Consider the following 653,356-nt stretch of genomic DNA (forward strand, 5'->3'; position numbering starts at 1 on the left):
TTGTATGTTTTTTAAATAGGAGTACATAGTCATGTAATTATCTTTATGTTCCACTATAATTAAATTTCCGTACCACCTCAGGCCTTTGCCTACGTATATTACTTTGCCAGGTGCAGAAGCAATAACCTTTGTTCCACTTTGAGCAGTAATTTTTATGCCATCTTGACATATTTTATCAGAAGAGGTAACTGCACCTTTAACCGGTATTACAAATTTACACATGCTTTGTGCATTATTGTTATATACCTTATCTACAAAGGCTTTTCTACTTTCTTTTCGCAGCGAAGAATCAACATTTTCTTTAATCAAATGATACTCCCTTGTGTACTCTAGGTCTCTTTTTCCATAAAATTCTTCGCCTTTAAGTAGTACAGGTGCAGGTTTTTGCAGGCCACAGCTTATCAGTATTGCTGATAATATAAAGAACAATGCTATACGACACATACACTTATCTCTAGATATATCAACTTTCACAAAACTTTATAGTGTTTTTCGTCTATTTATTACTTTCTTCATTTATTTTATCAGTCAAATAGTCTCTTAAATCGGTAAGTTCTTGCAACAAATTTCTTGAATAATGATCAATTCTTACATCGTTACCAAATTCCTTTTGTACTCCTTTTATTGTATATCCTTTGTCATATAGCATATATTTTATTTTCTTTATTGCCTCTATACACTTATGATCATATAGTCTTCTTCCCTTCCGTTTTATGGGTTTAATTTGATGGAATTGACTTTCCCAGAATCTTAAAACATGCTGCTCCAAATGTAGTTCTTCAGCTACTTCTCCAATTGTGTAAAATAATTTTTCCTTATTCATCGGTTGTTTATTAATTTCTTCATCATTTTTGAAGGTCTAAAAGAAATTGATTTTCTCGCTTGAATTACTACCCTTTCCGATGTCTTTGGTATATTTCCTGGTCTTTCTTTCTTGTTTTTAACCAAAAATGTTCCAAATGAAGATATTTTTACTATTCCATCCTTTGCTAAGCTCGTTTTTATCTCATCCAATATATCATCTATTATTGCAATAGAGTCTTCTTTCGATAATCCAATTTCCTGATTTATACATTCAGCTATTGTTGCCTTAGTTACTGTTGTGTCTTTTGTTGTCATAATTTATTACAGTATGTTAATATAATATAACAATCGACTCAAGATTCAGCTACTTTATTTTTATAGTATGTTTCTTTTGTAGCATAATTAAAAATACTAGCAAATGTTAACATTGCAAATATTGTGAAAAGCGCCATTTGATGATCTGAAAAAAGTGCTAAAATTGACACTAAAATTCCACTCATAACAAACATAAATCCATTGATAATGGATGATGATGTGCTAATATACTTCTGCTCAACAACCTCACTACCAACAGTAAAATTAAGCATATGTCCTCCTGCAAAAAAACCAAACATTAACATACAAAAGTATATAATATGAACTGTTAAATTGCCGCACAGTAAAATAATAGCTGAAATACTTTGCAATGTGGCAAAAGCAGAGATTACGTGCCTTCTATTTTTAAATAGATTTGAGATTAGATCTGCAATTGGAGCACCAACTGCAAGACCAAGCCACAATATTGCAGTTGCCACACCTAACTCCATTGTATTGAGTTCTAAGTTGCTTAGTAACCTTGGTGCCCACAGCATATTAAGCGCTAAAAATGTTCCAAAAGTAATAGCACCCACTATTGAGGTTATCCAGATATCTCTTAATTTTAGCACTGTTAGTACAGAACATATTACTGTTTTTATAGAGCTCTTTATTGTGTATTCCCCCAAATTTTTTTTTGAAAGTCCTTTCGGATAAAAAAACATAAGTACAAATATCGATACGCCAAATAATATTACGCATACAATAAGATTTTTCCAATCTGCACCTTCGGCAAGCAAGCTAGAGAAGCACATTTGAATCATCAAAGCAGAAAGACTTGAAATTGTCTGCACTAGTGAGAACATCAGTCCAAATTGAGTAAGGGGAAAATATGTGCTACTTACATGAGCAGCGCCAATAAAACCAAACGATGCTCCAATTGCGATCAAAAATTGAGATAAAATTAAATGGGCAAAATTGTCACTCTTGATAAGGACAAAAAAACCAAAGAGCATGATTGACAATGAGAAAAAATAAATTTTTTTGCTGGAAAAAACATTAAACATTGCCCCACTAAAAAATTGTGAGATAGCAAAAGTCCAAGTATATGCTGAATTAGCTAGTGCAACTTGCGCGATTGTGAGCTCAAGTTCTTTTTCAAGATTCACGCTTATAAAGGTGTAGATTATCTGCATATTGCTGAATACAACAATCAAGTTACTGATGAGCCAAATGAACCAAGCTTTATTTTCCATAAGATTTTTTATAAATAGTCCATTGATAATAAACCTCTTTTAGGCTCTGATTATTGTTAAAACAATTGCAATTATAGTATGATATAAAAGCTATGAAACAACAAATTTGTTGTGAGATTTAATTTGTTAGAGTTTGTACATAATCTCGAGAAAGAAATAAGTTCAACAATCATTACCTATAAGATAAAAGGTGAAAATTTGAAATTATCATGAACTGGCTCATTTTTCTGCCACTCGAATGATGTTCTTTCAATTGTTGGTAAATCAAAGTCAGTTTAACTATTAATTATTTATCTTTTTTCTAGTTATGCAACGGGCCTATTATTAAATCTTTCAATAATACCTTTTATTTTTGCCGCCTCTTCAAACTCTAAATTTTCAGCATGCTTCAACATTTGCTTTTTCAGACTATTTAGATCATCCTGACTAAAATTCTCAACTACCACTTTTTCCTGTAAAGTATTTGATATAGGCTTTATTATAGTTTTTGGTACAATATTATGCAGTGTATTATGCTCTGTCTGTTTCTTTCTTCTCCTTTCAGTTTCTTTCAGTGCACGATCCATAGAATTAGTAATTTTGTCTGCATATAAAATTACTCTGCCCTCAACATTTCGTGCAGCACGACCTATCGTTTGAATGAGCGAAGTCTCTGATCGTAAAAACCCTTCTTTGTCAGCATCTAAAATTGCAACTAATCCACACTCGGGAATATCAAGACCTTCCCGCAACAAGTTAACGCCAACAAGAACATCTATTTCTTTAGATCTTAATTTGCATATAATTTCAATTCTTTCCAGTGCACCAATATCTGAATGTAGGTAAGTTACTTTCATACTGAGCTCACTCATATGCTCAGCTAGTTTTTCAGCCATTTTTTTTGTCAATGTGGTAATTAGAATACAAAACCCTTTTTTTATCGTCACTTGTGCCTCATGAATCACATCATCAACCTGACTCCCTGTTGGTTTTATGATGCAGATGGGATCTGTCAGTCCTGTTGGGCGGATAACTTGCTCTATAAATGCGTGATTAGTCTTTTCTAATTCATATTTTCCTGGAGTAGCCGAAACGTAAATAGTCTGTGGCCGTATTGCCTCCCACTCTTCCAATTTTAATGGACGGTTATCAAAAGCAGAAGGTAGCCTAAAACCATAATCTATCAATTTCTTTTTACGTGCTTCATTACCGCTATACATTGCACCTATCTGGGGAACGGTTACATGGCTTTCATCAACAAATAAAATTACATCTTTAGGTAAATACTCAAACAATGTAGGCGGTGGATCTCCAGCTTTCATTCCGTAAAGATAACGCGAATAATTTTCAATACCTTTACACACTCCCGTTGCCATCATCATTTCAATATCAAAATTAGTACGCTGCTCAAGGCGTTTTGCTTCAACAATTTTGTTCTGTGAATAGTAATAATCCAGGCGTTCATGTAGTTCTTTTTTAATCAATTGAACTGCTTGCAAAAGAGTCTCACGTGATGTAGTGTAATAGCTATTTGGAAAAATGGTGACTGTATCTATGCGTCTGATAATATTGCCGTTCATGGCATCAATCTCAGAAATTTCCTCTATTTCATCACCAAACAATGATAAACGCCAAGCTTTATTTTCATAATAGGCAGGAAATATATCAATAATATCGCCGCGCACTCTGAAATATCCTCGCTCAAATCTGACATCAGAACGTTTATATTGGAGATTAACTAAATTATTCAGAAAGTCATTAACATGAATCTTATCTCCAGCACTTAAAGTCAAGGTCATGCTGAGATAGCTCTCAGGCGAACCAAGACCGTATATACAAGAAACACTCGCAACTACAATCGTGTCCCTACGCTCCAAAAGAGAGCATATAGCAGAATAGCGTAGCATATCAATTCTTTCATTTATTAAAGAGTCTTTTTCAATATAAGTGTCTGTTTGTGGCGAATAAGCCTCAGGCTGATAATAATCATAATAAGAAATGAAGTATCCAACAGCATTGTGGGGGAAAAATCCTCTCATCTCCTCGTAAAGCTGTGCCGCTAAAGTTTTATTATGCGCCATAATTAACGCAGGCCTGTTTGTTCTTGCAATAACATTTGCCATAGTAAAAGTTTTTCCAGAGCCAGTTACTCCAAGTAAAACCTGATCTCTTTTTTTGTTATTTAGTCCTTCAACTAAACTATCTATTGCTTGTGGTTGATCCCCAGCTGGCTGAAAATTTGTAACTATTTGAAATGCCATAATCCCTATACTTTCATAATATATTTATCATTACATAATACACATGATATTATGAGTAAGGTATAAAAACGAGCGTAAATGAAGTTCTATTTTCCTTTTTTATAGAGTTGGCTCCAAACTCTATTGTTAGTGAGAACAAAAAATACCGTCAAAGTTATAAAATATGTCACTATTTTTAGCCCAAGTTTATGTCGGCGCTCCAGTTCTGGCTCTGCTGCCCATTGTAAGAAATTTACCACATCATATGCCATATTTTCAACTGTGGCTTGCCTTGTACCATCATATTCTACCATTCCTTCAGAGAGTGGTGGTGCCATAGCTAACCTGCCTGTTGAAAAATATGGATTAAAATATAAACCGTTCTCATCATGTTCACCGTTTTGATAACCAATTAGTAGTGAATAGACATAATTTGCACCATCATGTCTTGCTTTGACAATTAATGATAAGTCCGGTGGAATTGCTCCATTGTTGCTTGCTGCAGCTGCTTCTTTTGTATCAAAAGGTGCAATAAAATAATCCGAAGACACTCCCGGTCTATCAAACATTTCACCCAAATCATTCGGACCATCTTTAACTTGGTAAGAGGCTGCAATTTGTTTTACATCCTCTTCAGAAAAACCAACATCTTGCAAATTACGAAACGCTATTCTATTCATTGAATGGCAAGCAGCACAGACTTCCTTGTATACTTTATAGCCACGCTGAATTGACTCTCTATCGAAAGATCCAGTAATTCCATCAAAACTCCAGTCGATTTTCTTATTTGGTAAAGGTTTAAACTCCTCTGCAGACAAAGAATTAGTGAGAAATAATATACAAAATACAGCAACTTTAACCAACAGCATCACTTCATCTCCGGAACGGAATCGCTTATTGTTTTTGGTAATTTTTTTGGTTTCTCATACTTACTAAGTAAAGGTAAAACTATCACAAAATATGAAAAATAATAAAGAGTTGAGAGCCTACTTAAAGTAATATAAGGCTCTTTAACTTCCTGCCCCCCAAGCCAAGCAAGAAATGCAAAATTTATTGCAAAAACCCAAAAAAATTTCTTAAATAATGGGCGATAAGCACCACTTTTAACCTTTGATTTATCAAGCCAAGGCAAAAGAAACCAAACTAAAATAGATCCAAACATGGTAAGTACACCAATAAGCTTATTTGGAATTGAGCGCAACATCGCATAAAAAGGTAGGAAATACCACTCTGGTACTATGTGTACTGGAGTTACCATAGGATCAGCTTCTATATAATTATCAGGATGACCAAGATAATTAGGGGCATAAAAAACAAATCCAAACAAAATTATAAAAAATAAACCAAAAGTTATGCAGTCCTTTGCTATATAATAAGGATAAAAAGGAATAGTGTCCTTACCTGACCTTACTTCTATTCCACTTGGGTTATTAGAGCCAAATCTATGTAGAGCAACAACATGCAACATAGCTAAAGCAATAATAATGAAGGGCAGAAGATAATGAAGGGCAAAAAAACGATTAAGTGTTGGGTTATCAACGGAAAAACCACCCCACAACCATATAACTATTTTATTGCCAATTAAAGGTATGGCTGAAAATAAGTTAGTTATAACTGTTGCACCCCAAAAGCTCATTTGTCCCCATGGAAGAACATACCCCATAAAGGCAGTTACCATCATTGCAAAAAATATAAATATGCCAATAAACCACACCATTTCTCGCGGTCTCTTATAAGATCCGTAATATAATCCACGCATGATATGAACATAGACCACCATAAAGAAGAGTGACGCCCCAACAGCATGAGTATAACGTATCAGCCATCCATAACTTACGTCACGCATTATACGCTCCACACTATTAAATGCATGATCAACATGCGGAGTGTAGTGCATGGCAAGAAATATACCTGTTATTATCTGCAAAATTAGTGCTATACCAGCCAAAGAACCAAAATTCCAAGCATAATTTAAATTTTTTGGTACTTGATAAGAAGCGGTATGTTTTAGAAAAGAAAATATAGGCAGTCTATACTCTATCCAACCTAATATACCTTTTTCTTCTGTTATTTCTTTCTTGCTATCATCTTCCATAACTTAAAGTTTTTTCATCTTAACTCATTTTATTGTAACAACTTACCTACAACGCACAATAAAAAGTTTAATTTAAATAATAGATTTCACGAAAACAAGCACTAAGACTTGAGTGCTTGTTTTAACTGATTTAGAGGGATTTTTGATGACATACACCTTTAGATATTGTTGAATTGCTTAATAAACTTCGAGGACATTGATCAAGTTTTTCAAACTCACTAATTACCATCTTAATATCCCTTTCTATAGCACTAACCTTTCTTTCTCTAATTTGCTCCAATGTCAAAAGTGAATCATCCAATGGTCTTGAATATTTCCTCCCGATAAACTTTCTGATTACCACGTCAGCTAGCAGAGCTGTTCCATTAAAATCAACTTGCGAAAAATCAATTGGGCTTCCAGTCAAATGTGCAACAGATTGCTGTGCGGGAGGTAAAGCAGGGGCACTCTGAAATAAGCTACTGAGTGCAGCAGTTGTTGAAGTTCCCATCCAACTAAATACACTATTAATAAAAGAAGAAGGCCTTACTGCACTGCTTGGTGCAGGATCTGGATTTACATTGATACTCTCTGCCTCTGCAGCAATTTCTTTTATCGTTTTACCTGGATAAAATAACTTAACATAATCTGATGGTGTCTCGTTCCTTATATTCTTAACATTATCAATATCAGCACCATTATCGTATAATAGCTTAATTATTTTTGGACATTTTGAACTAATAGCCAAATATATAGGTGTTTGTCCCTGTTCGTTTTGAACATTGACATTAGCACGATATTCAATAAGAAGCTCAACTATTCTTGAGTAGTTTTTTTCAATAGCAGCATGTAGGCATGAATTTTGTGAATAAGCAAGAAGATCAAATTTGCCGTTTGAGCTAGCACCATGTTTAAGTAAGACCTCCACTTTTTCCGGACTATTCTTGTCTATAACCCAACCTACAAGAGTGCGTTTTTTATCAGCATATGAAAAATAACCACTAATGCTTGCTCCTTTATCGATTAGAAGCTCTATCATTTCTGTGGTGCCCTTTGTAACAGCATAGTATATAGGAGGCACACGAAAAAAGTCCTCAATATTAACATCTGCGCCATTCTCAATTAAAAACCTCATCATTTCTAAATCTTGTTTACTAACAGCAATCGATAAAGGTGAGTTACCATTTCTATCTTTAGAGTTAATAACATTAGTAGTATGTGTCTTTCCTTCTCTAATATACTTCTCAGCTTTTTGAAAATCATGTTCCTTTACTGCAGAACGTAGCCCGTCTCTCCATTTTTCAACTTCTGTTTTTGTAACCATAACCCCTCCTAAAGAGTAAAACTTTTGATTGTATATCACATAATTTATGCATATACTAGTAAAATTTATATGTAAAGCTAAAGAAATTCCACAACGCAAGAGATTATTTATTTCATTGTGTATACCGTGCTACATTTAGTTTTTGTACAAAACGCTATAAGTTTCCTTAATTTACTTAAATTTCGTAGCAGCTTATTCCCAACATATAAGAGCTTAAACTTAAAGAGGATTATACGAAAATAAGCACTCAAGCTTGAGTGCTTATTTTAACTGATTTAAAGGGACTTTTGATGTATACCTTTAGATATCGTTAAATTGCTTAATGAACTTTCAGGACATTGATAAAGTTTTTTACACTTACTAAGTGCTGTCTCGAAGTTTTTTTCTATAGTGTTAAGCTTTCTTTCTCTAATTTCTTCTATTGTGAGAAGTGAATTGTCCAGTGTCCTTGAATATTTTTTTCCTGTGAACTTATTTATTGCTGCGGCAGTTAGCAGAATTATTCCATTACAATCAACTTGTGAAGAACTAATTGGGCTACCATCTAAGTGGTCAACAGATTGCTGTGCAGGAGGTAAAGCAGGAGCACTGCTGAATAAGTCGCTGAGTGTGTCAGTGGTTACCCAACTAAATATACTATTGATAAAAGAAGAAGGTTTTACTGCGCCGCTTGTGATGCTGCTAGCTTCTTTAAAATCTGCTCTGGTAGGAGTGGAGGAAGAGTTCACTGTGCTACTTGCCAAGTTTTTGGTATTACTAACTTCCAATTCTATCTTAATTGCTTTGGTAGGGGATAATTGAATACTCGCTGCACTACTTACCGAATCTGTGCCCTTGTTAGCGTCTAACCCTACCTTAATACCTGCTTTTATAGAAGTTAATTTTGCTTCACAGTCAGCTTCAGTAGCACTGCTCAATACAGATTCTATTTTTTGAATTTCACTACTACTACATTCATCTTTTCTAGCATTTCCAACAACATCTAATGCTGTTTTGCCGTAACGACTTTGAATACTAGCATCAGCACCTCTACAGAGTAGGAGTTTTACCATATCTAAATGACAATCATTAGATGCTAAGTACAAAGGTGTAAAGCCTTTATAATTTGTAGCATTGATGTTAGCATCACGATCAAGTAAAAACTTTGCTATTTCTAGTTTGTCATGTCTAGCAGCAATGTGCAAGGGAGTACTCAAATATCGATTACTAATAGTAGTATTAACATCAGCACCGCTGTTACATAAAAACTCTAATATCTTTAAATTACCCAAGAGAGTAGCATGATGTATAGGTTTCATATAGTATCTTTCATAATTCAAAACTTCATTTTTTATTTGTTTATACTCTATCTCTTTAATACATTCTTTAACTTTCTGAAAATCACCTCTGCTTATAGCAGAAACTAATTTTCTTCCTAAAATCTCAATTATTTTTTGTTTTTCCATCAAATACCTCCTAAAAGAGAATGCTCCCGGCTTTATATCATGCAACTTAATATGTGCAAGCAAAATTTACAGAGAAAAATTTCAATAATTAAAAATTAGGTCTTCAGCAACCTACCACGTTAACTTTTGTACAAAATATGCTGAGCTTCATTATTCAAATTTTTTTGCTCTTAATGAGAAGCAATCTGCTTTAGAAAAGGAAATAAGGGATAAGTTTTGTAAACTAAGCACTCGAATTAGAGTGCTTAGTTTAACTGATTTAAAGGGACTTTTGATGCATACCTTTAGATATCGTAAAATTGCTTAATGAACTTTCAGGACATTGATAAAGTTTTTCACAACTACTAATTGCCGTCTCGAGTTTTTTTTCTATAATAGAAAGTCTTGTCAGAGGTGGATTGTCCAGTAGCCTTGAATACTTTTTCCCTGTGAACTTTTTGACCACTACATCAACTAGTAGAGCTGTTGCATTAAAATCAACTTGTGAAGAACCAATTGGGCTACCAGCCAAGTGATCAACAGATTGCTGTGCAGGAAGTAAAGTAGGAGCACTGCTGAATAAGCCATTGAGTGTGGCAGTGGTTACCCAACTAAATATACTATTAATAAAAGAAAAAGGTTTTACTGCACTGCTTGGTGCAGGATCTGGAGTATCAACAGCTTCCAATCCTATCTTAGTATTTGCCCTGGTGGAGGCTGAGAAAGGGTTCGCTGTACTACTTGCTGCATCTGGAGTATCAACAGCTTCTAATTCTAACTTAGTATTTATTCTAGCAGAGAGTAATAGTTCTGTACAATTATTTTTATGAAATTTTGATAAATCTAAGTATATTTTGCTCATGTCACAGCCATCACTGCAAAAACTTTCATAACCTGGTATAACCTCAAATGCCGTTTTGCCATTTGCATTTCTAATATTAACATTAATAATGTTATTATTGAGCAGAAGATTCGCGATATCTAATCGACAATAAAAAAAGGCTAAGTGTAAAGCTGTAAAACCTTGTATTACTTGGGAAGTGGTACTACTAGTACAATGATATATCATTTCTTTTATTTCTGTTTTGCTACTCATGGTAGTAACGTACGAGTAAGGAACAAGACATCCATCACTAACAGCATTAATATTAGCATTATTTTTAAGCAAAAACCGCACTATCTCTAAGCTACCTTTATAAACAGCAAGATGTATAGGTGCCATACCATCTTTTTTACCATTAATAATCTCTTTTTCTTCATTTATATATCTTGCCTTTTTAACATATCTTTTAACTTTCTTAATATTAAGCTCATCTATAGCCGCAAATAAATTCTTTCTCAATCTCTCAAGTTTTTTCATCAAATACCTCCTAAAGAATAATGTTTCCGGCTTTATATCATGCAACTTAATATGTACAAGCAAAATTTACAGAGAAAACAATGGTTAAAATTAGGTCTTCATCAACCTATCACGTGCTGCGTTTAACTTTTGTGCAAAATATTCCGATCCTCCCTTGTCTGGATGGACCAGTTTCATTAAATTTTGGTATGCCTTATTGATTTCATTTTGGCTTGCCTCGGAATTCAGCCCCAGTATTTTTAATGCTTCATCTTTGGACATATTATCACCAGTGTAATTTTTGGTGTAACTTTTACTGCTGTTAAATTCGTTCAAAAACTTACTTAATATAGAGTTCATCATAAAACTTATGTTATTTCTCTTTGCCAAAAAGAGAAATAATACAACAACGCTAGGTAAAACAAACGTGATTATTGTGAATATCAAAAAAAGGAAGAAGATGAATGACATGTATATTTTTTTATCATTTTATGATTAAATAGTAACAATTATAATTGTCATGGTAAATAACATGTTTATCCAGATTGAAGAAACACCAAACCCAAACACGCTGAAATTTCTTCCTGGTTTTGAAATTCTGAGCGAAGGAGAAACAGCTGATTTTTCAAATGCAGATGAAATAAAGAACTCCAAACTAGCAGTAAATCTTTTTCAAATAGAACATGTTGTAAGAGTATTTTTTGGTCATGATTTTATTTCGGTAACAAAATCAGATAGAATGAATTGGGATATAGTAAAGGTGGAAATTTTAACTACAATTATGGATCACTTTACTTCTGGTGGAAAAGCATTTGATAAAGAAGGAGTAAGTGATAATAAAATGCTAGAGGAAGAATTCTTTAATGAAAATGATATAGAAATTGTAAATAGAATAAAAGAATTGATGGAAAGTTATATTAAACCTGCAGTTGCTCAAGATGGTGGTGATATCAAGTTCCGTGGCTATAAATACGGAATAGTTTACGTTGAACTGCAAGGAGCTTGCTCTGGGTGCCCAAGTGCTGCAATTACCTTAAAACAAGGAGTGCAGAATATGCTAAGCTATCACATACCAGAAGTTTCAGGTATAGAGACTATGCTATGACTAATCAAACAGTTAGAGGAACGAAAGATCTTCTGTTTGATGAATGGTATAAATTTAAATACATAGAGCAAACAGCAAATAGAATCTCAAGTTTATACGGCTTTTTAACTGTTCAAACTCCGATATTTGAATACACAGAAGTCTTTACAAAGACTTTAGGTGATAGCTCAGATATTATCACTAAAGAGATGTATACTTTTATTGATAAAGGGGGAAAGAGCATAACTCTGCGTCCTGAGTTCACTGCAGCTATTGTTAGGTTACTCATTGAAAAAAAACTGCAAACACCAATAAAATTATTCTCAACAGGACCTACATTCCGCTATGAAAGACCACAAAAAGGACGACAAAGACAATTTCATCAGATAAATTTTGAGGTTTTTGGTATAGAAGATCTAAGAGTTGATATTGAATTGATATCACTTGCTCAGCACCTACTAACTGAATTTGGCATCAATAGGAATGTAAAACTAGAAATTAATTCTTTGGGCGATGGTGAAACAATAACTAAATATAGAGAAGCTTTGATATCGTATTTAAAAAAGTTTCAAAATGACCTATCAGAAGATAGTCAAAATAGATTGATTAAAAATCCACTCAGAATATTAGACTCTAAGGATAAGACAGATAAAGAAATAATCTCTGACGCACCAAAAATCAGTGATTATTATACAAAAGAATCTTCATATTTCTTTGACCAGGTGTTAAATGGACTGCAAGCTCTTGGCATACCTTACACTGTAGATAGCAAATTAGTTCGAGGTCTAGACTATTATTGTCACACAGTATTTGAATTTGTCACAGAAGATTTAGGTGCACAAGGGGCAGTTTTTGCCGGTGGAAGATACGATAATCTAGTATCTTCAGTAGGTGGAAAACACACTCCAGCGATAGGATTTGCAGGAGGTATTGAACGCATAATGGAGTTAATCAATTATTCTCCGAAAGAAGAGCGACCTATTTACCTAATTCCAATTGGTAGAGAGGCTGGAGAACATGCTCTAACACTTGCAAATGAATTACGCAGGAATGGTTTATACGTAGCTTATGAACATAGTGGAACTCTAAAAACCCGAATGAAAAAAGCAAATCAAGCAAATGCAAAAGTTGTATTAATCTTTGGTGATGAAGAGCTAAGCAGTAAAACTTTAAAAATTAAAAACATGGACACGGGTGAAGAAAAAATGATTGCTCGCGATAAAATCGTAGAAAATATCTAATCAGAAGCAATAGGAGTGTTAGCTATAGAAGAAAATTCCTCTGCATAAGAATTTTTCATAGCATTTAATATATCATAATCTGTAAAATCTAATTTTATTGGTGTAATAGTAATAAAACCTCCTTTTATTTTATTTATACTACCATTGCCTGAGTGCTCTCGAGACCAATTTAAGCTCAAAGAACCATTCAAGTTTTCAGTAAAAGTTAAATCACCATCAATGTTATATTCACCTTGTTCAGCAAATTCGACCCCTTTCACTTTTTCTGTAGCAGGAAAATTTATACTCATCACTATATCTTTAGGCCAACCAACTTTCATTAGCTTGGCAATAACCTTTGGTGCAAAAATCTTTGTATTGTTCCAGTCTATTTTACCATGATAAACTTGGCTCAGCGCAATAGAAGGTATAGATCTTGCAGCACCTTCCATTGCAGCACCAATTGTGCCTGAATAACAAATATCATCTCCGACATTTGATCCAATATTTACTCCAGATAATATTAAGTCTGGTTTCTTATTCATAATTTTATTTAACGCGATAATAACACAATCTGCGGGAGTACCAGACACACTAAACTCCCTTTCACTATGTTGGTTTATTCTAATAGATTGTTTCACTGGGTAATCAAGAGATCTTGCAGATCCACTCCTGTCAGTATCTGGTGCCACTATCCATACTTCCGATGCAAAATTGTGTGCAATTTCTTTAAGTAGTCTTATTCCTTCACTGTCAAAACCATCATCATTTGTTATCAATATTATCATATTTAACACTCACCTATCAAAGTATACTAATGAGGTTTGAAGTTTCTTTTCATAACCATAACAAAGAACCTGCTACAAATCAATAAGGAAAAATTAGAAGGCGGCCAGATTGCCATCACCTAGGTTGCTGTGAGTTAATTGTAAATATCAATTTTAGCTTCACGCCTAACTCACAATCAAAATTTAGACAAGTCTTAGAGCTTTAAGCAGCAGAGAATCTTGTATGCCCTGCAAAAAATGCTTTCATCTTTTCAAGATAAGTAGATGGTTTTTCAGGGATTTCTATATTATCTATTACAGCACTTACTGCTTCCTTGATATCCTCATCTGTAATTAGTTCTTTCAATTTCTGCTTTATAGGACCCCTTCCAACTTCTTGGCCATATCTATTATAGTAATCGACATACAACTTATTAAAGACAAATTGCTTTGCCTCTTCCATCAACTTACCCATACTATCTTTTACTTCAGGATCCATACCATTCTCAAAGTAGAAATTGTTAAAATTATTCTTTAAAATCTTCATCTTTTTGCTTTCATAATGGTTGAGAAACTCTTCCGTAATGCTTGGCATTCTTTCGTATACTTGAGCATTTACCTCAACTGTAAAGTTATTTCTTGCTTCAAGGCAACTAAGCGAATAAATAATACGATTAAACATTCCAAGATGACATGCACCACTTCCTTCTTGTAAACGCATGAGTAACATGCATTTTAGTAAATCTACATCTAACTTTTGATTCTTGGCTGCAGCTAAAACTAAGTTTGCAGTTTGTGTTAGCGTTAATTCAGTTCTTGATTCTCTATAAGTTGCTCCATTGGAACCATTAAAGTTAAGATAAAGTTTTAATTGTTCTTTTTGATTCCCTGTCAACTCATCTGAATTATTTATGTAATCTTCAAACTCTTTATTGAGTACATTTGATTGATTCCCAAATTTCTGCTTTAAATCTTGAGCGCATTGGAGAATGCTATACTCAAAACTACTAGTATGGACGCTCTGACTGCCAGTACCTACATCACTTACATTAAACAAAAAGCTCATTTGCTTTACACTTAAACCCAGAGGCGAGAAGAGCTTTATTAATGGATACTTTATTAACTCAAGAAGTGCTACTGGGATCAATAATATAGTATTAATAAGCACTAAACATATTCTAAGACCCAACGCTCTACTATTTGATAATGTTCTGCTAAGCTCTGATATCTTCGATGAACAATACAAAAATGGTAATTGGATACAATATATTGAGTATATAGAAAAAAATAAAATCTTATCTTTCAACCCTATTGTCGGGTCATTATATACTTCAGAAAAAATGTTATCATCACTATTTTCATTTTTGAAAGATTGATAGCTACTTGTAATCTTTTCTGTAAAAATAGAACAGAGCTTATGCAGTCCGTAGCACAAAACACAAGTGGCAAGTAAAACTGCAAGTGTTCCAAAAGCAGCTAACACCTCACTTGAAGTTTTGGCAAGAAGGAATGCATAAAGCGCATCAATAAAGATCTCAAGTAAGTAGTCAAATAAAAAAATTGCTCCAATAGCAGCACCAACTAATAGAACATACCCACAAACAACCAAAAATGTTTTTAACCTCGGATTCATAAACCACTTCTTAATAACCTATTAATATACTCGTCATTATATGCTTAAATTAAAAAAATGCAAATTTTTATACAAAAAAGATCAATTGAAATTTTCGAGCTTCAGCTATATTGTTAATATATTCAGATAAAAATTAAACATTGTCGTGTCAAATAAAATAGGCTTTTTGGCTATTTTCGCCTTGGTGATCAGTAGCCAAATCGGCTCTGGAATTTTTATGCTCCCAATTAGCCTTGCACCATACGGCGCTTATAGCCTCATAAGCTGGGTTATATCAGGATTTGGTGCTATATCTCTTGCTTTAGTTTTTGCTTCACTCTGCGCAAAATTTCCAGAAACGGGTGGTCCTCATATTTATGTGAAACATGCCTTTGGCTCTACAGCAGCTTTTTTTGTTGGCTGGACATATTGGGTAAGCTCGTGGGTAAGCTCAACAGCTGTGACAATTGCAAGTATCGGTTATTTAGCCCCACTTTTTCATAATGATATACAAGATATACGTTTGCTTTTAGAAATAACATTGATTTTAGCTATTATGCTAATAAACTTAAGGGGAGTAACTACTGCTGGGCATGTTGAGCTTCTGCTGACCATTGTTAAAATTATTGCACTTCTCGCAATACCTATCGCAGGGTTGTTTTTCTTTGATAAAAATAATTTTATTGTAAGCGAGGAAGTATCAAACTTTACAATATCACAAACTCTTGCTCGTTCTACACTCCTTACTCTATGGTGTTTTATTGGACTTGAATCAGCAACAGCACCTGCAGGATCCGTCAATAATCCAGCTAAGACAATACCAAGAGCTATAGTGCTTGGAACAGTCTGTGTTGCTGTGATATATTTCATCAATAGTCTTTCAATTATGGGATTGATAAGTGGTAATGAACTAGCTAGTTCAAAAGCACCATATGTTGATGCGATAAAAATTATGTTTTCTGGTAATTGGCATTTAATTATTTCTGTTGTTGCCTTTATCGTTTCTGTAAGTAATTTAAATGCTTGGTTTTTAGCTGATGGACAGGTCACCTTAGGCCTTGCAAAAGACAAGTTAATGCCGCAATTTTTTGGCAAAAAAAATAAGCATGATGCTCCATTATGGGGAATAATACTCAGTACTTTGGGGGTGTTAGTTTTACTTATCCTAACGTCAAACAAAAGTTTTGCTGAGCAAGTAACTTCAATAATTGATATCTCTGTGGTGTCATTTTTGTTTATCTACTTAGCATGTAGCCTTGCTTTTCTCAAAGTTAATATACAAGACAAAAGCTACTGCAAATTTTTAATTGGAGGTGTGGCTGTATCTTTTTGCTGTTGGATAATATACGAGACTTCTATAAAAACATTGTTAATATCAAGTCTATTCCCTTTAAGCGGAACACTTATTTATCTACTTTGGTATCATAAACTAAAAACTTAACTTAAATTTTTTATTTGCTAAAATTCTTAAGCTATACTACTGGCTTACATTAATAGAATTAAGAGGTATTGTGTCAAATAAAATAGGTTTTTGGGCTGTTTTTGCTTTAGTCATTAGTAGTCAGATCGGCTCTGGGGTTTTTATGCTTCCAATTAGCCTTGCTCCATATGGCGCTTATAGCCTTATAAGTTGGATGATATCAGGAGCTGGTGCTGTGTCTCTTGCGCTAGTTTTTGCTACGCTATGTGCAAAGTTTCCAGAAACAGGAGGTCCTCACGTTTATGTGAAACATACTTTTGGTCCTGCTGCAGCGTTCTTTGTTGGTTGGACATATTGGGTAATCTCATGGGTTAGTACAACAGCTTTAATAGTTGTGGGTGTTGGCTATCTTACACCATTTTTCCATGAAGATATCAAAAGTATACGTTTATTTTTAGAGCTGTTGTTATTTACAATCATTACATTAATAAATTTAAGGGGAATAGCTACTGCAGGGCACGTTGAGTTTCTGCTCACGGTTGTGAAGGTTGCTGTATTGCTTGCAATACCTGTAGCAGCGTTGTTTTTTTTCGATAGAAATAATTTTATCATAAGTGAAGAAATATTAAGTTTTACAACATCGCAAATTCTTGCCCGCTCTACACTCCTTACTTTATGGTGTTTTATTGGACTTGAATTGGCAACAGCACCTGCAGGGTCAGTTGATAATCCAGCTAAAACTATACCAAAAGCTGTGGTGCTTGGCACAGTTTGTGTTGCTGTTATATATTTTATCAACAATTTTGCAATTATGGGATTGATCAATGGCAACAATTTAGCAAGTTCAAGAGCACCATATGTTGATGCGATAAAAATTATGTTTTCTGGTAATTGGCATTTAATTGTTTCTATAGTTGCATTCATTTTTTGTGTTGGCAGTCTAAACGCTTGGGTTTTATCTAGTGGACAAGTTGCTTTTGGTCTTGCAGAAGATAGACTAATGCCAAAATTCTTTGCTAAAAGGAACAAGCATGGCTCTCCTTTTTGGGGAATAACAGTTAGTTCAATTGGAACTGCAATTTTACTAATTCTCACTTCAAACAACAATTTTGCCCAGCAGATTACGTCGATTATTGACTTTTCTGTAATTTCATTTTTGTTCGTTTATCTTGCGTGCTGTTTTGCCTTTCTAAAGGTTATTATACAGGAGAGGAGTTGTTATAAGCTTTTAATTGGTAGCATAGCAACAACCTTTTGTTGTTGGGTGATATTAGAAACCCCTGTAGGTACTCTGCTGATTTCGAGCCTGTTCACTGCAAGTGGCATACCCATTTATTTATTTTGGTACTGCAAAACTTCTGTGCAACAAATTCAGTAGTGAGAGATACACTGTAAATGGTTAATATTTATGGGCCAAGATTTTTTTTCTCTTTATCTACTTGTTCAATATTACCATTCTCAAGTTTGCTACCTACTTCTTCTGTGCGTTTATTATCTATGTAGATCTCATTTTTTGCTTTATTAGAAAGACCTATTTGCGATTGCAGTTTTTTATACTCTTCTTTTTCAGGCGTGAAAATTTTCACTAAAAATCTTCCCATTATTGGTATTGAACTTAAAAAATCTCTTAATCCAAAAGATTCTTGCTTCTTGTTTGAAAGATGCTGGTCTATCTTAGAAATTTTCACACCATACTTTTTATCATCAAAATTTATCGCTGTCTTGCTTTTTTTCGAAAGAACATTTTGAATCTCTAATCTATTGACTTTTTTAGGCTTTTGAAATTCAGATACTGTAGGTTTGACCTTAGTGTCATCATGTTTTTTACTCATTCCATTCTACCATGCAATATTACTAGTATCTTATAATTATAACTAAATTATGGTTAATTGCAAGGGAAAAATATTAAAGTAATTGTAAATTTTATCAGTAAAAATATAATATAGCTTTAAAGTCAGAGGTTTATCTAATGGGATATAAAATTGCTGTTATTGGAGCAACAGGAAGAGTAGGGCGTGAGGTATTAAGCGCGCTTGCCGAGTTTCAAGACGAAGGAAAAATTTCAATAGATTCTGTTATTGTATTTGCATCAAAAAAATCAGAGGGAAAAAAGGTAAGTTTCGGCGATGAAGAATTAACTGTCTTAGACCTTGAGAACTACGATTTTGTTGGAATTAATATAGCAATTTTCTGTGCTGGGTCTCATGTTTCCGAGAGATACGTACCGATTGCAACTGAAGCTGGATGTATTGTCGTAGATAATACCTCTCGTTTTAGGATGAAAGAAGGCGTGCCACTAGTTATTCCAGAGATCAATAAAGATAAAATTACGGAATATAAGAATCACAACATAATATCTAACCCAAATTGTACTACAATACAGATGTTGTTGGCATTGCATTTATTGCACCAAAAAGCAAAAATAAAGAGAATCGTTGCTTCAACTTATCAATCAACTTCTGGTGCAGGTAAAGCAGCAATGGATGAACTCTACAACCAGACAAAAAAAATATTCATGAACGAAGCTAAAAAATCTGAAATATTTCCTAAGCAAATAGCATTTAATTGCATTCCCCATATAGGAGGGTTCATGGAAGATGGCTCTACAGAAGAGGAATGGAAAATGCAAGAGGAAACAAAAAAAATTTTAGGAGAGAATATAAAAGTGACTACAACTTGTGTAAGAGTGCCTGTCTTTATTGGACACGCTATTGCGGTAAATGTAGAATTTGATCAGCATATAACTGAAAAGGAAGCTCGTGAAATGCTCAGTGAAGCCGAAGATAGTGGAATTTTAGTGTACGATAGGCGTGAAGACGGTGAATATACGACTCAGATTGATACTGTACAGGAGGATGCTGTATATGTATCGCGTATCAGACAAGACAGTACCATAAAATATGGGCTCAATATGTGGATAGTAGCTGATAATCTACGCAAAGGTGCAGCACTAAATATAGTGCAGATCTTGGAGATCTTGATCAAAGAGCATTTATAGCTCAATAACTTAAATCTATATTGACATGTCCCATTTTACGCTTGTCCCTAACCTCTTTTTTCCCATATATGGTTAAACTAGCTTTTTCGTTGCTCAAATATTTGTGAGAATTATATATATCATTACCTATTATATTTTTTGTCATGCAAGGAAAGCGTAATACTACTTCCTGCATAGATAGCCCGCATATTATCCTAACTAGCTGCTCGAATTGACTAACGTTGCATGCATCCAAGCTCCAGTGGCAAGAATTGTGGGGTCTTGGGGCCAGTTCATTAACTAGTAATTCATGATTTTGAGTGATGAAAAATTCAATAGCTAGAATTCCTACTACATCAAGCGCAGTTACTATTTTCTCTGCAGTTTTTTGTACCTCTTGGGCTAATTTATTATCTATTTTAGCTGGTGCTATTGAAGTATTAAGTATTCCGTCAACGTGGTGATTCTCTGCTATGGGAAAAAAAGCTACTTTACCGTTTTTATCTCTTGCAACGACTATTGAAACCTCTTTCAGTAAATCAACACTTGCTTCAAGAATGTACTCTTTATTCCAATCGAAGGAAGCAAATTGCTTCAGTTCAGAATCATTTTCAATCACATATTGTCCTTTTCCATCATAACCCATTTCTGTTGTTTTTAGCCTCACTGGATAGCTAAAAGTTTCACTACTTTCTAGTAGCTGATTATAATTTTGTATACTTTTGTAATCAGCAGTTTTTATGCTTAAATCTCTAATAAAATCTTTCTCTCTCAGCCTATTTTGCGAAATGTGTAATGCCTTTTTGCCTGGATAAAAATCTGTATGCTGCGACACAATATCAATTGCACTACATGGAATATTTTCAGACTCAATAGTGACTAAATCCACACTCTGTGCAAAAGATTCAAGTGCTCTCTTATCACAGAAGTCTGCTATTGTTAAGTCATCAGCAACAGAACAAGCTGGATCGTTTTTAGCACTGGCAAAAATATGCGTTTTGTGCCCAAGTTTTATTGCAGCGATAGCAGTCATTTTACCCAATTGCCCACTTCCTATTATTCCTATCACTTTTTTATCCAGTGGATCTGTTTTGTTCATCATGTAAATTAATACTTCCTAGTTAGAGTACGATAATATGCTTGGAAAATCCATGAAAAAAGTGTATAATTGAAGTGTGTTAAATTTTTATCATGAACACTTTACGATGACCATGAAATACACACTTATTACTAATTCTGTTGAAGTTACAGTTTTGCCAATTTACATTGAAGAGCAATCCATTCCTTATGAAAATTGTTACGTATGGATGTATAATGTTAAGATAAAAAATAAAAGCTCATCAACCATTCAATTATTAAGTCGCTATTGGCGAATAATAGATCATAAGGGCAAAATAAATGAAATTGCCGGATTTGGTGTTATTGGAGAACAACCTGTAATAAAATCTGGAGAGGTATTCAAATATACAAGTGGAACATACTTAAATACACCATCAGGAATAATGCAGGGTAAATATGAATTTCTGAACGAAGAGAGCATAAAAACCTTTGATGTTATGGTACCACCCTTTTCCTTAGATAGTCCATACGTTAACACTAGACCTCATTGATCATCAAGATAGTGTATTTGTTTAAGTGCATCTGAAACCAGTGCTTCTTGTTTTGTCATTTGAGCTTCCATAATGTCATCCGAGTAGCTGATACTGAGATCCAACTAAGTTGATAAACACGAAAGCACTGACCATTTGCTTCTATAGTTGTCTTTTTTCGTCTATCTTATTTTGTTACTCTGCTGAACAGATGCAAAATAGTTTATTTTTGATTCTTATCATCAAGTGTGAATAAGATTATTGTAGAGGTTAAACCTATAATAACTATCATTAACGAAAATGGGGCAGCTTCTCTGTAACGCTCATCGCTGACAAGTTCATATACTCTAGTTGATATAGTTTCAAAATTAAATGGTCTGATAATTAGTGTTGCCGTGAGTTCTTTTACCATATCCATAAACACGAGCAGAAATCCCGATAGTATGCTTTTCTTGATAAGGGGAATATGAATATTCAGGCACGTGGAAATAGGCCCATGACCCATAGTATATGCAGTCCATTCAATTTCATTTGGTGTTTTTTTGAGTCCCGACTCTATCGCCTTGAAAGATATAGCAAAAAAACGAAATAAATATGAGTAAACTAATGCGCCAATAGTTCCTACCAAGCTAATTTCTACAATATATTGAGTAATGAAAGAAGATATTCTGCTTAAAAATATTATTATGCTAATCGCAATAATTGCATTTGGAATTGCATATCCAAGAGAAATGAGACGTGCTATATTGCTTATTACCTTATTTTTACGTGCTGTATATCCAATAATTATTGCAATGCTGATCGAGATTAGCGCGGTAATAAATGATAAACTAATACTGTTTGTTATTATATTGTAAAATCTTGCTTCGTATATGAAAAAGCCTTTCTCTATGCTCCAATATATAAGTGGAATCATTGGTAAAATAAAGCCTATTAATATCGGCAATAAACACATAAGATAAGAAAAGATCAACGATATAGAACCGTTTATACTACGTTTATTGTGATAATCTGCATTAGTATTGATTGAAGAGTAAGATATTTCTCTTTTTTGTAGTTTTTTCTCGATAACTATTAGTGTTGCAACGAAAATCAGTTCTGCAACTGCCAAAACAGTAGTTGAATATTTGTCATGCAATAAAAACCAAGTACGGTATATTCCTGTCGTGAAAGTATCGATAGCAAGAAACTGTGGTGTGCCGAAATCTGTAATTACTTCCATTAGTACCAAGGATAACCCAGCTATAATTGATGGACGTATGGAGGGTATGATGACAGAAAACAGACTCTGTAATGAGGAGAACCCAAGTGTTGATGCAATAGTGACTGAGTTACTAACGCTCTTTAGACTTGAGCGGACCAACATATAAACGTATGGATATAGACTAAATCCCATTACTAATATTCCACCACCTAGGGATTTGATCTCGGGAAACCAATAGTCACCTTTGCCCAATTGAAAAGTATCTCTTAACAAGCTCTGAATCGGACCTGAAAACTCTAGCGTATTTACATAAACAAACGATACTATATATCCAGGAATTGATATCGGAAAGAATAAGGCAATCTCAAAAATTCTACTTCCGGGAAACGAAAAAAATGTAGTAAGCCAAGCTGGAATTACTCCAAATATAAAGGATATTAACCCTACTCCTACCATCAAAATTAACGTATTGAGTATATATTCAGTAAAAAGTCTACTAATTACCCATCCAGAGTTTGCTGATTCTGTAAATAGAATCGATATTAACGATAGTATAGGGCAGACAAATAATACACTTACTAAAAACAAGAATATATTTTTAAATACTCTCAGAAACATTAACTTGAATCTATATTTGATATTAAAATGTTATATGCAAAAACTAAAGATATCCAGTAATTAACAGCCGTCCTATTGAATATCTTCATAATTTTATATATTATGTTTTAAATCGATAAACTAATTAATTATGAGTTTTGTCATTGCAACTTTCTATCATTTTGTAAAACTCTCTAATTATTATGACATGAAAGATGAAATAAAAGTTGCATGCGACAATGTCGAATTAAAGGGTACTATACTCCTTGCAGAAGAGGGTATTAATGCAACCGTATCTGGTGAAAGAAACGCGATTGATAAAATATTAGATTTTCTATGTTCTGATTATAGACTAAGGGACCTTACATGGAAAGAGAGTGCAGCAGAATATCAACCATTTAGTAAGATGAAAGTGAGATTAAAAAGAGAAATTGTGAATCTTGGTGTAAGTAATCTCGATACTTCCGTTAGAGGTCAGTACATTGATCCAGATTATTGGGATGATTTTATCTCTCAACCTGATGTTTTAGTGATAGACACACGAAATGATTACGAAGTAAAACTAGGCAAGTTTAAAAATGCAATCAATCCACATACTCAGCGTTTTCGAGATTTTCCTCAGTGGGCAGAGTCATTTTCTGAGAGTAAAGACCTGAAAGTGGCTATGTACTGCACTGGTGGAATCAGATGTGAGAAATCTACAGCATATATGAAAAGCCTTGGATTTAACGATGTTTATCACCTTAAAGGCGGTATTCTTTCCTACCTTGAAAAAACTCACAACAAAAGTGGTAGTTGGGAGGGCGAGTGTTTTGTTTTTGATGATAGAATTGCTGTTGATCATTCACTCGCCCCAAGTGATAAAATAAAATGCATATTCTGCTCAAGTAAAGTTTCAACTGATGAGCTGAAATCAGTTCCACGTGGCCAGGTAGTTTGCTCTGATTGTAAATCTTTAAGTATTGAAAGAAATTCAGAATACAACACGAACCTTTAATAATTTATTTCTCTTTGCATATTTGTAACCTTAATTTTATCAAGGCATTTACCTACAACATAGCCCGCTCCAGCTCCAAGTAACGCACCAACTATAGCAAATGCAATCAACACTACACCAGAACCGCCAATAAGAGCTAAAGTTTCTTGCACTAAACAACATGCTGCAACTAGACCAGCAACTAAACCAATTCCTACACCTATGCACCTAAGTTTCATGTTATTACTAATATTGTAACCTCTTCTATGCTTTAGGCTATGACTAGTATTGTTACTTATCCAATCAAAGATTTCGACATTTGGGTTTTTGTCCAAAAAATCGAAAGCTCACCTATTGTTTTGTTACGCAAACTATCTAAAAATATAACTTTATCTTTTACATTTTGTTTACGTGTCATTTTATTTTTCCATACTATTAGAATATATTTTTACTACACTTAATGTCTTAATAATTGGTAAATTCCCATACAAGAATAAGTAGATAATCTTACCACTATAGGTGGGACTAAAGCGGTATAAGATTAAATTCCTGAAAAATGTTGGTAAGAAGAGCTTTTCCAAAAACAATAAAGTTAAGAGTTGAAGAGATAGTAAAAGAGCGACTTACAGTTAATCCAATTGATTTTGGTGAATCGTTTTGTTACAAACTCAAAGGATACAGAAGATTGAGAACTGGTGATTATCGTATCATGTAAATGCTGCAAAGTATGAAGTAACCATTGTTTCAATAAAACACAGAAAAGACATTTACGAGTCTGAGGCTTCATACTAATATCCTTCCAGTATTAACTTACTGTAACCTTTCCGGTTGAGCCACTGCGATTCTTTGCAACGTTTATCTCTAATCCGTTATTAGCATCGATTTTATAGTCTGTAGAGTAGTAAAATTATAGGGGGTAGCCAAAAAAATGAGTTATTTTTGAGCTGAGCAAAGCCACCTAAGGTGAAGAATGGATCAGGAAGGAGGGCTGTATAATAATATATTTATAATTTCCTTACTTAACGAAACAGAGTTTATTGAAAAACATAGTTATTTAGTACTTTAAGAGCCTTCTCGTAAATAGTGTCTCTATGTCCTATTGTAACGATAGTTACTTCATGTTTTTTGGTGTCTGTATAATACATGATACGATAGTCGCCAACCCTTAGTCTTCTGAACCCTTTGAGTTTGTAACAAAACGATTCACCAAAATCAATTGGATTAACTGTAAGTCGCTCTTTTATTGCATCTATAGCTCTTGACCGTACTTTTTTTGGAAGATTTGGAAGATCTTCTTCAAGAACACTGTCTAGGAAGATAATAGTGTATTCCAATCCACGTCCTCACTTTTAGTTTTTTTTTCATTTTCAATATCATATTGATCAGCAACTACAGATAGTAAAAAATCTTCCATTTCACGATCTATTGCTTCTTTAAATAGCCTGTCTGCTAATTCTTGAGTGGGCTGCTTAGTGAGCTCAACTAGCTTAGCAAAATGCTGTAAAGTTTCTTTACTGAAAGCTAAATTAGCGTTTGCCATAAGTTTTACCGAAATCTACTAATAATTATAAAACATTTTTCTGAAATTTTCAATAAAGAATTGTTAAGGTGAAGAGGAAGAAGGGGTGTATAATATATATTACTTGTTTTAGCTTTTGTAAAAAACTATATTACAAAGTTGTTGTTCTATGGAGTTATGAAGTTGTTTGAGGATACAGAAAAAGAGTATTTCGGATTAGGTAGGAAAAGAAGAATGCTCTTTAGAAAACTGGATAAAGCAAAAAACATAGTTCTTAAAGAGAGTAAAAACGTTTTTTTGCTAGAAGATTATAAAAAGAGTGGAATTCCTGTATTGTTAAATCACGAAACGTTTGGTCCTATAATTGGAATTTTCATTGTACTTGATGGAGATTGCAAAGAACAATATGAGCTGATTTTAATCGCCCACGATTGTATTTCTAAGTCAGGTATAGAATATTCTAGTGTAACTACGATATATGAAGGAAATTTAATTCTGTTTATGCATAGAAATATAGAGAGGTGGTTTTTAGAAATGGAGGAAAAATACTAAAATAAAAGTTTGACAGTTAATTCTCGAGCTAGTACATACCAGTTTGCTGATGCTCGTGAGAAATGACACAGACTAAGTATAGTATTGCAAGAGATTATTAGGAATAGGGAAGGTATGCTGGCTACTGGATGTATTTCTATGATAACAACTACTCTTCGTCATCAAAAATCAAGAAGGCTCTGCAACTTGATGAACATCAACTCTATTCTTTTATTGACGTAGATGACTCTGAAAAATTGCGGAGCTGAAGTGCTAATGCTATATGGTTATTACGTTCAAGAACAAAACGGAAAATCCTATGTTATACTAGAAATAATGTGCGGAAAAGGGGGGATTCGAACCCCCGACATATTTTCATATGTGCACGCTTTCCAAGCGTGTGCTTTAGACCGCTCAGCCACCTTTCCATACTTATTCATAATATTAAAAATTATGCTGCTAAACAACTGGTATATATGGTTCGCCACGGAAATTCACAGTATTGTTAAACTTGTTTTTGCACGTTAAAAACGCTTTATCACAACCTGCAAGTATCGAATATTTATCTCCGGTAGAAATTTGATATGGAGGAGAAGCAAATAATGTAACTACTTTATTTTTGTATTCTTTAACTACAACTTCAAATGTTGCTGAACTAAAAAATTTTACCACTCCGTGCTTATAATATCCATCGCTTTCGATTAAATTAGTGTCTTCAAATCTTCTTTCATCTATCACTTTAGTAATTGTGCTCATTCTACTAAACTTTTTAGCATCAGCTTTACATCTATCATCGCAAAATTGTGCCCTGCATACAGGAGAATATAGCTCTGTTATGCTTCTCTCAAGCTTTGTCGCAAGACCTCTAATTTCAGCGATAAACCTCCCACTATTTAATGTTACTTTACCAAAAGTTCCTGCATGCAAATTCATAATTCCCTGACTCAAATCTTTATAATTCACAAGAAATATTTCAATATTTGCAAAGTCATGCCTTCCTGATAAAACATCTTTTTCTTTAATATCAGCACTATTTAATATTCCTTCAATTTCTATATTATCAGTTCTCAAATCGCTATTTAATATTATACTGCTGGCTATAAAACCGCTTGAAGATTTATAGAGTATATTATTGAGATTTAAATCTTCATCATAGTCAGTGAATCCCATTACCTCCCCACTTACAAGTGTTAATTTCCAGCAAGTAGCGATGGTAAGTAATTCTCCAGTTAAATGGTTTTTTAGTTTGGTTTGCATACTGCTTAATTGATTGAATTTGAAAACGTTCGATAGGTAAGGGATTATGATAATTTATCCATTATCTGAGTAGCCATAGGGTGTCATGCCAGCTCCCATACATTGGCATCCAGTTAAATTTACGAGTATAAAAGTAATGTTAAAATACAACGTTTCTGATGATGATGGAAAAATGGATCCTAGTGTCAAGCACTGGGATGACACCATTTACTATGCAAATTGCCACAATTTTCGTACAGCTGTGACTGGGATGACATTACTTATTGTGTGAATAGAATAAATACCCGTAGAGTTTGTTACGCACTGGCTTATGTTTATTTGATCGACAAATAAACACTAACAGACAAGACACACACCACATTCAAGTTGTGGTGTGTATTACTAGAACAAATTAGAAAGAAAACTTCACACCAGTTAGTAGAAGAATTCCTTGGTTAGAAGGTACATCAGTACCTTTTTGGTCTTTCAGCGCACCTTTTTCATCAGTCATAAAATAATGTAAGGCTGCATAAGGAACAAACTTGCTCTTATTGCAAGAAGATAGATCATACTGAACACCAAGTGCAACATCATGAAGCATATCTTTATCATTCATTGTACTGCCAAAGTATGTCAAGCTTGTATAAACATTCTCATATTGATAACCAGCACCTGCAGTCCAATACATGGTGTCCTTGTCATTAAATTGCTTTAAGCCATTTTTTCTAGCAATATCAGTAGTCTCTTTATATTCTTTTGAAGCAGGGTCGAGTTCCTTGATACTCTTCGGTTGACCAGATTTGCCTAAATATGCAAAAGAAGCAGCGAATTTTATATTTTGACCTTCATCAATCTTATAATCAGCGCTTACACCCAAATTAACACCCATCAGGTCATTGTACTCTACAAATTCCTTATAAAGATGCTTATCTTTACTCGGTTGCTTTGAAACCCCATATTCACCAACTACGGAAGTTTTAACTTTTACATTATGTTTACTAAAGTCATATTCATATGATGCACCAGCACTTATTATATGCTGGTAATCTGGTCCAACATGTCTTAACGTTTCCTCATTCTTTACCCCTGTTACCTTATTATTTGAATCTTTGAGGAAATCTGGAGCTATTTCTTTTACAACGGATAAACCACTATCGTAGCGAGGTGAGTAGCTAAGACCAAATCTTGCACCCATATAATTCGGCGAGTAGTAAGCAGCTCTAAATGGCAATGTGGTCATAACCTCTTTGTTGTATTTTCCTGCCATACGGAAGGAGAGTTTTTCGCTCTCGCTCGAGAAGCTTTCAGTGTAAAGACGTGGTGTTACGTAAAATGGAAAGTTTGCAGCACTTCCTTCTAAGTTTACTTTTCTGAACCAGTCACTATCTGCAGCTCCATCAACAGTTGCAATTCTTGTTGCATCAAGTCTCATCAGAGACTCAGGACCAAACTGATAGCCAAGTTTCAGATCACCATATTGTGAATTTAAGAATACATGCGCACTTCTACCTCTTGCAGCATTTACGCCTTGTGAAGCTCCTTTACCTTCAGTAACTGGAACATGGAATTGTACATCGGCACCATAACGAAGACCAATATCCTCATTTTTATTTTCAGCTCTTAAGTGCAATATTGCATCTGAAATCATGCCCATGTTTTCACTGTAATCACCAATATTCCCTATCCCTTTAGGAAATATTGGATTTGCTCCTTTTATACTATCTGGAGTATTGTTAAAATAATCTGTAGATTTACCTGGCATAATATTATAATGGTTATAGCCACTTAGCCCATGGTTACCATAACCTTGAGAATCAACAACGCCACCGAAAGTTATTCTTAAACCATCCCCTTGATTGGTATTGATAATATCAACCCCACCAACTGAAACAACAGGACTTGCCTTACCTTTTTCCTCTGTATTGCTGTTAACAACTTTTACATCCTTTTTTATATCTTTAGCTTCAATTTTAGCATTCTTAGTTTTAGAACCCTTAATTTTTGACTTTTCTACATTAGAATTTTTAGTGCTTAGAGCTTTCGCCTTTGAATCCTCTATAAACTTTGCTTTTTTCTCTTTTGCTAGCCTAATTTCATCTTTTTTCTTTTGTTTTGCTACTAATTTTAACTCTTCTTTTTTCTTCTTTTGTTCAGCTGCTAATTTTAACTCCTCTTTTTTCTTCTGCTCAGCTGCTAATCTTAGTTCTTCTTTTTTCTTAAGCTCCTCGGCTTTTTTTCTTGGATCAGCATTACATATCCTGTCCATTTTTTCTTTTAGTTTCTTATTTGACGTCTTCATCACTTCCATCTTTCCAGAAGTTTTGATTGACTCGTTACTCTCTTGCTTTTTTACTTCCTTCATACTCTCGTCAGAAAAGTCAGCAGCAAAGCCACTGAAAGAACATAAAGTCAATAGAGAAGCTAGAGCAGTTCTAGTATAAATAGATTTTTTCATGAAGTGCCCCCAAAAAATTTTAAAATCATAACATAAATAGTATAAAGGTGTTGAAAATCCAACTTAAAGCAACCTTATAGCGAAAATAAAAGTAAAATGCAATACTTTAAAAGCAACTTTCTTAATACGCTCAACGTTTATATTAACCAAAATTTAGTACAGAGGTTTGCTTGTTAGTGTATTATAACTCTATACTTATTCTATGGAAGTAAAATTTACTCAAAGTAAAAGCATAAAAAGATTAAATTATTAATATAAATTGTTGACAATAATATTAATTTGTATTATAGTTGGTAGATTATTGTTTTATTTTTGACAGATTGGGGTACTTATGGATTTTAGTTTTTTACGCAATTGGTTTAGCACTACAGGTGCTGCTACAGGCTCAGAGCCAGGTAATACTGAACAGCCAGACTCTATTTCAGTAGATGATGGCAAATACGAGATGAAAGAATATGACGATGAATTTGAGATCATTGAAGATTATGAATTTATAAATCGTGCTGATCTAAATGAGCCATGTTCTTTACCTTCTGACTATAAAATAGATGAAAGTATTGTAAAAATTGCAGGATTTGATAGAGAGAAATTATTAGAAATGGGTAATTTCTGCAAGATAAGCTATGGCGATGATGATGGTAAATTAAGTAAAAAAAGATGTAACAACCTAGCTCAAAGAGTATACAAAACTGAATTTGAAATTGTAGAAGATTTTGAAATTGTTCCATCTACTGAAAAAATGTATAAAACTAGAGCTGAACTCATCAGCGAAGGTTATGAAATTATTCCATTTGGTAATAGCTTTGAAAAAGATGCTGGTCACGTTTTTATAAAAGGTAAAGAAATAACAATAGCCTACCATGGTACTCGTCTGAGCCAGAGTTTTAATGATGGAATTACTGATATAAATGTACTTTTTGCTACTTCGGAATTTTTACCTGAAGGTGGAAGAATTCATTGTGGTTTCTATAATTCATTTATGGATTCATGGCCTAATCTGTATGGCATTTCAAAATCTCATGCTGAAAAACAGGGATCAGAAATCAAGGATTTTAAAATTAATCTCACAGGTCACAGTATGGGAGGAGCTATTGCTAAGATAGCTGCTTTATGCCTCAATAAAACAGAAGGAGCTGAAGATGTTCATGTTGCAACTTTTGGTGATCCACGAGTTTTTGATCTTACTGCTAGTGAATTTTATAATGATGTTCTTCAAGAAAAAACCATTAGAGTAACTCAACATAGACAAGACCCAGTACCAGCGGTATCACCTGGTATTTGTGGTTATGCTCATGTAGGTGCACAATTGAGAATATCAGTACCTGAAGGATATTTTGTTCATCAAATAGATGGTTATCATGAAGCCATTAAAATAATGGATGAAGAGGATTTCCGATCGAACAATAACGTTTCTCTCTTTTATTACCCTTCGAGAATATTAAGTCGAATTAACTGTGCAGTTTTAGGTAATGCTCAATATTATGCTGCTAATTTAGGTAATTATATTCTTGGTGGACAAAATTTTTTCGAGAAAGTAAAAAAGGAATACCAAGATAAAAACTTAGAAAATTTTTCTAAGCTTGAACAAGCAGAAGTTAAGCAAAGGGCACATCAAAATGTCTTTTCTACTACAAGGAGTTTATAACTACTATACAGAGCAATCATTAGATTGCTCTGTAACATCTACTCATTTAAATTCAATATAAAAATTTTCACCAGAAGTTATTTTCCATTCTTCTTTAAATTTCTTTAGGTGTTCTTTTTTTTCGCATTCCAAAAGCAGTTCTTCTATGCTCTTATTATAGCTTTCTGTAGTAATTCTTCCTTGATGATGCATGAACTTCAAGTAAATCAAATAGGTGTTAATCACATCTGTTTCGCAATAATCGCGAATCTCTTGTATTTTTCCACTATCGTATAAATCCATAACTTGTGAACCATCAACTCCAATCTTACCGGGAAGATTAAGTGCTGCGCAAACTTCGTTCATCTTCATTCTTGCAGAAGCTCCAAAATCAGAGAGAGATTCAAGCAAATCACAATGCCAATCACTACTGTACCTCTGATTGTAACTATTCCACTTATCGCCAGCTTTGTGAAAATATTCTGCTTGAGTGCCATGAACCATAGCACGGTACTTCAGTACCGGTATATCAAAAGTGCGCCCATTGAACGAAACTAGTCTTGGCTTTTTCTCTGATATGTAGTTAAAAAATCCCTTTACTAGCTCTTTTTCATTGGAGTTTACTGTGCCTCCAGATCTTATTTCTTGTAGTGTGAACATTTCATAACCGCTCTGGCGTGTTATATTACAAAGTAAAAAACTAATAACTACAACAAGGTGGAAGGGCTGACGCAGAAAAGAGTTTTGCCCGTTTGTTATTTCAAGATGATATTTTGTTAATGCGTTCCTCTTTTCTTCTACACTGCTATCATCACTAATATTTAGTAAATTCTTGCAGGAATTTACATCTGGTATAGTTTCAATATCAAATACCAACAAAGAATTAAGCATTACTTATATATTCCTCAGGGCGATCAGTCCAAGGTCGCACTTTTACGAACAAAAAGAGATGAACTTTACACTCAAATAACTTTTCCAATTCTGTACGCGCCTCGATATTAATTTTTTTTATGCTACTGCCGTCTTTTCCTAGCACTATTTTCTTATGATTATCTTTCAATACAAATATGATCTGTTTTATGACTAAACTCTTATCTTTTTTTTCCTCAAATTGTTCAGTTATAACAGCTGTAGAGTATGGCAATTCTTCACGTAGGTTCAAGAATAACTTCTCTCTTGTAATTTCTGCTGATAAAAAATCAGCTGAGGAATCGGTTACTTGATCTTCTTCATAGAACCAAGGGCTTATCGGTGCAATTTCAGATAAGTAATTCATCAAATTAGAAAGTCCATCATTCTTCAGTGCCGATATCGTAAAAATTTTTTCAAACTTATAAAGCAAATTTAGGTGCTCATGTGCCATCTTGAGCTCTGATTTCTTTACTAAATCAGTTTTATTGATAACCAAAATGCATCTGCCTTTTGTGCGCTCCAGTCGTGCAAATATCGTTTTTATTCTTTCTATATTTTTTAGGTAATTGTTTACATCAACAAGCAACAAAGTAATGTCACTATCCTTAACTGCTCCCCATGCAGATTTGACTAAAGCTTTTTCAAGATTTGTTTCTGCTGAAAACACTCCTGGAGAGTCAGTAAAAACAATTTGCGCATTGTTGCATATAGCAACACCCCTTACCTGCGTCCTTGTTGTCTGCACTTTAGGGGTGACAATTGCAATTTTCTTGCCTACGATGCTGTTAATTAGCGTTGACTTTCCAGCATTTGGCAAGCCAGCTATCGTTACAAATAAGCATTTTTGTTCTTTCACAAAGGAAATTATAAAGAAAACTAAATGCTAACGTCAATTGATTATTATATAGCTTGCTCTTCCTCTTTTGAAGAAAAACATTTTCCAACTTTTTCAACTATAGGTGATATAATATACTCATTCACTTTCTGAGCTATTGGTTGTATAATATGCTTTGTTGCAAATATAGCTGCGACTGGTGCTATTACTTCTATTACTGCACCTGCTAAAGCTGCAGATCCCATTCCAAGGGTTACATCAGGGAAAATAGCCATTGCAGCTGCAGCAAGACCAACTCCTATTGCAGCACTTGCAAGTGCGGAAATACCAAAATAGATAGGCGCATATTTTTCATTCTTTTCAATATTATCTTTTTTGCAAAATTTGTATAGTAGCTCCCCCGCACACAGAGCTGTAATCAATGCTGGAGCTATAGAACCAACAATCCCACCCATCACCAATGGTGATAAAGCTGTAAAACTGAGTCCCCAACCTGTAAGTGCTCCTATTGTTGTAGCTATACCTAAGCCAAATGGTATTCCTTTAGTATTATTATTCATATAATCTCCTTAAATATAAATTTCTAAAAAACTTTTCTAGTATAGCTAAATTTCTTAGATAGATCAATTGATTTTTTTATGATTAAATGTGATTAAAACTCGAAGAGCGGGAGAAGGGGTTCGAACCCTCGACCTCAACCTTGGCAAGGTTGCGCTCTACCAACTGAGCTACTCCCGCAGTTAAATTCTGCTTATTCTTATTATAGGTGCGTATCATAATTTGTAAACCCTACATGCATGAAAATCATGAGAGCCAATTTTCTATGATCTTTTCGTATACTTAAAGCTCATTTTTGATTATTATATGTGTCATAAAACATATTAAATTTATGAGAATATTTGTATATAAAGACGACCTGCCAGCCAGTGCAATACCAAGTGATATAAAATCTATAGCTGTTGATACAGAGGCAATGGGGCTACTGCATAGCAGAGATAGATTATGCCTTGTGCAGCTTTCTTTTGGTGATGGCAACGCTCATTTGATTCAATTCAAAAACGATTATACAGCTCCAAATTTGAGAAAAATATTAGAGGATAAAAATATAACCAAAATATTTCACTTTGCGCGATTTGATGTAAGCATAATACATTATTATTTAAAAACCTGGGCACTGCCTTGCTATTGCACGAAAATAGCCTCACGTTTAGTTCGCACTTATACAGATAGTCATAGCTTAAAAGAGTTGTGCTTAGAACTACTTGATATAAAACTAAACAAGCAACAACAATCTTCTGATTGGGGAAATGAAAATTTAACAGACAAGCAAAAAAGTTATGCTGCATCTGATGTTTTATATCTTCATAGAATAAAGGAAAAGCTAGATTTAATGCTAGAACGTGAAAATAGAAAAGAATTAGCCGAAAAGTGCTTTGCATTTCTTCCTACTCGTATTGAGCTAGATTCAATGGGTTGGGGGAGTGTAGATATCTTTAATCATCAGATGTAATCACTTCACTTGAATCCAGAAAAATTTAGTTGATCAGCTGTTAATTGATACGCTATATTTATAAAAATTTAGGTATTTTATGAGTGATGATATTAAAGCGGTAAATGATCAAAATTTCGAATCTGAAGTTGCTAACCACAAAGGATTTGTGCTGGTAGATTTTTGGGCAGAATGGTGTGGACCATGCAAAAGTCTGATGCCACGTATCGAGCAGTTAGCCAAGGATAGAAAAGACAAGATCAAAATCTGTAAGTTTGACATAGATGGAGAAACTGAAGTGCCAAGTAAGTATGGAGTTCAATCTATACCTACTTTAATCATATTTCAAGATGGTAAGGAAATTGCACGCAAAATTGGCGCAATAAATGATTTACACAGTTGGGTTGATAGTGAAATAAGCGAGTAGACAAATTTCCTTTTGCGTGTATTATAAGTGTTAATAAAAGGGATTGTAGCTCAGTCGGTTAGAGCAGTTCGCTCATAACGAATTGGTCGTAGGTTCGAGTCCTACCAATCCCACCGCTATTGATACAATTGCAAGGCCTACTCTCTTAGATAAGCTTTTTGCCTTATTAAAGTACTTGGTTGTTAGTGTTTGAAAATTCCATTATATAAAAATTACTTCCGCATATTTTCAATCTAATTATAATTGCGATTAGAGATATTTTAAGAGCTCAAAAATTTATCTTTGTCTGCAGACTTTCAATTAACTTTTCAATAAAAAACGTAGCGTATACACACGTCTGTCATATGTGCGCTGCATTTTTTTCTAATTTATACAGGAGGATTTTATGTCCAGAATTCCAGATATTTGACCTTTACCTTAGCTAATAAAAACCAACTGGCGCCTTTGGTTTTTATAAAGAAAATCTAGGAAATAACCAAAAACTGTTTCCAGGCATAAATTTGCCGTGTATACCTAAAAAGTAATGATATTAGCATAATGTTCATATTTGTATGCTAATATTAATATTATTTAAATTGAAGAGTATTATGGAACAACAAGCATCAAACAAAGAGAAAGGGATTGAATTTAGATATAATCAATGTAAGCAGAAATGCCATTCCTACAAAACAAAACGGACAGACCAAGAATGCCTAGATAAATGCTATGAGAAGTACGTTTCTAAACTTTATCCACAAATTAGTGAGAAATTATTAGCTAGTGAAAACAATCTCTATGATGAAAGCACAAAATTATCACTTATGGCAGATACTCTAGATGCAATGTTTTTTTAATCACAAAAGAAACACTTATTTCAATATTTGCAGAGATGTTAGCTTTTTAGATATACTTTGACTTATTGAATAATTCTTTAAATTGGTAAAATACTGTTTCTTTTCCTCTATTTCTTTTTCACTATTCTTTCCACATATCGCTTCTGTTTTTATCTCTGGTTGTTTCTCTTGATTGAGAGAGCCCTTCTTTTCAAAATAATTATCTGTGAATTCTAAAAAGAGTGAAATCAGCTCAGGAATAGTGTATTTGTGTTCACTTGATGAGCACAATTCTGTAATCGAAGAAAAGTGAATATCATCTGCCTTAATAGGTAGTAACGATAGAAACTTATTCCAGCATTTTTTCATTATTCCAACTTCAGGTTCAAGGTTTTTTATTTTAGCTAAGTTGGCATGCTCCATAAAAAACTCTTTATATTGCTCAAAACCTTCAAAAGTTTCTTTTTTTTGGTAGTTTTTTTTCCTATGACTTTTTTCTATGTCAGCAATTTTAGTACCTATATTTGCCTGCTTACTAATAAAGCCATCGTTCTCTAAGTTAAAACAAATTGTGTATGGAGTAATGTCGTTTACTATTGTGTGTGGCTTAAAGTGCCAACCAAAGCATTTGAGTATGAATTTTATTATAGGAGGAAATAGCCATTTAGGTTTTGATATGTGTAGTAATTTCACTACAAGTTTTTTGAATGAGCTAAAGGATTTATTGATAATGCATCTTAAATGAATATTGTCATCTTTTTTAAACTTTTTATAAACCTCCGCAGCTATTGGTCCTCCAGCACAGCTTCCATACAGTACTATATTGTCTGGGTGAATGCCTTGCTTTAGAAGATCTGAAATGACTCCAATTCCTGCATTTACTCGATTTCGACCGTTTAAAGAATGGCCTTTGCTTTTTCCAGAAGCAGGAAAATTAATAAGGTGAACATCCATACCTGCTTCAGCTGCCCAATTCCATTCACTTTTGTCTTCATTTGGCTCTTTTTCAAAAGTATATGTAAGCCCTGGAAAGTAAACTATATGCTTTTTCTTTCTGCTATCTGCACTGCTCTTCGAGTTTGACATCACTATCTTTTGAATTCGCATTCCATTTTGAACTTCTACGAACTCTTCCCTAATTTTTATTGTATTTTCTTCTGTTACTTTCATTTTGCGTTTTTCATTATATTGATTTAATAATACATGAAATTTTAGAAAAAATCAATTTTACTAAAAAATTAACTTATAGCATATCTATCTTTATATTTATTGGAATTAAAGTAGTAGTGAGAAATGCCTCTTGACATTTGATAAACCTAAACGTAGCCTAAAACAATTTACTATTTATTTATGACATTTGTTCAATCACTTAATAATCAATTAGATAGTTTACACTTATTAAAGCACCCGTTTTACGAGTCATGGAATGAAGGTAGCTTAAGCCTGCAGGCTCTGCAAACCTACGCTAAGGAATATTATCACCATGTTGCTGCTTTTCCTCGTTATATCAGCGGTATACATTCCTTGTGTCCAAATTTGAAAATGCGGCAAGTTTTACTTGGTAATTTAATAGAGGAAGAACAAGGCGACGAGAATCACCCAGAATTATGGCAGCGTTTTGCTGAAGGACTGGGAGTAGCACGATCTCAACTTCTTGAGGATGCACAGGTTAAGGAGACACGAGAATTAGTTGACGGTTACTTTGATATTGTAAGATCAGGTTTTGTAGAAGGTCTTGGAGCTCTGTACGCTTATGAACGTCAAACTCCAGAGGTTTCTAAATCTAAAATTGAAGGTCTGAAAAAACACTATTCAATAAATGATGAGCGTTCTCTCAAATTTTTTACCGTTCATATGGAAGCTGATGAGTGGCATTCTGAAGAATGTGCAAACCTTATTGCAGATTTAAACGAAGAAGAACAAGAGAAAGTTATGCAAGGCGCTGAAAAAGGAGCAAAACTCTTATGGGGTTTTCTTGATGGCATGATGAATGTTGATGTTTGTCATTAATTATAAGTAGATACTAAATTCAGTGGTAGCATGTAATCTTCTTATATCTGATTTACGGCTTTGGGTTCATTTGGGATGTAGTGCAGAAGAGAAGTCTTCTCCCCAATTGGTGAGTATTGACGTTGATTTCACTTTTAAATCTCCTCCTTCAGGGCATACAACTGATCAACTTAAAGATACTATCTGCTATTTGGAAGTAGTGCAAAATATTCAATCTCTTGTTCAGGGCAAGCAATTTAAATTAATCGAGCATTTAACTCATGAGATATACAGAGCCATTAATAACCTTTTGCTGCGAAAGAAGCATATTATTTCTTCTGTCAGGGTGACTACTCACAAAATCACACCACCAGTTCCTGGTGTGCATGGGGGCGTTTTTTTTACTTACTGTAATGAATTGCAAGAATGATCTATATTTCTATTGGATCAAATATAGGGAATCGCCTTTCCCATTTACAAAGAGCTACTGAGTTAATAAAGAAGCGCTATTTAAAAGACTTAAAGTCTTCGATCATTCTAGAAACTAAGGCTATTTTACCAAATGGTGCTCCACCTGATTGGAACAAGCCATTTCTCAACATGATTGTCTATGGAAGTTGTTCTTCTTCTCCTGAGGAGCTACTAAAAGGCTTAAAACAAATCGAATGTGATATTGGTCGTCCACAAGTCTACGAAAAATGGGCACCTCGTGTTATTGATTTAGATATTTTGTTATGGGATGATCTAACGCTTGATATACCTGACCTTAAAATTCCTCACCCAGAATTAGTAAATAGACCATTTTTGCTCCACTTGATGGCAATGGTTAACAAAACCTTTGCTTTCAATGTTCAAGACTGTTTTTCAAAGAGTTTTACGCTTTCACCAAAGCTTATGGGTATCGTCAATATTACCCCTTCTAAGAAACTTCCCCTATCAGCTCATCTTTTTTTATCAGGATATAACCAAATTCATTGGCTTTTTTACCCAGATTCTTTACTACTCTTTCCTTATATAACTTTTCATAATAATCCATTCCTTTTTCTACATATTCTTGTCCACATTTCAGCATTTGATAAAAAATACATGCTAATTTTCTTGCTGTAGCAGTTATTGCTTTTGGTGCTCCCAATCGATTTTTCAATCTTCTACAGTACGCACCTAATGCACTTTTACTGTGCAACATAGAATAACCAGCAAGTCGAAAAGCATTTGCAGCACGGTTAATTACTTTACGAGTTCCACTTCTAATCACTCTTTCTCCTGTAATCCTATTAAATGGACATAATCCCAACCAAGAAGTAAAATGTTTTTCTGATGGCCATTTATTAGCATTAAGACCAACTTCTGAGAGGATGGTCTGTATATTTGATGTATTAAGCCCTGGAACTTTGGTGAAATCCATGCCAGTTATTCGATACAATTCTTCGTGTGCAGCAAAGTTTGGTTTGTTTCCTGCAGACCTCTTTACTTTACTGCATTGCTTATTTTCATTTGATCTTGTTTCAAGTGTTTTATAATAGTTTTCCATACTTTTATCACATTCTTTTATTTGCTCTTGAAAAAAAGTATATGCTTCGTATTCTTGCTTTAATGTAAACAAATGCTCTTCTCTATAGTCACCTGTTAGTGCTTTTGCTATGGTTGATCTGTCATTTTTTATTCGTCTATCACTCAATTCAGCCAATCTATTAGAGTTTCTTTCACCCGCAATTATTGCTTTAATGATTCGCATACCAGTTACACCTGTAATATCACTAATAACCTTGTGTAATTGAATGTTCATTTGAATTAATGCTTTTTGCATACGTTGAGTGTGTACAGCTGCACTTTTTATCAGGTTGTCATGTTGTCTATTATAACCACGTAGTACACAAATTTGGTTATCAGGCCTAAATGATCCTTGAAGTAACCCATAGCTATGTAATTGCTGTAACCACTGGCAATCTTGAACGTCTGATTTTCTTCCAGGTACATTTTTTACATGTCGTGCATTTACCAGTTTAACTTCGAATCCATATGATTCAAGTATTTGAAACAAAGGAATCCAATATACTCCTGTTGATTCCATGGCTATCGTTCTAACTTCACACTTTTTCAACCACTTTGCTAGGTTATGAAGATCTACTGTAAAGCACCCAAATTTTTGAACGCGTTGTTTATCTCTCCCTTCTGGTACGCATGCATAATGTACAGATGAACCAATATCAATCCCTGCTGCATTAGGATTCACTACTTCTAATTTACTTTTTGCTTTTGCCATATAAAATCCCTTATATATACCTTATAATGAAGAAGTGCTTTAGCTTGGGGCGGTTATATTACACAATCTTCTAAACGAGGTAGCTAAGAAGCTCCATCAATGGTTTGACCGTCCCTTCCAAAATCATACTGATCCACGGGCATTTATTGCACCATTGCGAACTCGATTATAACTGCAGAAGCACTTCTTCATAAAATTATATCCAAAAATTACTGCAATGTGCATTAGGACGTTTCTTTCTGGTTTAACAGATTTTGTCTGTTCCGGTGCTGATTCATTTTCAGATGGTGGTCTTTATTATGATGCGAATCGAGCAACCAAGCAGGCATTGCAGCTGGTATCAGATGGTGCAAGCATAGTTGATCTTGGAGCTCAATCAACAAGGCCTGGAGCTTCAATAAAGACGCCAGAGGAAGAGTATGAACGTCTAAAACCAGTACTTGATAATCTTAGCGACTATATGAAAAATGGTGATATTGAAGTCAGCATTGATAGTTTTTTGCCAGACGTTATTTTAAACGTTTTGAAGCACTACAATATTGCCTGGGTAAATGATCAGAAGGGAGATCTGAGTAGTAATACCTTAAAAGAAGTTGCTAGCAGTGGGTGTAGTGTCGTTATTATGCATTCACTTTCGATACCACCACATAAGGACAATATTATTCCACATGACACTGACCCAATTGATATCATAAATAATTGGGCAGAGAAGAGCATTAACAAACTACTAGGCCTGGGTTTTGATGAAAATTCAATAATTATTGACCCTGGTATTGGTTTTGGCAAATCTATGTATCAGAATATTCAGATTTTACGCAGTATAGAAACTTTACAAAATTTTGGCTGCAAGGTTTTAGTTGGCCATTCCAGAAAGTCATTTATTTCCTCTTTTTCCATAGAATCTCCCTCTAATAGAGATTTAGAAACAATTGCTACATCTGCTGTACTGCAAAATAAGGTTGATTTCCTTAGAGTGCATAATGTACGCGACCACATGAGATTTTTTGTAGCCCAAGCTGTCTTAAAAGGATGAAGATTATTGGAATTATGGCTGTTGACCCTAATGGGGTAATTGGAATAAATAATGATTTGCCCTGGCGTTATCCAAGTGAGTTTAAACATTTTTGTCAAGTGACCGACAAACAAATTATTGTGATGGGAAGAAAGACATTTGAAACCGTGCCTCAAAGCATACTAAAGAATCGTACACCTATTGTTTTCTCCCGTAACAAGTGTTTTAATAGAGGTCCAAAATGTACTGTTGTCTCTTCCATGCAAGAATTTCTGTCAATTCAAAGTAGTTCTCAAGTCTTTGTGATTGGTGGGGCACAAATAGCACACCTTTTTTTAGAGCATAACCTAATCTCAGAATTTATTATAACTGAAATTCACAAGCCCTATAAGGGTGATACATACCTCAATTTAGCATTTTTTGATGGATGGAATAAAACTATTCTCGTCAGAACAGAAGACTATACTATATTCAATTGTATCCGTTCGGCAGAGTAGTAAAATAAGAAAAAGAGAAAAGACGACTAGAGGAATAAATGATGTCATTCAAGTAGCTGACACTGATTCCTTTATGGTGATGTCATGCCATTGTCAGCTACTTGGATAACATTCCACTCCAGCACTTGATTCTGGAATGGCTTTGTTGCATCACTCTTCGGATAATAGGTAACGTGGAATAAATTCATGAAGCTATCTCAAATTTAGCCATGCCTATATCAGTAAATTTGTTAAGCAAATAACACTTGAGTAGCAGTTCTCTCTCACGATTAACCTCAGATTTGTTTCTAAAACTAAACCCAAATGTTTGCTTCAGTCGCGAGAAAAAACTTTCTATATAAGATCTCTTCCCATAATTTATCTCTTTTTTCCACCTCTTCATACCATCTTCATCATATGACTTTATGAGCTTGATTGTAGAATTTCTCTCATCCATATAATCCAACTTTGGATGCTCTATTGCATTATTTTGCGGAGGAATCCTTGTCTTTATGTCAAGCTCATCGCACAGTTTGTATAACTTCTTTCGATTATATGCCCTGTCTGCATATAGTGTGCTTATATTATATTTAACATCAATCCTTGCAATAAGATCACATGCTCCATAGTGGTCAGAATAAACTCCGCCACTGTATTTTGCTGCTATAACTTTTTTGCTACCTATCTCTAGCATTACATGCAGTTTTCTTGTTTGCTCATAGCAGCGATACTTTCTATCTGTACCATTTGCCTTGCTATGACCTGGAATATTATTGTAGATCAGTACTATCTATGGCAATCTCAATATCTTCTGTATTATTTTTATCATGTCTTCGATCATTAATTTTGATGTTAAGTTTTTTAAGCCTTCTTGAGGCCTGGGAATAGCTAATAACTTGCAAGTTTTTCCTTACTTGCTCAAGGTACCCTGCTATAAATCCCGCTGTTTGTCTCAGATCTATTCTAAATAAATAAGTTATTATGTGAACCAGAATCACGACCTTATCGCTATAAATATAGTTGCCACCAGCCATTTTTGGACCTTTTTCGTACCAATTTTCTATGGCATCATTGACGTAATAAAAAATATTTCCCCTCTCTTGGAGAAATTTGTTATATTCATGGCAGTTACTGACTCTCATTTTTTGTGGCATATTTTTCTTTAGTAGGTTAAATGCTTGTCTTATAGTGAATTTTGTCAGTAACTGCCAGTTCTTTTTATTTGACCTATGCAACAAAGCCCACTGGAATCCAGGAATTTTGATTCTAAATTAGGTATTGGTCTTAAATTAAAATAAACGTTTGTGATGAGATTATATGAAAAACTGGATCCCAGTGTCGGAGCACTGGGATGACACCATTTGTTGTAAACTCACTTTTACTCTATGGTTATACTACCTTGCCGCTATCCTGAACGGATACCAATATTTACCCATTAAAAACAACAACATTTTTCCGAATAACTGTAATTTAAGGCTAAATCAACGCAAACTAATTTCTACTTTTTTCAATGATTTTTTTTGCTTCTTCTACATCAGCCCATTCTCCAACTGTCACCGTTTTTCCCTTTTCTAAATCTTTATAATGAGAAAAGAAATGAGCTATTTTATCTAGTAAGCTTTTAGGTAGGTCAGAATAGTTGTTTATATTGTCATAATAGCTATCAACACTAGAGATAGGTACGGCTAATATTTTTTCATCCTCTCCTTTCTCGTCTTTGGTAAGTAATGCACCTACTGGACGCACTGATATCAAAACTCCAGACGCTAAAGGAAATTGAGTGAGCACCAAAACATCCACAGGATCACCATCACCTGCACATGTATTTGGTACAAATCCATAATTGCAAGGATAAGTCATTGAAGTAGACAAAAATCTGTCAACTTGTAATAATCCGAGCTCTTTATTAAATTCATACTTTACGGGTTCAGCATTTGCGCCTATTTCAATTACTACATTTATTTCATCTGGTTTTATTGTTACTTTGCTTAAATCCATGGATTACCTCGTTATTCAAGAGAAGATATTATATAGCATACACTTTAAAAGTGCTACATTTATCATTCATAAGTAGAGATTCATGATTGCATAGGACCATTTGCAAAACTGTTAATAGTTGTATCATTGATCGTTGAATGTGGCGGTTCTTGAGGTGATTTTAGTAGTTGAAATAAAGCATATACTATTACGATAGTAAGTACTGCAGCAACTATGAAATTGATGAGATTATTTTGTGGCAAAATATTTGTTATTGAGTTGAATAACTTTTGCTCCATAAAGAAATAATCAGCAGTATATAATCCAATAGACAATATAAACATACCTAAAGCTAATTTACAAAATGTGTTTTTATGATTTTTGTTTTTTTTGTTACTGATAGTAGAGTTTAGTCTGCATTCACTTTGTGGCACTGAGTAATACGTATTCTCAGGGTTTGTTACTAATTGTTCAAATGCATCACTATTTTGGTTTTTTAGTAGTTGCTCTAGAGTACGTTTGATATTTTTAGGATATAGAGAATCTTGACTGTCTTGCTCTCTTGCAGCTGTAAATGTCCCGTTCAATTCACTTATACCTCTATAATTAAGTGTATACTTGGTGAATCCATTTCTATACGGTAACTCAATTTTTCTTAATACGTTTATTAACTGTAAGATGTAACTGTAATATAGTGGTGTGTTGATTACTCTAGCTTTCTCATTAATATATTGATTGAGTGATAAAATATCTCCATTTCCAGTACATGTAGAAAATATACCATAACTAGAAAATAGTAATGCTATGTCTTTATCTATTTTTATACTGTGAATCGAGTAATAATGATTTATTACCTCTTTACATAAGCTAAACTCTTTATCAAATTCATTTGCATAGCTTATTTTGAGTAACTTTTTAACATTATTGAGTACTTGTTTCTCAAAGTCATCATTATTGTTAAATAGAGCTTCACCTTTCGGATTTGCTAGAATATTAAAAAGCTTTAGTTTTTTTTGATCTTCTGTCAATTCTACTTGATCTACAATTTCCCTTAGCAGTTTCTTCGAAGTGTCACAAAGAGTAGGTATTTTTTTACTTTCAACTGCAGCATATATTTTATCAATTACTTCTTGAGTATTGAACTGAGCATTTTCTGCAAGAACTCTATAAGCTTGAACATAAATTAAAAACAATCCTTGTAGACTAAATTTTAAGTTAAAATATTTATCTAATGGCTCTTGTTCTTTTTTATTAATGAATTCGGATAGACCTATATGATTTCTGCAATCCATGCAATGATGTAAGTCAGCATGTTGAAAACTGCCCAAACGAATAAATGCGGCCTCTAGTAAATTGCCCTTACCAACAATTTTTATTAACTCTTCAACTTCTTTAACCATCCCTCTAGTCCACAATATAATAATTATCTTTATAGTATAAAGAATATAGGATAAAACAGCAATAAATTTTATTGTATGTTTACATTCTGCATTAAAAAATTAAACCACCAAGTTAGGAGCATATCCAACCTCCACCTATAACTTGTTCGCCCTTATATGCTACACAGGCTTGACCTGGACTGATGCCAAAGTAATCGTCGTTTAAAATTACACAGGCTTTGTTCTTTTCGTCAGTTGAATATATTGTCGCTAAGCTTCCTGCATGTGATGACCTAAGCTTCACAGTTACTTCCATGCCTTCTTTTGGTTGTTCTAACCAATTTAACTCTTTGACCAATATCTTTTTTTGCATTAGAGCATTGATCGGGCCTACTACAACTTCATTATTTTCTGTATTAATTTTTATCACGTAAAGAGGCTCATTGTGTGCGATGCAGAGGCCTCTTCTCTGTCCCACTGTAAAATTTACTATGCCGCTGTGCTCACCTAGCACTTTTCCATGAATATCTACTATTTTACCTTTCTGTACAGATTGTGGAGCTAATTTAGCTATTGTTTTACTATAGCTTTCGGAAACAAAGCATATATCTTGACTATCCGGCTTTTCAGAAATTTGTAAGCCAAAATACTTTGCTAATTTTCTTATATCACTTTTATAGAACCCACCTAATGGAAATCGCAAAAGCTTTAACTGCTCCTCAGTAGTTGCAAACAAAAAATAACTTTGATCTTTACTTTTATCGATGCTTCTACACAATTTTACCTCACCATTTTCTTCTAATCTTCTTACGTAATGTCCTGTTACGAGCACATCCGCACCAAGATTTTTTGTAACTTGCAATAGATCGCGAAATTTTACTGTTTGGTTACACCTTACGCACGGTATGGGAGTTTCTCCACGCATATAGGTATTTGCAAAATCCTCTATTACTTCCTTTTTGAATATTTCCTCGTAGTTTAAAATATAGTGGGGAAAGCCAACACTTTCAGCCACGTATTTGGCATCATAAATATCCTGTCCAGCGCAGCATGCACCCTTTCTCGCATTACCATCACTGCCATAGAGCTGAAGAGTCACACCTATCACTTCGTACCCAAGGTTATACAGCAGTGCTGCAGCAACGGAGCTATCAACTCCCCCGGACATTGCAACAATAGCCTTAGTTTGATGCGGAGCTTTATCTTTTAATAAAGGTTCAATTTCAAATTCTTTTAGCATATAATTTATAAACACAAACCTGTGTCAAGCACTGGAATCCAGTTTCTATTACACAATTTCATCGAAACAGCATACTTATTTGTAGTCAAGTTCCAGTGTCAAGCGCTGGGATGACACCCCTTCCTGCTGGAAGTTGCCTTTAAATTACTTGGTGCGTGACACTGGGATCTCATTTATATTACATAATTCCATCAAAACAATTCGATAAACTGCCTTCAAAAACAATTTAATCTTGCTTGAATAAAACATGGCCAAAATAGTCCATGTTTTCAAGTACTTTTCCGCTACCCAGGGCAACACAACAAAGTGGATCATCTGCAACACGAACTGGTAATTTTGTTGTTTCACTAATAACTTTACTCAAGTTGCGCAATAACCCACCTCCACCAGATAAAATTATTCCTCTATCAACTATATCAGAAGAAAGTTCGGGTGGAGTACTCTCCAGTGCAGTTCTAATAGCAGAAATTATCTGATGTACAGGCTCTATTAGGCTCTCTGCAACTTGATATTCTGATAAAAGCATTTCTTTTGGCATACCACTCACTAAATCCCTGCCTTTAATTATCATTCCCTCTTTGTTGTTTTCAACTGGCAGACTGGCTGAACCGACGTTTTTCTTAATTTTTTCAGCAGTTGTTTCGCCAATCAATAACTTATGATTTTCACGAATGTATGACTTTATTGCCTCATCCATAATATCACCACCTACTCTGGCAGAACGTGAATAAACAATTCCACCTAAAGAAATAATTGCAACTTCAGTTGTACCACCTCCTATGTCAACAATCATAGAACCTTCAGGTTCGGTAACTGGAAGTCCAGCCCCAATTGCTGCAGCCATTGGTTCTTCAATTAAGAATACTTCATTTGCACCAGCACTTTCTGCTGCATCTTGTATAGCACGCCTTTCAACTGGTGTAGATCCAGATGGAACACATATGATAATACTAGGCTTATTAACAGTGAATCTTGTGTTTGCGCTGCGTATGAAATATTTTAACATTTCTTCCGCGCTTTTAAAATCAGCAATAACTCCGTCTTTCAAGGGTCTTATCGCTTCTATTTCTCCAGGTGTTTTTCCGAGCATCATCTTAGCTTTTTTGCCAAAAGCATAAGGAACGTAACTTCCTTTTTCTTTTACTCTTGCTACAACTGAGGGTTCATCAAGCACTATCCCCTGACTTTTCTGATAAACTAAAGTATTTGCAGTACCAAGATCTATAGCAATATCGCTAGCAAATAAACCTTTGAAAGTAAAAAAATTTCTGATTAAATTCTGAACAAAACTCATACACAACTCAAGAAAACCATTTATTGAGACAAATTATACTTTTCAGATAAGTAACTAGTGTAGCACTCAATATCTAAATCCCTACCTGTTACCTTTTTTAGCTGTTCCAAAAAGCCATAATTTGCACTATATACATTTTTAGAGAACCAATCGATAAGTAAACTGAAATCTCCTTTTACTATAGAATCTAAAAATCCGTAATGATTTTTCTTAATGAAAGAAAAAAACTGCACAGCAGCGATTAACGCTATGACTTTAATAGGAAAGTAGCCTATAACACCACTTATCCAATACTCATCTTGAAAATAAGTGTCTAGCTCATTTTTAGCTTTTACTGAAATCTTGTAATGCTTCATACCTTCCAACCATTTATCGTGTAGATCTTTAACTTCTAACGTACCATTTATTAGATCTTGTTCTAATTTAGTTCTTAGCATAATGTGAGCCAATAAACTAAATTCATCCGCATTCTTCAAAAAAGATGAAAGATTTACTTTATTGAAAATCAAATACAAATTTTCAACACTACTATTAATTTTGCCTTTTGTAGAAAGTTTCTCCTTTATGTGTGGTTGAATGAACTCAATAAATTCTCTGGATGTTCCAATGATCCTTTCCATGAATAACCCTTGAGTTTCATACATAATATGTTTTGTAATTGAGCTCTTTATAGAATTTTGCGCTAAACATTTTTGATGAATTGCATAACCAGTATGCCGTAAAAGTAAAAATAAACCATAACAAAGGTCAGATTCATCATAATCGATAGGATCGTAATAAGAAATGGAAATCTCATTTGGTGTAACACTCATTTGCTGTAAGAATAAGGAACCAAGTTCAATCTGTCTCTGAACCGTAACTTTTTGTATATTAGTAACCTTATCCTTCTTCTGCTTTTGAGTTACTTTCTCTACATTTTCACTAAAAAATTTACCTAGCTTAGGAAATATTTCCTTTATGTTCTTTTCTGTGATATTAGAGTCATAGTCAGCAAGCAATGACTCATAGTTTGAGCGCTTTAATTGCTGCGATTTTATAGAAGCTGCTTCACGAGTAAGCTTAATTAGGTTAGTAAAGCATTCTTTCAGCTTTTCTAAGTTACTAATTTCAGAATTAGTTAGCCTCCATAAGTTTTGGCATTCAATCTTAGCTTTGGACAAAGATTTTACTAAATCAACAGGAATAGCACTGCTGCTTTTGTGTATCCCCTCTATTAACTTTAGCTGCTGAATATTCGCACTCTTTTTATTCTTAAGAGCATTCGCTAATGATTCCTTTATTGCATCATGAGAGATAATTTCATGTCTGATTTCCTCTAGAAGACACATTTGCTCGATCTTATCCTCTATATCCAGTTGGCTTTTGCTTAGTAGTTTTAGTATGTTTTCGATATTCCTTACCTTATGTAATACTTCCTCTAGAAACTTATAAGATCTCATTTTTATTCATTGCTTTGAAACATCCGCTTAATATCGTAATAGATTAATAATAAAGTTAAAAGTATATTTGCTTAAAGTACAATAAAAAATTGTATTTTTATTCTTTTATTGTACTTCATTGCTAAGAATTGAGCATCTTATCAGAAAATTAATTATAAGATTGTAAAGAAAACATTTAGTATTTTATTTCCCTTGACTCTATTCTAGTATAGAGGGATTATTAGTACTAAAATTAAAATTACGCACTATATTTTAAATTTATGGAGGTTTAGTGATGTGGAGTAGACTGATTATAATGTGTTGTTTTTGTTTACTGCTTACTGGTGTAAGTTCTTGCCCTAAAAAAGGAGTAAATACGACAAATAAAATGAATGCTGTTGTTAAGCAGATAGGTGATAAAAGAGTTTTCTTTGGTTATGATGAATCTAGTATCAGTGAAGTGAGTGCAGATGCATTACTTGACGTGATGGAAGTGTTACAAAATAATCCTGACGCAAAGGTCACTTTAACTGGTCATACTGACAATCGTGGTTCTCACGAGTATAATCTTGCACTAGGAGCTAGAAGAGCAGATGCAGCTAAAAAATTTATGGTCAGCTGTACACCTTATCTAGAAAATAGAATAAAAACTGCTTCTAAAGGTGAAACTGAGCCTTTGGTTAATGTAAAAGATGATTCTAGAAATTCTAAATATGAAAAAGAGCATGCTAAAAATCGTAGAGTGGAATTTTCATTTTCTGGAATAAAGAAGTAGTTTCTTGCATTAAAACCTGGATCCCAGTGTCAAGCACTGGGATGACAAAAGAGAGCAATTCCGCTACTTGTTAGCGGGATCTATATATACCACAAATAAGTCGCTGTATGACGTAGAGACTATCTGGCCATCAAGAAACATAATGAAATTAGAGTTATTATTTCAAAATATAGCTAATAGCTTTGCTTTCCATAACCAAATCGCAGTCGCAGTATCAGGTGGTGTAGATAGTATAGTCTTACTGCACTTAATGACTAACTGGGCAAAAAAAAACAAGCTTTCACTTCCTATAGCATTAACAGTAAATCATGGGTTACGTTCAGAGTCCCAAAAAGAAGCTGATTTTGTTATAAGTTATGCAAAAGAACTTGGAGCAAAGGAATCGTTCATATTAAATTGGGAGAAGCAAAATATTAAAGGTAATATTCAGTTACAGGCACGAAAAGCACGATATAAGTTACTAGAAGAGTGGTGTAAAAACAATAATGTTAAATGTTTGCTCGTTGCTCATCACAAAGATGATCAAGCAGAAACGTTCTTATTAAGATTGGAGCGAGGTAGTGGCGTAGATGGATTATCATCAATGGATTACAAATCTTTCTTAAATGGTATTTATATATTTAGGCCGTTATTAAATTTTAGTCGTAGTGAAATAGAAAAGTACGCTAATCTTCACCGGTTAAAATGGATCGAAGATAGAAGCAATTATGACTTAAAATACAGACGAACTTTATACCGTAACTTACTTAAAGCAAGTGACAATCAAGAGATTTTAACAGAGCGAATATGCCTCACAGCCCTTCATATGAAAAGAGCTGCAAAAGCGTTGATGCACTACACACGCCTTGCACTTAATGACTGCGTTAATATTCATGATCTTGGTTATATTGAAATTAAACTAGATGAACTTTATAAACTGCCAGAGGAAATAGCTTTAAGGCTTCTTCTTTATTCTATAATGGCAATTGTCAACAAGCACTATAAGCCAAGGTACCGTAGCCTTATCGCAATATTTAACAAAATATCGCAAAAAGATAGTGATATTAACTGTACACTCTCTGGGTGCAAAATAAGAAAATATGGAGGGAGCATCTTGATAATGAGAGAATCATCAAAGATACAGGAAATTACTGTACACCTAACATTAAATGTCCCTATTGAATGGGACAATAGATTTAGCTGTACAATACTTAGCAATCAGAAGTGTTCAGTAACTATTGCTCCGCTAAAAAAAACACAAAAAGTTCCTGAATTTCTGAAGGATTACAACTGCTGCCCTGAAGTTTTCTACTCTTTGCCTACAGTACAAAAAGATGGAAAGGTGCTTGCTTATCCTGATATAAATTATAACGGAAAAAATACCAATGACGATAAAGTTCAATGCATTATTAATAGCACAATAAAGCAAAATTTGGTAAGCTTGATTAGTATTTAATTAGAAATATAAATGAAAAAATTTTTAGAAGGCTTATTGATCTGGTTAGTGATTATTGTTCTTATTTCAGTTGCTTATATTCAATTTAGCGGAAGTATAAGTAAGAGTAAAACAACCATACCTTTTTCAGAATTTTTAACTAGACTAGAAGATAATGATATAGAAAATATTACAATAAGAAACCAAAGCATCGAAGGGAAGTTTAGGGATGGGTCAGCCTTTAACTCAAGTGGTGTTATATATAGTGACTTAATAAAAAGTTTGCATGATAGGAAAGTGAAGTTCTCCTTTTCAATTGGAGACTCTGCAATAGGTATAATTGGTGGATTACTTATTCAATGGGTTCCGACGCTTATCTTTATCGGTTTATTACTTTTCCTTTTTAAACAAATGCAAGCAGGAGGTAATAGAACTATAAGCTTTGGCAAATCAAAAGCTAGGCTTATGACTACTGGAAAAAAAGTGACATTTGATGATGTTGCTGGGATTGATGAAGCAAAAGAAGAGTTGGTTGAAATTGTTGATTTTCTTAAACAAAGGCAAAAATTTCAAGTGTTAGGTGGGAAGATACCAAAAGGATGTCTTTTAATTGGTTCCCCTGGAACTGGTAAAACTCTACTTGCTCGTGCAATTGCAGGTGAAGCTAATGTACCGTTTTTTAGTATTTCTGGATCTGATTTCGTTGAAATGTTTGTCGGTGTTGGTGCAAGCCGTGTCCGGGATATGTTTGATCAAGGCAAGAAAAATGCTCCTTGTATAATTTTCATAGACGAAATAGATGCAGTAGGTAGGCATCGCGGCATCGGTCTTGGTGGCGGTAACGACGAAAGGGAACAAACATTAAACCAGTTACTGGTTGAGATGGATGGTTTCGAGTCTAATGAAGGTGTGATAATAGTTGCTGCAACTAACCGTCCAGACGTCCTAGATCCAGCACTACTTAGACCTGGTCGTTTCGATCGACAGATTACTATTTCTTTACCTGATATAAATGGGCGTGAGAGAATATTAAATACGCATATAAAGAAAATATCGATAGCACCAGATGTAAACGTAAAAACAGTTGCGAGGGGAACGCCAGGTTTTTCAGGGGCTGATCTAGCAAATTTAGTGAATGAGTCTGCGCTTATTGCTGCAAGAAGAAATAAGAAAATTGTTACCATGGATGATTTTGAGTATGCACGTGATAAAGTGATGATGGGCATGGAAAGAAGGTCCTTAGTCATTACAGAAGAAGAAAAAAAGCTTACTGCTTACCATGAAGCTGGTCATGCAGTAGTTGCAGTTAATATGCCTGCTTCTGATCCTATACACAAAGCAACAATTATTCCACGTGGTAGAGCACTCGGTTTAGTTATGAGACTACCAGAAACAGATAGAGTGTCCCTCACAAGAGAAAAGATGCTAGCAGATATAACTGTTGCAATGGGTGGACGTGTGGCAGAAGAGCTAATTTTTGGCTATGATAAAGTCACAAGCGGTGCATCTTCAGATATAAAACTAGCATCAGATTTATCACGTTCTATGGTGACAAAATGGGGAATGAGCGACAAAATAGGTCCGATCTATCATAATCGCGAACAAATCACACATGATTCTGAGACAATTTCTGAAGATACGTTAAGACTTATAGATGAGGAAGTAAAGAAAGTCGTATTTTCTTGCTATGAAAAAGCAAAAGACATTTTAACCAAGCGTAGGAAAGACTTGGAGCTCATTGCTGAAAATCTACTGGAGTTTGAAACTTTAACAGGAGATGAAATAAGAGACATATTAAGTGGAAAAAAAATTGTTAGAAATGAAAATGAAGGTAAAGAAGAGATAAGAAGATCCTCTCTCTAATAAGATCTGGCTTTATTTAACCGCTAAAACAAAAATTTTTAATTAATTAGCTTAAGTTGTAAGATCATAGTTAAGCCGATGTATTTTATAAATGGACTTTTTTGAACATTCTTCCAATTTTTTTCTAAATAACTCTTTGCCTATTTAAATAAGCATATTCAGTATTAGAGCTTTCCAGACCGCTACTAGGAGAAAGATTAGGTTCTTGACCTTTAAACATCTCTATTAGCTTTAATACAGGAGCAGTTCCTGCTACAAGCTCCTATAACAGCAGTAGCACCCATGATGAGAAGAATCGGTTCTGCAGTGGTGATTACACAAAGCTCAATACATAAACCAGCAATGACCATACCAACCATTATACCAATGAAAGCACCTACAATTATGGATGAAACTACACCGATTAATTGTCCTATTTTTGAACTAAGTGGTACTTCTCTTTCACGTCTAATACGCCTAATATAGCGTGACCTCATTTGTCCTCTCATTATTACATTTTCATCCCTGTTTCCAAAGAGATTCAATGACGCTTCTCTTTCTCTAATAAAATTTGGCCACATTTGTTGTTCTCTTGCCCTTCTTCGCTCTCTCATTATTATGTTTTCCTCAAAGAGGTTTAGTGGTACTTCTCTCTCTCACCTCTAATTCTAACATGATTTAGCTGTGCTTGTTCTACTAATAATCTTATTGTACTTTTTATTTCATTTAGCGGTGCTCTTCCTCCAATATCCTTAATTGCCTTCTCAAATTTTAATAGCGACTTGTTATTTAGTCTGACATTATTCTGAGAATCACAAACAATAACCCAATCTAAAATTGGCTTTTTTTAACCACCATACTCTATATCATCATTAATGTGTTCCTTTAGTTTTTTAATTATCTCTACTGCTCTTGTTTCCATAGCTTCCATGGCGCTATCTTCACTTTCTATGAGTATATTGAAAACAATTCCTAATAACTCCTGTTGTAAATCCTTTCGTTCTTTAATATTCATAATTAGCCTCAACTTTTATATGCTATTTTGCCAAAATAATTTTACCAAATAAGTAATATATATACAATAATTCTCATTTAAAAATTTTTTTACATTGGCCTATCTAAGTTATGTTTTAGGATGTAAAAGCTTCTTACTTTAATACTTTATTAAAGTAAACCATATATGGATTGCTATTTAGGAGCAGCTGTTGTACTTTAATCAGAAGGTACAGTAATGTAAGAAGGAGGTACTTTATGTCTTTAAAAAATGAAATTTCTTAGTTGATAGAGCAACAGCTTGGCATTAAATATCATGACAATTGCTTAGCTTACACTATACATAATTCGGCTGCAGGTGAAATATCCGATTCTATTGCTCTTTGCATAGTTGGCTGTGGCGATTGTGAGATTAAGTATCAAGGTATTGCTAATTCATTTAACATAACGAAAGAAGAAATTAACCAAAGTAATATAGAAAGCATAAAAAATAAGATAGAAAGTGAAGCTAGAAAAGAAGGTAGTGAATTTTCCGAGTTGATTTCTAGAATGGATCAATCGCTGAAAGAACAAAGTGAAAAGTCTATTATACAGATTTTAAATTCATCTGCTGAAGAGATGTTAAGGAGTTTTTGTGGTAGTTCTATACAGAGAACAGAGGATAAAGAAGTTAGTCTGTCCTCTGCTTCACATGAAGAGCCTGCTACAGAAGATTCGGAAACTACTATTAATTCTGATCTTTTATCAATTTAACCAGCTCCTCATATAAATTTTTTCTGTACCTAAGCTATATGTTTGTGAGAGGATAGTAAGCACTACATTTTTCTATTTCCATTATAACAGATTCGTCTATTTTCATGATGATCTTACTATTTGTACTCTTTCTAGGACTAAGCAATAGAAATAGTAGGATAACAGTAGTCAACCAAGATTCCAGCATCACGTACTAGGATGATATAAGTATCATAATTTACGATTAGATTGACATAGGGTAAAGAGTAAATTAAAAATTAAATAGATCTTTTAATGCAGAATAAATGCCTATAGAAATATTGATGCCCGCTCTTTCCCCAACAATGAGTAAAACTGGAGGAAAAATTGTAAAGTGGTGTAAAAAAGAACAAGATAAAGTTGAAATAGGTGATGTAATCGCTGAAATTGAGACTGATAAAGCCATAATGGAGTTTGAATCTGTCGATGAAGGAGTTTTAGCAAAAATTTTAGTGTCGGAAGGAACAAGTGGTTTGCCTGTAAATCAACTGATAGCTCTAATGTTAGAGGAAGGGGAAGATAAAAGCGCACTTGATTTAGCTTCTGCCATCAATACCAAGGTTGAGAAGGAGGTTGAAGCCGATTTTTCAGTATCATCCAACCCTTCGATTTCATCTAGCTCTTCAATGTCATCCCAGTGCGTGACACTGGGATCTAAAAAAGAGGATAGAGCAACAGAAAATAGAATAAAAGTAAGCCCCTTAGCTAAAAAAATAGCTCAAAATGAAGGTGTTGATATAAAGCGATTAAAAGGTACAGGTCCATATGGTCGTATCATCAAAGCTGATATATTAGAATTTTTAGATCAAACTAAAAGCTATGAGAGATTTGAGGAAAATACAACAGTTGAAGTAAGTAATATGCGCCAAGTGATAGCGCAGCGCCTAGTTGAATCTAAGCAAAATATTCCACACTTTTATTTAACTATAGACTGCCACTTTGATAAGCTAATATCGCTCAAAAATGAGGTTAATTCAGCAAATGAGAACAATAAAGTAACAATTAATGACTTAATTATAAAAGCTGTGGCTTTCAGCATGAAAAAATTTCCTGATATAAACTCATCGTGGATAGATACTAAAATAGTAAGATACTCAAATATAGATATCTCAATTGCTGTAGCGCTTGAGGATGGACTGATTACTCCTATAGTAAAAAATGCTGATGAAAAAAGTGTTTTATCTATATCAAAAGAAGTGAAAGATTTAGTAAATAGGGCAAGATCTGGAAAACTAAAGCCTGAAGAATTTCAAGGAGGAGGATTTACTATCTCCAACTTAGGCATGTTTGGTATAAAAACTTTCAGCGCTATAATCAATCCACCGCAATCTTGCATTATGGCTGTTGGTGAATCTAAAAAACAGCCGGTTGTCATAGGTGAAAAAATAGAGATAGCAGAGATAATGACAGTTACTCTCTCTGTTGACCACAGAGCAGTTGATGGAGCACTCGGAGCAAAATTTTTAAATGCCTTTAAGTACTATATAGAAAACCCTACGGTGATGCTTCTTGAGCCTTTATTATTATAATAAAATTAATACCTCTTAGTTTATACTTTTGTTAGTTAATAGGTTTAGAGGTAAAATATGACTGATAAAAAGATAGAAAAACGTAGTATATCTTTTGATGCTACAAAATCAAAATTTTCAAACGATAGGTTTCAAATAGATTCCTCATCTAATGAGTCAATAGATACCATTGGTAAAAAATTTAAGTATGAAGTGAAACTTCCAGGTGTTATTCACACTACAACAAGAAAAAATAATGTTGGAAGCGGATTAAATGAGTTAGATCTAAGAAAGAAAAATGAAAACTCTTTCAAGACACCAATAAAGAATATTGAAGAATCAGATAGTAAGAGAAACCAAAGTCATTTGCTGTTTCAGGAGGACTCATTTCCAGAACTACCAGCATGTGCATATAAGCCAGCACTGCTGCCAAAACCATCAAAAGAAAAAATAAAGGAAGCTGTAGATAAAATGCGCAATAATAGAAAAGCTCATAATTCTGCAAGTGTTGAAAATGGTGTTAGTTCAGACAGGTTCAAAGTGCGCCCGTTCTTATGTAGTGATATAGATGGATATGTAGCTCCTGGCAAACGTGACCGTAATCTAGAAAGGTGTAGGGTTACACATGATAGCAGTAAGCTTGAAGCACAAATGGAAAGAAAGCATGGGTTTCAATCAGATCCAAGTGTTAAGCATGTAAAGGCTGATACTGTAGTATGTTCTATTACTAAAGGTCATGACAAAAAAGGCGTTAAATCTGATGTCTCATATACACAAGAGCCTACATCAGAAATGTCTAAGGTCAATGTGAGAGAATTAGCAAATAGGTTCCGCGGCTAATCATTATTGGATTTTTCGAATAACAATTGCTTAAGATTTTATAAACTGTGCATATAGTACTCTATAAGAGAAAGAGAAGTGTGACAGCTTCTCTCTTTCTTAACCACTTGCTGAAGAACGTTTATCTTCTGTGGCATCTGGTGATGGAGCAACTAATCTGCTCAAAATCTCATCTTTTGGTCCCATATCATAAATAACACCATCTGACATGATAATCACTTTATCAACTACGGATAGTAACGGTAGCTTATGAGTGATGATAACAGTGGTAGTATTTTGCTCTCTTGCAACATTGATTGCATTAATCAAGCGCGCCTCTCCATTACTGTCTAAGTTAGCATTCGGTTCATCAAGCACTAAAAGCTTAGTATTACCATAAAAAGCCCTTGCAAGTCCAAGAAGCTGTTTTTGGCCACCAGAGAGTATTACTCCTCCAGGTCCTCCTATTGTTGTATCATACCCATTTGGTAAGCTCAGTATTAATTCATGTATTCCTGCAATTTTTGCTGCTTTGATTATTTCTTCAGGATTTGGATCTGGTCTCATGCGGGCAATATTAGCTTTAACGCTCGTGTTAAATAACTCAATATCTTGAGGTAAGTAACCAACATAATTACCAAAGTTTTCTCGATTCCAAGTATATACATCAGCACCATCTAGTCTGACTACACCTGATATGGGTTTCCAAACACCAACGGTTAGTTTTGCAATGGTCGACTTACCAGAAGCACTTGCACCAATAACACCAACAACATCCCCTGGTTCTATTACAAATGAGATTCCTTTTACTGTTGGCTTATTGCTCCCATAAGGAGTAAAAAATACCCCATCAAATTCCAACTTCCCTTCAGGCTCTGGTAGAGCCATAGTTTGCTCTCTTTTTGGAGATGTTAGGATAAGTCTTTGCAGCCTGCCATATGACATCTTGGCTTGATTTAAAAATTTCCAAGTATGAACTGCTGCATCAAATGGAGCCAATACTCTACCCATCAAAATCGAGGCAGCAATAATGCTACCGGCAGTTTTGTGAGCTGTGATTGCAAGTAATGCACCTGTTCCAATTACTGAAATTTGGAGAGTTGAACGTAAAAATTTAGTAATACCAGTAATTACATTAGAACGATTCTGTGCTGTGACTTGCATTGCACGATTTTGATCATTCCGTTTACACCAATCAGAAACTATAAATTCTGACATACCCATAGCCTCAACCACCTCTGCATTTCTTGTTGCAACATCTATAGCATTAATATTACGTATAGTTTCTTCATTGGTTTCTCGCAATATACGCTTAGTGGCAAGTTCATTCCATACTGCCATTGAAACTAATATAATGATCCCGGCAATAGCTATAAACCCTGTAGAGGTATGTATCATAAAGATCACAACAAGGTAAATTAGCGACCATGGAGTATCGAACAGTGAAAATATACCATTTCCTGTAATGAAATTTTTTATTACTCCAAGATCTCGTATTGCTTCACCACTTGAAGTTGAGCTTTGTACTGATGTTAACCTGATTGACCTTACTATTAGATCTGGTGTTGCAGTTTTATCAATCCAATCACCAATTTTAGCCATAGCTAAATATCGACAAGTTTCAAGCATTGCAGAACATGCAAACGCAGATAAAGTAATAATCGTCAGCATAACTAGTGTTGACACACTCTCGCTCGATATCACTCGATCAAGTACCTGAGAGGTATAAAGTGGCAAAAATAACATTAACGCATTAATCCCTGAGCTAAACCAGAAAATAAACCAAAACGCACTCTTGCACTTCTCTAGACAAGTATATAGTATACTTTGCTTTAATTCCTTTTTTATTGACGGAGTGATTTCCACAATCTTCCTTTTTATTTAATTATATTTACCATATATAGTTTTTATTTCAAAAGTATTAACAGTTATTGCCTTGCCATATCATTAATGTAATAAAATATTAATGATATGCAAATATAAACTTTTTCATGGAAATTTAGCAAGGCGATCTAATTTCTTCTCTACTATAACCTTATACGATAGCCTTGCCAATTGTTCTACGTTTTTCTTATCTACTACTAAATGACAGTTTACTAGAATGCTTACTATCACTCCTCTGAAAGTTGATGCTATCAGAGTCAGTGACTACAATCTGCATCTCTTTTCCTCTTTCTATATGATCAGGAAGTATTATATATTCCAATGATCTAGCTGTAATTGCTCTTTTTCTCACACAAGATGGACTTGAATATACCCTTGGTCTATATCTTTCGAATTTAAAACAGTCAACAGTAATTCCCTCCTCAAAGTTAGAAAGTATTAGAGATGGAGATTTACTAACTTCCTTATCACTCACAGAATTATTTGCACTACCATAACTCACATGACGCGCTGCACTATGATTGTTACCACACTCTTCTCTTGAGGTTGAACCGCTTGGATTAAAAGGAGTCGAAAATATTGAATACCCATTGGTATCACCAAATCGTTTTATCAACCCACAGTTTTCTTCATTCATTTTTGTAATATTCTCGTGATTAGCACCTTCTGATAAGCTTGATGAAGCAATAAGATCTTCTTTTTTCTTACTAAAGATATTGCCTATTTTTAGCTTAGTTGCAACATTCTTGAATTTGTTTTTCGGAGCTTTTGGTTTAATTTCTGGATGCTCATTTATAGTAATTACACATGATGGATTATCTAACTTGTCCATTGTATTTTGTACTCTACTGTTGCGTCTTGAATACAGACTAAGTTTTGTTGTTAAATCATTCAAAACAGGTGAACTTTTTCTACCTTCTAAAGACTTATTCGAACATAGTACTGCACTACCACCCCTACTCATTTTCTGAGGAGAAATATTGAGTTTGTCTTTACTCTCTAATCTAGTCTCATGCGTAAACTTGTAAAGTTCATTTTCCAATCGTGAAATATCTTCTGCATTCTTTATTAATAGTTCCAATATTGAGTTGTATTCCTCCAAATCATGATCTCCTACTTTTGTCTTAGCTAACTTTCCTGTAGCCTCTTCAATTCTGTTCATTTTTTCAGTATAGTTTTCTATCTTACGTTTAACAGGTTCTTTTTGAAGGCCAATCACTAAGTTGTATAAGATAAGTAAAAATGATATCGAAGAAAATGCAATGGAAATCCAGGTAGGAATTTCTTCCTTTTCAGATTCTGCATTATTATACTTAACGCAAACAGAAATAATCACACTTGATATTGACATGGCCAGATTATAGTAGTCTAGAAGCTTTTTGCTTCTTTCTTGATCTTCCATATTAAGTTTATCATATTTCCTTTTTTTGTTTTCCCTTATTTCATAAAAGAAATCTAAAAATAACCTCAAGATATTTGTGTCACCATGTTTAAAAGCATAATCTAAAGCTGTTTTTTTTGCATTATCCTTTATATCAAAATTTATCTTCTTATTTACAGTTTTCTCTCCGGTGCTGATTGTTAGGTAGAATAAGGCTTTAATAGCTTTTTCCCTTAAGTGCTCATTTTGTTTACGCTTTTCTAAAACCAACTTTTTCAAAAATTGACCTTGCTTAAAATCCTCATTTATAGTTTTTTCAAAATCATTATCACTCATTACAAGATAGTGTAATGCTGTTCTTCCAGATTTAGATACAACATTTAACATTTTCTTATTATAGGGGTAATGATTATCTGTCATAAAATATTCTATTAACTCAGCATTAAGGCTCATGGCAGCTAAATGTAGAGGTATAAGCCCTTGACTGTTTGTGTTAAAAAGTGGTACTGTATTCCTAATAGTTGACTTGGCAATACTTTCAATAACATACTGAGAGAATTCTATGTCGTCGGCAAGAGCAGCCATGTGTAACGGTGTATTGTCATTTTCATCATATAACACTTTGATGCTAGCAGCCACCTTTTTACCTACAAGTTCTTTTGACACAAATTCAAGACATTCCTTATTGCTGCTCAAAATAGCTGCAAATAACAACCTTTTTTGTGTATTTTGTTCTAAAAAAATACCCTTTGGGCTTTTTTTTACCAAATACTTAACGCATTCTACTCTTCCACTGAGAATAGATAAGTGTAGTAAAGTTTGTCCATCCTTATTTTTCTTACTTAATATTTCTCCCACTCTCTCTTTTTTAAAAAGGTGCTCAAGGCATGATTTATTACCAACACGTGCTGCCATATGAAAGACGGTGTCACCGTTGCTATTCTCACGCAAAACCTCTTGATAAACGTCAAATTTCTTCTCTTCCAACTTTTTTTCTATCATGCTTAAAAACGATAAATCAAGTTGGGCAGCAAAATGTAAAGGGGTGTTTCCTTCATTATTACTCTTATTTACTTGCATGCTTCTGTCTACTAATAGACTCACACATTTTTTTCTTAGTTCTGTTTCTGTATTACTCGATAGAGCTAAGTGTAGGGCCATATTTCCTTTGCGTGTTTCTGTGCTTAAATCGTAATCAGGAAATTTCTTGAGTAAAGATGTTAGACAATCATACTTCCCGTACATTGCAGCTAAATGTACAAGATCTCTTCCATAATCACCTTTGGATTGAAGTATGCTATTTCCTATATTTTCATAAAATAGCTCTATACAATATGAATTACCATGTATAATAGCAATATGTAAGGGGGTGTTACCTTGTTTATTCTGAACAATTTTTGCACCTGATTTAATAAACAATTTCATTAGCTGGTTATTTCCATGTTTTGCAGCTATATGCAATGGGGTGTTACCATCTACATTTTCTTGATTAATTTCACTTTTTAGTCTACCTAAAAATTTTAGATGCTCTATAAGAAAATTTATGGCATTTTCTTGAGTTTCTGAGTTACCTACAATCTTATGAAAAGGATTCTCATTATATTTATTTTTTAAAAATTGTACTTGATTATCAATGAAGAATTCTATGCACTCAGCATTTCCAGATTGCACAGCATAGTGTAATGCGTTATTTCCATATTTATCTGTTTTAATTTTCTCTCTATCAAAAATTCCTTTTGCTGTCAATATTTCTTTTAAATATTCTAGGAGGTTAGGACTTCCGCTTCTGGCAGCATAGTGTAACTCGGTTTTATTATTGGCAGTGCAACTAAAATCTGCTTCATTTTCTATGAGAATTTTCAAGCATTCTTTATTGCCAGATTTAGCCGCATAGTGTAGTGGTGTTTTACCATCTCTATCTTTATTCCTTACTGCTTCTTTAATGTTAAAATTAGAATTTTCTATCACAAAACATAAAATATCTTCTTTACCCGACTCAGCTAAATAATGTAGAAGTGTTTTATCATTACTATCTGCAAAATTCTCCAATTTTATAATCAATTCTCTGCCCATACCAAGAATTAGAGATACAGCTATTTCAACATGAATATCATAATTCCTATTTTTCTTTTGTTCTTTCCCAATTCTTTCAATAGCCACTGTTAATAGCGAAGAACCATCATTACTTGTTATATTCCATCCATCTTGACGAAATTTTTCAGCTAATGAATCACTTATATTTTCTGCTAAAATCCTGCTTTTTATACAATCAAGATTATTAGTACATATATTATAGTTTTCTTCTTGAGTTACTTTATTAATATAATCATATATGATTATTAGGTCTTGCTTATTGACTTTATCTTCTGAATTGCCTTGTAATGAAGAGAGGTCTATCTTACTAATTGCTCTGACCATACCAACGTTTCCCGCAACAAATAAACCTGAACTGAGTGTCTTTGCGCTTGTACTAGATTTAGCTTTGAAAACACTAGTAACTGTGTCAAATTTATTTTTGAACATACTGTACCTCATAAATAATAATGCCGGTAGTGAATAAGGCTTTAGTAGATACCACTGTAATTTTTAAGCCTACAAAAATTCACCAGCGGCCGCATTATATAGTAGATAATTTTTTGTGCTAGTAATATTTTTCTAATTCCCACTTTTGCCTTGGTGCAAAGTCAAGAGAGTCTACATAGTTTCTCTGTAACCTTTCAATTCCTGTCCATCCAACCATCACTGCATTGTCTGTACATAAATTGCTTGGAGGAGAAAGCACGTTCAAGTCTATGTGCTTTTTTAATCTCTCTTTCAGGAAATTATTTGCTGCAACTCCACCAGTAATTACAAAATCATTGATTTTAATATTTAAAGATACAGCGATACCAATAGCATTTCTGACTCTATCGAGTAATATGTCGCTAATACACTCTTGAAACGAAGCACACATATCACACACATCCTGTTCACTCATTACAAATTCTCGTGCTAAGTTTTTTACCGCTGTTTTAATTCCAGAAAATGAAAAGTCACATCCAGAACGTTTTATCATTGCTCTTGGCAGCTTAAATCTCATACCATCACCTTTTTTAGCTAACTCTTCAATTAATGGACCTCCTGGATAGCTTAGACCCAGCATCTTAGCGACTTTGTCAAATGCTTCTCCTAATGAGTCATCAAGCGTTTCTCCAAGTTTGATGTATTTACCTACATCCTGTGCAATTAAAAATTGGCAGTGACCACCTGATATCAGCAGGACTAAAAACGGAAATTTAACCTCATATAGTAGCCTAACAACTAACGCATGTGCTTCTAAGTGATTAACTGCAATAAACGGTTTTTGTGTTACGTGTGCAATTGCTTTAGCTATCATTGTACCAACTATTAATCCACCTATGAGTCCTGGTCCTGATGTTGCTGCAATTGCATCCAAATCACAAAAATTAAGGTTATATTTTTCCATAGCACTTTTTATTAAACCACTTAAATGCTTCATATGAGCACGTGAAGCTATTTCAGGTATTACCCCACCGCGTTTTTTGTGCTCCTCCTGAGAAAGAATTTCGTGAGCAAGGACTTGCTTATTACTATTTACAATTGCTGCTGCAGTTTCATCACAGCTTGTTTCAACAGCTAATATAGTTTTCATATATATTTGAACTCTTTAATTGTGAGAACTATAACTTGAAATGTTGAAGAAGTGAACTTTGTTCTGTTAAGCTAATTATCATCTCCAAATATAGAACCAATTTTTTTACTCCCAGAGGAAAATTTATTAGTCCAACTGCTTTGTACTTTGTTTATATCTTTAAAGGCAGTTTTATCGCTATATTCCTTTACTTCTTTATCTATTCTCTCCATTATTTGTAGATTCAGGTAGCTCTTTTTCCATTGGTTAGTAGCAAGAAATACTTTATTTAAATCTTGAGTGCGAATTAGATATTCTTTATCTTTAGGATAAACTTCCTGAGCCCAAGCAAACAGCTCAAAATAGCGTGCGAATAACTCAGACGCACGTGATTTTGGAGTTTGATAAGCTTGTATCTCTTCAAATATAATTTGACCAATAATTTTTTGTACCAGAATATTTGACTGCTTTAAGTTCTGCTCAATATCCTGATAAACTTTATAGAGAAATTCTTGCTCTAAGCTTAAGTTCAGTTCATTTTCAACCATATGTGAAAGTTCATGTACTATGATGTAAGGATTTGACCTTCTTAGCACAATAACATACTTATTTAAACCAGAAGAACGAATTGTCTTACACACTTCCTCTTCCATATCCACTAATCCTTCTTGATATATTTCAAACGAGAGTCTATTTTGCTTTATTAGTGACAAAGTGAGGTTTAATGTATTTCTAAACTTCTCAAATTGATAGAGATATTTGACATATTGTATTACGTTTTCACTATTTCCTACTTGAGTTGCTTGTTTTATTAAGTTCCTGATTAGCATGCTTCATTATTAAAGGAATTTTCTTTATGCTCAAGAATTATAAAGTGTTTTCAGGAAGTATAGCTAAAAAAGTTTAATTTACTTACATTCCGCTACTTATTATTAGCCAAGAGGTATCACGTCAGTATGACTTAGGAATGTGCTAGATATAAAAGTGCAATATCAAATATATTTTACTAAAAATCAATCAACTTTTCACATGTTTGCTCTTCATAAAAGAAGCTCAATGTTATCGTAGTACCAAGTTTTGCTTCACTTTGAATGTTGAAAGTCCCACCCATTAACTCTACTAATTTCTTGCTTAGAGGTAATCCGATACCTGTGCCTTCGTTTCTATATCCCGAATCTGCTTGGCCAAAAACGGACATAACTTTATATATGTCCTGCTGCATTATCCCTATTCCATTATCATGAAACTCAATAGTTAATAAATTTTTTTCTATATTCTCTTTAATAATCATTCTTATTAAACCACCTTGAGGAGTGAACTTGATTGCATTTGATAACAAATTTATTATAACTTGCTTCATTCTTTTGGGATCGGCGATAACTAATAATTGTTTATCAGATATCTCTTTCTTTAAACTAATACCTGTTTCTTTTAGTTTAGGTGATAACATTTTTAAGCACGAATCTATTATCTTATTCAGATTAAACTTCACTTTCTCTACTGTTAAACTACTTGATTCAGCTTTAGAAAAATCGAGCACATCATTAATCAAAGCAAGTAAATGTGTACCAGCATTATATATATCGTCTACGTATTCCTTGTATTCAGAGTGATCTACCGAACCTAAAGTTTCATTTTTGATCAACTTTGCAAATCCAATAATAGCATTAAGAGGTGTACGCAACTCATGTGTAACACTTGCAAAAAATTTTATCTTATTTGCATTTTCTTGCTCTAATGCCTCTTTAACCCTTTGTAATTCAATATTAGTTTTATGCTGCTTGGCTAGCATTTGGGTGTTGGAAAAGTGCAAATAAAGCATTATTAGTATTAAGATAACCAGTAATAAGCCAATTAATATTGAAAATAGACTATATACCATAATATAAGAGTCATTATAGCTTTGAATGATCTTCAAAAAAAATGAAGGCTTAATGTCATCTTCATGAAATATAGGGAAAGTAGAAGTTAATGTATTTCCTGTAGCGTAAAATATTTCTTGATTGCTTAGCAATTTATCAATTTCATCATTTGTAAGCAACTGCTCATAGTCATGACCTTGAGTATTAAAATTACTGAAAATTACTCTGGCATTTTGATCATACAGTATTAAGCTAAAATTTCTTACTTTGCTTACTGATTGTAACAATTCAGCACGCAATTTTACCAACTGGTTTATGTAATCAAAACTGTTATATTTAATATGATGTTTTTCTATTAGTAAATAATGATATTTTTTTATTATACTATTTTCCAATAGATCTTTTAAGTTTGCATTTGAATTACGGTAAAAAGAAAGAAAATTATTCTTTAATGAATAATTGCGATATATTGTGCCCAATAAAACCACAAAAATTAATAAGAATAGCGAGATAATTTTTGTATATCTATTTGTTTTTAGTGTAGTAAACATTAATTTACTTAATTTATACATATTCTTCTCATTGTGAAATAACGTCTTTTATGGTATTAATAAAAAATTAGCATATCATACTTTTATGACAATTTCTCCTATCTTGCCAGTTTATTCTCCTACTAACATAAATTTTTCTTATGGCAAAGGTATTTACTTGTATGATATCGATAATAAGCGCTATATAGATTTTCACTCTGGAATAGCTGTTAGCAGTTTAGGTCATGCCAACCCACGATTAACTGATGTCCTAAAATTACAAGGAGAAAAACTATGGCATATATCAAATACCTATAATATATCTACTGCCAACAAATTTGCAGATAATTTAATAAACAACAGCTTTGCTAATACTGTATTTTTTGCAAATTCTGGATCAGAAGCAGTGGAATGTGGACTTAAAATCGCTAGGGCCTATCAAAATGGAAAAGGTAATAAAAATCGCTATAGAATTCTAACATTTCATGGTGCATTTCATGGAAGGACATTTTTAACCTGTGCAACAAACGATAGACAGAAATTTTCTGAATTACTGAATCCTTATATTGACTGGTGTGATAACATAGAGCCCAATATTGAGAGTGTAAAGAAAGCAATTTCTAATGGCATAGGTGTTATATTAATAGAACCAATACAGGGACAAGGTGGTATTAAAGTAATGAGTGAAGTCTTCATGAAAGAGCTAAGAGAACTATGTAACGAAAACGACATACTGCTATTTTTTGATTGCGTTCAGTGCGGTGCTGGCAGGACAGGAAAGTTATTTGCATATGAACACATAGGAATTAAGCCTGACATATGTGCTCTTGCAAAAGGAATAGGAGGAGGTTTCCCTCTGGGGGCTTGTCTTGCAACTGAAAAGGTTGCTAAGTACATGGCGGTCGGTATGCATGGTTCTACTTTTGGTGGTAATCCACTTGCAACTTCAGTAGGTAATGCTGTATTGGATGAATTGCTCAGCCCTGGCTTCTTAGAAAATGTTGAAGTTAGAGGTAAGTCTTTAAAAAACAAACTAGAGGACTTAGCAAGCAAGTTTCCAATGATAGAAGAAGTGAGAGGGAAAGGGTTGATGCTAGGAATAAAAGTAAAAATGAATAACCAAAAATTTGCAGAAGAGCTAAGTCAACGTGGTTTACTTACTGTTGGAGTAACATCAGATAATGTTCTGAGAATCTTGCCTCCACTCATTATCACTGAAAAAGAGATTGATGAAGGCATTGAAATCCTCACTCAGTATTTATCTGAAAAGTTCTAGTTAAAAATTAAACCTTCCTGCTCACTAGTTGTTGGCTGTATCAAAATTGCAGATAAAGCAGTAGCTACAACTTTATCAGCTACTTCATTTGTACACTTTGCCTTTTCCTGTTCTCTTATCAGTGTAAGCTCATTTATATCACTTAGTGAGTCAAATTTTGTTATATCCTCAAATATAAACGATTGCACGATGTCTTTCGGAATATTGAAAAAAGCCGAGTTACCAAGCGATAATGTCATATCTAACAAACTTTTCATTGAGCCGTTTCTCAAAACACATTTAGACAGTTCTCCTAAAAGAATTGGCACTCCAAAAATAAAAAATGCTCCTCTCACTAAATAGGTCGTTATTTCATATAACAATGCACCACACAAGAGTGACAGTGGTCCAAATACTATAAAACCGCAAAGTAAAGGCAATGGTCTGACCTGATGATATTCTACCTATAAGCTCCATTGAAATTATAAACCCAATAAGTAACATAGCTCTACCTAGATATGTCCTTTCTTTAGAGCGTTTGTTAAAGTTTTTCTCACGTAACTTAGAAAAATCATTGTTAACTCTGACTTCAAAAATATTATGGTTGATTTTTAATTTTAGCTCTAAGTCCTCTATTCCATGATGCCACTTATGACACCTTACAATTTCATCAATTATCGTACTAACTTGATTATTGATTTTGTATAATTTGCTTTCTTAATATAAGTTGCCTTGATAATATTTTTCTCTCAAGTCTACACAATTTAAATTCTTTAAATCACATAAAAAATCTTTGATTTCTTGTGCCATTTTATTAGCATCATCTTTGTAGCCTACAGCTTTCAAAATTGTTACCAAGTGTTTATTTTCAATTTGAGCAATTGTTCTATCTAATGCACGTATATATTGCTTGGATTGAAAATATGAGATGATTTTTTCTTTACATCTATCCTCATTGCCTTCGTACAAACTATTTCTTTTGAAACTGCTGTCATGTTCTTTGGCAATTTCTAATGCATGAACCAATACATTTTGCGCCTTCACACTACTTTCACAGTGACAGTTTCTGATTATGTGTACATACGCTCTTGCACTGGTATCTCCAGATTTATCTATATTGTACGCTTTAGCCAAAAAGACTAAATAGTCAAACCCTGCCCAAAGATAATACATTACCTTTGTTATAGCACTCCCCACAGAAAATAAAGCTGAGCGTGTGCAAGATAATTTACCGTTGTTTTTAATTCTGTTCTCATATGAACGAAGGTATGCCTCTGTACTTTTTAAAATCCTATGTGAATCTTGTTCTGTCTTTTTGACATCAAAATCATTTATATCATGAACTTTTTCATACATTTCTTTTATCAAATCACTAGAAAACTTCTTCAGAGCTGAATCATCAATATTTCCTAATGCATCAATATTTTTACTAATATAGATTTCTATTTTTCTTCCAAGTTCTTCTCCCATTCTATTTTTTAGCAACTTATTGTATTTATTAGTAGCTGGAAACAAAACTTTCTGACAAAATTTCTGTGGTTCATTTTTAAAATTTGCTAAGATCTTATTCACAAATAGCTCAACTTTTTCACCTGCAGCAGCGAAAAACCATGATTGTCTGCTCTCATTACGCTCTCTATTTCTTCCAAGATTCTGTAGGGCTTCAGATGGATTATTGAACTGACTAACCGAATCTGCAAATATTGATGCAACATGATTATATTCACTATCAAATCCACGACCTTTCGATCCATCTATAACCGTTGTCAACGCATATTTAGCCAATGAATCAAAATCTCTTTTTTCATAATCACAATAAAGAGCTCGATATTTACCTATTTGATTACGTATTATCGCTGAAAAGGGTCTATTTTCTCCAATACCAAGATCATTTTCCCAATTCCTGCAAAGATACATTTATTTTGTTTGCAGAAATCAATGAGACTATGTAGTATACCTTCCTCTTTTTCCATGAGGTCATGGAGCTCTTTGCTTAAGCGCCAATTATCAACTATTAAGCTGCATTGCTCATTATCACTTTTACTCAGTGCTTCAATTACTGTCTTTATTTGCAGTAAGAGCTCATCTCTAGCAAATTGCTCACTAAAGCCTTTTCTCTCTAGGTAGCTTATAATATTGTTATCATTAGTGGTGCTAACATTCTTTTTAACATCTTCTATCAATTCACTCAAACCTTCTCTTCTTTTTTTATCTAAGGTAATATTATCACACTTCATTAAATATAAGAGAGTAAGATCGATCATTGAATGCATTACTCTATATTTTAGATATTCAGCAGTACTACTGAAATCCACCTTTTCTTTTAATTCAGATATCTGCTCTTCTGTCAAACTAGGATGTTGCTTTTTAACGCAGTTTATAAAGTTTAATTGACGTAATTGGAGCCTGTAGTCTTGATATGACATTCCTTCAGGCTGAAATTTATTATACACTTTATAACGTGTACTACCTTCATATACTAAATTATCTCTACCCTGCAACGCAAAGTTAAGGTTAACTATACTATTTACATCATCAACTAAAAGCAGAGCACTTTCTCCAATTGGGCTTTGCACATTCCATCTTATAGAAGTTAATAAATCATTGTTATCGACAAGTTTACTGTAATTAAAAACTTCTTCGCTTTCTTCAACATACTCATGAGCTGGACTGGATTTTTCTCTAGTAAATAAGCTACGCACGTTAGCAAGAAATCTAGAGAGCAGTTCTCTTGATTCCACTCCAGTTGCTTTAGTTAGCACCCACCAAACTGGCAACACTACCATACCAAATATAAACATAGAAATTGTATAGTATAGCTGCCCAATCAAAGCAGAATACAGCCAATAATCTGAAGTGAAACCAATTACGGCAGCAACATTACTATTTATAATAGGAAACAATATAGCTAAAGATATGATGGAGGTAGCAATGTTCACTACAAGTGCTTGATTGAAATTTGTTATCCTATTGGTTTTTGCAATAACACTTGCTGTTTCGATGGCGTTTGCAATACAACGTCTACTCAATCTTGTCGGGCTGATAACTTTTCCGCATCTATTTAAAATCCTTCTCTTTGGTGTTGCAGTGAGGTAAGTCGTAGGATATTTCTCATCAGTGCGACCCTGAAAGTCGTGGTTTTGTGGTGGTTAAATTCCACTTTCCCTAGACATCGGGGATAATGTATATTTCACATTTTAAAGGGTGGCAACCTTTGGGATGCAAGCATGAGATAAAAGCAAGTAACACTAAACCTCATGGTGAATCCCTGCAAACAGAGTTAGATATGATTACGAGAGGAACCTATGTTTGAATTGTCGTCAAAGCATAGTATGCGAAAAGAGGTTGAACTACGCATAGACCAAAATGGTACGAAGCAAAAGGGGAACTAAAGATTGAAGACTTTAGTTATTGATGTTCCCAGCTTCCGGCAAATAGTAGGAATCTAAGTTTAACGTGAAACGAAGCCATGGAACGGAGTAACCACATAAAAGCTCTTATATTCATAAAAATATAAGTAGGTAGCCAACCACAAGCTGCTATGTGGAAGGATTGTTTAAGAAGCTAATGCCCAAAGTAATATCTGGGATACGCAGACGTAAACACTTTAATTTGGAAGGTAAAGTGGTGAATAGTAGTGAATATGTTATGGACCAGCAAAAAGCTAGGTATGAATGGAATGGAATTCCTTGGCGAAAGCTGAAGAAATCTTCATTTAAGCTACAAAAACGAATTTACCAAGCTTCTAAATGTAATGATATCAGAAAGATGCATAATCTTCAGAGATTATTACTCAAATCAACAAGTGCAAAAACACTCGCTGTTAGGAAAGTAACACAGGACAATAGGGGGAAGAAGACTGCAGGTATTGATGGAAAGGCTAATCTTAATCAAAAAGAAAGATTACAACTATCATATTCTTTAGATATAAAAGAAAAAGCAAAGCCATCAAGACGCGTCTGGATCCCAAAACCTGGTAAGCCATCGGAGCATCGCCCGCTTGGTATACCTACTATATCGTGTCGAGCAAAACAAACACTTGTAAAAATGGCTTTAGAACCAGAATGGGAGGCAAAACTTGAGCCAAACACTTATGGTTTTAGACCTGGTAGATCATGTCATGATGCAATTGAAGCCATATTTGATGTGCTAAAACAGAAAACAGCATATGTATTAGATGCTGATATTTCTGGATGTTTTGACAATATTAACCATAATAAACTGCTTGAAAAGCTCAATACCACACCAACGTTAAAGAAAATCATAAGAGGATGGTTAAGGGCAGGCGTTATGGAAGATGGAAAGTTTCAATCCACAAAACGTGGTACAATTCAAGGAGGGACGATCTCACCGTTGCTAGCTTGTGTTGCATTACACGGATTAGAGCAACATATCAAAAAAGCATTAACAAACGAACTCTTTCAATGCATGAAAAGAAAATATGGTAGGATATCGCATAAAAATGCGCAAAAGTCTATTAGTGTAATTTTCTACTGTGATGATTTTGTCGTCATACATGAAAGTGAAGAAATTATTCTTAGGGCAAAAGTTCTAGTTGAAGAATGGTTAAAAACCATTGGATTAGAATTAAAGCCTTCTAAGACAAAAGTTTCTCATACATTAAAAATCATTAATGGAATAAAACCAGGATTTGATTTTCTTGGATTTTCAATAAGACAATATCCAACAAAAGAAAGTAAGAAAGGTTACAAATTATTAATAAAACCAAGTCGTAATTCTATAAAGCAGCATATATTTGCTATTAAACATAAACTTAGAGAAATGCGTGGGGCGCCACAGGAAGTAGTAATAAGGAATCTCAATCCAATCATTAGAGGGTGGAGTCAATATTACTCTTCAGTAGTTTCATGTAAAATCTTTAGCTCATTGGATAATACTATACATAGAAAGCTCTGGAAGTGGGCAGTCTTTAGGCACCCAAACAAAGGGAAATGCTGGATAAAAAGAAAATACTTTAAAAAGTATAATAACGATAACTGGCGTTTTATGACAAGTAACAAGATACATCTTATTATACACAGCGATCATGTTATTAAACGACATATCAAAGTGCAAAAAACCAGATCTCCATATGATGGTGATTGGGTTTATTGGGGTAATCGTCTTAGAGAAATACCAGATAAGCCATCAAGAGTAATAAAACTATTGAAGTTACAACAAAGTAAATGCGGTAATTGTAGACTATGGTTTGAAAGTGATGATATAATAGAAATACATCATAAAGACCGGAATAGACGAAACAATATGATCAAAAATTTATCTTTGTTACATGGGCATTGTCACGATGAATTACACAGGAGGTGTGCATGACAAGCACCAAATTAGAGAGAAGCCGTATGAGGCGCAAAGTCTCACGTACGGTTTTGAAGTCGAGTGAAGAGGGGCGACCTTCTTCACTTAGACAACAGCTTGCACATGTTCTCAAAATCCTGCTGCTTGTTAATACTGTCTGCTTCATCAACACTAATCCACAACTTGGTATTTTGGTCTTTAAATTTACGATCATTTTCTTGCTGTAATAACAGGTCATGTGTCACTATAATTGTTGTAGGTTTAGTTGCCTTCAGTGCATTTTTAATTTCCTCAGCAGTTTTAGGTGTCCTAATGTTTACAGTAAATGCACTGCTCATCATTTTTTTAGCTTGATTCACTAGGTCACTACTTGGTACTGCAACCAGATGATGAAATCCTGCTTGGGCTAGTACATGACTCAGTATTCCAATGTCGTAAGTCTTACCAAATCCAGTTTCTGCATCGATCATAACATTACAGTTAGCAATGGAAGGGTTTTTGAGATGTTCCAATATCCCTTTAACAACAGATTTACGACGTGCTACTATTATAGATTCCTTTGTATCATCAAGTTTTATAGATTCACCTTTTAGCTTGCAGTTGATTTTTTCTAAGCTACTTATAATACTTTGCCTTTCTTGATTACTGATAGAACTCACACATTACCCGCTATAATTATTACAATATTAATTGTATGTTAATTCAATAAATTGCCAATTCTATGGACAAAAAGCTGATTTCAACTATCATATTAATATGAATATATGCCTCGGAATAATTACTTCTCCCCATGGAATCAAAGGAGCTGTCAAAATAAAAACCTTTACTGAAAAGCCCGAAAATATTTTCCTATATGGTGAACTAATAATCGGAAGTGAAAATTATAAAATAAGCTTGGTGTCTGTTGTCAGTAATAATTTAGTAATAGCAACAATTAGCGGTGTGAATTCCCGTAATGAAGCAGAGCTTTTAAGAAATAAAAAGTTATATATAGAAAGAGATAAGCTACCACAGTTAAATGATGAGGATGAATTTTACCAAGATGATCTTGTGAATATGGAAGTAAGACTAGAGAGTAATGAATTATATGGCTATGTGAAGTCTGTGAATAATTTCGGCTCGGGGGATATATTAGAAATTTTGGTTATCAGCACAAAAAAAAACATTATGTTATCTTTTACTAAAGAAGTATTTCCATACATCAACATGAAGGAAAGGTATATAGTAATCAACATGCCAGAATTCATTGGCCAATAAAAATTTTGATATTTGTATAAAGTTATTTATAATAACCAGACCAAATTAAAAGTGTAATTATGGCAGAAAGGGCTAATGATATCAGGCCAGGTCAGGTACTAGAACATAACGGTGGATTGTTTTTGGTTGTAAGTATTATGCATACTCAACCTGGTAAAGGTGGTGCATATATACAAGCTGAAATGAAAAATATCCAAACAGGAGCAAAGTACTATGAGAGGTTTCGCTCTGATGCAACAATCAGAAGGGCAATTTTAGATGAAGAGGAATATGTTTATCTCTTTACTGAAGGGAATATCGTAAATCTTATGCATCCAAGTAGTTACGAGCAGATTGTTATAAATTTAGACTTATTAGGGGAAAAGAAGGCTTATTTGCAAGATAATATGAAAATTAAAGTAGTAACTTATCAAGATAAAATAATTTCTGCACATGTGCCTGATCACGTTACACTAACTGTAAAAGAGACAGAGTCTGTTATCAAAGGTCAGACTGTTACTGCTTCTTATAAGCCTGCAATTTTGGAAAACGGAATACGTGTTAACGTGCCTCAATTTATAAAAGAAGGGGATAAAATTGTATTACATACTCTTGATAACAGCTATTACGAAAGAGTAAAAGAGTAAATGGCCATTTCATCACCACGAATCAATGTGATGCTTGATTCTGTACGCAGTGCCTCCAAGCAGCTTATACGTGATTTTAATGAATTGCAAATTTCAAGCGTTAAGTCAGCAGACTTTATCAATAAAACTTATTCGAAATCCAAGCAACTTATGTACGATTGCTTGAAAAACTACAACCAGAACTATGACTTTATTTTTGAAGACAATGTAGGCCAAGATCTAAAAGAAAGCAGTTATACTTGGTTTATTATGCCTATAGAAGGCAAGGAAAACCTTTTTAGTTGTATGGTTTATTTTGCAGTATCAGTTTGTCTCATTCATAAAAACAGAGTTGTAGCAGCTGTGATTGATGCTCCAGCCCTTAGAGAAACTTTCTGGGCAGAGGAAAAGAAAGGAGCTTTTCTTGAAGATTTCAAATCTCGCCATGTAAAAATGCGGATGAAAGCTCGTGAAGGGGGAATAATAGACATAAGTGGTAATTTGTTAAATAAATTACCACTTGACAATAATAATCTACGCTCCCTTGGCTCAACGGTACTAGGTTTTGCATATCTTGCTGCCGGAAGATACAATGGAATAATTTACTCTGGAATTAATAAATATAAAACTTCACTCGGTAGGCTTTTTCTGCAAGAAAGCGGTGGGAGATTAAGGGAAGATAACGCGCTTGTCATTGCTGGAGATATAAACTAAAGTTCATTCAAAAGAGCAAAAGTCACGTAGTGAAAATAATAAATGGTCTTACCTACCCCTCATTGCAGCAGGGTGGCAAAATAAGATAGACGAGAAAAGACAACTATAGGAACAAATAGGTGTCATTCCAGCACGTGACACTAGAATCCAGATTGTTTAGACTGGATCCTATGGTCAAGCCATAGGATGACAAAAGAGTAAACTTTACCTGTGTGAGCTATAGATCCCAGTGTTAGCTACTTTCATGATAAGAAATAAAGCACTGATTTTGTACATTAACTATGCTTTTAAATAGATACCTTATTCTTGGCAACTTTAAACTCAACAACAGACACAAACAGATAATTTCTCAAAAACTTTTACAAGAGATTTTGTTAAATGCTCTATCATTTCATTTGTATGGTAAGGCGTAGGAGTAATACGGAAGCGCTCAGTCCCCTTTGAAACTGTTGGGTAATTTATATGTTGTACATATATTCCATACTCATCAAATAACAATTTTGATGCTTTTTTGGACAACTCAGGATCGCCAATTATGATTGGAATTATATGAGTTTCTGTTTGCATAAAATTCACTCCTGCGTTTCTCAGTGAGTCTTTTACCTTTTCAACAGACTGCTTTTGCTTCTCTCTTTCAACATTGCTCGATTTTAAATGCTCAACGCTTGCCTTTGCTGCTGCTGCTAAAACGGGTGACATAGCAGTAGTAAAAATAAATCCTGGGGCTGAACTTCTTATTACATCCACCAAGCTCTTTGAAGACGCTATATATCCACCCATCACTCCAAAAGCCTTTGATAATGTACCCTGAATAACAGTTATTCTATCCATCAAACCTTCTCTTTCTGCAATTCCGCCACCGCGCAGTCCATACATGCCAACTGCGTGTACCTCATCCAAATAGGTAATTGCATTATACTGATCTGCTAGATCACATATCGCTTCAAGCGGTGCTACATCACCATCCATTGAGTATACAGATTCAAGTGCTATTATTTTCGGCGTTTTTATATCTATAGACTTTAGCAACTGCTCTAAGTGATCAACATCATTATGCCTAAATATGTGCTTCGGTCTTTTTCCTGATTTTATACCTTCTATCATTGAAGAATGGTTTTTCTCATCTGAAAAAATTACCACGCCCGGAATAACAGACGATAAAGTACTAAGTGTAGTTTGGTTGGCAAGATAGCCACAAGCAAAAGTTAAAGCAGCTTCTTTTTGATGCAAGTCAGCCAAAGACTTCTCGAGCTCAACAACTTCCTTTGTTGTACCTGATATATTTCTTGTTCCTCCAGCACCAACAGATGAATTTTGAATAGCAGCAATGACACTATCGTTTTGTGACATTCCCAGATAATTATTACTGCACCAGACAATAACCTCTCTATTTCTTTCATAATCCATAATATAGGGAAGTTTGCCAGGTAATGACGCAAAATGCGTGAATTCACGATAGCGCCCTTCTTCTTTTATATCTTTGATTTTATTTAAGAATATTTCTTCGTAGTCTACCAAGTTTTTATCTATTAACAACCAATATAATTATAATAAATTATTAAATGATAGACTACTATATTTATTACTTAGACTGACATTCTTCTGTCTGCATAACCTTTTTGACCTGATTATCCTCAACTAAGCTTTTAGGCCTATAGCAGTACGTAATTGTAGCTGCAATAAGACAACAAACTGCAACTGCTATTCCTATTGCTAACATTTCCAAGTAAACTGCAACAGCTGCTCCTAAGGCAATAACAGTTATTGCAAGCGCAGAAGCAGCTACGACATACTTTTTTGTGTTTTGTGGATCATTCTTTAAATTTCTTGGTACGGTTGCTGAATAGCCTAAAAATGACATAAATTCCAAAAATCCCTTATTTCCTCGTTTTTTTGCCATATCTAAAGAGCTTTCTTTCAAAAGAGTATCTAATGGTGTATTAATAATTGGATCATTTTCTAAATACGGGCTTGCACCATTGTCTAGTAGCAATTTTGCAGATTTTTTACGCCCTTCATTTATTTCTCGATTATAAGCTATAACATGCAACGCAGTACCAATATTATTGCTTTGCATATTAACATACCTTTCTTTATCTTCTGCTGCACTTATTAAAATAGCAACTACATCAGGATGGCCATTATCAGCAGCTAAGTGCAGTGCAGTTTCATCATTATTATTCTGTAAATAAAGATCTGCATTGTTTTGTAAAAGTAATTCCACCATTGCCGAATTACCTTCTGCAGAAGCGTACATCAAAGGAGTAAAGTTATACCGATCTTTAGCATCAACTGTTGCGCCACGATCTATTAGCAATTCCGCAACATCTAAATGTCCATAATACACTGCTTCATATAAAGGAGTTACTCCGCTGCCTGTACTACTCACTGAATTAACATTTGCACCGTTATCAAGTAAAAGCTTCACAAAATCTTTATGACCATTTCTAGCAGCTAAATGAAGTGCAGTGTCACCACCTACTTTTGTTTTTGATTTAATCTCAATATTTGCACCACATTCTAGTAAACGCCTGCCAAGCTCAACATTACCTTTTTGTGCTGCAACGTGTAAACGAATAAATCCATCATTATCATAATCTGTGAAACGTTCATTAATATCGTCTAGTAAACTTTCCCTACCAGCTTTTAATTCCTCAGGAATGATAAGTGTTACTTTACCATTTTCATACTCTACTTCACCGTTATGAAATTTAAGTGTGAACTCTAAAATAGCATCAACCCTGCATATTTCCCTATTTGTATCAAGTTCCCTGACAGGCATACTTGGACAATACTGAATATTGAGAGAACCTTGGCTATTATATACAATACTTATCTTTCTATCGTTGGCATGAGGCAAGCTTAGTTTATGCTTAGAGAATATAGGAGAGAGCTGCATTAACAAAGAGCCATCATACCCAGCCTGATTGCAACTAGTAATTAACTCTTCCAGTATATAGTCATTTGGAACTTCTGCTTTAGCATATTTAAAAATTTCCGTAAAAACATACTTTGCAAACAGACGTTTATCATCTCCCTCATTATATTTATCATATAACCCTTTAATGAAACTATTATCTATAGTGCGATCATTGATTACAAAAAAATCCGTTCTATATAGGTCTTGATAAGCTGTGTTACCAGACTTTACATCTTCATCATTCTCATTTGCCTTTACTTGACCCAGCAGAGATTGTGTTAGCTGAAATTCTAACGTAGTTACTGCACTAGATTTAGTATCAGAATTATTAACGCCAGATTCCTCTTGACTTTCATTACCTGAATCCTCAGAACGACGGCGCTCTTTTTCCTCTCGTTCTAAAATTTCAAACCCTTCTTCAGTTCCCGAATCCCTAGAATCTGATTTCTTTAAAATTTTGTTTGATTCCTGTGATACAAAATCTGAACCTAACATGTTTTTCCTCCTAATTAGTAGCTAAGCTAAGTGTAGCATTAAATGGCAATTTTGTCAACTTAGCAAGCATCTCTTCGTAGTCCACCAAGTTTTTATCTATTAACAATCAATATAATTATAATAAATTATTAAATGATAGACTACTATATTTATTACTTAGACTGACATTCTTCTGTCTGCATAACCTTTTTGACCTGATTATCCTCAATTAAGCTTTTAGGTCTACAGCAGTATGTAACTGTAGCTGCAATAAGACAACAAGCTGCAACTGCTATTCCTACCGCTAACATTTCCAAGTAAACTGCAACAGCCACCCCTGAAACAATACCGGCTATTGCAAGCGCAGAAGCAGCTACAACATACTTCTTTGTATTTTGTGGATTTTTTTTGAGGCCACTTTTGCTGCTTTGCTCATTAATTCTTGGCAATTCTGTTTTTGGCTGTCCATTTCCGTTAGCAACTTGTTCTACATGCTTAGTAGGTTGATTAACGTTAATATTATTATTAACATCTTCAATTTCAATCGAAAGAAGTTCATCTTCATCATCACTTGTTAATTCTACTCTTAAAGTACAAAGAACAGAATTACTAGAAACAGTACCATTAGCTGTTGCTTCAGCTTCCACTGTGTCAATTACAGATATTCTTGTTTCATGACCTTCTTCACTAATTTTTTCAAATGGAGAATTACTATTAGAGTCTGAGGAAGTTCCGGCAGAGCAATCACTTTTATTACCTTCAAGTTTAGAAAAATCATCATCTTCAGAACTCAGTGATGGTGAATCTGATTCACGTTCTTTAACCTTTTCCACAGGAATTTGTTGACCACTTGCATTAGCTTCTACATCATTGCCTACTGATGATGCATCAATGTGCTCGAGCTCGTTTTTAAGCAATGCTATTATTTGTGCAAGATCCTCTTTCTGCTTACCCTCTCCCAAGCTTGTCATCTTGTCATTTGCTTGACTCAAGAGCTTCTGTAAAGTGGATTTATATACACTATCATCTAATTTCTTTAATAAATCTATCATAGTATCACGATTGATTCTATCGACAGCATCAGACAATTTTTCCCCTATAATTTTTTCATTTCCAGGCATTTTACCTTCCTCACAATTATTACCTATAGCTTCTTCTATTGAAGCCTCTTCATTATTCATAATATTCTCTACTTTATCAACAATGTTTCTTTGCGGCTGTTGATTATCAATATTTTTGGATTCTGGATCTTTTTTAATATTTAAATGCAAAGGTGTTTTATCATCTAAACCTTCAAGAAATTTTGTGATTTTTGATTCACTAGAAGATTTTTCCCTGTTTTCTTCCCTTACCAAATATAAACTTTTCGTTCCTACCAGATCTAAAGCTGTTTTGCCATCTCTATCTTTAATGTTGCAATCAGCTCCCTTGTTTACAAGTAATTTTACTATTTCGAATTTATCATGGTAAGCAGCCCAATGTAAAGCTGTTCTGCCATGCCTCTCATCTTGAACATCAACATTAGCACCATTTTTAATAAGCAAGCCGATTAATTCTAAATTATTACGTGCCACAGCCCAATGCAAAGGTGCATGCCCTGAATTGTCTATACTATTAATATCAGCAATTTTATGATTAATAATAGTCTTTGCTACATCTATAAAATCTTGTTGTATAGCATAGTGCAAAAATTTTTCTGACATATCAGAAACTCTAGACCTGGCTTCAGTATCTTTAAATTTATCTAATACCGCTTTCACGCATTCTTGATTACGAATAGACAACGCCCTTCGAAGTTTTTCACATATGCTATGCCAAAGTAGAATAGTACTTCGATTTTTTTCCAAATCTTCTAATAAAAGCTTAGTATAGCGCTGTCCACCAACACCAATAAGTAGCCTATCGAGCCCTTCATCTTGCGTAAATAATATACTTTTATGCGTTTCTGCATACCTTTCCACAAGTGTGTCATCAGCTGCAATGGCTAGTAGTGAAAGCTCTTTTACTGAATAATTATAATAACCATTTGTTTCATCATAGCTATTATTCAACAGCACATTGTGCATATGATCAGTCAAATTAAGCTGTTGAGAGCAAAAATCCTTCAAATTACCACAATTCAAATCAGTAATAAATCTATCGCTTTCCTCTATATTATTTATAGTTTTATCTAAATCTGCGTAATCACCATAATTTTTTGCTTTATTTATAACGTCTATTAATCCATCAAAGGTTAAATTTTCAGGGATAATGGTAAATTCTTCTTCATTATGCCTTGGTTCTATATTAATCTGATCTTGAGGCCAAAATAACTCTGTTGCTACAACTGCTGTAACTTCTGCAACACCTACCAATACATTCGCAACATTACCTAAAATGCCTGGATCAGTAACTACTTTGTTTGCTACTTCACTACTATCAGATGAACTCTCAGTAATAGACAAGTCTTCAGCAGCAAATGACTTAGGTCCTTCATTCATATTTTTCTCAAGAGTCTCTGTAATTCTATTATCCTCATCTTCGAAATGCCTATTTATTTCATCTAACAAACTTTTGCCATCAGCTTTGTAATTCTCTAATTGTTCAGGAATGGCAAATGTTACTTTGCCGTTTTCATACTCTACCTTACTATCTCGAAACTTAAGGGTGAACTCTAAAATAGCATCAACCCTGCATATTTCTTTACCCAGTTGCTTAACAGGCATATTTGGAAAATATTTAACGTTTAAAGAATCCTGATCACTACAGACAATCTCTATATGTCTATCATTAGCATCAGGCAATTGCAAATCGTGTCCCAAAATATAGGAGAGAGCTGCATTAACAAAGAGCCATCATAACCAGCCTGATTGCAACTAGTAATTAATTCTTCTAATAGATTATCATTTGGAATTTCTGCTTTAGCATGTTCAAACATTTTTGTAAAAACATGTTTTGCGATTTGGCGTTGGTCATTTTGATTACATTTATCACGAAGCTGGCTAACGAAATTCTTGTCTATAACTTGACCATTAATTACAAAATCCATCCTGGGTAGATCTTTGTAAGCTTGCTTGCCAGAATTTGCATCCCTATTACTCTCACTTGCCTTTACTTGACTTAGCAGAGATTGTGTTAGTTGAAACTGTAACGTAATTGGTACACTAGGTTCAACATCAGAATCCCTCACATCAGCTTCTTCTTGACTCTCATTACTTGAATCTCCAGAATGGCGACGCTCCCTTTCTTCTGCAGTATCTACTGCTGGCGGCATGAGCCCACCAAATAAATTCCAACCACCCATGATTTACCCCCCGACCATTAGCTAAGTTAATTATAGCATTAAACAGAAATTTTGCCAAGCAAATTATTGAGTCTTTTAGCAAACAGACTTACGTCTTCCATCTCTTCACCTTCCACTATACAAGCTTGATAGAACAATAAGTAAATCATATCTCCAAGTGTTGGATTTTCACCATTTTCAGCGTGAGATTCCATTATGTTTCTTATCAAAGGATGCTTAATGTTAATTTCAAGTACTTTTGGCGTGCGGTAATTTAGCTGCTTCTGTTCACGTAAAAAACGCTCCATACGAAGATCCATAGTTCCTTCATCAACTGCTAGACACACAGGACTATCGGTTAATTTCTTAGAGATCTTTACACTTTTTACTAAGCTTCCAAGAACCTTGGTGAAGTATTCGAGTATAGAATCCGCGTTTTCTTCGCTTTTGTTTTCATCTGATTTATTTTCTTCATCTTTCTTACCTTCTTCTGAAGAGAATTTTTCTAAATCAACATCAGCACGAGTTACAGATTTAAATTTTTGATCTTTATATTCATGAATCACGCTAGTCCAGAAATCATCAACTGGATCAACAAATAGAAGCACTTCCAATCCTTTGCTGACGAATCCTTCAAGTTGTGGACTGTTTTTTACTGAATCGAGACTATTTCCTGTGAGATAGTAGATATGTTCCTGTTCAGGCTTCATTCTGCTTATATAATCATCAATGCTAACTAGCTTATCATCACTGGTGCTATGAAATCTGCAAATGGAAAGCAATGCTTCTCTTTCATCAGTTGGCATAGCTTCGCAAAGACCTTCTTTTAACACCGCACCAAAATTGCCCCAGAATTTTGTGTATTCCTCTAAATTATCTTTTGCTTTTTTGCCGAGCTCTGATACCGCGCGTTTAGTTAGGGATTTCCTAATCTGCTCAACAACGCGATTATTCTGCAGTGTTTCTCTGCTGATGTTAAGAGGCAAATCTGGTGAATCAACCACACCTTTCAAGAAACGCAGGTATTGTGGTATAATTTGCACATTATCTTCAGTAATAAATACTTTATTGACATATAACTTTACAGAGCAGCGTCTATCTGGATGAAACAAATCATAAGGCTTGATAGAAGGAACATAAAGCAAATTCGTATATTCTATTGCACCTTCATTTTTATTATGCAGTATCATCCAAGGCTCACCACCTACGTGCGCAACACCGCGGAAGAAGTCGTTGTGCTCTTCTTGAGTAACGTCATTTTTTGGCTTAGTCCAAATTGCAGCTTTGCTATTTAATTTTTCACTTTTCCCTTCTTCATTTACAAATTCAACAGGAAAATTTATGTGATCTGAATAAGTAGTAACAATGTTTTCAATACGGAATTTGTCTAAAAATTCACTTTCTTCAGGACGAATGATGAGCGTAATTTTTGTTCCACGAGAGATTTGACCATCTAACTTGCTGATTGAATATTCTCCATCTCCTTTAGATTTCCATACCCAAGATTCTTCTTCTCCGGCTTTCCTTGACTCTACTATAACTTCTGAGGCAATCATGAAGCTTGAATAAAAACCAACACCAAACTTTCCAATCAGTTCTACAGCTTGGTTTGAATCTTTATTATTCTTAATTGCATCCAAGAATTTTTGCGTACCAGAACTTGCAATCGTGCCAAGATTATCTATTAAATCTTGCCTGTTCATGCCAATTCCATTGTCGGTTATATACAGCTCATTCTTATCTTTACTGGAGCTAATAGTAATCTTCAATTCATCGCTTGAATCTAGTAAATTAGGATTTAATTGCGATTCATAGCGCAATTTATCACATGCATCTGATGCATTTGATATTAACTCACGCAAGAAAATATCCTTATTGGTATAAAGTGAATGAATTACTATATTTAGTACTTTGCCTACTTCAGCGTCAAATTTTAAACTTTCAGTTTCTTGTATGTTGTGCATTTTGAGCTCCATTATTAGCCTGCTATTCTAATAATTTAAGTATTGCACAGCGATCTTTCAAGGTCATATATGCTAAAATTTATGTGAGCCAATTTGTCATGCAAGCTGAAATGATAAGAAGAGGGTTCTGTTCTACAATTCTCTTTATTCTTAGAATAAGATATCTCTTATTTGCTTCAAAGATTTGTGAGTCTTTGATTCTTTTTCTTTAAAAGTAGTCTCAAGAGAAGTTTTAAGATTTTCCCATTCTTCCTGACCGTTTAGAATCAAAGCGCTCTCAATCTTCTCCAGTGCCTTCTGAGGTGATGAATATAATTCCTCATACAAATCAGTGTTTACTGACTGTAGTATTACTAAAAATGTAAATAAATTCGGATCAATTTTCGCATAACATAGCTTTATTTTCTTTACGCAGTATTCTATTGCCTGCAATGATAATGAGAAGCTTTCTGCATAAAATATAAAGCTATCTATAATTAAGCTCTTTGATTTTTTCGGCAATTCAATATTTTGAAACAGCTTTCTTGTAAATTTCTCTATTGGCTGTTTTGGCAAATGCAAAGAGAGATCAGTAAAAGATTTTAGGCTGAAATTTGGTCCAAGTATTGTGCTGATTGCTCTTTGCACGTTACTTTTATCTTGACTAACAGAGATAATGAAAACCAGTCCCTCAACATCAAGCATGTACTTTATGGATTCTAAAAAATCGACAATGAATTTGGGGCGGCATATATCAAGATTATCGACCATTATATAAATGTTTTTACCTTTTCTGATTTTGTTAACCACATCTGCTAGTTGTATTTTAAAATCTCTAATGTTCTCTTTTCTCCTTTGGAGAAGATTTAATTCACCCAAGACAAAACCTATGTCTTTCTTATCAGCCTCTTTTGCAGCATCGAGAAATACTGAAAGCATAGCGAGTGGAGATTTACTGATTAGCTTTCCTAATGTATTGAGAGAAAATAGTTCTTGTTTTATGTTTTTGAACTGCTGTATAACACTTCTTTTTACTTCGTATGATGCAAATAGATCCTCAAACAGGAAATGCAAAAAAGAAGGCAATGGTTGATCTAGCGCACTAATATCCCATGCGCTGTAATAAGCTGCAATTTCATTTTGCTGCTCTAGATCCTTTACCCATTCTTTCAAAAAAAATGTCTTACCCCACTCATTATATCCTTCTAAGGATACGATCGAAAAAGACTGATCAATTGTCTTAATTATATTACTAAATCTACTTGCAACTTGCTTATAGCCTAAGCAATCACCTTCCCAAGTTATTACCTTGGGTAGATGTTCCGTTTCTTTTTTTCTGAAGGTTATTAGGGATGTAAGTTTTTTTAAGCACATAAGACTCTTACACTATATTTTACTATAGTATTTTATAAGTTAAGAATCAGTTTACTTAAATAATCCATAATTTTCTATCACTGCAGAAATGGAAAGGTTCTTCAAGCTGCTTTCGGGACTATATTGAATATCTATGCCGGTTAATTCTTTTACCCTTCCTTCTGTATCTTTTGTTAACCTTTGTGTTAAACCATCTACATTGCCAGAACTTATCATTCCCATAACAGAAAATTTCCCATTTGAAATATACTCCTTCTCTATCAGTGGGGATATTTTAATTATCCTATCTAGGCTCTCACGATTGGTTATTGATAATTTACCTTCTTGTTGAAGTAGATATAACTTTTCTATCATCTCAGCTCTATTACCGGAGTGGTTCTTTACAAGATCCTCTAATAGTTTTTCATGTTCATCTATAGGCACATGAATATACATTAGCCACAAAAGAAGAACTAGGTCCGTATTATCTTTTGTTATCTCCCTTATTTTACTTGCCTGAACGCTTGCATAAAAATAAGGATCCTTTCCATCATAAGAATAACTAAACCTCGACACCCCCGACCTAATTTGATCACCAATTCTTACTCGAATCACATTTTTCAGATTTGCAATAGATCTATGCTCTTGTTCCATTACTTTAAACATTTTTGAAGAATCTATTTTTGTGATATATGGGTCATATTTGATTTTAAATTTAGGTTCAATATTCATCAGATCTCTTTTTAGTTCATATTTGATTTCAAGTTCAGGCTCAATATTTATCAGATCTTTTTTAACCAGATGATCTTCTATTATATATCCAATTCGTTTACTATCTGCGTATTCTTTGTTAAATAGCGCAATGAAATCAAGAGCGGTTGATCTTGATTTTTTGATTAACCAATTATAAGTATAACGTACTCCATCTAGTGCAAAAGTTAACATAACCCCTCATTTTAAAACATCATATTTAAATGTATAATATTTTCAATTAGTAAGCAAGTTTCTAGGCTGAAGTATGTTATAGTATTTTTAAGGTATGTTGCTCAGAAGAAATGGAATATTATTTAATATCCTGTCTTGACGTAAGTGCTATCTTCAGCGTCCCTTCATCTAGGTAGTCAATTTCTCCACCTATCGGTATACCACAAGCAAGGCGCGATATTTTTACATTCGAATTCTTTAGCAATTCAATTATATATTGCGCAGTAACTTGGCCTTCTAATGTTGGGTTGATTGCAATGATGACCTCTTCAATTTTAAATTCTGTAACTCTTTTGGGAATGTTATCAAGATTCAGTTCTTTTGGACCTATACCATTTATTGCTGATAGCCTTCCACCCAAAACATGATACATACCTGAATATATATTTCCTTTTTCAAATGTCCATAGATCACCCAACTCTTCTACTACACACATTAACTTGGTGTCACGCTTTGGGTTAATACAAATAGAACATGGCGATTTAATATCTAGGTTTCCACAAATTTTGCACTCTATTATAAGATCCGCTAGCTCTCTAATCAAAGATGCAAGCGGTAGCATGACTTTCTCTTTATTTTGGAGCAAATGTATAACTAACCTTCTTGATGACGATGGCCCTAAATTTGGCAATTTAGAAAAAGCATGAACTAAATTCCTTATATTAATGTTCATTCAGTAAATTCAAGATAGTTCAAAAATGATAACATCAAACCTTTCGTAAAGAAAGTAGTAAGTCTTTATCTTGATTAGCTATAGAAAAATTTTTCCACTTTTCTCAGAAATTGTCTTGAAAAAAGTAGTGTAATCACAATCTACTGTAACTTAAGTCTGACTCAGGTGTAACTGAAATTATCTCATACATTTGCGTAGTTTCTACAGTACCTCTTTTTTGAAAGTGACGCAATTTATTTTTCAACATGTTTCTTTCTTCTACATAATTGTCTGATTCTTTATTCAAACTAGAATTTTTTTCTTCATACTTGGAAAGTATTGTATCGATCAAATAATTAAAAAATAATATTAGACCTGTAGTGTTGGCAAGCAATGCAAGAGAATAATATAACATATCTTCGCTCACTTCTTCATTTATTATGTCATGGGAATTTCTATACATTCTAAAACAAGAGCCAAAGGCTGCTAAGCATACACAAGTAAGTTTTGTTTTGCTTAGGATGCACTTAATTCGCGCTAGTTTTTTATTATTATCTTCTAATTTTATACGCAACTCACTAATTTTACTACTATAGTGCTTAATAAACAATTCTATTGCCTCTTGGTTATTAGTATAATTATATGCTTTGTAAGATTCCTTATCTATGAGTTCAGTATCTATATCCTTTGATTTGAGAAGCTCTTTAATTGCTTCATTTTTGTTAAGAAGCACAGCTTCGTGTAGAGGTGTGTACTCATTTTCAACATTTTTTCTTCTGTTAATATTTTTATCAGTTAAGTAGTTAAAAAGAGCTGAAATGCATTCTGAATTATTACCTTCAATAGTCAGAGTAATTACGTCTTTTTTGTCTTTGTTCTTAGTATTAATAACTTTGAAAAGCGGCTTTTCATCCTCTTCCTTATGTTCAAAATATTTGTGCTTGTAAAACTCATTTGCACGGTATGGCTCCTTAAGAATACACAAAAGCTTTTTTACAAAATCAGCATGATTTTTTTTAATAGCCACATGTAAAGGTGTGTCCTGATTTTTTTCATCTTTCAACAATAAGGCATCATACAAACAACCCTCTTTATATAAAAAATTAATCTCTTGATCAAAAGAGATATCTTCTTCTCCTTCACAGATATTTAGTAGCCGTGACCCTATACTTTCTGTAGTACTGTAATCAATTGCAGAGCTACGTTGCACTTTAGATTGATAAAGGGTTACGTTCATACTATTCCTACCTGTAAACAACCTAGCTATACCTCTAAATATTCCAGCTATACCTGATTCACTCCGAGCAGAACAAGGCGTTTTATCTTGAATGTGAATCTCAACATTTTCATTAGAAAAAAGTTCTAAAACATGCGAGCTGCCTCTTCTACTGGAAAAAGGCGCCTCATTCTTTTTATCTTTAGCTTTAACACTATTCTCTAGCTTTGCATTCGAAGCACTTATAGGGTTAGCTAAACAATCAAAATCCGTATTTTTAGATACAAAGTCTTCTGATTGAAAATTTGCTGCAGCGTTTATTTCACTTTTCATATTTCTTTTTTTACAGAAGTTGCATTTCAGGTAGGGTATCTCATCTTTAAAATTTTTCAACTCTATTTAAATTTTTTTAAAATAGTTTTTGATAAAAATATTTATGACACTAATTTTTGTGTTAAATTTTTAGAAGATTTTATAGCTAAAAATTGTATCCGTTCAGATGCATGGCTAATGTGCACATATTGAAACCAGTGCTTTCTTTTTTGTCATCCCAGCTACCAGAATGATGTCATCCCAGTGCCTAGACACTGGGATCCAGTTAAATTTATGAGTATAAAAGTAATCAACGTTTCTGATGATTATGAAAAAGCTGGATGCCAGTGTCAAGCACTGGCATGACACCATCTGCTACTCGTTCCACTTCATCGTCCTAAAGCCCTTCCCTGTCATGCCAGTGCCAAATGACACCATTTGTTCTTATGTTTTTGTCTATCTTATTTTACCACTCTGCTGAACGGATACAAAAAATTACTTCCGCATGTTTTTAATCTCATTATAATTACGATTAGAGATATTTATTGAGCTCAAAAATCTATCTCCGTCTGCAGACTTTTTAATTAAACTCATTAAAAATGTAGCGTATATTCTTCAGTGTATACTTAATTTCTGTCATATGTGCACTGCATTTTTTCTAATCTTTTTTACAGGGGGATTTTATGTCCAGAATTCCAGATATTTGACCTTTACTTTAGCTAATAAAAACCAACTGGTACCTGCGGTTTTTATAGCTACGTTTTCTCAAATAAGTTTTAAATGAATAGATTTCTTGCATAATCAGATGTCATCCCAGTGCTTGACACTGGGATCCAATAAGAAAAATGCGCTGGAACTTTCGAATTCCAGTTATGCAAGAAATCTAATGTTAAAAAACTCACAGTTATCCTAGTACTGCTTTATTATCTGCAGTCTTTTCAGGTTTGACGGAATGTAATTGAGAACCAATAGCAACAACTCCTTCTATCAATTTAGCCTGTTTATAGTCCTGACTTAAGAAATATATAGCTACTCCAATTGCTATTCCAGCAACAAGAGCAGATACTGCGAGTGTGCATAATATAATAGTCATTGAAGGGACTAAAGCACCACCAACACCGAGTCCAATGCCAAGAAAAACGCCAGGTATAATGCCAATCAAACTATTACATCTAGCACTTTCTTTTTTCGATTGAGCTTGGTCTTGCATACATTTAATGAGTGCTTCTCTTGTATTTCCTTGAGCTAAATCTAATGGCATCTTGTCTTCTTGATTCCTTATCAAAGGATTTGCACCATATGTCAAAAGGGCTTCTATTGCTTCAGTGTTATTACTTATAACAGCTTGGTGTAATAATGTATTTCTATTTTTATCTTTATCTCGAAAATTGATCAATTTGTAGAAATACTGAGGATTAACAGATCTATTCACCGCTTCATCTAAAATCTTCATCACGTTTTTAAATGACAATATCTCTTCTTTCTTAGACCTTGTACTATCGTATACAATGCAGTGTTGCAAAATAAGATACACCATCTCTTTTCTTATATCTACAATATCCTTTATAAATGAAGCTGATTTAAATAACTCCTTGTCAATAGTTATTTCGATATTTTTATTAAGGAATTCCTGCAATTCTCTAATTTTTTCGTTATGCTTTATCCCTTTCCTACAGATGATTTCAAGTAAAGTCACATTATCTACCTATTCTTATTATACTAATAATAAATTCTAATAAAAGTCAAATTTTTTATTAAAAAGTTAATATAATTAATTCTGTGAATGTCAAATAAATTCCGTAATTTTGTTAAAAAAAACTCACAGGGTCAACATCTATTGTTATTGCAATGTTTGAACTCAAGTTACAGCAATGTTTCAGCTTTTTCTTTATGAATAGACTATGTTTACTATGTATCTTTAGTAACACTCTATAACGATATTTATTGTTTAAAAAATTTATTGCTGCTGGTGATGGGCCAAAAATTTCGAGTTCTTCTTTTCTAGTCACGCACTGGAATGACAACGCAGAAGGAATAGTAGCTGAACATTGATCATGCAAAAAGCTTGTTATCTCACTTGCTGCTTTCTGCGTTGCAAATTGATCCTTACTGCAAACTATAAGCGCTATTAGTCTACTAAATGGGGGCATTTTAGCTTTGCGTCTTGACTCAAGTTCAACTTCATAAAACAAATCCCTTTTTTGCTGCTGCAATGCTTTTATTATCAAACTTTCAGGATTATTAGTTTGCACTATTACCGTTCCTTTTTCGTTGAACCTCCCAGATCTACCCGCAACTTGATGCAATAATTGATACGTCTTTTCTGCTGCCCTAAGATCAGAATTTTCAAGTCCTAAATCTGCATTTATCACTCCAACTAAAGTTAATTTAGGGAAATTATGTCCTTTCGCAATCACTTGTGTACCGATTATAATATTCACCTCTTCCTTGAGCACTGAGTCAATGACGCTACCAAGCGACTTCTGATCGCTGCTGATAATTGCAGTTTTTGCATTTGGTATTAATTTCACTATTTCTTCAACTAACCTTTCAATTCCCACACCATAAAGAAGCAATGACTGCTCACTTTGACAATTGGAGCATTTTTCTGGAAGTTTTGATTGATAAGAACAATGGTGACACAAAAGGACGTTCTTTTTCTTGTGGTAAGTAAGCCATATAGTGCAATTTGAGCAGGAAATTTTGTATCCACACTTTTTACAAACTGCAAGTTGTGCGTATCCTCTGCGATTTAGAAAGAGCATAACTTGCTGTTTTTTCTCTATGGTTTGTTTTATTCCTTCGAAAAGTTCATTGGAAATCCATTGCTTATTATTTACTACTTTTATTTGTGGCAACTCTGCACCACCGAATCGTTTAGTCAATTTTACATGATTGTAATTCCCTTTTTTAACATGATAAATTGTTTCAAGTAGCGGAGTGGCGGATGATAAAATAATCGGAATATTTTCGAGCTTGGCTAAGATAATGGCCATATCTCGAGCATTATATATAATCCCCTGTTCTTGTTTAAAGGATGAGTCATGCTCTTCATCGACGATAATTAATTTTAGGTTTTTATAAGGCAAAAAAAGCGCTGACCGTGCCCCGATAATGATCTGTGCACTTCCATTTGCAATACTGAGCCAATTATTTCTGCGAGCTTTTGGAGTAAGTCCTGAATGCCACTCAGCTATATTTCCAGATGTCTGACTGCGAACGCGATTTACCAATTGTGAAGTTAGGACAATTTCAGGCAAGAGGATTAGCACTTGTGCATTAACCTCTTCTGGTGTCATTCCAGTGTGTAACCTTTTGGTGTTTGAACATTTGCAGGTAGTTTTAGTAGTAGATGATGTCATTCCAGTGCTTGACACTGGAATCCAGTCTTTATCGTACAACTGCTTAGTGTACTGATTTGAAATTAAGTTTTCTGGATCCCAGTGTCGGGGCACTGGCTTTTTGGTAAAAATTACTCTTATATTGTAACATTCGTCTAGTTGTGTATTGAACGCTGGAATGACATAACGTTTATTTTTGAAAGTAAATTGCATAGCAAATGGTGTCATTCCAGTACGTGGTAAAAGCAGTATGCTAAATGTTACAGAGGGTTTTGCCTTAAATGCAAAGGTGTCATTCCAGTGCTTGACACTGGAATCCAGGAATTTTGATTCTAAGTTGGGTATTGGTCTTAAATTAAAATAAATATTTGTGATGAGATTATATGAAAAACTGGATCCCAGTGTATGAGCACTGGGATGACACCTTACTCGTAGACCCAAATCACAATGTTCGTAAATACTATGATTCTTAATCAACTGTGCAATTACAGAGAGATAAACTTCCGTTTTTCCAGACCCGGTTTCACCGTCAAGTAAAGTTACTGAATACTCATTCAAATTACTTATTATTTTATCTCGAGCTGCTTGCTGCTCAGGGTTTAATTGGTAATCTATTTCACTTATTTCCTGCTTTTGCTTAGTGCAAACTAGTTTATCTATTTGATTTACCTTTAACACTCCTCCCATTATCACTTTGGCAAGCATACCGATAGGTATTACATTATACTGTGCAACCCACTCTGCAAATTCGATCAGTTTTGGTCTGATGCTCGGCAAATCGACCTTTTGTTCAATAAATTTTAATTCTCGATCGCTTTTGCTACTTTCTCTCCAAACTGTTCCAATCAAACGCTTTCTGCCAAACGGCACCACTACGTAATCTCCAATTGAAACTTCAGTATCTTCCTCAACTGCATATGAAAATAGCTGATCAATTGGAAGTGGCAGTAATACGTCAACTGTTCTTGTCATAAGTTAGCGCTGTTTTTAGATACATAAAGAAGCCTTAATGCTTTTTTCATAGTACACAATTTATAATCATAAATATTGAAAATGTGAGGAAATTCTGTATGTTTAGCGATAAAATAGTCCTAGACTTTGAAATAGAAAAAGGTGACCGAATAGATCGCTGTTACTTTTCTACACGCATCAAACTTACAGATAAGAGCAAAAATTTTCTATGTGAAAAGCTTGGTAGACTTAACAATTTAGATGATTACTTTAATCTTAATCCTGAAAATTTTTACATTTATTATAACAAATATAGTGGTCACTATGGTATAAATGAGCTATACGTCAGAGATGATAATGGTAGATATTTAGCTACTAAACTTCCACTTGATCAGAGCGGATTTTCGATAGAGTTATCATTCGACGAGGTGAATTATGGTTTTTATCCTCTGTATGCAATCTATAATCCCACTCAATATGACAAAAAGCAGGAAAAGAGCTTTGAAGATAATGGTGAATTGCAGCCGTTTGTGTCAAGTGTATTGGATTACTTTCTAAATGGCTTAACCATTCAAGATATGTTTTTGCAAATACAAAATGAGCTTGTTGAAAAAGAAACAAAATTAGAAGAAGACAGAAGAAAAGCAGAGGAAGAATTAAATCAAAAGAATGAAAAGTTAAGAGAACTCATAGAAAATGATGAGATTAAAGTACTTAAAGTAATAAAAGGCCATAGTATTGAGAATGGACGTTCAACAGCAATTCTACAGCTTAATGGTGATCTTGATGCAAGTAAATACTACATAGCAGAGTATGAAAGCAATGAATACTTACATTGCACGAGCTCTGGTTATGACATACTGCTTGACCAGAGCGATTTATTTTTTGTCCTGAATAGCAGCTCTTATCTTGAACTTGAAAGCGGGTTCTACTCAATCCCTGAATTTAATTCTAGAAGCTATGCTAAATATCTCAATACTAAGAATCGGCTTTTCAGCGATGATCAACTATCTCAGCAGTTGTGCAAAAGCAAGTTAAAGGCTGAATCTACAGTTAACGCATTTTTCTCAAGACTTATTTATAGTGAAAATTTTTAAGAGGTGAATATGAAATTTAAAACAAATTCTGGATATGATAAATCACAAACTTTGATTAAAAAATTATTTCCAAATAAAGAAAGTATAGTAATAAACGATCAGCTTACAATAGAAGTAAAATATGGGGGATGAGCTAGTTATACCCCTGAGTATATAAAACAAACTGTAAAAGATGCTTATGGAGCCTGGTCTGATAATTTCTATTCACAAAAAAGCGTTCATTCTGGTCCAGTAAAATTGCAGCTTTATGTGCTGAAAAATTACGATGATTACAAAGCTCACATCAAGGAACTTTCAGGTGGTAAGGACCATAGAGAATTATGGGGTGGTGGAACAGTAAGAGCACACGAAGCTGACGGCACGATAGCAAAGACCTTTATTGTTGGAGATGTAAATGGCTTACTTTGTGCAAAATCTAAAATTTTAATGGAAAAAATGAGCGATGCATTTCTTGAGTACTCTACCGGTAATATGGATACAGTACCTGAAGTTTTACGTACCGGTATGAAGCTTTTCATGTGGAGCTACGATGCAGCTAAAAAAGAAAGCACTCGCGATATGCATTATACAAAAGAAGCATACAATAAAATGCATGAATCTGGGCATGATACACCATATAAAATAGCAAGTATGTCTAACGACTATAGAATATCAGATTGCTTAGTGACATTCCTACAAGAAAAACATCCTCAATTCATAAAGCAATTGCTCACTGAGATGTCCTTCGATAGAGTAGAAGCGATATCAAAATTCAAGCATCTTTTGAATAACTCAGAAGTTGAAAAAGAATTTAAGCAGTGGATGGATGTAAAAAGTGGCGATAAAATTGTGGCAGATCTTGTGCCAGATAGTGAAGTTATGACTTTCGGCGAACACAAGCTTCAAATAAATATAAAATATGATGATGAGGAATTAACTCAGAGCAAATTGAGTAGTGTAAAAAATGCCATCGAGAGTACTATAAAAGATTTTGATTCAGCATTTGGCATTAATAATTCTCAGCCTTGGCACAACATACCAAATAAAGTTAATGTTTTCGTATTTAATACAAAGAGTGACTACGAAAATTATCTTAAGGAGTTGAACGTTAACTATAAAGGCGCTTCTGGCTTAACAGTTCAAGGGCGTGGCTCAGAAATTCATGTTTATTTTTATCTACAAGACCAATTTGATGACTCGTGTAAAACTTTGAAACACGAATTGGGACACGCCTTAACTATCATTAATTCCTATTATGGTACAGGTGATGTCTTATCTAAGGCTATGCATGAAGGGGTTGCTAACTATATGGCAAGTTTAGAAGATGGTCGGCATGTCAATGACCACGGAGATAAAGAGGCCTTGATTGCAATAAAGAATAAAGGTCTCAAACCAGATGAAATATTGCGCAATAATATTTGGAGTAATAAAGGGGAACATTATCATTCGGATGCTGAACAAGTGATCAAATTTCTTGAAGATAAACACCCAGATATGATTGATAATTTGCTCAAGAGCCTTTCTAAATCTGGTGCAAATAGGTCTCAAGGTAATAAATTATTTGAGGATTTTTTGACTGAGCTAAAAGGTTATACTCAGGAATTTAAACAGTGGGTCAAAGCTGAGCTGAGTGGTGAACAACATATGGAATATAATGTTGTTGAATCTAACAGTGTTGAAAGTTCAACAAGCCAACAAAGTGCAGGCAAGGGTCTATATGGTTATAGCCCAGTACATAATGTAAGTGGTGATAAAACCAAGATAGAATCTAAATCAAGTGTCAGTAGAGAAGATTCTATGCAACCTGCTAAAAAAGCGAGTGAAGACGAACAAGGAAAAGCTGTTACAACAAAAGTTATGAAGTATAATAAACAGCATTTCTTAAAGGTGAATATTGATGACAATAATGTAGAAAATACTATAGGAAAAGTAAACGAGATAAATAAGGTAACAGGTGCGACTAGTTTACATTTTGCTGCTTCATTGGGAGATTTAAGCAAAGTAGCAACGCTACTAAAACACAATTCATATATTGATACAAGAGACTATAATGGACAAACGCCACTACATTATGCTATTCAGTCAGGAAATACGGAAGTAGCAAAATATCTTATTGATCATGGAGCAAATCTTAATGTTCATGACAATTATTATCAGAAAACTAATACTAAATATGTGTATTATAAGACACCTTTACACTATGCTATTGAGTCTGGAAATATAGAGATAGCTAAATACTTAATAGATCGTGGTGCAAATCCTAATATTCAAGATGCTTATTCCAAAACGCCATTATACAGTGCTATTTATTCAGGTAATACAGAAATAGTGAAGTATCTATTAGATCATAACGCAGATCCTAATAGTAAAAGTTATTATACTTTTCCGTTACTTGCTGCTATTAAGCTAGGGAATGCGGAAATAGTTAAGAGTTTAATTGAGCATGGCGCAGATCTTGGTATCAAAAACACGTCAGCTCAAACACTGCTGCACTATGCAATTGAGCTAAAACATACGGAAATTGCTAAATACTTAATAGATCGTGGTATAGATGTTGATACCCGTGATATTAGCTCTGGTAAATCTCCACTACATTTTGCCATGCACATGAAAAATATGGAAGTAGTTAAATATCTCATAGAGCATAATGCGGATATTGATATTCAGGATAGCTACGGCTTAACACCTTTGCATCTTGCTGTTGATCTTGGGAATAAGAAGATTATAGAGCAGTTAGTTGAAAAAGGTGCGAATATTAATGCTCAGGATAATGATGGTTGGACACCTTTAGTTCATGCAGTGAGGCATGGAAAGTTAGATACAATAGAATATCTAATAAAAAACAAAGCTGACGTTGACGTTGTAGGTAAAGATGGCAGGACACTTGTTGAACATGCTGAGTTATGGGCAGAAGAGAAAGGACTAGCAAGAGATGTAATAGATAGCAAAGGCGATAATGATTCTTATTATCGTGAGCTTTCAAAAGAAGCTGCAACTTGGGAAAAAGCTGGAAAGGATATGCTTAGCTATCTCAAAAAAATTATTATGCAAGAAGAAGAATCTAACGATATAGACCAAATGCCAGCAGATCAACCTGCGAGTGAAGAAAGGAGTAAAAGATCGATAAGAGGAGACGAAGAGAAGCAAGAGGAAACAATTGTTATAGATAATGTGAAAGAAGAATCACAGCATCCTTTAAAAATCAAAGTGGGTGAGGCTGTTGAAATAGGGAAATATAAGGTAGAACTGCAAGTTACGTATGATGATGTAAGAAATTTTTATGACACTATACGTGGTAAATATCATGATGGTAGTGGATACAATTATGAGCAAGTAATGGTTTTGTACAATGAAATTGTTAGGCCAGCATCAAAGCATCATGATGAACCATTTACTCTTGCTGAGTCCTATATTGCAGATGGGCATCTATTTATTAAAAATCAAGATTTTGGAATTTTGAATGATTTTAATGAGATGTTCTATAAAAGTGATGAGTTTATGTAACATAAAAGGTGGATGAGAATTAATTGATATAAGGAATTAGATCTTCTATTTTCATTCCAGCGTTTCCTTTTCCTGTCATCCTAGTGCCCCGACACTGGGATCCAGTGTTCATATAATCTCATCACAAACGTTTATTTTAATTTAAGACCAATACCTAATTTAGAATCAAAATTCCTGGATTCCAGTATCAAGTACTGGAATGACATCATCTACTATGCAACTTACTTTCAAAAATAAATGTTCCAGTGTTTTCCTCTCCTCTCATCCCAGTGTTTCCTTCTCTTGTCATCCCAGTGCGTGACACTGGGATGGCTTTGTTGCATAGCAACTGAAAAAATCTGGTGGCTACTGACAAAATTCATTATAAAACAGCCATTTAACTGTTGAAGAAAAAATATGCCACAGAAAATGAAAATCAGTAACCAAAACGAATATAACAAATTCCTTGAAAAAAGGGGGAATATTTTTCGTTACATCGATGAAGCTATCGAAAATTGGTATGAAAATAGTCCAAAAATGCAGGGCGGTAACTATATTTATAGTGATAAAGTTGTGATTTTGGTGCATATAATCGTTAATCTTTTTAGAATTGGCTTAAGACAAACGGTAGGGTTTGTAAAAGGATATCTGCAACAAATAGGAAAAAATTTGGCAGTTATCAGCTATTCACAAGCATCAAAAAAAACTTAATATTAAGATAAATGATTGCAGGATTGATAAAAGCAACATGGAAAATATTGAAATTATCATAGATAGTACAAATTTACAGTAACACTCCTGGCCACAGTAAGGAAAACAGTGCAGATAGAAAGTACCGAAGCTACGAGCAAGTAAGAAAGTTACATGTTAAGTGTGAATAGTAAAAAAGCTATAGCTGCAAGATACAGTAATGGCGTCTACTCTGACCACTATGGAGCTTGCTTGAAGAAGTTAATTTTCAGCACAAAATAAAAGCATTATATGCAGATAGGGCATACGATAGGCAAAAACTTTATAAATTGTGTAAGAAATACGATATAAAGACAAAAGTTCTACCAAAAAAGGATGCAGCAGAACATTCAAAAATAGATTATATGTCTGACAGAAATGCTGCTATTAGGTTAATAAAATTATATGGACAAGATGGTGTAAAAGAGTGGAAAAAGGAAGCAATTTATGGAAAAAGATCTTACATAGAAGGATTTTTCTCAAGGTTGAAGCAAGTATTTGTTTAGGAATAAATCTGAAGTAAACCGTGAAAAAGAATTACTAATTAAGTGCTATTTGCTCAACAAATTCACTGGTATTGGTATGGCTAAATTTGAAATCATTACATAAATTTGTCGTAAACCATCACTGCTTAAGGTGCTATGCAACAAAGCCCACTGGAATCCAGTCCTTTCGCACAAAAAACGTTGTAAAGTGTTTACCAACTTAGTTGGATCCCAGTGTCAGCTACTCTGATGACAAGAAGGGAAGTACAGGTTTCAATATTTGCATGCATCTGAACAGATAAGCAATTACTATCAGAAAGAGGGAGACTATGCTACTCCTTTCTATCCGCCTTCTTGAGCAATTCACTTTCAAATCTAACACATATCTCAGTGATTATAATATCCAATTTTTGATCATGTTTTTCTACAGGTAAATTTTTACAATATTGCTTCTCATAGGCTACACCTATAAATATTTTTCCAAGTGGCCGTAATTTTTTTATCATTTCATCATACCAACCACCGCCAAAACCTAACCTATTAAAATGATCATCAAAAGCAATAACAGGAGTAATGATTGTATCGGAGATTATATCTTCATCTGCTTTATTCCATTCTTCGAATTTTAATAACTTGTTTTTATTAGGGACTGCTACTTTATAATCTAAATCGAGTAAATGATGCATCAAAGGCACAACATTAATTTCCCCGTCTATTGGAATGTAAGCTGCTATTGTTTTACCTTTAACGCAACTTAAGTTTTTGTTAAAGAGATTAACAAGAGAATTTGCTGCATAACTAGAATAACTTTCATCAACATCTTTTCTTATGGTTCTATATTGCTTCCTTAGTTCCTCTTTGTGCTGTTTAGTGTCTTTGAACATGTTCTATCCATTTTGCAGTGAGCTTTTCTTGTAAACTATTTTGCTTCAAGCGCTCACTTAAAAAATCAAAGTCAACAAGCTCCATATCCTGGTCTTGATTACTGCAACTATAAACAAAACTTATTTCTCCTGTTTCCTTATTTATGTGTTGCTGAATACATTGAGCGCAGATTTCTTTCATCATGCACTGCATAGGAGAGTTAACTGATGATATTGCTATGTGTTTTGGTTTCAGATATGGCTTTAAAATTGTTTTTCTAGCTTCATTTATAGCTTTCATCATTTTAGCAGAACCAATAGTGATGATTTTATCTATAGTGTTTAAACTAATAGTAATTTTACCTAACTTTCCTTGCTGATATGAGATTATTGCATCAACTATATTACCATGAAAGGATTTATCCTGTTCTCTGCTTGTTTCTATCAATCCTTCTTCACATGCCCAAATTACTGCACTTGATGCACGTTCTATCAGTGCTCGTTTAAATACATCACTTAATTTTTTATAGCCAGCGAAATATAAAACCTTATGATTGTTTTCAAGACATGCCTTTCCTATCGAAAATAATACTGCATTTCCAACTCCGCCACCAATCAGCATTATATTCTTCATAAACTTTTTATAGAGTAAAAAACGAAAAATATTCTCTAGCTTCAATTAAATCGATAACTAACAGCTGCATTTTTACGCATATTATCCAATAACAGGTTGCTTTGTATAATAATCTTTTGTTGATACATTTCCTGTTTGATTGCTTCTATATTCACTGGATTACTCTTGATATCACATAACATCATTAGCTTTGCAGTGCTATTTTCTCTTAATTCTACTATTTCATTCGTACTTGTTTTACTAAATAAAATCTGTAAATCAGGATTTAAATCTCGCATTTTTATTTTAAATTCTTTTGCGCTTGGCAATTTGAAATCGTCTGCTAATTTGTCAAAATTTAGACAATTGACCTTTTGCTCCTTAAAATTAGAGAGTAAATTTTCTGAATCTTTAACCACAACTTGTTTTACTTTTAAAATACTTTCCAGCAGTGTATGATCGAGCTGTACCTTATCTATGACTTTTATAACAGAGTAACCTTCGCTTAAACTAATCGGACCTGCTGCGTCATTGATTTCTAATCTTTCCAAAACGTCCTTGAGAGTACCTTTTAGCTGACTTAAATTAACGGTTGCTTTGCGCATCTTTATTGAAGATTCTGGATTATTACTGGTACGTAATTTTTTTACTAAATCTTCAGCCATTTTTTGATCAGGAATTACAAATTCCTGAAACGTAATAAGGTAATCAGGCTTCTCTTTTTGTTTTCTTATGTCATCCACTTCTTTATCGCTTATATTGATAAGCGATACAATTCCTACTTCAATAATCTTGTTCCACAGCAGCTGACACTTTACTTGTTTTTTTAGGTTATTGAGATCCATATTATGCTTTTTTACGTATTCATCAACTTCATCAGCCTCAAGTTTTAAACTTTGAGTTAAGAATAACGTGACAGCATTATTTAACTCCTCGTTACTCAATTCTATATTCATCTTCTGTGCTTCGCTGACAATGATAATTTCGTCTATTAACTGTTTTAGAATTTGAGATTTTACCTCTTTTTGATTAATCTTCTGAGTGCCAAGCAATGAATTTATGAGGTTGATACGTCTTTCGATATCTAAATTTGAAATTGGCTCACCATTTACATCTGCAACAATTTCAATCTCAGTTGCAAGTAACCTAAGCGGCAGCATTATTAATATCAAAATTAGTATTTTATGCATATAAAATTATTTAGCTAATAACTAATTCTATAATAAATACTGAATAAACGCTAGCTAACTTTTTTATAATTAAAAAAGAGGGTGAAATTACTGTAATGAATACCTAAACAATAATATACGGAAGGAGAGGGATTCGAACCCTCGATACGACTTTTCAATCGTATAACGGTTTAGCAAACCGCCGCCTTCAGCCGCTCGGCCACCCTTCCAAGTTTAGAACTTAATATTATATAATATCAAGACCTTTACTGCCTGTCTAATGCTTTTAATTGCAATATTTGTATCTGTTCAGATGCATGCAAATATTGAAACCTGTACTTCCCTTCTTGTCATCAGAGTAGCTGACACTGGGATCCAACTAAGTTGGTAAACACTTTACAACGTTTTTTGCACAAAAGGACTGGATTCTAGCGTAACGCGCTAGAATGACATCAACTTTTGAATTCCAGTTATGCAAGAAATCTATTCATTTAAAACTTGTTTGAGAAACGTAGCTATAAAAACCGCAGGTACCAGTTGGTTTTTATTAGCTAAAGTAAAGGTCAAATATCTGGAATTCTGGACATAAAATCCCCCTGTAAAAAAGATTAGAAAAAAATGCAGCGCACATATGACAGAAATTAAGTATACACTGAAGAGGATACGCTACATTTTTTTATGAGTTTAATAAAAAAGGTCTGCAGACAAAGATAGATTTTTGAGCTCTAAAAATATCTATAATTGTTATTATAATCAGATTTAAAATATGCGGAAGTAATTTTTTGTGTCCGCTTAGCAGGGTGGCAAAATAAGATAGACAGATACATTTTTACATCAAAACGCTCCCCAAATGCATCAATTCTATTTTGTAATGTTGTTTCCATCAACTTGTTCAGAATTTGACTCCTTCACTTTAGAACTTGGCTTCATTTCTTTAGCTTTATTATTCACCTCTTGTATAAAATCTTCTACTGTTTTGCTATCTGCAGTAATTGCATCTTTTAATTTGTCTATAGAATCCTCAAGTGCTTTCTCATCACTCTCATGAGTACTGAGGCCCTTTTCCAGAAGTCTACTCATATCATCTTTTGAAAAATTTTGAATGGTTCGATCTTTTACTAATTTCTTTATTGCCATTAATTGCTCTTTGTTTCGAAGCATTTCTATTATTTTTACTTTATTATCAAGAATTGTTCTTTCTTCTTCATTAGCTTTAAGACCCTGTTTTGTCAAATTGCTTATTAACTTTCCAAAATTATTCTCTCTTGCTTGAATCGTAGGTAATTTATCGATCACATCTTTCACAAAACTTTTCACTGCTTTTCCCGATTCAACTATACCCTGGACTGCTTTACTGGTACCCTTACCTACGCTTTCTTTTATCTCACTTCTATTCTGATATATAGCATAACCAATAGCAACTATAGCAACAAATCCTACTATGCTGCTCCTCCAATTATTAATGCACCAGCCACTCCTCCTATTGCCAATGTACCTGCTAGTGCACCTGTCAATGTTGTAAATGCTGCTCCACTTATCAATCCTTGAGCTAACAGTTGATTGCCTAAAGTTTCAAGCTCTTTCTTCATGCCTTTTACTTTATTTCCTTGTTCCAAAAATTCTTTTGATTCAACTTTGTTTTTCTCAAAATTCTCCAATATAAGACCTATTACACTCCCCAAAATATCTTTATTTTCTATCAGAAATTTAGACATACTATCGATATCTGATTCGTCAAAAATTTCACTTTTTCTTTCAAAGCTACGTAGTCTTAACAGAACTTGCAATTCTTGTAACAAATCTTTTTTTCCACTAATATATTTTACTACATTTTCAATTAACTCATCCGAATTGGTTGGATTTGCTGTACCACTTTGTAGCATATTCAATTCCCATCAATTATAAATATGCCTAATTATATATACTAATTATATTATAATTGACATAAAATAATTACTCCTTTCCAAATATGGAATTTGTATTACAATACCTAGATTATATGAAATCAAGGTATTTTATGGGTGAGAAAAAATTAAGAGCCGCTGTGGTTTTATCAGGATGCGGCCACCTCGACGGCACAGAAGTGAGAGAAGCAGTCTTAACTCTGCTTGTGTTTGATCAGCAGGAAGTTGAAGTCACGTGCTTTGCTCCTGATGTTGATATCACACAAGTTATGAATCACAAAACAAAAGAAGCAGTAAAAGAAAAAAGGAATGTACTTGTAGAATCAGCAAGAATTGCAAGAGGTGAGATAAATGATTTAAGAGAAGCTAAAGCTGAAAATTTTGACATGCTAGTCGTACCTGGTGGATATGGAGTTGCGAAAAATTTATCTGACTTAGCTGAAAATAAAACAGTAATGCCTGAGTTTGAAAGATTAGTCTCAGAGTTCTTTGTTGCAAAAAAGCCAATAGGAACTATATGTATATCTCCAGCCATTATTGTTTTAATTTTAAGTAGCAAGATAGGTAAAGAAGAAAGTAAGATTAAGGTAACTATAGGAGACGACAAAGACCAGTTGATAGAAAAGCTCGGCGGCGAACATATAACATGCGATACAAAGCTATCAATAGAAGACGAAAAGCATAATATATTTTCCTGCTCTGCTTATATGCGTAGTGACGAAAGTACACACTCTGTATATCAAGGAATAAAACACATGATTGACAGTATGGTGAAAAAAATTAATAAAAAAACCAAACAACCATTTCTCTAAAGTGTAGTTTCTTATACAATTAATTATGTTATACTTCCAGTTGCATTATTGTTGTAGCCAAAGTAATCTGTAATTGCTTATTAACGATAAGTTATATTTAGTATGCAAGTTTAGTTCTTTTTTTTATAGATATAAATATGTCAGACCTTTTTTATATTGAAAGTGAGTGTTGTGTAGATGGTCAGTGTGATACTTATGCAGGAGAAGTGAGTATTAATGATGTCATGTTGGGCAAGTTTAGTCTAAATTCATACAGTGGGAAAAAAGCTATAATAAATCTAGACATCGTTACATTCGATATCCATATTGCCATGGATGACCAAGATGGAAGGACAATAACAAGAGACCTCAAGGGTCCTGAATTTGTAATTAAAGATGACGGTTCCTGGTATATTAATAAGAATCTTGGTAATGATAAATTTAAAATTATAGTAAAGCAGTCATGATATGAAACATAGTGAGCAGAGCTTACTTTTTAGCAATGTTTACATACTTACTTGATTTGAAAAAAAATGGAGATTATCTTAGCTGAACCACGCGGTTTCTGTGCAGGGGTTAAAAGAGCTGTAGACATATTAACAATCACTTTAGAGAAATACAAAAATGAACGCCAAGTTTATGTACTACACGAAATCGTTCATAATAAGTATATAGTAGAGGACTTCAAGAAACAAGGAGTGGTTTTTGTAAGCAGCATAGAAGACATTAAAGACAATAGAGGAATATTGATCTTTAGCGCACATGGAGTGTCGAAAAGTATAGAGGATGAGGCAAAAAGAAAGGGTGTTCAAGTGATTGATGCAACATGTCCATTAGTTAGCAAAGTACATAAAGAGGCAAAAAGGTATGAGGATAGTGGTAAAGAATTAATTCTAATTGGACATGAAAATCATCCGGAAGTTAAAGGAATTATAGGAAGAGTAAGTAATCCTATATCTCTAGTGCAAACTATGCAAGACGTATACAATTTACAAATCAAAGATCCAGATAATTTATCTTATGTAACACAAACCACGTTAAGTATTGACGATACCAAAGAAATTATTGCTACACTGAAGCTCAGATTTCCAAGCATTACAGGCCCTGACTTAAAAGATATATGCTATGCAACACAAAATAGGCAGAACGCTGTTAAAAAATTGGCTAAAATTACAGACGTAGTGTTGATTGTAGGAAGTAAAAACAGTTCAAATTCAAACCGTTTATTAGACCTGTGTATTTCCAGAGGAAAAAGAGCCTATTTGATTGATAATTATAAATGTATGAACAAAAATTGGTTGCAGGGCGCAGAAAAAATAGGAATTACTGCAGGTGCTTCTGCTCCTGATATATTAGTTGATGAGCTAGTAAATTACTTAAAAATAAATATGAATACAAAAGTTTCAGTCATGCCAGATGGATTCACTGAAAATGTTCAGTTCAAGTATACTAAATGGTAATGTGCAACAAAGTGCGTCAAATCAAGTCTTTAGCTCAATTCAATTTTCAGTCTGTTGGAGAATAAAATATCAAGCTGAGATATAATTAATCCTCGTTTGTCAGGTTAAGTTGTGTCTAGCACAAATATAAAAAACCTTCATCATACAAAAGGGTTAATATTACTACTAATTTTATCAAAAACTTATAATGTAAGTAATATTGTCATCTAATGTTTAATGAATTTCAATAAATTACCTTTTTAATTCTAGATGAGTATACACTTTGTTAATATGTTTGGGTCAAAACCCAAAAGTAAGTTTATGCTTTCTATAGGAAAAGAAGGCACAATGTTACTATATTTTAAAAATGATACTTTAAATAAAAGATATTTTGCTAAGGACAAAAATAATAAAGTTGTTTCTGACTTAATTTCATGTCTCTCATCAGATAAAAAAGCACCCTTATATCTGGTTCTCAATCACACTGATCAGAACTATTTGCTACAGTCTATCCCAAGAGTAAATAGGATTAGTGCTTATCTATCAGCAAAAACAAAAGTAGAGCATTTTGCTCATAATAACGATATAAATTCTATTCTCTTGGTCGAAAAGCCGAATAAATTTAATCAAAACTGGTGGTATCTATTTGTTTCATCAAAAGCAAATCATTTAATAGAATATTGGTTGGACGTGTTTGTTGAAATAGGCTCTAACTTTAAAGGAATATTAATGTTTCCTATAGAACTAGTCAGTATAGCAAAAAAGATTCTACACAAAGATCCTAGTAACTGGAAAATTATAGTTGCTGCAACTAAAACAGGTGGCTATAGACAAGTGGTTCTTAAAGAGAACAAAATGATATTTACACGTTTAATACCATTTACTAATGATAATTTACCAGGAATCATTGCTGGTGAAATATATCAGGAAGTGAAAAATACAATTCAATCTTTAACTAAGTTTGGATTTGAAAAAAATGACCCTATCGACCTTTGCATCATAGTATCAGAAGCTATTAAATCTAGTTTATCAGTTATAAATTTTTCAGAGAATAGTGTGAACATATTGACTCCATATGAGCTAGGTAAACTATTGGGAGCAGAATTAGCTATATGCAAAAAAGATAGCTTTTGTGATACTACAATTTTGTTCCATAGCTTTAAGAATAAGCCAATAAATATTTTTAACACAAAAGAAACTAAAGAATTTTATCTATTTAATTATCTTTATTTAAATTCTCCTCAAATTTTTCTATACCTACTCTTGGTTTTAGTTGTAATTAACGCCTTTTGTTTGCGAAATTTGTATTCAAATTTTAATGTTGCTGATAATTTATCTGCAAAGCGGAGTGCTTTAAATAACAAACTAATAAAATTTAGCCAAAGCTATAATGTAAAAAAGATAGATGAAGTTTACGATTTTATTAATATAAATAATATTTTATCAAAAATAGAGTACTCTCCTCTTACACAAATTAAGTATGTAGAAAAGTTAAAAGTACCAGGTGTAGAGCTTCAATCGTTTGAGTGGAATTATAATGAGGCAAAAAGTTATATTACCACAACTTTAAGGTTTAATTTTCAATCTGGTCAAGACATTTCTTATCAATACGAGAAACTACAGAAAAATTTAAACGATAATTTCCGTACTCATGATATTAGTATTTCTAGCTTACCCACTACTAAAGAGAAAAATCTATCTATTGATGTTGAAATAGGAGAGGCAATGTAGATTGATGACTATCTCTCAACTAAAAAGAAAAGCTACAATTCAGTGCATATATTATTTATTGTTATCTATTGTATTAATAGGGTTATCAACGTGTTTTATTCTCTATAACAAAAAGGTTTATAATAAAAATCAAACTGCAGCTGAGGAAATACACTCTATTAATTTACAGATCATTGAAATTCAAAAGAAAGAAGTCGTTCTAAATAAAAACCTAGATTTATGGAAAAGAATTTCTTCTTCAAACTTACATAGTAGCAGATATGTTACAAATTTAAATTTTGAGCTTCACAAGCTATATAAAAAACACTACATGTTAGAACCTGAAATATCAATTTCTATACCTGAAGAAGCTGAACTCCACAATAAAAGTGAACGTACAAAAGTAATAAGAAGTGAAGTGGTTCTAAGTTTAAGCTCAATTAGCGATAAGCATATTTTTTTATTTCTACAGTCTATTCCAAATCTTCCTGGTTATGTTATGATCAGATCTCTTACCTTGAATAAGCAGAGAAATATAGATTCTGCAGCTATAAACCAGATTTTAAGTGGTAATATGATAGAGATAGTGAGAGCTAGTATAGTTTTTGATTGGTATACCATATTAAGTAGATGAATATAAAGTTGTTTTTTATTTTTACGCTGCTATTTTTTAATGTTAGTGCATATTGCAATTGTGAAGATCTTGTAGAAAATATAGGGATTTGTAAAAAATATTCTTGCCAACAGCATATTAGTGATGAAGATTTTATTGAGCATAAAATATTAGGGTTAAATAGTGAAAATTTATGTGTATATATAGAAAGACAAGGCAATGATGAAATGGTCTGTCATCATTCCAACAATGGAATGATTATAGAAAAGAAGTACTTAAAAAGTATTTTAAAAGTTGGAAATCAAGAAATAAATGATTTCATTGATATAGCAAATTTGCGTGCGAAGGAGTGTTTTTTTATCAACAATTATAAACTAAGCTATATAGATCGAGACGATATAATAAAAGAGGCAGCAGAGAGTACTTTATCGCAATATGGTAGCATAAAAAGCATTTTCTTTGATGAAGAGCAGGTTAATAGAATAGTTAGTGAGATGGAAAAGTTTAACTTACAGTCTTCAGGAGTTACAGAGGAAGAAAATTTCAATTGTAAAGTAGTCAGTTTAGATTCAATTTTATACTTTTCCCCTGATACATGGAAAATATGGGTAAATGGAAAGTTGTTTATAAATACTAAGGATTTAAAAGTGCACTCAGTAACTGAAAATTATGTAACTTTTTCATGGGCTGTAAACCAAAAGATAACAAAAGAAAGGATAAGCAATTCTAAAAATGTAAATTTTGGACATGAAGGTATTATGTTTACTCTTTATCCAGAACAAAAGTTTGATTTAGACAGTTTATCTATTAAATAATCTAATACATCTGCGCTTGTAGCTCAATTGGATAGAGCGTTGCCCTCCGGAGGCAAAGGTCGTGGGTTCGAATCCCTCCAAGCGCGTTTCTAATTAAATTTGACAATAATACTCTCACATAAGATAATAAAGATGTTTATTTTAAAGCATAATTATGTCTAGTGGTACTATAAATAAAGTCATATTAGTTGGTAATTTAGGAAAAGATCCTGAAATTAGGACTACACAAAATGGAAAAGAGATGGCAAGTTTTTCAATAGCCACGTCTGAAAGTTGGACTGACAAATTTTCTGGTACTCGCTCTGAAAAGACAGAATGGCATAATATTGTAATTTTTAGTGAAGGACTAGTAAAAATTGTTAAAGACTTTGCACGGAAAGGTAGTAAAGTGTACGTTGAAGGCTCTCTGAGAACTAGAAAATGGACTGACCAAAATGGTACTGAAAAGTACACAACAGAGGTGGTGCTATACAACTTTAATAGTGCCCTTACCCTTTTAGATTCACGAAACAGTATGTCAAGCTCTGATTACAAGCCAAGTGAATACAAACAAAATGAAACAGAACAAAAAGATAAACACGGAAGTTTTGACAACGATATAAAAGATGAACTAATCGATGATGAAATACCATTTTAATAACTTCAATTGAAACCTACATTTTTATGGACTGCTTGTGTTACTCCTTTTAATTCTAATGGAGATAGCGTAGATTACCAAAGTTTGCAGTGCTTGCTTGCAATGCAGGCTCAAGCTAAAAATGGTGTAGTGTTGCTCGGTAGCACAGGTGAAAGCTTATCACTTACTGATTCTGAAAAGCGCACCTTAGTTGAATTTGTATGTGAGCTAAAATTAAATACGAAAATTATAATTGGTGTACCAGGAGTGAATCTATATCAGACTCTTGAATGGCTTGATTTTTGCAAGGATATGCCTATTCATGGCTATCTAATGACAACTCCCATTTATGCAAAGCCTGGAATCATGGGGCAAACTTTATGGTTTGAAAAGCTGCTTGAAAAAGCACATGTGCCAGCCATGCTTTACAATATTCCATCAAGAGCAGGAGTGAGTCTTCACGCTGAAACTGTACGCAACTTATCCAGCCACGAAAAATTTTGGGCTATCAAAAATTCAAGTGGAACTGTTTACACTTTAATTGAGTATAAAAAAGTTGCACCAAATATTAAGGTGTTTTGTGGAGATGATAATATGATACCCGATATGGCTGCTAAGGGTGCGGCTGGTCTGGTTTCTGTTGCTGCCAATGTTTGGCCAAGTGTAGTACATAAATATGTTAAGCAATGCATGAGTGGCAAGAACCCTCAAGCAGACAGTTGGCAACAAGCTTGCAAAGCTCTATTTACTGCCAGTAATCCAATACCTACTAAAGCACTCCTGCATGATATTGGGCTCACAGAACACAAAACTGTTCGTCTACCACTGAGCATAGAAGACTTGCCTTCCGTTGAAACATTAAGGCAAGCTAATAAAATGATTCTTGGGTGGGAAAATCAACTAACTATTCAGGATGAGGACTTGAGCGGATAATTCAATTATGCTTAACATGAAAAAATGTGCTAAATCCTCTTCAAAAACTTCTATCTATCGTTTCTTAAAATACTCTCCTGCACGTATCCCCATCAACAATTTTCACATCGCTATCAACTGAGCTGCTTGGCTGTCTATTTCCTTCTGGAAAAAAGCACTCAATTGCTTTATCAATTAAGAAATTTAAAGAAATACAAGGAATCATATTCACTACAAAAGTTAAAGCACCTATAGCTGCTGGTGATGTGACACCAAGAGCAACTAACCCTGCTCCAACTCCAAAAAAAACACCAATACTACTGATAGTATGTGCATAATTTTTAATTTTATATTCAGCACTGTTGCTATATTCTCTCAAAATTTGTTTATTTTCTTCGGACATGCTTTCTGGTATATCGTTGAGATTTGTAGTTTTTGAGAAAGAACAAGCACTGATTACACAGCATACTAATAACATTGCAGAACCAATGATTCCACCTGCAATGAGAGGTGGCAAGTTAACATAACTTAGAGCTAAACCTGCAAGAGCCCCAGTAACAGCTGCCACTCCTAGTGCTAGTGCTAGTGCTAGTTTTGATTCAAATTTCTTTTCTAGGCTACTTTTTGCTTGCCTTGCCTCTTTTAACTGTTCTCTTGTATAGCTCATAGTATGTACTCTTACTTAAAATTAATAATATAATACTAGCATTTTTAACTTATATAGTCAACTTATTAAGGAATTTTAATTGACTTTCAGCACACTTTAGCCTATATGTATGGTCCCAGAGTGTAATGGTATATAAAATATGAGAACAAAATGCCATTAAAGGAGAATTTATGATTACTGGATGTGTCATAGCAACAGAAACAATTCATAGGGTAATGTAAACTTTCTAAGTACTATAACCTTAACCCTAAAATTATTGTAAAATAGAGAAAAGTAGTTATTTAAAAGGAGAATAACAGCTCCATATACTATTGAAGTTATAATACTTAAATGTTAGATGTGACATCAAATCTAATTTGAAATATAACTTATTTACTCAGCTTCTTTTGAAACTACTGTGAACATAATATCTATAGATAAAACATTGCATTACCACGCCACTAACGAGTAGCAGAATGACAAGTTTTCCAAACTTGTTGGTAAATCTCAGTCAGTTTAGCTACAGCTGTATGCTTTTAACTCTCCCAAAAAGAAAATTAACCATGTGAAATTCTTGTTGATATGACTTAATGAATAATTATTTTAGGTTACTAAGTTATTTAAGAAACTTTGATAATATTTAGCCCACTTACTTTTCTATTTTCCATGTCACGATGAGCCTCTATTATTTCATCAAATTTATATTTTTTATTAATTCGTACAATTAAAAGTTTTTTTCTTATCATTTCAAAAATTTCCATTGCAGTAAGCACTAACGTAAGTCTATTATGCTTGTAATGATATATCGAAGTTCCAGCTGCAAATAACGAACGCGAACTAAGTAAAGAGAAATTAATAGGAGTATTACCTGATATCTGCCCATAGGAAACATATATGCCAAACTTACCCAAAGATTCAAAAGAGAGCTTGCTTGTAGCGTAACCTATAGGGTCATACACTGCACCTACTCCTCTATTTTTCGTAATCTCCATGATTTTAGAAACGAAATCTTTATCATTGTAGTTTATTGCGTATGTGCAGCCATTTTGTAAAGCTATCTTCATTTTTTCGTCAGAGCTTATAGAACCTATCACTATACCTTTTTTATCCTTTGCCCATTGGCATATTATTTGCCCCAAACCACCATTAGCTCCATGAACTAGTACAAAAGCACCAGGCCTGATTTTATAAGATTGATTAACTAAATAGTGAGCTGTCATACCTTTAAACAATACTGCAGCAGCAACTTCATCAGGTATATCATTCGGAATTTTTATCAAATATTTCTGGTGTACAATGCGCTTTTCACAATATGCCCCTGGAAGAGCTGTGCAATATCCAACTCTATCTCCAACCTTAAATCCATCACTAATTTTTTTACCAAGCTTTTCAACAACTCCTACTGCCTCTACTCCAAGTACTGATGGCAAATCTTTAATTTTGCGTATACCTTTTCTATGTTCTAAATCATAACGATTTAAGCCGATAGTTGTATGACGTATTAAGACTTCCTCATCTTTTGGCTCACCTATGCTCTTATCTACAAATTCTAATACTTCTGGCCTCCCAGTTTTTTTAATTTGTATAGCTCTAACCATGATAAATGTAAGACAAAAACTTTAATTATGTTATCTAGCAATTAATATTTTGCAAAATGTTATTTAGAGTTTATACACTACATAAGCGTATTGTTAATAGTTTTGAGGCACAAATTATCATGAACAGAGAAATTTGGCTTTATGGTGTTTTATTCAATGTGTTGTGCAAAGTGGATGAAGATAATGATTTGGATGTTAACAATGTAATAAAAAAAATAAAAGAAAGGTTAGAATATAGAATACAAAAATCAGATAAAAAAAGAGATTATTGTAAATATTTATATACTTCTTGGAAAAAAAAAGGATTTGATATTAATCACAGATTTGACTTGAAAGATTATGATCACTTTCCAATAGATAGTCTTTTTTCCATCGCCATTAACTATAAACCGTACACTTTAACAAATCTAGCGCAAGTTTTAATAAAAGCAGGAGCTAATGTGCAAAACGAAAAAGGATATTTACATACCTGTGTTTTAACCCATTCTCCGGATATATTAAATGCTCTCATAAAAGCGGAAGTAAATGATAACCCAAATGAAAACTATGGTGGAAATACCGCTTTAGACTATGTTGCTAAATTATATGGTAGAGATAAGTCAACGAAATCCAAGGATTGCTGTAAAATTCTAATTGAGCATACATTAGAAAAAAAACCTCACAGTAAAATGCCAGACTCTATAAAAAGTAATAAAGAGTTAACTGAGTACTGGAATGCCTGTAAAGCAAATAGTGAAGAATGGGAATTCGCAATACCAAAAACCGCAATACAAGTACTTAGTGTGCAAAAAACAAATAAGTGCTTCTGCCCAATTAAATAGATCTGTTACATAACTATTATTTAAATCAACAATAGGCAAAGGTTTGTTATTTAAGCTTAAAAAACGTATATGATAGTGTTATTTCACTTAAATCTTTTGTACTATTGTCACGAATTATTTCAGGGTCTATGTAAAAGGATACTGGCATAGCTGTTTTTTGTTTTGGCTGCAAAATTTGTTCTTCAAAGCAGAAGCATGCAACTTTATTGAAATACTTACCTGCTTTAAAAGGTGTGACATTATACACTGCCATTCCAAGTGAAGGCTGGTCAGATAAATTTTCTGCATAATAAAACACTAAACTTTTTTGCCCTATATTCGTATCAATGTAGTTAGTTTCTGATTTAAATTCCCAAGGCAGACCGGACATTACATCAGCATTGAAGTAAACCCTGATTTTTTGGTCAGTTGCATTTATTGTCGTATTAGTTGCTTTTCTCGTTGTGCCACCATATCCAGTAGCTTTGCAAAAGATACTATACAATGGCACTGAAGCATATGCAAGACACAGCATCAATACCACTAAAGATACTAGGAAAAAAACTATAGAATTTTCATTATTTCCCCTTAAAAAGGAAATCATCTAATCCTTATTGTTGAATAAATTAAGTAACCTGAGTAAATTGAGGAATATATTGATGAAGTCAAAGTAAAGATTAGTTGCACCAAGTATTGCCAGCTTAGTAGTTGCAACTTCTGAGCCATCATTATATCTATAATAAACATCTTTGATTCTCTGAGCATCGTATGCAGTCATTAAAGTAAACACTATCACTGATACAAACGATATTGCAAAATAGAGAGGACTGCTTCCAAGAAACAGATTAACTATAGATGCAATGATTAACCCCCAGATTCCCATAATCAAAAAAGAACCCATGCTGGTAAGATCTTTTTTTGTAGTATTACCATATAAAGCCATAGAACCAAACATGATCGATGTAATGAAAAATGCTCTCGCTATATTTTCTGCAGTATAAATTATAAAAATATGAGATAAAGAAATTCCCATTAAAACTGAGAATAGAAAAAATACAGTAAGTGTTGACTGAGCACTTAGGTGTTGAAGCCTAAAAGACATATAAAACACCAATGCAACTGGAGATAGCATTACCACAAGCGATAGAACAGGATTGGAATAAATCACCTGGAAAAGACCAGAAAACACTGTTAAAAACGCAACAAGCCCTGTAATACCTAAAGCTAAAGCCATATAATTGTATACTTTAGTTAGGTAACTCCTGAGTCCAGCACTATAATAAACGCCCTGAGAGCGAATATCCTGTTCGTTTTTCATATAAGACATATGTAACTCCTTATTATCTCTTGATGATATATTATAATACAATACAGCGTTTTTATCAAGTATAAAATGACATACTACAATTGAATGGTGTGGTATGCAATTAGAGAATTTCTTCCATAACTATAAGCAAATCGGTTTTCAGCAGCATTTAACTATTATAACAACCTCTGGCAATAGAAATTACTTTCACCATTCCCTCTATCATGATTTAAGGGGAATGGTGAAAGTAGTTTTTGCATTTACTAAAGCATTCTTCTTATAGATACTATACCAACAATCCACTATTTTTTCTATGTCTCGCGGTTTAACCTCCGGACCTATACTGATTCTAATTGAACATTCTGCTTGCTCTTTTGTTGCTCCCATTGCAAGCAAAACATGAGAAGGCCCAACTTTTCCAGAAGAACATGCAGAACCATTGCTGACTGCAATATTATTTAAGTCAAAGCACATGAGCTGCAGATCATTCTTCACTCTCGGCATATAAATGAAACTTGTATTTGGCAATCTTTTAGAATTTCTGCCAAAGATCTTGATATCACTGACAAGACTTAATAACCCATACTCCAATTGATCACGCAGCTTCTCTACTTCATCCATCTTTGATAGAAGATCTGGAATGTTTTGCAATGCAGCAGAAAGACCTACTATTGCAATAATGTTTTCTGTACCACCACGCAATCCTTTTTCTTGCCCACCACCTATTATAGTAGGTTCTATTACAAGCTTTTTGTCAAATATTAAAACTCCACTACCTGCTATACCACCAAATTTGTGAGCAGATAAAGTAAGTAAATCCACTCCTAAATCTTCCATATTTACTTTGATTTTCCCAACACTTTGAGCAGCGTCAGTGTGACAGATTGCCCCGAATTTATGTGCCATTTTAGCTATTTCCTTAACAGGCTGGATAACTCCAGTTTCGTTATTAGCCATCATCACTGAAATTATTACTTTATTCCCTTCAAGTTCGCTTAGAATTTTCTCTAGCTCTAAAAAGTCAATAATACCCTCTTGATTAACGGGTATTATATGTGGATTACATGCAGAATTAAGAATTGAAGGATGCTCTATAGCTGAAATTACATGCAGATAGCCTTTCATTCCTCTCATGACGAGGTTGTTTGCTTCAGTTGCACCAGACGTAAAAACTATTTCTTTATCATCTGGAATGCTAAGAGCATCACGTACGTTATCTCTTACCTCTTTAAGAATCTTCCTCGCTTCTTGTCCTCTTTTATGCAGCGATGATGGATTTAGTGTTTGTTTCGACAAAATCTCAAGTATACTTTTTTTTACATTTTTACTCACTGGAGCAGTTGCATTATAATCAGCATACACGCAACTACTGTCTTCCAGAGAGAATAAACTCACAGGCTTATTTGTCACTTACCATCAACCAATTATGTATGTTAACTTTAACACGATAAAAATTTATTGCAAAAACAGGGAAATTAATACATAATTAATAAACAATTTACATTATCAACACCTGTCAAAACAGGTTTTTATTAGGAGTTATCATGGTAGAAGTCTTTTTAAATAATTCAACAAAAAAGATAGAAGGTAGATACCATCAAAGCAAAGATACCAATGCACCAGTTGTGCTAATTTTACATCATCACCCTCAATATGGTGGTAGTATGGATAGTAAGATTATACATACTATATATGAATCTTTTATCGATAATAACTTTTCTGCATTGACAATTAATTTTCGTGGTGTCGGAAAATCTACCGGAACTTTTGATAAGGGTATAGGAGAATTAACTGATGCTGCAGTAGCTATTGATTGGCTTCAGGAGCATAACTCTAACAATGTTCCAATTTGGATAGTTGGTTTTTCTTTTGGAGCATGGGTAGCTATGCAATTGACAATGCGCCGTCCAGAGATAGTAAGTTTTGTTGCCCTTTCTCTTCCAGCAACTAAGTACGATTTCTCTTTTCTCTCTCCTTGCCCAGTTCCTGGACTTATAATACAAAGTAATAATGATACAATTTCAGAAGAAAGCGATGTAACAGAATTAGCACAAAGGTTAATAAATTCGGTAAAAAATAACCATATGGAATACCATATAGTAGAAGATACTAACCACTTTTTAAGGGATAAAGAAGAGGAAGTAGCTCAAATTATAGATAATTATATAAAACTACGCTTAAACAGTGCAGTCACTTCCTCCAAAAAAGTTAAAAAAGAGATAAGGGTAAAAGAATATGCCTAACTTTACAAATGAGAGAAATGAACGTATTAATATAAATAAAAAAAGTCTTGTTATGTTTAGGCAATTATTATTTCTCGTTTTAGCAATGTTTATGCTGTCAGGATGCTTTCTAAGTAAACAGCGTAAGTTAAAGAGTCCGTGTATAAAAAATAATGAAAGCATTTCATGCGAATTACACTCTGTTAATGACCATTGGTTAAATAAGTACAAGTTATAGGTAGCTTTGTATTGTACTGTTTCTTCCATTTACAGCTTTACTAATGATCGGTTTTTTAACTGAAAAATGTGATCTGCTTTTTCTGCAAGGATATAGTTGTGTGTTACTATAAGCATAGAGCTGTTATTTTCCTTTACATATGAATGTAACAGCAAAAATACATTCAAAGAATTTGTTGGGTCTAAATTTCCCGTTGGCTCATCTGCAAGTAAAAGCTTTGGAGAGTTTACAATGCTTCTTGCAATTGCAACCCTCTGCCTTTCTCCACCAGAAATTTCAGATACCATACTACTTGCTTTATTTTCCAGACCAAATTTTTCTAATATTGCTTGCGATTTTTTTTTTGCTTCAGCTTTGCTTCTTCTTGCAATAAGCTGAGGAAGCATAACGTTTTCCAACACTGATAACTCTTGTAATAAATAGTGAAATTGATAAACAAAGCTAAGAAAATTTCTTCTTACATGAGTTTTATATTTATTGCTGGCTTGCGTACAATTTACTCCATCTATTGTCACTACACCTAAAGTTGGCTTATCCAATAGGCCTGCAATTTGCAATATAGTTGTTTTTCCTGATCCTGAGCTGCCGATCAATGCAACTACTTGCCCTCTTGTAAGACTCAGATTGATATCTTCTACAATAGCAGGACTTTTTTTGAAGCTCTTACTTACAGAAGCTAGCTCTAGTGTTACACCACCACCCATATTATAAAAAGATCCAGGAGGGAGAATTAGACCGAGAAACTGTTACCACACCCACATCGAGACTTAGCGAGAGCATTCTTGATTTGAAAACCAGAACCACCTAGATCTTCAGTATAATCTATAGTTGAGTTATTTAAAAATTTCGCTGAACAATTATCAACCATTAATACAGGGTTTCCATTCTCATCATTAATTACTATATCTTTACCTTTTTCACTAAAACTGGAGTGGCTTCTATAATCCTCGCTATTTTCGTCATCGTCAAAATCTTCGTCTTCATCATCGTCAAAATCGTCATCCAAAGACATCTTCTTATTTATTTGATCCATAAGAAAATTATACTTGAAGCCAGAGCATCCACCACCTGAAACTGCAACCCGCAAAATAGAACTCTCATCTCCTTCTTGTTCTACAAGGGAGTGGATTTTCCTTAATGCATTGTCAGTTAAGCTAATATTGTAATCTGTTGACATAACAACCACCGTTCATTATTGATAACCTATTATAGTAGAAATTTTACATGTCAAACAATAATTTTCTATTAAGTTACGCGTGCTTTCCAAATAAAACAAAAGGAAGAAATTTCAAAGAGCCAGAAGACAAAAATCGCAGCTGTTTTCAGCGTGATAGGGACCGCATTATTCACTCTAATGCGTTTAGGAAACTAGGATACAAAACACAAGTTTTTATCAATTATGAGCATGATTACTATCGTACTCGGCTAACTCATAGCCTTGAAGTTGCACAAATTGCAAGATCCATCGCACGCAGGCTCAGATTAGATGAGGACATCACCGAATGCATAGCGCTTGCACATGACCTTGGTCATCCTCCATTTGGTCACACAGGTGAGAATGCTCTAGTTCAAGTTGATAAGGAGAAGTATGAGTTTGATCATAATGTTCAAGCTATAAGGATTTTAACTTATCTTGAACAAAAACATGCTGATTTTGATGGTATGAATCTAAGTTGGGAGGTGATTGAAGGGGTTGCAAAACATAACGGTCCCTTGCTTGGTCAAAACGCAGAGTCTTCTACAAATAATCAGCTATTATTAAAATATAATGAAAAATATGATCTAAAACTTGAGGAATTTTCAAGCATTGAAGCACAAGTTGCTTCAATTGCGGATGACATCGCTTACAGTGTGCATGATCTTGATGATGCACTCAGGGCAAATTTAGTAATAACCGAAGATTTGCTCGATGTTCCTTTAATTGGCAAAATGTTCAAAAAAGTAAAAAGCGAATATTCAGAATTGGCTCAAAGCAAACTCATACATGAATCACTGAGTAGAACTATAGGAATTATGATAAATGATGTCGTTTTTCAGACTGAAAGAAATATTAAAGACTACAAAATAAAAAGCGTAGAAGATGTAAGGAGCTTAAATAATATGCTAGTCACATTTTCACCAGAAGTTGCAAATGCCACAAAAGAGATGAAAAAATTCAACATGGAAAAAATATACAGAAGTTATAAACTGACCAGAACAATGAACAAAGCAAAACGTATAGTACAGGAGCTTTTTCAATGCTTTTATGAAAACCCAGGGTTATTACCTATAGAGTGGAACAAACTTGCTTGTGAATCTCAGCGTTCAGTAATAATATGTGATTATATCTCAGGTATGACAGATAGATTTGCCATACACGAGCACAGAAGAATTTTTGATACCTCATACGAAATGACTTCTTTCTAATGACTGATGATTATTTCATGTCGATCGCATTAAAACTTGCAGAAAAAAGTCTTGGAAGTGTTGCACCAAATCCCGCTGTTGGATGTATCATTGTAAAAAACGGTATGGTGATCGGTGAAGGCTACACAGGAATCGGTGGACGTCCACATGCAGAAGTAGTTGCTTTGCAAAATGCTAAAGATTTAACTCATGGTGCAACTATGTACGTCACTCTTGAACCATGCTGCCACTTTGGAGTTACAGAACCTTGCACTACGGAAATCATAAGATCTGGAATAAAAATGGTGGTGATTGCAACAATTGATCCAGATAGTAGGGTTTCAGGTAGAGGGATAAAAGCTTTAGCAGATGCAGGAATTGAAGTAAAACAAGGGATTATGCAGAAAGAAGCAGAGAAACTAAATGTTGGCTTTTTTACCACTAAGAAACTCCATAGACCATTTATAGCTTGCAAAATCGCAACAACTCTCGATGGAAAAATCGCAACGTTTACAGGTGATAGCAAATGGATAACAAGTGAAGATACGAGAAATTGGGTACATGAGCTCAGAGCAAAATATGATGCAATTATGATTGGCAGTAGTACCCTTATCAATGACGATCCTCTCTTAACTTGCAGATTACCAGGACTCGAAGACAGGTCGCCAATAAGGCTAATTATCGATAGCCAAGGGAAATTGCAGGAAGAGCATAACATTGCAAAGACTGCAGACAAAATAACAACTTGGGTGATTACAAACAGAGAAATAGAGAGAAAAATAAAAAACATTAATTATTTGATAGTCAATTCAAATCACAAACCTCCTGTTATTCCAGATGTTACCCCAACACACTCTCCTGTCATTCCAATGCCTTCTCCTGTAATCCCAGTGCCCAGACACTGGGATCCAGAAAACTTCAAGCAATTGCATAATGAAAACTGGTCACGCGCTGGAATGACATCGGAGCCTGACATTATCGATAAAGTCTGCCTAAAAGACATGGCATCAAAACTTGTTTCAGAAATTGGCATAACAAGGTTATTAGTTGAAGGTGGAGGAGTGTTAATCACAGAGCTACTGAAGCATAGTTTAATCGACAGGTTGATAATCTGCCGCAGTGGTAAAATTTTAGGTAATGATGCCACTCCTTTTGTAGGGAATTTAGAGATTGAATCCATCAATAACTGCCATAAATTCAAAAAAGTAGAGATAATAGAGTTCAGTGAGGATGTAGTTGAGGTGTGGGATAGATTACCGTAACTCTTCTCAAATGAAAAAAGAGGCAGAACCATCTCTACCTCTGTACCATTTAGCTTATGAGCTTTTTTGAGATATTTTGCTTTTGAATGCTTCAAAAACTGTAGCATCTTCTAACGAACTCTTAAGTGTTTCATTAAATTTGCTTGAATCCAGTTTTTCAGCCAATTTCGTATCAACTTCAGACTTGTTAGTTCTGGCATTCAATTCAGTTTTAGTAGCTAAATCTTTAATTTTTTCTTCAACTTCTATTTTAGCTGCTGTTTCAGCGCCTGCTTTAGCTTCACTTATTTCTTCATTCTTATGCATTTGCTGATATGAAGAAATAGCTAGTGCGGCAAAATATACAGCGGTAATAAATAGAACTGCAATTCCAGCAGGGCTAGCAATAAGTGCTAAATGCAGGTCCAGCAATTACTTTAGTAGCAATCAATAATGTTGTTATTGCTGCTGCTAAAGATGCAGTTGCAACTGTACTTTCAATACTCATTTTTGTTATGGGTGCTATATTTTTCAATTTCCATATAGTAGGCATAATAACTTCCTCCTTAATTAAGGTTTATAAAAAGTTAATTGTATATTAACAATGCACACTAGTCAAGCATTTTATTAATAACTTAATATTTTATCTACTTTCTAAATTGTTACTAATTATGTAAGATTGATACATGGTAAATGGCTGGCTGAATCTTGATAAACCAACAGGAATGAGTTCTGCACAAGCTGTAACTCAAATTAAAAGGATTTTTGGAATAAAAAAAGCCGGACATTTGGGAACACTTGATCCTTTGGCTTCAGGTATATTACCGATCGCTCTTGGTGAAGCAACAAAAACTATACCGTATTTATCTTGTAACTTAAAGGCATACAATTTCACAATCAAATGGGGAAAGCAAACAACTACGGACGATTTAGATGGTGATATTATTAGAACTAGCACTATAAAACCTGAATATAACCAAATAAATTGTGTGATTAAGGATTTTATTGGTGAGATAACACAAACTCCTCCTCAATTTTCAGCAGTGAAAATCAAGGGAGCAAGAGCATATAAATTAGCAAGAAGTGGGCAAAAGGTAAATATAAAGCCCCGGCAAGTCAAAATACATGAACTGAAGATGATATTTTTGGACACCATAAATAATAGTGCCGATTTTTCTATGATCTGCGGTAGCGGCGTATATGTAAGATCAATTGCAAGAGATCTTGGAATTGAATTAAATTGTTTTGGACATATTACACAATTAAGAAGAACGATGGTAGGTGATTTTAAGGAAGATGAATCAGTGACAATTGAGCAACTTACTAAAAAAAACACAACAACTTACTCTCCCCAGTGCTTGACACTGGGATCGAGATATACAAATACTTACAAATCATGTAATGGACAAAAGATTCTAGGAGCATATGTCAAAAACAATGTTCGTGATGAAATAGGCTTGATCCCAGTGCTTGACACTGGGATAACAGAGGGAGGTGGGATGGCAGAAGATGATGTAGGTAATACAAAAAGTTTCATCATCCCCATTGAATCGGCTTTAAAATCGATGTTCAAAGTTGAAATTTCCTTAGAGGAAGCGGAGAAAATCAGAAAAGGTCAAGAAATTATATTAAATAACTTGCGTAATTTAAAGAATTATGATACTTTTTGTACGATAGTGGGTAATGTACCTATTGCAATTTGCAGTTTTACTCATGGTTATGTGAAGCCTATTCGTGTTTTTAATATTTTGAAATGAGGTTTAGATGTCAATAACATCCCAAAAGAAAAAAAGTTTGATTAGTACATATGCAATTAAAGAAGATGATACAGGTTCATCTTTTGTACAGTGTGCAATTTTAACCGAGAGAATCAGTAATTTAACTGAGCATTTTAAAACGCATAAGCATGACCATAATTCTAAGCGCGGTTTACTTGTATTGATAGGTAGAAGGCGCAAGCACTTAAATTATATAAAACGTAAATTTGGTAATGAAGCCTATCAAGAGTTAATAGAGAAGTTAGGCATTAGAAAATAATCGAGGAATTTTGTATGTTTGAAATTATAAAAAAATCTATAGATTGGGAGGGGCGTACCTTATCTTTAGAAACTGGGAAAATAGCACGTCAAGCTGATGGTTCAGTAGTTGTAAATTATGGAGATACTTCTATCTTAGTCACTGTTGTACGAAAAAAGAAGGAAGAAAGTGTTGATTTTCTCCCTTTAAATGTGCAGTTTATTGCAAAAAGTTATGCCATGGGTAAGATTCCTGGTGGTTTTTTTAAAAGAGAAGGAAAACCATCTGATAGAGAAACTTTAATTTCAAGAGTAATAGATAGAAGTATAAGGCCGTTATTTCCTGAAGGTTTTCATGATGAAATTAGTGTAGTATGTAATCTATTAACTTACGATACGGTCAATTCTCCTGAAGTACCAGCATTGATAGGTACCGTCGCAGCTCTTGCAATTTCTGGTGTTCCTTTCCACTTTACTATAGCTGGAGTTATGGTCGGTTGTGATGAAAATAACAATTATATACTCAATCCTTCCGTTCAAGAGATGAAAGCAAGCAACTTGGATCTGTTTTTGTCTGGTGATGAAAATTCGATCTTAATGGTCGAATCGGAAGTCAAAGAGCTCTCTGAAGAAAATGTTTTGAGTGCAATAAAATTCGGCCATGAACATCTTCAACCTGTTATTAAGCTTATAAAAGAATTTGCTGATACAGTAGGCAATAAACCTGAAAGCTTTGCTCCTGTTGATATATCAAATATAACTCAAGAACTTGAAAAATATCGAAAAGACTTTGAAGAAGCATATTCAAAAACAGTAAAACAAGAGCGAGTTCAAGCTCTAGAAGTAGTTAGGAATAATATATTGAATACTCTTAAAGAGGCTGGAAAAGACGAAAAGTTAATTACTTATGCAGTAAAAAGCTTTGAAAGATCTTTAGTGCGTGAAATGATTAGAAGGAAAAGTGTGAGAATAGACAGCCGTAAGTATGATGAAATACGCCAGATAGAAATTGAGGCTGACATTCTACCCAAGACTCACGGTTCTGCACTATTTACAAGGGGTACCACTCAGGCACTAGTTGTTACTGCTCTTGGTACTACACAAGATGAGCAAATTGTGGATGACATTGAAGGGGATAGACGTGAACATTTTATGTTGCATTATAATTTTCCTCCATTTGCTGTTGGAGAGGCTTCTGCTATACGCGCACCAGGAAGGAGAGAAATTGGTCATGGTAAACTTGCTTGGAAAGCAATTCATCCTGTTTTACCTGATAAATCTGAATTTCCTTATACAATAAGGGTAGTATCTGAGATTATGGAATCTGATGGTTCTTCTTCTATGGCAACAGTTTGTGGAACTTCCATTGCATTAATGGATACAGGTGTGCCAATAAAGGCTCCCGTTGCAGGAATTGCTATGGGTCTCATCAAAGACAAAAATGAGCATATAATACTTTCTGATATACTGGGCGATGAAGACTATCTTGGTGATATGGACTTCAAAGTAGCAGGAACTAGCGAAGGGATTACAGCACTGCAGATGGATATGAAAATTCCTGGTATAAGCTTTGAAATTGTTGAAAAATCTTTAGAACAAGCAAAAGTCGGAAGATTACATATCTTAGAAAAAATGAATGCAGTAATTTCAGAACATCGTAAGGATATAAAAGATCATATACCAAGAGTGTTATCGTTTTATATAGATAAAGATAAAATTTCTGCAGCTATTGGTGCTAAAGGAAAAAATATACGCAGTGTATGTGAAAGAAGTAATGCAAAAATTGAAATAGGGGATGACGGTAAAGTTTCTGTTTTTGCCATTAGTAGTACTGAAGCTGAAGCTGCAAAGAATATGATGATTGATTCAATAACAGAGCTAGAACAAGGTTCTATAATTGATGCTAAAGTTGTAAAGATAGAGAAGTCTATTGTAGAGTTAGAACTTCTTAATGGAAGAAAAGGAAAAATGCATATAAGCGAGGTAGCTAATCAACATGTAGAGTCCATTGAGGATATACTTAAACAGGGTGATACCTTCAAAGCTTTGATAATTGACTTTGAAAAAGGTGGATGTCCAAAATTATCAAGACGTCGTGTTGATCAAGAAACAGGTGAATTTTTTGAAGGTAAGCTTTACAATGAAGAAAGGAGAGATGGTTTAAATAATAGGGATAATTATTATAACAACTCGTTTAATAAAAAATCTGGAGATAATTATCATAGTAATAGACCTACTCGTCCTCGTTCTGGTTTTAGTAATAGAAACAGACCAAAATTTGGTAATAATGACTCATCATCAGGTTTCTATTGAGGTTGAACTTACTTTCTATTATCTCAGTGTCGAAGCACTGGGATAATAGGAATTTTTAAAACTGACAAGATAACAAAAATGGTTTGTGTTATCTATAGGGTTATAACGAAAGATTTTTAAGATCGTTTATAGCCTTTTTTATGTCTTCAGCTTTAAATATTGCTGATCCAGCAACTAATATATTTGCACCTGCTTTTATTATATCAGCTGCGTTAGAAAAGTTAACTCCACCATCTACTGAAACTTGTGTTTTAAGATTACGGTCCTGTATCATTTTCCTCACGGTAGATATCTTACTCAACTGCGAATGAATAAACTCCTGTCCTCCAAATCCAGGATTGACTGTCATAATTAGTACAATATCTAGCTCATCTATTATATACTCAAGCACGCTTGGAGAAGTTGAAGGAACAATTGAAACTCCAACTTGTATTATTTTTTTTGTATTGTTTTTATATGATTTTATCTTTCTTACTAGCCTCTCAAGATGTATCTCTGCTTCTGCATGTATAGTGATAATATCAGCACCAGCATTTATAAAACTTTCAATATGGTTACCAGGAGATTTAATCATTAAGTGTACATCAAAAGGAAGATTGCTATATTTACGTATCGCAGAGATAACATTCGGACCTATTGTAATATTTGGAACAAAATTTCCATCCATAACGTCTATGTGTATATAATCTACATTCAAGTTGCTAATTCTTTTTACTTCCTCTCCTAATTTTGCAAAGTCTGCTGAAAGTATAGAAGGTGCAATTTTAATACCCATAGACTACTTTTTACCAAAAATAAAAAAAGTAACTTATTTTTTAAACTCTGTCATCCCAATACTATATTAATCTCATTTAGAAATTTTTGTATCCTTCCAGATGCATGTGAAACCAGTCCTTTATTTTTCTCTGCCCATGCATCTGGTCATTGTAATACTCATTAGACTTCTTTCTTCGCCTTTTCTAAATATTCCAACACAGTTTCATGTAGCGCAGTCCAAGACATTTGCTTTTCCATATTCGGTATAAATTTTTGTTTCCAAGTGTCCTTAAATTCTTGAAACCACTGCTTCTCAAAATTTTGGAAATTAGATAAAACTTGCGACCTAAACTCATTAATCAAATTCGAGACTTCTATAGCCTTTTCAGGGCTTATAGACTTAAAAGATAATATTTCATTCTTTAAAACATCTAGCTTTTCAAATGAATTAAGTCTAAATGGAATATAAAGTGAAGATCTTATATTGTATCTTAGATAAGAGTCATAATATAGCTTAATCTTGTACATGAGCATAGCAAATGCATCAGAAGAAATATTATTTTCATATTCTGCAAGAGAAGATAATAAATGCTTATAATCCTCTTCATTCAAAAATGGTGGCTTTAAGCTTAATTTAGTTTTATCACTTAAAGATAAGAATTCACTAAAAATAAGATTACTATACTTAACTAAAAATTCAGGCAAAATATCTTCTTGTTCTAATTTTAGAGGCAAGTCTTTTCTAATCTCTTTCGGCAAGTAGTGCATTGAAAACTGATTGATAACCCACGCAAAATTTTCATCAAACTCATTTGAGTAATTAGCATTATTGTCAGGAAAAATCATATTACCTTCCCTATCATTCCAAGGCAGTATTTTATAAAAAAAACCGTTTAACCTTTTTTTTAATTTCAAAATATTTTCACTCTTATCGCCTACCTTATACAAAACCTCATTTACTTTTTGTTCTGCGTCTTGAGGACTGATTCTATCACCTATATGCAATCCGATACCACTTTTCTCTAATAACTCCCAATCAAATAACTTATGTGGATCAGGCTTACGCATTGCGTAACCTTCAATTGCTGAGTTGTACACTATAGTGCCTATCTCAGCGTGACTAAATATCATATCTTTTCTAATCTTAAAGCGCTTAATGAGGTACAAAATCAGATCTTTGACAGATTTCATTTGCTCTTCTGGAAAAGGCTCAAGCCCTGTGTTTACAATCTCTATACCTATAGAATAATCATTCAGTTTTCGTAGCTCTTCAACCACATTATCTACTTGAACTTTCGCATAACTTATACCAGCATGCCATGCTCGTTTTTCAAGTGGAACCATCAGAGTAATGCTACCATCTCTATCAACAATAAGCTGTACTGATATCCCTGAAGAATTTAATGCGTATTTTGTACTTTTTAATGTTGGTGATTCAGTATGGTGCACCACCACCATCAACACTTTTTTGCCTTCTCTATCATCATAATTTAAACTCGGTGCAGGATCTAAAAATATTGGATTTTTTAATGATGTTTTCAAATCTTGAAAATCGTTCTCAATATCACTTAAACAAGATTGTTGTCCATATACAAGAGGCGCTACAAGCAGCAACAGAAATAAAACAGACAAACATTTTTTTACTATAAGTTTCATGTAGCTCTACAAATTGCCCTCAATATAACTAAATTAGCATAATACACATAAAATGTTTACTTTTTTTTCAGCCAATCAAGACTTGCTACAGCTACAATTAATACTCTTATCATTACATTTTGGTGTTAAGTCAGGATAGAATGTGAGTATAGCGTCTTTCTTTCTCACAAACACTGATTGATAATTGTCATCTTCCATTTTATACAGACACATTCCATCTTTTCCCAGCTCCTTAAACGCCTTAGTCGCAGAAACTAAAATATCATCAGCATGAAGGTTATACGCGTACCCACTTGGGCACTTAACTTTCACTTCTCCATCCTTACCTAGATATTTCATTCCAAATGTGTAAACAGGTGGCTTAATATCTAATTTATTGCACAGAGATTCATTATCCCAAATCGCACCCGCCCACTTATTTTCTTGAGCCTCAACATATCTACCTACAAAATGCATACCACCAAGCCCCAATCTATCTGGTTCACCACAAAAAATATGCCCAAACCCTATAGTTTCTTTTTCAGTTCCGCTATTTGTAAACCAAATCTTAGTCAATTCATCTTTAAACAACCCCAAGTCTGCACTAGGTGTAATCACCTGATGATCAAGCTTATCGTATATCTTTTTCACCACTTCTTGATGCTGCGGACAATCAAGCAAAATTCTGAAATCTTCTTCATCAGGCTGTGTTCCCCAATCTCCACAAACCCTTAATATTCCTCTGTCAAAGTTAGTCAGCTCCGGAAGTAGTGGAATATAGTCTGGATCTGAAGAATCTGTTTTGAAGAATGGCTCAAATTTAATTTGTGAATTTGTATTGTTGAAGTAATGCTCCTTAATGTAAAAAACAAATCCTATTACTGGTATTATTAAGCATAAGATTAATTTAGCTACTTTCGACATAACCACAACACAACGTATAAAAAAGCTAAGGTACAAGCAACAGCTTAAAAAAGTTTTAATTAGATGTTAATCGCAGTCCCGGTCTGGTAGAGACTTATGACCTTGAAATCAGCGATTTGGTCTCATAACCATAGTCTCCCCAAAAGAACCGTGCTTGCGGATTTCCCGCACACGGCTCCACAATACAGCGTTCACACTAGTGCTCCTGTGTATAAAGAAACATATACCTTTGGTTTTGGTAATGGATTTACTTTTAAATAGTGTATAAATTGTTCCCAATCGATACTTTTCTTTTGACTACGTCGGTTTATCCACTTAAATGCTAACTTTGTTGCCAGTCGATTGAATTGAATCAAACACCGATAATTTCCGCTAACTCCGAAGTAGCTATAGTGTCCTGTTAGTTTGGCTTTAAGTTTCTGCCACCAATCTTTGAGACAGATACGACTTCGTACCATCTTCAACCACTCTTTGATTTCTTTAATCTTTCTAGCTAGGCTTATTTTTGAAGTTTTCTGCTTCATCATAAGTTTACCATTACGACTTTTTCCACAATAATGTGTAAATCCTAGAAAGTTGAAGCTAGCCGTCCTACGTTTCTCTCTTTCTGCTTGATACCATTCTTTCTTACCAAACTTTACTATTTTTGTTTTATTTTCAGCTATTTCCAATCCAAATTTACTTAGTCTTTGTTTCAGTAATTCTAGAAATTCTTTTGCGTCTTCTTCCCTCTCGCAGCCAACTACAAAATCGTCGCAAAACCTTATTAGCTGTATATATCCTCTGGCTTTTGGCTTAAATTTCTTTTCAAACCATAAGTCCAGCACATAGTGTAAGTATATATTAGCTAATACAGGGCTTACTATACCACCTTGTGGTGTGCCTTGATCGGTTGCTTTGTAACATCCAACTTCGACTATTCCTGCCTTTAGAAATCGTTTTATTAACCACAATAAATTTGGGTCAGCTATTCGTTCCCTTAGACAATTCATTAGCCATTTATGTTGAACATTATCAAAGAACTTCTTGATATCCACTTCTACAATATAGTTAATTGGTTTGTGCATAACTGCTTTATCTAGAGCGTTTATCGCCTGATGACAATTTCTTCCTGGTCGAAATCCATACGAGCTGTCCATAAAGTTTGCTTCATAAATATTTTCTAATATCTTCTTTAGCATTACCTGTACCAACTTTTCTTCTGTTGATGGTATTCCGAGACCGCGTTTTTCCTTGCTTCCAATTTTGGGTATGTATACCCTTTTCACTGGTTGCGGTCGGTATTGCTTTCTCTTCATACTATCCACTAGCGTTCTAAGTTTCTCTTCTAGATTTTCTCCATAAGCTTCCACTGTCACACGATCTATACCGCAAGCCTTGTTGCGTTTTAGTTCCTTGTAACACTCTGCAAGATTCTCTTCATTAATCAAATGAACTAGCGATGTAAATTTTACTCGCTTATCTTGCTTAGCCCTTACTGCTATCTGGTTTAGTTTTCCTTGCATACTCCTCCAATCTCTGTTGTATTGGTATAGCAATCCCTATACCAGTCACTATATTGCTAACCGCTTCCCCTTGTATGTGGCTTTCCCACACTCCGAGTACTATCAGTTAGTCCGACTTCCTTTGCATCTTCCTCCAGTCCTTGCCTTTATTGACTTGTTCCAGAGTACCCTTACAGGAATACAAAGGATCTCCCAAGTTCACGTAAGGTCCATCTCAACACATGACGCGGCCTTCGATCCCGATGGGGTGAGTAATATCTTTCCTTAGCGTTATTACCCATGTTGCCTTCCACCAAATGTAAAGTGTCGGCCCCCATGACGCGTGAATTACGGGACTCAATACCTTCACTTTCGTTGCACCCTATGTTGTCCATTCCATTAGCTTTACTACGCTCGTTACCTTACGCAGCATAATGGTTTGTTCCAGGTTGCTGGCTAAGCTTTACCCGTGTTGGATTTTCACCAACTGTTCCTTACGCACTTCTTGGCGCACGCATTTTATCACCACTGAGCCAACTTAAAAATGCTCCCCCACCAGTTGAAATATATGTAAAATCTTTATCAGTAAGACCTGCAGCATTTACTGCAGATAGGCTATCTCCTCCTCCTATTACACTGGTTAATTTTCCTTCGTGTGTCAAATTACTTACTACTCTCATCACCTCTACTGTACCATTTGCAAAAGCTGAATGTTCAAAAACACCAATAGGTCCGTTCCACAGCAGAGTTTTACTGCTTGCTATTATACCGCTTATTGTGCTTAAAGTTTGAGGTCCGATATCTAAAATTATATCACCGTCCAAAATGGATTCAGTTTTTCTTAAAACGCCAGTGCTATAATCAGAATTTACTGCAACCAAAACATCTTCTGGCGCAACTATTTTGCAATTGTTTTTATTTGCCGTCTTAACAATATCGTGCAGAAGATCATCAACGCCATTTTGAAAAAAAGACTTGCCTATATTAACTTTATTAAATAACAAAAAATTATTAGCAATTGCGCCGCCCAGAATAAGGTAATCAACCTTTTCTGCTAGTTTTATAAGCATTTTTATTTTAGTGGATATTTTAGCTCCACCAACTATCGCAGTAATAGGTTTAGCATCAAACGATATGGCTTGCTCAAGATATTTTAGCTCATCTTGCAAGCAAAATCCTGAATAAGAAGGTAAAAATTCCGTAATACGTGAAATAGAAGCATGAGCTCTATGAGAGCAAGAAAATGCATCATTTACATATATATCTGCTAGAGATGCTAATTGTTTAGCAAAATTTGAGTCATTCTGCTCTTCTTCTTTATAAAACCTCAGATTCTCTAGTAATATTATATCTCCTCCATCCATCGCATTTATTACTCTTTGTACTCTCTCACCAATACAATCATCAATAAATTTCACTTCTTTGCTTAGCAGCTGCGATAAAGCTTCAGCTACGTTTTTTAGCGATAAGTTACTGTCTTTGGCTTTTGGACGCCCAAAATGTGAGATAATAATAACTTTTGCACCCGCATTTGCCAAATATTGAATGGTAGGTAGCGCTCTTAAAATACGAGTGGCATCACAAATTCTTTCATTTTTTATAGGAACATTGAAGTCAACCCTGAGCAGAACATTTTTATTGTGAAAATCACAACTCTCTATGCTAAGTACATTTATCATAAAATTAAAGAGCTATAAAATCACTATACAATAGTTTAATCCAAAGTAAAGAAAGGAAATTTGAATGCCAAATAAATTAATAAATAGGAAAATTACTACAAATCTTTTCAACTTTATTTTTTACTGCTCTTTCAATATCAGGACTATTTCCATTGATCAATCCCTGAATTATTTCATTTATTAGATCAGCTATCTCTTTAAAATCTTCTCTCTCAAGTCCACGCGTTGTCTCAGCAGCGGTACCAAAACGTAGCCCTGAAGTAATGGTTGGCTTTTCCGTGTCAAATGGCACAGAGTTTTTATTGCAGGTAATGCCAGCTCTCTCAAGGCTATTTACAACGTCTTTTCCCGTCAACTTCTGTGATCTTAAATCAACTAGCACAATATGAGAGTCAGTGCCACCAGTTATAATGTTTATTCCATGTTTTTGCAGCGCTTGAGCTAACACTTTTGCATTTTCTACAACTTTTTTACTATAAGTTTTAAACTCTGGCGTTAATGCCTCCTTAAATGCAACAGCTTTTGCAGCTATCACATGCATAAGCGGCCCACCTTGCAACCCTGGAAAAACCGCAGACCTAATTTTTTTATGTAATGCTTCATCATTTGTCATTACCACTCCGCCACGAGGACCACGTAGAGTTTTGTGAGTTGTAGAAGTCATAACATGCGCATATTCAGCAGGTGATGGGTAACAACCTGCAGCAATAAGTCCTGAATAGTGAGCAATATCTGCAAGCAGATATGCACCAACTTTATTCGCAATTTTGCGAAAGCGCTCGAAATCTATTTCTCTTGGATAAGCAGAAGCACCAGCAATGATTAGCTTCGGTTTATTCTCCAGCGCTAGCTTTTCTACCTCGTCCATATCGAGTAGATAAGTATCTCTATTAACTGTATACTGAATCGACTTAAACCATTTACCAGAAAGGTTTGGTGCTGCACCATGAGTTAAATGTCCACCACAATTTAGTGACAATCCAAGTATAGTATCGCCCGGAGTAAGCAGCGAAGCAAACACTGCTTGATTTGCCTGAGAACCAGAATGAGGTTGAACATTTGCAAATTTAACACCAAACAGCTTACAGAGCCTCTCCATAGCTAGACTTTCAATTTCATCCACATACTCACAACCACAATAATATCTCTTACCAGGATAACCTTCTGCATATTTATTAGTCAGAAAAGAACCTTGTGCTTCCATCACTGCTTTACTCGCAAAATTTTCTGATGCAATCAGTTGCAACTGTGATTTTTGTCGCCGCAGTTCTTTCTCTATAGATTGATAAACTTCATCATCAAAATACTTCAGACTACTTTTAGAGTCACAAATTCTTTCTGAAACACTTGTCATAAGAACTTTTCTTTAACCATATAAATCCAAAAACAGCTAAAAGCAAACATATAGGAATAATTGATATTGCTTTTACTAGTAATTCAGTACCATACACAGGATTTCCTTGTACTACCATTCCATTCCAACATAAATCTATTATTTTTGCAATTCCTGTATGAAAAAAATAGCCAAAAACCATAACTATCATGTTTGATATGGCTGTGGCCAAGCCTACCAAGTTATTGTTCACATAACTTATTGCTTTGTAAATAGTAATTACCTGATAACCAGATGCAAAGCCGATAACAAGAAGTGCAGGTAGTGCAATATATAAACCTCCAGCTTGTATAAAAAGCAAGATAAAGCTAGCAATCATTGCAAAAGAACAGGCAATAATTGCCTCGTAATGTTTGTCTGGGTATTTTTCCAGTAAATAAGCTAAAAAGAATGATCCAGCTCCCATACCTATAAACATAAGGGAAGAAAGCGAAGATGCCAGATCCCCGGTCATTTGATATGCTTCACATAAGAACGCTTTTGCCCAACCATCAGCAAAACCTTCTAATGGTCCAACCATTAAGCCACCAAAAAAGCTGATTAGAATGATATGTTTATTGAAAAGTACAGTCTTTAAATCTTGAAGTATGTTGTCATTTCTACTCTCCTCTATGTTACTTTTTGGCGTTATTAAAAGCAACAACAGAGCAAGCAAACAACCAAACGCTGAGAAAGTATATATAACATAATTCCAACCAAATTTATTGAGCAAAAAGTCTAGAGGTAATCCACCATAAATAGCTCCCAGTAACCCTATTATTATAGATAAACTAGCCATCCTTGCTGATTTTTCTTGTGAGAAATACATACTTGCAACTTTAAAGAGCCCAACTGCCGAAGCAGATGACCCAACTCCAACAATCATTCTACCAAGTATTGAGTAATACCACTCATCAAAGCATATTAGTGGTAATGTCCCAGCAAACGTTAAGACAATACACACAGGCAAAACAAACTTTGGCCCAAATCTATCAAGGGCAAGACCAACAGGTATGTGAGCAAGCGTATAGCCTATATAATATAGCCCACCAAATTGACCAATATCTGTAATACTTATGTTAAATTTCGTTATTAATTCAGGCGCGATTATATTTGGAATTACACGTAATATATACTGGTATGCATAAAATAGTGATGCTAGCAACCATATGAAAAAGTTTCTCTTCAATGCTAATATTACCTAAAAAACAGGATTATATGTATTTTATCAGCAAGGAGCAACACTTTTGTAGATAGCTACTCTAATCCGAGTATCTTTCTTAAAAGAGACCTTTTAGCATATCTATAACTGGTTCATGGATAAGGTATATGAAAAAAATTATACCACAGATGATAAGGATTTTTATAATTTTACCCTTGTTCATCTTAAGCTTTATTTTTTTTATTATAAGTTTTAGTTTTGTTACAAAGTTCATTTTATTTACGCTTTCATTTCGTGATACCGATTATACTTTAAATAATATAATTTTCAATGAAATCCAGTATCAGAAACGCTGCAGTTAACTAAATATTAACCTTTTCGTGTGTAAAATATAATATAAAAGCAAGGTGAGTGAATGAACATAGGTACAATATACAATACGCTACAAAACTACATAACAAAATACATTGAACAAACATTTACCGCACACACAAGCAATAGATACGACAAGTTATACAGGGAACTTTTAAGTAGCGCAGAAGAAATAATAAAACTTACTGTAAACGAAGCAAAACAATATGATAAAAGCCTAGAAGAACTACATAACAATTCAATATTTCACGATAAGAAATTTATTCAAGCTGTTGCTAAACACCAGATATTAGAATTTCTGAATACTCATCCAAAGAAGAAAGAAATCGTTGCAGAATTTAAAAATGAACATCATATCAACGAAAGCGATTTAAAAATTTTAAAGGAAGGAAAAGATTTAGTGAATAAAATAAACAACATTAACTTAATCCAACAAAATGAGAAAAATGAAATATTGAACATTAGAAAGGTACTTTCTAAATCAATAGGAATGCCCTCTTCGAGAACTGAAAAATCCAAAGCAACTTTAGTAGAAAGTCCTGAGATGGTAAAATAGACGTACTTAACTTTTCCTAATTGGAAAATACTTTTAATCCTATGATACCCAGCACTACCAAAGCAAGGGAAAATAAACGCCCCAAATTTACTGGGTCATTAAAAAACATTATTCCTATTATCGCTGCACCTATAGAGCCTATACCAGTCCAAACTGCATAAGATGTTCCAAGAGGAATAGACTTCATTGCTAACGATAGCCAGTAAAGACTCACAGAACCGCTAACTAAAATAATTACTACAGGTATAACACGAGTAAAGCCATTGCTATATTTCAGTGCTGTGGTCCATATTATTTCAACCAAACCAGCTAATAGCAAATACACCCAAGCCATAAATCAACCCTATCTTACTGAAATATTATATATAGGAATATTAAAAAGTTAACTTAGCATTTCGCATGCTTTAGTAATACTATCACATCCAATTTCTAATTGTTCCTGAGAGGTTGCATAAGAAATTCTGATAAAATTTTTCAGACCAAATGCAATTCCTGGAACAACAGCAACTAAATGATCTTCTAATAAATATTCGGCAAAATCAAGATCACTATTTATTACTTTACCACTTTTCGTACTCTTACCCAATAAACTTTCACATGAGACAAACAAATAGAATGCACCTTGTGGAATAGATGCTGACAAGCCTGAAGCAGAATTTAGCTTTTTTACTACAAAATCTCTACGGTCCCTAAAGATTTTTGTTCTTTCTTTCAAAAAACTATGATCACCGTTTAACGCTTCAACTGCTGCTGCTTGTGCTATTGAATTTGGGTTAGAAGTACTTTGAGACTGCAGTGTAGAAATAGCTTTTACTATATCACTCCTACCTGCAATATAACCTATTCTCCAGCCAGTCATTGCATAGGCTTTTGATACTCCATTGACCACAAAAACTCTATCATAAAGTTTTGGCTCAATCTTAGCAATGGTAAAAAACTTTTCGTCGTATATTATGTGCTCATAAATATCATCTGTAACAACATTCACGTGTGGATGTTTAAGTAATACTCTCGCTATGCTTTTCAATTCATCATATGTATAGACAATTCCTACTGGATTGTTCGGTGAATTAAGAATTAACCATTTAGTTTTCTCAGTTATATTGCTTTCCAGTAACTCCGGTGTAAGCTTAAAGTTTTGTTTGCACTCTACAATAACTGGCAGTCCGCCAAAAAGATTTACCATATCAACATACGAAACCCAATAAGGAGCTGGTATTATAGCCTCATCTCCAGAGTCAATTGTTGCCATAAATAAGTTGAATAACACCTGCTTAGCGCCTGCGCCGACACAAATTTGGTTCAGTGTATATTCTAGATTGTTATCCCTTTTTAACTTATTGATTATCGCCTCTTTAAGCTCATGAGTTCCATCAACAACAGTATATTTAGTTTTACCTTCATTTATCGATTGAATAGCTGCCTTTTTTATATGATCTGGAGTGTCAAAATCCGGCTCTCCCGCAGCTAAAACGCAAATTTTCTTTCCTTCGCTTTTTAATCTGTTTGCCTTATCGGTCACAGCAATTGTAGGCGACGGTTTTATCAGAGACATCCTCTTTGCAAAGTCTGACATAATCTCACTAAAGTTAAATAAAAATGATAAACTCTACACAACAAAAAAGCTAGAAGTTTTATTATTTTACATAAAGGTTGGTATTTTTGTATTCTTAAATATAGATATTAAAAAGCTTAATAAATTGAAAAAGGCAAATAAACCCCTGTATAGCGAGTTTTAATAATGTAAATTGATAATGTGCTAACAAGCGTGTTTTGGCTGAAGTAGAAAAAATTTAAAAAACATGCAGCCGCTATAATTTTATGTAATTTGCCAATAAGTATCTGAGTTTTTTACTGAATTTTGTCGTTGAGCCCAAAAACAAGGATGAATACTCTTATCGTTATAGTAAGGAAGAGAATGAGGTTTGTCAAGTAAGGTTTTCATTCCACCCTCATAAAGGCTTTTCATACAAGAGTTTTAGTAGTTTCTTACTAGGTCCACTAATTCAGCAATATTTTCAACCGGAGTATCAGGAAGCACTCCATGTCCAAGATTAAATATAAAAGGTAACCCTCTAAAACAATCTATTATACACTTTGCTTCTTCGATTGCTTCTGACTTATTGTAGGCCAAAAGACTAGGATTAAGGTTCCCTTGCAGAGGAATTTTTAGATTTTCTTTCGCCCATTCTATTGGAACATTATAATCTATATTTACTGCAGATACGCCTGTTTGTTCGCAGTAATCTGTATAAAGATTTTCAGCAGAGCGCGGAAAACCTATTATTGGAAAATTGGGAAATCTACTCTTTATTGCCGAAACAATTTCCTTTGTTGGCTTGATGATGTATCTTTCAAATAGTTTTCCCTTCAATACACCAGCATTGCTGTCAAATAACTGAATAACATCTGCTCCAAACTCTATCTGTTTGATCAGATAAATAATTGTCGCTTCCGTTATTTTTTTTATTATTTCCTCTAGTGCCAATGGACAAAAATTTAGCACCTTGGAAAAAGTTTTACTACCACCGCCCTCTATGATGTATGAACCTACCGTCCACGGCCCTCCAGCAAAGCCTATAAGCGATTTTTCTTCTGGCAACTGGCTTCTTACTTCTTTTATAGCATTTAGGATTGGTAATGTCTTAGATTCAATTCCTTGTAGACTCTTCAATTCTTTAGCACTTTCTATAGGTCTTATTATTGGACCCACACCTCGAGTAAAATTTACATTACAACCTAAAATGTCAGCTATTATCAAAATATCAGAAAAAATTATCGCTGCATCCATGTCGAACCTTGTTATTGGTTGTAACGTTAACTCTGTTACCAAATTTGTGCTATAACATATCTCCATAAAATTATTCATGTTTTCCACTGCCTTCCGATACTCAGGAAGAGACCTACCAGCCTGACGCATTAACCAAATAGGGACTTTTTCATTTGACTCGTTCTGACTGATGATTCTTGCTATTTTTGCTTTACTTCTTTTCAATCTATTTTATCTGCTTTTTATCTAAACTAAAGTATAACAGTAGTAGTAGTTCTATCAATAAATTGTTATTAACTTAAAATTCAGTAAAAATTAGTATTACTTAGCTTGTGGATAAATATGTTAATAACTTCTCTATACTATTGATTTTCCTTTATTATTTATGTGTATAAGTAAGATGTCTAGAATGTTAGTAATTTTCTTTTATGGAAAAAAGCTTTACTATCATGGATTGTTATATAATTATGTATATGTCATTGAAAAAATTGTTGATCAATTGTTAGTATTTTATTTCAACAAATAATTCACAAATTAATTTGACATTATTCACATGCTTATTAAACATTTAATAACAGTTTTCTTGATAGACCTTATCTAAAGATATTTTCACCATTAAAGGGAATAAATTGAATAAGAAAAGAACTTTAGTAGAAAAAATAGCATACAGAATTTTTCTCTTTCTCTTCAACAAAACTTCTGTGTTAAAAAAATGTGCGACTGAGGCATTGATGGGTGATCTGTCAGGTCTTGACATACTTAATAGTCTATTAAAATTCCGTGATTGTAGTATCATGGATATAATGACTCCACGTAAGGAGATATGTGCAGTAGACATTGAATCGAGTAAGGATGAGGTAATAAAGAAGGTGAAAAACACTTACCATGCTAAGATACCAACTTATAAGAATAACTTTGACAACGTAATAGGCTTTTTTTACGTAAAAGATATCATTTTCAATAAGAATAAAGATTTTAATCTGAGAAATATTATACAAAATGTAATATTTGTCCCAGCCTCAATGAAAGCAACAAATCTTTTTGTTAGAATGAAATCTTCCAAGTCATATTTAGCTATTGTACTGGATGAATATGGTGGAACTGATGGTTTAATTTCGATAAATGATCTTATAGAAGAATTGATACCAAATATTGATAACGAGAATGAGGTAAATTCAGAACACACCATTACTGAATTATCTCAAAATAAGTTTGAAATATCGGCAAGGGCCCTTATAAAGGATATAGAGGAAAATCTAAAAATAGAGTTGTGTGACTCTGAAGAGCATTATGCCACACTTAGTGGTTTGGTTCTTTCAATTGCTGGTAAGGTACCTTCTGTAGATGAAGTTATAAGATATAAAAATGGTATAAAATTTATCATCAAGGATGCAAATGAACGATACATTAACAAAATAATACTAGACTTAAGTGATTACAAAAATTAAATTCAATATTTTTTAGTGAAAGGTACTTTATCTTGGAAGTAGGGGACATAGTAGCCAGATATGCAATTTAAACAATTTCTTAATATACAAAAGTTTGTAGTTCTATACGTTACTGTTTGATAATTAAGGTGGGAATAGTTTTATTGGTACAAAGTTATAAAAATTAGTTGTTTAAATATTTTTAGCGATCTGTAACTTTCAAAAAGGGAGTGTTCTATAAACCATACGCGTCAAGTTAAGGGAAAATGAGCAAATTTAGTGCACTCAAAGTTGATATTCTTGTTTTTCTATATTTGTCTTTTAAGGAGAATTTTGACCAGGTTGAGACGAGTTTTTTGAGGAAAATTTGTACCTTACTGACTACACAATTTAATGTTAAGAATAGCTCTCTAACTCGCCTTTTAAGCTCAATAAATGCCTTTGTTAGACTAAGTTCTGTACCCTTTTTTAGTTCTGTACAACCAACTATTCCATGAAATATAAGAATTGCGCACAATTTAGCGTATAGTTCACATAATACTCTGTATGGTTTTCCTTTAAGTTCGTCAAGCCTGATGTGATTCTTATACAATTTAAATAATAATTCAATCTGCCATCTTACTCGGTAAATTATTAATACCTGCTCAGCACTAATTTTATTTTCTGGAACGTTAGTTATGAATATCGACCAATCCAGCAATTTTTGATTCTTTTGAGAAGATGTATATCCATGTGATTTTGCTAACCTATTAGCCCTTCTTCTTCTAATTATAGACTGTTCTTCAGTTAATTTTTGACATATAATTCTCACTTTAATTTTTGTTTCTTTTCCTAACAGCACCTCATTTTCTAGAAACAATTTATCCTCTAAACATTCTAATAACTCTATTTTTTGATTTGTTTCTATACCATATATGTTGGTATCAGATTTATAACGACTTATAAAATAAGCTCCGGCTTCATTGATTTGTTTAAAAGAACTTGGCACAAAATAACCCAAATCAGATATTAGTAAATCATTGCTCGATATATTGCTTAAATGTCTTCTATACCCCTGATCTGACCTTATTCCCTCAGTTATATTAAGCTGCTCTAATGTCTGGGTTAGGTAGTCAAAAACTAATTGTAACTTTATTTCAGACTTAGTATTGCTTTCATAACCACTGTAGCTAGTACCATAACCTTTATATATATTTTCCATACCATTAGGTAGGCTGATATAGCTACTATCCAATAGCTTAACACTTCTAAATTGCTTCAAAATTCTGCAATCAACCTTTAAGCTATTTTTAAATAAAACTAAAGACTCATTATACATTCTTTTCATAAATTCTACTGCTTCCTTGGTAAATCTAAAGTCCAGACCTTGTTTTGTTATATTTATCGAGTCTTCATTCAATAATTGACAAATTGTCTCTATACTACAATTATCAACCCCTATATTACCCAAGACTATGGCTTTTACAAACGATGAGCCTTTTAGCTTCCTCTTTCTTTTTATGAATCCTGTTGTAGCTGAGATTTTATCTGCTTTTCCATTAAAAAATTCTTTGAGCTTTTTTGAGATGCAAACTATTCTTTTCATTGTATAAGTTCTCCATTTTGTTTGTTAAATTTAGGAGAACTTATATCTTCTTTTTCTTTTCTTTACACCAACTTTACCTCACTTCTTCTTAACTTGACGCGTATGGTTAAATAAACTGTGTCAAACCGCATTTTTAATTCAACTCAATTTTTAACCTACAAGAAAAAAAGATATCAAGTTGAGACATAGTCAAAGCCCAATCATGTATAGGCATAGCCCATTTTTCTCCTACCTTTTTTATAGCACAATATACCTGTTCATACAAGGCATTTGTGCTAGTAAATGAGCCCTTAGTTTTAGTAAATTTTTTGATCTGTCTATGTAACCCTTAAATAGGATTTGTGGTATAAATTAATTTTCTTACAGGGCCGGAATATTTAAAATAACTAGACAGATTTTCTCAATTATTCTCCCAAAACTAAAGTATATTTTTCTCCCCATTTTTCCTCTAGCTTAAGCAAATAATTTTCGGTAATTTCTCTACTTGCAGCACGGTATATTTTTTTCAAATCATTCATGAAAATTTTCACATCTTTGCTCGATGCATATTTTAGTGAATTTCTTATCTGATATACAATACATAGTTGTATTTCTGCTTTAGGAAATACACTGTTTATTGTTTTAGGAAAGCTTTTTAGCCCATCTACACATACAATCAGGATATCTTCTACTCCTTTCTCTTTTAAGTCATTTAACATCCCTAGCCAAAAGTTAGCTCCCTCACTTTCTGCTATATAAAAGCCTAAAACTTCTTTCCTTTCATTCTGCTAATATATTCTACATATATTTACTTACGCAATGCCCGTCTTCTTTGACCTTAAAAAACCATAAACACTATTGGATACACTGATTGCAGTGGACGACTAAGCCACTCATTGATTACAGGCAATAATTTATCAGTAATACTTGACATCTCTGCTACAGATATTTTATATCTCTTCTACATGCGACGCTATATCTCTATATACCATGCCACTGGCATATGTACTTAAAACCTTTGCTTCAAGTTCGGTTGTTTGCCTTTTTCTGACTACTTGTGGCTCAAAGCTTCCTTCCCTATCTCTTGGTGTCAATAACTCAAATGAACCTACACTTGTCCGTAAAGTATTTGAATTTCTTCAATTTCTTCGGTTATTTTCTTCGCTTTTAAGCCGACAAGTGATTTTTTATTTCACCTTCCAGAATCGCTTCCAGTAGCCTTTTTACAAACGGTGTTAATGCACCATCTCTTTCCGTCAATAGTCTTCCTTCTCGTATAGACGATAAGATATTTGTTTCTAATTCTTTATAGTCTACCAAACCGGTAGTTCTGTTTGCTTGACTCATTGTCAAACCTCCATTTTTTGTTTCTATTTTATTGTTGCTTCTCGGTTTGATACAGTTTATTTAACACTTCCCTAAGTACGTAAAAAAAAACACTCCTATACTGAAAGTACAAGCATTTATTGAGATTATTAGGAATGTAAAACCTAGCAGAAATCTTGATAATTCAAACGCTGAACAACTTCAAGCTATTGATAGAAAAATCCCTTAATTGTACATAGGCCAAGTTGGCTTATGTGTTCTTATTCTCACTTTGTAAACATGCCAATAATTTTATCCACTATTCCACCCATATTTGCTCCAGCTTGAGTATGTGCTATTTTACCACCGTGTGAAATTAATTTAGGATCTGCACCAGGTGATATATTAACAAATTTACTACCAACAACCCCACTGCTAGCGATTAGAGCTGAGCTATCAATTGGCAACTTTATGTCTCTGCTTATGCACATATCGATTCGTGCTATGTAGGTAGCTTTGTCGAGCGATACACCAGTTATGCTTCCGATTTCTACACCAGAGATCTTGACACTATCACCAACCCCTACACCGTTAGCATTAGTAAAAAGGCCATGTATTTTATAGCAATCCTTATAGTTTCTCTTTATGTAAGATAGCTTATTAATAGCGAAGAAGACAAGAAAAATAGTGAAAATTAATACAAATGATCCAGCAATTATTTCAAGTATATTTGACCTTCGCATCTTTAATTATTAGGATTCCAGCTTTCATAGTAGTTTTTCACCTTTTGATTTGGGTAGTATGCATCTTTTGTACCCGTTAAATTAGGAGTTTTTCTTGTATTATTATTAATTGGTACTGCATTATCAGTATAATGCAGCCATATATGCCATGCTGGAGGAATTGTTGTAGGCTCAGAAACATTACCATATATTACCCATCTTTTCCCTTTACTTGACTCATAGTAAGAATTTCCGTTTTCATCCCTACCTATAAGTTTACCTTTTCTCCTTAATAAGTTTGTTACTGAATTATAAATTTTAGATAACATAAAGGTATTAAAACAAAAAGTATTATATATACTAATACTTTAACGATGTATTAACAACAGTTTAATGCAATTACCAATTCTACAAGTTATTATACCAATAATTGCATCAATGTTCTGCTTTCTTACCAGGAAACATAGGGTGTCCTGGTTTATCTCTTTTTTTACAACGGCAGCTACTTTCTTTATTTCATTAATGTTGCTAGTGAAAATATACAATGGTGAAATTATAACTTATTATCTTGGAGATTGGGCTCCTCCATACGGAATAGAGTTGAGAATCGACATATTGAACTCCTTGATTCTAACTTTGGTGAATTTTATAGCGCTTATTAGCGTGCTTTATAGCTTTTATATTAACGAAAAAGAAATTAGCAAAAACAAGATCACTGGTTTTTATTCTCTATTTCTACTGTGCTTAAGCGGACTACTCGGGATTCTAGTAACAAACGACATATTCAATCTTTATGTTTTTTTGGAAATTTCATCTCTTTCTTCTTATGTTTTAGTTTCAATGGGAAGGGATAAGAAAGCTTTAGTTGTAGCATTTGAATACCTCATTAGTGGTACTGTAGGAGCAACATTTTACTTGTTTGGCATCGGCCTTTTATACTCTATGACTGGAACGCTCAACATGTCTGACATGGCTGAAAGAATAGTACCATTATACGATAATAACATCATAAGACTTGGTACATTATTCATTTTTGTTGGTCTCTCAATCAAAATGGCACTGTTTCCACTCAGTAAATGGCTAGTTAATGCGTATAGTGAAGCACCAAGCTTCATTAGCGTATTCTTTTCAGGTACAGTAACCAAAGTGATGATATATGTTTTTATCAGAATCTTTTACAATGTTTTTCAGCAAAATTTTTTCTTACCACTGCATAATGTGATAATTATCCTCGCACTTTGCGCTATTGTATTTGGATCAATATCTGCAATAATCGAAAAAGATATAAAAAGACTGTTTGCTCACTCCAGTATCAGTCAGATTGGCTATATACTTTTAATGCTGGGTTTAAATTCAAAATCAGGTTTGTTTTCAGCAGTTCTTCACATAGTAAATCATAGCATGATAAAAACGTCTTTATTCATGGTTGCAGGGTGTATTTCTTATAAATTTGGTATGACAAAGATAGAAAATTTGTCAGGACTAAAAAAGTCAATGCTCTATACAACACTCGCATTTACTCTACTTAGTTTAGCATTAATCGGTGCACCCTTGACAAATGGCTTTGTAAGTAAGTGGTATATGATGCAAGCAATTCTTGAATCTCATGCATGGATTTCCCTTGCAGTTTTTGCTGCTGGCTCTTTTCTTGCACTAATATATATGTGGAGGGTGGTAGAGAAAATGTATTTTGAAAATAGCGCAGCATCAAACACTGAAATGACACTTAATGAGGTACCATTACTTATGCTCTTTTGTCTATTATTTATGGCAATTTTAACGATAATAACTGGGATATATAGTAGTCCAATTCGTTTGGTAATTAATAAATTTGCTTTTTGATTTTCTTATGTTTTATTGTATCTAAAAGTCTGTAAAGTTTTCGCTGTGGATAAGCTGAAGAAGATTCACTTATTATTAGTCATGAACGTAATAGCTCTGTTTTGCGTTGGCATTGTTGTTCAATATTCTTCTGCTGGAGGAAAGTGGGCTCCATTTGCAATTCACCAATTGGTCATATTCTCTTTCTTCCTTTTGCTTGCTATAGCTATATCATTTATAGAGCTAGATTTTTATTTGAAGCACGCTTATTTTTTTTACATAGCAGCAGTAATTGCGCTGTTAGCAGTAAATTTTTTTGGCTCGCATATAATGGGTGCAACGAGATGGATAAGAATTGGGTCAATTAGTTTACAACCATCAGAATTTGTAAAAGTGGGCTTAATACTTGCACTTGCTCGTTATTTTAATAAACAAAGTGTGTATAAAATGATGAAATTTCAAAGTTTATTTAAGCCACTTATAATTATTTTCTTACCTGTATTCCTTGTATTGAAGCAACCTAATTTAGGAACAGCTGTAATAATATTGTTTATAGGAGCATCAATTATATTCACAGCAATAATGGAAAGACCTCATTTAATAATTTTTGGAACGCTTGGCATTTTTGCAATACCAGCTATTTGGCCTTTTTTGCGCCCTTATCACAAGCAAAGGATATTATCATTTTTGGATTCATCAGTAGATCCACTTGGAATAGGTTATAATGCGCAGCAATCTCAAATAGCTATTGGTTCAGGAGGTTTGTTTGGTAAGGGGTTTGTTAATGGGAGTCAAACTCAACTTGGATTTTTGCCAGAGAAACGCACAGATTTTGCTTTTGCGGTACTTAGTGAGGAATGGGGGTTCTTAGGCAGCATGGCTTTGATTTTACTCTATACCACATTGCTTGCTATAATATTCTCCATTGCTTACAGGTCAAAAAATTACTTTTCTAAGTTAATATCTATCGGGGTTTTCGCCTTTTTTGGTGCTCATTTCTTTATAAACATTGGAATGACAACAGGCCTATTACCTATAATAGGTGACCCACTTCCATTTCTATCCTATGGTGGAAGCACAACTGCTGCGAGCTTAATATGTATAGGATTGCTACTTAGTTCCGTGACATCTACAAAGGACTTAAAGCTAAGTTTCCGATTTCACCCATAGAAAGAGCTTAGACAACCATCACTCTGCTAATGGTTAACGTCTTATTCTTCAATGAGAGTCCCATTTTACGGTGCTTAAATCTATTCCCTCTTGTACCATTTCCAAAAGTGGGCTCATCTCTCTTAGCCGTCCAACATTTTTAGTAACAAGATCTGCTGCGTATAGAACTTCATCTTTAGTTGTAAATCGGCCAAGGCCAAATCTAATTGATGAATGCTCAAGATCGTGGCCATTGTTTAGTGATCTTATGACATAAGAAGGTTCAAGAGATGCGGATGTGCATGCAGAACCAGAGCTTACTGCTAAATCCTTGATTGCCATGATAAGAGACTCACCCTCAACATAAGGAAAACTTAAGTTAAGGTTACCTGGAATCCTATTTTCGTAGTCACCATTTAAAACAACATCAGGAAATGCCTCTTTTATTTTGTTGTACAAAATATCTCTCAACTTTTCTAATTTGCTTGCTTCTATTTCCATTTCTTCTTTAGCGATACGTGCCGCTTCACCAAAACCAACTGCAAGGGGAGTAGGAACTGTTCCAGAGCGCATGCCTCTCTCCTGTCCACCACCACTAATTAGTGGCGTCAACCTAACACGAGGATTTTTTCTACGGACATATAATGCACCTATTCCCATAGGTCCATAAATTTTATGGCTAGAAAGGCTCATAAGATCAATGTTCATTTCATTTACGTCTATTGGAACTTTTCCAAAGCTTTGGGCAGCGTCTGTATGAAAAAATATATTATGCTTTCTACACATTGCACCAATTTCTTTGACAGGTTGCATTACTCCGATTTCATTATTTGCCATCATCACTGAAATCAGAATTGTTTTATCAGTGATTGCCTCCTCAAGTTTCAATAAATCTATAATTCCGTTTTGCTTAACGGACAAATATGTAACTTTAAAGCCTTCATTTTCCAGATGTCGACAAGAATCTAAAACGCACTTATGCTCTGTGCAGACAGTTATTATATGATTTCCCTTATTCTTATAAAAATGAGCAACACCTTTGATAGCCATGTTATTTGATTCGGTTGCACCCGAGGTAAAGACGATTTCTTTGCTGTCTGCATTCACTAAATCAGCAATGTACTTCCTTGCTTTTTCTACTGCTTCCTCAGCTGTCCAACCAAATGAATGGCTACGAGAGTGTGCATTACTAAACTCACCAAAATAAGGTATCATCACCTCCAAAACACGAGGATCTACTTTAGTAGTAGATTGATAATCGAGAAATATTGGTAATTTTATTTTAGTATCATGTATTTTCTTACTTTCAACATTCATAAAGCTACCAAAGAGACAAAATTTACAACTATTTAATAGCACTAAAGCTTAATTTTTTCAAGATATAATCTTGCCTAAACGAAAGTTGTCAGCGCTCTCTCCTACGTTATTCCAGTGTCCCTGTAATGTCATTTTCTATGATCAGTGTTTATGCAGCTAGGTCGAATACGCGCTAGGTAACCCTACTAACCCCAGTTATGGATTAGAAAACAGATAAAAGTAGAATTAATAAAGAGGGAAATAGGGTAAACTCAAGTATTTTAGCAATAATTTAAGAGGTTACCCATGAAGAAAGATATTACAGAACTTTACTGCTGCGTCGAGGATTTTTGTCGTGTAGTAGATGAAAATTTTGCAAATAAGTTCTTATCAAATGGCAAAAAACCAACCAGAGTACCAGAAATAGCGCACTCAGAAATGCTAACCATAATCCTGTTATACCACCAATCGCCATGTAAAAACTTCAAGGCTTTTTATCTTTGTTACCTTAAGTTACTCTATAGATCAGAATTTTCAAAGATGCCTTCATATCACAGATTTATTGCCTTAAAGCCGAGAGTTTTACGGTATTTAGCATTACTTCTTCAATGGTTCTGCGAACAAGCGAAAATGACAGGTACTTCCTACATTGACACTTCTACGATTGCCATTTGCCACAAGAAAAGGATCTCTAGGAACAAAGTTTTTGATGGTTTAGCAGAAATTGGTAAGAGCACGTATGGTTGGTTTTTTGGCTTTAAATTGCACTTGGTGATTAACGAAATTGGAGAAATTCAATCACTTACTCTAACCAAAGGTAACGTTGATGACAGAAAACCTGTGCCAACTATAACTAAAAGACTGACAGGACTTTTGTTCGGAGATAAAGGCTATATCAAGAAGGAGCTCTTTGAGGAACTCTTCGATAGAGGTTTAAAGCTTGTCACTAAAGTGAAAAAAGGCATGAAAAACGCACTAATCTCACTAAAAGAGAAGGCTTTATTGAGAAAAAGGTCGATTATTGAGACAGTCTTTGGTTGTTTAAAAAATAAATTTGAGCTTGAAAATACACGGCACAGATCGCCAATAAATTTTCTGGTACATATTTTTCTACATTAATTTCATATTCCATGCAGTCAAAAAAGCCTTCTATTTCTAAGCCTTACTGTGTTGGTTAATCCATAACTGGGGTTAGTAGTGCTAGCAGCTTCTTGACGCCCATCCATTAAGACTGCTACTCCATCAACTTTAGTACTGGGCTTTAACATCATATATGTAGCACCACCAACTGCTAGTCCTGTTGCTATAACTGCAACCACTGCTATTGGTGTAGAGGGTTTTGACTCAGCTGTAACTATTCCAGTTGCAGAAAGTGCTTTCGCTATTAAAACACCTGATAATGCAGTTGTACTACCGGCAAAAAAACCTTTCGCAATTGCTGATGTAAGTTGTTTTTCCTCTTTAGCTAAATTCCTAGAAGCAGTTCTAGCATGATTTTTCACATTAACATAGGAGCCTTCACGTTTTTTTGGCGGAGTAAATACATAATCTCTTCGAATAGCCAAAGATAAAGGTGTCACTCCATAGTCATCTTTTATATTAATATTCGCACCGTTTCTTACGAGAGATTCTACCACGTCTGCATGGCCATTCATAAGAGCTAAATGTAAATGTGTCCATCCCTCCTTATCTTCTTGTTCATTAATCCTGATTTCATCTTTTTCCAACAGAGCATCTACTACCTCTTTATAACCATTTTCAGCAGCTAAATGTAAAGGTGTCTTTTTATTTTTATCTTTTATATTAACATCTATCCCTTTTGTTACTATTAAAGCCTTTGTCAAGCTCGTATAGCCTAACTTAGCAGTTAAATGTAATAATGTGAATTCATTATCTCCAACTTCAAATTTATAATTTACATAAAAATTACTCTCTTCCCACTGTTTAAATACCTCTTCATTGCTTGCCTTTAGCTCTTCTTTTACTTTTTCAATTACGTTCCTTTTATCTAATTTATTATCACTATTAACCGTACTTAATATTTCCCGCCACTGCTGATAATTTATTGTCATAATTTTTACCCTAATCTTAAATAATTTATTTTAATTTTTAAATAATTAAAATAAGAAATCAATATTTATTTTAAATGAGCTTATAATCGAAATTGTGGGTAGCAAATTATTACCTCTTGGATCACAATGTTCGTATAGCTGCAACCCTGAAGCTACTATCTCTCATCCACTGAAGGTATTGCACAGCGCTATCTACTTGATCGTCTTGGCGGATTTCTGGAAACATTAAAATCTCATACTCAAAATCGCTGAGCCATCTGCTTGGTGTGGCAGAAAAACCTTGCCAGATTCTATTATCGGAACAATCTGGTGGAATCGAGCAAGTTTGCCACCGTGTGGCACTGTCCCGATAATAGGTATTGCCTTGAGCTCTTGAATCAATTGCTGACCGCTTGTTTTTGCTTCGATTAAAATTGCGTGTGGCTTCCATCTTGCAGCTAGTGATAGAACTTGTTCTTTAAGTTTTGGATACTCAAGCTTTGCACGGTACACATCGAGTAAATAAAACTTATTATTCACCTTTGTCCAAGTGGTGCAGACACTAAAGCCGCTAGAATCGTTTGTTGAAACAGCAGTGTCCCAGCTCTGAGTTATATGTGAGAGATTGTCAGGAAAATTTCTATAGCGTTTCAACCATTCTTGCTTAATTATACCACTTGAAAGTGGCAGAGGATTTTGTTGATATTGAGCAGCAAAAGCGTAACTCCCAAGTTCAGCCTTTATCATTTCAATTTCTCCTACATCTAGGGGATATAGCAGCTGAACTTCCTTTTTTAAGTATAAAATCCTTGAAGATGTAGCGCCTGTTGAGCTTTTGCACTCATTTGTAGTTACTTGAATAATAGGAACAGGAGAAGGGAGAATTGATCTTTTGATTGAATAGATAATTTCCTTATTTTCAGAAATCATTGGCAAACAAACATGATGCCATATATTTTTCGGCTTGGAGAGAAGATGACCAGTTAAATCTTCCTGATGTAGTCTGTGCATTACAACAACGATAACTCCTTTTTTCCTGTCATTGAGCCTAGTTACTAAAGTCTGATCAAACCAATTTGTAGCACGTTTTCTAAACGTTTCACTCAAGGCTTGAGAGGAGCTCAGTGGATCATCTACGACGATAAAATCTCCACCTTCACCAGTCAGTGTTCCACCAACAGATGTTGCAATCCTACATCCTCTCTGCACTGTTTGAAATTTATATTTAGTGTTCTGGTCTTGACATAGTTCTATCTCTGGAAATAGCGCTCTATACCAACTAGACTGCATTACGCACCTGGTGTCAAGCGAATGCTTTTCGCTAAGCCGCTGAGAATAGCTTGCAACTATTATTCTTGCGGTTGGCTGATTTTCTAGTATCCATGCGGGCCACGCAACACTCACGCACATAGATTTCATTGAGCGCGGAGGCATATTGAATATTATTCGCTTCACTGTGCCAGTACCTGCTGCTTCAAGCCTATCTGCTATAACTTTTATATACTGATAATTGTTATACTCACACCCCGGCATTACCGTTTGAAAGCATAGTTCGATAAATTTTAAAAAATTCATGTTAGTCTCCTATAGTGTTAGTGGAATTTACTTTATGGTGGTGTCAGCCTCTTTGGTGTCATATCAGCGTCCTTTTTCTTGTCATCCAAGTAGCCCTTTCCTTGTCATTCCAGTGCTTGACACTGGAATCTAGTTTCACCTTATGATGGTTTTATTCAAGTAGCCTCTATCCAAGCGCCCCTTTGGTGTCATCCGAGTAGCTGACACTGGTTTCTTACCAACAAAAACCTAGCATAACTTTTGTGCTCAAAAGATTTCTGGATTCCAGCATCAAGTGCTGGCCTGAAGCTTTAGTTACAAGTATTAAGAAATTTACCAAATGAAAAAAAGGCAAAAGAATCCCCGTGTAACGAGTTTTAATAATGTAAATTGATAATGTGCTAACAAGCGTGTTTTGGCTGAAGTAGAAAAAATTTAAAAAACATGCAGCCGCTATAATTTTATGTAATTTGCCAATAAATATCTGAGTTTTTTACTGAATTTTGTCGTTGAGCCCAAAAACAAGGATGAATACTCTTGTTGTCATGATAAGGGAGTTGGGGAAATTTGTAAAGTAATCTTTTTCGTTTGTATTCCCTTATGCTTGAGATAACTCCATGTAGGTTCATGGATCTCCTGACTCTTTAATTTCCATGAATTCCCTTTGAAGTTGAATATTGAAAATTAACTGGAGAATTGTGAATTACTTTGTATATGTGATAACAAGCCATGGCGCTCTCAGCAAAGCCATTTAGTATCAATTTTAGTTTGCCTGGATAAGTAGCTATATCTCCGATTGCATATATTCTATCTCTACTGGTTCTAAGTGTAGCTGGGTCGACAGTTATGCGGCTATGTTCTAACTCTATACCCCAACTGTTTATTGGCCCAAGATTCATTGACAATCCAAAAAATGGCAGCAAAAAATCAGCGGATATTTCTTTTTCTTCCTTAGAGGCAATGTTTTTTACTATCACTGCGCTCAATTGCCCATTACCTCCTGCTAGTTCGTGTAATTGATATGGCACTACCAGTTCTATCTTTCCATTATTTTCAAGTGATTCTAATTTATTTCTAGTTTCAGGAGTGCAGCGAAATTCCTTTCTCCTATGTATCGCATAAATTTTCTTTGCAACTTTAGAAAGTTCTACAGTCCAATCAGCCGCAGAATCCCCCCCCCCTGCAATGACTATAGTTTTGTCCTGAAAATCAGAAATTTTATTTACATTATAAAATACAGATTTATTTTCATATTCTAATATACCACTTAAGGGTGGACGGTTAGGTTCAAACATTCCGTTACCTGCAGCAATGATAACGGCTTTGCATTTTACCTCTGTACCTATGTTCGTTATGATAGTAAAGTTTTCACCTTCGTTATTTGAAATCTTTTCCACTTTTTGACTTAAATGGTAAACAGGCTCAAACGGTGAAGCTTGCTCCATTAGTCGCTCAATTAATTTTTGGGCAGTAATTACAGGATAACCAGGTATATCATATATTGGCTTTTCTGAGTAAAGAGCTATGCATTGTCCTCCTGCTTGATCCAAAACATCTATTACATGACATCTCATATCAAGCATTCCCGCTTGAAAAGCAGTGAATATTCCAACAGGCCCTGCACCTATTATTACGATATCGGTTTCCATATTCAGATGGTGATCTATTTATAGATATTAGCTTTCTTTGCTAACAAGGTCAATTTACAAAGGGATGTATTTTTAAAAGATGTGGCTAGATTAGATAAGATTTCCAGCGTTATGAACCACATAGTCCAAATAAGCTCTAAAAATCAGCTATCATAGCGAGATGGTGCAACCTGAAAGTCTTCGGTCATATTGTTTAAAAGGAGAGGAATTCATTCAGAAAGAAACTGAAAGGATTCTAAAACTTATTAAACCAGATGTTTTGCCATCTGAGTCTACGCATCAGTGCGAATCGGGCAACCGGTTGGTGCCAAGCGATGCGGACAATGAACCTCCTTCTTGAAAAAGAAGATGCTCAATCGTGAGAGGGGCATAAACTGCAAGCATCATGTGGTTGGAGGGCTAGGCTTAGTGGTATGGTGAACGTAAGTGAAGCTTTATAAGTACCGATACGATGAAAGAGCTAAAGATGCTGATAAGCTCTGACCAAAAGGTAATGTGGATAAGTTACATTTTTCATTTCTAGATGTACGCAAATAATAACTCCACCGGTATAGAGAAGCAACCTAACCCACTGTTGTATGATAGAAGGAACAGGGTAAGCCTGTATTTTCGCCTACATGGCAAGCAAACCGCAAGGAATGCTGATGGAAGTGCAGGTAAAGGAGAATGGAGAAAGCGAATGCCATTTTGTAACGAAATGGATAGAATTTGTAACATTAATTCGCGTGAAAACGAGCAGACTTCCATTTGGTCCCTCGTGACAAGAAACTTTGTTAACCACTTAAGGGAGGAAAGCAGATGATTACAGATAAAACTGTAAGTGCACCTACCGACAACTCCGAAGCATGGAAGCAATTGCCATGGAAGAAATGCCAGAAAGTTATTGTGAGGCTACAAAGACGTATTGTTAAGGCTGTCCAAGAAGGAAGATGGGGTAAGGTAAAAGCTTTACAACATCTTCTCACACGCTCTTTTAGCGGAAAAGCTTTGGCTGTTAAGAGAGTAACTGAAAACCAAGGAAAAAACACAGCGGGTGTAGATCGTCAACTATGGTCAACTTGCAATGCTAAATTTCAAGGAATAAAGCAGTTAAAGCAAAGAGGATATAAACCTTCTCCGCTAAAACGGATTTATATCAGTAAATCTAATGGCAAAAGAAGACCTCTTGGAATACCAACGATAAAAGATAGAGCCATGCAAGCATTATATCTGTTTGCCCTGGAGCCAGTATCTGAAACGATCAGCGACCATCACTCCTATGGCTTTAGACCTAAAAGATCCTGCGCAGACGCTACTGTGGCTTGCCACTTATTACTGGCAAGTCGTAATCAACTACAATGGATACTCGAAGGTGATATCAAAGGTTGTTTTGATAACATTAACCATGAATGGCTCATGAAGCATATTCCTATGGAGAAGAAAATTCTTCATAGATGGTTAAAAGCTGGTTTCCTAGAATCGAAAACTCTGTATCCCACAACTGCTGGCACTCCGCAAGGAAGTATAATTTCTCCAATACTAGCTAACTTTACCTTAGATGGTCTTGAACAGTTATTAGAAAGTCGCTTTGGTAAATTAGGTAGCAAAAGAAGAGGAAAAATCAGAAGTGGAGTGAATGTAATCAGGTACGCAGACGACTTTATTATTTCAGGTTTCACACATGAAGTACTGGAAAATGAAGTTAAGCCTTTAGTATCATCTTTCCTTCATGAGAGAGGTTTAATTCTTTCAGAAGAGAAGACAAAGATTACATCTATCACAACAGGGTTTGACTTTCTTGGTTGTAATGTACGTAGATATAATAAGAAGTTAATTATTAAACCTTCGAAAGAAAGTATTAAAAAACTTCTTAATCAAGCACGTACATTGATAAAAGCAAATATAGCGAACACTCAGGCTATAGTAATTAAGTCACTCAACTCTCTACTGAGAGGATGGGGAAATTACTATCACCATGTGTGTGCTAAAAAAGCGTTTAGAAAGATCGACAATGAAATTTGGCATAGTTTATGGAAATGGGCAAAGAAAAGACATCCTCGTAAAGGATTACGTTGGATAAAGAATCGTTACTTCAAAGTAATGGGTCAACGCCAATGGGTTTTTGCTGCACCCATATGCAAGAACAAACCAAAAGAGATACGGTATTTAAGACTGCTTAAGCTGATTGATATACCTATCAGACGACATGTTACAATCAGAGCGGATGCAAATCCCCTTGACTTAAAATGGAAAAAGTATTTTGATGAGAGAGTAAAACGAACAAGAATGTTGGCAAGCTCCTTTTCAAGAGAAGGTTCTCTACTATTAGTGTCACCACTAAAGTTGATGTATTCTGAGGATTTATGAAAGACAAGCCGGTTCGACAAAAGAAGAACTTAGATAAGGGGCTCAAGCGTAGTGTGGGGAAACCTGCATGCTGCTTTTCTAAGGGAGGGAGTAGTAGTAATACTGCTTCCTTACCTGACCTGTGCGGACGGAATGGGATTCGAACCCATGGTACGCTCATCACGTACGTCAGTTTTCAAGACTGGTGCCTTAAACCGCTCGGCCATCCGTCCATTTCTTTTCTATCACAATATTTGATTTTAAGCAATCTATAAAAGCTTTACTTGCCCACGCAAAAGTTGCTAAATATACTGTCCAATATTTCCTCAACATTAATAATTCCAATCACTGCACCAAGTTCAAATGTAGCAAGCCTCAAGTCTTCAGATATCAACTCAATTGGATTATAGATATTAAAACGCTGTAAATGTTCCAGTGCTTTCTGCATGTGATTCCTATGTCTTTGCCGAGTAATCACAGGAGTGTCTCTATCATGCCCAAATTTTTCCTTTGCCTTCTCTTTTATGAGAGAGATCAATTTGTTTGTACCTATTCCCTTTAGAATAGAAATGGGTAAAAGATCTATGCCATTAATTTTTATATTGTAATTATTGATAACATCGTCAGCTTTGCTCAATACATAAATAGTATCGCTATTTACAACGTTGCAATTGATATTATGACGCTGTTCAAAAGGAAATAGTTCTATTCTTAAATCAGCTTCAAAAGACCTTTTTTTCGCTCGACTAATACCTTCTGATTCTATTGGATCTGAACTCTCACGAATTCCAGCAGTATCAGAGAGAATGATTGGGTATCCACCAATGTCAATATGAGCTTCAAGTATATCTCTTGTTGTGCCTGCATATTCAGAAACAATAGCAATATCACGCTTGGCTAAGAAATTAAACAGAGTTGATTTACCGACATTTGGTTCACCAGTTATTACAATATGTAAACCCTCACGCAACCTTTCGCCCCGTCTATTATCATTTAAATGCTCTTGTATCAACTGCACGAGAGATTGCACTTCATTATTAATTTTTTCCAATTCACTTTTTTCTGCCCAAATATCCTCTGGAAAGTCTATATATGCTTCGATTTTGGATTGTATCGTTATTAATCTTTGCCTCCAATTGCTGTATAGTCTCTCCAATTCTCCTGATATCTGCTTAATCGCTTGTTTAGCTTGCATTTTCGTCTCAGCATCAATTAAGTCTGCAATCCCTTCTATTTGCGTTAAGTCAAATTTACCATTTAGAAAAGCCCTAAGTGAGAATTCTCCAGGCCTGGCCATAACGAAAATTTTTGATAATTCCTCCAAGATGATTTTTATGACGGCCTTGCTTCCATGCACTTGTAACTCTATAACATCCTCGCCAGTGAAACTGTTTGGAGCAGGGAAATAGATGATTATTCCATTATCTATCAATTGACTGGAATCATCATATAGATCAACTAAAGTAGCAAATCTTGGTTTAATTTCTTTCTTAATATGAAAATGATTTAAAGCTTTAAGCGCGTAGTTGCCTGAAATTCTGATTACTGCAACTCCTGACTTACCAAATACGGTCGATAAAGCGAAAATAGTTTCATTTGTGTTTGTCATTATTGATATGAACTACTTAGCAATATTATACTTAAGAAACCAAAATACCTAAAAAGTCACCCAGGTGAAAATATTTATTTTGAAAACTGATAATATGATTTATAATGACTGACACAAGTTTTAAATATTTTATGCTCAAGAAATTAGCTTGGTACTGGTCTTTTGTAGAGTTAATTAAAGGGTTTGTTATTACATTAAAATATATGTTTAAACCAAAGGTTACTTTGAGGTATCCTATAGAGAAGGGCCCTTTAAGTCCAAGGTTTCGTGGTGAGCATGCGTTGCGTAGGTATCCAAATGGTGAAGAACGATGCATAGCTTGTAAGTTATGCGAAGTTATCTGCCCTGCTCAAGCAATAGTTATTGAAGCAGAGGAAAGAGAAGACGGTAGTCGCCGCACCACACGCTATGATATTGACATGACAAAATGCATATATTGCGGACTTTGCCAAGAAGCATGTCCAGTTGATGCAATTGTGGAGGGTCCTAACTTTGAATTTGCTACTGAAACAAGAGAGGAGCTAATGTACAATAAAGAAAAGCTATTGCGTAATGGTGAAGTTTGGGAAGAAGCAATTGCACTCAGGTTAGAAAAGAACAGGCCGTATTATTAACTAGGTATGTCAACAATTAAAATTTCTTACAGCAAGTATGTAATAGATCTCTTGTACAACTGTTATTTAACTGAAAGATCAGTAGCTCACCTTTTGGTGTCATTCCAGCGCGTGACGCTGGAATCTAGAAAAGAAAGAAACATGGATCCCAGTGTCAAGCACTGGGATGACAAAAGGTCTAATGAATGATAAAAGTTACCTTTTTAGCCGAACAAAAAGTAAAAGAATACAGTGGTAGAGTCACTGGCTTTGATATATTACAACCGGATGCTTTGAGAGAAGCAATTGCCTTTAAGGTAAATGGTGAGTTGTATGATCTCTCACGTGAAATTGAATCTGATACAGAGATAGAGGTAATACAACTGAGTGACGAAGCGGGTTTAGATATAGTAAGGCATGATGCTGCTCATATAATGGCACAGGCAGTAAAAGAGCTCTTTCCTAATACTCAGATTACTATCGGGCCAACAATTCAAGATGGTTTCTACTATGATTTTGCTACAGATCGTGCCTTTACCACGGACGATCTTACTGCAATAGAAAAAAAAATGAAGGAAATTATAAAAAGTAACCACAGATTCGTCCGAGAAGTTTGGACTCGTAAGCAGGCAATTGATTTCTTTAGTGATATAGGTGAAAGATACAAGGTTGATATTGTCTCATCAATACCAGAAAACGAAAACCTAACTGTTTATAAACAAGGCAACTTTGTAGACCTATGTCGTGGTCCGCACTCACCATCAACTGGCAGAGTTAAAGCGTTTAAACTTATGAAAGTAGCAGGTGCATACTGGCGTGGCGATTCTAAGGGCCCAATGTTGCAAAGAATATATGGCACCGCGTGGAGAAATAAGGATGAATTAAATACTTATCTTAAACGTTTGGAGGAAGCAGAAAAACGCGACCACCGCAAAATTGCTAAGGATATGGACTTATTTCACATTCAAGAGGAAGCTGTTGGGCAGATTTTTTGGCATGAACAGGGATATACTTTATATAATGTTCTTGAGTCTTACATCAGAAAAAAGTTAATGAACAATGGCTACTTTGAGGTAAAAACCCCTATTTTAGTAAGCAAAGAGCTGTGGGAAAAATCGGGACATTGGGATAAGTTTCGTGAAAATATGTTCATTATTGATGAATCTGAAAGTAAAAAACTAGCAATAAAACCCATGAATTGCCCTTGTCATGTGCAGATTTTTAATTCTCACACCAGAAGCTATCGTGATTTACCGATACGTATGGCAGAGTTTGGCACATGCCATAGAAATGAAAGCTCAGGCTCATTGCATGGACTGATGCGAGTGCGTGGTTTTACGCAAGACGATGCACATATTTTTTGTATGGAAAAACAAGTGAATTCTGAAACTGTAAAGTTTTGTGACCTTTTAAAAGAAGTATATTCAGAACTTGGGTTCAATGAAATTTCTGTGAAATTTTCAGACCGTCCAGATACTAGATCAGGTAATGATGAAGTGTGGGATAGAGCTGAAAGAGCACTGCTTGAAGCAGTTAAAGAAGCAGGGCTTAGTTATGAACTTAATCCTGGTGAAGGTGCATTTTATGGTCCAAAGTTAGAGTTTGTTTTGAAAGATGCAATAGGTAGAAATTGGCAATGTGGAACGTTGCAAGTTGATTTTATTTTACCGGAGCGGCTTGGAGCTTTTTATATAGGAGCAGACGGGCACAAGCATCACCCTGTCATGTTACATAGGGCAATTCTTGGAACTTTTGAGCGTTTTATTGGAATTTTAATAGAAAATTATGCAGGAAAATTTCCAGTTTGGCTTGCTCCAACACAGCTTGCTATTCTGACCATTACAAATGAGGCTGACGGTTATGCTACAGAAATCAGCAACGTTTTAAAAGAACAAGGTGTGAGAATCAAAACTGATTTGACCAATGAAAAAATTAGCTATAAGATACGTTTGCATAGTTCAAGTAAGGTACCTATATTATGGATCATGGGCAAAAATGAAGTTACAAATAAAACTGTGTCAGTGAGAAATTTAGGATCGGAAAAACAGGAGTCTTTTTCTTTGGAGAATGCTACTGAATTGCTGTTAAAAATTATTAATTTGAATTAATGGAGCTAAAATTTGCAAGTCAAAAAGAACAATAAAAACAGAATTAATGAACTCATCACAGCTAAGGAGGTACGCTTAGTTGATCATAGTGGTGAAATGGTCGGAATTGTTCCAATAGAACAAGCTTTGGAAGTTGCACAAAGTGTTAATTTAGACTTGGTAGAAATCGCACCTGATTCAACTCCTCCAGTATGTAAGATTCTGGACTATAGCAAACAAAAGTATGATATAAAAAAGAAGGCAAGTGAAGCAAAAAAGAAACAAAAAACATTAACTATAAAAGAAATTAAACTGGGTCCTAATATTGGTGATCACGACTACGAAACAAAATTGCGTCAAGCAAGGGATTTTCTTGTGCATGGACATAGAATTAAAGTCACAATGAGATTTAGAGGGAGAGAGCTTATAAACACTGAAGTTGGGCTGGAAAAATTAGAACGGCTAATTAGAGACGCTGAAGATATTGCAAAAGTAGAATTAGCACCTAAAAGGGAAGGAAATCAATATTCTTTAACTTTAGCTGCTAAGTAGTAAAATCATTTAAAAGTATAAGTTAAGTTACTATCCTCTCTTCAATTATATGACGAAAATGTCTGATTAATCCTTGAACTGGCCAAGCTGCAGCATCGCCAAGTGCACAAATTGTATGCCCTTCTATTTGAGTTGTAAGGTCAAGTAGCTTATCTACTTCACCAGGTTTAATATTTCCTGCTACCATTCTTCTCATAATTCTCCACATCCATCCAGTGCCTTCACGGCATGGTGTACATTGTCCGCAGGACTCATGCATATAGAAATGTGATAATCTTTCTATTGCAGCTATTATGTCAGTTGATTTATCCATCACTATTACAGCAGCAGTACCAAGCCCTGATTGTGCAGCCCTTAATGAATCAAAATCCATTTCAATAGTATCACATATAGATTTTGGAATTAATGGGACTGAAGACCCACCAGGTATTACAGCAAGTAAATTATCCCAACCTCCTCTCACTCCACCTGCGTATTTTTCAATTAATTCACGCAGTGAAATTCCGAGCTCTTCTTCAACATTACATGGATTATTTACATGCCCTGAAATGCAAAAGACCTTAGTGCCAGTATTATTTGGTTTACCCAGAGATGCAAACCACTCTCCTCCGCGATTTAGAATATCTGGAACCATGGCTATAGTTTCAACGTTGTTTATTGTGGTTGGGTAGCCAAAAAGTCCAACACCCGCAGGGAATGGAGGTTTCATGCGAGGAAAGCCTTTTTTTCCTTCAATTGATTCAAGTTGACCTGTTTCTTCTCCACATATATAAGCTCCTGCACCTCTGTGAATGAATACATCAAGATCATAACCTGATTTGCAGGCATTTTTTCCAATTAAATTTTCTTTATAGGCTTCCTCAAGTGCCTTTTTTAGAACTAAATATTCATTATAAAATTCACCCCTGATATAAATATATGCAACTGATGCGCTGATCGCTCTGCCAGCTAGAAGAATTCCCTCAAGTAACTTATGTGGCTCATATCGTAATATATCTCTATCTTTACACGTACCAGGTTCTGACTCATCTGCATTGACTACTAAATACGCTTTTGAAGTATTTTTAGGCATAAAGCTCCACTTAAGGCCAGTAGAAAATCCTGCACCCCCTCGACCTCTCAAGCCAGATTTCTTTACTTCCTCAATGATTTTTTCTGATCCTAAATCCAGTAATTCCTTTGTTTTTTGCCAACTACCACGTTTTTTTGCACCCTCAAGTAGTGGTGTTTCTTTACCATTTAAGTTTGTGAATATTTTGTCCTGTTCTTTTAGCATGCTTTTAAGATTCTAAGTGATCCCGACGCGATTCGAACGCGTGACCCACTGATTAAAAGTCAGTTGCTCTACCGGCTGAGCTACGGGATCATTTTATTTTTCAGATATACTAAACAGTAATATAGTTTTTATCTGTTTTAATCAAACTAAAATTTTCATGCGTGGTTAAATAAATTATATAATATACTGCGTTAGTGATAATTTAATTGAAAATTTTTGAAGGAAAATTTCTTGTTAATTAACAGATTTATTTGGCAAAGCTGAGATACAACTCTAAAAAGATGGAGAATTTTACATAACTGCAGAGTTTGCGCACTATTGAGTAATAGCATAACAGATAAATATTTCTTGCATTTCAGCGTGAGTGATTTATGCTTTAAGCAAGAATTGGGGGCATAGCTCAGCTGGTAGAGCATCTGTTTTGCACGCAGAAGGTCAGCGGTTCGATCCCGCTTGCCTCCACCAATCTATATTATCCCTAGGATACTATAAATCCTATCAAAACAGCTTATTTTAATCTATTTTCCCAAAAATCCCTACTTCTTCTTATAACTTTTCCTAACACAAGTGATGTTTGTTATTATAATTCTAATGCATGCCAACTTAGTAATAAATTAATCAATAAATGTTAGAATAGCTATAATTAAATTGGTTTGGTAATACCTATGAGTGGAAAAAACATGTTTTTAAAATGGTGCCTGGGAGTAAATTTGACAAGATTGAAACTTATAGTATAGAGTTAAAAAATATTACTAGAAGGACTGAAAAGATTTCTAGAGTTGAACTTCAACCATTAGATAGTGAAGATACTATAAAACCAATATTGAAGGTAACAACGTGTACAATATCGCATACAATGTCACTTATATGCCTGATTGATAACGGAAAAGATCTTGTTCAAATAAGTGATAATTCATTGGACAATTGCTACTCTTTTGTATATTATGATGGTAAATTAATGCAAGCAAACTTCGTTCTTCATAATGATCCTGAATACTCAGTCCCGATCCTTTTTTTGAGACCAGTAGAATATCAATATCTAACATGGGAAGAGTTGGATGATCACAGCCACAAATGTTATTTTCAGATGAGCAGGGAAATGCTATTGATTCACAGCATTCTGAAACACTAGAACGGGCAATATTATCTCAGAAACAAATGGAAATAAATTATATTATATCATCTCACAAGGAGATAATACTATCAGATGAGTTTGCTAGAACTTTCATCAAAGATCTTACAGAAAATCAATTAAAGACTTTTGCCAATTCTCTTAGTAACAAGCAACTGCAGGTTCTTGCACAGAATTTAACAGATGGGCAACTACAAAAAATCGTTCCTAAGTTGAGCTCAAACCAGTTGCAGGCTTTAGCAGAGAACTTAACAGACAACCAATTCCTAGCTTTAGTGGATCATCTAACCAATCATCAATTACAAGCCCTTACTCACACATTGGATTCAAAAAAGTTAGGAATAATAGTCCCTTTATTAAATAAGGATCAGGTTGCAAACTTAGTAAAAGACTTTAACCTAGATCAAGTAAAAGAAATTTTCCCTCACTTGAAAATGGATCAGTTTCAGGAAGTTATTAATACAATGAGCAATGATCAGTTTGTAGAATTAATAAAAGATGCAGATGAGAAAGCTTTCAACACTCTTCTACATGAAGCATTAAAAGATCGACTTTCAACTCTAGTAAAAATGTTAGAAGGAGATAAATTACATAATTTAATTAATAAGCTAGACCATGAGAAACTTGCAATAGTAGCTCGAGAGTTAACTGATGATTCTGATAAGATTCAGATGGTTGTTAAGTCTTTAGCTAACAACCCAGAAAAAAACTTAAAGCTTTTGCTCATAGTATGTCTCATGAGCAGTTTAAAGAACTTTTGGATAACGTAGATGTAAAAGATCTTAAAGATATTATTCACAAACTGCCTCATGAGAAAGTCATATCTGTGATTGGTGATCTTGGCAGTAAAGATCAGTCTAGTGCTATTATTGATGCATTGAAGGAGAAATTTAATGAGCAAAATGAAAAAATGAAAGACCTTATGAGTAAGGTTGAACGAATGCTTCCTGAGGAGAGTGAAGCAAATTGGAATGATGCACATCCATCAACTTACGTTCTTCAAGATGTTAATGCTGAGTTTGCAGTAACAGATCATTTATTGTGAACTTGGATATTGATAAATCAACAGTGTGCATGTGAAACTAAAAAATAATTTAAACTTTAATAATTTATGGAGGTAATTTATATGAGTGAGAACTCGCAAAACCTTTTACAAAGTGCTAATAATGAAGAACAACTTATAAGCGCTCTTGGTCTTATTAAACTTAAGACAGGTAGTGGTAAGGATATACAGGACTTTAAGAAAGCGGTTAGTGGTGATACTGTTAAAAAAGTATTTGATGAATTAGCTAATAATATTAATGAACAACTTATTAATAGGTTGAATAGTATGTTAAAAGAAGAGCAAGATAAAGTTGCAAGTTTGCAAGATATTATAGGCAACAAAAGTAAAGGATTACAAAAAGATCTAGCAGATTTAACAGCTCAAGTAAATAATATGTTACCTGAGGAGGCACCACCCTATCATGACATGTTGTAAGGTGTAAAAAAGTAACAGCTTGCTAGCAGGCTGTACATACCATTTCAATATAACTGGGTTGATTTTAAAATTTTATGGAGCTAATATGAGTAACAACAGTAAACAAGAAAGCGAAAATAACTTTGAAGCAATAAACCAAATGAGCGATTTCAACTTTGAAGAAATAGACAATATAGAAGTTAAAGTTAAGCCCACAAACTTTGAGGACATTGAAGATAAAATTGCAACAATTCATTACGTCTATCAAGTTATGGATAAGTTAATCTACGATTTAAATGAGAAGTTTGTTTCTAATTTGAATGTCTCACTTATGAAAAACATAGTACAACTTCGAAAAGAGTCTCTTGATACAAACCAACGCTTGGCCAAAGGTTTATCTCATTTGAATGAGTTAATTCAACAGGATGGATTTATTGATAATAATAAAAACTATAGAACATGGGCAGAAGAACTTGATCACCTAAGGGGAGAAGTTGAAGGATTAAAAGCAGCAATAATTGACCATAATAACGTAGAATGGGAAGCACCAACTCACTCTGATATATTATAGTAGGGGGGGGTATAATAGTTTAGACTTGATCTGACAAGCAAACAAAGTAAGATAAAAATATAAACAAGTTTTAAAGGAGTGTCAGATATGAATACAACACAAGAAAAAATACTAAAACCAAAGTTGGGATTGCTAGAACTTGCAAAACAATTAGGAAATGTATCACAGGCGTGTAAAGTAATGGGATATTCAAGGGATACATTTTACCGCTTCAAAGAACTGTATGAAACAGGAGGAGAAGAGGCTTTACACGAGATAAGCAAAAGCAAGCCATTGTATGCAAATAGAGTGTCGGAGGATATAGAAAAAGCAGTAGTTGAAATAGCAATAGAGTTTCCAGCATACGGACAAGAAAGAGCAGCAAACGAACTGAAAAAGAGAGGAATTCTCATCTCTGCAAGTGGAATAAGATCAGTGTGGCAAAGAAACGATCTTGAAAATTTTAAAAAGAGGTTAAAGGCATTAGAAGCAAAAGTAGCTCAGGATGGTATCATTTTAACAGAAGAACAGATAACAGCTCTAGAAAAGGCTAAGGAAGAATAAAGAGGCCCATGGAGAAATTGAAACAGAGCATCCAGGATACTTAGGTAGCCAAGACAGTTATTATGTTGGTAATATCAAAGGTATTGGACGAATTTACCAGCAAACCTTTGTTGATACCTATTCCAGAGTTGCTTTTGCTAAGCTTTACACAGAAAGGACTGCTATCACAGCTGCAGATCTTCTTAATGATAGGGTAGTACCGTTCTTTGATGAACAGAAAGTATCATTGCTACGTGTTTTGACGGATCGTGGTACAGAGTATTGTGGCAGACCTGAAAATCACGTTTACCAGCTATATTTAGGGGTAGAAAATATTGATCATTCTCGAACCAAAGCTCGTTCTCCACAGACTAATGGCATATGTGAAAGGTTCCATAGAACTATGCAAGATGAATGTTACAATATTATCTTTAGAAAGAAAATTTACACCTCTTTGGCAGAACTTCAGTTAGACGTAGACCATTGGGTGCATTCTTACAATAGATCTAGACCACATTCAGGTAAATATTGCTATGCCTATGCAAACCTTTTTTGATAGTATGCATATTGCTTATCAGAAAAATATTGATAGCATTAAACAGGATGCTGATATCGGTTTTGACTTTGTCAATTCTTCTGTCAGATAATTCATGCCTGTCAGATCAAGTCTAAACTATTACAAGTTAGGAGAGTAACAGCTTGCTAGCAGGCTGTTACTCTCTCTACATATCGTTTCAATACAGCTGCATTAGGGAATCTATTTTAAAACTTTCGGCATATAGTTCTCATCATGTTTTGCAAACACCGTATTTGCAAGAAAGGTACTATTATCAAATATTTTACCTTGCACAACAACACCACTTTTTTCTGAAAACATTGGTGGAAGTATTCCCTGATATTTCACCATAATGCTCTTATTAAAATCTGTCATTTGAAAAATCACTTCGCTTTCGCTCCGTATCACGCTATTTTCAACAACCATTCCACCAACACGGATTGGCTTTTGATTATTTGGCAAGACTATGGCTTCACTTACTGTATAGAAAAATGAGATATTTTCTTTGAGCGTTGTTAAAATAAAAAAGACTATGCAGCTTAAAAAGCAGAAAATTCCTAAAGTTATAATTAATCGCTTATGTTTCTTCTTCATTATTATCTTTCAGGCTTTTTAGAATTTTTTTACTTTTAGTATAGCAAGAAATGGTAAGGATCAGTTCTCCGGTAATCAACGTAAAACTAATAAGGTAAGCAAAAATTACATACGTATTCATAATGCACTGCCAATAAATAACTCACCTGCATCAAAATAAATTAAGCTTCCATCCTTTTGCTGCAATACCAATTTACCACTTTTATCTATATCAGCAAAAATTCCTTCATACAATTTGTCAGCTAACTTTACACTGATTTGCTCATTCATTTTGAATGCTTTTTTTAACCACATTTCTCTTATAGCATAAAACCCATCAAATAGCCATTGCTTTCTTAACTTATTAAAGTTTATTATTAATTCTTTTAACAGATCCATGTAAGACACAGATTCACCGTAATTGCTAATGCACGTTGTGCCTGGAAGTGGCGCATGATTGACATTAATTCCAATTCCTATAATGAGCCAATTTGAATTGGATTTTTTTTCAAGCAATATTCCGCTTATTTTCTTGCCATCGATTAGAATGTCATTTGGCCATTTATGTTGAAGATTGAGATCGTTTATGAATTGATCTCTTGTCATCCCAGTGCTTTGACACTGGGATCCAGAAGAGAAAGTATGGATTCCAGTGTCACGCACTGGAATGACACCGCAGTGGGTTTGATTATTCAAGAAATTTAACGATAATAAAGTATTTCCAACAGCAAGAGCAGTCACAAAAGTCAATTCTGTCAATTTGCTGACATTCTTTTCTTGGTTAATTATCAAACTTGCATAGAGATTACCCTCTGGAGAAATCCAGCTTTTTCCAGTGCGTCCCCTGCCTTCTGCTTGTTTATCGGCAATAATAATAGTTTCATTAGATATCCCTTTCTCAATTAAACCCAATGCTTCTTTATTAGTACTTGGAACTTCTTTGTAATGATAAATACGAAAACCTTCAAGGATCACCTTGTCAGCCCTTTAGTTTAATGAGTGAGTCAAGATCTTCTACATACAAGAAAAGAACGAGATTGATCAGTGAAACCACTGAAGTGATAATGAATAGACCCCTAGAATAAGCAACCTTATTACCACTAGCTTTATCAAAATACATAACTTTCATGATATTTAAATAATAGTAGCATGATATCACACTCGCTATTACAAGGATCAAAGACAGGCTGATAAAGCCAGAATTTATTAAACTTTTGAATATAAAAAATTTAGCGATAAAACCTGCAAGTGGAGGTATTCCTGACATCGAGAGTAATAGTATAGAAAGATGGAATGCTAAAATTGGTTGCTTTTTTCCTATACCAGACAAGTTTGCGATATTGCAATCATCATCGTCAATTTGTACGAGATATGAGAATAGCCCTATGCTTGTGATGATATATATCACCAGATACATTAAGGCACTACCTATTCCTGCTTGTGTAAAAATAGAAAGTGAAGCAAATATAAAACCAATGTGACCAATTGAACTGTAAGCAGACAGCCTTTTTAAGTTTTGCTGATGCAAGGCCCCAAAAGCTGAGATAAGCACAGACAATGCTGAAACGTATAAGAAAATAGGCTGAACATAACTTTTTACATTTACTAACTCTTCATTCATCAATCGAATTAAAAATGTTACAAGTGTAGCTTTTGGGGCCGTAGAAAAAAACGCAGTTACTATGGTAGGTGCACCTTGATAGACATCTGGAGCCCACATATGAAAAGGAGCAATAGCAAGCTTGAAACACAAACCAATAAGGATAAAAACTAACCCAAAAACTATTCCATAAGTTATCTGATGGTTTTGCAAGAATGAACCGAGCTCAGAGAAATTGACTTGTCCTGTATATCCATAAAGCAGCGACATTCCATATAGCATAATGCAGGAAGATAGTGCACTAAGTGTAAAATATTTCACTCCTGCTTCACATGAATAAGCTGAATCTTTATTAAAGCTCGCAAGAACATACAAAGATATACTCATCAACTCAAAAGCTAAATAAAAAGAAATCAGACTATTTGCTGAAACCAAAGTTACCATGCCAAATAGCGCAAAAAGAATCAATATTGAAAATTCATATTTATAGTCATATTTTGATAAATTCAGCATCAAAAGTATTAAAATTCCTGTGCTGAGAATTAACCCTTGGGCTGACCTGATGTATAAATTGAGTTTTAACAACGAATTAAAGAGAAAAATTTCATTGTTTTCTGCCGAAAGAATTAAAATAATCAGAGTTACCACTGTGCAGCCAAGTGCTAATAAGTTGATAGTTCGGCGGTTAAATATAATTCCAAGCAGTAGCAACACTAACGAGGAGATAATAGAGAACGTTTCCGGCAATATCTGTATATAATTCATAGCGCATTATATTTGATTAACAAATTTGCCATACATGGCTTCAAATAATTCAGTGCAAGGGTTGGGTAGAATCCAAGCAAAATAACAAACACTGCAAGCAGAATTAAGACAGAAAATTCTATGCTATCCAAGCGATTATTTAATAATTTAGAATAGCTAACCCCCCATATTATTTGCTTACATAAATTCAGCATATAAACTGCGCTTAAAATAGTGCCAAGTGCGATAAATCCTGTAAAAAACCCTATGCTCTTAAACATTCCAACCATAGCCAAAAACTCACCTATGAATCCAGATGTTCCAGGTAGCCCTATTGAAGCCATTGAAAATAAAATGAACATAAAACCAAATTTTGGCATTGTGTTTACTATGCCAAAATACTTTGCAATCTCCAAAGTTCCAGTTCGAGTATATAGCATTCCAACACACAAAAATAAAGCAGCAGAAATAAGGCCATGACTAATCATTTGAAATATGCTACCCAGTACTCCTTCCTCACAAAATGAAAAGAGGCCAGCGGTAACGATCCCCATATGTGCTATTGAAGAATAAGCTATTAACTTCTTTATATCATCTTGAGCAAACGCAACTAGAGAAGCATATATCACCGCAATAATGCTCAGCACAACAACGAAATTTGAAAAATACAAACTTGCCTGAGGAAGCATTGGAATAGAAAACCTTAAAAATCCATATCCCCCCATTTTAATAAGCAAGCCAGCTAAAATCACAGACCCAGAAGTTGGTGATTGCACATGTGCATCAGGAAGCCAAGTGTGAAATGGAAACATCGGTACTTTTATTGCAAAAGAAATAAAAAATGCAATCCATAGCAATGACTGCACTTCAAGATCAAGGCTTGGCACTAATGTAGCTAATTTTTGTATACTAAACGTTCCAAAAACACTATAGATGTATACTAACCCAAGTAGAAATAATAATGAACCAGTTAATGTATAAAGAAATAACTTAAACGTCGCATATATCCTTTGCTTCCCTCCCCAAATGCCAATAATAAAGAACATTGGTATTAAGACAGCTTCAAAAAACACATAAAAGCTTATAGCATTCAGTGAAACGAAAAAACCGACTACAAAACTCTCAAGCAGTAGAAATAATGCCATATAGGCTTTTAGGGTCGTATAACTCATTTTGCAATTATAGAGCATACAAATAACAAACAAGAAAGTTGTAAGCAGAAGGAAAAGCAACGATATTCCATCCACCCCTATTCCAATATCTCTTACTGGATAGCTGACAAACTGAAAGTCCGTATTGTTATAATCAAATTCTATACAAGCTACAATGCTAAGCAAAAATGGAAGTACAGCAAAAAATAGGGCAAGGAATCTTAAGTGTATAGATTGATGATTAATCCTGATCGAGGATAAAATCAACGCTCCTATCAGTGGAAGCAAGAATATACTAAGTAACAACACCTTCTATTTAATTCCAATAATATATAAAGCACCGATTATTAAAGTAACAAACATAATAAATGCATAATCAAATATATAACCAGTTTGTAACTTTATAGAACTTTTTGAACATTCATTAACCAACCTTACAACACCATTTGGTCCAAATGAATCAATAGCCTTAACATCAAACTTCCATAGAAGCCTAGATATAAACCTTATCGGTGCAATTATAACAAACTCATACACCTCATCAAAGTACCATTTATTCTGCAAAAACTTAAGTAAAAATTTACTCTTAATTTGCCTAATTACTTGATATTGGTAAATTAGGTACGCAAGTGCTATTCCACTTAGGCTTGCTAAGGTTGGCAGTAGTTTTATAAAGAAATTATGAACTCTATGCTCATCAATCATCACTAAACTTGATTTCCAAAACGCATTACTAGTTATGTTCAAAATATTTGCTCCCCATATTCCAGAAAATACTGATCCAAAAGCGAGTATCAGTAATGGTATAAGCATAATCTTTGGTGCCTCATGTATATTAATTTTACTTTGTTTTTGGCTGTGGAACACAAGAAGCAATAACCTCCAAGAGTAAAACGCTGTGAAGAATGCAACAACTAAGCTTATTACAAAAGCAAAGCTATCCGTGCTATAAGCATGTTCAATTATCAAATCCTTTGAGTAAAAACCTGCAAATGGAAATATTCCAGAAAGCCCAAGAGATCCAATCCACATGAGAGTATAAGTGCAAGGGATTTTCTTCCAGCAATTTCCCATTTTCTGAATGTTTTGCTCATGATGCATTGCATGAATCACATTGCCAGCACCAAGAAATAGTAGAGCTTTAAAAAAAGCGTGTGTCATTAAATGAAAAATAGCAACATTGTAAGCAGAAAGCCCACATGCCATGAACATATAACCAAGTTGACTGCAGGTTGAATAAGCAATTATTTTTTTTATATCGTTCTGAGTAATCGCAACCGTAGCTGCAAAGAAAGCAGTAAGTGCCCCAACAATAACTATTAATTCTCGTGCCACATTTGATAGCTCAAATAATGGAGAACATTTTGCTACTAAAAATATACCTGCTGTTACCATCGTTGCTGCGTGAATGAGTGCAGAAACAGGGGTTGGCCCTTCCATTGCATCTGGCAACCAAACATGTAAACCAAGCTGTGCAGATTTACCCATACAGCCAATAAAAAGTAATATGCATATTATATGAGTTACTTTGAATTCACAGCAGAATGCTCTAATGTTCTGCGTGCCAAGAAGATCAGTTGTATCAAAAACTTCAGTAAAATTCAAAGAGTGAAATGTATAATAAATAAGAAAGATTCCAATCAATAGTGCAAAGTCTCCTACCCTATTCACAACAAATGCTTTAATTGCTGCATTATTTGCAGAATATTTTTGGAACCAAAATCCTATGAGTAAATAAGAACACAGGCCAACCCCTTCCCAGCCAAAAAAAAGCTGCACGAAATTATCGCTTACAACCAGCACAATCATGCAAAACGTAAATAGCGATAGGTAAGAAAAAAACCTCGACTTCCCTTTTTCATGCTCCATATAACCGATAGAATAGAGGTGGACTACTAGTGAAACGGTGGTAATGACAATAAGCATTAAGGATGAGAGAGCATCCACACTAATTGCCCAATTTACTTTTAATACACTTAATGAAAATAGAGGAAATAAACTCAAGTGATAATTTTCAGAGAAGGTGAGAAAAACATACCAAGATAAAACTGCAGACATTCCAATCCCTGCCGTTGTAACTAACTGACTTTTTCTAAAAAGTGCTGCAAATAGCGAACCAAAGAGTGGCAAAAATACTATTAATTTCAGTATATCCATCATACTTTCATTCTTTCATTAAGTTCGCTTGTTTAACATCTATATTCCCACGGTTTCTATAATATACAACCAATATTGCAAGCGCAACTCCTGACTCTGCTGCTGCAACAGTCAACACAAACATCACAAAAATTTGCCCAACTATATCATTCATAAAGGCAGAAAAAGCAACTAAATTGATGTTAATCGCCAGCAATAATATTTCTATTGATAACAGTATGTTGATTATGCTCTTACGGTTGATGAAAATACCACACACTCCAATAGTGAACAAAACAGCAGCAATTATCAAAAAGTGATTTAATCCTATTTCCATTCCACTCCTTTTCCAAATTTAGCCTTAATCAATTTTACAGATGAAGATTGTGTCAATTGCTTTAACACGTTCTGTTTTCTAACTCCTTTTTTCTTTTCCTGCAAAGTAAGAGCAATTGCACCAACAATTGCAAAAAGCAGCAGAATACCAGAAAGATGAAAAGCGTACATGTAGTCAGTGTAGAGCAAATTACCGATAGCTTTCACGTTATTGGTATTATAGTTTATAACATTGCTTATATTCGGTGCTGAGCTGCGAATTACAAAGCTGATGATTAGAAAAAACACAACACATAATATAGCACCAAGAGTGAAATGCTTTGCAAAACCCTGATGCAATCTTATGTAGTCGATATCGAGCATCATGACTACAAAGAGGAATAACACTGCAACTGCACCGATGTATACTATCAGCACCATCATAGCAATGAATTCAGCTCCAAGGAGAATAAAAAGCACTGCAGAGTTAACGAAGGTGAAAATTAAAAATAATACTGCATGCACAGGATTCCTTACGCTAATTACACAAACAGCAGATAAAATGCTAAGAATTGCGAAAAAACAAAAGAAAAAAGGCATCGATACTTTAACTGCAACAATAGTTACTAACTTAAAATAATTATTGCCGTAAAGTCAATATTATATTAAACGTTTAAAAACATTGTACTACAAGCTTCAGCTCCATTTTAAATTATTATATAGAGCATTTCCTCAGTCACACAAACACTCTTGACAATTTTAATTTATTAATGTATAATATATGCATGTTAATAGTTAGTCATAGCTCAAAATGTATAACATATTTGGTTACTTCAAAACTTGTGACAAGCAAAGTGAAAAATTAAATAGAGAGAGTTATCAATATACCACAAGAGATTATGTGACAATTTACTTCAATAAAATACACTAGCCAGTTTAGGCAGATCATGGAGAGAATTTAAAGAAAAAGCATATGGGTTTATATATGATATCGGAGCTTGGTTGAAAGAAACATATGAAAATCTCACTGAACGACCTGAAATGCATAACTTCTATGTTCCAGAAAAACTTCCTGTTAAAGCTGAGGAAATAGAGATGAAGGAACTGAATCGTAAGCCTAAGCCATTCAAAACTCCACCTATCCACCCAACAAGCAGAAGCTCTAGTGCCAATACCTCAAATCAAGTTGTTGTTACTCGACATACACCTGAAGCTACTAAAACAAGATAGATAAAAAACCTACGTTTAAATATGTAGTACTTGAGTGAAGCATTCTTTAAACTGTTCTATTCAATAAAATCTTTACAATATTTGGATCATAGGTTTAACTTTACGGAGTTATAGTCTATAGGGCTTCAATGAACGATTATCTCTCACTGTTAAATCCAGAGCAACAATTAGCTGTAACTAACTTAAATGGGCCAATTTTGATACTGGCAGGGGCGGGAACGGGAAAAACAAGAACGATTACTTCAAGAATAGCGCACATAATTAGAAACGGTCACGCTTATTCTGATGAAATATTAGCAGTTACATTCACGAACAAAGCAGCAAATGAAATGATATCAAGAGTGCTTGAACTCACGGGCACAAACATACCATGGCTTGGCACTTTCCATGCAATTGCAGCAAAAATTCTACGTCATCATGCTGAAGTCGTGGGGCTAAATTCCAATTTTACAATTATTGGTGTGGATGACCAATTACAGGTAATAAAAAACATCATGAATGAAATCAGCCCTGATTACCTATCAGAAAAATGTAAGACCATTATGAATATTATTCAGCAATGGAAAGAGAAGTGTTTACTGCCATTCGAAGTGGAAGACGTTCAATCATTTAGGCCAGTGTACGTAACTGCACTCAAAGTCTATCACCAGTATCAGGAAAGGTTAAAATTCCTTAACTCTGTCGATTTTGGTGACTTATTGCTATATAACATACAACTCTTTAATCAAAAGACCGAGGTTCTATCCTACTACCAAAACAAGTTTAAATATATCATGGTAGATGAATATCAAGATACAAATGCAATACAATATCTTTGGCTAAAATACCTTGCAAAAGAGCACTCAAATATTTGTTGTGTAGGAGATGACGATCAATCGATATACAGTTGGCGTGGTGCAGAAGTTGAAAATATTTTGAAATTTTCCGATGATTTTAAAAATGCAAAAACCGTTAAACTGGAGTGTAACTACAGGTCAACATCCCACATACTTGCAACTGCATCATATGTTATCAATCACAATAAGACTCGCTTAGAAAAAAAGTTGTGGACAACAAACATTGAAGGGGAAAAGGTAAATCTAATAAAATTATGGGACGGGAAAGCTGAAGCAAGGTTCATAAGCGAACAGATATTAAAGCTTAATAAATACAGATTTAGTGACATTGCAGTGCTCGTAAGAGCGACTTTTCAAACTAGAGTGTTCGAAGAGTATTTTATAAAATATTCAATTCCCTATAGGATTATAAGTGGCGTAAAATTCTACGAACGTCAAGAAATAAGGGATATAATTGCATATTTGAGACTTGTTACAAATAATAATGATGATCTCGCTTTTGAAAGGATCGTAAATCGTCCCAAAAGAAGCATAGGAGCTACAACTCTAAAGAAAATATACACGACTGCTCAGGATAACAAAATTTCTTTTTTTCAGGCAGCAAAAATATTGGTTAATAGTGATCAAGTAACCGAAAGAATTAAACTCTCAATAAATGATTTTTTAAATAAAATTAAAGCTTGGGAAGAAATAGTAAGCGTAAAACCACTGCATGAATTTGTTAAAATCGTAGCAAATCAATCAGGATATATGGAAATGCTTGAGAATGAAGGAGTGACGGGTTTAGCGCGAATAGAAAATGTTAAAGAGCTCATTTCATCTTTGAAGAATTTTGACAGCACTATAACCTTCTTGGAGCATATTAGTTTGGTGATGGAAGTGGATAATATGAATAGCGATGACACTGTATATGTTATGACTCTTCATGCGGCTAAAGGGCTTGAATTTCCGTGTGTGTTTTTACCTGGTTGGGAAGAAGGATTATTTCCTCATCAAAGATCTTTTGAAGATAAAAGTGGTAAAGCTTTAGAAGAAGAAAGGAGACTCGCATATGTCGGCATAACCAGAGCCAAAGAAAGGTTAATCATTTCATGTGCAGATAGGAGGGAAATTAATAATCAGTGGCAACCAATGCACACTTCTCGATTTATTAAAGAACTGCCAAGAGAAAATGTTGAGGTGATAAAGAGTAGTGCCTACTGTTGAAGCTATAACTGCAGTTCTTACGACAAACACATCTAAATTACTTCAATTATATATTTCTCCTGACAAAAATTCTCTGATGGTCTTAAATAAAATTTTCAGTGAATAATTATCAGACATGTTGTGTTTTGCTGATTTTATTAAGTGTACTTCAACGTCTGTTGATTTGATTTTTTTAGCTAAATTTAATGAAACTTGATAAGGAACATCTTGATCATTAATGCTATGCAGCAAGCGCACAGGACAGTTTACATCTATTGTTTTTTTATTTAAAAGAAGATTCTTTCTACCGTCTTCGATCAGATTTTTAGTTATTTTGTATGCACAATGCTCCGAAGTAAAATCTATTACACCTTTAGAGCTTAGCTCTTCTTTTTGCTTGTCTGACAATTGCTTGAATATTAAATCTTCAGTGAAGTCAGGAGCAGATGATATGCCGATTAATGCTGCAATTTTTTCTGGAAATTGAAGAGCAGTGAGCAGCATCAGCCATCCTCCCATACTTGAACCTATAATTATTTGTTTATTGCTAGTTAATTCACTTATCACTTTAGCACAATTTTTTTGCCAATCACTTATTGTATAATCAGCAAAATCACCACTTGAATTACCATGGCCAAAATAATCAAAGAGCACAAGTGCTATATCATTTTCTTGGCAAAATTTGTAAACGGCAGTTGCTTTAGTTCCATCCATATTGGATGCAAAACCACTAAGAAAAACTATAGAGGCCTTCTTTCCTTGTAGCTTTCGATATGCTATATGGCCATTACTTCCATCGAGTAATTTACAATAATTTATACTACTTTGGCAAGGCAACCGGACTATCGCTCATCGAACGCAAATAGCTGACTAGATCTGCAATCTCTTGTGGATTGGAAATGCCTGCAAATGCCATACGTGTACCTTTTATGTAGGCTTTTGGATTTTTTAAAAAAGCAAATAACTCCTCATACTCCCATTTCCCACCTTTTTCAAGTAGTGCTTTTGAGTAATTGAATGAGCTGCCAAGATGGGCCTTTTTATTTCCAACCACGTTCCATAAGTTTGGCCCCACTTTATTCATTCCACCTTTCTCAAAACTATGACAAGCTATACATTTTTTTGCTGCTGACTTGCCTTTTTCAAAGCTAGCATTCTGCATGAGCTCTCCAATATCAAGTGCCACTTGTTCAATCTTTTGTTGAGGCTCATTGCTGGCTGCTACTATTGTTTGGTGTTCAATTTTATAATCCTTTGGGTTGTAGAGCATATCAACTACATTACTAACTATCATAATTATTAATCCAGAAAGTAAAATCGATGCTGCAATCTTATTAAGCTCCATAGTTAATTCTTATCAAGTAATGTTACTTAAATTATGCAAATATTTTCGCAAACAGTAAACAATTACCTTTATTTCACCAAAGATAGAAATTTCTATTACTTAGCTAAGTTAGGAGACTGCAATTCTATTTCTATCGGAGTAACTTGTGGTTCAATTACATAATGATCTGGAATAACATATTAAAATAGATTTCCTGCAAACTTGTCTGCAATGATTGAAACTGGAACCACTTCTATAATGTTCGTTTGCTTGACCTAAGATTCAGGAGCATTTAAACTGAATTTTATAAAGTACTAGAAATGATAGGAAATCTAAGAGGAATAGTTGATGAGGTGTGTAGCGATCACATAATCCTGAATGTAAATGATGTTGGCTACATAGTATATCTTTCAGCCAAAACTTTAAATGCTTGTTCGATTGGAAGTAGAGTAAAATTACTTATCGACACTTATGCAAATAGCAGAGAAAACGTTACTCAGCTATATGGCTTTATAAGTAAAGAAGAACAGCAGTGTCTGCGTTTATTAGTTAAAGTGAGCGGTGTCAGCTATAAAACCGCAATGTCAATTTTGAGCAAATTAACTCCAGAGCAACTGTTTTTGGCAATTATAAATGAGGATAAACTAGCACTTAAGGTGAGTGGACTTGGCCTGAAACTCATAAATCGAATTATTACTGAGCTGAATGGCAAAGTAAGTAAATTAGAGACAAATAACAATCATTTTCACTCAATTAGTGAAGATGCTCTTTCAGCTTTGATCAATCTTGGATATGAAAGAACAAAAGCTTATGATACAATAAAAAAAATAGAAGATGAATCATCAAACTTGGATACTAAAGATATTATTCGTATGGCGCTTAAAACAATATGAAGTCAATATCATGTAGTAAGGAATACTCTGAAGATGTACGTAATTTAAATATCAGGCCTGAGCAACTTGATGATTTTGTCGGGCAAAAAGACTTAATACAAAATTTAAAAGTGTTTATAAATGCTGCACAGACGAGAGCTGAAGCTTTGGATCACGTATTGCTCTATGGTCCTCCAGGGCTTGGTAAAACAACTTTAGCACAAATTGTCTCTAAGGAGTTAAGGGTTAGCTTTCGTGCAACTTCTGGTCCATTGCTTAGTAAAGCTGGGGACTTAGCTGCAGTGCTCACTACTTTAAATGCAAAAGATGTTCTATTTATCGATGAGATCCATAGATTAAATCGTAGCATTGAGGAAGTTTTATATACTGCTATGGAAGATTTTTGCCTAGATATACTAGTAGGTGAGGGCCCATCTACCAGAACTTTAAGAATAGATTTACCACCATTTACACTGATTGGGGCAACAACACGGCTTGGACTGCTTTCTGCACCGCTGAGGGATCGTTTTGGTATTCCCCTGCATCTTGAGTTTTATTCTTTTGAGGAACTGGTTGATATTATAAAAAGAGGTGCAAGAGTTCTTTGTGCTGAAATCGAAAAGGATGCTGTGCAAGAAATTGCCTGCCGCGCCCGTGGTACTCCAAGAATTGCTTTGAGATTACTCAGAAGAATAAGAGATTTTGTTGAAGTAAAAGATGATAAAAAAATTACCTGTGAAATTGCCGGTTCTGCACTATCAAAATTGGGTATAGATAAAATGGGACTAAATAAATTAGATATGGATTATCTGAGATTTTTGTTTAACACCTCAGGACCTGTTGGAATTGACACCATATCTATTGCACTATCTGAAGATGTTGGCAATATTGAAGAAACAGTAGAACCTTATTTAATCAAGGTCAGTTTCGTAAAGCGCACATCAAGAGGACGTGTTTTAACTGATCAAGCAAAGGAATATCTCAGCATTAATTCAGTGGTATGCTAGTATTATACTATATTTTATAACATTGTATAGTATTACACTAAACATTATAATATTCTTTTATTATATGATTTGCAGGTGTTTTAGAGGCAAATAAGAAAGTATAGTGAATATGTTCTTGAAAAATTACGTAATATATGCTAGGCTGTATATAGTATGAATGTAAAAATATCAATAAGTTATTGATATTTTTTAAGATTAATACTTATTAAATACTTCATATTGTAAGATTGAGTTATTGTATTTTATAGACTTAAGATAAAATGGTAAAAAGCTTTCTAAACAATTATAGAAACAGTAATTCAATTAATGGAGAAAAAGCAATGGGAAATTTTTTAATCAATAACAACGAAGAGGACGGTAGCTCAATCTTCATTAATCGAATCAGGGAGCAAGATCTCTCTGCAGAGCAGAAGCTCAATGAATTAAAAGGATTCATGGAGGAGCTTGCTAGGAAAGCTGAGCTCAAGAGAATAGAGCTTGAGCGTCAGGCTGCGAGTTGCATTGATGAAACATTATCTCAAGTAGAGCTACAGATACAAGATAGTGAGGATTACTTTACTGATAATAGTCAAGGGGTATTCGCAAATTTCTTTGAATCCCTCTTTAATCTTTTTGAAGTAAATGTAGATCCGAAAGTCTACAAAATGCTCAAGGAGAAGAAAGAGAAAAATCTGCTTCTTTCGATAATTAAGTTTTTGCGTGATAAGCTTAAGAAATTAGTTAAAAAGATCTTCAAAAAAGATTTAGACTTAAGTTGGGATAAAAGGCTAGACAAAGAGATAAAAGAATTGCAGGAGAAATTACTCAGTGGTGGGTTATCTCCGGAAGAGGAAATAGCAATACTCGAACGTTTGCAAGCGTTGCAAAATTTAAAATTGAAGCTTCAAACTTTTCTCGTGGGCTCAGTCATTGCAATGTTTGCAGAAATTTTTGCAGTTGATTTAGCAGCAGTAGTAGAGCAAGATGCAACCGAGAAAAAGGAAGATAAAAAAGCAGAAAAAACAGAATCAAAAGAAGTTTGTCAAGAAATAGAAACAAAAGTGAATGAAATCACACCAATTTCCCTATTTAATTTTTCATCTCAAGTTCCAATGCCAATCACTCTGAATAAGCAAGAACGTGCTATTTTACCAAAGCCTATAGAAAAATTAGTAGACACTCTACCTAAACCTGTTATAAGTCACAAAAATAGTGAAGTACAAAAACTGGAAAAAATGAATAAAGAAAAGAAAGAAGCAAAAGAAGAGAAAACTGAAAAACCAAAGCTAGCTGTCTGTCCACCTGCTCCACAGCAAAAGGAACACAGGAGAGTTAAAAGAAACAACACATCGAAGGATGCTAATGGGAAGAAACGTAAAGGAGAAGAGTCTTCTGCTAAGAGTAAGCAAAAAGCTGCTAATGCTGCTGTGGAATTGCCAGGAGGATTAACTGAGGACATAAAAGTTGAAAACCATACTTCTTCAGTCAAAGAGAGAGGTGTGTAAAGGTTCTCTCTCTTTTTGTCATTCCAGACTGGTTTTTTATCTGGATTCCAGCATCAAGTGCTGGAATGACACCGTCTTGAATGGAAGCCAGTGCCAACGATGCGCCATATTGCAATGTTCGTACAGTTGTGTACTCAGACACTGTTATCCAGACACAATTTCATCATATAAATCTTTCCATTCTTGATTTGTTTTTTCAATTAAGTTTATTTTCCATTTTCTCTGCCAGCTTTTTAGGAGTTTTTCTCTACTAATTGCTAAGTTTATCTCTTGAAATTCTTCAAAATAGACTAGTTTACAAACATTGTACTTTGACGTGAAACCAGAGATGGCTTTGCTTTTGTGTTCCCAAATTCGTTTAGTCAAATTTGATGTTATACCTGTATATAGGTTTCCATTGCGTTCACTTGCAAGTATATAAATATAATAACTTTTCATATATAATAAATAAATTTACTAGATTCCAGACTGGAATGACATTAAAGGAGCTACTTGATGATACCAAAGAGGCTACTTGAATGACAAGAGAGGAGGTAATGGAATAACACCTTTCCTTATTGACTTAAGTCGCAACTGTACAAACATTTCAATATGGCACATCGTTGGCACTGCCTCCCATTCAAGACGGTGTCATTCCATTACCTCCTCTCTTGTCATTCAAGTAGCCTCTTTGGTATCATCAAGTAGCTCCTTTAATGTCATTCCAGTCTGGAATCCAGAAAACTTAATTTAAAAAGTTGTTATTCCAGCACTTCTTCTCTTGTCATCCCAGTCTGGAATCCAGGAGTATAAAAATGGTGAATAAAATTTATGTAAAAAAACTTCTTGTGCTAGTAGTTGATTCTTAATATACTCATTACATAATAATTTAATTCGGAGGCTAATATGCATGGTAATAATGATCCAAATAAAAAAGTACCTGATTCAGGGAGAGTAAAGATTGATCTGAGCAAAATAGATCCAAAGAAAATAGATGATTTTAGAGACATGATTAGACGTGAAGAGGAAAGAAAGAAAAATCAATCTAGTGTTCAGGGCACAAGTAGGAGTGGTAAGTAATTATGTTGATTAATTAGAGAGGTGGCGTTATGCCTAATAAAAGTAAAATAAATCGAGAATTAGTAAAAGCGTTTAATAGTGTTCTTCTTTCTGATAATACTGCTATTACTAATCTCACTATAGAAAAAGATCATGTTGTTCTCTCATTTGATAAAAATATGAATATTGATCAGGGCAGAGAGTACTTGAGCAATATGAGAGAGAGTATAGTAAGAAAATTTTGTGGAGATAATGAAAATGAGGGTGACAAAGCTGCTGCCGAAGAGGCTGCCAATGATCTTTTTTATACAGACTCTTTTCCTTTTAACTTTAATCAAGGGAAATGGACTACAGATAGTAGCAGATATAGGTTTTCAGTGCCAATTGAAAAAGAGGTAGTTTGTAATCTAAAATATTTGCTAGCTAATGAACTTATAAGATTCACAATAGAGAGTATTATAGACGCTCATCCTGATCAGGGTTATGTGGAAAACAATGTATACGATGTGAGCTTTGACAGAAAATCTTATTTATACTGTAAGGGCTTTGATGATCAAGAATTAAAAGACTCTTTTGTAAAATCATTCTCATCGAGAATGGAAAGTTATGAAAATAGTCCTAAAAGATCTAAGGGTTTTTTAGAAGAGAAGGGGAATTATGTATATTTAAAGAAAGGCGTTTTTGATGATCTTAAGTTCGTCAAAGACATAGTAAGGCATGAAATATGCTTGACATGTCGTTGTTTTGATACTCCAAAAAGCGAGATTGGAGTTACTGACATGCTGAAATTTGCAGTGGTTGATTTGCTTCGTAAAGCAAACATACCAGTTGATCGTATTGTACGTGACTCTTACTTGAGCAGTAACAAAGATTTAGTTTTAATTCCTATTGTAAGTAATAATAATGAGGAGGGATATTTAACAAGAGAAGAAGTGAATCACGTTAATAATATGTTTGGTATGGATATATTAAATAGCTTTGAAGGTCGGACTTCACAGAAATCGCTATTGGGCAGTAAAGGAGTGTATGGAATAGATTTTGCTAACCCAGACATTGCTTACTGCGTGATGGATAAGATCATAGAGAGCTCTGTAATCAATGAGGATTATAAACTGTCCATTGATCCTGCGCGTGTGCCAGCTATGAAACCACAAACTCTTGCCCCTTCTGAAGAAAAAGTAGGGACGGATGGACTAAGTGCAGATAGTGGTTTTGTTGATTCACCTAAGAATTCAGTTATAGATAAATTACATAATGGAAACTCAAGCAAATTCCTTGGGCCCGACTACTATGGTGAAGGTGAGGGTGATGTTTCGGTTAAAGATAGTGGCTTTGGCCCTTCTTCAGGACGATCTTCTTTTAATAAGCCCAAAACAAAATTTAACCAACCTTCTATATCACAGCCTAACCAATGTTCTGCAAAAAAGCAGACATCAACTAGTAAAAAATCAATTTGTTGTATTTTATAGCTAAAGAAAATTAGACTATTTGAGGACGAATTGTGAATGAAAGTTTATTTGCCAAAGTAGAGCTGCCTTGGCCTACAAATCTTGGTTTCTTTATCGTTTACCATTTCATACCACTGGGCAACCCAACCAGTGGTTCTTGCAAGTGCAAAAATGGGTGTAAACATACTTGAAGGGATACCAATAGCATTCATTATTATACCTGAATAAAAATCAACATTTGGATACAACTTACGTGTAATAAAATACTCATCCTTTAAAGCTATTTCTTCAAGTTTTTTTGCAATTTCAAGTAATTCATTGTTTTGCTCTAGTTTGCTTAAAATCTCATGACAAGCATCCTTTAATATAAGCGCGCGCGGATCATAGTTTTTATAAACACGATGTCCAAATCCCATTAGCTTAAATGGATCTTTATCATCTTTAGCTTTCTCAATGAATCTATCTACACTTCCACTTTGCTCTATCTCTTTGAGCATATTTATAACTGCCTCATTAGCTCCACCGTGTGCTGGACCCCAAAGTGTAGCAACTCCTGCAGACAGGCTTACAAATAGATTAGAACCAGCTGACCCTACCAATCTGACAGCTGCTGTAGAAGCATTCTGTTCATGATCAGCATGGAGAGTAAATATTTTATCCAGAGCTTTTACAAAAAGGGTATTATTAACAGCACTGCCAAATATCATATTTAAGAAATTCTCACTATAACTTAATTTATTATTAGCATTTATGAATTCCTGATTGTTGATATGTCTATAAATCATTGCAACAATTGCAGGAACTTTTGCTATTGCAGAAATTCCAAAATCTAAATCTTCACCATTGACATTTTTGCCATGCATTTCATGGTAAGACGCTGACAAATTTGCAAAACATGCAACTAAAATCGACATAGGGTGAGCAGTTTTTGGAAATGCTTTGATTACATTTGTAACTTGCTCTGATACTTTGGATGATTCTTGTATTTTGAGAAGAAATTTTTTGTGTTGCTCTGAACTGGGTAATTCACCATAGAGCAATAAATAAATCACAGCAGTAAAATTATTATTCTCTGCCAAATCAGCTATATTATGTCCCCTATATTTAAGAACTCCTTCATCTCCATCAATAAATGTAATTGAAGAAGAACATGAAGCTGTGGAAACAAATCCTGGATCGTAAGTGAATAATCCTGTCTTTTTATATAAATCCTTAATATTTAACACATCAGGACCTACTGTTCCACTTAATACGGGCAGATCAATTTTTGACCCATTACTTAGTTCCAATAATGCTTTTTTATCCATCACTTGAGCTACTTAATTTTATACAGAATATACAAACTGAAGAGTATATATTAATACAGCTAACTTTACATTAACCGTATTAAGCGGTCATCAATGCTTTTACTTTTGCATTTAAGCGACTTATTTTACGCGCAGCGGTATTCCTATGAATGACACCTTTATTTACACATTTGTGTAAATTGGATTCAGCATTCCGAAATGCCAAGACAACATTCTCTTTATCACCAGACTTGATTATATCAACTAATCTTCTAATAGCAGTACGAGTTTTGCTTTTTCGCATCTTATTTACTAAAGTACGCTTTGCTATTACCTTTATCATTTTTTTAGCACTCTTATGATTTGCCATATATTAATACCTGTACTTTTCTTTTAATTATAAAGTTTTTTTGTTAATTTGCAATATCAGTTTTTTCTGCAATTAATCTACTACTTCTTTCTTCAATGATTTTTTCTAAACTTTGCAAGAATTCATTTTTGTTTAACCCAGGATATATGGGAGGTAATATTTCTATTACCGCCTTTCCGGGATTCTTTTTCAGAGAAAGTATGCTTTTTGGCCAAAACAAACCAGTGTTTAAAGCAATCGGTAACACAGGAACAGATAATACGCTATATAAAGCAGCAATACCCGATTGATATTTTATATTTTGGTTTATAGTTGTTCTTGTACCTTCAGGAAATATTATTATGCCTCTATTTTCTTTTATACACACTTTTGCTAATTTCATGATATGACGCACAGAACTAATACCATCTGAGCGGTTAATAAAAATCATTTTTAATGCCATGAGATGCAAACCAATGAATGGAATCCATTTCAATTCACGTTTTAAAATAAAAACTGCTTTTCTAAAGAGTAGTATAAAAATAAATGTTTCAAATGGAGATTGGTGTTTAGATGCAATTATAAAAGGTTGCTTAGGAATGTTTTCCATTCCCCTCACTTCATATTTAATGCCACATAATAAACGCAACATGAATAATACAACTCTCACCGAGCAAACAAGGAAAATGGTTATTACACACTCAGGAAAGAAAATTACAGGGAGAGTAATTAAAGTATAGAATACTTCCCATAATATAAGGAGTAAATTAAACAATAAACTTGCAATCACAAACACACGTAAACTTATTTGAATTTAACTTTACTACAAAACTAAAAGCAATAAGTTTAATTATTGATCATCTGAGTAATAGGATGAGAATCAGCTAATTTGTCCTTTAACTTTTCGTTAGCAATATGAGTATATATTTGTGTTGTAGAAAGATTAGTATGGCCAAGAATTTTTTGTATCAGCACAATATTTGCTCCGCTATTCAGTAGATGGGTAGCAAGAGAATGCCTAATCACATGTGGAGAGATTTTATTTTCATCAATATCGCACTTTCTTGCTAATTCCTTTATTAATTGACCAACTCTTTGCCTTGTAATTGGTTTATTAGGTTTATCACCTGGGAATAGCCAATCAGATTTTTTGTTGTTAGGGAGCAGATTGTCACGAATTGATAAATAATCTTTAAGGCTTTGCAATGCTTGCTCATTAAAAAAGATTTGCCTTTCTCTGCCACTTTTTCCTTTTATTATTATATAGCCTTCTTTACCGTTACTGTTTACTAAATGTGATACTTCACATAACTTCATATTAATTAGTTCAGAAATACGCATCCCGGAAGAGTAAAGGATATCTAAAATTGCACATAGCCTTTTACTGCTTATCTTTTTATTCGATCCGCTTGCTGATTTTTTTACTGTTTCCATGAGCAAAAATATTTCTTGAACACTTAAATGCTTAGGCAAAGGACGGGAAACCTTTGGATTTCTTAATTCATTATCATTAGCCGGTGCTGGATTAAAGTCTATTATTCCATCATTAAATAGGCACTTATAGAAATTTTTGATAGCAGATATTTTTCTTGATATAGAGCTAGTTTTATATTTCTTTTGTGTACGTAAAAAGTTTACATAATCTTTAATATTAGCTTTACTTGCACCAACTAAGGTAGTGCCTCCTTCTAATAAAAATTTTTCAAGTTGGTGTAAATCTGAACGATAACTTTCCAAAGTATTTTGTGTAGAGGATTTTTCGGAAACCAAAGTATCTATGTAATACGTTATGTAAAGATTCTCTTTTTTATTTTGTAGTTGTTTATTTTTCATTATCAGCTCCTATATTTATTTCTTTGACTTCAATTTGATTGAAAGTATTTTTTGTGTTTTTTATAAGAAAATATGAGATAAACAAAGCATTTATCAATAAAGTAAGTACTACAAACCTTTGTTTTAACCTTTTTTTTAAATTTGATCTTATTTTTACCATATTTCAATTATAACATCAAATCTATAAAAAACATCCTGTAAAGTAAGTTTTACTATCGTATAAAATATTCCTTAGCTATGTCTGTTTATTCTTATTACATCATAGCATTTATTATAGTTTTAACATAAAGAAATAGTGATTTCAACTTCATTATTGTATGGGTATTAATAAATTTTTAATATATATAATAAATACTTTACAAAAAAAGGAATCAATTGGCACTTTTTTTTAATAAAGTGTTAATAAAAGGAATGGTTACATTTGATCCTATAGATTCATTATCTATTTTTTCTATAACTTTATTAATGCTGTGGAAAGAACGTTCTATTCTTGCTAGAATATAATCAATTACCTTTAGATCAATTTTTAACTGTTTATCTGAAAATTGTTTTATTAGCATGATTCTTAATAATTCCTCGCTTGCAGGTAAAATTTTTACGCTGATAGTTGATAATATTCGCGAGCTTAAATCTTTTAGTTTGAAGTTAAGCTTTTTCGGTAAAATCGAAGAAGTAATTAGCAGTCTCTTATCATTTTCTTTCATGTAATTATAACAATGTAATAACATTTCCTCATCTTTAATGTTTTGTACATCTTCTAAAATAAACGCATCGCTGTACCTCATTTCGCTTACAAAATTATTTACATCAATGAAAATAGCATCGTTTTTTGATTGCCAGATATGAGCAAGGTGAGTTTTCCCAGAGTTTTTAGGCCCAAACAGAATTAAGCATTTCCAAGATAAATCATTAATTATCGAGTTATATATGTGCTTGTTTTCGTCTAAGACGATATAATTTTGCCAACAATAATCAACTTGATTATTGTTAAATAAATTTAATTGCACGTAAAGCCTCTTACATTACTACTTTTTGATAATAATTTTTGCATAAAAATTTACTTGGTCAGGTAAGGAAGCAGTATTACTACTACTCCCTCCCTTAGAAAAGCAGCATGCAGGTTTCCCCACACTACGCTTGAGCCCCTTATCTAAGTTCTTCTTTTGTCGAACCGGCTTGTCTTTCATAAATTCTCAGAATACATCAACTTTAGTGGTGACACTAATAGTAGAGAACCTTCTCTTGAAAAGGAGCTTGCCAACATTCTTGTTCGTTTTACTCTCTCATCAAAATACTTTTTCCATTTTAAGTCAAGGGGATTTGCATCCGCTCTGATTGTAACATGTCGTCTGATAGGTATATCAATCAGCTTAAGCAGTCTTAAATACCGTATCTCTTTTGGTTTGTTCTTGCATATGGGTGCAGCAAAAACCCATTGGCGTTGACCCATTACTTTGAAGTAACGATTCTTTATCCAACGTAATCCTTTACGAGGATGTCTTTTCTTTGCCCATTTCCATAAACTATGCCAAATTTCATTGTCGATCTTTCTAAACGCTTTTTTAGCACACACATGGTGATAGTAATTTCCCCATCCTCTCAGTAGAGAGTTGAGTGACTTAATTACTATAGCCTGAGTGTTCGCTATATTTGCTTTTATCAATGTACGTGCTTGATTAAGAAGTTTTTTAATACTTTCTTTCGAAGGTTTAATAATTAACTTCTTATTATATCTACGTACATTACAACCAAGAAAGTCAAACCCTGTTGTGATAGATGTAATCTTTGTCTTCTCTTCTGAAAGAATTAAACCTCTCTCATGAAGGAAAGATGATACTAAAGGCTTAACTTCATTTTCCAGTACTTCATGTGTGAAACCTGAAATAATAAAGTCGTCTGCGTACCTGATTACATTCACTCCACTTCTGATTTTTCCTCTTCTTTTGCTACCTAATTTACCAAAGCGACTTTCTAATAACTGTTCAAGACCATCTAAGGTAAAGTTAGCTAGTATTGGAGAAATTATACTTCCTTGCGGAGTGCCAGCAGTTGTGGGATACAGAGTTTTCGATTCTAGGAAACCAGCTTTTAACCATCTATGAAGAATTTTCTTCTCCATAGGAATATGCTTCATGAGCCATTCATGGTTAATGTTATCAAAACAACCTTTGATATCACCTTCGAGTATCCATTGTAGTTGATTACGACTTGCCAGTAATAAGTGGCAAGCCACAGTAGCGTCTGCGCAGGATCTTTTAGGTCTAAAGCCATAGGAGTGATGGTCGCTGATCGTTTCAGATACTGGCTCCAGGGCAAACAGATATAATGCTTGCATGGCTCTATCTTTTATCGTTGGTATTCCAAGAGGTCTTCTTTTGCCATTAGATTTACTGATATAAATCCGTTTTAGCGGAGAAGGTTTATATCCTCTTTGCTTTAACTGCTTTATTCCTTGAAATTTAGCATTGCAAGTTGACCATAGTTGACGATCTACACCCGCTGTGTTTTTTCCTTGGTTTTCAGTTACTCTCTTAACAGCCAAAGCTTTTCCGCTAAAAGAGCGTGTGAGAAGATGTTGTAAAGCTTTTACCTTACCCCATCTTCCTTCTTGGACAGCCTTAACAATACGTCTTTGTAGCCTCACAATAACTTTCTGGCATTTCTTCCATGGCAATTGCTTCCATGCTTCGGAGTTGTCGGTAGGTGCACTTACAGTTTTATCTGTAATCATCTGCTTTCCTCCCTTAAGTGGTTAACAAAGTTTCTTGTCACGAGGGACCAAATGGAAGTCTGCTCGTTTTCACGCGAATTAATGTTACAAATTCTATCCATTTCGTTACAAAATGGCATTCGCTTTCTCCATTCTCCTTTACCTGCACTTCCATCAGCATTCCTTGCGGTTTGCTTGCCATGTAGGCGAAAATACAGGCTTACCCTGTTCCTTCTATCATACAACAGTGGGTTAGGTTGCTTCTCTATACCGGTGGAGTTATTATTTGCGTACATCTAGAAATGAAAAATGTAACTTATCCACATTACCTTTTGGTCAGAGCTTATCAGCATCTTTAGCTCTTTCATCGTATCGGTACTTATAAAGCTTCACTTACGTTCACCATACCACTAAGCCTAGCCCTCCAACCACATGATGCTTGCAGTTTATGCCCCTCTCACGATTGAGCATCTTCTTTTTCAAGAAGGAGGTTCATTGTCCGCATCGCTTGGCACCAACCGGTTGCCCGATTCGCACTGATGCGTAGACTCAGATGGCAAAACATCTGGTTTAATAAGTTTTAGAATCCTTTCAGTTTCTTTCTGAATGAATTCCTCTCCTTTTAAACAATATGACCGAAGACTTTCAGGTTGCACCATCTCTCAAATGTATCAGAGGTCCTTTTTCTTTTTATCGTGAACTAATTAGCCATTTTTATAAAGCTCACTTTCAAAATATTTATTAACTGTATATTCTACTAATACACTGAACATTGCTATTATTGGAATAAAAAATAATATACCTATAAACCCAAAATATGAGGTGCATATGACAACTCCTAAAATAATGATAGTTGGATGTATATGAACTTTTTTTCCTATTAATAAAGGCACTAATATGCTTGAGTCTATTAATTGACCAACACTAAATAATAGCAAGACAGCAGCACTTTCAAACCATCCACTAAATTGAGTAATGGCGCTCAAAAATCCGATAATAGTGTATAATAATGGCCCTATATAGGGTATAAATGTTAATGTTCCTGATAAAATTCCAATAGCTACAGAATGCTTCAGCCCAATTATGCTAAGGCCCACGGAGTAAAAGATCATCATAACTATACATACGTTTAGCTGTCCCTTTAGGTAATTAGATATAATGAAATCTACTTTGGAAAAATAACCTGCAGCTTTTTCTCTGTAAAGAATGGGAATTAGTTTACTAACCTTTTCTACAATTGAAGGCCAATCACGTAATACATAAAAAAACACCATAAGCGTAATAGCTATTAATGATACCATGTAAATCAAACTAAAGCTTGAACTTAGCACTTGAATTATAAGATTACTGCCCATGCTAAGAGCATTTATAAAATAAGATATATAATCACTGTAATTTTCTACTAGATTTTTAGACAAGTGATCAAATAAACTATCTTCAGTTTTTATATTAAGAAATTCTAGCACAGAAGGAATCACTTTAAGTTTTAGTGAAGGTATCTTATTCACTAAGAAATTTAATATTAAAGTAATTTGAAAATATATAATAGGTAAAACAAATGTAATAACTAATATAAAAGCTATCAATAAGGCAAGTGTTATAAAAACTACAGAACATGAACGCGGTATTCTGTATTTTTCAAACTTGGTTACTAGAGGGTTAAACAAATGTGCAACAAAAACGGATATTAGACACGGAGCAATCATAGGACGCATCAAAAATAATGCCCCTATTATAAAAAGTAGTACACAACAAATAGTTATATGACGTTTTTGCATATGTCTAACATAGTCAATTTACCAAAAAATATACAGTTTTTTGTAAATACTATCTATTCATTGTTTTATTAAGTATTAGATCAGCTAAATTTTCATCCAATTCCCAACCAGATAAAACTCCGTTGTGCGGGTCATATTCAAAGCTTTTCAAATTAACGATTTTGGTCAAATTTCTATTTAACGATTGATTATCTTCTAGTCCTTTTGCTAATTGTGCAGGATATGGTATTAAGGTGTCTCTTTCATGATTAATGACCGCTATTGATATATCATTATTTTGTAGCTTTTGTATATTGCTTACTATATCAAAGTCTAAATTTAGGACCTTAAGCATTTTTTTTAACAAACAAGAGGGTAGTATGCTTAGAATTTTTGTCTGAGAAATTGGAAAATGCTTTATTGCATTGTAAAAAGAGCTGAAAGTGCTGGTAAAAATAATACCTCCGAGTTTAATATCTCTGTCTGTAAAATATTTCAGCACTTCTGATGCAATTGCTCCTCCAAAGGAATGGCCGAGAAGTATAATGTTTTCAGGCTTCACACCATTGTCAATTAATTTACTGATTTCTTTTATTGAAGGCTGAGACAAGCTTTGATTCTTATTTATAAACGGAATCATGAGTGGTGGTACAGATAAAAAGGTGCAAGTTAAAGCTGCTAAGATGGCTAAACTTGCTGTCCTAGATGTCATTGGATTAGTAAGTAATATTAAAGTTGGTAATAGTATTGATGTTCCTAAAAACAAGAAACTAGCTATTGCGTAAGTTATATAGTTTTGAAATGCAATTGGGTATTTATGTGCATGAGTGTGAAAATTAGACCTATGGAGATATGTAGATCTATCTTGTATATACCTGGCCGCATTCTTATAATTATCACCTATTCCATGAAAAAATATAAGATGTATCTCATTTTCTTTATTATACTTAGTAACGTGTATTATTTTCCTCTAGCATATATTACACCTAGTAAAAGAATATTCTTTTTTGAGAATTGGATCAACTTTTTTAAAATGCTAGATAACTTGTATTAACACCGAAAATGGTAAGCATGTACACTAACAGACTTGAGGAATACAAGATAGCAGCATTAATAGTTGCAGCAGGAGTAGGCAGTAGATGCAATGCCAAAATCCCTAAACAGTATATAAAATTGGCAGGTAAGTATGTTTTATTTCACACAATTAGGAAATTCTTAGCTAATCAATACATAAGTTACATAAGAGTGGTAGTGAATGAAAGTCAAAAAGATTTCTATAAAGAAGTTACGTCATCAACTATAGATACTAAATTGCTGAGTCCAGTATGTGGAGGAAAAAGCAGGCAGAGTTCAGTTAAACTTGGACTGGAGAGTTTGCAAAAGATCAATCCAGATTTTGTTATTATACATGACGCTTGTAGGCCTTTTGTATCAAATATTCTAATAAACAACTTGATTGAATCTATGATTAATGGTCAATATACAGGAGTAGTTCCAGCAATAGAAGTCGAGGATACTATATCGTTGGTGAGTAATAATTTCATTGAATCTACGATTTCAAGAGAAAAACTTAGAGCCATGCAAACTCCTCAAATTTTTAATTTCAGAGAATTATTATCGTGCCATCAATCAGTCAAAGAATTTACTGATGATTCATCACTAATGGTGGAGCATAAAAAACATGTTGCGATTATTGAAGGTGAGAAAAAGAATTTTAAGTTAACTACAAAAGAGGATATCAATATGGCAAAACTTCTCTTTGGAGAGCCAAAATTCCGTGTCGGAACCGGTTATGATATACATAAATTTGTTAAAATTCAAAATGATGCTAAGAGCTTTATAAAAATTTGCGGTGTGGAAATTGAGCATAATATGGCAATAGAGGCACATTCCGATGGTGATGTTGCAATACATGCAATCGTTGATGCAATACTCGGAGCACTAGGATGTGGCGATATAGGAGAACATTTTCCTCCTAATTCCTCTAAATGGAAGGATTGCAATTCATCTCATTTTCTTGACTTTGCTGCTAAAAAAGCACAGGAAAAAGGATATAGCGTGTCTAATTTAGATATTACTATAGTTTGTGAAGAGCCTAAAATATCGCCTTACAAAGCAGGAATGAAGGAATTCATATCAAAAATATTAGAAATTAATGGTGAATTCGTAAGTATCAAAGCAACCACAGCGGAAAAATTAGGTTCTATTGGCAGAAATGAGGGAATAGCAACGTATGCTTCTGTGCTATTGCGTGCAAATTTTTATTGAAGGTAGAAACGAAATAACTTACTTGACAAACTCCACCATTTCACTTCCATTGCAAGGAAAGTGGGAAGGTTTGTCAAGAAATTTCTATGAGCTACTTTCGACATTAATAGCTGATTCAAGTCTTCTATTCAAAATTTTCAATATAAAATCCAATTCATTTGAGTTGTTATAACGTATCATGACTTTACCCTTAGAATTACTTTCATTAATTTTGATCTTTAAACCAAGCTGAGAAGATATAGCTCCTTCTAATGCTGCCATATCTTGATTTTTAGTACACTTATGCTCTTTTCGGTCGTTATTTTGTTGTAAGTCTTTTATCAATTTTTCAGTTCGTCTAACGCTCAGGCCCTGAGAAACTATTCTTTCTGCAATACTTTCCGCATTTTCAACATTAATCAATGCTCTTGCATGACCCATAGACAATTTTTTCTCGTTGATCATTGTTTTTACTCCATTAGGGAGTGACAGCATTCGTATCATATTGGTTATGTGACTGCGGCTTTTACCTAAAGTTAAGGCTAATTCTTCGTGTGTATAGGAGAATTCATCTATTAGTTTTCTGTACGCCTCACCTTCTTCTATTGGATTAATATCTTGCCTCTGTATGTTTTCAATTATCGATACTTCTAAGCATTCCTTGTCATTTAAATCTTTTATGATAACCGGCACACTATCAAGATTTATGACCTTACTTGCTCGCCAACGACGTTCCCCTGCTACTATTTCATAACCTTCATTATTTGGATCTTTGCGCACCACAACAGGTTGTATTATACCATTTTTCTCTATCGAACCTGCAAGTTCTTTTAATGACTCCTCATCAAAATATTTTCTCGGCTGAAATTTGCTCGGGTGTAGTAATGAAATAGGTAACCGATCTTCTTTATTACCATAATTATCGCCTATGAGGCCAGCAAGACCTCTACCTAAGCGCCTATTGTCCTTCACGCTGCACCCTCACTTATCAGCTTTTTCTCTTTACAGATGCTCATGTGTTTCTTTAAAATTTCTTTTGCCAAACTTATATATGCTTGTGCACCAGGACACTTAAGATCATATACAATAGCAGGTTTTCCATGAGAAGGCGCTTCTGATAACCGTACATTACGTGGAATAATGGTCTCATACAAGGGGATAATAGTTTTATATACTTTATCATTTAAATATTGGCAAATATCATTTTTAATCTGCTCACTAAGTTTGTTGCGTCTGTCATACATTGTGAGCAATATTCCTTCTATTAACAGGAAAGGGTTTAGGTTGTTTCTTTTTATCAGCTCTACAGTCTTAACTAAATGGCTCAATCCTTCCAGAGCGAAAAATTCACACTGAAGAGGAACAATAATCGAGTCAGCAGCGGTCAGAGCATTGATAGTAAGCAGACCAAGTGATGGAGGACAATCGATAATTATGTACTCATAATTATTACGTACTTTCTCTAGCGTATCTTTTAGTACGAATTTTCCCTGCTCAAGTTGTGATAGCTCAATTTCTGCAGCTGATAAGTCAACCACTGATGAAATCAGCGATAGATTTGGAATTTCCTTTATATTGAAAATTGCCGATTCCACCAATTCACTTTCGCTGCTCAGCAGTATTTTATATATATTTTTTTCTTCCCTGCTACGATAAGAAATCCCAAGTCCTGTACTAGCATTTCCTTGAGGGTCAAGATCTACCAGTAAAGTACTTTTTCCCACAGCAGCAAAGGCTGTTGATAAATTTATACTAGTTGTAGTTTTACCAACTCCACCCTTTTGATTTACTACTGCAATGATCTTGCTCACACCTTTTATCTTATGTATAAAATAACTCTATTGTATATATGCAAGAAATTTTTGCATTAGAAAAATTTTTTTGTTGCCAATCATGCTCAAAGTAAACTGCCTTTTTTTGTCTTGTGTAACACACTTTGAACCTTATTTCCTAACTCATTCAGAGTAAATGGTTTGGGTAAAAAATGGAAGTCTTCTATATTGATTTCATCGCTCTTTAAAAAAGCATCCTCTGCATACCCAGAAATAAAAATAACTTTGATGTTTGGCCTATGTATCAATGTTTCTTTAACTATTTCTGGACCACTCACCTCTGGCATGATTACATCAGTGATTATTAGATCTATGTGTTGATTTTTTTTTCTAATGATCTCTAGTGCCTCGCTGCCTATACTCGCTTCTATTACATTAAATCCTTTTCTTGTAAGAGCCTTAGCAGTAAATTCCCTTACTGAATCTTCATCTTCAATTAATAAAATTATACCATTACCTTTAATCTCTACCGGTTTCTCTATTTCTTTACTATCTTCCTCTTTATCATTTTCATCCGATATGTAAACTATGGGCAAAAATATGCTAAATTTAGTTCCATGATTCACTTTGCTAGCAACATAGATGTATCCTTCGGTTTGTTTAATAATGCCATATACAGTAGAGAGGCCAAGACCTGTACCAGAAGTAATATCTTTGGTAGAAAAAAATGGATCAAATGCCTTTTCAATTATATCACTCGTCATTCCACATCCAGTATCAATCACTTCAATCACAACATAATTCCCATGTTCAATCGTTTCCTTATCTGGAGAAAGCATATCCTGAGGTGTAGAATTTAATGAATCAACCTTTTGATTAAAGGTTCGTATAGTTAACTCTCCCCCCTTTTCCATAGCAGCACCAGCATTAACTGCTAAGTTAAGCATAACTTGCTCTAATTGTCCTTGGTCAGCCCTAACAGCACCCAAATCGCTACCATAATAAATATTAAATTTTATATTTTCACCTATTAATCTTTTGATCATTTCATAAAGATTAGCTATCGTACCATTTACATTAATAATCTTTGGCTGCAAAGTCTGTCTTCTTGAAAAAGCAAGCAGTTGTCTTACTAAATTTGACCCACGTTTTGCATTTTGCTGTATCTGTATTATATCTCCAAAAGATGGATCGCTAGCTGAGTGCTGGAGTAAAAGCAAATCACAAAATCCTATTATTCCGGTTAATATATTATTGAAATCATGTGCAATACCACCTGCTAATTGCCCTATAGCTTGCACCTTTTGATAATGCTCAAGTTTTATCTCTAGTTTTTTACGTTCAGTATTATCAATAAAATAACAAAGTATGAACATCACTTTATTATGAAGAAACTTATTAAAATATATTTTCATGTTATTACCGCCATTGAGCTGCACATCAAAGGACGCATTATTTATCCTATTACTTGAAAAATATTCACGCACTTTCATATGATAACCATCTGATATCAATGCAAAGATAGAACCATTATTTGACCCCGCAAGTTTTACTAATGCTATATTTTTCTTTATAAAATTGCCATTTATGTCGCATTGTGCAATAGCAATTGACGAATTTGTAAAACAAGGGTGTAGTTGATAATCAACAATATTTGATTCAGTTGGTGTTATAAAGCCGTGTATATAGCTATGATTGTATTTATCACAAAATATAGCAGTACTCATATAAGCCTTAAATGGAGCACCGCTTATAGTAAAAAACATAATTTCATTTTTGGTTATTGTATCGTCATACTTAGATTGAGATATAAAATCATTGATTGAGCTACCTTTTTCCAATTTTTTTAGTTCAAACATGTCTAAAAATCTTTTATTTACAGATAAGATACCTCCTTTTGTATTTGCAACGTAAGTTGCTATATTGTGTTTCTCTATCAACTCTTCATATACCTGCTCTTTGTTTACCTGTGTTGCCTTCAGTACAAAATACCCATTCGGTCTTGCTATTGGGGCTAATGATAAATTTAAAGTCTTATTACTATTTATAGCAATTTGTGGATTATCCGGTATTGGTTCAGAGAGCAAAAGAAAGTTAGATATTCTACTCTTCTTGCTTAAGGAAATGCATACTTTTACAGAAGTGTTATTTCTTAACGCATGATAGAGTGATTTTCTGTCTTTTTCTGACACATCTCCTGCTTCAAGAATTTTATCTAGCGTAACATCATCGTTTATGTGATCTTTAAACCTTTCGTAGAACCTCGCATCAGCATAAATAATACCCTCATCTTTATGTAAAATGAGACAAAACTCTGTATTATGATTCAGCGCATTTGCAAATATTGCATTTTGAAACTCTATGATATTAAGTAGATACTTGTAACGTTTTATATTATATACCACAAAGAGAGTCATTAGAATGCTAATTAATAAATTAATCTCTATATTAACATGCTGACTATATACATTAGAAAAATAGAGTACTGATATTGCTATTGGAGGTAAGAACATAATGACTGCCATCACAATAATTGACATCCCATAATTTCTTAGTACGAAGTCAACTCTGTTCTCTTTTTTGTTATCTATGTATCTTTTACTCATTATTATTGCTTGGCATCCTTGCACATATAAAAATATTCTACTATATTGATTTAATTATTATAGATTTATTAACATCCTTGATGGGTAGTTACTATCCCAATCTAATTAAGTCCTGTAAATATAGAGTACAATAATATTAATAAGCCAACAGAAGGCATTATGGAAAAACAAAAGACACAAGCATTTGAATGGTTCTGCGCACTGAGAAACAAGATCACCGAATCTTTCTTATCAATTGAGGTACAGTCATTCACACAACCAAAAATCGAAAAAAGAAAGTGGAGCCGACCAGGTGGAGGAAGTGGTGAATCTACAATTATCTTTGGTAATATTTTTGAAAAAGTTGGAGTAAACGTTTCAAGAGTATACGGAAAGCTCGAAGACTCAGCCATTAATGAAATTCCTGGTGCAAGTGAAAGCAATGGAGAGTTTTGGGCAAGCGGTATATCTTTAGTGTCTCACATGCAATCTCCCCTTATCCCTGCAGCACATATGAACACAAGGCTGATATATACCTCAAAACAATGGTTTGGTGGAGGAATGGACTTTACTCCAATTTATAAAGATGAGGGAGATTGCAAGTATATTCACGAATCAATTAAAGCAACTTGCGATGAGTTCAACATCGAATATTATCCGAAATTTAAAAAGCAATGTGATGATTACTTTTTTTTACAACATAGAAAAGAGCCACGTGGTATTGGTGGAATTTTTTATGACAATCTAACTTCTGGCAACTGGAAAAATGATTTTGAGTTCACAAAAGCAGTAGGTGAAGCCTTTTTAGAAATTTACTTACACATCATACACAAACATATGCAAAAATCTTGGACAAAAGAACAACGAGAAGAACAATTGATAAAACGTGGCAGATATGTGGAGTTCAATCTTCTTTATGATCGTGGTACAAGGTTTGGTTTAATGACTAATGGTAACCCCGATGCAATTATGATGTCGATGCCGCCTCTTGTTAAGTGGGTGTGAAAAAGCGGTTATTAATATAAAATAAATCGTTATAGTTTAAAATTGTACCAGAATGGTGAGCTTTTGTATAGAGGGGTACAATCATGGGTATAGTAGATAGTTTTTTAATTAAATCCGCTAGAAATAGCAATATAATAGGCGTGAGGCTAGCTTTAAGTCTTCATAATATAGTAAACAGCTTTGAAAAACTCTTTTCTAAAATTAATCCTTTTAGGAACAAGGGGTCATTTGACTTGAATAATGATCAAACTTTAAATCGAGCTTTAGAGTATGCAGTAACAAATCTTGATCATAATGTAATGACGTTACTTATTAGTGCTGGAGCAAATATTAATGAAATAAATAATAGTATAGGAAATGTAATCCTTCAATACAAAATAGCATCAGAAGCTATGCAGTACGGAGATAAGGACAGTCTCAAAGATCGTAAAGAAAAATGTTGTTTAGTGCTTGGTGAGCTAATAAAAAAAGAAAGAAAAGAAATATTGGAGATTTTGAAACAAACGGAAAGTTGTGACAAGCTTAAAGAGGAAGTAGAGCTAAAATTTAAGGCCAACTCACCTAAAAAACCTCCTAGAATTTTTGAGCATGATGATATTTTACTTTTAAAAGAGCCCATTTATGATGAGGTATATGACGCTAAGGTTAGTAACTCATTAGAAGAGTTGAGAGTATCGGAAGAATCCATTTATGCTGAAGTATATGATTTGCATAAAAGATCTGCTGAAAATTTATTATTGAAAGATAGTGGTTGTTCTAGTATATCAGGAGAACCTATTTATGAAGATGTAGATGATTTCTCAGAGCAAAAAAAGCCTACTAGCTTAAATCATAAAGAGCAACCAGAGCCTATTTATGCTAAGGTAGATTTATCGAAAAAGAGATCAGAAAGACAAGCAAAACATATAAAAGATAATTCTGGGACTTATCATGGATTAGTGCAGGATAAAGTGAATAATTTGCAAGTAAAACTAAATGAGCAAAGTGCTAATAAGCCAGCGAGTCAGCAAATCAAGACCAAGGCTGGCTTTAACGTAAAAGAAATAAGGCAAAATTTTGAGCGTAGAGATTCTGGATACGATTCTGGCTATGATTCAGATACAAAAGTTGAACAAAAATTAGAATTAGGATCTAAAGCTCCTAAATCTGAGATAGGTTCAGTAAGCATTGAACATGGGGTAATAGGAGGCTGTCGATATAAAATCACTGATATATCACTCTAACTGTGTGATTCAAAATAATTGAATTGACTTTATATGTATAATCGATATAACTCAGTTAGATTCAAGTCGACTCTTTCGTCTAGTGGTTAGGACACCACCCTTTCACGGTGGTAACACGGGTTCAAATCCCGTAAGAGTCACTCAAACAGAATGCAAATAACTAAAGTTTTGAATGAAAAAAATTAGGCTTTATGTTGAAGAAGCTTTATCACAAAATGTAAGTTTGGTGCTTCATCCACGACAAAGTCACTATATTTACAATGTAATGCGGCTTAAGAAGCATGATAACATCTATCTTTTTAATGGAAAGGATGGAGAATGGTTAGGAGAAGTAGTGAATATATCAAGTAAATCGACAAAAATTATAATAAAAGAACGCACTAAACAACAACAACATGAAAAAAATCTATATTTGTATTGTGCTCTGGTAAAAAGCGGCGCCTTAAGCAACATAGTAAGACAAGCAACTGAAATGGGAGTAACCTGCATTCAATTTATTTCAACAGAACGTACAGTAGTAAAAAACATTAACCTAAGTAGAGCGAAATTACAGGCAATTGAAGCTGCGGAACAATCCGGTAGGACAAGTATACCACAGATTTTTCTTCCTATTAATTTTTGTGAATTATCCGATTCTCAGAATAAAAATTTTGTTTTGTGTGATGAAACAGGTGAAGGACAACCTCCTAATAAAGTTCTAAAAGGCAAGAAAAACGTTGCTATTATTGTTGGCCCCGAAGGTGGTTTTTCATCTTGCGAACTTGATTCTGCCAATAAATTTTGTCAGAAACTGAGTCTAGGAAAAAAAATTTTGAGAGTTGATACTGCTGTAGTTGCTGCATTAACCTTCACCAATTGGTATAGCTAGATTTTTTAATATGGCTAGTGCAACTTGACACTCTATATAAAGATCTGCATTATATTTTTCCTAAAAGAAATAAATGAAACTTGCATTTTTCCGAACTATCGATACTCTTAGTAAGGAAGTCGGGGCGTAGCGCAGCCTGGTAGCGCATTTGGTTTGGGACCAAAGGGTCGGGAGTTCAAATCTCTCCGCCCCGAGATTAGAAAAATTACAAGAGCACTGTAACCTAAGAGCAATTTTTATCAGCAAGTAAATGATTGACAACAGAATGAAGCTTTTTTCATATAAATCACTGCATATCATATTCTATCGCTCAAGTTTATAAAATAATTGACAATGTTAATTTTCTAATTTATAAATGGATTTTGAAGTGATTACCGAAGGAGGTATAGAGTTTGATTGAAGTATCAGTCCATTATGGTGATGTAGATAGAGCTCTTCCAGTGTTGAAAAAAATAATTCAAAAGGAAGGAAGAGGGATCAAAATGAAAAAAAAATATCACGAAAAGAAATCAGAGAAAAAAGCTAAAAAAAAAGCTGAAGCAAGAAAAAAGAGGTATCAGCAAGAATGCAGAAGACAGCGTTATGGTTGGTAGCTTTTACTAAGGTTAATAATTAGTTATCTTATGAATATTCACGAATATCAAGCAAAGGAAATTTTACACAAGTTTAATGTCCCGGTACCAAAGGGTTTTGTTGCTACATCTGCAGAAGAAGTAGAAACTCAAATAAATCAACTAAAATCTGACGTGTTTGTGGTTAAAGCTCAGATTCATGCAGGTGGTAGGGGTAAGGCTGGTGGCGTAAAGCTAGCAAAGTCAACTAAAGAAGCTCAACAACTTGTAAAGGACATGCTTGGCATAACTTTAGTTACTCATCAAACAGGGCCAAGCGGACAGCAGGTAAAGAGAGTATACATTGAAGAAGGTTCAAGCATTAAAAAAGAGTACTATTTGAGTCTAGTAGTCGATCCAAAGCTTAGCAGGCTAGTATTTATATTTTCTTCAGAAGGTGGAATGGATATCGAAGAAGTGGCAAAAAATTCTCCTACAAAGATTGTGAATTTTAATATTGACCCTGCTACTGGTTTTACAAGTTTTGATAACAATAAGCTTTGCAATAGCTTTAATCTGAGTTCAGAACAAATAGGAAAGGTAACGAATATTGCAAAAAATATATATGATGCGTTTATTACAACTGATGCGAGCCAGATAGAAATTAATCCACTAGTTGAAACGAATGCTGGAGATTTTATTGCACTTGATGCTAAAATTAATTTTGATGACAATGCTCTATACCGTCATTCAGAAATCGTGAGCCTACGTGATTACGATGAAGAAGTCAAAGAAGAAATAGAAGCTTCAAAGCATGGTCTCAGTTATATAAAAATGGATGGCAATATTGGTTGCATGGTGAACGGTGCAGGTCTTGCTATGGCAACAATGGATATAATAAAGTACTATGGAGCAGAGCCTGCTAACTTTCTAGATGTTGGTGGTGGAGCAAGTAAGGAAACTGTCACTGAAGCATTTAAAATTATATTATCTGATAGTAATGTAAAAGGAATTTTGGTTAATATATTTGGCGGTATAATGCGTTGTGATATCATTGCAAATGGAGTAGTTGAAGCTGCAAAAGAAATAGATATTAAGGTCCCTTTAGTGGTTAGATTATCAGGCACTAACTTCAAAGAAGGAAAAAGAATTTTAGAAGAGTCAGGGCTAAATATTATTGCTGCAGACGAACTTGACGAGGCTGCACAGAAAATAGTACAAGAGGTGAAGTAGAGTATGTCTGTTTTAGTAAATAAAGATACAAGATTAATATGTCAGGGCTTTACTGGTGCACAAGGTACATTTCATTCAGAACAAGCAATTAGCTATGGAACCAAAATGGTTGGCGGTGTAACTCCTAGCAAGGGTGGAAGCACTCACCTTAATTTACCAGTTTTTAATACCGTAGCAGAAGCTAAAGAAAAAACTGACGTGAATGCTACTGTGATATATGTACCTGCTAAATTTGCAGCTGATGCAATACTTGAGGCAATAGATGCAGAGATAGAATTAATAGTTTGCATCACAGAGGGCATTCCTATACTTGACATGGTAAAGGTAAAGCACGCTCTCGCTGGTTCAAACAGTCGATTGATTGGCCCAAACTGTCCAGGGGTTATTACACCCGAAGAATGCAAAATAGGAATTATGCCAGGACATATTCACAGACGTGGACATATAGGAATTATGTCTCGCTCTGGAACTTTAACTTATGAAGCGGTAGCACAAACAACCGCTGTTGGTCTTGGTCAGTCAACATGTATAGGAATTGGAGGGGATCCTGTTCATGGTATGACGTTTGTTGATTGTATGGAGTTGTTTTTAAAAGATGATGATACTCATGGTATTGTAGTTATTGGTGAAATAGGTGGAAACGAAGAAGAGGATGTATCACATTTTGTGAAAACAGAAAAAACTAAAAAGCCAATCGTTGGTTTTGTAGCAGGTCAAACAGCACCTCCAGGAAGACGTATGGGGCACGCTGGGGCTATTATCTCCTCTAGTGGCGGAAGTGCTGGTGCAAAGTTAGAGGTTATGCGCAGTGCTGGGATTGCGATTGCAGAAACCCCTGCTGTGATTGGTAAAAAGGTGTTAGAAGTAATGAGTGTCAGTGCCTAGCCTAGGTCATAAAAACCCTATATCCCCAGTCATCAGTATATTTTTTGACCACTCAATCAGTAACTGACCTCCTGGTAAATGCACTGAAGTTTGTTTAGTAGCCAAACACTTACGAAGTATAGATGCAACAAATGCTGCACAAGCCGCACTACCACATGAAGCAGTAATACCTGTTCCTCTTTCCCAAACTCTTAAGTTTATTTCTCCAGATTTTTCTATTTGTGCAATACTAACATTTGTTTTCTGAGGAAATAATTCGTGATTTTCTAGCTTTGGTCCTAAATTCTGCAATGGTATTTCGCTTATGTTATCAACAAAAAAAACTATATGAGGGTTACCAATATTTACTGCAACTGGCTCTTTCAGCATTTCAAGCTCTATAGGTAGATAAAGGGGATCGCATTCACAAGAAAGAGGAATTTCATTCCATTTAAGCAGTGGTTTACCCATATTGACCTTTATTGATTTATCACCTACTTTAAAACATTCTAAGATACGATTATTTATCAGCTCAATAGTGATATATTCAGTACCTTTTTCTAACATTATCAAATATCCAACACAGCGTGCTGCGTTTCCACACATTTCAGCTCGACTACCGTCAGCATTGTAGATATGCATAAAGCAGTTTGCAGCATTAGACATTGTTATAATTATCACTTGATCACAACTGCCTTGATCAGCAATTTGTCTATAATTCCAGTCTAAATTATTTGCTGAACGTGAGTCTATGATAACAAAACTATTGCCAGTACCATGCATCTTTACAAACGGGATCTTGTCTGTTAGGTTACTTACCATTATAGCAAAATTATATAAGTGAAAATTTTTCTTCTAATTACAGCTGTTTTGTATTCTATAGTTTTCTGTAATGTGAGTGTTAAGTCAATACCGGAGAACAGCAAAATGCTCTTTTGGCAAACTGGAGTTAGAAAGGGAGCAAATGTTTTCAATAGAAAAGTTGATAGTGACTTAATCAAAGCAGCAAAGGAATACAAAATTGGTTTTATTCGTCTTGCTCCTGACAAATTTGAAACTACGCAACGTGACTTCCTCTTAGGCAATGCAGACAATTATCTGGGCCTGATTTCCAAAGACCTGAAAGTTCTGAAAGATGTTTTAGATGCTTTTCATCAACAAAAAATACCAGTAGTGTTAACGATGCTTAGCTTACCTGGATCTAGATGGAAGCAAAATAATAACGATAAAGATAATTTACGTTTATGGTCAGATCAAGCTTTTCAAAAACAAGCAGCAAAATTTTGGCAAGATCTTGCGAAAGAGCTTAAAGATCATCCTGCTATTGTTGGATATAATATCTTAAATGAACCACATCCAGAAAGGCTTTATAATACTGCAGACTCGGCTATTTATAACGTAGAACAAAGCAAAGTTCAGAAGAATCTATTTGGCTTTTATAGCAGCGTGGTAAACAGTATCCGCCAAGTTGACTCAGAGACCCCAATAATATTTGATAGCAGCAGTTATGCTGACTCTAATACTTTTAACAAATTTGAACCAGTTAGTGATAAAAATGTTCTTTATTCATTTCATATATATGAGCCCTTTGCTTATACAAACTTAAAATTAAACCAAGGTAACTTCGCCTACCCTGGACATGTTCAATCTTTTGATGCAAAAAAAGTAGAGTATTGGAATAAAGATAAGTTAAAATCATATATAGAACCTGTAAAAATTTTCCAAAAGAGGTATAATATACCAGATTATAAGATCCTTGCTGGAGAGTTTGGCGGGCACCGCTGCTCAAAAGGATTAGAGCACTATTTTCGAGATCTTACTTCTATTTTTAATGAATATAATTGGCATTTTGCTGTTTATGGCTTTCGAGAAGATATATGGGATGGTATGGACTATGAACTTGGAAGTAAGAAATTATCGTGGAAAGATTGGCAAGCAATTGAAGAGGGTAGGATGAAAAAAAATTATTTGCCAAATAATTCAATTTTTAAGATATTAAGAGAAGAATGGTCAAGTCAGCTCGCTGGCCATTCGTCATAAAAGAATATTTCTTTTATTGATCTTCTTTGTTTTTCTTTGACTTCAGCACCCTCTTTTTCGTAACCAACTGCTATCACTGACATTACATTAAAATCATCAGGTATATTGAATCTCTTAACTATTTTATCTCTATCAAATCCACCCATTTGATGAGCCATTAAGTTCATAGCTGCAGCCTGCAGCATAAGTGCATAATTTGCTGCACCAGTATCATGCTTAGCCCAAAAATTTTCTCCTTTACCTTGTTTACGGAAGTTCTTAGCGCTTAGAGATATAATTAGTATTTGTGCATCTTTTGCCCACTTTTGATTAGATTCATCAAGGCAACCGAGCAATTTTTTCCATGCGCTTTGATTGTTCTGTTTGTTGCATATCACATATCGCCAAGGTTCATCACCAAAACACGAGGGTGTGAGCCTTACAGCTTCTATTAAAATATCCATTTCTTTCTGAGATATTGCTCTTGTAGGATCGTATGAACGTCCGCTGTGTCTTTCTTTCATCAACGATAATAGATCTTGTTTACTCATCATTTTTAAATAGTGCATAAATAATTCATTATAGCGCAATATAAGCAAAATTTAAATTGCAAAACCTCTTATACACATATATTACATTTAGTAAGTTATTTTTATTGGGAAGATATGTTTATAACACAATCAAGCAGTAGGTCAACACTGGCTGAAATATTGTCTTGTGTTTTACTTTTATTCTTGATGGCTCAAATAAGCATACCATTGCAGCCTGTGCCTATCACATTGCAAACTTTAGGATTAATGCTTGTTGGGCTTAAATTTAACCGCAGAACAGCATTCTATTCTGTGCTTACATATCTATCACTTGGTGCAGCAGGATTTCCTGTTTTTGCGAATTTTTCTGGTGGTCATCACATTTTTCTCGGGCCAACAGGTGGATATTTGATTGGCTGTTTAGTTGCTGTTGTAGTAATGAGCAGAGTAAATGAATTACTGAACTCTAAATATAAATCATTTATGTGTAATTCTTTAAGTTGTCTGGCGGGTACAGTCGTAATCTTTATTTGTGGTATTAGTTGGCTTACTATTTACGTGGGTCTGAAACAAGCAATAATGGTAGGTGTTTTACCATTCATCCTTCCTGGTTTGGTAAAAATTTTTCTACTTGTAGCAGCTTTGCAGTATTTGAAAAAGTGATAAGGTTTCGTCCTCATCATTTTATGTGCACTCTTGCATTTCAAGGGTATGGATATTCTCAGAGCTTTGTAGAAAATTACAAAAAGATAGCAAGTAAAGTAATTAGTGATCCTAATACTAAAATCGAAGTAGTTGATAATCTTGACACTATTTGCAGTGTTTGCCCAAACCAGACTAAACAAGGTAAATGTACCACACAAGCTAAAGTTTTAGAGCTAGATAGAAGGCATATGGAAATTTTAGGAATAAAAATTGGCGAGATTTTGACCTGGAGTGAAGCAGTCAAAAGAATTAGAAAGAAAATGTCTTTAGAGAAATTTGACTACGCATGTGAGGAGTGTAATTGGCAACCATATGGAATGTGTAGAAGTGCTCTTTTAACTCATTCTAAATAGTATCTGCCAATTAATAATATCTTTATTATTATATTAGATAAGTAATTTAGCATTTATGAATTTGTAATGTGTTGCGTATAGTTCAAAGAAATAAGATTTACTGGTTACGCGCTGCAGCCAATGCCACAACACTAGGATCTATGTTTGTCTGCATGTTAATTTGCGTTGTGATTTTATGGAGGTCTTCTGTTACCTATGCTAGTGAAAATTTGGAGATACAGAAGGTCTTTGATAGTGTTGTCAAGCATATAAAAGCTGATAAAAAATATAAAGATCTTGATGTTCTCGAGAGAAAAAGTGACAAATTTAATATCAAAATTTCGCAGAATTCTGGCAAGAATTTTGACATATACTCTATTTTAAAAAAAGCAAAAGATTCCTTTGAGTTAGGAGATAGTGAAACAGCTACTTCTCTCCTCAATCAGATTATCACAAGATTTCCTTATCATGAAAGTGCTTTAATTGGACTAGGGAATATCTATTACGCTAACAAAGAATTTAAAAAAGCTGTAGAGATTTACACAAGACTGTTAAAAGAATATCCTAGCAACCCTTATGTATTAAAGAATTTTCTGACGATAATCTCACAATATGATCCTAATTTAGCATTGAGTGAAATGTTGAAATTGTATGATACACTCAGAAATAGCGCCCCTTTATCAGCAAATTTAGGTTTGATCTATATGAAAAAAGGGGATTACGTAAAAGCTAAAGAATATATGAAAGCAGCAATGTCTTTAGATCAAAACAATATTTTTTATACCTATAATTTAGCTGTTATTCTAGATAAGCTCTCAGATTTTAAAAATGCCACAGCATGTTATTCAAAGTTGTTGAACATGTCAAAAAATGCAAGTGAAAGAATACCTTTATACAAGGTAGCAGCAAGACTAAAATTTATACAACTCCATAGTGAGCACCCAGCGATTCCATAAGAGTTGCTTGTATCGCTATTTTTGTTTACAACAACAACATTGAACTATAGAATTATATCTAGAGGGGCAATTAGCTCAGCTGGTAGAGCATCTCGTTTACACCGAGGAGGTCGGCAGTTCAAGTCTGTCATTGCCCATTAGCCTAGTTGAATATTAATATTACAATTATTTCAATCAAAGTATAGAAAATGCAAGACAACATAGTATCAGTTTCAATAGTGAAAGAGCTAGAGGATTCTTATCTCTCCTACGCAATGAGTGTGATCATAAGTCGAGCTATACCTGATGTGCGAGATGGATTTAAACCTGTTCATAGGCGCATATTATACGCAATGTCGAGGGCTGGGTTCGATGCCGGTAAACCGTATAAAAAAGCAGCTCGTATAGTCGGGGATGTAATGGGAAAATATCACCCACATGGTGACATGGCTATCTATGACTCCTTGGTCAGGATGGCTCAAGATTTTTCTCTTCTTTTACCACTGATTGATGGGCAAGGTAACTTTGGTTCGATAGATGGAGATCCGCCAGCTTCAATGCGATATACAGAAGCAAGGCTCCACAGAGTGTCGCATTTTTTACTAAATGATATTGACGAAGATACAGTTGATTTTAGGCCAAACTATGATGGAAATGAAACAGAGCCTGTTGTACTGCCTGCAGAATTTCCGAATCTATTGGTAAATGGTGCAAGCGGTGTTGCAGTTGGTATGGCAACCAATATTCCTTCTCACAACCTTGGAGAAATAATAGATGCTTGTATGTTATATATAGATAATCCTGAAGTTACTTTGGATGAGTTACTTGAAGTGATGCCAGGGCCGGATTTTCCAACTGGGGGAACGATTCTTGGAAGGTCTGGAATAAGATCAGCATTTGCAACGGGTCGTGGATCAATTGTTGTGCAAGGCAAGACTCACATGGAAGACCTGCCACAAGATAGGCAAGCAATAGTGATTGATGAAATACCTTACCAGGTAAATAAAGTAAAATTAATTGAGAAGATAGGTGAGCTTGTAAAAGAAAAAAGAATTGATGGCATAACAGAAATTAGGGATGAGTCTGATAAGTCTGGTATTAGGGTAGTAATTGACCTCAGAAGAAATGCTGAAGCAAGTTTTATACTTAATCAAATATTGGGACTAACTCCACTAAGAAGTAGTTTTAGTGTTAACACTCTAGTCCTCAACAATAACAGGCCTGCTTTGATGTCATTAAAAGAAATCATAGCTGCTTTTGTTGATTTTAGAAAAGAAGTATTAATCAGGAGAACAGAATTTCGTCTAAGAAAAACGAGGGAAAAAGCTCATATATATATAGGGCTCTACATTGCGGTCTTGAGCATAGATGAAGTGATAAAAATCATCCGTGGTGCAAAAGATCCTGCGGAAGCAAGTAGAGAACTTTTAAATAAAGAATGGAAAACTTCAGCTGAGATAAACACAATTATTGGATTAATCTCAGACAGCATGAGCTTTTTGAAAGACGGAGTGTATAGATTAACTGAGCTGCAAACGAAAGCTATTCTTGACATGAAATTGCAACGTTTAACAGGCCTTGAAAAAGACAAATTAGAAGCTGAGCTAAGTTCAATGATCAACCTGATAAAAGAATATATCGCTTTTCTTGGCTCAGGAGAGAAGTTGATGAAAGAAATAAAAAACAATCTACAAGAAATAAAGAACAGATTTGCTGTGCCGCGAAAAACTTCAATAGAGGAATCAGATACGGACATTGAAGCTGAAGATCTAATTCCACAAGAGGATATGGTGATAACCGTAACTATGAATGGTTATATTAAGCGTGTGAAGCTTTCTCATTATAGAACTCAGCGTCGTGGTGGAAAAGGAAAGCTAGGACAAGGATTAAAAGAAGAGGATGTAACCACAAAATTATTTGTTGGGAATACCCATACTAGCCTTTTATTCTTTTCTAATATTGGCCGAGTTTATAGATTAAAAGTTTATAAGTTACCTTTTGCAGAGCCAACTGCACGTGGAAGAGCACTTGTTAATATATTCCCGCTTAGCGATGGTGAAACTATAACTAATATAATGCCATTACCAAGTGAAAATGACGAAAATCAAAACATAGTTTTTGCTACTGCTCATGGGAACATAAGGCGCAATTCTTTAGCGGATTTTCACTATATTCCAAGCAATGGAAAAATAGCAATCAAGCTCGATGAAGGAGATAAGTTAATATCAGTTAAAGTATGCAATGAAATTGATCATGTTTTTCTTTCAACAAGATTCGGCAAAAGTATCAGATTTGTTGTAAGTGATGTGCGTCAATTTAAAAGTCGCAATTCAGATGGCGTAAGAGGTATCAAACTTGCAAAGAATGACGGCGTGATATCCATGACCATATTAAATGGGATAGGTGTAGCAACAGAAACAAAAGAACTTTACTTAAAAGTTCCACTTGCAAAAAGACTGGGGGCTGCGATTAATAACTCCATTGATTCTAAATTGGAAAAGACTTTGAATGATTTAGGAATAGATAACAAATTATTCTTAAAACTTGCAGTGAATGAGGAGTTTATATTAACTATTACCGAAAATGGCTTTGGTAAAAGAACTTCTGCGTATGAGTATAGGGTAACAAATAGAGGTGGTGTTGGTATTACAAATATCCTTACTACCGATAGAAACGGTAATGTTGTTGCTAGCTTTCCAGTTGAACAGGGTGATAATATCATGCTTATTACAGATAAAGGAAAGTTAATTCGTATTTCAGTAAATGATATCAGAATTGCAGGACGTAGCACTCAAGGAGTCACTCTGTTTAAAACAGAGAGTAGAGAAAAGGTGGTGTCAGTAGCGAAAATTGAGGATCCTGATTCCACTGAAGATAGTATTTCCGAAATTGAAAACTCTGTTTCTTCTTAACTGTATAGCAAAGGTTAAGCAAATAGTGCAAATTTCTATTGATTAATCTATAGTATTTAAATTAAAATATATGTCTATGTTCAAGTAGAGATTGATGGATAAGAAGTTAACTAAAAATAAAAAATCATTGACGAATGAGAAGAATAAAAAAACATCTCTTGTTAAAGATTTTGCCAAAAATAAGAGTAGAAGAGATTTTATCACATTAACTACGTGTGCCATGGCAGGTATAGGAGCTGCAAGCGGTCTTTGGCCATTGGTTAAGTCTATGAGTCCTTCTGCTGAGGTTTTAGCGATGTCTACGGTTGAGGTTAATCTATCTGATATTCAAGAAGGACAAGGAAAAAAGGTAAAATGGCAAGGTAAGCCAGTATTTATCCGCAAGCGCACAAAACAAGAGATTGAGGCTGCAAGAGCCATAAATGCAGAAAATTTGAGAGATCCTGAATCAGATGAAAAAAGAGTATACAAAGGGAAAGATGAATGGTTAATTATGATTGGAATATGCACCCATCTTGGATGTGTACCAGTTGATCACGCTACAAAAGACGGCAACGGTTGGTTCTGCCCTTGTCACGGTTCATATTATGACACATCAGGCCGAGTAATTGGCGGTCCTGCACCAAAAAACATGGCTATACCTGACTACTTTTTTCCAAGTGAAAATATTGTAGTAATTGGCAAGAAGGCTTAACGGATTTTTATAATTAAAGTAATAAAAGTGTATTCCATTTCAAGAAGCACACTGACTTCATAGGCAAAGCTCTTGAAGTCTATCAAGCTAATTTTATACTATGCACATATTCGGGTGATAATTAAGAAACTTGCCTGCCAAATCTTCAGAGTTGATAGCTAAATTTAAAACTTGTTCCTTTGCGTCAGAAAAATGCTGACTAACTTGCTTAAAGTTATTTTCTAACTCTTCGAGGATGGAGCTGAAATTAAAAAAACTTTTCTGCATTTTATCAAGATTTTGAGTATATAGCTTAATACATAAAGATAGAGACAAGAGGGGAAGAGATATGGTAAAGCAAGAAAAAGTTGAAAGTGAGGGAATAAATGGAGTCACCATATCAATATGAATTAAGGGAAAGAGTGATTTCAGTGGAATCGGGAGTCGCAATAGTAAAAGTGAAAGAAATCTTCAAAGTAGAACTATCCCCCAAAGCTGCACATGGACATAGAATATCCTTTATCAGGGATGGACGTAAACATTGAAGATCTTCCCCTAGAGCTGGATATAGATATAAAGTCATTTATACCATTCCCTATATTTGAGAAAAATATCACATGCCAAGAACCTTGTCAAAATTATATAATCTCTCTCTAGAGCAGGTTATTGAGAATGTCAATCCACATAAAAGAGCCAGGTATTCCTAACACCACTAAACTCACAAATTCATTTGCTAGAGTTTATAAGTTCTTGTTTATAATAATTTTATTATATCGTAAAACCATCTATATCGGCCTATTTAAACAGTATTTTACTTTCCTTAAGGATTTTGAAAGACCACCTATTGAATTCTATGATATTATTTTTTGTGAGATTGTTATACACGTTATGGCAAGGAAGGCAGAGAAATTTGTTAAGTAGTTTTTGCATCTATATGAGCTACTTGAATAATGGTTACAATATTTGTACAATTGTACAGCATGAGCTGAGTTCGCTTAGCCCTTATCTACATATTCAGTTCCACCAACAGTTATTGCATCGACCTTGAGTGTTGGCTGACCAACTCCAACAGGTACATTTTGCCCGTCTTTTGAGCACGTACCAACACCAGGATCTAACTTTAGATCATTACCAATCATTGATACTTTTTTTAGCACTGTTGGCCCATCACCAATTAGCGTTGCTCCTTTGACTGGTTGTGTAATTTTACCATTTTTTATTAGGTAAGCTTCCGAAGATGAGAAAACAAATTTTCCTGATGTTATATCAACTTGTCCACCACCAAAATTTACTGCATATAGGCCTCTCTTTACACTGGATATTATTTCTTCTGGTGTATATTTTCCTGGCAACATATAGGTGTTTGTCATGCGTGGCATAGTAACTTCTTTGTAACTTTCTCTTCTACCATTACCAGTTGGATTTACACCCATAAGTTTAGCGTTCATATGATCTTGCATATATCCTTTTAGAATTCCATCTTCTATAAGCACATTATAGCCAGGTAAAGTACCCTCATCGTCTATGCTAATAGAACCACGCAAATTAGGTAGAGTTCCATCATCAATTACAGTAATGTTACTGGCTGCCACTTGTTTACCCATAGAATTTGAAAATGCCGAGATTCCTTTACGGTTAAAATCACCTTCAAGTCCATGACCTACAGCTTCATGCAATAATATTCCTGGCCAACCTGAACCTAAAACAACTGTCATCTCTCCAGCCGGAGCTGGAATTGCCTCAAGATTTACTAGCGCTTGCTCTAACGCTTGGTTTGCAACTTCTTTCCACTTCTTCTCAGAAACAAATTTACTATAAGAGTCTCTTCCACCGTGCCCTGCAGAACCTCTCTCAGCTCGGCCATTTTTCTCTACGATGACTAGTACATTAAAACGTACCAAAGGCCTAATATCGCTTAATCTGTGATCATCTTTTATTATTTGTACAACTTGCCATTCTCCACTTAGAGTTATTTTTACCTGCTTCACGCAGTTATTCTTCGACCTTACATACTCATTAACCTCATTGAGTAGTTTAATTTTTGAGTTCAGATCCATTTCATTTATGGGATTAATCGTTGAGTACAGGCTTTTTGTCTCCTCATTTAAGTTTATTGAATTTGTTTTGCTTAAAGATGCTGAACTTTTTACCATAGAAGCAGCGTTACTAATTTCTTTTTCGCTAATCTCAGAAGAACAAACAAAAGATGTACTATCTTCACAAAAAGACCTTAAACTAAACCCCCTTCTAGTATTTAAATCCATGTGTTTCAATACATTATCATCAAAAACTAGAGACTCTGATTGGCAAAACTCTAAAAATAACTCACCACCATCACTGTTACTCAAAGCGTTATTGACTATTTTATACACGTTATTAATATTAACATTGTTTTGAGCAAAAAATATTTGATCTAGATTTGGCATTACCTTTGAGCTGAAAATTGTTTAAGTATATTGTTTAATTTTAACATAGTAAATCACAAAAAGCCCGGGTGGCGGAATTGGTAGACGCGCTAGCTTCAGGTGCTAGTAACTTTTCAAGTTGTGGAAGTTCAAGTCTTCTCTCGGGCACTCTATATTGATTCTTGAGTTAATTAATGATACAATATAACGTATTTACTATACTTAAGTTTATGGGTTGTGAGAAAGAGAGTCTTGTTTACAGAAAGAAAGTACGAACTTATTCAAAACGCTTAGTTACTGCACTATCTATTGCTTCTTTGATGGGGTATACAGCAGCATTAGCCCTAAATATTTCTTCCTTAAGCTTGTACTGTACTATTGTCAGCACTATGCTAAGTGCACTTTCGCTTGCTTTAAATATATGGTCATTAACTGATCATCTTAGGCAGTGTGGCCTTAATAAGCAACTCGATACCTCTTGGCAAGATAAATTAATGAAGATCTGCCTCGACGTTACATCTAATGTTTCATTTTTAATAGGAGGAATTACATCTATATTACCTCTTGAATTTCCTATTATCCCCTTTATTTCCGTTGCTTTTTTTATTCTAGGTTGTACCTTTATGGCAACAAATTTCATTCGAACTATGATTAGTCAGCCGCAAATAGATGAAACCAAAACCTCAAAGCTAGTGAACATTCAATCTGCAATAGCTCCCTGCATTATTACATGTTAATAAGTTAGCTTATTTAACTTGACAAATTACGCCATCCCCCTTACTATGAAAGTAAGAGTATTTATCCTTGTTTTTGGGCTCAACGACAAAATTCAGTAAAAAACTCAGATATTTATTGGCAAATTACATAAAATTATAGCGGCTTTTTTTATTTTTCTACATTCAGCCAAATCGCGCTTGTTAGCACATTATCAATTTACATTATTAAAACTTGCTATACGGGGGTTCTTTTGTCTTTTTTTTTTGCTTGGTAAATTTCTTAATATTTATTGCTAAAGTAATTTAAAAAAGGTGTTATTCCAGCGCGTGACGCTGGAATCCAGCTTTTTCATAATCATCGGAAACATTGTATTTTAACATTACTTTTATACTCGTAAATTTAACTAGATCCCAGTGTCTAGCACTGGGATGACAGCATCATAAAGGAATCAATGTCAGATACTTGAATGACATCACTATAAAGTAGATTCCTGTGCTGAAATAGAGGCTACTTAAGTGACAAGATAGATAGAACTGGCATTAATCGGATTTGAGTTACTCAAATGACCAATGAAAACTGTAACCTAAACATTGAAGCACTATTATGCACTAAATAATAACTTTCATACACTTGTCATGGTAGTCGTGAAAGAAATAATTCATACAATAAGCATGAATGAAATAATTGACATGATTTGGAAATTTATATATTATAAAGTATTAATAGTTAGTTAATTTATTAGGTGGAGATATGGGATATAAGTTAAGAAAAAGAGAATATGATTATAATGAAAGTCTATTTAAAGAGATAGGCATTCAAGTACAAGAAGTAGAAGGTTGTAACTTCTTAGAAATATCTAACATAATAGCAAAAAATTATAGAAGGTTATCAATAAAGTGTCACCCAGATAAACCAGGAGGTAGCGATGAAAAAATACAGGCCCTTAACAGAAATAAAGCAGCACTTTTGCAATATATTAAACCACTAAGTGGAAAGAATCAGGGATTAATCATTCCTGAGGAATTGAAAAGGTATTTACAATCAATTCAGCAAGGTCAGAATGATAAGCGTGCAGAGTATTATGCTGTTTTTACTCGGGTAAATATCCTACTGCTCATCTCGTCATTAGTGTCGTATATTTACTTGGGGTTTAAGCTATATAAGGCTGCTAATTTTACTGATGCACCTGGCATTTTGTTTAGTGCGACTCTAATAACATCTGTTACAACTTTTTTCTTATCTGTTTATTTGATATCTTCTTTATTTAAAAAAGCTGTGGATTTGCAAAATCCTCAACGGGAACAAGGTGAAAATTTAGATCAAGAAGAGCTAAGAGATGAGATATCCAAAAGTAAAGCATTTAAATATCTAATTCTTACTTCCCAAATTTCAAATTATCTTCCTCCTATTTTATTAGTAGCAGGTTTGGTGTTACAGTACCAATCTAGTTGCTTAAACAGTAAAATACTCATCGGATTTGCTGTATTACTAGGTTGTAGTTTATTACTACACTTAGCAAGTGAAATCTACGAGAGAAAAGTTGTAAATCTTGTAAAAACTGAAGGAATAGGTGATGAACAAAATGTACCTATAGGAGCATCAACCAAAAAGCCAAGCAGCATTGTAAATCCTGATGGTGCTTTTAACGTCTCGGCTCATCAAGTAGGTTGATTATTCTCCATACTCAAATCTCTGGCTAAAAATAACGAGCCACAAATTAGTATGGTTTTGACGTTTTGAATAGAGGCTTTCAATATGTAATTTGATATTGCATCACTAATTGATTCACATTCGATAGCATTGATTCCTATATTATGAGCTCCTTCTCTAATTAAATCTGTACTTGTTGCTTTAGGTTCAGATTTAACACAAACTGCGCATAGTAGTTTGATGTATGGCTTTAAGTGCTCTAAGAACTCTGCGACGTTTCTGTTACGAGTAACACCAAAGATCATATAGACACCTTCAGTAAAATTGTCTCTTACCCACTTAGCTAACACTCTGGCACCATCATTGTTGTGCGCGCCATCTAGAAATAATTGCCAATCTTTTGGTAATAAAGAAATTAAATTACCTTCTTTTATAGACTCTAGCCGCGCAGGCCAATAAGTGCTCTGTAAACCTGAAGCAATGTCCTCTTCTCCAATATTAAATCCATACTTCCCACTCAAAATGCTACATGCTGCAATTGCGTTTCCTGCATTGATTATTTGATGATCTCCTTTTAAAGATGGCAAAGAAAATTCTATTGATTGAATAGTCGATTGAAAGACCATCCTGTTATTCTGTTTTTCGCAATTCCATTCAAGTCCTCCTCTATACAGAGGAGATTTCTTATTTATTGCATGATGTTCTAATGTGTTCATTATAGATTTTTCTTGTGGTGCTATTACGCAAGGAACATTAGGTTTCATTATTCCAGCCTTTTCACCTGCTATGGTTTCTACGGTAGGACCAAGATATTTTGTATGGTCAAGTGCAATGGAAGTGATGATCGTTAGGATCGGATTATCTATAACATTTGTTGCATCAAGCCTTCCACCCATACCCACCTCAACTAAAGTAATATCCGCTTTATGACGAGCAAAAGCTAAGAAAGCTGCAATTGTTGTGGCCTCAAATAGAGTGATAGGTTGTTCCGCAACTGCTATACGGCATTCTTCCAGTGAGTTGTGTAATTCACTATCATCGACATCAGTGCCTGCAACAACTATTCTCTCATTAAAATTCACTAAATGTGGAGAGGTGTACGTATGAACTTTATACCCTGCTGCTTGCATTATATATCTTATAAACGATAGCGTTGATCCTTTGCCATTAGTGCCAGCTATGTGAATTATTGGCGGTATTTTTTTCTCGGGATTACCCAATTTATTTAGAAAGCTTTTTATGCGATCAAGAGAAAAATCCTTTGGCCTACTGCCAATCGGCTTAGGCCAATGAGGCATGTATATCATAAATTATTGTTACATTTTAATTCATCTATTACACTTGCCATGCCATTCGTATCGATCTTTTCACTAAATTGAGAACGTTGATTAATAGCAATACTTATTCCACTCATTACAACATCGTTTATTAAGAAAGAACTGTCACTTTTAGTAACTTTAAAGTCAATATTTGTAAATTCCTCATCACCATAAGAAAATCTTGTTCCTATCAGACAAGTTTCATCGTCAACTGCTTTTGTACTCATTATGATCATTTCACTATTATTTATGTATTTATACAAAATTTTAGCGCACAAACGCGCGAGATATACTTCATATTCTTTTAGAAACTCTTCTTTTTCTTTCTGAGTAGATAAATTCCAATATTTCCCTATTACAAATCGAGATATTTCTTTGAGGTTAACATTATTCTGAATGATCTTCTGAAGTTCTTCATGTATATGTTCTAGATTTTTTCTGTTTCCTTTCATAGACGTGTTGTCTATTTGCTGCTTCATGGCAAGCACAAAAGTTTTGTGACCTATACAACTCGCGTAAGCACTTGAGGATATTAAAATAAAAATGGTTAAGAGCTTAATAACATTCATAAGATATATTTATTAGCTATGATACTTAAAATGCAAAATTTAACAAAGGCAAAATAATAGTCGCTAGCTCTAACATACCTATAGACATACTCTATATAAATAATCTATAATTAATAGGGGTCTGTGCTATACGTTATGAGTTAAGTTAAATTTCCCGAGCGATAATCTCTGATCAAGGGGATTGCCTCTGTTAATTTCATTGAAATTAGTATGTGATACCCACCTTAACTTTAGGTCTCAGGAATCTACTAAGACTGACGGTAGATATGGATCCCATTTTTATTATTCAGGTTTATGTTAAACCAATATAAAGAACAAGGTGTTTTTTTCTGTTCATCTCATAGGGTGTTTCAAGTTGTAATTGACGTTGAGAAGTATCCTGATTTTGTTCCTTGGTGCAAAGCTGTTTATATAAAAGAAAAAACTGATAGCCAGATGATTGTGGATCTCCTTGCAGCTTTTCATGGCATTAAAGGAAGTTATACATCAGAAGTGACCTACCTTGCTCCAAATGGAATAAATGAAAGTTGGATAAAAGCTGTGTCCTCAAATGGAATATTTAAACATTTATACAACGAATGGAAATTCACTCCTATGAGCAAAAATAAAACTATGGTAGAGTTCTATATAGAGTTTGAGTTTAAATCCAATTTGTTTTCTACTTTATTAAACTCGGTGTATAAATATGCACAAAATAAAATAATTACTGCATTCAAAGACAGACTAGAAAGCCTTGCTGAGTAAAAGTTATCTTGACATTGTTTGTATAAATGCATAAATTTTTTAATAAGTTCAGTATTTCCATTGTAATGATTTTTAGATTATTGTTCTTACTTATTTTTATAAGTGTTAGTTCTTATGCAGCTATTGAACAAAACTTACCCAACACTCAAAAAACTGATGAAATAACACCAAAAGAACTACTGTCCCTATTGCCTGATGATAAATTATTAGGAGATCGAAAAGCACCAATTTTAATGATAGAATACGCCTCGCTCACTTGTTATCATTGTTCTCTTTTTCATAAGAAAGTTTTTCCTAAAATCAAAGAGAAGTACATAGATACAGGTAAGATGTTATACATATTCCGTCATTTTCCTCTAGATTACAGAGGATTAAAAGCTGCAATGCTAAGTTATTGCTATGAAAAAGAAGAAGACTATTTTAATTTTAACAAAGCTGTGTTTAATGCAATAGACTCGTGGAACTACTATAATTTTAGTGATTTAACTATACTACAAAAAATTGCTGCACTAAGCAATTTGAAGCAAGATGTATTTAACCAATGCATTAATGATAGAAAGATGATGGACAAAATTATAAATGATAAATCACTTGCAATTAATAAACTTGATATCACAGCTACTCCTGTATTCATCATCAAGCTTAACGATGACAAATCATACGTAGGGAATGGTAAAATCAAACATGAAGGATATAGAGACCTGGAATACTTCACTAATGTAATAGATGAGTTATATGGAAAAGCTATAGTGAAGTAATAACACTGTAGCTTACCATATAAAAACCCTATGCTGAATCAGTATTTTTTGATACTGTTTGTTGCTTTTTACGCTCAAACTCTCTTTTTTTACTGTGCCAAGCATAATAATACATAGCAATTTTATTCTCTATTAATACTATCGTTCCATCATAAAATTGGACCATATCCATAACTTTTTTCTGAGCTTCGTTAAAGCGTTCTTTGTACTTCTCGCGATAAGCTGGATTGTGCAGTAATTTCACTCCTTCATTATTATTAGATTTCTTGCTTAACGTTTCAACTTCGTTAGCAATGTTATAAGACATATAACCCCCTCTAATTGATTATAAAAATTACATTTTAAGAGAGATGTAAATAAACGATCCCTTAATTCTAGTATAACAATTGATTGTTATACTAGTGAACCATAGTAAAATATATAATAATCTTTGTCACTTAAAATTTTACTTTATAAAATAACAACTTAAAATAAAAAATTTTATTATTCTTAACTCTATTGTTATCTTTATAAATCTTATATAGATTAAACCTCCTTAGTTTATATTATAAAACTTAATGCGTCATAACTTTAGCAGAAAATCGTTGTACATAAGAAGCTTATTTGCAAAAGAGTATAAAAAAATAGAAGAACATTGTACTCTTGATAAGAAACAACGTATTCAAATCACTCCTGAAGAAGGAAAATTATTAAATTTATTTATCAAAATCCATAAAGTTAAAAGCATAGTTGAAATTGGCACGTTATATGGTTATTCGTCAATTTGTATGGTAAAAGCTTTACCGAAAGATGGTCATATATATACAATAGAAAATAATCCTCAACACTCAAGAATAGCAAAAAAAAATTTTAGTGCTTTTAATCTAAGTGATAAAATTACTCTAATAGAAGGTGATGCACTGGAAAAAATTAATGAATTATCAGCAAAGGCACCATTTGACATGATATTCATCGATGCTGACAAAAGTAGTTATCCTAAGTATTTAGATTGGGCAGAGTCATACATTAAACAAGATGGGCTAATCGTTGCAGATAACACTCTATTATTTGATACAGTATTTTTAGAATCGCCTCCAAAAGAAGTATCAGAAAAGTCATGGCATGCTATGAGAGAGTTTAACGATAGATTGTCAGATGAAAAAAAATATTTCTCCATATTGATTCCTACTGACGAAGGAATGACTGTAGCTTTAAAACTAACGCAAGTTAAAAATCAAGGTCAGCGTAATGTCTAGGGGGAGTTAACCCAAAAACTCTCTCTAATAATATTTCGCGAAAACAAGGCCTTGATTTAACAATGGAGTACCATTCTTTTAAAATCTTACTTTTTTCCCATGGGAAACTATTTACGTAGTCTATTATAGAAATATGTGATGCTAAAGTAATATCGGCTAAAGTGAACTTATCGGTTGCAAGCCAAACGTTCTTGTTAATTAAGTGTTCGATGTATTCCATATGGCAAGGCAGGTTATGCTGAGCTGCATGAAGAAATCTAGAGTCAGGGCTGCGGTTAGTAATTACTTTTTCATTCATAATATACTTAGTAACTTCATTGTAAAATTTGCTATCGAACCAATTGATTAAAGCGCGTATTTTAGACTTAATAATAGTGGATGAACCAAGTAATTTGACGTCGCTATTGTAAGTCTCTTCTATATATTCACAAATGGCATTACTATCCGCTATTACAAAGTTATTATCTATTAATACTGGTACTTGTCCGATTGGATTGATCTCCATGAATTCATTCCGCTTTTCCCATGGATTTTCATATACAAAATCACAACTCAGCTTTTTTTCCTTGAGAAGAGCTCTAACTTTTCGTGAAAACGGACAAAGAGGAAAATGATATAAAATCATAATATTCCTCTTTTGTTATTCCAATACCTATATGTTGTCATTCCAGTACGTGACATTGGAATCCAGCTTATTTCATTATGGACATTACTTTTAACATATACTCCTAGAATCCATTGTCCATTGTATAATTTCCAAATATTTTTATACTTGGATCCCAGTACAACTGTACGAACATTGTAGTTTGAGAGCAATCCCCACCGGAAGGGTGTCATTTCAGTGATTGACACTTGAATCCAGTTCTTATTATACAACAGCCTAATGTATTCATTTAAAATTAAGTTTTCTGGATCCCAGTGTCTGGGCACTGGGATGACAGAAGAAGAGTATTTTAGGTAACAGCTGTTTACTCCAAAGTAATGTTGCAAAAGGTCTAACATATAAATTATAAGACTAATATAGAATATACCTTGCTAAAAAAAAAAAAAAGTATAACCTTTTATAAGGTATGCAGGCAAAAATTCTGTAACTTGGTCAGGTCAGAAATGAAGCAACCATATCAGAATCTTTTTGGGTTGCATACCTATTTGTACTATTTGTTTTATTCTAGGCTATGAACATAGCATTAAAATATCGTCCTAGTAGCTTTAAAGATTTAGTAGGTCAAGATATATTGGTGCGTATACTAGAAAATGCTTTTACTCTCAACAAAATTCCACAATCTATACTGCTTTCTGGTAGCAGTGGAATTGGTAAAACCACCACTGCAAGAATAATAGCTTTATGTTTGAACTGCTCATTGGGGCCAACTTTTGAACCTTGTGGATCATGTACAAGTTGTCTGGCAATAAAAAATTCAAGCCATCCAGATGTAGTTGAAATCGATGCGGCAAGTCACACTAGTGTTGAGGATGTTAGAGCCATCTTGGGAGATATTTGCTATTTACCAATAAGTTCTAAGTTTAAAGTTTACATTATAGATGAAGTACACATGTTATCCAGTAATGCATTTAATGCATTACTTAAAACTCTAGAAGAACCACCATCTAGCGTAAAGTTTATTCTAGCAACTACAGAAATAAAAAAGATACCAATAACTGTTATTGCACGTTGTCAAAGGTTTGACTTACATAACATTCCTTCAGCTAAGATAATGGAGCGTTTAAATGATATTGCACAAAAAGAAAATTATTTTATTGAAAAAGAAGCATCGGAATTAATTGCGCACCACTGTAGCAATTCAATGCGTAACGCTTTATTTTTGATGAATCAAGCAGTGCTATATAGCAAAGATGGTACAATATCCACTCAAAGTGTTACAGACATACTTGGTCTAGTAGATAGAAACGTTATATTTGATCTACTGGAAGCAGTATTAGACAGTGATTTACAGAAGGCTTTGTTAGTATTCGACAATGTGGTAAAAACAGCAAATCCGCTCAATATTTTTGAAGATCTACTGCAAACAATCCAGTTAATATGCCGTTTTTTAATTACAAAAGAGATTGATACAGAATATGAGAAGAGCAGAGTAAAAGATTTGAGTGCAAAAAAGTCTTTAATATTTTTTTCGAGATTGTGGAAGGTGCTGCTTAAGGGTATTCAAGATATAAAGGTTTCAACATGCAATGAAATTGCCGCTGAAATGATATTAATTAGCCTTTGTTATCTTTCTGATTTGCCTTCTCCGGAACAGGTGATCAAAAAAATTCTTTCACAGAATGTAGAGCAAGGAAATAGACAGGGCAGACCTGTTGCACCTTCCCCCCCTGTCATCCAAGTAGCTGACTACTCGGATCCAAAAAAATATGTGGAAAAACCCCACTCTGTTATCCCAGTGCGTGACACTGGGATCCATGTGAAAAATAAACAACAAAATTACGATTTTGATAAGATTTTGCAACTATTAAGGCGGAGTAACCAAATTTATCTTTACAAACAACTGTGTAGTAATCTACAATTAATAGATTGTAAATTTGGGTATTTAAAATTAAAAGCTGTATCTAACTTGAACGGTAATTTTTGTAATGACTTGAAAAGTTACTTAAATCAAGCTACTAATCAGGAGTGGGTTATTATAGTTGATACAAGTTATATGAATAGGGAAGTGAGTAATTTAAATTATGCACCTGCAGTTAAGGATATATTAAATACGTTTAAAGGTGCAAAGGTAGTTAATATAGAAAATAAGGAGTAGGTTGTGGATTTCAGTCAAATAATGAAGCAAGCGCAAGAAATGCAAAAAAAGCTTGCGGAAGCTCAAGAAAAGTATATTGGAAAAGAGTTTCAAGGTATTTCTGGTGGTGGTAAAGTTTCTGTATTAGTGGAAGTGATAAAAATAGGTAGCTATAAAGCTAAAAAGGTAAATATAGACTTAGAACTTATGAGAAATGAAGAAAAAGATATAGTAGAAGATTTAGTGACAGCAGCATTCAATGATGCCATCAAAAAAGCAGAAGAAGATATGGCAAATGCAACTTCTGATCTTGCAGGTATGATGGGTTTACCGCCTGGACTTAAACTTCCTTTTTAAATTTACTACTGAAGTTTGCCTTAATGCAGTAACTAAGTGTTTTCCTTTTATACTAGTACTTCCATGAAGTACATTCATATTACTGCATGAATATGAAGCAATTCACAATGATGAATGCAGATCAGAAGATAAAAAGACATTAGTGAAATAGGTGTCAGAAGATCAAGAGTAAAAAAAGTAGAGTAACTCTATTTATTAATTAATAAAATCTTTGTATTTTCCTAAAAGTTAGTTAAGATACAGAAGGTTTTGTGTTATTAAGTTAGCACTTGACTTAACTTTAGTTATTATTTAGACTGCTAAAGTGGAATTTTAATTTTTTTAACGAGGGCAATTATGCATTATAAAAAGTTTTTTTCGGCAGCTGCTTTAGTGACGTTGCTAAGCCTATCAAACTCTGCTTTTTCATCAAACCCTATTGGTCCAATAAGTGATGAAGAAACTAGCTACTACGTTCGTTTACAATACAACGGTGAAATTTTACCTTTTTATACAAAAGTTGATGGTATTACAAATGCAACAGGTAAACAAAAGGATAGTCCCTTTACAAGATCTTTTATAGCTGGTGGTGGTGCATTTGGTTATAAAATGGATGACATTAGAGTTGATGTTGAAGGGCTTTACTCACAATTGGCTAAAGATACAGCTGTAGTAAATACTTCTGAAACAAATGTTGCAGACAGTTTAACAGCATTTTCAGGATTGGTTAACGTTTATTACGATATAGCGATTGAAGATATGCCTATCACTCCATACGTTGGTGTTGGTGTTGGTGCAGCATATATCAGCAATCCTTCAAAAGCTGATACAGTTAAAGATCAAAAAGGATTTGGTTTTGCTTATCAAGCAAAAGCTGGTGTTAGTTATGATGTAACCCCAGAAATCAAACTCTTTGCTGGAGCTCGTTACTTCGGTTCTTATGGTGCTAGTTTTGATAAGACAAATAAGGATGATAATGATATCAAAAATGTTCTTTACAGCACTGTTGGTGCAGAAGCTGGAGTAGCGTTTAATTTCTAGTCTATCTTTGTCTTATTATCCCAGTGGGTTTTTCTTGTCATTCAAGTAGCATGACACTGGGATCTAGAAAAAAGAAATGTGAATTCCAGTGTTTGAGCACTGGAATAACACATTATTTATTTAATGTAGTTTTTATAGTTACACGCTAGCAATTTTAATGATACATTTAGGTAGCTGTTGTTAAGATCTCAATTAGATGTAAAATTGTGCTTTTTTAATTAAAGCTTGAATTTTTCACTGAAAATCAATATATTATATGTATAGAGTTTTAATTTAAGTTATTATGTTGACCCCAGTAGCAAATTTATGTGTTAATAGTAGCACTAATCTCATGCAATATATTGCTGAAGTGCGAAAATTTCCTATGCTTTCCCCAGAAGAGGAAGTGCGATTAGCAAAAAATTGGCAAGAATACCAGGATATTTCTTCTGCTCACAGGTTGATTACTAGCCATTTGAATTTGGTAGTAAAAATTGCAATGAAATTTAAGAATTACGGTCTATTGTTGATGGACCTGGTCATGGAAGGAAATATGGGTTTAATGCATGCAGTGAAAAAGTTCAATCCTAACTTGGGATTTCGTTTTTCAACTTATGCAGTATGGTGGATTGAAGCTTCAATGAAAGACTTTATATTAAAATCTTGGTCACTTGTAAAAATAGGTACAACGCAAGCACAAAGGAGATTGTTTTTTAGTTTACGTAAAATAAAAAAAAGAATTTTACAATACACAAACAGAGAAACTTTGAGTAAAGAAGAAATAAAAGCAATATCAAATGAGCTTTCTGTATCTGAAGAAGATGTTGTACAGATGAGCTATCGTCTGGCTTGTAAGGATCAGTCGTTAAATAATTGTATAAAAATAGGTGATGACTCTAAAAAGGAGTTACAAGATATGATTCCGTGTAATTTAGTTAGTCAAGAAGTAGCTTACCAGAATCATGAAGAAAAGGCATTAAAAGAAACAATTTTAAGCAATGCGCTGGCAAGTCTTAATGAAAGATCAAGAGACATTTTCATTAGCAGATATTTATCTGAGAATACTCAGACTTTGGATGAGCTTAGCAAAAAATATTGTGTTTCAAGAGAAAGAATAAGACAGTTGGCTGAGCAAGCAATGAGTAAGGTAAAACAACATGTAAAATCAGAGAGTTTGAAACTTGGTTTACATGCGTAGTCTTTTTGTATTTCTAATATTTTTTTCAATAGACACTCTTGCATCGGTTAGTAACGTACAACTGAAGGAAAAATATAAAGATTGGCTTGTGTACACTGCATTGGAAGATGGTGAAAAAGTGTGTTACATTGTATCTCATCCTAAGAAAAAAAGTGAACATTATACAGCTGACCGCAAGCCGTATGTAATGGTCAGTTACGTTGATAAAAAAGCAGATGAGGTGAGCGTCACTTCTGGCTTTCAGTATAATAATGAGCCTGTAGTTCTCAATATCGATAAAAAAATTAAATATCAATTGCCAATAATACAGGGAAGTCTTGCGTGGACAGATGATACAAAAATGGACCAAGATTTGATTCTAAAAATGAAGCAGGGATTATCAATGGTAGTTAATGGAAAAGTAAAAACAGCAAATGTTGATGATACTTATTCCTTGCTTGGCTTTCAAAAAGCGTACCAAAAAATGCATGACTTATGCCATACAAAGTAAATTATTGATCACTAAAGTATAAGATAGGCTGTTTTGTCTCTCAGACAAAAATATGGATATCACTTTACATAGAATATGAATATCATTTAAAATATATTTTTGAGAATTAATATGTCAAAAATTGTAGATATAGGAATCAAAGAACAAAGTTCTGTGTGTGAACAAATGCGTTTTAGTGTAAGTCGTGCAAGCCTTTTAAATACGCTATCCAGGGTAAGTGGAGTGGTTGAAAGGCGCAACGCGATAGATGTTTTAGCGTGTATAAATATCAAAGCACAATATGGTAGCATAAAATTGAAGGCTACTGATCTTGACATTTCAATATTTGCCTCACTTACTGCAAATGTATCAGCAGAAGGAGAAGTGAAAATCTCAGCACATACTTTACATGACATAGTGAAAAAATTGCCAACTAATTTGGATGTCAATTTCGAAATGAATAATCAAGGAAAATTATTGATATCCTGTGGAAATGCAAATTTTTCTTTACCGAACGTAGTTTCAAATAACTTCCCTGTTCTTGAAGAAGGTGATCATCAATACGATTTCACTCTACTAAGTGCAGATTTGGTAGACTTGTTGACTAAAACGAAGTTTGCTGTGTCGCTGGATGATACAAGGTATAATTTAAACGGGATATATCTGCATACAGATGAGCAATTTCTGTACTGCGTTGCAACTGATGGCCACCGTTTATCATGTATAAAAAGGCCTAAACCTGAAGATATCAACGGAGAATTTGGGGTGATCATTCCACGTAAAACTATCATGGAATTGTTGAAAGTATTGGGTGATTGTAATGAGATAAATATAAAACTTTCAGATAGAAAAATCAAATTTACATGTGGTGAGTATATTCTAATATCAAAATTGATAGATGGGACTTTTCCAGATTACAAAGCTGTCATTCCAACGTCTCAAGATAAACAAATGATTGTTGAGAGTAGTAAGCTTGCTAGCGTTATAGATCGGGTTTCTGTTGTTGTGTCCGATAAAATAAAATCAATTAAATTTTCATTGCAAGAGAATTTATTAACTCTACATTCAAATTCCCAAGAGTGCAGTGATGCGACTGAGTCTATAGAGGTGGATTACGATGGAGCTCTTATGGAAGTAGGATTTAATTCTCGTTATTTGCTTGATGCTTTATCTTGTATAAAAAACAAATGTAAGGTCAGCCTATCAGATGGTAATAGCGCTACAATTATCACTGATGAAGATGATCCAAGTGCATTATATATAGTAATGCCAATGAGGACTTAAGCTAGTAATCTATCTTTACTAAGTATAAGCCGTGAGGCGGTGCTGTGATTCCAGCGGCGTTTCTTTTGCATTGACTTAATATATTTAGCATTTCTTGTGGATTAGTTCTATTTTTTCCAAATTCAACTAAAGTACCAACAATAATCCTCACCTGGTTATGTAAAAAGGAAATCGCAGATATTTTGATGTATATGTGACTTCCGTTTTGTACTATATCAATATCATCGATTGTTCTGACCGGATTTGTAGCTTGACAATCTTTTGAGCGGAAGCTTGAAAGATTATGTTTTCCAAGCAGGTGTCTAGCAGCTTCACGCATGATGTTTACGTCAAGTGGGTGCAATACTTGCCACACATAACCGATTTCCAGAGCTGCAGGAGCGTAGCGATTAATTATTCTATATTCATAATATCTTTTTTTTGCTGAAAATCGTGCATGAAATGCATCATCTACAGCTTCTGCACTAAGCACAACTATAGGAATCGCTTTTAAGTGATAGTTTATTCCATTTCTTATTCTGTAAAGCTCAAATTGCCTTTCCATATTGAAATGAGCAACTTGCCCTAAAGCATGAACCCCTGTGTCAGTTCTGCCACCACAATGCAAAGAGACTCTCTCGCCACTGAAATTAAATATAGCGTTTTCTATGGTTTCCTGAATTGAGTTAGCAGAGTGTTGTTGCTTTTGCCAGCCAGAGAAACCACTACCATTGTATTCTATCGTTATTTTGTATCGCACTACAAAGTCTATCTATCTAATTTTAGGTAACTAACGTTCTTCGTTATTAAAAAACCCTTGGCAGATTGGTTGCGTTCAATTACCATGGAGACTATACAAGTTAATAAATGATCCATGGCACATAATCCAGAAGAAAGAAATAATGATAAGCAAAAAGCACTAGATAATGCAATAAGTCAAATTGAAAAAGCATTCGGTAAAGGTGCAATAATGAAGCTAAAGCAAAACCCTGTAGAAAAAATAGACACGATATCTACAGGGTCGATTGCACTTGATTCAGCTCTGGGTGTTGGGGGATTGCCAAAAGGACGTATAATTGAGATATTTGGCCCTGAGGTTCTGGTAAAACTACCCTTGCTTTGCATGTAATTGCTGAAGCACAGAAAAAAGGAGGTTTATGTGCATTTATCGATGCGGAACACGCACTGGATGTTATATATGCTCGTAAACTTGGAGTGAAAACTGATGATTTGGTAATTTCACAACCAGACACTGGAGAGCAGGCGTTGCATATTGTTGAGTATTTAGTGTGTTCTAGTGCAGTTGATGTAATAGTTATTGATTCTGTTGCAGCACTAACTCCAAGAGCTGAAATTGAAGGGGATATGGGCGATCAGCACATGGGATTGCAAGCAAGGCTTCTAAGCCATGGACTCAGGAAACTAACTTCTGTAGTTTCAAAAGCAAACTGTATATTGATATTTATCAACCAAATTCGTATGAAAATAGGAGTAGTATATGGAAATCCTGAAACTACCACTGGTGGAAATGCGTTAAAATTCTATACTTCTATAAGACTTGATATAAGAAAAGTTGGTGCGATAAAGGATAAAGAGAATATTACGGGTAATGAAACGAGAGTTAAAGTTGTAAAAAATAAAGTCGCTCCTCCATTTAGAGAGGCAAAATTTGATATAATGTATAATGAAGGCATATCAAAACTTGGGGAAATAATAGATATAGGAGCAAAACTTGGTGTCCTTGAAAAGGCAGGCGCTTATTATTCATATAACAATACGCGTCTTGGGCAAGGAAGAGAAAATGTAAAAAGCTACCTCAAGGCGAATAAAGAAATTGCAAATGAAATAGAAACAAAAATCAGAGATTTATTTAAAAATCATGATAATTCTATTACAATAGAAGAGGAACGCGAACAACTTCTAGAAGAATCAGTATTCTAATCTAAATTAGTTTGTATTGGGCAGTATTCGTTTGCTATACTAAAGTTTCACTCTCAACCGAGTTGATGAAAGCTGCGTTATCTCCTTGCAGCATTAGGTGTATATTCTTTGCTATTTTTTCCACTAAGAGGATAGCGTTATCAAAATTTTCAAATTTTGATAATACATAATCTGCTAAGCTTTTCCGATTTTCAGGCCTACCTACTCCAAATCTCAAACGCCAATAATCGTTACCAATAAAGCTATCTATAGACTTAAGTCCATTGTGTCCAGCAGAGCTACCGCCTTTTTTTACTTTTATTCTTCCGAATTTTAAGTCAGCATCATCATGTATGACAACAATATTGTCTAGCGATAATTTGTAAAAATTTTTTATTTTTGCAATAGGAATACCTGAATTATTCATAAATGAATAAGGTTTTATCAGCATGATTTTATTATTATTAATTATGCCAGAGGTTATCAAGTAATCAGCTTTATTAGAAAATGACTGAAAATTCCAATATTTGTGAATTGCGTCAATAACTATGAAGCCAATATTATGGTGAGTTAATTCATATTTACTACCAGGATTACCAAGCCCAGCTATTAAATGCACTACTCCTCTGTTTTTGTTTGAGGCTCTTCAACATCACTATCAGCAGCAGAGATTGTTACAATGGTGAAATTTTCTTCTTCATGAGCTACAAATTTAACACCTTCTGGCAATTTTACATCATTGATATGTATAGACTGACCAATCATTTTGCCAGACAAATCAATTTCTATGACTTGAGGTATTTTCTCAGGAGAGCATTTGACAGTAATAGAACGACACAAAACATTAAGCACTCCACCTAATTTGATTCCTGGTGATTTACTTTCATTGATGAATGATAAAGGTATATCTATTTTAATTTCACTACCTTTATCAACAAACTGAAAATCAACATGTTGCACAGTATCCTTTACTACATGCCATTGAATATCACGAACAAGAGCATATTCTTTTTTCCCTGAAATATCTAGTTCTATTAAATGTGCAGAAAGAGCACCTGATTTATATTGTTTAGTAAATTCCTTTGCAGACAATGTCAAATTTACGTTATCATGCCCTTTGCCATATATAACTGCAGGTATACTTCCCTTCTCCCTCAGAGCCTGCATCGCTTTCTTTTTTTTTACATCACGTAACTCTGCATTAATTGTTACCATTTCTTGCTGTGCCATCGATTACTCCTATTCAGCTAATCCTTTTTATATAATTTAATAATATAACATAAAAATATTTATTTCAAACTTCATTCTTTCACACTAATTCTTTGTGGAAAAATTTATTTAGATATATACTGAAGATTACGTAGTAAGGACTATGAGTATTGACGATCAAGTAGTTTTTAAGATTTATAAGCCAACAAAAACTGCAACACAATCTGGTTTAGGTAATACAAAATTCTGGCACCTAAAAATTGAGCCTTGTTCTTACTATATTGAACCTTTGATGGGGTGGTTTGGATCAAAAGATCCCCAAAAACAGATTGTATTAAAGTTTGATTCTCTTGAAAAAGCAGTATCTTACGCAAAGAAACACAACACAAAGTACACAATTGAAATGCCAAAAGATGTTAAAAGACTGCCAAAATCTTATGCGAATAATTTCGTATCAAAGTAAGTTTTATCGTAGTGTGTTTATCTAAAAGCCTAAATTTAAGAACATATCTTGAAAGGACTTAAGTGGTTAAGCATATATTAAAGAGTTCTTGAAGTAAGGAGAGCACGCTCATACGTCAAGCAAACAATGTTTACCTAAAATTCTTTGACATTAGCAGCTTTCTTGCCCCGTTTTCAGTAACAGTGATTTTGTAATTCTTCTATATATTAGAAAAATTTTTATTTTAATTAGCCATAGGCGCCTATTGGTTTTTAGCTAAAGTAAAGGTCAAGTATCTGAAATTCTGGACATAAAATCCTCCTGTGTAAAAAAGATTAGAAAAAAGTGCAGCGCACATATGACAGAAATTAAGCACACTTACATGCTCTGAAGAAGATACGCTACGCTTTTTGATTAAAAATTTGACTGAAAAGTCTGCAGACGAAGATAGATTTTGAGCTCTTAAAATATCTCTAACTGTAATGATAATCAGATTTAAAATATATGGAAGCAATTTTTTACGTTAATATTTCAAATTTCCCTTGCAAGATAGGTTCTAATTGTTACTCTAGGTTTTAAATTGTGCTAACGCACTGCGGCTATTTAGAGAGTTGAACCTGGCTAGCTAGTATCAAAGAGTTATTTTTTTATATATTTCTCCATAAGCTTTACAAGCCCCTTTTGGATTACTCAAATAACTTCATTCTGCTTGAAGAACTTTTATGTTGCTTTGCACTAAATTAATTTCACGTTCTATTTGTGTTAGCTATTTATTTAGTGAGTGGACATGTAATTTTACCTTAAATGACCCTATAATAAAAACATAGTTATTGAAATAATACAGAAGGTTCTTATGACAACCTCTGTATAGCTCTTAATTTTGCTGAACGCGCACGCGGATTTGCATTTATTTCTTCCGCACTTGCTTTAATCACTTTTTTGTTTAAAAGGGAGAATATCTTGGTAGGTCCTGGTTCACACAAATCTTTAAAAAGGGTTTTAACTATACGATCTTCTAGAGAATGAAAGGTAACTACAATTAATTTGCCGTTTTCACTTAAAATCTCAGATGCAGCTTTAATACCCTTTTTAAGCTCTCCTAGCTCATCATTTACCCATATTCTGATTGCCTGAAATGTTCTAGTTGCAGGGTCAATCTTGCTTTTTCCACGAAACACTACAGAACGTACAATATCCGCAAGTTCAAATGTAGTTTTGATAATTTTCTTCTTCCGCGCATTTACTATCGCTCTTGCGATTTTACGAGAATGACGCTCACCCCCATAATTATATATAGTGTTCGCAATCTCTTCTTCACGTAAAGCGTTAACAAACGTCGAAGCATTCATATGAGAATAGTTATCCATTCTCATGTTAAGTGGGCCATCACGTAGAAATGAGAATCCTCTATCTCCATTATCAAGCTGCATAGATGAAACTCCAACGTCGAAAACTATTCCATTGATACCTTTAATATTATTACTATCTAATAAATTTTTAATATTACTAAATTTCTCAATAAATAGATTTATTCTATCAGGGTATTTAACGTTCAGATCATCATAAAATTTGGTAACTGTTTCATCCCTATCAATTGCATACACTTTGCAATCAGCGGATTCCAATATTGCTTTGCTATATCCTCCAGCTCCAAACGTGGCATCCACATATATACCACCACTGTGTGGTGACAATTGCAGTATCATCTCTTTTAACAAAACTGGAATATGTGTCATATCAAGAGACTTTGTGCACTTAAATTAAAATAACTTTCTCGCCAAAAAATATATGGAAATATATAGGTATAGTATAAGAATATTTAAATATAATCAACGATATAAAAATTTAATAAGATAATATTATTAATATAACATTTACATAATTCACGTTTGAAAAAGTAAGTAATATTACTATAATATCAAACAAATTACGGAAGATTTCGTGCAACAAATAACAAAAGTAATACTATCAAGTTTAATTTGTAACACTTTGTTGTGGTATGATCACATGCTTTTCAGCCATCTAATAAGCATAATCGGAGATGTGTTTTTTCCATCAGACGACAAATTAGTCAGCATACTTAAAGCTTTTGGAGTGTTTGCAGTGGGTTTCTTAATAAGACCAATTGGTGCTGCTATATTTGGCCACATTGGCGATAAATATGGAAGAAGGATTGCTCTATTTCTCTCTATCATATTGATGACTCTATCAACCGTACTTATTGCATTTGTTCCAGGGTATCAGAACATTGGGGTACTCGCATCAGTACTGGTGGTATGTTTAAGATTATTGCAGGGTATATCTCTTGGAGGAGAGGCAGGAAATGCCCCATTTTTAATAGAGCATGCTCCTAAAAATAAAAGAGGATTCTTTAGCAGTATTGAAGTATTGAGCGCAATTCTTGGCTCAATATTAAGTCTTATAGTGGTGCTTATATGCAAAAAAGTATCCGATTTTGAATCTTGGGGATGGAGATTGCCTTTTATTTTCAGTTTTGTAATAGGATTAATCAGTATATATATGAGATATATACTCGATGAAAGCCCAGAATATAAAAAGCAGGAAAAGCCACATGAATTACCGTTAAAAGAACTGTTAAATGGCTATAAAAAACCTTTTCTAATATCAATTGGAGTTGACATAGTTGAGAATGCATCTCTTTACATATATTTAGTGTTTTTTAATCTACTTGCATCAACAATAAACACTCACTTTAATCACGCAGTAGAAATATTGAATCAGGTTGCACTTGGAGGATTGACTATACTATTTGCAATACTTTCTGATAAGGTAGGGAGAGAAAGAGTCATGAAATTTGCATTTGTGACTTTTATAGTAGTAAGTTATCCAGTTTTTTCAATGATACTAAGTGGTAATAATTTGCTCACCATAATGGCGCACGTTCTTTTTATAATCCCAATAGCTGCTTCTCTTGGTCCTGTTAGCGCCTTTATGTGCGAATTATTCCCAATAAAGGTACGATATAGTGGATTTGGTTTATCAAGAAATATAGCTTCGGGATTTTTTGGTGGTCTTGCACCATTTATATGCACAACTATTATCAAAGTTACAGGACAAGGAACTTTAGCAAGTTTTTACATGATTTTCTGTGCACTAATTGGGTTAGTTGCTATATCACAAGTTAAGAGTTAGATTTTTTCAAAAACCAAGTGTTTAAAAAATCTAATCATAAGGTGGAAAATGCCAATTTTTAGGTGATAGTGTAAATATTTCAACTCCATCTTTTGTGACTCCAAGCGTATGCTCAAACTGTGCAGAAAGTGAAAGATCACGTGTTGTCACTGTCCAGCCATCTAGCTTGCTGAGAAGAGTTTCATGTTTTCCAGCATTGATCATTGGTTCTATCGTAAAAAACATGCCTTCTTTTAAGATAAGATCCTCACCTTCATCATAAAAATGTACAACATTTGGTGGAGCATGAAAAACCTTTCCTATGCCATGTCCACAATAATTGCGTACGATAGAATATCCAAAATCTTCAATATATTTTTCTATAGCAAATCCTATTTCATTTAACTTATTGCCGGGCTTAACTTGTTTTATCGCTTCCATTAGCGCATTGTAGGCAGCATTACACAAACGCTTTGCTTTTATTGAGGGTTTACCAGTCCAAAACATGCGACTTGTATCACCATACCAGCCATTTAAAATCACTGTAACGTCAATATTTAAAATATCTCCATCTTTAAGAGGTTTATCATCAGGAATACCATGACATACAACAGCATTTTTCGAAGTACAAATTGATTTCGGATATCCCTTATAATTCAGTGGTGCTGGAATTGCACCTGCATTGATTATAAAATCGTGACATAGATCATTTAATTCATTAGTTGTTACGCCTACTTTGACGTATGGTGCAATAAAATCAAGGGTTTCAGCTGCAAGCCTGCCAGCTTTACGCATAAAGTCAAAATCTTCTTGTGAATGTATAGTTATGTTCATGTTTCTTACGTTTTTATTGTAATTTTCTGCTTTTCTTACGGATACATCAGTTTAATAATACTATAAAAATAAGCTCCTAGATCAAGCCATTTGTATATTAAGAGATAAAGACAAAAATCTAGACTGTGACTTTTGATTTAACCCAATGGTATAACTTACTTATTTTGCCATCGTGACCAAGCATTCCAGAATTATTTCTATAAAAGGTGTCAACTATTAGCTTTATAGAGCCTAAAGCAGCAGAAAATACAGGATTTTTGTCGTATTCGCCATCAAGACCGCTACAAGATTCAGGGCATCCGATACGGACTTGTTTATTGAATATATAGCTTGCAATTTCTTTCATGCTTGTGAGTTGACTGGTTCCACCTGTGATCACTACTTTATTAATTGGATCTTTCTGTTCTTGAAATTGTTCTCTTATCAGCTCAAGTATTTCCTCAATCCTTGGTCTTATGATGTTAACAAGTTCAGACTTAAACACTTGAGTTGGTTCATCGCTTTCATTACTTTGCACTGCAATACATTCATTCTCATCTATTGAAGTTACAATAGTGCTACCGTATAGTATTTTTATGCGTTCAGCATGCTCTATACTTGTGCATAGTCCATAAGCTATATCTCGGGTAATGTGAATGCCACCAATTGGAATGCTGCTTGTGTACACAAGTTTTCCTCTCTTAAAAATTCCAATTGCAGTGCATCCACCTCCTATGTCAACAACGGCAGTTCCTAGCTCTTTTTCATCTTTACTTAGACAGGCAAGGCCTGCAGAATATGCAGAAGCAACACAACCAGCCATACTTATCCCACTATTATTAGTTATACAATTTTCGATATTGGTAAGCGCTGGACGCGAAGCAGTGACAACATTAACATCAGCAGATAATCTTTTTCCATATAATCCACTGACTTCCTTTATGTCAGTCATATCATCTAAGTGATATTTCAGTGGTATATTGTGAATGATGACATTTTCTTCGATATATTTCTCAAATGTCTGAAAGACTACACGTTTTATGTCTCGGTCTGAAATTTCGTGATTAGCTGCAATTATTTCGTTATGTACGTAAAAAGATGAGATTCCACATCCGGCTACATTCACATATATCTGGTCTATAGTCTCTTCTGATACTTGTTCAGCTAAACCTACAGTTGATGAAATAGAGTAACTTGCATGCTTTGCGTCAGTTATTGATCCGCCACTTATACCTTCTGCACTTTTATAACCCGTTCCTATTATTTTATAGCTGAAATTGCTATTGATCTTAACGATGAGGCAGATAATTTTTGTTGTACCTACGTCTAAAACAGCAAAAACATTCTGCTTTGGTTTTGTTATTACTGCAGAGTACATTAGTTGACCTTATGATGCGATTCCATTTAAATTGTAGCTTCCCTGAATGAATTTATATTTCTATCATAAATGTAGCAACATTTTAATATACCTAGACAAAAAGAAAAATAAAACACAGAATTACAATTTTTATGTCTAAGTTACCAATTGTAATTGCTCCTGACGAAAGATTAACTACACGCGCCAGTGAAGTAATAGATATAACCGATAAAATTAAAGAATTAGTAAACGACATGTTTGAAACTATGTACGATGCAGAAGGTCTTGGTCTTGCTGCAGTACAAGTTGGAGTGCTGAAGAGAATTTTTGTCATGGACGTTAGTCCAGGGAAGGAAGAAGATGAGCTAGCAGGGTATGACTCAGTTGGCAAGTTTTGTATGATTAACCCTGAAATTAAGGAATTATCTGATGAACAAGTCATTATGAGTGAAGGATGTCTTTCAATTCCGGAGCAAAGCCATGAAATCAAGCGTCCAAAATATTTAACTGTAAAATATAAAAACTTAAATAACGAAGAACAGACGCTAAAAGCTAGTGGTTGGCTTGCAAGGTGTATTCAGCATGAATTGGATCACTTAAATGGTATATTATACATTAGACATTTATCTAGGTTGAAGTATGATTTGGCTATGAAAAAAGCACAAAAGGTTAAGAGGCACTATGAGTAATGAAGATCTAGAATTGTTGAAGTTCTATCATGAAGTGGGAGTTGATTGCACACTAACTGAAAGTGAAGAGGAAAAAAAAATGGAAAATGAGAGAGCTGCACAATCTTCTGTCATCGAGCAGAAAAAAGAACAACAAACCATGTTCCCAAGTGACTGGATCATTGAAGCAAGGAAGCTTGCAAGTCAATGTAGTAGTGTAGATGAACTAAGAAGTGCAGTTAAGTCATTTGAGGGTTGTGAAATAAAAAAAACTGCAACTAATACTGTTTTTTCTGATGGTAATCCGAATGCAAAAATCATGCTTATTGGTGAAGCACCAGGAGCAAATGAAGACCTGAAAGGCATACCATTTTGTGGTGCAAGCGGAATGCTGCTCGATAAGATGCTCGGTGCAATTAGTCTGGACCGCACTAAGGTGTATATAAGCAACGCGGTGTTTTGGCGTCCACCAGGTAATAGAAAACCAACTGACCTAGAGCTTGATATGTGCAGACCATTTGTTGAGAAGCACATTGCTCTTATTTTACCGCAAATTCTGATTTTTGTCGGAGGAATTGCATGTTATAGCCTTCTTGATAACACAAAGACTATATCGAACTTGCGTGGCAGATTTCATACTTATACTAACCAATATTTATCTCATTCAATTACTACAGCCGCTATATTTCATCCAGCCTATCTACTTCGTCAACCAGCACAAAAACGCTTAGCTTGGGAAGATTTGAAGAAGATTAGGGAATATCTTGATAATACCAATAACTACACGGATGTTTAGCTTACTACTCGTTATCGTCTTAGTACCGGCTAATTGAATTAAATATTGAAAAATCTACTAAACAGAGAAAAAGGCAAAAGAAAATCTATCAGCTACTACCTATTTTTTTAATTGGCGTTTTTCATTGTGTTAAATCCTTTGATAAGCGCATTTTAGCTTATGTGGGTAAAAGTTTTATAAAGACATAGAGTGCACATAGTGCAAAAAATTAAACATCAAGTATATTGAGCTTTTTGTCGCTTTATCTGCACAGACTGAAGATAAATAATATATCTTCACCCTTATTTTAAGGAGAATGGCGGAGTCCGTCAAGTAACTCTTGCCGTTGCTATAGCTGCTTGAGTTCCTATAATCACAATGTTGGTCCAATGCACGCATGGAATTTTATTTACTCTATAATATGTTGGTTTATAGTAGTACTAATGCAGAAATAAATGGAGGAGACATTGGAAAGCAATATAAAAAAATTGAAAGGAAATTTTTTAGAACAAGCAATTAGAGTAAATCATGCTGGCGAATATGGAGCCATTTGTATTTATTCTGGTCAAAAATTTATTCTTAAAAAATCTTCCATAATTGACAAAATAATTGAAATGGAGGAGCAGGAAAAAAAACATTTCCACTATTTTAATGAGAAAATCAAGGAGCAAAGAGTTCGTCCTACTGTTTTGTTGCCAATTTGGCGTGCTTTAGGGGTGACACTTGGTGTTGTAACTGCTATGATGGGTAAAAAAGCCGCTATGGCTTGCACTGCTGCAGTTGAAGAAGTGATCGGAGAGCACTACAAGGAGCAAGTCTTACATTTAGAAGATGGGGAATTAAGAGAAACCATAAGTAAGTTTCGTGATGAGGAGTTAGAACACAGAGATATTGCAATTCAGCACAATGCCGAAAGCGCACTTGGCTACAACGTTTTATCTTTGTTCATAAAAACAAGCTGCAAAGCTGCTATTTATCTCTCTAAATTGATTTAATCAATCACTATTTGACAACCAACCACATTTGCCTTTAGTTCTTGTGCTAATTGCTGCCCCATATCCTCTACTCCAATCGAATGCGTATGAATGTTTATAATTAATTTCTTAATTATTATCCTAAAAATACATTAATTTAATTCCCTATTAGAGTTTTCTTGTTGTTGTAAACATGTTTGCATAAGACTAGTAGATGGAACGTTTTTAATAGTCTGAGTTAACTCCTCAGGAATATTTTCAAAACTCTTGCCCATAACTTCTAAAACACTTTTCCCCTGTATAAGACAATTCCCTCCAAAGCTTGATTTGTTTTCTAACTTGCTAAATCTTATTTTGCTTTTCTCATCAATTTCTACTACCATTTTATTACCATCTTTCCGTAGATAAATACTAATCTCTCCTATTTTAGTAGTAAAAAATATTTCAATACCACCTTTTAAGATATCTGTGTAATTTCTTTTTCCATCTTGTGTAATTTCAACTTTTACTATACTTTCCTCAATCTGAAATATGCCAACTTCTAAATCCTTAGCTTTTTCATTATTTAAAGTTCTTGCAGTTTCAACAATACTACCTTGTGGATACTTAATATAAAAATATTTATTATCTACTTCTACTTCAAGATCATATTTATCAATTTGCTTGTTATTTTCTTTCACAATACCTTCATATGCTAGACCCTCTAGCATTTTTTTCTTACTCTTACATTGTTCGTTAAGATCATTTAAATAATTAGATCCGTAATATCCGCCTTCAATATCGCTATAAAAAGATAATCCTTTTTCTACCCCACCTTTTAACACTAAATTACGAGTGATCTTTTGTATGATATTTTTTGTAGTTGAATTGTGTGGATTTGCATGAAAGCGATTAATTAATTCTTCCATTTTTTCAAATATAAAATTTGTTACAGTCTTATTGTCCTTACCGTAATATGAGTTTAATCTTATTCCTTGATTTAAATAATCCTCTATTATGCGTTCCATGTACTTTAAAACGCTTTCTTGCTCATCGTGTTCTGTTATACCTTTTATCATCTCATCACAAAATTTTTTAACTAGAATTTGTTCATCTGTAGTCAATGGTATTTGCAATTTCGTAGAAGATGGGTCTCGCTCAAAAAGATAAATTATTGACAATTCCTCTGCTCTTTTAATAAAGTCATAACTCCTTAGATATTCTGCAACATCTTTGTTTTTTGCGTACCTTTTCTTGGTTAAATCCATATGCCTATCTTTACGACTTATAGTCGGTAATTTTGGATTTGATGAACTACTCTGTTGACTATTGAAGAACTTGTTAGAGAACTGTTCAGGCTCTAAAATAAGATTACTTTCACCTTGTTTACCTACTTTCTTAGACATATTATATACCATAACCACTAAAACTTTTTAGTGATTACTTCAATACATAGATAAGTCAATAAAAATATCTTTTTCTCTTCAGTGCTAAAAAATTGTCAAAAATCTCAAAATTGGTTAATTGCATATAACCTACTTTCTGGTATACATCAAAACTACCGTAGCAAGCTTCAAATTTGAAAGGGATTAACAAATAAAATTCTTGTACTTTGCCTCTACTAAAGTACAATCAGGCTTTATTTAATATTTTTCATGCTTGATGAAGTACGTGAGGAGTGTGGGGTATTTGGCATAAGTTACAACCAAAGTGCTGCTTTTAACTCTATACTTGCTCTCCACGCTTTGCAGCATAGAGGTCAAGAGTCTTTTGGCGTAGTAACCAGTAACAACGATAAGCTGCACTCTTATCACTTTCAAGGCCAAGTGAGCAGTGTATTTGATGATATAGATGAAATAAAGAAATCCTTACCTGGGGATTGTGCAATAGGTCATGTTCGATACTCAACAAGTGGTAGTAAATTTGGAGTGCAACCCATGTTTGGCAAAAGTGGCAAATTTGGGGATTTTGCCATAGCACATAATGGTAATTTAATTAATATTTCTCCGATACGCGAACAATTAATTAAACAAGAGTGCGTTTTTCAGTCAGATATTGATACAGAAGTAGTAGTGCATCTGACAGCAAGCAGTGAAAAAGATAGCTTTTTAGAGAGTTTTATATATGCATTAAAGCAAATACAAGGTGCTTATTCTTTTGTGGCAATCAATCAAGAAGTAGTTATTGGAGTACGTGATCCATCTGGAATCAGGCCTCTTGTTTTAGGAAAGTTAAACGGTTCTTACGTTCTTGCATCTGAAACTTGTGCTCTTGATATAATAAATGCAGAGTTTATTAGAGAAATAGAACCAGGCGAATTAGTTACCATCAGTTCGGATAGTAAGCTAGACTCAATGTTTCCTTTCCCACAGCAAAAATCAAGTTTTTGTATTTTTGAATACGTTTACTTCTCGAGACCAGACAGCATAATGGAGAAGAGGTCCATATATGATATAAGAAAAGAAATAGGAAGAATACTTGCAGAAGAGAGCCCACCAAAAAACAATGTAGATATGGTTGTACCAATACCTGATTCTGGAATACCTGCAGCTATTGGATATGCAAAGCATTCAGGATTACCTATGGAACTGGGGATAATTCGTAATCATTACATAGGAAGAACTTTTATACAACCCACCGCTGAAGTACGTAAAGTTAGAATAAAATTAAAATTCAATGCTAATAAGCACACTTTGAAAGGCAAAAACATAATTTTAATAGATGATAGTATAGTGCGTGGTAGTACGCTCAGAAATATAATAGTTATGCTAAAGGATGCGGAAGTAAAAGAGATTCACCTCAAAATTTCAAGCCCACCAATTAAGCATTCTTGTTTTTATGGAATAGATACTCCAGAGTGCAAAGATTTAATTGCTGCAAATAAATCTGTAGAGGAAATTAAGGAAATTATAGGAGTAAATAGCCTAGCCTTCTTGAGTATTGATGGACTATACAGGGCTGTTAAAGAAGAAAAACGTAACAACGCTACACCGCAATATTGTGATGCTTGCTTCACTGGTGACTACCCAATTGGTAAGTAATCTATTATTAATGAAGGTGAGGTTTTTTCTATGTTATATTAACAGTTTTAAAAATAGATTTTTTGCATAACCATATAGTTTTTGCCTGGGCGTCATTTGAGTGAAAACTACTTTACAAATTTCGTCATTCCCTTTACTATGATACTAAGAGTAGTTATCCTTGTTTTTGACCTGCAGGCTCAATCACAAAATTCAGTAAAAAAACTCAAATATTTATTGGCAAATTACACACAAATTATAGCGGCTGCATGTCTTTTAAATTTTTTCTACATTCAGCCAAATCGCGCTTATTTTAAGCGTTAGCACATTATTACAATGCCAATTTAAATTATTATAGGGTCAAAACTCGTTACACGGGGACTTTTTTGCCTTTTTTCTTCGTTTAGTAAATTTCTTAATATTTGTAACTAAAGTAATTTTAGAGAGGCGTTATGTAAGTAGCTGACACACAGCTGTACGAGCATTCATTTTTGAAGATAGCAAAGGTGTCATTCAAGTAGCTGACACTGGGATCCATCTCTTAATACAGCCTCATCAAAAATGTTGTGTTTTAACATAAAATTAACTGCTTCTATGCTCATAAACTTAATATCCAATCAAATTTCCTGGATTCCAGTGTCACGCACTGGGATGACAAGGGAGGGACTACTCGAATAACACCTTTATGGTGGCTTAAGTCACAAGTTCGTGCAATGATGGTGCTCCTTAAAGAAGCACCATTTGCTAATGTTTTGAAGCTTTAATGCTTATTATAAGCATGTATTTTTTGTTGCATCCCATCTTTTACCATCAGGGCAAGCAGTTGCACCATCTTTACAAATCACACCACCTGGTACTATTTTTGAAACAACTACAGGTGCACCAAAAAACACAGCAGTAAATGCACCAAGTGCAAAAAGCGCTGGCCATGGCATTCTGCCAAATATTGCCAGCAAAGCTGCACCTATTATCACTATTGTAATCATAGGTCCGCCTATACCGTGAGTATAGCCTACTATTTTGCATATTGTATTGGTTGTTGCATCATCAGTAACAGCAGCAGCAAAAGCATTATCAAATGCAAAGGAAAGAATTAAAGCTACAAGTAGAAGAAAGTTTTTCATTATGCCTCCGTATTTAACGCTGGATTATCTATCATTTTGATTAAATTTAAGTAAACGGTGAGGATTTTTTGCTTAAAAGTATGCTTTATTTCATTTAGAATATTTTTCTTAGTTTATTTATATTACAAGTGCTACAGAAATTTTATAGTATCGTTTATTGCCTTTATCGTGCTTTAATTGACACAATTTATAATGATGGAGTGGAGCATGCAGGGTATCTATCATTTTTAATCCTGTTATCAATATTTCCTTTTCTTATTGTTTTAATAGCCATGGCATCAACGTTCGCAAATTTCTTAGATCAATACAATGTCGGCTGGGCATTTATTATTGATAACATGCCACAGGATATTTTATCATCTTTGATGCCACGTATTAGGGAGATAATATCAGGCCCTCCGCAAAGCTTATTAACCTTGGCAATTGTAGGCGCTGTTTGGACTGCCTCATCAACAATTGAAGGATTTAGAACGATATTGAATAAGGCCTATAAAGTTCCGGTTTCATCGCCTTATATATGGAGAAGGGTGCTCAGTATATTACAATTTTTAGTAATTACGCTTGTTACAACTCTGACTATAGTATTTTTTACATTAGTGCCAATGTTAATTGATTTTTCTTACCAAGGGCTAAGTTATACTAGATATTTACTTATTGAGTTTGTGCTTTTTACTATAGTATCTTGGCTATATTTTACATTGCCAAACATAAAGCAAAACTTATCAGACGTATTTCCCGGATCTTGTGTGGCTGTTATTCTTTGGACGATCTCTGCTTCAGCTTTCAAGCAATATTTAAAAGCTTCCTTTGATCAACTGAATTTGATATATGGAAGTTTAGGTGGTGTGGTGATGTCGTTGCTATTTTTTTATGTGCTAAGTTTGATTTTTATATATGGAGCAAAATTTAATTTTCAGCTAAAATATTTCAATGAATCTTGCTAAAGAGAAAGAAATGGGTAAGTTAGAAGGTAAAATAGCTTTAGTTACCGGGGCTTCAGGTGGAATAGGCTCTTCTGTTGCAAAAAGATTTGTAAAAGAAGGTGCATGTGTGATTCTGATTTCCAGATCTCTTGATAATCTCAAGCCATTGTATAACGAAATTGAAGAGCTTAAAGAAGGCTCTGTGAAACTAATTCAGCTTGATCTTTTAGACTTTGAAAACGTAGAAAAACTGGCAAATATGATAGAAAGCCCAAAATTATCAGAATCTGGAACACTTGATATACTGATTACATGCACTGAAATTTTAGGTAAGTTGAGCTCTGTTCATGATTGTGAGCTTGAAGATCTACAGAACGTAATGAATACAAATTTTACTGCCAGTTGGTACTTGCTAAAAAATTTGGGTCCAATACTAAAAAAGTCTAATGCTGGAAGAGCGATATTCATGACCTCAGAGATAACACTTTCTCCTTCCTCTTATCCATATTGGGTACCATATGCTGCAAGTAAGGCTGCACTAGAAGTAATGGTGAAGATATATGCATCTGAGACAAAGCATACGAACTTATGCATAAATGCCGTGTATTCGGAAGATCCTATCGATAGTGAAATGTATAAGCAAGCATTTTCGGGAAAAGATATATCTGAATTAGTATCGCCTGAGAAGTTAACAAATAAATTCGTAGAGTTGGCTTCTGATGACTGCAGTATATCAGGACAAATCTTGCCACTTAGCAAATCTACCGAGTAAATTACCATAGTATCTGCAAAGATACCGTTAAGCCCACAACTGTATGAACATTGTGATTTGAGTCCACTAGGAAGGATGTCATCCCAGTGCCTCTATGGTGTCATTCCAGTCTGGAATCTAGTCTTTATTGTGCGGCCACTTATTTAAAGTTAAGTTTTCTGGATCCCAGACTGGGATGACACCTCTGGTCACTGCCGTCATAAAGGAACCAGTGTCAGCTACTTGAATGACATCATTTGCTGTGCAATTTACCTTCAAAAATGAATGTTTGTACAGCTGTGTGTCAAGCACTGGAATCTGCCACGCAAATTGCAATGTTCGTACAGTTATGCGTCAAGCCTAAAAGTAGTTAGCTAATAGGTTTAATAAAAATTCACATATACAGGAAAGATTGGTAACATTACTTGAATAGAGACCGTTATTGTAATTATGCCGAAACGCACAGATATAGAATCTATATTAGTAATAGGAGCAGGCCCAATAGTTATAGGTCAGGCATGCGAGTTTGATTATTCTGGAACGCAAAGCTGTAAAGTATTAAAAAGTGAAGGTTATAAAGTCATTTTAGTTAACTCCAATCCTGCAACTATAATGACAGATCCTGAATTCTCTGATGCAACTTATATTGAGCCGGTACTGCCTGAAATCATAGAGAAAATTATAATCAAGGAGATGCCAGATGCAATATTGCCAACAATGGGCGGGCAAACAGCACTCAATTGCGCAATAAAACTTGCAGATGATGGAGTGTTAGACAAATACAACGTAGAATTAATAGGGGTAAATAGAGAAGCAATAAAAAAAGCAGAGGATAGAGAGTTATTCCGTAAGTCCATGGATAGAATAGGACTGAAATATCCCAAAAGTATTATTATAAAAAATCAAGAACAAATAAAAGAGGCTTTGGACTACATTGGATTACCAGCAATCATCCGCTCATCATTCACCCTTGGTGGTGCAGGTAGCGGCATAGCATACAATAAAGAGGAGTTTTTCAATATTGCAGAAAGTGCTCTCAAAATTTCGCCAATAAATGAAGTTCAGATAGATGAATCAATTATCGGCTGGAAAGAATATGAAATGGAAGTTATCCGTGATTGTAAAGATAACTGCATAATAGTCTGTTCGATAGAAAATATTGATCCAATGGGAGTGCACACCGGAGATAGTATCACGGTTGCTCCTGCTTTGACTCTGCGTGACGTAGAATACCAACAGATGAGAAATGCATCTATAGCAGTGCTAAGAGAAATTGATGTTAGTGCCGGTGGTGCAAATGTTCAGTTTGCAGTGAATCCTAAAGAAGATGGAAGCCTCGTTGTAATTGAAATGAATCCAAGGGTTTCTCGCTCTTCTGCGCTTGCTTCAAAAGCAACAGGTTATCCTATTGCAAAAGTTGTAACTAAACTTGCTATCGGCTATTCACTCGATGAGATACGTAATGATTGCGCTCCAGTTATACCTGCTGCATTTGAACCAGTGATTGATTATATCGTCACTAAAATTCCTCGTTTTGAATTTGAGAAGTTTAAGGGGACGAATTGTGAACTATCAACTTCCATGAAATCAGTGGGGGAAGTGATGTCTATAGGCCGCACTTTTAATGAGTCACTGCAGAAAGCTTTTCGTTCACTTGAAACTGGTCTTACAGGACTTGATGAAGTATTTCCTGAGAACATTGATATTGATCACGTAAAATCTCAATTAGCAAAATTGCTACCAAACAGATTACTGATTGCTGCTGACGCAATGCGTCACGGAATTAGCATAGAAGAAATAAATTCGATTACAGGATATGACTTATGGTCTTTGCAGAATATACAGCAAATTATATTAGCTGAACAAAAAATCAAGGAAAACGGCCTTCCTGAGACTGCATATGAAATGTTAGAGCTGAAAAAAATGGGGTTTTCAGATGCAAGATTGGCAAAATTAAGCAATAAGAAAGTAGAACAGATTGAAGCAATGAGAAAAAAATTTGGTGTTAATCCAGTTTATAAACGTGTAGATACTTGTGCAGCTGAATTTGAATCGAGCACTGCTTATATGTATGGCTGCTATGAGGGTGATGTTGAAAATAAAACGGAATGTGAGGCGAATATTTCGGATCGAAAAAAAGTTGTCATTTTAGGAAGTGGTCCAAATCGCATTGGTCAAGGTATTGAGTTTGATTATGCATGCGTACATGCAGCTTCTGCCGCCAAAGAAATGGGGTATGAAACAATAATGATTAACTGTAATCCGGAAACCATTTCAACTGATTATGATACCGCTGATCGTTTATATTTTGCCCCACTGATTGCAGAGGATGTGCTTGAAATACTAAGCAAAGAGCAAGAAAATGGCACACTGGTTGGTGTAATAGTTCAAATAGGTGGTCAAACACCTTTAAAGTTAGCCAAAGTGCTTAACGAGAGAGGTTTCAAAATTCTGGGAACTTCGTTTGATTCTATTGACCTTGCAGAAGATCGCATGAGATTTAAAAATCTTGCTTTGCAACTTAATTTAAAACAACCTGAAAATTCTATCTGTCATTCAGTAAAAGAAGCGTTAATCAACGCAGAAAAGGTGGGGTTTCCACTAGTAGTTAGGCCATCATATGTCCTCGGCGGTCAGTCTATGTCGATTAGACACGATACTCAGAGCTTTAAAGAGTATGTCTTGAATCAAACCAAAATTTTTGAACACGGGTCACTGCTTCTTGATAAATTTTTAGTCAATGCAGTTGAGGTTGACGTTGATGCTGTATGTGATGGGAAAAAAGTTTTCATTGCAGCGGTCATGGAGCACATTGAAGAAGCTGGTATCCACTCTGGCGATTCAACATGCTCAATACCGACAAATACATTGAGTGACGAAGTAATAAAAGAGATCGAGCTCCAAACTGAAAGAATAGCTCTTGCACTAGAAGTGAAAGGTCTGATAAACATTCAGTTTGCTGTTCAAGAGAGTGATGTATACATACTTGAAGTGAATTTAAGGGCTAGCCGTACAGTTCCTTTTATTTCCAAGGTAATCAATATTCCTATTGCAAAGCTTGCCACTCAGGTTATTTTGGGTAAAAAATTGAATCAGGAAAACAAGCCTTTCAATCATTTTGCAGTTAAAGCTGCTGTTTTTCCATTTACGCGTTTTTCGGGAATTGACACTTTACTTGGTCCTGAAATGAAATCAACAGGAGAAGTGATGGGAATTGACTTATCTTTCGGAGCTGCACTTGCAAAAGTGCACATGGCTGCAGGATACAAGTTACCAACAGAAGGAACAGCTCTGGTTTCAGTAAAAGATGATGATAAAGAGTATATATTGCCTGTTGTACGAATGTTGAAAGAACTGAGTTTTGAAATATATGCCACCAAAGGCACAGCTTTGCATCTGAACAATAACGGCATTGCTGCAAAAGCTGTAAATAAAGTGAGAGAAGGCAGACCCCACATAGTTGATATGCTCAAAGATGGAAAAATAAATCTAGTAATCAATACTTCAAAAGGTGTGAAATCAGTCTCAGATAGCAAAGATATCAGGAGAACTGCTATTTTGCAAAATATAGCTTATAGCACCACAGCTTCTGGGAGTAAAGCGTTAGCGCTTGCAATTCAATATGTAAAGAATAGCAAATTGGAAGTGAAATCATTACAGCAGATACAAAATGTTTAAATATCAAGACTATAATAAATTATTACTTATTTCAAAATGAGGATCGTGTAAGCTAAGGCGAGAGAAATTTAATTAAAGGATTTTTGTGTCAGTATCAATATATAATTGCCTTGAGCGTTTGTTGAAAGGCTTTGTACTAATTTTCTTGATTCAAACAATATGCTAGACTTTAACTTAAAAATCTTTGTAAGTGATCACGACTGAAAGGTGTTTTCATGCATTTTTTACCTGAGTGCAAATAAGTGTAATTCATTGAGTTTCCAAAATTGATAATGAAGAAAAGCATTACTCGTCTAATAAAAGCAATTCAATACTCCTGTGAAGGAATAAAATCAGCTTTTATATCAGAAATTGCGTTCAGACAGGAGTTACTACTTTTTATAGTATGTGTTTCAACTTTGTTTGTTTTAGATGTAAGTAATTTAGAACGTGCAGTAATGGTAAGTAGCCTATTTTTGGTGTTAATTGTAGAAATTATTAACACTGCTTTTGAAACAACAATTGAGCGTATTTTAAGTGAACAACATATACTTTCAAAAAAAGTGAAAGATCTAGGTAGTGCAGCAGTTTTTCTCTCATTAATTAACTTCTTGATAACATGGATGATAATATTGATATGAATGTTGTTAAGATATATTTTCAAATTCACCGATTAAGACTTGCATGTCTTGTGGTAAATCAGAAACAAATTCTATATATTCTTTACTTTTTGGATGATATAAGCCTAGCGTGTGAGCATGTAGTGCCTGTCTATTGAAATTACGGATAAAGTCAGAGTTTTTAGCATGTTTTTCACTTTTACTACTATTTTTTCCGTAAACTTGATCACCAACTACAGAATGTCCTATGTGGCTCATGTGTACTCGAATTTGGTGTGTTCTGCCTGTCTCTAAAGTACATTTAACCAGGCTTGCTTGCCCTATAATTTTCTTCACTGAATAATGAGTGATTGCTAATTTACCTGCTGTTTTTGTGACACACATCATTTCTTTATTACTGCGTTTTGGAGCAATATGGGTTTTTACTGTTCCTTGCAGATTAGGTAATGCTCCCCAAATTACTGCTAAGTATTCCCGTTTTATTTTACGATTTGATAGCAGTTCAGACAAGAAGCTGTGGGATTGTTCATTTTTTGCAATTACCATGAGTCCACTAGTATCTTTATCAAGCCTGTGAACAATTCCTGGTCTTGTATTTGTATATGGAATTTTGCCAAGGTGAGCGATCACTGCATTCAGGAGTGTATCATTGTTTGTTCCAGCACCTGGGTGTACTGTTAATCTACTTTGTTTACTCAGAACTATAATGTCCCCATCTTCGTAGATGATATCAAGCTTTATATTATAGTTAGGTTCAATTGATGTGGATATGTCAGGTTGAACGAGATGTACTATATACTCTTCACCTGGTTTTACTATGTGGTCATTATTAATTATTGGCGTGCCAAGTAATGTTACCCGCTCATCTTGTATCAATCTTTGTGCTTTACTGCGTGATATGTTACACTTTTTAGCTATGTAAGTATCTAGCCTTAATTTTTTTTCGTCACTATTAACATTTAAGGTTATATCTATGGTCACTACCCTGCGCAAGCTACTTTGAATGCTGCATGAACATCTGGATTCACAAAATCAACTTTTGTACTAGGTTGAATTTGAAGGCCGTCTTGTTTTTTAATATGGCAAATTGTTTGAGAGCCATCTTTCCAGTAAATTATTATTTTATTATCAAAATCCCGTAGCGTTAACTCCCTCTTTTCTTCTTTTTTATCTTTTTCTTCTAGCTTAATAGACTCTAATAAATAATATAGAAAGCCACTTGCTTTACCGTTAACTTTTTTTCTCCATTCATCCATTTTTTCTTGTTCAGATAATTCTTTTTCCAATTTTGCATTTTCTTGCTCCAGCTCTTTCATCCTTTTTTTTGATTTTAATAATCTATGTTTTTCTATTGCTTTTTTCTCTTCATCTCGCTGTTTTTCAAGAGAAGTAGCAGTAATACTGCCTTCACTGCTATTAGGTTCGGTTGATTGAGTTTGTTTATTCTTTAATTCTTCTAGTTCATCTTTTACTTTTTTTAGCTCTTCCTCTAATTTCTTCCTTATCTTTTCCGCCTCTTCTTTTTGCTTTTCCAACATATCTATAAACAAAGGATCATCACTAACTGTGCTTTCCCCAGATTTAAAAAAGCCAACAAATCTGCTTGGTTCAAATCGCTCAACCTTATCTTCAGCGATTTTAATAGCATTATCTAAACTAGAAAAAATACTTTCAATGTTTAGTGAACTTGCTCTTTTTACCAGCCCTTTAGCTTCACTTAAAATGGGCGAGATTTCCTTGTGCAACTCATCCAAATCTTCTTTGATGTCTTCTCTGACTCTTCGTAGATGAACAAGTGTTTCTTTAATTTCATCATTTGCAGGCTTTAGAAGCTTATTATCGAGTAGACCTTTAACTTCATCTAACTGCTTATCAAGTGAGTCAACAATTTTATCTGTAAAATCAGTCAAGTGCTTATCAAGTAATTTTATCAATCGAGATGTAGAATCATTTACTTCCTCATCTTTTGTCTTTTTTTCCATTACTGATACAACCCCACCTCTTCTGAATGGAAAGAGAATATCCAAATTATTAAACTTTTTAACAATATTATGATTATTGTTTATCTCATTGTTTTTTAGCTTGCTGAATGTTATACATATCCCAACAATAGCAATGATACTAGCCAGTGCAACTATGGCCCATTCCAAATCCTGAACATTGGCAAAGCTAAATCTATTTTGTATTAACGCACCAACTATGATTGCAGCACTAACTACATATGGTATGGCAAGAAAAATGTCCTTATTCTTATTCTCTTGTCTTTGATCATCTAATATTTTTTTTTGATTTTCAGAGATTGGCAAAATTATTGAAAAGCTTGCTTTTTTGTGACTTATAAAACTTAAATTTGGTTTTATCTCTATTTTCAGAGCATTTTCAGCGATTTCACTTATCTCGTTGTCTTTGCCACCTCTAATTTTATCATTTATTAATTCCTCTATCGGCTTTTTTCCTTCTTTTATCTTCTGCTTATGCATATATCTCATAGCAGAAGAGGCTACAAAAGTTGTTAAAAGAATAACAGAAACCAAAGTGTAAATTGGCATGAATGTTGGGTTAAAAATATCTGTAATAAAGCTTAAATTATTACTAGTTATTATTATTGCAGCTACATAAGCCAAAGAAAATTGAAGCCAAGTATTTACAGCTGCTATAGGTAAAGTGTTACTTACAGAATATTTCTTTGTTGCACGCCATAACCTAGGAAAAAAACCAATAGCATCATCTATTTTGGCAAAATTATGATCTACTTTAACATTGAAAGGATTTGTTGTATCTAAAGGCATAAATTTCCTTACATCCTAATTAAGTAATTATATATAAATGATACTTTAAAAACAAGTTTTTGGCTTATGCCAAGGACGATTAGAACGCACTTTACTAACTTTATACCACTATCTGTTAGCCAAACAGAGTGTGTGCCATATGCCTCTAAGTCAGCATATTTGATGATTTTAGTATTGCAAGCTGGATAGTTAAACTTGCTTAACTGAATTACTAGATCGACATTGTTACAATTTTCTAAAATATCTTCTCTTTTGTGAGCTAGCAACACTGACTTATTATTTCCTTTATTATATATGCAGTCATAATCATTACATTTTAGCCTTTTGTTTGAATTACTGAATTTAGTATGATTCACAATTTGATTCTGCCCGTTTTGCTTTGCCCACGTTTTGACAACAAAATTTCTGTTTTTTCTAGTAAGGGAATATAGTAAATTGTCATCTTCTTTTACAGCAAGATTATCAGCACTGACTAGAATATCAGGAGTTGTATACATAGCCCTAGAGAAAATACCTAGCACAATAAAGAAAATTCCAAAGAAACGCCAATTCCTTTCCCACAAGCATAACCATAATAGCCCAAGCGTTATTATAATAATTAATGAGGCAGGAAAAGTGCGAATAGGAATAACCAAATACTGAAGACTGGCAATTGCGTTTGTTATATATAAAACGCTGTCAATTGGGCTTTCCATGAGAGGCGTTATAATCCACTGAGTACCTAAAGGAATCAATAAAACATAGATTATTCCAAGTGGAATAATAATGAGTGTAACTATTGGTATAGCAATCAAATTTGTGATAATGCCACTGATTGAAAAATAGTTAAAATTGTATATTGTGTACGGAACAGTTGCTAAACTTGCTATTATTGAGCTGATCATTATCGACACAAAATATTTTATTATTTTTATTTTGAATAACTTATTAGCATTGATCTGATAGCTGGCAACTAGTGCCAAAACAGCAGAAAATGACATTTGAAAACCTGGCTTTAAGATTGCTTCTGGCTCCACTATGAGTATCACCGAAGCAGCAAACGCAATTGCTATTAATCCTCGATATTTCCTTTCTATGATTATTGCAACAAGTACCAAGATCACCATGATGTAGGCACGCTGAGCAGAAATTTGCATACCGGTAATCAACAAATAAAAGGTAGTTGGCAAGATAGTAAAGAATGCAGATATTTTTTTAGTGTTATATTTAAGAGTCAAAGTTTCAGATATTGCAAATAAATTACGGAATACTATAAAAAATAGACCAGCAACAAACGATAAATGTAAACCAGATATAGCGAATAAATGTGCTATACCTGAATCTCGTATCGCATTCATAGTTTTTTGATCTATCCCGTCTTTTTTGCCAATTAATAATGCAGAGATTATGTCCGCGTGTGGCTTTTTGGTATTTTGCTGTAGGTTTTCATAGATATATTGACGGAAAGATTCTATATACTCTTGAAATTTTCTTGCTTCAGCCTTTTTGTACAGGACTATTTTGCTTGTTGCAAAGCCTGTTGCACTTATTTTCTGATAATATGCTATTCTTGCAAAATCATATGCATATTCCGAAGGCGCAATTTTTGGAGGAAAGAGTTTTGCTGATAATTTTACTTGATCCCCTATTTTAATGCCTTCTTCCGCTTTGGTTCTAACTGATATTCTGATGTTATCCAGCTTGAACTTCGTGTTTTTTATTTCATAAAGCAAAAATTGCTCATACGAGCCCTTGTTATTAATATCCTTCACTGTAGCAACAATATCTTTCACATACCTTTCCTTATCAAGAATGTGAGTATTAACTGAATCTGTTCTGAATTTGCTGGCTGTAAATCCTATGAGCACTGCAATTAAAGAAATGCATAATATTGCGTATTTCCTGTATAATATTGCAATCAGAATTAGTATAGGTGAAAGCAAGAGAAAAATAGATATAGTGAAAGCACAGCTTGGTTCAAAATTTAATGAGAAATAGGTTAAAATTCCTGCACACTGAAAAACCGGGAACCACAATATCAAGTTATATTTTTCATTGCACAGATTGTTATGTATATAATTTACTATCATGTTAAGAAAGGTTAATAGATATATAAATATATGTAATAGTGTGATTTTATTCTTTTATTTATTATTATTACGCATATAATAATAAATAAGCAACGACGCGGGATGGAGCAGCTCGGTAGCTCGTCAGGCTCATAACCTGAAGGTCGTAGGTTCAAATCCTACTCCCGCAACCATCTTTCAATTGTACAAACATTGCGATTTCTCTTATTATAATAGCAATGGTATTTCTAACTCAAAGCTTGTTTTTGACCTGTAGGCTCAATCGTAACATTCAGTAAAAAACTCAGGGTATTTATTGACAAAATTATAGCGGCTGCATGCCTTTTTTCTTTTTTCTTATTACATCAATAATTTCACTATACGCTTTATTGTTGTCTTTATCTGCAATTACAGTAATAACATTACATCTATTAGATTCTTTTACAGCTATTTCTTGAAATCCTTTTCGAATTTTATGATAGGAATCAATGCTCATTTCTTCATACTTATTTTTATCCTTTGCTCTGCTGAGTCCAACTTGAACATCAATATCTAAAATAAATGTGATATCTGGATATTTAATTTCCACTAATTTGTGTAAGTCTCTTATTAGACTCAAGTCAACACCTAGTCCATACCCTTGATACGCAATAGTTGAATCGATAAATCGATCACAAATAACTGTCTTTCCCTCTTTAAGAGCTGGCAATATTAATTTTTTCATATGTTCGTGCCTCATCGAGATAAGCAGCAAGAGTTCAGAAATAGGATCAATATTATCCTTAAGTAGTAATCCTCTTATTTTTTCTGCAAAATCAGTACCACCTGGTTCTCTAGTCAATACGACATTATTTTCACCGTGAATTTGCTTGAAATAATTTGCAAGTAACTCAGACTGTGTTGTTTTACCAGAACCATCTATTCCTTCGAAGGTTATGAACATAAATTTTATAATTACAATGCTAAATGCAAACAGTGTACATAGAAACCATTTGACATTTAAGCAATAAGATCATAAATTATGGTATACAATTCTCTATGAGCTATGGTTACGCTAGACACTCCTAAGATAGATTTAGACTTTAATGCAAAGAATTTTAATCTCCTGGGAGTGGATAACAAATATTATACATTAAGTGACTGCTATGGGGAAAATGGTCTCATTGTAATGTTTATATGCAATCACTGTCCTTACGTTCAATCAATTATTAGCAATCTAGTAAGCGATGTTAATTTGTTGAAAAAAGATTATCAGGTAAACACCGTTGCAATCATGCCAAATGATGTAAATGAGTACCCAGAAGACTCCTTTGAAAACATGATTAATTTTGCGAAGGAAAATAAGTTTACATTTCCATATTTGATTGACAATAACCAAGAAGTAGCTAAAGAGTATGGTGCTGTTTGTACCCCTGATTTTTTTGGCTTTAATTCCAAACTAGCCCTCTGCTATCGCGGGCGTTTTAACAACACAAAAAAAGAGAAAGTTCAAAATTACGAAGTAGGAAGTAGTGATTTATTTCAAGCCATGAAATTTATTGCAGAAACTAGCAATCCTCCAGTTGACCAAAAATCAAGCATTGGTTGTTCAATAAAATGGTCTAATTCTACAGGTTAAATATTATGCACAGCGGCTCTCAGCATTTGTTTGATATTATAATTTTACTCTCTGCTGCTGTGTTTATAGTCATAGCGTTTTGGAAAATGAATATTAGCCCAGTACTTGGTTACTTTGTTGCAGGTGCATTGATTGGTTCTCATGGATTTAATCTGATACATTCAGTTGAAGTAATGGATAACTTTGCAGAGTTTGGCGTAGTTTTTCTATTGTTCATTATAGGTCTTGAATTGACATTTGAACGCCTTATCGCTATGCGTAGGCATGTGTTTGGGTTTGGTTCCCTTCAAGTTATAGTTACCATGATAGCAATATGGTGCATTGCTCTTGCCTTTGGAGTAAATACAAACATGGCAGCAGTTATCGGTGGTGGACTTGCACTATCCTCAACAGCAATAGTGTTGCAGGTTCTGCAAGAAAAGGGTTCTCAAGCAAGCCAAGTTGGTAGATTGTCAATAGCAGTGCTACTAATGCAGGACTTTGCAGTGGTACCTCTAATAGTACTAGTGCCCCTGCTTACTGGCAATTCTGAACACAGCTTAATAAGCTCGTTGGCAGGCTCATTAGTGCAAGCAGCTATTGCATTGGTGTTGATATTTGTAACTGGTAGGTTATTACTGAGGCCATTGTTTTCGGTTATTGCCAAAATGGAGAGTAATGAAATCTTTATATCAACAACACTTCTGATAATATTAGGATCAGCATTTATTACTGAACAATTTCATTTATCAATGGCATTAGGCGCATTTGTTGCTGGGTTACTAGTTGCAGAAACAGAACACAGGAATTCGGTAGAACATGCAGTATTGCCATTTAAAGACTTATTTCTTGGTTTATTCTTTATGACTGTTGGCATGTCTATTGATATTGACCTTTTACTCAATAAGTTACCACTCGTTACTTTATTATCAATTATCCTTATCGTTTTAAAGACTTCCATTATATATACATTGTGTAGATTTTTTGGATTTAGAAGTGCACCTGCAATACAAGCTGGATTACTGCTTGCACAAGGCGGTGAATTTGCATTTATTTTATTCCGTTTAGCAGATGAATTAGATGTACTATCAAGTGAAATCGCTCAAGTGCTTATGATGGTAACTACAGTAACTATGGCTTTTACTCCTCTTTTATCGGGAATTGGAGACTGGATAGCAAATTCATTTAGCACTGAAAAAATAATACTAGACGATGAAGCAATCGAAACAGACACACAAGATCTTTATAACCACGTAATAGTTGCCGGGTTTGGTAGAGTGGGATATATGGTAACGAAAATGCTTACTGCGGAGCATTTAAGTTATGTTGTTGTAGATATTCAATCAAAAATAGTGAAAGAAGGAAAAAATGACAGTTTCCCTATATATCTTGGAGATGCTACAAGATATGAAATTTTAAAATCAGTAGGAATAGAAAGAGCTCAAGCTCTTGTGGTTTCAATAAAGAACGAAGTCACTATAAAGAAAATAGTTTCTCTAGTTGCAACAAACTTCCCACATGTAAATATTATAATACGTTTACCAGATTTGAATAATGTGGAGGTTTATAAAGATCTAGGGGCTAGTAAAGTTATTCCCGAAACGTCTGAAATTGGATTGCAGCTAGGTGGAGCAGCATTAAGTTTAAGTGGTATTAGCGAGAGCGGAGTTACATCTTTAAAAGGTAAATTTAGAAAAGGCAACTACAGTATGTTAAAAGACCTTGGTAGTGATAAAGATGAATAATCCTCTATCACTTTAATTAGTGACCAGAAAAACACATTTAATTAAGCAACTATACTCTCTAGAAAGGTGAAATTGACCTTATTGTAACTATGAACAAAATAATAATAAAAAAATTTGGTGGTACTTCGCTAACTGACTTAAATCGAGTTGCAAATCTAATAAAAAACGATATTGAAAAAGGTTATAATGTAATTGCTGTTGTATCCGCTGCTGCAGGATTCACTGACCAAATGGCTTTTCAAGCCAGGCAAATTTCAAATTTAAATTGTAGACAAGAGTTATCAGAGTATGATGTCCTGCTTTCAGCAGGAGAACAAGTCTCTTGCGGGTTATTAGCTATCACTCTTCTGTCTGTTGGAGTTAATGCTAAATCATGGCTCGCCTGGCAGTTACCAATTCTAACGGATAATTTTTATTCTGAGTCTAAAATAAAAAAGATAAAAATTGACCATGTAAAAAGATCTTTTGCTGAGGGTTATACTGCTGCAATCATTGCTGGTTTTCAGGGTATATACGATGATAGAATCACTACTTTTGGTAGAGGAGGATCTGACATCTCAGCAATTGCCTTTGCTGTAGTCTTTGGTATTAGGACTTGTGAAATTTTTACTGATATTGACGGAATATATACAGCAGACCCAAAAATTGTTCCAAGGGCACGCAAGCTTAAATCTATCTCTTACAATGAAATATTGGAGATGTCGTCATCTGGTGCTAAAATATTGCATAATCGTTCAGTACAACTTGCAATGAAGCATAATATTAAGGTGCAAGTGTTATCCACTTTTGAGGAAGTAGAAGGCACTACAGTACTACACGAAAAAGATGTACTGGAAAGATACTTAATTACTGGAATAACTTATAGCACTCACGAAGCTCTTGTAACTTTTACTAACTTTGCAAATACTCTGGATACTTTAAGAGATATAGCAGGAGCAAACGTTAAAGTTGACATGATACATGGGTCAAGCTTTTTGATTTCTAAATTTGATGTTGATTTAATGACAAAGTTATTGAACAAAAATGAAAATTATGTCGTAAACAATAATATAGCTAAAATTTCAATAATTGGTATTGGTGTTATGTCTAACACTGAAGTGATGTACCGCACACTCAAGGTTTTAAGCGAAAAAAAGATAGAAATACTTGCTGTCACAATGTCCGAAATCAAGATCAGTATAGTTGTTCAAAAAAAACACGCTGAGGCTTTAATTAGAGATTTACATACCGAATATGAGCTTGATGTATGACAGCACGCTTGAAATTTATTTACTTGATAATTCAAAAAACTTGAAAGAGCAAAGATAGTTATTGAAATTATCTTGATTTACATCGGTTATCCAAGTTTGACATTGAATGCTTAACACCTCCTCAATTAACACCTTTCTGTAATCTTTATCCAGATGAGACATTATATCGTCAAGCAGAAGAAGAGGTGCTTTATTGTAATGAATACACCTTGCTTTTACACTAGATAAGATGATAGAAAGCAGTAATAGCTTTTGCTCTCCAGTAGAACAAAGATTTATTGGCATGTCCCCTTTTTGGCAAAAAACCCGAAAATTATCATTATGTACAGAAAAGGTTACTCTACCAGTTAATGAGTCTTTTTCTCTATTTTCCTTTAGACGATTCTGAAAATATTCTGCAGTATCGTTCAAAGTTAGCTGACTGCTAAATTTCAAACTTGCCTTTGGAAAAAACTCACAAGAATGGTTATCAATTGTGCCCTGTAGTATTTTTAAAACAGACAAACGCATACGTAAAATATCAACTGCATTGGTAGCCATGACGTTTTCAAGGCTAGAGAGCCAATTTTCGTCTAAAATATTCTCTCTAAGCAGTTTACTTCGCTCATGTTTAGCTTTCCTGTATTTCATATAGCAATAAGTGTAATTTTCTTCAAACAGTGAGACGATACGGTCTAAAAATTTTAATCTGTCACTCGGAGAATTAAGAAGAATATAGTCCATTTGTGGAATGAGCCATATTACATTGGATATTCTATACAGAGATGAATAACTTGATTGTGTTTTTCCATCAATTTGTATTAGTTTATTATTAAGATTCTTTCCTATACCAATTGAGTTAAAGTATGTTCCATTAAAAAAGTCATAATGCACTGCCCAATCTTCATTACTGAGTCTATTTTGCATCTCACTAATTTTTACTTTTTTCATGCCATTACTTTTAGCAAGCAATGAGATTGCTTCAAGTATATTAGTTTTACCAACACCATTTTGACCAGATACCGTCTTTATTGTCAACAAATTATTTAGCTAAAAAGAATAAAAAATAACAAAAAGTTTTAATTTAGGCTGATACCTTCTATAAACTAGTGTAACTATTTATAAGTACTTTCAGTTTGTGTGGCGTACTTATAAATAGTTACACTAATTTTTTACTGTGCCTTCTTAGTTTTATGAGAATTGTTTTACAAAGTTACTAAGCAACTCTGTTAAAGTCAATGTGAGAGGCAGTGCATCAGTTATACGTTCAGCGAATCTGTCTCTTATAAAACAAGCAGCAATTGTAACCAGGTAATAAAGATACTCAAGAACATCTAAAGTTTAGTACAAATGACAAAATATATTCTCTCAATTGATGGTGGTGGAATAAGAGGAATTATTCCAGCAATGATATTATCCGGAATAGAGCAAAAAACGGGTAAACCTATTTCTCAAATTTTTGATTTATTGGTGGGTACTTCAACTGGTGGTACTATTGTAGCAGGATTATGTAAAAAAGATAGCAAAGGAAAGCTACAATATTCAGCTGATGACTTGGTTAATCTTTATCAGGAGTACGGACCTTATATTTTTAAGTCTTCATTTCTAAGAAGATCAATATTTTCTTGGATTAACGGTGCACAATACCCCAGTAAAAATATTGAACATGTACTTCATAAATATTTTGGCGATGATATCCTTAAAAACACTTTAAGTAATGTGTTGATTACGAGTTACGATATTCACAATAATTGCCCATTTTTCTTCAAAAGCTGGAAAGAGGATAGAAATTTTATTAAATTAAGGGATGTATTAAGAGCAGCAACTGCAGCACCTACTTACTTTGCACCTAAATATTTAAAAATCAACCAAAAGGAAATGGTATTAATAGATGGAGGAGTTTTTGCCAATAATCCAGCAGCATGTAGCTATGCAAGCAGCAGAAAGCTATTTCCTAACGATGATGTAGTACTTCTGTCCATCGGCACTGGCAGATCGTCTCATTCCATTAAATACCTCAGATCGAAAAGACTTGGCAAAATATCCTGGATTAAGCCATTGATAAACGTAATGTTTGCCTCTGGACTAGATTGTGTAAATTATCAGCTAGACCAGATTATTAACAATAGCTATATCAGAATTCAATCGCAGCTAAAAGTAGCATCAACGGAGATGGACAATACAACATACGAAAATATCAAGTGTTTAAAAAAAGAAGCACAAATGATGATTGAATGTAATCAAAAAGCAATAGATAAATTCTGTACAGTAGTATCATAAACTTTAACCTTTTAATCTAGAACTCGCATTTTTGGACGTTTCCTTTTAAGCTTCAGTAAACCTCCTAACTCTATAGTTCTTGATATGATCTGGATTAAAAGCCTTCCTTGAACTTAAAACACCAAAAACTATATGGAGTAATTTACGCATTGCAGCTCCCACAATGGCCATATTATGCTTGCCTTTCTCTTTTAACTTCTCACAAAAAGTCATAATGATAGGATTGTGATTTTTAGCTACTATAGCAGGAAAGTACGTTGCCTTACGTAATATGCGTGAACCGGTTTTACTTAATCTGGGCTTGGCATGTACAGATGAGCCTGATGTTATATTTTGTGGTATAGTTCCAGCATATGCTGCCAATTGCCTGGCATTTATAAAAGTTTTTATATCAGGAATTTCAGCTAAAATAGCTATTGCTGATTCTTCTCCTATGCCTGGAATAGTCAATAGAAGTTGAAAATTTTCCAACAATTCTTTGTGTTGATTTAATAGTTCACGTACGGAGTTTTTTATTGTTTCTGTTGATTGTTCTATGTTCATTGCAAGGCTTTCCAAAGCATTTACAACTTCTTCAGGAAGTCTCTCTTTTTTTTCTAAATGATTATTTGCTAGTGTTAACTCATCTTTTAATGCATCTGAGCAACGATAAAGATGTTTTAATTTTTTCTTTTCAGGAGAAGGTGGTGTCCAACGAGAAGGTTCCTGTCTTTGACAATAATCTGCAATAATCTCTGCATCATACTGGTCATTCTTTTGTCGTTTCAGCTTACTCCTTGCATAAGATTTTATGCAATAAGGATTTACAACACTAACGAAATATCCGGCATTGTGGAGAAATTCAGCCAAAGCTTCACTATAGCAACCAGTAGCTTCCATACAGGCTTTTACCTCTTCTATGTTATGTTTTTGTAGAAAGTTTGCCAGGCCTTGAAATCGAGAATCATCGTTTTTAAATTTCCTTTTTCTAGTTTCACGTTTTCCTTTTTTACTTATAAACGAAAGAAAAACGTCAAAGCGTTCTTTTGAAACATCTATACCAAGAAAGTTGTTGATCATATATAACTCCATACGTTACTATTTTAAAATGAAAAGTAAGGCTTACCTTGTGAATACAGAATTAGAACCATTGAGGTCTTTCTACGATACCGTCCAGCCTATACTTTTGAGAAGGGGACTCTTATCTGGTCAACAGATTTTATATCTAAGTTATGACTCAGAGTTCTTCCCTTCTCCACCTAATGCTTAAGCTTAAAACACTAGATGCTTTTTACAAGATACAAGTTATTACAACCGATCTATCGTCTAAATCCAGTTCGAAATTTGAATGACTACGGAAATTATGTAATTTCAATTTTTTTATATAGCAATGGGTAGCCATTCTTTAATTTATATTCTGCTTACTTCCTCTAAAACCTCATCAACATGTCCACTCACTTTTACATTTTTCCAAATCTTCACTACTTTACCTTTTTTATCTATTAAAAAAGTAGTACGCTCTACTCCCATATACTTTTTGCTAAACATACTTTTCTCTACCCAAACACCATACTTTTCCAACATTTCAGCATTTTCATCAGAAACTAAAGAAAATGGCAGAGAATATTTTGCTTTGAAGTTAGCGTGGCACTTAACGCTATCTTTTGATACACCAATTATCACTGTGTCAAGAGAAGAAAAATTTTCTATATTGTCTCTAAAGCCTTTTGCCTCCATTGTGCAGCCCGGAGTATCGTCTTTAGGATAAAAATAAAGAACTACATTTTTTTTATCAAAAAATTCACTCAGTGATAAAATCTCACCAGAATCTGTTGGCAAGCTAAAATCAGGTGCATTATTTCCTATTGTTAATTCCATACTTTGCTCCATTATTAACACTTTTATGGTACTATATTATATTGTAATAGGAAGGGAGGATAAATGAAAGTAGCTTTTCAGATGGATGAAAGTATAAATTTTGAAGCTGATACTACATTTTCATTAATAAAAGAAGCGCAAAGAAGAAGGTACGAAATTTTTGTTTATGTACCTAATAATTTAGCACTCAAGTTAAATCAGCCAATTGCCCTTGCTCAGAAAGTCAGCGTTGATGATTGTAGCTTCATTTCAAAAGAGGATGTAGTAATCAACCTAAATGAAATGGATATCATATTTATCAGACAGAATCCACCATTTGATATGCGGTACATTACAACAACCTATATCTTAGAAAAGACTACTGCGTTAGTAATAAATAATCCAACAGAAATAAGAAACTGCCCTGAAAAATTAATTACTTCACTGTTTCCAGAGCTAATTCCTCCAACTTTGATCACTGAAAATATATCGATGATTAGAAATTTTTGTCACGACTATCAAGATATCATCTTGAAACCACTATATAGCTATGGAGGAAATGACGTAATAAGAATACAAGACCAAAATAGCATTCAAGTGGTAGTTGATCTCATGATTGCAAAATATGAATGTCCTGTAATTGCACAAGCGTTTTGTAAAAAGATAAATACAGATAAAAGAATACTGCTACTGGATGGAAAGCCAATAGGAGTAATGAAGCGAGTTCCAAAGTCTAGCGGAGAAATCAGAACAAATTTGAGACTCGGAGCAAGTTTTGAGCCTGTCCAAATGAATGATAGAGACAACGAAATATGTAATAAAATTGGTCCTGAGCTAAAGAAAAGAGGGCTAATATTCGTTGGCATTGATATTATAGATGACTTCCTTCTTGAAATTAACACAACTTCGCCTACGGGAGTAGTTTATATCAATAAGTTGTATAGTAAATCACTAGAAAAAGAACTATGGGATGCATTTGAAGAAAAAGCAATTCGTCAACTAAGTTCTTGAGCTATTGCCTTAATAAATTCAGTAACTCCATTCCTTATTCTTGTTTTCTTAGTATTATTAGCCATATCAAGCAATTTTTGACAATTTTGCAATAAATCAACTAGCAACTCTCCTAGATTCTTTTTCGCGTTACTATTTTGCTCAACCATTACAGCTGCTCCCGAATCTTCAATATGTTTTGCATTATAAAATTGATGGTTATCTTTTGAGTGAGGATAAGGAATATATACAGCAGGACGCTCAGCAAGAGTAATCTCTGCTATTGAAGTTGCCCCCGCTCTGCTAATTACCAAATGAGCATTGGCCAGTTTATTTTCCATATCATCGAGAAACTCACTTAACTCACAATCAATTCCTTCACTTTTGTATAGACTCTTGACCTTGTTTATATTTTTCTTCGTACATTGCTGCGTTACTCTAATCCTCTCTTTTACTTCAACAGGTAGATCACAAATTACGCTGCTCACTACATCATCAAAAAAATTTGCACCCTGACTGCCTGCTATTATTAACACGTTTAAAACTGTTTCAGCTCTAGAATAGCCTTGTGCTTCTATATCGACAAAATTTCCTGTAAAAACGCATTTACTACCTTCTGCATACTTAGTCTCTGGAAAGCTAGTTGCAATTAATTTTGCACTCTTGAAAAAGAATCTATTTACTCTCCCTAAAACTATATTTTGTTCATGTAAAATTATAGGTATAGAAAAAATCTTTGCTGCAAAAAGAGTTGGAAAAGAAGCGTAGCTACCAAAACCAATGATTAGCTTTGGTTTTAATTTTCTTGTTTGATACAGTGCTAATACACAACTATACATTAACAAAAAGAGAAACTTCAATTTGTTGCCACTTGGCTTGCACAATGGTAAAATATAACTTTCTATATTGATGGTTTTTTGATCAGTGAATAATATACAATTGTGCCCTTGTACCTTTAGTGCTTTTGCTAAGGTTATAGCTGGAAAAACATGCCCACCTGTACCGCCTGTTGCTAGAATAATATCCATCTGTAAATAGCAATTTGATAATAGATTATTAATCATTTTTTAATAATCTGCATGTAAAATTTTATTAAGCTTTATGATAGTTGAGTTAAAAATGCCTGAAAGTAGCAACAGCAAAAACGTGAAAAACAAGCCTCAAGAGCAAAGAGAAGGCGGAAGCGGAGGTTTTATAGGATTATTAAAAAGCATAACAAAAGCTCTTTTTAACTCAGTTGTTGATCTACCTCAGCAAGAACAACTCAATAAAAATATTGATAGACAACAAGGTTTAGACAGTAAAAGAAAAAGCCCAGAGGATCTTAATCAGGAAAAAAAGCTTGAAGTGAAAGAAGCAGCTGAAGGGTTAAAAGAAAAGTTAGAAAAATCTGATATTGGTAATCAATCTATTAGAATTGAATCGCCTAATCAGGATAATTGTAGCTCTAAAACAATGAATCGTTAGCTTAACTATTTAACGATTCATCATCTGCAGCAAGTACTGATTCGTGTATAATTTCCGAAATAGTTGGATGAGGAAAAATCGTAGATTTTATGTCGCAGTCTGTTCCCTCTAGTTGCTTTGCAAGAGCGAAATTGCTAATTAACTCTGTTACTTCCGCTCCTATCATGTGAGCTCCAAGAAGTTCGCCTGTTTTTTTGTCTATAATTGTTTTCACTAAACCTTCAGTTTCACTTAGTGCAATAGATTTACCATTAAAGTTGGAGTGAAATTTTCCTACTTTTATATCGTATCCACTTTTTATTGCCTGTTCCTCAGTAAGGCCAACGCTTGCTACTTGCTGATGAGAGTAAGTGCAATTTGGTATGCACTCTTTTTTTAACTTATGAGCATTTTTACCAGCAATTTTCTCAACACAGATTACAGCTTCATGACTTGCTTTATGCGCTAAACATGGGGGACCAGCTACATCACCTATTGCATACACACTTGATTCACTTGTTTCATACCACTCATTCGTTTCAATGAAACCAGAAGGACTCAACTTAATTTTTGTATTTTCTAAACCTATATTTTCAGTGTTTGCTTGAACGCCAACTGCAACAATTACTCTATCGAATTCTTTATTATCACCACTACTTAGCTGCACTTGAACAGAGTCTTTATTTTTAGTAAAAGTTTTTACACTATTGCTCGTATATATTTTTATTCCTTGTTTTGTAAATATCTCTTGTACTAAATTTGAAATGTCTTTATCTTCCAGCGGCAAAATAGTGTCTTTTACTTCTATAATTGTTACATCAACCCCCAAAGTACTATAAAAACTTGCAAATTCTATTCCTATCGCACCAGAACCTATGATTAGTAGCGATTTTGGTAACTTCTTTGGAGTCATAGCGTGCTGCGCATTCCATATTAAATCTCCATCCGCCTCTATTCCAGGTAGATTTCGCGCTCTAACACCTGTTGCTAAAATGATATGATTGGAAGAAATTTCCTCCTCCTTTTTGTCATTAAGAATTTTTACAGTACGATTACCTGCAAGTTTACCAAAGCCTTGATGAACTTTGATGTTATTTTTTTTCATCAAATATGCAACACCGCTTGACAATTTATCAACAACGTTTCTTGAGTATTTCACTATTGATTGTATATCAAAACTTGCATCCTTTACTTTTATGCCAAATTCTTCTGATCTTGTTATTAACCTATAAATTTCAGATGCTCTAAGTAGCGATTTTGTTGGTATACACCCCCAATTTAAGCATATACCACCCAAATTTTCTTCCTTTTCAACAATTGCAGTTTTAAATCCAAACTGTGCCGCTCTAATTGCTGCTATATAACCACCAGGACCGCTGCCTATAACTGTAATATCATACTCATTCATCAGCTTTCTTCGTATTCAAAAAGATTATATATAACAGATGGAACCCGTATGATCAATGCTCAGGTGCATAGAAGCGGCTTGACAAATCTTCCCACTTTTCTTCTTATACCAATAAGAGTATTTATCCTTATTTTTAATCTCCGCGGGTTTAACAACAAAACTCAGATATTTATTGGCAGATTACATAAAAATTATAGCGGCTGCATGTTTTTTAAATTTTTTCTACTTCAGCCAAAACACGCTTGTTAGCACATTATCAATTTACATTATTAAAACTCGCTATATAGGGATTCTTTTGCCTTTTTTTTACTTAGTAAATTTATTAATATTTATAGCTAAAGCTTCAGGCCAGCACTTGATGCTGAAATCTTTACTACAAATAAGCATATTGAGCACAAAATTATGCTAAAACACAACGTTTTTGGTGAGACTATGGACAAACTGAATCCCAGTATCTGGGCACTGGGATGACAAGAAATAGGCTGCTTGAATAACAACGAAAGGTTATTTGGATGATAGCTACACTTCCAGTGTCAGCTACTCGGATGACAAGAAAGAGGGCACTGACATGCTGAACCATAATGTTCGTACAGCTGTGCAAGAATCAGTGGGTGTGACTTGCCAAATTTTTAAATTACGGACAGCACCAAGTAACGCACAAGTACAGCGTCTATACCAATTATTGTTGTACCTTATTTCTTTCTCCACAATACATTTTACCTGATAAGAATAGAGCTACTATAAGATAAATAAGATTCCATGTTGCTAACGAAACACCAAAGATATAATGAGGTCTGTCACAAGACGGAGAGTAGTTAGGGTTTAATAGATTATTTCTTAGCTCTTCTATGCTAACGTTACCACTTGCTTGCTCTGTACAGCCTAAAACATCATGAAATAAGTGGAGTTCAAGACCTACATGATAAAAAGATATTATTGCACCAATGAGATAGCTGCAAAACATCGCATAGATTAGGATTTTGTTTTCTTTGAACATGTACGCAACTGCAAGTAGACCTGTAACATAGTAAGCTACTCGCTCGTATATACATAACTTACACGGTATCATATTGAAAAAATAGTCTAGCACATATGCAAAAATTAAAGCGACAGCGCTTGATAAGAGAAAAATTATAGAACTGTTATTTACATCTGACATAGTTAATGAATTACTACAATATCTGTGAAGAGTCAACTCTTGTTTGACAACGTTTCATGTAACGATAGAACACTAAGTACTATGTTACCACTTTTACACCCTATACATATGTTCGCCGTTGTATCAACTATGTTTTTTAAAAAATTTTTTATTGTGTAATTTTGCAACTTGATCCAATCATGTAGGTAATAAAAATCCATTCGTCATAGGAATAGAATTTTATGTCAAACAGCTATTGCCTGCTTAAGCCAATGAATATGTGAACAAGCACTTTAAGTTTGTGTGGACGCACAATATTCATTTCAATTACTGCTATGTAAATTTTAAACATTCAAATTAATTGCCTCTTTAAGCCTTGCATTAGCAATTACTATAATTTTACGCATTAGAGCTGTTATAGCTACCATCTTCTTCTTACCACTTTCAACAAGCTTAGAATAAAAGGTGCCAAGTGCAGATTTGGACCTTGCAGCAGACATGGCAGATGTAAAGAGCTTTGAACGAACATTACTTCTACCTCCTATAATCCTTCGGTAACCAACAGTTTTACCACTTTCCCTAGGATGAGGTGCTACTCCGGCAAGACTTGCTACTTCTTTTCTACTTAAGTAGCCAAGCTCTGGCATTAAACACAAAAAATCTTGTGATAACTTTTTGCCTATTCCAGGAACTGTTTTAAGGATTTTTTGACGTTGTTGTAGCTCATGGCTTTCATCAATAATTTTTTGTATAGTGTCATTGAGTTCGTTTATTTGATTATTGAAAAATTCAATGGTCTTCTGGCAACTTTCCTTTATATGGTCATTTTCAGGAGCTTCCAGTCTACACTTTTCCTGAGCTCTCATTTGCGTAATGTCATCACGACGTTGACAAAGTGCAACCAGGGTTGATTGTTCTTTTGATTGTAGGTACAAATAGAGAGAGAGTTCTATGGCGTTCAAATCCATATTGAGCAAGAGCCCTCGCATCTGATTTATCAGACTTTGCTACAGTTCCGTGAGACAAGATAAAGCTTTTTACTTTACGAGTATTAGCTCGATGTACTGCAATATTCTTGTCAATAAGAAAATGTGACAAACCAAGCTCATATTTTCCTGTGTTTTCCAAAGTTACTAAAGAATTAGGTAGAATATCTGAAAACTTTTGAAATAATTGTTGCCAAACATCAGAATCATTGTCAAATTTGACAGCGTTCTTCTGTTTGTGAATTGCAACGACATTTTTAAATTTTCCGATATCAATGCCAATAAAATTTTGATAAGATGTAACCATAACAAACCTCGATAGTTTTAGTTAATTTAAGATTGTAAACGGGTGCATATATATGTCCCAAGCAACTATTCAAACGTATCGAGAGATGGGCTAGTGTACCTTGATTTAAACGGTTGTAGTACCAATATTCTTCCGGTCGCACACGCCCATGATAGTCCTATTCCTATAGTGAGTAGGGCTATCTTTCCCTCTTATCCTCTTTTATATCACATTTTCAACTTACAATTGGTTCAGTAATCAGCCCTTTCATATCAGTTGCAACTCTAGTATCACTATCTATTTTTGCAATTTCTTCTTTGGTATACAATTCATCCTTGTTTTTCGTCCAGCTATTGTCATATTGAATATCAACTTCTCCTCCATTGGTTTTGAAGCCGAATATTTCTTCTATAACTGATTTTTTGTCAAATGAGTATTCATTAGAAAGACTGTGACATATTATAACATCTGTAATTGTGTAAACATAAGATGGTGCTGATCTAAGCATAGGATAATATGTTTTAAATCTTCTCTTAACTTCATTATAAATTTCCGTAATCTTTATTCTACCAGCATCACTTACAGCAATGATAGCGTTCTCAATATCTATCATACCGCTGTAGCTGTGGCCTGTTCCTTCATTTTCAGCAAGTAGAAAGCCCTGTTTAGCATGAATCTCACCAATTTTCTTGTCTTCTGTAGGTAAGATATCAAAATCAAAATAAATCATAGGAGACTTCAGTGCCAACAACATAAATATACGCATGCTGTCTATCTCAACACCAAAAGATAATCTTTCATCTTCTGGAATAGAGTATAGATCTCTAAAATATTGAGACACCTTGTATAAAGGACATTTAGATTTTTCAATTTGCCACATTTTTTGTAAATGAAAGCTAAACTCATATTCCCCTAAATCCAGCTCATTAAAATCTATAAGTTCTATATTTTTGTTTGGGTTAAATTTTCTGTTTGATATTTTATTCTCCAACTCTTTACGTTGCATAGGAGTAAAACCAGATCCATTTATTACTAATTTCACTACACGTGTACTTTCCCTCTTTGCCCATTCGCTCAATCTCTCCACGTATTTTTCTGGGATTAGATATCCATATTTTCGGGGAAGCCACTGAAACACTAAGGGTGTATCAACCGTGAAAGTATGTGGAGATCCAGGCCTTAAATCTTGTCCTTTATAATTCATAGCAAAAGTACTAAATAAGTTAATACTTTGCTATATAATATTAATTTATCAACTACTTATTTAAGTAATATTATTTATTTATTAAAAATATTACTTAAATAAGATTACCTACTTTACATAGGGATTTTTGTTCTTTTTCAAAAGTAATCTGACTGGTACGCCTTCAACAAAGAAGTTTTTTCTAAGACCATTAGTCAAATAACGTTTATAACTCTCATCAACACTTTCCGGGACGTTGCATACCAAAGAAAAAGCTGGAGGTTTGGTGCCAATTTGAACAATATACTTCATTTTAATTGCTCTACCTTTTATAAGTGGGTGAGAATGTTTTTCCACAGCATCTATTAGCCAATTATTCAGTTTTGCAGTGCTGATCTTCTTGTTTAAGGATTCACTCACTTCAAGACACTTATCTATCACATCACCACAGCGCATACCTTTCAATGCAGAAATTGTTACAGTTGGCACTTCCAAAAATAACCGAGTCACTTCCTGTTGTTTGACAAATTTTATTAACTTACTTCTGTCATCCTTACCTATTAAATCCCACTTATTTAAAACGATGATAATTCCCTTCCCCCCTTTAATTGCAGCTTCAGCAATTGATAAATCCTGCTGCTCAACGCCAAGCAAGGAATCTAGCATTAAAATCACTACATGAGAGCGCTTTATTGACTCTATACTTTTTTCAACAAATCTTGATTCTAAGTTATCAACAACATTTGCCTTTCTGCGGATTCCCGCAGTATCGATGAGAGTGATTAATTTCCCATTATGGTCGTATGAAATATCCACAGAGTCACGCGTGGTACCAGGTTTTGAGCTTACTATTAGTCTATTTTCTGCAAGTAAACTGTTTAAAAAAGTTGATTTTCCAACGTTTGGGCGACCGATGATTGCAATCCTCAGTCTAATGGACTCACTTTCAGGCAGCTCAGTTTTTTTGTTAAAATCTTCAATAACACCAGCTAATACATCATAAAGATCAATCATACCAAGATTATGTTCGGCTGAGATGTACACCGGACCTATGAAGTTGAAGAACTGCAAATGATCAACATTTTCCGATTTATGACTTTCGCATTTGTTTGCTATTAGTATTACAGGTTTGTTCGTTTTTCTCTTCAGCCACTTTGCAAACTCTTTGTTCTGCTCATTTTGCACTTTTGCATCAACAAGAAAAAAAATTACATCTGCGCTTAATAAAGAAAACTCTATTTGTTCAATAACTTGTAGTGAAAAACTGGTTTGGTCATTCCATCCTCCTGTATCTATAACTTTAAACTCTAAATCACTAATTCTTCCAATTCCTTCACGCCTATCTCTCGTTACTCCTGGAATGTCACTAACTACCGCTGCTTTTCTTCTTACTAGCCTATTAAATAGAGTTGACTTGCCTGCATTTGGAAGGCCTATTATGACTATTTTCAGCATAGTTTAAGAGCGTATTTTATACATAGTAAATTATAATCAAAATTTTTTAGTTTAACTATTGACTTGATAGATTATATACCTATCCTAAAATTAGGATATTTTATCTTAAGTTTATTATGTAGAATTGGAGGCGCTATGCATAATGCAAATGAAACTTTAATAATGAATTTCGATCAAGTTGCTCAATTAACTCCTCAAATTTATAAATTAGGGACACCTTATAACAACAGGACACGTATATATAACTATATAATTTTAGCTAAAGCATTGGAGAATCTCAATGATCCATCCCGGTCACATGCAAATAAGGAGCTTTTTTTGAGTGACAATGATGAAGAAACTAAGAAATTTCTGAGTGTAATTCGAAAAGGAATTGCTGAATATACAGGTAATGATTCTATAGATGTGAGGTTGAGAGGAAAAGAAGATAAATCATTTACTGCATGGGTATCGTTAAAAGAAGGCAGAGGTGAGTTAAAATTTGATAACTCATTTTCTGGTAAAGCCTTAAAGGATAGTAATCCAAAAATTGGAGCTTTTACATTGGTATCTCCAGAAGATAAAAGGTTGGTGCGTGTTTCACAAAGTGATGATGGTGTAAGGCTTTATCAAATACTAAATGAGTCTTGTATAATTAAATTTAACTGGAAAGTGGGTGATAGAGATTGCAGTATTGCTTTAAATATTAGTGAAAATGGTAACGTATTTTGTACTGATTTAAGTGATAATATAAGTCCTGAGGACTTCGAGGAAAACAAAGCTGTAAAAATAAAAATTGGCTATTATGAGAATAAGAAGATGGATAAATATAATGACATGACTCTAGCAAAATTGGTCTCATTGGCTTCAAACTTACAAGGAATTGAAAGAGAAGTTATAACAATTAATCCATCAACAGGTGTAACAAGTGCAAGTGCACAGAATGTTAGTGAGTCTCAGCATTCTCAGAATATTAAATAGAAATTGCTAGCGCATTAATTATCGTACACATACACCGTTGCATGCAGCAACGGTGTATGTGTATAATCAATAGGATTTGTAAGCTCAATAAAGTTTACAACCAATTTGAAAGTTATTTTACTACATGCAAGACTCTGAAATACTAGAAACTCTAAAGATCAAAACATTAGAAGCCGAAAAAGGAGGAGGTCCTGATAGAGTTAACAAGCAACATGAAAAAGGAAAGCTAACCGCTAGAGAAAGGTTGAGTATATTGCTCGATGAAAATTCATTTCAAGAGTATGATAAGTTTGTGAAGCATCACGCAACTGATTTTGGCATGCAAAATGCTGATTTTTTAGGTGATGGAGTTGTAATTGGCCATGGTACTATTTATGGCAGAAAAGTTTTTGTTTATTCTCAGGATTTCACTGTCTTTGGTGGATCACTTGGTGCATCACATGCAAAAAAAATATGCAAAATTATGGATATGGCAATTAATGCCAGGATTCCAATTATCGGACTAAACGATTCTGGTGGAGCCAGAATCCAAGAAGGAGTAAATTCCCTTGCTGGTTACGGAGAAATTTTTCAAAGGAATGTAAATGCATCAGGCGTTATACCACAAATCTCTCTAATCATGGGCCCATGTGCTGGCGGTGCAGTTTACTCTCCAGCGCTAACCGATTTTATTTTCATGGTAAAAAATAGCTCATACATGTTTATAACCGGACCAGATGTAGTAAAAAAGGTTACATACGAAAACGTAAGCCACGAAGATCTCGGTGGAGCAAAAATTCATACGAGCAAAACAGGAGTAACAGATTTTGCATTCAATAATGAAGTTGAAATGCTACTAGAAATGCGAAAATTCTTCACCTTTTTGCCAGCAAATAATCAAGAGTTGCCAAAAACTGTACCGATCTGCGACTTAATTGATGATGTTGATGAATCTTTGAACACTCTAGTTCCTAGTAATCCTAATACTCCTTATGATATGTATGAACTCATTGAAAAGGTGTGTGATGAAAGGAAATTTTTTGAACTAAAAACCGATTTTGCTCGTAACATCATAATTGGCTTTGGCAGAATTGGAGGAAATACTATTGGTGTTGTTGCAAATCAACCTATGCACCTTGCAGGATGCTTGGATATTGACTCTTCAAGAAAAGCTGCAAGGTTTGTAAGATTTTGTGACGCATTTAACATTCCCATCATCACACTTATTGATGTTCCAGGGTTTTTACCTGGCACGAATCAAGAATACAATAATATAATACAACACGGAGCGAAACTGCTTTACGCTTACGCTGAAGCGACCGTGCCGAAAATTAGCCTTATCACTAGAAAAGCGTATGGTGGTGCATATATTGTTATGAACTCAAAGCATTTAAAAGGTGATATAAATTATGCTTGGCCAACCGCTGAGATAGCTGTAATGGGCCCTGAAAGTGCAGTTGAAATTATATTTAGGCATGAAAAAGACCAGCAAACGTTAATCAAAGAATATAAAGAGAAATTTGCTAATCCATTTTTTGCTGCATCACATGGATACATTGATGACATTATAGTGCCAAGTAAAACAAGGCATCACTTTCACAAAGCATTAGAGCTACTTAAAAACAAGAAAGTAGAAAGAATATGGAAGAAGCATGATAATCTTCCTTTGTAACTTTCCTCTCAGTCTTTATTGTAAGGTCTACAGTGCCGTTACACCAAGACTAGCGCTTGGATTACCAATAACGCTAACTTTTGGGTTCTTTTTTCTACAATATATTCTTACCTTAGCTAAAATTTACTTCCGCGTGTTTTAAATCTGATTATAATTACAATTAGAGATATTTTTAGAGCTCAAAAATTTATCTTTGTCTGCAGACTTTTTTTATTAAACAATCGAACTCATACAAAAATGTAGCGTATCCTCTTCAGCGTATGTGGGTGCATACACACATACTTAATTTCTGTCGTATGTGCACTGCATTTTTTTCTAATCTTTTTTTCATAGGGGGATTTTATGTTCAGAATTCCAGATACTTGACCTTTACTTTAGCTAATAAAAACCAACTGGTACCTGCGGTTTTTATAGCCTCAAAATTTCAATCAAAATTCAACTATCATTCAAAGAAACTTATAGTTATTCTTAGTGTTATTACTATAGTAACAGCGCTATGATGATAAGAATATGGAATCCTTTATAACTTTCTTCTCAGTCTTTATTATAAGGTGTTCAATAATATGGGAAGAGTAAAGTTTTAAAGAGATAATTAAAATTATCCTTATCACCTACTTAGCAATAAATTATATTTGCTTAATCGTAATTACTTACACTTCTTCAATGTCCTGTTTTATTTATGGCAAACATTAAGCTTAAAAATGTACACAGTCTATTAAATTATATTATTTGTTTTTTCCTTATATACGTTCAGTATATGCATTCTGCTATTGCTTTAGATAACTCTTCATCACATTTAAAAAACTTACCTGATTTTTTACCTTTTAGAAAACCTTTTGATAATATAGAAAAAATTATTAGAACTGACAATTTTAGAAGTTTTGATCTTGATAAAAGAAATAAGCTTTATACCAATGCTCATAATAGTATCAGTCTTGTAAATATTATTAATAAAATTATCTTAGCTCAAGATAACTTATTCATACTAGAAAGTAAGCCGTATAATATAGTACTTGTTGATAATCCCAATCTTAGTAGAACTACAGGTGCTGCAGGAAAGGACTATGTAATTATTGAGGGAAGCTTAAAAAAAAATATCAAAGATTATACTAGAGTGATATCACATGAATTAATTCACAGATATATAGGACATATAATAGAGCAAGACAACGATAAGAAAAATGAAATAAAATATAAGTGGTTTTTTGAAGGATTTACGGAATTTTATGGAGTGAAAACCTTACTTGACACGAAACTTATTAATAAAGATGAATATTTAGAAATAATTAATACTATTTTAAAAAAATATTTTAACTCCTTAGTACTTGATATTAATTTTGAAAAGGTAGGCAAAAAACATTTACTTGATAAAAACATAAGCATGTTGAGCTATAACAGAGGTTTTATTCTTGCAATGATAATTGATGAGAAATTAAATGAGATTAGTAATGGAGAATATAACTTATTAAATGTTATAAATAGAATAATAAATGAAGCGACTTCAAAGCAAGTTAATTTTAATGTTGACTTATTTGCAAGTCATTTAAAACATTACTTATCAGAGTCCTTTATAAAAGATATCATAGCCTCTATAGGAGATTCTAGCATACTTCTCAGTTTATTACCCAGTAGATTACTGAATAAAAATTTAACTTTCCAAGATACTGATAAGTATAGTGATATATGCTTTAACTTAACCAGAAGTCTAGAGCTACAAAAGATACGTGGGGTTAAATTAGGTAGTGATTGCCATAATATGAGACTCAAGGATGGTCAAGAACTAAAATGCTATAGTATTGATCTTAATAGTGGTAATATTAAGTTAAAAGTCCTTGAAAACAAGATACCGAAAGTTATACATTTGAAAGCAAATAAAATGACGAGTAGCATTCCAATATATAAATAGCTCAAATAAACTCTTGACAAAAGCTATAGTAAACCTAAACTTTGCTATTTTAAAGCAAAGTAATTATGGTAAATGACAAAGAAAAACAAGTGGATTTATTATTAGAGCGTCTTAGCGTTAATATTGGTCAAGTTAGTAGTAGTATTATACTTAAAAGAATAGAGAAGCTTTCAGATAATTTTCATGGTAGAAATAATCACAGTAGCCATTGTCAGTTTGATAGAGATGGTGGAGGGCATGGTAATATATGCTGGGCAGATAAGATAAAAGAAGACCTGACTGAGAACTATCATAAAAAGGATAGAGAAATTTCTATATAACTTTTCATTAGAGCTATTTTACGGTAATTATTCAAGAGTTGAGGGATTTGGCAAGAGAAGCCCTTTTGTATTACCGTTAATATGTGTTTCCAATAATGGTAATCTCGGCCCACTAGATGATTTGAGAACATGTGTCCCTCATAAGTTTGTTGAATATAACATAAGCAATACTAGTTGGGCTAAGTTCTTATCAGATAAATTTTTTAATAACTTTTTGAGTGATATGGAAAACAGGCCTGACGATTGTAAGCAGTGTTGTTATGAAAATATTTGTGGTGGGGGAAGTTATGGTAACAGGTTTAACCCTGCCAACGTAAGTTTTAATAATCCTTCAGTATATTGTGAGGGATTTTTGGCAAAGGATTATACAATTTCTTTTAATGCATGGATTTTCTAAAGAAAAATTACGGCAGGTATTATTGAATAGTAATACTGAAAAAGCAGCTTAATGGTAGTGTATAAAAGGTATTTACTAGATGTTTTTCTATAATCTAATTAGCATCTAGAGGATTGACTTTATGAATATCGTCCTCTAAACTGCCGTTACCAAGATTCGAACTTGGGACCTCGTCATTACCAATGACGTACTCTACCACCTGAGCTACAACGGCAAGTTCACGTATTATGATAATGAATAACATGAAAAAAAATAAGGAAAAAGAAGAAGAGAGAAAAAGATTGGCAAAAGCTTTAAAGCAAAATATTCTAAAAAGAAAAAAACAGCAGCAGAGTAGACAAGATGCCAGAACTCCCAGAAGTGGAAGTAATCTCTAACTTCTTATTTGATAAAATCAAAAATAAGAAAATAAGCAATGTGACAGTCAATAATTGTAATTTGCGTGTACCAATAACGAAGAATATTGATGATTTGCTAAAGGGCAAAGTTATAAATGATATCAAGCGTAGAGGTAAATATATAATCTCGAATATAGATGCTAGTATGGCTGTAATCATACACCTTGGCATGAGCGGAAAGCTTATATATGCTGAAGACAATCAAGCACAGAACAAACATGATCATGTGATATTCTTATTTTCTGACAACACTTCACTAATCTTTAATGACCCAAGAAGGTTTGGATTAGTGATTGTTTTAAACAGAGAGCAAGAACTAAATTTTTTTAATAACCTAGGAATAGAACCCCTCACAGATGAATTTGACGGACATTATTTACAGAAGTTGCTAAAGAACAGAAAAGCAAATATCAAATCAGTATTAATGAATAATAAGCTAATAGTTGGCGTAGGTAACATATATGCTTCTGAGAGCTTATTTAGAGCTCGCATATCACCACTTAGGCTAGCACAAGATTTAACATATATAGAGTGCGAAAAACTTGCTATCGAAATAAAAAATACTCTGAGTGATGCAATTGCTGCTGGTGGTTCAACACTGAAAGATTATGCACAACCATCTGGATCTGCTGGATACTTTCAAAATAACTTTTACGTATATGGTAAAGTGCAAAAACCTTGCAGAATCTGCAACAATATCATAACACTTATACGACAAAATGGTCGTAGCACTTATTTTTGCAATGCATGTCAGAATTAAATTTTATTTTTGCATATGACACTCTCACCTGAAAAAGATCCTTTTGATTTGTTTTCAAAGTGGTATCAAGAAGTACTTAATTCTCCGTGTAAAGAGCCAACTGCAATGACGCTAGCAACGTGTAGCAAAGAATGCATTCCATCTGCAAGAGTGGTATTACTAAAGGAATATAGTAAAGAAGGTTTTGTGTTCTTTACTAACGTAAACAGTAGAAAAGGAAAAGAATTGACTGAGAACCCCAAAGCTGCACTCGTATTTCATTGGACAGAATTTTCTAGACAAGTACGAATTGAAGGAGAAGTTATGCTTCTAAGCGGCAAAAAGGCTGACGAATATTTCTCTTCTCGAGCACGTGATAGTCAAATTAGCGCGTGGTGCTCAAAACAATCAAGAGTTCTGAAAAATTGGCAAGATTTTGAGCAGGCTATAGAATTGAAAGAGAAAGAATTTCACAATACACAAGTTTCTCGTCCTGACTTTTGGGTGGGATTTTGCGTAATCCCAAAGGTAATTGAATTTTGGCAAGAAGGTGAATATAGGAGACACACTAGATTTAGATATACTCTTGTTGAGAAAAGCACTTGGAAAGTGGAGCAATTATATCCCTAACGTTAGAGAAAGCTACTCTGCAGATCAAAGATAAGGATTTATTGTCATAACAGGACCTGATCAAGTAACTTTTTATGGCTTAAAAACTTGTTGTATGTAACGTATTGTAATACTTACGCAAAATATTTTAGTGCATTCTCAAATATGAGCATTCCATTACCATATTTTGGCATAGCCACTCCTGAACGTTTACATTTTTCTTTTTCAAGAGGCCAGTTATCCTGCTGAGTAAAAAATATTCCTCTCTCTGGGTGAGGCATTAAAGCTAAAACTCTACCACTTTTGTCTGACAAAGCTGCCAGGTCGTATATAGATCCGTTTGGATTGTAAGGAAATTGTAAATTTGCATAGTCACCATTTTCATCAACGTAACGCAGTGCAACGGAATTATTTTCAATCAATTGATTTAAAATATCTTGATCCATAAAAAACCTGCCTTCTCCATGAGCAACAGGAAGATATAGCTCACTCAGGCCCCGTAGCCAAACAGAACTACTCTGCGGATTAACTCTCACTCTAATCCAACGACATTGGTAATTACCTATATCATTAGAGGTTAAAGCTAGATTAGAGAATTCTGGAACTAATTTTACTAATATCTGGCAACCATTACATATCCCTATAATAAGCTTATCCTGAGATAAGAAATTTTGAAATTCGTCTAACAAGTTGTTTTTTATACGCAAAGCAAATGCATTACCAGCGCCAGTATCATCACCATAGGAAAAACCTCCTGGAATTGCAAGTATATTACTTAATTTCAGTTCACTTGGATTATCTATAATATCATTAATGTGAACGATTTTTACTTCAATATTATTAATACCAAGCTTTCTGCTGCATTCCATAAATGCAAATGCAGTTTCTTTTTCGCAATTTAAGCCATAACCAGATAGGATTGTAATTTTCATGAATCAAAAAACTCGAACTTTCTTTTTACAAAATTTGCTATTAAATTCAAAGCAAATAGCATTAACAATAAAGCTATAATTGCAATGGCAGCAAGCTCAATAAATGCAATTTCAGGACTACTTGACCATATGTATATTTGTACAGGTAAAACAGTTGCCGGATCGAAGAAGGATGTAGGTGTATCAGCAATAAATGCTACCATGCCTATCATAAGTAAAGGGGAGGATTCGCCTAAAATCCTTGCAATTGCAAGCACTGCACCATGTATTATCCGTGGCAACGCAATCGGTAAAGAGTGATCCAATATCACCTTGATGTGAGGTGCACCTAGCGCAAACGCTGCATCTTTTATTGCAATAGGAACGTTTGTAAAGGCATTTTTTGTTGCAATAATAATATTAGGCAGCATCATAAATGAAAGAGTCATCCCGCCAACAAGCGGTGAAGAACGGGGTAAACCAAATATGCCCAAGTAGAGAGTCAGTCCTACCACACCAAATATTATCGAAGGCACTGCAGCAAGGTTATTCATGCTAATTTCTACAATACTGGTTATTAGCCTATTTCTAGGCATAAATTCATAAAGACAGATACCTGACATAATTCCTATTGGCAATGCCAACGCTAAACATACTATAATTGTCATTAATGAACCGATAAATGCCCCTAAAATCCCTGCATTCTCAGGCTCACGAGAATCAGACTTAAGAAACAGAGACTTATTAAAAAATTTTCTTACTCTTCCCTTCTCTTTTAACCAATCAAGTAATTTAGCATAATGATCATTCAAACATTTATTTTTATATAGTGAATTGATCACACTCGATGCGGTAAACCAGATCTCATATTCACCACTATCTTTCACTTTCTTACGAAAAAATTTCTCTAGTTCTTTGTAAGAATTACGACTTAAAATTTCGTCACTGTCTTTAAAATCAGTTTCTTTAAACACCTTACGTAAAGAATCGTTGAGTAAGCCAATGGACTTATACCGCAAATCACTAGGATTATTTGTTAAAGTAAGATCAGCATTTATTTCAACTGGCAATAAAATTTTCGTTACTGTTAAAGCACTATAAGAGTTAACTAATATACTTAGTAATATACATATAGGACACCCAACTGAGACAATCAGTGATGTAAAAGAGCAAAAGCATAAAATGCTGTTCTTTTTATTTTTTCTTTTTACACGAGCATGTACGCGCTTAGATTGAAGTAACTTAAGGAAGTTTTTCTTTATACTCATTTACTTTTCTTTATATGAGGATTTGAAAAAACTTTCCCCTTTTTCCAGTGCTTGACACTGAGATCTAGCAGGCTTTGCCTGCAAATAATTTTTATATTTCTCATGAAAGCACAAACCAAAAGGAGAATCTGGATCCCAGTGTCAAACATTGGGATGACACCACAGCGGGAGGCAAACGTACAGTTGTGCGTCACACACTGGGATAATAAGAGAGAGTTTTGAGATGATACAATTGACATCACTCCCTATTGTATCTACTTAGATTTTTTTTTAACATAAGTAGTACGTTCTTTGATCCTTGCAGCTTTTCCAAATAGCTTGCACAGATAATATAATTTTGCTCTACGGACCTTTCCCTTTCTTATCACTTGTACTGAAATTAATGCAGGAGAGTAAACAAAAAATTGTGATACTATACTTTCTCCATGACTTACCTTTCTAACTGAAAAAGAAGAGTGTAATCCACGATTTCTTTTTGATATACATACGCCCTCAAATATCTGTATACGCTCACCCGTACTATCAACTACCTTAAAAGTGACCTTCAAATCATCGCCAGGACAAAAAGCTGGCATCTCTTTGGCTAATCTTTGTATTTGTTGTTCGTTAAATTTTTCAAGTAAGTTTGTCATTTATCATCTCCATTCAACAATTCAGGTCGACGTTCCTTTGTTCTAACATATGACTGTTCCCTTCTCCAATCACTTATTTTTCTGTGATTGCCAGACAACAGAACCTCAGGAACTTTGTACCTACTCCACTGCTCAGGCCTAGTATATTGAGGATATTCAAGCATACCACCACTATAACTAAAACTTTCTTCAGCAACGCTATCGAAATTATTTACTACACCTGGAAGAAGCCTAATACATGCATCAAGAACCACCATTGCAGCTGGCTCACCTCCCGAAAGTATATAATCTCCAATACTTAACTCATAAGGAGTATACACATCAATTACTCTTTGGTCAACACCTTCAAATCGACCACACAATATTGTTACATGAGGAATTTCTGTTAGCTCCTTTGCAATGCTCTGATTAAATTTTGTACCAGATGGAGTCATATAAATAAATCTAGTATTTTTATGAGCAGAAAGCACATTATCAACTGCATTACCAATCACATCTGGGCGCATAACCATCCCTGCTCCACCTCCATATGGAACATCATCCACAGTTGAATGTTTATCTTTTGCAAAAGAACGAATATTTATTACTTCAAGGTTCCATATTTTTTTTTCTAACGCTTTTCCGGCAAGAGAATAGTTCAAAAACCCGGGGAACATTTCTGGAAATATGGTTAACACTGTAACACTAAACGTCATTAGCAAATTTGTAGTAAACTAAGCAGCAATTTGATATTATCTTATAGTATACAGCTAAATTAATCATGTTACCGAATAAAATCATTTACGAAGGTAAAGCAAAATCCATTATAGCAACTGAAGACTCGTTAAATGTCATACAGCACTTTAAAGATGATGTTACAGCGTTCAACAAGGAAAAATATGAAATTATTGAGGGCAAAGGAATAATTAATAATCATGTTAGTGCTTTTATCATGGAAAAGCTTGAAGAAGCAGGAATTAGCACGCACTTTATAAACACTCTAAACGAAAGAGAACAGCTAGTCAAAAAACTCAAGATAATACCTCTTGAGATAGTGGTTAGAAACATTGCAGCTGGCAGCTTTTGCAAACGTTTTAATATCAAAGAAGGTGAGACACTTACATCTCCTATAATCGAGTTTTTTTACAAAAATGATGACCTAGCCGACCCAATGGTGAATGAAAATCACATACTATATTTTGGTTGGTTATCCCATAAAGAAATGGAAGAAGTTAAAACTACAACTTTAAAGATCAACAAAATCTTAGTCGACCTATTTTCAAATGCAAATATATATTTAGTTGATCTCAAGTTAGAATTTGGTAAATTGATAAACAACAGCACTAAAATCATTTTAGCCGATGAAATCAGCCCTGATAATTGTAGGCTATGGGATAAAAATACGCATAAAAAGCTAGACAAAGATGTTTTCCGTTTAAATCTAGGAAACTTAAAGGAAGCATACTCAGAAGTTGCAAAAAGACTGTCAGTAAAGTTAGACTAACTAAATACTACTCTATCAAGTGGAGGGTTACATGCCTCATCAAGTTTTCCAATAATCTCAATTTTTTCTCCACGCTTTTGGAAATGACTTTCCACATCCTTCATATTCTCGGGATCTACAATCAGTACTATACCTATGCCGCAATTAAATGTTTTTAACATTTCTCTCTTTTCTATTTTGCCTTCTTCTTTCAGCCATAAAAATATATCTGGCCATTTCCAAGAATTAATATTTATGTCTACAAATAAATTTCCTGAGAGAATTCTTGGAATATTGTCTATTAACCCGCCACCTGTTATATGCGCAATGCCTTTTACCTTTAGCATAATAGGCAACAAAGAATCAACATATATCTTTGTTGGCTTAAGTAATATTTCACCCCAAGATTTATTATTCCATGGAGATATATCATTATAATTTATACCTAAGCTTTTAAAAATATGGCGCACCAAAGAAAATCCATTTGAGTGAATTCCATTTGATTCTAAACCAACTACACAGTCACCTGCTTTCATTATACTACAGTTTGGAAGAATTTGCTTTCGATCAACAACACCAACCACAAACCCTGCAAGGTCATAGTGATTGTTACCATACATTCCAGGCATTTCTGCAGTTTCTCCACCAACTAATGCTATTTTAGATTCCTTGCACCCTTCTGCAATGCCCTGGATTACAGACAATAAAACGTTTTTGTTTAAAACGCCTGTTGCAAAGTAATCAAGGAAAAATAAAGGTGTTGCTCCTTGTGCAAGTAAATCATTTACACACATTGCAACTAAGTCTATACCTATAGTATCATGCTTATTCACCTCTTGAGCTATTAATAGTTTTGTGCCCACTCCATCAGTTGAGGAAACAAGTACTGGATGGTCGTATTTCTTACTCAGCGAAGAAAAGTCAAACAATGCGGAAAATGATCCTACTTCACTAATTACTTCTTCTCCTTTAGTCTTTTCAATAATAGGTTTAACTTTTTTTATTAGTTCGTTATATAGTTTAAGGTCTATTCCAGATTTAGCATAAGTATTCATAACGCCTTCATAAATCTTATAATTATTAATACTACATTAATGCTTTGACACAAAAAGCGCAACGAAACTTTCTCTTAAATTGACTACTACGTGCCTACCAATATAGGGTTAACTTAAATCATTTATACTTTTATCCAATGAATAAAAACATAATGTTAATAACAGAATGCCTATCAGGACGAATTCTTCATGATTTTGCTAGTTCTATGCAAGGAATAGTGGGTGGATTGGAAGAGCTTGAAGAAAACAACCCTAATATGCAAAACGAAGCATTGTCATTGCTTAAAGAAAGCTCCGATGATTTAATATATAAATACAAAGTTATGAAGCAAGCGTATTCTCATTCATCAGATAATTGCAGCTTTGTTAAGACTAAATCCAATATAGAAAATTATTTATTAAAAAAAAAGTAAAGCTTCAGTGGAGAGTAAGTGAATGTCCTACAGAAAACTTAATTGAAAAAATAAATAAGATAATTTCCAATATGGTGATAACTATAATCAGTGCAGTGGCACAAATTGAATTAGTGTCTATTTTACTGACTAAAACAGAAGATAAAACACTACTCACTATAAAAGTAGTAAATGAACATAAATCAATAAGTACATTATTAGTGAGCAAATTAACAAAAAAAAATGATATTCGTTTGGATACAAAAGACATTATTATCTATATGACTTCTTTACTGTTAGAACAGTATAACACTAAAATCAATTGCACTTGTGAAAGTAATTCACTGAATATAGGCTTAACTATAACTTGAGATGGCTTCATATTTCATAAAAAGGAATCGATACTATAAATTTGAATCTTGGATAAGGAAAGGAAAAATTTTGTGGAGTAACTTAGACATAAAATCTGTAGTTAATTTGCAGGAAGTGTTAAATAAACCATACGCGTCAAGTTAAGGAAATATCGTGAAATATAGCAACATTTGAGATGGGCATTTTATTTGTTACATTTATTTTTTTAGGGAGTTCTTATCTAGAATAATCTATAAATTAATAACTTTATTACTTAATATATAAAATAGTTTTTTTTCGTTTCCTTTCTTCCTTATACCACTTTTCCTTAACTTGACGCGTATGGTTTATTTAACACTCCCTAATTTACCTCACAACTCATTTTAACATATATGAAAATAATGTTTAAAGAATTTTTTCCTGCAGTAATGAATTATTATGAAGCTTGCATTTTCTGTCGCTTACTACTGGGATAGTTTGATAGTTGCAGTACATGTCTATCAATGATAAAATAAAGATCAGTTTATTTTGATACTATGATTAGGGTACTCTTTGTTGCACTATTATTTTTTTGTAGTGGTTATGCACTTGCAAAACAGGAACCAAGACCAATAGCTGGTGATAATCACATAAAGGTAATGAATTATAATCCACAGGCTATACATAAGTACACGGGCTTTTATGGTTATCAATCCAGCATATTGTTTGAGCCAGGGGAGGTAATAGAGAGTCTTTCAATGGGTGATGCAACCGGTTGGCAACTCCTTCCTCAAGGTAATAGATTATTTATTAAGCCTATAGATGATATTGCCGATACTAATGCAACTATAATTACCAATAAAAGAGTTTATTATTTCGAATTTCATGCTGAAGAAGCAAACGGGCTAGATGATCCAAGGTTAGCATATGAAGTAAGGTTTCTTTATCCACTGTTCAACAGTGATGAAATTTATTCAACGAGTAACGGTGATATTCTAGAGCAAGCTAGTTATACCACTATCCCTGATATAAGTGATATTGAGGTTATAAAGAAAGGCTTGAATTTTAACTATTCCATATCGCACGTTAAAGGCAGTCAATCAATAATACCAATTAAGGTTTTTGATGACGGAAAATTTACATATCTACAATTTAATAAAATAAACTCTGATTTCCCGGCAGTTTTTATGGTTGATTCTGCAGGATATGAGTCCTTGATAAATTTTCGTACAGTTGATGACTACCTGATAATTGAAAGAGTAAACTCGGTATTTACCTTAAGAAACGGATCAAGTACAGTCTGCCTGTTTAATGAAAACATACCTTTCAAAAAAGGTAAGTGATTAAAGGCTATAGTATTCTTATAGGTGCAAAATTCTTTCTATGGTGCTTCGTAATTCCATGAAGGCCAATAGCGCTGAGGTGTTCTTTTGTTCCATATCCTTTATTTTTATACCAATTATATTGAGGATGTTTATTATGCAATTCTTCCATAAGTCGATCTCTTGTAACTTTTGCAACGATTGAAGCGGCTGCAATTGATATACTTAAACTATCACCATTCACTACAGACTTTGTTTGCCATTTCACTTCAAGTGGTTGGTTACCATCAACTAACACATAATCTAGTTCTAAATCTAAATTTACCAGCGCACGTTTCATTGAAAGCTTTGTTGCTTGCAAGATATTGTATGAGTCTATTTCCTCTACACTTGCCATTCCTATACCAAATTTTGCAACAGACGTTATTTTTTCGTATAGAACTTGCCTACACTTAGGGGTTAGCTTTTTTGAGTCGTTTATTCCATCAATAACCGTATCTCTATCAGTAAATATTACAGCTGCAGATATCACTGGACCGGCAAGCGGACCTCTTCCAACTTCATCTACTCCTGCTATAATTCCTGATAATGTATTTTCTAATGTGAAATCTGGATATTTCATAGTTCCTATAATAAGAAAGTTAAAGCAAAAATCGAACAAACGATAGAAATTATCCAAAATTTTATAACTATTGTATTTTCTGACCACCCTTTCTTTTCAAAGTGATGATGTATTGGTGTCATAAGGAAAATTCTTCTTCCTGCTCCATATCTAAATTTTGTATATTTAAAATATGATACCTGAATAATTACAGATAAAGTCTCTATTACAAAGATTATTCCAATAACGGCAAAAAGCATTTCTTTTTTAATTAGAACACTAGTGAGTCCTAAAGCTGCACCGATTGATAGGCTTCCAACATCACCCATAAATATTTTTGCTGGATGTGTGTTAAACCACAAGAAACTTAAAATAGCTCCTATAAATGCAATGCAGAATAAAGTAATGTTTACATCTGCCTGAGTTATGTATGCAATTAGCCCCAAAAAAGCAAAGGAAGTAATGGCTTGAGTTGCAGCAAGGCCATCTAGGCCATCTGTAAGATTCACAGCATTAGAAGAGCCGACAATTACAAATGCAGCAAACGGAAGATATAGATAGCCAAGGTCGATTGCTACTTCTCTAAATAGAGAAATTTTTGTAAAACCTTCAGCAGATTGTAGCTTAAGTATAAACATACAGACCAGAGTAACGACAAACTGAATAAGTATTTTGGTTTTTGCACTTAAACCTCGGTGGTGATTTGTCTTCAATTTTAAATAGTCATCAATAAATCCAAGTAGAGCAAAAAATAGAGTTATAAATACCAGCAATGAAATTTCTGGTGTTAATTGAGTCCAAAGCAGGATTGGTAATAAAGCAGAAGTTAGTATTATTACTCCACCCATAGGTGGTATATTCTTTTTTGTTATTAAATGACTTTCTGGTCCATATGATCTGATTGGTTGTCCATCTTTACTTATCTTTTTTAGAAGTTTTATAAAATAGGGAAAGAGAATAAACCCAAAAATAAATGAGATAAAAAACGTCTTTGTAGCTGAGGTCACCTGCCTATTCAAAATTAACTAGATATTATACCAAAAGCTTTACCTAATCTCAATTTATACCTTTTTATCAGCTCATTTTATTTGGAGTAAATTTAGTTATTGATTAGTTATAGCAAAGTTTGCATACTGACATTTAGTTAATGGTAAGAGGTGGCATATGTTAGATTATATTAAAAAGCTTTTGTGGGCTACTACAGTACCTGATAATGAGAGTAGAGTTAAAAATTCTTACACGCATATAGTAGAGAAACCTTCTTTTGGTGATGCAGCTTCAAAGTTGAGTAAGGAAGAAAGGTCAGAAGAGCATCTTGTTCTTCTAAAAGGTAAAAGCAATAGCTCTGGTACAACTGTAACAGAAGGATCGTCTAGTATTCAGAATGCAGTATCAGGCAAGAACAAGCGTGGATATATCAAATTAGACAGTGATGAAGAATGGGATAAATTCTTTGATTTACAGAATGATCCTTTCACTAATACTACAAACAAAGAACCTTTTTCTCCGAAGAAAGGAGAATCTCACTATCATGGTAAAGAGATTGTAGGCAAGATTGCTGACCAAATTAAGGCAGAGATATCGAAGGTATATACCATAGAGTCCATAATGATAAAAGAAGGCAAAAGGGAAGGTAATATTGTTTACCCCACCGTGAGAGTTGTGCTACATGCCAATAAAGAAGGAGTAGATATAGCTAAACTTCTAGGCGGTAGTATATGTAAAGAGTATGGTGTAAGAACAATTACATTTTGTCATCCTAATCAAGAAAAAAAGAGAGGGGCATGTTGCTATATTAATAATGATAGTGATAATGAGGAAAGAGTTTATGAAATAATTAGTGGGTTATATGAAATGACTTTAAAGTGGTATGTTGATGAAAGAGAATGCAAAATTAAAGTTAACATTGATGGTAAGAATGGTGTAACTCTCCTTGAAGGCAACGGTGTTACTGCAGAGCAGTTGCGTGCAAATAAAGAAGTCAAAATAGGTAAGAGACGTGAGCCAAAATCTTTATATGAAGAGTTAGTACCGCAATTGCAACAAAAGAGCTCTGAATCAGTCAAGGTTTTACAGCAGCCTTCAACAGATGTAACAAATGTGACAACAACACCAACTTCTACTTCTCAGAGATGCTCTTGACTAAATAAATAAGAAAAAGCAAAAATAGTATAACTTGCTTACAAATGTAAGTAACTTGTACTTCTATGATGAATAACACAATATTACCAAGAAATTTCTATGAACGGCCAACTTTAACCGTAGCTGGGGAGCTGCTAGGGAAGATGCTGAAATTTTCTAATTTTAGTGGAATAATAACTGAAGTTGAAGCGTATATAGGAATGGATGACCCAGCTTGTCATGCAGCAAGAGGCTATACTAATCGAACCTCAGTAATGTTTGGTACGCCAGGGTTTTCGTACGTATATTTTATATATGGAATGTACTATTGTCTAAATATTGTAACAGAAGCAGAAGGATTCCCAGCAGCAGTGTTAATACGAGGATTAAAGCTCACTGAACCGCTTGAAGCAAATTTAGGCGGGCCAGGCATACTGTGCAAAAAATTAAACATTACAAAAGAACATAATAAACAAGACCTTACTATAAGTCATGAATTTTGTCTCTATGAATATCACCTCAAACCAGATTATGTGTGCACTCCAAGAATCGGAATTAGTAAAGGCAAGGAGAAATTTTGGCGATTTAAAAGTTGCGTTTTAGCAGACATGCCTAAAATCACACTCAACAATAAATATTAGACCTCCTGCATAAACTAGATAAAAAGGCAAATAGCCTTTTATGTTTACCAACAATAGACTTCTTGGATAACCTAAGGATATTTTTTGATCTTCTATGGGGGAGTTGAACATTCCCTTTTTATAAAACTTTTGCATACTCCTATTTAACTTTAATAGCTCTTTATCTTCCTGAAATCTCGATGTTTTATCAATGCATCTTCTATTCAGCCGTTAGCAAGAACTTTCACTTATTCCATAGCTTTGCGCTATATGGAAATATGTACGGTATTTACACAAATATTCGAGTGCTATTAATAAATATATTTGTTTTTCCTCCTCTTGCCTTTTTCTTGGCCTCTTCCTCTATTAAAATTTCTATTATTTTTCCAATGTTTTTCTTTTTACTCCTCTTAGTCTTCGAAGCTTCTCTTCATCAAGTTTACTTACCTGCTCAAAATTTATACCTTCCCTAATATTGCTTCTACTACTTGTTTCTTAAGTTATCCAAGAAGTCTATTGTCTGCTCAGATACGAGGTAGCTGCTGCCATTTGAAATATTTTATTCACCTAAAATTACATTCTACCTATTTTAAAAGTAGTTTAAAAAAACTTTATAGACTGCATACAAAAGACCTAACATCTTTAGCAATGCCTTCATAAATCCTTACTAAATCCTCACTTAGTATTGAAGGATTTCCACAATCAGAAGCACTACATATTTGCGGATCTAGAGGAACTCTGCTCAAGAGTTTGACTCCCAGCTCTTCAGACATTTTTTTTGCACCACCTTTTCCAAATATGTGTATTTTTGAATTATCTTGAACAAAATAGCTCATATTTTCCACAATGCCGATAATTGGCACGCTGAGCTTTGTGAACATATCATAAATTTTTTGTGCATCGACTAAAGCAAGCTCCTGTGGAGTTGAAACTATTATTGCTCCAGTTAAACTAAAATTCTCCATCAGACTTAAATGTACATCGCCAGTGCCAGGCGGTGTATCAATGATTAAATATTCTATATCAGACCACCTTGTTCCCATTAGCAAATTGTAAAGTGCTTTTGTGATCATAGGTCCACGCCATATTGCTGCGCGGTCCTTATCAATAAAATAGCCAATTGAAATAGTATAGAGACCATGTTTCTCTATAGGCATTGCTTTACCACTCTGTATTTCTGGTTTCAAATTCTCAGTGCCCAACATTTTAGGAATCGAAGGACCATATATATCTGCATCAACTAGCGCAACTTTATGTTTTAATTCTGCTAACGAAAGAGCTAGATTTAGTGCAACTGTCGACTTACCCACACCTCCCTTACCAGAAGCAACGACAATTATATTTTTCACTCCTTCGATATGAAGTTTAGCTTTTTGTTGCCTAGCTTGTTTTTGACCAGTAGCAACTACAGTAACCTTTCCTACTCCCGGTATCGCCTTAACAGCTTGCTCACAATTTTTTCTTAATTCTTCATTTGGCTCAGTAACTTCAAGAGCAAAAGCAACATCTTTACCTTTAATAATAATTGAGGATACTACACCAACATTCTTACCACTTTTCTTCTCTATAACCTTTTTTAGGCTCTCTCTTACGGTTTCCTCATTAACCTGTGTAAATTTTTTCCAGAACATATGATGAAATTTTTTCTATTGGTGTATACTAACATAGAATAATTAAACTGCACTGACTTTAAAACGAGGTTACAAGAATATGCTAAATCATCAAAATTTAACACGAAAACAAAAAGATTTGTATTTTCAGCTAAAAAGATCCATATGGAATGGAAGGAGCATCAGCGATATCTTGGAAGCAGTTTCAGGAAATGATTTACTAAAAGTTCTTATCACTTGATATACTACACGATTTCCAACAGGTGGAGGACGCACTTTAACACTGCTTAGCCTAGCTATACATAGAGACAATAATGAATGTGTTAATTCTATTTTAGAACAAGCTCAAAACAGTGGTATACTACAAGATATTCTTACTGCTCCAAATATTATAAATTATCAAGATGGTTTGATGTACAACTTAACATCGCTTGGCTTTGCCATACATTACAACAAGGAAAGATATGTTGATGTTATTTTAACAAAAGCCCAGGAAAATGGTATATTACAAGATATCCTTGCTTCTAGAAATATTGTACAGTATTTAAATATTATAGCGTATACTTTAACGCCACTTAACTTTGCTATATATAAAGGCAATAACAAGTGTATCAATTCTATTTTTATACGAGCTCAAAATAGTGATACACTGCGAAATATCCTTACTTCTAAAGATATTGTGTAGCTTACAGGAGTGACGTATGTCATTAAACCACTTGCCTTTGCTATGTATAAAGGTAATAATAAATGTGTCGATTCTATTTTAACACGAGTTCAAAATAGTGCTATGCTACAAGATACACTTACTGCAGTAAGTACTGTACTGTTTCTATATGGTTAATATACTTTGAATGCTTTTAAGCTAGCTGTAGTTGTTAATGAGAACAATGCTAGTATTAGAACTGCATTAGATAATGTATCTATTTCTTCTAGGTATGTTAGAGAAAATAGCAAAGTTAGTTAATTTCTTAAGTAACTCTTTCTTGCAAGTACTACTTTTTTATGTATCTGTTCAGGCAATGGCGTTAACTTAAGAGAATAAATTAGCAAGCTCTCCTAAAGGCATGATGGCGTTTAGGCTTATCTACTTTATTGCAGCTATACAATCTTCACGTTAACTTTAGTGCGTATACTTAAAAAGGGCTTGGAAATTTTTTGGTTCCAACAAGCACCTGATAAAGTTTCTGTCTCATTACACCAAATAAAACTGAAAAATTTAAACGATACTCAGCAATTTGATCTGGGTTCCAAGGCTCTTGTGCATCACACATATGAAGTATTGCACATGACCAAGTTTGCACAAAATTCTTGTTTCTAAATTTATCCCAGAAAAATTCTCTAATTCTCCTTCTACTTTGAGTCGTTTATAGCACTCCTCTATGTGACACCTTAACAGATAAGCTTTACTGATATCTTCTTTATTGAAATAAAATAGAAACCAAAGGTCCTATTTTTTACAGTATTTTACTCCTTAACATCTTTCCTTAAGTTGACGCCATTGGGCTCTATCTACGATGGATAAAAGATAAAAATGTAGAATATCAATAGCTTATTATTCTAGCATTTATAGTAAGGACAGTCAGTAAATATCTAAATTTAAGTAAAAGAAGTTTTACTATCATTCACTAATCTAGCTAGAATTCAAGAATTTCAATGCTTTAGCTATTTTAAGTAGAATTAAATTTACTAGTACAAACAATAAATTACTATTCTTAAATTTAATCAGATTGATTGCAAAAAATAAGCTTTTCAATAAGCTGCTTGTATAGTTAGCCTTTCATAGATAGTGATGCAACAAAGCCCGCTGGAATCTAGTTCATATTATATATTTATCTGATAAGTTCCATATATGTGTAATTTATTTAAATTGACTTCTTATCATATAATTAAATACATTATTGAAAATTAAAGGTAAGGTTATAGCAATGGAAATTTCAAATTGGCACGAATTATTGAATTTAGTTAATGTTGACAAAGATTTAAGCAAAGATAACGTAATTGAAAAAATACAAAATGAGCTGAAAAGATATTCAAAGGAATATGAAGAGTGGGAAAAGTCTGGCTTTGATATAAATTATGTGTTTAAAGATGGTGAAAAAGCGACTCTTTTGCACTTGGTGGCTTCCTTTAACCTAGAAAATATAGCGAAGGCTCTCATGGAAAAAAGGGCAAATGTTAATGAAAAAGATGTAAAAGGAGATACTCCTTTACATAATACTACTTATCTTGATAGTATAAACATAGCAAACGCTCTCATAGAACAAGGTGCAAATGTTAATGCAATAAATATATGGAGAAGGACTCCTTTACACTATGCTGCTTTATTTCGCAGTATGGCCATAATAGATGCTCTTGTAGAAAGAGGTGTCAATGTTAATGCAGTAGATATGTGGGGAGAGACTCCTTTATACTATCTTAATTGTCCAGCAATTAAGAAAGGGTGGATTGCCGGTGGAGTAACTGCATTATTAGGTACTGCTATATCTATAGCACTTTTTACAGCCGGAGAAATTACAGCTGAGTTAATACCTATAGTTATAGTAGTAGTTGCAATTACAGCAACAGCATTAATAGTTGGCAATGCTATATATAAATTGTCAAAGCCTGACACTCAAGTTGATAAACCAATCTCAGCAAATCGACAGCAAGAAACTGCTAGCGATAGTAGGGTTATCTAGCGATTCTGCCACAGTGTCAGCTGCTTCAATGATATCCATTTGTCCCTATAATTGTCTTTTCTTGGCTACCTTATTTTGCTATTCTTCTGAACAGAGACAAATTTACTTTCTTACTTCACTCACTAAAATTTTAATATGGCGTTTCTTTCCTGCAGATAATTTGATAAATGGCTGACCTTCAAAGCTTTCAGAGTTTATTGTATAGTTAACATCGTTTATAGTATTATCATTAACTTTACATCCATTTCCCTGTATTAAACGCTTTGCCGCACCTTTTGAAGGTTCAAAACCGGTGTCATGAAGCAAGTCTATCAGGAGTATGCCATTTGCAACTTGTTCTCTTGTGATAGTGTAACCAGAAAGCAATGAACTATCTTCATTTTCAAAAGCAGAGATTGCAGCAGATCGTGCAAGTTCAGCTTCTTTGCAACCATGACATATTTTTGTCACTTCTGTTGCCAAGACCTTTTTTGCTTCATTTATTTCTTGATCCTTCAAGGACTCTAGTTTTTTAATTTCATCAGTTGGTAAATCAGTGAAAAGTCTCAAGAAACGACCAACATCTTGATCATCAACATTGCGAAAATATTGCCAATAGTCATAGGAATTTAGCATGCTGCCATCAAGCCATACTGCCCCACTTTCAGTTTTGCCCATCTTTTTTCCTTGTGCGTTTAATAAAAGAGGTGTGGTAAGACCAAACAGCTCAGGTAAATTTAACTTTTTGCTAAGTTCAATTCCGTTTACTATATTTCCCCATTGGTCTGACCCTCCAATCTGGAGACGACAGCCATACTTTTTATTCAACTCGACAAAATCATAGGCTTGTAACAACATGTAATTAAACTCGAGAAAGCTTAGATTTTGCTCCCTATCTAGCCTAATTTTCACACTATCAAAGCCTAACATGCGATTTACAGAAAAATGTGTCCCTATATCACGCAAAAAGTCTATATATTTTATGTTATCTAACCAATCTGCGTTGTTTACTATGATTGCACCAGTTTTTCCATAATCGAAAGATATCATCTTCTCGAGGGTTTTCTTTATACCAAGTATATTTTGATTGATATCTTCTATCGGCAAGACGCTTCTTGCTTTGTCTTTACCAGATGGGTCACCAATTTTTGTTGTGCCACCTCCAAGTAGAACTATTGGCTTATAACCGAATTTTTGTAGGTGACGGAGCATCATGATTTGAATGAGACTGCCAATATGCAAACTTGGTGCCGTACAATCAAACCCAATGTATGCAATTATATAATTATCTTGTGATAATAGCTGGTCTAACCTATCAATGTTTGTACATTGATATAGGTATCCTCTTTCTTGAATGAAGTTTAAAAACTCGGATTTATGTTTCATAATATGTTATTTTGTGTGTAAACGGTGTTGTTAACGATGGCGTCATTCCAGTGCTTGACACTGGAATCCAGTTTATTATGAAATTTCATCAAAAATGTTGTATAGTGTGCTCGTTTATGATTAAGTTTTCTAGATTCCAGTGTCAAGCACTGGAATGACACCACCAACTTCATAAGGGTTGCCTTCAAAATTACAACATTTGAGCAAGTGTATACCAGCTACCTGGATAATCAATTCCATAACTCTTCTATCTTATAATATTCTCTTACTTCTGGCCTGAATAGGTGAACCATTATACCTTGAAAATTCACAATCACCCAGTTACCTTCATCCATACCTTCTACATCTATTTTATCATATTGCTTGAGATTTTTCATCACGTGCTCAGCTAATGCTTTTACATGGCGGCTCGAATCACCGGATGCAATGATCATATATTTTGCAATGACAGTTTTATTCTGTACATCAAAAGTAACTATATCTTGACCTTTGTTTTGATCTATTACATCTACAATTGTATTTTTTATTGATTCTGTATCACCATTCATTATTCTAAATTATATAATTTATCTGTAATGATACACTCAAAATTTCTGAATATGAACTATTTTTGATATGTTTCTAGTGTAACGTTTATAATACATATATTTGTAATATATGATAGTTTTCTGATGGTATGATCATTTACTTAATCGGATTTCCGGGTAGTGGCAAACTTACGATTGCAAAAGAGCTGTGTAATATTATTGATGGGGTGATAGTAGACAATAACCTGTTTAATAATATCATATTTGATATGATTGATTTCAGAAACGCTGAGGTTACAAGTGAAATATGGGAAGAAATTTTTGTGATTAGAGAGAATATGTTAGCAATATTGGAAAAATACCATATAGAATCAAAGCATTATATATTTACAAACGAATTGATAAAAGGTGATTCCTATGATCAAAAAGTATATAACTCAGTGGTGAATTTAAGTAAAAAAATGAACGTGGAGATTCTCCCTGTGGTGTTATATTGTAATAGTGGAGAACTAGTAAAGCGCGTTCAATTAAAGGAAAGAGAGCAGGAGAGAAAAATTACTGATTCAGATTTTGCTATGAGAAGAATTAAAGGAAAGAAACTATTTATGCCTCAAGGTTCACTTGAAATTGATAACTAAAACTTAAGCGCAAAAGAAGTTGCAAAAAAAATTGTTGAAAAAATGAATAGTAAAAAAGTAGTTGGAACTTCTATGATAGATAATTTAGCAATAGAGAGTATTTGTGATTAGTGAGGAGAAAGAGTATCGCCCTTGTGTTGGCATAATGTTATTTAACAAACAGGGAAATATTTTTATTGGAAAACGTTTTGATAGTGACTCTTATTGGCAGATGCCACAAGGAGGAGTTGATGAAGGTGAAGAGCTAGAGCAGGCAGCGCTACGTGAGCTATTGGAGGAAGTTGGTACTGATGAAGCAGAAGTTGTGGCTCAAAATAAAGAGTGGATATATTACAACTTACCCAAGGAAGTTATACCGATATGCTGGAATGGGAGATATTCTGGCCAAAAGCAAAGGTGGTTCTTAATGAAATTTTGTGGGAAGGATAAGGATATTAATATTAACTATACTGATCATCCAGAGTTCAAAGAGTGGCGTTGGCAAAATGTGGATGATTTGGTAGCCAGTGCCATACCGTTCAAAAAAGAAGTTTATAAAAAAGTGATAGAAGAGTTTTCTTCTATCATAAAAGGATCTATTTATGATAGTTGATTCTCATTGTCATCTAATTTATTTTTCTGATGATGAAATACCAAAGGTAATTTCAAGAGCAGAGCAAAATGGTGTGAGAATTTTGCATAACATATGTATAAGCATTAATGATATCCCTAAATTATTAAAAATCTCTTCATCCTATGATCAAGTCTACTGCTCCGTTGGTATACATCCGCTTGATACTAATGTGGAAAAAGGTGAGTGTATAAATGCTGATGAATTGATTGAATTTACTAAGGGCAAAAAGGTAATTAGTATCGGTGAAACTGGATTAGATTTTTATAAATCTGATAACAAAAGCAATCAAAAAAAAAGTTTTGCATCACATATAGAAGCGGCAAAAGTAACAGGATTACCTTTAGTTATTCACACTAGAAATGCTGATAGTGAGATGATTGATATGTTAAATTCAGAAATGAAGAAGGACGCTTTTAGTGGAGTAATGCATTGCTTTGCTTCTTCTAAAGAGCTTGCTTATAAGGCTATGGACTTGGGATTATACATTTCATTTTCTGGAATTATTACTTTTAAAAATGCGAACTTACTAAGAGAAATTGCACAAAATGTGCCACGTGAGCGTGTTTTAGTTGAAACTGATGCACCTTATCTATCTCCTGAGCCTTACAGAGGAAGAAAAAATGAACCGGCAATGGTGAAATATGTTGTGAATTGTTTAGCAGAATTATGGAATGAATCGTCGGAACAAGTAGCAAAAATAACTACAAATAATTTTTTTAGACTGTTTTCGAAGCTTGAGCTCAAAGAAATTCTATAGGGCAATTAATTTAGCTGACAGAGCTCTTTTACTGCACTTACAGATTTATAAAACATCTCTTGTTCACTATCGTTCATTTTAACTTCTAGAACTTTCTCAACTCCATTTTTGCCAATAATAGTAGGAACACCAATGAATAAGTCTTTCACACCATATTCACCATTAAGATAAGCAGCGCATGGTAATATACGCCTTTTATCTTTTAAGTATGATTCTAGCATGCTTATGGCTGAAGATGCAGGAGCATAGTATGCAGATCCAGATTTAAGTAGATCAACTATTTCTTTTCCACCATTACGAGTGCGCTCAACTATTTCATCAACTTTTCCTCGCGTAATCAAACCCATCTCAATGATTTGGGTAAGTGGAATGCCAGCAATTGAAGCATAATTGATTAGTGGTACCATAGTGTCACCATGTCCTCCAAGCACAAAAGCAGATACATCTTCGACAGAAATATTTAACTTACTTGCAAGAAAATAACGAAAACGAGCAGAGTCAAGCACTCCTGCCATACCAACAATCATATTAGTTGGCAGGCTTGAAGATTTGTATACTACTGAAACCATAGCATCTAAAGGATTGGTAACCACTATTACAAATGCGTTTGGAGAATGTTTTTTAATATTTTCCCCAACCTCTTTCATTACTGCAGCATTAGTTTGCAGAAGGTCATCTCTGCTCATTCCAGGTTTTCTGGCAATGCCAGCAGTTATTATAATTGCGTCAGAGTTTTTTATATCTTCATACCTATTTGTACCAGTAATATTGACATTAGATCGATCAATAGGAGATGATTCTGTAATGTCAAGTGCTTTACCTTGTGGTATTCCATCGCTTACATCAAGCAAAATAACATCTCCTAGTTCTCTTAGTGCAATCATATGGGCAAGAGTCCCACCGATATTTCCTGCACCAATCAAAGATATTTTTTTTCTTTGTGCTGTCATTTTCTACTCCTTTATATTTACTTTTGTGGCTTTACTACCTTCCCAAGGGGATAAGCTGTCAAACATACGAAAATCTTGCGGTAAGTCTATAGGATTATATACAACCTTTTTTGCCTCTATATCGTATCTTACTTCCTCGTAGCCAGTGAGAGGAAAATCTTTTAACATTGGATGACCTTTGAATCCATAATCCGTTAAAATCCTACGTAAATCTGGGTGATTAGAAAACTCTATTCCATACATATCAAATACTTCACGCTCAAACCACGAAGCTGCGTTAAATATCTTTGCTGCACTTAGAGGTATATCATCTTCACATAACTGAAGCTTTATGTGCACTCTGATATTGTGCACAAGGCTGAGCAAATTGTATATTAGCTCGAAACGTTTTTTTCTATCTGGGTAATCAACTCCAAAAACGTCAACTAATAATTCAAGCCTACACTTTTCATCATCACGTAGAAAGAGTAAGTGATTTTCAATGTCATTCAAAGCTGAATATATTACAATAGTGCCATCATTTTTCTGAATACATTCACATTTAGTCTTTTTTTGTATGTATTTTGCAGTTTTATCCATGCTATATATTCTTAGTTCGTTTTATTTTATTTTGTAGACATAGCATTCCATATAATAACGCCTCAGCAGTTGGAGGGCATCCAGGAACATATACATCAACTGGCACAATTCTATCGCAACCACGGACTACTGAGTAAGAATAATGATAATAGCCACCGCCATTTGCACAACTTCCCATAGAAACGACGTATTTGGGGTCCGCCATTTGATCATAAACTTTACGCAATGCTGCTGCCATTTTATTAGTTAACGTGCCAGCAACAATCATAACATCTGCTTGCCTTGGGCTTGCACGAAAGATTATGCCATATCTATCAAGATCATAACGACTGGATGCAGTGTGCATCATCTCTACTGCGCAACATGCAAGACCAAATGTCATTGGCCACAATGAACCAGACCTTGCCCAGTTCATTATATAATCTATTAAATCGCCAAATTTAGTGATAAGAAAACCTTCTTTTTTGTAACGATTCCAATCGCTATTAGATAAATTTACTCCCATTCCAACGCACCTTTACACCACTCATAAATAAAGCCTATAGTAAGTATTGCAAGGAATATCATCATAGAACAAAATCCGTAATAGCTTATTTTAGATAAAGAAACGGCCCAAGGAAAAAGAAAAGCAATTTCTAAATCGAATATTATGAACAATATTGCAACTAAGTAAAATTTTATGTCGAAACTTTTTCTGGCTCTTGATAAAGGATTAAAGCCACATTCATATGTAGAAAGCTTTTCACCATCTGGGTTACTGACTGCAAGAAACATAGGTAATACACCTAAAGTAAAGGATACTACAATTGATACACAGATAAAAATTAATATGGTTAAATATTCACTCATTTAAAAAACATATAACACTATGAATTTACATGCTTTCCTAATCTTTTACCACCTAAAATATGTATGTGAAAGTGCGGTATAACTTGCTCTCCATCTTTACCGTGATTAGTAACTAATCTATATCCTGTTTTTTCTAAGTTATATTTATGTGCTATTTCTCTAACAGTTTTAAAAAAACTTACTATTTCCTCTTCGGAAGCTTTCAGAACAAAATCATCGTATGAAACGTATTGAGCTTTTGGTATAACTAGAATATGAACTGGTGCATCAGGATACTTATCACGAAAAGCTAGCACATTTTCATTTTTATGTATTTCCTCATAAGACAACTCACCTCTTAATATCTTAGCAAAGATATTAGTGTCATCATAAGCTGTACTACCCATACTTTATTAAATTCCTGGTCCTCTTCTATTTTGCTTATGATTTGGTGTAGAAGGTGGGCTTATTGCTGCTTCGCTAGAAGCATCTTCAAGACTTGAAACGTCTTTTAGCTGTATATCTTGTCCACGCAAAACTGACCCATAGTCCATTTGGTGTCTTTTTGAAAACGTTTCTATTCTATTTGCCCTTCTTGCAGCAATAACTTCTGGTTGTAAATGATACATATCTCCAGGAACAGTTAGGCTATGATACCTTTCCTCTATTTGAACTTCTTTCATAACACTCTCCATAATTTATTTCCCCCTACCTCTTATGCTTTCGCAACTTTCAAAATCTTGTTTAATAGCTTTTTGCCAATTATTTAAAATTTTCTCTGATGACTTTTCTTTATCCATAGGCCTTACAACTTCCTGTGACTTCTGCTTTTTACTATCATATCCACTATACAACTTTTCTGCAATACCATACAGCAATTTCCGATCTGTGTGAACTTTAAACTCTCCACCAGTAATTTTTGCCAAATTTTTAAGATCACAATCAATCTTATTATAAATTCCTTCAAGAGCGTACTTTTTCATTACTTTTTCATCCATACCTAGATTTTTATCTTTTATTTCTTGGATAATCTTTTCAACATCAACTTCAATTACAATTTTGTTTTCTTCTCTAAAAATAGTTATATTGGGCAGATCTTCCCTTATTTCATCTAATTTCTCTGGACTCAAGTAAGGTATATTCCCCGTTAAAGTTCTTGACGCTAAAAAACTTACCTTACCTTTTTCTTGTTTTGTTATTTGTATGCCAAGGTACTTACTAGCTTCTGTGGTTTTTATAGGTGGGTCATATTTCTCTTCTTCTTTAGGTACATCACTCACAGCGTTTTTTAATGAAACTTTAGCATCATGCTTCATTTCATCAATTGAAGCAAACGGTTTCTTTATAGGATAAATAAGTGCTTTAGGCACAAGAAAAAACACACCTTTTATCTTAGCCAAAATAGACTTTTTATTTGACTCATCTTTTGCCATACATACCTCCAAGTCACTTTCTACAATCAGATAGTAAAATACACCCAATTATAGACGAAAATATTTAAGCTTGTATATCTATTATAAGATGAAATTATAGAAATAGCAATCATTATTTGTACATTACCAAAGTATGTAGTATTTTTGCTGCTTTTCTTGTTCAAATTACCTTTAAAGATAAATTATGTTAAAATGGAACGCAAATAATATTATCGATGCTACTGGCGGAAGAGGGGAGGGTGTTTGTAATTCGGTATATAGCTCAAATATTTCAACGGATACAAGAAGCATAAAAAAAGGTGATTTATTTATTGCTCTCAAGGGAAAGAAATTTGATGGGCATGATTTTCTACATGAAGCATTTTTAAAAGGAGCTGTTGCTGCGGTAGTAAGCGAAGATAAATATAGAAATTTTCCTCTAATTATTGTGCAAGATACTCTAAAAGCTTTGCATAATATGGCATCATATTACATTAGAAATATTCTTGTTAATGCTAAAGTTATCACAATTACAGGTAGTGTTGGGAAAACCACTACAAAAGATATGCTTAACACTGTTTTGTTGCATTATGGAGTATCTCATGTAAATGAAGGTAACTTGAATAATAATATAGGATTGCCTTTTACGATTCTAAAAGCGCCAGAAGACTGCCAGTACTTAATCCTTGAAATAGGAATGAGTAGAGCTGGTGAAATAAAAGAGTTATCGGAGATTAGCAATCCGGATATTGCAGTTATTACCAACATTGAACCTGCGCATGTTGAAAATTTTTCATCTCTACTTGATATTGCGCAAGCGAAATTAGAAATTCTACATGGTATGAAAAATAATGGTACTTTGGTTTTGAATAAGGATAATGAACATTATGATTATCTCTTATCAAATGCTAACAGAAATGTAGTAAGCTTTGGTAAGAATGAAAGTGCTACTGTTTGTTTGTTAGACCTAATAAGAGACGATAACGGTCTAAATTTAAAAATCAAACTGAACAGTGGTCAAATTATGAACTGTAATTTACCTGTAAAAGGCGAACATTTTGCATACTCTGCATTAGTTGTTACAGCAGTTTTGCAAAGTCTCGAACTTGATTTATCTAAATTACCACTAGCACTTGAGAATTTTACTGTAACAGAAGGTAGAGGTAATGTTCATCAAGCTAAATACAATGGAAAATTAGTACATTTGATTAACGACTCCTATAATGCTAACCCTACTTCAATGAAGGCTGCAATAAGAACTTTAGGTACATATTCTAATTTAAGAAAAGTGGCACTACTTGGCGATATGTTAGAACTTGGTAATGAAAGCATAGTATTTCATACAGAATTGCTTGACTCTATAGTAGAACAAAATGTGAATAAAGTTCATACGGTTGGTAAATTTATGTTAGAATTGAATAAACTTTTACCGGAGAATATAAAAGGCATGCATTTCGATGATTCTAACAAATTGAAAAGTAATTTAGCTAATATTGTTCAAGGTAATGATGTAATTTTAGTTAAAGGTTCTCATGGAATGAGAATGGACCTTATAATGCAGGAATTCACAATAGAATATTAAATAAAACTATTGTATTAATTTAAAGTTAAGTTATTGGAAGTTTTAACTGTGATAAAACGTATAGTTATTTTTGGTGGAACGGGATTTATAGGAAAACACATCGTAAGACGCTTGGCAGCGGCGGGGTATTTAATAAGAATATTTACTCGTGATCAGGAAAAAGCTGCTTGTCTGAAGTTATGTGGAAATTTAGGACAAATATCAATAATTGAAGGAGATTTTTTTAATGAAAAATCAATTTTAGAAAGTATGGAGGGATGTGATGTTGTTATAAATTTAGTAGGAATACTATATGAGACAAGAAAGCACGATTTCTATGACGTTCATGTTGGAGTAGCTGAAAGAATAGCAAAAGCTGCGCAAATAAAAAGTGTATACATGATGATACATTTTTCTGCCATGGGAATAGAAAATAGTAAGCTGTCAAGATACGCCCAAAGTAAATTAGAAGGTGAAAAAGCTGTAACTTCAACATTTCAGGGAGCAATAATAATTAAGCCAAGTCTTGTATTCGGTAAAGAAGATAGTTTCTTCAATAAATTTGCAAGATTAGCAACAATTCTTCCTTTTTTGCCGTTAATCGGTAGTGGAATAACGAAATTTCAGCCGATATGTGTAACAAACTTAGCTGAAGTGGTATATCGTATTATCAGCTTTAATAAGCAAGATAAAAAAATTTATAATATAGGTGGACCAAAAGTTTACTCTTTTAAAAGCTTATTAAAGTTTATTCTGAATGTGACTAACAGAAAGTGTCTACTGATCAATGTACCTTTTCCAATGGCAAGATTGATAGCCTTTTTCTTAGAAAGTAAAGTTGTTTCTGTGCTGTTAAAACCTATAACCGGAGATGCAAGCCCTATACTTACTCGAGATCAGGTGAAAGTTATGATGAATAGTTCAATCGAAAAGTCAGATGATCTCGGAACAATGAAAATTAGACCACTAGCAATTGAAAATGTGGTACCAGAATACTTGAAAATTTATAGAAAGCGTTGATAGAAGAATGTGCCCGGTAGGATTCGAACCTACGACCCACAGCTTAGAAGGCTGTTGCTCTATCCAACTGAGCTACGGGCACACATCATGTATAAAATGCTTCTTAGTACACGTGAAGTCAAGTATTTCTTGTGAATATAATGTTTGTGATAATATCTCAAAACTTTGTCAGTACAGCATGTAACGATAAAACTGAGAAAAAAGAAGCGTGGGTAATAGGAAGTCTAATAGCGCAGTAACACAGAACCCCAGGTCAGGCCTGCACCTATTGAAATCAGCAATATCAGATTTCCTGACTTTATTTTTGATTCTTGTACTGCATAGTCTAAGGCTAGTGGAATTGACGCTGCTGAGGTGTTTGCATGCTTATCAACTGTATTAATTACTTTTTCTATAGGAAAATCTAATTTCTTTACTACTGCTTCAATAATGCGAATGTTTGCTTGATGGGGAATTAACCAGTCAATATCAGTAATCTTCAAACTATTGCATTTTAGAGTTTCCTCTACTGAGGCTGTTAATTTCTCTACTGCATGTTTAAACACTTCTCTTCCATTCATAAGTATCTTTCCAGAATCACGAGTAGAGGATATTCCTCCGTTTGTACATAATAAGTCCACATTGCCATCAGAGTGTAAGTTTGTTGATATAATGCTACTGCTACTCATTTCTGATTTCATTATCACTGCACCAGCACCATCACCAAAGAGTACACAAGTTGACCTATCTTCCCAATCAACAATCCTAGACATTATTTCAGCACCAATAACAAGCGCGTATTTAATTCTATCGTTAGACTTTATAAGTGAATCAGCAACTGTAACTGCATATATAAAACCAGAGCATGCTGCCTGTACATCAAAAGCAAATGCGTTTTTACACTTTAATTTACTTTGTATAATCGTTGCACAGCTAGGAAAAGTTTTGTCAGGTGTTGTTGTTGCAACTATGATCAAACCAATTTCATCTATTGAAATTTTCGCTTTTTCTATAGCATTTTTCGCTGCATTAACAGCTAAATCTGACGTTAATTCTCCTTCATCTGCTATATGTCTTTGAACTATTCCTGTTCTTTGCCTTATCCATTCATCGTTTGTTTCAACTATCGATGCAATTTCGTTATTACTCAAAATTTTTTTTGGTAGGTAAGAACCAGTGCTCAATATGAAACTTTTATTTAATATGACTTACCCCGTTAATTATCTTCTGGTTCAAATTTTCACTGATTGCATTTACTGCAAATTTTATAGCGTGAGCAAAAGAAATAGCATCAGAATTTCCGTGGCTCTTTATAATGATACCATTTAGCCCTAAAAACATAGCTCCACTTCTAATTTTAGGATTAAAACGCTCTAATGCTTTATTTAGCTTGGGTTTCAACAATATGCCGACAAGCATTTTTGTCATCCATGAATTAAATACTTCCTGTTTTATTAGACTGATAAAAGTACCAGCAGTTGCCTCAGCTGTCTTGAGCATTACATTACCAACAAAACCATCAGCAACAATTACGTCTATATTACCATCTAAAAATTCACTTGCCTCTATATATCCTTTGAAGTTAATACTTGGAGCATTTTTGAGTAACTCAAAAGCTCCTCTTACTGAGTCAGTACCTTTCACTTCCTCTGTACCAATGTTTAGCAAAGCGACTTCAGGATTTTCAACTTTTAATGCTATTTTTGCAAATATACTCCCCATTAATGCAAATTGAAATAATGAGTCAGTATTACAGTCAACATTTGCACCAAGATCAAGCAATGCAAAGCTTTTTGTCTTAGTTGGACAGACAGATGCAATAGCAGGACGATAGATATTGGGTAATGTTCCTAAAATAAATCTGGAGATAGCCATCAATGCTCCAGTGTTGCCTGAAGACACCATCCCAAAAGCTTTACCTTTTTTCACTGCTTCAACAGCTGCCTTCATACTTGAATCTTTGCGATGTCTAAGTGCAAAAGAGGGTTTATCATTTGGAAGAACATTATCAGAGCAATGGGTAAATTCGGAGCTATCGCTTACTTTTTTGTATTTTGAAAGCAAAGGAGATATTTCTTTCTGATCTCCATAAATATGAAAAAAAACTTCAACACCTGGGTCAACAAGATTATCCAAGAAAAAACTAGCACCCTGAATTACGGAAAAAGGTGCAAAATCCCCTCCCATAGCATCAAGTGCGATAACTATGTTGTTGTTGACCGTGGGTAACATATCATGAGTTACTCCGCCTTTTGTTTAATGAAAACACGTTTTCCTTTGTAACTATTGTCAACTGCTATGTTGTGAGGCAACATGAATTCTCCAGTTGTTGCACATACCACAATATTCTTAGGCTTAATAGCATGATGAGAACGATGCATATTACGCCTTGATTTTGACTTTTTTCTCTTCGGAACTGCCAAAACTTACTCCAATTCAATTATATAACACAATTTATTAGTAGCATGTTTTTTACAAGAAGTAAATAGCGAAATAAGTAAGGTTTTCTTATACAATTCACTCTTATAAACTTAAACTCAAGCATTTTGATCAAAGTATATTGAACTTAAGACATATCTTGACTATACTCTGGCGAAGTTAATAAAAATTTTAATAAAATCAGTAAAACTAATTTTAGCTAAGATAAATGTAAAGTGAGTTCCTTTAATATAGACAGCGTTAGAATAATCGGTAGATGCTTTATCAACTTTCTGTTGAGGATTGGTAACGCATTTGTATTTTTTATTCAATCTCTATACCACTGCTTTATTCCTCCATATTATTTTAGCAATGTGGCAAGACAAATTATAGAGATAGGCTTTTTCTCTTTGCCAATTGTTGGGCTCACTGGAGTTTTTATAGGAGCAGTGATAGTTTTACAGAGTAGCTTAAGTGGTATATTGATTAATCAAGAACAAGTAGTACCTAAACTTGTTACGGTTACTATCATTAAAGAGTTAGGGCCAGTTTTGATCAGCTTAATAATGGTAGGAAAGGTTGGGTCCCCAATTGCAGCAGAAATTGGCACGATGCGCATCACTGAACAAATAGATGCACTTACAACTTTGGACATCAATCCTTTCAAATATTTAATTGTACCAAGAATTCTAGCGTCAGTTATAGTATTTCCAATACTTACAGTATGTGCAGATCTAATAGGAATATTTGGAGGGTATGTCACCGCAGTCTTTGAATTTAACCACAATTTAAATATATACATAAAATATACAGCTCAATTCTTTAATATGTACGATTTTATTGTTGGGCTAATGAAAGCGACTGCTTTTGGCGCCATAATTTCTGTTTCAAGTTGTTATTACGGTTACCATTGTAGGGAAGGTGCACGAGGAGTAGGTATTGCAACAACATCAACTGTTGTTATATCCTCTATATTGATAATTTTAGCAAATTACTTAATTACTTTAATACATGCATAGCCCCATAATATCAATATTGAATCTAAGCTTATCCTTTGATGATAGAACGATATTAAACAACATAACTTTCAATATATCGAAAGGAGAATCATTAGTCATACTTGGCGGCTCAGGAAGTGGTAAATCTGTATTAACAAAAATAATTATTGGATTACTGACACCAGACTCAGGGTCTATTAAAATAAATAGTAAAAGCAAAAATAAATTTGGAGTCTTATTTCAAAATTCCGCTTTGTTTGACTACGTTACAGTGTGGGAAAATATATCTTTTAATTATAAAAAACGCTTTAATATCAGCATAAAGGAGGCAAAACGCCTAGCAATCGAGAAGTTAAATGACGTTGGACTGGAAGAAAACATAGCAGAAATGTTTCCAGTAGAACTATCAGGTGGAATGAAGAAAAGAGTGGCACTTGCAAGAGCAATTGCACACAACCCAGAAATTATTGTATTGGATGAGCCAACTTCAGGATTAGACCCAATCATGTCAGATGTAGTAAACGAGATAATAATAAAATTATCTCAAGATCTTCGTCCTACAATTATCACGATTACACATGATATTCATAGTGCATTTAAAATAGCTGACAAAATAGCAGTATTATATGAAGGGGAGATCATTTTTCACGGAACTGTTCAGGAAATACAAAATACTAACAACGAATATATAAAAAAGTTCATTTATTGTATATAGCTACAGGTTTACAAACGATATTGTGGATGCTGTAACTAGCCTAACTTGAGATATCGACAACCTTCGGTCTGTTACTAGTGTAGTGCTACGGTGGTATAGTGTGTTAGCTATAAAACAGCGCATTAAATATAGATAAAGTAACTTGTATCAATTTTTATTATCATGCCAATTCCAACTGAAGAAATTTATTGAATTTATTACTTCACGCTAAAATAATATACTTTACTATTCAACAGCAATTACAACTGATGATTTTATTTCATTCCACTACCTGCTGACTTACTTTCTGCTTAGCATATCCATCAAATCAGATTCTTTGAGTTTACTATGGTCAACTTTACTGAACTTATTCACCATAGAGCTCATTTGATTATACTGCTTAATTAGAAGATTAACGTCAATTACACTTGTTCCGGACCCCTTAGAAATTCTAAGTCTTCTTTTGCCATTTAAAATATCTGGATTTTGCCTTTCTTTTTCGGTCATTGAGTTTATGATGGCTATATATTTTTTCACTTTATTGTCGTCTGGCACACTGCTACTTAGCTTTTTTGTGAATGAACTAGGGATGAATTTCATTATGTTGCTAATGCCATCCATTTTACTCAGAGTTTTTAACATTCCCACTAGGTCGTTTAGGTCGAATTTACCCTTTTTTACTTTTTTTTGTAACTTATCAATTTCTTCCTGACCAACAATCTCAGCAGCTTTTTCAACCAATGATACAACATCACCCATGCTAAGTATCCTTTTTGCAATTCTATCGGGATAAAAATCATCGAGGTCACTTAATTTTTCACCACAAGCAATAAATTTAATTGGACAATCGGTGATCATTTTCATAGAAAGAGCAGCACCACCACGTGCATCACCATCAACACGGGTGAGAATAATGCCGGTTACACCTATTACCTCATTGAATGATTTGGCAATGTTGACCGCATCCTGGCCTATCATTGCGTCGGCTACTAAAATAACTTCTGCAGGTGAAGCTATTTCCTTTACGGCTTTCAACTCATTCATCATATTATTGTCAATATGAAGCCTGCCTGCGGTGTCTAGTATTAATACATCATAATTATCGTTCTTTGCTGCTGCCAGTGCCCTTTTTGTAATTGCAATAGGCTCCTCATTTATTACTATAGATAAAGTTTGTACGTCTATCTGTTTACCCAGCACCTCAAGTTGTTTCTGGGCAGCCGGCCTATAAATGTCTAAAGAGGCAAGCATCACTTTTTTCTTTTGCTTTTTTAGCTTTAAAGCAAGCTTTCCTGAGGTAGTTGTTTTACCTGCACCTTGTAAGCCCACCATCATAATCACAGCAGGGGGTTTAACTGCTAGATTTAAGTCACTTTTCTCTGATCCGAGAACTGCAACTAAATTATCCTGCACAATTTTAATTATCATTTGTGCTGGAGAAACACTTTTTATGACTTTTTCCCCAATCACTTTATCTTTAATGTCGTTGATGAATTTTTTTGCAACTTCAAGTGAAACGTCAGCTTCAATTAAAGCTATACGTATTTCACGCATGGCAAGATTAAAATCATCTTCAGAAATGATCGACTTTCCTCTCAGTTTACTAAATACAGAATTTAAACTTTCAGTTAACGATTTAAACATAATAGCATTAGTAGAATACTCATTAAAAAGAGAGAAGAAGCTGAAACAAAACTTACTGAGTTATAACTTAGCACTTCTTTAAGTTTAGTAATATTATTAAAGTATAAATTAGTAAGTGAATTAGTCAAGTTTTGCAGTACGTTGGCAGACATTTCTCTCACTTTAAAGACCAATTGATTGAACAACAAGATAATATAGGATATGAAAATTCTAAAAATCCAATCAACATCCATTTTAAAATTTACTCTCGGGTAAAATAACTTGCGTAAAGGAATAAACAATAAAGTGGTACATAGTAATAAATTAAATTGCGACAAAACATTTTTTGTGTTGTACACAAAATCGAAAATCGAAGGTTTATTGTAAATAGGTAAGTAAGGATTGCCAGCGATTACGCATATAAATGCTAAAATAATCATAGTCATTTTGCTTCCCCTCTCTGCTAAAGGTTTTGACTTACTTTTTGCAATAAATAAGTAATAAAGAAACTTTAGCCCCAAGCTTAAATGAAGCAGCAAATTTAGAAGCTTATATAAATTTTTATACCCTTTTAAGGCAACAGTGTTCATTTCAATTTCAGCTGTGATATATGATTTACTGATAAATCCAACGGTTCCAGGAAATGCAGCCATTGTAAGTATTGCGATTATAGCACACATGCCTTCCACTGACATCAGTTTACCCACTCCATTAAAACTAATTGTTTTTGTTTGTAAAATAATCGAATTACTGACCACAAACAATAATGATTGATAAACAAGAGAGAAGATTATATGCAGTATCAAAATTGGTATTGCTTTTTCCGAAGGACTGAGCAAACTTCCTGCAATAATCAGCAAGCCCATTTGTCCTACAACATTATAGCATAAAAATCTGCGAATATTTTGCTCAAGAGAAGCAAATATAATGCTGTAAATTGCAGTGATGGCGCCTACAAGCGCTAATATTTCAGTACAATCTTGCCATAGGTTATAAGTGTGTAAAAGCATCACTAAAAAAGAGACTTTAGTGGTAAATAAAGAGAGATATGTGGTGCCATGTAGCGATGCAGCAGGATATGCATCAACAATCCAAAACGAAAAAGGAAAACAAGCGCAGTTTATCAATAAACCCAAAATTATCAGGTTAGTGCTTTGAAGTGCCAATCCTACTATTAATATAACTCCAACGAAAAAGTGTACACAAGCGTACCTTATTGCAGGTCCACTATCTCTACAGCCAGATGCGATAGTAAAAAATGCACTGACAGTCATTAATTCACAGAATATTATAACCAATATCATATGTTCAGATAAAACTGCATAAAGTGAACTAATAGTGTAAGCAGCAAAAGATAGCATCTCTGAAAAAGTCAAATTTTGTACTGGTAGAACAGCTAAAAATGCAACTGATAAAAAAGATATTAGTACGATACGAAAAGATAAATCAAAATTTAGAACTGGATGAGAGCAATTCAGTGTAGTACCTAAATTTTCAGGTAATATTAGGACTATCACTATTAATGTAGTCAATAGAAATAGCAATAAAAATTTATAAAGTTGCACAATGATGTAAAACAGTATGGTTTATGCTACCTCAACATACAAATAAAATCAATTTGCATATTAACCACTAGTTAAGCTAATTACCATATAATTATATCAGGGTTTAGAAGGTTATAGAGAAACCGGTCAGATTAGGTTTTTAATCTAATCTGACCGATAGCTTTAATAGTGAGGTAAGCTTTAATATAGCACTCCTAATTCACAGTGCTACACTCGTGCATAATTTATTTTTAATTTGTGCACGAGCGTTAGTAAATTATTTACTTTTTGAAATAAAGTTTGGCATCACTTTAATATCTAGAACTTCATTAAGTCTGTCAGTTGAGAGTTATTTACTCGCTTTCTCTTCAGTATTTGCATAAATATAATGGATCTGCCAGTTTTTAATGCACTCATTCGACTTTTATGCTCTTCGCAATATCTGATTCTATTAAAGAATTCTTCGTTAATTTAGTTTTTTATGTTTTTTGGATAATGATATAGATAGGTTCCGCTAACACGTAGTGGAATATTAAATTGTTTATCTATAGATCCCTGTATCAAGCACTGTAATGACGGCATTCGAGTAGAGATAATGGAACCAAGAGAGCTCTGAGTAGCTGTATAATGAAAATTAGATTATATAAAAACCTCTGACAACATATTCTGTGTTATATCATTGTCCATAACTGTGTAATCAATATTATATTTATCGAATTCATTGCGCATCCTAGTTAAATGTCCTTTATCATGATCCAAAAGAACACTTACGTAGCTCAAGCTATCATTAAAAAGATCATTATAAATTACTGGAAATTGAACTGTGTAGGATGTTGTACACTCATCTTGACCGTTATTATCTTTACAAAGGGACATTTTTCCTGTTTTGCCAGTATCATCTTTAGTAGAAATAAGAAATTTCATACCTACGTCTTCGTTTTTTGCTATAAACTCCTTACACTTTCTACTTTTTGCAGAACATGGTCCTATAGCTATAGAGTAGCTTTCTTTTGGAAGTGTGAATATTAACTGATGTGTCATAATACTACCTTAATAAAAATCATTATTGTAGTATAGATTTATTAATAAATAATATACATTATGGTATAATTAGTACAAAATAGGTTTAACCAATCTCAGTAGGACTGCCAGTTGGACCCATAAGAATTATTTGTTCACCTTTTTTAAAACATTTACATAAATTAGTGGAACCGCCAGTTTCAAGCACAATAGTGGAAATAAATCCTTTTTTTTTGTCTACTTCAGTGCCGGTTACTGCTATACCTTCCATAGCAAGGTTTGTATTATTGGCTTTTCTACTATTGGTTTCAAAATTTTGCAACCTAAAGAATTGTCCAGGTTTAAAATTCTTTGCCGCAAGTGGTGCTTTGATCACTATTTCCACAACTTTGTTTGTTAAATATTGAACTTTTATAACCTTTGCAGTGAATTGCTCTTTGATTTTATTGAAAAATTCTTTGTTAGCTAGGTGTTCTGATATTATTCCAGCGCGTGACGCTTTAGCGTGCAAATGCTGCAATTTGTAGGTAATTCGCATAGCAGGTGGTGTCGTGCAAATAGCTGACACTGGAATCCAGTTCTGACTATACAACCATCTGGTGTACTCATTCAAAATTAAGTTTTCTGGATTCCAGTGTCTGGGCACTGGAATGACATCTTTTTTGGTGAAAGTTACTCTTATATTACAACATTCATACAATTGTGCATGTGACTCCGAGATTCTAGCCGGAGTGACATAAATGAAGCTATTAACTCTATTCAAAAGCTGAGAAATGATAGGGTAACCATTCTTAGCGCTTGCCATAGCTTTGACTACACTGCCGCTATACGAGGGATGAAGATCACCAAAAAAGCTAATTGTTTTATTGCCTTCCTTATATACTAATATTCTATCTTTATCTCGCATCTTAGGAGAAAAGATAGGATCTATTTCTTTTCCCGATGAATTCAAATGAGTAAAATATCCGTTATTTAATTTAAGATGCTTTTTATCTTCTGTTGCAATAACTGTATTTGGTTCAGTACCTGCTGCTATAAAAATAGAACGTGCTTTTATATGCTTGATTTCATCAGATTTTGTGTCTATTAGTTTTATTGATTCAGCGTGGTTATATTTATCTATTACAACTTCAATCGGCTCTAAGTTTTCAATAAAGTAAATCCCTTCTGATAGTGCATTTTGCACCTCTTCGCTATTTAATCGATAACTTGGTGAATCTTTTAGCTCTTTTCTATATACAATTTTCACTCCCCCTAGACTTTGCATTAGTTCCAATATTTTTGCTTCTCTATTCTCTTTTTTTGCTGATTCTTGCTCTTTTCGGATCAATTGTGCATGCGATATCAGCTCATTTGCAAGTTCATATTCCTCTTCTTTCCAATCTTTTTCGACATATTTCTTTCCATACTTATCAACCAATATTTCATAACGAAGAAGAAATTTTTCTACTTGAATCGGATAGTAAGCTAAAACTTCAGTAGCAGTATCAATTGCAGTGAGTCCTGCACCTATGACAACTATCGGCATACGAACTTGCAGATTTGCTATAGAATCAAATTTAAGAGCGCCAGTCAGTTGTAACGACATAAGAAAGTCAGATGCCATGCGCACTCCACGGGCTAGTATGTTTTTTATTTTGATCATTCGTGGCTTACCAGAGCCAAGTGCCAAGGCAATGTGATCAAAACCCAAGTTAAATGCGTCATCAACAGTTATCGTGCTGCCAAAACGAATGCCTCCATAAAGTGCAAAATTCTCACGTCTTTCCAGCAGTAATCTAATAATCTTTAAGTAATTTTTATCCCACCTAGAAGTAATGCCGTATTCTGACACTCCACCAAACCCATCTGCCGTGCGTTCACTCAATTTTTCGTGTTCAAAACCTTTAATTAGCTGTAAATTATCGATCAAAGTTTCAATCTTTAGTCCGTCAATGGCGATAACGTTATGCCCATCGTTTAATAAATGATGAGCTAAATTAAAACCCGCAGGACCAAGGCCTACAACTAGGACGTTTTTTCCAGTGTTTCCTTTTGGCAATGGACGCTTAAAATTTAAAGGATTCCAACGGCTAAGCAGAGAATATATTTCAAATCCATACGGTAAACTAAGCACATCATCTAGAATCCTTGTTTCAATTGCTGGCACATTTACGGGTTCTTGTTTTTGATATATGCACGAATTCATGCAGTCATTGCATATTCTGTGTCCAGTAGCCGCACATAATGGGTTATCTATCATCACAATTGCAAGACTTGCTATGCTATATCCTTCGCTTTTTACCAGATTCATTTCTGATATTTTCTGCTCTAGTGGGCAGCCGTGCAGCTCAACTCTAAGTGGAGACTTTTTGAAAGTGTTGTCATCATTGATTAGCCCCTTTGAGCAGCTGTCCTTACTTTGCTTATGACAAAATATGCAGTAGTGAGCATTATCTAGTGCTTTATTCAAACTCACCTTTTTGCTTGTTAGATCAAAACCATATCTTCTTTTCACCTCATTTGAATACAGAACCTCAACCTCATCTACTTCTTTTTTCAAGAATGATACGAGATTTTCGTAATCAATTTTCTTATGTATGCTAAATAGTATACTCTGTTTATTTTTCACTCTCCAAACTGCATATTGAGCCGCAAGTTCTATTTCTTCTTTGTGATCCTCTTTATTTTCAAGCCAACTCATTACCTGCTCAGAAAAGTTTTTTTCTGTTGTCGGTAAAGTAATGAAACTATTTAATTTGTTAGTGACATAATCAATATTTGCTACATCAGTGTATTTCTTCAATGCATAACGCTGAACAAATAATCTTTTGCATCTGTATATTACAGCAAAGTCATTGTGTTTTTCCTTTAACTCTTCTACTTCTTTTTCAATATTGAAAAATTTTGCAATAAATTCATCAAGTAAATGTGAGAGATCCATTATTAACTGGCTATTACAACCATCTTTCATCCAAGCTGGAATCCATCCTTTTTGTTTTCTGGATCCCAGTGTCAAGCACTGGGATGAACACTGGGATGACATCGAAGAAGAAGCTGCTTTTTCTCTTGCTTCAACTAATGAATAAAACAAGCTTTCATCGCACGATTTTATGTAATCCAAAAACGCCTTATCTAACTTTATTAATTCACTACGAGTGTATAAGTTTGAAAATGAGATTTTGAAATTCAGTTGCATCTTTATACTATACAGTGTACATACTGTTTCTTATAGATGAAGATTTTATTTATCTTGCAGTTTTGCTAAGATTGTTGCTCCTGCAACCTCTTCTTTTCCAACAGATGCAACACACTTAAATTTGTATACACCTAAACGCAAACCTTCAAAGTTAGATTGAAGAATTAAGGTATCTCCTGGAGTGACTGGCTTTCTGAATTTTGCGTTTTCAATGGACATAAAGTATACAACTTTATTTTCTACTATTTTTTTACCGAGAACACATATAGCAGATGCCTGAGCTAAAGACTCAATTATCAAAACTCCTGGCATTATCGGATGGCCAGGAAAATGACCAATAAAAAATTGCTCGTTGAAAGTAACATTTTTGATTGCTTTTATACTTTTACCAGGTTCGCATTCTATAACCCTATCTACTAAGAGAAAAGGATAAGAATGTGGTAGTATTTTTATAATATTATTGATATTACATTGCATAAGCCTACTCAATGCTTTGCAAAGCAAATTCAGGTATTTCCTTGTTTACATTTTTTAATACCACATCCGATAAATCGACTTCATCCATGGAGTATAAAACTTGATTCTTTTTTGAAATAAATAGTACTAAATCTATATTGTTTTTTTCTGCCGTTCTTTTAGCAACTTCTTTTATCTTGTTAAAGACACTTTCTACTGCTTCTCGATAATTTTCTTCTAAATGTGACATTTTCTTGGCGTAATTATCCCTAACGCTTACAGTATGCTTACTAAATTGTTCCGTCTTTTCTTTTTTTGCTTCTTCTGACAAAAGGTCAAATTCTTCTTTCGATGGCTTAAATTTTTCCAACTCATTTTCAAATTCTTGCTGTAATCTAGAATTCTGCTCCTTTATTTGTTGTTGTATATTTTGCAGAGCCAGAGATTCATTGATAACTTTGTCACTATCAATAATGGCAGCCTTTGTATTAATCGCGCTCTGAGGTTGATACCCTACAAACTTATACCCCACAAATAAGGAAATAATTAAGGCAATAACTGATGTAAATAACTGTATATATTTCATTTAAATCCCCGCTTCAATAGAAATTTTAACGTTTGTCGATGGTATTATGTCATAAGCTTCCTTTACTAAAGGAAATCCAAAATCTAATCTCAGCCTACCAAAAGGAGAAGGCATTGAAAAGCCAAAACCTGGTGATACTCTTATAAGCTTACTATCGTAATATTTCCCACTATATCCCTTCTTTTCATCTAAACCAAAAAGTGTTGCATAGTCAACAAATAGTGAGCCTTTGATACCAGCATAGTCGTATAGTTTAGATAGTGGAAAATCTACTTGCTGTGTTAAATTAAAATAAGTTTTGCCTCCCAATGAGCTTTTATTTTTGTCTTCTGCTCTTGGTCCAATGCCGGAAAGGTCAAATCCTCTAATCTCATTGCCACCTTTAAAGAAGTGCTGGCCAATGTTGAGCTCTTTATTAGTATAGGAAAAAATATGACCTGCTGCTACTTTAAAGCGCAATGTTATATCATCATCAATTTTGCTTAATATAGGGTGTGTATAAAAAGATAAGAATTCAGATTTTAGGAAATTTACATTTCCCCATAATCCTGAAATATCCTGACTTAAACGCAATAAATATCCCTCTTTAGGAGTATAGAGGTTATCCAGTTTATTGTACGCTAACGTGTATCCCACTGATGAAACCTGATACTCACCTTCTTGATCTCTTATTATCTCAGAGATATCCTCATCTTTTCCACCCTTATTGTCCATGTGTATGTGATTATACTTATAAGAATATTGAAAGGAATTGGTTAGATTTTCTGAGATTTTATATGATACTTTTGCTATTCCTCCCCAGTTGCAGGTATCGAAAGTAGTGTTTGGTTTGTCTTGTTTTTCATAAAAAATACTCATGCCTAGTGAAGTATCAGAATCGTTAAAATTATTTTCAACAGCGTCTATACTAGTAGAAAGAACATATTGACTTTTTTCAAGAGCAAAAGATACCTCTTTACCACTACCAAATAAATTACGATCTGTGAAATCGGTTTTAACAAATACTCCACCAGGAAGGGACATGCCACCTGTTAAAGATAACGAGGCAGTTCTTTTTTCTTTGACATTTAAATCAAGATTTACTGCATTTTCATCCACTATATAACTATTTATTTTTACTGTTTCAAAAAAATCGCTATATATAAGTTTTCTACGTGATTTTTGAATGTCAGATGTGTTATATGCGTCGCCTTCTGCTATGCTAAGTTTTCTTCTAATTACTTTATCTAAAGTGCGGTCATTACCATCAATAGTAATTTGGTTTATATAAATCTTTTTACCTGGTAGCACTTTGTAAGTTACATCCACAATATTGTTATGTTGTGTATATTCTGGATTAACTTTTGCAAATATATATCCTTTTTCGTTTAAATGTTTACTTATTTTTTCTGCTGTATTGTTAATTTTAACTCTATTAAATATTTGATTATTTTCCTCTTTGATAAATTCTAATATTTCTTCCCTTAAACTTAAATCCTGAATCTCAGTTTCAATATCAACTTCATTATTTCCAAATAAGTATTGCTGCTTTTCATCAATCAAAAAAGTTAACTCTATTTGGTTGTTATTATCAACCTCAACAATTGGTTGGATATTATTTTGAATATACCCCTTAGATGAATAGAAGCGATCAAGCAGTTCTGTGTTAATCAGTAGATATTGAGGTGAATAATGAGTTCCGCTTTTAAAAATGGCTCTAAATAACTTACTAAATATATCATTGCTATGCCTTTTGATAACTTGCTCTAGCTCATTTGCTGAAAAGTTTTTATTACCTATGAATCGTAAACCCTTAATTTTAGACGTTCTTCCTTCTTTTATCTTAAAAATTAGGTTTATCCTATTGCTACCAAGTTTATCTAGCTCATATGCAATTTTAACACCAATTTTACCACTGTTCCTATAAAGAGTAGCTAGATTTATTAAATCGTTTTGTAATTTTGTTTCAGTGAAAATAGTTAGTGATTTTGACTGGATAACGTTATTTAGCAACTCTTTACTGTTAAATAACTTATTGCCTTTCAATATTACTTTGTTAATCAATGGGTTCTCATGAATTTTTACTACTAAGTTTTTTTCATCATCGATATAGGCGTTAATACTAGCAAATAACTTTGTTTTGTATAAATCTTTTATAACTGAATCTACATCATCATCATTTATATGACTACCTGGTTCTAATTTTGTATAAAACCTTATTGTTTGATCACTTACTCGCTCATTGCCAATATACTTAATATTTTTTATCTGTACTTTTTCTTTATTTTCTAGAGCAACAAGTAGAGTGGGAAAAGAAATAAGTATTATTATTAGTATGTGAAATAACTTTTTCATATGTATCTTAAAAAAGATGCCTAATATCATTTGTGATTGCAACTGCCATCAACAAAAACAATATGGTAGCACCGAAAGTGACTGCATATTTTTGATATTTCAAACTCAAATCTCTACGTATAACTGCTTCTATAATATAATGAAATAAATGCCCACCATCTAGTAGTGGTATTGGCAGCAAGTTAATTGCAGCTAAATTAGCTGAAATAATTGCCATAAAATATAGAACCATCATAAGTCCCTTTTTAGCTGATTGCCCTGAATATTTTGCAATTTTTATTGGCCCACCTATTTCATTTATACTCCTTTTACCAACAACAATTTGAAAGAGTGCTTTGATTGTTAAACACATAGTGTGGTAGGTTTCATTCACTGATAGGCTAGCAGCTCCAAGAAAAGATGACTGTTTTAACCCTATCATATTAATTGAGGTAATTCCTATAGTTTTTCTTTCTATTATGTTACCAAAGACATCTCTATCCTCAACTGTAAACGGAGTTAGAATAGTTCTGTACTCTTTGTTATTTCTGCTATACTTAATTTCTATTCTTGTTTCAGGGTTGGACATTATCACGCGTGAAATATCTTCAAAGTATTTTATTTTGTACTCATTGATCTGTGTAATAGTGTCACCTGGTAATAGGCCAGCTTGCTTTGCTGCACTTTCTTCAATTACATTACCAATTACTGGTGGAGTACGATAATAACCTGCCACGCTGAAAAATATTGTGAAAGCTATAACGGTAAATATCATGTTTGCAAAAGGCCCTGCAAAAACTATTGCTGCTTTTTGATATCGAGGTTTTGTATGGAATGAGTATAATTTTTCTTCTTCAGTTAATTTTTGTTGATCAACAGGAACGCTTGCTGCATTAGTATCCCCTAACATTTTAACGTAGCCACCCAATGGAAAGGCACTTAATTTCCATCTAGTTCCAGACTTGTCGTTAAAACCAAAAATTTCAGGACCAAAGCCTATAGAAAAAGATTCAACTTTAACCTTGCATGCTTTAGCGACAATATAATGCCCACATTCATGCACGAATACTATGATAGAAATTATTAAAGAAAACGATAAAAAATAATATATTCCAGCGCTAAGTTGATGAGAAATTAATTCCACCTATGTTTTAAATCTTAATCAAACATTGAGTATATTAAAATGCGCCTTGCTTGACAAGTATTTAGTTTAGTCTTTAAATTAAAAAAAAGTTTAATGACAATGATAGATATCTCCTTATTAAGAAGAAAACTGATGTATAGGAGTTGGCATAGGGGTTGTAAAGAAACTGATATACTTTTAGGGCATTTTGCATTGAAATATCTTGATAAATTTTCCTTAAGTGAACTAATTGAATACGAAAAAATAGTTGATCTTGATGATTACGAATTATATTGTTACATAACTCGTAAGAAACTTCTCCCCCCTGATTTGAGTAGTGAGGTAGTCGATTTGATTGCTTGCTTTAATCACTTATGCACCCAATAATCTTGTTTACCCTATCTAATACTTCAGCATATTCTACTCTTTTTTCCTCCCTATACTTTTTGCATTCTTGATTTATTTCGTCTAATCGCTTTGTTAATTCTAAAATTTTGTCTTCGAGAGTCAATGCTGCAAGTAAGAAATTTAATGCATCTGAGCCCTTACCTCCAGTTCTTTGAGATATGGAGCTAACTAGCTTGTTGAAGCTATTAGCAAGTTGTAATAAATGGTCCTTCTTTTTACTTTCGCAAGATATTTTATATGTGTTATTACGTATAACTATTTCTACTACTTGCATATGATGCTATATTGTACAACTTTCAAATTTACAATATAGATTTTCATTCATTTATCAAGAGGGATAACTTTTTACTGCTACGAAAATAAGTTTTAAAGTATTGATGTTTTGCAACCTTCTGTGACGTCAAATTACTTGCTTCTTTCAAGTTATAGCTTCTAATTGAAAAAGAACCAAACCCCCTGATTTCAATTCTATTATGATATTTCAACGTGTTTGAAAACACTCGAAAGAAACTATCAACTATGTCTGCTATAATGACCTTATCTAACAAAAGGTGTTTTTTTGCCACTTTTGCTATTATATCAGATTTTGTTGCCATTTATATGAAGCACAAGAAGTTATTTGGCAGATAATATTATATTATATTTTTCAACACCTACTACTTCAACTTGTATTTTTTCTGATATAGAAAACTTTTTATTTTCTGGTAAATGCTCTTGATCTACTAAAAGGGTTACATTGTTCTCAACCTCAACGATTAGACCATTTTCCTCTCTCTTACTTACAGTAACCTGAATTTTATCCCCTACTTTAACTTTCTCTATCAGTTCTTCAAGAGGATCATACTCTATTTGCTTTACTCCAAGATAAATTCTTGTCCGATCTACGTTAGCCCTTATCACTTTTGCTTCTATTTCATCACCTACATTATACTTTTTTATCTCATCTGAATTGTTTTTCGACCAACTTAGATTTTGCATATAAATTGTTCCTTCTACGTCCTCAGATATCTCAGAATTATCAAAAGTCACAGATATTTGCGAACCATTGTTGCTTTTAACTTTACCAGAAACAATAGAACCAAGAGGATATTTATCAATAAATACTTGCCAAGGATTCTCTACGCACCTTTTTGTGCTTAAACTCATCTTATTTTTAATAATGTCAATACCGAGAATTTTTACATCCACTTCTTGTCCTATTGTTACAAAACTACTGATTGGTAAATTACTCTTGCTCCAAGTTATTTCTGATGAGTGTACCAAACCCGCAATCCCAGGTTTAATCTCAACAATGAATCCACAATCTTTTATACCCGTTACACATCCTTTGTGTACGCTATTAATTGGACATTTTGACTCTAGATCTTGCCAAGGATTATCTCCTAATTGTTTTACACCAAGGGAGATTTTTCCATTTTCTCTATCTATTTTTATAATTTTAGTTTTTATATGCTGACCACAAGAAAAAATTGCAGATGGATGACTTACATTACTCCAAGAGATATCTGTAATATGTAGCAGTCCATCTATAACTCCCACTGTATCTGATTCATGAATGCCAACAAATGCACCGTAGTGAGTGATGCTTTTTATTTTGCCTTCTACTACATCACCTTCATTTAAAGATTCTAAAAACTTAATTTTTTCACCAGCATGCAAGTTCTCTAATACCAGCTTTCTTGATACTACAATATTCCCCTGCTTCTTATCCATTTTAAGCACGATGAATTTTTGTTCAGTTTCAATAAGGTGATTAGCATCTTTTATTTGCTTCAAATCCACATGACTCAGCGGTAAAAACGCACTTATTCCATCACCAAGATCAACAATAAAACCGCATTTAATTGAGCGTTTAATGATTCCTGTTACTTCATCTTTTGTAACTGCGCTTTCTTCCAATTTATTCCATTTTTCGTCTCTGATTGCTTTCTCACGACTAAGAACAACATTACCATGGTAATCTTCAATTCTTTCAACATAAACTCTAATTTTCGAGCCAACAGTGATATCATCATTACAACTGAGCTCCTTAATCAGAATTCTTCCGTCTGACTTTAAACCAACATCAACCACAATATCATTAGAATTTCTTCTTGTGATTATACCTTCTACCACATCTCCTTCTTTGATTTTGTTAGCAAAAGAATCTTCACAAAAGTCATTGTCTTGATTATCAAATTGATCTTGAAATATCTCTTCTATGAATCTATTTGATGATAGCCTCTTGATAGCAACTGTACTTTCCATACCTTTTAATTTTAACTTCATTAGAACTCATATATTATATAATATTAATAATTAGTGACAAGTAAATTCTCATTAATTCATTTCGAGAATTGTTTAAGCTATAAAAGATTAAGTTATGTAAGATATGTTATCTAGGAATAATAATTGGATTAGGTCATTTTCCAGAAGATCTAGGTTGAAGTTGAATGTTTTGGAGAAGTATTCTATTAAAAACAGCAAGGAATCTATAAAAAAGATCGTAGACTTACAAAAAAGAATACGAGTAGAAATAGGTTTCGGTAATGGTAAAAATATGCTCCATCAGGCATTCAATGAATCTGATCTATTATTTATAGGATGTGAGCCTTATTTAAAGGGGGTCTCTTCCTTGCTAAAAAGCATAGAAGCACACAGCATAAAAAATATTTTAATATGGACAGAAGATGCAAGAGAATTAATTGTCAATTTTCCTGACCACAGTGTTGAAAAATTCTTTATTCTCTTTCCAGATCCATGGCCAAAAAGAAGTCACAACAAAAGACGGTTAATTAATACGGAATTTTTAAATTTATTAGCAAAAAAAATACTTGTCACAGGTGAAATATTTATTGCAACTGATCATCAGGATTATGCAGAGTGGATAGAGTTACATATAAAGCAGTGTAATTTTTTAACCTATAAGGAAGATAGTTTTGCAAATTATACCCCAACAAAATACCACAGAAAAGCGCTAGAATATCAGCGTAAAATAAAGTTTTTTAAAGTAAATGTTATATCTAAACTGACTTAGATTTACCTCTGCTTGTTAGTACAGATGTGTACATGACACTCTATAGTGCAAGTAGCCTACCATATACTGGGAATAACAGTTTACTGAATTCTTTAATCTCACAAATAGAAAGATCAATAAACTTGATAAACATCAACATTATCAGCCAGCATTGCTTTTGCAACTTCAATTCTACCTTTTTTATGATCGGTTTGGATAATTTTATAACCTATAGCATTTTGTCTAGCAACCAATCTGGTGCTTCTCTACCTTTTTCCCACTTAGCAAATCTCATCTTTTCTTTTAGGTAATATTCTCTATATGCTTCTATTGGGTTACTACATTTATATCGATTAGGTAACGCTTGTGTAAAAGCTTGTATATCAGCTGATCGAAATATTAGCAAATCCTTGTTATTATCGCACCAATCTATAACTTCTTCGGATTTATGCGTTCTTTTGTATCGCAAGCTATATTCTATACACAATTCTTTTCCATGTTTTATTAACCAATCAAAGTTTCCTTTTGATTGTCTAGCCCATAAAGAACAAGGATGGTTTTTGTGAGTAAGTTTATATGGAACTTCTATATTCTGGTTTGTAATGCTGACTAAAGGATTTGGCTCTTTTAATGCTATTGAAAAAACACTGCTAAGCAATTGAGCAGTTTCTAGCGGCATTTTTACTATGTGCTTATCGCATAACATTTGTGCTGCAGTTACAGGATTTTCGTCTAATATAAAGATATTCATCTAAGCACCCAGAGATAGAATTTTTGCGTAGTATTTATTTCAATAAACCCTAAAATATCATTCAGAAAATGGATAAGTTAAATAAGCTCAGTTAAAAAAATTATACACAATTCCGAGGAACCTTTTCAAGCTACAATGAATGTATAGCTACCACTCTAGCAATATTATTTCTCACCCACTGAAGATATTGCACGGTACTGTCTACTTGATCGTCGTGACGGATTTCTGGAAACATTAAAATCTCATACTCAAAGTCGCTAAGCCATACTGCTTGGTTAGGGAGAAAAACCCGCTCAGATTCTATAATTGGGACAATTCGGTGAAATCGAGTTAATTTGTCATCATGTGGTACTATTTGAATAATAGGTAAATCACTGTTTTTCCTGAGCTCCTGAACCAATTGCTGACCGCTTGCTTTTGCTTCGATTAAAATTGCGTGTGGCTTCCACCTTGCAGCCAGCGACAGAACTTTCTCTTTAAGTTTTGGATATTCAAGTTTTGCGCGATATACATCGAGTAAATAGAATGTATTATCTACTTTTGTCCAGGTAGTGCAGACACTAAAGTCACTTGTATTGTTTGTTGAAATTGCAGTATCCCAACTTTGTGTTACATGCAAGAGGCTATCAGGAAAATTTTTATAGCGCTTCAACCACTCTCGTTTAATTATAGCACTTGAAAGTGGTAGAGGGTTTTGTTGGTATTGAGCAGCAAAACCATAACTCCCAAGTTCAGCTTTTATCATCTCAATTTCTTCTTTTCCTTCAGTTAGGGAATACAACAATTGACCTTCTTTTCTTGAGTATATTTCCTGTTCATGCTCTGGAATATGATTATTAACTGAATAAATAATCTCCTTATCTTCAGCTATTATTGGTAAACAGACATGATGCCATATGTTTCTTGGTTTACAGAGGAGGTGACCAGTTAAATCTTCTAAATGGAGTCTGTGCATCACAAGAACGATAACTCCTTTTTTTCTGTCGTTGAGCCTGGTTACTAAAGCCTGATCAAACCAGTTTGCAGCACGCTTTCTAAATGTTTCGCTCAAAGCTTGTGCGGGACTTAGTGGATCATCCACGATAATGAAATCTCCACCTTCACCGGTTAATGTTCCCTCAACTGATGTTGCAATCCTACATCCTCTTTGCACTGTTTGAAATTTATATTTAGTGTTTTGATCTTTGCATAATTCTACTTTCGGAAATAGCTCTCTATACCAATCAGATTGCATTATGCACCTTGTATCGAGTGAGTGCTTTTCGCTAAGCAACCGAGAATAACTTGCAACTATTATTCTTGCAGTTGGCTGATTTCCAAGTATCCATGCGGGCCATGCAACACTTACACAAATGGACTTCATTGAACGCGGCGGCATATTGAATATTATTCTTCTTGCTTCACCAGCGCTTGCTGCTTCAAGCCTGTCTGCTATGATTTTTATATATTGATAATCATTATACTCACACCCCGGCACTACCGTTTGAAAGCATAATTCAATGAATTTGAGAAGGTTTATATTGTTCATAAAATTAAGGTTTGTTGATTTTTTTAAGATTTTGTTGTATAATTAAACCAGCATAGTGAGAGTTAAAATATGAAAGAAATAAGAGAGCAAACTGAGAGAGAATTTATAAAAACTCAAAACGGGATGAAAATAGAGACAATTACGCTTCTTGGTAAAAATCAAAACAATAATCAAGGTGAAAAACATCTGATATACTTTATTGGTGGAAATAGAGCGTTAAGCCCTGGTAAAGATTATTCCCCAAATTGGAATTGGGCCACAGAGCAAGGGATAACTGTACATCTTTTTAATTATCTTGGACTTGGTTTAAGTAAAAATAACTCATTGATACGTAGCAATAGAGTTAAATCTGGTGTAGCAGTTGTAACTAACTTATTGGAAAAAGGTATAAAGCCAGATGATATCATATTGTTTGGAGACTGCCTAGGTGGACATGTGGCTGCAGAGGTTCATAAAAATTTTAAGGGTAAGGATATACATTTAAGATGTATCGTTAGCAATGCCGCTAGTTCACTTAAACAAGCGTCTCTTTATTACTTTGGTTTTATGGCAAAATTAAAAATTTTTCTTGCTCCGATAATCAAATTGGTACTAAAGATTTTTGGCTGCCACTGGAAGACATATAAAATCGTAAATTCAATTACTCCTTATACAATGTACTTTAATCGAGAGGGAGATAAAACGATAAAACAGCCAGCGCAACTTGCAACAGAAATAGAAAAAATAGATCAAAGCGGTAGAAGAAAAGATTACCAAAAAAAAGAAGTATTTGAAGGATTTGAGGAATATGAAGAATTTTTCAAGCAGCATATAATATTAAGAAAAAATGATGAGTGTATTGATTCGAAAAAAGCTGATAAAGATATACATAAATTGCCAATTACGTGTTTAAAGTCTTCCAACAAAACTGATTACACTTTTCCTGAGTTGATTAGTTTATATATTTATATTACAGATGAATATTTTTCTAAATATGGCTCATTAAATAATGAAGAGAAGATTAAAGCATTTAAAGAAAGTAAATTTTATAAAGATTTTTCAAGCTGCAAAAATCCAAAGGACTTTTTGCATAATTACATGAAGAAGCAAGAGCATCCTTCGATGTCATTTCAGCATGTGACAATAGAATCTGAGGAAAAAAAGACCTTTCTTAACAAGTCAAAGAAGGCTAGTTGCTCTTAACTTGACGCGTATGCTTTCTTCAATATTTTAGCCATCTGTATCTGTTCAGATGCATGCAAATATTGAAACCAGTGTTTCTTTTCTTATCATCCGAGTACTGGGATCCAGAAGAATTAATTGTGAACAAATAGCTATACGATATTTTCAATAAAATTACAAAAAAGCTGGATTCCACACTGGAATGACACCGTCATAAACTGCTAGAGGTCTTCATAATGTCATTCCAGTCCTCATAGTGTTTATCCCGGCCTTCATAATTTCATCCCAGTGTCCTCTTTCTCTTGTCATCCCAGTACTTGATACTGGGATCCAGATGCATGGCTAATGCTGAAACCAATACTCCCTTTTCTTGTCATACGAGTACTGGGACCCAGAAGACTCAGGTAATAAGAACTAGATTCCAGCGCTACGCGCTGGAATGACACCGTCATAAACTGCTAGGTCTTCATAATGTCATCCCAGTACTGGGATCCAACTAAATTGGTGAACACTTTACAGCATTTTTGATGGAAAGAACTAGATGCCAGTGTCAAGCACTGACCCATTTTTTCCTTAAGTTTTTGCAGCTTGTGTTCTATTACAAAACCACTGTGGTACTAACGAGTGGCAAAATGATAGCAAGTTTTAAATTTTATTTTCAATAACGAAATTTGGCACATCTTGCTACACTTCCAGTTTTTATTGTACAAAAGGGGCTTCTGTCGTCTGTGTCTGACATGAAGCTAATGTTATTCTCCCTCTTCCTTGTACTGGATTTAGCTTGTGAAACGCGTGGTTGAAATCTTCCTTACTCACTACCTTGGACTTTCTTTCAAGAGCAGCGTATATTTTTGCTTCATTAACTAATTGTTCTAACTCAGCTCCAGAATAGCCTTCTGTTTTTTTTGCAATATCTTGAATATTTAGCCTTCCATCAGTTTTTGTATTTTTGGTATAAAGCTCCAATATCTTTTGTCTCGTTTCCACATTTGGATTAGGTATATGAACCCTTTGACCTAAGCGTCCAGGCCTAATAAGTGCTGGATCTATCTCATTGACCAGGTTAGTTGCACCAATTACTATTATATCTTTTCTGCTCTTAAATTCATCTATTTCAGTTAGTAACTGTGTTAAGCTCTCTCGACAGTTGTAAGCTGAGTTATTAGCGGTACTTCTTTTTTGGGCAACTGCATCTATTTCATCTATGAATACTATACAAGGAGAATATTTTCTCGCTACTTTAAAAAGCTCGCGTACAGCATGTGCACCATGACCAATATATACTCCAATAAGTTCTGGACCTGAGATACTTATAAAATTCATATTGGATTCACCTGCAATTGCGCGGGCGATAAGTGTTTTACCATTTCCAGGAGGGCCGTGCAGTATATAACCTTTTAGTGAGTTAATACTTTCACTTCCAAACATCTCACGCATTTCTTCTGTCATTTGGTTACAGCAAATAATCTGCAATCGTTGTTTTAAGGAATCGTCAATTATAACATTAGCAAATGTTGTTTTATTATCTGAATTAGCTAATTCTATTTCTATAGGCAGCTCTACTTCCTTCATTTTACTAAATATTTGATCATATATAAACCAAGCGATAAAAAAGAAAACAGTGAGTAACACAAAAGGCATAGCTTCGCTAATATAATGTGTAGCCAGCTCATATCCTTTACTGAGAAACATTGTATGCATATAGGCAAACAAAAGAGCAATAGAGACCATAATTGCTATGCATAGTAAACAGATAGCAATTCTTTTGAGTAATTCTGAGATTTCAATTTTTTTCATCTTACTGTCTTATATCGATTTTAAACTGAGAACAATTTTATTTAGATTAAATACTAAAAAAATATACCCTTACACTTCTTTGAATTCTACTAAATTCACTTTTAAAAAGCAATTATAATATACTTTGTGCGTGGTTAAGATAGCTCTGGAATAGTATAAAGAACTATGTCATCATTGAAGAGAAACTCATCTGTTGCTGTGTACTCTTTATTAATTTTATAAGAATCATAAACATCGTAATCTGCTTTTGTATGGTAATCACAATATTGAAACTTACCCTCTTTATTGAAAGAGCCAAATTGATCAATTAATGTAGCCATTTTCTTACCTTTTCCACTTTTTGTTAATTCAAATACATCAGCTGGGCAGTGGCCTGAAGAATCTTGATTAGTAGTTCCTTTCACAATAAAAAACGATGGTTTATCGTTAAGTAACTTGCAGAAATCTGGCTTATATTCCTTTTTCATACAGTTTAAACTTATATATTGATATTTATTTGGAACATTTGAGTATTGAGAATCGTACTTTTTATGTTCAAAAAACTTATTACCTAAGAAATTACAAAACGTTAATTTATAATCATCATTATTACTAGACTTAACGACTTTAAGGTAATGAAAGTCTCTAGGAATTTTTATCTCTTCTTCTGTAACGTGATTATGTATGACCAATTGGTCATCAAGCATGCAGTAACCTATTTTCGGTAAAGTAGCTACGAGCTTACCGTTTAACATGATATCTGCTTGATAGATATTATCCGATAACTTCTCTCCTTGCTGCAAAGTAAAATTCTGCTCTGCCTTAGCTGGTGCACTGCATTGCTCAGTTTTAGTTAAGTTTTTTATTATTGTTGATATCTCACTAATTTCTAATATATCATGTTCATTTTTTGTGTATTGATACTTATAGCAACTACCATCTTCACATACTGGAAGACATTTTCCTTCTTCATCTGATATATAGATATAATCACCTTCTATTGTAAAATAAAGTCCACCTTTTTCTTCTTGAATTTTTTGTAGTACTGGGTCATTTTCATCGTTAAAATTGATAAAATTGAGTACTCCAGTTATATCTCTACCAGACAATTTGAGGCCAAAGTTAGGACTATCTTTTATGTTGTAAAGCGAAATCAAGATAGGTTTTGATTCAAGCTTTTCTATAATATTGTTTCTATTTGTACTTATTATAGCTTCTTGTTCTACAATAAGATCCTCTTTAATAGAGTTTCCACTTTCATCAGATCTTTCTGCCTGCAGGGGTAAGTTTCCTTCATATAAAGATATTTTATCTCCCTGCTTCTTTAACTTTAAACCATTAATATCCTCTACTTTAATTGTACCAATATGTGAATGGATAACCTTACTATTTTTGTTTAATATATAATATTCAGCAGGAAGTTTAATCAATTTTTTATAGAGCGGGTTTTTATCCTCTATTTTAAATATATGTTTTTCCATGATATTACCTTAAATAACCGACAACTTGCTGATTAATAGCACTGAGGCTACTAGGAGGAGAGACATAACTCATAAAACTCCTTGGCTGCTCATTATTTGCCACTATTTTTTCAGTATTAACGAAAGCTCTTTGCTGCTCATTGTCTTTTAATCTTTTTTCCATATGATCTTTAAAAGTAAACAAACATTTACTAGTTTGTTTGTAATTAGGGAGTGATTTTTTTGCAGTTATACACAAGAACTTCAACAACTCATTATGATTTTCATCATTAAGTAATGACTTATTGATAATGGTTGACTGCAGTTCCACTGGATCAAAATTTAGACTTTTCTTTGAAATGCCACATTTCACAGCTGTTGCTCCCAATACTTCTTCAAATTTTGTTACAACATCTGCTGCATCTATTATTTTTGCCACTTCCTGTATTTCATTTTTTACTTTATATTCGTCCTGTCCTACCGCAGGGTAAAAGAAATTTATTACTTGAGATATAAATGAAGTTGGTCTGCTTGCTCCGCTCGTCACTGATGATTTTTTAGTTTCCCTCCTTCTTCTGTGTGCACTACAAACTTGATCTGCAGGATTTGTTGTACAAAACATATCTCTTACGCTACTATGCAATGCTTCCGCATTTTCTGCGGATTGAAGTGCTTGATCAGCAGAATCTTCAGCTTCTCCTGTAAGATTCACTGTTTGATTGTGTAGTATTTTAACCTTATCTTCCGTATCTTTAGCTTGTTTGGCAAAACCTTCTGAAGCATTTTTAGCTGCCTCTGCTGCTTTTTTAGCATCCAGAGTTTCATTTTTTGCTTTTCTTATCTCACGTAAAAACTGATCAGCTAATGTAGCACCTATTCCATCTTCTCCCTTGGAACCTGGCAATCCATTCGCACCTGGTTCTCCTTTTTCACCTTTAGAACCTATCTCTCCTTTCTCACCCATATCACCTTTTATTCCCATGGCTCCGTCTAATCCTTTAGGACCAATATCTCCCTTTGTTCCATTTATACCTGGCTCACCCTTGTTGCCTGTAAGACCTTGTGTACCATTGAAGCCCCTCAGACCTGGCTCTCCTTTTGAACCTGGCAACCCATCTGATCCTTTAGGACCTTCTGGACCTTGCAACCCATTCGCACCTGGTTCTCCTTTTTCACCTTTAGAACCTATCTCTCCTTTCTCACCCATATCACCTTTTATTCCCATAGCTCCGTCTAATCCTTTAGGACCAATATCTCCTTTTAATCCGTCTATACCGGGCTCACCCTTGTTACCTGTAAGACCTTGCGTACCATTGAAGCCCCTCAGACCTGGCTCTCCCTTAGGACCTTCTGGACCTTGCAATCCATTTGCACCTGGAGCTCCGATCTCTCCTTTCTCACCCATATCACCTTTTATTCCCATGGCTCCGTCTAATCCTTTAGGACCAATATCTCCCTTTGTTCCATTTATACCTGGCTCACCTTTTATGCCTGGCTCTCCCTTAGGACCTTGTGCACCTGGCAATCCATCTGTTCCAGTATCTCCTTTATCACCTTTAGAACCAGTATCTCCTTTGGGACCTTTTATCTTTCCTGGATTTTGTCTCAACTCTTCTGCTATTCCTTCACGTAAGACTGGATCATTTACCAGCACTTTTTTATCTTGATCATCTTTTGCTTCTAGTACTGCTCTTCCTAATTCACCTACTTTTTGAGTGTCAAAGAACTGATGAACAATATTTTCAACTATTGTTTTTGCTGCATTCACATCGCCTTTTAATTTGGCATACTCAAGCAAATACTCAACTAATTTTTCCTTGTCTATTTCTTGCTTCACGATTTCTAGAGCCTTTGGCTGCTTATTTAAATCACTATGAAGCAGAAGATACTTAGCAAGTGCCCAATCGCTCACCTTACCTTTTATAAGATTGTGAGCTTCTATCTCGCTCATACTGCTTCTATCAACAAGTAGTTTAGCAAGCTTTTCTGCAAATTTTTCATATTTTTGGAAGGCTATAGGATCGGGATTATTTTTCTTTGTGGCATCGCTTGTTATCTTACTCACAGTATCTTTTATAATGTTTTTTGCTTCCTCTAAAGAAAGTTTACTTACTACTCCTTCAGTAAGTTTTGCTACATCAATTTTATTCACAAGTTCCTGCGAATTAAGATTAATTTTACCGGCAATCTGAGTTGCAAGATTTTCACCTTTGATACCATTTGCGTTAAGAACTGCTTCTCCTAGCTCAGCTTTTTTACTGGTAACTAATTCAGTTGCAATTTCTATAGCACTTGAGGCATCTCCCTTCTCACCTTTTGAGCCAGTATCTCCTTTAGAACCTTCTGGACCAGGAAAACCTCGGTCACCCTCATTACCTTTGGAACCTTGTTCGCCCTTTAACCCCCGTTCACCGTTACGACCTGGTTCGCCCTTTTGGCCTGGAGGACCTTGTACGCCTTTAACTAACGCTTTTAAAGAATCTTCTCGCTTTACACGCTCACCAAAAAAATGTGCTATTCTTTCTGAAAATCCCATGGAATTAAGCTTATCTTCTTCCATTATAGCTGCTGCTAAAGGATATAGATGGGCTCTGTTAGAAGAAAATTCGGTAACAACTTGATTAATACTTGGAGTTATTCCATTAGTGCCTTGATTTCCTTTTTCTCCTTTAGGTCCTTGATCGCCTTTTGATCCATGCGCACCTGACGATCCAGTATCTCCCTTGTTACCTTGAGGACCAGGCGCTCCATCGAAGCCTCTATCACCTTTTTGTCCCCTTTCACCTGGCTCACCTTTAGGACCTTGTACACCAGTACGTTCTAATCTTTCAATTTTGCGTTTTAAAAGTTTAATTTCTGTTTCTAAATTTATATGTTCTTGAATATTCACATCAACCTCCAAAAAGTTATCAAAATTTTCTAAGTTATAATAATAAGGATATGGACCTGGTCTATTGTCGTGCTCATACCCAAAAGAATTAGGGTTAAAATTATAAAAATTTTTGCATGTGCTATTTTCATACGATATGCAACCAACATAATTATTGCCTAACTTTTTTACTGCGAAATAGGTATCTTGTGCTTTCAAGCTCTCCATTTCATGAAAAGGGAATAACTCGAATGTATTGCTTATACGAGTAAATGCTGAATTGATATCATTCAATATGCCAACTTTTCTACCAATTGAATCATATACCTGAGCGCTCCTATATAATTTGTATATATTTCTTGATTCTTTAAACAAATAGTCTCCTATTTTTATTTCGAGTCTTTTATCAGGTGAACTTTTAAGATCTTCCAAAATAAAACTGACATTTTTGCTACTAATTATGTCTTTTGGATCTATTAAAACTTTCCTGTTTTCTAGCCGTTCATAATAAATACTACAGCTTTCACGATTATATGTGTTAACATAGAAACCATATGTGTAATTCTGAGGTATAAGATCAATAGTAGCGATGATATTAGCTTTGCCATCATAGTAATAATAATAAGGTTTATCAGAGGTAGTAACTAAAGCGAATTTGTAATCATTTCCTACCCTTTCTAGCTTTAATTGTGGCCATTCAGATAAGTCGTTTAGTATACTTGCCACGTCATGCTTCAAATCCCAAATGTGAAAACTCAGATCAATATTGCTGTCGATGATAATGTAAGATACACTAGGCAGGCTAAATGTTGTTTTGTTATTTAATCTTATTTGTGCAGGTATCCTACGACCAGTTCTATTATTACAATCTTTTTGTAGGATACCTTCCTTTTCTAGTTTAAAACGCATCTCCACCTCCCTTTGCGATTAGATATAATTAATTTATGGGTATTAATTATTGATTAATAATGATGATCAGTAAATATAATTATATTTTACACTAATTTAATTATAAATTAACTTGTGAAAGAAAGTTATTTTTTTACAACTGAGCGTAAAAATGCTTTATATTATCGAATTTCTTACCACTCCAGCTCTTTCATCTTATAGATGATGTTGTTCCAGTGCTTGATACTGAAATCTAGTTCTTCCATAATCTCGTTGGAAACGTTTTCAGTATAGGGATAAATTTTATTAATCTACATAAAAGCCCTCACCCTTAGGGTAAAGAAGCTAGTTAAATTTGTCAAGCAATTTTTTCATGACCAGCTAGATAAATAGCTACTTCTTCAATTTGATTGAAGTAAAAAACTGGTTTCCATTGCGGTAAATAAGCAACATTACTGAATCTTTGCCGTCTTTCTTTACTGCTGAATCAATTTGTTTTTGAAAATCATTAGTATTTTCAATATCGATTCCATCTAGTTGAATAATTATATCACCTTTCTTAATAACACGTAGTGTAGAATTACTACTACTATCTACACTAGTAACTACTACACCCTTTGTGGGTGCATTGTTTTTTAGTTCTTTTGGCAAATTTGAAACGGTTAAACCACTTATATAACTAGATGTTGATTTATTTTCTTCTTGATTATTACCTGAATCATCGTTTGCAGATTCCTCGATTGCAACCTTGATATTGACTTCTTTACCTTTTCTAAGTAACTTAACCTGTACTTTCTTTCCGGGCTCAGTTCGTGAAACCATATGAGGTAATTGCGTCATTCTATCAATTTTTTTGCCGTCAAACTCTAATAGTATATCACCTACTTTGATTCCTCCTTTCTCTGCAGGACTGCCCTTTACTACGCTTGCAACTAATGCACCTTTGATATCTTTTAAACTCAAGGATTCAGCAAATTCTTTTGTTATAGGCTGAACTTGCACGCCAAGCCAACCATGTTTTATTTTTTTACCACTTTTTAATGTGTCAATAATTGAAATAGCTAGATTAGATGGTATAGCAAAGCCTATACCCACGTTACCGCCAGACTCAGATGGGGAATAAATAGCAGTATTAATACCTATAACTTTTCCATTTAGATGAAATAGTGGTCCCCCTGAGTTACCTCTATTAATTGCAGCATCAGTTTGAATAAATTCATTCATAGTACCAATACTAATGTCTCTAGATCTTGCAGACACAATCCCTGTACTTACAGAGCCACCCAAACCAAAAGGGTTGCCTATTGCAATAACTGTATCACCAACTCTTGCTTTGTCAGAATTACCAAATTCAACACAAGGAAGATCTTTATCAGAATTAATCTTAAGCACAGCAAGATCAGTTTTTGCATCATAGCCTAAAACTTCTGCTTTGAAATAAGTATTATCGTTCATAGTAACTGTAATATCTTGGGCATTTTTAATAACGTGATAGTTGGTTACTATGGTTCCACTTTTATCTATAATAAATCCAGACCCAAGTAACGTCACTTCTCTATTAATGCTAGGAGCTCTATCGAAAAATTGATCAAAATGCTCGAAAAATTCTCTAAAGTCATCAAAGAAATTATTTCTTGGCGTAAAGGGAATTTTAGTTCTACTGTTATTTTCTTGCTTAACTATTTGCTCACTTGAAATATTTACAACTGCGGGAATAAGTTCTTCCACTATATCAGCAAGCCCTTTATTACAACTACATACAGGATCTGCAACTGTTTTTGCAAACAGATTAGCATATGAAGAAAATGAAATTAAAAAATATGCAAATATAGATAAAATAAATGCTTTACTTTTCATAAACTATTTCCATCCCTTGTTCAAAATATCTAAGAAATTATTATTTGGTGAAAGCACAAATTTAGTATTACCCTCAGCAAATGATTTACTGTAAGCTTTCATAGAGCGATAAAAGTTAAAAAACTCTTCATCAACCTTGAATGCCTCATTATAGATTCTAGTTGCTTCAGCATAACCACGGCCTCTTATTTCATGTGATTCTTTTACTGCACTAGAGACAATTCCCCTTTTTAATTTATCAGCTTTTGATCTAATTTCTTGTCCAGCTTGTTCTCCTTCTGCTCTAATTTCTTTTGCTTCCTTTTCTCTTTCAGTTTGCATGCGGCGGAATATTGCAGAACTATTTTCTTCTGGTAGATCTGCTCTCTTAATTCTTACATCTATTATCTCTATGCCAAATTTTCCAGCTTCAGAATAAACTCCACGTTGAATTAATTGCATCACTTCTGATCTCTTTTCATTCAACAAACTAATTAATGAAAATCTTCCTATATTCTCCCTTATGTGAGCTTCTATGACAGGATATAATCTTCTAACTAGCCCTGATTCATTTTTCACAGTTTGATAAAAAGTAATAGGATCTATTATTTTATATTTTGCATAAGCATCTACTATAATACGCTTTTGATCTGCAGTTATCACTTCCCTTGGAGTTTTATCAGGACTTAAATCTAAAATTCTCTTATCAAGAAATTCTACGTTATTTATAAATGGCAATTTAAAATATAAACCACTGTCCCTAACATCTTTTACGACTTTACCGAGTTGTATAACTATTGCTTGTTTTGTTTCTTGAACAACGAAGATTGAATTAGATAATGCAATCAATAACACAACAAATACAAAAGCAAAAACAATTTTAATATTACTACTCATGACTATTTTCCTAGATTTGTAAGGGGTAAATAAGAGAACATACCTTTCAGATCGTCTGTTATAACAAACTTATCTACCTTGCTAAAAATATTTTCCATAGTTTCAAGATAGATACGGTTCTTAACAAGAGAAGGATTTTGTCTATATTCTTCATGAAGAGATAAAAAGCGATTTGCATTACCTTTTGCTTCATTTATTATTTCATTCTCGTATGCTTCTGCATCTAATTTTATCTTTATTGCTTCACCTTTTGCACGAGGTATAATATCATTACTGTAAGCGTATGCTTCGTTTATGGTACGCTCCTTATCTGCGCGAGCACTTTGTACATCCCTAAATGAGCTAATCACCTTTTCTGGTGGATCAATTTTTTTCATTTGAACGGATAAAATCTCTATACCCATTTGATATCCATCAAGAATCTGTTGCAATAAAATTCTAGTATCTCTGGAAATTTCAGCCCTGCCTTGACCTTCGAGTGCAAAAGAGATCGTATTCTTACCTATTATTTCTCTCATAGCACTTTCAGCAGCATTTTTAACGCTAAAACCAGGTTTATAATCCCGTACTTTGAATAAATAATCTTTAGCATCCCTGACTCTCCATTGGACCTCAAAGTTAACGTTGACTATGTTCTCATCTCCGGTAAGCATCACTCCTTCACCACGATCTGTATCTCGCCCATAAGAGCTGCTTATCCCAATTTCTTCACGATTTACTTCTTTAACGTTCACTTTAAAAACCTTGCCAATAGGGTAGGGGAAGTGATAACGCAAACCAGATGTTTCTGTATTGGAATATTTGCCAAAAGTAAGTTCTATACCTTCCTCACTCGGATGGACAATATAGAAACCAGTACAAAAATAAAACAACAAAACAATGAAAATGATGAAATAAAGTTTTTTCCCTCTATTTCTGGTTAAGCCATTAAAAAAGCATCTTATATCAGACACAGCTTTACTTAAAATATCTTCATTACCTGGACCTGACGGTTTCTTTCCAAGATTCCAAGGATTACGCTCATCCATAAAAATTATTAATTGTATAACTAATACGCTGATATTACTTAATCTTATCAAAAAATGCAAAACTATTTTGTTTACAAATTAATGATCAGATTGAAGGATGTGATCATACACTTCCTTTTTTTCTATATGTTATGGTCAATTCTACAGAATTTCTAGCTTTTTTTGAATTCTTTATTGTCGTTTTTGATAAGTATCGTTAGTTGTATATTAATTATTAACATAAAAGACAATGCCTGGGATTTAGGAAACTTAATTTTAATCAAGTAGCTGCATAATAAATCATTGTCAAGTGATGGAATGACATTATCTACTATGCAAATTACAATGTTCAAACAATTGTGTATCTGAGTTTTGAGATGACGAAACTAGAGTTGTATAATCTATACATATTTGTGATAACTTCTCACCTTCGCTCAAATAACTTTTCAATGTCGCTTAATTTCATTTCTATATAGGTTGGCCTTCCGTGATTACATTGTCCAGAATAAGGTGTCTTTTCCATTTGCCTCAATAATTCATTCATCTCCTCCAATTTCATCTTTCTGCCTGCTCTTATTGATCCATAACAAGCAATTGTGGCTAGTATTTTATTCACCTTATCCTCTATAGGTAATGTATCTTCTATTTCTGTTAGTCTATCCACTATATCAATGAGCATTCTCTTTGTGTCTACTGCTCCTAAGATTGCAGGAACTTCTTTTACTATGATCTTATTTTCTGATTTAATTTCAATCTCAAAACCCATCTCAAAAAGTTTATCTTTATAAGTTTTAATCATCTCCATTCCAGCTTGATTTTTGATTTCAACCATTTCAGGCAAAAGAAGTTTTTGTCTTTTTATACTTGATTTCTCCTTTAAGCACTCGTATACTAGTCTTTCATGGGCTGCATGCTGATCTACTATAATTAGTTTGTCTCTTACCTCAGCAATAATATAAGTATTGTAGATTTGACAGTGTGCAAACCCAAGTGGATAGTCCCTTATTAGATCGGTTTGTTTCCTTTCCAAAATTGTAGTTTCTGCTCGTGTAGGAGATTTTTGCATACCAGTATAATCAAACGATTTTGAATGTTCTGATAAGCTTTTTGTCTCTATATTTGGAGAAGTAAATTCTCTCATTAACTGGTTTTCAAAAGGATCCGACCTTCTTCCATAAAATTCATTTTTAAGACTAGACCTACTAAAAGGATCTGATGATAGATGATTCGTTGTTGTTCCAGTCTGGGCCAATACAGTTTCTACAAGATCTATTCTCTTTGATAGCACTTTTATTAGCCCCCTTTTCACTATTTCATATATTAGCCTCTTGTTCTGAAACCTTACCTCTGATTTATTTGGATGAACATTTACATCAACTTGATCATACGGTATCTCTAAGTGCAGCGCTGCAAAAGGATATCTATTGTTTGGAATAAGGTCGTGATACGCATAACGAATTGCACCAATAAGTAGATTATCTTTAATTGGTCTACCATTAACAAATGTATAGATCTGAGTTGAATTGCTACGATTGACAGTAGGTTTACAGATGTATCCTGTAAGCCTAATGCCATCTTCTTCTTCACTAATTTGCAAAGAGTTTTCATGAAATTCTTCTTCTACTTCGCATAGCCTGCTAAATAATGAGGTCTGCTTAGCATACTTAAGAAGCTTCTTATTATCGGAGATAAGAGTAAACTCAATTCCATAATTGATCATTGCTAAGTTGTTTACAATATCAACAATGTTTTGTGTTTCTGCCCTTTCGGTTTTGAGAAATTTTAGTCTATTTGGTGTGGCAAAAAATAAATCTCGTACTTCAATATATGTTCCTATCGATAAAGGATAAGGAACAAGCTCTCCTATTTTTTCTCCCCCCTCATACCTTATAGACCATGCTTGATCTGCTTTGCTTGCCTTAGATGATAATTTTATTCTGCTTACTGCTGCAATTGAAGGCAAAGCTTCTCCTCTAAAGCCAAGATGCTTGATCTCTATCAATTCACTGTCACTCAATTTTGAAGTAGCATGGCGCATAAACGCAAGTTCTAAATCATCCTTTTTTACTCCGCTACCATCATCGATTACAGTAATGAGGTTACGCCCACCACTTTCTATCTTAATTTCTATCTCTGAGCTTCTGGCATCTATTGCATTTTCCACTAATTCCTTTACCACACTTGCAGGCCTTTCTATTACTTCTCCTGCTGCTATACGATTTATGGTTTTTGTATCTAAAAGAACTATTGCCATTATAATGTTGGTTTTTCTTTTACTGCTTGAGTTTGCTCCTCTCTCCATTTTTTTAATCTATCTGCAATTTCACTATTAGAAATCGACAATATAGATGCAGCAGTAATAGCGGCATTGCATGCTCCACTCTCTCCTATAGACATTGTTGCAACTGGAACACCTTTTGGCATCTGCACTATAGATAATAGACTATCTAGCCCATTTAATTGTTTGCTATGCACAGGAATACCGATAACAGGTAAATAAGTAAGCGATGCAGTCATACCAGGTAAATGAGCCGCTCCTCCTGCACCAGCTATAATAACCTTAAAGCCTTTTTCTTGAGCAGACTTAGTAAAATTAAAGAGTCTCTCTGGTGTTCTGTGTGCGGATATTATAAATACATCATGTGAAATTTCCAATTCTTTTAATAGGTTAATAGCATGCACCATAGTGCCATAATCCGACTCGCTTCCCATAATTACAGCAACATCCTTTTTCATTTTTTCTGTATTAGACATGATTTTATTTACTAACCAAATAGTATTTCAGAAGCAACAGATATTTAAATTAAATTACGAATATGATATAGCATTCTCATTAAATAGAAACTTTAAAAATTGAAATGAATCCCTATATTAAAATATAGAGGTATAAATTTCGGATATTAAGGGTCTATTCATATCTATAAGAGTATTAGAGACTTACCTTTTGACAATAGGGCAAAGATCTCTACAGTTAAATCCTTTTATTTGTTTCTTTGCAACTACTTTTTTATATATGTTTCAAAACACTTTCTTTACTTCCGCTATGTTTTTTACTTCATTTATTAAAATAATCTTGCCATTTTGAAAACATTGTTGATTCACTGAAGCCACTTTTTAGGACCTGTAACACTATGTAAAATACATCCTAAATCAACTATGTTTTTTTTAATTTTTCATTTGTATAATTTTGCAACTTTACCCAACCATATAGATAATAAAAACCCGTTTGTCATAGAAACAGAATTCTATATCAAACAGCTACTGCAACAATTTCCATTTAATCTATGTGAACAAGCACTTTAAGTTTGTGTGGACGCACAATATTCATTTCAATTACTGCTATGTAAATTTTAAACATTCAAATTAATTGCCTCTTTAAGCCTTGCATTAGCAATTACTATAATTTTACGCATTAGAGCTGTTATAGCTACCATCTTCTTCTTACCACTTTCAACAAGCTTAGAATAAAAGGTGCCAAGTGCAGATTTGGACCTTGCAGCAGACATGGCAGATGTAAAGAGCTTTGAACGAACATTACTTCTACCTCCTATAATCCTTCGGTAACCAACAGTTTTACCACTTTCCCTAGGATGAGGTGCTACTCCGGCAAGACTTGCTACTTCTTTTCTACTTAAGTAGCCAAGCTCTGGCATTAAACACAAAAAATCTTGTGATAACTTTTTGCCTATTCCAGGAACTGTTTTAAGGATTTTTTGACGTTGTTGTAGCTCATGGCTTTCATCAATAATTTTTTGTATAGTGTCATTGAGTTCGTTTATTTGATTATTGAAAAATTCAATGGTCTTCTGGCAACTTTCCTTTATATGGTCATTTTCAGGAGCTTCCAGTCTACACTTTTCCTGAGCTCTCATTTGCGTAATGTCATCACGACGTTGACAAAGTGCAACCAGGGTTGATTGTTCTTTTGATTGTAGGTACAAATAGAGAGAGAGTTCTATGGCGTTCAAATCCATATTGAGCAAGAGCCCTCGCATCTGATTTATCAGACTTTGCTACAGTTCCGTGAGACAAGATAAAGCTTTTTACTTTACGAGTATTAGCTCGATGTACTGCAATATTCTTGTCAATAAGAAAATGTGACAAACCAAGCTCATATTTTCCTGTGTTTTCCAAAGTTACTAAAGAATTAGGTAGAATATCTGAAAACTTTTGAAATAATTGTTGCCAAACATCAGAATCATTGTCAAATTTGACAGCGTTCTTCTGTTTGTGAATTGCAACGACATTTTTAAATTTTCCGATATCAATGCCAATAAAATTTTGATAAGATGTAACCATAACAAACCTCGATAGTTTTAGTTAATTTAAGATTGTAAACGGGTGCATATATATGTTCCAAGCAACTATTCAAACGTATCGAGAGATGGGCTAGTGTACCTTGATTTAAACGGTTGTAGTACCAATATTCTTCCGGTCGCACACGCCCATGATAGTCCTATTCCTATAGTGAGTAGGGCTATCTTTCCCTCTTATCCTCTTTTATATCACATTTTCAACTTACAATATTCTTGATTTTGTTTCTTTCTACAGAACTCTACTCAGTTTTTCTCCTACTCATCTTGCTCTGTTTTCATAATTTACATACTCTATCTCCGGCTTTATTCCTTTCTTGAGATCATGTACAGTCTCTAAAACGAGTTTGTAAAATGATTATTTCTGTATTTTAAACTTTGCAATTTCAACTTATTCTCTTTAATAGTAAGTTTTTTACAAAATAATAGTTTGAAATTACTAGTATTTTGATAAAAATTATAGTCAATTTAAAACTTTGAGTATCAGATAATTATTGACAAGTTATATACTATTAATATATTGGTATATTAAATATTATGATATAATATTTAATAAAGCTAGTTGGTATGTGAGAGTAAAAATTATGGAAACAATATCATTAAACAATCTGGATAGTGAAGCAATAAAAAAAAAATTGCTTGGCATAATAAGTAAAATTATAGGAAAAAATACTTGGACTCAAGCTTGTGCGGCTGAGAAACTTGGTATTGATCAACCAAAGGTGTCACAAATTAAAAGTGGTAAGATAAGTGGTTTTTCTTTAGAGAGACTGTTAGGTTTTTTGAAAAAGCTTGATCATGAAATAACAATTACAATAACAGAAAATCAATCAGTAAAAGCTAAAGAAGAAAAAGTAGAATGTAGAATTGGATCTCAATAGATCTGAAGTTGACATCTTATTTTTTGTGATATAGTATAAAGCTTATCAAGGTAGTATTTTATGGTTGAGTCTATTGTAGAAAAGTGTGTAGAACAGGTACACAACCGTTTTAAATTGGTTCTGCTAGCAAGTCAAAGAACGCATGATTTGAGTACAGGGGCAAGCGATCCCGTTGAAATGGTTAAGTTTAAAGATCATAAGGATACGATAGTTTCTTTATATGAAATAGCGGAAAAGAAGGTGAATACTCATGAGTTGTTTAACCTTTTGGTCAAAAGGTGCAAGGAGCACATGAAAGGAAACACAGATAATACTTATATTAATAGTCCAAGTAAGCTAGCAAATTTGTTAAATTTTTCTGATCATCAACTTAACACAAGTCTGGATGTAAGTCAAGAAAGCCATGATGATGAAATAGATGATCAAGATAGTGGTGAAGAAGTACCGATTTAGAAATCTGCAGAGGTTATAATAGTTTATAAATGATTAGTATTGCTATCTATGTGCTTTTGTTCTGTATGAGTGTAATGTTATGTTGTATAGTATTTAGGTCAAGTGATGTTTACAATAAGATTTTAGCATTCAATAATTTATCAACACAATTAGTTTTACTCATAACAGCAATATCGATTGTTCTGAATGATTTTTTTTTAATTGATATAGCATTACTATATGCTAGCATTAGCTTTATATCAACTATAGCGCTAATGAGATTAATGTTGTTTTGATAATTTATGGTAGCATCCATTCTCATATTTTTAGGTGTTTGTTTAATAGTCATTTCAAGCGTAGGAGTAGTAGTATTTCCTGATTTCTATACTAGACTACATGCTGCAGGTATTGCAGATTCTAGTGGCGCAATGTTGTTGTTGATTGGTTTTGCTTGGCAAAATGAATTTTCAATCAATACTATTAAAGTTATATTATTAATTTTTATAATATGGATAGCCAATTCAACTAACAGTTATATTTTAGCGCGTACTTATTATAAAAGTAAAGACTATTAAAGAAGGTTAAGATGCTAGAAACACTGAATCTAATATTACTTTTGCTGTTACTCACGGTTACAGTTTTTATAGTTCTTTCGAAACATTTGGTTGTAAGTGCTGTTCTAATGTGTGTATTTAGTGCACTTATTGCACTTATGTACTTGATTATGAATGCGCCAGATGTTGCAATTACTGAAGCTTCTGTTGGTGCAGGATTGAGCACAGTCTTTACGTTTGCAGCACTCTCTTTGGTAAAGAATTACAAAGCAAATTTATCTCATAGCCCCACAACACTTTTTTTTATGTTATTTTTGACTGCATGTTTATCATACTTTATGATTCAATTACCAGATTTTGGCAGTCATAATGCTCCAGTTCACTTGCACGTTGCTCCTTATTATGTAGAAAGTACTGAAAAAGCTATTGGTATTCCTAATATAGTGACAGCTGTTTTAGCAAGCTTTCGTGGCTATGACACATTTGGAGAAACTATAGTAGTTTTTACTGCTGCACTTTGTATAATGTTAATATTAGAAGAGAAAGAAAGTGATTAAAGATCCGGTATTAAGTGCAGTAACATTTTTGATGATACCTTTTATCATTTTGTTTGGTTTATATATACAGTTTCATGGTGACTATACTCCAGGTGGAGGTTTTCAGGCGGGAATAATTATTGCTTCTGGGATAATATTATATTCTATGTTATTTGATATACCTACAACTTTAAAAGCAATACCTTACTCTATTATCAAATTTACTAACGTACTAGGTATTTTAACCTATGGAGGAGCTGGTATTATAACAGTTTTATTTGGCCAAAATTTTTTATCCTATAGTATATTGTCAGCTGATAGTAGAACAGGTCAAAAATTGGGTATTTTCTTAGTGGAGCTGGGTGTATTGCTTACCGTTTCTTCTTCCATGTTAATCATATATATAAATTTTGCTCGCAAGAAAAAACAATGACTCTATATAATTATGTAGGCATTACTATATTAATGGTGCTAGGTTTCTATATCATTGTAAATGATAAAAACTTAATCAAAAAAATGATGGGATTAAGTGTCTTACAAGCATCTGTTTTGTTGTTTTACATATCTTTAGGGTATGTAAAAAGTTCTTTACCTCCTATATTGACTTCAAATTTTCACTTATATACCAATCCTATACCTCACGTCTTAATGCTTACTGCTATAGTGGTTGGAATTGCAACATTTTCAGTTGGATTGTCCATAGTAGTAAGAATAGAGAGATTAGTTGATTAAAAAGAGTGTGAATAAATTGATAGTATCTTAAACTATATGAAGTAGCAAGTAACTATAAATTAAGAATAAAACTATAAGCTTGCTAATTGTAAGTTTATTTGATAAATAAGAAATAAAATTATAAACTGTAAAGGTAATGATGTCAACTATTAATGGTACGGAAGATAGGAAAAAGATCATCAAAGATCTTGTAACCAAAAGTATAAGAAAGGGCGGTTTTATCACTTTTGATGATATAAATGATAAGTTATCAGATGAAAATTTTTCAACTGATTTTATAGATGATACTATAGCTTTATTGCAAGACTCTGGAATTAACATACTCGAAAGTAGTGAAGATGAGGAAGAAGCTCCTTCTAATGATGATGGTAATAAGCTTGATGATGAGACATCGTTGAATACTACTACAACTTTAGTGCAAAATGATGATCCAGTAAGGATTTATTTACAGGATATGAGCTCTGTAAAGCTTTTGTCACGAGCAGATGAAATTAAGATAGCAAAAAAAATTGAATCTGAAAAGCATAACATGTTACGTGCAATAATTGAAACATCAGTGGCATTCAAAATAATCAAAACATGGCGTGATGATTTAAGTGGTGGAACTTTTTTACTGAGAGAAATTATAAATCTGGATGCAATTTATAACTCTGATTTTAATATGGTAGACAAAGAAGAAAGTGAAGTTGAAGATGTTAGAGATTGTGTTAATGATGAGGAAAAAGGTAATGATGAAAAGGGAAATGAGAGTGAAGACATAAGTTCAGCTAACTTAAATATTTCTGTTCTTGAAATGGAAAGTGATTTATTGCCAAAGGTTATCACGGCATTGGATGAGATCATTGCTTTAACAAATGAAGCATTGGTATTGAAAAAAAATTCTAAAGATTTCTCTAATGAGCTAGAAAATTTATATAATCAAATATGGTCTGTAGCATTACAAATTCAGTTTAGTGATGCTGCTATTACCAGAATTACACAAAAACTTTACGAAATAAGTAGACTAATCACGTTTGAAGAAGCTAATCTTATTACTGAAGCTAGAAAGTACGGTATTGATAGAGAAAGTTTGTATAATGTTTATGATGATGTGCTTTTAGAGCACGAGTTGAGTGAAATAAGTTTTCTCAAGATTAATGAAAATCAATCTCTTTTTACAGGTGAATTAAAAAATAAATTCTTAAGGTTTATAAACGATAGCTATGAGTATATAGCTAGTGCCTTAAGCAATATTAAGAGTTATGTACAAGGAGATAAAGTTCAGGAGTTTAAGAAGGTAATCAAGAGAATACAGAAACATGAACAAGAAGTCTCTCAAGCAAAGCAAGAAATGATTAAGGCTAATTTAAGGCTGGTGGTTTCGATTGCTAAAAAGTATTCAAAAAGAGGACTTGATCTGCTTGATTTGATACAAGAAGGTAATATTGGTCTTATGAAGGCTGTGGATAAGTTTGATTACAAACGTGGGTATAAATTTTCGACTTATGGTACTTGGTGGGTAAAGCAATCAATCACTAGGGCAATACCTGAACAGTCTAAAGTAGTTAGAATACCAGTACATATGGTGGAAATTATCAGTAAAATCAACAAAGCATTAAGAAAGATGACTCATGAAATGGGTAGAGAGCCTACATTAGAGGAATTGAGTATAGAATTGGCGATGCCGCTAGAAAGAATACGCAAAGTTATGAAGATAGCAAGAGATCCGGTAAGTCTTGAAGCTCCAACAGGAAAGGATGATAGTAGTACCTTCGGTGATTGTATAGAAGATAAGCGAGTTTCTAAACCAGAGGATGCTGCAATACTTGCCGACTTGCGTGGCATTACGACCAATGTTCTTGCAACTTTAACACCAAAAGAAGAAAGAATTTTAAGGATGCGCTTTGGCCTTGGTAAAGATGGAAAGGAGCATACCTTAGAAGAAGTAGGAAAAATTTTTAATGTTACACGTGAAAGAATTAGGCAAATAGAGGCAAAAGCACTACGTAAGTTGAAACATCCAAGCCGTGCTAAAAAACTTAGAGGTTTCTTTTAAGGCAGAAGGGCTGCTCAAAAAATAGGTAAAATTCAGCCAAAGTTCTATAATTTTACCCTATTTTTCTTTTTTTATAGGCTTTATAGAGCAGTATGATTAGATATTGAATGTTATGGCAAATAAAAATAATAACTCTAATTCAAAGTGTAAAAATTTTTGTGTTCTGGGTGATAGTTTATCTGATAATGGTGTAATTATTGAAATTTTAATAACTTATCCTTTGTAAGAAACGTGAAACTTAATGCCCCTTTTTATTAAGGAGGATTTTTAGCAATGGCCTTACTGTTGTTGAATATGTAGCAAAGTATTTAGGTTTAGAAGAATTTGAGTCATCATGGAGAGGCTCATTTTTTGATCGATACTATGAACAGCAAGATCATAACTATGCGATTTTATATGCAACAGCATCTGAAATTCTTAACCCTATTTTTTCTTATTTCCTCAATAAATTTCGTTTAGTTAATCAGCTAAACGCAGTAATTAAACATCATCCAGACGTAGGTAAAGGAGATTTTATTTTTCATTATAATCGAGGAAATAATATTATGGGTGCCACTGCTTATAACAATGTTAAAGCAGAAAAAGTATTGAAATAAAGCGGTTAGTGAAATATGTAATGCATTTGGTTCTAAATTAATATGGTGTAAAGCATGTGATTGTTGCAAATGTGACTGAGGTTGGTTTGATACTAGCTTTAATAAAGACGAAAAGCAAGAGAGCTGGCTGCAAAGCTTACACAGAGTTTCAATACAAAATTAGCTAATGATTTAGATTATATGAAGAAAGGTGCAGATCTTGAAATAAAAGCATTCGATCTTAACTCTAAAATGAAAAGTATGCTTGTTAAATATAAGAGCAAAGGGTTAAATGATCGAGATGCATACCTATCAAACATCGTAGACCAGTTTGGGGTAGGGTGATTTGGAAAAAGTATGAAGATACTCTTGTTGATATTTAAAGGAAGGCTTGATACTTACTATAATTCTGGATGCAGCACAGAAATACTAAAGGATTATTTCTTTTTTGATTATTTTTATCCAACTGCAGAACCTTATTGTGAAGTTGGTAATGAAATGTATGAGTTGATAAAAAATTAGATTTCTTTTAAACATCTTTACGGTTTGTAGTAACTATCTGCGTAGCTGAATGGTAAAGGGAGGGGGGTAAACAAAGTAATCTAAAATATAGAGAAAATACAACGGTGCTTGATACAATAGCTATTGCGATTTTATCCTCTTTTTGTCATTTTAGTGCTAGAATGACATTCTGCTAGTGAAGTTTATTCTTTGATATATTAACTATAAATATAGAGAAGTCTTACTAAATAAAAAGGTAAAAGGAACCTCTGAGTAGTGAAATTTTGACTCTATATTACTGTAAGTGGTGCTGTAATAATGTTCTAACAAGCGCGACTTGGCTGAGTATAGAAAAAATTTAAAAAACCGCTATAATTTTACGTAATTTACCAATAAACACCTAAGTTTTTACTGGATTTTGTGATTGATCCTACAGTCAAAAACAAATTTTGAGTCATAAATACTTTTAGTGCCATAATAAAATAGGTAGGTTTGTCAAGTAAAGTTCTTTATTTCATCAGATGCGCTGCCAAATTGTTATGCAAGCAAGTTTTTTAGTTTTCGTATATCCGAAGTAATTCTTGTGCATTGGCCTTGATTAGAGTCGGACATTCTCTATCATTTAATAATGAATGCAATATTTCAATTGCACCTTTAATGTCGTTACTGTGTATCTTTACTATAGCGATAGCTTCTTGGCTTGAATAAGGGTACACTGCATTTGATTCTAAATTACTAATTTTATCTCTATTTGTTTTTTCATCGCTGGAGTGAAGTAAGCTCATTACTTCTAAGTATTGTGCTAACTCACGCAAAACATCAGGAGCATCTTTATCGTCTGCCAAATCATTATAAATAATAGATGCCGTGTCTGTTGGCATTGAATCTGAGATATGATTGAATGCGCGTTCAAAATTTGCTAAATATTCCCAATTTGAATCTATTTCTTCTAGCAGTGACTTATTATCTTTTTTTAAGAATAATACTTCGTAAAACTTGTCACCTGCAGTTATAGATTGTTTTGTGTTATCAATGTTACGCAATAAGTATAATGTGATGCCAACTAACATTGGCGCGAGTGCAAGCAGAAAGATGTATTTTTTCATGGTAATATTCCAAATAGTTATATATTTATACATTAATGCTTTTGATTTGCAAAAACATATTGACATAGTGATTATATCACATAATAATATTCTTAGAGTTGTTTGAATAGTTGGAGATTAAAATATTTCTAAAGTAGAAATAAAGATAGCAGTATTAAGCTAAATTATTTTTTGTCGGATTTATCCGATGTACCCTCAACCTTTTATAGGTTGAAGTCTAAATTTGAGAGTTTGATCCTGGCTCAGAATGAACGCTGGCGGCAGGCCTAACACATGCAAGTCGAACGGAGTTATATTGTAGCTTGCTATGGTATAACTTAGTGGCAGACGGGTGAGTAATGTATAGGAATCTACCTAGTAGTACGGAATAATTGTTGGAAACGGCAACTAATACCGTATACGCCCTACGGGGGAAAAATTTATTGCTATTAGATGAGCCTATATTAGATTAGCTAGTTGGTGGAGTAATAGCCTACCAAGGCAATGATCTATAGCTGATCTGAGAGGATGATCAGCCACACTGGAACTGAGATACGGTCCAGACTCCTACGGGAGGCAGCAGTGGGGAATATTGGACAATGGGCGAAAGCCTGATCCAGCCATGCCGCATGAGTGAAGAAGGCCTTTGGGTTGTAAAGCTCTTTTAGTGAGGAAGATAATGACGGTACTCACAGAAGAAGTCCTGGCTAACTCCGTGCCAGCAGCCGCGGTAATACGGAGAGGGCTAGCGTTATTCGGAATTATTGGGCGTAAAGGGCGCGTAGGCTGGTTAATAAGTTAAAAGTGAAATCCCGAGGCTTAACCTTGGAATTGCTTTTAAAACTATTAACCTAGAGATTGAAAGAGGATAGAGGAATTCCTGATGTAGAGGTAAAATTCGTAAATATTAGGAGGAACACCAGTGGCGAAGGCGTCTATCTGGTTCAAATCTGACGCTGAAGCGCGAAGGCGTGGGGAGCAAACAGGATTAGATACCCTGGTAGTCCACGCTGTAAACGATGAATGTTAAATATGGGAAGTTTACTTTCTGTATTACAGCTAACGCGTTAAACATTCCGCCTGGGGACTACGGTCGCAAGATTAAAACTCAAAGGAATTGACGGGGACCCGCACAAGCGGTGGAGCATGTGGTTTAATTCGATGCAACGCGAAAAACCTTACCACTTCTTGACATGGAAATCATACCTATTCGAAGGGATAGGGTCGGTTCGGCCGGATTTTACACAAGTGTTGCATGGCTGTCGTCAGCTCGTGTCGTGAGATGTTGGGTTAAGTCCCGCAACGAGCGCAACCCTCATCCTTAGTTGCCATCAGGTAATGCTGAGTACTTTAAGGAAACTGCCAGTGATAAGCTGGAGGAAGGTGGGGATGATGTCAAGTCATCATGGCCTTTATGGAGTGGGCTACACACGTGCTACAATGGTGTCTACAATGGGTTGCAAGGTGCGCAAGCCTAAGCTAATCCCTAAAAGACATCTCAGTTCGGATTGTACTCTGCAACTCGAGTACATGAAGTTGGAATCGCTAGTAATCGTGGATCAGCATGCCACGGTGAATACGTTCTCGGGTCTTGTACACACTGCCCGTCACGCCATGGGAATTGGTTTCACTCGAAGCTAATGGCCTAACCGCAAGGAAGGAGTTATTTAAAGTGGGATCAGTGACTGGGGTGAAGTCGTAACAAGGTAGCAGTAGGGGAATCTGCAGCTGGATTACCTCCTTAGGCTTTGTACGTAATTCACCATTTCAAATAATAGTGTCATTATGTACTATACTGCTGTCTTTACTTCTACTTTATTTTTTAATTTCTCGATAACGAAATTTTATGAGTAATAGGCCTCTTTCCCCACATTTACAAATATATAAAGTACAAGTTACTAGTTTTTTTTCTATTATGCATAGATTGACTGGTATCTTGCTATTTCTTTTATTAATCATACTTTCTTGGTATTTTATATTATATGTTTACTCCCCTAAGTTAATTATAGTAAGGTGCTTAAATGCATTATTGTTCACTCCTGTTGCTAAATTAGCTTATATCTTGTGCTTTGTAAGCTTTATGTATCATTTTCTTAATGGTATTCGTCATTTATTGTGGGATGCTGGGCTTAATTTAGAAATTGCTAGTGTTTTAAAAAGTGCTATGTTACTAACAATAATGCTATTTCTTTCTACTATGGCTTTTTTATTTATATTTATATGAGTCAATCTGTAAATTCAGTACATCATTGGTGGATCCAGCGTGTTTCTGCGGTGATTTTGTTATTTTTATTTCCTTGGTTTATTTACTCATTTTCTTGCACATTTTATGTTGATGGCCCTTTATCTTTTAATGAAAAATTATTTCAGGCTATTAATCATCCACTAGAGCTTTTGTTTTTTGTTATACTGGTGTTTTGCATTTTTTGGCATGCAGTTCTTGGAATGCAGGTAGTGTGTGAAGATTATATAGACAGCGTACCTCTAAGGATTTTTACAATTACATGCATAAAATACTTATCAAGCATTACTTATATAGTCCTTGCTTTTACGACTTTTTTCTTTTATAGGCATATTTTCTTGTAAAATTGTTAGTTTTGTGTTAATATATTATTAGTTTACTAATTTTATTATTGAACTATAGCGATTTTGGTTTGACAACATGTTCGGAGTGTTAAAAAAAGCAGTAACAGATTTTACACTTAAAGCAAAAGGTTTATTTGCTTCATCTGAATCTCAAGTTTATGTCAAGGATCTTAGAAAGGTAATGACCTATACAGATGGAAGAAAATGCAAATATCCAAAGAATTACGATCAGATTGTAGAATCTGGGAAAGTTATAGAAAGTAAGAATAGTGATGGTGAGACTATATATAAACTTTCATATGGCGAGAGAGATCGAAAGCGGTCAAGTTTTGAATTAACTTTTGTCAAGGAAACGGACGATAGGTCTTATTTTACTATTGACTTTTTAGTTAATCGGGAAAAAAACAAGGATGTTAAGCATTATGATGGCTACTATAAACCATTTGAGTTTTCAAAAATCGATCTTGAAAAACATATTCCAATTTTTGAAGCTAAAAAAACTAATGATCCTAAATATCCGTTTAAATTAACTCACTCTTCTGTGCTAATGAAAAAGGTAAAAAATGGAGAGGGTAAAGTTCAGGGATTTGTTGATGAAAAGGGAAGAAATGGAGAATTACTATACACTAGTAATTATAAAAAATTAAGCACTAATTTTTCAGAAATTAGAGATCAAAATGGTAGTCTAGAGCTAGATAAAAGTCTGATATCTGTTCCTATTGTTTTTGTTGCGGGTTTAGCTAAGATTTGTGCTAGAATGCTGACTTTTATTCCTATGAAATTAGGAGAGAATTTGATAGCTAGAAAAAATCGAGTTGCAAAATCTTTTGGTTATCTTTTTTTCACTCCTGCAGTGGTAGTAAAAAATTTAGTAAATATGGGAGCTACAATACTTAAGGTTCCAATTTTATTATTTGTAGAAAATGAGAAAAAGTATGGTGATGCTTATCTTACTATGTTGAAACACCAATTGAAAGAATGTTGGAAAGAGGCAAAAAGTGACTTTAATATTATTAAAGGTGAAGAAGGGCTAAAGCCGGAGCAGAAGGATCATAAGCCACTCAGTATAGTGGGTACATGGGATGAGCTTGATGCTAGAAGTCCAGGTATTGAAAGAGACTTGGAAAAGGCGCTGAATAAAAGTAGTGAAAGTATAGATAAATCCAGAGAACCAGGTGTTGGAGAAAGCTTAAAGGAGAAGCCGCAAAACAAAACTGATAAAAAAATAGCTGCAGCCGTTAATCAAAAAAGCAGCATTCCTCATATTGATAGAGAGATAGAAAGAAGACAAGACTCATCACGAAATGTAGGGATTCCATAATGCTCGTAGTCAACCATCACTTTAAATTACTTTTTACTTTAATCATCTCACAATAAAAACTTGCATGCATTTTGCCGTTAGTATAAGATATTAATCAAATAATTAATATCTTAATTAAATGCGCCCTGTAATACTGTGTGGTGGTAGTGGCAGCAGACTTTGGCTTCTATCTAAGCCAAAGCAATTTCAGAAAATATTTAGTCAGAATACTATGTTTCACAACACTTTGTTGAGGCTAAAAAGCGATTATATGCCACCCATCATTACCACAAATATACAATATGAGTCATTATTGATGCAGGAATTACATGCATTACAGGAATGTAAAGTAGTTTTTGAACCAGTTAAAATTGGGACAGCGGCAGCAATACTAATTGCTGTGCTTCTCTGCGATAGGAACGAGACAATCTTAGTTCTTCCTTCAGACCATTTTATAGGTGATTTGAATAGTTTTTATGTTTCTATTGAGAAAGCGTCTAAGCTAGCCTCTGAAACTGACTCTATAGTCACTTTTGGGGTAAAGCCTCATGAATTCAATTCTGAATACGGCTATATAAATGCAGTATATGGTCAGAAAGAAAAATGTCATATAGTAAAAGATTTTACAGAAAAACCCGAGCGTAAGGTAAGTAACGATCATTATTGGAACTCTGGAATATTTGTGTTTAGAGCAAAACGCTATATATGAGATAAAAAAAATTGCTCCGACTCTCTATAATTTATGTTGTAAAAGTATGAAGCATTTTGTACCACGAGAGAGATTTCTGTATTTAGAACAGCAAAATTGTGCAGGAATGGGTGATACATCTATTGATCACCTAGTGATAGAAAAAGCAGAAAATATTGTAATGATAGAAGCCAATTTCGATTGGATGGATGTTGGCACTTGGGGTTCAGTTTTAGAGTTAAGTAAGAGATTTAATAAGAATTTTGAGTCGTTTCAAGCTGTAACCAACGGAAGAGAGCCAGTTTTGATGACAGAAAATGATGCAAAAAATTTACTAGGTAGAGTTTATAAACAGCCAAGTAAGAGCCTAATGTTGTTCATTAATAAAGTTAAGGAAGTAAAGCCAATAAGGAAAGAGATTAAGCCATGGGGATTTTATAGTGTAGTTTTAATGGGCAAGGATTTTCTTATAAAATATCTTTTTATAAATCCACTAAGCTGCACTTCTAAGCAATTTCACCACTATAGAGATGAGTACCATATAATACTATCAGGAGTTGGATATGTTAGTTTAGATGACAAAACATATGCTATAACGAAAAATCATGTAATAGAGATTCCAAGGAAGGTGTTTCATAAAATTGAGAATAAAAGTACAAGATTTCCTCTTGAGATAGTTGAGTTTCAGGTAGGAAAGTTTTTATCTGATAATGATATAGTAAGATTGGACGATATATATGGAAGGTCTTAATATAGAATATTGAATATATTCTATAAGCTTGCTAAATTTAGACAACCTAATTTGAGGTAAAGGAAAAATTACAGTTATATGAAGCATAAAAAGTATGATATTTAAATCTTAGTATAATGTCTATTGCCTTTGAATTTACTATGGCTATTCGCTATTTGCGAGCAAAGAATTCTAGATTTTGCTCTATAATGGCCTTGTTTTCTATTATTGGTATTGCTCTTGGAGTTGCAACGCTAATAGTAGTAATGTCTGTAATGAATGGGTTCAGAGCAAAGCTGCTCGACTCTGTACTTGGCATTAATGGCCATATTAATGTTTACTTTGATAGAAGCATAAATTCAGATTACCACGTAGTGTTAAAATCTATTGAGAAAATCCCAGGTGTATTAAAAGCTACTTCTATGACCAATGATCAAGTGATCGTTGCAGCAAATGGTGGAATTGTGGGTAGCGTAGTCCGTGGTGTGTCAACTAAAGACTTACTTAATAATACTACCGTTAAGAATAATGTAATTATGGGTAACGTGGAAAAATTCGATGAAGGTATCATAATAGGGGCAAGATTAGCAGAAGCTTTGAATATTGATTATGGTGATAACATTATGCTTATATCACCTGAAGGATTTGACGCATTGTCTGGTGAAATACCAAAAATGAAAGAATATAAAGTTGTAGCAATATTTGATATGGGTATGTTTGAGTATGATAATACTTTGGTGTATATGCCCATAAAGTCAGCTCAAGCTTTTTTTAATTATAAAGATAATGTGAGAAGTATAGAAGTGTTTGTAGATGATATTGCTATGGCTAATAAGCTAGCAAACGTTATAGCAAAAGAAACAGGAATGAGAGCTGAAAGTTGGCAATCTCAGCAAAGCCATTATGTTAATGCTTTAAAGACTGAAAGAAATGTGATGTTTTTAATTCTCACTTTAATTATAGTTGTAGCAGCATTCAATATTGTTTCAAGTTTGATGATGATAGTGCAAGAAAAGAAATCTGCAATTGCAATTATGCGTACATTTGGTGCAACAAGCGGAAGCATTATGCGCATATTTTGTGCTTGTGGATTGCTCATTGGTTTTACAGGAACTTGTCTTGGCTCTATTATAGGGGTTGTTTTTTCTCTCAATATTGAAAATATTAGAGTGTTTTTAGAAAACATTACCAACATCAAGCTATTTGATCCTATGATATACTTTTTTTCAAGTTTGCCAGTGATATTAGTTTCTCAAGATGTAGTGAACATTTCTGCACTTGCATTGTTCTTGTCATTTTTAGCAACAATTCCTCCTGCATTGCAGGCAGCTGCACAAGACCCAGCGGAGATATTACGTTATGAATGATACTCGAAAAAAATGCATAGGTTGGTTCTTAATTGTATTGTTATTTGCCAGCTATATTACAATAAATAACATAATATTTTTTAAAATAAATCAGCAAGAAAGTGAAGACAGTATAAGTGTTTTAACGGAAAAGATAGATGAACTTAGAATGTTGCTTGAAATTAATCAATCTAGGGTAGAAAAAAGGATATTTGACTTAAAGAGAAATCTTCACACTCAATGTGAGCAGGGTGATGGTAGTTTAAGGCATAAGAACCTCGCAAAGTTGCTGCTACTTGTGATTAAGATGAAGAATTCGTTATTGCGAGGAGCCAAGTTTGATAATCATATAAATTCAATAAAGCCTTTGATATCAGAGCTTGACGATCCAGAAATAGAAAATGCAGTAAATGAATTGGAAAATTTGAAAGAGGTAGATACTTTACGCGGGTTGAAATTGTCTTTTGAGAAGAACATGACTGTTATTAACTACAATAAAAGTAACTTGTTTAAAAAAATCATTTCAAATTGGATAAAGATAGATGATCGTAGTGATCCACTCAGGTTAAAGCTTGCGGAAATTGAAGAATTAATAAGCGATAATGATTGGCAGAGCATAGCCACCGCAATAAGTGACTTAACATACCCAGAATTCAAACCATGGCTTAATAAATTGAATGATTTTATTGTAGCTTTCAAGAATACTTCAATAATATATCGTCACTTATTACAATACATCTCATGATTTATTTTATAATTTTTGCTTTTTCTTTTTTATTTGGCATATGGATCAAGGTAAGTGGTGAAGTAATAAAATTGGAATTAGGCAATTACACTATAAGTATTGATCTATATTTCGTTATTCTTGCTTGCGTAGTCTTATTATTTTTATTGATTGCAGTTGCACGTTTTTGTTCTTCTATTTCATCAACATTTGCTAACATAAAAAATAGAAGAAGAAGTAGGGAAGAATTGCTTCTCTTTGAAGCTTTCTTTAGCTTAGACTTAGGTAATATAGAGAACACCAATAAGCTAATTAAAAATCTAAATGAAGAAAGTGATAAATTATCTTTAGTAAAGCTCTTTAATTCAGGTAAAACGGGAAATTACAGCTTTTTCAGCCATAATTTAACGAGTATTGCAAGTAAAAATCGCAACTTAGCTCTACTTCTGATCAATAAACTGATTATTCACCTAAAGCAAGAAAGGTTAGTCTTTCAAAAATTTATAGAATATTGCTCTAGTTCAATTAATGATAAAATTTTGTCTATTCCCTTTCAAATAGAGCATTGTATATTGCAAGAAGATTGGATAAATGCAATTTCAAAGTTAAAGGAAGCTATCAAATTCAATATTTTTCTTCCCTTTGATCGTAAAAAGATGTTAGCGGTTTTTTATTGCGCTTTAGCAAAGCAATACGAAAGTAAAGGAAGTTTTTACAAAGCTATAGATTATTTAGCTAAAGCACAAAGTTATTATGCAACTTTTCAGCCCATCAATTATTTAAAGGCAGAATTATATATCAAGCTTGAAAAAATCAGAAAAGCCTCTACAGTATTAGAGGAAGAGTATAGAGTAAATCCTACTCCTCAATCAGCTAGAATGTATATCAAGTTAAATAATAAAGGCGCTGAAAGACTATATAACTTACGCCCTGATTATTATTTTAGTTATTGCTTGCTTGCTTTGTCTTCAATTAGCTTAGGGAAATATGATCTTGCAAGTCAGCATTTAGATATTGCTATGAAAAAAGCTAATTACATATCAATCTACCTTGTGATGGTACAGCTCAAGATTATGCTACAAGAGTATGATCAAGCAATTTACTGGCTAAATAAGATGGACTCAGAAGCTGTGCCTGATCCAGATTGGAAATGTGTTGATTGTAATAAAGAGCTAAAGCAATGGGATTATAAGTGCTCAAGTTGCAATAGTCTTAATTGTATTTACCTTATATTATAAGACTCCATAAGGTGTGATACTTTTACATCGAGATTGCTTTAATATAATCTTTATCTCAAAACAGTAAATCTGTGAGTTTCTTAGTTAGGTTTGACTCCAATGTCAAAAAAACTTGTTTTTAGACATTATCAGTTATATATTTTAATAAATTAGAATTATATATAAAATGAAGAGCTTAAAGGAATTATCCTTAAGAATTAAAAATATTAAGTCTGTGCAGAAAATCACGAAAATAATGCAAATGGTTTCTGCAGCAAAATTATTACAAAGCCAAAAGAAATTATCAAATTCAAAATTGCATATATCTAAGCTGCATAGCATTATTTCTTCACTAGCGCTATCAGCGGATCAAGAGTTACTAGCAAGAATTCTAAATATCAATAATGAAGATTCTTTCCTAGTATTTATTATTGCATCTGATCGTGGTTTATGTGGCAGCTTCAACTCCTCTGTTGTTAAATTCAGTCAGGAGCATATAAACAAATTAATTGCAAATGATAAGAAAGTAGACATTGTTTTTTTTGGTAAGAAAGCTTTTGAGACAGGCAAAAATAGATTTAATTCTAAAAATATCTTGAAGGTTGAAAATAGTAAGGGAATCACACTAAAGCGTGTGGAAGCCTTGGTTAGTGATATAGATCTAAGTAAATACAATAAAGTTAAGGTTTTTTACAATAAATTCTATAATACCTTCATGCAAAAGCCAATATTAGAAACAATAAAACCATGGAGTAAAGACTCATTATTAATTGATAATTCTGTAGTTAGTCCTCTAACAGATTACAGCTATGAGTATGAACCACAAAATATTGAGTTTATTTTAAAATCTTTGACTCAAGATTATGTTACAGCTGCTCTTTATTCTGCTTTACTTGAAAGTGCAGCAAGTGAAAATAGTGCTAGGATGGTTGCTATGGAATCAGCAAACAGAAATACAAAAGAAATGCTAAATAAACTAGCATTACTTTATAATCGTTCTCGTCAAGCAGCAATTACAACTGATTTGATTGAAGTTATAGGTGGTGCAGAATCTTTATAGAAACTCAAGGAATGAAAAATGAATATATTAAATATTGCAGCAGATATCACTAAACTAATAAAAAAGCAGAATCAAGACGCAGAAGTTACAATATATGAAACTAATAAGACCTCGGTTTCTCAGCGTCTATCAAAAATTGAACAAATATCACAATCTAAAAACTGTACTGTCGGAATTAGAGCTATAGCAGGTAAGAACAAAGCTGCGTATATTTCCACAAACGATTTGAATAATCTTAGTAGTGCAGTGAGCCAAGTGGTGGAAATGGCAAAGAATGCCCAGGAAGATCCTTATATTAGTTTTGCTGTAGATGGCAGTAATTATATCTCTTCTGCAGATTTAAATATCTCAGATAATAATGTTGTAACAATTAATAAATTAAAAGAAATTACTGAAGCTACAGAAAATTCAGCTCTTGCACATAAAAATATTATTAATTCCGAAGGAGCTTCATCTTCACATACTTCAGTAAATACAGTATTATCAACCGTTTCTGGTTTTGTTGGTTCATTTAGTAAGTCAACTTTTGTTAATCAGGTTTCTGTTGTTGCTGGAGAAAAGAGTGAAATGAAAATAGGCTACGATTACGATGTAGCATGCAACTTCAGTGATTTAAAAACACCGGAGTCAATAGGGAAAGAAGCAGCAAAAAGAGCAATAGATCAATTGGATTCATGTACAATCAGGACAGGCAAATTTCCGGTTGTTTTTGAAAAAAGAGCAGCAAAAGAGCTAGTAAAGAGCTTTGCTTCTGCCATAAATGGTAGCAATATTGTAAATAATAGCTCTTTTTTGAGAAATAGTTTAAATACTCAAATTTTTAATACTGAGATTAGCATTATTGATGACCCATTGTTACCAAGGGGTATAACATCAAGACCGTTTGACGGGGAAGGAATAATGAGCAGAAGAAATGAATTTGTAAAAAATGGAGTACTGCAAAACTGGATTTTAGATCTATATTCGGCTAGGAAATTAAACTTGGAAACGACCGCAAATGCAACTCGTGCAAGTAATGCTGCAATTATTCCTTCAGCTAGTAATTTCTATTTCAAAAATGGTAATAGATCGTTTAAGGAATTAATTGAGGAAGTAAAAGAAGGAATATATGTAACTGATTTATTTGGTTTTGGTGTTAATTTAATCAATGGCGATTATAGTCAAGGTGCATGCGGATTTTTTATAGAAAATGGTAAAATAACGTATCCAATACACGAGATTACTGTTGCCGACAATTTGAAAAATATGTTTAGCAATTTAGTTGTTGCAAATGACCTAACTTTCTGTGGGCATTTTAATTCACCAACGATTAAAGTTAGCGAAATGACAGTAGCAGGTTCACTTAGTGATTAAAAATTTTAGTTGCATTAAGTACAATAATTGTGTACTATTACTATGTAATGTTAAGAATAGACTATGGAGTATAGAAGTTTAGTTGCAGTAACTAAGCTTAAAGCATTCTAAATCGTAATTTCAAAGTTTTTCATCACATTAATAATATTAGTTAGTAGTTTAGGAGTTATCCATATGGAATTTGGTAATATAAAATGGTTTAATGTTGAAAAAGGCTATGGTTTCATCAAGCCAGAAGGTAAAGGTGAGGACGTTTTTGTACATGTTAGTACATTAGAACGTTCAGGAATAAGACCTGATGCACTTCGAGGAGAGGATAAAAAGAAAGGAATGAAAGGGGAAAGAGTAAGTTATGAGCTTAAAGAGGAGCGTGGTAGGAACGGGGAAGATAAAAAGTCTGCAATAAATTTAAGATTAGAAGATTAGTCTATCGTGAAGCTTTTTAATAGGGTAATGTATTGTGAGTAACTTTCATGAAATGGGGCTTCCAACTTTGCTTAGGCAAGCTCTAAGTAAAAATAATCTTTGTATTCCAACCCCGATTCAAATGCAAGCGATTCCTCTAGCTCTCCAGGGCAAAGATATCCTTGGATCTGCTCAAACGGGAACTGGAAAGACTTTGGCATTTGCTATTCCACTGGTTGCTAAATTACTGAATGAGCCAAGCATTGGTTCAGCTTTAGTCATCGTGCCAACCAGAGAGCTTGCTCATCAGGTAACAAATGAGATAAGAAAACTCTTATCTCAAAATTTTGTACTAAGAGTCGCTTTGTTGATTGGAGGTGAGCCTATTTTTAGGCAGCTAAATCAGCTTCAGAAAAAACCACAAATCATAATAGGTACTCCTGGTCGTATTATAGATCATATTGAGCGTAAAGCTTTGATTACTCGCAATGTCAGCACTCTTGTGCTTGATGAAACGGATCGTATGTTTGATATGGGCTTTGGAATTCAAATTGAAGGGATCATGAAATATCTGCCAAAAATACGTCAGACTCTTATGTTTTCTGCAACTCTTCCTAGTGATATAGTTAAACTTACTGAGAAGTACCTTAATCAGCCAGAGCGTGTTTCTGTTGATTGTCAGGCTACAACTTCTGCAAAAATTAAGCAAGAAATTGTTTATGCGTCAGAATCAGAAAAATATGGAAAACTTGTTACACAATTATGTCAGCGCAAAGGATCGATCATTATTTTTGTCAAAACAAAGCGAGGAGCAGATCAGCTAGCTGACAAATTGCACAAAGATGACTATAGCGCTTTGGCAATTCATGGTGATTTAAGGCAGCACAAGCGTGAAAGAGTCATTAATTCTTTTCGTCGTGGCCGCAATCGAATCATGGTTGCAACAGATGTTGCTTCTCGCGGCCTTGATATTCCGCACATTCAACATGTTATCAATTATGATGTACCACAATCGCAAGCTGATTATGTTCATCGTATAGGTAGAACTGCACGTGCGGGAGCTGAAGGATTTGCATTATCTTTTGTTACACCTCAAGATCAGAGAAGACTGCCTGCACTAGCAGATAAAGAAGGAGAGCCAAATTTTGATTGTAGTATGCAATCTCAAAAACGTAACGGCAAAAAGATCTTTAAAAGGCCAAGTACGTTAAAGGCTAAATACGGTAGAAAAAAGATCAATGTATTTAAGAAGAAAAGCAGAGTACTAGAAAAAGCGTATTAATGTACTTAACTATTCTTCTATTCTTTAAAAGCTCCAGTAAGCTTGCTGCAAAGTGAAGTGATTGGAGGATGGTAGAAAGAATATATAGCTAGCCCAAATTAGATTTACCTACAATTTGATAATCTTAATTCTGCTGCTTATAATGTTTTGAGATTATCACAACGGTATAATGTTAGGCTGTGTGGGCTATAATCTGTAGCTTCATTCAATTTGGCTACAACGAGCTGCTAGATTTCAGTTTTTTTAATAATTGTGTGCTACTAATTATATATAAATTTACACTTTTAAAGAGAATAGATGATTTCTAAAAATTTAGAGGCAAGTTTAAATAGAGCGTTACAGATTGCTTCTGATTGTAAGCTTAAATATGCAAAAGTGGAACATTTGTTGCTAGCATTAACCAAAGATGTGGATGTAAATTATGTTTTATCAAGATGTAACATCAAAGCTGGTGAAATTATAAATATAGATAATATTATATTAAGGAATGATCATGGTAATAATACAAAAGGTTTTTTACAAGACAACTCCGAATTAACTGTCAATAAAGTTGAGCCTGATGTGCTATTTCAACGCATAATACATAAAGCCATGATACGAGCTCATCGTCTGGGAAGAAAAGAAATAAATGGAGTAAGTATTCTATTAGAGATTCTGTCTGAGCAAGATTTATACATTGAAGAGCTATTACGCAAACAGAATGCAAAGGATTCTAATTTGATTTATAACATATCCAATATAAAATATTCAGGTGATATAGAAGAATATGTAACTAATCGCAGGATAAAACTTGATAAGAATAACGATATCTCTACTGTAGCAAATAAAGGTGAATTATTAAAAGATGAAGAAGTTCTACAAAATTATTGTAGAAATTTAAATGATTATGCAAGAAGCAAAAAAATAGATTATGTCATTGGTCGTGATTATGAATTAAATCGCACTATAGAAATCTTGCTAAGACGCAGAAAAAATAACCCTTTATATGTCGGAGAACCAGGTGTTGGTAAAACAACAATAGTTGAAGGCTTGGTATTGAAAATTATTGAAGGTAGTGTTCCGAGTGCACTGAGATCCAGCATAATTTATGCTTTGGATTTAGGATCACTTCTTGCAGGAACACGCTATAGAGGTGACTTTGAAGAGAGAATAAAATCTATAATAAAAGTAATTGAGGCAAAACCTGGCGCTATTCTTTTCATTGATGAAATACACACTATTATTGGAGCAGGTTCAACAAGTGGCAGCTTTCTTGATGCTGGCAATCTGCTCAAACCTGCACTTGCAAGAGGTGCGTTGCGTTGTATAGGTGCAACTACATATAGAGAATATAGCAATAGCTTTGAAAAGGATAAAGCATTAGCAAGGAGGTTTCAAAAAATTAATGTAAAAGAGTCTTCTATTAATGATACAGTAAAGATACTAGATGGTATAAAGCATTACTATGAAAGGTATCATGGAGTATATTACACGAAACATGCCATTAAATCTGCAGCTGAACTTTCACACAAGTATATTACTGGGCGAATATTACCTGATAAAGCAGTTGATGTTATAGATGAAGCAGGGGCATATTGTAAGTTACAAAAAAGCAGGCGAAAAATTATAAACAGTAGAGACATTAAGAGTACTATCGCTAGGATTACAAACGTACCTTGCGGGTTTGATGATATGCAAAGAGTAAAATCTTTGAAAGAAAATCTCAATAGGGCCATTTTTGGTCAAGAGCAAGCGATAGAGTTTCTCGTTAATTCTATTAAAATTGCTAAATCTGGTCTGAGAAGTTACAATAAACCCTTGGCAAAGTATCTTTTTGCAGGGCCAACTGGTGTAGGTAAGACTGAGCTTGCGAAGCAACTAGCACAAAATATGGGTATGAACCTTATTCGGTTTGATATGTCTGAGTATATGGAACCTCACACAATATCTAGAATGATTGGTTCCCCTCCTGGATATGTGGGTTACGATCAAGGTGGATTGCTTACAGAATCTGTATCTAATAATCAATATAGCGTAGTACTTCTTGATGAAATTGAGAAAGCTCATAGTGATATTTATAATATATTACTACAAATCATGGATTATGGTTGTGTTACAGACACTTACGGACGTAAGGTTAATTTTTCCAATACGATTTTAATTATGACAACCAATGCAGGGGCATTTGAACGTAACAAAAGTTCTATTGGCTTTGGGTATAAAAACTTTAACATCAGTGACAGCGAAAAAGCAATGGAACGGGTTTTTAGCCCTGAATTTCGTAATCGTCTTGATGCAGTCATTTCCTTTTCTGATTTGGATGCGGATGTCATTTTGCACATTGTGGATAAATTTATTCAGGAATTAAAAAAACAACTTGTGCAGAAGGGTATAAGCTGCTCAGTGGAAGAAGAAGTAAAGTCTTATCTTGCTCAAACAGGTTATAGCAAAGAAATGGGAGCACGCCCAATAGAGAGGCTGATTGAAAAAGAGATAAAAAGTCATTTGGCTGAAGAAATACTGAATCGTCGATTAATTAAAGGAAAGAAATTAAGGATTTATATTGGTAAACACGGAATTGCTTTTGATATAGTTTAAATTCTTGCTTGAGTATTAAATTTGTAGTATAGTCACTATTTTTTAATGAGGCTATAGTGGCAAGTTTAACCAGAAATCAATATTACAGTAATCAAGATTTACAGAACTTATTTTCAAGGCTGGGAATAAAAGCAGAAGAAGTAATAAGCCAGGAGTTTGATGATGTACTTAAGTTAGTTGAGCGGCGCTTTAGAAGAGCTTCATTAAAATGTCACCCTGATAAAGTAGTAGGAGAGAAAGAGAAAAAAATAGCTGAAGAAAAGTTTAAAAAACTTAGTGCAGATAAAGATAAGCTAGAGAAATATCTTAACGACTTAAAAGCAGGAAGAACTCCTGGCATATCTATAACATTACAGCGAGAAGTGCAGGAAAAACAAAGGAGAATCAATGAGATTCTATTGCGTAGAGAGAAAGCTGTGAATAGAGCATGTTTATTTTTTATATTAGCAAATGTGGTACTTGGTCCGTCGCCTCAAGTCAAATATTGCTTATCACAACTTGCTAACAGTGGCAAAGTGCAAAATATTGCTTATAAATTTTATGCATTCAGCATCGGAGTTTGGCCATGGTTATTTATTATATCCTTTTGTAGTATTATCTATGCAGCAAGTAAACAAAGAGGCTCACAAGAAGAAAATCTAGATAGGTTAAATAGAAGATACAATCTACTTATTGCTGCTGATAATTATGTGCTATGTATAGCAGCAGCGTTTGCTGTGTGCAGTTTAGTATCGGAAATTGCACAAAATGGCTGGCCTGTTCAATATGGAATGGTGCTTATGGCTAATTTACTATTAGATTTATTACTTATTGCTTTACTTAGAACTTTTATAAAAGCTTTTGAACTATATGGTGAATACTGTATCCAGTGTTTATATGAAGAAGATGCGGAATTTAGTTATAAAGAAAAATTTGCATGGTATGACTACAAATTAGTACTTATGCCGCTCGTTCTTCCTATTGTTAAAATGTATTTTGAAGATTTAGTTCAAGAAAAACCACAACAGCATACTACTGATCCTAAAGTTACACCTTTAAATATAGGCGTAGGAACAAGAGCATAAAAAGGTCTTTGCTTCAACTATAGTTTTTGCTACACTTTGAGTAAATTTGAAGATATTAATGAGTGAAGAAGTAAAACAAATCCTAAGTTACTACGAAAGTGAAAACCCTGGAGTAAAAGCGAATCTTACTCGCATTCTTATGCATGGGAAACTTGGTGGAACTGGCAAGTTAGTAATTCTCCCTGTAGACCAGGGATTTGAGCACGGACCAATAAAAAGTTTTGAAGTTAACCCTGATGCTTACGATCCACATTATCATTTTCAGCTTGCAGTTGATTCAGGAGTAAGTGCATACGCTGCTCCGCTTGGTATGATCGAAGCTGGTGCTTCAACTTATGCTGGAATGCTACCACTTATTTTGAAGCTTAATAGCGCTAACTCTTTGCACTCAAAAAGCTTAACTTCAGATCAAGCAATAACTTCCTCTGTAAAAGATGCTCTACGTTTGGGCTGCGTGGCTGTTGGGTTTACTATATATCCTGGTTCTGCTAAGTGTTTTGATATGATGGAAGAAGCTCGCAAAATTATAGCTGAGGCTAAATCTTGTGGCCTTGCTGTAGTGCTATGGTCTTATCCACGTGGTGAAGGGATTTCCAAAGAAGGTGAAACAGCAGTTGATGTCATTGCTTATGCTGCGCATATAGCGGCTTTGCTCGGTGCCAACATAATAAAAGTAAAACTTCCAACCAACCATATGGAAAGAGAAAAAATAGAAAATATTGAATCATTATTCAAAAGAATTGAATATATTAAAAAGTCTTGCTTTGCAGGAAAAAGAATAGTAGTTTTCTCTGGTGGTGAGTCAAAGTCAGTGGGTGATATAAGTAGTGAGGTAAAAGAAATTAAGCAAGGCGGTGGTAATGGCTCAATAATTGGGCGTAATACTTTTCAACGCAAAAGAGAAGAAGCTTTATCTATGCTAAAAGATATAATTAATATCTACGCATAAAAAAATGGCTGGGTGGCAGAATGGCTTATGCGGAGGACTGCAAATCCTTTTATACCGGTTCAATTCCGGTCCCGGCCTCTTACTCCAATTAGATCATTGATTTTATTTAAATCGAAATAAGATTCCTATACTAATAAAATCTCAAATTAACAAATTTGGCTACCTAGAATTACTAGATAAAAATACTAATCAAGTTGTTGTTTCCCTTCAGAAAAATTAGTTTTTTCTCTGCATAGAAACTATATACTTACTATTTCGATAAACCTCAATCTTTCTAAGTTATTCTTGTTGCATGGTAAAAAATAAACTAAAAATGAGCAAAGTGTTTTACAAAATGATATTGCGTAATTTACTATTTTTGCTACCACCTGAAATTGCTCACTTCTTGTTAATAATGGCGTTAAAAAAAATGCCCTTTAAGAAACCTATAGAGCTACCAGAGTCTTTAAATGTAAACTTTTTTGGTAATAAACTTAGAAGTCCTGTGGGTCTTGCCGCAGGCTTTGATAAGAATGCGGAAGTTCTAAGGCCCATGCTCTCATTTGGTTTTGGATTTATTGAGGCTGGTACTGTAACTAAATATCCCCAATATGGAAACAAAAAACCGAGAATTTTTCGGTTAATTAAAGATGAAGGAATAATTAATAGATTGGGATTCAATAATAAAGGGGTGGACTATTTTCTTAAGCAGATAAGTGAAACTAAGCTTGATAATTGCATTTTTGGCATCAATATAGGAAAAAACAGTACATCAAAGGACCAAATCAGCGATTATGTTGACTTAATAAAGATAGTATATGGAAAGAGCAATTATATAGTACTGAACATCTCATCCCCAAATACACCTAACTTGCGTGATTTACACAACAAACAAGAATTATCCAAGTTGTTGAAGTCTATTACTCTAACCAAAAAATCAATTGATAGCTCTGAATCAATACCGATAATATTAAAAATTTCTCCAGATATAGATCAGCAAACGAAAGAAAATATCGCTGAGCTTGTGTTGGAATATAAGATTGACGGATTAACAGTAAGCAACACTACGGTAAGTAGAGATAATCTGCATTTCCACCACAACGAAAGTGGCGGATTGAGTGGTAAACCACTGTTCAAACTTTCAACTGAGTTATTGAGCGATATGTACAAACTTACTAAGGGCAAAATATTGTTGATAGGATGCGGAGGAATCTCAAGTGGTGCTGATGCATATAAAAAAATAAAGGCAGGAGCCTCTTTGGTACAGTTGTACACTGCTCTCATATACCACGGACCTCAAGTTGTAAACAAAATTAATCTAGAACTTGCAGAACTAATAAGGAGAGATGGATTTAGTAACATTAGTGAGGTGGTGGGTTGTATACATTAATTTTGGAAGTTGGTGGTATTATTTTAGTAAAATAATACTAATTTTTTAGTATAAAGGTGTGGTAGGAAGTGCTTTTCTTTTAAATAATGGGTATGAAGAGTTTGAATGATGCAATATCTAAGATCATTGATTATAAATTTACAAATTATGCAATATTAGAAGAGGCACTAACTCACCCAAGCGTAAATAAAAGGAATAGCAAAAACCAGATTGTAAGCTACGAAAGACTAGAGTTTTTGGGCGATAGTGTTTTGAATATGGTCGTATCTGCCATACTGTTTAAACTATTTCCTGAAGAAAAAGAAGGAGCATTGGCAAAAAGAAAAACGGATTTAGTTTGTGGCAGTACCATTGCTAATGTTGCTAAAGAAATAGAGTTAGGTAACTTTATTATCATGAATAATAGTGAACGTTGTAACGGAGGAAAATGTAACTTAAAAAATTTAGAAAATTCGCTTGAAGCACTAATAGGTGCAATTTATATTGACGGCGGACTTGAGAGTGTTGAGAAATTTATTATCCGACATTGGGAAAAGCTAGCTAAGGACATCCTCGATCCTCCTCAAGATCCTAAAACTTCACTGCAAGAATGGACTCAGAGAAATAAATTACCTTTACCAAAGTATGAGCTTGTAAAACAAACTGGACCAGCACACAATCCTGAATTTACTATATCAGTTTGCATAGAGAGTTATGACAAAGTTTCTGCATGTGCTCCTAGTAAGAAAATTGCTGAACAAAAAGCTGCTGAGTTGATCCTAGAAAAAATTGAAAAAACGACTTAGTTTAATCAAAATAGCCGTTAGCATAAATTTAAAGTAAGCTAAGCTCTTTAGTTCAGCTTACATATTTTTTTATCTCAGCCAGAATCTTATCAGATTGACTTTCATCTGAATTTAAATCAGCTACAAAGTGTGTGACATATTTTCCTTCAGGGCCAATAAGGTATATTATTGAAGAATGGTTAATTTCCTCTTCTCCACCTACTTTGCTTGCATATACTTTATACTTTGCAACTACTTCATCTATTTTTTGTCTTTCACCAGTTAGCATTTGTATTCTATGGTCAAATTGCTGCTGAAATTCTTTAAGACTTTCTGTGTCATCACGCTCGGGATCAACTGTAATAAAAAATGTTTGTAGTTTGTTGTTAGTTTTTTCATCTAACTTTGCAAGTGTTTCTGAAATTATTCCGAGGTTCATAGGGCAAATTCTTTTACATGAGGAAAATCCGAAAAAAATCATCATATACTTATCTTTAAAATCACTACTGCGTACTATTTGTCCATCTTGGTTAATTAAAGAAAAATCCCCACCTATTTTAATTTCTGTATTGTATGGGACAAAGATGCCTTTCTTAGTAAAATAACAATAACCTAAGAAGACAGCTGCTAATGCTATTAGTAGACTAGACAATAACCTTATAGACTTTACCATTAAAGCGTTCCTAATAAAATTAAATCATATATTAACTAGTTGACTGATTCAACATATTCCTTCCAAAGTGGATTGTTAATTTTGTCTAACAGTTTCTTATGCTCATCAAATTCTTCACTACTTGGTGAGTGTTCTCTGCGAGCTAAATTACGCACTTTATGCTGAATAAACGTAGAGTTATTGTCCTGAGCACATTCATTATTAAATAAAAAGGTTTGCAATCCTCCTGTAAGCTCAACATAGACCTTTGCAAGCAATTGAGCATCAACTAATGCTCCATGCAATTCTCTACCTTCCAACGATATATCAAAACGTTTACATAATGCATTTAAAGAAGCAGGTGATCCTACAAACTTTTTTCTTGCAAGTGGTAATGTATCTAGCACTCTATCTGAGGAAATTAACCCAGCATTTAACTTGCCTAACTCCATATTAAGGAACTTAACATCGAATTCAGCATTATGAATCACCAAAATGTCATTGGATATGAAGTCAAGAAATTCAAGTGCAACATCTGAGAATAGTGGTTTATCTTCCAAAAACTCCTCACTAATACCATGAATCTTAAATGAGTGGTAAGGTATATCTCTCTCTGGATTAAGATATCGATGAAATGTTTTACCTGTTGGAATACGGTTAATTAGTTCTACACATCCTATCTCAATAATTCGATGGCCAGACTCAGTGTCAAGACCTGTAGTTTCAGTATCAAGTACTATTTCTCGTAGCTTGCTTTCCATCAGTTGTCATTTGTTGTTGAATTTTTATCAGTACTTGCCTTCTTATAGTTAATAGAAACAAGCAACCAGGTTGGGTCTGATGAATTAATATTTTTTTTGAATTGCCATACATCCTCAACTTTGTTAATAGTAGACATACTACCTGATATGATGTCTCCTTCACCATTCTTAACGAAGTTAATTTGCTCTGAAAGGAAGTATACTGCAATAAATACTACGTTTTTTACTAGTTTTATTTCTAAGATTTTTTGTGAAACAATAGAAACAATTATAGACTCGTGTATCTCTTTACGATGTTTAATCTTATCCACAAAGCTGTTATACAAATCTTTGTCCAGAAGAGATTTTAATTGAGGTAAATTTCCTTGGTTGAAATATTTAATTATTAATTCAAAAGCTATGCTTGAACCTTCTATAAAATTGGAAATAGAGAACTCTCTGTTTTTTTGTAATATTTGTTCATAAGTAGCTTCTATTGAACTTTTGTTATTGCTATAAGTATAATCTTCGATATTTTCTACCACATCCTCTTTACTTTGACTTACATCTAATACACCTGTTAGCTTTTTTAGATTGAGACTGGATGATCTTCCTAAAGAATTATATAAGCGTGAAAAAATAAACGCCGCTAGTAAAGCATATATTACAAGCTCTATCATGGTAACTTACTCCTTGATATATAAAGTATCTAAATATTATTAATTATTGATAAAAATATGTTTTTCATATTAACCTATAGTTAGGTTTACTATTCATTTGTAAATGGATATATTATATAAGAAAGTATTAAACATCTCAACTTAATTAAAGGAGACGTAAGAAATGTCACAACACAAAATGAAAATTCATGGTCAGTATGTCAAAGATTTTTCGTTTGAGAATCCAAATTCGCCATTCCTTCCTTCTAGTAAAGCTCCTGATATTAATGTAATGGTTAATATTAATTCAGCAAAATTAGAAGGAACAGAAAATAAAAAAGGAATAAGTGAAGAAAAGCCTTTTCATGAAATTACTTTGCATATAGAAGCCAAAGCAACGGTAAAAGATGAAGATGTAAAAGATGATATAGCTTTCATTTGCGAGGTAAAGTATTGCGGTATTTTTTCAATAGAAAACTTTACAGAGCTAAGTGAAGAAGAGGTGAGACAAGCTTTATTTATTGGTGGACCTACTTTTCTTTTCCCTTTTGCAAGAGAAATAATTGCAAGAACTACAAGTAGTGGCGGGTTTCCTCCACTTATGCTAGATCCTATAGATTTTGAAACTATGTATCAGCAGCAAAGTCAACAACAAAAAAGTAGCGCTAGTAATTCCAATTTTAACTAATACAGGATGAACAATTCTTTAAATGCAAAGACGACTTTAAATATTGATGGAAGGTTATATAACTACTTTAACCTAAGTAACGCTGGTAAATTCTTAGGAGTAGATTTAACAAAATTGCCTTGCTCACTCAAGGTATTGCTTGAAAATTTATTGCGTAACGAAGATGGAGTGAGCGTAAAATTGGGTGACATAAAAACACTAGCAAGTTGTGTCAATAAACATGTCAATCACGAAATTAGCTATAAACCAGCAAGGGTATTGATGCAAGATTTTACGGGAGTTCCTGCTATTGTTGACTTAGCTTCGATGCGTAATTATGTGAAGAAAAACGGGGGCAACCCAAGCAAAATAAATCCATCTGTACTTGTTGATCTTGTGATCGACCACTCTGTTCAAGTGGACAGTTACGGAAGCACTTCCGCATTTTGTAAAAACGTTGAATTGGAAGTGAAAAGAAATTTAGAGAGATATCAATTCTTAAAATGGGGAGAATCATCCTTCACAAATTTTAGAGTAGTGCCACCAGGTACTGGAATTTGCCACCAAGTGAATCTTGAATATTTAGCGCAAGTTGTATGTAACGATAGCGGAGTTCTATATCCAGATACCTTAGTTGGTACGGACAGCCACACTACTATGGTGAATGGTTTATCGGTTCTTGGTTGGGGTGTTGGTGGAATAGAAGCTGAATCTGTGATGCTTGGTCAGCCAATTAGTATGGTGATTCCAGAAGTAGTAGGATTTAAATTAATTGGAAAACTTTCAGAAGGAGTAACTGCAACCGATCTAGTGCTGACGATTACCAATGTTTCAAGAATAAAAGGCGTTGTTGGCAAATTTGTGGAATTCTATGGTGATGGATTAGATTATTTATCTTTGGCAGATAGAGCAACCATAGCTAATATGGCTCCAGAATATGGTGCAACTTGTGGATTCTTTCCAATTGATCAGAAGACACTAGATTATTTAAACTTAACCGGAAGGCCAAAAGAGTTGGTTAAATTGGTTGAAGTCTATGCAAAAGAACAAGGGCTGTGGCGTAGTAATGACGAATTGGCGTTCTTTGACACACTGGAGCTTGATTTATCGAGCGTAGAGCCAGTAATGGCCGGTCCAAAAAGACCGCAAGATAAGGTTTTTCTTTCGCAAGTGGCAGAATCTTTTTCTAAATCATTTCCAGTTAATGAGTCAGAGGAAAGCGATAAACTCCAAGATGGAAGTGTAGTTATTGCAGCAATAACAAGTTGCACTAATACTTCAAACCCAAGCGTAATGATTGCTGCTGGACTTGTAGCGCGTAATGCAGTCAACCTTGGATTAAAATCAAAGCCTTGGGTTAAAACTTCTCTTGCTCCAGGGTCACAAGTTGTAACAGAATATTTAGAAAAGTCAGGGTTACAGGAAGATCTAAATGCTTTGGGTTTTAATTTGGTTGGGTATGGCTGTACAACTTGTATTGGAAACTCCGGTCCGCTTAATGAAGATATAGAAAGTGATATTAAGGATAAAAACTTGACTGTTGCAGCAGTTTTATCCGGTAATCGTAACTTTGAAGGAAGAATCCATCCTTCAGTCAAAGCTAATTACTTGGCCTCTCCGCCACTTGTTGTTGTTTATGCACTTGCAGGCACTGTACAAATTGACCTGACAAAAGATCCTATATGCAGAGATAAGAATGGAAATGATGTTTATCTCAAAGATATATGGCCAAAAAATGATGAAGTTGAGAACTGTGTTAAAAGTGTTGTAACACGTGAAATGTTCATACAAAAGTATAAGGATGTTTTCTCTGGTGATGAGCATTGGCAAAAGATAAAGTGTGAGAAAAGTGAAATCTACAACTGGAATGAGAAAAGTACTTATATACAAAACCCTCCTTATTTTGATAATTTATTGACTGACAATGATAAAAGCAACATTTTTGATATAAAGGATGCACGAATACTCGCGATATTTGGCGATAGCGTGACTACCGACCACATTTCTCCCGCTGGAAATATTGCCTCAAATAGTCCTGCAGGCATATATTTAAAAGGTCTTGGAGTTGAACCGCAAGATTTCAATTCATATGGATCTCGCCGCGGTAACCACAACGTAATGATGCGTGGAACCTTTGCTAATATCAGAATAAGAAATAAAATGGTGAGTGCTGAGGGTGGCTATACAAAACATATTCCTTCTCAAGAAACTATGTCAATTTTTGATGCAGCAATGCAATATAAAAGAGAAGCTGTTCCATTAGTTGTCATTGCAGGAAAAGAATATGGTACGGGTTCAAGTAGGGATTGGGCAGCAAAGGGTACTGCATTGCTGGGAATTAAAGCTCTGATTGCAGAAAGTTTTGAACGCATACATAGGTCCAATTTGGTCGGTATGGGTGTTCTTCCACTTGCATTTCAGGATGGAGTAACGAGAAAGATATTTGATGGTAGTGAGATAGTGAGCATAAAAGGTGAAGTAGTACCAAATGGAAATCTAGAATGTATCATTAAAAGAAAGGATGATTCAGAGCAATCCATTCAACTCAAGTGCTGTGTACAAACTGCAACTGAGGTTAAGTACTTGATGAGTGGTGGGGTGTTGAGCTATATACTTGCGCAGTCCTTTTGAGCTATCACATTCATCAACTAGGTTTTTTGAATCGATTCTGGCTCTTTATTTAAATAATAATTTATTCGATGTAAAGTTATGATATAATCTTATCTTATATATGGTAAAGGGTGTTTTGTAGATAATTATGATCAGTTCTATACAAGAACCTAACGCATTACGAAAACGATTGCAGGCATTTTATCGTGCTGATGAAAAAAGTCACGTACGCTATCTTGTAGAAAAATCAGAACTTTCGGCTGATTCAAAAAACATAATTTACAATATTGCAAAACAAATTGTCGAAAAGATTAGAGGTAGTAAATTAGGCATTATAGATTCTTTTATACAACAGTACTCACTTTCTAACGACGAAGGAGTAGCGCTAATGTGTCTTGCTGAATCATTACTTAGAATACCAGACGATTACACAATAGATGAATTGATCAAAGATAAAATTGCCAACCAAGAATGGAATAAACACCTGGGGCGTTCCTCTTCATTGTTTGTTAATGCTTCTACATGGAGTTTAATTATAGGAAGCAGTATATTGAGAAATAATGAAGAGGATTCAAAATTCTATCACATAATTTCCAGGTTATTGAAAAATTTAGGAGAGCCAATAATCCGCAAAGCGGTGAAACAAGCAATATCCATTCTTGGCAAGCATTTTATTGTTGGAGAAACTATAGAAAAAGCATTGGAAAGTGTGAAGTCAGATGACTACAGTAAGTATTTATGCTCTTTTGATATGCTTGGTGAATCTGCTTGCACAGTTGAGGATGCGGAAGAGTATTTTAATTTATATATGCATGCAATAAAAGCCATAGGTGAATCTGCTGACATAAATGATTGCTTTAAATCTCAAGGGGTTTCAATCAAATTGTCTTCACTGCACTCACGTTATGAATTTAGCCAATTTGGTAATATAGCTGAAGAGCTGAGAGCTAAGTTGCTGGAACTGTGTCATGAAGCGAAGAAATATAACATTTCACTTTGTATAGATGCAGAAGAATCAGAAAGACTTGAGATGTCATTAGTTTTATTTGAGCAATTGCGTCTTGATGATTCACTTTCTAAGTGGGAGGGGCTTGGCTTGGCTGTGCAAGCGTATCAAAAACGTGCTTTATCTGTTCTTGATTTTGTTGAAGATGTTGCCATTCGATCAAAGCATAAAATTATGGTGAGGCTTGTAAAAGGAGCATATTGGGACTCAGAAATCAAGCGCACACAAGAATTAGGGTTAATTGGTTATCCGGTGTTTACTAGAAAAAGCTACACAGATGTATGCTATCTTGCCTGTGCGCAGAAACTTTTAAGCAAAGAGAATCACTTTTATCCATGTTTTGGAACTCATAATGCTTATACTTTTGCTACTATAATAGAGCTTGCCGATAAAAATCATCCTGGTTTTGAGTTTCAGCGCTTACATGGAATGGGTAAAAGTTTGTATGATTATGCAATTTCAGAACTTGCAACAAGCATCAATTGTCGTATATATGCACCAGTTGGTAAACATAGTGATTTATTGCCATACCTTATTAGGCGCCTTCTTGAAAATGGAGCTAATAGCTCGTTTGTCAATCAAGTAAATGATTCTGACGTTAAAATTGAAGAATTAGTCTCAGATCCATTAGAAAAAGTAAAAATCTTAGAGTATGAGCCTCATCCAAGCATTCCGTTGCCACGAGATATTTTTGGAGAGGAAAGAAAAAACTCCTTGGGAATGGATATTAGCGATTCAATTGCAGTTTCACAATTTGCAAATGATGTAAGGGAATTTAGTGAAAAGAAATGGCAAGTTGGCCCAATAATTGATGGAGAGTCGTTTCTTGACAGTGCGAAATTTACCGAAGTAGTGAATCCTGCACATTTGGAAAATGTAATTGGAGAAGTGTCAAGTGCAACAAGTGCTCAGGCTTTAAATGCTCTTGAAATAGCACATAGTGCTTTTACTAAGTGGCAGAATGTTTCAGCAGAAGAGCGCGCTAAATGCCTTGAAAAAGCTGCAGATTTGCTTGAGGAAAGGATGAAAGAGTTAATTTATATTCTGATTGTAGAAGCAGGAAAAATTTTATCCGATGCAATAGCAGAAGTAAGAGAGGCAATCGACTTTTTGCGCTATTATGCAATGATAGCAAAAAATGAACTGAATGACTGGAAAAAATTGCCAGGTCCAACAGGTGAAGATAACTTCATCTTTTTTGAAGGCAGAGGAGTTTTCTTATGCATATCACCGTGGAATTTTCCACTCGCTATCTTCATTGGACAGGTTTCAGCTGCACTTGCAGCAGGTAATGCAGTGCTGGCAAAACCGGCAGAGCAAACGCCGATTATTGCCTATGAAGCCGTTAAGATACTACACGAAGCTGGAATACCAAAAAATGTGCTACACCTTATTCCAGGGGATGGTTGGTATTTAGGTAAAACATTAGTACCAGATAATAGAATTTCCGGTGTAGCTTTTACTGGTTCAACACAAACTGCTCAAATAATTAATCGAATGCTTGCTAGTAGAGATGGTCCTATTGTGCCACTTATCGCTGAGACTGGTGGATTAAATGCTATGATTGTTGATAGTTCTGCTCTTTTAGAGCAGGTAACTAAGGATGTTTTAATTTCTGCATTTCGCAGTGGCGGTCAACGTTGTTCTGCTCTCAGAGTGCTATTTATTCAAGAAGATATAGCAGAAAAACAGATAAAAATGATATGCAATGCAGCTCAAGAACTAAAGATAGGTGACCCAATACAACTGAGCACAGATATTGGTCCAATAATTGACAAAGCATCTATTGATGTGCTCACTAAACATACGGAAAAAATATCAAGGGATGAAGATTCAAACCTTTTGTCCAAGGTACCCATGGATACAAATTCTTATAATGGTTATTTTTTTCCTCCGTATATTTATGAGATACAAAAAATTTCGCAATTAAAGCAAGAAGTGTTTGGGCCTATTTTACATATAATACGTTTTAATAAGTTGCAGTTAAATGAAGTTATAAGTGATATAAACAATACAGGATATGGACTTACGTTTTCTTTGCAAAGCCGTGTACAAAGTCAGATCGATTTAATAAGCAAGAAAATATCAGTTGGAAATGTATACATCAATCGCAATCAAATAGGTGCAGCAGTTGGAACACAACCATTTGGCGGTAGAGGACTGTCAGGTACCGGACCAAAAGCTGGTGGTCCTAATTATCTGCAACGTTTTTCTATAGAAAAGGTTGTAAGTGTCAACACTACAGCATGTGGAGGTAACATTACACTTGCGTGTTTGGATTGATTTGCAATTTCTAAATTGGAAGTCCGTGCAGTTGTGTATGCAGTACTAAAACCTAAAACTCATACACTGAAAGGATAGTTGTGATTCTAAGGAGGCTTCAAAGGAAGTCTTGTCTTTAATAAAAGAAAAAGGTTGCTATAATTCTGATAAAAGCACTATAAACAAAATGAATTTAAAAAATATCTTATTAGCGTTTTTAGTACAATTTATATTCGATTTGTCATTATTTGCAGCTGATCCTATTTTGCTTAATTGTATTGAAACTCCAGGGATTTATGATCTTGAAACAAGGCCAAAAAGCTTTAACTCTTCAAATAATTTAAGAAGAAAACCTGGCTCTCCAAATAATGCAGCAGGAGAATTAATAAATGTAGTGGGTAGAGTTACTGATGTAAATTGCTTACCGATACAAAATGCTGTGGTTTCTATATGGCACGCAGACTCACTTGGTATGAGCTATTATGATGAAAATGTGGAGCTTGATCCAAATTTTGCTGGATCAGGAAGATTTGTAGTAAATAACCTTGGCTATTATAATTTTATTACAATAGTACCAGGTAAAATTGGTGATAGGGCTCCACACATCAACTTTTTGGTCCAACATCCAGATTTTCCAGAATTCACAACACAAATGTTTTTTGCTGATCATAATTGCGATAACTGTGATGATCTTCTTTTTGGTAATCTTATTGAGAGTGGACTTGCAAGCCTTCTGATAGCACCATTTACTTATAACAATCAGGCCATGAAGACCTACACATTTAATATAACCCTAGGTGGGCATAACAAATTTTCTGATAAAAGATAAAGCCCTTGCATATCAGGGGAGTTCATAGTAGTCTTAAGCGCTATTGTACTTAAAATGTATATGAAAAATATCTTACTAATGTTTTTACTATGTTTTATGTGCAGCTTACAATTATTTGCAACGGAGATGTCAACGATGAAGATAACAATTTCTAAAGCTTTACCCGATTTTGAGACGCTAGTGGTAGGTTTGTTTGAGGGTGATAAGCTCATAACTAATGTTCTACAAGATAAGCAAGCTATAGATAACATCAAGAAATTTAGTGGTTTTAATGGAGGTTTTGGTGAATTTTTCTCCGTTACTTCATCAGAGGGAAAAAATATTATAGTTGCTGGTCTTGGAATGAGAGATGAATGGGATGAAAGCAAAGGATTAAATATTGGTGGTAAAATATATTGTGAGCTAAGCAGATTAAGAATCAAGCGAGCAGCTATTTCAATCGAGGGCAGTACAGCAAATGTTGCATATGGAGCATTTCTGCGCAGTTTCAAGTTTAATAAGTATAAAACTAAAAAGGATGAAAAAATTACAGAAGTAGAGGAAATTACATTATTAGTAAAAGATGAACAGTTAAGTAGCATTGAAAAATCATTTGAGCGTTTAAAACACGAAGGTGAAGGCATCTTTCTTGCACGTGCTTTTACTACTGAGCCACCTAATATTTTATATCCAGAGTCTTACGCTAATCGTATAAAAGCTGAACTTACTAAACTTGGTCTTGAGGTTGAAGTGCTTGATAAAAAGCAAATGGAAGAGAAAAAAATGGGAGCCCTGCTTGGAGTAGCACAAGGAAGTAGTAAAGAGCCAAAGTTAGTGGTGATAAAATGGAATGGGGCTTCTCAAGAACAAAAACCAATAGCTTTTATAGGCAAGGGTATAACGTTTGACACTGGTGGAGTGTCACTTAAACCCTCACGCGGTATGGAGTCAATGAAATATGACATGGCAGGTTCTGCTACTGTAGTTGGAGTGATGCGTACTCTAGCTGGGCGAAAAGCAAAAGTAAATGCAATTGGTGTGGTTGCACTTGCAGAAAATGCAGTGGATGGTAATGCTCAAAGACCGAGCGATGTAGTCACTTCAATGTCTGGACAAACAATAGAAATATTAAATACCGATGCAGAGGGAAGACTAATACTTGCGGATGCTTTATGGTATACACAAGATAGATTTGCACCGAAATTTATGATCGACCTTGCAACTTTAACTGGTGCTATAGTGGTTGCACTGGGAAATAATGAATATGCTGGTCTTTTTTCAAATAACGATGAATTAGCGAATCATCTGATTGATGCAGGAAATGAAGTAAATGAAAAATTATGGCGCTTTCCTATGAATGAAACTTATAACAAAATTATTGATTCGCCGATTGCTGATGTGCAAAATATAGCTCCTGCAGGTTCTGGTGGAGATAGTATAATGGCTGCACAGTTTCTACAGCGTTTTGTAAACGACACTTGTTGGGCACATTTAGACATTGCAGGCACTGCTTGGCACGAAAAAGGCACTGATATTTCTCCAAGAGGGGCAGTAGGTTTCGGTGTAAGGTTGCTAAATAAGTTGGTTGAGAAGTATTATGAGATTGATAATTAAGGATCTTTGTATTGAGTTTATAGCTTAATTTACGGCTACATGAATGTCTATTTATAAGACGTAGAAAATGATATCATCAAAGTAACTTACATTTTCTTTTTTGGGGATTCTAAAGTTACACACTTGAGCAGCATCAAGAGAAAGTATTTTGTTCAAATGATGATTGTAATAATGGACTATTAAAACTTTAAAGCTATTTAGCATTGACGGTGTATACTTAAGTGTTAAAATAAAATAAGAAGTTTTTAGGAGTTTATATGGCAGCAGGCGGGAAAGCGAAAACAGCTAGTAAAAATAACCCTACTCAGCGTAAGAAAGCTGAGCAAAAAATGTATAAAGATAAACCGGTAAAACCTGTTAGATATATAGATCGTGACTCGCGCATGAATTATATGTCTGCTCAATATGACAACGGCAATCTGGTTGAAGATGAGGTAAGCTGCAATCCTATAAAGTGGGAAGCTGTATAATAGTTGTGGTTAAAGTTACTATTAATTCTAAGGAATGTGAAGTAGAGCATGGGCTCACTATAATTCAAGCTTGTGAAGTTGTGGGCGTTGAAATTCCACGTTTCTGTTATCATGAGCGTTTAGCAATTGCTGGTAACTGCAGAATGTGTTTGGTTGAAGTGGAGGGTGGACCTCCAAAACCAGTAGCCTCTTGTGCAATGCCAGTTGCAGAAGGGATGGTTATTCACACTGATACCCCTAAGGTTAAAAAAGCACGTGAAGGTGTGCTTGAGTTTTTGCTAATTAACCACCCGCTTGATTGCCCAATTTGCGATCAAGGTGGTGAATGCGATTTGCAAGATATCACGATGGCTTATGGGAAAGGAACCAGCAGACTTGATGGGCATAAGAGGGCTGTGCCAAAAAAACACTTCGGACCACTGATTGAGACTGCGATGAATCGATGCATTCATTGCACTCGGTGTGTTAGATTTTTGTCTGATGTTGCAGGTACAAATGAACTTGGAGGAATCGGAAGGGGAGAAAATGTAGAGATTAGCACTTACATAAAAAGGCATATTAGTTCTGAATTATCTGGAAATATCATAGATCTCTGCCCGGTAGGGGCTTTAACTTCAAAGCCTTACTCCTTTACAGCGCGTCCATGGGAGCTATCACATTGTGAGACTATAGATGTGCTAGATGCTGTGGGAAGTAGCATTAGAGTTGATTATCGTGGCCTGGAAGTTATGCGAATATTACCAAGGCTGAGCGAAGAGGTAAATGAAGAATGGATATCAGATAAAACGCGTTTTGCCTATGATGGACTAAAAGTTCAGCGTCTTGATCAACCTTATGTAAAAAAAGATGGTAAATTAGCCCCAGTTGATTGGAATGAAGCACTAACTGTTGCTGCAAAGAAATTAAAGAATACAAAATCAAATAAAATAGCTGCAATTGCAGGTGATTTAGCAGATTGTGAGTCTATGCTTCTACTCAAAGAAGTGATGCAGAAGCTCGGCTCGGGGAATATAGATTGTAGGCAAGATGGAGCAAAGCTTATACCAAATAATCGTGGGTCATATGTATTCAACACCACTATTGAGGGTATAGAAAATGCAGATTTATGTCTGCTTATAAATACAAATCCAAGAATAGAAGCACCAATAATTAACGCAAGATTGAGAAAGAGATATTTACAAGGTAATTTCACTATTGCAAATATTGGTCCTAATCTTGAATATCTATATAATGTTGAAAGATTAGGTGATGGTCCAAACGTTCTAAAAGAAATAGAAGAGGGAAATCACAAATTCTGCGAGTTACTGAGTGCGGCTCAGAACCCTATGCTAATTATCGGTCAAGATGCATTAATAAGAGATGATTCTGAATCAGTTTTAGCTCTAGCTGGCAAAATTGCAGAAAAATTTAACATGATCAGAGATGACTGGAATGGCTTTAACGTACTGCATAAGGCTGCAGCAAGGGTTGGTGGACTCGATATTGGATTTGTTCCTAGCGAAGGTGGAAAAGACATTAATCAGATGCTAAAACAGGCAGAAAGTGGTGAGATAGAAGTAGTTTATCTTCTTGGCGCAGATGAAATTGATATATCAAAGTTAGAAAGTACATTTGTAATTTATCAAGGCCATCATGGTGATAGTGGAGCACACATAGCAGATGTTATTTTACCTGGAGCTGCTTACACAGAGAAATATGCAACTTATGTAAATACTGAAGGGCGAGTACAGAGAACAAATTTAGCTGTTTTTCCTCCTGGTGAAGCAAAGGAAGATTGGTTGATTATAAAAAATTTATCCCAATATTTGGGCCTTTCCTTACTATACGATAATTTATTTGATGTGAGGAAGAAATTATACACTATTGGTCCACAGTTTAGAGATGCTGACCAAGTGGTGAAAAACAAATGGGTACCAATTACCTGTGATGAAGTAAAATTAAGTAATATCTCTTTCACTCTAAAAAAGTGTAATTTTTATATGACAGACTCAATAAGTCGCGCTTCAAAAATAATGGCAGATTGTACTAAGGATTTTTATGAACACTCTACTTAATATTTTATTTATTCTAACACCATTATTACTAATAACTCTGGTATATTTTCAACGAAAATTAAACTCTATATTTTTGTGTAAAGAACAAAATACATTAGAAAAACAGTTCGTTTATAAGCTAGTTGATTTTATCAATGATATTATTGCATTATTTACGGAAGGATATGTATGGATGGCAATAACATTTATTATAGTTAGCGAGGGAAGAGGGAATTATTTGCCTCTCACAATGCTCTTAATTATGATGTCACTAGTGTCATTCATATGCATATCATTTTACTATTCTATTAAGCTAAATGCTGTACAGAAAAGTGTTGTCCTATTGATTTCAATAGGGACATTGTCTTTTGTGTCTAGAGCATTTGCTGTATTTTTTATTGCCACAATTATGAACTATTTTTTTGATTTAGGGTTGCATGTACTTGATATTTGATATTCTTTTTCTTCTTATTCCACTTTTGCTTTCAGTAGCATATTTAGTGTACTTTGAGCGTAAAGTTATTGGTGCAATTCAACTAAGGCATGGTCCAAGTGTAGTAGGGCCATTTGGGCTACTACAGCCATTTGCAGATGCTATCAAATTGATAATTAAAGAGCCGATAATACCATTTAGAGCAAACACCATACTGTTTATTATGGCTCCAATGCTCACCTTTATTTTAGCATTAATTTCCTGGGCAGTTATACCATTTGGAGCTGAAATAATTACAGAAAATGGACAGCAGGTAATAATCCCTAAGGTAATAGCAAATATTAATGTTGGAGTGCTTTATGTGCTAGCTATATCCTCTTTGGGAATATATGGCATTATTATTGCAGGCTGGTCTAGTAATTCTAATTATGCATTTCTTGGCTCTATAAGGTCAGCTGCTCAAATGATTTCATATGAAGTTTCAATAGGTCTAATAGTTGCTACAGTTGTTATTACAACTGGCACATTAAATCTTGGAGAGATGGTGGTAGCGAAACATAATATGCCATTTTGGATTGATTTATTACTAATGCCTATAGGAATAATATTTTTTATTTCTTTGCTTGCCGAAACTAATCGTCACCCATTTGACTTACCAGAAGCTGAAGCAGAGCTCGTCTCTGGGTATAACGTCGAGTATTCATCAATGCCTTTTGCTCTCTTTTTCTTGGGAGAATATGCAAATATGATTTTAGCAAGCGCTATGATGACAATATTCTTTCTAGGAGGGTGGTATCCTCCATTAGAGCTTAGTTTGCTGTATAAAATTCCTAGTTTAATCTGGTTTGTTTTGAAGATAGTTGTACTTTTGTTTATATTTGTTTGGATTAGAGCTACAATACCTCGTTATCGTTATGATCAATTAATGCGTCTTGGTTGGAAAGTATTTTTGCCAATATCGGTACTTTGGGTAATACTCATTTCAGGAGTGTTGCTTTTTACTGGGAATTTGCCTGGATCCAATGTTTAATTTCCCAAATACAAGGTTAAGGCGTAGGCGCTCAGGCAAGTGGATTCGCAATTTAACAAGTGAAAGCACTTTATCAGTAAATGATTTGATTTTTCCCTTATTTGTTCATGACGGAGAAGAAACAATTGAGCCAATTTCTGGCTTATCTGATATCAAATGTTATTCAATAGATGGATTAATTTCTATAATTCAGAAAGCTAAGGACTCGGGGATTAATGCTGTTGCAATTTTTCCTGTAGTTGATAGTAAACTAAAATCTGAAAACGCCGAGGAAGCGTACAATCCTGACAATTTAATCTGTAAAGCAATTTGTGCTGTAAAATCAAATGTACCGGATATTGGCATTATTGCAGACATTGCACTAGACCCATACACTACTCACGGTCATGATGGCATTTTAAAAAGCAGTAGGATAGATGTAGAAAATGACGAGACTGTGTCAGCATTATGTAAGCAAGCACTTGTTTTAGCAAAAGCAGGATGCGATATAGTTGCTCCTTCTGATATGATGGATGGCAGGATAGGAAAAATAAGAAAAACATTGGATGATAATAACTTTCAGAATGTGTCAATATTGTCCTATGCAGTAAAGTACTGTTCTAGCTTCTATGCGCCGTTCAGGCAAGTTGTCGGTTCGTGCGCATCATCAAATTTCATCGACAAAAGTGGTTATCAAATGGATTATAGAAATGCACGTGAAGCAATCTGCGAAATCGAAATGGATATAGATGAAGGTGCAGATTTTATTATGATAAAGCCGGGTATGCCATACTTAGATGTAATAAAAACAGCAAGTGAAAAGTTTAATTTTCCGATTTTTGCTTACCAAGTAAGCGGTGAATACGCAATGATAAAAGCTGCAGCAAATAATGGCTGGCTGGATTATAACAGAGTGATTTATGAGTCCTTAATTGGTTTTAAACGTGCAGGTGCAAGTGCAATATTTACCTATGCTGCACTTGATGTTGCAAAAAATTTGGTATCTACTTAGCAGTGTGGAACATCTAAGTAGGTAGCTGGCCGAAGTGACTTGACAAACCTTCCCACTTTCCTTATCATATCAATAAGAGTATTTATCCTTGTTTTTAATCTCTGCAGATTTAACAACAAAAATTCAGTAAAAAACTCAGATATTTATTGGCAAATTACATAAAATTATAGCGGCTTTTTTTATTTTTCTACATTCAGCCAAATCGCGCTTGTTAGCACATTATCAATTTACATTATTAAAACTCACTACATAGGGATTTTTTTGCCTTTTTTTTCGCCTGGTAAATTTTTTAATATTTATAGTTAAAGCTTCAGGCCAGCGCGTGACCAGTTCTTATTACCTGTTCTGGATCCCAGTACTGGGATGATGCCATCATAGAGATCAGCTGCTTGAATGATGCCCATATTCCAGTACGTATAACGGTGTTATTCCATAGTTTGAGATCAGATGTAAGAATATTGAAGATCTCATTCCAGTACTGGAATCTAGAAAAAAAGAGCCAATCCCTGGGCACTGGGATGACGATAGAAGGGGCAACGGTTATTGCTAAACTTAGATCGTTTTTAACTATTTGCCTTTTTTCTATGCAAGAAGTGTATTGATAAGTCCATTACAATTCAGTATTGTGAAAAATATAAGTCAAGTGTTAGTTAGGACATGGGGATTTTTTTTCAATTTTTGGGTAAGGTGCTAGGCAAGGTTTTTCCTGCCAAAATAGTAAGCTCTTTTTTAGGAGTAGGGTATTTACCGGGTTGGCAGCATTATTGGTCTTCTTTTCTAATATTATTTATTACCGACATTATATTAATGCTTACATACGGAGGTGATTTTATACTATATAAAATGCCGAATACAGGCATAGTTGTAGCTGCCATTTTTACCAAGCTAGCAATAGTTATGTTAGTGCTGCAATTAGTTGCAATATCCATTTTTCACATTCAAGATCCTTCAGCCAGCAGTGATGAGAATATAGTAATACAAATAGCATCAGGACAGGTGCTGACTGTTGCGCTTTCGATGCCGGCAATAATGTCAATTTATTATACTGTAAGTAAATTCTATCTAAGTATATGTAAAGCAATACTTCAATGTCCATTTTGGTTTAATGATCTTATGCATTTGTTCTTTTTCTTTATAATACCTTATTTATTTTTTAATATTGTAGAAGTAATAAAACCATGGCCGATAAGTACGATACAGCTTAGTTATAACAATGCAATATCAATCACATTTGAAGGGATTTTTCATGTGTTTTATGCAGTGATTTTATTGTACTTGACTGCATTTATATTCTGCGATCTGACTATGCATGATGCGATTGTTTTAAACAAAAGCATATTTGAGTATGTAAAAGAAAGTTCAATAGCCTTGAGTGACTATTTTCATGGCACTATTAAAAAAATAAGTATAGAATAGTACTTATTTGCTTATGTATTCAGTTTAAAAGATATACAGTTTGCGTGAATCTACAAGATATAATAAAGGGATTACAAGATTTTTGGGTAGATGAAGGGTGTACTATACTTCATCCATATACGTCTGAAGTTGGAGCTGGAACACTACATCCCGCAACAATCATGTCAGCGATTGACGAAAAATCAACAAAAATTGCGTATCTACAACCAGTAATCAGACCTGCAGATGGACGCTATGGCGACAACCCTAATCGTTTATATCAGCATCATCAATACCAAGTTATAATAAAACCATCTGGCAGCAATTTGCAAGATATTTACTTAAATAGCTTAAAAGCTCTTGGTGTATCGACAAAAGAATATGATATTAAGTTTATTGAAGATGATTGGGAAAACCCAAGTGTTGGTGCATCCGGTCTTGGTTGGGAGGTTACATGCAACGGAATGGAAGTAACACAACTTACTTATATACAGCAAGTGGGAGGTATTGACTGCAGAATAATTCCTGGTGAAGTAGCATATGGGTTAGAGCGTTTAGCAATGTGCATACAGGGTGTAGATAATGTTTACGACATAATGTGGAACGGTAGCGGTGCAACTTATGGAGATATTTTTAAACAAAGAGAGCGAGAGTTTTCTTACCTGGCACTTGATTATTATGATACTAAAGTAGTACAACAGCAGTTTGAGGATACAGAAAAACTGTGTAAATTCCTTGTTGAAAAAGAATTGCCGATAGCAGCTTATGATCAATGTATTAAAACGAGCCATCTACTTAATCTACTTGATGCAAGAGGTGTGCTTGGTGTGAATGAACGTACAGCCTATATTGGTAGAGTGAGAGAGTTAACAAAAAAATGCTGTGAATTATATAGAGCAAAGTAGAATATGTTGTCACAATTATTGTTTGAATGTCTTTCAGAAGAAATTCCATCAAGAATGCAGAATTCATCTGCAGCTCAGGTTAAGAGCTATATCACTAATGCTTTTAGTAAAAATAATGTGAAATTTGCATCTATAGAAGTTTATGTGACTGCACGTCGCATTGCTCTTTTTATTGATGGCATAAGTGCTTTGGAGCTAAAAGATTCTAACAATGAGATTAAAGGACCAAGAGTTAATGCACCGAAAAGTGCTATCGAAGGTTTTTTGAGAAAAAATCGGAAAGGTGAAGAAGATTTACTCATTCGCAAAGTAAACGATGAAGATTTTTACTTCATTAAGAGAGAAAGCTGCTTATTTAACATCAACGGGTTTCTCAAAAATCAACTGGAGGAAATGCTAAAAAACTTTTCTTGGCCAAAGAGTATGAGATGGAGTGAAAGAAAAGAGAGATGGGTTAGGCCAATTAAAAATATTCTATGTATTTTAAATGACGAAATAATACCTATATCTTTTGCAGGGGTTACAGCATGCAACGTGACGTATGGTCATAGGTTTCTTTCAGGTGATGCAGTACTTACTGTTAAAACACCCAAAGACTATTTTGAATTGTTAGAAAAAAATAATGTCATTCTCCAGTTGGACAAAAGAAAGCAATTTATACTAGATCAGATTAATAAGTTTACAAAAGAGGAGAACTTACAACTTGAAAAAAATGATTATTTACTTAATGAATTGGCAGGGCTTATAGAGTGGCCAATAGTATTATTTGGTAAAGTAAAATCATCAGAATTACCGAAGGAAGTAATACTTAGTATAATTAATACGCAGCAAAAGTATCTTGCTTTAAGTGATGGACAGAAAATATCACATTTTGTTACTGTTGTAAATGTTAACAACAATGAAGTTGTTAAAGGCCATGAAAGAATATTAGAAGCACGTCTTGCTGATGCCCAGTTTTTGATATCTCAAGACAAGAAGGAAAACCTAGATTACTATGTCAAAAAATTGAGCTCTATTTCATTTCATGCTTCGCTCGGTAGCGTAGAAGAAAAAGTGAAGCGTATTATCGCTCTTTCAAATTATATAGCGATATTTATTCCACATGCTTCATTAATTAAAGTTGAACGTGCTGCATATTTAGCAAAGGCAGATCTTGCAACGTTGATAGTGAAAGAATTTCCGGGATTGCAAGGAGTAATGAGTGGATACTACGCTTCTTATTTTCAAGAGGATAAAGAAGTAGTGGAAGCTATAACTGAGCACTATAAGCCAATTGGATCGGACCAAGAATGCCCTAAATCTCCTACTGCGATTGCTGTAGCTATTGCAGACAAAATGGATAGTTTGGTTGGCTTAATTGCAGCAGGTGAGAAAATCTCTGGTTCGTATGATCAGTTTGGTTTGCGGAGAATGACAATTGGTATAATTAGAACAATACTTGAAAATAATTTGCATATTCCAATTAGATTGCTGATAGATAAGTCAGTATCTTTATGTTCAAGGCTTCTATTGAATAAAAATATAACTCCAGTTGATAAGCCAAGTGAAAAACAAATTTCAGAACTAGTATTTAAATTCTGCTTAGAAAGGTTCAAGATTATTTTAAAAAATAGAAATATAAGGCAAGATGTTGTAGATTCAATACTATATAAAGTCGATATTAATGATCTGCTGAAAGCGGAAAAGCAAACTGTGATATTGGATCGTTATCTTAGTACAAAAGAAGGTGAACAGGTTCTAAGCACTTATAAAAGAGCCAGTAACATGATGAGCAAAGTGAGAAAAAGTGATGGCACTACTTATAATGCATCTTACAGTAAGAAGTTTTTGATTGAAGATGAGGAGATTGCGCTATCAAATTGTGCTATAGCTGCTTGTAAAAACATCAAACAAGCGATAGAAAATAACGACTTTAATACAGCGCTTGATGAACTTGCTCGTTTTGCTCCATTTATCAATCAATTTATGGACAGTGTAAAGATTAACTGTGATTCTAATGAGCTTAGAATAAACAGGTTGTCTTTGCTTGCAAATGTTGTTTCTACCTTTCATTTAGTAGCAGAGTTTAACCTTATACAGGTTAAACAATTGATAAATGCTCAGGCAATATAAGGAACAAATCAAATCATCTCCACAATCCTGTGGCGTTTATAAGATGGTTGGAGATAAGAATAAGGTTTTATACATTGGTAAAGCAAAAAACTTGAAGTCGAGATTATCCGACTACCTTCAATTCGAAAACCTTTCTGAACGAATCAGAGTAATGATCTCACAGGTTATTAAGGTTGAAATATTCATCACTGAGAATGAAATCGAAGCATTGCTTCTTGAAGCACAGTTAATAAAATCGTTAAAACCATCTTATAATATTTTGCTTAGGGATGGAAAATCTTATCCTTATATAACAATTTCTAAGCATGATTATCCAAGAATAGCGAAATATAGAGGTAAGTTTAAGAAGAATGAGTTTCATTACTACGGCCCTTTTCCATCTGCCGCTGCTGTTAAGAACACTATATTATCATTGCAAAAAGCTTTTCTCTTAAGAGTATGTTCAGATCAATATTTCTCTTCAACAAAAAGACCATGTCTTGAGTATCAAGTTAAGCGCTGTTCAGCACCATGCGTAGATAAAATTACAAAAGATGATTACTGCAAATCAGTAAAACAAGCACAAGATACTCTGCTAGGAAGGAATAAAGAAGTGCAAAGACAGCTATTTTCTACAATGGAAAAGTGCAGTAGGGAGATGAACTACGAGCTTGCTGCTGTCTATAGAGATCGATTGAAATTTCTTCAGCAAATTCAAATGCAGCCAATGGATTTTTCTTTTGAAGAAGATGCAGATTTCTTCAGCATTGTACGTGAGGCAGACTTAGCATGCATTGGTGTACTATCTTTCAGAGATAAAGGTAACTATGGAAGCATTCCTTACTTCATTGAGAATTGTAGTGATCATCCAAATGATGAAATTTTATCCACCTTTTTGGTCAATTTGTATAATCCAGTTAATACACCACCAGCGCAAATTTACGTTCCCGATTTTATTAAGGATAAGGAAATTATAGAACAAGCACTTTATGCTCTTACTCAAAAATCAATAAAAGTTTTGTATGCGAAAAATAGTAAAGAGCGTGATTTGTTGAATTTTATTTACAATAATTCTAAGCATAGCCTAGAGCAGAAGCTTACTGATTATAGAAATAACCTAGAAAAGCTCGAAGAGCTTAGGAAGATTTTCTTGTTACCAAATATTCCAAAGCGTATCGAGGTTTATGATAATAGCCATATATCTGGAAATCAACAAGTTGGTGTGATGATTGTTGCAGGGCAGGAAGGTTTTTTAAAAAGTGAATACAAAAAATTTACTATAAAAGAAGAAAGTTCAGGTGATGACTATAAAATGATGAGAGAAGTGCTGACTAGACGTTTCTCTGGCAATATAAAAGATATAATCCCTGATTTTTTACTGATTGATGGCGGTCCAGGACATGTTTCCATAGTGCAGAATGTATTGGAAATATTGAATATAAAAGTTCCTTTTGCTTGTATGGCGAAAGGTCATGATCGTAATGCAGGAAATGAAAGATTTTATGTGCCGGACAGAGAAGAATTTACTCTAGCAAGTGACAGCAAGGTCATGCTTTATTTACAATTGCTGCGTAATGAAGCTCACCGTTTTGCGATAACTTCGCATAGAAAAAAACGCGATAAACAGTTTTTTGCTTCACAATTAAGTAAAATATCCGGTGTTGGCAGTAAAAGAAAAAAGGCACTCATGTCTCATTTTGGTTCGGTAGAAAATATAAGCAAAGCTTCTCTAGCTGAAATTCAAAACGTACCTGGAATTAGTAAAGGTTTAGCAGAAATCATTCTTCAAAACGTGAATTCTAAGAAAGGTACTCCTAAATAGGTACTCTAAAATTAACCTTTATTTCTTCTTAATAAGACATAAAAAGCTCCTTTGCCACCATGTTTTTTTATTGCTTGCTGATAGTATAAGATCATATTCCGAACTTTTGTGTCATTCAACCACTTATTTAAGCTATTCTTTATAGTGTCTATTTTATCTGTACTATTACCATGCCCCGTAATTACCAATAAGCACCTATTCCCTGCTTGATAATTTTTGATAATAAAATCTATCAATTTACAATAAGCATTATCTATACTATAGCCGTGCAAATCGAGTTTATCGCTTATAAAATATTTGCCCCTATCGATCTTTAATTTTGTATTGTAGTCAAGACAAAATGATGAATCACCATTATCAGTATTAAGAAAATTTTCTTGTAAACTAGAGGCACCTTTATCAATCATAGATTTTATATTTACTTTGTGATCAACTTTCAAAGTAACTTTTCCACATTCTATTGGCTTAACATTTTTTTGCCAATCTAACTCATCATCTGACATTAATTCATTAATTGAACTGCATAATTTTACAACAATATATAAACACAGTAAAATATTGCTTACTCTATAAAAATCTGATTTTTAATAATGAGATGAAATCATCAAAAGCTAATGAAAACTGTTGGATATATGGAAAGCACACTTGTATTTCAGCATTAAGAAACAAAAATAGGCGGTGTATAGAACTGTTAGTAACGGAAAATTTCTACAGAGAATTTGAGAAAAAAATTAAACAATGTGCAGATAGTAAGGGCATTAAAGCTCGACTGGTAGAGAACAAAATGTTCAATGATGTTTTACCCAAAGGTGTAAATCACCAAGGAATTGCTTTAAAAGTTACTCCTATTTTTCACAGCTTAAATATTGAAGAAATAGCTGAAAGATCAGGTGAAAACTCTACTATAGTCATTTTAGATCAAATTACTGATACACACAATATAGGGTCGATTTTAAGAACCTCAGCTTGTTTCAACATTGATGCATTGGTTTTACCGTATCACCATTCACCAAGCGAAAATGCATCTATCGCAAAAACAGCAAGTGGCGCATTAGACATTGTTCCTCTAATATACGTTACAAACATAGTAAAGACGATGGAGTCTTTAAAAAAGATAGGCTACTGGTGTTATGGGTTTGATTGCAATGCAAAGGAAAATATAGATGAAATAAAGAATTTTGGGCAAAAAAGAGTAATTGTTTTTGGTTCTGAAGAGAAAGGAATGCGGAGATTAGTGAAAGAAAGTTGTGATTATCTTTTAAAAATCCCAATGTCAAACGTAATTGATAGCCTAAATGTTTCAAATGCAGCAGCAATAGGACTATATTCCATCTACATTAAAACAAAAATCACTGCAAATTAGTTGCAATGAAAAATATACTTCTTGCCTGCTATCAAGACCGTTGGAATCTAGAAAAAAGAATGCCATTTTAGCTTCACATGCACAGCTGGAAGATGTCATCCCAGTGCATGACACTGGGATCCAGTTAAATTTACGAGTATAAAAGTAATCAACGTTTCTTATGATGGAAAAATGGATTCCAGTGTCTGGGCACTGGCATGACATCTTCCTACAGAATAATGTTCGTACAGCTGTGTATCACATGCTGGAATGACAACAGTGAATGACATAGCGAGATATCATCTACTGGCACTTACATTACCAATCCCAAGAAAGTGGTGCACTTGGATCTATTGGAATCTCGAAGGATGGCTGTGACATTACTGTCTTTACAGCTGCTTGAAATTCTGGGTCTTGAGAACTTACTTGAATTTTGTTATTAGCTTGAAAAACTGCGTTTTTTGCTAGCTCGGTGGCTACATCTTCAGGCGTTGGTTTTAATCCTTTATCAGCTAAGAAATCTTTTGCTATCTTTTCACTACCTTTAGCACCATATACTTTATCGGTAGCTTTATCATCTGCAACCCTATCCAAAGCTTCACCAAGTTCATTTATTAAGATTGATTTTTGGCCATCTTTAGCAGGAAGAATAGCTTTTGCAAAAGCTTTTTGATTTGCTTCTGTAAGGTTGGAAGCATCAATTTTAGCAAAACTAGTATCTACTGTGCCTTTAGTGTAAACCTTCTTAGTATCATCAGTACCAACTGTTGCAAGAGCAGGAACTAGAATATCCACAACAGCTTGTTCTGCAACTTTTGTTGCAAGATCTGTAGTTTTAACAAATGCAGTATCAGCAGCTGTTTTAGTGTAAACTTCATCAGCTGGAGCAGCTTTAATATATACCTTATTTGTAAAATCAGAAGAAGCAGTTATAGCATCGACAACGGCTTTTTCTGCAGCTTTTTCTGAAAGTTCTGTAGCCTTAACGAATGCAGTATTAGCATCAGTTTTAGTGTAAACTTCATCAGCTGGAGCAGCTTTAATATATACCTTATTTGTAAAATCAGAAGAAGCAGTTATAGCATCGACAACAGGTTTTGCTGCAACTTTTGTTGCAAGATCTGTAGTTTTAACAAATGCAGTATCAGCAGCTGTTTTAGTGTAAACTTCATCAGCTGGAGCAGCTTTAATATATACCTTATTTGTAAAATCAGAAGAAGCAGTTATAGCATCGACAACAGGTTTTGCTGCAACTTTTGTTGCAAGATCTGCAGTTTTAACAAAACTAGTATCTACTGTGCCTTTAGTGTAAACCTTCTTAGTATCATCAGTACCAACTGTTGCAAGAGCAGGAACTAGAATATCCACAACAGCTTGTTCTGCAACTTTTGTTGCAAGATCTGTAGTTTTAACAAATGCAGTATCAGCAGCTATTTTAGTGTAAACTTCATCAGCTGGAGCAGCTTTAATATATACCTTGTCATTAAATCCTTGTAATGCCATTAGGGCTGTTATAAAACCAGCATCGTCTGCTGCATCTTTTATTGTAGTAGTCATATCACCCTCTGTTAATTATAAAAACCATAATGTGCATGAAAATAATATAAATTCCGTAAATACTAGATTTTGCATAAAATTCCCTTTAGGCTTTTCGCTTCAGAATTCTTCTCTTGTGATCTAAGTATGTAGCAGACGATGTTATCCTAGTAGCCCCTTTGGTGTCATTACAGTGCGTGACACTGGAATCCATTTTTCCATCATAAGAAACGTTGATTACTTTTATACTTGCAAATTTAACTGGATGCCAGTGTCTGAGCACTGGTATGACAGCATCATAAGGTGAACCAGTGTCAGCTACTTGAATGACAAGAAGAGGGCAGGGCCCTCCTTGTATATTAGATATAGGCTGAGTTATGATCGTGATAAACGTGATCGCTTGCGCAGTCGAACATTTTCACAAAACCATTCTCTAGATAGAGATTATATTCATGATGTTGATCTAATAACTCAAAGTTATCTTGTGTTTCTAATCTGAAGTGACTTGAATCTGATAGCAATTCGTAATTTGGATTATCTATTTTACTAATGCTGCTTATTATTTTGCCATTACCATTTGATATAGCCAAACTATAACTATCACCATCCTTCATTATTTTGATGGATACCTTATCTTCAGGTAACACTATAAGCTTTTTCGTATCACTATCGTGAATTAGAAATTTGCCATCTTTAAAGTAATACTTGTCTTCCGGCAAAGCGCCAACCTTATAATCTGATGTGTGCAGTTTGTTCCAAAAATCTAACACAGATTGCTTATCTGCTCCTTCTGCTCTATTATACAAGGCTTTCACATCATTATAATCTATGATTACATTTGCCTTATGCTTTCCTTCTACATCTCTATCATAGCTCTTTTCTATTTTCAAGATTGTGTCTTTCAACACTACCTGCTCTTTCTCCTCCACTGAAGCTGACCTTTTTGCCCTTGTTGGAATTTGTGGTTGATCAGACTGTATTTCACTATTGTCGTTTGATACAGTTCTCTCTTCAGCAACAACATTAGTAGTACTATGGCTCATGTTAACCTCTGTCTTAGTTTCACTTACTTGCCCTTTTGGACTTTCGGTTTGTTTCTCTTTTGTGAATATTCTCTGATAGTCCGTGTAGTCTCTGTTAGTATCGCCGATATCGCCACTGCCTTGATCAAAAGTTATTTTTTTACTTCCACTTCCCATATCCTCAATTTCAACTTGAGGAGAAACAGATGCTAGGAAATCGTTATAACTGTAGTTATAATCAGCAGAAAAGAATATTTTTCCTTTGAAGTTATGGAAATTATTAGATAACATTCCAATTTCTTCATCAGTATCACCATCAAATAGTTTTACTTTAGTGAAATATCTTTGATTGTTGATTCTCACTATTTCACCACTCGAGTTTCTTTGTATCTGATAATCATTTGGATCATGTTTAATGGTAAAAAGTTTACCAGGGGCATATTTTTCTAAGTTTATAAGGCCCACATTTATATGTTTATGAGAATAATCTCTCTTTTCATATTCATGTGCAAATACTGGGTCAATATATTTGTATTCGTCTGGTATGCTACTGTATTCTCTTCCTTCAGAATCAGATGGTGCTAATTTATATTGTCCATCTTTTTCCACCAATTTTAGGTGAGTAACATTGCCTGGCAATTGAAACCTTACGTTTTTTCCATGATCATGAATGAACAAGTTACTTTCATTTATAACTTCACCTCTTTCATTTTTCATCTCTTCAGTGATATAGAAGCCCATATTTTTGAATGCATGTAGATTTTCGCCTCCTTGCTTTACAACCGCTTCGTATACATCGTCGTCTGTTCTATCAGTCCCTTTATCATCCAATAATGTTCCTTTTTCTACGATTACGCCGCTTTCTCTTTGCTCATCAGAATATTGAGCATGCTTTGAATCCTGATGATTTAGAATTTTGGTCCCTCTAAGAAGCAGAGAATCTAAATCTTTTTGAATGTGTCCAGTGCTAGGATGCAACAATTCATTTTCATGTAAATGTGCTTCATCAAAGTATTCATCACGTTCAACTGTTCTGCCATCTATCAGAGAAGCTTTATAATGACCGTTTTCTTTTGTAATTGCCATATAAGCACCTCCATCATATTGAGTATTCAAGTTATGCAATATGTCCTCAAAAACAAAAGTTTCTTTAGTTTGACCTTCAACTTGCTTAAAAAAGCCCGATTCGCTCGACAACTCTCCAAGCTTTGTATTCCCATCATATATAGATAGTGCACCCATATCTCCGTGACCAAGAGCTTGCATAGAAAAAATCTTGCCTTCTTGTAGATCAATATGATTTGTACCTCTTATCAAGTTTGGATCGATATTGACCAGCTCTCCTAATATTTTTGCTGCCTGAGGATTATTTTCAATCTCATCAACTGTTTTGTTTTTTAGTTGATCAAACTTTAAGAATGTTGGTCTGTATTTTGTATTTTCCTCATTACGTAACTCTTCAATAGTAATCTCTCCTTTATGATATTTTTGATACATTTCACCACGTTCTTTATTCAAATTATCGAATTTATCTGCCTCACTCTTAATTTTTGTATCATATTTTGATAATATTCTAAAAGCCTGATTTTTATACTCTTGACTGTTTTTATATTCATTACCTTGTTGGTCAGAGTAAGTTAGTTTATCCTGTCCATCAGGAGTTTTTACTACCTTTAAAAAATGATATTCCTTTGATATATCGAGGTTATCATTTGTTGCCCTATTAATAGCACGAGCAACATCATAAAATGCAACATGTTCTACAGGAGAAAAACTTCCAACGTTTTCTCCATCTATTTTTTCTATATTTGCTTTATAATACGATACATCTTTAATTTCTCCACCCACGATTTCTTGACCAGTTGCTATAAAATCTCCTTTTGTAACTTGCAAAGCGTTGAGATGTTCCATTGCAGTTTCTGTATCATTTTCAGCAAGCCAACTTTTGAAGTCAGCATCATGTCCTTTTATGTCTTTCAAGAAACTTTTTGATTCATCTGAGTTACCTTGACGTAAAGCATCTAGGTAGTCTCTTAATAAACTAGGATCTTTTTCCTGTAAGTACATTATCAACGCATGACCAGTTTTATACACTAAACTGTTTTCTTCACCATTGGCTGAGTATTGTAAATTTAAAATTCCACCTAGATCCAAATTTGCGGCTTCAGTTTTATCAATGCTTGACCCTTGAGCATTGAACTTGTGATCTGAATGATGTTCAAAGTAATCTGCAATTCCCTCCATTAATACTGTAGGTAGAGATTTTCCTCCTGTAGCCAAGTAAGTTAAACCATGTGCAAATTCATGCTGAAGGTTATGAACGCCACCTTGCTGATAGACATACATCTCAGCAAAAATATCAGCTTCTCCTTTGTAGTAACATTTACCACCTTCATCTCCAAGGTAAGAACCAAAACGTTCGCTTCCACCAAGGTGAGTGTAATCAGCCTTATCATCAAACACATAAATTTTGAACGTTTGTTCTGAGCTACCAGGCTCCAGCTTAAATGCATCTTTAAAATTAGTAGCTGTTTCTCTTATCTCACTTTCAATGTGAGCAACTTTACTTGCTCTTAAATTATGAGAATAAACTTCTACTTTAATATTTAAATCTTTAACTTCTATGATATGCTTATTGTTAAAGTATTCTTCTTTAGTTATATTTTTATTTATTTGTTGATTGATTGTCATAATTCTAACCTCTAATTTATTAGCCTTTACAATATCAAGCATAAAGTGACTCATCTGAAAAAAACGTAAATTCTCATATTGGTATAATTTATATCTTAATAAAAAAGTATAGATAGTTAACTTAATATGTAACATTTAGAATGTGGCTAAAATTCTATAGCTAACCTTAGGTGGCTGCTAACAAGTAACGGAATTATAAATATTAAGAAATTTATCAATTTTAAAAAAGGCAAAAAAATCCCTATGTAGTGAGTTTTAATAATGTAAATTGATAATGTGCTAACAAGCGCGATTTGGCTGAATGTAGAAAAATAAAAAAAGCCGCTATAATTTTATGTAATTTGCCAATAAATATCTGAGTTTTTTACTGAATTTTTGTTGTTAAATCTGCAGAGATTAAAAACAAGGATAAATACTCTTATTGATATGATAAGGAAAGTGGGAAGGTTTGTCAAGGAGTTTCATTCAGCAAGAAGTCTAAAAGCAAATTGACTTTCATTTCACTGAAGCACTATACTAAGGTTAAGATGGGTAATTAGCTCAGTTGGTAGAGCACTTGCTTGACGTGCAAGGGGTCGCTGGTTCGAGCCCAGTGTTACCCACGTTTTTTTGCTCATAAAAAGATTTTATATGACAGCAGTGCACAATGGCAAACACTCAATAGCAGAGTCCAAGCGCTTAATTTATTCCATAATAATAGTTGCAATAACAATGCTTATGGAGATAGTAGGTGGAGTAATTTCACACTCGCTTGCTCTGTTATCAGATGCAGGGCATATGCTCACTGATCTTTTTGCCTTGATTTTAAGCTGGGTAGCGCACAAATTTTCAGCTAAGAAATCTGATTTACAGAGGTCATATGGGTATCACAGATTGCAGATAATTGCAGCATTTGTTAATGGTTTAACTCTATTTTTCATTGCAGCGGTCATTATAATTGAATCAATAAAGAGATTCATTTGTCCGGTCAATGTTGAATGGAAAGTAATGCTAATAATTGCCACACTTGGCCTGATCTCTAACATTATAGTCTTTTTTATATTACATAGTAAATGCGAAAGTAATATAAACATAAAAAGTGCTGTATTGCATGTTATCGGAGATATTTTAGGTTCTGTAGCTGCTATACTTGCATCCATAATTATCATGTTTACCGGATGGCAAATAGTGGACCCTATTTTGTCAGTATTTGTCAGTGTAATAATCTTAAACAGTGGCTATAAAATTCTCAAGAATTCTTGCCATATACTCCTTGAAGGTACACCTGAGAGTGTATCTGCTGAGGAGATAAAAAGTGAGATTGTATCTAAGTTACCTGAAGTGATAGATGTGCATCATATACATGCATGGTCACTATCTGATAATTATTTTATACTTACTATGCATGCCAAGATAAAGCAAAATGGACAACACACTAATATTTTGTATGAGATAAAAAAAATACTATTAAATAGGTTCGAAATTGCGCACTCTACAGTTGAAATTGAATACGATGAGTGCGTAGACAGTAAAATACTTAAGCATTGACATCTATAGGCTATTTGTTATTACTACAATATCATAATATTATAGAGAGTAGGCTATGATAGGTATTTCCCAAATACAATTTCCTGGAAAGGATTCTTACAGATTAAAGACAGCAAGTTACTTCGCAGCTTTTGTTTCTTTAAGCATTTTAGTTAATCCTGCCAATGTCTTTTTATCTTTTGCCACATTGTTTTTTAGATCTGAAATAAAAACTTTTTACGTTTATAAAGACATAAAAGCTGCAAAGCAGGAAAAAATAAGTAAAAAGGAATATTGGGAAATATTTTTTGAGAAAAATAAAATTAAGATAGCATCTTTCCTTTTATTTTTTGCTTCTGTAACATATCTAACTTTTACGATTACTTTTCTACTTGTTTCGTTACTTGCAACAATACCACTTGCAATGGTTTTAATTCTATTACAAAGTGAATTAAGGCCAAAGGATTTTAATCCATTTACGTTACTCAAATCTGCTATAAGTTTCTTTTTAGAAGGCATAAAAGAAAATACTCGCAGTATGACAAATAAGTTTGATGGTACTTATGAGCATTTACTGCCCCATCAATTGAATGACGATATTAGTAATAATATTGGTAAGTTAATACGCAAATATGATCCAGTACCAGAAGACGCTATTAATAATGAGGGATTTAAAGAATTTATTGAATATATAAATCACTTACATATGCTTGATGGCCAACCATTTAGTAATGAGAATAAGGGAAAATTAGTAATGTTTTTGCAAGATTTTTGCAAAGGTAATGAGAAACATAGCTCTGGCTTCACTGGTGGACAAATTCTTCTGTTAGTTCTTAGAGCCTGCAATGATGGAGATAGAGAAGCTGTAAAAAATAAAAAAGACGCGTTGATTGCAAATTTACTAGATAGCCAAACTTTCTCTAGAAAAGAACGAATTCCTAACACATGTTTTACTGGTGTTATCTACAGAATGTTAAGTACATTAGAGGGTATTCATTCCGATCCAGAGATTAAGTTTACACCACCTAGACAAATGCTCCTTACAGAAGCAGAAAATCAAGCACGTAAGTTTATGTTAGACAGGCTAAAAAATAAGAAAAACAGTAAAGAAATTCTTAGGGCTTGGCATAACGCCCAAAATAATTATGAAGATGATAAAAGTCAAAAAGTAGTTGATGATTTTATTGCAGAAGTAAGTATTCCCTTAATGAGAAATTTACTGAGTTTTACTTCTCAATATAGTGAACAAATTGTACTGACGTTAATGAAAAATATTAACTCTGTAAAGTTAAATAAATTAGAGCATTCTAAATTGAATCAATACATAAGAAATAAATTACAAGATCATGATTTAGATAATCAAATTGAAAATATCAAAGGAAAAGTCTTTTTGAAGCTTTTAAAGTGTGATTTACTTAAAACAGATTTTTCTCTCCAGGATTCATCTTTGGATGAAGCTAAGAGAATAGCTGATAAGGTAATAGAGAAAGAAATTAAGGAATTTAGGCTAAAAGCTGAGAAGACGGTTGAAGGTCAAGTGGACAGAATGTTAGATAGTTTAAGAATGTTACCACTAGAGAAAAGGTGTTATAGGGTATACACAGAACTGAGTAAAAATAGCAGAGACGATAAAGAAGAAATAAAGAAAATTCTACAAGAAAAGCTAGCAATAACAGAAGCAGTGATAAATAACATGTTAAAAAAAGAAGCTTCACACAGGCTAGAGATAGAGATTGAAGATATTTATAATCAAAATAAGCGCAATGTAACCACACTTTATGAACAAATACAAGAAGTGAAGCAAAGATTCATTGAAGATGAATTTTTAATACCTCAAGAATTAGAGAGTATAACAAGAGTAAAAATTACAATCTTAAATAAAGAAGATAAAATAATACCATCAAGCAGTTTATCTCGTAGTTTAAGTGTCAGTGATTTAACATCTCATCGCTTATAAAAACTTATGCTCTCTGCCTTGCAGAAGATTTGCAATATTTTTGTAATGCTTCAAGAAAATTAATATCGCTACAGTGAGTAGTATAAGGAATAACTCCTTTTGAAAAAAGAAAGATGCTATAACAGCTGCTGCAGTAGCAGCCAAGGAAGCAAGAGAGGAGTACCGAAAGATAAAAAATACTATTAGCCATACAAGTACAAATGCTAATGCTATAGAAATGTTAAGTGCTATCAAAGCTCCCAAAGTTGTTGCAACCCCTTTTCCTCCATTGAACCTTAGCCAAATAGGAAACATATGCCCTAGAACTGCTAAAATTGCAGATACATATATATAAAAATCGTTATTATCACAAAATTGTTGTGCTGTATAAACCGCGACAAATCCTTTCAAAGAGTCTAAAAATAATGCGAGGACAGCAAGTCTCTTATTTCCTGTTCTTGCAACATTTGTAGCACCAATGTTTCCTGAACCTACTTCTCTTAAATTTATACCATTTATTTTTGCAATAATTAAGCTAAACGGTATTGAACCTAGTATGTAGGATAATATAAGAATTATATATTTCTCCATTATTCTAGCATCCTCTCTCTTGTCATCCCAGTGCGTGACACTGGGATCCAGCGAACTTTATTCGCAAACGAATTTAGTAGATAAATATAAAATTTTACATTAAAATATAACACTACGGTGGAACTATATGCAAAATAGATCCCAGTGTCACGCACTGGGATGACAAAAGGGAGTTTTGCTATGAAAAGAAGATGGTACTGGAATGACATCTGTTGTTGTACCTTCATATGCCAGAATTTAATTAATTTTATTATTCCTTAGCCTTTTTAGATAACATTGGACTTCATTGTTAATCTGATTGCTAAACAGTATAAGTGCTGTCATATTGATGAGTGCTAAACAAGAGAATAAAGCCCCACCAATATTAGCAATAGCCATTATATCTTTAGACAAACCTGACAAAAATGCAACTACCACCACCGCTATACGATATATTACTACACTTTTTACACCAAACAAATACAGCCATCCCATTTCACAACAATATACAAATGAAATTACTGAGGAAAAGGCAAACAAAGGAGCAGCGATGGTTAAAAGTATAGGAAACCAAGAAGAAACTGTTTCAAATGCTTTTTGGGTGATCAATATTCCCTCGCCAATGCCGGTCTGGTATGCACCTGTTATTACTATTGTTATTCCTGTCAAGCAACAAATTAACATTGTATCAAAGCATGGTTCTATCATCGCAACCAGCCCAGTTCTAACTGGCTCCTCATCTTTAGCTACCGCGTGAGTGATTGCAGCAGAACCAACACCTGCTTCACTGGCAAAAATTGCTCTTTGAATTCCAGCAACAAATGCTCCTACTACTCCTCCACCAACAGCATTGAAGTCTATCATACTTGAAAACAATATTTTTAATGTATTGCTAAAATTGTGAATATTGAATGCAATAATCGTGAAACAACTCAAAATATATATGAGTGACATAATAGGCACCAGCGCAGAAGAGACTTTAGCTATTCTCCTGATTCCACCGATAATCACTAGAGCAAGTAATGTAGAAATTATGGAAGAGAGAAACCAAGGATGACCATCTATCCAATTTGAATAGCCAGATAATATTGAAACCATTTGGTTAGTCTGAAATGCCACACTTCCACCAAGACCTGATAATACAAAAAACACTGCATATATTGCAGCTAGGACAATACCAAGTTTCTTGAATCCAAATTTCTCTAGTCCATTTCTTATATATTGAAAGGGACCACTGAATAACTGCTCCTGGCCTTCTGTTCTGTGTCTGAATGCTAAAGTTACTTCAGCAAACTTTGCAGACATACCAAAAAAACCTGTAATCATCATCCAAGGTACCGCTCCTGGCCCTCCCACTGAAATTGCGATTGCAACACCAGCAACAGTTCCAAGACCTACTGTGCTTGACAGCGCGGTTACAAATGCCTGAAAATGCGTAATGTGACCATCATGATGATCTGTGTCATATTTTCCACATAAAATAGCGAACGCATGCTTAAACATCCTTATGTTGAGAAATCTAAAACGTAGTGTTAGAAATATATAACCAAAGGCCAATAAAAGAATTATAAATGGTACGTGAAAGATCTTGAAAAACAACACTTCATTCATGAAGTTGCTTACTCCATTTAATGCAGTGTCATAACTTTTATGAAAAACTGAAGCAGCGTATACATCATTAAATGGTAGGCAAAATAACACTATATAAAGCATTCTATAAATCATGTTTAATACCTTTTGTAATAAGAATCTATTGTATTTAAGACTTCCCTTCTCAGTAGATATATCGCAACAGCATTTGGAATCATAAGGCACATAAACAGGCTATCACCTAAATAAGATATAAATTCTATATTTTTTGATATACAGCTGATATACACTGAACCCACTATAAAAAACTGAAACAATATCAGTACTTTTTTGTTACCAAATAAGTACACTAGGGCAACTTCACAGTAGTAATAGTAAGCTATTATTGTGGAAAATGCAAAGGAAAACATTATCAGCGGAAGAGCTAGCTTGCTAAATAAAGGTAAGGCTGTTGAAAATGCTGAGCTAACTAACGTAATATCACCTACGGTATTAGTGATATGCATATCGGTAATAATTATCACAATACCAGTCAAAAATGAGACTAATATTGTGTCTACAAATGGTGCAATCATTGCAACACTTCCAACTTTAACTGGGTCTTTCTCTTTTACAATCGAATGTGCTATAGCTGCTGTTCCAGTACCTGCTTCATTAGCAAACACTGACCTTCTTACCCCTGCTATTAATCCACTCAATACTCCACCTCCTATAGCTGATTTGTTAAAGATATCTTGAAATATTATAGATAGAGCATTCAGTAGATTATTTCCGTTTACACAGATTAAATATATACACATGCCTATATATAACATTATCATGATCGGTCCTAAACCTGTTGCAACTAAAGCAATTCGCTTTATTCCTCCCAGTATTACAATTAATACAAATAGCGAGATAATAACAGATGTGTTGTATTCAAATAAGTTACTTGACAACGCTGTAATTTGATTTGCCTGAAATGGTATGCCGCCTAGAATCATTGCAACAAGCAGCATAATTGCGTAGATAAATGCAAGGAATTTGCCAGTCTTCATAAATCCAATCTTTGCAAATCCATGTTCCATATAATAAAAAGCCCCACCAGTTGTGTTTTCAGAGCGATGAGTAAATGCAAGCACTACTTCAGCAAATTTTATTGACATGCCAAGTACCCCGGTAATTATCATCCAAAAAACTACACTTGGCCCCCCTATTGTAATAGCTATTGCAACTCCTGATATTGTTCCAAGACCAACTGTTCCTGAAATTACCGTTGCAAATGCCTGAATGTGGGTGATTATGCCGTTATTATTATGGCTCTCTAGGTTGAATAGTGTTTGTATCCCATATTTGAACAACCTAAAGTTAATGAATTTGAATCGAATCGTACAAAAAACCCCAGTTGCAATTACCCAAATAATTATAAATGGTATGTTGAATATCTTTATATATAAAAAAGAGTTTAATAGATCAGTTACTTTTATAATCATGCTGCTCACTATTTTTTATATAGCTGGCTAGTTTTATATGCGTAATGTATATAAAGTCCGGTACTTATTGGAATAGTCAAGATATAAACTGCACCTAAAATTGGTAGTGTTATCCAGGGCTTACTTATAAAAAATATGATCAATATTCCAAAAAATGACACAAATATATAGGATAAACTTTTAGGGACATAAATGTATTTTGCAGAGAAAGTTGGAATATGACTTATCGAAAAAAATGAGATGGTCAAAAAGTAACAAGCTGTATTCTTTACGTTAAAAAATTGCTCTATAAGAAGTAGATATTCACTTTCATGAGATTGAAAGGTAATAATTATTGGTAACAGAGCGAGTAAAGCACATACAGGAGCTGGAACACCGGAAAAGAAAAATTTTTTCCAGTATAATTGCTCTAAATGTAGCGAAACATTGAATCTTGCAAGTCTTATTGATATGCAGATTACATATATCATTACTAAAATCCATCCTACAACTTTAATTTCATTTAACTTCCAAAAATATAAAAGAAAAGCAGGTGCTGAACCAAAATTTAGAAAATCTGCAAAAGAATCGAGTTGTGCTCCAAAATCGCTAGTTGATTTTAAAATTCTGGCTATCCTGCCGTCCATTCCATCTATTATTGCTGCAATGATAATAAAAATTGCTGAAAATTCCCATTGTTCATTAAATGTGAATTTAAGTGAAGTAAGGCCAGCACATAAACCTAATAAAGTTATAAAGTTTGGGAATAACTTGGTAATAGGTAAAAATTTACTGTTACTTTCATCGTTATTCATATAACATCAAAAGTAAGCTTCTCTTGTTTATTAAAATCTGCTATAACTGTCTCACCGCCAATAACAGTTTGTCCTTCTGAAACTCTTACTTCTATACCAATAGGAATATAAATATTTACTCTGCTACCAAATCTTATAATTCCAAATCTTTCACCTGCTTTTACGCTCTGAGATGTCCTCAAATTACAAACAATGCGGCGTGCAATAAATCCAGCTATTTGTTCCACAATGATTTCTTTTCCCTTTTCATATTCAATCACAATAATCTGCTTTTCATTTTCATTACTGGATCTATTACTCATTGCAGAAACAAACTTGCCTTTTTTATAGTTCATTTCCTTTATCGTACCAGATATTGGTATACGATTCACATGGACATTCAAAACGCTTAGAAATATGCTGACAAGTGTAAATTTCTTTTCTTCTTCATTCTCTTCTGATAAAGAGTAACTAACTTCTTCTATCTTTGAAATTACACCATCAGCAGGACTTAATATAAAGTCCTTATTGTTTGGTACAGCTCTTGCTGGATCACGAAAAAAATAGGTACATAATAACGTTGGAAATAAGCAAGTAATTCCAGCTCCCCAAGATATAGAGAATGCTATACATGTTACGATAAAGGAAACAACTATAAATAAATAACCTTCTCTGTTTATGTTAGGTAAACCAAAGCACATAATTTATTCTCGATAATTCATTATTAACAATTTATCATTTATAATTTCTCATGAAAAGCTTTTTTTCACTGCTTCACTTTTGGAATGATTATATAAGCAAATGCTTATATAATCATTGATGGGTATTAAATTTTTAATAAAAATTAAAGATTTTTAGCTATTGTTAATATTATTTTAATAGAAACTTAATAATAATTCTTAATAATGTATGAATTATTATGTTCGTAATTTCGTATGACAGGGGAAATAGAAAAAGATGAATCTCCTTCCTTATACTCTGCAATTCGGATGGGTGATATTGAAGCTACAGAGCTGCTAATAAAGTTTGGTGCAAATGTCAATGATAATTATGAACGTAATCGTACACCACTACATATTGCTATCGGGTATAAGCAGTTTGAAATAGCGAAATTGCTGATAAATAACGGAGCAAACTTTAACGCAAAAACTGGAAATCATGGCAAAGATGACTTAACACCAATGCACCTTGCAATTTTTGCAAACACGCCAGAGTTTATAGAATTGCTAGCTAGCAATGGTGCGTCAATTGATGAAAGAGAAAGCACTGAAGGACATACACCTTTTCACCTTGCTACTTTATATGGAAATAAAAGTATAATACAAGCCTTAGTTGACAAGGGACAGAATATTGAAGATATTGATAATAATGGGCGTACAGCTTTATTTTTAGCTATTAGGCAATGCACTGAAGCAAAGGATGATAGCAGAGTAGAAGTTATCGAGTATTTGATAAATAAACTCAAAGCAGACATAACGAAAAAAGATAATAATAACAACACAATACTTTTTCCTGCTGCTAATAATTGTCCTGGAAAAGTAGTGGAACTCATCATTAAACAATATATAGAAAGCTTTGGTAGAGATCGGTTGAAGAATTTTATCAACCACAAAAATAAAGCTGGAATGGATGCCTTGGATATTGCACTCAATAGTGGAAATGAAAAGGCCATTGAAGTACTTAGCTCATATGGAGCAGATATCGAGAATAAAGTAACTCCCAAGATTACTGTAGAAAAACCAAATAGTAACTTAGATGGAGCGGAAAGTATAGAAGTGGTATCCCCAATCAAACAAAAATAAAAGCAGCTCTAAATTCCTTGCTTTATTTACATTCTTTCTATAGCATGACATATTAATGTTAAAATAGGGTGTGTGTTATGTTTGCAGTTCAAAATAATAATCAACAGCAAAATAGAAATAGAGTACAGGCTTTAATAGAAAGAGTGCAAAATGCTTACAACAACACTAATAAGATTAAAAGATTCATTAATATAGTTTTATTAGTAAGTATGATTCCTTCATTTTTTCTTCTTTTACAGCTCTCTTTGTATTTATCATTAGTAAATTATTTTTTCAAACCAAGGGAAAATGAAAAAAGATTATCAGCGTGGCCAAAAAATGTTATTAGAATAACATTAAGCATTTTTTTAATTATACACATTATTAATTCCTGTGTGCTTTTGGTACTGCCTATATTGTGCTTATGGTTGCTAAACAAATCACTCATTGAAGAAATACAGCAGTTTAACGATTTAATACAACAAATTCCAGAGGAAGAAAGGCCTATTTTCTTTCAAGATTTAGCAGCTATTCCTTTTATGGCACAAACTACTCATGACCCAAGTGCAGTTGCTAGTATAAACTTGAGTGTTGATAGACTCATAGAAAAGTATAAAGAGAATTTAAGCAAAGATGAATTCTATGTACAGCTAAATAGAGGCAACACAACCGACATTGAAGAGTACATCAAACAGTCAAATGAATTTACAGAAGGCGATAAATCTCATGCACTTGAATGCTTAAGATTTATCAATAGAACAGGAGATAATTTTAAAGACAATCATAGTAAGTTAACACTAAAGCAAGCAGCTATTTTATGTTGGAAAGCCTGCAATGATAGAAATACAGGAACAGAGAATCAAAGAACTTCTTTGAATGATGAAGACATAAAAAACAGAAAAGGTATGTTTTTAAAAGGTCTTGTAGACGCTGCAACAACTTACGGTAATCAAGGTCAAAGTTGTGCAGGTGGAACATACAATAAATTATTTGAGTCTTTATCTGGCTTACATCCATCAGTGGTTATTACACTCGATGGAGAAGAGGCTAGAGTAATGATAAAAGAAACGATCACACAAAAATTCCCTGAAATGGCCAGAGCCAATTTCACCAATTTCTCTGGAACAGAACAAGAAAGGATCCGTAGCGAGTTACCAGAGTTATCATCTGAAACAGTAAGGTATATTATGACTACGCGTTCAGCTCTTGAGAGAAGGTGTCAAGAGTTCAGCAATAGATTAAACAATGATGAAAAGAATGAAATATTAGAAGAGTGTATGAGCAACTTATCCTGTGTTGAGCTAGAAAGTCCAATTGAAAGGAGAAGGTAAATTGTATTTGATTGTAGCCATTTATCTTGAAATATGAAGCAGAGTTTTGTATGATTATTTGAACTTAAGTTTATGTATTGAAATAACATGTAAAACCACTTCGTGTAGGTAGATATGTTATGTTTTATCTATATGTCAAGGATCCTTCTCTCAACTTAAAGATGTTGCTAATCAGCACATACAAATGTAATATTAATTAATATTTATAAATAAAGCAATTCCATGGAAAGTAACTACAACGCTGACGCAATAAAAATCCTAAGAGGTCTTGATGCTGTGAGAAAGCGTCCGGGTATGTATATTGGTGACACTGATGATGGATCAGGCTTGCACCATATGGTGTATGAGGTTGTTGACAATGCGATAGATGAGTCTTTGGCTGGGTATTGCAGTAAGATTGAAGTTAGCATAAATGAAGATGGTTCAGTTTCTGTAACCGACAACGGTCGTGGCATTCCAACAGACATTCACCCAGAGGAAGGGATATCAGCAGCAGAAGTGATAATGACCCAATTACATGCAGGAGGTAAATTTGACAGCAATACCTATAAGGTTTCTGGAGGATTACATGGTGTTGGAATTTCAGTTGTTAATGCGTTATCTAGTTGGCTGGAATTAACCATCTGGCGCAATAAAAAAGAACATTTTATGCGCTTTGAAGATGGTGAGTCTATTGAATCTTTAAAGGTAATTAATGAAAACACAAATAAAAGAGGAACTAGAGTAACGTTTATGCCATCAACGGGGACTTTTAGTAGTATTGATTTTAGTTACTCCACTCTTGAGAGTCGCATCAGAGAATTGGCATTTTTAAACTCAAATATTGAGATCATTTTGTGTGATCTCCGTAATAAACCACATGTAAAGTCTCATTTTAACGATAGTAAAGAGTCTGAAGATAATTTTGGTACAGCTAATTTTGTACGGTACTTAGACAAGAATAAGACACATGTTACTAAAATTGCCAGCATTAGAGATAATGTAAAAGATCTAGGTACCAGTGTAGAAATATCAATGGAGTGGAATGATTCCTACTATGAGAATATGCTATGCTTCACAAATAATATAAGACAACGGGATGGTGGTACGCATTTGGCGGGGTTTAGATCTGCACTAACCAGATGTATCAATAACTATGCAAACAATGAAGGTTTTTTGAAGAAGGCAAAAGTGAATTTGACTGGAGAAGATGTTAGAGAAGGCTTAACTTGTGTTTTATCTCTCAAGATGCCTGATCCTAAATTTTCTTCACAGACAAAAGATAAATTGGTCAGTTCTGAAGCGCGGGCAGTTGTAGAGAGCATAGTTTTTGACAAGTTGAGTACAATACTTGAAACTGACCCCAAGTTAGCAGCAAGTATAGTAGAAAGAGCGATTAGGTCAGCAAAAGGAAGAGAAGCCGCAAGAAAAGCACGAGAGTTAGTTAAAAATAAAAACAATATTAATATTGCAACTCTACCTGGAAAGCTTGCTGATTGTCAGGAAAAAGTTCCTGAGTTATCGGAATTGTTTATAGTAGAGGGTAATTCCGCAGGTGGTACTGCAAAGCAGGGACGTAATCGTAAAACACAGGCGGTACTTGCTTTAAGAGGGAAAATTCTAAACGTAGAACGTGCAGGGCTGGATCGTATTTTTTCATCTGCAGAAATTGGCTCTCTGATCACGGCAATTGGAGCTGGAATAGGGAGTGAGCACTTCGATATTGAAAAAACTAGGTATCATAAAATTATCATTATGACAGACGCAGATGTTGATGGCTCGCATATAAGAACTTTGATTCTAACTTTCTTTTTTAGACATATGCGTGAAGTAATTGAAAAAGGATATTTATACATAGCGCAGCCACCGCTCTATAAAGTTACAAAAAATGCTAAAGATACTTATATCAAAGATGATGAAACTTTTGAAGAGTATATAGTAAATTCAGCGATTAAAAAATTAACATTAAATGGTGTAGGCAAAGATTTGCGTTTCGTTTTGAATAAGTGCCTCAGTATTTCAAACATTAGCAAAAATTATGATAGGGAAATACCAAAAGATCTCTTAGAATCATTGCTAATTTTAAGCAAAAAGAATGCTCTATTGTCTGCTGATGAGATATTAAAATATTTAAAATGGATGTATAGTGAATATAATTGGGAAGTAGAAGTAAAAGATGAGGAAATTCACATTGCTAAATTGTTTCAAGGGTTAGCAGACAAATATGTATTCTCGCTTAGTATGCTTGAAAGCAAAGAAATACGGAATATATTGAGTTCTCTTGAGAACATAATTGACTTATTTAATGGTGATTCATTTTTACAGTCGCAAGAAACTGAAATAAAAATAAAGTCTCCAAGTGCACTCGCAAAAATAGTGATGGATTATGGTAAGAAAGGTTTAACTCTGCAGAGATTTAAAGGCCTTGGTGAAATGAATGCTGATCAGCTTTGGGAAACTACACTCAATCCAGAAACTAGAACTCTGTTAAAAGTTGAAATAAAAGATTGTGAGGAAGCAGATAGCATATTCTCGGTGCTAATGGGTGATATAGTTGAACCACGTCGTGACTTTATAAATAACAATGCACTTAACGTGCATGATATTGATATTTGATTTTAGAAATCTAGATATGAAGGCCCTTAGGGCTTGTGATTCCAGCATTGTGTGCCAACACAACATTTAAAACGTACTACTAATCAGTCTATTTCAGAAATCTGAATTGATCTCGATTGTATTCCTATTTTCGATCATAAATATATAGATTTTCTGCCCTACTGTTGTTATAATTAATACCTCGCTAAAATTGAATATTAATGAATGAATTGAGAAGGCTCACTATTACAGAGATGCATGATGGACTAAGGCGGGGGGATTTTTCTGCTGTTGAGCTTGTAGAGACGCATGTTAATGCAGTCGAAAATGAGCAACTGAATGCATTTGTAACAAAAACCCCAGAAATCGCGATAAAAGCTGCTAAAATAGCAGATGAATACTTTTTTAAACAAAAAGATAATATTTCATCACTTATGGGCATACCAGTTGGTATTAAAGATTTATTCTGTACACAAGGAATAAAAACAACAGCATGCTCAAAAATGCTGGAAAATTTCATCCCGACTTATGAATCTACGGTATCTAATGTGCTTTTAAAAAGTGGAGCAGCCATGCTTGGTAAACTTAACATGGATGAATTTGCTATGGGCTCTGCGAACACAAATAGCTATTTTGGTCCTGCTAAAAATGTATGGATTAGAAAAAGTGACGGAGAAAAAGTTGTTCCTGGTGGATCATCTGGTGGATCTGCAGCATCAGTTGCTGGGTTTTTATGCGCTGGAGCATTAGGAAGCGATACTGGTGGGTCTGTACGTCAACCAGCAGCTTATTGCGGAGTAGTGGGAATAAAGCCAACTTATGGAAGGTGTTCGCGTTTTGGTATGATTGCATTTGCGAGCTCTCTTGATCAAGCAGGAGTAATTACTCGTTCCGTTTCTGATTCAGCGTTAATGCTGGAAACAATTTGTGGCTATGATGAAAAAGATTCAACATCGAGCGAAAGACCAGTTCCTAAATTCTCTAATCTTATAAATGGTGATATCAAGGGTAAGCGCATTGGTATACCAAAAGAATATAGAATGGATGGAATTTCAGAAGAAATCGTTCATCATTGGGAAAAAGTTTCTTCCAATTTAAAAGAAAATGGTGCTGAAGTTGTTGACATTACTCTGCCTCATACTAAATATGCGATACCGGTTTACTATCTAATTTGTTCTGCTGAAACTTCATCTAACCTTGCTCGCTATGATGGTGTACGTTACGGATTCAGGGTTGATGCTGATACCCTTGAAGAAATGTATTCGCTAACAAGAGCAGAAGGTTTTGGTAAAGAAGTGAAAAGGAGAATTTTAATTGGTGCTTATGCGCTTTCTTCAGGTCATTACAATGAGTATTATGAAAAAGCACAGTGCATTAGGGCATTAATTAGAAATGATTTTATAAAAGCGTTTGAAAAAATAGATTACATACTTGTGCCATCTGCTCCAACAGAAGCTTTTGGCTTAAATGAAAAGCCAGACCCGCTAATTATGTGCATCAATGATGTGTTTACCGTGCCGGCAAGCTTAGCAGGGTTACCTGCTATTTCTGTCCCTGTTGGGCTCTCAAATGAAGGCTTACCACTTGCTTTGCAAGTAATTGGAAATTATTACGATGAAGCTGGAATATTAAATATGGCAAGTGTGATAGAGCAAAATTGTGGCAGAATAGTTAATTCCCTTACGTAATATGTTTTCTTATAGTAACTATAGCATTATGATTATTTTGGCTATAGGAAACAAGAGCTTGATTTTTATAGCTAAATAACAGACCATCAAAGGCACACATAAATATCTACAATGAAAGAAAAAACTTTCACAATCATTGATGGTTATGGTTTTCTTTTCAGGGCTTACTATGTCTTACATCATTTAACTACCACAGCTGGTATTCCAGTAGGTGCTGTGTACGGTTTTCTTAATATGGTTCTGAAGTATATTTCCCATTCGGACTACTTAACTATAGCACTTGATTCTGGCAAAAAAAATTTCAGGCACAGTTTATATTCTGAGTACAAAGCAAACAGAGTAACACCTCCTGAGGATCTAATTCCACAATTTACAATACTGAGAGAAGCGGTAGAAGCTTTTAACTTTAGCTATGAAGAGATTGAAGGCTATGAAGCAGATGACATAATTGCAACACTAGCTGCAAAATATGCCAACCACGAAGACTTTAAAGTAGTAGTAATCTCATCAGATAAAGACTTATTTCAACTTTTGAATTACAACATTCTAATATTTGATCCTATCAAAAATATATACGTAGATGAAAAACAAGTGATAGAAAAATTTGGTGTAAATTCAAATAAGCTTCTTGATTTATTTTCTCTAACTGGAGATGCATCTGATAACATTCCAGGCGTTCCAGGAATAGGGCCAAAGACTGCAGCTAAATTACTAGATGAATTTGATTCATTGGATAACATTATAGAAAACATCAATAACATTGAGCAAACAAGAGTTCGTAATATTCTTACTGAGCATAAGGAAAAAGCACTAATTTCAAGAGAACTTTTGTCACTATGCAAAAAAGTAGATCTTCAACATGATATTGTAAAATATGAAGTCCATCCTCCAAATATGGAAAAATTGTTATCCTTTTTGAAGAAATATGAATTTAATTCATTGATAGGAAAAGTAGAAAAGCTCTTTTCTTATAGTGGATCTAGCACAAAAGAGAAAACAGAATATAGTAGTGAAGAATTAGAAAAATTTTTGGAGCATTGCAGATATGAAGGTAAAATTGCAATTCATTGCCACTTTGAAAACAATAGATTGAACAAAATTTCCTTATCTTGTAGTGAGGATAATATTTTCTACATAGATCAAAGCTGCCTACAAGATGCACTTACTATAATAAATTCAACTTTATTTTCAAATGGGGTGCTTAAAATAGTACATGATATTAGAAAGATCAGAGAAATATTTCCTACAATAAAGAGAGTGCTAGACTCAATTGATGACCTGATGATCATGTCATACAGCCTTGACACAGGTAAGCATGATCACAGCATTCCAAACATAATTGCACACAATTTAAGTAAAAATGTAGAAACTTTCTCGGCAAAAATTTTAATAGCGATCCATGAGAAACTGACACAAAGATTATTTCAGGAAAAACTTTTTACGATTTACGAGCGCTTTGATAGACCTCTCATGAAAGTAATATTTGATATGGAGCAAAATGGAATACTGCTCAATATTGAAAAACTACAGGAATTGTCTGATAAGTTTGAGCAGCTAATTGCTGTACTTGAAAACGATATACATAATTTAGCAGGAGAAAAATTCAATATTGCATCGCCAAAACAATTAAGTGATGTTTTGTTTAATAAAATGGAGCTAAGTAAAAAGAAAAAGTCAAAATCTGGGTCTTATAGCACAAACTCTGAAGTTCTAGAGGCACTTGAAGAGGAGGGGACAGAAATCGCAGGTAAAATTTTAAGTTGGCGACATTCAAGTAAATTAAAGGGTACCTATACTGACGCGTTAATAAAACAGGTTGATCCGCTTGATGGTAGGATACATACAAGCTTTTCAATTACTGTGACTGCAACTGGAAGGCTGAGCTCTAGCAATCCTAATTTACAAAATATTCCTATCAGAAGCGAAGAAGGTAGTCTTATCAGGCAAGCGTTTATTGTGCCAAAAGGGTGCAAGATAATTTCTGCCGACTATTCGCAAATAGAATTAAGACTCCTGGCACATGTGGCAGATGTTGCGGCATTTAAAGAAGCTTTTGCAAATAGGGAAGATATTCATGATATTACCGCAAGACAAGTTTTTGGAGTGCAAGAAATAGATGAGCAATTAAGACGCAAAGCAAAAACCATTAATTTTGGCATTATATATGGCATTAGTCCATTTGGCCTTGCAAAGCGACTTGGCATTACCTTTCAAGAGGCTGCTGAATACATTAATTACTATTTTTCTTGTTACCCAGAAATAAAGGTCTATATGGAAAAAGCAGTATCTATCGCGAGAAATCATGGTTATGTAGAGACTTTGTTTGGTAGAAGATGTTTTGTAAGAGACATAAATAATAAAATTCCTTATCTAAGACAATTTGCAGAAAGGGCAGCAATCAATGCACCGCTGCAAGGAACCGCCGCTGATATAATAAGACGTGCAATGATTCAGCTTTTTGATCAATTGAAAACAGGTAAAATAATCCTCCAAGTCCACGATGAGCTACTAGTTGAAGTAGAGGACGACAAGGTACAAGAAACAGCAAAACTTATGAAAGATATAATGGAAAATGCAGTAGAAATTTCTATACCACTTGAAGTAGAAATAAAAATTAGCGACAACTGGGGCTTTTCTTAATTATACCGTAGACCCTAAGAACCTGTCTTGAAAGGACTTAAGTGGTTAAGCATATATTAAATACTTCTTGAAGTAAGGAGAGTACACTCATACGTCAAGCAAACAACATTTACCTAAAATTCTGTGACATTAGCAGCTTTCTTGGCAATCATATCCCGTTTTCAGTAAACAGTGATTTTTCTATATATTACTGATCTAGAAAAATTTTTATTTTAATTAGCGTTAAACAATAGGCGCCTATTGGTTTTTAGCTAAAGTAAAGGTCAAATATCTGGAATTCTGGACATAAAATCCCCCTGTGTAAAAAAAAGGTTAGAAAAAAGTGCAGCGCACATACAACAGAGATTAAGCATATTTACATGCACTAAAGAAGATACGCTACGCTTTTTGATTAAAAATTTGACTGAAAAGTCTGCAGACAATGATAGATTTTGAGCTCTTAAAATATCTCTAACTGTAATTATAATCAGATTTAAAATATATGGAAGCAATTTTTTACATTCCCTTATCACTTATATCATTTGTTACTCTTCTATTTTTTGCTTTATTCTTTTCTTTTTTCCCTTTCAAGATAGGTTATAAGAAATTTGAACTAATGTGAAAAATATGCTATAATTAAAACATAGGTTAGTACAAGTAGGTCATTATGACGGTTCCAAAAGCAAAAAATAAGCCTTTAGAGTCATCTACTCAGGTGACCGAGCAAAATGAGATACTCTTCAAGAAGGAACATAAGGAAATTTACGATTACTTTGTAAAAGTATTAGAAGTTAAAGCCGAATTAAAGAAGGACAAAGGAATAACTGATTATTTTATATCAGCTTATAAGGACATACTACTTAATAATGTCAATCCAAAAGATATAAAATCACTCAGTGAGGAGAATTTTTGTCAGTTTTTACTTTCTGTATTTAAAGAAGTTAGAGAGAAAAAATTAGCGAACAAAGAGAATGTCAAGAATGTTGAAATAAAGAAATTAGTAGATGATTGTGTAGCTGATATACGTGGTATAGAAGCTAAGGATTCACTAATAAAACTTGTTGGGTTACTATTGGGAATAAAAATAGACCCGAAAAATATTTATGGCTCCTTTATGGATGGAGTGAAAGAAAAAATACCATTTTTAGGTGGAGATAAAAAAGAAGAGGATGAACCACTACTTAGTGATCAAGAGATGGTAACAAAGTGCTTACGTAAGGTTTTTCTGCCTATTCTTTTTTCCATTGCTTCAATATTAATTTTTGGTCCTACTACACTTGCGATAGTTGCTGCTGTTATTGGTACAATATTTGCTGTAAAGGGAGGAGTTGAGGTTCTTTTTTCAAATAACAAAAAAGGTACTTTATATGATCCTAGTTCACAAGATAAAGATGATACAGAAAAGAGAGCAAAATTGAATAAAAAAATTGACAAGGGTATTGATGATATTTTAAAAACCCCAATTGAAAGCTCTCTTGAAACAATTGCTGACGGGAGTAAAAAACAACCTACTCCGGAACAAGCTCCTCAGGTAGGAAATAAAGGGGGTGAGCAGCTTACTATGCTTGATGGAAAAATTACTATAGATCAGCCAGCCAAAAGCACAGAAAAGACAGCAGTCAAGTAAGACCTATTTGCCAAAGGTGAATTGTGTAATAGGTCTTTTATTGTTTTATAACACATACAACGGAAGTATGATCAGATGGGTTTTCTAGTTTACGCAACCTATCATCTATGTAACATGTTTCCAATTTATCTGCAGCTTGTGGCGATAGCAGCATATGATCTATTCGCATTCCTTGATTGTTTCTGAGTGAATTACCTTGATAATGCCACCAAGTGAATTGTTGTAAGTTGAGGTGAGATATTCTAAATGCATCTTTAAAACCAAGATTCAAGATCGCTCTTAATTTCTCACGCTCTTTTATATGAAAGCACACTTGGCCATTTAATAAATTTGAATCAAAAACATCAATTTCATCCAGTGCAACATTATAATCGCCAGCTATAATAGTTAACTCTTCATTTTTCAACAAAGTGCCCATCCTTTCATATAGGTTATCAAAAAACTTGAGTTTATACTTAAAAGTATGAGAGTCTGGGCTTTGACCGTTTGGAACGTATACACTTCCTACCCTTACCTTATTATTGGTGTGTTTTATCACACACTCTATATAACGTGCTTCTTGATGACTCTCTACAACATCAATTTTTAATTTTTCCAGTATTGGATATTTAGATAAAACACAAACACCATTTCTTGCAACCTGTCCATAGACAGCATATTCATATCCTAACTTTTCTATCTCTGCATAAGGAAATTGCTCTTCTGTACATTTTATCTCTTGCAGCAAAACTATATCTATCTGACTATCAACTATAAAACTACAAAGTTGGTTAATTCTTTTACGTATGGAGTTTACATTCCAAGTTGCAATCTTTAGCATCAACAATCCTTATTAATTATATCAATTAAACTCTCCCCTGTGGGAAACCTCGATGTTATAATTTTTTTCCACTTGATTAACTTTAAACTATCAGCAATGTTTTTACTCATGGTATATGCAACTGTATTATTCATCACAGGAGATAGCCCACTTTTTAGAACTAATGAACAAAATACCCTTGCAGTTTGTGAGGAAAAAAAAGCAACGCTATCAATTTTACCGTCCAATAGTAAATTTTTACACCTATTAGTTAGACTCCTTTTAGTAATTGTTTTATAGAGTACAACTTCTCTTATGTTAAAACCTTCTTCAGATAATCTTTTTTTTAGGTCACATGATACTTCTTGTCCCCTTATATATAAGAACTTTATTGCATTTGAATAATGAGATTTTATGAATGATATCAGACCATCAACGTTGCTGTCTGCTGAGATTATATCGGAAAATCCCAAATTTTTTGCAGCCTGCATAGTTGAATTACCAACTGTAATAATCGAAAAGTTATCCTCTTTGCATATTTGACTGAAAGCCTTTACACTGTTTTTACTTGTAGATATCACAACGTCAAATTCATACGTAGATATATCAGGATTTAAGTACTTTATTGTGAATACTGGCTCTATAAAAACTTTGTATCCATATTTTTTTAGCGTGCTTCTTGTGCTCAACGAATCTAATAAAGGCCTTGTCAATAAAATAGACTTCATTCTGGTTTATTTCACTAGCAGTAAAATAATATCCCTTATACACAAATTATTGAATAAAAACTTTTATTTTTTAAGTTTCTTGCATAACCTAGAAAAAAAGGCAAGAGAAACTCAATAATTGGCCCAGTGCTAGAAAACTGATCTTAAATAAGCGAACATTTTGATCAAATGGAAAAAGGATGTTACTCAATGAGTAACATCCTTTTAGAATGATAAGCGGTTTTGTTTATCCTTTACTAGGCTCAGCTTTTTGTTGAACAGATTCTACGTTTGGTTGATCTACAATCGCACGTCGTTTTGCCAACTTCTCAGTGAGCTCTTCCGTAACTCCTAGACCAAATCTTGTTTCTTGAGAAGGACTGTGTCTTTGTGGAGTAGAAGAACTTGGTGAATTGAACCCACTATCAGAATTACGACGGTAACTGGCAAAGCTAGAAGTTGTAGCAGTACTGTCAGTGCTTAAAGAACCCATTGAATTGCTTCTTGGCGGTTTCTCCGGAGCAACATAAAAACGGCTATTTCCTATCTCCGCAGATTGTATCTGATCCAACTCAGAATCTTGATATCTTATATAAGTAGCTTCCTCTGGCTTTTTGCCACCTTTTAGTGATGATGACAACTTGCTCCAAAGTGAAGTAGGTGCTTTTACTTCCTTATGCTCATTAGGATTTAATAATTCTGCTTTGCTGCTAACAGTACTTATAGAACTCGTTGAACTACTACCTGATAAGCTATTTTCCAGTGAATTCATAGAACTTGCTTTATGCCTTTTTGCTGACTTATTAAGCCTTTCTAAAGTATTAAAATGAGTATGCTCTTCCTTGCATTCTTTAATAACTTCCTTAATCTCATCATGATGTTCAGAGAAAATACTGTCTTTAAAGTATTTATCTTTATCTGATAGTCTTTTTGTAACTAAGTTACGCAAACCATCTGCGTCCAAGTTATCAATAAATTTTTTCTGCTCTCTCCATTTATCTACTAGCTGGTCTGGCAAATAATCTCTCCAATCAAGATATGTTTCTTTTGCTATTTTTCCTTCTATTTTTTCTGATATTCCAGAAAGTATGCTCTTTATTAACGTGGAATTATTTTTTCCATCAGTACAAATTGCTATAAGATCTTCTTTCACTTCTTGAGCTCTCTTCTTTTGTGGTGAATCAGGAATAAGCTCATTATCTATTCTATCTGAATAATTCTCATTACCAGCTGCACGATATAATTTATTCGCTGTTGCAGTGAGCACATTACTTGTCTTTTCCTTTGTTTTTTCACTTACAAAACTAGCACCTCTCTTCAGTGAATCTGCTGAATACTCATAGCCATCCTTAATTTTTCCGCCAATATGCTTCGCCCCTTCAACTGTTTTTTCTGCTGACCATTTGAGTCCTTTATATCCAGATTGAACTGCTTTTACAGCAACTTTCACAGCGAAAAATAGAGTAAGACCAACTATAGCACTTGGTATAGCAAGTGTTGCACCAACTGCCAAAAGTGGTAACACTGCTGAAAATAATCCACTTGCTGTACCTACTACAAGAGCTTGATCTCCTTGCTTCATTTTAGAGAATGCTATATCTCCTTTTAACAGATCCATAATTCTGTCTTTTAGCTTCTTGGGATCGTGAATGATATCTGAATTTAATGAAGAATCTTGAATCATTTTAAGATCATCTTGCTTAGTTTCAACAAAATTTGAAGAGTTTTTTTCACTAGGTGACATTTTAAACCTCACTATTAATTAAACATACTAATATTGTATATATCTGATTCTTAAGTTAGGGTTAATTCATCTAACAATGTCCACTTACTCTCAAATGATTTTGCTTGATGTGTTTTTTTGAAAGCACAGAAAATTAGTGATTGTTGCGGTATGATGTTTCGTTTGGATTAGCTATAGTTGAAGCAAAAACTCATCATTTTGAAGGGGTGGATTTTTTAGGAATCTCAGCAGGGGTTGATTTTGGATCTGATAATTCTGTATTTACCTTAGTTGGCTCTAATGGAGTTTCCTGCTCTTCTGGTTTATCATTCGGAATTGGAATAGGCCAATCCATAATGTTTTGTGGTATGTTTGTTCGAGCTTCTTCTTCCTTGGTCTTTTTTTGATCTGTTGAAGATGATGCATCAATACCTGCATTTGTACCTTGGTCTTGTGTTTTAGGAACTGTAGTTTCGTGATCACTTGCCTCGATTCCTCTACTTTCATATTCAACTTCAGTTTGAGTTGAAGTAGCTACTTTCGCATTTACTTCACTGAACTCATCCGCAAGTGATCTTCCGGGTTCAAGTTGTCGAATTTTTTCCTCCAAAACTTCTTTTTCTTTTTGCAGTTGATTTAATTCTTCAGCTAATTGATTTGCTGTATAAGTCAATTTTTCGTTTTCATTTTTTGCTTCCATCCATTGTTCTACAAACTGCTTTTCATGATTATCTTGTGAACCTTCTTCCAATGTTTTCTTTAGATTATTTTCCAAATTTGCATTCTTTTTTTCTAGTGCACTTAACTTAGCTTCACTTTGCTTCAATTTCTTCTGTAGTTCTTTGTTTATCCCATTTACTGATTGAACTTCATCTTCTTTGTCTTTCAACTGATCATTTAAGCTCTTTATTACATCATTTTTATCCTGTAGTTCTTTTTCTAACGCCTTTATCTTTTGTGTTAGTTGTTCAATACCTTGATCTTTTTCTTGCGTTATTCTTTTCAATTCAGCTTTAAGTCTTTTAACTTCTCCTTCCAAAATTTGCTTTTCTTCACTTAATGTTCTTATTTCTGTATCACCTTCCTTTTCTATCTTTTGGTTACGCTCTTTTAATTTTTTGTGCTCCTCCATAAGTGACTTAACAGAAGCATCTTGTTCCTTGATTTTTTGATCTCTTTCACGCATTGCTTCCTGTTGTTCGTTAATTTCATTTCTCAGGTAATCACGTTCCGAGATTAGATCATCACGCTGCTTTGCAAGTTTGTTAATTTCATTTATAGTCTCATCTACACCTTTTAATCCCTCTTGCTCATACTTTCTGTCATAATCTTTGTGCATTTTTTGTTGATCGTAACCGTCGTCAATGTATTCATCAGTGATTTCAGACTCTTCATCACCAATTTCGCTCTCAGTGAAAAAAGAACTTCTACGCGAATCAGGAGAAGAATATCCACTACTACTTGGTATAGGTGACTGTGGTGGATCTTTTGTAAATATTTCCTCTGCCAGCGTTTGCTGCTCGTTCACACTTTTGCCCATGTCAGTAAAAGCTTGATGCAGAGTTTTTTTGTTGATAAAAACTTCTTTATTCTGCTCAACTAATTTTAATGCTTCTTCTGAACTCGTTATTCCTCCAAATTTTGGTTCACCAATCACTCTTTTTATGCCCTTAGAACTTACTTCTACAGTCATGCTACAATCTATGCTATTGCCTTTAGAATCCTTAGCTTGCCAGTTAATGGTCATCTCACATGAGCTTGAACCAGTAAAATCATAGTGCCTTTCGCTGCCTTTTTTGGTTGCAGTTATTTGACTATCTTTCCCTAAAGATAGGTTATAAACCTTGCCTTCGTCACTGGCTCTTAAAAGGGTGCTAATCTCTATTGGTTTTTCTTTATTTTCAAATCTAATTTTAAATTCATTATCTTGTGTTGTATATACTAAGAAATTTTCACTTGGTAGAGATTTTGCGAATTTTTTATGTGTTGCATTTATTGATTGCTCAAACTTTTGAAACTCCTCTTTCCACTTTGAACTTACCTGTTCTTTAATGTTCTCATCTTTGTGTAAAGGACCAATAAAGTACCAGATTAAATTTTCTTCTTCTAGTTTTCTGATAAAATCCTGAAAATTTTTGCAAGATTTAATGAAACTTAAAATATCATTTTTCTTTTGCTCATCTACATCTAAACCTTGATTTTCAGCTATAAATAAGTTTTCTTTTAGCATAATTTCTATTTTTAGAGAACTATATTATAATATTAGCATATTTTCTTAAAAAATCAACTAATCTTATAGTTAAATAAACTTGAGTATTTGGCGGGAATGTTATATATTAACCACTCCAAGAAGTGCAGTATGGACAATACTATTATAAGAAAATACGATATTAGAGGTGTGGTAGGCAGAGACCTGCAGATCAGTGATGGGTATGAAATAGGCAGAAAATTTGGTCAAACTGCAGCTAACGTTTGTGTAGGCTATGACAGCAGGATAGATTCACCAAGCATAGAAAAAGAATTAATCAGAGGCTTGATTTTATCCGGTGCGAATGTTATACGCGTTGGGCTCTGTTCTTCACCTATGCTCTACGCTGCAACAATGCAGGCAGATCTTGGGATTATGATCACTGCTTCTCATAATCCCAGAGAATATAACGGCTTTAAATTTTTCAGTAGTAAAAAAGTTTACTCAGATCAAGAAATGAAGGAAATTATAGGCAATACAATTAAAAACAGCACGAAAATTGGAAGCTTAATTAACACGAATATATATAGTGAGTACGTTAACATATTAAAAGATGTGCTCAAGAATAACACTACACAAAAACTAAAAATAGCCTGGGATTTTGGCAATAGCCCAACAATTGTAAGGTATATTGAAAAGATTTTACCAGATCATATACACATCGTAACCAATAGCTTTATAGATGGAACGTTTCCACTGCATGACCCAGATCCCATAGAAGAGAAAAATCTTGCTCAGTTAATAGATATTGTCAAGAAAGATAAATGTGATCTTGGTATTGCACTTGATGGTGATGGTGATAGGGTACGCTTGATTGATAATAAAGGTAATGTTGTTTCCAATGATCACTTGTTTATGATTTTTTCACGTGAAGTATTGGCGGAACACCCAAAAAGCAAGGTTATTGCCAACGTAAAAATGAGTATGAAAGTGCATGATTTCGTTAGCAAATTAGGAGGGCAAATAATTACCTGTGCAACTGGACACTCACTAGTTAAGAAAAAGATGGTAGAAGAAGGAGCAAAGTTTGCCGGTGAACTGAGTGGACATTTTTTCTTTTCTGAGCTAGGTTTTGATGATGGACTATATTCTGCTATTAAAGCCATTGACATTTTACTTAAGAAAAACCAAAGCCTATCTGAGATGATTAAAGATTTACCAAAGTTATATATCACTCATGAAGTGAAAATTGTAGTGAAGGATGAGAAAAAATTTCAAATAATTGAATCAATAAAGGAGACACTAAAGCAGCAAAACATTGTATTTTCAGAGCTTGATGGAATTAAGGTAACTGATGATAAAGGTTGGTGGCTTCTTAGAGTATCAAATACGCAAAACTGCATAACAGCAAGATGTGAAGGAAATACCTTAGAAGATTTTGAATTCACTAAAAAAGTTTTGTTGTATTACATTGATGAACTAAAATTATACATTTAAATTTTTTTGATGATTTACTTATTCGTCAATGTTTGCAGTTTTGTTTGATTAGTAATAGGAATTGGTAACCTATAGCGAATTGCTGTGGATAATAGCTGTCTAGGATAGTTTAGCTATAGAAAATCAACACTCACTTTTCTTTATTGTTTTGAGGTTTTTCTTGATCAACCATTTCCTCACCGATCTCTTTTATTTTTAGTATCAATGACTCTGGTACATACATGTTAATTACTTCTTCTGTTGTCACAAATAAAGCCTGATAAGAGTGTGAATTTATTATCCAATTGGGCAATATGTCTTCTGCGTCTATTTTAGACTCTCCCTCTTTTTTATCATATACTGTGTGGCAATATAAGTGCACAGCAAAAAATAGTACATAAGAAAGCAATATTCCTCTGAGTGCTCCGACAAAGATTCCAGTAACTCTATCCATTAATCCCAACCTTATAGGTGATAATATGTACATTAGCCAGTTATTCATTGTCATGAATGTAAGATTAAGTATAATAAATACAGAGATTGTAGAAAGTATGTTTTGTGTAACTTTAGAGTCAAAATACTTACTATAATTTATAATAAAAAAATCATAGTAACTAGCTGTCAAAAAGACTGATAAGAGCAAGAACATTAATGCACATAGCTCTTTTATAAAACCTCTAGTTATCGATATTATTACACACAAGACAATAATAAAGATAATTAGGCTATCGAAAAACATATTTTGTATCTATATGATTTTCAAGATATAATAGTTGTAAATAACAAAGTTGTAAAATTAATTGTGTTGATATTTTATCAGCTGGTCTAAGTACCGAGCAATCATATCAACTTCTAAATTTAGGTAATTACCTATTTTATTATGCTGAAAAGTTGTGTTTTTCCATGTATAGGGAATGATATTCACAGTGAATTCTTGATCGACAACTGAATTTACTGTAAGGGAAACTCCATCTAGCGTTACAGAACCTTTTTTTGCAACAAATTTAATTAATTCTTGTGGGCATGATAGTCTGATTTCATGAGATTCTAAATTTTGATTGATTGTTAAAATTTCTGTTGTGTCATCCACATGACCCTGAACCAAGTGGCCGTCAATTCTGTCACTCAGTTTCATTGCTTGTTCTAGGTTTATTTTTTTCCCTGTTTTCCACGTATTTAAGTTAGAAACCTTCATGGTTTCTTGAGATACTTGAACTGTGAATACATTGCTCATTATGTTGACAACAGTTAAACACACTCCGGAGCAGGATATTGAATCTCCTTTGTTTATAGAGGATAAATTTTGTGTCTCAATATGGAAGATTTGATCAGAGTTAGGGTGGATAGTGATATCAGTTATAGTGCCAATATCTTTGATAATTCCTTTAAACATGCAATAAAATAAATAATTATATCACAAAAGATCTTATTTGTTAGGTGCGCAAAGGAAGATCTTTTTTACTTATCTGCTCAATAGATTCTACAGAATATTCAGAATATAGAAAGTAAGCCAGGTTCAAAACGCACAGTGTAATTAATATTGGTAACCCTATGTTTAATGTTAGACCGATACTTTCCCTTTTTTCTGTTGGCACCAATTCCTTTAAAATTGACACTTTTCCCAGCGGCAAGTGCCATAGGCAGAGTGCTGATATAGAAGCTGCTACTAAAAATAGACAAAAATAAGTCTCTTTCGAAGAAAACATAGCTTTTAATGGTGATTTGAGCCTAATATTAGTAGGCAATCGAGTTTTAGCTTCATTTGTTTTTGGTAAATGGTCTACAGCTTTGCTTGGTAAAATTTCATGAGAAACATTTTTAGGCTGTGGAGAAGGTTGGCCTGAAACTAATTTAATCAACTGCTCTTTTTTTCTATATACTTGCTTTTGTAAATATTCTTTACCTAAAAGTGAATTATTAGGGGGTTGTGGCCTTTTGAGTACCTCTAGCACTTCTGATATCTCATCTGGTTCTAATACTTCATGTAGTTGTTTATCTTGGAAATAAATAATATTAAATACTGAGTTGAAAATATTGTAAAATGTATCTGAGTCTTGATTTTTATATTCACTTACTACTTCTACGAATATTTCATCGAGTTTTTTTCCCTTGTGCTCAGCTACATTATCTATCATAGCTACTCTAGCATCAATTTGAGCTTGTTTTATGATTGATTGTTTTTCTTCTTGCAATAATTCTTTAGCCTGCTTTTTTGACTTCTTTTTTCTGTTAGCTTTAAAGTAGTCTGTGTGCGGCCTAGTTTGACCTATATCCCGCTCTGTTTCTTGAGGTACTAGATTTCCTATACTACCCTCTGTTATCCGAGTTTCTGACACTGGTTCTTTTTGCGCTGGAATGACACCAGATGGTATATTGCTATTCTGTATAGAAAATTTTTGCAGTTGTGGGAAAAAGAATTGTGTTGCATTAAAAAAATTGAATTGCTGAAAAAGAGACCTAAACCAGGAAAAATTTTCATGCATTGCAGCAACAATTAATGGTGCACGTGTAATTTGCTTTCTGTTACTTGCTATATTGTAGCCAAACGAACCTTGTACAATTTGTTTATCTTGCGTGTTCCTTTTTTCAACCACATTTTCGTTTTTATTTTCAGTTTCTTCTACTTGTAATGTATCTTGACTTTGCTCCTCACTTTTGGCTTTTTCTAAATGTTTTAGCTGCTCATCTAAGAATATCTCGATTTGTTGCAAGCTATCGAGGTTAATGTTTTTAACGTTTGTTTGTAGCGTTATCGTTATGCCCTGCAGGAGGATTTGAATTGGAGCATTACTTATGCATTCTTCTACAGTTTTATTAGCTTTATGGTAGTTGTTGTATAGTTCTTCGCTTTCTTTTGCTACTTTTATATTGGCTGTGAAGTTTTTCTCCTGAGAAAGGCAGATTTTAAAAAAGTCAATTAAATGTTTTATTTGAGGTAATATTGTATTAGGGTTTACCTCTGTCAGCAGCTTGATCTTAAATGAAAACTCTTGCTTATCACTTGTAATATTTTTTGAGCGAATGGTGCTAATCTCCAGTACTTCGTTAGAAAATGCCTTACTTATGTCTTTGGATCTATTCTTAAAAAACTTAGGTAAATCCTCGATTTCGTATTTTTTCTTAGTTTCTATGTTACTACTATGCATGAGTAAATTTTTTAATATAAAGTGAAATAAAAAATATAATTAGTCAATAAATTAATAATTATAGCACCCTTGTATAACAGCGGCGCGTTGGGTTCAATAAGCAGAAAAAGTTACTTTACAAACCTCATCAGTCTTCTTATCATGACAATGAGAGTGTTTATCCTTGTTTTTAATCTCTGCAGATTTAATAACAAAATTCAGTAAAAAACTCAGGTATATATTGGCAGATTACATAAAATTATAGCGGCTTTTTTTATTTTTCTACATTCAGCTAAAACACGCTTATTTTAAGCGTTAGCACATTATTACAATGCCAATTTACATTATTATAGGGTCAAAACTCACTACTGGGGGATTCTTTTGCCTTTTTTTTCGCCTGGTAAATTTTTTAATATTCTGTATTAGTTAGGAGTCCTATAGAGATGTCATTCCAGCACTTCTTATTACCTGTTATGGATCCCAGTGTCAAGCACTGGGATGACAAGAAGGAGAGCACTGGGATGACAAGAAAGAAAGCGCTGATTTCATATGCATCTGATAAAAAAGATGATGTCATGCCAGTGCCCAGACACTGGCATCCAGTTTTTTCATGATCATCAAAACGTTGTATTTTAACATAAAACGGCTACTTTTATGCTTACCAACCTAATAAAATTCCTGGATCCCAGTGTCAAGCACTGGGATGACAAGAAGGAGAGTACTGGGATGACACCTTTTTATCCAAATAGTTTTATTGATGATATTAAAGATTGCACTATAATGAAAGTTTAAGCTAGCGTTTTTAAGGTGAATAAAGAGCTAATAAGCGAAATACCTTTACTTGAAGATAAGGCAGTTTCTGAGATTGAAAATGCTGCTTCTTTGCAGGATTTAGAAAAACTTAGGTTGTCATACTTGGGGAGAAAGGGTGTAGTAAAAGCTTATTTCGATGACTTAAAGAATATAGATGATGCAGGAGAAAAACGCGACCTAGGTGCAGTGATTAATGTTTTACGCAATAAGATAGACCAGCTTATAACAAGCAAAGAAAATGAACTAAAAGATAAAGAAGTTAAGTTAAAACTGCAAAATGAAGCAGTTGATATCACACTGCCTGTCAGACCAGAAAGAATTGGCAAGATTCATCCACTGAGCAAAGTTATAAGTGAAGTAAAGCTCATTTTTGCACATATGGGCTTCAAAGCAGTTGATGGTCCTGATATTGAAGATGAATTTCACGTGTTTGATGCGCTAAATACTCCAAGTCATCATCCTGCGCGAGAGGAGCAAGATACCTTTTACTTAAAGAATAAAATAAACGATAAAAGAATGGTGCTGCGCACTCATACCTCATCTGTGCAGATTAGAACTATGGAAAAGACAAAAACTTTTCCAATTAAAATAGTGGCTGCAGGCAGGGTATACAGAAATGACTTTGATGCAACTCACACTCCTATGTTTCATCAGATAGAAGGGCTTTATGTTAATGAAAATGTCAATATGGGCCAATTAAAATTTACTATTCATCTCTTCCTTAGTAAATTTTTCGGAGATAAAGGTCTAAAAATACGCTTTCGTAATAGTTTTTTTCCTTTTACTGAGCCTTCTGCAGAAGTGGACATAAGTTATAAAGGTAGTAAATGGATTGAAGTACTTGGATGTGGTATGGTGCATCCAAATGTCTTTAAAAATGTTGGAATAGACCATACTAAATACAGTGGCTTTGCATTTGGGATTGGTATAGAAAGGCTAGCAATGCTGAAATATCAAATTAGTGATCTAAGGAGCTTTTACGACAATAGAGTTAGTTGGCTCAACCATTATGGTTTTCATTTTTCGTCTTTAAGATAAGTGACAAATAAATCTTATACATTTGTTGTACTTGCTGCTGGGCATGGTAAACGAATGAATTCAAGCTTGCCTAAGGTTCTGCACAAAATAGGTAATTTCTCCATGCTTGAGCATGTCATTTACAATGCAAAGCAGCTGAATCCTGAAAAAATAGTTATTGTAGTCGATTTACCTTTAACTCAAAGGCTGAAATGCTTTGAGGGTATAAAACTAATTACACAAGAGTCAACGCTCGGTACAGGGGATGCAGTCAAAATTGCAATGAGAAACCTGAAAGAATTGTCAGATATTGTTGTTGTGCAGTATGGGGATACTCCACTAATAAAAAGCAGCACAATAACTAAAATGATAAGCTGCTTAGGAGAGAGCAATGCTTTAGTTTGTCTTGGGTTTAAAACTAATAATAAAGGATACGGTAGACTAATTATTGAGAACGGTTCCCTAAGAGAAATCATAGAAGCACAAAATGGTAGAAATAATGATGAGGAATTTCTTGCTAATGCCGGAATAATGGTTGCACGTGAAAAGAATCTACGTGAATTGGTGGAGAAAATAGAGTGTAATAACCAAGCTCATGAATATTACTTGACCGATATCGTTGCCATTGCAGTAAAGAGTAATTTAAATGTCGGCTATGTTATTGCTGATGAGGAGGAGGCAACTGGCATAAATAATAGGAATGACCTTGCAAAGGCCGAGTTTTACTTTCAAGAAGAAAAAAGAAAGTTTTTCACTAACTCTGGAGTAACGCTTGTTGCTCCAGAAACTGTTTTCTTCTCTCTTGATACGCAAATTGGTATGGATTCGATTGTTTACCCATACGTTTTTTTTGGTCCTGGAGTAAAAATAGGATCTGGTGTTAGGGTTGGTCCATTTGCCAAATGTGAAAATACAACAATAGGTGATGGTGCAATCATAGGTAATTTTGTTGAAACAAAAGCAAGTGATATAGGTATAAATACTAAGATAAAGCATTTAAGTTATATAGGAAATACTCAGGTAGGGCAGGGGAGTAATATAGGTGCAGGTACCGTTATTTGTAATTATGATGGGAAAAAGAAACATAAAACAAATATTGGAAGCAATTGTTTTATTGGTGCCAATAGTTCATTAATTGCACCGCTTAATGTGCATGATGACTCTGTCATTGCAGCAGGTAGCGTTATAGTAGAGGATGTGCCAGAGAAAAGTCTTGCAATTGCAAGAGAAAGGCAAATAACTAAGAAAATAAAATAACTCTAATTTTTATTACGCGAATTATGTTATTTTTAATATATGCATTAGTATACATGTATATCAATATACATGTTAAAAATGAAAAAGTTGCTTATTTTGGTGGTCTGTTGTTTCCTGTCAGTACCGTCTTTTGGAGTTGATTGGATTAAAGATAGAATCTATACTTCTTTGTCATGTAGCCGGCTTGGTATTAATTATGATGTTGGTTTTCACTATACAAATAGCACTAAAATTTCAGTTGGCTATGTAATCAAACCTACTCTTGATGAAGAATTTGGAGGAGTTATGGGGCTTATGGCAAAGCTTCATTATCATCATAAATTTGAAGGTACGAGTATGACTCGTTATATTACTGCTGGTGTTGGTCCTGTTATAGTTCGTACAATGAAGGCTAAACCTAAAATAAGTAGAGCTGATAATGTAGGTGAAAACATAAGTACCCTATTGGCAGAGGTTTTCAAAACTATAGTCAATGATAAATTTTTTTCTTATCAAATAGGTTCTGGTATTAATCTTCCACTTTCTGAAAGAACAAGTGTTTTTGCTGGCTACAAATTGCAAAGGTTTCATAAAATTTTTCATGGAATTGAGCTAGGAATGAGCTTTAATTTGTAAACTCTGATTGAATATTTTTAGTAAAGGCTAGTGGGAAATTATATTGAAGCGAAAGTAAGTGATGTAGACTCAAATGATGATTGCAGCAGATAGTGAAAGATATGCCAATTTGCAATTGCAAGAGAAAGACAAATAACAAAAAAAATAAAATAATTCCAATTTTTTACTTGCAATTTATACTATTTTTAATATTTATATGCTTGTATATGCATATATTAATCTTTGGAGGATAAAAATGAAAAAGTTACTTACTTTGTTGGCTTGCTGTTCTTTGTCAGCACCGTCTTTTGGAGTTGATTGGGTTAAAGATAGAACCTACACCTCTTCGTCGTATGGCATGCTTGGTATTAATTATGATCTTGGCTATCATTGTACAGATAGCATTAAAATTTCATTTGGTCCTGCAGTTAAACTTGTTATGAGTGAAGGGATTTTAGACGCGGGACTTATGACAAAGCTTCATTATCATTATAAATTTGAAAATACAGATATTACTCCTTATGTTACTTTTGGTGTAGGAGGAGTTGCTAAAATTCCTCTTTCAGAAAATCAAGGGCCAGAAGTAGAAGAATTTTTTTCTTATCAAATAGGTTCTGGTATTAATCTTCCACTTTCTGAGAGAACAAGTGTTTTTGCTGGCTACAAGCTGCAGAAGTTTCATGAACTTTCGCATGGGGTTGAATTTGGAATGAGTTTTAATTTGTAAGCTCCGATTGAATGTTTTTAGTGAAGTCTGGTTTGAATTTTTGTTGAAAAAAAGCAAGTGATATAGGCTAAAATGATGATTGCAGTAGGTAACAAAATGTGACAAAGAGAAGTTTGGCAATTGCAAGAGAAATGCAAGTAGCTAAGAAAGTGATTCCGATTTTATTATGTAAGTTATGTAATTTTTAACTTTTCTGTGAGTATATATGCGTATATTCATGGTTAGAGGGTAAAAATGAAAAAATTACTTACTTTAGTAGTCTGCTGTTCTCTGTCAGCACCGTCTTTTGGAGTTGATTGGATTAAAGATAGAATCTATACTTCGTCGTCATATGGCAATCTTGGTGTTAATTATGATCTTGGCTATCATTATACAGATAGCATAAAAATTTCAGCTGGTCCTGTAGTCAAATCTGTTTTGTTTGAAGGATCTTTGGCAGAGCTAGGATTCATGGCAAAGCTTCATTATCATTATAAATTTGAAAGTACGGATATTATTCCTTATGTTACTTTTGGTGTAGGAGGTGGAGCTAAAGTATCTCCACCAGCACAGCAAGGTCAACAGCCAGACGTAGAAAAGTTTTTTTCCTACCAGATAGGTTCTGGTATTAATCTTCCACTTTCTGAGAGAACGAATGTTTTCGCTGGCTATAAACTTCACAAGTTCAGTAATTTTTCTCATGGGTTTGAACTTGGAATGAGTTTTAATTTATAAGCTCCGATTGAATGTTTTTAGTGAAAGCTTGAGTTTTTATTAACGTCGTAAAGTTTTCATGAGACTAAGAGAATTTAAGAGTAGTCAAGTTTTAAAACTTGACTACTCTCCACGAGGAAAAGCAGATAAAGGTAGAAGTATTTCATGTTTTTATTTATATTGACAGTATGTGTAACATCATTTACGATTAGTGTTAATAACAATAATTGATATTTGTCATGTTTGCAGTAATCGAAACTGGTGGAAAGCAGTATTTAGTAAAAAAAGGCAGCATAATTAAAGTAGAAAGATTACAAGCTGAAGAAAAAGAGGAAGTAGAAATCAATAAAGTGATTTGTGTTTCAAGTAATGGCTTATCTTGTTCATCTAATGCTGTTGTTAAAGCTGAAGTACTGGAGCAGTGTAGAGATAAAAAAATTATAATCTTTAAGAAAAAGAGAAGAAAAAATTACCGTAGGAAAAATGGTCATAGGCAGTATATTACTGTTCTTCGTATCAATGAAATTAGTCTTCAAAAGTAAGAGGTAAGATATGGCAACTAAAAAATCAGGTGGTAGTTCCTGTAATGGCAGAGATTCGGCAGGGCGTCGGCTCGGGATAAAGAAGAATGGTGAGGTTATTCCAGGTAACATAATTGTACGTCAAAGAGGTACAAAATTTCATCCTGGAAAGAATGTTGGTATGGGTAAAGATCATACGATTTTTGCTAAAACGAAAGGCTGGGTGAGTTTTAGAAAATCAGCAAATAAAAAGACGTTTATTGATGTTGTGCCTACAGATGATATGCAAGCCTTGGCTTGAATAGATACGGGTCTGTAGCTCAGGTGGTTAGAGCGCACGCCTGATAAGCGTGAGGTCGGAGGTTCAACTCTTCCCAGACCCACCATTTAAATTTGCAATAGTTTTGATATCGTGTAACTAAGCGATGGTTTTACATAAGAATTCAGTAACCAGTGAATCAGTAGCAGCCGGTCATCCAGACAAAGTAGCAGACCAGATTTCAGATGCAATACTTGACGAATACCTTTTTAATGACTCTTCCTCTCGTACTGCAATAGAGACTTTGGTTACTAAAGATAATGTTATTATAACTGGGGAAGTATTTGGGCCGAACATTGAAAATAGCAAGATTGAAAGTATTGTACGGAATACAATAAAAGATATTGGTTATGAGCATGATGGTTTCCACTGGGAAACAGTGAAAGTAAATATATTACTACATGAACAATCAAATGACATTGCAATAGGTGTGGATCAAGGTGCTGGGGATCAGGGCATAATGTATGGCTATGCAACAATAGAGACAGAAAGCCTCATGCCAGCACCCATTTTTTATGCACACTCGATTCTGAGAAATATTATGAGTATGGTCAAAGAGGTAAAGCTTGGTCCGGATGCAAAATCGCAAATCACTTTGGCGTATGAGAATAACCTTCCAGTGCGTGCTGAAAGTATTGTTGTTTCAATACAGCATCTTGAGGATCTGAGTCAATCGAAAGTGAAGGAAATAATTTATCCTTACATAGCTTCATCTTTACCTGAAGGGTGGATGTGCCCTAAAGAAAATCTCTTAGTCAATCCAACAGGTAGATTTGTTATTGGTGGACCAGTTGGTGATTGTGGATTAACCGGACGAAAAGTTATGGTTGATACTTATGGAGGCTATATTCCACACGGTGGAGGAGCGTTTTCTGGAAAAGATGCAACAAAAGTTGATAGATCCGCAGCTTATATGGCGAGATACCTTGCTAAAAATATTGTCTTTGCAGGTTTAGCTGAACGTTGTCTTGTGCAGCTTTCTTATGCAATTGGTGTCTCAAAACCTACTTCATTTTACATTGATACATTTGGCACGAATACAATAGATGAAGAGAGGATTAAAGGGTTTATTGAAGGTAACATAGATTTATCAACTAAAGGCATAATAAGACATTTATCACTTAATCGTCCTATATATAAACGTACAGCCTGCTATGGGCATTTTGGTAAAGAATCGGAAAGTGATGGTGGATTTTCTTGGGAAGGTGTGGACTTATCTACTGATTTTTGTAAAGAATTTAATATAGAAGAAGAAAAGAGAGAATTTCTTTAAACTATTAAACTCTTTTATTTCTAGCTTGATACTGATATAATAACTTATTATAAATTGTAAGTAACTTTTTAGTAACTATACTAGTTTTAATACTTATGAGGCTTACAAGATGTCCGACAAACCAAAAGAAGAATTTTATGATATTGCTATAAAAGAATCATCTGATCTTATTGAGGAAATAAAAGAACATCCTTTCAATGTTGAATTGATAAACAATACGCTAGATTATGAAAAGTTCAAAATTTATCTTCAGCAGGATTTTTTATATTTAGTGGACTGTACTCGTGCTTTATTGATTATTGCATCTAAAGTTGATGACATTGAAATAATGAGCAGTTTGGTTAATGTAGCAAGGGTAACATTTGCGGTTCGAAAGCAGTATACTGAATATTTTGAGACTTGTGATTTATCCGATAATCATAAAAAATCAGAATCTTGTTCTGCTTTCACTGACTTTTTTATGCGTGCTGCATATCATAATTCTGTTGCTGAAGCTTTAGCAGCGTCTTGTCCTTGTTTTAATATATACCAAATTATTATAAATCATATGGTAGGAGAGGTTATGCCTAAAAAAATTGAAGATCACAGATATCAAGGGTGGATTGATATTTATAATAACACAGTAATGAATGCTACGATTAATCAAGTTACTGACGTTGCAAATAATCTATATGCAAAGGCTGGTGATTGTGAGAGGAAAAAGATGCGTGAGTTTTTTAAGAGAGGTCTAGAGCTAGAAATAATGTTTTGGGATGAGATATATTCTCTAGCATAGTCTGTAGTATTAACACTAAATTATATTCTAGTTTATGTGATGTTTAGTGGTATAATTAAGAGTTATTATGGGTCAAATCTTTTAAAGGATATTATTGAGCATCCTTTCAATGTTGAGTTAGCAAATAATACTTTAAACATAGAAAATTTCAAGTTTTATATACAACAAGATGCATTTTTTGTAGCTGATTATGTTCGTACTGTTTTAATTATTGCATCAAAAATGGAGAGTTGTAACAACATTGTTCCATTGATTGAGGTGGCTCAAGGAGGAATAGAGATTATAAGAGTGTTATGCGACCACTACTTTGCTGTATACTCCATAAATCGTGGAGAAAAGTCGCTAGAGTGTTTCAATTTTACTAACTTTCTTTTGTCTACTTCGTATAGCGAAATTTATGAAGCTGTAACAGTTATTTACTCTTGCCATTTTATATATAAAGTTGCTATTGGTAGTATGAGAAGTAAAATTAAAAAAAATAATAGGTATAAGGATTGGTTTGATTTTTTTGGCAGTAGCTTGATGGAATCTGGATGTGTTGCTTTGGAAGGTATTGTTGACGAGTATTGTAACAAAGTAAGGGAAAGTGAAAGGACCAGAATGCTTGAATTATTTAAAATAACTGCACAATTTGAGTTAGGCTTTTGGAATAGCGCATATAATTTTTCAAAATTTGATCAAGATTTTAAGAAATATTGACAATTTTAAGCTAATTTGTATGCTTGGTACGTATTTTTGAAGATGATATGAAAAGTAAAGAACATGATTTTCATTTAGTAGACCCAAGTCCCTGGCCAATTGCTATATCAGCAGCAATTCTTGTTCTTGCACTTGGATTAGTTGGTACACTCCATAAACAAATTTCTGGAATATTTGGTTTAGTTTTGGGAATCTCTGCGGTATCAGGAGTGCTGTTTTATTGGTGGAGAGATGTAATAAGAGAAGCAATTTATGATAAATGCCATACTGCCATTGTAAAACATGGACTCAAGCTTGCAATGTACTTATTTATCCTCTCGGAAGTTGTGTTTTTTATAGCGTTCTTTTGTTCATTCTTTAAAGCCTGGCTTGATCCGATCTTTTTGTTTGAAGCGTTTTCTCCTACAAAAAAAATTGAATGGCCCCCTGAAGGGATTTTACCACCTGATCCATGGTCGTTACCATTCATGAATACACTAATATTATTACTTTCTGGTACAACAATTACCTCAGCACATCATTTTTTACTTGAAAATGATAAAAAAAGCATGATTAAAATGCTGTCTATAACTATATTGCTTGGGATGTTCTTTATAATAGTGCAAGCAATCGAACATCATGAAGCAAGTTTTTCTTTACGAGAAACAGGAGAAAAACTTATTTATACATCCAACTTTTACATGATTACTGGTTTTCATTGTGTGCATGTTATAATAGGTATAATATTTTTGTCAGTATGTTTATTTAGAGCTCGAAAAGATCAATTTACACCTCAAGATCACTTATGCTTTGAGTTTGCTTCTTGGTATTGGCACTTTGTCGATCTAGTCTGGATATTTTTATTTCTGTTTATTTATTGGTTAAGCCTTTATTAAGTGATTAAAATAATAGGTCTAGATCCAGGGATAAGCAAAACCGGTTGGGCCATTATCAGCCTGGAAGAAAAGAATAGTATTGAATTTTTGGGTGGTGGTGCCATATCAACTGATGGTAAATTGGGTACAGGTGAACGTCTACATATAATTTTTGAAGAATTAAAGAAAGTAATTTCTCTATATTCTCCAAATGAAGCTGCTGTAGAGAAAATTTTTGTTAATAAAAATCCAAAATCTTCACTAACTTTAGGATATGCAAGAGCAATTACAATTTTAGTATTACAAATGACGAAGTTGACCATGAATGAATATGATGCAAATTATATAAAAAAGAGCATTACCGGAGATGGTCATGCTGGTAAGGATCAGATTATATTTATGGTGAAGCAAGTAGTTAAAAACTCAAATATAAAATGTCACCATGCTGCTGACGCTCTTGCTACAGCAATTTGTCATGCTTATACGAAAAGTTCTTGTTTGATCAAGTAATTTTACGTGAATTCAGTTTAAAAAACTATTTGATGGTGTTTATCTTATCCAATGTTCGTTGCAGAATAATACATGCGGCAATTTTATCATCTATTTTCTTTGATTTTGTGATTGATATTCCGGTAATTTTTAGTGCGTGAGTTGCAAGAGATGTTGATAAACTTTCGTCTTGTAGATATATGTTTATCTTACATTTTTTTATTATTTTATTTGCGAATTGGATTATTGCTTTACACCATTCGGTCTCTTGGTCATCTATTTTGAATGGTAGTCCTATTACTATTGATCCAGCTTCATTTTCTTTGAATATTCTATACAGATAACCTAAATCTTTGCTTATATTTCTTCTGTAGTATATACTATGAGCTGTAGCTATAAGCTGTGTTTTATCACTAAATGCTACGCCTATTTGTTTTTCTCCCATATCAAGGCACATTATACGTTTATCTCTTGGAATAGACTTTAGAAATTCATCTGGATTTCTATGTAGCATCTATGAAAACATAACTTTTGTACAATTGTATTTTTGTGACAGTAAGGTATGTACAGTCTACTGGCATGATAGACATTCATCATAATTAATATCTGTTTTTTGTTGCAATATTTCACTTTTTTTGAATATGTCATGTGAGACCTTGTCAGCTCTCTGCATTGATTGTGATCTGCAGTAATATAAGCTCTTTAATCCTTTTTTCCAAGCAAGCATGTGTATTTTATGTAAGTAACGTTTATGCACATTGGCAGGTAAGAACAGATTTACTGATTGAGATTGACAAATATAAGAAGTTCTATCACTTGCATGTTCTATGATCCATTGTTGATCAAGTTCGTATGCTGTTTTAAATGTCAGTTTTTCATGCTTGCTAAGAAAATCTAAATGCTGAACAGAACCCTCATTTGTTGAAATTGAGGACCATGTTTCATCATTGTCTTGATTTTTTTCTGCTAGTAGTTTTTGCAAGAATTTATTTCGTACTACAAATGAACCTGTCAATGTCTTCTGTATAAATACGTTTGCTGCATATGGCTCTATTCCAGGGGAAGTGTTGCCTGCGATAATCGAAATTGAGGCAGTTGGAGCAATAGCGAGCTTATGTGTGAACCTTTCCATTAGATCGATTTCTTTAGCGTCAAGACATGGCCCTTTTTCTTCTGCTAATTTTTTAGAAACTACATCTGCTTGCTCGCGCAAATGCTTAAATATTTTTTTATTCCATTGTTGGGCTGTTACTGATTCAAAAGGAACCATTTTACTTTGTAAAAATGAATGAAAACCCATCACGCCAAGACCGATACTACGCTCTCTTATTGCGGAATATTTTGCTCGCTGTATTTCATTTGGTGCTTGGTTTATGAAATCCTCTAATACATTATCAAGAAAACGCATTATATCTTCTATGAAAAGCTCATTATCTTTCCATTCTTCGTAGTATTCAAGATTTACGGATGATAAACAACATACAGCAGTGCGCGACTTGTTCAGGTGATCGTAACCTGTAGTTAAAGTTATTTCACTGCATAGGTTTGACATTTTGATATCTAAATTGAGCTTTTTGTAAGGTTCTGGTTTATTGTTATTTGTTGCATTAAGAAAGATAATATAAGGTTCTCCAGTTTCAATTCTTGCTGTTAATATTTTAATCCATATATCCCGTGCTTTTACTGTTGAAATAACTTTATTGTTATGAGGGCTTATTAAATCCCATTCTTGATCATCTTCAACAGCTTGCATAAACTTATCTGTTACTATTACAGCATGATGTATATTTAATGCTTTGCGATTTGGGTCACCACCAGTTGGCTTACGTAAATCTAGAAACTCTTCTATTTCTGGATGCCATACAGGAAGATAAACTGCTGAGCTTCCTCTTCTTAAGGATCCTTGGCTGATTGCAAGCGTCAGAGCGTTTTGTACTACGATAAATGGCACAATTCCTGATGTTTTACCGCTACCTTTGACACTTTCACCAATTGAACGTAAATTTCCCCAATAACTACCTATTCCACCACCACGTGCAGCGAGCCAAACATTTTCATTCCATAGATCAACTATTCCCTTCAAGCTATCTTCAGTTTCATTAAGAAAGCAGGAAATAGGCAATCCTCTTTTGGTACCGCCGTTACTAAGTATTGGTGTTGAAGGCATGAACCACAAGTTGCTCATGTAATCATAAAGACGTTGTGCATGTTTTCTATCATCAGAATAGTAATTAGCAATACGTATAAAGAGATCTTGATAACTTTCATTTTCTATTAAATACCTATCCAATAGAACTGCTTTTCCAAAATCGGTTAATTTACTATCTTTTGCGTAATTAATAGTAATGTAATTCATAAGGCTCCTTTTATGATAATATAGAAATTTATTTGAGCGATTTCTCGATTAAGTTGTTGAATTTGTTTGTGGATGTTGTAATGCAAATAAGATACCATCAACCTGACTGCCATATATTTTACAGTAACTCATTTGACTTATTTGCATATTTGTTTCTTTTGCAACATGCTGAATATAATCTTCTGAATGACGAAAATAATCTCCTTTGTTTACAAAGTCAATACCTCTACCTTCCTTTCTTCTTACTAAACATACAATAACCCCTTTTTTGTTTGTCAATCTTTTTGCTAGTTCCAATTCTGCTAGAAAATCATGTAGATAGTGTAGCACTTCAGCAAAGATAATTACATCATACTGCTGGTTCTTCTCTTGTTTAAGAAACTCTTTCATTTCTGTATGTATTAACTCATTGTAAACAGGTTTACCTTTTATAAGACATCCTCTTGCAATATTGAGCATTCTATTTGAGATGTCAACTCCTGTTATGCGACTTCTAATATTATTTATTTTTAGGAAGTGACCACATATTCCAGTACCGCAACCAAGGTCAAGTATATTCAGTTCAGAAGTGGAGTTGTGAAAGATTTTTTTGATTATCATATGTACTAGTTCATGTCCTCTGTATTGTTTGGCAATTAACCAATGTTCAACAAAATATTCACCTGTGTAATCAAAATATTGCTTTATGAGATTTTCAGGCAATTCTACAATATCTGATGTGTTTGTTATTTTCTTTATATAGTAAGAAGCTTCTTTGTGACTACTATCTAATTTTAGCGTCTTTGTTAAATAATTATAAGCTTTATTAGTATTGCCTACTGCAAAATGACATCTTCCGATATTATACCAGACTAGAGGTAAATTAGGGTAGAATATGCTAATTAACCAAAATCTTAACTTTGCATCTGATATATTACCTTTATAGAAGTGATATAACCCGATTTCAGTGTTGGTATTTAACAGGTTTTTAGATTTTTCAAGAAACACTACAATTTCTTTATGGAGAGTACTGTATTTATCCATAATGAAATTTTTTACTTTTTTACTATTTAATAAGCCAGTGAGCTTGGATATACAATTTAAAGCAAAGTTTTTTATAAAAGATAGATTACTTTTCATACATTAGAAATACTCCAAATGTTCATTTTCATTTTTAGGTAACTAATTTTAACACATTTTATCTTACAAAATATCTTTTTCATTAATTTTTCTGTACATATCAATTTATCAAATATTTCTCAGATTGTACTGTTTAAGATTGCTGGTATATTGTTGTTGATAATAATAGGTAAATGTTTTGTGTAAAAAGGCGTTGACATATGATTTATCAGATTGTAACATATAAAAGATTAGTTTTTAGATGTTTGAAAAGTTTTATGGTAGAGATTATTTAATCTCAATTCAATTGTAAGTTAATATTTAACTCTGCATATTCTACATATAGTCAGATAAATAAATTATTAAGAGCACTTGATGGATGCCTTGGCGTTAAGAGGCGATGAAGGACGTGGCAGGCTGCGATAAGCTGTGGGAAATTGTCAACAAATTTTGATCCGCAGATTTCCGAATGGGGAAACCCAACTAGCTTAGCTAGTTATTATATACTAAGTATATAAGGCAAACTTGGTGAACTGAAATATCTAAGTAGCCAAAGGAAAAGAAATCAACCGAGATTCTGTTAGTAGTGACGAGCGAAAGCGGAAAAGGCTAGTGATTTAAAAATAAGAATTAGAATACTCTGGAAATGGTAACCATAGAAGGTGATAGTCCTGTACAAATAGAAAGTTTTTAAATCCTTGAGTAGAGCGGGGCACGTGAAATCCTGTTTGAATATGGGGGGACCATCCTCCAAGCCTAAATACTCCTTAACGACCGATAGTGAACAAGTACCGTGAGGGAAAGGTGAAAAGAACCCCGGGAGGGGAGTGAAATAGAATCTGAAATCAAGTGCTTACAAACAGTTGGGGCTCTATATCAATTTATTGATATTTAGAGTGACAGCGTACCTTTTGCATAATGGGTCAGCGAGTTAATCTATGAAGCAAGCTTAAGCCGGTAGGTGTAGGCGTAGCGAAAGCAAGTCTGAATAGGGCGTTTAGTTTTATGGATTAGACCCGAAACCAAGTGATCTAGTCATGACCAGATTGAAGGTATGGTAAAACATACTGAAGGATCGAACCAGTTAATGTTGCAACATTATTGGATGAGTTGTGATTAGGGGTGAAAGGCCAATCAAACTTGGAAATAGCTGGTTCTCCGCGAAATCTATTTAGGTAGAGCGTTGTATTTATGTTGTTGGGGGTAGAGCACTGGATAGACTAGGGGGATTCATCATCTTACCAAATCTAACCAAACTCCGAATACCAATAGTTAATTATACAGCAGACACACTATGGGTGCTAAGTCCGTGGTGGAAAGGGAAACAGCCCAGATCACTATCTAAGGTCCCAAAATTACAGCTAAGTGGGAAAGGAAGTAGAAAAACCATTACAGCTAGGAGGTTGGCTTGGAAGCAGCCATCCTTTAAAGAAAGCGTAACAGCTCACTTGTCTAAATAAGTTTTTCTGCGCCGAAAATGTACCGGGGCTAAAGCTGTATACCGAAGATGTGGGTGCTTATTGATTTCGATTAATAGGCGCGGTAGCGGAGCGTTCCGTAAGTCTGTGAAGGTGGTTTGTAAAAACTGCTGGAGATATCGGAAGTGAGAATGCTGACATAAGTAGCGTAAAAGAGTGTGAAAAACACTCTCACCAAAAATCTAAGGGTTCCTACGTTAAGTTAATCTGCGTAGGGTTAGTCGGTTCCTAAGGCGAGTCCGTAAAGGAGTAGTCGATGGCAATTAGGTTAATATTCCTAAACCTCTTAAGTGTGACGGGTTTTGTATTTGTATAGGTCTGATTGGATTGATCTATGCTTAAAAGAAGCTCCAGGAAATAGCACTTATATTTATGAGGCCGTACCGTAAACCGACACTGGTGGATGAGTAGAGTATACTAAGGTGTTGAAAGAATGATGTTGAAGGAACTCGGCAAATTATACCTGTAACTTCGGAAGAAGGGTAACCCGCTTTTAGGCAACTATGAGTAGGTGGCACAAAATAGGGAGTAGCGACTGTTTACTAGAAACACAGGACTCTGCAAACACGTAAGTGGAAGTATAGGGTCTGACGCCTGCCCGGTGCTGGAAGGTTAATAGGAGGGGTGCAAGCTCTGAATTGAAGCCCCAGTAAACGGCGGCCGTAACACTGACGGTCCTAAGGTAGCGAAATTCCTTGTCGGGTAAGTTCCGACCCGCACGAATGGCGTAACGATTTCTCCACTGTCTCCAACATCACTTCAGCGAAATTGAATTCCCCGTGCAGATGCGGGGTACCCGCGGTTAGACGAAGAGACCCCGTGCACCTTTACTATAGCTTTACATTGCTATTAAAAGTGTGATGTGCAGGATAGGTGGGAGACTTTGAAGTTATGGCGCTAGCTATAATGGAGTCAACCTTGAGATACCACCCTTTACACTTTTGATATCTAACTATGTTTCATTATCTGGAACTAGGACATTGTATGGTGGGTAGTTTGACTGGGGCGGTCGCCTCCTAAAAAGTAACGGAGGCGTGCGAAGGTAAGCTAGAGCTGGTCGGAAATCAGCTTGATAGTACAATGGCATAAGCTTGCCTGACTGCGAGGCTGACAAGCCAAGCAGAGACGAAAGTCGGTCATAGTGATCCGGTAATTCTGTATGGAAGGGTTATCGCTCAACGGATAAAAGGTACGCCGGGGATAACAGGCTGATGGTGTTCGAGAGTTCATATCGACGACACCGTTTGGCACCTCGATGTCGACTCATCACATCCTGGGGCTGGAGAAGGTCCCAAGGGTTCGGCTGTTCGCCGATTAAAGTGTTACGTGAGTTGGGTTTAGAACGTCGTGAGACAGTTCGGTTTCTATCTGCCGTGGGTGAAGGAAATTTGAGAAGATCTGACTCTAGTACGAGAGGACCGAGATGTATATACCTCTGGTGTACCAGCTGTTATGCCAATAGCATCGCTGGGTAGCTATGTATAGATGGGATAATTGCTGAAAGCATATAAGCAAGAAACCCTCTTCAAAAAAATTTCCCAATTAAGGCCGTGGGAGACTACCACGTTGATAGGCTAGGTGTAGAAGCATGGTAACATGTGAAGCTAACTGGTACTAATAGCCTGATTGATTTATTTGCTTTCTATATGTGCATATGCAGTGTTAAATATTAAATTAAAATTTGTTAAGTCAGAAATTTTTGTTGACTTGGTGGCTATAGCAAAAATGAACCACCCGATCTCATTTCGAACTCGGAAGTGAAACTTTTTAGCGCCGATGATACTTAAAAAGGGAAAGTAGGTCGTTGCCAAGTTTATAAAAATTTCTTCTTATTTATATCTTTTCAGTAGAGCGATGAAACAAGGTAAACATAGAGTAGCTGTGAGGTAATATAACTGATCTTTTAGAACTCTGCGAAAACTTTAAGATAAAAGTAGAAAATTTAAAAGTAGAATTTGTCACCTATTTGCAAATTAGGAGGAGAGATAGCAACATTTAACAAATCATCAAACAATTGATCTTCCGAAAATCAAACTTTATATAATTGAATATTAATTAAGTTATTGGAGATGAGGAGAAAGAAGAAGTAGCAAACTACCAAGAAGCAGATACATTCGGTCCAAGGGTTAGTTGATAATTGTAGTACTCAGTTGATTTTATAAAAATTCAAAACGTGAGAATTATAAGTGATGTTTTTAATGTAAATTGAAAGCATATCAAATAGTGAATATAGAGTTCCTTCAAAATGCAAAAAGGTGTATGAGCAAATCGAATAAGAAAAGTGAGGTTTTGCGCATCAACATGTTATAATAAAGGTAAACTTGGTTAGTGCTGAAGCAATACTGCAAGTTTTAAAGGGAAAGAAGATTTAAAAGACAGTGTATGTTGCAATCGTAATAGTCGCTGACAGGTACTTTGAAACATAGCTGAACTATTGAAGTTAAAATTCTGGGCTGTTACTTAAAAAACGCATCTACTGAATTATTTATGCTAAAAAAAGCTTTATTAAAAAATGAAACAGAAGTGTAAGAAAGTTGCAAAACGTATAAGGTATTACTTGAAGCTACCTATCTGAAGCAACTGGAGCTTCTCAAGTTGCGAAAAATATTTTAAAATCTGAAAGAACGATGTGAAATTTTTTAAGTAAACCAGAAAGTATTCCACTATCATGCTGAACAGCAAATTAGGTATTATATCGTTTACTGTAAAAGCTCATATTTTACGTAATCAGAGCTAGGAACTTGAAAGGATAATTTCATTATACTTAACATGGAAACAAAGAGAACTGTACAATCCCCTGCCTATCGTTTCTTGAACCACTTCCCTGAACGGGTACTTTTATCAAACTATTCTCTTATTGTAATGAGTTGCTTCTATATTAAAATTTAGCAATTTCCCTCTAGGATTATCTTTATTTTGTTCTAAGTATTGGCTTTGTTCAAATGCCATTCCCCATTGTGTACGATAGCTAGACTTTCTATATTCATAAAAACTCTCTTCAGCATTATTTGTATCGAGCTTTTTATCTTGTTTTTTTATACTCTTTACCTCAAGCACCCACATCTATTAATTTATCTTAAAAACTTCACTTATCTTATCATAAAAAATATAGCTGTAAATACTTTAGTGAAAATTCCTTCTTATTTCATCTTTCTTTAAGCAAATATTGAGGTCTTTTTGTAAATTTTTATAGCCTGCTTGCATAATGTTTTTATGGGTTAGTATTATGTAATAGTATCCTACATTACTTATATTAGAAATGCTAACTTTAGCTAGCATTCGTAATTGCCTTTTTATTTTATTTCTTTTTGCTGCTTTTCCGACTTTTTTACTGATAGCCAGACCTACTCTAATAACATGAATATACTTTTCAGGTTCTCTTTCTTTTATAGCATATAGTGATATATATACCCCTCGATAAAAAAGACTGTAAGGTGCTAATCTGTTTTTAAAAGCAAAGGAAAACTCTTTTTTTTTATGCTTACTATGCGCATAATTTATTACACCCTAATGAGCGACGCTTATTAAGAATTTTTCTTCCAGCTTTTGTTGACATACGTGAACGAAATCCATGTTTGTGCTTTTTTTTTAAATTTTTTGGTTGAAATGTTCTTTTCATTGTTTTTATATTAATATGACTATTTATTTTAAACTATTTTGCTCTATTGTCAAATAATGGTCAACTTCTATGGCATTCTTGTTGAATAAAATTTGATATATGGAAAAATGAATTTAATTATAGGCGTACCTGTTTTACTAATCCTTTTATTTTGTTTAAGTAAGTTTCAAGCAGTAAGTAAAGTTAAGTCTTATATATATTTGAGTTGTATGTGGATGCTACCTTGTTTGTTAGCATTCTATGATGGTTATTTTATAACTTCTATTTCTATAGCGTTACTTTTTTTTATGCTGATTTTTATCTTTAAAAGTAAAAGAAATAAGATGGTAAAATTTTTGTTATTTATGGCTTTAGCAATATCACTTTTTATCACTTTATTTATAATGCTATCTATTTTTGTTCAGTCCATTTCTTTTTTTAATAAAGTAGCTATTTCAGAATTCTTATTTTGCTTAAAATGGAAGCATAATGTAGCTATTATTGGTGAAGGAGAGGTGGGGTGTTTTGGTATAGCGCCACTTTTAGTGGGGACATTACTTATAACTATTGTAGCAATGTTAGTTGCGGTGCCGCTTGGTTTATTTTCTGCAATATATATTAGTGAGTATGCGAGTGAAAAAGTGCGTTATGTTATTAATACAGCCTTACAGGTTTTGTCTGCTATTCCTACTGTTGTATATGGATACTTCTCAGTTGTATTTTTGTCTTTTTTTATAAAGCAGGTAGCGAATTTTTTTAATCTAAGTATACACTCAGAAAGTGCTTTGATTGCTGGTTTATCGATTGGAATAATGATTCTTCCTTTTATTATTTCTTTGCTTGAAGATGCTATAAGATCTGTTCCAAAAAGTTTACGTTATGGTTTTATGGCGCTTGGCGCAACACCAGCGGAAACTATATGGCATATAACAATACCTTATGCAATGCCTACAATTTTAAGTTCAGTTTTATTATCAATTTCAAGGGTGATAGGTGAAACAATGATTGTACTAATGGCTGTGGGAATCAATGCAAATTTGACCTTTAATCCTCTCAATTCAGTTACTACTATCACTGTACAAATTGCTACATTACTTACCGGAGATCAGGATTTCAATAGTGTGCAAACTCTTGCTGCTTATGCGCTTAGTTTGGTGCTGTTTGTTATTACTTGGCTATTGAATGCATTTGCATTGTTTATAATGAAACGTAACTAGTAAGTGTTTTAATATTGCAAAATTTCTGTTAATAATATAAGATTTATTTTCTTTAGAAGTTCTTTTATAGAATTGTAGTGTTAGGTGATGAAAGAGATGAGTACAGGTAAAGTAGTTAAAATAACTCAAGCAGTTGTTGATTTAAAATTTGAAGGCGAGTTACCTAAGATATTTAATGCTTTAAAAAGCAAATTAAAATGTAAGGGCAAGGAGCTAGTTTTAGAGGTTTCACAACATATAGGTGACAATATAGTTCGTTGCATTGCTATGGATAGCACAGATGGTATGTCAAGAGGTGATGAGTTTGTTGATACAGGTGCACCAATATCAGTTCCGGTTGGACGCTCAACTTTAGGAAGGATTTTTAATGTTGTAGGAGAGCTTATAGATGAGTGTGGTCCTTTAAAAGGAAAGTATAATTTAGAACCTATACATAGATCACCTCCAAGTTTTACCGAGCAGAAGATACAGGAAGAAGTTTTAGTTACAGGAATAAAGGTTATAGATCTTCTTGCTCCTTATCTTAAAGGAGGAAAAATTGGCTTATTTGGTGGAGCTGGTGTTGGTAAAACAGTTCTGATAATGGAATTGATTAACAATATAGCAAAAGCTCATAAAGGATTTTCTGTGTTTGCTGGAGTAGGAGAGAGAACGCGTGAAGGTAATGATCTTTATAACGAGATGATTACTTCGAATGTAATAGATATAAATGAGCATGAAAAATCTCAAGCCGTTTTGGTTTATGGTCAAATGAATGAACCTCCTGGAGCAAGGGCTAGGGTTGCTTTAACAGCACTAACTATGGCGGAGTATTTTCGTGATCATGAAAATCAAGATGTTCTATTTTTTGTAGATAATATCTTCCGTTTTACTCAAGCTGGCTCTGAAATTTCTGCTTTGCTTGGAAGAATACCGTCGGCTGTTGGTTATCAGCCAACTCTTGCGACTGATATGGGCGCTATGCAAGAGAGAATAGCCTCAACTACTGCTGGTTCTATTACTTCTGTACAGGCTATATATGTTCCTGCAGACGATTTGACCGATCCAGCTCCAGCAACGACATTCTCTCATCTTGATGCCACTACAGTGTTGTCAAGGCAGATAGCTGAAATGGGTATATACCCTGCTGTTGATCCACTTGACTCAACTTCTCAGTCTTTATCTGCTGAAATCATTGGTGAAGAACATTATAATGTGGCTTCTGAGGTGAAACGTATATTGCAAACTTATAAGTCGCTGCAAGATATTATTGCAATACTTGGTATGGATGAACTATCTGATGAAGATAAAATTATTGTTGATAGAGCTCGTAAAATTCAGAAGTTTCTTTCTCAACCTTTTCATGTTGCTGAGGTATTTACTGGCATGTCTGGCAAATTTGTTTCACTTTCTGATACTATTTCTAGTTTTAAAGGAATTATTGAAGGTAAATATGATCATCTGCCAGAAGCTGCTTTTTATATGGTGGGAAGTATAAGTGAAGCAATAGAAAAAGCTGAATCAATAAAAGCTGAAGTTGGAGCCGGACATTAAAGATTATGAACACTTTTAAGGTGCAATTTTTTTCTCCTGATAATCGAATTTCATTCGATGAAGTGGTCTCGCTTTCAGTGAGTGGGCTTGAAGGGGAATTGATGATTTTAGCCTGCCATTCCCCTTATTTAATTTATTTATTGCCTGGTATAATTACTGTTAAAATGAGTAACCAGACAAAGGAAAAAGTTGTAATTGATAATGGTATATTAAAGGTTACAAATAATAATTGTAGCATTCTAACAAATCAAATTCAGGTTTTTGATCACCTGACTCATTATGAGGAATCATTAAAAGATAAGAGAGTTGGTATATATTTAAGTTATCTTGATGTCAAATCTCTTTAGGGGCTCTTTTTTGTTCAAGAAATAAATCTACTCTTGTCATCTCAATGTTTGTCGTTCAAGTAGCTGACACACAACTGTACGAACATTAGAAGGATATCATCCCAGTGCGTGACACTGGGATCTATCTTATTTTCATCATGGATATGATTTTAACATATGTTCCTAGAATCTGTTGTCCATTGCATAATTTGCAAATGTTTTTATGTCCAGATCCCAGTGTCACGCACTGGGATGACAAGAGTTGGGTGACAAGAAGAAGCACTGATTTCATATGCATCTGAACAGTATTAAACACCTCCACGCTGACTTTGGCTACACACCTTTGATGGACTGCTGATTAAGTCTAGAAGTGAATTACAGTGATCGCTATGAAATGCGCTATCAAGGCTTAAAGACCTAGGTTTTTTTTCTGAATCATCAATTTCCTCTGTAAGCTGGTAAAACATTTTTGAATTGTTATCAAAAACTTCCTTTTTATTAACAAGTACTTTATCAATTACTGGACTTAACAGTTCTACTTCGTTATTTAAGTATTGTACTTTATCGTTTAGCTCTTTTTTTTCTCTTATTAATCTTTCAATCTCATCTTCATATTCTTTAAACTTTAATTCCAGTGATGGACGGTACTTATTAACTATTTCTTCTTCTATCTCCTGCCGTAATTGCCCTCTTATTGTCTCGATCTGCTCATCTTTAAGCTCTAGCTCGTTCTTTAACGTTTCAAAATCCCACGTTAGCTGATCTGCCTCTTGTTCATCAGATTCCAAATGTGCGTTATGCTCATTTTCTAAATTTTGTATTTGAGATTTATAACTCGCTATACACTTATCCCTTGCACTTATCATGTGTTCTGCTTCCTCTATCTCTTCCTCTTTTTTTTCAAACTGGTTCAATTTACCTTGTAGTTTCTCTTGTTCTGCATTAGCAGTTTTTAGCTTTTCCTTCAGTTCTTCTACCTTTTCTTCCAGTTCCTTATTTTTTCCATAAATTTCTTGAATTTTCTGCTCTTGCTCCTTATTGAGCTGGATTATTCGCTCATCTGTTTTACTCATTTCTTTCTCAAGTCTTTGTTCCTTTTCTTTACACTCAACTTGTAAATCATTGCACTGTTCCTTCAATTCCTCAATTTTTTGCTTAGCCTCCACGAGTTCTTGTTCTGATTCTACTTGCTTTGCTTTTAACATTTGATTTGCTTCTTTCAGTAATAATAACTCTTCTTTCAAATCTGATATTTGTTGTTCACTGCTTTCTTTTGTACTATTGCTATAGTGTTCTGATTGATCAAGCTTGTCTTCCAAACTATACTTTTCTTCTTTCAGTTGATTTAATTCCTCGTGCAATTTTCTTAACTCACTTATCAACTCTTCTTTTCGTGCATTGGCAACTTCCAGCTTTTTCTTCAGGTCTTTCTTTTCTTCATATGCACCTTCAAGTTCTTGCACTCTTTCTTGCAGCTCTGTTGATATATTTGCTAGTTTTTCATCTTTTTGTGTCAGTTCAGTTTGTAATTTTGCATTTTTTTGCTTTTCTTCTCCAAGTTTATCCTGTAAATCACTATTGTGCTTTTCTAACTCTTCAAGTTCTTGTTCAGCGTTGTCGAACCTATATTGTAAATTGTTCCTCAGTTCATTTAATTCTCTAATTTCTTGTTCAGCTTTTGTAAGCTTTTGATCTAGTTGTTGTGAGTTAACTTCTGTCTGAGTTTCAGTTTCTTGAGAGCCAATTCCTGTTTGAGTTTCAACGTGCTGCACAGCAACCTCTGTCTGAGTTTCAGTGTGCTGTAAATTAACTTCTGTTTGAGTTGCAACTTCTTGTAAACTTTGAATTTCAGCCTGTTGAGAGCCAATTTTCGTTTGAGTTTCAGTGTGCTGTAAACTAATTCCTGTTTGAATTGCAACCTCTTGTAAATCAACTTTTGTCTGAGTTTCAGTCTGTTGAGAGCCAATTTCTGTTTGAGTCTTAACGTGTTGTACAGAGACCTCTGTCTGAGTTTCAGTGTGCTGTGAATTAACTTCTGTTTGAGTTGCAATTGCCTGAGTTGCAACCTGCTGTGTATTAACCTCTGATACATTGTTGCTAGTGAAAGAAAGAATAGGATTGCTTTTAGCATCATTTTCAAGATCTTTCATCTTTTCATCTTTTCATCTTTATTGATTACGATATGTTCATTATTTTGCAGATTAATAACAGCTGGAGCATCTTTATTCTTCTCCAATAATGCTTTGACAGCGTCATGTAGAGAGAGACCTTGAATATATAATTCTTCATTTTGTCTTATTAATTCCAAAAACTCCTCAGGTGGCGATTCAAAATCTTTACCATTAAACTGTAGTACTTTAGTTATACCAGAATTACTTACATTCATAACCATAGTACAGGTAAAAGTTTTCCCATCCTTGTCCTGCACAGGCCAAGTGCTTATCATTTCATAATATGCACCCTCTTTAAATTCATAATGTCTTTCCTTACCTTTTCGGTAAGCGTATATGTCATGCTTTTTATCGCAATAGATATTCAATGTGCTAATATCCCTTTCTTGCTGTAAGATATCACTAATTCTTATTGGCTCACTTCTATTGTAATTAATAAGATTAATGTTTAACACTTTATCAGAATTGTTAGTTTCTACATAAAAAGCTCGAAGGTCTATGTCTTTATCTCTAAAATACTTACTTACAGCTTTTTTTGCCTGATTTGCTAATTCTATAAAGTTTTTTTTAAAGCTCTTGTTGAAAGATAGATCTATATATGCTTGCTTAAAATTTTCATCATTTGTTAAATCCATGAGCAAGTCATAAACCTCCCATTTTTCCTGACAATGTTCTTCTAAAACAGTAATGCTATTTTTTCTTTTCAGCTCTGCTAATATGTTTTTCAATGTCGGGAAATTTGTTGACATAGTATACCCCTTATTACTATTGTTCTGATAATATATTTACTTTAGGAGTGATTAAGCTATCAAAACTCCTTTTATATGAACCTTTTTAGTTGAATTTAATTGCGAGCGTTAAACTCGAACTTAGTCATTTTGTTTATTGTTCCTCACTACCTATTTATGTTACTATACTAATAGTAGCACTAAGTTTTAGGCTATGCAAGAATTTCTATTGAACGTAAAGCTAGTAAACTTCAGAAATTGGTTATGCTAATTTTGTTAATAAAGTGCAACCAATTCATGTTTATTACCAGGAGTATACTGTGTCTCAGTGCAATATTTTCTTTCCTAACGGACTGAAAATTGAGTTGAGTTAAAAATCCGATTTTATTTAATACTTTTCAAAGATGACAATATTTTGTAAAAATAGGTTTTTAATAGGACAATAATATGGAAATTTTTCTTGATAGTGTTGATTTGAATGAAATTAAGGAGCTAAAAGAGTTCATTGATGGCATAACAACTAATCCTTCTTTAATAGCAAAATCTGGACATAAAGATAAGTACGAAGATTTAGTAAGCGAAATATGCTCTATTATAAAAGGGCCTGTTAGTGTTGAAGTTGTTGCAGATAGCCATGAAGATATGGTTAAGGAAGGCCTGAAGTTAGCGAAAATAGCTAGTAATATCGTAGTAAAGTTACCCCTTACACATGAAGGATTAATTTCTTGTAAAAAGTTGTGGACAGAACATAAAATACCTGCTAACATTACATTATGTTTTTCTCCTGGACAAGCACTGTTTGCCGCTAAGGTCGGTGCTTGTTTTATTTCTCCCTTTGTTGGTCGCCTTGATGATATAAGCTATGATGGCTTATCGCTAATAGAAGATATATGCACTATATATTCTAATTATAATTTTAAGACAAAAGTTCTTGTTGCATCAGTAAGAAGTCCAGCACATGTAATAGAAGCTGCACGGCTTGGTGCTCATTCAATTACTGTACCAGCAAAAATACTTAGACAGTTAATTAATCATCCACTTACTGATCAAGGGCTCGCAATATTTGAAAAAGACTGGGGCGTAAAGTAATACATGATATTGCTATAAAATATAATATAAAAAGGACATAGGTACCATCTGTCCCTTAAAGACATGCAGGTTAATGATATGCGTAATTCAGAATTTTAAACATAATGACCCTCCTGTTAATAAAAAAAGATTCAGAAAAATGTATACAGCTACGACCGAAGTATAGCTTAAATATATTTTAACTGAAGATTATAGATTAATTGAATTGAAAAGTCTGCAGACGAAGATAGATTCCGAGCTCTAGAACGCCTTCACTACGTATGGTAACAAAACTATTAGAGTTTGTCAAGTAATTTTTTATCGTAATTTTACGAACGTGCCATGCAAGTAATTATATCTAGTTAAATTTGTAAAGTAATACAGTGTTTTCGATAGTTATAAAAAAGCTGGATTTCAGTACTGGAGTAACATTTTGGAAATTGGGATGAAAAGAGGGAAAGTACTGGTTTGAAATTAAGTTTTCTGGATTCCAGTGCTGAAATGACAAGAGAGGAGTTCCAGGTACAGCTGTTACCTATAGAATGGCAGTACTAGAATGATAACAAACTGAATGACATATTTAATCTCTATACAGATGTACATCACGCACCGATTTCCATTCAAGGTAATGTCATTCCAGCAATGGAATCCATTTAGATTTGCGAGTATAAAAGTAATACAACATTTTTGATGATGGAAGCCATTACTAGAATAACAAGAAAGGAAGTGCTGATTTCAGTGTTTATACGTTAGCCATGCATCTAAAAATTTATAAACAAAAGATTACACTTCACAACTTTGTGATGGAATAAGTTTTTCAATGTTGTTGACGCAAAACTCAGTTGTATCATTAGCTATTTCATCGAATTTATCATTTATATCCTTACCTATTTTTTCATCTTTAATATATTCATACAGAGCTAAAATAGCTATAGTTGAGCATATTGCGATGAAACCAACTTTTGCTGTAATAAGTAATGATATCCCACCTGCAAGTATGGACACTGCTCCAATAGCTAGGTTTATAATTTTATTTTGTGTTGATTGATTCTCTTTATCCTCTAAAACGTTTGATATTGCTTTTGAGGCAATTTTTATTGCTATTGCTGTAGTTGAGATTATAACAAACATCATAGCTATTTTTGCTAAGAGAAAAATTGATGGTAGCATTATTACAAGAAACAGTGAAGCACCTCCTATAAATAACCATTTCTCATTTATTTTTTTAGACTGATCTGTATTATTAGGCATTGCAACCCTCCACTTTCATTAACAGTTTATTCATATAATATGAAACATGCTATAGTCAAGATGTTTTTGTGTGGAGAAGCTTGCGATTGAGTTTTGAAGAGCTTTAGCTTTACAAGATGGTAGATTTGGTGATTATCGTAAGATTCTTGCAGTCATTTTAGTGGGAAGAATTTGTAAAATATGAAAAAATAACCGCCAGAAAATTGGAAACGCTATAACTTTCTTTCCTTTAAATATACTTTTTAAAATATATGCTGCAGCTTTTTCTGGCTCCCATATGAAGGGAAGTGGTTTATTAGACTTAAACATATCTGTTTTTACTGGCCCTGGCATTATGGTGATAAACTTTGTGCTACTGTCAGCATATTGGATTTTTAGTGATTGAAAACAACTTTTTAGTGCTGCTTTGCTGGCACAGTATGCAGAAGCATGTGGTGTTGCATGCATAGCAACAAGAGAAGATATAACCGCAAAAGTTGCCAAGGAATTATGATGAATCCATTCTTCAATCCAGTTGATAACGCCAAAATAATTGGTTTCAAATGTTTTTCTATGAATGTTGGTATGAAACTTATCTTCTATTTCGCCACATCCTGCATTAAGAAAAAAGAGATTTGGTATAATATTTTGCTTTTTTAAAAAATCAGACGAGTTTTTAATATTTTCACTTTTGCTTACATCACATGTTATAGGTAAAAAATTACTACCTAATTCTTCTTTTAATTTTTCCAGTTTTTCAGTGCGCCTTGCAATGCCAACCACAAATCATCCATCTTTAATGAGCAACCGTGCTAGACTTTCTCCAATGACAGATGATGCTCCTGTAATGAGACAAGTTTTTCTATCCATGTGAATTTACATAACGTGAAGTATGAATGTAATGACTATTGCCTATTCACACAAGTTAAGTTTGCTATAATTTTGCTAAATAATAAAAAAAGAAAGCTACTTATAATTTTGAATTTTATATAAAGTTAAAGGGAAATTTAGTATTTGCTTACTTGTAATTTAAAATTCTTATATAATATTTTAAATGAGTTGAGAGAATTAAATGCAGGATGCAGCTTTAGTTTTACAAGATGGCAAGTGCTTTTGGGGAAGATCGGTAGGTAAAAAGGGCAAATGTATAGGTGAAGTTTGTTTTATCACTGGTATGACCGGGTATCAACATACTATAACCGATCCTTCTTTTGCTAATCAAATCATAGCGTTCACTTTTCCTCATATTGGTAATGTTGGAATAAATCATAAAGATAATGAAGGAGAGAAAATTTTTGCAAGTGGTGTGGTTATGCGTGAACTTTCTCCTATGTCTCACTCTTCTTCATATATTAGTTTAAATGATTGGTTGGAGAAAAATAATGTAGTTGGGATATCGGGAATTGATACTAGAGCTTTGACGAGATATTTGAGAAAACATGGATCTCAAAATGGAATGATATGTCCGTCAAGTGAGGCACATATATTAGATGAATTGAAGAAATACAAATCTGTAAATGGAATAGAAATAACTAAGAAAGTCAGTTTAAGTAATAACTTTCAAAGCGCTCTTAATGCAAAATATAGGATTGTAATTGTTGATTTCGGTATAAAAAATAGTATAATCTCACGCTTAGTAGAACTTGATTGTACGGTTGAATTAGTCAAACCAGATACAGGTTTTGCTCACAAAATATTAAGCATGAATCCAGATGGTATAGTGCTTTCAAATGGCCCTGGTGATCCACAAGAGATAGGAGAGAGTGTAATTTCAGAAATAGAAATTATTGTGAAATCTAAAATACCAGTTTTTGGCATATGCCTGGGCCATCAATTACTTGCAGTTACTTTGGGAGCAAAGACTGTCAAGATGGATATTGGTCATCGAGGGAGTAATCATCCAATTTATGATCTAGAGAATAAAAAAGTTGAGATAACTAGCCAAAATCATGGTTTTGTTGTTGATTCAGCTTCTCTTCCAAGTAACGTTGAAGTTACTCATATTTCTCTATTTGATAATAGTGTAGAGGGGATAATGATGAAGGATTACCCAGTCTTTTCTACTCAATACCATCCAGAAGAAGCGCCAGGTACACATGATTCACATTATTTATTTGGGCGTTTTATTGACAATATTTTGTTATATAAAAGTAAAATCTAACTGAAATCAGTTAGATTAGCTTTTATTACTTGATCTTTTGGATTTGGATGTTTAATATTAGAAATAATAAAACTTAAGTTAAGGTAGTGTTCTCTTAACAGATTTTTGTGGAGGAGTGACCGAGTGGTTAAAGGTAACAGACTGTAAATCTGTCCGCATTGCGTACGTAGGTTCGAATCCTACCTCCTCCATTGTGCGGGTATAGCTCAATGGTAGAGCTCTAGCCTTCCAAGCTAGTGACGTGGGTTCGATTCCCACTATCCGCTCTTTTTTTGTTGTATTTATATAAAATCAACATATTATTTATTGATGTATTTGTATTTTAAGTAGAAGAGTTAAGATTATGACAGCGATAGTAGAAGCATTTGGAAAGCCGCATGTAAACGTGGGAACGATAGGACATGTGGATCATGGGAAGACAACGTTAACAGCGGCGATAACAAAGCATTATGGTAATTTTGTAGCATATGATCAAATAGATAAAGCGCCAGAAGAGAGAAAGAGAGGTATAACAATAGCAACAGCGCATGTTGAATATCAAACAGAAAAGAGACACTATGCACACGTTGATTGCCCTGGACATGCTGATTATGTAAAGAATATGATAGTAGGTGCAGCACAGATGGATGCAGCGATATTGGTAGTGTCAGGGGTTGATGGGCCGATGCCACAAACGAGAGAGCATATATTGCTGGCAAAACAGGTGGGTGTTGGATATATCGTGGTATATATAAATAAAGCTGATGTTGCTGATGCTGATATGATAGATTTGGTAGAAATGGAAGTGAGAGAGTTGCTGAGTAAGTATGGATTTCCAGGTGATGAAGTGCCTATGATAGTTGGGTCTGCGTTAAAAGCATTAGAGGATGATAGTAGTGAGTATGGAAAGAAATCAATAGATAAATTGATGGAGAAGTTAGATGAGTATGTGGCAGTACCTCCAAGGCCTATAGATTTGCCGTTTTTGTTGCCAATAGAAGATGTATTTTCAATATCGGGCCGAGGGACGGTAGTAACAGGAAGAATAGAGAAGGGGGAGATAAAGACAGGGGACGAGATAGAGATAATAGGTCTGAAAGGGACGCAAAAGACGATATGTACTGGTGTTGAGATGTTTAAGAAGTTGCTAGATAAGGGAAGTGCAGGACTCAATGTAGGAATACTACTAAGAGGAACAAAGAGAGAAGAAGTGGAGAGAGGGCAAGTATTGGCAAAACCAGGGACAATAACCCCGCATAAGAAATTTAATGCGGAGGTGTATATATTGAAGAAAGAAGAAGGAGGAAGGCATACACCATTTTTTGGAAATTATCAGCCACAGTTTTATTTAAGGACAACGGATGTAACTGGGAGCATAAAATTGCTAGATGGAAAGGAGATGGTAATGCCAGGGGACAATGTAAGTATAGAAGTGGAGTTGCAAGTACCAATAGCAATGGATAAAGGATTGCGTTTTGCGATAAGAGAAGGTGGTAGAACTGTTGGTTCTGGGGTTGTTTCGGAAATTTTAGAATGAGTATAATAACTAAGATGAAGCAAGATATATATATTAGAATCAAAGCTTTCGATTGTTCTTTGTTGGAAAAGTGTATTCGCGAGTTTATTGATCAATTAAAGCAGTTTAATGCAGATTTATCTGGTCCGATTGCGTTGCCAAGAAAAGATTCTAAATTTACTGTTAATAGGTCTCCTCATGTTGATAAAAAATCTCGTGAGCAATTTGAAATGAGAATTTCTAAGCGGTTAATTATTGTACATAATCCTACTTCTACTATGATGAAGATGCTTGCAGATTTATCTTTTTCTGCTGGTGTAGAAGTGGATTTAAAGGTTAAGGAAGTTAATATTTAGGAAAAGGAAATGAAGAGAATAAATTCGCTTAGGAGAATTGGTTTGTTAATGACGAATGTTGGCCATACTGCTATGTATTTTGATAATAGTCGCATGGCTGTAACCTTATTGCATCTCAGCGAAACTTATATTATCGATATAAAAGGACAAGATAAATGTGGCTACAATTCAGTCATTTTAGGCACAGGAGATTTAAAAAAAATAGCAAAACCTCAGTTGGAATATTTAAAGAAAAAGGGTATAAATAGTAAATGTAAATTATACGAAAGTAGATTAACTGATCTATTCGGAATAGAATGTGGTAAAAAGGTGGGGGTTAATCATTTTGTAGTTGGTCAATATCTTGACATTACGGGTTATTCTTTAGGCAAAGGGTTTGCTGGTGTGATGAAGCGGCATAACTTCAGTGGGCTTAGGGCATCTCATGGCGTTTCTATTGCTCATAGATCACAAGGTTCTACTGGTCAATGTCAAGATCCTGGTAGAGTATTCAAGGGGAAGAAAATGGCTGGTCATTTAGGTAATAGCAGAGTAACTGTACAGAATATGAAAATATTATCCATTGATTATGAAAATAGCATAATTGCTGTAAAGGGTAATAATGTTCCTGGGTTTAAAAACTCTTATGTTTTTGTGAGAGATGCAGTTAAAAAGCCTTTACATAAAGATGTTCCTTTTCCAGTAGGTCTGCTGTTGAATATGAGTGATGATGCTAATAATTTGGTGAGTTAGTTATGGAATGTGAATTAGTTGATCTATCTAATAATAATGTAGGTAGTGTTGAGCTTAATCCCTTGATATTTTCTGCCAAGCAAAAATTGAGTATTTTGCATGATATAGTGAGATGGCAATTAGCAAAGAGAAGAGTTGGTGCTCATAAAACAAAGGGTATCAGTGATGTTTCTGGTACAACAGCTAAGCCTTATGGTCAAAAACGTACCGGTAGGGCGAGACAGGGGAGCTTGCGATCTCCTCAATTTAGAGGTGGTGGAATTATTTTTGGTCCTGTTGTGAGGAGTCATGCTTATTCTCTTAATAAAAAAGTACGTAAATTTGGTTTAAAAATTGCTTTATCTCTAAAATATTTAAATAATCAAGTTATTGTTCTTGATAGTTTAAATGTTGATGTGAAGAAAACATCTAAAATGTGTGAATATATTAAAAATTTTAAATTTTCTTCTTTTTTAATAGTTGGTGATTATGGAGATGATTTGTTACGTGCTGCTAAAAATTTGCATTATGTAGATTTAATCAAACCCATTGGGTTAAATGTTTTTGATATATTGAATCATGAATGCGTGATGTTAACAAAAGACACTTTAAAGCATCTTGAAGGTAGATTGTTATGATTAAATATAATAATATAATAAAATCTCCTGTAATCACAGAAAAGTCTTCTCTTTTAAGAGAGAAGTTTAATAAATACTCTTTGTATGTTTTTGTAAATGTAAATAAGCGTCAAATAAAATCGGCAATAGAGTCTTTATTTAATGTCAGAACTTCTTCTATAAATGTTATTAGAGTTAAACCTAAATATAGACGTTTCAGGGGTGTGATTGGTTGTAAAAAACAGAGAAAAAAGGTTTATTTTTCTTTGATAGATGGTCAAAAATTAGATATAATGAGCGTTTAATATGGGTATGAAATTTTTTAATCCTGTTACTCCGTCTTCTCGTGGGACTATATTAATAAGTAAAATTGGTTTATCAAAAGATAAGCCGGAGAAGTCTCTTGTATTTGGTAAGAAATCCAGTGGTGGAAGAAATAATCATGGTAGAATTACAACTCGTCACAGGGGTGGTGGTCACAAGAAGAAGTATAGAGTTATAGATTTTAAACGTAATAGAAGTGATCAGGGTGTAGTTGAGAAAATAGAGTATGATCCAAATAGAAGTGGGTTTTTAGCATTAGTATCATATAAGGAAGATGATACTAAATCTTATATATTAGCTCCTCAAGGTATGAAGCCTGGTGATGTTGTGACAGCTGGAGATGATGCTGATATTTTGCCAGGGAATTGTTTACTACTCAAGCATATACCTGTTGGTTCTTTCGTTCATAATGTTGAGCTGAAGCCAGGTAATGGTGCTGCGATTGCTAGAGCTGCTGGTTGTTATGCACAAATCGTTGGTCGTGATGGTCAATATGTTTTATTACGACTCAGGTCTGGTCAAATTAGGTTGATTTTATCTTCTTGCAAGGCTACTATTGGTGTAGTATCTAACCCTGACCATAAGAATAGAAAGTTGGGTAAAGCTGGGAGAAGTAGGTGGCTTGGGATTAGACCTACTGTACGTGGAGTTGCAATGAATCCGGTTGACCATCCTCATGGAGGTGGAGAGGGAAAAACTTCTGGCGGTCGTCATCCTGTTACTCCTTGGGGTGTTGCAACAAAAGGAAGGAAAACTAGGAAAAAAAATAAATCTAGTGATAAGTATATAAAAAAATTGAAAGGTTAATTTATGAGTAGATCTGTATGGAAACCACCTTTTTTACACCCATCTGTACTAAGATTAGTTCAGAGAGCTTTAAAAGAGGGTTCTATTAATAAGGTGATAAAAATTCATTCCAGGGCTTCTGTAATTCTTCCTAATTGTTTGGGTTTAAAGTTTGCTGTTTATAATGGTAAAGATTACATTCCTGTTAGTATTGATAATCAGAATATGATAGGTCATAAATTTGGTGAATTTTCACCTACTCGTAAATTTACTGGGCACGGTGGTGATAAAAAGGCAACAAGAAGATAGGTAATTTATATGAAAAATAGGGATATAATAGTTGAGGCTGGTTCTAGGATTTTAAGATCGACTCCTCGCAAATTGAATTTGGTTGCTGATTTAGTACGTAATAAAAAAGTTTCTTTTGCTAATGTACAATTAAGATTTTGTGAAAAAAAAGCTGCTGGTTTTATAATGAAAGTGTTGAATTCTGCAATTTCTAATGCTCAAAATAATTATGGATTGAACATTGATAATTTATATATAAAGGAAATTTTAATAGGTAAGTCCCTTACTTTGCGTAGAGTATATCCAAAAGCTATGGGTAGGGCTAATAGAATGAGTAAATTTTATAGTAATATAACTATAAAATTGAAAGAAATTGTATGATTTATAGAAATGGAAAGTTAATAAGGAAAGTGTAAAAATATGGGACAGAAGGTTAATCCTAAAGTATTTAGATTACAAGTAAATAGTAATACCTGGGATTCTGTTTGGTGTGCTACAGACGATTATAAACAGAGATTGCATCACGATCTATTTATTCGCAGTTATATAAATGAATCCTTTAAGCATGCTGGTATTTCTAAAGTAATTGTAGAGCGTACAGTTAATTTAGTGTCTGTAATAATACATTCTTCTAAGCCTGGAGTTATAATAGGTAAGAAAGGTTTAGATGTTGAGAAGATAAAGCAAAAAATAGCTAAAAAAGTAAAAAGTAGTGTCGAAGTGAATGTAGTAGGAGTTAAAAAGTCTGAAATAGATGCAGTTTTAATATCAAGGAGTATTACACATCAGCTAGAAAAAAGGATTTCATGTAGAAGAGCGATGAAAAAAGCTATTCAAAATTGTTTGAAGATGGGTGCTGAGGGTATTAAAGTAAGTTGCTCTGGGCGTCTTGGTGGAGCTGAAATAGCTCGTACTGAATGGTACAAAGAAGGTCGTTTGCCTTTACACACTTTGCGTGCTAATATAGATTATGCTTTTTGTGAAGCGAAGACTATATGTGGTATTATAGGAGTTAAAGTTTGGGTTTATGTTGGTAGTTAAGGTATATTGAAATGTTTGTTCCCAAAAAGAGTAAATATAAAAAGTCATTTAAGGGGAGAATCAAGGGTAATGCTAAGGGTGGTAGCACGCTGTCTTTTGGAGATTATGGATTAAAAGCTATGGAAGTAGGTAAGGTTCAGTCTAAGCATATTGAAACTGCAAGGCGCGTAATATCTAGAACGTTAAAACGCTCTGGTAAATTGTGGATAAGAATTTTTCCTGATACCCCGGTTAGTAAAAAGCCAGCAGATGTACGTATGGGTAAAGGGAAAGGTAGTGTTGAATTTTGGGTATTTAAAGCTAAGCCCGGTAGGGTTTTGTTTGAAATTAGTAGTGATGTTCCCATGCATTTAGCAAGATTGGCGCTTGAAAAAGCGACTGCTAAGCTTCCTATGAAGTGTAAATTTATATCTAATCATAATTGAATGGAGTTGCAATGGATATAGTTAAATTTGAATCAGAATCTTCACAAGGATTACATGAACTCCTTGTGAATTTGAGGAAAGAATTTGTTAATTTGGCTTTTCAAAAAAAGCTGGGCCAGTGCAACAATTTTTCACGTTTTAGCTTAATAAAAAAGAGCATAGCTCGTAGTCTAACTGTATTGAATAGAAGAAAGAGAGAGGGAAAAAATGCCTAAGAAGGTTTTTTGTGGTGTCGTAACTAATGCTGAGTCTGATAAGACTGTAAAGGTTTCGGTGTTACAAGTGTATAAGGATAGGTTGTATAAAAAAGTTATTAAAAAATATAAGAAGTATACAGCACATGATGAGGGTAATAGTTGCAAAAAGGGAGATAGGGTTTTAATACAGGAACATAAGCCTATTTCTGTTACTAAAAAATGGGTTGTTATCAATAGCTAAAAAGGAATAGGTATTTATATGATTCAAAAAAATACATTGTTAGAAGTAGCTGATAATTCTGGTGCGCGTGCAGTGCTTTGTATTGGCTTGTTAGGTGGTAGGAAATCTGCATCTGTAGGTGATACGATTATTATATCTACTAAGTCTATTAACCCAAAAGGTAAAGTTGAAAAAGGAAAAGTATATAAAGCAGTTGTTGTTAGAGTAAAAAATAGTGTTAAGAAATCTGATGGTTCTGTAATTCGTTTTTCTAGCAATGCTGTGGTTTTAATTAATGATCAAGGTGAACCACTTGGCACTCGGGTGTTTGGTCCAGTAAAAAAGTTATTATCTGGTTCTTTTATGAAAATAATGTCATTAGCTGATGAGGTTTTATAATGAGTGCTAAAATAAAAAGTGGTGATGATATTATAGTTTTAACTGGTAAAGATAAGAGAAAAATTGGTAAGGTAATCAAAGTTATAATACGTGATGCTAAAAAGAAAGTAGTTGTTTCTGGCGTAAATGTGTGTAAGAGACATACTAAATCAAGAGCTGGTAGTGGTGGTGGTATATTGAATAAAGAGTTAGCTATTGATGTATCCAATGTTGCAATATTGGATCCTAAGTGTAAAACTCCAACTAAAGTAGGATTTAAGATTATAGATGGTAGAAAAGTGCGTTTTGCAAAAGTTTCTGGAGAAGTGATAGATTAGGTTGATATGTTTAAACAATTGTATAAAGATAATATAGTAAAATCCTTAAAGGATAAGTTTAATTACGGCAATGTAATGCAAGTGCCTAAACTTGTCAAGGTGTGTATCAATATGGGAGTTGGAGATGCTGCTACGGACAATAAAGCGATAAATGAGCCATTTGATAATCTACATTTGATTGCTGGGCAAAAGCCTGTGTTAACCTTTGCAAAAAAATCTATTTCTGGTTTCAAAATTAGAAAAGGTGCAACGGTAGGTTGTAAAGTGACTTTGCGTAGAAATAAAATGTATGAATTCTTAGAAAGATTAATATATATTGCTTTGCCAAGGGAAAAAGATTTTAGAGGGTTTAGTGTGAAGCAATTTGATGGTCATGGTAATTTTTCCTTTGGTATCAAGGAGCATATATCATTTTTAGAAATAGACTATGATAAAATAAGTAAAATTAGAGGTATGGATATTAATATTATAACAAGTGCAGTTAGTGATAAGGAAGCAAAGGAATTATTACTGGCTCTTAAATTCCCTTTTTTTGATAATTGAGAGAAAATATATATGGCAAAAAAATCCATGATACAGAAGAATCTTCGTAGAATAAAGTTATGCGATCAGTATAGGGAGAGAAGGGAAGAATTAAAATCTATAATGAATAATAAGGATTTATCTATTGCAAAAAGGTTTGCAGCTCAAAATAAGCTGATTAAAAAATTGCCTAGAGATTCTTCTAAAATCAGAATTAGGAATAGATGCGCTTTAACTGGTAGGCCGAGAGGAGTATATAGAAAATTTGGTTTATGTAGGATTGTTTTACGTGATTTGTGTTCTTTTGGACAAGTTCCAGGGGTTACAAAATCTAGTTGGTAAATGTGATATAAGGAGTGTAATAGTGTCGTTATCTGATGGTATTGGTGATTTTTTAACAAGAATACGTAATGCTCAATTGGCAATGCATAGGGAAACAAGAGTCCTATTCTCTAAAGTGAATTCTTCTATATTGAAGATCTTAAAAGAGGAAGGGTATATTCTTAATTATGAAAAGCAAGAGAGTGATAGTGTCCCTTCGCTTGTTGTACAGTTAAAGTATTATGATAAATCACCTGTGATTAATGATATAGCTAGGGTATCAAAGCCCGGTTGTCGTTATTATTCTAAGTGTAAGGACATTTCTAAAGCATATAATGGTCTTGGAATTTTTATTATATCTACGCCGAAAGGAGTGATGACCGATTATAATGCACGTAGATTAAAAGTTGGTGGAGAAGTTTTGTGTCGTGTATTTTAAATGATAGGAGAAATGTATGTCTCGTATAGGTGCCGCACCTATCAATATTCCTGCTGATCTTTCAGTTGAATATAATAATGGTAGGGTATTAATAAGAAGTGTTAGGGTAGAAAAAGAGCTGAGCTTGTGTAGTGGCATTCTGTGTCAGATAGTTGATAATCAATTGTTACTTTCTGTTGATCAAGGCAGGGATGATTATAATAAAATAAAATCTATATGGGGCACTTATAGAAGTAATATTAATAACATGATTAACGGTATGGTTAATGGTTTTTCTGTTGATCTTGAGATTAATGGTGTAGGGTATAAAGCAGAATGTGATGATAAGTATTTGACTTTATATCTTGGTTATAGTCATAATATTAAGTATAAAGTGCCTAAAGACGTTGAGATTAAGTGTATAAAGCCAACTCATTTAGTGATTCGTGGTATGGATAAGCAAAAAGTCTATATGGTGGCTTCTGATATATGCAAAATTAGAAAATATGATCCTTATAAAGGTAAGGGTATTGTAATAAAAGGCAAATTTATGCTGCGTAAGGTTGTAAATAAAAAGAAGTAATTAAAATGAAAAGATTGTATAATTTTTTAAGTAGCTATGAAAAAAGGAAACTTCGTAATAGAGCGAAGCTCGATAAGAGGGCTGGGCGTTTACGTATATCCATATTTAAGTCTAATAAACATTTTTACGTTCAGTTGATTAACGATGCAAAAGGAACAACCCTAGCTTCTGCTTCTACTTTGGATGATAAAATTAGGAATATATGTAAAGGTAGGGTCAATGCTGAAACTATAAAACAGGTTTCTTCTTTATTGATTGAGCGTCTGCCTAGTACAAAATTGCAGCAGCGGTTCGTCTTTGATCGGGGGGCATATAAGTATACAGGATTGATTTCTCAATTTGCTGAAGCTTTAAGAAGCTCTGGATTTGAATTTTAGAAGGTTTGAAGTATGGCTGTAAAGAATTTACAAAATAATAATGATTTATCAGAACTTTTGGTTTCAGTCCGAAGGGTAACAACGGTTACTAAAGGTGGTAGAAGATTTTCATTTTCAACTTTGGTTGTTGTTGGTGATGGTAAGGGTAGGGTAGGATGTGGAATAGGTAAACACGCAGAGGTTGCTGAAGCAAGAGTGAAAGCTGTAAATGCTGCAAAGAAGTCGATGATTAGGGTGTACTTACGTGAAGGTAGAACTTTACATCATGATATTAAAGCTAAATTTTGTTCTGGTGAGATAGTTTTAAGAGCTGCAAGAACTGGAACAGGTATTATTGCTGGTGGAGCAATGAGGTCGGTTTTTGAGGTATTAGGTATAAAGGATGTGGTAGCTAAGTCTACTAGATCAAATGATCCCCATAATATTATATGTGCAGTATTTAAGGCTTTTGATGTTATGTTATCTCCTCGCCAAGTGGCAGGTAAGAGGGGTAAAAAGATTAGTGAGATAGTTGGAAATAGGTAAAGTATGAATGATGCTGTAAAATTAAATTCTGTGTTTACCAAATTATCTAAGAAAAAGAAGCCTAAATTATTAGGTAGAGGTATTGGTTGTGGTAAAGGTAAAACATCCGGTAGGGGGCATAAGGGGCAAAAAGCGAGAAGTGGCGTTTCTATAAATGGTTTTGAAGGTGGACAGCAGTCTATATATACTCGTTTACCTAAAAGAGGTTTTAAGCCTATACGCAAAAACTTATACTCTATATTTAATGTTGGTGATGTACAGTGCTTAATGGAAGCTAAAAAAATAGTCAAGGATTCTATCATAGATAAGGAGCTACTGCATAAACTAGGTTTTATCAGATCTGTTAAAAGTAAAATCAAACTTCTTAATAAGGGTAAATTAAGCGAAAAATTTGTGTTTCATGTTGATTTTGCATCAGAAGCTGCAAAAAGATCTGTAGCTTCAGTTGGTGGTAGTGTAGAAATACTATCGTAAATCATGAGCAGTAAATTTGCATTTAATAGTTTGGATTCTACGTTGTTATATAAAAGTGATTTACTAAAGCGTATATTTTTTACGCTAATGGCTTTAGTTTGTTATCGTTTAGGCACTTATGTTCCTATTCCTGGAGTTAATCTTGATATAATCAATGATATATTTCCAAAAGAGAGTTCTGGTGTTTTTGGAGTATTTAATTTATTTTCTGGTGGCGCTTTAGCTAGAATGACGATCTTGGCGTTAAACGTTATGCCATACATAGTTGCATCCATAGTTATGCAATTATTATCTTCTGCCGTTAAAGGAATCAATGAAATTAAAAATGAAGGAGAGTTAGGACGTCGAAAGATGAACTCTTATATACGCTATATGACTATAGTGTTTTGTATCTTTCAATCAATTACGATCTTAATAGGGTTAGAAAGAATGAATAGGGAAGGGGTATTAGTTGTAGTTGAACCTGGTATTATGTTTCGTACTATAGGTGTCTTTAGCCTTTTAGGTGGAACTATATTTTTAATATGGCTTGGTGAGCGGATCAGTGTGAGCGGTATAGGCAATGGTATCTCATTAATCATTTTTACTGGCATAACATCTGAATTACATAATGCTTTATCATCTCTGCTAACATTAAATAAAAATGGTAGTATGTCGTTTTTCATTACCCTTTTTGTTATAGCATTGTTTTTTTTACTGCTCCTTTTAGTCATTTTTACAGAATCTTCTTATAGAAAGGTAATTGTTCAATATCCCAAAAAACAGTTTAAAAAATTACATAATGATGATTTTACTTACATTCCATTGAAGATCAATTTATCTGGTGTAATACCAACTATTTTTGCTAACGCAATTTTATTAACGCCTATTTCAATTGCAAATTTCTATAAAGGTCATGCCATTGCTGATTTTATTTTAAACTACTTTATGGCAAATAAAGTGATGTACATTATAACTTACTTAATACTCATAGTACTTTTTAATTTTTTCTATACCAATTTTATATTTAATCCAGAGGAAAATGCTGATTTTCTTAGGAAAAATGGTGGTTTTATTCCTGGTAGAGGGCCTGGAAAACATACTTCTGATTATCTTCAAGATATAGTTTTTAAATTAACATTTATTGGGTCTGCGTATTTGGTGGTAATATGTACTATACCTGAAATTATGAGGTATCATTATGATATACCATTTATTTTTGGTGGGACGAGCTTGCTGATTATAGTTAACGTTATTACTGATACTATTATGCAAGTACAATCTTATGTTTTTTCAAATAGGTACGATAGTTGGATAAAGAAATATGAGTCTAAAACAAGGAGACTAAAGTGATTATTACAATTTTTGGTCCTCCTGGCTCTGGTAAGGGTACTCAGTCCAGTTTGTTAATAGCAAAGTATAATTTTAAATTAGTTTCAGTAGGAGATTTATTAAGGAATATTATATCTAGTGGGAGTAAATTAGGTAAAGGAATAAAGGATACTGTTGAATCTGGTAATTTAATTCAAGATGAAGTTATATGTAAATTATTGTGTGACCAGCTTGCATTAATAGATGGTGATTTTTTGTTAGATGGTTTTCCAAGAAATTTAAATCAAGCTCATTTTTTAACTCAAGTTTTGCAAAAAAGATGCAATAGGGATGTTGATCTTGTAATTGAGTTGCAGCTTGACGATAATATTGCAATTGATAGATTAAAAGATCGTCTTACTTGTTTGGATTGTAAAAGTATATATAGTATATCTTCTTTTAAAAATACTACTTGTGCTAAATGTAAAAGTACGAGATTGGAGAAGAGAATTGATGATGCTAATATGCTTGCAATTAATAAGAGGATAAGAGAATATCATTTTCAGATGAAGGGTTTGCGCGAGTATTATAAGGGCAAGTTGTTAACAATTAACGCTAATTTGAGTGTTGATAGAGTAATGCAAGAGATTGAAAGTAAAATTTCTTGTAATTTGATTTGACTATAAGTTGTTTTATGGTATAAATTAAGAGTTATTATTAATAAAGTATCGAGGTATCAGTGGCACGTATTGCAGGCATAAATGTTCCAGTGAAGAAGTGTATTCCTTTTGCATTAACTTATATACATGGTATAGGTATTACTACTGCGAATATAATTTGTCGTAGCTGTAAAATTGATGAGCGTAAGCGTGTTTCAGAATTACAAGATGAAGATATAGAGAAAATTAGTAGTTTTATTAGGCAAAAATATGTCATAGAGGGTGAGCTAAGAAAAAAAGTGGCTATGGATATAAAATCTTTAATGGAAATCGGTTGCTATAGAGGATTAAGGCATAGAAAAGGTTTGCCTGTGAGGGGACAAAGAACCCATACTAATGCTAAAACTCGTAAAGGCAGATCTAAATTGCCTATTGCTGGGAAAAAATAAAATTTGTTATTATCGTGAGTTTTTATGAAAAAAGTTAAAACGGTTGGTAAGAATACAAAAAGGTTTATTACTGGTATTGTCCATATTCGTGCAACTTTTAATAATACTTTTGTAAATGTGACTGATGTTTGTGGTAATACGCTTTACCAAACTTCTGTTGGTGCATGTGGTTTTTCTGGTTCGAGAAAATCCACACCTTATGCTGCAGGTAAGGTTGCCGATTCTGCTGCGAAGAAAGTAATAGAGAGATTTGGTATGAAGGTTGTTTCTGTAATAATTCGTGGTCCTGGTTTTGGTGCAGAAGCTGCAGTTAAAGCACTTCGGAATTGTGGATTGACTGTCACTTCAATTGCAGATAAAACGGCGATACCTCATAATGGTTGTAGATTAAGGAAAAAAAGAAGAGTATAGGATATTTGGAAGGTTTTTGTATGTATTATAGTGATAGTGTTTCTTTCTGTGGAAATTTAGATAGATTAACTAAGCCTAATGCGATTAAGGTAATATCAGGTGATTCAAGTAAAAAAGGTGATATAGTTCTAGAACCTTTGGAAAGTGGTTTTGCTTTAACGTTGGGTCATGCATTAAGGCGTGTAATGTTGTCTTCTCTTCGCGGTAGTGCTGTTTATGGAATAAAAATTGAAGGCGTGAATCATGAATTTACTTCGATCCAAGGAGTTAGGGAAGACATAACTGATATAGCATTAAATATGGGCATGTTGAGATGTAAGCTAAATAACACGTCTAATAAGTGCTTAAATTTGAGCGCTAAAGGGCCTTGTCAAGTATTAGCTGGAATGATAGAAACTGATGACCAGTGCTCTATTGTTAATAAAGATTTGGTGATATGTACACTAGGTCAAGATGTGGAGCTTAACATTACTATATATGTTGCTAGTGGAAAAGGTTATCTTTCTGTAAATAAATATAAAGAAAATAAATTTTTAAAGTCTATGAATGAACAAGATTTAATTGGTTTTATTCCAGTTAATGCTTTATATAGTCCTGTTGAGAGGGTTTCGTATAGAGTAGAGAATAGTCGTGTTGGTCAAGTTACTGATAAAGATAAGCTGATATTGTCAATTGAAACTGATGGTACAATCTCTCCAAGTCAAGCTGTTGACTATGCTGCAAGAATATTACAGGAGCAATTTCAGCCTTTTATTAGTTCTGATATGAGTTATAAAAAATCGCAAGTTTCTTTGTCTGGTGGTGCTAAAGATTTGGGCTATGATCCTGTTCTATTGCGTAAAGTAGATGAAATGGAATTATCTGTTAGATCTCATAACTGTCTGAAAAATGAAAATATCACTTATATAGGTGATCTTGTGCAAAAGACGGAAGTTGAAATGTTAAGAACTGCTAATTTTGGCCGAAAGTCTTTGAATGAAATCAAGGCAATTTTAAATAATTCAGGTTTGTCTTTGGGTATGAATATACCAAATTGGCCGCCTAAGGATATAGAGGAACTGGCTAAACAACATACTGATGAGGATTAGGTAGTATATGAAACATGGAATAAAGAAAAATAAACTGTCTCGTTGTACCGAGCATAGGTTATCAATGTTAAAGAATCTATCTATCTCGTTAATTAATCATGAGCAGATTGTAACTACTTTACCAAAGGCTAAAGCACTTCGTCCATATGTGGAAAAGTTTATTACAATTGCTAAGAATAACGATTCTTTACATGGTAGAAGGCTTTTGCTTTCACGTCTTCATAATAGTAAGTTAGTAGTTGATAAATTATTAAGCGTTCTAGCTAATCGTTATCAAGACCGTAAAGGTGGATATTCTAGAATAATAAAATTTGGTACTCGAAAGGGTGATTGCGCTCCAATGGCAGTGATAGAGCTAGTTGATAGAGATATTTCAGCAAAAGGTGAGATTTATAGTAAAAATAAAAAAGGAAGCAAAGTAGTTACACAAAGCTAATTATTCTTTTTATGGTAAGTAGGTTACGCTATTTTGTAGGTTACTTTGGAGAATTGTTAGTTTCGATATATTTAAAGCTGAAATTCTATAATGTTATAAAACGTCGCTTCCGTTGTAAGTTGGGTGAAATTGACTTAATTGTATCTAAAAAAAAGGAGCTGATTTTTATAGAAGTTAAAACAAGTTTATTTGGAAAAGAATTACCGATATCTCATTTTCAGTGTCAGTCTATTATAAATTCTTCTAAATATTTCTTAAGTAAAAATCTTGATTTTTTAGATTATTCAGTCAGATATGATTTATGTTTTCTTTCCTTAAGGAGAAGACCTATTTATATAAAAAATGCTTGGATTGAGGAATGGTAGCTTAAATAACTTAGATTTACTAGAATAGGTAATTTAATATGAAAAACAATAATTTAGTTTCATCTTATGCTAGAGCACTGTTTCATGTCTCAGGAAGCAGATTAGGTATTATAAGAAAAGAAGTAGAATTTTTGTTAGCTTTTTTTAAAGATCAAGATGTTTTTGTGTATCTATCTCATCCTATGGTTTCTCTTTTGCACAAAAAAGAAGCGATACTTTCTATAAATGAGAACTTGAGTGAAAACTTAGTCAAATTTATTATGGTTACACTTGCAAACAAGCGCTCCCGTTTATTAATCCTTATATTAGAAAAATTCTTAAATCTTGTAAGGGAAAGTGAAAACGAATTGGAAATTACTATAAAATCAGCAGAGGTTTTAAAGAAACCTGATATAAAAATAATTACTGAATCTTTGAACTTTCTTGGTAAAATAATAAAAGTCAGTAATGTGGTTGATCCTTCTATACTAGGTGGCTTCGTAGTTAGGTATGGTTTTAACTTGATTGATGCTTCGCTTAAGAGTTATTTGGATAGATTGGTTGATTTGAGTAAAATGGAAATGTTGAAAATAAGGAATTATATATGAAGAATAGCATAAATGCCTCTGAAGTAGTAAACATAATAAAAGAGAAGGTTGAGACATTTGATAATCCTATAAAACGAGAAAATATAGGTGAAGTAATTTCAGTAACGGATGGTATCACATTGGTCTATGGGCTGGAAAAAGCAAAGTTTGGTGAAAAGGTATCTTTTGCAAGCGGTGTAGAAGGAATAGTTCTTGATTTAGATCATGATACAGCTGGAATAGTTGTGCTTGGCAATGACCGTGATGTAAAAGAAGGGGACGTTGTAAAATGTAGTGGTGATGTTGTACAGGTGCCTGTAGGTCATGAATTATTAGGGAGAGTTGTAAATGCATTAGGCGATCCTATAGACGATGGCGGAGAAATTAGAGCCAAGAACAAAATGTATATAGAATCTAAAGCGCCAGGTATTATTGACCGTAAATCTGTGCATGAACCTCTGCAGACAGGAATTAAAATTATAGATTTGTTGATTCCTATAGGTAGAGGGCAACGTGAATTAATTATTGGCGATAGACAAATTGGTAAAACCACTATTGCGATTGATACTATTATCAATCAGAAGAAGATTAATGATGAGGTAAACGAAAATCAAAAAATTTACTGTGTTTATGTTGCTATTGGACAAAAAATTTCGACGGTAGCAAAAGTGGTGAATAAGCTAAAAGAAAGTGGAGCATTAGAGTATACAACCGTAGTTGTGGCTAGCGCATCTGACTGCGCGCCTATGCAATTTTTAGCACCTTATACCGGTTGCACTATTGGAGAATTTTTCCGTGATAATGGAATGCATTGCTTGGTGGTATATGATGATTTATCTAAGCATGCTGTGGCATATAGGCAGATGTCCTTATTGCTCAGACGTCCTCCTGGTCGTGAAGCTTATCCTGGAGATATATTCTATGTACACTCTCGCTTGCTTGAAAGAGCTGCCAAAATGTCTGATGAAAAAGGACAGGGATCTTTGACTGCTTTGCCGATTATTGAGACTCAGGCTGGTGATGTATCTGCATATGTTCCAACTAATGTGATTTCAATTACCGATGGACAAATTTTTCTTGAGTCTGAATTGTTTCACAAAGGATTTCGCCCTGCAGTGAATATAGGTTTATCGGTTTCTCGGGTTGGCTCTGCTGCACAATTGAAATCTGTGAAAAAAGTTGCTGGTTCTATAAAGCTGAGTTTGGCCCAATATAGAGAACTAGAAGACTTTGCTAAATTTGGTTCTGATCTTGATGCTACTGTTCAATTGTCCTTAAACAAAGGTAAATACCTTATTGAATTATTAAAGCAAAAACAGTATTCACCTATGCAAATAGAAGAGCAAGTATTGCTTATGTATATCTTTTCTAATCTGTATGGTCAATTAAATAAGGTACAGGTGAGCAACATCAATAGGTTCGAGTGTGATCTTATCAATTATTTTCAAACTGTTCACCCTGGAGTTTTAAAAAAGTTGTCGGGTGACATGAATGATGATATAAAAGATGATATTCTTGGTATTGTGAGTGATTTTGTCACTCAATTTAATTGCGTTTAGGTGGTGATTATGACTTCATCCATTATTAACAAATTTCCTATTACAAGGGAAGGTTTTGAGAGTATGCAAGTCGAACTTGAGAAATTAAAGGAAGAAAAACCTTCTATCATACAGGCTATTTCTGATGCTCGTGATCAAGGCGATTTATCCGAAAATGCAGAATATCATGCAGCACGGGAGAGATTAAGTTTTATTGAAGGCCGTATAATTGAGGTAGAAAGTAAACTTTCACATGCAGAAGTGATAGAAGTAAAAAATTTGTCTGGTGATACAGTAATGTTTGGTGCAACTGTTACGGTAAGCATGTTAAACGATGATAACAGTGAAATTGAATATGTTTATAAGATTGTAGGTGGATATGAAGCTGATGCTTCAAAGCAGTTGATCTCTACGGATTCACCACTCGGTAGTGCTTTAATTGGCAAAAAAGTTGGTGAGTATGTGGAAGTGATAGTGCCAAATGGAGAGAAATTGTATAAAATAGTTAAGATTGAGTTTAAGTAAATCATGGTACAAGTAACTTATCCTTCAATTAGTCTACCCGGTATTTCTTCTGTGGAAGATGTATTGAGGGATGCTAGTTCTGGTAAATTATTCATTTTAGTTGACGATGAAAACAGAGAGAATGAAGGTGATTTGGTTATTTTAGCTGAAAAGGTGAAACCAGAACATATTGCTTTTATGGTTAGGTATGGCACTGGTATTGTGTTTTTAGCTATGACAAAGTTTTACATGAATAAACTTAACCTTGAATTTATGAAGAGAAGTAATGTAGATGAAGCACTTATTCCTCACACTGCATTTACTACGTCAGTCGATGCTCGTTATGGTATTACAACGGGTGTTTCTGCTCATGATAGAACGCATACGATACTTACCGCTATTGATGGAAAAAGTACTAAGGATGATATTATTACTCCTGGTCATGTTTTTCCTATTATTGCAAGTGAGGGCGGGGTTTTAGCACGCAACGGTCATACTGAGGCAAGTGTTGAGATAGCAAAATTGGTTGGATCTAGTCATGCGGCTGTAGGGTGTGAATTAGTGAATGATGATGGCTCTATGATGCGCTTACCCCAGTTGCTTGAATTTGCTGAACAACACAAAATTAAGTTAACTACCATTGATAAACTTATCAGTTACGTTCAAAATTTAAACTAGCGTTTATAAATTCGTATAGTTTAAATGTTAAAATGTAAAATTCCTAAAAGTTATACAAACAAGGAACTTCCATGTCTAAGCTTTTTGTTTTACTATTTTTTTTCGTATACTGTAATAGCGCTTACTCTGTTAGTATTATTAGAGATAGTGAAGTGGAAGCGGTAGTGAAGGATCTAGCGCAACCTTTATTTTCTGCTGCGGGTATTGATAATGATAAAATAAAAGTTTTTATAGTTGATGATAGATCGATTAATGCTTTTGTAATTAACAATAATAGCATTTTCATTCATTTAGGGCTTTTACAATATTCGACTGAACCTTATGTCTTACTTGGTATATTAGCACATGAAATTGCTCATATATCTGCTGGTCATGTATTACAAATGAGTAGTGCTGTAGGTTATTTTCAATCAATAGCAATGGTTAGTTATATGGTAGGATTAGTTTCTAGTATTGTCATTAACCCTCAGGTTGCGAGTGCAATCTTGCTTAGTGGTGTAACGCTTAGTTCAAGGTTGTTTTTTAACTATTCTCAAGAGCAAGAGAGTGTAGCAGATAGCTATGCTTTAAGATACCTAGATGAATCTGGCTATGATAATTTGGGTATGAAAGAGATTTTTGACTATTTTAAGAGTATTGAGCATGAAAACACTGAAGAGTATTTCCGCACTCACCCACTTAGTGATAAGCGTATATTTGCTGTACAGAATTATAAGGTTAAAAACAATATAAAACCAATCCTTGCAGATAAATTGCTGAAGTTTGAGCGTATGCTTGCAAAGCTAGACTCTTTCTTTGCTCCTATTCATGTGTTATCTAGTAAATATGAAGGTAGTTCTAAGTATGTAAATGCTGTAATTCACTATAGGCAAGGAAAGATAGAAGAGGCTATTACTAAAGTTAATTCATTGATTCAAGAGTCACGCAATGATCCTTATTTATATGAATTAAAAGCGGAGATGTTATACAAAGCTGGAAATTTAAGTGAAGCAATAAAAATGTATGAAGAATCACTTAGATATTTATCTGAGAAGAATAACTATTTAGTGAAACTTGCGTTATCTCATACTTTATTATTACACGGTGAAATAGAGAAGGCAATTTTTTACCTAGAGCAGGTTGCAAACGTAGAAACAAATAACGCCTTTGTCTGGAAGTATTTAAGTATTGCATATAAACGTAGCGCTGATATGGCAATGTATTATTTTGCTTTGACGAAAAAGGCTTGTATTGAAGGTAATTTAGAGAAATTTATGAAGTACGCTGAGTTAGCTATTAAAACTTTACCGAAAGATAGCTCTTGCTTGCTGCAAATTGAGGATATGAAGGAACAATACACACAAAAACACACTTATTTTTAGGTTATTTCCCGCACTTATCCAACATATCTTTTACTTCAGTACTTATATTGGGTATAATTTTCATTATAATCGTTTTGGCGCCAAAAAATACACCACAAAACATACCCAAGGCAAAGAGAGCTGGCCATGGCATTCTACCAAATATTGCAAGCAAAGCTGCACCTATTATGACTACAGTCATAAGTGGCCCACCTATTCCCCAAATATAACCAATAATATTGCATATTACTTGGGCAGTTGTATCATCTATATTATCAGCAGCATTTGCGTAATCTGAAAAAGAGAGAAACAGCACTATACATAAAGCATTAAAAAGTTTTTTTATTATATAACTCATTCTTTTGCCTCCAAGTAATAAACTAGTGTGAATCTAAATTTATATATATTTATTTTAAGGTAAAACTCATAGTTTGTCCATAAATAAGTGTTGCTACATAAATAGCCCACCATTGATGTTAAGCACATGCCCCGTTATATATCTTGCTTCGTCGCTTGCTAAAAACAATACTCCTGCTGCTATTTCTTCTCCTGTTCCCATTCTTTGCATTGGAATATTATCTAATATTTTTTCTTTTTGTTTTTCATTTAAAACTTCAGTCATCTTAGTATCTATAAACCCAGGAGCAATGCAATTTACTGTTACACCGCGACTTGCAACTTCTTTTGCTATAGATTTGCTCATAGCTATTATTCCAGCTTTTGATGCTGCATAATTTACTTGCCCGGCATTGCCTGTTAAACCTACTATTGAGGAAAGATTTATAATTCTTCCCCAGTTGTTTTTAATTAATTTTCTGCATGCTTCTCTATTTAGTTTAAATGTAGAGTTCAAATTAATATCAATTACCTTTTGCCATGCTTCATCTGTCATTCTCAACAATAAGCTGTCTTGTGTAATTCCTGCATTGCATATGAGTCCATCAAAGCCTTTCATCAACTCACTTGCTTTATTTATTAGTTGATTTACCTCTTCAGGATTTGATAAGTCGCAAGGAAGTACGTGAATGTTTTTTTCATATTTTTTAGCAACTTCTTCGAGTACTTCTTTTTTTGTACTAGAAATACATAAAGTTGCTCTGGCCTTATGCATAATTTCTACAATTGCCTGGCCTATTCCGCCTGATGCACCAGTAATCAGAAATTTCTTATTCTCTAATCCAAACATAATAATTTTTATTTGTTCCAGCTCTTAACAGAATATTAAAAGACTTGCAATAGATTTTTTTCATAACTTTCATTTAATAGAAGCTTCTTGACAAATCTTGTATTTATTGGCGAAATTATGTCGGCTGAATGCCTTTTTTATTTTTTCTACATTCGGCCAGATCGCGCTTATTTTAAGAGTTAGCACATTATCAATTACAGTAATAAAATTAGCACCATGTGGATTCTTTTGCCTTTTTTTGATTGGTAAATTTCTTAACACTTATAGCTAAAGTAATTTAAGAGAGCCAGCGCGTGACTAGTTCTTATTACTTGATCAGTCTTCTGGATCCCAGTGTCTGGGCACTGGGATGACAGGAGTGTGAGATAAGGCTACATTCATACTCCAACAGGTATGACGGTGTCATTCCAGCACTTGATGCTGGAATCCAGAAGTCTTTACTACAAATAAGCATATTGAGCACAAAATTATGCTAAAACACAACGTTTTTGGTGAGATTATGGACAAACTGGATTCTAGCGTCATGCGCTGGAATGACATCATAGAGGTCGTTGAGATGACAGAAAAGAGTACTGGAATGAAAGGAAAAGGGACTATTTAATGTATTAGCTCTGCTGAATTTTACAAAATTTATTACTCCTGCCTGACAAATTTATTAGAATAGTATGTATATTAGTGAAAATCCGAAGAAAATGCAAGAAAAGTTAATATATTACTTTAGCCAAAGCAACTGTGAAGGCAATGCAGCAATGAGAAATCTACTAGGAGGGAAGGGAGCAAATCTGGCAGAGATGTGTAACATTGGCATTCCTGTTCCACCTGGTTTTACAATTTCCACTGCTGTTTGTCAGGCCTATTGTCAAGATAATGAATTGTCTTGTGATCTACGTAACGAGATAAAAAACTACATGATGATGCTCGAAAATGACATCGGTTGTAAATTTGGGGATTTAAATAATCCCTTATTAGTTTCCATACGCTCTGGTAGTGTTAGTTCAATGCCGGGCATGCTTGATACTATTTTAAATGTTGGTCTAAATGATGAAACCGTTGTTGGGCTTGCAAAAAAAAGTGGCGAACGTTTTACTTACGATAGCTACTGCCGTTTCATCATGATGTACTCCAATGTTGTACTACAGCTTGATCATCACCTATTTCAAGATGTTATTGATAATGAGCAGCAAAAGAGTGGAGCAAAAAGCTTAGCTGATCTTGATGTTGATGTTTTAAAGAGAATTGTTAACGATTTTAAAAAGATAGTATATGAAAAAACCGAGAAACATTTTCCGCAGAACGTTGAAGAGCAATTGTTAAACTCAGTTAATGCAGTATTTGCCTCTTGGAAAAATGATAGGGCTGTTTCCTATAGAAGAATACATAATATTCCTGAAAACCTTGGAACTGCAGTTAATGTACAAGCAATGGTTTTTGGTAATTTAAATGATAATTCTGCAACCGGCGTGATATTTACACGTAATCCTTCAACTGGAGAAAAAAAGCTTTTTGGTGAGTTTTTAGTTAATGCTCAGGGTGAGGATGTGGTTTCTGGTGTTTATACTCCTATGCCAATTGACGGGGAGCAAGAAAGTACCATGGAGAAGTTGCTACCAAGTGTTTACCGAGAATTATGCGCGATATGTGAAAAACTTGAAAGTCATAATAAGGACATGCAGGATATCGAATTTACTGTACAGGACGGTAAGTTATGGATTTTGCAGACTAGGTCTGGCAAGCGCACAGCCGAAGCTGCTATTCGCATAATAGTTGATATGGTAAACGAAGGAGTGATTACAAAAGAGGAAGGAATATTGAGAATTGATCCAAAAACTTTTGACAATTTATTGCATCCAGTTCTTGATGTTAAAATCGATCAAGAAGTAATAGGCAAAGGACTGCCAGCTTCTCCAGGTGTTGCTTCTGGATATGTAGTATTCAGTGCAAGTGATGCTGAAAAAGCTGCAGAGCAGGGCAAAAAAGTAATTTTGGTAAGATCAGAGACGAGCCCTGAAGATATTAATGGAATGAATGCTGCAAGTGGAATAGTAACAGCGCGAGGAGGTATGACCTCGCATGCCGCTGTTGTAACTCGTGGAATGGGTAAACCATGTATTTGTAGTCTAAATGGACTTTATATTGATAAAGATGAAAAATTTCTTTCTATGGGGGATATAAAAGTAAATAAAGGTGAATCAATCACCATCAATGGAGGAACAGGAGAGGTTATGCTTGGTATTCTCCCTACAATTTTGCCTGAATTATCTCAAGAGTTCAAAACGATAATTAACTGGGTAGATAAAGTCAAAACAGTGAAGGTGAGAGCGAACGCTGATACTCCAAAAGATGCAAAAATTGCAAAAGGATTCGGTGCAGAAGGTATAGGCTTATGTCGCACAGAACATATGTTTTTTGCTAGTGATAGGATCGAATTCATTCAAAAATTGATAATAGCTGATGATGAAAATGAAAGGGCAAGTGCATTAAATAAACTCGAAGAAATGCAAAAGTCTGATTTCAAAGAAATGTTTTTTATTATGGAGGGCAAGGAAGTCACTATACGATTACTTGATCCACCTCTACATGAGTTTTTACCTCATGATCAATCCATTATAGAAAAAATCGCCAGATCACTGAATAAGTCAGTTGAATCGGTAAAAAATAAAATAGTACAGTTATCAGAAAAAAATCCAATGCTTGGCCATCGAGGGTGTAGGCTTGCTATTTCTCATCCTGAAATATATAAAATGCAGATTAGGGCAATACTCAGTGCTGCAAGTGAATTAAGGAAAGAAAAGAAGATAGAAGTGAAACCTGAAATCATGATTCCTTTTATCATGAGCGAGAAAGAGTTTGTTCTGATATGCGAGTTAGTAAAGAAAGAAGCTAAAAATTTCGATGTGAATTATTCAATCGGAACAATGATAGAACTGCCAAGAGCAGCACTTATTGCTGACAAACTCGCAAAACACGCAGAATTTTTTAGTTTTGGCACTAATGATTTAACACAAACAACTATGGGACTTTCACGAGATGATTCAGTTAATTTCCTCGATTCTTATAAGGAAAGCAACATCTTCAAAAACGATCCCTTTGAGGTGCTAGATGTCGAAGGGGTAGGGGAATTAATCAGAATAGCTATCGAAAGGGGCAAAAAAACCAGAAAAGAAATTAAACTTGGTATATGTGGAGAGCATGGAGCGAATCCACAGTCCATAGAGTTTTTCATCAAATCAGGGGTTGATTATGTGTCATGCTCGCCCTATAGAGTACCGGTTGCAAAATTAGTGGCAGCACAGCTTAGCATAAGTTTGTTGGGCAGCACAACTGTACGAACATAGATTTCGCTAACAAGTAGCGGAATGATGATTTTTCAAATTGTCGATAAATCTAAGTCAGTTTAGCTATTTTGCTGCTACTTTTTTCTTAATATCTTAAGAAAGACTGATTTTTTGTTTAAAATAATATAAGATAAAATAATAGTGAGTTAGGTAAAAATGTCAGTATCAAAAGAACGTAAGGAATATTTACTAGAAAAGTTTAAATATGCTGCCAAAGAATTTGGCAAATCTGGTACAAAGTCCAATTATCTAGCAGTACCAAAGGAACAGCAACTCTCTATTGATTTAGGTAATAGAAAGGTTTTTGGTATCATAAATAAGATTCTGTATTGGATAGAGAATAATTTTACTTATTTTTTTCCACGATATAATTTGTTTCCAGAAGTTGGAGTTGAAGGAAGAAAAATTCCTGGAACTAATACAAGGGTTAAGTATTTTACTCCAGATGACCAAGCAGAGTATACTAAAATTCCTTATAAAGGAAAATTATACGTGGACTTAATGCCAGAAGTGGAAGGTAATAAGTTAAAAGGCTTTAAAGGCAAACTATATGATACAACTGATAAAATTAGTAAGGGTAAAAAAGGTTGTGTAGCTTATGTTATCACGCTTGATGGAAAATTAGTAACTCATGAACATATTAATGTTAACAAAAGCGAATGGGCTTATCGTCATTCAACTCTTGCAGGTGGTAGGCCAGTTTTATGTTCTGGTTTAATGAAAGTGGTAAATGGTAAAATAACTTATATAGACAATAATAGCGGGCATTATAAACCAGAATCAGCAAACTTATACAATGCAGTGAAAAAGTTAGAAGGTCTATTTTCGAAAGATGCAAAAGTTGTTTGCCTACCATATTGGATTAGCTTGAAAAAACAAATTCCGCTTATACGCAAAATTAATCTAGCCAAACGAGAACCTGTAGAGAAATTCTTGGAAAGGATGGAGAAAAAAGGGAAAGATGGATTGACTCAATATGAAAGACATTTTGAAAAGATAAAGGAATTTAATGAGCAGTATGAACAAAAATTGCTTCTTGCAAACTATAAGTCACCTACAAATGAACTGTCCTACAAACCAACTATACATAAAAAACACAGATTGAAATACTCTGAATATATTAACTTACACCTTAATTTTTTGAAAGAGTTTGATGAAAATCCTGAAGTGCAAAAAATAGCAATAGAACATTCAATAAGAAGGGTTATTGGAGCAAATTATGGCCATAAACCTACAGTTGCGCTTGCTAAGGCACAGGTAATAGATAAAGATGGAAAGCTGCAAGAAACGGACGAAATAGTAGGTATAAATGTTGCTTTTCACCATGAGAATGATCGTGATGGCTTTGCTAAACTTCTAGATTTTAAAAAGTATAGCTATATTTGTCATTTGCAAAATAAAGATAGAGCTGTTATGGAAAAATTAATGCCTAATAAATGGGTAGCTTTTATGAGTACAGACCAGGCTAACAAGTTTGTAAAGGATACTTTACAAATTAAAATTGATAGTGTTGAACAATTGGGTGCCCGTTTAGTGAAGAGCTAAACTCTATTAAATATATGCTAATATATCTACTCATCAGGGTGGCAAAATAGGTAGATGAGAGAAATACAACTAAATGTTGTCATGAAAGTAGCTCCTTTGTTGTCATGCCAGTGCTCAGACACTGGCATCCAGTTAAATTTACGGAGTATAATGGATTCGAGTGTCTGCTACTTGAATGACAAGCAAAGGCTACTCGGATGACAAGAAAGGGAGCACCGAAAATAAATAGGTGTCATCCCAGTGCGTGACACTGGGATCAAGGAATTCTGAGTTTTTGAAAAGATTATGGATTCCAGTGTCACGCACTGGGATGACACCCTTTTAGTTGCTGTACGCACATTGTGGTACAACAGACCAAGATGGAGTTAATAGGGTCTCCTCTTCCTGAAAATACGGAAAGTCAGTAAAAAAAATCAGGCATTAGCACTTCAGCTCTGCAGTTGAGTCAATATGAGAGAGTAAGTCTACAAAAGTAGACTTACTAATTGAACTTTGATCCTTTATTTTACTATAGAACAGCACTGAATCTGCGGGATCATAGAATTTATTTCCAATCTCTCTGAATGTACTACTTATATCAATAGGTGTCGACTCTTCTTGTGAATCAGATTTAAATAAGCCATGAGTATCTTTCAGACGACAGTACCACTTGCAATTATTTCGCTCTGCTGTTACCCACCCTGGGGACTTTTCTTCACATTCTCTATAGCAATCATGAAGTGCCTTCCATTAAAATGGAGGGTTTAGTATAGGGTTTGTCATAATATACTCCTTAATTATAAAACTAATAGCACGTTAGTACTTATATGCTAATATAATGTTAATTCTTATATTGACATAATAACTTTTCGGATAAGGTTTCTTAATTAAAAATTTCATTTTGGCAAACTTACTTATTGTAGGAAAATTTGCTTACGTAAAACTGTTTATAGAGTGACAATAGATGTATTATACTTATACTTCTGATATTTGAAAATTTATGCAGTTATTTCTAACAAGATTGGTCAATAAATTTTACTGTTTAAGGATGAGAAACAAAGTAATCATCGTTTTCAGTATTGCTCTTATTCTACTGTTTTTTATCAACAATACATTTTTAAAAAAAGATCAGGCGGTTCATAGTGATAATCCAATTAGTAGTTTTTCAGTAAAAACTCAGGATTATACTCCACAAAATCGCACTGTATATTTAAATTTTTCTGGTACAGTAAATCCCTTGCATAGGGCAAGCCTTGTCTCAAGAACAAGTGGTCAAGTTATTGCTATTTATTTGTCTGATGGTGAAAAAGTAAAAAGAGGCGATGTAATTTTAAAGATAGAAGATTATGACAGAGTTGCACAAGTTGAGAAAGCCAAAGCTTTATTAAATCAGCGTGAAATTGAGTATGATTCCTCTCGAAAATTGAATAAAAAAGGCTATGGAGCACAGATAAGAGTGGAATCAGCTTTTACTGCATTGCAGAGTGCAAAAGCTGACCTAAAAAGGCTAGAATTGGATTTAGAAAACACTGCGATTAAATCTCCTATTGATGGTTATATAGATAAGATCAACGTAAATGAAGGGGATTTTGTTAATCTTGGACATAAGATAAATGACATAGTTAATTTTAATCAGGTTCTTGTGGTGTTATATGTTTCAGAAAATGAAGTAAATAAAATAAAGCTAGGTAGCACAGCGCAAATTAATTTGCTAGACGGAAGGGAATTAGTAGGTGAAGTGAGTTTTATTAGTAAAATTGCTGAGCCTAAAACTGGATCTTATAGAGTGGAGGTAAAGGTAACTGATAATGAGATTATATCTTTGCAAGGACTGACTGCTAGTGTAAGCCTCCCTTCAGGTGAAAGATTTGCATATAAAATTCCTTCTTCGGCCTTAAGCTTAAATGACGATGGTATTCTTGGAATAAAGATTGTTGATGATAATAATTATGTAGTATTTACAGCAATAGAAATTGTTGATTATGAAGACGATGGAGTTTGGGTAGTCGCAAATAATGAAAGTAAGCCTATAAAGCTAATAACATTGGGTCATCTATTTGTGAAGCCTGGTGATAAGGTATAACTCGAATGTAACATGACACCAAATGAGCTACTCGCATTTTTGAGGTATAAATCACAATATTTGTACAGTTGTGTGTGTGCTACTAAAAGGGTGTCATTCAAGTAGCTGACACTGAAATCCAGAAAAGAAGGCAGTGTCTGGACACTGACACTATGTTTTTATTTTGCCACTCTGCTGTGTAAACTTACTCGGCAATAACCTTTTTTTCTTTTAACAAATTTTGTAATTCACCGTTTTCATACATCTCACGGATTATGTCACAGCCACCAATAAACTCTCCCTTTATATATATTTGTGGAATTGTTGGCCAATCAGAAAAACTTTTTATGGACTGACGTATTTCATCATTCTCAAGTACGTTGATGCATTTAAACTTTACATTCAATTTTTTGAGAATTGACACGACGAGCCCAGAGAATCCGCATTGAGGAAAGTCAGAGGTGCCTTTCATATACAGCACTACATCATTTTCTGCTATGTCTTTTTTTATTTGTTCAAAGTTGTTCATAAATATCACCTTAATTTTAAGTGCTAGTTTCTAGTTGCAATGCATGTATAGACTGATCTTTGAGAGCTTTATATACCATTCTATGTTGTTCTATTTTTGTCTTTCCAGAAAAACACTTGGAAGTTATTTTTAGATGGTAATGATCATCATCTCCAGCAAGGTCCTTAATCTTTATATCAGCATCAGGAAATGATTGTTTGATAATTTTCTCTAACTCGTGAATTGTAATAGTCATCAGTTTATTTTAATTATAAGTCTAAAATACGCAATTAATTATTGTGAAGACAATAGATTCAGCGTGCTTAGAGCACTAGCAAGACGAGATTTTAATTGGCTTTCATACTTATTCCAGTTCTCTATTTCCTTTCTTGCCACACCTGAAGTAACTGCAGCTTTTGCAACAGCAGGAGATACTATAGAAATTAATCTTGGATCAAATGGAGTAGGTATTATATATTCACGTCCATAGCTCATTTTACGACCGTCATAGGCTGCAGATATCTCATTTGGCACTGATTCGCGGGCAAGCTTTGCTATTGCATCTGCAGCAGCAATTTTCATTTCATCATTTATTGTCGTTGCATGTACGTCGAGTGCTCCTCTGAATATGTAAGGAAATCCCATTACGTTATTGACTTGGTTGTTATAGTCTGACCTACCAGTTGCAATTATTGCATCTGGCCTTACAGATTTTGCAAATTCAGGCCTTACTTCTGGATCAGGGTTAGCAAGAGCAAAAATGATCGGGTCTTTACCCATGCTTTTTAACATCTCTTCGCTAAGCACATCCTTTGCGGATAGTCCGATGAATATATCAGCGCCTTTTATGGCATCAAGTAGAGAACGTTCTTTAGTGTCAATTGCATATTTTTCCTTCCACTCATTCATATCCTCTTTTCTGTCTTTGTGTATTACTCCTTGTTTGTCACATAGTACTATGTTCTTAGCACCCATAGACTTCAGTATTTCCAAACACGCAATACCAGCTGCTCCAGCACCATTCATGATGATCTTGACATTCTCTAATTTCTTTCCAGCAATATCGAGGGCATTTTCTATACCAGCTGCAACAACTACTGCAGTTCCATGTTGATCATCATGAAAAACCGGAATATCCATCAATTCATTTAGACGTTTTTCTATTATGAAACAATCAGGAGATTTTATATCTTCTAAATTTATTCCCCCCCAACTTGGACCAAGATACCTTACTGCATTGATGAAATCTTCTATGTTTTCTGTGTCAACTTCTATATCAATTGCATCAATGTCAGCAAAACGCTTAAATAAAACAGCTTTGCCTTCCATGACGGGTTTTGAAGCAAGAGGACCGATATTGCCAAGTCCCAGCACTGCGGTGCCATTTGAAATGACAGCCACATAATTGCTTTTTGCCGTGTAATCATAAACAGCTTTAGGATTTTTAGCTATTGCAAGGCATGGGGCTGCAACACCAGGGGAATAAGCAAGTGATAGGTCATGCTGTGTGGATAAGGGTTTTGTTGGTATAACCGATACCTTACCAGGTTTACCACTTTTATTATGGTACTTAAGTGCTTCTTGTTTTGTGGTGTTATCTAAATCATTATTCATGCTTTGAGCTTATTGTTAGTAATTTTTTAAGTATATGGGGTTTTTATGAATGTTCAACTATTAGCTTGTGAATTCTGCTGTACTTCTGTATAAGTTTATCTACCAATAGTGTGACTTACATGCTTAAGAAAAACGTGCCTAATTTGCTAACAATTTCTCGTGCGCTCGCGATACCGGCAATAATATCAAGCTTTTATATAGAAAGTAAATATGCAAGTCTAATAACAATATTGATCTTTATGTTTGCGTGCATTACAGATTTTTTTGATGGTTATTTAGCACGTGCATGGAAAGTCCAATCGAATTTTGGCAAGTTATTTGATCCAATTGCCGACAAGTTAGTAGTAGCTTCAACAATAATCATGCTAGTTTATAAGCACAAGATAGATGATATTACAATTATACCGTCAGTTATAATTGTTTGTAGGGAGATATTAGTTTCAGGTATGCGGGAGTTTTTGATAGCTACAAACGTTAGCCTACCTGTGAGTAAGGCTGGAAAAATTAAAACATTTTTGCAGATGATTGCTGTGGTAGCGCTAATAATGAGTGATTATGAGAAAATTCGATATGCAGGTGTGATTTGCTTATGGGCTGCAGCTGTTATGACTATGTGGTCAGGCTATAATTACGTTCTAGCTAGCATCAAACAGATTGACTAAATTGCTTAAGAGTATACAAAGAAAGTTAATAATTTCACAATATTGACTGATTAGTTAAAATCCTGTATAATGTATTAGTTTATAAATTAGTCAAGTTTGTATGACTGGTATTATTATAGATAGCTTTAATACTGAGTCTTCCTTTAAGAGATCAAGTTCTGAGAAAGATATTAAAATAGAGGATTTTTTTCGAGATTTCTGGTCAACAGTTGATGAAGAAGAAAAAAAGAGAAAAAAACTTGAGCAAGAATTATTAATACTTGAAGAAGGAAAAAAAAAGCAGAAGCTGGAACAGGAGTTATTAACGTTAAAAAAAAGAGAGCTAAATAGAAAATGTGTATCATTGGCAACAATGGTTCCATTTGCATTGCTGATGGCAATTGAGCTCGAAAAAACATGTAGCGATCAGGTATTACTTGGCCTTATAAGCGGTGCATTAGGCCATATTATATTACCTTTCACAGTCTTATCTCTTATTTGCACGCTATATTTAATTTATAATAATAGAAAAATAGCAGAAAAAGAACGAGAGTTGGAGAATATTGAAGATGGAGAAAAAGAAAAGAGAGATATTCCTTATACAGTTGATGATTACTGTAACTATGCTGATGCTGCTTTAGTTACATTAGTTATTGTGGCTAGCATAGTAAGCGAAGCATTGGCACAAGGAATAATAGAAGACGTAGCTTTTTCAATTTCTAGTATATTCTACTTTGTAGCGAGTGCTACTTTTTGCTATTGTGAGTACAAGAAAAATAAAAATTCTGAAGTAGAAAAAGATCAAGGCTTTGATGAGAAATCTGAAAAAAAGACAAGCAATATGTCTACAGCTAAGTTAATGCTTGCTGGTTCTTCTTTATTACTAGTCAGGAGGATAATGTTGATTTCTGAAGTAGCATTATCTGCTGTTGGACCTGCTTTAGGTCTAGTAGGTATTGCTCTTTTGATGGTCGGAAGTGGATTGATCATACATTCTTATATTAGAAAGCTAGAGAACGTAGAAGTGAGTGGAAAAGGTGTTTCAACAGGTGCTGGTATAGGTAATATACGGGAAGGGCAGGTTTTTGCTCGATGATAATGCCAAAAATTTGTTTATTTAGGTAATATTTAGTCTATACTTTATTTTGATCAAAAAAAATCTTATGTATAAGACTTTAATCATATGCTTTTTTCTTCTAATTTGCCACTTTACGCAGTTATATGCGAATGACCTTGAACACACTGAAACTGAACTATATGAGGAGGCAGTTAAGCTTTATGATCAGAAAAAATATAAGCAAGCTATTAGAGCATTTCAAAAGATAGAGGATTTGTATCCTTTATCTTATTGGGCAATGAAAGCCAAATTATTGTCTGGATTTTCTCACTATAATATGGGTAAATACAGCGGTGCTGCAAGTGATATGGATGATTATATATACGTTTATCCAAATGGTGAAGATTTGCCATATGTATATTACTTAAGAGTATTATCTTATTACATGCAAATTAACAAAGTGCAGCTTGGGCAACAAATTGCATATAAAACTTTAGAGCTAGCTACTGAATATATTAATCTTTTTCCGAATAGCGAATATATAGAAGAGATCAAAGAAAAAGAAAAATTAATCACAGAACATATATCAAAAAAAGAGTATTCTATTGGTGAATTTTACCTAAAGCGTGGTGAATATTTAGCAGCAATTAAGCGTTTTCAAAATATGATAAGCGATAAAGATTCTAAATATTCTTCTAGAGTTATTAGTTATTTAATAACAGCTCACTTAGCTCTTGGCCTTGACTTAGAAGCTGAGCAGTATGAAAATATGTTAGTAGAAGGGGTTAATTAGTTTTCTTATGGCTGGTCATTCACAGTTTTCAAATATAAAACATCGAAAAGTTGCTCAGGATGCAAAGCGCTCGCAAAAATTTACGAAGCTCATTAGGGAAATAACAGTTGCTGCAAAACAAGGGCTGCCTGATCCCGAACTCAATCCACGTCTTCGCTCTGCTATCTTTGCTGCGCGAAAGGAAAATCTACCAAAAGATAAAATAGAAACAGCAATAAAAAATGCAGCTGGTAACGTTGCTGGAGAAAGTTATGAAGAAATACAATATGAAGGCTGCGGACCTTCTGGTGCTGCACTTATTGTCCATGCTCTGACAAATAATCGCAACCGAACTGCTTCTGAGATACGTTATATCTTTTCTCGCAAAGGCGGTAATTTGGGAGAAACAGGATGTGTGAGTTACCTTTTCGATCATGTAGGCTTAATTGTCTATAAAGCAGAGGGTATAAATTTTGAAGATTTATTTAACTATGGAATTGAATTAGAAGTATTGAATGTTGAGGAAAATAACAAAGAAGAATTATATGTTATAACTTGTGAAGTAAAAGACTTTGGTAAAGTACGTGACGCTTTCTATACAAAATTTGGAGAACCAGAACTTGCTCGTCTTTCATGGCAACCAAAGGACCTGATTGAAGTTAGCGACAAAGAATTAATTGATAAATTATCTATATTAGTTGAAGAGCTAGAAGATAATGATGATGTGCAGTATGTTGAAGGTAATTTTATTTTTGCTGATAAACTATGAGGCTGGTAATACTTCCACTGCTTTGTATTTTACCAGCATATGCAACTGAAACATTTGTGCAGAAAGACTATTGTCATTCCAGTGCCCAGACACTGGAATCTAGCAAAATTGATTATAAACAGTACGCTATACAACATTTTCGATTAAAAAGCTGGATTCCAGTGTCAAGCACTGGAATGACACTAACCCACTCTCCAGTGTTATTCCAAGACGGGATCAGGAAAAAAAAAGCTGCTTTGGTGACAGAAAGTGATAGAAAGCTATCATTCATATCCAGTGACATAAAATCCTCTTTTTTTGATGCAGGAGGTTTGGCGCCAAATACGGTGATGAAATTAATCAACGTATATAAAGATTTTGGTATAGGTTTTAAAAAAGACATTGTGCCAAAAGGTAAGTTGGAGGTTCTTTTTGAGAAATCACTCGGTAATCAGAAAGCTGAAGAAAAAATTTTATATACTTCACTGACAACAAACAATAAAGCCATTAGCTTATATCATTATAAATCGCAAGACGGCAAAGAAAGGTATTTTAATAAAGAGGGTGTAAGCTTAAAGAGTTTCGTAAGTCCTTTGAATGGAGATTATCGTATATCTTCGAAATTTGGTAATAGAAAGCATCCTGTTCGCGGTAAAATTGCTTTTCACAAAGGAGTAGATTATGCAGCTAAGCTTGGCAGTCCCATATATGCTGCTGCAGAGGGTGTGGTAGAATATATAGGAAAGAATGGTGGCTATGGAAATTACATCAAAATAAAACACAAAAATGAATATTCAACTTGTTACGCACATATAAGCAAATTTAGTAGCGATATAAAGTTAGGCTCTAAAGTAAAGCAGGGGCAGATCATTGCTTATGTCGGCAGCACTGGTGTTGCAACAGGACCTCATTTACATTATGAAGTTATATATAATGGTAAACATATTGATCCGCTTACGATAGCTCATGGCAATGAGATAAAGTTGCCTGATCGTGAATTAAGAGAGTTTAAATTATTTGTAAGTAAGGTAGATGAAATAATCAGCAGAGAGGGTGCAAGTGAAAAAGCAATCTGATAAAGACAGCACAGATAAAAATACGATAAGTGATAGAAATCTAAGTAAAATTCGGGCTTTTCCTGTACTAATAGCGCTAGGGTTAATTTTATTGGTACTTTTTGTGTATGACAGCACAATTGCACTTGGAGTTGCTGCTGTTTCAATTTTGACTTTTCTTCAGGCACTTTTCGTTAATGACCCTAATGAAGCAAGAGTGATAGAGTTTTTTGGTCATTATATTGGAACTTATTTTAAGTCTGGAATATGTGTAACGCTTCCGTTTTCGAGTAAATATAGAGTGTCTCTGAAATTTCAGAATATTAACACAGAAAAAATTAAAGTTAATGATGCTAATGGAAGTCCGATAGAGATTTCAGTAGTAATTGTTTGGAGAGTTAGCAGTCCTGCAAAGGCATATTATAATGTTAATAATTATCATGAATTCGTTTTTGTGCAAAGTGACTCGGTAATTAGAGAACTGGCAAGTAATTATCCGTATGATAGCGAAAACGATGAGGAATCTTTGCGTAAAAATTCTGATAAAATTTCAAATGAATTGAGATCAATGCTACAACAAAGATTGAATATTGCTGGAATTGAAATTGCAGAAGCGAGAATATCGCATTTGGCCTATTCATCTGAGATTGCACAAGCAATGCTGAGGCGTCAACAAGCGCATGCCATCACCTCTGCAAGAAGGCATATAGTGCAAAATGCAATAGGAATTATCGAAGAAGTAATAGCCCATTTTGAAAAAAATAAAAGCTTACAATTGGATGGAAAACAAAAGGTTCAATTGATAAACAATTTGCTAGTTGCTCTGATCTCTGAGCAGGATGCACAGCCGACTATTAGTTTGGATAATAATTAGCATAGAAGCCGATTGGGTTTCATGAATGCAAGTCACTGTTAATTTCTTGATTAATAGACTAAATGATGTTATAAATTACACGCATTAGGGGTGCTCTAAAAAAGCTGAGAGTACATAAAGTACAACCCTTTGAACCTGATCTTGTTAAAACAAACGTAGGAAAATGTATGTATATAAATATTGAAGAATGCTTTGGCTTCATCGCGTTCATTACATCTCTCATTGGGTTATTGCCTCAAGTATATAGAGCATATATCACAAAACTTACTCGTGACGTATCGATGCTAATGTTAGTGAATTATCTTATTTGTTCATCATCTTAGCTTATTTACGGTATTTGTCAGGGTTTAACTTTTGTGATACTCAGTAATATTGCTGGATTAGTGATCAGTATAATATCAATTGTTCAAAAATGTTACTACGATGCAAAAACTGCACGAAGCGTTTTATAACCATATGCTACATTGTAGCGTGGAGCAAGAATATCGTTCTATTGTAGTACTAAATGGAGAAATACCTGATTCATCGTTTTTTAAACAAGATATACCTGTTATTGCTGTAGATGGAGGAGCAAATAAGCTTCTATCAATTGGCGTAAAACCTGATCTTGTAATAGGAGATTTGGATAGTATAAATCCGAATTTACGTGCTAATTTAAATACAGTATATCTACCTGATCAAGATTATTGCGACTTTTCTAAAGCAATGGCTCACTTGAAAACAGTAAAGTTATTGCCATCAATAGTAACGGGTATTACTGGAGGAGCAATTGATCATATACTACAAAATATTAACTTTTTTTTAAGTACAGATAGTATCTTTTATATGCCTTCGCCTCCCACGGTGGGGTACGCCTTACAAAAAGGTATTAGCTATTTTTCCTCTTTGCTAAAAAATACTAAAATATCCTTACTTGGTATACCGAAAGCTCAAATATCAACTAAAGGATTACAATGGGAACTGTACCTTAGTAACCTTGCTTTTCCAGGAAAGAATTCTTGCTTTAATCGAAGTTTAGGCAATGAGTTATCTATAGAAATACACAGCGGCGTGTGTTTAGCAATGATATATTTAGAAGCAGTAAATGATGATGGTGTGTATTGAGTTAAAACATTAAGAAAAAAAAGTAGAAAAACCGTGTTAACACTAATTCTAAAAACTACAGGCGCCTGTTATTAGCTAAAGTAAAGGTCAAATATCTGGAATTCTGGACATAAAATCCTCCTGTATAAAAAAGATTCAGAATGTACACACAACAGATGTGGCTGAATTTTTATTGAAAAATTGGTTAAAAGGTTTGCAGACCAAGATAGATTTTGAGCTCTCTAAATATCTCTACCATCATTATAATGGCATCTTGAGTATGCGGAAGCAATTTTTTCATTAAAATAAAAAATTTTATTCTACAGCGAATAAAAAGGAGTTTGCTAATTTTCATACTGATCGGATTTCACTACTCAAACCTAGAAACTTTAATGTCAAGGTATCTGTTCAGGGGAATGTGCAAGTCATTGCTCCCTTTCTTGTTCATTCCAGTCACAGCTGTACGAACATTGTGGTTTGTGGGCAATTCGCGTAGCAGACGGTGTCATTCCAGTGCTTGACACTGGAATCCAGATTGGGCCTAAGTTGGTAAACACTTTACAACGTTTTGGATGGAACTCTGTGAAAGGACTGGATGCCAGTGTCAAGCACTGGAATGACACCATTTGCTGTGCAATTTACCTGCAAAAATGAATGTTCGTACAGCTGTGTGCTTGACGCTGAAATCCATTATACTCCGTAAATTTAACTGGGTGCCAGTGTCAGCTACTTTCATGACATCAACTGATTTTTTTTTGCATTCCAGTTATGCAAGAAATCTATTATATAATATTATTATCACCCTCTTGATAGTTTGTTAGCTCCTCTCCTCCTGAGTTACTTGGTGCAATTATTTGATCAGATTCAGTTGATGGTTCATCAGATCCAAACAACCATGAAAAAAATCCACCCAAAAATGATCTTATTAAAGAAAAAGGTTTAATCAGTATACCAAACAAACTACTAAAAAAAGAGCTTGGCTGTTCTTCATTTGTTGATGATTCACTTCGTGGACTAACACCATTTTGTGTAAGTGTTATGTCAATAGAATGTCCATTATCAGCAGCTTCAATTTTTACATCACTTTCTTCTTCTGCACTGATCTCCTGTTGTTCTTCCTTTGGGTCTTGCTCTTGTGTAACTGGTTGGACATTACCTTCTTGTCCAGCATCTTCCTCTTGATCTCCTTCACTATCTGTCGATACTGAACTGTCATCAGTTTTTTCTGCGGCTTTTTTTAATAGAGCTTTTATTTCTTCTGTTTTAGCTAAATCAAAAGGAGTTTTTTCATCCTTGTCTTTTACATTGATAGCGATTCCGTCTACTGCTAATAGAATTTTTACTATGTCTATATGACCATTTTTAGCAGCATAATGTAAAGGGGTCTTTTCACTTTCATCTATTGCATTAACATCTGCCCCCTTATCTAGATCATCTTCTAGCTGCTGAGAAAAACTGTCCCCAAGCTTAGCAAATAAGTGTAAGGGAGTCGCTTTATATAATTCTAGTTTAATTTCATTAACACCATTGGGTTTGTTAAAATATATTACAGAACTAAATCTTGTTTTATTATTTATATCGGTACCAATCTTTATGAAGTCTAAATCATTTTTAACAAAATCTTTTCCTGATGATTGGTAATGGTCAATGACTTGCTTTTTTATTGACTTATGAGATCTTTTAATATTTTCTATAATTTTATTTACTTCTTCTTGTGAAAAGCTGAAAGCTAAAGGTTCATAATCTTTATAATCATCAGAAATTGTCGCTTTGAAAAGGGTATAAACTTTATTGATTTGTCTTGAAGATATTTCTTTTTGTGAAAAGTTGAAAGCTGGAGGATACACACTGTAATTAAAACCTTCATATTTAAACTCAAGTGGCCCAGTTCCAATAAATTTTAGATTATGATCCTTTGTTAGTTGTGATAAAAAATTTTTCCATTTACTTTCATCAAACTCGTTGTAACGAGGCCATGAGTAAATTAATACTTTATCTCCAACATCTCCAAATTGTACATGAATACTGTTTGGTTGTTTAAATATATCATTATATTCTTTTCCAAAATCATAGGTGTTAAGAACCTCAACTGACATATTATGAACATCATTGCTGATATATTTTAAGAAGATTTCCCTAACTTTGTGAGTCTTTTCAGCTAATCGAACTTTCTCACCCTGATTTAGGGAGCTGTTAAAATGTGTATAATCAATAAAATTGCCACTCATCTGAACTTTTCTATAGAAATTGTATTATCATGGTACAGTTGCTAATAATCAATGAACTCTGCAGATAAAGTTCTCTGGATGCCAGCACCACATACCGAAATTACACCTTCATAAGGTTATATAAGAAATCTATTGTAATCAGCCTTCTCTGTGTTTTTCAGTATATTTAAGTAAACTATATATAAGAATTGCAATTATAGAACATGCAACTGTTAACAGTAAATTTGGTAAAATACTATAGTGAAAAAATTTTCCTACTATATATATTCCAATAGCTCCAAACATCATATTGCAGAATGAGAGGACTGCACTACCAAGCCCTATACCCTTGATTGTTTCTAAAGCAGAAGTTACGTTATTGCTGATTACGAGTGCAAGCCCGATATTGCTCGGAATCCAAAGAACTTGAAGAATAAGTACACTTAACTTGTTTGCGAGATAAAAATATACCAATAAACCATCCGATATCATCGGTAATACCAAACCTATTATTAACATCTTGCTCACTCCTATTTTTGGTACGTACCTTCTATTAATTAAAGTTCCAATTATGTAAAATATAACTATGATTGATATGAGATAGCCAAAATATTGTACTTCAACGCCCATTGATTCAAATATGAACGGGTAGTTAGCAATGTATGCCCAAAGCCACATGAAAGTTAATCCATGAATGTTTGAAAATCCAAGGAAACGATAATTCTTAAATATTAATATATACTGCTTGAAGATATTAATACTGGCTTTACTTTTATTTACGGTCAGCGTTTCTTGTAGCTTCAAGTAAATAAAAATGAGCATAATAATTGCGGCAAGTGATATGATAAAAAACAAAAACTTCCAACTATAACCATGTGAAATTATATAACTGCCTACCACTGGAGCTATTCCAGGTGAAAGTGCTACTATCATATTTAACTTTGAGATTACTCTTGAGTATTCACTACCTGAGTACATATCCCTGATTGCTGCATATCCGACAACGCCTGCAACACCAGCTCCAGCTCCTTGTATAAACCGGATTAATATTAAAAGTATAATATTATCAGCTATACAACATACAATACTTGCCAAAGTAAAAATTGTCATACCAATCAGCATTATTAGGCGCCTGCCATAATAGTCTGACAATGGGCCATAAATTAATCCAGATATTGCAACTCCTACTAAATTTAAACTGATCGTAAGCTGCGCTATATTACCTTTCACCTTAAAATAGTTGGCAATACTTGGCAATGCAACTGAGTATAAGTCTGTTGCCATATCAACAACTGCTACAGATAATATAATAATAAGAGAGATGATATTTTGTGAAAAAGCTGTCGACACTAATGATTTACTGGATTAAATATGTTTAATTGTAGTATATTTTTCTCATTAGTATATTAATTTAACTGCTAATCTCTGTATAAAATATGGATAAATCACAATTAGTTAAAGAGGTTTTCGATTCTGTAGCAAATCGCTACGACATTATGAATGATATAATGAGCCTTGGAATGCACAGGCTATGGAAAGAGAAGATGGTAAGTAGTGTGCATTTTAAAAAGAACTCCAAGGTTTTGGATATTGCTGGAGGAACCGGAGATATAGCTATAAGAATAGCAAGAGGTGAACCAAGTACTCAAGTTACAGTATGTGATATAAATCAAAACATGCTGGACAAAGGGCGTGATAAAGCAATAAATTCAAATCAGCTAAATTTCAATTGGGTATGTGCAAATGCAGAGAGTTTACCATTTGAAGATTCTGAATTTGATTATTATACAGTAGCTTTTGGTATTCGAAACTTTTCTGACCGTAAAAAGGCTTTAAGTGAAGCATATAGGGTATTGAAGCCAGATGGGAAATTTATTTGCTTGGAGTTTGCCCCTATGCATTATCAAAATGAGATATTCACCAAATTTTATGACTTATACTCATTTAAAGTAATTCCTAAAATTGGTAGCATGGTTGCTAAAGATAAGGGTTCTTACGAATACCTAGTAAGAAGCATAAGAGAATTTCCAACTCAAACTAATTTTAAAATGGAAATTGAAGAGGTAGGCTTTAAGAATGTTGAGTTCTATAATATGAGCTATGGAATAGTGGCGTTACACATTGGAATAAAATGAATATTAAACTCTGGTATGCTCATCCTTCCAACAGTTCTTTTGCTATCTTCCTGTAATTGCGCAGCGTTTTTCCTTCAGTAGAAATCAAGCTAAAGTTTCTTGAACGTATTGCTCTAACGAAGTACACTGTAAACTAATATTGTAACTTTTTCCTGAAGCTAAATACTTAACTTTAAAATAAAATGCGATCTAACATTAAGCAGCTATTTTACTATATAAAACCTAGTCTACATTATTTTAGCATAGCTTTTATTGCAGTTCTATTTTCAGCTTTAACGATTCTTCTTTTTGGTAGGGGCTTAAGCAACATAATTGATTCTGGCGCAGAGCATAACTTTACTACCAAGCTCGTAGTTTCAATACTGATAGTTTTAGGCATTTCTTTCACTGCATTTATTCGGTTATATTTCATTGGCATTGGCAGCGAGAAAGTTATCGCAAGAATCAGATACGACTTATATAGCAGTATCACTGACTTGCAACCGAGTTTCTTTGAGAACACAGGCGTACAAGATGTTATCTCAGCATTAATTACTGATACCTCTGCATTGCAATCGATAATAAACAGCAGCTTACTGACAATATTGAGAAATTTTGTTGTACTGACTGGTAGTGTTGCAATGCTATTATACACAAATCTGCACCTCACTGCATATGCAGCTGCAATAATACCCATACTTCTCATTATCATGACTTCACTTGGAAAAAAAGTTCGCAATTATGCACGCTTCGCTCAGGATAAATTAAGTGAGCTTGCATCATTTAGTGAGGAAAATTTTAGATCTATAATAACTATCAAATCGTTTGTACTCGAAGAAAATGAAAAAATTCGTTTTCAGAAACATCTAAACTCAGTATCAAAATCATACGTAAAATTAGTACTCTTACGTGCTATTTTAGTAACTCTAGTTATCACGTGTGTGATAGGTTCGCTAGTTATTTTGCTTTTTTTTGGAATAAAAGAAGTCTTAAGTAATAATATGACCATTGGAGAACTCTCCTCATTTGTGTTTTATTCAGCGCTTGCTTCAGGGGCTGTAAACAATCTAAGCGATAACATCAGTGATTTGCAACGAGGTCTTGGAATTGTAGAGCGTTTATTTGAATTTATGAACATGAAAAGCTCTATATTAGATAGTGATAATCCTATAAGGATCAATAGTGTTCAAAAAAGAATTTCGTTTAATGATGTAACATTTTTTTATGCTGATAAGCCAGCATTAAATAATGTATCATTTTCTATAGAGGTAGGCCAATCAGTATCAATTGTTGGACCATCTGGAAGTGGCAAGAGCACCATTTTAAAGCTTTTGCTCCGTTTTCACGATCCAAGTGAAGGCAGTATTACTATTGATGGGCATGACATCAAATCAATTGCGCTAAATGACCTCAGATCGTTGTTTGGCTTAGTGCCACAAGACCATATGATATTCTCTTGTTCAATAATGGAAAATATACTATATGGTAAACCAGATGCTGAATATGAAGAGGTGAAGCAAGCAGCTATCAGCGCTTATGCGATGGAATTTATTGATAAGCTGCCGGATAAATTTGATACATTTGTAGGAAAAAGAGGACTGAAACTTTCTGAAGGACAAAAACAACGCATCATAATAGCAAGAGCCATACTCAAAAACCCTCAGGTTTTAATACTGGATGAAGCAACCTCTGCTCTTGATTATAAAAGTGAAAACCTAGTGCAAAAAGCACTTAGCAAGTTGATGCAAAACAGAACAACAATTGTAATTACGCACAGGCTATCAACCGCACTCAAAACTGACAAGATTATAGTGATTAATTGCGGGAAAGTAGAAGAAGTGGGAACTCATGATTCTCTAATGAGTAAAGATGGGCTGTATGCAAAATTGGTGAGGATATAGTAAAAACTGAAGGAAAATTTGAGTCATACTTGTTGGTTGTTATGCTAGATTGATAATGAAAGTTATTAAATCTTTAATTATTTTAACTTATAATAATATCATAGTATTTTTTTAAGGATTATTATGGTTTATAATTATAGTCATTTCCCAAAATCACCTTGTACGGCTTTCAATTTGCCAACACAGGTTGTGCCAACACAAGTTTTACCAGCACCAATTTCGCACTGTGCACAAGCTTCTGCACCTGCATACGCACCTTGTGCTACTAATTTGTGTCACAATCATTTTAACTCATATCATAACTATTATGATACATGTTATAATCCTTGTGATACGTTTGATTTTTTCTGCTAAGAGATTAGATTTAAATCACTAACAAACGTACGTTCTTTCACTCTTGATATACGTACTTCCAATAGCACATGGAAAACCATGTGCTTCACATTTTGCTTTAAAATACAATAAATTTGACTACTGACAGCTTTTTCTTGAAATCTTAGCAGCATTTTGCTGTGGCAAAGCTTTTCAATGCGAATATCTTCTATATTAAAATCGTATTTTGAAATGTACTGTAAGTTTGTATATGCTAGTTTTAACCTTAGAATTATTAAATCATTAACTTTTTTATCCTATAATAATCTAATAGTTATTTTTTAAAGGATTCTTATGAATTATAATTTTTCCTCATCTCCACGCGTTGGTTCATGCATTCCTACGCGCACAGCTTGCACAACTAACCCACGGTACCATCATAATTTTGATCCACATTGTCATAACCACTTTAACCCACATTGCCATAACCACTTTGATCCGTATCGTGATGGACTCGAATTAAATATACAGCTTCCTGATATAAAAATACCTCCTTGTCCTGATGTAAAATGTCCTGAGGTAAAAATACCTCCTTGTCCTGATGTAAAATGTCCTGAGGTAAAAATACCTCCTTGTCCTGATGTAAAATGTCCTGAGGTAGAAATACCTCCTTGTCCAGAACCTAAAAAACCAATTGACTTTTCAAGGCTTTCAATAGTAGTTGATGCAGTTTCTGGAGAGATTAAAGATGCCATTACTAAGAAATCTAGTGGTTTAATGTTTGCAAAATGTAAAGAAATTATTGATAAAAGTGACAACAATCTTGAAATTGGTCCAGACAATCGTATCAAAGGACAATGTGATAATAATCCTGAATGCAAAGCTTGTGTGGATGCGATAAATGCTTCTATAATAGATACGCGCACAGAATCAGCATTTTCTCCTGAACAAATGTCAGTACCAGAAGGTATTGTTTATATTATATGAAAGTAATGAAGGTGTATACATTGTTAGTATACATTTCTATTTTATGTTAACTTTTTAGTAACCTTTATTTATTAATGGAGCAATTTTATGTTACAGAACACTTTCCCTTATTCAAATAAATTGAAAATTAATTTATATACAAGGCTAGATGATGGTAAAGACCCTAAGTACGAGATTAATGACAAGACTAAGAATGAACTGAAGGAAAAGATTAAAAATGAACTAGAGAAAGATCTTAAGTTTGAGATTGGCGATAAGACTAAGAATGAACTGAAGGAAAAGATTAAAAATGAACTAGAGAAAGATCTTAAGTTTGAGATTGATGACAAGACTAAGAATGAACTGAAGGAAAAGATTAAAAATGAACTAGAGAAAGATCTTAAGTTTAAGATTGGCGATAAGACTAAGAATGAACTGAAGGAAAAGATTAAAAATGAACTAGAGAAAGATCTTAAGTTTGAGATTGATGACAAGACTAAGAATGAACTGAAGGAAAAGATTAAAAATGAACTAGAGAAAGATCTTAAGTTTAAGATTGGCGATAAGACTAAGAATGAACTGAAGGAAAAGATTAAAAATGAACTAGAGAAAGATCTTAAGTTTGAGATTGGCGATAAGACTAAGAATGAACTGAAGGAAAAGATTAAAAATGAACTAGAGAAAGATCTTAAGTTTGAGATTGATGACAAGACTAAGAATGAACTGAAGGAAAAGATTAAAAATGAACTAGAGAAAGATCTTAAGTTTAAGATTGGCGATAAGACTAAGAATGAACTGAAGGAAAAGATTAAAAATGAACTAGAGAAAGATCTTAAGTTTGAGATTGATGACAAGACTAAGAATGAGATAAAGGATAAAATAAAAAAAGAAATAGAGGATGAGATAGATTGTAAGCGTGATAAAAATGGCCGCGATAAAGGCGACAAAGATAAAGACGGCTTTAATAAGGATAGCGATGATAAAGATGGCAAGAAAGAAAAGGATAGCGATGATAAAGATGGCAAGAAAGAAAAGGATAGTGATGATAAAGATGGCAAGAAAGAAAAGGATAGTGATGATAAAGATGGAGATGATAAAGTCATAGAAGGTAAACTTGTCAATCTGGGTCATATTGATAAAGAAATGTGCGGGGAGAATGCTGAAAAATATTCAGCAGAAAAGCACGTGGGTAAGCCTGCTTGGTTTACAAGAGACCTTTTGAAACAATTTTTGCCTGATTTAATGAAAAACGATAAGATCATGAGTCATTTTGATAGCAAAAGTGAGGATCAATATCATGCACAAAATTTTGGTATAACTTTTAGGTGTCAAGAGGATGAAGAATGTGGAAAAAATATAAACTTTACGTTTGCCGCACCTAGTAACATGTGGTGTAATAAAGGAGGTGCAAAAGGAACTGCTGGTTTACAATGTCTAGAGGAGATTCGAAGCATCAACACAAGTGCTTGTTGTCCAACTGCTGTACCTTACAGCAGTCCTATTAATAGTGAAAACTTTTTTCTGAATGAAAAGTGTCCTAATTTGATTTTAGATCTTCCGTTAGCAAAATTAAGGGAGTGTGAAGGTAAAACTATAGTTGCAAAGCTAGAGGCTCCAATGGTTATCGTCACTAAGGACGGTTCTATAATAGATAAAGCTGGCTACAAAATTGCTCAACATAAGTATGCTATACTAAAGGATCGTCTAAATTATAAAGGTGAGATAAAAGATTCAACCGGTAAGTCTCCGCAGCAATTAGAAGAAGTTAAAGAGTCTGTAGAGAGGGGTCTGTGGAGTTCTGATAAGGAAGTAAAGCTGAAAATACCTGCTCTCCCAAGTTATTCTCCTGGTGGCAATGATAATCAAGATGAGACTTTCTTTTACTATGATAACGAAGCGGAATGTAAAGAGGAGGTTCTGCAAGCAAAAGCAGAAGCTGAGAAGTTAAAAATACAAGTCCAAGAGGATGGCCATGATGAATATGGCTTTAATGAAAAAGGCTGTGATAGAAGGGATGAGGAAGAAGTACTATCAAAAAATGCTTTTGCTTATAATAGTACTCAAGAAGCAAACCTCAACTATTATGACAATGAGGATAATTCTGTTTCCGTTGATACTAATTTTATATAAGACTGAATGTTTTCTGGGCTTTTCAGCTCAGAAAACACTTTTGTAGAAAAATAGAATGAGTAACCTTACTCAGCGTGACGGTAAAATTCTAATCAAATTACATATATGGATTTTGTGACACTTTTGTATAGTTCAACATAGGTAAATTTGAATAATAGCAACAAATAAAACCTTTATATAATGCTGTCAGCGAATAGATGTTCGCTTGGCGTTTCTATGCTTTCATCATTAGTAGGATTAAAGGGGAAATTAAACTGAACAAGATTTGGAAGCTTATTGTTGTTCAATGATTCGTGTAATGCTACTATACCTTTATCGCAGACACTGTCAGAAAGTAAATTAAACTCAGTAATATTTGAAAAACTACCATTCTTTAGTGCATTTATAAATTCCACTCCACCATCAGGGCTTATATTATTAGAAATTAAATCAAGCTTAACAAGATTTGGAAAGTTACCATTCTCTAATAATTTAGTGATTGCTATTGAACCTTGATTACCCATAATACTAGAAGTTACTTTACACTCAGTAAGATTCGGAGCATTAACATTCTTTAATGTTTCATCTAAAACTTCTGCACCCTCAGCATCAATATAACAGTCGTGTAAGATAAGGCTTGTAATATTTGGATTCTCTTGTAAAAAGTTTATTAACTTCTCCATGTGTATATGTAGACTATTTAAGTCTAAGGTATTACCATTAACATATTTATTAAGTTCTACTTCCATCATGTTTATAACTCCTCTGTTAATATAATTCTTATTATAGCATAGACTTCAGTCATTGTCAAGTGTATTAACAAGCTGACACAAGATAACCCTTCAACTTCCCCCATTTATCCACTATACTGCTACAGGTCTTATAGCTTTTTAGTTAATGAATATTTTCAAGCAGGTTTCCTCTCTCATTTCCAGCAAGTTAAATGAGTTGAGGCAAAGGGGTGTTATAAGCACGAATGCAACAAACTTTATCATAGAGCCTCCAAGCAATAGAGCACATGGTGATATCTATACAAATGTTGCTATGGTGCTTGCAAAACATGAAAAGAAGAATCCCATTGAAATCGCAGAAGTTTTAGCTAAAGAGTTTGAACTTTTTGGTGAAGTTGCAAAAGTGGAAATAGCGGGCCCTGGTTTCATCAATATGCACTTGAAAATGGAAGTATGGCATGGGATTTTAAAGCAAATAAATGAGCTAAAAATGGAGTTTGGCACTCTCAAAATTGGAAACAATCAGGCCATCAATGTTGAGTTTGTATCCGCAAATCCAACTGGGCCACTACATATTGGTCATGCAAGAGGGGCAGTGTTTGGTGATGTTTTAGCAAATTTACTAAAGAAAGTTGGCTATAATGTCACTAAGGAGTACTATATCAATGATGCTGGAGCACAGATAGATACGCTAATTCGGTCAGTATATTTGCGGTATAAGGAAGCTCTGGGAGAGAAAGTTAGCATTGAAAAAGGTTTATACCCAGGTGAATATTTAAAGCCAATAGGGAAGGGGCTAGCTAAAAAATATGGCAAGGAGCTTAGAGAAGAGGAAGATAATCGAGTAATTAGAGAATATACTTTAAGTTCTATCTTAGAACTTATAAAGGAGGACATGAGCTTGCTTGGAGTCAATCATGATATTTTTACTTCAGAGTATGAGCTACAAAAAAATGGCAAAATCGAAGAGAGTATAAAGATATTATCTGATAAGGGTCTTGTGTATGAAGGATACTTGGAGAAACCAAAAGGCAAAGAAAGTGAAAGTTGGACTTCCAGAAAAGAAATGTTATTTCGCTCTACAACATTTGGTGATGATGTTGACCGCGCACTAAAAAAAGAGGATGGTAGCTGGACTTATTTTGCATCGGATATTGCTTACCATTTTGATAAGATATCACGTGGTTTTAACAATATGATCGTAGAGCTCGGCAGTGACCATGGCGGTTATATTAAAAGGCTTAGAGCAGTTGTCTCTGCGCTCAGTGATGATCAAGCAAAGATAGAGGTAAAGCTGCATAATATTGTGAATTTCTTCGAAAATGGCAAACCTGTTAAGATGTCGAAAAGATCAGGAAATTTTCTTACAGCTAGGGATGTAGTGGAAGAGGTTGGCAGGGATATAACTCGTTTTATAATGTTAACACGCAAGAATGATATGGTCTTGGACTTTGATTTTGCTAAAGTTAAAGAACAGTCAAAAGACAACCCTATTTTTTATGTGCAATATGCGCACGCCCGTGCTCATTCGTTAATGCGTAATGCTCCAAAAGAGCTCCCAACAGCAGACCCTTCACTTTTAAAGACAGATGGGGAGCTATTCCTCATAAAAACCTTAGCAAAGTGGCCAGATGTGGTAGAAATATCTGCAAGGCTTTGTGAGCCACATAGAATTACTTTCTACTTACTTGAAGTTGCAGAAGCATTTCACGTTTTATGGGGGTATGGCAAAAGTGATTTAAACATGCGGTTCATACTAGAAGATAACTTGAACTTCACCGCTGCAAGAATGTTTCTCGTCCAAGCCTTAGCGCACGTAATCTCTTCTGGGCTTTCTATTTTTAATATAGATCCTTTGAAAGAGATGAGTTAATTTTAAGGCCAAAAATTATACAAGAGGTCTGTTAAAATCACGTATATCGATTGTCTTGAAGTCACACAGTTGTTCTGTAGAGCTATGTCCTGTAATAATTACTATACCGTTTTGCTCAGAGCGTATTGAGATTAGGTTCAATACTAATTCACATGTTGTGCTATCAAGATTACAGAATGGTTCATCTATCAGCCAAATGTTTGCATTAGAAATTAACAGGCGAGCAAGCGCAACTCTTCTTTTCCAGCCTGCAGAAAGTTCACTATATTTGATATTAAGTACAGGTTGCAACTGTAAGCAACAAACGGCTGCCATAATTAATTCTCTAGTATTCCGTATTCTTGCCCAGAATTGTATGTTTTCACCAACTGTTGAGCTATCTTTACAGGCATTTTTATGGCCTATATAGACCATGGAAGGTATATAGGATTTTAGGTCATCATATATATCTTTTCCACGGTACATTATATTACCTGACACTGGCGGCAAAAGTCCAGATAAACTTCTGATTAAGCTGGTTTTGCCGCTACCATTTGGACCAGTGATTAAGATTTTTGATTTTGGTTCAGCTTTAAAATTGAGGTTTTTAAATAATACTTTGTTATTACGAGCACAGGATAGATTTTTACATTCAAGCATCTATTGGACCTTTAAAGAGAACTTGGAGCCTAAACACTTCAGTGTATGAACATTGGATAGCTTGCACAACAAACAGTCAGTGTTTGACATACAACTGTACGAACATTGGGTTTGTAGGTAGCAGATGGTGTCATCCCAGTGCTTGACTGACTATAACACTTAAGAAGTTTAATGCCAGAAAGCAGGTTATACAACGGATACGTCATCTGCCTTTTCCTTTATACTTACCCTTAGTTGAAGACTGAGCTTTTATAAACAGCTCCCAAAATCCTTTTTTATCACCTTCTCTGTGTATCAATTGTGCAAAATGCTTCATTAAAACGCTACCCATCATAACCATCTTTGTCCATTTACCTAGCGGTTTTGCTATATCAACTATTTCTAGATCTTCTTTGTAAACTTGCATATTCTTTTGTTTCTCCCTTAACATTTCCTGTTGTTTCATCAACTCTTTTTGCTTATTTTTTTGATATAATTCATTAAATCTTCTATTTTCTTCCCACTCTTCTTTGAGAACTTTTAGAGGAAATATAATTTTTCTAATATGATTTTTGTATATTTTTCTCAAAAAGAGAAATACTGCAATTACAGCAAGTAGTTCCGTACTATATATAATGATTTGTCCGAACGGCATTTTTATACTCAGCTTATTGGCAAGCAGTATTTATAATTATACCATAACTATAGAAATTTTACAATTTTTTTCTGGATAAAGATAGTAGACTAAAAATTTCTAAAGAACAAAAGCAACGTATTTACGTACAGGCTATCAACTACTACACTCAAAACTGACAAGTGATTAATCATTAGAGAGTAGAAGAATCACGGCTCTCTAATGAATAAAGATGGACTGTGTCAAGCTGGTGAGTAAGGTGGAAATTGAAGAAAATCTAATTGTTGGTTATCATGCTAGATCTACAATATAAGTTATAAAATTTTTAATCATTTTGGCTTATAATAATTTCTGAGTTAACCTTAGATTTCCTGAGCTGTGGTTTCTTTTACCCATGTTGAATTCTTAGCTTTTATACTCTAATTTAATTCCAGTTTTGACTATATAGGAGGTCACAATGTCAAACAATATCTATAGCGATCAAGTTAATAATAGTAATTTATATGCCAACAAACTTTTTTATGGTGAAGAGGGTGAGCAAGTCGAAAATCTAGGAGATCAGGTTGCGGGAGAAGAGGATGATAAATCAGAAGAAGATTTACTTCGTGACTGTAGAGATGAAACTAAGAAGGCAAAAGATAAGTCAATACAGTGTAAAAAAGATGCTGTGGAATCATAAAGAGAAATTACACAATTAGAAGCAGAAACTAGTGAATTAAAGTCAAAGGTTCAAGAAGAAAGAGAGAAGGTAGAACAAACTAAGAATGAAGCTGAGGCAGCAAAAGATGAGTTAATACAGTGTAAAAAAGATGCTGAGAAGATGAAAGAAAACGGTGGACAGGCAATTAATCAGGAAAAATGTGATGATATTAAAGCAGAAGCTGAACAAGCAAAATTAGAAGCTAAACTAGCAAAAGAGGAAGTTTTGAGGTACAAAATTGAACAGGAGAAAGAAGAAGTGATGCAGAGTAAGATTGAAGGAGTAAAAGAAGAACTTTTAAAGTGTAAAATTAACATGGCAAAAGCAGAGACTGAGTGGTATAAAAAAGCAGCTGAAGAATGTAAAAATGAGAAAAGAATCGGTACAGATAAACCTAGTATTAAGGGAGGGAATGAAAATGATAGAGGCAAACATGTTACCAATGAAGGAGGGAATGAAAGTGGAGAAATTACATCTCGAGAAATAACACCAGATCGTAGCCTGCCAGAAATTTGTGGGCCTAAGGCTACTTTGTATAAATCGGATAATAAGATAGGTTATCAAGGTTTTAATACATCTGATTTATTAAAAGAACTCTATCCTGAGATGTATAGTAATTCTAAAATTTTGCCATATATAGAAAAGGGATCAGAGGGTGTTTATGGTGCAGTAAATTTTAAATTTGCCTTTACTGATACTATTAGTTCAGTAGCTAACTTTGGTAATACGAAATGTCTTAAATGTATTGATAATCCACAAGAGTTAGCCTGTCAGGATGAGAATGTTAAGAGTTTTTGCCAATTTGGCAATGGTTATGATAATAAAGAATTAAACAAGAATTTTTTTTCTAGAGAATCATGTCCTGATCTCATCAAAGACTCCGGTGGAGCAAGTATTGTGAAAGCGAAACAAGTTGCACCATTGATAATTGTTAATAACGCAGGGAATATGATAGATAAAGAGGGCAATAATACTCAAGTACACTATAATTCATTAAAGCCTTATCTAAAGCTTAATGGTAAAATCAAGGACTGTGGAAATGATCAAAAGTGTAAAGATTATAATGCAATTATGGAGAAAGTTGCATGGGATAGTGATAAGGAAGTACTATTAAAAGCTGTCTTTGATAATGTGCAAAGAACAACTCCTTACTCTTATGATAATGAGGTTAGTTCTTTTCCCATTGATAATGAGTTGATATAAGAGAGAATGTTCTCTGGATTTTTTAGTTCAGAGAACACTTTTGTAGAAAAATAGAATTGGTGACCTTACTCAAAAAAAAGTAGAGAAGAAGTTTTTGTTGTGAGAATAAATTTAGCAGAGTTTATAATATAATATTTAAGTTATTTATGATAAAAAATAGATTTCTTGCATAACCAGCCAGTCTGGGATTTAGCAAGAAAATCTAGATTCCAGTAGTGCAAGAAATCTAATTTCTACGTATTCAAATATGGAAGTTCTAGTTTGTTGAACAGAACGTTGAGAAGTATCAATAAGAAGCTCCCTTTTGAGTAAACTTTTCTGCAACGGAGTTATCGTAATAACATCCCTTATGTACGTTGAATGAGCAAATTGGTCAAATATACGAAAGAGTTATAATACAGATTTTACTCAAAAAATATTGAAACAATCTCACAGATCTTAAACTAAGTTCTCAATTTCTCAAAGAAATCTTTTAATAAAAGAGAACATTTTGTTTCTAATATTCCACCATAAACTTCAGGTATGTGGTTACAGAATTGAAATATTCTAGTGCCGTTTTCAACTCCTCCACCTTTGGGATTGTAAGCCCCGAAGTACAGACGTTTAATTTTTGCAAAAGAGATAGCTTGAGCGCACATCGGGCACGGCTCTAACGTTACGTACATTTCAGCTTCATAAAGCGTGGAAGTTGAAAATGCTTTTCTAATTGTTAACATTTCTGCATGTGCAGTTGGATCATTAGATATATTGTGTGCAGAGGAGATGATATTGTTTCCATTAACTATTACAGCACCTATTGGCACTTCGCCATCTTTCTGAGCAAGTTTTGCTTGCTCTATGGCAAGTTCCATGTATTGGTACTTAAACATTAGGTGCTTGGGTAAATATAATTTTCTTTTCTTGGCTTTTCTATTTTTTCTAGGTTATAGAATTCACTAAGGACTATTGTCCTTTTTACAAGGCTATCTATTTCTCGCTTTAAATATTTTTTTATTTCTTCTACCTATTTTAGTTCGTTTATAGCTACAACTACTTCTTCCATTATATCCTCTATAATTTGATCCTCCTCTAATTTATATATTATTTGTTCTACATGCCTATTCAATTCCTCGAAGGTCGCAGATCCATATGTAATGCTATCTTTACTATTTCTTAGTAACATTTTTTACCTCTCTATTAGAATATAGTTTATTCAGTTCTATTAAACTCTATTGTCAATAGCTGCCTTAATAAATGATGTAAAGAGAGGATGAGGAGAAAATGGTCTTGATTGAAATTCTGGATGAAATTGCACACCAATAAACCATGAGTGATTTTTTAGCTCCACTGCCTCTATGCATGTTTTATCTTCTGATATACCACTGCATATCATTCCATTCTCTTCTAAGTTATTTTTATAATCTAAATTAACTATATATCTGTGTCTGTGTCTTTCTGAAATAGTGACACTACTATACACATTTGCCATTTTTGAATTTGGATTTACATTACACTTGTATGTTCCAAGTCTCATGGTTCCACCAAGATCAACGTTCTTACCATCAGCGAGCTTGATGATTGGGTGTTTGCAAGTATAAAATTCTTCAGAGTGTACATCTTCAAGCTTAATAACGTTACGAGCAAATTCAATCACTGCAAGCTGCATACCAAGACATATTCCTAAAAAAGGAATGTTATTTACACGGGCATAGTTTATTGCTAATATTTTACCTTCTATTCCGTTATCACCAAATCCTCCTGGAACAAGGACTGAATTAGAGCTTTGTAATTTTTCTCTGATAAACTTTGCATCTATAGATTTTCCATTCTCTTCTCTTGAGTTGACCCAATTTATCTTCACTCTAGCTTTATTACTAATTGCACCATGGTTTAATGCTTCAATCAGTGATTTATATGCGTCAGGAAATTCAGTATATTTTCCTACTATGGAAACGATAACTTCTTGTGTTGGATGTCTCATAGAGTGTACTATTTGGTCCCATTCAGGTAAGCTTGGTTTTGGCTTACTTAAGTGAAAGTGATCCAAAATTTGTGTCCCGAGCCCACATTGATTATACAAGGACGGTAACTCGTATATATGGTTTACATCAGGAGCAGGTATTACGTTAGATAAAGAAACATTGCAAAGATTGGCTATCTTTTCTTTTTGATTATCGGAAATTTCTTTTTCACTGCGACATAATATAATATCTGGTTGTAACCCCGCAGAGTTTAACTCTCGAACTGAATGCTGTGTCGGTTTTGTCTTTAATTCTTGTGCTGCAGTGAGATATGGTATTAAAGTTAAATGAATAAGGATAACTTTTTGCTTTCCTAGTTTATAATTAACTTGGCGTATAGCTTCCAAAAACGGTTGGCTTTCAATATCACCTACGGTTCCGCCTATTTCGCATATTACAAAATCTAAATCTTCTGTACCATTAAAAATGAAAGATTTGATTAAATCTGTCACATGAGGAATGATTTGCACAGTTTTGCCTAGATAATCACCACACCTTTCCTTCTTTAATAATTTATTATATACTTTACCAGTTGTTATATTGTCGTCCTTGGTTGCTTTAATTTTAGTAAAACGCTCGTAATGTCCAAGGTCTAAATCAGTTTCAGCACCATCCTCAGTAACAAATACTTCCCCGTGCTGAGCTGGGCTCATTGTTCCAGGATCAATGTTGAGATATGGGTCAAGCTTTCTGATGCGAACATTGAACCCATGAGCTTGAAGAAGTGCTCCCACACTTGAAGCAACTAAACCCTTACCAAGTGATGAAACAACTCCACCTGTAACAAAGATAAACTTGGTTTCTTTCATTAATTTTCAAATGGAACAGAAGTTGATTGGCCTTCTTGCTTTTTTTCTGATATAATCTTCTCTGCAATTGATTTTTTATGTACATCTTTTGAACATAATCCTGATAGTAACAGTGTATTTATAATGAACAGTCCAGCAACTATAGAAGTTATTCTACTGAGTGGATTTTCAGAAGACTTTACCGGAATTATTGAATTCATTCCCTGCTGTGAATTACTAAAGCCACTTAATGAACTACTTCCAGGTGGCTGCAGGAGCACTAAAATTACCAATACAACAACTAATATTATTTGAAGTATACTAAGTACTGTTACTGACATTATGAATAGAGCTAAAAATAAAAATTTTAGGAGCATAAGGATCATAAGTCAAGAATATCTTTACCCGAGTAACTTGACTACTGGAATCCAAGTATGTATTAAACCTTATTTAAATTATGAGCTATCACATTTTAAAATACAAAGATTATGAGCCAAAAATGGATGAAAGTTCTTTTATCGCAGATGGTGTGCGTATCATAGGTAACGTTGAAATAGGAAGGAATGCGAGTATCTGGTTTAATTGTGTGATCAGAGGAGATGTTGGATCAATCAAAATAGGTGATGAAACGAATATTCAAGATGGCACCGTAATTCATGTAGATAGAAATCCAGGCGGTGACACGATTATTGGTAGTATGGTGACGGTTGGACATTTTTGTGTGTTGCATGCATGCATGATACATGATAAAGCATTTATTGGTATGGGCTCTGTTATAATGGATCATGCGATTGTCGAGTCTGAAGCTATGGTAGCTGCTGGTTCACTGGTGACACATGGAAAAGTGATAAAAAGTGGTGAAGTATGGGCTGGCAGGCCAGCACAATTCTTCAAAAAAATGTCAAATGAAGAAATAAAACATATTACACAATCTGCACAAAATTATATCATGCTGATGAAAGAATATAAGGCTATATGCTAGGTTGAGAAATCTTCAGCTCTGATGAACATTCTACGTTAACTACTTCAAAAGTTTCTTCAACTATATAATGCTTATCAATATAAGGCTCAATCACTTTTTCAACTCTAGTTTGCTTATCAATACGCTGATTAATAAAACTACCTCTGACTATAATATCCTTTATTGGCCAGTTTGTTTCTGTTGGAGTACCTGATGATTTAGCTGCAAGTTTTATCAGTTCTGATGTTAGAAAAAGAGATATAGTATTGTTTGAGTTAAGAGAGAAATTTACATGACTCCTGCAGTATTCAAGCGATTTGCCCACTGGATAATCTGGTATTTCACCTACAACCTTTCTTATTAGCCAATTGCACTCTTTGGTAAGTATGCTTGCTTCTTTTGGAACTTGTAGCGGTATTATAATATCATTGCTAATTCTATTTTCTTCTTGAGAAAAAAGTTCGGTGTAAGCTCCTTTTTTACTGTGTTTCTCAAAATACTTAGGAAAATAAATATTGAGATATTCAGAGTGTAATTCTATTCGATTTTTCTGATCATTTTCTAAGACAAACGTATATTTATCACCATTTTGCTTAAGTTCGCATAACTTAAATTTACTAAGGTCAGAGTCTGGAAATGGCTTTTCAATTTCAAAAGCAAGTGTAAGAGTGTGCGTTGTGTGATCAAATTCATTTTTTTCTTGTAGACCATCTTGTAGACTATAGTACTTATTTTTTTCATATTCCTTTTTTTCTCTATTAGCATTAACTTCCTGTTCATTAAAACTTTCAACAGCATAAAAAAATTCTTCTTCATCTAGCTCTTCTCCTGTTAGAGCATCCTCAAACACATCCTGTTCATCCTCTAAATCAATCTCATTACCTTTCGTTTCTATTTTATTCTCTATACTTATTTTTTTTGTATGGTCATTTCCATTGCTAGCAGTTGTTTGATGATGTGTATCGTTAGTTTGAAAAAAGCTCTTTACTTTTGATATTAAGCTAATCCATGAAAGTCTGACTTGATTAAGTAGCCATTTAAAACTCTTCATTGTTTTACCTCAACCTAATTAGTAAAAATTGTAACAGAATAAATTAAATATGTCAATAAGATACACAAATTGTACTAACTGGGAATTAGTGGCAGCACTTAACATCTGTGTAAATTTTGACGTAGGCGTTTTCTGCATTTTAACCAAATCAGTAAGGAGGACACCATTGATATTCTCCTTTTAGAAGCAACTTGAATAAAACTGATAAAGTTTGAATTAAAGTGTAATTAGGAAAGTGAGTGATGAGAACTCTTTATTTGGACTTCTTTTGATTCATCTATTTTAGTATTAGGTCTTAGTGCTTCATATGTAGCACCACCAGCTACGAGTGCAGATGCTGTAGCTATGCCAATTATTGCTAATATACTTAGTCTAGTTGTATGTTCAAGTATAGTACTTGCTACCAGCCCAACAGCAAGACCAACACCAATAACAGCAGTGTACAACATTCTAGGATTATTTGAATTAGGCATATAGCTCACTAACTCTCTGCAACACTTTTCTGATTCTTTCTTTATGTCCTCGAGCTTATTTAGATCTTCTTTTTCTATTTTAGCATTTAATTCTAGTTTCTTACATAATTCTTGCATTTCTTTTACTTGTTTTTCTAATTTTTTAAAAAAATTTATTATTTTTGTTCCTTGTAATTTTATTATTGTTTCCTTAAGTAGTAACGTTGATATTGGCATTGCTATTTCTTCTATCTCTTTTTCTGTTTTCCTTTCCAATTCCACTACTTTTTCTATTCCTTCTTCTGATATTTTAGTGTCTTTTTTTAGTTCTATTTCAAACTTTCTTTTTTTCAACTCTGATTTTGCTTCTTCTAATGATTCTAATACATTCCATAGCTTTTCACCAGAATTCTGGCTCCGTTTTGGTGACATATACTGACTGCCTTTGAACTTTTTTGGTGATATGGGCTGATTTTTACCATCTTTAAGCTTTTTTGAGTTTTCACCAGCACTTACTTTAGCCATAATAAACCTCACATATTAAATAATGCTATTACATAATATCTTTAAAGCTCAATGTCAAATAGTATCTTTACATAATATAACTCATAAACAGAAAATTTTAGTATAAAATGCCATATTTACTTTGTGCTATGGTTTGAGGTAGAATAACAACTTGCTTCAAATATGGAAAGGCAGTACAACTCTATAATCAAGTTACTGAACTCTCATTTACTCCTCTTTTTTTGTAAAACAATCTACAATTTATTAGAAGATCTTCAGATAGACGTTGATCATTGGTTGCGTTTTTACAGTGAGACAAGACCTCATTCTAGTAAATATTGTTATGGCGATGTAGACTTTCCTGAATAGAAAACATATTGCTTTTTAGAAAAATATTAGTAGCATTACATTAAGAAACTGATATTAGTTTTCAATTTTTCTGTTAGTTAATTCTTGCTTGCTAGGTTAAGTTGTCTCTGGTAACCATAATGGCAAATCTTGTTAATTTGAGGCGTGGATTTTAGCCTCTCTCATCCTTACATTAGTTACATATTCTTTCGCAGAGGGCTAATGATAGCAATGAATTTATTAGTAAAATTCAGTAATTTATAACTGACAATTAGAGCTGTTAATTAGCAACTCACTTTAAATAGGTTACTCAACTGTGACAGATTTAGCTAAATTTCTCGGACAATCTACATCTAACCCTTTTTTTTCTGCAATAGAATAAGCAAGAAATTGCATAGCAACACTGTAGATAATTGGAGAAACAAAATTGTCAACTTCTGGAAGTTGCACCACATCTATGCAAATTCCCTTTAAGAGCGGTGCTCCTTGCTTATCACTAAAGGCAATTACTTTACCTTTTCTTGCAATAATCTCTTGTATATTGGATAGCGTTTTAAAGAATAAATTATCGTAAGGAATAATTGCGATAACAAGTACAGTAGAGTCTATCAAAGCGATAGAACCGTGCTTCATTTCTCCCGCTGCAATACCAATTGTGTTGATATATGAAAGCTCTTTTATCTTCAATGCACCTTCCATTGCAACTCCATATGAGCTTCCTCTCCCAATTATAATTATATTATTGTGCTCTAATATACTGCCTGATATATGTTGTATTTCCATCACATTCAAAACATGCTCAACATGTTCGGGAATAGAATTAATAGCACCGCTTAGTTCCTTTATCCTCTCTCTACCCAGTATACCTTTTATTTTTCCAAGTTCTACAGCAAAGCATGCTAAAATTGCAAGCTGCGTAGAAAAGGTTTTTGTCGAAGCAACACCAATCTCAGGTCCAGCAAGAGTATGCAATATAATATCTGAGGCTTTTTCTATGCTGCTATTAAATGTATTAATTATGCTAATGATCATTTGTTTCTGCAATCTCGCATAACGTAGTGCTTCCATAGTATCTGCAGTTTCACCAGATTGAGAAATGAATAAGCCAATACTACCTTCTTCGAGCTTGACGCTGCTATACCTAAATTCTGACGAGATTTCTAGATATACCCGAATTTGAGCAATACTTTCCAGCCAACACTTTGCTATTAGTCCAGCAAAATAGGATGAACCGCATCCAACTATAGTAATGTAACCTAGTTCAGAAAATAATTCTTTGTTGATTTCTTTATATTGTTTATAAAATTGATTTATTGTTTTGTTTAATGCATATGGTTGCTCAAAAATTTCTTTTAGCATAAAGCTAGGGTAACCATTTTTACTAATTAGAAAATTTCTTGGACTGCTATTTTCTGTTCTACGTTTAACTTGTGTACCATTATTATATATACTAAATTCGTTAGATTTTATTACTGCAATATCATTATCTTCTAAATGCAATATTTTTTCTACAAATGAACTCAAAGCATTAGTATCAGAGGCAGCAAATACTTTATTACAGTTATATCCTATTGCTAAAGGCAAATTTCTTTTTGCAACAAATAAAGTATCTGGATATTCTGCAAATAATAAAGCCAAAGCAAGTGAACCTTGTAAATTGTTTAGACACTGTAATATAGAATCAACTGGTGACAATCCTTCATTAAGATATGCAGTTAATATGTTTGGTATTACTTCTGTATCAGTGTCGGTATGAAAAGATACTCCCTTTTCCTCCAGATCCTTTTTTAATATATTGTAATTTTCAATCATGCCATTATGAGCAACAACAACATTATTTATATAAATGGGATGAGCATTTTTAAGATTTGGAACTCCATGTGTAGCCCAACGAGTATGTGCTATACCAACTTTGCTACTAGATATCTTGCTCTCATGAACAACTTCACATAATCTTTCAACTTTACCTTCTGATTTTTTGACTTCTATCTTACCTCTATTATTTATAATTGCTATACCTGAAGAGTCATACCCTCTGTATTCCAATTTTTGCAACGCGGTTAGTAAAGTTGGTATTACTGAATCACCGCTACTTACTATACCTAGTATTCCACACACTTCGTAAATTATGAAGCATTTTTGTCTTTTTTACTTTCCTCTAGTTTATTTTTCTTGCCATTCTTTTCAACTTTGCTTTTTTCAATAGATTTAGCTACTGGCTTTTGAATTTCTTTATTTAAGATTTCAGATATAGCAGACTTTAGGATTTTTATTTCAATTTTTGGTGCTATTTCTAGTATTAGTTGTGCATTTACTTCGTCAACTTTGTTTACTTCACCTATTATTCCACTAGAAGTAATAACCGTATCACCACGTTTTATTTGATCTATCATCCTTCTATGTTCTTTTAGTTTTTTGTGATTGGGGCGAATAATGAGAAAATAAAATACTACAAATATTAAAATGAGTGGAATAAAGCTAGCAACAGATGCTGATACATTGTTACTCGCATCTGCCGCAAAAACCTCAGAAATAAACATATTTAATCCCAATTATTAACGATAAAATTAAATAGATTAAGCAGCAATTACAATATCATGTCAAGTCTCTGAAAGAAATTAATTCAAATTAATAAGAAACTTAAAGAATTTTAAGGTGTTTCTGCTGTAATGGCGGGAGTGATGAGACTTGAACTCACGACCTCATGCGTGACAGGCATGCGCTCTAACCAACTGAGCTACACCCCCCATTGCTTTTTAACGTTTGCAACTTTAAAGCTAATCAACGTGTTGCCACTTGTCAATATTTTTTGTTTGCGCTTTTTTGTCTTTTTTATTACTATGTAAATAACTTAATTTCACACATGGCTTATGCAAATAGTCCCATTAGGGTTATGCCATGGAAGGTAAACTATTTGGAGGAGTAAATATGATAAATTTGCCTAAAGTTACTATACGTGATTTAGCTGAATCTGGTGTGCATTTTGGCCATAAAGTTAGTCGCTGGAATGCGAAAATGGCCCCATATATATATGGTATACATCAACAGAATCGTATACACATAATAGACTTACGAAAAACATTACCATTGTTAGAGGTGGCGATGAAAGCTTTATACGATGTTGCATCTCAAGATGGTCGCATTTTATTTGTTGGTACGAAATTTCAAGCTTTAGATATTGTTGCAAGTGAAGCAGTTCGTTGTGGTCAGTATTATGTAAATGATCGATGGCTTGGTGGTATGCTTACTAATTGGAACACTGTTTCTTCTTCGATAAAAACTTTGATACAATATGAGAAAATATCCAATGATGAAGATAGCATCTTAACAAAAAAAGAATTAGGAAACATTGAAAAGAAAAGAAAAAAGCTTGATAAAGAATTGGGTGGAATTAGAGAAATGGGAGCAGTTCCTGATATTTTATTTATTATTGATACTAACAAAGAGCATATAGCGGTTAAAGAGGCTAAAAAACTGGGTATTCCTGTAGTTGGAGTACTTGATACCAATTCTGACCCAGATGGTATTGCCTATCCTATACCAGGAAATGATGATTCAAGAAAATCAATAGAGCTCTGTTGTAAATTAGTTGCTGATTCTATATTAGCTGGAATAGAGTCTAGTTTGACAAGGTCTAGAGTTAAGGATGATGAGCTTATTCAAGAAAAAGAAGAGGATACTGTGCAAACTAAAAAGAAGCGTATTAAGGTTGAAACAGAAAGGGAGGTAATAGTAAGTAAATGAAGATGGATTCAAGTAGTATAAGGGAATTACGCGATAGAACAGGGCTTGGCTTAAGCGATTGTAAGAAAGCGTTAGAAGAGTGCGATGGTGATATTAAGAAAGCCGTTGATAGGTTACGTACAATAGGATTTGCTAAAGCTGACAAAAAGTCTGATAGAGTAGCTTCGGATGGGCTTATTGCTATGTGCTTGGCTAAAAATTATGGTGTATTGGTTAAAGTCAATTGTGAAACTGATTTTGTTGCTAGAAATGAGAAGTTCATAGCATTAGTTTCAAATTTAGCATCAATTGCTTGTCAAGAACGTTGTACTAGTCTTGATGAGTTAAAAAATGCCAAATATGAAGATGTTGGTACAGTGCAGGAAGCTATTATGAGTGGTACATCGGTTCTTGGTGAGAAGTTAGAGTTAAGCAATCTTTGCTACCTAGAGACTAAGGATGGGATTATTGCTGGCTATGTACATGGTGATATGAATGGCTTAGGTAAGATTGGTGCTTTAGTAGCATTGCAATCATCTGGTGATAAACAAGAGATTGGAAAGCAAATAGCTATGCATGTAGTTGCTATGAAACCTGAAGCTTTATCTATAGATGATTTAGATCAAGAAAAATTAAACAATGAGCGTTCTATAATTGAGGAGCAAGTAAAGAGCTTAAATAAACCTGAAGGGGTAGCGAAAAAAATAGTAGATGGACGAATGGCTAAATACTATGAAGAAGTTGTTCTGCTAGAGCAGAAGTTTATAAAAGATGATAAAATGAAGATTGCTGATTTTATAGAATCAAGTGCTGTTAAATTAGCTAATTATAAGTTACTTACTTTGGATGGTGCAAATAAGTAACAAAACTTCAGAAGTAAAATACCCCAGAGTGTTATTCAAAATCTCTGGGGAGGCTTTGATGGGATCAAAGCTATTTGGCCATGATATGGAAGTGATAGATAAACTATCCAAAGACATAGTTGAAGTTTGTAATCTCGGAGTTCAAGTTTGTATTGTTGTTGGTGGTGGGAATATTTTTCGTGGTGCATCAGCATCTTTAAGTGGCTGTGAAAGAGCAAGCAGTGATTATATTGGAATGCTTGGCACTGTCATTAATGCTTTAATTTTGCAAAATTTTTTAGAAAAAAGCTCTATAGTCTCTAGGGTGTTGTCTGCTATACCTATGACTACTATATGTGAGCCTTATATAAGAAGGAAGGCTATTCATCATTTAGAAGAGGGCAGGGTGATAATTTTTGCAGCAGGAACGGGTAATCCATTTTTTACTACGGATACAGCTGCAGCTTTACGCGCTGTTGAAATGAATTGTAATGTTATTTTAAAAGGTACGCAAGTAAGTGGCGTGTATTCTGCTGATCCAAAAAAAAATGAGAATGCTGTAATGTACGATAGGCTTTCTTACACAGATTTGTTAACTCGTGATTTGAAGGTTATGGATGCGTCAGCAATTTCACTTGCTCGTGAAAATTCTATTCCAATTGTAGTTTTTTCTTTGAAAAGTGAAAAAATGGTCAATATTATTAAAGGTCAAGGTACTTATACTATAGTCTCAGATTATAAACATTAGGTAATTTATGTTAAACGAAATAAAAGCTAAAACAAGAGAAAGAATGCTAAAAACTATTCAGTCTTTTCATGATGATATGAAAGGTGTACGTACTGGTAGAGCTAACTCATCATTACTTGATGGTATAGTTGTAAATATCTATGGTGGACATCAAAAACTGAACCAAGTTGCAGGCGTTTCAGCTATAGATAACAAAACTCTATCAGTTAAAGTTTGGGATGCTACTGTTATCGGTGAAGTAAAAAATGCGATAATCAATGCTAACCTGAATTTAAATCCTGTTGTTGAAGGAAATACTATACGTATAGTTCTTCCAGACTTAACACAAGAAACCCGTGAGAAGTTAGTGAAGTTATTGCATCAATTTTCTGAAAATGCACGAGTTGCGATTAGAAATATACGCAGAGATATTATGGAAGAAATAGAGGAAATGAAGAAAAATAAGGAAATCTCAGAAGATGATTTTCATGTTGCCAAAAAGGAAATACAAAACATTACTGATGATAATGTAAAAAAAGTCGATGACGACTTATCTATTAAAGAAAAGGATATATTGCATCATTAAGTTAATATGGAAGAATTTTCATTGTTGAAAAACATACAAGGATTCGATACATATGCAACTGTATGAATGCTGTGATTCAGATCTCATCATTACGCACACATTTGATCGTTATACCTTTTGAAATCTAGAAAAAAAGCTTTTCAGTTTGATTTTTTATTACGATAATTAAGTTTACACTCTTGAGCGAAAACGATGCTGAAACGCCTTTTCCTTATTTTTGCATTTGTATTACTCATCCCACTGTCAAATGTTGATGCCAGAAGATATATCAGAATTGTTGGATCTTCAACTGTTTTTCCTTTTATCTCATTTATATCTGAAGAATTCAGCCGTATATTTTCCTTTAAAACTCCGGTTGTAGAATCGATAGGAAGTGGATCAGGGTTCAAAATGTTTTGTTCAGGAATAGGGGAAGGCACACCAGATATCACTACTTCATCTCGCCCTATGAAGGAAGTAGAGAGAGAATTATGTAAAAGAAATAAAGTGAATGAAGTAATAGAGATCATAATTGGCTATGATGGAATTGTTATTGCAAATTCAAATCAAAGCCATAGATTTGATTTTACAAAAAATGACCTGTTTGAAACTTTATCTTCATATTCTGAAGACAATGATAGATTAGTAAAGAATAACAAGAAATTTTGGTCTGATGTAAATCAAGCTCTACCAAAAACAGAAATTAAAATCTATGGCCCACATCAAAATACAGGTACACATGAAACTTTGATTAATTTTATTATGCTTGATCAATATTCATGTATGAACTCAAGGATTTTCAAAGAGAATTATCAAGACCAAGAAAAAAGAAAGAAAGCATGTAGTAATATCAGAGATGATGGAAGATATATAGAAGTTGGAATTAATGAAAACATAATAATACAAAAGTTGAAGAGCAATAAAAATGCTTTAGGAATATTTAGCTTCAGCTTTTTAGCGAAAAACCAAGATGAGATTCAAGGAAGCACAATCGCAGGAATTGAGCCAACTTATAAAAATATATCATCGGGGGAGTATATGTTAGCAAGGCCTTTATATCTTTATATCAAGAAAGAACACTTAGATACTGTTGATGGATTAAGGGAATTCATTAGAGAAGTTGTAGACTCTATTAGTACTGAAGGTGGATATCTATCTAGGCTTGGTCTAATTCCACTTTCAAGTGAAAATATGAAGAAAGTCTTGGAAAAGGTTCGTGATATAATATGATGACTTTGGTATTTTTTTATTCTGGATACTAGGTTAACAATAGAACGTTTAAATTTCTTGTTTTTATTGTTATCATACTTAGCTTTCCTAAGCACTCATTTACTACAAAAACTTTCTACGAAATATAACAGGCTCTATTTGTGCTCACTTTAGAAAGTTGCGCGTTTTGCAGAACACATTTGGTGATAGGTTTCTCTATGGCTATTTCACAATTTTCTTTTATGCTTTTTTGTTCTTTGTAATCCTTAACTTCTTGAATAAAATCTTCAAGCCACTTCTCACTACCTATCTTGGCATGCCGTTGTTGCTCACCTTTAAGAAGTTTTATTACAGCTGCATCTTGATTTTCAGGCACTCTTTGATATTTAAGCCACAGGTCACGAATATCAGGAGAAGCTTTTTTCAAATGAGCTTCAAAGGTTGCTTTTGTGTCTTTTGTACTTTCTTCTTGTTGATCTTGATGGAATTTAAACCAGAAATCGCGAATCTCAGGAGAAGCTTTATTCCAAAGAAGTTTAGTAATTTCTTTTATATTTCTCAGATCTTCTTGTTTCAATCTTTTACCATCACCTATATATCGTTTATTAAGACCAACTTGCAGAGGATAAAGTAAAAGGGTAGTTTTGCTCTGTGAATGTATAGGTCTATTTAAAATCATTGCTAGATTTGTATCACAATCTTCTAATACTGCTTTAACTTTTTTAACATCTAAATAATCTATTGTTTGACGTAATTTGTGGTGAAGATCACTTATTCTCTTTAAGTTTTTCACTTTTTGCATATGCGAATCATCACTTCCTTTCGCTTCTTGTATAGCTATATCACACGAAATACTCTCAATTTTTTGCTCCATTTTCTGTATACATTGATTAATTTCCTTTTGATTTTTTTGGAATATAATAAATTGTGAAGTGGTACAAGGATTAGGTAGATCGCCTTTAAACTCTTCTTGTATATTACTAGGTAATTCGTTTTTCAAAACTTCTTGTATATCGCTATCGTGATTATTTTTTATATTCTCAAAGTTGCCTTTTATAGCTTCACTAATTAATGAATCTCGAATTTTTTTTTGTCTGTCAGTTAATAACATACCTTACCTCTATCTCTTATGGCAAATTTAGCGCTATAATTATACTTATTTATAATCAAGTCAAGAGAAAAAATTAGCAAAGCGGTTGAAGTTTTAATAACATATAGCTTTCAAAGTACTGTCTATGGAAAGTCTGCAAGTTTTACGTTCAATTGCGTTTATTGTGGGAATTTTTCTATTGTTGTTTGGCGTAGCAATGCTTATTCCTGCTATTACTAATAATTATCTAGGTTACGAATGGAAAAATTTTCTGGTTGGATTTATAGTTACCTGCATATTTAGTGCGATTTTTATTCTATTGGGTAAACTAAGTAGGTTACATGGAATGCCGGCAATTTTTGCGATTACCAGTTGTACCTGGATTGCATTATCTCTATTTGCAGCTATTCCATTTTATCTTGATAGTTTAAGCTACATTGATGCACTGTTTGAAGCAGTATCTGGGATTACAACCACAGGAGCAACTGTTCTAAGTTACATCGAGCAACAATCTCCGGGGATACTACTGTGGAGAGCAATGCTGCACGGTATAGGTGGTTTTGGAGTAATTACAGTAGGAATTGCAATTTTTCCCATATTTAAGGTTTTGAGCTTAAATAATTTACTCTATTCTGAGTACTCAGATGCTCTTAAAAGAAAGTTACCACATACGCGAAGCGTAGTAATACATATTGCAGAAATATATTACTGCCTAATTTTATTGTGCATATTTTCCTACTATCTAGCTGGCATGCCATTATTTGACGCAGTATGTCACGGAATGTCCGCTGTATCAACTGGTGGATTTGCTAACTATAACGATTCTATAGGCTACTACAATAACCCTATATTGGAGGTCATAACAATTATCTTTATGATTTTAGGCTCTTTACCTTTTCTGAGCTATTTAAAAATTATAAGACGATTAGACGTTTGTTATGATGAACAGGTCTCTTACTTTATTAAGATAGTTGTTATCTCATCTTTGCTTGCTTGTTTTTGGTTATATAAAAATTTTGACTTAGGAGTATTTTTATCATTTAGGTACAGCACATTCACCATTACCTCCTTTATCACATCAACTGGCTATGTAATGTGCAACTACTTGAATTGGAGCTTTATTTCAGTCTTAGCTTTCTTTTCAGCCTTTATTGGTGGATGTGGTGGTTCTGCTAGTGGTGGAATCAAAATCTTCCGTTTAGTCATTTTTCTAAAATCTATAAGGAATTACTTTAGCTCTTTATTAAATCCAAGTGAAAGCGATAGAGTAAAACTCAATGGTAAAATACTGGAAAATGATGAAGTTCAATCCGTCTTTACGTTTTTTGCGATTTACATGTTAACGTTCACTATATCATCAATAGTGATGTCTTACTTGAGCAATGCGGACTTTATAATTAGCATCAGCTCTGTTTCTGCAATGCTTACAAATTCTGGCCCAGGGTTTAGTAACCTAATAGGTCCTTCAGGTAATTATTCCTCCTTTAGTGGTGGAGTAAAGCTATTTCTATCGTTTTTGATGCTGCTTGGCAGGCTTGAAATATTGCCAATTTATTTTTGTATAGGTAGTTTATACTGGAAACTTTGCCATTCAAGAGTGTAACGCGAATTCAGGTTTACATTTAAATTCTATTACATATTATTATAAGTATTACAAAACTTTAAAGGACAATTATGGCAGTTATGCCAGATAAATGGATAAGGGAAAAGGCTGAAAACTCTAGAATGATAGAGCCTTTTGTGAATCATAAAAGCAGTAAGGGTGTTGTATCTTTCGGATTATCATCTTATGGCTATGATGCAAGAGTTAGTAATAAGTTTAAGATTTTTACTAATGTTAATTCAGCTATTGTAGACCCCAAGAATTTTTCTGAGAATAGTTTCATAGATAAGGAAACAGATGTATGTATAATCCCACCAAATAGTTTTGTACTTGCCAGCACGGTGGAATATTTTCGTATACCAAGGAATGTACTGGTAATTTGTGTTGGTAAATCAACTTATGCAAGATGTGGTATTATAGTAAACGTCACACCTTTAGAGCCTGGATGGGAAGGTCACGTCACACTTGAATTCTCTAACACTACTCCACTTCCTGCAAAAATTTACGCTAATGAAGGAGCATGCCAATTTGTGTTTTTAAGCGGCGAAAGTGAATGCGAGAAATCATACGATGATATGAAAGGAAAATATATGAATCAACATGGTATCACTTTGCCGTTAGTTAAGTGATTACTTTAGATAAAGCTAGATATTGATTCTTTGTATTGAAGATTAGCAAAATTTTCTTTTATTAGTTCATCACATTTTTTATCACCTAAAACTGCACGTGCAGAGTGATTTTTAAATGATTCTATAAAGCTAATAAAGAAATTTGTAGAAGGATTACTTAAAGCTTTTGCAACTTCTTTTTTTTCTTCATCATTGGCAAGCTGATTAAATAATTCTTCACCTTTTTTTTGTAGCTCATTTTGAAATTCTTGTTTTACAGTAGCCTTATCCGCTCTTTGCAAGAAGGAAAACTCTTCAAAAGTGTACAAGGAAGAGACAATACTGTTAAAGGTACCAGTAAAACATGCACTGCCAACAAGTACTCCGTATTCTGTTTGCGATTCTACTAAATGTTTAACCAGTTGATATTTTCTCTGTGATATGCGGGTATTAATATCTATATTATTATCAGTACTTTTTTTATTTTTATCCTTACAAGCTTTCCAAACCAAACTTAAAACTTGCTTCAATCTTAATCCACTTCCACTATGTGAATCAGGGTCATTTTTTATACGCTTTAGGCACTCAAGCGCATGTTTTTGCTCATCTGCTGTGAGTTGATCTTTATCTACAGCTTTTTGTGTGCCATTTGCTATGCACTCTAACTGATCAATAAATCCTTCTATTTCCTTTATAAACTTATCATCAACATAAGGCTCGCCATAGTTTTCTTTTAGCTTTTGAACGTTAATATTAATTGCATCATTTACATTAGTATCATGCGTTGTTTGTGGGATACGCGCTGCCTCCATAAATGCTTCAGTTCTTTGATCTAACCATTCTGGTAATTTGCCTCCTGCAAGAACATATAGCTTACTCAATGCTTGAGCGACTAGAGTTAATGCTAGAACAAGAACAATAGATGCTATGAGTAATACTACAGCTAAACCAATGACTAGCCACCTCACAGGGGCTAGTAAAATATCTCTTAATTTTGACGTTCTTTGTATGTTACCTGGTGTATTTACTACCACTGGCATAATTAATTTTAAATAGTATCACTATCGTCAATATATTATATTTCTCTTATTTTGTCAACTCACATTTCTACTTCTGTACTTTTTCATTCTTTCTTCTAATTACTATAGATGCATTTCTTTATTAATTGATATCCTCTCAAGCAGCTAAAACTGATTGCATTCGCCTAGTTACAAAAAAATGTCTGTGCTAAAACATGCTCATATATAGCTCTTTTTCTAATAGTTTGAATAGCTGGATATTCTTTCTGGCTCAATTTTTTATAGCAAACCAATGGTTTGATTAAAATCAGGAGAATATGGAGGCAGATATATAACTTCAGCACCGATACTTTTAACAAATTCACTTATTTTCTATAAAAAGTTGCATTATCCAAAATCACCCAGCAATAAAGCTTGAACTAGCTATTAAAAACGTCTGTATCGCAGTAGCCTTCAAAAATCATAGGCGCCATAATTTTTCCCTTATTCAAAGCTGCAATCATACTAATACGCTGACTTTTGTGTTATCAATTCCAGATTAGTCGATATATACAAGAATTTCAGTGTTTTTTGTTGCTATGAGTTTTTTAAGCTCAGCACGTTTTTTCTGCGTCCTTAAATAGTCCTAATTTTAATTTGTTTTGAGTTTAAAGTCTTTCGTTAGGTTTGCAGAATACATTTCCTTATTATCTTGGTTATAGAAAGTAAATTTGTGATCGTCTAAACCTAATATTGCAAAGCCAAAGCCGAAAAAGTTTCTAACTTCGTGTGCTAAGTAATTTCTACTATTTGGATAGTTAAATTCTACGTTTTGATAAACAGGTTCTTGATCTTGAGCGTGTAATAATGCACCGCCGTTTCCAACTATAATCTGATCTGGAACATTATCCATTAATAAAATCTGGGCTATATGAATGTGGCCAGAAACTATGGTAGTAACATTGCTTGGAAATTTATCTCCAAAAGCTTCAATTTGTGTAAGATTACCATGGCTTTTTAATGTCAAAAATTCTTTTTTTGGAGATCTCCAAAGTGGTTTATGAGTCAAAAACCACGTGGGCTTATCTTGTATCAATTTATCAAACTGCCTCTCAAAAGCATCAACTGTGCTTTGGGTTGTAAAAATTTCCTCACCGGATGAAGAGTCGAAGATAAAAAACTTCATCGGCCCAGCATCTAAGAACCAACTGGAAATAAGATCTTCACATTTTTGAGGGAAAAAGGGGTATGAATCTAAATATCTGAACCATCCTTCATAAGCTCTATTACAACTCTCATGATTTCCACGAACAAAAAGAAAAGGAGATTGTGTTAAAATATCTTTTGCAGGCTCAAACCAATCAGCGTACCAAGCTTCTTTGCTATATCCATAAATATCGCCGCACTTTTTTGTGTTTCTACATTTTGTTTGTCTATAATGATAATCACCAACATGGATAATTAAATCTGGTTTATGAAAAGCGATTGAATCTAAATTTTTTTTCAAAGGCCAGTTATCTACAGAATTACATTCTTGCCGAAATAACATATTTATTCTACATCCTGTATCGCCAATGAAGGCAATTTTGCTGATCTTTTCCGCTAATACGGGAACTTTTATATTGTCAATACTAATGTTTTGAGCATTTGTTTCTACTATCAGTTCACAAACTGTTTCGGTATTGTTAATTGAGCTGCGATTTAGCATTTCTACTGCCTTATTATCGACGTAAGCAATGGGACACATGTTATTGTCTATAATCGCACGTATGCTTAATTTATTTTCTGGAATGATTTGAGACCATGTGTACAATATTTGTGCATGAGTGGGGTAAAAGCTAATTGTAAGAGATAGAATTAAAAAAATGAAGATATTAGCTATTTTCATTTGTATAAAGACCTAAATTAAGAATTAGCAGTAAGATTATCTTAAATGATTAAAGTTTGTAACCATAAAATTCATAGTTAAATTATACAGGCATTTCCTAAATTATCCTAGTATCAGATTGACACTTTAGATGAAAAATCCTAAAATGATTAAGTAATTTAAAGTAATTATATAGAAACTAGAATAAAGTGCGGTCGTGGTGGAATTGGTAGACACGCAGCGTTGAGGTCGCTGTGGCTCACAAAGCCTTGGAAGTTCAAGTCTTCTCGACCGCACCAAGTTGTTTGGTGTAGGTGAAATGTTTATAGGAAATCAAAGTAGAAATAAAGTAGAAAGGGCCATCAGTGAAGTCAGGCGTGGTCTTCCAATTTTAATATATGATGATGAAAATAACTATCTATTGCTTGCTGCTGCTGAAACTTTAGAAAAAAATTTATTTAGTCAATATAAGCTTATATCAGGTAATGTGTATGTTACTTTGACTGCAAGTAAGGTAAAATACATATGTCAGAGTAAAGAACATAGTAGCAAACGTCTGTTGATAAGCAATTTTGATGAACTGCTCCATTTAATAAACTGTTCAAAGGAAGATTGGATAAAAGAGTTGCAATGCTCAAAGACAATAGATGCTTATGCTGTTGCCTTGCTTAAGTTCTCAGAATTATTGCCATACGCGTTAGTGGCTGATATGACTTTTGAGAATAAACATGAAATGCGAAATTGGTGTGAAGAAAATGACATTATTGCACTAAATACGTTACTTGTGAATGATTTTCAACAAAATCATAGTGTGTATGGAGTGTGCAAAACATCATTATTTTTAAAACAGACTCAAGAAGTAGATATCATATCTTATAGAACCAAAAGTGGCGGAAGAGAACATTATGCAATTATCATTGGCAATCCAGATAAAGATAATGAGCCATTAGTGAGAATTCATTCTTCATGCTATACAGGAGACTTATTAGACAGCTTATCATGTGATTGCAGAAGCCAGTTACATCAAGCGATTCAAATAATGACCGACTTTGGGAATGGCATTATATTATACTTGATGCAAGATGGGAGAGGCATTGGTTTAACTAATAAGTTAAGAGCATACAGTATGCAAAGAAAATATAATCTTGATACTGTTGATGCAAATAGAGTATTGGGTTTTGAAGATGATGAAAGGAGCTTTGCTGTTGCAGCTAAAATACTTAAGAAATTGAACATTAACAAAATACAATTACTTACAAACAATGGTAGAAAGTTATCAGAGTTGAAAAATAACGGTATAGAAGTTACAAAGTGTATACCACTTATTATGGAACGCAATGAATATAATGATTCATATATGGAAACAAAATTTGGCAAGTTAGGCCATGGATTAAGGGTTTATTAGCTTTTTTGTTATAACTACTTTGTTAGCTTGCTATGTTAATTAATATAAGTTAAGATTTTTAAGAATATTGAGATGCTGAAATTTTTAAAACAAGAAAAAAGTAATGATTCATTGGATAAGGATATAAATTGGAATTCAAGTCGCTATAGCACAGTTGTTGCTCAGAGAAATACTTTACTTTTATTTACATTAATATTACTAGTTGCAATTTCTATAAGCATATTAGCTATATTTAAAATTAGCACAAGTAGCACTATTGAGCCATTCGTTATAGAAATTGATAAAAAGTCAGGAATAGTGCAATTGGTTGATCCTGTTACAGTAAAACAATATTCTGCAAATGAAACGCTGAACGATTATTTTATTTCAGAGTATATAAAAGCAAGGGAGGTTTTTGATCCATATAATTATAATTATAATTATTATACAAAAGTAAGGTTGTTTTCTTCGCCTAGTGTATATAGTGAATTTAGCAATTATATAAAATCGCAGAATATGAATGACCTTTTTAATTTATATTCAGATGCTAAAGGTGAGTTGAAAATTCGTTCAATTCAAAAATTAGGTAACGATGCTCTTCAAGTGAGATTTTCTATAGAATTTACACGAAAAGATGGAAATTCCTCAAGGAAAAATAAGATAGTTGTGATGTCGTATAAATATGCATCGCTTGAAATGAATGATCAGCAAAGATATATTAACCCGTTAGGGTTTCAAGTTATTTCATATAGAGTAGATGATGAATATGTGTAGGATATTGTTAGTTTTAGCTTTACTAATAAGTGGCAACTTAAATGCATCTATTAATAATAAACCTATTTCTGTAGATAGTAGAATAAAGACTTTTGTATATAGCCCTAATGAGGTGTTTACAGTAATTTTTAGTCAAGGTTACTATTCTTATATTGAGTTTGCAGAAGGGGAAAAAGTCAAAAATATTGCTGTTGGTGATGCATCAAGTTGGAAAATTAATCCTTATGATAATAAACTGCTTGTCATGCCATTTGAAGTCAGTAGTCGCACTAACATGATTATTACGACAACTAAAAAGAGAAATTACATTTTTGATCTAATTTCAAGACCAAATTACGATAAATACCCAGATACTGATGCTAAAAAAGTGGATCATGATTATTCCGTTGAAAAGGATATATCTTACGTAATACGTTTTTATTATCCTCAAGAAGAAGATGAATTTGATGTTGATTTAGATGAGGTTTCTTTACCTACTCAAATGCAATACATTACAGAAAAGCCAGAAAAAATAATACAAGAAAATAATACGAGGTACAACTATACATATATTGATGAAGGTGGTAACGTAGATATAGTTCCAATTGAGTTATTCGATGATGGTTATTTAACCTATTTAAAGTTTAGAAATAGTAATAAAATTCCTCAGATTTTTATAGAAGGCGAATCCTGTAAAAGGCTGTTATTTGATGATTATGTTGTAATAAAAGGAGTACATAAAAAGCTATTAATGCGTTATGAAGGTAGTGAAGTTGAAGTTATAAATAGGTCACTTTAGTTGTGGTACATATAATATGAGTAAAGAAAGGCATAATAGTGTAGAAGATGAATCAGAGATAGAAAGCAAGGTAGTAACAGTTGGCTCTAATCAAGGTTATAAGGCATTGATGATAGTTATGGTAGCGCTCTTAGTTGGTGGAGTGTACTATCTTTATTTTAGTCCTTCTAATAAAGAGGGTCCAGAGATTGTTAAAAAAGAGGAAACAAAGCAAAACATTCAAGAATTGAAAGGAAAGTTAGAACAAGTTCCAGATAATGCAATAGTTTCCGAAAGAGTAGTAACTGATCTCTTGCCACCCTTACCTCCTCTTCCTATTCCACAAGTCATACCAGAAGTAAAACAAATCAAAAAAGAGGAAGTGACAAAAAAAGAAGAGCAACTAAAAGAAATTCCCTTGTCAAATATACCTGTTTTACCAAAGCAAAATTTTCCTTCTGGTAATGTTATTAGCAATTTGCCTACTTCATTTCCTACAATAGGGGGTGGCGGTTATCCTAGAGACAGACGTAGTGCACAAATGTTAGCAATTTCAGGTAGTAGTGGGGAAGGTAAAGCTACAGATGCTGTTTTATCCAATACCTCAGCACAATCGAGCAAAGCTACCAAAGCTGGAAAGCTTGGTTTAATGATTATTCAAGGTAAAGTTATTGACGCTATTCTTGAAACTGCAATAAGTTCTGACTTACAAGGAATGCTCCGTGCTGTTGTTAGTAGAGACGTTTATGCAGAAACTGGTGATACAATTTTAATACCAAAAGGTTCAAGGTTAATAGGTGGTTATTCATTCGACTCAAATGTTGCAAAAGCCCGCGTGAACATAAATTGGAATAGGATCATTCTTCCTCATGGTATAGATGTTGCTATTGCATCATCTGGTACCGATGAGCTTGGAAGGGCAGGGATAGCTGGAATAGTTGATAATAAAATAGCAAGTGCATTATTCTCTTCAGTGGCACTTGCTGGTGTTTCGATTGGTTCAGCTGTTGTAGGACAAAAAGCCTCTAATCTTATCGATGCGCTAACTGCCATGGATGCAGTGAAGTCTATTACTGCAACTGAAATAGATATTTCTTCTCTCAAAGGGGCTATTGTTGAGAGATTGGAGAATTCTATAAAAACTGAAGTTGGGAAGGTAGGAGACGAAAAATGGAAATTGGGTATTAGGGCTATTGAAAAAATTCGAAATGCTAAAAGTGATCAGGATTTGCTGAGAATAATAAAGGAAGAAATAGTAAGTGTGATAAAAAGTTCTGGAGCTAGTGGAGTTGATGCAATTACTAGTGATAATATCGGTATAACTTTAGACGATGTACGTCAACTGTTGAGGCAAACTCAGAAAAGAAGCAAATCTGTTTATGATGAAGCAATAGGGAAGTCAATCAATGATTTTTCCAAAGACATGCGAGATATAGTTGATAGGAGTGTAGATAAAAAACCAACTATTTATGTTAATCAAGGAACTTCATTGAAAGTATTTGTTAACCAAGATATAGTATTTCCTCCACAGTCAATATTAAATAACTGAAATGAACTATGCTGCACTTGATACATATTTGGAGCCATTACAAGGCATATTTCAAGAGGAAGGTGTAAATGAAATATCAATAAATAAACCGAAGGAAGTATGGATTGAAAATCGCGGTGAAATAAGATGCGAAAAGTTAGAAATATTTGATCTTAATCATTTAAAATCTCTTAGCAGGTTGATTGCTCAAGCTACAGAACAAAAACTGAGCGAAGAGACACCGCTGCTTTCAGCTACATTACCAAATGGTTATCGTATACAGATAGTGTTTCCTCCAGCATGTGAGCCTGATAAAGTAGTCATTTCAATTCGTAAACCTTCTTCTATGCAATTGGCATTGGATGATTATGAAAAAATGGGGGCTTTTTCTGAAACTGTTATAGGAGTGACCGATAATCCAGTAGATCGTCATCTAGATTTGCTACTGAAACAAAAAAAAATAAAAGAGTTTTTAGAATATGCTGTAATAAGTAAGAAAAATATCATAATTAGTGGTGGAACTTCCACTGGTAAAACCACTTTTACTAATGCTACTTTGCGTGCTATTCCATCTGAAGAAAGAATTATTACTGTTGAAGATGCAAGAGAGATAGTTTTGAATGATCATCCCAATAAAGTCCATTTAATTGCTTCTAAAGGAGGGCAAGGCAGGGCAAAAGTGACCACTCAAGATTTGATAGAGGCATGTTTACGTTTAAGACCAGATAGAATAATAGTTGGTGAGCTGCGTGGAGCAGAAGCTTTTAGTTTTCTTAGAGCAATAAACACTGGCCACCCAGGGTCAATATCAACTCTTCATGCGGATAGTCCGGCAATGGCTCTTGAGCAAATAAAACTTATGGTTATGCAAGCAAATCTTGGCATTCCCCCAGATCAGATCATACCATACATTAGAAATGTAATTGACATTGTTATTCAACTCAAAAGGACCAGTGGTGGAAAAAGAAGCATTTCTGAAATATTATTTACTAGATCTTCAAATGAAAATACTTAAATTTATACGTAAGTTAAGAAAAAGTAGTTTATGAGTAATGGAAATCACCTACGCAATATTCTCATAGGAGGTGTAGTATCTTTTAGCATACTTGAATTTTGCTTCTATTTGTCTGGTATATTATTCTATCTGTTTGTTGACGGTCCAGATGGTGTAGATTTTAGAGCAATTAATCCTAGCTTGACACCTTTTCCTCAAGCTCTCTGGCCGACAATTTTTGATCATATACAATATTGTTGGCATCATCCAGAGCTATATAGCTTTGAGCTCAAAATTAAATTAGTTGTATCTTCTGTACTGCCTCAAATTGTTTTGATGATTATTTTGTGGAATGTGAGAGAAAGACTAATTGAGTGGCGGCCATTTAAAAAGAAAGAATCACTTCATGGAGATTCACAGTGGGCATCAGAGAAAGACATACGAAAAGCGGGATTAAGAAGCAAAAAAGGTCTATTGCTTGGTAAAGATAAGAGAGGATATTTTATTGCTGATGGGTTTCAGCATGCATTGCTCTTTGCACCTACGGGCTCTGGTAAAGGTGTTGGTTTTGTAATTCCTAATTTGTTATTTTGGAATGATTCGGTAATTGTGCATGATATAAAATTAGAGAACTATGAAATAACAAGTGGTTGGCGAGAGCGACAAGGACAAAAAGTATATGTATGGAACCCAGCGCAGCCAGATGGGGTAAGCCATTGTTATAATCCACTGGAATGGATTAGTGAAAAACCTGGACAGATGGTTGACGATGTGCAAAAAATAGCTAACCTAATCATGCCTGAACAAGATTTTTGGCAAAACGAAGCAAGAAGCTTATTTGTTGGGGTGGTACTATATTTACTTGCTGCACCAGAGAAAGTTAAATCTTTTGGTGAGGTTGTGCGTACGATGCGTAGCGATGACGTAGTTTACAATCTTGCTGTAGTTTTGGACACAATGGGTAAAATAATACATCCGGTAGCGTATATGAACATTGCAGCTTTTTTGCAAAAGGCTGACAAAGAAAGATCAGGTGTTGTGTCAACTATGAACTCGTCGCTTGAATTGTGGGCAAACCCATTGATCGATACTGCAACTGCATCAAGTGATTTTAATATTTTGGATTTTAAAAAGAAGAAAACTACAGTTTATGTTGGTTTAACTCCTGATAACTTAACTAGGCTCAGGCCTTTAATGCAGGTTTTTTACCAACAGGCAACTGAGTTTTTATGTAGAAAATTGCCATCGGATGACGAGCCTTACGGCGTATTATTTTTAATGGATGAGTTTCCAACACTTGGAAAAATGGAGCAATTTCAAACGGGCATCGCATACTTTCGTGGCTATCGAGTAAGGTTATTTTTAATCGTTCAAGATACTGAACAGCTTAAAGGAATATATGAAGAAGCAGGAATGAACTCCTTTTTATCAAACTCAACCTATAGAATAACTTTTGCAGCCAATAATATTGAAACGGCTAATTTGATATCTCAGCTTATAGGAAACAAAACTGTACAACAAGAATCATTAAACAAACCTAAATTTTTAGACTTGAATCCTGCATCAAGATCATTGCATATCTCTGAAACACAGAGAGCATTGCTCTTACCTCAAGAAATTATTATGCTGCCACGTGATGATCAAATAATTTTGATAGAATCGACTTATCCAATTAAGTCAAAGAAAATTTTGTACTATAGTGATAGCACATTCACAAGGAGGCTGATTAAACCAACACGTGTGCCTACACAAGAGCCATATGATCCAAACAAGGTCTTTTCTGCTGCTAACAAAGATAAGATTAGTAATGAAGAAGAGAGTAATGCTATTGAAGCTGCTGATTATCCTGTTGAAGCTAAAACTGAAGATGCAATATACGATGAGCCAGAGATTGAAGATGGATTTGAAGACGAGGATATTGATGATAAATTTGAAGGTGGTGATGGTTTTGATGATGAGGAAGACGATGATGGGTTTGATGATGAAGACAGTAAGGATGAATTTGACGATGATGATGAATTTGAAGATGAGGACAAACTAGACGGCAATAAAATCGAGGATAGAGGTTAATTTTACCTATTTTTTAGTTTAGAAAATAATTAGTTTTTTCATATTAAATCATTTTTAATTAATTAGTACTAGATTAGCTATTTTAACTAGAGGAATAGTCATGATGAGTAAAAAAACATTAGCAGTTACGGCACTTGCTTTATTGTTGTCACAACAATCTTTTGCAAGTGAAACAGAAGGATTTTACTTTGGTGGTGGATATTACGGTCAATATTTGAACTTGGGTAAGTTGAAAGCAAAAATTGGAGGCAAAGATGCTACAGATGATAACCGTGTATCTATAAATGACATAGATGCTCAGAGAACAGAAGGTCAGTTAATAAGTAAGTATAAAGGAGATTATAACCCACCTTTTGCTGCAAATGTAACGTTTGGTTACACAGGAGAACTAGGCAATAATAGCTATAGAGCTGAATTGGAAGGGATGTACTCTTCTGTAAAAGTAGATAATGTTGGTTTATCAAGTAATCAAGTAACTGTTTCGTATCTAAAAGACGTTGGTGAGAGTGCTAATAAAAAAACTTATATGTATAAAACTGTAATTAATCATGACCAAGTAGAAAACGCATCTGTAATGGCAAATGTTTATCATTATTGGAAAAGTGATAGTTTCTCTTTTTCTCCTTACGTTGGTATTGGAGTTGGTGCAACAAGAATGACAATGTTTGAAAAATCGTCAATAAGACCTGCAGGTCAATTGAAAGCTGGCTTTGATTATCGTATAAACGAAGATATAAATATGCACATCGGATATAGAGGTTTTGGTGTTCTTGGTAGTAATGTTGATTTTGAAGCAGAGGTGTTAGGAGAAATGAAAGCAAAGCAACAGGTAAACCCAGATGGAAAAAAGATATTAGAATTGAATAAAAGTCAAAAACCATCGGACCAGAAGTTACACAAAGAAAGTATCAGTATAGGCAATCAAGTGTTTCACACACACGGTATAGAAGCTGGTCTTACTTTTCATTTTGCAAGCAAAGCTTAACTCTGATAGAGACTATTTTCCTGGTAGCATGTCTGCGTCACACGACTGTAGCTGCTAACCAGGTGACAACTTTCTCGTTATCTGAATATTTTCTTTCTTGTAATTCAGGCTCTTTTTTCTCAGTTCCAGCGTGTAGGGCTGGAACAACAATAAAGAACATATAAAGAATGGTTATGCAAGAAGTCTACTTTTTATTCTTAATTAACTCTAAAGCCTTCTTCAGATCTATACTTTCAATATCTGCATTCTTGCCCAAAGCAACGTTTGTTTTACCGCATTTTATATAGAATCCGTACCTACCGTTGCAGATAAAAACTTCTTTTCCCTTTTCATTAAAACCAAGAGATTTTAGCTCTTTGCGTGGGCTGCTCTCAATAATTTGTATAGCTTCGTTTAATTGTGTGTCTAATACCTCCTTAGAGCTTTTTTTAAGAGAAAAGTATCGACCATCATAGAGAATATAGTATCCAAATCGTCCAAGACCTATTTTTACTTCCTTTCCAGTTTCTGGGTGTTCTCCGATTATTTTCGGCAGGGAAAGTAATCGAGTGGCGGTATTTAGGTCAATATCATTAACATTTATATCTTTTGGTACAGAAATCTTTTTTTTCTTTTCTGACTCACTATTAAACTCCAGATAAAGTCCAAAAGGACCTTTTTTGATCATTACCTCTTGGCCTGTCACATCATCTATACCCAAACTTTTTGGATATTCTGAATTGTCATTACTGTCCGTAATTTCTTTTGTATGATTGCATGCAGGATAGTTAGAACATCCAAGAAACACACCGGCTTTTCCAAAATTTAATTTCAATATACCACCAGAGCAATTAGGACATTTTTTACCTATTTCTTCCTTTCCTTCCTCTGAGCAAAACCAATTGACTACCAAATCATGAATACCACTAAAAATCTCATCATGTGTCATTTGCTTAACAGAATTTACATGATTAAAAAATGGCACCCAAAAATAGCCTAGTTCTTTTTTCCAATCTGCATGTCCATTTGAGATTGAATCAAGCCTTTCTTCCATTTGTGCTGTAAAGTCATACTCTACACAACGCTGAAAAAAAGTTTCCAAAAATATAGTCACGATCTTACCGCGGCTGCTTGGAATAAATCTTTTGTTATCCAATGAAACATATTCACGATCTTGTAATACCGAAATAATTGTTGCATAAGTTGATGGGCGACCTATACCGACTTCTTCCATTTTTTTTACTATACTCGCTTCACTATAACGAGGTGGCGGTTGAGTAAAATGCTGTTTCGGATCAACAGAAATCAACTTGCACGCTTCCTCTTCCTTCATGGAAGGTAGCAGGCCTTCATTTTCGGCTTCTATGTTATCTTGATAGACTTTATAAAAACCATCAAAGAATATACTTGATCCACTTGCTCGCAGAATCACTTTCTGGTCAATAGAACTAATTTCAACTACCACTTGATCAAGAATCGCCGATTCCATTTGACTTGCGATGGTTCTTTTCCAGATTAAATCGTACAATTTAAATTGCTCTGGCGTTAAGTAATCCTTAATACTACCCGGCGTTCTATTAATATCAGTTGGCCGGATTGCTTCATGTGCTTCTTGAGCATTTTTGACCTTTTTTACATATTTACGAGGAGAATGCGGTAAATATTTATCACCATATAATGACTTAATTGATCCCCTGATTGAGTTTATAGCCTCATCTGCAATATGAAACCCATCTGTACGCATGTAAGTTATCAATCCTACGGTTTCACCACCAATATTGATACCTTCATATAAATTTTGCGCTACTCGCATAACATTTTTCACATTAAAATACAGTTTATTCACTGCATCTTGCTGAAGACTTGAGGTGATAAATGGAGGAAGCGGGTTTCTCTTAACTTGCTTGCGTTCTACTGTGCTTACAGCATACTGCCTTGACTCGATCTCCCTGACTAAGTTCTTTGCCTCTTCTTCATTCTTAATATCAAATTTTTCTAGCTTTTTATTGTCATAGTGGCTTAGCATAGCAAAAAAAGCCTCATCTTTGCTATTTTGCATTTCTGCCTTTATGCTCCAATACTCCTGTGTTATAAACTTACTGATTTCATCCTCTCGTTCGCATATAAGCTTTAATGCAACAGACTGCACTCGCCCTGCAGATTTGCTTCCCGACAATTTTGTCCACAGCAGCGGTGACAAGCTAAATCCAACTAGATAATCCAAAGCTCTGCGTGTTTGCTGTGCACGCACTAAGTCCATATTAATTTCACGTGGATTTTTTATAGCTTCTTGCACTGCTCTTTTTGTTATTTCGTTAAAGACTACTCTATGAATGTTGCTTTCATCATTGATTGCTTTTCTTTCCTTTAGTGCCTCTATCACATTCCAAGCTATTGCTTCTCCTTCTCTGTCTGGATCTGTTGCAAGGTATATATCTGATGTTTTACTAGCTTCCTTGACTAACTCTTTTACATACTTTTCTGCTTTTTCAATAATCTCATACTTCATGGCAAAGTCATTATCAGGATCAACAGAACCATTCTTCGCTGGCAGATCTCTGACGTGGCCAAAAGATGCAGCCACTTTGAATTCTTTACTCAAATATTTACCTATCGTCTTTGCCTTTGCTGGCGACTCAACTATTAATAATGCCATAATTATTAGTACTTAAAGGTAATATGTTGAAATATATAGAATAAAAAGTAAAAAAATATTTTAATGGTCTTTCCAATTTTTCTAAGTAATTGTTTGATGTTCGCAAAAAAACTAATGAAAGAACCTGCTTTATAAATTTTTTCAACTCCCTTACCATAAGGATAACGCTATACTATTTATCTTCGTCTGTGCAGATTAAACGACAAAAGCATAACGCAGTTGTCGTCTTATTTTTAATTTTTTGCACTATGTGCATCTTATTTCTTTACAAAACTTCCAGTTTTTTAACCATATAAGCTGAAACGGGTTGTTTAAGACAGGCCAATTTTCAGGATTAGAGCTAGCTAATAGGGGGTTTCTTTTGTCTTTTTTCTACTTGGTAAATTTCTTGATATTTGTAGCTAAAGTAATTTAAGAGAGGTGTCATCCCAGTGCTCCGACACTGGGATCCAGTTAAATTTACGAGTATAAAAGTAATCAACGTTTCTGATGATGGAAAAATGGATCCCAGTGTCGGAGCACTGGGATGACAAGAAAAGGAGTACTGGAATGACAAGAAGGACATTCCACCATTTCATTCCAGCGGATGACCAGATTTTTTTATTTGATCCCAGACTGGCTGGTTATGCAAGTTCCAATTTTAATAATATTTACACATAAGCCATACGCTTGAGTTGCAAAGTTCTAAAAAGCAGCCAAAATAAAAATAAGTAGACATTTACAAATTAAACTAAGTGTACAATCAACAAACAAGAGTATTGATTGCAACAATACTCTGTAGAATCGCAATATGGTATGACCATATGCTCTTTATTGATCTGGTTAATATAATGAGTAGAGAATTTTGTTATGCAAAAGATATCTACTACAGCATATTGCAATTGTTTGGAATTGCAGGAATGGGTGCAATGGTAAGACCACTTGGTGCATCTGTATTTGGTCACATTGGTGATAGGTATGGAAGGAGAATGGCGTTAACGATTGCTATCTTGCTAATATCGATTCCTTCTAGTCTCGTTGCGTTTATTCCAAGTTATAGTAAAATAGGAATAACCTCTACTATGTTGCTTCTTACAATCCATCTGATACAAGGGGTTGCACTTGGCGCTGAGCAAGGAGGTAGCTCTGTTTATCTCATAGAGCATTTACCTAATAAGAAAAAACTAGGAATGTTTTTTGGAATAATAAGTTTTGGTCGCTCCATTGGCATATTGCTCTCTGTGGCTGCAGTGATCATCTGTAAAAAAACCACTGATTTTAACGCTTGGGGTTGGAGGCTGCCGTTTATTTTTTCAGCCATTTTAGGATTAATAAGCGCATATAGTATATATACACTAGGAGAAACTCCAGCGTATGAAAAAAATCGAGAACAAAGAAATTTACCTAATTTACCAATAATAGAGCTTACAAAACGCTATAAGAGAGCCCTGATACTTGCCATTTTAATATCTGTACCTGTTAATGTTGCTGTTGGATTTACCATATTTCTTAGAACAATTGCAAAAGAAATAGTGTCTGTTGAAACTTATGTAACAACGTATGTCAACGAAGTTGTACTCATTATAACCAGTATATTAATGCCGATATCTTCAATAGTGCTTGGAATTTTAGCTGATAAAACAGGAAGAGAACGCACTGCAATCTTATTTATAGTGATAACAATGGTATTATGTTGTCCTATGTTATCTATTGCATATTACTATAAAAGCTATCTTATAATCATGTTGAGTGTGATGGCTCTTTCTATAATCGAGAGGGGTATTAATCCTATAGGGATAGTTACTGCTGAGCTTTTTCCTACTAATGTTAGATTTAGTGGTGTTAGCTTATCACGCAACATCTCTTTTGCCTTGCATGGAGGATTTACTCCTATGATATGCACTTGGTTTACTATAATGTTTCCTAAAATAGACTTTGCTGCTGGGCTTTATGTAATTTTTTGCTTATTAGTCAGCTTAGTAGCAATATTGCAAATAAAACCACAAGATAAAAAGTGTGATTGGTAATTTTCTCTATTTAAATTTATTTCACTTATTTAGCTAATTTTTATTACAATTATAATTTTGGCTTTTATGAAAACTGCATACGTATGTCAATTCTGCGGTCATAGCACTGGAAGGTGGGTAGGAAGGTGTATTGCATGTGACAGTTGGGATACGGTTGTCGAAGAAATAGTACTAAAAACAGAAACGAGAAGTACATCTGCACCAATTTCAATAAAAGCGTTATCAGATAGTGAAATTATTACCCCCGATCGTTTTTTAACAGGAATAGAAGAGTTAGATAGAGTTTTTGGTGGAGGTATCGTTCAAGGTGCTAGCATTTTAATTGGTGGTGAACCTGGAATTGGAAAATCTACTCTTTTGCTTAGGATTGCAGCTAATGTTGTACAACTTTCCTCTTTTGAATGTCTTTATGTATCTGGCGAGGAATCTTTAGAGCAAGTGAGCCTCAGAGCAAAGCGTCTTAAGATAAATGAACCTAAAATTAAGCTTTTATCTACAGTATCTTTAACTGATGTAGTAGCAACAATAAGGAAAAATAAAAGTATTAAGTTCTTGATAATTGATTCTATACAAACTATGTATGATAGCAAAGTCACATCAGCACCAGGAACTGTAACTCAAGTCCGTACCTGCGCTCATGAATTGACTGTTCTTGCAAAGCAATATGGTGTTTCTCTCTTAATAGTTGGCCATATAACGAAAGATGGACAAATAGCGGGACCTAAAACCCTGGAGCATATGGTAGATACAGTACTATATTTTGAGGGTGAAAATAGTAATCAATATCGCATTTTACGTACTATTAAAAATAGATTTGGCCCTGCAAATGAAATTGGTGTTTTTGAGATGTCTAAAGCAGGACTCATGCCTGTTGATAATCCATCATCATTATTCTTGACCGTACATGATAGAGAAGTAGTTGGCAGCGCCGTATTTGCAGGAGTTGAAGGCTCAAGACCAATCTTAATGGAAGTGCAAGCATTAATAGCAAGGACTAATATGGCAACTCCAAGAAGAGCAGTAGTTGGTTGGGATATTAATAGATTAGCTATGATAATCGCGGTTCTAAGTGCTCGTTGTAAAATGTTTTTGCATGATAAAGAAGTATACCTAAACATTGCGGGAGGACTCAAAATACAGGAACCATCAGCTGACCTTGCTGTTGCTGCTTCCCTTATTTCAAGTTTAGTAAATTTACCGCTACCAACTTCTTCAATAATCTGCGGTGAAGTTGCACTTTCAGGAGAAATTAGAAACGTTTCGCATGCTGATCTCAGACTAAAAGAAGCACAGAAATTAGGATTCAAAAAAGCGATTATGCCTAAAAATGGCAATTATTCTTCTCATGATATAGAGATAATTAAGCTTGGTCATATAAAAGAGTTAAAAGAGGTCTTCAATCAAAGTTAAATATTATCTGCATGAACATTGTGCTTGTGAGAAGGATGTCATCCCAGCTTCCATAATGTCATCTGAGTAGGTGACATAGGCTTCTTTTTTTCTGGATTCCAGTGTCAAGCACTGGAATGACACCATCATACCTGTTGGAGTATGTATGTAACCTTATCTCACACTCCTGTCATGTCAGTGCCCAGACACTGGCATCCAGTCTTTTCGTCATCAAAAAAATTGTAAAGTGTTTACCAAATTAGCTGGATTCCAGTTTCACGCACTGACCATTTGCTGTTTTTACTCATAACTACCTTGTCTGGACGAATACGAAAACAAGTAGCTAATTATCGCATAAAAAAAAGAAGATGTAGAATATCTTCTTTTTTATGATTAAAGATACATTAAATCTTGATTGTGTATTTCCTCTGCTATAAGCAATAATTTTTCGCTCTCATCAAAGAGACTTTTTGCGCTAGCTGCTAATTTCTCACTAATTTGTGGTAGACATTGTCATAATATACTCCTTAAATTTTTAAAATATATTTATGTTAGTATACAAGTATCAATATTACATTAATATAATTACTTTTTAGGCATGAGTGACAAGCTGAAGTGGTTTTTGGTTGCCCACAAAACATATTAGATCCTTATTTCATATTCTTTAAAATATTTTTTTTCTTATACTTTCTTTATAAAAACCATGGGCGCCCATTGATTTTTATTGGCTAAAGTAAAGATCAAGTATCTGGAATTCTGGACATAAAATCCTCCTGTATAAAAAAGAGTTAGAAAAAAAATGCAGTGCACATACGACAGATATACACTGAAGAATACATTTTTTAATAAGTTTGATTAAAAAGTCTGCAGACTAAAGATAGATTTTGAGCTCTTAAAATATCTCTATTTGTAATTATAATGAGATTGAAAATATGCGGAAGTAATTTTTATACGTTAGCTATCTATAACGGCTCACCCAACCCACTTGCAATCTGGATCCCAGACTGGGATGGCAAGAAAAGGCTACTCGGATAGGAAGTACTGGAATGACACCATCTAAAAATTGAAGCTTGGTCATATGAAAAAGTTAAAGGAAATCTTCAATCACATTTAAACAGCGCTTCAGCAAACTCTTTGCCAGTAAATTCCCTCAGGTCTTCTATACTTTCACCAATTCCTATAGCGTGTAATTTCACCTTATAAGCTTCTGCAAGCCCAATCACTACTCCACCTTTGGCAGTACCATCTAGCTTTGTTACAATTAACCCGGTAACACCAACCATTTTACTAAACGCCTCTAATTGGCTATAAGCATTTTGGCCAGTAGTTGCATCAAGAACTAAAATAACATCATGAGGAGCAGTATCATCCAATTTCTTTATCGTTCTATGTATTTTTGACAGCTCTTGCATGAGATTTACATTGTTTTGTAGCCTTCCTGCTGTATCAATCAAAACAACATCAACGCTCTCTTTTATCGCTTGATTTACAGCTCTATATGCCACACTTGCAGAATCGCTACCGTGCTCTCCAGTAACAATAGAGCAATCAGAACGTTCTGCCCAAATATTTAATTGCTCACTCGCAGCAGCTCTGAATGTGTCGCACGCAACAAGCATAACGGATTTTCCTTTTTCCTTATATTTATGGGCAAGTTTACCTATAGTTGTAGTTTTTCCATTACCATTCACTCCGCATACCATTATTATGTGTGGTTTTTTATTCAAAATGAGCGGCTGCACAACAGGGTTTAATATTGTTTTTATTTCGCTCATTAACTGCTGTGTGATAATGTTATGTTCAACTTCTGATTCAAATTTGATACTTGCGAGCTTATCAATAAGCAATCTAGAAGTTTTATGACCTATATCCATGCTAATCAGCAGCTCTTCCAGATCATCTAAAAGCGACTGATCTAATTTTTTTTTGCCAGAAAAAATATTTTTTACTCCATCACTAAAACGGGAGGAGGTTTTTAATAGTCCTTGATAAAGATTACTGAATAAACTCAAGAAATACTCCTTCTAAAATTACCATATAAAGAATGACATGCACTATATGTATTTGTAAAGTAAATACACTCGTAACCTATATATTTTATGAGTAAAATGTACCGCTTGCTAGTGTATTTTACTTTAGTTTTTAACCTAAATATGTTATAATGTAAGTAATGGTTTACGGGTAATCTATGAGTTATAATGAGAAAATTTTAGATCATTACGAAAATCCAAGGAATGTTGGTTCTCTGGATAAAAATGATCCAAATGTTGGTACTGGTTTAGTTGGTGCACCATCATGCGGAGATGTAATGAAACTGCAAATAAAGGTCAACGATAAAGGTGTTATTGAAGACGCAAAATTTAAAACTTTTGGTTGTGGTTCTGCTATAGCTTCAAGTTCTTTGCTTACAGAAATGATCAAAGGAAAAACTATTGAGAATGTAACAAAGATAAAGAATACTCAAATAGTGGAAGAATTGTCTTTGCCGCCAGTAAAGATACACTGTTCAGTACTTGCTGAGGATGCTATAAAAGCTGCTATTCATGATTATCAAAATAAACAAAAACATTGAGGAATATGAGTGAATTTCAAGGAGTAAATTCTGTTAAAAAACCTATCACTCTAACTGCAAATGCAGTAGAGAGGGTAAGGTTTTTATTGGACAAAAAGAAGCATGCTAACCTTGAAGAAGCAATAGGAATAAGAGTTCTAATTAAGCAAAAAGGATGCTCTGGTTTAAAATATGATATTGAATATGCATATGATGTTCGTCCTTTGGAGTCGGTAATTGAAGAAAGCTGCAGTGATGATCAAAAAGTCAAGGTGCTGATCGATCCAAAATCTATCATGTTTATCCTTGGCTCTGAAATGGATTATGTAGAGGAAAAATTCTCATCAGGTTTTATTTTCAAAAATCCTAATGAGAAAGGAAAATGTGGTTGTGGAGAGAGTTTTCATGTCTAGCAACCATTTCACATTATTTGGAATTGAACCGGCTTTTAACATCAGCTTTGATGAGCTGGAGAAAAAATATATTGAGCTAAGCAAAACTGATATAAATGAAAGAGAGTCCAAAAATATGGAAAATATCAACAAAGCTTATCAGGTACTGAAGTCACCGCTAAAGCGTGCCGAACATTTGTTGGATCTTTTTGACGTACAAAGCAAAAAAGAGCATCTTGATCCTGAAATATTAAATGAATCAATGGAAATAAGAGAATACTTTCTAGACTGCGATGATTTACAATTTGCAAGTAGGATGATTGATGAAAAGGTAAAAGATTGTACTAAAAACCTAATTAATGCTTTTGCTACAAAAAATTTTGATGAAGCTTCTACGCAAGTTTTTAGATTGAGATATTTATATAAGTCATTTGAGGAGATAAAGGAAAATGCGGCCAGTTCAAATTTCTGAACCAAGTTCAAATGAGGTAGTTTTTGGTATAGATCTTGGAACTACTAACTCTTTAATTGCCATGGTAAATAAAGCTGGCAATGTAGAAATATTTAAAGATGAGCAAGGTCGTGAACTATTACCTTCTGTCATTTCATATGAAAAGGATGTACTAAAAGTAGGCTACGATGTTGGCGAAAACGCTATCTGCTCTATAAAACGCTTAATGGGTAAAAGTGTTAAAGACTTGCATAAAGAAGGTATCAATTGTGAAATAGATAACGAAAGTGAAAAAGTTATTAGGGTAAAATGCTCAGAAGAAAAGTATCTCACTCCTATTGAGATCTCTGCTGAGATACTAAAAACTCTATGCAAGAGGGTAAAAAAATTCACAGGGATGAAAGTTAACAAAGCAGTGATTACTGTACCAGCTTATTTTGATGATTCAGCACGTAACGCAACCAAATATGCAGCAAAATTAGCTGGCATAGATGTTCTTCGCCTCATTAATGAACCAACCGCTGCAGCACTTTCTTACTCCATTGAAAAGAACAATAACAGTGGCATATATGCAGTTTATGACCTCGGTGGTGGAACATTTGACATTTCAATATTAAAATTACATCAAGGAGTGTTTCAAGTTCTTGCAGTTGGTGGTGATACTAAACTTGGTGGTGATGATTTTGATCATCTACTTAGTTTAATCGTGCTTGAAAAGTATAGAGAACAGGTAGGTTTAAATAAAAAATGCTCTAGTGTCATCCCAGTGCTCCGACACTGGGATCCAGAAAGTTTGATTGCAAGTGAACACACCAGAAAGTTATATAATAAGAACTGGATTCCAGTGTCAAGCACTGGAATGACACCATCTGATACAACTACCTACAAATTACAACATTCATACACTAAAACTGGTATCTGCAATATACGTGCTATAAAAGAGTACCTAAGTGAAGATACCTCTGGCACTTTTGAATTCAGCATCAATGGTGAATTATTTAAGTGCAAAATTACCAAAGAAGAATTCGAGCAAGCAATCAGTCCTTTGGTTAATAAGACTATAAATATAGTTACTCGTACTATAAGCAACATAGATCTTAAAATCGATGATATAAAAGGGGTAATTTTAGTTGGTGGCGCAACTAGAGTGCCATTAGTGCAAAATTCACTAATCAAGCTCTTTGGCAATAAAGTGCTGAATGATGTGGATCCGGACAAAGCAGTTGCCAATGGGGCAGCTTTGCAGGCTCATTATTTAACTTCAAACTCAAAAGATAGGAATATTCTCCTTGATGTGCTGCCTTTATCACTTGGCATAGAAACTATGGGGGGAATAGTTGAAAAAATTATACCAAGAAATACACCACTACCAGTTTCAGAAATAAAAGAGTTTACAACTTACGCTAACGGGCAAACAGCAATGAAAATTCACGTTTGTCAAGGAGAACGTGAAATGATAAAAGATAATAAATCTCTAGCACGATTTGAACTCAAAGGTATACCACAATTGCCTGCAGGTTCTGCAAAAGTTGAAATAGGATTTACAGTTAGCATTGATGGAATATTGACTGTCACTGCAAGAGAAAAAACTACTGGAGTCGAACAGACAGTTGAAATAAATTCAAGCTCTGGCTTAAGTGAAGAAGATATTCAAGATATGGTCAATCAGTCAGTAAGTAACTTTGATGAAGACATGAAGGCTCGTTCCCTTGCAGAGGCTAAAATTAACGGTAACAAGCTCATACATCTAGTTGAAAATGTTTCCATTGAGCAAAAGTTAAAAATTTTACTACAGAACGCAAAAGACGCTTTACAGGAAAATGACTTAGACAACATTAATAATGCTATCTCTGAGTTAGAAAACTCTGCTTTAGAGTTATGCGAATCAGAAGACAGATAGAGTTCATAAAACTTTGTGAAGTACCCTGTCAAATCTCAGAGCAATAGGTAACCTAAAATCAAACGGTAACCAATCAACTTTGCCTAATTTAAACGATAAACCAACCATGCTTACGCGCCCAACTATATTTTCAGTTGGTATTAACCCAATTTCAGAAAACCTGCTATCAAAAGAATTATTTCTATTGTCTCCCATAACAAAAAATTGATCATCAGGCACATAATAAACTGGAGTATTGTATGATAACTTGTTAGAAAGATTATCTATTAGAATTTCATGCTCCTTGCCGCTCGGGAGTGTTTCGATGTATCTTGCTATATTACGCTTTGACTCATAATCAAAAAAATTTTCAATTTGTCTTCGCTTTACTTTCTGATCATTTAAATATAACTCCCCCTCTATCATTTGCACTTTATCGCCCGGTATTCCTATTACCCGCTTAACAAATCTAATGCTGTCATTTCTTGTAGGCTTGAAAACTATTATATCACCACGCTCCGGAGGGGTATAAAAGATTCTACCGCTAAAGATGTTTGGAGAAAATGGAAAAGAGTGTTTACTATAACCATATGAATATTTACTAGTAAAAATATAATCTCCCTCAAGTAGAGTGCTTTTCATTGAACCAGAAGGAATATGAAATGGCTCAAGTAAAAAACTACGTATTGATAGCGCAATTAGTAGCAAAAAAAACAGTGAAGATAAAAACTTTCTCGTTCTTGCTATCCGGTTCTCTCTCAATTCTTTCAATTTTATTTTCTTTATAAATTTAAGCTTATCATAACACATAAAAGTGGTAATGTGAAATTTTACTCATGGGTGTTATTGCTCTTTTCGAAAGTCGAAATAAGCCCTTAAGTAATTGACAGTGATTGATAACCAATAGACATCATTTGCTATGCAATATTGTATAAATCACAATGCTAGTTTTACTGAAAATTATACTATTTTAGATATAATTATAATATTTAAACTTAAGGTATAGGGATGAACCCTACAATTAGAAAGGTTTTTTGTATTCTACTTATAGTATTATTTATTTCTTTTTCTCATGTTGGAAGTGCTGCTAACTCTAATGACGATACAACTGCTCAAGTAATATGTAATATTATTGGCTACGTTTGGGGAATAGGTGGACCGCTTATGACCGTAGTGATAATAGGAGCAGCTTTACTTGCAATATTTGGTAGAATGCCGTGGCCTGCTCTTTTCGCCCTCGGTGTATTTTGCGCTGTGTTTTTTGGCGCTAAAACTATTGTCATAAAAGTAATGGGTGGTATAAACTCTACAAATGCCTCTTTTATGGAAGAATGTGGAACGGGAGATAAAAAAAAGAGTCAATAGGACTATTTCTTTCTAAAGCAGACTTGGTGCACAGCTTCAACTATATTTTCCACTTGTGGTAATGCTTTCTTTTCTAGGTTTGCAGCATAAGGTAAGGGGACATCCTTGCCGGTTACCCGTACAACCGGAGCGTCAAGGTAGTCAAATCCTTGTTCCATAACCATGGCTGAGAGTTCTGCTCCTATTCCTGCAAATGGCCAACCCTCTTCTATGCTTACTAATCTATTGGTCTTCTTAATAGAGTTAATAACTGTTTCAGTGTCAAGTGGTCTTAAGGTTCTGAGGTCGATAACTTCAGCTTCTATTCCTTCACTAGAGAGTAAATCTGCTGCATTTAACGCATCCATTAGTTTCAATGAAAAAGCAGTGATAGTTACATCCTTTCCTTCCCGTATAACAGCAGCTTTGCCTATCTCAAGTAGATAATCTTTATTTGATAGCTCAGAATCAGGAATCTCATGTTCATGCCCATAAGCGATCTCGTTTTCTAGAAATATTACTGGATTAGGATCACGAATTGCAGCTTTAAGCAGACCTCTGCAATCAGAGGCAAAGTAAGGTGCTATTACTTTCAAACCTGGAACATGCGAATACCAAGATGCAAAGCACTGAGAATGTTGTGCGGCAACTCTTGCTGCAGCTCCATTTGGTCCACGAAACACTATAGGGCATCCAAGTTGTCCACCTGACATATAATTTGTTTTTGTTGCGGAATTCACAATTTGGTCAATAGCTTGCATAGAAAAATTAAAAGTCATAAACTCAACAATAGGTTTGAGCCCAGCAAACGCTGCTCCAACAGCAAGACCAGCAAATCCATGTTCGGTAATAGGTGTATCAACTACCCTATTTTCTCCGAACTCTTTCAGTAATCCTTTTGTTACTTTATAAGCACCATCATACTCTGCAACTTCTTCACCCATGATAAATACATCAGGGTCATTTTGCATTTCTTCTCTGATTGCCGTGCATAACGCTTCTCTTACACTTAAGCTTGCCATTTGTAAATCTGTAAATTTCAACTGAAATAACTATATCAAAATTACCAGGAAGCGCACAAGTTAAGTTTTACAAGCATCATGTTGCATTGAGCATTGAATACTTACTTCTTTTAATTCAGTAGGTTGCTGTGATAGTGCGTATGTAACTCCACCGACTATCAATGAAGACATCACAGAAGTTGCAATCATCAATAGAATTGGTAATTGGAAGGCTACACTAAAGGCAACACCTACTGTCAACATGATTGCAAAGTTTACAGAAGCAATTTTTAAGAAAGACAGTTGTGCTTTTTCTGTTTTTTCTAGTAATACTTTATTTGCTTTGGTTTTGCTTAATTCACTATTAAGTGTTGTATTTTTACTTTTTAGATCTTGTATTTGTTGTTTTAGTGATTGATTCTCTTCACTGAGTTTATCAAGTACTTCTAACCTATTCTCATGTCCAGCTAAGTCACTCTTTAATTTTTCTAGTTCTTTCTCAACATGTTTTAATTCTTTACCTGGCTTTTCTAACTTCCGAATTTGTCTATCTTGCAACTGAATTTGAGGTTGCAGACTTTCTAAAATTTGGTCATTAACTTCATTAGCTGCTCCATCGTTATTTATTTCAGAGCAGAAAGAAGTATCAAATGTAGCCTCAGACTCTAGACCGCTGTCGTCACTACTAACACTTTCACCAGTAATAGAATGAGAAGCGATTTGCTCACTCTGAATATTATCATTATTCCCTTTCCTTCTTTCATTCCACATTTGTATTTCCACTGCTATTGATTTTTCTCTATCATTTCCTAATTTAGTAATTCCATTCACAAATGAACTGACTCGAGTTATATTATCATTCTGAGATGAGTGGTCACAACTTCCTTCTCCAACTTGGATGTGAAAGCCTTTTATCTTCTTTCGCGAATGATTTTCTTCTGCCTCCTCTAACATTTGTACTATCGCTTCCTTATTTTCTGTATTACCTACCACCTCCCTTGGAGTCTTATTTTTACTTTTTAATGAAGGATTCACTCGATCATCACTTAGTAGTTGTTTTACCATGCTTTCATGTCCACAAGAAGCAGCAATATGCAAAGCAGTTATTCCATCATTTCTAGATCCATCTTTTACTCGAGCGCTAACACTTGCTTTCTTTTTCATTAGAAATTCCGCTATCAAAAGATTGTTGCATGCTGTAACAAGATGTAACAACGTCCAATCTTCTGCAGCTTCTTCTGAAATTTTTATACTAAATTGATGTTCTTTACTAAAATTTTTACTAAACTTGTTGTACTCTCCTGCATCTTTTCCTTTTAACTCATTCTTTATTTTTTCAAGTAAATTATCTTCATCCAAATCGCTACTTTCACTTACCTCATTTATTATTTCAAAAAACTTCTCCTTCTCTATTGCCATAACCTTTCCCTCTAAATTTATTTTTATCTCTGCATAATCTCACAAAAAAGTTAAATTTATCAAAATTCTATATTTTATATAAAATAAAATTTCCTGTTTCCAAAAATTGGTAAGCATGTTTTTGATGAGATTGTAGAAAACATACTTTTATGACACCATTTATTGTACGAACTAACTTGGCGAAAACAGATGTTTATATAGTTGTGTGGCAAAATGTTTTGCACTAGTTGTGCTATCTCGTTTTCCGTAATAGTTGAAAAAATTAGTAGAAAGTTGTTGTAAGTTTATGTATTTTGAGGCTGTAATGGTCAAAGGTACATGAAGTATGATCAGAGTTAAAGGTGCAAGAGAGCATAATTTGCAGGGTATTGATGTCAATATACCAAAAAATAAGTTAGTTGTTATAACTGGACTAAGTGGTTCTGGTAAGTCTAGCCTCGCATTCGATACGATTTATGCAGAAGGCCAACGCCGATACGTCGAAAGTCTATCGGCTTATGCACGTCAATTTCTTAATATTCAAGATAAACCAGATGTTGAGTCAATCACAGGCCTCTCTCCTGCAATATCAATTAATCAAAAGTCGATCTCAAAAAATCCAAGATCAACTGTTGGAACCGTTACTGAAATTTACGATTATGTACGTTTGATATATGCACGAGTAGGAATACCTTATTCGCCTGTAACTGGGTTGCCAATAACGAAACAGGCTGTATCTCAAATTGTAGATACTATTATAGCATTACCTTTAGAAACTAAAATATATATACTTGCTCCTATTGTGCGTGGCAGAAAAGGAGAGCACTTCAAAGAGATATTGGAAATTAAAAAGCAGGGTTACGTGAGACTAAAAATAGATGGTGAAACATACAATATAGATGACTTGCCTAAACTCGATAAAAACAAGAAACATGATATTTTTGTTATTGCAGATAGAATCTCCATATCAGATGATATAGGAAATCGACTACCAAGCAGTGTAGAATCAGCATTGAGTCTGGGCCATGGCTTAATGTATGCAGAAATAGTGAACTTACCTGATAACCACAATTCCGAGTATAAAAATGGTCAAACTTTAACTTTCTCAGAGAATTTTGCATGTCCTGAGTCTGGCTTTACTCTTGAAGAAATAGAGCCAAGATTGTTTTCTTTTAACAGCCCCTACGGTGCATGCAGTTCATGCAATGGGCTCGGTAAAAAACTAAGTGTTGATGCAAAGCTAATAGTGCCAGATGAAACGCTCTCGATATCTGAAGGTGCTTTAAAGCCAATTGGATCAATATTCCGTCAAGTGCATACAAACTATGGATTGCTAAAAAATGCAATTCTATCACTGGCTGAAAATTGCAAATTTAGCCTTGATGTTCCGTGGAAGAATATAGACCAAAAAGTGAAGGATTTAATACTTTTTGGCTCTAGAGAAATGAAATTTCAAGGTTTGGTCAGTATCCTAGAACGCCAGATGGATTACGATGCATCACTTGTTGATAGGTATTGTTCTGTTACTGACTGCAAAGAATGTGCTGGCTATAGATTGAGAAAAGAAGCACTTACAGTGAAAATTGATGAAAAACATATAGGTGAAATATCAAGGCTCAGCATCGATGAATCCCTTAAGTGGTTTGGAAATTTATCAGATAAACTTACAGAACAACAAAGGCAAATTTCAAATAAAATATTAAACGAAATAATCAAAAGGCTGACATTTTTAAAGAATGTAGGGCTAAATTACCTTACACTTGACCGTGAATCTAGCACTCTCTCTGGTGGTGAAAGCCAGAGGATCAGGCTTGCTTCGCAAATTGGTTCTGGTTTAACAGGAGTGCTATACGTGCTTGACGAACCCTCAATTGGCCTTCATCAATGTGATAATGATCGATTAATTGCCACACTTAAAAATCTGAGAGACATGGGTAATACTGTGATTGTTGTTGAACATGATGAAGACACAATAATGGCTGCTGATTATGTGATTGATATTGGTCCTGGAGCTGGCGTGAATGGAGGAAAAATCGTTGCAGAAGGAACACCACATCAGGTACAAAAAAATTCAGAGAGCATAACAGGACAGTATTTAAGTGGAAAGAAGGAAATTTCAATTTCAAAAAGAAGAAAGCAAACAACTCAGTTCATAAAGGTAGTTAACGCATGTGAGAATAACTTAAAAAATATAAATGTTGAATTTCCTATAGGGAATCTTATTTGTGTTACTGGAATATCAGGAGGAGGAAAATCAAGTTTAGTAATAGAAACACTATATAAATACTCAGCACAGAAGATAAATCATTCATCTGCAAAGCATGGTAAATGCGATAAAATAGAAGGCCTTGAGTATATAGATAAAATTATAGAAGTTGATCAGTCACCAATTGGTAGGACCCCAGCATCAAATCCAGCAACATATGTTGGTATGTTTACTCACATCAGAAATTGGTTTGCAGGTCTCCCAGAGTCGAAGGCACGAGGTTACAATATAGGCCGATTTTCATTTAATACCAAGGGAGGAAGATGTGAAGCTTGTAAAGGTGATGGGCATTTAAAGATCGAGATGCATTTCCTACCGGACGTTTATGTGAAATGTGAGCAATGTAGAGGACAGAGGTATAACCGAGAAACATTGGAAGTTACTTACAAGGGAAAATCAATTTCTGATGTGCTTGATATGACAATAGATCAAGCATGTGACTTTTTTGAAAATCTTCCAATGATAAAGGAAAAGTTGATTTCTTTACAGGAAGTAGGGCTTGGTTATATAACGCTTGGACAGTCGTCAACAACGTTGTCCGGGGGTGAAGCACAACGAATAAAGCTGTCTAAGGAACTATCAAAGCGATTTACCGGGAAAACATTGTATATTCTCGATGAGCCAACAACTGGGTTACATTTTGAAGATGTAAATAATTTACTGAAAATACTCCATAGGCTAGTTGATTTAGGAAATACTGTTATAGTTATTGAGCACAATTTACATGTTATAAAAACTGCTGATTACATAATAGATATTGGTCCAGAGGGTGGAGTAAAAGGTGGCGAAGTGGTTGCTGTAGGAACTCCAGAAAAAGTTGCACAGACTCCAAAAAGCGTTACAGGCAAGTATCTTAAAACATATTTATTGGATCAAGTATCGACTATTTCTTAATAATTAGGTTATGAGGAGCATTTTAAAAGGTATACCTAACATATTTAATTCATGAATCTTCTCTTATTAAAAAAAGCTACAGATCTCATATTTCCAAACGTATGCGTAAGTTGTGAACGTATAATTGATAAAAGTTATGATTTATGTAGTGAATGCAATAAAAAAATCAATTTTTTAACTAAGCATTACTATAATGTTTGTGGTGTAGTAATTCCAGATAACATTGATACATGTGGTAGATGCATCAGTAACCCTTCACCATTTAAAGTATTAAGATCAGTTTTTGCCTACGATGAACATAGCAAAAATATGATTATAAATTTTAAATTTTTTGATAACTTAAACTACATGAAAGTCTACGCAAAGTGGATGTACAAAGCTAACAAAGACATGTTTCAAAATGCAGAGGTCATAATTCCCATACCGCTACATAAAATACGCTTATTTAAACGTAAATATAATCAAGCAGCATTGCTCGCGAAGGAATTAAGTAAGTTATCTTACTTATCTTATACACCATTTGCAATAAAACGTATTCGTCACACTGTACCTCAAGCTGGTCTTTCACTTAAAAGGCGTGAAAAAAATTTGAGAAAGGCTTTTAAAATAAGCAACAGCGAAATTATCAAAAACAAAATTGTGATATTGGTTGATGATGTAGTAACAACTGGTGCAACTGCAAGGTCTTGCTCTCAGGAAATTTTAAACTCTGGTGCAAGAGAAGTGAGAGTGCTATCGCTTGCAAGAACTGTATGAAAATCAGCTTTAAGGTATAATTTTCATTTTTGAAAACTGTTTAGTTTCTTAGTACTAACTTCTGTATCATTTCTCTTAAAAAAATTCTAGTTATAGTGTATACTGAGCCTATAATTATAGCCCTTTTTCTAATAGTTCGAATAGCTGGATATTCTTTCTGGCTCAATTTTTTATAGCAAACCAATGGTTTGATTAAAATCAGGAGAATATGGAGGCAGATATATAACTTCAGCACCGATACTTTTAACAAATTCACTTATTTTCTATAAAAAGTTGCATTATCCAAAATCACCCAGCAATAAAGCTTGAACTAGCTATTAAAAACGTCTGTATCGCAATAGCCTTCAAAAATCATAGGCGCCATAATTTTTCCCTTATTCAAAGCTGCAATCATATTTTTGAATACTCACTGCATTCAGAAAAAAATAGGTACATGCTAGTGTAATAGCAGTGGATATAATAATTGGAACAAGTAAAAAAGCCTCTATTAGTTTTCTTATAGAGCTGGCTGGTTTAATGCTGTTATTATTCAATGATGCAAAATAATTTTCACTAAGGTTGGCCATCCATTTTGCGCCAGATAAGACCCTCTCACTATTTTTTTTAGATAAGTTGACTTGTATTTGCTTTCCCATGTTTATAATTATGCTAATAATAAACATGATAAGATCAATATAAATTTTTTACTTCCGTGTTTTTTCTATTGTTGTTTATAATGACTATAGTTACATCACATATTTCTTTCAATTAAATGGATCAGCACCGGAACAGACAAAATCTGTTAAACCAGAAAGAAACGTCCTAATGCACATTGCAGTAATTTTTGGATATAATTTTATGAAGAAGTGCTTCTGCAGTTATAATCGAGTTCGCAATGGTGCAATAAATGCCCGTGGATCAGTATGATTTTGGAAGGGACGGTCAAACCATTGATGGAGCTTTTTAGCTACCTCGTTTAGAAGATTGTGTAATATAACCGCCCCAAGCTAAAGCACTTCTTCATTATAAGGTATATATAAGGGATTTTATATGGCAAAAGCAAAAAGTAAATTAGAAGTAGTGAATCCTAATGCAGCAGGGATTGATATTGGTTCATCTGTACATTATGCATGCGTACCAGAAGGGAGAGATAAACAACGCGTTCAAAAATTTGGGTGCTTTACAGTAGATCTTCATAACCTAGCAAAGTGGTTGAAAAAGTGTGAAGTTAGAACGATAGCCATGGAATCAACAGGAGTATATTGGATTCCTTTGTTTCAAATACTTGAATCATATGGATTCGAAGTTAAACTGGTAAATGCACGACATGTAAAAAATGTACCTGGAAGAAAATCAGACGTTCAAGATTGCCAGTGGTTACAGCAATTACATAGCTATGGGTTACTTCAAGGATCATTTAGGCCTGATAACCAAATTTGTGTACTACGTGGTTATAATAGACAACATGACAACCTGATAAAAAGTGCAGCTGTACACACTCAACGTATGCAAAAAGCATTAATTCAAATGAACATTCAATTACACAAGGTTATTAGTGATATTACAGGTGTAACTGGTATGCGAATCATTAAAGCAATAATTGCGGGTGAAAGAAACTCTAATAGATTGGCTGAATTGAGTGATAGACGAATAAAAAATGACAGATCAACCATAGCAAAAGCACTAACAGGTGACTATAGAGAAGAGCATTTGTTTACATTAAAGCAAGAATACGAAGCATATACTTTTTTTCAAGAGCAAATAAAAGAATGTGATAAAAGTATGGAAAACTATTATAAAACACTTGAAACAAGATCAAATGAAAATAAGCAATGCAGTAAAGTAAAGAGGTCTGCAGGAAACAAACCAAACTTTGCTGCACACGAAGAATTGTATCGAATAACTGGCATGGATTTCACCAAAGTTCCAGGGCTTAATACATCAAATATACAGACCATCCTCTCAGAAGTTGGTCTTAATGCTAATAAATGGCCATCAGAAAAACATTTTACTTCTTGGTTGGGATTATGTCCATTTAATAGGATTACAGGAGAAAGAGTGATTAGAAGTGGAACTCGTAAAGTAATTAACCGTGCTGCAAATGCTTTTCGACTTGCTGGTTATTCTATGTTGCACAGTAAAAGTGCATTAGGTGCGTACTGTAGAAGATTGAAAAATCGATTGGGAGCACCAAAAGCAATAACTGCTACAGCAAGAAAATTAGCATGTATTTTTTATCAAATGCTGAAATGTGGACAAGAATATGTAGAAAAAGGAATGGATTATTATGAAAAGTTATATAAGGAAAGAGTAGTAAAGAATCTGGGTAAAAAAGCCAATGAATTTGGTTATATCCTGATAAAAAAAGATGAGCTGATAGGGGAAGTTTCTTAGAAGCGAAATTATCAAAAACAAAATTGTGATATTGGTTGATGATGTAGTAACAACTGGTGCAACTGCAAGGTCTTGCTCTCAGGAAATTTTAAACTCTGGTGCAAGAGAAGTGAGAGTGCTATCGCTTGCAAGAACTGTATGAAAATCAGCTTTAAGGTATAATTTTCATTTTTGAAAACTGTTTAGTTTCTTAGTACTAACTTCTGTATCATTTCTCTTAAAAAAATTCTAGTTATAGTGTATACTGAGCCTATAATTATAGCCCTTTTTCTAATAGTTCGAATAGCTGGATATTCTTTCTGGCTCAATTTTTTATAGCAAACCAATGGTTTGATTAAAATCAGGAGAATATGGAGGCAGATATATAACTTCAGCACCGATACTTTTAACAAATTCACTTATTTTCTATAAAAAGTTGCATTATCCAAAATCACCCAGCAATAAAGCTTGAACTAGCTATTAAAAACGTCTGTATCGCAATAGCCTTCAAAAATCATAGGCGCCATAATTTTTCCCTTATTCAAAGCTGCAATCATATTTTTGAATACTCACTGCATTCAGAAAAAAATAGGTACATGCTAGTGTAATAGCAGTGGATATAATAATTGGAACAAGTAAAAAAGCCTCTATTAGTTTTCTTATAGAGCTGGCTGGTTTAATGCTGTTATTATTCAATGATGCAAAATAATTTTCACTAAGGTTGGCCATCCATTTTGCGCCAGATAAGACCCTCTCACTATTTTTTTTAGATAAGTTGACTTGTATTTGCTTTCCCATGTTTATAATTATGCTAATAATAAACATGATAAGATCAATATAAATTTTTTACTTCCGTGTTTTTTCTATTGTTGTTTATAATGACTATAGTTACATCACATATTTCTTTCAATTAAATGGATCAGCACCGGAACAGACAAAATCTGTTAAACCAGAAAGAAACGTCCTAATGCACATTGCAGTAATTTTTGGATATAATTTTATGAAGAAGTGCTTCTGCAGTTATAATCGAGTTCGCAATGGTGCAATAAATGCCCGTGGATCAGTATGATTTTGGAAGGGACGGTCAAACCATTGATGGAGCTTTTTAGCTACCTCGTTTAGAAGATTGTGTAATATAACCGCCCCAAGCTAAAGCACTTCTTCATTATAAGGTATATATAAGGGATTTTATATGGCAAAAGCAAAAAGTAAATTAGAAGTAGTGAATCCTAATGCAGCAGGGATTGATATTGGTTCATCTGTACATTATGCATGCGTACCAGAAGGGAGAGATAAACAACGCGTTCAAAAATTTGGGTGCTTTACAGTAGATCTTCATAACCTAGCAAAGTGGTTGAAAAAGTGTGAAGTTAGAACGATAGCCATGGAATCAACAGGAGTATATTGGATTCCTTTGTTTCAAATACTTGAATCATATGGATTCGAAGTTAAACTGGTAAATGCACGACATGTAAAAAATGTACCTGGAAGAAAATCAGACGTTCAAGATTGCCAGTGGTTACAGCAATTACATAGCTATGGGTTACTTCAAGGATCATTTAGGCCTGATAACCAAATTTGTGTACTACGTGGTTATAATAGACAACATGACAACCTGATAAAAAGTGCAGCTGTACACACTCAACGTATGCAAAAAGCATTAATTCAAATGAACATTCAATTACACAAGGTTATTAGTGATATTACAGGTGTAACTGGTATGCGAATCATTAAAGCAATAATTGCGGGTGAAAGAAACTCTAATAGATTGGCTGAATTGAGTGATAGACGAATAAAAAATGACAGATCAACCATAGCAAAAGCACTAACAGGTGACTATAGAGAAGAGCATTTGTTTACATTAAAGCAAGAATACGAAGCATATACTTTTTTTCAAGAGCAAATAAAAGAATGTGATAAAAGTATGGAAAACTATTATAAAACACTTGAAACAAGATCAAATGAAAATAAGCAATGCAGTAAAGTAAAGAGGTCTGCAGGAAACAAACCAAACTTTGCTGCACACGAAGAATTGTATCGAATAACTGGCATGGATTTCACCAAAGTTCCAGGGCTTAATACATCAAATATACAGACCATCCTCTCAGAAGTTGGTCTTAATGCTAATAAATGGCCATCAGAAAAACATTTTACTTCTTGGTTGGGATTATGTCCATTTAATAGGATTACAGGAGAAAGAGTGATTAGAAGTGGAACTCGTAAAGTAATTAACCGTGCTGCAAATGCTTTTCGACTTGCTGGTTATTCTATGTTGCACAGTAAAAGTGCATTAGGTGCGTACTGTAGAAGATTGAAAAATCGATTGGGAGCACCAAAAGCAATAACTGCTACAGCAAGAAAATTAGCATGTATTTTTTATCAAATGCTGAAATGTGGACAAGAATATGTAGAAAAAGGAATGGATTATTATGAAAAGTTATATAAGGAAAGAGTAGTAAAGAATCTGGGTAAAAAAGCCAATGAATTTGGTTATATCCTGATAAAAAAAGATGAGCTGATAGGGGAAGTTTCTTAGAAGCAAGTAGTAAATGTATAACGCAGAATATTTAATTCAAGTCGAAGAAGCGATAAAGAAGCTGCAAAGCGGAGAACGAGTAGTATCAATTGCATATGGTGACCATGTTGTGAGATATGCTGAAGTTCAGATAAATGATTTACTAAACTTAAGACAACGTATTAAAGCTGAACTGAAAGTTGCAGGTGTGAGACCGAAGAGAAGAATTGTGATTGCGACAAGTAAGGGGATTGACAAAATTGTGTAAAAATGTTATAGTTTAAGATTGGTATTTTCTAGTTAAAATATGGATCAAAGTCAAGAAAGGCTTAATGTTAATGTAAATTTTGAGGGGGAATTTGCTCACTACCTTATAGAAATGGCAAAAGTTCAAAATAGAACTATAGGAGAAGTTGTAAAGGACCTAGTGGAAGAAGAAATTGAAGCAAGCAAATTATCTGAAGAAGATGATGAAATAGATGAAGTAGATATAAAGTTGGCTAAGCTTTCTCTTGAGCGTGATGCTAGAGGTGATGAAGAAATTAGAAGTGAGGATGTAGATTGGAATAGAATATTATCTGCAAAAACAGTCTAAAGGTGGAGATACAAGCTGGGATACGATATTATCTATTCAAAAAGAGTTCTTGAGGAGGACTTTCTTGCATTACCACAAACGATAAGATCTAGAGTGAGAAGAGCTGTAGATAGTCGTCTTGCAACCAACCCTAAAGCAATAGGTAAAGCATTATCGCATGAATTAAAGGGTATTTTAGGATACGAGTAAGTGATTATCGTGTAATTTATAGGATAAATTACTCAAAACACACAGTAACTATTACTGCAATGGGACATCGGAAGGACATTTATGAACGCAGCCCAGAATAAGCGTTGGTATTTGTGCAAGAGCCTCATGCATAATTTATAAAGTGTTAACAGCCAGACTCTCCAGCAGCTTGCTGTAATTTTTTAATGTCAAATTGCGCAACAAACTGCTGCATAATCAAAGAGGCAAAATGCTATTAAAATCGTTCAAACAACTATTTAGTAAGCCAAAAATCAAAAGCTCAGCGTGGGATGCAGCAGGCTCAGGAAGAAGATTTTTTCACTTTCAACCAGAGTTAGGAAGTATAAACAATTTGCTGTCTCAAAGCCTTGAAACTTTACGTAGTAGATCACGTGATATGGTGAGAAAAAATCCTTACGCTGCAAATATAATTGATACGATAGTAAGTAACTCTATTGGAACAGGAATAAAACCACAATCAAAAGATGGAGAATTTCGAAAGAAAGTACAAGAATTATGGCTACGTTGGACAGACGAAGCAGATAGCTGTGGAATAAGTGATTTTTATGGATTACAGGCTTTAGTATGCAGAAGTATGATAGAAGGTGGAGAGTGTTTTGTCAGACTTAGAAATCGCAAGCCTGAAGATGGATTTTCTGTACCATTGCAACTGCAAGTATTGGAATCAGAGCATTTAGATAATAAAACAAATCAAACTTTAGCAAATGGTAACATAATCCGTAATGGCATTGAATTTAACCGACTTGGTCAAAGAGAAGCATATTACTTATTTAGAGAGCACCCAGGTGAAGGTTTGTTGGTGAATCAGCACCGGAACAGACAAAATCTGTTAAACCAGAAAGAAACGTCCTAATGCACATTGCAGTAATTTTTGGATATAATTTTATGAAGAAGTGCTTCTGCAGTTATAATCGAGTTCGCAATGGTGCAATAAATGCCCGTGGATCAGTATGATTTTGGAAGGGACGGTCAAACCATTGATGGAGCTTCTTAGCTACCTCGTTTAGAAGATTGTGTAATATAACCGCCCCAAGCTAAAGCACTTCTTCATTATAAGGTATATATAAGGGATTTTATATGGCAAAAGCAAAAAGTAAATTAGAAGTAGTGAATCCTAATGCAGCAGGGATTGATATTGGTTCATCTGTACATTATGCATGCGTACCAGAAGGGAGAGATAAACAACGCGTTCAAAAATTTGGGTGCTTTACAGTAGATCTTCATAACCTAGCAAAGTGGTTGAAAAAGTGTGAAGTTAGAACGATAGCCATGGAATCAACAGGAGTATATTGGATTCCTTTGTTTCAAATACTTGAATCATATGGATTCGAAGTTAAACTGGTAAATGCACGACATGTAAAAAATGTACCTGGAAGAAAATCAGACGTTCAAGATTGCCAGTGGTTACAGCAATTACATAGCTATGGGTTACTTCAAGGATCATTTAGGCCTGATAACCAAATTTGTGTACTACGTGGTTATAATAGACAACATGACAACCTGATAAAAAGTGCAGCTGTACACACTCAACGTATGCAAAAAGCATTAATTCAAATGAACATTCAATTACACAAGGTTATTAGTGATATTACAGGTGTAACTGGTATGCGAATCATTAAAGCAATAATTGCGGGTGAAAGAAACTCTAATAGATTGGCTGAATTGAGTGATAGACGAATAAAAAATGACAGATCAACCATAGCAAAAGCACTAACAGGTGACTATAGAGAAGAGCATTTGTTTACATTAAAGCAAGAATACGAAGCATATACTTTTTTTCAAGAGCAAATAAAAGAATGTGATAAAAGTATGGAAAACTATTATAAAACACTTGAAACAAGATCAAATGAAAATAAGCAATGCAGTAAAGTAAAGAGGTCTGCAGGAAACAAACCAAACTTTGCTGCACACGAAGAATTGTATCGAATAACTGGCATGGATTTCACCAAAGTTCCAGGGCTTAATACATCAAATATACAGACCATCCTCTCAGAAGTTGGTCTTAATGCTAATAAATGGCCATCAGAAAAACATTTTACTTCTTGGTTGGGATTATGTCCATTTAATAGGATTACAGGAGAAAGAGTGATTAGAAGTGGAACTCGTAAAGTAATTAACCGTGCTGCAAATGCTTTTCGACTTGCTGGTTATTCTATGTTGCACAGTAAAAGTGCATTAGGTGCGTACTGTAGAAGATTGAAAAATCGATTGGGAGCACCAAAAGCAATAACTGCTACAGCAAGAAAATTAGCATGTATTTTTTATCAAATGCTGAAATGTGGACAAGAATATGTAGAAAAAGGAATGGATTATTATGAAAAGTTATATAAGGAAAGAGTAGTAAAGAATCTGGGTAAAAAAGCCAATGAATTTGGTTATATCCTGATAAAAAAAGATGAGCTGATAGGGGAAGTTTCTTAGAAGGCGTGAAAAAAATTTGAGAAAGGCTTTTAAAATAAGCAACAGCGAAATTATCAAAAACAAAATTGTGATATTGGTTGATGATGTAGTAACAACTGGTGCAACTGCAAGGTCTTGCTCTCAGGAAATTTTAAACTCTGGTGCAAGAGAAGTGAGAGTGCTATCGCTTGCAAGAACTGTATGAAAATCAGCTTTAAGGTATAATTTTCATTTTTGAAAACTGTTTAGTTTCTTAGTACTAACTTCTGTATCATTTCTCTTAAAAAAATTCTAGTTATAGTGTATACTGAGCCTATAATTATAGCCCTTTTTCTAATAGTTCGAATAGCTGGATATTCTTTCTGGCTCAATTTTTTATAGCAAACCAATGGTTTGATTAAAATCAGGAGAATATGGAGGCAGATATATAACTTCAGCACCGATACTTTTAACAAATTCACTTATTTTCTATAAAAAGTTGCATTATCCAAAATCACCCAGCAATAAAGCTTGAACTAGCTATTAAAAACGTCTGTATCGCAATAGCCTTCAAAAATCATAGGCGCCATAATTTTTCCCTTATTCAAAGCTGCAATCATATTTTTGAATACTCACTGCATTCAGAAAAAAATAGGTACATGCTAGTGTAATAGCAGTGGATATAATAATTGGAACAAGTAAAAAAGCCTCTATTAGTTTTCTTATAGAGCTGGCTGGTTTAATGCTGTTATTATTCAATGATGCAAAATAATTTTCACTAAGGTTGGCCATCCATTTTGCGCCAGATAAGACCCTCTCACTATTTTTTTTAGATAAGTTGACTTGTATTTGCTTTCCCATGTTTATAATTATGCTAATAATAAACATGATAAGATCAATATAAATTTTTTACTTCCGTGTTTTTTCTATTGTTGTTTATAATGACTATAGTTACATCACATATTTCTTTCAATTAAATGGATCAGCACCGGAACAGACAAAATCTGTTAAACCAGAAAGAAACGTCCTAATGCACATTGCAGTAATTTTTGGATATAATTTTATGAAGAAGTGCTTCTGCAGTTATAATCGAGTTCGCAATGGTGCAATAAATGCCCGTGGATCAGTATGATTTTGGAAGGGACGGTCAAACCATTGATGGAGCTTTTTAGCTACCTCGTTTAGAAGATTGTGTAATATAACCGCCCCAAGCTAAAGCACTTCTTCATTATAAGGTATATATAAGGGATTTTATATGGCAAAAGCAAAAAGTAAATTAGAAGTAGTGAATCCTAATGCAGCAGGGATTGATATTGGTTCATCTGTACATTATGCATGCGTACCAGAAGGGAGAGATAAACAACGCGTTCAAAAATTTGGGTGCTTTACAGTAGATCTTCATAACCTAGCAAAGTGGTTGAAAAAGTGTGAAGTTAGAACGATAGCCATGGAATCAACAGGAGTATATTGGATTCCTTTGTTTCAAATACTTGAATCATATGGATTCGAAGTTAAACTGGTAAATGCACGACATGTAAAAAATGTACCTGGAAGAAAATCAGACGTTCAAGATTGCCAGTGGTTACAGCAATTACATAGCTATGGGTTACTTCAAGGATCATTTAGGCCTGATAACCAAATTTGTGTACTACGTGGTTATAATAGACAACATGACAACCTGATAAAAAGTGCAGCTGTACACACTCAACGTATGCAAAAAGCATTAATTCAAATGAACATTCAATTACACAAGGTTATTAGTGATATTACAGGTGTAACTGGTATGCGAATCATTAAAGCAATAATTGCGGGTGAAAGAAACTCTAATAGATTGGCTGAATTGAGTGATAGACGAATAAAAAATGACAGATCAACCATAGCAAAAGCACTAACAGGTGACTATAGAGAAGAGCATTTGTTTACATTAAAGCAAGAATACGAAGCATATACTTTTTTTCAAGAGCAAATAAAAGAATGTGATAAAAGTATGGAAAACTATTATAAAACACTTGAAACAAGATCAAATGAAAATAAGCAATGCAGTAAAGTAAAGAGGTCTGCAGGAAACAAACCAAACTTTGCTGCACACGAAGAATTGTATCGAATAACTGGCATGGATTTCACCAAAGTTCCAGGGCTTAATACATCAAATATACAGACCATCCTCTCAGAAGTTGGTCTTAATGCTAATAAATGGCCATCAGAAAAACATTTTACTTCTTGGTTGGGATTATGTCCATTTAATAGGATTACAGGAGAAAGAGTGATTAGAAGTGGAACTCGTAAAGTAATTAACCGTGCTGCAAATGCTTTTCGACTTGCTGGTTATTCTATGTTGCACAGTAAAAGTGCATTAGGTGCGTACTGTAGAAGATTGAAAAATCGATTGGGAGCACCAAAAGCAATAACTGCTACAGCAAGAAAATTAGCATGTATTTTTTATCAAATGCTGAAATGTGGACAAGAATATGTAGAAAAAGGAATGGATTATTATGAAAAGTTATATAAGGAAAGAGTAGTAAAGAATCTGGGTAAAAAAGCCAATGAATTTGGTTATATCCTGATAAAAAAAGATGAGCTGATAGGGGAAGTTTCTTAGAAGCGAAATTATCAAAAACAAAATTGTGATATTGGTTGATGATGTAGTAACAACTGGTGCAACTGCAAGGTCTTGCTCTCAGGAAATTTTAAACTCTGGTGCAAGAGAAGTGAGAGTGCTATCGCTTGCAAGAACTGTATGAAAATCAGCTTTAAGGTATAATTTTCATTTTTGAAAACTGTTTAGTTTCTTAGTACTAACTTCTGTATCATTTCTCTTAAAAAAATTCTAGTTATAGTGTATACTGAGCCTATAATTATAGCCCTTTTTCTAATAGTTCGAATAGCTGGATATTCTTTCTGGCTCAATTTTTTATAGCAAACCAATGGTTTGATTAAAATCAGGAGAATATGGAGGCAGATATATAACTTCAGCACCGATACTTTTAACAAATTCACTTATTTTCTATAAAAAGTTGCATTATCCAAAATCACCCAGCAATAAAGCTTGAACTAGCTATTAAAAACGTCTGTATCGCAATAGCCTTCAAAAATCATAGGCGCCATAATTTTTCCCTTATTCAAAGCTGCAATCATATTTTTGAATACTCACTGCATTCAGAAAAAAATAGGTACATGCTAGTGTAATAGCAGTGGATATAATAATTGGAACAAGTAAAAAAGCCTCTATTAGTTTTCTTATAGAGCTGGCTGGTTTAATGCTGTTATTATTCAATGATGCAAAATAATTTTCACTAAGGTTGGCCATCCATTTTGCGCCAGATAAGACCCTCTCACTATTTTTTTTAGATAAGTTGACTTGTATTTGCTTTCCCATGTTTATAATTATGCTAATAATAAACATGATAAGATCAATATAAATTTTTTACTTCCGTGTTTTTTCTATTGTTGTTTATAATGACTATAGTTACATCACATATTTCTTTCAATTAAATGGATCAGCACCGGAACAGACAAAATCTGTTAAACCAGAAAGAAACGTCCTAATGCACATTGCAGTAATTTTTGGATATAATTTTATGAAGAAGTGCTTCTGCAGTTATAATCGAGTTCGCAATGGTGCAATAAATGCCCGTGGATCAGTATGATTTTGGAAGGGACGGTCAAACCATTGATGGAGCTTTTTAGCTACCTCGTTTAGAAGATTGTGTAATATAACCGCCCCAAGCTAAAGCACTTCTTCATTATAAGGTATATATAAGGGATTTTATATGGCAAAAGCAAAAAGTAAATTAGAAGTAGTGAATCCTAATGCAGCAGGGATTGATATTGGTTCATCTGTACATTATGCATGCGTACCAGAAGGGAGAGATAAACAACGCGTTCAAAAATTTGGGTGCTTTACAGTAGATCTTCATAACCTAGCAAAGTGGTTGAAAAAGTGTGAAGTTAGAACGATAGCCATGGAATCAACAGGAGTATATTGGATTCCTTTGTTTCAAATACTTGAATCATATGGATTCGAAGTTAAACTGGTAAATGCACGACATGTAAAAAATGTACCTGGAAGAAAATCAGACGTTCAAGATTGCCAGTGGTTACAGCAATTACATAGCTATGGGTTACTTCAAGGATCATTTAGGCCTGATAACCAAATTTGTGTACTACGTGGTTATAATAGACAACATGACAACCTGATAAAAAGTGCAGCTGTACACACTCAACGTATGCAAAAAGCATTAATTCAAATGAACATTCAATTACACAAGGTTATTAGTGATATTACAGGTGTAACTGGTATGCGAATCATTAAAGCAATAATTGCGGGTGAAAGAAACTCTAATAGATTGGCTGAATTGAGTGATAGACGAATAAAAAATGACAGATCAACCATAGCAAAAGCACTAACAGGTGACTATAGAGAAGAGCATTTGTTTACATTAAAGCAAGAATACGAAGCATATACTTTTTTTCAAGAGCAAATAAAAGAATGTGATAAAAGTATGGAAAACTATTATAAAACACTTGAAACAAGATCAAATGAAAATAAGCAATGCAGTAAAGTAAAGAGGTCTGCAGGAAACAAACCAAACTTTGCTGCACACGAAGAATTGTATCGAATAACTGGCATGGATTTCACCAAAGTTCCAGGGCTTAATACATCAAATATACAGACCATCCTCTCAGAAGTTGGTCTTAATGCTAATAAATGGCCATCAGAAAAACATTTTACTTCTTGGTTGGGATTATGTCCATTTAATAGGATTACAGGAGAAAGAGTGATTAGAAGTGGAACTCGTAAAGTAATTAACCGTGCTGCAAATGCTTTTCGACTTGCTGGTTATTCTATGTTGCACAGTAAAAGTGCATTAGGTGCGTACTGTAGAAGATTGAAAAATCGATTGGGAGCACCAAAAGCAATAACTGCTACAGCAAGAAAATTAGCATGTATTTTTTATCAAATGCTGAAATGTGGACAAGAATATGTAGAAAAAGGAATGGATTATTATGAAAAGTTATATAAGGAAAGAGTAGTAAAGAATCTGGGTAAAAAAGCCAATGAATTTGGTTATATCCTGATAAAAAAAGATGAGCTGATAGGGGAAGTTTCTTAGAAGAATCTGGGTAAAAAAGCCAATGAATTTGGTTATATCCTGATAAAAAAAGATGAGCTGATAGGGGAAGTTTCTTAGAAGCGAAATTATCAAAAACAAAATTGTGATATTGGTTGATGATGTAGTAACAACTGGTGCAACTGCAAGGTCTTGCTCTCAGGAAATTTTAAACTCTGGTGCAAGAGAAGTGAGAGTGCTATCGCTTGCAAGAACTGTATGAAAATCAGCTTTAAGGTATAATTTTCATTTTTGAAAACTGTTTAGTTTCTTAGTACTAACTTCTGTATCATTTCTCTTAAAAAAATTCTAGTTATAGTGTATACTGAGCCTATAATTATAGCCCTTTTTCTAATAGTTCGAATAGCTGGATATTCTTTCTGGCTCAATTTTTTATAGCAAACCAATGGTTTGATTAAAATCAGGAGAATATGGAGGCAGATATATAACTTCAGCACCGATACTTTTAACAAATTCACTTATTTTCTATAAAAAGTTGCATTATCCAAAATCACCCAGCAATAAAGCTTGAACTAGCTATTAAAAACGTCTGTATCGCAATAGCCTTCAAAAATCATAGGCGCCATAATTTTTCCCTTATTCAAAGCTGCAATCATATTTTTGAATACTCACTGCATTCAGAAAAAAATAGGTACATGCTAGTGTAATAGCAGTGGATATAATAATTGGAACAAGTAAAAAAGCCTCTATTAGTTTTCTTATAGAGCTGGCTGGTTTAATGCTGTTATTATTCAATGATGCAAAATAATTTTCACTAAGGTTGGCCATCCATTTTGCGCCAGATAAGACCCTCTCACTATTTTTTTTAGATAAGTTGACTTGTATTTGCTTTCCCATGTTTATAATTATGCTAATAATAAACATGATAAGATCAATATAAATTTTTTACTTCCGTGTTTTTTCTATTGTTGTTTATAATGACTATAGTTACATCACATATTTCTTTCAATTAAATGGATCAGCACCGGAACAGACAAAATCTGTTAAACCAGAAAGAAACGTCCTAATGCACATTGCAGTAATTTTTGGATATAATTTTATGAAGAAGTGCTTCTGCAGTTATAATCGAGTTCGCAATGGTGCAATAAATGCCCGTGGATCAGTATGATTTTGGAAGGGACGGTCAAACCATTGATGGAGCTTTTTAGCTACCTCGTTTAGAAGATTGTGTAATATAACCGCCCCAAGCTAAAGCACTTCTTCATTATAAGGTATATATAAGGGATTTTATATGGCAAAAGCAAAAAGTAAATTAGAAGTAGTGAATCCTAATGCAGCAGGGATTGATATTGGTTCATCTGTACATTATGCATGCGTACCAGAAGGGAGAGATAAACAACGCGTTCAAAAATTTGGGTGCTTTACAGTAGATCTTCATAACCTAGCAAAGTGGTTGAAAAAGTGTGAAGTTAGAACGATAGCCATGGAATCAACAGGAGTATATTGGATTCCTTTGTTTCAAATACTTGAATCATATGGATTCGAAGTTAAACTGGTAAATGCACGACATGTAAAAAATGTACCTGGAAGAAAATCAGACGTTCAAGATTGCCAGTGGTTACAGCAATTACATAGCTATGGGTTACTTCAAGGATCATTTAGGCCTGATAACCAAATTTGTGTACTACGTGGTTATAATAGACAACATGACAACCTGATAAAAAGTGCAGCTGTACACACTCAACGTATGCAAAAAGCATTAATTCAAATGAACATTCAATTACACAAGGTTATTAGTGATATTACAGGTGTAACTGGTATGCGAATCATTAAAGCAATAATTGCGGGTGAAAGAAACTCTAATAGATTGGCTGAATTGAGTGATAGACGAATAAAAAATGACAGATCAACCATAGCAAAAGCACTAACAGGTGACTATAGAGAAGAGCATTTGTTTACATTAAAGCAAGAATACGAAGCATATACTTTTTTTCAAGAGCAAATAAAAGAATGTGATAAAAGTATGGAAAACTATTATAAAACACTTGAAACAAGATCAAATGAAAATAAGCAATGCAGTAAAGTAAAGAGGTCTGCAGGAAACAAACCAAACTTTGCTGCACACGAAGAATTGTATCGAATAACTGGCATGGATTTCACCAAAGTTCCAGGGCTTAATACATCAAATATACAGACCATCCTCTCAGAAGTTGGTCTTAATGCTAATAAATGGCCATCAGAAAAACATTTTACTTCTTGGTTGGGATTATGTCCATTTAATAGGATTACAGGAGAAAGAGTGATTAGAAGTGGAACTCGTAAAGTAATTAACCGTGCTGCAAATGCTTTTCGACTTGCTGGTTATTCTATGTTGCACAGTAAAAGTGCATTAGGTGCGTACTGTAGAAGATTGAAAAATCGATTGGGAGCACCAAAAGCAATAACTGCTACAGCAAGAAAATTAGCATGTATTTTTTATCAAATGCTGAAATGTGGACAAGAATATGTAGAAAAAGGAATGGATTATTATGAAAAGTTATATAAGGAAAGAGTAGTAAAGAATCTGGGTAAAAAAGCCAATGAATTTGGTTATATCCTGATAAAAAAAGATGAGCTGATAGGGGAAGTTTCTTAGAAGCAAGTAGTAAATGTATAACGCAGAATATTTAATTCAAGTCGAAGAAGCGATAAAGAAGCTGCAAAGCGGAGAACGAGTAGTATCAATTGCATATGGTGACCATGTTGTGAGATATGCTGAAGTTCAGATAAATGATTTACTAAACTTAAGACAACGTATTAAAGCTGAACTGAAAGTTGCAGGTGTGAGACCGAAGAGAAGAATTGTGATTGCGACAAGTAAGGGGATTGACAAAATTGTGTAAAAATGTTATAGTTTAAGATTGGTATTTTCTAGTTAAAATATGGATCAAAGTCAAGAAAGGCTTAATGTTAATGTAAATTTTGAGGGGGAATTTGCTCACTACCTTATAGAAATGGCAAAAGTTCAAAATAGAACTATAGGAGAAGTTGTAAAGGACCTAGTGGAAGAAGAAATTGAAGCAAGCAAATTATCTGAAGAAGATGATGAAATAGATGAAGTAGATATAAAGTTGGCTAAGCTTTCTCTTGAGCGTGATGCTAGAGGTGATGAAGAAATTAGAAGTGAGGATGTAGATTGGAATAGAATATTATCTGCAAAAACAGTCTAAAGGTGGAGATACAAGCTGGGATACGATATTATCTATTCAAAAAGAGTTCTTGAGGAGGACTTTCTTGCATTACCACAAACGATAAGATCTAGAGTGAGAAGAGCTGTAGATAGTCGTCTTGCAACCAACCCTAAAGCAATAGGTAAAGCATTATCGCATGAATTAAAGGGTATTTTAGGATACGAGTAAGTGATTATCGTGTAATTTATAGGATAAATTACTCAAAACACACAGTAACTATTACTGCAATGGGACATCGGAAGGACATTTATGAACGCAGCCCAGAATAAGCGTTGGTATTTGTGCAAGAGCCTCATGCATAATTTATAAAGTGTTAACAGCCAGACTCTCCAGCAGCTTGCTGTAATTTTTTAATGTCAAATTGCGCAACAAACTGCTGCATAATCAAAGAGGCAAAATGCTATTAAAATCGTTCAAACAACTATTTAGTAAGCCAAAAATCAAAAGCTCAGCGTGGGATGCAGCAGGCTCAGGAAGAAGATTTTTTCACTTTCAACCAGAGTTAGGAAGTATAAACAATTTGCTGTCTCAAAGCCTTGAAACTTTACGTAGTAGATCACGTGATATGGTGAGAAAAAATCCTTACGCTGCAAATATAATTGATACGATAGTAAGTAACTCTATTGGAACAGGAATAAAACCACAATCAAAAGATGGAGAATTTCGAAAGAAAGTACAAGAATTATGGCTACGTTGGACAGACGAAGCAGATAGCTGTGGAATAAGTGATTTTTATGGATTACAGGCTTTAGTATGCAGAAGTATGATAGAAGGTGGAGAGTGTTTTGTCAGACTTAGAAATCGCAAGCCTGAAGATGGATTTTCTGTACCATTGCAACTGCAAGTATTGGAATCAGAGCATTTAGATAATAAAACAAATCAAACTTTAGCAAATGGTAACATAATCCGTAATGGCATTGAATTTAACCGACTTGGTCAAAGAGAAGCATATTACTTATTTAGAGAGCACCCAGGTGAAGGTTTGTTGGTGAATCAGCACCGGAACAGACAAAATCTGTTAAACCAGAAAGAAACGTCCTAATGCACATTGCAGTAATTTTTGGATATAATTTTATGAAGAAGTGCTTCTGCAGTTATAATCGAGTTCGCAATGGTGCAATAAATGCCCGTGGATCAGTATGATTTTGGAAGGGACGGTCAAACCATTGATGGAGCTTCTTAGCTACCTCGTTTAGAAGATTGTGTAATATAACCGCCCCAAGCTAAAGCACTTCTTCATTATAAGGTATATATAAGGGATTTTATATGGCAAAAGCAAAAAGTAAATTAGAAGTAGTGAATCCTAATGCAGCAGGGATTGATATTGGTTCATCTGTACATTATGCATGCGTACCAGAAGGGAGAGATAAACAACGCGTTCAAAAATTTGGGTGCTTTACAGTAGATCTTCATAACCTAGCAAAGTGGTTGAAAAAGTGTGAAGTTAGAACGATAGCCATGGAATCAACAGGAGTATATTGGATTCCTTTGTTTCAAATACTTGAATCATATGGATTCGAAGTTAAACTGGTAAATGCACGACATGTAAAAAATGTACCTGGAAGAAAATCAGACGTTCAAGATTGCCAGTGGTTACAGCAATTACATAGCTATGGGTTACTTCAAGGATCATTTAGGCCTGATAACCAAATTTGTGTACTACGTGGTTATAATAGACAACATGACAACCTGATAAAAAGTGCAGCTGTACACACTCAACGTATGCAAAAAGCATTAATTCAAATGAACATTCAATTACACAAGGTTATTAGTGATATTACAGGTGTAACTGGTATGCGAATCATTAAAGCAATAATTGCGGGTGAAAGAAACTCTAATAGATTGGCTGAATTGAGTGATAGACGAATAAAAAATGACAGATCAACCATAGCAAAAGCACTAACAGGTGACTATAGAGAAGAGCATTTGTTTACATTAAAGCAAGAATACGAAGCATATACTTTTTTTCAAGAGCAAATAAAAGAATGTGATAAAAGTATGGAAAACTATTATAAAACACTTGAAACAAGATCAAATGAAAATAAGCAATGCAGTAAAGTAAAGAGGTCTGCAGGAAACAAACCAAACTTTGCTGCACACGAAGAATTGTATCGAATAACTGGCATGGATTTCACCAAAGTTCCAGGGCTTAATACATCAAATATACAGACCATCCTCTCAGAAGTTGGTCTTAATGCTAATAAATGGCCATCAGAAAAACATTTTACTTCTTGGTTGGGATTATGTCCATTTAATAGGATTACAGGAGAAAGAGTGATTAGAAGTGGAACTCGTAAAGTAATTAACCGTGCTGCAAATGCTTTTCGACTTGCTGGTTATTCTATGTTGCACAGTAAAAGTGCATTAGGTGCGTACTGTAGAAGATTGAAAAATCGATTGGGAGCACCAAAAGCAATAACTGCTACAGCAAGAAAATTAGCATGTATTTTTTATCAAATGCTGAAATGTGGACAAGAATATGTAGAAAAAGGAATGGATTATTATGAAAAGTTATATAAGGAAAGAGTAGTAAAGAATCTGGGTAAAAAAGCCAATGAATTTGGTTATATCCTGATAAAAAAAGATGAGCTGATAGGGGAAGTTTCTTAGAAGGCGTGAAAAAAATTTGAGAAAGGCTTTTAAAATAAGCAACAGCGAAATTATCAAAAACAAAATTGTGATATTGGTTGATGATGTAGTAACAACTGGTGCAACTGCAAGGTCTTGCTCTCAGGAAATTTTAAACTCTGGTGCAAGAGAAGTGAGAGTGCTATCGCTTGCAAGAACTGTATGAAAATCAGCTTTAAGGTATAATTTTCATTTTTGAAAACTGTTTAGTTTCTTAGTACTAACTTCTGTATCATTTCTCTTAAAAAAATTCTAGTTATAGTGTATACTGAGCCTATAATTATAGCCCTTTTTCTAATAGTTCGAATAGCTGGATATTCTTTCTGGCTCAATTTTTTATAGCAAACCAATGGTTTGATTAAAATCAGGAGAATATGGAGGCAGATATATAACTTCAGCACCGATACTTTTAACAAATTCACTTATTTTCTATAAAAAGTTGCATTATCCAAAATCACCCAGCAATAAAGCTTGAACTAGCTATTAAAAACGTCTGTATCGCAATAGCCTTCAAAAATCATAGGCGCCATAATTTTTCCCTTATTCAAAGCTGCAATCATATTTTTGAATACTCACTGCATTCAGAAAAAAATAGGTACATGCTAGTGTAATAGCAGTGGATATAATAATTGGAACAAGTAAAAAAGCCTCTATTAGTTTTCTTATAGAGCTGGCTGGTTTAATGCTGTTATTATTCAATGATGCAAAATAATTTTCACTAAGGTTGGCCATCCATTTTGCGCCAGATAAGACCCTCTCACTATTTTTTTTAGATAAGTTGACTTGTATTTGCTTTCCCATGTTTATAATTATGCTAATAATAAACATGATAAGATCAATATAAATTTTTTACTTCCGTGTTTTTTCTATTGTTGTTTATAATGACTATAGTTACATCACATATTTCTTTCAATTAAATGGATCAGCACCGGAACAGACAAAATCTGTTAAACCAGAAAGAAACGTCCTAATGCACATTGCAGTAATTTTTGGATATAATTTTATGAAGAAGTGCTTCTGCAGTTATAATCGAGTTCGCAATGGTGCAATAAATGCCCGTGGATCAGTATGATTTTGGAAGGGACGGTCAAACCATTGATGGAGCTTCTTAGCTACCTCGTTTAGAAGATTGTGTAATATAACCGCCCCAAGCTAAAGCACTTCTTCATTATAAGGTATATATAAGGGATTTTATATGGCAAAAGCAAAAAGTAAATTAGAAGTAGTGAATCCTAATGCAGCAGGGATTGATATTGGTTCATCTGTACATTATGCATGCGTACCAGAAGGGAGAGATAAACAACGCGTTCAAAAATTTGGGTGCTTTACAGTAGATCTTCATAACCTAGCAAAGTGGTTGAAAAAGTGTGAAGTTAGAACGATAGCCATGGAATCAACAGGAGTATATTGGATTCCTTTGTTTCAAATACTTGAATCATATGGATTCGAAGTTAAACTGGTAAATGCACGACATGTAAAAAATGTACCTGGAAGAAAATCAGACGTTCAAGATTGCCAGTGGTTACAGCAATTACATAGCTATGGGTTACTTCAAGGATCATTTAGGCCTGATAACCAAATTTGTGTACTACGTGGTTATAATAGACAACATGACAACCTGATAAAAAGTGCAGCTGTACACACTCAACGTATGCAAAAAGCATTAATTCAAATGAACATTCAATTACACAAGGTTATTAGTGATATTACAGGTGTAACTGGTATGCGAATCATTAAAGCAATAATTGCGGGTGAAAGAAACTCTAATAGATTGGCTGAATTGAGTGATAGACGAATAAAAAATGACAGATCAACCATAGCAAAAGCACTAACAGGTGACTATAGAGAAGAGCATTTGTTTACATTAAAGCAAGAATACGAAGCATATACTTTTTTTCAAGAGCAAATAAAAGAATGTGATAAAAGTATGGAAAACTATTATAAAACACTTGAAACAAGATCAAATGAAAATAAGCAATGCAGTAAAGTAAAGAGGTCTGCAGGAAACAAACCAAACTTTGCTGCACACGAAGAATTGTATCGAATAACTGGCATGGATTTCACCAAAGTTCCAGGGCTTAATACATCAAATATACAGACCATCCTCTCAGAAGTTGGTCTTAATGCTAATAAATGGCCATCAGAAAAACATTTTACTTCTTGGTTGGGATTATGTCCATTTAATAGGATTACAGGAGAAAGAGTGATTAGAAGTGGAACTCGTAAAGTAATTAACCGTGCTGCAAATGCTTTTCGACTTGCTGGTTATTCTATGTTGCACAGTAAAAGTGCATTAGGTGCGTACTGTAGAAGATTGAAAAATCGATTGGGAGCACCAAAAGCAATAACTGCTACAGCAAGAAAATTAGCATGTATTTTTTATCAAATGCTGAAATGTGGACAAGAATATGTAGAAAAAGGAATGGATTATTATGAAAAGTTATATAAGGAAAGAGTAGTAAAGAATCTGGGTAAAAAAGCCAATGAATTTGGTTATATCCTGATAAAAAAAGATGAGCTGATAGGGGAAGTTTCTTAGAAGTGTAATAGCAGTGGATATAATAATTGGAACAAGTAAAAAAGCCTCTATTAGTTTTCTTATAGAGCTGGCTGGTTTAATGCTGTTATTATTCAATGATGCAAAATAATTTTCACTAAGGTTGGCCATCCATTTTGCGCCAGATAAGACCCTCTCACTATTTTTTTTAGATAAGTTGACTTGTATTTGCTTTCCCATGTTTATAATTATGCTAATAATAAACATGATAAGATCAATATAAATTTTTTACTTCCGTGTTTTTTCTATTGTTGTTTATAATGACTATAGTTACATCACATATTTCTTTCAATTAAATGGATCAGCACCGGAACAGACAAAATCTGTTAAACCAGAAAGAAACGTCCTAATGCACATTGCAGTAATTTTTGGATATAATTTTATGAAGAAGTGCTTCTGCAGTTATAATCGAGTTCGCAATGGTGCAATAAATGCCCGTGGATCAGTATGATTTTGGAAGGGACGGTCAAACCATTGATGGAGCTTCTTAGCTACCTCGTTTAGAAGATTGTGTAATATAACCGCCCCAAGCTAAAGCACTTCTTCATTATAAGGTATATATAAGGGATTTTATATGGCAAAAGCAAAAAGTAAATTAGAAGTAGTGAATCCTAATGCAGCAGGGATTGATATTGGTTCATCTGTACATTATGCATGCGTACCAGAAGGGAGAGATAAACAACGCGTTCAAAAATTTGGGTGCTTTACAGTAGATCTTCATAACCTAGCAAAGTGGTTGAAAAAGTGTGAAGTTAGAACGATAGCCATGGAATCAACAGGAGTATATTGGATTCCTTTGTTTCAAATACTTGAATCATATGGATTCGAAGTTAAACTGGTAAATGCACGACATGTAAAAAATGTACCTGGAAGAAAATCAGACGTTCAAGATTGCCAGTGGTTACAGCAATTACATAGCTATGGGTTACTTCAAGGATCATTTAGGCCTGATAACCAAATTTGTGTACTACGTGGTTATAATAGACAACATGACAACCTGATAAAAAGTGCAGCTGTACACACTCAACGTATGCAAAAAGCATTAATTCAAATGAACATTCAATTACACAAGGTTATTAGTGATATTACAGGTGTAACTGGTATGCGAATCATTAAAGCAATAATTGCGGGTGAAAGAAACTCTAATAGATTGGCTGAATTGAGTGATAGACGAATAAAAAATGACAGATCAACCATAGCAAAAGCACTAACAGGTGACTATAGAGAAGAGCATTTGTTTACATTAAAGCAAGAATACGAAGCATATACTTTTTTTCAAGAGCAAATAAAAGAATGTGATAAAAGTATGGAAAACTATTATAAAACACTTGAAACAAGATCAAATGAAAATAAGCAATGCAGTAAAGTAAAGAGGTCTGCAGGAAACAAACCAAACTTTGCTGCACACGAAGAATTGTATCGAATAACTGGCATGGATTTCACCAAAGTTCCAGGGCTTAATACATCAAATATACAGACCATCCTCTCAGAAGTTGGTCTTAATGCTAATAAATGGCCATCAGAAAAACATTTTACTTCTTGGTTGGGATTATGTCCATTTAATAGGATTACAGGAGAAAGAGTGATTAGAAGTGGAACTCGTAAAGTAATTAACCGTGCTGCAAATGCTTTTCGACTTGCTGGTTATTCTATGTTGCACAGTAAAAGTGCATTAGGTGCGTACTGTAGAAGATTGAAAAATCGATTGGGAGCACCAAAAGCAATAACTGCTACAGCAAGAAAATTAGCATGTATTTTTTATCAAATGCTGAAATGTGGACAAGAATATGTAGAAAAAGGAATGGATTATTATGAAAAGTTATATAAGGAAAGAGTAGTAAAGAATCTGGGTAAAAAAGCCAATGAATTTGGTTATATCCTGATAAAAAAAGATGAGCTGATAGGGGAAGTTTCTTAGAAGCAAGTAGTAAATGTATAACGCAGAATATTTAATTCAAGTCGAAGAAGCGATAAAGAAGCTGCAAAGCGGAGAACGAGTAGTATCAATTGCATATGGTGACCATGTTGTGAGATATGCTGAAGTTCAGATAAATGATTTACTAAACTTAAGACAACGTATTAAAGCTGAACTGAAAGTTGCAGGTGTGAGACCGAAGAGAAGAATTGTGATTGCGACAAGTAAGGGGATTGACAAAATTGTGTAAAAATGTTATAGTTTAAGATTGGTATTTTCTAGTTAAAATATGGATCAAAGTCAAGAAAGGCTTAATGTTAATGTAAATTTTGAGGGGGAATTTGCTCACTACCTTATAGAAATGGCAAAAGTTCAAAATAGAACTATAGGAGAAGTTGTAAAGGACCTAGTGGAAGAAGAAATTGAAGCAAGCAAATTATCTGAAGAAGATGATGAAATAGATGAAGTAGATATAAAGTTGGCTAAGCTTTCTCTTGAGCGTGATGCTAGAGGTGATGAAGAAATTAGAAGTGAGGATGTAGATTGGAATAGAATATTATCTGCAAAAACAGTCTAAAGGTGGAGATACAAGCTGGGATACGATATTATCTATTCAAAAAGAGTTCTTGAGGAGGACTTTCTTGCATTACCACAAACGATAAGATCTAGAGTGAGAAGAGCTGTAGATAGTCGTCTTGCAACCAACCCTAAAGCAATAGGTAAAGCATTATCGCATGAATTAAAGGGTATTTTAGGATACGAGTAAGTGATTATCGTGTAATTTATAGGATAAATTACTCAAAACACACAGTAACTATTACTGCAATGGGACATCGGAAGGACATTTATGAACGCAGCCCAGAATAAGCGTTGGTATTTGTGCAAGAGCCTCATGCATAATTTATAAAGTGTTAACAGCCAGACTCTCCAGCAGCTTGCTGTAATTTTTTAATGTCAAATTGCGCAACAAACTGCTGCATAATCAAAGAGGCAAAATGCTATTAAAATCGTTCAAACAACTATTTAGTAAGCCAAAAATCAAAAGCTCAGCGTGGGATGCAGCAGGCTCAGGAAGAAGATTTTTTCACTTTCAACCAGAGTTAGGAAGTATAAACAATTTGCTGTCTCAAAGCCTTGAAACTTTACGTAGTAGATCACGTGATATGGTGAGAAAAAATCCTTACGCTGCAAATATAATTGATACGATAGTAAGTAACTCTATTGGAACAGGAATAAAACCACAATCAAAAGATGGAGAATTTCGAAAGAAAGTACAAGAATTATGGCTACGTTGGACAGACGAAGCAGATAGCTGTGGAATAAGTGATTTTTATGGATTACAGGCTTTAGTATGCAGAAGTATGATAGAAGGTGGAGAGTGTTTTGTCAGACTTAGAAATCGCAAGCCTGAAGATGGATTTTCTGTACCATTGCAACTGCAAGTATTGGAATCAGAGCATTTAGATAATAAAACAAATCAAACTTTAGCAAATGGTAACATAATCCGTAATGGCATTGAATTTAACCGACTTGGTCAAAGAGAAGCATATTACTTATTTAGAGAGCACCCAGGTGAAGGTTTGTTGGTGAATCAGCACCGGAACAGACAAAATCTGTTAAACCAGAAAGAAACGTCCTAATGCACATTGCAGTAATTTTTGGATATAATTTTATGAAGAAGTGCTTCTGCAGTTATAATCGAGTTCGCAATGGTGCAATAAATGCCCGTGGATCAGTATGATTTTGGAAGGGACGGTCAAACCATTGATGGAGCTTCTTAGCTACCTCGTTTAGAAGATTGTGTAATATAACCGCCCCAAGCTAAAGCACTTCTTCATTATAAGGTATATATAAGGGATTTTATATGGCAAAAGCAAAAAGTAAATTAGAAGTAGTGAATCCTAATGCAGCAGGGATTGATATTGGTTCATCTGTACATTATGCATGCGTACCAGAAGGGAGAGATAAACAACGCGTTCAAAAATTTGGGTGCTTTACAGTAGATCTTCATAACCTAGCAAAGTGGTTGAAAAAGTGTGAAGTTAGAACGATAGCCATGGAATCAACAGGAGTATATTGGATTCCTTTGTTTCAAATACTTGAATCATATGGATTCGAAGTTAAACTGGTAAATGCACGACATGTAAAAAATGTACCTGGAAGAAAATCAGACGTTCAAGATTGCCAGTGGTTACAGCAATTACATAGCTATGGGTTACTTCAAGGATCATTTAGGCCTGATAACCAAATTTGTGTACTACGTGGTTATAATAGACAACATGACAACCTGATAAAAAGTGCAGCTGTACACACTCAACGTATGCAAAAAGCATTAATTCAAATGAACATTCAATTACACAAGGTTATTAGTGATATTACAGGTGTAACTGGTATGCGAATCATTAAAGCAATAATTGCGGGTGAAAGAAACTCTAATAGATTGGCTGAATTGAGTGATAGACGAATAAAAAATGACAGATCAACCATAGCAAAAGCACTAACAGGTGACTATAGAGAAGAGCATTTGTTTACATTAAAGCAAGAATACGAAGCATATACTTTTTTTCAAGAGCAAATAAAAGAATGTGATAAAAGTATGGAAAACTATTATAAAACACTTGAAACAAGATCAAATGAAAATAAGCAATGCAGTAAAGTAAAGAGGTCTGCAGGAAACAAACCAAACTTTGCTGCACACGAAGAATTGTATCGAATAACTGGCATGGATTTCACCAAAGTTCCAGGGCTTAATACATCAAATATACAGACCATCCTCTCAGAAGTTGGTCTTAATGCTAATAAATGGCCATCAGAAAAACATTTTACTTCTTGGTTGGGATTATGTCCATTTAATAGGATTACAGGAGAAAGAGTGATTAGAAGTGGAACTCGTAAAGTAATTAACCGTGCTGCAAATGCTTTTCGACTTGCTGGTTATTCTATGTTGCACAGTAAAAGTGCATTAGGTGCGTACTGTAGAAGATTGAAAAATCGATTGGGAGCACCAAAAGCAATAACTGCTACAGCAAGAAAATTAGCATGTATTTTTTATCAAATGCTGAAATGTGGACAAGAATATGTAGAAAAAGGAATGGATTATTATGAAAAGTTATATAAGGAAAGAGTAGTAAAGAATCTGGGTAAAAAAGCCAATGAATTTGGTTATATCCTGATAAAAAAAGATGAGCTGATAGGGGAAGTTTCTTAGAAGAAAGAAACGTCCTAATGCACATTGCAGTAATTTTTGGATATAATTTTATGAAGAAGTGCTTCTGCAGTTATAATCGAGTTCGCAATGGTGCAATAAATGCCCGTGGATCAGTATGATTTTGGAAGGGACGGTCAAACCATTGATGGAGCTTCTTAGCTACCTCGTTTAGAAGATTGTGTAATATAACCGCCCCAAGCTAAAGCACTTCTTCATTATAAGGTATATATAAGGGATTTTATATGGCAAAAGCAAAAAGTAAATTAGAAGTAGTGAATCCTAATGCAGCAGGGATTGATATTGGTTCATCTGTACATTATGCATGCGTACCAGAAGGGAGAGATAAACAACGCGTTCAAAAATTTGGGTGCTTTACAGTAGATCTTCATAACCTAGCAAAGTGGTTGAAAAAGTGTGAAGTTAGAACGATAGCCATGGAATCAACAGGAGTATATTGGATTCCTTTGTTTCAAATACTTGAATCATATGGATTCGAAGTTAAACTGGTAAATGCACGACATGTAAAAAATGTACCTGGAAGAAAATCAGACGTTCAAGATTGCCAGTGGTTACAGCAATTACATAGCTATGGGTTACTTCAAGGATCATTTAGGCCTGATAACCAAATTTGTGTACTACGTGGTTATAATAGACAACATGACAACCTGATAAAAAGTGCAGCTGTACACACTCAACGTATGCAAAAAGCATTAATTCAAATGAACATTCAATTACACAAGGTTATTAGTGATATTACAGGTGTAACTGGTATGCGAATCATTAAAGCAATAATTGCGGGTGAAAGAAACTCTAATAGATTGGCTGAATTGAGTGATAGACGAATAAAAAATGACAGATCAACCATAGCAAAAGCACTAACAGGTGACTATAGAGAAGAGCATTTGTTTACATTAAAGCAAGAATACGAAGCATATACTTTTTTTCAAGAGCAAATAAAAGAATGTGATAAAAGTATGGAAAACTATTATAAAACACTTGAAACAAGATCAAATGAAAATAAGCAATGCAGTAAAGTAAAGAGGTCTGCAGGAAACAAACCAAACTTTGCTGCACACGAAGAATTGTATCGAATAACTGGCATGGATTTCACCAAAGTTCCAGGGCTTAATACATCAAATATACAGACCATCCTCTCAGAAGTTGGTCTTAATGCTAATAAATGGCCATCAGAAAAACATTTTACTTCTTGGTTGGGATTATGTCCATTTAATAGGATTACAGGAGAAAGAGTGATTAGAAGTGGAACTCGTAAAGTAATTAACCGTGCTGCAAATGCTTTTCGACTTGCTGGTTATTCTATGTTGCACAGTAAAAGTGCATTAGGTGCGTACTGTAGAAGATTGAAAAATCGATTGGGAGCACCAAAAGCAATAACTGCTACAGCAAGAAAATTAGCATGTATTTTTTATCAAATGCTGAAATGTGGACAAGAATATGTAGAAAAAGGAATGGATTATTATGAAAAGTTATATAAGGAAAGAGTAGTAAAGAATCTGGGTAAAAAAGCCAATGAATTTGGTTATATCCTGATAAAAAAAGATGAGCTGATAGGGGAAGTTTCTTAGAAGAGAGCACCCAGGTGAAGGTTTGTTGGTGAATCAGTGAGAGTACCAGCAAATGATGTTTTACATATTTATAGACCATTAAGACCTGGACAAATTAGAGGGGAACCATGGCTTTCTAACGTGCTTTTAAAACTTTACGAACTTGACCAATATGATGATGCAGAATTAGTACGAAAAAAGACTGCTGCAATGTTTGCGGGATTCATTACGAGACTCGATCCTGAAGCAAATATCATGGGAGAAGGTGAAAGTAATGAGCAAGGAGTAGCACTATCTGGCCTAGAACCTGGTACTATGCAACTACTTGATCCAGGTGAGGATATAAAGTTTTCAGAGCCATCTGATGTTGGAGGAAGTTATGAAGCATTCATGAGACAGCAACTGAGAGCTATTGCAATAGGCACAGGAATAACATATGAGCAACTAACAGGAGATTTAACAGGTGTTAATTATTCATCTATTCGTGCAGGGTTAATAGAGTTCAGAAGAAGATGCTCAATGTTGCAGCATAATATTATGGTATATCAGTTTTGCAGACCTATATGGAATAGATGGCTAGAGCTTGCTCTTTTATCTGGAAAACTTTCTACAACAGATGATCAAACGCTGAAAGAAGTAAAATGGGTACCACAAGGGTTTGATTGGGTTGATCCTTTAAAAGATCAACAAGCACAGCAAATGGCAGTAAGAAATGGCTTCAAGAGTCGCTCAGAAGTTGTTTCAGAATTGGGTTACGATGTTGAAGAAATTGATCAAGAGATTGCCGAAGATCAAAAGCGAGCTGATTCTTTTGGACTTTGTTTCGATTCTGACATTAATCATAAAAGGGAAGGAAGGTGATGTGGATAAATAAACCAGTAATGGTAGAGAGAAGAAGCTTTGAACTATTATCATTATATAATAGCAAACAACCTATCTTTAAGAACTTAAAGCATTTTCATATAAACCCAAAAGGAATAGCAGTAATACGTATTTATGGAGTGTTGACAAAAAAAACAGAAGCTTTTGATCATATTTTAGATATGACTTCGTATGAAAATATTCATGAAGAGATAGAGAGCGCTTTAGAAGATAAAAGCATAGAGACGATTCTACTTGACATAGATAGTCCAGGTGGAGAAGTAAATGGAGTGTTTGATCTAGCTGATTTTATCTACGGTGTAAGAGGAAAAAAGAGGATAATAGCGATAGCAAATGATGATGCGTACTCTGCTGCATATGCTATAGCTTCAAGCGCTGAAAAGGTTTTTGTGTGTAGAACCTCTGGTGTTGGAAGTATAGGTGTTATTGCAAGTCACATTGACCAAAGCGGTTTTGATGAAAAGCAAGGTATTAAGTACACCACAATCTTTGCTGGTAGTCGAAAGAATGATTTAAACCCACATGAGCCAATGACGTCTGAAAGTCTGGAAAGCTTACAAAAAGAAGTAGACCGACTATATGAAATGTTTGTGCAGCTAATAGCAAGAAACAGAGGTCTTTCAATTGAAAAGATTCGATCAACAGAAGCAGGTCTATATTTTGGCGAGAAAGCAGTAGAAATAGGTCTTGCAGATGGAGTTACAACATTTTTTGAATTTATTAACAAAGGAGAAAATACTATGAATAAACAAACTACAACTGACCTAGAAACTGATAATTTAACTAAGTATCGTACTGAAGTTGTTGAATTAATACGTTTATGTAACTTATCACGAATGCCAGAGAAAATAGGAAAATTTATTGAGCAGGGCGTAAGTGTTGAGCAAGCAAGGGAGGTTTTAATGGAATTACTTGCAGAGAGAACGAAGAAGACAGAGATACTGAGTGCAATACCACAGAATTCGCAGGAAGATTTGATGACACAGGTAGCGAAAAGTCGGTGCATTTAAATTTTATAACCGCCATATATAGTGCTCTGCGGTAAACAAGTGTCCAAAATGCGCCATAATGGCTAATTATAAGGTAATAACCGCAGTGTATAGCAGTTATAAACACGGTGGTAAAAAAAATAAAAAAAGGAGAGAAAAAGACATGATAAGTATAACTGAAGGAAATAATTTAGGCGATCTTCTGAAATATGAAGTGTCCAACCTATATTCAAGAGACCAAATAACAGTAGCTAAAGGTCAAAATCTTAAGCTTGGTGCAGTAGTTGCCAAAAAGACGGAAGATGGTTTTATTAGAGTACTTAATCCTGCTGGAACAGATGGCACACAGACAGCAATAGGTGTTATTGCAAGTGATGTAAATGCAAAAGAAAACTCAAAAGCAGTGATAATTACACGAATAGCTTTACTTGCTGATAACGCTGTTGTATGGCCAGCAAATATAACTGAAGAGCAAAAAGCAGCAGCAATAAAACAACTAGAAACACGTGGTATTATTATTCGTAAAGGAGCGTAACATAATGCAAAATCCATTTTCAAATACAGCATTCAGTATGACAGCTTTAACTGGTGCTATTAACATATTGCCGAGTAATTTTGGTAGAACTGAAAGTTTAAAGTTATTTCCAGGCAAGTCAGTAAGGTTTCGTCATATTACTATAGAAGAGCAAAACGGTGTATTAAGTTTATTGCCAACGCAAGTTCCAGGAGCACCAGCAACAGTAGGAAAAAGAGGAAAAAGAAGAGTAAGAACGTTTACAATACCACATATTCCTCATGATGATGTAGTTTTACCTGAAGAAGTTCAAGGAATCCGTGCTTTTGGCTCAGAAAACGAACTTGTAGCGCTTGCTGACGTTATCACTGATCACTTGCAAACAATGAGAAATAAACATTCAATCACGCTAGAACATCTGCGTATGGGAGCTTTAAAGGGAATAATTTTAGATGCAGATGGGTCTGAATTACTTAACCTGTACACAGAGTTTGGAATTACAGCAAAAACAGTAAACTTTGCTCTTGGCACAGCAACGACAGATGTAAAGCGAAAGTGCATGGAAGTACTAAGGCATATTGAAGATAATTTAAGTGGCGAGTATATGGAAAGAGTACATGCTCTGGTAAGTCCTGAATTTTTTGATGCATTAACCTCTCACAAAAAAGTAAAAGAAGCATATGAAAGATGGCAAGAAGGAGCAGCACTTCGAAATGATATGAGATCAGGATTTACGTTCTGTGGAATTACATTTGAGGAATATAGAGGGCAAGCAACTGATCCTGAAGGAACCGTAAGAAGATTTATTGAGAAAGATACAGGGCACTGTTTTCCACTAGGAACAGCAAGCACATTTACAACATATTTTGCACCAGCAGATTTTAATGAAACAGTAAATACTCTTGGACAGCCACTATATGCAAAACAAGAACCAAGGAGATTTGATAGAGGAACTGATTTACATACGCAGTCGAATCCATTGCCAATGTGCCACCGTCCGTCCGTTTTGGTAAAAATAGTAACAACATAGTAGAGCCCTCACGTAGAAAACTCTACTTATGGTTTTAATATGTGTTGAGTATGCTAAAAAAATATAAGGATGCAATATATTTTTAGAAGCCTTTAGAAGTGAATTTGAATGAATAGAAAATGGTATGCGGGAAAATGTAAAGAGGTTATTGAAAGATTGTCTTATCCATTTAGGGGAGATAGCTTTATATGAGTCAAAGGATAAGTCATATATGGTACAAGTATTAAAGCAACAGCCAGATAAATTATACGAGATTGGTGAAGGACAATTTGTGGAAGAAACTTTAGCGTTAGAAGTAAGTGCGTTTGATGTGTTAAGGCCAATAGTAGGAGATGTTTTTGTTATAGGTGATCGAAGATATAAAGTACACTCACCGCCACTTAAAGACAAGTCTGGAATAACGTGGAAAATAAAAGCGTCTGGGGTGTAAAATGTGTGCGCCAAGAAGTGCGTAAGGAACAGTTGGTGAAAATCCAACACGGGTAAAGCTTAGCCAGCAACCTGGAACAAACCATTATGCTGCGTAAGGTAACGAGCGTAGTAAAGCTAATGGAATGGACAACATAGGGTGCAACGAAAGTGAAGGTATTGAGTCCCGTAATTCACGCGTCATGGGGGCCGACACTTTACATTTGGTGGAAGGCAACATGGGTAATAACGCTAAGGAAAGATATTACTCACCCCATCGGGATCGAAGGCCGCGTCATGTGTTGAGATGGACCTTACGTGAACTTGGGAGATCCTTTGTATTCCTGTAAGGGTACTCTGGAACAAGTCAATAAAGGCAAGGACTGGAGGAAGATGCAAAGGAAGTCGGACTAACTGATAGTACTCGGAGTGTGGGAAAGCCACATACAAGGGGAAGCGGTTAGCAATATAGTGACTGGTATAGGGATTGCTATACCAATACAACAGAGATTGGAGGAGTATGCAAGGAAAACTAAACCAGATAGCAGTAAGGGCTAAGCAAGATAAGCGAGTAAAATTTACATCGCTAGTTCATTTGATTAATGAAGAGAATCTTGCAGAGTGTTACAAGGAACTAAAACGCAACAAGGCTTGCGGTATAGATCGTGTGACAGTGGAAGCTTATGGAGAAAATCTAGAAGAGAAACTTAGAACGCTAGTGGATAGTATGAAGAGAAAGCAATACCGACCGCAACCAGTGAAAAGGGTATACATACCCAAAATTGGAAGCAAGGAAAAACGCGGTCTCGGAGTACCATCAACAGAAGAAAAGTTGGTACAGGTAATGCTAAAGAAGATATTAGAAAATATTTATGAAGCAAACTTTATGGACAGCTCGTATGGATTTCGACCAGGAAGAAATTGTCATCAGGCGATAAACGCTCTAGATAAAGCAGTTATGCACAAACCAATTAACTATATTGTAGAAGTGGATATCAAGAAGTTCTTTGATAATGTTCAACATAAATGGCTAATGAATCGTCTAAGGGAACGAATAGCTGACCCAAATTTATTGTGGTTAATAAAACGATTTCTAAAGGCAGGAATAGTCGAAGTTGGATGTTACAAAGCAACCGATCAAGGCACACCACAAGGTGGTATAGTAAGCCCTGTATTAGCTAATATATACTTACACTATGTGCTGGACTTATGGTTTGAAAAGAAATTTAAGCCAAAAGCCAGAGGATATATACAGCTAATAAGGTTTTGCGACGATTTTGTAGTTGGCTGCGAGAGGGAAGAAGACGCAAAAGAATTTCTAGAATTACTGAAACAAAGACTAAGTAAATTTGGATTGGAAATAGCTGAAAATAAAACAAAAATAGTAAAGTTTGGTAAGAAAGAATGGTATCAAGCAGAAAGAGAGAAACGTAGGACGGCTAGCTTCAACTTTCTAGGATTTACACATTATTGTGGAAAAAGTCGTAATGGTAAACTTATGATGAAGCAGAAAACTTCAAAAATAAGCCTAGCTAGAAAGATTAAAGAAATCAAAGAGTGGTTGAAGATGGTACGAAGTCGTATCTGTCTCAAAGATTGGTGGCAGAAACTTAAAGCCAAACTAACAGGACACTATAGCTACTTCGGAGTTAGCGGAAATTATCGGTGTTTGATTCAATTCAATCGACTGGCAACAAAGTTAGCATTTAAGTGGATAAACCGACGTAGTCAAAAGAAAAGTATCGATTGGGAACAATTTATACACTATTTAAAAGTAAATCCATTACCAAAACCAAAGGTATATGTTTCTTTATACACAGGAGCACTAGTGTGAACGCTGTATTGTGGAGCCGTGTGCGGGAAATCCGCAAGCACGGTTCTTTTGGGGAGACTATGGTTATGAGACCAAATCGCTGATTTCAAGGTCATAAGTCTCTACCAGACCTGTTCATATAGAAGTTGAGGTAATAGAAAATGTAAATGCTAAAAGAAGAAAAGTAGAATTAGCAACGGTAAAGGCATTAAACAAAACGGCACTATGGTTAAAAGCGCAAGCAGCTAAGGAAATCAGTGAGGAAAAGAAGATAAAATTAAGTTTGATAAGAAAGAGATTAAGAATTTTTAAGGCAAAAACTAGCAGATTAGACGTGTTAATTAGAGCAAATTTGTATGATATTAGAGTATCAGCAATGGGCAAGATGAGACAAACAAAAAGAGGTACAAAAATAGGAAAACATGAGTTTATAGGAGCGTTTACTGCAACAATGCCAAGAGGAAATAGTGGTGTTTTTAGGCGTGAAGGAAGAAAAGCTTTGCCAATACAAGAGGTAAAATTAGGACTGGAGCCAGAAGCATCAAAAATAATAAAGGAGCTAGTTAATTATGAGTTTGAAAGGATGTTTGGAAAGTTCTTTGAACGTGAATTGAACTATATTACAAGAAATGTATGAATTTTAAAGATTTGCATAATGCAATCTGCACTACGCTGAAGAGAGAAATATCATCGATACAGACATGCGAAGTATATCCAGCAATAAGAAAAGAATTAGTAGCACCAGCGGTTTTTGTGGAGCTTAGCGGATTTGAAAAGGGACATGATCCTGGAACAGAAGAGTTAGCACTAAAAGTAAGATTTGAGGCAAGGATTGTAGTTGATGGAACAGTCGAGTATTCCTCGTTAGTTGTAAGGTCATTAGCAGCAGAAGTAGCAAGAGTAGTAAATAAAAATACTTGGAATGTGGAAAATGTTTCACCTGCTGAATTTATCTCTGCGGAAGTTGACGGATTTAGGCCAGAGCTAGATGCTTATCTTGTGTGGCTAGTTGAATGGGTTCATGAGGTACACTCGGGTAAATCAGTATGGTCAACTGGCATAATGCCACATGTTATTGATATAGGTGAAGTGCATGTTAGACCATAGTTTTGCAATTTCAGAGCTAAATAGAAAAGTAGCGAATATCATTCGTATAGGAGTTGTAAAAGAAATAGATTATGAAAAAGCAAAAGTAAGAGTAAAAATAGGTGAACTTTTAACAGATTTTCTTCCATGGATAACTTCTAGAGCAGGAGAGGAAAGAAGCTGGCTACCACCAAGCATAAATGAACAGGTAGTAATATTGTCACCATTGGGAGAGTTATCATTAGGAGTAGTACTGTCTGGAATATATCAACAGAAGTATGCTGCACCAGAGAATAAAAAGGAAATAAATAGTGTAAAATTTCAGGATGGGACAAAGTTTACATATGATAAAGGGAAGCATCATTTAGAGATTGAAGTAGTGGACAAAATAACACTGAAGGCTGGGGAATCGAGTATAGAAATGACAAAAGATAGTATTAAATTAAAAGCAAGAAGAGTAGATTTAAATTGATATATATGAGTAAAGCAGTTGTTTGCATAGGAGATCATTGTACAGGTATGCCGATTCATGTCTGTGTGAGCGGGAGTGAAGATGTATTTGTTAATGGTAGACCTGCTTGTCGTAAGGGTGATATCTTGAGTATTGGGGAAACACTAACGCAAGGATCAAACAACGTATTTGTAAATGGTATTGGTGTAGCGAGAACAGGTGATGTGGCATCCTGTAGTTTTCAAATAGTAAGTAAAAATCAAAGTGTGTTTTCAAAATAAAAAAATTAAAATAGTCGAAAAATGAAAGGAATGGACGCTAAAACAGGTAAAGAATTAGAGGGAATAGAACATCTGAAACAATCGATAATTGATATATTGACCACTCCTATTAACAGTAGAATAATGAGAAGAGATTATGGCTCAAGACTATTTGAATTAGTAGATAAGCCAATAAATAGGGATTTAACTTTGGAAATTTACGCATCAACTGCAGAAGCACTGGGGAAATTTGAGAAGAGATTTAAGTTAGAAAAAGTAAAAGTTGAAGGAGTAAAAGAAGGAAAAGTGACGCTTGATCTAGAAGGATTGTATCTGCCAATGGGAAGAAAGATTCGCTTCGATGGGGTTGTAGTATAAAGATGCAGCAGCCAAATATTATTGAATCACTGAGCTTTGAGGAAATCTTTTCGAGAATGAAGGAAGAGTTAGTAAAGCGAGATGCAAGTTTTACAGGATTGGTGGAAAGTGATCCAGCAATGAAGGTATTAGAAGTAGCAGCATGGCGAGAACTTTTGCTTAGAGAAAGAATAAATGAAGCAGTAAAGAGTAACTTACTTAAATTTGCGACAGGAGAAGATCTTGATAATTTGGCTGAGTTTTATGGAGTAGAGAGAGAAAAAGAAGAAGAGGATGAAAGATTTAGAAAGAGGGTAAAAGCAAAAATAGCAGGTTGGTTAACAGGAGGAAGTAAGGAATATTATAAATATCATGCACTGTCAGCAGATAGTAGAGTAAAAGATGCACTAGTGGAATCAACTATACCAGGGAAAGTACAAATCTCAATCTTATCAACACAATTATCCATAACTGGCATAGCGTTAGAAGAGCTACTAGAAATTGTAAAAAAGCAGGTTACTAGAGATGATATAAGGGTTTTAACCGATACAGTAACAGTAATTGGCTGCAATATTATGGAAATAGATATCCACAGTAGAATGAGCATAAGTCCTTTAATATCAGAGGAAGAAATCAAGAAGCAGTTTATTAAGAAGTTTGAATTAGCAAAAAGATTAGGGTGGAGTGTAACAAGATCATGGATAATAGCGAATCTATTTGTAGATGGTGTAGAAAATGTGGAATTGATCGAGCCAAGAGAGGATGTTGTGGTTCTGGGAAATGAATCTGCAAATTTGAAAAATTTAAAGATTGAGTTGAATTAATGTTATTACCCCCAAACGCAACAAAGCAAGAGCAAGCACTGGTTGATGCAACAGATTATAAGGTTGATCCGAGCTGTATCAGAGGATTTAAGTTTAGTCTTAAAGATGAAATACTGCCGTGGATAATAGAAGAATATGGTTTAGAAGAAATACTGCGCTGGGTAAAAGATAGAAGAAAAGCCGTAATAGAAGGAGTAAAATTTCAAAGACTGAGAGGAACTCCAGCATCACTAAAAGTAGCACTAAAATGGGCAAATATAGAAGATATTACAATCATCGAAGAACCACCTGGTAAACACTTCTTTGAATTACAAATAGGAATAAAAGATGTTCCAAATGACTTTTTTGTAGATGCAGTAGTAGAACTTGCAAAACTATCGTTACCAGCAAGATCGCGGCTAATGAGGATTTTCAATGATCACTATAACGTTGATAGGTTTATTTTAGATGAAAGTTTATTTGGAAGTTTGTTATCAGACTACTCTGGTATAAAAGTTGAAAAAAATGGGCCAGTGTTATCGTTTGGAAGAATAAATTTTTTCAGCTCTAGAGGTCCGTTAGTAGAGATTGTAGACAACTATTTAAGAGAGCATTATGAACAAACATTTAGTAATGACATATATCGATTAGATGTAGCAGTACTTGGAGAAACAGAGCCTCACACAAAGGATTACAAAGGCATTTATGAAAGAAGTCATCAGTGGTATAACGTAAAAGCACTATATCCATTACCACAAAGTTTATTACCAGAAATTAAGTTTGCGAAAGCACAGATTGTACTGTCAGATAGCTGGAAATTAGGAGAAATAAATAGCTGTTTTCCTCTTTGTTATCAAGAAGAGATAGGAGGCACACTTTTCCTTGGTAATGATAAACTTTCTGATCAGCTATGGAACTTGGAATACACACCAATTTTGGAAAGATTTAATATCAGCTATGAATATGAAGCAAAGAATCTTACTGATCAAAAGGTTGCGAAAGCTAATTTAACGGAATATCACGTTAGTTGCAAAAATGATAGAAGTTCAGGAAAAGAAGATTCAATACACGAATTAGAAAATTACATTTTAGTGTTTTACCCAGGAGTACTGAAGTGGCATGAACATCGACATTTGCACAGAAGTTGGAAAAATAGTCAAGTAATATCTCTAATAAGTTAAGTACTTATATTTAGATCCTCATATATTATATTAATAATAGGTTAAAATGTATGAAATAAAAAGAAAAGGACTTGCTTTCTCATGCTAAAAAGGACATGACTTGAATAGCGGCAGGTAAATATAAGAAATTTGTCTGGTGCTAGAAAAGCTAATTTTGTGAGGTAAGTATGAAGTTTAGCAAGAGTAAGTTTTTTAAAGAAGTATCAAGTAAAAACATTAATAAAAGAAATGAAGAAGGAGAGACGATCTTGCATCAAGCAGTAGAAATCTCTGATTACAAAACAGTGAGATTATTAATAAAAAAAGGATCAGAGGTAAATGCAAGAGATAAAAAGGGTTATACACCACTACACTGTGCAGTATTTGCGAAAAGCTTAGAAAATGTAAAAGTGCTGCTAAGGTCGGGAGCAGAAGTAAATGCCACTCAATATGTCAGTGGATGTACGCCACTGCACTCTGCGTGCAAAGGAGCAGGAGTTGAAATAATAAAAGAGCTAGTAGAAGCAGGGGCTGAAATTAATCAACTAAATAAGTATGGTGCAACACCAATGTATTATATATGGGAAAGTGAAAAGTATTCTCTGTGTGATAGTAAAGAAAGTGAAAAGGCGAGCAAATTTCTGAGAGAAAAAGGTGGAATAACAAAAAGCAGAGAACTGACGTGCTATGGAATAGAGAGGCTAGTGGGAGAAATAGCAGACATGTTGAATGGGAGCTATATGCCGGAGCTAAAAATAATAGAGATAGGAGAAATAAGGAAGAAAGATAAATCACTAATAAAGGAAGAATGTGAAAATTTAGCAAGCAAAATAATGAGCCAAGTAAGTGAAATGATAGATGAGGTGGTGAAAAGGAGGGCTTAAAGAAGGGGTTTAAATTCAGAGAAAAGGTGAGGTAGGTCATGAGTAAAAAAGGAAAAGAGGAGTCACTATTAGAGAACTCATTTAAAAATATTTATGCAAGAGACAGAATAGCTCTGCATTACGCGGTAGACGCAAAAACAGTGAAGTTATTAGTTGAAAAAGGAGCGAATGTGAATGTAGCAGATGCGGAAGGATATACAGCACTGCATCTAGCGGTAACGGAGAAACGTCTAGAAACCGTGAGAGAATTGATAAAATCAGGAGGGAATGTAAATGCGGAAGAATATGGAAATAAATGCACTCCATTGCACCTTGCATGTATGGTGGGGAAAGTGGAAATAGTGGAGGAGCTAGTAAAAGCAGGGGCTGAAATAGAGCAAGCAGATAAATTTGGAATGACAGCAATGGATTATGCGAAAAATAGCAAAGAGATAACCGAGATATTGAAGAAAGAAACGGACAGAATTGAAAAGTTATTTGAACAAATAGAACCTTCTATGAGAGGCTGAAAATATGGAAAGAGAAACAGAAAAGAAAGTAATGAATTTAGAGAGAAAACCTTTGGGTGAGCTGAGAAAAACGTGGAAGAAGGTATTTGGGGAAGAGGCACCTAAACACTCAAAGAAATATCTGATACCTAGATTAGCGTATAGAATGCAGGAGGAAGCTTATGGAAAAATGTCAAGAAAAGGAGCAAAAAGACTAGAGTATCTAGCAGATCAACTAGAGAAGGGAAAAAGAATAAGTAGTGACAAACTTCCAGTAGCAGGAACAGAGCTAATATTAGAGAGAGGAGAAGAGATGCATGCAGTAATGGTAACAGATAAGGGTTTAATCTACAGAGAAGAATTTTTTACGTCATTGTCAGCAGTAGCCGGAAAAATAATGGGAATGAGTTACAACGGCCCTTTATTATTTGGAATGCGTGAAAAAAATGGAAGTTGAAAATGCTAAAAGAAGTAAGATGTGCAATATATACGAGAAAGTCAAATGAGGATGGACTAGAACAAAAGTTTAACAGTCTTGATGCGCAACGAGTAGCATGTGAAAAGTATATAAAGAGCAAAGAAGGCTGGGTAGCATTGGCAAAAAAGTACGATGATGGAGGATATTCAGGAAAAAATTTAGAAAGACCAGCGATAAAGGAATTATTTGAAGATGTCAGAGGAGGAGAGATAGACTGTGTAGTAGTATATACACTAGATAGGTTATCAAGAGAAACAAAAGACAGCATAGAAGTAACGTCATTTTTTAGAAGGCACCGAGTAAATTTTGTAGCAGTAACACAGATATTTGACAATAATACGCCAATGGGAAAATTCGTACAGACAGTATTATCAGGAGCAGCACAACTAGAAAGAGAGATGATAGTAGAGAGAGTAAAAAATAAAATAGCAACATCAAAAGAACAAGGTTTATGGATGGGAGGAACTTTACCGCTTGGGTATGATGTAAAAGATAAGGAATTAATAATAAATGAAAAAGAAGCAAAAACAGTGCAGCATATATTTGAAAGATATTTGGAGCTGAAGTCAATGGCAGAGTTGGCAAGAGAGTTAAACAGGGAAGGATACCGAACAAAAGCAAAAACGGATATCTTTAAAAAAGCAACGGTGAGAAGAATAATAACAAATCCAATATATGTGGGAAAGATAAGACATTATGACAAACAGTATGAGGGAAAGCATGAAGCAATAATAGAAGAGGAAAAGTGGAAAAAAGCACAAGAATTGATAAGTAATCAACCGTATCGAGGAGTAAAATATGAGGAAGCGCTACTAAAGGGAATAATTAAATGTAAGAGCTGTAGTGTAAATATGACACTGACATACTCAAAAAAAGAAAATAAAAGGTACCGATATTATGTATGCAACAATCACTTAAGGGGAAAGAATTGTGAATCAGTAAATCGAACAATAGTAGCAGGAGAAGTAGAAAAAGAAGTGATGAGAAAAGCGGAGCAGATATATGAAAATTGGAGAGAAAAGACCGAAGAAAAATGGGAAAATTTAAATTTTGGAAAGCAGAAAGAAGTAGTGAAAAAGTTAATAAAAGGAGTAATGATAAAAGAAGATGGAATAGAGGTGAGTTTAGAGGATAAGGTGGAATTTATACCAATAAAAAAGAAAGGAAAGAAATGCACAGTAACTGAGCCAGAAGGCAAAACAAACAATGCACTACTGAAAGCAGTGGTAAGAGCCCATCTGTGGAAACGGCAACTAGAAGAGGGAAAATACGAAAGTGTGAAGGAGCTGAGTGCCAAAATTAATATAGGTACAAGACGTATACAGCAAATTTTGAGGCTGAATTATTTAGCACCAAAGATTAAAGAAGACATAGTAAATGGGAGGCAGCCAAGAGATTTGAGGTTAGCTGAATTAAGGGAAATACCGATGCTTTGGGGTGAGCAATTGAAGAAATTTTACGGCTCAGCATCGTAACGTTTATAAAAACAACAATATGAAAAAACATCGAAAAAAGTATGTGCCAGAAAATTAAAAAAGGTTATTGCAAAAGGAGCTACTACAAAGAGCCACACAAAAGATGCTGAAATTGATATAGAAGAGCAAATAAATGTTACAAAATCAATTATGTAGAAAATCAATATAAGTGATGAAGATTTTAGCATATTAGGTGCAACAATGGTAGAAGATGTATCCAATTTTAGCTGCATATTTTAATAGTAGATTTAGAGGAAAATTCTTTAAACATCAAAAAAGGCAATACTCTAAACTTCAGCACACAACTCCAGGAAATAGTACATGTCGAGCAATCTATAGCCCCTTTTGAATCTGAGAGTGTACTTGAAAATCCATAAACATTAAGTAAACTTTTTAAATAAAATAGTTTCTTTTTCAACTTACTAAATAAACTTCTCCCATCATTGCTGTGTAACAAATCATATACAAAGCTATGGTCTACTTACAAGCAGTGCCTTCTGTTGATGAGATGCTTTTTCTATCTTTAACTCATCCATACTACAGCTTGGCAAGCTTGAATAGCATAAGGAATCTTTTTGTTCTTGCGTTTGTTTTGCCAAGGCCTTATTTCTATAAAGTAGGGGTTGAAAATGATCATGGCCTCCATTTACCATATGTAAGACACTATTGTGACTATAATCTATCTTACCTGCTTTTGATCCTGAGCTATCTATTAACTGATGCAAGAACGGATCTTGTTGCTTATCAATAGTGTGCAATGGGTTACTTTCTGCAACATGCAATTTCACACCATACTTATCACAAAGTATTCTGCCCTCGATATCGGAACGTCCCCAAAATTCATTCTTTCCAATGCTATTGATATATTGGTTACACGTAATTCCACGATTTACGAACTCACCTTCAACCTCATCAAAGTCATTGCCAATTTTACTTATAAACCACTCTGGAGGATTGTCTTGCGCAAATCTCTTACACTCATTCCTTAACTGCTCTACAGTAACTTTGATTCCCTTCTGTTGTTCCAGACTTTGCCTGAATGAATCAAAAAAACAGCTTCCATTATTGATTGCGTGCCCTAAATAGAAGTCATCAGGTATGTTTGATTTTTGCTCTTTATCACCTTGTTTTTCTGCCTTTTCAATAATTTCTTCCTCTAAACTAAAAATCTTACTCCAGTTGTATTTACCTTCTAACCCCAATTTTTTACTTTCCTTTTCTGCTGCTTTAGCTAAGTCTGTTTTAGAAATATCCCCTTTTTCTTCATAGAACCTAGATAAAATTTTAAAGATATCTATCAGGTAAGTTTTTACGTCAAAATTCTTCTCCTTTTTTACAATATTAGACTCAATATTGCGTGAATCTTGTAATAACTTATGCCTTCTAGCAATTTCCTCCATAGAATCCCTTCTTAACTCTTCACGTTCTGTCCATTTGTTGTTAGACTCGCTTATTACTTCAGGATGCATTAATTTTCCAGACCTTTCAAAATATCCCTGTTCAATAGCATAGTAGACATCATAATCACCAAGTGCACAATCCTCGCCTAATTCTTCTTCATGACCTTTGAATTTTTCCAATACTTCCTCTCTATTACTCACTTCTACTATAATTTTGCTTTTATCTTGTACGTCAGGATACAGTCTAACGTCTATATTTCCCAAACTGGTATAGAAAGTTAATACTATATCGCTGCCTTCTGTAAGATCTGTGTAATTCCTTATGCCATCTTGGGTTATAATTTCTACCTCACTTTTGCCAATTTTTATTACACTCCTTCCATATCCTTTTTCTCCTTGAGGTATTCCTAAATTCCTTGTTCTATCTGTGATTTTTGCAACATCTATTATACTATCCTCTGAGTATTCTAAGTAAGATACATTGTTATCGATTTTTCCATCACACAGTTGACCACTGGTAGCATCCCTTGCAACTCTAAAAAATTCTTCAGCATAATTAATGTACTCTACATGAGCCTTGATTACATTAGCTTTATGATCTTTAAACTCTCGTTCTATTGTATCAATGACTTTTAAACTATCTGAGTTTTTTAACTTTGCTCCTCTCGATATTAATGCACATACTATATCACTGGCAATTCCATAGCTTCCTTCTAACTTAGCAATTTTTTCTAGTACGTGATCTGCAAAGTAATAATCTTTGTCTTTAGCAAAATTTAATCTCATTCCAGAAGCTATAATCTCATTTACAACTTCCTGTAGTTCAATCATGCTTTTAGCTTTTACTACCTTACTCAAAAACTTATTTAGCTTAGCAAGTTGATTTGTTTGATACATCTCTGACAAGAGACTATCACATTTTTCACAATTATCTTGCTTATTACCTACAAAGTCAGTTGCTCCTGCTTTTAAGAGTAAAGCTTTTACATCAGGAAATTGACAAAACGGCCAAATTGAACTATCACCCTTAACATTTAAAACTATCTTTACATCTTGGTTATTTTTATGTTTATCTAAAAATTTTTTCAGATCTTCAACACCTGGACCATAAGGATTATCCCAATCTTCATCAGAATCTGTAGCTTTAACCATTTTACGTAGTTGGTCTCTTAACTTTTTTTGGTTGTCAGTTAAAAAACACTCCATAATATTGTTGCTATCAATTGCAATTTGCAGTGGGGTTTTTCCATTGTTATTTTTTATGTTTAAATCAGCTCCTTTGCTTATGAGTAAATCCATAACCTTTCTGCTATAATCATTACAATTAGCAGCATAATAGTGTAAAGGTGTATTACCTTTTTTATCTTGTATATTTGGATCAGTTTTTGCATCTAAGAGATACTTTAGACCTTCATACTCACTGGAATAAATAGCAGTATCATGCAAAAGTGTTTTACCTTTATTATCCTGCATATTTAAATCAGCACCAGCTTTGAGAAGAGGATGAATGGCTTCATCGTGTGCGACAAACACATTCAATACTGTTGTTCCTAGATGTCCTCTTTTTAGATTAAGAACGTACTTCAGGTCTTTATTTTTCTCGTTACTTTCTAAAAACTGCTTAAGATTTGAAAATGAGTCATAATTCCCCATATTAAAATCTTTTATAATACTATTGAGTAATTTTTGATTTAACTTTTTTTGACTCTCTTCCAGTTTTAAGTTAGGTGCATGAATAAGCCACTCATCTATTAAATCCTCTAAGTATTTTTTATCATCTATCAAACTTCTATCAGCCCAAAATAAATCTCGCTTAATGAATTCATAATAACTATCTACTGGTAATTCAGTTGCTTCTGTTTTTGGGCTACCTATTTCTGAACACTCTTGTCCAGCACTTAGGTCACACTTCAGTTTTTGCTCATCAGTGTGTTTGCTTTGTTCACTGATAGGTTCTGCAATATATTTTACTGGCCCTGTACCCATATTACCTGCTAGCTCTAGATATAGGATATATTATATAGAATGTGTAGTATGTGTCAAGCTAATTTCAACATAATCTTTTTACTACTCATATTTTTGTTAAGTTTTTATGGTGAGTACTGCTAGGTTAAAAGTTGTTTATTACTGGAAGTTTTAGCCAATTTTACTATAGATCAACAAAATTGAGAACACCAGCTATATTGAATATATAGGAATATGATGCTTTAAAGGAGTACGGAAACTGCTGAAGTTTTTACAGCAAACCTGTATAGAGCAACTTCAGCAGAATAAACAAATACATGCCAATATTAGTAGAGAACTATTTACAGGTCAACTAACTTTTTCAAAACATATTTTAGTGAAAGTACCATGCTAGTTAGTGTTATAAAAAATTCAATTGTTTACTCCTTCAAAAAAGATCGTATATTTTTGAGAACAAGTTGCGTAAAAATAAGGTTATAAAAATAGAAGATTTAAATTATTTCCATAAGCTTAGGCAAAACAGTTCGTATGTATATATGGATAAAATGGGCTAATATGGCTAGTTTTAGCGTATAGCAAAGTCAGAATACAAAAAAGTTCGTATGTATCGCGCGGTAGACCAATTGATTCCAAGAAAAACACTTCTCACCGTCCTTGGTTTTGGTTGCTGAAAGTGACTATACTTTTTATTTCTTAATTAAGATACACCGTTAAATTAATAATGATTCACTCAAAATAGCCTAAGTAAAATACTATAATATGCATCAAAATTATTGATAATTATCAATCTGTTTGTTATAGTATAGGGTTGAGGTTGAAATGGAAAATTCAAAAAAGAAAACTATTTCGGAAAAATTAGAAGGGGTACAATATTTAAAGCAGCCAGACTTGCAAAGTAACGCTCTCCTCTTCAAACGCTCAGATAATAATCCAGAGTTGCCAGAGAATTTTAAGGTAGGAAAAGCAGTGGGTGGCGGAGATTGTTTCTTCGACTCAGTTGCACAAGGACTAAGACAATTGAAACCTGAAATAGTCTTTACTGTTAAACCTTTGAGAGAAATTTGTAAGAAATTCGCAGAAAGTCAACTAGAAGATGATTACTCATGGCTTAAAGAGGCTTTAAAAGGTGAAAATCAACAAATTAATGAATATATTACACGTATTGAATTTACTGCCGGTGATGTTGAACAAAAGCCTGAGCCAAATGCCTTGGGTATGGTTTCACCAATATGGGGTAGAGGTGATATTGAAGGGAGAATAATTTGTAAAGTATATGGTGTACAGTTACATATTCTTGAAAAACATATTGTTGAAGAAAGAGAAGTATGGCTAGATCAGTTAATAAGCAGTGAAACTTCTAAGTCTATAGATAATATAAATTATAATGAGCAGAATACCGTACACATAATCAATGCAGGTAATGCACATTTTAATCCGATAATAAATCATAAAAACTTACAAGCTTCAGTTGAACAATCATCGACTCAACGAAAAAGAACTAAAACTGATTCTGAAGAAGATAGAATGGAAGATACAAGTTCTAAAAAGCTAAAAACTTCTTCTCAAGCAGTAGAGATTGTTGGCCTTGATCAGGCAAAAAAAGTGCTAGATGATGAGGAAATTGAAATTACCTCAGTTGCAGGTAATATGTCCGTACAAGCAATGGCGAGATTACAAAATAAACCTACATATCAAAAGTGGGAACAGAAAGGTTTTGATATTAATAATTATCAAGGGATAGAGGAATACTCTCCAAGTAAAGCAGATGATATACCGACTACCAGTATTGAGGAAAAGCAGCAAAGTGCTACCAAATCGAATAAACCATTACAAGATCACATTCCTGATAATAGGAAGGAGTTCCTTCTAAGTGTTTTAAAATCAGCTGAAATTAATGGTATAAAACATTTTAATACTCACCATGGAAAAATCAGTCGTATTGGTCAACATAAATTAACTATGACATTACTAGGTATCGCTCTTGAGCTTGATGCTAAGGAAGTCATTAGCTGTATTCATAAATTAGCTAAAAACAAGGGTGAACTAGAAAAGGTTCTCAACTCTACCAGCCATACTCTAGAACTTCAAAATGGTAAAATACTTCATCATACACCAATTAGTTGGGCGATCCGAAGAGGCAATGTGTCCCAAATCTCCACTATTTAGGATTAGCTAGGGCACGTGGCTTGAATAAATTAGCCTGCAATTCTTTATTTATTGCTATTAAACTTTGCAATATAGTAGCAGTGTCTTACATAATAAAAAACTTTGTTGTTCCAAACATAATAGATGAAAACACGAATACTCCTCTGCATATGGCAGCTGTTTGTGGCAATACTAGGATAGTAGAAGTTTTAATAGAAAATGATGCTTATGTGAATGCAGGAGATGCAATTGGAAATGCCCCATTACATGTTGCAACTGAAAATAACAATGTAGAGATAGTAGATGCTTTATTAAATAGAGGTGCTGATGTAAATGTAAAAAATTATCATGGATATACTCCTTTACATATTGCTGTTGCAAAGAACAATATAGTGGTGATAGATGCTTTATTAAATAGAGGTGCTGATATAAATGTAAAAAATTGTGAGGGATATACTCCTTTACATATTTCTGTTGCAAAGAACAATATAGTGGTGGTAGATGCTCTATTAAATAGAGGTGCTGATACAAATATAAGAAATGATAAATGGTATACTCCTTTACAACTTTCTATTCTAAAGGGCTATAAAGGAATATTATCATGTCTATTAGAGAGGATAAAACCAGATATTAATGAAAGGTTAAAAATTGGTTCTAATTGTGATACTACTCTTTTGTTGTTTGCTGCTCAAAATTGCCATGAAGGAGTAGTAGAACTTTTAATAGAAGAAGGTGCTGATACAGATGTAAGTTTCTACTCTGAGGTTACTTTCTTAGAATATTGTGTTTCCGAAAGAGTGGAAATGGTAGAAACCTTAATAGCACTTGAAACTAGATTAGATTACTTTGAGAACAGAGAAGAGTTGTATAATCTCATACAAAGTAGGTTATCTCACGATCTTGCGCAACAAATGTTAGAATATCGTAGTAGGTGTATAGATGAACTAGAAAGAATGAAAGAAAAAAAGATTAACAAAAGTTGTACATTGTATGATATTCTGAAAAGTAAGGAAGCTAATAAATTAGCATCTTACGTACGAGACAGAAATATGAGAGAAAAGTTAGAAAAAGCTAAAAGTGAATTTCCCATCTTTGCTGAACGAATAGAAAGTCAATATCAAAAAAGGGAAAGGAAGACTTGATTTACTAGAACAAGGTTCGAGTAATTTACACAAGGTATTTCCACCAAAAGCTTTTCTTTATAATATTCTGAATAACGTTCTGACAAGTAAGGAGTCCAATAAATTAGCATCTTCTCTACGAGAGAAAGATATGGAAAGCAAGTTAGAAGAAGCTAAAAGTGAATTTCCTATCCTTGCTTACCTAATAGAGAGTAAAAATAAATCAGTGATAGAAATACTGGATTTGTTGGAACAAGTTTCTGGTAATTTACCAGTGTTAGTTCCAGAGGAAGTTTCTCTACAAGTCTTTGAACTTCTAGACAACGTAGATATAAAAAGGTTTAATGAAGCAGTCAATGGTATTGAAAAGTGGATAGGGACATCATTTTTAATGCATAGAGGTAAGCAAAGTAGTGAGTGTTTTTCTGCCTCCAATATTAAAGAACCTAATACCGAGGTGAGAGAGGTAAATATTGAAAGTAAAAACAAGACAGTAATAGGTGAACGAACTTGAGATACAAACTAATATTCATGAGAAATAGCAGAAAATTAACATCGTTTCTGGAGGATTTATCTTTCAATCTAAGAATGTGTAATAGACACAACTTAATCTAACAAGTAAGTTATAAGAACCTCTATTAATCACACGTATATTTATTACAATTTTAGACAAAGAAGATAATAATAATCCTAATATACTTAATCTACGTGTAAGAAACTAGCAAGAAACCCAAAATGCTCCAATAGAAACACCAAATGCTTCAAATGACCTCTTTTGAGCTAAAATAAAGCCAAGTAATACTAAAGAAGAAAAATTCATCATACTCCAAAACCATAAGCATAGTAGTAAATTTTTTAGAAACTATCTTGAGATATTAACTTAATGACCCCAGTTATGGATTAGAAAATAGATAAAAGTAGAATTAATAAAGAAGGAAATAGGGTAAACTCGAGTATTTTAGCAATAATTAAGAGGTTACCCATGAAAAAAGATATTACAGAACTTTACTGTTTCATAGAAGATTTTTGTCGCATTGCTGATGAAAAAATTTCAGGAAAGCTCCTATCAAGTGGGAAAAACCCAACAAGAATACCTAAAATTATAGCTTTTCTTATAATAGTCCGAATGAGATAAGATATGTGTTGATGGCTATAGCAGGCCAGTAGCATATTACGATCTGTTCGGATTATTGTAAAAAGAGCTATAAATGATTTATTTGGCTGGGTAAAAAGCTCTGTAAGTGGATTGTTAAGTTCTAAACCTGAGAGCACTCCAAGTCCAATCTCACAAGTAAATGCAAAAATGGATGTAAATGGTACGATAATGTTACTTGACATGCTCATTAGAAAAGTTACAGGTCAAAAGTATGTTTCTACAGTAGATCAGTCTATATCTCCACTAGAAGCACAGGGATATGCACGCAATATTACAAAGAGATTTGAGAAAGTAGTAGAGCAAGCTGGATTAAAAAGTGGTGTATCAATGCACCGGTTAAATATTGATTATATGGGAATGCAAAAAGAGATTACTAGAAAAGTTATGAGTGGTAAATTTAATGAGATTTCAGGGATTTTAAGCTCATATGTAGAGAAAGCGTTCCCTGGTAGAGGAGCTGGCAAGTTAAGTCCGAAAAAGTTTGACAAGTTTATGTTGTAATAGTTTAGACTTGATAGAGTTTGTTATGCATTTCACTTATTCCCTTATCCTGCAATAGATCGTATCTGAATATTGCTCCATTTAGCATCAATTCACATATTATGTCTTCCTTCTCATTTTCTTTGCATTTGATCAAAGACATTTTCGATATCACCGTATCAGCAAAACTCTTCTGTCCTTCGCTATACGCATTTATCCTTATTCCAGCGCTTAGTGCTTGATCTATTACTTTGTTCAGTTCGTCTACGCTTTTTGCCTTTACTACTGCATTTTTAAACCATCTTAACTCTGTATTTTCACTCACACTTGGCTCTATCTTGCTTAAGGCTGGAATAAACGGATTTTGACGATTTGAAGATTTTGTGTTATAAACCTCGCGTCCTTCTCCAAGATTGATTAATTTTTCAGAAACATCGCTAGGGGAAGGCACACCTTCAGGATTCTCAAACCTACTTTTATCATCAAATATTTTCGGATCAGTCTCGTCTACAAGTATAAGCTGCTGATTTTTTTTGCTAGTACGCCTTATACCTTCAATAGCACTATATAGTCCTTTTGGTAACTTTTTAGAATCAATGATTAACTCATAAGTATTTCCATCCATATCATCAAATGATACTGTTTTTTTTAGTAGTCATACACCCTCCTATATTAAGCATATTATTTAAGTCTATAGAGCAATTTATTGCTTTCTCCACTCTGTAATACTCTCTCTATTTCTTCTGTAAGTTTTTCACTATTATTCATAAAATATACTCCTCGTTAATAACAAATTGTTTTTAATTATTTACTGCTGTTTTTTATCAGCATTGGCATAGAGCCATAGCTTTCGAGTGAAGTCAAATCAATTTTTCAATCTTTTTTACTTATTTTTTCATTAATAAGTTAAGATATTAATAGATACTTATTTTATCTAATTGAAAATTAATTCTTTATGTAAAAGAAGTTGTTACTATTTTAGAAATAACATCAGTAGAAAAACCTAACTGAAGTAAATTATTTGCAACTTTCATTCCCTCTATTTTATCAATCTTCTCTTTGTAAATTTGCTTTCTTTGCAAGAAAAATTCTACCCATATATTTAGCTCATCTCGTGATTCTTGATTGTCAATTTTTCTATATTCTCTTGCCAAACTTAATAATTCACTTTCTCCTTCGTAATCATTTTCTTTGTACTCCTTTATCAGATCTTCAGCATTCACTGATAATTCTCTTGCTATCTCCCACAACCTTTCACTTAAAAGAGTAACGCTACCTTGCTCATAATGATGTATTTGCGAGGGTCCCACATTAAGCTTTTTTGCTAACTCTTCTTGTGTATATCCTCTGATTATTCTCCACTTCTTGATCTCTTGCCCTCTGTTTGGCTCGTATCTCTCTTTATCAGCATATTCTTCAATTGATAAGCCTGTTGCTCGATAGATAATCTCAGTAGCAAACCCCGCCTTAACTAGACCTTTTGCAATTCTTATTCTTGCTGCTTTTATATTACTTTCTTCTTCAGCTCGGACAAATGCATAAATTGCTTTGTGTCCTCCTATTTTTTCTATGAAATTATACATTTCCTCGGTCTTGACTTTGTCGAAACAACTATCTTCTTTTAGTACTTTTCGTCTTGGAAAGAGATTTCTAATAGGAATTGATAACGCCTCTGCTAGGATTTTTAACTTTTCAGTTGGAATGCCACATGTTCCTTGCTCGTATCTTATTAATGTATGATAGTTTATGCTTGTTTTGTCTACTAAGTCTTTTAGAGTATATTTTCTCTTTAACCTCCAGCTCCTTACTTTTTGTGCTATCTGGTACCTTATCGAGATGTTTGTCATAAATATTATACAGGTTAATACTACCAAATAAAGATATACAAAAGGGATGCTTCTTTCTATGTTTGAATTTTAGTTGAATATTTCTTCACAATTGTGTATAATGATCAATGCTTTTTATCTTACTTTCTCATGGCTCTTTCGAAGTTCCTTGATGCTCGCAATGATATAGCTTTTCGCCGTATTTTTGGTACTGAAAAAAATAAAGACATTCTTATTCACTTTCTCAATGATATCTTAGGCTTTACTGGAGTCAATGCTATTCAGGATGTTGAGTTCCTCAGCACCATTATGAATCCTGAGATTGCTTCTGATAAACAGAGTATCGTTGATGTCCTCTGTAAGGATTCTCTCGGAAATAGTTATATTGCAGAAATGCAGCTTGCTCGTGATAAAGGCTTTGAAAAACGTGCTCAACTTTATGCTGCTAAGGCTTACTCAAGACAGTCTGGCAATTACATTGATTTTAAAACTGTTTTCTTTATTGCTATTTCCAATAGTACTCTTTTCCCTTCAGATGTTTATTATATTTCCACTCATAATATACGCGATATAAAGACTAACGGACATTATTTAAAAGATTTTCAATTTGTCTTCATTGAACTACCTAAATTTACAAAAAGTAAAGTAGAGCAGTTGGAAACTACTGTTGAGAGATGGTGCTTTTTCTTTAGTGCGACCCTGAAAGTCGTGGTTTTGTGGTGGTTAAATTCCACTTTCCCTAGACATCGGGGATAATGTATATTTCACATTTTAAAGGGTGGCAACCTTTGGGATGCAAGCATGAGATAAAAGCAAGTAACACTAAACCTCATGGTGAATCCCTGCAAACAGAGTTAGATATGATTACGAGAGGAACCTATGTTTGAATTGTCGTCAAAGCATAGTATGCGAAAAGAGGTTGAACTACGCATAGACCAAAATGGTACGAAGCAAAAGGGGAACTAAAGATTGAAGACTTTAGTTATTGATGTTCCCAGCTTCCGGCAAATAGTAGGAATCTAAGTTTAACGTGAAACGAAGCCATGGAACGGAGTAACCACATAAAAGCTCTTATATTCATAAAAATATAAGTAGGTAGCCAACCACAAGCTGCTATGTGGAAGGATTGTTTAAGAAGCTAATGCCCAAAGTAATATCTGGGATACGCAGACGTAAACACTTTAATTTGGAAGGTAAAGTGGTGAATAGTAGTGAATATGTTATGGACCAGCAAAAAGCTAGGTATGAATGGAATGGAATTCCTTGGCGAAAGCTGAAGAAATCTTCATTTAAGCTACAAAAACGAATTTACCAAGCTTCTAAATGTAATGATATCAGAAAGATGCATAATCTTCAGAGATTATTACTCAAATCAACAAGTGCAAAAACACTCGCTGTTAGGAAAGTAACACAGGACAATAGGGGGAAGAAGACTGCAGGTATTGATGGAAAGGCTAATCTTAATCAAAAAGAAAGATTACAACTATCATATTCTTTAGATATAAAAGAAAAAGCAAAGCCATCAAGACGCGTCTGGATCCCAAAACCTGGTAAGCCATCGGAGCATCGCCCGCTTGGTATACCTACTATATCGTGTCGAGCAAAACAAACACTTGTAAAAATGGCTTTAGAACCAGAATGGGAGGCAAAACTTGAGCCAAACACTTATGGTTTTAGACCTGGTAGATCATGTCATGATGCAATTGAAGCCATATTTGATGTGCTAAAACAGAAAACAGCATATGTATTAGATGCTGATATTTCTGGATGTTTTGACAATATTAACCATAATAAACTGCTTGAAAAGCTCAATACCACACCAACGTTAAAGAAAATCATAAGAGGATGGTTAAGGGCAGGCGTTATGGAAGATGGAAAGTTTCAATCCACAAAACGTGGTACAATTCAAGGAGGGACGATCTCACCGTTGCTAGCTTGTGTTGCATTACACGGATTAGAGCAACATATCAAAAAAGCATTAACAAACGAACTCTTTCAATGCATGAAAAGAAAATATGGTAGGATATCGCATAAAAATGCGCAAAAGTCTATTAGTGTAATTTTCTACTGTGATGATTTTGTCGTCATACATGAAAGTGAAGAAATTATTCTTAGGGCAAAAGTTCTAGTTGAAGAATGGTTAAAAACCATTGGATTAGAATTAAAGCCTTCTAAGACAAAAGTTTCTCATACATTAAAAATCATTAATGGAATAAAACCAGGATTTGATTTTCTTGGATTTTCAATAAGACAATATCCAACAAAAGAAAGTAAGAAAGGTTACAAATTATTAATAAAACCAAGTCGTAATTCTATAAAGCAGCATATATTTGCTATTAAACATAAACTTAGAGAAATGCGTGGGGCGCCACAGGAAGTAGTAATAAGGAATCTCAATCCAATCATTAGAGGGTGGAGTCAATATTACTCTTCAGTAGTTTCATGTAAAATCTTTAGCTCATTGGATAATACTATACATAGAAAGCTCTGGAAGTGGGCAGTCTTTAGGCACCCAAACAAAGGGAAATGCTGGATAAAAAGAAAATACTTTAAAAAGTATAATAACGATAACTGGCATTTTATGACAAGTAACAAGATACATCTTATTATACACAGCGATCATGTTATTAAACGACATATCAAAGTGCAAAAAACCAGATCTCCATATGATGGTGATTGGGTTTATTGGGGTAATCGTCTTAGAGAAATACCAGATAAGCCATCAAGAGTAATAAAACTATTGAAGTTACAACAAAGTAAATGCGGTAATTGTAGACTATGGTTTGAAAGTGATGATATAATAGAAATACATCATAAAGACCGGAATAGACGAAACAATATGATCAAAAATTTATCTTTGTTACATGGGCATTGTCACGATGAATTACACAGGAGGTGTGCATGACAAGCACCAAATTAGAGAGAAGCCGTATGAGGCGCAAAGTCTCACGTACGGTTTTGAAGTCGAGTGAAGAGGGGCGACCTTCTTCACTTAGACAACAGTATGCAGAAGAAACTACGGATGAAGATTTAAGAAAAATAGCAGAAAAGTCACCAATAATAAAGCTAGCATATGATGAATTAGATAAGTTTCATTGGAATGAGAAGGACCTAGTAGCTTATGAAGAAAGAGTAATGGATTTACAGAAAGAAGCTGCTATCTTGGAACAAAAAATCGATGATGCTAAACATGAAGGCATCCAAATTGGAGAAGAGAAGGGCAGGAAAGAAGGCATCCAAATCGGCCATCAAAAAGGTAAAATTGAAGGTAAAATTGAAGGTAAAATAGCTGTGGCCAAAAACTCACTCAAGGCAGGTGTATCTATTGATGTTATCGCTGAAATCACTGGCCTTTCCTTAGATAAAATTAAGCAACTTGACCAGCAGAAGTAACTCCTCTCAGGCTCTTATTATCCGTAGGTTCTACAGTAATGCTGTTAAGTGAAGATATTGGCCGCTGTGACTTTTTCAAATTGCTATTTTCCCATTGTATAAATCTTTGTATTTGATCGTCATAATGATTCAGTTTATATTTCAGCTCAATGAGTGATCCTTTTCTGTCTAGTGATAGATTTACAGTCTTCTGACCACCTAGAGATGTCACTCTCATATTTTCCAAATTTCTTCTTTTAGGTGATATACACTGACCCTTCACTGAGCCTGGTAAAGTACAATCTTGCAACTCTGAGACTTGCTGCTGATTATCCATTTTTCTCCTTTTAGTTTTTGTACTCTCTGCATCTAAGAATCTTTTATTTCCTAGCAGTAATTCTTCACTTGATACTGAAGAAAAACTTTCGCTATTTTTTTCTACATAAAGCTCTTTTAAGATTGAGACACCCTTAGCATTCAAATCAGATTTTTCAAATTGTAAGAGCGATTCTCTTTTTTCTATCTCATTTCTTAAATATGTTAACTTGTCTTCACCTTCAGTAAATAATTCTTGTATAGCATTTACAGTTCCTAAAGTGTCAGGATGATTTACTCCTATCACTTTCTCCTGTAATTCTTGCAATTGTTGGAGTTCTTGTAATGCTTTTTCCTTATCCTCTAAGCAGCTATGTAAAACAGCTATATAAAACTTCACAGATAGTACGTTAGGATGATTATCTAAAAATCCATAATTTTTTTGTAGCTTCAGTACTTCCTCAAAATATCGCAATGTTTTTTCTCTTAATTTCCTCTGAATGACTTTTTCTACTTCTATTTCAACAAAATAAGGAGCCGGTTGTAAGTACTGACTACCTTCTTGATTTATTAGAACATCTTGTAGATGCCTAAATAAAGCTTGTATACTCAATTCACGAGGTAAATCCTCTTTATGTGATAACTCTTCTTCATTTATAGTTACTTTTTTTCTTTCTTGAACCATAAAGAAATATGCTAGGGCATAGATATATTTTGTATCTAAATTATAAAATTCATACATCTCGGAAGGATCAAGATAAGGATCATCATCGGAGTTAAAATCACCTATTTTAAGGAAAATTTCATCTCTCAGTAGTCTTACATAGTGCAAAGTTGTAAGTGCATCAGTATATCTTTTTTGCATCACAAATACTTCAGCTATAATAACTGCTATATCTAGATGTTCTTCCATAAGTTCCATGATGTCTTCGCCATATAAACTATTGACTATAAAGTTATTGTATTTAACGTATGACAATGCTTCTTTATAATTTTTTTGTTTGAGATAAGTAGAAAGTATTTTTTTATCCAAAGTAAGAGAAGGAAGTGTATCATTTACCTTCTCGAGTTTTTTTAAATCCAGAAAGATTTTTAACGCTCTATCATATAGTCCCAAACCAGCTTGCGCGCAGGCAAACTCATATTTAATTAATCTTGAATATCTATCATCTACAGCAAGTAATTGATATAATTGTGACGTGAGATTGATAACTTTTTGATACTCATATAACTCATTTAAGCCACTTAAAATTAAACAAGGAAAATTCTTATTTTCTTCTATTAGATAGTCATATTTTTGACCATGATCAAACAAAGATAAGAGGTGAACTACATCTAAAAACCCTCCTTCAGTTTCAGATACCAATTTTATTATACAACTTAATATGTATTTTTCCTCATCTATGGTAAACTGTGAACGTATTACTTTTTTTATTAATTCATGCATGATATAAACCTTGTATTTACCTGGCTCTTTTGCACAAATTATGGAATACTGCTCTAGCAATTCGAAAATGGAGTATAGTTCATCCCCACATTTAATCCAGGCAAGAAATAAACTTGGATCAATTGCACTATGACCAAAATAAGCTATAGTATTTAAAATTTCAAGAATTTTCTCTCCAGAACACATCTCTTTTATTGTTTCCATCGAAAGTAGTAATGTTATTTGCAATATCCTATCGTATTCATTTTGCCTAGTGTTTAGTGGAAGTTTCTGATCAAACTTTTCGTACTGTACTAAATATTCAAAAATTCCAAATGCTTCTCTCAAAGGGCTTGATCCTTTGTTTTTAATACACGCTGCTGCTAGGTTTATAGCTAATGGAAAACCTTTGAGTTTTCTTATGAGTGCTTTTATTTGTTCATCTTGCGATCTATCTGCTATCTCTAAAATTCTTTTGACAAGTTGTACAGCTTCTTTTTCTTCAAGACTATCTAAAGATACTTCTGCTATATCTTGATAATCTTGATCAGAAGAAGTAAACAAGCAATCAAAACCACCTCTTTGACCTCTGATCTTTAAAATCTTCTCTACATCTTCTTTTTTAACTCCCTGAAAAAGGAACAGGCATTTTTTCTTTCCTTTACCTTCCTCTCCTTTCATAAACATGGCTAACCTATCTCGAACAAGGTAATTAAAAGAACTTTCTATGGATAATATATCTTGAGTACTTACTTCATAGGCATGAAGATAAGCTCCTTTGTTTTCTTCAACAAACTTTCTAGCTAATTGAGTTTTACCAATACCAGATGGACCTACTATTATTACCTCTCCCCCCTGCAATTTTGTATATATCTCATCTATTTGTTCTTGCCTTCCAGTGAATTCTTCTACTGGATCACATACATCCTGAAAATTCATTTGCCCAAATAGAAATCCTAATTTTTTTATATTTGATAATCTTTTTATACTAGACCGAAAACTCCTAGATCTTGCTGCATTATCATGCTCTGATTCAAGTAGGTTGCTATAGTCTTGAGCGACTGTTTCAGCATGCTTTACAAATGCTTCTTTTACTTTTAGATAATAAGATAAATTTGGAATTGTTTTTAAATTGTTTTCCATCAAATATATAACATCACTATTTTTTTCAGTCCTTTCTATTATCTTTTTGCCTTTTCTTATTCCTTCTCCTTTAACTAAGTATCTCATATTCATATCTAAACTTTGTTTGCATCCTTGACAGAAAAGTAAGATATACTCGCTTAAAACGCTTACCTCTTGTTCAATATGAGATTTAATTTTTACGATAAGATCCTCAATTACTTTTTTGCTTGGCATTTGGATTTCTTTATTGACAATATAAAATACCTGCTCCACTTTAGCCTTAAACTCTTGTACATTTAAGGCATCTAAAGTATACACATAATTTTCAAGTTCTGCGTTTGTAGCTTTTACTCTGATATATCTTCTATCATATATTCTTTTCGACTTTTCACCCATAAGGGAACGGCGATAACCATACTTACTAGATTTATCTTCACTTCTTTTTCTATAATAGATAAAAGAGCCTTCACTGCCTTCTGCAATTCCGATACTTTCATATAAATCTTTAAGGTTATAACTTATTTCTCCATACTGCGCAGTCACCTCTTGCAAATATGTACTTAGAACAAGGGTTTCAGCTATCCCTATATAGCTTAAATCTTCATTGTGTTCTTTCTGAATGTAGTATTCGATTATCTTATCTACAATATCATCTGCTATCTTTGAAATATGATCGAAACCCATTTTCTCAAACTGCATTTCAAAACTTTGAAAAATATTGCATCCAGCATCTACTAATATTTTTCTAAAGCCCAGTTTATATTCATTAAATGTTTCTATTAAGTCTGATAGATTAATAAAATTTTTTGTCGCTTTTATTACATTACCTGTTCTCAAAGATGCCCTCATACCAAATATTGCCAAGTCATCTGTATTCATTGAACATCCAAAAATACTTCGCACAAACCTATTAATGCTCACTCCATCAGAAAACATTTGGTTCCCCTCTCTCAGTGTACTCGCAAGTACGTCATATATAATAAGTCTCGTTTCAAATGATTGAATGAAACTCAGAACAAACTTCATCAAATTTGAATACTTTACTTGATAAAATTGATAATGATTACCTTCTTTGTAGGATAAGCGTATTTTATTACAATATTTTTTCTCTTCATTGTATATATGATCTTTTGAACCTTTCTCAGACACTATTATCGCTGTATTTAGTAGATCAGACATTGTATTTATTTCATGCTTTCCACCCCAAGCTTTAGGCATTTCCATACACTTTAAGTATGTGTCAAATATAAATTCCTGAACTTCATTTCGGTTTTTTATCTTGTTAAGTTCAGTACAAATTTCCTTTACTGCACTTTTATCAAAAGAATTGGGTTGGAGTTTACTAATATCAATATTATACTGCTTAATTTTTTCAGCACCGAATTCATATTCAAACTCTCTTTTAAAGGTACCTCCTGTAAAATAACTTCCACTTTGACTCTCAAAAAGATCCATAATCTCAACCTTATTTTCAAATCTTCTTTGGCTGAAACATACTGCATCAGCAACTTCACTACGAAATGTCTTCGTTACCAACTGCCTCATTACACTATCTTCATAAATATTTGCATTACTCTGCATTAGCCTTTGAATTGAATGTACATCATGGTCGCTCGTAAATAATTCTTTAAACCTTTCATGGAAGGCATAATCATCAAATTTTACGGGAGTTAAGTAAGCTAAAGCAACAGACCAAAATAAGCAACTGCCATCTCCCGGTACATCAACTTCTTCATATGAAATAAGTGGTTGCAGTATCTTAGCGATATCTTTTCTGTTATTATCTTTAGCAATATCTATAGGAGTCTTTCCCTCTCCATTTAAAACATCAACTTGCCCTCCTATCTTTAGCAAAAACCTAACAATTTTTAATTCTCCCACACAAGCAGCAATATGTAGCGGTGTATCATTATATTGATTCACCTGAAAATTAACGTTTAGACTCGGATATACCTTAAAAAAACTTTTCAGCTTTTCAAGCTTTCTATCTTCTAGAAGACTAGAATCCTCTATAATATTAGTAAACTCTCTTATTAATAGTGTCTCGCTCAAGATTGGCTCAAAATGGAAACCTCCTTTATTTATTATATGTATAGTATTTTTTTCATTATAATCTGTACTTACAGGTTTGTATGTTAACTCATCAATAAGATACCCTGACCATCCACATATATGAAGATCTTCAATAACATGCAGCTTAATATTATATTCATTACAAATCATACTTCCCTCAATCTCAACCCTACCCCATATAGGAGCTTGTAATGTACTTCCATACTTTGAGCCAGTTAATGCTTGATGCAAGGGTAGATTTGTGCTCTTCATTTTTTCTATATCTTCAACAGTATATTCTATGCTATCCAAGTAAGCATTCCATAATTCATCATCATTAATACCAGGCTGCGGAAGTATTACTGTAGAATCTTGACGGTTTCTAGCATCTGCTATAATCTTTTCTTTCATTTCTTGACTAATTAAAGCTTGCTTCCTACAAACTTCTCTCAAAGATTTCACAGTAAAGTTTGTTCCAGGATTTAATTGCTTAAGTCCTTGTGCAACTGCATCAAAGAAACAATCCCCTCTTTCAATTGCTTTCCCTATTGTAAAACCTTCTGGCAGGTTTAATATTTGCTGATTACTGGATAGTAGTATATCTTTTCTTTTTGCTTTTGTTGACCTAACTTCTTGCTTAAAGGGTCCTAGATTTTTCTCTGCACGATTTACAGAACATGATGCGTTGAACATAATAACCCCCCAGTATTGGTTATATTGAATATTGCTACATTATGGTCAATAAAATCAGCAGAACAAGAACTTTTTTAGCATTTTATTTTAGTTTGTATTTTTAAAACTAAAGCCAGTGCTTGCAAAAACACTTCTATTTTTTTTACTGCAATGTACTAAATGATATCACTACTTTCAGTACCCAAAATCATCTAGTGAGAGAAGAGTTTTTCTTGGAATGCGTTGGTCTACCATGTGTACCATACGAACTTTTTTATATGGTAATTTCACTGTAAGCTAAAACCAGCTATATTGGATCACTTTCGCTAAATCTACGACGAACTGGTTTGCCTAATTTTGTTGTAACAATTTCAAGCTTTTATTTTTACAACCCTATTTTTACGCAACGCGTTCTCGTAAATATACGTACTATTTTTGTGTTTTTGGGGAAAGTAAATAATTAAATCCTTTACGACGCTAATTCGCAGTATGTTTCTAATGCTATTTTCACTGCTTCAAATATAATTGACATTATATTTAAAACATATTAGACTTAGTTATATAATAATAGAATTTATATATATGATATCTGTAGAAATTAATAATTTAAATCAAGGATGGCGTTGGCGTAAATAATTTTACATCAATTTTAGGCTTTGTTTGAATTGTAGTTTTTATAGGGTATCACGATGTTGTTTTCCGTCATTTTTAAAGCTTTCTATTATAAGAAGTATCTTTTAGCGTTTCTATCTGTCCTGTTTTTTACTGTTGCAGTTTATGCTAATCATAAAAATATTGGTATTATTGTACCTCTTGAACATGAAGCAATGACTCAGATTGTTAATGGAATTAAAGAATCGTTGCAAGACCAGAGTGTTAAAATTACAGTTAAAAATGCTCATGGGGATCCTAATGTTTTACTCACAATAATTAAGCAAATGCAGCAGCAAGACATACTCATGCCTATTGGTTCTTCTACCTCTCTAATGACTATTTCTCATATAAAAAATAAACCTATCGTTTGTGTAGCTGCAGCAATAAATAACAAAAATCATCCCTTGGTGACCGGGGTTAATGATGAAATATCGATAATAAAGTTAGTTGATAAACTACCATCGTTGTATGATATAACATTATTATATAGTAGTAGTGAAAAAGTAGCACCTGCAGTAAAAGAATTAAAATTATATGCAGAAAAAAATAATATTGTTCTCCATAAAATGATGATAAATAACTTGACTGATCTCCCGCTAGCGGTAAAAAATAGCCCTAAAAATACGCAAGCTTTTCTAATCTTAAAGGATCATTTACTAGCAAGTGGCATAAATATCTTAAAACAAGAAGCGGATAATAGATCAATTCCTATAATTGCTTCAGATGAAGGGTCAGTAATTGACGGTGCAACTATAGCAATAGGGGTACGAGAAAAGGAAATTGGAGTTAATAGTGGATTAATTGCCAAAGATGTTTTAAACGGCATTCTCCCTAAAAATATTCCTTTTAAGCTTATGGATAGTTTAATGCTCTTTATTAATTCTAAATCATTTTCTAGACAAAAGATTCTAACTAAACTTGAAATATCTTCTTTACCATTTCAGCGTATAGAAATTGAGTAACAAATAATGGACATACTATTTATAGCGTTAGAACAGTCCTTTTTAATACTACCTCTTATTTTGGGGATGTATATAAGTTATGAAATTATGAAAATTACAGATTTAACTGTTGATGGTACTTATGTTTTAGGGGCCGGTATATTTGCCCGTACCATTGATTTTGGGCTATTTCCAGCATTAATATTTAGTATGCTTGCAGGTATGATAGTTGGAAGCATAGTTAGTTTTATGCAAAAAAATGACCGTATTGATAGTTTAATAGCCGGAATACTTGCAAGCTTTATGCTATATTCGGTTAATCTGCGAATACTTAGACGCCATAATATATCAATATTAGGAACGCCAACGATCTTATCATTATTTAATTTAGAAAATTGGTTGATTCCACTAACTATAATCAATTGTATTATCATTATATCACTAGTATTTTTACTAAATGGAAGGTTAGGATTATTACTTCGAGCATTTGGCTATAATAAAAATTTATTGGGTATTTTAGGGAAAAGACCGGAAGTTTATCGAACTATAGGTCTTGCATTAAGTAATGGATTCGCGGCTCTAACAGGTGCGCTTGCTGCTCAAGTAAATGGATTTGCGGATATTAATATGGGAATAGGACTTGCGCTTACTAGTGTTGGAGCTATTGTCATCGGATTACATATTTTTAGAGGTAATCCTCAGTATTTTCATATTTTTATGCAAGTAATTGCATGTTTTGTCGGAATATTTTTTTACTTTGTAAGCCTTAGCAGCATATTGCATATAGGAATTGATCCTGTAAATTTGAAGCTTGTTTTAGGGGTAATATTATTTATATCCTTGCAACGCAATAGGAATTATGGATAAAGAAAAAATATGGAATCTTATTTATATGCTAAAGAAATTGAGTTTAAAGTAACGAACCGTGATAAACCAATAATTTATGATACTACCCTTAATATTGACAAAGGTGAATTTGTAGTGTTACTTGGGGCCAATGGAAGCGGTAAATCTACCTTAGCTAAAATACTAGCCGGCTATCTTGCACCAACGAAAGGAGAAGTATTTTTAAATCAATTACCTATTGATAAAATCTTACCTATCCAAAAGGCTTTTATGGTTGTTACTTTAACCCAAAAAGCTGAAGATAGATTATTTACTGAATTAACTCTGGAAGAAAATATTCTTCTATGGGAAAGTAGGTTCCCAAAGAATGAGCGTTTTACAAGTAAAGAAGTAATTTCTAAAACCTATGCCCCTAAAAAATTTTTATCTCTTTTAAATCAACCGATAAATAATTTTTCTGGAGGAGAGAAACAAGCTATTTTATTAGCCCTTGCAATTAGTCATCCACCTCAAATTTTATTTCTGGATGAACATACAGCAAGTTTAGATCCGAAAGCTTCTAAAGAAATTATTGCGATAACAGCTAAAGTAATAGAAGAACATAACATCACTTCAGTAATGATAACTCATAATTTAGAGGATGCTGTAAATTATGGCAAAAGGATTATAGTATTGGATAATGGGCGAATAGTAATAGATAAAGTAAAATCTTTTAATTTTTACTTAAAAGAGTTAAAAGAAATTTTGAACTCTCTATAACAAAATTGATTTATTAGTAAGTATGGTTGTAGCTTTACTTTTGGAATATTCAAAAAAGCATACGCGTCAAGTTAAGGAAAAGTAGCTGATAAAAAGGGGCAAATGCTTTTAAGTAGAGTATCATCTCTTTGCATTTGATGGCGGTAAATAGGCACAATGTTGTTACTGGCAGGTGTAGCTAATTAAAAGTAGAAGCATCAATGTCAGTGAAGTTTAAAAAATACAAAAGTTAGAAAAATTATGCTTGCATTGGTTTTCTATCTACTATACATAATATTTCTATAAGCTGGGGAAAGCGTATTAAGTGAAGGTATTTTAAAACTTGAGCATGGTTATGGTAAGGCAGAAGTAAACAATCAAAAAAGCCAGAGAAGAGTAATAGTTTTAATGCGGTGGGCTAAGAATGGGGCTTTGTTATGGTGTTTGTCTATATAATATTTGGTGTACTTTTTATTGTTATCTTCTCTAATTTGTTAGACTCTTAATAAATGGAGTAGAATGTTAAAGGCTCCATAAGCTCAAATTAAGAAAAAATGACAGTGGGGCTAAGGTAAGTGATATTAGGTTAATAATTTAAGAGATTTTTTAGAGAAGTTATCTTGGCACTTATGGTTTTTGAGTATACGCTGGATTTAAAGAAGACTGAATATCTTCCACTTTCTCGAGCTGGGTATTGGGCTTTATAGCATTATACAGGGCAAAACCCATACAAACCAACCCAATAATCCCGCCAATTACCGCTATAACGTGTACTTTGGAATATTCAATCAGTAGATAAGATGCAACACAACTTACCAATAATACCGCACCAACAACACCAGCCAGGATTGCTTGTCTTTGCTGCGTTGTTTTTGTTGATGATTTCTCTTCCACAGCATCACATGGCTTTATTTCATTTGAAGGAAAGTCATTGGGTACATTGGACGTCTCTATTGGAGCATCTTGAGTCTTTTCGCTGGTTTCACATGTAGGCTGAGATATATTAATATTATCACTATTTTTATTGATATTTTTACATAGCTGAGTGTCAATTTCTGCAGCTTTATCAGCATTAGCGATCTCTTTTACCTCAACTTCTTCTGGAATATTAGAGTTCCTTGATTCCTCTATGACAGCTTCTTTTGCAGTAGTGGTATCTTTTCTATTTTTTAACTTTCTGGTAATACCTCTCCATATTTTCTTCGGTGTTCTCATGATGTTTTTCTCCTTGTTACTTTTATAAACGTTACATCGCTAATCCATAAAATTTTTCTACCTGCTCACTCCACAGCATCGGTATTTCCCTCAAGTCAGCTAACTTTAAACCCCTTCGCTGTCTCCCATTTACTATATCTTCTTTAATCTTTGGTGCTAAATAATTCAACCTTAAAACTTGCTGTATACGTCTTGTACCTATATTAATTTTGGCACTCAGTTCCTTCACACTTTCGTATTTTCCCTCTTCTAGTTGCCGTTTCCACAGATGGGCTCTTACCACTGCTTTCAGTAATGCATTGTTTGTTTTACCTTCTGGTTCTACTACCGTGCATTTATTTCCTTTCTTCTTTATTGGTATAAATTTTTCCTCTGATTCAGAACTCACCTCTATTCCATTCTCTCTCACCATTACTCCTTTTATTAACTTTTTCACTACTTCTTTCTGCTTTCTAAAACTTAAATTTTCCCATTTTTCTTCGGTCTTGTCTTTCCAATTTTCATATAGCTGCTCTGTTTTCCTCATTACTTCTTTTTCCACCTCTCCTGCTACTATAGTTCTGTTTATTGATTCACAACCTTTTCCCCTTAAATGGTTATTGCACACGTAATATCGATATCTCTTATTCTCTTTTTTTGCATACGTCAGCGTCATATTTATACCACAGCTCTTGCACTTAATTATTCCCCTAAGTAGCGCTTCCTCATATTTTGCTTTTCTATATGGTTGATTCTTTATCAATTCCTGTGCTTTTTGCCATTTTTCTTCCTCTATTATTGCTTCATGCTTTCCGTCATATTGTTTATCATAATGTCTTATCTTTCCTACATATATTGGATTTGTTATTATTCTTCTCACCGTCGCTTTTTTAAAGGTATCTGCTTTCGTTCTGTAACCTTGACTATTTAGCTCCCTTGCCAGTTCTGCCATTGATTTTAGCTCCAAATATCTTTCAAATATGTGCCTTACTATTTTTGCTTCTTTTTCATTTATTATTAATTCTTTATCTTTCACATCATACCCTAGCGGCAAAGTTCCACCCATCCACAATCCCTGCTCCTTTGATGTTGCTATTTTGTTTTTTACTCTCTCCACTATCATTTCTCTTTCTAGCTGTGCTCCTCCTGATAACACTGTTTGTACAAACTTTCCCATTGGCGTATTATTATCAAATATCTGCGTTACTGCTACAAAATTTACTCGATGTCTTCTAAAAAATGACGTTACTTCAATGCTGTCTTTTGTTTCTCTTGATAGCCTATCTAATGTATATACTACTACACAGTCAACTTCTCCTGTCTTTACATCTTCAAACAACTCCTTTATCGCTGGTCTTTCTAAGTTCTTTCCTGAATAGCCTCCATCATCGTACCTTTTCGCCAATGCTACCCAGCCTTCTCTGCTCTTTATGTACTTTTCACATGCTACTCGCTGGGCATCAAGACTGTTAAACTTTTGTTCTAGTCCGTCTTCATTTGATTTTCTCGTATATATCGCACATCTTACTTCTTTTAGCATTTTCAACTTCCATTTTTATCACGCATCCCAAATAATAAAGGTCCGTTGTAGCTCATTCCCATTATTTTTCCGGCTACTGCTGATAATGATGTGTAAAATTCTTCTCTGTAGATTAAACCCTTATCTGTTACCATTACCGCATGCGTTTCCTCACCTCTCTCTAGTATTAATTCTGTACCTTCTACTGGTAATTTATCGCTACTTATTCTTTTTCCCTTCTCTATCCGATCTGCCAGATACTCTAGTCTTTTTGTCCCCTTTCTTGACATTTCTCCATACGCTTTTGCCTGCATTCTATAAGCTAATCTTGGTATCAGATATTTCTTTGAGTATCTAGGCGCCTCTTCCCCATATACCTTCTTCCATATTTTTCTCAGCTCATCCAAAGGTTTTCTTCTAAATTCATTACTTTCTTTTCTATTTCTTTCTCCATATTTTTAGCCCTTCATAAATAGCTTTTCAATTCTGTCTGTTTCTTTCTTTAATACCTCGGTTATCTCTTTACTATTTTTCGCATAATCGATTGCTGTCATTCCGAACTTATCTTCTTGCTCTATTTCTGCTCCTGCTTCCACTAACTCTTTTACTATTTCTACTTTCCCCACCATACATGCAAGGTGCAATGGAGTGCATTTATTGCCATACTCTTCAGCATTTACATTCCCTCCTGATTTTATCAATTCTCTCACGGTTTCTAGACGTTTCTCCGTTACCGCTAGGTGCAGTGCTGTATATCCTTCTATATCTTTAGCATTCACATTCGCTCCTTTTTCGACTAATAACTCCACTGTTTTTACCTCTACTGCATAATGTAGAGCTGTTCTTCCATTCTTGTCTCTTGCATAAATATTTTTATATGAGTTCTCTAATAGCGATTTATTAAATGATTCTTTGTTACCAAGCTTTAACATAATCCACCTCACCTTTTCTTTAAAATCAAGTCCCCTTTTTAAGCCTTTCTTCCTACTACATTTTCTACCTCATCTATCATTGCATTCACTTGGCTGATTATCTTGCTTGCTAAATTTTGACATTCTTTCTTTATTAGCGATTTGTCTCTCTTCCTTATTTCTCCTATCTCTATTATTTTTAGCTCCGGCATGTAGCTTCCATTCAACATGTCTGCTATTTCTCCCACTAGCCCCTCTATTCCATAGCACGTCAGTTCTCTACTTTTTGTTATTCCTCCTTTTTCTCTCAAAAATTTACTCGCCTTTTCACTCTCTTTGCTATCACATAGACGATACTTTTCACTTTCCCAGATATAGTACATTGGTGTTGCACCGTACTTATTCAGTTGATTAACTTCAGCTCCGGCCTTTACCAGCTCTTTTATTATTTCAACTCCTGCTCCTCCTATTTTGCACGCAGAGTGCAGTGGCGTACATCCAGTGACATATTGAGTGGCATTTACTTCTGCTCCTTCTCTTAGCAGCACTTTTACATTTTCTAAACTTTTTGCAAATACTGCACAGTGCAGAGGTGTATAACCATTTTTATCTCTTGCATTAACATCTGCTCCTTTTTTTATTAATAACCTCACTGTTTTATAATCAGAGATTTCTACTGCTTGATGCAAGATCGTCTCTCCTTCTTCATTTCTTTTATTAATATCGTTACTTGATACTTCTTTAAAAAACTTACTCTTGCTAAAACTCATTTCATACCTCACAAAATTAGCTTTTCTAGCGCCAGACAAATTTCTTATATTTACCTGCTGCTATTCAAGTCATGTCCTTTTTAGCATGAGAAAGCAAGTCCTTTTCTTTTTATTTCATACACTTTTACCTATTATTAATATAATATATGAGAATCTAAATATAAGTATTTAACTTATTACACATATTACTTGACTATTTTTCCAATTTCTGTGCAAATGTCGATGTTCGTGCCACTTCAGTACTCCTGGGTAAAATACTAAAATGTGCTTTTCTAACTCGTGTATTGAGTCTTTTTGCTCTAAATCATTTTTATAGTAAACGTTGTGTTCTGCTAAACCATATTTTGTAATCTTCTGATCTGTATAGTTTTCTATTTTGTAGTGGTGAGTAACGCTAAACCTTTCTAAAATTGGCTTGTGTTTTAAACTCCAATGTTGCCCTGAAAGTTTATCGTTTCCCAATACAAATTTATTTCCTTCTTCTTCTATTCTACCAACCGGAAAACAGCTATTTATTTCTCCTAATTTCCAGCTATCTGACAGTACAATCTGCGCTTTTGCAAATTTAATCGATGGTAATAAACTCTGTGGTAATGGATATAGTGCTTTTAAGTTGTACCACAAATGATCTCTTTCATAGATGCCTTTATAATCCCTTGTGTGAGGCTCGGTTTCTCCAAGGATTGCTACATCTAGGCGATATATATCATTGCTTAAAGCTCGTTCATAATGATCGCGTAGATAGTTTTCTATAATCCTAATAACTGGACCACTAGACCTGAAAAAATTTACTCTTCCAAACGATAACACTGGTCCATCTTTTTCTATTTTTACCCCTGAATAATCAGAAAGAAGATCTCCAAATAAACTCTCATCCAATATAAATCTCTGCACATTATAATAATCGTTAAAAATCCTCATTAATCTGGATCTTACAGGCAGTGATAGTTTTGCCAGCTCTACTACTGCATCTACGAAGAAGTCATTTGGTACCTCTTTTATCCCTACTTGCAACTCAAAAAAGTGTTTACCGGGTGGCTCTTCAATAATTGTAATATCTTCTATATTTGCCCACTTTAGTGCTATTTTGAGTGATGCTGGGGTTCCACGTAGTCTTTGAAATTTTACTCCTTCTACTACGGCTTTTCTTCTATCTTTTACCCAACGCAGTATCTCTTCTAAACCATATTCTTCTATTATCCACGGCAATGTTTCTTCTTTAAGACTAAACTTAAATCCTCTGATACAGTTTGGATCTACTTTATAATCTATCGCATCTACCAATACTTTTTCTTGTTTTGTTGCGTTTAGTGGCAATAGCATTTTAAATTTCGCAAATTTGCACACTCATTCCCCAGAACCACAACATCCTCTCTTGGCTCGATTAATTCCACATTTTCTACACCCTCTACAAATAGATTTGCTATTATCCATGATCTTGTAACATTCCATCCTAGCCTTCTACTTGCTTCAAACTTCTTGATGAACTGCTTCTTGATTTCTTCCTCTGATATTATAGGACTTATGCTCATTCTACTGTGGATATCTATTTCCATAATATTGCAACCTATTACTGTTACTGTATCAGTTAAAACCCTTATATCATCTCTAGTAACCTGCTTTTTTACAATTTCTAGTAGCTCTTCTGACACTATGCCAGTTTGTGTTGATAAGATTGAAATTTGTACTTTCCCTGGTATAGGTGATTCTACTAGTGCATCTTTTACTCTACTATCTGCTGACAGTGCATGATATTTATAATATTCCTTACTTCCTCCTGTTGACCAACCTGCTATTTTTGCTTTTACCCTCTTTCTAAATCGTTCGTCCTCTTCTTCTTTTTCTCTCTCTACTCCATAAAATTCAGCTAAATTATCAAGATCTTCTCCTTTCGCAAATTTTAGTAAATTGCTCTTTACTTCTAAGAAACTTCCCCTATCAGCTCATCTTTTTTTATCAGGATATAACCAAATTCATTGGCTTTTTTACCCAGATTCTTTACTACTCTTTCCTTATATAACTTTTCATAATAATCCATTCCTTTTTCTACATATTCTTGTCCACATTTCAGCATTTGATAAAAAATACATGCTAATTTTCTTGCTGTAGCAGTTATTGCTTTTGGTGCTCCCAATCGATTTTTCAATCTTCTACAGTACGCACCTAATGCACTTTTACTGTGCAACATAGAATAACCAGCAAGTCGAAAAGCATTTGCAGCACGGTTAATTACTTTACGAGTTCCACTTCTAATCACTCTTTCTCCTGTAATCCTATTAAATGGACATAATCCCAACCAAGAAGTAAAATGTTTTTCTGATGGCCATTTATTAGCATTAAGACCAACTTCTGAGAGGATGGTCTGTATATTTGATGTATTAAGCCCTGGAACTTTGGTGAAATCCATGCCAGTTATTCGATACAATTCTTCGTGTGCAGCAAAGTTTGGTTTGTTTCCTGCAGACCTCTTTACTTTACTGCATTGCTTATTTTCATTTGATCTTGTTTCAAGTGTTTTATAATAGTTTTCCATACTTTTATCACATTCTTTTATTTGCTCTTGAAAAAAAGTATATGCTTCGTATTCTTGCTTTAATGTAAACAAATGCTCTTCTCTATAGTCACCTGTTAGTGCTTTTGCTATGGTTGATCTGTCATTTTTTATTCGTCTATCACTCAATTCAGCCAATCTATTAGAGTTTCTTTCACCCGCAATTATTGCTTTAATGATTCGCATACCAGTTACACCTGTAATATCACTAATAACCTTGTGTAATTGAATGTTCATTTGAATTAATGCTTTTTGCATACGTTGAGTGTGTACAGCTGCACTTTTTATCAGGTTGTCATGTTGTCTATTATAACCACGTAGTACACAAATTTGGTTATCAGGCCTAAATGATCCTTGAAGTAACCCATAGCTATGTAATTGCTGTAACCACTGGCAATCTTGAACGTCTGATTTTCTTCCAGGTACATTTTTTACATGTCGTGCATTTACCAGTTTAACTTCGAATCCATATGATTCAAGTATTTGAAACAAAGGAATCCAATATACTCCTGTTGATTCCATGGCTATCGTTCTAACTTCACACTTTTTCAACCACTTTGCTAGGTTATGAAGATCTACTGTAAAGCACCCAAATTTTTGAACGCGTTGTTTATCTCTCCCTTCTGGTACGCATGCATAATGTACAGATGAACCAATATCAATCCCTGCTGCATTAGGATTCACTACTTCTAATTTACTTTTTGCTTTTGCCATATAAAATCCCTTATATATACCTTATAATGAAGAAGTGCTTTAGCTTGGGGCGGTTATATTACACAATCTTCTAAACGAGGTAGCTAAGAAGCTCCATCAATGGTTTGACCGTCCCTTCCAAAATCATACTGATCCACGGGCATTTATTGCACCATTGCGAACTCGATTATAACTGCAGAAGCACTTCTTCATAAAATTATATCCAAAAATTACTGCAATGTGCATTAGGACGTTTCTTTCTGGTTTAACAGATTTTGTCTGTTCCGGTGCTGATTCATTTATTCTGATTCATTTATTCTTTGTCTTAGTAACAATTCCCTCCATGCTGCTACTTCTTCTAAGAAACTTCCCCTATCAGCTCATCTTTTTTTATCAGGATATAACCAAATTCATTGGCTTTTTTACCCAGATTCTTTACTACTCTTTCCTTATATAACTTTTCATAATAATCCATTCCTTTTTCTACATATTCTTGTCCACATTTCAGCATTTGATAAAAAATACATGCTAATTTTCTTGCTGTAGCAGTTATTGCTTTTGGTGCTCCCAATCGATTTTTCAATCTTCTACAGTACGCACCTAATGCACTGATTCATTTATTCTGATTCATTTATTCTTTGTCTTAGTAACAATTCCCTCCATGCTGCTACTTCTTCTAAGAAACTTCCCCTATCAGCTCATCTTTTTTTATCAGGATATAACCAAATTCATTGGCTTTTTTACCCAGATTCTTTACTACTCTTTCCTTATATAACTTTTCATAATAATCCATTCCTTTTTCTACATATTCTTGTCCACATTTCAGCATTTGATAAAAAATACATGCTAATTTTCTTGCTGTAGCAGTTATTGCTTTTGGTGCTCCCAATCGATTTTTCAATCTTCTACAGTACGCACCTAATGCACTTTTACTGTGCAACATAGAATAACCAGCAAGTCGAAAAGCATTTGCAGCACGGTTAATTACTTTACGAGTTCCACTTCTAATCACTCTTTCTCCTGTAATCCTATTAAATGGACATAATCCCAACCAAGAAGTAAAATGTTTTTCTGATGGCCATTTATTAGCATTAAGACCAACTTCTGAGAGGATGGTCTGTATATTTGATGTATTAAGCCCTGGAACTTTGGTGAAATCCATGCCAGTTATTCGATACAATTCTTCGTGTGCAGCAAAGTTTGGTTTGTTTCCTGCAGACCTCTTTACTTTACTGCATTGCTTATTTTCATTTGATCTTGTTTCAAGTGTTTTATAATAGTTTTCCATACTTTTATCACATTCTTTTATTTGCTCTTGAAAAAAAGTATATGCTTCGTATTCTTGCTTTAATATAAACAAATGCTCTTCTCTATAGTCACCTGTTAGTGCTTTTGCTATGGTTGATCTGTCATTTTTTATTCGTCTATCACTCAATTCAGCCAATCTATTAGAGTTTCTTTCACCCGCAATTATTGCTTTAATGATTCGCATACCAGTTACACCTGTAATATCACTAATAACCTTGTGTAATTGAATGTTCATTTGAATTAATGCTTTTTGCATACGTTGAGTGTGTACAGCTGCACTTTTTATCAGGTTGTCATGTTGTCTATTATAACCACGTAGTACACAAATTTGGTTATCAGGCCTAAATGATCCTTGAAGTAACCCATAGCTATGTAATTGCTGTAACCACTGGCAATCTTGAACGTCTGATTTTCTTCCAGGTACATTTTTTACATGTCGTGCATTTACCAGTTTAACTTCGAATCCATATGATTCAAGTATTTGAAACAAAGGAATCCAATATACTCCTGTTGATTCCATGGCTATCGTTCTAACTTCACACTTTTTCAACCACTTTGCTAGGTTATGAAGATCTACTGTAAAGCACCCAAATTTTTGAACGCGTTGTTTATCTCTCCCTTCTGGTACGCATGCATAATGTACAGATGAACCAATATCAATCCCTGCTGCATTAGGATTCACTACTTCTAATTTACTTTTTGCTTTTGCCATATAAAATCCCTTATATATACCTTATAATGAAGAAGTGCTTTAGCTTGGGGCGGTTATATTACACAATCTTCTAAACGAGGTAGCTAAGAAGCTCCATCAATGGTTTGACCGTCCCTTCCAAAATCATACTGATCCACGGGCATTTATTGCACCATTGCGAACTCGATTATAACTGCAGAAGCACTTCTTCATAAAATTATATCCAAAAATTACTGCAATGTGCATTAGGACGTTTCTTTCTGGTTTAACAGATTTTGTCTGTTCCGGTGCTGATTCATTTATTCTGATTCATTTATTCTTTGTCTTAGTAACAATTCCCTCCATGCTGCTACTTCTTCTAAGAAACTTCCCCTATCAGCTCATCTTTTTTTATCAGGATATAACCAAATTCATTGGCTTTTTTACCCAGATTCTTTACTACTCTTTCCTTATATAACTTTTCATAATAATCCATTCCTTTTTCTACATATTCTTGTCCACATTTCAGCATTTGATAAAAAATACATGCTAATTTTCTTGCTGTAGCAGTTATTGCTTTTGGTGCTCCCAATCGATTTTTCAATCTTCTACAGTACGCACCTAATGCACTTTTACTGTGCAACATAGAATAACCAGCAAGTCGAAAAGCATTTGCAGCACGGTTAATTACTTTACGAGTTCCACTTCTAATCACTCTTTCTCCTGTAATCCTATTAAATGGACATAATCCCAACCAAGAAGTAAAATGTTTTTCTGATGGCCATTTATTAGCATTAAGACCAACTTCTGAGAGGATGGTCTGTATATTTGATGTATTAAGCCCTGGAACTTTGGTGAAATCCATGCCAGTTATTCGATACAATTCTTCGTGTGCAGCAAAGTTTGGTTTGTTTCCTGCAGACCTCTTTACTTTACTGCATTGCTTATTTTCATTTGATCTTGTTTCAAGTGTTTTATAATAGTTTTCCATACTTTTATCACATTCTTTTATTTGCTCTTGAAAAAAAGTATATGCTTCGTATTCTTGCTTTAATGTAAACAAATGCTCTTCTCTATAGTCACCTGTTAGTGCTTTTGCTATGGTTGATCTGTCATTTTTTATTCGTCTATCACTCAATTCAGCCAATCTATTAGAGTTTCTTTCACCCGCAATTATTGCTTTAATGATTCGCATACCAGTTACACCTGTAATATCACTAATAACCTTGTGTAATTGAATGTTCATTTGAATTAATGCTTTTTGCATACGTTGAGTGTGTACAGCTGCACTTTTTATCAGGTTGTCATGTTGTCTATTATAACCACGTAGTACACAAATTTGGTTATCAGGCCTAAATGATCCTTGAAGTAACCCATAGCTATGTAATTGCTGTAACCACTGGCAATCTTGAACGTCTGATTTTCTTCCAGGTACATTTTTTACATGTCGTGCATTTACCAGTTTAACTTCGAATCCATATGATTCAAGTATTTGAAACAAAGGAATCCAATATACTCCTGTTGATTCCATGGCTATCGTTCTAACTTCACACTTTTTCAACCACTTTGCTAGGTTATGAAGATCTACTGTAAAGCACCCAAATTTTTGAACGCGTTGTTTATCTCTCCCTTCTGGTACGCATGCATAATGTACAGATGAACCAATATCAATCCCTGCTGCATTAGGATTCACTACTTCTAATTTACTTTTTGCTTTTGCCATATAAAATCCCTTATATATACCTTATAATGAAGAAGTGCTTTAGCTTGGGGCGGTTATATTACACAATCTTCTAAACGAGGTAGCTAAGAAGCTCCATCAATGGTTTGACCGTCCCTTCCAAAATCATACTGATCCACGGGCATTTATTGCACCATTGCGAACTCGATTATAACTGCAGAAGCACTTCTTCATAAAATTATATCCAAAAATTACTGCAATGTGCATTAGGACGTTTCTTTCTGGTTTAACAGATTTTGTCTGTTCCGGTGCTGATTCATTTATTCTGATTCATTTATTCTTTGTCTTAGTAACAATTCCCTCCATGCTGCTACTTCTAATACCTTCATCGCTGGGTCACTTTCTACTAACGCTGAAAAGGTTTCATCTCTACACACTAACTCCTCCTTCATTCTGGAAAAGATTTCCTCATAGCTTAGTTTTTCAATAATATTAGATGTCTGCATTTCTAAACAACTACTCCACTAATACCTATGAATTTGCCTTCTGAAAGATACATACCTTCAAGTACAAGAGTCATTTTTCCTTCTTTAGCTTCAGCAATCTTTACTTTTTCTAACTTAAATCTCTTCTCAAATTTCCCCAGTGCTTCTGCTGTTGCTGCATAGATTTCCAAAGTTGAATCTCTATTTATTGGCTTATCTACTAATTCAAATAATCGAGAACCATACTCTCTTCTCATAATACGTGATCCAATAGGAGTGGTTAAAATATCAGTAATTGATTGTTTTAAATGTTCTATTCCTTCCAATTCCTTTCCCGTGCTAGCATTCATGCCTCTCATTCTGCAAATACATTTTTGCTAACACCTATCACTTTAAAACTACACGATACCAAGTCTCCTGTTCTTGTTACTTCCATACCGTTCACAAATACGCTGTTTGACCCTTGCGTTAGTGTCTCCCCTATAGTCAAGATATCACCCCTACGACACACAGATCTACTATTTACAAATACGTCTTCACTTCCACTCATACAAACATGAACCGGTATTCCTGTACAATTATCCCCTACACAAACGATTGCTTTACCCATATGCTAGTTTAGATCTATTCTCCTTCCCTTAAGTTTTATTCTTTCTTTTGTCATTTCTATACTCAATTCTCCAGCTTTCAGTGTTATTTTATCTACTACTTCAATCTCTAAATGATGTTTATCTTTATCGTATGACAACTTTGTTCCATCTTGAAATGTTAAGCTACTCACCTCTTTTTTATTCTCTGATGCAGGGTATTTTTCCTGGTATATCCCTCCTAACACCACTCCTAACGATAATTCGCCAAGAGGAGAAAATACCACAACTTGTTCATTGATATCTGGCGGAGACCAATCTCTATCTTTTCCTGCTTTGCTCGTTATCCACGGTAAATAATCTGTTAAAAGTTCTCCTATTTTCACTCTTACTTTTGCTTTTTCATAATCTATTTCTTTTACAACTCCTATACGAACAATGTTGGCCAGTTTTCTCTGTAATTCCGAAATTGCAAAATTACTTTCTAACATTTATTTCACCGATTTCTATTTTGTGTGGGATAAATTTTCCTTCTTTCCAAATAGATCGCCCTACGTGTATTCTATGCACCCAATCCACCATCCACACTAAATACGCATCTAACTCCGGCCTAAATCCGTCAATTTCCGCAGAGATAAATTCTCCTGGCGAAACATTCTTCACGTTCCAAGTATTTTTATTTACTACTCTTGCAACCTCAGCAGCTAATGTTCTGACAATAATAGGGGCATTTTCTATTGTGCTATCAATCACAATTCGTGCTTCAAATCTTGCTTTCAGAGCTAATTCTTCAGTACCTGGATCTTTACCTGGTTTTAAACTTGCTAGTTCCACAAACACCGCTGGCGCTACTAATTCTTTTCTTATTGCTGGATAAATTTCACATGTCTGTATAGCCGGTATTTCTTCCTTTAACTTAGTACAAATTGCTTGATGTAAATCTTTCAAATTCATCCTTTATAGCTCAATTCACGTTCAAAAAATTTTGTAAATACTTCCTCAACCTCATAATTAACAAGATTTCCTATTATCCTTGAAGCCTCAGGTTCTAGTGGCAACTTAATTTCCTTTATTGGCAGGGCTGTTCTTCCTTCACGCTTAAAAATACCGCTATTTCCTTTTGGCATAACTGCTGCAAATCCTCCTATAAACTCATGCTTTCCTACTTTCGATCCTCTTCTTGTTTTTTGTATTTTACCAATTATCGATGCTCTAATGTCGTAGAGATTTGCTCTAATTAACACTTCTAATCTGCTTGTTTTTGCTTTAAAAATTCTTAATCTCTTTCTTATCAAACTTAATTTTATCTTCTTTTCCTCACTAATTTCTTTTGCTGTCTTCAATTTTAGCCATAGTGCTGTTCTGTTTAACGCTCTCACTATTGCTAATTCTATTTTTTTTCTTTTAGCATTTACACTTTCTATTACCTCATTACTATTAACTTCTATATGCACAGGTCTGGTAGAGACTTATGACCTTGAAATCAGCGATTTGGTCTCATAACCATAGTCTCCCCAAAAGAACCGTGCTTGCGGATTTCCCGCACACGGCTCCACAATACAGCGTTCACACTAGTGCTCCTGTGTATAAAGAAACATATACCTTTGGTTTTGGTAATGGATTTACTTTTAAATAGTGTATAAATTGTTCCCAATCGATACTTTTCTTTTGACTACGTCGGTTTATCCACTTAAATGCTAACTTTGTTGCCAGTCGATTGAATTGAATCAAACACCGATAATTTCCGCTAACTCCGAAGTAGCTATAGTGTCCTGTTAGTTTGGCTTTAAGTTTCTGCCACCAATCTTTGAGACAGATACGACTTCGTACCATCTTCAACCACTCTTTGATTTCTTTAATCTTTCTAGCTAGGCTTATTTTTGAAGTTTTCTGCTTCATCATAAGTTTACCATTACGACTTTTTCCACAATAATGTGTAAATCCTAGAAAGTTGAAGCTAGCCGTCCTACGTTTCTCTCTTTCTGCTTGATACCATTCTTTCTTACCAAACTTTACTATTTTTGTTTTATTTTCAGCTATTTCCAATCCAAATTTACTTAGTCTTTGTTTCAGTAATTCTAGAAATTCTTTTGCGTCTTCTTCCCTCTCGCAGCCAACTACAAAATCGTCGCAAAACCTTATTAGCTGTATATATCCTCTGGCTTTTGGCTTAAATTTCTTTTCAAACCATAAGTCCAGCACATAGTGTAAGTATATATTAGCTAATACAGGGCTTACTATACCACCTTGTGGTGTGCCTTGATCGGTTGCTTTGTAACATCCAACTTCGACTATTCCTGCCTTTAGAAATCGTTTTATTAACCACAATAAATTTGGGTCAGCTATTCGTTCCCTTAGACAATTCATTAGCCATTTATGTTGAACATTATCAAAGAACTTCTTGATATCCACTTCTACAATATAGTTAATTGGTTTGTGCATAACTGCTTTATCTAGAGCGTTTATCGCCTGATGACAATTTCTTCCTGGTCGAAATCCATACGAGCTGTCCATAAAGTTTGCTTCATAAATATTTTCTAATATCTTCTTTAGCATTACCTGTACCAACTTTTCTTCTGTTGATGGTATTCCGAGACCGCGTTTTTCCTTGCTTCCAATTTTGGGTATGTATACCCTTTTCACTGGTTGCGGTCGGTATTGCTTTCTCTTCATACTATCCACTAGCGTTCTAAGTTTCTCTTCTAGATTTTCTCCATAAGCTTCCACTGTCACACGATCTATACCGCAAGCCTTGTTGCGTTTTAGTTCCTTGTAACACTCTGCAAGATTCTCTTCATTAATCAAATGAACTAGCGATGTAAATTTTACTCGCTTATCTTGCTTAGCCCTTACTGCTATCTGGTTTAGTTTTCCTTGCATACTCCTCCAATCTCTGTTGTATTGGTATAGCAATCCCTATACCAGTCACTATATTGCTAACCGCTTCCCCTTGTATGTGGCTTTCCCACACTCCGAGTACTATCAGTTAGTCCGACTTCCTTTGCATCTTCCTCCAGTCCTTGCCTTTATTGACTTGTTCCAGAGTACCCTTACAGGAATACAAAGGATCTCCCAAGTTCACGTAAGGTCCATCTCAACACATGACGCGGCCTTCGATCCCGATGGGGTGAGTAATATCTTTCCTTAGCGTTATTACCCATGTTGCCTTCCACCAAATGTAAAGTGTCGGCCCCCATGACGCGTGAATTACGGGACTCAATACCTTCACTTTCGTTGCACCCTATGTTGTCCATTCCATTAGCTTTACTACGCTCGTTACCTTACGCAGCATAATGGTTTGTTCCAGGTTGCTGGCTAAGCTTTACCCGTGTTGGATTTTCACCAACTGTTCCTTACGCACTTCTTGGCGCACACATTTTACACCCCATACGCTTCGATTCGCCAGACCATTCCAGATTTATCTCTAAGTGGTGGTGTGTGTATTTTGTATTTGCAATCACCTATAACAAAAATATCTCCTACAATTGGCCTCAGTATATCAAAAATGCTTACCTCAAGAAAAAGCATCTCTCCCACAAATTGTCCTTCACCAATCTCGTATAATTTATCTGGCTGTTGCTTTAATACCTGTACCATATATGACTTATTCTTTGACTCATATAAAGCTAACTCCCCTAAATGGATAAGACAATCTTTAAATAATCGCTTAATACTCTCTTGCATTCTTCTATTTTATTCATTAAGTTTTCATCAGTACGCTATATGCTGATAGAATACTAACTGCCTTTTTGTTGCTCTATCAGTATTTTTATGTTGCAACGACCTTGACCAAAACGGCCGGGCGGTGGCACATTGGCAGAGGGTTCGACTGTGTATGCAAATCAGTCCCTCTATCAAATCTTCTTGGCTCTTGTTTTGCATAGAGTGGCTGTCCAAGAGTATTCACTGTTTCATTAAAATCTGCTGGTGCAAAATATGTTGTAAATGTGCTTGCTGTTCCTACTGGAAAACAGTGCCCTGTATCTTTCTCAATAAACCTTCTTACATTTCCCTCAGGATCAGTTGCTTGCCCTCTATATTCCTCAAATGTGATTCCGCAGAATGTAAATCCTGACCTCATATCATTCCTTAGCGCTGCTCCTTCTTGCCATCTCTCATATGCCTCTTTCACCTTACTATGGGAAGTTAATGCATCAAAAAACTCAGGGCTTACCAGTGCATGAATTCCCGTCATATATTCACCACTTAAGTTATCCTCAATATGTCGCAATACCTCCAAGCACTTACGCTTTACATCAGTTGTTGCTGTTCCAAGGGCAAAATTTACTACTTTTGGTGTTATTTCAAATTCGTTGTACAGATTTAATAATTCCGACCCATCAGCATCTAAAATTATTCCCTTCAGCGCTCCCATACGCAAATGCTCCAACGTTATTGCATGTTTATTTCTCATTAGCTGCAAATGGTCAGTTATTACATCTGCCAGCGCTTTCAGTTCACTTTCTGACCCAAATGCTCTTATTCCCTGTACTTCCTCTGGTAACACTACATCATCGTGAGGAATATGTGGAATCGTAAATGTTCTTACTTTTCTTTTTCCTCTTTTTCCTACTGTTGCTGGTGCTCCTGGTATTTGTGTTGGTAATAAACTTAATACTCCGTTGTGTTCTTCTATGGTAATATGTCTAAATCTTACTGATCTACTTGGAAACAAATTTAAATTTTCAATTCGTCCATAATTTATCGGCAATATATTTATCGCATTTGTTAGTGCCGTCATGCTAAATGCTGTGTTTGTAAATGGATTTTGCATTTTTTATTTTCCCCCTTTGTGTTTTTTATTGTTTAATATAGCCTTAGACTGCTTTACGGATAATGATCCCTCGTCCTTCAAGTTGCTTTATTGCTGCATTTTTTTGCTCTTCAGTGATATTTGCTGGCCACACCACTGCATGATCTGCTAGTATTGCACCACGAGTAATAATTACTCCTTTCATATCAGAATCTTTGCTATGTATATCGGTTGTAATTACTCCTACTGCTGTTTGTGTGCCGTCTGTTCCAGTGGGGTTCAGCACTCTAATAAAACCATCATCTGTCTTCTTGGCAACTACTGTACCAAGTTTAATATTTTGATCTTTCGCTACAGTTATTTGGTCTCTTGAATATAGACTTGATGCTTCATACTTTAATAAGTCACCTAGATTATTTTGTTCGCTTATACAACTCATAAATTTCTCTCCTTAACTTCTTACCGCCGCTTTTATCAATGCTATATACGGTGGTTATAAAAATACTTTAACTCCTACGACTTCTTGCTACCTGTATCATTAAATCTTCTCCTGAATTCTGTGGTATTGCACTCAGTATTTCTGTCTTCTTCGTTCGCTCTGCTAGCAGTTCCATTAAAACTTCCCTGGCTTGTTCAACACTTACGCTTTGCTCAATAAATTCTCCTATCTTTTCTGGCATCTTTGACATATTACATAATCTTATTATCTCTAAAATTTCTCTACGACAGTTTTCGTAGCCTTCATCAGTTAACTCATTAGTTGTCATACTAACACTCCTATGATTATTGATAAATTCAAAAAATGTTGTAACTCCATCTGCAACACCTATTTCTACTGCTCTCTCGCCAAAATATAGCCCTGCCTCCGTTGATCGAATCTTTTCAATTGAAAGACCTCTGTTCCTCGCTATTAGCTGCACAAACATTTCATATAGTCGGTCTACTTCTTTTTGTAAGCTTTCCAGACTTTCAGACGTTATTGGCTCATGTGGGTTTAAATCATTTTTTCTACTTCCTGCAAATACTGTGGTATATTTTATTCCACATTTTTCATCAAACCTACTTTGATCTATATGACTTGCTATTACTCCAATACTGCCCACACCAGAAGTTCTGCTCACAAATACCTTCTCAGTGCTAGAGGCTATAGCGTACGCAGCAGAATATGCATCATCATTTGCTATTGCAATAATTCTCTTTTTTGTTCTTGATTCATAAATAAAATCAGCTAAGTCAAATACTCCATTTACCTCTCCTCCTGGACTATCTATATCAAGCAGAATAGTTTCTATATCTTTGTTTGATAATGCTTCTTCTATTTCTTCTTGAATTTTCTCATATGATGTCATTCCCAGAAAATCGTCAAAAGCTCCTGGTTTTTTGGTCAAAATTCCATGTATTGCTATTACTGCTGTTTTTTCTATATTCTGATTTACTGCATGTTTTATATTTTTAAAGATAGGTTGTTTTCCGTTATATAGTGACAACAGGTCAAAGCTTTTTTGCTCTATCATCATCGGCCTACATAGCCAGTTGGTTTGTAAAATTTCCATAAAGTAAACGAGATTTATTTTGTTTGTGTCCTGACATCAGAATCAAAGAAAAGGTTGAGAGAATCAGCACGCTTTTGATCTTCTGCTATTTCTTGATCAATTTCTTCTACATCGTAACCCATTTCTGATACTACTTCCGATCGACTCTTAAATCCATTCCTTACTGCCATTTGCTGTGCTTGCTGGTCTTTCAGTGGATCTACCCAATCAAATCCCTGTGGTATCCATTTTACATCTTTAAATATTTGATTATCTGTTGTAGAAAGCTCTCCAGATAAAGTGGCAAGTTCTAGCCATCTACTCCATACTGGTCTGCAAAATTGGAATACTATAATGTTATGTTGCAGCATAGCGCATCGACGACGAAACTCTATTAATCCTGCTCTGATTGATGAGTAATTAACACCTGTTAAATCTCCTGTTAGCTGTTCATATGTTATCCCTGTACCAATCGCTATTGCCCTGAGTTGCTGTCTCATGAATGCTTCATAACTTCCTCCAACATCAGATGGCTCTGAAAATTTTATGTCTTCTCCTGGGTCTAAAAGCTGCATTGTTCCTGGCTCTAAACCGGATAGTGCTACTCCTTGCTCATTACTTTCACCTTCCCCCATGATATTTGCTTCAGGATCAAGTCTCGTAATAAACCCTGCAAACATCGCTGCTGTCTTTTTTCTCACTAATTCTGCATCATCGTATTGATCAAGTTCATAAAGCTTCAGCAGTATATTAGAAAGCCAAGGTTCCCCTCTAATTTGTCCAGGTCTTAAAGGTTTGTAGATATGTAAAACATCATTTGCCGGTACTCTAAATGATTCTCCAAATGAACCTTCACCTGGATGCTCTCTAAATAAGTAATATGCCTCTCTTTGCCCAAGCTTGTTAAACTCAATCCCGTTTCTTATTACATTACCATTTGCTAAAGTTTGATTTGTTTTATTGTCTAAATGTTCAGACTCAAGTACTTGCAGTTGTAGTGGTACAGAAAATCTATCTTCCAGCTTTCTCGTTCTTAAACGTATAAAACATTCTCCTCCCTCTATCATACTTCTGCATACTAGAGCTTGTAATCCATAAAAATCACTTACTCCGTTACTGTCTGCTTCATCTGTCCATTTTAGCCATAATTCTTGCACCTTCTTTCGAAATTCTCCATCTCTTGCTTTTGATTGCGGTTTTATTCCTGTTCCAATAGAGTTACTTACTATTGTATCAATGATATTTGCTGCATATGGATTTTTTCTCACCATATCACGTGATCTACTACGTAAAGTTTCAAGGCTTTGAGACAGCAAATTGTTTATACTTCCTGACTCTGGTTGAAAGTGAAAAAATCTTCTTCCTGAACCTGCTGCATCCCACGCTGAGCTTTTTATCTTTGGTTTGTTAAATAATTGCTTGAACGATTTTAATAGCATTACTTTTCCTGATCTGAAACTTTAGATAACTCAGCTTCTAATTCCTCTATTGTTGGCAAAGCTGTTTTTATATTCTCTGGTAGATTTTCAGTAATTTTATATTCTGCCAACCCTATCGGTTTATTTATGTCTTTAAGTGTATACTTAGCTAGTACATTATCCTTTGACTTGCATAAATTAATCCTATAGATGGTTGATCTGTCTCATGCTTTAGTAAATCATCAACGGCTGAAAGATAAAAATTCATTTTACCTGCATATTCTGGCTTGAAATCTTTGTCTTTTAGCTCAATTACTACAAAGCAACGTAACTTTAAATGGTAAAACAATAAATCAATATAGAAGTCTTTATTTCCAACATCTAAGTGAAACTGCCTACCAACAAATGCAAATCCTTCACCAAGCTCTAGCAAAAACTTCTCCATGTGCCCTACAAGCCCTTTTTCTACTTCTCTTTCATGAGCATCCTTTCCTATACTTAAAAAATCAAAAATATATGGATCCTTTAATGTGTAATGCGCTAAATCTGATTGAGGCGAAGGCAGCTTCTCTTTAAAATTAGTGATAGCCTTTCCCTGACGCTTATGCAACCCAAGTTCAATCTGCATTACCATAATGTTTCTTGACCAGCCATGTTCAATTGCTTCTTTTATATAAAACAACCTTGTTTCTCGACTCTCTATCTTTTCTAAAAGAGTAACATTATGGTACCAAGTTAATTGTGCAAGAGGCTCCTGCACAAATTCAATATCAGAATACTCCTCAGCAAACTTACGCATATACTTCAAATTTCTAGGACTAAAACCTTTCATTTCTGGAAACTCAGCCTTTAAGTCTCTACTTAACTGCTCAATTACTTTGGCTCCCCAGCCATATTCTTTTTGACGCTTTAAGATCTCTGCACCAATATAGTGGTAAAGCATAATAAGCTTGCTATTTACTGCTAGTGCTGCTTTATAACGACTAGTAGCAATCTGTTCTTTCAACTGCTCTAAAAATTCTGTATATTCTTTTGCTATAATTTTTGTCATACGATTCCTTTCAACGATTTTCATCATTATATGATCCCCTTGCTCGTTGAAAAAACAATTTTCCTCTTTGGCCTCATGCCTGCAACTTTTAACCCCGCTTTTATTCGTTGCCTGAGCTCCAATAAATCCTTTATTTGAACTTCCCCGTACCGCACAACATGTTCACCATATGCAATTGAGACAACTCTTTCTCCGCTTTGCAGTTTTTGAATTGCTTTCTCAACTTGAGTTAAATATTCTTCACTGTACATTTTGATTACCAAGCCACTTACTCTGTCTTACTTTTTTAGGCTTTTTGCTTTCCATTTTTCCACTCAAACCATTCCATTTACTCTCTGGCCAACGATCGATTCCAAGCGCAATAGATGCTGCTCTTGCGTAAATTCGGCAATCTAATACTTCATTTCTTTCTCTTACCTTTTGCCACTCTTGTTTAGTGTATCCTTTTACTACCTTGCTGACTAATTGCTCTGCCGTTAGCTGCTTAAAATATTCAGGTGCATATTCGGGAAAATGACAATATCCTGCTGGAGCTTCTTCACCTTCTTTTAAAACATTAAGTAATTGAAAAAGCTCTGACTTTAATATCGATACTCCTACTGGCCAGAGCTTTATACCTCTTTTCAGCTTTTGACCACCAACTGTTATATCTACTCTACTTGGGCTGCTAAGTGGTACTAAGGCTTTATTTACACCTTTCACTGCCATTACTTTCCCAAAGCACTGATGACCTCTTACCCAATTGTATACTTCCTGTGTTGCATATCCTGCATCAACTGCCATCATACTTATCATATATTCAAGCCCATTTTCACCGATAAAATGATGATTGAGGAGCTCCGAAAGCTTTTTCCATACTTCTCCACCTCCTGTATCTCCTTCAAATACTCGGTAGTCTATTGACCAATTTTCACGACTTTTTCCCCATGCTACAACTTCTACTTCTAAACGATCTTTTTGGACATCTACTCCTGCAGTAAGTACCACTTCTCTCCTTGGTACTGTGCCAATCTGAAAAAATTCTCTTCGGTTAAATAATTGCTTCCAGTCTGGTACTTCTCCTTTATCTACCCAAGTTTCTCCAAGTGTGGTATTTATCCAAACTTTCAGTAATTGTTCACTTTCTTTTGCATGCAGAAAATCTTCTACTGCTTGTTGCCAACTATACCAGCCTACTGGACTATAAAGACTTGAAAGATGAAATCCTTTTTTCTCACCTTTTACTCTATTAGTAGGCCTCCATTCTCCACGTTCAAGCATCTCTGTCTTTTGATGATTTTCTATCTTTTTACCACATTCTATACATATATAGTGTGCTGTATTTGGATTTTTATCTTCCCATTTTATTTGTGACCATTTTAATATTTGGTAATAATTACAATAAGGACATGGAACAAAAAAATATCTCTTATCTGTTGCTTCAAATTCCTTCTCAATTCTACTTATTCCATGAATCGTTGGTGTTGATACTAAAAAAATCTTTCGCCGTGCAAAAGTGTTAGTTCGAGCAATACTAAGCAGTACTGGATCTCCTTCTCCTCCTGAATCTCCTGGATACGCATCAATCTCATCAAGAAAGAGATACTTTACTGGCATAGATCGGAGGCCTACACTGCTGTTTGCTCCAGTTATTACTACTATTCCACCTGGAAATTCCTTACTTTGTACAGTATTGCCTGAGTCTCTTGATCTTGGGTCTTTTACTTTACTCTTTAAACATGGTGTACTCTCTATTAATGGTGCAAATCTTCCCTTCGACCAACGCTTTCGCATTTCAACTGTTGGCTGTACTACCAGCATTGGACCTGGTATCTGGTCTATGATATAGCCAATCCAATTGTTGCCAGCTTCTGTTCCTCCAATCTGCGCTCCTTTCATGAATACTACTTTTTCTGCTGGTGAGGACGGAGAAAGTGAATCCATAATTTCTTTTAAATAAGGAGTTCTTTCTGTTCTCCATTTACCTGGCTCTGATGCTGCAGTTGGCGCTAAAACTCGATACTCATTCGCCCACTCTGATACTTTAAGCTCTGGATCTGGTTTTAAACCTTCAGAAAAAGATGTGGCGTATATCATTATCTGCATCTACTCATAACTGGTTCTATCTCAACATCATTAACAGTAGAACTACACTCTTCCAATTCCATAAACATCTTTTTCTGAAATTCGTTTTCTATATATCTTTTGCTCATCTCACTTATCATTATTGCTATAACAAGCGCAAATATCCCTGTTATTGTTGCAAAAATGATTGCACTGCTTATTGTTGCTGCTGTTAAACCTATATATGCTGCCATTGCTACTGCGCTAACTGTAATACAGATGCAGATAATATTATTATGTTTTTTCATCCTTTTATCTGCTATTTCTCTCTGTGCTATATATTTATTATGAAGGGTTGGAAAATTAACAACGGTATCTCTGCAGAGTAACGCTCCATTTTTTTCATTAAATAAAACTTTAAGTAATTCTAAATTATTTGACTTGATTGCTAAATGCAAAACAGGTTTATAATTTGCTCCTTTTTTCAGCAATAACTTTACTACATGTAAATGCCCTTTTTCTGCAGCAAGGTAAACCGGCGGTAGATTTTTATTATTTGAAATATCAATATCAATTTCTTCCTTTAAGATTGCATCTACAAGCTCAATTTCTCCTCTTTGTGCAGCTAAATGGAGTAGACTATTCTTTTCAGAACCGTATTTATTACTCATCAAAGCCTTCTTTATCTCAGGTTTAGCGTAATCAAATGGTGTCTTACCGCTATCGTCTTTTACCAATGGATCTATATCTTCTCGCGTTAGTAAAACTTCTATTGTTTTAAGTCTTTCAGCGTAATGTAGTGGTGTTTTATTTTCGTAGTCTTGTAAATTAACTTGAGCATTAGGCTCCTTTATTAAGCATTTGAGGATATCCAAACATAAATCTCTTTCATCATAATTAGTATTACTTACAGCTATATGCACAGGTGACAATTTCATTGAGTTTTGTCCCATGCGTGCACTATTTACATCCGCTCCTAGCTTTAGCAGTAACTTTACTATCTCCAACTTTTTATTATTAACTGCATAGTGCATTGGTGTCTGATTTCGTACATCAAAGACATCTATTTCAGCGTTTCCTTCTCTTATCAAAATCTTTACAACTTCTGCATGTCCTATGCCTGCTGCTAGATGTAATGGCGTATGATGCTGAGCATTTCGTACATTAACGTCAACACCTTTTCCTATCAAATATCTAACTGCATTAACTTCACCTATCATTGCAGCTAAATGAAGTAAACTATCTTGCTCTGATCCATATTTATTGTTGATTAGCGCTTGTAATATTTCTGCTTTTTTCCCTTCTTTGGCGTAATCAAGAGATGTTTTACCATCATTATCTTCTATAAAAGGATTAATGTTCTTTTTCGTGAGTAACAGATCTACCATACTTAATTCATCAAACTCTATAGCGCAATGTAGTGGGGTTTTTCCGTTTAATCCTCTAATATTTACATCTAATCCAGGTTGATTAATGAGACACTTTATTAACTCTAAACTTAAGTTATCAGCCATTTTATATTCAAAATCTTTCTTATATTTGAAATTTAGTATTAGATAATTCTTGTAATGAGTTTGTAATCTCTTCAGTTAGCGCCATATGAATCTTTTCAGTGTCACTCAGTGATGCAAGCAATGCTGAAACTCTATTTGGAATATTAAGTAAATTATTACGGACAACTCTTGCTACATTAAATGCATCGCGCTTTACTTCTTCTACTGCTACAAGTTCTCCTATCTCAGCCCTAGCTTTTGCCTCAAGAAGTTTACCTCGTTCCATTTCATTTTTTATTCGAGTTTTTAGCAACATCGTGGAAAGGTTACTTGTATTTTCGTTTTCTGGATTTTTCCTCCTAAGTGGCTGACTTGGATCTCTTATTGCCGCTACTGCTTCATTTGCTTGTTCTCTATTGATCAAACCATCCTCCAACTCAACTATTCCTTTTTTTACTAAATAACAGACATATTGCTTTGATACTCCTATCTCTCTTGCCCATTCTGTTTGTGTAATTTTCACTTTTTTCCTACTGTTTTTCTCCTTGAATTTCTGCAAAAGTTTTACCAGTACCGGCTAAAATGGCATCTCTTCCGGTATATATTTGCCAACGTTTTATAGTTACATCTACAAATTTTGAATCTAGCTCTATTGTCCTACAAATTCTTCCTGTTCTCTCGCATGCAATCAGTGTACTTCCAGAGCCGCTAAATGGATCAAGTACGATATCTCCTGATCTACTGCTATTAACTATTGCTCTTTCCATTAGCTCTACTGGCTTCATCGTTGGATGTAGTGTATTGTGTGTTGGCTTATCATAAAACCACAGATCACTTTGATTTCTACCTCCATGCCACTCACGTTTATTGCCGCTTTTCCATCCATAGAGCATTGCTTCGTATTGTCTTTGATAATCAGACCTGCCTAGCGTAAAATGATTCTTTGCCCAAATGATAAATGTTGACCATTTTCCTCCCGCTTCCTCAAATGCTTTTTGCAACGTTGAAAACTCTGATGATGATGCACAGATGTAAATTGCTCCTTTCGTATATGCTAAAATATGGGAACAGATGTCATAGAGAAAAAGCTCATACTTTTCACCTTGATTATCATTTAATATCTTTTTGTCTTGGCTATTACCATAATCAACGTTATATGGAGGATCACAAACAGTAATGTCTGCCATTTTATCATCTAACAGCGCTTTATATGATTCAACTACAGAGCTATCACCACAATAGATTCGATGATCACCTAAAATCCAAAGATCACCTGGCTTTGTTATTTCTACCTTTTTGTCATCAACAACTAAGTCAGAAAGATCTTCTTTTTCACCATCTAAATCATCAAGAAAGTTTTGAACTTTTTCTAATTCAAATCCAGTCATTTTAAGATCAAACTGCAAATCTTCTAACTCTTGAATTTCTACCTTTAAAAGATCATCATCCCACTTTGCCCAATTAGCTGATTGATTTGCCAGTAATCGAAAAGCTTTGGTTTGTGGTTCATTTAAATTATCACTTAAAACAACTGGAATACTCTCCATACCAAGTTTTCTTGCTGCTTTAAGTCTTAAATGACCATCAACCACAGTTCCATCGCTTTTTGCAACTATTGGAATACGAAAACCGAATTCCCTGATTGAAGCACACATTCTATTTACTACGTCATCATTCTTACGTGGATTACGCTCATATTCGACTAGATTTTCAACAGGATAGTAGTGGATTGCTAAATTCATATCTTAATAATTAAAAAGTTAATATTCAAAATATCTCTGACGCTAAAGAAGGCCTGGGGTCTGACCCACCAAACCCACCAATATGGCCGAAAGGACCCACTTTTTATGGATTTTTCGTCTTATTAATATCTTTACTGAAATTCATAACGTAGAACATTAATGCCAAAGCATCAGATTCATTATCATCTTTAGGTGAAAACCCTTTTTCCTTTACAGCTTCAATAACTTCACTCTTACTTGCATTGCCTTTGCCTGTTATAAAGCGTTTTATAGTTTTAACATTAACACCTTTGTACGGCACATGATGTTCTTCACACCAAGCAGACAGAACTGCGAGAAAACCGCCATAGCAATGCGCTGCATCAGTTCCTAGATGTCTTCTTACTTCCTCAAAATACACTGCAGAAATGTCCTTCAAAGAATTAAGCCAATTACGAAAATTCAAGAAGCACATGCCACCTCCGCTAAAACGGCTACCATGAAAGCTTTTGCTTCCACTTTCAATTACTCCATCTGTTAAAATTGCCCAGCCGGTTTGCTTGCCGAGATCGAGTGTTAGGGTTGACATTTGCTATTATTAAAATTACAAGTAGCACTTACTCCAAAATATCGTCTGGTTTCTGCAAAATACACTAGAAATTCATAGGTTTTTGTAGTCCAACAACGGAAATTCGAGAATTATGTGCTACTGCAGAAAGTTGTTTTCTTGTTATATATATTCACCAAAATTACGAAAACTGTTCACTTTTTTTTGCAAAGGATAAAAACCTTGTTAAACTTGTCTGCAGGTTTGTTTTGTAACAGTAGAATTACTAAGGATAGCTTTTATTTGTATCCGTTCAGAGGTGTGGCTTAAGAGACAATAGATAGAAGGTTTTGAAATGGATTTAACTTTTTTTGCCTCCAAGTGAGATACAGCGAAATTATCCGCTCAAGGAATCTATTCCCTCGCTCTGACTGTGCAAAATATGAATTCTTACGATGGACAACATAATGCCGTATTTGTCGCTCAACATGATTATTCGTTAATGGAATATTCTCTGGATCATCCAAAAATGTCCACATCATTGGCTCGGATTTTATAATACCCTTTACCGTTCGTGAAGCTCCTTTTGCTTCAAGTATATAAGATATTTTTATCATGCAGTACTGCATAAATCTTCGTAACTCTTTAGCTTGCTTAGTGAACTTTGAAATACTAATTTCATTTTCTGACAAAGCGTTTTTTAATGCAAATAATCCATTAGCTGCATCTTTTAAACAATGGCCAAGTCTCATTACTTCACTATTCCAGCTATGAGATAACCTCTCGAAATTTCTCAATAAGTGAGCCCAACAAATTTGTCGTTTTTCATCACTGAAGTGGTTGTAAACTGCATATCTGTCGGTAATTATCAGATTTTTGTAATCACAAAATGCACTATTCTTTAAAAACCTCATTCCTCTTGTATCTGCTAACTTCATAAGACTTGCTTTATTGTTGGCAAACATCCAGCACCATCCCAATTTGCCTTTGTTGTAGTGACTGGTTTCATCAATATGCAAAATTTCGCTTGCTTTCATTTCTTCCTCTATTTGTTCATAAGCTTCTTTACATTTTGACGAGACCCTTGCTTCGCTATTGGACACACTACCAACACTTATACTCATGTTAAAGATGTCTTTCATAATATTCGCTATTTCTCGCTTTGAATTCTTATAAAACCCACTTAGTGATGCAACTACTGACTTAACTCTAGGACCAAAGGTATCAGGTGTAACTCCTTCTGGTAATTTGCTACTCCTTCTTTTTCCACATTTACGACAGCGTCCATGTTCTAGTTGGTATTCCACTACGTAAGGTTTGATTTTTGGGAGATCAACATTCTGGTGAATATACGGTTTATTGCATACTGCAATTTCTCCGCCACATTCACAAGTATCATGTAATCTTACTCTAATTACTTCATCTGCTTCCATTTTTATCCGATAATTTCCTTTATGACCAACTTGACCGCCTATCTTCCTGCCACCCTCTGACTTATCTTCTGGTGTGTCTTTTTTTATTTTGTACAGCTCTTTTGAACTTGGTAAAGATGAATTCCTTGAGTTTAAGCCAAGTCTCTCTCTTAGTTCAGCATTCTCTATTTCTAAGATTTTATTTTTTTCTTCAAGCTTTGCTACTTTTTGCTCTAAGTTTTTATATAACTCTACAATACTGATCAACAATTGAAGCACCTAGCCTTACCTTACTATCAACATTTTCTGTTATTATTACTTTGATATATTATGTCAATTCTTTTTTATCCTTACCATACCTCTGAACGGATACTTTTATTTGAGTTTAAAGGCTATTATAGACGTTCTTTGGTGAGCAGTGATAGTTTTTTCCCTAAAGTCACATCTAGCTTTAAAACACAGTTTTTGCCTTATTTAAAAAAATATAAATTCTCAATTACGTAACTTACCAAAAGCCTAAATTTCTTTTGCTTTCTGTTTTCAACTTTTCTGTTTGAAGCACATCTACACTCAATGCCCCTATACTAATATATACCGGATTTCTTCTACTTTTTCCGGGATTTTCTAAAAAAAAAGTTAAAATAATTTCAAAACTGCTTACCAGCTAAAGAATAAAGTAGATAGTTCCCTATTTTTAGAGTTTTACAGTTGCTTGTCTTTTTTACAAATAACCTATATGCTACTTGAAGTAAGGTAGAGTAGATATGATAATAAATGAAAACGAAATTTTATTATATACAACTCCAGATGCTTACTATTACCCACAAATAAAAACATAGTATTGTATTTACTCAAATAATTTAATTTTATTAACTTGAAAGCTTATTAGATTGAAATTATTAAACTAAGAGTTATAATTTTAGCAACTAAAAGCTGTAAATTGCACCATATAAACAGTTATTTCAAGCAAAAGTTATGCCATTAAGAGCTATGCAACAAACATTTATATTTGTGGGTAATAGTAAGCTCCAGATGGAGACGTGAGAATTGATGTTTTGTATCGAGATGAAAACGTTTGGCTTACACAAAAAAGAATGGCGGAGTTGTTTGATGTTAATATTAGAACAATTAGTGAGCATTTACAGAACATATTTGCTAGTCAAGAGTTAGATAAAGATTCAGTTATCCGGATTTTCCGGAATACTGCTGAAGATGGTAAACAGTACCCTACACAATTTTATAATTTGGATGCAATTATAGCTATTGGTTATCGAGTTAATTCTAAAAAGGCTACATCTTTCAGAGTATGGGCTACAAAAATTTTGAGAGATTTCATCATCAAAGGATTTGCATTAGATAGCGAACGGCTAAAAAACGGCCCAAAGTTTGGCAAAGACTACTTCAATGAATTACTTGAAAAAATCAGGGAAATACGAGCATCGGAACGTAGGTTTTACCAGAAGATTACCGACATTTATGCTGAATGCTCTGCAGACTATGATCCAAATTCAGAAATAACAAAACAATTTTATGCAAAAGTACAGAATAAATTATATTGGGCGATTTATGGCCTGACTGCAGCAGAGCTAATATATTCTCGAGTTGACCACAAAAAACCAAATATGGGGCTAACTACATGGAAAGATGGTCCTGGCAACAAAATTCATAAGAGTGATGTGAGTACTGCAAAAAACTACTTGACTGAAAAAGAGTTGAGTGAACTAAATCATATTGTTTCCTAGATTATGCGGAACTTCAAGCAAGAAAGCATCGGCTAATGAAAATGTAGAATTGGGTTGAAAAGTTGGATGCATTTTTATTGTTCAATGATTATGAAGTGCTTAAAGATGCTGGTAAAGTTAGTGCTGAAGTTGCAAAAGCTCTAGCTGAAGGAGAATACGAAAAGTACAGAGTTGTACAGACATGAATCTGATTTTGATGAATTAATTAAAGCAAGTAAAGAAAGTGAGAAAATAACTACAACAAAAACCAGCTTGTAGTTGAGCTATCTGTGTTTGACATCTTGCTTTTATTTTAATTTCAAGGGGGGTGAAAAATTGTGTGCGCCAAGAAGTGCGTAAGGAACAGTTGGTGAAAATCCAACACGGGTAAAGCTTAGCCAGCAACCTGGAACAAACCATTATGCTGCGTAAGGTAACGAGCGTAGTAAAGCTAATGGAATGGACAACATAGGGTGCAACGAAAGTGAAGGTATTGAGTCCCGTAATTCACGCGTCATGGGGGCCGACACTTTACATTTGGTGGAAGGCAACATGGGTAATAACGCTAAGGAAAGATATTACTCACCCCATCGGGATCGAAGGCCGCGTCATGTGTTGAGATGGACCTTACGTGAACTTGGGAGATCCTTTGTATTCCTGTAAGGGTACTCTGGAACAAGTCAATAAAGGCAAGGACTGGAGGAAGATGCAAAGGAAGTCGGACTAACTGATAGTACTCGGAGTGTGGGAAAGCCACATACAAGGGGAAGCGGTTAGCAATATAGTGACTGGTATAGGGATTGCTATACCAATACAACAGAGATTGGAGGAGTATGCAAGGAAAACTAAACCAGATAGCAGTAAGGGCTAAGCAAGATAAGCGAGTAAAATTTACATCGCTAGTTCATTTGATTAATGAAGAGAATCTTGCAGAGTGTTACAAGGAACTAAAACGCAACAAGGCTTGCGGTATAGATCGTGTGACAGTGGAAGCTTATGGAGAAAATCTAGAAGAGAAACTTAGAACGCTAGTGGATAGTATGAAGAGAAAGCAATACCGACCGCAACCAGTGAAAAGGGTATACATACCCAAAATTGGAAGCAAGGAAAAACGCGGTCTCGGAATACCATCAACAGAAGAAAAGTTGGTACAGGTAATGCTAAAGAAGATATTAGAAAATATTTATGAAGCAAACTTTATGGACAGCTCGTATGGATTTCGACCAGGAAGAAATTGTCATCAGGCGATAAACGCTCTAGATAAAGCAGTTATGCACAAACCAATTAACTATATTGTAGAAGTGGATATCAAGAAGTTCTTTGATAATGTTCAACATAAATGGCTAATGAATTGTCTAAGGGAACGAATAGCTGACCCAAATTTATTGTGGTTAATAAAACGATTTCTAAAGGCAGGAATAGTCGAAGTTGGATGTTACAAAGCAACCGATCAAGGCACACCACAAGGTGGTATAGTAAGCCCTGTATTAGCTAATATATACTTACACTATGTGCTGGACTTATGGTTTGAAAAGAAATTTAAGCCAAAAGCCAGAGGATATATACAGCTAATAAGGTTTTGCGACGATTTTGTAGTTGGCTGCGAGAGGGAAGAAGACGCAAAAGAATTTCTAGAATTACTGAAACAAAGACTAAGTAAATTTGGATTGGAAATAGCTGAAAATAAAACAAAAATAGTAAAGTTTGGTAAGAAAGAATGGTATCAAGCAGAAAGAGAGAAACGTAGGACGGCTAGCTTCAACTTTCTAGGATTTACACATTATTGTGGAAAAAGTCGTAATGGTAAACTTATGATGAAGCAGAAAACTTCAAAAATAAGCCTAGCTAGAAAGATTAAAGAAATCAAAGAGTGGTTGAAGATGGTACGAAGTCGTATCTGTCTCAAAGATTGGTGGCAGAAACTTAAAGCCAAACTAACAGGACACTATAGCTACTTCGGAGTTAGCGGAAATTATCGGTGTTTGATTCAATTCAATCGACTGGCAACAAAGTTAGCATTTAAGTGGATAAACCGACGTAGTCAAAAGAAAAGTATCGATTGGGAACAATTTATACACTATTTAAAAGTAAATCCATTACCAAAACCAAAGGTATATGTTTCTTTATACACAGGAGCACTAGTGTGAACGCTGTATTGTGGAGCCGTGTGCGGGAAATCCGCAAGCACGGTTCTTTTGGGGAGACTATGGTTATGAGACCAAATCGCTGATTTCAAGGTCATAAGTCTCTACCAGACCCCCACCCTTTAGAAAGCCCTATCTACCAATAAATAGTGAAAACACAAATCTTTGTCTCCATTATACGCGATAAAATTGGAGACGTAAATAAATAAATTTAGATCTTTGTCTCCATTTTAAGCAGTTTACGAGCTCAGTAGCTTATGTTTATGGCAGCAACTTTTTTCCTTTAGCTTCATCTACAAATTATTTATAGAGATTACCTAAAGACTCAACTTAAGAATTTTAGATAAAAGTCGTTATATCTCAATAAGACCTCCAAAACCAGCTCTTGTTTCACCTAAATTACAAAAACTTTTCACTTTTTTGAAAAAAATGTTTTACAACGAATAAAAAGCGTGATAGGGTACAATGGTTTTTTTTTATAACAAGTAAAACTTTAAAGCAAGAGATAATTTAGAGATGCCTCATAATCAAGTTTTAAGCTACCCTAGGTGAGTAACTTAGGTCTTGGTGGAATTATACCCTGAGGTTGTAGAATCGCTTTAAAACCCAATTACGGTTCATTTGTTTTTTCTGAGCATTGTCTTTCATTTCTTTTATCAGATAATTTTGAAAGAGAGCTTTACACGTATCCATAGCTTATTATTGTAGACTGGTTAGTAACCGAACAGAGTAGTATGTTTTAAAGTCATACTACTATATTATTATTATATAATAATAGGAAATTTTGGAAACTGGAGACTGGTCAAAACCCCGCAATACTCCTAAGCTTTTTGCCACCTAAACCAGATTACAGCTCAGAAATCTGTCAACCATTAAACCATTGAAAATCTGGCATTTTTTTACTACCAGAAAGTACCAGATCTCATAAACTGCACCAGATTCTGCCAAGACTGAAGAGTTCTGGAGTCTGAAATAATCAATATACTTCGTAAGTAACCTTATTACTGTAGATGATATAGAAGAGATCTAATTATAGTAAAGCCAAATGTTTGAATCTTCAACTGGCATAATACTGCCATATTCTGGCGATTTATAATCGGTTGGTAAAATCTTCTCATATACTGTAATATCCTTATTTAGTTGGTTTGTAACTTTCTTTTCCATATCTTCAACACAAAGTATCCCATATTTACTTCTTTCAGCATTTTTATCATTCCTGTTAAACTTAATGTAACCTTTTGCAGCAAGAACATCAATGCGTTCACGAATGGAGTTTTTACTACCAAGACCTGCTTTATTTTCAAATACCTCACAGAATGTATTGATTGTATATACTTTCCCTCTATTTCTCGCCTCGTCGTAAATTAATTGCAGTATAATATCATATCTACGAGAACGCTCTGCATCTAATTTTTGTCCATAATCTTTATGTATCAGTCTCTGTGACTCATAATCAAGTATTTGCCAGCAGTTATCGATTTTATCAACACATTTTGATGGAATAGCATGACCATTACGTAATTCAAACATCAGTTGACGACTACTCTGCCGTTCATCTGGCTTAAACATTATCATTCCCGTAGTATAAAAGCTTCTTAATGAACCAGCACCACTGAAACTCTGAAAAGGATCTTCTTCTAATGATTTCTTTTGCATCTTCTTCGTGTGATGTACTAAAATGACTCCTGCATTCGGATTAACTAACTCTCTCAATTTTTCAACTCTTTCTTGCAGGAAAAATAGCATAGCATTATTATCATTTTCACTACTGTTCTCGCCAGCATCAAAAACGTTACGTAGTGGATCAATAGCTATAATATCAACTGTATTTGAACCAAATGATTTTTTTATTTCACCAAGAACTTCATCTATACTATTATCATTTAAGAGTAGCTTTGTTTGAGGTGTAATGACTAAGTTATCCAAAGCAATCTCAAGCAGTTCTTCATTGATTTTTAGTTGCTGTAGACGTTCACGCATATAGTGGTAGCCAATTTCAGTTTGAAGATAAAAGATTCTTAAAGGCCTTTTAGGTACCATATCAAGAAATTGAGCTCCTGCTGCCATGTAAATTAGCCAAGAAATTAAAAAGTCACTTTTTCCTACTTTAGGTGCTCCAGCAAACACTAAAAGTCCACTTGGAGTTAAAATTCGAGGAGCAACTATATCTTCTGGCATCGGTGATTTATCGTTAAAGTATTGCCTTGCAGAAAATGAAATCAAACTTTTTGTACTTAGAGTATTAGTAGTAAGTGCAGTTGAAGCTAAAAATTCTTTAACATTTATTCCTTCCTCTACACAATCTGCAGCATCCCAGCCTTTTGTTTTATTTTGTGGAATATTAAGAACAACAAGTGATTCAACTCCGATTTCTAAAAGCTTTTTTTCAGCATTTTTAGCATATTTCTTACCTGCTTCATCATTATCTGGCCATATAATAATGTGTTTACCTTTTAGCGGAGTCCAATCAGTTTTCTCAATAGGTGCATTTGCTCCAGACATCGCTGTTGTTGCAGTTATTCCCTTCTCTATCAGCGCTTCTGCACATTTTTCCCCTTCCACCAGAACAATTTTATCAGACTTTAAGATTTCTGGAATGTTGTAGATTGGCCTTATTCCTGGTGAACCATATCTGCCTCGCTTAACATCAAAAGGCTTGTATACTTTTTTCTTTCCGGGAGGGTCAGAACGGTAAACTTTTACAATCACCTGACCATTTTCATCATAATAATTCCAACTGTGGGTAATAAATTTCTCGAAGTCTTCATCAACATACTGTTTCTCGATGTATTTTTTATTATTTCCGAGCCACTCAGCTATAGAAGCCATTACCTCAGGAAACTCTGTCCTTGCATTCTTTCTATGTACAGATGCCCAAAGGTCGATAATGTCACCACCTTCTCCAGCTGCAAAATCATTCCATAACCCAGCTCTACTGCCACTTAGTTCTACTCTTAAACTTTTTCCTTTGTTACCATGCACATCACCTATTCGAAATTCATCACCATGGAAGGTACCATTGGGGAAAAGGTAAGAAAGACAAGATCTTAAATTCAACAATAGTTGTGCTTTAATCTCTGGAACATTGTATGAAACACTCATAATTAACCTTTAAATTCGGAGTCTTGTTCTATATATTCACCGGATTTACAAAAACTGTTCAGTTCGTAGGTGCGTTGTCTGATCAAAGTTTTGAGTGTCTGAGATTTAGAAAAGATTCTAGACTTTCAGAGGGTAAAAAACTCACGATTGTCTGAGGTATTTTTTTCATGTCCTACAATATTTACTAAGAAAGTTTCATCCTTAAGTCTTTCATTTAAGGATACATCTTATGAAATCTCGAAACTCTTATTCAGGTATTGATCCTAAAGTTGTTAATTTAATAAAATTTTATGCAAAATATTACAAATCGCTTACTGATCAAGATATTGAAGACATAGAACAAGACCTCTTCTGTGAATTTCTTTCATGCATAGATCAGCATGATAAAACTAAGGGCAGTCTTTCAACTTTTGCTAAGCAAGTTGTTAAAAATCGTATTAATAATCTAGTCCGTAAACACTCACGTACTACTCCTAAGCTTGAAAATAATGTGCAACAGGAAAGTTACTGTTTTGAAGATGAAGCGATACCACGTATTGATGTTGAGCAAATTATTTCAAAATTACCAAAGAAGTGGCAAGTTTTATGTGAACAATTAAAACACCACAGCATTGCTGAAGTTGCAGACATAAACAATATGTCACGGACTACTTTGTACAACATTCTCAAGAAAATGCGATCTAAATTTGCACCTGTTTACGGAAAAAAGCATAAGAAAAATTGAACAGTTTTTTGAAATTTGGTGAATTTATATATAGTGGCAAATTAAGGTAAAAGCATGAAAATAATAAACAGCAAAGAAAGAGCAAAAATGGTCACAGGTGTGAAGATAGTAATCTTTGGACCTTATGGAATCGCCAAGACTAGCCTACTTAAAACCCTCGATGAATCAACAACACTTTGCCTTGATTTTGAAGCAGGACTTCTAGCTGTACAAGATTGGAAAGGAGATTCAATCAGTATTCGTACTTGGAATGAGGCAAGAGATATTGCATGTCTCATAGGTGGTCCTAATCCTGCATTAAGGTCTGATCAGGCGTATAGTCAAAAACATTATGAGCATGTCTGTAGCAAGCACAAAGATCTTCTTTCTGAGGTTTCTAAATACCGCTCTATTTTTATTGATAGCATAACTGTTGCATCACGTTTATGTTTTTCATGGGCCAGAATGCAACCTGAAGCTTTTTCAGATAGATCAGGAAGAGAAGATAAAAGAGCTGCTTACGGATTACTCGCACAAGAAATGATGGCCTGGCTCAATCAGTTTCAACATATCAGAGATAAAGACATCATCATAGTTGGCACATTAGGTCAATATCTTGATGACTGCAATCGTCCAACTTGGCTGCCTCAATGTGAAGGAGCAAAAACTGCTAGTGAAATTCCAGGTATTGTTGATGAAGTAATTAGTATGGTTGGAATCAAGAAAGATGATGGTACAGAGGTTCGCTCATTTGTCTGTCAGACTATTAACTCTTGGGGATATCCCGCTAAAGATCGAAGTGGCTGCCTTGATATGGTTGAAGAACCGCATTTAGGTAAATTACTTGCAAAAATTAAAGCCAAAACCTTGGCTTCTGTTGCCTAAATTTAATTTTAAAAGGAGTAATATGGAACAAAGCTTTTTCAACATCGGTCAAAAA

Annotated in this window: 584 protein-coding genes, 22 tRNA genes, 3 rRNA genes, 2 other RNA genes, 43 pseudogenes and 1 riboswitch (1 of these 655 cut by a window edge); of the genes and pseudogenes, 364 read left to right on the plus strand and 290 right to left on the minus strand. The window is 34.1% G+C overall.

Going from position 1 to position 653,356, the window contains the following annotated elements:
• The 11 genes from OM967_RS04750 to OM967_RS04800 all read right to left on the minus strand — a co-directional run.
• A protein-coding gene (locus OM967_RS04750) for a murein hydrolase activator EnvC family protein (RefSeq protein ID WP_007302156.1) crosses the window boundary here: on the minus strand, positions 1 to 444 show its 5' portion. The gene continues 147 nt to the left of window position 1, outside the view; only the first 444 of its 591 coding nucleotides appear in the window; its start codon is at positions 442 to 444; its stop codon lies off the left edge, out of view.
• A gap of 52 nt (positions 445 to 496) precedes the next feature.
• The gene (locus tag OM967_RS04755) at positions 497 to 823 is read right to left on the minus strand and encodes a MerR family transcriptional regulator (protein ID WP_010402982.1); all 327 of its coding nucleotides are present in this window, start codon (positions 821 to 823) and stop codon (positions 497 to 499) included.
• The gene (locus OM967_RS04760; RefSeq protein ID WP_211907504.1) at positions 820 to 1,119 is read right to left on the minus strand and encodes an integration host factor subunit alpha; all 300 of its coding nucleotides are present in this window, start codon (positions 1,117 to 1,119) and stop codon (positions 820 to 822) included. Before OM967_RS04760 ends, OM967_RS04755 begins: the two co-directional genes overlap by 4 nt.
• A gap of 38 nt (positions 1,120 to 1,157) precedes the next feature.
• Positions 1,158 to 2,354: an MFS transporter gene (locus OM967_RS04765; RefSeq protein ID WP_250126895.1), complete on the minus strand. Its 1,197-nt coding sequence runs from the start codon at positions 2,352 to 2,354 to the stop codon at positions 1,158 to 1,160.
• Positions 2,355 to 2,659: 305 nt separating this feature from the next.
• The gene (gene uvrB, locus OM967_RS04770) at positions 2,660 to 4,594 is read right to left on the minus strand and encodes an excinuclease ABC subunit UvrB (protein ID WP_211907502.1); all 1,935 of its coding nucleotides are present in this window, start codon (positions 4,592 to 4,594) and stop codon (positions 2,660 to 2,662) included.
• Positions 4,595 to 4,680: 86 nt separating this feature from the next.
• Positions 4,681 to 5,442 (minus strand): cytochrome c1, encoded by a 762-nt coding sequence (locus OM967_RS04775; protein WP_211907501.1) that lies wholly within the window; start codon positions 5,440 to 5,442, stop codon positions 4,681 to 4,683.
• A complete protein-coding gene (locus tag OM967_RS04780) occupies positions 5,442 to 6,668 on the minus strand; it encodes a cytochrome b (RefSeq protein WP_264337714.1) in 1,227 nt (408 codons plus the stop codon). Before OM967_RS04780 ends, OM967_RS04775 begins: the two co-directional genes overlap by 1 nt.
• 130 nt (positions 6,669 to 6,798) lie before the next feature.
• A complete protein-coding gene (locus tag OM967_RS04785) occupies positions 6,799 to 7,971 on the minus strand; it encodes an ankyrin repeat domain-containing protein (RefSeq protein ID WP_264337715.1) in 1,173 nt (390 codons plus the stop codon).
• Between the two features lie 275 nt (positions 7,972 to 8,246).
• Positions 8,247 to 9,416: an ankyrin repeat domain-containing protein gene (locus tag OM967_RS04790; protein ID WP_250120105.1), complete on the minus strand. Its 1,170-nt coding sequence runs from the start codon at positions 9,414 to 9,416 to the stop codon at positions 8,247 to 8,249.
• 259 nt (positions 9,417 to 9,675) lie between these two features.
• The gene (locus OM967_RS04795) at positions 9,676 to 10,755 is read right to left on the minus strand and encodes an ankyrin repeat domain-containing protein (RefSeq protein ID WP_264337716.1); all 1,080 of its coding nucleotides are present in this window, start codon (positions 10,753 to 10,755) and stop codon (positions 9,676 to 9,678) included.
• A 90-nt stretch (positions 10,756 to 10,845) separates the two neighbouring features.
• Positions 10,846 to 11,097: a J domain-containing protein gene (locus tag OM967_RS04800; RefSeq protein WP_245609393.1), complete on the minus strand. Its 252-nt coding sequence runs from the start codon at positions 11,095 to 11,097 to the stop codon at positions 10,846 to 10,848.
• Between the two features lie 169 nt (positions 11,098 to 11,266).
• On the opposite strand from OM967_RS04800, the gene OM967_RS04805 reads away from it, so the two are divergent.
• Positions 11,267 to 11,839 carry a NifU family protein gene (locus OM967_RS04805; RefSeq protein ID WP_211907497.1) on the plus strand — a complete coding sequence of 191 codons (573 nt, stop codon included), beginning with the start codon at positions 11,267 to 11,269 and terminating at the stop codon, positions 11,837 to 11,839.
• The gene (gene hisS / locus OM967_RS04810; protein ID WP_211907496.1) at positions 11,836 to 13,059 is read left to right on the plus strand and encodes a histidine--tRNA ligase; all 1,224 of its coding nucleotides are present in this window, start codon (positions 11,836 to 11,838) and stop codon (positions 13,057 to 13,059) included. The genes OM967_RS04805 and hisS overlap by 4 nt, the downstream gene beginning before the upstream one ends.
• On the opposite strand, the gene surE is transcribed toward hisS, so the two are convergent.
• Positions 13,056 to 13,826 carry a 5'/3'-nucleotidase SurE gene (surE, locus tag OM967_RS04815; RefSeq protein WP_250120102.1) on the minus strand — a complete coding sequence of 257 codons (771 nt, stop codon included), beginning with the start codon at positions 13,824 to 13,826 and terminating at the stop codon, positions 13,056 to 13,058. The genes hisS and surE overlap by 4 nt on opposite strands.
• A gap of 202 nt (positions 13,827 to 14,028) precedes the next feature.
• Complete coding sequence (locus OM967_RS04820; RefSeq protein ID WP_264337717.1) at positions 14,029 to 15,438, minus strand: hypothetical protein; 1,410 nt, start codon at positions 15,436 to 15,438, stop codon at positions 14,029 to 14,031.
• A 145-nt stretch (positions 15,439 to 15,583) separates the two neighbouring features.
• Here OM967_RS04820 and OM967_RS04825 point away from each other — a divergent pair, with 145 nt between their 5' ends.
• Both OM967_RS04825 and OM967_RS04830 read left to right on the plus strand, forming a co-directional pair.
• Complete coding sequence (locus tag OM967_RS04825) at positions 15,584 to 16,858, plus strand: APC family permease (protein ID WP_250120101.1); 1,275 nt, start codon at positions 15,584 to 15,586, stop codon at positions 16,856 to 16,858.
• A 70-nt stretch (positions 16,859 to 16,928) separates the two neighbouring features.
• Complete coding sequence (locus OM967_RS04830) at positions 16,929 to 18,215, plus strand: APC family permease (RefSeq protein WP_264337718.1); 1,287 nt, start codon at positions 16,929 to 16,931, stop codon at positions 18,213 to 18,215.
• 28 nt (positions 18,216 to 18,243) lie between these two features.
• Here OM967_RS04830 and OM967_RS04835 read toward each other — a convergent pair whose 3' ends face one another.
• Positions 18,244 to 18,669 carry a hypothetical protein gene (locus tag OM967_RS04835; protein WP_264337719.1) on the minus strand — a complete coding sequence of 142 codons (426 nt, stop codon included), beginning with the start codon at positions 18,667 to 18,669 and terminating at the stop codon, positions 18,244 to 18,246.
• A 137-nt stretch (positions 18,670 to 18,806) separates the two neighbouring features.
• On the opposite strand from OM967_RS04835, the gene OM967_RS04840 reads away from it, so the two are divergent.
• Entirely contained in the window at positions 18,807 to 19,835 is a 1,029-nt protein-coding gene (locus OM967_RS04840; protein WP_211907490.1) for an aspartate-semialdehyde dehydrogenase, read from the plus strand.
• Position 19,836: 1 nt separating this feature from the next.
• On the opposite strand, the gene OM967_RS04845 is transcribed toward OM967_RS04840, so the two are convergent.
• The gene (locus OM967_RS04845; protein ID WP_211908734.1) at positions 19,837 to 20,913 is read right to left on the minus strand and encodes a 5-(carboxyamino)imidazole ribonucleotide synthase; all 1,077 of its coding nucleotides are present in this window, start codon (positions 20,911 to 20,913) and stop codon (positions 19,837 to 19,839) included.
• A gap of 106 nt (positions 20,914 to 21,019) precedes the next feature.
• Here OM967_RS04845 and apaG point away from each other — a divergent pair, with 106 nt between their 5' ends.
• The gene (gene apaG / locus OM967_RS04850) at positions 21,020 to 21,424 is read left to right on the plus strand and encodes a Co2+/Mg2+ efflux protein ApaG (protein WP_211907489.1); all 405 of its coding nucleotides are present in this window, start codon (positions 21,020 to 21,022) and stop codon (positions 21,422 to 21,424) included.
• Between the two features lie 202 nt (positions 21,425 to 21,626).
• Here the strand turns inward: apaG and OM967_RS04855 are convergent, their stop codons facing one another.
• Positions 21,627 to 23,225 (minus strand): ABC transporter permease, encoded by a 1,599-nt coding sequence (locus OM967_RS04855; protein ID WP_264337720.1) that lies wholly within the window; start codon positions 23,223 to 23,225, stop codon positions 21,627 to 21,629.
• A gap of 130 nt (positions 23,226 to 23,355) precedes the next feature.
• Between OM967_RS04855 and trhO the strand changes: the two genes are divergently transcribed.
• A complete protein-coding gene (gene trhO / locus OM967_RS04860) occupies positions 23,356 to 24,201 on the plus strand; it encodes an oxygen-dependent tRNA uridine(34) hydroxylase TrhO (RefSeq protein WP_211907487.1) in 846 nt (281 codons plus the stop codon).
• Here trhO and OM967_RS04865 read toward each other — a convergent pair.
• Positions 24,198 to 24,598: pseudogene (locus OM967_RS04865) on the minus strand (hypothetical protein). The gene trhO and the pseudogene OM967_RS04865 overlap by 4 nt on opposite strands.
• Before the next feature lie 138 nt (positions 24,599 to 24,736).
• On the opposite strand from OM967_RS04865, the gene OM967_RS04870 reads away from it, so the two are divergent.
• The gene (locus tag OM967_RS04870) at positions 24,737 to 24,895 is read left to right on the plus strand and encodes a type II toxin-antitoxin system RelE family toxin (protein WP_019236727.1); all 159 of its coding nucleotides are present in this window, start codon (positions 24,737 to 24,739) and stop codon (positions 24,893 to 24,895) included.
• A gap of 319 nt (positions 24,896 to 25,214) precedes the next feature.
• Here OM967_RS04870 and OM967_RS04875 read toward each other — a convergent pair whose 3' ends face one another.
• Both OM967_RS04875 and OM967_RS04880 read right to left on the minus strand, forming a co-directional pair.
• A complete protein-coding gene (locus OM967_RS04875; protein ID WP_250120098.1) occupies positions 25,215 to 25,514 on the minus strand; it encodes a type II toxin-antitoxin system RelE family toxin in 300 nt (99 codons plus the stop codon).
• Positions 25,490 to 25,720 carry a hypothetical protein gene (locus OM967_RS04880; protein WP_250120097.1) on the minus strand — a complete coding sequence of 77 codons (231 nt, stop codon included), beginning with the start codon at positions 25,718 to 25,720 and terminating at the stop codon, positions 25,490 to 25,492. The genes OM967_RS04875 and OM967_RS04880 overlap by 25 nt, the downstream gene beginning before the upstream one ends.
• A 156-nt stretch (positions 25,721 to 25,876) precedes the next feature.
• Here OM967_RS04880 and OM967_RS04885 point away from each other — a divergent pair, with 156 nt between their 5' ends.
• Complete coding sequence (locus OM967_RS04885) at positions 25,877 to 26,251, plus strand: hypothetical protein (RefSeq protein ID WP_211907484.1); 375 nt, start codon at positions 25,877 to 25,879, stop codon at positions 26,249 to 26,251.
• Positions 26,252 to 26,571: 320 nt separating this feature from the next.
• Here the strand turns inward: OM967_RS04885 and OM967_RS04890 are convergent.
• Positions 26,572 to 26,658 (minus strand) — tRNA-Ser (locus OM967_RS04890).
• Positions 26,659 to 26,689: 31 nt separating this feature from the next.
• Positions 26,690 to 27,487 carry a DUF2163 domain-containing protein gene (locus OM967_RS04895; RefSeq protein ID WP_211908670.1) on the minus strand — a complete coding sequence of 266 codons (798 nt, stop codon included), beginning with the start codon at positions 27,485 to 27,487 and terminating at the stop codon, positions 26,690 to 26,692.
• Positions 27,488 to 27,572: 85 nt separating this feature from the next.
• On the opposite strand from OM967_RS04895, the gene OM967_RS04900 reads away from it, so the two are divergent.
• Positions 27,573 to 27,758 carry a hypothetical protein gene (locus OM967_RS04900; RefSeq protein ID WP_211908668.1) on the plus strand — a complete coding sequence of 62 codons (186 nt, stop codon included), beginning with the start codon at positions 27,573 to 27,575 and terminating at the stop codon, positions 27,756 to 27,758.
• 120 nt (positions 27,759 to 27,878) lie between these two features.
• Here OM967_RS04900 and OM967_RS04905 read toward each other — a convergent pair whose 3' ends face one another.
• Positions 27,879 to 29,921 (minus strand): WD0745 family porin, encoded by a 2,043-nt coding sequence (locus OM967_RS04905; RefSeq protein ID WP_211908666.1) that lies wholly within the window; start codon positions 29,919 to 29,921, stop codon positions 27,879 to 27,881.
• Positions 29,922 to 30,252: 331 nt separating this feature from the next.
• On the opposite strand from OM967_RS04905, the gene OM967_RS04910 reads away from it, so the two are divergent.
• Positions 30,253 to 31,566: a lipase family protein gene (locus OM967_RS04910; RefSeq protein WP_264337721.1), complete on the plus strand. Its 1,314-nt coding sequence runs from the start codon at positions 30,253 to 30,255 to the stop codon at positions 31,564 to 31,566.
• 42 nt (positions 31,567 to 31,608) lie between these two features.
• On the opposite strand, the gene OM967_RS04915 is transcribed toward OM967_RS04910, so the two are convergent.
• From OM967_RS04915 to OM967_RS04930, 4 genes are all read right to left on the minus strand, one after another.
• Positions 31,609 to 32,436, minus strand: a complete 828-nt coding sequence (locus OM967_RS04915; protein WP_211908662.1) for a 3'-5' exonuclease — start codon at positions 32,434 to 32,436, stop codon at positions 31,609 to 31,611.
• Entirely contained in the window at positions 32,429 to 33,313 is an 885-nt protein-coding gene (era, locus tag OM967_RS04920; protein ID WP_211908660.1) for a GTPase Era, read from the minus strand. Before era ends, OM967_RS04915 begins: the two co-directional genes overlap by 8 nt.
• A gap of 44 nt (positions 33,314 to 33,357) precedes the next feature.
• The gene (locus tag OM967_RS04925) at positions 33,358 to 33,852 is read right to left on the minus strand and encodes a hypothetical protein (protein ID WP_211908658.1); all 495 of its coding nucleotides are present in this window, start codon (positions 33,850 to 33,852) and stop codon (positions 33,358 to 33,360) included.
• A gap of 105 nt (positions 33,853 to 33,957) precedes the next feature.
• Positions 33,958 to 34,030, minus strand: a tRNA-Gly gene (locus tag OM967_RS04930).
• A gap of 151 nt (positions 34,031 to 34,181) precedes the next feature.
• Between OM967_RS04930 and OM967_RS04935 the strand changes: the two genes are divergently transcribed.
• From OM967_RS04935 to OM967_RS04950, 4 genes are all read left to right on the plus strand, one after another.
• On the plus strand, positions 34,182 to 34,802 hold the full coding sequence (locus tag OM967_RS04935) for a ribonuclease D (RefSeq protein ID WP_250120026.1): 621 nt from the start codon (positions 34,182 to 34,184) through the stop codon (positions 34,800 to 34,802).
• A gap of 79 nt (positions 34,803 to 34,881) precedes the next feature.
• Complete coding sequence (trxA, locus tag OM967_RS04940; protein ID WP_064085368.1) at positions 34,882 to 35,208, plus strand: thioredoxin; 327 nt, start codon at positions 34,882 to 34,884, stop codon at positions 35,206 to 35,208.
• A 39-nt stretch (positions 35,209 to 35,247) separates the two neighbouring features.
• Positions 35,248 to 35,321: transfer RNA gene (locus OM967_RS04945), tRNA-Ile, on the plus strand.
• 474 nt (positions 35,322 to 35,795) lie between these two features.
• Positions 35,796 to 36,041: a hypothetical protein gene (locus OM967_RS04950; protein ID WP_246433250.1), complete on the plus strand. Its 246-nt coding sequence runs from the start codon at positions 35,796 to 35,798 to the stop codon at positions 36,039 to 36,041.
• 15 nt (positions 36,042 to 36,056) lie between these two features.
• Here OM967_RS04950 and OM967_RS04955 read toward each other — a convergent pair whose 3' ends face one another.
• Positions 36,057 to 37,190, minus strand: a complete 1,134-nt coding sequence (locus OM967_RS04955) for an alpha/beta hydrolase (RefSeq protein ID WP_264337722.1) — start codon at positions 37,188 to 37,190, stop codon at positions 36,057 to 36,059.
• A 180-nt stretch (positions 37,191 to 37,370) separates the two neighbouring features.
• Between OM967_RS04955 and OM967_RS04960 the strand changes: the two genes are divergently transcribed.
• From OM967_RS04960 to folK, 3 genes and pseudogenes are all read left to right on the plus strand, one after another.
• Positions 37,371 to 38,030, plus strand: a complete 660-nt coding sequence (locus OM967_RS04960) for a CADD family putative folate metabolism protein (protein WP_250120027.1) — start codon at positions 37,371 to 37,373, stop codon at positions 38,028 to 38,030.
• A gap of 22 nt (positions 38,031 to 38,052) precedes the next feature.
• Positions 38,053 to 38,439 (plus strand): dihydroneopterin aldolase, encoded by a 387-nt coding sequence (locus OM967_RS04965; protein ID WP_264337723.1) that lies wholly within the window; start codon positions 38,053 to 38,055, stop codon positions 38,437 to 38,439.
• Positions 38,436 to 38,825, plus strand: a pseudogene (gene folK / locus OM967_RS04970) (2-amino-4-hydroxy-6-hydroxymethyldihydropteridine diphosphokinase); the annotation flags it as partial. The gene OM967_RS04965 and the pseudogene folK, both read left to right, overlap by 4 nt.
• A gap of 103 nt (positions 38,826 to 38,928) precedes the next feature.
• On the opposite strand, the gene OM967_RS04975 reads toward folK, so the two are convergent.
• The gene (locus OM967_RS04975) at positions 38,929 to 40,272 is read right to left on the minus strand and encodes an IS110 family RNA-guided transposase (protein WP_262986668.1); all 1,344 of its coding nucleotides are present in this window, start codon (positions 40,270 to 40,272) and stop codon (positions 38,929 to 38,931) included.
• A 217-nt stretch (positions 40,273 to 40,489) separates the two neighbouring features.
• On the opposite strand from OM967_RS04975, the gene folP reads away from it, so the two are divergent.
• Entirely contained in the window at positions 40,490 to 41,305 is an 816-nt protein-coding gene (gene folP, locus OM967_RS04980; protein ID WP_264337724.1) for a dihydropteroate synthase, read from the plus strand.
• On the plus strand, positions 41,302 to 41,781 hold the full coding sequence (locus OM967_RS04985; protein ID WP_064085991.1) for a dihydrofolate reductase: 480 nt from the start codon (positions 41,302 to 41,304) through the stop codon (positions 41,779 to 41,781). Before folP ends, OM967_RS04985 begins: the two co-directional genes overlap by 4 nt.
• A gap of 184 nt (positions 41,782 to 41,965) precedes the next feature.
• Here the strand turns inward: OM967_RS04985 and OM967_RS08245 are convergent.
• From OM967_RS08245 to OM967_RS05020, 6 genes and pseudogenes are all read right to left on the minus strand, one after another.
• Positions 41,966 to 42,914 (minus strand): annotated as a pseudogene (locus OM967_RS08245) (IS5 family transposase).
• Positions 42,915 to 43,251: 337 nt separating this feature from the next.
• Complete coding sequence (ppa, locus tag OM967_RS05000; RefSeq protein ID WP_264337726.1) at positions 43,252 to 43,758, minus strand: inorganic diphosphatase; 507 nt, start codon at positions 43,756 to 43,758, stop codon at positions 43,252 to 43,254.
• An 80-nt stretch (positions 43,759 to 43,838) separates the two neighbouring features.
• On the minus strand, positions 43,839 to 45,137 hold the full coding sequence (locus OM967_RS05005) for a WD1261 family protein (protein WP_250120117.1): 1,299 nt from the start codon (positions 45,135 to 45,137) through the stop codon (positions 43,839 to 43,841).
• Between the two features lie 112 nt (positions 45,138 to 45,249).
• Complete coding sequence (gene mnmA / locus OM967_RS05010) at positions 45,250 to 46,356, minus strand: tRNA 2-thiouridine(34) synthase MnmA (protein ID WP_019236778.1); 1,107 nt, start codon at positions 46,354 to 46,356, stop codon at positions 45,250 to 45,252.
• Positions 46,357 to 46,582: 226 nt separating this feature from the next.
• Positions 46,583 to 47,650 carry a rod shape-determining protein gene (locus OM967_RS05015; protein WP_007302210.1) on the minus strand — a complete coding sequence of 356 codons (1,068 nt, stop codon included), beginning with the start codon at positions 47,648 to 47,650 and terminating at the stop codon, positions 46,583 to 46,585.
• Between the two features lie 20 nt (positions 47,651 to 47,670).
• Positions 47,671 to 49,089 (minus strand): gluzincin family metallopeptidase, encoded by a 1,419-nt coding sequence (locus OM967_RS05020; protein ID WP_211907524.1) that lies wholly within the window; start codon positions 49,087 to 49,089, stop codon positions 47,671 to 47,673.
• A gap of 274 nt (positions 49,090 to 49,363) precedes the next feature.
• On the opposite strand from OM967_RS05020, the gene OM967_RS05025 reads away from it, so the two are divergent.
• The 3 genes from OM967_RS05025 (at position 49,364) to ftsH (ending at position 53,120) form a co-directional block, all read left to right on the plus strand.
• Positions 49,364 to 49,843 carry an OmpA family protein gene (locus tag OM967_RS05025; protein WP_007302208.1) on the plus strand — a complete coding sequence of 160 codons (480 nt, stop codon included), beginning with the start codon at positions 49,364 to 49,366 and terminating at the stop codon, positions 49,841 to 49,843.
• 142 nt (positions 49,844 to 49,985) lie between these two features.
• Entirely contained in the window at positions 49,986 to 51,278 is a 1,293-nt protein-coding gene (tilS, locus tag OM967_RS05030) for a tRNA lysidine(34) synthetase TilS (RefSeq protein ID WP_250120119.1), read from the plus strand.
• Positions 51,279 to 51,290: 12 nt separating this feature from the next.
• Positions 51,291 to 53,120 carry an ATP-dependent zinc metalloprotease FtsH gene (gene ftsH / locus OM967_RS05035; protein ID WP_250120120.1) on the plus strand — a complete coding sequence of 610 codons (1,830 nt, stop codon included), beginning with the start codon at positions 51,291 to 51,293 and terminating at the stop codon, positions 53,118 to 53,120.
• A gap of 124 nt (positions 53,121 to 53,244) precedes the next feature.
• Here ftsH and OM967_RS08150 read toward each other — a convergent pair.
• Positions 53,245 to 54,114 (minus strand): annotated as a pseudogene (locus OM967_RS08150) (hypothetical protein).
• 263 nt (positions 54,115 to 54,377) lie between these two features.
• Between OM967_RS08150 and OM967_RS05050 the strand changes: the two are divergent.
• The 3 genes from OM967_RS05050 to OM967_RS05060 all read left to right on the plus strand — a co-directional run bounded on the left by OM967_RS05050 (position 54,378) and on the right by OM967_RS05060 (position 57,211).
• Positions 54,378 to 54,845: a WBM0748 family T4SS-associated protein gene (locus OM967_RS05050; RefSeq protein WP_246433093.1), complete on the plus strand. Its 468-nt coding sequence runs from the start codon at positions 54,378 to 54,380 to the stop codon at positions 54,843 to 54,845.
• A gap of 284 nt (positions 54,846 to 55,129) precedes the next feature.
• The gene (locus OM967_RS05055) at positions 55,130 to 56,392 is read left to right on the plus strand and encodes a pyruvate dehydrogenase complex dihydrolipoamide acetyltransferase (RefSeq protein ID WP_264337728.1); all 1,263 of its coding nucleotides are present in this window, start codon (positions 55,130 to 55,132) and stop codon (positions 56,390 to 56,392) included.
• 57 nt (positions 56,393 to 56,449) lie between these two features.
• Positions 56,450 to 57,211 (plus strand): hypothetical protein, encoded by a 762-nt coding sequence (locus OM967_RS05060; RefSeq protein WP_211907529.1) that lies wholly within the window; start codon positions 56,450 to 56,452, stop codon positions 57,209 to 57,211.
• Between the two features lie 99 nt (positions 57,212 to 57,310).
• On the opposite strand, the gene OM967_RS05065 is transcribed toward OM967_RS05060, so the two are convergent.
• The 5 genes from OM967_RS05065 to OM967_RS05085 all read right to left on the minus strand — a co-directional run bounded on the left by OM967_RS05065 (position 57,311) and on the right by OM967_RS05085 (position 66,520).
• Positions 57,311 to 59,056 (minus strand): type I secretion system permease/ATPase, encoded by a 1,746-nt coding sequence (locus OM967_RS05065; protein WP_264337729.1) that lies wholly within the window; start codon positions 59,054 to 59,056, stop codon positions 57,311 to 57,313.
• Between the two features lie 205 nt (positions 59,057 to 59,261).
• Positions 59,262 to 62,978, minus strand: a complete 3,717-nt coding sequence (locus tag OM967_RS05070; RefSeq protein ID WP_250120123.1) for an ankyrin repeat domain-containing protein — start codon at positions 62,976 to 62,978, stop codon at positions 59,262 to 59,264.
• A gap of 118 nt (positions 62,979 to 63,096) precedes the next feature.
• Positions 63,097 to 64,107 carry a tRNA (adenosine(37)-N6)-threonylcarbamoyltransferase complex transferase subunit TsaD gene (gene tsaD / locus OM967_RS05075; protein ID WP_211907531.1) on the minus strand — a complete coding sequence of 337 codons (1,011 nt, stop codon included), beginning with the start codon at positions 64,105 to 64,107 and terminating at the stop codon, positions 63,097 to 63,099.
• Positions 64,108 to 64,178: 71 nt separating this feature from the next.
• Positions 64,179 to 64,916 (minus strand): WD_0702 family putative metalloprotease, encoded by a 738-nt coding sequence (locus OM967_RS05080; RefSeq protein WP_264337730.1) that lies wholly within the window; start codon positions 64,914 to 64,916, stop codon positions 64,179 to 64,181.
• 176 nt (positions 64,917 to 65,092) lie between these two features.
• Positions 65,093 to 66,520: a sensor histidine kinase gene (locus tag OM967_RS05085; RefSeq protein WP_211907533.1), complete on the minus strand. Its 1,428-nt coding sequence runs from the start codon at positions 66,518 to 66,520 to the stop codon at positions 65,093 to 65,095.
• Positions 66,521 to 66,584: 64 nt separating this feature from the next.
• Here OM967_RS05085 and OM967_RS05090 point away from each other — a divergent pair, with 64 nt between their 5' ends.
• Entirely contained in the window at positions 66,585 to 67,754 is a 1,170-nt protein-coding gene (locus OM967_RS05090; protein WP_264337731.1) for an aspartate aminotransferase family protein, read from the plus strand.
• On the opposite strand, the gene OM967_RS05095 is transcribed toward OM967_RS05090, so the two are convergent.
• From OM967_RS05095 to OM967_RS05105, 3 genes are all read right to left on the minus strand, one after another.
• Positions 67,751 to 68,089 (minus strand): hypothetical protein, encoded by a 339-nt coding sequence (locus OM967_RS05095; protein WP_264337732.1) that lies wholly within the window; start codon positions 68,087 to 68,089, stop codon positions 67,751 to 67,753. The genes OM967_RS05090 and OM967_RS05095 overlap by 4 nt on opposite strands.
• Before the next feature lie 361 nt (positions 68,090 to 68,450).
• A complete protein-coding gene (locus tag OM967_RS05100) occupies positions 68,451 to 69,650 on the minus strand; it encodes a hypothetical protein (protein WP_250120126.1) in 1,200 nt (399 codons plus the stop codon).
• Entirely contained in the window at positions 69,584 to 70,762 is a 1,179-nt protein-coding gene (locus OM967_RS05105; protein WP_264337733.1) for a hypothetical protein, read from the minus strand. Before OM967_RS05105 ends, OM967_RS05100 begins: the two co-directional genes overlap by 67 nt.
• A 538-nt stretch (positions 70,763 to 71,300) precedes the next feature.
• Between OM967_RS05105 and ltrA (OM967_RS05110) the strand changes: the two genes are divergently transcribed.
• Entirely contained in the window at positions 71,301 to 73,064 is a 1,764-nt protein-coding gene (gene ltrA, locus OM967_RS05110) for a group II intron reverse transcriptase/maturase (RefSeq protein ID WP_264337734.1), read from the plus strand.
• A gap of 83 nt (positions 73,065 to 73,147) precedes the next feature.
• Here ltrA (OM967_RS05110) and OM967_RS05115 read toward each other — a convergent pair whose 3' ends face one another.
• Positions 73,148 to 73,705 (minus strand): DEAD/DEAH box helicase, encoded by a 558-nt coding sequence (locus tag OM967_RS05115; protein WP_264337735.1) that lies wholly within the window; start codon positions 73,703 to 73,705, stop codon positions 73,148 to 73,150.
• Positions 73,706 to 73,802: 97 nt separating this feature from the next.
• Here OM967_RS05115 and rimM point away from each other — a divergent pair, with 97 nt between their 5' ends.
• Genes rimM through OM967_RS05130 form a run of 3 tightly spaced genes read left to right on the plus strand, consistent with a single transcriptional unit; the run spans position 73,803 to position 75,622 of the window.
• Positions 73,803 to 74,303 (plus strand): ribosome maturation factor RimM, encoded by a 501-nt coding sequence (rimM, locus tag OM967_RS05120; RefSeq protein WP_006014540.1) that lies wholly within the window; start codon positions 73,803 to 73,805, stop codon positions 74,301 to 74,303.
• A 59-nt stretch (positions 74,304 to 74,362) separates the two neighbouring features.
• Complete coding sequence (efp, locus tag OM967_RS05125) at positions 74,363 to 74,929, plus strand: elongation factor P (RefSeq protein ID WP_211907535.1); 567 nt, start codon at positions 74,363 to 74,365, stop codon at positions 74,927 to 74,929.
• A complete protein-coding gene (locus tag OM967_RS05130; protein WP_264337736.1) occupies positions 74,930 to 75,622 on the plus strand; it encodes an inositol monophosphatase family protein in 693 nt (230 codons plus the stop codon).
• Between the two features lie 321 nt (positions 75,623 to 75,943).
• On the opposite strand, the gene hemA is transcribed toward OM967_RS05130, so the two are convergent.
• The 11 genes from hemA to priA form a co-directional block, all read right to left on the minus strand.
• Positions 75,944 to 77,140, minus strand: coding sequence for a 5-aminolevulinate synthase (gene hemA / locus OM967_RS05135; protein ID WP_264337889.1), 1,197 nt, complete (start codon positions 77,138 to 77,140; stop codon positions 75,944 to 75,946).
• 64 nt (positions 77,141 to 77,204) lie between these two features.
• The gene (locus tag OM967_RS05140; RefSeq protein WP_264337737.1) at positions 77,205 to 79,037 is read right to left on the minus strand and encodes an ankyrin repeat domain-containing protein; all 1,833 of its coding nucleotides are present in this window, start codon (positions 79,035 to 79,037) and stop codon (positions 77,205 to 77,207) included.
• Between the two features lie 152 nt (positions 79,038 to 79,189).
• Positions 79,190 to 81,799, minus strand: coding sequence for an ankyrin repeat domain-containing protein (locus tag OM967_RS05145; protein ID WP_264337738.1), 2,610 nt, complete (start codon positions 81,797 to 81,799; stop codon positions 79,190 to 79,192).
• The gene (locus tag OM967_RS05150; RefSeq protein WP_264337739.1) at positions 81,772 to 82,299 is read right to left on the minus strand and encodes a hypothetical protein; all 528 of its coding nucleotides are present in this window, start codon (positions 82,297 to 82,299) and stop codon (positions 81,772 to 81,774) included. Before OM967_RS05150 ends, OM967_RS05145 begins: the two co-directional genes overlap by 28 nt.
• 38 nt (positions 82,300 to 82,337) lie before the next feature.
• Complete coding sequence (htpG, locus tag OM967_RS05155; protein ID WP_264337740.1) at positions 82,338 to 84,242, minus strand: molecular chaperone HtpG; 1,905 nt, start codon at positions 84,240 to 84,242, stop codon at positions 82,338 to 82,340.
• A 150-nt stretch (positions 84,243 to 84,392) separates the two neighbouring features.
• The gene (locus OM967_RS05160; RefSeq protein WP_250120196.1) at positions 84,393 to 85,595 is read right to left on the minus strand and encodes a KAP family P-loop NTPase fold protein; all 1,203 of its coding nucleotides are present in this window, start codon (positions 85,593 to 85,595) and stop codon (positions 84,393 to 84,395) included.
• 51 nt (positions 85,596 to 85,646) lie between these two features.
• Positions 85,647 to 86,519 carry a hypothetical protein gene (locus OM967_RS05165; protein WP_264337741.1) on the minus strand — a complete coding sequence of 291 codons (873 nt, stop codon included), beginning with the start codon at positions 86,517 to 86,519 and terminating at the stop codon, positions 85,647 to 85,649.
• Positions 86,520 to 86,637: 118 nt separating this feature from the next.
• Entirely contained in the window at positions 86,638 to 87,225 is a 588-nt protein-coding gene (gene recR, locus OM967_RS05170; RefSeq protein ID WP_211908738.1) for a recombination mediator RecR, read from the minus strand.
• Positions 87,226 to 87,364: 139 nt separating this feature from the next.
• Complete coding sequence (locus OM967_RS05175) at positions 87,365 to 88,759, minus strand: ankyrin repeat domain-containing protein (RefSeq protein ID WP_264337742.1); 1,395 nt, start codon at positions 88,757 to 88,759, stop codon at positions 87,365 to 87,367.
• A gap of 883 nt (positions 88,760 to 89,642) precedes the next feature.
• Complete coding sequence (locus OM967_RS05180; protein WP_250120192.1) at positions 89,643 to 90,434, minus strand: ankyrin repeat domain-containing protein; 792 nt, start codon at positions 90,432 to 90,434, stop codon at positions 89,643 to 89,645.
• 112 nt (positions 90,435 to 90,546) lie between these two features.
• Entirely contained in the window at positions 90,547 to 93,051 is a 2,505-nt protein-coding gene (gene priA, locus OM967_RS05185; RefSeq protein ID WP_211907542.1) for a replication restart helicase PriA, read from the minus strand.
• Between the two features lie 98 nt (positions 93,052 to 93,149).
• Between priA and OM967_RS05190 the strand changes: the two genes are divergently transcribed.
• From OM967_RS05190 to OM967_RS08250, 3 genes and pseudogenes are all read left to right on the plus strand, one after another.
• Entirely contained in the window at positions 93,150 to 94,127 is a 978-nt protein-coding gene (locus OM967_RS05190; protein WP_250120191.1) for a hypothetical protein, read from the plus strand.
• Positions 94,128 to 94,136: 9 nt separating this feature from the next.
• Positions 94,137 to 97,610: pseudogene (locus tag OM967_RS05200) on the plus strand (ankyrin repeat domain-containing protein).
• A 396-nt stretch (positions 97,611 to 98,006) separates the two neighbouring features.
• A pseudogene (locus OM967_RS08250) lies at positions 98,007 to 98,927 on the plus strand (IS5 family transposase).
• Positions 98,928 to 99,135: 208 nt separating this feature from the next.
• On the opposite strand, the gene OM967_RS05215 reads toward OM967_RS08250, so the two are convergent.
• The 6 genes from OM967_RS05215 to OM967_RS05240 form a co-directional block, all read right to left on the minus strand.
• Positions 99,136 to 99,687, minus strand: coding sequence for a 5-formyltetrahydrofolate cyclo-ligase (locus tag OM967_RS05215; protein WP_264337745.1), 552 nt, complete (start codon positions 99,685 to 99,687; stop codon positions 99,136 to 99,138).
• Positions 99,671 to 100,300: a ferredoxin reductase domain-containing protein gene (locus tag OM967_RS05220; RefSeq protein WP_211907546.1), complete on the minus strand. Its 630-nt coding sequence runs from the start codon at positions 100,298 to 100,300 to the stop codon at positions 99,671 to 99,673. The genes OM967_RS05215 and OM967_RS05220 overlap by 17 nt, the downstream gene beginning before the upstream one ends.
• 41 nt (positions 100,301 to 100,341) lie before the next feature.
• Positions 100,342 to 101,469: a SurA N-terminal domain-containing protein gene (locus tag OM967_RS05225; protein ID WP_250120189.1), complete on the minus strand. Its 1,128-nt coding sequence runs from the start codon at positions 101,467 to 101,469 to the stop codon at positions 100,342 to 100,344.
• Positions 101,470 to 101,587: 118 nt separating this feature from the next.
• A tRNA-Ser gene (locus OM967_RS05230) sits at positions 101,588 to 101,678 on the minus strand.
• Between the two features lie 631 nt (positions 101,679 to 102,309).
• Positions 102,310 to 102,765, minus strand: coding sequence for a hypothetical protein (locus OM967_RS05235; protein ID WP_250120188.1), 456 nt, complete (start codon positions 102,763 to 102,765; stop codon positions 102,310 to 102,312).
• A gap of 122 nt (positions 102,766 to 102,887) precedes the next feature.
• Positions 102,888 to 103,331: a hypothetical protein gene (locus OM967_RS05240; protein ID WP_246433105.1), complete on the minus strand. Its 444-nt coding sequence runs from the start codon at positions 103,329 to 103,331 to the stop codon at positions 102,888 to 102,890.
• A gap of 134 nt (positions 103,332 to 103,465) precedes the next feature.
• Here OM967_RS05240 and elbB point away from each other — a divergent pair, with 134 nt between their 5' ends.
• From elbB to dapA, 9 genes are all read left to right on the plus strand, one after another.
• Positions 103,466 to 104,164, plus strand: a complete 699-nt coding sequence (gene elbB / locus OM967_RS05245) for an isoprenoid biosynthesis glyoxalase ElbB (RefSeq protein WP_211908742.1) — start codon at positions 103,466 to 103,468, stop codon at positions 104,162 to 104,164.
• A gap of 137 nt (positions 104,165 to 104,301) precedes the next feature.
• Positions 104,302 to 104,610, plus strand: a complete 309-nt coding sequence (locus OM967_RS05250; RefSeq protein WP_211907548.1) for a hypothetical protein — start codon at positions 104,302 to 104,304, stop codon at positions 104,608 to 104,610.
• Positions 104,611 to 104,676: 66 nt separating this feature from the next.
• Positions 104,677 to 105,603: a 4-hydroxy-3-methylbut-2-enyl diphosphate reductase gene (gene ispH, locus OM967_RS05255; RefSeq protein ID WP_211907549.1), complete on the plus strand. Its 927-nt coding sequence runs from the start codon at positions 104,677 to 104,679 to the stop codon at positions 105,601 to 105,603.
• Between the two features lie 249 nt (positions 105,604 to 105,852).
• A complete protein-coding gene (locus OM967_RS05260; protein ID WP_264337746.1) occupies positions 105,853 to 107,313 on the plus strand; it encodes a hypothetical protein in 1,461 nt (486 codons plus the stop codon).
• Positions 107,314 to 107,317: 4 nt separating this feature from the next.
• Positions 107,318 to 107,926: a hypothetical protein gene (locus OM967_RS05265; protein WP_211907550.1), complete on the plus strand. Its 609-nt coding sequence runs from the start codon at positions 107,318 to 107,320 to the stop codon at positions 107,924 to 107,926.
• Positions 107,923 to 108,720 (plus strand): hypothetical protein, encoded by a 798-nt coding sequence (locus OM967_RS05270; RefSeq protein WP_211907551.1) that lies wholly within the window; start codon positions 107,923 to 107,925, stop codon positions 108,718 to 108,720. Before OM967_RS05265 ends, OM967_RS05270 begins: the two co-directional genes overlap by 4 nt.
• A gap of 12 nt (positions 108,721 to 108,732) precedes the next feature.
• Positions 108,733 to 108,806, plus strand: a tRNA-Arg gene (locus tag OM967_RS05275).
• Between the two features lie 68 nt (positions 108,807 to 108,874).
• Positions 108,875 to 109,357, plus strand: coding sequence for a single-stranded DNA-binding protein (ssb, locus tag OM967_RS05280; RefSeq protein ID WP_211907552.1), 483 nt, complete (start codon positions 108,875 to 108,877; stop codon positions 109,355 to 109,357).
• A 9-nt stretch (positions 109,358 to 109,366) separates the two neighbouring features.
• Positions 109,367 to 110,269: a 4-hydroxy-tetrahydrodipicolinate synthase gene (dapA, locus tag OM967_RS05285; RefSeq protein WP_264337747.1), complete on the plus strand. Its 903-nt coding sequence runs from the start codon at positions 109,367 to 109,369 to the stop codon at positions 110,267 to 110,269.
• 64 nt (positions 110,270 to 110,333) lie between these two features.
• On the opposite strand, the gene OM967_RS05290 is transcribed toward dapA, so the two are convergent.
• Positions 110,334 to 110,915 carry an AI-2E family transporter gene (locus OM967_RS05290; RefSeq protein WP_264337748.1) on the minus strand — a complete coding sequence of 194 codons (582 nt, stop codon included), beginning with the start codon at positions 110,913 to 110,915 and terminating at the stop codon, positions 110,334 to 110,336.
• A 599-nt stretch (positions 110,916 to 111,514) separates the two neighbouring features.
• Positions 111,515 to 112,492, minus strand: coding sequence for a quinone oxidoreductase family protein (locus OM967_RS05295; protein WP_211907555.1), 978 nt, complete (start codon positions 112,490 to 112,492; stop codon positions 111,515 to 111,517).
• A 56-nt stretch (positions 112,493 to 112,548) separates the two neighbouring features.
• Here OM967_RS05295 and OM967_RS05300 point away from each other — a divergent pair, with 56 nt between their 5' ends.
• Positions 112,549 to 113,313 carry an ankyrin repeat domain-containing protein gene (locus tag OM967_RS05300; protein WP_264337749.1) on the plus strand — a complete coding sequence of 255 codons (765 nt, stop codon included), beginning with the start codon at positions 112,549 to 112,551 and terminating at the stop codon, positions 113,311 to 113,313.
• Between the two features lie 46 nt (positions 113,314 to 113,359).
• Here OM967_RS05300 and OM967_RS05305 read toward each other — a convergent pair whose 3' ends face one another.
• The 3 genes from OM967_RS05305 to OM967_RS05315 all read right to left on the minus strand — a co-directional run bounded on the left by OM967_RS05305 (position 113,360) and on the right by OM967_RS05315 (position 116,008).
• Entirely contained in the window at positions 113,360 to 113,896 is a 537-nt protein-coding gene (locus OM967_RS05305) for a cytochrome c oxidase assembly protein (RefSeq protein ID WP_211907556.1), read from the minus strand.
• Entirely contained in the window at positions 113,897 to 114,619 is a 723-nt protein-coding gene (locus tag OM967_RS05310) for a Bax inhibitor-1/YccA family protein (protein WP_264337750.1), read from the minus strand.
• Positions 114,620 to 114,820: 201 nt separating this feature from the next.
• On the minus strand, positions 114,821 to 116,008 hold the full coding sequence (locus tag OM967_RS05315; RefSeq protein ID WP_250120184.1) for a cysteine desulfurase family protein: 1,188 nt from the start codon (positions 116,006 to 116,008) through the stop codon (positions 114,821 to 114,823).
• Positions 116,009 to 116,142: 134 nt separating this feature from the next.
• Here OM967_RS05315 and OM967_RS05320 point away from each other — a divergent pair, with 134 nt between their 5' ends.
• Complete coding sequence (locus OM967_RS05320; RefSeq protein WP_211907559.1) at positions 116,143 to 116,841, plus strand: alpha/beta hydrolase; 699 nt, start codon at positions 116,143 to 116,145, stop codon at positions 116,839 to 116,841.
• A complete protein-coding gene (locus OM967_RS05325; RefSeq protein WP_006014264.1) occupies positions 116,834 to 117,058 on the plus strand; it encodes a hypothetical protein in 225 nt (74 codons plus the stop codon). Before OM967_RS05320 ends, OM967_RS05325 begins: the two co-directional genes overlap by 8 nt.
• Positions 117,059 to 117,087: 29 nt before the next feature.
• On the opposite strand, the gene OM967_RS05330 is transcribed toward OM967_RS05325, so the two are convergent.
• Positions 117,088 to 117,762 (minus strand): ABC transporter ATP-binding protein, encoded by a 675-nt coding sequence (locus OM967_RS05330; RefSeq protein WP_010407030.1) that lies wholly within the window; start codon positions 117,760 to 117,762, stop codon positions 117,088 to 117,090.
• A 26-nt stretch (positions 117,763 to 117,788) separates the two neighbouring features.
• Positions 117,789 to 118,235: a HesB/IscA family protein gene (locus tag OM967_RS05335; RefSeq protein ID WP_264337751.1), complete on the minus strand. Its 447-nt coding sequence runs from the start codon at positions 118,233 to 118,235 to the stop codon at positions 117,789 to 117,791.
• Positions 118,236 to 118,282: 47 nt separating this feature from the next.
• Between OM967_RS05335 and OM967_RS05340 the strand changes: the two genes are divergently transcribed.
• Positions 118,283 to 119,464: a deoxyguanosinetriphosphate triphosphohydrolase gene (locus OM967_RS05340; RefSeq protein ID WP_211907561.1), complete on the plus strand. Its 1,182-nt coding sequence runs from the start codon at positions 118,283 to 118,285 to the stop codon at positions 119,462 to 119,464.
• Positions 119,464 to 120,705: a bifunctional diaminohydroxyphosphoribosylaminopyrimidine deaminase/5-amino-6-(5-phosphoribosylamino)uracil reductase RibD gene (gene ribD, locus OM967_RS05345; RefSeq protein ID WP_250120183.1), complete on the plus strand. Its 1,242-nt coding sequence runs from the start codon at positions 119,464 to 119,466 to the stop codon at positions 120,703 to 120,705. Before OM967_RS05340 ends, ribD begins: the two co-directional genes overlap by 1 nt.
• A gap of 54 nt (positions 120,706 to 120,759) precedes the next feature.
• Here ribD and OM967_RS05350 read toward each other — a convergent pair whose 3' ends face one another.
• Positions 120,760 to 121,011, minus strand: a complete 252-nt coding sequence (locus OM967_RS05350; RefSeq protein ID WP_250120182.1) for a hypothetical protein — start codon at positions 121,009 to 121,011, stop codon at positions 120,760 to 120,762.
• 73 nt (positions 121,012 to 121,084) lie between these two features.
• Positions 121,085 to 121,237 carry a hypothetical protein gene (locus tag OM967_RS05355; RefSeq protein WP_246433109.1) on the minus strand — a complete coding sequence of 51 codons (153 nt, stop codon included), beginning with the start codon at positions 121,235 to 121,237 and terminating at the stop codon, positions 121,085 to 121,087.
• Between the two features lie 133 nt (positions 121,238 to 121,370).
• Between OM967_RS05355 and truB the strand changes: the two genes are divergently transcribed.
• The 3 genes from truB to pnp are packed head-to-tail and all read left to right on the plus strand — an operon-like array spanning position 121,371 to position 125,012.
• Positions 121,371 to 122,441, plus strand: coding sequence for a tRNA pseudouridine(55) synthase TruB (truB, locus tag OM967_RS05360; RefSeq protein WP_264337752.1), 1,071 nt, complete (start codon positions 121,371 to 121,373; stop codon positions 122,439 to 122,441).
• 7 nt (positions 122,442 to 122,448) lie between these two features.
• Entirely contained in the window at positions 122,449 to 122,721 is a 273-nt protein-coding gene (gene rpsO / locus OM967_RS05365) for a 30S ribosomal protein S15 (protein WP_010403478.1), read from the plus strand.
• Positions 122,722 to 122,735: 14 nt separating this feature from the next.
• Positions 122,736 to 125,012, plus strand: coding sequence for a polyribonucleotide nucleotidyltransferase (gene pnp / locus OM967_RS05370; RefSeq protein ID WP_264337753.1), 2,277 nt, complete (start codon positions 122,736 to 122,738; stop codon positions 125,010 to 125,012).
• A 100-nt stretch (positions 125,013 to 125,112) separates the two neighbouring features.
• On the opposite strand, the gene rpe is transcribed toward pnp, so the two are convergent.
• The 7 genes from rpe to OM967_RS05405 form a co-directional block, all read right to left on the minus strand.
• Positions 125,113 to 125,787, minus strand: coding sequence for a ribulose-phosphate 3-epimerase (gene rpe, locus OM967_RS05375; RefSeq protein ID WP_211907565.1), 675 nt, complete (start codon positions 125,785 to 125,787; stop codon positions 125,113 to 125,115).
• A 161-nt stretch (positions 125,788 to 125,948) separates the two neighbouring features.
• Positions 125,949 to 127,424 carry an N-acetylmuramoyl-L-alanine amidase gene (locus OM967_RS05380; RefSeq protein ID WP_211907566.1) on the minus strand — a complete coding sequence of 492 codons (1,476 nt, stop codon included), beginning with the start codon at positions 127,422 to 127,424 and terminating at the stop codon, positions 125,949 to 125,951.
• 75 nt (positions 127,425 to 127,499) lie between these two features.
• Positions 127,500 to 128,327, minus strand: a complete 828-nt coding sequence (locus OM967_RS05385) for an EndoU domain-containing protein (protein ID WP_264337754.1) — start codon at positions 128,325 to 128,327, stop codon at positions 127,500 to 127,502.
• Positions 128,328 to 128,518: 191 nt separating this feature from the next.
• On the minus strand, positions 128,519 to 129,832 hold the full coding sequence (ltrA, locus tag OM967_RS05390; protein WP_264337348.1) for a group II intron reverse transcriptase/maturase: 1,314 nt from the start codon (positions 129,830 to 129,832) through the stop codon (positions 128,519 to 128,521).
• A 473-nt stretch (positions 129,833 to 130,305) separates the two neighbouring features.
• Complete coding sequence (locus OM967_RS05395; RefSeq protein WP_264337890.1) at positions 130,306 to 131,487, minus strand: phosphoglycerate kinase; 1,182 nt, start codon at positions 131,485 to 131,487, stop codon at positions 130,306 to 130,308.
• 79 nt (positions 131,488 to 131,566) lie between these two features.
• Positions 131,567 to 132,844: a serine hydroxymethyltransferase gene (gene glyA, locus OM967_RS05400; RefSeq protein ID WP_264337755.1), complete on the minus strand. Its 1,278-nt coding sequence runs from the start codon at positions 132,842 to 132,844 to the stop codon at positions 131,567 to 131,569.
• Positions 132,816 to 134,051 carry an MFS transporter gene (locus OM967_RS05405; RefSeq protein WP_250120177.1) on the minus strand — a complete coding sequence of 412 codons (1,236 nt, stop codon included), beginning with the start codon at positions 134,049 to 134,051 and terminating at the stop codon, positions 132,816 to 132,818. The genes glyA and OM967_RS05405 overlap by 29 nt, the downstream gene beginning before the upstream one ends.
• 388 nt (positions 134,052 to 134,439) lie before the next feature.
• Here OM967_RS05405 and OM967_RS05410 point away from each other — a divergent pair, with 388 nt between their 5' ends.
• On the plus strand, positions 134,440 to 134,952 hold the full coding sequence (locus OM967_RS05410; RefSeq protein WP_264337756.1) for a hypothetical protein: 513 nt from the start codon (positions 134,440 to 134,442) through the stop codon (positions 134,950 to 134,952).
• 16 nt (positions 134,953 to 134,968) lie between these two features.
• Here the strand turns inward: OM967_RS05410 and OM967_RS05415 are convergent, their stop codons facing one another.
• From OM967_RS05415 to hemE, 3 genes are all read right to left on the minus strand, one after another.
• A complete protein-coding gene (locus OM967_RS05415) occupies positions 134,969 to 135,286 on the minus strand; it encodes a DMT family transporter (RefSeq protein ID WP_211907571.1) in 318 nt (105 codons plus the stop codon).
• A gap of 48 nt (positions 135,287 to 135,334) precedes the next feature.
• Positions 135,335 to 136,528 (minus strand): pyridoxal phosphate-dependent aminotransferase, encoded by a 1,194-nt coding sequence (locus tag OM967_RS05420; RefSeq protein ID WP_264337757.1) that lies wholly within the window; start codon positions 136,526 to 136,528, stop codon positions 135,335 to 135,337.
• Positions 136,529 to 136,930: 402 nt separating this feature from the next.
• Complete coding sequence (hemE, locus tag OM967_RS05425) at positions 136,931 to 137,947, minus strand: uroporphyrinogen decarboxylase (RefSeq protein ID WP_264337758.1); 1,017 nt, start codon at positions 137,945 to 137,947, stop codon at positions 136,931 to 136,933.
• A gap of 404 nt (positions 137,948 to 138,351) precedes the next feature.
• Between hemE and OM967_RS05430 the strand changes: the two genes are divergently transcribed.
• On the plus strand, positions 138,352 to 139,170 hold the full coding sequence (locus OM967_RS05430; protein WP_211907574.1) for a transporter associated domain-containing protein: 819 nt from the start codon (positions 138,352 to 138,354) through the stop codon (positions 139,168 to 139,170).
• Positions 139,171 to 139,405: 235 nt separating this feature from the next.
• On the opposite strand, the gene OM967_RS05435 is transcribed toward OM967_RS05430, so the two are convergent.
• The 4 genes and pseudogenes from OM967_RS05435 to OM967_RS05450 form a co-directional block, all read right to left on the minus strand.
• Positions 139,406 to 140,734 carry an IS4 family transposase gene (locus OM967_RS05435; RefSeq protein ID WP_211907575.1) on the minus strand — a complete coding sequence of 443 codons (1,329 nt, stop codon included), beginning with the start codon at positions 140,732 to 140,734 and terminating at the stop codon, positions 139,406 to 139,408.
• A gap of 133 nt (positions 140,735 to 140,867) precedes the next feature.
• A pseudogene (locus tag OM967_RS05440) lies at positions 140,868 to 142,060 on the minus strand (IS256 family transposase).
• A gap of 245 nt (positions 142,061 to 142,305) precedes the next feature.
• Positions 142,306 to 142,761 (minus strand): outer membrane lipid asymmetry maintenance protein MlaD, encoded by a 456-nt coding sequence (gene mlaD, locus OM967_RS05445; RefSeq protein WP_264337759.1) that lies wholly within the window; start codon positions 142,759 to 142,761, stop codon positions 142,306 to 142,308.
• 2 nt (positions 142,762 to 142,763) lie between these two features.
• Positions 142,764 to 143,069, minus strand: a complete 306-nt coding sequence (locus OM967_RS05450) for an NADH-ubiquinone oxidoreductase subunit NDUFA12 family protein (RefSeq protein ID WP_211907577.1) — start codon at positions 143,067 to 143,069, stop codon at positions 142,764 to 142,766.
• A 64-nt stretch (positions 143,070 to 143,133) separates the two neighbouring features.
• On the opposite strand from OM967_RS05450, the gene OM967_RS05455 reads away from it, so the two are divergent.
• The gene (locus OM967_RS05455; RefSeq protein WP_264337760.1) at positions 143,134 to 144,582 is read left to right on the plus strand and encodes a proton-conducting transporter transmembrane domain-containing protein; all 1,449 of its coding nucleotides are present in this window, start codon (positions 143,134 to 143,136) and stop codon (positions 144,580 to 144,582) included.
• A 45-nt stretch (positions 144,583 to 144,627) separates the two neighbouring features.
• Positions 144,628 to 145,731 carry a rod shape-determining protein RodA gene (gene rodA / locus OM967_RS05460; protein WP_250126904.1) on the plus strand — a complete coding sequence of 368 codons (1,104 nt, stop codon included), beginning with the start codon at positions 144,628 to 144,630 and terminating at the stop codon, positions 145,729 to 145,731.
• Between the two features lie 48 nt (positions 145,732 to 145,779).
• Here the strand turns inward: rodA and OM967_RS05465 are convergent, their stop codons facing one another.
• The gene (locus OM967_RS05465; protein WP_264337761.1) at positions 145,780 to 147,027 is read right to left on the minus strand and encodes an IscS subfamily cysteine desulfurase; all 1,248 of its coding nucleotides are present in this window, start codon (positions 147,025 to 147,027) and stop codon (positions 145,780 to 145,782) included.
• A gap of 285 nt (positions 147,028 to 147,312) precedes the next feature.
• Here OM967_RS05465 and OM967_RS05470 point away from each other — a divergent pair.
• A pseudogene (locus OM967_RS05470) lies at positions 147,313 to 148,184 on the plus strand (IS982 family transposase).
• On the opposite strand, the gene OM967_RS05475 reads toward OM967_RS05470, so the two are convergent.
• The 3 genes and pseudogenes from OM967_RS05475 to OM967_RS05485 all read right to left on the minus strand — a co-directional run bounded on the left by OM967_RS05475 (position 148,143) and on the right by OM967_RS05485 (position 152,260).
• A complete protein-coding gene (locus OM967_RS05475; RefSeq protein WP_211907582.1) occupies positions 148,143 to 149,078 on the minus strand; it encodes an ankyrin repeat domain-containing protein in 936 nt (311 codons plus the stop codon). The pseudogene OM967_RS05470 and the gene OM967_RS05475 sit on opposite strands and share 42 nt — an antisense overlap.
• Positions 149,079 to 149,199: 121 nt before the next feature.
• A pseudogene (gene terL / locus OM967_RS05480) lies at positions 149,200 to 150,632 on the minus strand (phage terminase large subunit).
• 623 nt (positions 150,633 to 151,255) lie between these two features.
• Positions 151,256 to 152,260 carry an NAD(P)/FAD-dependent oxidoreductase gene (locus OM967_RS05485; RefSeq protein ID WP_264337762.1) on the minus strand — a complete coding sequence of 335 codons (1,005 nt, stop codon included), beginning with the start codon at positions 152,258 to 152,260 and terminating at the stop codon, positions 151,256 to 151,258.
• 798 nt (positions 152,261 to 153,058) lie between these two features.
• Here OM967_RS05485 and ltrA (OM967_RS05490) point away from each other — a divergent pair.
• The gene (gene ltrA, locus OM967_RS05490) at positions 153,059 to 154,606 is read left to right on the plus strand and encodes a group II intron reverse transcriptase/maturase (RefSeq protein WP_250120008.1); all 1,548 of its coding nucleotides are present in this window, start codon (positions 153,059 to 153,061) and stop codon (positions 154,604 to 154,606) included.
• A gap of 124 nt (positions 154,607 to 154,730) precedes the next feature.
• Here ltrA (OM967_RS05490) and OM967_RS05495 read toward each other — a convergent pair.
• A tRNA-Ser gene (locus OM967_RS05495) sits at positions 154,731 to 154,818 on the minus strand.
• A gap of 47 nt (positions 154,819 to 154,865) precedes the next feature.
• Positions 154,866 to 156,194 (minus strand): tRNA uridine-5-carboxymethylaminomethyl(34) synthesis GTPase MnmE, encoded by a 1,329-nt coding sequence (gene mnmE, locus OM967_RS05500; protein WP_264337763.1) that lies wholly within the window; start codon positions 156,192 to 156,194, stop codon positions 154,866 to 154,868.
• 131 nt (positions 156,195 to 156,325) lie between these two features.
• Here mnmE and nuoI point away from each other — a divergent pair, with 131 nt between their 5' ends.
• From nuoI to infC, 3 genes are all read left to right on the plus strand, one after another.
• A complete protein-coding gene (nuoI, locus tag OM967_RS05505; protein ID WP_250120441.1) occupies positions 156,326 to 156,808 on the plus strand; it encodes an NADH-quinone oxidoreductase subunit NuoI in 483 nt (160 codons plus the stop codon).
• A gap of 185 nt (positions 156,809 to 156,993) precedes the next feature.
• Positions 156,994 to 158,895, plus strand: a complete 1,902-nt coding sequence (thrS, locus tag OM967_RS05510; protein WP_211907606.1) for a threonine--tRNA ligase — start codon at positions 156,994 to 156,996, stop codon at positions 158,893 to 158,895.
• A 12-nt stretch (positions 158,896 to 158,907) separates the two neighbouring features.
• A complete protein-coding gene (gene infC / locus OM967_RS05515; protein ID WP_108784434.1) occupies positions 158,908 to 159,426 on the plus strand; it encodes a translation initiation factor IF-3 in 519 nt (172 codons plus the stop codon).
• Between the two features lie 22 nt (positions 159,427 to 159,448).
• On the opposite strand, the gene nuoF is transcribed toward infC, so the two are convergent.
• A complete protein-coding gene (gene nuoF / locus OM967_RS05520) occupies positions 159,449 to 160,702 on the minus strand; it encodes an NADH-quinone oxidoreductase subunit NuoF (protein ID WP_211907605.1) in 1,254 nt (417 codons plus the stop codon).
• Positions 160,703 to 160,719: 17 nt separating this feature from the next.
• Positions 160,720 to 160,792, minus strand: a tRNA-Lys gene (locus OM967_RS05525).
• 299 nt (positions 160,793 to 161,091) lie between these two features.
• Here OM967_RS05525 and OM967_RS05530 point away from each other — a divergent pair.
• From OM967_RS05530 to OM967_RS05560, 7 genes and pseudogenes are all read left to right on the plus strand, one after another.
• A tRNA-Ala gene (locus OM967_RS05530) sits at positions 161,092 to 161,167 on the plus strand.
• A 226-nt stretch (positions 161,168 to 161,393) separates the two neighbouring features.
• Positions 161,394 to 161,834, plus strand: coding sequence for a hypothetical protein (locus tag OM967_RS05535; protein ID WP_264337764.1), 441 nt, complete (start codon positions 161,394 to 161,396; stop codon positions 161,832 to 161,834).
• A complete protein-coding gene (locus OM967_RS05540; RefSeq protein ID WP_246433114.1) occupies positions 161,777 to 162,604 on the plus strand; it encodes a magnesium transporter MgtE N-terminal domain-containing protein in 828 nt (275 codons plus the stop codon). The genes OM967_RS05535 and OM967_RS05540 overlap by 58 nt, the downstream gene beginning before the upstream one ends.
• Entirely contained in the window at positions 162,592 to 162,879 is a 288-nt protein-coding gene (locus OM967_RS05545; protein ID WP_250120168.1) for a hypothetical protein, read from the plus strand. The genes OM967_RS05540 and OM967_RS05545 overlap by 13 nt, the downstream gene beginning before the upstream one ends.
• 81 nt (positions 162,880 to 162,960) lie before the next feature.
• Positions 162,961 to 163,314, plus strand: a complete 354-nt coding sequence (locus OM967_RS05550; protein ID WP_250120167.1) for a hypothetical protein — start codon at positions 162,961 to 162,963, stop codon at positions 163,312 to 163,314.
• Between the two features lie 85 nt (positions 163,315 to 163,399).
• Positions 163,400 to 163,864: a hypothetical protein gene (locus OM967_RS05555; RefSeq protein WP_211907603.1), complete on the plus strand. Its 465-nt coding sequence runs from the start codon at positions 163,400 to 163,402 to the stop codon at positions 163,862 to 163,864.
• An 87-nt stretch (positions 163,865 to 163,951) separates the two neighbouring features.
• Positions 163,952 to 165,033, plus strand: a pseudogene (locus OM967_RS05560) (IS481 family transposase).
• Between the two features lie 110 nt (positions 165,034 to 165,143).
• On the opposite strand, the gene ccmE reads toward OM967_RS05560, so the two are convergent.
• From ccmE to OM967_RS05595, 8 genes are read right to left on the minus strand one after another with little or no spacing between them, the layout of a single operon-like run.
• Positions 165,144 to 165,536, minus strand: coding sequence for a cytochrome c maturation protein CcmE (gene ccmE / locus OM967_RS05565; RefSeq protein ID WP_250120016.1), 393 nt, complete (start codon positions 165,534 to 165,536; stop codon positions 165,144 to 165,146).
• Positions 165,520 to 165,657: a CcmD-like small membrane protein gene (locus OM967_RS08255; protein ID WP_444875946.1), complete on the minus strand. Its 138-nt coding sequence runs from the start codon at positions 165,655 to 165,657 to the stop codon at positions 165,520 to 165,522. Before OM967_RS08255 ends, ccmE begins: the two co-directional genes overlap by 17 nt.
• A complete protein-coding gene (locus OM967_RS05570; RefSeq protein WP_211907601.1) occupies positions 165,654 to 166,490 on the minus strand; it encodes a biotin--[acetyl-CoA-carboxylase] ligase in 837 nt (278 codons plus the stop codon). The genes OM967_RS08255 and OM967_RS05570 overlap by 4 nt, the downstream gene beginning before the upstream one ends.
• A 4-nt stretch (positions 166,491 to 166,494) precedes the next feature.
• Positions 166,495 to 167,880, minus strand: coding sequence for an NADH-quinone oxidoreductase subunit N (locus OM967_RS05575; protein ID WP_264337765.1), 1,386 nt, complete (start codon positions 167,878 to 167,880; stop codon positions 166,495 to 166,497).
• Complete coding sequence (locus tag OM967_RS05580; protein WP_264337766.1) at positions 167,877 to 169,319, minus strand: complex I subunit 4 family protein; 1,443 nt, start codon at positions 169,317 to 169,319, stop codon at positions 167,877 to 167,879. The genes OM967_RS05575 and OM967_RS05580 overlap by 4 nt, the downstream gene beginning before the upstream one ends.
• A 3-nt stretch (positions 169,320 to 169,322) precedes the next feature.
• Positions 169,323 to 171,170, minus strand: coding sequence for an NADH-quinone oxidoreductase subunit L (nuoL, locus tag OM967_RS05585; protein WP_264337767.1), 1,848 nt, complete (start codon positions 171,168 to 171,170; stop codon positions 169,323 to 169,325).
• Positions 171,171 to 171,174: 4 nt separating this feature from the next.
• Positions 171,175 to 171,483, minus strand: coding sequence for an NADH-quinone oxidoreductase subunit NuoK (nuoK, locus tag OM967_RS05590; RefSeq protein WP_211907597.1), 309 nt, complete (start codon positions 171,481 to 171,483; stop codon positions 171,175 to 171,177).
• Positions 171,474 to 172,061: an NADH-quinone oxidoreductase subunit J gene (locus tag OM967_RS05595; RefSeq protein ID WP_211907596.1), complete on the minus strand. Its 588-nt coding sequence runs from the start codon at positions 172,059 to 172,061 to the stop codon at positions 171,474 to 171,476. The genes nuoK and OM967_RS05595 overlap by 10 nt, the downstream gene beginning before the upstream one ends.
• Positions 172,062 to 172,442: 381 nt before the next feature.
• On the opposite strand from OM967_RS05595, the gene OM967_RS05600 reads away from it, so the two are divergent.
• Both OM967_RS05600 and OM967_RS05605 read left to right on the plus strand, forming a co-directional pair.
• Positions 172,443 to 172,691, plus strand: coding sequence for a WD_0964 family protein (locus tag OM967_RS05600; RefSeq protein ID WP_444875949.1), 249 nt, complete (start codon positions 172,443 to 172,445; stop codon positions 172,689 to 172,691).
• 128 nt (positions 172,692 to 172,819) lie between these two features.
• Positions 172,820 to 174,733: an ATP-dependent helicase gene (locus OM967_RS05605; RefSeq protein WP_211907595.1), complete on the plus strand. Its 1,914-nt coding sequence runs from the start codon at positions 172,820 to 172,822 to the stop codon at positions 174,731 to 174,733.
• 42 nt (positions 174,734 to 174,775) lie between these two features.
• Here OM967_RS05605 and OM967_RS05610 read toward each other — a convergent pair whose 3' ends face one another.
• Positions 174,776 to 175,531, minus strand: a complete 756-nt coding sequence (locus OM967_RS05610) for an alpha/beta hydrolase (RefSeq protein WP_250120012.1) — start codon at positions 175,529 to 175,531, stop codon at positions 174,776 to 174,778.
• Between the two features lies 1 nt (position 175,532).
• Positions 175,533 to 176,057: a c-type cytochrome gene (locus OM967_RS05615; protein ID WP_264337768.1), complete on the minus strand. Its 525-nt coding sequence runs from the start codon at positions 176,055 to 176,057 to the stop codon at positions 175,533 to 175,535.
• A 299-nt stretch (positions 176,058 to 176,356) separates the two neighbouring features.
• Here OM967_RS05615 and ruvA point away from each other — a divergent pair, with 299 nt between their 5' ends.
• The 3 genes from ruvA to OM967_RS05630 all read left to right on the plus strand — a co-directional run bounded on the left by ruvA (position 176,357) and on the right by OM967_RS05630 (position 179,399).
• Positions 176,357 to 176,929 carry a Holliday junction branch migration protein RuvA gene (gene ruvA, locus OM967_RS05620; protein WP_264337769.1) on the plus strand — a complete coding sequence of 191 codons (573 nt, stop codon included), beginning with the start codon at positions 176,357 to 176,359 and terminating at the stop codon, positions 176,927 to 176,929.
• Complete coding sequence (gene ruvB, locus OM967_RS05625) at positions 176,926 to 177,915, plus strand: Holliday junction branch migration DNA helicase RuvB (RefSeq protein WP_264337770.1); 990 nt, start codon at positions 176,926 to 176,928, stop codon at positions 177,913 to 177,915. The genes ruvA and ruvB overlap by 4 nt, the downstream gene beginning before the upstream one ends.
• A 260-nt stretch (positions 177,916 to 178,175) precedes the next feature.
• Positions 178,176 to 179,399, plus strand: coding sequence for a hypothetical protein (locus tag OM967_RS05630; RefSeq protein ID WP_264337771.1), 1,224 nt, complete (start codon positions 178,176 to 178,178; stop codon positions 179,397 to 179,399).
• A 144-nt stretch (positions 179,400 to 179,543) separates the two neighbouring features.
• Here OM967_RS05630 and OM967_RS05635 read toward each other — a convergent pair whose 3' ends face one another.
• Positions 179,544 to 179,837: a GIY-YIG nuclease family protein gene (locus OM967_RS05635; RefSeq protein ID WP_250120010.1), complete on the minus strand. Its 294-nt coding sequence runs from the start codon at positions 179,835 to 179,837 to the stop codon at positions 179,544 to 179,546.
• Between the two features lie 447 nt (positions 179,838 to 180,284).
• Between OM967_RS05635 and OM967_RS05640 the strand changes: the two genes are divergently transcribed.
• Both OM967_RS05640 and OM967_RS05645 read left to right on the plus strand, forming a co-directional pair.
• Entirely contained in the window at positions 180,285 to 180,458 is a 174-nt protein-coding gene (locus tag OM967_RS05640) for a hypothetical protein (protein ID WP_211907591.1), read from the plus strand.
• Positions 180,459 to 180,487: 29 nt separating this feature from the next.
• Positions 180,488 to 181,906 (plus strand): hypothetical protein, encoded by a 1,419-nt coding sequence (locus tag OM967_RS05645; protein ID WP_264337772.1) that lies wholly within the window; start codon positions 180,488 to 180,490, stop codon positions 181,904 to 181,906.
• Between the two features lie 44 nt (positions 181,907 to 181,950).
• Here OM967_RS05645 and OM967_RS05650 read toward each other — a convergent pair whose 3' ends face one another.
• The 9 genes from OM967_RS05650 to OM967_RS08260 form a co-directional block, all read right to left on the minus strand.
• Complete coding sequence (locus OM967_RS05650; protein ID WP_211907589.1) at positions 181,951 to 183,192, minus strand: citrate synthase; 1,242 nt, start codon at positions 183,190 to 183,192, stop codon at positions 181,951 to 181,953.
• A 79-nt stretch (positions 183,193 to 183,271) separates the two neighbouring features.
• Positions 183,272 to 183,541, minus strand: a complete 270-nt coding sequence (gene rpsT / locus OM967_RS05655) for a 30S ribosomal protein S20 (protein WP_211907588.1) — start codon at positions 183,539 to 183,541, stop codon at positions 183,272 to 183,274.
• A gap of 43 nt (positions 183,542 to 183,584) precedes the next feature.
• Entirely contained in the window at positions 183,585 to 184,310 is a 726-nt protein-coding gene (locus OM967_RS05660) for a lysophospholipid acyltransferase family protein (RefSeq protein ID WP_319606906.1), read from the minus strand.
• A gap of 56 nt (positions 184,311 to 184,366) precedes the next feature.
• On the minus strand, positions 184,367 to 185,353 hold the full coding sequence (locus OM967_RS05665) for a tyrosine-type recombinase/integrase (RefSeq protein ID WP_264337774.1): 987 nt from the start codon (positions 185,351 to 185,353) through the stop codon (positions 184,367 to 184,369).
• Complete coding sequence (locus tag OM967_RS05670) at positions 185,343 to 185,513, minus strand: hypothetical protein (RefSeq protein WP_211907586.1); 171 nt, start codon at positions 185,511 to 185,513, stop codon at positions 185,343 to 185,345. Before OM967_RS05670 ends, OM967_RS05665 begins: the two co-directional genes overlap by 11 nt.
• Positions 185,514 to 185,724: 211 nt before the next feature.
• Positions 185,725 to 186,360 carry an HdaA/DnaA family protein gene (locus OM967_RS05675; protein ID WP_211907585.1) on the minus strand — a complete coding sequence of 212 codons (636 nt, stop codon included), beginning with the start codon at positions 186,358 to 186,360 and terminating at the stop codon, positions 185,725 to 185,727.
• A gap of 176 nt (positions 186,361 to 186,536) precedes the next feature.
• The gene (ltrA, locus tag OM967_RS05680) at positions 186,537 to 188,084 is read right to left on the minus strand and encodes a group II intron reverse transcriptase/maturase (protein WP_264337775.1); all 1,548 of its coding nucleotides are present in this window, start codon (positions 188,082 to 188,084) and stop codon (positions 186,537 to 186,539) included.
• A gap of 683 nt (positions 188,085 to 188,767) precedes the next feature.
• The gene (locus OM967_RS05685; protein ID WP_211907608.1) at positions 188,768 to 189,841 is read right to left on the minus strand and encodes an AI-2E family transporter; all 1,074 of its coding nucleotides are present in this window, start codon (positions 189,839 to 189,841) and stop codon (positions 188,768 to 188,770) included.
• A 49-nt stretch (positions 189,842 to 189,890) separates the two neighbouring features.
• Positions 189,891 to 190,781 (minus strand): alpha/beta hydrolase family protein, encoded by an 891-nt coding sequence (locus OM967_RS08260; RefSeq protein ID WP_458694666.1) that lies wholly within the window; start codon positions 190,779 to 190,781, stop codon positions 189,891 to 189,893.
• Between the two features lie 101 nt (positions 190,782 to 190,882).
• Between OM967_RS08260 and ispD the strand changes: the two genes are divergently transcribed.
• Positions 190,883 to 192,088 carry a 2-C-methyl-D-erythritol 4-phosphate cytidylyltransferase gene (gene ispD, locus OM967_RS05700; RefSeq protein WP_211907611.1) on the plus strand — a complete coding sequence of 402 codons (1,206 nt, stop codon included), beginning with the start codon at positions 190,883 to 190,885 and terminating at the stop codon, positions 192,086 to 192,088.
• 84 nt (positions 192,089 to 192,172) lie between these two features.
• Here the strand turns inward: ispD and OM967_RS05705 are convergent, their stop codons facing one another.
• The 3 genes from OM967_RS05705 to OM967_RS05715 all read right to left on the minus strand — a co-directional run bounded on the left by OM967_RS05705 (position 192,173) and on the right by OM967_RS05715 (position 196,445).
• Entirely contained in the window at positions 192,173 to 193,039 is an 867-nt protein-coding gene (locus OM967_RS05705) for a ParB/RepB/Spo0J family partition protein (RefSeq protein ID WP_211907612.1), read from the minus strand.
• Entirely contained in the window at positions 193,036 to 193,878 is an 843-nt protein-coding gene (locus OM967_RS05710; RefSeq protein WP_211907613.1) for a ParA family protein, read from the minus strand. Before OM967_RS05710 ends, OM967_RS05705 begins: the two co-directional genes overlap by 4 nt.
• 86 nt (positions 193,879 to 193,964) lie before the next feature.
• On the minus strand, positions 193,965 to 196,445 hold the full coding sequence (locus tag OM967_RS05715) for a response regulator (protein WP_264337776.1): 2,481 nt from the start codon (positions 196,443 to 196,445) through the stop codon (positions 193,965 to 193,967).
• 159 nt (positions 196,446 to 196,604) lie between these two features.
• Between OM967_RS05715 and hemF the strand changes: the two genes are divergently transcribed.
• The 8 genes from hemF to sucD all read left to right on the plus strand — a co-directional run bounded on the left by hemF (position 196,605) and on the right by sucD (position 202,189).
• Positions 196,605 to 197,429, plus strand: coding sequence for an oxygen-dependent coproporphyrinogen oxidase (hemF, locus tag OM967_RS05720; protein WP_250120005.1), 825 nt, complete (start codon positions 196,605 to 196,607; stop codon positions 197,427 to 197,429).
• An 83-nt stretch (positions 197,430 to 197,512) separates the two neighbouring features.
• Complete coding sequence (locus OM967_RS05725; RefSeq protein ID WP_264337777.1) at positions 197,513 to 198,652, plus strand: hypothetical protein; 1,140 nt, start codon at positions 197,513 to 197,515, stop codon at positions 198,650 to 198,652.
• A 68-nt stretch (positions 198,653 to 198,720) separates the two neighbouring features.
• A tRNA-Glu gene (locus OM967_RS05730) sits at positions 198,721 to 198,792 on the plus strand.
• A 32-nt stretch (positions 198,793 to 198,824) separates the two neighbouring features.
• Positions 198,825 to 199,520, plus strand: coding sequence for a 16S rRNA (uracil(1498)-N(3))-methyltransferase (locus OM967_RS05735; RefSeq protein WP_264337778.1), 696 nt, complete (start codon positions 198,825 to 198,827; stop codon positions 199,518 to 199,520).
• A gap of 120 nt (positions 199,521 to 199,640) precedes the next feature.
• A tRNA-Pro gene (locus tag OM967_RS05740) sits at positions 199,641 to 199,714 on the plus strand.
• A 198-nt stretch (positions 199,715 to 199,912) separates the two neighbouring features.
• Entirely contained in the window at positions 199,913 to 200,113 is a 201-nt protein-coding gene (gene rpsU / locus OM967_RS05745) for a 30S ribosomal protein S21 (protein ID WP_264337779.1), read from the plus strand.
• Positions 200,114 to 200,143: 30 nt separating this feature from the next.
• The gene (gene sucC, locus OM967_RS05750) at positions 200,144 to 201,304 is read left to right on the plus strand and encodes an ADP-forming succinate--CoA ligase subunit beta (RefSeq protein ID WP_211907619.1); all 1,161 of its coding nucleotides are present in this window, start codon (positions 200,144 to 200,146) and stop codon (positions 201,302 to 201,304) included.
• A 3-nt stretch (positions 201,305 to 201,307) separates the two neighbouring features.
• Positions 201,308 to 202,189, plus strand: coding sequence for a succinate--CoA ligase subunit alpha (gene sucD, locus OM967_RS05755; RefSeq protein WP_064085491.1), 882 nt, complete (start codon positions 201,308 to 201,310; stop codon positions 202,187 to 202,189).
• Positions 202,190 to 202,195: 6 nt separating this feature from the next.
• Here the strand turns inward: sucD and dapF are convergent, their stop codons facing one another.
• Complete coding sequence (gene dapF, locus OM967_RS05760) at positions 202,196 to 202,990, minus strand: diaminopimelate epimerase (RefSeq protein ID WP_010403976.1); 795 nt, start codon at positions 202,988 to 202,990, stop codon at positions 202,196 to 202,198.
• A 72-nt stretch (positions 202,991 to 203,062) separates the two neighbouring features.
• Between dapF and OM967_RS05765 the strand changes: the two genes are divergently transcribed.
• Positions 203,063 to 204,208: a glycoside hydrolase family 5 protein gene (locus tag OM967_RS05765; protein WP_264337780.1), complete on the plus strand. Its 1,146-nt coding sequence runs from the start codon at positions 203,063 to 203,065 to the stop codon at positions 204,206 to 204,208.
• Here the strand turns inward: OM967_RS05765 and OM967_RS05770 are convergent.
• Positions 204,184 to 204,756: a nitroreductase family protein gene (locus OM967_RS05770; RefSeq protein WP_211907621.1), complete on the minus strand. Its 573-nt coding sequence runs from the start codon at positions 204,754 to 204,756 to the stop codon at positions 204,184 to 204,186. The genes OM967_RS05765 and OM967_RS05770 overlap by 25 nt on opposite strands.
• A 96-nt stretch (positions 204,757 to 204,852) precedes the next feature.
• Here OM967_RS05770 and OM967_RS05775 point away from each other — a divergent pair, with 96 nt between their 5' ends.
• The 6 genes from OM967_RS05775 to petA all read left to right on the plus strand — a co-directional run bounded on the left by OM967_RS05775 (position 204,853) and on the right by petA (position 210,295).
• On the plus strand, positions 204,853 to 205,380 hold the full coding sequence (locus tag OM967_RS05775; RefSeq protein WP_211907622.1) for a biotin transporter BioY: 528 nt from the start codon (positions 204,853 to 204,855) through the stop codon (positions 205,378 to 205,380).
• Positions 205,377 to 205,775, plus strand: a complete 399-nt coding sequence (locus tag OM967_RS05780) for a DUF1284 domain-containing protein (RefSeq protein WP_211907623.1) — start codon at positions 205,377 to 205,379, stop codon at positions 205,773 to 205,775. The genes OM967_RS05775 and OM967_RS05780 overlap by 4 nt, the downstream gene beginning before the upstream one ends.
• A 68-nt stretch (positions 205,776 to 205,843) precedes the next feature.
• A complete protein-coding gene (locus tag OM967_RS05785) occupies positions 205,844 to 206,710 on the plus strand; it encodes a tetratricopeptide repeat protein (RefSeq protein ID WP_264337781.1) in 867 nt (288 codons plus the stop codon).
• A gap of 64 nt (positions 206,711 to 206,774) precedes the next feature.
• Positions 206,775 to 206,847, plus strand: a tRNA-Val gene (locus tag OM967_RS05790).
• Positions 206,848 to 206,898: 51 nt separating this feature from the next.
• Positions 206,899 to 209,601, plus strand: a complete 2,703-nt coding sequence (gene gyrA, locus OM967_RS05795) for a DNA topoisomerase (ATP-hydrolyzing) subunit A (protein ID WP_264337782.1) — start codon at positions 206,899 to 206,901, stop codon at positions 209,599 to 209,601.
• 94 nt (positions 209,602 to 209,695) lie between these two features.
• Entirely contained in the window at positions 209,696 to 210,295 is a 600-nt protein-coding gene (gene petA, locus OM967_RS05800) for a ubiquinol-cytochrome c reductase iron-sulfur subunit (protein WP_211907626.1), read from the plus strand.
• Positions 210,296 to 210,388: 93 nt separating this feature from the next.
• On the opposite strand, the gene OM967_RS05805 is transcribed toward petA, so the two are convergent.
• Positions 210,389 to 210,562 (minus strand): hypothetical protein, encoded by a 174-nt coding sequence (locus OM967_RS05805; protein WP_264337783.1) that lies wholly within the window; start codon positions 210,560 to 210,562, stop codon positions 210,389 to 210,391.
• Positions 210,563 to 210,660: 98 nt separating this feature from the next.
• Here OM967_RS05805 and OM967_RS05810 point away from each other — a divergent pair, with 98 nt between their 5' ends.
• Positions 210,661 to 210,819, plus strand: a complete 159-nt coding sequence (locus OM967_RS05810; protein ID WP_226079405.1) for a hypothetical protein — start codon at positions 210,661 to 210,663, stop codon at positions 210,817 to 210,819.
• A gap of 450 nt (positions 210,820 to 211,269) precedes the next feature.
• On the opposite strand, the gene tldD is transcribed toward OM967_RS05810, so the two are convergent.
• Positions 211,270 to 212,700, minus strand: coding sequence for a metalloprotease TldD (tldD, locus tag OM967_RS05815; RefSeq protein WP_211907628.1), 1,431 nt, complete (start codon positions 212,698 to 212,700; stop codon positions 211,270 to 211,272).
• 62 nt (positions 212,701 to 212,762) lie between these two features.
• Between tldD and OM967_RS05820 the strand changes: the two genes are divergently transcribed.
• The 3 genes from OM967_RS05820 to OM967_RS05830 all read left to right on the plus strand — a co-directional run bounded on the left by OM967_RS05820 (position 212,763) and on the right by OM967_RS05830 (position 215,067).
• A tRNA-Leu gene (locus tag OM967_RS05820) sits at positions 212,763 to 212,847 on the plus strand.
• 62 nt (positions 212,848 to 212,909) lie between these two features.
• A complete protein-coding gene (locus OM967_RS05825) occupies positions 212,910 to 213,416 on the plus strand; it encodes a hypothetical protein (RefSeq protein WP_211908747.1) in 507 nt (168 codons plus the stop codon).
• A 730-nt stretch (positions 213,417 to 214,146) separates the two neighbouring features.
• Complete coding sequence (locus tag OM967_RS05830) at positions 214,147 to 215,067, plus strand: molecular chaperone DnaJ (RefSeq protein ID WP_264337784.1); 921 nt, start codon at positions 214,147 to 214,149, stop codon at positions 215,065 to 215,067.
• On the opposite strand, the gene OM967_RS05835 is transcribed toward OM967_RS05830, so the two are convergent.
• Both OM967_RS05835 and OM967_RS05840 read right to left on the minus strand, forming a co-directional pair.
• The gene (locus OM967_RS05835) at positions 215,055 to 216,353 is read right to left on the minus strand and encodes a bifunctional folylpolyglutamate synthase/dihydrofolate synthase (protein WP_264337785.1); all 1,299 of its coding nucleotides are present in this window, start codon (positions 216,351 to 216,353) and stop codon (positions 215,055 to 215,057) included. The genes OM967_RS05830 and OM967_RS05835 overlap by 13 nt on opposite strands.
• Positions 216,350 to 216,934: an MlaC/ttg2D family ABC transporter substrate-binding protein gene (locus OM967_RS05840; RefSeq protein ID WP_250120217.1), complete on the minus strand. Its 585-nt coding sequence runs from the start codon at positions 216,932 to 216,934 to the stop codon at positions 216,350 to 216,352. Before OM967_RS05840 ends, OM967_RS05835 begins: the two co-directional genes overlap by 4 nt.
• Before the next feature lie 115 nt (positions 216,935 to 217,049).
• On the opposite strand from OM967_RS05840, the gene ssrS reads away from it, so the two are divergent.
• The 3 genes from ssrS (at position 217,050) to OM967_RS05855 (ending at position 218,436) form a co-directional block, all read left to right on the plus strand.
• Positions 217,050 to 217,211: non-coding RNA, 6S RNA (gene ssrS, locus OM967_RS05845), on the plus strand.
• Positions 217,212 to 217,228: 17 nt separating this feature from the next.
• Positions 217,229 to 217,678, plus strand: a complete 450-nt coding sequence (locus OM967_RS05850) for a type II toxin-antitoxin system RatA family toxin (protein ID WP_211907632.1) — start codon at positions 217,229 to 217,231, stop codon at positions 217,676 to 217,678.
• 26 nt (positions 217,679 to 217,704) lie between these two features.
• Entirely contained in the window at positions 217,705 to 218,436 is a 732-nt protein-coding gene (locus tag OM967_RS05855) for a thioredoxin domain-containing protein (protein ID WP_250120216.1), read from the plus strand.
• 28 nt (positions 218,437 to 218,464) lie between these two features.
• Here the strand turns inward: OM967_RS05855 and OM967_RS05860 are convergent, their stop codons facing one another.
• The gene (locus OM967_RS05860) at positions 218,465 to 218,743 is read right to left on the minus strand and encodes a DUF2671 domain-containing protein (RefSeq protein ID WP_010403908.1); all 279 of its coding nucleotides are present in this window, start codon (positions 218,741 to 218,743) and stop codon (positions 218,465 to 218,467) included.
• A gap of 250 nt (positions 218,744 to 218,993) precedes the next feature.
• Between OM967_RS05860 and OM967_RS05865 the strand changes: the two genes are divergently transcribed.
• Positions 218,994 to 219,671 carry an O-methyltransferase gene (locus OM967_RS05865; RefSeq protein ID WP_006013497.1) on the plus strand — a complete coding sequence of 226 codons (678 nt, stop codon included), beginning with the start codon at positions 218,994 to 218,996 and terminating at the stop codon, positions 219,669 to 219,671.
• Here OM967_RS05865 and OM967_RS05870 read toward each other — a convergent pair.
• Positions 219,643 to 220,296 (minus strand): glutathione S-transferase family protein, encoded by a 654-nt coding sequence (locus OM967_RS05870; protein ID WP_211907634.1) that lies wholly within the window; start codon positions 220,294 to 220,296, stop codon positions 219,643 to 219,645. The genes OM967_RS05865 and OM967_RS05870 overlap by 29 nt on opposite strands.
• A gap of 197 nt (positions 220,297 to 220,493) precedes the next feature.
• Positions 220,494 to 220,622, minus strand: a pseudogene (locus tag OM967_RS08160) (WPE palindromic element domain-containing protein); the annotation flags it as partial.
• Between the two features lie 109 nt (positions 220,623 to 220,731).
• Between OM967_RS08160 and ffs the strand changes: the two are divergent.
• The 7 genes from ffs to dnaN all read left to right on the plus strand — a co-directional run bounded on the left by ffs (position 220,732) and on the right by dnaN (position 226,716).
• An RNA gene (gene ffs, locus OM967_RS05880) (signal recognition particle sRNA small type) lies at positions 220,732 to 220,830 on the plus strand.
• A 16-nt stretch (positions 220,831 to 220,846) separates the two neighbouring features.
• Complete coding sequence (dnaX, locus tag OM967_RS05885; protein WP_264337786.1) at positions 220,847 to 222,430, plus strand: DNA polymerase III subunit gamma/tau; 1,584 nt, start codon at positions 220,847 to 220,849, stop codon at positions 222,428 to 222,430.
• 21 nt (positions 222,431 to 222,451) lie between these two features.
• Entirely contained in the window at positions 222,452 to 222,766 is a 315-nt protein-coding gene (locus OM967_RS05890; RefSeq protein WP_211908748.1) for a YbaB/EbfC family nucleoid-associated protein, read from the plus strand.
• A 336-nt stretch (positions 222,767 to 223,102) separates the two neighbouring features.
• Positions 223,103 to 223,786, plus strand: a complete 684-nt coding sequence (locus OM967_RS05895) for a P44/Msp2 family outer membrane protein (protein ID WP_264337787.1) — start codon at positions 223,103 to 223,105, stop codon at positions 223,784 to 223,786.
• Between the two features lie 283 nt (positions 223,787 to 224,069).
• Entirely contained in the window at positions 224,070 to 224,963 is an 894-nt protein-coding gene (locus OM967_RS05900) for an RNA polymerase factor sigma-32 (RefSeq protein WP_250120214.1), read from the plus strand.
• Positions 224,956 to 225,453, plus strand: coding sequence for an invasion associated locus B family protein (locus OM967_RS05905; RefSeq protein ID WP_211907639.1), 498 nt, complete (start codon positions 224,956 to 224,958; stop codon positions 225,451 to 225,453). The genes OM967_RS05900 and OM967_RS05905 overlap by 8 nt, the downstream gene beginning before the upstream one ends.
• Positions 225,454 to 225,564: 111 nt before the next feature.
• The gene (gene dnaN / locus OM967_RS05910) at positions 225,565 to 226,716 is read left to right on the plus strand and encodes a DNA polymerase III subunit beta (RefSeq protein ID WP_211907640.1); all 1,152 of its coding nucleotides are present in this window, start codon (positions 225,565 to 225,567) and stop codon (positions 226,714 to 226,716) included.
• Between the two features lies 1 nt (position 226,717).
• Here the strand turns inward: dnaN and truA are convergent, their stop codons facing one another.
• Positions 226,718 to 227,455: a tRNA pseudouridine(38-40) synthase TruA gene (truA, locus tag OM967_RS05915; RefSeq protein WP_211907641.1), complete on the minus strand. Its 738-nt coding sequence runs from the start codon at positions 227,453 to 227,455 to the stop codon at positions 226,718 to 226,720.
• Between the two features lie 114 nt (positions 227,456 to 227,569).
• On the opposite strand from truA, the pseudogene recA reads away from it, so the two are divergent.
• Positions 227,570 to 228,636, plus strand: a pseudogene (gene recA, locus OM967_RS05920) (recombinase RecA).
• Positions 228,637 to 228,670: 34 nt separating this feature from the next.
• Here the strand turns inward: recA and pth are convergent.
• Both pth and OM967_RS05930 read right to left on the minus strand, forming a co-directional pair.
• On the minus strand, positions 228,671 to 229,234 hold the full coding sequence (gene pth / locus OM967_RS05925) for an aminoacyl-tRNA hydrolase (RefSeq protein ID WP_211907643.1): 564 nt from the start codon (positions 229,232 to 229,234) through the stop codon (positions 228,671 to 228,673).
• Positions 229,234 to 229,845, minus strand: a complete 612-nt coding sequence (locus OM967_RS05930; RefSeq protein ID WP_211907644.1) for a 50S ribosomal protein L25/general stress protein Ctc — start codon at positions 229,843 to 229,845, stop codon at positions 229,234 to 229,236. Before OM967_RS05930 ends, pth begins: the two co-directional genes overlap by 1 nt.
• Positions 229,846 to 229,987: 142 nt before the next feature.
• Between OM967_RS05930 and OM967_RS05935 the strand changes: the two genes are divergently transcribed.
• The gene (locus OM967_RS05935; RefSeq protein WP_211907645.1) at positions 229,988 to 230,287 is read left to right on the plus strand and encodes an ETC complex I subunit; all 300 of its coding nucleotides are present in this window, start codon (positions 229,988 to 229,990) and stop codon (positions 230,285 to 230,287) included.
• 830 nt (positions 230,288 to 231,117) lie between these two features.
• Here the strand turns inward: OM967_RS05935 and rsmH are convergent.
• Positions 231,118 to 232,002, minus strand: a complete 885-nt coding sequence (gene rsmH, locus OM967_RS05940) for a 16S rRNA (cytosine(1402)-N(4))-methyltransferase RsmH (protein ID WP_264337788.1) — start codon at positions 232,000 to 232,002, stop codon at positions 231,118 to 231,120.
• Positions 232,003 to 232,207: 205 nt separating this feature from the next.
• Between rsmH and OM967_RS05945 the strand changes: the two genes are divergently transcribed.
• Entirely contained in the window at positions 232,208 to 233,419 is a 1,212-nt protein-coding gene (locus tag OM967_RS05945) for an MFS transporter (RefSeq protein WP_211907647.1), read from the plus strand.
• A gap of 30 nt (positions 233,420 to 233,449) precedes the next feature.
• Here the strand turns inward: OM967_RS05945 and map are convergent.
• Together map and ftsA are read right to left on the minus strand one after the other, a co-directional pair.
• Positions 233,450 to 234,238: pseudogene (map, locus tag OM967_RS05950) on the minus strand (type I methionyl aminopeptidase); the annotation flags it as partial.
• Between the two features lie 112 nt (positions 234,239 to 234,350).
• Positions 234,351 to 235,589: a cell division protein FtsA gene (ftsA, locus tag OM967_RS05955; protein ID WP_211907649.1), complete on the minus strand. Its 1,239-nt coding sequence runs from the start codon at positions 235,587 to 235,589 to the stop codon at positions 234,351 to 234,353.
• Between the two features lie 131 nt (positions 235,590 to 235,720).
• Between ftsA and def the strand changes: the two genes are divergently transcribed.
• From def to OM967_RS05970, 3 genes are all read left to right on the plus strand, one after another.
• On the plus strand, positions 235,721 to 236,257 hold the full coding sequence (gene def, locus OM967_RS05960) for a peptide deformylase (RefSeq protein ID WP_211907650.1): 537 nt from the start codon (positions 235,721 to 235,723) through the stop codon (positions 236,255 to 236,257).
• The gene (locus tag OM967_RS05965) at positions 236,250 to 237,032 is read left to right on the plus strand and encodes a uracil-DNA glycosylase (protein WP_211907651.1); all 783 of its coding nucleotides are present in this window, start codon (positions 236,250 to 236,252) and stop codon (positions 237,030 to 237,032) included. Before def ends, OM967_RS05965 begins: the two co-directional genes overlap by 8 nt.
• Before the next feature lie 434 nt (positions 237,033 to 237,466).
• Positions 237,467 to 238,006: a demethoxyubiquinone hydroxylase family protein gene (locus tag OM967_RS05970; RefSeq protein WP_211907652.1), complete on the plus strand. Its 540-nt coding sequence runs from the start codon at positions 237,467 to 237,469 to the stop codon at positions 238,004 to 238,006.
• A 131-nt stretch (positions 238,007 to 238,137) separates the two neighbouring features.
• Here OM967_RS05970 and OM967_RS05975 read toward each other — a convergent pair whose 3' ends face one another.
• A complete protein-coding gene (locus OM967_RS05975; RefSeq protein WP_264337789.1) occupies positions 238,138 to 239,370 on the minus strand; it encodes a hypothetical protein in 1,233 nt (410 codons plus the stop codon).
• Positions 239,371 to 239,619: 249 nt separating this feature from the next.
• On the opposite strand from OM967_RS05975, the gene purF reads away from it, so the two are divergent.
• Positions 239,620 to 241,005, plus strand: coding sequence for an amidophosphoribosyltransferase (gene purF, locus OM967_RS05980; RefSeq protein WP_250120208.1), 1,386 nt, complete (start codon positions 239,620 to 239,622; stop codon positions 241,003 to 241,005).
• A gap of 749 nt (positions 241,006 to 241,754) precedes the next feature.
• Here purF and OM967_RS05985 read toward each other — a convergent pair.
• Positions 241,755 to 242,108 (minus strand): TrbC/VirB2 family protein, encoded by a 354-nt coding sequence (locus OM967_RS05985; RefSeq protein WP_211907655.1) that lies wholly within the window; start codon positions 242,106 to 242,108, stop codon positions 241,755 to 241,757.
• A gap of 128 nt (positions 242,109 to 242,236) precedes the next feature.
• Between OM967_RS05985 and OM967_RS05990 the strand changes: the two genes are divergently transcribed.
• The 4 genes from OM967_RS05990 (at position 242,237) to OM967_RS06005 (ending at position 248,080) form a co-directional block, all read left to right on the plus strand.
• The gene (locus OM967_RS05990; protein ID WP_264337790.1) at positions 242,237 to 243,052 is read left to right on the plus strand and encodes a YihY/virulence factor BrkB family protein; all 816 of its coding nucleotides are present in this window, start codon (positions 242,237 to 242,239) and stop codon (positions 243,050 to 243,052) included.
• A complete protein-coding gene (locus OM967_RS05995; RefSeq protein ID WP_250120206.1) occupies positions 243,039 to 243,803 on the plus strand; it encodes an SDR family NAD(P)-dependent oxidoreductase in 765 nt (254 codons plus the stop codon). The genes OM967_RS05990 and OM967_RS05995 overlap by 14 nt, the downstream gene beginning before the upstream one ends.
• A gap of 429 nt (positions 243,804 to 244,232) precedes the next feature.
• Positions 244,233 to 247,460, plus strand: coding sequence for a carbamoyl-phosphate synthase large subunit (carB, locus tag OM967_RS06000; protein WP_250120205.1), 3,228 nt, complete (start codon positions 244,233 to 244,235; stop codon positions 247,458 to 247,460).
• Between the two features lie 272 nt (positions 247,461 to 247,732).
• On the plus strand, positions 247,733 to 248,080 hold the full coding sequence (locus OM967_RS06005) for a diacylglycerol kinase (RefSeq protein WP_211907660.1): 348 nt from the start codon (positions 247,733 to 247,735) through the stop codon (positions 248,078 to 248,080).
• Positions 248,081 to 248,086: 6 nt separating this feature from the next.
• On the opposite strand, the gene OM967_RS06010 is transcribed toward OM967_RS06005, so the two are convergent.
• From OM967_RS06010 to OM967_RS06020, 3 genes are read right to left on the minus strand one after another with little or no spacing between them, the layout of a single operon-like run.
• A complete protein-coding gene (locus OM967_RS06010) occupies positions 248,087 to 249,040 on the minus strand; it encodes an RluA family pseudouridine synthase (protein WP_369800735.1) in 954 nt (317 codons plus the stop codon).
• A complete protein-coding gene (locus OM967_RS06015; RefSeq protein WP_211907661.1) occupies positions 249,040 to 250,848 on the minus strand; it encodes a coiled-coil domain-containing protein in 1,809 nt (602 codons plus the stop codon). The genes OM967_RS06010 and OM967_RS06015 overlap by 1 nt, the downstream gene beginning before the upstream one ends.
• Positions 250,849 to 250,856: 8 nt before the next feature.
• Entirely contained in the window at positions 250,857 to 252,917 is a 2,061-nt protein-coding gene (locus tag OM967_RS06020; protein ID WP_264337791.1) for a ComEC/Rec2 family competence protein, read from the minus strand.
• Positions 252,918 to 253,013: 96 nt separating this feature from the next.
• Between OM967_RS06020 and OM967_RS06025 the strand changes: the two genes are divergently transcribed.
• Positions 253,014 to 253,090, plus strand: a tRNA-Met gene (locus OM967_RS06025).
• A 131-nt stretch (positions 253,091 to 253,221) separates the two neighbouring features.
• Here OM967_RS06025 and tmk read toward each other — a convergent pair.
• Entirely contained in the window at positions 253,222 to 253,839 is a 618-nt protein-coding gene (gene tmk, locus OM967_RS06030) for a dTMP kinase (protein WP_211907662.1), read from the minus strand.
• A 102-nt stretch (positions 253,840 to 253,941) separates the two neighbouring features.
• Between tmk and OM967_RS06035 the strand changes: the two genes are divergently transcribed.
• The 3 genes from OM967_RS06035 to OM967_RS06045 all read left to right on the plus strand — a co-directional run bounded on the left by OM967_RS06035 (position 253,942) and on the right by OM967_RS06045 (position 257,488).
• The gene (locus tag OM967_RS06035) at positions 253,942 to 254,514 is read left to right on the plus strand and encodes a thioredoxin family protein (protein WP_250120203.1); all 573 of its coding nucleotides are present in this window, start codon (positions 253,942 to 253,944) and stop codon (positions 254,512 to 254,514) included.
• A 5-nt stretch (positions 254,515 to 254,519) separates the two neighbouring features.
• Complete coding sequence (locus OM967_RS06040; protein ID WP_064085907.1) at positions 254,520 to 256,238, plus strand: monovalent cation:proton antiporter-2 (CPA2) family protein; 1,719 nt, start codon at positions 254,520 to 254,522, stop codon at positions 256,236 to 256,238.
• 89 nt (positions 256,239 to 256,327) lie between these two features.
• Positions 256,328 to 257,488 (plus strand): aspartate kinase, encoded by a 1,161-nt coding sequence (locus OM967_RS06045; protein WP_211907664.1) that lies wholly within the window; start codon positions 256,328 to 256,330, stop codon positions 257,486 to 257,488.
• Positions 257,489 to 257,503: 15 nt separating this feature from the next.
• Here OM967_RS06045 and recF read toward each other — a convergent pair whose 3' ends face one another.
• Positions 257,504 to 258,508 carry a DNA replication/repair protein RecF gene (gene recF, locus OM967_RS06050; protein WP_264337792.1) on the minus strand — a complete coding sequence of 335 codons (1,005 nt, stop codon included), beginning with the start codon at positions 258,506 to 258,508 and terminating at the stop codon, positions 257,504 to 257,506.
• 309 nt (positions 258,509 to 258,817) lie between these two features.
• Between recF and OM967_RS06055 the strand changes: the two genes are divergently transcribed.
• The gene (locus OM967_RS06055; RefSeq protein WP_264337378.1) at positions 258,818 to 259,747 is read left to right on the plus strand and encodes a patatin-like phospholipase family protein; all 930 of its coding nucleotides are present in this window, start codon (positions 258,818 to 258,820) and stop codon (positions 259,745 to 259,747) included.
• Between the two features lie 45 nt (positions 259,748 to 259,792).
• On the opposite strand, the gene OM967_RS06060 is transcribed toward OM967_RS06055, so the two are convergent.
• Complete coding sequence (locus tag OM967_RS06060; RefSeq protein WP_264337793.1) at positions 259,793 to 260,806, minus strand: IS110 family RNA-guided transposase; 1,014 nt, start codon at positions 260,804 to 260,806, stop codon at positions 259,793 to 259,795.
• A gap of 330 nt (positions 260,807 to 261,136) precedes the next feature.
• The gene (gene bcp, locus OM967_RS06065; protein ID WP_211907666.1) at positions 261,137 to 261,604 is read right to left on the minus strand and encodes a thioredoxin-dependent thiol peroxidase; all 468 of its coding nucleotides are present in this window, start codon (positions 261,602 to 261,604) and stop codon (positions 261,137 to 261,139) included.
• A gap of 63 nt (positions 261,605 to 261,667) precedes the next feature.
• Here bcp and gshB point away from each other — a divergent pair, with 63 nt between their 5' ends.
• A complete protein-coding gene (gene gshB / locus OM967_RS06070; RefSeq protein WP_211907667.1) occupies positions 261,668 to 262,594 on the plus strand; it encodes a glutathione synthase in 927 nt (308 codons plus the stop codon).
• Here gshB and OM967_RS06075 read toward each other — a convergent pair.
• Entirely contained in the window at positions 262,579 to 263,601 is a 1,023-nt protein-coding gene (locus OM967_RS06075; RefSeq protein ID WP_211908752.1) for a UDP-N-acetylglucosamine--N-acetylmuramyl-(pentapeptide) pyrophosphoryl-undecaprenol N-acetylglucosamine transferase, read from the minus strand. The genes gshB and OM967_RS06075 overlap by 16 nt on opposite strands.
• A 73-nt stretch (positions 263,602 to 263,674) precedes the next feature.
• Between OM967_RS06075 and OM967_RS06080 the strand changes: the two genes are divergently transcribed.
• Entirely contained in the window at positions 263,675 to 264,040 is a 366-nt protein-coding gene (locus OM967_RS06080) for a hypothetical protein (protein ID WP_211907668.1), read from the plus strand.
• A 1-nt stretch (position 264,041) separates the two neighbouring features.
• Here OM967_RS06080 and lpdA read toward each other — a convergent pair whose 3' ends face one another.
• The 5 genes and pseudogenes from lpdA to der all read right to left on the minus strand — a co-directional run bounded on the left by lpdA (position 264,042) and on the right by der (position 270,475).
• Positions 264,042 to 265,427, minus strand: a complete 1,386-nt coding sequence (gene lpdA, locus OM967_RS06085; protein WP_250120201.1) for a dihydrolipoyl dehydrogenase — start codon at positions 265,425 to 265,427, stop codon at positions 264,042 to 264,044.
• A gap of 679 nt (positions 265,428 to 266,106) precedes the next feature.
• A complete protein-coding gene (locus tag OM967_RS06090) occupies positions 266,107 to 266,586 on the minus strand; it encodes a disulfide bond formation protein B (RefSeq protein ID WP_211907670.1) in 480 nt (159 codons plus the stop codon).
• A gap of 323 nt (positions 266,587 to 266,909) precedes the next feature.
• Positions 266,910 to 267,858, minus strand: a pseudogene (locus tag OM967_RS06095) (IS110 family RNA-guided transposase).
• A gap of 214 nt (positions 267,859 to 268,072) precedes the next feature.
• The gene (locus OM967_RS06100; RefSeq protein ID WP_250120199.1) at positions 268,073 to 269,041 is read right to left on the minus strand and encodes a hypothetical protein; all 969 of its coding nucleotides are present in this window, start codon (positions 269,039 to 269,041) and stop codon (positions 268,073 to 268,075) included.
• A 108-nt stretch (positions 269,042 to 269,149) separates the two neighbouring features.
• On the minus strand, positions 269,150 to 270,475 hold the full coding sequence (gene der, locus OM967_RS06105) for a ribosome biogenesis GTPase Der (protein WP_211907671.1): 1,326 nt from the start codon (positions 270,473 to 270,475) through the stop codon (positions 269,150 to 269,152).
• Positions 270,476 to 270,610: 135 nt separating this feature from the next.
• Here der and OM967_RS06110 point away from each other — a divergent pair, with 135 nt between their 5' ends.
• From OM967_RS06110 to OM967_RS06130, 5 genes are all read left to right on the plus strand, one after another.
• Positions 270,611 to 271,435 (plus strand): hypothetical protein, encoded by an 825-nt coding sequence (locus OM967_RS06110; RefSeq protein ID WP_264337794.1) that lies wholly within the window; start codon positions 270,611 to 270,613, stop codon positions 271,433 to 271,435.
• A 124-nt stretch (positions 271,436 to 271,559) separates the two neighbouring features.
• A complete protein-coding gene (locus OM967_RS06115; protein WP_264337795.1) occupies positions 271,560 to 273,086 on the plus strand; it encodes an acyl-CoA carboxylase subunit beta in 1,527 nt (508 codons plus the stop codon).
• 679 nt (positions 273,087 to 273,765) lie between these two features.
• Entirely contained in the window at positions 273,766 to 274,992 is a 1,227-nt protein-coding gene (locus tag OM967_RS06120; RefSeq protein ID WP_264337796.1) for a M61 family metallopeptidase, read from the plus strand.
• Between the two features lie 65 nt (positions 274,993 to 275,057).
• Positions 275,058 to 275,312: a hypothetical protein gene (locus OM967_RS06125; RefSeq protein WP_211907674.1), complete on the plus strand. Its 255-nt coding sequence runs from the start codon at positions 275,058 to 275,060 to the stop codon at positions 275,310 to 275,312.
• A gap of 121 nt (positions 275,313 to 275,433) precedes the next feature.
• Positions 275,434 to 275,709, plus strand: coding sequence for a hypothetical protein (locus OM967_RS06130; protein ID WP_052264961.1), 276 nt, complete (start codon positions 275,434 to 275,436; stop codon positions 275,707 to 275,709).
• Between the two features lie 141 nt (positions 275,710 to 275,850).
• On the opposite strand, the gene OM967_RS06135 is transcribed toward OM967_RS06130, so the two are convergent.
• Positions 275,851 to 275,923: transfer RNA gene (locus OM967_RS06135), tRNA-Thr, on the minus strand.
• A 19-nt stretch (positions 275,924 to 275,942) separates the two neighbouring features.
• Here OM967_RS06135 and OM967_RS06140 point away from each other — a divergent pair.
• The 3 genes from OM967_RS06140 to pdxH are packed head-to-tail and all read left to right on the plus strand — an operon-like array spanning position 275,943 to position 277,476.
• Positions 275,943 to 276,086 carry a hypothetical protein gene (locus OM967_RS06140; protein WP_164819321.1) on the plus strand — a complete coding sequence of 48 codons (144 nt, stop codon included), beginning with the start codon at positions 275,943 to 275,945 and terminating at the stop codon, positions 276,084 to 276,086.
• Complete coding sequence (gene mutM, locus OM967_RS06145; protein ID WP_029237631.1) at positions 276,052 to 276,867, plus strand: bifunctional DNA-formamidopyrimidine glycosylase/DNA-(apurinic or apyrimidinic site) lyase; 816 nt, start codon at positions 276,052 to 276,054, stop codon at positions 276,865 to 276,867. The genes OM967_RS06140 and mutM overlap by 35 nt, the downstream gene beginning before the upstream one ends.
• A 15-nt stretch (positions 276,868 to 276,882) precedes the next feature.
• Complete coding sequence (gene pdxH, locus OM967_RS06150; RefSeq protein WP_264337797.1) at positions 276,883 to 277,476, plus strand: pyridoxamine 5'-phosphate oxidase; 594 nt, start codon at positions 276,883 to 276,885, stop codon at positions 277,474 to 277,476.
• A gap of 113 nt (positions 277,477 to 277,589) precedes the next feature.
• Here the strand turns inward: pdxH and OM967_RS06155 are convergent, their stop codons facing one another.
• From OM967_RS06155 to trmD, 4 genes are all read right to left on the minus strand, one after another.
• Positions 277,590 to 278,387: a phosphoribosylformylglycinamidine synthase subunit PurQ gene (locus OM967_RS06155; RefSeq protein WP_211907676.1), complete on the minus strand. Its 798-nt coding sequence runs from the start codon at positions 278,385 to 278,387 to the stop codon at positions 277,590 to 277,592.
• Entirely contained in the window at positions 278,384 to 279,634 is a 1,251-nt protein-coding gene (locus tag OM967_RS06160; RefSeq protein ID WP_250120227.1) for a PstA family ABC transporter permease, read from the minus strand. Before OM967_RS06160 ends, OM967_RS06155 begins: the two co-directional genes overlap by 4 nt.
• Before the next feature lie 254 nt (positions 279,635 to 279,888).
• Positions 279,889 to 280,266, minus strand: a complete 378-nt coding sequence (gene rplS / locus OM967_RS06165) for a 50S ribosomal protein L19 (protein ID WP_064085768.1) — start codon at positions 280,264 to 280,266, stop codon at positions 279,889 to 279,891.
• The gene (trmD, locus tag OM967_RS06170; RefSeq protein ID WP_211907678.1) at positions 280,263 to 280,961 is read right to left on the minus strand and encodes a tRNA (guanosine(37)-N1)-methyltransferase TrmD; all 699 of its coding nucleotides are present in this window, start codon (positions 280,959 to 280,961) and stop codon (positions 280,263 to 280,265) included. Before trmD ends, rplS begins: the two co-directional genes overlap by 4 nt.
• A 65-nt stretch (positions 280,962 to 281,026) precedes the next feature.
• Between trmD and purC the strand changes: the two genes are divergently transcribed.
• Entirely contained in the window at positions 281,027 to 281,749 is a 723-nt protein-coding gene (gene purC / locus OM967_RS06175; RefSeq protein ID WP_211907679.1) for a phosphoribosylaminoimidazolesuccinocarboxamide synthase, read from the plus strand.
• On the opposite strand, the gene purM is transcribed toward purC, so the two are convergent.
• Positions 281,746 to 282,783 (minus strand): phosphoribosylformylglycinamidine cyclo-ligase, encoded by a 1,038-nt coding sequence (purM, locus tag OM967_RS06180; protein WP_211907680.1) that lies wholly within the window; start codon positions 282,781 to 282,783, stop codon positions 281,746 to 281,748. The genes purC and purM overlap by 4 nt on opposite strands.
• 137 nt (positions 282,784 to 282,920) lie before the next feature.
• Here purM and OM967_RS06185 point away from each other — a divergent pair, with 137 nt between their 5' ends.
• From OM967_RS06185 to virB9 (OM967_RS06195), 3 genes are all read left to right on the plus strand, one after another.
• On the plus strand, positions 282,921 to 283,196 hold the full coding sequence (locus OM967_RS06185; RefSeq protein WP_012481935.1) for a hypothetical protein: 276 nt from the start codon (positions 282,921 to 282,923) through the stop codon (positions 283,194 to 283,196).
• On the plus strand, positions 283,181 to 283,546 hold the full coding sequence (locus OM967_RS06190) for a histidine phosphotransferase family protein (RefSeq protein WP_125855783.1): 366 nt from the start codon (positions 283,181 to 283,183) through the stop codon (positions 283,544 to 283,546). Before OM967_RS06185 ends, OM967_RS06190 begins: the two co-directional genes overlap by 16 nt.
• A gap of 516 nt (positions 283,547 to 284,062) precedes the next feature.
• A complete protein-coding gene (virB9, locus tag OM967_RS06195) occupies positions 284,063 to 284,848 on the plus strand; it encodes a P-type conjugative transfer protein VirB9 (protein WP_211907681.1) in 786 nt (261 codons plus the stop codon).
• A 7-nt stretch (positions 284,849 to 284,855) separates the two neighbouring features.
• Here virB9 (OM967_RS06195) and OM967_RS06200 read toward each other — a convergent pair whose 3' ends face one another.
• Together OM967_RS06200 and mraY are read right to left on the minus strand one after the other, a co-directional pair.
• A complete protein-coding gene (locus OM967_RS06200; RefSeq protein WP_211907682.1) occupies positions 284,856 to 285,449 on the minus strand; it encodes a ribonuclease HII in 594 nt (197 codons plus the stop codon).
• A 5-nt stretch (positions 285,450 to 285,454) separates the two neighbouring features.
• Positions 285,455 to 286,435, minus strand: a complete 981-nt coding sequence (mraY, locus tag OM967_RS06205) for a phospho-N-acetylmuramoyl-pentapeptide-transferase (protein ID WP_250120225.1) — start codon at positions 286,433 to 286,435, stop codon at positions 285,455 to 285,457.
• Positions 286,436 to 286,592: 157 nt separating this feature from the next.
• Here mraY and OM967_RS06210 point away from each other — a divergent pair, with 157 nt between their 5' ends.
• Positions 286,593 to 287,570 (plus strand): hypothetical protein, encoded by a 978-nt coding sequence (locus OM967_RS06210; RefSeq protein WP_250120224.1) that lies wholly within the window; start codon positions 286,593 to 286,595, stop codon positions 287,568 to 287,570.
• A 68-nt stretch (positions 287,571 to 287,638) separates the two neighbouring features.
• A complete protein-coding gene (locus OM967_RS06215) occupies positions 287,639 to 288,190 on the plus strand; it encodes a DNA-3-methyladenine glycosylase (protein WP_012481934.1) in 552 nt (183 codons plus the stop codon).
• A gap of 216 nt (positions 288,191 to 288,406) precedes the next feature.
• Here OM967_RS06215 and OM967_RS06220 read toward each other — a convergent pair.
• Both OM967_RS06220 and OM967_RS06225 read right to left on the minus strand, forming a co-directional pair.
• Positions 288,407 to 288,631: pseudogene (locus tag OM967_RS06220) on the minus strand (helix-turn-helix domain-containing protein); the annotation flags it as partial.
• A gap of 149 nt (positions 288,632 to 288,780) precedes the next feature.
• Positions 288,781 to 289,800, minus strand: a complete 1,020-nt coding sequence (locus OM967_RS06225) for an Mrp/NBP35 family ATP-binding protein (RefSeq protein WP_264337798.1) — start codon at positions 289,798 to 289,800, stop codon at positions 288,781 to 288,783.
• 391 nt (positions 289,801 to 290,191) lie between these two features.
• Between OM967_RS06225 and OM967_RS06230 the strand changes: the two genes are divergently transcribed.
• Complete coding sequence (locus tag OM967_RS06230) at positions 290,192 to 290,464, plus strand: WD_0033/WD_0034 family tandem repeat-containing protein (RefSeq protein ID WP_264337799.1); 273 nt, start codon at positions 290,192 to 290,194, stop codon at positions 290,462 to 290,464.
• 358 nt (positions 290,465 to 290,822) lie between these two features.
• Here the strand turns inward: OM967_RS06230 and OM967_RS06235 are convergent.
• Positions 290,823 to 291,205: pseudogene (locus OM967_RS06235) on the minus strand (IS4-like element ISWosp8 family transposase); the annotation flags it as partial.
• A 499-nt stretch (positions 291,206 to 291,704) separates the two neighbouring features.
• On the opposite strand from OM967_RS06235, the gene OM967_RS06240 reads away from it, so the two are divergent.
• Positions 291,705 to 292,457 carry an ankyrin repeat domain-containing protein gene (locus OM967_RS06240; RefSeq protein WP_211907686.1) on the plus strand — a complete coding sequence of 251 codons (753 nt, stop codon included), beginning with the start codon at positions 291,705 to 291,707 and terminating at the stop codon, positions 292,455 to 292,457.
• 102 nt (positions 292,458 to 292,559) lie between these two features.
• Here OM967_RS06240 and tyrS read toward each other — a convergent pair whose 3' ends face one another.
• The gene (gene tyrS / locus OM967_RS06245; RefSeq protein ID WP_264337800.1) at positions 292,560 to 293,822 is read right to left on the minus strand and encodes a tyrosine--tRNA ligase; all 1,263 of its coding nucleotides are present in this window, start codon (positions 293,820 to 293,822) and stop codon (positions 292,560 to 292,562) included.
• A 230-nt stretch (positions 293,823 to 294,052) separates the two neighbouring features.
• The gene (gene rsfS / locus OM967_RS06250; protein WP_007302263.1) at positions 294,053 to 294,370 is read right to left on the minus strand and encodes a ribosome silencing factor; all 318 of its coding nucleotides are present in this window, start codon (positions 294,368 to 294,370) and stop codon (positions 294,053 to 294,055) included.
• Positions 294,371 to 294,498: 128 nt separating this feature from the next.
• Here rsfS and OM967_RS06255 point away from each other — a divergent pair, with 128 nt between their 5' ends.
• From OM967_RS06255 to OM967_RS06265, 3 genes are all read left to right on the plus strand, one after another.
• The gene (locus tag OM967_RS06255) at positions 294,499 to 294,987 is read left to right on the plus strand and encodes an AAA family ATPase (protein WP_211907688.1); all 489 of its coding nucleotides are present in this window, start codon (positions 294,499 to 294,501) and stop codon (positions 294,985 to 294,987) included.
• Positions 294,988 to 295,090: 103 nt separating this feature from the next.
• Positions 295,091 to 295,579: an RNA pyrophosphohydrolase gene (locus tag OM967_RS06260; protein WP_211907689.1), complete on the plus strand. Its 489-nt coding sequence runs from the start codon at positions 295,091 to 295,093 to the stop codon at positions 295,577 to 295,579.
• A complete protein-coding gene (locus tag OM967_RS06265; protein WP_211907690.1) occupies positions 295,569 to 296,357 on the plus strand; it encodes a TatD family hydrolase in 789 nt (262 codons plus the stop codon). The genes OM967_RS06260 and OM967_RS06265 overlap by 11 nt, the downstream gene beginning before the upstream one ends.
• A gap of 5 nt (positions 296,358 to 296,362) precedes the next feature.
• Here OM967_RS06265 and mdh read toward each other — a convergent pair whose 3' ends face one another.
• From mdh to OM967_RS06300, 7 genes are read right to left on the minus strand one after another with little or no spacing between them, the layout of a single operon-like run.
• Entirely contained in the window at positions 296,363 to 297,307 is a 945-nt protein-coding gene (gene mdh / locus OM967_RS06270; protein ID WP_264337801.1) for a malate dehydrogenase, read from the minus strand.
• 3 nt (positions 297,308 to 297,310) lie between these two features.
• A complete protein-coding gene (locus OM967_RS06275) occupies positions 297,311 to 297,886 on the minus strand; it encodes an NADH-quinone oxidoreductase subunit C (protein ID WP_250120238.1) in 576 nt (191 codons plus the stop codon).
• 1 nt (position 297,887) lies between these two features.
• Positions 297,888 to 298,391, minus strand: coding sequence for a NuoB/complex I 20 kDa subunit family protein (locus OM967_RS06280; protein ID WP_211907693.1), 504 nt, complete (start codon positions 298,389 to 298,391; stop codon positions 297,888 to 297,890).
• Positions 298,382 to 298,735: an NADH-quinone oxidoreductase subunit A gene (gene ndhC / locus OM967_RS06285; RefSeq protein WP_211907694.1), complete on the minus strand. Its 354-nt coding sequence runs from the start codon at positions 298,733 to 298,735 to the stop codon at positions 298,382 to 298,384. Before ndhC ends, OM967_RS06280 begins: the two co-directional genes overlap by 10 nt.
• Before the next feature lie 17 nt (positions 298,736 to 298,752).
• Positions 298,753 to 299,121, minus strand: a complete 369-nt coding sequence (locus tag OM967_RS06290) for an HIT domain-containing protein (protein ID WP_006014413.1) — start codon at positions 299,119 to 299,121, stop codon at positions 298,753 to 298,755.
• Between the two features lie 6 nt (positions 299,122 to 299,127).
• Positions 299,128 to 299,409 (minus strand): hypothetical protein, encoded by a 282-nt coding sequence (locus tag OM967_RS06295; RefSeq protein ID WP_041581354.1) that lies wholly within the window; start codon positions 299,407 to 299,409, stop codon positions 299,128 to 299,130.
• A gap of 3 nt (positions 299,410 to 299,412) precedes the next feature.
• Positions 299,413 to 300,147, minus strand: a complete 735-nt coding sequence (locus OM967_RS06300) for a hypothetical protein (protein WP_264337802.1) — start codon at positions 300,145 to 300,147, stop codon at positions 299,413 to 299,415.
• A gap of 184 nt (positions 300,148 to 300,331) precedes the next feature.
• On the opposite strand from OM967_RS06300, the gene OM967_RS06305 reads away from it, so the two are divergent.
• Both OM967_RS06305 and OM967_RS06310 read left to right on the plus strand, forming a co-directional pair.
• A complete protein-coding gene (locus OM967_RS06305; protein ID WP_211907698.1) occupies positions 300,332 to 301,708 on the plus strand; it encodes a UDP-N-acetylmuramoyl-tripeptide--D-alanyl-D-alanine ligase in 1,377 nt (458 codons plus the stop codon).
• Positions 301,709 to 301,756: 48 nt separating this feature from the next.
• Positions 301,757 to 302,707, plus strand: coding sequence for a complex I NDUFA9 subunit family protein (locus tag OM967_RS06310; RefSeq protein WP_264337803.1), 951 nt, complete (start codon positions 301,757 to 301,759; stop codon positions 302,705 to 302,707).
• 8 nt (positions 302,708 to 302,715) lie between these two features.
• On the opposite strand, the gene OM967_RS06315 is transcribed toward OM967_RS06310, so the two are convergent.
• The 4 genes from OM967_RS06315 to rpmF all read right to left on the minus strand — a co-directional run bounded on the left by OM967_RS06315 (position 302,716) and on the right by rpmF (position 305,109).
• Positions 302,716 to 302,789 (minus strand) — tRNA-Arg (locus tag OM967_RS06315).
• A gap of 142 nt (positions 302,790 to 302,931) precedes the next feature.
• On the minus strand, positions 302,932 to 303,891 hold the full coding sequence (locus OM967_RS06320) for a beta-ketoacyl-ACP synthase III (RefSeq protein ID WP_211908754.1): 960 nt from the start codon (positions 303,889 to 303,891) through the stop codon (positions 302,932 to 302,934).
• Positions 303,881 to 304,918: a phosphate acyltransferase PlsX gene (gene plsX, locus OM967_RS06325; RefSeq protein ID WP_211907700.1), complete on the minus strand. Its 1,038-nt coding sequence runs from the start codon at positions 304,916 to 304,918 to the stop codon at positions 303,881 to 303,883. The genes OM967_RS06320 and plsX overlap by 11 nt, the downstream gene beginning before the upstream one ends.
• Positions 304,919 to 304,926: 8 nt before the next feature.
• Positions 304,927 to 305,109 (minus strand): 50S ribosomal protein L32, encoded by a 183-nt coding sequence (rpmF, locus tag OM967_RS06330; protein WP_006014434.1) that lies wholly within the window; start codon positions 305,107 to 305,109, stop codon positions 304,927 to 304,929.
• A 231-nt stretch (positions 305,110 to 305,340) separates the two neighbouring features.
• Here rpmF and OM967_RS06335 point away from each other — a divergent pair, with 231 nt between their 5' ends.
• Together OM967_RS06335 and OM967_RS06340 are read left to right on the plus strand one after the other, a co-directional pair.
• Complete coding sequence (locus OM967_RS06335; protein WP_264337804.1) at positions 305,341 to 306,123, plus strand: MlaE family ABC transporter permease; 783 nt, start codon at positions 305,341 to 305,343, stop codon at positions 306,121 to 306,123.
• Positions 306,116 to 306,817: an ABC transporter ATP-binding protein gene (locus tag OM967_RS06340; RefSeq protein WP_211907702.1), complete on the plus strand. Its 702-nt coding sequence runs from the start codon at positions 306,116 to 306,118 to the stop codon at positions 306,815 to 306,817. The genes OM967_RS06335 and OM967_RS06340 overlap by 8 nt, the downstream gene beginning before the upstream one ends.
• A 279-nt stretch (positions 306,818 to 307,096) precedes the next feature.
• Here the strand turns inward: OM967_RS06340 and ffh are convergent, their stop codons facing one another.
• From ffh to rseP, 8 genes are all read right to left on the minus strand, one after another.
• On the minus strand, positions 307,097 to 308,440 hold the full coding sequence (gene ffh / locus OM967_RS06345; protein ID WP_264337805.1) for a signal recognition particle protein: 1,344 nt from the start codon (positions 308,438 to 308,440) through the stop codon (positions 307,097 to 307,099).
• Positions 308,425 to 309,984, minus strand: coding sequence for a proton-conducting transporter transmembrane domain-containing protein (locus tag OM967_RS06350; protein WP_211907704.1), 1,560 nt, complete (start codon positions 309,982 to 309,984; stop codon positions 308,425 to 308,427). Before OM967_RS06350 ends, ffh begins: the two co-directional genes overlap by 16 nt.
• A gap of 618 nt (positions 309,985 to 310,602) precedes the next feature.
• The gene (locus tag OM967_RS06355) at positions 310,603 to 311,004 is read right to left on the minus strand and encodes a hypothetical protein (protein WP_211907705.1); all 402 of its coding nucleotides are present in this window, start codon (positions 311,002 to 311,004) and stop codon (positions 310,603 to 310,605) included.
• Between the two features lie 85 nt (positions 311,005 to 311,089).
• Positions 311,090 to 314,161, minus strand: coding sequence for a WPE palindromic element domain-containing protein (locus OM967_RS06360; protein WP_264337806.1), 3,072 nt, complete (start codon positions 314,159 to 314,161; stop codon positions 311,090 to 311,092).
• 45 nt (positions 314,162 to 314,206) lie between these two features.
• Positions 314,207 to 314,638 (minus strand): 3-hydroxyacyl-ACP dehydratase FabZ, encoded by a 432-nt coding sequence (fabZ, locus tag OM967_RS06365; RefSeq protein ID WP_211907707.1) that lies wholly within the window; start codon positions 314,636 to 314,638, stop codon positions 314,207 to 314,209.
• 4 nt (positions 314,639 to 314,642) lie between these two features.
• Complete coding sequence (locus tag OM967_RS06370) at positions 314,643 to 315,203, minus strand: OmpH family outer membrane protein (RefSeq protein ID WP_211907708.1); 561 nt, start codon at positions 315,201 to 315,203, stop codon at positions 314,643 to 314,645.
• Positions 315,204 to 317,537 carry an outer membrane protein assembly factor BamA gene (gene bamA, locus OM967_RS06375; RefSeq protein ID WP_264337807.1) on the minus strand — a complete coding sequence of 778 codons (2,334 nt, stop codon included), beginning with the start codon at positions 317,535 to 317,537 and terminating at the stop codon, positions 315,204 to 315,206.
• A 7-nt stretch (positions 317,538 to 317,544) separates the two neighbouring features.
• Entirely contained in the window at positions 317,545 to 318,660 is a 1,116-nt protein-coding gene (gene rseP, locus OM967_RS06380; RefSeq protein WP_250120231.1) for an RIP metalloprotease RseP, read from the minus strand.
• Positions 318,661 to 318,759: 99 nt separating this feature from the next.
• Here rseP and OM967_RS06385 point away from each other — a divergent pair, with 99 nt between their 5' ends.
• Positions 318,760 to 319,026: an FAD assembly factor SdhE gene (locus tag OM967_RS06385; protein WP_211908755.1), complete on the plus strand. Its 267-nt coding sequence runs from the start codon at positions 318,760 to 318,762 to the stop codon at positions 319,024 to 319,026.
• Here the strand turns inward: OM967_RS06385 and OM967_RS06390 are convergent.
• The 3 genes from OM967_RS06390 to OM967_RS06400 are packed head-to-tail and all read right to left on the minus strand — an operon-like array spanning position 319,004 to position 321,315.
• Positions 319,004 to 319,321 (minus strand): cell division protein ZapA, encoded by a 318-nt coding sequence (locus OM967_RS06390; RefSeq protein ID WP_214249966.1) that lies wholly within the window; start codon positions 319,319 to 319,321, stop codon positions 319,004 to 319,006. The genes OM967_RS06385 and OM967_RS06390 overlap by 23 nt on opposite strands.
• 43 nt (positions 319,322 to 319,364) lie before the next feature.
• Positions 319,365 to 319,643 (minus strand): HU family DNA-binding protein, encoded by a 279-nt coding sequence (locus tag OM967_RS06395; protein WP_211907712.1) that lies wholly within the window; start codon positions 319,641 to 319,643, stop codon positions 319,365 to 319,367.
• 19 nt (positions 319,644 to 319,662) lie between these two features.
• Positions 319,663 to 321,315 carry a 30S ribosomal protein S1 gene (locus tag OM967_RS06400; protein ID WP_264337808.1) on the minus strand — a complete coding sequence of 551 codons (1,653 nt, stop codon included), beginning with the start codon at positions 321,313 to 321,315 and terminating at the stop codon, positions 319,663 to 319,665.
• Positions 321,316 to 321,418: 103 nt separating this feature from the next.
• Here OM967_RS06400 and trmB point away from each other — a divergent pair, with 103 nt between their 5' ends.
• Entirely contained in the window at positions 321,419 to 322,063 is a 645-nt protein-coding gene (gene trmB / locus OM967_RS06405) for a tRNA (guanosine(46)-N7)-methyltransferase TrmB (RefSeq protein ID WP_211907714.1), read from the plus strand.
• A 208-nt stretch (positions 322,064 to 322,271) separates the two neighbouring features.
• On the opposite strand, the gene OM967_RS06410 is transcribed toward trmB, so the two are convergent.
• Together OM967_RS06410 and terL (OM967_RS06415) are read right to left on the minus strand one after the other, a co-directional pair.
• Positions 322,272 to 322,793: a pyrimidine dimer DNA glycosylase/endonuclease V gene (locus OM967_RS06410; protein ID WP_211907715.1), complete on the minus strand. Its 522-nt coding sequence runs from the start codon at positions 322,791 to 322,793 to the stop codon at positions 322,272 to 322,274.
• Positions 322,794 to 322,923: 130 nt separating this feature from the next.
• Complete coding sequence (gene terL, locus OM967_RS06415; protein ID WP_264337809.1) at positions 322,924 to 324,321, minus strand: phage terminase large subunit; 1,398 nt, start codon at positions 324,319 to 324,321, stop codon at positions 322,924 to 322,926.
• Between the two features lie 69 nt (positions 324,322 to 324,390).
• On the opposite strand from terL (OM967_RS06415), the gene OM967_RS06420 reads away from it, so the two are divergent.
• Entirely contained in the window at positions 324,391 to 325,503 is a 1,113-nt protein-coding gene (locus OM967_RS06420; RefSeq protein WP_264337810.1) for an alpha/beta hydrolase, read from the plus strand.
• A gap of 678 nt (positions 325,504 to 326,181) precedes the next feature.
• Here the strand turns inward: OM967_RS06420 and OM967_RS06425 are convergent.
• The 9 genes and pseudogenes from OM967_RS06425 to OM967_RS06465 form a co-directional block, all read right to left on the minus strand.
• Positions 326,182 to 327,279: an AAA family ATPase gene (locus tag OM967_RS06425; RefSeq protein WP_264337811.1), complete on the minus strand. Its 1,098-nt coding sequence runs from the start codon at positions 327,277 to 327,279 to the stop codon at positions 326,182 to 326,184.
• Between the two features lie 134 nt (positions 327,280 to 327,413).
• Positions 327,414 to 328,739, minus strand: coding sequence for a hypothetical protein (locus OM967_RS06430; protein ID WP_211907719.1), 1,326 nt, complete (start codon positions 328,737 to 328,739; stop codon positions 327,414 to 327,416).
• Positions 328,740 to 328,743: 4 nt separating this feature from the next.
• Positions 328,744 to 332,496, minus strand: a complete 3,753-nt coding sequence (locus tag OM967_RS06435; RefSeq protein WP_264337812.1) for a collagen-like protein — start codon at positions 332,494 to 332,496, stop codon at positions 328,744 to 328,746.
• Between the two features lie 372 nt (positions 332,497 to 332,868).
• On the minus strand, positions 332,869 to 334,332 hold the full coding sequence (locus tag OM967_RS06440) for a DegQ family serine endoprotease (protein ID WP_211907721.1): 1,464 nt from the start codon (positions 334,330 to 334,332) through the stop codon (positions 332,869 to 332,871).
• Between the two features lie 3 nt (positions 334,333 to 334,335).
• Positions 334,336 to 335,208, minus strand: a complete 873-nt coding sequence (gene hflC, locus OM967_RS06445) for a protease modulator HflC (protein ID WP_211907722.1) — start codon at positions 335,206 to 335,208, stop codon at positions 334,336 to 334,338.
• Between the two features lie 2 nt (positions 335,209 to 335,210).
• A complete protein-coding gene (gene hflK / locus OM967_RS06450; protein WP_211907723.1) occupies positions 335,211 to 336,236 on the minus strand; it encodes an FtsH protease activity modulator HflK in 1,026 nt (341 codons plus the stop codon).
• A gap of 403 nt (positions 336,237 to 336,639) precedes the next feature.
• Positions 336,640 to 338,517: a DNA mismatch repair endonuclease MutL gene (mutL, locus tag OM967_RS06455; RefSeq protein WP_405197074.1), complete on the minus strand. Its 1,878-nt coding sequence runs from the start codon at positions 338,515 to 338,517 to the stop codon at positions 336,640 to 336,642.
• Entirely contained in the window at positions 338,469 to 338,969 is a 501-nt protein-coding gene (gene purE / locus OM967_RS06460; protein ID WP_214249852.1) for a 5-(carboxyamino)imidazole ribonucleotide mutase, read from the minus strand. Before purE ends, mutL begins: the two co-directional genes overlap by 49 nt.
• A gap of 596 nt (positions 338,970 to 339,565) precedes the next feature.
• Positions 339,566 to 340,514: pseudogene (locus tag OM967_RS06465) on the minus strand (IS110 family RNA-guided transposase).
• Between the two features lie 598 nt (positions 340,515 to 341,112).
• Here OM967_RS06465 and OM967_RS06470 point away from each other — a divergent pair.
• From OM967_RS06470 to OM967_RS06515, 10 genes are all read left to right on the plus strand, one after another.
• Positions 341,113 to 341,409 carry a helix-turn-helix domain-containing protein gene (locus OM967_RS06470; RefSeq protein WP_211907726.1) on the plus strand — a complete coding sequence of 99 codons (297 nt, stop codon included), beginning with the start codon at positions 341,113 to 341,115 and terminating at the stop codon, positions 341,407 to 341,409.
• 60 nt (positions 341,410 to 341,469) lie between these two features.
• Complete coding sequence (gene rpoZ, locus OM967_RS06475; protein ID WP_007302435.1) at positions 341,470 to 341,862, plus strand: DNA-directed RNA polymerase subunit omega; 393 nt, start codon at positions 341,470 to 341,472, stop codon at positions 341,860 to 341,862.
• 29 nt (positions 341,863 to 341,891) lie between these two features.
• Positions 341,892 to 342,137, plus strand: a complete 246-nt coding sequence (locus tag OM967_RS06480) for a monovalent cation/H+ antiporter complex subunit F (protein WP_012481980.1) — start codon at positions 341,892 to 341,894, stop codon at positions 342,135 to 342,137.
• 6 nt (positions 342,138 to 342,143) lie between these two features.
• Positions 342,144 to 342,416 carry a monovalent cation/H(+) antiporter subunit G gene (mnhG, locus tag OM967_RS06485; RefSeq protein WP_012481981.1) on the plus strand — a complete coding sequence of 91 codons (273 nt, stop codon included), beginning with the start codon at positions 342,144 to 342,146 and terminating at the stop codon, positions 342,414 to 342,416.
• An 11-nt stretch (positions 342,417 to 342,427) separates the two neighbouring features.
• The gene (locus tag OM967_RS06490) at positions 342,428 to 342,952 is read left to right on the plus strand and encodes a DUF4040 domain-containing protein (RefSeq protein WP_211907727.1); all 525 of its coding nucleotides are present in this window, start codon (positions 342,428 to 342,430) and stop codon (positions 342,950 to 342,952) included.
• Positions 342,945 to 343,364 carry a Na(+)/H(+) antiporter subunit B gene (locus tag OM967_RS06495; protein WP_010404274.1) on the plus strand — a complete coding sequence of 140 codons (420 nt, stop codon included), beginning with the start codon at positions 342,945 to 342,947 and terminating at the stop codon, positions 343,362 to 343,364. The genes OM967_RS06490 and OM967_RS06495 overlap by 8 nt, the downstream gene beginning before the upstream one ends.
• Positions 343,361 to 343,663, plus strand: a complete 303-nt coding sequence (locus tag OM967_RS06500; RefSeq protein WP_211907728.1) for a cation:proton antiporter subunit C — start codon at positions 343,361 to 343,363, stop codon at positions 343,661 to 343,663. Before OM967_RS06495 ends, OM967_RS06500 begins: the two co-directional genes overlap by 4 nt.
• Positions 343,664 to 343,802: 139 nt before the next feature.
• Entirely contained in the window at positions 343,803 to 345,698 is a 1,896-nt protein-coding gene (gene rpoD, locus OM967_RS06505) for an RNA polymerase sigma factor RpoD (RefSeq protein WP_211908756.1), read from the plus strand.
• A 776-nt stretch (positions 345,699 to 346,474) separates the two neighbouring features.
• Positions 346,475 to 346,618: a GDSL family lipase gene (locus OM967_RS06510; RefSeq protein WP_068651816.1), complete on the plus strand. Its 144-nt coding sequence runs from the start codon at positions 346,475 to 346,477 to the stop codon at positions 346,616 to 346,618.
• 12 nt (positions 346,619 to 346,630) lie between these two features.
• Positions 346,631 to 346,795 carry a GDSL family lipase gene (locus tag OM967_RS06515; protein WP_246433122.1) on the plus strand — a complete coding sequence of 55 codons (165 nt, stop codon included), beginning with the start codon at positions 346,631 to 346,633 and terminating at the stop codon, positions 346,793 to 346,795.
• A gap of 533 nt (positions 346,796 to 347,328) precedes the next feature.
• On the opposite strand, the gene OM967_RS06520 is transcribed toward OM967_RS06515, so the two are convergent.
• Entirely contained in the window at positions 347,329 to 347,946 is a 618-nt protein-coding gene (locus OM967_RS06520; protein WP_211907729.1) for a hypothetical protein, read from the minus strand.
• A gap of 153 nt (positions 347,947 to 348,099) precedes the next feature.
• Between OM967_RS06520 and OM967_RS06525 the strand changes: the two genes are divergently transcribed.
• The 18 genes and pseudogenes from OM967_RS06525 (at position 348,100) to rnc (ending at position 367,294) form a co-directional block, all read left to right on the plus strand.
• A 16S ribosomal RNA gene (locus tag OM967_RS06525) occupies positions 348,100 to 349,603 on the plus strand.
• A 102-nt stretch (positions 349,604 to 349,705) separates the two neighbouring features.
• Positions 349,706 to 350,083 carry a succinate dehydrogenase, cytochrome b556 subunit gene (gene sdhC / locus OM967_RS06530; RefSeq protein WP_211907730.1) on the plus strand — a complete coding sequence of 126 codons (378 nt, stop codon included), beginning with the start codon at positions 349,706 to 349,708 and terminating at the stop codon, positions 350,081 to 350,083.
• Positions 350,080 to 350,445 (plus strand): succinate dehydrogenase, hydrophobic membrane anchor protein, encoded by a 366-nt coding sequence (sdhD, locus tag OM967_RS06535; RefSeq protein ID WP_211907731.1) that lies wholly within the window; start codon positions 350,080 to 350,082, stop codon positions 350,443 to 350,445. The genes sdhC and sdhD overlap by 4 nt, the downstream gene beginning before the upstream one ends.
• Positions 350,446 to 350,521: 76 nt before the next feature.
• A complete protein-coding gene (locus OM967_RS06540) occupies positions 350,522 to 351,766 on the plus strand; it encodes a hypothetical protein (protein WP_211907732.1) in 1,245 nt (414 codons plus the stop codon).
• A gap of 118 nt (positions 351,767 to 351,884) precedes the next feature.
• Positions 351,885 to 353,184, plus strand: a pseudogene (locus OM967_RS08265) (sugar phosphate nucleotidyltransferase).
• A 116-nt stretch (positions 353,185 to 353,300) separates the two neighbouring features.
• Entirely contained in the window at positions 353,301 to 354,530 is a 1,230-nt protein-coding gene (locus OM967_RS06555) for a lipoprotein-releasing ABC transporter permease subunit (protein ID WP_211907733.1), read from the plus strand.
• The gene (locus OM967_RS06560) at positions 354,523 to 355,254 is read left to right on the plus strand and encodes a hypothetical protein (RefSeq protein ID WP_211907734.1); all 732 of its coding nucleotides are present in this window, start codon (positions 354,523 to 354,525) and stop codon (positions 355,252 to 355,254) included. The genes OM967_RS06555 and OM967_RS06560 overlap by 8 nt, the downstream gene beginning before the upstream one ends.
• Positions 355,251 to 356,471 (plus strand): tetratricopeptide repeat protein, encoded by a 1,221-nt coding sequence (locus OM967_RS06565; RefSeq protein ID WP_250120268.1) that lies wholly within the window; start codon positions 355,251 to 355,253, stop codon positions 356,469 to 356,471. Before OM967_RS06560 ends, OM967_RS06565 begins: the two co-directional genes overlap by 4 nt.
• A 166-nt stretch (positions 356,472 to 356,637) precedes the next feature.
• Positions 356,638 to 357,510 carry an ATP synthase F1 subunit gamma gene (gene atpG, locus OM967_RS06570; protein WP_211907736.1) on the plus strand — a complete coding sequence of 291 codons (873 nt, stop codon included), beginning with the start codon at positions 356,638 to 356,640 and terminating at the stop codon, positions 357,508 to 357,510.
• 18 nt (positions 357,511 to 357,528) lie between these two features.
• Positions 357,529 to 358,863, plus strand: a complete 1,335-nt coding sequence (locus OM967_RS06575; protein WP_264337814.1) for a TldD/PmbA family protein — start codon at positions 357,529 to 357,531, stop codon at positions 358,861 to 358,863.
• A gap of 174 nt (positions 358,864 to 359,037) precedes the next feature.
• Positions 359,038 to 359,289, plus strand: coding sequence for a cold-shock protein (locus OM967_RS06580; protein ID WP_006015726.1), 252 nt, complete (start codon positions 359,038 to 359,040; stop codon positions 359,287 to 359,289).
• 34 nt (positions 359,290 to 359,323) lie between these two features.
• Positions 359,324 to 360,550 carry a DEAD/DEAH box helicase gene (locus OM967_RS06585; protein ID WP_264337815.1) on the plus strand — a complete coding sequence of 409 codons (1,227 nt, stop codon included), beginning with the start codon at positions 359,324 to 359,326 and terminating at the stop codon, positions 360,548 to 360,550.
• Between the two features lie 297 nt (positions 360,551 to 360,847).
• Entirely contained in the window at positions 360,848 to 363,127 is a 2,280-nt protein-coding gene (locus tag OM967_RS06590) for an AAA family ATPase (protein WP_264337816.1), read from the plus strand.
• 56 nt (positions 363,128 to 363,183) lie between these two features.
• Entirely contained in the window at positions 363,184 to 364,191 is a 1,008-nt protein-coding gene (locus OM967_RS06595; RefSeq protein ID WP_211907740.1) for a molecular chaperone DnaJ, read from the plus strand.
• Between the two features lie 58 nt (positions 364,192 to 364,249).
• A complete protein-coding gene (locus tag OM967_RS06600) occupies positions 364,250 to 365,140 on the plus strand; it encodes a class I fructose-bisphosphate aldolase (RefSeq protein ID WP_211907741.1) in 891 nt (296 codons plus the stop codon).
• Between the two features lie 6 nt (positions 365,141 to 365,146).
• Positions 365,147 to 365,218: transfer RNA gene (locus OM967_RS06605), tRNA-Cys, on the plus strand.
• A 214-nt stretch (positions 365,219 to 365,432) separates the two neighbouring features.
• The gene (locus tag OM967_RS06610) at positions 365,433 to 366,509 is read left to right on the plus strand and encodes a quinone-dependent dihydroorotate dehydrogenase (RefSeq protein ID WP_211907742.1); all 1,077 of its coding nucleotides are present in this window, start codon (positions 365,433 to 365,435) and stop codon (positions 366,507 to 366,509) included.
• Positions 366,510 to 366,601: 92 nt separating this feature from the next.
• Entirely contained in the window at positions 366,602 to 367,294 is a 693-nt protein-coding gene (rnc, locus tag OM967_RS06615) for a ribonuclease III (protein WP_211907743.1), read from the plus strand.
• Between the two features lie 52 nt (positions 367,295 to 367,346).
• On the opposite strand, the gene OM967_RS06620 is transcribed toward rnc, so the two are convergent.
• Genes OM967_RS06620 through OM967_RS06630 form a run of 3 tightly spaced genes read right to left on the minus strand, consistent with a single transcriptional unit; the run spans position 367,347 to position 369,345 of the window.
• Positions 367,347 to 367,946, minus strand: a complete 600-nt coding sequence (locus tag OM967_RS06620) for an SCO family protein (protein WP_211907744.1) — start codon at positions 367,944 to 367,946, stop codon at positions 367,347 to 367,349.
• Positions 367,947 to 367,981: 35 nt separating this feature from the next.
• Positions 367,982 to 368,686 carry a DNA polymerase III subunit epsilon gene (dnaQ, locus tag OM967_RS06625; protein WP_250120272.1) on the minus strand — a complete coding sequence of 235 codons (705 nt, stop codon included), beginning with the start codon at positions 368,684 to 368,686 and terminating at the stop codon, positions 367,982 to 367,984.
• Positions 368,686 to 369,345: a Tim44/TimA family putative adaptor protein gene (locus tag OM967_RS06630; RefSeq protein ID WP_250120273.1), complete on the minus strand. Its 660-nt coding sequence runs from the start codon at positions 369,343 to 369,345 to the stop codon at positions 368,686 to 368,688. Before OM967_RS06630 ends, dnaQ begins: the two co-directional genes overlap by 1 nt.
• Before the next feature lie 163 nt (positions 369,346 to 369,508).
• Between OM967_RS06630 and secB the strand changes: the two genes are divergently transcribed.
• The 14 genes from secB (at position 369,509) to uvrC (ending at position 389,461) form a co-directional block, all read left to right on the plus strand.
• Complete coding sequence (gene secB, locus OM967_RS06635) at positions 369,509 to 370,012, plus strand: protein-export chaperone SecB (protein ID WP_007302467.1); 504 nt, start codon at positions 369,509 to 369,511, stop codon at positions 370,010 to 370,012.
• 6 nt (positions 370,013 to 370,018) lie between these two features.
• The gene (gene acnA, locus OM967_RS06640; protein WP_264337817.1) at positions 370,019 to 372,622 is read left to right on the plus strand and encodes an aconitate hydratase AcnA; all 2,604 of its coding nucleotides are present in this window, start codon (positions 370,019 to 370,021) and stop codon (positions 372,620 to 372,622) included.
• Positions 372,623 to 372,749: 127 nt separating this feature from the next.
• The gene (putA, locus tag OM967_RS06645; RefSeq protein ID WP_264337818.1) at positions 372,750 to 375,890 is read left to right on the plus strand and encodes a bifunctional proline dehydrogenase/L-glutamate gamma-semialdehyde dehydrogenase PutA; all 3,141 of its coding nucleotides are present in this window, start codon (positions 372,750 to 372,752) and stop codon (positions 375,888 to 375,890) included.
• 166 nt (positions 375,891 to 376,056) lie between these two features.
• On the plus strand, positions 376,057 to 376,698 hold the full coding sequence (locus tag OM967_RS06650) for a protocatechuate 3,4-dioxygenase (RefSeq protein WP_264337819.1): 642 nt from the start codon (positions 376,057 to 376,059) through the stop codon (positions 376,696 to 376,698).
• Between the two features lie 96 nt (positions 376,699 to 376,794).
• Positions 376,795 to 378,291, plus strand: a complete 1,497-nt coding sequence (locus OM967_RS06655; protein WP_211907751.1) for a leucyl aminopeptidase — start codon at positions 376,795 to 376,797, stop codon at positions 378,289 to 378,291.
• A gap of 257 nt (positions 378,292 to 378,548) precedes the next feature.
• Positions 378,549 to 378,761, plus strand: coding sequence for a hypothetical protein (locus OM967_RS06660; protein WP_211907752.1), 213 nt, complete (start codon positions 378,549 to 378,551; stop codon positions 378,759 to 378,761).
• A gap of 5 nt (positions 378,762 to 378,766) precedes the next feature.
• The gene (gene nuoG / locus OM967_RS06665) at positions 378,767 to 380,815 is read left to right on the plus strand and encodes an NADH-quinone oxidoreductase subunit NuoG (protein WP_264337820.1); all 2,049 of its coding nucleotides are present in this window, start codon (positions 378,767 to 378,769) and stop codon (positions 380,813 to 380,815) included.
• 73 nt (positions 380,816 to 380,888) lie between these two features.
• Positions 380,889 to 381,248, plus strand: a complete 360-nt coding sequence (locus OM967_RS06670) for a hypothetical protein (protein ID WP_250120279.1) — start codon at positions 380,889 to 380,891, stop codon at positions 381,246 to 381,248.
• A complete protein-coding gene (nuoH, locus tag OM967_RS06675) occupies positions 381,232 to 382,257 on the plus strand; it encodes an NADH-quinone oxidoreductase subunit NuoH (RefSeq protein ID WP_211907759.1) in 1,026 nt (341 codons plus the stop codon). Before OM967_RS06670 ends, nuoH begins: the two co-directional genes overlap by 17 nt.
• Positions 382,250 to 383,248 (plus strand): porphobilinogen synthase, encoded by a 999-nt coding sequence (gene hemB, locus OM967_RS06680; RefSeq protein ID WP_211907761.1) that lies wholly within the window; start codon positions 382,250 to 382,252, stop codon positions 383,246 to 383,248. Before nuoH ends, hemB begins: the two co-directional genes overlap by 8 nt.
• A gap of 657 nt (positions 383,249 to 383,905) precedes the next feature.
• Positions 383,906 to 384,664, plus strand: a complete 759-nt coding sequence (locus OM967_RS06685) for a phosphatidylglycerophosphatase (protein WP_211907765.1) — start codon at positions 383,906 to 383,908, stop codon at positions 384,662 to 384,664.
• A gap of 44 nt (positions 384,665 to 384,708) precedes the next feature.
• Entirely contained in the window at positions 384,709 to 385,548 is an 840-nt protein-coding gene (locus tag OM967_RS06690; protein ID WP_211907766.1) for a glycine--tRNA ligase subunit alpha, read from the plus strand.
• A 3-nt stretch (positions 385,549 to 385,551) separates the two neighbouring features.
• Complete coding sequence (glyS, locus tag OM967_RS06695) at positions 385,552 to 387,660, plus strand: glycine--tRNA ligase subunit beta (protein WP_250120280.1); 2,109 nt, start codon at positions 385,552 to 385,554, stop codon at positions 387,658 to 387,660.
• On the plus strand, positions 387,644 to 389,461 hold the full coding sequence (gene uvrC, locus OM967_RS06700; protein WP_211907768.1) for an excinuclease ABC subunit UvrC: 1,818 nt from the start codon (positions 387,644 to 387,646) through the stop codon (positions 389,459 to 389,461). The genes glyS and uvrC overlap by 17 nt, the downstream gene beginning before the upstream one ends.
• A gap of 11 nt (positions 389,462 to 389,472) precedes the next feature.
• Here uvrC and OM967_RS06705 read toward each other — a convergent pair whose 3' ends face one another.
• Entirely contained in the window at positions 389,473 to 389,964 is a 492-nt protein-coding gene (locus OM967_RS06705) for a Smr/MutS family protein (RefSeq protein ID WP_211907769.1), read from the minus strand.
• Positions 389,965 to 390,056: 92 nt separating this feature from the next.
• Here OM967_RS06705 and rlmB point away from each other — a divergent pair, with 92 nt between their 5' ends.
• The gene (gene rlmB, locus OM967_RS06710; protein WP_264337821.1) at positions 390,057 to 390,824 is read left to right on the plus strand and encodes a 23S rRNA (guanosine(2251)-2'-O)-methyltransferase RlmB; all 768 of its coding nucleotides are present in this window, start codon (positions 390,057 to 390,059) and stop codon (positions 390,822 to 390,824) included.
• 297 nt (positions 390,825 to 391,121) lie between these two features.
• Here the strand turns inward: rlmB and OM967_RS06715 are convergent, their stop codons facing one another.
• A complete protein-coding gene (locus OM967_RS06715; RefSeq protein WP_264337822.1) occupies positions 391,122 to 392,360 on the minus strand; it encodes a collagen-like protein in 1,239 nt (412 codons plus the stop codon).
• 338 nt (positions 392,361 to 392,698) lie between these two features.
• A complete protein-coding gene (locus tag OM967_RS06720; RefSeq protein ID WP_264337823.1) occupies positions 392,699 to 396,094 on the minus strand; it encodes a peptidase M2 in 3,396 nt (1,131 codons plus the stop codon).
• 487 nt (positions 396,095 to 396,581) lie between these two features.
• Here OM967_RS06720 and OM967_RS06725 point away from each other — a divergent pair.
• The 3 genes from OM967_RS06725 (at position 396,582) to OM967_RS06735 (ending at position 399,515) form a co-directional block, all read left to right on the plus strand.
• Positions 396,582 to 396,654, plus strand: a tRNA-Val gene (locus tag OM967_RS06725).
• A 28-nt stretch (positions 396,655 to 396,682) separates the two neighbouring features.
• Complete coding sequence (locus OM967_RS06730) at positions 396,683 to 397,579, plus strand: cation diffusion facilitator family transporter (RefSeq protein WP_250120286.1); 897 nt, start codon at positions 396,683 to 396,685, stop codon at positions 397,577 to 397,579.
• A 55-nt stretch (positions 397,580 to 397,634) separates the two neighbouring features.
• Entirely contained in the window at positions 397,635 to 399,515 is a 1,881-nt protein-coding gene (locus OM967_RS06735; protein ID WP_250120287.1) for a hypothetical protein, read from the plus strand.
• On the opposite strand, the gene plsY is transcribed toward OM967_RS06735, so the two are convergent.
• The 5 genes from plsY to OM967_RS06760 form a co-directional block, all read right to left on the minus strand.
• On the minus strand, positions 399,510 to 400,085 hold the full coding sequence (gene plsY / locus OM967_RS06740) for a glycerol-3-phosphate 1-O-acyltransferase PlsY (RefSeq protein WP_211907784.1): 576 nt from the start codon (positions 400,083 to 400,085) through the stop codon (positions 399,510 to 399,512). The genes OM967_RS06735 and plsY overlap by 6 nt on opposite strands.
• A gap of 237 nt (positions 400,086 to 400,322) precedes the next feature.
• Positions 400,323 to 401,789, minus strand: a complete 1,467-nt coding sequence (locus OM967_RS06745; protein WP_319606907.1) for an alanine/glycine:cation symporter family protein — start codon at positions 401,787 to 401,789, stop codon at positions 400,323 to 400,325.
• 2 nt (positions 401,790 to 401,791) lie between these two features.
• Entirely contained in the window at positions 401,792 to 403,126 is a 1,335-nt protein-coding gene (locus OM967_RS06750) for an alanine/glycine:cation symporter family protein (RefSeq protein WP_264337825.1), read from the minus strand.
• Positions 403,127 to 403,134: 8 nt separating this feature from the next.
• Complete coding sequence (locus tag OM967_RS06755) at positions 403,135 to 403,920, minus strand: CDP-alcohol phosphatidyltransferase family protein (RefSeq protein WP_211907791.1); 786 nt, start codon at positions 403,918 to 403,920, stop codon at positions 403,135 to 403,137.
• On the minus strand, positions 403,917 to 404,600 hold the full coding sequence (locus tag OM967_RS06760; protein ID WP_211907793.1) for a phosphatidylserine decarboxylase: 684 nt from the start codon (positions 404,598 to 404,600) through the stop codon (positions 403,917 to 403,919). Before OM967_RS06760 ends, OM967_RS06755 begins: the two co-directional genes overlap by 4 nt.
• Before the next feature lie 234 nt (positions 404,601 to 404,834).
• Between OM967_RS06760 and OM967_RS06765 the strand changes: the two genes are divergently transcribed.
• From OM967_RS06765 to OM967_RS06790, 6 genes are all read left to right on the plus strand, one after another.
• A complete protein-coding gene (locus OM967_RS06765) occupies positions 404,835 to 405,701 on the plus strand; it encodes an ankyrin repeat domain-containing protein (protein ID WP_250120291.1) in 867 nt (288 codons plus the stop codon).
• A gap of 77 nt (positions 405,702 to 405,778) precedes the next feature.
• Complete coding sequence (locus OM967_RS06770; RefSeq protein ID WP_264337826.1) at positions 405,779 to 407,011, plus strand: hypothetical protein; 1,233 nt, start codon at positions 405,779 to 405,781, stop codon at positions 407,009 to 407,011.
• Positions 407,012 to 407,233: 222 nt separating this feature from the next.
• On the plus strand, positions 407,234 to 409,606 hold the full coding sequence (gene gyrB / locus OM967_RS06775) for a DNA topoisomerase (ATP-hydrolyzing) subunit B (RefSeq protein WP_264337827.1): 2,373 nt from the start codon (positions 407,234 to 407,236) through the stop codon (positions 409,604 to 409,606).
• Positions 409,607 to 409,806: 200 nt separating this feature from the next.
• Positions 409,807 to 411,273 carry an Asp-tRNA(Asn)/Glu-tRNA(Gln) amidotransferase subunit GatA gene (gatA, locus tag OM967_RS06780; RefSeq protein WP_264337828.1) on the plus strand — a complete coding sequence of 489 codons (1,467 nt, stop codon included), beginning with the start codon at positions 409,807 to 409,809 and terminating at the stop codon, positions 411,271 to 411,273.
• Between the two features lie 111 nt (positions 411,274 to 411,384).
• On the plus strand, positions 411,385 to 413,913 hold the full coding sequence (polA, locus tag OM967_RS06785) for a DNA polymerase I (protein ID WP_264337829.1): 2,529 nt from the start codon (positions 411,385 to 411,387) through the stop codon (positions 413,911 to 413,913).
• Between the two features lie 646 nt (positions 413,914 to 414,559).
• Entirely contained in the window at positions 414,560 to 415,519 is a 960-nt protein-coding gene (locus tag OM967_RS06790; RefSeq protein ID WP_211907799.1) for a hypothetical protein, read from the plus strand.
• 37 nt (positions 415,520 to 415,556) lie between these two features.
• Here the strand turns inward: OM967_RS06790 and OM967_RS06795 are convergent, their stop codons facing one another.
• The 4 genes from OM967_RS06795 to OM967_RS06810 all read right to left on the minus strand — a co-directional run bounded on the left by OM967_RS06795 (position 415,557) and on the right by OM967_RS06810 (position 420,978).
• Complete coding sequence (locus tag OM967_RS06795; RefSeq protein ID WP_264337830.1) at positions 415,557 to 416,339, minus strand: exodeoxyribonuclease III; 783 nt, start codon at positions 416,337 to 416,339, stop codon at positions 415,557 to 415,559.
• Entirely contained in the window at positions 416,339 to 417,046 is a 708-nt protein-coding gene (locus tag OM967_RS06800) for a uroporphyrinogen-III synthase (protein ID WP_211907801.1), read from the minus strand. The genes OM967_RS06795 and OM967_RS06800 overlap by 1 nt, the downstream gene beginning before the upstream one ends.
• A 226-nt stretch (positions 417,047 to 417,272) precedes the next feature.
• Complete coding sequence (locus OM967_RS06805) at positions 417,273 to 418,769, minus strand: actin-bundling T4SS effector WalE1 family protein (protein ID WP_246433133.1); 1,497 nt, start codon at positions 418,767 to 418,769, stop codon at positions 417,273 to 417,275.
• A 193-nt stretch (positions 418,770 to 418,962) separates the two neighbouring features.
• A complete protein-coding gene (locus OM967_RS06810) occupies positions 418,963 to 420,978 on the minus strand; it encodes a coiled-coil domain-containing protein (RefSeq protein WP_264337831.1) in 2,016 nt (671 codons plus the stop codon).
• Between the two features lie 129 nt (positions 420,979 to 421,107).
• On the opposite strand from OM967_RS06810, the gene OM967_RS06815 reads away from it, so the two are divergent.
• Positions 421,108 to 422,433, plus strand: a complete 1,326-nt coding sequence (locus tag OM967_RS06815) for a phosphomannomutase/phosphoglucomutase (protein ID WP_264337832.1) — start codon at positions 421,108 to 421,110, stop codon at positions 422,431 to 422,433.
• Positions 422,434 to 422,563: 130 nt separating this feature from the next.
• On the opposite strand, the gene OM967_RS06820 is transcribed toward OM967_RS06815, so the two are convergent.
• Genes OM967_RS06820 through OM967_RS06830 form a run of 3 tightly spaced genes read right to left on the minus strand, consistent with a single transcriptional unit; the run spans position 422,564 to position 425,558 of the window.
• Entirely contained in the window at positions 422,564 to 423,151 is a 588-nt protein-coding gene (locus tag OM967_RS06820) for a CvpA family protein (protein WP_211907805.1), read from the minus strand.
• Between the two features lie 57 nt (positions 423,152 to 423,208).
• Positions 423,209 to 423,805: a riboflavin synthase gene (locus OM967_RS06825; RefSeq protein WP_139686594.1), complete on the minus strand. Its 597-nt coding sequence runs from the start codon at positions 423,803 to 423,805 to the stop codon at positions 423,209 to 423,211.
• Between the two features lie 40 nt (positions 423,806 to 423,845).
• The gene (locus OM967_RS06830; protein ID WP_211907807.1) at positions 423,846 to 425,558 is read right to left on the minus strand and encodes a hypothetical protein; all 1,713 of its coding nucleotides are present in this window, start codon (positions 425,556 to 425,558) and stop codon (positions 423,846 to 423,848) included.
• A gap of 786 nt (positions 425,559 to 426,344) precedes the next feature.
• Here OM967_RS06830 and pheS point away from each other — a divergent pair.
• The 13 genes from pheS to ruvC all read left to right on the plus strand — a co-directional run bounded on the left by pheS (position 426,345) and on the right by ruvC (position 435,589).
• Positions 426,345 to 427,388: a phenylalanine--tRNA ligase subunit alpha gene (gene pheS, locus OM967_RS06835; RefSeq protein WP_211907809.1), complete on the plus strand. Its 1,044-nt coding sequence runs from the start codon at positions 426,345 to 426,347 to the stop codon at positions 427,386 to 427,388.
• Positions 427,389 to 428,624, plus strand: a complete 1,236-nt coding sequence (locus OM967_RS06840; protein WP_264337833.1) for an NTP transferase domain-containing protein — start codon at positions 427,389 to 427,391, stop codon at positions 428,622 to 428,624. It abuts the gene before it with no gap.
• A gap of 78 nt (positions 428,625 to 428,702) precedes the next feature.
• Positions 428,703 to 429,239: a hypothetical protein gene (locus OM967_RS06845; RefSeq protein ID WP_264337891.1), complete on the plus strand. Its 537-nt coding sequence runs from the start codon at positions 428,703 to 428,705 to the stop codon at positions 429,237 to 429,239.
• Between the two features lie 235 nt (positions 429,240 to 429,474).
• Positions 429,475 to 429,945 (plus strand): P44/Msp2 family outer membrane protein, encoded by a 471-nt coding sequence (locus OM967_RS06850; protein ID WP_211907815.1) that lies wholly within the window; start codon positions 429,475 to 429,477, stop codon positions 429,943 to 429,945.
• A 234-nt stretch (positions 429,946 to 430,179) separates the two neighbouring features.
• A complete protein-coding gene (locus OM967_RS06855) occupies positions 430,180 to 430,659 on the plus strand; it encodes an outer membrane beta-barrel protein (RefSeq protein WP_211907817.1) in 480 nt (159 codons plus the stop codon).
• Between the two features lie 218 nt (positions 430,660 to 430,877).
• Positions 430,878 to 431,180, plus strand: a complete 303-nt coding sequence (gene rplU, locus OM967_RS06860; protein WP_015588327.1) for a 50S ribosomal protein L21 — start codon at positions 430,878 to 430,880, stop codon at positions 431,178 to 431,180.
• Between the two features lie 10 nt (positions 431,181 to 431,190).
• Positions 431,191 to 431,460, plus strand: coding sequence for a 50S ribosomal protein L27 (rpmA, locus tag OM967_RS06865; protein ID WP_006012184.1), 270 nt, complete (start codon positions 431,191 to 431,193; stop codon positions 431,458 to 431,460).
• 8 nt (positions 431,461 to 431,468) lie between these two features.
• A tRNA-Ile gene (locus OM967_RS06870) sits at positions 431,469 to 431,545 on the plus strand.
• 39 nt (positions 431,546 to 431,584) lie between these two features.
• The gene (gene metK, locus OM967_RS06875; RefSeq protein ID WP_264337834.1) at positions 431,585 to 432,751 is read left to right on the plus strand and encodes a methionine adenosyltransferase; all 1,167 of its coding nucleotides are present in this window, start codon (positions 431,585 to 431,587) and stop codon (positions 432,749 to 432,751) included.
• A 109-nt stretch (positions 432,752 to 432,860) separates the two neighbouring features.
• Positions 432,861 to 433,526, plus strand: coding sequence for a TenA family protein (locus OM967_RS06880; RefSeq protein WP_264337835.1), 666 nt, complete (start codon positions 432,861 to 432,863; stop codon positions 433,524 to 433,526).
• Positions 433,527 to 433,565: 39 nt separating this feature from the next.
• On the plus strand, positions 433,566 to 434,225 hold the full coding sequence (locus tag OM967_RS06885; protein ID WP_211907825.1) for a TenA family protein: 660 nt from the start codon (positions 433,566 to 433,568) through the stop codon (positions 434,223 to 434,225).
• A gap of 47 nt (positions 434,226 to 434,272) precedes the next feature.
• Positions 434,273 to 435,100: a cytochrome c oxidase subunit 3 gene (locus tag OM967_RS06890; RefSeq protein ID WP_264337836.1), complete on the plus strand. Its 828-nt coding sequence runs from the start codon at positions 434,273 to 434,275 to the stop codon at positions 435,098 to 435,100.
• Positions 435,101 to 435,589, plus strand: a complete 489-nt coding sequence (gene ruvC, locus OM967_RS06895) for a crossover junction endodeoxyribonuclease RuvC (protein WP_211907830.1) — start codon at positions 435,101 to 435,103, stop codon at positions 435,587 to 435,589. It begins immediately after the preceding gene.
• 25 nt (positions 435,590 to 435,614) lie between these two features.
• Here ruvC and ruvX read toward each other — a convergent pair whose 3' ends face one another.
• From ruvX to OM967_RS06910, 3 genes are read right to left on the minus strand one after another with little or no spacing between them, the layout of a single operon-like run.
• Positions 435,615 to 436,082: a Holliday junction resolvase RuvX gene (ruvX, locus tag OM967_RS06900; protein ID WP_264337837.1), complete on the minus strand. Its 468-nt coding sequence runs from the start codon at positions 436,080 to 436,082 to the stop codon at positions 435,615 to 435,617.
• 57 nt (positions 436,083 to 436,139) lie between these two features.
• Positions 436,140 to 437,924: a ribonucleoside-diphosphate reductase subunit alpha gene (locus OM967_RS06905; protein ID WP_250120301.1), complete on the minus strand. Its 1,785-nt coding sequence runs from the start codon at positions 437,922 to 437,924 to the stop codon at positions 436,140 to 436,142.
• A gap of 48 nt (positions 437,925 to 437,972) precedes the next feature.
• Entirely contained in the window at positions 437,973 to 439,043 is a 1,071-nt protein-coding gene (locus tag OM967_RS06910) for a methyltransferase domain-containing protein (RefSeq protein WP_211907834.1), read from the minus strand.
• Between the two features lie 331 nt (positions 439,044 to 439,374).
• Between OM967_RS06910 and OM967_RS06915 the strand changes: the two genes are divergently transcribed.
• From OM967_RS06915 to OM967_RS06925, 3 genes and pseudogenes are all read left to right on the plus strand, one after another.
• Positions 439,375 to 442,139: ribosomal RNA gene (locus tag OM967_RS06915) — 23S ribosomal RNA — on the plus strand.
• Positions 442,140 to 442,206: 67 nt separating this feature from the next.
• Positions 442,207 to 442,313, plus strand: a 5S ribosomal RNA gene (gene rrf / locus OM967_RS06920).
• A gap of 191 nt (positions 442,314 to 442,504) precedes the next feature.
• Positions 442,505 to 443,315 (plus strand): annotated as a pseudogene (locus tag OM967_RS06925) (IS66 family transposase); the annotation flags it as partial.
• Positions 443,316 to 443,341: 26 nt separating this feature from the next.
• Here OM967_RS06925 and OM967_RS06930 read toward each other — a convergent pair.
• Genes OM967_RS06930 through rpmH form a run of 3 tightly spaced genes read right to left on the minus strand, consistent with a single transcriptional unit; the run spans position 443,342 to position 444,119 of the window.
• Positions 443,342 to 443,563: a hypothetical protein gene (locus OM967_RS06930; RefSeq protein WP_211907835.1), complete on the minus strand. Its 222-nt coding sequence runs from the start codon at positions 443,561 to 443,563 to the stop codon at positions 443,342 to 443,344.
• A 60-nt stretch (positions 443,564 to 443,623) separates the two neighbouring features.
• Positions 443,624 to 444,001 carry a ribonuclease P protein component gene (gene rnpA / locus OM967_RS06935; protein WP_250120424.1) on the minus strand — a complete coding sequence of 126 codons (378 nt, stop codon included), beginning with the start codon at positions 443,999 to 444,001 and terminating at the stop codon, positions 443,624 to 443,626.
• A complete protein-coding gene (gene rpmH, locus OM967_RS06940; RefSeq protein WP_010404613.1) occupies positions 443,985 to 444,119 on the minus strand; it encodes a 50S ribosomal protein L34 in 135 nt (44 codons plus the stop codon). Before rpmH ends, rnpA begins: the two co-directional genes overlap by 17 nt.
• Positions 444,120 to 444,226: 107 nt before the next feature.
• Here rpmH and pstC point away from each other — a divergent pair, with 107 nt between their 5' ends.
• The 3 genes from pstC to OM967_RS06955 all read left to right on the plus strand — a co-directional run bounded on the left by pstC (position 444,227) and on the right by OM967_RS06955 (position 447,195).
• The gene (gene pstC / locus OM967_RS06945) at positions 444,227 to 445,315 is read left to right on the plus strand and encodes a phosphate ABC transporter permease subunit PstC (RefSeq protein WP_211907836.1); all 1,089 of its coding nucleotides are present in this window, start codon (positions 444,227 to 444,229) and stop codon (positions 445,313 to 445,315) included.
• 96 nt (positions 445,316 to 445,411) lie between these two features.
• Positions 445,412 to 446,848: a F0F1 ATP synthase subunit beta gene (gene atpD, locus OM967_RS06950; protein ID WP_211908760.1), complete on the plus strand. Its 1,437-nt coding sequence runs from the start codon at positions 445,412 to 445,414 to the stop codon at positions 446,846 to 446,848.
• 5 nt (positions 446,849 to 446,853) lie between these two features.
• Positions 446,854 to 447,195 carry a F0F1 ATP synthase subunit epsilon gene (locus OM967_RS06955; protein ID WP_264337838.1) on the plus strand — a complete coding sequence of 114 codons (342 nt, stop codon included), beginning with the start codon at positions 446,854 to 446,856 and terminating at the stop codon, positions 447,193 to 447,195.
• A gap of 287 nt (positions 447,196 to 447,482) precedes the next feature.
• On the opposite strand, the pseudogene OM967_RS06960 reads toward OM967_RS06955, so the two are convergent.
• A pseudogene (locus OM967_RS06960) lies at positions 447,483 to 450,094 on the minus strand (hypothetical protein).
• A 426-nt stretch (positions 450,095 to 450,520) separates the two neighbouring features.
• Between OM967_RS06960 and fsa the strand changes: the two are divergent.
• Entirely contained in the window at positions 450,521 to 451,162 is a 642-nt protein-coding gene (fsa, locus tag OM967_RS06970) for a fructose-6-phosphate aldolase (RefSeq protein WP_211907840.1), read from the plus strand.
• A gap of 762 nt (positions 451,163 to 451,924) precedes the next feature.
• On the opposite strand, the gene OM967_RS06975 is transcribed toward fsa, so the two are convergent.
• Both OM967_RS06975 and OM967_RS06980 read right to left on the minus strand, forming a co-directional pair.
• Complete coding sequence (locus OM967_RS06975; protein ID WP_250120303.1) at positions 451,925 to 452,392, minus strand: hypothetical protein; 468 nt, start codon at positions 452,390 to 452,392, stop codon at positions 451,925 to 451,927.
• Between the two features lie 132 nt (positions 452,393 to 452,524).
• Entirely contained in the window at positions 452,525 to 453,154 is a 630-nt protein-coding gene (locus tag OM967_RS06980) for an SDR family NAD(P)-dependent oxidoreductase (RefSeq protein WP_246433137.1), read from the minus strand.
• A 289-nt stretch (positions 453,155 to 453,443) separates the two neighbouring features.
• On the opposite strand from OM967_RS06980, the gene carA reads away from it, so the two are divergent.
• The 36 genes from carA to OM967_RS07160 all read left to right on the plus strand — a co-directional run bounded on the left by carA (position 453,444) and on the right by OM967_RS07160 (position 474,273).
• Entirely contained in the window at positions 453,444 to 454,532 is a 1,089-nt protein-coding gene (carA, locus tag OM967_RS06985; RefSeq protein WP_211907842.1) for a glutamine-hydrolyzing carbamoyl-phosphate synthase small subunit, read from the plus strand.
• A 109-nt stretch (positions 454,533 to 454,641) separates the two neighbouring features.
• A tRNA-Tyr gene (locus tag OM967_RS06990) sits at positions 454,642 to 454,723 on the plus strand.
• A 4-nt stretch (positions 454,724 to 454,727) separates the two neighbouring features.
• Positions 454,728 to 454,798 (plus strand) — tRNA-Gly (locus OM967_RS06995).
• A gap of 77 nt (positions 454,799 to 454,875) precedes the next feature.
• Positions 454,876 to 456,048 carry an elongation factor Tu gene (tuf, locus tag OM967_RS07000; RefSeq protein WP_211907845.1) on the plus strand — a complete coding sequence of 391 codons (1,173 nt, stop codon included), beginning with the start codon at positions 454,876 to 454,878 and terminating at the stop codon, positions 456,046 to 456,048.
• A gap of 14 nt (positions 456,049 to 456,062) precedes the next feature.
• Positions 456,063 to 456,383 (plus strand): 30S ribosomal protein S10, encoded by a 321-nt coding sequence (gene rpsJ, locus OM967_RS07005; RefSeq protein ID WP_012482004.1) that lies wholly within the window; start codon positions 456,063 to 456,065, stop codon positions 456,381 to 456,383.
• A gap of 9 nt (positions 456,384 to 456,392) precedes the next feature.
• A complete protein-coding gene (gene rplC, locus OM967_RS07010) occupies positions 456,393 to 457,115 on the plus strand; it encodes a 50S ribosomal protein L3 (protein WP_012482005.1) in 723 nt (240 codons plus the stop codon).
• 2 nt (positions 457,116 to 457,117) lie between these two features.
• The gene (gene rplD, locus OM967_RS07015; RefSeq protein ID WP_006012216.1) at positions 457,118 to 457,732 is read left to right on the plus strand and encodes a 50S ribosomal protein L4; all 615 of its coding nucleotides are present in this window, start codon (positions 457,118 to 457,120) and stop codon (positions 457,730 to 457,732) included.
• The gene (locus OM967_RS07020) at positions 457,729 to 458,016 is read left to right on the plus strand and encodes a 50S ribosomal protein L23 (protein ID WP_211907847.1); all 288 of its coding nucleotides are present in this window, start codon (positions 457,729 to 457,731) and stop codon (positions 458,014 to 458,016) included. Before rplD ends, OM967_RS07020 begins: the two co-directional genes overlap by 4 nt.
• Before the next feature lies 1 nt (position 458,017).
• On the plus strand, positions 458,018 to 458,842 hold the full coding sequence (gene rplB / locus OM967_RS07025) for a 50S ribosomal protein L2 (protein ID WP_211907849.1): 825 nt from the start codon (positions 458,018 to 458,020) through the stop codon (positions 458,840 to 458,842).
• A gap of 3 nt (positions 458,843 to 458,845) precedes the next feature.
• Positions 458,846 to 459,130, plus strand: a complete 285-nt coding sequence (gene rpsS, locus OM967_RS07030) for a 30S ribosomal protein S19 (protein WP_211907851.1) — start codon at positions 458,846 to 458,848, stop codon at positions 459,128 to 459,130.
• A gap of 9 nt (positions 459,131 to 459,139) precedes the next feature.
• Positions 459,140 to 459,490: a 50S ribosomal protein L22 gene (gene rplV / locus OM967_RS07035; protein ID WP_211907853.1), complete on the plus strand. Its 351-nt coding sequence runs from the start codon at positions 459,140 to 459,142 to the stop codon at positions 459,488 to 459,490.
• A 39-nt stretch (positions 459,491 to 459,529) separates the two neighbouring features.
• Entirely contained in the window at positions 459,530 to 460,150 is a 621-nt protein-coding gene (rpsC, locus tag OM967_RS07040; RefSeq protein ID WP_211907855.1) for a 30S ribosomal protein S3, read from the plus strand.
• Positions 460,151 to 460,161: 11 nt separating this feature from the next.
• Positions 460,162 to 460,575: a 50S ribosomal protein L16 gene (gene rplP, locus OM967_RS07045; RefSeq protein WP_211907856.1), complete on the plus strand. Its 414-nt coding sequence runs from the start codon at positions 460,162 to 460,164 to the stop codon at positions 460,573 to 460,575.
• Between the two features lie 11 nt (positions 460,576 to 460,586).
• Positions 460,587 to 460,790 (plus strand): 50S ribosomal protein L29, encoded by a 204-nt coding sequence (gene rpmC / locus OM967_RS07050; RefSeq protein WP_211907857.1) that lies wholly within the window; start codon positions 460,587 to 460,589, stop codon positions 460,788 to 460,790.
• Entirely contained in the window at positions 460,783 to 461,013 is a 231-nt protein-coding gene (gene rpsQ, locus OM967_RS07055) for a 30S ribosomal protein S17 (RefSeq protein WP_211907858.1), read from the plus strand. The genes rpmC and rpsQ overlap by 8 nt, the downstream gene beginning before the upstream one ends.
• 18 nt (positions 461,014 to 461,031) lie before the next feature.
• The gene (rplN, locus tag OM967_RS07060; protein ID WP_007302542.1) at positions 461,032 to 461,391 is read left to right on the plus strand and encodes a 50S ribosomal protein L14; all 360 of its coding nucleotides are present in this window, start codon (positions 461,032 to 461,034) and stop codon (positions 461,389 to 461,391) included.
• A complete protein-coding gene (gene rplX, locus OM967_RS07065; protein WP_369800742.1) occupies positions 461,391 to 461,708 on the plus strand; it encodes a 50S ribosomal protein L24 in 318 nt (105 codons plus the stop codon). The genes rplN and rplX overlap by 1 nt, the downstream gene beginning before the upstream one ends.
• Positions 461,709 to 461,714: 6 nt before the next feature.
• Positions 461,715 to 462,251 (plus strand): 50S ribosomal protein L5, encoded by a 537-nt coding sequence (gene rplE / locus OM967_RS07070; protein WP_211907859.1) that lies wholly within the window; start codon positions 461,715 to 461,717, stop codon positions 462,249 to 462,251.
• Positions 462,252 to 462,263: 12 nt separating this feature from the next.
• Positions 462,264 to 462,572: a 30S ribosomal protein S14 gene (rpsN, locus tag OM967_RS07075; RefSeq protein ID WP_211907860.1), complete on the plus strand. Its 309-nt coding sequence runs from the start codon at positions 462,264 to 462,266 to the stop codon at positions 462,570 to 462,572.
• A gap of 22 nt (positions 462,573 to 462,594) precedes the next feature.
• Entirely contained in the window at positions 462,595 to 462,990 is a 396-nt protein-coding gene (rpsH, locus tag OM967_RS07080; protein WP_211907861.1) for a 30S ribosomal protein S8, read from the plus strand.
• A 16-nt stretch (positions 462,991 to 463,006) separates the two neighbouring features.
• Positions 463,007 to 463,552, plus strand: coding sequence for a 50S ribosomal protein L6 (gene rplF, locus OM967_RS07085; RefSeq protein WP_250120306.1), 546 nt, complete (start codon positions 463,007 to 463,009; stop codon positions 463,550 to 463,552).
• Positions 463,553 to 463,557: 5 nt separating this feature from the next.
• The gene (gene rplR / locus OM967_RS07090; RefSeq protein WP_264337841.1) at positions 463,558 to 463,929 is read left to right on the plus strand and encodes a 50S ribosomal protein L18; all 372 of its coding nucleotides are present in this window, start codon (positions 463,558 to 463,560) and stop codon (positions 463,927 to 463,929) included.
• Between the two features lie 12 nt (positions 463,930 to 463,941).
• Positions 463,942 to 464,454 (plus strand): 30S ribosomal protein S5, encoded by a 513-nt coding sequence (rpsE, locus tag OM967_RS07095; RefSeq protein WP_010404712.1) that lies wholly within the window; start codon positions 463,942 to 463,944, stop codon positions 464,452 to 464,454.
• A gap of 3 nt (positions 464,455 to 464,457) precedes the next feature.
• Positions 464,458 to 464,928: a 50S ribosomal protein L15 gene (gene rplO, locus OM967_RS07100; protein WP_006012263.1), complete on the plus strand. Its 471-nt coding sequence runs from the start codon at positions 464,458 to 464,460 to the stop codon at positions 464,926 to 464,928.
• 3 nt (positions 464,929 to 464,931) lie between these two features.
• A complete protein-coding gene (secY, locus tag OM967_RS07105; RefSeq protein ID WP_010404717.1) occupies positions 464,932 to 466,260 on the plus strand; it encodes a preprotein translocase subunit SecY in 1,329 nt (442 codons plus the stop codon).
• Positions 466,257 to 466,898 carry an adenylate kinase family protein gene (locus tag OM967_RS07110; RefSeq protein WP_211907868.1) on the plus strand — a complete coding sequence of 214 codons (642 nt, stop codon included), beginning with the start codon at positions 466,257 to 466,259 and terminating at the stop codon, positions 466,896 to 466,898. The genes secY and OM967_RS07110 overlap by 4 nt, the downstream gene beginning before the upstream one ends.
• Before the next feature lie 59 nt (positions 466,899 to 466,957).
• A complete protein-coding gene (gene rpsM, locus OM967_RS07115; RefSeq protein WP_006012270.1) occupies positions 466,958 to 467,326 on the plus strand; it encodes a 30S ribosomal protein S13 in 369 nt (122 codons plus the stop codon).
• 24 nt (positions 467,327 to 467,350) lie between these two features.
• Complete coding sequence (gene rpsK / locus OM967_RS07120) at positions 467,351 to 467,737, plus strand: 30S ribosomal protein S11 (protein WP_006012273.1); 387 nt, start codon at positions 467,351 to 467,353, stop codon at positions 467,735 to 467,737.
• Positions 467,738 to 467,757: 20 nt separating this feature from the next.
• Positions 467,758 to 468,825, plus strand: coding sequence for a DNA-directed RNA polymerase subunit alpha (locus OM967_RS07125; protein ID WP_264337842.1), 1,068 nt, complete (start codon positions 467,758 to 467,760; stop codon positions 468,823 to 468,825).
• A 7-nt stretch (positions 468,826 to 468,832) separates the two neighbouring features.
• Positions 468,833 to 469,261, plus strand: coding sequence for a 50S ribosomal protein L17 (gene rplQ, locus OM967_RS07130; RefSeq protein WP_010404731.1), 429 nt, complete (start codon positions 468,833 to 468,835; stop codon positions 469,259 to 469,261).
• 11 nt (positions 469,262 to 469,272) lie between these two features.
• Complete coding sequence (locus OM967_RS07135) at positions 469,273 to 469,626, plus strand: YraN family protein (protein WP_211907872.1); 354 nt, start codon at positions 469,273 to 469,275, stop codon at positions 469,624 to 469,626.
• Positions 469,627 to 469,664: 38 nt separating this feature from the next.
• The gene (gene atpH, locus OM967_RS07140) at positions 469,665 to 470,213 is read left to right on the plus strand and encodes an ATP synthase F1 subunit delta (RefSeq protein ID WP_250120310.1); all 549 of its coding nucleotides are present in this window, start codon (positions 469,665 to 469,667) and stop codon (positions 470,211 to 470,213) included.
• Positions 470,210 to 471,751, plus strand: a complete 1,542-nt coding sequence (gene atpA, locus OM967_RS07145; protein ID WP_007302558.1) for a F0F1 ATP synthase subunit alpha — start codon at positions 470,210 to 470,212, stop codon at positions 471,749 to 471,751. Before atpH ends, atpA begins: the two co-directional genes overlap by 4 nt.
• A 9-nt stretch (positions 471,752 to 471,760) precedes the next feature.
• Positions 471,761 to 472,255, plus strand: coding sequence for a transcription elongation factor GreA (gene greA / locus OM967_RS07150; protein ID WP_211907876.1), 495 nt, complete (start codon positions 471,761 to 471,763; stop codon positions 472,253 to 472,255).
• Positions 472,256 to 472,258: 3 nt separating this feature from the next.
• On the plus strand, positions 472,259 to 472,912 hold the full coding sequence (ribB, locus tag OM967_RS07155) for a 3,4-dihydroxy-2-butanone-4-phosphate synthase (protein WP_211907878.1): 654 nt from the start codon (positions 472,259 to 472,261) through the stop codon (positions 472,910 to 472,912).
• A gap of 71 nt (positions 472,913 to 472,983) precedes the next feature.
• Positions 472,984 to 474,273: a M48 family metalloprotease gene (locus OM967_RS07160; protein WP_211907881.1), complete on the plus strand. Its 1,290-nt coding sequence runs from the start codon at positions 472,984 to 472,986 to the stop codon at positions 474,271 to 474,273.
• Position 474,274: 1 nt separating this feature from the next.
• On the opposite strand, the gene OM967_RS07165 is transcribed toward OM967_RS07160, so the two are convergent.
• Together OM967_RS07165 and fabG are read right to left on the minus strand one after the other, a co-directional pair.
• The gene (locus OM967_RS07165; RefSeq protein WP_250120311.1) at positions 474,275 to 474,610 is read right to left on the minus strand and encodes a TrbC/VirB2 family protein; all 336 of its coding nucleotides are present in this window, start codon (positions 474,608 to 474,610) and stop codon (positions 474,275 to 474,277) included.
• A gap of 93 nt (positions 474,611 to 474,703) precedes the next feature.
• Positions 474,704 to 475,438: a 3-oxoacyl-[acyl-carrier-protein] reductase gene (gene fabG, locus OM967_RS07170; RefSeq protein ID WP_211907885.1), complete on the minus strand. Its 735-nt coding sequence runs from the start codon at positions 475,436 to 475,438 to the stop codon at positions 474,704 to 474,706.
• A gap of 469 nt (positions 475,439 to 475,907) precedes the next feature.
• Between fabG and OM967_RS07175 the strand changes: the two genes are divergently transcribed.
• From OM967_RS07175 to OM967_RS07190, 4 genes are all read left to right on the plus strand, one after another.
• Complete coding sequence (locus tag OM967_RS07175) at positions 475,908 to 476,039, plus strand: hypothetical protein (protein ID WP_256438220.1); 132 nt, start codon at positions 475,908 to 475,910, stop codon at positions 476,037 to 476,039.
• Between the two features lie 64 nt (positions 476,040 to 476,103).
• Positions 476,104 to 478,773, plus strand: coding sequence for a pyruvate, phosphate dikinase (ppdK, locus tag OM967_RS07180; protein WP_264337843.1), 2,670 nt, complete (start codon positions 476,104 to 476,106; stop codon positions 478,771 to 478,773).
• A gap of 156 nt (positions 478,774 to 478,929) precedes the next feature.
• Positions 478,930 to 480,318, plus strand: a complete 1,389-nt coding sequence (locus OM967_RS07185; RefSeq protein WP_211907889.1) for a hypothetical protein — start codon at positions 478,930 to 478,932, stop codon at positions 480,316 to 480,318.
• Between the two features lie 1,027 nt (positions 480,319 to 481,345).
• Entirely contained in the window at positions 481,346 to 482,380 is a 1,035-nt protein-coding gene (locus tag OM967_RS07190; RefSeq protein ID WP_264337844.1) for an efflux RND transporter periplasmic adaptor subunit, read from the plus strand.
• Between the two features lie 184 nt (positions 482,381 to 482,564).
• Here OM967_RS07190 and grxD read toward each other — a convergent pair whose 3' ends face one another.
• The 3 genes from grxD to OM967_RS07205 are packed head-to-tail and all read right to left on the minus strand — an operon-like array spanning position 482,565 to position 484,481.
• Positions 482,565 to 482,888 carry a Grx4 family monothiol glutaredoxin gene (gene grxD / locus OM967_RS07195; RefSeq protein ID WP_211907893.1) on the minus strand — a complete coding sequence of 108 codons (324 nt, stop codon included), beginning with the start codon at positions 482,886 to 482,888 and terminating at the stop codon, positions 482,565 to 482,567.
• A 16-nt stretch (positions 482,889 to 482,904) separates the two neighbouring features.
• Positions 482,905 to 483,123 (minus strand): BolA/IbaG family iron-sulfur metabolism protein, encoded by a 219-nt coding sequence (locus tag OM967_RS07200; RefSeq protein ID WP_211907895.1) that lies wholly within the window; start codon positions 483,121 to 483,123, stop codon positions 482,905 to 482,907.
• Between the two features lie 38 nt (positions 483,124 to 483,161).
• Entirely contained in the window at positions 483,162 to 484,481 is a 1,320-nt protein-coding gene (locus OM967_RS07205) for a malic enzyme-like NAD(P)-binding protein (RefSeq protein WP_264337845.1), read from the minus strand.
• A gap of 119 nt (positions 484,482 to 484,600) precedes the next feature.
• On the opposite strand from OM967_RS07205, the gene pgsA reads away from it, so the two are divergent.
• The 8 genes from pgsA (at position 484,601) to OM967_RS07245 (ending at position 490,732) form a co-directional block, all read left to right on the plus strand.
• Positions 484,601 to 485,143, plus strand: coding sequence for a CDP-diacylglycerol--glycerol-3-phosphate 3-phosphatidyltransferase (gene pgsA / locus OM967_RS07210; RefSeq protein ID WP_250120317.1), 543 nt, complete (start codon positions 484,601 to 484,603; stop codon positions 485,141 to 485,143).
• A 100-nt stretch (positions 485,144 to 485,243) separates the two neighbouring features.
• Positions 485,244 to 486,218 carry a hypothetical protein gene (locus OM967_RS07215; protein WP_250120318.1) on the plus strand — a complete coding sequence of 325 codons (975 nt, stop codon included), beginning with the start codon at positions 485,244 to 485,246 and terminating at the stop codon, positions 486,216 to 486,218.
• Between the two features lie 67 nt (positions 486,219 to 486,285).
• Entirely contained in the window at positions 486,286 to 486,972 is a 687-nt protein-coding gene (bamD, locus tag OM967_RS07220) for an outer membrane protein assembly factor BamD (protein WP_211907903.1), read from the plus strand.
• Between the two features lie 7 nt (positions 486,973 to 486,979).
• Positions 486,980 to 487,720: a YebC/PmpR family DNA-binding transcriptional regulator gene (locus tag OM967_RS07225; RefSeq protein ID WP_264337846.1), complete on the plus strand. Its 741-nt coding sequence runs from the start codon at positions 486,980 to 486,982 to the stop codon at positions 487,718 to 487,720.
• The gene (locus tag OM967_RS07230) at positions 487,717 to 488,775 is read left to right on the plus strand and encodes a M23 family metallopeptidase (RefSeq protein ID WP_211907907.1); all 1,059 of its coding nucleotides are present in this window, start codon (positions 487,717 to 487,719) and stop codon (positions 488,773 to 488,775) included. Before OM967_RS07225 ends, OM967_RS07230 begins: the two co-directional genes overlap by 4 nt.
• Positions 488,759 to 489,628, plus strand: a complete 870-nt coding sequence (locus tag OM967_RS07235; RefSeq protein WP_211907908.1) for an SPFH domain-containing protein — start codon at positions 488,759 to 488,761, stop codon at positions 489,626 to 489,628. Before OM967_RS07230 ends, OM967_RS07235 begins: the two co-directional genes overlap by 17 nt.
• Positions 489,629 to 489,704: 76 nt before the next feature.
• Positions 489,705 to 489,807, plus strand: a riboswitch (TPP riboswitch).
• Complete coding sequence (locus OM967_RS07240) at positions 489,796 to 489,951, plus strand: PQ-loop domain-containing transporter (RefSeq protein ID WP_264337847.1); 156 nt, start codon at positions 489,796 to 489,798, stop codon at positions 489,949 to 489,951. It overlaps the preceding riboswitch by 12 nt.
• Before the next feature lie 100 nt (positions 489,952 to 490,051).
• The gene (locus tag OM967_RS07245; RefSeq protein ID WP_211907909.1) at positions 490,052 to 490,732 is read left to right on the plus strand and encodes a thiamine diphosphokinase; all 681 of its coding nucleotides are present in this window, start codon (positions 490,052 to 490,054) and stop codon (positions 490,730 to 490,732) included.
• 761 nt (positions 490,733 to 491,493) lie between these two features.
• On the opposite strand, the gene OM967_RS07250 is transcribed toward OM967_RS07245, so the two are convergent.
• The gene (locus OM967_RS07250; RefSeq protein WP_211907910.1) at positions 491,494 to 492,939 is read right to left on the minus strand and encodes an ankyrin repeat domain-containing protein; all 1,446 of its coding nucleotides are present in this window, start codon (positions 492,937 to 492,939) and stop codon (positions 491,494 to 491,496) included.
• 138 nt (positions 492,940 to 493,077) lie between these two features.
• Complete coding sequence (locus OM967_RS07255; protein WP_444875948.1) at positions 493,078 to 494,202, minus strand: Bcr/CflA family efflux MFS transporter; 1,125 nt, start codon at positions 494,200 to 494,202, stop codon at positions 493,078 to 493,080.
• A 152-nt stretch (positions 494,203 to 494,354) separates the two neighbouring features.
• Between OM967_RS07255 and ubiE the strand changes: the two genes are divergently transcribed.
• The 4 genes from ubiE to OM967_RS07275 all read left to right on the plus strand — a co-directional run bounded on the left by ubiE (position 494,355) and on the right by OM967_RS07275 (position 500,341).
• A complete protein-coding gene (gene ubiE / locus OM967_RS07260; RefSeq protein ID WP_211907911.1) occupies positions 494,355 to 495,053 on the plus strand; it encodes a bifunctional demethylmenaquinone methyltransferase/2-methoxy-6-polyprenyl-1,4-benzoquinol methylase UbiE in 699 nt (232 codons plus the stop codon).
• A gap of 182 nt (positions 495,054 to 495,235) precedes the next feature.
• Complete coding sequence (locus OM967_RS07265; protein WP_264337849.1) at positions 495,236 to 496,933, plus strand: ABC transporter ATP-binding protein; 1,698 nt, start codon at positions 495,236 to 495,238, stop codon at positions 496,931 to 496,933.
• A 666-nt stretch (positions 496,934 to 497,599) separates the two neighbouring features.
• A complete protein-coding gene (locus tag OM967_RS07270) occupies positions 497,600 to 498,232 on the plus strand; it encodes a hypothetical protein (RefSeq protein WP_264337850.1) in 633 nt (210 codons plus the stop codon).
• 87 nt (positions 498,233 to 498,319) lie between these two features.
• Positions 498,320 to 500,341 (plus strand): hypothetical protein, encoded by a 2,022-nt coding sequence (locus OM967_RS07275; protein ID WP_264337851.1) that lies wholly within the window; start codon positions 498,320 to 498,322, stop codon positions 500,339 to 500,341.
• Between the two features lie 173 nt (positions 500,342 to 500,514).
• Here OM967_RS07275 and OM967_RS07280 read toward each other — a convergent pair whose 3' ends face one another.
• Positions 500,515 to 501,072 carry a leucine-rich repeat domain-containing protein gene (locus OM967_RS07280; protein ID WP_246111582.1) on the minus strand — a complete coding sequence of 186 codons (558 nt, stop codon included), beginning with the start codon at positions 501,070 to 501,072 and terminating at the stop codon, positions 500,515 to 500,517.
• Positions 501,073 to 501,217: 145 nt separating this feature from the next.
• On the opposite strand from OM967_RS07280, the gene argS reads away from it, so the two are divergent.
• Positions 501,218 to 502,924, plus strand: a complete 1,707-nt coding sequence (gene argS / locus OM967_RS07285) for an arginine--tRNA ligase (RefSeq protein WP_211907915.1) — start codon at positions 501,218 to 501,220, stop codon at positions 502,922 to 502,924.
• Between the two features lie 15 nt (positions 502,925 to 502,939).
• On the opposite strand, the gene ccmA is transcribed toward argS, so the two are convergent.
• The gene (gene ccmA, locus OM967_RS07290; protein ID WP_211907917.1) at positions 502,940 to 503,563 is read right to left on the minus strand and encodes a heme ABC exporter ATP-binding protein CcmA; all 624 of its coding nucleotides are present in this window, start codon (positions 503,561 to 503,563) and stop codon (positions 502,940 to 502,942) included.
• Between the two features lie 202 nt (positions 503,564 to 503,765).
• Positions 503,766 to 504,197 carry a hypothetical protein gene (locus OM967_RS07295; RefSeq protein WP_250120322.1) on the minus strand — a complete coding sequence of 144 codons (432 nt, stop codon included), beginning with the start codon at positions 504,195 to 504,197 and terminating at the stop codon, positions 503,766 to 503,768.
• A gap of 436 nt (positions 504,198 to 504,633) precedes the next feature.
• Between OM967_RS07295 and OM967_RS07300 the strand changes: the two genes are divergently transcribed.
• Together OM967_RS07300 and OM967_RS07305 are read left to right on the plus strand one after the other, a co-directional pair.
• On the plus strand, positions 504,634 to 504,855 hold the full coding sequence (locus OM967_RS07300) for a hypothetical protein (RefSeq protein ID WP_246433142.1): 222 nt from the start codon (positions 504,634 to 504,636) through the stop codon (positions 504,853 to 504,855).
• Between the two features lie 141 nt (positions 504,856 to 504,996).
• Positions 504,997 to 506,079: a hypothetical protein gene (locus OM967_RS07305; protein ID WP_250120323.1), complete on the plus strand. Its 1,083-nt coding sequence runs from the start codon at positions 504,997 to 504,999 to the stop codon at positions 506,077 to 506,079.
• Between the two features lie 228 nt (positions 506,080 to 506,307).
• Here the strand turns inward: OM967_RS07305 and OM967_RS08270 are convergent.
• From OM967_RS08270 to secG, 5 genes and pseudogenes are all read right to left on the minus strand, one after another.
• A pseudogene (locus tag OM967_RS08270) lies at positions 506,308 to 506,449 on the minus strand (IS3 family transposase); the annotation flags it as partial.
• Positions 506,450 to 506,522: 73 nt separating this feature from the next.
• On the minus strand, positions 506,523 to 506,930 hold the full coding sequence (locus OM967_RS07310) for a nucleoside deaminase (protein ID WP_211907921.1): 408 nt from the start codon (positions 506,928 to 506,930) through the stop codon (positions 506,523 to 506,525).
• Between the two features lie 152 nt (positions 506,931 to 507,082).
• Positions 507,083 to 507,241, minus strand: coding sequence for a hypothetical protein (locus OM967_RS07315; RefSeq protein WP_246433144.1), 159 nt, complete (start codon positions 507,239 to 507,241; stop codon positions 507,083 to 507,085).
• Between the two features lie 39 nt (positions 507,242 to 507,280).
• Positions 507,281 to 508,888 (minus strand): CTP synthase, encoded by a 1,608-nt coding sequence (locus OM967_RS07320; RefSeq protein WP_127464150.1) that lies wholly within the window; start codon positions 508,886 to 508,888, stop codon positions 507,281 to 507,283.
• On the minus strand, positions 508,888 to 509,208 hold the full coding sequence (secG, locus tag OM967_RS07325; protein WP_250120325.1) for a preprotein translocase subunit SecG: 321 nt from the start codon (positions 509,206 to 509,208) through the stop codon (positions 508,888 to 508,890). Before secG ends, OM967_RS07320 begins: the two co-directional genes overlap by 1 nt.
• A 116-nt stretch (positions 509,209 to 509,324) precedes the next feature.
• Here secG and OM967_RS07330 point away from each other — a divergent pair, with 116 nt between their 5' ends.
• The gene (locus OM967_RS07330) at positions 509,325 to 509,849 is read left to right on the plus strand and encodes a gamma carbonic anhydrase family protein (RefSeq protein ID WP_250120326.1); all 525 of its coding nucleotides are present in this window, start codon (positions 509,325 to 509,327) and stop codon (positions 509,847 to 509,849) included.
• Here the strand turns inward: OM967_RS07330 and OM967_RS07335 are convergent.
• Positions 509,839 to 510,879: a hypothetical protein gene (locus tag OM967_RS07335; RefSeq protein ID WP_250120327.1), complete on the minus strand. Its 1,041-nt coding sequence runs from the start codon at positions 510,877 to 510,879 to the stop codon at positions 509,839 to 509,841. The genes OM967_RS07330 and OM967_RS07335 overlap by 11 nt on opposite strands.
• Before the next feature lie 227 nt (positions 510,880 to 511,106).
• On the minus strand, positions 511,107 to 511,856 hold the full coding sequence (locus tag OM967_RS07340) for a kinetochore Spc7 family protein (RefSeq protein ID WP_211907927.1): 750 nt from the start codon (positions 511,854 to 511,856) through the stop codon (positions 511,107 to 511,109).
• Between the two features lie 213 nt (positions 511,857 to 512,069).
• On the opposite strand from OM967_RS07340, the pseudogene OM967_RS07345 reads away from it, so the two are divergent.
• Positions 512,070 to 512,223 (plus strand): annotated as a pseudogene (locus tag OM967_RS07345) (IS481 family transposase); the annotation flags it as partial.
• A 266-nt stretch (positions 512,224 to 512,489) separates the two neighbouring features.
• On the opposite strand, the gene glmS reads toward OM967_RS07345, so the two are convergent.
• The 3 genes from glmS to OM967_RS07360 all read right to left on the minus strand — a co-directional run bounded on the left by glmS (position 512,490) and on the right by OM967_RS07360 (position 514,930).
• A complete protein-coding gene (gene glmS, locus OM967_RS07350; RefSeq protein ID WP_211907929.1) occupies positions 512,490 to 514,301 on the minus strand; it encodes a glutamine--fructose-6-phosphate transaminase (isomerizing) in 1,812 nt (603 codons plus the stop codon).
• A gap of 8 nt (positions 514,302 to 514,309) precedes the next feature.
• A complete protein-coding gene (yajC, locus tag OM967_RS07355) occupies positions 514,310 to 514,723 on the minus strand; it encodes a preprotein translocase subunit YajC (protein WP_264337852.1) in 414 nt (137 codons plus the stop codon).
• Positions 514,724 to 514,853: 130 nt separating this feature from the next.
• Positions 514,854 to 514,930: transfer RNA gene (locus OM967_RS07360), tRNA-Asp, on the minus strand.
• Between the two features lie 181 nt (positions 514,931 to 515,111).
• On the opposite strand from OM967_RS07360, the gene rpsB reads away from it, so the two are divergent.
• The 5 genes from rpsB to OM967_RS07385 all read left to right on the plus strand — a co-directional run bounded on the left by rpsB (position 515,112) and on the right by OM967_RS07385 (position 519,270).
• On the plus strand, positions 515,112 to 515,927 hold the full coding sequence (gene rpsB / locus OM967_RS07365; protein WP_264337892.1) for a 30S ribosomal protein S2: 816 nt from the start codon (positions 515,112 to 515,114) through the stop codon (positions 515,925 to 515,927).
• Complete coding sequence (tsf, locus tag OM967_RS07370; RefSeq protein ID WP_264337853.1) at positions 515,924 to 516,769, plus strand: translation elongation factor Ts; 846 nt, start codon at positions 515,924 to 515,926, stop codon at positions 516,767 to 516,769. The genes rpsB and tsf overlap by 4 nt, the downstream gene beginning before the upstream one ends.
• Complete coding sequence (gene pyrH, locus OM967_RS07375; protein WP_015588403.1) at positions 516,753 to 517,496, plus strand: UMP kinase; 744 nt, start codon at positions 516,753 to 516,755, stop codon at positions 517,494 to 517,496. Before tsf ends, pyrH begins: the two co-directional genes overlap by 17 nt.
• 7 nt (positions 517,497 to 517,503) lie before the next feature.
• Positions 517,504 to 518,061: a ribosome recycling factor gene (gene frr / locus OM967_RS07380; RefSeq protein WP_211907935.1), complete on the plus strand. Its 558-nt coding sequence runs from the start codon at positions 517,504 to 517,506 to the stop codon at positions 518,059 to 518,061.
• 192 nt (positions 518,062 to 518,253) lie between these two features.
• Entirely contained in the window at positions 518,254 to 519,270 is a 1,017-nt protein-coding gene (locus OM967_RS07385; protein WP_135352867.1) for a substrate-binding domain-containing protein, read from the plus strand.
• Between the two features lie 115 nt (positions 519,271 to 519,385).
• Here OM967_RS07385 and OM967_RS07390 read toward each other — a convergent pair whose 3' ends face one another.
• Complete coding sequence (locus OM967_RS07390; protein WP_264337854.1) at positions 519,386 to 520,360, minus strand: hypothetical protein; 975 nt, start codon at positions 520,358 to 520,360, stop codon at positions 519,386 to 519,388.
• Between the two features lie 124 nt (positions 520,361 to 520,484).
• On the opposite strand from OM967_RS07390, the gene OM967_RS07395 reads away from it, so the two are divergent.
• Positions 520,485 to 521,942, plus strand: a complete 1,458-nt coding sequence (locus OM967_RS07395) for a TrkH family potassium uptake protein (protein ID WP_250120329.1) — start codon at positions 520,485 to 520,487, stop codon at positions 521,940 to 521,942.
• Positions 521,943 to 522,013: 71 nt separating this feature from the next.
• Positions 522,014 to 522,571: a dCTP deaminase gene (gene dcd, locus OM967_RS07400; RefSeq protein WP_006012513.1), complete on the plus strand. Its 558-nt coding sequence runs from the start codon at positions 522,014 to 522,016 to the stop codon at positions 522,569 to 522,571.
• 5 nt (positions 522,572 to 522,576) lie between these two features.
• Here the strand turns inward: dcd and OM967_RS07405 are convergent, their stop codons facing one another.
• The 3 genes and pseudogenes from OM967_RS07405 to OM967_RS07415 form a co-directional block, all read right to left on the minus strand.
• Positions 522,577 to 523,590 carry a hypothetical protein gene (locus tag OM967_RS07405; protein WP_250120331.1) on the minus strand — a complete coding sequence of 338 codons (1,014 nt, stop codon included), beginning with the start codon at positions 523,588 to 523,590 and terminating at the stop codon, positions 522,577 to 522,579.
• Positions 523,591 to 523,843: 253 nt separating this feature from the next.
• Positions 523,844 to 524,185 (minus strand): annotated as a pseudogene (locus tag OM967_RS07410) (transposase); the annotation flags it as partial.
• A gap of 15 nt (positions 524,186 to 524,200) precedes the next feature.
• Positions 524,201 to 525,436 carry a metallophosphoesterase family protein gene (locus OM967_RS07415; protein ID WP_264337855.1) on the minus strand — a complete coding sequence of 412 codons (1,236 nt, stop codon included), beginning with the start codon at positions 525,434 to 525,436 and terminating at the stop codon, positions 524,201 to 524,203.
• A gap of 190 nt (positions 525,437 to 525,626) precedes the next feature.
• Between OM967_RS07415 and OM967_RS07420 the strand changes: the two genes are divergently transcribed.
• The 8 genes from OM967_RS07420 to OM967_RS07455 all read left to right on the plus strand — a co-directional run bounded on the left by OM967_RS07420 (position 525,627) and on the right by OM967_RS07455 (position 533,907).
• Positions 525,627 to 525,714 (plus strand) — tRNA-Leu (locus tag OM967_RS07420).
• Positions 525,715 to 525,734: 20 nt separating this feature from the next.
• Positions 525,735 to 526,820, plus strand: coding sequence for a GTP cyclohydrolase II (locus tag OM967_RS07425; RefSeq protein WP_264337856.1), 1,086 nt, complete (start codon positions 525,735 to 525,737; stop codon positions 526,818 to 526,820).
• A 72-nt stretch (positions 526,821 to 526,892) separates the two neighbouring features.
• Complete coding sequence (locus OM967_RS07430) at positions 526,893 to 527,573, plus strand: VirB8 family type IV secretion system protein (protein ID WP_211907953.1); 681 nt, start codon at positions 526,893 to 526,895, stop codon at positions 527,571 to 527,573.
• Positions 527,560 to 528,351 (plus strand): P-type conjugative transfer protein VirB9, encoded by a 792-nt coding sequence (virB9, locus tag OM967_RS07435; RefSeq protein ID WP_019236950.1) that lies wholly within the window; start codon positions 527,560 to 527,562, stop codon positions 528,349 to 528,351. Before OM967_RS07430 ends, virB9 (OM967_RS07435) begins: the two co-directional genes overlap by 14 nt.
• A 16-nt stretch (positions 528,352 to 528,367) precedes the next feature.
• On the plus strand, positions 528,368 to 529,879 hold the full coding sequence (locus OM967_RS07440; protein WP_211907955.1) for a TraB/TrbI/VirB10 family type IV secretion system protein: 1,512 nt from the start codon (positions 528,368 to 528,370) through the stop codon (positions 529,877 to 529,879).
• Between the two features lies 1 nt (position 529,880).
• Entirely contained in the window at positions 529,881 to 530,873 is a 993-nt protein-coding gene (gene virB11, locus OM967_RS07445; RefSeq protein ID WP_019236952.1) for a P-type DNA transfer ATPase VirB11, read from the plus strand.
• 30 nt (positions 530,874 to 530,903) lie between these two features.
• Entirely contained in the window at positions 530,904 to 532,922 is a 2,019-nt protein-coding gene (locus OM967_RS07450) for a type IV secretory system conjugative DNA transfer family protein (protein WP_211907957.1), read from the plus strand.
• A 100-nt stretch (positions 532,923 to 533,022) separates the two neighbouring features.
• Complete coding sequence (locus OM967_RS07455; protein WP_211907959.1) at positions 533,023 to 533,907, plus strand: P44/Msp2 family outer membrane protein; 885 nt, start codon at positions 533,023 to 533,025, stop codon at positions 533,905 to 533,907.
• A gap of 184 nt (positions 533,908 to 534,091) precedes the next feature.
• On the opposite strand, the gene topA is transcribed toward OM967_RS07455, so the two are convergent.
• Positions 534,092 to 536,542, minus strand: coding sequence for a type I DNA topoisomerase (gene topA, locus OM967_RS07460; RefSeq protein WP_211907961.1), 2,451 nt, complete (start codon positions 536,540 to 536,542; stop codon positions 534,092 to 534,094).
• 734 nt (positions 536,543 to 537,276) lie between these two features.
• Between topA and OM967_RS07465 the strand changes: the two genes are divergently transcribed.
• A complete protein-coding gene (locus OM967_RS07465) occupies positions 537,277 to 538,548 on the plus strand; it encodes an MFS transporter (RefSeq protein WP_250120338.1) in 1,272 nt (423 codons plus the stop codon).
• 66 nt (positions 538,549 to 538,614) lie between these two features.
• On the plus strand, positions 538,615 to 539,958 hold the full coding sequence (radA, locus tag OM967_RS07470; protein ID WP_250120339.1) for a DNA repair protein RadA: 1,344 nt from the start codon (positions 538,615 to 538,617) through the stop codon (positions 539,956 to 539,958).
• A gap of 1,079 nt (positions 539,959 to 541,037) precedes the next feature.
• On the opposite strand, the gene ftsY is transcribed toward radA, so the two are convergent.
• On the minus strand, positions 541,038 to 541,949 hold the full coding sequence (gene ftsY, locus OM967_RS07475; protein ID WP_211907967.1) for a signal recognition particle-docking protein FtsY: 912 nt from the start codon (positions 541,947 to 541,949) through the stop codon (positions 541,038 to 541,040).
• A 176-nt stretch (positions 541,950 to 542,125) separates the two neighbouring features.
• On the opposite strand from ftsY, the gene iscU reads away from it, so the two are divergent.
• From iscU to OM967_RS07495, 4 genes are read left to right on the plus strand one after another with little or no spacing between them, the layout of a single operon-like run.
• Positions 542,126 to 542,509, plus strand: coding sequence for a Fe-S cluster assembly scaffold IscU (gene iscU / locus OM967_RS07480; protein ID WP_007302620.1), 384 nt, complete (start codon positions 542,126 to 542,128; stop codon positions 542,507 to 542,509).
• 5 nt (positions 542,510 to 542,514) lie between these two features.
• Positions 542,515 to 542,901, plus strand: a complete 387-nt coding sequence (locus OM967_RS07485; protein ID WP_006012614.1) for a HesB/IscA family protein — start codon at positions 542,515 to 542,517, stop codon at positions 542,899 to 542,901.
• Positions 542,894 to 543,352 (plus strand): iron-sulfur cluster co-chaperone HscB C-terminal domain-containing protein, encoded by a 459-nt coding sequence (locus OM967_RS07490; RefSeq protein WP_250120340.1) that lies wholly within the window; start codon positions 542,894 to 542,896, stop codon positions 543,350 to 543,352. Before OM967_RS07485 ends, OM967_RS07490 begins: the two co-directional genes overlap by 8 nt.
• Positions 543,330 to 545,231 (plus strand): Hsp70 family protein, encoded by a 1,902-nt coding sequence (locus tag OM967_RS07495; RefSeq protein ID WP_250120341.1) that lies wholly within the window; start codon positions 543,330 to 543,332, stop codon positions 545,229 to 545,231. Before OM967_RS07490 ends, OM967_RS07495 begins: the two co-directional genes overlap by 23 nt.
• 3 nt (positions 545,232 to 545,234) lie before the next feature.
• On the opposite strand, the gene lepB is transcribed toward OM967_RS07495, so the two are convergent.
• A complete protein-coding gene (gene lepB / locus OM967_RS07500) occupies positions 545,235 to 546,020 on the minus strand; it encodes a signal peptidase I (protein ID WP_264337857.1) in 786 nt (261 codons plus the stop codon).
• A gap of 198 nt (positions 546,021 to 546,218) precedes the next feature.
• Between lepB and OM967_RS07505 the strand changes: the two genes are divergently transcribed.
• Complete coding sequence (locus tag OM967_RS07505; protein ID WP_007302624.1) at positions 546,219 to 546,575, plus strand: TrbC/VirB2 family protein; 357 nt, start codon at positions 546,219 to 546,221, stop codon at positions 546,573 to 546,575.
• A 2-nt stretch (positions 546,576 to 546,577) separates the two neighbouring features.
• On the opposite strand, the gene OM967_RS07510 is transcribed toward OM967_RS07505, so the two are convergent.
• On the minus strand, positions 546,578 to 547,576 hold the full coding sequence (locus OM967_RS07510; protein ID WP_211907975.1) for a pyruvate dehydrogenase complex E1 component subunit beta: 999 nt from the start codon (positions 547,574 to 547,576) through the stop codon (positions 546,578 to 546,580).
• Positions 547,577 to 547,636: 60 nt separating this feature from the next.
• Positions 547,637 to 548,974 carry an ankyrin repeat domain-containing protein gene (locus OM967_RS07515; protein ID WP_264337858.1) on the minus strand — a complete coding sequence of 446 codons (1,338 nt, stop codon included), beginning with the start codon at positions 548,972 to 548,974 and terminating at the stop codon, positions 547,637 to 547,639.
• Positions 548,975 to 549,299: 325 nt separating this feature from the next.
• On the opposite strand from OM967_RS07515, the gene uvrA reads away from it, so the two are divergent.
• Together uvrA and OM967_RS07525 are read left to right on the plus strand one after the other, a co-directional pair.
• On the plus strand, positions 549,300 to 552,113 hold the full coding sequence (gene uvrA, locus OM967_RS07520) for an excinuclease ABC subunit UvrA (RefSeq protein WP_264337859.1): 2,814 nt from the start codon (positions 549,300 to 549,302) through the stop codon (positions 552,111 to 552,113).
• Positions 552,114 to 552,164: 51 nt separating this feature from the next.
• On the plus strand, positions 552,165 to 552,869 hold the full coding sequence (locus OM967_RS07525; RefSeq protein ID WP_264337860.1) for a ComF family protein: 705 nt from the start codon (positions 552,165 to 552,167) through the stop codon (positions 552,867 to 552,869).
• A gap of 165 nt (positions 552,870 to 553,034) precedes the next feature.
• Here OM967_RS07525 and OM967_RS07530 read toward each other — a convergent pair.
• A pseudogene (locus tag OM967_RS07530) lies at positions 553,035 to 553,266 on the minus strand (transposase); the annotation flags it as partial.
• A 632-nt stretch (positions 553,267 to 553,898) separates the two neighbouring features.
• Between OM967_RS07530 and OM967_RS07535 the strand changes: the two are divergent.
• Complete coding sequence (locus OM967_RS07535) at positions 553,899 to 555,242, plus strand: IS110 family RNA-guided transposase (RefSeq protein ID WP_262986668.1); 1,344 nt, start codon at positions 553,899 to 553,901, stop codon at positions 555,240 to 555,242.
• A pseudogene (locus OM967_RS07540) lies at positions 555,232 to 555,384 on the plus strand (ComF family protein); the annotation flags it as partial. The gene OM967_RS07535 and the pseudogene OM967_RS07540, both read left to right, overlap by 11 nt.
• Positions 555,385 to 555,549: 165 nt before the next feature.
• Here OM967_RS07540 and OM967_RS07545 read toward each other — a convergent pair.
• A pseudogene (locus OM967_RS07545) lies at positions 555,550 to 555,781 on the minus strand (transposase); the annotation flags it as partial.
• 632 nt (positions 555,782 to 556,413) lie between these two features.
• Here OM967_RS07545 and OM967_RS07550 point away from each other — a divergent pair.
• The 7 genes and pseudogenes from OM967_RS07550 to OM967_RS07580 all read left to right on the plus strand — a co-directional run.
• Positions 556,414 to 557,757: an IS110 family RNA-guided transposase gene (locus tag OM967_RS07550; RefSeq protein WP_262986668.1), complete on the plus strand. Its 1,344-nt coding sequence runs from the start codon at positions 556,414 to 556,416 to the stop codon at positions 557,755 to 557,757.
• Positions 557,758 to 557,770: 13 nt separating this feature from the next.
• The gene (locus tag OM967_RS07555) at positions 557,771 to 558,004 is read left to right on the plus strand and encodes a gpW family head-tail joining protein (RefSeq protein ID WP_141457106.1); all 234 of its coding nucleotides are present in this window, start codon (positions 557,771 to 557,773) and stop codon (positions 558,002 to 558,004) included.
• A 39-nt stretch (positions 558,005 to 558,043) separates the two neighbouring features.
• Entirely contained in the window at positions 558,044 to 558,331 is a 288-nt protein-coding gene (locus tag OM967_RS07560; protein WP_007302904.1) for a hypothetical protein, read from the plus strand.
• A gap of 212 nt (positions 558,332 to 558,543) precedes the next feature.
• A complete protein-coding gene (locus tag OM967_RS07565) occupies positions 558,544 to 558,621 on the plus strand; it encodes a hypothetical protein (RefSeq protein WP_264337894.1) in 78 nt (25 codons plus the stop codon).
• Positions 558,622 to 558,749: 128 nt separating this feature from the next.
• Positions 558,750 to 559,394: a phage portal protein gene (locus OM967_RS07570; protein WP_264337861.1), complete on the plus strand. Its 645-nt coding sequence runs from the start codon at positions 558,750 to 558,752 to the stop codon at positions 559,392 to 559,394.
• 224 nt (positions 559,395 to 559,618) lie between these two features.
• A complete protein-coding gene (locus OM967_RS07575; protein WP_262986668.1) occupies positions 559,619 to 560,962 on the plus strand; it encodes an IS110 family RNA-guided transposase in 1,344 nt (447 codons plus the stop codon).
• Positions 560,949 to 561,146: pseudogene (locus OM967_RS07580) on the plus strand (ComF family protein); the annotation flags it as partial. The gene OM967_RS07575 and the pseudogene OM967_RS07580, both read left to right, overlap by 14 nt.
• 165 nt (positions 561,147 to 561,311) lie before the next feature.
• On the opposite strand, the pseudogene OM967_RS07585 reads toward OM967_RS07580, so the two are convergent.
• Positions 561,312 to 561,543 (minus strand): annotated as a pseudogene (locus OM967_RS07585) (transposase); the annotation flags it as partial.
• A gap of 632 nt (positions 561,544 to 562,175) precedes the next feature.
• On the opposite strand from OM967_RS07585, the gene OM967_RS07590 reads away from it, so the two are divergent.
• Positions 562,176 to 563,519, plus strand: coding sequence for an IS110 family RNA-guided transposase (locus OM967_RS07590; RefSeq protein ID WP_262986668.1), 1,344 nt, complete (start codon positions 562,176 to 562,178; stop codon positions 563,517 to 563,519).
• Positions 563,509 to 563,661 (plus strand): annotated as a pseudogene (locus tag OM967_RS07595) (ComF family protein); the annotation flags it as partial. The gene OM967_RS07590 and the pseudogene OM967_RS07595, both read left to right, overlap by 11 nt.
• Before the next feature lie 165 nt (positions 563,662 to 563,826).
• On the opposite strand, the pseudogene OM967_RS07600 reads toward OM967_RS07595, so the two are convergent.
• Positions 563,827 to 564,058, minus strand: a pseudogene (locus OM967_RS07600) (transposase); the annotation flags it as partial.
• A 632-nt stretch (positions 564,059 to 564,690) separates the two neighbouring features.
• Here OM967_RS07600 and OM967_RS07605 point away from each other — a divergent pair.
• Both OM967_RS07605 and OM967_RS07610 read left to right on the plus strand, forming a co-directional pair.
• On the plus strand, positions 564,691 to 566,034 hold the full coding sequence (locus tag OM967_RS07605; protein ID WP_262986668.1) for an IS110 family RNA-guided transposase: 1,344 nt from the start codon (positions 564,691 to 564,693) through the stop codon (positions 566,032 to 566,034).
• A gap of 67 nt (positions 566,035 to 566,101) precedes the next feature.
• A pseudogene (locus OM967_RS07610) lies at positions 566,102 to 566,254 on the plus strand (ComF family protein); the annotation flags it as partial.
• Between the two features lie 165 nt (positions 566,255 to 566,419).
• On the opposite strand, the pseudogene OM967_RS07615 reads toward OM967_RS07610, so the two are convergent.
• Positions 566,420 to 566,651 (minus strand): annotated as a pseudogene (locus tag OM967_RS07615) (transposase); the annotation flags it as partial.
• A gap of 632 nt (positions 566,652 to 567,283) precedes the next feature.
• On the opposite strand from OM967_RS07615, the gene OM967_RS07620 reads away from it, so the two are divergent.
• From OM967_RS07620 to OM967_RS07650, 7 genes and pseudogenes are all read left to right on the plus strand, one after another.
• Positions 567,284 to 568,627, plus strand: coding sequence for an IS110 family RNA-guided transposase (locus tag OM967_RS07620; RefSeq protein ID WP_262986668.1), 1,344 nt, complete (start codon positions 567,284 to 567,286; stop codon positions 568,625 to 568,627).
• Positions 568,628 to 568,640: 13 nt separating this feature from the next.
• Positions 568,641 to 568,874, plus strand: a complete 234-nt coding sequence (locus OM967_RS07625) for a gpW family head-tail joining protein (protein ID WP_141457106.1) — start codon at positions 568,641 to 568,643, stop codon at positions 568,872 to 568,874.
• Positions 568,875 to 568,913: 39 nt separating this feature from the next.
• Positions 568,914 to 569,201, plus strand: a complete 288-nt coding sequence (locus OM967_RS07630; protein WP_007302904.1) for a hypothetical protein — start codon at positions 568,914 to 568,916, stop codon at positions 569,199 to 569,201.
• A gap of 212 nt (positions 569,202 to 569,413) precedes the next feature.
• Positions 569,414 to 569,491 (plus strand): hypothetical protein, encoded by a 78-nt coding sequence (locus OM967_RS07635; protein ID WP_264337894.1) that lies wholly within the window; start codon positions 569,414 to 569,416, stop codon positions 569,489 to 569,491.
• A 128-nt stretch (positions 569,492 to 569,619) separates the two neighbouring features.
• On the plus strand, positions 569,620 to 570,264 hold the full coding sequence (locus OM967_RS07640) for a phage portal protein (protein WP_264337861.1): 645 nt from the start codon (positions 569,620 to 569,622) through the stop codon (positions 570,262 to 570,264).
• Positions 570,265 to 570,488: 224 nt separating this feature from the next.
• Positions 570,489 to 571,832, plus strand: coding sequence for an IS110 family RNA-guided transposase (locus tag OM967_RS07645; protein ID WP_262986668.1), 1,344 nt, complete (start codon positions 570,489 to 570,491; stop codon positions 571,830 to 571,832).
• Positions 571,819 to 572,016, plus strand: a pseudogene (locus OM967_RS07650) (ComF family protein); the annotation flags it as partial. The gene OM967_RS07645 and the pseudogene OM967_RS07650, both read left to right, overlap by 14 nt.
• 165 nt (positions 572,017 to 572,181) lie before the next feature.
• Here the strand turns inward: OM967_RS07650 and OM967_RS07655 are convergent.
• Positions 572,182 to 572,413, minus strand: a pseudogene (locus tag OM967_RS07655) (transposase); the annotation flags it as partial.
• A gap of 632 nt (positions 572,414 to 573,045) precedes the next feature.
• Here OM967_RS07655 and OM967_RS07660 point away from each other — a divergent pair.
• The 25 genes and pseudogenes from OM967_RS07660 (at position 573,046) to OM967_RS07780 (ending at position 594,173) form a co-directional block, all read left to right on the plus strand.
• Complete coding sequence (locus tag OM967_RS07660) at positions 573,046 to 574,389, plus strand: IS110 family RNA-guided transposase (RefSeq protein WP_262986668.1); 1,344 nt, start codon at positions 573,046 to 573,048, stop codon at positions 574,387 to 574,389.
• Between the two features lie 592 nt (positions 574,390 to 574,981).
• Entirely contained in the window at positions 574,982 to 576,325 is a 1,344-nt protein-coding gene (locus tag OM967_RS07665) for an IS110 family RNA-guided transposase (protein ID WP_262986668.1), read from the plus strand.
• Positions 576,326 to 576,338: 13 nt separating this feature from the next.
• The gene (locus OM967_RS07670; RefSeq protein ID WP_141457106.1) at positions 576,339 to 576,572 is read left to right on the plus strand and encodes a gpW family head-tail joining protein; all 234 of its coding nucleotides are present in this window, start codon (positions 576,339 to 576,341) and stop codon (positions 576,570 to 576,572) included.
• 39 nt (positions 576,573 to 576,611) lie between these two features.
• Positions 576,612 to 576,899, plus strand: a complete 288-nt coding sequence (locus OM967_RS07675; protein WP_007302904.1) for a hypothetical protein — start codon at positions 576,612 to 576,614, stop codon at positions 576,897 to 576,899.
• A gap of 212 nt (positions 576,900 to 577,111) precedes the next feature.
• Positions 577,112 to 577,189: a hypothetical protein gene (locus OM967_RS07680; RefSeq protein WP_264337894.1), complete on the plus strand. Its 78-nt coding sequence runs from the start codon at positions 577,112 to 577,114 to the stop codon at positions 577,187 to 577,189.
• Between the two features lie 128 nt (positions 577,190 to 577,317).
• Positions 577,318 to 577,962, plus strand: coding sequence for a phage portal protein (locus tag OM967_RS07685; RefSeq protein WP_264337861.1), 645 nt, complete (start codon positions 577,318 to 577,320; stop codon positions 577,960 to 577,962).
• 224 nt (positions 577,963 to 578,186) lie between these two features.
• Positions 578,187 to 579,530 (plus strand): IS110 family RNA-guided transposase, encoded by a 1,344-nt coding sequence (locus OM967_RS07690; protein WP_262986668.1) that lies wholly within the window; start codon positions 578,187 to 578,189, stop codon positions 579,528 to 579,530.
• A 242-nt stretch (positions 579,531 to 579,772) separates the two neighbouring features.
• On the plus strand, positions 579,773 to 581,116 hold the full coding sequence (locus OM967_RS07695) for an IS110 family RNA-guided transposase (RefSeq protein ID WP_262986668.1): 1,344 nt from the start codon (positions 579,773 to 579,775) through the stop codon (positions 581,114 to 581,116).
• Positions 581,109 to 581,956 (plus strand): annotated as a pseudogene (locus OM967_RS07700) (phage portal protein); the annotation flags it as partial. The gene OM967_RS07695 and the pseudogene OM967_RS07700, both read left to right, overlap by 8 nt.
• Entirely contained in the window at positions 581,956 to 582,987 is a 1,032-nt protein-coding gene (locus OM967_RS07705; protein ID WP_141457110.1) for a S49 family peptidase, read from the plus strand. The pseudogene OM967_RS07700 and the gene OM967_RS07705, both read left to right, overlap by 1 nt.
• Before the next feature lie 142 nt (positions 582,988 to 583,129).
• Positions 583,130 to 583,501, plus strand: coding sequence for a head decoration protein (locus OM967_RS07710; RefSeq protein ID WP_141457362.1), 372 nt, complete (start codon positions 583,130 to 583,132; stop codon positions 583,499 to 583,501).
• A 4-nt stretch (positions 583,502 to 583,505) separates the two neighbouring features.
• Entirely contained in the window at positions 583,506 to 584,510 is a 1,005-nt protein-coding gene (locus tag OM967_RS07715; RefSeq protein ID WP_264337862.1) for a major capsid protein, read from the plus strand.
• Positions 584,511 to 584,634: 124 nt separating this feature from the next.
• Positions 584,635 to 584,940 carry a head-tail joining protein gene (locus OM967_RS07720; protein ID WP_264337863.1) on the plus strand — a complete coding sequence of 102 codons (306 nt, stop codon included), beginning with the start codon at positions 584,635 to 584,637 and terminating at the stop codon, positions 584,938 to 584,940.
• 498 nt (positions 584,941 to 585,438) lie between these two features.
• The gene (ltrA, locus tag OM967_RS07725) at positions 585,439 to 586,752 is read left to right on the plus strand and encodes a group II intron reverse transcriptase/maturase (RefSeq protein WP_264337404.1); all 1,314 of its coding nucleotides are present in this window, start codon (positions 585,439 to 585,441) and stop codon (positions 586,750 to 586,752) included.
• Positions 586,753 to 586,870: 118 nt separating this feature from the next.
• Positions 586,871 to 587,368 carry a phage tail protein gene (locus OM967_RS07730; RefSeq protein WP_264337897.1) on the plus strand — a complete coding sequence of 166 codons (498 nt, stop codon included), beginning with the start codon at positions 586,871 to 586,873 and terminating at the stop codon, positions 587,366 to 587,368.
• On the plus strand, positions 587,365 to 587,838 hold the full coding sequence (locus OM967_RS07735) for a hypothetical protein (RefSeq protein WP_264337594.1): 474 nt from the start codon (positions 587,365 to 587,367) through the stop codon (positions 587,836 to 587,838). Before OM967_RS07730 ends, OM967_RS07735 begins: the two co-directional genes overlap by 4 nt.
• The gene (locus OM967_RS07740; RefSeq protein ID WP_141456719.1) at positions 587,825 to 588,289 is read left to right on the plus strand and encodes a phage baseplate assembly protein V; all 465 of its coding nucleotides are present in this window, start codon (positions 587,825 to 587,827) and stop codon (positions 588,287 to 588,289) included. The genes OM967_RS07735 and OM967_RS07740 overlap by 14 nt, the downstream gene beginning before the upstream one ends.
• Before the next feature lie 5 nt (positions 588,290 to 588,294).
• Positions 588,295 to 588,549: a PAAR domain-containing protein gene (locus OM967_RS07745; protein ID WP_065095513.1), complete on the plus strand. Its 255-nt coding sequence runs from the start codon at positions 588,295 to 588,297 to the stop codon at positions 588,547 to 588,549.
• Positions 588,550 to 588,570: 21 nt separating this feature from the next.
• Positions 588,571 to 588,906 carry a GPW/gp25 family protein gene (locus tag OM967_RS07750; RefSeq protein WP_262986416.1) on the plus strand — a complete coding sequence of 112 codons (336 nt, stop codon included), beginning with the start codon at positions 588,571 to 588,573 and terminating at the stop codon, positions 588,904 to 588,906.
• Positions 588,907 to 588,908: 2 nt separating this feature from the next.
• On the plus strand, positions 588,909 to 589,709 hold the full coding sequence (locus OM967_RS07755) for a baseplate assembly protein (RefSeq protein WP_264337595.1): 801 nt from the start codon (positions 588,909 to 588,911) through the stop codon (positions 589,707 to 589,709).
• Positions 589,709 to 590,869, plus strand: coding sequence for a phage tail protein (locus OM967_RS07760; RefSeq protein WP_262986419.1), 1,161 nt, complete (start codon positions 589,709 to 589,711; stop codon positions 590,867 to 590,869). The genes OM967_RS07755 and OM967_RS07760 overlap by 1 nt, the downstream gene beginning before the upstream one ends.
• Positions 590,870 to 591,036: 167 nt before the next feature.
• Positions 591,037 to 591,732: an ankyrin repeat domain-containing protein gene (locus tag OM967_RS07765; protein WP_264337864.1), complete on the plus strand. Its 696-nt coding sequence runs from the start codon at positions 591,037 to 591,039 to the stop codon at positions 591,730 to 591,732.
• A 38-nt stretch (positions 591,733 to 591,770) separates the two neighbouring features.
• Positions 591,771 to 592,241 (plus strand): ankyrin repeat domain-containing protein, encoded by a 471-nt coding sequence (locus tag OM967_RS07770; RefSeq protein ID WP_264337597.1) that lies wholly within the window; start codon positions 591,771 to 591,773, stop codon positions 592,239 to 592,241.
• Positions 592,242 to 592,245: 4 nt separating this feature from the next.
• Entirely contained in the window at positions 592,246 to 592,677 is a 432-nt protein-coding gene (locus OM967_RS07775) for a DUF2924 domain-containing protein (protein ID WP_065095080.1), read from the plus strand.
• 2 nt (positions 592,678 to 592,679) lie between these two features.
• On the plus strand, positions 592,680 to 594,173 hold the full coding sequence (locus tag OM967_RS07780; protein ID WP_264337599.1) for a recombinase family protein: 1,494 nt from the start codon (positions 592,680 to 592,682) through the stop codon (positions 594,171 to 594,173).
• Positions 594,174 to 594,643: 470 nt separating this feature from the next.
• Here OM967_RS07780 and OM967_RS07785 read toward each other — a convergent pair whose 3' ends face one another.
• Positions 594,644 to 597,559 carry an ankyrin repeat domain-containing protein gene (locus tag OM967_RS07785; protein WP_264337865.1) on the minus strand — a complete coding sequence of 972 codons (2,916 nt, stop codon included), beginning with the start codon at positions 597,557 to 597,559 and terminating at the stop codon, positions 594,644 to 594,646.
• A 798-nt stretch (positions 597,560 to 598,357) separates the two neighbouring features.
• On the opposite strand from OM967_RS07785, the gene OM967_RS07790 reads away from it, so the two are divergent.
• The 5 genes and pseudogenes from OM967_RS07790 (at position 598,358) to OM967_RS07810 (ending at position 602,461) form a co-directional block, all read left to right on the plus strand.
• Positions 598,358 to 599,704, plus strand: a complete 1,347-nt coding sequence (locus OM967_RS07790) for an OTU domain-containing protein (RefSeq protein WP_264337866.1) — start codon at positions 598,358 to 598,360, stop codon at positions 599,702 to 599,704.
• Between the two features lie 20 nt (positions 599,705 to 599,724).
• Positions 599,725 to 600,825, plus strand: coding sequence for an ankyrin repeat domain-containing protein (locus OM967_RS07795; protein ID WP_264337867.1), 1,101 nt, complete (start codon positions 599,725 to 599,727; stop codon positions 600,823 to 600,825).
• Between the two features lie 130 nt (positions 600,826 to 600,955).
• Positions 600,956 to 601,318, plus strand: coding sequence for a hypothetical protein (locus OM967_RS07800; protein ID WP_264337868.1), 363 nt, complete (start codon positions 600,956 to 600,958; stop codon positions 601,316 to 601,318).
• A 468-nt stretch (positions 601,319 to 601,786) separates the two neighbouring features.
• Positions 601,787 to 601,906, plus strand: a pseudogene (locus tag OM967_RS07805) (IS982 family transposase); the annotation flags it as partial.
• A gap of 144 nt (positions 601,907 to 602,050) precedes the next feature.
• The gene (locus tag OM967_RS07810; protein ID WP_246433180.1) at positions 602,051 to 602,461 is read left to right on the plus strand and encodes a latrotoxin-related protein; all 411 of its coding nucleotides are present in this window, start codon (positions 602,051 to 602,053) and stop codon (positions 602,459 to 602,461) included.
• A gap of 4 nt (positions 602,462 to 602,465) precedes the next feature.
• On the opposite strand, the gene OM967_RS07815 is transcribed toward OM967_RS07810, so the two are convergent.
• Together OM967_RS07815 and wmk are read right to left on the minus strand one after the other, a co-directional pair.
• The gene (locus OM967_RS07815) at positions 602,466 to 603,065 is read right to left on the minus strand and encodes a hypothetical protein (RefSeq protein WP_246433179.1); all 600 of its coding nucleotides are present in this window, start codon (positions 603,063 to 603,065) and stop codon (positions 602,466 to 602,468) included.
• A gap of 328 nt (positions 603,066 to 603,393) precedes the next feature.
• Positions 603,394 to 604,287 (minus strand): WO male-killing family protein Wmk, encoded by an 894-nt coding sequence (wmk, locus tag OM967_RS07820; protein WP_264337869.1) that lies wholly within the window; start codon positions 604,285 to 604,287, stop codon positions 603,394 to 603,396.
• Between the two features lie 129 nt (positions 604,288 to 604,416).
• Between wmk and OM967_RS07825 the strand changes: the two are divergent.
• The 3 genes and pseudogenes from OM967_RS07825 to OM967_RS07835 form a co-directional block, all read left to right on the plus strand.
• Positions 604,417 to 604,956 (plus strand): annotated as a pseudogene (locus OM967_RS07825) (Rpn family recombination-promoting nuclease/putative transposase); the annotation flags it as partial.
• A gap of 451 nt (positions 604,957 to 605,407) precedes the next feature.
• On the plus strand, positions 605,408 to 607,171 hold the full coding sequence (ltrA, locus tag OM967_RS07830; protein ID WP_264337870.1) for a group II intron reverse transcriptase/maturase: 1,764 nt from the start codon (positions 605,408 to 605,410) through the stop codon (positions 607,169 to 607,171).
• A gap of 95 nt (positions 607,172 to 607,266) precedes the next feature.
• Positions 607,267 to 607,659 (plus strand): annotated as a pseudogene (locus OM967_RS07835) (Rpn family recombination-promoting nuclease/putative transposase); the annotation flags it as partial.
• On the opposite strand, the gene OM967_RS07840 reads toward OM967_RS07835, so the two are convergent.
• Positions 607,634 to 613,249, minus strand: coding sequence for an ankyrin repeat domain-containing protein (locus OM967_RS07840; RefSeq protein WP_264337872.1), 5,616 nt, complete (start codon positions 613,247 to 613,249; stop codon positions 607,634 to 607,636). The pseudogene OM967_RS07835 and the gene OM967_RS07840 sit on opposite strands and share 26 nt — an antisense overlap.
• 668 nt (positions 613,250 to 613,917) lie before the next feature.
• On the opposite strand from OM967_RS07840, the gene OM967_RS07845 reads away from it, so the two are divergent.
• The 3 genes from OM967_RS07845 to OM967_RS07855 are packed head-to-tail and all read left to right on the plus strand — an operon-like array spanning position 613,918 to position 616,428.
• Positions 613,918 to 614,844 (plus strand): ABC transporter substrate binding protein, encoded by a 927-nt coding sequence (locus OM967_RS07845; protein ID WP_208571533.1) that lies wholly within the window; start codon positions 613,918 to 613,920, stop codon positions 614,842 to 614,844.
• Between the two features lie 6 nt (positions 614,845 to 614,850).
• A complete protein-coding gene (locus OM967_RS07850; protein WP_208571534.1) occupies positions 614,851 to 615,690 on the plus strand; it encodes an ABC transporter permease in 840 nt (279 codons plus the stop codon).
• 9 nt (positions 615,691 to 615,699) lie between these two features.
• On the plus strand, positions 615,700 to 616,428 hold the full coding sequence (locus OM967_RS07855; RefSeq protein ID WP_208571703.1) for an ATP-binding cassette domain-containing protein: 729 nt from the start codon (positions 615,700 to 615,702) through the stop codon (positions 616,426 to 616,428).
• 606 nt (positions 616,429 to 617,034) lie between these two features.
• On the opposite strand, the gene OM967_RS07860 is transcribed toward OM967_RS07855, so the two are convergent.
• From OM967_RS07860 to tnpC, 31 genes and pseudogenes are all read right to left on the minus strand, one after another.
• The gene (locus OM967_RS07860; protein ID WP_264337874.1) at positions 617,035 to 617,622 is read right to left on the minus strand and encodes a hypothetical protein; all 588 of its coding nucleotides are present in this window, start codon (positions 617,620 to 617,622) and stop codon (positions 617,035 to 617,037) included.
• 31 nt (positions 617,623 to 617,653) lie between these two features.
• Positions 617,654 to 619,141: a recombinase family protein gene (locus OM967_RS07865; protein ID WP_264337577.1), complete on the minus strand. Its 1,488-nt coding sequence runs from the start codon at positions 619,139 to 619,141 to the stop codon at positions 617,654 to 617,656.
• Between the two features lie 2 nt (positions 619,142 to 619,143).
• Positions 619,144 to 619,574, minus strand: a pseudogene (locus OM967_RS07870) (DUF2924 domain-containing protein).
• A gap of 4 nt (positions 619,575 to 619,578) precedes the next feature.
• On the minus strand, positions 619,579 to 620,052 hold the full coding sequence (locus tag OM967_RS07875; protein ID WP_264337575.1) for an ankyrin repeat domain-containing protein: 474 nt from the start codon (positions 620,050 to 620,052) through the stop codon (positions 619,579 to 619,581).
• Positions 620,053 to 620,090: 38 nt separating this feature from the next.
• Positions 620,091 to 620,801: an ankyrin repeat domain-containing protein gene (locus tag OM967_RS07880; RefSeq protein ID WP_264337574.1), complete on the minus strand. Its 711-nt coding sequence runs from the start codon at positions 620,799 to 620,801 to the stop codon at positions 620,091 to 620,093.
• 168 nt (positions 620,802 to 620,969) lie between these two features.
• Positions 620,970 to 622,124, minus strand: a complete 1,155-nt coding sequence (locus tag OM967_RS07885) for a phage tail protein (protein ID WP_264337573.1) — start codon at positions 622,122 to 622,124, stop codon at positions 620,970 to 620,972.
• Positions 622,109 to 622,720 (minus strand): annotated as a pseudogene (locus OM967_RS07890) (baseplate J/gp47 family protein); the annotation flags it as partial. The pseudogene OM967_RS07890 and the gene OM967_RS07885, both read right to left, overlap by 16 nt.
• Before the next feature lie 2 nt (positions 622,721 to 622,722).
• On the minus strand, positions 622,723 to 624,066 hold the full coding sequence (locus OM967_RS07895) for an IS110 family RNA-guided transposase (protein WP_262986668.1): 1,344 nt from the start codon (positions 624,064 to 624,066) through the stop codon (positions 622,723 to 622,725).
• Between the two features lie 337 nt (positions 624,067 to 624,403).
• Positions 624,404 to 624,655, minus strand: a pseudogene (locus OM967_RS07900) (IS110 family transposase); the annotation flags it as partial.
• Positions 624,656 to 624,721: 66 nt separating this feature from the next.
• A complete protein-coding gene (locus OM967_RS07905) occupies positions 624,722 to 626,065 on the minus strand; it encodes an IS110 family RNA-guided transposase (RefSeq protein ID WP_264337877.1) in 1,344 nt (447 codons plus the stop codon).
• 337 nt (positions 626,066 to 626,402) lie between these two features.
• Entirely contained in the window at positions 626,403 to 627,746 is a 1,344-nt protein-coding gene (locus OM967_RS07910; RefSeq protein WP_262986668.1) for an IS110 family RNA-guided transposase, read from the minus strand.
• 284 nt (positions 627,747 to 628,030) lie between these two features.
• A pseudogene (locus tag OM967_RS07915) lies at positions 628,031 to 628,210 on the minus strand (baseplate assembly protein); the annotation flags it as partial.
• A 2-nt stretch (positions 628,211 to 628,212) separates the two neighbouring features.
• Entirely contained in the window at positions 628,213 to 628,548 is a 336-nt protein-coding gene (locus OM967_RS07920) for a GPW/gp25 family protein (RefSeq protein ID WP_264337572.1), read from the minus strand.
• The gene (locus OM967_RS07925; RefSeq protein WP_264337563.1) at positions 628,545 to 628,799 is read right to left on the minus strand and encodes a PAAR domain-containing protein; all 255 of its coding nucleotides are present in this window, start codon (positions 628,797 to 628,799) and stop codon (positions 628,545 to 628,547) included. Before OM967_RS07925 ends, OM967_RS07920 begins: the two co-directional genes overlap by 4 nt.
• 3 nt (positions 628,800 to 628,802) lie before the next feature.
• Complete coding sequence (locus OM967_RS07930; RefSeq protein ID WP_264337878.1) at positions 628,803 to 629,267, minus strand: phage baseplate assembly protein V; 465 nt, start codon at positions 629,265 to 629,267, stop codon at positions 628,803 to 628,805.
• Complete coding sequence (locus tag OM967_RS07935) at positions 629,254 to 629,730, minus strand: hypothetical protein (protein WP_264337571.1); 477 nt, start codon at positions 629,728 to 629,730, stop codon at positions 629,254 to 629,256. The genes OM967_RS07930 and OM967_RS07935 overlap by 14 nt, the downstream gene beginning before the upstream one ends.
• Complete coding sequence (locus tag OM967_RS07940; RefSeq protein WP_405197049.1) at positions 629,727 to 630,230, minus strand: phage tail protein; 504 nt, start codon at positions 630,228 to 630,230, stop codon at positions 629,727 to 629,729. Before OM967_RS07940 ends, OM967_RS07935 begins: the two co-directional genes overlap by 4 nt.
• 112 nt (positions 630,231 to 630,342) lie before the next feature.
• On the minus strand, positions 630,343 to 631,656 hold the full coding sequence (gene ltrA, locus OM967_RS07945; protein ID WP_264337348.1) for a group II intron reverse transcriptase/maturase: 1,314 nt from the start codon (positions 631,654 to 631,656) through the stop codon (positions 630,343 to 630,345).
• 498 nt (positions 631,657 to 632,154) lie between these two features.
• Positions 632,155 to 632,460 (minus strand): head-tail joining protein, encoded by a 306-nt coding sequence (locus OM967_RS07950; RefSeq protein WP_143688821.1) that lies wholly within the window; start codon positions 632,458 to 632,460, stop codon positions 632,155 to 632,157.
• A gap of 85 nt (positions 632,461 to 632,545) precedes the next feature.
• Positions 632,546 to 633,550, minus strand: coding sequence for a major capsid protein (locus OM967_RS07955; protein ID WP_264337560.1), 1,005 nt, complete (start codon positions 633,548 to 633,550; stop codon positions 632,546 to 632,548).
• A 43-nt stretch (positions 633,551 to 633,593) separates the two neighbouring features.
• A complete protein-coding gene (locus OM967_RS07960) occupies positions 633,594 to 633,968 on the minus strand; it encodes a head decoration protein (RefSeq protein ID WP_264337559.1) in 375 nt (124 codons plus the stop codon).
• Positions 633,969 to 634,035: 67 nt separating this feature from the next.
• A complete protein-coding gene (locus tag OM967_RS07965) occupies positions 634,036 to 635,082 on the minus strand; it encodes a S49 family peptidase (RefSeq protein ID WP_264337558.1) in 1,047 nt (348 codons plus the stop codon).
• Positions 635,083 to 635,096: 14 nt separating this feature from the next.
• Positions 635,097 to 636,500 (minus strand): phage portal protein, encoded by a 1,404-nt coding sequence (locus OM967_RS07970; RefSeq protein ID WP_264337557.1) that lies wholly within the window; start codon positions 636,498 to 636,500, stop codon positions 635,097 to 635,099.
• Positions 636,500 to 637,530: pseudogene (locus OM967_RS07975) on the minus strand (PDDEXK nuclease domain-containing protein). The gene OM967_RS07970 and the pseudogene OM967_RS07975 overlap by 1 nt, the downstream one beginning before the upstream one ends.
• Before the next feature lie 26 nt (positions 637,531 to 637,556).
• Positions 637,557 to 637,781: a gpW family head-tail joining protein gene (locus OM967_RS07980; protein WP_264337556.1), complete on the minus strand. Its 225-nt coding sequence runs from the start codon at positions 637,779 to 637,781 to the stop codon at positions 637,557 to 637,559.
• Positions 637,771 to 639,606 carry a phage terminase large subunit family protein gene (locus OM967_RS07985; RefSeq protein ID WP_264337555.1) on the minus strand — a complete coding sequence of 612 codons (1,836 nt, stop codon included), beginning with the start codon at positions 639,604 to 639,606 and terminating at the stop codon, positions 637,771 to 637,773. The genes OM967_RS07980 and OM967_RS07985 overlap by 11 nt, the downstream gene beginning before the upstream one ends.
• The gene (locus tag OM967_RS07990; RefSeq protein ID WP_264337880.1) at positions 639,606 to 641,087 is read right to left on the minus strand and encodes an ankyrin repeat domain-containing protein; all 1,482 of its coding nucleotides are present in this window, start codon (positions 641,085 to 641,087) and stop codon (positions 639,606 to 639,608) included. Before OM967_RS07990 ends, OM967_RS07985 begins: the two co-directional genes overlap by 1 nt.
• Positions 641,088 to 641,106: 19 nt before the next feature.
• Positions 641,107 to 641,589, minus strand: a complete 483-nt coding sequence (locus OM967_RS07995) for a hypothetical protein (protein ID WP_264337554.1) — start codon at positions 641,587 to 641,589, stop codon at positions 641,107 to 641,109.
• A 7-nt stretch (positions 641,590 to 641,596) separates the two neighbouring features.
• Entirely contained in the window at positions 641,597 to 642,808 is a 1,212-nt protein-coding gene (locus OM967_RS08000) for a DNA modification methylase (RefSeq protein ID WP_264337420.1), read from the minus strand.
• A gap of 103 nt (positions 642,809 to 642,911) precedes the next feature.
• Positions 642,912 to 643,376 carry a crossover junction endodeoxyribonuclease RuvC gene (locus tag OM967_RS08005; protein WP_264337421.1) on the minus strand — a complete coding sequence of 155 codons (465 nt, stop codon included), beginning with the start codon at positions 643,374 to 643,376 and terminating at the stop codon, positions 642,912 to 642,914.
• A 284-nt stretch (positions 643,377 to 643,660) separates the two neighbouring features.
• Positions 643,661 to 645,013 carry an IS66 family transposase gene (gene tnpC / locus OM967_RS08010; protein WP_264337407.1) on the minus strand — a complete coding sequence of 451 codons (1,353 nt, stop codon included), beginning with the start codon at positions 645,011 to 645,013 and terminating at the stop codon, positions 643,661 to 643,663.
• A 773-nt stretch (positions 645,014 to 645,786) separates the two neighbouring features.
• Here tnpC and OM967_RS08015 point away from each other — a divergent pair.
• The 3 genes from OM967_RS08015 (at position 645,787) to ltrA (OM967_RS08025) (ending at position 648,614) form a co-directional block, all read left to right on the plus strand.
• Positions 645,787 to 646,488 carry a virulence RhuM family protein gene (locus tag OM967_RS08015; RefSeq protein WP_264337569.1) on the plus strand — a complete coding sequence of 234 codons (702 nt, stop codon included), beginning with the start codon at positions 645,787 to 645,789 and terminating at the stop codon, positions 646,486 to 646,488.
• A gap of 62 nt (positions 646,489 to 646,550) precedes the next feature.
• The gene (locus OM967_RS08275; protein WP_264337405.1) at positions 646,551 to 646,673 is read left to right on the plus strand and encodes a hypothetical protein; all 123 of its coding nucleotides are present in this window, start codon (positions 646,551 to 646,553) and stop codon (positions 646,671 to 646,673) included.
• A 627-nt stretch (positions 646,674 to 647,300) separates the two neighbouring features.
• Entirely contained in the window at positions 647,301 to 648,614 is a 1,314-nt protein-coding gene (gene ltrA, locus OM967_RS08025) for a group II intron reverse transcriptase/maturase (protein WP_264337348.1), read from the plus strand.
• Between the two features lie 1,023 nt (positions 648,615 to 649,637).
• Here ltrA (OM967_RS08025) and OM967_RS08030 read toward each other — a convergent pair.
• Positions 649,638 to 651,713: an AAA family ATPase gene (locus tag OM967_RS08030; RefSeq protein ID WP_264337402.1), complete on the minus strand. Its 2,076-nt coding sequence runs from the start codon at positions 651,711 to 651,713 to the stop codon at positions 649,638 to 649,640.
• Between the two features lie 229 nt (positions 651,714 to 651,942).
• Here OM967_RS08030 and OM967_RS08035 point away from each other — a divergent pair, with 229 nt between their 5' ends.
• Positions 651,943 to 652,437, plus strand: coding sequence for an RNA polymerase sigma factor (locus OM967_RS08035; RefSeq protein ID WP_264337400.1), 495 nt, complete (start codon positions 651,943 to 651,945; stop codon positions 652,435 to 652,437).
• Between the two features lie 54 nt (positions 652,438 to 652,491).
• The gene (locus tag OM967_RS08040; protein ID WP_264337422.1) at positions 652,492 to 653,301 is read left to right on the plus strand and encodes an ATP-binding protein; all 810 of its coding nucleotides are present in this window, start codon (positions 652,492 to 652,494) and stop codon (positions 653,299 to 653,301) included.
• Positions 653,302 to 653,356 lie beyond the last annotated feature (55 nt).

It is taken from the genome of Wolbachia endosymbiont (group B) of Dolichovespula media, from assembly GCF_947179505.1.
Lineage (GTDB): Bacteria > Pseudomonadota > Alphaproteobacteria > Rickettsiales > Anaplasmataceae > Wolbachia.

Coding starts and splice junctions, on each gene's coding strand:
- OM967_RS04755 (WP_010402982.1), bottom strand. CDS start 823: ATGAATAAGGAAAAATTATTTTACACAATTGGAGAAGTAGCTGAAGAA.
- OM967_RS04760 (WP_211907504.1), bottom strand. CDS start 1,119: ATGACAACAAAAGACACAACAGTAACTAAGGCAACAATAGCTGAATGT.
- OM967_RS04765 (WP_250126895.1), bottom strand. CDS start 2,354: ATGGAAAATAAAGCTTGGTTCATTTGGCTCATCAGTAACTTGATTGTT.
- uvrB (WP_211907502.1), bottom strand. CDS start 4,594: ATGGCATTTCAAATAGTTACAAATTTTCAGCCAGCTGGGGATCAACCA.
- OM967_RS04775 (WP_211907501.1), bottom strand. CDS start 5,442: ATGCTGTTGGTTAAAGTTGCTGTATTTTGTATATTATTTCTCACTAAT.
- OM967_RS04780 (WP_264337714.1), bottom strand. CDS start 6,668: ATGGAAGATGATAGCAAGAAAGAAATAACAGAAGAAAAAGGTATATTA.
- OM967_RS04785 (WP_264337715.1), bottom strand. CDS start 7,971: ATGGTTACAAAAACAGAAGTTGAAAAATGGAGAGACGGGCTACGTTCT.
- OM967_RS04790 (WP_250120105.1), bottom strand. CDS start 9,416: ATGGAAAAACAAAAAATAATTGAGATTTTAGGAAGAAAATTAGTTTCT.
- OM967_RS04795 (WP_264337716.1), bottom strand. CDS start 10,755: ATGAAAAAACTTGAGAGATTGAGAAAGAATTTATTTGCGGCTATAGAT.
- OM967_RS04800 (WP_245609393.1), bottom strand. CDS start 11,097: ATGATGAACTCTATATTAAGTAAGTTTTTGAACGAATTTAACAGCAGT.
- OM967_RS04805 (WP_211907497.1), top strand. CDS start 11,267: ATGTTTATCCAGATTGAAGAAACACCAAACCCAAACACGCTGAAATTT.
- hisS (WP_211907496.1), top strand. CDS start 11,836: ATGACTAATCAAACAGTTAGAGGAACGAAAGATCTTCTGTTTGATGAA.
- surE (WP_250120102.1), bottom strand. CDS start 13,826: ATGATAATATTGATAACAAATGATGATGGTTTTGACAGTGAAGGAATA.
- OM967_RS04820 (WP_264337717.1), bottom strand. CDS start 15,438: ATGAATCCGAGGTTAAAAACATTTTTGGTTGTTTGTGGGTATGTTCTA.
- OM967_RS04835 (WP_264337719.1), bottom strand. CDS start 18,669: ATGAGTAAAAAACATGATGACACTAAGGTCAAACCTACAGTATCTGAA.
- OM967_RS04840 (WP_211907490.1), top strand. CDS start 18,807: ATGGGATATAAAATTGCTGTTATTGGAGCAACAGGAAGAGTAGGGCGT.
- OM967_RS04845 (WP_211908734.1), bottom strand. CDS start 20,913: ATGAACAAAACAGATCCACTGGATAAAAAAGTGATAGGAATAATAGGA.
- apaG (WP_211907489.1), top strand. CDS start 21,020: ATGACCATGAAATACACACTTATTACTAATTCTGTTGAAGTTACAGTT.
- OM967_RS04855 (WP_264337720.1), bottom strand. CDS start 23,225: ATGTTTCTGAGAGTATTTAAAAATATATTCTTGTTTTTAGTAAGTGTA.
- trhO (WP_211907487.1), top strand. CDS start 23,356: ATGAGTTTTGTCATTGCAACTTTCTATCATTTTGTAAAACTCTCTAAT.
- OM967_RS04870 (WP_019236727.1), top strand. CDS start 24,737: ATGTTGGTAAGAAGAGCTTTTCCAAAAACAATAAAGTTAAGAGTTGAA.
- OM967_RS04880 (WP_250120097.1), bottom strand. CDS start 25,720: ATGGCAAACGCTAATTTAGCTTTCAGTAAAGAAACTTTACAGCATTTT.
- OM967_RS04885 (WP_211907484.1), top strand. CDS start 25,877: ATGAAGTTGTTTGAGGATACAGAAAAAGAGTATTTCGGATTAGGTAGG.
- OM967_RS04895 (WP_211908670.1), bottom strand. CDS start 27,487: ATGCAAACCAAACTAAAAAACCATTTAACTGGAGAATTACTTACCATC.
- OM967_RS04900 (WP_211908668.1), top strand. CDS start 27,573: ATGCCAGCTCCCATACATTGGCATCCAGTTAAATTTACGAGTATAAAA.
- OM967_RS04905 (WP_211908666.1), bottom strand. CDS start 29,921: ATGAAAAAATCTATTTATACTAGAACTGCTCTAGCTTCTCTATTGACT.
- OM967_RS04910 (WP_264337721.1), top strand. CDS start 30,253: ATGGATTTTAGTTTTTTACGCAATTGGTTTAGCACTACAGGTGCTGCT.
- OM967_RS04915 (WP_211908662.1), bottom strand. CDS start 32,436: ATGCTTAATTCTTTGTTGGTATTTGATATTGAAACTATACCAGATGTA.
- OM967_RS04925 (WP_211908658.1), bottom strand. CDS start 33,852: ATGAATAATAATACTAAAGGAATACCATTTGGCTTAGGTATAGCTACA.
- OM967_RS04935 (WP_250120026.1), top strand. CDS start 34,182: ATGAGAATATTTGTATATAAAGACGACCTGCCAGCCAGTGCAATACCA.
- trxA (WP_064085368.1), top strand. CDS start 34,882: ATGAGTGATGATATTAAAGCGGTAAATGATCAAAATTTCGAATCTGAA.
- OM967_RS04950 (WP_246433250.1), top strand. CDS start 35,796: ATGGAACAACAAGCATCAAACAAAGAGAAAGGGATTGAATTTAGATAT.
- OM967_RS04955 (WP_264337722.1), bottom strand. CDS start 37,190: ATGAAAGTAACAGAAGAAAATACAATAAAAATTAGGGAAGAGTTCGTA.
- OM967_RS04960 (WP_250120027.1), top strand. CDS start 37,371: ATGACATTTGTTCAATCACTTAATAATCAATTAGATAGTTTACACTTA.
- OM967_RS04975 (WP_262986668.1), bottom strand. CDS start 40,272: ATGGCAAAAGCAAAAAGTAAATTAGAAGTAGTGAATCCTAATGCAGCA.
- folP (WP_264337724.1), top strand. CDS start 40,490: ATGTGCATTAGGACGTTTCTTTCTGGTTTAACAGATTTTGTCTGTTCC.
- OM967_RS04985 (WP_064085991.1), top strand. CDS start 41,302: ATGAAGATTATTGGAATTATGGCTGTTGACCCTAATGGGGTAATTGGA.
- ppa (WP_264337726.1), bottom strand. CDS start 43,758: ATGGATTTAAGCAAAGTAACAATAAAACCAGATGAAATAAATGTAGTA.
- OM967_RS05005 (WP_250120117.1), bottom strand. CDS start 45,137: ATGGTTAAAGAAGTTGAAGAGTTAATAAAAATTGTTGGTAAGGGCAAT.
- mnmA (WP_019236778.1), bottom strand. CDS start 46,356: ATGCTAAAAGAATTTGAAATTGAACCTTTATTAAAAGATAAAGCTCCG.
- OM967_RS05015 (WP_007302210.1), bottom strand. CDS start 47,650: ATGAGTTTTGTTCAGAATTTAATCAGAAATTTTTTTACTTTCAAAGGT.
- OM967_RS05020 (WP_211907524.1), bottom strand. CDS start 49,089: ATGAGATCTTATAAGTTTCTAGAGGAAGTATTACATAAGGTAAGGAAT.
- OM967_RS05025 (WP_007302208.1), top strand. CDS start 49,364: ATGTGGAGTAGACTGATTATAATGTGTTGTTTTTGTTTACTGCTTACT.
- tilS (WP_250120119.1), top strand. CDS start 49,986: ATGAAATTAGAGTTATTATTTCAAAATATAGCTAATAGCTTTGCTTTC.
- ftsH (WP_250120120.1), top strand. CDS start 51,291: ATGAAAAAATTTTTAGAAGGCTTATTGATCTGGTTAGTGATTATTGTT.
- OM967_RS05055 (WP_264337728.1), top strand. CDS start 55,130: ATGCCTATAGAAATATTGATGCCCGCTCTTTCCCCAACAATGAGTAAA.
- OM967_RS05060 (WP_211907529.1), top strand. CDS start 56,450: ATGACTGATAAAAAGATAGAAAAACGTAGTATATCTTTTGATGCTACA.
- OM967_RS05070 (WP_250120123.1), bottom strand. CDS start 62,978: ATGTTCAAAAATAAATTTGACACAGTTACTAGTGTTTTCAAAGCTAAA.
- tsaD (WP_211907531.1), bottom strand. CDS start 64,107: ATGAAAACTATATTAGCTGTTGAAACAAGCTGTGATGAAACTGCAGCA.
- OM967_RS05080 (WP_264337730.1), bottom strand. CDS start 64,916: ATGCTAATCAGGAACTTAATAAAACAAGCAACTCAAGTAGGAAATAGT.
- OM967_RS05085 (WP_211907533.1), bottom strand. CDS start 66,520: ATGTATAAATTAAGTAAATTAATGTTTACTACACTAAAAACAAATAGA.
- OM967_RS05090 (WP_264337731.1), top strand. CDS start 66,585: ATGACAATTTCTCCTATCTTGCCAGTTTATTCTCCTACTAACATAAAT.
- OM967_RS05100 (WP_250120126.1), bottom strand. CDS start 69,650: ATGTATCTTTGCAGGAATTGGGAAAATGATCTTGGTATTGGAGAAAAT.
- ltrA (WP_264337734.1), top strand. CDS start 71,301: ATGCCCAAAGTAATATCTGGGATACGCAGACGTAAACACTTTAATTTG.
- rimM (WP_006014540.1), top strand. CDS start 73,803: ATGAATATATGCCTCGGAATAATTACTTCTCCCCATGGAATCAAAGGA.
- efp (WP_211907535.1), top strand. CDS start 74,363: ATGGCAGAAAGGGCTAATGATATCAGGCCAGGTCAGGTACTAGAACAT.
- OM967_RS05130 (WP_264337736.1), top strand. CDS start 74,930: ATGGCCATTTCATCACCACGAATCAATGTGATGCTTGATTCTGTACGC.
- OM967_RS05140 (WP_264337737.1), bottom strand. CDS start 79,037: ATGTTAGGTTCAGATTTTGTATCACAGGAATCAAACAAAATTTTAAAG.
- OM967_RS05150 (WP_264337739.1), bottom strand. CDS start 82,299: ATGGGTGGTTGGAATTTATTTGGTGGGCTCATGCCGCCAGCAGTAGAT.
- htpG (WP_264337740.1), bottom strand. CDS start 84,242: ATGCACAACATACAAGAAACTGAAAGTTTAAAATTTGACGCTGAAGTA.
- OM967_RS05160 (WP_250120196.1), bottom strand. CDS start 85,595: ATGTGCTTAAAAAAACTTACATCCCTAATAACCTTCAGAAAAAAAGAA.
- OM967_RS05165 (WP_264337741.1), bottom strand. CDS start 86,519: ATGTTAACTTTTGCACTAGATGGAGTACGTTATACTTATAATTGGTTA.
- OM967_RS05175 (WP_264337742.1), bottom strand. CDS start 88,759: ATGAAAAGTGAAATAAACGCTGCAGCAAATTTTCAATCAGAAGACTTT.
- priA (WP_211907542.1), bottom strand. CDS start 93,051: ATGACAAGAACAGTTGACGTATTACTGCCACTTCCAATTGATCAGCTA.
- OM967_RS05190 (WP_250120191.1), top strand. CDS start 93,150: ATGTTTAGCGATAAAATAGTCCTAGACTTTGAAATAGAAAAAGGTGAC.
- OM967_RS05215 (WP_264337745.1), bottom strand. CDS start 99,687: ATGTTCAAAGACACTAAACAGCACAAAGAGGAACTAAGGAAGCAATAT.
- OM967_RS05220 (WP_211907546.1), bottom strand. CDS start 100,300: ATGAAGAATATAATGCTGATTGGTGGCGGAGTTGGAAATGCAGTATTA.
- OM967_RS05225 (WP_250120189.1), bottom strand. CDS start 101,469: ATGCATAAAATACTAATTTTGATATTAATAATGCTGCCGCTTAGGTTA.
- OM967_RS05240 (WP_246433105.1), bottom strand. CDS start 103,331: ATGCTACAAAGTGGTACAGCAAATCCAACCAATTCGGATGAGTTAATT.
- elbB (WP_211908742.1), top strand. CDS start 103,466: ATGGGTGAGAAAAAATTAAGAGCCGCTGTGGTTTTATCAGGATGCGGC.
- OM967_RS05250 (WP_211907548.1), top strand. CDS start 104,302: ATGTCAGACCTTTTTTATATTGAAAGTGAGTGTTGTGTAGATGGTCAG.
- ispH (WP_211907549.1), top strand. CDS start 104,677: ATGGAGATTATCTTAGCTGAACCACGCGGTTTCTGTGCAGGGGTTAAA.
- OM967_RS05260 (WP_264337746.1), top strand. CDS start 105,853: ATGAGTATACACTTTGTTAATATGTTTGGGTCAAAACCCAAAAGTAAG.
- OM967_RS05265 (WP_211907550.1), top strand. CDS start 107,318: ATGACTATCTCTCAACTAAAAAGAAAAGCTACAATTCAGTGCATATAT.
- OM967_RS05270 (WP_211907551.1), top strand. CDS start 107,923: ATGAATATAAAGTTGTTTTTTATTTTTACGCTGCTATTTTTTAATGTT.
- ssb (WP_211907552.1), top strand. CDS start 108,875: ATGTCTAGTGGTACTATAAATAAAGTCATATTAGTTGGTAATTTAGGA.
- OM967_RS05290 (WP_264337748.1), bottom strand. CDS start 110,915: ATGAGCTATACAAGAGAACAGTTAAAAGAGGCAAGGCAAGCAAAAAGT.
- OM967_RS05295 (WP_211907555.1), bottom strand. CDS start 112,492: ATGGTTAGAGCTATACAAATTAAAAAAACTGGGAGGCCAGAAGTATTA.
- OM967_RS05300 (WP_264337749.1), top strand. CDS start 112,549: ATGTTATTTAGAGTTTATACACTACATAAGCGTATTGTTAATAGTTTT.
- OM967_RS05305 (WP_211907556.1), bottom strand. CDS start 113,896: ATGATTTCCTTTTTAAGGGGAAATAATGAAAATTCTATAGTTTTTTTC.
- OM967_RS05310 (WP_264337750.1), bottom strand. CDS start 114,619: ATGTCTTATATGAAAAACGAACAGGATATTCGCTCTCAGGGCGTTTAT.
- OM967_RS05320 (WP_211907559.1), top strand. CDS start 116,143: ATGGTAGAAGTCTTTTTAAATAATTCAACAAAAAAGATAGAAGGTAGA.
- OM967_RS05325 (WP_006014264.1), top strand. CDS start 116,834: ATGCCTAACTTTACAAATGAGAGAAATGAACGTATTAATATAAATAAA.
- OM967_RS05330 (WP_010407030.1), bottom strand. CDS start 117,762: ATGGGTGGTGGTGTAACACTAGAGCTAGCTTCTGTAAGTAAGAGCTTC.
- OM967_RS05335 (WP_264337751.1), bottom strand. CDS start 118,235: ATGTCAACAGATTACAATATTAGCTTAACTGACAATGCATTAAGGAAA.
- OM967_RS05340 (WP_211907561.1), top strand. CDS start 118,283: ATGTCAAACAATAATTTTCTATTAAGTTACGCGTGCTTTCCAAATAAA.
- ribD (WP_250120183.1), top strand. CDS start 119,464: ATGACTGATGATTATTTCATGTCGATCGCATTAAAACTTGCAGAAAAA.
- OM967_RS05350 (WP_250120182.1), bottom strand. CDS start 121,011: ATGCATAAGAATGAAGAAATAAGTGAAGCTAAAGCAGGCGCTGAAACA.
- OM967_RS05355 (WP_246433109.1), bottom strand. CDS start 121,237: ATGCCTACTATATGGAAATTGAAAAATATAGCACCCATAACAAAAATG.
- truB (WP_264337752.1), top strand. CDS start 121,371: ATGGTAAATGGCTGGCTGAATCTTGATAAACCAACAGGAATGAGTTCT.
- rpsO (WP_010403478.1), top strand. CDS start 122,449: ATGTCAATAACATCCCAAAAGAAAAAAAGTTTGATTAGTACATATGCA.
- pnp (WP_264337753.1), top strand. CDS start 122,736: ATGTTTGAAATTATAAAAAAATCTATAGATTGGGAGGGGCGTACCTTA.
- rpe (WP_211907565.1), bottom strand. CDS start 125,787: ATGGGTATTAAAATTGCACCTTCTATACTTTCAGCAGACTTTGCAAAA.
- OM967_RS05380 (WP_211907566.1), bottom strand. CDS start 127,424: ATGAAACTTATAGTAAAAAAATGTTTGTCTGTTTTATTTCTGTTGCTG.
- OM967_RS05385 (WP_264337754.1), bottom strand. CDS start 128,327: ATGTCGAAAGTAGCTAAATTAATCTTATGCTTAATAATACCAGTAATA.
- ltrA (WP_264337348.1), bottom strand. CDS start 129,832: ATGCAAGGAAAACTAAACCAGATAGCAGTAAGGGCTAAGCAAGATAAG.
- glyA (WP_264337755.1), bottom strand. CDS start 132,844: ATGACAAGTGTTTCAGAAAGAATTTGTGACTCTAAAAGTAGTCTGAAG.
- OM967_RS05410 (WP_264337756.1), top strand. CDS start 134,440: ATGAACATAGGTACAATATACAATACGCTACAAAACTACATAACAAAA.
- OM967_RS05415 (WP_211907571.1), bottom strand. CDS start 135,286: ATGGCTTGGGTGTATTTGCTATTAGCTGGTTTGGTTGAAATAATATGG.
- OM967_RS05420 (WP_264337757.1), bottom strand. CDS start 136,528: ATGTCAGACTTTGCAAAGAGGATGTCTCTGATAAAACCGTCGCCTACA.
- OM967_RS05435 (WP_211907575.1), bottom strand. CDS start 140,734: ATGAAAAGAATAGTTTGCATCTCAAAAAAGCTCAAAGAATTTTTTAAT.
- mlaD (WP_264337759.1), bottom strand. CDS start 142,761: ATGCGAAGGTCAAATATACTTGAAATAATTGCTGGATCATTTGTATTA.
- OM967_RS05450 (WP_211907577.1), bottom strand. CDS start 143,069: ATGTTATCTAAAATTTATAATTCAGTAACAAACTTATTAAGGAGAAAA.
- OM967_RS05455 (WP_264337760.1), top strand. CDS start 143,134: ATGCAATTACCAATTCTACAAGTTATTATACCAATAATTGCATCAATG.
- OM967_RS05465 (WP_264337761.1), bottom strand. CDS start 147,027: ATGAATGTTGAAAGTAAGAAAATACATGATACTAAAATAAAATTACCA.
- OM967_RS05475 (WP_211907582.1), bottom strand. CDS start 149,078: ATGACAATAAATTATCAGCAGTGGCGGGAAATATTAAGTACGGTTAAT.
- OM967_RS05485 (WP_264337762.1), bottom strand. CDS start 152,260: ATGGAAACCGATATCGTAATAATAGGTGCAGGGCCTGTTGGAATATTC.
- ltrA (WP_250120008.1), top strand. CDS start 153,059: ATGATTACAGATAAAACTGTAAGTGCACCTACCGACAACTCCGAAGCA.
- mnmE (WP_264337763.1), bottom strand. CDS start 156,194: ATGACAAACACAAATGAAACTATTTTCGCTTTATCGACCGTATTTGGT.
- nuoI (WP_250120441.1), top strand. CDS start 156,326: ATGCTCAAGAAATTAGCTTGGTACTGGTCTTTTGTAGAGTTAATTAAA.
- thrS (WP_211907606.1), top strand. CDS start 156,994: ATGATAAAAGTTACCTTTTTAGCCGAACAAAAAGTAAAAGAATACAGT.
- nuoF (WP_211907605.1), bottom strand. CDS start 160,702: ATGCTAAAAGAACAGGACAAAATATTCACAAACTTAAATGGTAAAGAA.
- OM967_RS05535 (WP_264337764.1), top strand. CDS start 161,394: ATGGTGCCTGGGAGTAAATTTGACAAGATTGAAACTTATAGTATAGAG.
- OM967_RS05540 (WP_246433114.1), top strand. CDS start 161,777: ATGTTATTTTCAGATGAGCAGGGAAATGCTATTGATTCACAGCATTCT.
- OM967_RS05550 (WP_250120167.1), top strand. CDS start 162,961: ATGAGTGAGAACTCGCAAAACCTTTTACAAAGTGCTAATAATGAAGAA.
- OM967_RS05555 (WP_211907603.1), top strand. CDS start 163,400: ATGAGTAACAACAGTAAACAAGAAAGCGAAAATAACTTTGAAGCAATA.
- ccmE (WP_250120016.1), bottom strand. CDS start 165,536: ATGAAGAAGAAACATAAGCGATTAATTATAACTTTAGGAATTTTCTGC.
- OM967_RS08255 (WP_444875946.1), bottom strand. CDS start 165,657: ATGAATACGTATGTAATTTTTGCTTACCTTATTAGTTTTACGTTGATT.
- OM967_RS05575 (WP_264337765.1), bottom strand. CDS start 167,880: ATGAATTATATACAGATATTGCCGGAAACGTTCTCTATTATCTCCTCG.
- nuoL (WP_264337767.1), bottom strand. CDS start 171,170: ATGATGGATATACTGAAATTAATAGTATTTTTGCCACTCTTTGGTTCG.
- nuoK (WP_211907597.1), bottom strand. CDS start 171,483: ATGGAAATAGGATTAAATCACTTTTTGATAATTGCTGCTGTTTTGTTC.
- OM967_RS05595 (WP_211907596.1), bottom strand. CDS start 172,061: ATGCCTTTTTTCTTTTGTTTTTTCGCAATTCTTAGCATTTTATCTGCT.
- OM967_RS05605 (WP_211907595.1), top strand. CDS start 172,820: ATGAACGATTATCTCTCACTGTTAAATCCAGAGCAACAATTAGCTGTA.
- OM967_RS05615 (WP_264337768.1), bottom strand. CDS start 176,057: ATGGAGCTTAATAAGATTGCAGCATCGATTTTACTTTCTGGATTAATA.
- ruvA (WP_264337769.1), top strand. CDS start 176,357: ATGATAGGAAATCTAAGAGGAATAGTTGATGAGGTGTGTAGCGATCAC.
- ruvB (WP_264337770.1), top strand. CDS start 176,926: ATGAAGTCAATATCATGTAGTAAGGAATACTCTGAAGATGTACGTAAT.
- OM967_RS05630 (WP_264337771.1), top strand. CDS start 178,176: ATGGTAAAAAGCTTTCTAAACAATTATAGAAACAGTAATTCAATTAAT.
- OM967_RS05635 (WP_250120010.1), bottom strand. CDS start 179,837: ATGAAAAGTTATTATATTTATATACTTGCAAGTGAACGCAATGGAAAC.
- OM967_RS05640 (WP_211907591.1), top strand. CDS start 180,285: ATGCATGGTAATAATGATCCAAATAAAAAAGTACCTGATTCAGGGAGA.
- OM967_RS05645 (WP_264337772.1), top strand. CDS start 180,488: ATGCCTAATAAAAGTAAAATAAATCGAGAATTAGTAAAAGCGTTTAAT.
- OM967_RS05650 (WP_211907589.1), bottom strand. CDS start 183,192: ATGGATAAAAAAGCATTATTGGAACTAAGTAATGGGTCAAAAATTGAT.
- rpsT (WP_211907588.1), bottom strand. CDS start 183,541: ATGGCAAATCATAAGAGTGCTAAAAAAATGATAAAGGTAATAGCAAAG.
- OM967_RS05665 (WP_264337774.1), bottom strand. CDS start 185,353: ATGAAAAATAAACAACTACAAAATAAAAAAGAGAATCTTTACATAACG.
- OM967_RS05670 (WP_211907586.1), bottom strand. CDS start 185,513: ATGGTAAAAATAAGATCAAATTTAAAAAAAAGGTTAAAACAAAGGTTT.
- ltrA (WP_264337775.1), bottom strand. CDS start 188,084: ATGATTACAGATAAAACTGTAAGTGCACCTACCGACAACTCCGAAGCA.
- OM967_RS05685 (WP_211907608.1), bottom strand. CDS start 189,841: ATGCAAAAACGTCATATAACTATTTGTTGTGTACTACTTTTTATAATA.
- ispD (WP_211907611.1), top strand. CDS start 190,883: ATGGTAAGCATGTACACTAACAGACTTGAGGAATACAAGATAGCAGCA.
- OM967_RS05715 (WP_264337776.1), bottom strand. CDS start 196,445: ATGAGTAAAAGATACATAGATAACAAAAAAGAGAACAGAGTTGACTTC.
- hemF (WP_250120005.1), top strand. CDS start 196,605: ATGGAAAAACAAAAGACACAAGCATTTGAATGGTTCTGCGCACTGAGA.
- OM967_RS05725 (WP_264337777.1), top strand. CDS start 197,513: ATGGGTATAGTAGATAGTTTTTTAATTAAATCCGCTAGAAATAGCAAT.
- OM967_RS05735 (WP_264337778.1), top strand. CDS start 198,825: ATGAAAAAAATTAGGCTTTATGTTGAAGAAGCTTTATCACAAAATGTA.
- sucC (WP_211907619.1), top strand. CDS start 200,144: ATGAATATTCACGAATATCAAGCAAAGGAAATTTTACACAAGTTTAAT.
- sucD (WP_064085491.1), top strand. CDS start 201,308: ATGTCTGTTTTAGTAAATAAAGATACAAGATTAATATGTCAGGGCTTT.
- dapF (WP_010403976.1), bottom strand. CDS start 202,990: ATGGTAAGTAACCTAACAGACAAGATCCCGTTTGTAAAGATGCATGGT.
- OM967_RS05770 (WP_211907621.1), bottom strand. CDS start 204,756: ATGCACTATTTAAAAATGATGAGTAAACAAGATCTATTATCGTTGATG.
- OM967_RS05775 (WP_211907622.1), top strand. CDS start 204,853: ATGTTTATAACACAATCAAGCAGTAGGTCAACACTGGCTGAAATATTG.
- gyrA (WP_264337782.1), top strand. CDS start 206,899: ATGCAAGACAACATAGTATCAGTTTCAATAGTGAAAGAGCTAGAGGAT.
- petA (WP_211907626.1), top strand. CDS start 209,696: ATGGATAAGAAGTTAACTAAAAATAAAAAATCATTGACGAATGAGAAG.
- OM967_RS05805 (WP_264337783.1), bottom strand. CDS start 210,562: ATGCAGAAAAGTTTTTTTAATTTCAGCTCCATCCTCGAAGAGTTAGAA.
- OM967_RS05810 (WP_226079405.1), top strand. CDS start 210,661: ATGGAGTCACCATATCAATATGAATTAAGGGAAAGAGTGATTTCAGTG.
- tldD (WP_211907628.1), bottom strand. CDS start 212,700: ATGCCAAATCTAGATCAAATATTTTTTGCTCAAAACAATGTTAATATT.
- OM967_RS05825 (WP_211908747.1), top strand. CDS start 212,910: ATGGGTTGTGAGAAAGAGAGTCTTGTTTACAGAAAGAAAGTACGAACT.
- OM967_RS05830 (WP_264337784.1), top strand. CDS start 214,147: ATGGGATATAAGTTAAGAAAAAGAGAATATGATTATAATGAAAGTCTA.
- OM967_RS05835 (WP_264337785.1), bottom strand. CDS start 216,353: ATGATATACATGCCTCATTGGCCTAAGCCGATTGGCAGTAGGCCAAAG.
- OM967_RS05840 (WP_250120217.1), bottom strand. CDS start 216,934: ATGAATGTTATTAAGCTCTTAACCATTTTTATTTTAATATCCTCAAGT.
- OM967_RS05850 (WP_211907632.1), top strand. CDS start 217,229: ATGTTAAACCAATATAAAGAACAAGGTGTTTTTTTCTGTTCATCTCAT.
- OM967_RS05855 (WP_250120216.1), top strand. CDS start 217,705: ATGCATAAATTTTTTAATAAGTTCAGTATTTCCATTGTAATGATTTTT.
- OM967_RS05860 (WP_010403908.1), bottom strand. CDS start 218,743: ATGTCTTATAACATTGCTAACGAAGTTGAAACGTTAAGCAAGAAATCT.
- OM967_RS05865 (WP_006013497.1), top strand. CDS start 218,994: ATGCGTCATAACTTTAGCAGAAAATCGTTGTACATAAGAAGCTTATTT.
- OM967_RS05870 (WP_211907634.1), bottom strand. CDS start 220,296: ATGATTTTATATCATTTTCCTCTTTGTCCGTTTTCACGAAAAGTTAGA.
- dnaX (WP_264337786.1), top strand. CDS start 220,847: ATGAACATAGCATTAAAATATCGTCCTAGTAGCTTTAAAGATTTAGTA.
- OM967_RS05890 (WP_211908748.1), top strand. CDS start 222,452: ATGAAGCAAGCGCAAGAAATGCAAAAAAAGCTTGCGGAAGCTCAAGAA.
- OM967_RS05895 (WP_264337787.1), top strand. CDS start 223,103: ATGCATTATAAAAAGTTTTTTTCGGCAGCTGCTTTAGTGACGTTGCTA.
- OM967_RS05900 (WP_250120214.1), top strand. CDS start 224,070: ATGTTGACCCCAGTAGCAAATTTATGTGTTAATAGTAGCACTAATCTC.
- OM967_RS05905 (WP_211907639.1), top strand. CDS start 224,956: ATGCGTAGTCTTTTTGTATTTCTAATATTTTTTTCAATAGACACTCTT.
- dnaN (WP_211907640.1), top strand. CDS start 225,565: ATGTCAAAAATTGTAGATATAGGAATCAAAGAACAAAGTTCTGTGTGT.
- OM967_RS05930 (WP_211907644.1), bottom strand. CDS start 229,845: ATGGCACAGCAAGAAATGGTAACAATTAATGCAGAGTTACGTGATGTA.
- OM967_RS05935 (WP_211907645.1), top strand. CDS start 229,988: ATGAGTATTGACGATCAAGTAGTTTTTAAGATTTATAAGCCAACAAAA.
- rsmH (WP_264337788.1), bottom strand. CDS start 232,002: ATGACACATATTCCAGTTTTGTTAAAAGAGATGATACTGCAATTGTCA.
- ftsA (WP_211907649.1), bottom strand. CDS start 235,589: ATGTACTCTGCAGTAATAACAAAACCAAAGCAGAATGTTTTTGCTGTT.
- def (WP_211907650.1), top strand. CDS start 235,721: ATGTCTAAGTTACCAATTGTAATTGCTCCTGACGAAAGATTAACTACA.
- OM967_RS05965 (WP_211907651.1), top strand. CDS start 236,250: ATGAGTAATGAAGATCTAGAATTGTTGAAGTTCTATCATGAAGTGGGA.
- OM967_RS05970 (WP_211907652.1), top strand. CDS start 237,467: ATGGAGGAGACATTGGAAAGCAATATAAAAAAATTGAAAGGAAATTTT.
- OM967_RS05975 (WP_264337789.1), bottom strand. CDS start 239,370: ATGTCTAAGAAAGTAGGTAAACAAGGTGAAAGTAATCTTATTTTAGAG.
- purF (WP_250120208.1), top strand. CDS start 239,620: ATGCTTGATGAAGTACGTGAGGAGTGTGGGGTATTTGGCATAAGTTAC.
- OM967_RS05985 (WP_211907655.1), bottom strand. CDS start 242,108: ATGAAAAACTTTCTTCTACTTGTAGCTTTAATTCTTTCCTTTGCATTT.
- OM967_RS05995 (WP_250120206.1), top strand. CDS start 243,039: ATGAATCTTGCTAAAGAGAAAGAAATGGGTAAGTTAGAAGGTAAAATA.
- carB (WP_250120205.1), top strand. CDS start 244,233: ATGCCGAAACGCACAGATATAGAATCTATATTAGTAATAGGAGCAGGC.
- OM967_RS06005 (WP_211907660.1), top strand. CDS start 247,733: ATGAAGAAAAGCATTACTCGTCTAATAAAAGCAATTCAATACTCCTGT.
- OM967_RS06015 (WP_211907661.1), bottom strand. CDS start 250,848: ATGCCTTTAGATACAACAAATCCTTTCAATGTTAAAGTAGATCATAAT.
- OM967_RS06020 (WP_264337791.1), bottom strand. CDS start 252,917: ATGATAGTAAATTATATACATAACAATCTGTGCAATGAAAAATATAAC.
- tmk (WP_211907662.1), bottom strand. CDS start 253,839: ATGTTCATAACCTTCGAAGGAATAGATGGTTCTGGTAAAACAACACAG.
- OM967_RS06035 (WP_250120203.1), top strand. CDS start 253,942: ATGGTTACGCTAGACACTCCTAAGATAGATTTAGACTTTAATGCAAAG.
- OM967_RS06040 (WP_064085907.1), top strand. CDS start 254,520: ATGCACAGCGGCTCTCAGCATTTGTTTGATATTATAATTTTACTCTCT.
- OM967_RS06045 (WP_211907664.1), top strand. CDS start 256,328: ATGAACAAAATAATAATAAAAAAATTTGGTGGTACTTCGCTAACTGAC.
- OM967_RS06055 (WP_264337378.1), top strand. CDS start 258,818: ATGACAAAATATATTCTCTCAATTGATGGTGGTGGAATAAGAGGAATT.
- OM967_RS06060 (WP_264337793.1), bottom strand. CDS start 260,806: ATGATCAACAACTTTCTTGGTATAGATGTTTCAAAAGAACGCTTTGAC.
- bcp (WP_211907666.1), bottom strand. CDS start 261,604: ATGGAATTAACAATAGGAAATAATGCACCTGATTTTAGCTTGCCAACA.
- gshB (WP_211907667.1), top strand. CDS start 261,668: ATGAAAGTAGCTTTTCAGATGGATGAAAGTATAAATTTTGAAGCTGAT.
- OM967_RS06075 (WP_211908752.1), bottom strand. CDS start 263,601: ATGGATATTATTCTAGCAACAGGCGGTACAGGTGGGCATGTTTTTCCA.
- OM967_RS06080 (WP_211907668.1), top strand. CDS start 263,675: ATGATAGTTGAGTTAAAAATGCCTGAAAGTAGCAACAGCAAAAACGTG.
- lpdA (WP_250120201.1), bottom strand. CDS start 265,427: ATGAATGAGTATGATATTACAGTTATAGGCAGCGGTCCTGGTGGTTAT.
- OM967_RS06090 (WP_211907670.1), bottom strand. CDS start 266,586: ATGTCAGATGTAAATAACAGTTCTATAATTTTTCTCTTATCAAGCGCT.
- OM967_RS06100 (WP_250120199.1), bottom strand. CDS start 269,041: ATGAATTATAAAGGACAAGATTTAAGGCCTGGATCTCCACATACTTTC.
- der (WP_211907671.1), bottom strand. CDS start 270,475: ATGCTGAAAATAGTCATAATAGGCCTTCCAAATGCAGGCAAGTCAACT.
- OM967_RS06110 (WP_264337794.1), top strand. CDS start 270,611: ATGCATAATGCAAATGAAACTTTAATAATGAATTTCGATCAAGTTGCT.
- OM967_RS06115 (WP_264337795.1), top strand. CDS start 271,560: ATGCAAGACTCTGAAATACTAGAAACTCTAAAGATCAAAACATTAGAA.
- OM967_RS06120 (WP_264337796.1), top strand. CDS start 273,766: ATGGCAAACATTAAGCTTAAAAATGTACACAGTCTATTAAATTATATT.
- OM967_RS06125 (WP_211907674.1), top strand. CDS start 275,058: ATGGTAAATGACAAAGAAAAACAAGTGGATTTATTATTAGAGCGTCTT.
- OM967_RS06140 (WP_164819321.1), top strand. CDS start 275,943: ATGAATAACATGAAAAAAAATAAGGAAAAAGAAGAAGAGAGAAAAAGA.
- mutM (WP_029237631.1), top strand. CDS start 276,052: ATGCCAGAACTCCCAGAAGTGGAAGTAATCTCTAACTTCTTATTTGAT.
- pdxH (WP_264337797.1), top strand. CDS start 276,883: ATGACACTCTCACCTGAAAAAGATCCTTTTGATTTGTTTTCAAAGTGG.
- OM967_RS06155 (WP_211907676.1), bottom strand. CDS start 278,387: ATGAAAATTACAATCCTATCTGGTTATGGCTTAAATTGCGAAAAAGAA.
- OM967_RS06160 (WP_250120227.1), bottom strand. CDS start 279,634: ATGAGTATAAAGAAAAACTTCCTTAAGTTACTTCAATCTAAGCGCGTA.
- rplS (WP_064085768.1), bottom strand. CDS start 280,266: ATGACAAACTTACTTGAAAAATTTAACGAACAACAAATACAAAGATTA.
- trmD (WP_211907678.1), bottom strand. CDS start 280,961: ATGACGTTTAGTGTTACAGTGTTAACCATATTTCCAGAAATGTTCCCC.
- purC (WP_211907679.1), top strand. CDS start 281,027: ATGTTACCGAATAAAATCATTTACGAAGGTAAAGCAAAATCCATTATA.
- purM (WP_211907680.1), bottom strand. CDS start 282,783: ATGAATACTTATGCTAAATCTGGAATAGACCTTAAACTATATAACGAA.
- OM967_RS06185 (WP_012481935.1), top strand. CDS start 282,921: ATGAATAAAAACATAATGTTAATAACAGAATGCCTATCAGGACGAATT.
- virB9 (WP_211907681.1), top strand. CDS start 284,063: ATGATTAGGGTACTCTTTGTTGCACTATTATTTTTTTGTAGTGGTTAT.
- OM967_RS06200 (WP_211907682.1), bottom strand. CDS start 285,449: ATGAAATATCCAGATTTCACATTAGAAAATACATTATCAGGAATTATA.
- OM967_RS06210 (WP_250120224.1), top strand. CDS start 286,593: ATGTTAGATTATATTAAAAAGCTTTTGTGGGCTACTACAGTACCTGAT.
- OM967_RS06215 (WP_012481934.1), top strand. CDS start 287,639: ATGAATAACACAATATTACCAAGAAATTTCTATGAACGGCCAACTTTA.
- OM967_RS06225 (WP_264337798.1), bottom strand. CDS start 289,800: ATGTTCTGGAAAAAATTTACACAGGTTAATGAGGAAACCGTAAGAGAG.
- OM967_RS06230 (WP_264337799.1), top strand. CDS start 290,192: ATGTACAACTTAACATCGCTTGGCTTTGCCATACATTACAACAAGGAA.
- OM967_RS06240 (WP_211907686.1), top strand. CDS start 291,705: ATGGAAATTTCAAATTGGCACGAATTATTGAATTTAGTTAATGTTGAC.
- tyrS (WP_264337800.1), bottom strand. CDS start 293,822: ATGAAACATAAATCCGAGTTTTTAAACTTCATTCAAGAAAGAGGATAC.
- rsfS (WP_007302263.1), bottom strand. CDS start 294,370: ATGAATGGTGATACAGAATCAATAAAAAATACAATTGTAGATGTAATA.
- OM967_RS06255 (WP_211907688.1), top strand. CDS start 294,499: ATGATCATTTACTTAATCGGATTTCCGGGTAGTGGCAAACTTACGATT.
- OM967_RS06265 (WP_211907690.1), top strand. CDS start 295,569: ATGATAGTTGATTCTCATTGTCATCTAATTTATTTTTCTGATGATGAA.
- mdh (WP_264337801.1), bottom strand. CDS start 297,307: ATGACAGCACAAAGAAAAAAAATATCTTTGATTGGTGCAGGAAATATC.
- OM967_RS06275 (WP_250120238.1), bottom strand. CDS start 297,886: ATGGATAAAACTGCAAAATACATACAAAAAAAGACTAAATGTGAATGT.
- OM967_RS06280 (WP_211907693.1), bottom strand. CDS start 298,391: ATGGGAGTAAATTTATCTAATAGCGATTGGAATCGTTACAAAAAAGAA.
- ndhC (WP_211907694.1), bottom strand. CDS start 298,735: ATGAGTGAATATTTAACCATATTAATTTTTATCTGTGTATCAATTGTA.
- OM967_RS06290 (WP_006014413.1), bottom strand. CDS start 299,121: ATGGGTAGTACAGCTTATGATGACACTAATATCTTTGCTAAGATATTA.
- OM967_RS06295 (WP_041581354.1), bottom strand. CDS start 299,409: ATGGAGAGTGTTATGAAAGAAGTTCAAATAGAGGAAAGGTATCATAGC.
- OM967_RS06300 (WP_264337802.1), bottom strand. CDS start 300,147: ATGGCAAAAGATGAGTCAAATAAAAAGTCTATTTTGGCTAAGATAAAA.
- OM967_RS06305 (WP_211907698.1), top strand. CDS start 300,332: ATGTTAAAATGGAACGCAAATAATATTATCGATGCTACTGGCGGAAGA.
- plsX (WP_211907700.1), bottom strand. CDS start 304,918: ATGTTACCCACGGTCAACAACAACATAGTTATCGCACTTGATGCTATG.
- OM967_RS06340 (WP_211907702.1), top strand. CDS start 306,116: ATGCATAGCCCCATAATATCAATATTGAATCTAAGCTTATCCTTTGAT.
- ffh (WP_264337805.1), bottom strand. CDS start 308,440: ATGTTTAAATCGTTAACTGAAAGTTTAAATTCTGTATTTAGTAAACTG.
- OM967_RS06355 (WP_211907705.1), bottom strand. CDS start 311,004: ATGACACATCAGTTAATATTCACACTTCCAAAAGAAAGCTACTCTATA.
- OM967_RS06360 (WP_264337806.1), bottom strand. CDS start 314,161: ATGCAACTGAATTTCAAAATCTCATTTTCAAACTTATACACTCGTAGT.
- fabZ (WP_211907707.1), bottom strand. CDS start 314,638: ATGCAATGTAATATCAATAATATTATAAAAATACTACCACATTCTTAT.
- OM967_RS06370 (WP_211907708.1), bottom strand. CDS start 315,203: ATGAAATATATACAGTTATTTACATCAGTTATTGCCTTAATTATTTCC.
- bamA (WP_264337807.1), bottom strand. CDS start 317,537: ATGAAAAAGTTATTTCACATACTAATAATAATACTTATTTCTTTTCCC.
- OM967_RS06385 (WP_211908755.1), top strand. CDS start 318,760: ATGATAGATATCTCCTTATTAAGAAGAAAACTGATGTATAGGAGTTGG.
- OM967_RS06390 (WP_214249966.1), bottom strand. CDS start 319,321: ATGCAAGTAGTAGAAATAGTTATACGTAATAACACATATAAAATATCT.
- OM967_RS06395 (WP_211907712.1), bottom strand. CDS start 319,643: ATGGCAACAAAATCTGATATAATAGCAAAAGTGGCAAAAAAACACCTT.
- OM967_RS06400 (WP_264337808.1), bottom strand. CDS start 321,315: ATGAAGTTAAAATTAAAAGGTATGGAAAGTACAGTTGCTATCAAGAGG.
- trmB (WP_211907714.1), top strand. CDS start 321,419: ATGTTATCTAGGAATAATAATTGGATTAGGTCATTTTCCAGAAGATCT.
- OM967_RS06410 (WP_211907715.1), bottom strand. CDS start 322,793: ATGAATATCTTTATATTAGACGAAAATCCTGTAACTGCAGCACAAATG.
- terL (WP_264337809.1), bottom strand. CDS start 324,321: ATGAACAATATAAACCTTCTCAAATTCATTGAATTATGCTTTCAAACG.
- OM967_RS06420 (WP_264337810.1), top strand. CDS start 324,391: ATGAAAGAAATAAGAGAGCAAACTGAGAGAGAATTTATAAAAACTCAA.
- OM967_RS06425 (WP_264337811.1), bottom strand. CDS start 327,279: ATGAAAAAAATTGAAATCTCAGAATTACTCAAAAGAATTGCTATCTGT.
- OM967_RS06430 (WP_211907719.1), bottom strand. CDS start 328,739: ATGGAAAAACATATATTTAAAATAGAGGATAAAAACCCGCTCTATAAA.
- OM967_RS06435 (WP_264337812.1), bottom strand. CDS start 332,496: ATGCGTTTTAAACTAGAAAAGGAAGGTATCCTACAAAAAGATTGTAAT.
- OM967_RS06440 (WP_211907721.1), bottom strand. CDS start 334,332: ATGAAAAGTAAAGCATTTATTTTATCTATATTTGCATATTTTTTAATT.
- hflC (WP_211907722.1), bottom strand. CDS start 335,208: ATGAGTAGTAATATTAAAATTGTTTTTGCTTTTGTATTTGTTGTGTTA.
- hflK (WP_211907723.1), bottom strand. CDS start 336,236: ATGGATGAGCGTAATCCTTGGAATCTTGGAAAGAAACCGTCAGGTCCA.
- mutL (WP_405197074.1), bottom strand. CDS start 338,517: ATGGAGAGAGGAGCAAACTCAAGCAGTAAAAGAAAAACCAACATTATA.
- purE (WP_214249852.1), bottom strand. CDS start 338,969: ATGTCTAATACAGAAAAAATGAAAAAGGATGTTGCTGTAATTATGGGA.
- OM967_RS06470 (WP_211907726.1), top strand. CDS start 341,113: ATGGAAACAATATCATTAAACAATCTGGATAGTGAAGCAATAAAAAAA.
- rpoZ (WP_007302435.1), top strand. CDS start 341,470: ATGGTTGAGTCTATTGTAGAAAAGTGTGTAGAACAGGTACACAACCGT.
- OM967_RS06480 (WP_012481980.1), top strand. CDS start 341,892: ATGATTAGTATTGCTATCTATGTGCTTTTGTTCTGTATGAGTGTAATG.
- mnhG (WP_012481981.1), top strand. CDS start 342,144: ATGGTAGCATCCATTCTCATATTTTTAGGTGTTTGTTTAATAGTCATT.
- OM967_RS06490 (WP_211907727.1), top strand. CDS start 342,428: ATGCTAGAAACACTGAATCTAATATTACTTTTGCTGTTACTCACGGTT.
- OM967_RS06500 (WP_211907728.1), top strand. CDS start 343,361: ATGACTCTATATAATTATGTAGGCATTACTATATTAATGGTGCTAGGT.
- rpoD (WP_211908756.1), top strand. CDS start 343,803: ATGTCAACTATTAATGGTACGGAAGATAGGAAAAAGATCATCAAAGAT.
- OM967_RS06510 (WP_068651816.1), top strand. CDS start 346,475: ATGAAGAAAGGTGCAGATCTTGAAATAAAAGCATTCGATCTTAACTCT.
- OM967_RS06515 (WP_246433122.1), top strand. CDS start 346,631: ATGAAGATACTCTTGTTGATATTTAAAGGAAGGCTTGATACTTACTAT.
- OM967_RS06520 (WP_211907729.1), bottom strand. CDS start 347,946: ATGTCAATATGTTTTTGCAAATCAAAAGCATTAATGTATAAATATATA.
- sdhC (WP_211907730.1), top strand. CDS start 349,706: ATGAGTAATAGGCCTCTTTCCCCACATTTACAAATATATAAAGTACAA.
- sdhD (WP_211907731.1), top strand. CDS start 350,080: ATGAGTCAATCTGTAAATTCAGTACATCATTGGTGGATCCAGCGTGTT.
- OM967_RS06540 (WP_211907732.1), top strand. CDS start 350,522: ATGTTCGGAGTGTTAAAAAAAGCAGTAACAGATTTTACACTTAAAGCA.
- OM967_RS06555 (WP_211907733.1), top strand. CDS start 353,301: ATGTCTATTGCCTTTGAATTTACTATGGCTATTCGCTATTTGCGAGCA.
- OM967_RS06560 (WP_211907734.1), top strand. CDS start 354,523: ATGAATGATACTCGAAAAAAATGCATAGGTTGGTTCTTAATTGTATTG.
- OM967_RS06565 (WP_250120268.1), top strand. CDS start 355,251: ATGATTTATTTTATAATTTTTGCTTTTTCTTTTTTATTTGGCATATGG.
- atpG (WP_211907736.1), top strand. CDS start 356,638: ATGAAGAGCTTAAAGGAATTATCCTTAAGAATTAAAAATATTAAGTCT.
- OM967_RS06575 (WP_264337814.1), top strand. CDS start 357,529: ATGAATATATTAAATATTGCAGCAGATATCACTAAACTAATAAAAAAG.
- OM967_RS06580 (WP_006015726.1), top strand. CDS start 359,038: ATGGAATTTGGTAATATAAAATGGTTTAATGTTGAAAAAGGCTATGGT.
- OM967_RS06590 (WP_264337816.1), top strand. CDS start 360,848: ATGATTTCTAAAAATTTAGAGGCAAGTTTAAATAGAGCGTTACAGATT.
- OM967_RS06600 (WP_211907741.1), top strand. CDS start 364,250: ATGAGTGAAGAAGTAAAACAAATCCTAAGTTACTACGAAAGTGAAAAC.
- OM967_RS06610 (WP_211907742.1), top strand. CDS start 365,433: ATGGTAAAAAATAAACTAAAAATGAGCAAAGTGTTTTACAAAATGATA.
- rnc (WP_211907743.1), top strand. CDS start 366,602: ATGAAGAGTTTGAATGATGCAATATCTAAGATCATTGATTATAAATTT.
- OM967_RS06620 (WP_211907744.1), bottom strand. CDS start 367,946: ATGGTAAAGTCTATAAGGTTATTGTCTAGTCTACTAATAGCATTAGCA.
- dnaQ (WP_250120272.1), bottom strand. CDS start 368,686: ATGGAAAGCAAGCTACGAGAAATAGTACTTGATACTGAAACTACAGGT.
- OM967_RS06630 (WP_250120273.1), bottom strand. CDS start 369,345: ATGATAGAGCTTGTAATATATGCTTTACTAGCGGCGTTTATTTTTTCA.
- secB (WP_007302467.1), top strand. CDS start 369,509: ATGTCACAACACAAAATGAAAATTCATGGTCAGTATGTCAAAGATTTT.
- acnA (WP_264337817.1), top strand. CDS start 370,019: ATGAACAATTCTTTAAATGCAAAGACGACTTTAAATATTGATGGAAGG.
- putA (WP_264337818.1), top strand. CDS start 372,750: ATGATCAGTTCTATACAAGAACCTAACGCATTACGAAAACGATTGCAG.
- OM967_RS06650 (WP_264337819.1), top strand. CDS start 376,057: ATGAATTTAAAAAATATCTTATTAGCGTTTTTAGTACAATTTATATTC.
- OM967_RS06655 (WP_211907751.1), top strand. CDS start 376,795: ATGTGCAGCTTACAATTATTTGCAACGGAGATGTCAACGATGAAGATA.
- OM967_RS06660 (WP_211907752.1), top strand. CDS start 378,549: ATGGCAGCAGGCGGGAAAGCGAAAACAGCTAGTAAAAATAACCCTACT.
- nuoH (WP_211907759.1), top strand. CDS start 381,232: ATGTACTTGATATTTGATATTCTTTTTCTTCTTATTCCACTTTTGCTT.
- hemB (WP_211907761.1), top strand. CDS start 382,250: ATGTTTAATTTCCCAAATACAAGGTTAAGGCGTAGGCGCTCAGGCAAG.
- OM967_RS06685 (WP_211907765.1), top strand. CDS start 383,906: ATGGGGATTTTTTTTCAATTTTTGGGTAAGGTGCTAGGCAAGGTTTTT.
- glyS (WP_250120280.1), top strand. CDS start 385,552: ATGTTGTCACAATTATTGTTTGAATGTCTTTCAGAAGAAATTCCATCA.
- uvrC (WP_211907768.1), top strand. CDS start 387,644: ATGCTCAGGCAATATAAGGAACAAATCAAATCATCTCCACAATCCTGT.
- OM967_RS06705 (WP_211907769.1), bottom strand. CDS start 389,964: ATGTCAGATGATGAGTTAGATTGGCAAAAAAATGTTAAGCCAATAGAA.
- rlmB (WP_264337821.1), top strand. CDS start 390,057: ATGAAATCATCAAAAGCTAATGAAAACTGTTGGATATATGGAAAGCAC.
- OM967_RS06715 (WP_264337822.1), bottom strand. CDS start 392,360: ATGACTACTACAATAAAAGATGCAGCAGACGATGCTGGTTTTATAACA.
- OM967_RS06720 (WP_264337823.1), bottom strand. CDS start 396,094: ATGCTTGATATTGTAAAGGCTAATAAATTAGAGGTTAGAATTATGACA.
- OM967_RS06730 (WP_250120286.1), top strand. CDS start 396,683: ATGACAGCAGTGCACAATGGCAAACACTCAATAGCAGAGTCCAAGCGC.
- OM967_RS06735 (WP_250120287.1), top strand. CDS start 397,635: ATGATAGGTATTTCCCAAATACAATTTCCTGGAAAGGATTCTTACAGA.
- plsY (WP_211907784.1), bottom strand. CDS start 400,085: ATGGAGAAATATATAATTCTTATATTATCCTACATACTAGGTTCAATA.
- OM967_RS06745 (WP_319606907.1), bottom strand. CDS start 401,789: ATGATTTATAGAATGCTTTATATAGTGTTATTTTGCCTACCATTTAAT.
- OM967_RS06750 (WP_264337825.1), bottom strand. CDS start 403,126: ATGATTATAAAAGTAACTGATCTATTAAACTCTTTTTTATATATAAAG.
- OM967_RS06755 (WP_211907791.1), bottom strand. CDS start 403,920: ATGAATAACGATGAAAGTAACAGTAAATTTTTACCTATTACCAAGTTA.
- OM967_RS06760 (WP_211907793.1), bottom strand. CDS start 404,600: ATGTGCTTTGGTTTACCTAACATAAACAGAGAAGGTTATTTATTTATA.
- OM967_RS06765 (WP_250120291.1), top strand. CDS start 404,835: ATGACAGGGGAAATAGAAAAAGATGAATCTCCTTCCTTATACTCTGCA.
- OM967_RS06770 (WP_264337826.1), top strand. CDS start 405,779: ATGTTTGCAGTTCAAAATAATAATCAACAGCAAAATAGAAATAGAGTA.
- gyrB (WP_264337827.1), top strand. CDS start 407,234: ATGGAAAGTAACTACAACGCTGACGCAATAAAAATCCTAAGAGGTCTT.
- gatA (WP_264337828.1), top strand. CDS start 409,807: ATGAATGAATTGAGAAGGCTCACTATTACAGAGATGCATGATGGACTA.
- polA (WP_264337829.1), top strand. CDS start 411,385: ATGAAAGAAAAAACTTTCACAATCATTGATGGTTATGGTTTTCTTTTC.
- OM967_RS06790 (WP_211907799.1), top strand. CDS start 414,560: ATGACGGTTCCAAAAGCAAAAAATAAGCCTTTAGAGTCATCTACTCAG.
- OM967_RS06795 (WP_264337830.1), bottom strand. CDS start 416,339: ATGCTAAAGATTGCAACTTGGAATGTAAACTCCATACGTAAAAGAATT.
- OM967_RS06800 (WP_211907801.1), bottom strand. CDS start 417,046: ATGAAGTCTATTTTATTGACAAGGCCTTTATTAGATTCGTTGAGCACA.
- OM967_RS06805 (WP_246433133.1), bottom strand. CDS start 418,769: ATGTCACCTAGTGAAAAAAACTCTTCAAATTTTGTTGAAACTAAGCAA.
- OM967_RS06810 (WP_264337831.1), bottom strand. CDS start 420,978: ATGCTAAAAGAAAACTTATTTATAGCTGAAAATCAAGGTTTAGATGTA.
- OM967_RS06815 (WP_264337832.1), top strand. CDS start 421,108: ATGGACAATACTATTATAAGAAAATACGATATTAGAGGTGTGGTAGGC.
- OM967_RS06820 (WP_211907805.1), bottom strand. CDS start 423,151: ATGTTTTTCGATAGCCTAATTATCTTTATTATTGTCTTGTGTGTAATA.
- OM967_RS06825 (WP_139686594.1), bottom strand. CDS start 423,805: ATGTTTAAAGGAATTATCAAAGATATTGGCACTATAACTGATATCACT.
- OM967_RS06830 (WP_211907807.1), bottom strand. CDS start 425,558: ATGCATAGTAGTAACATAGAAACTAAGAAAAAATACGAAATCGAGGAT.
- OM967_RS06845 (WP_264337891.1), top strand. CDS start 428,703: ATGAAAAAGTTGCTTATTTTGGTGGTCTGTTGTTTCCTGTCAGTACCG.
- OM967_RS06850 (WP_211907815.1), top strand. CDS start 429,475: ATGAAAAAGTTACTTACTTTGTTGGCTTGCTGTTCTTTGTCAGCACCG.
- OM967_RS06855 (WP_211907817.1), top strand. CDS start 430,180: ATGAAAAAATTACTTACTTTAGTAGTCTGCTGTTCTCTGTCAGCACCG.
- rplU (WP_015588327.1), top strand. CDS start 430,878: ATGTTTGCAGTAATCGAAACTGGTGGAAAGCAGTATTTAGTAAAAAAA.
- rpmA (WP_006012184.1), top strand. CDS start 431,191: ATGGCAACTAAAAAATCAGGTGGTAGTTCCTGTAATGGCAGAGATTCG.
- metK (WP_264337834.1), top strand. CDS start 431,585: ATGGTTTTACATAAGAATTCAGTAACCAGTGAATCAGTAGCAGCCGGT.
- OM967_RS06880 (WP_264337835.1), top strand. CDS start 432,861: ATGTCCGACAAACCAAAAGAAGAATTTTATGATATTGCTATAAAAGAA.
- OM967_RS06885 (WP_211907825.1), top strand. CDS start 433,566: ATGTTTAGTGGTATAATTAAGAGTTATTATGGGTCAAATCTTTTAAAG.
- OM967_RS06890 (WP_264337836.1), top strand. CDS start 434,273: ATGAAAAGTAAAGAACATGATTTTCATTTAGTAGACCCAAGTCCCTGG.
- ruvX (WP_264337837.1), bottom strand. CDS start 436,082: ATGCTACATAGAAATCCAGATGAATTTCTAAAGTCTATTCCAAGAGAT.
- OM967_RS06905 (WP_250120301.1), bottom strand. CDS start 437,924: ATGAATTACATTACTATTAATTACGCAAAAGATAGTAAATTAACCGAT.
- OM967_RS06910 (WP_211907834.1), bottom strand. CDS start 439,043: ATGAAAAGTAATCTATCTTTTATAAAAAACTTTGCTTTAAATTGTATA.
- OM967_RS06930 (WP_211907835.1), bottom strand. CDS start 443,563: ATGTGGGTGCTTGAGGTAAAGAGTATAAAAAAACAAGATAAAAAGCTC.
- rpmH (WP_010404613.1), bottom strand. CDS start 444,119: ATGAAAAGAACATTTCAACCAAAAAATTTAAAAAAAAAGCACAAACAT.
- pstC (WP_211907836.1), top strand. CDS start 444,227: ATGAATTTAATTATAGGCGTACCTGTTTTACTAATCCTTTTATTTTGT.
- atpD (WP_211908760.1), top strand. CDS start 445,412: ATGAGTACAGGTAAAGTAGTTAAAATAACTCAAGCAGTTGTTGATTTA.
- OM967_RS06955 (WP_264337838.1), top strand. CDS start 446,854: ATGAACACTTTTAAGGTGCAATTTTTTTCTCCTGATAATCGAATTTCA.
- fsa (WP_211907840.1), top strand. CDS start 450,521: ATGGAAATTTTTCTTGATAGTGTTGATTTGAATGAAATTAAGGAGCTA.
- OM967_RS06975 (WP_250120303.1), bottom strand. CDS start 452,392: ATGCCTAATAATACAGATCAGTCTAAAAAAATAAATGAGAAATGGTTA.
- carA (WP_211907842.1), top strand. CDS start 453,444: ATGCAGGATGCAGCTTTAGTTTTACAAGATGGCAAGTGCTTTTGGGGA.
- tuf (WP_211907845.1), top strand. CDS start 454,876: ATGACAGCGATAGTAGAAGCATTTGGAAAGCCGCATGTAAACGTGGGA.
- rpsJ (WP_012482004.1), top strand. CDS start 456,063: ATGAAGCAAGATATATATATTAGAATCAAAGCTTTCGATTGTTCTTTG.
- rplC (WP_012482005.1), top strand. CDS start 456,393: ATGAAGAGAATAAATTCGCTTAGGAGAATTGGTTTGTTAATGACGAAT.
- rplD (WP_006012216.1), top strand. CDS start 457,118: ATGGAATGTGAATTAGTTGATCTATCTAATAATAATGTAGGTAGTGTT.
- OM967_RS07020 (WP_211907847.1), top strand. CDS start 457,729: ATGATTAAATATAATAATATAATAAAATCTCCTGTAATCACAGAAAAG.
- rplB (WP_211907849.1), top strand. CDS start 458,018: ATGGGTATGAAATTTTTTAATCCTGTTACTCCGTCTTCTCGTGGGACT.
- rpsS (WP_211907851.1), top strand. CDS start 458,846: ATGAGTAGATCTGTATGGAAACCACCTTTTTTACACCCATCTGTACTA.
- rplV (WP_211907853.1), top strand. CDS start 459,140: ATGAAAAATAGGGATATAATAGTTGAGGCTGGTTCTAGGATTTTAAGA.
- rpsC (WP_211907855.1), top strand. CDS start 459,530: ATGGGACAGAAGGTTAATCCTAAAGTATTTAGATTACAAGTAAATAGT.
- rplP (WP_211907856.1), top strand. CDS start 460,162: ATGTTTGTTCCCAAAAAGAGTAAATATAAAAAGTCATTTAAGGGGAGA.
- rpmC (WP_211907857.1), top strand. CDS start 460,587: ATGGATATAGTTAAATTTGAATCAGAATCTTCACAAGGATTACATGAA.
- rpsQ (WP_211907858.1), top strand. CDS start 460,783: ATGCCTAAGAAGGTTTTTTGTGGTGTCGTAACTAATGCTGAGTCTGAT.
- rplN (WP_007302542.1), top strand. CDS start 461,032: ATGATTCAAAAAAATACATTGTTAGAAGTAGCTGATAATTCTGGTGCG.
- rplX (WP_369800742.1), top strand. CDS start 461,391: ATGAGTGCTAAAATAAAAAGTGGTGATGATATTATAGTTTTAACTGGT.
- rplE (WP_211907859.1), top strand. CDS start 461,715: ATGTTTAAACAATTGTATAAAGATAATATAGTAAAATCCTTAAAGGAT.
- rpsN (WP_211907860.1), top strand. CDS start 462,264: ATGGCAAAAAAATCCATGATACAGAAGAATCTTCGTAGAATAAAGTTA.
- rplF (WP_250120306.1), top strand. CDS start 463,007: ATGTCTCGTATAGGTGCCGCACCTATCAATATTCCTGCTGATCTTTCA.
- rplR (WP_264337841.1), top strand. CDS start 463,558: ATGAAAAGATTGTATAATTTTTTAAGTAGCTATGAAAAAAGGAAACTT.
- rpsE (WP_010404712.1), top strand. CDS start 463,942: ATGGCTGTAAAGAATTTACAAAATAATAATGATTTATCAGAACTTTTG.
- rplO (WP_006012263.1), top strand. CDS start 464,458: ATGAATGATGCTGTAAAATTAAATTCTGTGTTTACCAAATTATCTAAG.
- secY (WP_010404717.1), top strand. CDS start 464,932: ATGAGCAGTAAATTTGCATTTAATAGTTTGGATTCTACGTTGTTATAT.
- rpsK (WP_006012273.1), top strand. CDS start 467,351: ATGAAAAAAGTTAAAACGGTTGGTAAGAATACAAAAAGGTTTATTACT.
- OM967_RS07125 (WP_264337842.1), top strand. CDS start 467,758: ATGTATTATAGTGATAGTGTTTCTTTCTGTGGAAATTTAGATAGATTA.
- rplQ (WP_010404731.1), top strand. CDS start 468,833: ATGAAACATGGAATAAAGAAAAATAAACTGTCTCGTTGTACCGAGCAT.
- OM967_RS07135 (WP_211907872.1), top strand. CDS start 469,273: ATGGTAAGTAGGTTACGCTATTTTGTAGGTTACTTTGGAGAATTGTTA.
- atpH (WP_250120310.1), top strand. CDS start 469,665: ATGAAAAACAATAATTTAGTTTCATCTTATGCTAGAGCACTGTTTCAT.
- atpA (WP_007302558.1), top strand. CDS start 470,210: ATGAAGAATAGCATAAATGCCTCTGAAGTAGTAAACATAATAAAAGAG.
- greA (WP_211907876.1), top strand. CDS start 471,761: ATGACTTCATCCATTATTAACAAATTTCCTATTACAAGGGAAGGTTTT.
- ribB (WP_211907878.1), top strand. CDS start 472,259: ATGGTACAAGTAACTTATCCTTCAATTAGTCTACCCGGTATTTCTTCT.
- OM967_RS07160 (WP_211907881.1), top strand. CDS start 472,984: ATGTCTAAGCTTTTTGTTTTACTATTTTTTTTCGTATACTGTAATAGC.
- OM967_RS07165 (WP_250120311.1), bottom strand. CDS start 474,610: ATGAGTTATATAATAAAAAAACTTTTTAATGCTTTATGTATAGTGCTG.
- fabG (WP_211907885.1), bottom strand. CDS start 475,438: ATGTTTGGATTAGAGAATAAGAAATTTCTGATTACTGGTGCATCAGGC.
- OM967_RS07175 (WP_256438220.1), top strand. CDS start 475,908: ATGCTAAAACACAACGTTTTTGGTGAGATTATGGACAAACTGGATTCT.
- ppdK (WP_264337843.1), top strand. CDS start 476,104: ATGTATATTAGTGAAAATCCGAAGAAAATGCAAGAAAAGTTAATATAT.
- OM967_RS07185 (WP_211907889.1), top strand. CDS start 478,930: ATGTCAGTATCAAAAGAACGTAAGGAATATTTACTAGAAAAGTTTAAA.
- OM967_RS07190 (WP_264337844.1), top strand. CDS start 481,346: ATGAGAAACAAAGTAATCATCGTTTTCAGTATTGCTCTTATTCTACTG.
- grxD (WP_211907893.1), bottom strand. CDS start 482,888: ATGAACAACTTTGAACAAATAAAAAAAGACATAGCAGAAAATGATGTA.
- OM967_RS07200 (WP_211907895.1), bottom strand. CDS start 483,123: ATGACTATTACAATTCACGAGTTAGAGAAAATTATCAAACAATCATTT.
- OM967_RS07205 (WP_264337845.1), bottom strand. CDS start 484,481: ATGAATAATGATTTAGATAACACCACAAAACAAGAAGCACTTAAGTAC.
- pgsA (WP_250120317.1), top strand. CDS start 484,601: ATGCTTAAGAAAAACGTGCCTAATTTGCTAACAATTTCTCGTGCGCTC.
- OM967_RS07215 (WP_250120318.1), top strand. CDS start 485,244: ATGACTGGTATTATTATAGATAGCTTTAATACTGAGTCTTCCTTTAAG.
- bamD (WP_211907903.1), top strand. CDS start 486,286: ATGTATAAGACTTTAATCATATGCTTTTTTCTTCTAATTTGCCACTTT.
- OM967_RS07225 (WP_264337846.1), top strand. CDS start 486,980: ATGGCTGGTCATTCACAGTTTTCAAATATAAAACATCGAAAAGTTGCT.
- OM967_RS07230 (WP_211907907.1), top strand. CDS start 487,717: ATGAGGCTGGTAATACTTCCACTGCTTTGTATTTTACCAGCATATGCA.
- OM967_RS07240 (WP_264337847.1), top strand. CDS start 489,796: ATGTATATAAATATTGAAGAATGCTTTGGCTTCATCGCGTTCATTACA.
- OM967_RS07245 (WP_211907909.1), top strand. CDS start 490,052: ATGCAAAAACTGCACGAAGCGTTTTATAACCATATGCTACATTGTAGC.
- OM967_RS07250 (WP_211907910.1), bottom strand. CDS start 492,939: ATGAGTGGCAATTTTATTGATTATACACATTTTAACAGCTCCCTAAAT.
- OM967_RS07255 (WP_444875948.1), bottom strand. CDS start 494,202: ATGGCAACAGACTTATACTCAGTTGCATTGCCAAGTATTGCCAACTAT.
- ubiE (WP_211907911.1), top strand. CDS start 494,355: ATGGATAAATCACAATTAGTTAAAGAGGTTTTCGATTCTGTAGCAAAT.
- OM967_RS07265 (WP_264337849.1), top strand. CDS start 495,236: ATGCGATCTAACATTAAGCAGCTATTTTACTATATAAAACCTAGTCTA.
- OM967_RS07270 (WP_264337850.1), top strand. CDS start 497,600: ATGAATTATAATTTTTCCTCATCTCCACGCGTTGGTTCATGCATTCCT.
- OM967_RS07275 (WP_264337851.1), top strand. CDS start 498,320: ATGTTACAGAACACTTTCCCTTATTCAAATAAATTGAAAATTAATTTA.
- OM967_RS07280 (WP_246111582.1), bottom strand. CDS start 501,072: ATGATGGAAGTAGAACTTAATAAATATGTTAATGGTAATACCTTAGAC.
- argS (WP_211907915.1), top strand. CDS start 501,218: ATGAATATTTTCAAGCAGGTTTCCTCTCTCATTTCCAGCAAGTTAAAT.
- ccmA (WP_211907917.1), bottom strand. CDS start 503,563: ATGCTTGAATGTAAAAATCTATCCTGTGCTCGTAATAACAAAGTATTA.
- OM967_RS07295 (WP_250120322.1), bottom strand. CDS start 504,197: ATGCCGTTCGGACAAATCATTATATATAGTACGGAACTACTTGCTGTA.
- OM967_RS07300 (WP_246433142.1), top strand. CDS start 504,634: ATGTCAAACAATATCTATAGCGATCAAGTTAATAATAGTAATTTATAT.
- OM967_RS07305 (WP_250120323.1), top strand. CDS start 504,997: ATGAAAGAAAACGGTGGACAGGCAATTAATCAGGAAAAATGTGATGAT.
- OM967_RS07310 (WP_211907921.1), bottom strand. CDS start 506,930: ATGGAACTTGCCATAGAGCAAGCAAAACTTGCTCAGAAAGATGGCGAA.
- OM967_RS07315 (WP_246433144.1), bottom strand. CDS start 507,241: ATGTTACTAAGAAATAGTAAAGATAGCATTACATATGGATCTGCGACC.
- OM967_RS07320 (WP_127464150.1), bottom strand. CDS start 508,888: ATGAAAGAAACCAAGTTTATCTTTGTTACAGGTGGAGTTGTTTCATCA.
- secG (WP_250120325.1), bottom strand. CDS start 509,208: ATGTCAGTAACAGTACTTAGTATACTTCAAATAATATTAGTTGTTGTA.
- OM967_RS07330 (WP_250120326.1), top strand. CDS start 509,325: ATGAGCTATCACATTTTAAAATACAAAGATTATGAGCCAAAAATGGAT.
- OM967_RS07335 (WP_250120327.1), bottom strand. CDS start 510,879: ATGAAGAGTTTTAAATGGCTACTTAATCAAGTCAGACTTTCATGGATT.
- OM967_RS07340 (WP_211907927.1), bottom strand. CDS start 511,856: ATGGCTAAAGTAAGTGCTGGTGAAAACTCAAAAAAGCTTAAAGATGGT.
- yajC (WP_264337852.1), bottom strand. CDS start 514,723: ATGTTTATTTCTGAGGTTTTTGCGGCAGATGCGAGTAACAATGTATCA.
- rpsB (WP_264337892.1), top strand. CDS start 515,112: ATGATAAATTTGCCTAAAGTTACTATACGTGATTTAGCTGAATCTGGT.
- tsf (WP_264337853.1), top strand. CDS start 515,924: ATGAAGATGGATTCAAGTAGTATAAGGGAATTACGCGATAGAACAGGG.
- pyrH (WP_015588403.1), top strand. CDS start 516,753: ATGGTGCAAATAAGTAACAAAACTTCAGAAGTAAAATACCCCAGAGTG.
- frr (WP_211907935.1), top strand. CDS start 517,504: ATGTTAAACGAAATAAAAGCTAAAACAAGAGAAAGAATGCTAAAAACT.
- OM967_RS07385 (WP_135352867.1), top strand. CDS start 518,254: ATGCTGAAACGCCTTTTCCTTATTTTTGCATTTGTATTACTCATCCCA.
- OM967_RS07390 (WP_264337854.1), bottom strand. CDS start 520,360: ATGTTATTAACTGACAGACAAAAAAAAATTCGAGATTCATTAATTAGT.
- OM967_RS07395 (WP_250120329.1), top strand. CDS start 520,485: ATGGAAAGTCTGCAAGTTTTACGTTCAATTGCGTTTATTGTGGGAATT.
- dcd (WP_006012513.1), top strand. CDS start 522,014: ATGGCAGTTATGCCAGATAAATGGATAAGGGAAAAGGCTGAAAACTCT.
- OM967_RS07405 (WP_250120331.1), bottom strand. CDS start 523,590: ATGCCAGTGGTAGTAAATACACCAGGTAACATACAAAGAACGTCAAAA.
- OM967_RS07415 (WP_264337855.1), bottom strand. CDS start 525,436: ATGAAAATAGCTAATATCTTCATTTTTTTAATTCTATCTCTTACAATT.
- OM967_RS07425 (WP_264337856.1), top strand. CDS start 525,735: ATGTTTATAGGAAATCAAAGTAGAAATAAAGTAGAAAGGGCCATCAGT.
- OM967_RS07430 (WP_211907953.1), top strand. CDS start 526,893: ATGCTGAAATTTTTAAAACAAGAAAAAAGTAATGATTCATTGGATAAG.
- virB9 (WP_019236950.1), top strand. CDS start 527,560: ATGAATATGTGTAGGATATTGTTAGTTTTAGCTTTACTAATAAGTGGC.
- OM967_RS07440 (WP_211907955.1), top strand. CDS start 528,368: ATGAGTAAAGAAAGGCATAATAGTGTAGAAGATGAATCAGAGATAGAA.
- virB11 (WP_019236952.1), top strand. CDS start 529,881: ATGAACTATGCTGCACTTGATACATATTTGGAGCCATTACAAGGCATA.
- OM967_RS07450 (WP_211907957.1), top strand. CDS start 530,904: ATGAGTAATGGAAATCACCTACGCAATATTCTCATAGGAGGTGTAGTA.
- OM967_RS07455 (WP_211907959.1), top strand. CDS start 533,023: ATGATGAGTAAAAAAACATTAGCAGTTACGGCACTTGCTTTATTGTTG.
- topA (WP_211907961.1), bottom strand. CDS start 536,542: ATGGCATTATTAATAGTTGAGTCGCCAGCAAAGGCAAAGACGATAGGT.
- radA (WP_250120339.1), top strand. CDS start 538,615: ATGAAAACTGCATACGTATGTCAATTCTGCGGTCATAGCACTGGAAGG.
- iscU (WP_007302620.1), top strand. CDS start 542,126: ATGAGTTATAATGAGAAAATTTTAGATCATTACGAAAATCCAAGGAAT.
- OM967_RS07485 (WP_006012614.1), top strand. CDS start 542,515: ATGAGTGAATTTCAAGGAGTAAATTCTGTTAAAAAACCTATCACTCTA.
- OM967_RS07490 (WP_250120340.1), top strand. CDS start 542,894: ATGTCTAGCAACCATTTCACATTATTTGGAATTGAACCGGCTTTTAAC.
- OM967_RS07495 (WP_250120341.1), top strand. CDS start 543,330: ATGCGGCCAGTTCAAATTTCTGAACCAAGTTCAAATGAGGTAGTTTTT.
- lepB (WP_264337857.1), bottom strand. CDS start 546,020: ATGTGTTATGATAAGCTTAAATTTATAAAGAAAATAAAATTGAAAGAA.
- OM967_RS07505 (WP_007302624.1), top strand. CDS start 546,219: ATGAACCCTACAATTAGAAAGGTTTTTTGTATTCTACTTATAGTATTA.
- OM967_RS07510 (WP_211907975.1), bottom strand. CDS start 547,576: ATGGCAAGCTTAAGTGTAAGAGAAGCGTTATGCACGGCAATCAGAGAA.
- OM967_RS07515 (WP_264337858.1), bottom strand. CDS start 548,974: ATGGCAATAGAGAAGGAGAAGTTTTTTGAAATAATAAATGAGGTAAGT.
- uvrA (WP_264337859.1), top strand. CDS start 549,300: ATGATCAGAGTTAAAGGTGCAAGAGAGCATAATTTGCAGGGTATTGAT.
- OM967_RS07525 (WP_264337860.1), top strand. CDS start 552,165: ATGAATCTTCTCTTATTAAAAAAAGCTACAGATCTCATATTTCCAAAC.
- OM967_RS07535 (WP_262986668.1), top strand. CDS start 553,899: ATGGCAAAAGCAAAAAGTAAATTAGAAGTAGTGAATCCTAATGCAGCA.
- OM967_RS07550 (WP_262986668.1), top strand. CDS start 556,414: ATGGCAAAAGCAAAAAGTAAATTAGAAGTAGTGAATCCTAATGCAGCA.
- OM967_RS07555 (WP_141457106.1), top strand. CDS start 557,771: ATGTATAACGCAGAATATTTAATTCAAGTCGAAGAAGCGATAAAGAAG.
- OM967_RS07560 (WP_007302904.1), top strand. CDS start 558,044: ATGGATCAAAGTCAAGAAAGGCTTAATGTTAATGTAAATTTTGAGGGG.
- OM967_RS07570 (WP_264337861.1), top strand. CDS start 558,750: ATGCTATTAAAATCGTTCAAACAACTATTTAGTAAGCCAAAAATCAAA.
- OM967_RS07575 (WP_262986668.1), top strand. CDS start 559,619: ATGGCAAAAGCAAAAAGTAAATTAGAAGTAGTGAATCCTAATGCAGCA.
- OM967_RS07590 (WP_262986668.1), top strand. CDS start 562,176: ATGGCAAAAGCAAAAAGTAAATTAGAAGTAGTGAATCCTAATGCAGCA.
- OM967_RS07605 (WP_262986668.1), top strand. CDS start 564,691: ATGGCAAAAGCAAAAAGTAAATTAGAAGTAGTGAATCCTAATGCAGCA.
- OM967_RS07620 (WP_262986668.1), top strand. CDS start 567,284: ATGGCAAAAGCAAAAAGTAAATTAGAAGTAGTGAATCCTAATGCAGCA.
- OM967_RS07625 (WP_141457106.1), top strand. CDS start 568,641: ATGTATAACGCAGAATATTTAATTCAAGTCGAAGAAGCGATAAAGAAG.
- OM967_RS07630 (WP_007302904.1), top strand. CDS start 568,914: ATGGATCAAAGTCAAGAAAGGCTTAATGTTAATGTAAATTTTGAGGGG.
- OM967_RS07640 (WP_264337861.1), top strand. CDS start 569,620: ATGCTATTAAAATCGTTCAAACAACTATTTAGTAAGCCAAAAATCAAA.
- OM967_RS07645 (WP_262986668.1), top strand. CDS start 570,489: ATGGCAAAAGCAAAAAGTAAATTAGAAGTAGTGAATCCTAATGCAGCA.
- OM967_RS07660 (WP_262986668.1), top strand. CDS start 573,046: ATGGCAAAAGCAAAAAGTAAATTAGAAGTAGTGAATCCTAATGCAGCA.
- OM967_RS07665 (WP_262986668.1), top strand. CDS start 574,982: ATGGCAAAAGCAAAAAGTAAATTAGAAGTAGTGAATCCTAATGCAGCA.
- OM967_RS07670 (WP_141457106.1), top strand. CDS start 576,339: ATGTATAACGCAGAATATTTAATTCAAGTCGAAGAAGCGATAAAGAAG.
- OM967_RS07675 (WP_007302904.1), top strand. CDS start 576,612: ATGGATCAAAGTCAAGAAAGGCTTAATGTTAATGTAAATTTTGAGGGG.
- OM967_RS07685 (WP_264337861.1), top strand. CDS start 577,318: ATGCTATTAAAATCGTTCAAACAACTATTTAGTAAGCCAAAAATCAAA.
- OM967_RS07690 (WP_262986668.1), top strand. CDS start 578,187: ATGGCAAAAGCAAAAAGTAAATTAGAAGTAGTGAATCCTAATGCAGCA.
- OM967_RS07695 (WP_262986668.1), top strand. CDS start 579,773: ATGGCAAAAGCAAAAAGTAAATTAGAAGTAGTGAATCCTAATGCAGCA.
- OM967_RS07705 (WP_141457110.1), top strand. CDS start 581,956: ATGTGGATAAATAAACCAGTAATGGTAGAGAGAAGAAGCTTTGAACTA.
- OM967_RS07710 (WP_141457362.1), top strand. CDS start 583,130: ATGATAAGTATAACTGAAGGAAATAATTTAGGCGATCTTCTGAAATAT.
- OM967_RS07715 (WP_264337862.1), top strand. CDS start 583,506: ATGCAAAATCCATTTTCAAATACAGCATTCAGTATGACAGCTTTAACT.
- OM967_RS07720 (WP_264337863.1), top strand. CDS start 584,635: ATGCGGGAAAATGTAAAGAGGTTATTGAAAGATTGTCTTATCCATTTA.
- ltrA (WP_264337404.1), top strand. CDS start 585,439: ATGCAAGGAAAACTAAACCAGATAGCAGTAAGGGCTAAGCAAGATAAG.
- OM967_RS07735 (WP_264337594.1), top strand. CDS start 587,365: ATGAATTTTAAAGATTTGCATAATGCAATCTGCACTACGCTGAAGAGA.
- OM967_RS07740 (WP_141456719.1), top strand. CDS start 587,825: ATGTTAGACCATAGTTTTGCAATTTCAGAGCTAAATAGAAAAGTAGCG.
- OM967_RS07745 (WP_065095513.1), top strand. CDS start 588,295: ATGAGTAAAGCAGTTGTTTGCATAGGAGATCATTGTACAGGTATGCCG.
- OM967_RS07750 (WP_262986416.1), top strand. CDS start 588,571: ATGAAAGGAATGGACGCTAAAACAGGTAAAGAATTAGAGGGAATAGAA.
- OM967_RS07755 (WP_264337595.1), top strand. CDS start 588,909: ATGCAGCAGCCAAATATTATTGAATCACTGAGCTTTGAGGAAATCTTT.
- OM967_RS07760 (WP_262986419.1), top strand. CDS start 589,709: ATGTTATTACCCCCAAACGCAACAAAGCAAGAGCAAGCACTGGTTGAT.
- OM967_RS07765 (WP_264337864.1), top strand. CDS start 591,037: ATGAAGTTTAGCAAGAGTAAGTTTTTTAAAGAAGTATCAAGTAAAAAC.
- OM967_RS07770 (WP_264337597.1), top strand. CDS start 591,771: ATGAGTAAAAAAGGAAAAGAGGAGTCACTATTAGAGAACTCATTTAAA.
- OM967_RS07775 (WP_065095080.1), top strand. CDS start 592,246: ATGGAAAGAGAAACAGAAAAGAAAGTAATGAATTTAGAGAGAAAACCT.
- OM967_RS07780 (WP_264337599.1), top strand. CDS start 592,680: ATGCTAAAAGAAGTAAGATGTGCAATATATACGAGAAAGTCAAATGAG.
- OM967_RS07785 (WP_264337865.1), bottom strand. CDS start 597,559: ATGGGTACAGGGCCAGTAAAATATATTGCAGAACCTATCAGTGAACAA.
- OM967_RS07790 (WP_264337866.1), top strand. CDS start 598,358: ATGGAAAATTCAAAAAAGAAAACTATTTCGGAAAAATTAGAAGGGGTA.
- OM967_RS07800 (WP_264337868.1), top strand. CDS start 600,956: ATGGAAAGCAAGTTAGAAGAAGCTAAAAGTGAATTTCCTATCCTTGCT.
- OM967_RS07815 (WP_246433179.1), bottom strand. CDS start 603,065: ATGGATGGAAATACTTATGAGTTAATCATTGATTCTAAAAAGTTACCA.
- wmk (WP_264337869.1), bottom strand. CDS start 604,287: ATGACAAACATCTCGATAAGGTACCAGATAGCACAAAAAGTAAGGAGC.
- ltrA (WP_264337870.1), top strand. CDS start 605,408: ATGCCCAAAGTAATATCTGGGATACGCAGACGTAAACACTTTAATTTG.
- OM967_RS07840 (WP_264337872.1), bottom strand. CDS start 613,249: ATGTTCAACGCATCATGTTCTGTAAATCGTGCAGAGAAAAATCTAGGA.
- OM967_RS07845 (WP_208571533.1), top strand. CDS start 613,918: ATGTTGTTTTCCGTCATTTTTAAAGCTTTCTATTATAAGAAGTATCTT.
- OM967_RS07850 (WP_208571534.1), top strand. CDS start 614,851: ATGGACATACTATTTATAGCGTTAGAACAGTCCTTTTTAATACTACCT.
- OM967_RS07855 (WP_208571703.1), top strand. CDS start 615,700: ATGGAATCTTATTTATATGCTAAAGAAATTGAGTTTAAAGTAACGAAC.
- OM967_RS07860 (WP_264337874.1), bottom strand. CDS start 617,622: ATGAGAACACCGAAGAAAATATGGAGAGGTATTACCAGAAAGTTAAAA.
- OM967_RS07865 (WP_264337577.1), bottom strand. CDS start 619,141: ATGCTAAAAGAAGTAAGATGTGCGATATATACGAGAAAATCAAATGAA.
- OM967_RS07875 (WP_264337575.1), bottom strand. CDS start 620,052: ATGTTAAAGCTTGGTAACAAAGAATCATTTAATAAATCGCTATTAGAG.
- OM967_RS07880 (WP_264337574.1), bottom strand. CDS start 620,801: ATGAGTTTTAGCAAGAGTAAGTTTTTTAAAGAAGTATCAAGTAACGAT.
- OM967_RS07885 (WP_264337573.1), bottom strand. CDS start 622,124: ATGCTATTGCCACTAAACGCAACAAAACAAGAAAAAGTATTGGTAGAT.
- OM967_RS07895 (WP_262986668.1), bottom strand. CDS start 624,066: ATGGCAAAAGCAAAAAGTAAATTAGAAGTAGTGAATCCTAATGCAGCA.
- OM967_RS07905 (WP_264337877.1), bottom strand. CDS start 626,065: ATGGCAAAAGCAAAAAGTAAATTAGAAGTAGTGAATCCTAATGCAGCA.
- OM967_RS07910 (WP_262986668.1), bottom strand. CDS start 627,746: ATGGCAAAAGCAAAAAGTAAATTAGAAGTAGTGAATCCTAATGCAGCA.
- OM967_RS07920 (WP_264337572.1), bottom strand. CDS start 628,548: ATGAGAGGCATGAATGCTAGCACGGGAAAGGAATTGGAAGGAATAGAA.
- OM967_RS07925 (WP_264337563.1), bottom strand. CDS start 628,799: ATGGGTAAAGCAATCGTTTGTGTAGGGGATAATTGTACAGGAATACCG.
- OM967_RS07930 (WP_264337878.1), bottom strand. CDS start 629,267: ATGTTAGAAAGTAATTTTGCAATTTCGGAATTACAGAGAAAACTGGCC.
- OM967_RS07935 (WP_264337571.1), bottom strand. CDS start 629,730: ATGAATTTGAAAGATTTACATCAAGCAATTTGTACTAAGTTAAAGGAA.
- ltrA (WP_264337348.1), bottom strand. CDS start 631,656: ATGCAAGGAAAACTAAACCAGATAGCAGTAAGGGCTAAGCAAGATAAG.
- OM967_RS07950 (WP_143688821.1), bottom strand. CDS start 632,460: ATGCAAGAGAGTATTAAGCGATTATTTAAAGATTGTCTTATCCATTTA.
- OM967_RS07955 (WP_264337560.1), bottom strand. CDS start 633,550: ATGCAAAATCCATTTACAAACACAGCATTTAGCATGACGGCACTAACA.
- OM967_RS07960 (WP_264337559.1), bottom strand. CDS start 633,968: ATGAGTTGTATAAGCGAACAAAATAATCTAGGTGACTTATTAAAGTAT.
- OM967_RS07965 (WP_264337558.1), bottom strand. CDS start 635,082: ATGGAAATTTTACAAACCAACTGGCTATGTAGGCCGATGATGATAGAG.
- OM967_RS07970 (WP_264337557.1), bottom strand. CDS start 636,500: ATGCTATTAAAATCGTTCAAGCAATTATTTAACAAACCAAAGATAAAA.
- OM967_RS07980 (WP_264337556.1), bottom strand. CDS start 637,781: ATGTACAGTGAAGAATATTTAACTCAAGTTGAGAAAGCAATTCAAAAA.
- OM967_RS07985 (WP_264337555.1), bottom strand. CDS start 639,606: ATGATATACGCCACATCTTTTTCTGAAGGTTTAAAACCAGATCCAGAG.
- OM967_RS07990 (WP_264337880.1), bottom strand. CDS start 641,087: ATGGCTGATAACTTAAGTTTAGAGTTAATAAAGTGTCTCATTAATCAA.
- OM967_RS08000 (WP_264337420.1), bottom strand. CDS start 642,808: ATGAATTTAGCAATCCACTACTATCCTGTTGAAAATCTAGTCGAATAT.
- OM967_RS08005 (WP_264337421.1), bottom strand. CDS start 643,376: ATGTCAACCCTAACACTCGATCTCGGCAAGCAAACCGGCTGGGCAATT.
- ltrA (WP_264337348.1), top strand. CDS start 647,301: ATGCAAGGAAAACTAAACCAGATAGCAGTAAGGGCTAAGCAAGATAAG.
- OM967_RS08030 (WP_264337402.1), bottom strand. CDS start 651,713: ATGAGTGTTTCATACAATGTTCCAGAGATTAAAGCACAACTATTGTTG.
- OM967_RS08035 (WP_264337400.1), top strand. CDS start 651,943: ATGAAATCTCGAAACTCTTATTCAGGTATTGATCCTAAAGTTGTTAAT.
- OM967_RS08040 (WP_264337422.1), top strand. CDS start 652,492: ATGAAAATAATAAACAGCAAAGAAAGAGCAAAAATGGTCACAGGTGTG.